Here is a 922,746-nt window from a genome sequence, read left to right as displayed (position 1 = left end):
AAGCCGGATTCCCGCCAGCGGCGGTGTTCGTCGCGACCTGTCTGGTGGCCGGTCTGGGATCTATCGTCATGGGGCTGTGGGCCAACCTGCCGCTGGCGATTGGTTGCGCCATCTCTCTGACCGCCTTCACTGCGTTCAGTCTGGTACTGGGCCAGCAGATTAGCGTTCCGGTCGCACTGGGTGCGGTATTCCTGATGGGTGTGCTGTTTACCATTATCTCCGCCACCGGGATCCGTAGCTGGATCCTGCGCAATTTACCGCAGGGCATCGCGCACGGTACCGGCATCGGTATCGGCCTGTTTTTACTGCTGATCGCGGCGAATGGTGTGGGTCTGGTTATCAAGAACCCGCTGGACGGTCTGCCGGTGGCGCTTGGTCACTTCGCTACCTTCCCGGTGATTATGTCGCTGGTTGGTCTGGCGGTAATTATCGGTCTGGAGAAACTGAAAGTGCCGGGTGGCATTCTGCTGACTATTATCGGCATTTCTGTCGTGGGTCTGATTTTCGATCCGGCGGTGAAATTCTCCGGCATTTTCGCCATGCCATCGCTGAGTGATGAAACTGGTAAATCGCTGATTGGTAGCCTGGATATCATGGGCGCGCTGAACCCGGTTGTTCTGCCAAGCGTTCTGGCGCTGGTAATGACCGCTGTGTTTGATGCCACCGGCACCATCCGTGCTGTGGCGGGTCAGGCGAATCTGCTGGATAAAGACGGGCAGATTATTGACGGCGGTAAAGCGCTGACCACAGACTCCCTGAGCAGCGTGTTCTCAGGTCTGGTGGGTGCAGCGCCAGCAGCGGTCTACATCGAATCGGCAGCCGGTACGGCAGCAGGCGGTAAAACCGGCCTGACCGCCATCACCGTCGGCGTGCTGTTCCTGCTGATCCTGTTCCTTTCCCCACTCTCTTACCTCGTTCCGGTGTATGCAACGGCGCCTGCGCTAATGTACGTCGGTCTGCTGATGCTGAGCAACGTGGCGAAAATTGATTTCGCTGACTTTGTCGATGCGATGGCGGGTCTGGTGACGGCGGTATTCATTGTACTGACCTGTAACATCGTGACCGGCATCATGATTGGTTTTGCCACGCTGGTGATTGGCCGCGTGGTCTCTGGTGAATGGCGTAAGCTGAACATCGGTACCGTGGTGATTGCCGTGGCGCTGGTGGCGTTCTATGCCGGCGGTTGGGCCATCTGATTCCTGGACCGCTCCGAAAAACGGGTGGCTTTTGCCACCCGTTTTTATTTTCAGCACACACTCGTTGTCTTTTGCGATACTCTGAGAAAGGTAAAATCGAGGCACGACGCCTCTCAAACACATAAGAAACATCGCAAACAGGGAACGCATGGAAATCTTCTTCACAATACTCATCATGACCCTTGTGGTCTCGCTGTCCGGGGTATTTACGCGCGTATTGCCCTTCCAGCTCCCCTTACCCCTCATGCAGATTGCTATCGGCGCGCTGTTAGCGTGGCCCACGTTTGGTCTGCACGTAGAATTTGACCCCGAACTGTTTTTGGTTCTGTTTATCCCGCCGCTGCTGTTTGCTGATGGCTGGAAGACGCCGACGCGAGAATTTCTTGAACATGGGCGAGAGATTTTCGGTCTGGCGCTGGCGCTGGTGCTGGTCACCGTGGTCGGGATTGGTTTTCTGATTTACTGGCTGGTGCCGGGCATTCCGTTGATCCCGGCCTTTGCGCTCGCTGCCGTGCTGTCGCCAACCGATGCGGTTGCGCTTTCCGGTATTGTCGGTGAAGGGCGGATCCCGAAGAAGATTATGGGCATCCTGCAAGGCGAGGCGCTGATGAATGACGCCTCCGGTCTGGTATCACTGAAATTTGCTGTTGCTGTGGCGATGGGCACGATGGTGTTTACCGTCGGCGGCGCGACGGTGGAATTCTTTAAGGTGGCGATCGGCGGTATCCTCGCGGGCTTTGTTGTCAGTTGGCTGTACGGTCGCTCGCTGCGCTTTCTCAGCCGCTGGGGCGGCGATGAGCCGGCGACGCAAATCGTCCTGCTGTTCCTGCTGCCGTTCGCATCGTACCTGATCGCAGAACATATCGGCGTCTCCGGGATCCTCGCGGCGGTCGCCGCCGGGATGACCATCACCCGCTCCGGGGTGATGCGCCGTGCGCCGCTGGCGATGCGTCTGCGTGCCAACAGCACCTGGGCGATGCTCGAGTTTGTGTTTAACGGCATGGTCTTTTTGCTGTTGGGCCTGCAACTGCCGGGGATTCTCGAGTCGTCGCTGGTGGCGGCGGAGGCCGATCCGAACGTGGAAATCTGGATGCTGTTTACCGATATCATTCTGATTTATGTGGCGCTGATGCTGGTGCGTTTCGGCTGGCTGTGGACGATGAAAAACTTCAGCATGCGTTTCCTGAAAAAGAAACCGATGGAGTTTGGCTCCTGGACGACACGGGAAATTTTAATCGCCTCCTTTGCGGGCGTTCGCGGGGCTATCACCCTGGCGGGTGTCCTGTCTATCCCGCTGCTGCTGCCAGATGGCAACGTCTTCCCGGCGCGCTATGAACTGGTCTTCCTGGCCGCTGGCGTGATTCTGTTCTCGCTGTTTGTCGGCGTCGTGATGCTACCAATTCTGCTGCAACATCTGGAAGTGGCCGATCATTCTCAGCAACTGAAAGAGGAGCGGATTGCCCGTGCGGCAACGGCGGAAGTGGCGATTGTCGCGATCCAGAAAATGGAAGAGCGTCTGGCGGCGGATGCCGAAGAGAACATCGATAACCAGCTTCTGACCGAAGTGAGCTCCCGCGTCATCGGTAACCTGCGGCGTCGTGCCGACGGGCGTAACGATGTTGAGAGTTCGCTCCAGGAAGAGAATCTGGAACGCCGCTTCCGCCTGGCGGCGCTGCGTTCAGAGCGGGCGGAACTGTATCACCTGCGCGCCACGCGTGAAATCAGCAATGAAACGCTGCAAAAACTGCTGCACGATCTCGACTTACTGGAAGCGTTACTGATCGAAAATCAGTAACACCGTCATGTTGCCCGGTGGCGCTTCGCTTACCGGGCAACTGAGGGCACTTGCTCCGCCCAAAAACCTTCGCAGCACGATAACCACGCTTTGGCGCTGTGTGAGAGATACACCCCTTCGCGCCAAATCATCCCCAACTGCCAGCGCAACTCGCTTTCCAGTGGGATCCAGCGCAGCGTATTTTTGTCCAGTCGTTCACAAATGGGCTCTGGCAGAATGGCAATCCCCACGCCTGCCTGCACCATCGCCGCAAGAAAATCCCACTGTCCGCTGCGGACCGCGATACGCGGCTTTACGTCATGCTCGTTGAACAGTCGCATTAACTGGCGGCTCAGGGCGAAATCTTCGTTGTAGATTAACAGCGGATGCTCGGCCAGTGCTTCTGGCGACACCGACTGACAGGTGGTCCACTGGCCGGAGCGCGGCACCAGCACGCAAAGGGGGTGGCTGAATACCGGTAACGTCGCCAGACCACTTTCTTCTTCCACGGGTAGCGCGGTCATTGCGACATCCAGTTCACCATTCATCACCGCCTGCTGCACCGTCAGCCCGCCAAACTCGGAAACCTTAAGTTCTACGCCGGGATAACGCTGGCGAAACAGGCCGATCGGTCCGGCCATCAGCATGCCGACCATCGGCGGGATGCCAAGGCGCAGCAGCCCTTTATTAAGATGGTTGATGTCGCCCAGTTCGGCTTCCAGTTGACGAAACTCGGCCAGAATCGCCAGTCCTCGCTCAAACACCACGCGACCGGTATCGGTGAGCAACAGCTTGCGGCCGTCGCGGATCAGCAGCGTACAGTTCAGTTCATCTTCCAGGTTTTTCAACATCTTGCTGATGGTCGGTTGAGTAACAAAGAGCTTCTCCGCTGCGCGGGTGAAGCTCTGTTGGCGCACCACTTCAACAAAATAACGCAGCGTTCTGATATCCATGAGTATTCCTTCCGACTATGCCTGTAATGATTTTAATTCATTTCAGTCATCGGCGGGGTCTCTCTATACTGGCGTTCCGTATTATTTTTCAGGATGTTCCCTCATGGCTGTGGCGATAAGCTGCGTTACGCCTGCCGTTTTGCAACGACTCCAGGTTCCGGTTCAGGTACTGCTGTATGCAGGTTTGTTTATCGTTGCGCAATATCTTGTCTCCTGGCTGCATCTGCCGTTACCGGCCAATCTGGTGGGGATGGTGCTGATGTTGGCGCTGATTGTCTGTCGCATCCTGCCGCTGAGCTGGGTTCGCGCCGGGGCGCGCTGGCTGCTGGCGGAGATGCTGCTGTTCTTTGTTCCGGCGGTGGTGGCGGTGGTGAACTATGCCCATCTGCTGCTGGTCGACGGCTGGCGGATTTTTTCGGTCATTGCGATCAGTACGCTGATGGTGCTCGGTGCCACGGCATGGGTGGTGGATAAGGTTTATCGCTATGAAATAAGCAGGTTAAACCGTGACTAATCTCCAGCTCAGCGTGCTCTGCCTGGCGATAACGCTGGTTATCTATTTCGCCAATAAACGTCTGTACCGTCGTTTTCGTAAGCTGCCGTTGATGCCGCTGGTACTTACGCCCGCGCTGCTGGTGTTGATGCTGGTGTTGGGGCATATCTCCTGGCAAAGCTATATCGGTGAATCCCATTGGTTGTTGTGGCTGCTTGGCCCGGCAACGATCGCCTTTGCGGTGCCGGTTTACGACAATTTCGCCATTATCAAACGTCACTGGATGTCGCTGACCGCAGGCGTGGTGACGGCGACGGTGGTTGCGGTGACCAGTTCCGTCTGGCTGGCGCGTTTATTTACCCTGCCGGACGAAATTCAGCGCAGCCTGGCGGTGCGTTCGGTGACCACGCCGTTTGCCCTGGCGGCGGCTGAACCGCTGGGTGGGCAGCCGGATTTAGTGGCGCTGTTCGTGGTGGTGACCGGCGTCTTTGGCATGGCGGTCGGCGATGCGCTGTTTTTACGTCTGTCGATTCGCGAAGGGATGGCGAAAGGCGCAGGATTTGGCGCGGCGTCGCACGGCGCGGGGACGGCGCGCTCGTATGAGCTTGGTCAGCAGGAGGGCGTGGTTGCCAGCCTGGTGATGATGCTTTCCGGTGTGGTGATGGTGCTGGTCGCCCCGCTGGTAGCAAGGCTGATGTTCTGAGAAGGGATCCCCGGTCAGAGTGACCGGGGAAAAACGTGTCGATTAATGGGCGCGGCCTTGTTCGACTCCGAAGCCCGTCTGGGAACGGATAAACTGAGCCCGGAACTGCTCCCGCTCGCGGTTCCCTTCTGCCGAGTTATCGGTGGCAGAGAAGAACCAGATCCCAAGGAATGCCACGCTGATGGAGAACAGCGCCGGGTATTCATACGGGAAGATAGCCTTTTCATGGCCGAGGATTTGTACCCAAATGGTGGGGCCAAGAACCATCAGCACCACGGCAGTCAGCAGGCCCAACCAGCCGCCTAACATCGCGCCACGCGTGGTCAGTTTCGACCAGTACATGGAAAGCAGGATGATCGGGAAGTTGCAGCTCGCGGCGATAGCAAACGCCAGACCCACCATGAAGGCGATGTTCTGATTCTCGAACAGCACGCCGAGAATAATGGCGATGACGCCCAGCACCAGCACGGTGATTTTCGATACCCGCAACTCTTCACGTTCGGTCGCTCCTTTACGGAACACGTTCGCATACAGATCGTGAGAAACCGCGGAGGCGCCCGCCAGCGTCAGACCGGCGACGACCGCCAGAATGGTGGCAAACGCCACAGCGGAAATAAAGCCGAGGAACAGGTTGCCGCCCACCGCATTCGCCAGGTGTACCGCCGCCATGTTGTTTCCGCCAATCAACGCGCCCGCCGCGTCTTTATACGCCGGATTCGCACCGACCAGCATAATGGCGCCGAAACCGATGATGAAGGTCAGGATGTAGAAGTAACCCATAAAGCCGGTGGCGTAGAACACGCTCTTACGCGCTTCGCGGGCATCGCTGACCGTGAAGAAGCGCATCAGGATGTGCGGCAGGCCCGCCGTACCAAACATCAGGCCAAGTCCCAGTGAGAGCGCGGAGATCGGGTCTTTCACCAGCCCACCAGGGCTCATAATCGCACTGCCTTTCGGGTGGACCGCCATCGCTTCGGTGAACAGGTTATTGAAGCTAAAGCCGACGTGCTTCATCACCATAAAGGCCATAAAGCTGGCGCCGAACAGCAGCAGCACGGCTTTGATGATCTGCACCCACGTGGTCGCCAGCATGCCGCCGAACAGCACGTACATCATCATCAGCACGCCGACCAGCACCACCGCAATGTGGTAGTTCAGGCCGAACAGCAGTTCAATCAGTTTGCCCGCGCCGACCATTTGCGCGATCAGATAAAGGGCAACCACCACCAGCGAACCACAGGCCGACAGAATACGGATCGGACCTTGCTTCAGGCGATAAGAGGCCACATCGGCAAAGGTATAGCGACCGAGGTTACGCAGACGTTCAGCGATCAGAAACAGGATGATCGGCCAGCCGACGAGGAAGCCCAGCGAGTAGATTAACCCGTCATAACCGGAGGTAAACACCAGCGCGGAGATCCCGAGGAATGACGCCGCCGACATGTAATCGCCCGCAATCGCCAGTCCGTTCTGGAAGCCGGTGATATTCCCGCCCGCCGTATAGTAGTCGCTGCGTGAACGTACGCGTTTAGAGGCCCAGTACGTAATACCCAGCGTAAACACAACGAAAATCAGGAACATGACAATCGCCTGCCAGTTGGTCGGCTGGCGTTGTACTGCACCGCTAATGGCATCCGCCGCGTTGGCCGCGAAGGGTAGTGTGGCGGCAAGCGCCGTCAGGACTCTCTTCATGATGCGTTAACCTCGCGCAGTACTGCATTGTTCAGACGGTCGAATTCGCCGTTCGCCCGCCAGATATAGATGCCGGTCAGAACGAAGGAGATCAGAATCACCCCCACGCCAATCGGAATACCCCGGGTGACACTGGTTCCCTCGTGAAGCGGGGTTCCCAGCCAGCCAGGCGCAAAAGCAATCAGTAGAATAAAGCTGATATAGACCACCAGCATGATGATCGACAGTATCGTGGCAAACCGTTGCCTTTTTTCAACTAATTCCCTGAAACGCGCACTGTCTTCTATCCGCTGATAAATGGTGTCATTCATCACAGAGTCTCCAGAGGCCCCCTGAGTCTTTCGCGCCACAGGTGCGTTGGCCGCACTTGCCCACCCCAGTCACATAGTGAACTATGTGACTGGGGATGTGCTCGCTTGCCGCCTTCCTGTGACACGAAATCCTTTGGGGAGGTTTTTATATTTTCCCTCCCAATGAAGAGAGGGTAGGGTCAGAACCTGTAGGCCCGATAAGCAGCGCGCTATCGGGCATTTCACGGTGGTGGTTATGATGGCATCGCGATGGCCTGCTTCTCTTCGAGCAGCTTCTCTACTACGCCAGGATCGGCGAGCGTCGAGGTATCGCCCAGATTGCTGGTATCGCCCGCCGCGATCTTGCGCAAAATACGACGCATGATTTTGCCGGAACGGGTTTTTGGCAGTGAGTCGGTCCAGTGCAGCACGTCTGGCGTCGCCAGCGGACCAATCTCTTTACGGACCCAGTTGCGCACTTCGGCGTACAGCTCAGGGGACGGTTCTTCGCCGTGATTCAGCGTCACATAGGCATAAATCGCCTGGCCCTTGATGTTATGCGGAATACCGACCACCGCCGCTTCGGCGATCTTCGGATGCGCCACCAGCGCGGATTCAATCTCCGCCGTGCCCAGACGGTGACCGGAGACGTTCAGCACGTCGTCGACGCGGCCGGTGATCCAGTAGTAACCGTCTTCGTCACGACGCGCGCCGTCGCCGCTGAAGTACATGTTTTTAAAGGTTGAGAAGTAGGTTTGCTCAAAGCGTTCGTGATCGCCGAACAGCGTACGCGCCTGTCCCGGCCAGGAGTCGGTGATCACCAGGTTGCCTTCGGTGGCCCCTTCCTGCGGATTGCCTTCGTTATCCACCAGCGCTGGCTGCACGCCGAAGAACGGACGGGTCGCGGAACCCGCTTTCAGTTCGGTCGCGCCGGGCAGCGGGGTGATCATGAAGCCACCGGTTTCGGTCTGCCACCAGGTATCCACCACCGGGCATTTTTCGTTACCGATCTTTTTCCAGTACCACTCCCACGCTTCCGGGTTGATGGGCTCGCCAACCGATCCCAGAATGCGCAGCGATGAGCGGTCAGTGCCCTCAATCGCCTTATCGCCTTCCGCCATTAGGGCGCGGATCGCCGTCGGCGCGGTGTAGAGAATGTTGACCTTATGCTTATCCACCACCTGACTCATGCGCGCCGGCGTTGGCCAGTTCGGCACCCCTTCAAACATCAGCGTGGTAGCGCCGCAGGCCAGCGGCCCGTACAGCAAGTAGCTATGTCCGGTAACCCAACCCACGTCGGCGGTACACCAGTAGATATCGCCCGGATGGTAGTCAAACACATACTTAAAGGTCGTTGCGGCATACACCAGATAGCCGCCGGTGGTGTGTAACACGCCCTTCGGTTTACCAGTGGAGCCCGAGGTATAGAGGATGAACAGCGGATCTTCGGCGTTCATCTCTGTGGGTTGATGCTCAGGGCTGGCTTTTTCAATCAGATCGCTCCACCACAGGTCACGACCTTCCTGCCACTCGATGTTGCCGCCGGTGCGCTTGAGTACAACCACATGCTCGATGGTTTTCACGTTCGGGTTTTTCAGCGCATCGTCGACGTTTTTCTTCAACGGAATGCTGCGACCGGCGCGCACGCCTTCGTCAGCGGTAATCACCAGCTTCGAACTGGAATCAATGATGCGCCCGGCGACCGCTTCCGGTGAGAAACCGCCGAAGATCACCGAATGTACGGCGCCAATGCGGGCGCAGGCCAGCATCGCGACGGCGGCCTCTGGCACCATCGGCATATAGATCGCCACCACATCGCCTTTTTTAATACCCAGATCCTGCAGCGTATTGGCGAAACGACAGACATCGCGATGCAGTTCGCGATAGCTAATATGTTTGCTCTGCGAGGCGTCATCGCCTTCCCAGATGATGGCGGTGCGTTCGCCATTTTCCTGCAGGTGGCGGTCGAGACAGTTGGCCGCCAGGTTCAGCGTGCCGTCCTCATACCATTTAATGGAGACATTGCCTGGCGCGAAAGAGGTGTTCTTCACTTTCTGGTACGGCGTGATCCAGTCGAGAATTTTTCCCTGCTCGCCCCAGAAGGTATCTGGCTCGTTAATAGATTGTTGGTACTTCGCTTCGTACTGCTCCGGATTAATCAGGCAACGATCCGCAATGTTTGCGGGAATAGCGTGTTTGTGAATTTGGCTCATGGCTTTTGTTCTCCTTGTAGGATGTTAATAATATGTCTCACAAACGTTAAATGTAGGGGCTTTGACAGTTTTGTTTAGGTTTTGCGCGACAGATCACGCAATACAGGAATTGTGCAAATTAACGGCAATACGTTTTTTGAAGGAAACCAACAAAAGTTGGTAAAATCTTTCCGTTACAGAGGGTTATGTTAATTGTTCACGAACGGTGATCGCGATCGAAAAAGGGGAAAGGAGTAGAGAAAAAACGGCCTGACTAACTCTAAAGTGGTATTTTACATACACTTACAATTGATTAAAGACAACATTTTGTGTGTGGTTTTTTGTTACATCTAGATTAGGGCAATGTCATGGCGGTGTGTGTGGTTATCGTCATGGATAGAATAAAAAAGAACCGTCATTGAACGCAATGGCGCAATCTGGATGAGACCTCTATGGCAAGGATTACACTACGCGCACGCCGTTTCTTCAGCCTGATCGTACCGCTGTTTTTCATTTCTGCGGTTTATGCTGAGCAAACGCCCGAACCCGCAAAGACTGTTACCGTTGAAGCGAAGAATGAAGTCTTCGCCCCTCAGCATCCCGATCAATACCTCTCATGGAAAGCGACCTCAGAACAATCAAAACGTGAAGACGCATTAGCGGAAGATCCCCGTCTGGTGATCTTGTGGGCGGGATATCCGTTCTCCCGTGATTACAACAAACCGCGTGGGCACGCCTATGCGGTGACTGATGTGCGTGAAACCTTACGTACCGGCGCCCCAAAAAATGCTGAAGACGGTCCACTGCCGATGGCGTGCTGGAGCTGTAAAAGCCCGGACGTGGCGCGCCTGATCCAGAAAGACGGTGAAGACGGCTACTTCCACGGCAAATGGGCGCGTGGCGGTCCGGAAATCGTGAATAACCTGGGCTGCGGCGATTGCCATAACACGGCGTCACCTGACTTTGCGAAAGGTAAACCTGAGCTGACGTTGTCTCGCCCGTACGCTGAACGAGCGATGGAGACCATCGGCAAGCCGTTCGATAAAGCCGGTCGTTTCGACCAGCAGTCGATGGTTTGCGGACAATGCCACGTTGAATATTATTTTGACGGCAAAGACAAAGCCGTTAAGTTCCCGTGGGATGACGGCATGAAAGTCGAAGACATGGAGAAATACTATGACGCCATTACCTTCGCTGACTGGACCAACTCGCTGTCAAAAGCGCCGATGCTGAAAGCACAGCATCCGGAATATGAAACCTGGAGCGTGGGTATTCACGGCAAAAATAATGTGACCTGTATCGACTGTCACATGCCGAAAGTGCAGAACGCCGAAGGCAAACTCTATACCGATCATAAGATTGGCAACCCATTCGACAACTTCCCGCAAACCTGTGCGAATTGCCATACCCAGGACAAAGCCGCTCTGCAAAATGTGGTTGCTGAGCGTAAGAAGGCGATCAATGGACTGAAAATCAAGGTTGAAGATCAACTGGTTCGTGCTCACTTCGAAGCGAAAGCGGCCTGGGATGCGGGCGCAACGGAAGCGGAAATGAAGCCGATTCTGAGCGATATCCGTCACGCGCAGTGGCGCTGGGATCTGGCCATTGCCTCTCACGGCATCCATATGCACGCTCCGGAAGAAGGTCTGCGGATGTTAGGCATCGCGATGGACAAAGCTGCCGATGCCCGGACTAAGCTGGCGCGTCTGCTGGCAACCAAAGGCATCACCCATGAAATCGCGATTCCGGATATCTCCACCAAAGAGAAAGCCCAGGCGGCCATTGGTCTGAACATGCAGCAGATTAACGCCGATAAACAGGACTTTATCAAAACGGTGATCCCGCAGTGGGAAGAACAGGCGCGTAAAAACGGTTTGTTAAGCCAATAACCTCACATGTGACAAATTTGCCGGATGACAGCGCACGCGCTTTATCCGGCCTACGGAAGTCTTGTAGGCCTGATAAGCGTAGCGTCATCAGGCATTATGCAACGGAGTGAATATGAGCGTATTACGTTCGTTATTAACTGCTGGGGTGCTGGCGTCAGGTCTGTTATGGAGCCTGAGTGGGATAACCGCCACGCCAACGCCGCAGGAGTCTGAACGCTGGACGGTCACCCAACAGCGTAGCCCGGATGCCGCGTGTCTGGACTGTCACAAGCCGGATACCGAAGGGATGCATGGTAAGCATGCGTCTGTGACCAATCCGAACAATAAACTGCCGGTCACCTGTACCAACTGTCATGGCAAGCCATCGCCTCAGCACCGTGAAGGGGCGAAGGATGTGATGCGCTTCAACGAGCCGATGTACAACGTGGAGCAGCAGAACAGCGTTTGTCTGTCCTGTCACTTGCCTGAGCAGTTGCAAAAAGCGTTCTGGCCGCACGATGTCCACGTTACTAAAGTGGCCTGCGCCAGTTGTCACTCGCTGCATCCGAAGCAAGACACGATGCAGACGTTAAGCGATAAAGGACGAGTTAAAATTTGCGTCGATTGCCACAGCGATCAGCGTAACAACCCGAACTTTAATCCGGCGTCTGTTCCTTTGCTTAAGGAGCATCCATGAGTTGCTCTCGTCGCCAGTTCATCACCGGCGTCGGCGCGCTGGTGGCCGTCAGCGGTACTGCAGGACGCGTGGTGGCGAAAACGTTGAATATCAACGGCGTGCGATACGGCATGGTGCATGATGAATCATTGTGCATCGGCTGTACCGCCTGTATGGATGCCTGTCGGGAAGTCAACAACGTGCCGGAGGGGGTGTCGCGACTGACCATCATTCGCAGCGAACCGCTGGGCACGTTTCCGGATGTGAAGTACCGCTTCTTCCGCCATTCGTGCCAGCACTGCGATCACGCGCCGTGCGTTGACGTCTGCCCGACCGGAGCGTCGTATCGCGATGCCGCGAATGGCATCGTGGATGTGAACCCGGATCTCTGCGTCGGCTGCCAGTACTGTATCGCCGCCTGTCCGTACCGTGTGCGCTTTATCCATCCGGTCACGAAAACGGCGGATAAATGCGATTTCTGCCGTAAAACCAATCTGAAAGCGGGCAAACTGCCTGCCTGCGTCGAGTCTTGCCCGACGAAGGCGCTGACGTTTGGCAATCTGGACGATCCTGACAGCGATATTTCCCGTCTGCTGCGGCAGAAAACCACCTATCGCTACAAGCTGGCGCTGGGTACCAAACCGAAGGTCTACCGCGTTCCCTTTAAATATGGGGAGGTGAGCCAATGACAAACGCATCTGCTTTCCATTTTGAATCGCTGGTGTGGGACTGGCCCATCGCCATCTATCTGTTTCTGATCGGTATCTCTGCCGGACTGGTAACGCTGTCAATCCTGCTGCGCCGTTACCATCCGGAGGCGGGCGGAGCGGACAGTACGCTGCTGCGCACTACGCTGGTGGTGGGGCCGGGGGCGATTATTCTCGGCCTGCTGATTCTGATCTTCCACCTGACGCGTCCCTGGACCTTCTGGAAGCTGATGTTCCACTACAGCTTTACGTCGGTGATGTCGATGGGGGTTCTGTTATTCCAGTTGTATATGGTTGTGCTGATTCTGTGGCTGGCTATCATCTTTCAAAAAGAGGTGATGGCCCTGCAACAGCGTTGGTTCCCCCGTTTGGGACTGGTGCAGAAGGTGTTGGCGCTGTTAACGCCGTTCAACCGTGGACTCGAAACGCTGATGCTGGTACTGGCGGTGCTGCTGGGCGCCTACACCGGCTTCCTGCTTTCGGTGCTGAAATCCTATCCGTTCCTGAATAACCCGATCCTGCCGGTGCTGTTCCTGTTTTCCGGGATCTCTTCCGGTGCGGCGGTGGCGCTGATTGCGATGGCATTACGTCAGCGTGGTAATCCGCACAGTACCGAGGCGCATTTTATTCACCGTGTGGAAACGCCGGTGGTGTGGCTGGAGATCTTCCTGCTGGCCGCCTTCTTTGTGGGGCTGGCTTTGGGCGATGACGGCAAAATGCGTGCGCTGTCGGCGGCGTTGGGTGGCGGCTTCTGGACCTGGTGGTTCTGGATCGGCGTCGCGGGGCTGGGACTGATCGTTCCGATGCTACTGAAACCCTGGGCCAACCGCGGTTCGACGTTTCACGGGGTGCTGGCGGTATGTGGTGCCAGCCTGACGGGCGTACTGTTGCTGCGCTTTTTCATTCTCTATGCTGGACAGCTCACGGTTGCATAAGCATGGCTGTGAGGGAAAGGTGATTTCTGGACGTACTCCTTCCTGAAGCCGGTTTTCTGGCACTGTTATTCAGCCTCGGGGTCAACGTGTTGACCCCGCTTGCCGTACTGGCCGGTGAACGCCTGCGCTGGCAGGGCGTCATGCGTCTGGCGAGCGTGGGCGCCTGGGCGCAATTTGCGTGCCTGCTGCTTGCCTTCTTGATTCTGGTGTTCTGCTTTCTGACCAGCGATTTCTCGGTTACCTATGTGGCCCAACATAGTCACAGCCTGCTGTCATGGGGACTCAAGCTGGCGGCGGTGTGGGGCGGTCACGAAGGGTCTCTGCTGCTGTGGGTGTTATTTCTGTCCGGCTGGAGCGCGCTGTTTGCCTGGCGCTATCGCTGCGAATCTGATCCTCTGTTTCCGTTCACGCTCAGCGTACTCTCGGTGATCACCGCATTGCTGCTGCTGTTTGTGGTGTTCTGGTCCGATCCGTTTGCCCGTATCTTTCCGCCAGCGATAGAAGGGCGCGATCTTAACCCGATGCTGCAACATCTGGGGCTGATCCTGCATCCGCCGCTGCTGTATCTGGGGTACGGTGGCCTGATGGTCGCCGCCGGCGTGGCGCTGGCGTCGTTGCTGCGCGGTGATTTCACGACGTTGACTGCCTGGGTATGCTGGCGCTGGGCGCTGCCCGGTTGGTGTGCGCTGACGCTTGGCATCATTCTCGGTTCATGGTGGGCCTATTGCGAACTGGGGTGGGGCGGCTGGTGGTTCTGGGACCCGGTGGAAAACGCGTCTTTATTACCCTGGCTTTCTGCCAGCGCGCTACTGCACAGCCTGTATGTGTCGCGTGAACGCGGCATTTTTCGCCACTGGTCGCTACTGCTGGCCATTGTCACGCTCATCCTCTCTTTGCTGGGAACGCTGATTGTCCGTTCCGGCATTCTCGTTTCCGTACACGCTTTTGCGCTGGATAACGTGCGCGCCGTGCCGTTGTTTGCCCTCTTTGCCATTCTGAGTCTGGCCGCGCTCGGCTTGTACGGCTGGCGCGCGCGGACTAACCAACAGGCCGTTCGTCTGGGCGGCTGGTCACGCGAAATGCTGATTCTGGCGGCGCTGCTGCTTTTTTGCGCGGTACTGCTGATCGTGCTGATTGGAACGCTCTACCCAATGCTTTATGGCCTGTTGGGGTGGGGACGACTCTCCGTGGGCGCGCCGTATTTCAATCGTGCCACCTTGCCGTTTGGCCTGTTGATGCTGGTGGTGATCGTGATCACGATGGTCAGGAGCCGGAAGGGGGCCGTACACCGTCAGCTTCCGGCGCTGCTGGCGCACGCTGGCGTGCTGGTTTTTGCCGCGGGGATCCTCTTCTCCAGCGGCAGTCGTCAGGAGGTAAGCCTTAACCTGAGTCCAGGTCAGCAGGTTGAACTGGCGGGTTATACCTTCCGCTTTGAACGGCTGGATCTGGCCGCGAAAGGGAACTACACCACCGAAAAGGCGCTTATTACGCTGTGGCAGGGCGACAAACGAATCGGCAGCCTGATGCCCGAGCGGCGCTTTTATTCCGCCCGCCGCCAGCAAATGATGGAGCCGGGCATCCGCTGGGATCTGCTTCATGACTGGTATGCGGTGATGGGTGAAAAAACGGGCGAGGAGCGGTATGCCATGCGCCTGTATGTGCAGAGCGGTGTGCGCTGGATTTGGGGCGGGGGGCTGTTAATGATTGCCGGGGCGCTGCTCAGCGGCTGGCGGGGGAGAAAGCGCGATGCGTAGTCATATCTGCAATGTGCCGGATGGCGGCGCAAGCGCCTTATCCGGCCTACGATTTACGCACTGCGTAGGCCTGATAAGCGCAGCGTCATCAGGCGCTCTCATGGCGTTTATCTTTCTGTTGGTTATCTCCTTTTCCGCTCATGCTCAGGTGGTTGATATCTGGGCTTTTGATAATCCACAGCAACAGGAAAAGGCGCTGTCGATCGCCAGCCAGCTGCGCTGTCCGCAGTGCCAGAATCAAAACTTGCTGGAATCCAATGCCCCGGTTGCGGTCAGCATGCGCCACCAGGTCTATACGATGGTGGCTGAAGGGAAAGATGAAGCTGAAATCACCGCCTGGATGACCGCGCGGTACGGTGATTTTGTCCGCTATAACCCGCCGCTCACCGGACAGACGCTGCTGCTGTGGGCGTTGCCGTGCCTGCTGTTGCTGCTGGTGGGCGGTGTGCTCTGGCGGGTCAGTACGCGCCAGCGTAAAGAGGAGGGCGAACCATGAGTCTGTCCGAACGCTCAGATGCATCTTCCCGTCCATTGCCGGTGAAGTGGCTGGCGCTGGTCGTTGGGCTGATGATTATCGTTTGCCTCAGTGGCTATCTGCTGTCGCCAAAATGGCAGGCCGTGCGAGACGAACAACGACGACGGGCCGATCCGCTTCATGAATTTGCAGAGACCGCGACGCCGGAGGCCCAACTGATAGCTCTGCAAAAACAGATTCGCGCCAACCCACAGGACAGCGAAAAGTGGGCGCTCCTCGGCGAGTATTATCTGTGGCGCAATGATTACGATAATGCGCTGCTGGCTTATGGTCAGGCGCTGCGTAGCCGAGGAGAGAATGCGGAGATCTATTCGGCGCTGGCGACCGTGCTCTACTACCAGGCCGGGCAGCACATGACGCCGACGACCCGCGAGATGATTGATAAGGCGCTGGCGTTGGATGCCTCGGAAGTTACCGCGCTGATGCTATTGGCGTCGGATGCATTTATGCAGGCGGATTACAAACAGGCGATTTTGCAGTGGCAAAAAGTCCTGGATTTAAATTCGCCGCGGGTGAATCGTGCGCAGCTGATAGAGTCGATTAATATGGCAAAGTTGTTACTGAATCGGCAGAAATAGTTTTGTGATCTGTGCGATTTATCTGTTTAAAAAACAGGCAAATGAACCTCGCAGCCAAAATAATTCACGATGGTTATAATTCAAAAATTCAGATTTAAAAATCTTTCCATAACAAATAGTTATGCAATATAAACCCGATAAATTCGCGTTATTATGCATTATTTCAGCGAAAAGCCCTGTTCTTAAAGGGTTGCGCAAGATGCCCTGCAAATGGTACTGATTATACACCCGTCATATTTCAAGCTGCAGGTGTGTTGGCATGACTCGCCCTAAAGGGCCGCTTACCCCAGTCACTTACTGATGTAAGCTCCCGGGGATTCGCTGCGTCGCCGCCTTCCTGCAACTCGAATTATTTAGGGTGTAAGCGTTAATAAAATCGACAAACCAACGCAACACAATTCATACCCTTTCAGTATGTAACCATTCCTGTTTTTTTACCGGAGTGGCGTTCCATTGAGGAAGTCCGTCGTTATGAAAAGTTTTAAACTCAGCCTGGCCTGGCAGATCCTGATTGCCATGGTGCTGGGCATTTTACTCGGCAGTTATCTGCATTATCACAGCGACAGCCGCGAGTGGCTGATTGCAAACCTGCTCTCTCCGGCAGGGGATATCTTCATCCATTTGATTAAAATGATCGTCGTGCCGATTGTGATCTCCACGCTGATTGTCGGGATTGCCGGTGTCGGCGATGCGAAACAGCTGGGACGTATTGGTGCAAAAACCATTCTCTATTTCGAAGTGATCACGACCATCGCCATTATCCTCGGGATTACGTTGGCGAATGTGTTCCAGCCGGGTTCCGGCATTGATATGTCGCAACTGGCGACCGTGGACATTTCGAAATACCAGAACACGACGGCAGAGGTGCAGAGCCACGCGCATGGCCTGATGGGCACCATTCTGTCGCTGGTCCCGACAAACATCGTTGCTTCGATGGCGAAAGGCGACATGCTGCCAATCATCTTCTTCTCGGTGCTGTTTGGTCTGGGGCTTTCCTCTCTACCGGCTACGCATCGTGAGCCGCTGGTGACGGTGTTCCGCTCCATTTCTGAAACCATGTTTAAAGTGACGCACATGGTCATGCGCTATGCGCCGATCGGGGTGTTCGCGCTGATCGCCGTGACCGTGGCGAACTTCGGTTTTGCCTCGCTGTGGCCGTTGGCGAAGCTGGTGCTGTTGGTTCACTTCGCGATCCTGTTCTTCGCGCTGGTGGTGCTGGGTATCGTCGCGCGTATTTGCGGGCTGAGTATCTGGATCCTGATCCGCATTCTGAAAGACGAATTGATTCTGGCGTACTCCACCGCCAGCTCTGAAAGCGTGTTGCCGCGAATTATCGAGAAGATGGAAGCCTATGGCGCGCCAGCCTCGATCACCAGTTTTGTGGTGCCGACCGGGTACTCGTTTAACCTCGATGGCTCGACCCTGTATCAGAGTATTGCGGCGATCTTCATCGCGCAGTTGTACGGTATTGACCTGTCGCTGTGGCAGGAAATCGTGCTGGTGCTGACGCTGATGGTGACATCGAAAGGGATTGCTGGCGTGCCGGGCGTCTCCTTCGTGGTACTGCTGGCAACGCTTGGTAGCGTGGGCATCCCGCTGGAAGGCCTGGCCTTTATCGCCGGGGTTGATCGTATTCTCGACATGGCGCGTACGGCGCTGAACGTGGTGGGGAATGCGCTGGCGGTATTGGTTATCGCCAAATGGGAACACAAGTTTGATCGCAAAAAAGCGCTGGCGTATGAGCGCGAAGTATTGGGTCAATTCGATAAGACCGCCCAGTAACGGTAAACGGCCTGCCGGATGGCGCTGCGCTTATCCGGCCTACGGGCTGGTATCGCTTGTGCCGGATGGCGGCTTCGCCTTATCCGGCCTACGGGCCGGTATCGCTTGTGTTGGGTGGCGGCTTCGCCTTATCAGGCCTACGAGTCGGTATCGCTTGTAGGCCTGATAAGCGCAGCGCCATCAGGCAATCTGAGTCAGCCGTTCGTTAATCGGTCAAACTCTTCGCAGCCGGTATCGAAGCCTTCGGTACAGCTCAGATTCAACCAGTGCAGCGCCTTCTGTTTATTCTTCTCAATAAAGCCCTGTTCGCCGTTCAGAAACATCATTCCCGCCCAGTATTCGGAATACCCGGTGCGAGAGATGGCAGAACTGCGCTTGAAATACCAGGTGGCTTTATCATCATCAGCCTGAATCCCGACGCCGTTGGCATAAATCAGGCCGAGCAACATCTGCGCATCCACAGCAACATCGCTCTCCAGATTTTCAGAGGCGTTTTGCAGCAGGGAAATGGCTTTGGGGTAATCGGGTTTACCGGCCTGAGTATTGACCAGAATACGTGCCAGCGTAATTTCACCCGCTTTACTGCCTGCCTGAGCGGCCTTTTCCGCCAGCATTTTCGCTTCAGGGTAATCCAGACTGACCGGGTTAGTGATTTTAATTTGCGCCAACAGCGCACAGGCGTCCGCATCGCCATTGTCGGCGGATTTCTGTGCCCAGTATTCGGCTTTACTCAAATCGCCGAAGCTAAACCAGCTGTCAGCAAGGTAATATTGCGCGCGTTTGTCACCGGCCTCTGCGGCCTGCAAATACTGGCTTCCAGGCTCAGGATTGGCAGCACGGGCAAAGAATGTCATCAATAACATCAATGCAAGAAGTGGTTTCATTATTAAGTTTTAATTAGGGTACGGAATGGACAGTATAAAGAGATCGTATGGATAAAAAAACAGCCTCCAGGGTGGAGGCTGTTGAGATGCATCAACGTTGTGGTCAGCCCATTGCGGTTTCGCGCAGGCGGGCCTTCAGCTTGTTGTATTCATCAATCACGTACTGCTCGGCGGCGGACTGATCGGCAATCGGCTCCACGCGCACGGCGCAATACTTGTACTCCGGCGTTTTGGTAATCGGGCTTAAGTTCTCGGTCACCAGCTCGTTACAGGCGCCAATCCACCACTGGTAGGTCATATAGATCGCCCCTTTGTTCGGGCGTTCGCTGACCTGCGCGCGGGTGATAATTTTGCCTTTACGCGAGTGAACCCACACCAGCGCTTCATCTTCAATGCCCAGACGCGCCGCGTCGGCCGTGTTGATTTGCGCATAGCCTGGCTCGTCCGCCAGCGCGGCCAGGGCCGCACAGTTACCGGTCATCGAACGACAGGAGTAGTGGCCGACTTCACGCACCGTCGACAGTACCATCGGGTACTCTTCGGTGAGTTTATCGATCGGTGCGACCCAGTCGCAGGTGAAGAACTGCGCCATGCCGTTCGGGGTATCAAACTTCTCTTTAAAGAGGTAAGAGGTCCCCTGATCGGCGTCCGACGTATCGCGGCAAGGCCACTGGATGTAACCCAGTTCGCCCATCTTCTCGTAAGTCGCCCCGTAGAAATCCGGGCACAGATGACGCAACTCATCCCAGATCTCCTGGGTGTTGTTGTAGTGCATCGGATACCCCATCCGGGTGGCGATCTCACTGATGATTTGCCAGTCGGTTTTCAGATCCCACTTCGGCTCAACGGCTTTAAAGAAGCGCTGGAAACCACGGTCAGCGGCGGTAAAGACCCCTTCATGCTCGCCCCACGACGTCGACGGTAAAATAACATCCGCCGCCGATGCGGTTTTGGTCATAAAGATGTCCTGCACGATGACCAGTTCCAGATCCTCAAAGCCTTTACGCACCGCAGAGAGTTCCGCATCCGTTTGCAACGGATCTTCGCCCATGATGTACGCCGCGCGTACTTCGCCATGTGCCGCACGGTGCGGCAATTCGCTGATGCGATAGCCGGTGTGTGCAGGCAGGCTGTCCACGCCCCAGGCTTTGGCGAATTTCTCGCGGTTAGCCGGATCTTTCACGTACTGATATCCCGGATAGGTATCCGGCAGCGCACCCATATCACACGCGCCTTGAACGTTGTTCTGGCCACGTACCGGGTTAACGCCCACGCTGGGCTTACCGAGGTTGCCGGTCAACATTGCGAGGCTGGTCAGTGAACGCACGGTTTCTACACCCTGATAGAACTGGGTGACGCCCATGCCCCACAGGATCGCTGCGCTTTTCGCGCTGGCATACATCCGCGCCGCCTGACGAATTTCACTCGCGCTGACGCCGGTTATCTCTTCGACGGACTCCGGCGTATAGCCTTCGACAATCTTGCGGTACTCTTCAAAGCCTTCCGTACGCGAGGCCACAAACGCCTGGTCGTACAGATTTTCTTCAATAATGACATGGCCCATCGCGTTCAACAGCGCGATATTCGAGCCGTTTCGCAGTGCGATGTGCATGTCGGCAATGCGCGCGGTTTCAATTTTGCGCGGATCGCAGACGATAATTTTCGCCCCATTACGTTTAGCGTTAATCACGTGATTCGCCACAATCGGGTGGGAATCCGCCGGGTTGTAGCCGAAGATAAACACTAAATCGGTGTTATCAATTTCGTTAATTGCATTACTCATTGCGCCGTTACCGACCGACTGGTGCAGACCTGCAACCGATGGGCCGTGTCAGACGCGAGCGCAGCAGTCAACGTTATTGGTACCAATAACGGCGCGCGCAAATTTTTGCATGATGTAGTTGGTTTCATTCCCGGTGCCACGCGACGAGCCGGTCGTCTGGATGGCATCAGGGCCGTATTTCGCTTTGATGGCGCTCAGGCGTTCGGCGACATAGTTCAGCGCTTCATCCCAGGAAACAGATTCCAGCTTGCCGCCACGCTGGCGACGAATCATAGGGGTTTTCAGGCGCGGGGTCAGGATCTGGGTATCGTTAATAAAATCCCAGCCGTAATAGCCCTTCAGACACAGGGTACCCTGATTGGTTTTCCCCTGCGCCGCCTCAGCCCGGACGATTTTGCCGTTATCGACCACCAGGTTGATCTTGCAACCTGATGCGCAATACGGGCAAACCGTGACGACTTTTTTCATCGGTCTCGCTCCAGTTAATCAAATCGCGCATACACGCTTGTCGCCCTGAGTATGCATCTTTTATGCCACATTTTAATTGGGGGCTTTCCCTGATATTACGGGTAATTTTTGGACAAAACCCTGACGAAAAACAGGCTGTCGTCATATTTGACGTGACGATTTCCCGTGAATGACAACACATCGCCTCTGTGCAACGGCGGGGCCGCGCTGGCCGAATTTGAGATTCGTCCTCTGGTTGCATCAGGTTGCGTTAACTACCGTAGAAACCGTCCCCTTTTGAGGCAGGTTTTATGAAACGTACCCCGACGCTCTTTTTATTCAGCCTGTTGTTGCTGGCGACCGTGCCGGCACAGGCCGATATCATTGATGATGCCATCGGCAACATTCAGCAGGCGATCAACGATGCCTATAAGCCTGACAGCGACAGCGGGCGGGATTATGAGGATTCGCGTGACGATAGGTGGCAGAACGAAATGAGCGACGATCGCCGCAGACAGTATGATGACCGTCGCCGTCAGTTTGAGGACCGACGACGTCAATTGGATGATCGCCAGCGTCAGCTCGATCGTGAGCGCCGCCAACTGGAAGATGAAGAGCGGCGAATGGAAGAGGACTACGAGCGTTAACGCAGTCTGTCGCTGGCGAGTTGATAAACCTCACTACGCTCACGTTTACCGACAGCAACGACGGCGATAACCAATACGTCATCAATCACTTGATAAACAAGGCGAAAGCCTGAGGTTCTCAATTTGATTTTGTAGCAATCTTTGATTCCTCTCAGCTTTGCTGAGGGGACATGGGGATTGTCACAGCATTTCTTCAGTTTTTTAGCAAATTGCTGCTGAATGGTTTTACCAAGTTTTTGCCATTCTTTCAGCGCGTCTTCCCTGAACTTTACCGTATAACTCATAGGTAGCTGTCCAGATCCACTTCCACAAGCGGCTGTTGGCTACGTTCATTTACTAATTTTGCCAGTTGCTGATCGTCCAGAGCATCCAGCATTTTTTCGTAAAGCGCTGCGGGAATACAATAAAAAGCGGGCTGGTTACGGTTCAGAATCGCGACGGGATAACCATCACCGGCGTTGACAGTCGCCATCGGATTCTTTTTTAACTCACTCACGCTGGCCGTGGTATCGCTCAAGATGATGTGTGGCATAGTCACTCCTTAAGACCTGTTAACTGGTCATAATTTAGGTGATTTGAGACCAGTTAACAAGTCTTATTGTACGCAATATGTCCTAATCCACCACAATCTGCATCCCGTCATAGCCCGCCTCGAATCTGTTCGGGAGCGGGTTATCCATCAGCCAGACGTCAAACTGGTGGCTGATATGAGTGAGGATCACCTGCGGGCAGCGAATCACCTCATTGAGCGCCATCACTGTGGTTAAATCACAGTGATTACGCGGCGGTTGGGGACGCGGCGGATGGCTACAGTCAATGACGATAACCTGCGGTTGATTGTTGAGCAGAAAGGTGAGCGTTTTATCGGGCAGTCCGGCGGTGTCAGACAGCCACGCCACGCGGCTGTGCGCGGTCTCCAGAAGATAACCCAACGTCAGCTTTGAGTGATTCAGCGGTAGCGGTGTGACCTGCAATCCCTGTAGCTCAAACACCACAAACGGCTCGACGGTGTGGCTAAAGTCGAGAATGCCGGGATGCTTAAACAGATCGTCGCACCCCTGTTCGTCCGGCGGGCCGTACACAGGGATGGACGCCCCAACGCCCCAGCGCAGCGGAAACAATCCCTGTACGTGATCCATATGGTAGTGGGTGAGTAAAAACTGTCGAAAGCTGCCCGCCGGCCAGTCGTCCATCAGGTGCGGTATGCCCGCATCCAGCAGCGTCACCGTATCGTTGAATTTGACCACGCCGCTACACGGGCGTCTACGATACTGTTCCTGCAGGCGTGCGCGACGACAGGCAGCACAGTCGCAGCCAAACGCGGGTACCCCTTGCGCACCGCCGGTGCCGCTTAGCGTGATGCTCAGACTCATCGTGACTCCCCTTGTCGTATCGCGCCGGATGGCGATGAGAGGCGTCTTATCCGGCCTGCGTACCTCACAATGCTTTTGTGAAGCGAAAATGGCTCTGTTCGTAGCCTTCGCGCTGATAAAAACGGTGGGCATCATGACGCCTCACGCTGGTGGACAGTTCTGTCATCTCTGCACCCGCCTCACGGGCTTCCTGTTCCGCCCATGCCAGTAACTGGCTGCCGATTTTCAGACCCCGCGCCTGCGGCATCACCACCAGTTCCTGAATCTCGCCAATCCAGTTGGCGTGATGTAAATGATACTGCAGATGCAGGCCAATTAGCCCAACCGCCTGACCCTCAAGCAGCGCCAGCTGATAGCGCAGTCGGGCATCCTGCAAATTGGTGGTGAACCCGGCGCGAAAAGTCGGGTAATCAAACTGGGCTTGCTTCAGTTCGCAGATGAGCGCGTACACGGCCTCGGTGTCTTGTCCGGTGGCGCGACGAAATTCACAGGCAGACATGGCGTGGCTCCTTACGTCCCATTAAGGTTAACAGCGAATCGACGGACTGGTGCAAACTGCCGTCGTTATTGAGCATATGGCAGTCAAACGGAGCATAGCGGGCGGCGCGTTCAAGACGCGCGGCGATCTCGGGTTCGCTTTCCCGCCCGCGCGTCTGTAAGCGCTGGCGCAAAATTGTCGGGGAGACCTGCAAGCAGACCGGCAGCAGCGCCGTGCCGTAGCGCGCCTGCGCCTGGGGCAGATGTGCGCGTGAGCCGTTGACCACCACGTCGAAGCCGCCGTTGAGCCAGAGATCGATCTCCACGCCGACGCCATAATAAAAGCCGTTAGCATGCCAGCTTAGCGCCAGCAGGTTATGCCCGGCGCGGGTGAAAAACTCTTGCTCGCTCAGGGCAACATGATTCTCGCTCCCGGCATTCGCCGCGCGGGTGATATAACGGTGCGCCACCAGGAGTTGCGCATGTTCCTGCTGACGGAGTGCGGTCAGCAAACTGTCCTTCCCGGAGCCGGACGGCCCCATCAACCAGATCAGTTTTCCCATACTCAGAACACCCTCTTTCCCTGGCGCCAGACGTGGTCAATGTGGATGTGATCGCCTTTACGGTGCGCCAGTACCAGATCGGCGCGTTTGCCTTCGCCGATCACGCCGCGATCGCTGAGACTGAGCGCCCGCGCCGGGTTGGCGGTTACCAGGCGGATCGCCTGCGGCAGCGTAAAGCGGTTGGCCGCGTCGTCTGCGACGCGAAATGCCGCATCCAGCAGGCTGGCGGGGTAGTAATCTGACGAGAGGATATCCAGTAACCCCAATTCAGCCAGCGTGTGCGCCGCGACGTTACCGGAATGAGAGCCACCGCGCACAATGTTCGGCGCACCCATCAGTACGTTCATGCCGTGCTGGCGTGAGGCTTCTGCAGCTTCGAACGTGGTGGGAAATTCGGCGATCACGCTGCCAAGCTGATGAGATTCCTGCACATGCCCGGAGGTGGCGTCATCGTGGCTTGCCAGCGCAATGTTGCGCTCACGGCACAGTTGCGCGATAGCGGTCCGGTTGGGCTGCGACCAGCGAGCCGCCAGTGCCAGTTGTTCCTCTTCGTAACGTGCCATCTGTTCATCGGTCAGCGAATATTTACCCTGATAATACTCACGATATTTCTCGCGGTTGGCGAATTGACGCTGTCCCGGCGAGTGATCCATCAGCGAAACCAGCGTGACCGGTTCGCGACTGACCAGCTTCTCGAACAGCGGCAGTGTGGTGTGGTGCGGCAGTTCGCAACGCAAATGCAGGCGATGCTCGGCGCGGTTTACCCCACGTTTTTGCGTCTCCTCCACGGCGTTGATCATTTTCTCCAGGTTTTCCAGACGATCGCCGCCGTCGCGGACATCGCCAATCGCCACCGCGTCCAGCACGGTGGTAATACCGCTGGCGACCATCAGCGCGTCGTGGCTGCTCATTGCCGAATGAGCAGGCCAGTCCACTTTCGGGCGTGGGGTAAAGAATTTGTCGAGATTATCGGTATGCAACTCAATCAGCCCCGGCAGCAGCCAGCCGCCTTCGCCGTCCAGCGCTTGCGGAAGACGGCTCTGACTTTGTGCAAAGGCGCGAATCACGCCATCCTGCATTTCCAGCGATCCCTGCACCACTTCATCTTCCAGCACCAGCTTTACATTGTTGATAATCATGGTGTTGTTCCCATCAGGTGCAGACGATCCGCCACGCGGTCGCGCACAGTTTGATCGTGAAAAATGCCGACAATGGCCGCACCGCGCGCTTTCGCCTCTTCAATCAGCGCCACCACGGCGGCACTGTTTTTGGCATCCAGCGACGCGGTTGGTTCGTCGAGTAACAGAATCGGGTAATCGACGATAAATCCGCGCGCGATATTGACGCGCTGTTGTTCACCGCCGGAAAAGGTTGACGGGGCGAGGTGCCACAGGCGTTCCGGCACGTTCAGACGGGTCAACAGGCTTGCGGCTTTGGCGGCGCACGCCTCGCGCGGTTCGCCGAGATCCAGCAGCGGTTGCATCACCACATCCAGCGCGGAGATCCGCGGGATCACCCGCAGAAACTGGCTCACCCAGCCGATCGTGGCGCGGCGGACTTCCCGCACTTTGCGCGCCGGGGCCTGCACCAGATCCACCCATTCGTCGTGATGGCGAATGTGAATGTGCCCCTCATCGGGCAGATAGTTGGCATACAGCGAACGCAGCAGCGTGGATTTCCCGCTGCCGGAGTGGCCATGTAGAACGACGCATTCGCCGTTTTTGACTTCCAGCGAGGCATTTTGCAGCACCGGCAGGCGCACGCCGTTTTGCTGGTGGAGCACAAAGGTTTTACTGACGTTTTCAACGCGGATCGCGTTCATTTTTAGCCTCTTTAAGCATTTGTGCATTCGATTGCCTGATGGCGCGTTGCTTATCAGGCCTACAAGCGATGCCGACCCGTAGGCCGGATAAGGCGCAGGCGCCATCCGGCAAAACAAAAAATCAGTTCTGCAATACGGACGACACCAGCAACTGGGTATACGGATGATGTGGATCGTCGAGCACACGGTCGGTTAATCCACTTTCCACCACCTGACCCTGTTTCATTACCAGCAGACGGTCTGCCAGCAGGCGCGCCACGCCTAAATCGTGGGTGACAATCACCACCGCCAGATCCAGTTCCACCACCAGCCCGCGCAGCAGATCCAACAGTTTCGCCTGGACGGAGACGTCGAGGCCGCCGGTCGGCTCATCCATAAACACCAGCTTCGGGTGGGTGACGAGGTTGCGGGCGATCTGCAGACGCTGCTGCATGCCGCCGGAAAAGGTGGTCGGGAGATCGTCGATACGAGAAGCCGGAATTTCGACCTCCTCCAGCCAGCGCTGGGCGGTGGCGCGGATCTCGCCGTAGTGGCGCGCGCCGGTCGCCATCAGGCGTTCGCCGATATTACCGCCCGCCGAAACTTGACGACGCAGGCCGTCCAGCGGGTGCTGATGTACCACGCCCCATTCAGTACGCAGCAGGCGGCGGCGGTCGGCTTCGCTCATGGCGTACAGCGAACGGTTCTGGTACTGAATCTCGCCTGACTGCGGCGTCAGGCGCGAGGAGATGGATTTCAGCAGAGTGGTTTTGCCGGAACCGGACTCCCCGACAATGCCCAGCACTTCGCCAGGCCACAGGTCAAAGGAGATATCGCTGAAGCCTTTGCCCGGCGCGTAGAGATGGGTCAGGTTATTAACCGAAAGCAGCGGTTGCGTCATTGGCTGAGTGCCTCGCTCTGTTGGCGGCAGTAGTCGGTGTCGGAGCAGACAAACATGCGTTTGCCGGTGTCATCGAGCACCACTTCATCAAGATAGCTGTGCGTTGAACCGCAGATGGCGCAGGGCTCATCCCAGGTCTGTACGGTGAACGGATGATCGTCGAAATCGAGACTTTCCACGCGGGTATACGGCGGCACGGCATAGATACGCTTTTCGCGTCCCGCGCCAAACAACTGGAGGGCGGGCATCATGTCCATCTTCGGGTTGTCGAATTTTGGGATTGGCGACGGGTCCATCACATAGCGTCCGTTGACTTTCACCGGGTAGGCGTAAGTGGTGGCGATATGGCCGAAGCGGGCGATATCTTCATACAGCTTCACCTGCATGATCCCGTACTCCTCCAGCGCGTGCATAGTGCGGGTTTCCGTTTCACGAGGTTCGATAAAACGCAGCGGTTCAGGGATCGGCACCTGAAAGATCAGGATCTGATCTTCCGCCAGCGGCGTTTCCGGGATCCGGTGACGGGTCTGGATCAACGTGGCGTCTTCCGTGCGCTCGGTGGTATTGACCCCGGTGACGCGTTTGAAGAAGTTGCGGATCGATACGGCGTTGGTGGTGTCATCCGCGCCCTGATCGATAACCTTCAGCACGTCCGGTTCACCAATCACGCTGGCGGTAATCTGGATCCCGCCGGTTCCCCAGCCGTAAGGCATCGGCATCTCGCGGCCACCGAACGGCACCTGATAGCCGGGGATGGCCACCGCTTTGAGGATTGCGCGGCGGATCATGCGTTTGGTCTGCTCATCCAGATAAGCAAAGTTGTAGCCGGAGAGGTTAGTGGTCACGAGCGGCCTCCTGTTGCAGGCGTTTGAGCAGTTCCAGCTCGGCCTGGAAATCGACGTAGTGGGGGAGCTTGAGGTGCGAAACAAAACCCGCTGCCTCGACGTTATCCGCGTGCGCCAGCACAAACTCTTCGTCCTGCGCCGGTCCCGTGACCGTTTCATCGTAATCGGGTGCCTGTAGGGCTCTGTCTACCAGCGCCATTGCCATCGCTTTGCGTTCGCTCATGCCGAACACCAGTCCGTAACCGCGGGTAAAGTGAGGCGCATCGTTGTCCGGGGCGATAAAGCCGTTGACCATTTCACATTCGGTCATCAGCAGTTCGCCGACGTTGATCGCAAATCCCAGTTCTTCCGGTACCGTTTCCAGCGCAACGTAGCCACTGCGGATTTCGGCCGCGAACGGGTGATTGCGCCCATAGCCGCGTTGGGTGGAGTAGGCCAGCGCCAGCAGATAGCCCTCATCGCCGCGCATCAGCTGTTGCAGACGTGAGGCGCGGGAACAGGGGTAAACCGGCGGCGTGCGGGTGATGTCATCCGGCGTGGCGCCGTTATCTTCTTCGGGCTTCGCCAGCCCTTGATTCGCCAGCAGCGAAAAGACATGCGGGGCGGCGTCCTGCGTACTTTCTGCAGTCCGCAGCGGCGGCGTTTCGCCATTCGCCAGCAGCGTAAAATCGAGCAGACGATGAGTGTAGTCGTAGGTGGGCCCTAACAGCTGTCCGCCCGGAATATCCTTATAGACTGCGGAGATACGGCGTTCCAGGCGCATTTCCGCGCTGTTCAGCGGCTCGCTTACCGCCAGCTTTGCCAGCGTGGTGCGGTAGGCGCGCAGCAGAAAGATGGCTTCGACGTTATCGCCGCTGGCCTGTTTGAGCGCCAGCGCCGCCAGTTCGCGATCGGCAATGCCGCCTTCGGTCATTACGCGATCAACAGCCAGATTCATCTGCTGTTCGATCTGCGCCACGCTCAGTTCGGCAACGGTATCGTCGCCCCGGCGTCGCTGCTCCTGTAACGCGTGGGCGTTGGCTATCGCCTTTTCGCCCCCTTTGACGGCTACGTACATCAGCACACCTCCACATGGGTGGTTCGCGGAATAGCCAGCAGCCGTTCACCGCAGGTGAGGATGAGGTCAACGCCCAGCGGGAACGGATGCGGGCGTTCGGTAAGTTCGTGGATCAGGCACTCTGGCAACTGCGGTGCGATCATTCGCTCTTCGGCGATACCTGCCCCGGTCAGGCGTAACATCCGCCCGCCGCTCAGGCTGGAGACCTGCACGATCAGCGTGGCGCTGGTCTCCGGCGCGACGGCGGAACCGGCGGAGAGGGCATTAAGCTGTTCGCTGCTGATGCGCTCGTCGGCCACGGCAAAGGCCGCCAGTTGGGGTTGTTCGACCATCGGGGCATTGGTGTGAAAACGCAGGTTCTGGCTGGCGATATCATTATTCATCGCAGGCGACAGCCAGACCGGCGTATCGCCGTCGACTAACGTCAGCAGGACGCTGGTGGTCGCCAGATTCAACGGCTGCCAGCCGTGTTTCAGTTGATGCAGGGCAACAATCACTCCCGGTTCGCTCATCGCTTTCAGCAGACGGCGAAAGCTTTGTTGGGCGTCCTGGACGGGCAGGGTAAAGGCGGTCTGTAGGGTCATTCGTTATCTCCGCGTACCAGCGTAAAGAAGTCGACCCGGCTGGCGTTGACTTCGGCGCGACGGGCGGTGATTTCCGCATCGCGTTCTGCTTCCAGCGGGCTAATTAAGGTTTCCATCAGGTTCTGGAAATGCGTTTGTTCCTGCAGTAACGCGTCGATGACGGCGCACTGCTCGGCGTGATGTTTGTTGCGTCCCAGCAGGTAGCTGTAACCCAGCGTGCCGCTTTTCAGGCGAACCACTGCGCGGGTCAGCGTGGTGTCCCCGGCAAAGAAGCGGTTGCCGGTGCCGCCCATGCGCGCCTGAATTTGCATCAGTCCGCTTTCCGGGGCGCGAATCAGTTCATATTCTGGTGCCAGTTTTAACACCTGGAGTCGCGCATTCAGGGCATCGGCCTTGCTGTAAGCCAGCGCGCGCATCCAGCGCTGGCGGGTGGCGGTATCGAAATGCATTCAGTGCTCCATAGTGAATTCGATCATGTCGGCGCGGGTCAGGCTGACGGAATACTCCATCGCACGTTCCTCGCCTTCACGGTGGTTCAGGGTGCGCACGCAGAGCAGCGGCGCCATGTTGGGGATTTCCAGCACCTTGCTCTCTTTGGCCTGCGCACGCCGGGCGCTGATGCGCGTCTGGGTGCGCTTGAGCGTCAGGCCGGACTGTTCGCGCAAGTAGTCGTGCAGCGAGCCGTGGTTAAAACCTTGCAGCAGCGGCCAGAGGGTCAGGTCGGAAAAGTAATGTTCGATCAGACACAGGGCGATGCCGTTTACCCGTCGCAGGGTGCGCAGGTGAATGACGTTATCGCCCTCCTGCACGCTGAGCGCATCGGCAACGTGACGGGAGGCCGGGCGCAGTACTGCCAGCAGTTTTTCGCTGGTGGGATGGCTTCCCTGATCCAACAGGTTCTGACTAAAACGAGCCTGGGCGTTAAGCGGATAATCGAACGGGCGCATCAGCACCAGTACGCCGACGCCCTGACGACGCTGGACCCAGCCGCGCTCAACCAACTGGTCGATGGCGCGGCGCAGGGTGTGGCGATTAACCTCATAACGCGCGGCAAGCTGATGCTCGGCGGGCAGATAATCGCCGCAGCGGTAATGTTGACGTAGCTCCTGCTCTAGTCTCGCGGCAATCTCCTGATAACGCGTTGGATAACTGGTCGGATGTGTAGACAAGTGCATAGCAATCAATGCCTCGCTAATCAGATAAAGTGCTTACGTAAACGCTGGGAAAGAAAATCCAGCAGGCTGACGGTCACAATGATCAACACCATCAGGGCGCAGGTTTGCTGGAACTGGAAACCGCGAATCGCCTCCCACAGCGTGACGCCAATGCCGCCTGCGCCCACCATCCCGACGACGGTTGCTGAACGGACGTTGGATTCAAAGCGGTACAGCGAGTAGGAGATCAGCAGCGGCATCACCTGGGGCAGTACACCGTAAAGAATCTCTTCGATTTTGTTGGCGCCAGTGGCGCGAATACCTTCAACCGGGCCAGGCTCAATGGCTTCCACCGCTTCGGACAACAGTTTGGAGAGCACGCCGGTAGTGTGGATAAACAGCGCCATGACGCCGGCAAACGGACCGAGGCCGACAGCGACCACGAATAGCATCGCAAACACCATTTCGTTGATGGCGCGGCAGGCATCCATCAGACGGCGCATTGGCTGGTAGATCCACCAGGGCACGAGGTTGTCGGCGCACATCAGGCCGAAGGGAATGGAGAGGATCACGGCCAGCGCGGTACCCCAGACGGCGATTTGCAGGGTCACCGCCATTTCACCAAGATAGTCCTGCCACTGGCTAAAATCGGGGGGGAAAAAGTCGGCGGCGAAGGTCGCCATGTTGCCGGAATCCTGAATCAGCGTGAGCGGGGCCATTTCGGCGCCTTTCCACGACACGACCAACACGGCAAGCAGAATGGCCCAACTCACGAGCGAGAACCAACTGCGCTTTGGCGGGGCAACGGTGATGGTTTGCATGTTTAACTCCGTGCGTAGGTTATTGCCGGATGGCGGCTACGCCTTATCCGGCCTACGTTTGTCGGCCCGGTAAGCAAAGCGCCACCGGGCATCAGGTTTACTGCACCGCTTTAGTGACGCTGGTCATGGCGCTCAGCGCCGCGGTCAGACGGTCAAGATCGTCCAGTTGCGCTTTAATCGCGGAAGATTTGCTGGTCTTCTCTTCGGCGTTCAGTCCCTTGTTGTCCTGCACGCCCTGCATCTCTTTAAACAGCGCGAGCTGGCGAATCGGCACCAGTTGCAGGTCGCTGGAGGCGCGGAACGGCGCCCAACCCAGGCGTTCCAGCACGGTTTTTTCTTCTGGCGTTTTGCCGTAGTTCATGAAGAAGTCGTACACCTTGTCCTTGGTGGCTTCAGAGAGGTTCTTACGCCAGACGATCGGATCGCCCGGGATCAGCGGCGACTTCCAGATCACCTTCAGCGCTTTCAGCTTGTCCGGCGCGGACGTTTTCAGCTTGTCGAGGTTCTCGGTGTTGTTGGTGGCAACATCCACTTGCTTGTTGGCGACCGCAAGAGCGTTGGTTTCATGACCGGCGTTGACGGTGCGTTTGAAGTCGCTGGCGGTAATATTGTTTTTCGCGAAGACGTAATAGCCAGGGACGAGATAGCCGGAGGTGGAGTTAGGATCACCATTACCGAAGGTGAGATCTTTGCGTTTGGCGATCAGATCGTCGAGGTTGTTGATCGGACTGTCCTTGTTGACGATCAGCACGCTCCAGTAACCCGGCGATCCATCGGCGGCGACGGTCTGGGCAAACACTTGTCCGTTAGCGCGATCCACCGCTTCCATTGCCGAGAGGTTACCGTACCAGGCGATATCAACTTTGTTAAAGCGCATGCCCTGGATGATCCCGGCGTAGTCCGGGGCGAAGAAGGCGTTCACTTTCACGCCCAGTTTCTTCTCCATATCCTTCAGGAACGGGTCCCATTGGGGCTTCAGGTTTTGCTGTGATTCGGTCGAAATAATGCCAAAGTTCAGTGCTTTTTCCTGCTCTTCGGCATGGACCGGGCTGAGCAGGGTGCTGAGACTAAACATGCTGGTAAAGGCCAGCGCGGCAACTGTCTTATAGCTCATTTCCATTCCTCATTGTGGGGATGTCAGGCAGCCTGTGCGTTCTGTTCGACGCGGTTCATGCTGCGGTAGAGATGGTCAAATCGTTCGTTATCAAAGAGCTGGCTGCTGCCGTCATAGAAGACGTGTCCCTGACGCAGCGCGACAATGCGTTCGCAGTAGCGCAGGGCGTAATCCACCTGATGCAGCGTGACGACGACGGTAATGCCGTCGGTCTGGTTAATGTCGCGCAGGGTGTCCATCACGATGCGCGCGGATTCCGGGTCCAGTGAGGCAATCGGCTCATCGGCGAGGATCACTTTGGCCTGCTGCATCAGCGCCCGGGCGATGGCCACGCGCTGCTGTTGACCGCCGGAGAGCGTTGAGACGCGCTGCCAGGCAAAGTGCGCCATCCCGACGCGGGTCAGTGCCTGGAGCGCGCGCTGTTTCTGCTCTGCGCTAAACCAGCTAAAACAGGTGCGCCAGAACGGCGTGCTGCCGAGCGCGCCAATCAGCACGTTCTCCAGCACCGTCAGGCGATTCACCAGATTGAACTGTTGGAAGATGTAACCGGTATGCGCGCGGCTTTTGCGGATATCGCGCGCCAGTCGGCCTTCGTGTTGAACGGTGCGACCGAGTAGCTCGACGCGGCTACCTGCTGATTTATCACCGATAATCAAACCGCTCAGATGACGTAAAAGGGTGGATTTGCCGGAACCCGACGGCCCAAGCAGAGCTACCATCTCACCGGAACCGATGTTCAGATCAACCGCATGCAGCGCCTGATGCTGATTGAACGTTTTGGAGAGTTTCTCGACGCGAATGATCGTTTCCATGATGCGGCCTCTCTAAAAAAAGTGGCCCCATCGTGGCGGATCAATATGACGTTTGGGTTAAGGGGACGTTACCTGCCGATGAAGAGTTAAGGTGAGTTTGATGACAGGACGGGAGGCACGCCTCCCGTGAGGTTACTCGGTTGGCTGGGGTTGTTTGACGACGTTGATCATCCACGGTACGCCGTAGCGATCGCTGACTTTGCCAAAGCCATGCGCCCAGAAGGTTTCCTGCCAGTCCATTTCGATTTGACCCTCTGCGGCGAGATTGTCAAACCATTGCTTCCCTTCGTTGACATTTTGCGTGTCAAGGACCAGCGTGAAACCTGAATAATGGGCGTTTCCCGTTGGGATGCCATCGCTCATCATGATGTCGCTATGGGCAATGCGTACATTGGCATGGGCGATAGCGGTATCGGGGAATGTCATTCCGGACGGGCAACCGTCTTCGCTGTCCTGCGCCGGTTTGGGCATTTCACCGAAGCTGATTTTATAAAGGAGTTCTGCACCCAGCGTCTTTTGATAATACGCGATGGCGTCGGCACAGTTTCCGGCAAAAGAGATGTAGGGACTTAACGGCATAATCTTTACCTCAGGTAAGAGAAGCCAGTTAAGTGTAGTTATCACAGGCCCGGTAAGCGAAGCGCCACCGGGCAATTTACATCAGTTCTTTTTCACGAATTCTGATTTCAGCTTCATCGGGCCAAAGCCATCAATTTTGCAATCGATGTTGTGGTCGCCTTCCACCAGACGAATGTTTTTCACTTTCGTGCCGATTTTCAGCATTGAAGAGCTGCCTTTGACTTTCAGATCTTTCACGACGGTGACGCTGTCGCCGTCAGCCAGCAGATTACCGTTGGCATCTTTCACGATCAGTTCGTCGCTGTCATGCGCTGGTTCTGCATCGTTCCATTCATGGGCGCATTCCGGGCAGATGTACATGCCGTTATCTTCGTAAGTGTATTCGGAGTTGCATTGTGGGCAGTGGGGTAATGACATGTCGATTTCCTCAAAAGTCAGCAAGGGCAAAAGCGCCCAAAAAATGGCAGATTGCCGAAAAAGGACGCAATTATACACAAAATCCTTAACGTTGTCGGGACTACTCTGTTTTTAAGGTAAATACCGTACTGTGACCGTAACCTGTCTGCCAGACAGAAAAAACGCGCTAATATTTTTAAGGGAAATTGCTACCGTTTGTTATTTGAGATAAGGTGACGAGAAATATTCGAAATAATTGGCTGAGCGAATTTTAGTTAGGGTTCGTTTACATCACCTTCCCCCTTATTTCTGGTAGGTGAAATTAACCAAAACTGGCCTGGGTTTTTATAAAACTGAACTACGCTTTTTTACTTTCTTATGCCACTGAGTGTTATTCAAAAATAGTAATTAAAATAATAACTTCATCAATATCAGTAGATTAATTAATAAATTCTTTTTCCATACGTAATTATTAAAGCCGAGCATTCACTAATAAACGAAACGGCTAAATAAAAGCAATAAAAATTTGCGTTAAGGAAACATTTTTTATGTACACACAGACAATATATGAATTGAGCCAGGAAGCGGAACGCTTGCTGATGCTCTCTTTAGAGCATCTTAAGACCGTAAAAAAAATGCCAACGGCCACTCTGGAGGACGCTTCCTCATTAAAGAGTGAGGATGACTTCAACGTTCAGCCCATGCATTTCAGTACCCGGGGTGCCGAGGCCCAGCAGGCCACGCTGAACAATGAGTTGCGAAAAATCTCGCGACTGGAAATGGTACTGGCGATCGTTGGCACCATGAAAGCGGGAAAGTCGACGACGATCAATGCCATTGTCGGCACGGAGGTGCTGCCCAATCGCAACCGTCCGATGACCGCGTTGCCGACGCTGATCCGCCATACGCCTGGTCAGAAAGAACCGGTGCTGCATTTTTCCCACGTTGCGCCCATCGATGCGCTGATGAAAACACTGCAAGAGAGCATGCACGCCTGCGATCGGCAGAATCTGACGCAGGTGTTGGAAATTGATAAAGACATGAACGGCCTCATGCAACGCATCGAAAGAGGGGAAGCGTTTGAGCGCCATTACCTCGGCGCGCAGCCGATCTTTCACTGCCTGAAAAGCCTTAACGATTTGGTGCGCCTGTCGAAAGCGCTGGACGTCGATTTTCCCTTTTCTGCCTATGCGGCGATTGAACATATTCCGGTGATTGAGGTGGAGTTTGTGCATCTGGCGGGGCTGGAGAATTATCCGGGTCAACTGACGTTACTGGACACCCCCGGGCCAAACGAAGCCGGGCAGCCGCATCTGCAAAAAATGCTCAATGAGCAACTGGCTCGCGCCTCCGCCGTTCTGGCGGTGATGGACTATACGCAGTTGAAATCGATTTCTGATGAAGAGGTGCGTCAGGCCATTGCCGCGGTAGGAAAATCGGTGCCGTTGTATGCGTTGGTGAACAAATTCGACCAGAAAGATCGCAACAGCGATGATGAAGAGCAGGTGAGGGCGCTGATTTCCGGTACCCTGATGAAGGGCTGTATTAATCCGGCGCAAATTTATCCGGTCTCCTCGATGTGGGGATATCTGGCCAATCGGGCACGCCATGAGCTGGCAAACCACGGTCATCTGCCGGATCACGAAGAGCAGCGCTGGGTACAGGACTTTGCTGAAGCCGCGCTTGGTCGGCGCTGGCGAAGCGCCGATCTGGATGATATCGAACACCTGCGCCATGCGGCAGATTTGCTGTGGGAAGATTCGCTGTTTGAACAGCCGATCCAGACCTTAATTCATGCCGCCTATGCTAATGCGTCGCTGTATGCGCTGCGTTCCGCCTCGCATAAATTGCTGAATTACGCCCACAGCGCCCGCGAATATCTGGATTTCCGTTATCACTGTCTGACGGTGGCCTTTGACACGTTGCAGCAAAATATCGTGCGTCTGGAAGCGGATATGCAGCAACTTAAGGTGAGCCAGGACAGCGTCAGTGACGAAATCCACCATGAAGTCGGGCTGGCGCTGGCGTCGGCCAACGACTTTCTCAACCAGCAGCAGGCCACGATCTTGCGTAACATCGAGACCTTTTTCAGCCGCGAACAGATCCTGAAACTGTCGCGTGGCGATAGCTGGTCGCCGCTGCCGCAGGCGGAGATTGACGGGGAGATGTTGGTGCTGCATGACGAAGCGCAGGCGCAGGTGATCCTCAGTAAGCTACGTTCCGCCTGTGAGGGCGTCCTGCTGGCGGCGCAGGAAAACATCAGCCGCGACCTGGCGATGCGTTTTGAACAACTGAAAGCCACGCTCAGCCGGTCACTGAACGAGGCAATGCGCCCTATCGAAATGCGGGTGAAAGAGGAGTTGAGCCATGCGGGGTTTCGCCCCCGAATCAGCTTTCCGGCCTTTCACGCGTCCATGTTTAACTTCACGACGCGCCAGTTATTCAGCGATGCGATTGCCCAGCAGGACCACGTCGAAAGTGACGAACCTCGTGTAAGCGGGGTGCGTGAAACCTTCTCCCGCTGGCTGAATCAGCCGAACTGGAGCTGGAATGACTATGTCGAAGCGAAGACACGCTATCTGATTGATATTAATGCGCTACACCAGAGCCTGGCGGAGTACGTCAGCCACTTCTGCCAACAAATTCGTAAAGCTTTAGCCGCGCAGGTCGATGTTTCAGTTACGGCAGGACTGGCAACGTTTTTTGCCGATTTCTCATTGTGCCTGGCGGGATTACAGGAGAGCCTGCGCGAGAGTTTGCTGGTTCGTCAGCAGAATGAATCGGCTGTTCAGAGTCTGAGTCAGCAGTTGCAGCACAGTATTGCCGCCACCGCCTGGATTTATGAAGACTCTCGCCTGCTCCGTGACGACATTCAAACCCTTTTTGTGGCCGAACACACATGACAAACGCGTTACTGGAAGGCCCCGGACGGACGCTGGAGTGTATCCACCCAAAGTTTATGGTCGATCTGGTTCAGGGAGAAGAACCGAAACGGGCAGGCGGCACGTTGCAACAGCAGCAGTTTCGCGAACGTCTGACGCAGGAGATTCTGTCCCAGACGCAGTTACGGGCGTGGGCGATGGCCGGAATGTTCAGCGAACATCTGATGATGCGCCTGAAGCTGGTGGAAAAGCTGGCGGGTATGCTCGATCCGGGGCATCTGGCGCTGACGCGGATCTCTGCGCGACTGCAGGTTCTGCAACAGACGGATCTCTCTCGCGGACCGTCCATCCCAGGGCTGGTTCAGCAACTTAACACCCTCAGCGAGTGGTTTCGCCAGCGCAGTGCCTGGAAGGAGAAGGCGCTGAGCCAGCGTGGCCTCACGGTCCAGGCCGGGGAACACAGTGAACAGGTGTTTACTCGATGGTTGGCGGGGGCCTATGAGGGATGGTCGCTGCCGGGGCGGTGTTTTATTGCGCTTGAAGAGTTGCGTTGGGGACCGTTTGGCGATGCCTGTCGTCTGGCGAATCCGGACGTGGCGGCGATGCTGAAAGATAATCTCCGGGCGATGGCGACAAACTATCTGGCCCACAGTATCAATGCCGCGCCGACGACGCGTCACTATTATCATCAGTGGTTGAGTACCACCGCCGGTTCAGGCGAATACAGCGACATGCTGAGCTGGTTGGGAGACTGGTGCGAGGCGGATAAACATCCGGTGTGCTGGTCTGTGACGCAACGCTGGCAGACGGTTGCGTTGGGTATGCCGCGACTCTGTTCGGCAAAACGGCTGGTGGATGCGATGGTCGAAGAGGTGTTTCCACCCTCTCCCCTTAGGTTTTGAGAGGAGAGGGCTGATGATTAGTGGTTTGCGGATTCCGCTGTCGCTTCTTCCGCCGCTACAGGCGCCGGTAGCCTGGCGAAGCGTTTGGCGTAGAGCGCGGTAATAATCGGCACCAGAATCGCCGTGACCACTACGCTGGCGGCGACCAGCGCCGTCGCGGAGGCGGCGACCGGTTCAAACGCCGGGTTGATTTGCGCGATGATCACCGGGTTGGCAACGGCGGCACCTGCCGCAGAGGACGCCGCGACACCTGCAGTACCATTACCACCACCGATCACACGGTCAGCAATGATCAGCGGAATACCGGTGATGACAATAACCGCCACACCCAGCAGGATGCCCAGCAGACCAGTATCAACAATCACGCCCAGGTTAATGGTGTTACCCAACGCAAAGCCGAAGAATGGAATCAGTACCGGTGTTGCTTTGCTGAAGAACGCACGCAGATCGTGGTCAAGGTTGCCCAGCGTAAAGCCGATCAGGAACGGCAGTACCGCGCCGATAAAGTGATGCGGTTCAAAGGAGCCCAGACCCGCCGCGCCCAGAATCACCATCGTCATCAGCGGACCGGATTCCAGAGACATCAGAACGAACGCGCCGGACTCTTCTTTCGTACCGTACTGGTTCATCAAGCTGGCATACAGACCGCCGTTGGTCATATCCATTGCGGATACAATCGCCAGTACGGAAAGACCGGCAAAGAAACCGGTCTGAATACCGGTATCCGGAATAAACGAGGCGGCAATCATTGCCACTGCCCACGCCACCGCAATTTTAGTAATCACCAGCGTACCGGATTTACGCAGGACCGTACCGGTTGCGCGTAAATCAATTGATGCACCAATACAGAAGAACCACACAGCAAGAATCGGTACCGTGCCGGTAATCATGCCTTTTGTAAAGGAACCAAAATAAGCACCGGTATTCGGCGCCAGGGTATTTACAACCGCACCCAGCAGCAATGGAATCAACATCATCCCACCAGGGATGCGTTCAATGGTGGCTTTAATTCTCATAAATGTCCTCACTTCTTGCCCGTGGAACATACGGGTAAGGTGGCAAAAAATATTAAAATTCAGAAGGTTGTATCTAACAAGAAGGCAGGAAAACCTACATTCTCTTTATGTTCTACGTAGCGATTGCACCGTGTATCGGCGTTTTTCGCTTCCCGGTGGTATTGCAACGACTATTATCTTGCATTCATTGGAATGTTGATTCAATCAAAACGAAACGCTGTTTTAGTTATCTTTGTCACATAATCAATGTAAACATTCCAGCGCGATCTGAATATTTAAAATTACCGTAAAGAAGTTGTGAAAAATGAGAGAGTATTACCTGGCAGAATAATAATAACAGCAGTGACTTTTTATTAAGCAAGCACTACAAAATAGAGATCGAAAACGTAAAAAAGAACAACTCTGCGCGTTAAAAAAAGAGACTCAGGATCACCTAATTTACCTCCGTTGACGAAACCTAAACATATATGTGAAGTTGATCACAATTTTAAACACTGGTAGGGTAGATAGCTCATTAACCGCCCAAATCAGGCGTCAACAGGTTCGGTTGTACAGACCTTAACCAGTCCGTGTAAGTAAACCTGCTACGCTTGTTACAGGAGTTGCGTCTGAGCAACCCCGCGCTCGACGGTGACGTTGCGCCCAGTGCGCCAATGCAGTCGATATGCCGCGAGACAGGGCTTAGTCTACGAGGACAGCTATGCTGAAAAGGAAAAAAGTAAAACCGATTACGCTTCGCGACGTCACGATTATCGATGACGGTAAATTGCGAAAGGCGATTACCGCCGCTTCGTTGGGTAACGCGATGGAGTGGTTTGATTTTGGGGTTTATGGCTTTGTTGCCTACGCATTAGGTAAAGTGTTCTTCCCGGGGGCTGACCCCAGCGTGCAGATGATTGCCGCCCTTGCTACTTTCTCTGTTCCCTTTCTGATTCGTCCGCTCGGTGGTTTGTTCTTCGGTATGCTCGGCGATAAATATGGTCGCCAGAAGATTCTTGCCATCACCATAGTGATTATGTCGATCAGTACCTTCTGTATCGGCCTGATACCGTCCTACGCCTCGATAGGCATTTGGGCACCCATCCTGCTGCTGCTGTGTAAGATGGCGCAGGGCTTCTCCGTCGGCGGTGAGTACACCGGCGCGTCTATTTTTGTGGCCGAATATTCCCCGGACCGTAAACGCGGCTTTATGGGAAGCTGGCTGGACTTCGGCTCTATTGCCGGGTTCGTGCTGGGTGCGGGCGTGGTAGTCCTGATCTCGACGGTGGTCGGAGAAGAGAACTTCCTGGAATGGGGCTGGCGTATTCCGTTCTTTATCGCCCTGCCGTTAGGGATTATCGGACTCTATCTGCGTCATGCGCTGGAAGAGACCCCGGCGTTCCAGCAGCACGTCGATAAACTGGAACAGGGCGACCGCGAAGGCTTGCAGGAAGGACCGAAAGTCTCCTTTAAAGAGATTGCCACTAAGCACTGGCGCAGCCTGCTGGCCTGTATTGGCCTGGTGATTGCTACCAACGTCACCTACTACATGCTGTTGACCTATATGCCGAGCTATCTGTCGCATAACCTGCATTACTCTGAAGATCACGGCGTGCTGATTATCATCGCCATTATGATCGGGATGCTGTTTGTCCAGCCGGTGATGGGATTGCTGAGTGACCGTTTTGGTCGTCGTCCGTTCGTGATCATGGGGAGCATTGCGCTGTTTGCGCTGGCAATCCCGGCCTTTATTCTGATTAACAGTAATATCATCGGCCTGATTTTTGCCGGTCTGCTGATGCTGGCGGTGATCCTCAACTGCTTCACCGGGGTTATGGCGTCTTCACTGCCAGCCATGTTCCCGACGCACATTCGTTACAGTGCGCTGGCGGCGGCATTTAATATTTCGGTACTGATTGCCGGTCTGACGCCAACGCTGGCTGCCTGGCTGGTGGAAAGCTCGCAGAATCTGATGATGCCTGCTTACTACCTGATGGTTATCGCGGTGATTGGTTTTATTACCGGTATCACCATGAAAGAGACTGCGAATCAGCCGCTGAAAGGGGCAACGCCCGCCGCCTCGGATATTCAGGAAGCGAAAGAAATTCTCGGTGAACACTACGATAATATCGAGCAGAAAATTGAGGATATCGATCAGGAGATTGCGGACCTGCAGGCGAAGCGTACGCGCCTGGTGCAGCAGCATCCGCGAATTGACGAGTAAAGCTTAAGGTTTGCTTAATCTCTGACTGGCACACTCTCTTCCATACCCTGGAGGAGAGTGTGATGAAACAGCGTATTTATGAAAGTATAACGACCGTATTCAGCGTACTGATTGTCAGTAGCTTCCTGTACGTTTGGGTCTCAACCTACTAAACCTTTTTCAACAGCACCGAGGCGCGGGTTCCGGTTGTTCCACTGCGATTTTGCAGGAAAAACTGCCCGTGGTGCAGCTGCGTAATGCGGCTGACGATGCTTAACCCCAGGCCGATTCCGCCGTAACGGCTGTCCATACGGACGAAGGCTTTGCTGAGTTCTCCGCATTTGCTCTCATCGATCCCCGGTCCTTCATCTTCTACCGCCATTGTCATTGTTGCGTCGTCATCGACATTCAGCGTAATGGCGATAGTGGTGCCTTCCGGACTGTAGCGATGGGCATTTTCCACCAGATTACGCAGCAGCATCCGCAGCAGCGTCGCGTCACCCTGAACAATGGCATCGTCCTGGCTGTCAGGCAGCAGTAGCGTCTGTTCGCGCTGTTCCAGCATCGTGCTCAGCTCGTCGTAAGACGGCAGGATCACATCTTCCAGCAATCTGACATGCTGATAATTTCCCGATGAAAAAGACTGGCCCACGCGGGCGAGTTGTAACAGCTGCGAGACGCTGTCCATCATTTGATCAAGACGACCCAGCAGCGGCGCGACATCCACGTTATGCGCTTTTGACAGCAGTTCCAGATGCAAACGGACGCCCGATAGCGGCGTTCGCAGTTCGTGCGCCACGTCGGCGGTAAACAGACGCTCGTTCTCGATGGTCGTGGTCAGTCGATTGACCAACTGGTTGAGCGCCGAAACGACCGCTTCGATTTCGACCGTTGAGCTGTGAATTTCGATAGGGGAGAGATTATCCGCCGTGCGGGTTTCTAACTCTTGTTGCAGATTGGCGAGCGGACGGGTAATGCGACGAACGGCCTGATAGCAGATGAACAGGGTTAACCCCACCATGAACACGCTGGGGACGATCAGGCTGGCGACCGCCTCGCGGATTTCATGCATGATGTGGCGATCGTTATTGCGGTTATCCCGCAGCGCCTGTTCAAACAACTGGATCTGCTCAGTGCTTTCATGCCAGAGCCAGAAGGTGCTGATAAGCTGGAAAACCAGCAAAATCATGCCGATGGTGATCATCAGCCGCCGACGCAGGGTCATGGGCTGGCGCAGAAAACGCTTCAGATTCAATTAGTTTTCCTCAGTCGCGGTCGCCACCAGCATGTAGCCAAAGCCGCGCACGGTACGAATACGGGATTTGCCCACTTTATCGCGCAGGTTATGGATATGCACTTCCAGAGTATTGGTGGACGGTTCGTTATCCCAGTTATAGATGTCGTTATAGAGAATTTCCCGGTGTACCGGGCTCCCCGATTTCAGCATCAGACGCGACAGCAGCGCGTACTCTTTAGGGGTGAGAATTAACTCCTCTCCCGCTTTCCACACCTGGCGGCGACCCATGTTCAGCATCAGGTCGCCGACCACCAGTTCACTCTCGCCCTGGTTATTGTGACGACGCAGCAGCGCGCGGATTCGGGCGTGCAACTCTTCCAGCGCAAAAGGTTTCACCAGATAATCATCGGCCCCGACGTCCAGCCCGGAAATCTTATCGCCGAGCGTGTCCCTCGCGGTGAGGATCAGCACCGGCAGGGTATATTTTTTCTGTCGGATGCGGGTAAGAAAATGCAGGCCATCTTCGTCAGGCAGGCCGAGGTCCAGCACCACCAGACTGTAATGACCGGTTTCCAGGCATTGCTCAGCCGCACGGGCGGTCGATACGCCATCGCAGGCGTACCCTTCGGTTTGCGCCGCCAGAATCAAGCCCTGCAAAAGCAGCGTATCGTCTTCAACAATCAGTATTTTCATTGCGTGGTTCTCCTGCAGGGCTGCAGAATATCATCTGCGGCCTGATATTGCGTGGTCTGTACGCCGGTCAGTCCCAGCATGGTCGAGAAAAGATTGTCCTGCGAGTAATCCTGAGTACGCGCCTGTTTTTGCAGGCAACTGGCATCAACCTGATAGCGCTGCTGATAATCCTCTGACAGCCACAGCAGCATCGGCACATGCTTCTGGGAGTCTGGCGCAATGGCATACGGCAGGCCGTGCAGATAAACGCCGTTTTCACCCAGCGACTCGCCGTGGTCAGAAAGATAAACCAGGCTGGTGGTGAATTTGTCCTGATGCGCTTTCAGAAGATTAATTGTTTTATCAACAATATAGTCAACATACAGCACGGTATTATCGTACGTGTTCACTAATTGTTCCTGTGAACAGGTCTGGATTTCATTGGTATCGCAGGTTGGGGTAAATTTCCTGAATTGCGGCGGATAACGGTTGTAATAGGTCGGGCCGTGGCTGCCAATGGTATGCAGCACGATCACCCCGTCACCTTGCAGGTTGTTGATGTACTCTTCCAGACCGTGGAACAGAACCTCGTCATAGCATTCGCCGTCGATGCATTCCCCTTTCAGGTTTAACGCTGTCATATTCTGATGCGGCACGCGGTCACAGGCGCCTTTACAGCCGCCGTCGTTGTCATTCCATAACACGTTAACGCCCGCGCGCTGGATAATATCGAGCATCCCTTCCTGATGCTGCGCCAGCTCTTCGTCGTAATGCTTACGCGGCATGTTAGAGAACATGCACGGTACAGAGACCGCCGTGGCGGTACCGCATGACGTGGCGCGCGGGAAGTAGACCACATTATCTTTGGCCAACAGCGGGTTGGTTTCGCGGGAGTAGCCGCCGAGCGAGAAGTTTTCGCCACGCGAGGTTTCACCGACGATCAGGATGGTCAGGTTTTTGCGCTTCTCTTGCTGCATCAACGGATTACGATGTGCGTCTTCACCGATGCGTACCAGCGGCAGGTGCGCGAGGCGCTGATGGGAATACCATGACCAGCTGGCGACAATGCCGTTAGACGGGCTGAGGGCTTTGACCAGTTCTTTATTGTTGCGAAACAGCGAGGCGTAATCTTTATAGAAAAAGGCCGCCACCAGCACGATCAATAACACGGATACCAGTACGTTGGCCGCGCGATACAGCACGCTGCGCAGAACTGGCGTGGTCGGTTTGATTTTGATCCAGCAGGCGACGATGGCCGCTACAATGCCGCTAAGACCGAGCGTGAGCACCATTCGTGGCGTCATCAGGGCGAACGTTTCGGCAGGTGTCGTATCCACCATATTGGCAATCATCGAGCGGTCGATGATGATGCCGTAGGTCATGATGAAGTACTGCGCCGACGCGGCCATCAGAATAAACAGGCAGGCCAGCAGGCGGTTCAGCCACAGGAAAGAGGCCAGCGTCAGGACAATATTAATGACGCTGAACGCCACCACGGGCATCGACAAGAAGACCAGGATGTTACGCAGGGAATCCAGCGGCAGGTCCTGCACAACCTGCTTGTAGAATGCGATGTTCAGACAAACTGACAAATAGAATGAAACCAGTAGTAACCAGGCCAACAGGCTGAGAAGAGGTCTTTTGACAATGCGCTTTAACATGGTGGAGCTTCCGTAGACTAAGTCGCGCAGATCCTCGCAAAGTAAAATTAAGCCAACCTTAAGAACTTAAGGTTGGCTTCATAGTGTAAAAGAGGGGATTAGTTGCGGTTAACCGGCGCATCCAGCGGGAAGGGGTTTTTGTGGATCCGGTTGTAGTTCAGGGCGTACAGCGCGGTGATGATCATCAGGGTCACGAATGACCACATCACCTCTTTCGCGCCGGAACCCACCACTGCCCAGATGCAGTAGATAAAGGCGACAAAGGTCACCAGCAGATAGAGCGGACGGGCTTTGCCGAAGTGTCCGTGGCCGAGCAACAGCAGCGCGGCACAGGTGTACAGATACGGCACCAGCGTAAAGATGACGGACACTGAAGAGACGAGACCAAACTCTTTCGCGGCGTTTGGCGACATACTGCTGAACTGGAAGATGGTCATCAGAATACCGACGATAATCAGCCCGGCAACTGGCGTACCAGCCTTATTTACACGGGCAAAAATAGGCGGGAACAGACCGTCATCGGCGGCGGCTTTCGCGGTCTGTCCGGCCAGCAGCGTCCAGCCGCCCAGCGACCCTAAGCAACCTGCGGCCGCGCAGAAGGAAACAATCGCGCCGGCGGTGTTACCCAGCGCCATACGTGCCGCGTCACCGAACGGTGAAGCGGAGACGCGCAGCGCGGCGTTGGGGATCATCCCCATGATGGCGGTTGTGGAGAGCACATAGCATACGGCCGCGATCAGCACCCCGCCAATGGTGGCAATCGGCACGTTGCGCTTCGGGTTTTTGACCACACCTGCCGCTACCGAGGCGCTTTCGACCCCGATGAATGACCACAAGGTGACGTTAAGGGTGCTCTGAATCGCCCCGAAGGTGTCCATGCCGCTCACGTTCCAGGCCGCCATATAGGTTTCGCCACGGAACCAGAACCAGCCAAACACCGCGATACCGACGATGGGGACCAACGCCAGTACAGTAGCGACGGCTTGAACGCGGGTGATCATTTTCGGACCAACAATATTGAGCAGAACAAAAATCCACAGCACCACGACGCAGGTAAGCGTCAGCACCAGCGGATCTTTCAGAATCGGGAAGAAGTAGCTCAGGTAACCTACGCCGATAACAACCATCGCGATATTACCGATCCAGCAGGCCAGCCAGTACAACACGTTGGTCTGGTAACCGAGGAATGGCCCAAAGCAACGACGAGCATACGCGTAAGAACCGCCGGGACTGGGATCTAAGGACGACATTTTTGCATAGACCATCGACAGCGCCAGCGCGCCGATAATCGTGACTAACCATCCGTAGATTGCAATCCCGCCGGTGGCGGCCAGGTTCGCAGGGAGCAGGAAAACCCCTGAGCCCATGATATTCCCCGACACCATTAAGGTGACGGGGATTAAGCCCACTTTGTGAGCATCAGCATCCGAGGACATAAATACACTCCTGAAAGGAACAATAAATGATGTCTCATAATACGCCTTCAGGTGTCGGTTGAATTATGTGCGACGTGGGTTATCGCTAATGCTGATATTATCGTAGCTCATTGCAAAATGTTCAAAAATCACGCGACTGCGCGATCTTTAAACTGGCTGACATAATGCAGCGGAGTCATGCCATAATACTCTTTGAAAACAGAGATAAAGTAAGATGTACTGTTATAACCACACAGTTCGGAAACCTGGGATATATTCTTGCCATCCATCAGGAGTTGATTAACGGCATAGCGCATGCGGCAAGTGGTGATGATTTGACTGTAGCTGGTATTTTCGCTTTTGAGTTTCTTCTTTAGCAAACTCGGGCTCAGGCAGAGACAACGGGCGACCTGGTTAAGATTCCAGGCTTTATGAATGTCACTCTCAATAATATGGTAAACGCTGTCGCTGACGCGACTTCGCAGCATATACATGAGCAGGGGCATGAACTTCTTACTGTCGAGAAAGCGTGATAGCACGGTGAACAGCAGGGAGCGCGTGCGTTCTTCTTCACCAGGACTGTCGGTGTGGGCAATGCTGTGCTGCGCTGCGACCCGAAAGACATCGGGGGTCAGGCAATCGGCGGTTAATACCGGGGAAGCGTTCCGTTGCCAGAGCGGAATAGCCGTGAGATCTTTATTTAAGAAACGTAGATATTCTTTAATGATATCGCGGCTAATATATGCAACCAGTGCGTTATTAATTGATGAGATATCGATGATGTTATTTTCACAGGCGATAAGCGCCATATGATTCGCTTTTAAATTGATAGCCTCTTTACCATTTACACGTAGCCAGACGTCTTTTTCAGTTAACACTATAATGCAAGGATTATTGCTGAAAATTCTCATACCCCAACTCCTGAAATATGAACATAAAATATCCGTTCTCGCCAAAGGGGAGAGATAAAGCAGATATTTTGATTTGTATGATGAATTAGGTCCGTAATAAAATAATGGTTTTTGTCGGAATTACAATAGGCGTCAGATAATAGCTATGTACAGAAACTTTTACAGGGTGGAAACCCTGTATTGTAGATAAAAAAAAGCGCGGGGGGACCCGCGCAAAAAGGTATGACAATGTTGATTTTTTTCAGCAATACTCAGGAAACGCTCGTCATAACCCTACGGCCTAAACCAGGCTGCGTCAGGGTGGCCATGTCATGACGCAGTCGTCGGAATAGATTTACGCTTTCACGCACATCACGTGATAGACGCCATCAATGATTTCAGTGCCTTCGGTTTCATGTTCGAAACCCGGGAAGTGGTGATCCCAGGACTGCAGGGCGCGGAGATAGCCCACCTGCGGACTGTTTTCGTCACCGAAGTTCTCGCCGGAAAGCAGCATCGGGATTCCCGGTGGATAAGGGATCACTGAGTTTGCTGCAATGCGTCCCGGCAGTTTCTCAATGGCCACCATTTCGATGTTGTCGTTAACGATAGCGTTATAGGCTTCACGCGGCGTCATTGCGGCAACCGGCAGGCCGGAATAGGCGGCGTTGAGCTTCGCGCCCGGATTGTTTTCCCGCAGCCAGGCGAACATCCGATCGCCCAGGTCGTGAATGCCCATATTGGCGTAGGTTTCAGGATGTTCTTCGACCAGTTCCGGCATAACCTGTGCCAGTGGGGTGTTGGCATCGTAGTGATGTTTAAATGAGCACAGGGTGTTGATCAGCGTTCCCCATTTCCCACGCGTGATGCCCATCGAGAACAGGAACATGATCTGAAAATCGGTGGTTCGGGTTGGCACGATTCCGTGACGCCCAAGCCAGGCGGTGACCAGCGCGGCAGGCACCCCCGTCTCTTCCAGTTCGCCGTCGTCACCCATCCCCGGCGCGAGAATGCTGACCTTGATCGGGTCAAGCATGCTCCAGTTATCGGGTAAGTCTTTAAAGCCGTGCCAGGATTCGCCAGGACGCATCACCCAGCAGTTCTGGTCTGTTGCCAGCAGTTTCGTCGGCGCATCAGCAAAATCGAATGTTTTCCCGGTCTGCGGATCGGTGACCACGTCTTTGTTCCACGGCTTGAAGAACCAGTCGCCGTCGGCGCTGAACTCTTTATACAGACGTGCCATGGCCTGACGGAAGTCGATGGCTTCGTCGATCACTTCCTGAGTCAGCGACAGGCCGCTGTTGCCGTCCATCATGGACACCGCCACATCGTTAGATGCGCAGATGGCATACAACGGCGAGGTGGTGGCATGCATCATGTACGCCTGATTGAAGCGGGAAAAATTCACCGCGCCGCGGCCTTCACGCACGTGGATGTAAGACGCCTGAGAGAGGGCGTTCAGCAGTTTGTGCGTAGAATGGGTGGCGAAAACGGTAGGACCGCTGTGATCGCCCGGTTCACCGCGCATCGCATAGTGGTCGGCGTAAATCGGATTAAAGCGGGCGTAGCCGTACCAGGCTTCGTCGAAATGGATGCGGTCGGTGGTCTGCGCCAGTAACGCCTGTGCGGATTTCGCGTTGTAGCAGACACCGTCGTAGGTACAGTTGGTCACCACGCTATAAGACGGCTTTTGCCCCACCTTGCCTTTGGTCAGCGGGCTTTCGCTGATCTTTTTCTGTAAGGTTTCCGGCTGCATTTCCTGCGGATAGATAGGGCCGATGATGCCGTAGCGGTTACGGCTGGGCACCATATACACCGGTTTCGCACCGGTCAGGATCAACCCCTGTTCAATCGATTTATGGCAGTTACGGTCCAGCACCACCACATCGTTATCGGTCATGCAGGCCTGCATAATGGTGCGGTTAGAGCCGGACGTCCCGACCACAACGGACCAGGAACGGTCTGCGCCAAAGACCCGCGCGGCATATTTTTCGCTTTCGCCGAAAGCACCGGTGTGATCGAGCAGAGAGCCCAGCGACGCCCGTTCAATCCCCATATCGCTGCGAAACAGGTTCTCGCCGTAATAGTCATGATAGAAGCGACCGGCAGGCGTTTTGGTAAAGCCAACGCCGCCCTGGTGGCCCGGTGCGGCCCAGGAGTATTCGTGGATATCGCTATATTTCATCAGCGCATTGAACAGTGGTGGCAGCAGTTGCTGACGATAACGGGTCATCGCGGCGACCGCGCGCCCGGCGATAAAGTCAGCGGTATCTTCGAGGATCCAGGCGAACTCATCGACAAGCTCCAGCATATCGCGGTCCAGCGAGGCGGTGGCTTTCTCTCTGTCACCTAACAGAAAGACGGGCACATTTTGCTGGCGTTCATGAAGCTTACCGATCAGTTCTCTGACATTCTGATGTTCATCAGGCTGTTCCATTTGATAACTGAACATCAGGCAATCAATGGCTTCGTTTGCTGACAGGATGGCGTAGCCGTCGTCGAAAGACGTGGACTTAATGACGGTAATATTTTGCCGACTTAAGGCGTCTGCCAGACGTTCCACGGCCTTGCCAACCCAGGTGTCCTGATGCAGAAATTCACTTTCAACAATTAATACTTTCATCATCTTTTACCCGGTTGTGGAGGAATCTGTGATGCGGGCAAGTATTATCCTGACTAAAAAAGGTGTAAAGAGGGCCCGAAACGATGGGGATTTATGAATAGTTGTTTATAAACAACGAATTAAAATGATTTATCAGGCGTTTTGGGCGGCGGTTTATCGACAGCTGAACTATTTTTTGAGCTGATAGTGATATTACGTATTCCCTGCCATTTGCCGACGCTGCTGGCTCAACTTACGGTATTGTTGCGGCGACATGCCGACATATTTACTGAAGGTGCTGTAAAAACGGCTACTGGAGCGGAAGCCTGCTGTCAGCGCCACGTCGAGGATGGTTTTATCGGTATCGCTGAGCAGGGCGCGAACGTGATTAATACGCATGGCGGTGATGTATTGCTTCAGGGTCAGTTGCATCACGCGTTGAAATATCCCCATCGCATAGTTGGCATTGAGTTTTACATGGTCTGCAACGTCATTGATGGTGAGGGCCTGATCGTAATGATCTGCAATGAATCCCAACATCTGGCTGACGTAAAACTGCGCGTGGCGCGAGACGCTATTCTTGTGCGTGCGTGAGGTTTTGTTGAGCAAAATCGGCTGCCAGCCGGAAAGGCTAAAGCGCTTAAGCATCAGGCCGATTTCATCGATCGCCAGTTGACGAATTTGTTCGTTCGGGCTGTTTGTCTCCTGCTGCCAGCGCAGAACTTCAAAGGTGCTGAGCTGTTGGGTGGCCAGGGATTTTATCACCATGCCGTGCGTGACATGGTTGATAAGCTCCCGATCCAGCGGCCAGGAGAGAAACAGGTGCATCGGCAAACTGAAAATCGCCATCTGCCGACAGTTGCCAGGACGGGTAAGTTGATGTGGCGTACAGGCCCAGAACATCGTGATATGCCCTTGTTTTATCTGTACAACCTCGTTGTTAATCAGGTACTCCACGTCGCCGTCAAAGGGAACATTCACCTCGACCTGACCATGCCAGTGACTGGCGGCCATCGCATGCGGCGGGCGTAGCTCAATATCCATCCGTTGATATTCGGAATAGAGCGACAGCGGACTGCGCGTCTGCTTTTCATCACCGTTGCACATATGTGGATCGGGTGGGAGAAAGGGAATTGGTTGCGTGCTCATCATCACTCCGTTTCCTGAATTGTCAGAATCATGCCAGCTTTACGGGATCAGAACCGGGAATTCGGGCACAAAATCGACGGTTATGATGGATAGTAGACCTAATAACCGCCCGGATACTCTGCTTTTCAGGCCATTTTGTCCCAAAAGCTCAGATCGCCGTGCTGCCAGCAGAGGATCTGAGCTTTCGGGAATGCTCACCGAGGAAGACGGAGGTTTTCACTCAGATCGCGTGCCACCATGAAGCTGTCCACTACTGTTCTGGAGAGTCATGATGACAGCCCCCAAAATTACTTTTATCGGCGCCGGTTCAACGATTTTCGTGAAAAATATTCTCGGCGATGTCTTTCACCGTGAGGCGCTGAAGTCGGCGCATGTTGCCCTGATGGATATTGATGAGACGCGCCTTGAAGAGTCGCACGTCGTTGTGCGTAAGCTCATGGATTCTGCCGGTGCGTCCGGCCACATTACCTGTCATACAGACCAAAAAGCGGCGCTGCAGGATGCCGATTTTGTGGTTGTCGCCTTTCAGATTGGCGGCTATGAGCCCTGCACGGTGACCGATTTTGAGGTCTGCAAACGTCATGGCCTGGAGCAAACGATCGCCGATACGCTTGGCCCCGGCGGCATTATGCGCGCGCTGCGTACCATCCCTCACCTGTGGCAGATCTGTGAAGACATGACGCAGGTCTGCCCGGATGCCACTCTGCTGAATTACGTCAACCCGATGGCAATGAACACCTGGGCGATGTATGCCCGCTATCCGCACATTAAACAGGTGGGGCTTTGCCACTCTGTGCAGGGAACGGCGGAAGAGCTGGCGCGCGATCTGAACATTGATCCTGCTTCTTTGCGTTATCGCTGTGCCGGGATTAACCATATGGCGTTTTATCTGGAACTGGAACGTAAAGCTGCCGACGGCACGTATGTGAATCTCTACCCGGAACTGCTGGCAGCCTACGACGCCGGACAGGCGCCGAAGCCCAACATTCACGGTAATGATCGCTGTCAGAATATTGTGCGTTACGAGATGTTCAAAAAGCTGGGCTATTTCGTTACTGAGTCATCGGAACACTTTGCCGAATACACGCCGTGGTTTATTAAACCAGGCCGCGATGACCTGATTGAGCGTTATAAGGTGCCGCTGGATGAGTACCCGAAACGCTGTGTTGAGCAACTGGCAAACTGGCATAAAGAGCTGGAGGAGTACAAAACGGCGGAGCGAATCGATATTCAACCGTCACGGGAATATGCCAGCACCATTATGAACGCTATCTGGACGGGTGAGCCGAGCGTGATTTATGGCAACGTGTGTAACGACGCGCTGATCGACAACCTGCCACAGGGCAGCTGCGTGGAAGTGGCCTGTCTGGTGGATGCAAACGGTATTCAGCCCACTAAAGTGGGGACGATTCCATCGCATCTGGCGGCGATGATGCAGACCAATATCAACGTACAGACGCTCTTGACCGAAGCCATCCTGACGGAAAATCGCGATCGCGTTTACCACGCGGCCATGATGGATCCGCATACGGCTGTCGTACTGGGTATTGAGGAAATTTATGCGCTGGTGGATGACCTGATCGCCGCTCACGGCGATTGGCTTCCGGCCTGGTTACACCGTTGATTGTCAACGTCGCCGGGCAGTAGACCCGGCGTTTACCCTCTCTAATAACAGAAGGCGGGCGCTGGTAACAGCGACCCGGTACCCTATGAGCATCTCTCTGACAACAAAATTAAGTTACGGATTCGGTGCGTTTGGTAAGGATTTCGCCATCGGCATCGTCTACATGTACCTGATGTATTACTACACCGATGTGGTGGGATTATCGGTGGGTGTCGTGGGTACGTTGTTTCTGGTGGCAAAGATCTGGAATGCGTTCAACGATCCGGTTATGGGCTGGATTGTGAACGCCACCCGGTCACGGTGGGGAAAATTTAAACCGTGGATCCTGCTTGGCACACTGGCGAATTCGCTGGTGCTATTTCTGCTGTTTAGCGCTCATCTGTTTGAAGGCATGGCACAGGTGGTTTTTGTCTGCGTGACCTACATTTTGTGGGGCATGACCTATACCATCATGGATATTCCGTTCTGGTCGCTGGTGCCGACCATTACGCTTGATAAACGTGAGCGCGAGCAACTGGTCCCTTTTCCGCGCTTCTTCGCCAGCCTGGCGGGATTCGTTACCGCCGGGGTGACGTTGCCGTTTGTGAGTTATGTCGGGGGTGAGGATCGCGGGTTTGGTTTCCAGATGTTCACGCTGGTGCTGATCGCGTTCTTTATTGCCTCCACCATCGTGACATTGCGCAATGTGCATGAAGTGTATTCGTCTGACAGTGAGGCTACCGCTGACAGTACCCGGCTGACGTTGAAGTCGATTCTCGCGTTGATCTACAAAAACGATCAACTCTCATGCCTGCTGGGAATGGCGCTGGCTTACAATGTGGCCGCCAATATTATTACCGGTTTCGCGATTTATTATTTCACCTATGTGATTGGCGATGCTGACCTTTTCCCGTATTACCTGTCCTATGCCGGTGCGGCGAATTTATTGACGCTGATCCTCTTTCCTCGTCTGGCGAAGGCGCTTTCCCGGCGGATTTTATGGGCCGGAGCATCGATAATGCCGGTGCTCAGCGGCGGGGTATTGTTAATCATGGCGCTGATTGGGTACCACAATGTGTTCCTTATCTGCCTGGCCGGTGTTTTTCTGAACATCGGGACCGCGCTATTCTGGGTACTACAGGTGATCATGGTGGCGGACACCGTTGATTATGGCGAGTATAAGTTTAACGTGCGCTGCGAGAGCATTGCCTATGCCGTGCAAACGATGGTGGTAAAGGGGGGATCCGCGTTTTCGGCTTTCTTTATCGCCGTGGTGCTGGGGATCATTGGCTATGTTCCCAATGCCGTTCAGTCTGCCGAAACGATCCTGGGCATGCAGTTCATCATGATTGCTTTACCGACGCTGTTTTTCATCGCGACGCTGATTCTCTATTTCCGCTACTACCGCCTGAACGGCGATACATTGCGTAAAATCCAGATTCACCTGCTGGATAAGTATCGCAAAGTGCCGCAGCCCGACTTGCAACCGGAAGCACCTGCAATACCGGTTAGCGCGACTGGCGATGTGAAGGCGTAATCATGGAATGGATTTCGCTAATAGGCTATCTGGCGGCAAGCCTGACCACGCTCTCTTTTTTGCCACAGGCGATAAAAGTCATCACTACCCGTAACACGCAGGGGATTTCTGGCCTGATGTACGTCATGTTTGTCTGTGGGTTAGTAATGTGGTTGATCTACGGATTACTCATTGAGGACACCGCGGTCAGCATGGCGAACTTCCTGACGTTGGTATTTGCTTTGCCGATTCTGGTGATCAAATACCGCAGGGGATAGCGCTTCCTGCCATGAGGGGATAAGAAGTGGCCCGGGGGGATCACCGGACTGCCTTCAAACGTTGAGAGCAGTCCGGTGCCGGGCCGAAGAGGTTATTTCGCGCAGTTAGCGCACTGCTTGTTCACTATCTGCTGGAAGAAATCGTTGCCTTTGTCATCGACCAGGATGAACGCCGGGAAATCTTCCACTTCAATTTTCCAGATCGCTTCCATACCCAGTTCCGGATACTCAACGCATTCCAGATGCTTGATGCTCTGCTGCGCCAGGACCGCTGCCGGGCCGCCAATGCTGCCCAGATAGAAGCCGCCGTGTTTCTGGCAGGCATCGGTCACCTGTTGGCTGCGATTGCCTTTTGCCAGCATGATCATGCTGCCGCCGTGCGATTGCAGCAGATCAACATAGGAGTCCATGCGGCCTGCGGTGGTTGGTCCTAATGAGCCAGACGGATAGCCCGCCGGTGTTTTCGCCGGACCGGCGTAGTAGATCGGGTGATCTTTAATGTACTGCGGCAACCCTTCGCCAGATTCGATACGCTCTTTCAGCTTCGCATGCGCAATATCACGGCCGACGATAATGGTGCCGGTCAGCGACAGACGGGTTGAAACCGGGTATTGCGAAAGCTGAGCCAGGATCTCTTTCATCGGGCGGTTGAGGTCAACTTTCACCACTTCGCCTTCACCAGCCTGACGCAGGGCTTCCGGGATGTACTGGGCAGGGTTGTGTTCCAGCTTTTCGATCCAGATCCCTTCGCGGTTGATTTTGGCCTTGATGTTGCGGTCCGCCGAGCAGGAAACACCCATGCCGACCGGGCAGGAGGCACCGTGACGCGGCAGACGGATCACGCGAATATCGTGGGCGAAATATTTGCCGCCAAACTGCGCGCCGAGACCCAGTTTTTGCGCCTCTTCCAGCAGTTCCTGTTCCAGTTGTGTATCACGGAACGCCTGACCGTGTTCGTTACCGGTGACAGGCAGCGCATCGTAGTAATGCGTGCTGGCGAGCTTCACGGTTTTCAGCGTGCTTTCTGCGGACGTACCGCCAATCACAAAGGCGATATGGTACGGCGGGCAGGCTGCGGTACCGAGTGTACGCATTTTCTCAACGAGGAAGTTTTTCAGCTTGCCCGGGGTGAGCAGCGCTTTGGTTTCCTGGTACAGATAAGTTTTGTTGGCGGAACCGCCGCCTTTCGCTACGCACAGGAATTTATACTCATCACCATCGACGGTGTAGAGGTCGATCTGTGCCGGCAGGTTGGTACCGGTGTTCACCTCTTTGTACATATCCAGCGCGGCGTTTTGCGAATAGCGCAGATTGTCTTCGATATAGGTGTTGTACACCCCTTTTGACAGCGCCGCTTCATCACCGCCGCCGGTCCAGACTCGCTGGCCTTTTTTCCCCATGATAATGGCCGTGCCGGTATCCTGACAGGTCGGCAGAATGCCTTTGGCGGCGATTTCGGAATTTCTCAGGAATTGCAGGGCGACGTATTTATCGTTTTCGCTGGCTTCGGGGTCATGCAGAATGGAGGCAACTTGTTGCTGATGTTCGGGGCGGAGCATGAAGGAGGCATCGTGGAAGGCTTGTTGCGCCAGCAGCGTCAGGGCTTGCGGCTCAACCTTCAGTATGGACTCACCTTCAAACTCACTCACGCTGACATAATCGGAAGTGAGCAGGTAGTACTCTGTTTCGTCTTTCCCCATCGGGAAAGGTGCCTGATAGAAGAACGCTTTATTTGACATGTGCTTCCAGCCTATTGATTTCTTTTAATATCATAAGTGACGTACCGCCCGGTGATGGGCGGCACGCGGGAGACCTTTACAGGAATCCGTACATGGCAGCAAAGATCCAGCCAAAGACGCAGGAGACGCTCACGCCAATCAAACCCGGGAGAATAAAGCTGTGGTTGATGACGAAGCGACCAATGCGGGTGGTACCTGAACGGTCGAACTGAATGGCGGCCAGATCGCTCGGATAGGTCGGCAGAATGTAGTAGCCGTAGCATGCCGGGGCAGACGCCACGATGTAGGCCGGGTCAACGCCAATCGCCAGCGCGACCGGAACGATAGCCGCCAGCGCCGCTGCCTGAGAGTTAACGAATTTAGACACCAGCAACAGAACAATCGCATAGGCCCACGGATATTCTTTCACCATGTTACCCAGCACACCTTCGATTTCTGTCATGTGCGCGCCGAACATGGTTTCCGCCATCCAGGCGATACCGTACACCGCCACAATCGCGATCATACCTGAACGGAAGACTTCGTTTTTAGAGATTGAAGCGGGATTGGTTTTGGTCAGGATAATAATCAGCGCGCCGGTCAGCAGCATGAACATCTGGATAACCAGCACCATCGACAGCGCTTTGCCGCCAAAGGAAGGGCGAAGTTCAGAGAAGGCACCCAGGATAGCGACGACAGCAATTGCGGCAAGGAAGATCCACATTGCCAGCCAGTTGCTTTTCGGCAACTTTTTGTCCAGCAGCGTAGCGGTGTCGCCATACACGTAGTGATGGTTTTCCGGTACGGAGATGAATTTCTGGAAGTCTTCGTCTTTATCCAGATCTTTACCACGGAACCAGCTGAAAATACCGATCGCCAGAATACCAATCAGCGTGGACGGGATAGTGATCGCCAGCAGGTCGAGGAATTCGAGGTGCTTGCCTTCAAACGTCACGTTACCCAGCATGGCAACCAGAGACACCACCGCCACCGATACCGGGCTTGCGATAATCCCCATTTGCGCGCCGATGGAGCTGGCGGCCATAGGACGTTCCGGGCGAATGTTATTTTTAATCGCAACGTCGTAAATGATTGGCAGGATCGTGTAGACCACGTGGCCGGTACCGCAGAGGATAGTCAGGGTACAGGTGACGAACGGGGCAACGATAGAGACATATTTCGGGTTGCGGCGCAGCAGTTTCTCGGCGATCTGCAACATCACATCCAGACCACCGGAGGCCTGTAGTGTTGCCGAGGCCGCGACCACGGCGATGATCACCAGCATGACGTCAACCGGTGGTTTACCCGGCTGGAGGTGGAAAACGAAGACCAGAATGACCAGGCCGATACCGCCTAACAAACCCAGCGCGATACCGCCCTTTCTGGCACCATAGAACAAACATATTAATATTATGAGAAGTTGTATACTAAATAGCATTTATTTACCCTCGCGATAAAACCAGTCAATTTTGATAAATGGATCACAGCCATGTTCTGTTTTTTGTGAAGTGGGCGCAGAGCCTGGCTAATATTCGTTTCGTCTGAAAGTGTGATTAGTTTCTAAACATCGAATAAAAGTTTTTCATAAGGACAGGAAAACTCTCATCGTTTTTTTCAGGCTGTTTTCAGAGAGCAGGACTCCCTGGCGATGGGTAGTGTTGAAAAAAGGAGAGCAGAGGCAGGTTCGGGATCTTTTTTTGTATCTTTATGAAAATTATGAACATATCATCTGCTCACAGAGTGTGCTTATCCGTAAGATGTAGCATGAGCTCCGTTGCTACCGTTTATCGTTTTTGTTAATCCGTCCGGTTATTTCCGGACTACTCCTTTGTGATTAAAAATACACACTCTGCGTAAGGGATAATACTTTATTAACTTTTGTTAGCGTTTTTGAAATTAAAAACAATGGCATGTCAGGTAATAATAACGCATTGAAAAATGAGAGATGATGCAATTATATTTGATCTGGCACAATTTCTGGATTTTCAAACAGTAACCTTAACCTTTTTATTTTTTCATTATTGTAATAATTGTTACCAATATATAACGAAATAACGCAAGGTTAAGATTGATCTTCTACTGGCAATATTGCTTAAGTAAAGAATAATGTTCTGCCTGAATACGGTAGCGGTAAACTGGCCTGCCCGTGACGCCATAATGAATACTGGTGACCAGAATATGACAGTTAACCAGCCAGATAAGGTATTTGCGGCAAGAGACGCGAGAGATATTCACCGCATTCGCCAGCTCATCGGTTGAAAACTCATAATCCTGATGTGCGTCGATCCACTGACACAGCGTGCGCAGCGTCTGCGGCGTCAACCCTTTCGGCAGGCGGCGGGTGTCCTGCTCATTGGACGCATTGCCGTGAATCAGTTGGTCCAGCTCTGACTGCTCATAATACTGGTGTTTATCCATGTCCCTTTTCTTTTGCAGCCAGCTGGTGAGGGCTTCCTCAAAGCGTGAGGCCTGAAACGGCTTGATTAAGTAATCAACAACGCCATAGTGCAGCGAATCCTTGATCGTCATGGCATCGGCGGCAGATGAGATGACAATGACATCGCTTTTGCAGCCCGCGGCATGCAAAAGCGGGAGCAGGTCCAGCCCGTTCTCTTTCTGCATGTAAATATCCAGCAGAATCAGGTCAATCTGAACATCGCTATGAAAAATAACCTCTTTGGCTTTTTCCAGCGTTGAGGCGGTTCCGCAGCACTGAAAACCGGGGATCTGTGCGACATAGCGGCGGTTTAACTCCGCGACCATGGCGTCGTCATCGATAATAAAGACATTGATCATGTGCTGGTCCTCTCCCCATCCCAGGGTATTTGTACAAAAAATTGTGTGAAAACGCCAGGTTCGGATTCCACAAAAATATTGCCACCAAGACTTTCAACTTGTTGTTTAACAAGCGCTAAACCAACGCCGCGTTCAGTTCCTTTAGACGAGACGCCTTTATCAAAAATCGCGTCAAGGCGGTGCGGTTCAATGCCGGGACCATCGTCACTCACTTCACAATGTAGCCAACCATTGCGATAGTATAAGGAGACGCTGATCTCACCTCCTGACTGCTGTGCTAACGCGTCGATCGCGTTTTCAATCAGATTTCCGAGCGCGGTAATCAATACCGCAATTTGATCTTCATTGCCGCTGTCCGGGACCTGGCTGTCATGACTAATCACCAGTTTGTGCCCTGAATCGGATGTGCGATTAATCTTACTGAGTAAAAAGCCTGCAATGACCGGCGATCTAATTTTGCCTAACAGTGAGCCGATCTCTTCCTGATAGTTGTTTGCCGTCTTAATAATATAGTCTTCAAGCTGCTTATAACTCTTCAGATGTAACAATCCCAGAATCACATGTAATTTATTCATGAATTCGTGGGATCGTTCACGGAGTGAGTCGGCATAGTTCACCATGCCATCAAGTCGTTGCATCAACTGGCGAACTTCTGTTTTGTCCCTGAAGGTGGAGATCGCGCCAATAATCTTGCCGTCGCAGCGAACCGGGACGGTATTAATGAGCAGTAACCGGTCCTTGATGTTGATCTCTTCATCGCGGTGCGACGTACCGTCGCGCAGCACTTCGCTGAGATCCACTACCTGCGACCAGGCGTGGCTGAGCGTGGAAAACTGGGGGTCGTCCTGTGACTTACGGTAGTTCAGCAACTCCTGGGCGGCCTCGTTGATTAACGTCACTTCGCCTTTGTCGTCAACGGCAATGACCCCCTCTTTGATTGACTGCAGCATCGCCTGGCGCTGTTCAAACAGGGTGGAAATTTCATACGGTTCCAGGCCAAACAGGATGCGTTTGAGCACTTTCACCAGCCCCCATGTCCCCAGCAGGCCAACCAGCACGCCAAAAAGTACGGACCAGATGATGCTGCCGCGGCTGTTGTTAATCTGTTCGGTAACCCGACTCAGTTCCAGACCGATCGACACCACCCCAATCTGGCGGTGATTGTCGTCATAAATGGGGGTGAAAACGCGCAGCGCCTGGGCGAGAAAGCCCCGGTTGATGGCGATATTCTCTTTGCCATCCAGCGCCAGCAAAATATCGTCGCCCTTAAATGGTTGTCCGATGCGCTGGGCTTCCGGATGAGAGTAACGCAGGCTTTTCATGTCGGTGACAACAATGAACAGCATATCGTTACGCTTACGCACCGCTTCGGCAATCGCCTGAATCCCACTCTCCTCGGGTTTTTTCATCAACCCCTCGCGGATTTCCGGCGAGTCTGCCAGCGTCCGGGCAACGGCCAGCGCCTTGTCTGCTAACGCATCGCGCGTCATGTGGCTGATTTGTGAGAAGTAGAACAGGTGTACGACCAGCAAGACAGAAAACAACACGGCGCTGACCATCAATATCACCGTCGTACCGAGTTTCATCGGCCGTTCACGTAGCTTGCGGCAAGGCAGGGAGTGTCTCATGGTGGTCCCGGGTTCACAGTTCGTGTGGGTATTATCCCTATTGGGACGCGTAATTCAAAGGTGGCAGGGAAATTCACTGGCGCAGGTGTGCCATTATCGGATAATTATCGCGCATACCCGCTCAGCAACCTGCGGCGATATAATCGCCGTTCGCGCTTATCGGGATCACCGTTAAAAACAGGATTGTGGCAAAAAGAATCAGCACCACACCGCCAACCATTTTCGCCGCAGGTGCAAGCCATTTCAGGGCTGGATGTCCTGTACCGAACCACGAGAGCGTCTGATTTCGGGCATAGCGTACCGCCAGAGACAGACCCATGATCGACAGCGCGGTGCCAAAGGACATGGTCATCACCGCCGCTATACCCCAGGTGACGATACCGAGAGCATTGGAAAACAGCAGGATCATGATCGCCCCGCTGCAGGGCCGGGCGCCGATGGCGAGAATCACCCCCAGTCGGGTTTTCCAGTGACCGTCCACCAGCGTCTGTCCAACGCCGTGATGCCCGCAGCCGCACTTCTCGTCATGACTGTGCAAGGGAGTGAATCGGGTGAAGGTTATCGGGCGTAAGGATTTAAGTGCCTGATAAATTAGAAACGCGCCGAATCCGGCGATCAGCCCTGCGCTGATTTTCTCTACGTACCATCGGCTGGCGCTCAAATCGCCGGATGCGAGGTTAAAGCCAATTGCGAGAATAAACACAAACAGGATTGCGCTGACCCCTTGCATCAGGCTGCCAACAAAGGGCACGATCCGTGCGGCCAGCAGGCTTTCTTTATTGGTGCTCAGATAGGTCGTCACGATGAACTTTCCGTGTCCCGGTCCGATGGCATGCAGTACGCCGTACAGAAAGGCCCCCGTCAGTAACCAGAAACCGCCGCTGTACTGATGATTATTTAGCTGCAGCAGGTACATCACCAGATAACGATGCAGGGTGATTTGCGTCGCCAGGCACCACTGAATAAACGCTCCCCAGTGCAGATGCAGGGTATAGCCGATCCCAAACAGCGTCAGAAGTCCTGCCAGTGACAGGCGCAGAGAGGGATGGCGTCCGGATACGATCATGATTCAGTCTGGCTATGGGGATGATGAAACAGTATAGCCAGTTTACGGTAAGAACCCAGTTCACGCAGAAGGCTTTCTCCTTTTTGTATAACAAAAAATTATATTTTTGCGAAATTATCATAAAAAAATTATAGGTTCCTGAATGCCAGGAATATGACTTTCGTCCAGGAATAATCCTTTTTACGCACTCCCAGAAATAAGAATGTTATGACGCTTGTCAGACAGGATATATATTCGTAATATAATAAAACATACAGCGAATCAATCCCTGTTGTTCCATTTTTATCTCTTGTTTGTATCCTAAAACGTCATCCTCAGTTAAATTCCTGCTTTTTATTAGATGAAAAATGATAAAGCGGTCATAGTTTTCCCTCTTTATTTTTCCATAAAAGTTCGTTTGATCATAATCAACCATCAGCCGTGTCTAGCCCTTTATGATTACTCATTAATAATAACTATGGATGCAATGTGAGAAATAAAGATGGAAATAAAAAAGTGGCTAAACACAACACTGTCCCGACGGGATGCGGTGACAGGCACCGCAAAAATAGGTGCCGCCGTTGCGCTCAGTAACGCGATTACATTGCCTTTCTCTGCCACCGCGCAGGCCGAAACGACCGACGCTCCAACGCAAGGTGGCAATGGCGAAACCGTTCGCCACAGCGCCTGCCTGGTCAACTGCGGCAGTCGTTGCCCGCTGAAAGTGATCGTGAAAGATGGCCGTATTGTGCGTATTGAACCGGAAGACGCAAAAGACGACGCGGTATTTGGCGAACACCAGATTCGTCCGTGTTTACGCGGCCGTTCCAGTCGCTGGCGGGTATATAGTCCGGACCGGATTAAATATCCGATGAAACGCGTAGGTCAGCGTGGCGAAGGGAAATTCAAACGTATTTCCTGGGACGAAGCGACTGCATTTATCGCTGCAGAATTAAAACGCGTGACGGAAAAATATGGCCGTGAGGCAATTTATTATAATTATCAGTCGGGCGCTTATTATCATACTCAGGGCACGCCTGCCTGGAAACGTCTGCTGAATCTTACCGGCGGCTATTTAAATTATCATAACACCTATTCCACGGCGCAAATTGCCACCGCAACGCCCTATACCCACGGTGTGTATGTCGGGAGCCACTTTACGCAAATTGCGCATTCCGATCTGGTGGTGTTGTTTGGTCTGAATTTGTCTGAAACGCGCATGTCCGGTGGCGGACAGGTGGAAGAGTTACGTCGTGCGCTGGAAGCCTCAAAGGCGCGGGTGATTATTATTGATCCGCGTTATACCGACTCGGTGGTTACCGAGCATGCCGAGTGGCTGCCGATTCGCCCGACGACCGACGCCGCGCTGGTGGCCGGTATCGCGCACACGTTGATTACCGAACAGTTGATCAATGAAGCCGAGGTGAATAAGTACTGCGTGGGCTATGACAGCAGCACGCTGCCCGAAGGCGCTGCGCCGAATGCCAGCTATAAAGACTACGTGACCGGGAAAGGCGATGACGGCATTGCTAAAACGCCGGAGTGGGCGGCTGAGATCACCGGTCTTCCGGCGACGCGCATTCGCCAACTGGCGCGTGAAATCGCCGCGGCCCGTGCCTGTTACATTTGCCAGGGCTGGGGACCGCAGCGTCACGCCAACGGCGAGCAAACCGTGCGCGCCATTCAGACGTTACCCGCACTGACGGGCCACTTTGGTCTGCCGGGAACCAACAATGGTAACTGGCCGTATGGCACCCCGTACGGCGTGCCGCTGTTACCGATTTTGACCAACCCGATCAAGACCTCTATTCCGTGCTATCTCTGGACGGATGCGATTCAACGTCCGGAAATCATGACGGCCACCACGATGGGTGTTAAGGGGGCGGACAAACTGAAAACCGGCATCAAGCTGTTCTTCAACCAGGCCGGTAACACGCTGTTGAACCAGCACGGTGAAATCAACCGTACGCGTAAAATTCTCGCGGATGAGAGTTTGTGCGAAACCATTGTCGTCATTGAAAACCACATGACGCCGAGTGCGAAGTACGCCGATCTCCTGCTGCCGGAAACCAGCTATCTCGAAGCGGAAGATCTGGTGGATAGCTCTTATGCCACGGGCTCTCACAACTACATGATCGCGCTACAGAAAACGGTCACGCCGATGTGGGAAGTGCGTAGCACCTACGACATTTGTGCTGATATCGCCGGTCATCTGGGCTTGCGCGAGCAGTACACCGAAGGGCGGACGCAGGCGCAGTGGGCAGAAATGCACTATCAGCAGATCCGCGAAAAACGCCCGTACCTGCCGGAATGGCCGGTGGCGAAAGAGATGGGGGTCATCGACCAGCGTATCGCGACAGACAAACAGAGCCTGGCGTTTGCTGATTTCCGCGCCGACGCCGTGGCCAATCCGCTGACCACGCCGTCCGGCAAGATTGAGATCTACTCGCAGGCGCTGGCCGATCTCGCGAAAGCGTGGACGCTGCCGGAAGGCGATCGCATCCCGGCGGTACCGGAGTTCTGCGCGGTGACAGAGTCGCATCTGAACAAAGCGCTGACCGCGAAGTATCCGCTGCAGTTAAGCGGTTTTCACACCAAAGGCCATACCCACTCAACCTATACCAACGTGCTGATGCTGCATGAAGCGGTACCGGATGAAGTGTGGATCAACCCGATAGATGCCAGCGCGCGTCAGTTGAACTCTGGCGATCTGGTACATGTGTTCAACGATCGCGGCGTGGTGGCGATTCCCTGCAAGGTGACTCAGCGCATTCTCCCGGGCGTAGTGGCGATGCCACAGGGGGCGTGGACCCGTCTGGACAGCAACGGTGTGGACGTTGGCGGGTGCATCAACACCCTGACCAGTCATCTGCCGTCGCCGTTGGCGAAAGGGAACCCGCAGCATACCAACCTGGTTGAAATCAAACGCGCTTAAGGAGTGATCCGCAATGAAACAGTATGGCTTTTATGTTGACTCCTCGCGCTGCTCAGGCTGTAAAACCTGCCAGGTCAGCTGTAAGGATAATAAAGATCTGGACGTCGGTCCGAAATTCCGTCGGGTCTATGAATACGGCGGCGGAAGCTGGGTGAAAGAAGGGGAAAGCTGGCACAACGACACCTTTACCTACTACCTCTCTATCGCCTGTAACCACTGTGATGAACCCGTCTGCGTATCAGGCTGCCCGACCGGCGCGATGCACAAGCGTGAAGAAGACGGTCTGGTGCTGGTCGATGACAGCGTCTGTGTCGGTTGCCGCTATTGTGAAATGCGCTGCCCGTATGGCGCGCCGCAGTTTGATGCTAAGGCCAAAGTCATGCGCAAATGCGACGGCTGTCTCGACCGACTGGAGCAGAATCTGCGTCCCATCTGTGTGGATTCCTGTCCGCAGCGAGCGCTGGATTTCGGCCCAATCGATGAACTGCGCGCGAAGTACGGCAGCGAGAACGAAATTGCGCCGCTGCCCGCCGCGTCGTTTACCCATCCTAACCTCATCATTAAGCCGCATCCGAAGGCCAAACCTACGGGCGACAAGGAAGGGGCCATTATGAATATGGGGGAGGTGCGCCATGCATGAGTTACCGCTGGTCTTTTTTACCGTCTTTACCCAAAGCGCAGTCGGCGCATTTATTCTGCTGCTGATTGGCGGCACTCTGGGGCAGATCGAGGCGCGACGGATGGCCATCGGCCTGTTCTCCGTCATGTGTCTGTTCGGGGTTGGGGTACTGCTGGGGATAATCCACGTCGGGCAACCGCTGCGTGCGCTGAATATGCTGCTGCGCGTAGGGCATTCGCCGATGAGCAACGAAATTGTGCTGTCGGCAGTGTTTGCCACGCTCGGCGGGTTGGGTTCTCTCGGTCTGCTGCTGAACCGTGGCGCGGCCGCGCTATGTAAAGCGCTGGTGTGGCTGGCAGCGGTGGTGGGCGTGGTCTTTATACTGGCGATCCCGCAAATCTACCAGTTGCCGACGGTAGTCACCTGGCGCACGTCGTATACGACGGTGATGATGGTGCTGACGCCGCTGATTGGCGGCGGCATTCTGGCCGGCCTGTTCGGACTGCGTCTGGGCCTGCTGGTCAGTGTGCTGGCGATCCTCGCCAGCTTCTGCCTGCGTCCGGGGTATATGTCGACGCTGATGAGTGCGGACGGCGCGTTAACGGCGGCGCAAACCAGTTGGTTTACCGCCCAGGCGGCGCTGCTGGCGGTGGGCATTATTGGGGTGGTGACCTGGGCGCGACTGAAGTCCAGCGTCACCGTTCTGGCGATGACCGCCGTGGTTGTCATCGTGGCTGAGCTGGTGGGCAGGATTGCGTTCTACAATCTGTGGACGTTACCGATGTAAGCCTCATGGGCCGGACCGCGTGTCCGGCCCCGCCGTCTGGGCGAACATTAACCGCCATCAGGCACTTTTTCAGGAGTATCCAACATGCCATCCAGTGCTGTATTACCGAGGATCCTTGGTGCACTGTTTTACTACTCCCCCGGGCGACCGGAGGTGAAAGCGCTGTTTGACTGCCTACCTACGCTGCCCGATCTGTACCCGTGGCGCGATCCGGCGCAGATGACCAGGCTATGTGCCGACTGGCCGTTGCCGGAGGCTGATGACCTGGCGTGGCAATTTTCCGTGCTGTTCGAGGGGCAGGGCGATATGCCCGCGCCGCCCTGGGGCTCCGTCTGGTTGGAACGCGATAATCTGCTGATGGGCGATACCACCGCGGAATACCGCGCGTTTTTACAGTCGCAGGGAATGGCATTTGACTCGCACCAGAGCGAACCCGAAGATCAGTTTGGCCTGATGCTGTTAGCCAGTAGCGCGCTGCTGGAGGCCGGTAAAGACACGGCGGTGAATCAGTTATTCGAAGTGTATCTGCTGCCGTGGGGATATCACTATCTGGAACGAGTGCAGGACAGCGCGGTGAGCCCGTTCTATGCGCGTTTAGCCGCTGTAACGGCGTGTTATCTGCAGGAGATGGAGCAACAGCGTGCATTGCAACCTGCGGTGAAACGGCTGTACTTCGGATGAACAAGTCAGAGAAATATTATCAGGCGCTGATGACGCATCGGCACGTCAGTCGGCGTGGGCTGTTTCGCGTGTTTGTCAGCGCGGCAAAGCACACTGCGCCGGAGAGCGCACCGGTGCCTCAACTCGCGCATCCACTGCCGCCAGGAGCGGCGCCTGATGCGCAGTTTATCGCGCAATGTACCCGCTGCAATCAGTGTATCGATGCCTGCCCGATGGGAATTCTGACCCGTCACGAAGACGGCTACCCGCAACTGGCGATAGAGTATGCCAGTTGCGATGGTTGTGGGGCGTGCATTGACGCATGCCCGAGTGGCGCGCTGTGCGTACAGGTTCGTTTTGATACGGGTCTGCGCCCGACGTTCAGCGCTGCCTGCGTTAATCCGGTGCGCTCGTGCAACCAGTGTGTTGAGGCGTGCCCTGAGCTGGCCTGTACCCTCGGCGCGACGGGGATCCCTGTGCTGAACAGCGAGCGCTGTACCGGCTGCGGAGAATGCCGGGTACAATGCGGCGTTGATGCCGTCAGCCTGAGATAATCTTTCCGCCCGGATTTGCGAGGCGGCTTTTTCCTCCTTTATAGGTTTTGAATCCTTTGTCATCGCATGGGTGAATGATGAAGGGTCATTACACACCTACGGCCGCAAGACCGATGCCTATAAGATTTTCGGGAAATGCTCGATGGGGGGAATCCACCCGACGACTGGCTAAGTGTGCTTCAGGCTTGTCAAAACGACGGGAAGGAACATCCCTGAGCTCTGCTGTTGTTATTTTGACCTTAACTATTCCAATAATTTCCTGAATAACTATTTTGTTTCCGGTATTATCGGGAATTATCTTAATCACCTCGCTGTTTCTCTAATTTATTTTACTAAAAATCCATCGTGTATTTCGGATTAATCGCGCGGTTTCGCGAGATATAAACCCACCTTTCCTTTCCCTGCGAGTTAACAATGCGTATCTATTCCACAGCAAATGTAGTGCTTTGTGTGGAAATTTTGATTTGGTAGCATTTTCATCAGTTCGAAGGAGTGGTGATAATTAATATTATTGCAGTTTTAATTATTACCAGGACATTTCCAGAACAAAACCAAGAGTTGATTACAGCAGAACGGAATAACGAATGCGACGTGATGACTCTTTATTTCTCAGGATATTGGTACAAACAGGAAATTGTTATGAAAATGAATAAAGTTGCTATGGCTGTTGCGTTCAGCGCCGCTCTGGGTTCTATGTCTGTGTTAGCTGACACAACGAACGGTGTGATTGAATTCCAGGGTGAACTGGTAAATACCGCCTGTGGTCTGGCGCCAGGTTCAAGCCCGGTGACCGTTGATTTTGGTCAGATTCCTGTTTCTGCACTGGCTAACGGTGCTCGCGCCGGAAACGTACACCAGAACATCGAACTGCAGCACTGTGACATCACTGTAGCACAAACTGCAGAAGTGACTTACACCCCGACCAGCACCAACCTAACTGACGCCACTCTGGCGGCCTTCACCTCTGGCACTGCGTCTGGTGCGGGTATCGGCCTGCGTGACAGCGCCAGCCAGGATGTGGTGTGGGGCACGGCAACTACACCGGTTCAGTTGGTTAACGGCACTAACACCATTCCGTTTGTGGCCTATGTGAAAGCAGAAAGCGCAAGCGCAACCGTGGCTGCTGGTTCCTTCCAGTCCACAGTGAACTTCGAGATTGCATACCAGTAATTGACCTGAAGTGTTGAGTGCGGGACGTGTTCCCGCACTTTCTTCACCGCAGGCATCGTACCAGGGAGGGACAAAGTGAAAATAAACAATACGCTCCTCATCGCCGTCTATTTTTGCGCTCTGGTCGGGTCGGCTTCGGTTTCAGCATCCACCGTCACGCCGGGGAAATTAGCGATGAGCGGTGAACTGATTGAGGCGGCATGCAGTCTTGACCCGAACAGTCGGGATATAGAGGTTGAGTTTGGCGATGTTTCTGCCAGCCTGATTAATCGCAATGATGAAGGCAATATTACGCGGCCAGTCCTGATACGCCTGACGGGATGTTCCGTGGTGAAACGAGGCAACGATGGTTCACTTTATCCTTATGCTTCGGTCACCTTTATGGGTAATGCGGCGGCATCCGACCCCACCACATTATTAGTCAGTGGTGACGCCGATGGCTTTGGTATTCGTCTACGTGACAATCAGGGTGAAATATTAACGCTGGGTCAACCCTCTCCGGAATATGAACTGAGCGAAACTGATAACGTTTTAAAATTTTCCGCATCGCTGGTACCGGTTCAAAAATATATAAAAGCGGGCGAGTTTACTGCCGTTGCGCAGTTTTTTATGGATTACCACTAACAGCATAACAATAACGTAGCGGGACGCAGGCCGTTTTTAACGGATTTATTCGGGACGAAAATCATGTCGGTAAAATTAAATACCCATCTAACGATCATTGCTCTTCTGGTAATGCATAGCGGCTATGCGCCGATGGCCAGTGCCGAGGAGAGCGTTGAGTTTAATACCGATGTCCTGGATGCCGCGGATCGTACGCAGATTGATCTGTCGCGTTTTGCGACCGACAACTATGTCACCCCTGGCGATTATTTGCTGGATATCCGTATTAACGGTCAGCCAGTCGGTCAGGAGAAAATTCGTTATATCGAGGCTCCCGAAGGCAAGCGCACGCTGCCGTGCATCAGCGGCGATCTACTGGACAAACTGGCGCTGAAAGATGAGGCCCGCGTCAGGGTCACCCAGCTCTATGAGAATTGCTACTCCCTGCAAAGTCTGCCAGGGGCGAAATTAAGCAACTATGCCGGCGTGCTTGAAATCACCGTGCCACAGGCGTGGATGAAGTATAACGATCCCAACTGGACGCCGCCTGAACGCTGGGATGAAGGGATCGCGGGCCTCCTGTTCGACTACAGCCTCAACGGGCAACTCACCCGCCAGTTCAACGGTCAGGAAAACTACAGCGCGGTTTCAGGCTACGGCCAGGCGGGTGCGAACATCGGTGGCTGGCGTCTGCGTGGTGAATACCAGACCAGCTACTACAGCCAGAACCATCAATTCGATTTCGACTGGAATCAGATCTACGCCTACCGCCCCTTGCCGATGATCGCGGCGAAACTGACGCTGGGTGAGATCTACCTGAATTCGCAGGTTTTCGATACCGTACGTTTTACCGGGGTCAACCTGGCCAGCGATGAGCGCATGCTGCCGCCGGCGTTACAGGGCTATGCGCCTGAAATTCATGGTATCGCTCGTACCAACGCCAAAGTGACCGTTAGCCAGAGTGGACGCATCATCTATGAAACCACGGTGCCTGCCGGGCCGTTCAACATTCAGGATTTGCGCAGTTCAGTGCGCGGTACCCTCGATGTACGCGTTGAGGAACAGGACGGCTCAGTCTCCACCTTCCAGGTGAACACCGCCAATATTCCGTATCTCACGCGTCCGGGCTACGTTCGTTACAACATCTCAGGCGGTACGCCGTCCCGTTACAACCATAAAATGCAGGGGCCAACGTTCCTTTCCGGTGATTTCTCCTGGGGGGTTAGCAACGCCTGGTCGCTGTATGGCGGCTTACAGTCTTCCGGTGAAGAGTACACTGCGGCGTCGTTGGGTATCGGACGCGATCTCTACGCGTTTGGCGCGATTTCCGTGGATGCCACTGAATCCTGGAGCCGCGAGCCTGACGGCAACCGGCTGAAAGGGACCTCTTACAAGCTGAGTTACGCGAAAACCTTCGACGAATACAACAGCTCCATTACCTTCGCGGGCTACCGTTTTTCGCAGGAAGATTTCCGCTCTATGTCGCAATACCTCGATGAACGCTATCAGGGATACGATCACATCGGGCGCGAAAAAGAGCTCTATACCATCACCGGGAATAAAACGTTCTGGGCTGGCGAAGCAGGGAAGGCGACGACCGTCTTTCTGACCTGGACGCACCAGAACTACTGGGATAAGCGCAGCCAGGATCGCTACGGCATGTCGGTGGGACGCGCCTTCCGGATTGGCGAGATCAACGGCATCACCGCCAACCTTTCCGCTTACCGTACTGATTATAAAGGGCGCAAAGACGACTCGATCTCCTTCTCGCTGTCGGTGCCGATTGGCGACAACAAATGGGCGGGTCTGGATATCCAGACCAACAACGGCAAAACCAGTCCGATGGCGTCCTACACCGACAACAGTGATTACAACAACTTGTGGCGCATTCGTGCCGGTGCCAGCCAGAGCGGTAACGCCAGCGTTGACGGCTATTACCAGCATCGTTCGCAACTGGCGGAAATCAATACCAACGCCAGCTATCAGCAGAGCCAGTACATGGCGCTGAGCACGACCTTGCGCGGCGGCTTCACGGCAACCCGCCACGGCGCGGCGATGCATAACAGCGGCGCAACGATCAACACGGCGCGCGTCATGGTGGATACCAATGGCATTGGCGGCGTGCCGCTTAACGGTAAGAAGTCGCGGACTAACGGCTACGGCATTGCCGTGGTGCCGGATGTGGTGAGCTACAACAGTTTTGACACCCGCGTGGACGTGGATGCGATGGACAGCGACATCGAACCGTCAAAAGCCATCAGCACGACGACCCTGACGGAAGGCGCGATTGGCTATCAGGCCTTCGGTATGGCGAAGGGGATGAAGATGATGGGGACGCTACGCCTCGCGGATGGCAGCGTTCCGCCATTCGGCGCGGAAATTTACAACCCCGATGGCGTAAGCGTCGCGATGGTGCTGGAAGACGGGCAAGCCTGGCTTGCGGGGGTCAATGCGAACGAAACGCTGAACGTGATGTGGGGCGGTAAGCAGCAATGTCAGGTCACGATTCCGCCAGGTGCAAACAACGGATCAGCGAACGCGCTTCTGCCGTGTCGTTAATCCCGACAGAACGAGTTATCTCACTGTAATAAAAGGCCAAAAATGAGCAAGAAAAGACATAGCGGATATCTGATGGCGGCGTGGGCGCTGAGCATGATTGGCGGCTACGCGCAGGCGGGGGTCTCTCTGGACAGAACCCGCGTCATTATTACGGAGAAAGAGGCCTCATCGAGCGCCAATCTGTCCAATACCAGCCCGGATATTCCCTTCCTTGCCCAGTCGTGGGTCGAGGATGAAAAGGGTAACAAGATTACCTCGCCGCTGATTGTGTTACCGCCGCTACAGCGAATCAACGGGGGACAGAAAGGGATTGCGCGCGTCACCAAAACCGCGGGGATCGACAAGCTGCCGCAGGACAGAGAAAGCCTGTTCTACCTCAACGTCCGGGAGATCCCGCCGAAGCCGGATAAACCGAATACGCTGCAACTGGCCATGCAGTCGCGCATCAAGCTGTTTTACCGCCCGGCGGCGGTGATCCCGAAGACCCGGAGTGAAATCTGGCAGGACCAGGTGGTGTTCCATAAAAACGGCAGCCAGATGACCGTACAGAACCCAACGCCCTACTACGTCACGATCCTCGGGCTGTCCAAAGGGGCCGGACAAAAGATCACCCAATTTCCAGGGATCATGATCGCACCCAAATCGAGCCAGCAGTTTGCGGTGACGGACGGGAGCGTCAGCCAGTTTTCCATGATGTACGTGAACGACTATGGCGGACACCCGGAGCTGAAGTTTCGTTGCGAGGGCAACACCTGCAAAGCGCTTCCACCGGCGCAGCAGGGCTAATCAGGAGGAACCAGACAATGCAAAATCCTTTATCCACTGTGGCCCTCCTTGCGATGGGCGTGGCATTTCAGTGCGGGGCGGATGTGCCAGCGCAGCCACAGCATAGCGCTCAGGAACATGTCAGCGAAGATAGCGGCATTGTCCGGTTTCACGGCTCCGTGTTTGCCTCTCCCTGTGTGCTGATGACACAAGGGCGCATTCAGGACGTCGAGATGGGCGAGATCAGCGCGCAGAATTTTCGCCAGGCGGGCGATCGCAGCGAGCCGGTACGCTTCAAATTGCATCTGAAGGACTGTCTGAAAGGGGCGTCGCAGTCGCGAGGGAGTCTGGCTTCCAGAACCACCGGGAATGACTGGCGAGCCTACAGCACCGGGGAGCAGGCGGTACAACTGACGTTCGTTGGTGAATCCGATCTTAATAACGGGCAGCTATTACGCACCAGCGGTACGACTCAGGGCGCGGGCGTGCGCCTGCTCGATAAGGACGGGAATGCGCTGGATGTCGGTCAGACCCATGCGCCCTGGCTGGTGAATTCCGGTGACAGTGAACTGAATTTTATGGCGGCGCTGGAATCCACCGGTTTGCATGTGAGCGCGGGCGACTTTAGCAGTCTGGTCCGCCTGAAGATGGAGTATTTGTAATGAAACTGTCAGGCCTGTTCCGCCGCAAATGGCCGGTCTTACTGGCGCTCAGCACGCTTGGCGTGTCGGGCACGGCGTGGTCCGCACTGGATGGTGAAATTGAACCGGTGAATGGGACCTATGACTATCTGATTAATATTAGCAATCATGATATTACCTCCAACCAGGCCGGGGCGACCATTACTGATGAGTTTAATCTGGCGGGGATGTTCCAGGGGCGAGCGTACTGTACGCAGTCAGTGGTGGATCAGCCGGTGTATTACATGTCGCAGGCGACGTTGACGCAGTCCGGAATGACGGCGGGTTACCTCAAGCTCAATGACTATATGGACGTTAAAATTGAGATCTACATCGGTGGGAATCTGCAAGATTATAAAACCGTACCGTTTGATAACATCTCAAACGACGCCAATCAGAACTACTGCAACCCGCCCAGCACGATCCTTGACAACCAGTTTACCTCCGGCGCAAAGGGGAAGGTGACCTTTATGATCACCAAACCGATTATCAACGGGGTGAACCTGCAAGGCTCTGAGATCGCAAAACTCTTTGGTCGCCTGGGGCCGGGCGCAATGGGGCAAACCCCTCTGTCGCGCATCACCATCGCTTCCGGGGTCATCACCGTGCCGGATAAATGTACCGTTAATCAGGGGACGCCGATCGTCGTCGACTTCGGCAACATTCCTGGGATCGGTAGCCGACTGAACGGCACCAACTACAGCCAGAATGTGCCGATTCATGTGAAGTGCGAGGGCGGCAGCTTCGCCCAGGGTGCACTGAATATCAAGCTGGGGATCCAGCAGGCCAATCCGGCGTTTGATGACGGCAAGTACCTGAGTACGCAGGGAACAACGGATCGTTCCGAGCTGGGCATTGCGCTGCGTGACCGTCAGGGTAACCCGGTGGCACCCAACACCTTCTATAACGTGCCGGGGTTTGCCAATAACGAAGGCGACTGGAACCTGACTGCCGCACCGGTGGCGAAATACACCACGTCAGTCATTCCGGAAGGCGAGTTCCATGCATCGGCAACGGTTGTGGCTGAATTCCAGTAAGGAGGGAATATGCATCGCGTAACAATGATCTTTGCCTGTTTATTGACGACGCTCGCTCCGGCCCCGGTGTGGGCGCTGGGGGAGTTACTGGGTGGCGATCTCAGTTTCACCGGCGTGGTGATGGCCTACCCGTGCAGCATTGCGCCTGATTCAGAGCGGGTGCCGGTCGATTTCGGGAAAGTATCGACAAAGTCATTGTATATCAACGGGAAAACAGTGCCGGTTCCGTTCACGATCAAATTAGAGGATTGCACGCCGAGCGTCTTTAATTCCGTCACGGTGACGTTCAGCGGTATTGCCAACGGCAATCTGGCGGACCGACTGGCGATCAGCGCCACGTCGCCGGGCAATGCGGGGGGCGTGGGGATCGGTCTGCTGGAGGAGGACGATACGCCTGTACGCCTGAATGTGGCGACCCGTCCGGCCGCGATCAACGACACCATTTTACGGCTTAATTTCCAGGCGTTTGTGGAGGCCGAGCCGGATGCCTTAGCAAACGGCACCCTGACCACCGGACCTTTTACCGCCACGGCAAATTACACATTGAACTATCAGTAGCGTCATCAAAAGGATATTGAGGCATGGTGTATCAGTGTTTTCTTTACAACAAAGATCTCTTTTTTTCGCAAGGAATCAAAACGGTGATTGCCAGTTTGCTCGCGGAGCAAACGGACGTTTTATATTCCTTAACGGATGATTACACGCAGTTGATCAAGCAGTTACAGACTCGCGTAAATGATGACTGCTGCCTGTGGATCCTCTGCGATTTGGACAGCCTGCCGCGTGAGCGGATTCGTGCGCTGCAGCTCATGAATAATTTCTATCAGCGTGAAAACAAGAATCTGATCATTTTATTAAGCGAGCACAACATGCCGCTGTTTTTCACGTTGTATGCGCTCTTGCCAGGCGCTCACTGGTTATTGAAAAGCGAGAATCTCGCCAATACCACCCCTTTTTTTCAGGAATTATTAGATCAACGACATCAGGGATGCTGCTTTAGCTATTCATTAGTGAATTACACCCGCAGAAGACTGCACCACCGGGAAATGAATTATACGATTTCCGGTAATGAATGGTGGCTGATGGAAGAGATATTCAAAGGGAAATCGCTGTCGCAGATTTCCTGCGAAGTGAATATCGATGTCCGACGCCTGAGCTATATCAAGCGGCACTTAATGAAACGACTGAATATTAGAAACAACATTGCGTTATTCACGGTGTTCAAGGGAATTATGCCGTGACCCGTGAAACGTCTTTTCGGCAGTGGTATTTGCCGAGCGATCGGTGCAAGTGATTGCACCCAATTAAACCCTAAGTAAGGAAAACAGAGATGAAAAAATTAACTGCGATCGAAGTGGCTAACGTTGTGGGCGGAACCTGTAAAACCTGCGAAACAACGTATCAGAACGTCACCATTGGGGGGGTGACCTCCTGTAAGGAACTGACGACCTGTACGGATAAGCACGGCAGCACTACCTCAATGAAAGATGCAAATGCCAGCAAGTGTGGTGGGGTTCCGAACCGCTAATCATTGGCTATGACCTGGAGGTACCCGCGCCTCCAGGTTTATCTTTTCCGCTGCGAGAATACTATGGCGAACCAATTTAAACGCATCACCATTATCAGCTATTCGCTGTGCTTGATCGTTATCTCTTCGTTGATGACGGTGCTTTGTTACCACATTTTTGTCTTTAATACCTTTGCCACGGATCACTCACAAACGCAGGCTTTTCGTGAAGTCAGCGCAGAACACATTGCACAGAGTCCGATTAAAGACGCGCGCAGTATTATCGAGGTGATGTCTTACGGTTGCCATTATTGTGCGGCAAACGAAGAAAATCTGGCGGAATTTTCCCGCACCCTGCCACCGGGCAGTTCATTTACCGCGATTCATATTGCCAGTGAGGACAACGGTCTTGCCGCTTACGCGCCGATTTTTGCCACGCTGGAAGAGATGAGGATTGAAAAGAACGTTCGCGATAGTGCCTATAACGCCGTTATTACCCGCAATGTCGATCTCACCGATGAGAAGGCACTGAATACCTGGCTGGTAAAAAACAATATTGATGTGGATAAATTTAACACTCTGCGTCAGAGCGATGCGGTTAAAAACCGTCTCAGCACGATGGCCGCCATTACCGCACACTATGACATTAACGCGACGCCGATGTTTATTATCAATAAACGCTATGTGGTGGCCCAGGACAGTGAATTTCCTCAATTTGCGCAGCGCATGCTGCAATTGCTGAAAGAGGATAAATAACCGCGGTGGTCAGATTTTTTATTGTCTGGAGCGTATTTAGTTTTAAAAACAGTGCGGGATGGCTGTATAACGCGAAGCGTAATTTTTCTCAGGGAACGCTGATTCTGCTGCGAAAAATAATGCGCTATCTACCGCTGCCCGTATTACTGACCGTGGCGAAAGGACTCTGCGCGCTACGGTTGCTGGGGCGCTCATTTCGCTTACGCAATGCGGTGGCAAACGAAAACACCCGCTGCCTGATCGGGCAAACCGGCCGGGTGGACGCGGCCTGGGTCGCCGTGCGTCGCCGCCTGCTGGAAGAGGCCGCAACATGGGGACAAAACCCGGCGCTGCTCCAGCAGATCCGTGCCTGTGCGGCTGAACTTGATGCCGTAGTCGCACCGCTGCATCAGCAGAACATTCCTTACATTCTGGCGCCGTTACATACGGTGTCGGACGTGCTGGCGGCGATGGTCGGCGCCTGCGTCACGCCGGGTAAAGCCTGCGTGGTGGTCTCTTCCAGCGCCGAACTCTATAACGCGCAGACCCGTGCCCTGGGCGGTATCGACCTCACCTATTGCTCCATCCATCAGCAGAACAAAACGCTGGCCGGCAGCCTGATGGCGCTCATCACCGATGTCGCTACCGGGCGGCAGAACATGATTATTTTTCCCGATATCTCGCCGGACTATACCCTACAGGCCGAAGGGGCGCTGGCGGCGAAACTGCCGTGTCGTTTATTCGGCCGCAGCGCGAAGTTACACAATGGTGTGGTTCGCCTTTCCGGGGTGATTGCGGCGCAGGTGGTGTTTTATCACCTCAGCTACCACAACGGCCTGCGCATCCATATTCATCCGCCAGTGAGCAGTCAGAACGTCGCCCGCGAGCTGCCTGACATTATTGAATCCACGCTGCGTGAATACCCACAGGAGTGGCTCCTTTGGCACAGCCATTCTCTCTTCTTTATTAATCACTGATGATAAAAATGACGACCACGATCCCGAATCTGATCTTTCAGGAAGAGACCAACGAGTGCGGACTGGCGTGCGTGGCGATGCTGGCACAAACGCAGGGTCAGCCCGTTTCGCTGGCCACATTGCGCGAGTGGTTTCCGGCCTCTGACCACGGAACCTCACTGGATACGCTGATGCGCATTCTGGCGCGGCTGGGCATTGCGACGACGCCGGTGCTGTTTGAGCACGATGAGCTGAGCTCCCTGCCGCTACCGGCCATTTTGCATTACGGCGCAAGTCATTATGTCCTGCTGGCCTGGCGCAAAGGCAACCACGTGTGCGTGATGAACCCGGCGATTGGCGAGCAGTGGTTACCATTTGCCGCGCTTAAGCAGGAGATCAGCGGCTATGCCCTGATTGTCGAACCTGAGCAGGCATTTGCCGCAGACCCTGATTTACCGTTGTCGACAACCGCGCAGAGCGCGCCGCAGGCGATGAGCATGCAGGAAACCGCGGCGGTGCCGGGGATCTATCGGCTGATGCTGTTGACCTTCCTCGTCTCGCTGACGCTATTTCTGATGCCGACGATGGTGAGCAACGCCATCAACCAGGCCTTCTCCAGCGTGGAGAGCCGCGACTTTCCCTACGGCTGGTTTATCCTGGCGTTTGTCGCCTCCTCACTGATGGCGCTGGGCGTGCGGGTGATTAGTGAACGTTTTATCAAACGCTTTGTGCTGATCCACAGTGGCGTGGGGTTTTCCCGTCTGCTCCACAACCCACTGCGTTTTTTCGAAAAACGGGCGCCGGGGGAGATCTTCAGCCGCTTCACGGCCTGGCAGATTGGCCTGTTGCAAAAGATTGAGCTGGATAACGGCCTGCGCTCCGACTGGGTGATCTGTACGATCGCGTTGGCGATCATGTTCTGGATTGCGCCCGTGCTGGCGGCGATCTCCGCCGTCGGCGTGACGGTAATGGGGATCATCAGCGTCTGGGCGGTGATCCGCGACCGCTGGTTCACCCAGCAACTGCAGCTGAAAAGCGCCACCCTGAACGATTTTTTCATGGAGACCATTCAGGGCATTTTGACCGTCAAAACCGCCGGACTGGAAGGGCAGCGCCAGGGGCAATTCGCCGGCTTCAGTCGCGATCTGTTTTCGTGTTTGCAACGCCAGAAGGTCTATCAGCAGGTGAAAGAGGGGCTGTATCAGCTCACCGGGAGCCTGGAAATGGTGGTGTTTATGCTGGTGGTTCTGCCGATGGTGCACAGCAAACTGATCTCATTGGGCGATTTTTTTGCCTATAGCTTTCTGCGGCAAATCTTCACCTCCTACGTCACGCGGATCTTCTACGCCATCATCCAGAAATCGCAGTTGAACGTAATCGACACCCGCGCCCATGCGCTGTTTGCGCCACGGGACGAGGCAGCGCCTGTTTCGCAGGCAGCGCAACTTCCCGCCGATACGGCGCCGGACCTGACGTTTGCGTCGTTGTGCTATGGCTACGATCCCGCCAGACCGGTGCTGTCGTCGGTTTCACTGTCGCTGCGCGCGGGCGATCAGATTGCGATTGTCGGTGAATCCGGTGCGGGTAAGAGCACCTTACTCCGCCTGATTGCCGGACTATTTTCTCCGCAGGCGGGGGGCTGTTATGCCGCAGACACGGCGCTGACTGCGCAGCAACTGGCGCAGTTTGTCTGTCTGCAAAGTCAGGAGGACATTCTGTTTAATGCCTCGGTTCGCGAAAACATTACGTTGTTCGACGCGCACTACCGCGAACGCGATCGTGGGCGGATTGAGGCATTGCTCGATTCCCTCGCGCTGGGCGAGGTGGTACGCGGATTACCGGGCGGTATTGACGCTCTGATCCGCGAAAGCCACGCGGCGCTGTCGCTCGGCCAGCGTCAGCGGTTATTGCTGGCGCGCGCGCTGTACAGTTCGCGTCCGGTGTTGTTGCTTGACGAGCCTACCGCCAATCTTGACGACGATACGGCGGCCATTGTGATGGCGGCGATTCACGCGCATTGCCAGAACGCCGGTAAGTCTCTGATTGTGGTCACCCACAGCGACGCGATTTTGTCGCGGTTTCAGCGGGTTTATCAACTGACCGACGGCAAGCTCAGCCCGCTGGAGGTCAAGGTATGACGCCGAAATCGCGTTGGCTGCTGATCGGCGGCGCACTGGCGCTGGCCGTTGCGGTTGGTGGCACGTGGGCGACGCTGGCGTCGACCGCGCCGCAGGAGAATTTACCGCTGGAGACCATTGGCACGGGCGACATCGAAAAGGTGGTGTTGGTAACGGGGGTTCTGAAACCGGCGGTGCAGGTTAACGTCGGCGCGCAGGTCAACGGACAGTTGCGCAAGCTGTACGTGCGCCAGGGCGAGAAGGTGCAAAAAGGCCAACTGCTGGCGGAAATTGACCCCACTTTGCAGGAGTCTGATCTGAACAACACGCGCGCGCAACTGGCCAGCGCTAAAGCGCAAAAGCTGTCGGCGCAGGCGACGCTGTTACGTTATCGCCAGGAACTGAACCGCCAGCGCATGATGCTGCGTGACGGTTCTGCCGTGCGCAGTGAATACGAGCAGGCGAAGGCGCAATACGATGCGCAGGTGCAGCAAATTGACGTGAGCGATGCGCAGATTGTGCAGGCGGAGATGGCGGTGAAAACGGCGCAGGCTAACCTCAGCTATACCCGCATTGTGGCGCCTATCGACGGCGAAGTGCTGGGTATCGTCACCCGGGAAGGGCAGACTATCGTCTCCTCGCAAATGGCGCCGACCATTCTGGTGCTGGCGGATCTCGACACCATGCAGGTGCAAACGCGTATCTCGGAAGCCGACGTGCAAAAAATCCGTCCGGGTCAGCCGCTGCGCTTCTACGTTATCGCCAATCCGGATAAACGCTACGCCAGTACGATGGGTTTCGTGCAGCCTGCGCCGCAGGAAGCGCTGGAAGCGCCCGGCGAGAGCGGCATGGGCGGTAATCAACAGGCAATGGCGGTGTACTACACCGGCACCTTTGAAGTGCCTAACGCTGAGCGAGAGCTCAAAACGTCGATGACGGCGCAGGTATTTATTCAGATTGCCGAAGCAAAGAACGTATTGCGCGTGCCGGTCGCAGCACTCGGGCAGGCGCTGGATACCGAGCGCTACACCATCACGACCGTTGAAAACGGGAAAACGCGCACCCGCACCATCCGCATCGGGATCAACGATCGACAGTACGCCGAGGTGCTGGAGGGATTGCAGGCTGGCGATCGCGTGGTGCTGGCGCAGGACACGGTGCGGGGATAGCGGATGGAACCGATTATCGTCTTACGCCAGGTTTGCCGGACATTCAGCGCGGGAAGCGAGACGCTTGCGGTGCTGAGCGACATTTCACTGACCATCCACGGCGGTGAGATGGTGGCGATTGTGGGCGCCTCGGGGTCGGGGAAGTCCACGCTGATGAACATCATCGGCTGCCTGGACAAGCCTTCTTCCGGCGAGGTGTTGATCAACGGAACGCCGGTACATGACGCCGATAGCCTGCACCTGGCCGATCTGCGCAGCCGTTATCTGGGGTTTATATTTCAGCGCTATCACCTGATGCCATATCTGACGGCGGAAGAGAATATCGCCATTCCCGCGCTGTACACCGCGATGTCAGCGCAAGAGCGCAATGCGCGCACCCAGCGTCTTGCACGTCAGCTTGGCCTGGAAAACCGGCTCCAGCACCGGCCCGCTCAGCTTTCGGGTGGGCAACAGCAGCGCGTGAGCATCTGTCGGGCGCTGATCAACGGTGCGCATATCATCCTCGCGGATGAACCCACCGGTGCGCTCGACAGCGTCAGCGGCAAGGCGTTAATGGATGTGCTGCACCAGCTACATGCGGCGGGGCACACGGTCATCATCGTCACCCACGATCGCGACGTTGCCCGGCAGGCGCAGCGAATGATTGAGATCAGCGACGGACGGATCATTCGCGACGTTCAGCACGCTGCCGTTCGTCGTCCGATTGCGCTGGCGGAGCAGGATAACGGACGCGCCTCGCTGGGTCGCCGTCTTCGTGAGGCGGTCCGCATGGCCTGGCGTTCGCTGCTTGGGCACCGGATGCGCGCGTTTCTCTCCATGCTGGGGATCATTATTGGCATTGCGTCAGTGGTGTCCTCGATGGCGGTAGGCGAAGGCGCACGGCAGGCGATCATGAGCGAGATTGGCAAACTGGGAAGCACCACGCTGGAGATCCATCCCGGCACGGGGTGGGGCAGCAAGCGCCCGGATATGGAGCGCGCATTGTCGATGGATGATGTGCGCAGTTTGCAGACGCTGCCGTGGGTCATCGGTGTCTCGCCGGTGGTCAGCAGCACCACGCTCGCGGTTCGCAAAGGGCTCGACTCCTCCATGATGCTCTCCGGCGTGTCACAAGACTTTTTCGCCCTGCAAGGGCTGCGCTTTGTGCAGGGAAATGGCTTTACCGCACGCGACGTCGCGGAAGGCGAACCGGTGTTGATCCTCGATGAGACCGGGCGCGATACGTTGTTCCCCGGAGGAGAAAATCCGCTTGATGAGATCGTCCAGATTGGCGGCGCGCCGTGGCGGGTGATCGGCGTGGCGACACGGCCAGGCCCGAAAGTGGTGGGCGGGTTTATGACCGCCTGGGTTCCGCATACCTCATTACAGCAGCGACTCACCGGCGAAAAGCCGCTGGAATCGTTGATTCTACGTTTTCAACCGCCGCTGGAGCCGCATGAGGCGGCGCAGCGGGCGGAACGTCATCTGCTGCGGGAACATGGCCGGAAGGACTTCTTTATCCAGACCGACGATCAGCTGGCGAACGCGCTGCAAAAGACCTCTGACTCTATGTCGTTGTTGATTACCGCCATTGCGGCGATCTCCCTGCTGGTGGGCGGCGTCGGGGTGATGAACATCATGCTGGTGTCGGTGACCGAACGAACCCATGAAATCGGCATCCGCTTATCCGTTGGCGCGCGTCCCTCGGACATCATGAACCAGTTTCTGATTGAGGCCGTGATGATCTGCGCCCTCGGAGGCCTGCTGGGCGTGTTCGGTTCGTGGGTGGCGGGGCATCTTTTTGCCCTCGCGACCGATGCGTTCTCAATGGTGTTCACGGCGTTTCCGGTGCTGATGGCCTGTGGGTTTTCTGCCCTGATCGGCCTGACGTTTGGCTATTTTCCGGCGCGCAGGGCTGCTCGCCTCAACCCAACGGAGGCGCTGGCTCGCGAATGAAAAGACGGCTTGTGTTGCTCGCACTTTTATTGCTCGCGGGTTGTAGCTCACAGACCCGTAGCGACTACCAGCGTCCGCTGCTGTCATTGCCCACTCAATGGCAATTTGCTACCGACACGGTGTCGGAATACGGCTGGCAACGTTTTGGCGATCCCCGGCTGTCGCGGGTGATTGAACAGGTGCTGGAAAGCAATAACGATCTCGCGGCGGCGGCCATCACCGTGCAACAGGCGCGTGTGGCTGCAGGGTTAACTGACACCAATATGACCCCCGATGTGGCGGTCAGCGGTTCTGCCAGTAACAGCAAAAACGTGCGCCGGGGAACATCCGCGCAGGAAAACTACAGCAGCGGCATCACCATCGCCTGGGAACTGGACCTGTGGGGAAAACTGGCGCGTACCCGTGAGCAAAGCGAATGGGAAGCGGTGGCGAGCGAGCAGGATTACCACGCGACGGTACTCACCACGATGGGGACCACCGCCCAGCTTTACTGGCGCATCGCGCTGTATAACCAGCAGATTCGCAATCAGCGTGACGGTCTGGCTATTTCGCAACAGACCGTGCAGCAGGTGACGTCATGGTTTAACGCCGGGAAGGTCGGCCAGCTCGATGTGTTACAGGCGCAGCAGGCCCTGCTGGAACGAGAGAATCAGTGGCGAACGCTGGTTCAGCAACGTCAGAACACGCGGAATGCGCTGGCGCTGTTGCTCAACAGACCGGCAGAGCAGCATGCCGATGAATTGCCCGCGCTGGATGCAAATCAGCAGGTGCCGATTGCGCAAAAAACACCGCTGCGGGTGATCGCGCAGCGGCCGGACATTCAGGCCGCGGAGTCGCGTCTGCGCGCGGCCCTTGCAGGTTACGACGCCTCACGGCTGCAGTTTTATCCCGCACTGTCTCTTGATGCCTCACTGAATGCCGGCAGTCAGATCTTCAGCCAATGGTTCAGCGATCCGATCCGCACGATTGGCGGCACGCTGGCGCTGTCGTTTATCCAGTGGAACACCCAACAGCTCACCGTGAAGCAAGCGGATCTCGCGGTAAAACAGGCGGCAATAGCCTTTCGCTCGACGGCCTACGCCGCGCTCGCCGAAGTGGATGAGGCGATGGAAAACCGCCTGAGCGCTGATGAGCAGCGCGCGCGGCTTCACCAGTCGCTGGTCCTCAGCCAGCGGCGTTTAACCCTGACGGAAAGCCGCTATCGCGCGGGCGCCGTGGATTTTCAGACGTTGTTGAACGCGCAGGACGATCGGTTGACGTTAGAGAACGCCCTCGCACAAACCCAATACGACTACCTCTACGCCACGTTGCAGCTCTGGCTGGCGCAAGGGGGTGGCGAAACGCAATACAGGATGATGCAACATGAAGCCGAATAATGAATTTAAGCGGGTCGTCGTTACCGGGTATGGCGCCGTGACCCCACTTGGCGCGACGGCTGATGAGAGCTGGCAGGCGATGATGGATAACCGTCTGGGCTATCGCTACGTCGATAAAACGGCGCTGAACATCAACACCCATTTTCTCGGGCTGGTGGATAACGAACCGAGCCTGGCGGGTGTTCCTGCGGTTATTCGTCGTCGGCTGCCGCGCTTTGCCCGGCTGACCGTCGGCGCGGCGCGTCAGGCAATGACGATGGCCTTTGGCGTCAGGCCGCCGCAGGAATACTACAGCACGCTCGACTGCGGCGTGATCATGGGGACCGGCTGGGGCGGACTGGACGAAAGCTACGACGCGCAAAGTGAGTTTGCGACCACGGGCGTCGCCTCGCCGTTTAACTGTTTTTACTCGATGCCCAGCGTTACCACCGCAGCCTGCAGCCAGTTCTGGGGACTCAATGGCTATCAGAACACGGTGGTTGCCGCCTGCGCGACGGGGACGATCGCCATTGGCGACGCTTACGAGGTGATCCGCAGCGGCAGGGCGAAAATGATGCTGGCCGGTGCCGGAGAATCTCTCACCAGCCACTGCGCGGTGTGGAACATTGACGTGCTGGGCGCACTGAGCAAGGAAGCGTCGGATCCGCAGCGCGCCAGTTGTCCATTCAGCGCCCATCGTAGCGGTTTTGTGTTATCGGAAGGGGCGGCAGTGCTGTGTCTGGAAGAGCGCGAAGGGGCGCTGGCACGCGGCGCTACCATTCTCGGCGAGATTACCGGCTACGCCAACTTCTCTGATGCCTGGGATTTCACCTCACCGGCGGAAGACTGTCTTGCCCGCGTACAAACCATTACCCACGCGCTGCAACAGGCGGAACTGGAACCGGAACAACTCGACTACATCAACGCGCACGGTACCTCGACGCCGCTGAACGATATCAATGAAACGCAGTCGCTAAAAATGGCGTTAGGGGACGCGGTGTGGTCCATTCCGGTTTCCAGTACGAAATCGTACTCCGGGCACTTGATTTCCGCGGCAGGCACCTTCGAGAGCATTGTCTGTCTGCAGGCGATCGCCAACGGCATCATTCCCGCAACGGCCAATTTCCAGCAGGCGGATGAATGCTGCGATCTGGATTATGTGGTTGAAGGCCATCGTGCGGGCAATGTCCGTCGCACGTTGAACCTGAGTTTCGGCTTTGGTGGCGCGAATGCGGCGTTGATTCTGGAGAAGCACGTATGACGCCCCTTCATTATGGCCAACAGGATGCCCGGCGCTGGGCCGCGTTTTCGGGTGATTACAACCCGGTACATTTCGACGAGGCGTGGGTCAAAGCGCAGGGCGGAAGCGGACTCAGCGTGCATGGCATGCGCGCCTTGCTGGACGTAAAACGGTTTATCAGCCCCCCGGTTGACGATGCCCCGTTTCTGAAATGTACCGTGCGTCTGCGCCGACCGCTGTGGCGGGATACTGCCTATCGTCTGACGCGCGATGCGACTAAGCGGGTTGCGGCATCGGTGCGCGAATTCTCTGCCGAAGAGGCCTGTCTTTCCTGCCAGCTCACGCCGGAAAAACACCTGCCGCTCGTCGATGGCGAAAGCCAACGGGTACTGGATTCGTCGGCGCTGGCCACGCTGCATCAGGCGTTCATGCCGCTGCTGCCCGACGCTCAGCAATGGCATTTTCTCGACGCCCTGTTGTTTCGTCATCTTCTTCAGGATACCGCGCTGTTACGTCAGCAGGCTATTGCCACCATGCTGCCGACGTGTCGGACGCTGGATGCGCTGTTTACTCTCTTTCCCGTGGTTCAGACCCACCAGGAAGTCATTTTCGACAGCCATCTGCTGGCCCCCTGGCGAGCAGAGTCGCTGCCGGAACATCTTGAGATCGATACGTTGCCTGCCCTGGTGGTTGGCGATCTTGCGAGTGGCGCGGTGGTGGTGCGAATCGCCGCGCGAACCTGTTATCAACATCACTACATTAGCAATGCCGTGACGCTAAAAGTCGGCGCGCTGACAAAAGGAAAATCGAATGAGCCAGCATGAAATGATCTACAACAAAATCAGTGAAATGATCTGTGATGCCAAAGACCTGGCGCCGGAGGCGCTGACGCCAGAGACGACGCTGCCTGAACTGGAGCTGGACAGTCTCGACTACGTTGAACTGATGGTACTGGCGAAGCGTGAATTTAACGTCACGCTCAACCCTGAAATGTTTATGAAAAATCCCACCATGACGCTTCGCGAACTCAGCCAGCGTATTGCGCAGGAAATGGCAGGTTGATATGGCAAGGAAATGGATGCTCATCACCGGCGGCAGTCGGGGAATCGGCCAGGCACTGGTGAGTCACCTGTTGCCTGAATGGAATATTGTCTTTACCGGTCGCAACGAGGCCGGGATCGCTCGCACGCTGGATCTCGCGCAAAGCCAGAGTACGTCGACCTGGGTGAAGGGCGTTCGCTGTGACGGCAGCGATGAAGCCAGCGTCGAGCCGTTAGCCATGTCGCTGCTCGAGGCGCATGGCGCGCCCGCCGCCATCATCCATAACGCCGGTATGACCAATGACGCGCTGCACATCCATCAGAACGCGCGCGACTGGCAGGAGGTGCTGGGAAACAATCTGGTCGCGGTGGTGAACTGGAATCGCATCCTGCTGCCCGCCATGATGACCCAGGGCAGTGGCTCGATTGTGTTTATGTCGTCCGTGACGGCCATTAAAGGCAACAGCGGACAGACGGCCTATGCCGCGAGCAAAGCGGCGATGATTGGCCTGACGCATTCGCTGGCGCGAGAAGTGGGGCGTTTTGGCATTCGGGTGAATTGTCTGGCGCCGGGTTTAATTGAAGGCGAGATGGTTCAGGCCATTCCGGAAGCCCGATTGAAAACCATGCGACAGAATATTCCTCTGCGCCGTCTCGGACGCACGCAGGACGTCGCCCGCGCGGTTGCATTTCTGACCGGGGAAGGGAGCAGCTATCTCACCGGTCAGACGCTGGTGCTGGACGGTGGTTTGTCCGCCTGATAAACGGGAACCGCGAGAATGGTATCTCGCGGTTCAGGTCAGGCCAAGTTGGTTAATTCTCTGGACCAGGGCGCGTCGCTCTTTGACCGACTCCTGAAAAATTTGCAATAAAACCTCGCTATTTTGCCGCACAATGTCCGCCAGCTCAGGGGCGATTTCTGCCGTTTCCCCGACGCGCGCTTTAAATTCCGATGACAGCGTGACGCCCTGCAACAGCGACGCCAGCCAGATGCTGGCCTTCAGAATCCTCACTTCCGGAGGATGTGCGGCGGTTGCAACTACTGTTTTTTGAATCTGACACCAGCGGGCAATATCCCGAATGGCTTCAATCGGATAGAGTTCACCCCAGATGGCATTATCTTCCCCGGTATGTGCCGGAGCGGCACACAGCGCCAGGGATGTCAGGTTATGCAACAAGCCACCTATTTCGATTTTCAGGCACTGGACCGGGGGAATCCCCATTTCCCGGGCCAGGTAACCGGATATACGGCCGACAACCAGGGAGTGCTGGACGCCGTTCTGGCTGAACCCATCAATAATAAACGCCAGCATGTTGGCGATATCGCGAAAGTTATGCAAAGAGATGGAGTCGTTATGGATGCGGGGAATGTCCTGGATGTAATCGTCGAACTCTGTGGATTTAATTTTTAACCAGAAGTGTTCGCAATTTGCTATTTTTCTGAATGCGCTGATAAATTCGGGGTTATACAGAATATGTTCGCCGCCAACAATAATATTAATAATTTCATCTTTTGCCGATATTATATCGCTGGAGCGGTAATGGGCGATTAAAACATCCAGACGATCCGCCAGATAAACGACATGGCTCTCTCTGGGCACTTTTTCACCGTTAACGTGGTCGCCTTTTCCATTGTCCCAGTGGGTGTGGTGATAGCGAACAATCGAACTTAACGGGTTCAGTAAAGGGACGCTGGCCAGTAATTCAGCACCGACGGCCGCGTGGTTATTGAGTTCATTGTCGTAATAGCTGAGAGGCTGAAGGCGCGATTCTTCGTTCAGTCCTCCGATATCATGAAGCAGGGCCGCCAGCAGCGTTTTTCTGCACTGTGCAGGTGTGAACCGGGATTCCCTGGCCAGGTGCCAGGCGATGAATGCCGTTCTGACATGATGCAGGTTAAGCCTGGGGTTAATCATGTCTATTATTTTTGAGATGCAAGCCAGTGATTCTATTAATTTTATATTCATATAATGAGACATTTAACTTTCGCTGTGCTTCGTTAAAGAAAACCACGCTAATTAATCTCGTTTGCAACCATATTGCGGGAATACGTGGTTACCAAATAGTATGACATTATTATTGACTTTTTTTAGGAAAATTATCTTGTCGTTCGGACCTTTGCCAAACAACAAACTATTAGCAATCTCATCATCAACATTATCAGTATTATCATGTATGGTTTTGACGCTCATTATCTTATACAGATGCGCATTGGCATTGTATGTTTCATATTTCATTTTGAGCGTGCGCGAGATTAAATACTTTTTTTCATTATGTGTGAGCAGCCCGTCAATATTGATAAGAAGTTGCTCATCCGTCATGTGGACAAAAATTAGCCCTTCGGCGCGAATGTTGTCGTTGTTGATACTCTGGATAACAGAAAACTGCGACTCGCAAGAGAAAACCGGGGGCCGGGTAAAACAGTAAACCGCGCCGATCAATAACAGGCCGACACCGATCAAAAGAAGAATGGCTTGTTTAGGCATTATTTTTTTCTCTGTAATAAAAACTCATGCAGCTGTCTTTATCACATTTAATGAGTAACAATTGCACAATATCACCCAGGGCACCTTGTACCTGTTGCTTGTAAACGTACAACTCCTTTTGCTGGGAGCAATCGAATGGTTGCGGGACAAAATCAAAGCTCTGTGTCACCTCTCGTAATGAGAGTGAGGAGGGCATAAAAATGACGCACTGATCCTGAATCATTTTTTTTATATCGGTGTCGGCTCTGAATGAATCTGGATTTATTATGAGCAGAAGGAAGGCGATAGCCAGGGCGATAATGCGGGTAAACCGCTTAAGACAGAGTTTCTGCGGCTCAACCGGCGGAGCCTCCGGCTCCTTTTCTTCGAGGAAGGGCGTTCGATACTCACGATCGTTATTGATAATAGCATCTTCCGCTATTTTGAAACCAATACGGGGAACCGTGACAATGATTTCTTTTGCGATACCCAGATCGCTCAGATTTCTACGCAATGTTGAGATATATTGATTTAGATTACTATTTGACGCTCTGGCACCATATTTATCAAAAACAGTCTGAAAGATTTCATTTCTCGAAAGGATATCGCCTTGATGATTGAGCAATTCCGCCAACAGGCGCGTAGAGGTTTGGGATAATTCAACGCAATCTCCAGTCAACAGGTTAACGAGAGACGCATCCTCCGTATCAAAAGTGATAAATCCCTCAATGTCGAACCTCATGTTCATCTCCACCCTAAACCCTGCTTTTCTCTAACATACAGTCTTCTCTTAATAAAACGACGTGAATGTTAGATAAAAATCCTGTATTTGCATTCATTTCAAGCTAATGTTGCTGGTTGAATCAGGAGAACGCATACTGCTAACACCTTCAAAATCCAGGAGTCTGCAATGAAACTCTCGCTGTGTTCATATAACCCGGGTGCAGCACATCCAGGCTACAACGTACCTCATGACAATCTGCAGATGTTAGCGGCGGAAATGGGAATAAGTGACCTGCCGATGATCAGGGGGCCGGAACAAGTTTTTATTCTCAATCTATTAAAAGATCACAGTACCCAGGGCCTGTCGACCAGAGAGCTTGCCGATCTGTGTGGCATTTCAATTTATAAAGTCAGACACCTACTTCTTCCGCTGGAGAAATATGGTCAGGTTATAAGAAATAAAATGCAAAAGCACCATCAGTGGTTTTTGTCAAAGGACTCTACAGATATTGATTGGCATTCTAACAAGGGGTATTTTCATTTGCAACAATGACCGGGAAGTCAATTAGATAACGCTGAGAATATGTAAAATGCTGCTTATTATCTCGCGAGATATTAGGAAAAATCCCAATAAAATGGTAATATTCGCGTATCATCACTATTGCCTTCCGTCCATTTTGTTCATGCCTTGCGCAAGGAGAGCAAATGAAACGTATTTCGCCGCTAAGAACTCGAGTAATACTTAACACTTTTTAACGCTGTATTACATCTGCGATGAGTCTGCTTATCAGATGCCCGTGAAACTTGGTTTCAACGGGCAACTATTTTGTTGTTAACTCTCTGTATCTGACAGCAGATGCGCCAACTGCGTATTAATCTTATCAACCAGCCATTCACTTCCTTTTTCCTGAGCTAGCGTATGAAGGGGTAATAAAATCCCCGTCCCCTTAATACCATTATTGTCAGAAAAATAGATACCCTTATCTGTTTCCGGATAGCCTTCATAACTTTCCCAAAGGGTATAAGGCGCGTCGTAAGCCGCATCATTTCGAGTCGGTGAAAAAAGATAAATGCAGAGATAACTTTTGGCTTCTTGAGCAGAGATTTCTAGCTCAGTAGCAAGCGGTTCATTGTCTTTGCCATAGTGCTTTAGGCGCTGCTCGTAGAGAAGTTCACTATCAGTGACCAGTTTAAAATCGAGAACGTAATCCTTTGTTGTCATAGGCGTTCCAGGTTCTTGTTGCCGACTGAAAACAAATGAAACGTCCATGATGGGAAGGTAGTCCCATTTCCATGACTCAAAAGGGTTTTTGTTTGATTGCGGCGGCTTATTAAAACTCCATGTGTTCCAGCTCAGGAATGTGGTATCCAGTTTTTGTGCGGTTTCATTCAGTAAAGGGAAGAGTTGTTGATAATAAGCAGCACAAATCCGATGTGCTTGCCGGACAACAATAAAAGGATCAGACATGATGGTTTCCTGTAAAAAAAGAGAAGGTGGTAGGGAGATATTGTGACGACAAATAGTCTAAAAGCGGTTGCCAGGACTGGAGAGGGGAGCTGACCTTGTACAGGGCAAGTGCATTCAGACAATCCTGGATAATTCTTCTTTCTTGTTGTGATGCCCATGCCGTCTCAGGATATTGAATTTTTTCCCTGACCGTACGCCATTCCAGCCCGTGAAACGTGGCTTCAGGGAAATTGTGTTTGAGTTCGGCAAACCATGCTGAATGCTTTTCCGGCAGATTTCCCAGTGCTAAAAAGTGCAGGGCAGGTTTTTTATCCTCACTGTTTTGCCAGCCGTAGATCTCTTTGTACCATTGTTGTTTATACTGTTGCCCGCCAGCCGGTGGTTTCACTTCAATGAGCAGTGCGGCATGAGTGAATTTTAAAATAACATCGGGTTCTGCATAGCGATCCTCTTTACTCACCCACTCCGCGACGTGGGTACTGATCGTTGGCGGAAAATCGTACTTCGGCCAGAAAGCGATGGATTCAAATGCTCCCCAATTTTTTACATCAACACCGAGTAGTGAAGTGAGCACCGTTTGCAGAGATGCGTCAGACAGATAACTCATGCGTCCCCAGAATGCCGCCGTAAGTAGATCCTCATAACGCTGAAATACAGAACGCCAGCTCTGCGTGTCGCCACCAGGTAAGCTTACCCGTCGGGCCTTCCCGTTTAAAATTGCCTGTAGCATAAATATGTCCTTGCTATGAAATACCAACTGTTTTTTATCATTTTTAAGCCTTTAACCTAATGTGAAAAATTCAGGGTTCAATAAATAGACAAATGAAATCGTGAGATAGCTGTAGCCAGCTAAAAAACGCCAGTTTCTTTTGAGGATAAAAACAACGTTTTTATTTCTTCGGAATTTTTTGATTTTAGTTAAGCGTAAATAAAGCGCGCTTCTTTGAATATCTGAAACAGGGGCTTGTCTGATTTTCTTTGAAATGCGTTTCTCTGAGTCAATAAATGAATGCTTATGATGCAGTTTTGACAATTTGCCGGCGAAGAAAATCAGTGTGAGCATAAAGGCGCAGAGTTGAAAAAAGCGATTCGGTATTCCCCAGCATGCAAAACTTGTGAGCAGCACCCATTCAGCAACAGAATCACTTTGCAGATTTTTCCACCAGTGATTCATATCATGGGCGTAGACTCGTATCTCTTTTTTAATCTCTTCGTAAGGATCGGTTGTCATCTCTTTCTCCTGGCTGCATCTGTGCGAATGTTTGAAATGTAACACAACGTGAATCGCCACGTATATCGTGTTTTCCATCCCTGTGAGAGTTAACGCACCTGCATCGTTCTTATTGCTGCTTTGTTCGTGGGCTTTCAGCCATAACGAAAATAGCCTGAACAGAAGGGGAAGGGTAAACAGGTCAGTTGCGGTAATCGTGTCCCAGATTCCATTATTGATGAGCCAGCCGAGTATAGTTAATACATATTCCAGATAACTGTGAGTCGTCATTGGGCAACCCTCTTCGCCAAAGAGGATACTTCATTTTTCAGGATAGATGGTAAAATTATTTTGTTTGAGAAAATTCTGTTTTGATACATAACCCCCTGTAAGTTAAGAGGCCGTTTTTACCATTTATACAGTAATTAGGAAGGATAAAATGAATTAAGGTATACAATGTTTTCTATATTAAAGGTTATCATGGTTTTGATACTTAATACTCCTAACTTGGTGATCGCTAGAGCGACCACTCTTAATATGAACGTAATTCATATGTAATTAAAGAATTTTACATAATTTAGTGTGTGTTTAATGTTCTTTGTTAATCATAAATATAAAATCACTATCAGTTCCTAATTTCACTACTATGATTTTTTCTATTCCTTTCATTGCTGGCAACCATGTGACAGCTACAACGTGCTCATCATTTAAATAATAAGATTGAGTCAGTTTGTCATTGAGTTCTGTTGAGTCATCACTTAGTTTAAAAGATATGCTGTCAGGTGTTTCTTTCGCAATGTCGAGACCATATGGAGGTTGAACAGTCCAAACTGGCTGAGTGGACGAATTAAAAAGAAACTCACATTTTCTAAGTATCCAACGATCAGGATCACCTTCTGCTGTATAGACAGCATGAGGATGTGAAAACGTAAGCGTCAACCCAGTATGTTGGATATGATAAGAATGTTCTTTCTTTATCAGTATTGGCAATAGGCTGTGTTTATCGATATGAAAGTATATTTCCAACTCGTTAACCCATTGGTTTATATTTCTATAACCAATACGAGTACAAATAGCATCAGCCAAAGAAGAAAATGGCTTCATCAAATCTGCCTTTAATTTATTATGATCGTTATTCATCATTTTCTTCACCTCGCCCAGTAAATCTGATTAATAATTCGCACTGACGGGTTGTAAAGCAATAGTGATATGAGGAAAAACGTCCAACCAGAAGTAAATAGTCATCATGAATATCAATATTCAGCGACTCAGTGAGTATTTCATTGTCAATAAGCGCTATGTCGGCTGTAATGTTTGGAGTAGATACCTCACCGTTTTTATACTGGAATAACCCGTCACTTGTTCCTAGATATAGTGTGTCATGATATTTGGCAAACTCATTAATTATCATTAAATCATCAGGCGTACTAACATCTTTGAAATTATAACCATCCTGACTTTCTAATAAGTGGCCGTCATACCCACCAACTAGTATACGATTATCATCAACAAATATAGAGCACAGTGTGTTTGTTTCAGGAATATCCAATTTACTCCACTTATTACCATCATAATGATAGAGAATACCAACTTTGCCTTTGGGAGTATCAATGCTGCCGCAAGCATAAATATCATTTTGGCTGCGCCCGTTGATGGCGTAAAGGTTGCGCCCGTCAGTGTATTTATATTGTTCTGTATCCATCCATTCAATCAGGGGATGCGGTTCTGTCTGACCAGCTTTCTTTTTTTCTTTTACAAATTTACGCATTAGCATTGAGGCATCGAAGGAACTCATCGTCGGCCTGACACCCGCATCAACGGGTAACCATTTACTTTTCCCTTCCCTTCGGAATACGGTTCCGTCATCACCACAGGTGTAGAGCATTCCATCGATAACAGTCAGTGCATGCATACAGGTCGCTATTGGTTTATCCAGTAGTTTTTTAATTGTCTCTTTACGTGCCTTACCATTTTGAATGAAAAATATTACAGAATCTGCTGCTGCCGACGATAATACGCATATGCCGTTAAAGTTATCCCGTTCAGATTTATAGTGAATACACTGTTCAACACAGGCTTTGATAGTCGTGGACTCGAATACAGGTTTTGCCTCATCACTGCTCCAGATGTTTATTTCGGCGTGCTTAACGCCATATTCCAATTCCCCATCTGTGGATGTCAGGGCAATGGTTTTACCATCAACAAACCGTCCACAGGTCAGTTCAATAAACTTATCAATAATCATTATTTCTCTCCGATTAACGCGCAATGGTACCCAGTACAGCAATGGCTTCTGGTTTGGGTAATGAATGGGTGGAGCGAAGTAGGGTATCGCTATCTACCATAGCAAACTGAGCTTCCACTACGGCCGTAATCTGTAATTTACATTCTGGTTTGACTTTTGATACAGCAAAAATACTTTCGTATAATGCATCTGAAAGGCTCACTGTTCCGGGAACGGGGGATAGCAGGCCGATAGCAGCAATCTTTGGATCGACATCATGCGCATCTTTATGCTCCTTGCGCCCGGTTCTCTGGTCTTCCAGCTTGCTCAGGCAAATGCTCATACCTTCAGCAAGCGTGGGCATTCCCTGAATACGCTTCTGGTTTTTTATCGCCTCGGGGCGGGTTCCTGTTCTGAGTGTGTAATCAGGGACGATATGATGTTTGTCATTGCCTGGTGGGCATTGCAGTGTTGCATAAGAGCCTATCAAACAGGGACCTTTCTTATCATCTTTATTCTTTCCTTTTGACTTTCCTCCGCCGCCTTTTTGTTGTTTTTCTGGGACAGTTTTCTTTTTGGAAAGTTGTCTTGCCTCTTTAATCGCGCTGGTGGTCCGCCTGATGCCGGAAGCAGCGCTACTCAGGCCAGGGTAGCCAACAGCGCTGATAACCTGAACGACTCCGTTGCCATAGGTGGATTCAAATCCCCGTAAGGTCTCCGGCCCTGCGGCTCTTGCCATACTTTCATAAGAATCTACATTACCGTTCTTCAGCGCTCCGGCAGCCAGCCACGCGCCACGGCCAAAGTTATCCGGCACTTTATCGTATTTTGTTGTCAGAAAATCTTTAATGGTGTCCCATAAAGACTGCTCATCCTGCGTTTCTGGTATTGGCGGTGGGTTTGCTTCTGTTGCGGGATGACTTGCCAGGGGGGGCTGACCGGTAATCTTCCCGACAGTATTCCCGCTGTTCATCCAGAATTCGTCGTCGTGGCGCAGTATTGGTTTCCCACCCGAACGCACTGACTTACTGTGTTCTTTTGGGACACACTGGCTTCCTGTCGTACCACTTTTTATACCGGTTGCTGTTCCTGCTTCATCACCAAGGGTGAATGGTACAAAACTCTGCTCAAAAACAACCAATGCCCCTCCGTTTACCCGGACAGAAGGCACAACTCTGGCGGCATCATTCAGTTCAGACATCACTGCGTAAGGTACGGGTGGTATTGAGGGGCCCATTGGTGTTTTGCAGACATCCGGTAAAATGCTTATTACCTGCCACTGACCGTTCTTCCGGGCGATATAATTTTCAGCCATGTGCAATCTCCCTATGCAGTAAAAATTTCTCCTCCAATTTGTCCGGCTCCATTTCATAGCGAGCCTCCAACATTCGTATAGGCATTGTGGTACTGACCAGACAGCGCCAGGTCGTGGCGATAGTCATGTTTTCTGTGTCAATTAACAGTGTGTCCAATAGCATCATTTTGGGCAGAAGCAGGCCACTTTCCATCCGTAATAACAACAGAGCCTGATGATGAGGTAATTCGGCCTTCAGGAATCCCTCCGGTGTCAGGTTTGTCAATTCTATTTCCAGGCCAGATGATGGAAAAGGGATTTGTTGGTCTTCTGGAGCACAGTTCCAGTAGCCAAAATCAAAATCATCAGGCAGATATGGATGGCGTGTTTCCAGCCATGTCTGGTCATAAGTCCCGGCACGCGTCAGACGGGGTTGCCAACTGCGGCAGATAATACTAAATCCGGCAGGTTGATATTCTGGGCGGCTCTGTTCTGCATGGCCTTCAAACAATTGCTGAAAATGCTCTGCCTGTAGTGGATATAAAGCATTCATGATTTGGGGAGCGATAACGGCTTGTTTCTCTGTTGCGGAAAGATACCAAGGGGTTGAATAGCCCATTCCCAGCGGATTTGTGGTACATACTTCGTGCGCTATAGGGCGATGTTCATGCTCAGGATGCTGGGCAAGTTGTGTTTCTGTGAGTCGATAGTTGGACGGGATGCGTTTTGCTGCTTTATCATTTTCAGGATATATGACACATTCACCTCCAAAAGCAAAACGATAGTCTAATGGTAGAGAGGTAAACGATACTGGTTCACTGAAATACCATGTTTCGCCGGGCCTTCGAATAAGCTGGCGTTCTCCGGTAACATATAGGCGCTTGTTCAATAACGTCCCCCTCTCTGCCGAGTTTAACTTCACTCCCACAGAGAAATTGATACATGGTTTCGCTCCTGGAGCATAGCCTGTGGCGTTGATTATGACATCACAGGCTGGCTTATATGGCGCTAAATCGCTTTCCTGCAGAACCGTAGAGTTATTCACCCGACCTTTGTACTTATCCTGAATACAAAGTGGTAACTGCTCTTTGTCAATAATTTCTGCCCGATATTGTCCTTCTGCTACTTTTACCAGTTGAAATCCCACTTTCATTATGACTACGTGAGATTCATGATCCAATTTATCCAGCATTTTGTAATGACTGACGGAAAATGGCGTCAGGTTTCTGAATTCCATTTTATGACCTTAGTTTAAATCAAGAACAATACTCGGAACATCGTTTTCTACAGTGTAGAATTTTGCAAATTCTTAGGGGGCAGGGAATACCCTTTTGCATGACTAGTGTTAACATTGGTGTTTGCATGACTCTTACGAAAAGAGTTTCTCCTGTTGAGATGTAGCGGGATATAGTTATCTTAATGATTTTAATTTTGGTTTTTGTGATGAATATTGGGTTTATATTTATTTTGAATGATATTTTTTAAGGTTATGTAGATTGTCTTATATGTGAGGTGAATGTTTTTTTAATTTTCATAAAGTGTGAAAATAATAAACTGATGGTGTTTATATCGACTTTCTTAAACGTTTATTTTTGACACCATTCTTCATAAATAGTGTCAGGTAAAAGTTATTGTGTGAATGAAAATATTCTGAATAATTGATTTAAATAATGTCAATAATTGTAATTAGTGCAATACAATCTCTCTTTACAGAGGAAGAAGTTCCGATGAGTTTGTTTTTCTTCTTTCGCTACCGAGCTGGTTGCGTACCACTGACGGCGTAAAGTTTATTGACGGGGTGGCGGCATGATGCAGCCGGACTGGCATTCTGCCGACATTATCGCGGTACTGAAAAAGCGCGGAACGTCGCTGTCCGCTGTTTCCCGCAAGGCTGGGCTGGCATCCTCCACGCTGACAAACATGTTGATAAGACACTGGCCGCAAGGTGAGAGGTTGATCGCTGAAGCGTTAGGTATTGCACGGCCCTCCCGCTACCGTAAGCCTGAAAATGGCTAAATCATCTCTCCCGATCTTCTGATGGCTTTGCTGTCAGAAGATCGGGAGAAGGCAAGCGAAGTGCGGCAGTGCAGGCCCGCAAAAAACCTTTTTGATGCAAAAACAGTTTTTCTTTCTGCGCCGGCGGCACTGACGTAGTCTCCCTCCTGCTCCATGCTGTCGTCGACAGCGCCCAAAGCTTCATGACCTGAAAGAAGCGCCTGATGAATCAGGACGGTCGCCTTACCGGCAGGGCCTCAGCAAAAATGCCGGGTCGCATAACACTGCGACAGAGGCTGAACTTTACAGGCAATTCCTCCCTTAACTGCGCCAGTTCACTGGTCAGGGTGTAAGTATCCCGCATAATCGTGCCATTCACATTTAGAGATCCTCCGGCATAATCAATCTGCCAACAGAGGAGATCGCTATGCGTAAAGCCCGTTTTACTGAGCATCAGATCATTGCCGTAATTAAATCGGTTGAAGCCGGACGAACTGTTAAAGATGTCTGCCGGGAGGCCGGTATATCTGAAGCCACCTACTACAACTGGAAGTCCAGATACGGCGGCATGGAGGCTTCTGATATTAAAAAGATCAAGGATCTTGAGGACGAAAATCGGTGTCTCAAACAGATGTTTGCCGACCTGAGCCTTGAGAACCGGGCGCTGAAAGACGTTATCGAAAAAAAGCTTTAAAACCAGCCTTTAAGCGTGAGCTGGTCACTCATCTGATAACGATATTTGGACTCAGTATCCGTCAGGCCTGCCGGAGTCTGAACCTGAGCAGAACGGTTTACCATTACCGTCCGGATACCACGCGTGACGAACCCGTTATTGTCGCGTTGCAGGCAGTGGCAGAGCGATACCCACGGTACGGTTTTCCAAAACTTTTCCAGGTTCTGCGGCGGCAGGGATACCCGTGGAATCACAAAAGGATCCATCGTATTTATTGTCTGCTGAAGCTGAATTTTCGCCGTAAAGGCAAACAACGGTTGCCGGTGCGTAATCCCTCGCCACTGGCCACACCGGAAGCGCTGAACCAGAGCTGGTCTGTCGATTTTATGCATGATGCTCTGGTCTGTGACCGTCGTTTTCGCACGTTCAATGTCGTTGATGACTTTAACCGTGAGGCATTGTCGATTGAAATCGATCTGAATCTGCCAGCTTTGCGCGTGGTCCGTGTACTCGACAGGATCGCGGCAAATCGCGGCTATCCGGTCATGCTACGCATGGATAATGGTCCGGAATTTATCTCACTTGCACTGGCTGAATGGGCAGAGCAACATGCAGTAAAACTGGAATTTATTCAGCCGGGTAAGCCGACGCAGAACGCTTTTATTGAGCGCTTTAACCAAACATACCGTACAGAAATACTCGATTTTTATCTGTTCAGAACGCTGAATGAAGTGCGGGAAATCACGGAAAGATGGGTGTCAGAATATAACTGTGAACGCCCGCATGAATCACTGAACAATATGACGCCGGAGGAATATCGGCAACACCGTCATTTGGCCGGGATCTCAAAAAATGCCTGGAACTAAAACGGGTCTATTTACAACTACAGTACGCTGTTGCATGAACTGGTGCATTCCACCGGCCATGCTTCGCGACTGGCGCGTGAAGGCATTGTTTCCACTTCGAAGAAGTTCGGCGATCCAATTTATGGGTTTGAAGAACTCATAGCGGAGATGGGAGCAGCCTTTCTGTGTGCTGAACTTGGCATTAACGGCGACTTGCAACATGAGAGCTATATTGTGTCGTGGCTGCAAACGCTGAAGGAAGATAACCGCGCTGTATTTCGTGCCGCTCGCTTTGCCCGGGAAGCGTTTGAATACCTGGTGCTGCGTGAGCAGGCGTTGGCAGCGTAACCAACTTTGTACATGATCGCTTAGCCCCCGACTTATACTTAGTGATGGGGGCTAATATTTTTTTATGCTTATTCGTTAGGAATAAAAACTAATGCTAATTTTAGCATCTAGTGATTTATTGCTTTGGTATAGGAACGATTGACCCAACCATAGAGCTTTTGATTGCCGAAGGATAGTTGCACATATAACCATTTTCTATCACTTTGATCGATGACGATCACGGGGGTATATTTTTCCAACGTAACTAATACGTCACCTTGCATTGATGGTTTGTCCCGTAGTCGGACATTTTCTCCAGTAATTATTCTTATGTATTTTAATGTGCTAGTATCAATTTTAATGGGTAACTGTCTTGTTAATTTTTTAACATGGGAGCTTGGTGATACTGTTTTGCTAACATATTGTTGTGCTTGTTCTATTAAACTCATTGCTATTTCTTTGTTCTTTTCAACAGCAACTGAAGATATAGTGGCTGTAAGATAAATTATGATAATTTGTAATAATAAAGGTAGTTTCCTGAAACTCGTAGTAATAGGGCTTTCTTCGATATAATTTTTTAATTTTGTTAATGCGTCAGGTTCTTTTTCTTTTACTGCATGAATATTAGTTGCAATAACGGCTGCACCTTGAGGTGAGCGCGAAAATAGAATAGCAGCTTCCTGTAATTGCTGAATCTCGGTTGCATTTAGTTTTTCTAATTGTTTAGCAACGCTTGTAGCGAAATAATTTTCGGTAAGCATTCCTCGTTGCTTTTTGAAGAAAGCGGCCACACCGGAGTCCTGTGCCAGTTTCTGAGCCGTGAATGCGTTGCTGAGAGCGGCACCAGCAGACAGCACGTCGTATTGTTTACGGGCACTGGAAAACAGTGAGTCATGATTTTTGAAGAAAGCGGCCACACCGGAGTCCTGTGCCAGTTTCTGAGCCGTGAATGCGTTGCTGAGAGCGGCACCAGCAGACAGCGCGTCGTATTGTTTGCGGGCACTGGAAAACAGTGAGTCGTGATTTTTGAAGAACGCGGCCACGCCGGATTCCTGCGCCAGTTTCTGAGCCGTGAATGTGTTGCTGAGAGCGGCACCAGCAGACAGCGCGTCGTATTGTTTGCGGGCACTGGAAAACAGTGAGTCGTGATTTTTGAAGAACGCGGCCACGCCGGATTCCTGCGCCAGTTTCTGAGCCGTGAATGTGTTGCTGAGAGCGGCACCAGCAGACAGCACGTCGTATTGTTTACGGGCACTGGAAAACAGTGAGTCATGATTTTTGAAGAACGCGGCCACGCCGGAGTCCTGCGCCAGTTTCTGAGCCATGAATGTGTTGCTGAGAGCGGCACCAGCAGACAGCACGTCGTATTGTTTACGGGCACTGGAAAACAGTGAGTCATGATTTTTGAAGAACGCGGCCACGCCGGAGTCCTGCGCCAGTTTCTGAGCCATGAATGTGTTGCTGAGAGCGGCACCAGCAGACAGCACGTCGTATTGTTTACGGGCACTGGAAAACAGTGAGTCATGATTTTTGAAGAACGCGGCCACGCCGGAGCCCTGCGCCAGTTTCTGAGCTGCGAATGCGTTGCTGGCAGCGGTACCGGCAAACAATGAGTTTTGAAGTTTGCTCTCATTCACAATTGAGGGCTTAGATAGTAAGTCAGTTCCGTTCTCATTCTTGTTAAGGGATGTGTCTTTCTCTTTCATCATTTCATATCCTGAGGGACGAATGCTTATTGATAAGATAAGGTTTTTACAATTTAGCGTACAGGATAAAAATCATTAGATTGGCCAGACATTAGTGCTAAGTTCTGCTGGCGATATTCATCTGAATCATGCTCCTGCGGAGGCATTTTTCATTTTTGGGGATAGAGTTTTCGATTGTTCACTTGGCTCATCGGGATATGTTTTCGTTTTTATCCAATAAAAAGGCCTTACTGATGAAAGAGAACATTCCTGCTGTAACGCGCACTCATATTGATGTTGGCTGCTGTGACAGCAGTGCAGTTTTTGTGCTTGATAATGGTCATGATCATTTCGCTGTTTCCCTTGAAACGATACTCTCATGTCTGAAGGTGGCTGAGGAACACGGCCATGTACCTGAAATTGGCGCGGACTGGTGGTGTCTTATCGCTAACCATACTGCGGTGGGATACCCGTCATGAGGCATAACAATGGATGTATTCAAAATTTCCGTTGATACACAGCAGGTTCACAAGATTACCCAGGAGAATTTTGATCAGGTTACGAAAAAACAGGCTCCCTGGTATCAGCCAATTAATGGTCACCAGGGATGGTTTGCGGTTTGCCCGGCTTGTGACAACCCGATCCAGATTATAGGAATGCTTGAGCGTGATGCGCCGTATGGTAAGCACTTCTTCCCGACTGCCGGTGCCGTGGCTGTACCGTTGAAAGGTCGTGTTGATAAGGAAGAATATGAGTGGTGCCCATATGCCAGCAAGAATAAGCATCTAACGAAAGATGATCGGCGAGCGGCGGGTAGTGAACTTGCTGTATTGATAAAACAAACCTTAATTGAGCAATTTGACCGGGTTATTTACCTGTTAGAAAAGGGAACTGGAATGAGGATTTCATTTGCCCTGGCGAAACAGATGCTTGAAGAATACCGCGCGGTTGAAGGCTGGCGCTACAGGGGAGCAACACGGCAGAATATACCTTGGGTATTTGCATACATGATGCAGGCTAAGCGGTTGAGAGGACGGATATTTTTCGATGCAAAATTTACCGAAGAACTCTTAACCAGACGACCAGATTTAACCTGGAATGCCAATGGGCAAATTGATATTAAGGACGATAAAAAATTCTGCGATTTGAGTTTTAGTTTCATCAGACATCGTCGCCATGTTGATCAACATACGTTGTCTGAAAGTATTGAGTTCAATATTGCGAACTCAAAACAGGAAACGGTATGCAAAAGGGAAATTATTTTTGAACACGACTATTTCCTGAAACTGATAAACAGTAAAAATGAAGCTAACAGGAAAATGAACCTTGTTGATCTTGCCAGAAGCGTGCTGGCCTGACAGGTTAAAAGTTCGAAATCGAATTGTGAGTTGTTGATTGCCCAATAAGAATCAGCGTTTAACGTAGCGGAATATCCACTTAACAGGCTTCCGCTATGTTGAATCTGAAATCTTTTCTCCGTCCGGGGCGTTCGCGCCCGGATGTTCCGCCGACCGTTAAGGCGATAAAACCCTCTTTGCCTCCAGGCTACTTTCTGCCCATGACCGCCAGTGAACTGCTGGCGACAACCCGCCGTCAGCAGTGGCTGCAATCGCTCTGGGATTACTCATCCCTGCCGAAAGACATGTATCGCCACTATTACCTTGCACCGCTGGAGCATTGTGTGGCGCTGATGCAGCAATTTCCTCTTACGGAAAGTGGGTCGTATGCCCGCCCCGGAGGGATGGCTGACTATATGCTGGAAACCGTGTCGTATGCGGCGCGGTTGTCGAAAAGTTATATGTTGCTGGTTGGCGCACCGCCAGAAGAACAGGCGGCGCAAAGTGCGGCCTGGAATGCGGTGGTGGTTTATGCGGCAATGCTGCCTTCGCTGGAATATTTTTGTCATCTCCACGTCGAGCTGGAGAACGGTAAACGCTGGTTTCCTCTGCTGGATGCACCTCCGGAACCTTATCGCTTTCGTTTTGAACCGGAGGCGTCTCCGGAACGGTTGCAAAGTTTTGGCGCAATGCTGGCGTGGAAGATGATCCCTCCGGAAGCGATTAACTGGTTGAGTAGCTGGCCGGAAGCCATCAGGACCCTGTCAACCTACCTGACTGGCTTCCGGGCGCAGTCGGGCGTGGTCAATGCCATTGTGTCTGAAGCTATTCACCTCACTGTTGGCACACCAGAAGGCGAGCTACCGGCTGATGGAACAACATCTTGACGCTGAGACAGGGAAGGGGAACAGCAGTATGTTCAACGGTCGCAGAAATGCGCTACTCCCGGCATGGTTCTGGCTGACGGTTGTGAATGTGTTTCGTTATACCGCCATCCGGCAGAACCAGCTTCTGCATATCCGGTTGGGCGATATCAATCTTGAGGAACGGTGGATTGATCTGAATATTGAGGGAGCCAAAAACCATCGTGAGCATCGGGTTCCTATTGTCTCGTCGTTGTATCCATCGTTGGAGGTACTGGTGAGAAAAGCCGGTGAGGCTGGGATGGAGTCGGACGATCAGGTGTTCAATGTGGGCTGGTTTGACTTGATGAGAAAGAGTAAGTACCCGGAGGTGATGAACGAGTATCCGCTGAGAGCGTTTTTCCGGCGCTTGTCCCGTGAGTGTAAGTTTACGATCACGCCACACAGGTTCCGCCATACGGTGGCAACACACATGATGAAATCACCAGAACGCAATTTGTACGCGGTGAAGAAACTGCTGGGTCATGTCAGCATCACATCGACGCTGGAATACATTGATGAAAGTGTTGATAGCCTGCGGGATATACTGGAAACAGAATTGATGTAGTGAGAAAGACTCCAGGAATGGCGTCAAATACTTACATTATTTGACATTGAAAAGATTTCTTGCAAATATCAGACGCGAAAAAACAGACTTGCGCTGACAAGTCTGTTCTTCAAGAGCCTTTCTTCAACCACAAGTAACAGCGTTACATCGTGTTTTTACTGACTCGCCTTCGTGTCCGTCAGGATTGCATCTTGCAAATCTGACCAACCGGCTTTGAATAAGTGGTGCCCGGACTCGGAATCGAACCAAGGACACGGGGATTTTCAATCCCCTGCTCTACCGACTGAGCTATCCGGGCAACGGGGCGCATTAAACCGTAATCATGCACAGCAGTCAACCTAATTTAGGGAAAAGCTGTTCAACTGCTTAAGTTTGCGGCAATCTGTGCGTTTCTGCGTTCAGTTTGCACAAATCTTCCAGACAGACGCGTTCTGAACAGGCAATGCTGGCAGCGAGAGGAGGGCAGTATGGCAAACGACTGGCTTGAGCTGCGACAACATGCCGATACCGGTATTGAGACAATCAAAGCCCATTTTGAAGGGCATGCATTTGACCCGCACTGGCACGATAGCTATCTGGTCGGCATTACCCTTTCCGGTACACAGCAATTTCACTGTCGGCGTGAGCGTCACCACAGCCAGCCGGGCGATGCTTTTTTGCTGGAGCCGGGTGAGATTCATGATGGCGATGCGCCGGTGGCCGGTGGGTTTACCTATCTCACCTTTTATCTGGATGAGCAGTGGCTGACAAAAACGTTGCAGGGCCTTTATGACACCACACCGGACAGCTATTCCCTGCATTTCAGCCGGACGCTGTCGCGTGAGCCGCAGCTGGTGCGCGCCATTGGCGAAACGTTTAGCGCTTTGCATACCGAAGAGATGCGTATTGTGCAGCAAAGTACGATGGATCATCTTCTTTCACAGCTCACCACCCATTGCCACTGGCGAAAGCGCCTTCCTTCGCAGATACAGAGCGCGGCGATCGCCCACCGCGCCAGGGATTATCTGCATGCGCATATGGGTGACAATATTGGCCTTTCCGATCTGGCGCGTGAGACCGGAACGGATCGTTTTACGCTGACGCGCAGCTTTAAACGCGAATTTCACCTCGCTCCGCACGCGTGGTTGATTCAGCTGCGGCTGGCAAAGGCGCGTCAGATGCTGGCGAAGGGCGCGCAGCCGGTCAATGTCGCAGCCGCGTTGGGATTTGCCGATCAAAGCCACCTGGGGCGCTGGTTCCAGCGTGCGTATCGTATTTCGCCTGCGCATTACCGTCGCTTGTGCACAAACCTTCCAGACGTTTACAGGAAATAGCGTCACAGTCAGAAGCTCAACTAAAAAGGAGTCTGCCTGTGAGTATCGCGCCGTTTTTGCTGTTTGCGTTTGTCGCCTCTATCACCCCCGGTCCTACCAATATCCTCATCCTGGCGAACAGCCAGCATCATGGCGTGAAAGCGACACTACCCGCATTGGTTAGCGGTTGTGTGGCGGCGAGCATGATTGTGTTGATTTCCGGTGCCGGGGCTGGGGAGATATTGCATCAATATCCGCTGGTGCGGCAGGTGATGAGCTGGGCAGGCGTAGCGTGGCTCAGTTGGATGAGCTGGCAGTTATTCAGCGCTCCGGCTGCAAATCTGTCCGGAAAACTATCTCATCGCTTTACCGCGCGGGCCGCGGCGCTGTTGCAGATAGTAAATCCGAAAACGTGGATGATGGCGTTGGCGGTGGTGAGTCTGTTTGCGCCGACGGGGAGTCATGTACTGCGCGATATTGCATTGATGGCACTGTGGTTTTTGCTCATCTCTATCGGATGTTTGCTGTGTTGGGCGTGGCTGGGGAAGGCGGTGAACCGAGTGTTTCGCACCACCGTGGCGATGGTGCGCTTTCAGCGTTTGATGGCGCTGTGTCTGTTGATCTCTGCGTGGGCGGGGTTGTTGGCTTAGGTCAGCGCACCGCCCTGGCGGCACTGGGCAAAGCGCAGAATATCTTCTGCCAGACGATGCGCCGTCTCCACATCCGCATGGCTGCGATTGACCAGCATGCGGCTCAGACAGCCTTCCAGCACCAGTTCCATCTGTTTGGCCACCATTGCCGGATCGTCAATCTCCAGCGTGGTCAGCAGTTCGTGAGTGAAGTCGTGCGCCGCGCTTTTCTGCTGATCCGCCAGTTGATGAATCGGGTGCGACGGATCGGGATAGAACGTACAGGCGGCGATAAACAGGCAACCTGGATAGCGATTATTACTCACGCACTCTGCCAGCGCAGTGTAGCGGGCCAGCAGCTTTTGCTCGGCACTCAGGGTGTCATCCAGCAACAGCTGGCGACGCCAGATATCCACCTGTTGGCTGAGATAGCGCAGCGCGTCATACAGAATAGCCTCTTTGTCCGGCCAGAAACGCTGCATTTCATCGAGCGGATAATCAACGCGCTCGGCCACCATCTCCAGCGTGGTGTTCGCAATCCCATGGATCTCGAGTAATTTTAGGGCTTCTCCCAGGACATCTTCACGTTGCACGGTCATTCCTCCGTCTTTATCTCTGAAAGTGTCGCTCACGGTTGACGATCGCGCAAATGCGCACTAAACGTCGCCGCATCCATAAAGCCCGTCACCCGTGCCTGCGGGTGTTCCTGTCCTTGCGCATCAAAGAACAGGATGGTTGGCAATCCTAACACCTGCAAATGCTTCAGCAGCGCCACATCCTGCGCGTTATTGGCGGTGACGTTAGCCTGTAACAGTACCGTATCACCCAGCGCCTGTTTTACCTGTGGATGGCTGAAGGTGTACTTTTCAAACTCTTTACAGGCGACACACCAGTCGGCGTACAGGTCCAGCATCACCGGTTTGCCTTTCGCCTCGGTCAGCGCCTGCTTGAGTTCCTCAACGCTTGCCACCGGTTTGAAGTCCAGATGCGCCTGTGCCTGCGTCACCGTCGTGCCAAACGCCCAGTCCTGGAGCGGACGTACGCTGACCAGCGCCGCCGCCAGCAGGATTATCTGCACGATGCGTATCCAGCTACGCGTTGCCTGCAGGCTGGTGATAAACGCCCAGCCAAAGAAGGCCACGCCCAGCAGCGACCACAGCCGTAAGCCCCACATATCGCCGATGATGCGCTCCAGCAAAAAGACCGGTAGGGCGAGGATAACAAAGCCAAACGCCGTTTTGACCTGCGCCATCCACGGCCCGCTTTTCGGCAGCAGACGGTTGCCAAAGACGGTAACCAGCATCAGCGGCAGCCCCATCCCCAGCGCGTAAAGATACAGCGTACCGCCGCCAAGCCACAGGTTCCCGCTCTGGGCGATATACAGCAAGATGGCGCTCAGCGGTGCGGTTGTACACGGCGAACAAATCAGTCCGGCAATTGCGCCCATAACAAAAACGCCGCCCGCAGAACCGCCTTGTTGACGGTTACTCATCAACGTGAGGCGCGTTTGCAGCGACGATGGCAGCTGCAGAGTGAACAGGCCGAACATTGACAGGGCGAGCAGGGTAAAGACCACCGCCAGACCGATTAAGACATACGGATGCTGAAGGGCTGCCTGGAACTGCAATCCAGCGGCGGCTACCACCAGACCCAGCGCGGTATAGGTTAGCGCCATCCCCTGTACGTAGATGAATGTCAGCAGCAGCGCGCGTCCGGTGGAAAGACGCTGTTTACCGCCAAGTACGATGCCGGAAATCAGCGGATACATCGGCAGTACGCAGGGGGTAAACGCGATGCCAATACCGATCAGCAGCGCCCACAGGGCAGAGAAGGGGAGCTGGGCTGGCGCTTGCTCTGGTTGCGGTTGCTGTGTTGCTGTTGGCGCTGCGGGTTTCGGCTCCGCGCTGGCGGTCACTTCGCTTAGCGGCACGGTTTTGCTTTCCGGCGGATAGCAGAAACCCGCGTCGGCACAACCCTGATACGTTACCGTTAGCGTCGCGCCTGACTGCGCCTGGTTGATGGTGACCGGAATGGTGAGCGTATTGCGATAGATTTCGCTTTTCCCGTAGAACTCATCTTCATGCCAGACGCCCGCAGGCAGCGTCACTTCCGCGATTTCCGCCCGCGCAGGGGTAATACTGATCTGCTTGCGATACAGATAATACCCGTCTTTCACCTGCCAGGTGAGATTCAGATCGTGTTGGTTTTGCTGAAAGTCAAAGGCAAAGGCCTGGTCAGCAGGGACAAAACTCGAGCGACCCGGCGCGTCGAAAAGTCCGGCAAAAGTTGATGTGCTGCAAAAAAGCAGGATCAGCGTAAGGATGCGTTGAGCCATGAGAGGTAATCACTGTCTCCGTGAGTAACGGGTAAAACCAGAAGCTCGGGCGTTTGATACGGGTGATGAGACTTCAGGCAATCGAGTAAGGCGTCCTGGTGTGCCACCGAGGTTTTTAAGATCATCTGGACTTCGTATTCCTGATCCAGTTTTCCTTCCCAGTAATACAGCGAGGTGGCACCGGGAATAATCGTGGCGCAGGCCGCCAGTTTTTCTGCCAGCACTTTGGCCGCCAGATCCTGAGCGGTGGCTTCATCCGGCGCGGTACAGAGCACCACAACGGCATCGGAGAGGGAGATATCCTGACGACTTACATCATGCATAAACACCTCGAATGAACAGAATGACCGGCAAAAGAGTGGTCACTATACAACGGACGAGGGAAGGATGTTAGACAAAGGGGAGGGAAATGCGGGGCGTGAACACGCCCCGCAGGTAACACTTACAGCATGAAACTGCCCAGCAGGAAGCCGAAGCAGACCGCCAGTACGACACCCAGCGTACCAGGGATGAAGAACGGGTGGTTAAAGACAAATTTACCGATACGCGTTGTCCCGGTGTCATCCATCTGTACCGCCGCAACCAGCGTTGGGTAAGTAGGCAGAATGAACAGACCAGAAACCGCAGCGAAAGACGCAACGGCAGTCAGCGGGGAAACGTTCAGCGCCAGCGCCATCGGCATCAGTGCTTTAGCGGTTGCTGCCTGAGAGTACAGCAGTGCAGAAGCAAAGAAGAAGATGACGGCCAGCAGCCACGGATGGCCCTGAATCACTTCACCTGCAGTATCTTTGATCCAGTCAATGTTGTGAGACACGAAAGTGTCACCCAGCCATGCAACGCCCAGGATACAAATACAGGCGCTCATACCGGCTTTGAAGGTGCTGGAGTTGAGGATAGCGTCAGTTTCCACTTTGCACAGGATCGTGGTCAGCGTCGCGACGCTCAGCATGATGATCAGGATAGCGTTAGTGGTGTTCATCAGCGGTTTCTCAACCAGACCGAGACTCGGGCTGTTGACGATCGCATAAACGACTACGCACACCACGCCCAGCAGGAACAGCCAGACGGAGTTTTTCGCCATCGGTTTGATTTCGATCTGCTTCTCACCGCGCAGCTCAATCAAACCCTCTTCCAGACGTTTGCGGTATACCGGATCGTCAGAGAGTTTGGAGTTGAACAGCATGGTTACGAGGAAGGACATCACCAGCACTGCCAGCAGCGTGGACGGAATGACCACGGACAGCAGGTGGATGTAGCTAATGCCATGGCCTTCCATGACCGAAGACATGTATACGACCGCAGCAGAGATAGGCGATGCGGTGATCGCTATCTGAGCGGAAACCACCGCGGTGGAGAGCGGACGGCAAGGCTTGATGCCCTGTTCCTTCGCCACTTCAGCGATAACCGGCAGCGTTGCCAGGGAGATGTTCCCGGTGCCTGCAAAAATAGTCAGGAAATAGGTCACGATCGGAGCAAGGATCGTGATGTATTTCGGATTCCGACGCAGCAGTTTTTCTGTCTGGTTAACCAGATAGTCCAGACCGCCCGCCACCTGCATCGCAGAGATAGCAGCAATAACCGCCATGATGATGGAAATCACATCGAACGGAATGTTACCCGGTTTCACGCCGATAGCGGCAAGAACCAGAACACCCAGTCCACCTGCAAATCCAATCCCGATGCCCCCAAGTCTGGCGCCCAAAAAGATTGCCAGCAAAACAATGATAAGTTCGACAACTATCATATTAGCCTTCCTTGTTGTTTAACAAGTTGATATTAAATTGTTGTTATTTAGTAACTTCTAATAAGAAAAAGGGCACGTCATCTGACGTGCCCTCCTTGGTACTACCCTGTACGATTACTGTTCGTTTTCATCAGTATAGCGTTTTGCTTTGTAAGCCGGGTGCATCAGGTTCTGTGCGGAGAAAATATCGTCCAGCTCAGCTTCAGTCAACAGACCGCGCTCCAGCACCACTTCACGTACGCTCTTACCGGTCTCGGCGCAAATCTTACCAACGATGTCGCCGTTGTGGTGGCCGATGAACGGGTTGAGGTAAGTGACGATACCAATAGAGTTGTAGACATACCCTTCGCACACTTCTTTGTTAGCGGTAATACCGTTAACACATTTCTCCAGCAGGTTGTAGCAGGCGTTGCTGAGGATGTGAATGGACTCAAACATCGCCTGACCAATCACGGGCTCCATCACGTTCAGCTGCAGCTGACCCGCTTCAGATGCCATGGTGACGGTGATGTCGTTACCGATGACTTTGAAGCACACCTGGTTGACGACTTCCGGTACGACCGGGTTCACTTTTGCTGGCATGATAGAAGAGCCCGCCTGCAGTTCCGGCAGGTTGATCTCATTCAGGCCGGCACGTGGGCCAGAGGAGAGCAAGCGCAGGTCGTTACAGATTTTGGACATCTTCACAGCCAGGCGTTTCAGCGCGCCGTGTACCATCACGTAAGCGCCGCAGTCAGAGGTCGCTTCGATTAAGTCTTCAGCCGGAACGCAGGCAAAGCCCGTCACTTCCGCCAGTTTCTGTACGGCCAGCGGAGAGTATTCTTTCGGTGTGTTCAGACCGGTACCGATAGCTGTTGCGCCGAGGTTAACTTCCAGCAGCAGTTCAGCGGTACGTTCGATGTTTTTCACTTCTTCTTTCAGCAGTACGCTGAAAGCACGGAATTCCTGACCCAGGGTCATCGGAACCGCATCCTGCAACTGGGTACGACCCATTTTCAGAATGTCCTGGAACTCAACAGCTTTACGCTCAAAACCTTCACGCAGTTGGTTGATTGCGTCGACCAGTTTAACGATAGAAGCGTAAACGGCGATGCGGAAACCGGTTGGGTAGGCGTCGTTAGTAGACTGACATTTGTTCACGTGGTCGTTCGGGTTCAGGTACTGATATTCACCTTTCTGGTGACCCATCAGTTCCAGCCCGATATTGGCCAGCACTTCGTTGGTATTCATGTTGACGGAGGTGCCTGCACCACCCTGGTAAACGTCTACCGGGAACTGGTCCATGCATTTGCCGTTATTCAGGACTTCATCACATGCGGCAATGATAGCATTCGCTACACTTTTAGGGATGGTCTGCAACTCTTTGTTTGCCAGAGCAGCGGCCTTCTTAACCATTACCATGCCGCGCACAAATTCAGGGATGTCACTGATTTTGTTGTTGCTGATGTAGAAGTTTTCAATCGCTCTCAGAGTGTGAACACCATAGTAGGCTTCGGCTGGAACTTCCCTGGTACCCAACAGATCTTCTTCGATACGAATGTTGTTTAACATGTGAACCTTCTTTATTTAAAGCTGCCAATGAATGCACTAAACACACAGAATATATGTGGTTTCGATTGTTTCTTGACCGACGATTATCCCCTACATCGGTCTGGTCAACGAGATCATATTCTGCTCCAGAAATTGTGCCGTAATCTGGATCACTTTAAGTGTGGTAAATTACTCCTTAATTATTATTTTGTGAAATAGGTCACCGCTTTAGGATTAACTCTAAAAATAAGTGTACAAACAGCTTGAAATTTTGCGAACCACCCCTATATCCGACTAATGCGAATCGCAACTATTTTCGGACCGACGTGCGCACCACGGCGGTCGTTTGAGGAGAATCCTTTTGCGCTGGATACCGTTACTTGCAGTCTTTCTCTATGTTTATATTGAGATTTCTATCTTCATTCAGGTCGCCCATGTGATGGGTGTACTGATGACGCTCATTCTGGTGATCTTCACCTCGGTCATCGGGATGTCGCTGGTTCGCAACCAGGGATTTAAGAACTTTTTGCTGATGCAGCAGAAAATGGCGGCAGGAGAGAGCCCGGCTGAAGAGATGATTAAGAGTGTTTCGCTGATCATCGCGGGTCTGTTGCTGTTGTTGCCAGGCTTTTTCACCGATTTCCTTGGTCTTCTTCTTTTATTACCCCCTGTGCAGAAGCATCTGACGATGAAGCTGCTGCCGCATTTGCGCTTTTCCCGGATGCCGGGTGGCGGCTTTAGCGCCGGAACCGGCGGTGGCGACACCTTTGACGGCGAGTTCCAGCGCAAAGATGAAGAACGTGACCGTATCGAACACAAAGACGATCGTCGCGACTGATTCCTGTAGGCCCGGTAAGCGTAAGCGCCACCGGGCCTTTTCGCTGAACCGGCCTATAAGTGATGTTCAACCTTTTTTCGTTGTGGCAAAAACAGCCACAGTATCACCAGCATAATCAGCGCATACAGACTCTTCCAGCCGACCATTGCCAGTAACAGAAGGCATAATAATCCGCCCACCATCGCCAGCGCGCGATACCGACCTTTCAACAGGCGACACCCTGCCAGCATGCACAGCAGATAGATCATGATAAAGATGCCATTGGCGTAGACGATGAGCGCATCGAGATTGATCTCTAACGCATAAATGCACAGCGTACTGACCACACAGCAGCCCAGCACGGCATTGAGCGCATTGCGTGGAATATGACGGGAGGAGAGGCGGGCCAGATAATGGTCTGGTTTGTATTGCGCCTGTGACCACACCAGACGGGCAAAACTCTGTATATAAATGTTGAGACTGGCAAAGCAGGCCAGATAACCGATCACACAGGCTACCCATAGCGCCTGGACGCCAAACAATTGCACGACGATTTCCGGTAACGAGGCCGCCGCTGCCATCGTTTCGCCATAGGCGTCAAAGTGCAGAACCACAACGGTGCAGGCCCAATAGACCGAACCGGCCAGCAGCAGACCAATCATCAGCGCGCGCGGGAAATCCCGCTCCGGATCCTTGAATTCAGAGGCCAGGTGGGCGAACGCTTCCAGACCGACGAAACACCAGAACATCACCGACAGTGCGGAAAACAACCCCGACATCTCAATATCGCCTGGCGCAGGGAAAGGAATCTCTGCCGGTTGAAGGTCGCCAGCCCACCAGATAGCGACAATCAGCGCCACGATCAGACCCGCAATCACCGTTTGCAGGTTCGCGCTGGAGCTCGCGCCGCGTGAACCGATAAACCACACCAGCGCCAGGGTGCCAAGTTCGGCCAGCAACAGTTGCCAGCCGTGCCAGCCAAACATCGCCTGACCAAACCCGGCGGCAATGTGCAGCGCGGCAGGAAGACCTACGGGAATGACGGACAGAAACAGCCAGCCGGTGACCCGTTCAAGATGTGGGCCAAACGCCATACCGACGAAATGTGCGACGCCGCCTGCGCTGGGGTAATGGCGGCCTAGCAGGGCAAACACAATCGCAACGGGAAACACCAGAACAATCAAAACTGGCCAGGCCCACAGGCTGTTATTGCCTGCCACCAGTGCCGCCAGGGCCGGGACGGCAAACACGCCTGTTCCCAATAATGATGTCGACAACAGGCCAATGCCCTGAGCCAGTCCCAGCTCTTGTTTCAGTCCACTCATGAGTTGTTATCCATTTGCGCCTGAATTCCAGGCAACTGCGCAGGTTTTCGATGTTATCACAATCGGATTTGCTTATGACGCCAGCGATTAAATAGGCGAGAAATGTGAGGTAAGTAGGTTTTTTGCAGGATTTTTTGCTGATCAGAATTTTTTTTCACGTTGCCCCTTGAAGGGGCAAAAACCCATCCCCATCTCTCTGGTCACTAGCCGGGAACCTTAGCGGGCCGGCGTCACCCATAACTGATAATGACTTTCTCAAAGGAGAGCTATCAATGAGTATTCGTCCGTTACATGATCGCGTGATCGTTAAACGTAAAGAAGTTGAGTCCAAATCTGCTGGCGGCATCGTTCTGACCGGTTCTGCAGCGGGTAAATCAACTCGTGGCGAAATCATCGCTGTCGGTAAGGGTCGCATCCTGGATAACGGTACCGTGCAACCGCTGGACGTGAAAGTCGGCGACATCGTGATTTTCAACGATGGTTACGGTGTGAAATCTGAGAAGATCGACAATGAAGAAGTGTTGATCATGTCTGAAAGCGACATCCTGGCAATTGTTGAAGCGTAATCCGCGAACGACACTGAACATACGAATTTAAGGGAAAGAGAAAATGGCAGCTAAAGACGTAAAATTCGGTAACGACGCTCGTGTGAAAATGCTGCGCGGCGTAAACGTACTGGCAGACGCAGTGAAAGTCACCCTCGGTCCGAAAGGCCGTAACGTCGTTCTGGACAAATCCTTCGGTGCACCGACCATCACTAAAGATGGTGTTTCCGTCGCACGTGAAATCGAACTGGAAGACAAGTTCGAAAACATGGGCGCGCAGATGGTGAAAGAAGTCGCCTCTAAAGCGAATGACGCTGCAGGCGACGGTACCACCACCGCGACCGTACTGGCTCAGTCCATCATCACTGAAGGTCTGAAAGCCGTTGCTGCGGGTATGAACCCGATGGATCTGAAGCGTGGTATCGACAAAGCGGTTGCGGCTGCGGTTGAAGAACTGAAAGCGCTGTCCGTACCGTGCTCCGACTCTAAAGCCATTGCTCAGGTTGGTACCATCTCCGCTAACTCCGACGAAACCGTAGGTAAACTGATCGCGGAAGCGATGGACAAAGTCGGTAAAGAAGGCGTGATCACCGTTGAAGACGGTACCGGTCTGCAGGACGAACTGGACGTCGTTGAAGGTATGCAGTTCGACCGTGGCTACCTGTCCCCGTACTTCATCAACAAGCCGGAAACTGGCGCAGTAGAACTGGAAAGCCCGTTCATCCTGCTGGCTGACAAGAAAATCTCCAACATCCGCGAAATGCTGCCGGTTCTGGAAGCCGTTGCGAAAGCAGGTAAACCGCTGCTGATCATCGCTGAAGATGTGGAAGGCGAAGCGCTGGCAACGCTGGTGGTTAACACCATGCGTGGCATCGTGAAAGTGGCTGCGGTTAAAGCACCTGGCTTCGGCGATCGTCGTAAAGCGATGCTGCAGGATATCGCGACTCTGACCGGTGGTACCGTAATCTCTGAAGAGATCGGTATGGAGCTGGAAAAAGCAACGCTGGAAGACCTGGGTCAGGCAAAACGCGTGGTGATCAACAAAGACACCACCACCATCATCGATGGCGTGGGTGACGAAGCGGCAATCCAGGGTCGTGTGACGCAGATTCGTCAGCAGATCGAAGAAGCCACCTCCGATTACGACCGCGAAAAACTGCAGGAGCGCGTAGCGAAACTGGCAGGCGGCGTAGCCGTTATCAAGGTTGGTGCTGCGACCGAAGTTGAAATGAAAGAGAAAAAAGCCCGCGTTGAAGATGCCCTGCACGCGACCCGTGCTGCGGTAGAAGAAGGCGTGGTTGCCGGTGGTGGCGTGGCGCTGATTCGCGTAGCCTCCAAAATCGCTGGCCTGAAAGGTCAGAACGAAGATCAGAACGTGGGTATCAAAGTTGCGCTGCGCGCAATGGAATCTCCGCTGCGTCAGATCGTTCTGAACTGCGGCGAAGAACCGTCTGTTGTCGCTAACACCGTGAAAGCGGGTGATGGCAACTACGGTTACAACGCAGCGACCGAAGAATACGGCAACATGATCGACATGGGTATCCTGGATCCAACCAAAGTAACCCGTTCTGCTCTGCAGTACGCGGCTTCTGTGGCTGGTCTGATGATCACCACCGAGTGCATGGTAACTGACCTGCCGAAAGGCGACGCGCCTGACTTAGGTGCTGCTGGCGGTATGGGCGGCATGGGTGGTATGGGCGGCATGATGTAATTTAATCTTCATACTTCAAGCCGCAGGTTCGTTGGCTGCGTTCGTTCACCCCAGTCACTTACTCATGTAAGCTCCTGGGGATTCATGAACTTGCCGCCTGCCTGCAACTTGAATTATTTGATTAAATACATATCTCGCGAAAAATGAGAAACCCTCGGGCAGAAATGTCCGGGGGTTTTTCTTTTGGTCATCTTTTTAGTATAAGATTCAGTGACGGACAAAACGTCCTGCTCATTGATTATGGGGAATAACATGCACGTGAAATATTTAGCAGGGATCGTCGGTGCCGCGCTACTGATGGCGGGTTGTAGCTCCAGCAACGAACTGAGTTCCGCCGGGCAAAGCGTTCGCTTTGTTGAAGAGAAGCCAGGCGCTGAATGTCAGTTGGTTGGCACGGCCACCGGGAAGCAAAGCAACTGGCTTTCAGGTCAGCACGGTGAAGAAGGCGGTTCTATGCGTGGTGCGGCAAATGACCTGCGCAACCAGGCAGCAGCGATGGGCGGCAACGTGATTTATGGCGTCAGCAGCCCGAGCCAGGGCATGTTATCCAGCTTTGTCCCGACTGCCAGTGAGATGATTGGTCAGGTTTATAAGTGCCCTAATTGATTACACTTCATCCTTCAACCAGCCTCTTTGTTGGCTGCGCTGTGAAACCCCAGTCACATAGTGATCTATGCTCCTGGGGATTTCTTCGCTTGCCGCCGCGATTCTGATTGAATGATTTTGTGTAATGACTCGACGTTATGTCGTAGGCCTGATAAGCGCAGCGCCATCAGGCGTGTTGGGTTGCGGTGTGAACGGACTGAACCCGTAAATGATGCAGCGCGCGCAGGCATTGCTCCTGGGTCAGCGTTTGTGCTTTATCCGCCGTCAGCGTTCTGACAAAAGCCTGACAAGGTTTACCTGCCAGCTTTTTCAGCCTCGGGCTAAAGTCGAGTAAACGACGGGAAATGGCTTCCGCCTCTTTACTGCCCGATGGAACGCGGGTTTTCACGACAGTGCCGCTGAACCGTTCCTTTCCTGTTTCATCCGTAAAACGATAAAGTACCGCAAGATAATGCGTGAAAAGCGCGTGTTTCCACTCTGGCTGCGTGTAGGCGTCGAATTCCTGTCGCTCATGGTCCAGGCAGTCCGCATCATACAGCGGCAAAAAGTCCAGCAATGAGGAGAGCCGTAGCGCCAGTTCTCGCATGCCGGCATTCTCTATCGCCCGAATTATGGCATACACCAGCACCTCAATCTGTAATTCGTTCACCCGCAGGATGCAGGTATTGCCGTCGTGAAGCGTGAAGGTCAGCGTGATGTTGTCGCCATTCCCGTCGGTTAAGGCGACGGCGGTGACGCGGCGATGAATATCCGCGTGTCGAAGTTCGTCTTCCACTATCGCGGGAATGTTTTCCTGCATTTTCTTGCTGATATTGTCGCGCGTTTTTTCGTAGTGCTGACGTTCGGCAGCGTTCAGTTGTTGTTTCTGGTACAGACGACTTTCCACGGCAATCAGCAGATCGCGTAATTCCAGCACAGGCAGAAAAAACAGCGATTCCTTGTTCCTTGGCTCTTTAATTTTCAGCGCCAGCGCGATGAATTCGTTAGCTTTACGGATAACACCCGTATTCACGCCTTTGATACTGATAGCCATAACGGTTCTCCCTCACCAATAATAAATTCAGCGATTAGTTGCGACTTATAGATATGATTTTTAAATATATAGTTCGCAAGGTGTCGCTAAAATAACATACAGGATGGGGGAATCCGGGGGTTTTGGTGACAGGTGTCCGGAAACGGACACCTGATTGCGAGGTTATTGTTGACGCAGTTGTAAATCCAGTGGCGTTTTACTCGGTTCGCCGCCAATTTCCCGCGCCAGTTTGGGCACCATATAACCCGACACCAGCGTGAGCAGTTCGCGCACGATCTGGCGCGCGTCATCATCCGTCACCATGAAATGCGCCGCACCCTGTACTTTATCCAGCACATGCAGGTAATAGGGCATGACGCCTGCATCAAACAGCGCATTACTGAGGTTTGCCAGCGTCTGCGCATTATCATTGACGCCACGCAACAGGACGCTCTGATTGAGCAGCGTCACGCCTGCGACGCGTAGTTTCGCCATCGCTTGTCGAAACGCGTCATCGACCTCGTTAGCGTGGTTAATGTGATTCACCAGCAGGATCTGCAGCGAAGAACGGGTGAAGCGGGCAACCAGCTCCTCTGTAATCCTCGCAGGGATGACGATGGGCAGACGGCTGTGAATACGCAGGCGTTTGATATGGGGAATAGCTTCCAGTTGCGTGAGCAGCCAGTCCAGCTCATGATCTTTGGCCATCAGTGGATCGCCGCCAGAGAAAATGATCTCATCCAGCTCGGTATGCGCGCTGATATAGTCCAGTGCCGCCTGCCAGTTTCGCTTATTTCCCTGATTTTCGGCGTACGGGAAGTGGCGACGGAAGCAATAGCGACAATTTACCGCACAGCCACCTTTCACCAACAGCAGCGCCCGGTTACGGTATTTATGCAGCAGTCCAGGTACGACACTATGCTGTTCTTCCAGCGGATCGGTAGAGAAACCCGGTGCGGCAATAAACTCATCCTCGGAGGTAAGTACCTGACGTAAAAGCGGATCGTCAGGATTGCCTTTTTCCATGCGCGCGATAAATGCACGTGGCACACGCAGGGCGAACAGCCGTTTGGCATCGCGTCCAGCCAACAGTTTTTCATCAGCGTCTATATTCAAAAGACGCAGGAGTTCATCGGGATTGGTCACAACATCGGCAAGTTGCGATAACCAATCTTCTCTGGATGGGGTATTTAGGGTTACAATATGCGCCATTTTGTGGCTTAGCTACCAGTTAACAATTTTCAGAGGGCCTTATGGCAACGTACTATAGCAACGATTTTCGTGCTGGTCTTAAAATCATGTTGGACGGCGAACCTTATGCGGTTGAAGCCAGCGAATTCGTTAAACCAGGTAAAGGTCAGGCTTTTGCGCGCGTGAAACTGCGTCGCCTGCTGACCGGTACTCGCGTTGAGAAAACCTTCAAGTCGACTGACTCTGCTGAAGGCGCTGACGTTGTAGATATGAACCTGACTTACCTGTACAACGACGGCGAGTTCTGGCACTTCATGAACAACGAAACCTTCGAGCAGCTGTCCGCAGATGCTAAAGCGATCGGCGATAGCGATAAATGGCTGCTGGATCAGGCTGAGTGCATCGTGACCCTGTGGAACGGTCAGCCTATCTCCGTGACGCCGCCGAACTTTGTTGAACTGGAAATCGTTGATACCGATCCGGGTCTGAAAGGCGATACCGCAGGTACGGGCGGTAAGCCGGCAACGCTGTCTACTGGCGCAGTGGTGAAAGTGCCTCTGTTTGTTCAGATTGGCGAAGTGATTAAAGTGGATACGCGTTCAGGCGAATACGTTTCCCGCGTTAAATAATCCGCGCGTTTAGTTCATTATGGTGCAGCGCTTTGCTGCGCCATTGTTTCTCCAGGGCAGGAATGATGAAACATCTTCTCGGTCTTGTAACACTGATTCTTCTCACCACCTCGTTGCTGGCGGGCTGCAATACCGCGCGCGGCTTTGGTGAGGATATTAAGCATCTCGGCAATTCCATTTCCCACGCTGCCAGCTAATTTCTTCTCGTCGTCCTAAAAAGCGTCTATCTCCCGCCATTGTTTGGGATCTTGTCTATGATTAAGTGGCACTACACAAATAACATAGGCTAGAAAAGGAAGACGTTATGGTTAAGAAGACAATTGCAGCGATCTTTTCTGTGTTGGTACTTTCCTCCGTATTAACTGCTTGTAATACCACACGCGGCATGGGTGAGGATATCTCCGACGGCGGCAACGCCATTTCGGGCGCAGCAACCAAAGCTCAGCAGTAGCCGTGTAAACGGTACGACAGTGTTGTCGTGCCGTTAATTTTTCAGTTCGGACGGCGCAAGAAACGGCGAAAAGCGATTATCCATGTGTAGCTTCATGCGGATATTACGTTTGTAGGTGTACACCGTTTTGCCATGAATGCTGAGCGCACAGGCAATCGCGTTGTTACTCGCCCCCTCCATCCACATCGTCAGCACTTTCTCTTCCTGTGGCGTAAGCAGCGTCGAGGCATTGCCGGGCGCTTCGGATACCGAGCCGCTCAGCAGGGCGTTGTGGATATTTTCAGCCAGCATCGCCAGCGAGACCTGCTTAGTTAATGACGCACAGACAGGATAGCGCTGCGTCTCTACCATCACGCCTCCTGATTCCAGTAATATCAACGGACTGCTGCCGCAGGCGAGTAAAAATGGGGCAATGGACTGGGCTGACAGAGTGTCGTTGAGAAAACCGTATAAGTCCGCAATGACCAGGTGAGGTTTCCACTGCTGGATGTGCTCTTTAACCAGTAAGAGATTATTGAGCCCAGAGACCACAAACGACGTATTAAAGAGTTCGGAATGATTAAGCCATGCCTCGATCCCTGTGCGGGTGAAGTGGCAACGGTCAATCACTAATATTTTCAACATAGCGTTTTCGCATTCAGAAGTAAGGCAAATGGCTTCCTGACTTCAGAAAGCGTCCCATCATAGAGAAGTCGGATGAGTGCTGAATGCGCAAAATACGCAGCGAAATGCGCCTAATTCAACCTTTTAGGCGCGGAAAGATAAAAATGTTGAAATTCACCGCCGCTCGGGCAAGAATGTTTTTTCCACCTTCAGCGTTGCAGGACGACCTGCGAACGCTTCTTTCACCGGGGACGGCCCCATTTCTCTGGAGCCTGATATGTCCTGGATAATCTTATTAATCGCCGGTCTGCTTGAAGTCGTTTGGGCGGTGGGGCTGAAATATACCCACGGTTTTAGTCGCCTGACACCGAGTATCATCACCATTGCCGCGATGATCGTCAGTATGGCGCTCCTTGCGTGGGCGATGAAAACGCTACCCGTGGGTACCGCGTATGCCGTGTGGACAGGGATTGGCGCTGTCGGTGCCGCCATCACCGGTATTCTGCTGCTGGGTGAATCGGCCAATCCCATGCGTCTGGCCAGTCTGGCGTTAATCGTTGTTGGTATTATTGGTCTGAAATTAAGCACCCACTAAGCGCCGGGCTGCTTCACCCAGATGAGTTTACTGACATCAAACCCTTCCCGGGTCGCGACGGCCAGCATCTGCTGCTTCATTTCATCAGAAAGCGTTGGCGTGCGTGAGAGTATCCACAGGTAGTCGCGATCCGGGCCGCAGACCAGCGCGTGTCGGTACTCTCTGTCGAGCGCGATAACGTTATAGCCACCGTAGAACGGGCCGAAGAAAGAGACTTTCAGCGCAGCGCGACTGGGGTCGCCGGTGAAATAGGCTTTCCCCTCGCTTTTCTGCCACATCGCTCTGTCCGGATTCCAGCCTTTGTTGATCACAGTGAGACCGCCGTCATCGCGCAGACTGTAGGTCGCCGTGACCTTTTCCAGTCCCCGTTCAAAGCGATGATCAAAGCGGGCGATTTCGTACCAGGTTCCGAGATAGCGTTTGGCATCGAAGTTATTCACCACGGTAACGCCCTGTGGCGGGGTTGGGGTACTACAGGAAACCACCAGAAACGCAGCCGTCACAGCGGCAACGATGGGGAGCAGGCGCATAGGTTTATCCTTAGGATGTTTTTCCTAAGTGTAGAACCTGATGGGGAAAAAAACGGTGGGGACGAAAAAAATGCCCTCTTATCAGCAGACAAGAGGGCGGATTGCTTTAGACGGACAGAATGCCAATTGCCGTGACGACGGTCAGGATGGCGGCCAGACCGTAGAACACCCATTTGCCAGCCGGCACATGGATTTTCAGATCATGCATCGCGTGGTGCATACGGTGTAAGCCACACCACAGCGGCAGGACAATCATCAGGAACAGGAAAGCACGGCCGATAAAACTCTGAGCAAACGCCAGTACGCGCTCATAGCTCAGGGCATCGCCCGGGAACAGACCCAGCGGCAGCAGAATCCCCACCAGCAGAACCATCACCGGCGCGATAATCGCACCCCACATACCGCCTGCGCCAAACAGACCCCAGAATACGGGTTCGTCAGAACGTTTTGGATTTGGATTAATCATCCCGGACTCCTTACCAGAACAGGGCAACAAACAGTATGACTACGGTCGCTACCACAGTAACCGCCCAGAGACCTTTGATGATCGGCTCTGGCCCCATTTTTTCGTCTTTTACGATGATGTTGGCGGCTTTCGGCGCCAGCTCAAACCAGGTTTTGGTGTGCAGCAGTGCTGCCGCCAGGGCGATCACGTTGAGGATCACCACTACCGGGTTTTGCAGAAAACCGACGAAGCCCGCCCAGGATTCGACACCGTGCTTCAGTGCGAACAGGCCGAAAATCAGCTCAATGCTGAACCAGACTGCCGGAACGGCTGTGCCTTCGCGCAGCATGTAAAAGCGATAAAACGGCAATTTTTTCCACCAGGTGGACGTCATCGGCCGCACATAGGGTTTGCGTTTAGTCGTCATGTTGCACTCCTTAGCGTGGTTTCAGGGTGGCGATAAGAAAGTCTTTCGAACTTTCCACTTTACCCTGCTGAATGGCAGCCGCCGGATCGACGTGCTTCGGACAAACTTCGGAGCAGTAGCCCACGAAAGTACAGGTCCATACGCCGTTCGGGCTGTTCAACTGTGCCATACGCTCCTTCTTACCGTGGTCGCGGCTATCTTCGTTGTAACGATGCGCCAGGGTAATCGCAGCCGGTCCGATGAACTCAGGGTTCAGACCGAACTGCGGACATGCGGCATAGCACAGACCACAGTTGATGCAACCAGAGAACTGGTGGTACTTCGCCATCTGTGCCGGGGTCTGGGTATTTGGCCCCTGATCCGGCGTGCGCGGGTTACCGATGATGTACGGCTTAATCGCTTCCAGACTTTCGATAAAGTGCGTCATATCGACGACCAGATCGCGTTCGATCGGGAAGTTACCCAGTGCTTCAACCTTAAGACCGTTGGTGTAATCACGCAGGAAGGTTTTGCACGCCAGTTTTGGCACATTGTTGACCATCATGCCGCAAGAGCCGCAGATCGCCATACGGCAGGACCAGCGATAGCTCAGGTCTGGCGCCAGGTTATCTTTGATGTAGCCCAACGCATCCAGCAGTGACGTTGTTTCATCATAAGGCACTTCATAGAAAGCACTGTGCGGCGCGGTGTCGGTCTCAGGGTTATAGCGCACCACCTCAACTTTCAGGTTTTTCATCTCAGCCATTACGCCTTCTCCTTCTTATCGGCTGCTTCCGCTTCTCCACCGTAAACACGTTTTGCAGGTGGCAGCGTGGTGATTTTCACGTCGCTATAGTCGAGGCGAGTCGTGCCATCAGCATCGCGGAAGGCGAGAGTATGTTTGAGGAAGTTGACGTCGTCACGCTCGGTGCAACCTTCGTCCAGACGTTGGTGGGCGCCACGTGATTCCTTACGAGCCAGCGCGGAATGCGCCATACACTCAGCGACGTTCAGGCCATGACCCAGTTCAATGGTGTACAGCAGGTCGGTGTTGAACACGCTGGAGGTGTCGGTGATGCGAACGCGCTTGAAGCGCTCCTGCAATTCGGCCAGTTTATCCACGGTTTTCTGCATGAGTTCCGGCGTACGGTAGATACCGCAACCTTCTTCCATAGAGAGACCCATTTCGTCGCGAATCTTCGACCAGTTCTCGTTACCTTCCTGGTTAACCAGGTCTTTCAGACGCTGTTCAACGCCTGCAACCTGTGCGTCGAGCGCAGCGTCGTTCGCAGTGCCCGCAGTAGATGCACGCTCCATCGCCTGCTCACCGGCCAGACGGCCAAAGACCACCAGTTCAGCCAGCGAGTTGGAACCCAGACGGTTCGCGCCGTGCAGACCGACAGAAGAACATTCGCCGACGGCAAACAGACCTTTGATGCGGGTTTCGCAGTTCTGATCGGTTTCGATACCGCCCATGGTGTAGTGCGCGGTCGGACGAACCGGAATCGGCTCTTTCACCGGATCGACACCCACGTAAGCTTTCGCCAGTTCACAGATGAACGGCAGACGTTCCAGCAGTTTCTTCTCGCCCAGGTGACGCAGGTCGAGGTAAACCACATCGCCACGCGGCGTGGAGATGGTGTTACCTTTACGCCATTCGTGCCAGAAGGCCTGAGAAACTTTGTCGCGCGGACCGAGTTCCATGTATTTGTTCTTCGGCTCGCCCAGCGGTGTTTCCGGACCCATGCCGTAATCCTGCAGGTAACGGTAGCCGTTTTTGTTGACCAGGATACCGCCTTCACCACGGCAACCTTCGGTCATCAGGATACCGGAACCTGGCAGACCGGTCGGGTGATACTGAACAAATTCCATATCACGCAGCGGAACGCCGTGGCTGAGCGCCATGCCCATGCCGTCACCGGTGACGATGCCGCCGTTGGTGTTATAGCGATACACGCGGCCTGCGCCGCCTGTTGCCATCACCACCGCGTTAGCACGGATCTGCACCAGCGTGCCTTCCATCATGTTCATCGCCACCAGGCCGCGAGCATGACCATCATCGACCAGAATATCCAGCACAAAGTGTTCGTCAAAGCGTTGGATCTGTGGGAACTGCAGAGAGGTCTGGAACAGGGTATGCAGCATATGGAAGCCGGTTTTATCCGCAGCAAACCAGGTACGCTCAATTTTCATCCCGCCGAAGCGACGAACGTTGACGCTACCGTCTTCGCGGCGACTCCACGGGCAACCCCATTGTTCCAGTTGGGTCATCTCGGTAGGACAGTGGTGGACAAAATAATCCACGACATCCTGTTCACACAGCCAGTCTCCGCCCGCTACCGTATCGTGAAAATGGTAGTCAAAGCTGTCATGATCCTGGGCGACAGCGGCTGAGCCCCCTTCGGCAGCAACGGTGTGACTGCGCATCGGGTACACTTTTGAAATCAGTGCGATTTTCGCATTAGGATTTGCCTGCGCTGCGGCAATTGCAGCACGTAATCCCGCGCCACCGGCGCCTATAATGGCAAGATCGGCTTGAAAGGTTTGCACGACATTCCTCCAGATTATTGTAATTTCGCCACCACATATCTCGTAAAAGAGCCTGAAAAAGGTGGGTAGCGAACGTGTTTCCACTGCTCCTTTATAGGTACAACAGTATAGTCGTTGCTATGTGTGGGAAATTTGACGTGTTCGATTTTTTTAGCGTGTCAAAGGGGTGAATTATCATTGATTTTGATTAATTTAATTACTAAACCATCCCTCGGCGGTTTTTTAACCCTTCAGCCGCGCTTGAGTATTCCTGAGCAAAATTTGTTTCATCGTCGCGTTACGAGTAGACTTCGTGCCCTTGTCTTAAACTGGAGAAAGAACCATGAGCGAAACGGCAACCTGGCAGCCGAGCGCGTCCATACCTAACCTGTTAAAACGCGCGGCAATTATGACGGAAATTCGTCGTTTTTTTGCCGATCGCGGAGTGCTGGAGGTTGAGACGCCCTGCATGAGCCAGGCGACGGTCACAGACATTCATCTGTTCCCGTTCGAAACGCGTTTCGTCGGTCCCGGTCATTCGCAGGGGATGAACCTCTATTTAATGACCAGCCCGGAATACCACATGAAACGTCTGCTGGTGGCAGGGTGTGGTCCGGTCTTTCAGTTGTGCCGTAGTTTCCGTAATGAAGAGATGGGACGTCATCACAACCCCGAATTCACCATGCTCGAGTGGTATCGTCCACATTACGACATGTACCGGTTGATGAACGAAGTGGACGATCTGTTGCAGCAGGTGCTGGAATGCCCGGCGGCAGAGAGCCTCTCTTATCAGCAGGCTTTCCAGCGTCATCTGGAGATTGACCCGTTGTCTGCGGATAAAACGCAACTGCGTGACGTCGCCGCGAAGCTCGACTTAAGCAACATTGCGGATACTGAAGAAGATCGCGATACATTACTGCAACTGCTATTTACGATGGGCGTTGAACCCCACATTGGCAAAGATAAACCGACGTTTGTTTATCACTTCCCGGCAAGTCAGGCATCACTGGCGCAGATCAGTACGGAAGATCACCGTGTAGCGGAACGTTTCGAGGTTTACTTCAAAGGTATTGAGCTGGCGAATGGTTTCCATGAACTGACGGATGCGCGTGAACAGCAGCAACGTTTTGAACAGGATAACCGTAAGCGTGCCGCGCGCGGATTACCGCAGCAACCCATCGACAACAACCTGATCGAAGCGTTGAAAGTTGGCATGCCGGACTGCTCGGGCGTAGCGCTGGGTGTGGATCGTCTGGTGATGCTGGCGCTGGGCGCAGAAAGCCTCGCGGAAGTGATTGCCTTTACTGTTGATCGCGCATAACGCGTTCTGACGTGATGAAAAGGGGCGCGTAGTGCCCCCTTTTCATTTCGGCGACTCGCCCCGTTAGCCCTGTCCGGCACGACGAAGACTTACAAACTCCCCGCCGGACGACTTCTTCTGCCGGCAGAACTGAGCGTTTTCCCTGTTTGTCGGCCATTCAGGCTCTCCAGACGCATCTGGAACGGTGGGAATGGCATATCGATACCGTGCTCGCGGAAGCCCGCCAGAATCAACTGGTGGATTTCATGGCGCAGCGGCATGCGATGACCCATCTCGGCGGCGTAGATACGCAGTTCGAAGATCTGGATCCCCTGTTGCAGATCCACCAGGAAGACTTCCGGTGCCGGGTTGTCGATCACCAGCGAACAGCGGTGCGCGGCGGTTAGCAGGATCTGCGTCACCTCTTCGCTGTTCACATCGGACGGTGCCGGAATGGTCAGCACCACACGCGTCACGGAATCAGACAGCGACCAGTTGATGAACTGCTCGGTGATGAACGCTTTGTTCGGCACGATGATCTCTTTGCGGTCCCAGTCGCTGATGGTGGTTGCGCGGGTATTGATCTTCGTTACGCTGCCGGTCAGATCGCGAATGGTTACCGTATCGCCAATACGAATCGGTTTTTCAAACAGGATGATCAGGCCGGAGATAAAGTTGGCGAAGATTTCCTGCAAACCAAAGCCCAGACCGACGCCGAGTGCCGCCACCAGCCATTGCAGCTTAGCCCACTCAATTCCAATCATCGAGAAACCCACCAGACCGCCAATAAGCATCAGCAGGTACTTAGTGATGGTGGTAATGGCGTAGCCGGTACCCGGTGTGAGATCGAGGTGCTGCAGCAACGCCAGTTCGAGAAGCGCAGGCAGATTACGCACCAGCTGGGTGGTGATGATAAACACCAGAATCGCGATCAGCACCGCGCCCAGCGTAATCGGTTCTAAACTTTCAACCCCTTGCACCGTCGAGGTGACGTCCCACAGCGAGATGTTTTCGAGGAAGCCGAATGCGGAGTGAATTTCCGACCACAACACAATGACCGACAGCAGGGCGATCAGCATCAGGATGGAGCGCACCAGACGGAGCGACTGGGCGCTGATAGCATCGAGATCGACTTCGCTCTCATCAACGTCGATGGTCCCTTCCAGACTGGTCGAATGGGCCGGTTCTTCTTCGCCACGCGCGCGCTGGGCCAGCATTTCCGCGCGGCGGTGCTTGGCACGGTCAAAGGCCAGTCTGCGGCGCTGAATCAGCATCCAGCGACGAATGACGTGGTAAATCACCAACAGCAGGAACCAGATGGCGACGGAGGTTTCCAGTCGCGCCAGCAGCGCCTGCGACGTTGCCAGATAACCCACGGCGGCCGCCAGTATCGCCACCAGCGGTGCGCCAATCATCAGGTTCCACAGCATGCTGTTCACGATATTGTCACCGCTGCCCTCTTTATCGAGATAGAGCGGAATGCCAGCTTTCTTCAGACTCAGGGTGACCAGCGCCAGCGCACCGCAAATCAGGATAAAGCACAGGCGACCGAGCGAACCGGAGAACTCCCGATCGTTCAGGTTATCGAACATGATGAGCGCCATGATCAGCGGTACGATAAGCCCGATACTCATCAGGTAATAACGCATCGCACGCGACACGCGTTCGCGCGGCCAGCCGAAGTGGGCGATAAACAGGCCATTGGGCCGGGCAAATGTCGCGCAAATCATCACTACCCACAGCAGCGGCACCGTCGCCGTGACGCCATCGCCTATTGCGACGGCCAGTGGCCAGGGCCAGGCCTCGCGCAGTCCATACCCCAACGTCATCCACAGTACCGGCAGCGGCGAGGCCACCAGTATCGACCAGAACACGGTGCGTAGCGTCAGCCAGAAGTGATCCTGCGTCACCTTGCCCACTCTGGCGGCGGAACGCTCCAGAAAACGGGTGAAGTGACGACGTGAGTAAATGCTGAACCCGACCAGAATCAGCGCGCCAAACAGCGGCAGCAGGGTATCTCTGCTGGTCAGCATCATCACGCTGGCCTGACCTAACTGGCTGAAGGTGTCGAGTGAGATCAGCCGACGCAGATCCTGCACAATATCAATCGGCCAGGAGAATGACATCGGGCGAACGTCAGAGGTCCAGAACAGATAGCGGTGGGTCGCTTCATTCACCTCTTTCAGCGCATCCTCAAGCTGGCTATTGGACACTTTCAGTTTGGTCAGTTCGAGGATCAGCGTGTCGCCGCCCTGTAACAGCGAATTCAGCAGCTCGCGTTGGGTGCGCAGTTGTGCTTCAAGAATACGGTTTTGCTCCGCGGTAAGCGGTTGTCCGTCCGCCTGATGGAGCTGGCGCAGCTGAGGCTGCTTATTGAGCTGATCTTCATAGCGCAGACGCTGGACGCGCAGTTGCGCCATTTCAGTATCTAGCTGCTGGGGTTTGGGCATTTCCGGCAGACGCGCCACCTGGGCACGTAACGCTTCGCCCAACAGGTTAGACGAGCCTAACCATTGCGACTGTTCACGCAGTGTCGTCAACGCCTGACGTACCTGCTGAGTCTGGCTGGTGGCCTGACGCTGTTGAGACGCGACGAGATCCATGCGTTGCGCCTGCTGATTCAGCGCGGCTGACAGCTCCCGGTTCACTTTGAACTGGGCGACAATGTCCGGCGGTAAATCAGCGCTGTTCTCTGCCAGTAACTCGGTGCTTTCCAGCGCCCGTTCGGCTTCACGCTGGCGCTGGCTGTTGAGCTGATTGCGCAGGGCCTGTAAATAGGCATCCAGTTGCTGGCTCTGTTTTTCCGCCAGTTCGGATCGCATACGCGCCAGTTCCTGACGGTTGTTGGCCGAAAGTTGCGCCAGTTCCAGCTCATCAACCTGCGCTTTCAGGCGGGCGGATTCTGCCTGCATGCTGAAATTTTGCGCCTGGTTGAGCGGGGTGTTGCCGGTGGCGCTGCCAATGCGGCGTTCGATTTCGTTGAGCTGTCGGCGGGCGTCGGTTTGCTGCTGAGGCAGTTGGCTCAGCGAGTCGGCAATCTCACGAGCGCGTTCCTGCTCTTGCTGGGCCTGACGGCTCTTTTCCAGCAACTGACTGCTGACCTGGAGAATCTCCTGATTCAGCGCATCGGTCGTCATGCCCGGCGAAACGCTGCGAGGTTCATCGCGCAGATTGGTTAACTGCGCGCGCAGGCTGGCGGACATTTTCGGGAAATTATCAATAACCTGCTGATATTGCTGAGTGCGCTCGAGTGAACCTTTCCGTTCTTCAAGCGCGTTCAGGGCAGACTGAAGGGCTTCGACGACATCGGGCTGAGCAGGCTTTGCAGATTTCGCCTGCTCCAGTTCCTGGGTGATTTGTTTGGCGTCGGGGGCGGTTGCAGCGTACGCCCCCAGGCTGAGGCACCAGGCCATCAGAAAAGTTATAATCAGGCGCACAGCAGCTTCCTTCTACACGTTATCATTTAAGCTGCCTCTTTGTTGGCTGCGTTCATTCACCCCAGTCACGTACGAAGTGTACGTGACTGAGACCTCATTCTCTCGCCGCCTCGACGCATCCTGAATGATGTTGTGTATTGATTAGGTTTCGTCTTTCTTATCATCAACCAGCGGGCTGGCATCGTGCTCGGCGTTGATCTCTGCTTCTGCCAGCGGAGCGGGCTCTGCGTCAACGGGCGCAACGAATGTCTCGGTAGAGATCGCCAGCGGCTGACCAATTTTGGTCACCGAAAGACTTTCAAGCTGCTCGACCAGATTCACTTTCCCCGGCGCAAACAGGTTGATTACCGTGGAGCCCAGTTTGAAGCGGCCCATTTCCTGGCCCTTCAACAGCGCCACGGAGCCTTCGCTTTCACCGGCAGGCCAGGTCCAGCGTTTGATCACGCCTTCGCGCGGTGGTGTGATGGTTCCCGCCCAGACGGTTTCGATACTGCCAACAATCGTAGCACCGACCAGAATTTGCGCCATTGGACCAAACTCCGTATCGAACAGGCAGATAACACGCTCATTACGGGCAAACAGGTTCGGGACGTTCTGGGCCGTCAGATGATTGACCGAGAACAGATCGCCCGGCACATAGATCATCTCACGCAGAATGCCGTTACATGGCATGTGTACGCGGTGGTAGTCACGCGGTGACAGATAGGTGGTCACAAACGACCCGTTACGGAAAAGATCCGCCATCAGGTAGTTACCTGCCAGCAGGGCTTCCAGGCTGTAGTTGTGGCCTTTAGCTTGCAGGATTTTATCTTCTTCGATAGCACCTAACTGGCTGATGACGCCGTCAGCCGGCATGACCAGCACGTTCGGATCGGTATTCAGCGGGCGAACGTCGTCACGCAGTGGGCGGACAAAGAAATCATTGAATGAGCGGTAGCTGGCGGTATCCGGCTTCTGCGCTTCTTTCATATCGACCTTGTAGTACTTCACGAACAGATCGATAACCAGCTTAGTCAGCCATCCCGCTCGTTTGCTCGCGCCCCAGCCCGCCAGGCGAGTGAGCCATAGTTTCGGCAGAATGTATTGTAGCGAAAGTTTAAATGAGTTTAACAAGGTAGCCTCCAGGCTATTGTTTTGTCGTTCCTGACCCGGCGTTCACGCCGGATCCTGAAAAAGGGGGACGATTCTAGCGATGCTTAGCTTAGTTGTCAGTCATCGGTATCAGAAAAGTTTTTACGCGTTTTTACCTGCGACATGCTTTCGAGAATACGGTGATAATTTTCGAAACGGGTTTCCGCAATTTTCCCGTCCTCTACGGCAGCACGGATGGCGCAGCCGGGGTCAGCGTCGTGCTTACAGTCACGATATTTGCACAGCCCCAGATAGTCATGGAATTCGACAAAGCCATGGGTGATTTGTTCCGGCTCCAGGTGCCACAGGCCAAATTCACGCACGCCAGGGGAATCGATGACGTCGCCGCCATGTGGGAAGTGGTAGAGGCGGGCTGCGGTGGTGGTATGCTGTCCCAGGCCGGAGTTGTCAGAGACATCGTTGGTGAGAATCGCTTCCTGCAGCCCCAGCAGCGCGTTGAGCAGGCTGGATTTGCCGACGCCGGACTGGCCGGCAAAGATGCTGATGCGCCCGGTCAGCGCTTCTTCCAACGGTTTCAGACCGTCCTGGGTGTGGCTGGAGACCATCAGCACGCGATAGCCGATATGACGGTAGATATCCATCTGCTCATTCACAAACGCCATGCTTTCGTCATCCAGCAGATCGATTTTGTTGAGCACGATGATCGGTTCAACCTGCAATATCTCGCAGGCCACCAGATAACGATCGATAATATTAAGCGACAGCTCCGGTAAGATCGCGGAGACAATGACAATCTGGTCGATGTTGGCGGCAATGGGTTTTACGCCATCGTAGAAGTCCGGGCGCGTCAACACCGAGGTACGTTCATGCACCGCCTCGACGATTCCTTTGACGTTGACCCCTTCCGCTGCCGCTTTGCCGGGACGCCAGACCACACGGTCGCCGGTCACCAGCGAGCGGATCGTCCGGCGAATGTTGCAGCGGTGAATTTCACCGTCGGCAGATTCGACGTCGGCATGCATGCCAAAACGGCTAATGACGATACCTTCAGCGGTCTCGCCAAACAGGTTGTCATCGTAGTCTGGCTTCTCCTTAGACGTTTTAAGACGACGCTGGTGATTAGCGTTCACGCGGCGCTGTTGGCCTTTGGAGAGTTTATTTTTACTCAATCGTACTGGCTCCTGGTCGCCCATGTTGGGCAAAACATCTATGATACACACAATTCTAGATGAGAGTAGTCACACAGAATGTGACGCATGAGGGGTGGAAAATAGCATGAGTGCCAATGAAAACAACCTGATTTGGATTGATCTTGAGATGACCGGTCTGGATCCCGAGCGCGATCGCATAATTGAAATCGCCACGCTGGTCACCGATGCCAACCTGAATATTCTGGCTGAAGGGCCAACTATCGCTGTGCATCAGTCCGATGAACAACTGGCGCTGATGGATGACTGGAACGTGCGTACCCATACCGGCAGCGGGCTGGTGGAGCGAGTCAAGGCGAGCACAATGGGCGAACGTGAAGCGGAGCTGGCGACGATTGAATTTTTGAAAACGTGGGTGCCAGCGGGTAAGTCGCCAATCTGCGGGAACAGCATCGGACAGGATCGCCGTTTTTTGTTTAAGTACATGCCGGAACTGGAAGCGTATTTCCATTACCGCTATCTGGATGTGAGCACGCTGAAAGAGCTGGCGCGTCGTTGGAAACCCGAAATTCTGGACGGTTTGAGCAAGGAAGGAACGCACAAGGCGATGGACGATATTCGCGAGTCGGTGGCGGAACTGGCTTACTATCGTGAGAACTTTATAAAGTTGTAAGTTTGTTACTTAGCAGGCTTGCACTGTCGGGGTTTTGTCGCTAAATTGTGCAGCCTGCCGATTAATTAATCACTTGAACCTGATTTCAAAAAAATCGCTTTTAGAGGGGTTGCAGGCGGGAAGATTTCTCGTATAATGCGCCTCCCGTAACGACAGAGAATTACGCGTTACGGCAGCAACAAATTTTAATCAAAGCATTTCATGTTGCAGCAAGGCGGCAACGTGAAAGACGAAGATTAAGCGGGAATAGCTCAGTTGGTAGAGCACGACCTTGCCAAGGTCGGGGTCGCGAGTTCGAGTCTCGTTTCCCGCTCCAAAATTTGAAAGTGCTTATTAAGCACAGACCACCCAATCGCAGGATTTCGAAGCGCGACAGCAGTTCGAAAGACGAAGATTAAGCGGGAATAGCTCAGTTGGTAGAGCACGACCTTGCCAAGGTCGGGGTCGCGAGTTCGAGTCTCGTTTCCCGCTCCAAAATTTGAAAGTGCTTGTTAGCACGGACCACCCAATCGCAGGATTTCGAAGTGTGACAGCAGTTCGAAAGACGAAGATTAAGCGGGAATAGCTCAGTTGGTAGAGCACGACCTTGCCAAGGTCGGGGTCGCGAGTTCGAGTCTCGTTTCCCGCTCCAAATTCTTATCTCCAGAAAATCAACCACAGTGCATTTATGCGTTGGGGTCGTTTCGTTTTGTATCTGTCACACTCTTGTGAACAGAGTTATCCACAGCTTCAGATTTTTCTTCGGAAGATTCAAACACTTCGCCAGGTGAATAGTTTCTTTATAACTATCTGAAATAAAGGTTTAAATTAAGATTGCAAATTGTTAATGCGATCACTTGACGATTTTCTCGTTCTTGAATAGCAATGTGTTTTTATTTTTATGCACAGCCTGTGGATGATTCAGGCGTCCCGCGGCAATCCCTTCTCGATCGCATTAACCAGTCGCCTTTGCTTTGGTGATTGCACCTCGATCACGTCGGCGTTTCGCTTCGCGATCTGCTGCGCGACAGCCCACTCAATGTGTTCATCAAGAAGTGGGTGCTCACCCCGGCGGCTTTCCAGTGCGGACAGGGCGGCGTCACTCCAGGGCGCATTACCGAGTGCTACCGCAATATTACGCAGCCAGCGCAGATGACCAATACGACGAATGGCTGAACCTTCTGTGACTTTTAAAAACCAGGCTTCATTTCTGGCGAACAGCTCAATTAACTCGGGCGCATGAAGCGGCTTACGAGGACTGAAATCGTCTTCATCAGTCAGCTGCGAGTAGCGATTCCATGGGCAAATCAACTGGCAGTCATCACAGCCGTAGATCCGGTTGCCCATCAGTGGCCGCAATGCTTCCGGGATTGCGCCTTCCAGTTCGATGGTGAGGTAGGAGATGCAGCGACGCGCATCCACCGTGTAGGGGGCGACAATCGCCCCGGTCGGACAGGTGGTGATGCAGGCGACACATTTTCCGCAGCGTTCTTCCACGGGAGCGTCAACCGGCAGGGGTAAATCAATCAGCAACTCACCGAGAAAGAAAAATGACCCGGCCTCGCGGTTCAGGATAAGTGAGTGCTTACCTGTCCACCCAAGACCGGCTTTTTCCGCCAACGGGCGCTCAAGTATGGGCGCAGAGTCGACAAAAGGTCTAAAATTCAGCGAGACACAGTGCTGCTGAATCCTCTCACCCAGCTTTTTGAGGCGGTTTCGTAAAAGCTTATGGTAGTCGCGGCCCAGGGCATAGCGACTGATGTAACCCTGCGTGGGATTTTTCAGCGTACTGGCAAACGCGGCGTGGGCGGGAAGATAGTTCATGCGCACGCTGATGACGCGAAGCGTGCCGGGCAGCAGCTCATGGGGACGCGCGCGCATCATGCCGTGGCGCGCCATCCAGTCCATTTCGCCGTGGTATTGTTTGTCCAGCCATGCCTGCAGTTTGGGTTCGGACTCGCTCAGGTCAGTATCGGTAATACCGACTTGCTGAAAGCCCAGTTCCAGCCCCCACTGCTTAATTTTCTGCGCTAACTGATTGAGATCGAGGGGCTCTGACATGACGGACCATACAATGAAGAAAAACCCCATCAGTATACCACACTCCATCTGGCCCGCCGATGACATCAAACGGCTGGAACGAGAAGCCGCTGACACGCTAGGGCTCACGCTGTTTGAACTGATGTTGCGAGCGGGCGAGGCGGTGTTTGACGTGGCGCGTGAGTCCCGGCCTTATGCCCGGCGCTGGTTGGTGCTCTGCGGTCACGGTAATAACGGTGGCGATGGCTATGTGGTGGCGAGACTGGCGAAAGCGGCAGGGATTCTGGTCACGTTGATAGCGCAGGAAAGCGACAAGCCGCTGCCCGAGGAGGCCGCACAGGCGCGGGAAGCCTGGCTGAATGCGGGAGGCGTGATTCATTCCCCGGCGATCGCCTGGCCGGAAAATATCGACCTGATTATTGATGCGCTGCTGGGGACCGGGTTAACCCAGGCACCGCGCGAACCGTTGTCTGAATTAATCGAACGGGCAAACGCTCACCCCGCGCCTGTTGTCTCGATAGACATTCCTTCCGGGTTGCTGGCACAAACGGGCGCGACGCCCGGTGCGGTCATCAGGGCTGAACGCACGGTCACGTTTATCGTCCTAAAACCCGGTCTGCTGACGGGGAAAGCCCGGGATGTGACCGGGCGCCTTCATTTTAATTCGCTGGGGCTGGACGACTGGTTGGCAGGACAGGACGCGCCGATTCAGCGCTTTGACGCCTCGCAACTTGCGCGCTGGCTCTCTCCGCGCCGTGCAACGTCGCATAAAGGCGATCATGGTCGACTGGTGGTGATCGGCGGCGATCACGGCACGGCGGGAGCGATTCGACTGGCTGGTGAAGCGGCGCTGCGCGCCGGCGCGGGACTGGTGCGCGTGCTGACGCGCAGCGAAAATATCGCCCCACTGCTGACCGCTCGCCCCGAACTGATGGTGCATGAACTGACGCCGCAGTCCCTTGACGAAAGCCTCGCATGGGCGGATGTCATCATCATTGGCCCTGGGCTTGGGCAGGCGGAGTGGGGGAAGAAAGCGCTGCAAAAAGTCGAGAATTTCCGTAAACCGATGGTCTGGGACGCCGATGCGTTGAACCTGCTGGCAATCAATCCCGATAAACGTCACAATCGCGTCATCACACCGCATCCGGGAGAAGCCGCGCGGTTACTGGGGTGTTCTGTCGCAGAAATTGAAAGCGATCGCTTACATTCTGCACAGCGTCTGGTAAAACGTTACGGAGGCGTTGCGGTGTTGAAAGGGGCGGGAACCGTGGTTGCCGCACAACCGGAGGCATTGGGAATTGTTGATGTCGGGAACGCGGGCATGGCCAGCGGCGGCATGGGTGATGTGCTCTCCGGTATTATTGGCGCATTGCTCGGACAGAAGTTTACCCCGTATGATGCAGCCTGTGCTGGCTGTGTGGCTCACGGTGCGGCGGCCGATGTTCTGGCGGCGCGTGTGGGCATGCGCGGCATGTTGGCAACCGACCTTTTTTCCACGCTACAGCGTATTGTTAACCCTGATGTGATTGACGTTTATCATGATGAATCGAGTAATTCCGCTACCTGACGAACAGGCAACATTAGACCTGGGACAACGGGTAGCCAAGGTCTGCAACGGCGCGACCGTGATCTATCTCTACGGTGATTTAGGCGCGGGTAAAACCACCTTTAGTCGGGGATTCCTGCAGGCGTTAGGCCATTCTGGTAATGTAAAAAGTCCAACCTATACGCTGGTCGAACCCTATTCTCTCGATAACCTGATGGTCTATCACTTCGATCTGTATCGTCTTGCCGATCCCGAGGAGCTCGAATTTATGGGGATCCGCGATTATTTTGCCAACGATGCCATTTGCCTGGTGGAATGGCCACAACAGGGTAAAGGTGTACTCCCGGACCCGGATGTCGAAATACACATAGATTACCAGGCGCAAGGTCGTGAGGCGCGCATCCGTGCTGTCTCCTCATCAGGTGATTCGTTGCTGGCGCGTTTAGCCGGTTAACCTTAAAGGTGGCGGGATGATTTATCGCATCAGAAATGGGTTGGTAGCCATGCTGGTTCTGCTGTGCGCGCAGGCCGGAGCAGCCAGCCTCTCCGATATACAGGTCTCCAACGGCGATCGGCAGGCGCGTATTACGCTCAGCTTTATTGGCGATCCCGATTATGCCTTTTCCCATGAAGGCAAACGTACCGTCGCGCTGGATATTAAGCAAACAGGGGTCATTCAGGGGCTTCCGCTGATGTTTAGCGGTAATAACCTGGTGAAGACCATTCGCTCCGGCACGGCGAAAGATCCACAGTCGCTACGACTAATAGTGGATTTAACCGAAAACGGGAAAACCGAGGCGGTAAAACGGCAGAATGGCGGAAACTACACGGTGGTCTTTACCATTAACGCCGATACGCCTCCGCCGCCGCCACCCGCTCCTGTCGTCGCTAAACGCGTGGAAACGCCGGTGGTGACGCCGCGTCCGACTGAACCTGCGCGAAATCCGTTTAAAACCAGCAACGATCGCACCACCGCCGTGATCAGCAGCAATACGGCGACGCGCCCTGCGGCCAGGGCGACATCCAGCAATGGTGACAAAGTGGTGATCGCCATTGATGCGGGGCACGGTGGGCAGGATCCCGGGGCGATCGGTCCCGGCGGTACGCGAGAGAAAAATGTCACTATTGCGGTGGCCCGTAAACTGCGCACGCTGCTTAATGACGATCCGATGTTTAAAGGCGTATTAACCCGTGACGGGGATTATTTTATCTCTGTGATGGGGCGCTCTGACGTGGCGCGTAAACAAAACGCCAACTTCCTGGTGTCGATTCACGCTGATGCCGCGCCCAACCGTAGCGCTACCGGCGCCTCCGTGTGGGTGCTGTCGAACCGGCGCGCCAACAGCGAAATGGCGAACTGGCTTGAAGAACATGAAAAACAGTCGGAGCTGTTGGGCGGCGCGGGGGATGTGCTGGCAAATAGCCAGGCCGATCCGTACCTAAGCCAGGCGGTGCTGGATTTGCAGTTCGGCCATTCCCAACGCGTAGGGTATGATGTGGCAACCAACATGTTAGGCCAGCTCGAACGGATTGGGTCACTGCATAAACGGCGACCTGAACATGCCAGCCTGGGCGTTCTGCGCTCGCCGGATATTCCATCGGTGCTGGTGGAAACCGGGTTTATCAGTAATCACAGTGAAGAACGTCTGTTGGCGAGCGATGCGTATCAACAGCAGCTGGCCGACGCGATTTATAAAGGACTGCGTAACTACTTCCAGGCGCATCCGATGCAGTCGGCCCCGCAGGGAAGTGCGGCGCAAACCGCGAGCGCCGCTACGCCGGGTGAGTCGTTGATCAACTAAGGAATATGCATGCCGATTCAGGTGTTACCGCCACAACTGGCGAACCAGATTGCCGCAGGTGAGGTGGTTGAACGACCTGCATCGGTGGTCAAAGAGCTGGTGGAAAACAGCCTTGATGCCGGGGCAACGCGTATCGATATTGATATCGAACGCGGCGGCGCGAAGCTGATCCGTATCCGTGACAATGGCTGCGGGATCAAGAAAGACGAACTGGCGCTGGCGCTGGCGCGGCACGCCACCAGTAAAATTGCCTCACTTGACGATCTGGAAGCGATCATTAGCCTCGGTTTTCGCGGCGAAGCGCTGGCGAGTATCAGCTCGGTATCTCGCCTGACCCTCACGTCACGCACTGTAGAGCAACAGGAAGCCTGGCAGGCCTACGCCGAAGGGCGCGACATGGATGTGACGGTCAAGCCGGCTGCGCATCCGGTGGGCACCACGCTGGAAGTGCTCGATCTGTTCTACAACACGCCCGCCCGGCGCAAGTTTATGCGCACCGAGAAAACCGAATTCAACCATATTGACGAGATCATCCGGCGCATTGCGCTGGCGCGTTTTGATGTGACGATCAATTTGTCGCACAACGGCAAAATGGTGCGTCAATACCGCGCGGTGGCGAAAGAGGGACCGCAAGAGCGTCGTCTGGGCGCCATTTGCGGCGCGCCGTTTCTTGAGCATGCGCTGGCAATTGAGTGGCAGCATGGTGATCTGACCTTACGCGGCTGGATCGCCGATCCCCATCACACCACGACGGCGCTGGCGGAAATTCAGTACTGCTACGTCAACGGACGCATGATGCGTGACAGGCTGATCAACCACGCGATTCGTCAGGCGTGTGAAGATAAGCTGGGCGCCGATCAGCAGCCCGCATTTGTGCTGTACCTTGAGATTGATCCGCATCAGGTGGATGTCAACGTGCATCCGGCCAAGCACGAAGTCCGTTTTCATCAGTCGCGCCTGGTACACGACTTTATCTACCAGGGCGTACTGAGCGTGCTGCAACAGCAGCTTGAATCGCCATTGCCGCTGGAAGCAGAAAGCGAGCCCGCGCCCCGGCACGTTCCGGAAAACCGCGTTGCCGCAGGGCGTAACCATTTTGCTGAGCCGGCGCAGGCCCGCGAGCCTACGTCACCGCGTTACGCTTCCACACCGACAGCGGGCAGCAGCGCGCCGCGCCCGACGGCGGCAAGCTGGCCGCATGCTCAGCCGGGCTACCAGAAACAGCAGGGCGAGGTGTATCGCCAGCTCCTGCAAACGCCGACGCCTGCGACAAAATCGCCTGTGGTGGAACCTGCTGCATCGGCGCTGGCGGGGCACTGTCAGAGCTTTGGCCGTGTGCTCACAATTGTGGGCAACGACTGTGCGCTGCTGGAACGCGAAGGGAATATTCACCTGCTGGCGCTGCCTGTTGCAGAACGCTGGCTGCGTCAGGCGCAGCTTTCGCCGGGAGCAGGGCTGGTTTGCGCTCAGCCGTTGTTGATCCCGCTGCGGCTAAAAGTCTCTGCGGATGAAAAGGCCGCGCTGGAAAACGCGCAGGACGCACTGGTGGAATTGGGGATTGAATTTCAGGCAGATGCCCAGCATGTGACCATTCGGGCAGTGCCTTTACCCTTACGCCAACAAAATTTACAAATCTTGATTCCTGAACTGATAGGCTACCTGACGCAACAGTCAGCGCGTGAACCTGGTAATCTGGCGCAGTGGATTGCGCGTAATTTGATGAGTGAGCATACACAGTGGACAATGGCTCAGGCCATTACCCTGTTGGCTGATGTGGAGCGGCTTTGCCCACAGCTCGTGAAGGCGCCGCCGGGTGGTCTGTTACAACCTGTTGATTTACATACGGCGATGAATGCCCTGAAACATGAGTGATATCAGTAAGGCGAGCCTGCCAAAGGCAATTTTTTTGATGGGGCCAACAGCCTCGGGTAAAACGGCGCTAGCGATTGAATTGCGTAAAGTTTTGCCAGTAGAGTTGATAAGCGTCGATTCCGCCCTTATTTACAAAGGGATGGATATCGGGACGGCGAAACCGGACGCTGAAGAGTTAAAGGCGGCTCCGCACCGATTGCTGGATATTCGCGATCCGTCGCAGGCGTATTCTGCCGCGGATTTCCGCCGTGATGCGCTGGCGGAGATGAGCGAGATCACTGCTGCGGGGCGTATTCCGCTGTTAGTGGGCGGTACGATGTTGTATTTCAAGGCATTGCTGGAAGGTCTTTCGCCGTTACCGTCGGCAGACCCACAGGTCAGGGCCAGAATTGAGCAACAGGCGACAGAGCAAGGGTGGGATGCGTTGCACCAGCAGCTACAGACAATCGATCCCGTTGCGGCTGCGCGTATTCATCCAAATGATCCGCAAAGACTTTCCCGGGCACTGGAAGTTTTTTTCATTTCGGGTAAAACTTTAACGGAACTGACGCAAACGTCAGGTGATGCTTTACCGTACCAGGTGCATCAGTTTGCCATCGCCCCAGCGAGTCGTGAGCTGTTGCATCAACGCATCGAGCAGCGTTTTCATCAGATGTTGGCTTCAGGATTTGAAGCAGAAGTTCGGGCGCTTTTTGCCCGTGGAGATTTGCATACGGACTTGCCTTCCATTCGTTGTGTGGGATACCGCCAGATGTGGTCATACCTTGAAGGCGAAATATCATACGATGAAATGGTTTATAGAGGTGTTTGCGCCACGAGGCAGTTGGCAAAGCGCCAGGTAACCTGGTTACGCGGTTGGGAAGGAGTGCACTGGCTTGACAGTGAGAAACCTGAGCAGGCGCGGAACGAAGTATTACAGGTTGTTGGTGCTATCGCGAACTGAATGTGTACAATTAAGGCGTATCGTGCGCAATTTTCAGAATCGAAAGATTCAAAGTACAAATAAGCATATAAGGAAAAGAGAGAATGGCTAAGGGGCAATCTTTACAAGATCCGTTCCTGAACGCACTGCGTCGGGAACGTGTTCCAGTTTCTATTTATTTGGTGAATGGTATTAAGCTGCAAGGTCAAATCGAGTCTTTTGATCAGTTTGTGATCCTGTTGAAAAACACGGTCAGCCAGATGGTTTATAAGCACGCGATTTCTACTGTTGTCCCGTCTCGCCCGGTTTCTCATCACAGTAACAATGCCGGTGGCGGTACCAGCAGTAACTATCATCACGGTAGCGGCGCGCAGGGTTCTGCGGCGCAACAGGACAGCGAAGAGACCGAATAAGGTTTTTGGCTGTTTTACACACGGGGAGCCAGAATTTCTGCGTTCCCCGCTGATCTATATCGAGGGGTTGACGCTTGTTTGACCGTTATGACGCCGGTGAGCAGGCGGTACTGGTACACATCTATTTTTCGCAAGACAAAGATATGGAAGACCTCCAGGAGTTTGAATCTCTGGTCTCTTCCGCCGGTGTCGAAGCAATGCAGGTGATTACCGGTAGCCGTAAAGCACCGCACCCGAAGTACTTTGTTGGTGAAGGTAAAGCCGTTGAAATTGCGGAAGCCGTAAAAGCGACAGGCGCTGCCGTCGTATTATTCGATCATGCATTGAGCCCGGCCCAGGAACGTAACCTGGAGCGCTTGTGTGAGTGTCGTGTTATCGACCGCACTGGCCTTATCTTAGATATTTTTGCGCAGCGTGCACGTACCCACGAGGGGAAATTGCAGGTTGAACTGGCGCAGTTGCGCCATCTGGCTACGCGTCTTGTCCGTGGCTGGACACACCTTGAAAGACAGAAAGGCGGGATTGGTTTGCGCGGTCCGGGTGAAACCCAGCTCGAAACCGACCGTCGTTTATTGCGAAACCGTATATTGCAGATCCAGTCGCGCCTGGAAAAAGTTGAAAAGCAACGTGAGCAGGGGCGACAGTCGCGCATTAAGGCGGATGTCCCGACCGTCTCGCTGGTGGGATATACCAACGCCGGAAAATCCACCCTTTTCAATCAGATAACCGAAGCCAGGGTCTATGCGGCAGATCAACTGTTTGCGACCCTGGATCCGACGCTGCGGCGTATTGACGTGGCGGATGTCGGGGAAACCGTGCTGGCGGATACCGTTGGGTTTATCCGTCATCTTCCGCACGATCTGGTAGCGGCGTTTAAAGCGACCCTCCAGGAAACGCGTCAGGCGACACTGTTGCTGCATGTGGTTGATGCAGCGGATGTGCGCGTGCAGGAAAACATCGACGCAGTGGATACGGTTCTCGAAGAGATCGATGCTCACGAGATCCCATCCCTGATGGTGATGAACAAGATCGATATGCTGGATGACTTTGAACCGCGTATCGACCGGGATGAAGAGAACAAACCGATCCGTGTCTGGCTTTCCGCGCAGACAGGGGTTGGGATACCACAGCTTTTTCAGGCTTTGACGGAGCGACTTTCCGGCGAGGTGGCGCAGCATACGTTGCGTTTGCCGCCGCAGGAAGGGCGTCTGAGAAGCCGTTTTTATCAGCTTCAGGCAATAGAAAAAGAGTGGATGGAGGATGACGGTAGCGTAAGTCTGCAAGTTCGCCTGCCGATCGTTGACTGGCGTCGCCTCTGTAAACAAGAACCGGCTTTGGAAGACTATGTTGTCTGATCTGACGGATATGGCCTGAAGATTTTTTCGCCTCTGTACCTTGTGGAGGTTGAGCGGCAGGAAGGCGGCAAGTCCTGAAATCCTCTGGAGCATAGTCAACACTGTGACGGGGGCTGAGGGATGTAGCCAACGCATCTGCCGCGCAAAAAACACAGGTATAGCATCGCATAACAAATATGGAGCACAAACATGGCGTGGAATCAGCCCGGTAATAACGGACAAGACCGCGACCCGTGGGGAAGCAGCAAACCAGGCGGCAACTCTGAGGGAAATGGAAACAAAGGTGGTCGCGAGCAGGGGCCACCTGATCTCGATGACATCTTTCGCAAGCTGAGTAAAAAACTCGGTGGTCTGGGGGGCGGTAAAGGTACCGGCTCTGGCGGCGGAAGCTCATCGCAAGGCCCGCGCCCGCATCTGGGCGGACGTGTCGTCTCCATCGCGGCGGCAGCTATCGTCATTATCTGGGCGGCAAGCGGTTTCTACACCATCAAAGAAGCAGAGCGCGGCGTGGTGACACGCTTTGGTAAGTTCAGCCATCTGGTTGAACCGGGCCTGAACTGGAAGCCGACGTTTATCGACGAGGTTACGCCGGTGAACGTGGAAGCCGTCCGCGAACTGGCCGCTTCCGGTGTGATGCTGACGTCGGATGAGAACGTGGTGCGCGTTGAGATGAACGTGCAGTACCGCATCACCGATCCGCAGAAATATCTGTTTAGCGTAACCAGCGCGGATGACAGTCTGCGTCAGGCGACCGACAGCGCCCTGCGCGGCGTGATCGGTAAATACACCATGGACCGTATCCTGACCGAAGGGCGTACCGTTATTCGTAGCGATACCCAGCGTGAACTGGAAGAGACCATTCGTCCGTACAACATGGGTATTACCCTGCTCGACGTCAACTTCCAGGCTGCACGTCCGCCGGAAGAGGTGAAAGCGGCGTTTGACGATGCGATTGCTGCCCGTGAGAACGAACAGCAGTACATCCGTGAAGCGGAAGCGTATACCAACGAAGTTCAGCCGCGTGCGAACGGTCAGGCACAGCGTATCCTCGAAGAGGCGCGTGCTTACAGAACGCAAACCATCCTGGAAGCGCAGGGTGAAGTGGCGCGCTTCGCGAAAATTCTTCCGGAATATAAAGCGGCGCCAGAGATTACCCGCGAGCGTCTGTATATCGAGACAATGGAAAAAGTGTTGAGCCATACCCGTAAAGTGTTGGTTAACGACAAAGGTGGCAATCTGATGGTTCTGCCATTGGATCAGATGCTGAAAGGCGCGAACGCGCCAGCGGCAAAGAGCGATAGCGGTTCGAACCTGCTGCGTCTGCCCTCCACGTCTTCTTCCAGCAGCAGCGGAGCAAGCAACACCTCGTCCACCAGTCAGGGCGATATTATGGACCAACGCCGCGCTAACGCGCAGCGTAACGACTACCAGCGTCAGGGGGAATAACGATGCGTAAGTCAGTTATTGCGATTATCATCATCATGCTGGTAGTGCTGTACACCTCAATTTTCGTGGTGAAAGAAGGCGAGCGCGGAATTAAGTTCCAGTTCAGCAGCGTCGTGCGTGATGGCGACAAAAAACCGTTGATTTATGAGCCAGGCTTGCACTTTAAGGTTCCGTTTATTCAGTCGGTGAAAATGCTCGACGCGCGTATCCAGACGATGGATAACCAGGCCGATCGCTTTGTCACCAAAGAGAAGAAAGACCTGATTGTCGACTCTTACATCAAATGGCGCATCAGCGATTTCAGCCGTTACTTCCTGGCGACGGGCGGCGGCGATATTTCTCAGGCCGAAGTCCTGTTGAAACGTAAGTTCTCTGACCGTTTACGTTCTGAGATTGGTCGTCTGGATGTGAAAGACATCGTGACCGACTCCCGTGGTCGTCTGACCCTGGAAGTTCGTGACGCACTGAACTCCGGTTCTGCTGGAACCGAAGACGAAGTGGCGACCCCGGCAGCGGATAACGCGATTGCCGAAGCCGCTGAGCGTGTTCAGGCTGAAACCAACGGCAATGTACCGGTGATCAATCCGAACAGTATGGCCGCATTGGGTATCGAAGTGGTTGACGTGCGGATCAAGCAGATCAACCTGCCGACCGAAGTGTCTGAAGCGATCTACAACCGTATGCGCGCTGAGCGTGAAGCGGTAGCGCGTCGTCACCGTTCACAAGGTCAGGAAGAAGCGGAAAAACTGCGCGCGACAGCCGACTATGAAGTGACCAAAACGCTGGCGGAAGCTGAGCGTCAGGGTCGTATCATGCGCGGTGAAGGGGATGCAGAAGCGGCGAAGCTGTTTGCCGATGCGTTCAGCCAGGATCCTGACTTCTACGCCTTTATCCGTAGCCTGCGCGCTTACGAGAAGAGCTTCGAAGGCAATCAGGATGTCATGGTCATGAGCCCGGACAGCGATTTCTTCCGCTACATGAAGACACCGAATACCGCAACGCGATAATATCGTCGCAACGGTTTTAGGTTAGACGCATAAAACCACCGGCATCCTCAGGGATGCGGTGGTTTTCTTTTTATAAAGGACGTCCGATGAACTCAACAATCTGGCTCGCGCTTGCTCTGGTGTTAGTGCTTGAAGGTTTAGGTCCGATGCTTTACCCGCGAGCATGGAAGAAGATGATTTCTGCCATGACGCAGTTGCCTGAAAATACTTTACGTCGTTTTGGCGGTGGACTTGTGGTGGCGGGCATTGTGGTCTACTACATGTTGAGGAAAACGATTGGCTGATCAAAAAACGTGCGAATTTAGCTGATTTTTGCATGCAAAAAGTGCTGTATATCTGAAAAAGCGATGGTAGAATCCATTTTTAAGCAAACGGTGATTTTGAAAAATGGGTAACAACGTCGTCGTACTGGGCACCCAATGGGGTGACGAAGGTAAAGGAAAGATCGTCGATCTTCTGACTGAACGGGCTAAATATGTTGTACGCTACCAGGGCGGTCACAACGCAGGCCATACTCTCGTAATCAACGGTGAAAAAACCGTCCTCCATCTTATTCCATCAGGTATTCTCCGCGAGAACGTCATCAGCATCATCGGTAACGGTGTTGTGCTGTCTCCGGCTGCGCTGATGAAAGAGATGAAAGGACTGGAAGATCGTGGTGTTCCTGTTCGCGAGCGTCTGCTGTTGTCTGAAGCATGCCCGCTGATTCTGGACTACCACGTTGCGCTGGATAACGCGCGTGAGAAAGCACGTGGCGCGAAAGCGATCGGAACTACCGGTCGTGGTATCGGGCCGGCTTACGAAGACAAAGTCGCACGTCGCGGTCTGCGCGTTGGCGATCTGTTCGACAAAGCCACCTTCGCTGAAAAACTGAAAGAAGTGATGGAATATCACAACTTCCAGCTGGTTAACTTCTACAAAGTTGACGCGGTTGACTACCAGAAAGTGCTGGATGATGTGATGGCGATTGCCGACATCCTGACCTCTATGGTTGTTGATGTGTCCGATCTGCTGGACCAGGCGCGCAAGCGTGGCGATTTCGTCATGTTCGAAGGCGCGCAGGGTACGCTGCTGGATATTGACCACGGTACCTATCCGTACGTAACGTCCTCTAACACCACTGCGGGTGGCGTGGCGACCGGCTCTGGCCTGGGTCCGCGTTATGTGGATTACGTTCTGGGTATCATCAAAGCTTACTCCACGCGTGTGGGTGCGGGTCCGTTCCCGACGGAGCTGTTTGATGACATCGGTGAGTTCCTGTGCAAACAGGGTAACGAATACGGCGCTACCACGGGTCGTCGTCGTCGTACTGGCTGGCTGGACTCCGTTGCTGTGCGTCGTGCAGTACAGATCAACTCCCTGTCGGGCTTCTGCCTGACCAAACTGGACGTACTGGACGGTTTGAAAGAGGTGAAAATCTGTGTCGCTTATCGTATGCCGGATGGCCGCGAAGTGACCACAACACCGCTGGCGGCTGACGATTGGGAAGGTATCGAGCCGATTTACGAAACCATGCCGGGCTGGTCTGAGTCCACCTTCGGCGTGAAAGAGCGTAGCGGTTTGCCGCAGGCAGCGTTGAACTACATTAAGCGTATCGAAGAACTGACCGGTGTGCCGATTGATATTATTTCGACTGGCCCGGATCGTACTGAGACCATGATTCTGCGTGACCCGTTCGACGCATAATTTTGGTTCGTGGCGCAGTGCCTGATGGCGCTGCGCTTATCAGGCCTACAGAGTGTCGTTGGCCGGACAAGACGCAAAGCGTCGCCATCCGGCTTAATCGTGCGTTAAACCCTCGCTTTTTTCCTTCCCGAACTGAAATAAATTAGCGGCCTGGCTAGTGGCTGGTTTATCATCAATATAAATAAGATGTATCCCGATTCCCCCTTTTCCCTGAGGTTGATGTGCAGTTAACGAGTTTCACCGATTACGGACTACGAGCGCTAATCTATATGGCATCACTCCCGGAAGGTCGCATGACCAGTATTTCGGAGGTGACAGACGTCTACGGCGTTTCCCGTAATCATATGGTCAAAATAATCAATCAACTTAGCCGGGCGGGCTTTGTAACGGCTATTCGGGGAAAAAATGGCGGGATCCGTTTAGGCAAAGCCGCGAATACCATTCGAATCGGCGATGTCGTGCGCGAACTCGAACCGCTGTCGCTGGTGAACTGTAGCAGTGAGTTTTGCCACATCACCCCTGCCTGTCGACTCAAACAGGCGCTTTCTAAGGCCGTGCAAAGTTTTCTAACGGAGCTGGATAACTACACGCTGGCCGATTTGGTTGAAGAGAATCAACCGCTTTATAAATTATTGCTGGTGGAATAATGAAGTCCAAAGTATTTCGCGTCGTATCACGGCGGCAACAGAGTGACAAATTCGTCAGGAACGAATTTGAACAGCCGCAGGCTGGCCTTCGGTGAGAGACAGCGATGTCTCTCATAACTCCCCAGGAGCTTACAAAAGTAAGTGACCGGGGAGAGCAAAGGCAGCCAACAAAGAGACGGCGTGAAAGACGACGGAATTCCACCGGAACTGACAATGGAGGAACCTCGATGTCACAAGATCCTTTCCAGGAACGCGAAGCTGAAAAGTACGAAAATCCTATCCCAAGCCGGGAATTTATCCTCGAACATTTAACAAAACGCGAAAAACCCGCCAGCCGCGATGAGCTGGCTGTGGAACTGAACATAAAAGGCGAAGAGCAGCAGGAAGCCCTGCGTCGCCGTCTGCGCGCGATGGAGCGTGACGGACAACTGGTCTTCACCCGTCGCCAGTGTTATGCGCTGCCGGAACGCCTCGATCTGCTGAAAGGTACCGTTATTGGCCACCGTGATGGCTACGGCTTTCTGCGCGTCGAAGGACGTAAAGACGATTTGTATCTCTCCAGCGAGCAGATGAAAACCTGCATCCATGGCGATCAGGTATTGGCGCAACCGCTGGGCGCGGATCGTAAAGGTCGCCGTGAAGCGCGTATCGTGCGCGTGCTGGTGCCGAAAACCAGCCAGATTGTCGGTCGTTATTTCACCGACGCCGGCGTGGGCTTTGTCGTCCCTGACGACAGTCGCCTGAGTTTCGATATTCTGATCCCGCCGGACGCGGTAATGGGCGCCCGCATGGGCTTTGTGGTAGTGGTCGAACTTACCCAGCGTCCAACGCGCCGCACCAAAGCGGTAGGGAAAATCGTCGAAGTACTGGGCGATAACATGGGGACCGGTATGGCCGTCGATATGGCGCTGCGAACCCATGAAATCCCGTACATCTGGCCAGCCGCCGTTGAAAAACAGGTTGCCGGTCTGAAAGAAGAGGTGCCTGAAGAGGCAAAAGTCGGTCGTGTGGATTTACGCGATTTGCCGTTGGTCACCATTGACGGCGAAGATGCCCGCGACTTTGACGATGCGGTCTATTGCGAGAAGAAACGCGGTGGCGGCTGGCGTTTATGGGTGGCGATTGCCGACGTGAGTTATTACGTGCGTCCGCCGACGCCGCTGGACCAGGAAGCGCGTAATCGCGGGACGTCCGTGTACTTCCCGTCGCAGGTGGTACCGATGCTGCCGGAAGTGCTCTCCAACGGCCTGTGTTCACTGAACCCGCAGGTTGATCGCCTGTGCATGGTCTGCGAAATGACCATCTCGACCAAAGGCCGTCTGACGGGGTATAAATTCTACGAAGCGGTGATGAGCTCACATGCGCGTCTGACCTACACCAAGGTCTGGCATATGTTGCAGGGCGATCAGGATCTGCGCGAGCAGTATGCGCCGCTGGTTAAGCATATCGAAGAGCTACACAACCTCTATAAAGTGTTGGATAAAGCCCGTGAAGAGCGCGGTGGCATCTCGTTTGAGAGTGAAGAAGCGAAGTTCATTTTCAACGCGGAACGCCGTATTGAACGAATTGAGCAAACCCAGCGTAACGATGCGCACAAGCTGATCGAAGAGTGCATGATTCTGGCGAACATCTCGGCGGCGCGTTTCGTTGAGAAAGCCCAGGAGCCTGCGCTGTTCCGTATTCACGACAAGCCGACCACCGAGGCGATCACTTCCTTCCGTTCTGTTCTGGCGGAACTGGGGCTGGAACTGCCGGGTGGCAATAAGCCAGAACCGCGTGACTATGCGGAACTGCTGGAATCGGTCGCCGATCGTCCTGATGCCGAAATGCTGCAAACCATGCTGCTGCGTTCGATGAAGCAGGCGATTTACGATCCGGAAAACCGGGGCCACTTTGGTCTGGCGCTACAGTCGTACGCGCACTTTACCTCGCCAATCCGTCGTTATCCGGATCTCTCCCTGCACCGCGCCATTAAGTATCTGCTGGCGAAAGAGCAGGGCCATAAGGGTAACACCACCGAGACGGGAGGTTACCACTACTCGATGGAAGAGATGCTGCAACTGGGCCAGCACTGTTCGATGACTGAACGTCGCGCGGATGAAGCAACCCGTGACGTCGCTGACTGGCTGAAGTGCGACTTCATGCTGGATCAGGTCGGCAACGTCTTTAAAGGCGTGATTGCCAGCGTCACCGGCTTTGGCTTCTTTGTGCGTCTGGACGAACTGTTCATCGATGGTCTGGTGCACGTCTCCTCGCTGGATAACGACTACTACCGTTTTGACCAGGTGGGACAGCGCCTGACCGGCGAATCCAGCGGACAGACTTATCGTCTCGGCGATCGCGTGGAAGTGAAAGTCGAAGCCGTGAATATGGATGAGCGCAAGATTGATTTCAGCCTGATCTCCAGCGAGCGTGCGCCGCGTAACGAAGGTAAAACGGCGCGTGAAAGAGCGAAGAAAGGCGATGCAGGCAAAAAAACCGGGCGTCGTCGTCAGGTTGGTAAGAAAGCCAATTTCGAGCCTGATAGCGCTTTCCGTGGCGAGAAGAAACAAAAGCCAAAGGCGGCGAAGAAAGAGGCCAGAAAAGCGAAAAAGCCTTCTGAGAAAACGCAAAAAATAGCGGCGGCGACAAAAGCAAAGCGTGCCGCTAAAAAGAAAACCGCGCAGTAATTTTTTTCCGATAACCCCTTCCAGGCGAAGGGGTTATTCTTTTTTGTCGTAAGACATTCCACAAGAGTATATACACTCCCGTCATCACTCCTTTTTTCTGCCTTATTCATTTTTCAGTAATCGTTATTTATTCTTTTTGATTAGCCCTCTTCGGCAGATGTGTATAGTGAATTTCACTTTTTGAAATCCTTAATAGCAAGGAGCACTTATGCATCTGGCTCGTTTTCCAAGAGTATCTCTTGGCCATTTTCCCACGCCGCTGGAGCCGCTAAATAATTTAAGTAAATTATTAGGTGGACCAAAAATATGGATTAAACGTGATGACGCGACCGGCCTTGCAAGTGGCGGGAATAAAACCCGCAAGCTGGAATTCCTTCTGGCAGATGCACTGGAGAAAAAAGCGGATGTGGTCATCACCCAAGGGGCGACGCAATCAAACCATGTCCGTCAGACAATCGCAGGTGCTGCAAGGCTTGGGTTAAAAGCGAAAGCGCTGTTGGAAAAACGGGTGACGGATTTTGGTGAAGATTATCAGCGCTCGGGCAATGTGTTACTCGATAACTTGCTGGGAGGGGAGATCGTTGCTCACCTGCCCGGTGGAACGGATATGCAGCAGGCAATGGAAGAGTATGCCGCAACGTTGCGTGAGCAAGGGTACAACCCGTATGTCATTCCGGGGGGCGGGTCGAACCCGACGGGGGCGCTGGGCTATGTCGCCTGTGTAGAAGAGTTGCTGTATCAGTCATCCGAGCGCCGGCTGCGCATTGATCACGTCGTTCATGCCACGGGCAGTACCGGTACTCAGGCGGGATTAGTGGCGGGCTTTACGGCAACCCACAGCCATATTCCCGTGTTGGGTATCAGCGTGCGGGCGCCTAAAGCAAAACAGGAAGAGAACGTGTGGACGCTGGCTTCCCGCACGCTGGAACGGCTTGGCGTACCGGGAGAGTTGTCGCGTCACGCGGTAGTGGCGAATAGTGATTATGTTGGCGATGGGTACGGTTTGCCGACAGAAGGGACACTGGAGGCGCTGACGTTGCTGGCTCGTCATGAAGGTATCTTGCTTGATCCCGTTTACTCCGCAAAAGGGATGGCTGGGTTGATTGACCTTATTCGTAAAGGTCACTTCCGTCGGGATGAGAACATTGTCTTTATCCATACCGGGGGATCGGCGGGGCTGTTTGGTTACCGGCAGGTGCTGGAGCATGGCTAAACCTTTCTTGCTTGGCGTGTTGGGGGGAATGGGTCCCCTGGCGACGCTGGACTTTCAACGTCGTCTGCTGGATGCCACGCCTGCGCAAAGCGATCAGCAGCAGATCCCCATGGTCGTCTGGAATGTGCCGCAAATCGCGGATCGCCAGCAAGCGCTGGCAGGAACGGGGCCATCACCCCTTCCACAACTGCTACACGGTATCAGGACGCTGAATCAGGCGGGAGCAAGCCATATTGCAATCCCTTGTAATACGGCACACCACTGGTATAACGCGCTCAGCGAAGTGAGTCATGCACCCATTTTGCATATCGTTGACGCCACGCTGGATGCCTTGACTCAGTCTGATGACAAACCTTCGCGAGTGGGCATTATCGCGACAAAAGGCACGCTGGATGCCGGCTGGTATCAACAGAGGCTGGCTGCGCAGGGCATTGAGGTGCTGGAGCCAACAGCAGAGGAACTGACACAGTGGTTCGTACCAGGTTGTTATGCCGTCAAACGCGGCGCGCTGGTTGAAGGGGGAGAGTTGTTAGCGCGACAGGCTAATGCACTGTTTGAACGCGGGGCGCAAAAGCTGGTGCTGGCGTGTACAGAGGTGCCTGTCGCACTGGAGGCGATCAATACGCCATTTCATCATCTGACATATGACCCGGCTCAGGCATTGGCAGAGCGATGTTCGCAGTTATGGCAAATGAACTAACGTCTTAAATATATGTGCAGTCCGCTACGGTGTCGGACTCAATATTCGGATTCCTCAAAGGATAAATAAAATGAAAAGAAGTCTCTTATTATTAATGGCTGTGGGTAGTTTGTGGGCGAATATGAGTGTTGCTGATACGCCAACTGAAGTCCGCGTAGCATATAGCGGTGGCTCTCAGGTATTAATGTTGGCAAAAGCGGATGGTTCTCTGGATAAAGCCTTAAACACGAAAGTGAAATGGGTGCAATTTGCTTCAGGCGCTGATGCGCTAAATTATTTCGCCAGCAATGCGATTGATATTGCCAATTTTGGCTCCAGTCCGGCGACGGCAGGTATTGTACGTAAATTACCGGTCGAGATTATTGGTGTTTCAGGGGTGATAGCCAGCTATGAGCGTCTGATTGGAAAAGACGGCATAGTCAACATCAAGGATATCGAGGGTAAACGCGTTGGCTATCCGCCAAATTCGACGGCGCAGTATGCCCTTGAAGCCGCGATCAGTGTGAACAAGCTGGATCGTAGCAAAATCACGCTGCTGCCACTGCGTCCTGCTGAGATGGTGGCGGCCTGGAAGCGTGGTGATATTGATGCTGGTTATGTCTGGGCGCCGTTTGCTCAGGAACTGGAGGCTTCGGGCGGGCATCAGGTTTTTGCGACCAAAGATCTGCAAAAAGATGGCTATCTGATCTACAACAACTATGTGGTGCGTAAAGCCTTTGCTGAGCAGTACCCTGAAGCGGTGACCGCTTTCCTGCGTGTGCATCAGCAGAAAGTGGATGAGTTCAAAAACGATCCAGAACGTGCTGCAGGGATTGTCGCCAAAGAGGTCGGTGCGCCAGTCACCACGGCTGCAAATACCCTGGGTGGACTGGAATATCCCACGCTTGCCCAGCAAGGAACCGCTGACTGGTTGGGAAACGGGACTCAAACTACTGACAGCGGTATTGGCAAAGCGTTGAGCAAAACCTCCCATTTCCTTGCCGGTATTGGTGAGATCCGTAAGCGTGATATTCCTGCTAACTGGGATACGGCGATTGATTCTCGTTACATTCGCGAAGCGGCGGCGCAATGAGATTAAGTCAGCATATTGCCATCAGTGTGTTGTCGGTGGTGGTTTTCTTTATCGTCTGGCAGCTAGCGGCGACACGGCAGTGGGTCGACCCGCTGCTGTTACCATCTCTCACCGATATTGGTCTGACTACGGAAGAACTGATGGCGGATGGTTACCGTCAGGTACCGCTGTGGGAACATATTGTGATTAGCCTGGCGCGTGCGCTAAGCGCGTTTGCAGTGGCGATTGCTATCGGTATTCCTCTGGGTCTGTTGATGGGGCTATCGGACGGACTGGCTGCGGTGCTCAATCCTTTTGTTCAGTTTCTGCGTCCTTTGCCAAAAATTGCGTTGATCCCGTTGGCAGTGGTCTGGCTGGGAATCGGCGAGGCATCGAAGTTTTTCCTGATCTTTATTGCCACGTTTTTGAGCGTGGTGGTCGGCGCTTCGGCTGCTGTTGATCGCATTGGGCGTTCACGGATTCGCGTGGCACAAACGCTCGGCGCTTCACGCAAGCAGATCTTTATGCGTGTGGTATTGCCCGATGCGTTACCGGATCTCTTCACGACGGTCAGACTCTCCATTGGTATTGGCTGGACGTCACTGATTGCCGCAGAGATGGTTGCGGCCAGTTCTGGTCTGGGCTGGATGGTGATCAACGCCAGCTCTTATTTGCGCACTGATATCGTCATGCTGGGAATTTTACTTCTGGGCGGTATTGGATACTTGCTGGATTTGTTGTTGCTGGGGTTACAGCGTCTGACTGTGCCCTGGGCGGGGAAAGAATAATGAGTGCGATTACCCTGGAAAATGTCTCGCTCTCCTTTGCGGCAAAACCGCAGCCGTTTACGGTGCTGGAAGACATTAACCTGTCGTTAAACCGCGGTGAGTTTGTGGTACTCCTTGGACCCTCTGGTTGTGGGAAATCCACCATCCTGAACCTGGTCGCTGGATTTAATCAACCGGATCGGGGACGGGTGGTTGCGGGAGGGAAAACGGTAAAACAACCAGGTCCGGATCGCGGAATGATCTTCCAGCAGCCCAATCTTTTCCCGTGGCTATCGGTGCTGGAAAACGTCACTTTTGGCCCCCGTTTGGGCAAACATCGCAAAGACGAAACCAACGCCCAGGCGCAGTTATGGCTGGAACGCGTAGGGCTGAAGGGCTTTGAACATCATGCGCCCTGGCAGCTTTCTGGTGGTATGAAACAACGCGTGGCGCTGGCCCGTGCATGGCTTCCCGGCCCGGAAGTGCTACTGCTTGATGAACCATTTGGTGCGCTGGATGCGCAAACCCGACTGATGATGCAAGAGTTATTGCGTGAGGCCTGGCTGTCCACGGGCACCACATTACTGTTCGTCACCCACGACGTGGAGGAGGCGCTCTTTCTGGCAGACCGCATTCTGATCATGTCGGCAAAACCGGGAAAAATCGTCGACGAGATTAGTCTGCCGTTTGGGCGGGAACGGGATATTGAAACCCTTGCTGAACACCCCTTGTATAGCGAGATCAAGCATCACGTCCTGCATCGGGTTCGTCAGGAGGCGAGACGGCACTTACGTTAATAAGCGGTTTAAATGACGCTGCCAGCCGGCGGTTAAGGCTGACAGGGTCGATTTGAACGCCGGGTCGGTTATAATGGGGGCATGTGAGTTTTCTCACGGCTAATTTAACCCGGCGCACACCGCCCAAAACGAGTAAGTTCAATGAGTGAAATGATTTATGGCATCCATGCGGTGCAGGCCCTGCTGGAGCGTGCTCCTGAACGTTTTCAGGATGTCTTTATTCTCAAAGGCCGTGAAGATAAACGCCTGCTGCCGCTGATCCATGCCCTTGAAGCGCAGGGTGTGGTCATCCAACTGGCGAACCGTCAGTTTCTGGATGAGAAAAGCGAAGGGGCCGTACATCAGGGCATTATCGCCCGCGTGAAGCCGGGGCGTCAGTATCAGGAAAACGATCTGCCGGATCTGATTGCTTCGCTGGATCAACCGTTCCTGCTGATCCTTGATGGCGTGACCGATCCGCATAACCTCGGCGCCTGTTTGCGTAGCGCCGATGCCGCTGGCGTCAATGCGGTGATCGTGCCGAAGGATCGTTCTGCGCAGCTGAATGCCACGGCGAAGAAAGTCGCCTGCGGTGCAGCGGAAAGCGTCCCGTTGATTCGGGTGACGAACCTGGCGCGTACCATGCGTATGTTACAGGAAGAGAATATCTGGATTGTCGGCACGGCGGGTGAAGCTGACCATACTCTTTATCAGAGCAAAATGACTGGCCGTATGGCACTGGTGATGGGCGCGGAGGGTGAGGGAATGCGTCGCCTGACGCGTGAACATTGCGACGAGCTGATCAGCATTCCAATGGCCGGAAGCGTTTCTTCGCTCAACGTTTCTGTCGCCACCGGCATCTGTCTGTTCGAGGCTGTGCGACAGCGCAGCTAATCGACGATTTCTGAAGCCATCCAACAGGATGGCTTTTTTGTATCCCCCTTTCCAGGCATTCTCCCCTCAGACTGACCATACTTATTGAGATGCCATTGAAGGAGGGAAACACAATGCACTGGCAAACTCACACCGTTTTTAATCAGCCGTTACCCCTGAATAACAGCAATCTGTTCCTGTCTGATGGCGCGCTCTGCGAGGCTGTAGCGCGTGAGGGGGCAAGCTGGGACAGTGAACTTCTCGCCAGTATCGGTCAACAGCTTGGCACCGCGGAATCGCTGGAGCTGGGACGGCTGGCAAATGCCTGGCCGCCGGAACTGTTACGTTACGATCCACAGGGGCAGCGTCTGGACGATGTTCGCTTCCATCCCGCATGGCATTTGTTGATGCAGGGACTGTGTGCCAACCGTATCCACAATCTGCCCTGGATTGAGGCGGCGCGAGAGGGATCGTTTGTCGCCCGGGCAGCGCGCTTTGTCCTGCATGCGCAGGTGGAGGCCGGCACGTTATGCCCCATCACCATGACTTTTGCCGCGACACCGTTATTGCAGCAAATGTTGCCCGCCGTATTTGCCGACTGGCAAACGCCGCTATCCAGCGATCGCTATGATTCGCATCTTGCGCCGGGGGGCCAAAAACGTGGCCTGCTCATCGGCATGGGGATGACGGAAAAACAGGGCGGTTCTGATGTGTTGAGCAACACCACCCGCGCCGAGCGTCTGGCGGATGGGTCGTACCGGTTGGTGGGGCATAAATGGTTTTTCTCTGTGCCGCAAAGTGATGCCCATCTGGTGCTGGCACAGGCAAAAGGCGGGCTCTCCTGTTTCTTCGTTCCGCGTTTTTTACCTGATGGGCAGCGCAATGCGATCCGCCTTGAACGGCTGAAAGACAAGCTGGGGAATCGTTCCAATGCCAGTGCGGAAGTTGAGTTTCAGGATGCTATCGGCTGGCTTCTTGGCGATGAGGGCGAGGGCGTTCGTCATATTCTGAAGATGGGCGGCCTGACGCGTTTTGACTGTGCGCTCGGCAGTCACGGACTGATGCGCCGCGCTTTCTCGGTGGCGATTTACCACGCGCACCAGCGTCAGGTGTCCGGCAAGCCGCTGATCGAACAACCGATGATGCGTCAGGTGCTCAGCCGTATGGCGCTCCAGTTGGAAGGGCAAACTGCGTTGTTGTTTCGTCTGGCCCATGCCTGGGATCGGCGTAGTGATACCAAAGAGCGACTCTGGGCGCGTCTGTTCACTCCCGCCGCAAAATTTGCCGTCTGTAAAGGCGGTATTCCGTTTGTGGCGGAGGCGATGGAAGTGCTTGGCGGCGTAGGGTATTGCGAAGAGAGCGAACTGCCGCGACTGTACCGGGAAATGCCGGTCAACAGTATCTGGGAGGGATCCGGTAACGTCATGTGTCTTGACGTCTTGCGGGTTATCAACAAGCAAACCGGCGTCGATGAGATGCTGAGTGAGGCATTCTCTGACGTCAGGGGTCAGGACCGGCATTTTGATCGCGCGGCACGTCAGCTTTTACCGCGACTGCGCAAACCTTCTGAAGCGTGGGGGCGCGATATCACCCAACAGATTTTCCTGCTGGGATGCGGAATGGAAATGTTACGGCACGCGTCACCGCCTGTTGCCCAGGCCTGGTGTCAGATGATGCTGGATACGCGCGGTGGGATGCTGTTATCCGAACGGGTACAGGACGCGTTGCTGCTGCGGGCGACGGGGGGATTACGCTGATACGTTGCCGGATGCGCTTTCGCCATCCGGCAGTCTGTTACGCGTAGAGTATGGCTTGTACGCGCCAGTTATCGGGCTGCTGCTCTTCATACATCTGAATAATGCGATACCACGACGCGCCTTGTTCATCGGCTTTTAACGCGACAATACGCTCCACATCCTGTGGGTTTCCGGAAATATTACTGACAGAGATCAGGCCAATTTCATTGAGGCCAGTCACGCAATCCGCACTCGCGAATTCGGCAGACTGCGCCGTCGTACTCACCAGTCCGGCAGTTAACAGCAGTGAGGATAAGGCAAGAGATTGTTTCATCGTCAGCTCCATTTTACGTTTCCCCGCAATGCGCAGGGCATTCCATCGCCGAAATAAACGTCCAGCCTCCTGCTGTCGGTTTATTGTGCACAGGTAAACGTATAGAGGCGTAAAGCTACGTGAAATTGGCTTAAATTCCATCAATGATTATTTACGATATAAGATGGCCTGCGAATACCACTGACCCGTCACGATGGTTTCATCAACCATGACAATAACGTAATAATCGGCTTTCGCTGCGGCGGCTTTCGCTCTGACTTCATCAACTGCATCATCCGGAGAGCCTCTGACCAGAGAGGTCACGGTTCCCATTCGCTGCAACCCTTGTGTCTGGTCACGACGAATTTCCTGCGGATGATCAGCGACGGGCGGTGCTGGCTGCGGCGTTCCCTGAAGAATGCTACATCCACTTAACAGCATCACCAACATCAAAGAGGTAAACCGACGCATCACTCTATCTCGTTTCCTGATAGCCATAGTGTAGTGCCTTATTAATTTCCCTTTGGGGGAATGTTCCCAAAATGTTACCTTCCGCGCGATTTTCGAATGAAAATGTCGTGAAAGCGTAATCCAGTTCTCAACATTATGAATCGTTGTTGAATGCGTCACCTTGTTTAATAATGTGACCCATGGCATACCCGCGCCAAAAGAGGTGCAAATGATTGAAATTGAAACATGTCAACTGGCGGAACATCATCTGCTTCACGCCTTTCCTTCGGGGCAACGCAGTACACCTTTGCCGTGTATTGTTTTCTACCACGGGTTTACCTCTTCCAGCCTGGTCTACAGCTATTTTGCCGTGGCGTTGGCGCAGGCCGGATTTCGGGTCATTATGCCAGACGCCGCCGGGCATGGGGCGCGTTTCAATGGTGACGAACAGGCGAGAATGGGCCGCTTCTGGCAGATTTTGCAGCAGAGCATGCAGGAGTTTACGGCGTTACGTGCGGCACTGCGTGCAGAAAACTGGCTGCTGGAGGAACGTCTTGCGGTTGGCGGCGCATCGATGGGGGCAATGACGGCGCTGGGGATCATGACTCAGCATCCTGAGGTCAAATGTGTCGCCAGCCTGATGGGCTCGGGCTATTTCACCCGTCTGGCGCGAACGCTGTTTCCTCCTTGCGCCCTGGACACGCCCGCCCGTCAGGAGGAATTCACGCATATCATTGCGCCGTTGGCGAAGTGGGATGTGTCGCAGCAGCTTGCCAGACTGGCCGACAGACCGCTGCTGTTATGGCATGGTCAGGATGATGATGTGGTGCCAGCGGCGGAAAGTGTCCGTTTACAGCAGGCGATGATTCAGGCCGGCCTGGACCACAATCTGACCTGTCAGTGGCAAGCAGGCGTACGCCATCGCATTACGCCCGAAGCGCTGGCCGCAACGGTGTCGTTTTTCCGTCAGCATCTCTGACGCCAGGCGCCAGCTAGCCATACGTCATTATGCAAAAAAAGCCCCCTGAACAGGGGGCAAGTCAAACTATGGCTTTCTTTTCGTTGGACTTTCCTGGTGCTAGCGATAAATATCCGCGCTGGCGTGGATGTTGCCGTTGCTACCCGGTTCCCGCATCAGGATCACATGGTAGTACGTTGCACCCTGCGCGTCGGTCTCTTCATTCAGGGCCCTTTCTGCATCACTTTCAGTGGCGAAGTTATGATTGATGTAAATGACGCCTAAGCTCTGCACATCATCCATGTTTCGGGCTTGCTGGTGGTCTATTTCAATGGCGGCGAAGGTATTTGCACTGAGCAACAGTCCCGCCAGAAGGGTGACAAAACGGATTCGCATACCTACCTCCTCGACAACTGACTCTGATTAGTGGTTTCTCCTGTTAGTCGATAACGTCTCATTTAATTTTAATCGCTACTTTGTCGGTCGATAGCGACCATTTCTGATGCAGTTGTTCAAAAAATTACCGCGATCCATTCTTTCTGAGCGTAAACAATCGGCTAGCCTGTTTTGCTGTGGCGAAAAATACCTGTTTTTCTGGCAAGAACACTTACCGAATCGTCAATATCACTGCCGGCCATCGCCGCTTATAGTGAGCCGAAACATAAAGTTAACTTTATGATAATAAGGCAAAAAGATATGGATACTTCATTCATGGATTTCAGCTACTTTGCCATTATGTTTATGGTGGCGCTGATAGCGGGTTTTATTAATGTGGTTTCAGGCGGCGGTGGGTTCTTATCGATTGGGGCGCTGTTGATCTCAGGATTGCCGCCAGCCAATGCGCTGGCGACCAATAAGATTCAGGCGCTGGGCAGTTCATTGACGTCGGGGATCTACTTTCTGCGTCGTGGACATATCAACGTCCAGCAGCATAAGTTTGTCTTTTTAGCGGCGTTTGTGGGATCGGCGCTGGGGACGACGCTGATCCAGTTCATTGAACCGGAACTGCTGAAAAAACTGTTGCCGGTACTCATCATCGCGGTAGCGCTCTACTTTATTTTCGCCCCCAATCTCACTGAACCGAAAAAGAAGCAACAGGTGTCACTGTTTCTCTTTTCTCTGATAGGGGGAGGGTGCGTTGGTTTCTATGATGGATTCCTCGGCGCCGGGGCCGGTTCTTTTTATACCCTGTGCTACATCCTGTTGTGGGGTTACAGCATCGATAAGGCGCAAATTCACTCTAATTTCATCAACCTTGCGTCCAACATCGCCTCTATTCTGTTCTTCATTTTTGGCGGCAAGATGATCTGGTCGCTGGGGCTGGTGATGTTCGCCGGGCAGGCGCTTGGCGCGCGCCTGGGGGCGACGGTGGTACTCACGCGTGGGAAGAAAGTGATCAGACCGATGATCGTGATTGTCTCTATCTGCATCAGCGGCAAAATGCTGTTGGATATGTATTAAGGGCGTCCTGACAAATATTCCTGGAATCGCCTTGAGTTTGCGGCCTGACACCAGTATTATGACGCGTCAATTTTTCAGCCGACCTTTAACACGTTCCTTGCCTCCATGGGCCGCGGCTGACCCAGACAGGAGGCTGAATAATCCGTAAGGAGCAATTCGATGCGTCATTACGAAATCGTTTTTATGGTCCATCCTGACCAGAGCGAACAGGTTCCGGGTATGATCGAGCGTTACTCTGCTGCCATCACTGGCGCAGAAGGCAAGATCCACCGTCTGGAAGACTGGGGCCGCCGTCAGCTGGCTTACCCGATCAACAAACTGCACAAAGCACACTACGTTCTGCTGAACGTTGAAGCTCCGCAGGAAGTGATCGATGAGCTGGAAACAACTTTCCGCTTCAACGACGCCGTTATCCGCAGCATGGTAATGCGTACTAAGCACGCTGTTACCGAAGCATCTCCGATGGTTAAAGCGAAAGACGAGCGCCGTGAGCGTCGCGATGATTTCGCAAACGAAACCGCAGATGATGCTGAAGCTGGGGATTCTGAAGAGTAATTTCTGATGACCAACCGTCTGGTGTTGTCCGGCACCGTGTGCAGGACCCCCCTTCGAAAGGTCAGTCCATCAGGAATTCCGCACTGCCAGTTCGTGCTTGAGCATCGTTCTGTGCAGGAGGAAGCCGGATTTCACCGGCAGGCGTGGTGCCAAATGCCCGTTATTGTTAGCGGACACGAAAACCAGGCCATTACTCACAGTATAACGGTCGGTAGCGCAGTGACCGTTCAGGGGTTCATCTCTTGCCACAAGGCAAAGAACGGCCTGAGCAAAATGGTTCTGCATGCCGAGCAGATTGAATTGATAGATTCTGGAGACTAGCCATATGGCACGTTATTTCCGTCGTCGCAAGTTCTGCCGTTTCACCGCGGAAGGCGTTCAAGAGATCGACTATAAAGATATCGCTACGCTGAAAAACTACATCACCGAAAGCGGTAAGATTGTCCCAAGCCGTATCACCGGTACCCGTGCAAAATACCAGCGTCAGCTGGCTCGCGCTATCAAACGCGCTCGCTACCTGTCTCTGCTGCCGTACACTGATCGTCATCAGTAATCGGTCACGGTCCATTAATACGACTTTGAGAGGATAAGGTAATGCAAGTTATTCTGCTTGATAAAGTAGCAAACCTGGGTAGCCTGGGTGATCAGGTTAACGTTAAAGCGGGCTATGCTCGTAACTTCCTGGTACCACAGGGTAAAGCTGTTCCTGCTACCAAGAAAAACGTTGAATACTTCGAAGCACGTCGCGCTGAACTGGAAGCTAAACTGGCTGACGTTCTGGCTGCTGCAAATGCACGCGCAGAGAAAATCAACGCACTGGAAACCGTTACCATCGCGTCTAAAGCAGGCGAAGAAGGTAAACTGTTCGGTTCCATCGGTACCCGCGACATCGCTGATGCAGTGACTGCAGCTGGCGTTGAAGTGGCTAAGAGCGAAGTTCGTCTGCCGAACGGCGTTCTGCGTACCACTGGTGAGCACGAAGTGGACTTCCAGGTTCACAGCGAAGTATTCGCTAAGCTGACCATTAACGTTGTTGCAGAATAAGTTTTTATTCTGACAACCTCGTAAGAAACGCCGACCTTGTGTCGGCGTTTTGCTTTTCGGCTCCCCTCATTTTTCGCGCTGGCTATTCTTTACCCTTTTCGGGATAATCACTAAAAATAAAACATAATTTCAATATGGTGATGAATGGATACTCCGCACCCACAACCTCTGTTTGCGCGTAAAAATGTTGTCTGGCTGAGCGCGGCGTTTTGTTGCCTGCTCTGGGGCAGCGCCTATCCGGCCATAAAGAGTGGTTATGAGATCTTCCAGATCGCCGCTGACGATATCCCGTCCAAAATTGTTTTCGCCGGTTACCGCTTCCTGTTCGCAGGCCTGCTGTTACTCTTGCTGGCGATAGCGCAGCGTAAGCCGATAGGCCGTCTGAGTTCCCGGCAGTTTGGGCAGTTGACGCTGCTGGGGGTAACGCAAACCTCGCTGCAATACATCTTCTTTTACATCGGCCTGGCGTTCACTACCGGCGTGAAGGGGTCGATCATGAATGCCACGGGCACCTTCTTCAGCGTGCTGTTGGCGCACTTCATCTATCAGAACGACAAGTTGAGCTACAACAAAACGCTGGGATGTATTCTCGGTTTTACCGGCGTGATGGTGGTGAACTTTAACAGCGGGCTGCTGGATTTTAGTTTTACCCTGGCGGGCGATGGCTCGATTGTGATGGCGGCATTTATTCTCTCCGCCGCGACGCTTTACGGTAAGCGACTTTCTCAGACGGTGGATCCAACGGTGATGACGGGCTACCAGTTAGGGATTGGCGGCCTGGTGTTGGTCATTGGCGGTTATGTCTTTGGTGGCACACTGGCGGTCCACGGACTCGCGTCGGTGGCGATTCTCGGTTATCTGACGTTGCTCTCTTCGGTGGCGTTCGCGCTGTGGAGTATTTTGCTCAAGTACAACCGTGTGGGGATGATTGCGCCGTTTAACTTCCTGATCCCGGTTTCCGGCGCGGTGCTGTCCGCGATTTTCCTCGGTGAGAATATCCTGGAGTGGAAATACGCGATCGCGCTGCTGCTGGTCTGTTCGGGGATATGGTGGGTCAATAAGGTGAAGCGGTAACGCCACTAATGTCGTTGTTGGCCGGATAAGGCAAAGCCGCCATCCGGCACTGCGCTAATGTGCCTGATGGCGCTGCGCTTATCAGGCCTGCCAGACGACGGCAATATGCTTTCTTTAACGTGCGCGAATAAAGCTGCCGTCAGGCTGGCGGGTAAACAGCACCTGTTGATTGTTTCCGGCATCGATGGTCAGCCCGGTCACCACGCCGTTTGCATTCTGGCGAATCTGCACCATCTGCCCATTTTGCAGATTACTGAGCGGTTTGCCCGCACCTTCAACCTGCGCCATTGCGTACACGTCAGTTGGCGGCAGTCCGTGGTCACGGAACAGTTGCGCCATCGTTTTACCGGACTCAACCCGATAAGAGCGCCACTGCTGGTCAATACCGCTGTCTTGCTGGAAAGGCTGAGTTTGCGGCTGTGCTTGCTGTGCCTGAGGTTGCTCTTCCGGCTGGCCTTCCTGAACAGGTTCCGGCGCAACGGGCGCGACTTGTCCGGGATCGTTTTGTGGGGCGACAAGCTGAGCCTGAAGTTGTGCTTCGGTCGGTGGTTGAGACTGCGACTGGAGATCCAGCGGCGCGTCACGGGTTACCGCTGGCGCATCGTTTGTGTCGCTTGAGGGAAGCAGGAAACCGACGATCAGCACAATCGCCGCAATGATAATGCCGCGGCGGTGCATAGACGGAAGCGGATCCATAATGCGAAAATTGTCCGGTGCATGCCAGATTTTCGCCAGGGTTGGTTTTAATTCAAAGCGCCCGGGCATGGCTTTCCTCCTGCTCCGCGTCTCGTTCCTCAATCATAGAGTATAGACAGCTAACGCTATGATGTTCGTGATATTCCCCGTTTTTGGCACATATACAGGGGGATATCCCTATTGTTTCTTTTTCGTCGTGATTTGTCATCCTCCCCGAGACAACATTTTACCGGGAGAAGCCTGGCTGTTATGCTGCCCGCTACTTTTTTATATCCGATGAAAGGAAATACGATGGCAACCCCGACTTTTGACACTATCGAAGCGCAAGCAAGCTACGGCATTGGTTTGCAGGTAGGACAGCAACTGAGCGAATCCGGACTGGAAGGGCTGTTGCCTGAAGCGCTGGTTGCCGGTATTGCTGACGCGCTGGAAGGCAAGCAGCCAGCCGTGCCGGTTGATGTGGTACATCGCGCCCTGCGTGAAATTCATGAACGTGCGGATGCCGTACGTCGCGAACGCTTCCAGGCAATGGCAGCGGATGGCGTGAAGTATCTGGAAGAAAACCGTGAGAAAGACGGTGTGAATAGCACGGAGTCTGGTCTGCAATTCCGCGTCCTGACTCAGGGCGAAGGCGCTATCCCGGCTCGTACTGACCGCGTTCGCGTACACTACACCGGTAAACTGATCGACGGTACCGTCTTTGACAGCTCCGTTGCGCGCGGCGAACCGGCAGAATTCCCGGTAAACGGCGTGATTCCTGGCTGGATTGAAGCGCTGACCCTGATGCCGGTTGGCTCTAAATGGGAACTGACCATTCCTCAGGAACTGGCTTACGGCGAACGTGGCGCTGGCGCTGCGATCCCGCCATTCAGCACCCTGGTGTTTGACGTCGAACTGCTGGAAATCCTGTAAGTAGTCACTTCTGTTCCCCTCCACGCCGGAGGGGGACGAAAAATGCGCAATAACGCTGCCTGATTGCCGGGTATCGGAATTTTATCTTGCAAATGCATCAGTTGCGTGTATTTTTGTGAGCTAATTCGCGTTACCAGAGTGATATGACACTCACTTTAAACATATAATTAACATAATATTTAAATCTTAGTATTCATCCCGCCGATTCTTACCTAATATCGATAAGTCCTGAAAACAGGATCGTCGTATCATAGATGCACAACAGACGCATTAAAGGCCGCAGAGCCCGCACAACACAGACAGGTACAGGAAGAATAAAACATGGTAGATCAGGTAAAAGTCGCCGCCGACGAACAGGCTCCGACTGAACAGTCGCTACGGCGCAATCTTACAAACCGACATATTCAGCTTATCGCCATCGGCGGCGCCATTGGTACGGGCCTGTTTATGGGCTCGGGTAAAACGATCAGTCTCGCCGGGCCGTCGATCATTTTTGTTTATATGATCATCGGCTTTATGCTCTTTTTCGTGATGCGCGCAATGGGAGAATTGCTGCTCTCGAATCTGGAATACAAATCTTTTAGCGACTTTGCTTCGGACCTGCTGGGACCGTGGGCAGGTTATTTCACCGGCTGGACCTACTGGTTCTGTTGGGTGGTGACCGGGATGGCGGATGTCGTCGCGATTACCGCCTACGCGCAGTTCTGGTTCCCCGGTCTTTCCGACTGGGTCGCCTCGCTGGCGGTGGTGATCCTGCTGCTGAGCCTTAACCTTGCCACCGTGAAAATGTTCGGTGAGATGGAGTTCTGGTTCGCGATGATCAAAATCGTCGCCATCGTGTCGCTGATTATTGTCGGCCTGGTGATGATTGCCATGCACTTCCAGTCGCCAACCGGTGTGGAAGCGTCGTTTGCTCACCTGTGGAATGACGGTGGCTGGTTCCCGAAAGGCATTAGCGGCTTCTTTGCTGGCTTCCAGATAGCGGTCTTCGCTTTCGTTGGTATTGAACTCGTAGGTACTACCGCAGCGGAAACCAAAGACCCGGAGAAATCCCTGCCGCGCGCGATTAACTCGATTCCGATTCGTATCATCATGTTTTACGTCTTTGCGCTGATCGTCATCATGTCTGTGACGCCGTGGAGTTCGGTGGTGCCGGATAAGAGCCCGTTCGTTGAGCTGTTCGTGCTGGTGGGTCTGCCTGCCGCTGCGAGCGTGATTAACTTCGTGGTCCTGACGTCCGCCGCGTCCTCAGCAAACAGTGGCGTCTTCTCCACCAGCCGTATGCTGTTTGGTCTGGCGCAGGAAGGCGTGGCGCCGAAAGCGTTCGCTAAGCTGTCTAAACGCGCCGTTCCGGCGAAAGGGCTGACTTTCTCCTGTATCTGCCTGCTGGGCGGCGTAGTGATGCTGTATGTCAACCCAAGCGTGATTGGCGCGTTCACCATGATCACGACGGTGTCGGCCATCCTGTTTATGTTCGTCTGGACCATCATCCTGTGCTCATACCTGGTGTACCGCAAACAGCGTCCGCATCTGCATGAGAAGTCGATCTACAAAATGCCGCTCGGTAAAGTGATGTGCTGGGTATGCATGGCGTTCTTCGTCTTCGTGCTGGTGCTGCTGACTCTTGAAGATGATACCCGTCAGGCGCTGATCGTCACGCCGTTGTGGTTCATTGCGCTGGGCCTGGGCTGGTGGTTGATTGGTAAGAAGCGGATGGCAGGCGTTCGTTAATTCGATTGCCGGATAGCGCTGTGCTTATCCGGCCTGTAAACTGACAAAAAAAGAGCCGCGACGCGGCTCTACAATTCCATGAATCAGGGCGCTCTCGGGCGCCTTTTTTATTCGCCTGCGAGGGCACGCGGGAACAACACATTGTTTTCTAAGCTGATGTGTTCCATCAGGTCATCAATCATCTCATTGATGCCGTTGTACATCGCTTTCCAGGTGGTGCACGCTTCTGGCGGGATCGTCACGTTCTGAGTGGTGTGTTTAATCACTTCCAGCAGTTCCCCCGCGTCATCATGCTCACTTTCCATGACGCTGATCGGCCCCATCGCCTGGCTGCCCATGCCCTGTTTGATCATCGGGAACAGGATCTGTTCCTCTTTCATCATGTGGCTTGAAAGCTCCTGATGTAGCATGGTCAGATACTTCGCCAGGCCTTTTGGTACGTTGGGCTTATCAGCATGAACGCGTTCAACTTTGGTGGCCTGTAGGATCAGTTCCGGCAGTTGTTCACGATGTCTGTCGTGATAGCGCACGATGATGTGGTCGATAATTTCGGCCAGCGGCGCGGTACGCCAGTCTTTATCGATCGGCTGTTCAGCCAGCTGCGCCAGTTGCGCTTCGATAGCATCAACATCCAGCTCTTTACGGGCGGCAGCACGCGCCAGCGTCTGCTTACCGCCGCAGCAGTAATCCATATCGTACTTACGAAACAGGGCCGAAGCGCGAGGGATAGAGAGCGCCAGTTCACCTAAAGGTTGATCGCGATAATCCATAGCCGTTACCTCATTCTCAATAATATAAGGTGTATTTTAAATGCAACTTTAATCAAGCGCTATAACCCTTTCGGGGGGGATGAATTAACGGCCTGGCTCTGAAAGTGGAATGACGCGTGGTTTTTCCGGTTTTGCTCTGACGGCCACCACCACGCCGATAACCAGCAAGGCGATACCGCTGAGCGTCAGAACAGGGGGAAGGGTCTGGCGCAAGATGAAGGTGTACAGTAAACCCGCCAGCGTTTCGAATACGATCAATGGGCCGAGGATCACCGTTGGTAATCGCTGGCTGGCAATATTCCAGCACAGCGCGCCCACCCATGAACACAGTACCGCAATCGCCACCATCAGCCCGACAAATACCGCCGGTCGCGGGCCGAATGGCAGGGCGAAGTCGGGTGTTTGCCCATGCAGCCAGAAGCAGGCGACGAGGTAGCCCAGCAGCGACACGGGCAGGGTCACCAGCGCCTGCGCTGTCGCCCACATCATCGGGTGTTTATCTGGATTTTCCCGCAGCCAGCGGGCATTACGCAGCGCATACCAGGCCCAGCACACCACCGATACCAGCGCCAGCGCGATGCCGGAACCGTAGCGCCAGCCGCTAAAATCAGGCAAGCCCTGATTAAGTTCCGCAATGTTCACGCACAGCAACCCGATGCCTATCAGCACCAGGGCTGGGGCCAGCCGTAGCCAGGAGAGCCTGCCGTCGCGATGACTGTACAGCAGGTTGGCAAATACCGGAATGACGACCGGCAGCGTGCCGATGATCATCGTTGAGACCGGCGCGCCGGTGCGCTGAATGGCGCTGGCAAGGCAGACGTAATAAATCAGGTTGCCCATCATGGTCAGCGCCAGCGCGGTCAGCCAGTCTTTCGCCGAAAGCTGCCGCAGGCGCACGCGTCCGAGCCACGCCAGCGGCAGGGCAATCAGGCCTAATGCCAGATAACGCCCCATCGACTGTAGCACCGCCGGATATTCCGGCACGATCAACGGTCCGACAAAAATCAGTCCCCACATCAACCCTGCCAGCAGGGCGTACAACACACCGCTAATCATGCTTTACATCCACATCGTTAAACATGACGAAAAGTGTAGGCAGGGAACCGGGGCGTGTATTGTATGAGCTTGCGCATTAGCGCGAATAAACCTGTTTTTGATAGCGCACGGGAGTGATGCCGTAGCGATGGGTAAAGGCGCGGGTGAGATGGGACTGATCGGTCAGGCCGGTCGCGGCGGCAACGTCCGCAGCGGGCATGCCGAGTGTCAGAAAGCCTTTTGCCCGCCACAGACGGATCGCCATCAGCATCTGGTGCGGCGTTACGTGGAAATGGGCTTTGAACTGACGCTGAAAATGCCAGGGGCTTAGCGAGGCAACGCGTGCCAGTTCATCAAGGGTGACCGGGCGCATGTAGTTGTCATGCAAATAGTCGCGCACGCGCTCAAAGCGATGCGCGCCTTCCTGCGGCACCGGGGCATGACGTGCCAGCGGCTGGAAGGTGTCGATCAGATCCAGCAACAATCCTTTTTGCGCCAAAGGATCGTCGGTGTGCCACAGGCCGTGGATCAGCGAACAAATCTGACGCGAGCGGCGCGGATCGTGACGCGTGACGTCGTGAAACCACCAGTGACGCACGCCAGTCACCTCTTCCAGCAGATCGGGCTCCAGATAGATCATCCGGTAGCGCCAGCCGTCGGCGGTTTCGGCCTCGCCGGTATGCAGCTCATCCGGATTCATCGTCACGACCGAGTGGGCAGGGGCAACGTACTGCGTGCCGCGATAGCGAAAGCGCTCGGCGCCGGCTTCTATCGCGCCAATACCGAACGCTTCGTGGGTGTGTGGCTCAAAGGCGTAGCGTGAGATATGCGCGTGATACAGCTCAACGCCCGGCACCTGCGCCAGATGGCGAAAGCGGGCGCTGTCTTTTTCATCGCTAAACTGCTCAGGTACACCTTGCACGTTGTCTCTCCCCACGCATCATTCTGTCATTATCAGAGAGGATGCGCGGGGATGCCACCATAATTAACCGATTATTAACACTTACAGGATACCGTTGACGCTTTCGGCCAGCGAAGTGGTCGGGCGACCGATCAGCTTGCTCAGCGTGCGGCTGTCATCAAACAGACCGCCTTTGGATGCCCCGGTGTCTGAATCGGCCAGCATATCCGCCAGGCCCGCTGGCAAACCGACCCCTTTCAGCGCGGCGGCGAAATCGGCTTCGCTCAGGTTCTGATAGACGACAGGTTTGCCGCTCTGTTTACTCAGTTCTGCGGCCAGCTGGCTCAGCGTCCAGGATTCATCACCCGCCAGTTCATACACCTTCCCGGCATGGCCTTCGGTGCTGATGACCTGTGCGGCGGCGGCGGCGTAATCCGCGCGTGTCGCGGAGGCAATTCTGCCCTCGCCCGCAGCGCCGATAAACACGCCATGCTCCAGCGCAGCAGGGGCGCTGGCGAGATAGTTTTCGGTATACCAGCCGTTACGCAGCAGCGCGTGGGCAATACCGGAGTCAGCCAGCATCTTCTCGGTGTCGACGTGTTCAACGTGCAAAGCAAGGGGAGAGCGGTCGGCATGCAGCAGGCTGGTGTAGGCGATAAATTTCACGTTCGCCGCCTTTGCCGCATTAATGACGTTACGGTGCTGAGCGGCACGCTGGCCAACTTCGCTGGAGGAGATCAGCAGCAGCTTGTCCACACCCTGTAACGCCTGGGTGAATGTCGCTTCGTCACTGTAATCCGCCTGACGTACGGTGATTCCCTGTTGGCTTAACGCGGTGGCCTTTGCCGGGTTGCGAACGATCGCCACAATCTGGCTGGCAGGAACGGTTTTCAGCAGGTTCTCAATAACGTGTTGGCCCAGTTGGCCCGTCGCGCCGGTAATTGCAATCATGAGGTGACTCCTTAATGTGTCGCTTGTGTTTTATAAAGCTAGCACTTAAACTTACTTTAAGTAAGTACGCACAAAAAGGTAAGTATAAAGATGAGTGCATCGACCCTTTCTCAACAACTGCGTGACGGTAATTTGTTTGCCGAGCAGTGTCCGTCGCGTGAGGTGTTAAAGCATGTGACCAGTCGCTGGGGCGTATTGATTCTGGTGGCGCTGCGTGACGGTACCCACCGTTTTAGCGATCTGCGCCGTAAAATGGGCGGCGTGAGCGAGAAGATGCTGGCCCAGTCATTGCAGGCGCTGGAGCAGGATGGGTTTATCAACCGGGTCTCTTATCCGGTCGTGCCGCCGCACGTGGAATACAGTTTGACTCCGCTGGGCGAGCAGGTCAGTGACAAAGTCGCCGCGCTGGCGGACTGGATTGAGCTGAATTTGCCGCAGGTGTTAGCACTACGGGAAGAACGGGCGGCGTAAAACGTTGCCGGATGGCGGGGTGTCATCCGGCATTAACGTTACTTGCTTAAATCCATCTGATAAATCGCGAAACCGATGTCATCGGTAGCGACGTGTTGCATGGGATACTGGCCTTTCTCTTTGATAAACGCGGCGGCTTTATCCCCCGGCGAGGTTTCGAAGCGGATATCCAGTTTTTTCTCACTGTGAATCGGCGCCAGACGCCAGTTGTTATCGGCCGCCGGATGAATTTCCCCGGCGCGTTTAGATTCCGCGCCAATCCATGCCGCCAGCACCGAGCGGTTCTCATCCGGTGATGCAAAGGCAATATGGTTGTCGCCGGTTCCGGCAAACTTACCGCCATAGGCGCGATAGTTATTGGTGGCGACCAGGAAAGTGGCATTCGGGTCAATCGGCTTGCCGTTGAAGGTCAGATTTTTAATCCTTTCTGCGGACGGATTTACCGTCTGGCATTCACCGTCATAGCGTGCGGGCTGGGAGACATCAATCTGGTATTCCACGCCATCAATCACATCGAAGTTATAGGTGCGAAATCCATCCCAGTTGATGAGTGACTGCGGCTTGCTGCTGGTGACATCGATCTGATTAAACTGTCCGGCTGAGCACTCCAGCCACTCTTTCACCTCTTTACCGCTGGCTTTAACGACCACCAGAGTGTTCGGGTACAGATAGAGGTCGGCGGCATTGCGGAAGGTCAACTGGCCTTTTTCGACTTCGACAAAACTGGCCGGATCGTTCTTGCGCCCGCCAACTTTAAACGGAGCGGCGGCGGAAAGCACCGGCAGTTTCGCCAGATCCGGATCGCCCTGAATGAAATGTTCGACATAGGCTTTCTGCGCGTTATTGACCACCTGAACGGTCGGATCGTCCTGCACCAGCGCCAGATAGCTGTACATGTTATCAGCGGATTTGCCGATCGGCTTGCTGACGAACTCGCGCGTCGCGTCGTGGTCAGCTTTCAGAATATCCACCAGTTTGCGGTCTTCGGCAGTGAGTGATTTCTTCGCGGCGGCGTCGTAAATGGGGCGCGCTTCGGCTTTGGCCTGCGTCACCTGCCATTTGCCGCTGTCGTTATTGAGCACCAGATCCACCACGCCCAGATGATCGCCCCACATGCCCGGCATCACCGCCGGCACGCCGTTCAGCGTCCCTTTTGCGATATCCGCGCCTTTGATGTTGGCAAAGTCTTTACCGGGGAAGACCGCGTGAGCATGACCAAACATGATTGCGTCCACGCCTGGCACTTCACTGAGATAATAAACCGAGTTCTCAGCCATGCTCTGGTATGGGTCAGCAGAGAGTCCCGAGTGCGCGATCACCACCACCACATCGGCTCCTTTTTCACGCATTTCCGGCACATATTGACGTGCGGTTTCGGTAATATCGTTAACCGTCACTTTGCCGCTCAGGTTCGCTTTATCCCAGGTCATGATCTGCGGAGGGACAAACCCGATATAGCCGATTTTCAGCGTCTGCTTATGGCCTTCCTGATCGACGACATCCGTCTCTTTAATAAGATAAGGGGTAAACAGCGGCTTTTGGGTCTTAACGTCGATGATATTGGCGTTAACGTAAGGGAATTTCGCGCCAGCCAGCGCTTTTTGCAGATACTCCAGCCCGTAGTTGAACTCATGGTTACCGAGGTTACCCACCGCGTAATCCAGCGTATTCAGCGCCTTGTAGACCGGATGGATATCCCCCTCTTTTATCCCTTTGGCCGCCATATAGTCGCCCAGTGGACTGCCCTGAATCAGATCGCCATTGTCGACCAGCACGCTGTTTTTGGCTTCATCGCGTGCGGCGTTAATCAGGCTTGCGGTGCGTACCAGTCCGAATTTTTCGGTTGCGGTATCTTTGTAATAATCGAAATCCATCATGTTGCTATGCAAATCAGTGGTTTCCATTATACGCAGCTCGACGGTCGCGGCATTCACGCTGGCCGCGATCAGCGTGGCCAGAAGCGTTGCACTAAACTTAATCATCAGAGGGCATCCTTTTAAGATCTGAAACACAGTAAAAAATGTATTTATATCTTCTTGCTTACAGAACTGTGAAGCATGCATCAGTTTAGCAAGCAAAACCGCAGACACTATCACAGTTGGCGGATTCGCTTTTGATCGGGTATAAGTAAAACAATGAGTTAAGACCACTGCCACAAATGAGGTGGAGAATGTTAGAACACGTATGCCAGCTTGCACGGAACGCGGGCGATGCCATTATGCAGGTCTATGATGGAGTCAAACCGATGGAGATTGCCAGCAAGCAGGACGACTCCCCGGTGACAGCGGCCGATATCGCGGCGCACGCGGTGATTGTTGAAGGGTTGACGCAATTGACGCCGGATATTCCGGTGCTCTCCGAAGAGGACCCGCCAGCCTGGGAAGTGCGCCAGCACTGGCAGCGCTACTGGTTAGTCGATCCGCTGGATGGCACCAAAGAGTTCATCAAACGCAACGGCGAGTTCACCGTAAACATTGCACTTATCGAGAAGGGAAAACCGGTGCTGGGCGTGGTCTATGCGCCGGTGATGAAAGTGATGTACAGCGCGGCGGAAGGCAAAGCCTGGAAAGAAGAGTGCAATGTGCGCAAGCAAATTCAGGTACGTGACGCGCGTCCGCCGCTGGTGGTGATTAGCCGCTCTCATGCAGACAACGAACTGAAAGAATATTTACAACAGTTGGGCGAGCACCAGACGACGTCGATTGGTTCGTCGCTGAAGTTCTGCCTGGTCGCGGAGGGGCAGGCGCAACTGTACCCGCGCTTTGGACCGACCAACGTCTGGGACACCGCTGCGGGTCATGCCGTCGCGGCAGCGGCCGGGGCGCACGTTCACGACTGGCAGGGTAAACCGCTGGATTACACCCCGCGTGAGTCGTTCCTCAACCCCGGCTTCCGGGTCTCTATTTATTAAGTAACTTATGCAGCAGGGCAATGACCTGCTGCACCTCTTCCTGGGTTAGCGCCCCGTCTTTCGCCCACTGTACGCGACCCTCTTTATCAAGCACCGCGATAGCAGAGCTCTCTTCATCCAGTTGCCAGGCTTTACGGGCCACGCCGTTACTGTCGACAATAAACTGCGACCACGGGTAGAGCTTCTTATTGCTCTCGAGGCTGCTGCGTACAAACATACCGGAGCCAGGAATCGCGTCGTCAGTGTTGACGATCGTCGTGGTCTGGTAAACGTCGTGGGGCAGTTTTGCCGCTTTGATCGCTTCAATCAGCGTCGCATTTTTTTCTTTAGCGGAGGTACGCCCGGCGATGTGCTGAAGGATTCGCACCTTCCCGGGCAACTGTGCGCTGTTCCAGCTTTTATAGCTGAACTTATCATTTTCAAGAATCAATTCGCCGCGATCGGCAATCCCTACCGGCGGGACGCGCTGGCCTGTTTCGAAGCTATGCGCGGAGGCCATCATTGGCGCCAACAGGCACGCCAGCGCCAGAATCTTACGTAAGGTCATGGTGTTTCCTTCTTATTGTTTGCAGGTGATCCGACCACTTGGGTCTGATTTTTAATCATATGTGCGAATGATGCTTTTTCCCGCAAGAGTGATGCCAGTTTGCGGACGGGCGCACAAATCCTGCGAAAAACGAAGGCTTATACTGAGGAGCGCACCCTGATTCAGAGATGATTCTGATTAACTGTAATGAAAAGGTAAATAAACTTATACGCGCTGGAAACATCGTACAGATAGTCTATAGTCAAATGGCATTAAATTTTGCGCCTTAGAACGGTTGGACCGATTGTGGAACCACAAGGGCGTGACTTAAGCAGGAGATAACAATGAAAATTTTCCAACGGTACAACCCACTGCAAGTGGCGAAGTACGTGAAGATCCTGTTCCGTGGACGGTTATATATCAAGGACGTTGGCGCTTTTGAGTTTGATAAGGGCAAGATTCTTATCCCAAAAGTGAAGGATAAACAGCATCTGTCTGTGATGTCCGAAGTTAACCGTCAGGTTCTGCGTCTGCAAACTGAGATGGCTTAACCAAAGTGCTATGCAGTAGTTTAAAAAACGGCTCCCACTGGGAGCCGTTGATGTTTGTAGGGCTACGAGTGGGTCGTGCTACCGCCAACCTTTGCTTCCAGCTCTTTACTGACCCTGTCCAGTACGTCGGGGACGAAGCGTTCGGAAAAACCGCAGGCGATAGACAGCAGGATGTATTCAGCAATATCTTTTTTGGTCTCAAACCGTAAACCATAAAGCAACGACATGGCGGTGCCGGGGCTGCTTTTCGTACCGCAACCACACGCTTCACCCAATTGTTGAATTTTCGGCAGGACGTCAATGCTAACGCTATCAACGGTGAAATTCGTATCCTGTAGCATGACGAGGAGGAGTAATAACACAAACGGGGCGAGCGTTCCTAAAACGATAGAGAGAAAGATCCCCCATTTACCGTTAACCAGTTTTAGCAGTAAATCTTCCCGATCAATCCCATCCATGTTTTCTTCAGCGATGCCCTGGATGCGCCGGACAATGCTGATAATTGCGCCAAAATAACCTGCACAAATACTCGCAATCACCAGCATTGCCGCATCACTCGTAAGCGCGAGCCGGGAATGGGCTTCCATCGAATTGGTCACAACGGTAAACGCAAAGGAGAGTGCTGACACCGCAAACATGATTAGCAGTAGTGTAATAAACAGCATTTTATATTTTGCGATTACTTTCTCTTTGTTATCAAGGAAATGGTAGAGTTTATGCAATAACCCGGAAATAAAAAGCGTCTCTTTTCTCAGGATTTCTTCATCGGCAATGGCCGTTTCTCCATCCTTGTTGTAGATATATTTCTCAGATTCCTTCGGTAATACCTCTTTATAGCGAAAAATGAGCTGCAGGTAATACTTATCCAGGCAGTCTTTGGGCGCGATACTGATTAACTTTTTCTCGATGTAGCAGAGGTCTTCAAGCGTATCGTTATGGCTCAGGAAGCGAGCTTTAATTTCTTTAATATCATCAATATTCAGGCCAGAGGAGGGCGTTTTTAGCGCCGTGAGTTCAACCAGTTGCAGCAATTGATTAATTTTAAATCTGAACTCATCAATAATAACGTTATCGTGATTACAGAACGCCATAATGATTTCCTCTTAACAGGAATGTTAAGTGATTTTTGGCGAGCTTGTTTCATTCATCACTGATTAATTATTCGTATTTTAATCATGATTTTTGCAATAATTTGCTGGCGATGATTGCGGTTTTGATTTTACATCAATGGGTTAGCGCAAGAAGGGATAAGGAATTTTGATGAGGGGCAACAGGGTTGTTGCCCCGACGATCATCAGGATGTGCTTTCTTCTTTTGCGTCCGGCAGCTTCGGTACCAGTACGCTGGGTTTGCTGTCCAGGCGGGTCACCAGCAGCTGATCGATACGGTAGTTATCGATATCCACCACTTCGAATTTGTAGCCCGAGAACTTCACGGAATCGGTCCGTTTCGGGATTTTACGCAGCATGAACATCATAAAGCCGCCAATCGTTTCGTAGTTGCCCGACTGCGGGAACTCATCGATATCCAGCACGCGCATCACGTCATCGATCGGCGTACCGCCGTCAATCAGCCAGGAGTTCTCGTCGCGCGCCACAATCTGCTCTTCCAGGCCCTGGCCGACCAGATCGCCCATCAGCGTGGTCATTACATCATTCAGCGTGATGATCCCCACGACCAGCGCGTATTCGTTCATGATCACCGCGAAGTCTTCACCGGCGGTTTTGAAGCTTTCCAGCGCTTCAGAAAGGGTCAGCGTATCCGGAACAATCAGAGTGTTACGAATTTGCACGCCGCTGTTCAGCGCCATGCTCTGATTCGCCAGAACACGATTCAGTAAATCTTTCGAGTCAACGTAACCAATGATGTGGTCAATATCTTCGTTACAGACAAGGAACTTGGAGTGCGGATGTTCCGCCACTTTGTTTTTCAGGCTCTGCTCGTCTTCATGCAGATCGAACCAGATCACGCTTTCACGCGGCGTCATGGAGGATGGCACGGTGCGCGATTCCAGCTCGAACACGTTCTCAATCAGCTCATGTTCCTGTTTACGCAACACACCTGCGAGCGCGCCGGCTTCCACTACGGCATAAATATCATCAGACGTGATGTCATCCTTGCGCACCATTGGCAATTTGAAGATGCGAAAGATCACGTTCGCCAACCCGTTGAAGAACCACACCAGCGGCGTGAAAACAAACAGACAGAAGCGCATCGGGTTGATGATACGCAAAGCCACAGCTTCTGGCGCAATCATACCGATGCGTTTCGGGGTTAAGTCCGCGAAAAGGATAAACATACCGGTGACCAGCGAGAAGGAGAGAATAAAGCTCAACTGCTCAGAGAGTTCCGGCGACATATAGCGAGAAAATAACGTGTTAAAAGCGGGGGAAAATGCGGCGTCACCCACGATACCGCCAAGAATGGCGACCGCGTTCAGACCGATTTGCACTACCGTGAAGAACATCCCCGGATTTTCCTGCATTTTCAACACGCGTTGCGCATTGAGATTGCCTTCATCGGCCAGCAGTTTGAGTTTAATTTTACGTGAGGCGGCAAGTGAGATCTCGGATATCGAGAAGAACGCACTCACAGCGATCAGGCAAAGAATAATGAAAATACTGTTTAACATATCTTATCCGGCGTCACGCCAGATCCTCGGAAGGGAAGTTGATAAATCCATGTGGTATAGCTTAATGAAAACCGGCTCGTAGAGGTGAGCCGGTAAGTTCAGGGGCTAGTATAGCGTAAGGGACTGTAAAGCCGCCAGAGGCTTAATTTTCAGCGGTAGCCGTTCGCCTCTTATCGCGTGTGTCCGGCGTGGCGTCCCAGATTTCATCGTAGGCGAAGCCTGTGAGTGACTTAATGACGGCGCGGGTCTCTTCGTCGCAATCTTCACATTTACCGCCAAGTTTGCGGCGCGCCACCTCTTTAATCAGAATTTTGTGCGTCTTTTGCGTCAGTTTAAAGCGGAACGTGGTGTAAAAGCTGACGGCCAACAGGGCGGCGGTGGCAAATATCATCAGACCAATGATCGCGTGCAGCGCGCTGACGGGTTGCGAACCGCCGCCTTTAACAAAACCGCTCTCTTCCAACACCACGCCAATCAACATAATCGCCAGCGCGACGGTGCTTTTGCGGGTCAGCACCATCACCCCGGCAAAAATACCTTCCCGGCGCTGACGGGTGACGATCTCATCCACATCCGGAATAAAGCTGTAGATGTTCCACGGGATGTAATACAACCCGGCTTTTGCCAGGCCGAACAGGACAAATATCGCGGAAAAGAGCAGTGCCGGGAGTTGGATATCGCCCAGATAAAGGGTCAACAGACAGGCCAGAACAAAGAAAATGCTGCCATAGGAGAGGCGCAGCGCCGCGGAAGGCGTCATGTTGAGCTTATTCATCAATTGCATAAAGCCGAACGTGCCGGGGACTGAGACAAATGCGGCAATACTTAAAAGGCCAGAAACCGTTGCCGCATCCTGTTTTAATCCATAGACCACGTAATAGGTAAATACCGCGCCAAAGACATCCAGGGCGGTGAATGAACAAATATAGATAATAATGTGCTGGCGGAAAATACGCAGTTTAAAGGCGGAAAAGAGATCCACAACCAAATACTTCAGGTGATTAAATAATCCTGTACTGCGCTGTGTGTCCGGCGTGAATTCATATTCTTCTCGCACATCTTTTGCTTCCCAGGTTGTCGCCCAGGTGGTGAATACCGCAATACAATAGATAATCGCAAATACGATCCCGGTCAGGGTATAGGTCAATGAATTATCTTTACCCGTATATTGCATAATAATACCCGGAACGGAAACCGCTAAAAAACCGCCCAACTGTGAACACATCATGCGCACGCCGGAGAGGCGAGTTCGTTCGCTGAAGCGGTTGGTCATCTCTGCCGATAGCGTCTCCCAGGGAACCAGCACCATCGCTGAGAGCAACTCGATGGAAAGATACGTTCCAAGGTAATACCAGTAACTCATGTCGGTAATCCACACCAGCGCGTAGAGAAACATGAGCGGAGCACTGATCAATAAAAAGAAACGACGGCGGCCAAACTTTTTGCCCAGCCAGGTATTGCCAAAATTATCGGTAATATAACCCATCACTGGGCTTAATATTGCATCGATGATACGTGCAATCGCAAATATAGAACCGGCTTCCAGTACAGACAGTCCACAATAGGTGGTGTAAAAAAATAACAGCCAGGTGCCAATAACTGCGAATGCACCGCCACCAAATAAATCGGTTACGCCATAGCCAATCGCTACGCCGTAACCTACTCTACGTTCAGTAGGTTTCGCCATATCATTATTCCTGTAGGGTCACTTGATTGCCGGATTGCCTTATCCGGCCTGCATTCACTTTCTGCGGGTTTATTTCTCCAGAGTTATCCAGGTCCGTAATTGCGACGAACGATAAATAGCATCGACAATCTGCAATGATTTAGCGGCTTCGTGAATGTTGCATACGTTCCCGGTGGTGGGATGGTGGAGGGCGTAATAGAACTGACGGATCGCTTCACGATGGCCGACGCCCCAGTAACGTTTACCGCTGCCATCGGGGGCGGCGTCGCTTGCCAGCTTTTGCCGAGTCTCCCCGTTGATATGCCACAGCTCGCTTCCCTCAAGGAGCAACGTGCCTTTATCGCCGTGGATTTCCAGCTGTAGCGGTGAGTTGGTGGTGTGGCAGTTGCTGGCATAAAACAGTCCACGCGCGCCGTTGCGAAAGGCAAAAGTCGCCATGGCGCTGTCCTCACCGTCGATGGTACTGGCAAGCCAGGTGCTATCGACCACCCCCTTGACCCGCGTTGCGCCTTCGCCAAACCACTGCATCAGATCAAGCGTATGGATCGCCTGGTTGATCAGCAGACATCCGCCTTCGGTGGCTGATTTTCCGCGCCAGGGACTGGCAGTGTAATAACTACCGCCACGCGACCAGGTCAGCACCGCTTTCATTGCGAGCATCTTGCCGATGACGCCCTCCTGTAACTGTTGCTTCATGGCGAGGCTGGTGGGATTGAGCCGGTTTTGATAACAGATCCCCAGCTTGCCCCGCGCATGGGCGAGGGCCGTCTCGATTTCAGCCACGTCCAGCGCGCGCATCACCGCCGGTTTTTCGCAGAACACATGTTTTCCTGCCGCCAGCGCGGCAAGGATCATCGGTTTATGCAGATAGTGCGGCGTACAAATATGCACAACGTCGATCGCGTCATCCCAGAGCATTTCGCGGTAGTCATGATAAAAATGGCAATCATAAAGCGCCGCCAACTGCCGTCCTTTGTTGATGTCCGTTTCGGCAATTGCGCGCAGCCTGACGTTGGGTAACTGCTGCAGCGCCTCTGCGTGGATGGCATGGATCGCGCCACCGCCGATAATGGCGGCATTCACTGTGTTCATGGTGTCTCCCGTCACGCGCTTGCGTTTGCCTGCATCTGCGCCTTAACGCACAGTTCCGCTGCCTTAAAGGCGTGTTCCTGCGTCATGGCGTTTTCGGTGCGCTGGATACAGTCGAGGATGAGCTGACCAAAGTAGGGAAAGCCGACTTTGCCCGCGACGGGATAGCGGAATTCGCCCTCTTTGTTGACCAGATAGACCACATCCTGCTCACCGCGAGTGAGATCGACATATTTGCGGATTTCGATATAGCCCTCAGTGCCGAGCAGCGTCAGGCGGCCATCGCCCCAGGTCGAAAGACCACCCGGCGTAAACCAGTCACAGCGAAAGTAGCCCGTTGCGCCGTTGTCTCCCGCCAGCATCGCGTCACCAAAGTCTTCGAACTGTGGATACTGCGGGTGATTCACGTTGCGTACCTGGCTTGCCACAATGTGCGCATCGCTGTTGCCGGTATAGAACAGAAACTGCTCGATCTGGTGGCTGCCAATATCACAGAGAATGCCGCCGAAATAGCGTCGCTCGTAAAACCAGTCCGGGCGATCGCTGCCTTCACGGTGCGGACCGGTGCCAAGGGTTTGTATGACCCGGCCAATCGCGCCCTGCCTGATCAGCTCACCTGCGAAAACGGCGCTTTCCACATGCAGACGTTCGCTGTAGTAGACCGCGTATTTACGCCCGGTTTTTGCCACCATCGCTTTGGCGTCTTCCAGTTGTTCCAGCGTGGTTAACGGCGCTTTGTCGGTGAAATAGTCTTTCCCGGCGGCCATCACCTTCAGCCCCAGCGGACAACGTTCGGAAGGGATCGCCGCGCTGGCGACCAGGTCTATCGTTGCATCATTGAGGATCGTCTCCAGCGAATCGGCGACCTGTGCCTGCGGAAATTGCTGTAAAAAACGCGCCACTTTCGCTGGATCCGGGTCGTACACCCATTTCAGCGTCGCACCGGCCTCAGTCAACCCGTTGCACATGCCGTAGATATGGCCGTGATCGAGAGCCGCTGCGGCAATGATAAATTCGCCAGGCTTGACGACCGGCTGAGGTTTACTGGTCGGGGCGTAGTGCATTCCGTCATGCTTGTTCATTCTTCTGCTCCTGAATCTAAGTCTTTACCCAGCGGGATCGCACCGGCTTCAGCGAAATGGCTCACTGAGGTGGATTTCTGATAAAAATGCGGCGCGTTGTGCAGCAGGCCGCCCGTGCGATAAAACACATCGTCACGCTGAACAGGTAGCGTTACCACCGTACGGGTAATAGCCGATTTGTAGATAGCCGTGATCAGTTCCAGCGATCGTTTGCCCTGTTCGCCATCTACCAGCGGCGCGACCTGCTGTTCAATGGCGGTTAACACGTTGTCGATTTGCCCGGTATGCAGCGTCCATTGCAGAGCCGGGGTGGCGTGGAACTGCGCCGTCAGTCTGTTTTCGCGCGCATCATCGTTTTCTGCCTGTGGGAAACCATTGTCTGCGGACTGGCTGGCAAATACTTTCCACGGCGCGGAAATGCGCGCCTTCTCGCCCTGAATCACAATTTTCTGATCTTCACCGTGGTGCACCACGGAGGCCGTCAGTTGGGTCAGCGCGCCGTTGGGGTAGCGGAAGATAGCCGCGCTGAGATCTTCCACTTCCGCATTATCGTGGGCGACGTTGGTCATCATCGCGACGACTTCACGGGGAAAACCAAGCATCCACTGGATGGCGTCAATATGGTGCACTGCGTGGTTGAGCGTGCAGCCACCGCCTTCTTTCTCCCACGTCCCACGCCACCACAAGTCGTAGTAGCAGTGTCCGCGCCACCAGAAGGAATCCACCTGAGCGTGGCAAATCTTGCCCGCCAGGCCGGAATCCACTGCCGCTTTCAAACGCCAGAAGGCGTCGGTAAAACGGTTTTGCGCGATGACCGACAGGATTTTGCCGCTGGCCTGCTGTGCGGCAATCATCGCGTCGCACTCTTCCAGCGACGCTGCCATCGGTTTCTCGCAGAGGACATGTTTGCTGCGGTTCAGGGCCGCGATGGCAATTTCCGCGTGGACGTAAGGCGGCGTACAGACATCCACCAAATCAACCGCCATCGCGCTCTCCAGCATTGCCTGATGGCTGGAGTAAATTTGGGCGTCGTGTAGTCCGTAACGCGTTTTTTTCTCTACGGCTTTTTCGGGAAAAATATCCACCAGGGCGACAATCCGACAGCGTTCAGGAAATGCCTGATAGGCCTGAATGTGCTGATGAGAGATATTCCCCGTTCCGACAATCGCGATGTTCAGCATGATCACTCCCCGCCGTTACCAGGTTCCGGAGGCGTCCAGCGTGCGGCTGGCGACCGTTTTTTCGACCGATGACGCCACATGTTCCTGCAACAACTGGTAGTAGCGCTGCTCGTCAATCGGCAGCGAGACCCAGTCGTCGGTCCAGGTGGAGAGATGCATCGCATTGGATAGCGTCAGGCCGTGAATACCCTCCTGGCCGGGGGCGATGAGGGGTTCGCCATGCAGGATGGCCGCGGTGAAATTGCGGGTAATGACAACGTGTTCGCTGCACTCCGGAGCGGTGGGAATGGTCACTTCCCAGCACTCCGGCTCGCCGAAGCCGTTTTGCCAGCGGGCATTAAATTCCGTTTCGGACTCGCGTAACCGCCAAAAGCGCAGGCGACCCTCTTCGACGACCACTTTGCCGCGATCGCCGACAATTTCCAGACGGTTCGTGCCCGGCGCCTCGGCGGTGGTGGTGATGAAGACCCCTGTCGCTCCGTTCGCGTACTCGGCATACGCCGTCACCTCGTTTTCAACTTCAATCTGCCGATGCTTGCCGAACTGGCAGAAGGCGCGCATTCGCACGGGCATACCGACCAGCCACTGCCAGAGATCGAGCTGGTGCGGATCCTGGTTCAGCAATACACCGCCCCCTTCGCCTTTCCAGGTTGCGCGCCAGCCGCCGGAGTTGTAGTAGCTCTGTGAGCGATACCAGTTAGTGATGATCCAGTTAGAGCGGCGCAGTTCGCCGAGTTCGCCGCTGTCGATCAGGTCTTTCACCTTCTGATACAGCGGGTTAGGCCGCTGGTTGTACATCATGCTGAAGACCACGTCGCACTGGCGGGCGCAGGCGTTCATCTCTTTAACCTGCGCGGTGTAGACGCCAGCGGGTTTCTCACAGAGGGTGTGGATCCCCAGACGCATTGCCATGATGGATAGCTCTGGATGGTCGTAATGCGGCGTGGCGACGATGACGGCGTCGATCAGTCCGCTCTCCAGCATGGCGCGCGCGTCGCTGAACAGCGTCACGGAATCACCCACCAACTGGCGGATAGCAGCATGCTTAGCGGCGTTGTTGTCGCAGACGGCGGTCAGGCAGGCGTCATTTACGGTTTCTGCCAGCAGATAACGGGCGTGAACCGTACCGATGTTACCCACGCCAATAATGCCAAAACGTACTTTTTTCATGTCATGCCTTATTCAGGAGCAATGAGGGATAAGCGGAACATAAGAAACGCCTGGATGCCCGACAACGGGATTTTGTGAGAGCGCTTGCAGGACGAAAAATAAGTTAGCGAGCTAATTAAAAAGGTGTTTTAGAATCAATGAAGTACGTCTGCAAAAATTTGCAAAGATACATTGCGAGCGGGGTCACAGAATGCCGGGCAAGCTGAAAATGGATGAAATTGCCGCCTTAACGGGCTTCTCTGTGAGTACCGTTTCGCGGGTGCTGAGCGGAAAGGCCTACACCAGCGGCAAGGCGCGTGAGGCGATTGTGAAATGCGCACGACAACTGGGCGTGCTCGACTCGCTCGCCAGCGGGCGACTGTTGATTAACGGCATCGCCGTCTTTGCTCCGCAGCGCACGTTCACGCCGCAGGGGGATGCTTTTTACCTTGAAGTGACGCGCGGAATTGCAGAAGCGGTCGCTTCACACGATGTCTGGGTGAGCTATTGCGGTCTGGATGAGCAGCGCGCAGATATCAAAACCTTTCTGGAAAAGGCCAACCATAAAAACATCAATGCCATCATCCTGATCGGGATTGATGATCCGACGATCCATAAGCTGGCGCTGTCGCTGGAGAAGCCCTGTGTGCTGATCAACTCGCAGGATCGGGAAGGGCTGCTGGATTCGGTGTCGCCGGACCATCGGGCGATTGGTAACCGGGCGGCGCAGTATCTGTTCGAGCAGGGGCACCGTCGTATTCTTAACGTCACCAGTCTGCGGCGGGAGACGATGTACTGGCGACTGGAGGGCATCAAAGAGGTTTATCGTCAGTACCAGATCCCGTTTGACGCCCATTGCGATCTGCTGGTCACGGAAGGGTTTTCTGCCGAGGAGTCGGAGAAAGCAATAGGCGAATGGCTGCACGATACGCCGTGCCATGACTGGCCGGAAGTGATTTTCTGCGCAGGAGCGCCGATGTCCACCGGTATTCTGCGCGTACTGAACGCTCACGGGGTGCGCGTGCCTGAGGATATGTCACTGATGACCACCGGCGTACAGGAGCTGGACGCCCGCATCGTGGCGACGATGAGCTGTATTACCATCCCCTGTCGGGCGCTGGGCGTAGAGGCGGTGCATCTGCTGCAACACCGCCTGAACCGACCTTGCGCGCCGGTATTTAATCTGCTGCTGAAGGGGATGCTTTCACACAAGGGCACAGTTGCCAGCGCCACGCGGCATGCTGCCCGCGTGGCGGTGGAGCGTTGATGTTATGCGTCAGGGGGTAAACAGACGCCAATCCCGCCGATACCGCAGTAGCCGTACGGATTTTTGTGCAGATACTGCTGGTGGTCGTCCTCAGCGTAATAGAACGGCGTCGCGTTGCTGATTTCGGTGGTGATGGGACGGTCATCGCCTGCCGCGCGCATGGCGGCCTGGAAGCGCTCAAAACTGGCGCGAGCGGCGCTATCCTGTTCTGGCGTCAGCGGATAGATAGCCGAACGATACTGAGTGCCGTGGTCGTTGCCCTGTTGCATGCCCTGTGCCGGATCGTGGTTTTCCCAGAACACCTGCAGCAGTTGCTCATAACTGATGGCCGCCGGGTCGTACACCACGCGTACCGCTTCGGCGTGGCCCGTTTCACCGGAGCAGACTTCCCGGTAGGTGGGGTTGGGCGTATAGCCGCCGGTGTATCCTGCCGCAGTGCTGTAAACGCCAGGCAGTTGCCAGAACAACCGTTCAACCCCCCAGAAACAGCCCATCGCGAAAATGGCGATGTCCATCCCGTCGGGGACATTTGTCATCGAGTGTTCGTTGACGGCATGCAGCGTCGCCACGGGCATCGGGGTATTGCGCCCAGGTAGTGCATCTGACGGTGAAATCAGGTGCTTTTTATCAAATAGACTCATGGTGCCGTTCTCCCGAAAATCAGTAATTGGGGTTAAGGTTGTAACAAGACGCGTATTTGCACACAATAACCGTTATGAATGCGTCTACAGTAAACATAAGAAATATTTGGGTTGTCGTCTGTTTTTCAATCCCAGTTGTTGGGTTTTTGTTAAGCCGTGGATCGGCGTTATGATTTTTTTCCAGGGGTGGAAATAAGGGATTTCAGGAGAAAAAGTGCCACATATCCGTCAGTTATGCTGGGTGAGCCTGTTGTGTTTAAGCAGTTCTGCCTTTGCCGCGAACGTCCGTCTACAGGTCGAAGGGCTATCAGGAGAACTGGAGAAAAACGTCCGGGCACAACTCTCAACCATCCAGAGTGATGAAGTCACGCCGGACCGGCGCTTTCGTGCGCGCGTGGATGACGCCATCCGCGAAGGGTTAAAGGCGCTCGGTTATTACGAACCGACCATTGATTTCGACCTGCGTCCGCCTCCGGCGAAAGGGCGTCAGGTGCTGGTAGCCAAAGTGACGCCCGGTGAACCGGTGCGCATCGGTGGGACAGAAGTCATTTTACGCGGCGGCGCGCGTACCGACAGAGATTACCTGGATCTGCTGAAAACGCGTCCGGCAATCGGTACGGTGCTCGATCATGGGGATTATGACAGCTTCAAAAAGTCATTAACCAGCGTGGCGCTACGTAAAGGGTATTTCGACAGCGAATTTAATAAGAGCCAGTTGGGCATTGCGCTTGATCGCCATCAGGCGTTCTGGGATATCGATTACGACAGCGGTGAACGTTATCGCTTTGGTCACGTCTCCTTTGAAGGTTCGCAGATCCGCGAGGAGTACCTGCAAAATCTGGTGCCGTTTAAAGAGGGGGATGCGTACGAGTCGAAAGATCTTGGCGAACTGAACCGTCGGCTCTCGGCGACCGGCTGGTTTAACTCCGTGGTTGTGGCGCCCGAATTCGACAAAGCGCGGAAAACCAAAGTACTGCCGCTGAAGGGCGTGGTTTCACCGCGAACGGAAAACACCATTGAGACCGGGGTGGGTTATTCCACTGACGTGGGGCCGCGTGTGAAGACCACGTGGAAAAAGCCGTGGATGAACTCCTATGGCCACAGCCTGACGACCAGCGCCAGTATCTCGTCGCCTGAACAGCAGCTGGATTTCAGCTATAAAATGCCGCTGCTGAAGAACCCGCTGGAGCAGTACTATCTGGTGCAGGGCGGCTTTAAGCGTACCGATCTCAACGATACCGAACAGGACTCCACCACGCTTGCGGTTTCCCGCTACTGGGATCTTTCCAGCGGCTGGCAGCGCGCCATTAACCTGCGCTGGAGTCTCGACCACTTTACGCAGGGGCAGGTGACGAACACCACCATGCTGCTCTATCCCGGCGTGATGATCAGCCGCACCCGCTCGCGCGGCGGACTGATGCCTACCTGGGGCGATTCCCAGCGCTACTCTATTGATTATTCCAACACCGCCTGGGGCTCTGACGTCGACTTCTCGGTCTTTCAGGCGCAAAACGTCTGGATCCGTTCCCTGTACGATCGCCATCGCTTCGTCATGCGCGGTAATCTCGGTTGGATCGAAACCGGCGATTTTGACAAAGTGCCGCCTGATCTGCGTTTCTTCGCCGGGGGCGACCGCAGTATTCGTGGCTACAAATACAAATCTATCTCGCCAGAGTACAGTAATGGTGACCTGAAAGGGGCCTCAAAACTGGTCACCGGATCGCTGGAATACCAGTACAACGTCACCGGGAAATGGTGGGGGGCGATGTTTGTCGATAGCGGTGAAGCGGTCAGTGATATCCGCAAGAGTGATTTCAAAACCGGCGCCGGGGTGGGAGTACGCTGGCAGTCTCCGGTCGGGCCGATCAAGCTCGATTTTGCCGTGCCGGTCGGCGACAAAGATGAGCACGGTTTACAGTTTTACATCGGTCTGGGGCCTGAATTATGAGTTTATGGAAGAAGATAAGCCTCGGCGTACTGATTTTTATCCTGCTGTTGCTGGGAACGGTGGCGTTTCTGGTCGGAACCACAACCGGCCTGCATCTGGTCTTCAATGCGGCGAATCGCTGGGTACCGGGGCTGGAAATTGGTCAGGTCACCGGCGGCTGGCGCGATCTGTCGCTGAAAAATATCCGCTTTGACCAGCCTGGTGTGGCGGTTAACGCCGGGGAAGTGCATCTGGCGGTCGGGCTGAATTGCCTGTGGAACAGCAGTCTGTGCGTGAACGATCTGTCGCTCAAAGACATTAATGTGGCGATCGACAGTAAAAAGATGCCGCCTTCTGCGCCGGTCGAAGAAGAAGAGAGCGGCCCGCTGAATCTCTCCACGCCGTATCCGATCACGCTTTCCCGCGTAGCGTTGAATAACGTCAATATTAAAATCGATGACACCATCGTGTCAGTGATGGATTTTACCTCCGGCCTGCACTGGCAAGAGAAGGATCTGACCCTGAAACCCACGTCGTTGCAGGGATTGCTGATCGCGCTGCCGAAAGTGGCGGAGGTCGCTCAGGAAGAGGTGGTCGAGCCGAAGATCCAGAACCCGCAGCCGGATGAAAAACCGCTCGGTGAAACGCTGAAAGATCTGTTTTCGAAGCCGGTTCTGCCGGAGATGACGGACGTGCATCTGCCGCTCAATCTCAATATTGAAGCGTTTAAAGGCGAACAACTGCGCATCACCGGTGATACTGACCTGACGGTGCATAACCTGCTGCTGAAAGTGAGCAGCATCGACGGCAACATGAAGCTCGATGCGCTCGATATCGACTCCAGTCAGGGCACAGTGAATGCCAGCGGTACGGCCCAGTTGACCAATAACTGGCCGGTAGACATCACCCTGAACAGCACGCTGAACATGGACCCGCTGAAAGGCGAGAAGGTGAAGTTGAAGGTAGGCGGGGCGCTGCGTGAACAACTGGAAGTGGGAGTGAACCTTTCCGGGCCGGTGGATATGGACTTGCGTGCCCAGGCGCGTCTGGCGGAAGCCGGATTGCCGCTGAATCTGGAGGTGGTCAGTAAGCAGGTTTACTGGCCGTTTACCGGCGACAAACAGTTCCAGGCCGACGATATCAAACTCAAGCTCACCGGCAAGATGACGGACTACATGCTGTCGATGCGCACGGCGGTGAAAGGGCAGGATATCCCACCAGCGACCATCACGCTCGATGCGAAAGGCAACGAACAGCAAATTACTCTCGATAAACTCAGCGTGGCGGCGCTGGAAGGGAAAACCGAGCTGAAGGCGCTGGTGGACTGGCAGCAGGCGATCAGCTGGCGAGGCGAATTGACGCTCGACGGCATCAACACCGCGAAAGAGGTGCCGGACTGGCCGTCGACGCTTAATGGTCTGATTAAAACCCGCGGCAGCCTGTATGGCGGTAGCTGGCAGATGGACGTGCCGGAGCTGAAGCTGACCGGTAACGTTAAGCAGAACAAAGTAAACGTTAACGGGTCGCTGAAAGGCAACAGCTACATGCAGTGGACCATTCCGGGGCTGCATCTGGCGCTGGGGCCAAACAGCGCCGACGTGAAAGGCGAGCTGGGCGTTAAAGATCTCAATCTGGATGCGACCATCGACGCGCCGGGACTGGACAACGCGCTGCCGGGACTCGGCGGGACGGCGAAAGGGCGGGTCAACGTGCGCGGTACGGTTGACGCCCCGCAACTGCTGGCGGATATCACCGCCCGTGGGTTGCGCTGGCAGGAACTGTCCGTTGCGCAGGTACGCGTGGAAGGCGACATTAAATCGACCGACCAGATTGCTGGTAACCTCAACGTGCGGGTTGAACGCATTTCGCAACCCGACGTGAACATTAACCTCGTGACGCTGAATGCCAAAGGCAGCGAAAAGCAGCATGAACTGCAGCTGCGCGTTCAGGGCGAACCGGTCTCCGGTCAGCTTGATCTGGCGGGGAGTTTTGATCGTAAAGAAGAGCGCTGGAAAGGCTCGCTGAGCAATACCCGCTTCCAGACGCCGGTCGGGCCATTGACCCTGACTCGCGCCATCGCGCTGGACTATCGTAACAAAGAGCAGAAAATCAGCATCGGGCCACACTGCTGGGCCAACCCGAATGCTGAGCTGTGCGTGCCGCAAACCATCGATGCTGGTGCCGAAGGGCGGGCGGTGGTGAATCTCAACCGCTTTGATCTGGCGATGCTGAAACCGTTTATGCCGGAGGCGACGCAGGCCAGTGGCGTATTTACTGGCAAAGCGGACGTGTCGTGGGACACCACCAAAGAAGGGCTGCCGCAGGGTAATGTCACGCTCTCCGGGCGTAACGTGAAGGTGACGCAGACGGTGAACGACGCGCCGCTGCCGCTGGCGTTCGAAACCCTGAACGTGACAGCCGATCTGCGCAACAATCGTGCGGAACTGGGCTGGATGATCCGCCTGACCAATAACGGTCAGCTTGACGGACAGGTGCAGGTGACCGATCCGCAGGGACGTCGTAACCTGGGCGGCAACGTCAACATTCGCAACGTCAACCTCGCGATGGTGAACCCCATCTTCACGCGTGGTGAAAAGGCCGCAGGTATGCTGAGCGCCAATCTGCGTCTGGGCGGCGATGTACAGAGCCCGCAGATGTTTGGGCAACTGCAACTAAGCGGGCTGGATATCGACGGCAACTTTATGCCGTTTGATATGCAGCCGAGCCAACTGGCGATGAATTTCAACGGTACCCGCTCGACGCTTGCCGGGGTGATACGAACCCAGCAGGGGCAGATCAACCTGAGCGGCGACGCAGACTGGAGCCAGATCGACAACTGGCGCGCGCGCGTGGCGGCGAAAGGAAGCCGGGTGCGTATCACCGTGCCGCCGATGGTGCGACTGGATGTTTCTCCGGATGTGGTATTTGAAGCGACGCCGAGTCTGTTCACCCTCGACGGTCGGGTGGACGTGCCGTGGGCGCGTATTGTGGTTCATGACTTGCCAGAGAGCGCGGTGGGCGTCTCCAGCGATGAAGTGATGCTCAATAACGACCTGCAGCCTGAGAAGCCGCAGAGTGCCGGGATCCCGATCAACAGCAATCTGATTGTGCATGTCGGTAACAACGTGCGGATAGATGCGTTTGGTCTGAAAGCCCGTCTGACAGGCGATCTGAACGTGGTGCAGGATAAGCAAGGGCTGGGGCTGAACGGACAGATCAACATTCCGGAAGGCCGTTTCCACGCCTACGGTCAGGATCTGATTGTGCGGAAAGGCGAACTGTTGTTCTCGGGACCGCCGGACCAACCGTTGCTGAATATTGAAGCCATTCGTAACCCGGAAGCCACCGAAGATGAAGTGATTGCTGGCGTTCGCGTCACCGGAACGGCAGATGAACCGAAGGCTGAGATCTTCTCTGACCCGGCAATGTCGCAGCAGGAAGCGCTCTCTTATCTGTTGCGCGGCCAGGGGCTGAGCAGCGATCAGAGCGACAGCGCGGCGATGACCTCAATGCTTATTGGCCTGGGGGTTGCACAAAGTGGTCAGGTTGTGGGTAAAATCGGGGAGACATTTGGCGTAAGCAATCTGGCACTGGATACTCAGGGGGTGGGCGACTCCTCCCAGGTCGTCGTCAGCGGATACGTACTGCCAGGTCTGCAGGTGAAATATGGCGTGGGTATATTTGACTCACTGGCGACACTCACGTTACGTTATCGCCTGATGCCTAAGCTATATCTGGAAGCCGTGTCTGGCGTAGATCAGGCACTGGATTTGCTCTATCAGTTTGAGTTTTAGCAATGCGAATATTTGTCTACGGCAGTTTACGAACCAAACAAGGCAACAGCCACTGGATGACCAACGCCCAGTTGCTGGGCGATTACAGTATCGATAACTACCAGTTGTATAGCCTGGGCCACTATCCAGGCGCAGTTCCGGGGAACGGAACGGTACACGGTGAGGTTTATCGTATTGATAACGCCACTCTGGCCGAGCTGGATGCGTTGCGCACCCGCGGTGGTGAATACGCACGCCAGTTGATCCAGACGCCGTACGGTAGTGCATGGATGTACGTGTACCAGCGCCCGGTAGAGGGATTAACACTGATCGAAAGCGGTAACTGGTTAGACAGAGACCAGTACTGAGAAAAACGCGCCACCTTCGGGTGGCGTTGTTTTATGCGCCGACATGCCTTTCGGGGAGTCAGCCTTCCTCTGTGTGCTTTATGACCTTTCGTCAAAATACAGGCATAAAAAAACCCTTACTGACCGGTAGCCGGCGTTCAGGGTTTTCAGCGTTCAGCGAACTTATTTCTTCGCCGCGCGCTCGAAGGAGGCCACGATTTCAGCTTTAGCGGCTTCTGCGTTGTCCCAACCGTCCACTTTCACCCACTTACCTTTTTCGAGATCTTTGTAGTGCTCGAAGAAGTGCGTGATCTGTGCTTTCAGCAGTTCCGGCAGATCGTTCACATCGTTGATGTGATCGTACTCTTTGCTCAGTTTGGTATGCGGTACGGCAACCAGTTTTGCATCTTCACCGGATTCGTCGGTCATTTTCAGTACGCCAACCGGACGGCAACGGATAACGGAGCCTGGCTCCAGTGGGTACGGAGTCGGGACCAGCACGTCAACCGGATCACCGTCCAGGGACAGGGTGTGGTTGATGTAACCGTAGTTGCACGGATAGAACATCGCGGTGGACATGAAGCGGTCAACGAACAGTGCGCCGCTCTCTTTGTCGACTTCGTATTTGATCGGATCGGCGTTAGCTGGGATCTCGATAACAACGTAGATATCTTCCGGCAGATCTTTACCGGCCGGGACGTTGAGTAAGCTCATGTCTGTTTCCTTTAACTGTGTCGTAAACAAGTGGCGAGTATTATAGCGATCTCGCGCCGAATGTCTCCGCCTGATTTCGATTTCACACGCCTCGTCCCCGCCTTTTCAGACCACTCGCATGACAGGAAAATCCATAACCATAGCCGCATCATTCATAGGTAAATGGAAGCGATTACAAACTTGTGATTAACGTTCTATTTACTTTTTTGAAGTGTGATGTAACGCAATCCGTTACATGCTCGATTGTCTATAGTTTTTTCGCGACTGTTTCTTAACCAACAATAACCTACCCTACGAGGACACAGTTATGTGGAAGCGCTTACTTATCGTCACAGCAGTTTCGGCAGCCATGTCGTCTATGGCCATGGCCGCCCCATTAACCGTAGGATTTTCGCAGGTCGGCTCTGAGTCCGGCTGGCGCGCCGCAGAGACCAACGTGGCGAAAAGCGAGGCCGAGAAGCGCGGCATCACGCTGAAAATCGCTGACGGTCAGCAAAAGCAGGAAAACCAGATTAAAGCCGTGCGTTCATTTGTCGCTCAGGGCGTCGATGCCATCTTTATTGCGCCGGTCGTGGCAACAGGGTGGGAGCCGGTGCTGAAGGAAGCGAAAGATGCCGAGATCCCGGTTTTCTTGCTCGATCGTTCCATCGATGTAAAAGACAAATCTCTCTATATGACCACCGTCACCGCTAACAACGTGCTGGAAGGTCAACTGATCGGCGACTGGCTGATCAAAGAGGTGAACGGCAAGCCGTGTAATGTGGTTGAGCTGCAGGGCACCGTCGGCGCCAGCGTGGCCATTGACCGTAAGAAAGGGTTTGCTGAAGCCATCGCCAAAGCGCCAAACATCAAAATCATCCGCTCTCAGTCCGGCGACTTTACCCGCAGTAAAGGTAAAGAGGTTATGGAGAGCTTCATCAAAGCGGAGAACAACGGCAAGAACATCTGCATGGTTTATGCCCATAACGATGACATGGTGATCGGCGCTATCCAGGCGATCAAAGAAGCGGGGCTGAAACCGGGCAAAGATATTCTGACCGGTTCTATTGACGGTGTACCGGACATCTACAAAGCGATGATCGACGGTGAAGCGAATGCCAGCGTTGAACTGACGCCGAACATGGCAGGCCCGGCCTTCGATGCGCTCGAGAAGTTCAAGAAAGATGGCACGATGCCTGAGAAAGTCACGATCACCAAGTCGACGCTGTACCTGCCGGATACCGCGAAAGAAGAGTTAGAGAAGAAGAAAAACATGGGCTACTAAGTTCGGGCTCTCTGTAGGCCTGATCAGCGAAGCGCCATCAGGCGTTGGGGTGCCGGATGGCGACGCATAGCGTCTTATCCGGCCTACAAACCAGCACCGTAGGCCTGATAAGCGAAGCGCCATCAGGCGTTGGGGTGCCGGATGGCGACGCATAGCGTCTTATCCGGCCTACAAACCAGCACCGTAGGCCTGATAAGCGAAGCGCCATCAGGCGTTGGGGTGCCGGATGGCGACGCAGAGCGTCTTATCCGGCCTACAAACCAGCACCGTAGGCCTGATCAGCGCAGCGCCATCAGGCGTTGGGGTGCCGGATGGCGACGCAGAGCGTCTTATCCGGCCTACAAACCAGCACCGTAGGCCTGATAAGCGCATCGCCATCAGGCAAATGTTCTGCCGGATGGCGGTGTAACCGCCTTATCCGGCCTACGGGCCTCCAGGGCCACACTCTTGTCGCGGAGGGCAATTATGATCGCGGAACAACACCAGGAGATCCTCCGTACAGAGGGATTAAGTAAATTCTTTCCTGGCGTCAAAGCGCTGGATAACGTCGATTTCAGCCTGCGTCGCGGCGAAATTATGGCGCTGCTCGGTGAGAACGGAGCCGGAAAATCCACGCTCATCAAAGCGCTGACCGGCGTCTATCATGCCGATCGCGGTACTATCTGGCTGGAAGGCAGTGCTATCTCCCCCAGAAATACCGCACATGCCCAACAGCTGGGCATTGGCACGGTCTATCAGGAAGTGAACCTGCTGCCGAATATGTCGGTGGCGGATAACTTGTTTATTGGTCGTGAACCGCGTCGATTTGGTCTGCTGCGGCGCAAAGAGATGGAAAAGCGCGCCACGGCGCTGATGGCGTCTTACGGTTTTTCCCTCGACGTGCGTGAACCGCTGAACCGCTACTCGGTGGCGATGCAACAGATCGTCGCGATCTGCCGGGCGATCGATCTTTCCGCCAAAGTTCTGATCCTCGATGAACCCACCGCCAGTCTTGATACGCAAGAGGTTGAGATGTTGTTCGGCCTGATGCGGCATCTGCGCGATCGCGGCGTGAGTCTGATCTTTGTCACCCATTTTCTCGATCAGGTCTATCAGGTCAGCGATCGGATCACCGTCCTGCGTAACGGCAGTTTTGTCGGCTGCCGGGAAACCCGCGAGCTGCCGCAGATTGAACTGGTCAAAATGATGCTGGGACGCGAGCTGGACACCCATGCGCTACAGCGTGCGGGGCGTACCTTGTTGAGCGATAAACCGGTTGCCGCGTTCAAAGATTTCGGTAAGAAAGGGACGATCTCCCCGTTCGATCTCGACGTGCGACCTGGTGAGATCGTCGGTCTGGCCGGACTGCTTGGATCCGGACGCACCGAAACGGCTGAAGTGATCTTCGGTATCAAACCGGCGGACAGCGGCAGCGCGCAGATCAAAGGCAAGCCGCAGACGCTGCGATCCCCCCATCAGGCGTCATGCCTTGGGATCGGTTTTTGCCCGGAGGATCGGAAAACGGACGGCATTATCGCCGCCGCTTCAGTGCGGGAAAACATCATCCTGGCCCTACAGGCCCAGCGCGGCTGGTTGCGGCCGATTGCGCGCAAAGAACAAAACGACATTGCCGAGCGGTTCATCCGTCAGCTTGGCATTCGTACCCCCAGCGCAGAACAGCCGATCGAATTTCTCTCCGGCGGCAACCAGCAAAAAGTGCTGCTGTCGCGCTGGCTGCTGACTAAGCCACAATTTCTGATCCTCGATGAACCGACGCGAGGGATTGACGTGGGCGCGCATGCCGAGATCATCCGCCTGATCGAAACGCTGTGTGCCGATGGTTTGGCGCTGCTGGTGATCTCCTCGGAGCTGGAGGAACTGGTGGGCTATGCGGATCGGGTGATCATTATGCGTGACCGCAAACAGGTGGCGGAGATCCCGCTGGCTGAACTGTCCGTTCCGGCGATCATGAACGCCATCGCGGCGTAAGGAGACTCTTGTGATGCCCCAATCTCTCCCGCAAACCACGCCGCCAAAGCGACGCTTTCGCTGGCCGACCGGCATGCCGCAGCTGATTGCGCTGCTGCTGGTGCTGTTGGTGGACAGCCTCGTCGCCCCTCACTTTTACCAGGTTATATTGCAGGACGGGCGCCTGTTCGGCAGCCCGATCGATATCCTGAATCGCGCCGCCCCTGTCGCGTTGCTGGCGATAGGGATGACGCTGGTCATTGCCACCGGCGGCATTGACCTTTCCGTTGGCGCGGTGATGGCCATTGCCGGAGCCACGACCGCGGCGATGACCGTCGCCGGTCACAGCCTGCCGGTGGTGCTGCTTGCCGCATTGGGGACCGGCGTGCTGGCTGGCCTGTGGAATGGCGTTCTGGTGGCTATCCTTAAAATTCAGCCGTTTGTCGCCACGCTAATCTTGATGGTGGCGGGTCGCGGCGTGGCGCAGCTGATCACCTCCGGACAGATTGTCACCTTCAACTCGCCTACGCTCTCCTGGTTCGGCAGCGGTTCGCTGCTGCTGTTCCCCACGCCGGTGATTATCGCACTGATCACGCTGCTGCTGTTCTGGCTGCTGACCCGGCGAACGGCGCTCGGAATGTTTATTGAAGCGGTGGGGATTAACATCCGGGCGGCGAAAAATGCCGGGGTGAACACGCGAGTCATCGTCATGCTTACCTACGTGCTGAGCGGATTGTGCGCGGCGATTGCCGGGATTATCGTCACGGCGGATATACGCGGCGCCGATGCCAACAACGCCGGATTGTGGCTGGAGCTGGACGCCATTCTGGCGGTGGTGATCGGCGGTGGTTCCCTGATGGGCGGGCGCTTTAATCTGCTGCTGTCGGTGGTGGGCGCGCTGATCATTCAGGGGATGAACACCGGGATCCTGCTGTCCGGGTTCCCGCCGGAGATGAACCAGGTGGTCAAAGCCATCGTGGTGCTGTGCGTACTGATTGTGCAGTCACAGCGCTTTATCAGTTTGCTAAAAGGAGTGCGTGGTCGTGATAAAACGTAATTTACCGTTAATGATCACCCTCGGGGTTTTCGTGCTGGGTTATCTCTACTGCCTGACTCAGTTTCCCGGCTTTGCCTCCACGCGCGTGATCTGCAACATTCTGACCGATAACGCCTTCCTGGGGATCATCGCCGTGGGGATGACCTTTGTGATCCTCTCCGGCGGGATCGATCTCTCCGTGGGGTCGGTGATCGCCTTCACCGGCGTATTCCTGGCGAAAGCCATCGGCTACTGGGGGATCTCGCCGCTGCTGGCGTTTCCGCTGGTCCTGGCGATGGGCTGCGCGTTTGGCGCGTTCATGGGGTTGCTGATTGATGCGCTGAAGATCCCGGCGTTTATCATCACGCTTGCCGGTATGTTCTTCCTGCGCGGGGTCAGTTATCTGGTATCGGAAGAGTCGATCCCGATTAACCATCCCATCTACGACACGCTATCCAGCCTGGCGTGGAAAATCCCCGGCGGTGGGCGTCTGAGCGCGATGGGCCTGCTGATGCTGGCGGTGGTGGTTATTGGGATTTTCCTCGCGCATCGCACCCGGTTTGGCAATCAGGTGTATGCCATTGGCGGGAATGCGACATCGGCAAATCTGATGGGGATTTCCACCCGTAGCACAACGATCCGGATCTATATGTTGTCAACCGGGCTGGCGACGCTGGCCGGGATTGTCTTTTCTGTCTACACCCAGGCTGGCTACGCGCTGGCAGGGGTCGGTGTGGAACTGGACGCCATTGCTTCGGTGGTGATTGGCGGTACGTTGCTGAGCGGTGGAGTCGGTACGGTTCTTGGAACGCTGTTTGGCGTGGCGATTCAGGGGCTGATCCAGACCTACATTAACTTCGACGGCACGCTCAGTTCATGGTGGACGAAAATTGCCATTGGCGTTTTGTTATTTGTTTTCATTGCGTTGCAGCGCGGTCTGACGGTGCTTTGGGAAAATCGACAGAGTTCGCCGGTCACGCGGGTCGGCCCGGCGGCTACGCCGAAGTGAGACACAGATTTTACTTAAACACCTAAACTTTTTCCGGTTGTTGTCGATAGTTTCTGTATATCTTACAACCGGAAAATAACGATGCCAAAATCCCTCTCCCTACGAAATACCCTGTTGGTTTTATTGTCGCTTATTACCCTGTTATTGCTGCTAACAGGCGGCATGGGGATTTACGCCTCCACGCGAATCATTACCTCATGGATCTATTACGGGGTGATGACCGCGACGACGCTGACGGCCATCGCCCTGCTGGCGGTGGTCTGGCTGTTAATGCGTAATAACCTACTGAAACCGCTCGATAATGTGGTTGAACAACTGGAACGCCTGGCAACGGGAGATTTGTCGGCGGCGGAAAGCCGTTATGCCAGCGCCGAGTTTAATCGTCTGCAGGCCGCGCTTGAAGGGATGCGCATGGCGCTGAGTGAGTCCGTCAAACGTGTTCGCGATGCCAGTTCGCAGATCGACACCGGCAGTCGTGAACTGACGGCGGGCAACATTCATCTGGCGACACGCACCGAATCGACGGCGACCTCGCTGGAACAAACTGCCGCCAGCATGGAAGAGCTCACCGCAACGGTGAAACAGAATGCGGAAAACGCCGATCAGGCGCATCAACTGGCGAAATCGGTTTCAGATACCGCCGATCGCGGCAGTGAAATGGTGTGTTATGTCATTGAAAAAATGCGCGACATTTCCGGCAGTTCTAATCGTATCGCCGATATTCTTGGCGTGATCGACGGGATTGCATTCCAGACCAATATTCTGGCGCTGAACGCCTCAGTTGAAGCGGCGCGCGCGGGAGAACAGGGACGCGGTTTTGCCGTGGTGGCGGGCGAAGTGCGCAATCTGGCCAGCCGCAGCGCGGAGGCCGCAAAAGAGATCCGTACGCTCATTGGTGATTCGCAATCTCAGGTCGGTGAGGGCAGCGATCTGGCGATGCAGGCGGGCGAAACGATGGATGAGATTGCCAGCGAAGTCATGCGGATGACCAAACTGATGCGGGAAATCGCCAGCGCGTCGCAGGAGCAGAGTCGCGGTATCGAACAGGTGAATATCGCGGTGAGTCAGATGGATGAAACGGCACAGCAGAATGCGGCGCTGGTACAACAGTCTTCTGCGGCAACCCGCTCGCTGGAAGAGCAGTCGCACGCGCTGATTGAAGCGATGGCGTCGTTTAAATTGCAGACCGCCTGATGTGAAATGCCGGATGACGACGTTGACACGTCTTATCCGGCCTACGCAGCTATTGTAGGCCGGATAAGCGCTAGCGCCATCCGGTAAGGGGTTTACGCGTCCGGGAATTCCCGGATAAAGCGCTCGACATCTTCAACCATATGGTTGTTGCCGACGAAGAACGAACGACGCTGATGCAGGCTTTCCGGGGTGATATCCAGAATACGTTCTTTCCCGTCGCTTGCCTTGCCGCCCGCTTGCTCTGCAAGGAACGCCATTGGGTTGCATTCGTACAGCAGACGCAGTTTGCCGTCCGGGTGGCTGGCGGTGCTTGGGTAGAGGTAGATCCCGCCTTTCAGCAGGTTACGATGGAAGTCAGCAACCAGTGAGCCGATGTAGCGTGAGGTATACGGGCGCTGCGTGGATTTATCCTCTTCCTGGCAGAACTTGATGTACTTCTTCACGCCGTTCGGGAATTTGATGTAGTTGCCTTCGTTAATGGAGTAGGTGTTGCCTTTCTCCGGGAAGCGCATCCGTTCCTGACACAGGCAGAACACACCCAGTGATGGGTCGTAAGTAAAGGCATGGACACCGCAGCCGGTGGTATAAACCAGCATGGTGGAAGAGCCGTAAACCACGTAACCCGCAGCAACCTGTTTGTTGCCCGGTTGCAGGAAATCTTCTTCAGTGACCGGCGTACCGACAGGCGTCACGCGGCGGTAGATAGAGAAAATGGTCCCGACAGAGACGTTAACATCGATGTTGGACGATCCATCCAGCGGATCCATCAGCACCACGTATTTCGCGTGTTCACAGCCTTCGAAAACGACGATTTCATCTTCTTCTTCAGAGGCAATACCCGCGACGATATCACGCGCCTTGAGTGCAGCTTTCAGTTTTTCGTTCGCGAACAGGTCGAGTTTCTGCTGAACCTCACCCTGTACGTTCTCAGCACCGCTGGCACCCAGGATATCGACCAGACCGGCCTTGTTGATATCGCGGTGGATGATCTTGGCGCCCAGCTTTATTGCCGACAACAACGCAGTGAGCTCACCTGTAGCATGAGAGAACTCGTGCTGCTTCTCGACAATAAATTCACCTAACGTTTTCATAACACTTTCCCTGCAATTAATATGGAGTAAAGCGACCGTAACAATCTTAACAAATATTTCAGTGGCTGCGCTCAGGTGAATCGCGCCAGCAAACTACGGATTATCCTGAAATGCGTTTCTCACTTGGCTGACATATGCGTAAAATGCCCCCTGGGTTAAATTAGGATAGTGACGTATGCGCATTCATATTTTGGGAATTTGTGGCACGTTCATGGGCGGTCTGGCGATGCTGGCGCGCTCGCTCGGTCATGAAGTAACGGGTTCGGACGCCAATGTGTATCCGCCGATGAGTACTTTGCTTGAGAATCAGGGCATCTCCCTGATTCAGGGTTATGACCCCAGTCAACTCGACCCGCAGCCGGATTTGGTGATCATTGGCAATGCCATGACCCGTGGGAATCCGTGCGTTGAGACGGTGCTGGAGAAAAACATTCCGTTCATGTCCGGTCCGCAGTGGCTGCATGACTTTGTGTTGCGCGATCGTTGGGTGCTGGCCGTCGCGGGAACGCACGGTAAAACCACGACCGCCGGCATGGCGACCTGGATTCTGGAAGTCTGCGGTTACAAACCCGGTTTTGTGATTGGCGGCGTGCCGGGGAATTTTGACGTTTCTGCGCGTCTGGGCGAAAGCGACTTCTTCGTGATTGAAGCGGATGAGTACGACTGCGCCTTCTTCGATAAACGCTCCAAATTCGTACATTACTGCCCGCGTACGCTGATCCTCAATAACCTTGAGTTTGATCATGCGGATATCTTTGACGATCTGAAAGCGATCCAAAAGCAGTTCCACCATCTGGTCCGTATTGTGCCGGGGCAGGGGCGGATCATCTATCCTGAGCACGACATCAACCTGAAGCAGACGATGGCGATGGGCTGCTGGAGCGAACAGGAGCTGGTGGGCGAACAGGGCCACTGGCAGGCGAAAAAGCTGAACGTCGATGCTTCTGAATGGGAAGTGTGGCTGGATGGTGAGAAGGTCGGCGAAGTGAAGTGGTCGCTGGTCGGTGAGCACAACATGCACAACGGTCTGATGGCGATCGCCGCGGCCCGTCATGTTGGCGTACAACCGGCGGACGCGGCTCAGGCGCTGGGATCATTTATTAATGCCCGTCGTCGCCTGGAACTGCGCGGTGAAGCAAACGGCGTCACGGTGTATGACGATTTTGCCCATCACCCGACGGCGATTCTGGCAACGCTTGCGGCGCTGCGCGGAAAAGTAGGCGGCACGGCGCGCATCATCGCCGTGCTGGAACCGCGTTCCAACACCATGAAGATGGGGCTGTGCAAAGACGATCTGGCACCGTCATTGGGCCGTGCGGATGAAGTCTATCTGCTGCAGCCACCACATATTCCGTGGCAGGTCGCGGAAGTGGCGGAAGCCTGCATCCAGCCTGCTCACTGGAGTGGCGATGTTGATACGCTGGCTGAGATGATCGTGAAAACGGCGCAGCCAGGCGATCACATTCTGGTGATGAGTAACGGCGGGTTTGGTGGCATTCACCAGAAACTGCTGGATGGTCTGGCGAAGAAAGCCGAAGCGGAAGCTGAAGAGTAAGAAAAATGCCCGGTGGCGCTGACGCTTACCGGGCCTGCGGGCTTGTAGGCCGGATAAGACGCTTTGCGTCGCCATCCGGCCTGTTTAGCGTACGGGATTACTCTTCGTTTTCCGCCAGTTCGCGCAGATACTGGAAGATCTGACGCGCGGATTTCGGCGGCTTATTCCCTTCTTTCTCTTTCTTCGCATTGCGGACCAGCGAGCGAAGCTGTTGGCGATCGGCGTGTGGCCACAGATTCAGCACCTCTTCTACCGCGTCATCGCCTTCATCGATCAGGCGATCGCGCAGTTGCTCAAGCTTGTGAAACAGCACCACCTGTTGGTTGTGGCGATTTTTCAGCTTATCCAGCGCCTGGCGGATGGGATCCACCTCGCGTTGGCGCAGCATTTTACCAATCAACTGCAACTGGCGGCGGCGACCTTCCATCTTGATACGCTGGGCCAGCTCAATGGCGGCACGCAGGTCCGCATCAAGCGGGATCTTGTCCAGCGCGTTTTTCCCCAGATCCACCAGTTCCGCGCCCAGGCGTTTTAGCTCCTCGGCGTCGCGTTTAATTTCACTTTTGCTGACCCAGATAATTTCATCGTCTTCGTCTTCGATGTCATCACCGGGAACGTCGTCGAGCCAGTCTTCGGGCTGCTTTGTCATGTCAGGCTCCTTAAAAAAAGAGGCTAATGTTACCAGTTAAGATGCGCACTGAAAAACGGTTCTCTGTTAGACTTCAGAGAAACTCTCTCTACATTATGGCATTTGCGATGAAAGTAATCTCACAAGTTGAAGCGCAGCGTAAGATTCTGGAAGAAGCAGTCTCGACAGCGCTGGAGTTAGCCTCAGGCAAATCGGACGGGGCGGAAGTCGCCGTAAGCAAAACGACCGGCATCAGTGTCAGCACCCGTTATGGTGAAGTGGAGAATGTCGAATTCAATAGCGATGGTGCACTGGGGATTACCGTCTATCATCAGAACCGCAAAGGCAGCGCCTCATCGACCGATTTAAGTCCGCAGGCGATTGCCCGTACCGTCCAGGCGGCGCTGGACATCGCGCGTTACACCTCGCCGGACCCGTGCGCCGGTGTGGCCGACAAAGAACTGCTGGCCTTTGACGCCCCGGATCTGGACCTGTTCCACCCGGCTGACGTTTCTCCGGACGATGCCATTGAACTGGCGGCGCGTGCCGAACAGGCCTCTCTGCAGGCCGACAAACGCATCACCAATACGGAAGGCGGCAGCTTTAACAGCCACTATGGCATTAAAGTGTTCGGCAACAGCCACGGCATGTTGCAGGGCTATTGCTCCACCCGTCATTCGCTTTCCAGCTGCGTAATTGCCGAAGAAAACGGCGATATGGAGCGCGATTACGCTTACACGATCGGGCGTGCGATGGGCGATCTGCAAACGCCGGAATGGGTGGGCGCAGACTGTGCTCGCCGCACGTTATCCCGCCTGTCGCCGCGTAAACTCTCGACCATGAAAGCGCCGGTGATTTTTGCCAACGAAGTGGCAACCGGGCTGTTTGGCCATCTGGTTGGCGCAATTGCGGGCGGTTCGGTGTACCGCAAATCCACGTTCCTGCTGGATTCGCTGGGCAAACAAATTCTGCCTGAATGGCTGACCATTGAGGAGCATCCACACCTGCTGAAAGGACTGGCCTCCTCACCGTTTGACAGCGAAGGCGTGCGCACGGAACGTCGTGACATTGTGAAAGATGGCGTTCTGACCCAATGGCTGCTGACCAACTACTCCGCACGCAAGCTGGGGCTGAAAAGCACCGGTCATGCGGGCGGCATTCATAACTGGCGTATTGCCGGACAAGGGCTGAACTTTGAGCAGATGCTTAAAGAGATGGGCACCGGGCTGGTGGTCACTGAACTGATGGGCCAGGGCGTGAGCGGCATCACCGGGGATTACTCCCGTGGCGCAGCCGGTTTCTGGGTTGAAAACGGAGAAATTCAATATCCTGTCAGCGAAATCACCATCGCCGGAAACTTAAAAGAGATGTGGCGCAATATCGTGACTGTGGGTAACGATATTGAAACGCGTAGCAATATACAGTGTGGTTCAGTGCTGTTGCCGGAGATGAAAATCGCCGGGCAGTGATACCTGTCATCCTTCGGGCTACAGATGCGCTTGTCGCCTTTCTGCTGCCCGAAGGCTACAGCGTATCCGTTCTATTAAAAATAAGAAGGAAGTGAGCAATGCGTAAACACCTGTTAGCAATCATCGCAGCTTCAACGTTAGTTTTGGGCTCTTCCGTGTTCGCCGCCGAACTCGAAGAGAATATGGAAACGCTTAACGATAACCTGAAGGTCATCGAAAAAGCGGATAACGCGACGCAAGTGACGGATGCGTTAACCAAAATGCGCGCCGCTGCGCTGGATGCTCAAAAAGGCACACCGCCAAAGCTGGAAAGCAAAGCCTCCGATAGCCCGGAAATGAAAGATTTTCGTCATGGTTTTGACATCCTCGTCGGCCAGATTGACGGCGCGCTGAAGCTGGCAAACGAAGGGAAGGTCAAAGAAGCGCAGGCCGCGGCGGAAGAATTCAAAACCACCCGCAACGCGTACCACAAGAAGTATCGTTAATTTATAGCGCGGTTAAGTGAAAGCAGGCCGGATAAGATGTTCGTGTCGACATCCGGCATTTTTAGCAATCCATAAGTAAACGTAATATTCATCACACTTTCTCATTTTCTTCGTCAATGTAATTGTTCTTTCGGCTACGTCTTTTTCCGCTTTCACTTGCGATATTCATCACACTTTCCCAGCGATAAATCATCAAAACCGCCTTTTCTGTGGAACAGATCACTATTGCCACTCGCCTTTCCACTTCGAAGTGGAAAACAACTCGCTACAAACTTTTTACCCCCACCGCTAGTTTTAACCCAGAGCCATTAACGGGGTAAGACGAGTGAATAACGGAGCAGTAATGAACGACATGGGGGAACAGGTGGCGCAGATTGGTGAACTGGCCGATCGCATGCTGGCGCAAGTGTATGCCTTGCTGCGTGAACATCACATCATTCCCAACGCCGTACAGGAACAAATGCTGACGTCTCACGTTCGCGCCATGGCGCACCGGTCGGTGACCGGCGAGCCTTTGCCGGAAGTGGAAGCCAGTTTGTTTGATGAAATTTCAGCCGATTCAATGGCGCTTGCCCGCGACGTGGTCGCAGCGTTTGGCAACCTTCCCGAGGAAGAAGCCTGGCTGCTGTCCGTCCACTTTGAAGTCGCGAAAGACAACCTTTAAGGAGCAACAACATGGAACAGATTACAGTCGTGATTGGCGATCGTCTGGGTAAAGGCCAGAAAGTGGCGGCAGGCGTCGAGAAAGCCGGTGGTCGTGCGGTGGTGGTACCGGGCGTTGCCGCGGATATGAAACTGGGGGACGTGATGAAAGCGGAAAACGCCACGTTCGGCATCTCTTTTTGCGGCAGCGGCGGCGCGGGCGCCATCACTGCACAGAACAAATACGGTTACAAAGCCAAATACGGGATGCGCTCTGTGGATGAAGGCGTAACAGCGATTAACGAAGGCTGCAACGTGCTGGGGTTCGGCTTTATGGATAAAGAAGAGCTTGGCGAGCGTCTGGTTCAGGCGTGGCAGAAAAAATACGGCGCGTAAGTATGAAAGAACAATTCACCACAACGGTGAGAGTCACCGGTAAAGGCGAAGCCAAAGCGCGCGCCTTTGCCGATGCCCTGAACCACGTTCAGGCCGCGGTCATGAAGGCATCGCCGCATATTTTACTGCGTATTGAGCCACAGGATGTGCAGGTTGTTCAAGCGCGTGAAGCGGTGCGCAAAGAAGCGTTTTTGTTCTTCTTTCTGCGCCGGGAACGACGCACTTACAGCGTGGAGCTGGATGTGACCGTCAACGTGACAGCCATCAATCTGGACAAGGTGGATTTTGTCTCGCAACGCTGATTCTTGTTAAGAAGGCATAATTATGTTCCTGATAATTTTAATAAAATCGCTCATCATCGGTGCCCTCGTCGGCGTGGGTGTGGGGGCCGGGGCTGCACGCATGTTTCATGCGCCTACCACACAGGGGATGGGTGCGTTTCGAACTCTGGGGGAGCTGAATTCCTGCGAAGGGGATCCGGCTTCTCACTTCTCGTTTGGTCTGGGCTTTTTCTTCAACGCCTGGGCCTCATCCGTTGCGGCGGGCTCGTTCACACAGGACGTGGATCACCGCATCATTCCTAACTGGGGCGCGGCAGCGCTGATGATCAAAAACCGCAACGTCGGTGAAACGCTGCATGACCCGAAAAAAATGGCGATTGCCTGCGGCATCATCGGCATGATTGTCGTGACCTTCCTGAACCTCACGGCTTCTTCCGTACCGGAAGCGTTGCAGGTGACCGCCGTTAAGGTGCTGGTCCCTGCGGCAAACCTGCTGGTCAACACCGTGATGCCGGTGATCTTCTGGCTGGCGGCGATCGACGCCGGTAAGAAATCAGGCTTCTGGGCAACCGTTTTCGGCGGCGCGGCACAGTTGATCATGGGTAACGCCGTACCGGGTCTGGTCCTCGGCATCCTGATTGGTAAAGGCGTTGAAGAGAGCGGCTGGAATCATGTGACCAAAGTGATGATGGCGGCCATCGTCCTGCTGTTCGTCCTGAGCGGCTTCTTCCGTGGCTTCGACATGAAGATGATCGAATCCTTCCACATGACCGTGCCGAACTGGCTCGAACTGATCCACAACTCGCTTAGCGGCAAATAACGGAGGCCACAATGGAACAGAATAAAGGTTTTTGGTTTGCCGACTGGTCGTTCCCGATCTTCGTTGGCCTGCTCTCCTCCGGCGTGTTTGCCGGGACGCACATGTACTACCTGTACGGGATTGGCGCGTTTAACGAAGTGGCTTTCGTGGCCATGCTGAAAGCGGGGATTGATACCGGATCGTACGGCGCAGTGGCGGCGTTTGGCGCCAGCTTCCTGTTCGCACGCATTATCGAAGGCTCCCTGGTGGGGATTCTGGATATCGGCGGTGCGATTCAGACCGGCGTTGGTCTGGGGGTTCCGGCGCTGCTGTTGGGCGCAGGCATTATGTTCCCGGTTGAGAACTTTATTGCTTCTCTGGCAACGGGGCTGGCGATTGGCCTGGCGATTGGTTACGTCATTATCCTGGCGCGTAAGTTCACCATCAATCAGAGCGATTCAACCTACGGGGCGGACGTGATGATGGGCGCCGGTAACGCCTCGGGGCGTTTCCTCGGCCCATTGATCATCCTCAGCGCGATGACGGCGTCGATCCCTATCGGCGTGGGTTCTCTGGTCGGCGCACTGCTGTTTTACATCTGGCAGAAGCCGATCACCGGGGGCGCGATCCTTGGCGCAATGATTTTAGGCTCAATCTTCCCGATTGCGATTAGCTAATTGCCTGATGGCGAAGCGCTTATCAGGCCTACGGATAAGCGCGTCTTTGTAGGCCGGATAGGGCGGTTACGCCGCTATCCGGTAAAAGGAGAGAGACATGTTTGATTTACTCCTGCGCCGTGCGCGTCTGGTTGACGATACGGTCTGTGATATCGCCCTGAAGGACGGCAAAATCGCCGCGTTAGGCGAGATAAACGACCCGGCGGTGAAAACCGTTGAGCTCAACGGCGAGTGCTACGTCAGCGCCGGATGGATTGATTCCCACGTTCACTGTTATCCAAACTCCCCGATTTATCACGACGAACCGGACAGCGTAGGCATTGCCACCGGCGTGACAACCGTTGTGGATGCGGGCAGTACCGGTGCCGACGATATTGATGATTTCTATACCCTCACGCGCGACGCCGCGACGGAAGTCTATGCACTTCTGAATATCTCCCGCGTCGGACTGATTGCACAAAACGAACTGGCGAATATGGCCAACATCGATGCCGATGCGGTGCAGCAGGCAGTGAAACGCTACCCTGATTTCATCGTCGGCCTGAAGGCGCGAATGAGCAGCAGCGTGGTGGGTGAAAATGGCATCACGCCGTTGGATCGCGCCAAAGCGATGCAGCAAGCGAACGGTGATTTGCCCCTGATGGTCCACATTGGCAATAACCCGCCGGATTTGGATGAGATCGCGGAGCGCCTGACGGCGGGCGATATCATCACCCATTGCTACAACGGAAAACCCAATCGCATTCTGACGCCGGAGGGCGAACTGCGCGCCTCGGTCACCCGGGCGATTCAGCGCGGCGTGCGTCTGGACGTCGGGCACGGTACGGCCAGCCTGAGCTTTGCGGTGGCGAAACGTGCCATCAGTTTAGGCATTCTGCCGCACACCATCAGTTCTGATATCTATTGCCGCAACCGTATCAACGGTCCAGTGCATTCGCTGGCGAATGTGATGTCGAAATTCCTCGCCATCGGGATGTCGCTGCCGCAGGTCATCAACTGCGTGACGGCCAATGCCGCCGACGGCTTGCGTCTGAAATCCAAAGGTCGCCTCCAGCCAGGTCTGGACGCTGACTTAACCCTCTTTACGCTGAAGCGTCAGCCAACCGTGCTGATAGATGCCGAGAATGACAGCTTACAGGCTGAAAAACTGCTGGTGCCGCTTGCCGCAATACGTGCGGGCAAGGGCTATATGACCGAACAAGGGAGCGCGGAACATGCCTTCAATTTTTGAGAAATACCATTTAAAACAGGTGATTAATACCTCCGGACGGATGACGGCGCTGGGCGTGTCCACGCCGCGCCCGGAAGTGGTGGAAGCTGCGATGGCTGGTATGAACCAGTACTTTGAGATGAAAGATCTGGTGAATAAAACCGGGGAATACATCGCGAAGCTGCTGGATGTGGAAGGGGCGACGGTGGTTTCCTGCGCGTCTGCGGGCATTGCCCAGTCGGTGGCCGCCGTGCTGGTCCAGGATAGCGACTGGCTGCTGGAGAACCTGCACGTCACGCCGATTGAGAATAACGAAATCGTGCTGCCGAGAGGCCATAACGTCAACTTTGGCGCGCCGGTTGGCACGATGGTGGCGCTGGGCGGCGGCAAGCTGGTCGAAGCCGGTTATGCCAATGAATGCTCTGCCGCGCAGTTGGCGGCGGCGATCACCCCGCGCACGGCGGCGATCTTATATATCAAATCCCACCACTGCGTGCAGAAAAGCATGCTCAGCGTTGAGCAGGCCGTCGTTGTGGCGCGTAAACACAATCTGCCGCTGATTGTTGATGCGGCGGCGGAAGAAGACCTGCAGTGCTACTACCGTTCGGGGGCCGATCTGGTGATCTACAGCGGCGCGAAGGCGATCGAAGGCCCTACCAGCGGACTGGTCATCGGTAAAACCCAGTATATCGAGTGGGTGAAACGCCAGACGGCGGGTATTGGCCGGGCGATGAAGGTCGGCAAAGAGGGGATTCTCGGCCTGACCTGCGCCATTGAACTCTATTTGAATGCGCAAAAAGAGAGCGGCGCGGAGATGGTGGAAAAAATGACGCCGTTTATTGATGCGCTGAATGCGCTCAACGGTGTGACGGCTCGCGTGGTGTGGGACAGCGCCGGACGGGATATCGCCCGCGCAGAAATTAAGTTTGATGAAGCGGTCACTGGCATCGCGACGGGCGAACTGGTGGAAGCGCTCAAGCAGGGCGAATACGCGATTTACTTCCGTGGTTACAAAGCCAACGAAGGGATTATTGAAGCGGATGTGCGCAGCGTAGACCGCGCACAGCTGGACATTGTGGCGCGCCAGATTGGCGATGTGATTAATCAGGAGAAACAAGCATGAAATTGACCCCGAACTTTTACCGCGATCGCGTCTGCCTGAATGTGCTGGCCGGCTCGAAAGAGAACGCGCGTGACATTTACGACGCGGCGGAAGGTCATGTGCTGGTCGGCGTACTCTCCAAAAATTACCCGGATGTCGAAAGCGCAGTGGCGGATATGCGTGACTACGCGGCGCTTATCCACAACGCGCTCTCCGTGGGGCTGGGGGCGGGCGATCCGAACCAGTCGGCGATGGTCAGTGAAATCTCCCGCCTGGTTCAGCCGCAGCACGTCAACCAGGTGTTCACCGGCGTGGCAACCAGCCGCGCCCTGCTCGGGCAGAGTGAGACGGTGGTTAACGGGTTGGTATCGCCGACCGGTACGCCAGGTCTGGTGAAAATTTCTACCGGACCATTAAGCAGTAAAGCGGCGGACGGCGTTGTCCCGGTCGAAACGGCTATTGCCTTGCTGAAAGATATGGGCGGCAGCTCGATCAAATACTTCCCGATGGGCGGTCTGAAATGCCGTGACGAGTTTAAAGCGGTGGCTGAGGCCTGTGCGCGTCATGATTTCTGGCTGGAGCCAACCGGCGGAATCGATCTGGAAAACTACGATGAGATTTTGCAAATTGCCCTCGACGCTGGCGTCAGTAAAATCATTCCTCACATTTATAGTTCTATTATTGATAAGGTAAGTGGAAACACCCGTCCGGACGATGTGCGCCAGTTGCTTGCGCTGACCCGGGCGTGTGTAGGTTAAAAACGAGGAGAGTGATGTGCGATTCCCCAACCAACGTTTGGCGCAACTGTTTACTATGTTGCAAAACGAGACGCTGCCACAGGATGAGCTGGCGCAGCGGTTGTCGGTTTCCACACGAACTGTTCGTGCCGATATTACTGCGCTCAACGCCCTGCTGACTCAGCACGGCGCGCAGTTTATCCTCAGCCGGGGCAACGGTTATCAGCTCAGGATCGATGACCCGGCAAGCTATCAGTCCCTGCAATCGCAGCAGCCCAGCGCGCTGCGAATTCCGCGCACCAGTCAGGAACGCGTGCACTATCTGATGGTGCGCTTTCTGACATCCGCCTTTTCTCTCAAACTCGAAGATTTAGCTGATGAATGGTTTGTCAGTCGGGCGACGCTACAAAACGACATGGCCGAAGTGCGTGAATGGCTGCAACGCTATCATCTGACGCTGGAAACACGCCCGCGCCATGGCATGAAACTGTTCGGCAGCGAGATGGCGATCCGCGCCTGCCTGACTGACCTTCTCTGGACGTTGGCGCAGCAGGATCCTGCTAATCCGCTGGTGACCGAAGAGGCGCTGTATGCCGGGGTGCCGTCGCAGCTTCAACCGCTGCTTGAGGAGATTTTTAATCGCTTCCATATTCGCCTTACTGACGAAGGCGAGCTGTTTTTACGCCTGTACTGCGCGGTGGCGGTACGCCGTATCAGCGAAGGGTATCCGCTGTCGGAATTCACCAACGAAGAGGTGGAAGAGAACGTGTGCCTGGCGGCGCGTGAGATTGCCGCTGTCGTGCAGCATCTGGCAAATCATCCGCTCTCGGTATCGGAAGAGAACTGGCTGAAGGTGCATATCGCGGCGCGGCAGGTACAGGAGATTGCGCCCAGTGCGATCAATGCCGACGACGAGGAAGCGCTGGTCAATTACATCCTGCGGTTTATCAACAGCCAGTACAACTATAACCTGTTGAATGATAAACAGCTTCATGCGGATTTACTTACTCACATCAAAACGATGATCACCCGGGTACGCTATCAGATTATGATCCCGAACCCGCTGCTGGAGAACATCAAACAGCACTATCCCATGGCATGGGATATGACCCTGGCGGCGGTCTCAGGCTGGGGGAAATATACCCCTTACGCCATCAGCGAAAACGAGATCGGCTTTCTGGTGTTGCATATCGGCGTTGGGCTTGAGCGTAGTTACAACATCGGTTACCAACGACAGCCAAAAGTTTTGCTGGTCTGCGACGCAGGAAATGCGATGGTGCGGATGATTGAAGCGGTACTGGCGCGCAAATATCCGCAGATCGAGATTGTAAACACGCTGACGCTGCGCGATTACGAACAGCGTGAGAGTATCGCGGAGGACTTTGTGATCGCCACCGCGCGGATCGGTGAGAAAGACAAGCCGGTCGTGCAGATCGCCCCGTTCCCTACCGACTACCAACTGGAGCAGATCGGTAAGTTGGTGCTGGTGGACAGAACCCGTCCGTGGATGCTGAACAAATACTTCGATGCCGCGCATTTTCGTATTATCGAAGGCGAAATGGACCAGCAGACGCTGTTTAAAACCTTGTGCGATCAGTTGCAGAGTGAAGGGTTTGTCGACGCGGAATTCCTCGATTCGGTGGTGGAACGCGAGGCGATTGTCAGCACGATGCTCGGTGACAGCATTGCGTTGCCGCACGCCCTCGGACTGCTGGCTAAAAAAACGGTGGTCTACACGGTGCTCGCCCCGCAGGGCATCGCCTGGGGTGACGAAACCGCACATGTGATCTTTTTACTCGCTATCAGTAAAAGCGAGTACGAAGAGGCAATGGCCATCTACGATATCTTCGTCACTTTCCTGCGTGAACGCGCCATGACGCGACTGTGCGGCAGCCAAAACTTCGCCGAGTTTAAAGCGGTGGCGATGGAGTGCGTGAGTCGTTTTTGATGGGAGGGGACAGGAAAGACGGAAAGCAGATGCTGTCCGCCATAGTGTTTATCGTAAATGATGGACAACCTGGTTGCTGCTGCCGCGCCAGATCAGCGCCGGGTCTTTCAGATCCTGCACAAATTTGCCGTCGACCAGCACGTTGATGAGGTCCACAACCTGCATTTGCGCGGCGTTGAGTTCATCCAGCTTATAGCCGGTCCACACCCAGATATCTTTGCCCGCACATTCAGCGCGAATGCGTTGCACCAGCTTCAGGATATCCGGCACGTTCTGCGGATGAAGCGGATCGCCGCCGGAAAGGGAGATCCCCTGGCGGTGGATCCGCGTATCGTTCAGATCGTTAATGATCTGGTCTTCCATTGCTTTTGTGAACGGCTGACCGGAATTCAGCCGCCAGGTACTTTTGTTATAGCAGCCAGGGCATTCGTGCACGCACCCTGAAACAAACAGGGTGCAGCGGGTACCGGGGCCATTAACGATGTCGACGGGATAATACTGGTGATAATTCATTTTTCCTCGTTGCATTTGGCGCTGTAGCGGTGTTGGCCGCTCTCACTCACCCGGGTCAATTACTGATCGGTAGTAGGCCGGATAAGGTGCTTGCACCGCCATCCGGCAACATTGTGATGCCTGATGGCGACGCGATTGCGTCTTATCAGGCCTGCGGCCTTTGCAAACGGAAATTAACCGATCTGCCCATTCCCTAAATGCTTAACGCGACGCTTCACTTCTTCCTGTTTACCGGCGTTAAACGGACGCGCGTCCGGGCTGCCTAAATAACCGCAGACGCGGCGGGTCACCGACACGCGCGCGGCGTCGTGGTTGCCGCATTTCGGACAGGTGAAACCTTTGCTGGTGCACTCGAACTCACCGGTAAAGCCGCACTCGTAGCATTCATCGATTGGCGTATTGGTGCCGTAATACGGCACATGCTGATAGCTGTAGTCCCAGACGTCCTCCAGCGCTTTCAGGTTGTGCTGGATGTTCGGGTATTCGCCATAGCAAATGAAGCCACCGCTCGCCAGCGGCGGGTAAGGCGCTTCAAAATCGATTTTGTCGTACGGGTTTACCTTCTTCTCCACATCAAGGTGGAAACTGTTGGTGTAGTAGCCTTTATCGGTGACGCCCGGCACGACGCCAAACTCGGCGGTATCCAGACGGCAGAAGCGGTCACACAGGTTTTCACTCGGCGTGCTGTACAGGCTGAAGCCATAGCCCGTCTCTTCTTTCCACAGATCGACAGCCTGACGCAGACGTTCAACGATGGCGATGCCTTTTGCTCGCAACGTTTCACTGTCGTACATGTGCTTGTCGCCACAGAGGGCATTAATGGTTTCGTGAATACCGATATAGCCCAGTGAAATCGATGCACGACCGTTTTTGAAGATTTCCGCGATATCGTCATCGGCTTTCAGACGTACGCCGCAGGCACCTTCCATATACAGAATTGGCGCAACGCGAGCTTTCACGCCTTCCAGACGGGCAATACGGGTCATCAGCGCTTTACGTGCCAGCACCAGACGATCGTCGAGCAGTTTCCAGAAGGTGGCTTCATCGCCATGGGCTTCCAGCGCGATACGCGGCAGGTTAAGGCTGATTACGCCGAGGTTGTTACGGCCATCGTGAACCTGTTCGCCGTTCTCGTTTTCCCACACGCCGAGGAAGCTGCGACAGCCCATTGGGGTTTTGAACGAACCGGTGACTTTCACGACCTGATCGTAGTTGAGAATGTCCGGATACATGCGCTTGCTGGCACACTCCAGCGCCAGCTGTTTGATGTCGTAGTTCGGATCGCCAAATTTGTGGTTCAGGCCGTCACGGATCGCAAACACCAGTTTCGGGAACACGGCGGTTTTACGGTTTTTGCCCAGACCGGCGATGCGGTTACGTAGAATGGACTGCTGAATCAGGCGCGATTCCCAACTGGTGCCCAGGCCGAAACCAAAGGTCACGAACGGCGTCTGGCCGTTGGCGGTATGCAGCGTATTGACCTCATACTCCAGAGACTGGAATGCGTCGTAGCACTCTTTCTCGGTACGGGAATGCGCGTAGCCGTCGGCATCCGGAATTTGCCACTCTTCCGCCGTTTTACGGTGCTTGTTAAAGCTGGCGGTCACGAAGGGCGCCAGTACTTCATCAATACGGTTAATGGTGGTGCCGCCGTAAATATGGCTGGCGACCTGCGCGATGATTTGCGCGGTCACGGCGGTGGCGGTAGAGATTGATTTTGGCGGCTCGATCTCCGCGTTACCCATCTTAAAGCCCTGCGTCAGCATCCCTTTCAGATCGATCAGCATGCAGTTGAACATCGGGAAGAACGGGGAATAGTCGAGATCATGATAGTGAATATCACCGCGCTCGTGCGCCTGTACCACATCACGCGGCAGCAGATGCTGACGGGCATAGTGTTTGGCGACGATACCGGCCAGCAGGTCGCGCTGGGTCGGGATGACTTTACTGTCTTTATTGGCGTTTTCATTGAGCAGCGCGGAGTTGGTCTGCTCCACCAGGCCGCGAATTTCCTGGTTCAGACGACCGCGTTTCTCACGCTGAATATCACGGTCATGGCGATATTCAATGTAGGCGCGCGCCAGTTGCTTGTAAGGACCGGACATCAGTTGGTTTTCAACCGCTGTCTGGATCTCATTAATATCGACCTGGCTACGCGTGTCCATCTGACTGCTAACGACTTCTGCGACGGTGGCGCAGTAATCTGCGTCATCGACTCCCGCTGCTTTAGCTGCACGCAGAATGGCTTCTTTGATGCGCTCTGATTTAAACGGCACTTTACAGCCATCTCGTTTCATCACATGCGGTGTCATGATCACTCCATAATGTATAAGAACAGGTTATCCACAGAGGCTCGGGAAGCATTGATATGGTTATTCATCTCTCTATCCAATCACTTCCCGCAATCCAGTCCCATGTTATCCACAAAGTCACCCTGACTGTGGACATCATCGTTGTTGTAAATGTAGTTGATTAATACAACATGTTGGGGCGGATTGCATTTTAAGTTCTATATATAGTGATTTGCATCAAAAGTGTTTGCGATTTTTTTGATATAGCGCAAGGTAAACAGCAGAGCGTACAGTTGGCGGGCGTTATAGCGATTGTAAATTGTGATAGAGAAAAATCTGATTATTTATTCAGCAAAAACAGTGAGCTAAGGCAGAGAGCGGAATTCTGCCCGGGAAGACGTGCTTCTCCGGGCAAGAGGGGCTCAAACGATTACTTCTGTAACCACCAGATAGCTTCGAAAGGACGCAGCGTCATCGCCGTCGGCAGTGGTGAAACTTCATCATAGTTGTGCATTAACACCTGCCAGTTGCCCCGGTACGATTCCGGGAACCAGGCCTGACATTCACCGCTCAGATTGGCAATGACCAGCAGCGTTTGTCCTTGCCATTCACGGCGGTAACACCAGAGATGTGGGCTGTCCGGCAACAGATCCTGATAGTCGCCCCAGGTCAGCACGGGTTCGGATTTGCGCAGCGCAATCAGCCGTTGATAGGTATAAAACACCGACGAATTATCGCCGAGCGCGTTCTCCACGTTGATGTCCGCGTAGTTATCGCACAGCGGGATCCACGGTTCGCCCTGGCTGAAACCGGCGTTCTTGCGGTTATTCCACTGCATTGGCGTACGGCTGTTGTCGCGGGATTTACTGGCCAGAATTGCCAGCAGTTCATTGGCATCGCGACCCTCCGCCCGCAACCTGGCAAACATGTTATGGCTTTCCACATCGCGGTAGTCGGTGATGCGGGTGAAATGAGGATTGGTCATGCCGATCTCTTCCCCCTGATAGATGTACGGCGTTCCCTGCATACCGTGCAGCACCATCGCCAGCATTTTCGCGGCCGGCATCCGATATTCCCCTTCGTCGCCAAATCGCGACACGATGCGCGGCTGATCGTGGTTACACCAGAACAACGCATTCCACGCGACGTTGTGCATCCCTTGCTGCCAGTGGCGGAACAGGGTCTTCAGCGCGACAAAATCGGGCTTCGCCAGCGTCCATTTCTCTCCATCGGGGTAATCGACCTTCAGGTGATGAAAATTGAACGTCATCGACAGTTCGCTACCGTCCAGCGCGGCGTAACGCTGGCAATGTTCCAGCGTGGTGGAAGACATTTCACCGACCGTCATCAGCTTGCGCGGGGTAAAGACGTCACGGTTCATCTCATGCAGAAATTCATGCGCTCGCGGCCCATCGGTATAAAAACGGCGCCCGTCGCCGTCCAGATCATTGGGGAAGCGCTGATCTTTGGAGATCAGGTTGACGACGTCCAGGCGCAGGCCATCCACGCCGCGATCGGCCCAGAATTCGCAGACTTTTTTCAGTTCGGCACGGACGGCAGGGTTTTCCCAGTTCAGGTCCGCCTGTTCCGGGGCGAAGAGGTGCAGATAATACTGTTCGCTCTGGGCATGCCATTGCCAGGCGTTGCCGCCAAACTTGGCACGCCAGTTGTTGGGTTGTGCATCGGGCGTGCCGTCGCGCCAGATGTAAAACTCGCGATATGGACTGTCTTTATCGAGCGCCTCACGAAACCAGGCGTGCTGCGTGGAGGTGTGGTTAAACACCATGTCGAGAATAATGCGGATGCCGCGTGCTTTCGCCTGGGCGACCAGCGCATCGAAGTCATCCAGCGTACCGTAAGCGGGATCGATAGCGGTGTAGTTAGCGACATCGTAGCCATTATCCACCTGCGGTGAAATATAGAACGGAGTCAGCCAGAGGGCATCCACGCCCAGTTTATGCAGATAATCGAGGCGCTGTGTCACGCCGCGTAAATCGCCGGTACCGCTGCCGGTCGTATCCTGAAAGCTTTTGGGATAGATCTGGTAGATGACACCGTTTTGCCACCAGTGGGGAAGGGTATTCATAGTCAATTCCTGGTTATGCGAGGGGCGCAAGTGCGCCCCGAATAAAATCAGACAATCTGTAACGTGCCCTGACGGTATTTACGCTGGTAGACCATGGAGGTCAGCACGATCGGGATGACAATGGCGATCGCCATCGCGACGGCGTACACCTGCCAGTAAGTCGGTTGGATGGAAAGGATGCCCGGCAAACCGCCGACACCGATACCGTTCGCCATCACCCCGTACAGGCCGCAGAGCAGACCGGCGAGACCGGAGCCGATCATCGCGCAGAGCATCGGGAAGCGGTATTTCAGGTTGATACCGTACATTGCCGGCTCAGTGACCCCGAGATAGGCGGAGATCGCGGCAGGAACGGAGATCTCACGTTCGTTCTGTTTACGGCTGGCGATAATAATGCCTACCACCGCAGACGCCTGTGCGATGTTGGAAAGGGCAATCAGCGGCCATACCGGCGTTCCGCCCATGCTCTGGATCATCTGCATGTCGATGGCGAGCGTGGTCTGGTGCACGCCGGTAATCACCAGCGGCGCGTACAGGAAGCCAAACAGCGCGGCACCAACCGGCGCGAAGCTACCGGTCATCAGATGGCGAACCGCAAAGGCCACACCGTCGCCAATCAAGCGGCCAAACGGACCGATCAGCGCATGAGCGAGGAAAACCGCGAGGATCAATGAACACACTGGCACCACAACGAGATACAGATAATCCGGCACGATGCGTTTCAGGCGAGTTTCAATCACGCCCAGTGCCAGGCCAGCCAGCAGTGCCGGAATGACCTGGGCCTGATAGCCCACTTTCGCGATGGTGAACAGGCCGAAGTTCCATACTTCCGGTATTTGTTGCCCCAGCAGATACGCGTTCATCAACTGTGGCGATACCAGCGTGACGCCAAGCACGATACCAAGGATCGGCGTGCCGCCCATTTTTTTCACCGCCGACCAGCAGATGCCCACTGGCAGATAGAAGAAGATGGCTTCGCCAATCAGCCACAGGAAGTCATAGACCGTTTTCAGCGCCGGATACATCTGCGCCAGCGTCTGGCCGTTGCTCATTGGCAGGTCGCCAATGACGTTGCGGAAACCTAAGATCAAGCCTCCGCTGATCAGCGCCGGCAGCAGCGGAAAGAAGATTTCAGCGAAGTGGGAGATCAGTTGCTCATGCCATTTCATGTTCTGACGAGCCACTTTTTTCGCCTGCTCTTTATCGGCGTGCGACTGCCCGGTGGTGGCCAGCAGCGCCTTGTAATAATCGCCAACCTCGGTGCCAATCACCACCTGGAACTGACCGGCGTTGGTAAAGCAGCCTTTGACCATCGGTAAGGCTTCAATTTCTTTCGGTCTGGCGTTTGCTGGCTGATTCAGCACAAAGCGCAGGCGCGTAATACAGTGACTCACTGTGGCGATATTCTCTCGCCCGCCTACCAGCTCTATCAGCCGGTCAATATCCGCTTGTTTAACTTTGCTCATCATGAAGCCTCGTGGCGATGACTGTGAAAAAGGGGGGTTATGCGATGGGCACAGAGTATATCCGGGATAAAAATTTAAAAATGGGAACGTTCCCGAAACGCAGCGAAGATCACAAATTATCGTTCAGAAAGCGTTCGGCAATGACTCAGGAAAGGGTGGAAGGAATGACGATCTGGCGCAGATCGCTGCGTCCGTTGATCTGCTCGATCAACTGGGCCGCCGCCTGGCGTCCGGCTTCGGCATAGCCGGGATCGACCGTGACGATCTCCGGATGCAGGAATTTCATCAGCGGCGTATTACCGACGCTCGCCAGTTGCAGGTTATCGACCCGCTGCTCCTGTAAATACTTACTGGCACCGAGCGCGAGAGTATCCGTGGCGCAGACCAGCGCGGTCGTGTCTGGTGTAATGACGCTCGCGGCATGCTCATAGCCTTGCTTCATCGCCAGACCCGGCAGGGCCGCGATGGGATGTAACTTATGCTGTTTGCAAAACGCGAGATAGGCGTCATGGCGGCGCTTCCCGGTGGTGACGTCACTGTGCGGCACACCGAGAAAGCTGATGTTGCGATGTCCCTGATCGTACAGGCGCTGCATCAGGATTTTAATCGCCCCGTCGTCGTCGTAGCAGACGGAGGCAAAGCCTTTCGCGTCACGGGCCAGCAGCACCAGCGATGCCTGCCACGGGGCGATCATCGCGTCCGTGATGCCGGTAAAACCGAACAGCACCACGCCGTCGATGTTGCGGCGTTTCAGCATACCCAAGTGTTCTTCGACTTTTTCCGGGGAAAACTGACTTTCCATCATGATCGGATCGTAGCCCTGCTCATAAAACACCGGCAGCATCGTCTGTACGGCAAGGTTTTCCGACAGGGAGTCGAGACGGGTCACAATGATGGCGACCACTTTATCGCTCTGACCACGCATGGCGCGGGCTGAACGGGAGGGAGAAAATCCGTGCTGATTCATCACGGCTTCGACACGCTCGCGAGTCCGTTCACTGACGCCGCTTTCGTTGTTCAGCACACGGGAAACGGTGGATTTCCCCACGCCGCTTAAGCGGGCGATGTCTTTGATAGTCAGCCGATTTTGCATCCTGTTTTCCCGTGGTACGCAACAAAAGATGATAAGAGGGTAACTTTACTTAGAGAAACCTCAATGGGCAAAGTCTGGTTTATACACGTCATCCTTCACGCTGTCTCTGCGTTGGCGTCGTTCATTTTCTGCCGGGATGCGAACTGAATGATTTTGTGTATATGTTTTGTTTAATTGCCGGGGGTTATTATAACGCCATAAATGCCACAAATATTATGATCTACAACTTATAATCTGTGGGCTAACTCATTCAATTACCGGAGGCTTTATGGATCCCGATCCCACCCCTCTCCCGAAATGGAGAATACGCGCTTTCCGGTAAGCCTGCCTTTCGCTGTCTTACCGGTGATGTAAGACAGTGACGCATTAACGTCCCTGTTTAAAAATTATGTTACCTGTCAGGTAAGGCTTTGCCACGCCTGAAGGATATTTCTGCGCCCGTCTTGTTGGCGCGGAGGGACTGCCTATGTTTAAAAATATCACTCGCCAGCTGTTTGCCCGGCTTGGCCGCCATCTGCCCGATCGCCTGGTGCACCGCGATCCATTGCCTAATGCACAGTCGATTGCCAGCACCCCGATGCCTTCTTCACTGAGCGAACACTGCCTGAAAGTCGCCGTGATGGATGAAAAGACGCTATGGAAAACGTTTAATGCGCATCCGGAAGGACTCAATGCGGCAGAAGTGAACGCCGCCCGCGAACAATACGGTGAAAACCTTCTGCCGACCCAGAAACCGTCACCGTGGTGGAAGCATCTGTGGGTCTGTTATCGCAACCCGTTCAATATCTTGCTGACTCTTCTGGGCGCGATCTCGTATGCCACGGAAGATCTGTTTGCCGCCGGGGTGATCGCCCTGATGGTGGTGATTTCCACGCTGCTTAACTTTGTCCAGGAAGCGCGTTCCACCAAAGCGGCAGACGCGCTGAAAGCGATGGTCAGCAATACCGCGACGGTGCTGCGGGTCATCAATGAGAAAGGGGAAAATGGCTGGGTGGAACTGCCTATCGATCAGCTGGTACCCGGCGACATCATCAAGCTGTCGGCGGGGGACATGATCCCGGCCGATCTGCGGGTCATTCAGGCGCGAGACCTGTTTGTCGCTCAGGCGTCGTTAACCGGCGAATCGCTGCCTGTGGAGAAAGTGGCGCACACCCGCGACGCCAGCCAAAGCAACCCGCTTGAACGCGACACCCTGTGCTTTATGGGGACTAACGTAGTGAGTGGCACGGCGCAGGCGATGGTCATCGCCACTGGCGCGCATACCTGGTTTGGTCAACTGGCGGGGCGCGTCAGCGAACAAGAAAGCGAGCAAAACGCGTTCCAGAAGGGCATCAGTCGCGTCAGTATGCTGTTGATCCGCTTTATGCTGGTGATGGCGCCAGTGGTGCTGCTCATTAATGGTTACACCAAAGGTGACTGGTGGGAAGCGGCGCTGTTTGCGCTCTCCGTCGCCGTAGGCCTGACGCCGGAAATGCTGCCGATGATTGTCACCTCGACGCTGGCACGCGGCGCGGTAAAACTGTCGAAGCAAAAAGTGATCGTCAAACATCTGGATGCCATTCAGAACTTCGGCGCGATGGACGTTCTGTGCACCGATAAAACCGGCACGCTGACCCAGGACAAAATCGTGCTGGAAAATCATACGGATATCTCCGGTAAGCCCAGTGAACGCGTTCTGCACGCGGCATGGCTGAACAGCCATTACCAGACCGGGCTGAAAAACCTGCTGGATACCGCCGTGTTGGAAGGTGTTGATGAAGGCTCCGCACGCACATTGTCTGCCCGCTGGCAGAAAATTGATGAGATTCCGTTTGATTTTGAGCGCCGCCGGATGTCGGTAGTGGTGGCAGAAGAGACGGATGTGCATCAGCTGGTATGTAAAGGCGCGTTACAGGAGATCATCAGCGTCTGTACGCAAGTACGTCATAACGGCGAAATTGTGCCGCTGGATGACAACATGCTGCGCCGGGTGAAACGCGTGACCGATACGCTGAACCGTCAGGGGCTGCGCGTGGTCGCCGTGGCGACCAAATACCTGCCGGCGCGGGAAGGGGATTACCAGCGTATTGATGAATCCGATCTGATCCTTGAAGGTTACATTGCCTTCCTCGATCCGCCGAAGGAAACGACCGCACCTGCTCTGAAAGCGCTGAAAGCCAGTGGCATCACCGTGAAGATCCTGACCGGCGACAGCGAACTGGTCGCAGCGAAAGTGTGTCATGAGGTAGGCCTGGACGCCGGAGAGGTCATTGTCGGGAATGAGATCGAAGGCATGAGCGACGACGCGCTGGCCGCGTTGGCTCAGCATACCACGCTGTTCGCACGCCTGACGCCGATGCATAAAGAGCGGATCGTCCGCCTCCTCAGACGTGAAGGACACGTAGTGGGCTTTATGGGCGATGGCATTAACGACGCGCCAGCGCTACGTGCGGCGGATATTGGCATTTCGGTGGATGGAGCGGTCGATATCGCCCGCGAAGCGGCCGATATTATCCTGCTGGAAAAGAGCCTGATGGTGCTGGAAGAAGGCGTGATTGAAGGGCGTCGTACGTTCTCCAATATGCTGAAGTACATCAAAATGACCGCCAGTTCTAACTTTGGTAACGTCTTTAGTGTGCTGGTGGCGAGCGCTTTTTTGCCGTTCCTGCCTATGTTGCCGCTGCACTTGCTGATTCAGAACCTGCTGTACGATGTATCCCAGGTGGCGATCCCGTTTGATAACGTTGATGATGAGCAGATCCAGAAACCACAGCGCTGGAATCCGGCGGATCTGGGCCGTTTTATGCTCTTCTTTGGCCCGATCAGCTCGATCTTCGACATTCTGACGTTCTGCCTGATGTGGTGGGTATTCCACGCCAATGTGCCGGAAGCGCAAACGCTGTTCCAGTCAGGCTGGTTTGTGGTCGGGCTGCTGTCGCAAACGCTGATTGTGCATATGATTCGTACGCGCCGCGTGCCGTTCATTCAGAGTCGCGCCGCCTGGCCGCTGATGCTGATGACGCTGGTAGTGATGGTCGTGGGAATTGCGCTGCCGTTCTCACCGCTGGCAGGTTATCTGCAATTGCAGGCGTTACCGCTGAGTTATTTCCCGTGGCTGGTAGCGATTCTGGTGGGATATATGACGTTAACGCAACTGGTAAAAGGGTTCTATAGCCGCCGATACGGCTGGCAGTAATCGAAAATAATGGCTGCTTCGGCAGCCATTTTCTTTTTCATCAAGCAAGAATATATTCTTCCCTCCGTCGTGTTTTATTTTTTTTGAAAAACCAAAGAGGTGTGGTCGATCACAATTTAAGCCCGCTTCAGGACATCTTTTTTCCAGGAAAAAGACCTTCATTGCAAAAATGAAACAGCGTGCTAAAAAAAATTCCATCCATCGTCATTTTGTGAACATAATCATCGTAATACTTTGTTACACCGACGAGTCTGTCTGGGCAATGTCATTCCTTACTGTCCCTTTTAATTAAGGCGGCCCTCTATCCTGCAAGTCGTTTGTATTAATGAAAATTATAAACCTCTGGAGATGGAAAAATGAAACTGACCAAAACCTTGTTAAACCTGTGCATGGGTACTGCTTTAGTACTGGCAGCGCAGGCGGCGTCTGCGCAAACGCTGCGTGCGGCAGATGTCCATCCGGCTGATTATCCGAACGTGGTTGCTGTGAAGCATATGGGCGAAAAACTCAGCGCCGCTACCGACGGACGTCTGGATATTAAAACCTTCCCGGGCGGTGTGCTGGGCGATGAAAAGCAGATGATTGAACAGGCGCAACTGGGGGCGATTGATATTATCCGCGTATCGATGTCTCCGGTTGCCGCAATATTGCCAGAGATTAACGTCTTTACGCTGCCCTATATCTTCCGCGATGAAGATCACCTGCACAAGGTTCTGGACGGGGCAATTGGTCAGGAAATTGGCGACAGGCTGACCGCGAACAGTCAGTCCCGACTTGTGTTTCTCGGCTGGATGGATGCCGGAACGCGTAACCTGATCACCAAAGATCCGGTCGTGAAACCGGAAGACCTGAAGGGGATGAAAATCCGCGTTCAGACCAGTCCCGTATCGCTCGATACCTTAAAAGCGATGGGCGCGAATGCGATCGCCATGGGGACCAGTGAGGTGTTCAGCGGGATGCAGACCGGGGTTATCGATGGCACGGAAAATAACCCACCGACCTTTGTCGCACATAACTATCTGCCGGTTGCCAAAAATTACACCTGGAGTAAGCATTTCATTATTCCTGAGCTGTTCCTGTTTTCAAAAGCCAAGTGGGACAAGCTGAAAAAAGAAGATCAGGAATTAATTATTAAACTGGCGAAAGAAGCGCAAATGGAACAGCGTCAGCTCTGGGAAGCATATAACGCGAAATCACTGGAAACGATGAAAGCGAATGGTGTGAATTTTCATGATATCGATACGAACTATTTCTATAAAGCCACACAGCCTGTCCGGGATCAATACGGTAAAGACCACCAGGATTTGATCAAGCGAATTCAGGATGTGAAGTAATTCATCAGGCGGGTGACGGAGGTCATCCGCCTGAATCGGTTATTCGTCGAGGTGATAATTATGGGTGAATGTTATTCATCGGTAATGGATGTGCTGTACCGAATTTCAATGTGGATTGCCGGGTTGGCTTTATTGGTGATGGTGGCGGTTATTCCTGTTGGGATATTTGCGCGCTATGTCATGAACAGTGCACTGTCATGGCCTGAGCCGGTCGCCATATTGTGTATGGTAACGTTCACCTTTATCGGTGCGGCGGTCAGTTACCGCGCGGGTTCGCATATTGCTGTCAGCATGGTGACCGATCGTCTTGGTGAAATGGGTCGCCGGATCTGTTTTATTGGTGCCGATCTGATGCTGCTGGCGATCAGTGTTTTTATTCTTTGGTACGGTTCGACGCTCTGTTACGAGTTGTGGCATCAACCCGTGGCGGAATTCCCCATTTTGACCGCCGGGGAAAACTATCTTCCGCTCCCTATCGGTTCGGCGATCACGCTGCTTTTCATCATCGAAAAGATCTGCCGTGGCGCTCAGTATCAACGTCCCGTGGTCATGCTGGGTTCAACCAGTTGATGACCGAACCGACTTCATAGGGGAAAGCAAATGGATGCATTTATTCTCGTTTTTACGCTCGGCATCATGCTGGCGATTGGGGTGCCGGTAGCGTATGCGGTGGGGATCAGCGCGATCGTCGGGGCGTGGTATATCGATATCCCGCTCGAAGCGGTGATGATCCAGTTAACCAACGGTGTGAACAAATTTTCGCTGCTGGCGATCCCGTTCTTTATTCTGGCCGGGGCCATTATGGCGGAAGGGGGGATTGCGCGACGGTTAGTGAACTTCGCCTATATCTTTGTTGGCTTCATTCGCGGCGGCCTGTCGCTGGTGAACATTGTGGCGTCGACCTTCTTTGGCGCGATCTCAGGATCGTCGGTGGCGGATACCGCATCGATCGGTTCGGTGATGATCCCCGAAATGGATAAGAAAGGCTATCCGCGTGACTTCGCCGCAGCGGTCACCGCCAGCGGTTCCGTGCAGGCCATCCTGACGCCGCCCAGCCATAACTCGGTGATCTACTCGCTGGCGACGGGCGGCACGGTGTCGATTGCCGCGCTGTTTATTGCCGGGATCCTGCCAGGACTGTTGCTGAGTTTTACCCTGATGGTGATGTGCGTGGGTTTTGCCCATAAGCGCGGCTATCCGAAAGGGGAACGCGTGCCGTTCCGACAGGCGCTGAAGATCTTTCTCGATACGCTGTGGGGACTGATGACGGTCGTCATCATAATGGGCGGGATCCTTTCTGGTATCTTCACCGCGACGGAGTCGGCGGCGATCGCTTGTCTGTGGGCGTTCTTTGTCACCATGTTTATCTACCGCGACTACAAGTGGTCTGAACTGCCGAAGCTGATGTATCGCACGGTGAAGACGGTGACTATCGTGATGATCCTGATCGGTTTCGCCGCGGCATTTGGCGCCATCATGACGTACATGCAGTTGCCGATGCGCATTACCGAAGCCTTTACCAGCATCTCAGAAAACAAATATGTCATCCTGATGTGCATCAACATCATGCTGCTGCTGATCGGTACGCTGATGGACATGGCGCCGTTGATTCTGATCCTGACCCCTGTGCTGCTGCCGGTCACCAACGCCCTCGGCATTGACCCGGTACATTTCGGGATGATTATGTTGGTGAACCTGGGGATTGGCCTGATCACGCCGCCGGTAGGGTCGGTGCTGTTTGTTGCCAGTGCGGTGAGTAAACAGAAGATCGAGCAGGTGGTGAAGGCGATGCTACCGTTCTACGCGGTGCTTTTCCTGGTACTGATGCTGGTGACTTATATTCCTGAAATCTCGCTGTTCCTGCCGAAATTCTTTGGCGTAATGTAAGAGGACGACAGTAACGAAAATCCGGGCAGAAATGCCCGGATTTTTTTATCGCTTAGCGACGAACGGCGATCGCTTCGATCTCGATCTTCACGTCTTTTGGCAGACGCGCAACTTCCACGCAGGAACGAGCCGGGAAGGTGGCGTTGTGTTCGGTGAAGAACGCTTCGTAGGTGGCGTTGACGGTCGCGAAATCGTTCAGATCTTTGACAAATACGGTCGTTTTCACGATGTCGCCCACTTTCAGGCCAGCGGCTTCAACGATAGCTTTCACGTTTTCCAGCGACTGACGCGCCTGCGCGGAGACGTCGTCCGACACGCTGCCGGTTTTCGGGTCAACCGGGATCTGACCGGAAGTGATGATCATGCTGCCCAGATCTACGCCCTGAACATATGGACCGATTGCTGCGGGTGCATTTTCCGTCGCGATAGTTTTGCTCATGATTTCTCCTGAAGTACAGCGGTAAATGAATTTTCTCAGGCATTATAGGGAGCCAGGAATTTTTAACCAACTGCAATTAGTTGGCCAGCACCACATAATGAGAAAACTCTTTTTCACAGTATTTGCATTTAAGTGCGATGTCATCCACACGTTTTTTCACTGCAAAGCTGGAAGAGACCGGCTCGGCATGGCTGATGCAGTTACTGTTCGGGCAGACCAGAACGCTGTCGATACGATCCGGCAGGCTTGGACGCGATTTACCCACCACTTCGTAGTTGTCGATGCGGTTGACGGTAGCCTGTGGCGCGTACAGTGACAGTTGGTTAACCTGTTCGGCGGTCAGGAAGGTATTCTCGATCTTAATCAGGTCCTTACGCCCCATTTCACCGGAAGGCAGATTAAGGCCGATAGTGATGCGCTGGTCGGTTTCGGTCAGCTTGAACAGGGTCAGCAACTTAAAGCCGATTTGCGCGGGAATATGGTCGATTACGGTGCCGCATTTGATCGCTTCAACCTGCAGTTTGTTATCGTGTGTCATCTCGTTATCTCCCCTTACAGTGCCAAATCGCTAGTCAGAACCAGTGCCAGTAACGCCTGGCGCGCGAAAATCCCGTTGCCTGCCTGCTGGAAATACCAGGCGTGAGGCGTTTTATCCACATCCGTGGCGATTTCATCAATACGCGGCAGCGGATGCAGTACCTTCATGTTTTCCCGCGCTCCCGCCAGGTCGCTGGCACGCAGGACAAACTGGGCCTTCACGTTGGCGTATTCTGAAGGGTCCAGACGCTCTTTCTGTACGCGGGTCATGTACAGAATATCCACCTCCGCCATCACCTCTTCGATAGAGGCGTGCAGGCTCCAGGCAATGCCTTTTTCGTCAAGCATGTCGAGAATGTACTGCGGCATCGCCAGCGCATCCGGGGCGATGAAGTAGAAACGGTTGCCGTCAAACTTCGCCAGCGCCTGCGTCAGGGAGTGCACAGTACGGCCATATTTCAGGTCGCCGACCATCGCCACATGCAGGTTGTTCAGACGCCCCTGCGTTTCCTGAATGGTGAACAGATCCAGCAGCGTCTGGGTCGGATGTTGATTTGAACCGTCGCCCGCGTTCAGTACCGGCACGTTACCGGAGAATTCAGTCGCCAGACGCGCCGCGCCTTCCTGCGGGTGACGCATCACGATCGCGTCAACGTAGGTGCTGATCACAGAGATGGTATCTGCCAGCGTCTCACCTTTCTTACCCAGCGACGTGTTGGCGCTGTCGGAAAAGCCGACCACGCTGGCGCCCAGGCGGTGCATTGAGGTTTCAAACGACAGGCGGGTACGGGTCGAGGCTTCAAAAAAGCAACTGGCGATGACCTTGTGTTTGAGCAGCTCCGGTTGGGGGTTCGCTTTTAATTTCGCCGCTGTCGCCAGCACCAGATTGAGGTCGTCGCGACTGAGGTCGTTTATGGAAATGATGTGTTTTTGATATAGCGGGTTAGCCATGTTTATCTCCTGACGCCAGGGCAAAAAAAAAGCCCCTCATTTGAGGGGCTGGGAATAGGTTAGCAACGGAAAGAAAAACGGCAGGCCAGCGTCTGTTTTCAGACGCGGTAAGACAGAATGTCGTACACACTGGACCATACTTCCTCCCGGCAAATTGTCCGCGATTATACTCAGCTCCGTTTGCGGATCAAGCAAATAATGCCATTTTTATTCAACGCAAACGGTTTTAATGAATATTAATTCATTTTTAGTAAGTGGTTAATCTGTTTGTGGACAAGGCCGGTGCGCTGCACAACCCGTGGTGCAACCCAGACAATACTGCTACCCGCGATGACCCCCAGGATCTCCGGCAGGGCATGATAATCAAGGATTCTGGCGACGGCGCGGCCATATCCGGCCGCCGTATGGATAAGGATAAATTCGCTGTTGTGCTCCACACTCACCACCATTTCAGCAATCGAACGGGCGGCATCGGGGGCAGGGCGCAATTGCGGATTGACGGCATAAATTTTTTGTCCTTTCGTATTTCTAATTTTTATGACGCCAAGAATTTTCAGCAGGCGGGAAACCGTCGACTGGCTGATGGTTTCAAAGCCGTAGTTTTGCAGATCGCGGCGGATCTCCTCCTGTGAGAGATAGCTTTTTTCGCCAATCAGGCGCTGACAAACAGAGAGTTGTAGTTCTTCTTTTTCTGAAGCGGGTTGGTAAAGTTTCATCATCAGTTAGTCCAGTGTAATCAGCCGAAGATAACAACCAGTAGATCTGCCCAATGTTTCTATTTTTAATTGATGACGCACTAAGCAAATGTTCTCCATTTCAACCGGGATGTCTTTGATCGGCTTATTGAAATTTTACTGGAGCGCGCTTCAGCATCCTGACGGATGGCATCTGCATGAGAAAATATTCCACTTAGTCGTCTAAGGGAAGGCGGAGTTTTGCCGCTTCGTCTTCCCTGTGTTGACGTGCATCAACTGAGCGTGAGCACGCCTGTCGCCAACAGATAGACCGCGTAGATCCCTGCGGCCACCACCATAATAGCCAGAACGATCTCTATTGGATTGAAAAGTCTTCCATTTTTCTCTTTCCGCGCCCAGACATAAAACACGATACCGAGGGCGTAAAGGATCATCGACAGCAGCAGATATTCCATCCCGGCGGCATAGACCAGCCAGGCGCCATAGAGTGTTGCCAGCGCGCCGATGATGATGTCGCGGGTGATGGAACGCTGTTCATCACTGTTATAACCGTCCTTCTGCCACGCCACTTTCAGGGCATACAACCCGCTGAGAAAATAGGGGATCAGGATCATTGAGGTGGCCAGCAGCAGCAGCGCAAGATACCCTGCCTGTTGGAAATGGGCGATGATCAGGAACAGTTGGGTCAGACCATTGGTCAGCAGCAGCGCGTTGACCGGCGCTTTGTTGGCGTTTTCCTTGCCGAGAAATTTGGGCATGGTGCCGTCTTTACCGGCCATGTACGCCGTTTCCGCAGATAATAATGTCCAGGCCAGCAGCGCGGCGCCGACGGAAACGATAAGACCGATATTCATCAGGGCTGCACCCCAAGGGCCGACCGCCGCAGCCAGGACGCCTGCGGTAGAAGGGTTCTTCAACTGGGCGAGCTCTGGCTGAGACAGGACGCCGAGCGACAGAACCGAAACGGCGACAAACAGCAGGATTGAGATGAAAAATCCAATCATGGTGGCTTTACCCACGTCTGATTTTTTCATCGCCCGACCCGAGTACATGGCGGCGCCTTCAATACCGATGAATACCCAGGTGGTGACCAGCATGATGTTTTTCACCTGGTCCATAACAGAGCCAAGCTGTTCATTGCCCCAGAATTCAATCTTAAAGGTGCGAACCTGAAAGGCGACGCTGACCAGCACGACAAACATGATCAGAGGAACCACTTTCGCGACCGTGCCGATCAGATTGAGCAGGGCGGCACCCTGTACGCCGCGACAGATCAGAAAATGCAGACCCCAGAGCAGGATAGAACCCACAATCAGCGCGGAAAGGGTGGTGCCATCACCGAAGAAACCGAGCGCGCTGAACGAGCCGAGGGCGGAACAGATCACCACATAGTACGAAACGTTGCCGATCCACGCTGAGATCCAGTAACCCCAGGCGGAGTTAAAACCGATGTACTCGCCAAAGCCCGCGCGGGCATAACCATACACGCCGCCTTCAACTTCGCTTTTACGGTGCGCCAGGGTCTGGAAGACAAACGCGAGGGTTAACATCCCGATGAAGGTAATCCCCCAGCCGATCAGGATCGCGCCAGCGCCCGCTTTGGCCGCCATGTTTTGTGGCAGAGAAAATACCCCGGCGGCGATCAGCGCACTGACCACAAGCGCCGTCAGCGCCGGAAGTTTGAGCTTACCTTCGGACTGGGAAGTCGAAGCGTCCGCAGCCGGTTTGCTGGTATCAAGAGTAGTCATGAAGAGAGTCCTCAATCTGACAGAGAGTGATTTTTTAGAAGTAGCTGTATTGTTTGCCGACGTATTCGGAGGTCATGCACTGCAAGACGCCGCTGTATCCCAGGGAGAAATAGACGATGTCGCCCACCTGATATCCCGATGCGGCGTGGGTGACATCGAGGATCAGGTGATCGGAACTGGCGCCGAGCACTTTGACGCCGGGATCAAATGGCCGGAGCTGGGAGAAAGAGACGTCCTGTTCGCCGAGCGCGGCCAGCGCCCGATGGTGTACGCCAAGATCTTCGAATACCGGCTTTCTCCCCATGGCATCCAGCGCCGTGGAGTGTTGCGGAACGGAGGGCTTGTCTTTCAGCTCGATGATCTCCACGCCGAGCTTGATAGCGTCCTGACGAGTGTCGGGGATCGGCTCGTCATTCAGGCCGAACCCCATGATCAGCGATGCGCCAAGCCGCAACTGGTTGACGCCCGTCGGCAGTCCGCCGTTGATCAGCAGGAACAGGGCGGCGGAGCTGGCGCCGGAAATTGTGCGCAGTGCAATACCCAGCTCGTCTTCGATCTCATGGGCGAGATCGACCAGCGCCTGCTGGTTTTCGGTGGTGGGTTCCACTCCGCCGTAGCAGGCAAGATTGGCGCCCAGTCCTTCCAGCGTCAGCCCTGGCAGTTCCTTGTGCACCAGACGTGCAAGGCGTCGTGTCTCCTGCGGATCCACGCAGCCTTCGCGCAGATCGCCCAGGTCATGCATCAGAATGACCCGGTGCGTTTTGTTCTGCGCGATGGCTGCCGCAGAGAGCGCCTGCAACGTATGTTCTTCGGAATTCAGTGAGATATCCGCATAGGCCACGATGTCGTGTGCAAGGCTTATCTGCGGCAGACGCAGCAGCAGTTTGTCGACGGGCAGGTCGGCGATTTTTTTGAGATTCTGGATGCGGGAATCTGCAATCGTGCTGATTCCCGCATCAATCATGGCTCTGGCGACATTTGCCGCTTCGCAGCTCAGCTTATTGACGCCGACAGGCTCTACACCGTGCTGGCGGCACAGCGCAATCAGCGTCCGGGTATTGTCACGAATGACCGAAAGATTAACGAAGAGGCATGGAAAATCCTGGTTTCGCATAATGGGTCTCCTTACGTGGGCGCGGGTCAGGAAGGCTCCCGCGCCCGGTGCATTCGGTCCAGTAGCTACCGTGTGAGTGAGTCGCCGAGCGTCGCCACCATCACCGCTTTGATGGTGTGCATGCGGTTTTCCGCTTCGTCGAACACGATGGAGTGTGCGGATTCAAAAACCTCTTCCGTCACTTCCAGCCCTTTCAGGCCGTAGGCGGCTTCAATTTCACGTCCCACTTTGGTGTGTTCGTTATGGAAGGCGGGCAGGCAGTGCATGAACTTCACGTTGGGGTTGCCGGTGGCGTCGATGACCTTCTGGTTGATCTGGTACGGCGTCATCAGGCTGACGCGTTCAGCCCAGGCGTCTTTCGGTTCCCCCATTGAGACCCAGACGTCGGTGTACAGAAAATCAACGTCGTAGACGCCTTCTTCCACATCGTCGGTCAGCGTGATGCGTGCCCCGGTGGTGCTGGCGATGTCGCGGCATTGCGCAACCAGCGTTTCATCTGGCCAGAAGGATTTTGGCGCGACGAGGCGAATATCCATGCCCATCTTCGCGGCGCCGACCATCAGGGAATTGCCCATGTTGTTGCGCGCATCGCCAAGGTAGGCGAAGCTCAGCTCGGGCAGCGTTTTCCCAGGCGCGTGCTCCAGCATGGTCATCAGATCCGCGAGGATCTGCGTGGGATGGAATTCGTCGGTCAGGCCATTCCACACCGGTACCCCGGCGTATTGCCCCAGTTCCTCAACGATCTGCTGACCGAACCCGCGGTATTCGATGCCGTCGTACATCCGGCCCAGTACACGAGCGGTATCTTTCATCGACTCTTTATGACCGATCTGCGAGCCGCTTGGGCCGAGGTAAGTGACCTGCGCGCCCTGGTCGAATGCCCCGACTTCAAAAGCACAGCGGGTGCGGGTGGAGGTTTTTTCGAATATCAGCGCGATGTTTTTCCCGATCAGCGTTTGCTTTTCGCGCCCGGCTTTTTTCGCCGCTTTCAGTTCAATCGCCAGATCGATAAGGAACTGGATCTCCGCCGGAGTAAAGTCGAGAAGCTTCAAAAAATTGCGATTTTTCAGTGAAATAGCCATCAATGTGTCCTTGGTTGATGTAGGCCTGATAAGCGCAGCGCCATCAGGCAATGGCCGCGTTTCTCTGCCGGATGGCGGCGTCGCCTTATCCGGCCTGGGGATTCGTGCCATCAGGTAAAAAAGGGTTATGCGACAGCGGTTTCGCGCCGAATCAGAGTGCCTTTATCCCCGGCGAGAATGGCCGGGCCATCGGCCAGCGAACCGATGCCCGCAATGCCGTGGCAGCGGCTGACAAAGTCGGCGCAGGCGCTGACTTTGGGTCCCATCGAACCGGCGTCAAATTGCATGTCGCTCAAGAGTTCGGGTGTCACCTGCGCCAGGGGACGCTGGGTCGGTTTGCCCCAGTCGAGGTACACCGCGTCGGCATCGGTCAGGATCAGCAGCGCGTCGGCGTGGATCTGGCTGGCGAGCAGCGCGGCGGAAAGGTCTTTGTCGATCACCGCTTCCAGGCCGTGGTAACCGTCCGCTTTCTCGACGACCGGCACGCCGCCGCCGCCGTTACAGATGACCAGATGATCGCGGGCGATCAGCGCCTGGATGGCGTCGCTCTCTACGATGCGTTTTGGCTGTGGTGAAGGCACCACTCGGCGGAACGCTTTGCCGTCCGCTTTGAAGACCCAACCTTTTTCGGCCTGTAACGCGTCGGCCTGGGCTGGGTCATAAACCGGACCGATATACTTGGTCGGGTTGTGAAAGGCCGGATCGTTAGGGTCCACTTCAACCTGCGTGAGCAGGACGCTGATTTCGCGCTGCGGCAGTTGGTTCTTCAGCGCCTGTTGCAGCATGTAGCCGATCATCCCCTGGCTTTCCGCCCCGAGAATGTCCAGCGGGTAGGGGGTGACGCGGTCGTAGGCGCTGTTTTGCAATGCCAGCAGTCCCACCTGCGGCCCGTTGCCGTGAACCAGCACCACCCGCCATTGCTGTGTGAGTTGGGCGATCGTTTTCGCCGCCAGGACGATGTTCTTGCGCTGGATGTCGGCTTCCAGCGGTTCGCCGCGCTTGAGCAACGCATTGCCGCCGAGGGCGACAACCAGAGTCGGTTTGTTTTGCATGGTGGGTTCCTTAAATGCCATCGCGTTCCAGTGGGCAACTCATGCAGCGCGCGCCGCCGCGTCCGCGTCCCAGTTCATCGCCGGGGATAGGCAGCACAGTGATGCCAGCTTTGTCGTATTTTTCGTTGGTCCAGATGTTGCGCTCGTAGCCCACGACCACGCCGGGGCGCAGCGTGAGGACGTTGTTGGCGTCGTTCCACTGCTCACGCTCGGCTTCAAAGGCGTCGCCGCCAGTGGTAATCAGGCGCACCTGATCGATGCCGAGCGCTTTCTCAATGGCGTTAACCAGCGTGCGTTCTTCGGTACGTTTCAGGCCGCCGCGACCGTCTGGCGTCAAGGTCCAGCACTGCACGTCCTGGCGCACCACTTCCGGGTAGACGGAGAAAGTGTCGATATCGATGTGGGTCATGACGGTGTCGAGGTGCATGCAGGAGCGGTGTTTGGGGAGCTCAACGGCAATCACCCGTTCGGCCTGGCGATGGTTAAACAGCGACTGGGCAAGGAACTCGATCCCCTGCGGCGTCGTGCGTTCAGACATGCCGATCAGCACCGCACCGCGCCCGATGACCAGCACATCGCCGCCTTCTAAGGTGGCATGGTCGTAATTGATATTCTCGTCGCCGAAATATTTAATAAAATCGCCGTCGGCAAATTGCGGATGCCAGCGATAAATGGCCCGTAGATTATTGGTTTCACGCTGGCGAGCCGGTTTGGCCATTGGGTTAATGGACACACCGTTATATATCCAGCAAGAGGTATCGCGGGTAAATAAATGGTTTGGTAATGGCTTCATAATAAAGTCATTAATATCGTGAGTATCAACCACCATATTTTTAATTGAGGCGGGAATTTCACCGTAGGTGAGTCCGCCGCTTAAATGACGGGCCAGTTCCCGGTGCGACATGTCGGCCAGCCAGGCGCGGATGTCGGTGGCGAAAGTAGGGCCAAGTCGGTAATCTGAGATTTGCGTTTCCAGTAGCCAGCTTTTGGCATCCGCGATATCCAGAGTTTGTGTCAGTAAATCAGTCAGTAACAGAACTTCGATACCCTGCTCGCGTAACGTGTTGGCGAAAATATCATGCTCTTCACCTGCGCGTTCAACTGACAGTACGTCATCAAACAGCAGCTCCTGGCAGTTAGACGGCGTGAGGCGTTTCAGGCTGAGGTTAGGGCGATGCAACATCACACTGCGTAGTTGGCCGATTTCAGAACCGACATAATGTTTTTCCATTACGATACCTTTCACTCTATTTCAGGAATAAAAAGGGGGTGGCTGCGAATAATGAAAATGCTCGCAGTCATAAGTGTTCCGATATTTTTCGAGAGGCATCATTGAATTATTTAGAGGTCGGAAATGTGATGAGTTTCACATCCGTTCGGTTATTTGTTTTTTCTTAATTAATATATGACAGAGGTCTGAGAAATAACAAAAATAAAAAGTCTTAACCTGAATTACTACGCAGTTATACGTCAGATTATTCTTTAGTGTTAATTATTTGTTGGCTAAAGCAAAGAATGAAAACAACGCAACATCATGATTTTTATGGAGTAATAATAATTTAAAGCATAGATATGCGTATTGTGAATTATATTATTTTCTCCATAAAGTAAATTGAGCAATAACTATGGCGATTATCATTGATTAAGCAGTGGAAATGAATTGTGATCGACTAAAGGTTTTTCTTATAAATCCTTATATAACAATTTGTTGCGATGGTTCTTCATTGAGCATGTTTACATTTTATGCATTAAAGATGCATAGATCGCTGTTTAGTGTTAACAGACAGTCAACAACTTCAGCGATAAACATGCGCTGACGCAAAACTTTGCAAGATAGCGATGGCACGACCGGACTTTTTTTCGTATAACAACTAAAAATTGAAACGCTGTTTTGAATGAGAGGTATGAGATGATCGTTGGTAATATTCACCATCTGCAATCCTGGCTTCCTGAAGAACTCCGCCAGGCGATTGAGTACATTAAGGCAAACGTCACCGAGACGACGGAGAAGGGGAAACATGAGATTGACGGTAGTCGTCTGTTCTACCTGATTTCTGAAGATATGACCGAGCCGTTCGAGAAGCGTCGTGCGGAGTATCACGCGCGCTATCTGGATATTCAGATCGTGCTGAAGGGGCAGGAAGGGATGACCTTCAGCGTACTGCCTGCCGGTAAGCCGGATACCGACTGGCTGGCTGATAAAGATATTGCGTTTTTAGCGGAAGGCGAGCAGGAGAAAACGCTGATCCTGAATGAAGGTGACTTTGTCGTCTTTTATCCGCAAGAAGTGCACAAACCGCTGTGCGCCGTCGGTGCGCCTGCCCCGGTGCGTAAAGCGGTGGTTAAGCTGCTGATGGCTTAAACAGAAAAGGCAGGAATTGCACAGCCGCTCCCTGAATCGGAGCGGCTGTCCTTTTTATGATTTATCCTACATTCGTCCATAAAGATCCTTGCTCCTGCGCGAGTAGAAAAATAGTAAACTGCATCGGTATTCATTAAGAAGTGACCCGAACGGTAAAAGACGGTTTATTTCAGCCATTAATAGTGCACCGCGATCACATTATTTCCTTATATATTTAAATATATAACGGTGGCTTGATTTTAGTTAGTCGTTGTATATTTAATTTTATATCGCTACCGGCGTAACTTCAGTCACAACATACAGTTAGCTGTAACCTTTCCTGTTAACTTTCAAAAACTCGATCAAAAGCACGTTTAACTCTTTCTGGTTAATAACACTTTTGTGTTACATCAATTCTTGTTGAAAAATCATCCAGCAAAATACATTGCACAAAATTAAATATTAACTTTTGAATTAATTTCAGGGCAAGGTATGAATAAAAAATGGAAGTGGATAGCGGGTCTTGTATTCGTGGGTATTCTGCTGGGGGGAACACTCGCGCTGTCATCGATGTGGATAATGCATAAAACGTCAGATACCTCGTTTTGTCTCTCCTGCCACACAATGCAAGCACCCTATGAAGAGTACCAGGGATCTGCGCACTTTATGAACCAAAAAGGTATCCGTGCTGAGTGCCGCGATTGCCACATTCCACAATCGGGTATGGATTACCTGATCACCAAAGTTCGGGCCAGTAAGGATATCTGGCATGAGTTTGTCACCGGCAAAATTGATACACCGGAAAAATATGAGGCGCATCGCCTCGAGATGGCGGAGACGGTCTGGGAGCAGATGAAAGCTAACGATTCGGCGACCTGCCGCTCGTGCCATCAGTTTGACGCCATGGATCTACAAAAGCAGAGTGCCGATGCGCAGAAAATGCATGCTCTGGGTATCAAAGAAAAACAAACCTGTATTGATTGCCATAAAGGTATCGCGCACTTCCCACCAGAAATCACGATTGACACCAAAGCGCATGATGCGCTGATGGAAAACGCACGCCAGACGCCGGCTGATGCGAAAGAAGTGTACCCCGTCGCGCCTGCCGCACTGGGCAACCTGGGCACGGTTTATCCGGCCACCAAACTGAACGTGGTGGGGCATTCCGGCGATGCGCGGGAAGTGGAGATTACCGGTAGCCAAATGCAGGGTGCTGAACAGGTGATTTACTTCGCGGCGGGTCAGCGTTTGATCCTTGCCACACTCACCGATGAAGGTCAAAAAGCGCTCAAAATCTCCAGCGACTGGGAAAAGGATCCCTACGGAAACGCATGGCGCAATGTGTCTCTGCGCGCACCTCTGGCTGAACCCGCACTGAGTAAACCCGACGTAATCTGGGACTACGCCAAAACACTCGACAAAACGTATTGCTCCGGATGTCATGCGCCGATTTCCTCCGAGCATTACACCTTAAATGCCTGGCCTTCCGTAGCAAAAGGGATGGGCGCGAGAACGGATATCAGCGCCGAGGATTTAGACATCCTTACTCGCTGGTTCCAGTATCACGCCAAAGATTTTACCTCTAAGGAATAACTGACAATTACGATTAAAGGAAAACCTATGAACCTTACACGACGTAACTTTATAAAGTATGCTGGCGGTTCCGCTGGCGCGATGATGATTACCTCGGCAATCCCGATGCCAGCGTGGGCCGCAGACGCGCCGGGTAATGCCATCCTGACGGCAGGGCGTTGGGGTGCGATGTACATCGACGTTAAAGACGGCAAAATTGTGTCGTCGCGCGGCGCGCTGGCGAAAACGATTCCCAACGATCTGCAAACTACCGCACCCGATCAGGCGCATACCCCGTGCCGTATTCAATCTCCGATGGTGCGTAAAGGCTTTCTGAATGCGCCGGGCAAACCGGACGGCAACCGTGGTAAAGACGAATTCGTCAAAGTGTCATGGGAAGACGCCCTGAAGCTCATCCACGAGCAACACGCCCGTATCCGTGCTGAGCATGGCCCATCTTCCGTATTTGCGGGTTCATATGGCTGGCGCTCCAGTGGTGTGCTGCACAAAGCGCAGACGTTGCTTCAGCGCTACATGAGCATGGCAGGCGGCTATACCGGGCATACCGGCGACTACTCTACTGGCGCGGCGCAGGTGATCATGCCGCACGTCGTCGGTTCGGTTGAAGTTTACGAACAGCAGACGGCATGGCCGCTGCTCCTCGAACATAGCCAGGTGGTGGTCCTGTGGGGCCTTAACCCGCTGAACACCCTGAAAATTGCCTGGACCAGTACTGATGAGCAAGGCCTCGAGTACTTCAATAAACTGAAAGCTTCCGGCAAAACCGTTATCGCCATCGATCCACAACGCTCAGAAACGATCGATTTCTTCGGTGATAAAGCACAGTGGATTGCACCGAATATGGGGACTGACGTGGCGCTGATGTTGGGTATTGCGTCCGCGCTGGTAGAAAAAGGACTGCATGACAAAGCCTTCCTCGATAAATACACCACCGGCTATGGCGAGTTCGAAGCGTATCTGACCGGTAAGAACGACAACACGCCGAAAAATCCGGCCTGGGCCGAGAAGATTTGCGGCGTTCCGGCGAAGCAAATGGAAATTCTGGCGGAAATCTTTGCCAAGAATAAAACCATGCTGATGGCGGGCTGGGGCATTCAGCGTCAGCAGTATGGCGAACAGCGCCACTGGATGCTGGTTACCCTGGCGGCGATGCTCGGCCAGATTGGTACCGAAGGCGGCGGTTTTGGTTTCTCTTACCATTACTCTAACGGCGGCAACCCAACTCGCAGTGGCGGTGTGCTGTCGGCGATTTCAGCGACAATCGCAGGCGGCTCGTCTGCTGGCAACGACTGGGCAACTTCCGATGCGGTTGAAGCGTTCCCGGTGGCGCGTATTGTTGAAGCCCTGGAAAACCCCGGCGGCAAATATCAACATAATGGTAAGGAACAAACCTTCCCCGATCTGCGCATGATCTGGTGGGCCGGCGGTGGCAACTTCACTCATCATCAGGACACCAACCGTCTGGTGAAAGCCTGGCAAAAACCGGAACTGGTGGTGATCTCCGAGTGTTACTGGACGGCTGCCGCCAAGCATGCTGATATTGTTCTGCCGATCACTACATCGTTTGAACGTAACGATCTGACCATGACCGGCGACTACAGCAACCAGCATCTGGTGCCGATGAAACAAGCCATCCCACCACAGTTCGAAGCCCGCAATGATTTTGACGTGTTCGCGGATATGGCTGAGCTGCTGAAACCAGGCGGTAAAGCTGCTTACACTGAAGGCAAGAGCGAAATGGACTGGCTGCGCGAGTTCTACGACGTGGCGCAGAAAGGCGCGCGCCAACAGCGCGTCAATATGCCGCAGTTCACCGCTTTCTGGGAGGCGAACAAGCTGATCGAAATGCGTAAGAATCCGAAAGAAGAAGTTTTCGTGCGCTATGCCGATTTCCGCAAGGACCCGGTGATGAACCCGCTGGGTACGCCGAGCGGTAAAATCGAGATTTACTCGAAAACCATCGAAGGCTTCAACTATAAGGATTGCCCGGCGCATCCGACCTGGCTGGAACCAGACGAGTGGGCTGGCAACGCGAAAGAGGATGAACTGCAGTTGCTGACTGCGCATCCGGCGCATCGTTTACACAGTCAGCTTAACTATGCGTCGCTGCGCAAACAGTATGCGGTGGCCAACCGTGAGCCGTTCTACATCCATCCGGAAGATGCGAAAAAACGTGGCATTGCCGATGGCGATTTGGTGCGCGTCTGGAACGCGCGTGGTCAGGTGCTGACTGGCGCGAAAGTCACCGACGGCATCAAGCAGGGCGTGGTGTGTATCCATGAAGGTGCATGGCCGGATCTGGATTACGCCGGTACCGGGATCTGTAAAAACGGTGGTGCCAACGTGCTTACCAAAGACATCCCGACCTCGCGTCTGGCGAATGGCTGCGCGGGCAACACTGCGCTGGTGATGGCGGAGAAATACACCGGACCGGAGCTGGAACTTACCGCGTTTACACCGCCAATGGGCGCATAATTCACGGTTGTAACACTGGGCGGAAACGATGATTTTCGCTTCAGACTGCTGATGAACCCCACATTGTTATGTGGGGTTTTTCTTTGCGGACAATATTATTGTGCCAGCGTCGCCACCATCACCGCTTTAATGGTGTGCATCCGGTTTTCAGCCTGGTCAAACACAATACTGGCCGGGGATTCAAACACTTCATCGGTGACTTCCATTCCGCCGTGCAGACCAAATTCCTCCGCCATTTTTTTACCGAGCGTGGTCTGGTCATCATGAAACGCGGGCAGGCAGTGCAGGAACTTCACCTGCGGGTTCCCGGAAAGCGCCATCATCTGGCTGTTGACCTGGTAGTCGCGCAGCATGGCGATACGTTCCGCCCACATCTCTTTTGGTTCGCCCATCGACACCCAGACGTCGGTGTAGATAAAGTCCGCCCCTTTCACGCCAGCCGCGATATCTTCGGTGAGCGTAATGTTGCCACCGTTTTTCTTCGCCATTGCGCTGCATTCTGCGACCAGCGACGCTTCCGGCCAGCAGCTTTTAGGAGCCACCAGGCGCAGATCCAGCCCGGTGAGCGCGGCGGCTTCCAGCATTGAGTTACCCATGTTATTGCGCGCATCGCCGGCGTAAACCAGCGTCATGTCGTTAAACGCTTTACCTGGCAGATGTTCCTGCATCGTCAGCAGGTCAGCCAGTAATTGGGTAGGATGGAACTCGTTGGTCAACCCATTCCATACCGGCACGCCAGCATATTCGGCCAGCGTTTCGACCACTTCCTGGCCGTAACCGCGATACTGAATGCCGTCATACATCCGGCCCAACACGCGCGCGGTGTCTTTAATTGACTCTTTATGCCCAATCTGGCTCCCGCTGGAACCGAGATAAGTGACGCGAGCCCCCTGGTCGTAAGCGGCAACTTCGAAAGAGCATCGTGTACGGGTCGAGTCTTTTTCGAAGATGAGCGCGATGTTTTTGCCTGTAAGCTTTTGTTCTTCTTTGCCGTTTTTCTTATCGGCTTTTAGTTTTGCGGCAAGTTGGACGAGTGCGGTGAGTTCTGCAGGGGTGAAATCGAGTAATTTTAAAAAATGCTTCTGATAAAAACCTGACATAGTTCCCTCCCATGGCGAATGCCATTTGTTGAATTAAAATTCAATTTATATGGATGATTATGCATTTGCAACCCTGTTTCACAAATCTTTTCTGGAAAGGTGGAGGCAATGACGGCGGTATGTGACAATAAGAGTATCGGCAGGACATTATGAGGAACGAGCCATGGCAAACCCGGAACTACTGGAAGAGCAGCGTGAAGAAACGCGCCTGATTATTGAAGAATTACTGGATGATGGTAGCGACCCGGACGCGTTGTACACCATCGAACACCATCTTTCCGCAGACGATTTCGAAACCCTGGAAAAAGCCGCGGTTGAAGCGTTTAAACTTGGCTACGAAGTGACTGAGCCGGAAGAGCTGGAAGTGGAAGAAGGCGACACCGTCATTTGCTGCGATATCCTCAGTGAATGTGCGCTGAAAGCTGACCTTATCGACGCGCAGGTTGAACAGTTGATGAATCTGGCTGAGAAATATGACGTCGAGTACGACGGCTGGGGCACCTACTTTGAAGATCCGAACGGTGAAGAAGGTGAAGAGGGCGACGACGAAGACTACGTCGACGAAGATGACGACGGTGTGCGTCACTAAGATCCCCGAACGTTAAAATGTTAAAGAGTACGGCAGTGTGCTGCCGTACTCTTTCGACAGGGTACACATGGATTATCCGCAAATTCTCTCCCCGGTACGCCAGTTTCTGCACTGTCCGACCCCGCAGGCCTGGGTTGACCAGGCGCGCGATCCGCAAAACCTTCCTCTGCTGCTCACCGATCATCTGATATGCGAACTCAAGGCGGCGCAAACGGCGATGCTGCTGGTGCGTAAGTACGTAGCGGATAAACCGGGCGCGGATGCGCTGCTCGCCTGGCTACAGCCGTATGAAGCCTTTGCTTTCCGGGAAGGGCCGGAACCGGACTTTGTTGCGCTCCATAAACAGATGGGTAAAAGCGTGATGCCGGAAACGGACGATCCGTGGGGCCGCCAGCTTATCGACAGCATGGTGCTGTTGATAAAGGAAGAATTGCACCACTTCTGGCAGGTGCGAGAAGCGATGCAGGCCAGAAACATTCCTTACGTGAAGATCACCGCCAGTCGCTACGCGAAAGGGATGCTGAAAGCGGTACGTACGCACGAACCGTTGACGCTGATTGATAAGCTGATTTGCGGTGCCTACATCGAAGCACGCTCCTGCGAACGCTTCGCCGCGCTGGCCCCGTTTCTCGATGATGACCTGCAAAAGTTCTATCTGTCGCTGCTGCGTTCCGAAGCGCGTCACTACCAGGACTATCTGACGCTGGCGCAACAGGTTTCACAGGACGATATTTCTCCCCGCGTCCGCTATTTTGGCGACGTGGAAGCGGCGCTGATCGTCTCGCCGGACAACGAGTTTCGTTTTCACAGCGGTGTCCCCGTCGCCTCTTAATTTCGGTAGTTCTGCCCGCCGTAAGGTGACATCCCGACGCGGGCAGTGAAAAATATGTCCTTTTCAGGGCAAGGAATACCAATACCGATGAACTGGACACATGTACTTCTCGCAGGCTACGTCGGCGCGGTCATCGCCGCGGTGATAGGGCTCATGCGTAAAAAAGGCTGGGTGGGGAAGGCTTCCGGCGCGGTACTGATGATGGTGGCGATTGTCGCGTGGAACCTCTTTGACGTGCACTACCTGATCCCGCGAGAAAAAGCGGCGTCCGGTCAGACGGAAGAGCAACAGTTTGATGCCGCGCTACTGCAAATGCCGACGTTTCAGGTACTGAAGGAACAGGAGCCGGCATTCTGGGTCCATCTTCGCACCCAGGCGCTGCAACTGAAAAATGAAGGCAAAACCGAACAACAAATTATCGATACCATTCAACCGCAGGTGCTGCAAATTCAGATGTCGCGTTTACAGCAGGCGCCGGACAGTAATGTCATTGACTATATGAAGATCAATCTCGAACAGACTGCGGCGGTGCAGAAAAAAGGTGACGATGAGTGTTTCCGCTTTCTCTTCCCGCAGGTCAAAGGCGGCATTAACCCGACGCGTCTGATCTCGCCGGATATTCTGAAACGGCGTATGGAAGGCGATGCGGCGATGATGCGCGCGGCATACGGCCCTAATAAACACACGGTAACCGACACCGAAAAACAGCAGGCTATGCAGGATCTGCAAAGCGTCGTACCGGTACTGGTGCAACGCTACGGGCAGGATGTACAGCTTATGGCTGAGCCGGAGAAGGGGATCGGGAAAGAGAAGATCGTTTGCGATCTGGTGCAGGATATGTGGACGGAAGTGCTGAAATTGCCAGCCGCGCAGGCCGCTGGCGTGATTCGACTTTCGGTGTCGCCTGAGATGCAATAGCCGGTCTTACAGGGGTTTGAGCATCCGCACTTCGCAATCGACGTGCCCGGTGCAGCCCAGCGGTTCGCTGATATGCTCAAACCCTAAATGTTCATACAGGCCAATCGCTTCGCGTAAAAAGGCGGTCGTTTCCAGATAGCAATGTTTAAATCCCTGCGCGCGGGCGTGATCCATCGCCATCAGCGCCAGCTTTTTCGCCATGCCTTGTCCGCGCGCCGCAGGCAAAAAGTACATTTTTTGCAGTTCGCAAATATCGGGTTCGCTACAGGTTAACGGCGCAATTCCGCCGCCACCCACAACTTCGCCATTACGCTCTACCACCCAATATGCATGTCCTGGTTGCGAGTAGAGTTGATACAGCTCATCCAGATTCGGATCGGCAACGGTATAGCCTTTGTCAGCGGTGAGACCATATTCGGCGGAAACCTGACGGATAACGTCAGCGATGGCAGGATTATCCTGTGCTGAAAGAGGGCGGAGAGTGAGCGTCTGATGCTGTTGATTACTCATATTTTTCGTTTGTTAAAGCTAAATATATATAATTGTAATTGATATCATTCTCTTTGAAAGCATGCAAGCGGTACGTAAAAAAAACAAGCGTTTATTCAGCGAACAGGTTATTCTATCTTTGCTAATAAGGATACCTTTATTATTTATTAGGTTTATTTTGAAAACAAAGGAATTGTTATGGATTTGTTTGCGAACAATGAACGGAAGCCTCGTTGGCAGTTTGACTTTCATGGTCGTGCCGGGGAGTATTTTATTATCTGCTTAACTAATGTCCTTCTATGCGTCATTACTCTTGGCATTTATACACCATGGGCAATCGTACGTAGTCGTCGCTATATTTATGAAAACATGGAATTGAATGGCGCGCGTTTTGGCTATCATGCGACAGGGTTGGCCATTTTTTTGAGTTGGTTATTCGTCGTCCTTTTTTTTGTCGTCATCTCCTTCTTCGCGGCGATTCCGGCTCTTGAACTGACGTTAATGTTGGCATTTTTCCTCGTATTACCTGTCTTTATGGTCAAAAGCATAAAATATAATGCCATGATGACCACACTGAATAATGTGCGTTTTAACTTTCACTGCTCATTGGGGCGCGCATGGTGGGTGATGATGGGATTGCCTGTGGTGCTCTATATTATACTGACAGTATTGATTCTTGTAATAGTGAGTATTCCTGGTGATATTTCTTATAACGTAGAGGCTATTATTACAAAGTTCTTGCTGGCGTTTGTCATTTTTCTCGTAGGTATGGGAATAATTGCCGGTATCATCTATGCAAAATGGATTTCACTGGTTGGTGGGGGAGGCCAGTTTGGTATTCACCGTTTCTCCGTTGCCGCCAGTGTGAAGCAGTGCATCAAAGTGTGTTTACTGTCGATGCTGATTCTTGTTCCCTTCCTGGTGGTTATCGCCTGGCTCTTTTCTGACATTTTCGGTGCAATCGTGCTGGCCAATATGGGTGGGGGAATGAGTGACGAGAGGCTGGGAATGTTGATTTTAAGTTACCAGGGGGAAATCATCGCCTGTTACTTGCTTTACTTCGCGGCGATACTTTTCTCTACGGGTTATATGTGGATGGGGTTGCGCAACCACTTTATGAACAACCTGACTCTCGCGGACGGCAGTATCCGTTTTCATTCCGGTATCGCATTTCATGCACTGATAGTGCAGTGGGTGCTGATTGCCGTGGTCTCGTCCATCACACTGGGGCTGGCTTATCCGTTCATGAAGATGCGCTATCTGCGTTTCCTGGCGGCGAATACATGGGTTGATGGCGATCTGGATACTCTGGAACTGACTGACCATGATGAGCAGCCTGAGACAGGGCCGATTGCGGTGCTGTCTCGCGGCATGATGACGCAGATTCCCTTTATCTGATACAAAAGTCTGATACAAAAAGGCCGGAGCATGCTCCGGCCTTTTTACATTACCACTGTCCGTGATTACAGCGCGGCGATCACCGCCTGCTGCTCAATCAACTTCGCTTTCGCTTCGGCGTAGCCTTCCAGCTTCTCACGCTCTTTGGCGATCACCGCTTCCGGCGCGCGTGCAACAAAGCCTTCGTTAGCGAGTTTGTTTTCGATACGGCTAATTTCGCCTTCGATTTTCGCCACTTCTTTCGCCAGACGCGCCAGCTCATCTTCTTTGTTGATAAGGCCCGCCATCGGGATCAGCAGCTCGGCGCCGTCGATGATTTTGGTCACAGAGACCGGACCTTTGTCATCGGCAGGCAGTACGGTGATGCTTTCCAGACGCGCCAGGTTCAGCAGGAAGCTACGGTTGTCGTTTACGCGACGCATCGCGTCATCACTGCAACCACGTAGCAGCAGCGCCAGCGGTTTACCCGGCGCAATGTTCATTTCCGCACGGATGTTACGTACGGCAACGATCGCCTGCTTCAGCCATTCGGTGTCAGCGAGTGCGGCTTCATCAACCTGTGCGGCGTTATATTCCGGGAACGGCTGCAGCATGATGGTGTCAGCGGTAATACCGGCAATCACTTTCACACGCTGCCAGATGGTTTCGGTGATGAACGGGATGATCGGGTGCGCCAGGCGCAGCAGACCTTCCAGCACGGTCACCAGCGTATGGCGGGTGCCACGCAGTTCGGCTTCAGAACCGCCGGTCATGACCGGCTTGGTCAGCTCCAGATACCAGTCACAGAACTGGTTCCAGGTGAACTCGTACAGAATGCCCGCGGCGATATCGAAACGGAAGTTATCCAGCGCTTCACGATACGCTTTGGTGGTCTGGTTGAATTCAGCGAGGATCCAGCGGTCCGCCAGCGACAGGGTCATCTCGCCGCCGTTGAAGCCGCAATCCTGCTCTTCGGTGTTCATCAGCACAAAACGGCTGGCGTTCCACAGCTTGTTACAGAAGTTACGATAACCTTCCAGGCGCTTCATATCCCAGTTGATGTCGCGACCGGTAGACGCCAGCGCGGCCAGGGTGAAACGCAGGGCGTCGGTGCCGTGCGGCTCGATACCTTCCGGGAACTGTTTTTCAGTACGTTTGGCAATCTTCTCAGCTAGTTGCGGCTGCATCATGTTGCCGGTACGTTTTTCCAGCAGCTCCGGCAGCGAAATACCGTCGACCATATCCAGCGGGTCAATCACGTTGCCCTTGGATTTGGACATCTTCTGGCCTTCGTCGTCGCGGATCAAACCGGTCATGTAGACCGTCTTAAACGGAACCTGCGGCTTGCCGTTTTCATCTTTGATGAAGTGCATGGTCATCATGATCATGCGGGCAATCCAGAAGAAGATGATGTCGAAGCCGGAAACCATCACGCTGGTCGGGTGGAACTGACGCAGCGCGTCGGTGTTTTCCGGCCAGCCGAGCGTCGAGAAGGTCCACAGCGCGGAGGAGAACCAGGTATCCAGCACGTCGTCGTCCTGACGCAGGGCAACGTCTGCGCTCAGGTTGTTTTCCTGACGCACTTCGTCTTCGTTGCGACCCACATAGACGTTACCGTCGTTGTCGTACCATGCCGGAATACGGTGACCCCACCACAGCTGACGGGAGATACACCAGTCCTGAATATCGCGCATCCAGGAGAAATACATGTTTTCGTACTGCTTCGGCACGAACTGAATGTCGCCGTTCTCAACGGCTTCTACCGCCGGTTTTGCCAGTACATCGGCACGGACATACCACTGGTCGGTCAGCATCGGTTCGATGACCACGCCGCCACGGTCGCCGTACGGGACGGTCAGGTCGTGCGGTTTAATCTCTTCCAGCAGGCCCAGCGCGTCGATCGCAGCCACCACCGCTTTACGTGCGGCAAAGCGCTCCAGTTTCTGGAATTCCGCCGGGATTTCGTTGGAGTAGACGTCAGACTCATTGCCTTTGGTGTCGTACACTTCCGCCGTTTCGCGGATATCGCCATCAAAGGTGAAGATGTTGATCATGGGCAGGGCATGACGACGACCGACTTCGTAGTCGTTAAAGTCGTGCGCCGGGGTGATCTTCACGCAGCCGGTGCCTTTTTCCATGTCGGCATGTTCATCACCGACGATCGGAATGCGGCGGTTCACCAGCGGCAACACCACGAATTTGCCAATCAGATCTTTATAGCGCGGATCTTCCGGGTTGACGGCCACGCCGGTATCGCCCAGCAGGGTTTCCGGACGGGTGGTCGCAACCACCAGGTAATCTTTGCCGTCTGCGGTTTTCGCGCCGTCGGCCAGCGGGTAGCGGATGTGCCACATCGAGCCTTTAGACTCGCGGTTTTCCACTTCCAGGTCAGAAATGGCGGTCCGCAGTTTCGGGTCCCAGTTCACCAGGCGTTTGCCACGGTAAATCAGATCTTCTTTGTACAGGCGGACAAAGACTTCTTTCACGGCATTGGAAAGGCCTTCGTCCATGGTGAAGCGCTCGCGCTCCCAGTCAACAGAGTTGCCGAGACGACGCATCTGGCGGGTGATGGTGCCGCCGGATTCCGCTTTCCACTGCCAGATTTTATCGATAAAGGCATCGCGACCGTAGTCGTGACGGGTTTTACCTTCTTCAGCGGCAATTTTACGCTCAACCACCATCTGGGTCGCGATACCGGCGTGGTCGGTCCCGACCTGCCACAGGGTATTTTTCCCCTGCATGCGCTGATAGCGGATCAGCGTATCCATGATGGTTTGCTGGAAAGCATGACCCATATGCAAACTGCCGGTGACGTTCGGCGGCGGGATCATGATGCAGAAGGACTCTTTGCTTTCATCGCCGTTAGGCTTGAAATAGCCCTGCTTTTCCCAGTGCTCGTAAAGCGGCTGTTCGATATCTTGGGGGTTGTATGTCTTTTCCATTATTTCCAGGTTGCCGTATTCAGGTTAAAACCAGCCACGCGGTAGGCTTTGTAGCGTTCGCGTGCCGATTGTTTCAGAGAATCTTCGTAAGGGACGAAGTCTATCACTTCTGTGAAAGCGGTGGCAAAATCTGCAAAGCCAACGCGCAGGCTGATGAGCAGGTCGCGCGGGCTGCTGTTGCGTTTTTCCGGCCAGGCGATTTCCACCGGCGCACCGCCGCGCGGCCCTTCACCGGCCAGATTGTGCGGGACGAAACGGTCGGCCGGTCTGGCCCACAGCGCTTCATCCAGGCGAATCGCCTGCTTTTCGTCTTCGCAGGCAATCAAAACGCGTTTGCCGCTGCGCCAACGTTCTGCGGCAATTTCACACACCAGTTGCTCGACGGCGCTAAGGCCATCGTGTTGTGTGTCGTTGTCCAGAAGGTAGAAGGTTGCATTTCTCATTTCTATACCCGTCGTCTTTCAAGTCGCCTCTTTGTTGGCTGCCTTCTCGCACCCCAGTCACATAGTAAACTATGCTCCTGGGGATTTGCTCAGTTGCCGCCGCGATGCAACTCGAAATCCATAGGGTATAGAATTCTTATTGCCTGTGCTTGCGGCTTTACTCTTCGCCGTTAAACCCGGCACGATTGAGCAGGAACTGCGACAACAGCGCCACCGGACGACCGGTTGCGCCTTTGGCTTTCCCGGAACGCCATGCGGTACCGGCGATGTCGAGGTGCGCCCAGTTGTACTTGCGGGTAAAGCGCGACAGGAAGCAGCCTGCGGTGATTGCGCCGCCAGGACGGCCGCCAATATTCGCCATATCCGCGAAGTTGGACTCCAGCTGTTCCTGATACTCATCACCCAGCGGCAGACGCCACGCGCGGTCACCTGCTTGTTCGGACGCGCCGATCAGTTCGTGCGCCAGCGGGTTATGGTTCGACATCAGACCGGTAATGTGGTGGCCCAGCGCAATCACGCAGGCGCCGGTCAGGGTTGCCACGTCAATAACCGCTTCTGGCTCGAAACGCTCAACGTAGGTTAAGACGTCGCAGAGTACCAGACGGCCTTCGGCATCGGTGTTCAGCACTTCAACCGTCTGGCCGGACATTGTCGTCAGCACGTCGCCCGGACGATAGGCGCGACCGCCAGGCATGTTTTCACAGCCTGCCAGTACGCCGATGACGTTGATTGGCAACTGCAGTTCCGCCACCATGCGCATTACGCCATACACTGCCGCCGCTCCGCACATGTCGTACTTCATCTCGTCCATGCCTTCAGCCGGCTTGATGGAGATACCGCCGGAGTCAAAGGTGAGCCCTTTACCGACCAACACAATCGGACGCACGTCTTCGGACGGACTGCCTTTGTACTCAATCACTGACATCAGCGATTCATTCTGCGAACCGTGACCGACGGCGAGGTAAGAGTGCATTCCCAGCTCTTTCATCTGCTGTTCGCCGATGACGCGGGTGACCACATTCTTGCTGTAGCTGTCAGCCAACTGACGCGCCTGCGAGGCTAAATAGGCGGCGTTACAGATGTTTGGCGGCATGTTGCCGAGATCTTTCGCGGCCTTAATACCGGCGGCAATGGCCAGACCGTGCTGAATCGCACGCTCGCCGCTGGTCAGTTCTCGACGGGTTGGCACGTTGAAGACCATTTTACGCAGCGGGCGGCGCGGCTCGCTTTTGGTGGTTTTCAGTTGATCGAAGCTATACAGCGTCTCTTTGGCTGTCTCGACAGCCTGACGCACTTTCCAGTAGTTATTGCGGCCTTTGACGTGCAGTTCGGTCAGGAAGCAGACGGCTTCCATCGAGCCGGTATCATTCAGAGTGTTTATGGTTTTCTGAATCACCTGCTTATACTGACGTTCATCCAGCTCGCGCTCTTTGCCACAACCGATGAGGAGGATACGCTCGGACAGTACGTTGGGAACATGGTGTAACAACAGGGTCTGACCCGGTTTGCCTTCCAGTTCGCCACGACGCAGCAGGGCACTGATGTACCCGTCGCTGATTTTATCGAGCTGTTCTGCAACCGGAGAAAGGCGGCGTGGTTCAAAGACGCCCACGACGATGCAGGCACTCCGCTGTTTCTCCGGGCTACCGCTTTTTACACTAAACTCCATGCACTACGCTCCTGAATCTTAAAGACAACGGCGGCGCCTGCGGTTAGAATTGCAAGCTTTCGTAACTCATATCCGCAGTTGCGGTGACTTCGTGTTAATCTTAACGTTATTACGGCATTGGCACATCAGAACGTGTTCTGAGTGGCGAATCCGCTGAGTATAATAATTTTAGCGACGATTTCGACGACTCAAGAGAATAAATGACGTTTAAGCCATGAAACAAGCTAAATTCCTGCAAAAGACGAGTTTTTACGGGCGTATTTAAAGTGATAATCATAAGATATCTGGTGCGGGAGACGCTCAAAAGCCAGCTTGCCATCCTCTTCATCCTGCTTTTGATCTTCTTTTGTCAAAAGTTAGTGAGGATCCTCGGCGCAGCGGTTGACGGTGACATTCCGGCAAATCTGGTGCTCTCGCTGCTGGGCCTCGGCGTGCCTGAAATGGCACAACTCATCCTGCCGCTCAGTCTGTTCCTCGGACTGTTGATGACGCTGGGCAAACTGTATACCGAAAGTGAAATTACGGTGATGCACGCCTGCGGCCTGAGCAAGGCCGTGCTGGTGAAAGCGGCGATGATCCTGGCGTTGTTCACCGGTATCATTGCCGCCGTTAACGTCATGTGGGCGGGGCCGTGGTCGTCAAAACATCAGGATGAAGTGCTGGCGGAAGCGAAAGCCAACCCTGGTATGGCCGCACTGGCGCAAGGGCAGTTCCAGCAGGCCACCAACGGCGGCTCGGTACTGTTCATTGAAAGCGTTGACGGTAGCGACTTTAAAGATGTGTTCCTCGCGCAGATTCGCCCGAAAGGCAACGCCCGGCCTTCCGTGGTCGTGGCCGATTCCGGACACCTGTCGCAACTGCGCGACGGTTCGCAGGTGGTCACGCTGAATAAAGGCACCCGCTTTGAAGGTACTGCGCTACTGCGTGATTTCCGCATCACCGATTTCCAGGACTATCAGGCGATTATCGGTCACCAGGCGGTGGCGCTGGATCCGAACGACACCGACCAGATGGACATGCGCACACTGTGGTCCACTGATACCGATCGCGCCCGTGCGGAACTGCACTGGCGTATCACGCTGGTATTCACCGTATTTATGATGGCGCTGATGGTCGTACCGCTGAGCGTGGTCAACCCGCGTCAGGGCCGCGTGCTGTCGATGCTGCCCGCGATGCTGCTGTATCTGATGTTCTTCCTGATCCAGACCTCCCTGAAATCCAACGGCGGGAAAGGGAAGCTGGACCCGGTTATCTGGATGTGGGTCGTCAACCTGCTGTATCTGGCGCTGGCGGTGGGTCTTAACCTGTGGGATACAGTGCCGGTGCGCCGTCTGCGCGCCCGTTTTTCGCGTAAAGGAGCGGTGTGATGCAGCCATTTGGTGTCCTTGACCGCTATATCGGTAAAACCATTTTCACCACCATCATGATGACGTTATTCATGCTGGTGTCGCTTTCCGGCATCATCAAGTTCGTCGACCAGCTGAAAAAAGCCGGGCAGGGGAGCTACGACGCGTTGGGCGCGGGGATGTACACCCTGCTCAGCGTGCCGAAAGATGTGCAGATTTTCTTCCCGATGGCGGCGCTGCTTGGCGCGCTGCTGGGACTCGGGATGCTGGCGCAGCGCAGTGAGCTGGTCGTGATGCAGGCGTCGGGTTTTACCCGTATGCAGGTGGCGCTCTCGGTGATGAAAACCGCGATCCCACTGGTGCTGCTGACCATGGCCATCGGCGAGTGGGTAGCGCCGCAGGGCGAGCAGATGGCGCGTAACTACCGTGCGCAGGCGATGTACGGCGGTTCGCTGCTTTCCACCCAGCAGGGGCTGTGGGCGAAAGACGGCAATAACTTTGTTTACATCGAACGGGTGAAAGGTGACGAAGAGTTAGGCGGCATCAGCATTTACGCCTTCAACGATCAGCGTCGTCTGCAATCCGTGCGCTATGCCGCGTCTGCGAAGTTTGACCCGGAACAGAAGGTCTGGCGTCTGTCGCAGGTGGATGAGTCGAATCTGACCGATCCGAAGCAGATCACCGGTTCGCAAATGGTGAGCAGTACCTGGAAAACCAACCTCACGCCGGACAAACTGGGCGTGGTGGCGCTGGATCCGGATGCGCTTTCTATCAGCGGTCTGCACAACTATGTGAAGTACCTGAAGTCGAGCGGCCAGGAGGCCGGGCGCTACCAGCTCAATATGTGGAGTAAAGTCTTCCAGCCGCTGTCCGTTGCGGTGATGATGCTGATGGCGCTGTCGTTCATCTTTGGTCCGCTGCGTAGCGTGCCGATGGGCGTGCGGGTGGTCACGGGGATAAGCTTTGGTTTTGTCTTCTATGTGCTGGACCAGATCTTTGGTCCGCTGACGCTGGTGTACGGCATTCCGCCGATTATCGGCGCGCTGCTGCCGAGCGCCTCGTTCTTCTTGATCAGCCTCTGGTTGATGATGCGTAAGTCATAATCGTCCGCCGCCACCGGCAACGTAAAGCGCAGTGCCTGATGGCGCTGCGCTTATCACCGGTACTATCGTTTTCTGCCGCCCATTAAGCTGCCTAACATCCCGCGAATGATCTGATTGGTGACCTGACGTGCTGCGCTTTTCGCCACGCTCTGCACTACGCCATCGCGCTTGCCGCCGCGCGGTCCGGTACTGCCGAAGAGAATGTCTTTCAGTCCGCCGAGGATCCCGTCGTCAACCGCCACCGCTTTGCCTTTCGTCGTCGGGTTACTTTGCGCTTCAGTCGTCGCCTGGACGCCTTTTTGCAGCATTTCAAACGCGGATTCACGATCCAGGTCGTCTTCATATTTGCCATAAACCGGAGAGTGGTTGATAAGCCCATTGCGCTCATCATCCGTCACCGGTCCCATCCGTGAGCACGGGGCGATCACCATCGCCCGCTCGACGACCGATGGACTGCCTTTGGCATCCAGGAATGAAACCAGCGCTTCACCGGTGCCCAGTTCCTGAATCGCCTTCTCTGTATCAAATGCCGGATTGGCGCGCATGGTCTGCGCGGCGGTTTTCACCGCTTTCTGATCTTTCGGCGTGAAGGCGCGCAGGGCGTGCTGAACGCGGTTGCCCAACTGACCGAGGACGTTATCCGGAATATCCGCCGGGTTTTGCGAAACAAACCAGACGCCAACCCCTTTCGAGCGGATCAGACGGATCACCTGTTCGATTTTATCCAACAGCACCTGCGGGGCGTCGTTGAACAGCAGATGCGCTTCGTCGAAGAAGAAAACCAGCTTCGGTTTTTCCAGATCGCCGGCTTCCGGCAGTTGCTCGTAAAGCTCGGAGAGCATCCACAGCAGGCTGGCAGCGTAGAGTTTTGGCATCTGATAGAGCTTCTCGGCGCTGAGAATATTGATGATCCCTTTGCCACTGGCATCGGTCCGCATCCAGTCTTTGATGTCGAGCATCGGCTCGCCAAAGAAGTGCGTTGCGCCTTGCTGTTCAAGCGTCAGCAGCCCGCGCTGGATCGCCCCGACCGAGGCGCTGCTGATGTTGCCATACTGATTCTGGAAGGATTTGGCGTTATCGCCGATGTATTGCGTGATAGCCCGCAGGTCTTTGAAATCTAACAGCAGCAGGCCCTGGTCATCGGCAATACGGAAGATAATGTTCAGCACGCCGGACTGCACCTCGTTGAGGTTCAGCAAACGCGCCAGCAGCAGCGGCCCGAGGTCTGAGACCGTGGCGCGAACCGGATGACCTTTTTCGCCGAAGATATCCCACAGTACCACCGGATTGCCGTGCGGTTGCCAGTCGGTAATGCCGATATTCTTCAGTCTGGTGAGCAGTTTTTCGGAGGCCAGGCCCTCGGCGGCGACGCCGGTTAAGTCACCTTTCACATCGGCCATAAATACCGGTACGCCGATTTCCGACAGCGACTCGGCCAGCTTTTGCAGCGTGACGGTTTTCCCGGTCCCGGTCGCCCCGGTAATTAGCCCGTGGCGGTTCGCCATCCCGGGGAGTAAAAACAGTTCAGTGTCTGGCGTGCGGGCAATCAGCAGGGGTGAGCTCATTAGATTTCCTCCATTTATCCTGCGTCGAGTATAGGCAATGTGAATTAAAGAGAATATGCGCCGGGGAGAGAAAATCACTTATAGCGTATTGCCGTGGTAAATCTGGTATCCCAAATCGATCGTATTGTGGTTGTGGTCGTTGTTTTTGATTTTACTTAGCAACATCTGTGCCGCCATGCGGCCAATGTCAAAGCGGGGCGTGATGACGCTGGCAAGGCTGGGGATCATCTGTCGGCCCATTTCCAGACCGTGGAAACCGGCAATGGAGACCTGTTCCGGTACGGACAGTTCGCGTTCCCGGCAGAACAGCAGCGCGCCCATCGCAATATCATCGTTGGTGCAAAACACGCCGTCTAAATCCGGGTGGGCAATCAGCGCATCACGCATCAACTGCATGCCCAGACGAATCGACGAGATCGCCCGCGGGTTAACGCGCAGGGGCGTCAGGCCTCGTTGCGTCATCGCGTCGCAGTAGCCGCGAAAACGCTGTTCATCACGGATATCGTCTTTCGAGCCGAGATAGAGAATTTTGCGCCGCTGGCGTTTATCCAGCATGGTGCTGACCATATCAAATGCCGCCTGGCGGTTATCAAACCCGACTTCCATATCCAGCCGATCGCCCTGAATATCCATTAGCTCGATAATGGGAATGGCCGCCGAGCGCAGGAATTTCACCGTGCGCAGGGTGTGATACTTCTCGGAAAGAATAATGCCGTCGATATTGTAGGAGAGCAGATTGATCACCGACTCTTCTTCCGACTCTCGATCGTAGTTGTAGTTGGCAATCAGCGTCTGGTAGTTGTGGTCAGAGGTAACGGATTCAATGCCGGCAAGAATGTCGGCGAAGAGCTGGTTCTGAAAGGAGGGAATGAGCACGCCAAGCGTGTAGCTTTGCGCGTTCAGCAGCATGGCCGGCGCACGGTTCGGGATGTAGTTGATCTCCTCCATGATCTGCGCGATACGCTCGCCAGTTTCCTTTGCGACCTTTTTCGGCGAGCGGATATAGCGACTCACCGTCATTTTGGTCACGCCCGCGAGCGTGGCGATGTCCTGCAAAGAAATTCTGTGGTTCCTCATCTTCTCTCCGGTACCGGGGAGCGGCGGCGACATCGCCCCCCGGTGGTTAATCACGCCTTAATGCAGAACCGCATTCAGCGTCAGCACGCCCAGCAGCCCCATGATTGAAATCAGCGTTTCCATCACGGTCCACGTCCGCAGCGTTTCACCGACGCTGAGGTTAAAGTAGCCCTTGAACAGCCAGAATCCTGGATCGTTTACGTGCGAAGCGATTACGCTACCGGCCCCGGTTGCCAACACCATCAACGCTGGATCGGCATGGGTGACGTTAATGATCGGCAGTACCACGCCTGCGGTCGTGATCGCGGCGACGGTCGCCGATCCCAGTGCAATGCGCAGTAACGCGGCCACTGTCCAGCACATCAGCAGCGGCGACAACGAGGTGCCGGTCATCAAGTGCGAGATATACTGACCCACGCCGCTGTCCACCAGAACCTGTTTAAACGCGCCGCCACCAGCGATGATAAACACAATCATGGCGATGGCGCCGATGGAGTCACCGACGATATCCATGATCTGTTCAATCGTCCTGCCATTGCGTCGACCGAGGGTGAAAATCGCCAGCACGATGGCGATAAACAGCGCGACGGCAGGGTTCCCGATAAACTCAAAGAATACCCGCACTGAGTTGGTTTTGGGCAGTGTAATTTCACAGACGGCGGCAACGGCCATCAGTATGACGGGGATCACCGCCGCAAAGATACTGTTCCAGAAGGACGGCATCTCCTCTTCGGTGAACAGGTGCGGGTTAAACAGCCCTTCCGGCGGCGCTTTTTCAAAGCGGGTCAGCAGTTTTGAAAACAGCGGGCCTGCGACAATCACCGTAGGAATGGTGATAATGAACCCGTACAGCAGCGTGGTGCCGAGGTTGGCTTCAAAAATCGTCGCAATGGCGGTCGGCCCCGGATGCGGCGGCAGGAAGCAGTGGGTGACCGAGAGGGCAGCCACCATCGGCACGCCGACGTACAGCAGCGGCAAACCGGATGAAGCCACCACCGTAAATACCAACGGCAGCAGCAGTACAAAGCCGACTTCGAAGAACATCGCCAGCCCGACGACCAGTCCGGTGATGACCAGCGCCCACTGCACGCGTTTTTTACCAAACGTCCCGATCAGGGTGGTCGCGATGCGCTGCGCGGCCCCCGTATCAGAAATCAATTTCCCCAACATTGCGCCAAAACCGAGGATCATCGCCAGCCCGCCGAGCGTGCCGCCGATCCCGTTTTGAATGGAATGTAAAACGGCTTGTGCGTCCATCCCTTCGGCGAATCCCACGACGGCTGCAACCAGGACCAGGGCGATGAATCCATTGACTTTAAAGCCAATCATCAGGACCAGAAGCAGCGCGACGCCTGCCGCAATTATGATTAATGGCATAATCTTATCTCTTATGTGTGCCAAAAAGGCAGCGCTTGCGCGCTGCGTAGGGTTGTTCAGTGGTTACACAGCGACCAGCATGCCGCCATCGACGAACAGCAGGTGTCCGTTGACGAAGTCTGAGGCTTTGGAGGAGAGGAATACCGCCGCGCCAATCAGCTCCTGCGGATCGCCCCAGCGAGCGGCAGGGGTACGTTTGCACAACCATGAGGTGAAGGCTTCATCTTCAACCAGCGCTTTGGTCATTTCCGTTTTGAAGTACCCCGGTGCGATGCCATTAACCTGGATGTTATGGCGCGCCAGCTCAACGCACATACCGCGAGTCAGCATCTTCACGGCGCCTTTCGAGGCGGCGTACGGGGTGATGGTGTCGCGACCCAGCTCACTCTGCATCGAGCAGATGTTGATCACTTTCCCGGCCTGGCGCTCCACCATCCGGCGGGTGACCGCCTGGGAGACGAGGAACACGGCGGTCTGGTTAACCGCGATCACGTCGTTCCATTCCTGCTCCGGGAATTCGGTAAACGGATGACGGCGCTGGATCCCGGCGTTGTTGACCAGCACATCAATCGGGCCAATATCCTTTTCGATATGGTCAATTGCTGCGTCGATATCCTGTTTGTGCGTCACGTTAAAAGGAGCGGCAACGGCGCGGATCCCTTGTTGCTGCAGTTTTGCAACTGCGGCTTCTGCCCGTTCTGACGTAATATCGTTGACGATAATCTGCGCGCCATACTGACCAAGACCCGTTGCCAGCAAATAACCGATCCCCTGGGCGGAGCCGGTGATCAGGATATTTTTACCTGCCAGTGAAAAAAGATCGTTCATGATGTTGTTCCTTATTTTTCATTCTCAAAGACGAGCTGAACTTTCGCCGCCTGGCTTTTGTCGCTGGCGAAAATCAGCGCCTGCTCCAGGTCGGTAAACGGATATTCCGCACTCAGCAGCGGCAGTGGATCGATAACGTTATGCGCCAGCCAGGAGACTGCGGTGTTAAATTCGGTGGTAAAGCGGAACGAGCCTTTCAGGGCGATCTCTTTGCCGATGAGCATCATCATTGGGAAGTCCGGAACGGCACCGCCCATACCGACCTGCACCATCACCCCTTTTGCGCGAGTGACTTCCAGACAGGTGGTCATGGAGGAAGGATGGCCGGAGACTTCAAAGCTGATATCGAAATAGCCTTTTTCCGTTTTCCACTGGTCGAGAGAATCATTCTGGGGATTCACCAGCGTATCCGCGCCCATTTGCTGAGCCAGCGATAGCGAACGGGGGCTGACATCGGCACAGACCACTTCCGCCGCGCCCAGCGTTTTCACCGCGCTGACGATCAGGCAACCGATGGGGCCGACGCCGGAGATAAACACTTTCTTACCCTGTAGATCGCCAGCCTCATGTGCGGCATGGATGGCTACGGCCAACGGTTCAGCAAAGGCCATGACCTTTTCGTCCGCCTGTTCCGGGTAAGGAATGCACTGGGCGGTATCGACCGTTTTAAACTGGGTAAAGCCGCCGTCGACGTGCGGAAAATACATCGCACTGCCAAAAAAACGCATTTCAGTGCACTGGTTTTCTTCATGCTGAAGGCAGTATTTACAATGACCGCATGGCTTAGACGGATTAATGGCAATCGACTGTCCTTCGCGTAAAGTTTCTGAATCGCTATGGACTACTTTACCAATAACTTCATGGCCTAAAATCATCGGCGCTTTGACGGTAAAATTACCGACTTTGCCTTCCTGATAATAATGTAAGTCGGAGCCGCAAATGCCTCCGCGGGTTATTTTTACGAGCGTACCTTTATTATTCCATTCGATATTCTGTTGTGTTACGGCAACAGAACGCTTACCCGCGACAACGCAGGATTGAGTTTTCACTTCCATAAATGCCTCACTGGGTCAGGTCTTCATCTCAGGTGCATTTAAGCGGTTTTAAATGTCCTTATTTGTGATGCAAGTCACACTGGAAAATTGTTACACTACAATGTTACGCATAACGTGATGCGCTTTATAATTCTCATCTATGGAAATAAAAAAGCGTGAAATTGCCGATTGTGCAGGCGTAGTATCGCGCCATGGAATATGACGCAGAGGGTTTTACATGGCCGGGGAAAGCTATATTTTGATGGGCGTTTCAGGAAGTGGTAAATCGTTAATTGGTAGTAAGGTGGCGGCATTATTATCGGCGAAGTTTATTGATGGCGACGATCTCCATCCCGCCAAAAACATTGATAAAATGTCTCAGGGAATACCGTTAACTGACGAAGACCGGTTACCGTGGTTAGAACGCTTAAATGATGCATCTTATAGTCTGTATAAAAAGAATGAGACGGGTTTTATTGTGTGCTCATCATTAAAAAAACAGTATCGTGATTTTTTACGTAAGGGCAGTCCTAACGTGCATTTTCTCTGGCTGGATGGCGACTACGATATTATCCTGGCGCGGATGCAGCGTCGGGCAGGGCATTTTATGCCGGTCGGCTTGCTGAAAAGTCAGTTTGAGGCGCTGGAGTGCCCGCTGGCGGAAGAAGTCGATATCGCGCGTATCGACATTAATCATGACATTGAGAACGTGACGGCGCAGTGCCAACAGGCGGTTCTGGCGTTTCGCCAGGCACGAGAGCGACTCAGCGTCTCACTTTGAACAGGGAGGCGCTGAGTCAGACCGTTAGAAATCGGCTTTCAGCACCACACGGTAGCGGGCTTTACCGTCGCGTACGTGCTGGATTGCCTCGTTAATTTGCGACATCGGGAACAGTTCGGTGGTTGGCGAGACCTTGCTGCGCCCGGCAAATTTCATCAGCTTACGCAGTTCATACGGCGTGCCGGTCGCCGAACCGGAGATGCTGCGATCGCCGGCAATCAGCGTGAAGGCGGGGACCGGCAGCGGCTTCAGCACCGCGCCGACGGTGTGGAAGTTGCCGCCGTAGGCCAGCGCTTCGAAGTAGGGTTGCCAGTCGAGATCAACATTGACGGTGTTGATGATGAGATCGAACTGGCCCGCCAGCGCCGTTAATGCCTGCGGATCGCGGCTGTTCACCACTTTATCGGCGCCCATCGCCAGTACCTCTTTCTCTTTCGCCGGGTTAGAGCTGAACGCGGTGACTTCACATCCCATCGCATGCAACAGCTTGATGGCGATATGACCCAGCCCGCCAATGCCAATCACCCCGACGCGGCTGGTGGCGGTGACGTGGTGCATCAGCAGCGGTTTAAATACCGTGATACCGCCGCACAGTAGCGGACCGGCGGATTCAATATCGATGCTTTCCGGAAGCGGGATCACCCACTGCCAGTCAGCGCGCAGCTTCTCAGCAAAGCCGCCGCGATTGAGAATGGTTGGTACTGCTCCTTCCAGGCAGTTGATCTGATTACCGCTGATACAGGCATCGCAGTGACCACAGCTGCGCGCCGTCCAGCCAATCCCCACGCGCTGACCGATCTTCAGTCCTTTCCCCTGCGCTGCGCTGCCGAGGGCGGCCACGCGACCAATCACCTCATGTCCGGCAACCAGTGGATACTGAGAGAATCCCCACTCATTGTCGATCATCGACAAATCGGAATGGCAGATACCGCAGTAATCGACCTGCACCTCGACATCTTCCGGCTTGAGTTCGCCAGCATCGTATTCAAAGAGTTCGAGTTCGCTGCCCGCCTCTTTTGCGGCATAGCTTTTTATCATCGACATCGTGTTTCCCTCAGTGTGGTGTTGAACAGGAAAGTGTAGAGCATGGAAAACGGCGTCGCTTTGCAGAAGGGGGGATTAAGAAGAGGGCGGGATGGAAGTATGCTGATTTTTTCGACACTTAACGGAGAAGACACACGCTGGCGCTTGCATGGTGGCGCATGACAGGTATAATCCACAACGTTTTCCGCATCCCTTCCGTGCCGGAGTGGCGAAATCGGTAGACGCAGTTGATTCAAAATCAACCGTAGAAATACGTGCCGGTTCGAGTCCGGCCTTCGGCACCATACAAAGCTTTTTTCAAGTCTACTAACGTCTACTTTAGTCCATAAAAACAGCGAGTTAAGCAGGTTCCTGGCTTTCCTTAGTCTGTCCACGTCTACTCAATTCCTTGAACATATACCAACTGATGATGGTATAACTGTTGGTATTCCCGGTTCGATAGATTTTGATACCAACACTGGAGGTATCAACTGATGGCTCTCACCGATATCAAAGTTAGAACTACCAAGCCCTCCGACAAACCTTTCAAACTCACTGATGGGCAGGGGATGCACTTGCTGATCAACCCCAATGGCTCAAAATACTGGCGACTTCAATATCGTTTCGACGGTAAACAGAAAGTTTTAGCATTGGGTGTCTACCCAATGGTCTCTCTTGGTGAAGCTCGCAGGAAACGAGATGAGGCCAAAAAGTTGGTATCTGATGGTATCGACCCTTCCGAGAAGAAAAAAGCAGACAAGATCGAGCAGAGCGAAGCTCTGACATTCGAGGCTGTCGCAAGGGACTGGCATACTGCCTGTAAAAGGAAATGGTCTGATTCCCACAGCGAGAGAGTTCTAAAAAGCATGGAAGATGGTCTCTTTACTGCTATTGGTAGAAGAAAAATATCCGAACTTAATACCAGAGATCTTCTTGCCCCTATCAAGGCTGTTGAAGCTTCCGGGCGATTGGAAGTTGCTTCCCGATTACAGCAAAGAACAACGGCAGTAATGAGATATGCTGTCCAGAATGGGCTGATAGATTACAACCCTGCTCAGGAGATGGCAGGAGCTATTGCGGTAGCTAAAAGAGTCCACAGGCCAGCTTTGCCATTCGAACGATTCTCAGAACTTTTAGAACGAATTGATAGTTTCAAGGGTAGAAAACTCACGAAGTTAGCCGTGAAACTCACATTGCTCATTTTCATTCGTTCAAGTGAACTCAGGTTTGCTCGTTGGTCAGAGATAGATATCGACAATGCCATGTGGACTATCCCTGGGGAACGTGAGCCATTGCCAGGGGTCAAACATTCTCATCGAGGCTCAAAAATGAAGACCCCACACCTCGTGCCGTTAAGTCGTCAGGCTTTAGAACTCCTCAAAGATATCAGAGAAATCAGCGGTGAATGTGAACTTGTGTTCATTGGTGATCATGATTTTAGAAAGCCTATGAGTGAAAACACGGTAAACAAGGCTTTAAGGTCTATGGGCTACGACACTACGGTTGAAGTATGTGGACATGGTTTTCGTGCGATGGCATGTAGTGCGTTGATCGAATCGGGAAAATGGTCAAGGGATGCTGTTGAACGGCAGATGAGCCACCAAGAGCGAAACTCCGTTCGTGCTGCCTACATTCATAAAGCAGAACACCTTGATGAAAGAAGGCTTATGTTGCAGTGGTGGGCTGATTACCTTAATGCCTTGAAAGATAGGTTTATCAGTCCCTTTGATTTTACAACAAAGTAGCTTGATCAACGATTAACTATCCACTGGCATAGCCGTGTGATATGATTACAATGGCTATATTTTTAATTTAAATTTAATAGGTAAAAAATGTCCACAATTAACCCCGCAATTTTTTCTTTTTTCTCTGGTTCAGGATTTCTTGATCTTGGATTTGAAAAAAATGGTTATGAAGTGGTTTTCGTGAATGAATACCATGCTCCGTTTATGGATGCATATAAACATTCGAGGAAAAAATTAAATATAGCACCACCTCGTTTTGGGTATGCAGAGTGCAGTATTGAAGATGTAGAACATGAAAAAATTAAGTCTTCTATGCTTCAACTTAAAAATGAGGGGCGATTGACTGGATTTATTGGTGGTCCACCATGCCCGGATTTCTCTGTAGCGGGTAAAAATAAAGGTCGAGATGGTGAAAACGGTCGGCTTTCACAAAGCTATATTGATATCATTCTTGAAATGAAACCAGATTTCTTTCTTTTTGAGAATGTTAAAGGTCTATATCGTACCAGTAAACATAGGGAGTTTTTTGACCATTTAAAAACTCAATTAGAATCGGTTGGTTATTGTTTGCATGAAAAACTAATAAATTCTATTGAGTATGGTGCTCCTCAAGATAGGCAACGAATCATATTGATTGGTTTCCTTGATGAAAAATATGCAAGTCAGTTCAATTGGGGGCAAAGAGTCTACCCTGAAAGAACTGCATTTGAATATAAATGGCCGACGACAAACCAATTTTCAGAAAACACTTCTGTTATAAAACCAAAGGGTATCCCAGAAGAGTTAACAGTAGAGCATTGGTTCAAGAAAAACCAGGTTGATAATCATCCAAATGCAAAGCATGTATTCGCGGCAAGAGCAGGGCTTGCGAGGTTTTTGACTGTCGAGGAAGGGGACGATAGTAAAAAATCCTATAAAAGGTTGCATAGATGGAGATTTTCACCAACTGCTGCTTATGGTAATAATGAGGTACATTTACATCCTTATAAACCAAGAAGAATTACTGTTGCCGAAGCATTAGCAATTCAGTCTTTACCAAAAGAATTTGAATTACCTGCTTATATGACTCTGTCTAATATGTTTAAAACAGTCGGTAACGGTGTACCCTACTTAGCAGCGGCCGGTATTGCCAAATCTATTATAGAGCATTTAGGAATCGAATATGAGAGTAACTGCGGCGAACTTAGCACAGGCGATTGCCAATCTACCAAGAAACACGCAGTTTAATTATGTAAATGTGCGAAATTCGGGAAGAATCATTGTAACGAATGTCCAACTTCCCGAAGGCCCAATAGAATTTAAAAGATTCGATCCAAAAAAGGGTGAGACACTACATAGTTCTAAATCGGAAAGCATCTCCACACAAATGTTGTGGAGACTGGCTAATGCTTTACAGGAAGATGTCCCTGTCAATTTGGATCGTATTTTTGGTGCAAGCTATAATACACGTGCTGTTCTCGAAAGCCTTTTGGCCCATACTCCTGAGTTTTATTGGTGTAAGCTTGATCGCCTTGAGGTAATGAACACTCAGAAAAATATTAAAAAAGGTCACAAGCACCTTATTTATAGACCAAATGACCCACATGAAAATGGTGTAGCAATAGAACATATTACTAATGTTATAATTTCTGAAATGAATTTAGATGTTGTCCATCAATCAGTTGATATAGAGACAATCTTACCTACTAAAGGAATGACGATTGAGGAAAAAAGACGTCATGCACAAATTCAAATCTCATTAGTAAAAATAGGTCATTACTTAGGTTATCGAACATGGGTTGCAGCAAATGATCGAGGCCTCCAGTATAATGGAAAATCTATAGCCCAAATGGATGGGGTCATAGATAATTTAAGAAATGAACAAGTGCTTCAATCATATGATAAAGCTATCAAAGAAGCTCGGCTTATAGATTGTATTTGGTTTCGAAATGGGAAATTAATGCCTGCAGTTATGGAGATTGAGCATAGCACTGGTATTAAAAGTGGTTTGGTAAGAATGAAACAATTTTATGATTATGCACCACAGTTAAAAAATATACGTTGGACCGTTGTGGCACCTGACGAATATAGAAATAAAGTTATAGAGTTTTCTAATATGCCACAATTTAAAGAATTAGATACTCGATTCTTCCCCTATTCTGCTGTTGAGGAACTCTATTCATTATGTGCAAGAAGGAATCCTCAAGGAATTACAGACGATTTCCTCGATGCATTCATGGAAAAGTGTGTGACACATTAGTTCTCCATAGTCAGTTACCGGAGCAAATTACTTTGCTCTGGTTGATTAACTGAAAATTAGTATTAAAATCTGAAGGTGTTTATTTTATAAATAAATATCAAATGTAATGTTATTTTCAATAATTATTTCTAAGAGCGGTTTATGAGAGCAATTAGCCCCTTTGAGGAATTGAAGAACTGGTTTAATCTTGATAACTACGAACCGATAAAATCTTTTACAATCAAGGAACTACATAGAGAAATTGTATTTAGAGAAGTGATTTTTGATAGCATAAATTTTGAATGGGAAGATGAAAATCAAAATTTGAAGTCAATCCTTGACGGTAATCCCATTTTAAGTAGACAAGAAAATTATTATGATCCCTATGTTAAGGGACAAAAACATGTTGTACAGATAAGTTTCGGTGATATAGAAAAGTTAGAGAAAAAACTAATAATGTTTGATATGGATTTCTTTGAACAGAATGGTGATTTCAAGAAAGAATTAAAAAATAAACCCATAACACAAACCATGAGAGACTTTTTTCTCAACAAAAATAGCAGCAAGATGTATGTATCATTTGATTTGGGGTTATCTAGTGATGAGGAAATTATATCAGCCCTGCAAACTATGCTTCCAACTCTAAGGAAAGAATACGAGATTGATCCAGTAAAAACAGAAAAGATAGGGCTCGCAAAAATTAGAAAACTTGTCGATTACAACATTATTCCTATGATGGACCTACTAATTTGGTCAAAATTCAAAAAAGCAAAAATCTCAAATATGGTCTTGTCTCGTGTGTTGTATCCTGATTTCACTCACGAGATTAGAGGCGAAGATCACATTAAAGATACAGATAGGCCCGTTGCTGAAAAGGCTTTAAATGGAGAGATAACTCGTAGTTTGGAGTACTTTCTTAGTAAAAACAGTCATCTCATCAACATACCGATTTCAGAACTCGGATCTCTCTAGCTATAAATCATCATGCAATTGTCAAGGGGATGGTGAAAATATTTTTCTTCCCCTAAATTTCTCTCCATTCTTCCCTCATCTAAATTTTCAGTTATCAGCACTCCCTTCATAGATACAAATCTGTGTGGCTAATATCTCCTTAACGGAAGCGGAGGAAACAGCCAAATGAATACAACCAATCAAAGCTTAATTCGTTTACCAGAAGTCTTGAAACGAACTGGTTTCGGCAAGGCTTGGATCTATCGTCTGATCAGTGAAGGTCGGTTTCCGGCACCCGTTAAGATCGGAGTTCGTGCCGTTGCTTTTGTCGAGAGTGAAGTTGACGAGTGGATTCAATCAGTTATCGAAACAAGCAGAATTAAAGTTGCTTAATTAAACTTGGGAGAGATTTTTATGAATATCGAAGAATTTATGAATGAAGAAAACCATATGTGCAATTTAGGCGAGGATCTTTTTTGCAAGATCTTCGAACCCGGAGCGATTTATGATTTGCCGAATAGCGATTTTAATAAAGAAATCATTTACTGGCTCAGTCAGTATCTTGTCGGAAATTTGAGACAGCCTTTAGACGCGATCTCTGAGCTTGATATTTTCGAGCAGTTTTATGTTTACGAGACATGGTTCTCGCTAATTAAATGTCCCGTTGAAATGAGAAATCTTTCAAAGCGAATAATTCAATACCAGATTGGGCTGAAAACTCTTTTGTAAGAATGTAAAGTTTGGCCCAATATTTAGGCTTAAAACTTTACAAAATAACTTACATTATTTTGGTTGCCGTTTATTAGCAAGGCAGTGAGATTGTTTTCGAAGTATTAGGTGTACATAATATATACTAGATCTACCAGATGATAATTTGACAGGAATAATCGTCTATCTCACTGTTTTAATTTAAATAAATGATTCTAACGATTCAAATAAATTTGTAAATCTACGAAATGCTTATTATTAATATATTGGAATTATACTTTTTGTAAGGTTTAGGAGGAAAATATGTGCAGTATTTGTGTAGATTCGTTTATGTTGGAAAATGGTGAGAGGTATTGCCATGTTGTAAATAAAAAAACTGGTGAGCCATTGTATTATCCAAATTTGTATATAACAACACAAGTCAGAAATCGTTCAGAGTCTATATCAACAATGAAAGTTATTGCCGGTAGCATTTCATTGTTATATCGATTCTTTATGAGGAAAGAGATCGATATTGATGAAAGAATTCAGAAAAGGATATTTCTTGCTCATCATGAAATTGATGATTTGATTGAGTTTACTTCATTCAATTTTAAAAGTGGTGGAGATCATGACTTTTGCGTTTCAAATGTCAAGAAACCAACTAAGTATTTTCGTATTACAATAATAGTTAACTATCTGGAATGGCTATGTAAAATGCTTCTTTCTCATACAGGTCAGAAAGATACAATCAAAGAGATACTTGTTTTCATTAACAACATAAAAAGAAAGAAACCAAGAAACAATGACAAATATGTTATGGATATCGAAAAGAGCTTAGACAAATCTCAACTGGATTATTTGTTTAGCATTCTTTCGCCAGGAAGTAATTTGAATCCGTTTACGGAAACAGTACAAAAAAGAAATAACCTAATATTCCTATTATTACATTGTTTTGGCATGAGAGCCGGTGAACTTTTGAATCTGCGAATTGGTGACATAGATTTTGCAGAATCAACAATAGCAATAAGGAGGAGAGCAAATGATAAAACAGATCCACGAGTTTATCAGCCATTAGTGAAAACTTGTGAGAGGAAATTAATTGCTGATGAAAACCTTATATATGAAATTTCAGATTATATTTTGAATGATCGTAGGAAAGTTAAAAATTCTAATAAGCATGATTTTCTGTTTATTACCTATAAGGAAGGGAAGACTCAAGGGCAACCACTATCATTTTCTTCATACCATAAGATAGTGAGTGTTGTTCGTCAATCATCCTCGCTTCTAAGTGGATTAACAGGCCATAAATTACGACACACATGGAATTATGAGTTCTCGAAAACAATAGATAAGGCTAAGGACATATCCGAAGAAAAAGAGCAACAAATCCGTTCTTATCTAATGGGATGGCTACCAGGTTCAGACACTTCAATAATCTATAATCGCAGGCATATTTTTGAGCTATCGAAAAAAATTGCACTTGAGCAGCAAGAGCAACTATTCAAAGGAGGGTTTGATGAATAATTTAATTAAACAAAACTCTGATAAAATGTCTATTCATGAACAAAAAATCGTCACTTCGATTGAGAGTCATGGAATCAATATTAGAGACTTGATATGTGTTATGAACAAAAGTTTGGTTTGTGGATTTGTGAATACATTACAGTATTATTTTTGTAGTAAAAGCCATTTGTATGTAAAAACTATAGTTAAAAATATGAAGAATTTTATTAACAATGTTTCTCCTAATTACATTGATGATAAAGTAATAATCCAATATCAAAATATGCAATCAGCAAATAAACCATCATATTTTCGAGGTTTACGGCCATTTTTTACTAAATGGTTTGAATCAGGATACCCCGGAATAGATGCAAGTGCTATTGAAATAGCAAAGCATTTTGACCTAAAAATAAAAAAAGCTGGTCAACCTATATTACAAGATGATCCAACTGTGGGTCCACTGACTAAAGAGGAACACACTTCCTTGATCAAGGCTATGAGTCACGCATATAGCATAGGTGAACTGTCACTGTCAGATTATGCGATATCACTATTAATAAGTCTTACCGGTAGAAGACCTCAGCAGTTAGTTATGTTGGAATATAAAGACCTTCTTCAAAAGAATTTAGATACTGGTAAAGTAGAATATTTAATTTCAGTACCGCGAGTTAAACAAAGAGGTAAACAACTACAATATCGAGAACTGCCAATAATCTCAGAGGTTGCATCAATTCTTCAACTTCAAGCTAATCATTCCGTGAGGCTTGTTGAGCAAACCTTTGGCAAAACCCTTGATGATCATGACAAAGGCAAGGTTCCAGTTTTCTTGAACGAGGACAAACTGCTTGATTTAGCCATAATAGATTTTAACTTCCTGGAGGCTAATAAAATATATGCAAAACCAACAATTGCTAATAGAGCATTAAAGAATATTGTTAATACTGTGAACTTAATTTCAAATCGTACAGGTTCTCTACTCAATGCTACTCCTCGCAGGCTTCGCTATACGATAGCAACTATGCTGGCTAGGGAGGGACATAATGCCAATACTATAGCTGAATTGTTGGATCATTCTTCTACTTCAAGTACGGGCATTTATATTAAAAATCTTGCTGAGAGTGTTGAAAGAATTGATTCCGCTGTTTCAGAACAATTGTCATTTGTCGCTGATATTTTTATGAATGGAATAAGGTCTAATAAGATAAGGGATTTTAAATTTTGCTCTTCGAGAAAATGTCAAAGTCAGAATTTAAATGTAAGCTTCCCTTGTAATAAATGTGCTTTCTTTATGCCAATTGATATTGATGAGGTAAATGTTCTATGAAAAATATTATATTATTTAAATCTAAAAATCAACTTACAGCAGAAAGCAACTATAATGAATTTATAAAGTTTTGTCGCTATCAACTGACCGGACTAACCCAAACTCAGGACTGGGATCAGTATGCTTGGAAAGGATATGTCACATTTAGAAAAATAGGGGTTGGAAATAAAGTCTTTGATTCCATTGATGCAATGCACGAAGATTATATCAATTTTGCGAAAGCATATATCAGATATCAACACTCATTGAAACCATTGAAAAATTATGGGGCTATTATGATGGCCTTGCGATGTCTCGAACAGGCTCTTTTGCAGGTTCAGAACACTGGTCTCATTTATAATGTTACAGCCGTTGTTTTCGATGAAGCAATGCAGATCGGAAGTAAATATTTTGAAGGTAACGTTTTGGCTAAATGTGGAATACAGCTTGAAAAAATATCAAAGTTTCTATGTGAACATAATCTTGTGAAGTCAGGATATATCTCATGGAAAAACCATGTAAAACAGAAAGTCAAAAACAATTACCTTCCTGAGATTGAGGATTATCACCGAAGCGATAAGTTACCAGATGAAGAGGCATTACTCGCTATTGCTGATATTTTCTCTAAAAATGATGAGTTACTGAGCCCAAGAGATAAGTTCACCAGTTCAGTATTTGCACTTCTACTTTGTTGTCCGAGCAGAATCTCTGAGATTTTAGCCTTACCTGCTGATTGTGAGATTACACAAATAGATGGCAAGGGTATAGAAAGATATGGGCTGAGATTTTATTCGGTTAAGGGGTATGGCCCTAATATCAAATGGATTCCACGAGTCATGATACCAGTTGCAAAGAAAGCGATTAGAAGATTACTTTCCTTATCACAAAATGCAAGAGCACTTGCTCACTGGTGCGAAAAGCACCCTGATAAATTTTACCGGAATGAGCTTTGCCCAATAGTTGATGAAAAAGCTAAATTGACCGTTGTACAAGTTTGCCATGCACTGGGGTTTCATTTATTTGATCATAAATCATGTGTTTTAAAAATTAAAAGAACGAGTTTGGATGGTGGGAAAAGTTTTTTAAACCCCAATGATTACAACTATTCATTGAGTGATTTGTGGGGAATTATTAGTTCTAATTTTAGCAGAGACTTTCCATGGTATGATAAAGAAAAATCCATAAAGTTTAGTAATGCTTTATGCTTGCTCAATGCTGATCAACTTTCTTTATCAAGAATGACTTCAATTTTCACATTTTACAAACCCACTAAAAGTTTCTTTTTTAGTGATATACAAAGTAAAAAAAGCTATGAGATGAGGTATAAAAATATATTTTCCCGATATGGGTATTATGATGATGAAGGTAAACCACTACTTATTCGCTCACACCAACCTCGGCACCTTTTAAACACAATAGCCCATTATGGTGAAATGTCTGAATTGGATATAGCTAAATGGTCTGGTCGTATTAATGAGAATCAGAACAGAGTTTATAATCACGTGTCGGAAGAAGATATGTTAGATAAAATCAAAGCGATTAAATTGAGCATGAAAAATTATTGTCAAAGGGAATCAATACCCACAAATGAAATGACAGTTGATTTTGATAACCTGAATCAAGGAGCAATTCACTTAACAGAGTTTGGTTACTGTGTGCATAATTATTTGGTTCAGCCTTGTACTAAAATCAATGAATTTATAGAATATGATAATAAAAGACTGGACATGAAACCAGTAGATAGAATTAGATTGGAATCAATCCGAGAAAAATTAGTGAAATTGATAAATATAACTCAGATCGCTTTTGAAAATGGTGACTATGGGGCTGATAAATGGTTGCAGCACCACGAAAAAAACTTGGAAAGAATTAATAAACTTTTGAATAATTGAAACAGGAGATGCATATGGCAAAACATTTAAACAGGAGTGAAATAAAAGCAATTACACACATGATATTGACTTGGGACGGCAAAATCACATGGAGTGATTTATGTGAATCAGTTTATAAAAATTTAAACAGAACTATCACAAGGCAATCTTTAAGTGCTCATGATGAAGTTGTTGAAGCATATAGAACAAAGAAAAATTTGTCCAATTTGAAAAAATCAGGCTTAAAGAAACCAGCCAATTTAACAATTGCGGCACAACAAATATTAAATCTTAAAGCCGAAAATGAAATGTTGAAAAAACAGAACAATAGATACAAAGAGCAATTTAGCTATTGGCAGTACAATGCTTACAGACACGGTCTTACTATGGAACAGTTGAATCGGCCATTTAATAAAAAATGACAATTGATAGGTTACGTCTATTGACAAGCTAAATAAATACGATAAATATAAATATATGGTCAGGAAGACTATTTCAATTATGCAAGGATGCATTTTATGGACAAAAGCAACATCAATCCAGAATTTACTCTGGAAGAGCAACTTATTATTATTGTCGATAAGTATATCTCAAAAAGATACCAGCCAGGCGATAAAAGTTTTTCATACCAGCTTTACTTAATTTTTGTGGGATACCATTTAAAATATTTCTACCCTAAAAGGATTTATTCCAAATCCAATCGTAATATTGATAACATAATGGCTATGTTTAGCTCGGTATACAAAAGTCTGACAAGCAATCTATTACAACGATTAAATAACAAAGAAGGGGTCCTAAGAGAGCTAAACTCGCTTGTGAATTTCATAGATAACAATCAGGAAAAAGCAGAAGAAGTTTATGCTGTTGTAAGAACACAGTATGAAGTGAAGGTTATCGAGAAAGAGTTAACCCATGAGGTTGTTAGAGCAAGAAATGTTAGATTATAAAAGCTCCCGAAAGGGAGCTTCATTTTACTAATTTACTTTATTAATAACTTCCTACTTGCCAGCCATCATCTGATTTTATTAATTTAACTGTTCCAGCTTGCTTTGTTCCGCTCATATCCATAATTATATTGCACTTATAGCTTTTATCAGATTCTTTTGTGCAATCTACTTTTTTTACTGAAGTCAGATAGCTTCCAGTCCATTTTCGCATAGCTTTAAAAATATCATCTTGGGAAGGCTCACTGCTACATGCAGTGAGAACAAATGCAGAAATAATAACAGTAAGGACCGAAGATATTTTCATTAGACTTGTTCCTGATTAAGTATTTTACTGGAGAATGCCAGATTTTGTATTGTTATTATCAGTAGAGAATGTCCATTTGCCTACAGTTTCTCCATTGAAGTAGATTTCGAGAGTTCTAGACTGAGTCTGGGAAGCGCCAGTTAGCAAACCGACAACAGGGATAAAAGTCGAGGCATTGAACTGATTGTTATACATGAAATATCTCCATTGCTCGTTGCCATCGTCAAGAGTCGTTCTAGTGTCAGGCTCACCAAGTTGAGCAAGTAGCTCTGCCTTAGTTGTTTTGTTTTTAATTATTTTTGATTGTAGACTTTGAGCAGTTTCATTTTTAATCTTTTGGTTCCCTGATGTTGAGCAACCGGTAATTAAGCATATTGCAATAAAAAAGGATGTAACAATAATTTTATTCATTTAATGATCCTTATTATATTTGACCAGAGTTAGCTTTTATGTGTGAAAACGGCTCTGTGTGCAAATTTCTTACGTAAATAAAATCTCAAAGAAATTGCTGAGGCAAAATAGATAACGACAGTTAATATAAAACTTTGACTGATAGCGAATATAAAGAAAGCAATCGCTAACAGCACAATTCCTATTAGTAAAGCTAACCAGGCTGAAACGGCTCCATATTTGATGGTTGAATGACAACCGGTGCAGACACGGACACCAAACGGACTCTCCTGAAAGCAGAACGGGCACTTAATTGTTTCGTTTTTCATAGCAACCCCAGGGTGGAAGATTTACTGCGTGTTTGTAGGGATTCTCGATGGCTGGCTGACTAAAGTAAAATCACTTGTACCGATCGATGATCGTTGCTTGATAGTTAATATCTATCATAATTGAGTTATCGATCTGTAATAACGATCAATATTTTCTTGACTAAACACAAATTTATTACTAAGAAATTGAGTTGGGTTACGAAAGGCGTTTGCAACTAGCTGTCTATAAACGGATTTTTCTTGCAGGTTTCAGATGATGTGTTGAATAGACTTTTGAGAATCTTGCAGGGTTGTTGTGAAGAATGCTCTTACCGTAGCTTCGGAGAAGCTCTATGAGCCGTTGTAAAAAGGGAAACCAGCTACTGAGCCTGAGATGCTTTTGCCGTTGTACTGCATTTTTTTGAAGAATCTTTCCTACGATTTCGTTTCGTTTGTCTTCTCTGAGCCGTAATTCCAGTTCTGCAATTTTTTCAACGATACTTTCCTTTCTCTCAGTGGTTTTCAACACTGTTGCAGGAGCAGGAGCAGGAGCAGGAGCAGGAGCAGGAGCAGGAGCAGGAGCAGGGTGGTCTTTTGTCGGTGTGTTGGTTCGTATAGCTTCTAAGTGGTCAGGATTGTAGTTAAGTTGCTTTTGAAGATTTGCCCAAGAGTAACCCTTGCCTAACTGTGAAGCTTTGAAAGCAATATCGCGGTAGGAAAATGAGAACCCGTTCATTTTACCTGTGCTTGCGACATTTGCCGTCCAGCCGACTTCTGCTTCTTCCAGTCGTTTTGTGAAAGTTGGAAGGTCCGGCTTATCAGATAAACTTTTATCAAGTATCTGCTGCAGAGCTTCTCTTGGTGAAAGCACCCCGGTTCGTTCCGATAGCATTTTCTCATTACGGGACACTCTCTTCCGCTTCGGTTGTGCTTGCGAGGGGGGAGATGCAGTTTTTGTCACTGTCAGGCCATGAGCGACTTCGAGTTTACTGATGATCTGTGTGCTGATGAGATTTTCATTCCTACCCAAGTACAGCTTCCCTCCATTAAGATCTATGCGACTTGCAATAATGTGTATGTGCTGACCAGCCGGATCGTCATGAAGCACATAGCAACGGAGATGAGTATCACTGAATCCCATTCTCTCCATATAGTCATCTGCGATGCTGGACCACTGTTCAGCCGTTAGTGATTCACCATCGGGTAAGCGAAGCGAGTTGTGCCAAACGGCCTTCTGAACATCTGGCCGAAGCTGTTTGGTACCATCAAATTCCGCAATCAGTTCAAAGGCTGAATCACTCAGCATATTGCCCCCGATTACGACTGGATCGCTTTTATGATGTGCTCCCGGCTGCAATGCATAACGAACAAAACCAGCGAAGTTCTTACCTCTCTTGATCTTCTGCATACCCTTCATAGGGTTTGCTCCATATGTCAGCATTTAGCAGGTGCTGGCGAAGCTCTTGCAGTTGTCGTTTGACAGCGAAAAGCTCTGTATGAGTAAGCTGGCTATCTTTACTCTTACTGTCGATATGGAGAGCAATACGATTCAACTTTTGTGATATGTCAGACAATTTTTTCCAGGCTTCAGTATTAATTGTCGGTACTACTGGTGGCAGGTTTTGCAGAAATGACATGCGGAGCCATTCACCTTTACTTTTATTACCGCGTTTTATATTTAAAATCTGTAATTCATTGTTGTTGAGTCTAACACTTATACAATGTATTCTAATTCTGTCATCTGATCTTAATTTAGCCATATAAGTTCCTTTTATATGATTTAATATGATTAATGATAGTTATTATTTCCCATTAGTCAATAGCAGAACGGTTTTGATATATGGGTTTAATGTGCTAAAAATAAATCTCTCTGAAATAAAGTATTCAAAGATTCCCTAAATTAAAATTAAGGATGATCTATTGAAACAAACTTTTGACTAAACTCCAGCCATCTTGCATTATCAACATCCTTCACAAAAGCAATCAGACCTGCGACATGATTGTAAAAGCCAATTGGAGAGTCAAATTTTTCATGTCTTGCAACTTCTGAGAGACCAAATTTTTTTATTGAGTAAAGGTGGCGTTCAATACGTTTATAAGTTTGTTTAGATAATCGAGGGACATTGCCATCAACAAGTAATCCTAAAACTATTTTTTTTGAACCAGGTCCAGCTACTCTTATTTTGCTTACGTTTTCTTTGAAATGGTGCTTACGAATGATGCTGATAATGTTATTTTGTATTTTTCCAACCGAAACACCGTCGGGTAGAGTACCACCGCAGGATAATGTTATATCATCAGCATATCGAGTATAAGTGAAGCCATATTTATTAGCATATTCAGATAGAGAAATATCTAACTTTACAGTGGCTAAATTACTAAGCATTGGGCTACTCGGTGCCCCTTGAGGTAGCACTCCTAACGGCCATGGTTCTGATATGTCCCAAAAAAGGCTCTTCTCTTTATTTTGTCCGTAAAGCTTATATTCCTTAGTTGAGTGCTTAGGAACAGAAATTAGAGATTGTAAATGTTGTGGTAAACGTATAGTTGTGCATAGCCTTGATAGTTCAAATGCTATTAATGGCCGATATCCAGCATTTTTAAAAACCATATAAACATCAGATTCATTTATTGAATAAAAGAAATCGGAAATGTCGAATTGGAAGAGCCATTTAGCACCACAATGCTGTTCTGCACATTTTCTGATGCCACCATTAGGATGGAAAGCAAAAGAAGTATTATGGGGAACTAACTTTTTTAATATTTCACTATTGATGAAATGCTGTACTTTAAATATCTCGCCAGTTACAGCATGAATATGGCGTCTTCCACCTGAACGTTTTTTTATAGCAAACATGCGATAATTTGCTGATTCACGGCGGCGTGATACAGTGGATCGTAGCAAGCGATAATCAACACCAGTAATTTTTGAAAGATGGCGTAATGTAAAAATTACAGGGAGATTATTTTTCTTCAGATTACTTGCATAATTTCTTAAGTTTAGAGCCTGTGTCTTCCCTAAGGATGACTCTGCATTTTGATAAAGTTGGTGTGCTGACCAGATTTCCATTCACCTATCCTTTGAGCCCAGGGGGCCATCAGTGTCATACATTTTCCGAGTCCTCGATGGCCGTTAATGTATGACATTGAAGGGCGGCGTAGCCGCCTTTGCGTCAGATCTTTCCAGAGATGTTTCTCCAACATCCCCATCCGTTGTAACAAAAGCCACAACAGATTCTGTCAAACAAGCGGTGAACTTCACTCATCATTGTTTAACGGCTGAACGGAGTGCTGATCAGCACACCAAGACTCTGGAATGTAAAGACCAAAATCCCATACACTATCGGTTTTAACATGCCTAGAATTTACAAGTATGTCAAGTCCGAATTTAGATAGTCGTTTTTGAGTTGTCAATAGTCCTAATGTCTCTGCATATATGAGTAGTTTTTCTACATACGAACAATCAACATTCAAACGTAAGGCAATGCTTTTGTTATCTCTGACACCTCTTTTTATAAGTTTTAGTAAATTTATAATTTCGGGAGATAAAGATGAATGGGGGGAAGTGTTATGTTTTGTTCCATTTTCTAACAAGGCAAGCAGCCATCCTGGAATTGCTCTATCAGGCATTAGTCCTTGCCATTTTTTATTAGAAAACCATAGTATTCCAGGAAGGTTATTAGGGACGCTATGATAAAAAATTATATTAGATAAAACATTACCATAGCCAAGACGAGCCCATGGAGGAATTTTGGTTTGATTTTTACAAAGATTGATTATTTCATTATACTGCTCACCCCACCGAGTTTCTAACCAATTTTCATTATATACGATGTTACTTATGAAATTGATTTTTTCAGATTTTCTATATTTTCTTACTCCATGGTCTGAGCCGCGAATAGTATTGATTATTCTATTTTCAGAACCTAGTGTTCTGGCGAAAGAAATTAAAGTTAATCTTACTAATCCTAAACTCCACCAACTTAAAAAGGTAGGGTTATCGAGCATGGCATTAATAAATCCGGATACTCTATCACCACTACCAATCGAATCATCAATAAGTAAAAAATCGTTGACTTTAGATTTTTTCAGATCATTGAGAGATGGATGATCTAAAAACATAGTTTTATTAGACCGCACAAGGTTTGAAATAATTGAATATACTAAGTCTTCGCTACCTTGCGAATGACCTGGTCTATTAACAACATCACCATTAAGGTCCCATAATACTTGTTTGTCTGGATCTAATTTGCGAACTGAATAAAGGGCATAATTTTTATTTTTTGGTAAATCAGAAATGCTCTTTTGAAGCCATATGGTAAACTCATCTCTACTTACAAAAGTTAACTTGCTCAAGATGTTTTTTGCAATCGCTTTTTGGCTGCTATTAAATTGCATAAGCCATTGAGCTATTTCCTGAGAGGATTCAATTTTTTCTACTGAAAGTATTTTAAATTTAGGTTTGTCTCTTGTTTTCATTTTTTTTAACCACTGTCAGGGCAATTGTTATTTCATAACATAAAAAGTAATGATGGTAAAGGTTTTGTTGTATCATTAACCTTCTTTATAACTGAGTAGACTAAGTTTGATACTTTTATACGAAGCTAAATGAGCTAAATATTAAATACTAAAATGTAATGGAGGATATTTTTCAACCGAAGGGCGAAAAACAAGGGAACGCAAAGAAGCGGAGCTTCGATGAGTTAGCCCTTGCTTATTCATATGATTTGTATTTCTTTTCATCTACTAAATTTATTATGGACGATGAGGTTTTATATATCAACTTTACATTGTGTAAAGATATATTGTGTTTGCTAATAAAATATAAGAGATCCAATAGCATCTGTTCTTGCCGTTCTTGTGGAAATTCTAATTTTACGATTGGAGTAAATTCAACAATAAAACCACTATTCAACAGTAGTTTTATGTAGCTAAATGAGTTTGGCGTAACTGTTTTGATTTTTATTATTTTATTAGTAATTAGATGCTTATGGTTTATAATAATGTGAGGGTTGAGCAGTGCCATATCATATGACATGAATGTTAAACCATGACTATCTATTATGTTCAAGTCGATACCAAGTTGTATAAACAAATCGATTATTGCTTTGCTATGTATCCAGTTATAAAATAAAGGTGTCCTTCCATAGTTATCTAAATGATTTAGGTCGGCTCCTGCAGCTAAAAGAGATGTTGTAAGTAAATAGTCATTAGAATAAAATAATGGTGTACGACCACAATTATCCTTTAAGTTTATTAAACCATTGTCTATGAATATATTAGATAAATTATTGTGCATTTTACCTCCTTTTATCATTATGTATATTGAAAAAAGGAGGTTGTCAATATTTAGAGGTTAGTTAACCACCAAATGTTTTTTTCTTAGGTTGTGGGGGCTCTGCATTAAGTATGATAGTTTTAATATTTGCATTTATTTGATTGATATTATCAGTCAATATATTAATAACTGATAATGCTTCTACAGGTGTGCTAAATGGTGATTCTAAAAACACGCCTGAGCCTTTCAAAAATATATGGTAAGTGAGTATACCATTTTCTTCATTTTCATATATATCATAAACTTCATTTACTGTTTCGTACAATTTCATTATTATACTCCTTGATAATGATGGTTTATTTCAATGGGCTCGCGATATCACTACCTTATAAATGATCTCCAATGTGAGCAATAGCGATTTGTGCCGGTCTATCAGGAATTCTATTAAAGAAGCCAAAGTATATTCTATTGTAGTAATAAGTTCCTTTTCGATTAGTATTGTCCATGTATTCAAGTTTATAATGGAATTCACAATTCACGTCTTTATAGATACAATCACCCACTTTAAAATCACGTTTTAATTCCCCTATGGCTCGTTTATTTTTGCCTCCACCTTCTGGTGTTACAAGATAAGGTAACGATGAATTCATAATTCTAATGTTATGTTGTGAGTCATTAGGTATAATTGTATAGTAATTAACAAAATAAAGAAATTCAGTGATGCTTTTCAAAAAATTTTCATATCCACCTTCAATTTTCCTAATAAAATTAAAGGTTTGTGGTGGGTTATCCAAAAAAATGACATTCTTGAAAATGTTTTTAATATTGTCAGCATATTCATCACAATCCGCTGGGAATTCATCAAGGATTTTCTTAGAAAGATCAATTATTTCACTTTCACTAGAAACTGTATTATCCTTTTTTAAAGGTATGTCTGGAGATTGATAGGCACAGAGTTTTCTTTCGGCAAGTATCGATGGGGATGTATTGATAATATTTAGAAGTTCATTGCAGCCTATTTCATCCAATAAACTAATTTGGCCTATTTTATAATACTCATTAACAAGGCCACCGTAATCAGGGTTTGTTGAAAATAATTTAGTGACAAATTTTCCATCAAATTCATTGGAGCGAAGAAACTTTATAAAATCTGAATCCACTCTCTCTACAAGTGCTTTAAGATCTTTAATCTGGTTAAAAATCTTAATTTGTTCTTCTTCAAGAGAAAAACTATCTATGAACAAGCAAACACCTGCTTTCATGAAATCCCCTTAATTTTCAATATCAGGAGTATTAAATGATCCTGTCATAATGGTATACATATCAATTGATTGCTGGTCAAAGAATCCTTTCGGCCAACTAGAAAGTTTTCCATCTTTGCCAATAGATATCTTTTCTGCAGTAGATTCATTATTCTCATGTGAAATATAAAATAACGAAATTAGCTCAGGTGAAAAGTCAGGAGATGTTCTTGCTACGACACGGATTCCGTTGAGAAGGTGATCGCTATGAGTTTCTATCAATACCTGTACTCCCGCTTGAGCAGTGTAAGCTATTAATCTACCCATATAGCTTTGTCCTCTAGGGTGCAAATGGGCTTCCGGGTTTTCTAAAACTACTAATTCGCCCGGTTTTGCTAAAAGTAATGCTGAAACAATACTCAAAGCATAGCTATAACCAAAACCAATGTTTTTGGGTTTAGTTTGTTTTCCTGACTCAGCCTGTATTGTGTTATAAGCAATGTTTGCACTAACTTCCAATTTTGGCTGTATTTTATAATTTGGGGATATTTCATCCATCCATGCCTGTATATTATTCGCAACCCTGACATTATTATAATTATGATGTATTCTTGGGTCGTCTTTATTTGGATTACCATCTTTCAGTATTAGTCTATCTTGTCTATTCATTATATTGTCTAATACTTCGATGACATATTCACCTTTTTTCCCCAACCAATCGCTATGAAAATTGTGTTGTGATAAAGAAATATTGTCTCTTGGACCAATACGTTCGGCTTCAATATATTGAAAATTACTTGCATTTATAAAGTCTTTAATTGTTTTAATGCTATCCATACCTGAAATACATGGAAGTTCATTACGGAGATTTGCTGAGTCCTCTTGTGTAACCCCCCAACTGACTTCACATTCTTTAACTGATAGAGTGATTTTCAGTTGATCATCATCTGAAATAAAGTCATTAATAATATCGTCAATACGACCAATGTTTATCAGTTCACCATTTAACTTTATATCATTTTTACTACCAAAATCAGACTGTAACACCATACCTATGGCTTGCATTACTGTACTCTTACCGACAGAGTTATTACCACAAAATACATTTAGACCTGACAAATCAAAAGATTGCTCTTTGTATGATTTAAAATTTTTGAGTTTTATCGATTTAATAGGGAGCATTATCAATTACCCTCATTAGCATTAACAATCTTAATGCCTGTGCTTTGTTCAAGAATTTTCGCAAAAGAATTGAATCTATATAATATAGTTATTTTCTTTCCTGTTGAGGTAGAGATAGAGTCCTTAAACCCTCGCTCTGCTTCAATGTAAGTCTGTGAATCCCATGTGGCATATTCTTTTGAATTGCTATCAATAGCAGAATAAAGGGTATCAACCAATTTATCAGAATTTTTCAGCAATAACTCTTCTTGTTCCTCAGTAACATAATAGAAATAGTAAATTATCACTTCATAAAGTTGCTTACTTATAGGTGATGTATTAGAGCCAATCTCTTTTATGAAAGCTAAATCACCGAAAACATCATAGGCGAGGTTTAAAGCCCTCAAATATTTTCTTTCTATTTGAAGATACTCGTTGCATTCATTCGAAATGTACGCACTTCCTAAATCTATTTCTTTTTCGTTTAATAAGTTTAGTTTATATAGATTTAAGTTTTCCATGGCTTTTGATAAAAACTTATCATAGGAATTAAAATTATAATTTTTAAAGCCAATATTTATAAATGCAAGAGCAGCAAGGCAAAGCTCCATATCCTTTTGTCTATCAGGCTTAACCTTACCATGCGTTGCTTGTTTGAATTCGTTTTTGGATGCCAGATACCGTAAAAACTTAACACTTGAACCTTGATTCAGGGCCGAACGAATTTCTTGATCACTTAACTTAACACCATATGTATTGATACGGTGGAATAATTCAACTATGAGATCAGTGCTATCTTTATTCATTTCTATAAAGTAAGCCGTGATTTCATATTCTCTTATGGCTCTTTGTTCAGTGCGAGTAAGCTCACCAAACTCTTTACCATTTAAATCCTCAAGGATATCAAGTTTAGAAAGTTTAAATTCTCCACTCATAAAATCATAAATTGTTGTGATCCGTTGTAAACCATCAACAACGACCCACTTATCTTCTGCGATTCGATTACCAAAATAAAATACAGGAAGTGGGAGTTTTAAGAGAATAGACTCGATTAATTTAGACTTCTTCTCACTATTCCAAATACGATCTTTTCTTTGGAAGTCAGGTTGTAGTTCAATATCACCAAAATGAACCCGATCAAAAATGAGAGATAAAACCGGAGTCTTGGAGGTAATTCTTGCAACACCAAGTTTAGCTTGTAGAGTTTTTAATTCCAAGTTCAACTGTGATGATGTTGTATCATTTTCACCCTCATCTACTCCATAAGTATTGGGTGACTCTATAAGTTCTTCTACAGTAGTATTATTACTAATTTTTAATGTTGGCACCTCTATATTATAATCAAGAGTCACAACTGAGTTAGCCATATCTGCGGAAAGCTCTTTAAATCTATTAAGAGTAACCTCAACCTTTTTTGAAGCAATTTCAGATGGGAATTTCTTCAAAACTATTTGATAAGCATCATCAAGGCTTTGAACTAATTCAACCTGCTGTTCATAAATTTTCCCAAGATTCAAATTGAGAAAATTATCAATTTTTTTTCTTAAAACCCTAAATTCAGAGCCTTGAACTTCTGATAATGTCGCTGCTTCATGGACATTATGACTACGCAATAACAGATGTTTTTTGTTTTCATACTTGAAATGTTGAATATAGGGTAAGTTAGCAAATATTGTTTCTGGTTGGTTCCTGCTCGAAGAACTACCGTAAAGAACCTGCTCTACATTACAAAAACCTCTAATATTTAAATTGCTGTAAATCGATTCAAGCTCTGATAATGAACGTGTTTTAGATTCAGAATTAGAAGAGACTTTATATTTACCGTTTTCACGATCAATGCTTATAATACATAGTGGAGGCGTAGAAGGATTAATTGGCTGTAGCTGTTTGCCAAAAAGAAGATTTTCGATGTCGTTTAGCACTTGTTCAAAGTTAAGCATTAGTGCTTCCTAAATCCATGTTAGAATTGAAAACCATCCTCTAGGATACCATCATTTGGGTATTGATTCAATTTTTATCTTTACTTTAATAAAAAATTGCGTTATGCGTTTAAATGACTATGTTGCGTGATGGTATTTATGATGGTATTGATTATATTGCATTCAGAAAATGACATATAAACCAATGAGGTAAGTGCGATGTTCGAGTCCGGCCTTCGCACCAAAAATAAAACAACGTCCTCAAAAGCAGTTTTTGTACCCTAAGTCCGCGCCACACAAGATTTCTCTTTCAACAATAACCATCCCTCATCCATGCCCACGAACTTCAACGAATTCATCAAGGTAATACCCAAAAACTCCCCACCCAGCAGAACCCCTCATCACCCCTTTGCAGAATGTATCGTCGTTAGCCAGCGGCTAGTGTTTTCCGCCAGCGCATCGTTCCGGAAGAGCGCGCTACCGGATACTACGCGATCGACGCCGCTGGCAATGATCTCCGGGAGTTCTTCCTGTGTTAGCGAACCATCAACGGCCAGAAGAAGGGAATCCCGCTTCCCGGACGCATTGAGTAATGCGACAACCTGGGCGATGCGCCGCAGTAAGGCAGGTTTGCTGAGTTTGCTACCGTAGCCTGGATTAACCGCCAGAATTTGTACGATTTCAACGTCTTCAATGACTGGCAGAATGTGCTCCAGCGGTGTTGACGGGCACAGGCTGATCCCACGCAACACCGGCATTGTGCCGCCGGAGACTTCCGCATTTTGCTCACCCAGCCAGTGGAGCATATGGTGCAGATGCGGCGAGTTTTCCACCTGCAACGTGACGCAGTGTGCTCCCGCCTTTACGCTTGCCTGCACGACGGGCCAGGGATTATCCACCATCAAGTGAACATCCTTAATCATCTGCGCGGGTAATTGCGCGATAGCCCAGGGACCCACGGTGAACTGAGGGCAAAAATGCCCGTCCATCAGATCCAGGTGAAGAACGGGTTGTTCAAGTGCGCGAAGCGTTTGCAGGTACTCACCGAGTTTGAGCCACTGGCCGGCAAGAATACCGATGCTTAACGGGTAACGCTTCATCAACGAGACGCACTCTGCGCGATTCAATCCGGAAAAGGGACGGTTCATTTTTGAGATCCTTATGGCATCAATCCATTGAAGACGCGTTTTTTTCGTGGGCAGCTCATCAGCGATTCCAGTTTTTCTACGCAGGCAAGGTAGTGGGGCGTTGTTTTATGGAACGCAACGGCGGCTTCATCCTTATAGGCTTCATAAATATAAAAGCGGCTCTTTACTTCCGGATCCTGCAATACATCGAAGCGGAGATTCCCCTCTTCACGCACCGATCCCAAATGATTAAGGCGAAAGACGTCGATAAATTCATCGACTTTATCGTCGTGGACGTTAATTTCCACCAGAGTGACATGCATACTGTTCTCCTTGAAACGCATGGGCCCGCCTGGCAGGCCCATGACTGCTTAGTTTTTCTCGCTCAGATAGAGTTCATACGCGCGGTCAGCGGTTTCATTACGATGTACCACCGCGTGAACGGCCTTCATCATGGCGACAGGGTGATCGGACTGGAAGATGTTACGCCCCATATCGACACCGGATGCGCCCTGGTCGATAGCCTGCCAGCACATCTCAAGCGCTTCGCGTTCCGGTAATTTTTTACCACCGGCGATAACAATCGGAACCGGGCAACCCGCGGCGATGCGCTCAAAACCTTTATCGACATAATAGGTCTTAATGATCTGCGCCCCCATCTCTGCGGCGATACGGGTGGCGAGAGAGAAGTAGCGTTGATCGCGCACCATGTCTTTCCCCACGCCGGTTACCGCCATCGTCGGCATGCCGACTTTGATGCCAGCGTCGATCAACTGAATGATATTTTTGATCGACTGGTGCTCATACTCACTGCCGATATACACCTGTGCCGCCACGGCGCAGCTATTGAGACGAACCGCATCATCGATGGAGAGCGCAACCGCCTCATTGCTTAACTCGGTGAGAATCGAGTTAGCGCCTGAGGCGCGCAGAACCACCGGCTTGTTGGTGGCAGGTGGTACCACACTGCGAAGGATGCCGCGTGTGCACATCAGCACATCAGCGAGCGGGAACAGGGGGGCGATATTGATATCAATACGCTCCAGTCCTGTCGTCGGACCCTGAAAATAGCCATGGTCAAACGCAAGCATGACCGTTCTTCCCGTCTCAGGATTAAAAATGCGCGACAGTCGGGACTGCATCCCCCAGTCAAGCGCGCCGCATCCCTTAAGCGTGAACGGGGTGTTGCGCTGCGGCGTATCGGTATGGAAATCCTTGCCATCTTTGATGTCATCTAAATCAGCCATTTTTTACTCCATGGTTAAGGAATGAAACTCAGAAATCGTATTTGTCGATGTTCTCTTTCGTGAACACCACGCGCTCAGGCAGCAGCACAATGCCATTGCCCTTCGCCTCGTAGCTGTAGCCCTGTACGCTGTTCGGCGAGACTTCAACCTGGCCCACGCCCGGAATGTCCAGCTTATCGCCGGTATTCATGTCGCCTTTTTTCAGCAGCGCGTCAGCGACGTACACGGAGATCTTGCCCTGCTGGACCACGTCCCAGAGGCCAAACTCTTTCACCGTGCCGCGTTCAACATAAGGACGCATCACGTTTGGCGTGCTGAAGCCGACAATCGCCACGCTGGTGTTTTTCAGGTTCTCAGCAGCCTGTGCGGCGGCGGGAAGGGCGTTGGCATCCGGCGCGATGATGGCGTCGAGATCGGCATAAGCCTTAATAATGCCTTCTGCGGTTTGCAGCGATTTGGTGGCGTCGTTATAGCCAAACTGAGTGGTAACAACCTCCCAGCCCGGATGATCTTTGGCGATCTTATCTTTGGCCTCTTTCACCCACTGGTTCTGATCGGTCACGGTCGGACTGGAGTAGAAGAAGGCCACTTTGGCTTTCTCTTTTTTGACCTGATTTGCGGCCATATCAACCAGCATGCCGCCTAACTGGGCAGGTGTACCCTGGTTGATGTAGTACGAACGGCATTCCGGCTTGGTGTCAGAATCCCAGGTCAGCACCTTCACGCCGCGCTGCATGGCACGCTTTAACGCCGGGCATAAGCCATCAGGCGAGACGGCGGAAACCACAATGGCGTTATACCCCTGGTTGACGAAGTTATTGATGAGCTGAACCTGGCCGGACACGCTGGGCTCCGTCGGACCATCGTAGGTGACATCGACGCCCAGCTCTTTGCCTGCCTCGAGGGCGCCGTTGCCGCCGCTGGTAAAGAATCCCACGCCAACCAGTTTCGGGATAAACGCGATTCGCTCTGCGGCATAAGCATTGAGAGTGAACGCCGCCAGGCTAAGGGTACTGATTACGGCAATTTTTTTAATGCTCTGAATAGTCATGTACTTTTCCTTTAGGGCAATGGGTTTTAGGCCTGCCGGATAGCGCGACGACGCGCCAGCCAGTCTTTAATTTGCTGACGATGCAGGCTGACAGAACGACCTACGACAACGACAATTAGCAATGCGCCGGAGAGGGCGCTGGATACCTGATTGGGCACGCCAGCCATCTGCAATCCCTGCTGCAGATAGCCCACCAACAGCGCGGCGATGGCGGTACCGAGAATTGACCCGGAGCCGCCGTAGATATTGGCGCCGCCCAGGACGACCGCCGTAATGGCTGGCATCAGGAAGGAGGCGCCCAGATCGGAACGCGCAGAGCCAAAATAAGAGACCAGCAGCACCGCCGCGACCGCCGACGCAAAGCCGGTCATCGCGTACAGCGCGTACAGCGTCCTGTTCACCGGGATAGCGCTATACAGCGCCACGCGGGGGCTTTGCCCAATCAGGAAGACATTTCGTCCGGCGTGGGTCCGGTGCATCAGCAACCAGAAAAAGATCACGCTGACGAGAAAGAAGATCAGGGGGATGGGCAGGCCCAGCACATCGAGGTTGGCAAAATCGGTGAAGCCCTGCGGGAAGCCGCCAATACCTTCATAACCGGTCGCTCCCGCCATCCCCGACAGCAGCAGCGCGCTGCCGCCGAACAGGTATAACGTCCCTAGGGTGATAACCAGCGGGTTCACACCGGTGTAGATAATCAACCCGGCGTTGATCAGTCCGCACAGCGCACCCAGCGCGAGCGTCAGAATAATGGCCAGCGGCAGCGGTACGCCGCCCTGGAACATCACGCCGAGCGCTATGGCGCACAGCCCCATCGTCGAGCCAAAGGAGATATCGATCCCGCCGCTGACGATCACCATGGTTAAGGGTAGGGCGACAATGCCAATGCAGATAAAGTCGCTGGTGCTGAACAGCAGAACGTTCAGATCCAGCAGGCGTGGGTTCAGGGCGCCGAATCCCAGAATTTCAATTACCAGTAGCGCGGCGAGCGCCAGTTCCCAGCCGTAACGATGTAAACGAGTCATCAGGCTACCTCACGTTTTTTGGCAGTGCGCACAGAGTCCGCGGTGTTTTTTGCCGACGGACGCGGTTGGGGCGGCGGCGTGAAGCGGGCATATTTTTGCCGACGGATATTGCGTTCCAGCGCGCAGCGCAACCGGCCATCAAATACCAGCACCGCCAGCAGGACCAGACCGGCAATGAAGTCATTCCACCATGCCGGAATGCGCAGCAGGACCAGCACGCTGTCGATTTGAGTCAGGAAATAGGCGCCGAGCACGGCACCAATGATCGTCCCGGAGCCGCCCAGCAGGCTGATGCCTCCCAGTACGCAGGCGGCAATGGCTTTCATTTCCAGCCCGGTTCCCGTCTGATTCGGGATAAAGCCAATCTGTGAGGCAAAGACGATCCCGGCCAGCGCCGCCATACAGCCATTAAGCGAGAAGGCCAGAATCCGAATGGCTTCGGTACGCACGCCCAGTTGTCGCGCGCCCTGTAAATTATCCCCGGTGGCATAAAAACAGCGACCAAAGGCGGTTTTTGCCAGTAGCCAGGCCATCAGCAGCATCAGCAGCAGGGTCAACCAGCCAATGGCGGAGATGCCGAGGAAAACCGGGGCAGAGAGTTGCTTAAGTTGCGCTGGCAATCCTTCAATCCATTTACCGCCCGTCCAGAGCAACATGACACCGCGATACAGACCGAGCGTCCCCAGGGTGGCGACAATCGCCGGGATTTTCAGCCAGGCGACCAGCACGCCATTGATAAATCCTGCCAGTAATCCCAGTAGCAGCGTCGCCACACAGGCCACCGGCAAGGGATATCCGGCGTTCAGCAACAGCCCCAGTAGCACGGCGCACATCCCGGTGATTGATCCGACCGACACGTCGATGTTGCGGGTCAGCATCACCAGCGTTGCGCCCATCGCCAGCAGCATGAGGATTTGGGCGCTGCTGAAGATCATCGTCAGCGTCTGAACGCTGAGGTACTGGCTGTCCAGCATCCCCGGCAGCACGAACAGCAGCAGCACGGCTAACAGTGCGGTAGCCTCGCGGTTATTCTGGATAAATTTCAGCATGGCGCCTCCCCGGAATGTGGTGTAGTCCCTGACGTGCGGTCGCCAAACGCTACGTGCATGATGGTGTCGACATTAATCTCGTCGCCTTGCAGAGCATCATTACCCGTTTCCCCCTGGTGCATGACGTAAACGCGATCGGCCATCTGCTCTATCTCCTCCAGGTCAGAAGAGATGAACAGCACCGCGACATTCTGGGCGGCAATACTGCGGAGCAACTGATAGATGTCGTTACGGGCCGAAACGTCCACACCGCGCGTCGGCTCATCCACAATCAGCACCTGCGGCGAGGCTTCAAGGCATTTGGCAATCAGGATTTTTTGCTGATTGCCGCCGGAGAGCGTGCGGGCAGGCTGTTCGGGATCGTTGAGCTTGATATTGAGCGCGCGGCGATAGCGTTCGAGCGTGGCGCTGTCTTTGGCCGGATTAGCCCAGAAACCGCTGTGGTTGTGGGTTAATGCACAAACATTCCATGCCAGCGAGGCATCCAGATTCAGCCCCGACGATTGTCGATCTTCCGGCAGATACACCAGACCGTGTTGCAGACGCTCGCGCGTGGAAAGCGTGGAGATATCCTTGCCGCCGAGCACGATGCTTCCGGCCCGCAGCGGCCGTAGCCCGTAAAGCGTTTCGGCAAGTTCAGTGCGTCCGGCACCGACCAGACCGGCCAGACCTAAAATTTCCCCGGCGCGGACCTCGAAGCTGACGTTCATAAACCCTTCGCCAGTCAGGTTCTCGAGACTTAACACCGGCGCGCCCGCGTCGTGCTGCGGACGGTTGCCGGGCAATTCCAGCCACAATTTCTGTGTCGCGCTCAGCGCATTCGTGCGTGAGGCAGGCGTGATGGCCTGGATAATCTCGTCAGTGGTCAGATCCGCCGTTTTCCCGGAAAGCGCAATGATTCCGTCCCGCATCACGCTAATGTAATCCGCTATCTGGCGTATCTCCGGCAGCTTGTGGGAGATAAAAACGATCCCCACGCCGGTGCTCAGCAATTCACGCAGACGGCTGAATAAACGATCGGTTTCCGCTGGCGTCAGTGAGGCGGTAGGTTCATCGAGGATCAAAATTCGTGAATCGCGCATCAGCCCGCGCATGATTTCGACCATTTGCCGGTCGGCCACATCCAGTGAACCCGCCGGGCTGTTGATATCAAACTGGCAGCCCAGCGCGGTCAGCATCGCCGCCATTTTTTGCGCCGAGCTCTGGTGTTTGGGCAGACCAAAGAGAATGTTCTCTTTTACCGTCAGGCTGGGGAAGAGCAGCGGTTCCTGCGGGACAAGGTAGATGCCTAACTGATGCGCCAGGATGGGCGTCAATTTTGTACAGCGGGACCCCTCAATCTCAATGATCCCGCTATCCGCAGGGGTAATACCGGCGATGATTTTCATCAGCGTGGATTTCCCGGCGCCATTTCCTCCCAGGAGCGCATGGACTTCGCCTTTGCGCAAGACAAAGTCAATACCTTTCAGGACGTTGACACCAGAATACTGCTTGCAGACAGACTGCGCGCTGAGTAGTGGTGCGATCTTTTCTTGACTCATTTGCATGCCACCTCCGTTCGGCCTGGGTAGAATCAGGTTGAACAAATGTATTGTGCGATTCGAATTGTTCATAACCTTATGACCTAACTGCTCATAAAACCGACGAATAGATCACGTTTCATGCTAAAATGATCGTCAATATTAAATTTGTTCAAACGAAACCCACTGAAATGTGGGTTTAATCACAGTTATTAACGACCAATGAATGAACAATTGTGTTCAGAAATTCGATATGTTCAAAGTGAAGACAGAATGATGACTATTAATGACCCGATGATTTCCGAGCAAGGGATGTGTGAAGAAGAGCTGGTGGCGCGTATTGCGTGGTTCTATTACCACGACGGTATGACGCAGAGCGACATCAGCAACAGGCTGGGGCTGACGCGGCTTAAGGTGTCGCGGCTGCTGGAGAAGGGGCATCAGTCCGGGATTATTCGCGTCCAGATTAATTCTCGCTTTGAAGGCTGTCTGGAATATGAAACCGAATTACGTCGTCGCTTTGACCTGAACAATGTGCGAGTCATCCCAGGACTTCCCGGCGCGGATGCCTGTATTCGCCTGGGGATCGGCGCCGCGCATATGCTGATGGAGTCACTCCAGCCGCAGCAGATTCTGGCGGCGGGCTTCGGCGAAGCGACCATGAATACCTTAAAACGGCTAAGCGGATTTATCTCGGCTCAGCAAATTCGCCTGGTGACGCTGTCAGGTGGCGTGGGGCCCTACATGACCGGGATTGGACAACTCAACGCGGCCTGTCCGGTCAGTATTATTCCGGCGCCGCTTCGCGCCTCTTCTGCGGAGATTGCCCGGACGTTAAAAAATGAAAACAGCGTCCAGGATGTCCTGCTGGCCGCCCAGGCTGCCGATGCGGCCATTGTCGGTATCGGCGCCATCAACCAGAAAGATGAGGCCACCATTATTCGCTCAGGCTATATCACTAAGGGTGAACAATTGATGATTGGCCGCAAAGGCGCTGTGGGCGACATTCTGGGCTACTTCTTCGATGGCGAAGGACAGGTGATCCCGGAGATGAAGATCCACGATGAACTGATTGGGTTAACCCTCAATACCCTGAAGACGATCCCGACCGTGATCGGCGTCGCCGGGGGAGTGAACAAAGCGGAAGCGATCGCTGCGGCGATGAAAGGGGGTTATATCAACGCATTGGTCACTGACCAGGAAACTGCCGCCGCCATTGTCAGCGGGCAGTAATGCGTATCTGCCGTGCAGGTGCACGGCAGGAAAGTAACAGAATTTCCGTTTGTACCGTGGAGAAAGCATTGACGACCTGACAGATATAATAAGCCGAGGACTAAAACGATGGCCCGACTCTGTACCCTCTCTGAATCAGCACATTACCTGATGGCACTGGACGCCGGAACCGGAAGCGTTCGTGCTGTGATTTTCGACCTGGAAGGCAAACAAATCGCGGTGGGACAAGCGGAATGGCGACACCTTGCCGTACCGGATGTGCCCGGCTCGATGGAGTTTGATCTGGGGAAAAACTGGCAACTGGCCTGTGAATGCATTCGTCAGGCATTGCATAACGCCGGGATTGCGCCGGAAGCGATTGCTGCCGTCTCCGCCTGTTCGATGCGCGAAGGCATTGTGGTTTATGACGCAGAGGGAACGCCCGTGTGGGCCTGTGCCAACGTGGATGCCAGAGCGGCGCGGGAAGTCAGCGAGCTTAAGGAGATCCACGACTACACCTTCGAAAGCGAGGTCTATCGCAGCACCGGTCAGACGCTGGCGTTGAGCGCCATTCCGCGTCTGCTCTGGCTGGCGCACCATCGTTCGGACATCTATCGTCGCGCCTCGACGGTCACGATGATCAGCGACTGGATGGCGTATATGCTCAGCGGCGAACTGGCGGTAGATCCTTCCAATGCCGGAACAACGGGTCTGCTGGATCTCAAAACGCGCGACTGGAAACCCTCATTATTGCAGATGGCCGGGTTGCGGTCAGATATTCTCTCTCCGGTAAAAGAGACCGGCACGCTGCTGGGAAGGGTGACGGCTCAGGCTGCTGCCCAGTGCGGGCTGAAAGCCGGCACGCCGGTGGTGGTGGGCGGTGGGGATGTGCAGTTGGGCTGTCTCGGCCTTGGGGTTGTTCGTCCGGCGCAAACCGCGGTGCTGGGGGGAACATTCTGGCAACAGGTAGTGAATTTACCCGCGCCGATTGTCGATCCCGAGATGAACGTACGCATTAACCCGCACGTCATTCCGGGGATGGTCCAGACCGAATCGATCAGCTTTTTTACCGGTCTGACGATGCGCTGGTTCCGTGATGCCTTCTGTGCCGAAGAAAAGCTGATCGCCGAACGCCTGGGCGTCGACGCCTACACTCTGCTGGAGGAGATGGCTTCCCGGGTACCGGCAGGAGCATGGGGCGTGATGCCGATTTTCTCCGACCGGATGCGCTTCAAGAGCTGGTACCACGCCGCCCCTTCGTTCATCAACCTGTCTATCGATCCAGAAAAATGTAATAAGGCCACGCTGTTCCGCGCGCTGGAAGAGAATGCGGCCATTGTGTCGACCTGCAATTTGCAGCAAATCGCCGATTTTACCGGGATCCATCCCACGTCGCTGGTGTTTGCCGGGGGAGGCTCGAAGGGCAAACTCTGGAGCCAGATTCTGGCGGATGTGTCAGGGCTGACGGTCAACGTTCCGGTCGTCAAAGAGGCAACGGCGCTGGGCTGTGCGATTGCTGCCGGTGTGGGGGCAGGGATCTGGTCATCCATGGCCGAAACGGGCGAGCGGCTGGTGCGCTGGGAGCGCGAGCATGTCCCGGACAGAGAGAAACATGAGCTTTACCGGGAATCGCGAGAAAAATGGCAGGCGGTATATCAGGAGCAGTTAGGTCTGGTCGATCACGGGTTGACGACCTCTTTGTGGAAAGCGCCGGGTTTATAACAGGAGATCGTAATGATTAAATCGAATGAAGCGCAGCATGAGTACCGTTTTGGCGACAGTGGCCCGAAGTATCTCATTCGCGGCCCGGTATGTGACATGGGCGTCGTCATGCTCCAGCCCGGTCAGTCTTTTCCTAACCATCGTCATATTGAAGCCTGTGAAATTTTTTATACCCTGGCAGGCGAGGTGACGCTGTACCTGAACGGTGAACCCTACACCTTAGGCTCGGGGGATGTTCTGCACTGCGATCCCGGTGAAGCGCATTTTCTGGTGAACAAAGGGGAGGTGCCGTGGAAAGGCGTCTTTGTGAAATCTCCCCATATTCCGGGTGACAGTCATCCGGTTGAGCCTGCCGGGTACTAGCTTTTGGGATTTATGCAGAGACATCAACGGTCGGATAGCCATTTGTTATCTGACCGTTCCATTGCGATACCCTCCTCGTTACATCTCGTTGCTTAGCATTTTGTGATCAAGGCTAAAAAACACACAGCCTGCCTCTCTCTCTGATTTACCTCTACGCACGGCCTGCATTACAGTGAATCTATAAATAAGAACGTTGTTCTATAATGTAGAACAATACTGGAGCGCCCTGAACCTCGCCGCTCGGGAGAGTGAGAAATGTCTATCAACACCATTTTTACGCCGCAGGATGAACCGTTCTATGCGGTGAAAACCCATGCTGCCGGCCCGCAGGGGGCGTTGCCGCTGACGCCACAGATGTTACTGGAGTCTCCCAGCGGCAATCTTTTTGGCATGACGCAAAACGCCGGAATGGGCTGGGATACTAACAAGCTCACTGGCAGAGAAGTGTTATTGATTGGCACGCAGGGCGGTATTCGCCACTCGGATGGTCGTCCTGTCGCACTCGGTTATCACACCGGACACTGGGAGATTGGCCTGCAAATGTCAGCGGCGGCGAAGGAGATCACCCGCCTGAGCGGCATTCCTTTCGCGGCGTTTGTCAGCGATCCGTGTGACGGTCGTTCGCAGGGGACGCACGGCATGTTTGATTCGCTGCCTTATCGTAACGACGCGGCGATTGTCTTTCGTCGGTTAATTCGTTCGTTGCCGACACGACGAGCGGTGATTGGCGTGGCGACCTGTGATAAGGGGTTACCCGCGACGATGATTGCGCTGGCGTCAATGCACGATCTGCCGGTGATCCTCGTGCCGGGTGGGGCGACATTGCCGCCGACCTTCGGCGAAGATGCCGGAAAGGTGCAGACCATCGGTGCGCGTTACGCGAATAATGAGCTGAGTTTGAAAGAGGCGTCCGAATTGGGGTGTCGTGCTTGCGCGTCGCCTGGCGGCGGATGCCAGTTCCTGGGGACTGCAGGGACCTCACAGGTCGTGGCGGAAGCGTTAGGACTGGCGCTGCCGCACTCGGCGCTGGCGCCGTCGGGCCAGGACGTGTGGCTGGAGATTGCGCGTCAGTCTGCGCGGGCAGTGATGGCGCTGGATGAAAAAGGGATTACCGCCCGCGACATCCTCACCGATAAAGCGATAGAGAATGCGATGGTGGTGCATGCGGCTTTTGGAGGCTCGACGAATTTGCTGCTGCATATACCGGCGATCGCCCATGCGGCCAGATGCCGCCTGCCGGATGTGGCGCAGTGGAGCGCCATCAACCGCAAGGTACCGCGTCTGGTCAGCGTGCTGCCCAACGGGCCGGATTATCACCCGACGGTGCGTGCATTCCTGGCAGGCGGTGTGCCGGAGGTGATGCTGCACCTGCGGCGACTGGGGCTACTGCATGAAGATGTGATGACGGTAACCGGGCAAACACTCGGTGAAAACCTCGACTGGTGGGAGCATGCCGAACGTCGGGCGAAATTCCGTCAGTGCCTGCGCGATCAGGACGGTGTGGATCCCGATGACGTGATCCTGTCGCCGGAAGGGGCAAAAGCGAAAGGGATGACCTCCACGGTGGCATTCCCGGTGGGTAATATCGCGCCGGAAGGGTCAGTGATCAAAGCGACGGCTATCGACCCGTCCGTGGTAGATGAGGACGGTGTTTACCGCCACACGGGCGAGGCGCGCGTATTTGTCTCGGAAGAGGCGGCAATCAAAGCCATCAAACAGGGGCAGATCCAGCAGGGCGATATCATGGTGATTATCGGTGGTGGGCCATCCGGCACCGGCATGGAGGAGACTTACCAGCTCACTTCGGCGCTGAAGCATATCTCATGGGGGAAAACCGTATCGCTCATTACTGATGCTCGTTTTTCCGGTGTATCCACCGGCGCTTGCCTGGGACACGTTGCTCCGGAAGCGCTGGCGGGAGGGCCGATCGGCAAACTGCGCACGGGTGATGTGATTGAAATTGTGGTCGATCGCTTGTCATTGAAAGGCAGTGTGAACTTTATCGGCAGCGCGCAAGCGCGATTGACGCCGGAAGAGGGCGCTACCGTACTGGCGGAACGCGAGTTACATCCCGACCTGAAGGCCCATGACTATCTGCCTGACGATACGCGACTGTGGGCTGCATTGCAGGCGGTAAGCGGTGGAACCTGGAAAGGGTGTATCTACGATACGGATAAAATCATTGAGGTGATTAACGCCGGAAAAAAAGCACTTGGGCTTTGAATAATTAAAATTAACTTGTTGAGTCGCCGAAGAACTATTTTCGGCGGCAGATAACATGATCTTAAAATATATTATCCTTTACGGGAGAGGTGCTATTTTTTATTTTATAGAAAAGTGAATCGCTATCACAGAAGTTAAAATACATAATCACTAAAGCAAATATGACAATTGTTGCTTCATCTCATCCCTCTCTACAATCTTCCTCGTAAGCATCATCTGGTAAGTATACGGATAAAGGGTGTATTCCTCACAAAGTTCACGTTCGGGTATTTAATTTTGTAGGTCCCGGTCATTCGGAACGTATTTCTCTCATATGATCTGGAGGTAGAAATGCAGTTAACAATGAAAGATAAAATTGGTTATGGACTGGGGGATACCGCCTGCGGTTTCGTCTGGCAGGCCACGATGTTTTTACTGGCCTACTTTTATACCGATGTTTTTGGTTTGTCGGCAGGCGTAATGGGCACATTATTCCTGATTTCACGTGTGCTGGATGCGATAACCGATCCATTAATGGGGTTAATGGTTGACCGAACGCGTACCCGCTACGGCCAGTTTCGCCCCTATTTGTTATGGGGGGCGATCCCGTTTGGTATTGTCTGCGTATTAACGTTTTATACGCCAGATTTCTCCGCTCAGGGTAAAATTATTTATGCTTCTGTCACCTATATTTTACTGACGCTGGTTTATACCTTCGTTAATGTTCCCTATTGTGCCATGCCCGGTGCCATTACCGCTGACCCAAAAGAGCGCCATGCTTTACAATCGTGGCGTTTTTTCCTGGCCGCTGCCGGTTCATTAGCCATTAGCGGCATTGCCCTGCCGTTGGTGAAAATTATTGGCAAGGGTGATGAACAAGTCGGCTATTTTGGTGCGATGTGTGTGCTGGGTATTTGTGGTGTCCTGCTGCTGTTCGTGTGTTTCTTTACAACCAAAGAGCGTTATACGTTCGAGATTCAGCCTGAATCATCGGTTAAGAAAGACCTTAAATTGCTGATGGGGAATAGCCAGTGGCGAATTATGTGCGCCTTTAAAATGATGGCAACCGGCTCGAACGTGGTTCGCGGCGGCGCAACGCTCTATTTTGTCAAATACGTGATGGACCACCCTGAACTGGCAACGCAGTTCCTGCTCTATGGCAGCCTCGCGACCATGTTTGGTTCTCTTTGTTCGTCTCGTCTGCTTGGCCGCTTTGACCGCGTCACGTCGTTTAAGTGGATCATCGGCATTTATTCGCTGATTAGCCTGAGTATTTTCTTTATTCCGTCGGACAATATCGCGCTGATATTTGCACTGAATATTGTGTTCCTGTTTGTCTTTAATACCACCACACCGCTGCAATGGTTGATGGCCTCCGATGTGGTCGATTACGAAGAGAGCCGAAGTGGGCGTCGCCTTGATGGCCTGGTATTCTCTACCTATCTCTTCAGCCTGAAAATCGGTCTGGCGATTGGCGGCGCGCTGGTGGGCTGGATCCTTGCCTTCTCCAGCTACTCGGCAAGCAACGCCGTGCAGCCCGATAACGTCCTGACAACCATCAAAATCCTCTTCTGCATCGTACCAGTCGTGCTTTACGTCGGTATGTTCACGCTGCTTTCGTTCTACAAACTGAGCAGCAAGCGTGTGGAAGAGATCAGCCAGCAACTGCAACGTCAGCGCACCGCGCAGCCCGAGAAAAAACCTGCTGATGCCGCTGTGGCAGTGAACTGAGGAGAGAACCATGTATCAGATTGAAAACCCGATCCTGACCGGCTTCAACCCGGACCCGTCTCTGTGCCGTGTGGGGGAGGATTACTATATCGCCACCTCAACCTTTGAATGGTTTCCCGGTGTGCGTATTTATCATTCTCGCGACCTGAAACACTGGTCTCTGGTCAGTACTCCGCTCGACAGCGTGGCGCTGCTGGATATGAAAGGCAATCCGGATTCTGGCGGCATCTGGGCACCTTGCCTGAGCTATGCCGATGGTAAATTCTGGCTGCTGTATACCGACGTAAAAATCGTTGATTCGCCGTGGAAAAATGGCCGTAACTTCCTGGTTACCGCGCCATCTGTTGAAGGGCCGTGGAGCGCTCCTGTTCCTATGGGCAACGGCGGGTTTGACCCTTCACTCTTCCATGATGCGGATGGACGAAAGTATTACATCTATCGCCCGTGGGGGCCGCGTCATCACAGTAATCCGCATAACACCATTGTGCTGCAGGAGTTTTTTGCTGACACGCAAACCCTGGCGCCACAGCGTTCAACGCTCTTTACGGGTACCCCATTGGGCTATACCGAAGGGGCGCATATTTATCGCCGCGAGGGCTACTACTATCTGGTGGTGGCGGAAGGGGGGACCAGTTACGAACATGCCGTGGTGGTATTGCGGGCAAAAAATATTGATGGGCCGTACGAACTGCATCCTGATGTGACGATGATGACCAGTTGGCATCTGCCGGAAAATCCCCTACAGAAGAGTGGGCACGGTTCGCTGCTGGAGACCCATACAGGCGAATGGTATCTGGCGTATCTGACCAGCCGTCCGTTGCACCTTCCGGGGATTCCGCGATTAGCGGCGGGCGGTCGGGGATACTGTCCGCTAGGGCGTGAGACAGGGATTGCACGTATCGAGTGGCGTGACGGTTGGCCTTATGTTGAAGGGGGCAAACACGCGGCGCTGACGGTGCCGGGGCCACGTATGGCAGAGCAGGCTACCGTCGAAACGGGAGCGTGGCGGACGGATTTTGACAGTGAAAGGCTCGATCCGGAACTGCAGACCCTACGTATTCCATTTGATGATCAGCTTGGCTCGCTGACCGCACGCCCAGGATTTTTACGTCTGTATGGTAATGATTCGCTGAACTCCACCTTTACCCAGTCAACGGTCGCTCGCCGCTGGCAGCATTTCTGTTTTCGTGCTGAAACGCAGATGGCCTTTTCCCCGCGCCACTTCCAACAAAGCGCGGGGCTAACCTGTTACTACAACAGCAAAAACTGGACGTACTGCTTTATGGACTGGGAAGAGGGGCGCGGGCGGACGCTGAAGATTATTCAGCTCGATCACAACGTGGCGCACTGGCATCTTTACGATAATCCGATTCTGGTGCCGGAGAATGCGGAAAACGTCTGGCTGCGGGTGGATGTGGACAATCTGGAATACCGCTATAGCTATTCATTCGATGGTGACCACTGGCAGACCATTCCGCTAACGTTTGAGGCGTGGAAACTTTCGGATGATTATATTGGCGGCAGAGGCTTCTTTACCGGGGCATTTGTCGGTTTGCACTGTGAGGATATCAGCGGTGACGGCTGCTACGCCGATTTCGCCACATTCTCTTATCAGCCCACAGTTTAACGGGGCACCAGGCTAGGGTTGACGATAGCCCAGCGTTATCGACAGCCCCAGCCCGGCATCCATCAGTTTCTGGCGCCAGTCTGCCAGCTCGGCGTCGTTAACGCGAGATGTGAGAGTGGAGAGGCTAAGGGCTGCGATAACCCGTGATTCATGATTCCAGACCGGTACCGCGACGCAACGTACGCCAGGCTCATTCTCTTCGTTATCCAGCGCATACCGGTTATGGCGGGTTTCTTTCAGCGCGGCAAGCAGCGAGGCGCGATCGGTAATGGTGGCGGGGGTAAAGCCATTGAACTGGTACCCCTCCAGCACCGCAGCAAGTTCTTCATCATCCAGCCAGGCGAGCAATACCTTACCGATAGCCGTGGCGTGAACAGGCAAGCGGCGACCAATTCGCGAATAAGCGATGGCAGCCTGCTTACCTTCTATTTTCTCAATATAGACGCCTTCGTTGCCGTCCAGAATGCCCAAATGGGTAGTTTGTCCCGTTTCCTGCGAGAGCCGGGTCAACCAGCTTTTTGCCTTCTGGCGAATATCCATTGTGCCAACGACAAAGTGGCCACGTTCAACCAGTTTCATCCCCAGACGGTATTTCCCGTTTTCCGGGTTCTGATCGATATAGCCATGCAACTGAAGTGTTTTGAGGAGAGAGTGGAGGGTACTTTTGCTCAATCCCATCAGTTTGCTTATCTCGGTGATTTTGAGTTCCGTAGCCTGTTCATTAAACAAGTCGAGGATCTGCAAAGCACGTTCAACAGACTGAATTATTGGCATAATTTTCCACCGTCCACGAAGAATTCTTCCTGTGTGACCGTACTATTTTCGAGGGTGAAAAGCAATGCCGGACACGCTTACATGATGCACGTTTTTTGGCAGGCGAAGCGTAGGTTTCATAGGATTTTCACTCTGAGTTGATGTTGTCGCACTCAATGATAGATCTGCGTTGGTTTGGTTCTCTAAGTCAGAAAACCCGATAGTTGCAGTTGAAATATCCTTCATCATTCAGGCGCGATCGCGCCAGGTCAATGAAAGGTATGAAACGGCACGCGAAGACTACGACTTTCCTGTTATGGAGCGCGACCGCAGAGTTCATAAAAATTAGGGTTACCTCCTCCTGTTCGTCATCGTTTTATCCGGGCGGCCTTTTGCGGCCTGCCTATCTGTGTTTGCGCAAAGGTGATGATGTATGGTTGATCGAATGTACGTTCCGCCACTGGCTTCACGGCGGGTGAAGCAAACCCAAATTCGCGCACGCGATAAATGGGTTGAAACGGATTTGTTTGTTGAGCAGGGCGTCAGGTATTTCTTTCGTGCCACCGGAAAGTGGTGCGACATGAATCATTGTTGTGACGCGAATGGTTATACCGTCGACTATCTGAATTTTGCCCGAATCTGGCTGCGTTGCCGCCACGAACCTGCGACCTGGTTTACCTTAATTGGCACTATCGATAAATCAACCGACACCATGTTTGTGATTGGCGACGGTGCCCGGCTAAATAACGGCTGGATTGCGCCTCGCAGCGGTGAGTTAGTGGTTTTTGCAAATGATATTTCAGGGATGTACTGGAATAACTTTGGTTCGGTAGTGCTGGAAATCTGGCGATGAAAAATGTAAGCGTATCGGAAGGCATCAATATGAATGGCTATTTAAGAAAATAAAATATTCTCCTGCTTATTATATTTTACCGAGAATGACGGGGTTTGTTAAGATGTGCCGGAATTGTGAAATTGTGACTGGCCTTTTATTTAAAACAGTGACTGTCAGTTTTTCTCTGTTTTGATTTGGTGATCTGATTGTTTATTAATTGATCTTTTATTGTTTTTTATTTGCGCTAATATCCATGTTATTTTTGTGCTATTAGTCACATTTATTGCCCATTTTTATCTCTTAAAAACGTGTTTGTGCCTTTTTTTTGTACGAATCGTGCGATTTCAGAGTGTTTAAGATATTTTGTTTGTTTCTTAACTTATTGTTTTAATTGTTAATTATTGGTAATTCTAACATCTGGAAATCATTTAAGATGAATTAAGCTTTTTTTGGTTTCCACTCCTCGTCGCAATACTCAGAATATTCCCCATCCAGTGATGTCCGCGTTCCTGATTACGCTTACTGCGAATACCCGGGTAAGTGTCATTTTTAGGCTCTGCGAAATGAAAGGAAAGCACGCTAACAATAGCGTTTTCTAAACAGGTCAACTCTGGAATATATATCATTATCAGTGTGAGCGTGATTGTCGCTCAGGATGGCGTGAACCGAAAAAAATTGGATATCAGGTCTGCAGTAGCACATTGATAATTGTATATCTCATTATAGGTATGTTTACCCCGTATTCTTCCTTGCGGATGTAATACGGTTGCCTGGTATAACCGAAAATCGTCATTTAATTTTTAGGATATTTGTTTTGAGCACTCGTACTGTTTTTTCATGGGTTACTCTGACTCTTTCTCTCTGGGTAGCCACAACGCCATGTTTCGCCGCATTAGCCAATGTCGAAGAAACGAATCTGAAAGAAAGTATTTTATTTGCTTTTGATCGTGACCCTTCGATAAGCAGCCAGGCCGCACAAATGGGTATTGGCCAGGCAATGACCGATGAAGCGAAAAGCGGCTGGATGCCGCAAATCGGTTTAACCGCCAGCACCGGTCAAAATAAGACGACGGATTCCAGCGGTTCACTCAATAACTCTGCTGCCTGGGGCATTAGCGTCACACAGTTAGTTTATGACTTCGGTAAAACCAACAGCGCGATTGCCCAGTCAGAAGCCCAGTACGAAAGCTATCGCTATCAACTGATGAGTACGCTGTCTGATGTCGCGTCAAAAGCGGCGCTGGGCTACGTCGAAGTTAAACGCTTTAGCGCATTGGTTGACGCTGCACGCGAAAATATCGTCGCGCTGGAGAAAATTCAGCATCTGGCGCAGCTTCGTGCCAGCGCAGGTTTGAGCTCGACCTCAGACGATTTGCAAACGCAGACCCGTATCGCCGGAATGCGCGCAACACTGGAGCAGTACTCCGCCGCGCTGCAGAAAGCGAAAGCGGTCCTCGCCGTACAAACGGGTGTCAGTGCTAATCGTTATGCCCGTCTGCCGGAAAACCTTGAAGTTAAACAAGTCACTGTTGAAAACATCGACTACGCGAAGATCCCCTCGGTACTTGCGGCACGGGCGATGGTGACCTCCGCACAACACGGCGTCGAGCGCGCAAAAGCACAGCATATGCCGACGGTGAGCCTGAAAGCGGGCCGTACTCGCTATGAGTCAGACAATCGCGGTTACTGGGACGACCAAATCCAGTTAAGTGTGGATGCGCCGCTGTATCAGGGGGGCGCGGTCTCCGCTCGCGTTGACCAGGCAGAAGGGGCGAAGGCGATGGCCGCCTCCGAAGTGGATCAAGTGCGTTACGAGATTCTGCAAAAAGCCTCTGCGGCAATGGCGGACTGGAAGGGCGCGCGAGGCCGTGAAGATGCCGGCAAGTTCCAGCTGGTTAACGCCGAACAAACCCGTCGCGTTTATAAGCACGAATACACCCTGAGCAAGAAAAGTATCAATGACCTGCTAAGCGTCGAACAAGACGTCTGGCAAGCGGAGTCTTCACGGATCAACGCTGAATTTGATGGCTGGAATGCAGCTATCAGTTACGCGACGGCAATCGACAACCTGCTGCCCCTGATCGGGATAGAAAAACAGGCGTCGAAAAAGCTGCCTGACCTTCAGTAGCGGCGCGAACCCCACTCAACCGACTCCCCGGGAAAACCCCGAACGACTATTACTGATTAACTGACCTTATGAGCCAGATGATGAATACCTTAAAAACCGCAAACATTATTAACCGTCACACCGCAAAGAAAACCGTACTGTCCGGCGAAGGCAACCTTTCCGTAGCTGTATCGGGTGCATCCATTATTGAAATTCTGGGTTCCGCTCAGGATGTGGCGCGCTATGTCCGCCAGGGTAATGACCTGCTGATTTATATGAAAGATGGCAGCGTGATCCGTTGTAGCGGCTATTTCACCGAAGAACCGGAGTCAAAATTGCACTCCGAGCTGGTATTCAGCGACGAAACGGGTTTGACGCATGTGACGTTTGACGAGACTGGCGATATCGCCAGCCTTGATGCCGTGGAACTGACGGCGCACGAGACGCCTGTCGACAGCCTTGAGCCTCTGATGGCGGAAGCGGCCAGCGAGGATAATGATTTCCCGTGGGCGTGGCTCGCGGGGGCAGGACTGGGCGGCGGCGCAATTGGCGCACTGCTGGCTAATGATGATGGCGGTAAAACCAAAACTGTCACTGAAACCCAAACCGAAGTGGTTGATAACACCAAAAATACACCGACGTATATGGTCACCGATAAGAAAGGGGACAAACAGGGCGGACTGTCAGCCAATGCCACGACCGATGACAACACCCCAACCTTCAGCGGGACGGGCCATCCGGGCGCCACCATTCAGATTAAAGACAGCCACGGCAACACCATTGCCAGTACGATGGTAGATGCCAATGGCGTCTGGACCGTGCTGCTGCCAGTGCAGACCGACGGGACTCACACCTGGTCTGTTGTGCAGATCAACGGCAACGACACCACTTCCGCCGGTAGCATTACGATCAATGTGGATACCACCATTGCCACATTGACGCTGGCAACCACCGCCGGCGATAACATCGTCAATGCCAGTGAACAGTCCGCTGGTTTTACACTTTCTGGTGCCAGCAGTCATCTGGCACAGGGCACAGCACTGACGGTAACGCTGAACGGTAAAACGTACGTCACCACCGTGGGTGCAAACGGCGAATGGCAGGTTAACGTGCCGGCCGCCGATGCGAACGCGCTGGCAGACGGCAGTTGGACCGTCGCGGTTAGCGGACAAAATGCGGCGGGTAATGCGGTATCGGGCAGCCAGATTATTACGGTAGATACTCAGCCACCGCTGCTGTCGATGGACAAAATCGCCATCGACCAGATTATTAACGCCGCTGAGCATAATGCGTCTCTGGTTTTGAGCGGGAAAACCACGGCTGAAGCCGGGCAGACAATAACGTTGATGTTCAATGGCAAAACGTACACTGCGACCGTGGCCGCCGATGGCACCTGGTCTATGACGTTGGGTGCGGCTGACGTGCAGGCTCTGGCGGACGGTAACCACTCCCTGACGGTATCGGTAAACGATAAAGCCGGAAACACGACAAACATTTCTGAATTAGTGACCGTTGATACCACGGCGCCGATTCTGACGGTCAACACGGTTGCAGGCGATAACATACTGAATGACGATGAACAGGATGTCGCACAACTGATCTCGGGGATGGCGAATGGTGCCGCGCCTGGCGACGTTGTCACCGTTCAGTTTGGTAACCAGACCTTTACCGGCGTTGTACAGGCGGACGGTAGCTGGAGCGTCGGTGTTCCGGCGTCGGTGTTCAATTCCATGAGTAACGGCCAGCATACGATCACGGTGACCGTGACGGATGCGGCAGGCAATACCAGCACCGCGACTCATGATGTGACGCTCAACAGCATTGCCGTTGGGATCACCGTGGACCCTATCAGTGTTGATAACGTGCTGAATGCGCAGGAGTCCATGCAACCGCTGACCCTGAGCGGCACCAGCACCCTGGCTGACGGCAGCACGGTGACCGTGATGCTCAACAATATCGCCTACACCGCGACGGTCAATAACGGTACCTGGTCTGTTCAGGTGCCGGTTTCTGACGTACTGAATCTGGCGAACACAATTTATAACGTGACCGTCAGCGGGACAGATTCCATTGGCAACAGTGGGACGACCACCGCATCATTCCTTGTCGACACGACGCTGCCGCAGGTGATCATCAATAATTTCGCCACGGACAACCTGGTTAACAACACCGAAGCCAATAGCGATCAAATCTTAAGCGGTCGCGTGACAAATGCCGCAGCAGGCGACACGGTTTCCATCATGGTGGGCGGCAAGCATTACACTGCCACCGTAGAAAATGATTTGAGCTGGAAAGTAACCATTCCGGCGAGCGACCTGAACAGCTTTGGCGATGGTGATCTGACCTTTACTGCTTCTGTAACGAACAGCCACGGCAACACAGGTACTGGCGATCGCGATATCAACATCAATGCATCGCTGCCAGGCCTGCGTATCAATACTCTTTCTGGCGACGATATCGTTAACGCCATCGAACAACATCAGGATTTGGTGGTCACCGGGAGCAGCAGTCATCTGGCGGCAGGTACAACGATCAACGTGACTATCAATAACGTGACTTACCAGACCGTTGTTGATAGCAGTGGTAACTGGCAGATTGGGGTACCGGCTGCGGATCTGCAAAGCTGGACCGCAGGCCAGGTGGTGGTGAATGCCAGCGCACAGGATGCCTGGGCAAACACGGTGACGGTTGACCACCAGGTCGAACTCGATCTGGATCCGGTCGCGATCTCCATTGATACCCTTTCCACCGATGATCTTATCAATAGCGCCGAAAAAGGAGCCGACCTGCTGATTTCTGGTCAGACCCAGGGCGTTGAAGCGGGTCAGACGGTAGTGGTGAAGTTTGCAGGCCAGACCTTTACTGCGCTGGTTCAGGGCGATGGTTCATGGAGTGTGACCGTGCCGCCTTCGGCCATTGCATCACTGACCGACAGTCGCGAACAGATCAGCGTTAGTGTCACCAATGCCAGTGGTAACACGGCCGATGCGGGTCGTACCGTCACTCTGGATACCTCTGCGCCATTGATCACGATCGATACCATTGCCGCTGACGATATCCTTAACGCCACCGAATCACTGGCGGACCTGGTGATCACCGGGACCACCACGGCGCCAGCCGGTCAGACGGTGACCGTGATGATTAACGGCAACAGCTATACGGCGCTGGTACAGGCGAACGGTACCTGGAGCGTGACCGTTCCAACGGGGAGCGTCTATTCCATCATGGCCGTTGCCGGCGTACTGACCACCGGCACGGTTACCGCCACGGTTTCTGACACCGCCGGTAACACCGGCTCAGCCAGCCATGCCCTGACCGTCGACACCACGTCACCGGTGGTGACCATCAATACCGTGGCAGCCGACGACATCATCAACCGTGCCGAACACGGCCAGACCCAGATCATCAGCGGCTCCGCCAGCGGCGCGGCGGCGGGTGATGCGGTCACCGTGACCGTGAACGGCAAAGATTACACCACCGTGGTGGACGCGGCGGGCAACTGGAGCGTCGGCGTGCCGGCGGCGGACATCAGCGGCCTGAACGACGGTGTGAATACCATTTCTGTCACCGTGACCAGCGCGGCAGGCAACAGCGGCTCCGCCACCCACGATGTGACCGTGGATACCTCGGCACCGTCCGTCACCGTCAGCAGCGTGACCGCCGACGACGTGATTAACGCCGCCGAGCAGGGCGCGGACCTGGTACTGTCCGGCACGACCACGAACGTGGAAGCTGGTCAGACAGTGACGGTGATGTTTAACGGCAGACCGTACACCGCCACGGTGGATAACAACGGCGAGTGGACCCTGACCGTGCCGTCTGCGGACCTGGCGGGTCTGAGCGACGGCAGCGCCCGCGTGGAGGCCAGCGTCAGCAATGCCGCCGGTAACAGCGCGTCGGTGACCCACGATTACAGCGTCGACACCACCGCGCCGGTGATCACCATCAGCACTATCGCCGCGGACGATATCCTTAACGCCACCGAAGCGCAGGCGGACCTGGTCATTATCGGGACCACCACCGCACCGGCCGGCCAGATCGTCACCGTGACCATTAACGGCAACGACTACACCGCACTGGTACAGGCGAACGGCAGCTGGAGCGTCACCGTCCCGGCCGCAGAAGCCGGTGCCCTGACCAGCGGTAATGTTACCGCCACGGTCTCTGACACCGCCGGTAACACCGGTTCAGCCAGCCATGCCCTGACGGTTGACACAACGTCACCGGTGGTGACCATCAGCACCGTGGCAGCCGACGACATCATCAACCGCGCCGAGCACGGCCAGACCCAGATCATCAGCGGCTCCGCCAGCGGCGCGGCGGCGGGTGATGCGGTCACCGTGACCGTGAACGGGAAAAATTACACCACGGTGGTGGACGCAGCGGGCAACTGGAGCGTCGGCGTGCCGGCGGCGGACATCAGCGGCCTGAACGACGGCACCACCACCATCGCCGTGACCGTGACGAACGCGGCCGGCAACAGCGGCTCCGCGACCCACGATGTGACCGTGGACACCGCGGCACCGTCGGTCACCGTCGGCAGCGTGACCGCCGATGACGTGATTAACGCCGCCGAACAGGGTGCGGACCTGGTACTGTCCGGCACGACCACGAACGTGGAAGCCGGCCAGACAGTGACGGTGATGTTTAACGGCAGACCGTACACCGCCACGGTGGATAACAACGGCGAGTGGACCCTGACCGTACCGTCTGCGGACCTGGCGGGGATCACCGACGGCAGCGCCCGTGTTGAAGTGAGTGTGAGCAATGCCGCCGGCAACAGCGCGTCGGCGACCCACGACTACAGCGTCGACACCACCGCGCCGGTGATCACCATCAGCACTATCGCCGCGGACGATATCCTTAACGCCACCGAAGCGCAGGCGGACCTGGTCATTACCGGGACCACCACCGCGCCGGCCGGTCAGACGGTGACCGTGACCATTAACGGTAACGACTACACCGCACTGGTACAGGCGAACGGCAGCTGGAGCGTCACCGTTCCGGCCGCAGAAGCCGGTGCCCTGACCACCGGTAATGTTACCGCCACGGTCTCGGACGCGGCCGGTAATACCGGCTCGGCGAGCCATGCCCTGACGGTTGACACCACATCACCGGTGGTGACCATCAATACCGTGGCAGCCGACGACATCATTAACCGCGCCGAACACGGCCAGACCCAGATCATCAGCGGCTCCGCCAGCGGTGCGGCGGCGGGTGATGCGGTCACCGTGACCGTGAACGGGAAAGATTACACCACCGTGGTGGACGCGGCAGGCAACTGGAGCGTCGGCGTACCGGCGGCGGACATCAGCGGCCTGAACGACGGTGTGAATACCATTTCTGTCACCGTGACCAGCGCGGCAGGCAACAGCGGCTCCGCCACCCACGATGTGACCGTGGATACCTCGGCACCGTCCGTCACCGTCAGCAGCGTGACCGCCGACGACGTGATTAACGCCACCGAACAGGGCGCGGACCTGGTGCTCTCCGGCACGACCACGAATGTGGAAGCCGGCCAGCTGGTCACCTTGACCCTGAATGGCCAGACCTATACCGCTCAGGTACAGGCGAACGGCGAGTGGACCCTGACCGTACCGCCTGCGGACCTGGCGGGGATCACCGACGGCAGCGCCCGCGTGGAGGTGAGTGTGAGCAATGCCGCCGGCAACAGCGCGTCGGCGACCCACGACTACAGCGTCGACACCACCGCGCCGGTGATCACCATCAGCACTATCGCCGCGGACGATATCCTTAACGCCACCGAAGCGCAGGCGGACCTGGTCATTACCGGGACCACCACCGCACCGGCAGGTCAGACCGTCACCGTGACCATTAACGGCAACAGCTACACCGCACTGGTACAGGCGAACGGCAGCTGGAGCGTGACCGTCCCGGCCGCAGAAGCCGGTGCCCTGACCAGCGGTAATGTTACCGCCACGGTCTCTGACACCGCCGGTAACACCGGCTCGGCGAGCCATGCCCTGACGGTCGACACCACGTCACCGGTGGTGACCATCAATACCGTGGCAGCCGACGACATCATCAACCGCGCCGAGCACGGCCAGACCCAGATCATCAGCGGCTCCGCCAGCGGCGCGGCGGCGGGTGATGCGGTCACCGTGACCGTGAACGGCAAAAACTACACCACGGTGGTGGACGCGGCAGGCAACTGGAGCGTCGGTGTGCCGGCAGCGGACATCAGCGGCCTGAACGACGGCACCACCACCATCGCCGTGACCGTGACGAACGCGGCAGGCAACAGCGGTTCCGCGACCCACGATGTGGAGGTTAATACCGCAACCGTCACGCTGGCAGTGGATACCATTGCCGTCGATGACGTGATCAATGCGCTGGAAGCGGGCAGTTATCTCACCATCAGCGGAACCAGCGGTCAGTTGCCTGCAGGTACGATCGTCACGGTGATGCTGAACGGTCAGAGTTACACCGCGACCGTACAGGCGAACGGCACCTGGACTGCGATCGTACCGGCAGCCGATGTGGTGCAGCTTGGCGACGGCCAGCGTTATACCGTCTCTGTGACGGCGCAGGACAGCGCCGGTAACAGCGCGTCGGCCTCCTCTCTGGTCTCGGTGGATACCTCGGCTCCGGTTGTCACTATCAACACGATCTCCGTAGACGATGTGCTCAACGCTGACGAACAGCAGCAGCCTCTGATTATTCAGGGCAACACCAGTGCAGAGGCGGGTCAGGTGGTGACCACCACCGCAGGCGGTCAGTCCTGGACTGCCGTTGTCGCCGCCGATGGCAGCTGGAGCGTTACCGTTCCGGCAACGGATCTGGCTGGACTCAGTGAGGGTGCGTTGATGGTGACGGCCACCGTCAGCGATAAGGCGGGCAATGAAAGCCAGACAACGCATATCGTGACGGTCGATACCACGGCACCGCTTATCACGATTGATATCGTGGCAAGCGACGATATCGTGAATACTGGGGAGCAGCGAGCCGGACAGACCATTAGCGGCACGACAACCGCAGAGCCGGGTCAAACGGTAACGGTGACCTTTAACGGTCATTCCTATCAGGCCACGGTGGATGCCAGCGGAAACTGGTCGGTCTTTGTGCCGGCAACGGATTTCAATGGTCTGGTGGATGGAAATTACACCATCACCGCCACCGTAAACGATGCGGCGGGCAACGCGGGTGGTACCAGCCACAATGTGACGCTGAACGGTGATGTTCCGACGATTACCATCAATACGCTCAGCACCGATGACATCATTAATGCTGCAGAACACGGGACATCGCTGATCCTCAGCGGGACGACCACTGCCCCGGCGGGTCAGACGGTCACGATCACGCTGAACGGCCAGACATATACAGCCGTCGTGGACAGCAACGGTCAATGGAGCTGCGTCGTGGGCAGCGCCGATGTTGCCGCGCTGGCAGATGGCACGGCTTACACGGTGCATGCGGAGGTCAGCAACGCCATTGGCAATAGCGCCAGTGACGATCATTCGATCAACGTGGATCTGGCCGCACCAGCGCAGATCATCACTATCGTGGCGGTGCAGAATGATACGGGGCTGAGTGCCTCCGACTTCATCACCAGCGATAACCAGATTGTGCTCGATGGTTCACTTTCAACAACGCTTGCTACCGGTGAAACCGCGCAAATCAGCCTTGATGGCGGCGCAACCTGGATTGACCTGGTGGTGAATGGTACTTCCTGGTCTTATGCCGATGGGCGTACCCTGGCGGATGGTTCATATCAGTACCTGGTGCGTGTGATTGATGCCGCAGGCAACGTTGGTACAGTCGTTAGCCAGACGGTGGTCGTGGATACCACCCCACCGGCAGTCACGTTGATTTCCGTCGATTCCATTACTCAGGATTCAGGGCACTCGACAAGTGATTTCATTACCAGCGACAACCAACTTACCGTACAGGGCTCGTTAAACGCGCCGCTGGCCAGCGGTGAACATGTGCAGATAAGCCTTGATGGTGGGAATACCTGGATTGACGTCAGCGTGAGCGGGCAGACCTGGACTTACGCGGATGGACGCACGCTTGCCGACGGTGATTACGTTTACCAACTGCGTGTGATTGACGATGCGGGTAACGTCAGTGCGACCACCAGCCAGACGGTGACCATTGATATGCAGGCACCGGACGCCAGCAAAACAATCGTTTTTGACAGCATTACTGACGACAGTGGCCTGAGCAATACCGACTTCTTGACCAACGACACCTCGCTCAGCCTGAAAGGTACACTGGGCGCGACGCTGGCGGCAGATGAAACCGTACAAATCAGCCTCGACGGTGGCGCGACGTGGCAGAACGTGACGGTGATTGGTAATAGCTGGACCTTTGATGATGGCCGTACACTGGCAGAAGGGACTTATGACTACTGGGTGCGCGTGATTGATACCGCGGGCAACGTCGGTGAGACTGCGCATCAGCAGGTGACGATCGATCTGACACCGCCGGATGCCGCGACCACCGTGACCGTTGACCGCATCTCCTCCGATACGGGGGCGGATAACAATGATTTCCTGACCCAATCGCGCGTCTTCACGGTTGAAGGGTCATTGGGCGCCCCTCTGGCGGCGGGCGAAGTTGTGCAGATTAGCCTGGATAATGGGGTGACATGGATTACCACGACGGTCACCGGGACGCAATGGCATTACGACGATAACCGTATCCTGGCGGATGGCGACTATCTCTATATGCTGCGCGTGGTTGATGCGGCGGGCAACGTTGGGGCAACAACGTCTCAAAGGGTGACTGTCGACAATGACGTAAGCTGGCCGACGATCCAGTTTGACAGCGTGTCAAATGATACCGGTGTTTCAGGCAGCGATTTTATTACCAGTGATACCACGTTGACTATTCAGGGCTCGCTTAGCAAGGCCCTGCGCGGCGACGAACATTTAATGATCAGTGTCGATGGCGGTGCTACGTGGGTTGAAGCAACCGTGAACGGCACAGGCTGGAGCTTTACGGATCCACGCGTACTGGCTGATGGGGATCACACCTGGCAGGTCAAGGTTGTTGATGATGCCGGTAATATGGGCGGAGCAGTGTCTTCTGTGACGGTGACGGTCGATACCACTCCACCGGTTATTACCCTTAATACGGTCGCGTTTGATGATGTGGTCAACACGGCAGAACAACAGGCCGGGCAAACCATCAGCGGGACCTCCGATGCAGGACAGGGGAGTATCGTGACGGTGACCTTTAACGGTCATTCCTACCAGGCCACGGTGGATGCCAACGGAAACTGGTCGGTACTGGTTCCAGCGAGTGATTTCAATGGCTTGCCGGATGGTAATTACACTATCAAGGCAACCGTGAGCGATAAAGCGGGTAACACCGTTGACATCAACCATGACGTTACGCTGAGTCGTGAAGTTCCGACAATTACGATTGATACGCTCAGCATGGATGATGTGATCAATGCTGCGGAACACGGCGTACCGCTGACGATTAGCGGGACGACGAACGCGCCGGCGGGTCAGATGGTCACTATTACGCTGGGGGGGAAAACCTATCACGCCGTGGTGGACAGTAATGGTCAGTGGAGCTGCGTAGTTAGCAGTACTGACGTTGCCGCTCTGGTGGATGGCACCGCGTACATTGTGAATGCAGAAGTCAGTAATGCCATCGGTAACAGCAGCAATTCGATGCATGTGGTTAACGTTGATTTGACCGCGCCCGGCCAGACAATCTCTATCGATTCGGTACAAGGTGACAGTGGACTCAGCGCCAGCGATTTTGTGACCAACACGAATCAGGTCGTGCTTGAGGGCTCACTTTCCGCCCCTCTGGGAAGCGGTGAAACCGCGCAAATCAGCCTTGATGGCGGCGCAACCTGGATTGACCTGGTGGTGAATGGTTCCTCCTGGTCGTATGCCGATGGGCGTACCCTGGCGGATGGTTCATATCAGTATCTGGTACGTGTGATTGATGCCGCAGGCAACGTTGGGTCGCTCGACAGTCAGGCGATCCGAGTGGATACCACACCGCCAGCAGTCACGTTGATTTCCGTCGATTCCATTACTCAGGATACCGGTCTGTCGACCAGCGACTTCATTACGCACGATAATCAGCTTGCACTGCATGGTTCACTGAATGCGGTTCTTGCCAGCGGCGAACATGTGCAGATAAGCCTTGATGGCGGGCTCACATGGATTGACGTCAGCGTAAGCGGTCAGAGCTGGTCTTATGCGGATGGACGCACGCTTGCCGATGGCGATTACGTTTACCAACTGCGGGTGATTGACGATGCGGGTAACGTCAGTGCGACGACCAACCAGACGGTCACCATCGACACGCAAGTGCCGGACGCCAGCAAAACGATCGTGTTCGACAGCATCTCTGACGACAGCGGTCTGAGCAGCAGCGACTTTATCACTAAAGATACGTCGCTCAGTCTGCAGGGCTCTCTGGGCGCGACGCTGGCCCCGGGCGAAATCGTGCAGATCAGTCTGGACGGTGGCGCAACCTGGCAGAACGTGACGGTGATTGGCAATAACTGGTTCTTCGATGATGGTCGTACGCTGGTTGAAGGGACTTATGACTACTGGGTGCGCGTGATTGATACCGCGGGCAACATTGGCTCCACCGCGCACCAGCAGGTGACGGTCGATCTGACTCCGCCGGATAGCGCCATTACCGTCAGCATCGACAGCATCTCTACAGATACGGGCTACAGCAGCACAGACTGGCTGACCAATGACACATCGCTGACGATCAAAGGCTCTATTGCTGCGCCGTTGGCGGCAGGCGATCGCGTGCAGATCAGCGTCGATAACGGGGTGACCTGGCAGGATGTCATCATGAATGGCACCGACTGGTCGTATGTGGATTCACGTACGTTAGTGGAAGGCGATCACACTTATCAGGTACGCGTGGTGGATGTCGCCGGAAACGTCGGGGCGACCAACGATCAGATCGTAACGGTTGACCTGACCCCGTCGGCGACGACGGCAACGATCGTCAGCTACACCGATGATGTGGCCTCTTCTCGGGGTGATTTTGCCTCCGGTACGACCACGGATGATCGTACGCCAGTGCTGAACGGCACCCTGTCGACCACGCTGCAAACCGGTGAACTCGTGCGTATTTACAGCGCCGACGGCACGCTGTTGGGCGAAGCGGATGTGAATGGCACAGACTGGACGTATCAACTGAACGTCCCGCTGGTTGATGGTGAAAAAGGAGAGTTCTACGCGGTGGTGGTTGATGCCGCCGGTAACGAAGGGACGCACTCTCCGGTGTTTGATTTCACCGTTGATCTGGTGATGTATGCCGATACCCAAAGCACGCTGGATACCACGCCAATCATTACGGGCAGCGTTGATTTTGAAATCCTTCCGGGTGAGTACGTGGAAGTGACGGTCAACAACGTGGTGTACAGCTCGCGCAATGGCGCGGTGGTGATTGATCCGAAAAACAGTACCTGGTACGTGCAGATCCCTGACAGCGATGCGCTGGCGCTGGGAACGTACGACGTGAAAGCCGTCCTTTATAAAGCGGACGGCACGGAAATTACCAAAGATGACAGCAGCAACGAGCTGACGGTCGCCGCAACGCCGTCAATCTCCTTTACGTCAACGGCGGCCTCTTCTGAAGATACCGGAACGGCGCTGACGATGAGTGAAGATGGCACATGGCGCATCCTCAGCAACTCGACGGTGTTTACCCAGAACGCGACCGATTCCACGACGTTAGGATCGTTTAATTCGGTGGCGATCAGCGGCCCGGACAAACAGCAGCAGTCGTCGTTTGTTGACTTTGACCGCGACGGCCTGATGGATATTCTGGGGGCGGACACCGGCTATGCGAACGGTCAGCAGTCGTTCAAATACAACGAAGACGGAACCTATACCTCCTTCCAGGTCGGTGCCTACGGTGTGACCGGGCAAACTAACGATCCTAACGGTAACGTCTACGGCTGGTACGGCGGCGCAATGGGTATCGATATCAACGGCGATGGCTATGTTGACATGGTGTACGGCGATGAAACGCCGAACGACTCCGAGACGCGAGGCGGTTACGACACCGGATTTGTGATCAACACCGACGGCACCATCATCGGTTTCGACAAATCGGGGGCTTATGTCTATTCCGGCGGCTCACAGGATGGCGTTGCATCCACCAATAATAACAATCCCACGCCAGACCGTGAGGTTTCGGGCGTTGACCTGAACAACGATGGTTATGTTGATATCACTTATCACGCAACGACCGGTACTAACACCACGTCTGGCGGCGGGACCAGCAGTTCAAACAGCCGTCTGGCGATAGTCACCAACGGGGTTGATGGAAACGGCAACATGACGCTGACCAACACCCAGACTGTGACCGATGTGTTCTACGGCAACAACGATTATGACAACCAGTACACCACGATGACCTGGTCTGATTTGAACGGCGACGGTTATATGGATCTGTTCGTCGCGGGTCTGACCGGCCAGGGCAATGCCACCAGCGCCATCTTCTACAACGATGGTACCGGTAAGTTGACTACGGCGGCTAACGGTACAGGTACCGGATCGAACGTGCAGACGTTGGGCGACAGCGTTAACAGTATGACGTCGCTGGCAGTGGACTGGAACGGCGACGGCAAGATGGATTTGATCGAAATTGCCGGTGCAGCAGGCTCAACGGTTGCTACCAATACCAACAACATCGGTCTGCTGTGGACCAATAACGGTGTGAATGGCAGCAACCAGGTCGACTGGACGTCACAGACCCTTTTAACCGGAGCAAACCAGGGCAGCACTAACATCACTACCGGTGCGCTGACGCTGGACCTGGATTACGACGGTGACAAGGATCTGGTGGTTTTCCGTGCCGCAGGCGGTAAAACGGAATACATCACCAACAACAGCACTATTGCTGACGGAACCAGCATCATTCTGCGTATTTCGGATGCGAACGGCATTAACGCCTTCTATGGCAATACGGTGCTGCTCATTGATGAAAGTACCGGCAAGGTGGTCAGCTCGCAGGTCATTAACCCGCAGGGCGGCGTGAACATGAACGACTCGTCCGGCATGGTCTACTTCTACGGACTGGATGCGAGCAAGTCGTACAGCGCAGTACTGCTGGCTAGCGGTAAGGACTACGGCGGCGTCTCCTCGGTGAATTTCGACTCCTCCGGCGTGTCGAATACCATCGAGAACGTCAACGCCGCCTGGGGCGGTCTGAAAGCGGTAGAGAAGAACCACGCGTACACGCTGACCGCAGAAGACGGCGCCTCGGCGATGAACAGCGCCACGGCAGCGACGGACGGGACGAACACCACGGGTATTGTCGGAACCGGCTACAACGATACGCTGTACGCCACGGCAGGAACTCACGTTTATAACGGCGGCGGTGGTAGCCGCGTAGTGTCTGATGCCGACGTCTGGACCGCACAGGGTGGGATGGACATTGTCGACTATGAACTGGCGGGAAGTTCCGCGCTGAACATCGATCTGAGCAACACCGGAATGCAGAATACCGGTTTCGGTAACGCGCAGTTCGTGAATGTGGAAGGGATTGCCGGCGGCAACGGCAATGATGTGTTTACCGGCAACGCGGCGGAAAACTTCTTCGAAGGTCGCGGCGGCGACGATACCTTCAATATTGGTAACGGCGGCCAGGACACCCTGTTGTACAAGTTGATCAATGCCTCAGACGCCACGGGCGGCAACGGCAGCGATGTTGTGAACGGCTTTACCATCGGTACCTGGGAAGGGACCGCAGATACTGACCGTATCGACCTGCGCGAACTTCTGTCCGGCAGCGGCTACACCGGTAGCGGCACCGCGAGCTATGTGAATAGCGTCGCGACGCTGGATGCTCAGGCCGGGAACATCGAGGACTACATCCGCGTGGTGCAGAACGGCAGCAACACTGAAATCCATGTGGATCTCGATGGGGCGGGCGGTAACTTCTCATCCACCAACGTGGTTACCCTGAACGGTGTGCAAACCGACCTTGCCACTCTGCTGGCAAACCATCAGTTAGTGATTATGTAATGCACTATTCCGGGGGAATGATATTCCCCCGGAATATATCGCGTCAAAATCGCACTAAAATAAAAGTCATGAGCATTAAAGTCCGCAGATGACGTGTGTCTTTTTCGGACGAATATAAAAGTATGAGCACACATTCCGTTATTCCTAATGCAATTCCGTTATGGCGCAATGCCGCACAACAGGAACAGAACGCTATGAACACGCAGTCGCAATACGAACCCTGGTTACAGGCAATGATCGGTGTGGCGCAGCATTATCGTCTCGACTTCTCGCAAGAGCATGTTCGGGTGTCGATTAATTATGAAAGCGATTCGCCGCGCGACCTGGTGTTAAAAGATATGGCTCGCCAGCTGGGGCTGGGGCTGCGCGTTGTGGCGGCAAAAGTCTCTTTTCTCGATCCGTGGCGTTTGCCGCTGATTGCGGAATTTAGCGAAGGGCAAATCGCGGTGATTAACCGAATGGACAGCGACGGCAATATTAGCCTTCAGTTCAGCGGTGATGAAGGACTGGAAACCGTGTTAACGCGTGATGAATTACGCGCACGGATAAAAACATTATTAGTTCTGCGTCCACTCGAATCCACGCCCGATGCGCGCGTTGACGATTATATTAAGCCGTATAAGAAAAACTGGTTCTGGCGACTGGCGTTAAAAGACTGGTATCGCTATATCGATATTATGGTTGTTGCGCTGGTTGCCAACGTGCTGGCGCTTTCCGGCATGATTTTCTCTATGCAGGTGTATGACCGTGTCGTGCCCTCACAGTCAGAAACCACGCTGTGGGTGCTGTTTGGCGGGGTGATGCTGGCAATCCTGTTCGAATTTATTATGCGCATGCTGCGGGTTTATATTTCCGATGTTGTCGGTAAACGCGCGGATCTCCGTATCTCTGAGCGTATCTTTGCCCATGCGCTGCGCATCAAAAACGGTGCGCGTTCGAAATCGACGGGTTCGTTTATCGCCCAGATTCGTGAGCTGGAGTCGGTGCGTGAACTGATCACCTCGACGACCATCTCGGCCCTTTCCGACCTGCCGTTTTTCCTGCTGTTTGTGTTTATTTTGTGGATGATTGGCGGGCCGCTGGTACTGGTCGTGCTGATGGCGGTTCCCCTGTTACTGATCCCTGGCCTGCTGGTGCAGCGCCCATTGGGACGGCTTTCCAACGAAGGGATGCGCGAATCGGCAATCCGCAACGCAACGCTCGTGGAAGCGGTGCAGGGCATTGAAGACATCAAACTGATGCGTGCTGAACAGCGTTTCCAGAATCAGTGGAACAACACCAATTTTGTTGCCGCTGAAGTGGGCATGCGCCAGCGCTGGCTGACCAGTCTGCTGCTGACGTGGACTCAGGAAGTACAGTCGATAGTCTACGCCGTGGTACTGCTGATTGGCTGCTACCTGGTGATCGATGGCGATCTGACGACCGGTGCGCTGGTCGGGACCTCGATCCTCGCCTCACGCACTATCGCGCCGTTGTCGCAGATCTCCGGTGTGCTTTCGCGTTGGCAATCGGCAAAAGTGGCGCTGAAAGGGCTGGATGAACTGATGCAGCGCCCGATTGATGAGCCGCTTCAGGGTAAGAAAGTGCACAAAGCGCACCTGCGCGGTCACTATCAACTGGAAAACGTCAGCTTTTACTACGACGAAGAAGAGAAAGTGAACGTGCTGACGGTGCCGGCGTTGAACATCAAAGCCGGTGAACGCGTGGCGCTGCTGGGGCGTAATGGCTCGGGTAAAAGCACGCTACTTCAGGTGCTGGCGGGGATGCAGGAGCCGCAGCAGGGTTCCGTCTTACTGGATGATATCGCCCTGAATCATCTGGACCCGGCGGATTTGCGCCGCGATATGCAACTGCTGAGCCAGCAGGCGCGCCTGTTCTTTGGCTCCATTCACGACAACATTACGTTGGGGAACCCTACGGCGACTGACGATGACATCCAGCAGGCACTGGCGATCAGTGGCGCGCTCGATTTTGTCCGCAAGCAGAAGATGGGGATGAACTACGTGATAAGCGAAGGGGGCGCCGGGTTGTCTGGCGGTCAGCGTCAGTCGCTGCTGTTGGCGCGTGCGCTGCTGACATCACCCACTATTTTACTGCTTGATGAACCGACCGCGTGGCTGGATGAGATTGGCGAGAAGCAGTTCATTCAGCACCTGAAAACCTGGTTAGGTAGCCAGCGCACGATGGTCGTCGCGACGCATCGCCTGCCGATCCTCGAGCTGGTGGATCGCATTATCGTGCTGGATAACGGACGCATTGTGATGGACGGTCCGCGTGACGCGATCCTGAATAAACATGGTATGGCGCAGCCGGAGGCGGCACAAAGCAATGTGTCGAGAATCAATACCCCGCCGTCAAACAACCCAGGGAGGTCGTGATATGAGCGATTTTAACCGTTTTAGCAGTCGCCTCAGCGAACCGAAGCTCCCACGCTCTTCATTGGTCGCCTGGTTCCTGTTTGCTCTGCTGGCCGCGTTTGTCGGCTGGATGAGCTACTTTCATCTCGATGAGGTCACCACTGGCAGCGGTAAGGTGGTGCCATCATCTCACGAGCAGGAGATTCAGTCGCTGGAAGGCGGCATTATCTACAAACTGCATGTTCGTGAAGGGGATATCGTTGAAAAAGGGCAGATTCTGGCGCAGCTTGACCGGACGAAAACAGAATCGGGCGTGAAAGAGAGCGAATCAAAACTGAATGCTGCGATGGCGACGTCGGCGCGTCTTACTGCGGAAGTGAACGGTACCAATCTGGTGTTTCCGGCAGAACTGAACAACGAGACGGCGCTGATTAACCAGGAGCGCGCGTTGTATCATTCCCGCCGCGAAAGCCTTGAGAAAGGCGTAGAAGGGCTGCGACAGGGGATTGCGCTTATTCAGGGAGAGCTGGCGCTGACCCAGCCGCTGATTAAAGAGGGGGCGGCCAGCCATGTCGAAGTACTGCGTCTGCGTCGTCAAATGAATGAGATGGAAAATAAGATTGCCGAGTTGCAGACGCAGTATTACGTCCGCGCCCGGGAAGAGCTGGCGCGGGCTAATGCGGAGATTGAAACAGAGCGTTCGGTGATGCGCGGACGTGAAGATTCGCTGACGCGTCTGACCTTTACCGCCCCTGTGCGCGGGATCGTGAAAGATATCGACGTGACCACCGTCGGTGGGGTGATCCCGCCAGGCGGAAAACTGATGAGTCTGGTGCCATTAGACGATCAGATCCTGATTGAGACGAAGATCCTGCCGCGCGATGTCGCCTTTATCCATCCCGGGCAACAAGCGATGGTGAAAATTACGGCGTACGATTATTCCATTTATGGCGGTATCAATGGCGTGGTGACGGTCATCTCACCGGATACCATCCAGGATGAGGTTAAACGCGATCTGTATTACTACCGCGTTTATATCCGTACCGACAGCAATCAGTTAATTAACAAGCAGAAAAAAGCCTTCCCGGTTTTTCCAGGCATGATTGCCACCGTGGACATCAAAACGGGGAATAAAACGATTCTTGAGTACCTGCTGAAACCGCTGAATAAGGCGAAAGAGGCGTTGCGGGAACGATAACAGACAGTGCGCCGTGTCTCCGGTTGATGGGCGGTAAGCAGCACAGACCGGCACGGCATACGAAGTCAATGCCTGTAGTTTATTGCGTGTATGGCAGGTGACGTAAAATTTAGTGTACAAAAGCAGTCGGTATTTGTGCGCTTCGTCGGATTCTTACCAAAAGCTGGCAAATTTCGGCCTTTAAAATTGATTTATATCAATTAGCGCGCACTTAATTTGCGTCGTTAAAAAATATCCTTATTTACGACTTGTTTACCTTTACTGCGTTTATGGTGGCGGTGGTAAGACGTCTGATGACAAAGAAGAGAAGTCACGTTAGCGAAAATTATTGAAAGAGATCGTCGTAACTCTCTCTAAAAAAGCCAGTTATTGGCTTCAAAGTAAACATTTATTGTAGAAGTAACTTATTGCTGCATAGGAATTTTCAATAATCACGGTGAATGTTTTACCGGAAGCGCGGGGGGCGAAATGCACTGAATTAATCAGAACATGTAAATAAACCCTGACATCATTAGCCTGCTACGGGCCATCTTTCACTTGAAACAGCGTTCCATTTTAAGGCGTTTTCTTAACATTTCCATCACCCGGCTGCTGAAATTTTGTACGTTGACTTGTTATTCGACCAACTGCATATTCCTCCCCAGTTAAGACGACATAGCCTTCAGGAGCCGACGATGCCTTCCCGCGATTACCCCGATACCCGTAAAGCCAGGGGAACCCGTTCTAAAGATATGGTGCTGTTGAGCGCCCGTGTTGAGACTACGCTTTGGGACTACGTTCGGGAGTTGGCGTTAGAAACGCGTAAAAGCAAACAGGACATTATTGCCGAAGCGCTCATGCTGCATCGCACCGCCAATGAAGGCGGCCGTGAATAAATGCGGGCGGATTGTACAGGATGATATTTTTACCCCTCTGGCGCGCCATGGCGTGTATTACCGTCACCGCATTAGGACTGACCCTGGTCGTGACAACCGTCTCGCTCATGACGTGGGAGCTCAGCGTGACGCTCTTTCCCTGGTCAACCGCGACGACCAGTAAAATCGTCACGGCTTCGCTGCTTTACGAATTACTGGAGTGGATCCACCAGGTTCCCCGCATTGTGGTTAGCGCATGTCGTTGATGCGACATGCCAACAAACGCTTTTGTTTATAGAATTGCAGGGCGCTGATCGTCGCGGCGATAAATAACGCCAGTGCGCCGCACAACGTGGCATCGGTAATCGCCCGCGTGCCGCTACCTAACAGCGTGGTTAACAGCGGACCCAGAATCTGGCCGATACCGTAGGTCAGCGTCACGAACCCCAGCAGATTGAGGTTTCCCGGCACAATAAGCTGTCGTGCGAGGGTCATGACCAGCGAGGTGGTGCCCATAAACGTTGCGCCGAATCCCACGCTGCTCAGCACAAGCAACAGCGGAGAACCACTGGCCAGCGTCAGGATCACACAGGCGGCCTGAATCACCAGGTTTGCTGTCAGACATTGCAGCACTCCCCAGCGTTTCGCTGCCCACAGCCAGGCGAAGCAGCCCGGCACAATCGAGATACCAACCAGCGTCCACAGATGAACCGTCAGCAGCGGAGAACCCGCGTCTTTCGCCATCAGCGGCAAATAGGTGGCAACGATGATGTAGCCGAATCCAGCCAGTCCATAGAGCAGCGCCAGCAGCCACCAGCGCATCGGCTGCGGGTCACTTTTTGCCAGTGTTGTTGCAGGCAGCGCATGGGCGTGGGACGGAAGCAGCAGCGCCAGCAACATCGCCAGGACGGCGGAGAAGGCCGCCGCCCAGATCCACAGCGCATGAGAGGAAAGCGCAAAGTGTAGGCCCGCAATCACGTATTCGTTACCCAGCGCAATCCCGACGCCGACGCCAGAAAACAGCGAGGCAATGACAAAAGGATTGCGGGTGTGTTGCAGCACCAGCGTGGAGCCAAAAATCAGCATCCCGGCGCTGGCGACGCCCGCCAGAAAGCGCACTAGCATCACCACCATGGGGTTGGAGAACAGCGCCATCGCGAGGATCAGTCCGCCGGTCGCCACCGCTGAGCTCAACAGCATAGGGCGTAAACGGCCAGGCAGATGAAAAAGCCCGAAGGAGAACAACAGGCTGCCGACCAGGTATCCCGCATAGTTGACGCTGGCTATCCACGACAGTTCGGAAAACGTGAAGCGCCCCTCAGCCAGCAGTACTGGCAGCATCGGGGTATAGAGAAAACGGCCAATCCCCATGCCCAGCGCGAGGACCATCATCCCGAAAAGGGCGGTGCGCAGTGAATGGCGGTCTGCGTTGTGCGGTTGCTGGCTCATGCCGTATCCATTGTTATTTGTCGTGTGCGAAATGCGAGGGTAACAAATTTATAACAAATGGGTAAGGCGACGGAGGAATTATTGTGCGCTGTCGGACGTGAAGCGGTAAAACAGGTTGGGCTCTGCCACGATAAACAGCGTCCCCTGATTATCCATCGCGATCCCTTCAGCCTGCTCTATGGTGTGCGCCAAGCCGTGGTGGCCTTCGGTTAGCGTCATGACGCCGAGAACGTTGCCGTCGGTTTTGACCTCTTTAAGCACTCGTGATTCGTGAGACAGGATCAGCAGGCTGTTCCGCTGCGGATTAAACTCCGCGCCTGAAATATCCTTCACATCAAGCTGTTGTTGCAGCGCACGGTCTTTGTTGATGGTCAGATTGTCAGTATTGAGCAGCCCCGTCACTTTATAGATCCCAATCGGTCTCTTTTCTTTAAAAAACCAGAATGTCTCTTTTTCACGTGACCAGGCGAGCCCCTCAAAACCGTCGTTGGTCGGGGTTTCATACAGATTAAGCGTTAACTTTTTGATGATGTTGACCTGTGACTGCGCATTGAGGGTAATCACGTAAATGGAATAGTCACTTTCATCGCTGATGACAAACGTGTCGTCACCAATGAACTCGATGGTCTCCAGATCGCGAATAAAATCGAGTGGGATGGTACGCAGCAGTTGACCCTGGCGGGTTAATTCAATAATCGCAGCGGGTTTATTGATTGTGCTGAACAACGTATTACTTTTATTGGACCAGGTGAGTGAGGAGACATTTTTCTTCACGCCCGCGATCGGTTTGCCGTCTATCGTCGCGCGATAATCGGCAAGGGTGTTATTGTCATTGTCGGGCGCGGCGCTACCCGATATGACGTAACTCACCCCTGCACTGAGTAAAGCAAGAAGAAGCATGATTCGCAGAGGTGAATTCAGATATCGGGCGGACAATCTCATTATTCTTCCTTAAATAAAATCAAAGATATTAAGGGAGAAAGTATAAAGATTAATCTTAATGAATCCTTAAACGCGTGATAATTGCATGGCGAAATTTATCGCGGTTTCGCGGGTCAACGCGCTGGCGCGTCGAAGGTTGCCACACATTGCCAGTCGCCCTGCTCAAGGCGGTAAATAGACTCGGTGTGACCGGGGATCACCCACCGATTTTGTTCTCCGGTCTGGCAATGCAGGTAGACGCACAGCCCGCAGCCCCCGCGCAACTGGCGGGGAATGTCGGCAACCCGAAAGGTCATGCCTGCGGCCTGCAACGCTTTGCGGGTCTGGATCACGCCCACCGTCGAATGAAATAAAAACAGGTATTCCGTCATCTGCGCGTTCTCTGCCGTTGGCCGATCAGCGCTGCGCCGATGGCTCCGGCAAACTGCGCGTCCGGGTGGGTGTTTACCGGGATACCGACATGGCCTTCCAGCATCCGGGCAAAGGCCGTACAGTGGCTGACGCCGCCGGTAAACAGCAGCGGCCCTTCTGAAGAGAGTCGACCGATGAAGTTGGCGCTGCGTCGCGCCATTGCGTTAATCACACCCGCGAGGATCGCTTCCGGGGCGATACCCGCAGAGCGCAGACTAATCACTTCAGATTCGGCAAAAACGGTGCACATACTGCTGATGGCATGCGGCGCAACGCCGGCGGTAATGGTATCGAGTTGCTCCACGCTGGCACCCAGGGTGCGTGAAATGACTTCCAGAAAACGTCCGGTGCCCGCCGCGCATTTGTCATTCATCAGGAAGTCGGTGAGGTTACCGTCGTCATCCAGTTGGATCACCTTGCTGTCCTGTCCACCGATGTCAATGACCGTGCGGGTAGCCGGTGCGAGCAGCCGCGCGCCCAGTCCGTGACAGGAAATTTCGGTCACCTGTTTGTCGGCAAAATCAACCAGCTGGCGGCCATAACCGGTTAAGGTCAGGTAGGGGCGCGTTTCCAGACCTTCCGCGAGAGCGTCCCAGGCCTCGCGGATGGCGTCGGCAGGGCGGAATGGCGTCGGGCACAGGAAACGGCGCTCAATCACACCATCTGCCAGTAAAATGCCTTTGGTCGCCGTCGAGCCGGAATCAATTCCTATCGAATACGTCACGCCTGCTCCTCACAGCATTTCAATAAAGGCCGCGACGCGGGTGCTGAGCTGGCCGACATCCGAGGTGGAGTAGTCGGTTTCAATGGCGATATAAGGAAGGTTGTGCTGCTGGCGAACATGACGTTTAATTGCCAGTGATTCAACGGCATAGGTATGACAGGCCTGCAAAATCACGTCTACCACGCCGTCTGCCTGGTACTCTTCCACCATTTGACTGAGCAGCGTCAGGCGCTGATCGTTTGGAGAGATGCACGAACAGCCGATGGCGAGATATTTGTCGGTGAGCGCCTCGTATACGTCGCCGGTTTCCGCGACGCACTGCTCGGTCGCCTTCGCGCCGGTACAGTTTTCGTATCCCACTACCCAACCGCCGTTTTCTTCAATGGCGCGTACCACTTTTTCTGCCGCGCCGCCGATCGGACAGCCGGTGATCAGAATACGCGGGCGGGCGTCCAGTCGTTTACCCTCCTGCCATGCCTGACGCACACGTTCAGCCATGCTGTCCAGTTCGTCGATAAGGGCTTCTTTATCAAAGCGGAAGGTCGCGCCGTACACCACTTTCAGGATATCGCTGCCGCTCAATGCCGGGGGATTAAGCTGGCCGAGACGATAGAAATTCGCCAACGCGCGGCGTTCACGGTTTTTGAGGATGATGGCTTCACGCAGCGCCGCTTCGGTTACCGGCGTCCCAAAGCGCGCTTCCACGGCCTGTTGCAGGCGCAGAATTTCTGCTTTCCACAGCGCACGTGAGGCGGCATCCTGGCTGCTGTTTGGCAACTGCATAACGTGAACGGCTTTGAACTCCGCCATGTATTCATACATTTTCTTTTTACCATCGCAGGTGGTTTCACCCACCACCAGGTCGGAAAAGTAGAAATAGGGGCATTTGTCGGTTTTGCCGAAGCCATAGCTGCTTTTGATCAGCGGGCAGAGGTTGCGTGGTAGATCTTTTTCGGCTTCTTCGATGGTTTCGTCCGACGTTGAACACAGCGAGACCACCACCGCACCCGCCGCCATCGGGATCTCCTGCGGCATGAAGGTGCAATAGGTTCCCACCAGCGGGATACCCTGCTCTTTGAGATCCATCACGGTGAGAAAGCCTTTCTGGCGGGCTTCAGAGAACTGGTCGAAAATGGCGGGCAGATCGGTGATAAGCGACATGGATTTTCCTTCCCCGTGACACGGGAGATGTTAAAAGTGTTCGCATTATAACCATGTCAATGTTATGGATTTATTGATCTCCCGCCAGGTAAGGTATTATAAAATCTTCTTCAGATCCATCTCTTCCTGGATGCGTTCGCTCCAGGCCAGATGTGTGCGAATCGCCTCCTCAATGCCCGCGTTGTAGTACGCAGGCCCCAGTTTTTCGCTAATAAAATCAATAAAAAACTCGGCGTCGAACTGTTCCAGCTCCAGTTCGAAATGATCGCGGCAGTAGTCTCTGAGCGCATCGCGCAGACCGTCGCGCTCCGCCGGGGACAGGGTAATGTCAGCCATTTTTTCTCCTTAAAAAGTGGACAGTGCGGGCAGCAGTGAGGGGATTTGCGACAACAGATATAACACGAGCCCGATTGTCCCGCCCACCAGCGTGCCGTTGACGCGGATAAACTGCAAATCTTTCCCGATGTTAAGTTCAATCTGCCGCGACATATCGCGGGCATCCCAGCTTTTCACCGTATCGCTGATGTGGCGGGTCAGGAAGGCGGCAAACTCCGGTGCCACCCGGTGGGCGGCCTGCTCCAGATGGCCATTGAGCGAGGCGCGCAGCGCATCGTCGGCGATCAGCGTTTCGCCAAACCACTGTCCGGCATGGGCGATTCGCTGCTTTACCCTGGAGTCGTCGGCGTTGATATCCTGCTTCAGCCATTGACGTAAGTCCGCCCACAGCTCGCCGAGATAGCGGTTAAAGGCCTCATCTTCTTTCAGGTAATCCTTGATGCTTTCCGCCCGGTTCGCCATCTCCGGATCGTTTTTCAGTTTGTCGATGAGCGTAAAGGTGGCGCGATCGAAGGCGTGGCGGATCTGATGCGCGCGATCGTGGCTGATGTCGTCGAGCAGCGAGTTCACCGCCTCCGAGACCAGCTCTGCGCTGTGCTCGCCCAGCCATTCGGTAGGCAGAATTTTAGCCTTCAGCGGATGCTCGGTCTCCAGCCAGTGGACGATTTGCCGGGCGATAAAGGTCCTCGAACTGTCGCGCTGGAGGAGCGCGATCAACTGGGCGATCAGCGTATCGAGCAGTACCTGATGGCGATCGTTTTTGGTCATACTTTCCAGCATCAGGGCGCTGGTGCCGGAGAGGTCGACCTTATCAATCGCCTTATGCACCGCGCGCTTTAGCAGGCGCTGGATACGGGCATCGTCGGTCAGTTCCAGAAAGCCACTCATGATCTGTAACAGATGCAGTCCGACCCGTTGGGCGTTTTCCGGCTGGCTGAACCAGTTACCAATCAGCAGTGCGGGTTCATGACGGCGGATCAGCGCGACCAGAGACTGGGTGTCGAGGAATTTCTCCTGCACAAACTGCCCCAGATTCTCGCCGATGCGATCCTTATTGCGGGGAATAATCGCCGTGTGCCGCGAAATGAACGGGAGAGGGACGCGGCGAAACAGCGCCACCACCGCGAACCAGTCTGCCAGAGCACCGACCATCGCCGCCTCGGCAATGGCTTTGATCCCGCTGACCCAAAAGCCGGGCGGCAGGAAGAGGGTGATGACGAACGTGGTGGCAGCGATCAGCAGTAACGAAAGCGCCAGCAGTTTGGCGCGTTTGAGTTCAGCGATTTTATTCATAGGGTTAAGGATAGAGCCAGACGGGGGGATCGTGCAAAAACAACCGGGGATCAGCCGGGGATCCAGTTGTCCCACGTTGGCAGTGTTCCTAACTCCGCGACCAAAAAATCAATAAACGAACGCACCTTCGGATTGCTGTATTTGCTGGGGAAATAGAGCGCGTAAAGAGCGTGCGTTTCGCAGGTGATCGTGCCGTCGAGCATCAACGGGGTGATCTCCTCTTTCTGGATATGATCGCCAATCAGGTAGGTCGGCAGATAGGCCACGCCCTGATCTTCCAGCACCGATTTCAGCAGTACCAGGCTGCTGTTGGCCTGGATCGGCATATTCAGTTTCAGTTGATGCAGGCGATCCTGTTCGTCGGCAACTTTCAGAATCGGCGTCAGACCGGGGTAAACCAGACAGTCATGATCCACCAGATCGGTACGACGCAACGGCATCCCTTTCTTCGCAAGATACCCGGGAGAGGCGCAGTACGCCCAGCGGATCGGCACCAGTTTACGCATGGCATAGTTTTGCGGCGGGGCGGTGGAGATGCGCAGGGCGATATCGAAATCCGTGTCGTTCAGATTGACGAAGTTATCGTTGAGATCGATATACAGGTTCACATCCGGGTACTGGGTGCGATATTTGTCCACCAGATTGACCAGTCGGGAATAGCCGAAAGCAATCGAACAGGTAATGCGTAATTCACCCTGCGGGTTGTGATAATAACCAGAGGTGGTATTTAGCGTTTCATCAAATTCTTTCAGTAATTTATTGGCCCGGTTAAACAAATATTGCCCGGCGTCGGTCAGCGTAATACTGCGGGTCGTACGCTTAATTAATGTTGTCCCCAGCGTATCTTCCATTGCCGCCAGACTTTTACTGACCGCGGACGGCGACACGTTAAGTTGCACCGCGGCTTCAGATAATCCTCCGCAGTCCACAATCCGGACAAAAAATTCTAAATGCTTGAGAGAAATGGGTGTGCTCATTGTTTCCTTTTACTCACAAGTGATTTGCAAAAACGGTACGAATAGGCCGTTACATTGGGTTTTGAAACATGTAACTATTGAATCACAGGAAACGACCTACGCACAAAATGAAAAAATAACAGCTTAAGTGAGTTGCGTCACAAATAGTAAGGAGGCAAATACAGAACGTCGCCAAATTGTGAATTTACTCTCATTTAATTCCATTCTTATAAAAGGTACCGATTATGTGGACACGACTCGAACCCTACAAATCGTCAATTATTTTATTACTTGCTCTGGTGGCAGGTGGTTTATTAGGGATTTTAGCCCCCGCGTTTGCCAGTAAACTCCAGCCGATAGGTCAGATTTTCCTGAACCTGTTATTTATGATTATCGTTCCGCTGGTGGGAATCAGCGTAATGTCCTCCATCGCCAGTATGACCGACCTGAAACGCTTAGGACGGATTATGGCGATTATCTTTATCGTTTCCATCGCGATGGCGTTTATTCCGGCAGCCGGGATTGTGGCGTTAGCCCTGTGGTACAACCCGGCGCAGGGGGTCACTATCGATCTCTCGCAGTCCGTACAGGCGGGCAGCGGCAAGATGGATTTTGTCAGCATGATCACCACCAATGACTTTATTGGTCTGTTTTCTAAGTCGAATATCCTTGCGTTGATCGTGATGGCGATCATTGCCGGGATCGCGATTGGGCAGTCAGAACAGGCGGGTAAACGCATTGCTTCGCTGCTGGAAGATGCCAACACCGTCATTATGAAGATCGTGTCGATCATCATGAAGGTCGCGCCGCTGGGGCTCGGCTGTTACTTTGCGGCGACGATGGCCAGCCAGGATTCCGGACTGCTGCTCACCTTTGCCCGGGCAATTGGTCTGTTCATGGTTGCCACGCTGGCTTACTACATTTTCGGTTCTATTCTTTACTCTTACATTGGCGGCGGCGTACCGGCCGTGAAGGCCTTCTGGCGCCATGCCATTGAGCCTTCTGTCACGGCGCTGGGCACCTGCTCTTCGCTGGGAACGCTGCCGGTGACGCTGCGCGCGGGCAAAGCGATGGGGATTAACCCGGAAATTGTGGATGTCTCGATCCCACTGCTGGTCAACCTGAACAAAGGCGGCGTGGCGATGATCGCGGCGCTGAAGATCGTCTTTATTTACTCAGTGTTGGGGATCCCATTCACCACGGAAACCTTCTTCCTGACCATGCTGATCGCCGTGCTTTCCGCGATTATCGTTGGCGGGGTACCAGGCGGAGCGTTCCTCGGGGAGATCTTTATCGTCACTACGCTGGGACTGCCGATGGAAACCATTCCGATGTTAGTGGTGCTGGGCACAATTACCGATGCCCCGGCGACGCTGATTAACGTGATTCATGATTTGAATGCGGCACAAATTGTAGAACGCTTCTCCGGGAAAAAGTCGGTGAATGCAGAGATGAATGCGACGGCTACGGTCGCCGAGGTTTAACGCACGGATTAAGGATAAGAAAGGTTATGAAAGATTCAGTGAAACTCGAAACCCAGTTGATCATCGCCGGACGCGATAAACGCTATACCCAGGGCGCGGTAAACCCGGTTATCCAGCGCGCCTCTTCGCTGGTGTTTGATACCGTGAAGGACAAAAAATTCGCCACCGCCAATCGCGCAAACGGCGAGCTGTTTTACGGTCGTCGCGGCACTTATACCCACTTCGCGTTCCAGAAGGCGATGAGTGAACTGGAAGGCGGTGTCGGCTGCGCGCTCTATCCGTGCGGTGCGGCGGCGGTGACGAACGCGATCCTCGCGTTTGTGCAGGGCGGCGATCATCTGCTGATGACCGGAGCGGCGTATGAACCAACACAGGATTTCTGCAATAAGATCCTGAGTAAATTCAACGTCGAAACGACGTACTACGATCCGATGATCGGTGCCGGAATTGTCGATCTGATCCGCCCGGAAACCAAAGTGGTGTTTCTTGAATCACCGAGTTCGATCACCATGGAAGTGCAGGATGTGCCGGGAATGGTGAAGGCGATCCGCGCGGTGAACCCGGAGATCGTCATTATGATCGACAATACCTGGGCGGCGGGCGTGTTGTTTAAGGCGCTGGACTACGGAGTGGATATCTCAATTCAGGCCGGCACCAAATACACGATTGGTCACTCTGACGGCATGCTGGGAACGGCGGTATCCAACGCCCGTTGCTGGGATCAGTTGCGTGAAAACTCGTATCTGATGGGGCAAACGCTGGACGCCGATACCGCGTATAACGGCAGTCGCGGTCTGCGTACGCTGTTGGTGCGTCTGAAGCAGCATCAGGAGAGCAGCATTCAGATTGCCCGTTGGCTGTCGGCACGCGCGGAGGTGGCGCGGGTGAACCATCCGGCGCTACCGGAGTGTCCGGGCCATGAATACTTCACGCGTGATTTCAGCGGCAGTTCTGGTTTGTTCTCGTTTGTGCTGAAAAAGCGACTGACGGATGAGCAGTTAGCGAACTTCCTCGATAACTTCTCGCTGTTCCACATGGCTTACTCTTGGGGCGGGTTTGAGTCGCTGATTCTGGCGAACCAACCGGAAGAGTTGAACAGCATTCGCCCGGCCGGGGATGTTGATTTCAGCGGGACGCTGGTGAGGGTGCATATCGGCCTGGAAGATATCGGTGATTTGATTGCCGACCTTGAAGCCGGATTTGCCCGCATTGCTTAAAAAAAACGGCCCCGCATGACGGGGCCTGATTTTATTTCTCTGTTGCCAGTTCCGTTGCATGATACTGACGTACCCGCGTTAACAACCCTTTCAACGTGAATACCACCGCCACTCCCGCAATAACCGCCAGCAGGTGAAACGGGATCCGGCCGCCGTTAAACCACAACCCGCGACCGATTTCGACGGAAACGGCCATCACCGCCAGGATGACCATGTTCAGCGAGGCCGACACGGTTCCTTTCGGCAGGTTGTTGGTAAACAGCGTGAAGCGGAACAGCGTCGGGAAGATAAGCCCGATACCAAACGCATACAGGCTGGTGCCCAGAACCGACCACAGCCACACGTGAGGCCAGAAAAGGTTCCCGGCGATCAGGACAAACAGGCCGCTGAGCTGAATGGGCACCGCACGCCAGATGAAGCGCGGGTCGGTCGGATCTTTCACAAAACGTGCAACGACCATGTTGGCGACGATGACCGCACCGAACACCGGAACCTGCACCCAGGCGAACTGTGAGGACGTCATGCCACCCGCGTCGATCAGGATCACCGGAGAAACGGCGACCCAGCTCATCATTGGGATGTAACTCAGCGAGATCGTGGCGACGCCAAAGAGGAACACGCGGTTGCGAAAGACATCGCGGAAATCGCGTACGACGCTGATCGCACTAAACGGCACCGCGCCGCGCTGGACCGTTTCCGGCATCGCCAGCAACAGGCCCATAAAGGCGATAAACCCCATCACCGCAATAATGGCAAACAGCACCTTCCAGTGGACGAAGTGCATCAGCGCCGCGCCGGAAAGCGGGCCGATGATCGGCGCCACCAGCACGATAGAGGTGATGATCGCCATCAGCTTGATGGCTTTCGTTTGTCCGAACGCCTCCTGCACCGTGACGTAGCCGACCGTCGCGATAAAGCAGATGCTGGTGCCCTGCACCACGCGCGCGACCAGAAACTGTGTCATTGAGGTAGTGAACAGCGTGGCGGTACAGGCGAGGGAAAAAATGAGCGCCCCCGTGACCAGTACCGGACGACGACCGATCCGGTCGGAAAGCGGCCCCAGCAGCCATTGCAGCGCCATTCCTCCCGCGAGATAGAGACTGACCGCCGCCGGCGCCAGACTGACATCGGCATCAAACTCCCGCACGACGTTGATGATGCCCGGCTGAATCAGGTCCGTCGACAGATAGGCGGCAAAATCGTACAGAATCAGCGCCATTGGAAAGAACAGCGTCATGGCGTGCCGCTTGAAAAACTCAATAATCCATTGCATACAAAACGAACTCCATGTGGAGAACCCCTTAACGGGAACAACGAAATTCAATACTGTCACAGGGACATCAGGCAGAAAATAGAGAACAGCAGACTGCGGATGTACTGAATTTCATGTAATCAAAAGCACTGCCTGTGGGAATCACAGACAGGGGAACACATTCTGAATCTTGTCAGAATGTGTAGCGATTACAGATGGTTATCAGCACATCACACCTCGGGAAAAGTAAGTTGAACGGAAAATATACACCTTAAGTGTCATTATAATTTGATGTTAGTCAATAGAATGAGCTGAATTCATTCAGGGCATCAATAGACTACGGGAAGAGAAAGCGCCAGACGATCCCACAACCAAAGGCGATCAACACGCCCCCGGCAATGCGTTCGATCCACACGATCCCATGGCTGAGCCGTCGCTGGATAAACGGCAGGCCAATCCCCATGACAATCAACAGATCCCAGCACAGCACGACGCTGGTCATCCAGATGCCGCTGACGGCCTGTTGCACCAGCGTCACTGACGGGCCAAGCAGGGCGGTCATCAGCGCCAGATAGAACAGGGCGTTTTTCGGGTTGAGTAGTGACGAACCCAGTCCCAGCAGCACCTGTCTGCCCAATCCCGGACACGTGGACTGGGCATCTGCACCCGTCAGTGTTTGCGGACGACTGCGTAGCAGCAGGCTGCCGATCCACAGTAAATAAAGTGCGCCCAACAGTGCGATCAACGTGAAGAGCAGAGGATGCTGACGGAGGATCCCCCAGCCAGCAATCGCCAGCAGGATATAGATCCCGTTACCGGCGGCGATCCCCAGGCACAGCCCGACGCTACCGCGCAGTCGATAGCGAACGGCGTAGCCCACCAGTAAAAAGAAATCCGGTCCGGGGCTGAGCAGCGCCACAAAGTGCGCCAGCGCCAGGGCGGGAAATGCAGGGGGAAAGAGTACAGACAACGGTTCCATAGTGACCTCAGTGTGCAAACCTGAGTTCACGCTACGCCCGGTGAAACGCTAATTATTGTCTGATATTGATCGTCCCCGCGCATACTGGCGCGGCGTGGCGGCGGTATAGCTGACAAAGGTGCGGTGGAAATGACTCTGGTCGGCAAAACCACTCTGATAGCCGACGTCGGCGATATCGTCGCCGGCGCGCAGTCGCGTCCTGGCAAAATCGATCCGCGCGATGTTCAGATAGCTGCCCGGCGTCAGACCGGTGTCCTGCTTAAAGGTACGGATCAGCGTCTCTTTGCGCATGCCGAACTCTTGCGCGACATCATCAAGCGACGGTGGAGAAAGCAAATTGCTTTGCAGTCGCGCTTTCAGAGACTGACTGGTCGCACGCGGACGCGGCGGATTTCCTGACTGCAAAGGGAGTGCGCGCAGCAGGAGGCGGACGGCATCGATAATCGGTGCGGTTTGCCGTTTCTCCATCAACGCCACAAGGTCGAGAAAGTGCTGAAAGCGTTGTGGATCGCGGATCACCGGTTCCGGGGCGAAAAACGGTGCAGGGATTGTCTGTTCGGGCAACTGAGCAAGACACCAGTCCGCGTCCAGGTAGAGCATATGGTAGCTGCGATACTGCCCATCGACCGGGTTACAGCTGTGCGGTACCCGTGGCGGGATCACTATCAGGTCGCCCACCTGCAGACGGTATTCTTTGCCACCGCTGACACAGCAGGTTTCACCTTCCAGAATGGCCCCAACAGAGAGTTGCGCATGGTGATGGCGCTTATAGGCCTGATGACTGCGCCAGGTGCTGCGCAGCTCCAGCCACGCAAGCCGTTCATCGCGCCAGAACGATTGTGGAATATCTCGGGTGTGGGTCACAGTTAGTGCCTCCGGCAAAGTGATGATTTGTTATATCACAGGCCTGGCGAGAAAAAGCATTGTAGAGATAGGATGTGGCGCTTCTGTGCACATCATTCCGAGAAAATGTATCGATTGCAGAGGAATATATTTACTGCTGAAAACGTCTCGCAAAGATAAATAGTCGCAGATGAGAAGTGAAATCCTTCGCGCTACTGTCACATTCTTGACTCCTGGGGACGGATGGCACTGCTGGAGCTTATTCAAAAGCATATCCGTAAGCGGGATCTACAGGGACTCGTGGAACGACTTGCCGTGTTGCTCATTACCGGTTGCGCTAATGACAGACAATTGAAAGCGCTGTTTAATTATTTACTGATACAGCATGGACATACGCCCCGTTTCATCGGATTTCTTGAGAAAGTGGCTGAGCGTGTGCCTCAACACAAGGAGAGATTTACCGGACTTTCCGCAGAAGAGATGCAGAGTGTGATCCACTGAATGTACTGTGTGGCGTTCAAGCCGTCCGGGAAGTCGAGTGTTTACTCCATTGCGACTTTGATCGCCTCGCCCAGTTTCTGCATTACGTCCCGGTGCTTCTCGTTGGGCGGGAGCGCACAGTTTATGCGCACGCAGTTGCGGTATTTCCCGGATGCGGAGAACAGTGAACCCGGTGCAACCTGAATTTTCAGGCGACAGAGTTGTCTGGAGACACAAACCATATCGACCTGCTCCGGGAGTTCGACCCACAACATAAAACCGCCTTTTGGTCGCGTCACGCAGATCCCACAGGGAAAATATTCCCGCGCCCAGCAGGTATATATCTCCATATTACGCTGATAAATCTGCCGCATTCGCCGGACGTGGCGGTGATAGTGTCCTTCCTGGACAAACGCTGCCGCGGCCAGCTGTGTTGCCGGAACGCCAGTGCCACTGGCGGAATATTTCATATGCAGTAATTTGTCATGGTAGCGACCGGGGACGACCCAGCCGACACGCAAACCGGGAGCAACGGTTTTGGTAAAGGAGCTGCACAGCACCACACGCCCGTCGATATCCCAGGAGTGAATTGTTCTTGGGCGCGGATACTCCGTTGCCAGTTCGCCATATACATCATCCTCGAAAATCACAATGTCGTGGCGTTGAGCGAGGGCCAGAACGGCTCGCTTGCGCGCATCCGGCATGATAAATCCCAGCGGATTATTACAGGCAGGTACAAGGATAATTCCTTTTATTGGCCACTGTTCAACGGCGAGTTCCAGGGCTTCAATGCTGATCCCGCTATCGGGATCGGTAGGAATTTCAATAACCTTTAGATTAAGACCGCGCAGCAGATGTAATGTGCCGTAGTAGGCCGGCGATTCGACAGCAATAATGTCTCCCGGCTTGCATATCGCCAGCAACGACAACGACATTGAGCTTTGACATCCATTAGTGATGATAATGTCGTCTGCGGTCAGGACGGAGCCACCGTCCAGCATCAGACGGGCGATTTGTTTGCGCAGGTTCAGGCATCCGGGCAAATCATCATAGCCGAGTACAGCGCTTTGATTATGCTGTGCCACCCGGCTGAGTTCTCGCCAGAGTGGTTTCAGGCTCGGTTGGCTGACATCGGGTATTCCGCTGCTGAATGAAATGATCGAATCATCGCTATGACCCGCAAGCATGTTCATGACCTGGTCCCACTGGGTAAATTCAACCGGACGCTGTACCGGACGCGACATTGGCGGTACCGGCGGCTGCGCTTTTTGTGGCGCAATGAAGTAGCCTGAACGGGGCTGCGGCGTGATGAGTTGCAGTGATTCCAGTACCTGATACGCCTGCTGTACGGTGCTGATACTGACACCGTGCTCCTGACTCAGACTGCGTACCGACGGCAATTTCTCTCCGTGACGATACAGCCCTTGTTCAATACGCTCGGCCAGCAGATTGGCCAGATGTTGGTAACGCGTCATGCTGTATCCCTCGAAGATGCCATACAGATGTAAAAACCAGTACAGACAGGTGCAAAATATGCGATGCAGAGACAGTATTAGCGAATCTGTATGTTAAATAAAAGCTGTTTTTGAATCTGTATCGATCCACCCGAAAACCGCCAGAATAAAGGCTCTGGTATGAGAGGGGGTGGAGTATGGAATTTCATGAAAACAAAGCAAAGCAGCCGTTTATTGGTTTTGTCCTGATCTGGCGAGCGTTTAAAAAATGGCGCCTGCAGGCGCAAACCCGGCGGATACTGCAACAGATGAGTGATGAACGGCTCAAGGATCTGGGGTTGCGCCGGGATCAGATTGACTAGCGTGATGGCGAAAGTCAGAGGCTGGAGGTTGAACCCGTCCGGCCTTTTTTACATTCATCAAATTTATCAATTTATGCTTCCTGACGGCATGTTTCTTGATACTTACCCTGATAAGTATTATTTTCTCTTTCGCTAAAAGAGGAAAGAGACATGACTGAAGATGAGCTGTTTGCCCGCCGCCCGTTGGGGATGCGGATGGCGATGGTAGTGCGTCAATGGCGTGCCATCATTGATGCGGCGATCACCGATACCGGCCTGACCCAGTCCAGCTGGACGGTGCTGATGCAACTGCATCAGTTAGGCGATAACGTCTCGGTCAGCGAACTGGCGGAGGTGCAGGGTATTGAACTACCACCGCTGATGCGCACTCTCACACAACTGGAAAATCAGGGCTATCTGGTGCGTTCCACATCGCCTTATGACAAACGCATCCGTCTGCTGATGCTGACCGCGGAAGGCCGTGCCCGACTGGTAGAGCTGAACCGGATGATTGAGGCCTATCAACGTCGCGTCACGCGTACCATTCCTGAAGCGGATCTCGCTTCCTTCAGCGCCACCCTAAATTTAATCGCCTGCAATTTGCGGACAATCCGCGAAGAAGATAATCAACACTAAAAACTATGATGACCCCAGAACAGAAGTTTGCCCGTTGGGTAAGGGTGAGTATTGCCGCTTTCCTTGCCATATTCGCCTGGTTTATCGTTGCCGATATCTGGATCCCGCTGACGCCGGACTCCACGGTGATGCGCACCGTGACGCCGGTTTCGTCGCGCGTTTCCGGGTACGTCTCGCACGTCTACGTGCAGAACAACAGTCAGGTAAAAAAGGGCGACCTGCTTTATGAGCTGGATCCCACGCCATTTATTAACAAAGTCGAGGCCGCGCAAATCGCCTTTGCGCAGGCCAGACTGAGCAATCAGCAACTGGATGCACAGATTGCTTCTGCCCGCGCTAACCTGCGTACGGCCGAATATACTGCGCGTAATGACAAGCTGACGTTCGATCGCTATCAGCGGCTAAGCACGATGCAAAACGTTTCGCAGGCGGATCTCGACAAGGTACGGACGACCTGGCAGACCAGCGAACAGTCGGTAACCGCTCTGCATGCCAACATCCAGAATCTGCTGATCCAACGCGGCGAGCGCGAAGACAGCCATAACGTGACGCTGCAAAAATATCGCAATACGCTGGAAGAGGCGCAGTTGAATCTGGCATGGACAAAAGTGCGTGCAGAGACGGACGGAACGGTGAGTAATCTCCAGCTTAACGCCGGACTTTACGCCACCGCCGCCACGCCACTGCTGGCGCTGGTCAGCAATCAGACGGACATCGTGGCCGATTTTCGCGAGAAAAGCCTGCGTCATACCCGCGTGAATACCGATGCCGCGGTGGTGTTTGATGCCATGCCGGGTAAAGTGTTCCGTGCGCGCGTTACCAGCAGCGATGCGGGGATCCTCGCCGGACAGGAGGAGGTAAACGGTCAACTGTCGCAACCGGAGCAATCCACGCGCTGGGTGCGCGATGCGCAGCGGATGCGCATTCACGTAACGCTCAGTGAGCCAATGGACAAACCGTTGCCGACCGGTGCCCGCGCCACGGTGCAGTTGTATAACAGCGAAGGCCCGTTTGCCCGAACATTTGCTGGTGCGCAAATCCGCCTGGTCAGTTGGCTGCATTATGTCTATTAACACCCTGGCGCGTGTATTCACGCCACATGACAACATCGTCTATACGGCTAACGACTTTCGCCAGACTCTGCGGATAGCCGCCGCCGGGACGATCGCGCTAAGCATTTCGACCTTTTACAACGTCCAGTACGGCGTGTTTTTTGTGGTGTATCCGCTGATGCTGATGTCGCTGGTGCCGGTATTTAACCGCCACGTGGCGCGGCAGTTTGTGTTCAGTGCGGCGGTGAACTGCATCGAAATGGTGCTGATTGTCGGTTATCTCTCGCAGTGGCCAGTGATTATGACGCTGGTGGTGTTTGGCCTGTATGTGATGCGCTTTCGCTTTATGAGCAAGGGACCGCTGTTTCTGCTGGGGTCTATGGGCGTGGTCTGCCAGAGTACGATGCTCAATTTTATGAGCTATCCCACCACAGACTGGCACACGCTGATGTTTTCCAACATGGAAGCCTGTGTGATGGCGGTAGCGCTGAGTGCGCTGCTGCACTATCTGATCCCCGACGTGGAGCCGCGCAAACCCCCGCCGCGTATTGAGAAAGATGACGCCCGCATTCGCCACGAATCGCTGCTGTCCGGGACCGTTGCGACGATGATTTTTGTCATTTTCCAGCTCTGCGATCTGAGCGATTCGCTGTCGGCGCTGATGGCGGGGATTTTGATTCTGTTTCCGATGCATTATCGCGGCGCGGTTTTGAGTTCTCTCTGGCGCGTCGTCGGCGTGGTGCTGGCCTGTCTCTATATTCTGGTGGTGCAGTTGCTTATTTATGATTTCAGTAATCACATGTTGCTGATGATGCCGCTGATCGGTCTCGGGTTGGCCTTTAGCGCCCGTCTGCACGTAATGGAAAAAGTGGGCGCAGGCGTTGGTTTCGCCAGCATCACCACCATCGGCATTATGTTCGGCCAGAATCTGCACCCGAACAGCGATTTAGTGTTCAGCGATCTGTATCGCATCACCTCAGTCACCGTCGCGCTGCTGGCAACGCTCACGATGGTGTTTCTGGTCCACCGCGTACTCAACTGCTTTGCGGCAACACGGTTTGTGATTACGGAGTGAATGCCGGGTGGCTACACCTTATCCGGCTTGTGGGGGTTATGTCTGGGGAGAATCGTAGGCCCGATAAGCGTAGCGCCATCGGGCATGGGAATCACGACTTCTTCAGCGCTGCAAAGGCGGCTCTGATTTCGTCTTCCGGCAACTGAATGCCGATAAACACCAGCGTGCTGTGCGGTTGTTCGTCGCCCCACGGGCGGTCCCAGTCGGCGCTGTACAGTCGTTGCACCCCCTGGAACAGCAGACGGTTCGGTTCGCCTTCAATCCACAGCATCCCTTTATAACGCAGCAGTTTTTCCGCTGACTCCAGCAGCAGATTTTCCATCACGCGGGAGACGTCGCCGATATCCACTGGATAATCCAGTTCCACCACAATGGAGGAGATATCGTTCTGCTTGTCGGCGATAAAGTGGAAACGCGGTTTGGCGCTGACGACGTTCTCTTCCAGCATAAAGCCATTGGTGTCGAACAGCAGGGAGAGGTCGATATCACCATGAGTCACGGTATAAACCGGCGCGCGGGCGTTGATGCGCGCTAAGCGTTCACGCAGCTTTTCGCTTTCGCCTGCGACGTCGGTTTTAGTAAGCAGGATGCGATCGGCATAGCCAACCTGCGACTGGGCGATGGTGAACTGGTTCATTTGATCGTCGGCATGGACCGCATCGACCAGTGCAATAACACCATCTAACAGATAACGCTGGCAAATGACTTCATGGGAGAAAAAGGTCTGAATAATCGGGCCGGGGTCGGCCATGCCGGTGCACTCGATCACAAGACGATCAAAATTGATGGTGCCCTTATCGAGGTTATCGAGCAGGTCTAACAGCGCGTCTTCCAGCTCGTTGGAGCGCGTACAGCAAATACAGCCGTTGGTCAGGGTTTTGATCTGCGTGGCGCGATCGCCAATCAGCTGATCGTCCACGGACACTTCGCCGAATTCGTTTTCGATAACGGCAATCTTGTAGCCGTGTTCTTCGTTGAGGATATGGCGTAGCAGGGTCGTTTTACCTGCGCCAAGAAAACCGGTGAGTAGGGTGACTGCAATCGGGGTCATTCACTTCTCCTTCTAACAGCAGCGCATGCCGCCTTTACCGTCGCCGCCGTAGCGCGCCTGCTGGCGCTCGCGGAAGAATTCTTCATAGCTCATGTACGGCTTGTCCGGATGGTTGGTTTGCATATGCTCGACATAGTTGTCGTAGTCTGGAATACCAATCAACATCTTTGCCGCCTGGCCGAGATATTTTTTTGCCTGACCTAAGTTACCAAACATTGTGCCGCCTCGTGAATGATTAAAGCCGGATAACGGCTTTCGCCTTATCCGGCCTACGCTTACAGCATTTTGTAGGCCGGGTAAGCGAAGCGTTACCCGGCATCAGCTTAGTGATGTGAAGAAGTCTTCACGCCGCCTTCAGGAATCGGAACGTACGGTGTTTCTTTATCGGTACGTTTGTCCACGTTGCGCACATTCATCCAGGTTTTGAAACCGTAGAAGATGATGCTGTACACCACCACCAGGAACAGAATACTCAGGCCTGCGTTAGTGTAGTTGTTCACAACGATGTGATTCATGTTGGCAATTTGCTGTGCGGTCAGTTCACCGCCGTTGGCAATCTTCTCTTTGTACTGGTTAGCCATGTAGAAGAAGCCTTCCATCTGCGGGTTGGAGCTGAACAGTTTCAGACCCAGCGCCCAGGTGGTGCAGATCAGCAGCCAGACAGCCGGGATGACGGTCACCCAGATGTATTTGGTGCGCTGCATTTTAATCAGTACCACGGTACCCAGAACCAGCGCCACGGCTGCCAGCATCTGGTTAGAGATACCGAACAGCGGCCACAGGCTCTTAACGCCGCCCAGCGGATCGACCACGCCCTGATACAACAGGTATCCCCACAGACCGACGCAGCCCGCCGTACCGATGATACCGGCAACCAGAGAGTCGGTTTTCTTCAGGAATGGGACGAAGTTACCCAACAGGTCCTGCAACATAAAGCGACCTGAACGGGTACCGGCATCCAGCGCGGTCAGGATGAACAGTGCTTCAAACAGAATACCGAAGTGGTACCAGAAGCCCATGTCAGCCATCGGCAGCACTTTGTGGAACACGTGCGCGATACCTACCGCCAGCGTCGGTGCGCCACCGGCACGGTTCAGAACGGACGGTTCGCCGATGTCTTTCGCCGTTTGCAGGATCTGCTCTGGCGAAATCACGAAGCCCCAGGAACTGACGGTTGCTGCCGCATGGGCAGTCACGTCTTTCAGTTGCGCCATAATCAGCGGCGCGTTCTCGCCACCCATCTCATGCAGGTTCGGCATGGTGATGCCCAGGCCTGCTGGTGGGGTGTTCATCGCAAAGTAGAGACCGGGTTCGATAATGGAGGCTGCAACCAGCGCCATGATCGCCACGAAGGATTCCATCAGCATCGCACCGTAACCGATGAAGCGGGCGTCTGTTTCACAGGCCAGCAGTTTCGGCGTGGTACCGGAAGAGATCAGGGCGTGGAAGCCAGAGACCGCGCCACAGGCGATGGTAATGAACAGGAACGGGAACAGAGCACCTTTCCACAGCGGACCCGTACCGTCGATGTACTGCGTCATGGCCGGCATTTTCAGCTCTGGGTTGAGGATCACGATACCCAGCGCCAGGCCGACGATAACGCCGATTTTCAGGAAGGTGGCCAGATAGTCGCGCGGAGCGAGGATCAGCCATACCGGCAGCAGTGCAGAAACGAACGCATAGCCGATCAGGGCAAAGGTAATAGTGGTGTCTTTAAAGGTCAGCGCCGGGCCCCAGTACGGGTCGTGAGCAATCACGCCGCCGAAGTAAATAGACGCAACCAGCAGAACAATACCAATCACCGACACTTCACCTACACGCCCTGGACGCAGGAAGCGCATGTAGATCCCCATGAACAGCGCGATAGGTACGGTGGAGCAAACGGTGAAGACCCCCCACGGGCTTTCGGCCAGCGCTTTTACGACGATCAGTGCCAGTACCGCGAGGATGATGATCATAATTAAGAAGCAGCCAAACAGGGCAATGGTCCCCGGCACGGAACCCATCTCTTCTTTAATCATTTCGCCAAGCGACGCGCCGTTACGGCGAGAAGAGATAAACAGCACCATGAAGTCCTGGACCGCACCCGCCAGCACGACACCCGCCAGCAGCCACAGGGTACCAGGCAGGTAGCCCATCTGCGCTGCCAGAACCGGACCGACCAGCGGACCTGCGCCAGCGATCGCGGCAAAGTGGTGTCCGAACAGCACGTAGCGGTTGGTCGGAACGTAGTTCAGGCCATCGTTATTGATGACCGCGGGGGTGGAGCGTGTAGGGTCGAGCTTCATCACCTTCTGGGCGATGTACAGGCTGTAGTAGCGGTAAGCCACCAGATATACCGACACGGAAGCGACCACGATCCACAGGGCGCTGACGTGTTCACCCCGGCGTAAGGCGACAACCGAGAGGCAGAATGCCCCGATGATCCCGAGGATCACCCAGGGTATGTGCTTGAATATCTTTTTCGTATCCATAGTAAAACCTGGTTTTATAAGATGAATAATTGGCCGAAGCCGTTTGGTTTGGGTTGCGTTTGAAGAGGTAATTTGACTGCTATGTTGGTGACGATCTTGCCAGAGAGTCGCGCGTGTAAAGTAAGGTAAATAAGTGAGCGGTCAAATGGTGAGTTAAGCGGTCAGAAGTGTCAGTAAGCGGTAAAGAAGAGCGCCGGGCGGCGAATATTATGTGACTGAGATCACAAAGAAAAATCCGCCAACGAAGGGTGAATACCGACTACGCTTATTGCCGACAACATCATAAGGAGAACAACATGGAAACAGTAAACCTCACTTTATCTGAGGCTTACACGCTGGCGCGTGAGGTACTGAGCTGCAACGGCTTTAGCGCGGAACATGCGGATGCTATCGCGCGCAATGTGACGGCGGGCGAGCGTGACGGCTGTGCGTCTCACGGGTTATGGCGCTTGCTGGGGATCGTCGAGACCCTGCGTAAAGGAAAAGTCTCCGCGGATGCCCGTCCACAGATTTTCGATCAGGCGCCCGCTATCGTTAAAGCGGATGCTGGCGGCGCGTTCTCGCTGGTGGCCTATGAACAGGCGCTGCCATTACTCATCAGTAAAGCCAGCGCATGCGGAATTGCGGCGCTGGCGATCAACCGCTGCGTTCACTTTTCGGCGTTATTTGCGGATATTGAACCCCTGACGGACGCCGGACTGGTGGGTTACGCCTGTACGCCAAGTCACGCCTGGGTCGCACCGTCAGGCGGTACGCGTCCGCTGTTTGGCACGAACCCGATCGCCTTCGGCTGGCCGCGCAAAGGCAAACCGCCTTACATTTTTGATATGGCGACCAGCGCGGCGGCGCGCGGCGAGATCCAGTTGCATCAGCGGGCCGGAAAAGCGATTCCGGAAGGGTGGGGTATCGACAGCGAAGGGCAACCATCAACCGATCCGCAAGCGGTATTAAACGGCGCGATGCTGACCTTCGGCGGTCACAAAGGCTCGGCGTTTGCGGCAATGGTTGAACTGTTGGCCGGGCCGCTCATCGGTGACATGACCAGTGCGGAATCGCTGGCCTGGGATGAGGGGGCGGGCGGTCTGCCGTACGGCGGTGAGCTGATTCTGGCGCTTGACCCGTCCCGCTTCCTCGGGGATGAAGCGCATCATCATCTGGAGCGTGCGGAAACCCTGTTTGCCGCAATGCAAGAGCAGGGCGCACGCTTGCCGGGAGAAAGACGCTTCAGTTCGCGTGAGAAATCGCTACAGGAAGGGCTGACGATTACCCGCTCCCTGTTTGAGGATATTTCCGCGCTGAGATAAGGCAGAACGGGCGAGGCATCCTCGCCTGATTCCCGTTCGGGTAGAGGGTAATCGCATTTTTTGCCAGTTAATTGAACAAATTTCCTGTGATAACCCTCGCGATCTCATAAAGTTTTCTCATTCCGGGCCGACAATCAGAGTATCTGTCTAGCGGAAAGAGAAAACATGTTAAAACGTATCAAGATTGTGACCAGCCTCTTGTTGGTTCTGGTTTTATTTGGCCTTTTACAACTCACATCAGGCGGATTGTTCTTTAATGCATTGAAAAATGACAAAGAGAACTTCACCGTTCTGCAAACCATTCGCCAGCAGCAGTCCACGCTGAATGGTAGTTGGGTGGCGCTGCTGCAAACGCGTAACACCCTGAACCGTGCGGGTATCCGTTACATGATGGATCAGAGCAATATCGGCAGCGGCGCGACCGTTGCGGATCTGATGCAGATTGCCAGCGCCTCTTTGAAACAGGCGGAAAAAAACTGGGCGGATTACGAAGCGCTGCCGCGCGACCCACGTCAAAGCGAAGCGGCATCGGCAGAAATTAAACGCAATTACGATATCTATCACAACGCGCTGGCCGAACTGATCCAGTTGCTGGGTGCCGGGAAGATCAACGAGTTTTTCGATCAGCCTACCCAGGGCTATCAGGATGGTTTTGAGAAGCAGTATGTGAACTATCTGCAACAGAACGACCGTCTGTATGACCTGGCGGTCGCAGACAACAACAGCTCTTACAGCCAGGCGATGTGGGTTCTGGGCTGCGTATTGTTGGCGGTGTTGGTGGTCATTATTGCCGTCTGGTTTGGCATCAAGCTGTCTCTGATCGCGCCAATGAATCGCCTGATCGCGAGCATTCGTCATATTGCCAGCGGCGATCTGGTGAAGCGGATTGATGTAGAAGGCACCAATGAAATGGGCCAACTGGCGGAAAGCCTGCGCCACATGCAGGGTGAACTGGTGCGTACCGTGGGCGACGTGCGTAACGGCGCAAACGCCATTTACAGCGGCGCCAGCGAAATCGCGATGGGTAACAACGATCTCTCTTCCCGTACCGAACAGCAGGCGGCCTCTCTGGAAGAGACGGCGGCGAGCATGGAAGAGCTGACGGCGACCGTTAAGCAGAACGCCGAAAACGCCCGTCAGGCCAGCCATCTGGCGCTGAGTGCGTCCGAAACGGCGCAGAAAGGTGGGAAAGTGGTGGATAACGTGGTGCAAACCATGCGCGATATCGCCTCCAGTTCGCAGAAAATTGCTGACATTATCAGCGTGATCGACGGCATTGCCTTCCAGACCAACATTCTGGCGCTGAACGCGGCAGTAGAAGCAGCGCGTGCAGGTGAACAGGGTCGCGGTTTTGCGGTGGTTGCCGGTGAAGTGCGTAACCTCGCGCAGCGCAGTGCGCAGGCAGCGCGTGAGATCAAGAGCCTGATTGAAGACTCCGTGAGCCGTGTTGACGTCGGTTCTACGCTGGTAGAAAGCGCCGGTGAAACCATGGATGAGATTGTGAATGCGGTAACCCGCGTGACCGACATCATGGGCGAAATCGCGTCGGCTTCCGATGAGCAAAGCCGTGGGATTGACCAGGTTGGTCTGGCCGTGGCGGAAATGGATCGCGTGACTCAGCAGAACGCCTCGCTGGTGGAAGAGTCTGCCGCCGCCGCCGCCGCGCTGGAAGAGCAGGCCAGCCGTCTAACGCAGGCCGTTGCCGTGTTCCACATCCAGCAGGAACAGCAGCGTGCGCGTGGCGCTGCCAACGTGAAGTCCGTTTCCACCACGGTTCAACCGCGTAAAGCCGCTGTAGCGGAAACCGGGGATAACTGGGAAACGTTTTAATTAAGCATCAGGCGCATGGCACAACGCGATTCAAACGGGATGCCATGCGCCGTTTCTTCCTCTCGCTTCTGGCGTAATGCAGCCGGCAGCGCGTCATCTTCCAGTATTTCAAATCCCAGATGTTGATACAGCGGTGCGTTCCAGGCGACATGGCGAAAAGTGGTGAGCGTCAGGGAGGTAAAACCCTGCTCACGCGCCCACTGCGCGACGGTGTTGATTAACTGACGGCCAATGCCTTTACCCTGCCACGCCAGATGCAGCGAAAATTCGGCAATATACAGCGACGACTCCATCGCTTCGCCCAACAGAAATCCAACGGGCCGATCGTCAGCGAGCGCCAGCCAACTCATTCCCTTAGCGGCATATTCCCGGTGCAGTTCCGCGCTGACAATGTGATCGTCCGCGATCCATGCCAGCGCTGGCACCGTTAAAAAACGCTGTCCTGCTGATCGTTCAATGGCGGGCAGAGCGGCAGCATCTGCCGGTAAGCTGGAGCGAAAGGTGATGTGCATAACGATACCGGGAATGAAGTGACAAGGAGGGCAGTATAACGCGGCGCCCGGTCACAGGGTAACGTCCCCGGGAGTGGGGACGTTACGGTATGAACGGCTTAGACGAGAAATAACGAAATGGCCGGTATGTAGGTCACCAGCAACAGCATGAGTAACAAGGTACCCAGCAACGGCAGAGACTGGCGGAAAAACTGTCCGACGGAAACCTGAGTAATATTGCAGACCAATAACATGACGGTGCCAACCGGCGGCGTGAAGGCGCCAATGGAAAGGTTGAAAATCATGATGATACCGAAGTGTACCGGGTCGATACCAAAATGCGCCACGACAGGTTTAAGCAAGGGAACCAGAATCAGCAGAATGGCATTCCCTTCAAGAAACATTCCCAGTGTTAGCAAAAGAATATTGATAATTAACAGGAACATGTATTTGTTTTCTGTCAGCGTCGTGACAAAGTTTGCCACCGCGACGCCAGCATGTTCCATGGAGAAGATCCAACCGAGCGCGGCACTTGCCATGATGACCAACATGACCGATGCCGTTGCCCGTGCCGTTTCTCCCAGCGCTTTCACGACATGGCCGAGAGTCATTTGACGATAAATGAAGAAACCGATAATCAACACGATGAGTACCGCAGCCGCACCGGCTTCTGTTGGGGTGAAGATGTTGGCGCGAATCCCCCCTACGACGGCAAAAATCAAAAACAGTGCGGGCCATGCCTGCCCAATAGAGAAGAGGGCTTCCTTACCGGTAGGCCAGGTGTCGCGTGAGGGCTTAGCATTCGTTTTACGGGCAACCAGATAAACCGTAAACATTAACAACACCGCACAGAGCAGACCCGGAATCAGGCCGGCCATGAACATTTTGCCAATGGAGACGTCTGCCACCAGACCATAAATAATCAGGGCAATTCCCGGTGGGATAATCGGGGTGACAAGCGATCCCCCGGCGGTGATCGCCGCCGCAAAGGCGCGGTTGTAGCCTTTACGCTCCATCTCGGGGACCATCATGCGCGACAGCATCGCTGCGTCGGCCAGGTTTGAGGCGCTGACCCCCCCCATCATGGTACTGACCAGAATATTGGCGACACCGAGTCCGCCCCGCATTTTACCGACCAGAATATTCGCCACCTGCAGGATACGTTCTGCAATACCGGTATAACTCATCAGCGTACCCAGCAAAATAAAGAAGGGTATCGCCAGCAGGGACGGGCTTTGGGTTGGTGCAATCAACCGCTGAACAGCAATTTCAATCGGAACCGTGGAAAAGAAGAGGAAATAGGCAATAATGCCGATAAACATTGCCAGATACACACGAATATTCAGAAATAAGCACACGATCATTAGTGGAATAATTAATAACCAGCTCATTGTTTTTCCTCACCGACATCGGCCTGTTTAAAGTCATTAATTAACCAGTAGAGTGTATAAACTGCCGTTGCCAGGGTTCCGACCGGAACTGCAACATCAATCCAGAACCAGGACACTTTTAATATTTGCGTGACCTTATACTGCGCCATTTCCGCCAGTCGATAACCCAGCCAGGCCATATAAACCAGCAACCCAATGGACAGCAGGGCAACCAGCGAGGCAATAATGCGTTTGACTTTATGTGGGAACATATCGACGACAAAAGGAATAGTCAGATGTGCCCGATCACGTTCAGCCACCACACCGCCCAACATCACCACCCATATCATCAGCAGTCCGGACATTTCCTCAGTCCATTGGATGGGCTGTCCGACAAAATAACGCATAAATACGGCGGCAATGGTCATGACCACCAGGATAAACAGTGCCAGTGCTGCGCTCAGTTCTACAAGCTTGCCAAAGAAACGCATTAATCCTCCTTCAGAGAGTCGCCCTGGCCTTGAGAGAAAAAGGTCCCGGGCGATCTGTGCCTGTATTTATTGCAGTTGCTGTTGAATGGTTTCATACAAACCCGGCGTCCACTCCGGGAATTGCGTGTACACTTCGCGTGCTTTCTGGCGGAATGCTTCGGTATCCGGGTAAATCACTTCGACGCCTTCCGCTTCCATGCTCTTCAGCATTTCGGCGTCGCGTTCAATCGTTAATTTCTGGCTGTAGAGACCCGCTTCATAACCCGTTGAGTGAATCAATTCCAGTTGCTCAGGAGAGAGCGTACTGAAAAAGGCTTCGCCGCCAATCCATACCGAGGTGTTGGTCAGGTAATTAACCATCGACAGATATTTCGCCTGCTCAAACAGTTTTTGCCCTTGCAGAACGGAAATCGGGTTTTCGACGCCATCAATAACGCCCTGAGTCAGTGCAGGGTAAACTTCCCCCAGCGGCATAGGGGTTGGCGTGGCGCCCATTGCCTGAATGGCTTTAATTTGCATCACGTTATTGGGTACGCGGATTTTCATCCCCGCAAGATCTTCTACTTTGCGAATCGGTTTTTTAGAAATAATCTGACGGGTGCCGTACAGATAATTGTTCATCACCACATGAATCCCTTTTTTCTTCAGGTCTTCATTTTTTTGACGGAACCAGTCGCTCTCATAAATTTTGAAGAGTTTCTGCGGATCGTCAGTCAGATAAGGTCCAAACAAAATACCTAAATCAGGTTCATAATCGGCAAGGAAAGCCACGTCGGTGAGCGTGATGACGTTCATTCCCATCATGGCTTGTTCAGTCACATCTTGTTTTGACCCTAGCTGTGAGCTGGGATAAAGAACCAGCGTTATTTCTCCGTTGCTTTTTTTATTCAGAATCTCAGCCCAGTAGCGCATCACCACATCTAATGGCTCGCCTGGATTATTCTCATATGCGACTTTAATAGAAAGCGGTTTAGCCTGAATGGTGAATGGCAGAAAAAAAGTACAAACAGTAATCAGCACGGCTATTATCTTGTTCATTTTCTACTTGCTCCCAGGGGTCTACGAATAAAACCAACTTTTTTTACTGGCGGAAAAATTCAGAGTGAATCCTGCCTAATCAGAAAGTAAGCAGAAAGTCATCATGGTGCTGTATGTGTTGTATGAAATCGTGCTCTTGCTAAAGGTTTGTTGTTTTTAATGTGTTTTTAATTTACTCGTTTTCTTGCCGAATAGAGCGAATCATCGATTGCTTCGCCGTATTCAGGTGGTTACGCAGTGCAAGAAGCGCATCGAGGTCGCTGCGGCAAATCAGCGCGCTGAGGATAGTCATATGCTCATCAATGGCGATGATATTACGTTGTTTAAGATCGCGCTCATCCCACTGGTAATGGAAATGGAAGATCACTGAGATAATCTCAAGTGATTGATTAAAAAATATATTATCGGCAGCGGAGAGCAGCAGCGCGTGAAAATCACGGTCCAGCAGGGAGAACATGCGGAAGTTGCTGCCGACGCTGTCGCGCAGCATACGGTGGCGTTCCAGCAGCATTTTGGCCTGCAGCCAGCGCGGATCGTCATCCGGCAGATTAAGAAAATGCTGTAGCGCATGGGTTTCCAGCATCTCACGCAGCTCAAAAAGCTGTTCTGCATAGGACTGATCGAACTTTTTCATGCTCCACTGGCCGCGTTTCTCGCTCTGGATGAGATCGTAACGTCCAAATTTTAAAAGGTATTCTCGTACCACCACCGGACTGACGCCCGCCGCTCTGGCCAGTTGAAGTTCAGAGAACGTCTCGCCAGCGCGAAGCTGGCGTTGGTTAATCATCGTATAAAACGCCTGCTCAAAAATACGGTTTTGCTCGGCCATGGAGGCGGTGGTGCAGGCAAAACCATCATCATGTTCGGGGCTTCGGGTAATGACGTGGTCGTTGCCGACCAGAGTCAGTACGCCGCACTCGCTGAGGTGGCTCAGCATGTGGCGCACGGTGGTACGGCTGATGTTGTACATCTCGGCTAATGCACTTTGCGACGGCAACGGGGAAGGAAGGTGGCCGCGCGCCATATCATCGATCACCTGGTTGATAACATTGTGACGTAAATTTTGCGAACGGCTCATCGGGATCTCCTTTTGACTGCATTAAAACCCGATTTAAAACATTTTAATGCGCAGGGTTTCACAAATTAGCTTTCTCGTTACGCGGCTATTTCTATTTTCATCAATATCTGAAGCAACAAAGAAACAGGAGCGCATAACGATGTCCACAATGAATATGTTGATTTGCCAGGAACCCAAAAAATTAATTCATGAGAAACGCGATATTCCGATTCCGGATAAACATGAAGCGCTAATTAAAATTAAGTCTGTCGGTATTTGCGGAACCGATATTCATGCCTGGGGAGGTAATCAACCTTTTTTCAGTTATCCACGCGTGTTAGGCCATGAAATATGTGGGGATATTGTGACGCTCGGCGAGAAGGTGACGCAGTTTAAAGTGGGTCAGCAGGTGGCGGTGATCCCTTATGTCGCCTGTCAGCAGTGCCCAGCGTGTCTGGGAGGGCGAACGAACTGCTGCGAGAAGATCTCCGTGATCGGCGTGCATCAGGACGGAGGGTTTAGCGAGTATCTCAGCGTGCCGGCGACCAACCTGCTGCTGGCAGAGGGGATTGATCCTCAGGCAGCGGCGTTGATCGAGCCTTATGCGATTAGCGCACATGCGGTACGTCGGGCGGCAATCGTCCCCGGTGAGCAGGTACTGGTCGTCGGAGCCGGACCGATTGGGATCGGCGCGGCGGCTATCGCCAAAGCGGAGGGGGCGCAGGTGGTGGTCGCCGATACCAGTGCCGCGCGTCGCGAACACGTTGCTTCGCGTCTTGACCTGCCGGTGGTGGATCCCTCTGCGGCAGATTTTGAGGCTCAACTGCGTGCGCAGTTTGGCGGTTCTCTGGCGCAGAAAGTGCTCGATGCGACGGGTAACCAGCATGCCATGAACAATAGCGTGAATCTGATTCGTCACGGCGGCACCATTGTCTTTGTCGGGTTGTTTAAAGGCGATTTACAGTTCTCTGACCCGGAATTTCACAAGAAAGAGACCACCATGATGGGCAGCCGTAACGCCACGCCGGAGGATTTTGCGAAGGTTGGACGACTGATGGCAGAAGGCAAACTGAGCGCTGAAATGATGCTTACGCATCGCTATCCGTTCAGCCAGCTTGCGGATATCTTCGAACACGATGTGATTAACAACCGGGCGTTGATCAAAGGGGTGATTACGTTCTGACGATTGCCATGCAGCGCCCGGAGTTGTGTTGGGCGCTGTTTTTTTTATTGTCGGTGGTCAGCCCTGAGCGCTGACCACTTTGATTTCTACCATCCCGATCCCCAGCTTACGCGGCGAGTGACCGAGAATGTTGCCTTCGTTGGTTGAGACTGGATCGGGCGGGACAATCACCAGCGTATCCGCCTGCGTCGGGTTGTCGAAATGCAGCGTGGTGGTGGTGACATCGTGACTTAACACCAGCGTCTGCTCTTCCTTGCCTACGCGCACCGGAATTGGACGATTCGCATTGTCGCCGAAGGCTTTGGCGGTGATCACCAGATCGAATTTTTTCGGCAGCGGCTGTTTGTATTCGATCTTCACTTCTTCCGCCAGTTGCGCGTTGGACCAGCGCCCCCAGGATTCCGGACGAGAAATCCCACTGAACTGCTTCACCTCTTCCGGCGCGCCTGCCACGTTGAAGACAAAGCTGTCGGCTTTATAGCGGATGTCGTTGTCGACGATTTTCAGGGTATCGACGTTGCCTTTATAGCGTTCCATGTCGATAACCGTGTCTTTAAAGGCCGTTTTGCCTTTCCACTGCGCTTTATCAACATGCTGGACGATTTGCTCACCGCCAAGCTGACCCTGCGAGACGCACCAGTCGGTTGAGAGAGCCAGTTCCGGTGACCACAACTGGCCCATCTTGTAGCAGCGATCGACCCAGACGAAGTTATCTCGCGGGGCAAAGTCGGCAAGCTGGTAGCGCAGCGGGGCGGAGTATTCACTTTCCGGCAGTGGCTCGACGCGCTTATCCGACACCCGCAGCAGCAGCGGCAGACGGAAATGGCTGCCGGAGAAGGCGATCATATTTTTATCCCGGTCGACGGTGAAATCTTTCATCTCTTTCGGGAAGTTCCACAGGCGAATGATATCCGGCTTCATGGCGAGGATCTTTTCTTTGCTGTTGAGGAACACTTCCGACATCGACTGACCTGACAGGCTACTACGCCCGAGGCCGATAAAGTTATCGCCACCGAGAATATCCAGCACCGTGGCACCGTTATCCATGGTGTTACGCTTGACCGCCAGCGTCTCCTGCTGAGGTTTATCGCCACGTATCACGAAGAACAGGTTGTTGCGATCCTGCTTGTTCAGGTATTTCCATGCGCTGTTGTTCATCGCCAGATGGTCTGAAGAGACCACGATCACCGTATCTTTAAACCACGGTGAGGCTTTGATTTTATTGATAAATGCCGCGATATTTTCCTGACTACAGCTGACGGCGCTAAAAGACTGGTTGGGTTTACCGTCGAAATCATAGCGTTTGCGCTGACAGGCACGCGAAATAAAACCGTCCGGATGATGGGTATCGACGGTCAGGGTAAACAACGAAAAACGCTGGCCGGAACGGGAGAGTGCTTCGAACTTCTTCCACGCTTCATCCAGTACCGTATCGTCATAGAAGCCCCAGTCGTTGCGGTAATTCGGATCGGCAACGACGCTTTTTAACTCTTCGGCGCCATACAGATAATCGAAGCCGTGGGACTTCAGGAACACGTCTTTCCCGGCGAAACGCAGGTTTGCCCCTTGCACAAAGTGGTTCTGGTAGCCGGAGTTTTTCAGAATATCCCCGAGGCAGATATTTTGCGGGAAGAAGCTGGAGACTGACGCCGACGCGTTGCCTTCAAACGGCGCGAACAGGGGAATGCCGCACTGGGACGCGACCATCCCGGCGATGGTGTAGTCTGTACCCGGTAACTGTTGGGTGTGGCTGAAATCCATGCCTTCGTTTTTCAACGCGCCGAGTTCCGGAGTGAGTTCCGGGAAGGCCTCATTGTCGAAATAGGTACGTTCCAGGCTTTCACCGTAGATGTACACCAGATTCAGTTTCGGGTCAGGAATGCTTTTCGCCGGTTCTTTATAGTAGGCTGCGAAATCAGGATCGCCATCGCGGGTCTGAGATTTGACCAGTTCGCTTATCTGACGAAATGCCGGGCTGGCATCGACGGAGCCCAGCGCCAACAGCAGGGCCAGCAGGCTGTAACCAAAATGGTGGGGATGATGACGGCGACGACGCAGCACCCAGCCCAGCGTGCCAAAAACCGCCACTAACGCCAGCGCAATGCCGATACCCGGCAGAATGTATTTGCCGACACCGGCCCCTGTCAGACTGTTCGTCAACGTGTAGAGTACTGCATCGTTAATGCCATCACCCGTGAAATAGTCGCTGGCGAAAAGCGTGATATTGAGAACCACAAAAAGTCCCAGCACCGTCAGGGTGGCGACAAACCACCAAGTGTTGCGACCCGCTTTCCAGGCATAAATCAGTACAGAGGCAAGAAACAGCGCGATGGAGAGTAACTCAGACAACGGACGATCCTCACAAATAGCCTTGTGATAAGGCTCTAAACCAGGCCTTCGACTGGCAGATTAGCGTTTACAGAAAGTACAATGTAATGGGGTTGTCACTTAGCTGCAATTCTAGTGACATTTAATTACGTTGTTATTCAGAATTGGTTTAGATATAGACTTTTTTGATCGCCGTCACTCCCCGCCATAACTGGGATGAGTAAAGGGGAAGGGGGAAAAGGGAGAGAGACGCGCCGCGTCTGGCAGAAAACGGCCAAAACGCGGCGTCGGGGATCAGGAAATAAAGTTCATACCCTGTTTGAGCACCAGGTCACAGGCTTTGGTTTTCACTTTTTCCGCGAGCGGCGTGCTGCCGATATTGTTCAGGTTAAGCTGCTGACCGTCTTTGGTATTGAGCAGACCCTGAATACCGTCCAGATAGTTGGTGTCCTGCTTTTGCTCGGTTGCGCCGAGGCCCAGTTTATCCAGTACCTGATTTTTCACATTTTCCGCATCGGTAACGGACGCCAGCTTCTGCTTCGCGCAGTATTGCAAAATCCCGGCGGCGTTATTCATATTGTTCGCACTCAGCGCCTGGTTGCCGCCGTTCAGCAGGCTGGTCAGGGAAGAGAGCGAGGTGCCGCTTTGCGATGAGGTGGTACTCTGCTTGCTCAGTTCGCTGGCGGCGCTGGAGAGCGAGTCTTGCCAGGAGGCGGCGAAAGTATTGGCTGCGAAGCAGGCGCTGGCCGCGATTGCGCAGCACAGCAAACGTTTTGTCGTTTTCATTGTGATTACTCGTGTATAGACCTTCGTCGGAGTATAGCGCTGCTAAGTCTAAGAATGGTCTTAATACTCTTTGCCAGTTACCCGACTGCGGAAACTATCCCAGTTGAAGATTACCCACAGGCTGTTACCCAGTCGCATGCGATCCATCACGCGTTCACCCAGCAGCTTGGTCATTTCTTCCATGTTGCTGTTGGTGAGCATGCCGGTCGGGCGTTTTGAAGAGGAACGACGATCGACGATCTGGTTGATGATCACCTTTTCATAGCGCGATTCGGTTTGCACGCCGATCTCATCAATGACCAGCAGATCAACATTGCTGAGATCGTTCAGCAACTGCTCTTCACTGGTTTGGCGATTGCTGAACGTCTCTTTCATCGCCGACATGATGTCCGCCACGGTGATAATCAGCACCGACTTTCCGCGCAGCAGCAGCTCGTTGCAGATTGCCGCGGCGAGGTGGTTTTTCCCCGTCCCCGGTTTGCCGGAGAAGATAAAACTGGCGATGTTGCCATCGAACTCTTCCACATACTGGCGCGCTTTGCTTAGCGCATTCATCTGGCCTTCGCATTCCACATGATAGTTATCGAACGAGCAGTTTTGATGTAACGGACGGATGCCGGAACGGTTAAAAGTGCGCTGCATTTTCATCGCCCGATTTTCGCGAGCCAGTGCGGCGGCGCGAATTTCGCCTTGCTCCTTTTGCCACGCCAGTAGCTCTTCACCCGTTTTGAACGCCGGTTCGATATGGGCGGGCATCATTTTTTGCAGACGTTTCATCAGATCGCCAACGTTTTTCATGGTTAACCTCTAAAACCCGGTGGAATTTGATTATCTGGTTCGCTGACCGTGTTCACATCGCGCTTCGGCAGGCCACCGTTGCTCGCGCGGCCGATCTGGACGCTGCGCGCCAGTTTTTGCTGCCATTGCACGTGATGGAACACTTTGCCTTCCGCTTGCCAGTAGGCCACGAACGAGGCCAGCTCTTCGGCGGTGACCGGCTCTCTTAATGCCACGCCCCACAGCGCGGCCTGACGCTGAAAGTCAGCATCCGGCTGCCAGGCGGGATACATGGCGAATTTCCCCAGCGGTACGGCGACCGGCACAGGTTGCGGTTCTTCATAAAACTGCGCATCCAGCGCCACATCACTCCCTGGGCGGGTGAGCTTTTCTTCGAGCGCCAGCAGTTGCGCCAGGCGTGCGGGGGTCAGCGCATAAAAGGCCGGGGCGTTATTGGCAAACACCGCCACCGCGCCAGCTTCAGACTTCGCCAGCACTGTCTGGTGATCGTGTAATAAGGCGTCAATACCAATGACGTCCGGGGTCAAAATTCTGGATGACATAATGTTTCTCAATACCGACTGCAACCGAGAAGGGACACTGCTTCTATAGTAACACACCGATGAGGAGGAGCGGCAGGGATGCGCCTGCCGCGGCGATTAAACGCGTGGACGTTTTCGGTAGAGCCACAGGCCGGGCACAGAGAGTCCGATCGAAAGCGCGCCGACAATCGACGAGGCTTTCAGGAAATTGGTCAGCAGCGTAATCATCAACGGTTCGCTGTAGCCGAAGTGGCTGATTTTCACCGCAGAGATCATTGCCGTGTAGGCTGAAATTCCCGGGAACATCGGGATCACTGCCGCAACGGTAAACACTTTGGGATGCGCGAGATACCAGCGTGACCATTGGATGCCGATACTGCCGACAAGCAGCGAGGCGACAAACGTTGACCATTCAATATTAAACCCGGCGGTCATCATCACCATGCGCGAACCGTGACCGAGCGCACCGAGCAGCGCACACCAGGGCAGGGCGCGGTGAGGGACGTTAAAGACCATCGCAAACCCCAGTGCGGGGATCGCGGAAAGCAGCATGTCCTGCAACAGCGCGAGAATGAAATCGATTATACCCATCCGCGAAGCCCCCAAAGTGTCAGCGCCATGACCACGCCCACGCAGGTTGCGAGCGTCAGCAGGCTGGCGATCGCCCAGCGCGCCAGGCCGGTATTGATGTGTCCTTTAAACATATCCGCCACCGCGTTGATCAGCGGAAAACCGGGAACCAGCAGCAGGACGCTGGCGGCCATCGCCACCGTGGGCGTCTGGCTAAAGGTGGGAAGGTGCAACATCAGACCGGAAATGGTGGTCGCGACAAAAGCCGTGACGCAAAAGTTGATTTGTGGATGCAAATGGCGATGCGCCAGGATTTGACGAATATACATTGCCACCATACTGGCAAAAAAGGTAATCACCGCGCCGTCCCAACCGCCGTTATTCAGCTTGCAGAAACAGGCGCAGGAGAGACCGACCATCAATGCGACCAGCCAGCGCGGATAACGCAGGGGTCTGACCTGACTGAAGCGCCTCTCGACGTCTTTGTAATCCAGCAGCTTGTGTTCTGCGAGAATGACGATGTGCTGAACCTCAGTGACCACGTGCATATTAATGCCGCGATCCTGGTTTTTTCGCGTGGAGGTCAGGCATTGCCCATCTTTAATGGTGGTCAGAACGATAGCATTGGAGGAGATAGCGCTTTCGACGCTGTCCATTCCCAATGCCAGCCCAAGTCGGGTAGAGAGTTCATCAACCAATGCGCTCTCCGCGCCGTGTTGCAGTAAAAAAAGCCCACACTGAATGCATAACCGTGTAACCGTTCGCTGTAATGACTGCTCTTCTTGCATGACTCGCCCTGGCTGAAAAGACGCGTTGCGTACTGTCGAATGACGAAAGACTCCTTTGTATCACGAAGCGCGCATTTTTTGGCTCCGGCTGAGATCAATCTTTCTGTTGAAAAAAGAACCTGCTCTACGGTGGTCAGAATTTGAACCGCGCCACAGTTTTGCTAAATCGGTGAAAAGTGCAATTTTTAACCGCATTTAGACCTTCTTTTTCTGTGCCTGCTTATCAAAAATGCAATTTGAAACTTTTATTCAACATTGATTAAACAAATAATCAACGATGCAGGTGAGGAATGTGATGAAAACTCAGGTCGCAATTATTGGGGCAGGGCCTTCCGGCCTGCTGCTGGGGCAGTTACTGCATAAGGTGGGGATCCGCACTCTTATCATTGAACGTCAGACGCCGGAGTATGTGCTGGGGCGCATCCGGGCGGGGATCCTCGAGAGTGGGACGGTTTCGCTTTTGCGGGAAGCGGGTGTGGCGCAGCGCATGGACAGCGAAGGTCTGGTACATCATGGCGTTGAGTTTATTTTTGATGGCAAACGCATTCCCGTCGCGCTGAGCGAATTGACCGGCGGCAAAAGCGTGATGGTCTACGGACAAACGGAAGTCACACGGGACCTGATGCAGGCGCGTAACGACTGTGGTGCGCCTACGATTTATGGCGTTCAGCAGGTAGAGATTCACGATGCTAAAAGTGACCGTCCTTCGGTCACATTTGAGAAGGAAGGGGAGAAGTGCCGCATAGAGTGCGACTTCATTGCCGGGTGTGATGGATTCCACGGCGTTTCCCGACAAAGTATTCCGCGTGATGTCATTCGCGAGTACGAAAGCATCTGGCCGTTTGGCTGGCTGGGTTTGCTGGCCGATACGCCGCCGGTCAATCCGGAGTTGATTTATGCGCATCATGAGCGCGGATTTGTACTTTGTAGTCAGCGCTCACTAACCAGAAGTCGCTACTATTTGCAGGTCCCGCTCAGTGAGCAGGTGGACTCCTGGAGCGATGAGCGTTTCTGGGGCGAGCTGAAACGGCGTCTGCCTGATGAACTGGCCACGAAGTTAGTGACTGGTCACTCACTTGAAAAGAGTATCGCGCCATTACGTAGCTACGTGGTGGAACCGATGCAGTATGGCAAGCTCTTTCTGGTCGGTGATGCGGCGCATATCGTTCCGCCGACTGGTGCAAAAGGACTGAATCTGGCCGCGTCAGACGTGAATTATTTGTGGCGTATTTTGACGCAGTACTATCAGCACGGGCGTAGCGACCTGCTGGTGACCTATTCCCGGCTGGCGCTGAACCGGGTATGGAAAGGGGAGCGTTTCAGCTGGTTTATGACCCATCTGCTGCATGATTTTCAGGAAAAGAGCGATTTTGATCGCAAGATGCAGGAGGCGGATCGTCAGTACTATCTGGGCTCGCGGGCTGGACTGACGACGATCGCGGAGAATTACGTCGGACTGCCTTACGAAAAGATTGGTGAGTAATGAGGAAAAATGATGCAACCGGCTGACATTATCCCTGTCTTTAAATTGTATGGTGAACAACAGGGATGGCCCACTCCCGACCTGCTGCACTGCGAATCAATTCATCAGCGCAGCAGTTTATATGAGTGGCATATTCGGGTGCATCAGCATGCGGAGATCGTCCAGTTGCTCTACTTGCATCGGGGTGAGGCAACGATTGAAATCGAGGGGCAGACGACGGTGATGCGTGATGCCTGTATTCAGGTCGTCCCTGCGCTTTGTGTCCACGGTTTTCGCTTTTCCCCCGGAACTCAGGGTTACGTGCTTTCTCTGGCGTTACCGCTGATTGGCCGCCTGGAGTCTCAGTTCCCACAGCCGTTGCCATTGCTGAATACCCCTCAGTGCGTGCCGGTGGCTCAGTCTCGCAGCCACATCCGCACGCTGTTTTCCGCTTTACAGAGGGAGTATCAGACGGATAACGAGGCGCGGGAAATGATGTTGTTTTCATTGCTGAGTGCGCTGCTGGTCTGGCTTCGTCGGCAGAGTCGACCGGTTCAGCCACCGAATGACACCCTGGCACGTCGGCGTAGCGCAATACGCCTTTTTGCCCGGCAGATTGAGAGCCACTATCGCGAACATCTTCCCCTGGCAGAATACGCGCATCGAATCGGGCTTTCTGCAAATTACCTGAATCAGTTATGCCGTGAATTTCATCATTGCAGTGCATTAAGCGTTTTGCATCAGCGGTTGATGCTCGAAGCCAAACGTAGCCTGCAATATACCAGCATGACCGTAAGCCAGATCTCCGACTATCTGGGATTCAGCGATGTTACCTATTTTTCCCGGTTCTTTAAAAAACATTCCGCGTTGTCTCCGAAGGCATACCGGGAATTTATTAAGAATAAATAGCTTGTCCAAATTTGGATAAATAAAAAATTCGTATATAAAATAACAATGTTTAATATCCTGTTCTGGAATGCGACGTACCTATCGACAATATCGACTTGTATTATACCCCGTGATAGTTGTATAACCGCATCTTACGGAATTAAAGCAAAAACACCAGGGATAAACAATTCATATTGTCTATTGTTCTGTTTTTTGTATTGCATGATTGTATGTGTTAATTCAAACGCGATTCATTAATAACAGAAAGATAAAAGCATATGAATGTGGAGGATATATGTTGCCAGGATGCTGCAAAAACGGAATTGTTATCAGTAAAGTCCCCGTGATACAAGCGGGACTTCACGGGGTTATGCAACTGCATTTCCCGGAGTATGAACTCACTACCTGTGGTGTTGTAGAAGAACTCACGCCACTACAACTGCGTCGGACGGAATTGGCGATCGTGGATTTAACCGGTGATTGCCATCACCCGCGCACTGTCTGCGAGCGATTCTACGCACTTCTTTCCCAATACCGCGATATCCATTGGGTTTTCCTGGTATCGCGCGCGTATTACGCGCAGGCGGTCGAATTATTAATGCGCCCCTCCAGTACGCTGCTGTCTGATGTCGAACCGATTGAGAGTCTGGTCAGTACTATCCGTTCTGGACACAGCAGTCCTGACCGAATCAGCAAAATGTTGTTGTCACCTCCACAGATTGAACATCTGGAATTTGGTTCCCACGCCATTCTTTTGACGCTATCAGAGCGAAAAGTATTGCGCCTGCTGGGGAAAGGTTGGGGAATTAATCAGATTGCGGCGTTACTTAAAAAAAGTAACAAAACCATCAGCGCCCAAAAAAATAGCGCGATGCGCCGATTATCAATACACAGCAATGCGGAAATGTACGCATGGATTAACAGTTCTCAGGGAGCCAGGGAGCTGAATTTACCTTCAGTATATGGAGAGACAGCGGAATGGAAAATAGAAACCGTACGCGAAATGTCGCACTCATAGAAAAATGTGTTATGAGTGGTATTGGTATTCAGAATTTATTTAACACAACGTCCGATAGCCAATATAAATTGCACCTCTATTTGACGTTGGATGATTTTCAACAGGCGATGAGTACGACGGTTTTTTCTGCCGTTATTTTCTCTCTCTCCTCGATCAGAAAAGACCGACGGGTGGGGTTAATGAGTCTGACCAAACTGGCTGAAAATTATCCCGGCATGCGTCGTCTGGTGATTGCGGATGATGATGTTGAAGCGCGTTTAATCAGCGCACTGTCGCCCTTACCGCTGGATGGTGTACTGAGCAAAGCCGCCTCGCTCCCTGCGCTGCAGGAGGCGTTATTTACCATGTTAGGCGGCACGCGGCGGATCAGCGAAAGTAACAGCAATCTCTGGTATCTCAATCAGAGTCGCATGCTGAGCCCAACGGAGCGAGAAATTTTGCGCTTTATGTCCTGCGGCTATTCAATGCCGCAAATCGCGATAGAACTGGCGCGGAATATTAAAACCATTCGGGCGCACAAGTTTAACGTGATGTCGAAACTGGGCGTCAATTCTGACGCGGGTCTACTGCATGCGGCGGATATTTTGCTTTAACCGCCGCGAAAGTAATAAGGCGATTACTGGCACACATCAACCCAGGTGGCTGAAGTCAGTTCAGCCATACGCTCTGGCGCAATACGCACCGCGCTATGTGTAGCGCCAGCCGCCGGAAGGACTTCGGTGAACGAGCGTAAAGAGACATCACAATAAACAGGCAACGGGGTTTCCAGCCCGAATGGGCAAACCCCGCCAACGGGATGTCCTGTCGCATTGACAACCTCATCACTACTCAGCATACGCGCCTTGGCGCCGAAAGTGCTTTTGAGCTTTTTATTGTCCAGTCTTGCATCGCCTTTGGCGACGACCAGGATGATGACGTCCTTAACCTTCAGCGAAAGGGTCTTCGCTATCTGTCCGGGCTGGACGTTATGCGCTTTTGCCGCCAGCTCAACCGTCGCGGTGCTTTGATTTAATTCAATGATTTCAATATCCGGGGCATGCTCGGCTAAAAATTGCCGTACCGATTGCAGACTCATTCGATTCTCCTGACACCATTTCTACAGTCTTCAACGCTTCAGAAAACTGCTGGCGTAATTTGGCATAAGTCTTCCTGTACTGTAAATATTTTAATGTAACAAACCAGCAACATGGGCGATTTTTCGATCCTCTTCACATTCACGGAAACCGGTTACCGTAACCGGTTGCAGTCCGTGAAAGAGCGATTAATACTGGAGCTGTCACTTCCTCTGTATCACATAAAAAGAGCCACTTATGAAATCTACCAACCATGCAGTCTTTAATGTGATTTTCCGGTTTGTTGAAAACTATGTCAGCCCGATTGCCGGGCGCATTTCTTCACAGCGTCATGTTATGGCTATCCGTGACGGCTTTATCTCCGCGATGCCATTTATGATTGTCGGATCGTTTCTGTTGGTATTTGCCTATCCTCCGTTTTCACCCGATACCACCTGGGGCTTTGCCCGGACCTGGCTGGATCTGGCGAAGCAGTTTGAAGGGCAGATCCTGACGCCCTTTGATATGACCATGGGGATCATGTCGATCTACATCTGTGCCGCCATTGCCTATAACCTTGGCAAACATTACGTCAAGTCTCATCAGTTGGATCCGTTCATGTGTGCCATGCTCTCTATCATGGCGTTCCTACTGGTCGCCGCGCCTAAAACAAAAGGCACTCTGCCTGTGGACAGCCTCGGCGGGACAGGGATTTTTACGGCGATTCTGGTGGCGATTTACTGCGTAGAAATGATGCGCTTTCTGAAGGCGCATAACATCGGTATTCGTTTACCCGATCAGGTCCCGCCGATGATCAAAAACTCATTCGATCTGCTGATCCCGGTGCTGGTGGTGGTGCTGACATTGTACCCACTCAGCCTGCTGATTCAGGCACAGTTCGACATGCTCATCCCGCAAGCCATTATGGCTATCTTCAAACCACTGGTATCCGCTGCCGACTCTCTGCCAGCGATTTTACTGGCGGTACTGATTGGTCATCTGTTGTGGTTTGCCGGTATTCATGGTGCGGCGATCGTCTCCGGGATGCTGCAAATGTTCTGGCTGACCAATCTTGGTATGAACCAGACTGCGCTGGCGCAGGGGGCTCCGTTACCGCATATTTTTATGGAGGCATTCTGGACGTTCTTCATCGTGATTGGCGGGTCGGGTGCGACGATGGGACTGGTGATTTGCTATCTGCGCAGTCGTTCCGTGCATCTGCGTTCAATAGGCCGGCTGAGCGTGGTACCCAGTATCTTTAACATTAACGAACCGGTGATTTTCGGTACGCCGATTGTTATGAACCCGGTGTTCTTTATTCCTTTCCTGTTGGCGCCGATGGTGAACGCCGTGCTGGCATGGGCGGCGATGAAACTGGATCTGATTGGTCGCGTGATTTCGGTTGTGCCGTGGACTGCGCCAGCGCCAGTCGGAGCTGCGTGGGCATTAGGCTGGGATTATCGTGCTGCCATTCTGGTGGTTCTTCTGGCAATAGTTTCAGCCGTCATCTACTTCCCGTTCTTTAAAGTGTACGAGAAGCAACTGCTGGAACAAGAGGCGGAAGAGGCACAACGTTCAGACGCGGAAAACGAGCAGATTGCGTAGTCGTCATCAGGGGGCGAACGCTCCCTGATTACTTCAGCGTACAGTCACCGCACTGCTGAACGTCCGGCAGACGATAACGCTGGCAGCATGTTCTGCGTACCAGAATGCCTTCACGAGGGACGACCGTGCGCCAGAGTGGGTTGTCAGCCCCGCAGGACAACTGCTTTTCAAAGAAGCAGGCCTGGCGCAGCGTATTCAACAATGTTTCGCCCAGCAGCGGTTTCATTTCAGTGAGATACCAGTTAATCAGATAACCGGTATTGCTCCAGATAAGTTTGCCGTTGATCTCTCCGGTCGCCTCAAGCGCCTGGATGACCGGAGTCAGCGCCTGCTTAACCAGCGTTTCCATGCGTGCCTGCGGGGATTGTGCTGTCGCCAGTTGATCCTGATGTACGTCGATCCAGAAGCAGGCAGCACGTCCGGTTTCGTGAAACTCAACGTGGATATGTTCGGGCGAGACATCAATAGCCGTTTCCTGCGTGAGCAGGGCAAGCATCAGCGGAGGTACCATCAGACCGATGTACCACTGCGCCCACAGCGAGATTAGCGGCTTATTTTCGCGCGACTGCGTGGGGTGGTTGCGATAAATATGATCGGAGTAGATTGCCAGCAGAGACTGAAGCTCGCCGGGACGACGCCATTGTGCCAGCGTCATCGCACTCTGCGGTGCGGGTTCATCCAGACGGATAAAATCCAGCAGATGCTCACGCGTCTGGGCTATGGTTGCGCGCACGGCTTCGGCCAGCGAGGGCATCTGCGGCTGGAGATGCGTTCGCCAGATGACATCGTCAATGATCGGTGCGGAACGATAGGCCATAGTCTGGATAGTAATCTAAATGATAATGATTGCTAATCCTAGCGATAGGCATAACCGATAGCAAGATCTTTGTCAGTCTGGCGTTTAACGGCGCACGAATGCGCCATCGTTCGTCAGGCGATACCCGGATCGCCACTGACTAAAATATGGTTACGGCCCAAATCTTTCGCTTTATAGAGCGCCTGATCGGCATGAAGAATCGCCCCTTCCACGTCTCTTCCCACCAGAGGCGCTATACCGATACTGATCGTGACGCGAGTCGCGACGCTCTCATTGAACATATGGGGAATTTTGAGATCGTAAACATGCTGTCGGATGCGTTCCGCCGCCTCGCGGGCGGTTTGTGGGTCGCTCGCCGTCAGTAACACCATAAACTCTTCACCGCCAAAACGGGCGACGACATCACGTGAACGCACGGCGTTGCGGATCGCAGCGGAAACGCGGATTAGCGCCTGATCGCCCATCATGTGCCCGTAGTGATCGTTGTAGGCTTTGAAATGGTCGATGTCGATCAGTAAAACGTAATGTTCATGCGTATCGAGTTCCAGCACAGCGTTCAGCTTATGCTGGAGTCCCCGTCGATTGTACAGGCCCGTTAATGAATCAAGCATACTCAGGTCAGTCAGCGTCTCTTTTTCGGCGAGCAGTTTGAACATCAGTTGCTGGGCAAAGTCGTCATAGCGCTTTTGAATCACATGCTGAATCGCGATACCGGCCATGGGCAGAGCCATAAAAAATAGCAACCGCAGGCCGTTTTCGTTGCCGTTTAGCCATAAACAGGCGAATAAGGATGGCAGCGAATGAAGAGTGAAGGCAATGATATTATTGGCAAAAGCAATTGAGCCAATAAATAACACCGTCAGCAGTGCCATCAGCAAAAAAGAATAGTCAGGATTTTGCTGAGCCAGGTATTTCAGCGTAATGTGCGCTGCCCATAACCCACCAAAGAGTATCGAGATGGCGTGGAGATTAATCCGCTTCTTCGCATACCTTACATGCCATGTCAGTAACGCAGTGCTCAGCACAAGGATGAGGAATCCTGGTGTGGAGAGGGTTTTACTGGGATAGATCGGAAAGGCTACGGCAAACAACGCGGAAATAGCGTTGAGAAACAAAAAAAGTCGCAGAGAGAGTTGGTATTTTTTCGTGCGCAGAGTTTGCCAGGATTGTGCAGTCATATCTTAACGTCATTATTTATCTAACAATTACACTGTTCAGGCACACAAATAATGGGCGAGAAGATGCTCGCTTGAGATCAGATTATTGTGTTTTTATGTTTACCGCTGTGCAATTTATCACCTTAAATAATTCGTGTCATCATTGCTTAAGTAAAGCTCATGTAACTGGTGTATGGATTGCTGACAAATGAGAAAATTTATCATATGATATTGGTTATCATTATCAGTGTGAGAGGTGAAACCATGTTGCAACGGGCGCTGGGCAGTGGTTGGGGAGTCTTGCTGCCAGGGATCGTGATTGCCGGGCTGGCGTTTGCCGATCTTTCCCTCGGGGCATGGAAGACCATTATTGTATTCGGGTTGCTGCTGACACCGGCGATGCTCTATCACAAACAATTACGGCACTTTGTATTGTTACCATCATGCGTTGTGTTGATCGGCGGAATGATGCTGGTGATGATGAACTGGAATCAGGGATGAATAATCGGGAATGCTCTGAGAGGAAGGTAAGATAATTGGTGCGAGGGGGGGGACTTGAACCCCCACGTCCGTAAGGACACTAACACCTGAAGCTAGCGCGTCTACCAATTCCGCCACCTTCGCACAGTCATCTTACTTTTTGATATCGCCTCGTTGGTGCGAGGGGGGGGACTTGAACCCCCACGTCCGTAAGAACACTAACACCTGAAGCTAGCGCGTCTACCAATTCCGCCACCTTCGCCCAGTGCGAGCAATATCAACGTGGTTTATGGTGCGAGGGGGGGGACTTGAACCCCCACGTCCGTAAGGACACTAACACCTGAAGCTAGCGCGTCTACCAATTCCGCCACCTTCGCATACCATCGATTCTTAAAAAGAATCGCTACCACGGAGGCGCATTCTAGTGGTTTTCAGCTTTTCGTCAATAGTTAATTACGTGGGATAGCGGTGATTGCTGCAAAAACGGCCATTCGCATGGCCGTGCAGACTGCTGACAAAGAAGGAAAAAACGTGGTTTTTCCTTCTTTGTGGTTATCAGCCGAAAATCAATGAATTGATTTTCCTTGTTTTTAATGAGGTGATCTCTGCTTGTCCGGTATCGGGATGATGAGGTTTGTCATCCCTCTCAACGGCCATTCGCATGGCCGTTATCGTGATGCTATGCTTTTTTCGCCTGGCAGGTCATGACCGTGCGATACACTTTGAAGCGTCCGGTCTGGGCGATAACCTCGTGGAAGCCAAAGGTCTCATCCAGAACCTGCGGATACGGCAGGAAGGCGTTAGCGACAATGCGCAGTTCGCCGCCACTGTTCAGGTGACGTACGGCACCGCGAATCAGAGATTGCGCGGCATCAAGGCTGGTTTGCATTCCGTCATGAAACGGCGGGTTAGAGATGATCATATCAAAGCGCCCCGTCACTTCAGAGAAGACGTTGCTGGCAAAGACTTCACCCTCAATGCCGTTCGCCGCCAGGGTGGCGCGACTGGCTTCAACTGCCGGTGCGGCGACGTCGCAGAGCGTTAAACGCACTTTCGGCGAGTGGCTGGCAAGTGCGACAGAAAGCACACCTGCGCCACAGCCGACGTCCAGTACTTTGCCTTTGGTATGCGGCGTCAGGGTGGAGAGCAGCAACTGGCTGCCGACATCCAGACCATCGCGGCTGAAGACGCCAGGCAAGGTTTTGATCGTCAGCCCGTCAACGTGGTACTCGCCCCAGAATCTATCGGCATCAAACGTCGGCTGCGTTTCCAGACGGCCGTGATACAGGCCACAACGACGCGCGCTGTCAATTTTGTTCAGCGGGGCGTATTCCGCCAGCATTTGCTCGGCGCTACGTACGCCACTGCGGTTTTCACCGACGACGAAAATATCGGTTCCCACGGGAAGCAGCGACAGAATGTTCATCAACTGGAACTGGGCTTCCGGCTTGTTTTTCGGCCAGTAGTAGATAAAGGTGTCGCAGTCGGCAACGTCTTCCGCTTGCGCGACAAGGCCAAAGCGTGCGTTGTCACCCATCAGGCGGCTCAGCGCCTGCCAGTGGTGAAACTGTTGTGTATGCACGCGGCGGTCAGCGCTTTCAAAGCGTGCGGGCAGGTCATCCTGCAAGTCTCCGGCAAACAGAATACGGCTTTGTTCGAAATCATCACTGTGGCGCAGCAAGACTTCACTTGCCGGGGTAAAAGCAGACATGGAAAACTCCTTAATTCATACAGCGGGCGATTATAGACGTTTGATGGCGTCTATTCGACTAATTTGCTATATTTGCGCCCCTGAATACAGGAGCGATTCGCTATGACAACCCGACGAGACTGGCAGTTACAGCAACTGGGCATTACCCAGTGGTCGCTGCGTCGCCCCGGCGCGTTGCAGGGAGAGATCGCGATTTCTATTCCTGCGCACGTCCGTCTGGTGATGGTCGGTGAAACACTGCCGCCGCTGACTGAACCACTGGTCAGTGACATTCTGCGCGCATTAACGCTGAGTCCCGATCAGGTTTTGCAGGTGACGCCCGAACGCGTCGCGATGCTGCCGCAGGGCAGCCGCTGCAACAGCTGGCGACTGGGTACAGATGCGCCGTTGTCGCTGGAAGGTGCGCAGGTTGCAACGCCGGCATTTGATGAATTGCGGGCAAACCCAACGGCACGCGCCGCACTATGGCAACAAATCTGCACACATGAACACGATTTCTTCCCTCAGTCAGAGTGATTTACCCGCCGCGTTTCAGATTGAAAAGCGCGCCCATGCATTTCCCTGGAGTGAGCACACGTTTGCCAGTAATCAGGGAGAGCGTTATCTCAACTATCAATTGACGGTAGAGGGGATAATGGCGGCGTTTGCCATTACGCAGGTGGTGCTGGATGAAGCGACGCTGTTCAACATTGCTGTTGATCCCGATTTTCAGCGCCGGGGATTAGGGAAAGCGCTGCTGGAACATCTCATTGATGAATTAGAAAAACGCGGCGTCCTGACGCTGTGGCTGGAGGTTCGCGCTTCCAACGTTGCCGCCATCGCACTGTACGAAAGCTTAGGTTTTAACGAGGCAACGATTCGCCGCAATTATTATCCGACCGCTGACGGTCGTGAGGACGCCATCATAATGGCACTGCCAATCAGTATGTAAAAGAAGGTGTAATGATGAAGTGGGACTGGATTTTCTTTGATGCCGACGAAACGCTGTTCACGTTTGACTCGTTTACTGGCTTACAGCGGATGTTTCTCGATTACAGCATCACCTTTACCGCTGAGGATTTTCAGGACTACCAGGCCGTGAATAAACCGCTGTGGGTGGATTATCAGAACGGCGCGATCACCTCATTACAGCTTCAGCATGCCCGCTTCCAGAGCTGGGCAGAACGGTTAAAGGTTGAGCCGGGATCGCTTAACGATGCCTTTATGAACGCGATGGCCGAAATTTGCGCGCCGCTGCCGGGGGCCGTTTCGCTGCTCAATGCGATACGCGGCAAAGCCAAAATTGGCATTATTACCAACGGCTTCACCTCCCTGCAGCAGATCCGCCTGGAGCGCACGGGACTACGCGACTACTTTGATTTGCTGGTCATTTCCGAAGAAGTGGGTGTGGCGAAACCGGATCCGAAGATTTTTGATTACGCCCTGGCGCAGGCGGGCAATCCCGATCGCGATCGGGTACTGATGGTAGGAGATACCGCCGCGTCCGATATTCTCGGTGGCATCAACGCCGGGCTTTCTACTTGCTGGCTGAATGCGCATCATCGCGAGCAGCCCGAAGGCATCGAGCCGACCTGGACCGTATCGTCATTACACGAACTGGAGCAGCTCCTGTGTAAACACTGATTGCCTCCCCCCCGCTGATGGGTAAAATAGCCGCAATTTTTCGTATTCAACATGCGCGGTGCGATGCCGCGTTTACTCAAGAAGAATGAACTATGACGTTGTCTCCTTATTTGCAGGAGGTGGCCAAGCGCCGCACTTTTGCCATTATTTCTCACCCGGATGCGGGTAAAACGACCATCACTGAGAAGGTGTTGCTGTTCGGACAGGCGATTCAGACTGCCGGTACGGTAAAAGGCCGTGGTTCCAGCCAGCATGCAAAATCGGACTGGATGGAAATGGAAAAGCAGCGTGGGATCTCTATTACCACCTCTGTCATGCAGTTTCCGTATCATAACTGTCTGGTTAACCTGCTGGACACCCCGGGGCACGAAGACTTCTCCGAAGATACCTATCGTACTCTGACGGCAGTGGACTGCTGTCTGATGGTGATCGACGCCGCGAAAGGCGTCGAGGATCGTACCCGTAAGCTGATGGAAGTCACCCGTCTGCGCGATACGCCGATCCTGACCTTTATGAACAAACTCGACCGCGACATCCGTGACCCGATGGAGTTGCTGGACGAAGTTGAGAACGAGCTGAAAATCGGCTGTGCGCCGATCACCTGGCCGATTGGCTGCGGCAAGCTGTTCAAAGGGGTTTATCACCTTTATAAAGATGAAACCTATCTGTATCAGACGGGGAAAGGCCATACCATCCAGGAAGTGCGCATAGTTAAAGGTCTGGATAACCCGGATCTCGACGCGGCCGTTGGCGACGATCTGGCGCAGCAGCTGCGTGACGAACTGGAACTGGTGAAGGGCGCCTCTAACGAGTTTGATAAAGAGCTGTTCCTGGCGGGCGAAATTACCCCGGTCTTCTTTGGTACCGCACTGGGTAACTTCGGCGTTGACCACATGCTGGATGGTCTGGTGGAGTGGGCGCCAGCGCCAATGCCGCGCAAGACTGATACGCGCGTGGTGGAAGCGGAAGAAGAGAAGTTCACCGGCTTCGTCTTTAAAATCCAGGCCAACATGGATCCGAAACACCGTGACCGCGTGGCATTTATGCGCGTTGTTTCCGGCAAGTACGAAAAAGGCATGAAGATGCGTCAGGTCCGTATCGGCAAAGACGTGGTGATCTCTGACGCGCTGACCTTTATGGCCGGTGACCGTTCGCATGTGGAAGAGGCTTACCCGGGCGATATTCTCGGTCTGCACAACCACGGCACTATCCAGATTGGCGATACCTTCACCCAGGGTGAAATGATGAAGTTCACCGGTATTCCGAACTTCGCGCCGGAACTGTTCCGTCGTATTCGCCTGAAAGATCCGCTGAAGCAGAAACAGTTGCTGAAGGGGCTGGTACAGCTTTCCGAAGAAGGTGCGGTACAGGTGTTCCGTCCGATCGCCAATAACGATCTGATTGTGGGCGCGGTCGGTGTGCTGCAGTTCGACGTGGTCGTTGCCCGTCTGAAGAGTGAGTACAACGTTGAGGCCATTTATGAGTCCGTCAACGTGGCGACGGCGCGCTGGGTGGAATGTGCTGACGCGAAGAAATTCGAAGAGTTTAAGCGTAAGAACGAAGTTCAGCTGGCGCTGGATGGCGGCGATAACCTGACCTACATCGCCCCGACGATGGTGAACCTCAACCTGACGCAAGAGCGTTATCCCGACGTTCAGTTCCGCAAGACGCGCGAACACTAATTACCCCTTCAGGGCGCGGCTGCCGCTGCGCCCTGCGACTTTTCCTGCCTTATTAGCCCCTTGCGGAATGTTCTTAAATCCCTCTGTTTTGCTTATGACTGCCTGTTTTTTGCGCAATCCGCCGCGCTTTTTCAAAATTGTGATCTATATTTAACAAAGTGATGACATAAACATTGGTTTTAAATACCGTTCAATGCGTGAATCTAAGTGCTTAAAGCTAATGTCTATTGTCGTCGCGATATTAATAACTGACTCAGAGAGGTATCTGTCAGCGCATCATCATCACCTTTTCCGTTTTGTGATTGTGACCGCCGCCATTGACTTCTGAGCTGGGTGAATTTTTCACCACATTCAGCAATGCAACCTTATGTTGCCTGAGCTCAAATTATGAGCAAACCATACAGGAATAAATCGATGACTATGACAAGACTGAAGATTTCTAAAACTCTGCTGGCCGTGATGTTGACCTCCGCTGTGGCAACGGGTTCTGCGTATGCAGAAAACGCCACAACGGATAAAGCGCAATCCGGTGTAGAAAGTGCAGGGCAGAAAGTCGATAGCTCTATGAATAAAGTCGGTAATTTCATGGATGACAGCGCCATTACCGCGAAAGTGAAAGCGGCACTGGTGGATCATGAAAGCATTAAGAGCACCGATATTTCCGTCAAAACCGAGCAGAAAGTCGTGACGCTGAGCGGCTTCGTCGAAAGCCAGGCGCAGGCGGAAGCGGCCGTGACCGTGGCGAAAGGCGTTGAAGGTGTGACCTCCGTTAGCGACAAACTCCACGTGCGCGACAGCAAATCCGACTCTGTGAAAGGCTATGCCGGCGATACGGCAACGACCAGCGAGATCAAAGCGAAACTGCTGGCGGATGACATCGTTCCTTCCCGCAAAGTGAAAGTTGAAACGACCGATGGTGTGGTCCAGCTTTCCGGCACCGTGGATTCTCAGGCGCAAATCGAGCGCGCTGAAAGCATCGCGAAAGCCGTTGATGGCGTCAAAAGCGTCAAAAACGATCTGAAAGCACAGTAAATCTTCGTTTTCTCCTCCGGCCTGGGTCGGAGGACGTCATGAGCATTACACAAACAATAGCGTGAATGAGCAGCCTGAGCGCTCATATCAAGCGGTCGACATTAACTATGGTAAAGGAGAAGCGTATGTTTCGTTGGGGCATTATATTTCTGGTTATCGCGTTAATTGCCGCCGCTCTGGGATTTGGTGGACTGGCCGGTACGGCAGCGGGCGCGGCGAAAATTGTCTTCGTCGTCGGGATTATTCTCTTCCTGGTCAGCCTGTTTACAGGGCGTAAGCGGCCCTAGCGCGTAGAGCGTACAACGATTTTGCTGTCAAGCCAGTCCAGTGGACTGGCTTTTTCGGTTTTAGCCGCCGCCTATTTGCGTTATTTTGGCACATTACATAATAAGAAACAGGAAGGCAGAGGTGGGGCAGCGTATACCCGTCACGCTCGGCAATATTGCGCCGTTGTCATTAAGAACGTTCAAACCGGGTCGCCTGGCGTTGGTCTGCGAGGGCGGCGGGCAGCGTGGCATCTTTACCGCAGGCGTACTGGACGAGTTCATGCGCGCGCAGTTTAATCCGTTCGATCTCTATTACGGCACCTCCGCGGGGGCGCAAAACCTGTCGGCCTATTTGTGCAACCAGCCCGGCTACGGACGCAGAGTCATCATGCGCTATACCACCAGACGGGAATTCTTTGACCCGGTACGCTTTGTGCGCGGCGGGAATCTGATCGATCTCGACTGGCTGGTGGAGTCCACGGCCAGCCAGATGCCGTTACAGATGGATACCGCCTCTCGCCTGTTCGAAACGGGGAAATCGTTTTACATGTGCGCCTGTCGGGGTGATGACTACACGCCGAACTATTTCTCTCCCAATACGCAAAACTGGCTCGATTTGATCCGGGCGTCCAGCGCGATCCCAGGGTTCTATCGTAGCGGCGTATCGCTGGAAGGAATCAATTACCTCGATGGTGGGATCAGCGATGCAATCCCGGTTCGTGAGGCCGTGAAGCAGGGGGCGAAAACGCTGGTGGTGATTCGGACTGTGCCTTCGCAAATGTATTACACCCCGCAGTGGTTCAAGCGGATGGAGCGCTGGCTGGGCGAAAGCAGCCTGCAACCGCTTCTTAATCTGGTTCAGCACCATGAAGCCAGCTATACGGAAATTCAGCAATTCATTGAAAAACCGCCGGGCAAGCTGAAGATCTTTGAAATCTATCCGCCGAAGCCACTTAAAAGCATGGCGTTGGGAAGTCGCATTCCGGCACTGCGGGAAGACTATAAAACGGGGCGACTGTGTGGGCGCTACTTCCTGGCGACCGTGGGAAAACTACTGGCAGCGGAGCCGCCGTTATCACGCCATCTGCCGCAAATCGTCACGCCGACGCCGGTGGTGGTTCCGCCGGCACCGGTGGCCAACGATGCCCATGCGGCGGTGGTGAGCGATGCGCCGCAGGCTAACGATACGACATTCAACAATGAGGATCTGGCGTGAGTTTTCGCTTTATCGATACCCACTGTCACTTTGACTTTCCGCCTTTTACCGGGGATGAAACCCACAGCCTGCAACTCGCAGGTGAGGCAGGCATTGAGAAGATCATCATTCCGGCCACCGCAGCGGAAAACTTTGCTCGCGTGCAGGCACTTGCGGAACGCTTTTCCCCGTTGTATGCCGCACTGGGGCTGCATCCCATCGTGATTGAGCAACATACCGATGAGGATCTTGCGCGTCTGCAACAGGCACTGGCGACGCGCCCGACAAAAGTGATCGCCATTGGTGAGGTAGGCCTGGATCGGTATCGCGACGAGCCGCAGTTCGCGAAGCAGGAGCGGTTTCTGGAGGCCCAGTTGCGGTTAGCAAAACGCTATGATTTACCGGTGATCCTGCATTCCCGGCGCACGCATGACACGCTGGCGATGCATCTAAAACGCCAGGATCTGCCGCGTACCGGCGTGGTGCATGGTTTCGCTGGCAGCCTGCAGCAGGCAGAGCGTTTTGTGCAACTGGGTTATAAAATCGGGGTGGGCGGGACGATTACCTATCCGCGCGCCAGTAAAACCCGTGACGTGATGGCCCGATTGCCGCTGGAGGCGCTGCTGCTGGAGACCGACGCGCCGGATATGCCGCTGAATGGTTTTCAGGGGCAGCCAAATCGTCCGGAACAGGCGGCGAGAGTGTTCGATGTGTTATGCGAACTGCGCCCGGAACCCGCAGAGGCGATCGCTGAGGCGCTATATCACAATACGACAACATTATTTACTCTAGAGATATAACGCAGGGAAGATAAGCTCAGTCACTCCGCGTTCCCGTAATGCCTGCGCCAGCGTCTCCACCTCTTGTGGCGTCGCGCTCGGCCAGGCTTTTGCCTCACCGTATACCCCGTGCGCGTGGAAGGCATTCAGCCGTAGCGGGACATTTCCCAGTTGTCCGATGAATGCGGCGAGCGAATCAATGTGCTGCAGGTAATCCACCTGCCCGGGAATGACCAGCAGGCGCAGTTCTGCCAGCTTTCCTCGCTGCGCCAGCAGCGTAATACTGCGCTTGATCTGCGCGTTATCCCGACCGGTGAGTGCGATGTGGCGCGCGCTATCCCAGGCTTTGAGATCGAGCATCACGCCATCGCAAACCGGTAGCAATTTCTGCCAGCCGGTTTCGCTCAACAGCCCATTGCTGTCGACCAGACAGGTGAGCGACTGGAGCTGTGGGTCGGCCTTAATAGCCGTAAACAAATCTACAACGAAAGGCAACTGCGTCGTGGCTTCGCCGCCGCTGACGGTGATCCCCTCAATGAACAATGACGCTTTGCGGATTTGGCGCAACACCTCGTCAACGCTCATCGTCTGCGCCATCGGCGTTGCCTGCTGCGGGCACATCTGCAAACAGGTGTCACACTGTTCGCAGACATCAGCCTGCCAGACAACCTTCCCGTCACTGAGACTCAGCGCCTGATGCGGGCACTGTAGGACGCATTCGCCGCAGTGGTTGCAGCGCCCCATCGTCCACGGGTTGTGGCAATTCTTACAGCGCAGGTTGCACCCTTGCAGAAAGAGGACCAGGCGACTGCCCGGCCCGTCCACGCAGGAGAACGGTATCACCTTACTTACTGAAGCGCATCTGCTGTTCATGACTGACGACACGAGGTTGGCGTTCCAGAATATGGGTATTGCGTGCGGCCTCTTCACCTAACCAGGTGGTATTGGTCCGCGAGCCTTCGGCGCGGTATTTTTCCAGATCCGACAGACGCACCATGTATCCGGTGACGCGGACCAGATCGTTGCCGCTGACGTTGGCGGTAAACTCGCGCATTCCCGCGTTGAACGCGCCCAGACAGAGTTGCACCAGCGCCTGCGGGTTACGCTTGATGGTCTCATCGAGCGTCAGAATGTCGCTGATACCGGACTGATAATGCGCGTGATGCGGTGCGACGGTTTGCAGGTGGGTGATCGGATCCGGTTCATCGCCATAGGGTAAACGTGCGCCCGGCGTGGTGCCAATATCTGAACTGATCCCCGACTGGGCGTGCAGCATGGCGCGCTGCTGCCAGCCGTATTTCACCGGCGTATTTTCAACAAAATCCGCAAGCTGGGCGCTGATGCGATAGCCCAGATCGTTCGCCGTCTCCTCTTTGCCGTAGCGCGCATTCATACCCGCTTTTTCGCACAACAGGTTAACCGCCTCCGCCAGGCCGTACATACCGAACATCGGCACAAAACGTTGTGGATCGATCAGACCTTCCTGCACCAGGAAGCTATTCTCAAAGAAATGTGATTTTTCATAGAGGAACTCACATCGCGCATCGATGATGGCAATTTGCTGCTGACAGTAGTACGGCAGCGTGCGGTTAAAGAAGTCATAGACAGAAGTGCTGCGCTCGGCAATGGCTTTCAGATTGAGACGAACCAGCGTGCTGCCGCCGCCGGCAAGCGGCAGAGAGTTGTAACAGCTGACGATACCATAGCGACCTTTTGTGAAAATTTTATCATTTATCGGTCCGTTGGAAATATGTGGCTTACTGCATTCACAGATGTTTTTCGCCACGTCCAGCAGCAGATCATCGGGTGTGATTTCCGGGTCGTAGATGAACGTCAGATTAGGCGAAACCTGCTTTAATTCGGCATCGGCGCGTAAAATAGCCCGGGTGATAGGGGTATCGGCCGGGCCAATGTTGGCGTGCATAAAAGCGTCAGGCAGCGTTCTGTCGAGATACCGCCAGAAACGTTTTATTCGAATATCGATCGCTTCTTGTGTTAGAATTTTCACATACGGTTGCAGCAGCGTATCCAGTTGCCCCAGGTAAACCGGCATCGATGTGACGGAAGGCACGTGGTGATACAGAATGGTCAGCAGGGACAGTGCATCGTCCAGATCTTTCGCCCCTTCCAGTTCCAGCCAGGCTGAACCGTTGGCCAGAAAACGCGCGTAATCAGGAAGCACATAGCGCGGTTTATACGGCGCGTGACCTTCAAACATATCGCAGATAACCCCGTCGTCCAGCGCCTGACGCGCCCCGGCGGGCAGTGAAGGGTAAGGCAGGTTGTTCTCTGCTTCCAGTGCGAGGAAATGGCGTTTCTGTTCCGGACTGAGGAGTGAGCTGGTGACGATTTGCTGGCAACGTTGTTGCAGCGCGGTTTCATGGGTCGTAGGCATCGTAATTCCTTTATAGGCCGAAGATCATAACGTCATTGTAGAAAGATGTGCTGCCGGCACTTTGATCCTGATGCGCCTGAGTGGAGAAGAAATCGACAGAAAAGGACTATTATTTGAAGTTGATCTCATTACAGTAATGCAAATTTGTACGTAGTTTTCATTAACTGTGATGTATATCGAAGTGTAATGGCGAGTGGATGTTAGAATACTAACAGACTCGCAAGGTGAGAATTTTATACGGCGATGCCGTTGGAGAATGTTATGAGCGATTTAACTGCAAGCAGCCTGCGCGCACTGAAACTGATGGATCTGACCACCCTGAATGACGACGACACCAATGAAAAAGTGATCGCGCTGTGTCATCAGGCGAAAACCCCGGTCGGCAACACCGCTGCAGTCTGCATCTATCCGCGTTTTATTCCGATTGCACGTAAAACGCTGAAAGAGCAGGGCACCCCGGATATCCGTATTGCGACGGTGACCAACTTCCCGCACGGCAACGACGACATTGAGATCGCGCTGGCGGAAACCCGTGCGGCGATTGCCTACGGGGCGGATGAAGTGGATGTGGTCTTCCCGTACCGCGCGCTGATCGCCGGTAACGAACAGGTCGGCTTCGATCTGGTTAAAGCCTGTAAAGACGCGTGCGCGGCGGCAAACGTGCTGCTGAAAGTGATCATCGAAACCGGTGAGCTGAAAGAAGAGGCTCTGATTCGTAAAGCGTCGGAAATTGCGATTAAAGCTGGTGCCGATTTCATCAAGACGTCGACCGGTAAAGTACCCGTAAACGCCACGCCGGAAAGCGCACGCATCATGATGGAAGTGATCCGCGATATGGGCGTATCCAAAACCGTGGGCTTCAAACCTGCGGGTGGCGTGCGCAGTGCGGAAGATGCTCAGCAGTTCCTCGCTATCGCTGACGAATTGTTTGGCGCTGACTGGGCGGATTCCCGTCACTACCGCTTTGGGGCATCCAGCCTGCTGGCAAGCCTGCTGAAAGCGCTGGGGCATGGGGACGGCAAGAGCACAAGCAGCTACTAATTACTCGTCATACTTCAAGCCGCAGGTGCGTTAGCTGCACTCCCTCACCCCAGTCACTTACTGTAGTAAGCTCCTGGGGATGAGCTCCCTTGCCGCCTTCCTGCGACTCGAATTATTTAGAGTAATCAATCATTGCAGTGGGTTTTCCGCTGCATTTAACCTGATTTATCGGGGGTTACCGTGTTTCTCGCACAAGAAATTATTCGTAAAAAACGTGATGGTCATGCGTTGAGCGATGAAGAAATTCGTTTCTTTATCAACGGTATTCGTGACAACACCGTCTCAGAAGGGCAGATCGCCGCCCTGGCGATGACCATTTTCTTCCACGATATGACTATGCCAGAACGCGTTTCGCTGACGATGGCAATGCGGGATTCAGGAACCGTCCTGGACTGGAAGAGCCTGAATCTGAACGGCCCGATCGTGGATAAACACTCCACCGGCGGCGTGGGCGACGTGACGTCACTGATGCTTGGTCCAATGGTAGCAGCCTGCGGCGGTTACATTCCGATGATCTCCGGTCGCGGACTGGGTCATACCGGCGGTACGCTTGACAAACTGGAAGCGATCCCGGGATTTGATATCTTCCCGGACGACAATCGTTTCCGCGAAATCATTAAGGACGTGGGTGTAGCGATCATCGGGCAAACCAGCTCGCTCGCACCGGCGGACAAACGTTTTTATGCCACCCGCGATATCACCGCGACGGTGGATTCCATTCCGCTTATCACTGGCTCCATTCTGGCGAAAAAACTGGCGGAAGGGCTGGATGCGCTGGTTATGGACGTGAAAGTTGGCAGCGGCGCGTTTATGCCAACCTATGAACTTTCTGAAGCGCTGGCGGAAGCGATCGTTGGCGTGGCAAATGGCGCCGGCGTGCGGACAACCGCGCTGCTGACCGACATGAACCAGGTGCTGGCGTCCAGCGCGGGTAACGCGGTGGAAGTGCGCGAAGCGGTGCAGTTCCTGACCGGCGAATACCGCAACCCACGCCTGTTCGACGTGACGATGGCGCTGTGTGTTGAAATGCTGATCTCCGGCAATCTGGCGAAAGACGACGCTGAAGCGCGTGCGAAATTGCAGGCGGTGCTGGATAACGGAAAAGCGGCGGACGTCTTTGGGCGTATGGTTGCGGCCCAGAAAGGCCCGACCGACTTCGTGGAGAACTACGCGAAATACCTGCCGACGGCAATGCTCAGCAAAGCGGTTTATGCTGATAGTGAAGGGTTCGTCAGCGCGATGGATACCCGCGCGCTGGGTATGGCGGTGGTGTCGATGGGCGGCGGTCGTCGCCAGGCGTCGGACACCATTGATTACAGCGTCGGCTTTACCGATATGGCCCGTCTGGGCGACAGCGTAGACGGGCAGCGTCCGCTGGCGGTGATCCACGCGAAAGATGAAGCCAGCTGGCAGGAAGCGGCGAAAGCCGTCAAAGCGGCAATTATCCTTGACGATAAAGCGCCTGAAAGCACACCAACGGTCTATCGTCGCATTACCGAATAGCTATATACTGATCTGATCGCTTTTTTGCAGCGCAGATGAATGGAGAACAAGATGAAACGTGCATTTATTATGGTGCTGGACTCCTTTGGTATTGGTGCGACGGAAGACGCGGATCGCTTTGGCGACGTCGGTTCCGACACCATGGGACACATCGCTGAAGCCTGTGCCAAAGGCGAGGCTGACAAAGGGCGTAAAGGCCCACTGAATCTGCCAAACCTGACTCGCCTGGGTCTGGTGAAAGCGCATGAAGGGTCTACCGGTAAAATCGCAGCCGGTATGGACGCCAACGCGGAAGTGATTGGCGCATACGCCTGGGCGCATGAGCTCTCTTCCGGTAAAGATACGCCGTCTGGCCACTGGGAAATCGCCGGTGTGCCGGTTCTGTTTGACTGGGGGTATTTCAGCGACCACGAGAACAGCTTCCCGCAGGAACTGCTGGATAAACTGGTCAAACGTGCGAACCTGCCGGGCTATCTCGGTAACTGCCACTCTTCCGGTACAGTGATTCTGGACCAGTTGGGCGAAGAGCATATGAAAACCGGCAAACCGATTTTCTATACCTCAGCGGATTCCGTGTTCCAGATTGCCTGCCATGAAGAGACCTTTGGTCTGGATAAACTTTACGAGCTGTGCGAGATCGCCCGTGAAGAGCTGACCGAAGGCGGTTACAACATCGGTCGCGTCATCGCGCGTCCGTTTATTGGCGACAAAGCGGGTAACTTCCAGCGTACCGGTAACCGTCACGATCTGGCCGTTGAACCGCCAGCGCCGACGGTGTTGCAGAAACTGGTTGATGAGAAAGATGGCCACGTAGTGTCCGTCGGTAAAATCGCCGATATCTACGCCAACTGCGGCATCACTAAAAAAGTGAAAGCCACGGGTCTGGACGCGCTGTTTGACGCCACGGTTAAAGAGATGAAAGAAGCCGGTGACAAGACGATTGTCTTCACCAACTTCGTGGACTTCGACTCCTCCTGGGGCCACCGTCGCGATATCGCCGGTTATGCCGCCGGTCTGGAGTTGTTCGACCGCCGTCTGCCGGAGCTGATGGAGCTGGTGGGTGAAGATGACATTCTGATCCTGACCGCTGACCATGGCTGCGATCCGAGCTGGACCGGTACCGATCACACCCGTGAACACATTCCGGTGCTGGTGTACGGCCCGAAAGTAAAACCGGGTTCGTTAGGTCACCGTGAAACCTTTGCGGATATCGGTCAGACACTGGCGAGCTACTTTGGTACGTCGCCGATGGACTACGGTAAAAATATGCTGTGATACCCGTTGTCTTTCGCGCTGTAGATGCGTTGACTTCATTCGCTCACCCCGGTCACATAGTTAATCTATGCTCCCGGGGATTCACGAATTCGTCGCCTTCCTGCAACGCGAAATCCTTAGGGTATTTGAATACGTTTTGTAGGCCTGATAAGGCGTAGCCGCCATCAGGCAATAACAACGAAATAAGGACAACAAATGGCAACTCCACATATTAATGCAGAAATGGGTGATTTCGCTGACGTCGTATTGATGCCGGGCGACCCGCTGCGCGCAAAACACATTGCGGAAACTTTCCTTGAAGATGTACGCGAAGTGAACAACGTTCGCGGCATGTTAGGTTTCACCGGGACTTACAAAGGCCGTAAGATCTCCGTGATGGGTCACGGTATGGGTATCCCGTCCTGCTCCATCTATACCAAAGAGCTGATCACCGATTTCGGCGTGAAGAAAATTATTCGCGTAGGGTCCTGTGGCGCCGTGCGTGCCGATGTGAAACTGCGTGACGTGGTAATTGGTATGGGTGCCTGCACCGATTCCAAAGTGAACCGCATTCGTTTCAAAGACCATGATTTTGCCGCGATTGCTGATTTTGGCATGGTGCGTGACGCGGTTGAAGCGGCAAAAGCGCTGGGTGTGGACGCACGCGTCGGCAACCTGTTCTCTGCGGATCTGTTCTACTCTCCGGACGGCGAAATGTTCGACGTGATGGAAAAGTACGGCATCCTGGGCGTGGAAATGGAAGCGGCGGGTATCTACGGCGTGGCGGCAGAATTTGGCGCGAAAGCGCTGACTATCTGCACCGTGTCTGACCACATCCGTACTCACGAGCAGACGACGGCGGCTGAACGTCAAACCACGTTCAACGACATGATTAAAATCGCGCTGGAATCCGTTCTGTTGGGCGATAAAGCGTAAGACCTGGTGTGCCGGGGGGCGGCTTCGCCTTACCCGGCCTACGGTTTTCCAGGCCCGCAGAGCGCAACCTCAGCGGGCTTTTTATTAGCGCACCGCCTGTGCAATCCACGCCGACAATTCCCGCAGTTCTTTTTCCTGCTCCGGAAAATCCCCTGTCAAAGATTCGCACTTCTGCTGTACGACACTGGCACGATACAGGCAGCCCTGAAGACGTGCGGCCAGCGCTTCTAACGGTGCCGGATTGAGACTGTCGGTAAAGACCTGGGCACGGGTGATATGTCCTTTCTCAACGTCAAAATGCAGCTCAACGCCGCCCCAGGTAAAACGTTCATCCAGCAGATGCGAGAAGGCCGGCGCCTGACCGAAGTTCCACTCCCAACTGCTCTGACGGGCGAAGGTTTCGGCAAAGTTCGGCAGATCGGGCGTGTTGTCCGGGGAGATCACCTCCGCTTCAACGCGTTCGCCGTAATGAGCGAAAAAGGCCTCGGTCACCGCCGCACAAACCTGTTCATGCGTGATTCCCTGCAGCAGTTCGGTGAGATTCGCCACGCGCGAGCGTACAGAAGTAATTCCTTTGGCCGCCAGTTTCTTTTTATCCGGATTCAAATAATTAGCCAGCCGGCTGAGATCCGCATTCAGCAGCAGTGTGCCGTGATGAAAACCGCGATCTTTAGTTTCGCGGTAGGCTGAGCCAGAAACCTTACGGTCGCCATCCGCCGTTTTCACCACCAGATCGTTACGTCCGGAGGCTTCAGCCGTCACGCCCAGCGCGTTAAGCGCATTCAGGACAATTGACGTCGAAATGGTCTTATCGTATTCCGGCTTCCCGGCCATAAAGGTGAAACAGGTATTGCCGAGATCGTGGAACACCGCGCCACCGCCGCTGCTGCGGCGCGCCAGGCGCACGTTGTCCTCTTCCATCCGCCGCGTATTGCACTCTTTCCACGGGTTTTGCGCGCGCCCAATGACGACCGTATCGGCATTGCGCCACAAAAACAGCACGCGCTGAGTGGCGGGCATCTGACGGAAAATACACTCTTCGACCGCCAGGTTAAACCAGGGGTCATAAGAGTCAGAAATAAGCAGGCGAAGTGTCGACATGTCAGTTTTCCTTTCCTGTAATGAATTACTCTTTTTTTTCGCTCTCTTCCTCTTCCGGCACCGACTTGTTGGCGGTCAGCAGGAAGGGAGATTGCTGCCAGCGGGTACGTTTACCCTGCAGCAGAGTGCGGGTCAGCACCACGCCGATGGCCAGTGAAAGCAGCAGCATCAGGCGTAAAATGTTGGTGGTGTTGTCCACCTGCCGGGCTTCAGTGGCTAAGGTATGCGTATCCAGCGTCAGGCGCAGATAGCCCAGTGGACCATTTTTCCCCTGAATGGGTTCAACAATCTGCTGGTTGAAGTAGCCGCCAGCTTTTTTCCCGTCCAGCGCCAGACGGTCGCGCACATTTACGCTTTCGCCTGCGCGGGCGATCATATCGCCTTGTTCATCATAAACCCCGGCATCAAGAATACGGCTTTCCTTCGTCAACTGCTGCAGAATGGTCTTGATACGTTTTTCATCAGGCGTTTCAGTTCGCATCAGCGGCGCGATGTTCAGGGTCACCTGGTGCGCCAGCGTACGGGCCAGCTCTTCAAGCTGCGGATTTCGCTGCCGCTGGTGATTTTGACTGAACCAGGACGCGCCCTGCATGAGCGCGACAAGCAGTGCGAGACAGAACAATACAATCACTGCACGATGAAGTCGGAATTTCAGTTTTGCGCGAGCCATATTCCACCTGCTGAAAATTTGAGGCTTAATGTTGCCAGAAGCGATGGTTACAAGGTAGCCTCATGCGTTATTTTCCCCAGGATCCTTTCCGGCCCGAACGATTTTACAGGAGCTTTAATGCCTAACATTACCTGGTGCGATTTGCCTGAAGATGTCTCTTTATGGCCAGGTTTGCCCCTTTCTTTGAGTGGTGACGAGGTGATGCCACTGGATTACCACGCTGGACGTAGCGGCTGGCTGCTGTACGGACGCGGGCTGGATAAACAACGTCTGACTCAGTACCAGAGTAAACTGGGCGCGGCGATGGTGATTGTCGCGGCCTGGTGCGTTGAGGACTATCAGGTCATTCGCCTGGCCGGATCGCTCACGCCTCGCGCCACGAAACTGGCGCATGATGCGCAATTAGACGTCGCGCCGCTGGGGAAAATCCCGCATTTGCGTACTCCAGGCCTGCTGGTGATGGACATGGACTCCACCGCGATTCAGATCGAGTGTATTGATGAGATCGCCAAACTGGCCGGTACCGGCGAAAGGGTGGCGGAAGTGACTGAACGGGCGATGCGCGGCGAACTCGACTTCACCGCCAGCCTGCGCAGTCGTGTGGCGACGCTGAAAGGCGCGGATGCCAATATTTTGCATCAGGTACGTGAAAGTCTGCCGTTGATGCCCGGTCTGACGCAACTGGTGCTGAAGCTGGAAACGCTGGGCTGGAAGGTGGCGATCGCCTCCGGAGGCTTTACCTTCTTTGCCGAATATCTGCGTGAGAAACTGCGCCTAACGGCGGCGGTGGCGAACGAACTGGAGATCATGGACGGCAAATTCACCGGCAATGTGATTGGCGATATCGTCGACGCGCAGTACAAGGCCAAAACGCTGACCCGACTGGCGCAGGAATATGAAATCCCGATCGCGCAGACCGTGGCGATTGGCGATGGCGCCAACGATCTGCCGATGATCAAAACGGCGGGGCTGGGGATTGCGTACCATGCCAAGCCGAAAGTGAATGAAAAGACGGAGATTACTATCCGTCACGCTGACCTGATGGGGGTGTTCTGCATTCTCTCCGGCAGCATGAACCAGAAATAATGAGGTAAACCGTGGCAAAAGCTCCAAAACGCGCCTTTGTATGTAATGAATGCGGGGCGGATTATCCGCGCTGGCAAGGGCAATGCAGCGCCTGTCATGCGTGGAACACCATCACAGAGGTGCGCCTGGCTGCATCGCCGACGGTGGCGCGTAATGAGCGACTGAGTGGTTATGCCGGGAGCGCTGGCGTTGCAAAGGTTCAGAAGCTTTCCGATATTAGCCTGGAAGAGCTGCCGCGTTTTTCCACCGGTTTTAAAGAGTTTGACCGCGTGCTGGGCGGCGGCGTCGTTCCCGGCAGCGCGATTCTGATTGGCGGTAACCCCGGCGCGGGTAAATCCACGCTGTTGTTGCAGACGCTGTGCAAGCTCGCGGAGCAGATGAAAACCCTGTACGTCACCGGGGAAGAGTCCCTGCAGCAGGTGGCAATGCGCGCGCACCGTCTTGGTTTGCCGACCAACAATCTCAACATGCTTTCGGAAACCAGCATTGAGCAGATCTGCCTGATTGCGGAAGAAGAACAGCCGAAGCTGATGGTGATCGACTCCATTCAGGTCATGCACATGGCGGATATCCAGTCATCGCCCGGCAGCGTGGCGCAGGTGCGTGAGACGGCGGCCTATCTGACGCGCTTTGCCAAGACGCGCGGTGTGGCGATTGTGATGGTGGGTCACGTGACCAAAGACGGCTCGTTGGCCGGGCCAAAAGTGCTTGAACACTGCATTGACTGTTCGGTATTGCTGGATGGCGATGCCGATTCCCGTTTTCGCACCCTGCGCAGCCACAAAAACCGTTTTGGCGCGGTGAATGAGTTAGGGGTCTTCGCGATGACCGAACAGGGACTACGCGAAGTGAGCAACCCTTCGGCGATCTTCCTGAGTCGTGGCGATGAGGTCACCTCCGGCAGTTCGGTGATGGTGGTCTGGGAAGGGACGCGACCGCTGCTGGTGGAGATCCAGGCGCTGGTTGATCACTCGATGATGGCGAACCCGCGACGGGTGGCGGTGGGGCTGGAGCAGAACCGTCTGGCGATTCTGTTGGCGGTGCTGCACCGTCACGGCGGTCTGCAAATGGCCGATCAGGATGTGTTCGTTAACGTGGTGGGCGGCGTCAAAGTCACAGAAACCAGCGCGGACCTGGCGCTATTGTTGGCGATGGTCTCCAGTCTGCGCGACAGGCCGCTGCCGCAGGACCTGGTGGTGTTTGGCGAAGTGGGGCTGGCAGGAGAGATTCGCCCGGTGCCCAGCGGCCAGGAACGTATTTCAGAAGCCGCAAAACACGGCTTCCGTCGCGCGATTGTTCCGGCGGCCAACGTGCCGAAAAAACCGCCAGAAGGGATGCAGGTTTTTGGCGTCAAGAAGCTGGCGGATGCGTTAAACGTATTTGACGACTTATAATGAGTGAAACGGAGGTTACCCATGTCGTCATTTGATTATCTGAAAACCGCGATCAAGCAAAAGGGCTGTACCCTGCAACAAGTGGCGGATGCCAGTGGAATGACCAAGGGCTATCTCAGTCAACTCCTCAATGCCAAGATCAAAAGCCCCAGCGCGCAAAAGCTGGAGGCGTTGCACCGTTTTCTGGGGCTGGAGTTTCCCCGGCAGCAGAAAAATATCGGTGTGGTGTTCGGCAAATTTTATCCGCTGCACACCGGTCATATTTATCTGATTCAGCGCGCCTGTAGCCAGGTGGATGAGTTGCATATCATCATGGGTTATGACGATACGCGCGACCGCGCGCTGTTTGAAGACAGCGCGATGTCGCAACAGCCCACCGTGTCGGATCGTCTGCGCTGGCTGCTACAAACGTTCAAATATCAGAAAAATATTCGCATTCATGCCTTCAACGAAGAGGGGATGGAGCCGTATCCGCACGGCTGGGACGTCTGGAGCAAGGGCATCAACGCGTTTATGGCGGAGAAGGGGATTGCGCCAAACTGGATCTATACCTCAGAAGAGGCTGATGCGCCGCAGTACCTGGAACATCTGGGTATCGAAACGGTGCTCATCGATCCCAAACGCACTTTTATGAGCATCAGCGGTGCGCAAATCCGTGAAAATCCCTTCCGCTACTGGGAATATATTCCTACCGAAGTGAAGCCGTTCTTCGTGCGTACCGTAGCGGTGCTGGGCGGAGAGTCGAGCGGAAAGTCGACGCTGGTCAATAAGCTGGCGAATATCTTCAATACCACCAGTGCGTGGGAGTATGGCCGCGACTATGTCTTCTCTCACCTCGGGGGGGATGAGATGGCGCTGCAATATTCTGACTACGATAAAATCGCGCTGGGCCACGCGCAGTACATTGATTTTGCAGTGAAGTACGCCAATAAAGTGGCGTTTATCGACACCGACTTCGTCACGACTCAGGCCTTCTGCAAAAAGTACGAAGGGCGAGAGCATCCGTTTGTGCAGGCGTTGATCGATGAATACCGCTTTGACCTGGTGATCCTGTTGGAAAATAACACGCCGTGGGTGGCGGACGGTCTGCGCAGCCTCGGTAGCTCAGTGGACCGCAAAGAATTTCAGACGCTGCTGGTGGCGATGTTGCGCGAAAACAATATCGACTTCGTGCATGTCGAGGAGGCGGATTACGATGGCCGTTTTCTGCGTTGCGTCGAGCTGGTCAAAGAGATGATGGGTGAGCAGGGGTGATCCTCGCCCAGGGGTGAACGCGATGTTTAAGCACTTGCAGGATATGGCGCTGTTTGCCCTGGTCGCCGAACACGGCAGCTTTACCGTCGCCGCGCAAAAGGCGGGGCTGCCGAAATCGAGCGTCAGTCAGCGCATCAGCCAGCTTGAGCAGCACGTTGGCATTCGCCTTATTAACCGTACTACCCGCAAACTTAACCTGACCTACGCCGGTGAACACTATCTGGTGCACTGCCGGGAAATACTCGCTGCCAGCGAACGCGCAGAATACGCGGTTCAGCGCCTGCGCGACAACCCCAGCGGGCGGTTGCGCATCACGTCGCCGGCTGGCATTGGCGCGACACTGCTCGCGCGCCTGAACACGCAGTTCCAGCAACGCTACCCTGATGTTTATCTGGATGTCAGTATTTCCGATGAGCTGCTGGATTTGGTGGACAGCGGTTTTGACGTCGCGTTGCGTACCGGTAAGCCGCAGGATTCCTCGCTGATCGGACGTATGATTGGCCATTGTCCGCGCTATCTGCTGGCCTCGCCTGATTATCTGTCACGCTATGCGCCGTTGAACCATCCCCGTCAACTGGTCGAACACCATTGCATTGCGCACAAGGCCTGGTCTGAGTGGTTATTCCATCGGGACGATGAAGATTACCAGCATCTGCCTGACCGGGTTCATCTGACGGATAATCTGGTGTATGCCCGCGAAAGCGCCATCGCAGGGGCGGGGATCACGCTGCTGCCGGCATTTATGCTGGAAGATAAAATCGAAAAGGGCGCTCTGGTACCGGTACTGGCGCCATGGACGGTGGCGGGAAACGATCTTTGGCTGGTTTATCCCAGTCGTAAGCTGAACTCTCCCGCGCTGATGAGCTACATCGAATTTGCCATGCAGTTCGATGAGCTCAGACATTTCTACACCGCGGAATGAGACCGGCTCAGTCCTGACGCAGCACCTTGTGACCGTAGGCCAGCAGCGCGTCGGTGACGTTGCGCATCATGCGGCTTTCTGGCGCAAACCGGTGCCAGTAGAGCATCCGGCGCTGAAACAGCCCTGGCGTGAGATCGATCAGTTCGCCGCTTTGCAGCTCTTTTTCAATCTGCAGGTGCGGGATCATACAGCAGGTGGTGCCCTGACGCGCCAGTTGCACAAAGGCTTCCGAAGAGTTGACGATGTGGCACGGAACGCTGCCTGGCGGCAGATCAAAGTTCTGTTGCAGGAAGGCCTGGTGCATATCGTCCAGATGGTCAAACGCCACCGCAGGCGCTTTCAGCAGCGCGGAGCGGGTGACGCCGTTCGGGAAGTAGCGTTCGGCAAACGCTTTGGATCCCACAAACAGATAGTCGAGCGCGCCGAGTTTATCCACCAGACAGCTGGGCAGCGCCTGATGCTGGATACTCACCGCGCCGACCACTTCACCACGACGCAGACGTTCCTGGGTGCGGGTTTCATCTTCCACCTGCAGGTTGAGACGAATAGGGGAGTCAGCCAGTACCGGTGCCAGGGCCGGTAGCAGCCAGGTCGCCAGACTGTCGGCGTTGACCGCCAGCGACAGCAGCAGCGGCGTGGAGCCGGTTTGCTCATCGCCCAGCCACTCATCTTCCAGCAACTCTACCTGTCGAAGCAGTGCCAACAGTTTTTGGCCTTGCTCCGTCGGACGTGGTGGAACGGTACGGACCAGCAGCGGTTGTCCGAACATATTCTCAAGCTGCTTGATGCGTTGCGAAACGGCAGATTGGGTGATGCACAGCTTTTGCGCCGCGCGCTCAAACCCGCGTTCACGTATAACGGCATCCAGTGCTTGTAGTGTTCTGTAGTCCGGACGTTTCATTGATCTGACACACTCCTGAAATTTTTTGCTTGTTCTGCACTATGACATAAATTTGCATTGGGTAAAGACGAAATCCGCAGCCTGCGAGCGGGTCGGGAAGATTTTTCCGCGCAATGGTCTATAATGCGCGTGAATTTTTCTCCACAAAGGCGAGACAATCATGACGCAGGATGAACTGAAAAAAGCAGTAGGATGGGCGGCACTTCAGTATGTACAGCCCGGCACCATTGTAGGGGTAGGTACCGGTTCAACAGCCGCGCACTTTATTGACGCGCTGGGCACCATGAAAGGTCAGATTGAAGGCGCGGTTTCCAGCTCGGATGCCTCAACCGAAAAACTCAAAAGCCTCGGCATCCCTGTGTTTGATCTCAACGAAGTCGACAGCCTTGGCGTCTACGTCGATGGCGCGGACGAAATTAACGGTCACATGCAGATGATTAAAGGCGGCGGCGCGGCGCTGACTCGTGAAAAGATCATTGCCTCCGTGGCGAAGAAATTTATCTGTATTGCCGATGCGTCCAAAGAAGTGGATATCCTGGGTAACTTCCCGCTGCCGGTTGAGGTTATCCCAATGGCGCGTAGCGCAGTGGCTCGCCAGTTGGTTAAACTGGGTGGTCGTCCGGAATACCGTCAGGGAGTAGTGACTGACAACGGTAACGTGATCCTCGATGTGCACGGAATGGAGATCCTCGATCCGGTGGCGATGGAAAATGCCATTAACGCCATTCCCGGTGTGGTGACCGTCGGTCTGTTTGCCAACCGTGGCGCGGATGTGGCGTTAATCGGGACCGCTGATGGTGTCAAAACCATCGTGAAATGATCTGACCGGGGAAGCGCTTCCCCGGTTAAAATTTTTTTGCAGGGCAAATTTGGTGACATGTATCACGTTTTGAATCTTGCCCTGCTGATTTCTCCAAAGAAAAACTTATCCCCAGCATTTTCCTCTGGCATTTGCCACTGAATGAACGCTCCTCAACAGGGCGACGCAAACGTTCATATTGCCGCAATAATTATTTTTGATATGTTGAAAGGCGGATGCAAATCCACACACACAACATCAGATTGCATAAAAAGACAGGGTCGGGAAATGGCAAAGGTATCGCTGGAGAAAGACAAGATTAAATTTCTGCTGGTTGAAGGCGTGCATCAAAAGGCGCTGGATAGCCTTCGGGCGGCAGGTTATACCAACATCGAATTTCACAAAGGGGCACTGGATGCTGAACAGCTGAAAGAGTCCATCCGTGATGCCCACTTCATTGGCCTGCGATCCCGTACCCATCTGACAGAAGAGGTGATCAACGCGGCGGAAAAACTGGTCGCTATCGGCTGCTTCTGTATCGGCACCAACCAGGTTGACCTGAAGGCGGCGGCAAAACGCGGTGTTCCCGTGTTTAACGCGCCGTTCTCTAACACCCGTTCTGTGGCGGAGCTGGTGATTGGCGAGCTGCTATTGTTGCTGCGCGGCGTGCCGGAAGCAAACGCCAAAGCGCACCGTGGCGTGTGGAATAAACTGGCTGCCGGTTCGTTTGAAGCGCGCGGTAAAAGACTCGGTATTATTGGTTACGGTCACATCGGGACTCAGTTGGGTATTCTGGCGGAATCGCTGGGGATGCACGTTTACTTCTACGATATTGAGAACAAACTGCCGCTGGGTAACGCCACTCAGGTTCAGCATCTGTCTGAACTGCTCAACATGAGCGACGTGGTCAGTCTGCACGTGCCGGAAAACGCCTCAACGAAGAACATGATGGGCGCGAAAGAGATCGCGCTGATGAAGCCGGGTTCGCTGCTGATCAACGCCGCACGCGGCACCGTGGTAGATATTCCCGCGCTGTGCGATGCGCTGGCGACCAAACACCTGGCAGGGGCGGCAATCGACGTGTTCCCGACCGAGCCGGCAACCAACAGCGATCCGTTCACTTCACCGCTCTGCGACTTCGATAACGTGATTCTGACGCCGCATATCGGAGGTTCTACTCAGGAAGCACAGGAGAACATCGGTCTGGAAGTGGCGGGTAAACTGGCGAAGTATTCCGATAACGGCTCTACGCTTTCAGCGGTTAACTTCCCGGAAGTATCGCTACCGCTCCACGGCGGGCGTCGTCTGATGCACATCCATGAAAACCGTCCTGGCGTGCTGACTTCCCTGAACCAGATTTTTGCTGAGCAGGGTGTGAACATTGCCGCGCAGTATCTGCAAACGTCGGCGCAAATGGGCTATGTCGTTATCGATATCGAAGCGGATGAAGATGTCGCTGAGAAAGCACTGCTGGCGATGAAGGCGATTCCGGGCACTATTCGCGCACGCCTGCTGTACTGATCCTTACCGACGCGGGCAGGCGCTGAGTCTGCCCGTCATTTCTCCTTTTCTCTCTTCGTTTTCCCGACATCGTCATTCCTTTCTGTAACGCATACATCCTGCTTTCGAGCCTTGCCGCAATTGATGATTAAAGGCTTCGCGACGCGTTGTACATCAACAAAAGGAATTTACGATAGAGGCGCAGCACCGCGCTGAAACGGGAAAGCCCCTGGGGAAGCAGGGGCTCTAAAAAGGAAAGGGACGATGATGAGTTATGTCATCATGCTGCTTATCCTGTTAATCATCGCCTGGCCAGCATATTAACAGCGAAAACGCAGGAGGGAGGTTCGCCTCCCTCACCCTTACCGAGGAAATTTAGGTCAAAAAAACGGCGGTGTCAATCAGCAAAGAAGCGCTTACCATTCCCACACTTTTGACGGCGTTACGACGGCCGGTAAGGGAACATCCCACTCTTCTGCCGGCAATTTCTCTACACGCTGACAGTCATGGGCGTAGCCCACAGGCATCAGGCCATGCTGTTGCCAGTTTTGCAAGGTGCGATCGTAGAATCCGCCGCCCATACCCAAACGCTGACCCTGCTCATCAAACGCGACCAGAGGCGTGATCAGCACGTCCAGTTGCGAAAGCGGCAGGACATCACGAACGTCGAGTTTAGGCTCCTGAATCTTCAGCCGATTAGTGACCAGTTCACTGTGCGGGTGATAGTGCAGAAACAGCAGATTACCGGGGCTGAACGGGTGCAAGACCGGGAGATAGACGCGTTTTCCCGCGCGCCAGAGTTGTTCGATTAGCGGCTGAGTATCGAGTTCGCCATCAAATGACAAAAACACGGCGACCGTGTGCGCCATCACTACGGGCGGGTACGCAAGCATGCGTGTCGCGGCCTGCTGACCGAAGGTGATTTGCTGCGAAAGTGTGAGTGCACGACGACGTTGCCTAATCATCTGGCGAATGGTTTGTCGTGATAAAGGGAGTTCAGAAAGTAATGTCATGGCTGTCGCCAGGTAGAAGGAGAATCTCCGAGATGCCGCCGCAGGCTGTAACCCTTGAACCCTTGGTTCAAGGTGAATGCGTCGTCACAGTTTTAAGGCTTCTCGGACGGACCGAGCGTGCTCACCAACCATGGATCGCCACATTCTTGTGGTATGAAATATCGGCTCAGGGGACTGGCCCGCTTGCAAACATCTCAGAGAAATTTTGTCTTCACGGTCACTCTACCATAGTAAACCGAAAAGTGTTATTCAAAGTTTTGGCTCGTTTTTTCGGTTATGCGACCCTGATCAAGCAGTGCCTGTTCAATGGTCTGTTGGAGCATCCGAATACGTTGTTCCATGCTCGCCGCGTACTCGCGGGTCTTCGCTTTTTCCTGAGTCAGTTCGTAGCTAATATTCAGTGCGGCAATGAATACCAGCTGCTCAGTATTTGTGACTCTAGTGCGAACTTTCAGATCTTGCAACCGCTGATTCAGATCGTCCGCAGCCTGATTCAACGCATCCCTTTGTTCAGGCGGGCAATTCACTCGCAGTGAACGGCCAAAAATTTGGATATCGACGGGTTGTGCAGACATGCCACCTTCCTGCTGATTGACTGCGCTGCCTTCGTCTCCAGACCCTGGGTCCGCGAAGGGGCGACACTATAGCTACCCTGGTGTGAAGATACAAGCCCTATTCTGGTTCACCAGGGTCCAAAGTGGTAGCATACCATGAATATCCTCCCTTTGATGACGAATGCTTATGTCTATACAGAACGAAATGCCTGGTTACAGTGAAATGAACCAGTATTTGAACCAACAAGGGGCCGGACTGACCCCGGCGGAAATGCACGGTTTGATCAGCGGGATGATTTGCGGTGGCAATAACGACAGCTCCTGGCAGCCGCTGCTTCACGACCTGACGAACGAAGGGCTGGCCTTCGGTCATGAACTGGCTCAGGCGCTGCGTAAAATGCACTCCGCGACCAGCGACGCGCTGGAAGATGATGGTTTCCTTTTTCAGCTTTATCTGCCTGAAGGCGATGACGTGAGCGTTTTTGATCGTGCAGACGCACTGGCGGGATGGGTTAATCACTTTCTGCTTGGCCTCGGCGTCACGCAGCCGAAGCTCGATAAAGTGACCGGCGAAACGGGCGAAGCCATCGACGATTTGCGCAACATCGCGCAGCTCGGCTATGACGAAGATGAAGATCAGGAAGAGCTGGAGATGTCGCTCGAAGAGATCATCGAGTATGTGCGTGTCGCTGCGCTGCTGTGCCATGACACCTTTACCCGCCAGCCGCCGACCGCGCCGGAAGTGCGTAAACCGACCCTACACTAAAAAGTAAAACGATAATGGAGGCCACGTCATGACACCGCAGGAATACCAACGTCGTCGCCAGGCACTGCTTGCGCAAATGCAGCCAGGCAGCGCCGCGCTGATTTTTGCCGCGCCGGAAGTGACGCGCAGCGCGGACAGTGAATACCCGTATCGCCAGAGCAGCGATTTCTGGTATTTCACCGGTTTTAACGAACCGGAAGCCGTTCTGGTACTGATTAAAAGCGACGATACCCATAACCACAGCGTGTTGTTCAACCGCGTTCGCGATCTGACTGCGGAAATCTGGTTTGGTCGTCGTCTGGGACAAGATGCCGCGCCGGAAAAACTGGCGGTGGATCGCGCGCTGGCCTTCAGCGAAATCAATCAACAGCTTTTTCAATTGCTTAACGGACTGGACGTGGTATACCACGCGCAGGGCGACTATGCGTATGCGGATGAGATTGTCTTCACCGCGCTGGAAAAACTGCGCAAAGGTTCGCGCCAGAACCTGAAATCGCCGTCAACCCTGATCGACTGGCGGCCGATGGTGCATGAAATGCGCCTGTTTAAGTCGCCAGAAGAGATTGCGGTGATGCGTCGCGCTGGAGAAATTACGGCGCTGGCGCATACCCGGGCGATGGAAAAATGTCGTCCAGGAATGTTTGAGTATCAACTGGAAGGCGAGATTCATCACGAGTTTACTCGCCACGGCGCACGTTATCCGTCCTACAACACCATTGTGGGCAGCGGTGAAAACGGCTGCATTCTGCACTACACCGAAAACGAAAGTGAACTGCGCGACGGCTCCCTGGTGCTGATTGATGCAGGCTGTGAATACAAAGGTTATGCGGGTGATATCACGCGGACCTTCCCGGTGAATGGCAAATTTACCCCGGCGCAGCGTGAAATTTACGACATCGTCCTAGAATCGCTGGAAACCAGCCTGCGTCTGTATCGTCCGGGCACCTCGATTCAGGAAGTCACTGGTGAAGTCGTGCGTATTATGATTACCGGGCTGGTGAAGCTGGGTATTTTGCAGGGCGAAGTCGATCAACTGATCGCCGATAACGCGCATCGTCCGTTCTTCATGCACGGTCTGAGTCACTGGCTGGGGCTGGATGTCCATGATGTTGGTGAATATGAGCAGGATCGTTCCCGCATCCTGAAGCCGGGAATGGTGATTACCGTTGAACCAGGGCTGTATATTGCGCCTGATGCCGATGTCCCGGAAGCGTATCGGGGGATCGGGATCCGTATTGAGGATGACATCCTGATTACGGAAAACGGTAACGAAAATCTGACCGCTGGCGTCGTCAAAAAGGCGGATGAAATTGAAGCATTAATGGCGGCAGCGAGAACGTAATGAGCGTGATCATTGTTGGCGGTGGTATGGTGGGCGCGACGCTGGCGCTGGCCATTTCCCGGTTAAGTCAGGGGACACTGCCGGTTCATCTGATTGAAGCGACCGCCCCTGAAGCGGATAGTCATCCCGGGTTTGATGCCCGGGCGATTGCGCTCGCGGCGGGGACCTGTCAACAACTGGCGCGAATTGATGTGTGGCAGGCGATTGCCGATTGCGCCACCGCCATCCATACGGTTCATGTCAGCGATCGGGGACATGCCGGGTTTGTGACGCTCGACGCTGATGATTATCGTATTCCGGCGCTGGGTCAGGTGGTTGAGCTGCATGACGTGGGTCTACGCCTGTTTGCGCTGCTGCGAAAAGCGCCTGGCGTTACGCTGCACTGCCCGGACCGGGTTGCCAGCGTGACGCGTACCCAGGAACAGGTGAACGTCACGCTGGAAACGGGCGAAACGATCGTCGGACGCGTTCTGGTGGCGGCGGATGGTACCCGTTCTGCGCTGGCAACCGCCTGCGGCGTTGACTGGCAACAGGAGCCTTATGAGCAACTGGCGGTGATTGCTAACGTCTCAACCTCCGTGGCACATAATGGCCGCGCGTTTGAACGGTTTACGGCGCATGGACCGTTGGCGATGCTGCCGATGTCTGAAGGGCGCTGTTCGCTGGTGTGGTGTCATCCGCTGGAACATCGTGAGGAGATTCTGAGTTGGTCAGATGAACGTTTCTGCCGCGAACTCCAGACGGCATTTGGCTGGCGATTGGGGAAAATCACACACGCAGGCAAACGGAGCGCGTATCCGCTTTCGCTCACCACGGCGGCGAAGGCGTTCACGCACCGTACCGTGCTGGTGGGCAACGCCGCGCAGACGCTGCACCCGATTGCAGGGCAGGGGTTCAACCTCGGACTGCGCGATGTCATGAGCCTCGCCGAAACGCTGACTGAAGCGCAGGCAACGGGCAGGGATGTCGGTGATTACGCCGTGCTCTCGCACTATCAACAGCGTCGTCAGGGGGATCGCCAGGCCACGGTCGGCGTGACGGACAGTCTGGTCCATCTGTTTGCCAACCGCTGGGCGCCTCTGGTTGTCGGGCGCAACATGGGACTGATGACCATGGAATTATGCCCTCCCGCCCGTAATGCGTTTGCGCAGCGGACGTTAGGCTGGGTGGCGCGGTAAACATCATCTCCAGACCGGATAAGCGAAGCGCCATCCGGTATTTATACGAACATGACGCCCGATGGCGGTTTCCGATTTCCAGGAGTAAACAGTGCAAAGTGTTGATGTAGCAATCGTGGGTGGAGGCATGGTTGGCCTGGCTGTCGCGTGTGGATTGCAGGGCAGCGGTTTACGTGTCGCTGTGCTCGAACAGCGTGAACCGCAGCCGTTGGCGGCGGATGCCGCTCCTGCGCTGCGCGTGTCGGCGATCAATGCCGCCAGTGAAAAACTGCTTACCCGTCTGGGCGTCTGGTCAGACATTGTGGCTCGCCGCGCCAGTTGCTATCACGGGATGGAAGTGTGGGATAAGGACAGCTTTGGCCGTATTGAATTTGATGACCAAAGCATGGGCTACAGCCATCTGGGCCATATCGTGGAGAACGCGGTGATCCATTACGCGCTGTGGCAAAAAGCGCAACAATCCTCCGATATCACGCTGATGGCGCCTGCCGAATTGCAGCAGGTGGCGTGGGGCGAAAACGAAGCCTTCCTGACGCTGAAAGATGGCGCAATGCTCACCGCACGCCTGGTGATTGGTGCCGACGGGGCAAACTCGTGGTTGCGTAATAAAGCAGACATTCCGCTGACCTTCTGGGATTATCGCCATCATGCGCTGGTCGCGACTATTCGCACCGAAGACGCGCACGGTGCGGTTGCCCGTCAGGCGTTTCACGGTGATGGTATTCTGGCATTTTTGCCGCTCAGCGATCCGCATTTGTGCTCCATCGTCTGGTCGCTTGCGCCACAAGAGGCTGAGCGGATGCAGCAGGCCAGCGATGAGCAATTTAATCAGGCGCTGAACATCGCGTTTGATAATCGTCTGGGGCTGTGTCGGGTGGAAAGCGAACGCCAGGTGTTTCCGCTGACAGGACGCTATGCGCGTCAGTTCGCCGCGCATCGTCTGGCGCTGGTGGGCGACGCTGCGCATACCATCCATCCGCTGGCCGGACAGGGCGTAAACCTTGGCTTCATGGATGCCGCAGAACTGGTGGATGAGCTCAAACGTCTGCATCGTCAGGGCAAAGACATCGGTCAGTACCTCTATTTGCGTCGCTATGAGCGCAGCCGTAAGCACAGCGCCGCGATGATGCTCGCGGGCATGCAGGGGTTCCGCGAGCTGTTTGCGGGAACGCATCCGGCGAAAAAACTGCTGCGTGATATGGGACTGAAACTGGCTGACACCCTCCCTGGCGTTAAACCGCAACTTCTCCGTCAGGCAATGGGATTAAACGATCTGCCTGAGTGGCTTCGCTAAGAATTCACCTCTTTTATAGAATTTGAAACCCGTCACATTTCCTTCTCCCGGCGTCTTCGCCGGGAGGCTTCCCTCATTTGAAATAAACTAATTTCACTCTTCTTTTCGCATTATATTTTCTAATGTCGTGATTTTTGCGTAACGCCAGTTTTGACATTTTTTTAGCGTTTAATGTTGATATGTGCGCCTGTTATGAATGAATGCTTATCGTTAATCCGTGTTGATAGGCTTATTAATGGTTTTTTATGCTGATGATGTTTTGGCGATTTTTAGTCATAAGCTAATGTGATGGTTAATTTTGTTTTATGGTTTAGCGTGGGTTTCGGTGGTAAGTTCAGGGGCAAAGAGAACGTTTGCGTCGGAGCCCAGGAGTGACTTCGATGCCGGGTTTCGTGGCGGCAATTTTCGCTGCGAAAGGGTGGTCAGCCCCGCTTATTCAATGAGGACAAGATGGCTCAACAGACGCCTTTGTACGAACAACACACGCTATGCGGCGCGCGCATGGTCGATTTCCACGGCTGGATGATGCCGCTGCATTATGGTTCTCAGCTCGATGAACACCATGCGGTTCGCACCGATGCCGGAATGTTTGATGTGTCGCACATGACCATCGTCGATCTGCGCGGCAGTCGCACTCGGGAGTTCTTGCGTTATCTGCTGGCGAACGATGTGGCAAAGCTCACGAAAACCGGCAAGGCTCTTTATTCCGGTATGCTTAACGCCTCGGGCGGCGTGATAGATGACCTGATTGTCTATTACTTTACCGAAGACTTCTTCCGCCTCGTTGTTAACTCCGCCACTCGCGAAAAAGACCTCTCCTGGATTACCCAACACGCTGAACCTTTTGCCATCGACATTACCGTGCGTGATGACCTGTCGCTGATCGCGGTGCAGGGGCCTAACGCGCAGGCGAAGGCGGCATCCCTGTTTACTGACGAGCAGTGCAAAGCCGTTGAAGGCATGAAACCGTTCTTCGGCGTGCAGGCCGGCGACCTGTTTATCGCCACGACCGGTTATACCGGTGAAGCGGGCTATGAGATTGCGATGCCGAATGAAAAGGCGGCGGATTTCTGGCGTGCGCTGGTGGAAGCGGGCGTGAAACCGTGTGGTCTGGGCGCGCGCGATACGCTGCGTCTGGAAGCGGGTATGAACCTGTATGGTCAGGAGATGGACGAAGGGATCACCCCGCTGGCGGCTAATATGGGCTGGACCATCGCGTGGGAGCCGACAGACCGCGATTTTATCGGCCGTGAAGCGCTGGAACTCCAGCGTGAAAAAGGCCACGAGCAGCTGGTTGGCCTGGTGATGACCGAGAAAGGCGTTCTGCGTAATGAACTGCCGGTACGTTTCACTGACGCCCAGGGTAATCAACTGGAAGGCGTTATCACTAGCGGTACCTTCTCACCGACGCTGGGCTACAGCATTGCGCTGGCGCGCGTACCCGCTGGCATTGGCGAAACGGCCATTGTGCAGATTCGCAACCGCGAAATGCCGGTAAAAGTGACTAAACCTGTTTTTGTGCGTAACGGCAAAGCCGTCGCGTGATTCATCCTTTTCTGGAGATTGATTGATGAGCAACGTACCAGCAGAACTGAAATACAGTAAAGAACACGAATGGCTGCGCAAAGAAGCTGACGGCTCTTACACCGTTGGCATTACCGAACACGCTCAGGAACTGTTGGGCGACATGGTTTTTGTTGACCTGCCGGAAGTCGGCGCGACCGTGAGCGCGGGTGATGACTGCGCAGTTGCCGAATCGGTCAAAGCCGCTTCTGACATCTATGCGCCGATCGGCGGTGAGATCGTGGCCGTTAACGATGCGCTGAGCGACTCCCCGGAACTGGTGAATAGCGAGCCGTACACCGATGGCTGGATCTTCAAAATCAAAGCCAGTGATGAGAGCGAACTGGACTCGCTGCTGGATGCCACTGCGTACGAAGCATTGTTAGAAGACGAGTAAATACGCCTTTGCCGGATGGCGTTGCGCTTATCCGGCCTACAAGGCATGCGTAGGCCCGGTAAGCGTTAGCGCCACCGGGCTCGCAGACAGAGACAATCACGATTCACTGCACGTTTCAGGAACCATCGCCCATGACACAGACGTTAAGCCAGCTTGAAAACAGCGGCGCTTTCATTGAACGCCACATCGGACCGGACGCCGCGCAGCAGCAAGAGATGCTGAATGCGGTTGGCGCCGGATCGTTAAATGCGTTGATCGGCCAGATTGTGCCGAAGGACATTCAGCTCGCGACTCCGCCGCAGGTTGGCGAGGCGGCGACCGAATACGCCGCGCTGGCAGAATTAAAGGCCATCGCCGGGCGTAACAAGCGCTTCACGTCATACATCGGCATGGGTTATACCGCCGTGCAACTGCCACCGGTTATCCTGCGTAACATGCTGGAAAACCCGGGCTGGTACACCGCCTATACGCCTTATCAGCCGGAAGTGTCTCAGGGTCGTCTGGAAGCCCTGCTGAACTTCCAGCAGGTGACGCTGGATCTGACCGGTCTGGATATGGCTTCCGCTTCGCTGCTTGATGAAGCCACCGCGGCTGCAGAAGCGATGGCGATGGCGAAGCGTGTCAGCAAACTGAAAAACGCGAACCGTTTCTTTGTTGCCGCAGATGTGCATCCACAAACGCTGGATGTTGTGCGTACGCGTGCGGAAACCTTTGGTTTTGACGTGATTGTGGATGATGCGGCGAAAGTACTGGATCACCAGGATGTGTTCGGCGTGCTGTTACAGCAGGTGGGAACCACCGGTGAAGTCCATGACTACAGCGCACTGATTAGCGAACTGAAATCACGCAAAGTGATCGTCAGCGTTGCTGCCGATTTTATGGCGCTGGTGCTGCTGACCGCGCCGGGCAAGCAGGGCGCGGACATTGTTTTCGGCTCTGCGCAACGCTTTGGCGTACCGATGGGCTACGGCGGCCCACACGCGGCATTCTTTGCCGCGAAAGATGAATTCAAACGCTCCATGCCGGGCCGTATTATTGGCGTATCGAAAGATGCGGCGGGCAATACCGCGCTGCGTATGGCGATGCAGACGCGTGAGCAGCATATTCGTCGCGAGAAAGCGAACTCCAACATTTGTACCTCGCAGGTACTGCTGGCAAACATCGCCAGCCTGTATGCCGTTTATCATGGCCCGGTTGGCCTGAAACGCATTGCGAATCGTATCCACCGTCTGACCGATATCCTCGCTGCGGGTCTGCAACAAAAAGGGTTGAAACTGCGCCATGCCCACTATTTTGACACGCTGTGCGTGGAAGTGGCGGACAAAGCCGCAGTGCTGGCGCGTGCGCAAGCGGCAGAAATCAACTTGCGCAGTGATATCCATAACGCAGTAGGCATTACGCTTGACGAAACCACCACCCGTGAAGATGTCTTGCAGTTGTTTACGGTTCTGCTGGGCGACAGCCACGGTCTGAATATCGACACCCTGGACAAAGAAGTGGCGCACGACAGCCGTTCGATTCAGGAAAGTATGCTGCGCGATGACGCCATCCTCAGCCACCCGGTATTCAATCGCTATCACAGTGAAACCGAGATGATGCGCTACATGCACTCGCTGGAGCGCAAAGATCTGGCGCTGAATCAGGCGATGATCCCGCTGGGTTCTTGCACCATGAAGCTGAACGCGGCAGCGGAAATGATCCCGATTACCTGGCCGGAATTTGCCGAACTGCATCCATTCTGCCCGCCAGAGCAGGCGGAAGGCTACCATCAGATGATTGGTCAGCTTTCTGACTGGCTGGTCAAACTGACCGGTTACGACGCCGTCTGCATGCAGCCGAACTCTGGCGCGCAGGGGGAATACGCCGGTCTGCTGGCGATCCGTCATTACCACGAAAGTCGCAATGAAGGGCATCGCGATATCTGCCTGATCCCAGCCTCTGCGCACGGGACTAACCCGGCTTCCGCACAGATGGCGGGGATGCAGGTGGTGGTCGTGGCCTGTGATAAGAACGGTAACATCGATCTTGGCGATCTGCGTGAAAAAGCCGGTCAGGCGGGCGAAAACCTCTCTTGCATCATGGTGACCTATCCGTCTACCCACGGTGTTTACGAAGAGACGATCCGTGACGTGTGCGAGATCGTGCATCAGTTTGGTGGGCAGGTTTATCTCGACGGCGCGAATATGAACGCTCAGGTGGGCATCACCTCTCCGGGCTTTATCGGCGCTGACGTTTCACACCTGAACCTGCACAAAACCTTCTGCATTCCGCACGGCGGCGGTGGCCCAGGCATGGGACCGATTGGCGTGAAATCGCACCTGGCGCCGTTTGTACCGGGCCACAGCGTAGTGCAGATCGAAGGGATGTTGACCCGTCAGGGCGCGGTTTCTGCCGCACCGTTCGGCAGCGCATCGATTCTGCCAATCAGTTGGATGTACATCCGCATGATGGGCGCCGAAGGACTGAAGCAGGCAAGTCAGGTGGCGATTCTGAATGCCAACTACATTGCCAGCCGTCTGAAAAACGCATTCCCGGTTCTGTATACCGGCCGCGATGGTCGCGTGGCGCACGAGTGTATTCTCGACATCCGTCCGCTGAAAGAAGAGACCGGCATCAGTGAACTGGATATTGCCAAACGCCTGATCGATTACGGTTTCCATGCGCCGACCATGTCGTTCCCGGTCGCGGGTACGCTGATGGTTGAGCCAACGGAATCGGAAAGCAAAGTGGAACTGGATCGCTTTATTAATGCGATGCTGGCGATTCGCGCAGAAATTGACAGCGTGAAAACAGGCGTCTGGTCACTGGAAGATAACCCACTGGTTAACGCGCCGCATACCCAGAACGAGCTGGTGGCAGAGTGGAATCATGGTTACAGCCGTGAAGTCGCCGTCTTCCCGGCGGGTGTAGCGAACAAGTACTGGCCAACCGTGAAACGTCTTGATGATGTTTACGGCGACCGTAACCTGTTCTGCTCCTGCGTGCCGATGAGCGAATACCAGTAATTATTTCACAGTAGCAAATCATTTGTAGGCCGGGTAAGGCGAAGCCGCCACCCGGCTTTTTCATATCGGGAGAACTCCATGGGAATCGCACTGGTTACCGGCGGTAGTCGCGGTATTGGGCGGGCGACCGCGTTACAACTGGCAGATGAGGGCTACACGGTTGCCGTTAATTTTCATCATAATATTCGGGCTGCCACCGAGGTGGTGAATAAGATAGTCGCCGCCGGGGGAAACGCATTTACCCTGCGCGCAGATATCAGTGACGAAGCGCAGGTTGTGGCAATGTTCGAATCGATCGACCGTGAAAATGAGCCGCTGGCGGCGCTGGTCAATAATGCCGGAATTTTGTTTGAACAAAGTACGATCGAAAACCTTTCTGCTGAGCGGATTAACCGCGTGCTGGCGACCAACGTGACGGGGTATTTCCTCTGCTGTCGCGAAGCGGTCAAGCGCATGTCGCACAAACACGGCGGTCACGGCGGGGCGATTGTGAACGTGTCGTCAGCGGCGTCGCGTCTGGGCGCACCGGGGGAATATATTGACTATGCGGCGTCGAAAGGGGCCGTCGACTCGCTGACCACCGGCCTGGCGCTGGAGGTGGCGGCGCAAGGGATCCGGGTCAACGGCGTGCGTCCGGGGCTTATCTACACCGAAATCCACGCCTCCGGCGGCGAGCCTGGACGGGTGGATCGCGTGAAGTCGATGTTACCTATGCAACGTGGCGGACAGCCGGAAGAGGTGGCGCAGGCCATTGCCTGGCTGCTGAGCGAGAAAGCGTCGTATGTCACGGGCAGTTTTCTGGAGCTGGCGGGCGGGAAGTAAACGCCGGGTGGCGGCTTCGCCTTACCCGGCCTACACGAATCATAGGTTTTGTCGGCCGGCGCAAGCGTAGCGCCGCCCGGCATTATGGAGTTAAAGTTTCTCGCCGTTGCTGGCGATCACCGCTTTATACCAGTCGAAGCTCTTCTTGCGTGAACGAGACATGTCACCCGTGCCATCATCGTGCTTGTTCACATAGATAAAGCCATAACGTTTGCTGTACTGGCCGGTGGTGAAAGAGACGCAGTCGATACAGCCCCATGGCGTGTAACCCATCAGATCCACTCCGTCATACGTGACCGCCTTCATCATCTCTTCGACATGAGCACGCAGATAGTCAATGCGGTAGTCGTCGTTAATGCTGCCATCGTCTTCTACTTTATCGTAAGCGCCAAAGCCGTTTTCGACGATGAACAACGGTTTCTGGTAACGCTCATACAGTTCGCACAGCGAGTAGCGCAGACCCACCGGGTCAATCTGCCAGCCCCAGTCGGAGGCCTTAACGTGCGGATTCGGTACGCTGCCTTCGAACCCCGAAATGGCATCGCCGCTACCGCCGTCGGCCTTCACCGCGTTGGTCATGTAGTAACTGAAGCCGAGGTAATCGCAGGTACCTTCACGCAGAATCGCGGCATCACCGTCTTCCATTTTAATGTTAAAGCCGCGACGCTCCCACTCGTTGAGGACATAGGACGGGTAGTAACCGCGCAACTGAACGTCGGTGAAAACATAGCGCTCGCGCATGGATTCCTGGGCGAACATGACGTCTTCTGGCTTGCAGGAGAACGGATACAGCGCAACCATCGCCAGCATGCAGCCCACCTTCATCTCCGGATTGGTGCGACGCGCCGCCTTCACGGCTAACGCGCTGGCGACAAACTGGTGGTGCAGCACCTGGTACATGGTCTCTTCCGGGTTTTCGTGCTCGGTATAGACCACGCCAGAGCAGCAATAACCAAACAGCGGCGCACGCCAGTTGCGCTGGTTATTGATCTCGTTGAAGGTCATCCAGTATTTGACCTTATGCTTATAACGTTCAAACACCACTTCGGCAAAACGAACAAAGAAATCAACGACCTTGCGGTGAGTCCAGCCGCCGTACTGCTGAACCAGGTGCAACGGCATTTCAAAGTGAGAAAGGGTAATGACCGGTTCGATATTGTACTTGAGCAATTCATCAAACATGTCGTCGTAGAATTTCAGCCCTTCTTCATTTGGCTGCGTTTCGTCACCTTGTGGGAAGATTCGGGTCCAGGCGATGGACGTGCGGAAGCATTTAAAGCCCATTTCAGCAAACAGCTTGATGTCTTCTTTGTAGTGACCATAAAAATCGACCGCTTCGTGGTTCGGGTAATATTTACCTGGCACCACCTGCCGGGTGATTTCACGGGGTACGCCATGCGCGCCGCCGGTCAGAACGTCACAAATGCTGGGGCCTTTACCGCCTTTATTCCAGCCGCCTTCAACCTGATGTGCAGCAACCGCGCCGCCCCAGAGAAAATCTTTTGGTAAGGTGAGTTTTTTCATCGTTGCGTCATCTCAAATTAATACAAACTGATTTGAGTCTAACAAAGGGAAGGTAAATGTCACGATATAACAAAATAGCGAAACGGTAATTTGTTACCGCCAAAAAACAGACTGTTTTTTTACGCTAATTTTTTCGCCAGCTTTCGCCCCAGAGATTCGAGAATATAAATAACGGGAATTTGTGTGGTGATATCGTACACGCCAGCAATACGGGTTTGCGGCACATGCCAGGAGAGATTAAAGTCCGCCAGTTTGGCGAGGCGCGAGTGTTCATGGCTGGTAATCGAAAGCACTTTGCAGTTATGCAGGCTGAACTGGCTGGCAAAGCGCAGGATCTCTTCGGTTTCGCCAGAGACCGATAGGACAATCGCCAGCGCATTACGCGCCATATCGTTCGTCACCGGGAAATAAGGATCATCAATGTGGTTGCTGAATTTCCCGACGTTTGAGAAAAAACGCGCGCCATATTTTGCCAGGGCCCCTGAGGTACCGGCACCGACAAATATAATGCGCTCGGACGATAAAATAATCTCTACAGCCTGATCGAGTAATTGATCAAATTCATCGTTATTTACCCCTTTAAAGAAACTGATAATCTCGCTGGCGCCAAAATTAGCCTGTTGCGGTTCATTCTGCTCTAAATATAATTTAAAGCGTACGCGAAATTCAGAGTAGCCTTCACAGTTAAGCTTGCGACAGAAACGCAACACGGTGGTGGTCGATACACCCGCCGCTTCAGCCAGTTCCCGAATGGTCATGTACATGACTTTGTCACGGTTCTTGATGACATAGTTGTAGACCAACATCTCAATGTTGTTGAGACTGGCGATGGCAGCGTGGGAGAACATACTCACAATGGCAATACTCACTCATCAGATTTTACCTAAAGGGAATAATAACATGCAGCCAAATGACATCACTTTTTTTCAGCGTTTCCAGGACGACATTCTGGCAGGGCGTAAAACGATCACCATTCGTGATGAGTCAGAATCTCACTTCAGGGCCGGTGACATTCTGCGGGTAGGGCGTTTCGAGGACGATGGCTACTTTTGCACGATTGAGGTGCTGGGAACGTCAACCGTCACGCTCGACACGTTGACGGAAAAACATGCACAGCAGGAAAACATGACGCTGGAGGAGCTGAAGCGGGTGATTGGCGAGATTTACCCGAATCAGTCACATTTTTATGTGATTGATTTTAAATGTCTTTGAATTAAATGAACAACTGTTAGTTGAAAAATGTGTTTCAACATTATGATTTATAACGATTAGTTTAAAAATGATATTTATTTTAGCTAACAGGTGTTCACTGGAACCATTCTCAGTTACGCTAGAGACGCAATCACGAACGTGTTCGTTTCTCCGGAGTAAGTTATGGTTCAGAAGCCACTCATCGCGCAAGGATATTCACTGGCAGAGGAAATCGCCAACAGCATCAGTCATGGTATTGGGCTGGTGTTTGGTATCGTCGGTCTGGTGTTGTTGCTGGTGCAGGCGGTGGATATGAATGCCAGTGCGACAGCGATTACCAGTTACAGCCTGTACGGCGGCAGCATGATTCTGCTGTTTCTGGCGTCGACCCTGTATCACGCGATCCCTCATCAGCGGGCGAAGATCTGGCTGAAAAAATTCGACCACTGTGCGATTTACCTGCTCATTGCCGGGACCTATACGCCGTTTCTGCTGGTTGGGCTGGATTCACCGTTGGCGCGTGGGTTGATGATCGTGATCTGGAGTCTGGCGCTGCTCGGTATTTTATTCAAACTGACGATAGCCCACCGGTTTAAAGTGCTGTCGCTGGTGACCTATCTGACGATGGGTTGGCTGTCACTGATTGTGGTGTATCAACTGGCGATCAAACTGGCGGCGGGAGGCGTAACGCTGCTGGCTGTTGGCGGCGTGGTCTATTCGCTGGGAGTGATTTTCTACGTTAGTAAGCGCATTCCCTACAACCATGCTATCTGGCACGGATTTGTGCTGGGCGGCAGCGTATGCCACTTTCTGGCGATCTATTTGTATGTCGGACAGGCGTGATGTGATGCTTTAACGTCTTATCCGGCCTACGAATGCTTTTCCGTAGACCGTATAAGCGAAGCGCCATCCGGCGCTGATGAGTTACTCTTCCAGTGAATAGGGCAGCGGTTCGATGTGCAATGTGTTGGCATCGTCGCGTACGCGGAATACGCTGTCGGCCTCCATATCGTTATTCATCACCACCTGTACCCGTAGCTGACCGTCATCCAGTTGCACTGCCGCGAGGACGGTGCCAGTACGACGCCAGTTCTCACCCATTTTCATTTCAAGATCGTCACCTGCTTCCGGTACACGGCTGGCCTTACCCGCCAGAGACCATAATGCGCGTTTGTTTGCCCCGCGGAATTTCGCTCGGGCCACCATCTCCTGACCGGTATAGCAGCCTTTCTTAAAGCTGATACCGCCCAGCGCCTGGAGGTTAGTTGCCTGCGGAATAAACTGCGCGCTGTTCGCGGAATCAATCACCGGCAGACCGGCCTCAATATCCAGCGCCAGCCACTGCTGACTGTTATTCAGTTCAGCTTCACCACGCAGTTTTTCGGTTACGGTTTCCGCGGTTGTCACATCGGTAACCAACAGAAAGCGTTCTACCGGATGTTCAAACCACAGCAGGGTTGTCGCTCCTTCACGCGTGACAGGCTTTTCGCTGTCGGGCAGTTCGTTAAACAGATTCGCCAGGGCGGCACGCGCCTGGAAACCCGCCACGCCCAGCAGCACGCGTTCGTCGTCCGGGGCAATCGTCACTTTCGAGAATACGGCATATTTTTTCAGTTCGCTCGCCTGCGCGTCACGCAGACTACGACGTTCAATCCAGGCAAAACCGTCGCCATCGCGGAACAGTCGCAGGTTGCTCCACATTTTGCCTTTGGCGTCGCAGTGGGCGGCCAGTACGTGCTGGTGTTCAGTTAGTTGACTCACGTCAGCCGTCACCTGACCCTGGATATACTTCTCGCTATCAGCCCCGCTAATCGTGGCCAGCGCCCAGTCATCTAACGTCATCAACGTCACGGGCAAACGCGCTGAAGCTGATGGCTGACGAGGTGGAAATGGAGTAAATGCCATAAAAATGTCCTGATTTGCTTAACGCAGTGATAATGACTAATGGTAAAAGAGCTATTGCCCAATGCAAGCGCTTTGATAGTCCCATTTGTGCCTTATCTTACAGATTGCGAGGCGGCATCCAGAAAACATGAACCCATTGACTTATTGGGGGTTTAATTAGCGATCGCGCTTGTGGTTACGGATATTCCCGCAAAACAGGATGAAAAACACGTTACAATAGCCGGGTAGTTCATTTGAGTGAGACAGGAAGAAGAACATGGATATTAACAATAAAGCACGTATTCACTGGGCATGCCGACGCGGTATGCGTGAACTCGATATTTCCATCATGCCGTTTTTCGAACATGAATACGACACGTTGAGTGATGATGAAAAGCGTATTTTTATCCGCCTGCTGGAGTGTGATGACCCGGACTTATTCAACTGGTTGATGAATCACGGTAAACCGGCAGATGCTGAACTGGAGCAGATGGTTCGACTCATCCAGACACGGAATCGGGATCGTGGTCCTGTGGCAATCTGATCTCCGCGTCTCATGGCGCGCACAGTGGCTATCACTACTCCTGCATGGGCTGGTGGCCGCGGCTATTCTCTTAATGCCATGGCCGCTGAGTTACACGCCGTTGTGGTTGATACTGCTTTCGCTGGTGGTGTTTGACTGTGTCCGCAGCCAGCGACGAATTAACGCCCGTCAGGGGGAGGTCAAACTTCTGATGGATGGACGGCTCCGCTGGCAGGGGCAGGACTGGCTTATCGTCAATGCACCGTGGATGATCAAAACCGGCATGATGCTGCGTCTGCGATCAGATACCGGTAAACGCCAGCATTTGTGGCTCGCGGCTGACAGTATGGATGACGCGGAATGGCGGGATTTACGCCGCCTGATGATTCAACAGTCGAAGCAAGGGTAGCGCCGACGAATACCTGATGGCGCGCAGCTTTAAGGCCTGTGATTCGGTGCGTCATATAGGCCGGATGAGGTGTTCACGCCGCCATCCGGCAAAACGGTTATCAGGAATAGTGCTCGGCCATTTCACCGAGAATTTGCTCGCACCACGCCTGAATACGCTCATCGCTGAGATCGTATTGATTGGTTTCATCCAGGGCGAGACCGACGAACAACTGCCCCTCGGCAATGACCGGTTTAGGGCTGGTGAACTCGTAGCCTTCGGTAGGCCAGTAACCGACGAATTTGACGCCTTTGGTCGACAGTTTGTCATGCAACATGCCCAGCGCGTCAAGGAACCACTCGCCGTAGCCTAACTGGTCGCCCATACCGTAAAGCGCGACAATTTTGCCTTCGAGATTGAGTTCGTCCAGTTGTTCCCAAACGGCTTCCCAGTCCTCCTGAATTTCACCGAAATCCCAGGTGGGAATGCCTAAGATCAGCACATCGTACTGCTCCATCAGGGCCGGGGCATCATCTTTCAGATTATGCAGCGTTACCAGTTCCGGGCCGATGATGTCGCGAATTTTCTCCGCAGCCATCTCGGTGTAGCAGGTGCTGGAACCGTAAAAAAGACCAATATTCATCGCGTAAACGTCTCAATACTTGCTATGACTTTGCGCGTAGTGTACCAGAAACCCGTATCATTGAGTCATAATGGCAGATTGCAGAATCAAAGGGGTAGATGTGGAACAGGATCTTGCGCGCATCGAACAATTCCTTGATGCGCTCTGGCTGGAGAAAAATCTGGCGGAAAATACGCTGAGCGCCTACCGCCGCGATTTGACCATGCTGGTGGAGTGGCTCGCACACCGTCAGGTGTCGCTGGAAACCGCGCAAAGTGACGATCTGCAGGCCTTGCTGGCCGAGCGGATGGACGGTGGGTATAAAGCCACCAGTACCGCACGACTGCTGAGCGCGGTGCGGCGGCTTTTCCAGCATCTTTACCGCGAGAAGATCCGCACCGACGATCCCAGCGCGACGCTGGCATCGCCCAAGCTCCCGCAGCGCCTGCCGAAAGATCTCAGTGAAGCGCAAGTTGAGAGATTATTACAGGCGCCCGTGGTTGACCAACCGCTGGAGTTACGCGATAAAGCCATGCTTGAGATTTTATATGCCACCGGACTGCGCGTGTCTGAACTGGTCGGACTGACGATGAGCGATGTCAGCTTGCGTCAGGGCGTCGTACGGGTGATCGGTAAAGGCAATAAAGAGCGTCTCGTGCCATTGGGCGAAGAGGCGGTGTACTGGCTGGAGACGTATCTGGAACATGGGCGTCCGTGGCTGCTGAATGGCGTGTCGATTGACGTGCTGTTTCCCAGCCAGCGCGCGCAGCAGATGACGCGCCAGACCTTCTGGCACCGCATTAAACACTATGCCGTCTTAGCGGGAATCGACAGTGAAAAGCTGTCGCCGCACGTTTTACGCCACGCATTTGCCACGCATTTGCTCAATCATGGCGCCGATTTACGCGTGGTGCAGATGTTGCTGGGGCACAGCGATCTCTCTACCACGCAGATTTATACTCATGTTGCGACAGCGCGCCTGCGTCAACTTCATCAACAGCATCACCCAAGAGCGTGAATGCTGAGCGAACAGGAAAGGTTATGAAAAAAGGTTTAATGCTGTTTACCCTGCTGACCACTGCGTTTTCCGGCCTGGCACACGCCGACGACGCCGCGATCCGCCAGTCTTTGACGAAACTGGGCGTGCAGAGCACGGATATCCAACCCGCCCCGGTTGCCGGGATGAAAACGGTGCTGACCAACAGCGGCGTGCTGTATGTGACGGAAGACGGTAAACACATCATTCAGGGGCCAATGTACGATGTCAGCGGCGCGACGCCAGTCAACGTGACCAACCAGCTGCTGATGAAGCACCTGAACGCGCTGGAAAACGAAATGATCGTCTATAAAGCGCCACAGGAAAAACACGTCATTACCGTCTTTACCGATATCACCTGCGGCTACTGCCACAAGCTACATGAAGAGATGAAGGACTACAACGCGCTGGGCATTACTGTGCGCTACCTCGCCTTCCCGCGCCAGGGACTGGAAAGTCAGGCCGAGCAGGATATGAAGTCCATCTGGTGCGCGCAAGACAAAGCCAAAGCGTTTGACGACGCGATGGCAGGCAAAGGCGTGAAAGCGGCGACCTGCGGGGTGAACATCGCGGATCACTATGCGCTGGGCGTGCAGTTTGGCGTAAGCGGTACACCCGCCATCGTGTTGAGCAACGGCTATGTCGTGCCTGGCTATCAGGGACCGAAAGAGATGAAAGCGTTTCTTGACGAGCACCAAAAACAGACCAGTGGTAAGTAATTCGCGTGAAACAACAGATACAACTTCGTCGGCGGGAAGTCGATGAGTCGGCAGAACTGCCTGCTGACCTTTCGCCGCTGTTACGCCGCCTGTATGCCAGTCGTGGCGTACGCAGTGCTCAGGATCTTGAGCGCAGCGTCAAAGGCATGCTGCCATGGCAGCAACTGAGCGGCGTCGAAAAAGCGGTCGAAATTCTCTATAACGCCTTTCGCGAGGGGACGCGCATCATCGTCGTTGGTGACTTCGATGCGGATGGGGCGACCAGTACCGCCCTGAGCGTGCTGGGTATGCGATCTCTGGGCTGCGATAACATCAGCTACCTCGTGCCAAACCGTTTTGAGGATGGTTACGGCTTAAGTCCGGAAGTGGTCGATCAGGCCCATGCCCGCGGTGCGCAGCTGATCGTCACCGTCGATAACGGGATCTCTTCCCATGCCGGTGTGGATCACGCCAGGGCGCTGGGGATCCCGGTAGTGGTCACCGATCACCACCTGCCGGGCGAGACGCTGCCAGCCGCCGAAGCCATCATCAACCCGAATCTGCCTGACTGTGATTTCCCGTCGAAATCGCTGGCCGGCGTGGGCGTGGCGTTCTACCTGATGCTCGCCCTGCGCACCTTCCTGCGCGACAAAGGCTGGTTTGACGAACGTGGCATTGCGCCGCCAAACCTGGCGGATCTGCTCGATCTGGTCGCGCTGGGCACCGTGGCGGACGTGGTGCCGCTGGATGCCAACAATCGAATCCTCACCTGGCAGGGTTTAAGCCGTATTCGCGCCGGGAAATGCCGTCCGGGGATCAAAGCGTTGCTGGAAGTCTCCAGGCGTGATGCGCAAAAGCTCGCCGCCAGCGATTTAGGGTTTGCGCTTGGTCCGCGTCTGAACGCGGCGGGTCGGCTGGATGATATGTCCGTCGGCGTGGCGCTGCTGCTGTGCGATAACATTGGCGAAGCGCGAGTACTGGCCAACGAACTGGATGCGTTGAACCAGACGCGTAAAGAGATTGAACAGGGAATGCAGGCGGAAGCGTTGACCCTGTGCGAGAAGCTGGAGCGCAGTCGCGAAACGCTCCCCGGTGGTCTGGCGATGTATCATCCTGAGTGGCATCAGGGGGTGGTCGGGATCCTCGCCTCGCGCATTAAAGAACGTTTTCACCGCCCGGTGATCGCTTTCGCGCCGGCAGGCGACGGCACGCTGAAAGGCTCCGGACGTTCCATTCAAGGGCTGCACATGCGTGATGCGCTGGAGCGGCTGGATACGTTGCATCCGGGTCTGATGATTAAATTCGGCGGCCATGCGATGGCGGCGGGACTGTCGCTGGAAGAGGCAAAATTCGACCTGTTCCAGCAGCGTTTTGGCGAGCTGGTCACTGAATGGCTGGATCCATCGCTGTTGCAGGGGGAAGTGGTCTCTGACGGCCCGCTCAGCGCCGCGGAGATGACGATGGAGGTCGCGCAGCTGCTGCGTGACGCCGGTCCGTGGGGGCAAATGTTCCCGGAACCGCTGTTTGACGGGCGTTTTCGTCTGCTTCAGCAGCGTCTGGTTGGCGAGCGACATTTGAAAGTGATGGTCGAACCCGTTGGCGGAGGGCCGCTGTTGGACGGCATCGCCTTTAACGTCGATACCGCCTGCTGGCCGGATAACGGCGTACGCGAAGTCGAGCTGGCCTACAAACTGGATATTAACGAATTTCGCGGCAACCGCAGTTTGCAGATCATCATCGATAATATCTGGCCCGTATAATCTGACCAATTTCCCGTCACTATTCTCTATAAATAAGCGCGTGGATTGGGTACAATCCCGCTCTTATCACCGCATTTTGACAAGTCCAATAAAAGAAATCAGACCATGTTTGAAATTAATCCGGTAAAAAACCGCATTCAGGACCTCACGGAGCGCTCCGACGTTCTTAGGGGGTATCTTTGACTATGATGCCAAGAAAGAGCGTCTGGAAGAAGTAAACGCCGAGCTGGAACAGCCGGACGTCTGGAACGAACCCGAACGCGCACAGGCGCTGGGTAAAGAACGTTCCTCGCTTGAAGCGATTGTCGACACCCTCGACCAAATGTCTCAGGGTCTGGAAGATGTTTCCGGCCTGCTGGATCTGGCTGTAGAAGCCGACGACGAAGAAACCTTTAACGAAGCCGTTGCTGAACTCGATACGCTTGACGAAAAACTGGCGCAACTGGAGTTCCGTCGTATGTTCTCTGGCGAATATGACAGCGCCGATTGCTACCTCGATATCCAGGCCGGTTCCGGCGGTACTGAAGCGCAGGACTGGGCAAGCATGCTGGAGCGTATGTATCTGCGCTGGGCAGAAGCACGCGGCTTCAAGACCGAAATTATTGAAGAGTCAGAAGGGGAAGTGGCCGGGATCAAGTCCGTGACCATTAAGATTTCTGGCGAATATGCCTACGGCTGGCTGCGTACGGAAACCGGTGTTCACCGTCTGGTGCGTAAGAGCCCGTTCGACTCCGGCGGTCGTCGCCATACCTCGTTTAGCTCCGCGTTCGTTTACCCGGAAGTGGATGACGACATTGATATCGAAATCAACCCGGCGGACCTGCGTATCGACGTGTATCGCGCATCCGGCGCGGGCGGTCAGCACGTTAACCGTACAGAATCTGCGGTGCGTATTACTCACATCCCGACCGGGATTGTGACGCAGTGCCAGAACGACCGTTCCCAGCACAAGAACAAAGACCAGGCCATGAAGCAGATGAAAGCGAAGCTTTATGAACTGGAAATGCAGAAGAAAAACGCTGAGAAGCAGGCGATGGAAGACACGAAATCCGACATCGGCTGGGGAAGCCAGATTCGTTCTTACGTCCTGGATGACTCCCGCATTAAAGACTTGCGTACCGGGGTTGAAACCCGCAACACGCAGGCGGTGCTGGACGGCAGCCTGGATCAATTTATCGAAGCAAGTTTGAAAGCAGGGTTATGAGGAACCAACATGTCTGAACAACACGCACAGGGCGCTGACGCGGTAGCCGATCTTAATAACGAACTGAAAACGCGTCGTGAGAAGCTGGCTGGCCTGCGCGAGCAGGGTATCGCCTTCCCGAACGATTTCCGTCGCGATCACACCTCAGACCAACTGCATGCTGACTTCGATGCGAAAGAGAACGAAGAGCTGGAAGCGCTGAACATCGAGGTGTCCGTTGCAGGCCGCATGATGACCCGTCGTATCATGGGGAAAGCGTCCTTTGTGACGTTGCAGGACGTGGGTGGCCGCATTCAGCTGTACGTTGCCCGTGACGATCTGCCGGAAGGCGTTTACAACGAGCAGTTCAAAAAATGGGATCTCGGCGACATCCTCGGCGCGAAAGGGAAGCTGTTCAAGACCAAAACGGGCGAACTGTCTATCCATTGCACCGAATTGCGTCTGTTGACCAAAGCGTTGCGTCCGCTGCCGGATAAATTCCACGGTCTGCAGGATCAGGAAGCGCGTTATCGTCAGCGTTACCTGGATCTCATCTCTAACGATGAATCCCGCAACACCTTTAAAGTGCGTTCTCAGATCCTGGCCGGCATCCGTCAGTTTATGGTCGGTCGCGGCTTTATGGAAGTTGAGACCCCGATGATGCAGGTGATCCCAGGCGGTGCGTCTGCGCGTCCGTTTATCACCCATCATAATGCGCTGGATCTGGACATGTACCTGCGTATTGCGCCGGAACTGTACCTGAAGCGTCTGGTGGTTGGCGGCTTCGAGCGCGTGTTCGAAATCAACCGTAACTTCCGTAACGAAGGGATCTCCGTGCGTCATAACCCCGAGTTCACCATGATGGAACTCTACATGGCGTATGCGGACTATAAAGATCTGATCGAACTGACCGAGTCTCTGTTCCGTACGCTGGCGCAGGATGTGCTGGGTAAAACGGAAGTCCCTTACGGCGATGAAGTGTTTGATTTCGGTAAGCCGTTCGAAAAACTGACCATGCGCGAGGCTATCAAGAAATACCGTCCGGAAACGGAAATGGCTGAACTGGATAACTTCGACTCTGCCAAAGCGATCGCTGAATCTCTCGGTATCAAGGTCGAGAAGAGCTGGGGTCTGGGTCGTATCGTGACTGAAATTTTCGAAGAAGTGGCCGAAGCGCATCTGATTCAGCCGACGTTCATTACCGAATACCCGGCAGAAGTGTCTCCGCTGGCGCGTCGTAATGACGAGAACCCGGAAATCACCGATCGCTTTGAGTTCTTCATCGGCGGTCGTGAGATCGGCAACGGCTTTAGCGAGCTGAACGATGCGGAAGATCAGGCGCAGCGCTTCCAGGATCAGGTTGACGCGAAAGCGGCGGGCGACGACGAAGCGATGTTCTTCGACGAAGACTACGTTACCGCGCTGGAGCACGGTCTGCCGCCGACCGCGGGTCTGGGTATTGGTATCGACCGTATGGTTATGCTGTTCACCAACAGCCATACCATCCGTGATGTGATCCTGTTCCCGGCGATGCGTCCGGTAAAATAAGCTTCACGGCGACGGCTAATAAAAAAACCTCGGCTGACATGCCGGGGTTTTTTATTTCTGACGGCTAAAGTTAAGGAGTGACGCTCGCGCCGTATCGTTTGACGCCTGCATCACCATCCACGGACTGAAAGCCCACGGCGTTGCGCTAATTCCGCGTAAAACCGCCTCCAGATCGCTCCACTGATAGTCCATCACTTCATCGCTATTGATCTGCAGTTCACTGGTCACTCGTGCGGCATAGACCGGGCAAACCTCATTCTCTACGATCCCGCCGGGATCGGTTGCCCGATAGCGGAATGTCGGGTAAACGGAAGTCAGGTTGGCAATCTCTACGCCCAGTTCATGACGGCAGCGGCGGACGACAGCTTCTTCTTGGCTTTCACCCCGTTGAGGGTGGCCGCACACCGAGTTCGTCCAGACTCCGGGCCACGCCTTTTTTACCAGCGAACGGCGGGTCACCAAAAGTTGCCCCTCTGCATTGAACAGCCAGGAAGAGAAGGCGAGATGCAGTGGTGTGTTGGCGGTGTGGGCGGTGTATTTTTCCAGCGTGCCGGAAGGGGTGTCCTGTGCATCCAGCAAAATGACGTGTTCCTGTTGCATAATGTCTCACTGTCAATCTTAAGCACATACCAGTATATGAGATCTCGAGACGCAATGATTAGCTCAGGGAGCGTTTAACGCTGAAATTCGACATCCGCAGCTTGCAATACGGATGTCGGGGCAGGAATGTGATGTCAGAAAAACAGCAGCATAAACCGGAAGCGACTTTCGATACCCAGCGCAATGCCGTCAGAAACAGCGGGTATCGACATCAGCATGAGCAACAGCAGGGTAATCAGGCAGCGCCAAAAGAGATTCATGCTATTCATCCTGCTGATTTTTTTTCAGCTTGCGCATCAGCAACCACATTCTCACCGTTCTGACCTTCAGGTTTTTATCGGAGATGGATTCCTGTACCAGCCCGGTATGATGGTGGTAGCCATTGAAAAACAGATTCAGTACAACAGCGCTGAAGGTGGCCAGCATGATGCCGCTGTGTAGCAACGGCTGGAGAACGGCTGGCAGGCGAGAGAAAAAGTCATGCGATAACGTCGGCGTCATGCCAACCCCCAGGCTGATGGCCACAATGTAGAGGTTGTAGCGGTTCGTGGTGTAATTGCAGCGCGAGAGAATGCGGATCCCGGTTGCCAGTACCATGCCAAACATCACCAGACCTGCGCCGCCGAGGACGAATTGCGGAATGGAGGCGACCAGAACCGCCATTTTCGGCACCATGCCAAACAAAATTAAGATGACGCCAGAGGCGATGCAGACCCATCGACTGTGCACGCGCGTGACGCTGACCAGGCCAACGTTTTGGGAAAACGAGGTATGGGGAAAGCTGTTGAACAGTCCGCCAATCATTGTCCCGACGCCATCCACGCGCAGGCCGCGAATGATATCTTGCGATGAGAGTTTGCGACCGACGATTTCGCCGAGCGCCAGGAACATGCCCATCGATTCAATAAACACAATGATTAACACGGCCGTCATGGTCAGAATCGACACCGGATCAAAGACGGGGATACCGAAGGCCATTGGGGTGACAATCGCGAACCACGAGGCATCGTGCAGGCCTGACAAATTCACTTCATTCATCATCCACGACAACGCAAAGCCAAAGATGATCCCCAGCAGGACCGCGACGTTGGACATGAAGCCTTTGGCAAATCGGGTGATTAATAAAATAAAAATTAAGACCGCAAATGAAATCCCTAAATAGACCGGATTCCCATACTCAGGATTACCTTTCCCGCCAGCAGCCCAGTCAACGCCCACCTGAATAATGCTCAGACCAATCGAAGTGATCACCACGCCCGTTACCAGCGGGGGAAATAAGGGCATCAGGCGACCGACAAGCGGTGCTAAGAGTGTGGTGATCACGCCAGCGGCAATGGTTGAGCCAAAAATGCCCAACAGACCGATATCCGGATTGATGCCAATCGCAATCATTGGCGTCACTGCGGCAAACGTCACCGACATAATCACGGGCAGGCGAATCCCCATAAAGCGGCCGATGCCAATACATTGCAGCAGGGTAACGATCCCGCAGCAGAAGAGATCCGAGCTGATTAACAGCGCAATGGCTTCTTTGCTGAGGCCGAGTCTGTCGCCAATCATCAGCGGTACAGCGACCGCGCCCGCGTACATAACCAGCACATGTTGCAGACCGAGTACGACCAGCTTGCCAGGCGATAATATACGATCAACCTCATCGGTGGCGCGGCCTTGCCCCGACGGTGAGGGAAGTTGGGAATCTATGGCGCTCATGCGTTTTCTCCTGAATGGCGAGGCCGATAGAACAGCTCCGCGCGCGTTTGCGCGGAGCATCGCTTAAATAGCCCATCCGCCGGCGTAGAACGCCACCAGCGCGACGGTAATGATGACGGTACCGATATTCAGCTTCTGCCATTCCCGGGCAAAAACGCGACCGACAACCAGCGTCACGAAACCGAGCATAATGCCGGTGACGATATTGCAGGTCAGGACGATAAAGACCGCGCAAACCAGACCGGCCATCGCATCGATGAAGTCATCGAAATCCAGTTTTGAGACGTTACTGAGCATCAGTAGACCGACATACATCAGCGCAGGCGCCGTCGCATAGCCTGGGATCAGGTAGGAGAGAGGAGACAGGAACAGGATAAGCAGGAACAAACAGCCGACGATGGTGGCGGTCAGTCCTGTTTTTCCTCCGGCGGCGGTACCCGCAGCGGATTCAATATAGACGGCGGCCGGCGCTGCGCCCACCAGTCCGGAGAATACGGAGCTGATGGAGTCGCTGGTCAACGCTTTACCACCGTTGATGATCTGGTTGTCTTTATCCAGCAGATTCGCTTGTCCGGCGACGGCGCGGATAGTGCCGGTGGCATCAAATACCGCCGTCATCACCAGCGCCAGTACGCTGGGTAGCACCACAGGCTGTAAGGCTCCCATGATATCAAGGCTAAAAATCAGAGACTTACCATCTTCACCGCTCAGACTGGGCATGGCGACCAGGCCGTGATATTTGACGGCAGGGTCAAATATCAAACCGATAATCGAGATGGCGATAATCACCAGCAGGATCCCGCCGGGGACCCGGCATTTCTCCAGCCCGAAGATGACCGCCAGCCCCAGCAGACTCATCAGAACCGGAAAAGAGGTAAATGCGCCGAGTGCCACCGGAAGCCCTTCCAGCGGGTTTTTAATCACCATACCGACGCCGTTTGCCGCGATCAGTAACAGGAACAAGCCAATACCAATCCCTGTGCCATGCGCGATGCCCATTGGTAAGTTTCGCAGGATCCAGGTCCGGAACCCGGTAACCGAGATGGCGGTAAAGATCACCCCCATCAGAAATACCGCGCCGAGGGCGACAGGAATCGAAATGTGTTGCCCCAGCACCAGGCTGAATGCGGTGAAGGCGGTCAGCGAAATGGCGCAGCCGATCGCCATCGGCAGGTTGGCCCACAGCCCCATCAACAGCGAGCCGAAGCCTGCGACGAGACAGGTGGCGACAAAGACGGCGGCGGGCGGGAATCCCGCTTTTCCCAACATTCCGGGCACAACAATGACTGAATAGACCATCGCCAGAAAGGTGGTCAGCCCGGCCAGTATTTCCTGGCGCACGGTACTGCCACGCGCCGTAATCTTGAAGTAATTATCCAGCGCGCCGCGTGGTTTCGACGTGTCGGGGGTTTGCAGAATATCTCCAGACATAATGATGTCCTCAGCAGGATGTTAGCGTTCTGTCAGGTCCGTTCGTACACCAGACGCCCGTCGACGTAAGTGCGGTAAATAGAGCGATCGTCGCCCAGCGTCATCATCACGAACAATTTGTCGACCAGGGATGTTGAGTTGTCATAGCGCAGTTGTTGCAGCGGCGTCGCTGTCGGTTCCAGCACCACAAAATCTGCCTCTTTGCCCGGCATAAAGTTACCAATCAGATTGTCGAGGCCCAGCGCCTTCGCACCGCCGAGCGTCGCCAGGTAAAAGGCTTCGTATGCCGAGAGTCGGTAACCCTGTAGTTGCACCACTTTGTAGGCTTCGTTCAGCGTTTGCAGCATGTTGAAGGTGGTGCCGGCGCCGATATCGGTCCCCATACCGACGTTGATCTTCTTCCTCCAGGCTTTTTGCAGATTGAACAAACCGCTGCCGAGGTAGAGGTTTGAGGTCGGACAAAAGGCGATGCTGGAGTGGGTTTCGCTCAGGCGATCCCACTCTTTCTCTTCCAGATGTACACAGTGGGCGAAGACGCAGTTTTTTCCGGTCAGTCCGTACTGGTGATACACATCCAGATAACCGTCATGTTCCGGATAGAGTGCCTTAACCCAGGCAATTTCATCTTTGTTTTCACAGAGATGGGTATGGACCCAGGTATCGGGATATTCTTCTCGCAGACGCTGCGCCATCGCCATCTGCTGCGGAGAGGAGGTCGGGGCAAAGCGCGGCGTGATGGCATACAGCAGGCGGCCATTTTTGTGCCAGTGCTCAATCAACGCCTTACTTTGCAGGTAGCTGCTCTCGGCGTCGTCCAGAAGGTAATCCGGCGCGTTACGGTCCATCATCACTTTGCCGGCGATCATGCGCATATTGATATGGCTGGCGGCTTCAAATAGCGCATCCACGGACTGCGGATGCACCGTGCCAAAAACCAGCGCGCTGGTGGTGCCGTTACGCAACAGTTGCTTGATGAAAAAAGCCGACATCTCGCGCGCGTATTCCAGATCCTCATAGCGTCTTTCGGTCGGGAAGGTGTGCTTATTCAGCCATTCCAGCAACTGCTCGCCATAGGCACCGACCATTTCGCTTTGGGGGTAGTGGATATGCGTATCAACGAATCCCGGCACGACCAGTTTTCCGCGATAGTCACGGACACGGATGGCGTCAGGGATCCGGTGTTTTCCCGCTTCCCACTCGCCAAACCATTCGACTTTTCCCTGGCGAATCAGCAGCAATCCGTCTTCCAAAAATCGCAGCGCTGAGGCGATCTCTTCCGGGTTTTCGACGGTGCGGGTGACATCAATAAAGCTGCCGCGCACCGCTTTCAACGTGTGTTCTCCAGACATCGTAAACTCCTTTACCGTTAATCCGTTTCCTCCGGGGAGATGATGCCCGGCAGCACTTCTTCAGGCCGGTAGCCTCCAGGGAGAATGATATTCAGTAGAATGGCAGTCAGACCGCCCGCGCAGATGGGGTTTTCCACCAATACATAAATTGAGGCAGGCAGGATTTTGAATATTTCCGGGTCATAGGAGACGCCCAGACCCAGTCCCAACGAGGTGGCGACAATCAACGTTTCACGACGCTTAAGCCCGTTGGTGATGATGATGCGGATCCCGGCGATTGCGATCATCGAGAACATTAGCGTCATCGCGCCCCCCAGCACCGCTGACGGAATGGTGGTAAAGAAGCCGCCAATCATTGGAAACAGTCCAAGCAGCACTAGCATGACGGCGATGGTGCGGCCGATATAGCGAGAGGCGACGCCGGTCATCTGGATAACGCCGTTGTTTTGCGCAAAGGTCGTCAATGGCAGTGAACCCACCGCAGAGGCAATGACGGAGACCAGCCCATCGGCCAGTACGCCGCCTTTCAGGCGTGACTGGTATTCATCCCCCTGAATGGGGCGTCTGGACACCATCGCGGTCGCGGTAATGTCGCCGACGGCTTCCAGCACGCTGAGCAGATAAATGGTCCCAACCACCAGAAAGTGATGAAAGTTGAACTGGAAACCGTACTTAAAAGGGGTTGGGATGGTGACCCACGGCAGATTGCGCATACTGCTGAAATCCACCATGCCAAGGCACAGAGAGACGATATAGCCCACACACAGCCCGATCGCGATGCCGCCCATTCTCAGTAACGGACTGCGGCAGCAGTTAAAACCGATCACCACGATCAGCACCAGCAACCCGACGCCGATGTTCTCGTAGTTTCCGTAGGTGCCGCTGCTTTTCGCCGCAAAGCCGCCGCCAAAATCGATGATCCCGACTTTAATCAGGCTCAGGCCAATCATTAGCACCACAATGCCGCTGACGGTCGGAGTGATGACTCTGCGCAAGTAAGGCAAAATGAAAGACGATCCCACCACCAGAAATGCCCCGACAAATGAAACGCCGAGCAGCGATGACATGATCAACTCTTCATGGAATCCGTCGTTTTTCATCCCGCTGCCCAGGGCAATCATCACCGTGACAAACGAAAAATTGACCGACTGAATCGAGAGTAAGCCGGAACCGACCATGCCATAGCGATTGACCTGCAGCCAGGTGCCGATGCCAGATGCAATCATCGCCATTGAGACCAGATAGGCGGTGGTTTCCGCTGACAGCTGTAGCGCGGTGCCGACAATTAATGCGGGCGTGACCATGGGGACAAAGATGGCCAGCAGGTGGGTGATCGCGCCGATAATAGACTGATGAAAGGGAGGGCGATCCTCCAGTTCGTAAATCAGATCTGAGCCTGCACGTGATATATCAGACATCCCTTCACTCCTTAATAAGTAAATTTGATCATCTGAATCAGCAGAATTAAATTCTGCGAATTTGAGGCGCAGGTTGCCCTGAGAACGGCTTATCTCATTTCCGCAGACGGCATTTAATCATTATTGAGTCATGAGAGCGGGCCGCCTGAGCGGCCCACGTCGTTACATTTTTTCCAGCGCGGTCAGTATTTTCTCCGGTGTGAAATGCCACTCGCGTAACCATACGCCACAGGCATCATGAATCGCGGTGGCAATGGCAGGCGCCGCGCCGTTAACGCCAATTTCAGAGATCGATTTAGCGCCAAAGGGGCCAACCTTATCGTCGCTCGGCACCAGCACGGCACGAAAATCCCGAGGGATGTCGCCAATTTTGGGCGCACCGTAACTGCGCAGATCGCGGGTCAGCGGATGGCCTTCGGCATCATAGAGGATCTCTTCGCTCAGGCTATGGCCGATGGCCCGCATCGACGCACCGTAAATTTGCCCCAGTGCGAGTTCCGGGTTGACCGGTGTGCCGCAGTCCAGCAGCGCGTAGAACTTGTCGAGACGGATTTCACCGGTTCGGGTGTTCACCGCGACCTCGGCGAAGTTCGCCCCATACGGGAATGCGAAGTCTGCGGTGATGTAACTGGCCGTGGCGACCAGCGTGCCAAAACCGGTTCCCGTCTCCGCTTTGTGCGCGATCTCAGCGTAACTCACTTCGCCCTGCTTGCCGCGTACAACGCCAGGTGACGCCAGTTGAACGTCAGCAACGGGTTCGCCCAGCATCTGCGCACCGTGAAAGAGGATTTTTTCACGTAGGTTTTCTGCTGCCTTACGCGCCGCGTTCCCCGAGAAGCAGGTGCCGGATGAGGCGTAAGCGCCTTTGTCGAAGAGCGCATGGTCAGTATCGCCAGAGATGACATGCACCTCTTCTGGTGCACAGTGCAGTACTTCCGCCGTCAGTTTAGTGACAACCGTATCCAGCCCAGTGCCGATATCTGCGCCGCCGGAGTGGACGATGAAGGTGCCATCGGACTCCAGTTTGATCATGCAGTTCGCCTGATCGATGTCCGGGATCCCTGACTTCTGCATAATAATGGCGACCCCGCGACCGGTACGCCAGTCACCGTCCTGTGGTTTGGGCGAGGACCAGTCGATCATCTTCCGCCCCTGACGCAGGATCTCTTCCAGTGCGCAACTGGCCGCGGAGGGAACGGAGGTTGGCGCTTTCCCTTCACCGATCGCGCCGAGTATTTTCAGTTCCTGTCCTTCGTGAACCCGATTGCGTTCGATGATCTCCAGTTGGTCAATTTGCAGCTGTTCGGCAAGCTCGGCTAACGCCATTGTCATCGCAAAGGTGCCTTTCGGTGCGCCATAGCCCTGATAGGCTCCTGTCGGGCAGATATTGCTGTAGTACGTGGTGACCTGGAAATCGACATTGTCGCAAGGGTATAGCGGTAACGAGAGCGCCGGGCCGTTGCTCGGCACGGTTAACGAATGGTTGCCATAAGGGCCAGTATTGGCGCGGAAGTCCATTTTGACCGCCGTCAGGCGACCATCTTTCTTCGCGCCTAGTTTGACCGTGACTTTTGCCACGTGACGGGAGGTATTGGCAATAAACTCCTCTTCACGGGTATAGCGGAAATAGACCGGGCGTCCGGTCACGCAGGTCGCCCATGCGCAGACTTCTTCCAGCAGGATGTCCTGTTTAGAACCAAAGCCGCCGCCGACGCGCTCCTTAATGACGTGGACCTTATGCTGCTTCATGCCAACGAGACGGGCAACCTGGCGGCGAAGGTGCCACGGTACCTGCGTTGAGGCGTGAATGATCAGGCGATCGCCGTCCATGCGGGTAAAGCAGATATGAGGCTCTGCCGGGCACTGCTGCGCCTGTGTGGAGTGATAAGTACGCTCGATGATCACATCCGCTTCGGCAAACCCTTTCTCCATATCGCCGATATGACCATGAATGCTGGCGGCGATATTTTTTCGCGGGCGTGAACCAATCGGGAAGTTGATGATCATGTGTTCGCCACGTTGAGCGGCATGGCGGTTGTCTTCTTCCAGCGTCTCCGGCGCGCCAGCGACGTACACCACCGGTTCATCGTGTACGACTGGCGCATCGTCCGCCATGGCTTCGTCAATCGACAATACCGGCTTAAGCACATCATATTTCACATCGATGAGTTCGAGCGCGGCCAGCGCAATCTCTTCGCTCTCTGCAACCACGGCGGCAACACGATCGCCGACGTGACGCAGTTTCTTACCGAACATGCGACGGTCGAGCGGGGAGGGTTCCGGCGCACTTTGTCCGCCGGGCGTATAGTAGATGTCGGGACAGTTGCGGTGGGTGATCACGTGAACCACGCCGGGCAACGCTTCGGCTTTGCTGACGTCAAGATGAGTTATCAACGCATGGGCGTGCGGACTGCGCAGCATTTTAATGACGCAGGCGTCAGGGGTGATACGGTCTTCCACATAGCAGGGTTTGGCCTGGACCATTTTGGCGGCATCGGTTTTTGGCCAGGGTTTACCAATCACCGCGAGATCGTCGCGGAACGTGGGAGCGACAGTCATACGGGCTTGCGGATCGTTTTTGCGCGCCACCGCTAGTTCGATCACCTGATAATATTGCTGCCAGCCGGCATCACGACTGAACAGACCGGACAACGCATCGTCAATCTCTTCACGGTCAGGAATCGCGATACGTTCCAGCAGATCGGTGATGATCAATGCGGCAGCCGGATCGTTATAACCGGACTGCACAACACCGACATCCACCATCGCCTGTTGTACCAGGCTCAACGCATTCCATTTACCGAGTGATTCGCTGGTGCGGATTTCCGCGTGATCCAACTGCGCGGCAATCAGTAATGAGGCATTGACGATGCGACCGTTGTAGAGAATCGCGTCCGAACCGGCGAAACCGAATCCGTCGTCACTGTTGCGCACGGAGTGCATGCCCAGGTTAAACAGCAGCTTCTGTACGTTTTCGCCCGGGTTAATCTTCATTTCACGGACCATGCCGTTCAATGTGAAGTGAATCATCATACAACGTCCTCCCCGGCCATCAGACAGTCGGCATACAGATCGGCTACGACCACGCCGGTGATATAGCGCTTATAGGCCGCGCTGCCCCGAATATCATCCTGTGGGAATATGGCGTTTGCGACCGCCTGTTCCAGTTCCGTCCCTTCGCGCGTTTGTGTTTCCACATCATGCAGGCGCAGTGCTTTGTCCGCCACGCCGTCCAGCGCGATGCAAATGCCACCGTGTTCTGTTAACGCGACCGCTGCCGTCACGACGGTTAATCCGGCCTGTGAACGGCTCACTTTGCGGGTGGCGCAAGGGCGGAAGGGATCTTTAATGATAATTTCGGTGAGCAGGCGATCGCGTGGATCGGCGAGATAGCTTTCCAGTGACAGGGTTTCGCCATCACCAAACACCAACTGAGCGTCCAGCGCCAGCAGGACGGGGAGTAACACGGACTCTTGCTGTTGTGCGGCAATCTCGCCGCCGAGGGTAGACTGGTTGCGTAGATGGCGGGAGTAGATAAAGCCGATCGCCTCCCGCAGTGCCGCCGGAAGATAGCGGGCGTCGTGCAACGGTTGCAGGCGAGTCATCGCCCCAATACGCAATGCGCCATTGTCCCAGTCGATCCACTCCAGCTCCAGATCCTGCAGTGAAATGGCAATCTGTTTGTGGGTACGCGTTGGCGTCGCGTTGAGTTTGCTGCCCCCGGCAAACCAGACGGCGTCCTCCTGATAGCGGCGCTTGAGTTCCAGCGCCTGGTCAACGGAGTCGGGCCTGAAAAATTGTTCAATCATCATCATTCCTCATCACTCCCTCTCCCGTTCAGGAGAGGGTACGGGCTATGCCAGCGCATCCATTCGCCGCCACATGTTGGCGGCGGCTTTTCGGGCCTGCGCATAAATGGAATCGGTATCGAAAGTGAACTGACGGTCTTCATACACCATCACGCCATTCACCATCACGCTGTGCACGCTGCCTGAACCGAGACCGAAAGCGATATGCCCGGCAACGTTTTCAGCGATCAGCGGCGTCGGCGACGAATAGTCGAGGAGGGTTAAATCGGCTTTATAACCGGCTTGCAGTTGGCCAAAATTTTCTCCGAAGTTGCGGTGCAACAGTTCGTTGCCGTTCGCCAGTGCTTTCGCAAAGCTGTCAGGCCACAGAGGACCGCCCGCGTCGCGATGTTTGAAGAAGGCAAATTTCATCTCTTCAAGCATGTCGGAGCCGATGCCGTCCGTCCCCAGCGCCAGATTGCGAATATGGGTAAGGTGGTGGTTATAGCCCACATGGTTATTCATGTTGGAGCGGGCATTGTGTACCAGGAAGGCATCTTGCTGATTCAGCAGCGCGATATCTTCCGCAGACAAGTACAGGCCGTGTGCGACCAGCGTTTTACGGTCGATGAGCCCATATTCCGCCAACCTGACCAGCAGGTCTTTACCGTACAGATGATGACTGTGGGAGACATCGTAGCTGTCTTCCGCCGCATGGATATGCAGCCCACGCCCGGTAGCGTTGATGGCCTCGCGTAGCATCTCCAGACCGGCGTCGGGCACGGTAAAGGGGGCATGCGCGCCAATGTGCGCTTCCACCAGATATGGCTCGCTACCGCTCTCCCGTGCATGGTCTATCTGACGGGCGAAGCGGATATTCTCTTCGACGCCTGCCTGTAGCTCTTTGATTCCCTCGTTACGGTCGGTGGTTTCAAAGCAGGTCATTGCCCGCAGGCCGACTTTTAAAAAGGCTGAACGCAGTGTAGAGAGCGAACCCTGTATGTAGCCAGGTGAAGCATGGTGATCGATAACCGTAGAACATCCGCTCTTAATCGCCTCCAGTGAGCAAATCAGTCCGCTGTAGTAGAGCGACTCTTCGTCCAGAGCTCGGTCCAGGCGCCACCACAGGTTTTTCAACGTTGAGATAAAGTCCGGACTGGGGGCGATATTGGCCTGGATCCCGCGCGATAAACCGGAGTAAAAGTGGTTATGCGCGCAGACCAGCCCCGGCATCACGATTCGTCCATGCATCTCTTTCCATTGCGCTTGTGGGTAGCGCTGCGTCAGGGCGTCACCCACCTCAACAATAACGTCTTTGTCGATCGCAATATCCACCCCTTCACGCACGCTGGCCGGATGAAGTTGTACAGCGGTGACATTTTTCAGAATCAACATGATTACACCTCCACGCGGCCTAACAGGTAATGGTGATGCTGGTGGACATAGCTGATGACGCGGCACATATCATCCAGTTCCGGCGGGATGCTGGCGAACTGCCCATCATGGCTGATGTTTAACACCCAGCTTTGGTCATTCAGCCGGACTCTGACCCGATCGTCTTCCACCAGGAAACCCGGGTTGCTGCTGTTGTCGAAATCCTGCGGCAGGCTAAAGAGCGTGACTTTGTCTTTATACGGCTTGCCCTGCCACGGACAGAATTGAGCGCAGTTACCGCATTCGTTGCAGTAAGCGTCCAGGTGCAGCGTCTGGAAGCGGTTCTGGAATCCCGGCACGGGAATTGACACATTGGCGCGGTTCGGACAGACATCCACGCATTTGCTGCAGACATAGTTGCATTCAAGGCAGCGGGCCGCTTCCTGGGCGACAAAGGCGTCACGGTCGTCTTTATCGACCCTCGCGACCGCGATCTCGCCTTTACGCTGATAGATTTCAGCGGGGCTGACGTTATTCCAGCGCTTATCGCCATGGTGGGAGCGGATATTTTCCCGCCAGAGGATGGTATCTGTGGCCCGACGCGCAGAGCCGATGGCGGCAACAATGGATGACGGACCACGCTGGACGTCGCCAATCATGAACACGTCAGTGAGGCGGGTTTCGCCATTGTTGTTCACCTCTGGCCAGCCTTTGCTGTCCAGCGGAACACCCATTGCATTCAGCGCTTCGGTATCCTGCTGTTCACCAATGGCGGTAATCAGACTATCGATGTGCAGAGTCAGCGTTTCGTCGGTTTCCACCGGACGGCGACGCCCTTTCTCATCCGGCTCCCCGAGCGTCATGATGCGCAGGGTGAGTGTGCCATCCGCATCAAAGCGTTCTGGATTGCTGAGGAAACGGAACTCAACCCCATCGTGCAGGGCCTCTTCATACTCTTCACGCCAGGCGGGCATCTCCTGCAGCGAACGACGGTAGACCACGGTGACTTTTTCCACACCCGGTACGCGCAATGCCGCACGGGCACAGTCCATCGCCGTGTTACCCGCGCCGACGATCGCCACATGCTTACCGAGCGTCAATGCAGTTCCCTGGTTGTATTCACGCAGGAAGGGAAGCGATTTCCAGATGTTGGGGTTGTCGCCATCGAGCTTCACGCCGCTGTTTTTATCCGTACCGGTTGCGATCAGAACATAGTGGAACCCCTGATCTTTCAGGCCTTGTACGGTCAGATCTGGCGCACAGCTATATTCGAACTTCACGCCATGATCGGCGACAAAATCGATATCGTGCTGGATGAGCTCTGCCGGAATACGGAACTGGGGAATGATATTTTTCACTACGCCGCCCGCGTTGGCTTCGCGTTCAAATAGCGTCACCGGGTGTCCTGCCCGGGCAAGGAAGTAACCGGCAGCAAGCCCGGCAGGACCCGCGCCGATGATCGCAACCGGATGACGTGAGCCCGAGCCTGCGGGTTTGTGCCAGCGCTGTTTGTATTCATCCCACCCTTTTTCCAGCGCCACTTTTTTCAGTTCACGGATGTTCAGGGCGCTGTCATAGTCCAGACGGGTACAGTTGTACTGGCACTGATGATCGCAGATATGACCGGTGATTGCGGGGAGGGCGTTTCGCTGATAAATCAGCTCCAGCGCGTCGGCATAACGCTGCTCGCCCAGCAGGCGAATATACTCCGGAATGTCCTGTTTGATGGCGCAGGCCGTAATACAAGGAGCGACGTAGCAGTCGGTCAGCGGCAAGCCGTCGGCCACTTCAATGCGCTCTTCAGGTTTCCAGTGTTTCTGGGTGTAGGCCATCGTGACGGCCTCTTCCGCCAGTCGATTCAGACGTTCGACATCGACATGCTCCATTCCCCACGCATCCGAGGACTCCAGTTCACGCATACAGGCGCTGAGTCGCAGGTAACCGCCTGGTTTTAACAGGTCAGTCGCCATGGTGATCGGACGAATGCCGGTGTCAAAGATATCGCGGATGGTTAACTGGCTGGCGCCGCCGGAATAGGAGATGGGCAATTGGCCGTCGAACGCCCGGGAAAGCACGGCCGCCACGTTGATTGAGAGCGGGAACAGCGCCCGGCCGGACATATACATCTCTTCGCCGGGAAGCGCACCTTTGTTATTAACGGTGCCAAGGGTATTGGTGAGTTTGACGCCAAAACCCAGCGACTTTTCTTTTGCCAGCGCCATCAGGCGCTGCAACATTTCCAGCGCCTGGGTGAGCTTAAGATCGTGCTCAAATGACTCTTCTTTTAAGCCGACATAACCGAAGCCGCAGTTGTCCAGAATTTCACGCACCCGAGGATAGCCCAGCAGTGTCGGATTCAGCTTCACAAAGGTATTCAGTCCTTTTTCTTCCAGCATGTAGCGGCAGATGGCTTCGATTTCGTGCGGCGGGCAGCCGTGCATGGTGGACAGCGTGACGCCCTGCACCAGTTTTGCGGGAATGCGCGCCGGCAACGCCTGTAGACGTTCCCGATGTTCGTTCAACCCGTGGCGCGCCAGGAATGTCTCATCGTGTAGCCACTGCTGTAGCGTGTCACGATACTGTGCGAACTTAGGATGCGCCGACGCGTCCATCATGTTGTCGATGAACTGCTGCATAGGCGGTTGCTTGATGCCGTCAAGGTTATAGCCGACGCTCATATTAAAAATGAACGACTTACCGGTATCGGCTCCCGAAGGCTGCAGCAGTTGCTCCAGTAAATGCAGGGCGAACCAGGCTTTAAGATACTCATCCCACGCTTTCAGCAGCGTAAATTCAGTCGACCATTCGGTATTGAAGCACTCATCTTCCGCATCAATACAGGGTTTTTCCAGCTCCAGCCGATCGAGAATCTGGACCGTTTTGAGTTCAATAAACCGACCGCCAGTTAGCCAGGAGGTGATGATATTTTGTGCAAGCTGAGTGTGCGGGCCGGCGGCGGGGCCGACGGGGGTGGCACAGGTTTCACCGAATACGCTTATCGATTTGCCTTTATCCGGTGAATAGAACTGCTGCTCAGGAATACCAAAGATCGAGCGCTGCTGCTGATATTCATCAAATAGGCGCGTCAAAAGTTCCTCAAACGGAATCGGACGCATTATATCCCCCATACCCCTCTCCTTAGCTTTACTCGGCTTACTTTCGGTTGTGGCAAGACAGCCGGAAGGCGCGCGTGTTCATAGTTGTCATTGGTTGACCGGGACTGACAAAGCCGGCGGTTTGGAGAAATAGAGCAACATTCGCACCACTCTGACAAAGCGGAGCCATAAAAATATAATTTTGTGAGGCGCTTCTAATCTTAAGTCCGCTTTGTGAAATATCTCACAAACGCTAAATGAGAATGAAAATCAGCCGGGAGAGGTATTGCGATAAGGTATTTCATCATCGCATTCTATTTTCTCAAAAATGGCGGTCGCTTATCATTATGATAAGTGAAAAATGAGGAGGGAAATATTTGAACGCAATCGTTTAACTCCGTATTTACTATTTATCTGTGTCGACGTTGCGCATTGATAAAATCCTCTGGAGTATCAATATCCAGAGTGATTCGGGCATCGTTTATTTCAATGATATTATGTTTTCCGCGCAGCAATGTCTGACGCATACTGCTGACATCCGGTTGTGAGATGGCCTGCAACAGGCATTTTTTGGAAAGTAATATAGGATGACCAGGCTGGCCCTGATAGCAAGGGATAAGTGCGTTATCGTTGCGTAAAACCCAGATTTTACGAAAAATATCGCTGTTCAGTTCAGGCATGTCACCGTGCGTGATGAAGCAGTGCTCGCTGTACACGGCGACAGCGCCGACCTTAATTGACGTAAATAAGCCCTGAGCATAATCCGGATTGTACGTAATAATGATATTGGGCTGATTCGCATAGCGATTATGTATCTCAGTTGCGCGGTAACCAGAAACTAATATTACCCTGTTACAAAATTGCAGCGCGTTTTTGATACTTGCATCAAGAATTGTTCCTTCGTGCCAGGGTAACATCATTTTCCATTTTCCCATTCTGGATGATAACCCAGCTGCAGTAATTATACAGTCGACGATAGGCATGGCGATTCCATAATGTCTATTAGACGTTGTGTCACTTCAGAGAGGCTTATGAGTATATCGGGGCATGCTTCTTTATTCTTTGATTTAGGTGCACAGAAACGGCCAACGGTTATTTCAATTGTCGGTGCTGGTGGGAAAACCAGTACTCTTTTCTGGCTTGCTCATCTCTTTCAATTATCAGGTCGACGGGTATTTATCACCACGACGACGCATATGTTTCTGCCTGACCAGGCCTGGCCGACCCTTTTCTGTCGGGAGCCCGCCGGGCTGCCGTATCAGGTGTTAATGCAACCCATCATAACCTGCTTTCGGTCGTGGAAAGCGCCATTGGGAAAAGCGCGTGGTTTCTCACCCGACGCCATCGATGCTCTGGCCAGGCGTTCGGAATGTGACGTGGTTCTCGTCGAGGCAGATGGCGCCCGTGGAATGCCGCTTAAAGCGCCAGATGAGCACGAACCTTGCATACCTGAAAGCAGTTGCTGCGTGATTGCCGTTATGGGTGGACACCTTCTGGGGAAAAGTGTGGGGGCAGAGCAGGTACATCGCTGGCCGCAGTTCGCCGGGATAACAGGCCTGACGGAGGGATCCCCCTTATCGCTGAAGGCGCTTATCCGCCTGGTTCAGCACCCACAGGGGGCTTTCAAAAATGCCCCGCCAGCCAGTCGACGCGTCTGGTTTCTCAATCGTTTTTCTCAATCTGAGAATGCCATTGATGAACGCGAGCTCATCCAGCCGTTATCAGACGGTGATGTGCAGGCTATCTGGCTGGGGAATGCACTGGAAACGCCTGCAATCGCGCGCAGATTTGTGAGATAGCGACGCCGGGAACACCGGGTGACTGAAAGGATATCCATTGAGGTTCGTATGAATATTTTCACAGAGGCTGCAAAACTTGAAGAGCAAAACCGCCCATTTGCGCTGGCACAGATTGTCGATAGCCGGGGTTCCACGCCCCGCCATTCGGCACAGATGCTGGTACATCAGGATGGGTCTATCGTCGGGACTATCGGCGGTGGCATGGTGGAGCGCAAGGTGATCGCCGAGGCGCTGCTGGCGTTACAGGAGAGAAAGCCGCGTATGTTTCATGGCCGGATGGCCCGCAACGGCGCTGATGCCGTCGGCTCGGACTGCGGCGGCGCAATGTCGGTCTTTATTAGCGTACACGGCCTGCGCCCGCGACTGGTGTTAATCGGCGGCGGGCATGTGAACCGGGCGATTGCCCAGGGGGCGGCGCTGTTAGGGTTTGATATTGCCGTGGCGGATGTTTATCGCGAGAGTGTTAATCCGGAGGCTTTCCCTCCATCGGTACAGTTGTTACATGCCGATTCTTTTACCGCGGCAGTGGATGCGCTGGAGATCCGTCCGGACAACTTTGTGCTTATCGCAACGAATAATCAGGATCGGGAAGCGCTGGACAAATTGATCGAGCAACCCGTCGCGTGGTTGGGTTTGCTGGCAAGCCGCCGCAAAGTGCAGTTATTCATGCGTCAGTTGCGGGAAAAGGGTGTCGGTGAAGAGCTCATTGCCCGCCTGCATGCGCCTGTGGGTTACAACATTGGCGCCGAAACGCCGCAGGAAATTGCGGTCAGCGTGCTGGCGGAGATCTTACAGGTCAAAAATAATGCGCCTGGCGGACTGATGATGCGCGCCGCGCATCCGTCCGGCCATCAGCGCGTGGTGATTCGCGGTGCAGGGGATATTGCCAGCGGCGTAGCGCTGCGATTGTTCCATGCCGGTTTCAAAGTGATCATGCTGGAAGTGGAAAAACCGACCGTCATTCGCCGTAGTGTCGCCTTTGCGCAGGCCGTCTTTGATGGTGAAATGATCGTGGAAGGCGTGACGGCACGGCTGGCCACCTCGTCGGCAGAAGCGGCGGCGTTAGCCGAACGCGGTTTTATCCCGATTCTGGTCGATCCCGCAGGTTCGTTGATCGATGCGCTAAAACCCGTCTGCGTAGTGGATGCGATTCTGGCGAAACAAAATCTGGGTACGCGAAAAGAGATGGCTCCCGTGACCATTGCGTTGGGGCCTGGGTTTACTGCGGGTGAAGACTGTCATGCGGTGATTGAAACGAATCGTGGACACTGGCTGGGACAGGTGATTTACGCCGGTTGTGCACAAGAAAATACCGGGATACCCGGCAACATCATGGGGCATACCGCACGGCGTGTGATCCGTGCGCCCGCCGCAGGCATCATGCGCGCCAGGGTGAAACTAGGCGATCTGGTGGAAGAGGGGGACGTCATTGCCTGGATTGGGGAGCACGAAATCAAAGCGCCGCTATCGGGTATGGTGCGCGGCCTGTTAAGTGACGGTCTGGCGGTGGTGGGAGGATTTAAGATCGGTGATATCGACCCACGCGGCGAGACGGCCGATTTTACCAGCGTCTCCGATAAGGCGAGAGCGATAGGCGGCGGTGTGCTGGAAGCGCTCATGATGCTGATGCATCAGGGGGTGAAGTCAACGAATGAGGTGCTTGAAGTGGCGTAATGTGAATGGCCAGATGGCGCCATGTTTACCCGGCCAGGGAGGAGCCAGGCCGGGTAAGCGAAGCCCCCCCGGCGAACGCATAAGATTACTGGCAGATCACGGTTCCTGTTTTTCCTTCAATCCCTTCTTTCGCTTTACTGAGCACCGTAATCAGGGCTTCCCGACCGGGACGGGAGCGAGCGAACGACGCTGCGGCCTCAACTTTCGGCAACATAGAACCTTTGGCGAAATGCCCCTCGCTGATAAAGCGTTCCGCATCACTCAACGACAGGCGATCCAGCCATTGCTCATTTTCTTTACCGAAGTTAATGGCCACTTTTTCGACCGCCGTCAGGATAATAAGCATATCCGCATCGATCATCTCTGCCAGGCGAGCGCTGGCCCAGTCCTTGTCGATCACCGCACTGGCGCCACGCAGATGGTTGCCTTCGCGAATCACGGGAATTCCCCCTCCGCCCACGGTAATGACCACCTGTCCGGCCTCAACCAGCGCGTTGACGGTCTCTTTCTCAATGATGTCCACCGGCTTAGGCGAAGCCACGACACGACGATAACCGCGACCGGCATCTTCTTTGAGTGTATAACCTTGTTTCTCCAGCTGTTCCGCTTCCTGCTGCGTGAAGAATGAACCGATGGGTTTAGTGGGATTCAGGAACGCAGGATCGTGGGCATCGACTTCTACCTGCGTCACCAGCGTGGCGACCGGTTTGTGCATCCCGCGTGAGAGCAATTCTTCGCGTAGTGCGTTTTGCAGATCGTAACCGATATAGCCCTGGCTCAATGCCACGCAAACGGACATCGGCAGCATTGGCGAGTGCGCCTCTGTTTTTGCCGCGGCTTCGAATGCCTGGTTAATCATACCCACCTGCGGCCCATTACCGTGAGTCACGATAACCTCATGACCCTGCGCAATGAGATCCACAATGGCCTGCGCGGTGATTTTGACGGCTTGCATCTGTCCGGCCAGATCCTCACCCAGCGCGTTACCACCCAGTGCGAGAACAATTTTCTTCCTCATTTTTCCTCACTTATCATACACAGTTGTCTGTTTCACAAGCGCCGGGTGGGGTAAACGGCTTACGTCGTAAGAAGCGGCCCCGGCCTGCTTTCCCTGTAAAGACGCCATCGCAGAAGATCGTTTCGCCACGCGACAGCGTTCTGACAATCGCACCCTGACAGCGGAACCCCTCCCAGGGCGAATAATCGGCGTTATCGTGCAGGTGGGCATGATGGATCGTCTGGCTCTGGCGAGGATCGATAATCACCACATCGCCATCAGAGCCTGGTGCCAGTAGCCCCTTCTGAGGCCACAAACCGAACAGCCTGGCAGGCATCGCACTGGTTAACGCAACAAAGCGCTCAGGGGTAATTCGCCCGCTCATCACGCCTTCGGAAAAGAGCAGTTGCAGGCGGTTTTCGACGCCGGGCAAACCATTCGGGCAGCGGCTGAAATCGCCGCCTGAGATCTGCTGGCGCTGCGCCATTGAGAAGGTGCAGTGGTCAGTCGCCACGACGTCAATGGCGCCGTCACTGATACCGCACCAGAGCTTGTCCTGCTCACGTACATTGCGTAACGGCGGGCTGAGAATGAAGTTCAGGCCGTCTTCCCCGTCATAACGACGTTCATCCAGCAGCAGATATTGTGGACAGGTCTCTATCCACACGGGCTGGTGATTCGCTTTCGCCAGGCGTAAATAGTCCAGCCCCAGACCGTTGGATAAGTGGACGATGTACAACGGCGCGTTCCCCGCGATCTGCGCAAGGTTAATCATCCGGGCGATGGCTTCGGCTTCACATTCCAGCGGTCTGCTCAGGGCGTGATAGCGTGGCGACGTTAAGCCAGCGGCAATGAATTCGGCCCGTTTACTGGCGATAGCGGCGTCGTTTTCCGGGTGGACGGTGGTCAGCGCGCCGGACTTGTGCAAACGACGCAGCACCTGCAAGGTTTCATCATCGTTGAGTTTGTACTGGTAGGTCAGATAGAGCTTAAAGCTGCTGATGCCTTCTTCCACCATCATCGGGATCTCATCGAGGATGGCATGATTGACGTGCTGAATAACGCCGTGGAAGCTGTAGTCGATCGCTGCTTTATGCGCGGCGTACCCTTGGTAGACCTCCAGTTGATGGCGCAAGCGACAGCCCGTCGGACCAAATCCCATATGGTCGATAATGGTTGTTGTACCGCCACACGCAGCGGCGCGGGTACCGGTAAAAAAATCATCACAGCTACGGGCGAGTCCGGTGTCGATATTGAAATGCGTATGTACATCAACGCCGCCGGGAAAAACGTAGCATCCCGCAGCGTCAATCACTTCGCACGAGGGGGGCGGCGTAATCTCCGCGTTCAGTTGACGAACAATGCCGCTCTCAATCAGCAGGTCCTGTTTTGCCTGTCCGTCGGCGTTAACGACAATGCCATTTTTAATCAATACACGCATAGCACACTCCAGAAATCCCCCGGTAAACCGGGGGAGACAGGTGGATCGTTATTTCGTTGCCAGCCAGGACAGTGGAATGGCAGCGTACATCGCGGCGCAGGTCACCAGATGTGATTTCCAGGTTTTTTCGTTTGGCGCGTGGGCTTCGGGTTCTTTACCCGGACCAAAACCGATCACCGGAATACCGTGACGTCCCATAATCGATACACCGTTGGTGGAGAACGTCCACTTGTCGACCACCGGTGCTTTGCCGAACAGGCCTTCATAGGCATTGACCAGCGCTTTGACGGTGAAGTGATCTTCTTCCACTTTCCAGGTTGGGAAGTAGCATTCGGTCGGGTAAACCAGCCCGGTCCAGGAGGGGCGGTCATAGTTGTACATCGAGACCACCGCATTGGCTTTTTTCACTGCTGGTAGGGCGCGGATCTCTTCCAGCGCGCCTTCCCAGGTTTCACCCCAGGTCAGACGACGGTCGATAGAGACAGCGCAACTGTCCGCCACGGCGCAGCGGCTGGGTGAGGTGAAGAAGATTTCGGAAACGGTTAAGGTCCCTTTACCGAGGAAATCATCCCAGGCCAGATGTTGTGACAATTCCTGCAACTCGTTGAGGATTGGGCCCATTTTGAAGATGGCGTTATCACCGCGTTCCGGGGCGGAACCGTGGCAGCTAACTCCCTGCACATCAATGCGTATTTCCATGCGTCCGCGCTGTCCACGATAAACCTGGCAATCGGTCGGCTCGGTGCTGACGACAAATTCCGGACGGATACCGGATTGCTCGATGATGTACTGCCAGCACAGACCATCGCAGTCCTCTTCCTGTACCGTACCGGTGACCAGCAGCGTGTACTCATCTTCCAGGCCGAGATCTTTTATGATCTTCCCGGCGTAAACCATGGACGCCATGCCGCCTTCCTGGTCAGACGTGCCGCGTCCGCCGATCAGTTCGTCGGTCTCCATCCCTTCATAGGGATCGAAATTCCAGTTGTTGATGTTGCCGATACCGACCGTGTCGATATGCGCGTCCATTGCGACCAGGCGCGGACCATGGCCGATGTACCCCAGAATATTGCCCATCGGGTCGATCTCGACTTTATCGAAACCCACTTTCTCCATTTCTTGTTTGATGCGATGGATAACACGTTTTTCATCGCAGCTTTCGCTGGGAATGGCGACCATGTCGCGCAGGAAACGCGTCATGTCTTCTTTGTAGTCGTTTGCTTTTTCAAGAATCAGTTTAAAAGGAATGTGCTTAGCCATGACTTTTCTCCAGTGTTCGCTCCCGAATCTCCTGGGGAGCGTTTTCCAATAGGGGGGATTACAGTGCGACCGGATGTTTGCCTTCCCAGACCACTTCACGGTAGTGCTTCACATCGGTATCGCCTTCAGTACTGATGACCAGCACAACGGCATCTTTATCTAACGCCAGTTTGTCCATTAGGGCCTGGCGCTGCGGGTGATAATGGACGGCAGCCAGAACGCCCAACCCTACGGCGCCGGACTCTCCGGAGATCACGCGTGGGTCGCTGCCAAAAGGATTACCCAGCACGCGCATGCCCAGCGCGGCGACGCTGTCCTGGCAGGAGATAAATTGGGTGGCGCAGTTGCGCAGAATTTCCCAGCCGAGCGGGTTAGGTTCACCACAGGCCAGACCGGCCATGATGGTCGCCATATCGCCCCCGACGTTGACGATGTCGCCTTTCACGCCGGAACGATAAATGCAGTCCGCTTTGTCGGGTTCGACGATAATGCTGTGCAGGTTTTGCGGGCCATAGACGTCGACCAGGTAGCCCAGCACGCCGCCCGCCATGGCACCCACGCCAGCCTGTAACAGCACGTGGGTCGGCGTGACGCCCAGGGCACGCATTTGCTCAACGGCCTCATCGGCCAGCGTGGCGTAGCCCTGCATAATCCAGGTGGGGATTTTGGTGTAACCTTCCCAGGCGGTGTCCTGCACCACTTCCCAGCCGTTTTGTTGGGCGTGCTGCATGGTCAGACGGACGGTATCGTCATAGTTCATGTCGGTGACGATGCACTCCGCGCCGAGGTTGAGAATGGCGTCCACGCGCTCTTGCGCCGAGCCTTTCGGCATGTAAATCACCGCATGTTGTCCGAGCTGTTGTGCCGCCCAGGCAATACCGCGACCGTGGTTACCGTCGGTGGTGGTGGCAAACGTCATTTTTTCGCCGATGGCGTTTTTGAGTTGCTCGAAAGAGAGCGTCTCAATATCAAGATGATATTTCTCGCACAGCAGGCAGGCGATGGCCCAGGCTCCGCCGAGCATCTTGAACGCGTTCAGTCCAAAGCGTTTTGATTCATCTTTGACGAGAATTTTCTTCACGCCGAACAGGCAGGCAAGGTCATCCAGCGCACAGAGCGGCGTTGGGTGGTAGCCAGCGATCTTTTGATGAAACTGACGAGCGGCTTTGGCCTGTTTTTGCGAAAAAAGGGGCGACGTTTCACCGTTATAAAAGCGATTGTCGGCAATATCGATCTTCAATGAGAAAACGGACATATCCTATCCTTTTGGCCTCCGGAAAGGAGAGCCGACCGGCAGGTCGGCTCTGGGGGGTTATTTCACGCGCGGTTGCGCTTCTTTCAACAACTGCTCCAGCAGCACGCCAGGCTTCGGATATTTGCGGGAGAGGATCATCGCGGCGATGATGTAGGGCTTCCAGCTGGCTTCTTTGTACGTCGCGATGCGGTATTTTTCGAATACGGCGTCGGTGACTTCCCCTTCTTTGCAGGAGACACCGCTGATATCCGCAGGTAGGCAGTGCATATACAGCGCTTCGCCGTCGCGGGTGAGTTGCATCATTTCTTCAGTGCAGTGCCAGTTTTTATGCTTTGCGTTCTGCTCAAGGCACTGTCTTTCCAGCTCTTTCAGGGCTGCGTGGTCATTGGCGCGCAGAAGTTCGGTACGCTCTTCCATCACTTTGTAAGGTGCCCATGATTTCGGATAGACGATGTCGGCATCTTTGAAGGCTTCTTCCATACTGGTGACCTGGCGGAAGCTGCCGCCGGACGCGTTCGCGTTGTTTTTCGCCACTTCAATCACGTCCGGAATAAGGTCATATCCTTCCGGATGTGCCAGGGTGACGTCCATACCGAAGCGGGTCATCAGACCGATAATACCTTGCGGCACGGAGAGGGGTTTGCCGTAACTGGGTGAGTAGGCCCAGGTCATGGCGATTTTTTTACCCTTAAGGTTTTCCAGCGAACCGAAGTGTTCACGCAGCCAGGCCAGATCCGCCATCGCCTGCGTCGGGTGGTCGATATCGCATTGCAGGTTAACTAACGCCGGACGCTGTGGCAGCACGCCCTGTTTGTAGCCGTCATCCAGCGCGGCACCGACTTCACGCATATAGGCGTTGCCCGCACCAAGATACATGTCGTCGCGAATACCAATGGCGTCGGCGCAGAAGGAGATCATATTGGCCGTTTCGCGGACGGTTTCACCGTGCGCGATTTGTGATTTTCCTTCGTCCAGATCCTGCTGAGCCAGGCCGAGCAGATTAAGGGCGGACGCATAAGAGAAGCGGGTACGGGTGGAGTTATCGCGGAAAACGGAAATCCCTAATCCACTATTGAAGACTTTGGTCGCGATGTTTTCGGCACGCAGCATCTTCAGCGCAGCAGCGACGTCCAGGACTTGTTTCAGTTCATCCGGCGTCTGTTCCCACGTTAGCAAAAAATCCTTCTCGTGAAGGTGTGAGGTCAGCGAATTGATATCCTTTATCAGCTCATTAACAGTTTTCATTGTAAGGTCCTGGTAGTGGAATGACGGCAAGGTGGCTTATTCGCGGTAATGACAAGCGGCATCACCGATATACCAGGGACTAACAATAAGCGTGCCAAAATGAATCCGGCGGCGGATAAATGGGAATTCATCAGGCAATATGTGGTACGGATCACAGAATAAGGCTATCTGTAATTCGCCATGAATATACGAAAACGTTTGGCTTAATAAATAGCGCAATTTGTCAATGAACCGACTGACAGAATAATACCCGGAAGAAGAGTAAATACCGTCAGTTTGATAAACTCACCCCGCTGATTCTCATATTGATATAGAAATGTGATTTCTCTTGCATATTTTCATTATAAAATGATAAAGAGCCTGTGTTTTTATCAAAGCAAATTTTGTCTGAGTTAGTATCCTTATATTCTACGAACCATCAATGTCTTCAATGATCAATCATTTAAGTGATTCCGGAAGGTAAGACTATGGTGCTTGCAACAACGCAGTCCGTTTTGATGCAGATTCAACCTACAATTCAGCGTTTCGCCAGAATGCTTGCCAGCGTTTTGCAACTCGAAGTTGAGATCGTCGATGATAACCTCTGCCGCGTTGCGGGAACCGGCGCTTACGGGAAATACCTCGGACGCCCGTTGAGCGGTAACTCCAGACTGTTGCGCTATGTACTGGAAAGTAAAAAAGAAAAAGTCGTGACGCATTCCCGCTTTGACCCGTTGTGCGAAGGCTGTGATAGCAAAGATAATTGTCGCGAGAAGGCTTTTCTGGGAACACCGGTCATTCTGCAGGACCGCTGTGTAGGCGTGATCAGTTTGATCGCCGTAACGCATGAACAGCAGGAACATATCAATGACAACCTGCGTGAGTTTTCAGATTATGTTCGCCATATATCTACCATTTTTGTTTCAAAACTTCTTGAAGACCAGAGTGGCAGCGACAACATCAGTAAAATATTTTCGACAATGATCGAGAATATGGATCAAGGTGTATTGGTCATTGATGAAGATAACCGTGTACAGTTCGCGAATCAAACCGCGTTAAAAATTCTTGGCGCGGCGCAGAATAATATGGTGGGAAAGTCGGTCAGGTTTCGGCCATTAACGTTTGAAAGTAATTTCACTCACGGACATATGCAGCATATCGTCTCCTGGGATGATAAAAGTGAACTGATCATTGGTCAGTTGCATCATGTGCAGGGACGGCAATTATTCCTGATGGCCTTCCACCAGTCGCATACCAGTTCCTCTGTATCGATTGCCACCGATGAACCGCATATTGAACAACTGGTGGGTGAATGCCGGGTTATGCGCCAGCTTAAGCGGCTGATCGGTCGTATTGCCCCCAGCCCGTCCAGCGTCATGATTGTGGGGGAAAGCGGTACCGGAAAAGAGGTGGTCGCGCGCGCCATTCATAAACTGAGTGAACGACGCAATAAACCGTTTATCGCCATCAACTGCGCGGCGATACCGGAACCGTTGCTGGAAAGTGAACTGTTTGGCTATGTCAAAGGCGCATTTACCGGCGCTTCCGCCAATGGGAAAACGGGCCTGATTCAGGCGGCAAACAGTGGAACGCTATTTCTCGATGAAATTGGCGATATGCCCCTGATGCTACAGGCTAAACTACTCAGGGCAATTGAGGCGAGAGAGGTGTTGCCGCTTGGTGCGAGCAGTCCGGTTCAGGTCGATATCCGCATTATTTCCGCCACCAATCAGAACCTTGGGCAGTTTATCGCCGAAGGCAAATTCCGCGAAGATCTGTTCTATCGACTGAACGTCATCCCACTGACCCTGCCACCGCTACGTGAACGACAGGACGATATTGAACTACTGGTGCACTATTTCCTGCATCTGCATACTCGCCGTTTAGGGCTGGTCTATCCGGGAATTGCACCGGATGTGGTGACCCTGCTCAGACACCATCAATGGCCGGGAAATCTGCGTGAATTAAGTAACCTGATGGAATACCTGGTCAATGTGGTTCCTTCTGGCGAGGTGATCGACAGCACGCTTTTACCGCCAAATCTGATCAACAACGGTAAAGCGCCAGAATCCATTGGCGCGGTCGCTCATGCGGCGCAGTTGCTGTCTGAGGACACCGGCGGAACCGCGCTGGAAGAGATGGAAAAGCAGATGATTCGCGAAGCGCTATCCCGCCACTCCAACAAAAAACAGGTGGCGGATGAGTTAGGCATCGGCATTGCGACGCTTTATCGCAAGATCAAAAAGTATGAGCTGTTGAACGCGTAACTATTCATGCAGGCGCGTTCAGGTTGCATCGGGGCGACACACGCGTGAACGTCGTCAACCCGAAGGCAACCTGAAGGATGAGGCGTTAATTATTCAGGCTCTGTGCAGCGCTGGACGGTATCGACAATCATCTGATAACCGGTGCAACGGCACAGATTTCCCGCCAGGCCGCGACGGATCTCCAGAATGGTTAATGGTTTTTCCCGCGGCTTTGCCAGCAATGCGGTGGTCGCCATAATCAGACCCGGCGTGCAGAAGCCACACTGCACGGCGCCGGATGTCGCATACGCCATCTGAACACGCGAGAGCTGACTGCCAGCCGATTCACCTTCCAGGGTGCGGATCTGTTTTCCTGCTGCCCACGCGGCAAGGTACAGGCAACTGTCGATGGCCGTGCCATCAACCAGCACCGTACAGGCCCCGCATTCACCGACACAGCATCCCTGTTTGACGCTCAACAACCCTTGTTCGCGCAGGAGTTCAGAGAGCGGCATCCCTGGCATGATGCTGAGCTGAAAAGGGTGATCATTAATGACGCATTCCAGCGTGATTCGGTTAGTGTCATTCATTGCAGCTTTCCTCCCGCCGCGACAACGGCCTCAGTAACCACTTTCCGGGTCATCGTCTGGATGAGATGCAGACGAAATTCCTTACTTGCTCGCCAGGAAGAGCGCGGGGCGACATCCTGCAGAACGGATTCGGCGATCGCGTCCAGCGTCTGGTGGGTCAATGGCGCATTTTGCGCCGCATTCTCCGCATGCTGACAGCGGACGGGTGTGGGAGCCGCAACGCCGAACGCCAGGCGAAGTTCTTTGACTCTGCCGTTATCCAGCTGGCATCGTGCTGCACAACCAATGGTCGAGATATCCATCGCATCGCGCATGGCATATTTAAAATGCGCGCTGCCGGTATGCGCCCTGGGCTGCGGTGGGAAATGAAAGGCAACAAGGATTTCATCTTGCTCAAGAGCGACTTTTCCGGGGCCGGTGTGAAAACCGTTAATGCTGGTAAAACGCACCCCCTTTGGCGAGGTGATCTCAAGCGTGGCGTCATAAATCAGCGTTGGCGTCGCCGAGTCTGCGCTGGTTGCGCCATTGCAGATATTCCCGCCGTAGGTGGCGACATTACGGATTTGCGGTCCGGCGATGGAGGTGGCTGCCGCACACAGGGCTGGCAGATGTCGTTGCGCGACGGGATGCTCGATAATCTCGCTAAAGGTGGTGGCGGAACCGATACGCAGCCCCTCTTCCTTCGTCAGGGTAATGCCTCGCAATTCGGGCAGATCATGAATATCAACGATATGACGGTAACGCGCATTATGATGATGGAGCTGGATCAATACGTCGGTTCCGCCTGCGAGCAGTTTCGCCTGCGGATAGCGCGCCAGCAGGCTGATCGCCTCGGCAATGTCTGAAGCGCGATGATAAGAAGCAAAGTCAAACATGGTCATATCCTCAAATCAAGCCAGCCTGGTGGAACTCCGCATACAACCGTTTTGGCGTCAGTGGCAGCGTATTAATCGCAACGCCTGTGGCCATTTTCACCGCGTTACGAATGGCTGCAGCAACAGGAATAATGGGCGGCTCGCCGAGGGATTTATGCCCATACGCCGATTGCGGCTCCTGCGTTTCAACGAATGCGCTCTCCAGTTGCGGCAGGTCAGGCATGGTCGGCATTTTGTAATCAAGGAGATTCGGGTTACGCACCAGACCACTTTCCGCATCGATGATCATCTCTTCAAACAGTGACCAGCCAATGCCCATTCCCATCCCGCCGTGCACCTGACCTTCCGCCAGTTGTGGGTTCAGAATATGGCCTGAATCGTGGACATTGAGGATACGATTGATCGTGACCTTGCACAGTGCGATATCGACGCTCAGATCGACAAACGTGCAGCCAAACGCCGGTGGGTTAGTGGTGGTTTTCACCGAGCATTCCGCTGACAGTTGGCCGCCGCGTTCCGGATGGTAAAACGCATCCATCGCCAGCTCTTTTAATGACAGCAACGGAGAGTCTGGTCGATCGGTAAGGACGATGTGTCCTGCCGTCAACGTCAGACTCATGACGGACTGATGCAGCATGTCGGCAGCGTGATGGAGGATCTTATCGCGCAGTTGTATTGCTGCCTTACGTAGCGCTGGCGCGGCGACATAGCTCTGGCGAGAGGCAAATGCGCCAGGGTCGAACGGGGTAATATCGGTATCCTGGGTTGAAATGACGTGCACATCGCTGACCGGTACGCCGAGGGTTTCCGCTACCATCTGCGAGAAGACCGTATCTGCCCCCTGACCGATTTCCGTCGCTCCGCTCTGAACGTTGATGGTTCCATCCTGATTCATCAGCAGGCGGGCGCCAGCGATTTCCACGCCGACCGGCCAGGTGTTGGAGGTATAGCTAAAACAGGCGACGCCGACGCCCCGGCGGATGTTGCCCTGCTGGTGCAGACATTCAGCGCGACGGGCGTCCCACTCAAACAGCGCGCGGCCTTTTTGCAGACATTCCGGGAGCCCCGCGCTGTAGATGCGTTTGCCGGTAATCGGGTTCGTGTCGCCTTCGCAGGCCGCATTACGCAGTCGAACCTCGACCGGGTCGAGACCCAGCGCCGTCGCGGCGTCATCCAGCATCGATTCCACAGCAAAGATCACCTGCGGCGCGCCGTAGCCGCGCATCGCGCCAGCCGAAGGAAGATTGGTATAGCAAGTGGTGGAACGGTAAGCGTATGCGCTACGGGGATAGAGATAAGCCACTTTGTTGCCGCCCGCCGAGGCGATCGAGTGCCCGTGTGAGGCGTAAGCGCCAGTATTTGACAGAACATCCAGACGATAGCCTTTCAACGTGCCGTCGCGATTGAGCCCCATCTGTCCATCCATCGTGAACGCATGACGGGTACGGGACGCGAGAAAACACTCTTCACGGCTGAGAGAGACTTTCACCGGTATACCGCCCAGTTTGCGCGTCAGGAAAGCGGCCATTGGTTCTTCCAGCACATCCTGCTTGTTTCCAAATCCGCCGCCGACGTACGGTTTGATAACCCGCACGCATGACCACGGAATGTCCAGCGCCTGGCCCACGATCCGTCGTACAATGTGTGGGATCTGCGTGCTGGAGACGATGGAGATTCGCGAGTCATCTTCCATCCAGGCAAATGAGGTGACGCTTTCCATATGGCAATGTTGAATCACCGGCGTCTGGTAATGTCCCTGGAGTTGATAATCCGCGGCATCAATGGCCTGCTGGACATTCCCCGTGGACATTTCACTGCGATTGAGCAGATTACCGCCTGGGTGAATGGAGACGGCGTCCTGCATCAGGGCCGCTTCTGGAGTGGTAATTACCGGGAGTTTTTCCCATTCCACATTCACCAACATGGCCGCTTTTTCTGCGGTTAACTCATCTCTTGCCACGACAATCGCGACCGCATCGCCATGATGGCGTACGTGGCGAGTCAACAGAAAACGGTCGGCGGTGTCGCGTTTGTTCTCATCCAGCGTCCAGGCGTGTCCTGCTGTGGCGAAGGGAATATCCGGTACATCTTCCCAGGTAAACACGGCCAGTACCCCGGGCAGGCTTTTCGCCTCGTCACAGTTGATGCTGGTGGCGTAACCGTGGGCAATCGGACTGCGAACGTATCGGGCATAACACATGCCCGCCATCATATAATCATCAGTATATCGAGCCCGCCCGGTCACTTTAGCGATGGCATCCACGCGCATACATGACTCTCCGGTAGCGGTTGCTTCCCGCGCATCCATAAACGTCCCCTTGATTTAACTATTCGGTTCCTGAACAACCGTTAAATCAGGCAAGAATTACGCCAGAAGCGCAAAGTTGAGCCGCGAGAAAAGGGAAGTGTGACGGAGATAATAATATGGCCTGTCGGGAGAGGGTTCCGACCTTTAGCGATGAGCACTCTGCGTATCATTATGAGTTTAATCAACTCATTGTGATACACGCTAAGCGGTGGTGATAGCGTTTATCAGGCGATCCGTGATGGTACTTACCGATTCAATAAATTTGGCATCCGGATTATGGCTGCTATCATATGGCGTCTGTGAATATTGCGAGGAACGGTTTTGAGCGCAGGACGCCTGAAGAAAAATAGCCTGGGTATTGCCATGCTGCTTTGTGCGGGATTGCTTGTCGTGGGCTGCTCGGGGAGCAAATCGTCTGATTCTGGCGCCGTTTATACCGTCAAACGGGGGGATACCCTTTATCGTATTTCACGCACGACCGGTACCAGCGTCAAAGACCTTGCGCGTCTGAACGGCATTTCGCCGCCGTACACCATTGAAGTTGGGCAAAAGCTGAAGCTCGCTGGTTCGAAAACGGTCTCATCGAAATCCACTAAAAAGTCGACGACCAAAACAGCCGCCGCCAGACCGTCATCTTCTGTGCCGCAATCGTCCTGGCCGCCAGTAGGTCAGCGTTGTTGGCGATGGCCTGCCAGCGGTAAGGTGATATTGCCTTATTCCACCGCGGATGGGGGCAACAAAGGGATCGACATTTCCGCTGCCCGTGGTACGCCAGTTTATGCCGCCGGAGCTGGGAAGGTGGTCTACGTGGGCAACCAACTGCGGGGTTACGGTAATCTCATTATGATCAAACACAGTGAAGATTACATTACCGCCTACGCCCACAACGATACGTTACTGGTGAATAACGGACAAAGCGTGAAGGCAGGACAGAAAATCGCCACGATGGGCAGTACTGATGCGGCCTCGGTGCGGTTGCACTTCCAGATTCGCTACCGCGCGACGGCCATCGACCCGCTGCGTTACCTGCCGCCGCAGGGTAGCAAACCGAAATGCTGACGGCGAATTAATCGCCAGTCAGCAGGTCTGTCCCTTGCCAACAAGAGCGTAAGGTTTATAATGCCTTACGCACTCCAAAGCGGGCGTAGTTCAATGGTAGAACGAGAGCTTCCCAAGCTCTATACGAGGGTTCGATTCCCTTCGCCCGCTCCAGTCTCCTGATAAATCAATAAATTACGATTTATCAGTTAGTTACGTTGCCCCGCTAAAGCAGGTACAACTTAAACTACCCATTGTTCTACGCCCGCACCTGTCGCGTGATTGGTCTGTGGTACAAGGGAGCATACCATCACGCTGGCGGTGGTTCCACGTTCTTACCGCGACAGCACAACAACGAACAAAAAGCCGCATACCTGGCACAACTCCCAAACAGATTGATCACACGCATTTAAGCCCGATGTGTGGCCCTATAAGCCACGTAAACAGGTGAATAGTGGTAATGCCCCGGTAGCTACAGATCCGGCTCTGCCAGCGCTTCGCTCACGCTCCTAACGGTACACGAGCACCCTGATAAGGTGTGATCCCTCTGACAATCTGATGCAGTCGCCTAACGGCTTCACTTGTCTCCTTACCACTAACGGGGCTTTATGGATGCTATTGTCTGTGACCTAGTTAGTTGTAAAATCATAAAAAATTTCATGTGATGTTAAGCACCTGTATGGATCAAAGGACGGCACTATGGTTAAAAATTACGAGGAAGAATCATTTAAAGTTATCAGTCGATTCATTGCATTACACTTAACCCCAGAAAGATTAATGAAGATCGGGGCTTTTGTTGTTTGTTATGGTCAGTTTGAAACAACTTTGGAGCGTGCCTTATGGACTCTGAGAGAGATTGATGTAAAAGGAGTTAGGCCCTTTACCGAAAAATTGCCATCTGATAAATGGTTCGAGTATTTGGGAAATGGTAATGATAAACTTAGCAATGAATGTAATACAGTCTTAAATCTTGCTTCTCTCGCTGCTATTGATTTGGCTGATTATAGGAATAGTTTGGTTCATGGATATTTATTACCGCTGGGTGATAAGCCTTCATTCATGAGAAATCCAAGATGGCATGGTGAACTTAGGAATAAAAGAACAGGCGATGCCTATATCGAAGAGCCACTCCTAGATCTTGCTATTATTTCTGGATGGACATTATTTAGGGTTGTTAGTCTAACAGAAAAAATTTTTGAGGATGAATCGGCAGAACCCTCAATAGTTATGTTAGAAAACGAAGTAAGAGAGGCACGAAGCTGTACAAATGAGTTACGCCATCTCAGAAGTTTAATGAATGAAGAGAAATATTAGTCAAAATCTTGAATTTCAATTATGAGGTATAGGAGGTTTTATGGATGGTGTTTGTAAGTTATGTCTTGAAGCAAAAGAACTTCAGGAATCACACAGTATCCCTAGAAGTTTCTTTAACAAAGCAAAAGGAAACGGCGGTCAAGTTATCTCTATGCAAAAAGGAAGGGAACCAAGAAGAGAAAATTTAGATCCTAAAGAACCAATGCTATGTTTTGAATGCGAACAATTTCTTAGTGGTCAATACGAGTCTTATGGGATCAGATTGCTAAGAAACCCTCACAACATTAGAAAGAACTCTGATCACATTATTATTAGCAACTTCGATTACAAGCGCTTTTATCTATTTCTATTATCCATACTATGGAGAGCCTCTAATGCTATAGACCTGCATTATTCTTCGGTGGTAGGGAATCCTGATTTTGGAGAGATGATGAGGCACTGCATTAAAAATAACATTGTTAGGTTTAATAATAAGAGTCAGGTTAAAATTGATAATTTTATCAAGATTAGAGTGCTACGGATTGTTGATAGCACTGGCAATATTCCTGATCATGTCATCAAATCGGTCCTCACGAACTTTGCTTTTGGTGAGATTGAAAGTATCAATGGGATTGGATGGTATTTTATAGCTGAAGGTTTTATCTTTCACTATGTATTTTATCCTGGTGAAAATTACTATGATGCCCGCACTACAAGATTGAACTCACAGCTTACATCTGGAAGTCATCAGAAAATACAAAAAGTAGAGGTATCTAAAGATAGAATGTTGGCAGAAATGTTTAATTATATGATCGAATGTTCGAAAGGCTATCATCAACAAAGACAATAATGATTTTTGTTCTTTTGCCCCTCCATGAAGGGAATTGTTTTCCCCTTTATATAACCTTTACGCTACAGGCCCCAACCAATAAAAAAGGCTAGCCCATAAAGGCTAGCCCGTTGAATTTTTATTACTTCCCAATAATCTGCCGGAGTTTCTTTTTCTCCAACATAATTTTTAACGCTCGCTCAAAGCCGTACTGTTTTTCATAGCGGCATAGAGACACCTGATCGATCCCCAACTTACGCGCCAGGGCTGAACGGTTGATCACGTCGGCATTGGTTGAGGTGTACACCTCTCCCAAGGCTGGAATGTTAAGGCTAATCTTCACTACTCACCTCAAATGGTAAAAAGCCCCAGCAATGCCAGGGCTTAAAGTCTGTTACTGAAAGTCTGTTACTTGCTGCCTTACTTCAACTTAACGTTGAGCAGGTAGGACGGACGCAGTACCAGAGGAATATGACTTGATTCCTGATGGATGGTTACCATGTTGTAACGGTCAACCATCACTTTCTGGTAGTACGGGCTGATCACGCCTTTAGCGGCAATATCCTGATTACGGGAAGCCGGGCCGCGCACCAGTTTGAACGGGTTACGATCAGCACTGGAGAACTTAGGAACGAACAGGCCGGAACCCTCTTCAATCTCGTAGCGGTCATCGTCCGCCAGAATGAAAGTCATGTTGCCAATGCTGAAGCTGTCATAGCCTGCTGTGTTAACCGGGATCAGCGCACCACGTGCGGCCTCTGCGACCTTATTGGTGATCAGGCTTGTCACCTCGGGATGACCCGCCAGAGCGTCATACAGATCCGGGGAACAGAACACGAAGAACTTATCCAGATAAGCACGGGATGCGCCGTACTCTTTAACCAACATGCGGCGAATCTTCGCAAGCTGTGCATAGACGTTGGCTGATGCTGATCCGTCCAGTTCAAAGTCAAGCGGGGCGGTGTCGAATACGACATTGAAATCGACGTCACCATCGTTTGTCTTAGCCGCTTTCGCTTTCTGTTGGAACAGGGCGCGGGCAAGGGTCGCCTCTACGGTCTCCAGGTGGTGATCACGCATACGCACGGATTTAGCGGCAATGACAGACGCAACCGCCTGAGCCTGATCCGGGTTTGCCGGGCTTACCAGAGATTGCCAATCTTCGGTTTTCACATCCGCTTCAGTCGCGTAATGCGGCAGCTCCTGATCACGCAAAATGGTTTTATCCATCTTGATGGCGTTTACTTCGGTGCCGTAGCGTGAAACCTGCTCAAGCTCTGCAACCTGGCTTTCCACAATGTCCACAACCTGAGCACGTGGAGTAGTGGAGTTAACACCAGTGAAGATACCCAGATCAGAGATCAGGTGATTACCAGCCGGAACGGACTTGATAGCCGCTACGGTGTCGAGACGTTCAAAACTTTTGAAATCCACAGCCATGTGATTACGCTCCTTGAGATTTACGGAAATCAGAATTTACAGTCAGGCGAATATCACCGGATGCGGTCAGCGCTTCTAATGCGGCTTTCTTGGAGGCGTCATCTTTGGCTTTCAGATAGAAATCCGTGATCACTACGTGGCGATCCACAATAACCAGCGTTTTGGGCTTGCCGTCGGCGTCCATGTTGGACAGGTTAATGATCGGCTTGCCAGCGTCAGCGGCGGCGGAGTCATACAGGGCAAAAGTTTTGCCGTCCAGAATGTCACCACAATGGACATCTGCCGGGAGACCATCCGGGGCGGTTACTTCGGTACGGTCAAAAAGTGAACTTGCGTAATTCACGATTACATCACCCTGAGTCACAGGGTAACGAGGAGAAGCATTCATTGAATTTTCCTTGAGGAGGGTTTTAGACGTGGAGAGAGTCCACAGGTGATCCGGCGTCGCACCGGATATCAGGACAGCCAGAACGGCGGGCCGGAATTGGTTGAAGATGGGAGGCCGTGGATCATGCCGTGGGCACGTTGGATAAAAGAAAAGGCGGCTATCCTGCCGCCTCTCTTCGTTCCTGGCTCTCTCTCACCCTCTAGGGTAGGGAAGGAATCATCCTTTTTGTGTGGATACTTGCCGCCCCTGGCGGCGTCACGCCAATAGCGCCAACCTTTTGGCAAATACCCACACAAAAAAGAACCCGGGAAGGTGACCGGGTGGACTTAATAAGAGGAGATTTTATTGTTTTAGGTTTTCCTGTGGTGACTCACCAGACGAGACACCAGAGGAAAACGGCGTGAACTGAAACACGCCGGAAACCGTAAACGGTTTATCACCGCAACCAGGGAACCACCCCCGGAACGGTTAAGGCTTTTGAGATAAGGAGATCTCGCGTGACAATCTGGAGAGGACCGCACACTGTGTATCCTGCAATTGGCGGACAAGGTACACAGGGTGAGGAACCAGGGCGGGGGAGAAGTCCGCCCGGGTCACTCGTACAGATCCTGACGGGTTGGCTAAGACCCTTGCTCTGTACACAGCGCGACGCGATGAGTTGCAAAACGGCGATTCTGGAGACTCACCACTAATCACGCTATGTCTATATTTTACAATGGATTACCCAGAATTGCAATAATTATTGCATTTATCTGTTGACTTCCACAGCGGGATGTGTATTGAGTGGGGTTGTAGAGTGATTGGGTTGGGTTTACAGGTGGTCTGACTCAGGGCCGGGGGCGTGTCCATGTTGTCACTTTGTACAACAAAGTAGGTAGCCCCCAAAGACACATGAAGTAAGAATAAAACCTTACCCACGTGCCCCCAGAGGCACATAATACTATAGTAAGATCTAAGACCTCGCTCCGCTCGCCCTCCGGGTCCGTCTTATTGATCTTATATAACAACTTCATTCAATAACTAATTGTTTACACAATTAATTATTTCATTCGTTATTATATGATCTTAAAACCTTCTCGCCCTTCGGGCTTACCAGGTTTTAGGGCCGGGGGCCTTTTTCCACAATGTGAGTCTCGCCTGTTGAGGCTCACTCCTGGGGCGGAAATATTTTCCGGGGTATGTCAGATTGGCGTACCTATCGGAGGATTGAACCGGGGTCAATATGGACCCGGTAGGGCAGCTTAGGCAAAATCTGCCTAACTTACCGATCCGGTAATCCCTGCCTAACTTCTAAAGTCAGGCAAAATCTGCCTAAGCTAATAACCGAAGTCAGGCAAAATCTGCCTACTATAAGATTAATAAGATGAACCCTTATTAACACACCTTCTGATAAGAGGGCTTGCGCCCTTAGGGGCCAGGTCAAGACCTTAAAGAGAGTGTGAGTAATTATTGATTGAACAATCAAGAGATCACACTCTTTAGACAGGGAACCCGGTTCCCGTATTGGGGGAAAACATCCCTGATGTGACTCCCCCAGTTTTGGGAAAGCAGAACAGAACTCGCTCCAGCGAGTGCTTTTCTGCCTCTTTGGGAACACCGGAACGATGTGAAGGTGACCTCTGGGCGGCGGGTCCCCGGCCCGGTACAAAGTGATACACACAGTACAGAACCATAACCCACAGGAACCCACCTAAACGCGCCGCTGTGGCGCTTTCTCCTGCGTAGACAGGGAAACACCCCACTAACGCCCTCCGGCCCTCTGAGAGCTTTACAGAGCCTTCTGTGACGAATTATACAAAAATCAACAAATTTGTTGCGGTTTCTTGATTTATGGTGTAAAATAGATTAAATGATGACGAGTCATCATAATTGGCATAGTTTCCCAATATTAGTATTACACATTCAAAGGAGCGTTGCAAGCATGGGTTCATACAATTCTTACACTGATGTTAACGACATGGTGAACCGCATTGATCAGCGGGACATTACACGCCGGACACTGGAGCAGTACAGGAGCCGCTTTAAAGCACAGGGCCGCACTGAAGAGGTTGAAGCCATCACGCAGGCACTGAAGCTAACCAGCAACAGCGCCAGTGCTGTCCTGCGTCAGTCCAAACGATTAGCCGCCAACTTTGACGGCATGGACGCAGAGAAAGCTTTAGCGCTCAAAGCTACCGTAGCGGCGTATGCGTCACAGTCTACGGACCTGCAAGCCTCTGTGGTGATCGCGTTCCAATCGTTATTTGAGGCTAAGGGTGTGCCCGTTGAATTTGACGAGGTGATGACATACCTGATGCTTTTCTCTATGGATCACTTTGAAAAAATCACGGGTGAGTTACCGATCATTGTTCACTAATTAACAGTTGGAGGGGATCAGTATGATGTACCAGTTTACGGATCTTTCAGGGAGTCCACACCTGGCCGGGTTTGCCTCTGAGGTGGTCAAGGCGATCCGGGATGATGAATCTATGCCGGGCCTTTACGATGACATCTACAGCATGTTGTTACAGGTGGAGCCGTCCAGAAGGGTGACGCTGGGTAATCCGGCGATAACGGCCCCGGCGTCATGGTGGTCATGTTTCTTTGGTCTCTCCTTGAGTGGGGAAGACATCGCAGAATTACAGGGGATTGACTTATGAAAATTGAATTTCCACAGGATGTAGCGGATCGCCTGTTTGAACTTGCCCGCACCCGTGAGCATGGATCAGCCCATGCAATTATCCGTAAAGCACTCGTTAATTTTTTAGACACAGTTGAATGTGAATCCGTTAAGGGAGATTTTGAAGATGACCGCAGCAGCGCCCGAATTTCTAAATAAGCTGTATTCTAAAGACTTTGTGAAAACGTCCCGAACCTTGCGCCGCTTGAAAACGTACAACGGCGTAAAAGTCTCCTTAGAGATGGTTCTGACATACGACCTGATCGCTTCATTCAACCGTGATCAGCGTATGGCTAACGGTCACGTTAAGCAGGGGATGCCGTCCGCTTTTGGTCAGGCGGAATTAGCTGATTTTCTCATGTGCTCACTGAGAACGGCCCGCAACGTGATCGGCGCTTTGAAAAAGGCAGGTCTGATTGAGTGTGTCGGACGTGGCCCGCATGATGTGGATCTGTTGGTATGCCTGCCTATTGTCGAGGCTAACACGGAAGAAGCAGCGCCTACGCCTAAACCGTCCGCTACACGTCCACAGCGGCCCGCTAAGGCCCCGGAGGCTGTGGAGGAGTGCAACCCTACGGCGGAGCCTACAGGAGCGCCTGAAGCGCCGGAGATTGTGCCAGCAACGCCAGGACCTGAAGCGCCGATCACGTTGGTGGATGTTTACAGTAAGAAGGTGGAGACGGTGGATCAGCAGGTCGAGGAGGTGGCGGACATTGTCCCGGCCTTTGCTTACCCACGAGGGGAAATCAAGGAGCCATCCAGGGATTGGGATTTAGACCCGGCCTTTTGATTCGTTAAAATTTCAATGTATCTTCCCCATTATCCGTATTCTGTCAAATTCCCAGTGTGAAGTCAACCCCCTGATAGGAGATTCTCTTGAGCATTATCACAACTGAAGTGAAAGCATTAACCCCGGAAGAGGAAGCAGCGATCGCCGCCCTCTCTCTGAAGCTGGCAACCAACAAGCCACGGCCCCCGATGGATGAAAAGAGACTGACGCCGGATCAAATCGTCCAGATTAAAAGAGCCGCCGTGATGGGTCATTCGGCTAAGGCAATCTGTGCGGCGTTCAATGTGTCGCTTGCGTATGCGCTGAAAATGAAGCGCGAATACAACCCGATCAAGTATCAGAAGGTCCCGCTAACTCTACCTGAGAAAGCCGTGATGATTCAGCAGATGAAAGCGGACAATCTCCCGGATCAGATGATTGGTGAGATGTTGGGGATCAACGTCAAGACTGTGGAGACGCTTTCACGAGTCAACCCGGCCCGCTACCTTGTGGATCAGATGCTTCCATACGATCAGGTGCTGGCTAATCTCAGAGCGCCTCGCTATGTGGCTAACCCGGTTTACCGTCTGGGCACTAATATGACCCGAGTACGCAAGATTATCCGCGCCGGGCGTCAGCAGTTGCGGACCGTGATCACCTCCTCCAGGCGGGCGGCATAGCCCGCCTAAGCACTGAATAATTTTATTCACGCTCTTTTTGTTCCCTAAATCAAATTGCTCTACAGCCCGCGCCATTGCTGGGTTTTCTCTCTGAATAAATTCATGCAAGACTACTTTTTAATCAGTTGGAAGGTGGCTGTCTGGTCGCTTTTCGTACTCTTACACATCTTTCTGACTCTTTCACACCTCTTTCATTATCTGCCCTTGATGGGCTAAGGATGCCCTATGGCAAGTAATAACGTGATCGTCACTAAAGTTGTGAACCGCACCACATTTGATGTGGACAAGGGGAGCTATCAACGCACGGTTGACAAGATCAAACAGGTCGGCAAGGAATGGGACAAAGTAAACGAGAAAGTTAAGTCCCGCAGCCGCCAACAACTGGATAATAGTAAAGCCATCATCCAAGCCAACAATCTGGAGGCTAAACGGCTACAGTCACAGAACAAGCTGAACGCAGCGAAAGAGAAAGAAAGGGCGATCTCCGCTAAGACAGCCACGCAGCGGAAAAAAGAAACGGCGGACCAGCTACGTGCTGAAAGCAAGCTACAACGTGAACTAGGTAAACGCTTCGCCGGGCAACGTGGGCCACGTGTCCGCCAGCCGTTACCAACAGCCGCCGAGATGGTGCCCACCGTACAGGGTCTGATCAATGCCCACTCTCCAGAGTCTAAGGCTAACGCAGCGAAAGCAGCAGCGCAGGCTATGCGCCAGGCTAAAAAGGAGGAGGCAAGGCTCGCCCGTGAAGCGGGGAAAGCTGAGAAGCGCCGCCTCGATTACGCTCGTAGACGTTATCTGACTATCCGATCTGAAGCATTCAAGATCCAGAATATTGAGGGCCTGACCAATGCGGAGCGGACGGAAGCTATCCTGAAGATGCGCCGTGTTGCGGATCAGCAAGCTAAAGAAACCCTGAACGCTCAAGAAACCCGTTTCGAGCTACGCAAGATTACCCAGGAACTCCAGAAGCAAGCGCGGCTACGTCGCCGTATGGCTAATGTACGGACCCACGGCGGGAACTTTGGAGCAGGGCGCAAGGGGGGCGGATTCTTTGGAGGCGCAGCGTTAACCGGGGAGGGTGTAGCCTTTGGAATTGGCAGGGCATTAAGCGGACCAACAGCTATTGCCGCCGGGGGCCTTTTGGCATTTGCAGCAGCCGCCCACAAAACGGCGGAGGTTCTCCGTGATTCATTCGAGCGTCAGCGCGATTATACAGCCCTGAAAGATAACGGGGTGTCATCCACCAATGCGGACGCCATTGTGCTGGCAGCTAACAGCCGGGGCGCGGATCTGTCACTCGATAAGCTCAACCAACAGCTTATCGACTACCGGGACAAGCAGGGCGATCTGTCTCTTGGGCAATTCAAGACAGATAAGCAGGGCAACCGCACATACTCCGGCGGCGGTGAACTGTCAGACGTCATCAACCTTGTGGAGTCCAAGCAAAAGGGCGCAGGTGATAAGGTCCTGAAGCGTCTACAATCCGTTGACTTTGTAGGGTATCTGTCATACCTCCGCGAACTTCAGAAGCAATACAAATTGACCACAGGGGAATTAACTCTCTTTGGGGAATTTATTGATGATGGTTCGAAGACGCTAAAAGCCTTTGATGAAAACGGGCAGATCGCCGCCGATGCTCTAAACAGTGTTAAAAACTCCTCTTTGTATCTGAATGATGCCCAGCGCGAACAGATCAAACAGTTGCAAGGGGGTTTCATGGTTATCAGTAAAGCCGCCGATGGTTTAGCTGATAATTTTACACTCGGATTTGCGGATTCTTTCAGCTCAAGCAAGGAGCTACAACAAGCCTTTGAAAACCTAACTCCTGTTGTACATCTATTGGGGAATGTTGCCGGGGACGTTGCCAACCTGATGGCCCATGCCTTCAAATGGTTAACCTCGCTACTGCCTGATCTAAATCAGGAGAATACACCCGCCGATAAAGCGGAGCATTACACCGGGTCAAGCAACCCAACCCAGAGGACCCACACGGAGGGCGGTTTATTCCATAACGCCTGGGAAACCCTGAAAGATAATTTCCGTGATGGTGGTAAAGGTCTGAACATTACGCCGGACAGCTACAGCGGGAAGAATACCCAGAAGCAGGGGATCACCGTTCCTGATTGGTTGCCAGCCGTCGCGCCGTTCCATGATTTGGCTGTGAAGCCTGTTCCAACGTTTGATCACTCCAAACTGGGGAACGTCTCAAGCGTACAGATGCCGCAAACCGTTGTTGTGAAGCAGGACCCGCTACAAATCAATGTGAAGGTCCAAGATGGACAGGTGAAAGACCTTATCCGGTCCGAGATTGAACATAACGATCAGGCAGCACTTAACATGCTGACCGCAGGGCAGCAGTAACAGAGGAGAAGGGAGACCAGAGACGGTCTCCCTTTTTGTTATCTGTCACAAATCAGAAAATAAAAAGTTGACATATTTATTATCTTATGGTTTGAAATTTGCAAAAAAGCATGAGAAACTAGATATTCAATGAGTAGTAAATAAGATTATGAAGTTCCCAACCGCTTAGAGTTGGGACCGGGGAAAGAATCCCCGCCCGTGACTACTCCTAATCGAATTAGGAGAGCCACACAATGTTTTCAGCACGTTCCCGCTTTACCAGTAACGCCACACAGCCACAAAACCGCCCAATCAATGCTCGTACAGGTTACAAGCCTGTGTTGTCCTCCAAGTTTTTCCAGGAGGCAAAATAATGATCTTGTCTCGGGCAAAACTCATCGCTGAAGGTTTCACCCTGTCCAAGTCTGCCCGGTTCGGCATCCTGCGTAAGGGTAACGCCGTGGGATCTATCCAACGCAAACGCCCAATTTGTAGCACCTATGCCGGGCAGTGTACGCCGATCGCTGACGTCATCTATACGTTAGCCGTGGGAGACATCCCGGAAGGTCATAAGGTCGTACTCCTTAACCCTGAAGGGCCTTTTACAGTCGATAACGTCGCTCTGTTGACCCCTGAAGAGGCCAAAGCGCGAATTAGCAGGATTCGATCCGAGGGTGCCAAAGGGAAGAGGTCCCCAAAGCCCGCCGGGTTGCCAAAAGGCATCATGGAACGTAAGCCGGGGTATTACGTGGCGTCATTCATGCGTGATGGGAAGCGACACAACAAGGCTGGAAAAGACATCTCAGAATTGACTGTGTGGCTGTTACGCGAGCGTGACGGATTATCTATCGGGGGGATAATGTAATGATCAGTTTAGTCTCCGCTTATATTCAGGAACAGAAGCGACAAGCGCGAAAGGGCAGACGAAAGCGAAAGTAAAAGAGGAGGGGAGACCGTCCCGGTCTCCCTTTTCTTTGTGTTGCAAACACCCCCATTTAAATGGCGTTAAATAGGGATTAAATACCCGGTAAATGAAGCACAAATGGACCTGTGGCCCTAATAAAGGCCCGTAAAGATGGGGATAAACGGTTGTAAAGTGTACAGGTGTCGCTCCCTTAGTGGATGTATGTCATTGATTTTGTGGCAACAATTTTCTATTCATTATGCCTGTGTGTAACAAAATTCACTCTAACCCCAAAATAATTTTTTTCTCAGAAATTCAAAAGCGCGAAAACCTGCAATTGAGAGCGATTCTCATCTGTGGGTGATACTGATAACTATTCCCAACAACCCCGGGCGGTAGCCACCGCCCAAACCCAAAATGTTTTTTTGCCACAAGAAAGGGCCTGAAGAGGCGGACGCTTCGAAAGGGTAGAAAATAGGGTTAGTGCGTGGGAGTTATCCACAGGTGAACGGCGTTACTCACAGGAGGATCGGAAATACAGGAATGTGAGATTGAAACGAGGATCAGGGATTAGGTTTTGTGTCTGTAGAGGACGCTACAGGAGGTTAGGAGGTTGGAACCTTCAAAAGTTGACAGGTTAGACCTGTTACAGGGTTGTTAAGCTGGATCGTATAATCAGCAATATGTTAAATACGGTATGGTTATATATACAGCAGTGGATGTGTGTACAGTACCTAAAATTACAATAATCATTTGCAAGCTAATATGCGGCCCTCTGAGACGTCGAAAGGGTTGGGCTGTGGGATTGTATAGAAGAAAGGGAGATAACGCCACAGAGAGGCGCACAGGAGTCCACCCGGGAGGGGTGCCCTGATATTTCCCGAAAATCACATAGGCCCCAGGGGGCGGGGTGATTGGCTGCCTGGCAGATCTGACCAAACTTCAAGATATTTTCTACCTCAACAGGGCAGGGTCCCACTGGCTTTAGCAATCTTAAAAATAGAGCGGCTATATTTATGACCTGCACACAGGCGCACCACCCCACTTAATGCCCATATACATGATAGGTTGGGAGTTGGCTATCGCTCACTACGAGCAGCAGCTAAGACCAAACTGAATGATCATTATTCAAAAATAAAAGTATCTTTAAACGATATTTTTTGAAATTCTGAGCTTGCTTGTATATAGGATAGCTGGAACGTTGTAATATTCTCGTAATGTAATTTCATCGATTCAAGATCCTCAGTGGTAGGTATTTTGTTATCATTTACTTTCGTGGCATAATTAAAGAAAAAATTAATCTCGTTTGTAAGTTTGTTAGCCGCATCCAGTGCTTTTTGGATTACTCCCATTGCATCTTTTTTGATTGTGACGTTATGGTTACAAACACGTGTGAAAGATTTTGATAGTATCATTGAGACTTCAAAAGCCTCAATTCCAGAGCGTTGAAGATTTAAATGAGTTTCCAAATCAATCGGTAGTTGGTCTCTGTTTAAATTGTTGATTGTACTTAATGTGAAATTAAGCAATAATCTTATTTTTGCATATTTGTCACGCAGATCTGATATTTCATTATATAAAGACAATGCAGAGGAAAATGATGCTTCATGTAACTTAGCACTGATTAACTCATTAACTTTACGTCTGCCATACCATAAACCAATAATCACTCCGGCTGCCGTTACGCCATTCGATGCTATAGAAACGGCATTATCCCAATCTTGTAAATCCATGTTCCGACACTCTCTTATTGTGAAAGGGGCAGGGCTTGCCCCATGTTGTTACTCTATATTATCGTAACTTACCAACTCCACATATCCCGATAGCTCTTCCATTCCCGCGCCTTTGCTGTACGTCCTGAATGCTTCGGTTTTCGCTTTCTGCTCTGTGTGTCCGGTGATGGCCCCGATCCGCTGTTCTGGTACTCCTGCACGGTCTAAACAGGTGATGAACATTCCCCGCAAGCTGTGGAAACACTGCCGATCTGTAGCTGTGGGCAATGTGCTGTCACGTAGCCGGGTGAACTTCTGGCTGTACCACGGTCCCCGTTTACCATCCTTCCGAATGATATTGTTTGACTGTGCCAGCAGATATTCTCCGCTGTTATTTGCCAGATGTTTATCAATAATGCCGATTAGAAGAGAGTGGATCGGAACGTACCGCACCCCTGCTACAGTCTTGGACTTGCTGACAAAGAAACATCTGACACCCTCCAACATTACAATTTCATCCCGTTTGATGCTGGCGATCTCATCAAGTCGCATTCCTGAATACAGCCCAATCAATATGACATCGCGTAGAACGTCATCCGCTTCTCTGATAAGGGTTACCAGTTGATCGGCTTCAAACGGTTGATAACTTTCAATTGTGCGCCGTGCTTCGAGGTTGTGACCGTGAAACGGGTTACTGTCTGGGATTGCGTCATATCGACGTTTGGCGAACTCGTACAGGCTTCCTAAAGAGGTTAGCCAGTTCTGGATAGTCTGAGGCGCTAGCTTCGATTGTTGGCCCTCGATGAAGTCTGTGACGGCCCTACGTCCGATCTTGTTCAAACCAATATCAACTTTCCCAATACTCTGGAGAAACACTTCTACGGCCCTCGCTGATTTGCTTAGGGTAGAGAATGCCCGGCGTTCACTATAAACCGTCATGTATTCATCACGGACAGTTGCCAGCGTTGGGACGGGGCCAATTGCCGTTGGTACACTCTTTGCCTGTTTTACAGTGGAGTGGAGGACGGAGAGCGCATTCTGGATGCGGATATCTTCCCGATCAGGGTTCAACATCGCTTTCAGGTTGTTGAACTCAATCAGCATGTGATTTCTGAAGTGTCGCGCCTTGTCGATATCCTTCGTCCCGGTGGACTTTCTCCAGGCTCGTTTGTTGTCGAATATGTGGCGCATGTACTTTGGTACGAAGATTTGGAAAACCCAGATCCCGCAATGACTTTGAAAAAGATACTGATTGTTCTTGATAGCCATGATTACGATCCTATAGGATCACGCTATCAGGTACGAAAATATGTACAATGTTGAGATGGACTAACGAGAGCTTCCCAAGCTCTATACGAGGGTTCGATTCCCTTCGCCCGCTCCAGACTCAAATCTCCTGAAGTCTACCCAACTCATTTTTCCCTTATCTTGTGTAACATGAGCGGAAAACAACCACGATTGTCGTTATAGAATGATTAGCATGTGACTCCAGGCATAAACAAGAATATTTATAAATGTGAAAACGCCAGTGCAATATTCTTATTTAATAACGACGAAATTCCTATATCAATCAATGATGAATAATTAATCGTCATGTGCTGGTTTGTAAATTCTATATGCTATATATTAAATGGACTGTAAATATAAAAGTTGAGGTGTCCTTTGAGAAATAAAAAAAGATGTCTGGGATATGTGGCGATTGTTGTTGATGATTACGATCTGGCTATTGAATATTACACTAAAAAGCTTGGTTTCACGCTGATTGAAGATACTCCTCAACCCGGAAAACGTTGGGTGGTCGTTAGCCCAAACGCAGAGAGCGATACCCATCTTCTGTTGGCAAAAGCGTCAACACCTCGCCAGGAGGATTTTATTGGAAATCAATGCGGCGGCCGGGTCTTTCTTTTTTTACAAACCGATAATTTCTGGCAGGATTTTCACGCAATGAAAGCGGCTGGCGTTCACTTTTGTGAAGAACCCCGAGAAGAGGAATACGGAATGGTTGTTGTCTTTGAAGATATTTATGGGAATCGTTGGGATTTATATCAAAACGCCTGACGAGTCAGGCGTGTTAAAATTTATTATTTCAAAAAGCTATCAAGAACAGAATGCACGTGTTCAACGCTTACTGAAGCGTCGAACACGGGAGGATAATCTATTCCTTCAGTACCGCTGATTCTGGTTCAGGAATGATAATTTTACTAACCTCCACGAATAAACAATTGCGTGAGATCGCCTTCCATCTTTGATTCAGAAATTATCGGCCCCTGAAAGTCATCAACTCCCATCGAGATCAGCTCATCATAGTCAGATTGACTGTCAATTCCACTAACCATACAACGACTCCCCGAGAGCCGACAAAAATAGATCAGGGCTTTAATGACTTTCTCTTCATCGTCATTTGCTGAAAAATTATTAAAAATTTCCATATCCAGCTTGAAACGGTCAAATAGACGCTGTCTGGGCAGGAATATTATAAGGTCTATGTGTTGTTGGTATTTTTTTATTTTGTGTGTTTCGTTGTTTTTATTATGAGACTATTCATTAGGAATTTTCCATAGCAACTTCCATATTCTTAGCGATCTCTTTTTTTGTGCGTGTTGTTCTCCCTGGAAAAGTGTTTTATATTAATTGTCCGGTTTCGGACATGCAGCCATAAATAATTGATGCCTCTCTTTAAGTCGCTATAGAATACTTGCGCAAATAAGGTTAATTATTTGGATTTTAAATCTGATGGAACAACTGATACACGTCCCTGAGGAGGGATGACTAATGCATACATGGAAAACGAAACTTGCTGTATCAAAAATAGCATTGGCCTGCACGCTGGCAATCACTTCTCAGGCAAATGCGTCAACGGATATCTCTGGAACCCGATACAATACATTCGTCCATTATAATGACGAAACGCATGCGGATGGGGTGTATTTTCAGGGCTATGTTGGCTGGAATAATTACGCTGCTGATAGCTTGTATAATGGAAATATTTATCCGGAAATCAACAATGCAACGGTAAATGGTGTCATCTCTACCTACTATCTGAACAGTGGCGTTGCAGGTGATACGAACCCCAATAGTCTGACAATCAAGAACAGTACTATCCATGGGATGATTACCTCTCAATGCATGACTACGGATTGCGCTGAGCGCGAGACGGGGTATGTGTACGATCGTCTTTCTCTGACGGTTGATAACTCCACTATTGACGATAATTTCGAACATTACACCTATAACGGCACACATGCCGACGGTTCGCCGGATACGCATGTTGTTGATGTTTACGGCCTTGGCACCGCTATTACGCTGGACCAGGAAGTCGATTTAACCATTAAAAATAATTCTCGTGTCGCGGGTATTACGCTGACGCAGGGGTACGAGTGGGCAGATACTGACGACAACACGGTCAGCACCGGGGTTGATAGCGATGAAGTCTTCAACAATAACATCAATGTCACTGATTCAACGGTAACATCAGGTTCATGGTCTGATGAGGGCACATCAGGCTGGTTTGGCAACACCAATAATGCTGGCGATTACAGCGGCACGGGTACGATGAATCCTGACGATTTTGCGATTTCCGCTATCGCAAATCCGAACGCAGATAACGCTATGCAGACCACTGTTAACCTCAACAATTCAACGCTGTTAGGTGACGTTTTCTTCTCCAGTAACTTTGACGAGAACTTCTTCCCGAACGGTGCAGATAGCTATCGTGATACCGATTCAGCGGTAGACACCAACGGTTGGGATGGCACCGATCGTATGGATGTGACGTTGAACAACGGCAGTAAGTGGGTGGGGGCGGCGATCTCTGCGCATCAGGTTGATACTGATGGCGATGGCGTTTATGACGGATTTGAATTGGGCACCGAAGCGACCGCAACCCTGCTCGATATTGCCGCGAACAGCCTGTGGCCATGGTCTACCTACGGGGTTGAAAATGGCGACACGGCGTACAGCGAAGGTGACCACGTCGCGGGCAACGGCGTTTATCAGAGTGGCCTGTTCAACGTCACGCTCAACGGGGGTTCACAGTGGGATACCACGAAACTCTCTCTGATTGATTCGCTGAGCATCAACAGTGGGTCAGTGGTGAACGTTGCCGATTCTACGCTGATTTCTGACACTATCGCGTTGACCGGTGGTGCGGCACTGAACATCAATGAAGACGGTCATGTCGCGACCGATTCTCTGTCAATTAACAACAGTACCGTCACTCTGGCTGATGATGTCGCTGCAGGTTGGGGTACCAATAATGCCGCTCTGTATGCCAACACCATCAACGTGACCAATGACGGTGTTCTGGATGTCGGTAACAGCACCGCATACGCACTGCAGACGGATACGCTGAACCTGACCAGCTCGACCGATGCGAATGGCAATGTCCACGCGGGTGTCTTCAACATTCATAGCAACAACTTTGTGTTGGATGCAGACCTGACCAACGATCGTACCCGGGACACCTCTCAGGTGAACTATGGTTACGGTGTTATCGCGATGAATTCCGATGGACACATGACCGTTAGTGGCAATGGCGATGCTGAGACGACAGCGACCGGTAACTATAAAGTGCGTATTGATAACGCCACCGGCGAAGGTTCCATTGCGGATTACAAAGGTAAAGAGCTGATCTATGTCAACGACCGGAACAGCACGGCAACCTTCTCTGCCGCGAACAAGGCTGACCTTGGCGCGTATACCTATCAGGCTCAGCAGCAAGGCAACTCTGTTGTTATGCAGCAGACGAGACTGACTGACTACGCCAACATGGCGCTGAGCATTCCGTCGGCGAACACCAACATCTGGAATCTGCAACAGGATACCGTCGGAACACGCCTGACCAACTCCCGTCATGGTCTGACGGATAACGGCGGCGCATGGGTCAGCTACTTCGGCGGTGGTTTTAGCGCCGACAACGACACCATTCGCTACGACCAGGATGTTAACGGCATCATGGTGGGTGTGGATAGCAACGTTGACGGTAACTACGCGAAGTGGACTGTCGGTGCGGCGGCAGGCTTTGCGAAGGGCGACATCAAAGATCGTACCGGTAAGGTGGATCAGGACAGCCAGTCGGCTTACCTCTACACCTCGGCGTACTTTGCAAACAACATCTTTGTTGATGGTAACCTGAGCTATTCACACTTCAGCAACGATCTGACTGCCAACATGAGCAATGGTCAGCACGTTAGTGGTGACAGTTCCTCTGACGCCTGGGGCTTTGGTCTGAAACTGGGCTATGACTGGAAACCTTCTGATGCGGCCTACGTGACGCCGTATGCCGGCATCTCTGGTCTGTTCCAGTCTGGTGATGATTATCGTCTGAGCAACAAGATGAAAGTGGATAGCCAGTCTTACGACAGCATGCGTTATGAGCTGGGCGTAGATACAGGTTACACCTTCACTTACAGTGAAGATCAGGCGCTGACGCCTTACTTCAAGCTGGCTTACGTTTACGATGATTCTGACAACGATGCCAAGGTGAATGGCGATTCTATCGATAACGGCGTTAAAGGTTCTGCGGTACGTGTTGGACTGGGTACTCAGTTCAGCTTTACCAAAAACTTCAGTGCTTACAGCGATGTGAATTACCTCGGTGGCGGTGATGTTGATCAGGACTGGGCTGCAAACGTGGGGGTTAAATATACCTGGTAATCATTTCTCACTGAGAAAATGAACAAAGGATATTAACGCTGAGAATTGCCCGTCAAGAATTTGACGGGCAATTTTTGCAAGGAGCAATATGCTGTCAATAGCGAAGCCAATGGCTGAATTTATCAAACTGGATGCACGTTTATCATCACACGGCACTCATTTTGATGTTTCATGCAAAAAACAGGTGCTTTACTTTAGCGAGTTGAACAACAACAAAGTTGTTGTTATTCGTTCGGGAACCGTTTCCATCCGTCGAGGGAAAACCGTACTGGTTGGTTTCGCGGAGGCTCCGATTATAACTGGGTTAGCAAATAGCCTCACTGAAGCCGATGCTAACTATCAATTAATGACGGAAGCGAAGTGTTCAGGGTATTTTCTTCCCGCCTCCGTCGGGATGAAAGTCATTGAAGAGAATAACCTGTGGCGTGAAGCTTTTTGCTGGCTGGCCTGGCATAACCGGGTTATGGAACTCCGTGACCTACAACTGATCGGTAATAATTCCTATGATCAGATTCGGGTTACGCTGATGTCGATGATGGAATGGGATGAGACGCTACGCAATCGTGTTGGCGTCATGAATTATATCCATCAGAGAACCTGTATTTCTCGTTCTGTGGTCGCTGAAGTTCTCTCGGCGTTGCGGAAGGGGGGGTATATTGAAATGAAACAAGGTAAATTGATCGCAGTGAATCATCTGCCCGCTGAGTACTGAATATTCAATGATGACGACACAGTATTCACCCTCTACCGCCCAACCTCATCTTCTCTCTGCCTGACACATTGCATTGACAGCGCTGTCTGTAACGTTACACTAAACCGTTGTAGTTCATAATTCCTGAGAAGATGGTGATGCCGGGTATGAGTGTCTTCCGCCATTCATCAATTGCCGCAAAGGAGATGTATGGCGAATATTCGTGATGTTGCAAAGCATGCTGGCGTTTCCGTCAGTACGGTATCCAATGTGCTCAACGGTCGGACCGATCAAATGCGGGCTGAAACTCTGGCGCGTATCCAGCAGAGCATGCAGACGCTCAATTACTTTCCAAACCGGGTGGCGCAACAGCTCAAGACCGGTCAGGCCAAAATGATTGGTCTGCTGGTGCCGTCCATTGTGAATCCCAGCTTTGCCGCCCTGGCCCGTGAAGTCGATCTGGCCGCTAAAAAGCGCCAACTGCGGGTGCTGATTGGAAATACCTACCGACAGATTGAAGAAGAAGAAGCCTTTCTGGACGATATGTTTTCCCACGGCGTCCGCGGGATTATCGTTGCCGCCTGCGATATCGAAAAAGCGCATTTTGCGCGAGCGGCAGAGCAGGGCATGGTGATGGTGAACTATGATGGCCGTATGCCTGTGCGTGCTCCGTCGGATCATTTTGCGCTGGACAGCGTATCCATGGATAACATTGATGCCGGGCGAATGGCAGCAGAACACCTGATCGCACAGGGGTGCCGTCGCCTCGCGTTTGCCACGGTGGAAGGGATGACCCCCAGCCGGGCGCACAAAATCGAGGGCTTTCTCCGCGCGGTGCAGGAGCACGGGCTTTATCGCGATGGGATGATCGTTGAAGGCCAGGCCATGGCGGCCTATGGCGACACGGAAATGACAGAACTCGGACGGGCACTGGCGTTAAAAATCAGCCAGCAGCCGGCGTTCCCGGATGGCATCGTGGCGATCAACGATGCGCTGGGCATTGGGCTGATGGCCGGTTTGCATCAGGCCGGGATCCAGGTGCCGGAACAAATCTCTATTGTGGGCATCGACAATATTCCGCTCTCCGGACTGGTTTTCCCCGGTCTGACTTCTATCATGCCGCCGCTTCGGGAGATGGCAGAGGTGATGGTCGAGCGGTTGATTGAGCGGACCGAAAATTCGGCCATTCCGCCAGAGGAGTTTCTGTTCCCTCCGTCGCTGGTTTCCCGACAATCGGTACGATAACGGCGTGGCACGAGAAGAACGACACGTTCTTCTCGCTCTGTCATACCAGCGTTGGGGCTACGGTCAGCAGGATATTGGCGAAGCGGCGAGTTTCGCCGGAGGCGATGACCAGGATCGTGTCAGACGATTTGGCCAGCGAATAAAACGCGTTACGTTCAACATGTTCAACCTCGATTGCCTCAGAAAGCAGACCGCGGTATTCACGCTCGACCGTATTATCAAAATCCGCCGGGCTTGCCATTAACGTGGCTTTTTCCACATTAATATAGCCGAGGATTTTCTCCATAATGACGACACTCCCGATCATCCCTGGAGTGAAATTAAGCCAGATAATCCGTGCCTGCGCAGAAGTATTGGTTAAAAAAGAGTAATTGGCATCGGTGATTAAAATATTCGCCTTGTGTCCGCACTGTGCCAGCGCCTGTAATAAATCAGGATGAATAATATCTGACTTGATCATATGTCATACCTTTTAAAACTGGCGGGCCTCATCGCCCGCCATATTTTTATGCCCGGTAGATACCGCCGTTAATGTCGATGGTGGCGCCGGAAACGAAGCCATCATATTCAGAGGCGAGGAAACAGATGACCCTTGCCACATCTTCCGGCGTGCCCGCTCTTCCCAGAGGAATGGCCTGGATTGTCTGGTCGGCAGAGGCCTGCGTGGTGTGCTGATCATGAAAACGCGTGCCGAGAATCAAGCCAGGCGCAACGGCATTGACGCGGATACCGTGTTCACCGAGCTCAGCGGCAAGCGAGCGAGTCCAGGTCAGCACTGCGCCTTTAGTCGTGGAGTAGACCAGAGAGCCCGCATGGCCGCCAGAGCGTCCGGCCAGAGAGGCCAGATTGACAATACTGGCGCCATCTGGCGCGGCCTTCAGCCACGGTAATGCCTGCTGAGTGACATTCAGCATCGTCGTCATATTGACGTCGATCACCGTGCGCCAGAAATGGGGCTCAATCTCACCCAGCCATTTGCGGGCAATAATGCCGCCGACGTTATTGACCAGAATATCGATACCGCCGAGGAATTCCGCCGCCTGCGCCACACAGCGGGCAGCGTCTTCTTCATCGGTTAAATCGGCGAAACCGCAGGCCGCCCGACAGCCCTGTTGTTCGGCGAGCGCGATTAATTCCCGTGGGCCTTCTTCGCCACTGAAATAATGAATATAAATATCGCATCCCGCCTCAATCAGTTTTTTCGCGCTCTCTTTACCAATGCCTTGTTCTGCGCCTGTAATAAACGCTTTTTTACCCGTTAATAATCCCATTTCATACTCCCGTTATTCATATTTAAACGGCGTCAGGCAATGACGTGACATCATTTCGCCGTTTTTTGTGCGTGGATATCCCTGCCACCCGAGCGTGGCAAATACAGGATTTGATTATCAGTAGCCGGCCAGTCCGGGCAGCCAGGTGGTTAACGGTGGTGCCATGGCGACAATAATGATGCCGACAAAAACCACCGCCAGATATTTCGCCATCGGTTTGATGACGTGCTTCATCTCCACGCCACAAATGGCGCAGGTGGTATACAGACCCAGGCCGATTGGCGGTGAGAACAGACCAAAGCCCATTGCCATGATCATCACAATGCCAAAGTGCAGCGGGTTAAAGCCAAGCTGAATGGCTATTGGCACCAGAATTGGGGCGAAAATGATCAGTGCTGGCGCACCTTCGAGAACCGCACCAAAGATGATCAGAATGACAATGGTTAACATCAGGAATAGCCAGGCCCCTTGCTCCATGCCAATGCCAACCAGCAGTTCAGCGATCTGTTGTGGGATCATCTGAATGGTCAGGGCATAAGAGAGGCTGGTCGCACAGGCTACGATGAACAGCAGGACGCCGGACATCGCCGCGATATCAACGAACATCTTCACCGTGGCTTTCAGCGTCAGCTCACCAAACGCCAGGCGGCCCACCACAATGGCGTAGATTACCGCGAAGGCGGAAATTTCCGTCGAAGTGGCGATCCCCATCATGACCCCACGGCCAATCATGAAGATCATGACCAGGCCGACAGCGGCGCCGAGGTAAAGCTGAGTCCGTGGACGTAATACCGGGTAGGCTTCACTGACGTTTATTTTTCCGCCGAAGCGGTTGGCGGCGACCATTAACAGCACCAGCAGGCAGGCCGCAGGTATCAGGCCGGCGATAAACAGTGCGCCGATGGAGATATTGGCGACAAAGCCCATCACGATCAGGTTCACGCAGGGAGGAATGGTTTCCGCCATCACCGCGGATGCAGCAAATACCCCGGCGGCTTCTTCGCTGTCCTGCTTCGCGCGTCGTACCGCAGGCATTAACACCCCGCCGACGGCCGCCACATCGGCCAGTTTGGAACCGGAGATGCCAGAGAAAAAGGCCATCGACAGTACGGTGGTCATGTTCAGACCGCCGCGAAAGCGTCCCATGCCGCGCACAATCAACTCGACCAGACGCGTGGACATGCCGTTGATTTCCATCGCCGCACCGGCGAGCAAGAAGAACGGAATCGCCAACAGAACAAAGTGGTCAACGCCCGCCGCTACCTGCTGTGAGAAAAAGACAAACGGCAGGGAAGGGTCGCAGATAAAAAAGACCATGGCGGACATGCCGAGCGTGAAGGCGATTGGCACACCGGCCAGAATGCCAAGCACGAAGCAAATCAACATCAGGCCCGCCGCCGCGCTGGCCGGATCGGCCATCAGCGACAGTTTCAGATAACCCAGCGCCGCCAGCACGATGATCCCCGCGCCGCTGAGCAGCACCACTTTGGCGCGCTCATGTAGGGCATGTTCCAGCGCGGCCACCATCATCACCACGGAACCGATTAATACCGGAATCACGTAGATGGTCTGCGGCAGGCCCGTCTCGGTGGTTTGCAGTCGCGCGGCCTGCACCAGATCATAACTGGAAACGACCAGCCCGACGGAGACCAGAAACAGGATCCAGCGGCTGGCGTGGATTACGTAGGGGCGAACGCTTTCAGGCAGGAAGCGTAAGAACAGATCGACGCCAATGTGTCCGCCTCTGCCGGTCGAAGTCGCGACGCCAAAAAAGACCAGCGCAATCATCAACGCTCGCGCCACTTCTTCCGCCCAGTGGATCGGTGAGTGCAGGGCATAGCGCCAGATCACCGAAGCAAATACCACCAGCACGTTGATAAACAGCACCAGCGCTCCGGCCCAGGACGTTAACGTGGTCAGAAATCGACTCAGCCGCCCCAATAGCGTCAACAAAGACTTTTCATCCTTTGTTTTCATCGGGATATCAGCCATGATGAACTCCTTTCATGGTTTGTGTGGGCAATATCGCCGACCCGCTGAACAGCGCAGGCCGACGATGCACGGCTTATGGTCTGTCGCTCGGCGCTGCGGCGCTGATCTCGTCCACCATAGGTTTCAGATCCGGGTATTTATCCAGGAAGGCTTTCCAGACAGGCTGTACGGCCTGTGCGAAGAATGCGCGATCGGTTTCCCGGAAAGTGACGCCTTTCGCCTCCAGGTTTTTAATCGCTTCCTGTTCTTTTTGACTGGCCTGCTGGCGTTCGTATTCCGTGGCCTCTTTCGCGGCGGCTAGCACGTCGGCACGTAATGATTCCGGGATCTGCTCGAAGCTCTTCTTATTCATGGCAATCATCAGCGGGTTATAGCTATGGCGGGTCAGCGTGCCATTCTTGATGATTTCATAATATTTGCTGGCGTAGATGGTCGGGGCATCATGCTCGACGCCATCGATCACGCCCATTTGCAGGCTGGAATAGACTTCCCCGCCCGGCATGGGAATGGCCACCGCGCCCATGTGATTCAGCGTGGCGATAAAATTTGGCACCGGCAGTACGCGGATTTTCAGATTCTTTAAATCCTCCGGCTTTTCAATGGCCTTTTTGGTGTACACGTTGCGCGCGCCGAGGTTATAGCCATAGCCCAGCACCATCACGTTTGCTTTATCCATCATTAGCTTAGAAAGCTGCTCACCGGCTTTGCCGTCCAGCGCTTTCCCGACCTGGTCATAGTCTTTAAACAGATAACCCAGATCCAGCACGCCCACTTCAGGAACCAGCGTGGCCCAGATTGAAGTACCTGAAATCATCATGTTAATGGCGCCGATACGGACCTGTTGTGTGGCATCGGCTTCTTTTCCCAGCATGGCGTTGGCGAAATAATTAAGCTTAATCTGTCCTTTTAACTTCTCGTTTTTATTCAGGTTTTCCTGGAAGCGGTTGAACCAAATATAGTGGGCAGAGGAGTCATCTCCTGGCAGAGACGAGTAAACACGAAAATTGATTGCTGCCTGTGCTGAAGCGCTCAGCACACTGCCTGCAATCAGGGCGCTACTGAGGCAAGCGAGTGCCAGAAAACGTCTGGCTGAACGAAACGGTGTTGTTTTCATCATGATTATCCTTTCTCACAGTGTAGAGGTCGTGATAACGCCATCTGGCAGGGCGGACGCAGCCAGCTGGTTTAACGAAAAAGTCGCTGATTCTGTTTTCTGTAACGTTTTAGTGTAACGTTACAGACGCTATCCGACTCACTGTGCAAATGCAATATGCTTCCTTTCATCAGGGTGAGTGATATGTGAATTTTGTGGCGGGTATCGCTAATTTACGGGGGAGTGTTACAAAACCGAAACGGGGTGTTCGCTGTTTAGTCACTGTTTAGCGAGGCAAGGCACACAAACCGGTACGTCGTCGGTGTCCGGGAGTGCAAACGGCAGTCGGTGTAAACCGATTCGCGTCTGTCAGGCGATAACTTTTACGCATAGCCGCTTAGAAAATGGCATTTTTTACATAGGCATCAAGGTGATAGTGTCAATTGAAATGACAGAGAAAACGCGGTGCAGATGATGAAACATACCATTGGGATTCTGGGCGGCATGGGGCCCGCAGCAACGGCGGACATGCTGGAAAAATTTGTTGAACTGCGCAGCGCCAACTGCGATCAGCAACATATCCCGCTGATCGTTAGCTCCATTCCGGACATTCCCGATCGCACAGCCTGCCTGCTATCAGGTGGGCCTTCTCCCTGGCACTATCTGGAGCGTTATCTGCACATGCTGGAAGATGCAGGGGCTGAATGTATCGTCATCCCTTGTAACACCGCACACTACTGGTTTGATGATTTACGGGCCGTGGCAAAGGTGGACATGATCAGCATTCTGGATGCCACGCTGAGTGAGATTCCTCCCGGTGTGACTCGCGTCGGCCTGCTGGCAACGAACGCCACGCTGGCGACAGGGTTATATCAGAAAAAAATGATGGTGCAGGGACTCTCTCTGGTTCAGCCGGAAGAGGCGGGCCAGGAGCAGGTAATGCAGGCCATTTACGCATTGAAACGCGGTGATAAGTCTGCCGCACAAAGGTTACTGTTTCCGCAAATTGAGCGGCTGATTTCCCACGGTGCGCAGATCATTATTATGGGCTGCACCGAGATCCCGTTAATTGTGGCCGGGCATGAGAGCAACTTTGAGTGCCGGTTTATTGATTCAACCGCGTCCCTGGTACACGCCGCTATTCGCTGGTATGAGTCGTGGCCGGATACGCAGATGGATGAGACTGCGCAACAGGTTGCCTGCGTTTGAAGTGAAATCAGGGGACTGTATGCAGATGGTGCAGTTCTTTCCAGAACCGCTCCGCCAGGGGCGTCATCCGCGTATCCATCCGGTAAGCATATGCCTGGATAGGAATAATCAGCTCGTCCTGGTCCAGCACAATGAGCTGTTTATTACGAATCTCCTGACGAATCGCATACTCCGGGAGCCAGGCGATTCCACAACCGTCCAGCGCAACCTGTTTAAGCAACTCACTCATCGAAGAGACAAAAAATGTACTGAAACTTAGCTCGGTATAGCGGGTTAACGTTCGGTTGATAAGCCGCCCCATGTAGGAGTTCTGGCTATAGTTGAGCAGCGGAAACGCGGGCTGGTCGAGCGTGTATCGTGGTTTTCCGTTTTCATCGCTTGCGCAGACGGGAAACAGTTGCGACTCGAACAGGTGAATATTGGCAAACGGAGGCTGGAGCAGGTTTTCGTCATAATAAGAGAAGATAAAGTCGCTTTGCCCTTCCCGCAACATATCGACAGCCTGATCGACATCGATCGCTTCAACCGACCAGGTAAACTGGGTGGGCATCTGGCTGACGATACCGGGTAATAACCCCAGCGAGAGGGAGTGCGCAGCGGCAATCTTGATTTTACGCAGCGTGAAATCGCTGCCACCGCGGAGCTCAGCCAGGTTGCTTTCCAGCTGTTGAAGCAGATGGCGTATCTGAGAGTGAAAGATTTTTCCCTGCTCGGAGAGTTGCAGCGGCGAGACCTGACGATTGAACAATTCAACCCCGACCGCGTTTTCCAGGGCGCGAATACGACGGCTGAAGGCGGGTTGCGAGACATTACGAATAATCGCGGCCTGGGAGAAGTTTCGGCACTTTTCCAGGGTCAGAAAGTCATAAAGCCATTTCGTTTCAATGTTATACAAACCTGCACCACTCACATCCATTTATCATCACCTGTCAGCCGTCTGTCTGCGCCATTTTACGGGCATTCACACGGCTGACAACCGATTGCGCTTACTCGAAGGACCCCTTCACGCAGGCTTTCCCGTCAACCACCATTTGTTTGCCGTGAGCATAAACCTGCTCAATACACAATTCCGGCGTCATCACCAGCAGGTCGGCATCTTTTCCGGGGGCAATTTCGCCTTTAGTGGACAGGTTAAGAAAGGCAGCCACACTGGTCGTCAGCGGACGCAGTGCGTCGGTCAGGGTAAATCCGTAATCGTTGATGAGCGATTGCACGGTTTCAAGCAAGCTCTCGAAGCCCGCCACGCCAATTCCGGTGAGTTTGCCGGCATCATCAAACAACGGCTGGCTACCATTACCATCAGAACTGACCGTTATCCGGGCAAGCGGTACACCAGCTTTGACTGCGCGCGCCACACCCTCAGCCGGTGCAACCGGATCGGGAATACCGCTGGTGATGTCGATGGTGCCGCCTTTGAGAGCAAAGGCCAGTGCTTCTTCGAACAGCGCCTCATTGCGGTTTACGTGGGTGGGAAGCAGCTTACTCATCGGCACATCGCTATTTTCCAGAATGTCGTACAGCGGTTTGAGCCCCTTTTTGCTATCGCCCATATGGAACACGCTGACCCCCGGTTTGCCGCCCAGCAGGCCACCCACACGGGATTCAGCGGCCATATTTGCCAGTTGATAATCGCCAGGCGCGGCAGAGCGGTGGTCAGAGACGGCGCATTTAACGCCGATGACGCGATCGATCAGCGCCACATCTTTTTCGACGGAACCGGTGATCGTCGGTGAAGGGACATGGTAAGCGCCGGTTAACATCCAGGCGGTGATCCCTTCTTCATTCAGCGCCCGGGTTTTCGCCAGCAGTGATTCCGGATGACGGGTCACGGAGTCGGTGCCGAGCAAACCAATGACGGTCGTGACCCCGGCTTCGGTCAGTCTACTCAGTCTGACTTCTGGCGTGCGGGTCGTGGGGCCCGCTTCGCCACCGCCGCCAATCAGGTGAACATGCTGATCGATAAAGCCAGGACACAGGATCCGTCCTTTGAGATTGATAACCTTACAATCCGGCACAATGTGAGGCGAGATATCGCGTGCAACGGCAATAATCTTGCCGTTGGCGAGAAACACGTCGCAAATCCCCTGGTCTTCAGGGGTGTAAAGGTGTGCACCTTGCAGTAACGTAAACTCTGCGCAGGATAAATCAGGCATGATAATTCCCTTTTAAACAATAAGCTGCATAACCCAGATCGACAGTAATGCGTTGATGGCGCATACCGCAATGATGTGGGGATAATATTTGGCGTTCACTTCGGCGGTACCGAGGCAGCGACCCACGTTCTGTACAGGGTTACCCATCAGGTATATCGCCGGGAGCAGAACCGTGACGTCGTGACCACTTAATGCTCCCGCTGTGAGCAGACTGGCGGAAACGCCTACCGCGCCGCCCATGCTCATCAGCGACGCTAACAGCACGGTGGCGGCTTCACCAGGAAGTCCCCAAAGTGCCATGACGGGCTGGCAAATGTGTCCAACCCAGTCAAGTAAACCGGTGATTTTCAGCGCCTGAATAATGACGAACGCCATCACCACGTTTGGCAGCAGGTTCGTGGTGGCAATCGTAAAGCCGCGGCGGGCACCGTCAATAAACATGTCCATGACATTTTTGCGTACCTGAGTGGTCATGCTTGTGCTCCTTGCGTCGGGTTACGGCGTTCTTCAAAGTTGATCCAGATACGTAGCAGATTGGCACCGACAAATTTAAACACCAGAATCACTGCCAGCGGGACGATAACAGACGTTCCCAGAAACGCGAAAACGGCGACGCCAGAGGAAAAGTAGTTGGTGATAATCGCGCTGCCGCTGGTCTGGTACGCAGCAAAAATGACTTTGTCGCGCTCGGTGATTTCACCATCCTGCGCCAGTTCTTTCGTCATACCTGCAGCGGCATCGGTATTTTGTAAGTTAGCAATAAGCGCCAGCGAGCAGATGCCCGGAATGCCCAGCAGCGGTTTCAGGATCGGTGTCATCAGCTGTTGCGCCGCACGTAATCCGCCAAGGCCGTCGGTGATTGAAATAATGCCCAGTGACAAAATGACTGACGGCGCGAGTTCCAGCGCGAAAAGAAAACCATCTTTTGCGCCCGTACCGCCCGCGCCCCGGAAGGTTACGGTCGTTTGTCCCGCGCCATTCGCGATCTGGCCAAACGAACCGTTCAGCACGGTAAAATCAAAAACACGCCACCAACCTTCCGTTCCGGAAAATACGCCGGAAAAGAAAATGATGGTCAGAAAAAATGCCAGATATCCCTTAAGTCCGACTTTTTCTGTTGCAAGCGGCAGCGCCGCCTGTTCCCCTTGTTGCGCCATAGCGAACCCCGTTATTTTTTTGATGATGTGTGTTTGTTGCGACAGGCCAGAAGTGACCCGAACTCAATGACCTTACCAGCCATAGGGATATGGGGAAAATGCAAGAATGTTTCGCGCTATGCGTTTCTTGCATAGTGTGACAGAAATATCGGGAATGTAACGACCCGCCAATTTCTGTCCCGTTTTAACATTGCCAGATAAATTCTTTTCCATTCTTGTAAGGAGAGTGGATACAACGGCATTGTTTTAAACATACAGAACATTGCTTAATGATGTGCAATAGCCTCAGTCATCACGATCGCGTATGAGTGAGCATCCGGTGAAATATATACAGCCAGGGCGAGGAACGGATGAGAACAGTGAACGGCTCCGCACGACAACGATTAATGTAGAGGGTAATCTACCGTATCGTTTACGCTATTCTTAATGACATAGCGTGTTTCAAGCATCACGGTCTTTGGGGGAATTATGAGTGAAATGCGTTCCCGCACGGCAATTATCGTGGACGATCATCCGCTGGCGCGTATGGCTATTCGTGGTGTACTGGAGAAAGATCGCGTTACGGTTCTCGGAGAGTATGAGGACGGTGCGATTGCGCTGAAGAGTTTGCTAAAAACGACTGCGGATATTGTGGTTATTGACGTTGAGATCCCCGGCGTCAATGGGGTTGAGCTGGTGGAGAAACTCAGAGCGAATCACTATCGCGGTGTGCTAGTTGTCGTCTCAGCGAAAAACGATCGTTACTTCAGCAAGCGCTGCGCACAGGCGGGAGCGAACGCGTTTATCAGTAAAAAGCAGAACATGGATAATATCCTGGCGGCCATTAATGCCGCACAGAATGGGTATACCTATTTTCCATTTTTCTCCGAAGAAGCCTCCGAAACCCTCACCGACGCGCAGCGTCTGGAGTCCCTTTCGGCACAAGAGATGAAAGTCATGGGACATGTGCTTAACGGTCTGGACAATTCGCAAATCGGTGAAGCGATGCATATTAGCGGTAAAACCGTCAGTACTTATAAAACGCGGCTAATGGAAAAACTCGGCTGTAAATCATTAATCGAACTGCTCTCTTTTGCTCATCAGAATAAGCTGACATGATGATGAATAACTGGCTGATAGTGGTGTTCATTGTTTTATCAATAGGTGGGCGTGCCGTTTCCGCACAGCAAAAGTCTCCCGTTGAGCTTGAACTATCAGGGTTTAATTACATATCGCCTGTGCCGGTTTATCTGAGTGAGGATGACAAACGCTGGCTGCAACAGAGAAAAAACCTCAGAGTCGCCGTTTACGAGCCCGTTCAGCCGCCGCTTGTTCTGACCACGCTGACTGGACGTTATCGGGGAATGAATGCTGATTATCTGGCATTGATTCAACACTCCCTTAATACACGAATAAGTGTGATGGCGTATCCGGATCAGGCTGATGCTGTTGAGGCGCTAAAAAAGGGCGAGGTCGATATGGTATTGACCGGGCTGGAGAGTCAATCCTGGCGTGAAGCAAGTGTTCAGGTTTCTCTGCCACTGATTCATTCCTGGCCCAATTTAGTCACCTCTCTTGGCAACGTTATGGCGCCATTGCAGAGCGCACAACGTACGGGGGTGGCGATTGTTAATCACTATCCGGATGTCGATTTTATCCGCCAGTCCTTTCCCGATGCCGAGATCGATAACTATGGCAGTTACCAGGAGGCGCTGAATTCTGTTAATAATGGGCGCAATGCCTGGTTTTTCGGCGATTCACTCACGACCAGCACCTGGCTTTCTCAGGAGTTCAGTCTTGCGCTGACAACGGTGAAGTATTGGCCAGCACCTCAGAGAAAGAGCTACTTTTTATTTTTGCCCGCACAGCAACGGTTGCGGGAAATTGTGAACAATACCCTTAGCGCAATTGATGAAAACATCCATGGGCAAATTGCCCAGTCGATGATTGATAAAGGCAATCTCTCCTTCCTGATTGAACCTCTGGACCTGACGCCACGCGAAAAGCAGTGGTTAAATAATCACAAAACACTCCGTGTGATTATCAATCCCTGGTTTGCCCCTTACACGATGGTTGATGGAAGCCAGCAAACGCGGGGTATTGTTGGCGATGTCCTTAATTTGATTGGCTTACAAACGGGTATTCAGTTTGAGACGGTGGTCGTCAAATCGAATAAAGAGATGGTCGCAGAGATGAAGAAAGGTAACTGGCATATTGTGCAGGCAGCTACCTATGATCTCAGCCGAGAAGATTATCTCTCTTTTACGCACCCATTTATCACCACACAATTCGTGGCCGTGATCAGAAAAGAGGAAAGTAAAGAGCATGCGCTGCGGCCCGGTAACCATGTTGCAATCAGCGCCGATCACACGTTACTGGCCACACTGAAGGCGAAATATTCAGGCATTGTGTGGGAAGAGGTGGAAAATTCCAGCGTGGCATTGAATCTGGTCGCAACAGGAAAAGTGGATGCCGCCATTTCGAATCAGCTGACCGCGCGTTATCTGAGCGAGCATTACTATCCCGATCAGCTTTCCTGGATACCGCTTACCGGAGAAGAGCCCGCGGCAATTAGTTTCGCGGTGCCCCGCTCTGAGCCGGAGTTACGGCAAATTCTGGATAAAGCGTTAGATGATATTCCACAAAAAGAGGTCCTGCAGATCGTCAGTAAATGGATTCGTCTGCCGGATGTCAAAATAGATACCTGGGAATTATATAACAGGCCTTTTTATCTGGTGGCTACCTTAGCGTCGTTACTGGTACTCAGCACCTTGTTATGGGCAGTCTATCTGGTGCGGGAAGTTCGAATCAGAAAACGCTCTCAACGCCTACTGAAAGAGGAGCGGAACCGGGCTCTCAGGGCCAATGAAGAGAAGCGGGAATTTCTTTCTCACATGAGCCATGAGATACGAACCCCGGTAAGTGCCATTATGGGATTTCTTGAACTACTGCAATTTTCTCCTGCGAAGTTTAGCCCGGAAGATAAAGCATCAGTGGACCAGGCGGCTCAGGCCTCACGTTCGTTATTAAAACTTATTGGCGAGATCCTCGATCTGGAGAAGATCGAATCGGGCTTATTAGAGACCGTCCCCCAGTGGAAATATCCGGAGAGCCTGATACAAGACAACATTGCATTATTCAGCGCGCTGGCGGCGCAAAAAGGGATCGCGCTACGTTACGATTCTCGTTTAGATGCACGCGAGGCGATGCGACTGGATCCCCAATTACTGGGGCAGGTTCTCACCAATATTATCGGCAACGCGGTGAAATTTACCGAACATGGTGATGTGCGAATTTCTGCGGTGAAGCATGAGCAAACGCTGGTGATCTCGGTGCGTGATTCTGGGCCGGGAATGAGCGAAGAAGAACAACGCCGTTTATTCACCGCCTTTAGCCAGGGAAAAGCGGGAGAACATCACCGCGGTTCGGGGCTCGGATTAGCCATCAGTCGGGGATTAATGAGGCAAATGGGAGGGACAATCGAACTGCAAAGTGAGGTGAATCGGGGGACGACCGTTACGTTGAGCCTGCCAGTCCAGACGTCGTTTGATATCACGCCTGCCGTTGCGGACGTTGACGCGCCTCTGCCAGTATTGCAAGGAACAACACTCCGGGTATTAATCGCGGATGACCTTCCTTTCAGCCGATTACTCCTGAAACGTCAGCTTATGACGTTGGGTATCATGGCTGATGAAGCCGACAATGGCGAGATGGCATTGCATTATCTTCAGCAAGGAAATTATGACTTGTTGATTACCGATCTCAATATGCCGGTTATGGATGGTATTGAGCTTGCCCGCCAGGTCAGAAAAAGTAATACGACGCTTGTCATCTGGGGGCTCACGGCAACGGCGCAGGAGCACGAGCGCGAACGTTGTCTGTCGGCGGGCATGAATGCTTGTCTTTTCAAACCCATCACGTTGTCGCAACTCTCTCATTTACTCTCCGGGGTGAGTGATACCCACGACACGGTATTTGATCTCGAAAGACTGGCGATGCTGGCGCAAGGGAATCGGGCATTGATGCTTCGCGCATTAAAAGATGCGCAGGTAGAAAATCGCTGCGATTTAACGGCGGCTTATAAAGCCAGTGAGTCTGGTGATTATCGTCAGGTTAAACATCATATTCATCGCATTAACGGGACGGCCCAGCTATTGGGCGTTGAGACCTTAATGAAGGCTGCACAGTCTTTGGAGGATAAACTCCCGGACGCAATGACTGTCACCGAACTGCCTACTGAGCTTGAATATATCCAGACACTGCTGGACGAACTGGAGCGGGCAATCGAGAAATTCACGCCTTAATTTCCCTTCCTACACGTGTAGGCGGCGCCTGACAGAATAATAAGGCGCCGCTGATGTTGCTCCTGTGTTAACCAGGTAAAATAAGCCCTGTTCCAACAGAATAAAATTAGTTAATTAAACCTGGTATATTTCCTAAGAAAAATCCATGTTTTGGTTTATTACAAGTTTCAACTATCAAACACGCCCGGATCATTAAACTAAACCTATCCATATAGCTAGTGTTTAATTCTGTTTTTCGTTGTGTGTTCTGGGTTTTTGTTTTGATAAAAATAGCGAACTGTGGATCGTTGTTCTTTTGAAAGTAAAAAGATAGTAGAAACGATCGTTTTTATGTTTTCTTACGAAATCCACGACTTTTGTGATGTCATGCTGAATTATTTTCTGTAAATTTTACAGCGAAACATGAGGTGACTTACTGACGTTAAAACAGCAAGCAGGAAGTGTCGAAAAGGGAAGTTCTATGAAATTGTCAGACTCCGTTTTTTCTGATGATTATTTTTTTATTGTCGGCATAAGTGCGTTGTTAACGCCGGAGTTGATTGATGAAAATTACACTATAGTCGATGTCGATGAGTCCATCCTGCAACGGAGTACAGAGTATTTGTCTCCTGGCAGGAAGATCATTGCATTTATCACCAATGATCTCGACTACTACGCATTATGCCATTTGAGAGATATAACTTTCATTGATAAGAGACGCCGGATAAATGAAATTCTCTCATGCCTGTTTGTCAATGACTCCCGGTATGCTTATCGGGTGAAATACTCGCTTTCATTCCGGGAAAGTGAAGTTCTTGATTGTATGCAAAAAGGAATGGAGGCGAATGAGATTGGTGAGTTATTGGGCATGTCGATGAAGACATTCTATGCACACCGTCGCAGCCTGATATTTAAACTTCAACTCGGTAATCGTGTATCTCTGTATCGAAATATCGCGCGAGTAAGAATGTGCAAACCATATATTCATGAGTCTGATCTTACATAAATTGTTGCGTTAATGTCGGGAAACGAGAATATGCAGAGGAGGTGAGTGCAGGAATAATTGTTTTTAACATCAACGCTTTTAATTAAATATTAACTTAACTATCTGGATTTAATTATATGAAAAAAATTGCACTGATTTCTGCAATGTTATCGCTTTCTGCTCTGCAAGCCGCTAATGCAGCCGATGGCGTCATTAACTTTACCGGAACGATTACAGGAACGGCGTGTGTCGTTGATCCTTCTGCGATTGCGCAGCCTGTTGATCTGGGAACCGTTTCAACGGCGGCATTTTCTGGCGGGAATGGCGCAACAGCGGCAGCTAAGCGCTTTAATATTGTGCTGAAATCCTGTCCGGCGAGTGTGACCAGCGCCAGCGTTCGGTTTGACGGTACCACCAATACGTCTAATCCTTCAATTCTGGCGTTGACCACAGGTCAAACGGCGACGAATGTCGGCGTCGCTATTTATGAGCAGGATAGTGCCACATTGATCCCGGTTGGCTCTTCTTCGGCTAGCGTGGCGTTGTTGGAAGACGTCGATAATACGTTGACCTATTTCGCAAAATATATGGCCACAGGTACTGTCGGAGCGGGGACGGCAAACTCGTCAACCTCCTTCACCGTGACCTATCAGTAAAAGCAGGGCCACTCGTGGCCCTGAGTAATCAATCAGGAACTCTCATGTTTCAGCAATTATATAAAACGGTTGCTGTGGGGATAGTATTTATCTCAACAGCGGCAATCAGTGGGGTTGAAATAGGCGGTACTCGTCTTATTTATAATGGTAATGCCAGTCAGGCCACCATCAGCGTCAAAAACCCGGACAATAAACCGTATCTGATCCAGTCATGGGTGAGTAAAAGTGAAAATAGTGATGACAGTGGCAGTGAATTTACCACGACGCCACCTTTGTTCAAATTAAATCCAAATTCACAGAACTCCGTTCGCGTCATGCTGGCAGAAAACAACTTACCCTCGGACAGAGAAAGTGTTTACTGGTTAAATATTAAATCTATTCCGTCATCGTCACCGGATGCGAAAAATGAATTGTTGATCGCGGTAAAAAGCAAAATGAAGCTGTTTTATCGTCCCGCCGGGTTAAAAGGCGATCCGTCATTGGCATACCAGCAGTTAATTTTTTCACGTGAGGGTGGGAAATTAACTGTAAATAATCCAACGCCTTATAGCGTGTCGCTCAATGAAATAAAGGTGAACGGCAAGACGATCACTAAGCCTCCAATGGTATTACCATTTCAAACCGTCACGCTACCGCTATCGGGGATAACCGGCGGAGACGTATCGTGGCGTGCGATTAATGATTTTGGAGGCGTCACGACTGAACAAAAAGTTAAAATGTAGGTTAAATACTTATGCTCCAGCTCAATACGGTTTCAGGTTTTGCAACGTTAACGAAATTATCAGTCCTGGTTTCTCTGTTTACACATGCGTCAACCGTGTTGGCTGAGGATTATTTTTCACCCGATTTTATTGAAACCCGAGGGAATATTCCGCGTGATATTGATATCTCTCGTTTCAGCAAAACTGACGGACAGGTTCCCGGTGTTTATCACGTTGATGTCTATCTGAACGGAAATTATATCGAATCTCGTGATATCAGCTTTCTGGGTAAAGAGAGTGAATTGGCCCCATCGTTAACCTACGCCGATTTCGTGAAATGGGGTGTGAAGCGTAACGCACAGCCTGACTGGATGAGTATGGAGGATTCCGCAACCATCGATAATATGGGTGCGTTACTCCCCGGGAGCCAGCTTAATTTTCAATTTGATGGCATGCGTCTGGATATTTCGGTGCCGCAAGAATATATGCAGCGCGATCCACGCGGCTCCGTTGCACCGGAACAGTGGGACGACGGACTGAACATGCTGTTCCTGAATTATAACTTCTCTGCTGCCAACAGCCATGGCAAGGGCGATTCGCGTAATGACAGCTATCTGAACCTGCGTAGTGGGATTAACGTCGGTCCCTGGCGGTTGCGTAATTACTCAACATATAACAATAACGAAGGGGACGGGCACTGGAATACCCTCAGCACTTCACTGGAGCGTGATATTAAAGTGCTGAAAAGCCAATTCAGTATGGGTGATGGTTATACGCAGGCTGGTGTATTCGACAGCGTTCACTTCCGTGGCGCGCAAATTTATTCGGATGACACCATGTTGCCGGAAAGCGTTCGGGGGTTTGCGCCAGTGGTCCGTGGTATTGCGCAAAGTAACGCACAAGTCACCATCCGTCAGGGCGGGAATATTATCTGGCAGTCTTATGTACCGCCAGGCCCGTTTGTGATTGATGATCTTTATCCTACGGCCGCCAGCGGTGATCTTACCGTGGTGGTGCGTGAAGCCGATGGTTCGGTGCATCAGTTTATTCAGCCATTTTCGGCTGTACCGATCATGCAGCGTGAGGGCCAGTTTAAATATGCGCTGGCTGTGGGGAAATATCGTGCATCAAACAGTACGGATAAGGAACCGGATTTTCTTCAGGCCACAATGAGTTACGGGTTGCCGTGGGACACCACGATTTATGGCGGCACGCTGGCATCGGGGGATTACCAGGCCGGGGCTATTGGTATCGGCAAAGGATTGGGTGATTTCGGTTCGTTCTCTTTTGACACTACCTTTGCTCATACGCAGATGCCAGGTAAAACGGAAGGCGGTATCTCGCTTCGCGCGCAGTATGCCAAAGATTTTTCATCCACAGGCACTTCGCTGAGTCTGATGGGGTATCGGTATTCCTCTTCCGGCTTTCATGATTTTCAGGAAGCGAATGGTGATGTCAATAAATATCGGATGGCGAGCGATAACGTTCTGGAAGGCAATGACTGGCGTTATCAGCGTAACAAACGCAGTAAGGCACAGGTGACATTGAACCAGCAGCTTGGCGATTTCGGGAATATCAACCTTTCGGCCTGGCACCAGGACTATTGGGGCGGTGATACCGAGCGTAACGTCAGCCTGGGTTACAACACCAGTATTAACAATATTAATTATGGCCTGAACTATAGCTATTCCCGTGGTCCCTGGCACAACGACAACGATCATATCGTCTCTTTTACGATGCAGATTCCATTCTCACGTTTCTTGCCAAATAGCTGGATGACGCTATCGGCAAACGCGAATAAAAAAGGCGACGCCACTTCACAGGTTGGGCTGTCCGGTTCCGCGCTGGAAGACAGAAATCTGAGCTGGAACGTACAGCAGGGATACAACAGTAAGGGGTCAGATGTGACGGGCAGTGCGTCGGCGAATTATAAGGGCCGTCATGGTGAATATCAGCTTGGTTATAACTACTCTCGCGATAATCGTCAGGTGTCGGTTGGCGCAATGGGGGGACTGGTGGTTCATCCGTATGGCGTCTCCGCGACTCAACCTCTTGGCGAGACAATGGCGTTGGTGAAGGCTGAGAATGCCGCAGATGTGAAAGTGGCGAATAACAGCGGCATTTACACAGACAGTAAAGGTTTTGCCGTTGTGCCGTACGTTGCGCCATATCGACAGAACAGTCTGACGCTAAATACCGACAGGTTGAACAACAATACGGATGTGTTGAATGACACGCAGACCGTCGTACCAACAAAAGGCGCGCTGACGCTGGCCGATTTCCCGACCGTTACCGGCTACCGAATCCTGCTGCAATTGACGGGCAAAACGATTCCGTTTGGGGCGACGGCAACAATTAACCATCGCGACAATACGCCAGAAGGGATTGTTGACGATCGTCAGCGAGTCTGGTTTAGCGGCGCACCGGAAAAAGGCTCCGTGGTGGTGAACTGGGCTGGGGAAAGTTGTCTGGCAAATTATCAGATTGCGCAGGCTTCTGACAAAACGCATAACGTCACCGCGGAGTGCAGGTAAGTGGAGAGTAAGATGAATCGAATTATAGTGAGTTTATTGTGGGTGGCTCTGGGACTGTTTTCACGTACTGCGCTGGCGTGGGATTGTTCGACGGTCACGCCATCAACAACCTTATCGCCGCAGAATATCACTATCTCCAGGGATCTGCCGGTGGGGGCCGTTATTGGTACGCAGATAATGACGCCGACAGTGAATGCGTTCAGTTGTTTTGATTCAGTGGAAGGGGTCATTTCCAATCAAACGTTTGGCGTAAAGGCGATAGGTACCTTCGATTCGATGGTCAATGGGGTTCGGGTCTATAAAACCAACGTTGACGGTATTGGCTATGCCGTTTCCGGCTCGACGGCAAAGTGCGCCGGAGGGAATGCCGCCGTGACGGGGGCGAATACGATTCGGGGCGATAGTAACACCGCCAGGCTTTGTCAAAATACCACGGGAATGATAAGCCCCGGATTGAATGGTTCCGTCACGGTGACGTTCTATAAAACGGCGACGGAGACCGGTTCTGGTACGATATCGGCAAGAACGGTGGGGTCATTGATATTGCTGAATAACTCGCTGCTCTGGCAATCCCCAGAAGCCGCAGTCAATATCAATGCGTTCACGGTGACCACGCCAGCCTGCAAACTGACCACGGCATCCATCCCTGTCGATATGAAAGAGGTTGATAAAAATGCCTTTAATGGCAAAGGAACGACGCCGGGAGAGGCATATACCCAGTCATTCAATTTGCCGATGACCTGCAATGCCGGAACCGCCGTCAGCGTCAGGATGGAAGGCGATATTAATGACGCAACGAAAGGCGTCATCAATACGACCAGCGGGAGTAACGCCGCTACAGGGGTCGGGATCCAACTGCTTTATAACAACCAGCCGATGCGGTTGGGCTCCGATGTGGCGGTTGGGACATCGAGCACAGGGGGCGGGTTCACGGTACCGCTTAAGGCGCGTTACTACCAGACGGGCGATCACATCACCACAGGGGCGGCGAACGGCGTACTGTCTTTTACAATGACATACCAGTAATTGCCGAATAACTCACATGCGGGCGAACAGCAGAACAGGTTAACGTCAACCTGTTCTGCTGTTTATCACGACATATTTACTGCGGCTACGTTTGTGATGCCGTGGGGTGAAAGAGAAAGCCGTCAACGGCAGGCCTGTTCTGTCTTCGCCATTACAAAATCATCTGTGCCAGTAAAAAGCCAAATGGTACCGAGAAGATAATCGACAAACATCCTGGCAGGAAGAAGGGATGATTAACGATCTTTGAGCCATTCCAGCGCGAACTGAGAAATGAACCCGTGTCATCAGTGGCTATCGCAAACGCGGTTGTCGGATAAATATTGGTGATATAGAGTGCGCTGACCGCGACAAAACTGGCTAATATTGCCTCCGGGCTAATTCCGATGGAGGCGGCGATAGGCATCAGTAATGCGCTGGTTGCCCCCTGGCTAAACAGCATGGCGCTGGTACAGAAAAATACCGCCGCCAGTAAGAACGGCCAGGCGCGTAATATATCACTGGCTTCCATTTTGATCTCATCGATATGGGCACCGATCAGCGTGCTGCTCAGCCAGACAATCCCTAATACCACCACCAGTGATTCCGCGCCGGATTTAAATATCGGTGAGTTCTTCAGCTCTTTCATGTCCAGCTTGCAGGTAAAAATAATGATCGTGGACACGACAAACATCGTAATAATGATTAAGTCGCGGGAATTGATGGTATGCCCAATCAGGGATTTAAACAGCAACATACAGACTACGAAGACCACTCCCACCAGAAATATGGCAACCGAGGATTTTGCTCCGGCGGGAATAGGGCGGCTGGCATGTTTATTCAGCACAATTTTATTTTCCTGCATGATTTTTTGACACACAGGATCGTCGGCCAGTTTGGCGCCTTGTCTGCTGGCAATGAATGCCGCGATCAGCATGGCAAATAACGCAGTGGGCAGGATAATCAGCATTGCATCGCCGAAGCTCACGCCCATCACCTCAACGGTGCCGTACATAATCGCCGTGGCGGCAGAGATCGGGGAGGCGGTAATCCCGAGTTGCGAAGCCACAACCGCAGAGCTTAACGGCTGGCTGGGCCGGATACCGTTGTCTTTCGCCACTTCCTGAATCACGTTCATCACCGACATGGCGGTATAACCGGTACCGGACAGTACCGTCAGAATAAACGTTACGGTGGGGGCAAGAATATTAAGATAGCCTGGATTATGGCGCAGTAACTTTTCGGTCAGGGTGACGAGATAATCCATTCCGCCAGCCTGTTGCATGGCTGAGAGCGCCACAATGGTGGACAGAATAATGAGCATCACGTCGACAGGCGGAGAACCTGCCGGAACGCCAAAAATAAATACCGAAATCGCTAATCCGATCCCGCCGGCAAACCCGACGCCAATTCCACCCCAGCGGGCGGCAAGCATGATGGTTCCCAGCAATAAAACGACATGTAATATCACCATATAATTAACCTGCTCTTTGTTATATTTTATTTATCGGCAACGAGAGGGCGAGGTAATGAACAGGGAATATTCATTACCTGCAATTAACGCTTATTTCTCGATAACAGATGATTACGACATATTCATTTCTGTTTGATAGCGTTTAATCGCTGCCGTACTCTTTTGCGGGTCGGTCATGTTCATCGGATCAAGCAGATAATCCGCCTGTTCCGGCGTCAGCAATTTTTCTGCCAGCACGACCTGCCTTACGCTGCACTGTTGTTGGTACGCGGCTTTTGCAATTCGCGATCCCACCTGATAGCCAAACAGGGTTGCCACGACGGTGGCCAGCGCCGTACTTTCCTCTGCGTAGCGAGCACTCACTTCTTCATTTATCGCGATATCTTTCAGACATTTATCGATGAACAGCGGTATCCCCCGGCTCAGTAATGAACAGGATTCGAAGAGCGCCTTCAGCAGCACCGGTTCCCACACGTTCAGGTCAAGTTCGCCGCCCTCAACCGCCATGGTCACTGTGACGTCATTACCGATAACCTGATACGCAATTTGATTCATCAGTTCGGGCATGACCGGGTTAATTTTGCCCGGCATGATGGACGAACCCGGTTGCACGGCAGGAACAATAATTTCATTAAAACCGGCACGCGGTCCTGAACCCTGAATACGAAAATCGGTCGCCATTTTAGAGAGAAAGGCGGCGATTTTCTTGAGCTGCGCGGAGAATTCAATATAGAAATCACCGTGTTGCAGACCATCGAAGAAGTCCGCTTCCGGGCGATATTGCTCGCCAGTGAGGGTCTCCAGCCATTGATACACCGCCGGAAGATAACCCTCATGGGTGGACAACCCCGTGCCAATCGCCGTCGCCCCCAGCGGTAAGCACAGCGCCTCCTCGTTGACCTCGGCCAGTTTTTCCCTGAGCCGGTTGACCTGTGTGCGATAGGCGCCAAACTGTTGGCCAAACGTCATTGGCACTGCATCCTGTAAGCAGGTGCGGCCTAATTTCACTTCGTCGGCAAACAGACGGCTTTTATCCGCTAAGACGGCTTCCAGTTTTTCCAGTTGCGCCAGCAAATGCTTGATATTTACGCGGCTGGTCATTTTCATCGCCGCAGGAATGACGTCGTTGGTCGACTGCCCCATATTGACGTGCGTATTTGGATGAATCGCATCATATCCCCGTACGCCAGTGAGCAGTTCATTCGCGCGGTTAGCCACCACTTCATTCATGTTCATGTTGGTCGAGGTGCCGCCGCCGCCCTGAAAAATATCAATCGGGAAATGGGCGTCAAAATCACCGTTCATCACCTCCTGCGACGCCGTCACGATGACGGCGGCTTTCTGCTGATCCAACGCGCCGATTTGGGCGTTGGCCTGAGCGGCCGCCTGTTTTATCGCGGCGATCGACCACAGAAAATGCGGAATATCCCCGGCCGTTTTTCCCGAAACTGAAAAGTTCAGTACTGCTCGTTGCGTTTGAATACCGTAGTAGGCTTCCTTCGGCACCATTAACGTTCCTAATAGATCCTTTTCTTCACGCATCGTTATGTCTCTTCCTGTATTAAGGTGTATCGCTACCTTAATTGGCTGGCAGTACGGATAATTTGAAGTGGCTCAAAGAAAAAAAAGCATTGAAAAGATAAATACTCATTATTAAAAAATGTAATAGTAGAGGCGGTGATGAAGGATATTAACTTCGATTTTAAGCAGTTACAGGCGTTTTTAGCGGTGATTGAGACAGGGTCATTTACCGCTGCGGCAAAGAAACTCAACCTGACTCAATCCTCGATTTCTCAGCAGATCGCGAATCTGGAAAATGGCTTAAAAACTGAAGTGATTAACCGCTCACAGCGACCCATTCAGATGACGATAGCCGGACAGGCGCTGTACCCGCTGGGAAAAAAGATTATCGATAGCGGTGTCTATCTGCAGGAACATATCAACGCGATCAGTCACGGGCATATTTCACATTTGAAAATCGGCTTTGTTGATTCGATCGGTAAATCTATCGGCCTGGATATTCTGACCTTCCTGCAACCGCAGGTGAAACATATTTTCCAGGTGACCGGTACAGCATCGGGGCTGCTTTCCGCGCTGAATACGGGCAGCATTAACCTGGCCATCACGATGCTGCATACCGAGATGCCGCCTAATGTCAGAATGTACCCGCTGATTGAGGAGGAGTTTCTGTGCGTTTGCCCCAAAGTCTGGCCGGAAACACGACTGGAAGAGTTGTGTAAAAACAGGGACTACATCGCCTATACCCGCAATACACCGACCGGCATCCAGACGCTCAACTGGCTGAAATGGAATAACTTGTCTCCGTCCATCCAGTTTGAAATGGATAATGCTGATGACATTCTGAAATTAATTTCCTGCGGCTACGGATGGACGCTGACCACGCCGCTGTTTATTACCACTCTTCCCGCCTTTACGGACTCGCTGAAGATCATCCGGATCAACAATCGCAAAGAACGTCGCAAAATTGTCCTGCTCTGTAAGGACGATGAACTGTCGGAGTTCTATAAAAACCTGGCGATTGAGGTCCAGTCGATACTGGAAACGAAACTGGAACAGGGGTTCTACAGTAAGCTCGATGCGGATGTGCCGTCATGATCCCCAACCATGCATTATTCGGTATTCAGCGAAGTATTGCCCGGTACTTACCGCTAAAGTGGCGGAAGTGCTAACCCAGGAGGTTGTTATGATAGCGGTGATTTTTGAAGCGGATGCGGTACCGACTCAGCAGGCGCGATATTTACAGCTTGCGGCTGAACTCAGGAACGAACTCGTTAATATTGAGGGCTTCATTTCGATTGAGCGTTTCAAAAGCCTGAGTACGGAAGGGAAGATTTTATCGCTTTCCTGGTGGGAGAGTGAAGACGCCGTCGCCGTGTGGAAGAGCAACATGAAACACCGGGCAGCGCAAAGGGAAGGACGTGAGTCGATATTCTCTTTTTACCGCATCCGCGTTGCGCGCGTTCTGCGAGATTATTCATCTGAAGGATAACATTCGTACGTCTTAAGGAAGCGTGACTGCCGGCGATCTCACGCCATCTCTGCAAACAGGACTATTCTCTTACAAGAGAGAAATAAGGACGGATGTAGAGAGGTAGAAAGAGAAAACGGCGCGTGATGTTAAAGGATGAGAGCGAGCGACAGCATTGAGCTTAATAGTTAACTCAACCTTAAATATTACCCCTTGAAAATACAAGGGGCAATATAATAAGGTGAAATATTTGATATTTGTCGTATTTTAATAGTTTTTTAGTGATTAAGTGCTTATTGCATTCTGTACCCGGGAGTTTAAATGTTAGATAATCTCGGGTGGATTTATCCCTGGTGTTACGTTGGTCTTTGACCGCCTGACTAGTATGTGCCGCGAGCGCTATTAGTCAGGTATTTTTTAAGTATAAGGAAGACCCGACCTGAAAAAAAGCTGTCCTAAAAGACAGGGGATAATAATTTCAGAATGTTATTATCAGGAATGAATAAATGAACTCTTTTGTTGAGTTTTTTTTGCTTGATCGCGATGAGTTGCCGTCAGGTTTTGCCACTGAACTCTACCGCCTGAGAAATCGAACATTTCGTGAGCGGCTCGACTGGAAAGTGGAATGTACTGATGGCCTGGAAAAGGATCAATTTGATAACGAAAACACGACTTATCTGTTAGGGATGCATGAGGGAGAAATCCTGTGTGGCGCCCGATTTATCGATGCCACGCAACCGACGATGATCAGCGAAATATTCCATGAGTACTTCGATAATATCACTCTCCCTACGGATATTCCCTGTTGCGAAGTGAGCCGCCTGTTTTTAGATAAAGCGAGACGTGATTCCGGAAACCTTCGCGGGATGCCTGCCAGTAAGGCACTGTTTCTGGCAATGATCGTCTATTGCATGAAGAAACAGTATCGGGGAATGTTCGCCGTTGCCAGTCGCGGTATGTATGCCATTTTCCGTCATGCGCACTGGAAAATTGACGTGATTCAGAAAGGTCTTTCTGAGAAAGGTGAAACTATCTACTATATTTTTATGCCGGCAACTGAAAGCGCAATTGAAAGCATCATCAGCAAAGATAAGTCCAGCCACTGGCTCCGTGAGATACTTCAACAGCTTCGCCGTCTGTAATCCCGCACGGAGTTCAGTTATCCAGTAATCTGAGCTCCATTCCGAGTTTTACCGCATGTCTGGCGTTGTTCACGCCCAGCTTTTTCATTGCATTGCTCATATGAAACTTCACGGTGCGCTCTGCAATTGACAATATAACCGAGACTTCGGCATATGTTTTACCCGCACTGACCCACTTCAAAATTTGTCGTTCACGCGGTGACAAAAACACGTTCTTTTTCTGATGCACTTTACTGTAGAGATTAAGCGTCTTCTGATGTAACTGAATGAGGAAATGCATGAAATGTGCGCGGCAGGCTTCCATCTCAATCCCCGAATCCTTCTGGCTGATGATGGACAATACGACAAGATTATTCAGATAGTCATGCAGGGGAAACGTCTGACCCTGATAAATATTGTGTTCAGAACTTTCACTGAAAATGCGCGTCAGGTTATAACCGCTTGCCAGCAGCACCTTGTTCTCCCAGAAAAAATCTTCAACACTACTTAAAGCCCTAATAATGACAGGGTCAATAAACTGGTATTTTCTTTCAAGATAGATGTTAAACCACTCAGGATTATTATTGATAATCTGCATTTGCGAGGGATCTTTCTTGTTCATAATCGCATATGCGTAGATCGTATTTTTGTAGTCCTTAATGAACGCATTCAGTTCATTCTGGATTAACGCATTGATCCCTTCATCGTTGTAATACATATCCTTCACGCCAGCTGCTGCCTCTGAGATGAGTGTTTGAAAGAGTATAGCCTGCCTCGTTACCTGACAAAATGGACTTATCCCACAACAGTCGATATTTCCTGTCCTTATGATGAGATCTGTTTGCCGCCGGAAAAGATCAGGATCGATGTCTATTCATTATTGAGCGTCATCCTCTCCTCAAAAAGCATGTTTGATCAGAATGATATGTAGCGGTCCATAAACCGTTCAAGCATATTCCCGCCTACCGGCGGGGAGATGAGATATCCCTGAAAGCGATCGATTCCTAATGCTTTCAATATCGTAAATTTTTCTTCACTGTCGACCCCTTCGGCAACGCAGCGACTGCCTGTCAGCATACAGTAATAGTTCAGGCTTTTTATCAGCGCCAGCGCGTGTGGATCGCGTTGCATCTCATTGATAATACACATATCCAGTTTATATTCGCTAAACTGGATCTGCCTGACCGGAAACATCACGCTGCCTTGTGAGAAGCAGTCATCGAGCATAATACGAAAGCCGAGCCGTTTTAATTTGTCGATGTTCGCGGCGGTTTTGCCTCTTTGGCTGAACTCGATGGTCTCAGCAAATTCCAGCACCAGTCTGTCCGTTTGCTGTGGCGATTCCAGTTGCTGTTTCGCCGCTTCCAGCATTCGTGGAAGGCATTCATGGCTGGCGAGGGCGGCAGGGATATTCAGTGAGAAATAGAACTCTCCGGGATGCTGGTTGATTTTCTGTATCGCTTCCTGCAAAACAAACGCGGTCAGTACCTGCCAGGCGTATTCAGCGCGTATTTGCGGCAAAAATGCGCCGGGTTGCAGGACCGTGCCCTCGCGCCGCCAGCGTGAGAGAATTTCCATTCCTTGTAAACGGTGGTTGCTGTCCACAATCGGTTGAAATACCGTAAAGAGTTGTCGGCAATGGATGGCATGGACGAATTCACGCTCGAAGGCGGATAACGCATCACTACCGCTTCTGTTCAACCGGGTCTCTGGGTTGCCAGGAAAGTGTGTCGCCAGTTGCGGGAAATGTTCCGCCATCTTTTTAAGTCCTGAAGTTCTCTGATTATAAAGGGTTTTTTGGCTGATGCCTCGCTGTTTCGCTCGTTCCTGGATGGGGTATCCGTGCAGCAAATCCAGAATGGCGTTGAGCTCCGGTTTGCTGAGGCCGATTGTCGGCTTGCCATAGATCAACGCCTCGTTGTCTGCGCGTTGTCCCAGAGGCGGAATATCCTGCAACCCGTGCCCGCGCAATAGCGCGGCAATGCAGCGCGTCGGTAAATCCGAGGCGACGGCCCGGATTTCTGTCAGCAGACTGCCACGCGTCACAAGATGCCCCAGCGTGTGCCACAACCAACGGTCAGGACAGCGACTGAGGATCAGCATCGGCAGGGGAGCCGTGGCCTGTTCCAGCAGAAGCGCCGCCTGCTGCAACGTGGTGAGTAGCCAAAGGGGATCGTCAGGAAGAAACACCACAATCCGGCGTGCTGACGCCAGCACGGGAAGCGTTGAGATATCCAGCGACGGCGAGCTCAGCAGCACCAGAGGCTGGCGGTCTGGCGGCATCATCCTCGCAAGACCTTCGGCGGCACAAGGGCAGGGGGACAAAATGTAGTCCATCCCCGGCTTACCCGCATCACTGATAAACAAACGTCACCCCAATGATTGACTGAACATTGCCTGCCGTCACCTGTCCGCTGGTTCGTGCGTAGTTAGCCGTTAAGCCGAGGCTTACGGCAGAGGTACCGACCGTGCCTAATGACACGGTGCTGTTGGCAGGGACAATGGTACCGTTGCGCGTGAGCTGAACACCGATGCCCTTCGCGGGCGAAGACGACGCGGTATTGGTGAAGATCGAATTGGCGGAATCTGCGGTGGTGCCGGAGAGGTAATACGTCAGATTTTGGCTCTGTGCGCAGTAGACCGTCAGCGGAACGGGTTCAGAGCCGGGGTAGTCCGGCAGCGTTACCGTCACGTTGCGGGAGGAGACGTCGCAACCGCCAGTCGGAATGACCACGCTATTATTCGCATAAATGCTCCACACGAACTGAAAGTCATCGCTGTTTTTGTTGTTGGTCTGGCGGAGAATGAGTTTCGCGATAAGCGTTCCGGCACTTATTGCGACGCCGCCAGCAGAGCTGATTGGCGTCAGATACAGTACGGTCGGCCACGGTTTATCGACTTTTGAGTCATAGATCATCCGTGCGGTTTCGCTGGTGGTCGGAAACGGATAGCTGGAGCCGTTGTATCTTACGGAGCCGGAAAAACTCGATAACACGCCGCCGTAAGCGGACCCCTGCTGAAGGGTGACATAATCGGTTATGGTTTCGGGATAATCGTTATGACAAAAGATCTGCGTTGAGAGGTCAACCACCAGGTTTTGCCCGACGTTAACCGCAGGCGAGAGATCAACGTAGACGTTCGCGCTACCGCCGCCAATGGGAATGGTCGCGCCGCTGGCGGTTTTGCACGCAAAGGACCAGGCATTGATTGACCAGCCCATCAGCAACAGTGTCGTCAACAGGGTTACGACTCTTTTCATCAACATACTCTCCTGGTCATGCATAGGTATAGGTCACGTTAATCACCGCCTGGATCGTTCCCTGGGTTGCGCCGCCGTTTACCGACAACGCTCTGACCTGCAAAGGAAAACGGGCGGATTGTGAGGCGTCATCCACCACCACTGATTTTGTCGCGCCAGTGTTCAGTCTGTTACCGCTGTCATCCTGGAGTTCAAGCTGGATATTTCCGGCGGTCCCCTGATTTTTGTAGTAGCCCGTGCTGTCGGCTGTCCCGCTGAAGCTGGCGGTGACACGCGAGGTGCCTACCGGGCAATTGCTTAGCTCAAGCGCCACGGTGTGCCACGCGGAGGAGGAACCGGCGGCGACCAGACTGAAGGTGTAGAGATCACCCAGTTCGACGGTGGCATTGGTGGTCGATACCGTGCACGGTTTGGCGACCACTTTCCCGTTCACGGTAATGGTCACGTCGGCCGCCTGCACAACAGCAGAAGCGGCAAGGAATACCGCCAGTAGCCACCGGGGTTGAAACCATTTCATCAAAGCCTCCGCTTACTGAAATTCAAGAGTGAATGTCGCTGTTGCATTGACGTGTCCCGGCGTGACGGGGAGCTGCGTTGCCATCAGGCGGGCATAAAAGTTAAGCGTATTGGTCTGACCGGGCGTCAGGGTTGTCCACGGAAGGGTAGCGGACCCGGCATTCAGCGGCAGCGTCGTCTGCTGTCCGTTGAGGATCTCAATTCCCATCCCCGCCGCCGCCGATGTCCCGCTGTCGAGTTTCAATAAGCGGGTATTATCGTTGTCGGCAATACCGATAAAACCGACTTTTACCGCCGTGACCGACGTGCCGCAGGGAGAAAGCACAATACGAAACGGGACGACAGGCGTGGTGGCGCCGATACGGCTGAACTGTTTAGCGGCGTTATCCAGTAAATCGACGGTAAAATCTTTCGATTCGCCCGCCACGGCGCAGGCGTTATCCCTGACGTATCCGCTGATCGTGATCGTGCTGTCGGCGGCGAACGTACTGGCGCTGACCAGCGAGAAGACGGCGCCCAGCAGATAAAGACGTTTGTTCATCATCATGTCCTTAGCGGCATTCCGCGGTGAGCTGGCTGAGCAACGGTTGTTGGTTTTCTGCGGCTAAGCGGTAATCCGCCACACAGCTGGCGTTTGCGCCATCACCCCATTTCACCCGAACTTTGCCTGCCAGCGGCATACCGCTCAGATAGACCTGACCGTTATCGGCGACGATGCTGCTGCTTTGGCTGCTGTCGGCGGTGACCATCGCACCGAACGGTACCGGCTTGCCGTTGTGGATGAGCGTCATCAGCAGTTTCATCCCGACGTGGGCGTTGAATTCCGCCCGGACGATCGCGCCGTGCGTGGGGACGACGTTGACCACTGCTTCATCCAGATCAACGTTATCGGCGAGCGTATTGGTATCCAGCGCCACCCGGTTTTCCCGGTACTCGGTGGCGTAAGGCAGCACCGCATAACCACGCCAGTCAGTGCGTACTCCGGTCTGGTTTTCCACTTTCGCGCCCTCTGCGCCGGGCGCTTTAATCAGCACGACCGTGTCATTGAGTGGTTGACTCAGCGTGACGCCGTTGGCATGCGCCAGCACGCCGCCGCTCATCCCGTAATAGAACTGTTTGAGTCCGTCGCTACGGCTGTAACCGACGTTGGCATTGCCAGAACCGCCGCGGTAGTTCAGCGTGGCATAGCCAGTGCTGCTGCTGTTGCCTTCCCCGCCGCCCGCATAGCCGGTTTGCACGCTGTAGCTGAGGTTATTGTCTTCCAGCACGGTGCCATACAGCCCCGCCAGATTGGTCATCCGGCCGTTGAGGTCATTCGACATGCTGTAGCTGGCGCTGGCGTGTCGCCAGACGGACTGACTGTCCGATCGCAGCCAGTGGCTGAACGGAATATTGACGTTAATAGCCAGCATCTGGTCGCGACCCTCCTGCCAGGCGTTTTTGGTCAGGCTGTAGCTCAGCGTCCAGTTGATATCGCCGATGGCGGTATTCAGACCAGCCTGCAATTGTTCATCGGCGCTGTTGGTGCCCCAGTAAGTCTGATGGCTTCCGCTCAGATAGAGCGTGGCGGTACGGCCTAACTGCTGGGTCAGGCTCACCTGCACCTTGCCGCGCTTGTTATAGGCGAGGTTGTAGTAGTCCGTGAATTTCGGCTGAACCTGAATAACGCCATCCTGCGTTTCGACGTCATAGCCGCTCATTCGACGGTAAGTGGTATCGGCAAAACTAAAATATCCGCGTGTGGAGTAGCGATAGCCAACCAGTTGGATATTCGTGCCAACGTCGCTCAGTGATTTGTTATAGAGGAAACGCACCGACTGCCCCTGATGTTTGCTGTCATCGGGCAGAGTGGCATTGGCCTGAGTGACGTCCACCGACAGCGCTCCCAGTACCCCCATGTTTTTCCCCACTCCCAGATTGAAGGCGCGGTAGCGGTCTGCCAGTTGCGTACCGCCGTACAGAGTCCAGCCAGCCGGGAGGCCGTGGAGTAAGGTGCTCTGAAAAAAGGTCGGCTCTTCCTGCTGATCGTTACCGCTACGGTACTCTCCGGCGGTGACGGCATAGCGGGTATGGCCTTCACGTTGCAGCACCGGGACCGAGGAGTAAGGAACGGTGAAGTTCTGGCTGCTCCCGTCGGCTTCCTTGATGGTAACCTGCAGATCGCCGCCGTTACCCGCGGCATAGAGGTCGCTGATGCTGAAGGGGCCTGGTGGTACCGTGCTGTGATAGATCTCATAGCCATTCTGTTTGATGGAGACCTGCGCCGTCCCGCGCGCAATCCCGTGGATCACCGGGGCAAAGCCTTTCTGGCTGTCCGGCAGCATATTGTCATCAGAAGCGAGTTGCGCGCCGCGGAAGTTAATGCCGTCAAAGACATCGCCGTTGGTATAGCTGTCGCCGAGCGTCAGGCGTGAGCGCAACGGCGTGATGTCCCTTTCCAGCCAGGTATTAACGTGCTGCCATTTGTTTTCGTTGCTCGAAGAACTCCCGCCGCTACTGTAGCTCCAGGTGGTATTGTCGCGCAGGCGCCACGCGCCCAGGTTAAGGCCACTTTGCAGGTTTAAATAGGCGTAGTTGCTGCTGCCGCCGACGTCGTTCTGGACATTGTTGCCGGTGAAGTTGTAATTCAGTAGGCCAGCGGTAATCCCGTGATCCCAGCGTTCCGGCGGGATATAGCCGCGAGCCTGATTTCCCATAAAGGCCTGAGGAATTGTCAGATGCAACCGCTGCTGACCCACGTCTAAACGGGTGGTGGCGTCAGGGATCATTTCCGTTAACGGGACACAGGCATCCGCTGCCAGCACGTTCATTCCACTGACGGCGGCGGTGTTCAGTCCCATTGCGGCGAGCTGTTCACGCGTCAGGCATGGGGACAGCTCGCGGCTGTTGTCGCTGGCATGAAAAGTGACATCGCGGGTGGTCATGAACCCCTCGTTCAGGTAAATATCGACGCGATACGTGCCGGGGGGGAGCTCATGTCCCTTTTCAAAACCGGAAAGATCCGCGACGGCAGCCGGATCGTCCGCCAGAAAGCGCGGGTTAAAATAGAGTTCTGCCTGCGCGGAAAATGTGTGTGAGGCAAGCAAAAAGGCAAAGGGGATCTGCGCCATTGCGCCTGACAAAAGTGGTGCATAATGCCGCCTACGGACGAGTCCAGGTTTCAGATATGACATAGTCCCTCCGGTTCAAAATCGCCCGGCTGTCAGTTCTTTTTTTATTCAGGGATCACGCGGATTCCCTGTTCGTTATCGCAGTGCGCCTTTCATGCGCGGCGTCAGTGCGCCATAGTCATTAATGGTTTTATAGGTAATCTCGCTACCCGCATCGGCTGGCAACTTCACGCGGGCTTCGCCCAGGGGAGGCACGAGGGCATTTTCCAGTACCCGGGTGCCGGCATTGAGTTCGGTCACCGTCAGGTAGTACGGCGTTGGGTTGATCAATGTGAGCGTGCCTGCGCTGCGGCGGAAAGTGAGTTTTTCCGCGGCCTGATCTGGCGGCAGCGCGAGTCCGGCTGGACGGTAGTACAGCTTGATACGGCTGATAATGGCCAGTTGCAGGGTGTTATCGCTGAGCTTCGATTTGTCCATCGACGGAATGGCTTTGACGTTCATCCAGAACAGACTTTCGCGGTCCTGTGGTAACTGGTTATTGGTTGCATCAAGAATGCGTAAGGTGTTCTCCTTTTTTCCCTGCATGGCAAACAGCGGCGGTGTTACCACAAAACGCCCGTCTTTGACGCCTTCAGCATTTTCCACCCATGACTGGATCAGATACGTGCTGCTGTCATCATTGTTGGTGACCGCCAGTTGTACCTGTTTTTGACCCGCCGGATAAATCACCCGGGTCGCCCCCAGCGCAACGCCTGCTTCAGCCTGTGTGAACAATCCCATGGCGGCAATCATCAGCATTCCGCCCAGCAGGCGGCGCATCATGGTGCGTGTTTTTTTCATGTTTATCCTTGCTGTACTCACCGTCGTTTCCTGTATTTGCTATTTCTGCGGGGGTATTACTGGTAGGTCAAAGAGAACCAGGCTTGTGCATTCGCGACCCCACCGGTGACCTGACGTCCGGTAGAACGGTATTTCGCAACGAAATGCAGTGTGGTTGGCCCGGAGTAAAGCCGTGTCCAGCTAGCCGGTGGGCCGTTAAGTGGGAGCTGGCTGCCTTCTTTATCAAATAACGCTATCCCGATACCGCTGGCGATCCCCGGTCCTTCTCCCACGGAGAGAACGTCAGGGTTTTTGCCATCCGCGACGCCATGAAATGCCACGCCGACGCGTTGACTTACGGCGGTACTGCACTCCTGGAGATGAATATCGACAGAGACAGGGTTGATATCCTCCCCTGGCGCATGAAATCGATTGCTGCTGATCTGCCCCATTTGCACGGTCATCTGGCGATCGCCAGCTTCAACGCGGCAAGATTCGGCAATAATGACTCCCTGGAAACGCATGTTTCCGCCGGGTAACGTCACGTTCCACTTGTTGCCGGCCAGCGCGCAGGCGGGAAGTAAAAGCATCAGCAGACCTGATTTCATCCTTTGCATCGTTATCACCTCAGTCCCATTGCGGATAACGGGCCCTCCTGGCCCCTGGTGCGTCCTTGCGTGATGAATTACTCGTATTGAACTTTGAAGGTGGCGTCTGCGTTAGCGGTACCGGCAGTTGCGGCGCCCGTGGCGTAGTAACGCGCCTGGAACGGGATGATGTTAGTGCCATCGTTCAGGGTTGTTGCGGCGCTAAAGGTTGCGCCATCCAGCGCCAGTGGGGTGCCTTTGTTGTCGAGGATCTGGACGCCAACGTTAGTGGCGCTACCGGCAGCAGAGCCCTGCAGTGCCAGTACGGTGTTGTTGGTGGTATCAACGGCCGTGCCAGAGAACGCGACAGAGGCTTTGGTTGATACGCTGGTATCACAATCATCAAGCTGAATGTTGAAACCGACCGCGGAACTGGTGCTGCCCGCAGTCGCCAGTTTTGCCGAACGAACCTGGCCAAGCTGAACGGTTTGTTCGACTGAACCGGCGTCGACGGCGCAGGCTGCGTTAACGACTTCTCCTTTAAAATGCACTGTACCGCCGTTTACCGTGGTGGTATCGGCCAGAGCCGCCGCGGAGGTCAGGGACAGGGCTGACATAGCAACGATAGCCAGTGTTTTAATTTTCATGCTGTTTTCCTTTAAACAATGTCGATATCACGAACCGAAATGGCCAGTCGTTGTGCCTTCCAGGCATTCCATATTTCAGCCGAATGGGGCGACGGCCGGTTCTGCACAGTTTTTACCCAATTAATGAGTCAATTGGGGCCATTTTGACTCGTTGGGATAAACGTCTTGAAATGGCGATTTTTTTCTTTTCACTTGGTTTTTTATTTCTGTAAATTTTTATTTTTTGATATAAAAAACTACAAAATAGTTTTATACAAATGACTGATATCGTGCAGGAGTCAGGTGGAGAAATGTTGAAAGCGCGTAAGTGGCGGAGGTGAGAGTGAATAAATGCTGTGGATAATGCTATTCTAATCAATGAGATAAATAGTATTTATCGATAATTCCTAACTTGTTAGTTGCAAAGCTTTACTAATTCTTTTTATGATATAAACAGTTTGGCCCCAATTGACCTGTTCAGGTAAATACTTTCCCTTTTATATCAATGCGTTACCCTATTTCTTTTTCTCCTGCGAAATGACCTCTAACAGGCTGCTTCTCTCCCATAATCCGGCGAAACGTGCGGCGTTGCTGGCAGTATAACGGACGGTATGGCGAATATTTCGGTGGCCAAGATAATCCTGAATCAGTCGCGTATCGGCCCCTCTTTCGGCAAGTTCATAACCGCAGGCGTGACGGAGCATATGGGGGTGAGTATGGGTAACGGTTCCAGCATCAACCCCCGCCGCCCGAATAATGCGATATGCCTGCTGGCGAGAAAGCGGTGTCCCCCGACGGGAGATAAACACGGCGTCAGTACGGCCTGCGCCCCTCCAGCCTGCGCGCTCCTGACTCCAGCGTTCAACGGCCTCACGCTCATCAAAACGCAGTGGATGAATGGTGGAAAAACCGTTTTTCAGTCGACGGACATTGATTCGTCCCTCGTTGAGATCGAGGTCGCGATAATGCAAATCGAGGAGTTCACTGATACGCATGCCGTGACGGAATGCCAGCAAAATAAGACAATAATCTCGCTCTCCGGTCGCGCCATGTCGGGCGGCCAGCATCATGGCTTGTACTTCTTTGCCAGTAAGATAACGACGTCGGTTCACAATGCATTACTCCTGAAATATGTTTCTGTTAATGAACACCTGTAGAAAACATCATGCGATTAAAAAATAATCCGCGATGTTAAAGGCATATTATATTTGGGGGATTAATCACCGTCTGTGATTACATCACTTTTACATACGCAGCTATTATTGCTACGTGATAAGTCTTATTTTTATTGATTTTATCAGGTGCGACAATAGCGTCTGTTGTAGACAAAGTCAGGTGTATAAATTTAAACGAAAAATAGTTACAGATGGTGAGGGTTCAGTGAAGGTTGGTTTGACGAAAAGGTCATGTTGAAAAAAGGTATCCTGATTAATTACAAGGATATAATAAAACTGTTTAATTATGATGCGAATAAGGATGGAGGTGAACAATAAGCATAATAAATATATGGTTAAATATTATTAATGCTTTGCTCATCGCGTTTTTTTAACACCATCCATGGTGTTGTATATGTCACAGTGAAATAGCATTATGCTGTTTGAGTTTAGCGTCATCCCAGATACCGTAAAATCGACCTGCATTACTGGCGGTGTACCAGACAGTATGGCGAATGTTACGGTGTCCCAGGTAATCCTGGATGAGACGGGTGTCGATCCCCATATTGGCTAACGCAAAACCGCATGAGTGACGAAGCATATGCGGATGAATTTCAAGCGGGAGTCCAGCGTGATCGCCCGAGGCTGAAATGATTTGATAAAACTGTTGGCGAGAAAGAGGGTTTCCTTTTCTCGATAAAAATAACCATTCACTGTTGGCATGAGGATAAGCGGCACGAATAGCCAGCCAGTTCTTTAACGCCTGAATTTCTTCACTTAATAATGGATGTGTTGTCGAAAAACCTTTTTTCAGGCGGTGAATATAAATACAGCGCGATTTGATATCAATATCTGAAATTTGCAGGCGACAGATTTCACTGGCACGAAATCCATGAATAAAACACAATAAGGTCAGACAATAATTGCGGGCAGCGTGTGGTCCAGTGTTTGCTGCTTTGAGAAGCGACTCTATTTCATTTTGAGTCAGGAAATTCCTCTTCTTATTATCGGCGTTGTTTTTCATTAGGTTCCCTTTTGATTGCAGGTGCGCAAGCGTTCTGCTGATTTCCATTAATCCAATGGTCTTATCTGGTTTTAACTCATTATTTATTTGCACTGCACGGTAGGCGCTAATCGTATGCAACGCTGCTTCGCCACAGAAGGACTTGAGCGGATAATGAAAATGGCTGTATGTAGTTTCGTCATAACGTCGTGACATTATCGACTGGGCGCCTCCTCTGGTCTTGTGTTCTTGCTTATCTTGCTGAATCAATAAACGTTATTGCTGTTCTAAGATCGTGCCCATTCCGGAACATCCCGAATGATGAACAAAAGGCTTGGCTAAGGGCGAAAAACGACATGGCAACCTCGCTAGCATTCACTGTAGAACTACAACAATGAGTAAACAATACTGCAAAAAACACGGTGAGAATAGCAATAATAAGTCATGTAACCGCTTTAGAGGATTTGTCAGGTATTTAGCCGGAAGCCGCATGATTCCCGTTAACTCGCAGAAATTGCAATAGTACGGGTATATTTGCGGATGCGCACGTGTGTCTGAAATTAGCATGTCTTTATCTGATGAAATGTTTTGCGACAAATAAAATGCGAGCGAGGGAATAATAACGCCTGAAACTACCTTTATTGTATAAGGGCATTTATGCCTGTCGTGCTGCAAAGGCCGTGGGGTTTTCTGATATCGACATGCGGCGGGTATGACATCTCATTTTTGGTAATTACTGGAACTCACATGGTCAGTACTTTCAGCTGTCCAGTCTTACATAGTGTATTGAGCCTCTTTGCATTATGCTGTTTCGACATTGAGTGAATGAAGACTTACGGATTGAGTAATTCCTGAAGGAAATTATATGAAGTCTATCGGTATTTTTTGCGGTTCATCTGAAGGCCATTCTTCTGTTTATATGCAGGCCGCGCGCGAAGCCGGAACCTATCTGGCTCAGGCCGGGCTGGGCATTGTTTATGGCGGTGGCCGGGTCGGATTGATGGGGGCCGTGGCGGATTCAGCCCTGCAACACGGCGGGCACGTGACGGGAGTGATGCCCGTGTCTTTGGTTGAACGTGAAATTGCGCATACCGGGCTGACGGATTTGCAGGTCGTTGAGAATATGCACCAGCGTAAAGACCGCATGGCGGCGCTGTCTTCTGCTTTCATCGCCTTACCCGGCGGGGCAGGCACGCTGGAAGAGATTTTTGAGCAGTGGACGTGGGGACAATTAGGCATCCACCACAAACCCTGCGCGTTTTATAACATGAACAACTTTTATCAACCGCTGCAGGTCATGGTGCAGAAAATGGCCGATGAAGGTTTTATGAAGCAGAGCTACGTGGATATGCTGTTTTTCTCCGACTCGTTGCCGGAAATTGTTGAGTATTTTTCGGCATATACGCCGCCGACTTCCAAGTGGACCTCGACCCAGAAATAAGGCGACTCACGGGGTTCCTTAAGAGCAGAGGGTGACTGCCTGTCACTGACATGCCCCGCCGGGGGCATTTTTACGCCAGATTCACATCGATGGCAGAAAAGGCGGCCCTCCCTCCAGGAATATTCTTAATTTCGCTTAGGCCAGACGCCTGCCAGGCAAAAAAAAGCCCAGAAAATGATCTCTTTTCTCTCTATATGTTGCCATGATGTTTATTTCAGCCGTCGCAGTGGGGTGTGTTGATACAGTTAATAAAAAACTGGCCGCGAATATTAATGTAGACTTTTATCTTGTTGTATTGCAGAAAATTCAGTGGTATTGCAATTTGTAACGTAGAAAAATATCATTTTAATCACGGTTAACATGGCAGCGGTGAACGTCTTTATTAAAAGGCCATGTTTTATCTTTGCCACATTACCACAGCAAGTAAAGCCTCGTATTATCACGACAGGATTGTGAATATTATCAGCAGGAGCATACGAAGGGAGAAACGCCAGAACAATTTTTGTATTGGCGAAAGTAAACATTAATAATGCGTTTAAATGAGCGAAATAATGAAGAGTCAAATTCGTATAGCCGCGTTCCTGGTCAGCGCAATGGCATCTGGCGCCGCGCTGTCTGCGGTTTCTGGGGTGCAGGGAACTGGTGGCACAGTGGAATTTTCCGGCGAGATTGTTGATAGCTCCTGTAATGTCACTACGGGATCAAAAAATCCCGCCGTGGATTTAGGTCGATGGGCAAAAACCTTTTTTACCGGTACCGGGGTGGAAACCACGAAAACGCCTTTTACCATCAGCGTGGATAATTGTCCGGCGTCGGTGAAAACGGTGGCCGTGTTATTTACGGGGGTGACAGATGCGAATAATCCCGCACTACTGGCATTGAATTCAAACTCTGTTGCAACGGGTGTCGGCATCAAATTATATAATGCAGGTAGCACGCCGACGCCAATTACCCTGGGTTCAGTGTCTGCCGCTGAGAATGTGGTATCAAATAAAGCCGATCTGAAATTTATGGCCGATTATGTTTCCACTACCACGAATGTGACGGCGGGCAGCGCTAACGGCTCTGCTGACTTCCTGATGGTATACAACTGATCGACATTCTGAGCAGGCTTCCGGTCTGCTCAACTCTTTTTTCTTCTTTTCCTGATGGTCACATCTCATGAAACAGTTTATCGCCGCAATGACGGCATCGTTCGTTCTGCTGAGCGCTACCGCGCAGGCAGGCATTGTCATGGGTGGAACCCGTGTTGTTTATCAGGAAGGGAAGCGCGAAGCCACCATGACGGTGACGAATGCCGACATGCAGACGCCGTATCTGGTGCAATCGTGGGTGGATAACGCGAGCGCAGAGGATAAGCGTCCGGCGCCGTTCGTGGTCACTCCGCCGCTGTTTCGTCTTGAGCCGGAACAGCAAAACGTCCTGCGTATTACGTTTACGGGAGGCGCATTGCCTGCCGATCGGGAGTCCATGTTCTGGCTGAACATTAAAAGTATCGCTCCGACGCAAAAAGAGGACGCCAATAAACTGCAGATTAACGTGAAATCCCGCTTCAAACTTTTTTATCGTCCGCAGGGGCTGAAAGGCGAGGCAAAAGACGCCTGGATGCACTTGACCTTTAGCGTGCAGGGAAACCAACTGGTGGCGAACAACCCGACGCCGTATCACATCTCCTTATTCTCCCTGACCGTTGGCGGCAAAGCGCTTGCCGAGCCGGGGATGATTGCCCCGCTGAGCACGCGTCGCTGGACGATCAACGGCAGCGGCCCGGTGAAATGGCGGGCGATCAATGATTTTGGCGGCGTGACCGATTCCGCGCAACAGTGATGTCAGGCAACCTTCCCGTGAAAAAGAGAACCGTCCTGTTATCGGCGAACAGCGCGACGCTGCTGCTGGCAACCATCCCTGGCGTTTTACTGCTGTTTTGCGATCAGCGTCAGGCGTGGGCAGATGACTATTTTGATCCTGCTGCGCTGGAATTACGCGATCCGCAACAGAAACTGGCGGACCTGCACTATTTTGCCAACGCGGGCGGACAGCAACCCGGAACGTACCCGGTCAGTATCTGGCTCAACGAACAAGAGGTCGCACAGCAGAATGTGACGTTTGTAGAGGATAATGGGCAACTGAAACCGGTGCTCACGCCTTCGCAACTGGCGGAATACGGGGTCAACGTCAGCGCGTTTCCCGCCTTCAGCCAATTGCCGGAAGGGGGATCCTTTACCGATATCGGGCGCTACATACCCGATGCCCGCAGCCAGTTTGATTTCTCGACCCAGCGTCTGAATCTGAGCATTCCGCAGGCGGCGATGAACGTGCAGAGTCACGGCTACGTCGATCCTTCGCGTTGGGATAACGGCATTCCGGCCGCCTTCGTCGATTACACTTTTTCCGGCTCGCAGACCCGGCAGTCAACGGATGACGGACGTTCCAGTTACCTGAACCTGCGTAGTGGCGTTAATCTCGGCGCGTGGCGACTGCGTAATATCTCGTCGATGCAGTACGATAAAACCCGACGCTGGGACTCGCAAAGTACTTACCTGCAGCGCGACATCGTCTCGCTTAAAAGTCAGCTGCGAATGGGGGATACCTACACCCGTGGCGACGTTTTTGACAGCGTGCAATTTCGCGGCGTACAGCTGATGTCTGATGACGAAATGCAACCCGACAGCATGAACGGCTTTGCTCCGATTGTGCGCGGCGCGGCGCACAGTAATGCGAAAGTGACCATCACGCAGCATGGCTATGTGATTTATGAAACCTACGTGTCGCCGGGGGCATTTGCCATTCAGGATCTCTATCCCACCGCCCAGAGCGGCGACCTGGAGGTCACCGTTAAAGAGAGCGATGGTTCTGAGCGGCGCTGGACACAGCCGTTTGCTGCGGTGCCATTTATGCTGCGTGAAGGACGCGCCAAATTCAGCCTGAGCGCCGGGCGCTATCACTCAACCTCACAACGCAGTCGTTCGCCGACGTTTATGCAGGGAACGCTTTTTTATGGTTTGCCCGCTGAGTTCACCTTCTATGGCGGTTCGCAGCTGGCCGATGATTATCATGCCGTAGCGGCAGGGCTGGGGCGTGGTTTTGGCCTGCTGGGCGCGCTGGGGCTGGATACAACCTGGGCGGCGACCACGACGCCTTCGGGTAAGCGTTATACCGGACATTCGCTGCGCGCGCAGTACCAGAAAAGTGTTGCGCAAACGGGGACCTCATTCAGCCTGGCCAGCTATCGTTACTCTTCCAGCGGATATTACGATTTTAGCGAAGCCGCGATGCTGGAAAGCCGCCACGGCCAGACGTGGAGCAAGCGCAGTCGCGAAGAGATTTCCGTTAATCAGGCGCTGGGAGAGGTGGGCACGCTTTCGCTGTCAGCGTATTCGCAGGACTACTGGCATAACGCGGATCGCGATCAAACCCTGCATGCCGGATTTTACAGTACCTGGAAGCGTGTCTCCTGGAGCGTAGGCTATTTCTACACCAAAACGACAGGACACAGCGCGCCGGATCGCTCGTGGTCATTTAACGTCACGCTGCCGCTGGGCGGCGCGTGGTCAGACAGCACCGTAAGCTACAACACCTCTTCCGATAATCACGGCTACACCTCGCAACAGGTGGGAATATACGGTGCGCTGCCGCAGAATCAAAACCTCTACTATTCGGTACAGCAGGGGGTTGCGAATCAGGGGCAGGGCAGCAATAGCAGCGCATCGCTGGACTATCACGGGGGTTACGGGACGACGCAGTTGGGGTATCGCCGCGATCGCGACAGCAGCCAGATGACCTGGGGGGCGTCAGGCGCGCTGGTGGTGCATCCGCACGGCATCACGCTCGGACAGAATGTCGGTGACAGCTTTGCCATTGTTCGCGCGCCGGGCGCAGCGAACGTCGCGATTCAGAACGGTAATAATGTTCATACTGACTGGCGTGGTTATGCCGTGGTGCCCACGCTTACGCCCTATCACAAAAACGTGATCGCGCTGGATGCACAGACGTTACCGGATGATGCGGATGTCGAGTTGCAGGGGGCGACGGTGATCCCTGGCGGCGGTGCGGTGGTGGAAGCACATTACCAGACGCATATCGGCAACCGCGTACTGTTCACGCTTCGCCACGGCCAGGATGTGGTGCCTTTTGGTGCCAGCGTCCGGCTGGTGGGTGATGACGGTACAGCAAGCGCGATGGTGGCCGAACGCGGGCAGGTCTACCTGAGCGGGGTGCCTACGGCAGGTACTCTTGAGGCGAAATGGGACGACGCGGGCGTGAGCCGGCAATGCGTACTGCATTTCCGGATGGCGGATGCACAAGACCGGAACCCGGTGAAAGAGGTGGCGGGACAATGTTTATGAATCATGAGGAACTGGCGATGTCAGGGATTTTTCGTCTCATTTGCGGGTTAATGCTGCTGTTAGCGAGCCTGTTTAGTCAGTACGTTCAGGCCGAAACCTGTCAGGGCAATACCGGACAAATGACCCTGAACTTTCAAAACATTAAGTATCTGCCGACGCTGCGGGTCAATACTCAGATGAGCAGTATTATGCCGGTGAACGGTGGGGGGATTCGCTTTACCTGCGATCGGCAAGGGACGACATCGTCGTGGAAAAAAATCGTCTATCAGCAGATGAATACTCAGGGCGGGCAGATGATTGACGGACATGCGGTGTTCAATTCGGCCTTGCCAGGGATCGGCTACTCACTCAGTTTCCAGTGCGACGGGGGGCCGATCCATTTCCTGGAGTCGGTGGGCAGTCGGTCGGTTACGGTTTGCGACAGCACAGAGAGCCCGTCGATGCTGACGCAACGGGAAGTGGAGGTGAAAGCGTGGGTGACCTTCTATAAAACCGCTGACATTCGACTGGTGAGTAATAACCATGCTTTCGCCAACGCGCTGGCAAATGTCGGGAACCTGTCGATGGTGTACCCGAACGCGGTGGGAAATGGCGATCAGGTCAGCAGGCCGGTGAACCTCGATCTTGCGGCGATGAATGTGGACATCGGCAGCAGCGGTAGCTGTAGCGTCACTCGCGCCAGTATTTTTGTCGATCTGGGCAAAGCGAACCGGAGCGATTTCAAAGGTCCGGGTACCTCTGGTGGTTCGGCAGTGCCGTTTAGCATCCCGGTGTATTGCGCGACACCCACGGATATCCGCATTGGCTTCTTCGCGACGCCGGCAACAACCGGGGTGACGGATACGCTGGATATTACGCACTTTCCCGGTGGCGCGGACGGCGTTGGGATCCGGATCCGCTATGGCGATAATGGCGGTAACGGACCGATGAAGGGAACATCGGTCACGCTGAATGAGCCCGCAAATCTGCCGGTGGTGCAGAAAGTACCTGCTTCCAGCGCCGCAACGGCGGTGCCGATCAATTTTCTGGCGCAGATGGTACAGACAGGATCGACGGTCACCGCGGGACGGGCAAATGGCACCGCCACCTTTGTGCTGGAATATAACTGAAAACCGATAAAAGCGATCGTTCTGAAAAGTGTGCGCTGAGGGGTGAAATGTATTTACGGGGTGAACATAAAAACGTAGTTTCTTTATAGCTACCCAGGCGCCCGACGTGGGCAAGAACGGCAAGGAAGCAGGAGATCGGATGAAATTTATCGCCACCTTTACCGGGCAACACATTGATTACAGCGATGTTCGACCGGAGCATATCGTGATTGAAGATATCGCGGTCGCCCTTTCGCACCTCTGTCGCTTTGCCGGGCATGTGCCTGAATTTTACAGTGTCGCCCAACATGGGGTTCTGTGCAGTCAGTTAACGCCACCTGAGTTCGCGCTTGAAGCGCTGCTGCACGATGCCGCTGAGGCCTATTGTCTGGATCTTCCCTCACCGCTAAAGCGCTTGCTTCCCGCGTACAAAGAGATTGAAGGACGGCTGGATAACGCCATTCGTCAGCGTTTCGATCTTCCTCTCACACCGAGCAAAGTGATTAAGCAAGTGGACCTGATGATGCTGGCGACCGAGCGGCGCGATCTCAATCTGGATCCCGGTAGTGACTGGCCGATGCTGGCTGGAATCTCGCCCACGACGCGGTTGACCGTCACCCCGCTGATGCCACGAGAGGCGCGCGCGCTTTTTTTATCCCGCTTTCAGGAACTGACAACCGGTTAAAGATGGTATGCCGTCACGGTTCGTCGCGTGCCGGTGAGTGAATCGAACACCTCGACATCTGAGGCCAGAACCGGCATGCCTGACGCGCGGAGTCGCTGAATATCGGCGGCAATACGCTGAATTCCCAACCAGAACAGCCCATCCAGGGCGTTAACCTGCAAACCGCTCTCCAGCGCCAGGCGAAGCCGCTCTTCGGGGTGTTTAGTTAGACTGGCAACCTGCTGATAGGGGGCCGTGGTGATGGTTTCCTCATCCATACGGCGGATACGTGACGACAGGCGATAACGAAAGGCATCGGGGACACGGCTGAGATCGGCGCTGATACTGTAAACCTGCCCACGGCGTTTATCATTAATCAGGACATTTTTCTGGGTGAGGGCAAATTCTTTCCGCAGTTTATCGATCAATTGCGGGGTGCGAGTGAGCAGTAAGCGAAAAGGCAGTTCAAAACTGGTCACGTAATCGACATTAAGCAGCGCGATACGCAGTCGTTCTTCAACGCCGGCATTCTCTTGTTGGCACTCCGCCAGAACCTCTTTCCATTGGCTGGTAATGCGCGGCGACTCGTTGATTTCAGTGAAATGATATTTCTCAATCAGGTAATCGATACGCCTGGTCATTGCTTTTCCATCCTATCCGCCCGTTCGCTAATGGCACAACATAACATAGAGAAAGAGACAGAATACAGAGAGAAGCGAATAATTGTCTACTTAAGGGCGTTTAAGAACTTTAATTAAAATTCAAGTTATCAATAAGTTATAGATCTCACACCAGTTAAGACTATTTAATTGCATTATTCGTAAACTTATCAATATAATTTTTGCATGTCTCGCTAAAGCTGGATATAGAAGAACGGAAATCACCCGTGAGTTGAATTATTAATACGGAAATAAAGCGATGGCGATATATATTATAAGCAATGATAACTATTTGCAGGAGGGGATTGTCTTATTGGCAAAAGAGGCCAACCTGGAAATCGTGAAAGAAACCATGCCCCATTTGCCTGTTGAAAGACTCACATTCGACGATACCGTGATTTTGCATCTTAATCTGTTCAACAAATGTTGTGCTAAAGAAATCTCCAGACTCAACAAAAAATGTAAGCTGTTGGTGATACTGAACTCTGAGCGAAGCGCATTGGTCTTTGATGCCGATATGATTGTCAGTGCACAACAGTCGCTACTCTCGCTGATGATGATTATTACGCGTCTGGTGGGAATGGAAAAACGCCAGGCTATCAGGAATCATGTTCTCAATCGTGTTGAAAAAAGGATTATTTATGAATCGCTGTTGGGTAAAGATATTAACCTGATTGCCGAATCATTGGCATTACCGCCGAAACGGGTATACACCTATCGTAATCTTGCGTGTAAGAAATTAGGTGGGCACCGGGTTCACGATCTGCTGCTAATCAAAGAGAATTTACTGGAAGAGAGTCTGTTTCTTTAAAACGCGTCAGCCCTGTTGGCACAGAGCTGACGGTGTTCTCCCGTTTAGCGGGCGCAGTAGAGGAGGGGACGTTTTCCGATGGTGAACAGGAACCCGTGAACGCCCTGATTGAGAATGGAGTAACTCACATCTTTATCGGGGTAGACGTAAAAATCAGGCAGAATATTGGCTAACAGATCGTCCGGCAACGTTTCGATAATGTCGAACTTGTTGATTCTGCTTGAGTGTAAGTGATACGAATCCTGATTTTCTGTCCAGTTATAGGCGACATCCCGTCGGATGCGCCCTTTCAGTTTGTTATCTTCAATATAGGTTCCGCTGACGGCCACGATGCCGTTCTGGTTTTTCAGCGAATACATGTAGTTCAGCGTGATATTTGCGCGGGCGTTTTTATGAAACACCACCAGCGACATCGAACATTCCTGTTTATCGTAATGTTTAGACATTAAAAAATTGTATAACGCGCCGATGAGCACACCCGCGAGTAAAAATACTGCACTCATCATTATGACTGTTCTTTTACTCACTTCCTGCTCCGCGAAAAGAGAGTGTAATACAACCTGGAACGGCTGATTTCAGGTAGTTCTGGCGGCAGACAAGAACCGCTAAGCCAGGCGACGTTTGTGATAGCGGGAAGTACACCCAGGGGTACTTTTCGCAATCGAGTCCAGACCCCAGAATCAGCGCCTTAAAGCGTGCAAAACTGTTTTTGCTATCGTGGCTGTCATCCGTGGTATAGAAACGACAGCCTTTATCCTGCTCGACGAAGGTGTAGTCAGCGAAGAATGGCTGCGTATCGCTAAAGTGCCAGAAAGCGTTTATGCTGATAGCGCCAATGAAAAATGCCGCTACCATGGCGAGGATGCCCACGAAGAGCGGCAATCTGCTGCTCTGACGTACCGTCGCCGTACGGGCAGGTGGTGCTATTTCTTCTGGCGTAAGCGCCGGATCCGCCTCTGTGTGGTACTCCACATCCAGTTCATCTTCACCCTGCAGAGAATCAGGGGTCACATCAGCTTCCTGAACCGCCGCAACGCGGGAAATTTTAACGCTTTTGTCGATTTGGAACCCTTTGCGCGGTACCGTGGCGACAAGGATTCGGTCAGTCTCGCCAACGGCGCGTAAGCCTCGACGGACAATAGAAATATTCTGGTAAAGGGTATTGGCCGGCACCAGCATGCCTTCATCTTCCCATACCTTTTTGAAAAACTCCTGCTGAGTGACGACGTCCGGTGAAGCGTCAAGCAGCAAAAGCAGACAACGGCTGGCAGGCGTTGTCAAAACCACGTTAATTTCTGGATTAGTGACAGAAATTAACTTTTTACTGTCTGGTCTGAATTCAATATTATCGTTAATAATCCAGTACATATGGGTTCACGGTGTTCGAAAGTTATAGACAGTAGAGACTTGTTGTAGAAAATTCTGAACCTACTATTACGTATAGTATATATGAATTCAGTAAGTCGTTTGATTTATGAAACTAATGTTTTTGTTCTGTGGTTTAACATAAGTACATATAAAATAAAGCAATTAATTAACAAAGTTGGTGATTTCTGCCGCTATGAATAATCAGTTACCGTAATCATTTAAAAATCCCAATGCCTCATTCCGGAGAAATTATGGTCTGATTATCAACAAAGTGGCGTTGAAATCTGTTTCAACTCCGTGATTTAAGATTCGGTATCAGACTGGCTTACCTTCCTGTAAATCACTCTTTTTAATTAGTATTCTTGAATAAAAACTGGTTTTTTAAATGACTTTTTTGAAAGATTTATTATGCTGACCTGATGAGAAATAGTCAATTAGAGCGAATAACCTTAAATGTCATTAAATGCATAATATAAAATCTTAAACATTCCTGTAATTGGTTTTTTATGCTTAACCATAAGGAACAGATGAGTATTTACTCATCTAACATTAAAGTGGTGGTGGGTGACATTCACGCGCTATGCTTAAGAGATAAACAAAAAATGAGGCAATGTCATGGATAAGCAACTTGAGGATGCGGGTTATCGCGTCTATACCGGTGAGAAAATCGATGTCTACTTCAATACGGCAATTTGTCAGCATTCTGGGAATTGTGTACGCGGTAGCGCCAGACTTTTCAATCTGAAGCGTAAGCCGTGGATTATGCCTGATGAAGTGGATGTATCAACGGTGATCAACGTTATCGATACCTGCCCAAGCGGGGCGCTGCAATATCGTCGTAAATAAGCGAGGGGAAAATGGAAATACTGGAAGGTCACAATAAATTCTATGTCAATAATGATCAGGGGAATCAGGTCGCTGAAATTGTTTTTGTTCCAACCGGTGAGCATTTAAGTATTATTGAGCATACCGATGTCGATGCCAGCCTGAAAGGCCAGGGGGTTGGAAAACAGCTGGTGGCGAAAGTGGTGGAGAAAATGCGCCGCGAGAATCGCAAAGTTATCCCTCTTTGCCCGTTTGCCAAACATGAGTTTGATAAAACTCGCGAGTATGACGATATTCGGGCCTGAAACGATGCCGGGCAAGGCGCGTAAGCCGTCCGCTAAGGTAGACGTGATACGGCTTTTTCATATTGCCAGAGGGTGCCGTGATCGTTGATCGCTTCATAGCGGACCGACGAACACGACGCGCCACGCCCCTGCAGCGGGACCGACACAGTGGCAAGCGGCGCAATCATGATGCCGCTTGCGCTGCCTGCCTCACAGCTTATCGCGGCCAGCGTGATATGCCACGGGGTGGGGTTGGTTATCTGCAACTGATTTTGCGCCCCGGCGTATGTCACGCGCAGCGTCTCAGCATCGCTTTCCTTAAGCGCACCGACACCTTTCGGGCGAATGAATACCTTCATACGGATGCGTAACGGCAGGACCACTTTTTGCGCCACCTGGGCGTCGGTCTGCGTCATGGGCGGGATCTGATACACGTTCAGCCAGTACAGCGCTTCGCGATCACGCGGCAGGGCTGAGGTGTCGGTCAGTTGCAGCGTAATGCTGCGCAGTTCGCCGGGCTGCATTTTAAATACCGGCGGCAGTGCGATGACGGGCGTCGTCTCCTCGTTGGGCTGGCTCGAGGGATTACCCGTATCGGTCCAGACCTGAACCAGGGCCGGCTGCTGTGGGGAATTGATCAGCGCCAGCGAAGCGCTTTTGTCCCCGGCATTAAAAATCACCCGGGTCACTTCGCTATTCACCACCGCATGAGCGGAGGACGGCAGAGCGTTCAACAGCAACGCGTTACTGAAAGCTAACCACCACCTGAAGTTGTGCATAAACCGATCCTGCTGTTATGGCTTCGCCGGGAATGGCTTCCAGCGAGGCGGTGAATTCACCGTTATAAAATTCGGTCGAACCGCTTGTTGAGGTTTTACTGGTTAAATCGGCATAGCCGTACCATCCCCCGGCGTTACCCGTTGCGGTGGACGTCAGATTTGGCAGCAGGTTGATGGCGCTACCGCCCAGTTTTTCGCTGTAAATACGAATGCCCACGCCGGACGCCACGCCGCTGACGCCATAATGGTTATCAAGCAGCCAGGTCCAGGCCCCCGATCCGGTCTTAAGCCCTAACTGGTTTGCTGCATTCGCCGCCGTCTGGTTATTCACCAGAAACCCCATCGCCACGTTCGCTTTGCTGGTTGTCGAGACCGCGGTGCTGGAGATCGCACCGGTTTCGCATTCGACGGTAATGTTAAACGGGGTCTGCGCTGTGCCGCCGCCGCTCAGTTCACCGACGCTGATCGGCGGCAGACGGACAATGGCGGGATAATCATCGATTCGACAGGCGGCGCCGCGCACAAAGTAACTCTGGCTGGTGAGCGTCCAGCCGCCAGGCCACTGCATGGCGCCCCAGCCGTCGTAGTTGGTTCGGCTGTCAGCGCCGTCAAACAACCCGGAGCTCATGCCGCCGCCGTGAAAGGCGATATAGCCAGCCGGTCCCGCGTAGGTATAACCATAACGATTTGAACCGTTTGCCCCTTTCGACGCGTCATCAACCCGAAACAGCTCAACGAAAACATCGCTGAAGGCGCTGCCCGGGATATAAATGTAGGTCCCGTCATTGAACATCTCGCTTTCAGGGATGAGGCGTGTTTGCCAGTAGCGCGAATAGTATTGCCCGGTTTTCAGGTTTGTCAGTCTGAGCGCCACGTTTTTGACGTAGGTATAGTAAGCGCCTTCAATCCCGGCAACTGCTTCTCTGCCGCCCCATGCGTCGTCGCCGTTGGTGGCGTAATACTCATACACCTTGCCGATTTCGGCGACGTCGCAGCGGAAATAGATCTGATTGGCGTTGACGCCCTGGGTGCGGCCGTTAGGCACAAAGCTGGCCGTCGAACTGGCGAGCAGCGTGCCTTCCGTTTGAAAGCCGGTGCCGCTGCTTAAGGTGATAACGCCGGGCAGCCCCAGTTTGCCTTTGACTTCGCTATCGCCAACGCCCCCCCAACTGGCGCCGATGTAACCGGCATCTTTCGCCGTCTGAGACAGATCGTTGGCAGAGGTTACCCTTTTACAGGCAGACCATGCCGGCTGTGCCAGTACGACGCCGACCAACAGCAGCGGGAGAAAAGAGGATAATTTCATAAGCCATCACTCCTGGCGGCAAGGTAGCGTAAGTTGATACAGCGGCGCGTCGCGCGTTGTCGGCAATTGATACCAGATCTGGCACTGCTGGGCGGCGTTCTTACCCCACTTAACGAACAGCACGCCGGACTGTGCGGCGATTCGGGCGTAGATTTGCCCGCCCTGGCCCATGATGCCCACAGCTTCGCCATCGCTGTCCGTGACGTCCGCGCCCATCGGTGGCTGGCTGCCGTCAGGCAGCGTGGTGTTAATCAACGTTGCTTTCCCGTGTGTGGTCTTGAACGTGACGCGGGAAATCGCGCCCGCATAGGGGACCAGCCGCTTGCTGCCGCCCTGAAGTTCGACGTCATCGGCCATATTCTGGCTGTCGAGACTAATGGTGTTATAGCGGTAGGGCGTTAATGACGGGAGGATCGCGTAGCCGAAACGGTCCACCGTCGCGCCCTGCCCATTACGAATCTCGGCTCCGCGTGCCCCGGGGGCTTCCACCAGTGCGAAGGTGTCGCTGGTATACGGACCGGCGGTAATCCCACCGCGATGGGCGACCAGCGTACCGGACATCCCCAGTCCATACTGCTGATAACTGTCGCCCCGGGAGGCATAAGCGCGGAAGGCGCCTACGGAGGTGCGATGTTCAATATTTCCGCCCCAGGTCGAGCTGTCGCCACTGTCGTTGTTGTGCTCGATGCCGCTGTAGAGCGCCCACGAGGTAGAACTCTTTTCGCCCGTCGTCCCGCTCATCCCGACCGTGGCCGTCCGGCTGTCGCGACTGCGGTTCATGTCGAGGTTGATTTGCGAGCGGCTGGAGCCAAAGTCGAATGGAATCGAAATCCCCAGCGACACGGTGTTTTCCGTGTATTTGCGCTGGCTTTCATTATCAAAATCGCGATCGTTGACGCTGCTGAAGTAGCGGCTGGAGTAGGTACTCCGCTGGCGTGCGGCGCTGATATTGAAGCTGATGTCACGCCAGCTATTGCTGTAACCGAGCTGCAACTGGGTGATGCGTGAAGCGTTGTTATAGTAATCCGAGGTGCTGCCGGTAAAGCTCAACATGCCCCAGTCGCCCATCGGCTGGCTGAGCGTCGCCGAGAAGTTGTTCCGCTGATTGAGCGTGTCGGAGTAGTAGAGGGTGCCGTTTTTCTCCTGGCGACGTACGCCGAGTACGTCCTGCAGATCGCGATAGCCGCTGGTGGAATAGCGATAGGCCGCGAGGACCAGGTTGGTTCCGGTGGTGAAGGTTTTACTGTAGCTTGCCTCGACGCGCCAGCCTTGTTGTTTCTCGTTATTTTCCACATGAGCGCTGGAAAAAACCGTGTTCAAACCGAATGCGCCGACGGAGGTTGCCAGCACGCCGCCGGCGAGGAAGGCCTGATAATTATCCGCCAGTCGTGAACCCATGTTGGCCGTCAGCACGTTGCTCATCCCGCGCTGCAGTACACCTTCAACAAACTTATTTTCTACGCTGTAGTACTGACGAACATAGCCCATCGCCAGTTCGTAATTCCAGTTTCCGGGACGAATCGAGTCCGGTACGGCGGAATAGGGGACGGTGAAGCGCGAAACTTGTCCGTTTGCTTCAACGACGTCCACAGTCAGATCGCCCTGGCCGCGGGTGTTGTACAGATCGTTAATCACGAAGGCGCCGGGCGCGACGGTCGTTTCGTAAATGACTTTTCCCTGCTGGCGAACAACCACATGGGCCGTCGTGGTGGCGACGCCGCGCACTTCCGGGGCATAGCCTCGTTTGCCCTGCGGCCACATGCGTTGGTCAGTGCTGAGCTTGACGCCATTAAATGACAGATTGCCAAACAGACTGCTGTTGGTGTAGTTGTCGCCGAAAGCAATGATGCTGTCCAGTTGCGGCAAAGGTCGTTGTACCGAGGTGGCGACTGCATTGTATTTGTAGTGTCCCCCCGTCTGATTGTCATCGGCGTAGCGCAGGTTGCCCTGATGGCGAACCTGCCACAGGCCAAGGTTGAGCCCACCATTGATGTTGCTCCACAGATAGTCATAGCGCAGATGGCTGTCCGTGTTTTCGGTGTGGTAAAAGTTGGTGTTGTGGCGCAGAAACAGTGCGGTCTCCCCGGCGTCCCATTCGGAAACCGGGATGAATCCTCGCGGTGAATGTAACAGCCCCGCCTGGGGAACCACCATGTTCAGGCGCAGCGAGCTTAAATCCACCTCCCAGTTGATTTTCGGGCCCAGGCTATCGATCGGCAGACAGAGGTTAGGGGTTACATTTTGCGTTGTACGTATGGCGCTGACGGCAATCAGTTCCGGTGACAGGCAGGGTTGTACTTCTGTCTTGTCGCCTTCCGGTTTAACCAGGGCGATCGGTGCCTGGCGGCGAATCAACTGGTTGTTAAGATATACGTCGAGCACATAGTCGCCCGCCGGAAGGGCGGTGTCCCGCTGATTAAAGCGATCCAGATCCAGTGACTTACCAAAATCGGAACCCTGCAAAAGCGCCGGGTCAAAGTAGTATTCCGCGCACGCCGTCGCCGGAACTAACGCCAGGCCGAGCAAGGGCGCGACGACGGTGTTACAGCGGATAGTCGGCACTGATGCGTGCTCCCTGATCGTTGATCAAGGTAATGCGTACGCGCTGGGCGTCAGCGGTTCGCGGAAAGTGAAACGTTTCGCTGGCAAAAGGCGAAATCATGTCATTTTTGGGGTGCTGGATTTGCGATGAACCGCCGGGTTGCAGGGCCGCGACCGTGACGAAATAAGGCTGATTGTTCTTAATACTTATTGCCAGTTCTTTATTTCCGCTAATCCGTTTGACCTGCAGATTCTCCAGCATTTTTTGCGGATCGCCGACCAGTCCTGCCGGGCGATAAAAAAGTTTGACCCGATTGCGCAGCATAATCAGCAGGCTGTTTTGTTTTTCGGTTTGGCTCACTGATTGTCCGGCATTGGCGGGCGGAATCTGCATGAAATTAAAATAGACCAGTGACTCCTGGTCCTGCGGTAATGCTTTTCCCTGAGTGTAAACAATACGAATGATTTGTCCTTCGCCAGGCTGAATGCGAAATGCCGGGGGCGTGGCAATAAACGGAACCTGCGCAGACTTTTCCGGGCCATCGGCCATATTACCGTTATCGAACCAGCTCTGAACAACATAAGGAATGGCATCTTTATTTTTCAGATGCACATCAGTCGATTTCGTCGCGCCATTATAAATAATACGCGTTCCTGTCATCGTAATACTGGCGCTGACGTGGCTACAGCATGCGGCTAAAAAAAGAAACAGGCAGCCTGAAATAAGCGTGCGATGATGATGAGAGGTTCGCATAGTATTTTCCCTGAATGTGGATGGCGGGAGTACATTCCCGCCAGAACGACGTTTACTGATAGGAAACGGCGTATTGCAGTGAAGCCAGTACCGTACCGGTGGTGGCCGCGCCGCCACTGTAATACTGGGCTTTATAGGTCGCGCTCGCTGAGGTCTGGTCAGCGGCGAGAGAGAGGTCGCCGGTGCCGGTAAAGGCGCTGCGGAAATCAATTTCGTCATCGCTGGTGTCGAGAATTTGGATCTCTACATCTGTCGCAGAACCGGTGCTGCCAAGGTTTCCGGTAGCAGAACTGATGTTGTTGCCAACGAAGACCGTCGAGATCTGCACGCCAGTAGACGAGCCGGTACAGTTGCTCACACCGACATCAAATGTCGTCGCGCCAGCCACCTGATTGGCATTCAGTTCGGTAGCCGTTACGGTCGGCAGCAATACCACCGGAGAGGCATCAGAACCGTTTACCGATATTGAACAGGTCTCGTCACTCACTTCGCCCATAAACGTAATGGTATTGTCAGAGGCCAGTGCATTCGTGGAAAAGAGCGCAGAAGCCATCAGCGCCGAAAGGAAGGCACGATTTAAGGTCATAATATAAAACTCCATTTTTTATCAGTCGTGTTGATTTACCCTGTGAGTCAGGGTTCTTCCATGCGCAGGGACATTTATCGCGATGGCTCTGTGCGGGAATGAAGACAAAATAAAATTATTGGTAATTTTCTTAAGGGTGAGTTTTTTTTGCGTTGAGAATATCTTCATAACCATGACTTTATTCTCGCAGCGAGATTCATTTCACCCGAATGAATAAATTAATTTGTCTTTGTGGATATTATCCGGAATGTTCCTGGAGAGGAAAATCGTTTAAAACGAACAGATAGAATACTGGTGATAGGTTGAGTCTATTGAAATCTGGAAATAGATCGGTGGTAACTTTTTTAGGAATTTTCTATTATTAGATGATTAATATTGAAGTATTGAACCGAACGTAAAACGTATTTCTCCTTAATTGATTGTCTGGTTAAGATAATTCACATTTAATGTATAAGAAAAAATGAATAGTTAACTATGCTAACCATTTTTATGATGCTATGCCGGGATAAGAATTTTATCTGATTACTTATCTTCTTTTGGAAACTAAGTGATGTGGGTTCCAGTAATTGCAGGGTGTTTGACATCAAAAAACGGAAAAAAAATATTTACTCTGTAATTGATATTGAGATGCTTTCATCATTTTCATCGCAATAAACAGGAAGAACCTGCCCTGAAAATGGCAACTGACGATGGTTTTTCAGCCCAACGCGGTGTGCTTTATGGCGATATCAGATGGTATTTAGCGAGCAAATAGTTGCGCTTGCAGCGAAATGGGTGGGTTTTTCTGGAAAGATAAGTGAGCACAGCGGCAGGCGCTGTGCCTCAGAAATGTGCGTTCAGGAGGTGTGAATAATCCCCATGTAGCCATGAATGCCCATATACAGACCGACCAGACCGATCAGTAGGCTGGAAAAATAGGGCGCTTTTCTTGCCAGTGCATTGAATCCACTCCAGCGCTTAGCGACCTGATGGACACTGACTGCTGCGCCCACGCCGACGGTCACCAGCGTAATCGCCAGCCCCAGGCTAAAGCAGAGCACCATTGTTGCGCCGAGCGTGAAGGCCTTTAACTGGATACAAATCAGCAGCACGGTAATTGCCGCCGGACAGGGAATCAGTCCGCCGGTCAGACCGAACAGCAGGATTTGCCCATTGGTCACCTCTTTGCCGTGAAAACGGCGTTGAATATCGCTGGCATGCGCGCGCTCATGGGCATCCTGATAAGCTTTCGACCCTTCCGCCAGTCCTGCCAGGTCACTGTGGTCGTGATGATGCTCATGATCGTGGCGTTCGTGGTGGTCATGATGCTCGTGATCGTGATGTTCGTGGTGGTCATGATGATCGTGACCATGATGATCGTGATGGGCATGATGATGATCATCATGTTGCATATCGGTGAGCCAGTTTCGCTCACCCTGCCATGTCCGCCAGAACATCCAGGTTGCGGTGCCCAGAATAATAAACGCGGAAATCAGTTGCAGCCAGGGCTCCACGGACTCTGCGGTAAACGCCCGACTGATATACATGCCGCCGAGGGCGATCAGCCAGACCACAGCGGTATGGGAGAGCGTTGCCGCCAGTCCTAGCATCACCGCCTGCTTAATGGTCCCTTTAATGGCGATGATAAATGCCGCCATCATCGTTTTCGAGTGACCGGGCTCCAGTCCATGCAGCACGCCGAGAAGAATCGCGCTGGGAATGAAAAACCACGCGTTACCTTGCTGAAGAAGTGTTGAAAATTCACCCATGATAATGATTCTTAGTTGCTTGTTTTCGCCAGATTCTACTCCCCCCCAGTACCAAATACTACCCCCCAGTAGATTCGTAATGCTATAATTCACTTCGTTTTATGTTAATGGGGTGTTGCGATGTCACACACAATCCGGGATAAACAGAAGCTTAAAGCCCGAACCAGCAAAATTCAGGGGCAGGTGGTTGCGCTGAAGAAAATGCTCGATGAACCCCATGAGTGCGCCGCCGTGTTGCAGCAGATCGCCGCGATACGCGGAGCCGTGAATGGTTTAATGCGGGAAGTGATTAAAGGGCATCTGACCGAGCATATCGTCCATCAGAGTGATGAAGAGAAGCGGGAAGAAGATCTGGACGTGGTACTGAAAGTTCTGGACTCCTACATAAAATAGTCGGGAACGCTGTCCCGACTCGGTGTCTTAGCAATACACGACCGCCTGATTCCGTTGGGCAATATAGCGCTCAACGTGCTTATAGCCGCTGATGGATTCCAGCGCATGCAGCAGGCAGCAAACTGCCCGGGCATTCGTCCGATCGGCTTCGTCTTCACTATGACTTTGCAACGCCTCTTCACACAACCTGCGCACGGCAGGCGGGAAGGCGAGTTTTTGCAGAGAGCACTCCAGCTCACCGAAAGCGATCTCAGCACGGGCCGTAAACAGCGATAACAGTACCGCACTCAGCGCGCGCGTTTCTTCCTCGTAGTATTCCACTTTATAATCCTTGTCCATTTCGTTCCCTGTTGTCGGACTCATCTGCGTCTTTGCAAATGCATTGCTGAACCATCCGTCTCTTTGATCAACAGCGGGTAAGATAACTTATCGCCTGAGATCGGATGAGAGTGAATAAACAACGAATTGATTCGTCCACCCATTCTTTTTTCAATTCTTTGCTTGTAGGCGTAGATGCTGCGGATATCCATCTCCAACAACTGAGCGATCTGGTGCGGGTTACTGCCTGCAACCATGTGGCCCAGAATGGTGAACTCCATCTGCGTCAACGTATTGCCTTTGGTAAACGACAAATGTCGCCCGATAAACACCTGCCTGATCTTCTCATTGGCGACATCCAGTCCGTCATCATGGTAAATGATGGCAGAAATCGCAGGATGCTTTTTGCGCCAGTAGTTGGCGAGCGACTGCATGTTGCGATCGCTGATCAGAATAATACCCATGCGTGTACTTGCGAGATATTCTATCCACTCTTTATCCAGAAACAGGCGTAAGAAGCTGATAGAAAAATCCACAAAAATATAACCACTAAGTCTGGCGTTGTGATTGTTATTTAAAATGCCTTCAATGACCCCTTTATTAAAATAAATGCTTTCTTCTGGCCACATGCAAAAACAGGCATTGGCGCAATACTGTAAGCGGGGTGATTTTTCGGGCATTATTTTACAATGCAAAGTACAACTGCTGCATGTCAAATTCTTTAATTTAACGTCCAGCCCCATATTGAGCGCCTCCCTATCCGTAGATGATTTCATAATTTCATCCGTTTTAAAACATGTCAATACTCTACAAAATGCAACTTTGATAGAGAGGAAATCCGAAAATATGTTTATTGCTATTATTCTTAATCCCGGCTTTTTTAGGGGTATTATCTCTGTATCAATTCAGGTTTCTGACGGGGTCATTACTAAACTGGCGAAGTATAAAAAATCGCCTCCAGGAATTTTGTAACAACCACCAGGAAAATCTATATTGCAAAAATGTTTAAGTTTTATCGCTAAATGGCATTAATGGCAAAAAGTTGATCTTATGTTAAATTGCCTGAAACATTTGTAACAATGCTTTTGTCCTTTATTCAGTAATGCTATTTATCTGTTTGTCCGTTTTTTAAACGTGAAACAATAATAATGAGTGCTGAATGATAAAGCATCTAAAATGGTCTTAATTAAGATTACATGATCCTTTTCAGGTATAAGTGTATTGATTTATAAGATTTTTTATTTTTTGCTTATGATCGAAATGGCATATCTATTATATATTTGGTGATCTCTGTATAAGATTTTTGTAGCATGACATTCATCATGTAAATGCGAGAATGCACACAGTGCCAGAGAAGTACACACATACAACATTATACACAATTAATAACCTGGTTGACTTTCACCCAGGTGACAGAACGTTGACGAATAAGAATACGCAAAAAACGGTCATTCTTCAAAACCCTGCGAGTTTCATTCTCTTATATCTCCTTACACATTGCGGGGTTGTTATTTCACAAAGCCAGCTCGTAAAGATTGGTTGGGGAGAAAAAAACAACATCACTTCCGTCAATACGTTATACCAGACGGCCCTCATGCTCAGGAATGCATTAACGGAAGTCGGGTTGCCGCGCGATCTGATCAGAACCGTCGCCCGGCGCGGTATGATGATGACGGCGGATATTCAACGGACGGAGATAGAATCGGTTGATAATGCGAGAGAAGAGGAGAGTGAGGAGGAGCCAACAGTACCTGCGATGACGGCGGCACCGCGTAAACAGCGGCCTTCAAGGACCACGCTGATGATGGGAGCTATTTTGCTGTCACTATTGTTGGTCGGCGTAAGCGTCTCTTTGGGGGTGTTTTATCCGCCGGCCGAATCGCTGTTCTCTTCCTATGCCATTATTGATACCACCTCCTTTTCATCCTGTACCCTATTATTGAAAGGCAAAAGTACATTAAACACTCGCTATGCGGTATTCCTGACGAGACACCCGGATATCTGTCAGAATCATAACTATGTGTATCTCTCGGGAATGAATAGTGCGAAGAATATTGCGGCCGTCGCCTGCCAGTTGGATATAAGAGAACACCCGCAGACAAAATGTACGACCTGGTACTCGATTAATGATGAAAATTAAAATGATAGTATCCGTTTTTCTGATTGTCGTCGTGATATTAGCAGGCGTGGGCTACTGGTATTTACATAAAGAAAAAAATAACATTGACTGCCAGGGGCGGGTGGTATGGGAAATTAATAATGAGGAGTTCCGGGGGGATGTCGCCTACCAGATGCAAAATAATCAGGGGATCGTCACAATCACTGGTGAATTGACTACGCCGGAAGCGAAAAATTATAAAGTCAGCCGGATTGTTTATTTCACCTATTACAAGTTGCGGGACAACTATATTATTAACACCAATAATCTTGTGCGGTTTCCGAGTGATGATTTAGAGGCGAAAAAAGGGCTCCGATCGCTGCCCACGATCTACCTCTCTGAGCGAGCCTCTTTCTCGTTATTGATTAAACGTTATCGGGAGGGGTGGGCCTTCACGACGGTAGGCTCCCCCTCGCTGTTATGTCGCAATAGTGAGTAAACGGCCCGGACGAACCGTTTACGCCAGGTTAGCCGAGGAACATCACGGACACGCACAGCAGGCCGACAATCAGGGTGATCAGATTGCCGAGCGAGCGGTGCGGTTTTAACGCCGGGATCAGGTATGTCGACAGGGTCGGCATAATGAACAAAATCATGGCAATGAGCGGCCCACTGATGGCGTAAATCATCGAGATCGCATTCGGATTGATGCAGCAGACAATAAAGGTGATGGCCGATACCAGCATAATAGACAGGGCGCGGTTAAAGGCCCGGCTTTTCTTCACCCCAACCTGTTGCAGACCGGTTTTGACCACCTCGGTTGCCCCTTCAATGACGCCAAAGTAGGTGCCGAGAAAGGATTTCGACATCGCCACCACGGCGACGATGATACCTGAAATCGAGAGCCACGCCGGGGCGGCAGGCATCATGGATAAGGCCGAAAGTATGGTGACGCCTTCATTTTTAGCGGCTTCGATGTACGATGGCGGAATCGACAGCAGGCAGCTAAAGACGAAGAACAGCACGCTTAAGCAGATGATCAGATAGGCGACCTTCATGATTTTTTTGCATTTACCCATGGCCAGCTCACCATATTTCTCACGTCTGTCGATAGCAAACGTGGAGATAATAGGCGTATGGCTAAAAGCAAAAACCATCACCGGAATCGAGATCCATACCTGATGCAGCGTGTGCTGATCGAACGCCATTTGTCCGGTGAGCAACGAGGGTTGCCAACTGCCGGTCAGGTACAGCGAGAGAAATAAAAAGTAAGCGATCAGCGGGAATACCAAAAAGCCCATCACCCGAATGGTCGCATGACGGCCCATCAGGAAAATCAGGTTCAGGATTAATACCACGCCAAGACTGACTCCCATGCGGATGCCGAGGCTAATCTCAAGATAGCGGGCGAGCTGCTCTGTCAGGGAGTTGGTGATGGCGACGGCATAAATCAGGACCACCACGAAAAAGGCAATAAAGTACAGCGTGGTAATGAGGCTGCCGATCTTCTTACCATAATAGTGCGTCACTGCACCGGTGATCCCTTCTCCCGCAGAGGTTTTCGACGAGAGAATGAACTGACATAACGCTTTATGCGGCCAGTATGTGAGAGGCCAGGCAACCAGAGCGGTGACAAACAGTACAATCGCGCCCGCGGAGCCAAGCTGGATGGGGAGAAACAGGGTTCCTGCGCCCACGGCAGTCCCATATAACGCAAAGCTCCAGAGCGTCTCTTCTTTTGACCAAATTTTCGACATTTCTTGAACGTATCAACTATAAAATAAACAAAAAGAAGCGCAATTTACCATAAATGAGCGGGTGGGCGTGAGGACTGAACGGGAGAAGGGGGGGCAACGGGTCTTGCCGGAACCGCGTGGATTCCGGCAAACGTGTGAGTTATCAGGCAGTCACGCGCTGTTCGCGACGCTTCACGACGCGTACGCGCAACGTGTCATAAGCCCAGTTATAGAACATGGTGTAGGGCAGGAAGAACAGGAAGAAGCCGATCTCCAGCGTAAAGGCCTGTATCAGGCTGACGTTCAGCACATACGCCACGATACTCACGCCGATGACGATAAAGCCGCTTTCAAACCCCAGCGCGTGAAACGCACGCACTTTCGCCGTTCGTTTCACCAGATGTGAAGGCCAGAAACGGTCAAACAGCGCGTTGTAGATGATGTTCCAGATCATCGCCGTGGTCGCCAGCAGGATCGTCAGTCCGCCCATTTCCAGCACCGATCGTTGCATCAACCAGGCCGTGGTGGGTGCCAGGATCGCCGTGGCAATCCCTTCAAAACATACAGCGTGAAAAACACGCTCCAGTAATGAACGATGTTGAACCGCATTGTGTTGCATAACTTACCTTTCTTGAAAACGCCCGGATAACGGAATAGGGGGAATTTTATCGTTTTATGTGATATCTAAAAGATAGTATCCATCGATAAAGTAGATAGTTCATGCGTTACTCACCTGAAGCCTTAACCGCATTTGTCGAGACCGTTTCCTGTGGCTCCTTCTCGGCGGCGGCACGCAGACTGCGGAAAAGTCAGTCCACGATCAGCACGGCGATCGCTCACCTTGAGGCCGATCTTGGTGTCCAGCTGTTTGATCGCTCCTCCCGCCAGCCGGTGCTGACGGAAGAAGGAAAGAAAGTGCTTGGTTACGTGCAGGCGATTCTGTCGGCCAGCGATCGACTCGATGAGGTGGCGCTTTCGCTGACCGGTGAGACCGAAGCGCGTCTGACGTTTGTGCTCTCCGATACCTTACACCCCGACGTGCTGGAGGAACTGATGGTGCAGTTTGATCGCCAGTTTCCGTATACCGAGTTTGAATGTCTGATTGGTGAGGATGTGGACGTTATCGATCTGCTGCAAAAAGAGCGGGCGCAGGTTGGTTTGATTGAAGCCAGAGACCACTATCCCACCGATATCGGTGCGACGCGCTTGCCGATGCAAACGTGGATGGGACTTTACGTTGCCGCTTCCCATCCGCTGGCGAAAGAGAAGAAACTGCAGTGGGATCAACTGCATACCTGGCGTGAGTTGCGCCTTAACACCTATATCGATCATGGCGCCCAGCTTGCCCGCGGCCCGGTCTGGTCCGCGCCGAACTATTTGCTGTTGCTGAGTATGGCGGTACAGGGGTTTGGCTGGTGCGCGCTTCCGTGTGCGTTGGTGGAGGAGTTTGCGGCGGAAAAACCGCTGGTGCAACTGGATGTCCCGGGATGGCCGAAAGCTATCGCGATCGATCTGCTCTGGAACAAAAAATCTCCGCCCGGTGTGGCGGGGAGTTGGCTGAGATACCATTTACAGCAAGGCAGTGTCCCGGGCTGAGAGGCGTGATAACGATTTCCTTTGTGATAAAACTCACTTTTCTTAAACAATCAAGATAACTATTTTTAACAATCCTCTACTATTGCGGTGTTATTTTGCGCTGAGGTCGTAATGAAAGAGGTGGTGATCGTCGGGGCGTTGCGTACGCCAATTGGTTGTTTTCAGGGGACGCTGGCGCGTCATTCTGCCGTTGAACTGGGCAGTATGGTGGTCAAAGCGTTGATTGAAGGCAGCGGCGTGAATGCGCATGCCGTTGATGAAGTGATCCTCGGACAGGTGCTGACGGCGGGGGCGGGGCAAAACCCGGCGCGTCAGTCAGCGATCAAAGGGGGATTACCGAACACCGTTTCTGCTATCACCATCAACGACGTCTGCGGCTCGGGGCTGAAAGCGCTGCATCTTGCCACGCAGGCGATTCAGTGCGGTGAAGCGGATATCGTGATTGCCGGCGGGCAAGAAAACATGAGCCGTGCGCCGCATGTGCTCACCGACAGTCGAACCGGCGCACAGCTGGGCAACAGCCAGCTCGTCGACAGCCTGGTACACGACGGCCTGTGGGATGCCTTCAATGATTACCACATGGGCGTGACTGCAGAGAATCTGGCGCGTGAGTATGGCATCAGTCGGGAACTGCAGGATGCGTATGCGCTCAGTTCACAGCAAAAGGCACGCGCGGCCATTGATGCTGGTCGCTTTAAAGCGGAAATCGTCCCGGTTGCCACCCAGCGTAATGGGCAAACCGTGGTGATTGATACCGATGAGCAGCCACGTACAGATGCCAGCGCAGAAGGCCTGGCGCGTCTGGATCCGGCTTTTGAACTGCTGGGGTCGGTGACCGCTGGCAATGCCTCTTCAATAAATGATGGGGCGGCAGCGGTAATGATGATGAGCGAGTCCAAAGCGCTGGAGCTGAACCTGCCTGTGCTGGCGCGGATCCGCGCATTTGCCAGCGTCGGCGTGGATCCTGCGTTAATGGGGATCGCCCCCGTGTATGCCACTCGCCGCTGCCTGGAGCGGGTCGGCTGGCAGCTGGCCGATGTGGATCTCATTGAAGCAAATGAGGCGTTTGCCGCTCAGGCGCTTTCGGTTGGCAAAATGCTGGAATGGGACGAGCGCCGGGTGAACGTCAACGGCGGCGCGATTGCCCTTGGGCACCCGATTGGCGCTTCCGGCTGTCGTATTCTGGTTTCTCTGGTTCACGAAATGGTCAAACGTAATGCCCGTAAAGGTCTGGCAACGCTGTGCATTGGCGGCGGGCAAGGCGTGGCGTTAGCCATTGAGCGCGATTAACGCCTCTTTTTCTCCTCTTCACTCCCTCCGTTATGCCGCTCGATAATCGTGGCGGTATGACTGCGTTTTGTTTCGCCTTCCCTCTGATTTTCGCGTTAAGCGAATGAACTGACAGCCGTTTGCTGGCAAGTCCGGGCGTCGCAAACTCAGAGGTAAATCCTATTTCCTTGTTTTTCTATACCATTTTCCTCCTGCTCTTAATCACGAAATGAATCGATCGTGATCGGAATTACACTTTTGATAATAAGATGCAGAAAAAGTGAAACGATGTTTTATTTGTAATTGAAAACCGATCCCCGGAAGACTATCATGGGCGCATAACGTAAAACGGAACAGCGTTTCGCTCTCCGTTGAGGGATTCCCGCTCAGTACATCACTGGAGGTAAATGTGGACGTAAGACAAAGTATTCACAGCGCGCACGCCAAAACACTGGATACCCAGGGGCTACGCAAGGAGTTTTTGGTTGAGAAAGTGTTCGTGGCTGACGAATACACGATGGTTTACAGCCACATTGACCGCATTATCGTCGGCGGCATTATGCCGGTGGCAAAAACGGTCTCCGTCGGCGGTGAAGTCGGTAAACAGCTTGGCGTAACCTATTTCCTGGAACGTCGCGAACTGGGTGTGATCAACATCGGCGGCGCGGGCACTATCACCGTTGACGGTCAGTGCTATGAGATCGGCCACCGCGATGCGCTGTATGTCGGCAAAGGGGCAAAAGAGGTGGTTTTCGCCAGCGTCGATAGCGCAACGCCAGCCAAGTTCTACTATAACTGCGCACCGGCGCATACCACGTATCCAACCAAAAAAGTGACGCCTGCTGATGTTGCGCCTGTGACATTAGGTGACAACCTCACCAGCAACCGTCGCACCATCAATAAATATTTCGTGCCGGATGTGCTGGAAACCTGCCAACTGAGCATGGGCCTTACCGAACTGGCGCCGGGCAACCTGTGGAACACCATGCCGTGCCATACCCATGAACGCCGTATGGAAGTGTACTTCTATTTCAATATGGAAGAAGACACCTGCGTCTTCCATATGATGGGGCAGCCTCAGGAAACACGTCATATCGTGATGCATAACGAGCAGGCAGTCATTTCGCCAAGCTGGTCGATCCATTCCGGGGTGGGCACCAAAGCCTATACCTTCATCTGGGGCATGGTCGGTGAAAACCAGGTCTTTGATGATATGGACCACGTTGCGGTGAAAGATCTGCGCTAGTCGCGGGCGTTCATAACGCCTGTCCGTGACAGGTATGAAAAACTAAGGATTTACAATGATTTTGAATGCATTCTCTCTCGAAGGTAAAGTCGCTGTCGTGACCGGTTGTGATACCGGTCTGGGCCAGGGCATGGCGCTCGGTCTGGCGGAAGCGGGCTGCGATATCGTCGGGATTAACATCGTTGAACCGACCGAGACCATCGAGCGTGTGACTGCTCTGGGCCGTCGCTTTTTAAGTCTGACCGCCGATCTGCGTCAGATCGACGGGATCCCGGCACTGCTGGAGCGTGCGGTTGCTGAGTTCGGCCATATCGATATTCTGGTCAACAACGCGGGTCTGATCCGTCGTGAAGACGCGATCGATTTCAGCGAAAAAGACTGGGATGACGTGATGAACCTGAACATCAAGAGCGTGTTCTTCATGTCTCAGGCGGCGGCTAAACACTTCATCGCACAGGGTAACGGCGGCAAAATCATCAATATCGCCTCCATGCTCTCCTTCCAGGGCGGTATCCGCGTCCCGTCTTACACCGCTTCCAAAAGCGGCGTAATGGGGGTGACCCGTCTGATGGCGAACGAGTGGGCGAAGCACAACATTAACGTCAACGCGATTGCACCGGGTTACATGGCGACCAACAATACCCAACAACTGCGTGCCGATGAGCAGCGCAGCGCTGAAATCCTCGACCGTATCCCGGCAGGACGTTGGGGTCTGCCGAGCGATCTGATGGGTCCAGTGGTCTTCTTGGCCTCCAGCGCATCTGATTACATCAACGGCTACACCGTGGCGGTTGATGGTGGCTGGCTGGCACGTTAATTCGCGCCGCTTGCTGACAAAACCCTGCCTTCGCGCAGGGTTTTTTATTGCTGAAATCAGACGTTGAGAAAATCTTCGCGAACCGGCGTAAAGGTATCCAGCAGCGTTCCCGGCTTCAGGCAGACACAGCCGTGCACAATATTCGGCTGCTTATACAACGTGTCGCCCGCACGTACCACCTGCTTCTCGTCACCGATAGTAAATTCAAATTCACCAGATAACACGTAGGTCAGTTGTTCATGCGGATGGTGATGCAGCGGGCCAATTGCCCCTTGTTCAAAGTTAACCTCGACAGCCATCATTTTGCCGTTATGCGCGAGGATGCGGCGGGTGACGCCATTGCCCAGATCTTCAAGCGTCGTCTCGTTATGGAAAACAAACATGCTGGATCCTATTGTTTGAAACATTGTTTCATTAAAGCTAACTCAGGCGCATGACAAAGAAAATGGGAGATCAAATGAACTGGAAACTTGATCACAAGTTTGCTTCACTGCAGTAAATCACTGATGAAGGAGCAAGTAATGAAGACGATCGGCTTGTTAGGCGGGATGAGTTGGGAATCGACAATTCCGTACTACCGGTTAATTAACGAAGGGATCAAACAACAACTGGGTGGGCTTCATTCTGCGAGCCTGCTGCTGCACAGCGTTGACTTCCATGAGATCGAAGCGTGCCAGAGTCGCGGCGAATGGGATAAAGCCGGGGACATTCTTGCGCAGGCCGCGATCGGGCTGCAACAGGCGGGGGCAGAAGGGATCGTCTTATGTACCAACACGATGCACAAAGTGGCGGAGGCCATTGAATCGCGCTGCTCGCTGCCTTTTTTACATATTGCCGATGCGACCGGGCGCGTCATCTCCGCGCAGGGAATGCGCCGGGTTGCGCTGCTGGGAACGCGTTACACCATGGAGCAGGATTTTTATCGCGGCCGCCTGGAACAGCAGTTTGCTATTGAGTGCCTGATACCCGATGCGGATGCGCGGGCGAAGATCAACCAGGTCATCTTTGATGAGCTTTGCCTCGGACACTTTACCGAGACCTCGCGTCAGTACTATGTTGAGGTGATTGAAAGTCTGGCGGCGCAAGGCGCAGAGGGTGTCATTTTTGGCTGCACGGAGATTGGTCTGCTGGTGCCGGTGGAGCGTAGCCCGATTCCGGTGTTTGACACCGCCGCGATCCATGCCGCAGACGCCGTGACGTTCATGCTGTCGTAACCGGCCCGAGGATCTGCTCCAGCGCCGTCACCAGGAGGTGATGGCGGGTTTGCAGATGATGGCTGAAGGCCGCGACCAGCGCGGAAGCGGGTCGGTGGATGGGGCGCACCAGGCTGACGGTAAACGGCACGGAAATACTGAAACGGCGCACCACTACGCCGCTCGCCGCATAATCCAGCGCGGTGAACGGGTTTACCACCGAAAGACCGGCTCCAGCGCGTACCATCGCGCACACTGACGCCGCGCTGTGAGTCTCCACAACCATCCGTCGTTTCACGTCGTGCTCATTAAACAGGGTATCCAGCAGTTGCCGGTAACTGTCCATGCGCGACAGGCTGATGTAGTTCTCCCCCTGAAAATCCTGCGGCGTCAATACTGACTTTTCCGCCAGCGGATGTCCCGGCGGCAGCACGCAGACCTCATCAAGCGAGAAGAGCTCCGTGCGTTCCGTACCGGCAGGCGTGTGCAGTGTTTCCGTCAACCCCAGATCGTGACGCTGGGCAGAAAGCCACTCTTCAAGCAGCGGTGACTCCTGCGGCACAATGTTCAGGCTGACGTCCGGATAGCGGGCGAGAAACGGCTGAATCAATGCGGGCAGCAGCGACTGTGAAAAGACCGGCAGGCAGACTATTGACAGTTCCCCCTGGCGAAACTCCCGCAGGCTTTCCGCTGCGCTGACGATCCTGTCCAGCCCGTACCAGGATCGCTGAACCTCTTCGAACAGACGTAACCCCTGAACCGTCGGATGCAGGCGACCGCGCGTACGTTCGAACAGCGTTAATCCCAGCACTTTTTCAAAGCGCGCCAGTTCACGACTGACGGTGGGCTGCGACGTATGCAGCAATCGCGCGGCTTCGGTCAGGTTTCCGGCGGTCATGACCGCATGAAAGATTTCAATATGACGTAAGTTAACGGCAGCCATAATCACCTCGCTGGATAAAAACCATATCATTTTTGCATAGAGTCGGTATAAAACGATATTTTTTATTCTCTTCGCAATGTGGCGTAATCATAAAAAACATCATGTCCGGAGTCTGTTATGCCTCATTCACTGTATTGCACCGATACCGATCTCACCGCAGAAAACCTGCTCAGACTGCCAGCCGAATTTGGTTGCCCGGTCTGGGTTTACGACGCGCAGATCGTTCGTCGCCAGATTGCGGCGCTGCAACAGTTTGATGTGGTGCGCTTCGCGCAGAAGGCCTGCTCCAATATTCATATTCTGCGCTTAATGCGTGAACAGGGCGTCAAGGTGGACTCCGTGTCGTTAGGCGAAATCGAACGTGCGCTGGCGGCGGGCTACGATCCGCAAACGCATCCGGATGACATCGTGTTTACCGCCGATGTGATTGATAACGCCACCCTGGTCCGCGTCAGCGAATTACACATTCCGGTCAACGCCGGTTCTGTCGATATGCTTGATCAGCTTGGGCAGGTCTCGCCGGGTCATCGCGTCTGGCTGCGCGTCAATCCGGGCTTTGGTCACGGCCACAGCCAGAAAACCAATACCGGCGGCGAAAACAGCAAACACGGTATCTGGCATACCGATTTGCCGCAGGCGCTGGCGGTGATGCAACGTCATCAACTGAAGCTGGCTGGTATCCACATGCACATTGGTTCAGGCGTTGACTATGGGCATCTGGAGCAGGTGTGCGGCGCGATGGTGCGTCAGGTGGTGGATTTTGGTCAGGATCTGGAGGCGATCTCCGCCGGCGGCGGCCTGTCGATCCCTTATCACGACGATGAAGAGGCGGTGGATACCCGGCATTACTTTGGCTTGTGGAATGCCGCGCGCGAGCAGATCGCCCGTCATCTGGGGCATCACGTTAAGCTGGAAATTGAGCCAGGACGTTTTCTCGTCGCTCAGTCAGGCGTGCTGGTCACTCAGGTCCGCAGCGTGAAGCAGATGGGCAGTCGTCATTTTGTGCTGGTGGATGCGGGTTTTAACGATCTGATGCGCCCGGCAATGTATGGCAGCTATCACCATATTACCGCGCTGGCGGCGGATGGTCGTTCACTGGAGAACGCGCCGCGGGTCGACACGGTCGTCGCAGGACCGCTGTGTGAATCCGGCGACGTCTTTACCCAGCAGGAAGGCGGCAAGGTGGAAACCCGCGCGCTGCCAGCGGTGGCGCCGGGAGATTATCTGGTGCTGCATGATACCGGCGCATACGGCGCCTCAATGTCGTCAAACTACAACAGCCGTCCGCTGCTGCCGGAAGTGTTATTTGACAACGGTCAGGCGCGGCTGATTCGTCGTCGCCAGACCATCGAAGAGCTGTTAGCGCTGGAAGTGTTTTGATTTCTTGTCGGGCGACGGCTTATCCGGCCTGCGGCGTTACCGTCCTTTGTAGGCCTGATAAGCGAAGCGCCATCAGGCCTTGCGTCGCGCAGATAGCATTACGCCTTATACGTTAAAATACGGCCCGGTGGTCACCGAATCACGCAATACCAGCGTGCCGGTAAAGGGCGGGATCGGTTCGACCTCTTCGCCATTGACCATGCGGATCGCCTGGTCGATGGCTGTGGTGATCATCGTGTCGATGGGGAGATAAACCGTCGACAATCCCGGTTCAAGCCATTTTGCACTCGGCGCATCGTCAAACCCAAACAGCGACACATCCTGCGGAATGTTAAGTCCGGCCTGGTGCAGGGCTTTCGACGCCCCCAGCGCCATATCGTCGTTACAGGCAAACAGGGCGCTGAACGTCACCCCTTCCTGCAGCAGTTCATTACAGGCGTCATAGCCGCGCGTCATGCTGGAATCACCATATTTCACCTTTGCCGGATCCCAGGCGATGCCGTTTTTTTCCAGCGCCTTGCGATAGCCCATCAGACGCGACTTCCCGGTTGGGGTATGTCCCGGTACGGTAATACAGGCTATCTCGCGATGTCCCTGCGAAATCAGGTAATCCACCGCCTGAAATGCCGCGTCTTCCTGTTCAAAAAAGATGGCGCGTTCGCGGGCCAGGCTGACATCGCGGTTAATGATAATCAACGGCATCGTGATCGAATCCGCCAGCGCGAGGATCGCTTTTTCGCTCATGTAACGGGTGTAGAGAATGATGGCGTCGCACTGCCGATCGGCCAGCATTTGCACCGCTTCCTGTTCGCGCTCCGGTGTATCGTGACCATCGGTCACAATCAACTGCTTGCCGTGAGATTCAGTTTGCCGCGAGGCCTGCTGTAGCAGGCGGCCAAAGTAGAAACCATCGAAGGTCGACACGACCAGCCCAATGCTGTTGCTGGTTCGGTTCGCCAGCGAGCGGGCCAGAAAGTTTGGACGATAATCCAGCGCCTGCATCGCCTTAAACACTTTCTGACGCGTACTTTCTTTGACCTGACCGGTGCCGTTCAGCACGCGAGAAACGGTGGCTTTCGAGACACCGGCACGACGGGAAACATCCAGCATTGTTATCATGACGCGATCCTGATTACTCGTTTGATGACGCATTGCCCGGGTCCGCTGGCGTCGTCACGGAATGGCGACGGACCAGAGTAGGGCTGAAAACATGGGTGACATCCGGCAGCGGGCGCTTTTCCGCCAGCGCAAGCGCCAGTTCTGCGGCCTGTGTCGCCATCGTCACGATAGGATAACGCACGGTGGTCAGGCGCGGACGAACGTAGCGCGAAACCAGCACGTCATCAAAGCCTATCAGCGAGATTTCCGCCGGGACGTCAACGCCGTTATCATTCAGCACGCCCATCGCGCCAGCGGCCATGGAGTCGTTATAACAGGCCACCGCGGTGAAGTTTCTGCCGCGGCCTAACAGTTCGGTCATCGCCTGCTCACCGCCGCTTTCGTCCGGTTCGCCAAACGTCACAAGGCGATCGTTGATCGGGAGATGGCTCTCTTCCAGGGCATCGTAATAGCCTTTGAGACGATCTTCCGCATCCGAAATAGAGTGATTCGAGCAGAGATAGCCAATGCGCGTGTGGCCCTGTTGGATCAGATGACGGGTCGCCAGCCAGGCGCCGTAGCGGTCATCCAGCGCCACACAGCGCTGTTCGAAACCGGGCAGGATCCGGTTGATCAGCACCATGCCGGGAATTTGCTTCATTAATGATGCCAGGTCGGCATCCGGGATCATCTTGGCGTGAACGACGAGCGCCGCGCAGCGGTGACGAATAAGCTGCTCGATTGCCTGACGCTCTTTTTGTTCATTATGGTAGCCGTTGCCAATCAGTAAAAAATTGCCGGTGTTATAGGAGACCTGCTCAACGGCTTTCACCATCGCGCCGAAAAAAGGGTCAGAAACATCGCCAACCACCAGACCTATCGTTTCGGTGGACTGCTGCGCGAGCGCGCGCGCGTTAGCATTGGGATGGTAGCTGAGCGACTCCATCGCACTGGTCACCGCCAGGCGTGACGCCTCGCTGGCTTTGGGGGAATCATTAATGACGCGGGAAACGGTGGCGACTGATACACCAGCCAGTCGGGCTACATCCTTTATGGTCGCCATGACAGTACCTATTGTGGGTAAACGCTTACATTCTGTCAGTGTTACGGAAAACGGCTGCTGGTTCAAGCAGATTGCCTGTTGCGACGCGGCAAATGTGAGCAAACTCCGTGGAATTAAGCCAAAAATCGAACGATGCAAACCATTAGTTACACTTTGCGAAGGGCTGTTGCGATTGTTCGCTGGCGACGCTTCTCGGCGGCTTGATAAAGTTGAGATCCCAGAGGTATTGATAGGTGAAGTCAACTTTCGGGTTGAGCACACGAATTACACCAGCCTGCGCCAGTTGCGCAGGTTTTTTTTTGCTATTACGCCAATCTGTAACAGTAAGCGATAATTTACACAACTGGTTGCATTTCCCTTCATTCCTTTGCGTTTTCTCGCTGGCGAAGCGGTCATGTACCGACCACAATCAAGATCCCAGAGGTATTGATTGGTGAGATTATTCGGTACGCTCTTCGTACCCTGTCTCTTGCACCAACCTGCGCGGATGCGCAGGTTTTTTTTCGCCCCGAGTTTACTGTCGCTCCTGTTGCCTTGTTCGTGTAATCTGCCACCATTATTTTACCGAATCGTGCGCAAAGGGAGTTGAAATGTTATTTGGCTTTTTCCGTAACCTGTGCCGCGTGCTCTATCGGGTACGCGTGACGGGGGATATGCAGGCGTTGCAGGGAGAGCGCGTCTTAATCACCCCCAACCATGTCTCGTTTATCGACGGCATTCTGCTGGCGTTATTTTTACCGGTACGTCCGGTATTTGCGGTTTACACCTCGATTAGTCAGCAGTGGTACATGCGCTGGTTAACCTCGCTGATCGATTTTGTGCCGCTCGACCCAACGAAGCCGATGGCGATTAAACATCTGGTTCGGCTGATCGAGCAGGGTCGCCCGGTGGTGATTTTCCCTGAGGGACGCATTTCGGTGAGCGGCTCGCTGATGAAAATCTATGACGGCGCCGGATTCGTCGCCGCGAAATCCGGCGCGACGCTGGTGCCGGTACGGATTGAAGGTGCAGAACTCACCCATTTCAGCCGTCTGAAAGGGCTGGTGAAACGCCGCTTCTTTCCGCAGATCCATTTGCATGTTTTACCACCGACCCATCTGCCTATGCCCGATGCGCCGCGCGCGCGCGATCGCCGTAAAATCGCCGGTGAAATGCTGCATCAGAAAATGATGGAAGCACGGATGGCGGTGCGTCCGCGCGAAACGTTGTATGAATCGCTGCTGGCGGCGAAGTACCGTTATGGTGCGGGCAAGCACTGTATTGAAGACATCAACTTCAAGCCGGACAGCTACCGACAGTTGCTCACTAAGACGCTGTTTGTCGGGCGTATTCTGGAAAAATACAGCGCGGAAGGTGAAAAAATTGGCCTGATGCTGCCCAATGCCGCGATCAGCGCGGCGGTGATTTTCGGCGCAGTGTCTCGCCGTCGTATCCCGGCAATGATGAACTACACGGCGGGCGTCAAAGGGCTGACCAGCGCCATCACCGCTGCGGAAATCAAAACCATTTTTACCTCCCGCCAGTTCCTGGATAAAGGCAAACTCTGGCACCTGCCTGAGCAATTGACGCAGGTTCGCTGGGTCTATCTGGAAGATCTCAAAGCCGACGTGACCACGGCGGACAAGCTGTGGATCTTTGCGCACCTGCTGATGCCGCATCGGGCGCAGGTCAAGCAGCAGCCGGAAGAGGCGGCGGTGATCCTCTTTACCTCGGGTTCCGAAGGTCATCCCAAAGGGGTGGTGCATAGCCACAAGAGCCTGCTGGCTAACGTCGAGCAGATTAAAACCATTGCTGACTTCACCGCCAATGACCGTTTTATGTCGGCACTGCCGCTGTTTCACTCGTTCGGTCTGACGGTAGGGCTGTTTACGCCGCTGCTCACCGGTGCTGACGTGTTCCTCTATCCCAGTCCGTTGCATTATCGCATTGTGCCGGAACTGGTTTATGACCGGAACTGCACGGTGCTGTTCGGTACCTCCACGTTCCTCGGTAACTATGCGCGTTTTGCCAATCCGTATGATTTCTATCGTCTGCGCTATGTGGTGGCGGGCGCGGAGAAACTCCAGGAGAGTACAAAACAGCTCTGGCAGGACAAGTTTGGTCTGCGCATTCTCGAAGGTTATGGCGTGACGGAATGTGCGCCAGTGGTTTCGATTAACGTCCCGATGGCGGCGAAGCCTGGTACCGTTGGGCGGATCCTGCCCGGTATGGACGCGCGTCTGCTGGCGATCCCCGGTATTGAAGAGGGCGGTCGTTTGCAGTTGAAAGGGCCAAACATCATGAACGGTTATCTGCGCGTGGAAAAACCGGGCGTGCTGGAGGTGCCGATGGCGGAAAACGCCGCCGGAGAACTGGAGCGCGGCTGGTATGACACCGGCGATATCGTGCGCGTTGATGAGCAAGGATTCGTGCAAATTCAGGGCCGCGCCAAACGCTTTGCGAAAATTGCCGGTGAAATGGTCTCACTGGAGATGGTTGAGCAACTGGCGCTCGGCGTGTCACCGGAAAAAATGCACGCGACGGCGATCAAGAGCGATGCCAGCAAAGGCGAAGCGCTGGTGCTCTTTACCACCGATAGCGAGCTGACGCGTGATGTGTTACAGCAGTATGCCCGTGCGCACGGCGTGCCAGAACTGGCGGTGCCGCGCGATATCCGTTACCTGAAGCAACTCCCGTTACTCGGCAGCGGTAAGCCGGATTTCGTGACGCTGAAAAGCTGGGTTGATGATCCGGAAAAACAAAATGCCTGAGTCAGTACATACCAATACCTCTGTCTGGTCGAAAGGGATGATGTCGGTTATCGCGGCGCAGTTTCTCTCTGCGTTTGGCGATAACGCCCTGTTGTTTGCCACGCTGGCGCTGCTGAAGGAACAGTTCTATCCGGACTGGAGCCAGCCGATTCTGCAAATGGTGTTTGTGGGCGCGTACATCCTGTTTGCGCCGTTTGTGGGGCAGATCGCTGACAGCTTTGCCAAAGGCCGGGTGATGATGTTCGCCAACGGACTGAAACTGCTGGGGGCGGCAACGATCTGTTTTGGCTTCAATCCATTTATCGGCTATACGCTGGTGGGGATTGGCGCGGCGGCTTACTCTCCGGCCAAATACGGCATTCTGGGGGAACTGACTACTGGCGATAAGCTGGTGAAAGCGAACGGCCTGATGGAGGCATCCACTATTGCGGCGATCCTGCTCGGCTCGGTGGCGGGCGGCGTGCTGGCCGACTGGCATGTTATTGCCGCGCTGGTTGCCTGTGCGCTGGCCTACGCCGGTGCAGTGGTGGCGAACCTGTCTATTCCCAAACTGGCTGCCGCTCGTCCCGGGCAGTCCTGGCATCTGGTGAAGATGACCCGCAGTTTCTTCTGCGCCTGCGTTTCACTGTGGCGCAACGGCGAAACGCGTTTCTCGCTGGTGGGCACCAGTCTGTTCTGGGGCGCGGGAGTCACGCTGCGTTTTCTGCTGGTACTGTGGGTGCCGGTGGCGTTAGGCATTACCGATAACGCTACGCCAACCTACCTGAACGCGATGGTCGCGATCGGTATTGTGGCCGGGGCCGGAGCTGCAGCCAGACTGGTAACGCTGGATACCGTGGTGCGCTGCATGCCAGCGGGGATCCTGATTGGCGTCGTGGTGCTGATTTTTTCTCTGCAACATGCGCTGTTGCCTGCCTATGCGCTGCTGATGCTGATCGGTGTGCTGGGCGGTTTCTTTGTGGTGCCGCTGAATGCGCTGTTGCAGGAGCGCGGTAAAAAGAGCGTCGGCGCGGGTAATGCGATCGCGGTACAGAATCTCGGTGAGAACAGCGCGATGCTGTTGATGCTGGGGCTCTACTCGCTGGCGGTGTGGGTAGGGATTCCGGTTGTCGCCGTGGGTATCGGTTTTGGCGGTCTGTTTGCGCTGGCGATAGCGGCGCTATGGATCTGGCAGCGCCGCCAGGCATAATCAACGCGCCGGAATTCCTCCGGCGCGCTTCTGTTACGGTGCGGGATAGGTGTAAACCTGATGCACCGCTTCAATCTCTGCCAACACCTCTTCGCTTAACGTCAGATGCAAGCTCTCGACGTTGGTTTTCAGCTGTTCCATGGTGGTGGCGCCAAGCAGTGTGCTGGCAACAAACGGTTGATAACGAACGAACGCCAGCGCCATCTGCGCCGGATCGAGGTTATGCCGTCTGGCGATATCGACATACGCCGCCACGGCTTTTTGCGTCTGCTCACCGCTGTAGCGGGTAAAGCGGCTAAACAGCGTATTGCGCGCACCGGCAGGTTTCGCGCCGTTCAGGTATTTTCCGGTCAGCGTGCCAAATCCCAGACAGGAATAGGCCAGCAGTTCAACGCCTTCGTACTGGCTTACTTCCGCCAGCCCCACTTCAAAGCTGCGGTTGACCAGGCTGTAAGGGTTCTGGATGGTGACAATGCGCGGCAGGTCATGCTTATCCGCCAGATGCAGATAGCGCATCACGCCAAAGGCCGTTTCATTCGAGACACCGATGTAGCGGATTTTGCCCGCCCGCTGGAACTCAGCCAGCGCATCCAGCGTATCCAGTAGCGACACCACCGGTGCGGCGTCGCTCCAGCTGTAGCCGAGCTTGCCAAAACAGTTGGTCGGGCGCTGCGGCCAGTGAACCTGGTAGAGGTCCAGATAATCGGTTTGCAGACGTTTCAGACTGTCGTGCAGCGCTTCACGAATGTTTTTACGATCCAGTGCCTGATTCGGGCGAATGCTGTTGTCATTATTGCGCGACGGGCCGCTAACTTTAGAGGCGACAATCAGCTTTTCTCGATTGCCATATTTGGCCAGCCAGTTTCCGACGTAAGTTTCGGTGAAACCCTGGGTTTCCGGGCGTGGCGGGACCGGGTACATTTCGGCCACGTCGATCAGGTTAATGCCGTTGGCAACGGCATAGTTGAGCTGTGCATGTGCGTCGGCTTCGCTATTTTGTTCACCAAACGTCATTGTGCCCAGCCCCAGTGTACTGACTTCAAGCGAGCTGTGGGGTATACGGTGATATTGCATAGCCGTTTCCTTTTTATAATCACGACATAAGGATTATAAAAATGGCTGAGGGAAGGGAAAAAGGGAAGAAAAATTGTTAAGGCCAGCAGCGCGGCTGACCTCAACCTTCAACGTTCAATGATTTGAGAAACGTCGTCGCGGTTAATTTGCATGGCGTTGCCCTGCTGGTCGTGGTAGCTCACCAGACCGGTATCGTCATCAATCTCGGGTTTGCCGTCGGTCAGGATCATCCGACCATCTTTGGTCGCCATGACATAATCGCTGCTACAGCCGGAAACAGCAAAAGCCAGTCCTACTGCGGAAATTATCACTGCCCATTTTTTCATCCATTTATCCTCACGTGGCCTGCGTCTGATAACAGTCTAGTAATAACCTGAAGTTGTGGGCAGGAAAAGCAGGAAAATCTTAATCTGAGAGGAGAAAAGGTGAGATATTCGCTCCCCGCAGGGAGCGAAAAGGGCAATTACAGTGGGTTCTTTTTGTTTCGTAACAAGTTCAGGCTCTCGACCGCAATCGAGAAGAACATGGCGAAATAGATGTAACCCTTCGGCACGTGAACGTCGAAGCTTTCCAGTATCAGGGTGAAGCCCACCAGAATCAGAAACGACAGCGCCAGCATCTTCACGGAGGGGTGTCTGTCGACAAACTCGCCGATAGGACGCGCCGCAAACATCATTACGCCAACGGCAATCACCACCGCCGCCATCATGATGAACAGATGATCGGACAAGCCCACCGCCGTGATCACCGAGTCCAGACTGAAGATGATGTCGAGCAGCATGATCTGCACGATGGCCCCCAGAAAGGAGGTGACGCGCATGTTCATCCCTTCTTCTTCACCTTCAATGGATTCGTGGATCTCCTTACTCGCTTTCCAGATCAGGAACAATCCGCCGAGCAGAAGGATCAGGTCACGGGCGGAAATGGCTTCACCAAACACCTCGAACAGCGGATTGGTCAGCCGGGTCACCCAGGCGATGGAGGCCAGCAGCGCCAGCCGCATAATCATCGCCGCCGCCAGACCGAGACGACGGGCATGCGCACGTTGCGCAGTCGGGAGTTTTGCCACCACCAGAGAGAGGAAAATAATATTATCGATCCCAAGCACGATCTCCAGCAGCGTCAGCGTACCGAGCGCAAGCCAGGCGTTAGGATCGGTTATCCATGCAAATAACATTGAACAAAGTCCTGCCAAAAAAAGAAACGCTAATTATATGCTTCCCGGACACCAGGCGAAAGTCTAACGCTGTTGTAACAAAAAGTGGCGTTCCAGCAGGGCACGTGTGAAGTTCTTTTTCAGGTAGAACCCACGCGGCAACGTCAGTATTGGCTCGCCCTGGGCGCCGATCGCCTCGGTGAGCGCTTTGGCGTTTGCCGCCTTCGGTCGCAGTTGTAAAAATTCGCCATGGCGGGCGGTGATACGTTCAACCTGACCGAGCACAATCATGTCCATTAATTCTTCCCAGTCGAGCCGTAACTGACGATCTTCTTCTTCATCAGGGCTCCACAGTACCGGCGATCCCACCCGCCGCTGTGCGAGAGGAATGCTGCGCTCGCCTTCCACCGGGATCCACAGCACCCGCTTCAGTTTGTGCCGTACGTGACTGGTTTCCCACGTCACGCCGCTGTTTCCGGTCAGCGGTGCAACGCAGACAAAGGTGGTTTCAAGCGGCCGCCCGAGGCTATCCACAGGAATGGTTTTCAACTCGACGCCTAATGCGGCGAAATCCTGTTCAGGCTTACTTCCGGCGCTGGCCCCCAGCCAGAGTTCCAGCAACACGCCGATCCAGCCTTTGTCCCGCTTGAGATCGTTCGGTGCAACAATACCTGCCATCGCCGCCAGTTCGCCCAGCGAATAGCCCGAAAGCTGCTGCGCTTGCTGGAGCAGAAGGGCTTCAGATTCCGGTGGAAAGCGTAAAGGATGGAGTCCGGACATGGCGTCACACCTTAGGTGAAAAAATGAACAAGGATTTTATACCGTGAGAAAGAAGTTTATCGTTTTCCACATGTGATATTCAATGCCATGATTTATATTGGTTTTTAGTTTCTGATGTCACGTGTTGCGCAACGTAAGAATGGGTTTTCCATTTCTGGTCACTGAATTTAAACAGGATCTTACACCATGTTATCCACAGAAAGATGGGATAACTGTGAAAAACCTCGACTACTGTTTCGATTTACAGCCTTGACGTGCGACGAAAATCGAATTTTCACACAATTTGTGTTTAACTTATTGGCACAATCTGTGGATAAAGTCGGCGCTGTTCGATCTTTCATCAGCCTGAAGATCCTCAGTGTGATGGCTATCACTTTTTTGCCTGGTTATCACTGAAAGTAGCCAGTAAGCTCATGAATAAAAGAAAATATTTTTTTCACTCTATCGCCTGGTTATTCGGACTGTTCCGGGTTTTCCCGGAGTAATTCCGTACTTCTTCACAACTCTATCCACAGAAAAGGTGAATAAAATCGCCCAAATGGGTGAGTGTCTGTTTATAACTTTGTCTTTAACTGTGAGTTATTCAATTGTTATTAGATGCACACCGCCGTAACTCAGTGGTTTACCGTCTGTCAGGAGTGTGAAACAATCATTCTCATATAAGGTTTATGTTGAGGTAGTCCGGTGATTGATGACGATGGCTACCGCCCAAATGTAGGTATCGTAATTTGTAATCGTCAGGGGCAAGTGATGTGGGCCCGGCGGTTTGGTCAGCACTCCTGGCAGTTCCCACAGGGTGGGATAAATCCAGGAGAATCAGCAGAACAGGCGATGTACCGGGAACTGTTTGAAGAAGTAGGGTTAAGCCGTAAAGATGTGCGAATCCTTGCCTCTACTCGCAACTGGTTGCGTTACAAGTTACCGAAACGTTTGGTGCGTTGGGATACAAAGCCGGTGTGTATCGGCCAGAAACAAAAGTGGTTTCTTTTGCAGTTGATGAGCGGGGACGCGGAAATCAATATGCAAACCAGCAGCACTCCTGAGTTTGACGGCTGGCGTTGGGTAAGTTACTGGTACCCGGTCCGGCAAGTGGTTTCATTTAAACGCGATGTCTACCGCAGGGTGATGAAAGAGTTCGCAAGTGTTGTGATGGCGCTTCAGGAAGCGACGCCGAAGCCGCAAAATACACCTGCTTATCGACGTAAAAGAGGTTAAGCCACGCAAATTATGCTCACCCGCCTGCGCGAAATAGTCGAAAAGGTGGCCAGTGCTCCGCGTCTTAATGAAGCGCTGAATATTCTGGTTACTGACATCTGTCTTGCGATGGATACAGAGGTCTGCTCGGTTTATCTGGCCGATCATGACCGGCGTTGTTATTACCTCATGGCGACGCGGGGGCTTAAAAAACCGCGCGGTCGTACTGTCGCACTCGCGTTTGATGAAGGTATCGTCGGCCTGGTTGGCAGGCTGGCGGAACCTATCAACCTCGCTGATGCGCAAAAACATCCCAGTTTTAAATACATCCCCTCGGTAAAAGAAGAACGCTTTCGCGCCTTCCTTGGGGTGCCAATCATTCAGCGTCGTCAACTGCTGGGTGTCCTCGTTGTACAGCAGCGCGAACTGCGCCAGTACGATGAAAGCGAAGAATCTTTCCTGGTGACGCTCGCCACGCAGATGGCGGCGATCCTGTCACAATCTCAGCTTACCGCCCTGTTCGGCCAGTATCGCCAGACGCGTATTCGCGCGCTACCGGCGGCGCCGGGTGTGGCGATCGCCGAAGGCTGGCAGGATGCGACGCTACCGCTGATGGAGCAGGTATATCAGGCCTCGACGCTGGATCCCGCTCTGGAGCGTGAGCGCCTCACCGGCGCGCTGGAAGAGGCGGCAAATGAGTTTCGCCGTTACAGCAAGCGGTTTGCCGCTGGCGCACAGAAAGAGACCGCCGCGATATTCGATCTCTATTCGCACTTGCTTTCCGATGCCCGTCTGCGACGTGAGCTGTTTACCGAGGTCGATAACGGCTCGGTGGCGGAGTGGGCGGTCAAAACGATCATCGAAAAGTTTGCCGAACAGTTTGCCGCGCTGAGCGACAACTATCTCAAAGAGCGTGCGGGCGACCTGCGTGCGCTGGGCCAACGCCTGCTGTTCCATCTCGATGATTCCATACAAGGGCCAAATGCGTGGCCAGAACGCTTCGTGCTGGTGGCTGACGAACTCTCCGCCACGACGCTAGCGGAACTGCCGCAGGACCGGCTGGCGGGCGTTGTTGTGCGCGACGGGGCGGCCAACTCCCATGCCGCGATCATGGTCCGTGCCCTGGGCATTCCCACCGTGATGGGCGCCGATATTCAGCCGTCGGTGCTGCACCGGCGTACGCTGGTGGTGGATGGCTACCGCGGTGAGCTGCTGGTCGATCCTGAACCGGTATTGATCCAGGAATATCAGCGGCTTATCAGCGAAGAGAATGAGCTTAGCCGGCTGGCGGAAGATGACGTCAATTTACCCGCACAGCTGAAAAGCGGTGAGCGGGTCAAAGTTATGCTGAACGCGGGGCTCAGCCCGGAGCATGAAGAAAAGCTGGGCAGTCGTATTGACGGCATTGGCCTGTATCGCACCGAAATCCCCTTTATGCTGCAAAGCGGTTTCCCTTCTGAAGAGGAGCAGGTGGCGCAGTATCAGGGCATGTTGCAGATGTTTAACGACAAGCCGGTGACGTTGCGAACGCTGGACGTTGGCGCGGACAAACAGTTGCCGTACATGCCAATCAGCGAGGAGAATCCCTGCCTGGGCTGGCGGGGGATCCGCATTACGCTCGATCAGCCGGAGATCTTCCTTGTCCAGGTGCGGGCGATGCTGCGCGCCAATGCGGCGACGGGCAACCTGAGTATTCTGCTGCCGATGGTAACCAGTATTGATGAGGTGGATGAAGCGCGCCGCCTGATTGAACGTGCGGGCCGCGAAGTGGAAGAGATGATTGGGTATGCGATCCCGAAACCGCGTATCGGCATCATGCTGGAAGTGCCGTCGATGGTCTTTATGCTGCCGAATCTGGCGAGTCGTATCGACTTTATCTCCGTCGGGACTAACGATCTGACCCAGTACGTGCTGGCGGTGGATCGCAACAATACGCGCGTTGCCAGCATCTACGACAGTCTGCATCCGGGGATGTTACGTGCGCTGTCGATGATTGCGCAGGAAGCCGAGCGCAGTGATATTGACCTGCGCGTGTGCGGCGAAATGGCGGGCGATCCGATGTGTGTCACCATCCTGATTGGACTGGGTTTCCGCCATCTTTCAATGAACGGTCGTTCCGTGGCGCGCGTAAAATACCTGCTGCGCCGCATTGATTACGAAGAGGCAAAAATCCTTGCCCAACGCAGCCTTGAGGCGCAACTGGCAACGGAAGTGCGCCATCAGGTGGCGGCGTTTATGGAGCGTCGCGGCATGGGCGGCCTGATTCGCGGGGGGTTGTAAAAGCGCTATACAGATCTTTTACATCTTCCCGACAGCCTCACAGAACCTCGTATGCTATCATTCGCTCCTTTGGAGCGCCTGTAAGCAGTGGGTGCGCATATCGCTCGCTGAGTTTTTTCAGCGAAATAACAAGAACTTGTGGTGACAGATGACCAGTAGCTATCTGCATTTTCCGGAATTCGATCCGGTCATTTTCTCAATTGGACCCGTCGCACTTCACTGGTACGGCTTAATGTATCTGGTTGGCTTCATTTTCGCGATGTGGCTGGCGACGCGCCGAGCCAACCGTCCGGGCAGCGGCTGGACCAAAAATGAAGTCGAAAACTTACTCTATGCAGGTTTCCTCGGGGTCTTCCTCGGGGGGCGTATTGGCTACGTGCTGTTCTATAACTTCCCGCTGTTCCTGGATAATCCGCTGTACCTGTTCCGCGTCTGGGATGGGGGCATGTCCTTCCACGGTGGTTTGATTGGTGTGATTCTGGTGATGATCATTTTCGCCAAACGCACGAAGCGCAGTTTCTTCCAGGTCTCTGATTTTATTGCGCCGCTGATCCCGTTTGGCCTGGGGGCCGGGCGTCTGGGCAACTTTATCAACGGTGAACTGTGGGGGCGTGTCGACCCGAATTTCTCTTACTCCATGCTGTTTCCAGGGTCGCGCACTGAAGATATTCTGTTGCTGCAAACCAACCCGCAATGGCAATCTATTTTTGATACCTACGGCTCTCTACCGCGCCACGCGTCTCAGCTCTATGAGATGGCGCTCGAAGGCGTAGTGCTGTTTATCATTCTTAACCTGTTTATTCGTAAACCGCGTCCGATGGGGTCAGTCTCAGGGCTGTTTTTGATTGGCTACGGTGCGTTTCGTATCATTGTTGAATTCTTCCGTCAGCCGGATCAGCAGTTCACCGGTGAATGGGTACAGTACATCAGCATGGGACAGATCCTCTCGATTCCGATGATTGTCGCTGGTGTGATCATGATGGTTTGGGCCTATCGCCGTCGCCCACAGCAACACGTTTCCTGAGGAACCATGAAACAGTATTTAGAACTGATGCAAAAAGTGCTGGATGAAGGCACACAGAAAAACGACCGTACCGGAACCGGAACGCTTTCCATTTTTGGTCATCAGATGCGTTTTAACCTGCAGGAAGGATTCCCGCTGGTGACGACAAAACGTTGCCACTTGCGCTCCATCATCCACGAGCTGCTGTGGTTCCTGCAAGGTGACACCAACGTGGCCTATCTGCACGAAAATAACGTCACCATCTGGGACGAATGGGCAGATGAAAACGGCAACCTGGGCCCGGTGTATGGCAAACAGTGGCGCGCCTGGCCAACGCCGGACGGTCGCCACATTGACCAGATCACGACGGTGCTGAACCAGTTGAAAAATGATCCCGACTCGCGCCGTATTATCGTTTCGGCGTGGAACGTCGGCGAACTGGACAAAATGGCGCTGGCGCCGTGCCATGCGTTCTTCCAGTTCTATGTTGCGGACGGCAAACTCTCCTGCCAGCTGTATCAGCGCTCCTGCGACGTGTTCCTCGGCCTGCCGTTTAACATCGCCAGCTATGCGTTGCTGGTGCATATGATGGCGCAGCAGTGCGATCTGGAGGTCGGCGATTTCGTCTGGACCGGTGGTGATACGCATCTGTACAGCAACCACATGGAGCAGACGCATCTGCAACTGACTCGCGAACCGCGCGCGCTGCCGAAACTGGTGATTAAACGTAAACCTGATTCCCTCTTCGACTACCGCTTCGAAGATTTTGAAATCGAGGGTTACGACCCGCACCCGGGGATAAAAGCGCCGGTTGCTATCTAAACGGGGTTTATCCTGTCATAGCCGACGCCTCTGCGCGTCGGTTTTTTTTACCCTAATTTTGGTTTTTCGGTACGGGTTCCTGAAATGATGCAACCTGCTGTAACAGGATAAATTTCTTTCGTAACGCGCCGAAAAAGCTGAATTCTCGCCTCGTGTTAACCTCCCGACGCGTCATACTGCCGCCATGAATACACAGCAGGGCTATACGCTCATCGAAACGCTGGTCGCGATGCTTATTATTATCAGCCTGAGTGCAACAGGACTCTACGGCTGGCAGCAGTGGCAGCAACAGCAACACCTCTGGCAGACCGCCTGTCAGCTGCGCGATTTCTTGCTGCAGCTACGAGAGGATGCCAACTGGCATAACCGCGATCACATCATTACCGCCATCAGGGAGGACGCGTCATGGTGTCTTGTCAGTTCGACAGCCTCACGAAATACCTGTACGCCGCGCTCTGCGCTCGTTTTTGTGCCGCTCTGGCGCGATGTCGACCTCGTCGGGATTACGGCTTCACTGGCGTTTTATGGTCAGCGCAACACCGCGTGGCCGGGGAATATCCGCCTGAAAAATGCGACAGGCGAATGGCGGGTGGTGGTTTCGCCGTGGGGACGCATCCGCTTGTGCGAGCGCGACGATACCCAGGGTTGTCGGTGAGTGAACGCGGTTTTTCTCTGCTTGAGGTGCTGATTGCGATGGCGATAAGCAGCGTGCTGTTGCTGGGCGCCGCTCGTTTTTTACCGGCGTTACAGCGCGATATTTTACAGCAGACCCGCAAACTCGCGCTGGAGGATGACGTGTGGCAGCAGGTGTACACCGTCGCGAAGCACCTCCAGCGCGCAGGATATTGCCACGGTAGCTGTAGTGGTGATGGGGTAAACATTACCAACGCGGGACAGTGTGTCATCGTTCAGTGGGACGCCAACGCGAATGGCGTCTGGGAACGCGAACCGGTAAAGGAGGCTGAACAAACCGGGTTTCGTCTGAATGACAACGTGCTGGAGACGCAGCGCGGCGCCAAAACGTGCAGTGGAAAAGGATGGGATAAAATGACCGATCCTGACGTCGTACAAATTACGGCATTTGAAGTTGTGCCTCAGGATATCGCGGGCTTTGCGCCCGAGTTGACCATACATCTGCGCGGCGCAAGCCGGGGGGATCCGCAAACCGTGGTCGATGCGCGCTACAGCGTTACCGGTTTTAATTTATGAACCGCGAACGGGGCGTCTCCTCTCTGGCGCTGGTTCTGTTGCTGTTAGTCCTCGGCAGCCTATTGTTGCAGGGTGTTAACCAGCAGCAGAGCAGTTTTGCTTCGCGGGTGACGATAGAAAGTCAGGCTCTGCAACGCCAGGCTGTCGTACAGTCAGCCATGGAGTGGGGCAGGATGCAGCCATGGTCGATAAGTTCGGATAAACCGTGTCGGTACTACGGGGAAGTCAATGTCCCCGTCTGCCTGCGCAGACTCGCCAACAGTCGCGCTTTGCTTATTGCCAGCTATCAGGGAACCTCCATATGGCGAGAAGGTGAGCAACAGGAGGAAAGCGTCGTCTTTTCTCTTCATGGCTGGAGCGATTTCTGTCCGCTACGGGAGGTTGCGCTATGCCAGCTCCCCTGAGCCGCCAGCGCGGGTTTAGCTTGCCAGAGGTGATACTGGCAATGGTTCTCATGGTGATGGTGGTGACGGCGCTTTCCGGATACCAGCGCGCGCTGATGAACAGTTTTTTTCATCAGGGGCCAGTACCTGCAGCTCTGGCGGCAGGGCTGGCAGCAGACGCAACTGCGTTCGTTTTCGCCACCTGTTAACTGGCAGGTTAACCGGATGCAGACAACGCAGGCGGGATGTGTCAGCATCAGCGTTACGCTATCTTCACCTCAGGGCAGGCAGGGAAAAATGACACGCCTGCACTGTCCAAACCGTTAGTTGCCAGGAGTCTCTATGTTAAGGGTCTACCACTCAAACCGTCTGGATGTGCTGGAAGCATTGATGGAGTTCATCGTCGAGCGCGAGCGGCTGGACGATCCTTTTGAGCCGGAAATGATTCTGGTGCAGAGTACCGGGATGGCGCAGTGGTTACAGATGACCCTTTCGCAGAAATTTGGTATTGCCGCCAACATAGAATTCCCACTTCCGGCCAGTTTTATCTGGGATATGTTCGTCCGCGTACTGCCGGAGATCCCCAAAGAGAGTGCCTTCAACAAACAAAGCATGAGCTGGAAGTTGATGACGCTGCTCCCGCAACTGCTGGATCATGACGACTTCGCGCTGCTACGCCACTATCTGACGGACGATACTGATAAACGTAAGTTGTTTCAGTTGTCGTCGCGCGCGGCGGATCTTTTCGATCAGTATCTGGTGTACCGACCGGAATGGCTAACCCAGTGGGAAGCGGGGCGAACGGTTGAAGGGTTGGGAGAGGCGCAATGCTGGCAGGCGCCGCTGTGGAAGGCGTTGGTGGAATATACTGATGCGCTGGGGCAGCCGCGCTGGCATCGTGCCAATCTCTATCAACGGTTTATCCAGACCCTCGAAAACGCTGACCGCTGCCCGCCAGAACTCCCTTCTCGTGTGTTTATCTGCGGGATCTCCGCGTTGCCACCTGTATACCTACAGGCGCTGCAGGCGCTCGGTAAACATATCGATATTCATCTGCTCTTCACCAATCCCTGCCGCTACTACTGGGGCGACATCAAAGATCCGGCGTATCTGGCAAAACTGCTGGCACGTCAGCGGCGACATAGTTTTGAAGACCGTCATTTTCCGTTGTTTCGTGACAATGCGAATGCCGAAAGTTTGTTTAACGGCGATGGCGAACAGGATGTCGGTAACCCGATGCTGGCTTCGTGGGGAAAATTAGGACGCGACTACATTTATCTGCTCTCCGAACTGGAAAACAGCCAGGAGCTGGATGCGTTTGTCGACATTACGCCGGATAACCTGCTGCATAACATCCAGGCCGATATCCTTGAACTGGAAAACCGCGCAGTGGCGGGCGTGAGTCTGGAAGAGTATTCCCGCAGTGACAATAAGCGACGCCTTGATCCAAACGACACCAGCGTCACCTTCCACGTCTGTCATAGCCCACAGCGTGAAGTCGAAGTCCTCCACGATCGTCTGCTGGCTATGCTGGAGGCGGACCCAACGCTCACGCCGCGTGACATCATCGTGATGGTGGCGGATATCGACAGCTATAGCCCGTTTATTCAGGCCGTCTTTGGCAGCGCCCCTGCGGAGCGTTATCTGCCTTATGCGATTTCCGATCGCCGGGCGCGTCAGTCACACCCGGTGTTGCAGGCGTTCATCAGCCTGCTGTCTCTGCCTGACAGCCGTTTTGTTTCTGAGGATGTGCTGGCGCTGCTGGATGTCCCGGTGCTGGCGGCGCGCTTCAATATCAGCGAAGAAGGATTGCGTTATTTGCGGTTATGGGTCAATGAATCAGGCATTCGCTGGGGCATTGATGACGACAATGTGCGGGAACTGGAACTTCCGGCAACGGGACAGCATACATGGCAGTTTGGCCTGACGCGCATGCTGCTGGGTTATGCCATGGAAAGTGCGCAGGGCGAGTGGCAGTCCGTTCTGCCTTACGATGAGTCCAGCGGACTCATCGCCGAACTGGTAGGGCATCTGGCGTCGTTACTGATGCAGCTTAATCTCTGGCGTCGTGGCCTGGCACAGGAACGCCCACTGGAAGAGTGGCTGCCAGTGTGTCGTGAGATGCTCAACGATTTCTTCCTGCCTGATGCTGAAACCGAGGCGGCCATGACGCTGATTGAGCAACAGTGGCAAGCGATCATCGCCGAAGGAATGGAGGCTAAGTATGGTGACGCGGTCCCGCTGTCGCTACTGCGCGATGAGCTGGCGCAGCGGTTGGATCAGGAGCGAATTAGTCAGCGCTTTTTGGCCGGGCCGGTAAACATCTGTACGCTGATGCCGATGCGTTCCATTCCCTTCAAAGTGGTTTGTCTGCTGGGAATGAACGACGGTGTTTATCCGCGCCAGCTTGCGCCGCTTGGTTTTGATCTTATGAGTCAGAAACCCATGCGCGGGGATCGCAGTCGTCGTGATGATGATCGTTATCTGTTCCTCGAAGCCTTAATTTCTGCCCAGCAGTCGCTTTACATCAGCTACATCGGGCGTTCGATCCAGGATAACAGCGAACGTTTTCCTTCCGTGCTGGTGCAGGAACTGCTCGATTACATCGGACAAAGCCACTACCTGCCGGGTGACGAGGCGTTAACCAGCGATGAGAGCGAGAAACGGGTGAAAGCGCATATCGCCCGCCTGCATACCCGTATGCCGTTCGATGCGCAAAACTTCCTGCCTGGTGAACAGCAAAGCTACGCCAGCGAATGGCTACCAGCGGCAAGCCGTCGTGGAGAAGCCCATAGCGATTTTGTGCAGCCGTTAGCCTTTGATATGCCAGAGACGCTGAGTCTGGAAACGCTGCAGCGCTTCTGGGCGCATCCGGTGCGGGCGTTTTTCCAGCAGCGTCTGCAGGTTAATTTCCGCTCCGAAGAGCAAGAGATCCCGGACACCGAACCGTTTACCCTGGAAGGGCTGACCCGTTATCAGCTCAACCAGCAGTTACTGAATGTGCTGGTTGAACAGGATGATGCCGAACGTCTGTTCCGTCGCTTCCGCGCGGCGGGGGATCTGCCGTATGGGGCCTATGGCGATATCCTCTGGGAAGCTCAGCATCAGGAAATGCAGACGCTGGCGGACAGGATCGTGGCTTGTCGTCAGCCGAGCCAAAGCCTGGAGGTTGATCTGCACTGCAACGGCGTACAGTTGACCGGCTGGCTGCCGCAGGTGCAGGAAGATGGTCTGTTGCGCTGGCGGCCTTCGTTAATCAGCATTTCACAAGGCGTGCAACTTTGGCTCGAACACCTTGTCTATTGTGCCTGCGGGGGAAAAGGTGAAAGCCGGCTGTTTTTGCGAAAAGACGGAGAGTGGCGATTCCCACCGCTGGAGCAAGAGCAGGCATTGGGGTATCTGGCGCAACTGATTGACGGATATCGCGAAGGGATGTCCGCACCGCTGCTGGTGTTACCGGAAAGCGGCGGCGCGTGGATAAAAACCTGTTATGACGCGGCAAATGATGCCATGTTAGATGACGATGATACGCGACAAAAAGCTCGCATGAAGTTTATGCAGGCTTACGAAGGCAACATGGTCGTGCGTGGCGAAGGCGAGGATATCTGGTATCAGCGCCTGTGGAGACAACTGGACTCAGAAACCTATGAGGCCATTATTTTGCAGTCACAACGTTACCTGCTTCCGCTTTTCAGATTTAATCAGTCGTGATGATTGTATAAAAATTGCGCAATTTTGATGCTTCCTTTATGATGCGTTGCCCTGCTCAGAGAAGCATCCAATGTGTCTTTGCGCAGAAAGAAAGTTAATGATGAGGTTCTTGAATGCCCCGCAGCACCTGGTTCAAAGCGTTACTGTTGTTGGTCGCCTTTTGGGCGCCCTTAAGTCAGGCAGATACCGGTTGGCAACCCATTGCGGAAACCATCCGTAAAAGTGACAAAGATACCCGCCAGTATCAGGCCGTCCGTCTGGATAATGGCATGGTGGTATTGCTGGTATCCGACCCGCAGGCGGTGAAATCGCTTTCTGCGCTGGTGGTGCCCGTGGGGTCGCTGGAAGATCCCGATGCACATCAGGGACTGGCTCATTATCTTGAACACATGTGTCTGATGGGATCGAAAAAGTACCCACAGGCCGATAGCCTTGCGGAATACCTCAAACTGCACGGCGGTAGCCACAATGCCAGCACCGCGCCGTACCGCACGGCGTTCTATCTGGAAGTGGAAAACGACGCGCTTACCGGTGCCGTTGACCGCCTGGCCGATGCCATTGCTGAACCGTTGCTGGATAAAAAATATGCCGAGCGTGAGCGCAATGCGGTAAACGCTGAACTGACGATGGCGCGTACCCGTGACGGGATGCGAATGGCGCAGGTGAGTGCGGAAACCATCAACCCGGCTCACCCCGGTTCACGTTTTTCCGGCGGCAACCTGGAAACCTTAAGCGACAAACCGGGGAATCCGGTGCAACAGGCATTGCGCGATTTTCACAGCAAGTACTACTCCGCCAATCTGATGAAAGCGGTTATCTACAGCAATAAGCCATTGCCGGAACTGGCAAAGATTGCTGCAGAGACCTTTGGGCGAGTACCCAACAAGAATCTCGAAAAGCCGGAAATTACCGTTCCGGTCGTCACCGATGCGCAGAAGGGCGTTATCATCCATTACGTTCCTGCGCTGCCGCGTAAAGTGCTGCGCGTTGAGTTCCGAATCGACAACAACAGCGCGCAGTTTCGCAGTAAAACCGACGAGCTGATCACCTATCTGATTGGTAACCGTAGCCCGGGTACGCTTTCTGACTGGCTGCAAAAACAAGGACTGGTGGAAGGCATTCGCGCGGACTCCGATCCGGTAGTCAACGGCAACAGCGGTGTGTTAGCCATTTCCGCTACCCTGACCGACAAAGGGCTGGCGAACCGCGAAGCGGTGGTTGCGGCTATTTTCAGCTATCTCAATCTGTTACGCGAAAAGGGCGTCGATAAACGCTACTTTGACGAGCTGTCGCATGTGCTTGATCTCGACTTCCGTTACCCGTCGATCACCCGTGATATGGACTACGTCGAATGGCTGGCGGATACCATGATCCGCGTGCCGGTGGAGCATACTCTGGACGCAGTGAACATTGCCGATCAATACGATGCGAAAGCCATTCAGGCGCGTCTGGAGATGATGACGCCGCAAAATGCGCGAATCTGGTACATCAGCCCAAAAGAACCGCACAACAAGACCGCTTACTTTGTTGATGCGCCTTATCAGGTCAATAAAATCAGCGAACAGACGTTCAGCGACTGGCAGAAAAAAGCGCGGGAGATAACCCTGTCGCTGCCGGAACTGAACCCCTACATTCCTGACGATTTCACGCTGATCACGCCGGAAAAGAAATACGACCGTCCGGCGCTGATTGTCGATGAGCCCGATCTGCGCGTGGTATACGCTCCGAGCCAGCATTTCGCCAGCGAACCCAAAGCGGACGTGAGCGTCATTCTGCGTAATCCGCAGGCGATGGACAGCGCCAGAAACCAGGTCATGTTTGCGCTGAACGACTATCTGGCGGGAATTGCGCTCGATCAGTTAAGTAACCAGGCGGCTGTGGGCGGTATCGGTTTCTCAACCAACGCCAACAATGGCTTAATGCTCAATGCTGATGGCTATACGCAGCGTCTGCCGCAACTTTTCCAGGCGTTGCTGGAAGGTTATTTCAGCTACACCGCCACCGAAGAGCAGCTTGAGCAGGCGAAATCCTGGTATAGCCAGATGATGGATTCCGCCGAAAAGGGGAAAGCCTACGAGCAGGCAATTATGCCGGTGCAGATGATCTCTCAGGTGCCCTATTTCTCCCGCGATGAGCGGCGTGCGCTGCTGCCTTCAATCACCCTGAAAGAGGTGATGGCCTACCGTGACGCGTTGAAAACGGGCGCTCGTCCGGAGTTTCTGGCGGTTGGCAACATGAGCGAAGCGCAGGTCACCACGATGGCGCGGGATATCCGGAAGCAGCTGGGGGCGAACGGTTCCGAATGGTGTCGCAACAAAGATGTGCTGGTGGATAAGAAGCAGTCGGTCATTTTTGAAAAAGCGGGCAGCAGTACTGACTCCGCGCTGGCGGCAGTCTTTGTCCCTGTCGGTTATGACGAGTATGCCAGCGCGGCCTACAGCGCCATGTTGGGCCAGATTGTCCAGCCATGGTTCTACAATCAACTGCGAACGGAAGAGCAGTTAGGGTATGCGGTGTTTGCCTTCCCGATGAGCGTCGGACGCCAGTGGGGAATGGGCTTCCTGCTGCAAAGCAGCGATAAACAGCCGCCGTATCTCTGGGATCGCTACAAGGCGTTTTTCCCCACGGCGGAAGCAAAACTGCGGGCAATGAAACCGGAAGAGTTCGCCCAGATTAAGCAGGCTATCGTCGCGCAGATGTTGCAGGCACCGCAAACGCTGGGCGAAGAAGCATCGAAATTAAGCAAAGATTTCGATCGCGGCAATATGCGCTTCGATTCACGTGATAAAATTGTGGCTCAGATAAAACAGCTGACGCCGCAGAAACTTGCTGATTTCTTCCATCAGGCGGTGGTCGAGCCGCAAGGCATGGCGGTACTGTCGCAGATTTCCGGCGGTCAAAACGGGAAGCCACACTATGTGCACCCGGAAGGCTGGAAAGTGTGGGACAACGTCAGCGCGTTGCAGCAAACTTTGCCCCTGGTGAGAGAACAGAATGAATGATGTCGCCGAGTCCCTTGATCCCCTGCGCTTGCCCCTCACGGGCGAGCGCCTGATTGAAGCCTCTGCGGGCACCGGCAAAACCTTTACCATCGCGGCGCTCTATCTGCGCCTGCTCCTCGGGCTCGGCGGTTCATCCGCCTTTCCCCGCCCCCTGACCGTTGAAGAACTACTGGTGGTGACCTTTACTGAGGCCGCCACCGAAGAGTTGCGCGGGCGTATCCGCAGTAATATTCATGAGCTGCGTATCGCCTGCCTGCGCGAATCGACTGACAATCCCCTTTATGCTCGCCTGCTGGACGAGATCGACGATAAAAAGCAGGCGGCTCAGTGGCTGCTGCTCGCCGAAAGGCAGATGGATGAAGCGGCGGTGTTCACCATCCACGGTTTTTGCCAGCGCATGCTGAGTCTGAATGCCTTCGAATCCGGCATGTTGTTTGAGCAACAGTTGATCGAGGATGAATCATTGCTGCGCTACCAGGCCTGTGCGGATTTCTGGCGTCGACACTGTTACCCCTTGCCGCGTGAAATTGCTCAGGTAGTGTTTGAAACGTGGAAAGGGCCGCAGGCGCTGCTGGCGGATATTAACCGTTACCTGCAAGGGGAAGCGCCGGTTATCAAAGCGCCACCGCCGGATGACGAAACGCTGGCGTCCCGTCATCAACAGATCGTGCAGCGAATCAATGCGCTTAAGCAACAGTGGTGTGACGCGGTGGGTGAGCTTGAGGCGGTGATGGAAGCCTCGGGCATCGACCGGCGTAAATTTAACCGTGGCAACCAGGGGAAATGGATCGAGAAGATCAGCGCCTGGGCGCAGTCCGGAACGCAAAGCTACCAGTTGCCAGAAGCACTGGAGAAATTCTCTCAGCGTTTCCTTGAGGACAGAACCAAAGAAGGCGGCGTTGTGCCGCAGCATCCGCTGTTTGTCGCGATTGATGAATTACTGGCAGAACCGCTGACGCTCAGAGATCTGGTGATCACCCGCGCACTGGCGGAGATCCGTGAGACGGTGGCGAAAGAAAAACGCCGCCGGGGTGAGCTGGGGTTTGACGATATGCTCAGCCGACTGGATAGCGCGCTGCGCAGTGAAAGCGGCGATGCGCTGTCGGCGGCGATCCGTACCCGCTTCCCGGTAGCGATGATTGATGAGTTTCAGGATACCGATCCGCAGCAATACCGTATTTTCCGTCGTATCTGGCAGCATCAGCCAGACACCGCGCTGTTACTGATTGGCGACCCGAAGCAGGCGATTTATGCGTTTCGCGGCGCGGATATTTTTACCTATATGAAGGCCCGCAGTGAGGTCAGCGCGCACTATACCCTCGACACCAACTGGCGTTCCGCCCCAGGTATGGTGAACAGCGTCAACAGGCTGTTTAGCCAGATGGACGACGCCTTCATGTTCCGCGAAATCCCGTTCCAGCCGGTGAAATACGCTGAAAAAAATCAGTCGCTGCGTTTTGAATTTCACGGTGAAACTCAGCCCGCAATGACGATGTGGCTGATGGAAGGGGAAAGCTGCGGAATAGGGGATTATCAAAGTCATATGGCGCAGGTGTGTGCCGCGCAGATCCGCGACTGGCTGAAGGCCGGGTTGTGCGGAGAGGCGATGCTTATCAGCGGTCGTGATGTGCGTCCGGTGAGCGCGGCGGATATCAGCGTGCTGGTGCGTAGCCGCCAGGAAGCGGCGCTGGTGCGCGATGCTCTGACACAACTGGCGATTCCGTCCGTCTATCTTTCCAATCGCGACAGCGTGTTTGAAACGCTGGAAGCGCAGGAGATGCTCTGGGTGCTACAGGCGGTGATGGCGCCGGAAAAAGAAAATACACTGCGCAGCGCGCTGGCGACTTCAATGATGGGGTTGAACGCACGCGACATTGACATGCTCAACGGCAATGAAAATGCCTGGGATCAGGTGGTCGATGAGTTTGTCGGCTACCGCCAGATCTGGCAAAAACGCGGCGTGATGCCGATGCTGCGCGCGTTGATGTCAGCGCGACAGATTGCGGAGAACCTGCTGGCAACAGCGGGCGGTGAGCGTCGCCTGACCGATATTTTGCACATCAGTGAGCTGTTGCAGGAGGCCGCTTCGCAACTGGAAAGCGAGCATGCGCTGGTGCGCTGGCTCTCGCAGCATATTCTTGAACCTGACAGCAATGCCTCCAGCCAGCAAATGCGTCTGGAAAGCGACAGCCATCTGGTGCAGATCGTCACCATCCACAAGTCAAAAGGGCTGGAGTACCCGCTGGTCTGGCTGCCGTTTATTACTCATTTCCGCGTTCAGGATCAGGCGTTTTATCATGACCGCAACTCGTTTGAAGCGGTCCTGGATCTGAGCGAGGCGGACGAAAGCGTGGCGCTGGCTGAAGCCGAAAGGCTGGCGGAAGATTTGCGTTTACTGTACGTGGCGCTGACGCGTTCAGTCTGGCACTGCAGTCTGGGCGTTGCGCCTCTGGTTCGCCGTCGTGGCGATAAAAAGGGCGATACCGATGTGCATCAGAGCGCGCTGGGGCGTCTGCTACAAAAAGGCGAACCGATGGATGCCGCCGGGCTACGCGCAGCAATAGATGCAGTTTGTGATGAGAACATCGTCTGTCGTATTCCGGAAGCGGTCAGTATGGAGCCGTTGCCTGGCGCCGTTGCGAGCGAGGCGTCTCTGAATGCCCGACGGGTACAACGAACGCCGGGCGACAACTGGCGGGTGACCAGCTATTCCGGCCTGCAACAGCGTGGTCACGGCATCGCACAGGATCTCATGCCGCGACTGGACATCGATGCGGCAGGCGTCGGTGAGGTGGTTGAGGAGCCGGAACTGACGCCGCATCAGTTCCCACGCGGCGCGTCGCCGGGGACATTTTTACACAGCCTGTTTGAAGATCTCGATTTTACCCAGCCGGTTGAGGCCGTCTGGGTGCAGGAAAAACTGGAGCTTGGTGGCTACGATGCCAACTGGGAACCGATCATCACCGCGTGGGTGACGGCGATTCTCCATGCGCCGCTTAATGAGTCTGGCGTCAGCCTGAGCCAACTGTCTGCGCGTGAAAAACAGGTCGAGATGGAGTTTTATCTGCCCATTAGCCAACCGCTTATTGCGGAAAACCTGGATGCGCTGATCCGCCAGTTTGACCCGCTCTCGGCGGGCTGTCCGCCACTGGAATTCGCCCAGGTTCGCGGAATGCTGAAGGGCTTTATCGATCTGGTATTTCGTCACAACGGGCGCTATTACCTGCTGGATTACAAATCGAACTGGCTGGGTGAAAACAGCGCCGCTTACACCCCAGAGGCGATGGCGGCGGCCATGCAGGCGCATCGCTACGATTTGCAGTATCAGCTCTATACCCTCGCGCTGCACCGGTATTTACGCCATCGCATCGCAGATTACGACTACGAGCGCCATTTTGGCGGCGTGATTTATCTGTTCCTGCGCGGTGTGGACAGCACACAGCCGCAGCAGGGGATTTACACCACTCGCCCGGCGGGTGAGTTGATTGCCCGGATGGACGAGATGTTTGCCGGTATGGCGCTGGAGGAGGCATCATGACGCTACAGAAGCGCTTGCTTGAGGCCGTCGAGCAGAAGCAACTGCGCCCCCTGGATGCGCAATTCGCGCTGGCGGTGACCGGCGAACATGAACCCGCCGTGACGCTGGCAGCGGCGTTACTCAGTCGGGATGCCGGAGAAGGGCACGTCTGTTTACCGCTCGCCCGACTGGCGAGGGATGCTGACCTGCCGCCGCTCCTGGCCGCCTGTCTGAGTGAGACAGGCGAACCGGCGGACTGGGCGGAATGCCTGCTCGCTTCCGACGCCGTCAGTCGTGGAGAGCGGCCATCGCCGATGGTCCTTCACGGCGATCGCCTGTATCTGAACCGGATGTGGCGCAACGAACGTACCGTTGCTCATTTCTTTAGCGAGGTGAATCGGCCCATTGAGGTGGATGAAGCCTTGCTGACGCAAACGCTGGAAGCGCTGTTCCCGACGACAAACGAAATCAACTGGCAAAAAGTCGCCGCAGCGGTGGCGCTGACCCGCCGTATTTCGGTGATTTCTGGCGGGCCGGGGACGGGAAAAACGACGACCGTGGCGAGACTGCTGGCGGCGCTGATCCAGATGGCGGAAGGCGAGCGTTGCCGTATTCGCCTGGCGGCGCCGACAGGTAAAGCTGCGGCGCGTTTGACAGAGTCCTTAGGCAAGGCGCTGCGCCAGTTGCCGCTGACGGATGAACAAAAGAAACGCATCCCGGATGATGCCAGCACTCTGCACCGGTTGCTGGGCGCGCAACCCGGCAGTCAGCGCTTACGCCATCACGCGGGCAACCCGTTACATCTGGATGTGCTGGTGGTGGATGAGGCGTCAATGATCGACCTGCCGATGATGTCGCGCTTGATCGATGCGTTGCCGCCGCACGGGCGCGTTATTTTCCTCGGCGATCGCGATCAGCTTGCCTCGGTCGAGGCGGGGGCGGTGCTGGGAGATATCTGTGCCTGGGTGAATGCGGGCTATACCCCTGAACGGGCGCAGCAACTGGCTCGTCTGACGGGGATGCCCGTTCCGGCAGGTGCTGGTCAAGAAGTCGCCATGCTGCGGGACAGTCTTTGTCTGCTGCAAAAGAGCTACCGTTTTGGCAGCGATTCCGGCATCGGACAACTGGCTGCGGCAATTAACCGCGGTGACAAGGCGGCGATAAACGGCATTTTCCAACAGGGCTTCAGCGATATCGATAAACGGACGCTGGAGAGCAGTGAAGATTACACCGCCATGCTTGAAAACGCGTTGGCAGGTTATGAACACTATCTGCAACGGCTTCAGGCGCGCGCGGAGCCGGCATTAATCATTCAGGCATTCAATGAGTTCCAGCTGCTGTGCGCGCTGCGCGAAGGGCCGTTTGGCGTAAGCGGACTGAATGAACGCATCGAACTGGCTATGCAGCAAAAGCGCAAAATTTATCGCCTGCCACATTCCCGTTGGTATGAAGGACGGCCAGTGATGATTGCCCGTAACGACAGCGCGCTGGGCTTGTTTAACGGCGATATCGGCGTGGCGCTCGATCGTGGGCAAGGATTAAGAGTCTGGTTTGCGATGCCGGATGGCAGTATTAAGTCTGTGCAGCCCAGTCGCCTGCCGGAGCATGAAACGACCTGGGCGATGACGGTGCACAAATCTCAGGGCTCGGAGTTCGATCATGCCGCGCTGGTGTTACCCACGCAGCGCACGCCAGTGGTGACACGGGAACTGGTGTATACCGCCGTCACCCGCGCACGTCGCCGCCTGTCGTTATATGCCGATGAACGCATTCTTGGCAGTGCGATTGCCACCCGAACCGAACGACGCAGTGGGCTGTCAACGTTGTTTAAATGAGAGGTTGCCGGATGGCGCTTGCGCTTATCCGGCCTCGTTAAGTGCGTGATTGTAGGCCGGATAAGCCGTTTACGCTGCTATCCGGCTATCCGGCTATCCGGCAATCCGATAACCGCTACCCCAGATCCGCCATCAGCACTTTGGACTTCCGCTGATAGTTGTACATCTCTTTCTTGCTTTCCGGCAGCAGGTCGATATCCACCGGCGTGAAGCCGCGTTCCTGGAACCAGTGAATGCTGCGGGTCGTCAGGACGAACAGCTTGCTCAGGCCAATCTGCTTCGCCTGGGCAGCGATCCGCTCCAGTAACACTTCTCCTCTCGAAGAACTGCGGTAGTCCGGATGGACAGCCACGCAGGCCATTTCGCCGATTTTCTCTTCCGGGAAGGGGTACAGCGCGGCACAGGCGATGGTCATGTTATCGCGCTGGATAATGGTGAACTTGTCGATCTCCATTTCCAGTTGTTCGCGTGAACGACGCACCAGAATGCCCTGCTGTTCCAGCGGGCGGATCAGCTCCAGGATCCCGCCGATATCATTAATGGTGGCACGGCGGATCTGCTCGGCGCTTTCCATCACAATTTGTGTCCCGATACCGTCGCGCGAGAACAGCTCCTGCAACAGCGCGCCATCTTCCTGATAGCTGATCAGGTGACAACGACGGACGCCGCTGCGACAGGCTTTCACCGCGCCACGCAGAAAGCGTACGGTACCCGAGTTGTAATCGCCTTTTTCTTCCTGTGCTTCTACGCGCGCCTGCGCTTCGTTCGGGAACAGTTCGGAGACGATATCGCCGTCGTCATTAGTTACCCCCTGTGAAGAGCAGAAACCGATCATCTTTTCCGCTTTCAGTTTGATCGCCAGCTGCGTGGCGATCTCTTCCGAGGTCAGGTTAAAGCTCTCGCCGGTGACAGACACCGCAACAGGGCCCATCAGCACAATGGCGCCACTGTCCAATTGACGATGGATCGCCTCTTCATCGATGCGACGGATACGTCCGCTGTGGCAGTAATCCACGCCGTCATCGACACCCAGCGGCTGCGCAATGATAAAGTTGCCGCTGACCACGTTGATATGCGCGCCCTGTAGCGGCGTATTGTTCAGGCTCATCGACAGGCGAGCGGTGATATCCAGTTGCAACGTTCCCGCCGCCTGCTTTACCAGCTCCAGCGTTTTGGCGTCGGTGACGCGGGTATTTTTGTGATACATCGGCTCATGGTGATGGGTGACGAGGTTGGCGTCGATTTGCGGACGCGCGCCATAAACCACCACCAGGCGAATGCCGAGGCTGTGAAGAAGCCCAATGTCGTTGACGATGCTGGAAAAGTTTTCATGCTCAATGGCTTCGCCGCCGAGCATAATGACAAACGTTTTTCCCCGATGGGTATTGATATAGGGAACAGAATGGCGGAATCCCTGTACCAGTTCGGTTCTACGCTCCTTCACCACGGCATATCCTCATTGCATGATTATTCGTAATTAGTGTATTTTTATTCTGTTTTTCCGCCGCGCGCAAGTGCAAATTTTGACCCTGACAAAGTTTTTTCTCAGTAATACCGTGAATACAATAACAATGTTTACCCTTTTATAGATGACAGATTATGCGTCATTCGTTAAAGTTTCCGGTCAATTTAGACGTTTACTATCTCATCACCAATACGTTTTATTTTGCTCGGGAGAAGCATGTCAGGATCCAATCCACCTATTAGCCGCCGTCGTTTACTACAAGGGGCGGGCGCCATGTGGCTATTGAGCGTCAGTCAGGTCGGTCTGGCTGCGGCCAGTCAGGTCGTTGCGGTTCGTATTTGGCCAGCATCCAGTTACACCCGTGTGACGGTGGAATCGAATCAACAGCTGAAGTACAAACAGTTTGCGCTGAGCAATCCTGAACGCGTGGTGGTGGATATTGAAGGTGTGAACCTGAATTCCGTGCTGAAAGGCATGGCGGCGCAAATTCGTCCCGACGACCCTTACATCAAGTCGGCGCGCGTGGGGCAGTTCGATCCACAGACCGTGCGCATGGTATTTGAACTGAAGCAAAACGTGAAGCCACAGCTGTTCGCGCTGGCGCCGGTGGCAGGTTTTAAAGAGCGTCTGGTGATGGATCTCTATCCGGCTAATGCGCAGGATATGCAGGATCCGCTGCTGGCGTTGCTGGAAGATTACAACAAAGGCGATCTTGATAAGCAGGTGCCGCCCGCGCAGAGTGGGCCTCAGCCAGGCAAAGCGGGGCGCGATCGTCCGATTGTGATCATGCTCGATCCGGGACATGGCGGCGAAGATTCTGGCGCCGTCGGTAAATACAACACGCGTGAGAAAGATGTGGTGTTGCAAATCGCCCGGCGACTGCGCGCGTTAATCGAGAAAGAAGGCAACATGAAGGTCTACATGACGCGGAATGAAGACATCTTCATTCCGCTGAAGGTGCGCGTGGCGAAAGCCCAGAAGCAGCGTGCGGATCTCTTCGTCTCGATTCATGCGGATGCGTTCACTAGCCGGCAGCCCAGCGGTTCATCCGTGTTTGCGCTGTCGACCAAAGGGGCGACCAGTACGGCAGCGAAATATCTGGCGCAAACGCAGAACGCCTCGGATTTGATCGGCGGCGTGAGCAAAAGCGGCGACCGCTACGTCGACCACACCATGTTCGACATGGTGCAGTCGCTGACCATCGCCGACAGCCTGAAGTTTGGTAAAGCGGTGCTCAACAAACTCGGCAGGATTAACAATCTGCATAAAAATCAGGTGGAACAAGCCGGGTTTGCGGTGCTGAAAGCGCCGGATATCCCGTCGATTCTCGTTGAAACGGCGTTTATCAGTAACATCGAAGAAGAGCGGAAGCTGAAAACCGCAACCTTCCAGCAGGAAGTGGCAGAGTCGATTCTGGCGGGGATTAAAGCGTACTTCGCCGATGGGGCGACGCTGGCGAGAAGGGGATAATAAAAAAGCGCTGAAAAGCGCTTTTTTTACGAACCGCAGAAACAAAAAAACACCCGTTAAGGTGTTTGATATTGGTTGCGGGGGCCGGATTTGAACCGACGACCTTCGGGTTATGAGCCCGACGAGCTACCAGGCTGCTCCACCCCGCGTCCGTCATTCTGCTGTGCATTTTAAGCTGCTTTGCAGAAGCATGTACTGCATCAAAATTTGATTGGTTGCGGGGGCCGGATTTGAACCGACGACCTTCGGGTTATGAGCCCGACGAGCTACCAGGCTGCTCCACCCCGCGTCCGTCATTCTGCTGCGCATTTTAAGCTGCTTTGCAGAAGCATGTACTGCATCAAATTTTAATTGGTTGCGGGGGCCGGATTTGAACCGACGACCTTCGGGTTATGAGCCCGACGAGCTACCAGGCTGCTCCACCCCGCGTCCGTGGATGCGCACTATACTCTGCTAACATTTTCATGCAACCCTTTTTTCACGTGGATCACGGTTTCGGGATGAAAATGAACAAAAACAAGGCATTTCAGTTTAAATAATGTGCAAAATTTGCGTCTGGGCAGCGGTGCTCGTTTCAATAGCGGGCCGGGTTTGTTATCTTCATGGCGCATGATTTACAGCTAAAAGAAGAGAACAATGAAAGGACGTTGGGTAAGTTACCTTCTCATGGGCGCAGTGGTTGCAATGCTGGCTGCCTGTTCCTCTAAACCAACCGATCGCGGACAGCAGTATAAAGACGGGAAGTTTACCCAGCCTTTCTCACTGGTAAACCAGCCGGATGCCATCGGTGCACCGATCAACGCCGGTGATTTTGCCGAGCAGGTCAATCAGATCCGCAGTGCTTCTCCGCGTCTGTACGGCAATCAAAGCAACGTCTATAACGCTGTGCAGGACTGGCTGCGCGCCGGTGGCGATACGCGTACTATGCGCCAGTTTGGCCTCGACGCCTGGCAGATGGAAGGCGCCGATAACTACGGCAACGTGCAGTTTACCGGTTACTACACGCCGGTGATCCAGGCGCGCCATACGCGTCAGGGCGAATTTCAGTACCCCATCTATCGCATGCCGCCCAAGCGCGGTCGCCTGCCGTCTCGCGCCGAGATTTACTCCGGCGCGCTAAGCGATAGCTATATTCTGGCGTACAGCAACTCTCTGATGGATAACTTCATCATGGACGTGCAGGGCAGCGGCTATATCGACTTTGGCGACGGCTCCCCGCTCAACTTCTTTAGCTATGCCGGGAAAAACGGGCATGCTTATCGCAGTATCGGCAAAGTGCTGATCGATCGCGGCGAAGTGAAGAAAGAAGATATGTCGATGCAGGCGATTCGCCACTGGGGCGAAACGCACAGTGAAGCGGAAGTGCGTGAGCTGCTGGAGCAGAATCCGTCATTCGTCTTCTTTAAACCGCAATCTTTTGCCCCGGTGAAAGGAGCCAGTGCCGTACCGCTGATTGGTCGCGCATCGGTGGCCTCTGACCGCAGTATTATTCCGGCAGGCACCACGCTGCTTGCCGAAGTTCCGCTGCTGGACAACAACGGGAAATTTAACGGGCAGTATGAACTGCGCCTGATGGTGGCGCTGGATGTCGGTGGGGCGATTAAAGGCCAGCACTTTGACATTTACCAGGGCATCGGGCCAGACGCCGGACACCGCGCAGGCTGGTATAATCACTATGGTCGCGTATGGGTGCTGAAAAGCGCACCGGGCGCAGGTAACGTGTTTAGCGGCTAATTGCCGGATGGCGCTTCGCTTAGCCGGCCTACATCATCAAGTAGGCCTGATAAGGCGCAGCCGCCAGCAGGCAGTCATACCGTTCTATAGTAATGAATTTGAGGTGTTATGTCTGTGGTTATCAGTGATGCCTGGCGTCAGCGTTTTGGCGGCACCGCGCGTCTGTATGGTGAAAATGCGCTACAGCTGTTTGCCGATGCGCATATCTGCGTGGTTGGGATTGGCGGCGTCGGTTCCTGGGCGGCAGAAGCGCTGGCGCGAACCGGGATTGGTGCGATTACGCTCATCGATATGGATGACGTTTGTGTGACGAACACTAACCGCCAGATCCATGCGCTGCGCGATAATGTCGGGCTGGCAAAAGCCGAGGTGATGGCAGAACGTATCCGCCAGATTAACCCCGAGTGCCGGGTGACGGTTGTCGATGACTTTGTTACGCCGGATAACGTTGCGGAATATATGAGCGCGGGTTTCTCGTATGTGATTGATGCGATTGACAGCGTGCGGCCAAAAGCGGCGCTGATTGCGTACTGTCGGCGTAATAAGATCCCGCTGGTGACGACCGGCGGCGCGGGTGGACAGATCGATCCGACGCAGATTCAGGTCGTCGATCTGGCGAAAACGATTCAGGATCCGCTGGCGGCGAAACTGCGTGAACGGCTGAAAAGCGATTTTGGTGTCGTGAAAAACAGCAAAGGAAAACTCGGCGTCGACTGCGTGTTTTCAACGGAAGCGCTGGTGTATCCGCAGTCTGATGGAAGTGTGTGCGCCATGAAGGCGACGGCGGAAGGCCCCAAACGGATGGATTGTGCGTCGGGGTTCGGTGCCGCAACGATGGTCACCGCCACGTTCGGTTTTGTGGCAGTATCCCATGCGTTGAAAAAGATGATGGCAAAAGCGGCGCGTCAGGGCTGAGATTGTCTTGCGCGATGCATTGCATCGCAGGCCGGATAAAACGAGTCAGCGTCGTCATCCGGCAGCGTGAGCCGCGTCGACGATCGCCTCATTGAGCGCCGCCAATCCCTGACTGCGCGAAGCGCTGAGCTGAGTGCGTAATCCCAGTTCATCAAACAAGGCCAGCGGCGAATGGGCCAGAAGTTCCGCCGCCGTTTTCCCTTCTGCGGCGGTCAGTAATACCGCCAGCAGTCCGCGCACGATGCGACCTTCACTGTCGCCGAAAAAGTGCAGCGTGCCCTTTTCAGAGCGCGTATATCCCAGCCAGACGCGATTTTCGCAGCCAGCGATCTCTTTAGCCTGCGCTTTGAGATCGTCGGGAAGTGCCGGAAGCTGTTTACCGAGCAGAATCAGTTGCCGATATTTGTCTTCCCACTGGGTCAGCGGGAGAAAGGTATGACGCAACGTCTCTTCGGTTACGGTCGTGCCAAACGGGTGTCCGGCAAACATTGGGCTAGTCATTAATCCACCAGTATTTCCAGGGCGCGATCAACGGCGTTGATCAACGCATCCACATCACTTTGGGTATTATACGGCGCAAATGAGGCACGTAGCGTACCCGAGACGCCAAGTTCAGCCAGCAGCGGCTGCGCGCAGTGCTGACCGGCACGGAGCGCGATACCATATTCCGCCAGCAGGGTGACCATATCGCTATGGTGAACACCGGCAAAATCAAAGGCCAGCAGACTGGAGTCCTGACAGCGAAACGAACGGAACCCCGGACGCTGAGCCAGCGCCTCTTCCGCCAGCGTAGCCAGTCCGCGACTCCAGCTTTCCGCCTGGACGATATCAACATCGGCCAGCCATTCCAGCGCGGCGCTCATGCCAATCACGCCAGCGACGTTAGGGGTACCTGCTTCCAGCTTCCATGGTGCGGCCTGGGTGGTGAAGCCCTCGAAGCTGACTTCGTTGATCATCTTACCGCCACCGAGCCAGGGCGACATGGTCTCCAGTAGCGCCGGTTTGCCGTAAAGCACGCCGATACCGGTTGGACCGTACAGCTTATGGCCAGAGAAGGCGTAGAAATCGATATCGAGCGCCTGGACATCTGCCGGGAAATGGACGGCACCCTGCGCGCCATCCACCATCACTACCATGTCTGCGGCATGGGCGAGGGTAATGGCACGGGCTAAGTCCGGGCAGCCGCCGGTGACGTTCGACATCTGCCCCAGCGCGAGAATTCGGCTGCGCGGGGTGATGATTTCTGGCAGACGTTCGACATCAGGCAGGTGTTGGGCATTGAGCGGCAGCTTGACCACTTTCGCCCCGGTTTGCTCCGCGACCATCAACCACGGCACGAGGTTCGCGTGATGCTCCGCGACGCTGACGATGATCTCATCGCCCGGTTGCAGGCGAGGGCGGGCATAGCTCTGCGCCACCATATTGATGGCCTCCGTGGTGCCCCGGGTCCAGACGATGGTTTTGTCATCTGGCGCATTCAGCAAACGCGCCACTTTCTCCCGTGCGGCCTCATAGCGCGCGGTCAGGCGCTGGGCCTCGGCGAACTGGCTGCGATGGACATTGCCAGCGCTCAGACTATAGAACTGCCGGGTCGCCTCGATAACGGCCTGCGGTTTAAGGGCCGTCGCGGCGCTATCCAGATAGACGCCCGCGTCAGCGAGTGCCGGAAATTGCGCGCGAAACTGCGCGGGATTGAAAGCGTTCATGGTATTCCTCGGTTCAGTAACCCGATCGTGGCGCAAATTGGTCGTTGATTCAAGAAGTGTACGGTCTCCAGGAATTTTCTGGATGTTGTGGCGAAATCAGACCAGTAGCTTATGCTGAATTATGTTAGGTAAATATTTATGCCTGTTACAGAGTACGTTTTAAATAGAATAAACAGCTTTAAGGAGAAAAAGATGAAAAAGACTGCCGCAATTATCTCTGCATGTATGCTGACTTTTGCCCTGAGCGCCTGTTCTGGTCCGAACTACGTGATGCACACCAATGACGGGCGTAGCATCGTCGCGGACGGTAAGCCGAAAACCGATGATGAAACCGGGATGATTTCGTACAAGGACGCTAATGGCAACAAACAGCAGATCAATCGTACCGATGTGAAAGAGATGGTCGAGTTGGATCAGTAGTCGGTAGAGAGTAGGTAAAAAAAAGCACCGCAAATTGGCGGTGCTACATTAATCACTATGGACAGACAGGGTAAATGTACAGGAAGTGAAAAAGGGTAGCGTTGCTACCGTGGTCTGAATCGCAGACCAATTGCAAACACAACAACACAACATCACAACCGTAAGCCAAAAGCCCACCAGAACACGCATTCCGATAAAACTTTTCGTTCCGGCTCAGGAAGTGCCGCCACTATAGGTATTTGCTGGTAGTTCCTCAACGGACAAATTATAATGGCTCAGATTAAAAAAACTAATAGGTTACATGGTGTAGCCTAATTGTTAAATTCTTTTAACATCAAAGTTTAAAAGCCATGTCAAAACGACTTCCACCTCTGAACGCATTACGTGTTTTTGATGCCGCCGCACGGCATCTGAGCTTCACCCGCGCAGCAGAAGAGCTTTTTGTGACGCAGGCCGCAGTAAGCCACCAAATCAAGTCACTTGAGGATTTTTTGGGACTTAAGCTGTTTCGCCGACGCAACCGTTCTCTTCTTCTTACCGAAGAAGGACAGAGCTACTTTCTCGACATAAAAGAGATTTTTTCGCAATTAACCGAAGCGACGCGTAAACTTCAGGCGCGGAGTGCAAAGGGGGCGCTGACGGTCAGTTTATTGCCCAGTTTTGCGATTCAGTGGCTGGTGCCCCGACTCTCTAGCTTTAACTCAGCTTATCCGGGAATTGACGTCAGAATCCAGGCGGTGGACCGTCAGGAAGACAAACTGGCGGACGACGTCGACGTGGCGATTTTTTATGGCCGCGGTAACTGGCCTGGATTGCGCGTAGAGAAATTGTACGCCGAATATCTGCTGCCGGTATGTTCTCCGCTGCTGCTGACAGGTGAAAAGCCCCTGAAATCGCCAGAGGATTTGGCTTCGCATACTTTGCTGCATGATGCCTCGCGTCGTGACTGGCAAACCTATACGCGACAGCTGGGGTTAAATCACATCAACGTCCAGCAGGGACCTATCTTTAGCCACAGTGCGATGGTGCTGCAGGCCGCGATTCACGGACAGGGCGTGGCGCTGGCGAATAACGTGATGGCGCAGTCAGAAATTGAAGCGGGACGACTGGTCTGCCCGTTTAATGATGTACTGGTCAGTAAAAACGCATTTTATCTGGTTTGTCATGACAGTCAGGCAGAACTGGGTAAAATAGCCGCCTTCCGTCAGTGGATACTGGCGAAAGCGGCCACGGAACAAGAAAAATTCCGCTTTCGTTACGAACAATAACTTACGTAGGGTATTACCATGACCAGCCGTTTTATGCTGATTTTTGCCGCTATCAGTGGCTTTATTTATGTCGCTCTGGGTGCTTTCGGTGCGCATGTCCTGAGCAAAACCCTCGGTGTGGTTGAAATGAGCTGGATCCAGACCGGCCTGCAATATCAGGCGTTTCATACGCTGGCGATCTTCGGGCTGTCGGTTGCGATGCAACGCCGGATCAGCATCTGGTTTTACTGGAGTAGCGTTTTCCTCGCGCTAGGAACGGTGCTGTTTAGCGGCAGCCTGTATTGCCTGGCGCTGTCTCATCTGCGCCTGTGGGCGTTTGTTACCCCTGTCGGCGGCGTCAGCTTCCTGGCAGGTTGGGTGCTGATGTTAATCGGCGCCATCCGTTTGAAGCGTAAGGGCGTAGTTCATGAATAAGGTTGTGTTGTTGTGTCGCCCGGGCTTTGAAAAAGAGTGTGCCGCAGAAATTACCGATAAAGCAGGGCGTCGGGAGCGTTTCGGTTTTGCTCGCGTCAAAGAAAATGCGGGCTATGTCATCTATGAGTGCTATCAGGCCGAAGACGCCGAAAAAATTATCAGCGAGCTGCCGTTCAGTTCGCTGATTTTTGCCCGTCAGTGGTTTGTGGTGGGCGAGTTACTCCAGCACTTGCCGCCGGAAGATCGCATTACGCCGATTGTCGGTATGTTGCAGGGTGTGGTGGAGAAGGGTGGCGATCTGCGCGTGGAAGTGGCGGATACGAACGAAAGCAAAGAGCTGATGAAGTTTTGCCGCAAATTTACGGTGCCACTGCGAGCCGCGCTGCGCGACGCCGGTGTGCTGACGAATTATGAGACGCCGAAGCGCCCGGTGGTGCACGTCTTCTTTATCGCGCCAGGCTGCTGCTATACCGGCTACTCGTATGCCAGTAATAACTCGCCATACTATATGGGCATTCCGCGCCTGAAGTTCCCTGCCGATGCGCCCAGCCGCTCGACGCTGAAGCTGGAAGAAGCGCTGCACGTATTTATTCCGCAAGATGAGTGGGATGAACGTCTGGCAAACGGGATGTACGCGGTGGATTTAGGCGCCTGTCCCGGCGGCTGGACTTATCAACTGGTCAAACGCAACATGTGGGTGTATTCGGTCGATAACGGCCCGATGGCGCAAAGCCTGATGGATACCGGACAGGTCACCTGGCTGCGCGAAGACGGCTTTAAGTATCGCCCCAACCGCAACAACATCTCGTGGATGGTGTGCGATATGGTTGAGAAGCCGGCGAAAGTGGCAGCGCTGATGGCGCAGTGGCTGGTCAATGGCTGGTGTCGGGAAACCATCTTTAACCTCAAGTTGCCGATGAAAAAGCGCTACGAAGAGGTCTCGCAGAACCTGGCCTATATCCAGACGCAGCTTGATGAACATGGCGTGAATGCGCAGATTCAGGCGCGGCAGTTGTATCACGACCGTGAAGAAGTGACGGTACACGTGCGTCGCCTGTGGGCCGCAGTAGGTGGACGTCGCGACGAGCGCTAACGGCAGGATTTTGTTTCATTGGTAAAGTTTCACAGCGCCGTCAGGCGCTGATCTTCCCACCTGTTTTTTTTGTTTTCCTTGGTATGCATAATCAATACCCTAAAGATAAAAATGCTGATTATCTTGATTTTTACTGGATTAAAACCCGAACATTCAGATTAATAGGATATTTATAGGCTAACAAGGGAGTGTCATTAATCTGACGGCAATATAAAAGTTCATAAAACCTATAAAGTTGATAATGTCTTTATTGTCTTAATGTTGTTTTATGTATTGCTCTTGCCAGAGCTTGTTGATAATAATATTTCAACGTTTTCCCGGTCAGACCTTATTCTGACTGAAAATAGATGAAAGCGTAACGTTGGTATCATTTTCTACACCAAGGAGACAACATGTCAAAGGTAATTAAATTTTCTCTGCTTGCTATTGCTATCTCTGTCATTTCTGGCTGCACAGGTAGCGTCTATAATAAACAAAAGAACTGTGATTACGATTATTTACTGCACCCGGCAATTTCTATTTCTAAGATTATTGGTGGCTGTGGTCCTGTCGATCAGTAATCTCCATATGAGCCAGTCACTCTGGTTGGCTCAATATTTTTTACCCTGCTGGGTTAGCACTCTCTGAGAAATAAGTCTCTGATCTGATTAACATGCTTCCATCATGTCAAGGAGGGCATTGGTGAGATTATTATTGATTAGTGAGGATGAAATTAAAGCGCAACGCCTGTACTCCAGTCTCAGCAAATCAGGAAATGTTATTGATCGTGTGAGAAATATTTCGCAAGGTGAGGCCTTTTTAAACACGGCACATTATTGTGCCATCATTCTTTTGAATCCAACCGATCAATGCTTAAGCACCACAACACAGTGGCACTGTAAAAATTCAACATTTGCCTTAATCTCATTGATTGAGAATGGTGATGTGGCTGAAAGGGTAAAATGTTTTAATTTAGGGCTCAACGACTGCATTGATTTTCCTGTTGATATGCAAGAGCTAAATGCCCGGCTTCATGCAGCTGTCCGCAGGAGCTGCACATTAGCTCCGTCGATTTTAATACACAGTAATATTGTCTATAACACCAGTTCGCGTGAAGTCAAAGTGAACGGTGAGGAGGTGGATTTAACACCCAGGGAACTATCCCTCCTGGAGGTGTTTATGATGAACAAAGAGAGGGTACTCTCCCGACGTTATCTGGAAGATAAGCTCTGTTCATGGGGGGAGGTCATTGGCAGCAATGTCATCGAAGTACACGTCTCGTCACTGAGAAAAAAGCTGGGGAAAGGGATTATCAAGACGTTGTCAGGTCAGGGATATCGACTCCTGTAGCGTTACGTTGCACACCTTGCGTAGAAATCTCCCCAAAATAAACTGAGTTGCATTAGTGCACCATTTCTAGAATGGAGTGAAATTTATCATGGCTGATATTACGGAAATTGGTGATGTAGAAAAGGTGGGGGCTGAAATTGGCTCTCATCGTATTGAGCTCATTGTTGTTGTGAAAAATACAAGTCCGCATAAATTTGTCGCTATTGTGTTAGACGGGAAATTGGTGGGTTGCTCACCTGATGTACCTGCGGAAAGTTTTTACGTACTCAATGAGCTGGTTTTCATTGATGGTAAAATAAAAAATGTTTCCGGAATTTCGCCACCGGTTAAGCAGGGAATGATGCAAGGTATTCAGCTCCTTGTGGAGAATAAACATCTTGCAGGTAATGCGCAGCTTGCGACATTACTGAAACAGAATCGCAGCATTGTATCACCGAGCAAGCAAGGACCGGATTTAATCTATGAAATGTGGTTTTTCCTCGGTATTCTGGTTCCTGTCTGTGTCGTTTTGATTAAGGTTTTTTATCGTGATATTTATTTAGTGGTAAAAAACGTTGAAATCATTAACATGTTCATTATGATCGGGATTCCCTTTATTCCGACAACTATTTTTTATCTCATCGCGCTTATCTTTAGACGATTCTGGTAATCCACACAAGTGCGATCTTATCAGTGAAGCGGGATATTGACCGAAACTGTGTCATCGGATCGCTGAAGGCGTATTTCATCATCCGACAACCATTCGACACGCCAGAAAAGTATCTCTGTTGAGCCCACAAAGTCTGGAGTTGCAATCGGTAGCATAAAAATAGAATGGCGACTATAGAGGGACGGTCGACTGGCATGGTCATACTCAATGACCAGATGTTTTTCACCTGATGGCGATATATATTCGCGCTGGAATTCACGGGGAGCAAAAAACAGGAGCAACCAATACAGTAACACGGCAATAAAACAGGCCGGGAGAAGCGCCATGATCCGCCAGAAAATCCCGGTTCCTGCTGGTAAAATAACAAGGCTGCACAGCACCAGCAGTACCGACGGAATGCGATGAAACCACGTAAACACGATCAGGCTGTTAGCGGCGACGACGAGCGAGATCAGCATCAGCGCGCAGAGTAACCAAAAAATGCGCGTTGCACGGTGCTTTTTCCGAGGGGATATACAGCCTGCGTTATCGTTCATGGTTTTTATTATTGCGTAAAAAACAAAGCAGACAAAGCAGAATAATGGCGCCACCGACCAGGGTGACTTTTCCCGGATAGGTACCGCTGACGATATACTCCAGCAGCAGTGCCAGACAGGGCGTTAAAAACATCCAGTGGGTAACTTGCCCGGTATTTTCGGCTAAGGACAGTGCTTTCCCCCAGGTGATATAGGCGACAGCGCCGGGGAAGAGACCAAGATAAATCACCAGAGTTACTGCGCCTGATGGGGCATCCTGCAACTCGCTGAGTGCGTCAGGGGCATACCCCAGCAGCATGACGGTGCCGAACAGAAAGCTGTATGCCGTCATCTGCAACGTGGATATCTGTTGGTTCATCCTGCGCTGTATCACATTATAGAGTGCCAGTAAGGCGGCAGCGCCCAGCATCCAGATAATTCCCTGTGATATCAGCAAAGACCCTTCCTGAAGCGAGATAAACAGTACTGCAGAAAACGCAGTCAGCGTGGCCAGCCACTGGCTCATCCGCAACTTTTCCTTAAATATCATGCGTGCCAGCAGTGCGCTGATGATCGGGCACAGTGCAATGATAATGCTGGCGGTGGTGGGGTTCAGGGTGAGGGAACCCGTATTAAAGGCAATAAAATACAGTGAAAAGCCACTCGCGCCGGAGAGCATAAAAACGGGAATATGGCGCCACTTGATGGTGAGTTGTCGATTAAGAGTGAGTAGTACCATCAGACAAAGCGTAGCGACCCCGCAACGCATGAGACCGAGGGCTGTGGCCGAGAATGTCATCAATGCGACTTTGGTGTAGACATAGGCGCTGGACCAGATCGCCACGGTCAGAAATGCATAAAACTGGCTAAGTAAGACCTCCCTGTTCATCCGGGCTCCTTTATATAATAAAGGGGCGCGCCAGCACCCCTGTAGGCGATCAATATTTCAGGGAGGAAAGCGCTTCCACGCCCGCCGCGCTGTATTTCTCTTTCAGATCATCAGTGCTGTTGAAGGTGGTAATCAGCAACTTGTCTTCCAGTGAAGAGAACTGCATGACGTTATAAATACCCGTTGCAGGATTATTGATATCGGGGGTGGTCATCTGTAAACGCTGCATTTTTTTGCCGTTCACGGTCACTTCAGAAACGTGTGGGGAAAATGCGCTGAGTTGATTTTTCATCATCTCCGCAAATTTTGGAAGTTGAGACTCTTTCATCGGGTTGGTGGTCATGCTAAAAGCCATTGTCACTTTCCCTCCCTCGCTTTCAACATACCAGGCTTCTTTTGGGCGTTGTGCCGCCTGAGTATATTTTTTCTCCAGCATATCCTGAGGCATTATTTTGTACCCTTCCGGCAGTACGATGGTTGCTTTACCTCCGAGGATCTTCGTGCTGTTGGCCTCCGCTGTGCTGTCGCTGCTGCTGTCACAGCCAGAGAGCGCAAAGGCAGAACATACAAACATGGCACTAAACAAAATACGATTTTTCATCCGGTCACTCCTTGTTGGTTATTATTGGGTTATTGAAATAACCCTCCCTTCTAACTTTGCTGCCTGTAAAATGAGGCTCACTCATTTGCATCGGGTACTGAAATCGAGGTTGAAATAGCTACCGGTATACCCGTATCAGTTAACACATTGGATGCAAGAACCTCAATTACTCTGAAGGTGATATTCAGTTTTGAGCCGTTTTACGTGTGCGAAAATATTAAGCACTCATCACGCTCAGCGAGATAAAATTTTTACCTGGATGAGGTTAAATTTGTGAGAAATTAGCGTGGCTAATCTCTTTAACTTGCTGGCTCTTATCAAATGTATAGAGTGGGGTTATTTTATCATTCATCAGATAATATCCCTTCCCTCTGACACGAATAAACATCTCATTCTCTACACCGACTTCATCGAGTTTCTGTTTCAGATTTTGCATCACTTGCCATAAGCGGCTATAGGTGCCAGAAAGTTGATTTTTTTCCCAAACGTTAAATATAATTTCGTCATCGCTAACAATGCCTCTCTCTGCGTGCCGCATAAGAAAAAACATCAGTTCACTCATCGTGCTACGTAACTGGCAGGAATTCCCCCGGTTACTGATGAGCTGCTGCTGAAATGGCAAGTAGAGAACAGAGGAATCGATAAGATATCCATACAATTTATTCATATGCATGTCTGAAATTACTCCGTAATTAGATGTCCCTTTATCACTCATTATATCGGTCATTACTCTGTATTAAATCCATATAGTTGATAATGAAGTCTGAAGTGGAAAAAACCAGCTTGACTGACATAAGCAGACTAAACGGCTGAAAACCTTCAGTGGCTAAATTAAGCCTCTAACAGAACACGCTTTTCTCAGACATTTTCTTAGGGTTTCAATCGCCATAACATAAATGGTTAAATTGTATTTATCAGAGAAAAACAAAATATTAGTCTGTTTGTTAATATCATGTTGCCCTTAGGGCGGTATGTTCTGTTTACTATTGTTTTTGTCATGCTTAACTTGAGTGTAGTTTTGCTCTTTCTGGTGATAATTGGTATCTAAAGTCGCAAAATGTCATTTATTTAGTGAATTTAACTTTTGATTGTCTGTTTTATGGTTTGATTACCTTATGTATGAGTTTTATTAATGATGGGAGTTATCCTCGTCAACACAGAAGGAGCGAGGCTATTGTGTCACGATGGCATGTCCAGGTATCGACAATAGGGGGAAGTGAAAGGAAAAGTGAGCGCATCAGTGGGGTGAAGAGGCTAAAGGTGAACCACGACGTTGTCTGATACAGCTAACAGGTTGGCGGATCGTCAGGGGGCACGGTAATAACGAGAGGAGAAGCCGTACAAAGAAGGCATAACGCATGATTGCAGCACTGGGGAAAATAGCGGATTCACCGCACTGTTGATGCAGGGGAGAGGAAAATCCGGAGAGAAAGATGTCAACGTGCGTTAATCATCGCGATTCTCATCCAGATAGTGGCGTAGAGACTGGCTCAGGTATCCATTTGGCAGGCGTAGACCCAGATGTATTCTGTGCCGAAAACTAACAGGTCATCACGGATTTTATTGCTTCTTAAATTGATTTTTTCACCGACATTAATACCAAAAATGTTGCTGCTTAAGCGATCGGGGGATTTGTCGACAGAAAACCGCTGTTCCTGGAGTAATGTGGTTTCATAGAGCCCGTTGTAGAACTGGCGGTACTGGTAAGTGCCTTGCCGATAAATTTTGCTCATTGAACCATCCGCCTGATGATGAGCGCCCTTCACCGTCATACTGACCGTTTGTTTATGGATGTTAATCTTAATCCGCAGATTCATGTACTCGCCGCCGCTAAGATAAACCTTTTGCTGGCCTGTACAAGCGTAACTTTGAGTACGCGTGTAGAAATGAGAGGCAATTAAAAACAGAAGGGCCAGAACGAGAGGTATCCAGATGAAAATTTTAGTATTTTTTAGATTTATCATAATGGCCTTCTCAATATGTAATTATCACAAGCAGGTGTAGCATTTCCCGCCGAACGGCAATGCACCAGTGATTCCGTGGCAATATTGACGGAGTCATTCTCGAGGTAGTAGAGAACGTCCTGAGCGTCGCATTGCAATGATTCCTTTTGGAGCAGACGGGCAATACTTTCTTTTGCCTCTTCCGCTTTACTCAGGATATGCACTTTACACCCATTGATGGTCTCTGCTTTCGGCAAAGGCAAGGCACTAAAATGGTCTTGATGCTGAAAATGAGACCAAACGGACAGGAGCAACGCCACTGAAACGGACAACAGAATGCTGAAGTGGTTGACCCAGGACTTAATATTGAATTTTTTCTTCAACGTTCCGACGGGAGGCTGGGAAATCTCCGTCACCTTTACTTCCTCGGAAAGGAGTAATCCGATTCTGGGCTTGGTTAGCAAGACATCTTTGCTGATGCCTAAGTCACGGAAGCTTTTTCTCAGCATCGAGACATTCTGACTCAGGTTGCAGTCACTATCCACTAACTCATTCTTTTTGAAAATATCATCAAGTAGTTGATTACGCGTGAATACCGTCCCCTGGTTTTTAACCAGATATTCGAGAAGAAAGCATCCAGGCATCGCTAAAAATATGTTGTCACTGGTTTCAACGTGGGTAAGCGAGCGATCTTTCGTATTAAACCGGATTGTATCCTCTATTATATAATCCATATGTATACCTCCCAATAATCGGGAGCAATATAACAACGTGGAATTATATTAATCTCGGGATTTTTTTATCTATGAAACGTTATCTTTTGTTATGTCAGTAAATGATGATTATCTTAATCGTTCTTAACAAGTAGATAGCATGGATTTATTCACTCAGCTATAATTAACATTATAATAACTATAGTATAGGTAGACAGAAAGGACGTTAACTAACGCAATGATTAATATGTCTTTTATATGTTTCATTTGTGTAGCTTCCATGCTGTTTTACCGATAGGGAGACTAAGATAGTGTGATCTATGTCTGATGTTGCTCCAACAGTGTCTGCGTTTTCCTAGATATAACCCCTAAGCTAACTGATGTTAACTTAGGGGTTATTGAAAGAATGAAACTATCCAGGTTATTGCGATGCTGTTACCCCCAGTCTAATGGACTTTTTACGATATCCCTGCTCCATATTATAATAAAGCATATCATTGGGAGACTGTCTCGAGATAAACGGTAATATTTTTTTGCAATAAATTGCGGTAAAGGGATGATATCGTAGGAAACCACACTTATAAACCAGGTGGTTTCTTAACTGATAAATGTTCTTCTCCGTGGTGTTAAGCATGGAGGCGATGACCGGAATGTTTTTTCCTGCCGCCGTGAACTGCAATGCTTTAAACTCTTTGTATTTAACGTGCTCATGCACAAGGCTTAAATATTGCTGCACTTTCTTTTGAATGACATGGATAGGATCTTTTTTTGATATAAAATTTCGTTTCTCTCTGAGTAATGAAGGTGAAATGTCAATAGCCACAATGATATTGTGCAAAGGATTATTGAAATTAAACTTCAGGTTTGATTTTGTAAAGTTAACGGCATCAAGGATGATGAGATCATACTCATTAGATAATCTGTACACATCGGCGCATGATAAATTATCTGACGACATCGCTTCACAGTGATATTCTGCGGTTTGAAAAATGTTCAACACCCCATGGGCGAAGTAAACATCTTGAGAAATAAGCAATATATTCATGAAAAAGTCCTTTTTGCTTAAATCTGGCCGGAATGATTTAAATTCCTGCCAGATTTATATTGGGTTTAACCGCGGTTTACCGCTTTCATCACTTTATGCGTTATGTTGGATGTTTAAAGAAAAACCTGGTGTCGGCGTCCTTTGCGCTAAATTGCTATTAGCGGCATAAGTGTGCTTTAGTATTTGAGTGAATCTAAAGCGCTTAATCCAATCGGTAGATATTTATCCTTTAACTCGGCAGGTACCGAATAAGTGGACATCATCAGCTCATTGTTAAAAGAGGCAATCTGGATGAGCATGTGATTTGGTGCGCCCTTTCTCGTGGCATCTGGCATCACCATCTCCAGCCGGCTTACCGTATGTCCATTGACTTTTTGGGTGGTCAGAACGGGGTTGAGTTGTGACATTTGGGTTTTCATCATTTCTGCAACCATCGGTACTTGTTCATCCCGTAGCGCCTTTCCTGGATAAGGAAATGAAAATGTCAGGGCGATAACATTTTTACCGGTATCAATATACCAGGCTTCTTTGGGTTGAGGCGTTGCTGTGGCATATTGCGTTGCCATCTGCTTTGCAGACATGCGTTTAAATTCTTCAGGCAATGTTACGGTTGCTTTATTATCAAGGATATTGATAACGCTGACATTATCAGTCGACTGAACGGAAGCAGGAGTCGGTGAGGGCGTTTTAGCCAGCGCAACGCCGCTTGCACAGGTGAAGATGCCCAGGACCAGTAATAAAGAAACCTTAGATTTCAAACTCATAAATCATCCTTAATATATGTGTGGTGGTATTGAGTCATAAAAAATAGCGCCGTGCACAATTTTAAAAAAGAGTGCATGATTACAATTATAAATAATGACTTAATTAGATTGATAACATTAAAATTTTATCAGGGCAACGTGTAAGAATAGTAATCTTCAAAAAAGAGATTATTATCTTTATGTATTTTGTACGGGAATTTTCTTTTCTGTTTTATATTTTAGGTGAGTTTTTAGCCTAATAGACTTTGAAGGTATTATGTTTGGAGTTTAAAACTGGTTTCCTGGTGTTTTTAGGTCTATTGTTCTTATGATTTCCTGGTTGATGATAGATGATTTTATCAGGAGTGTCGTTGCTATACAGCGAATTCTATAACTGACTTGTCGAGTCACATCGATGCGCTGTCCGACACAATATGCGTTACGTCATCCAGATGGCCAATCCTCGCTTCCCCGGAACGATTAAATTTACTCTTATCGATCAGCAATAACGACTGCGACGCGCGTTTCAGCAGGACCGATTTGAAGTCCGCATTGAAGGTGCTGGAATCCCACAGTGCGCCGTGGCGGTCGATCCCTTCGCAGGAAAAAATGAACAGATCGACATCAAGAAATTTGAGCTGTGAAATGAGCGCAGGGTTGACGTAGCAGCCGTGCTTGCGTTCCAGCCTGCCGCCAGAACTGATGAGCTGAAGTTGTTGGCGTTTGCCGAGCTCCTGACAAATCGGCTGGCTGTTGGTAAAAACCTGTATATTGATATCCGGCAGTTGTCGCGCCAGATACCAGCAGGTGGAACTGGCATCCAGCGCAATCACCATACCTTCTTCAATCCAGCTCAGCGCCTTTCGGGCAATATCGGCTTTGTGCGCGTAATGGCTCTTCAGGCGAATATGAAAGGGATCGCCACTGTCCGGGTTTTCCCGCTCGATCCCTTTTACGCGCCCGTGGTTGCGCAGAACCTTTCCTTGTTCCTGTAGTTCACTGAGATCGCGGCGAATGGTCTCTTTGCTGACGTTGAGCTGAACGGCCAGTGCTTCGGTAGTCAGGCTTTTATGCTGACTGAGCAGATCCACAATTGTCTGCTGACGTGCCGCTTTCATCTCTTCTCACCTCTCAATCAAATGCCCTGACCGCGATTGAGATTACGGTGTTACCCCTTTTTTTAAAAGAATATTCCCGTACTTTGCGCGCTCGCCGGTGATGACAATGGCAAAGGCCTTTTGCGCGCGGGCGTAGAAGGCGAAACGATCGATTCGCGCGATCTCCGGGCATGGCGCCTGTAGGGAAAGCGCCTCGCGATAGCGCGTTTCAACGTGCGGGTCGAGGGTATCGCCCTCGACGGCAGCCATCATCACCAGCGGTGGCGCATAGCTGTCGAGTTCAAACAGCGGGATCACGGCTTGCAGTAAGTCGCTGACGCTGAGACCATCCGCACGGATCACCTGTGGCCCCATGCTGTTCGCTGGGAAGTGCGCGTCTGAGAAAATGATCTCATCGCCGTGTCCCATTTGCGCCAGTACTTTAAGCAGCTCCGGCGAGATGAGTGGAGAAATCGTTTTAAGCATGCGAGATTCCTTTACTGTGTTTCAGGATAGAAATAACGGTACTGGTAGCGCACCTGTTCTCTGGCCTGTTGTGGACTGGAAAACGCACCGATGCCGTACCAGCCGTACATCGCCGCGCCTGCAACGGTGGTTTCAGCGTCATCCAGCACTTTGATAGGGATCTCCAGGGTGTTGGCCTTAATCTGATTCCACAAGGTATTACGGCTTCCGCCGCCGACCAGCAGCAGTTCTGTGGCGTTGAACTGGCCAATTTTTTCCAGCGTATGCAGATTATGTCGCAACTGGTCCGTTAATCCTTCCAGCGCCGCGCGATAGAAATGACCACGGGTGGTATTCAGGGTGACGCCGCGCCAGCCTGCGTCCACAGAGGAGAGCAGCTCGCACTGCATCCGCACGCCATCGGCCCCGGCGGGAATCGCTTGCGCTTCCGCAATCAACGTTTGCCACGGGGTTTCGGGTGTCCACAGCAGCTTACGCACCCATTCAAGGATGCCGGAAGCAAGCCATTGCATCCCCGGATTGTAAAGTCCCGGTTGGCTGTCCAGTTCACAGGTTGAACCGGCATGTCTGCTTAGTAACGATGTATCGACCCTGGCGCTACGCACCATCAGGATTTCCCACGTGCCGGAAGAGAGAACCGGCTCATCTTGCTCCGCACCGGCGCCAAACAGCGCGAACTGGGTATCGTGTCCGGCAGAGATCACGGGAATTCCCGGCGGGAGACCAAGCATCGTCGCCATTGAGGGCTGCAACGAACCTACCTGTTCACCGGCTTCCACGAGTCGCGGGAAGAGCCGTCTCGGCAACCCTGCGGCCTGCAAGATATCGGCGCTGAAATCCCGCTGCTGAATATCCAGCATTTGGCTGGTGCCCGCCATAGTGATGTCAGTGGTGAATTCGCCGGTCAGGCGATGATTAATGAGTGAGGAGATAAACAGCCAGGCGTGGGCTTGATCCAGCCGTTGCGGGTGATTTTCTTTAAGCCAAATCAGCTTATATAAGGTGTTGAAGCTGAATGCGCCGACGCCGGAAAGGGTCTGCAACTGACGCGGCGGCATAAAGCGGCTGATATTTTCCATTATCGCGGCAGTGCGCGGGCATTTCCAACTGATGACTGGGTAGAGCAATTCGCCGTTTTCATCGACCAGCGCGCCGTCAACGCCAAAGGTGGTGACGGTGATACCGCGTATCCGAAAGGCCGAGAGTTCAGCCGACAGCGTCCGACAGCACTGTGCGAAACGTTGCAGGATGGCGTCCAGCGACCACTGATGCCAGGCGTTGTTTTCCATAGCTTCCTCGCTGGCATTAGCAACCGCCGCGCGAGCAACGATGTGTCCCTGACGATCAACGGCAATGGCCCGCACGTTTGTCGCGCCACAGTCGAGAACCAGGATGATTTCATTTTTCATAATGACTCCCGTTGCCGGATGGCGCTGTGCCTGTCCGGCCTACGAGCCATTACCCGTAGACCAGATAAGATGCGCCAGCGTCGCCATCAGGCAGTTACGCTATCCTTAACGTTTATACAGTGGCCCGTAGTTCTGACAGGCGCGATAATCCTGGCCTTCTGTGTCCATCCCGTGTGCGGCCCAGGCGGAAGGGCGGTAAATTTTCGCCTCTTCCACGTTGTGCATGCAGACCGGAATGCGCAGCATCGCGGCGAGGGTGATGAAGTCTGCGCCGACGTGGCCGACGGTCAGCACGCCGTGGTTCGCCCCCCAGTTCGCCATCACGGAATAGACGTCGGAGAACGGTCCTTTACCGGTAAGACGTGGCGCAAACCAGGTGGTGGGCCAGCTCGAGTCCGTGCGTTTGTCGAGGGTGTCATGGACCTCTTTTGGCAACTCAACGCTCCAGCCTTCCGCAATTTGCAGCACTGGTCCCAAACCGTTGATGATGTTCACGCGGGTCATGGTGAACGGCACGCCGCCTTCGGTCAGGAAACGTGATGAATAACCGCCGCCGCGAAAATATTCATGGATCGCCGGACACCACTCGGTTGCCGCGAGGCAAGCGTCAGCCTCCTGCTGCGTGACCTCCCAGTGTGGTTTCATCGTCGGTTTTCCGTCGCTGTCACGCTGTTTACAGGTGCCATCCAGCGCGGCGGAACCGGAGTTGATCAGATGGATAATGCCGTGTTCTGCCCGTCCGGTCAGCGGCTGACCGGTTACGCGTTCAACTGCTTCTGGCGACCAGTAGGTTCGCACATCGGCAAAGACCTGCGCGGTGCCGGTCAACTGATGTCCCAGCAGCATGGCTACGCCGTTCAGGCTGTCGTTTTCGGTGGCGACAACAAACGGTTCGCGCACACCGTTCCAGTCAAAAGAACTGTTAAGCAGCGCTTCGGCGGTATCACCGTTGGGATATTGATCGGTCCAGTGACGTTGTCCCTGGAAGCCAGCGGCAATCGCGTTATAGCCGAGCGACTCTTCCACGCGCCCCATTTCCGCCAGCTTAGGGTTTCCTTGCATCATGTCGCGAATGCACATCGCCATCAGCAGGCTTTCCCGCAGGATTGCCCGGCTCTGTTCGGCGTTCCGTTGATATTGCTTCGCGTTTTTATCTTCACCGTAGCGGAAGTGTTTATCCGCCCACGCCAGCGCCATTTCCAGCTCGGCTTCGTCATAGATTTTTTGATCGATGCGGCGACGCAGTTCAGTCATATCGACGGACTGGACCTTCATTCCCAGCCAGGACTCAAAGAAATGATGATCGACGATGGAACCGGCGATCCCCATCGACACCCCACCCAGCGAGAGGTAACTTTTCCCCTTCATGCTGGCGACAGCGAGCCCTGCCCGGGCGAAGCGCAGCAGTTTTTCCTCAACGTCGGCTGGGATCAATGTATCTCCGGCATCCTGTACATCCTGGCCGTAGATGGAGAACGCCGGGATCCCTTTTTGGCTATGCGCCGCCAGCGCGGCAGCCAGGTAGACCGCCCCCGGACGTTCGGTACCGTTAAAACCCCAGATGGCTTTTGGGCGTAGGGGATCCATATCGATGGTTTCACTGCCGTAGCACCAGCACGGTGTGACAGTGATTGTCAGGCCGACGTTTTGACTGCTGAACTTTTCCTCACAGGCGGCGGATTCTGCCATTCCGGCGATACAGGTGTCAGCAATAACGCAATCAACCGGGGTGCCACAGGCGTAGCGCAGTTTTTCTGTCAGCAGGGCGGCAGTGGCCTTTGCCATATTCATCGTCTGTGCTTCCAGTGATTCACGAACGCCCATTCGGCGTCCATCAATAACCGGACGAATACCAATTTTCGGCAGGCTGATCTTCTTCATTCGGGGTTCCTCATCTCACGTGTAGGCGTGCTGCTCAGGCGGATGACAGGGCACCACCGCAGCAGTCGTCTGAAACAGATAAATTTGCTAACTCGAGTTAGCTTAGGTATTGGCGTGTTTTTTACACAACTTTTTTCTGATGGGATTGTGAGGGGCTTCACGAGAAGTGGTTAAAATTCGATCTGCATCAAATAATTAAATGACAGCCAGATTTATTAAAGTATTTAAAATCAGATAATTATAAATAAATGTCTGCCCGGTATCACAGTTTTAACCCAAATGATTTGGCTATTTTTGGTGGCTAAAATAGCTTTAAAGGGCAACTCGCTAACTCGAGTTAGCAATATCTGGCAACATATCGACGTGACGTAAACGTGTTTTCAGGAAGTATTCACATTCATGGTGACGCTCGCTCCCTGAGAATGCACTTCGCCTGATTCACTGCCTGCAGTTTCTGATTATTGAGGAAAGCAGCAATGTCCGAAACATTTTTACAGATGAATCATATTACCAAACGCTTTCCCGGCGTATTAGCGTTGAGTAATGTGAATTTTACTCTTCGCAAAGGCGAAGTGCATGCGCTATTAGGCGAAAATGGGGCAGGCAAATCCACGCTGATGAAAATTTTGTCCGGTGTTTATCAACCGGATGAAGGGGATATTATATTTGAAGGGAAGCCTGTGTCATTCAGCGATCCGCTCAGCGCGCAGAATGCCGGGATTACTATTATTCACCAGGAATTTAATCTCTTTCCGGAATTAACCGTGGAAGAGAATATCTTTATCGGCAGAGAGTTTTGTAAAAATAACCGTTGGCGGCTGGATGAAAAACAGCAGCGACAGGCGGCAACCGAAATTTTGCAGAAATTAAACCTGAATATTTCGCCAGAAACGCTGGTGTCAGATCTGACCGTGGCGCAACAGCAGATGGTGGAAATCGCGAAAGCGATATCCGTCAATGCCAAAATCCTGATTATGGATGAACCCACGGCGGCGCTGACGGAAACAGAAATAGAAAGCTTGTTCCAGGTGACCCGCCTGCTTAAAGCACAGGGGACCGGGATTGTCTACATCTCGCATCGCCTGGAAGAGTTAGCGCTGATTGCCGATCGGGCGACGGTCATGCGCGACGGTCAATACATTGATACCGTTGATTATGAAACCGTGAAGATCAGTGAGCTGATTGCGATGATGGTCGGGCGCGAACTGGGGAATATCTATCCTCGCCGGGAAGCGCGGACGCATCAGGAGCCGGTGCTGGAGGTTAACGGCCTCACGCGCAAAGGCGTGCTCAATAACATCGACTTTACGTTGAACCGGGGCGAGATACTGGGTTTTGCCGGGTTGATGGGCGCCGGGCGTACGGAGCTGGCACGAGCCATTTTTGGCGCCGATCCCATCGACAGCGGGACCATTAAATTGAACGGCAAGGCCATTGTGATAAAGGGGATTTCTGACGCCATCGCACAAGGCATTAGCTATTTAACGGAAGACCGTAAAAAAGAGGGACTGGCGCTTAATCTGTCCGTTGAGCGCAATATCATGTTGGGAAATTACCCTGAATACGCCGACCATTTTGGTCACGTTGATTCTAAACGCTGCCAGCAAACAAGTGAAGAGCAGGTCAGGGCGCTCAGAATCAAAACGCCGCACCTTGAGCAGGCGGCCCTGAATTTGAGTGGGGGAAATCAGCAAAAAATTATTATTGCCCGTTGGGTGTGCAAAGATACCGATATTCTTATTTTTGATGAACCTACCCGTGGAATTGATGTCGGCGCTAAGCTGGAAATCTATGAATTAATGAATCGCCTCGTGGCAAAGGGGAAATCGATCATTATGATTTCTTCGGAATTACCGGAGGTGCTGGGTATGTGCGATCGTATCTTAGTCATGCGCAGTGGTCGTATTACCGGAGAATTAACTGCTGATAACGCCACACAAGAAAAAATCATGCAATATGCGACGTTAGAGGATTAAATCATGACCATCTCTGTAACCTCTTCAGACAGCAATAATAAGAAAATAAAAATTAATAAAGAACTTTTAATGCGCCTTGCGCCGCTTTTTAGTTTGATTATCCTGGTTGTTTTTTTCAGTTTCAGTTCGCCGTTTTTCTTTAACACCGAAAATATTATGACAATTGCTCTGCAAACGTCGGTTATCGGCATTATGGCCATTGGCGTAACGTTCGTCATTATTACCGCGGGGATCGACCTCTCTTTAGGATCGGTGGTGGCGTTTTCCGGCGTTGCGGTTGGCATTTGCGCGACGCTCGGACTTCCGTTGCCGGTCTGTATTTTAGCAGGCGTGCTGGCCGGAGGATTGTGTGGCTACGTGAATGGTCTGCTGGTGACCAAAATGACGATTCCACCGTTCATCGCTACGCTGGGTCTGATGATGTCCGTCAGGGGAATTAACATGGTGATGACGGATGGGCGCGCCATCTATTTCGCCGATTATCCCACCTTCAAATTGCTGGCGCAGGGACGTTTATTCGATGTGCTGCCGTATCCCGTGTTCTATCTGGTGATTGTGGCGCTGGTTGCCGGCTATATCCTCAAGAAAACGGTAATTGGTCGCTATGTCTATGCCGTGGGCAGTAATGAAGTGGCGGCGCACCTTTCCGGGATCAAAGTTCAGCGCGTCAAAATCTTCGTCTATGCCTTCTGCGGTCTGCTGACTGGCATTGCCGGGGTGATTCTGGCCTCGCGTCTAAACTCCGGTCAGCCAACAGTCGGTGTCGGTTATGAACTGGAAGCCATTGCCGCAGTCGTGATCGGCGGCACCAGTCTGATGGGCGGAATTGGCACCATCGGCGGCACGATCATCGGTGCATTTATTATGAGCGTATTGAAAAACGGCCTGAACTTGATGGGGGTTTCTCAGTTCTGGCAAATGGTTGCGATGGGCATTGTGGTCGTCGCCGCTGTCTACCTCGATACGTTACGCAAAAAGATTCGTTGATTTACGCTCCCGGCAGTCACGGGGAACACTGACCCTGACGTTAAGGGTGACACACTCACAACGGAGTACAACAATGAAAACCAGGCATTTTGTCTATGCGTTATCCCTGCTGGCGTGCATCACTTCCAGTGCGTTAGCGAAAGATTTGAACCTTCCGGTCATCAGTAAAGGTTTCCAGCATGAATTCTGGCAAACCGTAAAAATGGGGACGGAAGCGGCGGCGAAAGAGCTGGGCGATAAAACCAGCTATGTCGGACCTGCGGACGAAACCCAGATTGCGGAACAAATTCAGTTGGTTGAAAACGCCATGGCGCAAAAGCCGAACGGCCTGCTGCTGGCGGCGCTGGATGCCAATGCGCTTGCTCCGCTGGTGGAAACGGCGAATTCGCGTGGCATTAAGGTTGTCACCTTTGACTCCGGCGTGAACTCGGATATTCCGGTTAGCTTCGTGGCGACCAATAACCGTAAAGCTGGCGCTGAAGCGGCGGATGCGCTGGCCGCGCAGGTGAACAATAAAGGTAAAGTCGGCATTATCGCTCACGTCGCCGGGACGTCATCCGCGATTGAACGCTCGGAAGGGTTCATTGCCCGCATGAAGGAAAAGTATCCGGATATCAAGGTGCTGCCCGTGCAGTACAGTGATGGCGATCCGCAAAAAGCGATGGATAAGACTATTGATATGATTCAGGCCAACCCCGATCTGGCGGGGATCTATGGCACCAATGAGGGCTCAACGCTGGGCGTCGCCAACGCCATCGACAGCCAGAATCTGAAAGGGAAGGTGAAGGTCATTGGTTTCGACAGTACCGAAGCGATTATTCACTTCCTGAACACCGGCGTGATCCAGGGCTTTGTCGTCCAGGACGCTTATCAGATTGGTTACCAGGGGATTAAAACCCTGAATGCGGCGTTGTCCGGGCAAACGGTCGCGAAAGAGATCGATATCCCGGTGAAATTTGTGAGCGCCCAGAACATCAATACGCCGGAAATAGACAAGCTGTTACATCCTTTCGGCAAGAAATAAACCGGCAGGGGGCGGTGTCTTCGCCCCTGCTTACCTGGTGAGATCAACGGCGTGCGCTTAACCGACTGATGCGGTAAGACAAAAGTGTAAAATGCTTTTATGATTGTCAATTGACGCTTGGACGGTGACTGGGGCACATACATGGCTAAAACAGTAGAACAGATAGCCAGCGACCTGAATTTATCGGTGACAACCGTGAGACTGGTGCTAAACGGAAAAGCTGAACAGTATCGAATCAGCCTCAAAACGCAAACGCGTATTAATGAATATGTTGAGCGATATGGTTATGTGATTAACCATTCCGCCCGCAGTCTGAAGCTGAATAAAACGGATACGCTTGGCCTGATTGTTCCCAATATTTCTAACGTCTTCTTTGCCACACTGGCAGAGAAACTTGAGCAGCGCTGTCGTCGATCCGGTTATCAGCTGATGATTAGCTGTACCTATGATGATGTCGATTACGAAAACAAAATCACCAAGGCGTTAATTGCCCGCAATGTGGACGGTCTTTTTATTGTCCCGTCAACGTTAGAAAACCAGCAGCATCATTTACGTCAGGTGAGAAAACCGATGGTATTGCTGGACCGTGATTTTAAATACACGGATAACGCGCTGGTGGAAAGTCACAATATTTCAGGCGGTGAACACTTAACCCAAAGTTTGCTGGATGCTGAAAAGTTACCGGTCTGGTTTCTGGTGGGCGATACCGGTTTGCCCAGTATCAGCGACCGTCTGACGGGTTACCTGAATGCGCTCAGTAAAAAAGGGATTCATCATCGTGACTGGGTGCGCGAAGGGCCGGTGAACACCCCGGAAGGGGGATACCAGATCATGCAGGCTTTGATCGATGAAGCAGGATGTCCGCAGGCGTTTATCGCCTCGTCATTACCGGTGCTGGAAGGGGCGGTAAGAGCCATTCGCGACCGTTTTGGCGTCATTCCGCCCGAGATCAATATCGGTACGTTTGACGAACACCCGATGCTGGGATTCCTGTCCAATAACGTGTGGTCAATGCAGCAGGATGAGAACGCCTGGGCGGAAAAAGCGTTCACTATGATGCTCAACGCCATCGAAGATCGCCCTGTTCATGAGACGGTAAAAGTTGAAATGAAATTAATTAAGCGCTTAAGACAAAAATAATACGCGCGACAACAAGAGTGTTATCAGTCATTGAACCGAGTACCCCGGAGAACTGAGATGGAAAGAACTCGTTTATCTCGAGAAATTATTGAAACCTGTCTTGAAATGACGCGCCTGGGTTTAAACCAGGGGACGGCGGGAAATGTGAGCGCGCGTTATCAGGACGGTATGTTGATTACCCCGAGCGGCATTCCTTATGAACGAATGACCGAACAGATGATTGTCTACGTGGATAACGACGGCAAATACGAAGAGGGGAAGTTACCGTCCAGCGAATGGCGTTTTCATCTGGCGGCTTATCAGACTCGCCCGGAGGCAAATGCCGTTGTGCATAACCACGCCATTCATTGTACCGCGGTATCTATTCTCAACCGGCCGATCCCGGCCATCCACTATATGATTGCGGCGGCGGGAGGGAATTCCATTCCCTGTGCGCCCTACGCCACTTTCGGCACCCGCGAACTCTCAGAACACGTGGTCGTGGCGCTGAAAAATCGCAAAGCCACGCTGCTGCAACACCACGGTTTAATTGCCTGCGAGGAGAACCTGCAAAAGGCGCTGTGGCTGGCGCACGAGGTGGAAGTGCTGGCGCAACTCTATATGAAGACGCTGGCGGTGATGGATCCGGTGCCGGTGTTATCCGATGAAGAGATAGCCGTAGTGCTCGAGAAGTTTAAAACCTACGGATTACGTATCGAAGAATAAGCGGCGGAGAACCGTCGCAGTTTGTGTGCCGGGTCGGACGGTCTGCGCCATCCGGCCCGCAATTCTACCGTGCCAGACGCAACTGTTGCAGGTTCCCGTCAAGCTGTAAATCGGTTTGCAACCGTGCGATATCACGGCATAAGAATGCCATCTCCTGGTGAGCCTCCAGCTTCTTGCGCCATTTTTCCGGCACGTCATCCAGATGTGCGTAGAGACCTTCCAGCGTCTGAAACTGCACTAACAGTTGGGTGGCGCTTTTCGGACCAATACCGGCGACGCCGGGTACTTTTGAACTGCTGATCCCCGCCAGTCCCCAGTAATCCGGCAACTGCTGCGGTTGAACGCCAAACTCTTTTTCAATGAATGGAGCATCCAGCCAGCGTTTCTGAAAGTAATCGCGAATGCGTAAAGTCGGGGAGAGCAACTGGCAATAGCCTTTGTCCGTTGACACGATAGTCGCCTGGTGGCCCGCTTGCGCGACTTTTACCGCCAGGGTTGCCGCCAAATCATCGGCTTCATTACCGCTCGACACCCAACACGCGACGCCTCGCTGTTCAAAGGCCGCGCGCAGGGCGGGCATCTCATTGTGCAGTTCATCCGGCATCGGTGGACGACCGGCTTTGTAGTCCGGAAGACGCTGGTGACGCCATCCGCTGTTACGCGCTTCATCATCAAACACCGCTACGGCGTGGGTGGGCTGGCTGTGGACAATCAGCTGGTCAAGCGCGTGCAGACAGGTCTCCACACAGGGAGAACCCTGAACGGCGTGGATCCGGCGAATTAAATTGAGCGCGTCGACGATGAGCAGATGGACAGCCACGGTGTTCTCCCTTACCAGTCAGCGTGTAGGGTAACATTCGGGACGAAATGAGGCGAGTGTTGCCGAGACGGCGACGTCTGTAGGACTGATAAGCGTCGCGCTATCAGGCAAAAAAGCCGGATAACGACGTAAACGCCTTATCCGGCTACAGAACGGTCTTAATCGCAGGTGACGATCTTCATGGCCAGGCCGCCGCGAGAGGTTTCGCGGTACTTGGCGTTCATGTCTTTACCGGTTTCGTACATGGTTTCGATGACTTTATCGAGGCAGACGCGCGGTTCGCTGGTACGACGCAGGGCCATACGTGCCGCGTTGACCGCCTTGACGGACGCAATGGCGTTACGCTCAATGCACGGTACCTGAACCTGTCCAGCAACCGGATCGCAGGTCAGACCGAGGTTGTGTTCCATACCGATTTCCGCAGCAATACACACCTGCATCGGGCTGCCGCCCAGCAGTTCTGCCAGACCAGCAGCTGCCATCGAACAGGCTACGCCGACTTCACCCTGACAGCCCACTTCCGCGCCGGAAATGGAGGCATTCATCTTGTACAGTGAGCCAATCGCACTGGCGACCAGCATGTAGCGTGCCAGCGAGTTAGCGTTCACTTCACGGATGAATTTGTCGTAGTAGGCGAGCACGGCCGGCACGATACCACAGGCACCGTTCGTCGGCGCAGTAACCACGCGTCCGCCAGCGGCGTTCTCTTCGTTTACCGCCAGAGCGAACATGTTGATCCAGTCAACGACCGCCATCGGATCGGTGGTGGTTTTGTCGCTGCTCACCAGCATACGACGCAGCGCCGCCGCACGGCGGGGGACGCGCAGTTTTCCTGGCAGGACGCCTTCGGTGGTGATGCCGCGCTCAATGCCGCCGCGCATGACTTCCCAGACGTTGGCAAAGTGCTGTTCCAGCTCTTCTTTGCTGTGCAATGCCAGCTCGTTTTGCATCATCAGGCCGGAAAGGGAAAGCCCGGTTTCCTGGCAGTGTTTTTGCAAATCGGCAGCCGATTTGTACGGATAGGGTACGTTGACCGGCGCACTGTTCGGTAAACCGAAATGTTCTTCATCAACGATGAAACCACCGCCAATGGAGTAGTAAGTCTGGCTGTAGAGGACGTTATCGCCCGCCAGCGCGGTGATACGCATCCCGTTCTCGTGCAGAGACAGGTTATCGGCATGGAAATTCATGCACTTATCAACCGGGAACTCGACCTCATGCTGACCGTTGGCCAGCAGCAGTCGTCCGTGGGTGTTGACGTCCTGGATGAAGCTCGGGATGGCATCGATGTCGACGGTATCCGGCAGATTTCCCGCCAGACCCATGATAATCGCGATATCGGTGTGGTGGCCTTTACCCGTCAGCGACAGGGAGCCATACACATCCACCACCACGCGGGTGACATCCGTCAGAATATGGCGGGCAATCAGATCATCCGTGAATTGTTTGCCAGCTTTCATTGGTCCAACGGTATGTGAACTGGAAGGGCCAATGCCGATTTTGAAAATATCGAATACGCTAATCATAGGGCATCCATTGCGGTTATATCAGGGAGGAAGCGCCGCCCGAAAGCGGCGCTAAACAACTTAGCTGAACAGGGAGTAGAAAATCGCGGAGATAGCAATCAGACCCATCACGACAACAAACACGTTGCTGATGTGACCGCTGTATTTACGCATTGCCGGTACTTTCTGGATGGCGTACATCGGCATCAGGAACAGGATCATCGCGATGATTGGACCGCCCAGGGTTTCAATCATACCGAGGATGCTCGGGTTCAGGGTGGCGACAATCCAGGTCGTTACCAGCATGAACAGCGCAGTGATGCGGTTCAGTTTGTTGATTTCGATAGACTTGCCTTTACCGCGCAGAGATTTGATGACCATCCCGTTGAAACCTTCACGCGCGCCCAGGTAGTGGCCGAGGAAGGATTTGGTGATAGCAATCATCGCGATGATCGGTGCCATCCAGGCGATGACCGGCGCGTTAAAGTGGTTCGCCAGGTAAGACAGAATCGAGATGTTCTGATCTTTCGCTGCTGCCAGGTCCGCTGGCGTCAGGCTCAGTACGCAACTGAAGACGAAGAACATGACCGTCAGCACCATCATGATGTGAGCGAATGCCAGAATCTTCGAGCATTTTTTCTCTGCCGCGTCGCCGTACTCTTCACGCTTCGCCACTGCGAAGGAGGAGATAATCGGAGAGTGGTTGAAAGAGAACACCATTACCGGAATTGCCAGCCACAGGGTCATCCACAGACCGTTGCCGGTCGTAGCCGCAGAGTCAAAGGACAGGGTTTCCAGCGCGGCTCCGCTCCACTGTGGGATCAGGTACAGTGCCAGCAGCATCAGTGCGGCAACGAACGGGAACACCAGGATGCTCATCGCCTTCACGATCATCTGCTCACCGAAGCGAACGATAGTCATCATCCCTACAATCAGGATCAGCGACAGGATCGCACGCGGTGGCGGGGTGATGGCTAACTGGTGAGTCAGGAAGCTCTCAACCGTGTTAGTAATCGCGACGCTGTAAACCAACAGAATCGGGTAAATCGCGAAGAAGTACAGCAGGGTAATCAGTTTACCCGCGCCGATACCAAAGTGCTCTTCAACCACTTCTGTAATGTCTTCACCCGGATTTTTGCCGGACAGCACAAAGCGAGTCAGGCCACGGTGGGCGAAGAAGGTCATCGGGAAAGCGATAATTGCCATAATGATCAGCGGGATCATCCCACCGACGCCTGCGTTGATTGGCAGGAACAATACGCCCGCACCGATAGCCGTGCCATAAAGGCCCAGCATCCACATGGTATCGGTCTTGCGCCATGCGCTTCGTGATTCAGTCGAAGCAATTGTGCTGGTTTGAATGGTTTCCATCTATTTCTCCTGGAGGAAGCTAAAAATCAGGAAAATGTTCCTGACCGTAAAACGAAATTCTTGCAGTGACGATTTTTATAAAATTTTTAACCGTAGTAATTTGCGGGCAGAAAGATACATTTAACTAATGAATCTATCAGTGATCGCGATCCCAAATGCAATAATCCACTTCTAATGTGGATATGTTTGGATCATTAGTCTGTTAAAAAATCATCACAGCGAATTTACGCGTGCGAAGGCTAGCATTAACAACATATTGACAGAAAGGATTGCCAGAAAGATGCGGAGGTTACGTTGTAAAAAGCGATCTTTATAGTGGTTTGTGGTGACTAATTTAAATTCTGGATGATAAAACGCGGTTGCATTAGCAAGGTAATCGTTTGCGTGGCGATATTTTTTGTATGATGTATTAGCAGGCTTAATAAAGTGAACGTGTTATCTCTTTGGTAATTATAAAAAAACCGGAAGGGCCATCAGCCGCTCCCGGTCCATGAAACGCTTTTCGCGTCAGGCGCAAATTTCGTAGCAGGGGATATAGGCGGTGCCAGGCAGCTTCATACGGTGCTGCGCGACAAAACCTTGCAGGAGATCGTCCATGCGACGCATCATTTCACTGTCGCCGTGGATTTTGTATGGCCCAAACTCTTCAATGGCGCGGATACCCACTTCCTTAACGTTACCCGCCACAATGCCGGAGAAGGCGCGACGCAGGTCCGCCGCCAGGACTTCAACCGGTTGGTCAGGGTACAGCTTCAGATTGGCCATGTTCTCGTGGGACGGTTCGAACGGCATTTGCAGATCCGGCGTGATACGAATCGACCAGTTGAAGCTGTAGGCGTCACCGGTATCACGACGATTCTCTTTCACCAGCGGCATCGCTTTTTTCATCAGGCGCGCCACTTCTGCCGCGTCATCAATGATAATGCGGTAATGCGCGCGCGCGGCGTCTCCCAGCGTATGCACGATGAACTCATCCAGCACGCGGAAGTAGTCGGCGCTCTCTTTCGGGCCGGTGAGGATGAGCGGCAGAACCTGATCTTTGTTCGCCGGGTTCATCAGGATCCCCAACAGATACAGTAACTCTTCCGCCGTACCAACACCGCCCGGGAAGATGATAATGCCGTGGGCGATACGCACGAAGGCTTCCAGACGTTTTTCAATGTCCGGCATAATGATCAGTTCGTTAACCAGCGGGTTCGGTGGTTCTGCGGCGATAATCGACGGCTCAGTCATCCCAATAAAACGACTGTCTTTATAACGCTGCTGAGCATGGCCCACCGCTGCGCCTTTCATCGGCGCTTCCATCGCGCCAGGTCCGCAGCCGGTACAGATGTTCAGCTCGCGCAGACCTAACTGTGTCCCGACACGTCGGGCGTACAGGTATTCGTTTTCATTAATGGAGTGGCCGCCCCAGCAGACAACCATGTTTGGCGCTTCGCCCACGTGCAGCGCTCTGGCATTACGTAAAATAGAGAACACCAGGTTAGTAATGTGCACGGAGCTTTCGAGATCCAGATGCTGGAAACGACCCGCGTTATGAATCTGCCCATTAACAAACAGAATATCGCGCAGCACGGCAAACAGGTTCGCCTGCAGTGCGCGGATGATACGGCCATCGACGAAGGCATCTTCTGGCGGGTTGATCAGTTCCAGCTTCACGCCGCGCTCGCGGCGCAGCACGTTAATGTCGAAACTTTCAAAGCGGGACAGCAGTTCTTTGCTGTTGTCAGTCAGACTGCCGGAGTTTAAAACGGCAAGCGAACAGTTACGAAATAGTTGATACAGGTCGCTGCTGGCCGTGCGTTTAAGCATATCGACTTCCAGCTGCGACAACATGTCCATTGAGCCAAGTGGGCTAATATGTGTAATCAAGTAAACTCCTTATGGGACGCAAAACGTCATTCCCTGTAGATTACAATAGCCCTGGCTTATGACCTTTCACAACCTTGCGCGTGGAATCCGACCCGCAAAATTGTGAAATAATTCACTGTCGAACTAATCTGCCGGTCGCTGGAACGAAGTCGGTGTTGCTCCGCCATGGGTTAATATCCAGACCACCACGGCGCGTATAGCGTGCATAAACGCTCAGTTTTTCCGGCTGGCAGAAGCGTAGCAGGTCGTTGAAAATGCGTTCCACACACTGCTCGTGGAACTCGTTATGGTGGCGGAAAGAGACCAGATAACGGAGCAGCTTTTCGCGATCGATCTTGCGTCCGCGATACTGAATTTGTATGGAGCCCCAGTCCGGCTGATGGGTGATCAGACAGTTTGATTTCAACAGATGACTCACCAGCGTCTCTTCTACCACTCTTTCACCGCTGGTGGCGGATTGCAGATAATCGGTAGTGAACTGGTAGCTGTCGATGTCAATGTCCTGATCATCAATGCAGGTGCCGTGAAAATGCGCGACCGGCTGTCCTTCCAGTTCATCGAGACGGTATAGCGCAACGGTCACCTTCCCTTCGGCGCAGGCGCACAGATCGTTTTCCAGCGTCTGTTTCACCGCTTCCCAGGAGTCAAATCGCGTCTGGTTAAAGCTGTTCAGGTACAGCTTAAAGCTTTTGGATTCAATCAGATTGAGGCTGGTGTAATCCAGTTCCACGTGACCCACTGCCACCTGTGGTAATCCCCTGGCATTCAGCCATGACAGCTCATACAGCGTCCAGATATCGGCGCCGTGAAACGGCAGACTGTCAGCTTTTAGTCCCAGCGGGTCGCGATTCAGACTGCGTGGCACGCCCTGTAGCAGGCTGGGGTCGTAAATATCCCGGTAATCCGTTGATTTACCGAGCGTCAGGCCATCAAGAGCCTGATGGTTTTCATAAGAAGACATGTTTCACCGTCATAAACCAGATACACTATGCGCCAAGTGTATCCTGGCTTTTATGAAGAGAGAAACCGGTGGACGAACAGACAGCTTTGGCCCTGAAGGATTTTACGACGCGTTACTGTGACGCATGGCATGCAAAGAACGACAGTTGGCCGATGAGCGAAGAGCTGTATGGCGTGCCTTCTCCCTGCATTATCTCGACTACCCGTGATGCCGTGTACTGGCAACCGCAGCCGTTTGAAGGTGAACAGAATGTAAACGCGGTTGAACGCGCCTTCGATATTGTGGTACAACCTGCGCTTCATGCATTTTATACCACGCAGTTTGCCGGGGATATGCGCGCGCAGTCAGGCAGCGAAACGCTGACGCTGTTGCAGACCTGGAGCGCTGATGATTTCAGGCGGGTTCAGGAGAACCTGATTGGTCATCTGGTGACGCAGAAACGTTTGAAACTGTCGCCGACCCTTTTTATTGCCACACTGGACAATGAACTGGAGGTCATTTCGCTCTGCAATCTGTCGGGGGAAGTGATCAAAGAAACGCTGGGAACCCGTAAACGTTCCGTTCTGGCGCCTTCTCTTGCGGATTTCCTTACGCACCTTAATCCCCTTCTGTAATCCATTTCACCTATGAATATGTGAGAGATCTCTTACAAGCCCTGTAGGAGATCGCCAGGTAGTAAATGAAGACATCGCGAAGCAAAAATAGCTAATAACCAAATAAATCATCAAGTTAATGATTTTTTGTCAACTTTCATATGAAATTTTCCTTAAGGCATTGCCTGTAAGCGTCTTGTAAGACGGCGTGAAAAAGGCGATTCTATGTATGTCGACAGGGAGTCGCACAATGAAGTGAACATCAGGATGATGACACTTCAGCAGGACACACCAGGACGGTGATACAAGGAAAGGCTTCAGGATGAAGTGAAGAGGACAACGCGGGAATGCGTTAAAGGACACCTCCAGGAAGGAGAACGAGAGCCGGTCAGGATAGTCGGTGGGTCAGGATGGCCAGGACGCTTCAGGATGAAGTATTCACATCGGGGTGGTGTGAGCAGGATGCAAAATGTTCAGGATGAACAACAGGTCGCAAGACCAGAGGAAAAGTTGTCACGGATGAGCAGGGAGCACGAAAAGTAGCCGGAATGCTGCGAAACGAACCGGGAGCACTGTTTTTACAGTGCTCCCTTTTTTTGTTTCTTATTTTACTGGTGGTATCCTTCGCGCCAGATTTTTCATCATTGAGGGGACTTTCATGACGACTCATGACCGTGTGCGTCAGCAGCTTCATGCACTTGAAGCGCTGCTGCGTGAGCATCAACACTGGCGGATGGATGAACCCGAAGCCCACCTGTTTACCAGCACTCAACCGTTTTGTATGGATACGATGGAGCCAATTGAGTGGCTGCAATGGGTCCTGCTCCCCCGCATGCATGCTCTACTGGACAGTGCGCAACCGCTGCCCGAGGCGTTTGCCGTCGCACCTTATTATGAAATGGCGCTGACCGCCGATCATCCGCAGCGCGAAATTCTGCTGGAGGCGTTACAGGCGCTGGATGCGCTTTTCGCGCAAGATAAATCCTGATGCTGGAGATTCTGTATCAGGATGAATGGCTGGTTGCGGTCAACAAGCCCTCCGGCTGGCTGGTGCACCGCAGCTGGCTGGATCGCGACGAAAAAGTGGTGGTGATGCAGACCGTGCGTGACCAGATTGGTCAGCATGTGTTTACCGCGCATCGCCTTGACAGACCCACATCCGGCGTCCTGCTGATGGGGTTATCCAGTGAAGCCGGACGCCGTCTCGCGCAGCAGTTTGAGCAACACCAGATCCATAAGCGCTATCACGCTATTGTCCGTGGCTGGCTAATGGAGGAGGCGGTACTCGATTATCCGCTGGTGGAAGAACTGGATAAAATCGCCGATAAGTTTGCCCGTGAAAACAAGGACCCACAGCCAGCGGTAACCCATTACCGTGGCCTCGCCACCGTTGAAATGCCAGTAGCGACCGGGCGTTATCCGACGACGCGTTACGGTCTGGTGGAACTGGATCCGCAAACGGGGCGCAAGCATCAGCTCAGACGTCATCTGGCGCACCTGCGCCATCCGATTATTGGCGACAGCAAACATGGCGATTTGCGGCAGAACCGCAGCGCGGCGGAACATTTTGGCTGCAACCGACTGATGCTGCATGCCAGCCAGCTTTCGCTGACCCATCCGTTTACCGGTGAACCGTTGACGATTCATGCCGGGCTGGATACGGTCTGGATGCAGGCGCTATCACAGTTTGGCTGGCAGGGACTTCTCCCTGATAATGAAAGGGTTGAGTTAAGTGAGCCGGCAGGTCAGGATGAAAGCATACGTTCTTCATTCAGGGAGTAATTAAGCATGGCGGAAATCGGGATTTTTGTCGGGACAATGTATGGTAACGCGCTGCTGGTGGCCGAAGAGGCCGAAGCGATCCTGACGGCCCAGGGGCACAAAGCAACCGTTTTTGAAGATCCTGAACTGACGGACTGGCAGGAATATCAGGACAAAATCGCGCTGGTGGTCACCTCCACGACCGGGCAAGGCGATTTACCTGACAGCATTGTGCCGCTGTTTCAGGGGATCAAAGACCAACTGGGTTTCCAGCCTAATCTGCGTTACGGCGTGATTGCGTTGGGCGACAGCAGCTACGTTAATTTCTGCAACGGCGGTAAACAGTTTGATGCCCTGTTACAGGAGCAAAGCGCACAGCGCGTGGGGGAAATGTTGCTGATTGATGCCAGTGAGCACCCGGAACCCGAAAGCGAATCCAATCCCTGGGTTGAACATTGGGGCACGCTCTTACCCTGAGAGTTAACCCTCCCCCTACCGGGAGGGGCTCCCTTGTGGCGCCAGGCACGGGAACAACCTGACGCTATTTTACCCAATACTGAATCGAGTTAGCTTCGGGCAAACGCCCCTAAAAACCCTCAATAATTAAGGGTTTTTAGGGGCGTTTTCATAGGGTCAAGCGACCTGTTTCACACTCCTGCCTTTTCCACGTAAGCCCCGCGCGATTTCCGTTATATGTTTTCATTTCCGTGAAGTCGCTTCCATCACCCTGGGCTTTTGCCATAAACATAAGTGATACGTTGCCTAAATGTTGGGTTCTTGCACGGTGAGCAAGAACCGGCTGCTTTTTATACTTCTCCTGCCAGTTATAAAAAAATGCAGTTAGCAAGGCGAACGACCTAATAAAAGCTGCAATAAAAAACACGAAACGTCACCTCTGATCCCCTACCAGTTGTGCTGTTCAGAGTGAGCGTGACTAACGCGAAAATTCAGGAGTGCAACAATGAGTTCATTAAGTCAGGCTGCGAGCGGTGCGGAAAAACGCACCAATGCCCGCTACTGGATAGTGGTGATGTTGTTTATCGTCACCTCCTTCAACTATGGCGACCGCGCCACCTTATCCATTGCCGGTTCGGAGATGGCCAAAGATATTGGTCTGGATCCGGTCGGTATGGGTTACGTTTTCTCTGCGTTCTCATGGGCCTACGTCATCGGGCAGATCCCGGGCGGCTGGCTGCTGGACCGTTTTGGTTCCAAACGCGTTTACTTCTGGTCCATCTTCATCTGGTCCATGTTTACCCTGTTACAGGGCTTCGTCGATATCTTCAGCGGATTTGGCATTATCGTCGCGCTGTTTACCTTGCGCTTCCTCGTCGGTCTGGCGGAAGCGCCATCCTTCCCCGGCAACAGTCGCATCGTCGCGGCCTGGTTCCCGGCACAGGAGAGGGGAACGGCGGTCGCAATCTTTAACTCTGCGCAGTACTTTGCCACCGTTATTTTTGCCCCAATCATGGGCTGGCTGACACACGAAGTGGGTTGGTCGCATGTGTTCTTCTTTATGGGCGGTCTCGGGATTGTCATCAGCTTCATCTGGCTGAAAGTGATCCACGAACCAAACCAACATCCGGGCGTGAACAAGAAAGAGCTGGAATACATTGCAGAAGGCGGTGCGCTGATCAACATGGATCAGAAAGACACCAAAGCCAAAGTGCCGTTTAGCGTGAAGTGGGGGCAGATCAAGCAGTTGCTGGGCTCCCGTATGATGATCGGCGTGTATATCGGCCAGTACTGTATTAACGCGCTGACCTACTTCTTTATCACCTGGTTCCCGGTTTATCTGGTGCAGGCTCGGGGTATGTCGATCCTGAAAGCAGGCTTTGTGGCCTCGGTGCCGGCCGTGTGCGGATTTATCGGCGGGGTGCTGGGCGGCATTATCTCCGACTGGCTGATGCGTCGGACCGGCTCACTGAACATTGCGCGTAAAACGCCTATCGTGATGGGGATGCTGCTGTCGATGGTGATGGTGTTCTGTAACTACGTCAACGTCGAGTGGATGATCATTGGTTTCATGGCGCTGGCGTTCTTTGGTAAGGGCATCGGTGCACTGGGCTGGGCGGTGATGGCTGATACCGCGCCGAAAGAGATCAGCGGCCTGAGCGGCGGTCTGTTCAACATGTTCGGCAACATCTCCGGCATCGTGACCCCCATTGCGATTGGCTACATCGTTGGCACGACCGGCTCCTTCAACGGCGCACTGATTTATGTGGGCGTGCATGCGTTGATCGCGGTACTGAGCTACCTGGTGCTGGTGGGGGATATTAAACGTATCGAACTGAAACCGGTCGCAGGACAACTATCATGACGACACAATCCAGCCCCGTAATCACGGACATGAAGGTCATTCCGGTCGCCGGACATGACAGTATGCTCCTCAATATTGGCGGCGCGCATAACGCGTACTTTACCCGCAACATCGTGGTCCTCACTGACAACGCCGGCAACACCGGCGTCGGTGAAGCGCCGGGCGGAGAGGTTATCTACCAGACGTTGGTTGATGCCATCCCGATGGTGCTTGGTCAGGAAGTGGCCCGGATGAACAATGTGGTTCAGCAGGTACACAAAGGCAATCAGGCCGCTGACTTTGATACCTTTGGCAAAGGCGCGTGGACTTTCGAACTGCGCGTCAATGCGGTGGCCGCGCTGGAAGCCGCACTGCTTGATCTGCTGGGCAAGGCGCTCAACGTGCCGGTCTGCGAACTGTTGGGGCCAGGCAAGCAGCGCGATGCGGTGACTGTGCTCGGTTATCTCTTCTACGTTGGCGATCGCACGAAAACCGATCTTCCTTATCTGGAGACCACGCCGGGCAATCACGACTGGTATCACCTGCGCCATCAGGAAGCGTTGAACAGTGACGCCGTGGTGCGTCTGGCGGAAGCCTCGCAGGATCGCTACGGTTTTAAAGATTTCAAACTCAAAGGCGGCGTGCTGCCAGGCGAGCAAGAGATCGATACCGCTCGCGCGCTGAAAAAGCGTTTCCCGGATGCGCGTATTACCGTTGATCCCAACGGCGCCTGGCTGCTTGATGAGGCGATCGCGCTGTGCAAAGGGTTGAACGATGTGCTCACCTATGCAGAAGATCCGTGTGGCGCCGAGCAGGGTTTCTCTGGTCGCGAAGTGATGGCAGAGTTCCGTCGCGCCACGGGGTTGCCGGTGGCGACGAACATGATCGCCACTAACTGGCGCGAAATGGGTCATGCCGTGATGCTGAATGCCGTCGATATCCCGCTTGCCGATCCGCATTTCTGGACGCTTTCCGGTGCGGTACGTGTGGCACAGCTGTGCGACGACTGGGGGCTGACCTGGGGCTGCCACTCTAACAACCACTTTGATATTTCACTGGCGATGTTTACCCACGTTGGCGCGGCAGCGCCGGGTAAACCGACCGCCATCGACACGCACTGGATCTGGCAGGAGGGCGATTGCCGCCTGACGAAAAATCCTCTTGAGATTAAAAACGGAAAAATTGCTGTTCCCCACGCGCCTGGACTGGGTGTTGAACTGGATTGGGATCAGGTGCAGAAGGCGCATGACGCTTACAAAAAACTGCCAGGCGGCGCGCGAAATGACGCCGGTCCTATGCAGTACCTGATCCCCGGCTGGACTTTTGACCGTAAACGTCCCGTTTTCGGCCGTCACTGATTTGTATAAGGACTCAACAATGAACGCACAATTTACTACTCCTGTTGTTACGGCAATGCAGGTTATTCCGGTTGCGGGCCACGACAGTATGCTGATGAACCTGAGCGGTGCGCATGCCCCGTTCTTCACGCGTAATATTGTGATTATCAAAGATAATTCAGGTCATACTGGCGTAGGTGAAATCCCTGGTGGCGAAAAAATCCGTAAGACGCTGGAAGACGCGATCCCACTGGTGGTGGGTAAACGGCTTGGCGAGTACAAAAACGTGCTGAATGCGGTGCGCAATACCTTTGCCGATCGTGACTCAGGCGGCCGTGGCCTGCAAACGTTCGACCTGCGTACCACCATCCACGTGGTCACCGGGATTGAAGCTGCGCTGCTGGATCTGCTGGGACAGCATCTGGGCGTTAACGTGGCGTCCCTGCTGGGCGATGGTCAACAGCGTAGCGAAGTAGAAATGCTCGGCTATCTGTTCTTCGTCGGTAACCGCAAAGCCACACCGCTGCCGTATCAGAGCCAACCGGATGAGCAATGCGACTGGTATCGTCTGCGTCATGAAGAAGCGATGACGCCCGACGCAGTCGTCCGTCTGGCAGAAGCAGCGTATGAAAAATATGGTTTCAACGATTTCAAACTGAAAGGCGGTGTGCTGGCAGGGGAAGAGGAGGCGGAGTCAATTGTGGCGCTGGCAAAACGCTTCCCACAGGCGCGCGTCACGTTGGATCCTAATGGTGCCTGGTCACTGAATGAAGCGATCCAAATCGGTAAATACCTGAAAGGTTCGCTGGCCTACGCGGAAGATCCGTGTGGCGCCGAGCAGGGCTTCTCGGGCCGTGAGGTGATGGCGGAGTTCCGTCGCGCCACCGGTCTGCCGACCGCGACCAATATGATCGCCACCGACTGGCGTCAGATGGGCCATACGCTGTCACTACAATCGGTGGATATCCCGCTGGCTGACCCGCACTTCTGGACGATGCAGGGCTCTGTGCGCGTCGCGCAGATGTGCCATGAGTTCGGTCTGACCTGGGGTTCACACTCCAACAACCACTTTGACGTTTCGTTGGCGATGTTCACCCATGTGGCCGCGGCGGCGCCGGGCAAGATCACGGCGATCGACACTCACTGGATCTGGCAGGAAGGCAACCAGCGCCTGACCAAAGAGCCGTTTGAAATTAAAGGCGGTATGGTGCAGGTACCGGCGAAACCGGGTCTGGGCGTTGAACTGGATATGGACCAGGTGATGAAAGCCCACGAGCTGTATCAAAAGCATGGGCTGGGCGCACGTGATGATGCGATGGGGATGCAGTATTTGATCCCGAACTGGACGTTCGATAACAAACGTCCGTGCATGGTTCGTTAAGATGTCGACCGGTCCCCAAAGGACCGGTTATTTTTTATCGGTAAACCGGGTGTATGCTTAGCTGAGTCAACATGCGTAAGGATGGCTTATGAAAATAGTGATCGCACCGGACTCGTATAAGGAAAGTTTGAGTGCTCTCGAGGTGGCGAACGCCATTGAGCAAGGTTTTCGTGAAATCTGGCCCGATGCGGATTACGTAAAACTTCCGGTTGCTGATGGCGGTGAAGGAACGGTTGAAGCCATGGTGGCGGCGACGGCGGGACGCATTGTTGATGTCGACGTCACGGGGCCTCTGGGGGAACCCGTCACCGCGTTTTTCGGCTTATCCGGCGACGAGCGCACGGCCTTCATTGAGATGGCGGCAGCCAGCGGCCTGGAGCAGGTGCCTGTCGCGTTACGCGATCCATTAAAGACAACCTCCTGGGGAACCGGGGAGTTGATTCGTCATGCGCTGGATGCTGGCGTAGATCATATTATTATCGGGCTCGGCGGCAGTGCGACCAACGACGGCGGTGCGGGCATGGTGCAGGCGTTGGGGGCAAAATTGCTCGATGCCCGGCAGAATGAAATTGGTAAAGGCGGAGCGGCGCTCGATGCGCTTGCACGGATCGATATCAGCCAGTTGGATCCGCGTCTTGCCGCATGCCGTATCGAAGTCGCGTGTGATGTGACTAACCCGTTGACCGGTAAAGAGGGGGCGTCAGCGGTGTTTGGCCCACAGAAAGGGGCGACGGCAGAGACGATCGACCGTCTGGATACGGCGCTGGTGCATTATGCGCAGATTATCGCCCGCGATCTGGAGGTGGATGTCCTTGAACTGGCTGGCGGCGGTGCGGCAGGCGGTATGGGCGCAGCGCTTTACGCGTTTTGCGGTGCGCAACTGCGACGCGGAATTGAGATAGTCACCGATGCGCTACAGCTGGATGCGTGCGTTGCCGATGCCGATCTGGTGGTGACCGGCGAAGGGCGCATGGATAGCCAGACGATCCACGGTAAAGTCCCGGTAGGGGTGGCGAAGGTGGCAAAGCGCTACCACAAACCGGTGATCGGCATTGCCGGTAGCCTGACGGCCGATGTTGGCATTGTCCATGAACATGGACTGGATGCCGTCTTTAGCGTGATTTATACCATCTGTACGCTGGACGATGCGTTGAAGAACGCCGCAGAGAACGTGCGCATGACCGCGCGCAACGTCGCGGCGACGCTCAAAATGGGGCAGACGCTACGCTGAGCGAGCGGCAGGCCGGATGGCGCGATGCCAGTCCGGCCTATAACAGCCATTTTCGCGCTTCACGCGCCACGTTATCCATCTCGTCCAGCAGTTCCAGAAACTCGGGCTCCAGATCTTCTTCTGGCGTCCCTTCGCGTAGCTGGCTTTCCAGTAACTGACACAAACTCTTCATGCGCGGTACGCCGCTATAACCGCAACTGCCATGCAGCTTATGAATCAAATCGATTAAGCCTTGCGGATTTTCCCCCACCAGTTGCTCTTCGATTTTATTACGCACTTCCGGCAAGAAATCGATCAGCATTTGCAGCATATCGCGTGCCAGATCGGGTTTTCCGGCGGCCTGACGCAGCGCCAGTTGCCAGTCCAGCGTGGCATTCGGGTTGAAAACCGGTTCGATCGGTTCAGCGCTAAGCTGGCGCGTCGGGGTACTTGCGCCGGGTTTGTAGCGTTGCAGCAGGTTAAACAGCTTTTCTTCTTCGATCGGTTTTGCCAGATAATCATTCATTCCGGCACTCAGCAATTTCTCTTTCTGGCCAGCCATCGCGTGCGCGGTGACGGCGATCACCGGGGTTTGCTGTTGATGAGGAAGCTGGTGGATCAGTTCGCAGGCCCGAATGCCATCCATGTCCGGCATCTGAATATCCATCAGGATCAGATCAAACTGCATCTGCTTCGCGCGATCGACCGCCTGTTGGCCGCTATCGCACAGTTCAACGTGTTGAACCAGATCGTCCAGCAGTGCGCCGATCAGCTTCAGGTTGGCTGGATTATCATCAACCGCCATAACCGTCATAGCAATTTTGCTCTCGTCTGAGACCAGCGCGTTTTCGTGGGGGTTCTGACGACACAAATCCACCAGTGCTGGCAGCAGACGCGTGGAGGTCAGGGGTTTTAGCAGACAGCTGGCCACGCCGTCCTGTTTGAGTTTCTCGGCATTTACCTGAGCGTGGCACGGCAGCGCCAGCATCAGGAATTCGGCCATTTGGGTCGCCTGAATCAGCCGTTCGTGCTGCATTGTCAGCGGCTCTTTGAAGGTGACGGCAACGCCAAGCAGCATAAAGTCGTAGTGCTCAACGGCCAGTGCGGAAAACGTTGGGCTATAAACCACCTCCAGCGGCGTTTCGCTGAGAATGTCCAGCGTACACTGTGCGGCAGCGGCATTTGGCTCAATGTAGGCAATACGTTTACCTGCCAGACACGTGGTGGCCGGGCCATCCTTAATCACATTCGGATTCAGATCGAGATTGATATGGAACCAGAAGGTTGAGCCGCGATTCGGCTGGCTGTGGAAGGAGATATCGCCGCCCATCTCGTTAACCAGTTTCTGTGTGATCACCAGCCCCAGCCCGGTGCCGCCGTGACGACGGGAAATACTGGCATCGGCCTGACGGAAAGCCTGGAACAGGCGCGACTGGTCGCGTTCGGGGATGCCGATGCCGGTATCGCGGATCTGCACTTCGATCTGCACTTTGGTGTTACTCAGCGAGCGCTTTTCCACCAGAATGTCGATGTTGCCGCTCTCGGTGAATTTAATCGCGTTGCCGACCAGATTGGTGATGACCTGCTGTAAACGCAGCGGGTCGCCAATCACGTTATCCGGTACGTCATTCTTAATATTGAGCGTCAGCTCCAGCCCCTTGTCGTGCGACGAATGCGCCAGCAGCGTCACCACTTCATCAAGCGTATTGCGAAGTGCAAAGGGAATGCTTTCGAGAATAAGTTTACCCGCTTCCAGCTTAGAGAAATCGAGAACGTCGTTGATGATTGCCAGCAGGTTATTTGCCGAACGCTCGATGGTATTCAGGTGGTCGCGCTGGGTGGTATTCAGCTCGGTTTTCAGCGTCAGGCGCGTAAAGCCGATCACGCCGTTCAGCGGGGTGCGCAGCTCATGGGACATGTTGGCCAAAAACTCAGACTTGATGCGCGCGGCTTCCTGCGCACGTTTTTTCGCCAGGTCCAGCTCGACGTTCTGGATCTCCATCTGCTCGAGCGTTTCACGCAAATCGGAGGTCGCCTGATCGATATTGTGCTGCATCTCTTCGTGATAGGCAGCGAGCGACATGGCCATCGAGTTAATGCCGTTTTTCAACACATCCAGCTCGCCGAGCATAAAGCCCTCAACGCGGCTGTCGAGTTGCCCCCGGCGGATGCGGTCAACCGTATTGACCATGTTACGAATCGGCCCTGTCACATCGCGCATCAGACGCCAGCCAAAGATCAGCGCAATGCCTATACAAAACAGCATCATGACGGAAGAAATGAAGATTTCTTTATACTGTTGTAAGCGGACCGACTTGAGATCTAGCTCAAGCGCCACATATCCCAACATATTACCCGCGTTTTTCGCGTCAGTAGCCGGGGATTCATCAAGCGAATAGCTTTCGGAAATGATCGGCGTGCGCAGGATTAAAATATCGCCATGACGCTCAACGCTCAGTCGGCGTGGAAACGGTGAGCCCGGAGGCAGCTGCATTTCCGACGGATTGAGATTGAAATTCGAGGTGACGAAGAGGTGATTATTCTCGTCGTAGACCGAAATCGCCCGCACAATCTCTGAGTGGCGGCGATGCAAAACGCTGATGAGCTGGCCGATGGATTCGCGGTTTTGCAGGTTCATACCGTATTCGGTAGAGACCGCGAGAGGCTCGATGATACTGGCACCGGCATCTTCCAGTTGACGCTGCAAGTCGTGGTAGCGATGCACAACGAAAAAGATACTGAGCAGTAAACCGATAAGTACGGTCGGGGCCAGGATCAGAATCATCATGCGAGCGCGCAGGCTGTAGTTGGTCATGGAGTTCCGTTATGGGACAATTAGGGTCACACTGTTAAATTGAGAATATTCTCGTCGATGGCGCAATTCTACTCTGCAAAACGGCGCGTGACGACGCGCCAGATCATAACCGTTACCGTCAATGACCTCGATTCTTTTGGTCAGGGCGTTGCGCGACACAACGGAAAGACGTTGTTTATCCCCGGATTGTTGCCGCAGGAAAGTGCGGACGTGGCGATCACCGAAGATAAAAAACAGTACGCGAAAGCCCAGGTTAAGCGCCGTTTGAATGATAGCCCGGATCGCGTCACGCCGCGCTGTCCGCACTTTGGCATTTGCGGCGGCTGTCAGCAACAGCACGCCAGCATCGAACTGCAGCAGCGCAGTAAAAGCGCCGCGCTGTCACGCCTGATGAACAACAATGTCACTGAGGTGATCGCCGATGCGCCGTGGGGCTATCGCCGCCGCGCTCGGTTAAGTCTCAACTACCAGCCGAAGACCCAGCAGTTCCAGATGGGGTTTCGCAAGTCAGCGTCCAGCGACATCGTTGATGTCAGACAGTGCCCCATTCTGGCGCCCCAACTTGAAGCATTGCTGCCCGATCTCAGGGCATGCCTCGGCAGCCTGCAGGGAATTCGCCATCTGGGACACGTTGAACTGGTGCAGGCAGGCAGCGGCACGCTGATGATTCTGCGCCATACCGCGCCGTTAAGCGGCGCGGATAACGAAAAACTGGAACGCTTTTCGCATTCAAAGGGACTGTCTCTGTATCTGGCGCCGCAAAGCGAGATACTGGAAACGGTTTCTGGTCAGACGCCCTGGTATGAATCAAACGGGCTACGCTTAAACTTTAGTCCGCGTGATTTTATTCAGGTCAATGCAGGGGTGAACCAGAAAATGGTGACCAGCGCGCTGGAATGGCTGGACGTACAGCCTGGCGATCGCGTGCTGGATCTCTTCTGCGGGATGGGCAATTTTACACTCCCGCTGGCAACCCGGGCGGCAAGCGTCGTCGGGGTGGAAGGCGTACCTGCGCTGGTGGAAAAAGGGCGCGAAAATGCACAACAAAATGGGTTACACAATGTGACATTCTTTCATGAAAATCTTGAAGAGGATGTTACCCGACAGCCGTGGGCCAAAAACGGTTTTGATAAAATCTTGCTCGACCCTGCGCGCGCAGGGGCTGCGGGCGTGATGCAACATATTATAAAATTGCAGCCTGGCCGTATTGTTTATGTATCCTGTAATCCTGCCACGCTGGCGCGTGATAGTGAGGCGTTATTACGCGCAGGATACCAGATACAGCGGCTGGCGATGCTCGACATGTTCCCCCACACGGGACACCTGGAATCGATGGTATTGTTTGAGCATTCATAATGAATCACGACTTGTCGACTTCGACAGGTCACGTCCCTTAAGGAGAGGACAATGGTTGCGGTAAGAAGTGCACATTTAAACAAAGCTGGGGAATTTGACCCGAAAAAGTGGATCGAAAGTCTTGGGATCACCAGCCAGCAGTCATGTGAACGCTTAGCCGAAACCTGGGCGTATTGCCTGCAACAGACACAGGGGCATCCAGATGCGGAACTGCTGCTGTGGCGTGGCGTGGAGATGGTGGAAATCCTCTCGACGCTGAGTATGGATATCGACACGCTGCGGGCTGCGCTACTGTTCCCTCTGGCAGATGCCAATGTCGTTAGCGAAGATACCCTGCAGGAAAGCGTAGGTAAGTCTATCGTCAATCTGATTCATGGCGTGCGTGACATGGCGGCCATTCGCCAACTGAAAGCGACCCATACCGATTCCGTCTCCTCCGAGCAGGTCGACAACGTGCGGCGCATGCTGCTGGCGATGGTCGACGATTTCCGCTGCGTGGTCATTAAACTTGCCGAACGAATCGCTCATCTGCGCGAGGTGAAAGACGCGCCGGAAGATGAGCGCGTGCTGGCGGCGAAAGAGTGCACCAATATCTACGCGCCGCTGGCGAACCGATTAGGCATCGGGCAGTTGAAGTGGGAGCTGGAAGATTATTGCTTCCGCTATCTGCATCCTGCCGAGTACAAACGCATTGCCAAACTGCTGCACGAACGCCGTATCGATCGTGAGCATTACATAGAAGAGTTCGTGGGGCATCTGCGCTCAGAGATGAAAACGGAAGGCGTAAAGGCGGAAGTGTACGGGCGCCCGAAACACATCTACAGCATCTGGCGAAAAATGCAGAAAAAGCATCTGGCATTTGATGAGCTGTTTGACGTCCGCGCCGTGCGTATCGTCGCCGAGCGATTGCAGGATTGTTACGCCGCGCTGGGGATTGTGCACACGCACTATCGCCATCTGCCGGATGAGTTTGACGACTATGTCGCCAACCCGAAACCGAATGGCTATCAGTCGATTCACACCGTGGTGTTGGGGCCGGGCGGCAAAACGGTTGAGATCCAGATTCGCACCAAGCAGATGCACGAGGATGCCGAGCTGGGCGTCGCCGCGCACTGGAAGTACAAAGAAGGCGCAGCCGCAGGCGGAGCGCGTTCCGGCCATGAGGATCGCATTGCCTGGCTGCGTAAGCTGATCGCCTGGCAGGAAGAGATGGCGGACTCTGGCGAAATGCTCGACGAAGTGCGCAGTCAGGTGTTTGACGATCGGGTCTACGTCTTTACGCCGAAAGGCGATGTCGTGGATCTGCCCGCTGGCTCCACGCCGCTCGACTTTGCGTATCACATTCACAGTGATGTGGGGCACCGTTGTATTGGGGCGAAAATCGGTGGGCGCATCGTGCCGTTTACCTATCAGTTGCAGATGGGCGATCAGATCGAAATCATCACCCAGAAACAGCCGAACCCGAGCCGTGACTGGCTGAATCCGAACCTGGGCTATGTGACGACCAGCCGTGGGCGCTCGAAAATCCACGCCTGGTTCCGCAAACAGGATCGGGACAAGAACATCCTTGCCGGACGGCAGATTCTGGACGACGAGTTGTCGCATTTAGGGATCAGCCTGAAAGAAGCGGAAAAGCATCTGCTGCCGCGCTACAACTTCAACGAGCTGGAGGAACTGCTGGCGGCGATTGGCGGGGGCGATATCCGTCTGAATCAGATGGTGAACTTCCTGCAATCGCAGTTCAACAAACCGAGCGCCGCCGAAGAAGATGCCGCCGCGCTGAAACAGCTTCAGCAGAAAACGCATGCTCCGCAGAACCGGCGTAAAGACGATGGTCGTGTCGTTGTGGAAGGCGTAGGTAATCTGATGCATCACATTGCCCGCTGCTGCCAGCCGATTCCGGGCGATGAGATTGTTGGATTCATTACCCAGGGCCGCGGGATTTCCGTCCATCGGGCGGACTGTGAGCAACTGGTCGAACTGCGTGCGCATGCGCCGGAACGCCTTGTGGAGGCCGTCTGGGGCGAAAGCTATTCGGCGGGATATTCGCTGGTGGTGCGCGTACAGGCCAACGATCGCAGCGGCTTACTGCGTGATATCACGACGATTCTGGCAAACGAGAAGGTCAATGTGCTCGGCGTTGCCAGTCGTAGCGATACCAAACAGCAGCTTGCTACTATCGATATGACGATTGAAATCTACAACCTGCAGGTGCTGGGACGCGTGCTCAGCAAGTTGAATCAGGTACCCGATGTGATTGACGCGCGTCGTTTGCACGGCAATTAATTTTACTTTCCAGGCCCGCTGGCGTTTCGCTCATCGGGCCTGTGTTTTCAGGATGTTCCAATGACTCAAATTGACCGCCTGCTTGGCATCATGCAACGCCTGCGCGACCCGGAAACCGGCTGTCCGTGGGATAACGAACAGACTTTCGCCACGCTCGCCCCTTACACCCTTGAAGAAACCTACGAAGTGCTCGACGCGATTTCCCGTGAGGATTTTGACGACCTGCGCGGCGAACTGGGCGATCTGCTGTTTCAGGTGGTGTTTTACGCGCAGATAGCCCAGGAAGAAGGGCGCTTTGATTTCAATGATATTTGTGCCGCTATCAGTGACAAACTTGAGCGCCGCCATCCGCATGTTTTTGCCGAGGCTTCCGCCCGCAACAGCAGTGAAGTGCTGGCCCGCTGGGAACAAATCAAAACAGGCGAACGGGCGGAAAAAGCGCAGCATTCTGCCCTCGATGATATTCCGCGCAGTTTACCCGCGCTGATGCGGGCGCAGAAAATCCAGAAACGCTGTTCGAATGTCGGTTTTGACTGGACGACGCTGGGGCCGGTGGTTGATAAGGTGTACGAAGAGATCGACGAGGTCATGCATGAGGCCCGGCAGGTCGTTGTCGACCAGGCTAAACTGGAAGAGGAAATGGGCGATTTGCTGTTTGCCACCGTCAATATGGCCCGTCATTTAGGCACCAAAGCGGAGACCGCGCTGCAAAAAGCCAACGAAAAGTTCGAGCGGCGTTTTCGTGAGGTCGAACGGATTGTGGCGGCGCGGGGCCTGGAAATGACTGGTGTTGACCTGGAAACGATGGAAGAAGTCTGGCAGCAGGTAAAACGGCAGGAAATTGATCTCTAAGGAAATTGAGCGGTCAAGGGCGTTTTGTGTGATTTTTTAAATAACAAGCGCTTGATTTGCGTCAAAAACATTTACCCCAAAGGGGCTATTTTCTCACTCCCGATGTTAAATGTGAGCTGACGAAGAGGAGGGATAATGAAAGTTTGTGGCGTACGTCATGTTCGGGTATACTACTTTCCCGTCCTGGTTATTCCATCGTTTCACCCTAACTTCTCAGGTTCAGCATGACAACGAACTATATTTTTGTGACCGGCGGGGTCGTATCCTCTCTGGGTAAAGGCATTGCCGCAGCCTCCCTCGCAGCCATTCTTGAAGCCCGTGGCCTCAACGTGACCATCATGAAACTGGATCCGTATATCAACGTCGATCCTGGCACCATGAGCCCAATCCAACACGGGGAAGTGTTCGTTACTGAAGACGGCGCTGAAACCGACCTGGACCTGGGTCACTACGAGCGTTTCATTCGCACTAAAATGAGCCGCCGCAACAACTTCACCACGGGTCGTATCTACTCTGACGTTCTGCGTAAAGAGCGCCGTGGCGACTATCTGGGCGCGACCGTACAGGTTATCCCGCACATCACCAATGCCATCAAAGAACGCGTGCTGGAAGGTGGCGAAGGCCATGACGTTGTTCTGGTTGAAATCGGCGGCACCGTCGGTGATATCGAATCTCTGCCGTTCCTTGAAGCGATTCGCCAGATGGCCGTTGAAATTGGCCGTGAACACACCCTGTTTATGCATCTGACGCTGGTTCCGTACATGGCGGCGGCAGGCGAAGTGAAAACAAAACCGACACAGCACTCTGTAAAAGAGCTGCTCTCTATCGGTATTCAGCCTGATATCCTGATTTGCCGCTCTGACCGCGCTGTCCCGGCTAACGAACGTGCGAAAATTGCATTGTTCTGTAACGTTCCGGAAAAAGCGGTGATTTCTCTGAAAGATGTCGATTCCATCTATAAAATTCCAGGCATGTTGAAATCGCAGGGCCTGGACGATTATATTTGTAAACGATTCAGCTTAGAGTGTCCGGAAGCTAACCTGGCCGAATGGGAACAGGTTATTTACGAAGAAGCGAACCCGGCAGGCGAAGTCACGATTGGGATGGTCGGCAAGTACATTGAACTGCCGGATGCCTATAAATCCGTGATTGAAGCGCTGAAACATGGCGGTCTGAAAAATCGCGTGACCGTCAACATCAAGCTGATTGATTCGCAGGATGTTGAAACGCGCGGTGTCGAAATCCTGAAAGATTTGGACGCTATCCTGATCCCTGGCGGCTTCGGCTACCGTGGTGTAGAAGGGAAGATCGCGACTGCACGCTATGCGCGTGAGAACAATATTCCTTATCTGGGCATTTGCCTGGGTATGCAGGTTGCGTTGATTGAGTTTGCGCGTAATGTCGCCGGTATGGACAACGCCAACTCGACGGAATTTGTGCCAGACTGTAAGTACCCGGTTGTGGCGCTGATTACCGAATGGCGTGACGAAGACGGTAACGTTGAAGTCCGTACCGAGAAGAGCGATCTGGGCGGCACCATGCGTCTTGGCGCGCAGCAGTGTCAGCTTGGCGACGATAGTCTGGTCCGTCAGTTGTACGGCACGCCGACTATTGTTGAGCGTCATCGCCATCGTTACGAAGTCAACAATATGCTGTTGAAACAGATTGAAGCTGCGGGTCTGCGCGTTGCAGGCCGTTCCGGTGATGATCAGTTGGTCGAGATCATTGAGGTACCGAATCATCCGTGGTTCGTGGCCTGTCAGTTCCATCCGGAATTTACTTCCACGCCACGTGATGGACATCCGCTGTTTGCTGGCTTTGTGAAAGCCGCCAGCGAGCATCAGAAGCGTCAGGCGAAGTAAGAAGTAAAAAAAGTTAGAACGGCAACGCGTACCAAAGGTACGCGTTGTTTGTCTGGAGTTTTAGTTTAACTTGTACTGAGGAAAACCTAATGTCCAAAATCGTTAAAGTCATCGGTCGTGAAATCATCGACTCCCGTGGTAACCCGACTGTTGAAGCCGAAGTACACCTGGAAGGTGGTTTCGTCGGTATGGCAGCAGCTCCGTCAGGTGCTTCTACGGGCTCCCGCGAAGCGCTGGAACTGCGCGATGGCGACAAATCCCGCTTCATGGGTAAAGGCGTACTGAAAGCTGTTGGCGCGGTTAACGGCCCGATCGCTCAGGCTATCCTTGGCAAAGATGCCAAAGATCAGGCTGGCATCGACAAGATCATGATCGATCTGGACGGTACTGAAAACAAATCCAACTTCGGTGCGAACGCCATCCTGGCGGTGTCTCTGGCTAACGCCAAAGCGGCGGCTGCTGCTAAAGGCATGCCGCTGTACGAGCACATCGCTGAGCTGAACGGTACTCCGGGCAAATACTCCATGCCGGTTCCGATGATGAACATCATCAACGGTGGTGAGCACGCTGACAACAACGTCGACATCCAGGAATTCATGATTCAGCCGGTTGGCGCGAAAACCCTGAAAGAAGCCGTACGTATGGGTTCTGAAGTGTTCCACAACCTGGCTAAAGTGCTGAAAGCGAAAGGCATGAACACCGCTGTGGGTGACGAAGGTGGCTATGCGCCGAACCTGGGCTCCAACGCTGAAGCGCTGGCTGTCATTGCTGAAGCGGTTAAAGCTGCTGGCTACGAGCTGGGCAAAGACATCACTCTGGCGATGGACTGTGCAGCATCTGAATTCTACAAAGACGGTAAATACGTTCTGGCTGGCGAAGGCAACAAAGCGTTCACCTCTGAAGAATTCACTCACTTCCTGGAAGACCTGACCAAACAGTACCCGATCGTTTCTATCGAAGACGGTCTGGACGAGTCTGACTGGGACGGTTTTGCATACCAGACCAAAGTACTGGGCGACAAAATCCAGCTGGTTGGTGACGATCTGTTCGTAACCAACACCAAGATCCTGAAAGAAGGTATCGAAAAAGGCATCGTTAACTCCATCCTGATCAAATTCAACCAGATCGGTTCTCTGACCGAAACGCTGGCTGCAATCAAGATGGCGAAAGACGCTGGCTACACGGCTGTGATCTCTCACCGTTCCGGTGAAACTGAAGACGCTACCATCGCTGACCTGGCTGTGGGTACCGCTGCAGGCCAGATCAAAACCGGTTCTATGAGCCGTTCTGACCGCGTTGCTAAATACAACCAGCTGATTCGTATCGAAGAAGCGCTGGGTGAAAAAGCACCGTACAACGGTCGTAAAGAGATCAAAGGTCAGTAATTTATTACTGTCGCTTTATGCTCTAAGAAACCCGCTTCGGCGGGTTTTTTTATGTCTTTAAAGCAGTAGCGGTAGGGTCGCGCTGGCCGTTTGCTGGCTCACATCGCTGTACTTTTCATCCAACGCAATCAGCGATGTCGTGAGCAGTTCTATCAACAGCATCACTCCCACCTTGGCGTTTAGCGCGCCGGCACTCAAGGGACCTTCTGGTTTGGCCGCGACCAGTTGAATATCACTCAGCGACGCTAACGGGCTGCGCGGCGTATTACTCAGCGCCAGTACGCGCACACCTTGCTTACGCGCCAGTTTTACGACATGCAGTAGATCGCGCGTGGAGCCTGAACTGGAAATCGCCACCACGAGCGTGTTTTTACTCAGCGTTGTGGCGTTCATGGCAGCACGATGCATGTCGCTGAACAACTGTGCGGGTTTTCCCAGACGCAGGAGTTTGTAATGTAAATATTCCCCCAGAATGGCACTGGCCGCTACGCCATAAATCTGCACTGACTGAGCCTGATGCAGTGCAAACGCGGCTGCTTCCAGTAGGGGCCTGTCGAGTAATTTTGCGGTGTCCTGCAGCGCTTGCACGGATTCATTGACCACATTGTCAATCTCATCACCGCTGTGCTCTACAGACTGTCCTTGTCGGAGATCGAGTGCCAGCGCCATTTTGAATTCGTTATAGCCCTTACACCCCAGCGTTCGACACAGACGTGTGACGCTAGCCTCGCTGGTGCCGCTTTCACGCGCCAGTTCGGTAATCGTCAGGTAGACAACTTTTGCCGGATCGCTAAGTACAAACTCTCCTAGCTTCTGTTGTGTTCGGCTATATCCATCAACGCTCTGGCGCAATCTCAGCAGCAGGTTTTCATTTTCTGACATGCAAAATCCTTAATGCGTTTATCTGTTGATAGTGTGGCGGAAAGCAGGGGAGAGATGCCAGACATTTTAAAAAAGTATGATCGGCTTCCTGGATTTTGATGATAATTTTCATTTATAAAAATAAATATGGTAAAAATTTTCATCAATAATCGAGGAGATGAAAAAATGATGCAAATGTTTAGCGGCGCCTCATCGGGGGGATGGTTTGAAAAAGCGCAGCGGTTCGGCAAATCCTTCATGCTGCCGATTGCGGTATTGCCCGCAGCAGGACTGTTGTTAGGGATTGGCGGCGCGTTGTCAAATCCAAACACATTGACGGCTTATCCGTTTTTAGATGTCGACTGGTTGCAGGCAATCTTCACGATCATGACCAGCGCAGGTTCTATTGTGTTTGCCAACCTGTCAGTACTCTTTGCGGTCGGTGTCGCCGTGGGGCTGGCGAAAACGGATAAAGGCACTGCCGGGCTTGCGGCATTGCTGGCATTTCTGGTGATGAACGCCACCATCAACGCCTTATTAACGCTCAATGGAACGCTGGCGCACGAGAACCCCGGTGCAGTTGGCCAGGGGATGACGCTGGGTATTCAGACGCTGGAAACGGGCGTGTTTGGTGGGGTGGTGATGGGTCTTGTCACCTGCGCGTTGCATAGCCGTTTCAATAAAGTCTCACTACCTCAGTTTCTCGGTTTTTTTAGCGGTTCGCGTTTTGTACCGATTATCAGCTCCCTTGCCGCGATAGTCGTGGGTGCGGTTATGACGGTGGTGTGGCCGCATTTCCAGAAACTCATTTTTGGACTGGGCGGTCTGGTGGATGCGACGGGCTATCTGGGGACGCTGTTGTACGGCTTCATCCTGCGTATGCTTGGTCCACTGGGTTTACACCATATCTTTTATTTGCCGTTCTGGACGACGGCGCTGGGCGGTAGCGAAATCGTCAACGGCCAGTTGGTTGAAGGTACGCAGCGGATTTTCTTTGCCCAACTTGCCGATCCGAATACGCAGCAGTTCTATGCGGGTACCGCGCGCTTTATGTCCGGGCGCTTTATCACCATGATGTTTGGCCTGCTTGGCGCATGTCTGGCGATGTACCACACCGCAAAGCCGGAGAATAGAAAGGTTGTCGCCGGACTGCTTTTGTCGGCAGCCCTGACCTCTTTCCTGACGGGAATCACTGAGCCCATTGAGTTTTCCTTCCTGTTTGTCGCGCCCGTGTTATACGTCATTCACGCCTTCTTCGATGGTCTGGCGTTTATGATCGCCCATATTTTACATATCACGATTGGGCAAACCTTTTCGGGCGGGCTTATCGATTTCCTCCTCTTCGGCGTGTTACAGGGAGAAGCTAAAACCAACTGGATGTACGTCCCTATGGTGGGAATACCGTGGTTCTTCCTTTACTACTTCACCTTCCGCTATTTGATCACCCGCTTTGGCTGGCTGACGCCGGGTCGTGAGAACACAGCCCCGGTTGAATCTGGCCTGCCGCAAAGTGAACGTGCAGCGGCAGTCATCGCTGGGCTGGGAGGCAAAGAGAATCTGGAAGAGGTGGACTGTTGCGCCACGCGCCTGCGCGTGACGGTGAAAGAGAGCAGCAAGGTAGATGAAGCGGCGCTGAAAGCGACCGGAGCGCGTGGCGTGATTATTCGCGGCAACGGCGTTCAGGTGATTTATGGCCCGCATGTCACCATCATTAAAAACGAAGTTGAAGAGATTTTATCGTAATGAAAATTGTACTGGATTCCCTGAAAGGTAAATTAATCGTCTCCTGTCAGGCGCTGGAAAATGAGCCTCTACACAGTCCGTTTATTATGTCACGTATGGCGCTGGCGGCAGCACAAGGCGGTGCGGCAGGTATCCGTGCGAACAGTGTGGTGGACGTTCGTGCGATCAAAGAGATGGTCTCCCTGCCGGTGATCGGGATCATCAAACGCGATTACCCTGGCAGTGAGGTGTTTATCACGGCCACTCTCCGGGAAGTGGATGAGCTGATGACCGTTGAGCCGGAAATTATTGCCCTGGATGCCACTGCGCGCCCGCGCCCCGGTGGGCAGACGCTGGAAGAACTGGTCACGCAGATCCGCGCTCGCTACCCGTCCGTACTACTGATGGCGGATATAGCAACCGTAGACGAGGCGGTGACAGCCGAGCGTCTGGGTTTTGACTGTGTGGGCACCACGCTCTACGGCTATACCGCAGAAACCGCCGGGCATGTGCTGGTGGAAAATGACTGTGGATTCTTACGTGAGGTGTTGGCAGCGGTCAGCGTTCCGGTCGTGGCGGAAGGGAACGTCGATACCCCGGAACGCGCCGCACATTGCCTGGCATTAGGCGCTCATACCGTGGTGGTTGGCGGGGCAATCACGCGTCCGCAGCAGATCACGGCACGCTTTATCGCGGCGATCGCCTCGTAAAGCACCGATGGGGCATGATACTTTGGTGGGGATCTGCGATAATTATCGTTTATCCCCATATTGAGAGCGCTATGCAGTACCCGATTAACGAGATGTTCCAGACCCTGCAAGGTGAGGGTTACTTTACCGGCGTCCCCGCCATTTTTATTCGTTTACAGGGATGCCCGGTTGGCTGTGCCTGGTGCGATACCAAACACACCTGGGATAAGCTTGAGGATCGGGAAGTCTCCCTGTACAGCATCCTGGCGAAAACCAAAGAGAGCGATAAATGGGGCGCGGCAAGCAGTGAAGATCTGCTGGCTGTGATTGGCCGACAGGGGTACACCGCGCGTCATGTGGTGATTACCGGCGGCGAACCGTGCATCCATGACCTGATGCCGCTTACCGATCTGCTGGAAAAGAACGGCTTTAGCTGCCAGATAGAGACCAGCGGTACGCACGAAGTGCGCTGCACACCTAATACCTGGGTGACCGTTTCTCCGAAGGTGAACATGCGCGGGGGTTATGATGTTCTGTCACAGGCGCTGGAACGTGCAAATGAGATCAAACACCCGGTCGGGCGCGTACGTGATATCGAAGCGCTGGACGAACTGCTCGCCACGCTGAGCGACGACAAACCGCGGGTGATTGCGCTGCAGCCCATCAGTCAGAAAGAAGATGCTACCCGCCTGTGCATTGATACCTGTATCGCGCGCAACTGGCGCCTGTCGATGCAGACGCATAAGTATCTGAATATTGCCTGATAAAAAGCCGGATTATGTATCCGGCTTTTTTTGGCATTAAGCGTTTGACCAGCTTTGTATTGCGTCCACCTTACTTAAATCACCGTGGAACACTTCATACGATTTTTTCAGAATCGGGTCGGTATGTTTCGTTAATTCCCGGAAGATCCCTTTGTTCATGGCTTCATAGCGTGCCGCATGTTCAGGAACCGGGATAAACACATCTTTCACCCGCACCATACTTTCAACCGCTTTCTGATAGGACGGATAAAGACCAAGCCCTACCGCCGTGTTGATAGCGGCCCCCAGACTCGCACAACCGTTAATGACGTTTCGACGGGCCGGAAGGTTGAATACGTCGGCAAAGATTTGCATGAACAGATCGCTGTTTGAGCCGCCGCCGGTGATGATCACCTGCTTAGCGAAATGATTCATCTCATGGCACATACTGTCGTAATTGTTTTTAAGCGTCAGCGCAACGCTCTCCAGAATAGAACGGTAAATCCAGGCGTAGTCCATGCTGGAATCAAAGCCAATCATGATCCCACGCTTGTACGGTTCCCAGGGATTGGTCAGCCAGTCCAGCACGGTCATCAGGCCATTGCAGCCGGGCGGGACGCTGGCGGCTTTCTTATTCAGCAAGTCCTCTGGCGACAGATCCTGCGCTTTCGCATCCTGCAGTAATGATTCACCTAACATATCCCGCAGCCAACTGACCGTCCACATCCCTTTGCGAATGCCATAACCTTCATAGAGCAGTGTTTCCGGAATCGAAGACATAATCGGCCAGTAAGCGACCGGATCTTTAGGTAGCGCTTTGCCATTCATCATCAGAGCGATGTAGGTCCCTAATGAGATCACCGCCGTTTCGTCATCCAGTAATCCTGCCCCCAGAGCCTCTACCGGTTTATCACTGGTGGTGCAAATGACCGGCAATCCGGTCGGGAAGCTTGTTGCCTTTGCGGCAGCATCGGTCAGATACCCGAGTACAGTGCCTGGCATCTGGACCTCAAACAGCATTTTGCGCGGGATATTAAATTTTCTCACGACTTCGGGGTCATCGCCCCATGACCAGGTTTTGTAATCCACCGGCCACTGACCAAAATAGTTGGCGATATTGTCTTTAAATTCACCGGTTAAGCGATGCGTCAGATAGCCTGAAAATGAGGTGACGTAGGCCACATCAGGATTTGTGTGCTCGTAGGGACGAGTGACGCGAGCATCCTGCCAGCTAATTAATGGCGCAGCGGGTGTGCCATCCGCTTTTAGCAGCGCACGGCAGCAGCGAATGGACCCGAGGCCAATTCCGACGATATCTTTTGGATCTCCCGCGTACTGGCTCATCAAGTCCTTGCCTGCAAAACACAATGATGCCCACACATCGTCGTCCGGATGTTCTGCCGTATCGGCATCAGGGGTGAACATGGGTTGCAGGAGCCCCTTTCCTTCACAAACCACATTACCTTCAAGATCGTACATCACGACTTTGGTACTCTGACTTCCCCCATCAATTCCAATGATGTATTTCTTTGACATTGTCGTTCTCCTTTCGTTTTCCGTTTTCACTCACCGGACGTTTCTGCGGTCAGTGATGTCATCTTTTCTGGTGCGTCATGGATGGTTCGAATTTTACGAAACAGTAAAAAAGTAAAGAGAATGACCATGCACAGCGCTGCCAGACCCATCAACCACATATTGCGATAGGCTTCTGCGGCCGGAAGGGTATCTTGCCAGTGACCCACGATCGGATAGACAAAGACGTCGGGTAGAAAACCGATCACCGAGCAGATACCGACAGTGGTTCCCATGATGTAAGGCGGTGTTCTGGCTTCGCCTGGACAGGCCCAGTAAAGCCCGCGTGAGGCATAACAGGTGAAGCCCAGCAGTAGAATAAGGCCGATCCCCATCACGACAGATTGCGGATTTGAATTGGTCACCAGCAGCGCGATTAACGCGATGGCTCCAACAATTGAGAGCAACTGAATCACGCGCGTTGGGGACTTAATTTTGCTGTAAGTGGTGATAATGCCGCCCAAAGGGCCGCAGATAGCGCGGAAAATTTTGTTGATGACGATTCCCATATAGCTCGCGGCTACCAGTGACATGCCATACATTTCAGTCAGATAGTTAGTGGAATAACTGAGGATGGCATAGATCGTAAAGACGCCAAAAATGACCATACTGCAGTACCAGGTGGTGCTGATCCGCAAAACGGTCAAAATATCCCTGAACTGGAATGCCTGTTTTTCTTCTTTCGCGCTGTCAATGTGTTGGGGACTGTCGCTGACAAAGAACCAGCACAGAATACCCAACAGGATATAAACCACGCTGTAAATCAGAATTACAGCTTTCAGGCTGTTGCTGTCATCCGGTGCGAAACGAGAGAAGACCCACATGGTAAAGACTGCCAGAGACATGACGCCAACCCCTCGCAGCCCTTCCATCCAGCCCATAATTTTCCCTTGTTCACTGTGATCTCCCAGTAATGACGCGGCTTTAATGGATACTGACCACAACATTAGAATCGTGGTGACAGCAAATGCGACCTGGATAAAGAGCATGACCCACAGTGGTGGGTAAGTCATCATCAACAGACCGAGTAATCCGGTAATAATCATTGCAGAGGTAATCATTTTGCGATGAGAGAGTTTATCAGCAATGACGCCACTGGGGGCATATAGAATAATAGCTGCAATACCAAATGTACTCATTATTAATCCAATCTCGGTATTGCTAAATCCCATGAATTTTGCCATGGGAATTTGATATATATAGCGTAAATAGGCCAGGTCAAAACTGACGCCGCCACTAAAACTAATAATAGCGAGCGTTATCCAACGGCGATATGAGTTGTGTTGCATATCGAATTCTCATTTTATGTAGACAAAAAAAAGAGAAAAATAAACCGCCCTTTCAGGTGGATTACTTTTCTCAGGTCTCTAGTAATTGCATTTAGAAATAACATGGAAGAGCGATGTGTAGTGTGAGAATAATCACGGTTCTTGTTTTTAACGATAATGATAAATTGAAAGAGGCTTCTGTGAGAACGATCACGTTAGATGTTTTGTCACTGTGCTAAAAATTCATCCCAGTTACCAGAGATAATGAGAAAGGTAACTTCCCTCTCACGGGGGAAGTTACCTTTCTTTTTTTTTGCCTTAAGAAATTTGGAGCTAACTATGTCGATCGAATCTCTCAACGCATTCTCAATGGATTTTTTCTCCCTGAAAGGGAAAACGGCAATCGTGACGGGGGGGAACAGCGGTTTGGGTCAGGCTTTTGCGATGGCACTGGCAAAAGCCGGGGCGAACCTGTTTATACCAAGCTTTGTAAAGGATAATGGTGAAACGAAGGAAATAATTGAAAAACAAGGTGTTGAAGTGGCGTTTATGCAGGTCGATATTACCGAAAAAGGTGCGCCACAGAAGATTATCGCCGCCTGCTGTGAACGTTTTGGTACCGTTGATATTCTGGTGAATAACGCGGGAATATGTAAGTTGAATAAGGTTCTGGACTTCGGTCGGGCCGACTGGGATCCAATGATTGATGTTAACCTGACGGCGGCGTTTGAGCTGAGTTACGAAGCCGCGAAAATTATGATTCCACAAAATAGCGGTAAAATTATTAACATTTGTTCTTTGTTCTCCTGGCTTGGTGGTCAGTGGTCCCCGGCTTATGCGGCAACCAAGCATGCTCTTGCAGGGTTCACTAAAGCGTATTGCGATGAACTGGGGCAATATAATATTCAGGTTAACGGTATTGCGCCGGGATATTATGCAACAGATATTACGCTAGCCACACGTAGTAATCCTGAAACAAATCAGCGTGTACTGGATCATATCCCCGCCAATCGTTGGGGTGATACTCAGGACCTAATGGGGGCAGCGATTTTTCTTGCCAGTCAGGCTTCAAATTACGTAAACGGTCATTTACTGGTTGTCGATGGCGGTTATTTAGTTCGCTAATTTTGTCAGGTGGTTTCTGTTTTTATTAATTATTCCAAGTTAATTATCAGGAAGGTATGACTATGTCTTTATCTCGAGAAGCGATTGTTGACCAGTTAAAAGAAATTGTCGGGTCCGAACGCGTAATCACCGATGAAACCGTGTTAAAGAAAAACAGTATTGACCGTTTTCGTAAATATGCAGATATTCACGGCGTTTACACGCTACCCATTCCTGCTGCCGTGGTGAAACTGGCGTCAACGGTACACGTTTCCCGCGTTCTGGCGTTTATGAATCAACATAAAATCAACGGAGTACCGCGCACTGGTGCCTCGGCAACGGAAGGAGGGCTGGAAACCGTTGTTAAAAATTCCGTGGTGCTGGACGGCGCTGGCATGAACCAAATCTTGAGTATCGACATTGAGAACATGCAGGCGACGGCACAGTGCGGCGTTCCGCTTGAGATTCTGGAAAACGCATTGCGTGAAAAGGGCTACACCACCGGACATTCCCCACAGTCTAAACCGCTGGCGCAGATGGGGGGACTGGTTGCGACCCGGAGTATCGGGCAGTTTTCTACGTTGTATGGTGCCATTGAGGATATGGTGGTCGGTCTGGAAGCAGTACTTGCGGATGGCACGGTAACCCGTATTAAGAACGTGCCGCGACGGGCGGCTGGGCCGGATATCCGCCACATTATCATCGGTAATGAAGGGGCGTTGTGCTATATCACTGAAGTTACGGTGAAAATATTTAAGTTCACGCCAGAGAACAACCTTTACTACGGTTACATTCTGGATGACATGAAAACCGGTTTTAACATCCTGCGTGAAGTGATGGTCGAAGGTTATCGTCCCTCTATTGCGCGTCTGTACGATGCAGAGGATGGCACTCAACATTTTACCCATTTTGCCGACGGCAAATGCGTGCTGATCTTTATGGCTGAGGGGAATCCTCGGATGGCAAAGGCAACGGGTGAAGGTATAGCGGAGATTGTGGCGCGTTATCCGCAGTGTACTCGCGTGGACAGTAAGCTGATTGAGCACTGGTTTAATCATCTCAACTGGGGCCCGGAAAAAGTGGCGGCTGAACGTGTACAGATCTTAAAAACGGGCAATATGGGCTTTACGACTGAGGTTTCCGGCAGTTGGAGCTGCATCCATCAAATCTACGAAAATGTGATTAATCGTATCCGCGATGAGTTCCCGCATGCGGATGACATCACCATGCTGGGTGGTCACTCTTCCCACAGTTATATCAACGGTACCAATATGTACTTTGTTTATGACTACAACGTAGTGGACTGCAAGCCAGAAGAGGAGATTGATAAGTACCATAATCCCCTTAACAAGATCATCTGCGAGGAGACGATCCGTCTCGGTGGGTCAATGGTGCATCACCACGGTATTGGCAAGCACCGTGTTCACTGGAGCAAGCTGGAGCATGGAAGCGCATGGACGCTGCTGGAAGGTCTCAAACGCCAGTTTGATCCAAATGGCATTATGAACGCGGGAACGATCTACCCGATTGAGAAATAAAAAATCAAACGGCTTCTCATTCGGGAGGCCGTTACTTTACCGGACAATGAAGGGGTAGATATGAACACTTCACCGGTGCGTATGGATGATTTACCGCTTAATGGTTTTCACTGTCGTATTGCTGCACTCACGTTTGGCGCCCATCTGACTGACGGATATGTTCTTGGCGTAGTAGGTTACGCCATTATCCAGTTGACTCCTGCCATGCAGTTAACGCCACTTATGGCCGGGATGATCGGTGGCTCGGCATTACTTGGGCTTTTTCTTGGCAGCCTGGTGTTGGGTTGGGTGTCTGATTACATCGGGCGGCAAAAGATATTTACCTTTAGTTTTGTCCTCATCACCATTGCCTCTTTTTTACAGTTTTTTGCGACGACGCCGGAGCAGCTCATCGTCTTACGCATCCTGATCGGCATTGGACTCGGAGGCGATTATTCCGTGGGGCATACCCTGCTGGCAGAGTTTTCTCCGCGTCGCCATCGGGGTGTTTTGCTGGGCGCATTCAGCGTGGTATGGACTGTTGGCTACGTGCTGGCAAGTGTGATGGGACATCATTTTATTTCTGAAAGTCCGGAAGCCTGGCGTTGGCTGCTCGCCTCGGCGGCACTGCCTGCGCTCTTGATTACGCTGTTACGTTGGGGAACGCCGGAATCACCGCGTTGGCTGCTACGCCAGGGGCGATTTACTGAAGCTCATGCAGTGGTACATCGCTATTTTGGCCCACATGTGCTGCTCGGTGATGAGGTGGCTGTCGCATCCAGCAAGCATATTAAGACACTTTTTTCTGCCCGCTACTGGCGGCGAACCGTTTTTAACAGCGTGTTTTTTGTCTGTCTGGTGATCCCGTGGTTTGTTATCTATACCTGGCTGCCGACCATTGCTGAGACCCTCGGCCTTGAAGATGCACTGACAGCCAGTTTATTGCTGAATATGCTGTTAATTTTCGGCGCATTGCTGGGGCTTATATTGACGCATTTACTGGCGCACCGACGGTTCCTTCTCGGGAGTTTTCTCCTGCTTGCCATAACGCTTATTGTGATGGCTTTTTTACCGTCTGCTAGCCCGCTGACGCTGTTGCTGTTTGTCCTGTTTAGTACAGCCATATCGGCCGTCAGTAATCTGGTGGGGATCCTGCCGGCAGAGAGTTTCCCGACGGATATTCGCTCTCTGGGTGTGGGATTCGCGACGGCTATGAGCCGCCTTGGTGCGGCAATCAGTACCGGGCTATTACCCTGGACGCTGGCACAATGGGGGATGCAAGTCACGTTGCTGCTGCTGGCTGGCGTATTACTGACAGGGTTTGTCGTGACCTGGCTATGGGCGCCTGAAACGAAAGCATTACCGTTGGTGGCAGCGGGGAGTGGGGACAAAAAACAGGGAGGTGTGAATGAACATTCTGTTAGCGTTTAAGTCAGAACCGGATCCCAGCATGCTGGCGGAAAAGGACTGGCAGGCAGCGACAAAAGAGACCTGCGGGCCGGATACGTCTTTGCTGCGTTGTTCTCCGGGGGCAGATGAGCAGGCGGCTGCCGCGTTGTTGTTAGCCCAACGCTATAAAGGGTGTGAGATGAAGTTGACAGCACTCAGTATTGGCGATGAACGTTCGCTACACTGGCTGCGCTATTTTGTCGCGCTGGGGTTTGATCGGTCCGTGTTGTTAGAGACAAAGGGCGACTTGCGTTTTGCGCCGGAATTTATCGCCAGGCAGATTGCAGACTGGCAGCGTAACCACAATGCTGATGTGATCGTGACAGGCTGCCAGAGCAGTGAAGGGCAGAACGGGCAGACACCGTTTCTGGTGGCTGAAATGCTGGCGTGGCCTTGCTTTACCATGGTTGAGCGTTTTACGTTTGAACCGCCTTTTATCGTCCTTGAGCAGAGAACCGCGACTCGCGTTCGTCGATGTCGGGTACGGCTTCCGGCAGTGATTGCGGTCAGACAATGTGGTGAGGTTGCGCTCCCCGTACCGGGTATGCGTCAGCGTCTGGCGGCAGCAAAAGCTGAAATAGTTCGTCAGACAGCCTTCTGTAATGAAGTACCTGTCAGGGAGTGTCAGTCGTTGACGCGCCCGGAACAGCGTCGCCGCGCCATCCTTATTGACGGTACAACGGTACAGGAAAAAGCAGGGATTTTGTGGCAAGACTACTTGCGCCAAAGGATGAAGCCATGAAGATAGCGATGGTGTCGGCGTCTGACGAATGCGGCGCACTGACTGACTGGATCATTGAAAATGGGCCAGGTTCGGCACAACTAGAGCGCTGGATTATGGATCCTGTGCCGGATGTTGCGGAGCAGATTCTGGATACACTGGAGGCCCAGTGGTTACTGACACCTGCCGATATCCTGATCTTTGCGGCCAGTCCACTTGGCGATGAGCTGGCAACACGACTGGCCTGGCGACTGGGTGGCGGCAGTATTTGTCAGGCAAGAACACTGGACGCGCAACAAGGTCTGGTCAGTAAATCCCACTGGGGCAATGCGTTGAACGCCACGCTTAAAATTACGGCGAGACCTTTGTGTCTGTCACTGGCGCGACAGGCTGAGGAGCGTGTTTCGCATCATCCCCTGCCCACCATGTTTGAGCGCCGGCTTGAGCTTATGGCGCGCCCGGACTGGCTGGAAACGGTGGAAACCATAGAAAAGGTCAGCACTCATCCTCTGTTACTGGCTAAATACGTGCTGGTTGTTGGCCAGGGGAACCGTGATGTTGGCGTGGAGACCATTTCCACGCTGGCACAGTCGATGAAAGCCGAAGTAGGGTACAGCCGTGCGCGGGTGATGAATGGCGGGTTTGACGCTGAACGTGTGATTGGGATCTCCGGTCATTTACTCTCCCCGGATGTCTGTATTATCGCGGGGGCCTCTGGTGCGGCGGCGTTGATGGCTGGCGTTCGCCACAGCCAGTTTGTCGTGGCGATAAATAGTGATCCCAACTCCCCTGTTTTCTTCCAGGCTGATGTCGGCGTTGTCGATGACTGGCTACCGGTGCTGGAGGCGCTGGCAGCCTTCGCCAAAACCTAATTCAGCTTTTTGGCTAACGTCCAGACATCGATGTTAGTGGTTGAAAGCGCCGCAACTCCTGCTTTCATCGCATTGCGGGCATCTTCTTCATCACATACCAGGCCGCCGGCAATCAGCGGCTGGCGTATTTTTTCCGTCACCCATCCCAGCACTTTGGGCATGCACCCCGGCAGAATTTCAATACAGTCCGGGTTTGATTGTGCCACCTGTTTATCAATGCTGTGAAAGGAGATGGAGTCAACGATAAACAGACGATGGATGCAGAAAAAACCCTCTGCCCGTGCGGCTTTCAGCATCGCCGCTTTAGTACTGATGATGCCGTCCGCTTCGGTAACCAGTTTCAGAAACTGAATGACCACCTCTTTATTTGATGCCCCTTCCAGCAGGTCTACGTGGATAAATGCGTATTTCCCGGCGTTCTTAATTTTCTTCACGATGTTACTGATAGTACAGATGTTACCGTACAGAACAGAGATGAACTGACATTCAGAATCGATGGCGAGTTGCAGACTGGCGTTGTCTTTTACGGCGGCAATCACCGGATTCTGGCGGAGCAGGTGTAACAGAGGCATAGATTATCCTTATTATTTAACCAAAGCGGTAAATGATGCCAAAACCCGACGGTGGGTAGCGCCACTGTTGTAGCGTTTTTTCATCACAGAGGTGTCGACAGGTTCCACATTCCAGACAGCCACGAAAATCGACCCGCAGTTCTCCTTCTGGCGTAAGGGAAAAAAGTCCAGCCGGGCAAGATGTGATCAGCCGTTCTGCGACGTTGCGATCGACACTGCTGGCCGGAACGATAGGGGAAATGTCGGGAGGCTGCCAGACATTGTGGGCTACAGACATCGTAAACTCCTGATAATATCGCCAGCCAGATGACGCAGGCCGTGACGGCGAAACTGACGCCAGATAATCTGGCGCAGAGGGGCGACCGGGCGCTCGCCCTGGTGCCATATCTCGCGAGAAATATCGTCCATTAATTCGGGCCACTGGTGATACCATCCCTGGCGCTGCAACAGCGTGGGCATATCACGATAGCGGTGCATAACGTCCCACAACAGACTGTGCTGGATATCGCGATGATAGGCTGGAAACAGATTTTGCGGCGTGCATTTCAGGCAGGCGTTGATGAGCGTGTGCGCGGCTGCCTGAGCGCCGATGAGCGCCATATCCATCCCTCGTACGGAAAAACCGGTATTGACGCAACTGCGTAGCGCATCCCCTACTAACAGCCAGCCTTCTCCCGCGTACTGCACCGGCAGGCTGTGTAATCCGCCTTCCGGCACCAGATGTGCGCCATATTCCAGTGTTTCACTTCCTTTGAGTAAAGGGTGTAGCGCCGGATGCATTTTGAGCCGCTCCAGCAGGTCGACTGCCGGGATGTCGCTTTGAGCGACCGTGGAGAGCGGACAAACGACGCCAAACGAGAGCGTTTCTTTATTGGTGTACAAAAACGCGCCGCCGGGCAACGCGCCGCAAACGTCTCCACTGAACAGCATCGCGGCGCCTTCCTCTGAAGATAACCGGAAGCGATCTTCAAGTATCTGTCGATCCAGCGCCAGCGTCTCTTTAATTCCCAGCGCCATTGCGGCTGTCGAAGGACGTGACTGAAAGCCATAGCGTTCGGCCAGAACGCTATTTGCCCCTTCCGCGAGAACCACGTATCGACCGCGAAGCGTTTCATCATCGGCAACCACACCGCAGACTCTGCCATCTTCTATATGTAGCGCGTCAACCGTTATACCACTGATAAATTGCACGCCTTCCGCTTCCGCCTGGGCGACGAACCACGGATCGAAACGGGCACGTAGCACACTCCACGAGTCCCCCTCCGGACGCAGACTGGAGTAGGTTGTTGCGCCATGACGGGTTAAAAGTGTGAGATTTTCCTGGGTAATACGGCGTTCAAGTGGCGCGGATTGGTGGGCATCGGGGAGGAGTTCGGTGAGCGCATGACAGTACAGGCGTCCACCGGAAAGGTTTTTACTGCCAGGTAATTCGCCGCGCTCAAGAAGCAGAACCGACAGTCCGGCGCGTGCGCAGCGTAAAGCACACGCGGTGCCTGCTATCCCTGCACCGATGATAATAATATCAAAATCGTCAGACATATCGTGCTCCAGATATCCAGAGCACATAACCCTAACAGAATGTTAGTTAAAGAATATTGACCCTCAGCACATCCGCTGGAATCACTCGCCGCGGTAGACACAGCCCGCAGTACAGGTCTCTTTCACCATCACCGCGCTCAGCAGAGGGACTGCCGGTTTGACCTGATCCCAAATCCATTTTGCCAGTACTTCGCTGGTCGGGTTTTCGAGACCGGGAATATCGTTCAGGTAGTAATGATCAAGCCTGTCATAAGTCGGCTTAAATGCGGCTTTTAACTCAGCAAAATCCATGATCCAACCGGTATGCGGGCAGACTTCACCGGTAATTTCAAGACGCACCATAAATGAGTGACCATGCAGGCGGCCACATTTATGCCCTTCCGGTACGTGTGGCAGGCGGTGAGCGGCTTCAAAGGTGAAATCTTTAAACAAGGTGGTGGACATTATTTACTCTCAAGAATGCAAAAAAACGCCGTAGGGTACCGTAAAGTACAATTTTTATCATTAGTTAAAAGGGCGCTGAGCAGCAGAATGCCACATATAGATGGGAAATATTAAATAACTATTTATATATCATGTGGTTATTTAATCGTTTTTGTCGTTAATAACTATAGCTAAAACAGGTTAGTTCATTTGGTTATTTGTTATTTCCATCCCTTCTTTAATTGTTACTATCACCGCCGTTACCCTTATCTTCAGTTTGGGTTTTATTGCTTAAATCCGCTTTGCTTACTGGAACATAACGACGCATGACGACACAAGCCCCACCTTCCGCTTTGCTTCCGCTGAACCCGGAGCAGCTGGCACGCCTTCAGGCGGCCACCACCGATCTTACGCCCACGCAGCTTGCATGGGTTTCTGGCTATTTCTGGGGCACGCTGAATCAGCAACCCGACGCAGCCGTTGCAGCACCCGCTCCCGTGGCGGAAATGCCGGGCATCACGCTGATCTCCGCATCCCAAACGGGCAATGCGCGTCGTGTGGCGGAAGCGCTGCGTGATGACCTGCTGGCAGCAAAACTCAGCGTCACGCTGGTTAACGCAGGCGACTACAAATTCAAACAAATCGCCAATGAAAAGCTGCTGGTTGTCGTCACCTCTACTCAGGGAGAAGGTGAACCGCCGGAAGAAGCCGTCGCGTTGCATAAGTTCCTGTTCTCTAAAAAAGCACCGAAGCTCGACAACACCGCATTTGCCATTTTTGGTCTGGGTGACACGTCATACGAATTTTTCTGCCAGTCGGGCAAAGATTTTGACAGCAAGCTGGCGGAACTCGGCGGTGAGCGTTTGTTGGATCGCGTTGACGCCGATGTGGAATACCAGGCCGCCGCCGCCGAATGGCGTGCCCGTGTGGTTGAGGTGTTGAAATCACGTGCGCCGGTTGCGACACCAGCTCAGGCGGTTGCCAGCGGCGCAGTGAATGAGATCCACTCCAGCCCGTATACCAAAGAAGCACCGTTAAGCGCGGCGTTATCCGTGAATCAAAAAATCACCGGACGTGATTCAGAGAAAGATGTTCGCCATATCGAAATCGATCTCGGTGATTCGGGTCTGCGCTACCAGCCAGGCGACGCGCTTGGCGTCTGGTATCAAAACGATCCGGCGCTGGTGAAAGAGATGGTGGAGCTGGTCTGGCTGAAAGGCGATGAGCCCGTTACGGTCAATGGCCAGTCTCTCCCGCTGACCGAAGCGCTACAGTGGCATGTCGAACTGACCGTTAATACCGCCAATATCGTCGAAAACTATGCCACCTTAACGCGCAGTGAATCGTTGTTGCCGCTGGTCGGCGATAAGGCACAGTTGCAGCATTACGCAACCACGACGCCTGTCGTCGATATGCTGCGCTTCTCACCAGCGCAACTGGATGCTCAGGCGTTGGTCGACCTGCTGCGTCCGTTAACGCCGCGCCTTTATTCCATTGCGTCGTCTCAGGCGGAAGTGGAGAGCGAAGTGCACATCACCGTGGGGGCGGTGCGTTATGAAGTGGAAGGCCGTGCGCGTGCCGGTGGCGCATCCAGCTTCCTCGCCGATCGCGTCGAAGAAGATGGCGAAGTGCGAGTGTTCATCGAACATAACGATAACTTCCGTCTGCCGACGAATCCTGAAACCCCGGTGATCATGATTGGTCCGGGGACGGGCATCGCGCCGTTCCGCGCATTTATGCAGCAGCGCGCCGCCGACGAAGCGTCCGGTAAAAACTGGCTGTTTTTTGGCAATCCCCACTTTACCGAAGATTTCCTCTACCAGGTGGAATGGCAGCGTTACGTCAAAGAAGGCGTGCTGAGCCGCATTGATCTTGCCTGGTCTCGGGATCAAAAAGAAAAAGTCTACGTACAAGATAAACTGCGCGAACAGGGCGCAGAACTGTGGCGCTGGATTAATGACGGTGCGCACATTTATGTCTGCGGCGACGCCAATCGCATGGCGAAAGACGTTGAGCAGGCATTGCTGGAAGTGATTGCTGAATTCGGCGCGATGGACGCGGAGTCAGCGGATGAATTTTTAAGTGAGCTGCGCGTTGAGCGCCGTTATCAGCGAGATGTCTACTAATGAGCGAAAAACATCCAGGGCCCCTGGTGGTCGAAGGTAAACTGGCAGACGCCGAGCGCATGAAGCTGGAAAGCAACTATCTGCGCGGCACCATTGCTGAAGATTTAAATGACGGTCTCACCGGCGGTTTCAAAGGTGACAACTTCCTGCTGATCCGTTTTCACGGAATGTACCAGCAGGATGACCGTGACATCCGCGCCGAGCGTGCAGAGCAGAAGCTGGAGCCACGTCACGCGATGTTGCTTCGCTGCCGTCTGCCTGGTGGCGTTATCACCACCAAACAGTGGCAGGCGATTGATAAGTTTGCCCATGACAACACCATTTACGGCAGTATTCGCCTGACCAACCGTCAGACGTTTCAGTTTCACGGGATTCTGAAGAAGAACGTGAAGCCGGTGCACCAGATGCTGCACTCCGTGGGGCTGGACGCTCTGGCGACTGCCAATGATATGAACCGTAACGTGCTGTGCACCTCGAACCCGTACGAGTCTGAGCTGCATGCCGAAGCCTACGAGTGGGCGAAAAAGATCTCCGAGCATCTGCTGCCGCGCACGCGCGCGTATGCTGAAATTTGGCTCGATCAGGAAAAAGTCGCGACGACGGATGAAGAGCCGATCCTCGGTCAGACCTATCTGCCGCGTAAGTTTAAAACCACGGTCGTGATCCCGCCGCAGAACGACATCGATCTGCACGCCAATGACATGAACTTTGTCGCCGTGGCGGAAAACGGCAAGCTGGTTGGCTTTAACCTGCTGGTGGGCGGCGGTCTTTCTATCGAGCACGGTAACAAGAAAACCTATGCCCGTACGGCGAGCGAATTTGGCTATCTGCCGCTGGAGCATACGCTGGCCGTGGCGGAGGCGGTGGTCACCACCCAGCGCGACTGGGGCAACCGTACCGATCGTAAGAATGCGAAAACCAAATACACGCTGGAACGCGTAGGGGTTGAGACGTTCAAAGCGGAAGTGGAACGTCGTGCGGGCATTAAATTTGAGCCGATTCGTCCGTATGAATTCACCGGTCGCGGCGATCGGATTGGCTGGGTGAAAGGCATCGACAATAAATGGCATCTGACGCTGTTTATCGAAAATGGCCGAATCCTCGATTATCCGGGACGTCCGCTAAAAACGGGCCTGCTGGAGATTTCGAAAATCCATAAAGGCGAGTTCCGTATAACTGCGAATCAGAATCTGATCATCGCTGGCGTACCGGAAAGCCAGAAAGCGAAGATTGAGAAGATCGCGCAAGAGAGCGGTCTGATGAACACCGTGACGCCGCAGCGTGAGAACTCCATGGCCTGCGTGTCGTTCCCGACCTGTCCGCTGGCGATGGCGGAGGCCGAACGTTTCCTGCCGACGTTTATCGACAAGATTGATGGCCTGATGGCGAAACATCACGTCAGTGATGAGCATATTGTGATGCGCGTGACAGGCTGCCCGAACGGCTGCGGTCGCGCGATGCTGGCAGAAGTGGGGCTGGTGGGGAAAGCGCCAGGTCGTTATAACCTGCATCTCGGCGGTAACCGAATGGGGACGCGTATCCCGCGGATGTTCAAAGAGAATATCACCGAGCCGGAAATTCTCGACTCGCTGGATGAACTGATTGGGCGCTGGGTGAAAGAGCGCGAAGCGGGTGAAGGCTTCGGTGACTTTACGGTGCGTGCGGGCATTATTCGCCCGGTGCTCGATCCCGCCCGGGATTTCTGGGAATAACCCATCCTTTGCCCGGTGGCGCTTCGCTTACCGGCCTACGGGTTTTGTAGGCCGGGCAAACGCTGGGCCGCCCGGCAAAACAGGCAAACGAGGTTCTTATGTCCGTACTCGATCTAAACGCGCTGAATGCATTGCCGAAGGTAGAGCGTGTGATGGCGCTGGCTGAAATCAATAGCCAACTGGAAAAACGTGACGCAGAGGGACGTGTGGCGTGGGCGCTGGAGAATTTGCCTGGCGAATACGTCCTCTCATCAAGCTTTGGGATTCAGGCGGCGGTCAGCCTGCATCTGGTCAATCAGATCCGCCCGGATATCCCGGTGATCCTGACCGATACCGGCTATCTGTTCCCGGAAACTTACCAGTTTATTGATGAGTTAACGGACAAACTCGGGCTGAACCTGAAGGTCTACCGTGCGAGTGAGAGCGCCGCCTGGCAGGAAGCGCGCTACGGTAAGCTGTGGGAGCAGGGCGTTGAAGGTATTGAGAAATACAATGAGATCAACAAAGTCGAACCGATGAACCGGGCGTTGCAGGAACTGAATGCACAAACCTGGTTTGCGGGACTGCGGCGCGAACAGTCCGGCAGCCGTGCGCATTTGTCCGTGCTGGCTATCCAGCGTGGGGTCTTTAAAGTGCTGCCGATTATCGACTGGGATAACCGTACGGTTTATCAATACCTGCAAAAGCACGGGCTGAAATACCATCCACTGTGGGATCAGGGCTATCTTTCCGTAGGGGATACGCACACCACGCGTAAATGGGAACCCGGCATGGCAGAAGAAGAGACCCGCTTCTTTGGCCTGAAGCGCGAGTGCGGGCTGCATGAAGGTTGAAACAAATCCCCCTCCGGCAGTCTGACAGTAGGGCCGGATAATGGCATTGCCTTATCCGGCCTTATGCTTAGCTCGCTTTCGCTAATTCTTTTACGAGCGGCAGCATAATACGCATTACGTCGCGATTACGATGTTCAATGCGTCCGGGCAGGGCTTTATCGATATGCTGTTGGTTATCCAGACGCACGTCGTGCCAGCTATTTCCCGCCGGGAAAGAGGCGGTTTTGGCGCGCTGTTGGTAACCATCTTTCTTGCCAAGATTCCAGTTCGTTGCCTCAACGGACAGCACCGAAATTCCCGCTTTATCGAAGACCTCAGCGTCATTGCAACAACCGGTGCCTTTGGGATAGTCCTTATTCAGGCCAGGATTACTGGTGGCGGCAATGCCATGATTGCGCGCAATCGCTAATGCACGGTCGCGGGTTAATTTGCGTACGGCTTCCGGGGTGCTTTGCCCGCTATTAAAATACAGTTTGTCACCGACGATCAGGTTATCGAGATTAATCACCAGCAGCGTATTTTTCTTCTCTGCCGCGCTCATGCGTTTCAGCAGGTTTTCAGCCCCCAGCTTTCCCTCTTCCTCGCCGCTGGTGGCAATAAAACGAATACCGTATTCCGTCGGCACATCTTTCAGGCGTTCTGCCAGTTCGAGCATAACGCCCAGACCGGCGGCGTTATCATCCACCCCTTGCAGCGTAAGCCCGCCAAGATTCGCGTCGGTGTCGGCGTCACTTTGCGGCGCGTAGGTATCCAGATGCGCCATGATAATAATCTGCTGCGGGGCTTTGCCTTCGTGAGCGGCAATGACGGTACTGCCAGTGACGTTATGCCAGTTTTTGCGATTATTTTTGGCGGTATAAATATAGCGACTGTTGAACGTGCGGATATCACTGCGATAGCCCATCTGCTCAAACTGCTGGCGTAAATAGTCGGCAGATAACATTTCTGCCGGAGAGCCGGTCATCCTTCCCGGGAAAACGGTCGCAATATGACGGGTCTGCGTTGTCGCAAATTCGCCCGGTTTTGGCGATGACGCCTGAGCGGGGACAATAAAGCATACGCCGAGCGCCAGGAGGGCGGAAAGACGGCGCGTTGCGGAAAACATAGTGAATCCTTAATAGCCAGCGGGGGAAGCCCTGAATACAAAGCAAAAATTTTAACCCATCTAGTATGAAACTGTGACTTCGCTAAAACAATTTCATTTGCTCTTAAATGCCCGAATTCCGGCGGGTTAAGCACTTTTTGATATTTGCTTTGCCAGATCGTTATTCCTTTGAGGAACTACTCATTCCAATTCGTAATTTCATTCGTTCTCCTGCGCTCCCTATAGTCGGGTTATCTGACGTGCTCGACATTCGCGGTATTGTAAAGGAACGGTTATGGACCAAAAACGACTCACCCACCTGCGACAGCTGGAGGCCGAAAGCATCCACATCATTCGCGAGGTGGCAGCAGAATTTTCGAACCCGGTAATGCTGTACTCCATCGGTAAAGATTCCAGCGTCATGCTGCATCTTGCCCGTAAGGCATTTTTCCCGGGATCGCTGCCGTTTCCGCTGCTGCATGTCGATACCGGCTGGAAGTTCCGCGAGATGTATGAATTCCGCGATCGTACCGCCAAAGCGTACGGCTGCGAGCTGCTGGTACATAAAAACCCGGAAGGAGTGGCGATGGGTATCAATCCATTTGTCCACGGCAGCGCCAAACACACCGACATTATGAAAACCGAAGGGCTGAAGCAGGCGCTGAACAAATACGGTTTTGACGCCGCATTTGGCGGCGCGCGCCGCGATGAAGAAAAGTCGCGGGCGAAAGAGCGTATTTACTCTTTCCGCGACCGCTTTCATCGCTGGGACCCGAAAAACCAGCGTCCTGAACTGTGGCACAACTACAACGGGCAGATTAACAAAGGCGAAAGTATCCGCGTCTTCCCGCTGTCCAACTGGACGGAACAGGATATCTGGCAGTACATCTGGCTGGAAAACATCGAGATCGTCCCGCTGTATCTGGCGGCAGAGCGCCCGGTACTGGAGCGCGACGGCATGTTAATGATGATTGATGACGATCGCATCGACCTGCAGCCTGGCGAAATGATCAAAAAGCGGATGGTGCGTTTTCGTACCCTCGGCTGCTGGCCGCTGACCGGCGCCGTCGAGTCAAACGCACAAACGCTGCCGGAAATCATTGAAGAGATGCTGGTCTCGACCACCAGTGAACGTCAGGGACGCGTGATTGACCGCGACCAGGCGGGCTCTATGGAGCTGAAGAAACGTCAGGGGTATTTCTAAGGAGCCGCCATGAACACCACACTTGCACAACAAATTGCTAATGAAGGCGGCGTCGAAGCCTGGATGGTTGCCCAACAACATAAAAGTCTGCTGCGCTTTTTAACCTGCGGTAGCGTGGATGACGGCAAAAGCACCCTGATCGGTCGCCTGTTGCACGACACGCGGCAGATTTATGAAGATCAGCTGTCATCGTTGCATAACGACAGCAAACGTCACGGTACGCAGGGCGAGAAGCTGGATTTAGCGCTGCTGGTGGATGGGCTGCAAGCCGAGCGTGAGCAGGGGATTACCATTGACGTGGCGTATCGCTATTTCTCCACTGAGAAGCGCAAATTTATCATTGCCGATACCCCTGGGCATGAGCAATACACCCGGAATATGTCGACCGGCGCGTCAACCTGCGATCTGGCGATCCTGCTGATCGACGCCCGTAAAGGCGTGCTGGATCAGACCCGTCGTCACAGCTTTATTTCTACACTGCTGGGGATCAAACACCTGGTCGTGGCGATCAACAAAATGGATCTGGTCGATTACAGCGAAGAAACCTTTGCGCGCATTCGTGAAGATTATCTGACCTTTGCCGAACAGTTGCCGGGGAATCTGGATATTCGCTTTGTCCCGCTCTCCGCGCTGGAGGGCGACAACGTCGCCTCCCAGAGCGTCAGCATGCCGTGGTACAGCGGCCCGACCTTGCTTGAAGTGCTGGAGACGGTTGAGATCCAACGCGTGGTCGATAGCCAGCCAATGCGCTTCCCGGTGCAGTACGTAAACCGTCCAAACCTCGATTTCCGCGGCTATTCCGGTACGCTGGCTTCTGGCCGCGTTAAGGTGGGACAGCGTGTGAAGGTGCTGCCGTCCGGTGTGGAATCCAGCGTGGCGCGGATCGTCACCTTTGATGGCGATCTGGACGAAGCCTTTGCCGGGGAAGCGATCACCCTCGTCCTGAAAGACGAGATTGATATCAGCCGCGGCGATCTGCTGCTGGCAGCGGATGAAAGTTTACCTGCTGTACAGAGTGCCGCCGTTGACGTGGTCTGGATGGCGGAACAGCCGCTGGCGCCGGGGCAGAGTTACGAAATTAAAATTGCCGGTAAAAAGACCCGTGCTCGCGTTGATCATGTTCAGTATCAGGTGGATATCAACAATCTGACGCAGCGTGAGGTGGACAATCTGCCGCTGAACGGCATTGGTCTGGTGAATCTGACCTTTGATGAGCCGCTGGTGCTGGATACCTATCAGCAAAACCCGGTGACCGGCGGGCTAATCTTTATCGATCGTCTGAGCAACGTCACCGTGGGGGCCGGTATGGTCCGCGAACCGATTGTGCAGGAGACCGCCGCGCCATCAGAATTCAGCGCCTTTGAGCTGGAACTGAATGCGCTGGTACGTCGTCACTTCCCGCACTGGGGCGCTCGCGATCTGCTGGGAGGAAAATAATGGCGCTGCATGACGAAAACGTCGTCTGGCATGCTCATCCCGTCACGCCGCAACAGCGCGAGCAACACCACGGTCATCGTGGTGTTGTGCTGTGGTTTACCGGACTGTCCGGGTCCGGTAAATCGACCGTCGCCGGGGCGCTGGAAGAGGCGCTGCATCAACTGGGCGTCAGTACCTATTTGCTGGATGGCGATAACGTTCGCCACGGCCTGTGCAGCGATCTGGGGTTCAGCGATGCCGATCGGAAAGAGAACATCCGTCGCGTGGGCGAAGTCGCAAACCTGATGGTGGATGCTGGACTGGTGGTACTGACGGCGTTTATTTCTCCGCACCGTGCGGAGCGGCAAATGGTGCGCGAACGCGTCGGTGAGGGGCGCTTTATTGAAGTGTTCGTGGATACGCCGCTGGAAATCTGTGAAGCCCGCGATCCAAAAGGGTTATACAAAAAAGCGCGCGCTGGCGAATTACGCAACTTCACCGGAATTGATTCCGTTTACGAAGCGCCTGAATCGTCAGAAGTTCATCTCAATGGCGAACAATTAGTAACAAATTTGGTCGCCCAATTATTAGACCTGCTCAGACAGAGCGATATTATCAGATCCTGAGACACCTGACCTCTGTGTACGGTCAGTCAAGGTTACAGGATTCACTATGCGCAATAGCCAGAACATCACACTCACAACGACAGACGCGTTTGCTACTGATGACGAAACCACCTGGTCGCTGCCGGGCGCGGTGGTGGGTTTCGCATCATGGCTGCTGGCGTTGGGGATCCCCTTTCTGGTGTATGGTCCTAATACGTTGTTTTTCTTCATCTACACCTGGCCTTTCTTCCTGGCGTTGATGCCCGTTGCGGTGGTCGTGGGTATCGCGCTGCATTCCCTGCTCAAGGGCAAATTGCGCTACAGCATTGTCGCAACGCTGCTGACCGTTTGCGCAATGTTCGGCGCACTGTTTATGTGGTTGCTGGGCTAAAGCGCGACGGCTGTCCATAATTCAAACCGTAACTAACAATGAGATGATGTTCTCAGGGTTCTGGGTATACGTTATAAAGGGCAATTGTGGTACATTTGCCCGCGTTGTTGCGGCTTTCCCGCCTGCAAACGTCGTGTCGTTTGCGGAAGTATGGGAGGATGATGCCGTTTTTCAGGGGGCAGGATGGGTAAACTAACGCTGCTGTTGCTGGCTTTACTGGTCTGGCTACAGTATTCACTGTGGTTCGGTAAGAACGGCATACATGATTACAGTCGCGTCAATGATGACGTGGCGGCGCAGCAGGCGACGAACGCCAAACTTAAAGCACGTAACGATCAGCTCTTTGCCGAAATTGACGATCTCAATGGCGGTCAGGAGGCTATCGAGGAGCGTGCACGTAACGAACTCAGCATGACTAAGCCGGGCGAAACGTTTTATCGTCTGGTGCCCGACGCGTCTAAACGCGCGCAAACTGCGGGGCAAAATACTCGTTAAACCAGCCCAGGAAATCACATGGCAGCCACTTTATTGGATGTTTGCGCCGTGGTGCCGGCGGCCGGATTTGGCCGCCGTATGCAAACGGAATGTCCGAAGCAATATCTCTCGATCGGCAATAAAACCATTCTCGAACACTCGGTCTTTGCGCTGCTGGCGCATCCTCGGGTGACCCGCGTGATCATCGCGATAAGCCCCGGCGACAGCCGCTTTGCCCAACTCTCTCTGGCGCAGCATCCGCAAATTACCGTCGTGGACGGGGGAAATGAACGCGCAGACTCCGTGCTGGCCGGATTGCAGGCCGCCGGAGACGCCGAATGGGTGCTGGTACATGATGCGGCGCGCCCCTGTTTACATCAGGATGATTTAGCGCGTCTGCTGGCGCTTAGCGAAACCAGTCGCACTGGCGGGATCCTTGCCGCACCGGTGCGCGATACTATGAAACGCGCAGAGCCGGGCAAAACCGCCATTGCCCATACGGTCGAACGTAACGATTTATGGCACGCGCTGACGCCGCAATTTTTCCCTCGCGAGCTGCTGCATGACTGTCTGACGCGCGCGCTGAATGAAGGGGCGACCATCACCGATGAAGCCTCGGCGCTGGAATATTGCGGCTTCCATCCACAGCTTGTTGAAGGACGGGCTGATAACATCAAAGTAACCCGTCCGGAAGATTTAGCTCTGGCTGAATTTTACCTGACCCGAACAATTCAGACATAAAATCATTCCAGATGCATCGAGGCGGCAACGGAGCGAATCCCAGGGGCTGACTAAAGTAAGTGACTGGGGTGAGCGAAGCCAGCCAACAAAGAGGCAGCCTGAAGGATGAGGTGTATAACAGGAGAAAGCATAATGCGAATCGGACACGGTTTTGACGTACACGCCTTTGGCGGGGAAGGCCCAATTATCATTGGTGGCGTGCGTATCCCCTATGAGAAGGGGCTGCTGGCGCATTCTGATGGCGATGTCGCGCTGCATGCGCTCACCGACGCGCTGCTTGGTGCGGCGGCACTGGGTGACATTGGCAAGCTGTTTCCGGATACCGATCCGGCGTTTAAAGGCGCAGACAGCCGTGAGCTGTTGCGCGAAGCCTGGCGTCGGATCCAGGCAAAAGGTTATACCCTGGGCAACGTCGATGTGACCATTATTGCTCAGGCGCCGAAGATGCTGCCGCACATCCCGCAAATGCGCGTGTTTATTGCTGAAGACCTCGGTTGTCACATGGATGATGTGAACGTGAAGGCCACCACCACGGAAAAACTCGGTTTTACCGGGCGTGGGGAAGGGATTGCCTGCGAAGCGGTGGCGTTACTCATTAAGGCCGCGAAATGACAGAGTTTGAAAATCTCACGTATCTCCACGGTAAGCCGCAAGGCTCCGGGCTGCTGAAAGCCAGTCCGGAAGATTTTGTGGTGGTCGAAGATTTGGGTTTCGAACCGGATGGCGAAGGTGAACACATTCTGGTGCGTATTCTTAAAAACGGTTGCAACACACGTTTTGTGGCTGACGCGCTGGCGAAGTTTCTGAAAATTCATGCCCGCGAAGTGAGCTTTGCCGGGCAAAAGGATAAGCATGCGGTCACCGAACAGTGGCTGTGCGCGCGCGTACCGGGCAAAGACATGCCTGACCTGAGCGCTTTCCAGCTTGAAGGCTGCAAGGTGCTGGAATATGCGCGTCACAAACGCAAGCTACGTTTAGGCGCGCTGAAGGGCAATGCGTTCACGCTGGTGCTGCGGGAAGTCAGCCATCGTGATGAAGTGGAATCCCGTCTGCAAGCGATAAACGCTGGCGGCGTACCGAACTATTTCGGCGCTCAGCGTTTTGGCATCGGCGGCAGCAATCTGCAAGGCGCGCTGCGTTGGGCACAAAGCGATGCACCGGTCCGGGATCGCAATAAACGCAGTTTTTGGTTGTCGGCGGCCCGCAGTGCGTTGTTTAATCAAATTGTCAGCGAGCGTCTGAAAAAAACAGACTTTAATCAAGTTGTTGACGGCGATGCGCTACAATTAGCGGGACGCGGAAGCTGGTTTGTCGCCACGCAAGAAGAGCGGGCGGAATTACAGCGTCGTGTCGATGAAAAAGAACTGATGGTGACGGCTTCGCTTCCCGGCAGCGGCGAGTGGGGAACCCAGCGGGATGCGCTGGCGTTCGAACAGTCCGCGATTGCCGAGGAGACCGCGTTGCAGTCGCTGCTGCTGCGTGAAAAAGTCGAGGCTTCGCGAAGAGCGATGCTGCTCTATCCGCAGCAATTAAGCTGGAACTGGTGGGATGACGTCACCGTCGAGTTACGCTTTTGGCTGCCGGCGGGGAGCTTTGCCACCAGCGTTGTGAGGGAACTGATCAACACAATGGGTGATTATGCGCATATTGCTGAGTAACGATGATGGGGTCCACGCGCCCGGTATACAAACGCTGGCGAAAGCCCTGCGGGAGTTTGCTGATGTACAGGTCGTCGCCCCGGATCGGAACCGCAGCGGTGCGTCAAACTCGCTGACGCTTGAATCCTCTCTCCGGACGTTTACCTTCGAGAACGGCGATATCGCCGTACAGATGGGCACGCCCACCGACTGCGTGTACCTGGGCGTTAATGCGCTCATGCGCCCGCGCCCGGACATCGTGGTCTCGGGAATTAATGCCGGCCCTAACCTGGGGGATGACGTTATCTATTCCGGCACCGTCGCGGCGGCAATGGAAGGGCGTCATCTTGGTTTTCCGGCGCTTGCCGTGTCGTTAGACGGGCATCAGCATTACGAGACCGCGGCGGCCATCACCTGTCGGATCTTACGCGCCTTGCGGCGTGAACCGCTGCGTACCGGACGGATCCTCAATATCAACGTGCCCGACTTACCGTTGGATCAGATCAAAGGCATTCGCGTGACGCGTTGCGGCAGTCGTCATCCGGCAGACAAAGTGATCCCACAGGAAGATCCGCGCGGCAACACGCTGTACTGGATTGGCCCACCGGGCGACAAATGCGACGCCGGGCCTGATACCGATTTTGCGGCAGTGGACGAGGGTTACGTGTCCATTACGCCGTTGCATGTAGATTTAACCGCGCACAGCGCGCATGATGTGGTTTCCGACTGGTTAGATAGCGTGGGAGTTGGCACGCAATGGTAAGCAGACGCGTACAGACGCTTCTTGATCAACTGCGCGCACAGGGGATTCGCGATGAGCAGGTGCTTAATGCCCTGGCTGCGGTGCCGCGTGAGAAATTTATTGATGAAGCGTTTGAACATAAAGCCTGGGACAATATCGCGTTGCCGATAGGTCAGGGACAGACGATTTCGCAGCCGTACATGGTGGCGCGAATGACCGAACTCCTCGAACTGACGCCGCAGTCGCGGGTGCTGGAAATTGGCACGGGTTCCGGGTATCAGACGGCGATACTGGCGCACCTGGTACAACAGGTTTGTTCAGTCGAACGTATTAAAGGTTTGCAATGGCAGGCGCGTCGCCGCCTGAAACAGCTCGATTTACACAATGTTTCAACTCGTCACGGTGATGGATGGCAAGGCTGGCAGGCACGCGCGCCATTTGACGCTATTATTGTGACGGCAGCTCCGCCGGAAATTCCGACCGCGTTGATGACGCAACTGGATGAAGGCGGCATTCTCGTCTTGCCCGTGGGTGACGAGCATCAGTTTCTGAAACGGGTGCGTCGTCGGGGCGGCGAATTTATTATCGACACCGTGGAGGCGGTACGTTTTGTTCCCTTAGTTAAAGGGGAACTCGCGTAAAAAGCGGTTCCGAATACCTGGAATTTTCCTGGAGTTTTTGGAACTGGTCAGCGTATCGTGGTCACATTTTCCAGTGCCCATTTGCTGTCTGCACGATTATACGTCACTGGTTGTTAACCAATTTTTCCTGGGGGATAAATGAGCGCGGGAAGCCCAAAATTCACCGTTAGCCGCATTGCGGCACTGTCACTGGTTTCGCTATGGTTGGCGGGATGTTCAAATTCATCGAATCCGCCTGCGCCGGTAAGCTCCGTCAATGGTAATGCTCCGACGAATACCAGTTCTGGCATGCTGATCACGCCGCCACCGAAAATGGGGACGACGACGTCCGCTCCGCAGACACCGCAAATTCAACCGGTGCAGCGCCCGACGACGCAACCGACGACAGTTCAGCCAGTCGCCGAGCAGCCCGTGCAGATGGAAAACGGACGTATTGTCTACAATCGCCAGTATGGGAACATTCCGAAAGGTAGCTACAACGGCGGCAGTACTTACACCGTTAAAAAAGGCGACACGCTTTTTTATATCGCCTGGATCACCGGGAACGATTTCCGTGACCTGGCACAACGCAACAACGTCCAGGCCCCGTATGCCCTGAATGTCGGACAAACGCTGCAGGTGGGTAATGCATCGGGCGCGCCTATTACCGGCGGTAATGCGATTACTCAGGCCGATGCAGCAGAGCAAGGAGTTGTGACCAAACCTGCACAAAATTCCGCCGTCGCTGTTGCGTCGAAACCGACAATTACGTATTCTGAGGACTCAGGTGAACAAAGTGCTAACAAAATGTTGCCGAACAACAAGCCTGCTGGGACAGTCGTCACAGCACCTGTAACGGCTCCAGCAGTTAGCGCAACCGAATCGACAGCAAGCAGTTCGTCTACCAGTTCGCCAATCTCCGCATGGCGCTGGCCGACTGACGGCAAAGTGATCGAAAACTTTGGGGCTTCCGAGGGAGGCAATAAAGGGATCGACATTGCAGGCAGTAAGGGACAGGCTATTATCGCGACCGCCGATGGGCGCGTGGTCTATGCCGGTAACGCACTGCGCGGTTACGGTAATCTTATTATCATCAAACACAACGATGATTACCTGAGTGCCTACGCTCATAACGATACAATGCTGGTCCGGGAACAACAAGAAGTGAAGGCAGGACAGAAAATAGCGACGATGGGTAGCACCGGAACCAGTTCTACACGTTTGCATTTTGAAATTCGTTACAAGGGGAAATCCGTAAACCCGCTGCGTTATTTACCGCAGCGATAAAGCGGCGGAACCAGGCTGACACTTGCTAGTTCCGTCAAGGGATCACGGGTAGGAGCCACCTTATGAGTCAGAATACGCTGAAAGTTCATGATTTAAATGAAGATGCGGAGTTTGATGAGAACGGAGTTGAGGTTTTTGACGAAAAAGCCTTAGTTGAAGAGGAACCCAGTGATAACGATTTGGCTGAAGAAGAGCTGTTATCGCAGGGGGCCACACAGCGTGTGTTGGACGCGACTCAGCTTTACCTTGGTGAGATTGGTTATTCGCCACTGTTAACGGCCGAAGAAGAAGTGTATTTTGCGCGTCGCGCACTGCGTGGAGATGTCGCCTCTCGCCGTCGGATGATTGAAAGTAACCTGCGTCTGGTGGTGAAAATTGCCCGCCGTTATGGCAATCGTGGTCTGGCGCTGCTGGATCTGATTGAAGAGGGTAATCTGGGGCTTATCCGTGCCGTCGAGAAGTTTGACCCGGAACGCGGGTTCCGCTTCTCAACATACGCAACCTGGTGGATTCGCCAGACGATTGAACGGGCTATTATGAACCAAACCCGTACCATTCGACTGCCGATTCACATTGTTAAAGAGCTGAACGTCTATCTGCGTACCGCGCGTGAGTTGTCCCATAAACTGGACCACGAACCCAGCGCGGAAGAAATTGCAGAGCAGCTGGATAAGCCGGTTGATGACGTTAGCCGTATGCTTCGTCTTAACGAGCGCATTACCTCGGTAGACACCCCGTTAGGGGGCGATTCCGAAAAAGCGTTGCTGGATATCCTGGCCGATGAGAAAGAGAACGGTCCGGAAGACACCACGCAAGATGACGATATGAAACAGAGCATCGTCAAATGGCTGTTCGAACTGAACGCCAAACAGCGTGAAGTGCTGGCACGTCGTTTCGGTCTGCTGGGCTATGAAGCGGCGACACTGGAAGATGTAGGCCGGGAAATCGGTCTGACTCGTGAACGTGTTCGTCAGATTCAGGTTGAAGGCCTGCGCCGTCTGCGTGAAATTCTGCAGACTCAGGGGCTGAATATCGAAGCGCTGTTCCGCGAGTAAGCACTGTTCTAACAAGAAAGGCCAGCCTCTTTGAGGCTGGCCTTTTTCTTTCTGGCTTACCTGGCTGTGATTTCACGGGTGAAGTCCGACGGGCGCATTTTCATGCGTATTCAGGTTTGTTAATCAGGCATCATTTTCTTGATTAGCAGGGCGAATTGCGCACGTTCCTCGTCATTCAACCGTCCCAGAAACTCCTCATCCACCTGGTTTCCCAACGGCATGCTTACCTTCAGCAATGCTTCTCCATCAGGAGTCAGATAAACGAAGCGGCGACGTTTATCCAGCGGATCGTTCTCACGCCTCACCAGCCCACGCGTTTCCATCCGGCTCAGCATTTCCGCCAGCGTCGCTTTAGTACTGACGGCGGCTTCCATCAGGTTAACCTGTTCAATGCCGGGACGTTCCGCAATGGCACGCATCACCGCGTACTGTGGTTTAGTGAGATCCGGTAACGCGTGCTGCCAACGAGCCGTATGTCGCTGGAACAGTTGGCGTAACAGGTGAAACGCTTTATTCCGTAACTCCATGAAAACTCCAGGCTAAAAATCATTCCTTCTATCATAACGGGTAACGCCGCGTTTTTTAACGAGGAAATCTTAAGCTATACGTGCGAAAAAAAACGGGTGATCTTGTCGCCGTTGTTTCATCGGGGTAATTTAATTGAAAATGTTCGTATACGAACAAATTATGGAGTGATGAATGAGACTGATTGTGGGGATGACCGGAGCAACAGGGGCGCCGCTGGGCGTGGCGTTGTTGCAAGCGCTGCGGAAGATGCCGGATGTGGAAACGCATCTGGTAATGTCGAAGTGGGCCAAAACCACTATTGAACTGGAAACGCCTTACCGTGCGCGTGATGTCGCCGGACTGGCGGATTTTTGCCATAGCCCGGCGGATCAGGCGGCGACAATCTCGTCTGGTTCGTTTCGTACCGACGGCATGATCGTTATTCCCTGCAGCATGAAAACGTTGGCCGGTATACGCGCTGGTTACGCTGACGGTCTGGTAGGACGCGCAGCCGACGTAGTACTGAAAGAAGGACGCAAACTGGTGCTGGTGCCGCGTGAAATGCCGCTCAGCACGATACATCTCGAAAACATGCTCGCGCTTTCCCGCATGGGCGTGGCGATGGTGCCGCCCATGCCCGCTTTCTATAACCATCCACAGTCCGTTGATGATATTACGCAACACATCGTGGCTCGCGTACTGGATCAGTTTGCGCTGGAGCATCCGAATGCGCGCCGCTGGCAGGGGTTACCGCAGACACAGAATTTTTCACAGGAGAATGAATAATGGCATTTGATGATTTGCGCAGCTTTTTGCAGGCGCTCGACGACCAGGGGCAATTGCTGAAAATCAGTGAAGAGGTGAACGCGGAGCCGGATCTGGCCGCGGCTGCTAACGCCACTGGCCGTATTGGCGACGGCGCTCCGGCGCTATGGTTCGATAATATTCGTGGTTTTACCGATGCGCGTGTGGCGATGAATACCATCGGCTCATGGCAAAATCATGCCATTTCATTGGGCTTACCGCCGAATACGCCAGTGAAAAAGCAGATTGATGAGTTTATCCGTCGCTGGGATAAGTTTCCGGTCGCCCCGGAACGCCGCGCGAATCCGGCGTGGGCGGAAAACAGCGTGGATGGTGAAGAGATTAATCTGTTCGATATTTTGCCGCTGTTTCGTCTGAACGACGGCGATGGCGGATTTTATCTGGATAAAGCCTGCGTGGTCTCCCGCGATCCGCTGGACCCGGACAACTTTGGCAAGCAGAACGTCGGTATTTATCGGATGGAAGTGAAGGGCAAGCGTAAGCTGGGCCTGCAACCGGTGCCGATGCACGATATCGCGCTGCACCTGCACAAGGCGGAATCGCGCGGTGAGGATCTGCCGATCGCCATCACGTTGGGTAACGATCCCATCATTACCCTGATGGGCGCGACACCGCTGAAGTACGATCAGTCTGAATATGAAATGGCGGGGGCGCTGCGTGAAAGTCCGTATCCCATCGCCACTGCGCCGTTGACCGGGTTTGATGTGCCGTGGGGATCGGAAGTGATCCTGGAAGGGGTAATTGAGAGTCGCAAACGCGAAATCGAAGGCCCGTTCGGTGAGTTTACCGGCCACTATTCCGGGGGGCGCAATATGACGGTTGTGCGTATTGATAAGGTGTCGTATCGCAACAAACCGATTTTTGAATCCCTCTATCTCGGTATGCCGTGGACGGAAATCGACTATCTGATGGGGCCCGCCACCTGCGTTCCGCTGTACCAGCAACTGAAAGCGGAGTTCCCGGAAGTGCAGGCGGTCAACGCCATGTATACCCACGGCCTGCTGGCGATTATCTCGACTAAAAAACGCTACGGTGGTTTTGCTCGGGCGGTGGGACTGCGTGCGATGACCACGCCACACGGGCTGGGTTACGTGAAGATGGTGATCATGGTGGATGAAGATGTCGATCCGTTCAACCTGCCGCAGGTGATGTGGGCGCTGTCGTCGAAGGTCAACCCGGCGGGGGATCTGGTTCAGCTACCGAATATGTCAGTACTGGAGCTGGATCCGGGCTCCAGTCCGGCGGGGATCACCGATAAGCTGATCATCGACGCCACCACGCCCGTTGCGCCGGATAACCGTGGTCACTATAGCCAGCCGGTGTGCGATCTTCCGGAAACCAAAGCCTGGGCTGAAAAGCTGACTGCCATGCTGGCCAACCGTAAATAAGGAGCCTCAGATGATTTGCCCACGTTGTGCCGATGAACATATTGAAGTCATGGCGACCTCGCCCGTGAAAGGGGTCTGGACGGTGTATCAGTGCCAGCATTGCCTGTACACCTGGCGTGATACGGAGCCGCTACGTCGTACCAGCCGCGAACATTATCCGCAGGCGTTTCGGATGACGCAGAAAGATATCGATGAGGCGCCGATGGTTCCGAGTATTCCGCCGCTGCTGACAGAAGATAAGCGTTAACGGAGCGCCGGATGGCGGCTGACGCCTGATCCGGCCTGGGAAAGTACAGTACCGTTAGTGTGTAGGCCCGATACGCAAAGCGTCATCGGGCATTTCTTTTACACCAGACTCTTCAGCCGATAGATCCACTCCAGCGCCTGACGGGGCGACAGAGAATCCGGGTCGAGATTTTCCAGCGCTTCAACGGCAGGTGAGGTCTCTTCGGGAACGGACAACAGCGACATCTGGGTGCCATCCACCTGTGTTGCCGCCGCGTTCGGCGAAATGCTCTCCAGTTCACGCAGTTTCTGCCGCGCACGTTTGATCACCTCTTTCGGAACGCCCGCCAGCGCCGCGACCGCCAGGCCGTAGCTCTTACTGGCCGCACCGTCCTGAACGCTATGCATAAAGGCGATGGTATCACCGTGCTCCAGTGCGTCCAGATGCACGTTGGCGACGCCTTCCATTTTCTCCGGCAACTGTGTCAGCTCGAAGTAGTGCGTGGCAAACAGCGTCAGCGCTTTGATCTTATTCGCCAGATTTTCTGCGCACGCCCACGCCAGTGACAAACCGTCGTAAGTGGATGTCCCGCGGCCAATCTCATCCATTAGCACCAGGCTGTTCTCAGTGGCATTGTGCAGAATGTTGGCCGTTTCGGTCATCTCTACCATGAAGGTGGAACGCCCGGAGGCCAGATCGTCTGCCGCGCCTACGCGGGTAAAGATACGATCGATGGGACCAATCTCCACCTTCTGCGCCGGTACGTAGCTGCCGATATAGGCCAGCAGGGCAATCAGCGCGGTCTGGCGCATGTAGGTACTTTTACCGCCCATGTTTGGTCCGGTAATGATCAGCATTCTGCGCTGTGGTGAGAGGTCCAGAGGGTTGGCGATAAACGGCTCATTCAGTACCTGTTCCACCACCGGATGGCGGCCCTCGGTGATACGAATACCCGGTTTATCGCTGAAGGTTGGACAGGTGTAGTTCAGCGTATACGCGCGTTCGGCCAGATTCACCAGTACATCGAGTTCCGCCAGCGCACTGGCGCTCTGCTGTAGATCCGCCAGGTGCGGCAGCAGCAGGTCGAACAGTTCGTCATAGAGCTGTTTTTCCAGCGCCAGCGCTTTGCCCTTGGAAGTCAGAACTTTATCTTCGTACTCTTTCAGTTCCGGAATGATGTAGCGCTCGGCGTTTTTCAGCGTCTGGCGACGGACATAGTTGATTGGCGCGAGGTGGCTCTGCCCACGACTAATCTGGATGTAATAACCGTGTACCGCATTGAAGCCGACTTTCAGCGTATCCAGCCCGGTACGTTCACGTTCACGGATTTCCAGCCTGTCGAGATAGTCGGTCGCGCCGTCTGCCAGTGCGCGCCACTCATCGAGTTCTTCGTTGTAGCCTGGCGCGATAACGCCGCCATCGCGGACCAGTACCGGCGGTGCGTCAACGATCGCGCGCTCCAGCAGTTCCCGCAGTTCAGTGAATTCGCCCATTTTCTCGCGCAGCATCTGTACGGGGGCGCTGTCCACCGATTCCAGCTGTGCACGCAGTTCCGGCAGTTGCTGGAAAGCGTGACGCATACGGGCGAGATCGCGCGGACGGGCAGTGCGCAGTGCCAGACGGGCAAGAATACGTTCCAGATCGCCTACCTGGCGCAGCACCGGCTGTAACTCGCTGGTCGCATCCTGTAATGCGCCAATGGTTTGTTGGCGTTCAGTCAGGATTGTCGTGTCACGTACCGGCATGTGCAGCCAGCGTTTGAGCATACGGCTACCCATCGGCGTCACGGTGCAGTCAAGCACAGAAGCCAGCGTGTTCTCCACGCCGCCAGCCAGATTCTGGGTGATCTCCAGATTGCGGCGCGTCGCGGCATCCATAATGATGCTGTCCTGCTGGCGTTCCATGGTGATAGAGCGAATATGCGGCAGAGATGTACGTTGGGTATCCTTGACGTACTGCAACAGGCAGCCAGCGGCGCAAAGTCCGCGCGGTGCGTTTTCAACGCCAAAGCCAATCAGATCGCGGGTACCAAACTGCAAATTCAACTGCTGACGCGCAGTATCAATTTCAAATTCCCACAGCGGACGACGACGTAATCCTCGACGACCTTCAATCAGCGCCATCTCTGCGAAATCTTCTGCATACAGCAGTTCCGCCGGATTGGTCCGCTGCAGTTCGGCGGCCATCGTCTCGCGATCGGTGGGTTCGCTCAGACGAAAACGACCGGAGCTGATGTCCAGCGTGGCATAACCATAACCTTTGCTGTCCTGCCAGATGGCGGCGAGCAGATTGTCCTGGCGCTCCTGTAGCAGGGCTTCATCACTGATGGTGCCCGGCGTGACAATACGCACGACTTTACGCTCAACCGGCCCTTTACTGGTGGCCGGATCGCCAATTTGCTCACAAATGGCAACGGATTCACCCTGATTAACCAGTTTGGCGAGGTAGTTTTCGACCGCATGATGGGGAATGCCCGCCATCGGGATGGGCTCGCCTGCGGAGGCGCCGCGCTTAGTCAGCGAAATATCGAGCAGTTGCGACGCCCGTTTTGCATCGTCGTAAAAGAGTTCGTAAAAGTCGCCCATGCGATAGAAAAGCAGGATCTCCGGGTGCTGAGCCTTCAGCTTGAGATACTGCTGCATCATGGGGGTGTGGGCGTCGAGATTATCGATTGTACTCATGGAGTTGTGTCCAGTCCCTGAATGTAAATGGGTTGCGATACTTTTAGTTTTCGTTGTTATCGCATAAGGGGCACATGATAGCGGAGATACGCATTTCAGGGAAAGCCAGGATCGACGACTTCTCGATCCTTCTTCCGTTTCAGAATCTTACACCGATTGCTGCTGTCGCAATTCCGAGCGTCGGTCGCGTAACGCGGCAAACACAAACGCAACGATAAAGATAATGGTGAACAGCACGACGATCGTGGGGGCGGGGGCACTGTCGAGGAAAAACGACAGATACACACCTAAAAATGAGGTGACCACCGACAACCCCGTCGCCAGTAGCAGTGCGTGAGCAAAGCGTCGGGTGAGGAGAACGGCAATCGCGCCAGGGGCGATCAACAGGGAGATCGACAGAATGATCCCCACCGATTTCAGCGTCGCGACGATGGTCAGCGCAATCATGCACAGCAGCCCGTAATGCAGCAAGGTCGTGTTAAGGCCGCTGGCTTTCGCCTGATGTGGATCGAAGGCGTGCAGCAACAAATCTTTCCACTTGAGTGCAATGATCAGAGCGATACCCAGAGCAATGAACGCCGTTTGCCCAATATCGCTCAGCGAAATCCCCAGCATGTCGCCAAACAGAATATGATCAAGGTGAACCTCTGACTGGATAGAGACATAGAGCACCAGTCCGGCGCCAAACATCCCGGAGAAGACGATCCCCATGATGGTGTCGCGTTTGATCCGACTATTGTCGTCGAGATACCCGGTTGCCACCGCGCAGAACAGGCCGGCAATAAACGCGCCGATCGCCAATGGAATGCCGACAATATATGCCAGTACGATCCCCGGAAAGACGGCATGACTCATGGCATCGCCCATGAGCGCCCAGCCTTTGAGCACCAGAAATACCGACAGTAGCGCACAGGGAATCGCCACAAGGGCGGAGACGATCAGCGCATTGACCATAAAGTCGAACTGAAAGGGTTCCAGCAGGGGGGTCAGAAACATGACGACTCCTTACGTCGTGCGCGACGGCGGTTCGCCAGCAGGCCGTGTTTGGGGGCAAAAACGAACGCCAGCAGGAATAACACGGTTTGCAGCACCACAATGATCCCGCCGGTCGCCCCGTCCAGCCAGTAGCTGAGCCAGGCGCCGAAAAAACTGGTCACACTGCCGATCGCAACGGCGATCATAAGAAGGCGTGGAAAGCGGTCGGTCAGCAGCCAGGCGGTGGCGCCTGGCGTCACGACCAGGCAGATCACCAGAAATGCCCCCACGGTTTGCAGCGCGGCGACGGTGGACACCGATAACAGAGTGAAAAACAGCAGCTTCAGACGAGCCGGATGCAGACCAATGGATCGGGCGTGGTTTTCATCGAAAAAAGTGACCATCAGATCCTTCCACTTCAGCAGCAGGATGAGCAGGGAAACCGTGCCGATAATCGCCAGTTGCACAATGTCTTCCGGCGCGATGGCCAGCACGTTGCCGAGAATGATGGTCTGAATATTCACCGACATCGGGTTGAGCGACACCATAAACAGCCCGATGCCAAAGAATGACGAGAAGATCAGGCCAATAATGGCATCTTCTTTAAGTCGCGAGCGCTGGTTCAGAAACAGCATACTGCCTGCTGCCAGGCCGCCGGAGAGAAAGGCGCCGAGCGAGAAGGGCAAGCCGAGCATGTAGGCGCCGGCAACGCCTGGCACGATGGAGTGTGACAGCGCATCGCCAATCAACGACCAGCCTTTAAGCATTAAATAGCAGGAGAGAAAGGCGCACAGGCCGCCCACCATCGCTGATACCCACATCGCATTGAGCATGTACTGATAACCAAAGGGCTCTGTCAGCCAGTTCATGATGACTCTCCGCCGCCTGCCGTACGCCGGGAGATAAACGGGCGTTCGTCGTCGGTAATGATGTGCTCTTCGCCGCCGCTGAGCGCGACGTGGCGCAGGACGCCGCTGAACGCCAGTTCAAGGTTTTCGGCGGTAAAGGTGGTTTCGGTCGGGCCGCTCGCCAGCACGGTGCCTTTGATCATCACCGTATAATCACAGAATTCGGTGACTGACCCGAGATTGTGGGTGGAGACCAGCATGGTGCGCCCCTCATCGCGCAACTCGCGTAGCAGCGCAATAATGCGCGCTTCAGTTTTGACATCGACGCCGGTAAAAGGCTCATCCAGCAGAATGACCTGGCCATCCTGGGCGATGGCTCTGGCGAGGAAGACGCGTTTTTTCTGCCCGCCGGAAAGCTCGCCAATCTGTCGGTAGCGGTATTCCAGCATATCCACCCGCGCCAGCGCAGCGTCAACGCTGGCATGATCCTGAGCCTTCGGGCGACGCAACCAGCCCATATGCCCGTAGCGGCCCATCATCACCACGTCTTCCACCAGCACCGGAAACGACCAGTCGACCTCTTCGGACTGCGGGACGTAAGCAATCAGATTCTGCTTCAGCGCGTTATTCACCGGTTGTCGCAGGATAGAAATCTCGCCGTCGGCCAGACGAACAAAACCCATCAGCGCCTTGAACAACGTTGATTTTCCCGACCCGTTGACCCCCACCAGCGCGGCAATCGAACCGCCCGGCACCTGAAAAGTGGCATCGCGTAGTGCGGTATGACCATTGCGATACGTCACCGTCACCTGATTCACGGTAATCGCCGATTGACTCATTTCTGACTCCTCAGACCGTCATTGATGCCACTGACAATGGTTTCGGTCGTGACGCGCAGCAGATCGAGATAAGTGGGGACGGGGCCATCGGCGGCGCTCAGGGAATCGACATACAGCACGCCGCCGTAATGTGCGCCGGATTCCCGCGCGACCTGGCGGGCCGGTTTATCTGACACGGTGCTTTCACTGAATACGGTCGGGATCTGATGCGCTCTGATCGCATCGATCACTTTACGTACCTGTTTAGGCGTTCCCTGCTGATCGGCGTTGATCGGCCAGAGGTACAGCTCTTGCAGATCGTTATCGCGGGCAAGATAAGAGAACGCCCCTTCGCTGGTGACCAGCCAGCGTTTATCGGCAGGGATATTTGCCAGCGCGGCATGGAGAGGGGCCAGCGTCTGGTGAATTTGCGCTTTATAACGTTCGGCATTTTTCTGGTAAACCGCGGCGTTATCCGGATCGTATTTCGCCAGCGCGTCACGAATATTGTCGACGTAGATCATCGCGTTTTCCGCCGACATCCAGGCGTGAGGGTTGGGTTTTCCGTTATACGGGCCTTCGCTGATGCCCATCGGTTTCACCCCGTCAGACACCGTCACTTCCGGCACACCCGACAAATTCTGGTAGAAGCGGGCAAACCACAGCTCCAGATTCAGACCGTTAGAGAGGATCAGTTGCGCCCCCTGCGCTCGCTTAATGTCGCCCGGTGTGGGTTGATATTCATGAATTTCCGCGCCGGGTTTGGTGATCGAACTGACATTGGCCGCCTCACCCGCCACGTTTTGTGCCATGTCAGCAATGATCGTGAAGGTGGTAACGACATTGAGCTTCTCTTTGGCGTAAGCCGGTGACAGCACGAAGATGGCCAGCACAGCAGCCAGCAGAGACGAGGTCAGACGGGGGAGGTGCGACATAGTATCCCTCATAAAAAAAGTGGTTAATTATTCATCGAATATAGCCTTTGCTATGTTATATAGCACAAGGCATACATAAAGATAGTGTTAAATGAAAATAATTCTTATTTGAGTGGTTGGGAGATAGTGTGAAAAGGCGGCACGTCGGTGGAGAGGATGACGTGCCAGGCAATAAAAGCGTGACGGTGAGCTGTTAATCTTTCAGCGTGTTGGCGATTTTTGAAACTCAGTGACCGTTTCCCATGCAACCTGCTGTAAGACCTTTGCGGTTGCAGGCGTCATATCTGTATCGATGGGGAGTGCACCTCCTAAGGGAGACTGGTTGTACAACGTTGAAAAGAACACGCAGGCGGCTAAATAGGTACCAGCCATCGAAGGGTGCACGCCGTCATGGTAGTAAAGATTAATCTCCGGATGCATTTTACGTGCGTTGTCAAAGGCCAGTCCTACGGGGGCGACATAACCGCCTGTCTTTTGGGCAATCGACAGATAGGCATTGGCAAGTTTTTGCGTATCCTCTGGTTTATCCCGTTTTGCCCAGGTCATAAAGTAAACCACTTTTGAACCTGCTTTGTGCGCCATATCGGCCATTGTGGTGGCGGAGTCGACGAAATTCTGCCGGGTGCTCTCTTTTTTAGATATGCTCTCTGTTGAGTTTCCTTGAAGGATAACGACATCCCATTTCTGTAAGCTGTTCTGAAAAGCCAGATTGTTGATTTGCCAGCCTAAGTTACCGCTAGAGATAGTGATTCCCCGATACTTATAATCTTGAGCATGGTTTGGGAGTAAGGATTGAGTCAGATCCCGAAGCCGGGTATTAATATTGTTGTTATAAAAAGTGAAAGAGTTACCGTATAGGGCGATAACTCTATTTTCCCCATCCATTTTGGCATTTGGTGATGGCGCTAATAGCATGTTTGCATAGCTGTTTATGCTACTAATGGTCAACATGACTGCTGCAGTGAGCAACGCGATCCTTTTCATGTGTAGCCTCTTAGAAATCGTAACGGAGTCCAACAATGAGGGCATCATCATTGGTTTTTTGGTTTTTATTGGCGAACTCTTTATCGTAAGTGAATGATAACCAGGTATCACTAGCCAGAGTAATTTGCGCCTCAGCGCGCCAGTCTTCTTTTTCAGCGATATCTTTACCCTCTTCATTTAAAAAGCTATAACCACTTAGGACTTTCACTTTTCCAAAGTTATAAGAAATAAGGGAATCCAATCCTTTATAGTTATTGTCGCTTTTATCGTCACGAGAAATAGAGGTGCGCAATCCTGTGACAGCCAGTCCCCAGGCATTATAGTCAAGCTGTAGTCCGCCCATAATTTGATCGTTCTGATTACGGCCATCCGTCGTCACAACACCGTCCTGACGTTTGTAACGACTGGCGGCTATCGCTGGTGTTATTTTGAAATCACCAAATTTAAACGACTTGCGATAGCTCGCCATTGCGCCATAGTCCAGAGCCTCATTGTCACTATTACCATTGCCGGATATCCATGCCAGTTGGATTTCGTTACCCGCAAATTTAGCATTCCATTGCACCGTACCATCCTGGCGGTTGTACTGGTAAGAGTTATCGATGGTTGTAATGCCATAACTGTAGATATTGGGCGTGAAGTTTTTATACCTGTCAGTCATCTTAATGACCTGATTTAACGGGTTTTTTGTTCTGCCGGCGATCAGTTCTCCCCACGTTTTATTTGAAAAGCCAATGTATGCATAGCGGGATTCCAGATCGCTATCATCCGTATTATTGTCGTTTTTTTCAGTGCGAACCTGCCACTCCAGGCGGCCGACGATTTTCGTTTCGGGCAGTAAATCTAAATCTCGGGTGAGATAAATGCCTAAACGCCCTCCCAGATCGCTACGACTCTCGCTACCGGCAAAGGAGTTATTGCCGCTGGCAATTTTCCCTTCAACACGTCCATATATATCCAGCGTATTACCGTCTTTATTATAGACGTTTAAGGCAAATGCAGAAGAGCTCATACTTATCAGTAATAGTAGTGAATAGTGTTTTATTTCCATATCATCCCTCAAGAAAGTAACCCGGTCCTGACCATAAAAATAAACTGCGGGATGATTATTTATGGGAAAGAATTATGTTCGATATGGGAATTGTTTTTTCTCGCGATAAACTGTGACAGTTCACGCATAAATATACGAGAGTCCATTTTCTTATTAATGGTTATTATATTTGTGGTTGTTGTTTTTGATAGTTTGATTTTCCTTTTGTAGATTTTTTAAAAAATACTGTGAAACATATCGCACTTTTCATTTACCAAAGACATGATGATGGGAATATCACATTCTCATACTCTATTTTTCGATGGGAATTTCTTTTTCCCCTATAAATCAGGACGCAGATCCCGCAAACTTCATTAATCGCACTATTATTACGATGCTTTCATTACCGGAGAGGGGCCGTATGTACGGTAAGCAAACTACAGTATTTGATTCCGATCTCTATTCTTCACTGTTTACAGACGATCGGATGCGGGAAATATGGTCGGACAAGAATCTGATTCACTGCTGGCTGCGTTTCGAAACGACGGTGGCGCGTGTACAAAGTGAACTGGGGATCATTCCTGAGCAAGCGGCCATTGAAATTGAGCAGGCCTGCCATAACGTAACGCTGGACTGGCCTGCTTTAGCGCAGGGGACACAGTTGGTCGGTATGGCAATTAAACCGCTGATCGATCAAATCTCTGCTTCCGGTACGCCACTGGTGAGTCAATATCTTCATTGGGGATGTACTACCCAGGATCTCCTGGATTCCGGTCTGGCGATGCGGTTACAGCAGACATTGCAGTTGATATACCAGCAGTTGATTGATGTGGGGGAGGAGATGAAATCGATGACCCTGAAGTACTCTCGTACCGTCATGGTCGCGCGAACGAATTCGGTAGATGCGTCTGCCACGACCTGGGGGTTACATGTTTCAGGGTATCTGGCAGAGGTGAACCGACATCTACTTCGTCTGCAACAGCTCTATCCCCGTGCGATTACTGGTCTGTTTGGTGGGGCTGTGGGGAACCTTGCCTCTGTTGGCGCTCAGGGGATGGAAACACGTGCACGACTCATGCAGGCGTTGGGATTGAATGTTCCTTGTGGCATAAATAATGCCAGTCAGGATGCCATTGTCGAGGTAGTCCAGTGCTTCGCACTGATACACGGCACGATGTGTCGTCTGGCAAATGATGTGGAAACCATGGGGCGTACGCCCATTGCCGAAGTACAGGAAGGCGAAGGTGGTGGGGGGTCCAGCACCATGCCACATAAGGCAAACCCCAGGGCCAGTAATATGATTCAAACGTTGGCAAAAATGGGGTGGATGTATGCTTCAGGGGCACCAGCGATGTTGGATCAGCAAGATGTTCGTGCAGCCTCAATGAGAGTTCTGAACTGGACGATAGTACCTGAAGCATCAAATGCGTTATCGACCAGTCTGAAACGTGCAGAGAAGCTTCTTTCACATCTTATTGTTTATGAAGAGAAAATGCGCGAAAACTTTGATTGCTCGAAGTATTTTATTATGTCTGAATCACTGACGATGAGGCTCGCCACAAAAATTGGTCGGGAACAAGCCTATAACCTGGTGAAATCACTTTTAAAACAATCAGATGAAGAGAGCGGTTTTATGGCGATAGCGCAATCCAGTCCGGATATTCTGGCATCATTATCACAGGATGAGATTTTAGAAGCTTGTGAACCTCTTTCTTATATTGGCTGTAATGATGAACTGATTGCCGAAACTATCAGCAGATTTGAAAGTATTAAGACGACAGGCATCGCCTGAATTGTCCTGTGAGGGTTTCACCTGAGATCCTCCTGATTTCTACCTGGATATCAGGAGGCGGAAAATGTTTCAAAGAAAAGAAATAGTTCTTCAAGTTGTGCAAAATTACCTTCACTGTCACCTTTTTCATAAGCAAGGTGCAGAATAAGTTCGATAAAAAAGAAGCCAATAATTCTGCTTTGAAAGACGGACTGAGCATCGCTTGGAAGAACGAACTGTAGCTCACAGAATTTTCCGTAAGGATTAGCTTCAGAATTAGTGACTAATACAACGGTCGCATTTTTCTTTTTGAACCATTTTGCGATGTTGAGTGCGACGCGGTTAAAACGATAGTAGGAAAATACAATTAGTACATCATCTTCTTTAATATCTATCAGACACTTAGGGAGTTCGCTGATGTCAGTCGGCAAGAGGGAAATATTGCTGCGAAAATACTTCAGCAATGTACAAAAGTGTATTGCCATTGCATGAGATGATGATGGTCCAACGACATAAATGTGTCGCTGATCGTTCAACACCAGCTGTATGAAATCGTTCAGGTTGTTAATGTTTATGTTTTTTTTGAATCCAGCAAAGAGTGATGACACTTTTTGTGTGAATGCATCAACAATGTGTTCTGTAGTAATTGTGCCCTTATTACGTTGGCGGCTATTTTTTTCATAAGGTGCGGAGATTTTATTCTCAGAGAGCGTTGTGTCCAGTGCTCTTTTGAAATCCGCATAGCCAGTAAATCCAACTTTATTCAGGAATCGTCCAATAGTTGCCTTGCTAACCGAAGCATTTTGTGAAAGATCAACAATGCCATGATAAGGAAGCTCATTAAAATGCTTGTTAATATACTCGTTAAGTCGATATTCAGATTCCGTTAGTTCACCGATATCTTTCGTTAATGAATGATATTCATCAAGACTAAGTGTTTTCTTTCTGTACATACGGGCTACCAGGTCCATTTTTAAACACGATTGTTATAGGATAATACGCTTTTTGCGTCAATTGTGCTATGTACATTAATATAACCTGCTTTCCATAATTTCGTCATTGAATCACTCAAATGCAGATAAGGTGCGATCTTTCTCACAAAAAACATTGGGAAAACACCTTTCCCATATTTTATGCCTAGGGTGGTGATTACACTTAGAACTCAATATTAAAGCGCTTAACCCAGAAATTTTTGTGCATAGGAATTGTTATTATGTCTGCATTTATTATAGCAATAGTGATAACAGTGTTTGCCGCGTGGTTAATTGTTAAAAATTATCAGCCGCAGACAGCCTTATTACTTGCGGGATTGGCATTACTGACCATTACAGTTATGTTTTATCCAGAAAATAGCATTCTTTACGAAAAAGCGAAATCAACAGGCTCTACCTGGCTGGATATCTTCAGCTTTGCAAAAGAATCATTGACCACACAGATAGCCGGTATCGGTTTAATTATCATGGCTGCGGGTGGATTTGCCAGTTATATGGATCACATTAAAGCCTCAAATGCGATGGTAAATATGTGTATTCGTCCATTACAAGTGCTCAAGGCACCTTATCTTATTCTTGCGTTAGGCTATATTTGCGCACAGTTGTTGCATGTGGCGATCTCCAGTGCCGCTGGGTTAGCGATGCTGTTACTGGTCACTTTTTTCCCTGTACTGGTGCGTCTGGGGGTGAGCAAAGCGTCTGCTGCGGCCATGATCGGTTTGTGCGCGTTTATGGATCTTGGGCCCGCTGTCGGTACGGCTAATCTGGCGGCAAAACATGCCGGGATGGAGAGCGCGATTTATTTTGCGCATTACCAGATGCCGGTGGCAGTGGTGGTTATGTTGACGGTGGCTGTCGTGATTTTCTTCACCGCCAAATATTTCGATAAAAAAGACGGTTTTGTTGCTGGACTTCAAGAGGTCGTTGAAGCAGAAGAGGAAGGGCGTAAAGTCCCGGCGCTTTACGCGTTACTCCCTGTTATACCCGTGGTACTTGTTCTGGTATTCAGCCCACTGGTGATCACATCGATCAAGATTGATGTCGTTACTGCAATGATACTGGGCGCTGTTATTGCATTTATCTTTGAACTGATTACCACTCGTGATTTCAAGGCCTGCTGTAAAGGTTTGCAGGTGTTCTTTAAAGGTATGGGCAGCATGTTTACCAGCATTGTCTCTCTGCTGGTCTGCGCGGATATTTATGCCCAGGGATTGCAGAAAATTGGTGCCGTGGATTATCTCTTACAATCGGTGCAAAACGCTGGATTAGGGTTCACCAGTATGACGCTGGTGATGACGATATTAGTGGGCATTACTGCCGTATTGACGGGATCCGGGGTTGCCGCATTTTTCTCCTTTTCTGGTCTGGCTCCGTCTATCGCGGCAAAGTTTGGTGAGAGTGCGGTCAATATGATCCTGCCAATGCAACTCATGGCAGGAATGGGGCGATCTATTTCGCCGGTTGCGGGCATTATTATTGCTGTTAGTAAAGCAGGCGAATGTTCACCTTTTATGATCGTCAGAAGAACATTGCTGCCAGCTTTGGCGGGTATCGCCGCAATGTTTGTTGCCTGCTTTATCTTGATCTGAATTCTCGTTCATAACAATGGATAGTAACGTGAGAGACGCTGTGTTGTATGTCCCGTTTACGGGCAAGTTGTTACTGGAATCTCCTCTACTGAATAAAGGAAGTAGTTTTACCAGGCAAGAACGAAATGATTTCAATCTCAATGGATTACTACCCAGTGCCATTGAAGATATTCATGAACAAGCTGAACGCGCATACCAGCAATATCAGGATGCAGAGTCAGATAGTGCGCGACATATCTATCTGAGAAACATCCAGGATACCAATGAGACGCTGTTTTACTATCTTCTGAAAACGCATCTTTCGGAAATGCTGCCAATTGTCTATACCCCAGAGGTTGGCGCCGCCTGCGAGAAATTTTCAGGTATTTATCGCCGGGCCAGAGGTGTGTTTATTTCATGGCCAGATCGCGAGCGTATTGACGACATTCTTCATGATATTTCGCGAAATGACGTCAATGTTATTGTGGTGACAGATGGAGAACGTATTTTAGGGCTGGGCGATCAGGGCGCCGGGGGAATGGGAATCCCCATTGGTAAACTGTCACTCTATACCGTTTGCGGTGGTGTGAATCCGGCGCAAACGCTGCCGATTATGCTGGATGTTGGAACCAACAATTCGAAATTGTTGGGCGATCCCCGCTATATTGGCTGGCGACATCCGCGCATTACTGGTGAGGAATATTTTGCCTTTGTCGACATGTTTATCGCGGCGGTAAAGCGCCGTTGGCCCAATGTGTTGCTGCAGTTTGAGGACTTTGCCCAGCATACGGCGGTTCCTTTGTTGTATCGATATCGTGATGCTCTGTGCTGTTTTAATGATGATATTCAGGGGACGGCATCGGTTGCATTAGCGACCATTCTGGCTGCGTGCCGTGGAAGTCATCGAGACTTTACACAACAGGTGGTCGTCATTGTCGGCGCCGGTGCGGCAGGTTGTGGTATTGCCCGCCATATTATTGCCTGCCGGGTTGCGGCTGGGATGAGCGTCGATGAGGCCAGTAAAAGCATTTTTATGGTAGATCGCGATGGTCTGATATTGACGACCAGTACTTCTCTGGCTGATTTTCAACGACCACTGGCGCAGTCTACGCAAAAGCTGACAGACTGGAAATACATAGGGGCAACACCTTCTTTATTAGAGGTGATTCGTAATGCAAAACCGACCATTCTGCTGGGGGTTTCTGGACAGGCAAGGTTGTTTACCGAAGAGGTCGTGCGCACGATGTATCATTATTGCGATCGCCCGGTCATCATGCCTCTGTCTAACCCCACTTCCAGAATGGAAGCCAGTCCAGAAGATATCGTTTACTGGACTGAAGGACAGGCGATCATTGCTACTGGCAGTCCTTGTGAGCCTGTTGAGTATGAAGGACACTCTGTTCCTGTCTCGCAGTGTAACAACGTCTATATTTTCCCTGCGATTGGACTGGGGTCAATTGCCTGTGGCGCCACAAGGATCACGGAAGCTATGTTGATGGCAGCGAGCCGTGCGCTTGCAGAGACGTCACCTCTGGTTTGCGAGGGGACCGGAGGTTTACTGCCTGAAATCAGCACGATATGTGATGTGACCCGTCAAATGGCTTTTGCGGTAGCGAAAGCCGCACAGCAGTCTGGCGTTGCGAATGTGATGAATGATGAAACGCTTTATCAGCGCATTGCAGAGCATTTCTGGTTACCACAGTATCGGCCTTATAAACGTCGGGCGATATAGTACACCTATAGTTGGGTATGGTTGCCATTACGAATAATGTGTATTATTTATGCAACTTATTCCTGGAGGCACCATGTCCGGCAAGCGCATTGCTCGCGAAAAACTGACGATTAAAAAGATGATCGCGCTGTACGAGAGCCTGTGTCCGCAGGCATCAGATGAGCCGGAACACTACGAAGCGCTGTTTGCCTATGCGCAAAAACGTCTGGATAAGTGCGTCTTTGGCGAGGAGAAACCGGCCTGTAAACAGTGTCCCGTGCACTGCTATCAGCCAGCGAAGCGTGAAGAGATGAAGCAGATCATGCGCTGGGCGGGGCCGAGAATGCTCTGGCGTCATCCAATCCTGACCGTTCGTCATCTTATCGACGATAAACGTCCCGTACCGGAACTGCCGGAAAAATATCAGCGCAAGAAGTAAGGCGTTAGTAAGCCCGATGAATATTACGTCATCGAGCGCCTGAGTTACGCTTTGGTGGCAATCAGAATTGCTGAGGCTTTAATCAGCGCGATAACGCGGCTGCCCTGGCTCAGTTTCATCTCTTGCTGACTCTCATTGGTGACGACTGCCACAATCTCAAATCCGGCATCGGTTTTGATGTGGACAGTGGCATTGACTGCACCTTCGGTGACCTGAGAAACGCGACCGGCGAACTGGTTGCGGGCTGAAAATTTCAGACCACAATCTTCTGTTGCCAGGGTGACCCACGGCGCTTTGATCAGCGCGATGGCGTCTTTGCCTTTCACCAGACCCAGCGCCTGCTGGCTGCTGTGGGTGACGATAGCGACCAGTTTTGCACCGCCTGCCAGCGTCAGCTCTACTTCGTCGTTGACTGCGCCTGTCGCGACTGCGCTAACCGTACCGGTCAATTGATTGCGTGCTGATACCGCCATGTTGCCTCCTTTTGTTTATGTTCCACAGAGTATAGCCGGAACGGCTTACACTAATGCATCCTTATCAATCCCTAAACGCTTCATGCGTGACAACAGCGTTGTACGCTTGAGTCCGAGGCGCTGTGCCGCCCCTTTCGGCCCTGCGACCACGCCGTTGGTTTCCTTCAGCACCCGCATGATGAGCTGATACTCGTCTTCCCCTTCCTGGGCGACTTCGGTCGCAACGGGCGGTTCGCCTGGCGAGAGCATGCCGATATCCGGCAGCGAGAGTTGCAGTACGCTTCCTCGCGTCAGCAGAACGGCACGTTCAACCACGTTCTCCAGTTCGCGCACGTTACCCGGCCACTCCATATTGCTGAGGATGCGCAGGGTTTCCGCCGGGATACTGTCGATGTTACGCCCCAGGCGGCGAGCGATTTTAAAGGTGAACGCTTTCACCAGCAGGGGGATATCTTCCGGGCGTTCGCGCAGCGGCGGAAGCTGGATCGGAAAAACGTTGAGACGGTAGTAGAGATCGCTACGAAACTCGCGATCCTCGACCATTTTTTTCAGGTCACGGTTGGTGGCGGCGATCAGACGCACGTCGGTCTGGATCAGTTTATTGCTGCCCAGACGCTCAAATTCCTGTTCCTGCAAGACGCGCAGGAGCTTAGGCTGTAATTCCAGCGGCATATCGCCCACTTCATCCAGGAACAAAGAACTTTTATCCGCCAGCTCAAAGCGGCCAATGCGCTGCGCACTGGCACCGGTGAAGGCACCGCGTTCGTGGCCGAACAGGTCACTTTCCAGCAGGCCCGCGGGCATCGCGGCGCAGTTCATCTTCACCATCCGGCGTGCATTACGCCCACTCAGATTGTGAATTGCGCGGGCAATCAGCTCTTTCCCGGTGCCGGTTTCACCGAGGATCAGCACGGTGCTGTCGCTCTGAGCCACCATCTCGACCTGCTTGAGCACGCTGTACATCGCATCGCTGCGCCCGATGATTTCACCAAACTCGCTGTCGACATTATTGAGCTGTTCGGTGAGCGCCAGGTTTTCATCCACCAGCCGCTCTTTCAGCCGATGGATTTCCTGATAGGCGAGGGCGTTATCGACGGCGATGGCGACGCGCCCGGCAATCTGGCGCAGCAGGTTCAGGTTGGCGGTGGTAAACACTTTTTCTTCACACTGCGCCAGCTTGAGCACGCCGAGCATGGTGTTGCCCGACATCAGCGGCAGCAGGCACAGCGTCTGAATCTGGTTGCCCCATGTATCGAACAGCATGCGTTCATAGGGGGCCAGCGCGTCCCGTTCGTTCAGGTTAATCAGCAGCATCTCTTTGCTTTTAAACACCCGTTCCGTCAGGGTGCCAGCTTCATCGACTTCGCTTTGTTCGTGTGCGGGATGATTTTCATCGAGGTAGTGAGTGGAGTAAATGCTGAGCTTATTTTTACGGTGGCTGCGCAGGACAATGCTGATGTCGTCGATATTGAAATAGTGATGGATCTCTTTGGCGACTTCGCTCACCAGCTCATCCATGTCGAGCCGGGAGAGAACGGCGTTAGTGATGGCGACCAGAATACGAAAGTTGTCGCGTTCGCGGCACAAGAGATCGTAATCGACGTTGTTCGTGACCCGGCACTGAATTTGCTCCGCCACCACGCCGACAATCTGGGTGAAGGTTTGCAGACGCTCGTACTCTTTTTCGCTCCAGGGACGATCGTCGTTGCGGATAAATTCGCAGCCGCCAAAAATGCGCCCGTCCGCCGCCAGCGGCAGCAGGCAGTAGTGGCCGAATGGCGCGTAAAGTCCGCCAGCGGCCAGTTGCGGCCAGGTTTCTGAAAATTCGTGATAATTGCAGTGCAGGGCATCGGGGCGAGAGAGGATACGGCGGACCGGGCCGTGGGCCAGCACGGTTTCATCTTCGTAGATGACGGGTTTGCCGTCATCGCGCGTGGCGTACCAGGACGCCCGCTGTGTCTGCGCTTGCCACAACACAATCGCCGCGCTGTCGGCAAGCGCCGAGCGCTTTACCAGTTGCGAAAGCGCCTCGCTTAGCGATTGCAGGTCGGGCTGCTGTAACAATGTGCGAGTGATGTCGAACAATCCTTGCTGCCCGAGATCGCTCATCGGTGTATACGACATATTGCTTTTCCAGGAAAGTACCGCTGCGCGGTGCAAAAGGTACATGAATTATAGGTATTCTTTTTAAACGTCTGCCGGATGGTGGCTACGCCTTATCCGGCCTACGGACAACGCGTTACCCGTAGGCCCGGTAAGCGTAGCGCCACCGGGCAATATAATCAGCAAATACGCGGCAGCGGTTCTGCATGCGGTAAATCCAGCGTGCGCTTCACGCCGTAAAGACCGGCCAGACGCACACCTTTACGTTCGACCACTTCGCCAATCAATGCCGCATCGCGCCCCAGCGGATGGGCATGCAACGCCGCCAACACCTGCCCGGCCGCCTGACGTTCAACGGCAATGACCAGCTTGCCTTCGTTTGCGAAGTTGAGCGCATCCAGACCCAGCAGTTCACATACTCCACGAACGGCAGGCTTCACGGGAAGTGTGGATTCGGACAGCTCAATGCCAAAACCGCAGGCGGCGGCAAACTCATGGGCGACTGCGTTCACGCCGCCACGCGTCGCGTCGCGCAGGGCTTTCACGCCGGGAATATCGCGCAACGACTGAATCAGCGGAGTTAATACCGCGCAGTCGCTGACCAGTTCGCCATCCAGTCCTAACTGTTCACGCAGATTAAGAATAGTGGCTCCGTGATCGCCCAGCGTGCCGCTGACCAGCAGCACGTCGCCCGCAGCCAGGGTCTGCGCCCCCCAGTGAATATTGGCCGGAATCGCCCCCATGCCCGCGGTGTTGATGAACAATTTATCCGCTGCGCCACGCTGAACAACTTTGGTATCGCCGGTCACGATCGCGATATTGGCCTCACGCGCGGTGGCGGCCATGCTGTTTACCACGCTTTTCAGCGTCTCCATTGGCAGCCCTTCTTCGAGGATAAAGCCGCAGGAGAGATAGCGAGGGATTGCGCCGCTGACGGCGACGTCATTGGCGGTGCCGCAGATCGCCAGTTTGCCGATGTTGCCGCCGGGGAAAAACAGCGGGTCAATGACGTAGCTGTCGGTAGAGAACGCCAGTCGATCGCCTTCAGCGACCAGTTGCGCCAGTTCCAGGCGCGCCTGATCTTCCTGCTCCGCCAGCCACGGGTTAGCGAAGGCTTCCATAAACAGACTGTTAATCAGTTGCTGCATGGCCTGACCGCCGCTGCCGTGGGCGAGTTGTACGCTGTTCATGCTTCACACTCCTGCTGACGATACTGATACCAGGCGGCGCATGCGCCTTCTGAAGAGACCATCAGTGCGCCGAAGGCGGTCTCTGGATTACAGGTCTTGCCAAACAACGGGCACTGATGCGGTTTACATTTCCCGGTCAGCACTTCGCCGCAGCGCGCGCGCGGGTCGTCGTAAACCTGCTGAGGTGCCGGGCGGAAATGCGCTTCGGCATCAAAACGCTGATAGTCAGGCGTCAAATGCACGCCGGACGATTCAATCACCCCCAGACCGCGCCACTCGCTGTCGCCGGTGACGCAAAATACGTCGGCAATAGCCTGTTGCGCTAACAGGTTGCCGGCGTCAGGCACCACGCGGCGGTACTGGTTCTCGACCTGGCTGTGGGCCGCTATTTTCTGCTCAACCAGCATCACGACGCCTTGCAGTAGATCAAGGGGTTCGAATCCAGCGACCACCAGCGGACGATGAAACTCGCTGGCGATAAAATGATAGGCGTCGGTACCGATCACCATGCTGACGTGGCCCGGCGCGAGGAACGCGTCAATACCGTTATCGGGCTGCTCCAGCAGACTGCGCAGGGTTGGAATGAGTGTGATGTGCTGACAGAAGAAGTAAAAATTCTGCACGTCGCGAAGTTTTGCCTGTTGCAGGGTAATGGCGGTCGTCGGCATGGTTGTTTCAAAGCCGAGACCGAAAAACACGACTTTACGCGTTGGGTTTTCCTGCGCCAGTTTGAGCGCATCCATCGGCGAGTAGACGATGCGAATATCCGCACCGCGCGCTTTCGCCTGCAACAGCGAGCCTTGTTTCCCCGGCACGCGCATGGCGTCGCCAAAGGTACAGAAAATCACCTCCGGATGGCTGGCAATTTCTACGCAGCTGTCGATACGTCCCATCGGCAGTACGCAGACCGGACAACCCGGGCCGTGGATAAACTCCACGTTATCAGGGAGCAACTGGTCGAGACCAAATTTGAAGATCGCGTGCGTATGGCCGCCGCAGACTTCCATAATGCGCAACGGACGTTCGGCGGTGTACGGCAGATGCGCGGCACGTTCACGCAGGTGTTCAATCAGTTGCATCACCTGTTCCGGCGCGCGGTATTCGTCAACAAAACGCATTATTTTTCCTCGCCATACAGCAAAGCGCCGACGTCCGGCTCAACATCAAACATGTTCTGGAGCGCATCGAGCGTGTCGCGCGCTTCGGCTTCGTTAATCACGCTCATGGCAAAACCGACGTGGACCAGTACCCACTGGCCCAGACGAGGTTCGCCGTGCTCATCACAACGGCCGACCAGCGTCAGATCGACGTCGCGCTGAATGCCGCAAACGTCGACTTTCGCCAGATTACCTTCAATGGTGCGGATTTGGCCGGGAACGCCTATGCACATCGCTGTGCCTCCAGCCAGTTCAGCCACTGATCCATCCCTTCGCCGCTGGTGGCGGAAATCAGGATGATCTCGATATCCGGATTAACTTCCCGGGCGCTGGCAATGCACTTCTCAACGTCGAAATTCAGGTACGGTAGCAGGTCGACTTTGTTGAGCAGCATCAGTGAGGCGGCGGCGAACATATGCGGGTATTTCAGCGGTTTGTCTTCGCCTTCGGTGACAGAAAGCACCGCCACTTTATGGCGTTCGCCGAGATCAAAACTCGCCGGGCAGACGAGATTGCCGACGTTTTCGATAAACAGAATGCCGCGGTCTTCCAGCGGCAGACGCGGCGCGGCATCGGCAATCATCTGCGCATCAAGGTGGCAGCCCTTACCGGTGTTGACCTGAATAGCCGGTGTGCCGGTAGCCCGAATGCGGGCGGCATCGTTAACCGTCTGCTGGTCGCCTTCAATGACGGCGCACGGCACGCTGTCTTTCAGCTTCATCAGCGTTTCGGTGAGCAGCGTTGTTTTACCGGAACCCGGGCTGGAGACGAGGTTGAGCACCAGTTGCTGGCGCGCGGCGAAGCGGGCGCGGTTACGTTCGGCCAGCCGGTTGTTCTTATCCAGTACGTCGATTTCCACTTCCAGCATACGCCGCTGGCTCATGCCTGGCGCATGGGTCCCGGCTTCACCGTGACCGTAGTGCAGATCGCCTTCTTCGGTCTGGCTCGGGGTGAATTCGGACGTTTTGATGCCGGTAATATTCAGCGCCGGGCGAGCTGCCGGGGCAAAAGGCGCGCTGCGAAACGCGGAATGAGGGTTATGCTCATCACCCTCTATATAAAGGTTGCCTTCAGCGCAACCGCATGTTGTACACATCGCTCACTCCTGATCTATTTCTATTCGTCGAATCTGTAATCCGTCATCGGCCACGATCTGCAACGTGTCGCTATTGCATTGCGGACAGCGGCGTACGCGTTGGGTCAGTAAGGTGACGTATTGCTGACAGGATTCACACCAGCATTCGGCTTCTTGTTCCTCGAGGTGCAGTTTACAACCTTCCGCAACGGTGCCACGGCATACCAGATCAAAACAAAAGGAGAGAGCGCTGGTTTCTACGCAAGAAAATGCGCCAATTTTGAGCCAGACCCCAGTTATCCGTTTTGCGCCGTGCGCGACGGCCTGTTGTTCGATCAATTCCAGTGCCCGCTGGCAAAGGGTAATTTCGTGCATATCGCCTCCCGATGTTATGGGCAGTGATAAGCAATAACTATGCCAGCCTGAAAGTTGGGGGCGTTTGTCGATGACGATGATGACGAAATGACATGTCATTTGGACGTCGACAGCCGTCATTTATTTCTAAATTCATGCAAAAACAAATGGTTAAAAACTGGCATGGAAAATGCTTATGGCAGGCTATCTCTGTTAAACGGATAACCTGACATGACTATTTGGGAAATAAGCGAAAAAGCCGAATACATCGCGCAGCGGCATCGTCGCCTACAGGACCAGTGGCATATTTACTGCAACTCGCTGGTTCAGGGGATCACCCTGTCGAAAGCGCGTCTGCACCATGCGATGAGCTGCGCGCCGGATAAAGATCTCTGTTTCGTACTGTTCGAACACTTTCGTATCACCGTCACGATGGCGGATGGCTTCAACAGCCACACCATCGAGTATTACGTCGAAACAAAAGATGGCGAAGATAAGCAACTGATTGCACAGGCACAGTTGAGCATTGACGGCAAAGTGGACGAGCGGGTCAGCAACCGTGAGCGTGAGCAGGTGCTGGAACACTATCTCGATAAAATCGCCAGCGTTTATGACCGACTGTATGCCGCTGTCGAAAGCGGGTCGCCGATCAATCTGAGCCAACTGGTGGCGAGACAAACCCCGGCGGCCTGACCACCGCGTTTTGCGTCGTGACGTCGTCTCATGGGTTGTCACGACGATTTAAGGGACAGACGTGTCGAACAGTGTCGAAAATGACATTTTATCGGCATGTTTTCGTCAAAAATGACTATCACCTGAGGAATGCCTGGTGAATCGTTTTGTAATTGCTGACTCCACGCTCTGTATCGGCTGCCACACCTGTGAGGCCGCCTGTTCAGAGACGCATCGCCAGCACGGCCTACAGTCTATGCCGCGCCTGAAAGTGATGCTGAATGAAAAAGAATCTGCGCCGCAGCTTTGCCACCACTGTGAAGATGCCCCCTGCGCCACCGTGTGTCCGGTTAACGCCATTAACCGGGTGGATGGCGCCGTACAGCTTAATGAAAGCCTGTGCGTAAGCTGCAAACTGTGCGGCATTGCCTGTCCGTTTGGCGCGATCGAATTTTCCGGCAGCCGTCCGCTGCATATCCCGGCCAACGCCAATACGTCGAAAGCGCCGCCTGCGCCACCGGCACCGGCTCGCGTCAGCACGCTGCTGGACTGGGTTCCGGGCGTGCGTGCCATCGCGGTGAAGTGCGATCTGTGCAGCTTCGATGAACAAGGCCCGGCCTGCGTGCGGATGTGTCCGACGAAAGCCCTGCATCTGGTGAACAACATGGATATCGCCCGCGCCAGTAAACGGAAACGTGAGCTGACTTTCAATACCGACTTCGGCGATCTCTCCTTGTTTCAGCAGGCTCAGAGTGGGGAGGCAAAATGAGCGCAATTTCACTGATCACCAGCGGCGTGGCCTGGTTTGCCGTCGCCGCCGTCCTGGCATTTCTGTTCTCTTTTCATAAAGCGCTGAGCGGCTGGGTCGCTGGCGTGGGCGGTGCGGTGGGTAGCTTGTGTACCGCCGCGGCGGGTTTCTCCGTGCTCATCAACGCTGTCGCGGTGCGCGGCATGATGCCGTTTATCGGTCACAGCGTGCAAATCACCCCGCTGAATGCCATCTGGTTGATTACGCTGGGGCTGTGTGGACTGTTCGTCAGTCTGTACAACATCGACTGGCATCGCCATCCGCAGGTGAAAGCTAACGGCCTGCTGCTGAATCTGCTGATGGCCGCGGCGGTGTGCGCGGTTGCCGCCAGCAATCTCGGCACGCTGGTGGTGATGGCGGAAATCATGGCGCTGTGTGCGGTGTTCCTGACCGGATGCAGCAAAGAAGGCAAGCTGTGGTTCGCGCTGGGGCGTCTCGGTACGCTGCTGCTGGCGATTGCCTGCTATCTGGTGTGGCAACGCTACGGCACGCTGGAGTTACGCCTGCTCGATCTGCGCACACAGGAACTGCCGCTGGGTTCTGACATCTGGCTGCTCGGCGTGGCGGGCTTTGGTCTGCTGGCCGGAATTATTCCGCTGCACGGATGGGTGCCGCAGGCACACGCGAACGCCAGCGCCCCGGCGGCGGCGCTGTTCTCCACCGTGGTGATGAAGGTCGGTCTGCTGGGCATTCTCTCGTTATCACTGATTGGCGGTAATGCGCCGCTGTGGTGGGGCGTGCTGCTTCTGGTACTCGGCATGATCACCGCGTTTGTCGGCGGTCTGTATGCGCTGATGGAGCACAATATTCAGCGCCTGCTGGCGTATCACACGCTGGAAAACATCGGCATTATCCTGCTCGGTCTCGGCGCAGGTGTGACCGGGATTGCTCTCAATCAACCGGCGCTGATTGCCCTTGGCCTGACCGGTGGTCTCTATCACCTGGTGAACCACAGCCTGTTCAAAAGCGTACTGTTTCTCGGTGCGGGCAGCATCTGGTTTCGTACCGGACATCGCGATATCGAAAAGCTGGGCGGCATCGGCAAACGCATGCCGGTTATTTCCATTGCGATGCTGGTGGGGCTGATGGCGATGGCTGCACTGCCGCCGCTGAACGGTTTTGCTGGCGAGTGGGTGATCTACCAGTCCTTCTTCAAACTGGGCAACAGCGGCGCGTTTATTGGTCGTCTGTTGGGGCCACTACTGGCGGTCGGACTGGCGATTACCGGTGCGCTGGCGGTGATGTGTATGGCGAAAGTGTATGGCGTTACCTTCCTCGGCGCGCCGCGCACGAAAGAGGCGGAAAACGCCTGCTGTGCGCCTCTCCTGATGGGCGTCAGCGTCGTGGCGCTGGCGATTTGCTGTGTACTCGGCGGGGTTGCCGCGCCGTGGCTGTTGCCGTTGCTGGCAACAGCCGTACCGCTGCCACTGGAAACCGCCAATACCACCGTATCGCAACCTATGATCACGCTGCTGCTGATCGCCTGTCCGCTGCTGCCGTTCATCATCATGGCGGTGTTTAAAGGCAACCGTCTGCCATCGCGTTCACGCGGGACGGCATGGGTCTGCGGTTACGACCACGAGCAGTCGATGGTCATTACCGCGCACGGTTTCGCGATGCCAGTGAAAGAAGCCTTTGCACCGGTTCTCAAACTGCGTAAGTGGCTCAACCCGGTAGCGTGGGTTCCGGGCTGGCAGAGCGCGGCGGTACCGGTGCTGTTCCGCCGCCTGGCGCTGATCGAACTGGCTGTGCTGGTGGTGATTGTGGTTTCACGAGGAGCCTGAGAATGAGTGTTTTATATCCGTTAATTCAGGCGCTGGTGTTATTTGCCGCTGCGCCGCTGCTATCCGGCGTGACCCGCGTGGCGCGTGCCCGTCTGCATAATCGTCGCGGTCCTGGCGTATTGCAGGAGTATCGCGACCTGATCAAACTGCTGGGCCGCCAGAGCGTCGCGCCAGCGGATGCCGGCTGGGTCTTTCGTCTGACGCCGTTTGTGATGGTGGGCGTTATGCTGACCATCGCCACCGCGCTGCCGGTGGTGACTGTGGGTTCACCGTTGCCGCAACTGGGCGATTTGATCACGTTGATTTATCTGTTCGCCATTACCCGTTTCTTCTTTTCCATTGCTGGTCTGGATACCGGTAGCCCGTTCACGGCGATCGGCGCCAGCCGCGAAGCGATGCTCGGCGTGCTGGTGGAGCCGATCCTGCTGCTGGGACTGTGGGTCGCCGCGCAGGTCGCGGGTTCCACCCATATCAGCAATATCACCGATACGATCTATCACTGGCCAGCAGCCCGCAGCATTCCGCTGATTTTGGCACTCTGCGCCTGTGCGTTCGCCACCTTTATCGAAATGGGCAAACTGCCGTTCGATCTGGCGGAAGCGGAGCAGGAGCTACAGGAAGGACCGCTGACCGAATACAGCGGCAGCGGTTTTGCGGTGCTGAAGTGGGGCATTAGCCTGAAACAGCTGGTGGTTCTGCAAATGTTTGTCGGCGTGTTCCTGCCGTGGGGACAGATGGAAACGTTCAGCGCAGGTGGACTGCTGCTGGCGCTGGTGATTGCCATCGTTAAGCTGCTTGTCGGCGTACTGGTGATTGCCCTGTTTGAAAACAGCATGGCGCGTCTGCGTTTTTGCGCCACTTCACGCGTGACCTGGGCCGGTTTTGGGTTTGCGTTTTTAGCGTTCGTCTCCTTGCTGGTGGCGTGATTTAAGAGAGTTTGAGCATGTCTGAAGAAAAATTAGGTCAACAATACCTTGCCGCACTGCACCAGGCGTTTCCTGGCGTGGTGCTGGACGAAGCCCGGCAGACCCGGGATCAGCTGACCATCACCGTGAAGGTCAACTATCTGCCGGAAGTGGTCGAATTCCTTTACTACAAGCAGGGCGGGTGGCTCTCCGTACTGTTCGGCAATGATGAACGCCAGTTGTGTGGTCACTACGCGGTGTACTACGTGCTGTCGATGGAGCAGGGCACCAAATGCTGGATTACCGTCCGTGTTGAAGTTGATGCCAATAAGCTGGAATTCCCGTCTGTCACCCCGCGCGTGCCAGCTGCCGTCTGGGGCGAGCGCGAAGTGCGCGACATGTACGGTCTGATCCCGGTCGGTCTGCCGGACGAACGCCGTCTGGTGCTGCCGGATGACTGGCCGGACGAACTCTATCCGTTGCGTAAAGACAGCATGGATTATCGTCAGCGCCCGGCACCGACCACCGATGCGGAAACCTACGAGTTCATCAACGAACTGGGTGACAAAAAAAATAACGTGGTGCCGATTGGCCCGCTGCACGTCACTTCGGATGAACCGGGACACTTCCGCCTGTTTGTTGATGGCGAAAATATTATCGACGCCGATTACCGCCTGTTCTATGTCCATCGCGGCATGGAAAAACTGGCGGAAACCCGGATGGGCTACAACGAAGTCACCTTCCTGTCGGATCGCGTTTGCGGGATCTGCGGCTTTGCCCACAGCACCGCGTATACCACCTCCGTGGAAAACGCGATGGGTATCGTGGTGCCGGAACGCGCGCAGATGATTCGCGCCATTCTGCTGGAGGTGGAGCGTTTGCACTCCCACCTGCTGAACCTCGGTCTGGCCTGTCACTTCACCGGTTTTGACTCCGGTTTTATGCAGTTCTTCCGCGTCCGCGAAACCTCCATGAAGATGGCGGAGATCCTGACCGGGGCGCGTAAGACCTACGGTCTGAACCTGATCGGCGGGATTCGTCGCGATCTGCTGAAAGAGGACATGATCCAGACCCGCCAACTGGCGCAACAGATGCGTCGCGACGTGCAGGAACTGGTGGATATGCTGCTCAGTACGCCGAATATGGAACAGCGTACCGTGGGAATCGGTCGTCTGGATCCAGAGATTGCGCGTGATTTCAGTAACGTTGGGCCGATGGTTCGCGCCAGCGGTCACGCCCGTGACACCCGCGCCGATCACCCGTTTGTCGGTTACGGTCTGCTGCCGATGACGGTTCACAGCGAACAGGGCTGCGACGTGATCTCGCGTCTGAAAGTGCGTATCAACGAAGTGTACACCGCGCTGAATATGATCGACTTCGGTCTGGACAACCTGCCAGGCGGTCCGCTGATGGTGGAAGGCTTCACCTACATTCCGCATCGCTTTGCGCTGGGCTTCTCCGAAGCGCCGCGCGGTGACGATATTCACTGGAGCATGACCGGCGACAACCAGAAGCTGTACCGCTGGCGCTGCCGTGCGGCGACGTATGCCAACTGGCCAACCCTGCGTTACATGCTGCGCGGCAACACCGTTTCTGATGCACCGCTGATTATCGGTAGCCTTGACCCTTGCTACTCCTGTACTGACCGCATGACCGTGGTGGATGTGCGTAAGAAGAAGAGCAAAGTCGTGCCATACAAAGAACTTGAGCGCTACAGCATTGAGCGTAAAAACTCGCCGCTGAAATAAGGAATCGCCATGTTTACCTTTATCAAAAAAGTCATCAAAACCGGCGCGCCGACTTCGTCTTATCCGCTGGAGCCGATTGCGGTTGATAAAAACTTCCGCGGTAAGCCGGAGCACAACCCGCAGCAGTGCATTGGATGTGCGGCCTGCGTGAATGCCTGCCCGTCGAATGCGTTGACGGTGGAAACCGATCTGGCCAGCGGCGAACTGGCCTGGCAGTTCAACCTCGGACGCTGCATTTTCTGCGCCCGCTGTGAAGAAGTGTGTCCGACGGCGGCGATCAAGCTTTCGCAGGAGTATGAACTGGCGGTGTGGAAGAAAGAGGATTTCCTCCAGCAGTCTCGTTTTGCGCTGTGCAACTGCCGCGTCTGCCATCGTCCTTTCGCTGTCCAGAAAGAGATTGATTACGCCATTGCGCTGCTTAAGCACAACGGCGACAGCCGCGCGGAGCATCACCGCGAAAGCTTTGAGACCTGCCCGGACTGCAAACGTCAGAAATGCCTGGTGCCGTCCGACCGAATTGAACTGACTCGCCATATGAAAGAGGCCAGCTGATGAGCCATTTATTAGGTCCGCGTGACGCGAACGGTATTCCGGTACCGATGACGGTGGATGAGTCCATCGCCAGCATGAAGGCGTCATTACTGAAAAACATCAAGCGTTCAGCCTATGTTTACCGCGTGGACTGCGGCGGCTGTAACGGCTGTGAAATTGAAATTTTCGCGACCTTATCACCGTTGTTCGACGCTGAACGCTTCGGTATCAAAGTCGTACCGTCACCGCGTCATGCGGACATTCTGCTATTCACCGGCGCGGTTACCCGTGCAATGCGCTCCCCGGCGCTGCGTGCCTGGCAGTCTGCGCCCGATCCGAAAATCTGTATCTCTTACGGTGCCTGCGGCAACAGCGGCGGTATCTTCCATGACCTGTACTGCGTCTGGGGCGGCACCGACAAAATTGTGCCGGTGGATGTGTATATTCCGGGATGCCCGCCGACGCCTGCGGCAACGCTGTACGGTTTTGCGATGGCGTTGGGCCTGCTGGAGCAGAAAATTCACGCTCGTGCGCCAGGCGAACTGGACGATCAACCAGCGGAAATTCTGCATCCGGACATGGTTCAGCCGCTACGCGTGAAGGTCGATCGCGAGGCGCGTCGACTGGCCGGTTATCGCTATGGACGTCAGATTGCGGATGATTATCTGCGCCAGCTCGGTCAGGGTGAACATCAGGTGGCGCGCTGGCTGGAAGCGGAAAGCGATCCGCGCCTGACCGAGATCGTCACGCACCTGAATCAGGTTGTTGAAGAGGCGCGTATCCGATGAGTGAAACGGTGGTGTTCAGTCAACTGAGCCGTAAGTTTATTGATGAGAACGATGCGACGCCCGCAGAGGCGCAGCAGGTTGTCTATTACAGCCTGGCGATTGGTCACCATCTTGGGATCATCGACTGCCTGGAAGCCGCGCTGAGCTGTCCGTGGGAGGCATATCTGGCGTGGATTGCCACGCTGGAAGAGGGCAGCGAGGCCCGTCGGAAGATGGAAGGGGTGCCGAAATACGGCGAGATCGTCATCGATTTTAACCATGTGCAAATGCTGGCGCACGCGTTCGATCGTGCGCTTGCGGTGCAGACCCCGGAGCAGCAGGCATGGAGTAAACAGATGCTCAGCATGCTGCATGATATTCATCAGGAGAGCGCTATTTACCTGATGGTAAGGAGACACCGTGACTGACGTTTTATTGTGTGTTGGCAACAGCATGATGGGGGATGACGGCGCGGGTCCGCTGCTGGCAGAAAAATGCGCGGCGCAGGCGAAAGGCAACTGGGTGGTCATCGACGGAGGCAGTGCGCCGGAAAATGACATCGTGGCCATTCGCGAACTGCGCCCGGATCGTCTGCTGATCGTGGATGCCACCGACATGGGGTTGAATCCCGGCGAGATCCGCATTATCGATCCTGACGATATCGCCGAGATGTTCATGATGACGACCCACAATATGCCGCTGAATTATCTGGTTGATCAGCTTAAAGAAGACGTCGGCGAGGTGATCTTCCTCGGGATTCAGCCAGATATCGTCGGATTCTATTATCCCATGACTCAGCCAGTTAAGGATGCCGTCGACACCGTTTACCAGCGTCTCGACGGCTGGGAGGGCCACGGCGGCTTCGCGGAATTAGACGCGTCGTGATATTCATGCCGGATGACCGTCTGACCTCATCCGGCCTGTTCTTCTCTCACCTGTTCGATCACTAATTTCCCCTGCATTACCGCCACATTGACAATGGTGCCGGTCGGGAAACCCGCCTGTTCCAGCCAGTCGCCATTAATGGTTAACGACGCATGCCGGCTATAGCGGCGCGTATTGCCGGTTTTCGGATCTTCATGGCGCTTTCTGACATAGCTCACCTTTAAACGACGAAACGGCCTGATGATAGCGACTTCCGGACTGCCAGCCTCAATAGTCATAAACGATTCCTTGTTACCCACGAGTAGATGAAAATACCTGTATAAAATACCAGTAAAAAAGGGAAGGGGCAAAACGGAAACTGGAAGGGAGATAGCGGAAACGGAATGCAAATGATGTAACGAGGGAAGGGAGGGCCGGACAGCGCGAGCGCCATCCGACATCCTGTTTACGCCAGATCCTGGCCGTTGCTGGCGATCACTTTTTTGTACCACCAGAACGATTTTTTACGGGTTCGCGCAAGCGTACCGTTGCCGGTATCATCGCGATCGACGTAGACGAACCCATACCGTTTGCTCATCTCACCCGTCGACGCGGCCACCAGATCAATACAGCCCCAGGTGGTGTAACCCATCAGCGGCACGCCGTCCTCAATGGCGTCAGCCATCGCCAGGATGTGTTCGCGCAAATAGCGAATACGGTAATCGTCATTAATGTGGCCATCGGCATCGATTTCATCTTTTGCCCCGAGACCGTTTTCCACCAGGAACAGCGGTTTCTGGTAGCGGTCGTACATCATATTCATCGTGATGCGCAGTCCAAGCGGGTCGATTCCCCAGCCCCAGTCGCTGACCTGGATGTGCGGGTTGCGCATTGACTTCACCACGTTCGCGGCGCTGCTGTTCTTTGTGTTCATCTCCGCCGACGCGCAGCGCGACGTGTAATAGCTGAAGGAGACAAAATCGACAGTGTTTTTCAGGATTGCATCATCTTCCGGGGCTTTCTCAATCACCACGCCTTTCTCGCGAAACACACGGGCAGAGTAGGCCGGATACGCGCCGCGCGCCTGTACGTCAATGAAGAACAGGTTTTCCCGATCTTTTTCCAGCGCTGTCCAGACATCTTCCGGTTTGCAGGAGTACGGATAAAAATTACCACCCGCCAGCATGCAGCCCACCTGGTTCTGCGGGTTGATCTCATGGGCGATTTTCGTCGCCAGCGCGCTGGCAATCAGCTCATGGTGCGCGGCCTGATATTTCACCTGATCCTGATTTTCCCCCTCTTCAAACACCAGCCCCGCGCCGGAGAACGGGCTGTGCAGCATGATGTTGATTTCATTGAAGGTCAGCCAGTATTTCACCAGGCCGTCAAAGGCTTCAAAACAGGTACGCGCATAGCGGGTGAAAAACTCCACCATCTTGCGATTACGCCAGGAGCCGTATTCGGTAACCAGATGCATGGGCACGTCGAAGTGGCACAGTGTCACCAGCGGTTCAATACCGTACTTTTTGCACTCGGCAAACACCGCGCGATAGAAGGCTATGCCTTCCTCGTTAGGCGTCAGTTCGTCGCCGTTGGGATAAATACGGCTCCAGGCAATCGAGGTGCGAAAGACGGTGAAGCCCATTTCCGCCATCAGGGCGATATCGTCCTTATAGCGATGGTAAAAATCGATCGCCTGATGGCTGGGATAAAATTCGTCATTCCGCAGTTGGAAACGTTTCTCCTGTCCCAGTTTGACCGGCATACGATGCTCGCCGTGCGGGATCATATCGACAGTGGTCAGCCCTTTGCCGCCCTCCCGGTATGCGCCTTCAGCCTGGTTGGCGGCCAGTGCGCCGCCCCATAAAAATCCTTGCGGAAATACAGCCATAATAAACCTCAGTGAATAACAGTCAGACGCTGGCGCCTTTTACCGTAGATGGTTGTGCAGCCTGGTTTTTTCGTGCCTGTGCGGCAGCATCCTCGACGGGAATATCCTCAAAGCCCAGCAGCAGCGTCAGAACAAACGACAACACCACCGCCAGCGCCATGACGCCGAACACCCAGACAATGGTCATGGGATTGGCCGGGTCGAAGAACTGAACGCTGGTAAACAGGCCCGGCGCCGCCATTGAGTGGCTGGCGAGTCCGGCCATTCCGGCGACGGCACCACAGATGAAGCCGCTGATCAGGCTGGCGATCAGCGGACGTTTCAGGCGTACCGCCACACCGTAGAGCGCGGGTTCCGAAATCCCCGCCATGATGGCCGAGGCCGCCGCTGCCAGCGCAGTCTGGCGCAGTTCCGGGTTTTTCGTTTTCCAGGCTACCGCCAGCGAGGAGCCGCCGAGCGACAGGTTGGCACCAATTTCGGACGGCATGACCATCCCTTCTTTGCCCGTTTCGGCAATGGTCTGAATGATGGTTGGCGTAAAGACGCGGTGCATCCCGGTCATCACCAGCAGCGGCCACAGCGCGCCCATAATGGCAACAGACAGCCAGCCGAGATAACCGTGAATGGTATAGACCAGCGCGGAAATCGCGCTACCGATCCAGATGCCAATCGGCCCAATCAGGACGATGGCCAGCGGTGCGGCGATCAGCACGATCAGCATCGGTTTCAGGAAGTTTTTGGTGACCGCAGGCGTAATGCGATCCACCCAGCGTTCGATGTACGACAGACACCAGGTCATGACCAGCGCCGGAATAACCGTATAGGTGTATTTCACCGCGGTGACCGGAATCAGCGCGAATTCAACGTGTTCGCCCTGTGCCGCTTTCGCCATCAGGTCGATAAAGCTTGGATGCACCAGCACCCCGGCAATGGCGATCGCCAGCGACATGTTGGTTTTAAACTTAATCGCCGCCGAGGCCGCCACCATTAACGGCAGGAAGAAGAAGGCGCCATCGCCGATCACAGTCAGGATCGTTAACGTGGAGGAGCCTTTTTCCAGCACCCCGGTCATTTCAAGGATCATTGCCAACAGTTTGAGCATCGATCCGCCGATAATCGCCGGGATCAGCGGCGACATGGTGCCGATCAGCGCATCGAGGATCCCCGCGCCAATGCGTCTGAGCGTCAGCCTGGGTTTGCCAACGGGCTCGGCGGGTTGCATATCGCCCGGCAGCAGGTTGACGACTTCACGATACGCCTGGGAGACGGTATTGCCGATGATCACCTGGCACTGGTTGTCGTTGCGAACGACGCCGAGTACGCCGCTGAGGGTTTTGAGTGTGGCACTGTCGACCCGCGTGTCATCTTTCACAACGAAACGCAGACGCGTCATGCAGTGTGTCACTGCGGTGATGTTGTCGACGCCGCCCAGAGCCGTCACCACGGAGCGCGCCAGCGCTGCATAATTCTTGGACATAGGATTTTTATCCTGTTTTATCAGTAGGGTACGTTTTATTTTTGCCGCACATTCGCCTGAGCGATCGTCGGTGATGAAACGCCAATGAGAAACCGGTTCCACAAAATCATGAATAGTTTATGTTGGCCAGGCAATGTTTAATTTTATCTGTTTTCGTGAAATGTGATTTAAATCACTTATGGTTTTCTGGTGTGATTTAGCATCAGGGACAACCACGCGGCGGTGAAGTACACTGCATCTCATTGCGAGAAAAGGAAGAAAACTTATGACGACGATGCTGGAGGTAGCGCAGCGGGCCGGGGTATCGAAGGCGACGGTCTCCAGGGTGCTTTCAGGGAATGGCTACGTCAGCCAGGAAACGAAGGATCGCGTATTTCAGGCGATTGAAGAGAGCGGTTATCGGCCTAACCTGCTGGCGCGTAGCCTTGCGGCGAAAACCAGTCAGACGCTGGGGCTGGTTGTGACTAACACCCTCTACCACGGCGTCTATTTTAGCGAATTGCTGTTTCATACCGCGCGGATGGCGGAAGATCAGGGCCGTCAGCTTCTGCTTGCCGATGGTAAGCACAGCGCGCAAGAGGAGCGCCAGGCGATTCAGTATCTGCTGGATTTGCGTTGCGACGCGATCATGATCTATCCGCGTTTTCTCAGCGTGGATGAGATCGATAAAATAATCGACAGCCACTCGCAGCCGATTATGGTGCTTAACCGCCGGTTACGGAAAAACAGCAGCCACTGCGTCTGGTGCGATCAAAAGCAGACCAGTTTTAACGCCGTGGCGGAACTGATTGCCGCAGGCCATCAGCAGATTGCCTTTATCACCGGTTCGATGGACTCCCCCACCGGGGTTGAACGCCTGTCGGGGTACAAAGAGGCGCTGACCCGACACGGCATTGCCGTCAATGACGACCTGATCGTCAAAGGCAAATGGACGCCAGCCTGCGGTGCCGCAGGGGTGGATGCGCTGCTTTCTCGCGACGTGACGTTCAGCGCGCTGGTGGCCAGCAATGACGACATGGCGATTGGAGCCATCAAGCAATTGCATGACAAAGGGTTAGTCGTGCCATCGCAGGTGTCGGTGATTGGTTTTGACGATATCGCAATGGCGCCCTACACCATACCGGCGCTCTCCAGCGTCAAAATTCCGGTGACGGAGATGATTCAGGAGACCATTGGTCGACTCATTTTCATGCTGGATGGCGGGGCGTTTACGCCACCGAAAAGCTTCACCGGCACGTTGATTCGCCGTGATTCCGTTACATCGATCGCGGCGCAGTAAAAATTGTCACCCGTCATCGTCATTCGTGACGATGACACCATAACGGTCACCCTCTGTTTTTAAATATCGTTAAATTACAGCAAGATAAAAACTGGCATGATTTGTGAATGCTTCGGCACATTATCTGTCATTGCTGGAGAATTTGATGAACCGTTTCATCATTGCAGACGCCAATAAGTGCATTGGTTGCCGTACCTGTGAAGTGGCCTGCGTGGTCTCCCATCAGGAAAACCAGGACTGCGCGTCACTGACCCCTGAAACCTTTTTACCTCGTATCCATGTGATTAAAGGTGTGAATGTCTCGACGGCGACGCTGTGCCGCCAGTGTGAGGACGCGCCGTGTGCGAACGTCTGCCCGAACGGTGCCATCAGCCGTGATAAAGGTTTTGTTCATGTCATGCAGGAACGTTGCATTGGCTGCAAAACCTGCGTGGTGGCCTGCCCGTATGGCGCAATGGAAGTCGTGGTGCGTCCGGTTGTGCGTAACAGCGGTGCAGGCCTGAACGTACGGGCGGAAAAGGCGGAAGCTAACAAGTGCGATCTCTGTTATCACCGCGATGCCGGTCCGGCCTGTATGGAAGCCTGTCCGACGCATGCCCTGATTTGCGTTGACCGCAATAAGCTCGAACAACTCAGCGCAGAAAAGCGTCGTCGCGCGGCGCTGGATTCTTCCGCTTCTTTGCTTTTCTGATTCCTGCCGCAAAAATCACTCAGGAAACGCGCTGGCATCAAGGGAATTCCCGGAAATTTTCGTAAAATACGTTTCCGGGAATGATGATGGCGAGAATGACTCAATGGCAACAAATACCCCCTCCGGCGTACAGCTCCGAATTCGCGGCAAAGTTCAGGGCGTCGGCTTTCGTCCCTTCGTCTGGCAACTGGCGCAGCAGCTTCAGTTGCATGGCGACGTCTGTAATGACGGCGACGGCGTGGTGGTTCGATTGCTGGAAGATCCCGCGCTGTTTATCCGTGAACTGCATGCCCACTGTCCGCCATTGGCGCGTATCGACAGCGTGGAGAGTGAGCCTTTTCGCTGGGCGCAACTGCCCACTGAATTCAGCATTCGCCAGAGTGCGGGCGGCACGATGAACACCCAGATAGTGCCCGATGCCGCGACGTGCCCGGAATGTCTTGCCGAAATGAATACGCCCGGAGAGCGGCGTTATCGCTATCCCTTTATCAACTGCACCCATTGCGGCCCGCGTTTTACCATTATCCGGGCGATGCCCTACGATCGCCCGTTTACCGTGATGGCGTCATTTCCGCTCTGCCCGCAATGCGACAACGAGTATCGCGATCCTTATGACCGACGTTTTCACGCCCAGCCAGTGGCTTGTCCGGCGTGTGGTCCGCATCTGAGCTGGTTGAGCGGCGGACACCTGGCGGAAAAAGACGCGGCATTGCAGGCTGCGGTGGAAATGCTGAAGGCCGGAGGTATTGTTGCCGTTAAGGGTATCGGCGGGTTTCATCTGGCCTGCGATGCGCGAAACAGCGATGCCGTGGCGCGGCTTCGTGCGCGTAAGCGCCGTCCGGCAAAACCACTGGCGGTAATGCTACCTGATGCGTCGGGTCTGCCGGAGGCGGCAACCCGACTGCTGAAAACGCCCGCGGCCCCGATTGTGCTGGTGGATAAGCAACATGTCTCCTCGCTGTGTGACGGTATTGCCCCAGGGTTGACGGAAGTCGGTGTGATGTTGCCCGCCAATCCGCTCCAGCACCTGTTGCTCCAGGCACTAAAGTGCCCGCTGGTGATGACCTCCGGTAATCTCAGCGGTAAACCGCCGGCCATCAGCAACGAACAGGCGCTTGAGGATTTACAGGATATTGCTGAGGGTTTCCTGTTACACAATCGCGACATCGTGCAGCGCATGGACGATTCCGTCGTGCGTGAAAGCGGTGAAATGCTGCGTCGCTCGCGGGGATATGTCCCGGACGCGCTGGCGTTACCGCCGGGGTTTCACCATATACCGCCGATACTCTGTCTGGGGGCGGATCTGAAAAACACCTTCTGCCTGGTGCGCGGTGAGCAGGCAGTGATCAGCCAGCATCTTGGCGATCTCAGCGACGACGGGATCCAACATCAGTGGCGTGACGCGCTGCGGTTAATCCAGACTATCTATGACTTCACGCCACAGCGCCTTGTTCGCGATGCCCATCCGGGGTATGTCTCCAGTCAGTGGGCCAGCGAGATGAACCTGCCGACGGAGATCGTGTTGCATCATCATGCTCATGCCGCCGCCTGTCTGGCAGAGCACGGCTGGCCGCTGGATGGTGGCGATGTTATCGCCCTGACGCTGGACGGCATCGGAATGGGCGAAGCGGGCGCGTTATGGGGTGGAGAGTGTCTGCGGGTGAACTACCGTGAGTGTGAACATCTTGGTGGACTGCCCGCAGTGGCGCTTGTCGGTGGCGATCTCGCCGCGAAGCAACCCTGGCGCAACCTGTTAGCGCAGTGTCTGCGCTTTGTGCCGGACTGGCAGCACTATCCGGAAACGCAATACCTACAGCGACAGAACTGGAACGTGCTGGCACGAGCGATTGAGCGCGGGATTAACGCACCGCTGGCCTCGTCCTGTGGGCGTCTGTTCGATGCGGTTGCCGCCGCGCTGAACTGTGCGCCAGAATCGCTCAGCTATGAAGGCGAAGCGGCCTGCGCGTTGGAGGCATTGGCGTCGCAATGCGCGGGTGTTAAACATCCAGTGACGCTACCGCTGGCGGGGCATCAACTGGATCTGGCGACCTTCTGGTCGCAGTGGCTGAACTGGCAGGCAACGCCCGCTGAACGCGCATGGGCTTTCCACGATGCGCTGGCGCATGGGTTTGCCACGATGCTGCGCAAACAGGCCACGGCGCGTGGCATCGACACGATGGTGTTCAGCGGTGGAGTGATGCACAACCGGTTACTGTCGGCGCGACTGGCTGATTATCTGGCGGATTTCACGCTGTTGTTCCCGCAGCAGTTACCGGCCGGCGACGGCGGACTGTCGCTGGGACAGGGGGTGATTGCCGCGGCGCGTGGGATGGCGGAAGCATAAAAAAGCCCCGGGACTGGCGGGGCGAAACGACAAGCAATATCGCACATCCGTGTGCATGAGGTTAATCAATCAGTGGCGATATCGCCGGATGGCGACGCAGAGCGTCTTATCCGGCCTACAGAGGCAGCGTTTTCAGCAGGGCGAAAGCCTCCTTCATTCTGTCTTCACTCACCACGAAGGCGCAGATCTGTCCTTCACCGTTCATCCCTTTGGCTACCATCCCGTCAGATTCTGCCGCAATGTGCCAGTTCAGATCGCGACGCTGGGTTTCGCCAGCCAGGTGCAGCGGCAGTTCCGGCGTTTTGATTTTGACTAACATGGCGGGCAACTTCAGCGGCGCGTTGCCGCCGAGCAGATTTTTCGCCAGGTACATCGCGCTGAGCTGAATCGGCTGCAGGAACGGCAGAACCTGGCCGTTGATCTCCGCGCAGTCGCCAAGAGCGTAAATATCCGGGTTGCTGGTTTGCAGGTAACTGTCGACGCAAACGCCGCGATTAATGGTTACACCGGCGCGACGCGCCAGCGCGGTTTCCGGGCGCAGGCCGGTGGCGGCAATCACCGCATCGACGTCGATGCTGCGCTCGCGATCGAACGTTGCACGAATACCGGATGCGGTTTTCTCCAGCCCCTGCAACTGTGATTTCAGCAACAGGTGCACGCCTATATCGGTAAGACGATGCTGTAAGCGACTGCTCACTTCCGGCGGCATCAGCGAAGCGAGAAGGCTGGCGGCGTTATCAATCAGCGTGACCGCTTTACCGGCACGGCAGAAATCCATCGCCAGTTCGGTTCCAATCAACCCGCCGCCGACGATCAGCACCCGTTGGGCGTCTCGCAGTTGTGTCTCACAGGCGCGGTATTCCTGCTGGCTGTTCAATGTGAGCATTAACTCACGTCCTGCTATCGGAGGAACAAAGGCCGCCGCACCCGTGGCCAGCACCAGTTTGTCGTACTGCCACTGCTTGTCCTGGCTTTTTACCACGTGGGCATCGGCATCAATGTCGGTGACCCAGGTGTGTGGAAAGAGACGCAGAGCATATTGTTCAGCAAACTCTCCCGCCGACTGACGGGTGAGGTCATCGGCGTGCTGCGCCTGGCTTATCACATGACTGAGATCGGGCTTGTTGTACTCATCCATGCTGTCAGCTGCAATCAGGGTTAACGGGACATCCGCGTCCTGTTTGCGAATGTTTTTGACTAACTGGCGGGCGGCGAAGCCCGAACCAATGATGACAATTCCCCGGCTCATTTTGCCTCCGTTGCCAGCACGTCGAAGACATCTTTGCCTAATGAACATTCCGGACACAGGAAGTTGTCCGGCACATCGCTCCACGGCGTACCTGGCGCGACGTCCTGCAACGGTTCACCTTTTGCCGGATCGTAAATCCACTGGCACACGCTGCACTGCATGCTCGGACCGAGGTCGGCTGCCGCTGCGGCGGCGCAGGCGCATGCTTCTTCTTTGGTTGTCGCTTTCACTGTCGCTTCCGGCAACGGTGCGAGCGCCCACTGACGCGCGATTTCGCGACCGTGCTGGCGGCACAGTTCCAGCGCATCCAGGTCCGGGCGCCATTTGGCCTTCAGGCTCAGCGACATTTCAAAACCGGCATCCTGTAAACGGGTGGATAAGCGGTCGACCGCTCCGCCGCTCCAGCCGTGGGAGCCAAAAGCGCTGGCGCGTTTGTTACGAAAACGCAGCCCGGTCATCTCTTCCACCAGACCGGCGATTTTCGGCATCATCACGTTGTTCATTGTGGAGGTGCCGACCAGCACGCCTTTAGAGCGGAAAACATTGGTCAGGATTTCGTTTTTATCACTGCGGGCGACGTTAAAAATTTTCACCGCCACGTTCGGGTCGACTTCGTTAATCCCCTGGGCAATGGCATCCGCCATCATGCGGGTGTTATTGGACATGGTGTCGTAGAAAATAGTGATGCGATCTTCCTGATAATCCGTCGCCCATTTCAGATACAGCTCAACAATCTGGGTCGGATTATCGCGCCAGACCACGCCGTGTGAGGTAGCAATCATATCGACCGGCAGGTTGAAGCCGAGGATTTCGGTAATTTTTGGCGTCACCAGACGGCTGAACGGCGTCAGGATGTTGGCGTAGTAGCGCTGGCACTGTTCGAACAGTTCGGTTTGATCCACCTCATCGTTAAACAGGCGTTCGTCGCAGTAGTGCTGACCAAAAGCGTCGTTACTGAACAGGACGGCATCGCCGGTCATGTAGGTCATCATGCTGTCCGGCCAGTGCAGCATCGGGGTTTCTACGAAGATCAACTGTTTGCCGTTGCCGATATCCAGCGTATCGCCGGTTTTCACGACGTTAAAATTCCACTCCGGATGGTGGTGGTGGCCAGTAATCGAGTCAATCGCGTTGGCGGTGCAGTAGATTGGGGTGTCCGGGATCTGCGCCATCAGCTCGGTCAGCGCCCCGGCGTGATCTTCTTCCGCATGGTTGATAATGATGTAATCGATGTCTGCGAGGTCAATTTCATTACGCAGGTTTTGCACGAATTCACGGCTGAATTTATGATCGACGGTATCGATCAGGACATTCTTTTCTTCACGGATGAGATAGCTGTTGTAGCTGCTGCCGCGCAGCGTTTTGTATTCGGTTCCGTGGAAATCACGCACTTCCCAGTCACGTTGGCCAACCCAATGGATATTATTTTTAACCAGAATAGACATAGCAACCTCAATTCATTCAGCGTTGTTCAAATAAGTTGTTTCGCTTATTGCAGGTCGCGTGCCAACTTTTTATCTATTTGATTTATATTGATTTAAAATTTTATACCCATTAAATGGTAGTCAAAAAGACTACTCATAACACAGTCAATATGACAGTATGGATTGTCAAAATGACAGTGAGGACCGCATGAGTTTTTCTGTTGATGTGCTGGCGGGTATCGCCATTGAATTACAGCGCGGGGTGGGTCATCAGGATCGTTTTCAACGTCTGATTACCACGCTGCGCCAGGTGCTGGAATGCGACGCTTCTGCGCTGCTGCGCTATGAGGCGCGCCAGTTTATCCCGCTGGCGATTGACGGTCTCGCACGCGATGTGCTCGGCAGGCGTTTTACCCTGGAAGGGCATCCCCGACTGGAGGCCATCGCCCGCGCCGGGGACGTGGTGCGCTTTCCGGCAGACAGCGATCTGCCCGATCCGTATGACGGGTTGATCCCAGGGCAGGAGAGTCTGAAAGTGCACGCCTGTATTGGGTTGCCGCTTTTTGCCGGGCAGAACCTGATCGGTGCGCTGACCCTCGACGGCATGGCGCCGGATCAGTTTGATGTCTTCAGCGATGAGGAGTTACGGCTCATCGCCGCGCTGGCTGCTGGTGCATTGAGCAATGCGCTGCTGATTGAACAGCTGGAAAGTCAGAATATGCTGCCGGGGTCGAGTACCGATTTCGAACAGGTAAAAGAGACGCAGATGATTGGTCTCTCACCGAACATGATGCAGTTGAAAAAAGAGATCGAGATTGTGGCAGGCTCCGATCTCAACGTATTAATCAGCGGCGAAACCGGTACCGGGAAAGAACTGGTGGCGAAGGCGATTCACGAAGGTTCACCTCGCGCGGTCAACCCACTGGTCTATCTGAACTGCGCCGCGCTGCCGGAAAGCGTGGCGGAGAGCGAGCTGTTTGGTCATGTGAAAGGGGCGTTTACCGGGGCCATCAGCAACCGTAGCGGCAAGTTTGAAATGGCCGATAACGGCACGCTGTTTCTCGACGAAATTGGTGAACTGTCGCTGGCGCTGCAGGCCAAACTGCTGCGTGTATTGCAGTACGGCGATATTCAGCGCGTCGGCGATGACCGCAGCCTGCGCGTGGATGTGCGCGTGCTGGCCGCAACCAATCGCGATCTCCGCGAAGAGGTGCTGGCGGGGCGTTTTCGTGCCGATTTGTTCCATCGCCTGAGCGTGTTCCCGCTTTCCGTCCCTCCGTTACGTGAGCGCGGTGAGGATGTGGTGCTACTGGCAGGCTATTTTTGCGAGCAGTGTCGACTGCGACTGGGGCTTTCCCGCGTGGTGCTCAGTCCAGGGGCGCGTAGCCATCTGCTGAATTACGGCTGGCCGGGTAACGTGCGTGAACTGGAACATGCGATTCATCGGGCGGTGGTGCTGGCGCGCGCGACCCGATCCGGAGACGAAGTGGTACTGGAAACGAAGCATTTCGCGTTGCAGGAGGAGGCCATGACGCCGCAGCCGGAGGTGACAGCGGATTTACCGCGCAATCACAATCTGCGTGATGCGACGGAGGCGTTCCAGCGAGAGATGATTCGCCAGGCGCTGGCGCAACATAATCACAACTGGGCGGCCAGCGCGCGGGCGCTTGAAACGGACGTCGCCAACCTGCACCGGCTGGCGAAGCGTCTGGGGCTGAAGGATTAGAGGATCCCGGCCTGATAGAAATCCTGCAGGTTGATGGCGCCGGTGAGCTTACCGGTTTCATCCACCACCGGCGCGGCGGTGATTTTGCGCTTCATCAGGATCTCTTTGGCGTCAATTGCCCGGCTTTCTGCCTGCAGGGTGATGCCGTTGTGGGTCATCGCTTCACTGACCGGCGTGGTGAGCGCGCCGCCGCCAACCAGCCAGCGACGCAGGTCGCCGTCGGTAAAGACGCCTTTCACCTGCATCTGGGCGTCGCAAACGGCGACCAGACCCAGACCGGTACGGCTTAATTCCAGCATCGCGTCCATTACGCTGGTGGCAAGTTGAACCTGCGGGACAGCGTCGTCACGGCGCATCAGGTGATGCACTTTATTGAGCAAACGCGCGCCCAACGCACCGGCCGGATGCGAGCGGGCAAAATCCTCTTCATTGAAGCCGCGAGCCTGCATGACCGCCATGGCCAGCGCGTCGCCCATCATCAGGGTATTGACGGTGCTGGAGGTTGGCGCCAGGTGCATCGGGCAGGCTTCGCGCTCAACGGAGATATCCAGAACGGCTTTCGCCGCCAGGCCCAGCGGTGAATTGGGTTTGCCGGTCATTGCCAGCAGGGCGATGGACTTATCTTCCAGACGCGGGATGATGAGATCCAGCTCTTTTGCGCCGCCGGAATAGGAGATAAACAACATCACGTCACGGCTTTCGATCATCCCCAGATCGCCATGCAGCGCTTCGGCAGGGTGAACAAAAAAGGCCGGGGTGCCGGTACTGGCGAGCGTCGCGGCGATTTTCTTACCAATATGGCCCGATTTGCCGATACCCGAGACAATCACTTTGCCTTCACAGTGGATAATGGTATTGGCGGCGCGGATAAAATCATCGCCCAGACGTTCCGGCAGACGGCTTGCTTCCTGTAATTCCAGCATTAACGTCTGACGGCCCGCGTTCAGTAGTGCATCACTCATTGGTTTCTCCGGTTATGATAACGGTAATCCCTTTCTCTTCCAGCGCCTGACGAAATGCGGGATCAATACCCGCGTCGGTAATCAGTTTGTCGACGCTTTCCAGACTGCACACAACATTCGGACTCTTGCGGCCAAACTTTGATGAGTCCGCCATCAGAATGACTTCGCGAGCGGCGTTGCACATCGCTTTGCTGACGGTGTAAACCTCATTAAAGGTGGTCACGCCGGCACTGAGATCAATACCGTCGGTACCCATGAAGAGTTTATCAAAACTGAACTGCTCAAAGGCATTTTCCGCGAGTTGTCCGTGAAATGAGGCCGATTTTTTACGGAAGGTTCCGCCTGGCATCAGGATGGTTTGTTCGTTGTCTAACTCGGACAGCGCGTTGACAATGTGCAGGCTGTTGGTCATGACGGTGATATTGCTAAAGCGGGTAAGCATCGGCACCATTTGTAGCACGGTACTCCCGGCGTCCAGAATGATGGAATCGCCATCATGGATAAAGCGGACGGCCGCTTCAGCAATACGTTCCTTCTTGAGCGTATTGATCAGCGTTTTGTGATCGATAGGCGGATCGGACTCCTCTTTGTTTAACATCACGCCGCCATAGGTACGAATGACGGTTTCGGCATTTTCCAGAACGACAAGGTCTTTGCGAATGGTTGTGCCCGTGGTGTCAAAGTACTGGGCCAGTTCTTCTACTGAGCATTTCCCCTGCTTTTGCAGATGCTCAAGAATAGCGGCCTGACGCTGACGAGGTTTCATTGGCGTAATTACCCTGAATTAAATTTGCGAAATGATAATTTCGAAAGCTATTAGTATTCACAACGAAATTACCCATGTTTCAGACTAAGCGCCAATGATAGTGCATTCTGCGATAACGGATCATGGGGAAAGATCACATCAGGCTGTAATTCATTAAGATGTTTGCCCTGAATGGCGGCGATTTTGCCTGGTCTGGCGAATACGGTGAGACCTTTCATAAACAAAGTATCAGTGACTCGCTGATTGTCATCGACAGCGACGGCGACAACGACGCGCGGTTTAAAACGTCCTCCTGAACGCCCCACGCCGACGCGTCCCTGCTGGCAAAGCAGGTCAAACGCGTTATTAAAGCGCGATATTTGCCAGTATCCCAGCGCCAGTTGTGCACACCAGGCAATGACGGCGACAGTAACGAGTGCGGATACCATATTGTTGCTCCTTTTATTTCGCCGGACGGCGGTTTCACTTTTTCCGGACTGCGGGTAGGCCCGGTACGCGTAGCGCTACCGGGCGACACCCATTAAAACATGACCTGTCCACCGGTAACGTTGATTGACTGTCCGGTGCAGTACGACGCTTTCTGGCTGGCATAGAATAACAGCATGTTCAGCACATCCTGATAGTCGCAGCCGCGCTTCAGCGGAACCTTATCAATGTAATACTGCTCCACTTCGTCTGGCTCGATACCCAGCTTGGTGGCGTACTGCGGCAGCAACGACTGGAACATCGGTGACTTTAACAGGTTGCCGAGCATCAGCGAATGCACGGTAATGCCATATTCCGCCAGATCCAGCGCCAGCGACTGCGTTAACCCCACGCCGCCAAACTTCGCCGCGCTGTAGCCGGAGTTGTGTTTGCTGCCCACTTTACCGGACTTGGAGTTGATCTGAATAATACGTCCCTGAATACCATCGCGGATCATCAGACGGGAGAATTCACGTGCGCAGAGGAAATAGCCCACCAGATTCACCTGCAGCGAGCGGTCAAAATCGCCGAGCTGGAAGTCACTGATAAATGCTGCTTTAGCGATACCTGCGCTGTAAACCAGCAGATCCACGCGGCCAAAGATTTCATCTACACCGCGAGAGAGCGCGAGTACGCTCTGTTCGCTGGTGGCGTCGGCGCCAAAACCGTAAGCCATGCCTTCGCCAAATTCCGCGTTAATCTCCTGTGCGGTGTTCGCGGCTTTATCACTCTGAATGTCCACCACCGCAACGCGATACCCTTCTGCTGCAAGCCCACGGCAAAGGAATGCCCCCAGGGTCTGTCCTCCACCAATGACAACGGCAACCTGATTCATTTTTCTCTCCTTAAGCGACAAACTTCAAAATACAGCCCGGTGCGATGTCGTCCGGTACAGGCCCCGCGACGTGCACGGTGCCGGGAAATTCCGCTTCGCTCTGTCCGTCGAAGCGCAGGGTGATATGCCCCAGTTCACGTAAATTCTGCTCGGCCACGCTGCCGACGGCGGTGACCGGATAACGATGCTGACCCAGTTCGAACTGCGCGCCGGGTTGCAGCGTACCGTTCAGTTCGCCATGACAATGGATAAAGCAAAATTCCTCGATATCCGCAGGCGCGCCTTCACGAAAGGTAATCAGCATCTGGTCGCAGAGCGCATCCGGTGCGCTCTGGCCGATACGGGTGATGGTGGTCTGATAAATAACGGTCATGTCGAAACCTCTTATTGATAAATAAAGCCGGAAACAAACCAGGCGATGAGAACGGTAGGCGCCCCCGTGAGGAAGCGGCTCACCAATACCGACGGCACGCCGACGCGAACAGTGTCCTGACGGGCTTCTGCCAGCGACAGACCGACCGGGATAAAGTCACAGGCTGCCTGAGCGTTAATGGCAAACAGGGCGGGCAGCGCCAGATGCGGCGGGATGTTGCCCAGGCCAATTTGCACGCCGATCAGGACGCCGATAACCTGCGCAATGACCGCGCCAGGGCCAAGGAATGGCGACAGCAGCGGGAACGAACAGATCAGCGCCAGCGTCACCAGACCCAGCGGATGGCTGGCAAGCGGCGCCAGACCGTGGGCGATCCAGTCGCCAAGACCCGAGGCCATGATGATGCCGATCAGTGCCGAGACGAATGCCATGAACGGTAGAATGGTTTTCAGAACCGTATCGATGGTGTCGCGACCGGACTGGAACAGCACGGCCACCGCAGAGCCCATCCCCATGCCGACTTTTGCCAGCAGGCCATCGCTCTGTTCGGTGATCTTTTTGCTGGTGTCGTAATCACGCCCGGCGGTGGAGTTTGCCGGTTGTGATTGCGGCTGCGGCTGTGGTGCAGCAGACGCGTCGCCGATGACGGTGATGTTGTCTTCCCTGACGCCAGAGACATAAATGTCTTCAACGATATACTGGGCCAGCGGCCCGGATTTTCCGGTTGAGTGAATGTTCACGGTCGGGATACGGCGTTTGGGATAGATGCCGCAGCGCAGCGTCCCGCCACAGTCAATGATGGCGACGCCAATTTCGTCTTCTGGCGGTTCACCCTCTTTAAAGCCATCGACGGCCTGCCAGCCGGTTAACTGCGCCAGTTTGTCGACAATCGCCGGGCGTGTGCCTGCGGTGATGTAGACAATTTTCTTACCGGCGGTCACGTCCAGCTCTAACGGGCCACCCCAGCCGCCAGTTCCTCGTTCAATACGAATGCGCGTCATGATGCTGCTCCTGCAAGGTGGACTTTCTGCTCAAGTTGGATACCCATCTTTTTCTCAAAGATGGAGGTTGTGAGGTCCGTGACCCAGCCACGAAAGAAGTTGGTGACCAGACCGACCAGCAGATAGCTCACGGCCAGTGGCCCGAGCGGGAGACCTAACGTGGTCAGGCCGCTGGCAATGCCGAGGTAAACGAACAGTTCGCCAGGGTTGATATGCGGGAACAGGCCGTTCATTGAGTGACAACTGTAAGAGGCGGCTGCGTAGTAGCTGGGCTTGTATTTCTCTGGCATGAAGCGGCCCAGACTCAGGGTCATGGGGTTACAAAACACAAACGTGCCAATAAAAGGCAAAATCAGGTAACGGGACAACGGATTCCCGGCGCAGCGCTGGGCGAAGCGTTCGATTCGCTGCTGGCCGATAAAGTTGATCAGCGCATTCATGATGACCAGCAGGCTGATCAGCAGTGGAAGAATGCCGGTGACCATCCCGGTAAACACCTCTCCACCTTTCTGGAACAGCCCGATGAACCACTCTGCTCCATGTGTAATGGTTTCGATCATTGTTCTCTCCTGTAGGGATTTTTAGTTATCTTGCGAATGGGTGACTTATTTTAATCAGATTGAAAGAAATAAAAGTGTTATTTTGATCTCAAAATGAAAGTAAAATATTTTAAGTTGAAAGTTTTTGCGGAAAGGAAAGAATGTACTGACGATCAAACGAGGGGAAGTGATACGTAAATTGTGTGACGGAGCGCGTCTGGCGCTTCCTTGTATGGCGGGGGATGCTTTACCATACTTCTCTCTGGCTGAATCTGTTTAATGGATGTCTCATGTTCAAGCGTCGTTATGTAGCATTGCTTCCCCTGTTTGTGTTACTTGCTGCCTGTAGTAGCAAACCGAAACCTCAAGAGCCTCAAACGACAACGGGGACGCCTTCCGGCGGCTTCCTGCTTGAGCCCCAGCACAACGTTATGCAGATGGGCGGCGACTTTGCCAACAACCCGAATGCACAGCAGTTCATCGATAAGATGGTGAACAAGCACGGTTTTAATCGTCAGCAATTGCAGGAGATCCTGTCACAGGCGAAGCGCCTGGATTACGTTTTGCGTCTGATGGACAGGCAGGCGCCGACCACGCAGCCGCCAGCCGGGCCTAACGGCGCATGGCTGCGCTATCGCAAACAGTTCATTACGCCGGATAACGTGCAAAACGGCGTGGCGTTCTGGAATCAGTATGAAGACGCGCTCAACCGCGCCTGGCAGGTTTACGGCGTTCCGCCGGAGATCATCGTGGGCATTATTGGCGTGGAAACCCGCTGGGGCCGCGTGATGGGGAAAACGCGTATTCTGGACGCGCTGGCGACGTTGTCGTTTAACTATCCACGTCGTGCGGAGTACTTCTCCGGCGAACTGGAGACGTTCCTGCTGATGGCGCGTAACGAGCAGGATGACCCGTTAGATTTGAAAGGTTCCTTTGCCGGCGCGATGGGGTACGGACAGTTCATGCCGTCGTCCTATAAAGAATACGCGGTGGATTTCAACGGCGACGGCCACATCAACCTGTGGGATCCGGTCGATGCTATCGGCAGCGTGGCGAATTACTTCAAAGCGCACGGTTGGGTGAAAGGCGACGCGGTGGCGGTGATGGCGAACGGTCAGGCCCCGGGACTGGCGAATGGTTTTAAAACGCAGTACAGCCTTTCTCAACTGGCGGCCGCCGGGCTCACGCCGCAACAATCGCTGGGCAACCATCAGCAGGTGAGCCTGCTACGTCTGGATATGGGTACCGGATACCAGTACTGGTACGGTTTGCCTAACTTCTATGCCATTACCCGCTACAACCACAGCACCCATTACGCGATGGCGGTGTGGCAGTTAGGTCAGGCAGTGGCGCTGGCGCGCGTGCAGTAACGGTTTTTACCCAGGGGCGCTTCGGCTTCCCTGGGCCTCACTCGTTTTTTCGGAATCCCCCTCGTAAAATTGTCACCTCATCCCCATCTCTGTTGGGAAAGTGTTATCTTGTCCGGCATATTTTTTAACTGACAGAGGCTGATATGACTGACAGTGAACTGATGCAGTTAAGTGAACAGGTCGGGCTGGCGCTGAAAGCGCGTGGTGCGACGGTGACCACCGCAGAGTCCTGCACCGGCGGTTGGGTGGCGAAAGCCATTACCGATGTTGCCGGCAGCTCCGCCTGGTTTGAGCGCGGTTTTGTCACCTACAGTAACGAAGCCAAATCGCAGATGATCGGCGTGCGCGAAGAGACGCTGGCGCAGCATGGCGCGGTCAGTGAACCGGTGGTGGTTGAGATGGCGATTGGCGCACTGAAAGCGGCACGTGCCGATTTTGCGGTTTCCATCAGCGGGATCGCCGGGCCGGATGGCGGCAGCGAAGAGAAACCGGTCGGTACCGTCTGGTTTGCCTTCGCCAGCGTGCGCGGAGAAGGGATTACCCGTCGGGAATGCTTTCACGGCGACCGTGATGCGGTGCGTCGGCAAGCCACGGTTTATGCGCTGCAAACCCTGTGGCAACAATTTCTACAAAATACTTGATACTGTATGACTATACAGTATAATTGCGACAACAGTACAGAATCACTATCCGGTTTCAGCCGGCATGACAGGAGTAATTAATGGCTATCGACGAAAACAAACAGAAAGCGTTGGCGGCAGCGCTGGGCCAGATCGAAAAGCAATTCGGTAAAGGCTCCATCATGCGCCTGGGTGAAGACCGTTCTATGGATGTGGAAACGATCTCCACGGGTTCGCTTTCACTGGATATCGCGCTGGGCGCAGGCGGCCTGCCGATGGGCCGTATCGTCGAAATCTACGGGCCGGAATCATCCGGTAAAACCACGCTGACGCTGCAGGTGATTGCCGCGGCGCAGCGCGAAGGTAAAACCTGTGCGTTTATCGATGCTGAACACGCGCTGGACCCGATCTATGCACGTAAGCTGGGCGTTGATATCGACAATCTGCTCTGTTCTCAGCCGGACACCGGTGAACAGGCGCTGGAAATCTGTGACGCACTGGCGCGTTCTGGCGCCGTCGACGTTATCGTTGTCGACTCCGTCGCGGCGCTGACGCCGAAAGCGGAAATCGAAGGTGAAATCGGTGACTCTCACATGGGCCTCGCGGCGCGTATGATGAGCCAGGCGATGCGTAAACTGGCCGGTAACCTGAAGCAGTCCAACACGCTGCTGATCTTCATCAACCAGATCCGTATGAAAATTGGTGTGATGTTCGGTAACCCGGAAACCACGACCGGTGGTAACGCACTGAAATTCTATGCCTCTGTTCGTCTGGACATCCGCCGTATTGGCGCGGTGAAAGAGGGCGATAACGTGGTGGGCAGCGAAACCCGCGTGAAAGTGGTGAAAAACAAAATTGCGGCGCCGTTTAAACAGGCTGAATTCCAGATCCTTTACGGTGAAGGCATCAACTTCTATGGTGAACTGGTCGACCTGGGCGTGAAAGAGAAGCTGATCGAGAAAGCGGGCGCCTGGTACAGCTACAACGGCGAGAAAATTGGTCAGGGTAAAGCGAATGCAACCGCCTGGCTGAAAGACAACCCGGCTACCGCGAAGGAAATTGAGAAAAAAGTTCGCGAAATGCTGCTCAATAGCCAGGATGCTAAACCTGACTTCGCTGTTGATGACGGTGAAGGTGTTGCGGAAACCAACGAAGATTTTTAATCGTCAGGTGTCGTCCGTCCGGATAACGCAAAACTGCCATCCGGCAAAAAGTTGAATTACACTCAAGGGCTGCATTGATGCAGCCCTTTTTGCATTTCTGATTTCGAAGGTTGTTATGAGTGAACCCACACCGCGCCGACCCGCGTATTCCCGGCTGTTAGATCGCGCAGTTCGTATCCTCGCGGTTCGTGACCACAGTGAACAAGAGTTGCGACGCAAACTTGCCGCCCCGGTGATGGGGAAAAATGGACCGGAAGAGATTGATGCGACGGCGGAAGATTATGATCGGGTGATCGCCTGGTGTTACGAGCATCAGTATCTCGATGACGATCGGTTTATCGCCCGCTTTATCGCCAGCCGCAGTCGTAAAGGCTATGGTCCGGCGCGCATCCGCCAGGAGTTGAATCAAAAGGGCATTGCCCGAGAATCGACGGAAAAAGCGATGCGGGAATGTGAAATTGACTGGAGCGCCCTCGCACGCGACCAGGCCTGCCGTAAATATGGTGAACCGCTGCCTGGCGCATTTTCAGAAAAGGTTAAGGTACAGCGGTTTTTGCTCTATCGCGGGTATCTGATGGAGGATATCCAGCAAATATGGCGAAATTTTGACGATTGAGCGCATACGGGATTTTACTTCCCCGTAAAGAAAACTTATCTTATTCCCACTTTTCAGTTGCCGGCGGCCCAGTCAATCAAGAGTTGTTGCTGGTAATGATTTTTCGTTAGCAAGATTTCAGGATAATTATGAGCAAGAGCACCGCTGAGATCCGTCAGGCGTTTCTCGACTTTTTCCATAGTAAGGGACATCAGGTAGTTGCCAGCAGCTCCCTGGTTCCAAACAATGACCCCACTTTGTTGTTTACCAACGCCGGGATGAACCAGTTCAAGGACGTTTTCCTTGGGCTCGACAAGCGTAATTATTCCCGCGCAACCACATCCCAGCGCTGCGTGCGTGCGGGTGGTAAGCACAACGATCTGGAAAACGTTGGTTACACTGCACGTCACCATACCTTCTTCGAAATGCTGGGTAACTTCAGCTTCGGCGACTATTTCAAGCATGATGCAATCCAGTACGCGTGGGAATTGCTGACCGGTGAAAACTGGTTTGCCCTGCCGAAAGAGCGTCTGTGGGTGACCGTCTACGAAACAGACGATGAAGCCTATGAAATCTGGGAAAAAGAAGTCGGTATTCCTCGCGAGCGTATTATCCGCATCGGTGATAACAAAGGTGCGGCCTATGCGTCCGACAACTTCTGGCAGATGGGCGATACCGGTCCGTGCGGCCCGTGCACCGAGATTTTCTACGATCATGGCGATCACATCTGGGGCGGCCCTCCGGGAAGTCCGGAAGAAGACGGCGATCGCTACATTGAGATCTGGAACATCGTCTTTATGCAGTTCAACCGTCAGGCTGACGGTACGATGGAGCCGCTGCCTAAGCCTTCCGTTGATACCGGTATGGGTCTGGAGCGTATTGCGGCTGTGCTGCAACACGTCAACTCCAACTACGAAATTGACCTGTTCCGTACGCTGATTGAAGCGGTAGCGAAAGTGACCGGTGCGACCGATCTGAGCAACAAGTCACTGCGCGTGATTGCGGACCACATTCGTTCCTGTGCGTTCCTGATCGCCGACGGCGTGGTTCCGTCCAACGAAAACCGTGGCTATGTTCTGCGTCGTATCATTCGTCGTGCGGTACGTCATGGCAACATGCTGGGCGCGAAAGAGACCTTCTTTTACAAACTGGTGGGTCCACTGGTTGACGTCATGGGATCGGCTGGCGAAGAACTGAAGCGTCAGCAGGCTCAGGTTGAGCAAGTGCTGAAAACCGAAGAAGAGCAGTTTGCCCGTACGCTGGAGCGTGGCCTGGCGCTGCTGGACGAAGAACTGGCGAAACTGTCCGGCGATACGCTGGATGGCGAAACAGCATTCCGTCTGTACGATACCTACGGTTTCCCGGTTGACCTGACGGCAGACGTTTGCCGTGAGCGCAACATCAAAGTGGATGAAGCGGGTTTTGAAGCCGCCATGGAAGAGCAGCGCCGTCGCGCGCGCGAAGCCAGCGGTTTTGGTGCGGACTATAACGCGATGATTCGCGTGGATAGCGCCTCTGAATTTAAAGGCTACGACCATCTGGAACTGAACGGTAAAGTGACCGCGCTGTTTGTTGATGGTAAAGCGGTTGATGCGATCAGTGCCGGTCAGGAAGCCGTTGTCGTACTGGATCAAACCCCATTCTATGCGGAATCCGGTGGTCAGGTTGGCGATAAAGGTGAACTGAAAGGCGCAGGCTTTGCGTTTGCCGTAAGCGACACGCAAAAATATGGTCAGGCAATTGGCCACCTCGGCAAGCTGTCTGCGGGTTCTCTGAAAGTGGGCGACGCGGTCCAGGCTGATGTGGATGAGGCGCGTCGTGCGCGTATTCGTCTGAACCACTCCGCGACGCACCTGATGCACGCGGCGTTGCGCCAGATTCTGGGCACGCACGTGGCGCAGAAAGGGTCGCTGGTTAACGACAAAATGCTGCGTTTCGACTTCTCGCATAATGAAGCGATGAAGCCGGCGGAAATCCGCGCGGTTGAAGATCTGGTGAACGCGCAGATCCGTCGTAACCTGCCGGTTGAAACCAACGTGATGGATCTGGAAGCGGCGAAAGCAAAAGGCGCAATGGCGCTGTTCGGCGAGAAATATGACGAACGTGTTCGCGTGCTGAGCATGGGCGATTTCTCTACCGAGCTGTGCGGCGGGACGCACGCCAGCCGTACCGGTGACATCGGTCTGTTCCGTATTGTCTCCGAGTCCGGAACCGCCGCCGGGGTTCGTCGTATTGAAGCGGTAACCGGTGAGGGTGCCATTGCGACTGTGCATGCAGAAAGCGATCGCTTAACCGATATTGCTCATCTGTTGAAGGGCGATAGCCAGAATCTGGGCGACAAGGTGCGTTCAGTACTGGAGCGTACTCGTCAGCTTGAGAAAGAACTTCAGCAGTTGAAAGAACAAGCTGCGGCGCAGGAAAGTGCGAATCTTTCCAGCAAAGCGGTTGATATCAATGGCGTTAAGCTGTTGGTGAGTGAGCTTACGGGTGTTGAGCCGAAAATGTTGCGCACCATGGTTGATGATCTGAAAAATCAACTGGGGTCGACAATTATCGTGCTGGCAACGGCAGCTGAAGGTAAGGTTTCTCTGATTGCTGGTGTGTCTAAGGACGTGACCGACCGTGTCAAAGCAGGGGAACTGGTAGGTATGGTCGCTCAGCAGGTGGGCGGTAAGGGTGGTGGTCGTCCGGACATGGCGCAAGCTGGTGGTACGGACGCCTCTGCTCTGCCTGCGGCGTTAGCCAGTGTGCAAGCCTGGGTCAGCGCAAAATTGCAATAACTATAAGCGTTAGCCGATGCCGTGGATAAGCATTCCGCGGCGTTTGCATCAACGTTGTCGACAACGATAAAGTCAGGTTGAAGTTGTGTATATCGGCTAAACTTAGGTTTAACAGAATGTGATGCCGTGACTGCTTACATGTAATGTGTTTGTCATCGCTTACTTTTTGGCGTTATATGATGGATAATGCCGGGATACAGAGAGACCCGACTCTTTTAATCTTTCAAGGAGCAAAGAATGCTGATTCTGACTCGTCGAGTTGGTGAGACCCTCATGATTGGAGATGAGGTCACCGTGACAGTTTTAGGGGTGAAGGGCAACCAGGTACGCATCGGCGTAAACGCCCCGAAAGAAGTATCTGTCCATCGTGAAGAGATCTACCAGCGTATCCAGGCTGAAAAATCCCAGCAGTCCAGTTACTAAGGTTTCCGCGTCTCACCTGACCGGGTGAGGCGCAACCTGACTCCCTCGCAACTTCCCACTCTTTTTCGTTTTTCTGTGACTCTTTTTCCTGTTCCGCCTGGTGTTAGTGCATCCGTATGACTTTTTTATCGTGGCAGTCCGTTGCCCGAGAGACCGATTTATCTGTTGATAAAACACTCTTTTTGCCGTTTTTGCAGACTAATTGAACGTGAAGTGTGCAAACGATAAAAGCTCAGGAAAAATTGTTTGACTTATAAGTCCCAGAAAGTAATATGTGCGCCACGCAGCGACGATGAGCAGAAACAAGTTCTTCGAAGCACTCGTAAGAGGCGTGTGGTGAGGTGGCCGAGAGGCTGAAGGCGCTCCCCTGCTAAGGGAGTATGCGGTCAAAAGCTGCATCCGGGGTTCGAATCCCCGCCTCACCGCCATTTGCATCCGTAGCTCAGCTGGATAGAGTACTCGGCTACGAACCGAGCGGTCGGAGGTTCGAATCCTCCCGGATGCACCATCTCTTACTTGATACGGCTTTAGTGGCGGTATCAAAATCTGCAGTAAAGTAAGTTTCCCGATGCATCCGTAGCTCAGCTGGATAGAGTACTCGGCTACGAACCGAGCGGTCGGAGGTTCGAATCCTCCCGGATGCACCATCTCTTACTTGGTACCGCTTTTGTGCAGTATCAATTTCGGCAGTGAAATACGTTTTCCGATGCATCCGTAGCTCAGCTGGATAGAGTACTCGGCTACGAACCGAGCGGTCGGAGGTTCGAATCCTCCCGGATGCACCATCTTCTCCCGGATAACAGCGAGTTTGTTGTTTCATGGCCTGCGAGAGTGTCGCAAACGCCAGGGAGGATAACGTTGCACCCTCTCTTACTTGATACCGCTTTTGTGCAGTATCAATATCGGCAGTAAAATATGTTTTCCGATGCATCCGTAGCTCAGCTGGATAGAGTACTCGGCTACGAACCGAGCGGTCGGAGGTTCGAATCCTCCCGGATGCACCATCTTCTCCCGAATAACAGCGAATTTGTTGTTTCATGGCCTGCGAGAGTGTCGCAAACGGCAGGGAGGATAACGTTGCTTCAGCAACGGCCCGAAGGGCGAGGCTTCGCCGAGTCGTCCTCCCGGATATACCATTTTCTCCTTTCTTTTCTCCTTTGCATTCATCTCCTGAACAATCCTCAGCATCGTCGTCAGCGACAAAATCCAGCAATTACGATAAAGTAACGTCTGTTTACTTGCCGGTGAGAGCGCTATGTACGAACGTTATGCGGGTCTGATTTTCGATATGGATGGTACCCTTCTGGATACTGAACCGACGCACCGTAAGGCGTGGGTTGAAGTATTAGGTCGTTACGGTATGCACTTTGATCTTCAGGCGATGATTGCCCTTAACGGCTCAGCCACATGGCGTATTGCTCAGTCCATTATTGAGTTGAATCATGCGGATCTCGATCCCCACGCGCTAGCCCGTGAAAAAACCGACGCGGTAAAAATCATGCTCCTCGACAGCGTTGAGCCGCTGCCGCTGGTTGAGGTGGTGAAAGCGTGGCATGGTCGTCGCCCGATGTCCGTCGGGACCGGTAGTGAAAGCGCGATAGCGGAAGCGCTGCTGGCCCATCTGGGGCTGCGTCGCTATTTTGATGCCGTCGTTGCCGCCGATCATGTCCAGCACCATAAACCCGCGCCAGATACCTTCCTGCTTTGTGCTGAGCGTATGGGCGTGCCTCCGGCGCAGTGCGTGGTATTTGAAGATGCAGACTTTGGTATCCAGGCCGCACGCGCCGCCGGAATGGATGCTGTGGACGTTCGGCACCTGTGAGTGACGGACTGTCGCTCCTTTCATTGTTCGCCAGCAGTTTTCTCAGCGCTACGCTGTTGCCCGGCAATTCGGAAGTCGTTCTGATTGCCATGTTACTGGCCGGGCTCAGTCATCCCTGGGTCTTAGTTTTAACAGCAACAATGGGTAATAGCCTTGGAGGGTTAACTAACGTTATCCTTGGGCGTTTCTTCCCGCTGCGCAAGACATCGCGCTGGCAGGAGAAAGCCACAGGCTGGCTTAAACGCTATGGCGCGGTCACACTATTATTAAGCTGGATGCCGGTTGTGGGTGATTTACTGTGCCTGTTAGCGGGATGGATGCGCCTCTCGTGGGGGCCGGTGCTCTTTTTTTTATGCCTTGGCAAAGCGCTGCGCTATATTGTCGTCGCGGCTGCTACCGTTCAGGGCATTACCTGGTGGCACTAATTGTGCCTGGGGATTAGCCTTTAGGGTAACCACTACAATTATGCTAATTAATACGATTTTGACAGGCGGGAGGTCAATTTGATCCCGGACGTATCACAGGCTCTGGCCTGGCTGGAAAAGCATCCTCAGGCATTACAGGGGATTCAGCGCGGGCTGGAGCGCGAAACATTGCGCGTGAATGCGGATGGCACGTTGGCGACAACGGGGCATCCTGAAGCGTTAGGCTCAGCGCTGACGCATAAATGGATTACCACGGATTTCGCGGAAGCGCTGCTGGAGTTTATCACGCCAGTAGACGGTGACATCCAGCATATGCTGACCTTCATGCGTGACCTGCATCGTTATACCGCCAGAAATATGGGTGATGAGCGCATGTGGCCACTGAGCATGCCTTGCTACATTGCCGAAGGTCAGGACATTGAACTGGCGCAATATGGCACTTCAAATATTGGTCGTATGAAAACGCTGTACCGTGAAGGGTTGAAAAACCGTTACGGTGCGTTGATGCAAACTATCTCCGGTGTGCATTACAACTTCTCGCTGCCGATGGCATTCTGGCAGGCGAAATGCGGCGTAGTGGAAGGCGAAGAGGCAAAAGAGAAAATCTCTGCCGGCTATTTCCGCCTGATCCGTAACTATTACCGCTTTGGCTGGGTCATCCCCTATCTGTTTGGCGCATCCCCGGCGATTTGCGCTTCCTTCCTGCAGGGCAAACCGACCACGCTGCCGTTTGAGAAAACCGACTGCGGAATGTACTACCTGCCGTACGCGACCTCGCTGCGACTGAGCGATCTGGGTTATACCAATAAGTCGCAAAGCAATCTCGGAATTACGTTTAACGATCTCTACGAGTATGTGGCAGGATTGAAGCGGGCGATTAAAACGCCTTCTGAAGAGTATGCGGCGGTAGGGCTGGAAAAAGACGGTAAGCGTCTGCAAATCAACAGCAACGTGCTGCAGATTGAAAATGAGCTGTATGCGCCGATTCGTCCGAAACGCGTTACGCGTAGCGGTGAGTCGCCTTCAGATGCGCTTCTGCGTGGCGGTATTGAATACATCGAAGTCCGCTCGCTGGATATCAACCCGTTCTCGCCCATTGGCGTGGACGAGCAACAGGTGCGTTTCCTTGACCTGTTCATGGTCTGGTGTGTGCTGGCCGATGCGCCGGAGATGAGCAGCAGTGAGCTGCTGTGTACGCGTACCAACTGGAATCGGGTGATTCTGGAAGGGCGTAAGCCGGGCCTGACGTTAGGTATCGGCTGTGAAACTGCACAGTTCCCGCTGCCCGAAGTGGGTAAAGATCTGTTCCGCGATCTGAAGCGTGTGGCACAAACGCTGGACAGCATCCACGGCGGAGAGGATTATCAGAAAGTCTGTGACGAACTGGTTGCTTGCTTTGATAACCCGGAATTGACGTTCTCTGCACGTATTCTGCGGTCTATGATTGATACGGGTATTGGCGGAACGGGCAAGGCGCTGGGCGAAGCTTACCGCAATCTGCTGCGTGAAGAGCCGCTGGAAATTTTGCAGGAAGAAGACTTTGTGGCTGAACGTGACGCCTCAAAACGTCGTCAGCGCGAGGTTGAGGCGGCAGATACGGAACCGTTTGACCGCTGGCTGGCAAAGCAACAGGCCTGACAGAAAAGAAAAAGGCCACTCGGGAGTGGCCAAAATTTCATCTCTGAAAACAGGGATGATGATAACAAATGCGCGTCTTTCATATACTCAGACTCGCGTCGAAACAAAGAGTTCAGTTTATTTTAAAAAAATTATCGGAGGTGGCTAAATGCCGTTGTTAGATAGCTTCACTGTCGATCATACCCGGATGGAAGCACCTGCAGTCCGTGTGGCGAAAACGATGAACACGCCACACGGTGACGCCATTACCGTGTTTGATCTGCGTTTCTGCATTCCAAACAAAGAGGTGATGCCGGAGAAAGGGATTCACACGCTGGAGCATCTGTTCGCAGGCTTTATGCGTAATCACCTCAACGGTAACGGCGTCGAGATTATTGATATCTCCCCGATGGGCTGCCGTACCGGTTTCTATATGAGCCTGATTGGTACGCCGGATGAGCAGCGTGTGGCAGATGCCTGGAAAGCAGCGATGGCCGACGTGCTGAAAGTTCAGGATCAGAATCAGATCCCGGAACTGAACGTTTACCAGTGCGGCACGTATCAGATGCATTCCCTGAGCGAAGCGCAGGATATCGCACGTCATATTCTGGAGCACGACGTTCGCGTCAACAGCAATGAAGAGCTGGCGCTGCCGAAAGAGAAGTTGCAGGAACTGCACATCTAGTTGTCTGTGTGATTACCGGCAAAAAAAAGCCCGTTCGACTGAACGGGCTTTTTTATCGCTGTCACCTAGTGCGCGCCACCGCCGCCGCCACCCGCACCAAACGGGGGTTTGGCGAACCAGACCAGGCCGAGTAACACCAGGAAGATCCCCGCTGACATCCAGAAGATCTCGTTGGCGGAAATAATCAGCCCCTGATTAGTGATCTGCTGAGCTATCCAGCCAGACGCCTGTTGTTGCGTCATACCCAGTCCCTGTAGCTGATCGTACATCGCCTGCGCGTTCGGGTTATACGGATTCACCGACTCGGTTAACTGCGCATGGTGCATCGATTCCCGGTTGGTCCACATGGTGGTGGTGATCGATGTCCCGATCGACCCCGCCAGCGTTCGCGTAAAGTTAGACAAACTCGATGCCGCCGCCAGCCGCTCTGGCGGTAAGCCAGACAGCGTGATGGTTGTCAGCGGCATAAAGAAGCACGCCACCGCGAAGCCCTGAATAAACTGCGGCCAGGCTGAGGCGCCGAAGTCCATTCCCGGTTCAAACGTCCACGCACGCCAGTAGAAGCAGACGGCGTACATAATAAAGCTGAACGTCACCAGCCTGCGCATATCCAGCTTATGGGCAAAGCGGCCGATAATCGGCGACAGAATCACCGGAATGATGCCGACCGGCGCGGATGCCAGCCCCGCCCACGTCGCGGTATAGCCGTAGACCTCCTGCAAGAGCTGCGGCAACAGAACAATCGCCCCGAAGTACAGCATATAGGCCAGACTGATACACAAACAGCCGATGGTAAAGTTTCGCGATTTAAACAGCGAGAGATCGACAATGGGGTTATCGTCGGTAAGCTCCCAGACAATCAGGAAGCTAATGGCGACCACCGCCACTACGGTCAGAATGACGATTTCCTGCGAGGCGAACCAGTCCAGCTCTTTCCCCCGGTCGAGCATAATCTGCAAACTACCGATACCAACCACCAGTAGCGCCAGCCCGATGGCGTCAATCCGCCGTTGCTCCGTGCGTGTTTCGCGTCCGCGCAGGGTTTGCAGCGTCATCAGAACGACTGCAATACCGATCGGCACGTTGATAAAGAAGATCCAGCCCCAGTGGTAGTTATCGCTGATATAGCCGCCCAGAATCGGGCCGCAAATCGGCGCGACAATCACCGTCATCGACCACAGCGCCAGCGCGATAGAACGCTTCGCGGCAGGATAGTTATTCAGCAGCAGACTTTGCGAAAGTGGGATCAGCGGTCCGGCAACCACGCCCTGAACGACGCGGAAGAAGATCAGCATATTCAGGCTGCTGGAGACACCGCACGCCCATGAGGCAATGGCAAACGCCACCGTTGACCACATGAACAGCTTTACTTCCCCGACGCGCTTCGCCAGCCAGCCGGTGATGGGGATCGAGATGGCGTTCGCCACCCCGAAAGAGGTGATCACCCACGTCCCCTGACTCAGCGATGAGCCCAGGTTCCCTGCGATTGTGGGGATCGCCACGTTAGCAATGGTGGAGTCCAGCACCTGCATGAATGTCGCCAGCGACAGCGCAATCGTCATAATGACGAGCTGCGCGCCCTCCAGCGGTTTTTGCTGTTGCATCACACGCACCTCAAATTAGCCTGCGTTGGCCTGCACAATCTCTTCGATCAGTTTATTGACCGGGGCAAGGCTGATTTCACGGGCGTTACTCTCAGACACCGGCGTGGTGCGAACCTGACTGGCCAGAACCTGACCGTCGCGGTTCGCGGTATCGACGGTGACCAGCGTCGATAAACCAATGCGCAACGGATGTTGCGCCAGCTGCTGTGCGTCCAGTTCGATACGTACGGGCAGACGCTGAACCACTTTGATCCAGTTACCGGTCGCATTCTGTGCCGGCAGCAGCGAGAAGGCGCTGCCGGTACCCATATCAAGACCGACCACTTTACCGGTGTACTTAACGTCATCGCCGTAGATATCACTGATCACCGTTGCCGGTTGACCGATGCGCATATGGGCAAGCTGCGTTTCTTTGAAGTTGGCGTCGACCCACAGGTTGGTCGCCGGAACTACGGCCATCAGCGGCGTTGTGGGGCTGATCTGCGCGCCAGGCTGTACGGCGCGGCGCGACACGTAGCCGGTCATCGGGCTGACGATTTTGGTACGTTCCAGCGCCAGCCAGGCGTTACGCACTTCGGTGGCAGCCTGTTGGACGGCGGGCTGATCTTCCAGCTTGCTGTCCAGGATCATCGCCTGATTTGCATTGTATTGCTGAATGGCAACATCAAGCTGCGCCTGAGCGCTGGCCACGGCATCCCGCGCGTGTTGCAACTCTTCGCGACCAATCAGATTGGCGTTACCGAGCGGTACGCGACGGTTAAAATCGCTTTGCGCCTGGGCGAGGGCGGTTTTCTGCACCGCAATGTTCGCCTGCAACTGTTTGCTGTTGATCATTAACTGATGCGTCTGACGGACGCTGGAGGCCAGCGCGGTCTTCGCTTTTTCAAATGCCTGTCTGGCATCCGTCTGATCGAGCGTGACGAGAACGTCACCCTGTTTAACAAAATCAGTGTTATCCGCCCAGACTTTCGTCACGCTGCCGGATACCTGTGCCATGATTTGAACCTGGTTCCCTGCCACGTACGCATCATCAGTCTCTTCGACATGACGCAGTACCAAAAACCAATAAATCCCATATGCCACGGCAATAATGATAAAGAGCAAGGTCAGGAGGAGCAGCGTACTTTTACGTTTGCTTTTCTTCTTAACCGGTTGCTGCGGGGTTTGAGTCTCCGCATTTGCGCTCATGTTGTTCTCCACGATCTTATTTTTTCGTCGGCTGGGCCGAGCTGTTTATCAGAAAGGCCAGCACGTTCAGGTGCTGGCCAGTCAGTTTTCTTTCTTAATCTGGATGATAGAGCGAGTCGACGCGTTAGCTCAGCGCCTCAAGAATGGCACCATCCTGGTCCATCTGATCGAGACGCGTCAGAAGCTTACGGGTGATGTGCTCAAGCTGTTCTTTTTCTGCAGTGCTAAGAGAGGACCACAGTTGATGCAGGCAGTTATGCTGCGGCGGTAATACTTCGCGCAAGAAAGCATGGCCTTTATCGGTTAACTGCAGATGCAGGCAACGACGATCGTTGTCGCTTTCACGGCGCTCGATCCAACCGCGCTTTTCCAGCTCATCAGCGATACGTGTCGCGTTAGTACGGGATGATCCCAGGGCGCAGCTCAGTTCAGAAGGCTGAATGCTGTGGTTTTCCTGAGACTCCAGCGTAATCAACGCCATAAACAACGTCTCGTTAATCCCTTGAGCTTTCAGCATTTTATTGCGGTTATCCAGCAGCTTTCCTTGCATATGCATGCAAAGACGAGTCAGCAGAATTTCCTGATACGGAAAATCCTCGTGGCGGCTGGCGCGAAATTTTAGCATTTGTTCAATGGGCGTAAACGAACTATCCATTTGGGCATGACCTCATTAATTTCAGCCGATATAGTAACGACAGTGACAAATAAAGTAAATGTATTATTAAATTAAAATGATTCTTCCATCCTATAAAACCGCCAACATTTTCCACGCTAATCCATAGGCCAGAGCACTTAATAGCGTAGGAATAATGATACTGCGCGTTTTATAAAAACTTGCACCCAGTACAGCAAAACCCACGAGCGTCGGCACGAAGCGACTGGCATCATGCATTATCTCAGGGGCCGTTGACACAACCAGCAGGGCGCAAATTGATGCAATACCGATGGTGTCGAGTAAAACGCCGGTTGCGCCACGCTTGCCCGGACGGGTATTGCCCATCTTCAGACGCAACGGTAAATAGCGAAACCCATAATTTACACAGCCGACCAGCAATCCCAGCAGCAGCACCTCATAGCGCATCGGGAACTCCTTGCCAGAAAGCCTGAATCAGCGCGGTCAGACAACCACACACAATCCCCGCAAGAATCGCGGCGGGGATGGAAAACAGCGTCACGCCCGCCAGCGCGCCCGCTAATGCGGCAGTCACGCACAGGGACTGTTTACGCTGGAATGACGCCAGCAGAAAACTCATAAACAGCGCGGGGAGCATAAAACCGAGCGCCGCTTCGACCGCCGGGAATCCTTTCAATAAACCGCTGCCGGAAAAGGCGCCGAGCACGGTTCCCAGCACCCAGGAGGCCCAGGAGCAAAACGCGATGCCGATCATCCAGTTCTCGCTCCAGCGACGGTTATCCCGCACCAGCTTCGCGGTGGCAGCGGCAAAGACTTCGTCGGTGAGACCAAATGCCCACAGGGCGGTTTTCGGTTTACTGAGCTTCTGGGCGATACGACTGCGCAGGGAAGGACCGTATAAAACATGGCGTACATCCATCGCCATGACGGTCAGGGCGGCAACCCATAATGTGCTGCCTGCGGCGAGCATGGTTGTGATAACGAACTGGCTGGCGCCTGCATAAATAATGCAGGAGAAAAACACGCTCTCAACCGGGCTAAACCCGAGACGGGTGGCATTGAGACCAAATGCAAAGGCAACAGGAATATAGCTGATGACGATGGGTAAGCTGTCTTTGAATCCTTCCGCGCAGGTTGCCGGAGGGGTATTGGGCAGAGAAGCGGGCCTTTCCATAGAATTTTGCGCGTTATCACCAATGTTAAAATTATCAGGGTTAATAATCCCTATCACCTTAACAGACTGGGGGGCTCCTTAACACCCTCAGGAGCCCAAACGAGCGCAAACGCTTGCCGGGCGCTTAAATAGCAGCTTCTTGTCGGTGAAATCCTCGCCACCAGACCAGCAGGTTCAGTACGGCAACGGTCGTACCGGCCAGACAAACACCCAGCCATCCGGCATGCTGCCAGGCCGAGGCGGAGATCAATGACCCTGCTGCCCCGCCGATAAAGTAACTGGTCATATACCCGGCGGTCAGGCGGTTTCGTGCCTCTGGATACAGACGATAAATCACCGTCTGGTTAGTGATGTGAACCCCCTGAACGGTGAGATCCAGAACCAGGATCCCCACAATCAGCGCCAGTACTGAGGCGTGTCCCAGCCAAATGGCGAGCCAGGAAAGCAGCAATAACAGCAGGCCATAGGTCGTGGTGAGGTGAGAATGTCCTTTATCCGCAAAACCGCCGGCCGGACGTGCGCCGAGCGCGCCAGCGGCACCTGCCAGCCCAAACAGGCCAATCATCCCTTCGGAATAGTTGAACGGCGGGGCGGCCAGTAAAAACGCCATTGAGGTCCAGAGAATGCTGAAGTTGGCGAAGGTCAGGCAGCCCAACAGTGCACGCGTACGCAGCAGCTTATCGCGAGTAAACAAGCTGAACACCGAACCCAGCAGTTGCGGGTAGTTCAGGTGGGTGTCTGACTTCACCTTCGGCAAGCCGCGCCACAGCGCGACAGCCATCAGCGCCATCAATACAGAGGCGACCCAGAAGACGGTGCGCCAGCCGCCAAGATTCGCCAGCAGTCCCGCCACGGTTCGCGCCAGCAAAATGCCCAGCAGCAGGCCGCTCATGATGGTCCCGACCACTTTGCCGCGTTTATCCGGCGTGGCAAGCGTTGCCGCCAGCGGCACCAGAATCTGTGCGACCACGGAAAAGAGTCCGGTCAGCGCCGTGCCGAGGATCATCATCGCCAGCGACTGACTGCTGGCGGTAATGAGCATCCCGCCTGCCGCCAACAGCGTCATGGAGACGATCAGCGTCCGGCGTTCAAACATATCGCCAAGCGGAACCAGAAACAGCAAACCGGCGGCGTAGCCAAGCTGGGCGGCGGTGACGATAAATCCGGCTGAACTGGCGGAAAGCGAGAAGTTGCGTGCGATGGTATCAAGCAGTGGCTGTGCATAGTAGTTGCTGGCGACGGCCAGACCGGTTGCCACCGACATGAGAACGATCAGTGCCGGGCTCAGCCCGTGAGATGTTTTTGTCATTATGTTCGCAATCGTGAGTCAGGTGATGATTTCTTTGGGAATCAATCATAGCGGACATTTATGAATGTAGGGGATTTGTTGCGTGCCGGATTGTGCGGTCAGGGGAAACGGAGGGAGCAGGCCGGGAACCGCGTTCCCGGCTATCCCTGGCCGGATAAGCGCATCGCGCGCCCTCCGGCACTCAGGAGGCGATTACTTCTGCGCAGCCAGCGCGTCGTTCACCCAGCCGTCGAACTGCTGCTGGTGGGCTTTGATCCAGCCGTCAACATGACCCTGAACGTCAGCTTCCGACGCTTTGCCGTCATGCATCATCGCATTCTGCGCGTTGATGTCTGCCAGCGGCAGTTTCATGATGGCAAACAGTTTCGCCGCCGCCGGGTTTTTCTCTGCCCAGGCCTTGTTGGCAACGATGTGCATGGTGTTTACCGGGAAGCCATAGTTCGCGCCATTCGGCAGTTTAGTATCGATATCTTTCTGCTCACCCGGCAGCGAGGAGAACGGCACCTGTAACCAGACCACATCTTTACCTGGCTTCATTACGTCGCTCACCCAGTAAGGCGTCCAGGTGTAATACAGAATTGGTTTACCTTCTTTAAAGCGGGTGATGGTATCGGCCATCATCGCCGCGTAGTTACCGTGGCTGACGTCGACGGTTTTTTCCAGATCAAATGCTTTGTTCTGGTGGTTAATCACCGCTTCACAGCCCCAGCCTGGCGAGCAGCCCATCATGTCCGCCTTACCGTCGCCGTTGGTATCGAAGATTTTAGCGATGTTGGGGTCTTTCAACTGGGCGATGTTAGTAATTTTGTACTGCTCAGCGGTTTTCTTATCGATCAGATAACCCTGCGCGGCGCCGGTAACGAACGTGCCTTCGCGATAAAACTTCTTGTCCCCGCCTGCCGCAGAATACATATCGTCGTGCAGCGGCTGCCAGTTGACGGCGGTAAAGGTGGCGTCGCCGGAGGCAATAGAGGTGTAGCCCACGTTATAGTCGACTTCGCTCGGTTTGCTTACGGTATAACCCAGTTTCTCCAGCGCGCGGCTCACCAGCAGCGTCTGGAAGGTTTCTTCGGTGATGGTGCTCTGTACCGGTTGGACGGTAATGCCTTTGCCTGGCAGGTCGGCAGCGAAAGCGCTGGTAGAGACAAGGGTGGCAAACGCTGTGGCAAAAAGTACGGTATGTCGCATCGTTGTTCCTTAATTATTGGAGGGACGTGTAGGCCCGGTAAGCGCAGCGCCACCGGGCAACAGGTGAATTACTTAATGAAAGGGCGCGTGATGAGCCCAACGGGACCGGTGGTGTACCAGCGACGGTTACCCCGACTGCGGGAGTCGCGACCCACGGCCTGAGTCAGACGGTCCAGAATGATGGCAAGGATCACAATGCCGACCCCGCCGACGGTAGCCAGTCCCATATCGAGACGACCGATACCGCGCAGTACCATCTGGCCCAGACCACCGACGGCAATCATGGAGGCGATCACGACCATCGAGAGAGCAAGCATGAGCGTCTGGTTGACCCCCGCCATAATGGTGGGCATCGCCAGCGGTAACTGAACTTTGAACAGCATCTGACGCGGGCTGGCTCCAAATGAACGTGACGCTTCGATCAAATCAGCCGGAACCTGGTTAATCCCGAGGATCGTCAGACGCACAATCGGAGGCAACGCAAAGATAATCGTCACGACCACCCCCGGCACGTTCCCGATACCGAACAGCATCACAATCGGCACCAGATAGACGAACGCCGGCGTTGTCTGCATGGCGTCGAGCAGCGGACGAACGATCTTCGCCGCCCGTGGACTGCGCGCCAGCCAGATCCCCATCGGTAGGCCGATCACCACGCAGAACAACAGGGCGGTCAGCACCAGCGCCAGCGTAATCATCGCCTGCGACCAGGCGCCGATTGCGCCGATCGCAATCAGGGAGATCAGCGTCGCCACGCCCATCCCGACGCCGGAAATCTGCCAGGCGATCAGGGCGAAAACGACGATCGCCACCGGAGCCGGCATCCCCAGCAGCAACTGCTGAAAACCGTTAAGGATGTAATCCACCGGCACACGAATGCCCTGGAAGACGGGACGGAAATGGGTGACCAACCAGTCGATCCCTTCAGTGACCCAACTGTCGAGCGGGATCAGCGTCTTATGGAACGGATCCATAATGTTGAAATGTTCCGGTGCTGGCGCAGGCGCGCTGGTCAGCCAGTCGGCGCCGCCGCTATCGGCAGGTGTCCCTGACGGCGTGCCCCAGGCGTCAGCGGATTGTGCGGCGCTATCGGCCGCAGGTGCGGTATCCCACGGATTGGATTGATCAGCCATTGTTTGCCCCCTCGCGATCTAAAGCCTGTAGCAGCATGCGTTTGGAAATAATGCCAACATACTGTTGTTCCTCATCAACAACCGGCACCGCGCACGGCGCCTGTCCGACATGAGAAAGCAACTCGCTAAGCGGGGTTTGCGCATCCACGGCCAGCGGCTCGTCGATTAACGCCCCTTCAATGCTTTGGGCCTGACCTAATGCCGCTTTTAATGAGTCGATGGAGACCACGCCAACAAACTTATTGCCGCGTTCGATGACGTAACCGTATTCCCGGTCTTCGTCCTGTAATAATTTCAGGGCTGAACGGGGACCAAAGCCTGGCGTTTTACGAATCAGTCCGACCGGGCTACGGCGGGCAATATCTTTCGCGCTAAAGACCTGGCTAATATCGACGCCACGGAAGAAGGTACGCACATAATCGTTCGCCGGATTATTCAGAATTTCATCCGGAGTACCGACCTGAACCACTTCGCCATTTTGCATAATGGCAATTCGATCGCCAATACGCATCGCTTCATCGAGATCGTGGGAAATAAAGACGACGGTGCGCTGATGTTTCGCCTGCAGTTTCACCAGTTCATCCTGCATCTCGGTACGAATTAAGGGATCGAGCGCGGAGAAGGCTTCATCCATTAATAAGATGTCAGGGTTAATGGCTAATGCCCGGGCGAGACCGACACGCTGACGCATGCCGCCGGAAAGTTCATCCGGATAGCCGTGCGCGTAATTTTCAAGTCCCACCTGGCGCAGGGCATCCAGCGCTTTTTCGCGACGTTCCTCAGCACTCACACCGGCTAATTCCATGCCGAATGCGGTATTGTCCAGAACGGTCATGTGCGGCATGAGCGCAAATGACTGGAAGACCATCGCAATCTTTTTTCTGCGCACCTCGCGGAGTTCGGCATCCGATATTTTGGCGATATCGACGCCGTCAATCAGTACCTGTCCGCGGGTGGGTTCAATCAGGCGATTGAGAAGGCGTACCATTGTGGATTTACCCGAACCGGATAATCCCATGATGACAAATATCTCGCCTTCTTCAATGGCCAGACTGGCGTCTTTAACGCCAAGCGATAGCCCTGTTTTTTCCAGAATTTGTTCTTTTGAAAGTCCTTTTTCAATATATTTGAAGGCGCGCTGTGGATGCTCTCCAAATACTTTATATAGATTTTTAACTTCTAATTTAATTGCCATGCAATAGAAAGATTCCTGTTATTTGTATATATCGATATATTACCTGATAGAAATAGTCACCTTTTTCTACCCTAACATACTGAGAATCTGAGACAACCCTGAATGTGAAATGAGGCGAAATAGGGTAGAAGGCAAATTGCCGGGACTTCCCATGATATAAGGGCTGGGAGCAAACCACGGCCGGTGAATATTTTTTGTAAGGACCACTGGAAAGGCGCCTGAATTTCGAAAATTCAGGCGAATATGACAACAGCTATTGAGTGTAGATCACCCTGAAATAGTTGGGTGATAAAAACGTGATCTGCTTAAAATATTAACGTAAATATTGTAATGATATTCCCCATATTAATTTGCGTTAAAAATTCCAGTCTTCGTCTTCTGTTTCGACGGCTTTACCCATCACGTACGACGATCCCGAGCCAGAGAAAAAGTCGTGATTTTCGTCGGCGTTGGGCGAAAGCGCAGCCAGGATCGCCGGGTTCACCTCCGCCATTTCCGCCGGGAACAGCGCCTCATAGCCCAGGTTCATCAACGCCTTGTTGGCGTTGTAGCAAAGGAACGCGTTGACCTCCTCTGCCCAGGCGGTGTCGGCATACAGCTCCTCGGTATAACGAACTTCGTTATCGTACAGTTCCATCAGCAGATCGAGGGCAAAACCCTTCAGCTCGTCACGCTCGGATTGAGACCGTTTTTCCAGTCCTTTCTGGTATTTATAGCCGATGTAATAGCCATGAACCGCTTCGTCGCGAATGATCAGGCGGATCAGATCGGCGGTGTTGGTGAGTTTGCCGCGGCTGGAGAAATACATCGGCAACCAGAAGCCGGAATAGAACAGGAAGGATTCCAGAAACACGCTGGCAATCTTCTTCTTTAAAGGGTCATCGCTGGCGTAATGCGCGAGGATAATCTGCGCCTTTTGCTGCAACGGCGCATTTTCTTCGCTCCAGGCATAAGCGGCATCGACATCTTTCGTCTGGCACAGCGTAGAGAAGATGGAACTGTAGGAGCGGGCGTGCACCGCTTCCATAAAACTGATGTTAGACAGCACCGCCTCCTCGTGCGGCGTCAGGGAATCCGCCATTAGCGACGGGGCCCCGGCGATATTCTGGATGGTGTCGAGCAGCGTCAGGCCGGTAAAGACGCGGATGGTCAGCTGTTGCTCGGCGGCGCTCAGGTTTTGCCACGCCGGAATATCGTTAGACAACGGCACTTTTTCCGGCAGCCAGAAGTTGCTGGTCAGGCGGTTCCACACTTCCAGATCTTTGTCGTCCTGAATCTTATTCCAGTTGATGGCGCTCACGCGTGATAATGTCATACCGCTCTCCTTACAGTGCGCACGAAACGCAGCCTTCTATTTCAGTACCTTCCAGCGCCAGCTGGCGCAACCGGATGTAATACAACGATTTAATGCCTTTTCGCCAGGCGTAGATCTGCGCTTTGTTGATATCGCGGGTGGTGGCGGTATCGGGGAAAAACAGCGTCAGTGACAGGCCCTGATCGACGTGTTTAGTGGCTTCGGCGTAGGTATCAATGATTTTCTCCGCGCCGATTTCATAGGCGTCCTGATACATATCCAGATTCTCATTGGTCATGAACGGGGCAGGATAGTAGACGCGCCCGGTTTTGCCCTCTTTGCGGATCTCCACTTTCGAAACGATCGGGTGAATGCTCGACGTTGCATGATTGATGTAAGAGATCGAACCGGTCGGCGGCACCGCCTGGAGATTCTGGTTATAGATGCCATAGCGCATCACCTCGTCGCGCAGATACAGCCACATTTCACGCGTCGGCAGCGTGATGCCGCTACGGGCAAACAGCGCACGGACTTTTTCGGTTTTCGGCGCCCAGTTCTGCTCCAGATACTGCGTGAAGAACTCGCCGCTGGCATAGCGCGACTGCGCAAATCCGGCAAAGGTCTGCCCACGCTCGCGCGCCAGCAGCATCGACGTATGCAGCGCATGCCAGGTGATGGTGTAAAAGTAGAGATTGGTGAAATCCAGCCCTTCTGGCGAACCGTAAGCGATGCCTTCGCGCGCCAGATAGCCGTGCAGGTTCATCTGTCCCAACCCGATGGCGTGGGAGGCGGCATTACCGGCGGCAATCGACGGAACGCTGCGAATATGGCTCATATCCGACACCGCCGTCAGCCCGCGAATCGCCGTTTCCACCGTCCGGCCAATGTCCGGAGAATCCATGGTGTGGGCAATATTCAGCGAGCCGAGATTGCAGGAGATGTCATGCCCGATCTGCGCGTAGTCAAGATTCTCATCGTAGGTGGAGGCGCTATTGACCTGCAAAATTTCCGAGCACAGGTTGCTCATATTAATACGGCCCGCAATCGGGTTGGCGCGATTCACCGTATCCTCATACATAATGTAGGGATAGCCGGATTCAAACTGAATTTCTGCCAGTGTCTGGAAAAAGTCGCGGGCGTTAATGTACTTTTTGCGCACGCGCTCGTCGGCGACCAGTTCGTCGTACCGTTCGCTTATGGCGATATCGCCGAAGGGCATACCGTAAAGACGCTCGACGTCATACGGTGAAAACAGCGCCATCTGCGCATTCTCTTTGGCCAGGCGGAAAGTGACGTCCGGAATCACCACCCCCAGTGAGAGTGTTTTAATGCGGATCTTTTCGTCGGCGTTTTCGCGTTTGGTATCGAGAAAACGCAGAATATCCGGATGATGCGCGTGCAGATAGACCGCCCCCGCCCCCTGACGCGCGCCTAGCTGGTTGGCATAGGAAAAGGCGTCTTCCAGCATCTTCATCACCGGGATCACCCCGGAGGACTGGTTTTCGATGCGCTTGATTGGCGCGCCGGCTTCGCGCAGGTTAGAGAGTAAAAACGCCACGCCGCCGCCGCGTTTGGAGAGCTGAAGCGCGGAGTTCACCGCCCGTCCGATCGACTCCATGTTATCTTCAATCCGCAACAGGAAGCAGGAGACAAGTTCGCCGCGCTGCTGTTTACCGCAGTTTAAGAAGGTGGGCGTGGCGGGCTGGAAACGCCCTGAGAGCATCTCATCGGTGAGTTGTGACGCCAGCGCCTCATCGCCCTGCGCGAGCGTCAGCGCTACCATCACCACCCGGTCTTCAAAGTGTTCCAGGTAGCGCTTGCCATCAAAGGTTTTCAGCGTGTAGCTGGTGTAAAACTTCCAGGCGCCGAGGAAGGTCTGGAAACGAAAACCGCTGGCGTGGGCGCGGGCAAATAGCGTCACCACGAAAGCGCGATCGTAGCGCGCCAGAACGCTTTCGTCGTAATACCCTTCGCGCACCAGCGTTTGCAGACGTTCCTCCTGACTGCTAAACGTGACAGAGTGGGGGCGAACATGGGCGGCAAAAAAGGCGTCTACCGCCTGCCGGTCCTTATCGAACTGAATACGGCCTGCTTTATCGTACAGATTCAACATGGCGTTCAGTGCATGGTAATCCAGCGATTCCTGCGTTACGCGTTCTGCGGTTGTCGTTGCCAAAATTCGCTTACTCCTTTTCGAACGTTGTCGATGTCGGCGGGGGTTCCCATCAGTTCAAAACGATAGAGCCAGGGCACGGCGCATTTTTGGGCAATCACTTCCCCTGCGCGACCATACGCCTCGCCGAAGTTACGATTGCCAGAGGCAATGACACCGCGAATTAACGCCCGGTTGTGAGCATCATTTAAAAAGCGGATCACCTGTCTTGGCACTGCGCCAGCCGTGCCGCCGCCACCGTAGGAAGGCACCACCAGAATGTAGGGGTCGTCTACCCGGATCCGTTCGCGTTCATTCAGCGGAATGCGAATGGCGGGCAGCCCCAGACGCTGCATAAAGCGGTGCGTATTTTCGGAGCTGCTGGAGAAGTAGACGAGCGGGTTCATGCGCTGGCTACCCGGGACTCAGGATGCAGACGGTTGATCATATCCGGACGAAATCCTGACCAACTGGTCTCGCCAGCAATGACAACCGGCAACTGGCGAAAACCTTGCGCACGCAGGGTATCGGCTGCGTCGGGTACCAGGTCGACGTTCACCATCTCAAATTCAAATCCACGGCTTTCCATCGCCCGTTTAGTGGCGTGGCACTGAACACAGTCATTTCGAGTGTAAATAGTAATGCGCATGATTCGTATTTCCATTTAAAATGAGAAAACGGCGCGATAAGACGCGTCGGGTTGGGTGTGTACTGATAGAGAGAATACTAGATGTAGTTGAATTAAGTTTCAACCATACAAGATATGGGAATTTTCGATTGATAACTCCCCACCGATGAGCACGGCGGGGAGCGGGAGGTTATGGTGAAAAATCGCCGGTTTACATCCGCATGCTAACGGCCAGGCGGTTAAAACAGTTCATCAGACCGATCGCAAAGGTCAGGTCGCTGATTTCGCGAGCGCTGAAATGCGTTAGCAGCGGCAGATAAACGTCATCTTCAGCATGGGTTCTGGCGATATCGGTCACCGATTCCGCCCATGCCAGCGCCGCTTGCTCCTGCTCGCTGAAATGATGGCTCACTCGCCAGCCGGCCAGCGCGTCCAGTTTACTTTGCGCGACACCCGATTTACGCAGCGCCTTGCTGTGCATTTCCAGACAAAACGCGCAGCCGTTGATCTGCGAAATCCGCAGGTAAATCAATTCCATCAGCGTGGTATCCAGCGCGCTGTTTTCCAGTGCCGTTTTCGCCTGTACTAGGGCGTTATAGGCTTCAGGGCTGAGTTCATAGTAGGGCTGGCGTAACGTCGTCATGGTGCTTCTCCTCGTATTGATGGTCGGCAATGTAGCACTATAATGGACTGTAAAAGAGAACCATATATTTACGAAAAAAGCAGACCATATGCCGCGCTATCAGCAAATTGCCCGCCAGTTAAAAACGGCCATTGAACGTGGGGAACTCCAGCCCGGCGCCAGACTGCCGTCCAGCCGTACCTGGTCGCAGGAGCTGGGTATTTCGCGCTCGACGGTGGAAAACGCCTATGCGGAGCTGGTGGCGCAGGGCTGGCTGGAGCGGCGGGGGCAAGCGGGAACGTTTGTCAGCGCACAGTTGCAGCCGGAACAGGCGTTCAGCGAACCGGTGGTCTTTGCCGGAGAAAGTACAGTCCCTCAGCCCTTTCAGATGGGGCTTCCCGCGTTAGATCTCTTTCCGCGAGACATCTGGGCGCGGGTGATGGGGCGACGATTGCGCACGCAGACGCGTTTTGATCTGGCTCTCGGCGACGTCTGCGGTGAAGCTGTGCTACGCCAGGCAATCGTGGATTATCTGCGCGTGTCGCGCAGTATTGACTGTCTGCCCGAGCAGATTTTTATCACCTCAGGCTATGCCGCGTCGATGACCCTCATCCTGCGCGCGCTGGCCGCGCCGGGCGATGGCATGTGGATTGAAGATCCTGGCTTTCCGTTGATCCGTCCGGTGATTGAACAGGAAAACGTCGCGCTGCTGCCGGTTCCGGTCGATGACGACGGACTGAATGTGGCGACCGGGATCCGCAACTATCCGGATGCGCGTTTTGCATTACTCACTCCGGCCCATCAAAGCCCACTCGGCGTCGCGCTGTCGTTATCGCGACGTCATCAACTGCTGGAGTGGGCATCGCATAGCCAGGCGTGGATTATTGAAGATGATTACGACAGCGAGTTTCGTTATCACGGCAAACCGCTGCCGCCGCTAAAAAGTCTGGATGCGCCACAGCGGGTGATTTACGCCGGTACGTTCAGCAAATCGCTGTTCCCCGCTTTACGCTGTGCATGGCTGGTGGTGCCAGTAAACCAGGTGGGCCGTTTCCGTCAGCAGGCGGTACGGATGGCCTGTAGCGTGCCGCTGCTCTGGCAGCAAACGCTGGCGGATTTTATCCGCGATGGGCATTTCTGGCGGCATCTGAAGAAAATGCGTCAGCACTATGCGCAACGAAGGCAATGGACGGAAAGGGCGCTCGGCGAACAGGGATTTCACGTTGTGCCGCAAGAGGGCGGAATACAGCTGGTGATTACTGTTGACGGTGACGATATCGCGCCGGTACGCAAAGCCAATGAGGCGGGCCTGGCCGTTCAGGCCCTAAGTCGCTGGCGGTTGAATACATCGGGGATGGGAGGGATATTGCTGTCGTTCACTAACATCGCTTCGCCTGAAATCGCGTGTCAGGTGGCAACGCGGTTGCGGCAGGCCATCCAGTCAGCGCTTTAGTCGAGTTTATGCCAGGCCGGACAAGCGTAAACGCGATCCGGCGCCGGCCTCATCCTTAGCGACGAAGACTCAGCAACGCCCCGACGAAGATCCCCACCGCCGCCGCTGTACCGATGCTACACCAGGGTTTATCACGCACAAACGTATCGGCGCAGCCTACGGCGTCACGGGCGGCTTGCTGCACGCGCGTCCGGCCATGCATTTTCGCCCGCGTCTCTTTCAGCAGCGCCTGCGCTTTACGCCGTGCTGTATCCGCTTCATCCTTCGCATCGCTGCCCAATGACTTCAGTACGGCTTCCAGACTATCGGCTAATTGATTGACGTCATTATGAATATCCTGCACGCCATCATCTACGTCGTTTCGGTTCGGTCGGTTAAACATATGATCCTCCAGTGATTTTGATGTGACTTTCAGTTTAGTCGATATTTTTAACTTCTGAGACGGCTCACGGCGTTATTGCGCGTTTATGGACTTTTCTGAAAGCGTTGCTAATGCTGAATCAGGTAAGGTAAGCCCGCAGTAAAAGATAACGAGGAAAAAATATGTATTTACGACCTGACGAGGTGGCGCGCGTACTTGAAAAAGTGGGGTTTACCGTCGATGTGGTGACACAGAAAACGTACGGTTATCGACGTGGCGAGAATTATGTCTATGTTAATCGCGAAGCGCGTATGGGACGCACCGCGCTGGTGATCCATCCGACATTAAAAGAGCGCAGTTCTTCGCTGGCTGAACCGGCGTCTGATATTAAAACCTGCGACCATTATCAGCATTTTCCGCTTTATTTAGCCGGGGACACCCACGAACACTACGGAATTCCTCACGGCTTTAGTTCGCGTATTGCGCTTGAGCGCTATTTGAATGGACTGTTTGGCGAGGCGAATTAATTAAGCGACTGGCACAGCCAGTCGCCGAGTCGTTTCAGGCTTTAACCTGTTGGTAGCGACTCACCTTAAACAGGCGGCGGCAATAATCCAGGAAATAGCCATATACCGCCCCCATCAACATCGATATCACGATATTAGAACTGACTGCGGCGGTAATTTGATGCCAGTCAGCGCCCACCGTTAGCAAAATAGCGACATAAACCGGGGACTGGAAGGTGACATAAGCCAGCACATCCGCCAGGTTTTTCAGCCAACCCGCAGAACCCACTTTACGCGACGCCTTCATAAAGAGATCACGATACATTCCGTAGGGCCAGGCGATCAGAATGTTGACCGGAATAGCGACCAGTCTGGAAGAAAGTGATTGCTCAAAGGTCATTCCGGAGAGGAATATCTCGATCAACATGTTCACGACAGAACAATAGACAACCATCGCGAACGTATCTGCTACAGCATGACGCAAGCGTGACTGTGGTGAGAACATGCTAATGCTCCTTGTAAAAAGGGGTAAAATCGCCGTTAAATGAGTTTTCGTTAGTGGTTTGTCGCGGTGTTTTCGCTTGATGATAGAGTATATTGCTGCCTTGTAACTATCAACTAGCGGAATGTTTTTATTTTTACACTTTTTGTCGATAAAATACTCTGTAACCGCCTGATTTTTGTACCGGATAGAGTTTTTGTTGTCGATATGTATTAAATGATTAAAAATCAATTGGTTATGTGATGGATCGGGTCGAGGGGTTTCCATGTAAGGCAAAAACCGCATTCTGTGTCCGATGAGCCGGTATGGAGATTATTCGTCAGAGAATGAGAAAATGGGCCGGGATATTATTCAGGGTATAATAACGGGAGGTGGTATTTCCTCTGTTATATTCCAGGGGCTGGAAAATGCTCTGATAATATAATAAACTGCACAGTGTAATAATTTGTTTTAGCGTTAAAGGATTTTAATTATTATGAATTTGATGTTACAGAACTTAAATAATATTCGTACATTACGCGCCATGGCTCGCGAGTTCTCCATTGACGTTCTTGAAGAAATGCTGGAGAAATTCAGGGTCGTCACTAAAGAAAGACGTGAAGAAGAAGAACAGTTACAGCGTCAGCGCGCTGAACAGCAGCAGAAAATTAATACCTTGCTGGAAATGATGAAGGCCGACGGAATTAGCCCGGAAGAGTTATTCGGGAATGACGTCGCGACCATGCGAGTGGGTAAAAAACGCCAGCCGCGTCCGGCGAAATATCGCTATACCGATCTTAACGGGGAAAGTAAAACCTGGACCGGTCAGGGGCGTACGCCAAAACCGATTGCCCAGGCACTGGCGGCAGGTAAATCGCTGGACGATTTTCTGATCTAATTCTGTAAGCGGTGAGGTGATCCTCACCGCTTATTTCCCCACTATTGTTTCCCGCTATTATTGAGGACGACGGTTCCACGGCATTTTGTCGAGCAGTCGTGCCATGCCACAAAAGCCAGTCAGTCCGGCAAACAATAATCCCGCGCCCACGAATCCGCTGAGCAAGAAAAAGCCACTGTTGACGCTGTACCCCAACACAACGCCCAGTAAGGCCAGCCCGCCTGCGGCAATTTGTACCTGACGCATCAGCGGAAGCGGCTGTGATTTATCTTCCGCCGTGGGGAAACCCGCCGCTTTCCAGCCGTCAATGCCCCCTTCCAGCAACAAGGCTTCTGCCGGTGCGGCAAGAGCCTGCAATGTCGCCGCATTGTTTTGTGTCCGTTTCCCGGACTGACAATGGAATATAACTTGCTCACCTCGCAGCCTGGCTGGAAAGCCCCCGTGTTCGAGAGCGCTCAGCGGTGCGAGATGGGCCTGCGGAATATGTTCACGCAGATATTCGTCGGCATCGCGAATATCAATCAGTCTGGCTCCTTGCTCAATACGAGCCTTTGCGTCGCGCGGGGAAATCGTCCCGATGGTCATGTTCACTCCTTATGGACAATAGACGTTTTTCAATGTGGCAATGAGTGAGTTCACCGCTGCATTTTTAATGAAATAGAGGATGCGCTGGGCATCGCGCTGGCTGCCAATCAGTCCTTCTTCGCGCATTTTTGCCAGATGCTGTGAGGTGGCCGACGGGCTTAACCCGGTGGCGCGTGCCAGATCGCCCGCGCTGGTGCCCGGTGAGCCGCAAAGCATACACAGGATCAGCAGTCGCTTAGGGTTGCTCATCGCTTTCAGCAGGGCCGCCGCCTGTTCTGCGCTGGCCTGGAGTTGTTCAAGTTCGCTCATATGTATTTTAGGTTTTGCTAAATTAAGTAAATTCTAAAATAAAAGTGAAACGCCTGCCAGCGTAAAAAACGTAAAAGAGGGTAAAAGCGAGAGTGATGACTGGCGATCTCCGCTAAGCTCGCTACGCTTAGGGATAAAATCCCTTTTTAAACAATAAGTAATTTTTCTTTTTGGAGTGTGTATGGGTTTCTGGAGAATTGTATTTACGATCGTTCTGCCGCCGCTGGGTGTCCTGCTGGGGAAAGGGTTCGGCTGGGCCTTCATCCTTAATATTATTCTGACGCTATTGGGTTATATCCCGGGTCTGATTCACGCGTTCTGGGTGCAAACCCGTTCTTCAACGCTTTCTTAAGCGTCATGACACCGCCCGATAGCGTGACGTTATCGGGCTGCACCGGTCGTCGCGCCGCCAGAATTTTAAGCGAAACTTTCTGCTACACTTCGTGAGTGTTAATTGTCAATGATCGAGGTGGATATGGGACTTTTCAACTTTGTAAAAGACGCCGGGGAAAAACTGTGGGATGCAGTCACCGGCAATCACGATAAAGACGATTTAGCAAAAAAGGTGCAGGACCACCTGAATAAAACCGGTATTCCGGATGCCGACAAGGTCAATGTACAAATTGCCGATGGCAAGGCGACGGTCACTGGCGACGGATTAAGCCAGGAAGCGAAAGAAAAAATCCTGATTGCGGTCGGGAATATTTCCGGGATTGCCAGCGTGGAGGATCAGGTTAAAACCGACGCGCCTGCCGCCGAGAGTCAGTTCTATACGGTGAAATCCGGCGATACCCTGAGCGCTATTTCGAAACAGGTTTACGGCAATGCCAACCTGTATAACAAAATCTTTGAGGCGAATAAGCCGATGCTTAAAAGCCCGGATAAAATATATCCCGGCCAGGTGCTGCGTATTCCGGAAGAATAAGTGCCGTCAGGATTTTTGCGCCAGCAGTTTACCGTTCATGGCCTGCTGGATAATAGGAATCGGCGTCAGTAAATGTTGGCGCATAAGTTCACTGGCGCGCGTCGCATCGCGCGCCAGAATTGCTTCGGTCAGCGTCTGATGCTGAACGTGTTTATCTTCCAGCATTTCAACCGACAAGACCGTTTTTCGCAGCCAGATAAACCGATAGCGCGCGGCGAGATCAAACAGCCGTTCACGCATTTGCAGCAGATACTGCGAACCGCATCCGGTAACAATAGCGGTATGGTATGCCTGATGGCGTAAATCCCACTCATCCAGCAGGTGTTCACTGGCGTCGCTGGCCTCAAGCTTGCTGAGCATGTGGGCGCGGGCGAGGATCTCGGCTTCCCATTCGTCACCGCCGCGTTCAATCGCCAGACTTACCAGCATGGCTTCCATATTGGCGCGGGCGTCGAAAATATCGAGCAGTTCCTGCTCTGACATGGACGCCACCCGATACCCTTTCTGATTCACCACCGTGACCAGCCGTTCCGCCACCAGATGAGAAAGCGCCTCCCTGAGCGGCCCAACGCCAAGAGAATAGCGTGAGGTTAATAAACTCATGCGCAGTTTTTCATCAGGCTGATAAACACCGCGAATAATATCGTTCTTCAGCCAGCGGTATCCATCTATGGCCGTCGGATGGGAAATGGCGGTCATGGTCTTACTCCTGAATCGTGTTCCCGGCCTGCGCCGGGAAATCATTTAACGGGTATTTTGCAGCGGTGTCTTTTGCCACAATACCAGTTTTTTCCAGCGCGACATAATCGGCACGGTGCAAATAATCCCCAGCCCCAGCAACCCTGTGGAAATCACTTCCAGCTGTTGCGCCGGGCGGAAGAGCATCACAACCAGCACAAAGATGATAAAACCAATCACCAGCCAGGTCAGCCATGGATAGAGCCACATTTTCAGTTTGATCTCGCCGCCTTCCGCCAGCAGGATTTTGCGCATCCGCAGTTGAGAAACGGCGATAACCAGATACACCAGCAGGGCGATGGCGCCGGAGCTGTCAATCAGGAACTTAAACACTTTTGCCGGGGCATAATAGTTCACGACTACGGTTAAAAACGCTGCGCCGGTTGAGAGCAGCACCGCCACCCAGGGGGTTTTGCTGCGATTGATTTTGCCCATCATGGCCGGCGCGTCGCCACGGCGGCTCAGGGAGTAGAGCATTCGCGACGCGGTATACAGCGCAGAGTTCAGGCAACTGGTTACCGACAGCAGGATCACACAGTCCATAATCAGTTTGGCGTGCGGAATATGCAGCAGTTCCAGCACCGACTGATAGGAGCCAACCTCTTTCAGACCCGGCATGTTCCACGGGATCAGGGCGACGACGACAAAGATCGAACACAGATAGAAGATCGAAATACGCCAGATGACCGAGTTAGTCGCGCGGACGATGTGCTTATCCGGCGTGTCGGATTCGGCGGCGGCGATGGTGACAATCTCAGCGCCCATAAATGAGAACATCGTGATCAGCATGGCGCTCAGCACCGCGCCAAAGCCGTTCGGCATAAAGCCGCCATGATCCCACAAGCGCGAAATACCGCTGACTTCAGCGTAAGGGTAAAAGCCGCTGATCGCCGCCGCGCCGAGGGCGATAAAGGCGAGGATGGCAATCACTTTGCACAGCGCCAGCCAGAACTCAAACTCACCGTAGTTTTTGACGCTCAGCAAATTACTGCCGGTTAACGCCAGCGTGATAACCAGCGAGAACAGCCAGATTGGGACGCCGGGGACCCAGGAATTGAGAATGATCGCGGCGATATTCGCTTCAAGCGGGATCACCAGCACCCAGAACCACCAGTATAACCAGCCGATGGTGTAGCCTGCCCAGCGCCCGATGGCTTTATCAGCGTAGGTGGAAAAGGAACCGGTGTCCGGCGTGGCGACGGCCATTTCGGCCAGCATCCGCATGATCATCACCACCAGTAACCCGGCGAACAGATAGGCCAACAGGACCGCAGGCCCGGCCTGGGCTATCGCCACGCTGGAACCCACAAACAGACTTGCGCCGATAACCCCGGCAATAGACAGCATGGTGACGTGGCGTGATTTCAGCCCGCCCCCTAAATCATGTGATTGCGACAGTTGCCCCATCTTATGACCTCTTTATTGTTATTGAGCCGTTTGCCGGATGGCGACTCCACCTTATCCGGCCTACAAACCACGCCGACTCTGTAGGCCGGATAAGCGAAGCGCCATCCGGCAATGGGCTGCAAGGGTTAACCTTGTTTCGCCTCATCAAAACACTGGGCGATAATGTCCAGCCCCTGGCGGATTTGCGCATCTTCAATGGTGAGCGGAACGAGGATGCGCAGCACGTTGTAGTACGGCCCACAGGAGAGCAGGATCAGCCCTTTGTCGCGGGCGCGTGCGACGATCTCCGCCGTCAGTTTTGCATCCGGCTTGTTATGGTCGCCGTCTTCGAACAGTTCAATGGCGATCATGGCGCCCAGCCCACGAACGTCGCCGATTTCACGATGCGTTTCAGCTATCGCCAGCAGACCGTTGCGCAGGGTTTTGCCGAGTTCGTTCGCCTTTTGCAGCAGATTTTCCTGCTCGAAAATGTTCAGTACCGCCAGCGCGGCGGCGCAGGCGATCGGGTTACCGGCATAGGTGCCGCCCAGCCCACCCGGCGGGATGGCGTCCATGACGTCGGCGCGTCCGGTCACGCCCGCCAGCGGAAAGCCGCCGGCAATGGATTTGGCGAAGGTGGTGATGTCCGGCGCCACGCCCATCTGCTCCATCGCGAACAGCGTACCGGTACGCCCCGCGCCACTCTGCACTTCATCGGCAATCAGCATGATCCCGTGCTCGTCGCAAATCGCGCGCAGGCGCTGCATAAAGGCCGGAGAGGCGGCGTAAAAACCGCCTTCGCCCTGTACCGGTTCAATCACGATGGCGGCGATATCTTCCGGCGCGGCATCGTTTTTAAAGATGCGGTGAATGCTGGCGATGGCGTCATCTTCGCTAATGCCGTGCAGGGCGCACGGATAGAGCGCGCGATAGACGTGACCCGGCATCAGCCCCATTCCGGCGGAGTACGGGTTCACTTTCCCGGTCAGTGACAGGGTGTAGTGAGTGCGACCGTGGTACGCGCCGCTAAAGGCGATCGTCCCCGTACGTTTCGTTGCCGCGCGGGCGATCTTCACCGCGTTTTCCACCGCTTCGGAACCGGTGGTGACCAGCAGGGTCTTCTTGGCGAAGTCGCCCGGCACTTTCTGGTTCATGATTTCGCACAGTTGCAGATACGGCTCATAGGCCAGCACCTGGAAGCAGGTATGGGACAGTTTTTTCAGCTGTGCTTCGACTGCCGAGACGATCTGCGGGTGCAGGTGTCCGGTGTTCAGTACCGCAATGCCGCCGGCAAAATCCAGGAACTCACGGCCTTCCACGTCCCAGACCCGACAGTTTTCCGCGCGCTCGGCAAAGATCGGGTGAATCTGTCCTACGCCACGCGGGACGGCATGAGTGCGACGCTGCATTAATTCGTTATTGGTGCTCATCAGGTGTTCTCCAGTCGATTTATTATTAAAGGCCAATGCACAGATATTTGATTTCTAAGTAATCTTCGATGCCGTATTTGGAACCTTCACGGCCAAGGCCGGAGGCTTTGATCCCGCCAAACGGCGCGACTTCGTTCGAGATAATGCCGGTATTAATGCCGACGATGCCGTACTCCAGCGCCTCGCCAACGCGAAAGACACGGCTCAAATCGCGGGCGTAGAAATAGGCCGCCAGACCAAACTCGGTGTCGTTGGCCTGTCTGATCACGTCGGCTTCATCGGTAAAGCGGAACAGCGGGGCCAGCGGGCCGAAGGTCTCTTCTTTGGCGACCTTCGCGTTGTCTGGCACGTCCACCAGAATGGTGGGCTGGAAGAAATTGCCGCCCAGCGCGTGCGGTTTCCCACCGCTAATCACCCGGGCGCCTTTTTCCAGCGCATCGGCAATATGTTCCTGCACTTTGGCGACCGCTTTCTCATCAATCAGCGGGCCGGTGGTGACGTCGGGAGCCAGACCGTCACCGAGATGCAGTTTTTCCACCGCCTGCTGCAGTTTCTCCGCAAAGCGCTCATAAACGCCGTCCTGCACATACAGACGGTTAGCACAGACGCAGGTCTGCCCGGCGTTGCGGAACTTGGAAGCCAGCGCACCTTCTACCGCTTTATCAAGGCAGGCATCGTCAAAGACGATAAACGGCGCGTTACCGCCCAACTCCAGGGAGACTTTTTTGATGTCTTTGGCGCACTGTTCCATCAACTGGCGGCCAATTTCCGTCGAACCGGTGAAAGACAGTTTGCGTACCAGCGGATGGCTGGTCAGTTCGTTACCGACGGCGCCCGCCGAACCGGTGACAACGCTGAATACCCCCGCCGGGATCCCGGCGCGGTTTGCCAGTTCCGCCAACGCCAGCGCGGAGAACGGCGTCTGGCTGGCGGGTTTAAGCACCATCGTGCAGCCTGCCGCCAGTGCCGGACCGGCTTTGCGGGTGATCATCGCTGACGGGAAGTTCCACGGCGTAATGGCGGCAGTGACGCCAATGGGTTGCTTAATGACGATCAGGCGTTTGTCGGCCTGGTGTCCGGGAATGGTGTCGCCATAAATACGTTTGCCCTCTTCGGCAAACCACTCAATAAAGGAGGCGGCGTAGCTGATTTCCCCTTTGGCCTCGGCCAGCGGCTTGCCCTGTTCCAGGGTCATCAGACGGGCGAGATCGTCCTGATGTTCCAGCATCAGATTGAACCAGCGACGCAGAATATTCGCCCGCTCTTTGGCGGTGAGGTTGCGCCAGGCGGGCAGCGCGCGGTTAGCGGTCTCAATGGCGTCGCGGGTTTCCGCGCGGCCCATTTTCGGCACGCTGCCCAGCGTCTTGCCGTTAGCCGGGTTGGTCACCGCAATGACTTCGCCGCTATCGGCATCGCGCCACTGGCCGTTGATCAAGGCCTGCTGACGGAACAACGTCGGATCGTTTAGTTGCATGATGGCTTCCTGTCTGAAAAAAGGTTAACGGGTGAAAGCGGCGTGTAATGTGTCCACGCTACGTGCCGCACGCAGCGTGCGTCCGGGATTGCTCTGGTTTGCCAGTAACGTCTGTACCTGACTGACGATGTGTGCGCCGATAGGCAGCGCTGACGTCGCCGCCGGAGAGGGGGCATTACAGGTGTGGATTGAGCGCGGCGTGGTGACAAACAGAAAATCGTCAATCAGCTTGCCGTCCGGCGAAACGGCCTGGGCGCGGACGCCTGCGGGCCACGGTTGCAGATCGTTTAGCGTCAGGCTCGGGCAGTACTTTTGCACCAGTCGCAGATAGCCACTCTTACACAGCGAGTTTTTCATTTCGCTTAAACCGGCGCGCAGGTTGTTTTGCAGGACCCGACGAATGCCGGAAGAACCGAGGATCTCCAGCGTATCGCTGAGTGAAAAGTCGCGTTTGCGATAGCCCTCGCGCTTAAACGCCAGCACCGCATTCGGCCCAACCGTGACGCTGCCGTCGATCATGCGGGTGAGATGGACGCCGAGAAACGGCATCGCCGGATCGGGGATCGGGTAGATCAGATGGTTGACTACCTGATTGTGTTCCGCCGACAGACGGAAGTACTCGCCACGGAACGGACAGATGATAAAACCTGGCTCGACGCCGAGCATTTTCACCAGCCGATCGGCCATCAGTCCGGAGCAGGTAATCAGCGTCGACCCTTCAAATTCCTGCCCCTGGCGGGTACGCACCACCACGCCCGAGGCATGCTCTTTCAGGGCGCTGACGTCGGCGTTGTAGATAATCTCGCCGCCTCTGGCCTGGAAGATTTTCGCCATCGCCGCCGTGACCTCCCGGTAGTTGACGATCCCGCTGGACGGTACAAAAATGCCGCCGAGTCCGGTGATGTTTGGTTCGCGCTCGCGCAGTTCCTGCGCATTCAGCCACTCGCGCTCTAAGCCGTTGGCCGCGGTGCGATCCCACAGGGCGCGCATCCGTTCCATTTCCAGTTCAGAGGTCGCGACCAGCATCTTGCCGCAGGTGTCGTAGCGGATGCCGTTTTGATCGCAAAAGGCTTTGGTCGCACGGTTACCGGCGAGACAAAACTGCGCCTTCAGACTGCCAGGGGTGTAATAGACCCCGGCATGGATCACGCCGCTGTTGTGGCCCGTCTGATGACAGGCCGGGCCGGACTCTTTTTCCAGCAGTGCGATGCGAGCGTCCGGATAGACCTCAATTAACTGCATGGCGGTCGACATGCCAATAATGCCGCCGCCAATAATCACAAAATCATACATCCGCTTGTTCCTTCACGCTTACTGGTGAGTCTGGTAGTGGTGGGTGGAATAAGCGAAGTAGCCGCGCTGGCGCATGAGTTCGCGGCGCAGGTCCGGGTGCGAGGTAAAACGATCGCGGCCGTGCAGCCAGAACAGGTTGTTGATCAACAGGAATTTACCCACCGACACCGGAACGGACAGGATGTTTTTGCTGGTTTCCAGCGCATCAGACAGGTCGCTCAGCCAGACACCTTCTTCAAAATCTTTCGGCTGCACAAACTGGTCGATGTAGCGCATGACCGGGCGACCCTGTTGGTCGACGTCAAATACCGGGTGGAACACATCATGGCTGACGTTCTTGCTGGGCGGCGCAGCGAAGCGCATCGGACGGCGCGCCAGTGGGTGGCTGAAGTACTCGTCAAGATGCTCCCAGTCGTCAAGATGCAGCAGCAGCGAGTTGCCGCCAGTCATGTTTTGCTCGTCGATTTTCATCATCAGCACGTAATCGGTGATCTCTTCGACGTAGGTGCCGTCGTTATGCAACTCCATCACGCGGTGCGGCTGGCGCAGATAGCTGTCTGAGTTATCGACGTTTTTTACCACAAAGCGCGCATAGTACTGGCCGCTCATGGCATCAAAGTTGGAGCGTCCAACCAGATGCGCCACCGCGGTTGCCAGCTTGACCATGTCGTCAGCCTGCGCCACGTCATCGACGCCTTCGGCGTTAATCAGCAGCGCACCCTCAGCGCGATCGAGCAGCGTTTTCAGCAGCAGCGGCTGCAGCTGGTTGTCGCACAGATCGTCGAGGATCTTGCCCACTTTGAAGCGCAGGAACGATTTGTATTCCAGCGCCTGCACTGGCCATTGCGCGACCTGCCGAAGAAAGTGTTCCGTCGTCCGGGCGGAAAAGGTCAGTTCCCGCAGACGCGGGGACTGGGCTGACGGTTTCAGCGTAAATCCGTTGTCAGGTTGGCCTTGATCTTCAGCGTTTGGTTTAACGGCAGTCAGTGCATTCATCAGAATCGATCCTCTCAGTAGATGGTCAGGGAGACATGGCGAAGCTCATTTCGTAGCCATAAATTAAAAATATCTACATTTTTAAGAAACGCGCACAAAATGAACTTTTTGTTTCTTTTTTGTGATCAAAAACAACAAATATTTAACATTATTAAATGCAGGGATAAGTGGATACGTACCGAGAGAAAAGGGCGGAAAAGGTTGAGGAAACCGCCGGTTAGCCTACACTAACGCCGGTTGCGGTGTGTCTGATGAGCGAGGCTCGGAATAAACATGTTGATTAAAAACCTCTTTCGTCGGGTGAAGTGGGTCAGTTCCGGCCTGTTGGCGTTGATCAAACACGTGGTGCTGACGCTGCTGGTGGTACTGATTATTTTCCTCGGCGTGCGGGTGTATCAGACAGAGAGCGGCCCTGACCTTCATCCCTGGCATACCTGGCGCGGGAATGAAATGAACGCGGAGGCGCTGGATAACGCCACCTTTGCGCAGTATCAGGCACGGGAAGCGGCGCTGTTTGCCGATCTGCAAAAACAGGTAGGCGATACGCTGAGCCCGGATGAGCAGACGCCGATCAACCGTTTCTGGTCGGGCAGTCGGGTTGCTCCGGCGCAATTTACCCCCAACTGGAACCGCTCATTCGTGTTGATGCCGCAAGGCAAACCGCGCGGCGTTGCCGTGATGCTGCATGGCCTGACCGACTCGCCCTACAGTCTGAAATATGTCGCCCGGATCTACCAGCAGCAGGGATTTATCGCCGTGGTGCCACGCCTGCCCGGACACGGTACCGCGCCAGGCGCGTTAACGGCGGTCGACTGGGAAGCGTGGCTGGCCACGACGCGTCTGGCGGTGCGTGAGGCGACGCGACTGGCGGGTAACGAGGTGCCGCTGCATCTGGTGGGTTACTCTAACGGCGGCGCGCTGGCGCTGAAATACACGCTGGACAGTCTGGACGACGCCACGCTGCGACGTCCGCGTCAGGTGGTACTGCTGTCGCCGATGATTGGCGTCACGTCATTCGCCCGTTTTGCCGGGCTGGCGGGGTTGCCGGCGCTGTTTCCCGCCTTTGCCAAAGCCGCGTGGCTCAACGTCACGCCTGAATATAACCCCTTCAAATACAATTCGTTTCCGGTCAATGCGGCGCGGCAGTCTTATCTGCTGACCAAAGCGCTACAGCAGCAAATCGTGCAGGATGCGCAGAATACGCGACTTCGCGATCTGCCGCCGGTGCTGACCTTTCAGTCGGTAATGGACTCCACCGTCAGCACCCAGGCGGTAGTGGAGTCGTTGTATCGCTATCTGGGGCCTAACGGCAGCGAACTGGTGCTGTTTGATATCAATCAGGCGGCTAACCTGCGTCCTCTGCTGCGGTCGTCCTCTTATACCGCCGCTGCGACGCTGTTGCCGTCCGTACCGCGAGCTTACCGCACCACGGTGGTGACCAATGCCACGGCGGAAACGCTGGCTGTGGTGGCGCGTGACACCCTCGCCGGAGCGCGTGACGTGCAGGTTCAGCCGTTACAGGAAGCTTGGCCGCAGGAGATGTATTCGTTGTCGCATGTGGCGGTGCCCTTTCCACTGACCGATTCGTTGTATGGGTTGAAGCCGGATGCGTTGAATCGCTATGGGTTGAGCATTGGCACGATTGCGCTGCGCGGAGAGACCTCCACGCTGCTGGTGGGGCTGGATACGTTAATGCGTGTCACCTCGAATCCGTTCTTTCCCTATATGAAGGAACGGATTGAGGCGGTTGTCGGGGGCAGCGTTAAGGATTGACGTCGTTGCCGGATAACAACTCCACGCGTTTTATGCGACCTGGGTTGCGGGTAGGCCGGATAAGCGAAGCGCCATCCGGCGAGGCGTTACCCTATATCCACCTGCGGTTTGGTGTTGCGCTTACGAAGGATCCGTAACAGCGGCGGGATCACAATCACCGCAATGGCCATCACCAGCAGCGTTTTGGTCACGCCGCTTTCCCACAGAATCGCCATATTGCCGTTGCTGATCGACAACGCACGGCGCAGGTTTTGTTCGAGCATTTCGCCCAGCACAAAGCCTAAGATCAGCGGCGACATTGGGAAGTGCATTTTGCGCAGAACGTAGCCCAGCACGCCGAGCGCAACCATCAGTACCAGATCGAAGGTTGTACTGTGTACGGCGTACACCCCGACCGCCGACACGGCCGCGATAGCCGGTACCTGGAACCACAGTGGGATGGTCAGCATCCGGGTGAACAGGCCAATCAGCGGGATGTTCATCACCAACAGCATCACGTTGGCAATCAGCAGGGCCGCAATCAACCCCCAGACGATATCCGGTTGTTCGGTAAACATCGCCGGTCCCGGCGTGATGTTGTACAGGGTTAACGCGCCCATCATCACCGCCGTGGTACCGGAACCCGGCACGCCCAGCGTCAGCATCGGAATAAACGAGCCGCAGGCCGACGCGTTATTCGCCGCTTCCGGCGCGGCAACCCCACGAATATCGCCTTTGCCGAAGCTGTCACTGTTGCCGCTGATTTTTTTCTCGGTCATGTAGGTAATGGCGCTGGCGATGGTGGCACCCGCTCCCGGCAGCACGCCGACGAAGAAGCCAATCACCGACGAGCGCAGCGTCGCGCCAACGCACTGCGCGCCTTCTTTGGCGTTGAACAGCATTCGTCCCGTTTTACGCACCAGTTTCTGCCCGCTGCTGGTATGTTCCAGCATGAGCAGGATTTCAGAAACGGAAAACAGACCGATCACCACGACGATAAACTGCACGCCGTCAGAAAGGTGCACGCTGTCAAAGGTAAAGCGATAAACCCCGGTGTTGGCGTCAACGCCGACGGTTGCCAGTCCCAGACCAATCAGCGCCGCCAGAAACGATTTCAGCGGGTTTTGCGCCATCATGCTGCCAAGACAGGCAATCGCAAAAACCATGAGCGCGAAGTACTCTGCCGGACCAAACGCCAGCGACCATTGCGCCAGTAAGGGGGCGAACAGAATGATCCCGCCGATTGCGATAAGTGAGCCAAAGAAGGAGCTGACCGCTGAAATGGAGAGCGCGACGCCGCCGCGCCCCTGTTGCGCCATCGGGTAGCCGTCAAGCGCGGTCATAATTGCCGCCGCATCGCCGGGCACGTTGAGCAGAATCGACGAAATGCGTCCGCCGTATTCGCAACCAATGTAAACCGTTGCCAGCAGGATCAGCGCCGATTCCGCTGGCAAATGCAAAGCAAAGGCCAGCGGTAACAGGATCGCCACGCCGTTGATCGGCCCCAGACCCGGCAGCAGGCCGACAATGGTGCCGACGAAGCAGCCGATCAACGCGATCACCAGGTTTTCAGGGGTCATTGCCACCGCAAAACCCTGAGAAAGATATATCCAGGTATCCATCGTTTCTCCGTTAACTCAGCCAGGCGCCGAGCGGTAAGGTGACATCAAGCAGGCGGTCGAAGGCGTACCACAGGGCGACGCCGAGAATTGCGCCGGAAAGCCCTGCGGCAGGCAGGGTGGCGCCAAACAGAATGCCAATCACCAGCGTCAGAATGGCGGTGGCGACGGGAAAGCCCAGCCACTCAAAGCCCCAGGCGTACATCAGCAGGACGATCACCATCGTTAACAGTTTTTGCAGGACGTGTCGGCGCGGCCAGTCCACGACGTCCGGATGGCGCAGCAGCATGGCCAGCGCGCACAGCGCCATCAGGCCGATAATCCCCAAAGGGAAGGGACGGGGACCGACCGGCTCATAGCTGTATTCACTCTGAATTTGCCAGGCGATGAACAGCCCTGCGATGCAGAGCAACAGCCAGATACCGGCGAAAATACGATCGCTCATGGTTCTCTCCATGCTTATTTCGCCAGGCCAAAGGCTTTCGCCTGATCGCGATAACCGGTCACCTGTTTTTTGACGTACTCGTCGAGCGGTTTGCCCGTCATGTTGAACTCAAACAGGCCGCGCAGATCGCGCTGCTTTTTGAACGCGTCGGTCTGCTGGAGTTTTTCAAATGCCTGCACCCACCATTGATACTCGGCATCACTGACTTTCGGGCCGACATAAAAGCCGCGAATGATGGGCCAGACCAGGTCATAACCCTGCTCTTTGGCCGTCGGGACGTTGGCGAGCTGGCCCGGCAAGCGCTCTTCAGAGAAGACGGCGAGGACGCGGATTTTATCGCCGTTCAGATAGGGCACCATCTCACTGAGATCGCCGGAAACCACCTGTACGTGATTGCCCATCAGCGCGGTGACCGGTTCGCCGCCGCCTTCAAAGGCGACATAGCGCATCTTGTGCGGATCGACGTGAGCCTGTTGTGCCAGCAGCGCCGATTTCATCCAGTCCTGGCTGCCAATAGAGGCTCCGGCGCCAATCACCACGCTGTTGGGATCTTTTTCCATCGCGGTTAACAGATCTTTCAGCGACTTCCACGGTGAGTCGGCGCGCACGGCGATCATGCCGTAGTCCGTACCGACGCTCGCCAGCCAGCGCACATCATCCACGCCGTAACGACCAAATTTTCCCTGCGACAGGTTCAGCAGCGAGCCGCCGGAGAACGCCACGACCGTCCCCGCTTCGGCGGGACGCTGGGCAACGATGGCGTTGTAGGCGACCGCGCCCACGCCGCCCGGCATGTAAGTGACGCGCATCGGTTTCTCGATAGCGCCTGTTTCCATCATGCTTACCTGAATCAGTTTGCAGGTAAGGTCAAAGCCGCCGCCCGGTTTCGCCGGGGCGATACATTCGGTACGCGACGGCGCTTCTTGTGCCAGTGCAGAGGTGCTCATCAGTAAAACGCTTGCAGCAAGGGTACGAACGAACTGTTTTTTCATTATTTATCCTCACGCCGGAGAACCGGATGGTAGGGTTCGGAAGACTATTTTTTGATTATGTGAACCAACATGTAGCGGTTCAGTTGCGTGATTGTTAAAACATTAACCTTTCATTTCCCTTTCAATGCGGCAGAAACTTTACAGGATGTGATATGCGTCTCTTATTGGCGGAAGATAACCGTGAGCTGGCTCACTGGCTGGAAAAGGCGCTGGTGCAAAACGGCTTCGCTGTGGACTGCGTGTTTGACGGACTGGCTGCCGACCATCTTCTGCATAGCGAAACCTATGCGCTGGCGGTTCTGGATATCAACATGCCCGGGATCGACGGACTGGAAGTGGTGCAGCGTCTGCGTAAGCGTGCGCAGACGCTGCCGGTGCTGCTTCTGACAGCGCGTAGCGCCGTGGCGGATCGGGTAAAAGGGCTGAATGCCGGAGCGGATGATTATCTGCCCAAGCCCTTCGAACTTGAGGAACTGGACGCCCGGCTGCGGGCTTTGCTCCGGCGTAGTGCGGGACAGGTACAGGAGCTTCAGCAACTGGGCGATCTGGCGTTCCATGACGAAGGGTATTTCTTGCTTCAGCAGCAACCGCTGGCGCTCACTCCGCGTGAACTGGCGCTGTTGACGGTGCTGATGTATCGCAGAACGCGGCCGGTATCGCGCCAGCAGTTGTTCGAACAGGTCTTCAGCCTGAACGATGAGGTCAGTCCCGAAAGTATCGAACTGTACATCCATCGTCTGCGGAAAAAATTACAGGGCAGCAATGTGCGGATCACCACTCTGCGCGGACTGGGATACGTGCTGGAGTGCGGCAATGAGGTGGGCTAAACCCCAGTCGTTATACCTGCAACTGCTGCTGTTTCTTGGGCTACCGCTGATCCTGCTGTGGGGACTGTCGGCGTTTAACAGCTACGTCAGCGCGCTGCAGGCGGCAACGCAGGCCTATGATCGCACGCTGCTGTCGTCAGCGCGCACGGTGGCGGAGCGGCTGGTGGTGCGCCACGCGAAGCTGGAAGTGAATGTTCCGTGGGTGGTGCTGGACAGCTTTGAACTGAACATGAATGACCGGCTGTACTATAAAGTGGTGGATCCGGCGGGGAAGGTGATTTCAGGTTACGACGACCTGCCGGCGATGCCGCCTTCCACTTCCCGGACGCAACACTATCCTGCGCTGGCCTGGTTTTATCATACGCAATATCAGGGACAGGCCATTCGCGTGGCGCGTCTGTTACAACCGGTGAACGAGGGCGGCATTGTCGGGATGGCGGAGATCTACGTCGCAGAGACGCTCCAGTCGCGACGTTACCTGGCAGGACAACTGCTGTTTTCGTCATGGGTAACGCAGGGGCTGTTGGTGTTGCTGACGCTGGTGCTGGTCGGCTGGCTACTGCGCCGCGTGCTGCGGCCGATGCGCCAGCTCTCCTCACTGATGGTGCGCCGTGAACCGGAGCTCCTGACGCCGTTACCTGAACTGCTGCCCTGGTCGGAGACGCGGCTGCTAATTGTTGCGTTTAACCGTTATCTGGATCGCCTGCGCGCGCTGATTTCACGTCAGGAACGGTTTAGCGCCGATGCCTCTCATCAACTGAAAACGCCGCTGGCCGTATTGAAAACGCAGGCCGCCGTGGCGCTTGCCAGCGAACAGCCTCAGCAGTGGCACGAAAGTTTACGGGCGATGAGTACGACGCTGGACAACACCATTCTGCTGACGGAAAGGTTGTTACAGCTTTCGGCGGTGAAGCGAAAAGAGCAGGGGGAGCGGCAGTTTTTACCGGTCAATCTGTTCGAGGTGGTGCAGACGAGTTGCTTTACGCGACTGGCACAGGCGCGCAGTAAAGGCATCGATCTGGGTTACGAAGGTGCGCAGGAGGCGATATGGGTAGACGGCGATGATGTCCTGCTGGGGGAACTGTGCGGTAATTTGCTGGATAACGCCCTGAAATATACACCGGCGCAAGGGACGGTGACCGCCAGGTTACGACGGGAAGGTGAGGCCGTGGCGCTGGAGGTTGAAGACAGTGGCCCTGGCATCGAGGATGAACAGATTCATCAGGCAATGCTGCCATTCCATCGTCTTGAAAATGCAGGAACGGAAGCCGGAGCAGGCATCGGCCTGGCGCTGGTTAATGATATTGCCCGTTTGCATCGCACTCATCCTCATCTTTCGCGTAGCGCTATTTTAGGGGGGCTGCATGTACGGGTACGCTTTTTAGTGGTCGCGCATTCCCTGACGAAAACGTAAATATTCTTTATAGACAATCAGATAGAAGCAGTTAACACAATACGCTATAAATGCTTTTAGCAAAAAGTGCTTTTCAAAGGCAATTTTTATGCTTTTAAAAAAACGCTAATAATCTTATTATTGCATATGAAATTCCTGGATTCATCTCGGTTTCCCCTTCCATTATACAGATAAATCAAATTGCGTGATCTGGTCCAACCAGGAATTTATTCTCACTCATAATTATTTTCTGATATTTATAACCCGGCTAATAGTTCGGGGGCGTATTGACAGCTTTTTAGGCGAGTGTAAAACTGAGCGCACGAATTACATAAAGATTATTAACCAAACAGCAAGCCGCAATGGCTGCTGCCGAGCCGCTCCCGGCTCGTCACCAGAAGGTCTGAGTCTATCGTGTGGTGTCAGTAACCAACGGGTATGAGTGGATGTTTTGTACAGGGCCACACTTTATATATTTGCATAATATTGATTTTAATTTCTGACGATTGTCTGTGATTCCATTAACGCTCTCTCCGGAGAGCAAATCGTGGATCCTGGATAGTGGTTATTTAATCATGCATGGATACTATTGTCGGAGACAATATGTGAAATCATTATAACACTATCAATAGAGTATTTAATTTAAGACTGTTCAGAATTCATTTCTGAATAGCCCTCTATTTCCCATTTCCAGGTGAGGGAAGCTTATCGATTCTATGTTGCGTATTAAAAACAATTACACCGCGTATAAACATTTTATCAGATTATGAGCAATTTATTATGAACACAAATTATCGCGTTATATGGAATGAAGTTCTCAAGGTATTTCAGGTTTGTTCTGAGCTGGTGAGAGGGAAAAGTCAATCATCAGCAAAATCATCCATAAAAAAAACGACCTCTTCCGCGCAACAACACCATGCTTGGCAACCTCTTTTTAAACGTAGTGCCCTGTCGCTGTTGCTGCTGGCCTCTCTTCCCGCCTATTCGGCTATTATCGATAATGGCGAGGTCGTCAACGTGTCGACGGGATATTCACTGGATTACTACACTTTCGTCGGCATGAACGGCGTCGGGACGCTGAATATTCTCGCGGGCGGTGTGGTGGCAGGATCGGATGTCTACAAGCTCACTATTGGCGATAACACTCAGGCGAACGGTACGGTGAACGTCGATGGTTCCGGCTCTTCGTTACGCTCAGGGGCGATGACCCTTGCTGAGTCAGGTACCGGAGCCATGACCCTCTCCAACTCTGCGGTGGTGAATACTTCAGGATTGGGCGTCCTGGGCGGTTCAACCGGCAGTCACGGGTCCGCCACGATCCGTTCGGGTGGACAGTGGAATTTAGTCAATCCCTCAGGCGCGTACCAGGACCTGAATATTGGTTATGGCGGCACAGGAGTGATTAACATTGAAGAGGGCGGTGCGCTGAACGCCGGTATGACAACGATTGGCAGTTTTGCCTCCGGAGTCGGAACCGTCAGCGTTAGCGGTCAGAATTCAACAATGAGCACCGGCGCGCTGCGGGTCGGGGATTATGGTTCGGGAACGTTGAATATCTCTGACTCTGCTATTGTACGCAGTAGCGCCGACAGTATGCTGGCGCGTTCGCCTGCTGGTTACGGGCGAGTGAATATCAGTAATGGCGGGGAATGGCGGATCGCCGACGCCAGTGACGTCACCAAAAGACTCAACGTGGGTCATGCTGCGACGGGGATACTGGATATTCAGTCGGGTGGGAAAGTGGTTGCCAGCGCGGTGAGCCTGGCGGCAAATGGCGGCCAGGGGACGGTGAATATCAACGGTGCCGGATCGCGTCTGGATGCGATGTCAGCCACCGTCGGCGCCGTGGGCGACGGTACTCTCAACCTGAGTAACGGCGGTGCGCTTAACCTGAATGGCAAACTGTTCATTGCGCAGAATGCCTCAAGCACCGGCGTGGTGAATATCGGCGCGGCTGAGGGGCTGGCCGCCACCGGGGCAGGCGTGATTTCCGGCGTGACCGGCGTGACGTTCGGCTCGGGCACCGGTTCTCTTGTGCTCAACCACACCACCAACGACCCGTCCACGGCGGGAGGATATCAACTCACCATGCCGATTACGGGCCAGGGAACGATTGTTCATCAGGCCGGGCATACCGTGCTGACGGGGGACAATACCTACAGCGGGAAGACCATTGTCAATGGCGGCACGCTCACCTCGGCTCTGCAATCTAGCGCTAACAGAACCGGCCTTGGCAGCAGTGAGGTGACGATCGGCAGCGACGGCACGCTCGAAATTGTCGGTGCCACCAACACCAGCACCAATGACTTTGCCTTCAGTAATGTGTTGAACGGCACGGGGGTGATGTCTGTCAATCTGCACGCAGGGGATGATGTCTTTTCCTTTACGCCTGCCGTCGGCAACAGTTTTCGCGGAGCGGTTGAGTTGCGCAATAGCACGTTTGCGCTTTCCGGGAATAACGCTTCGTCGTTGGCACAATCGCTGTTAATCAGCAGTGCGGGGAACACCACAACCGTCAGCGGTACGCAGTATCTTACGGGGCTACTTTTTAATGGGGGCACGCTGGCTTTTGACGTTACTCTTCCGGGGACAACGATCTCCAACAGTCTGGTGTCGGTCAATACCCTGGTCGCCGGCGCAGAGGGGGTAATATACAACGGACGCGCACATCAGGCAGACGGTACCGGCACGGTGAAAGTTAATCTTGCTGATCCCTGGAACGATACTGGCGCAGCGGCGAATCCAGATACTACCGCAAACCTGCTCCAGCAGGATGACGCAGAGATTGGCGTACAACTGGTGAAAGCGTCGATTGTCCTTGGGTCGGGTGGTTCGCTGACGCTTGCCGATCAAAACGGTACGCCGGTTGCGGCAGATAAAACCCTTCAGATAGCGCAAAGCGGGACGACCGTGGCGAACGGGCAGTATGGTTTTCGTCTTACCACCGCGCCGGGTGATGGTCTGTATGTGAACTACGGCCTGAAGGCGCTGGAGATTCTCTCCGGGCAAACGCTGGTGCTGTCGCCGTATGCGGGCGTAACGGGTGCCGGTGCGGATATGTCGGCAACGATCTCCGGTAGCGGCAATCTGGCGGTGAATACGGCCGATGTCGTGTCGCTCTCCAACGGTCTGAACGACTACAGTGGCGCCACGCAGGTACAGGCAGGGACGTTGCGCACCGATGCCGATGGCGCGTTGGGCGAGACCAGCGAATTGCATATCAGTAGCGGAGCGACCGCCGATCTCAACGCTACAACCCAGACGGCGGGCACGTTGACAGGGCAGTCCGACTCCACCTTAGCACTGAATGGCGGCTCGCTGACCCTGTCGAACGGTGGGCTTAGCGAGGGACGTCTGGCCGGTAGCGGCGCGCTGAATGTCAACGGTGGCCTGTTAACGATTGACGGTGCCAACGCTGCGCTGACGGCTAAAACTACCATCAGCAGTGGGGCGGAAGTGAGCGTAAATGATGTGCTGGGCGCAGGCAGCGGCGATATCGTCGACGACGGGACATTGACCCTGAATGGCGTTGTCGGCACGCTGACGAACCCCCTCAGCGGAGCGGGCGGCATTGATGTGGCAAACATGTCAGATGTGGTCGTCAGTGGAGATAACAGCGGCTTTAGCGGTCTGTTCAATATCGACACGGACAACAAACTGACCGTCAGTGAACAGCAGAACCTTGGCACAGCCTCTGTCACGGATAACGGCCTGTTGACGGTAGCGACGGACACGGACTGGACGCTGGACAATGTCATTAGCGGCACAGGCGATCTGACCAAGACCGGTAGCGGCGTGTTGACACTGAAACAGGATTTTGTGTCCTGGACAGGCACCACCGATATTCTCGACGGTGAGATTGTGCTGGGTAGCGATACCGATTCTGCCGTCGATATGGCTAACCAGCAGGTGAATATTCACGATGGCGCTACCCTGTCGGGGTATGGTCGCACCGCCGGGGATGTGGATGTGATGAGCGGCGGGACGATGCAGGTGTCCGACTTTACGGTCGGCGGCAATCTGACTCACAGCGGCACTGTGATCCTGGGGCGTGCGGGCATGCAGCCGGGTAATCACCTGGATGTAGACGGTAACTACCACGGTAATGACGGTCTGATGGTATTTAACACGGCCCTCGGCGGTGATGATTCAGCCACGGACAAACTGACCGTTCATGGCGATACCTCCGGCAACACGCGGGTGGACGTCAATAACGTTGGCGGTACTGGCGCGCAGACCCGCAATGGCATTGAACTGGTGCAAGTGGACGGCAATTCCGCCGGTCAATTCGCCCTGAACCGTGGCTCCGTGGAGGCCGGTGCATATGTCTACACGCTGGCGAAGGGAACCGGCGAGGCGGCGAAAAACTGGTATCTGACCAGTAGGTGGGATGGCGTGATTGACTCAGACAACCCGCCGGTTGTCGATCCGCAGGCGGTGGAGGCTTTGCGACCGGAAGCGGGAAGCTATACCAGCAATATTTCCGCTGCGAACACGCTGTTTGCTCACCGTTTGCACGATCGTCTGGGTGAGCCGCAGTACACCAATGCGCTCAAGGATGAGGGGCTGGCCGGCAGCATGTGGATGCGTCACGTCGGCGGGCATGAACGTTCCTCGGCGGGTAACGGTCAACTGAAAACACAGAGTAATCGCTACGTGCTGCAACTGGGCGGCGACATTGCACAGTGGAGTATGGACGGGCTGGACCGTTGGCATCTCGGCGTAATGGGCGGTTATGCCAATGAACACAGCAACACCCACAGCAACCGTGCCGGATACGGTTCAGACGGACGTACCAGCGGCTACAGCGCGGGTCTGTACGGAACCTGGTATCAGAATGTCGTGGACAGCACGGGGGTGTATGTTGATAGCTGGTTGCTGTACAACTGGTTCGACAACACGGTGGACGCGGATGAGCGTGAGAGCGACAGCTATGACTCAAAGGGGCTGACTGCTTCACTGGAAACGGGTTACACCTTCAAGGCCGGAACGTTCAGCGGCAGCCAGGGTTCTCTGAACACCTGGTACATCCAGCCGCAGGCACAGGTCACCTGGATGGGCGTGAAGTCTGATACGCATACCCGGCATGACGGTACGCGCATTGAAACAGAAGGTGATGGCAACATTCAGACGCGTCTGGGGGTGAAAACGTACCTCAACAGTCATCACAAAATGGATGACGGACAACCGCGCGAGTTCCAGCCCTATGTCGAAGTGAACTGGATCCACAATACCGACACCTGGGGCGTGAAGATGGATGGCGTGAAAATCAGCCGTGATGGCGCGCGCAATCTGGGTGAAGTGCGTACCGGGGTGGAAGGTAAACTGAATAACCGTTTAAGCGTCTGGGGGAATGTCGGTGTGCAACTGGGTGATAAGGGCTACAGCGATACCCAGGGCATGCTGGGTGTGAAATACAGCTGGTAAATTCATACGGGTATGCGGGTAACAAATAAAAAGCCGCGCAAGCGGCTTTTTTATTCTTTAATGATCAGGGCGAAAGGTTTATTCGCTGATTTTCTTCTCTACGCTGGCTGCGCCTTCTTTGGTCTTATTCCAGCCCTGTTCAGCACCTTCTTTCGTGGCATTCCAGCCTTTCTCAGTGCCTTCTTTGGTTTTATTCCAGGTTTTCTGCGAGCCTTCACTGACTTTGCTGCTGATATTATCCTGTTTACCTTCGGCGCGGTGTTCCATTTTCAGTTTTTGCTCTTCACCCTGATTCTGCGCCTGGTGTAATTTCTCTTTTGCTGTATTTGCATTTTCATGTGCGGCGGCGACATCATTATCGGTTGCGTGTGTCGTAGCGGCAAAAACAGGAGAAGCCAGCAGAAGTGCAGATAATGCGATTAGGGTCTTTTTCATCATGTCCTCGCTTTACGTTATAAGTTATTAGCGTGTTTAAGCATGGCATCTTAACGAAGCGCTGGCTTTAGGAAAAAACTGTAAGTGAAAACAATGATGGCAACCGCCTTCATTCAGGCATTTGAACAAACCTCTTTCGCTATTAAGAATATTGTCAAAAAAATATCCTTTTGTTTTTAAAGGTTTTTATGAAACGCGAATTGTCTGATTTTGGGGTGTCTGTTATAAGACCCCGGATGTTAAATCTGAAAATTCTTATGAGTGTAAATATATTTAAATGCCAGTAAAGATGTGACGAAAAATTGATAATGACATGGAGTCGTTTATGACAATAAAGAAGTATGCCTTACTGATGGGGTTATTTTCCTTCGAGGGCGTTGCCGCCGAAGCCGTGTGTAGTTCTGCTGATGGGGTGAGTGCTGTCTGCAATGGTGACACAGGGCTGGTGAATGATATCGACAGTAAAATTAATGGTTATGACAGCATCACCATTAATACGACGGCGAATGAACGAGGCTATGGGTTTGATTTCCGCCAGACAACGCATCATTTGACGCCGAAGGATATTACGATTACGACACTTGGAAAGTATTCGGATGGGATTCTCGGCCGAATTGCAACGACGACCATTGACGGTAATTTGACGATTAAAACGTATGGTGAATACTCTTCCGGTATTTTATTGCAGGAAGTGGAGGATGCCAATATCACCCTTGCGGGTGCCACGAATATCTATGCACGTTATGGCATGGGAATTGCGCTGGAACTGACCCTGGGAAGTAACAGGAATAATATTTTAACCGCCGGGGATAATGTCTCCATTGTTACTGATGGCACCGGAAGCAATGTTAACAGGGGGACGGGTTATGGCGTATATGCCGGTTCCGCCTACTATCTGAACGCAATGGGGTTTATTCCCGATCACAGTACCGCCCGCATTACGCTGGGAAATAATGTTTCCGTACAAACCAATGGCGATGAAGCCCATGCGGTTTACGCCAATAAAACGGGCATGATTCAGGTTGGCGATATTGCGGTCGTTACCCGTGGCGACAGGGCGACGGGACTGAAAGCGGAGGATGGCAATAAGTATGTACCGCCGGGAACGCGCATGCTCAGAGCCCAGACGCAAAACTACGAAGGCGGGAAAATCTTCCTGACCCGGAACGTGAATATTGATCTGGAAGGTGCCGGAAGTTACGCGATGCATTCGACCGGTTTTGGTTCGTATATCGGCTCCTCATACCTGGGAGGACAGCAGTCACGCGGAACCTATATCGTCAACGGTGATTTGTTGGCGGACAGGCAGGGGGTTATCGATCTCCGTATGACCCAGGGCTCTGCGTTTACCGGTAGCGCCAACTCAACCCAACTCAATGCTGATAACTCCCTGAATACCGTAGATAACGGTTATATTTACCTTGATATGTCCAGAACCAATAGCGTCTGGAATATGACGGAAGATTCGGTCGTTACGCGTCTCGATCTGCATGATGCGAATTTGACGTACACCGCACCCACCACTTTCGCATCCTACACACCTAAATATCTTCACGTCGTTGAGGATTATTCCGGTACGAATGGCATCCTGACGCTGAATACGGTGCTGGGCGGCGACGATTCATTGACCGATAAACTGTATGTGTTGGGTGATGTGGCAGCGGGGAATACTCAGGTCAGCATCAACAATATTGGCGGCCAGGGCGCGCTGACTCAGCAGGGGATCGAAATTGTTAACGTTGGCGGCGAGTCGATCGGTACGTTTACCAAACATGGGCGTATTGTCGCGGGCGCCTATGACTATGATGTCGTGCGCAAAGGGGAAAACTGGTATCTCGTGAGTGGTATTGCGACGAGCCCGACGCCGGAACCTTCTCCCGAGCCTGGCCCGAAACCTACACCCGTGATTCGCCCTGAAGGGGGAGAGTACGTGGCAAACATCGCGGCTGCGAACACGCTGTTCCAGCATCGTTTACATGACCGTTTAGGCGAGCCTCACTATGTAGACGCCCTGAAAGGAGAAACGGAGAGCGTTTCCAGCCTCTGGATGCGCCACGTTGGCGGGCATACGCGTTTTAAAGACAACAGCGGGCAAATTAATACCCAGGCGAACCGTTATGTCGTCCAGTTGGGCGGAGATATCGCACAGTGGAGCGGCGATGAAAAGGACCGCTATCACCTTGGCGTCATGGGTGGATATGCTAATCAAAAAAGTAACTCTCATAATAAGTTGAACCACTATTACAGCAGGGGCAGCGTGGAGGGTTATAGTCTCGGGGTTTACGGCACGTGGTTGCAAAATAATGAAGAGAAAACGGGCGCTTACGTGGACAGCTGGTTAATGTACAACTGGTTTGATAACACCGTCAGCGGCTACGGTCTGGCGCAGGAAGAGTATAAATCGAAAGGATTTACCGCGTCTGTGGAATCCGGATATACCTGGAAAATCGGCGAGAAGAATGAGCGCGAACGCTACTATTTCCAGACAGTGGGCCAGTTAACCTGGATGGGCGTGAAAGCCAATGCGCACCGTGAAGCTAACGGTACGCGGGTGACCAGCGAAGGAGACGGTAATCTTCAGACTCGTCTTGGCGCACGTGTATTCATTAAAGGGCACAGCAAAATTGATGAAGGGAAAGAACGTATTTTTGAACCTTTCGTCGAAGCAAACTGGATTCACAATACCAAACGTTTTGGCGCGTCGATGAGCGGTGTCGATGTTGAACAGGCTGGGACGCGCAACATTGCCGAACTGAAAGCCGGTGTGGAAAGTCAGCTTAACCGTAACGTTAATCTCTGGGGTAATGTTGCCCAGCAAATTGGCGATGCTGGCTACAGCGATACCAGCGCGATGCTGGGGGTGAAAGTGAATTTCTAAGGGGATTCTGAACTCTGAGCATCAGCAGGTAAGGGGTATCACTTCAACAAAAACTGCACTCCAAAAGTGGGTAATCCCACTGAGTAAGGTGCAGTTTTCAACGCAATCATTGTCTTTCATATCCGGAAAGAGAAATAAATCGCTCAAGCGCTATGGTTATTTTAAACGCGTTCTACCATGCTTTTTAGATTCGTGGCGTTAAGCGTGCCAACGACAAAATAATAACTTATCTCTCGCCTGGGGCTGACAATGCGTAACACTCTTCTCCCTATTATCGTTGCTGTGTTGCTCTTTATTTTCGGCGTTTCTGTTTTGAATATGCAACTCTGGTATTCGGCGAGAGCAGGCAGTCTTTCAGGGGCTCGCTATGTTGCGAGTGATATCGATGTCATTCTTGATGAGGCAACTCACGCGACATCAACGGCCAGTGATATCACGCGAAAGGGTTGCGATCAGGAAGGGCAGTACCGGCTGGGGACGGAGGCCGCGCTACAGCCTCATCTTCGAACCATTTTAATCTACCGGGAAGGCAAAATATGGTGCTCTTCGCTGCCGGGTAATCGCGTGCTACTTTCTTATCTTTCTGAGATACCGGAGACAACGCTGCAACTCGCGCCAGCAAATAATACGATTAACAGACGACCGGTGTTGTTATATCAGAATCAAATTGCCGGGAGCCGAATTGTCATCACCATCAGCGACCAGCATATTCGTGATTCACTGCGTACGCCGCTGAAAGAGGTAAATTATTCATTAATGGTAGGGAAGGCGATCCTCGGGCTGTCCGGCGATGTGGTAACCGTCAACGATACAGACCAGAAGTTCGGACAGGTAGGCTCAAAACGTTACCCCTTCACAATACGTTATCATTTACCGCCCGTGTTTAGCCTGCAAAGGCTCATCAGTCAGGGGATGGGCATGATGATTTTCATTTTTCTCATGTCTTGTTTCGCCGCGTATGCCCTGATTAAGTATTTAAATAAAAACACCACGCCGGAAGACGCGCTGCGCAGAGCTATTCTCAAGGGAGAAATCGTGCCTTTTTACCAGCCCGTGGTGAATGGTCGGGAAGGGACGCTACGGGGCGTTGAGGTGCTGGCGAGATGGAAACACCCGAAAGCCGGATATATTTCCCCGGCGTCATTTATTCCGGTGGCGGAAAAGTCGGGGCTGATTATTCCTCTGACGCAAAGTTTGATGGAACAGGTGGTTACCCATATGAATGCTATCGCCACGAAGTTGCCAGAAGGTTTTCATGTCGGAATTAACTTCAGCGCCTCTCATATTACCGCTCCAACCTTTGTCGAAGAGTGTCTGAACTTTAAGGCGCGGTTCAGCCGAAAAGATTTGAATCTGGTGATCGAAGTGACCGAGCGTGAACCTTTGCATGTCGATGAGCACCTGGTGCAGACGCTTAACACGCTGCATGAGAATGGCTTTGTTATTGCGCTGGATGATTTTGGCACCGGCTATTCGGGGCTTTCTTACCTTCACGACCTGCATATTGATTACATTAAGATCGATCAAAGTTTTGTGGCGCGCGTCAGCATGGAGGAGGATTCCACCCGGATTCTGGACTGCGTGCTGGATCTGGCGCGAAAACTGTCGCTAAGTATTGTCGCGGAGGGCGTGGAAACGAAGGCGCAGGTTGACTACCTGAACCGCAACAATATTACCTTTCAACAGGGCTATTATTTCTTTAAACCCGTTAATTTCACCGAACTGATAAAAATTATTCTGTCAAAGCCTAAAGTAAAAGTGGTCGTGGAGTAGCGGGATGCATTTTATTTTTCGTGGCGAGACATGGGGCATTTATATCTCGCATGCCTTCTGATTTATCAGGAAAATAGGCGCGCACGCATTGAGTGAGTCTGCCCGTACGCCAGGGAAAGGCTTTATCAGTGAGCGGTATTGAACTGATAACACTAATTTTTCCAATTGGTTACTTTAACTTTCAACGGTTAATATCTACATTGAGAACCGTGCCTGGCTATCTTTACAATTGATGATGAAGATCACCTAAATTGATAGGTTATTTATATACAGTACCAAATTCGATTATCTCCCTATAAGATAGATTGCATTTCCGCGGGTGTGGTTTACAAGGAAAGACTGTCAACATGCATCGCTCTGTTTCTGAGTTTTATCGCATTCCCCCTTTACTTATTCGGGCGCTAAAAAGCGGAGTCTCCTCCGTGGTGGAGTTTCATCTCAGCAGGGGATTGCCGAAAGATTCACGAGATTCTCTGGGAAATAGCCCATTGATGATTGCGGCCCAGAATGGGCATTTCGCTATTTGCGAAATGTTGTTGCGTGCGGGTGTCGATGTTGAACATCAAAACAACCTCGGGTTTTGCGCCAGTGACCTCGCGCAGGAGCAAACGCTGCGTGATCTGTTGGCCCGTTATCGGCAATCTCCTTCGCCTGCCGGACAGCAACCAGCAGGAGGGCCAGTTGATGAAGCAGACGTTGAGGTTGAAATTGAAGCCGAAGCCGATGTTGAAACAGAACCTCCCGAAACCGAAGACGCTATGGATTTTATGCGGTGGGATGCTGAGGTCGAATCGGAACCCGCCGAAGATAATCTGACATTACGACACGCTTCCGCTGAGGCTCAGCAATTATTATCCCGCTATCGCCCGAAAGATAACGCTGCTGAGTGGATCGATATCGAACTCTCGCTTCCTGACCCGCCGACGCCAGTTTCTCACTCTCCGCAAAATTACCCCCATTTCTCAACGTTGCTCACTGGCGCACTGGATGCAGGTCGTGTCTCTGTGCGTGACATCCGGTTTGCCGGGGAAGAGGATTTCGGCATGCCGTGGCCTGAATTCCGGGTCAGCGTAGAGGCCTTGATCAAGGACTTACCTTTGATTGTGGATGGCGATGATGCTTTCCCGGAAAGTGATGCCTGTGAGGCATTCGCGGCGAGTGGCGATCTTGAGCCCTGGTTTGACGCATTCGGTGCATTGCGGCTGTCCGGCATCTTTGAACGTTATCTTGTGGACATTCGCCAGTGGGATGTCGTCGATAAAACAAAGGAAGAGCGACTCGGGCAGCGCATGGATACGGCGCTTATCAATTTGATGACGATCCTGGCGGGATTACCCGAAGCAGAATATCTTCAGTTGCTGCATCCGAATCGCCTTCCGGCGCCAGCGCCTGAGAGTTCTGAAGAGGAAGACGACGCGGAAGACGCGGATGAGGACATCTCTTCTGCAGCCGATGACGATGACGCCATCAGCTTTAACGATCTGCTCATTCTGCTGAGAAGTGGGAAAGCAGAAGAGTACCAGGATAATCATATCCCTCGCCCGGAGTACGCTGACCTGCAACAGATCGTCGAGCGCGCCCAAACGCTCATCCCTGATGAATGCCACAAAATGAGTCTGTATGTCAGTAGTTACAGAGACGCCTGGGAGGGGTTAATCCACGCCAATTTGCGTCTGGTGGTCGCGATTGCGAAAAAACACTGCGGGCGAGGATTAGATATCGAGGACCTGATCCAGGAAGGCAATCTGGGCTTGATCAAGGCCGTTGAAAAATTCGACTATCGGCGTGGATTTAAATTCTCCACCTATGCCTCCTGGTGGATCCGCCAGAAGATCACCCGTGCGATTGCCGATCAGGCGCAGCTCATCCGTTTACCCGTTCACTTCTATGAGCAATTCAGGCGCTGGCGGAGCAGTCGGGATCAGTTGCTGCATCGCCAGGGGATAACGCCCACCCTCAGACGGTTGCAGGAAATGACCGACCTGCCAGAGCGTCAACTTCTTCGGATGGCTAAATATGAAGAACAGACGGCGCTGATTGGTGATTTTCACGATGACGCCCAGGACCTGTCAGGAGACGCGCTGCTGACCAGAAGGGATTTCACCAGTGCTCCCGTTCAGTCTCTGGAGCTAAGAGAACATATTTCATCGGTTCTGGATACGCTGTTGCCACGCGAAGCACAGATCATAAAAATGCGTTTTGGCATCGGTATGACGCAAGATTTCACGCTGGAAGAGGTGGGTAAACAGTTTGATGTCACGCGAGAAAGGATACGTCAGATAGAAGCCAAAGCGCTCCGTAAGCTCCGTCATCACAGCCGGGCGTCGAAATTAGGCGGCTTCGTCGAACAGTGGGAAACCGCGTTGAGCGAGATGCAGGAAGAAGAAGAATGACGACCATGCGCCATGCGCCACCGAATGCAGCCATTATGATCGAAGCTCTGCGAGGGCTCGGCTACAACACCGCCACCGCACTGGCTGATATCATCGACAACAGCATCAGTGCTGGTGCCCGTAAGGTCGATCTGACTTTTCACTGGCGTGAGTCGGATAGCTATATTGTGGTTCGGGATAATGGTTGCGGCATGTCAGCCGCTGAACTGGATGTTGCGATGCGGCTGGGGGTTAAAAACCCGCTGACAAAGCGTCCAGGACACGATCTGGGCCGCTTCGGCCTTGGACTCAAAACCGCCTCCTTTTCGCAATGTCGCCGCCTGACGGTCTCCTCTAAAAAAGAGGGGATAACGACCATCCTGCGGTGGGATCTGGACATTCTCGCCGCCAGTACGGACGACGGTTGGTATTTGCTTGAAGGTGCTGATCCAGGGAGTCAGGAGGCGTTAGCAAATGCGGAACCTGACTCCCACGGTACGGTGGTGCTGTGGGACGTTTTAGACCGAATTGTCACCCCCGGCTACGGTGAGAAAGATTTCCTCAATCTGATGGATGGCGTTGAACAACATCTGGCGATGGTATTTCACCGATTCCTTGAGGGGAACTCTCCCCTACTCACTCTCACCCTCAATGGTCGCAAAATTAAAGCCTGGGATCCCTTTCTTAGCGGGCATCCTTCCAAGCCCTGGCATTCGCCTTCGGCAATGGCGCCAGGCGCTCCTGCCGTGAAGGTGGAGTGTCATGTTCTGCCGCATCAGGATCACCTGACGACGCAGGAGTATCAACAGGCTCAAGGACCGGCAGGCTGGACGGCTCAGCAAGGATTTTATGTATACCGGAATGAGCGATTGCTGGTGGCGGGCAACTGGCTTGGACTCGGAAGTCCCCGGGCCTGGACGAAAGATGAAACCCACCGCCTTGCGCGGATCCGTCTGGATATCCCTAATGATGCCGACATAGACTGGAAGATTGATATTCGTAAATCGATGGCGCGTCCGCCGGTTTCGCTGCGTCCCTGGTTAACTCAACTGGCGCAATCAACACGCGATCGTGCGGTAAGGACATTTGCCAAACGCGGGAAAATGAATAAGCGCAAGCCCGGCGAGGAACTCGTTCATCTTTGGCAGGCGCAGAAGACGTCATCAGGTGTTCGTTACCAGATTTCGTTACAACATCCTGTCATCAGCAATGTCCTTTCGCAGGCTGGTGAGTTATCCCCACAAATTCAGGCCATGCTAAGACTGATTGAGGAAACCGTTCCGGTTCAGCAAATCTGGCTTGATACGGCTGAGACAAAAGAGACGCCGCGGACAGGCTTTGAAACCGCGCCGCCCGCAGAGGTGTTATCCGTATTGCAGGTCATGTACCAGACCCTGGTTGGTCAGCAGTCGATGTCACCGGCGCTGGCGAAACAGCATCTGCAAAATATGGAACCTTTCGATAATTATCCCGAATTAATTGCACAACTCCCCGACGATCAACAAGAGAAATCGCTATGAGTCTGAATCCCCTGGATGACACGCAACTGAGTGTATTGCAGATTGTGCAAACGCTCCTGCAAGGCCAGGATAAAAGCACGATCACGCCTGGCATTCTGCGCCAACATATTGACATGGTTTGTCAGATGAAACCGGAGTGGAGCCGCCTTGATAACCGGGAGATTCTGGTCGAAGAGTTGATCCGCCGTTATAGCATCTGGATGGGGGAAGATACTTCTCTGAGTAATGACGAAGGGCATCAACCCTGGCTGACCGCTGATGCGAAACGCGAGTGGCGCTACTGGCATCGATATCGCCAATGGCTTGGTAAAACGATGCCCTGGGGTGTCCTGGATACCCTTGACCGTTCAACGGATCGTGTTCTGGGATTACTTGAGCAGCCAGGGCGGGAAGGGCGCTGGGACCGGCGTGGTCTGGTGGTCGGCCATGTTCAGTCGGGGAAAACCAGCCACTATACCGGTCTAATCTGTAAAGCCGCGGATGCGGGATATAAGATAATCATTGTGCTTGCGGGTTTGCATAATAACCTCCGCTCGCAGACCCAAATGCGTCTGGATGAAGGATTTCTTGGCTACGAGACGAGTCCACTCAGAGAAAAAGTGACCATCATTGGGGTGGGCGATATTGATAGCGATCCCGTCATTCGTCCCAATTACGTCACCAACCGATCTGAAAAGGGCGACTTCAGTGCCGGAGTGGCTAAGAATCTGGGGATCAGCCCCGAGCAACGGCCCTGGCTGTTCGTGGTAAAGAAAAATAAATCAATTCTGAAACGCCTGCATACCTGGATTGAAAACCATGTCGCCACCAGCGTTGACCCCGTCACCGGAAAGCGTTTTGTTTCGGAATTACCGCTGCTGATGATTGATGATGAAGCGGATAACGCCTCAGTTGATACGGGGGAAATTGTCTACGATGACGATGGAAAACCGGATGCTGAACATCAGCCAACGGCAATCAATAGCCTGATTCGTAAGCTGTTGATGCAGTTCAGCCGTAAGGCGTATGTCGGCTATACCGCCACGCCCTTTGCCAATATTTTTATTCACGAGAGCAATGAAACGCGTGATGAAGGCCCGGATTTGTTCCCTTCCGCCTTTATCATTAACCTCGGCGCACCTTCTAACTACATCGGCCCGGCGAGGGTATTTGGGCGGGCCGCCGCGGAAGGGCGGACCGGTGAACTGCCTTTGATCAGGCGGGTGAGCGATCATTGCAGCGATGACGGAAAAAGAGGGTGGATGCCGGTTTCTCATAAGAGCTCGCACTATCCCACGCTCGATACGCTAACCCATTTCCCGGACTCGTTAAAACACGCCATCGATAGCTTTTTGCTGGCGTGCTGCGTCCGGGAATTGCGCGGTCAAGGAGATAAACACAGTTCGATGCTGGTCCATGTGACCCGCTTCAATAAAGTGCAATCGGTCGTTTATGAGCATATTGACGCCTACATTCAGGACGTGAGACAGCGACTGACGCGAAGGATTGGACACGAGCCTTTTTTACATCAGCTTGAATCACTCTGGCAGGCCGACTTTTTGCCGACTGGTCAGAAGATCCGCGACGTCATGCCGCAGCAGATTCCGGACGACGCCTTTGCGTGGCGGGAGATCGTCGACAAGCTGTATACCGTGATCGAAAACGTGTCGGTACGAATGATAAACGGAACGGCGAAGGATGCGCTTGATTATTCGGACAGTGCGACAGGCTTAAAAGTCATTGCGATTGGCGGAGACAAACTGGCTCGAGGGCTAACGCTTGAGGGATTATGCACCAGTTATTTCCTACGCGCCTCCCGCATGTATGACACGTTAATGCAGATGGGACGCTGGTTTGGCTATCGCCAGGGATATCTGGACGTATGTCGGCTGTATACTACCGATGAGCTGATTGAATGGTTTGAGCACATTGCGGATGCCTCGGAAGAGCTGAGAGAAGAGTTTGACAATATGGTCGCCAGCGGCGGAACCCCGCGTGATTTCGGGCTAAAAGTGAAATCACACCCTGTGTTAATGGTGACATCCCCCTTAAAAATGCGTAGCGCGCGCTCACTATGGCTCTCTTTCAGTGGCACGGTGGTCGAAACGATTTCGTTGTTTAAAGAACCGGAGTACCACAAGCGTAACTACGCGGCCTTCCAGCATCTGACCGGGCGTGTCGGTTCTGGCGCGCCGATCCCTGAGAGACGGCGCGCAGAGAAGATTGAAAAATGGAAAGGGGTCATTTGGCAAAACGTCTCTCCCGAGCCGATCATTGATTTCTTAACGGAATATGAGACCCACGCTCAGGCCAGGAAAGCCAACAGCAAACTGCTGGCGGATTTCATTACGCGGATGAATCGTGTTGATGAACTCACCCAATGGACGGTGGCGGTGATAGGGGGTGGCGTCGATCGTCATCACGATGTCTGTGGCTTCCCGGTCCCGCTTATGCTGCGTAAAGCGTCTGAGGGGGTCACTGACCGCTATTCTATTGGCCGTTTACTTTCCCCACGCGATGAAGGGATTGACTGCGATGAATCGACCTGGCTTGCCGCGCTGGCCGAAACGCAGCGTATTTTTCATGCCGATCCCGGACGCAATGAAGGGCGAGAGGAGCCCGCCATTCCTGGTGGCGTAGTACTGCGCCGGATCAAAGGATTTGGCATAAACGACATCCCGGCACAGCGTCAAAAAGGGCTACTGCTCATTTACTTACTGGACCCGCAACAGGCGTTGTCGGCAGCGGAATATCAGGACGATGCCTTGCCGGTGGTGGCTTTTGGCATCAGTTTTCCGGGAAGCCGCAGTGGGGTAACGGTGGAGTACAAAGTGAACAACGTACTGTGGGAGCAAGAATATGGTGCGGCTGAGTAAAGATGATCTGCTGGCGGCCTGGAAAGCCTTAGATCGATCTCAGATAGACGAACAGCCCGGCGCTCAGGGCTGGCGCGGGATTCGGCTTTTCACGCACCAGGGCTGTAGCTTTCATGCCGGACGTCGTCAGCCTGATAATGAAGAAATGCTGATTGCCGTGTTTCCTCATCCTCTTTCGCCGGGGTCGACGGCGCTGCCGTCCTGTAAAGGATTTCGCGTTGAGATGACCGGAACAGAGGAGGGGCGGCAGAACGGTTTGATGATCCGTCGCCAGCAAACCGGGAATGCGGATGTCTTTACGACGATGATTCTGGATATTCTCCATTCGCTCCTGAACGTTTCTGAACCGCGTCTGTTTGAAACCCTGCTCCGTCGGATTCGTTTATGGCAGGCGTTTATGGAGCGCGATACTCGTCCACTCAGTCACGAAGAAGAAGTGGGGTTAATCGGGGAATTGACGTGTCTGGAGCGGTTAATCGAGAGCGGTCTTGCGCCGTCAACGGCAGTCGAAGCATGGGTAGGACCGCAGCATGGCCTACAGGATTTTGAACTCGATGAACGCGCCATTGAGGTAAAAAGCACCACAGCAGAGCAGGGCTTTTGCGTAACCATCCACGCGCTTGAACAACTGGACTGGCAGCGGCCTGGCTCGCTCATGTTGTGCGGTTTGCGCTTCAGCGAGCATCCCACCGGCGCGACCCTGAATGACCTCATTCACCGTCTTCGTCAGCGGTTTGAGGGAAACGCTCCGGCGACCTGTCTTTTTGAGGGATCGCTTTGTCACGTCGGATATTTCACTGAACATGCTGAATTCTATACACGTCATTTCTTGCTGACAGAGGCGTTCGCACTTCCGATTGAAGCGGATTTTCCCTCTTTGACGCATGCCAATGTCCCGTTGCCGGTGGTGAGTGCGTGCTATCAACTCGAACTTCAGACACTTATTCCTCAGGCTCAAAATTTTAACCATTGCTTGTCAGACTTTGCAGGATTACCGCATGGAACTTATTGATTTTTTACGTCAAACGCAGAATGAGATTCGCAAGGAATATCAGGATCAAATGGCTCAGCCTGGGGTTGAGTCGCCTTTTCCGGAACTGATTTTTACCGATATTGTTATGCGTCATATGGCCGATATCGGCATGACATTCGATGATGCCGAGACGTGTCACTTTATGGCGAAAGTCAGTGGACACAATGTGCGTCTCAGCGGTTATGCCTTCTCAGAAGATGGCGATCAACTTGACCTTTTTGTCAGCATTTATCACGGTAGCGACGAGCTTTGTCACGTCCCGGATGCTGAGACAAAAGCGATTGCCGGTCACTGCATTCAATTTTTGCAGAAGTGCGTTGACGGTAAATTATCATCCACGCTCGATCAGTCCAATGATGCCTGGCAACTGGTGACGACCATCGAACAGTCCTATACGGAACTGGAGCAAATCAGAATTTATGTTCTGACCGATGGTCAGGTGAAAACCCGCTGGTATCAGTCCCGCGACGTGGCCGGTAAAACCATTAAATTAGAGGTTATGGACATTGTCCGCCTGTTTAACCACTGGCAGGAAGGTAAGCCACGCGACGAACTGCAGGTTAATTTTGATGAGGTGGCGGGGGGCGCACTCCCCTGTGTCTGGATTCCGGATGAAATGGGGGAATATGATTATGCGCTGACGGTGGTTCCGGGCGAGACGCTGCGATTTATCTATGAAAAATATGGCAACCGGATTCTGGAAGCGAACGTGCGCTCATTTCTGAGCCAGACGGGGAAAGTCAACAAAGGGATTCGCGACACTTTACGCGAGCAGCCTGAGCGTTTTATGGCTTATAACAACGGCATTGTGATTGTTGCCGATCAGGTCAGGCTTGGCGAAGCGCCGGGAGGTGGTCCTGGTATTGCGTGGATGCAAGGGATGCAGATTGTCAACGGTGGGCAGACGACGGCTTCCATGTTTTTCACCAAAAAGAAATTCCCGGCAACCAATCTGCGTAACGTGCGTGTACCCGCAAAAGTCATTGTGCTGAAACAGACGAATAATGCACAAGAAGAGATGCTAATTGCGGATATTTCGCGCTTCTCGAATAGCCAGAATAAAGTCAATATTTCCGATCTGTCAGCCAATCGACCGGTACATGTACAGCTGGAAAAAATGGCAAACACGGTGTATTGCCCGGACGGATACAGCCGTTGGTTTTACGAGCGAGCGAACGGCAGTTATAAGGTTATGCTGGAACGGGAAGGTAAAACACCCTCTGGAATCAAACGGTTAAAAGACGCGATTCCTGCCTCTCGCCGGATAACGAAAACGGATTTCGCAAAATATCACTGTGCCTGGCTCCAGCGTCCGGATTTAGTCAGCCTCGGCGGACAGAAGAACTTTGCCGCATTAATGACGATGATCGACAAGGATACTGAGCGTTATGGGGATGAACTGAACATTGAGAGTTTTAAAAATTACATCGCGCAGGCCATTATTTATAAGAAAGCCTATAAATTGATTAATTCACTTTTCCCCGCATTTAAGGCGAATATTGCCGCCTATACCGTGGCCGCCTATTCACATCTTTATGGCAACCAAACGGATCTGGCAGAGATCTGGAATCAACAGGGCATTGAGGAAACGATGGGCAACCGCCTTGTCAGCTTAGCCCATCGGGTGAATAGTCTTCTGACCGAATCCGCGAATGGCAGGATGATTTCAGAGTGGGCGAAGAAGCCTGAATGCTGGGAGTATGTGCGCAGTAAAATCTATTTCTCCGCGCAGGCAAAAACGGATGACCTTTCGCATGATTAAATTCAGTATCAAAGCGCGGCGTGCGTGTTGTGGAGCTCGCCGCGGTTATATTCTCTCGGGATGTGCCACTGAAAAAATAAACATATAAATAACAGGGATATTTTAAATCCAGCGTTAATCATTAACAAAACCTCGCGCCGGCGGGGTTTCTTTTTTTGTGATGCCTTGCTTTTGAATCATTCGTTTCGCAAGCATTTTAAGAATATATCCAGGAATAAAATGTTGCCTTCACGCAACTTTTAGGAATAGTCTAGATCTTTATGGAATTTTCACGTTTTATCAATCAAGGATGAATTATGTACGTTCTGGCATTAATCTTCTCGCTCGCGGGTAACGCTGAAAAAAGTGAAGTTATTGGTGTTTTCAGTAGCCACCCTGAATGTGAGGCGGCATCTCAGTTGCAGTCATCACGAACCCGATGCTTTTTCCTCGATCCCGAAAAGGGCCTGGTGGATGTGGCATTACACGACGTTAATGCCAAAAATCCGAGATAACTTCATGTTAGCGCGCCTCTGCTTTGAACCGACAGGATTGTCTTAACCAGGGCATGCGCTAATCTCATCATTGCGGAAATACCCCTCTCTTAAGCGCGTATCGGATCTTCTTTGCGTCGCCCTCGGCCACACGGTTTCTCACATGCTCAATAACATTCGGCAACGAACAATAACGTGTTGGTTTTAACCTGATGGGCATTTCTTGCTATAGGTGCCGCCATCATCGAAAGCAAAGGCTTTTCGTTGGGCCTAAAAAGGTGCCTAAAAGGCTCGGATTCAATGAGTTCTCTTCGGACTTCGCGGGACAAATTGAGGGCACAAAAAAGCCCGCAGGGCTTGCGCCGTGCGGGCTCTTAGGACTTCATCGGATGACTCTGGTAATCACCGATGGAGAATTTTGGTGGAGCTGGCGGGAGTTGAACCCGCGTCCGAAATTCCTACATCCTCGGTACTACATGCTTAGTCAGTCTTTACATTCGCCTGGCACCTGCGGATTGACACGCCACTACCAGACTAGCCTGATTAGTTTTAACGCTTCAACCCCAGGCAGGGCATCCACGCGATCTCTTTTGGGTTTGACCTCTCTTTGATCCCCGTCTTAAGAGCGGAAGCTAGGGAGAGAGGGCTCAGAGCAGGTTATTAAGCTGCTAAAGCGTAGTTTTCGTCGTTTGCGACTATTTTTTGCGGCTTTTTACGAGGCCAACCGCCCCTCGGCATGCACCTTGGGTTTCGCAAATCCCGTCGAATCCAGAATCAGCCCCAATGTGTTGAGACAAGTATAACAGACTTGTGACAGCCCTTTCCAGCCCAATCCTCAAGGATTTACCGCTCGCGCAGCGCTTCACGCGCCCGGTTGAACGGTTTGATTAAATAGTCGACGATGGTTTTTTCGCCTGTTTTTATATCCACTGTTGCAATCATGCCCGGTACGATGGAAAAACGGCGTCCCAGCTTGTTTTGCAGATAGTCCTGATGGGTACGGATGAAGACGCGGTAGTAGAAGATTTCTGGCTTCACTTTGTCCTGAATGGTATCCGGCGAGATGGTTTCGACAACGCCTTCCAGCCCGCCGTAGATGGCGTAATCGTAGGCGGTGATTTTGACCAGCGCGCGCTGACCGGGATGGATAAAGGCGATATCGCGCGGAGACAGGCGCGTCTCAATCAGCAGATGGTCGTCAACCGGTACGATCTCCATCATCTCGCCGTTTGGCGGGATCACGCCGCCGATAGTCGTGACCTGAATGTTCTTCACAATACCGCGAACCGGTGAGCGAACGGTCAGGCGGGTCACCGAATCTTCGCGTCCTTTAATGATGGCGGAGAGCATTGCCACTTCGGCGTTGGCTTTGGACAGCGCCTCGCGCGCCTGGACGTAATATTGCGAGCGCAAGTCCGTGAGCTTCAGGCCGATATCGCTTTTTTGCCGCTGTAAGCGCAGCACTTCGACGTGGCTGGCGGCGCCGCTTTTTGCCAGCCGCTCGGTGATCGCCAGCTCTTTATTCACCAGCGCCAGCGCCTCTTTGAGCTCAGACTGCGCGTCGGCGAGTTGCGCGCGGCGACTGGTATAAAGCCGCGTTTCCGAGGCAAGCAGATCCGGCCAGGCGTTCAGTTCGTCAGAGAAGACCAGCGGCTTGTCGCTGACCTCCGCCGTCAGGCGCTGACTGGAGGCCAACGAGGCGCGATAGCGGGCGGCGCTTTCGCCGACGTTAGACTCCGAGCGCGTAGGGTCCATTCGCGCCAGTACCTGTCCTGCCTGGACCTGATCACCCTCATGCACCATCAGTTCGGCGAGGATCCCCCCGTCGAGTGACTGCAATACCTGCTCGCGCGAGCTGGGGATCACCTTGCCAGTGCCCGTCGAGACCTCATCAAGAATGCCGAACCACGCCCACACCGCGAGGATCAGGCACAAGATCCCGGTGAGCCAGATGATGCGGCTGGCACCTGAGAATTCTCGCTCGCGGCTGTCGTCGAGCGCGTCGTGGGTTGCATCAGGCTGACTGGTTTTCATTTTTCCACTCCCGCGTGTTGGCCTGTGAGGCCATTCGACTTTGCCCCAGCGCCTGCGCTTTCGGTGCGTCCATCACCAGTTGCCCCTCTTTAAGCACCACCACCCGTTCGACCAGCTCCAGGACCGGTACGCGATGGGTGGCGACGACCAGAGTACGGTTGCCGAGCCACTGACCCAGTCGTTGAATAAACTCGCGTTCGGAATGCTCATCCAGCGAGGCGGTGGGCTCATCGAGCAGAACGATATTGGGGGCGCGCAGCAGCATGCGGGCGAGCATGATGGACTGTCGCTGACCGCCGGATAGCCCGCTGCCGCCTTCCATAATCGGATGATCGAGACCTTTCGGTAGCCGTTTCACGAAGTTGGCCGCGCCGCAAATCTCCAGCACGCTAAATATCTCGTCGTCGCTGGCGTGCGGGGCGCCCAGCGTCAGGTTCTCGCGCAGGGTGCCGAAAAACAGGCGGGCGTTCTGGCTGAGAAGGCCGACATTGCGGCGTAAATCGGCCATATCGATTTGCGGCAGACTGAGGTTATCGAGACGGGCGTCGCCCTCGACCAGATCCACGCCGCCTGCCAGCGCCTGCAACAGCGTGGATTTACCCGCACCGTTGCGCCCGAGCACCGCGATACGCTCGCCGGCGGCGATCTCCAGTCGGTTAATGCGCAGCGGCACTCGCTGGTCTTCACTGTGATAGCGAAACTGTGCGTTCTCGAACAGATAGTGGCCGTGAAAGATCTCCTGATGTACCCGCGTTTCGTCGCGCTGGGTCTCGGTAGGGAGTTCCATAATGCTGTCCAGCCCCTTTTTGGCGGCTTTTACCTGCTGCCAGCGCGCCAGTACGCCGCACAGATTGCCCATCGGGGCGATCATCCTCGAGCCAAGCATGGAGGCAGCAACCACCGAACCGGTCGTCAGCGTACCTTCAATCACCAGCGGGGCGCCAAACATCACCATCGCCGCATAAACCAGCCCCTGGACGGTTACTCCCCAGTTGATCAGCCCCTGCGACAGTTCGCGGGTGCGCAGTCCGGACTCGGCAGTGATACGGATATAGCTGTTCCACTGTTGCAGAAACCGGTTCTCCGCCTGCATCAGCTTGATGTCCTCCAGCCCCTGAACGCTTTCGACCAGCACAGCGTTGCGCAGAGTGGCCTCGTGCGCCGACTGATTCGCCAGCTCCGCGAGCTTTTTTTGCAGCAGCAGACCGGGAAGGATCATCAGCAGCGCGGCGACCGGGGCGATCCAGGCCAACGGCGGGGCGATGATTGCCAGTACCACAATGAACAGGAAAAAGAAGGGCAGATCCACAATCGTGGAGATGGTGGAAGAGGTCACCATCTCGCGGATCTGTTCCAGCTCGCGTAGCTGCGAAATAAAGCTGCCGGTGGAGCGCGGGATCGCGCTGTTACGCAGGCGCAGCGCGTGGCTGAACACGCGATCCGACACCCGCATATCGGCGCGTTTACCCAACAGATCCATCACATGACCACGGGCGAGTCGCAGCAGAAAACCAAACAGCATGGCGATCAATACGCCGATGGCGAGAACATACAGCGACGGCCACGACTGCGCGGGGATCACCCGGTCATACACCTGCATTGAAAAGACGATCCCGGCAAGCGACAGAATGTTGATCAGCAGCGCCGCCAGCATCACCGGGCCGTAAGGACGCAGATCTTTCAGCACCAGGCTTTTCAGCCAGTCGGGTTTGAAACGCGAAATGTAGGCGTCCACCCGGCTGTCTTTCACGGCGGAAAGCGGGCGTAAAGCGATAATGAAACGGATCGTCGGCAGCAGTTCGCGCAGGGAGATCCGGTTACGCTGCAGTTCGCCGTTGATAAAACAGACGTCAAGCTGGTCTTCGCCATCGAACTGTTCTACCAGCACCAGTTCACCCTCCTGGAGCTGGATCACCACCGGCAGACGCCAGCGGGTGAGCGACTGTTCGGTGGGCGCCAGCGGCTGAAAAGAGAGTCCGGCCTGGCGTGCCAGTTGGCTGAGCGCCTGCGGCATCGGTTTATCTTTGAACCACGGGGCGCTGGCCTGTAACGCGCCGGGTGAACAGGCAATACGATAATGGGCGGCGATATGGCTCATTGCCCGCGCCCAGTTGGCCAGCGCCGGTGCGGTGATGCGCTCGTCGCCAGGAATGTCGGCGTGGGTCATGGCTGGATCTCCACTGACTGGATCGTGCGGTTTTCCAGACCAAAGGCCTGGCGCATCTGACCGGTGTTGTACAGGCAGTTAAGCTGCAGTTGATGCAACTGACTCTCTGTCTGTAACTGTGCGAAGCGCGCCTGATAGACCTCTTGCTCGGCGTTAAGCACGTCGAGAAGCGGTCGGGAGCCGAGGTCGAGATACTGTTGCTGATACAGTTCGCGAGTCCGCTCGCTCAACGTCTCCTGACGCTTCTGGATCTGCAAGGAGGTCACCAGGTTCATCGCTTCACTGCGATCCGCAAGCAGCTTCTTGCGCACGTCCAGCCGGGTGCGTTGGATCGCCGACTGGGCGGATTCCACCGCGTGGCTGGCGGCGTTGCGGCGGGCGGTTAAGCCGCCGCCCTGATAAATGGGCATCTCCACTTTGACCCATGCTGAATACTGGGTACGGTCAACGGACTCATGACCCGCGTAGTTATCGTTGAGGTAGCGCCGCACCTCCGGCTCCAGCGAAACCGTCGGCGTCATCTGCGCGTTGGCATAGTCGAGATTGGCCTGCGCGACGTTGGCCTGCGCCCAGGCGGCAAGAACCGAAGGCACCAGCTTGTCGTCCGGTTTTGCCAGTTCGCAACTACGGCCCAGCTTTTGCGGGAAGTCGTTGCTGATGGCATTGAGGTTTTTCCAGCCCAGCCAGGTCATGAGCGTCGCCTGCGAGCTCTCAAGATTGGCCTGATACTGCACGAGCTGGGAGCGTGCGCCCTCAATGCGCGCATCGGTCTGCACCACGTCCGACAGCGAGCTGGCGCCTTCATCGTTGCGCTGATTCGCCAGCCTGCCGATGGCGCTCAGGGCATCCAGTTGCTCCTTTGCCACCGTCACCATCTGTTGCCAGGTCTGCACCTGGACGATAGCGGTCGCCGTTTCATGACTGACTGTATCAATGCTGACCAGCACGTTGGCCTGTTCCTGCGCCACGCCGGCGTTTTCTGCCCGCACCTGGCTGGCGACTTTGCCGAAGTCATAGAGCATTTGCGACAGTGACAGTACCAGTGACGGACTGAATCCGCTGTCGGAATAGCTGTTGGTATAGCCGTTATTCATCCCGGCGTTAACCTGCGGATAGTATTTGGCTTTTGCGACATCGACCTGCTGGATTTGGGCATACAGTTTACCGACCACTTCCGCGATCGATGGATGCCAGGTGACGGCGCGATTGACCGCCTGAGAGAGGGTCAGTTCGCCGGGAGCGGCGCTGTCACCGCTGAGCGGCATCGGGCCATCAAGCGCGGGTAACTCCTGCTGTTCAATCCACTGCTGTGGGGCGATGCGGGGCGTCTCCCCGGCAGCGATGGCCGGGGTTGCGCACAGGTTTCCCGCCAGCCACCAGAAAGCAAGCTGTCGTTTTCCCATTTTTCTTCCCTAATTGAGCGTTGTTTTTTGCCCCGGGCGAACGTGCGCCCGGGGTCGTTGTGTTGTCGTGCTGCTGGCCTGTATCAGGTCACAATATGGTTTTGTTCGATAAGCTCCGTCAGCGTGGTTTGTACATTCTCCAGGGTCACCAGTTGCGTGGAGTGAAAGGTGCTGCCTGTCCCGTCACGGTCGATAGAGATGATGGTATTGCTGCCGCTGGTGCTGACGTTGAGATAGTTGCCCAGCGAGGCGGTTTGCCCGTTCCAGCCCACCAGCAAATCGCCGATGTCAATTTTGTCGCCCTGCGCCAGCGAGAAGTTTCTCCATGTGTCCGTACCGTTGCCGCCCGTGGTATCGCTGGCGTTAAGCAGGTTGTAGATCAGCGTGTCGCCATACACCGATCCCACCAGCACGTCGCTTTGCGCGGTACTGGTGACCTGCGGGGCGATATCCACCGTCAGCGTGGCGGTATCGGTATGACCGTGAGTGTCATTCAACGTGTAGTTAAAGGTCTCCTTCGCCGTGATCGAAGAGAGCGCCACACCGTTGTTGAGCGTGTAGGTGTACGAACCGTCGGCGCGAATTTGCAGCGAACCGTAGTGGCCCTGAATAGTGGTGGTGGCGCTGGAGTAAGGATCCAGCGTGGCGGTACTGCCGTTAAAGCCGGTAATGGTCAGGCGCGTATCAACGGTATTTAACTGATCCATCGCACCGCCGGAGTCGCTGCCGTCAAAGATATTGCCGGTGACGGTGTGCGTGCCGGAGGTTTCGAAGTTATCCAGATCGACCGTCGTGCCGGTGATTTTCGGCGTAATGGTCGCTGCGCCCGCCAGGGTGTTATTGCCGGTGAAGTTCAGCGTGTAGGTGCCGCCATCCAGCTCCAGTCCGCTCAGATTGACGGTCACGGTGGCGCCGCCCAGCGTGATATTGGCGACCGGCACGGTACCGGAGCGAACGATCACGCCGTTTTCCAGTATCGACCAGTTGATGGTCAGATTACCCAGCGTCACCAGCGTCGAGACATCAAAGACGATGGCGGCGCCTTTCAGAATGGTGCCTGCCGCGACGTCAAAGGTTCCGCTGCCGCTACCGGTTCTGCCGAGTACTCCCCAACTGGCGCTCCCGACGGTGGAATCTAGATAACTCGCGGTGTCCTGTACGGCCGGGGCCAGCAGGGTATCGCTGACATCGTTTACGGCATCCAGCGGACGGGCGGTCGGCTGGATATTGAGCGAGGCGGTATCGGTATCTCCATTTGGCGCTTTCACCGTGTAGATGAAGCTGTCTGGTGTTTTGGTGCCGTCCGCGCCCACGCCGCTTTTCAGGGTGTAGGTGTAGTTACCTTTGGCATCGATGGTTAACGTGCCGTAAGTACCGACAATGGTTGTCGTGCCCGTGGCAGCAATCGCCACGCCGTTCACCTGTGTGACCAGGGTGCCGACGGGCGCAATGTCGTCGCTCAGTACGTTGCCCTGGGTGGTGGTGGTCAGGCTGTCAACGCTGTAAACATGGTCCTCAAGCACGTTAAGGGTGTAGCCGGTGAGCGCCGTGATGCCAAACGCCGGGTTCAGCAGGAACAGGTATTCGCCGCCCGGCAGGTTCAGCGTCAGTTTGCCGGACTGACCGCCCAGCAGCGGTGCGTTCAGCCAGTTTTTCTCCACTCGCCACTGTTCAAACTGTTGGGTGACATCGTTGAAGCGATAGATGTACAGATCGAAACTGGACGCCACCGCCACGCCGCCAATGGAGGATTGCAGCGTCATGGTGCGCGTTGAACCCTGCTCAACGTCGAAAATAATCGGGTTACTCAGTTTGTCCAGTACGCCCAGATCCAGTACGTTGCCCAGACTGACGTTCACGACCGTAAAGCCGCCCTGCGAGGACGCCCCGTTGTTGATTGCCTCCACATGGGTGTCATAGGGCAGAGTGGCGACGTTATCCACGGCGGTCACGCTGCTGGCCGGAGCGTCATTGCCCAGAGTAATCACCAGCTTCGCCGAGGCGCTGTTGCCGCCGCCGTTGATGGTGTAGGTGAAGCTCTCCGTGCGTCCAATAACCGAGGCCGGACTGTTCGGGTTCAGCGCATAGCTGTAACTGCCGTCCTGATTGATCGTCAGCGTACCGTAGACGCCCTGAATGACGTTACTGCCGGCGCCCAGCGTAAAGCTTTGTCCATTGGCGTTGGTGATGGTGGTGACGACGGTGTCCAGCGGGGCGCTGTCGTTATTCAGCACGTTGCCGGTCTGCGGCGTGGTGGTGGTTATGGTACCGGCGCTGGTCTCTTCGACGCTGACGTTCAGTGAGGTATAGGAACCGGTCGCCAGCAGCGCCGTGTTGTAGGTCAGAACCCGGTAGGTTCCTCCTTCAAGCCCGGACACGTTCACCGTGACGCCGCTGCTGCCGAGCGTCAGCAGATTGGCAAACTGTGCCTGCGCAGTGTCGATGACCGTGGTCCACGAGTTGGTCGCGGCATCATATTTCTGGATCGCCACTTCCTGCGTATTCAGCAGCGAGAGCACGACCCCGGTGGTGCTGGCATCGATCACCAGCCTGGCGCTGCCGCCGTCCTGGATAGTGAACCCAACGGCCGCCGTATCGTTACCCAATACGTTCGCCACGTTGCCCAGCGCGCCAACCAGCAGCAAACCATAGTCGCTCAGTTGCTCGGTTGTGACGGTGGCACTGGAGGTTAGCTCCAGATTCTCAACGTTATCGCTGGCCGAGATGGGCAACGTTGGCGCGGTGACCTGCGTCGGGACCGAGGCGTTGCCGACCGCGTCTGTGGCGCTGACGCTGATGTTCTCGCCACTGGTCTGTTTGCGATCAAAGGTATAGGTGTAATTGCCGCTGCTGTTGGCGGTCGTGGTCACCGTTAAGCCCGTACTGAGGGTGATGGTCACGGTGCTGCCCGCTTCGGCAGTGCCGCTGATGCTGGCACCGTCGCTGCTGATGGCGCCGGTTGGCGCGGCCGTGACCGTATCCACCGTGACGGTATAGCCTGATGACAGCGTACTGGTGCCGTTGGTATTGGTGGCGGTGGCGGTGAGGACGTGGGTCCCGTCGGCGATATTGGCCTGCGGGGTCAGTGACCAGTAGCCCTGTGCATCCACGCTGGCGCTACCAATAGAGACGCCGTCGCTGTACACCGTAATGGTGGAGAACGGCTGTCCCGTCCCGTTTAACAGCGGTCTGGCGTCATTGGTGGCCTGACCGTTGGCCACCAGTCCGGTGATGGAGCCCACATCGTCCGTCAGCGTGGCGATCACGGGCGCACCGGGCAGGCCGCTGAACGGCGCAATGACGCTGCCGGAGGTCCCGGTATTACCCGCTTTGTCCTGGGCGACCACCTGCAACGTCTCTCCACCGACCTGCGCCGGGTTAATCAGAATGTTAAAACTGCCGGTGGTGCCGTCTGCGACGCCGGTTCCCAGTACCGTACCGTTGCTGCTGGTGATCGTGACCGTGCTGCCGGCCTCTGCCATACCGGTGACGTGACTGCCGTTGGTCACCACTGCCAGATTGGTCGGCGCACCTGGCGGTGTGGTATCCACCACGATGGTCGATGTCGCCGACGAGGCGCTGACGTTGCCCGCGGCGTCGGTGGCTTTGGCGGTAAAGGTATGCGATCCCTCCGTGAGTGCGGTGGTAGGCGTAAAGCTCCACGCGCCGTTGGCATCCGCCTGAATCGGGGTTGGCGTGAGTAACGTTGCGCCGTCATAGAGAGTGATGAATGCGCCCGGTTCGCTGGTCCCACGCAGCTCTGGCAGGGTGTCATTCGTGCTTTGTCCGCTGCCGACGGGACCGATGATATTGCTGACATCATCAAGAATGGTGGTGATCACCGGCGCATTTGGCGCCAGTGTGTCCATCGTGACGCCGAAACTGGCGGCCGGACCGACGTTGCCCGCGGCATCGGTCGCGGTCACGGCAAGGGTATGCGCGCCATTGGTTAACGCCGTTGTCGGCGTGAAGGTCCAGTTGCCGTCCGTGCCGACAACGAGGCTGCCAATGACCGTGCCGTTATCGGTAAAGGTCAGCGTGGTGCCTGGCTCTGCCGTGCCGTTAAGCGTTGGGCGGGTGTCATTGGTGCTCTGATTGGGTGACAGATTGCCGGTCTGCGGCGCGCTGTCATCGACCACTGAGGTGATCACCGGCGCCAGCGGCGCAGCGGTATCTACCGTGACGGCGAAGCTGGCAGAAGGACCAACGTTACCGGCGGCATCCGTTGCGGTGAAGGTCAACGTATGATTCCCCTGGCCCAGGTCGTTGGCGGGGGTAAAGGTCCAGGTCCCGTTCGCCTCGACCGTCACGCTGGCGAGGGGAACGCCATTGTCCGCGATATTGATCGTGGCCCCCGGTTCGCCGGTACCAGTGAAACCTGGGCGCGCATCGTTGGTGGTTTGACCGCTGCTCAGACTACCGGTGACCGGGCCAACGTCATCCTGCACATTGCCGATCGTTGGCGCGCCAGGCGAAACGGTATCAACCGTCAGCGTAAAATTCGCCGATGCCGGGCCGGTATTGCCCGCGCTGTCGGTGGCGGTGACCCTCAGAGAGTGGGCCCCCTGGGACAGTCCGTCCGGTCGGTAGCTCCAGCTTCCCCCTTCGGTCACGGTGGCGGTGCCAAGCAGAACGTTGCCATCGTAGACGTTAATGGTGCTACCGGGTTCGCCGGTTCCGGTAATGATCGGGCGAGTATCGTTCGTGCTTTGCCCGTTGGTGAGATCGCCGGTTCCTGGCGTCACGTTATCGGTGACGCTGACGATGGCGGGAGCCGTAGGGGCAACCGTATCGACGACCACAGTAAAGGCGGCGCCAGCGCTGACGTTACCAGCCGCGTCTGTGGCGGTTACGTTGAAGGTGTGTGAGCCATTGCCCAGCGCGGTGGCGGGCGTAAAGGTCCATGCGCCTGTACCGTCGGCCTGCACGGTACCCAACAGCGTGGTGCCGTCAAAAATGCTGACGGTGCTGTTGGCTTCGGCGGTTCCGGTCAGCGTTGGCCGTGTGTCGTTGGTGCTTTGTCCGTTGCTTAGCGAACCACTATTGGGGGCGACATCATCGGTGACAGTACTGATGACAGGAGCCGATGGTGCCTGTGTATCCACGATCAGGGAGAACGCGGCGGACGGGCCTTCGTTGCCTGCCGCATCCGTCGCCGTGACGGTCAGATTGTGCGATCCGTTGCCTAACGGGTTATCCGGAGAGAGCGACCAGCTTCCGTCGGTGCCCACCACAACGCTGCCAACGGCGAGTCCGCCGTCATACAGCGTAACGGTGGAGCCCGGCTCCGCCGTTCCCTGGATGGTTGGCTGAGTATCATTAGTGCTTTGTCCGTTCGCCAGTACACCGGTTGTCGGGTTGGTGTCATCGGTGACGCTTTGAATCACCGGAACCCGTGGCGCGGTGGTGTCGACATTCAGCGTGTATGCGGCGGAAGGCGCGCTGACGTTACCCATCGCATCGGTGGCGGTTACGGTAATGGCGTGTGAGCCAGTGGCCAGCGTCGGCGCGGTGAAGCTCCAGCTACCGTTGACGACCTGCGCGGTGCCGATTTTTACCCCATTGTCATAGACGGTAATCGTACTGCCTTCTTCACCGCTGCCGCTAAAGTCGGGCGTGGTATCGTTGGTACTGCCGCCGTTACCGATGACGCCCGTCTGCGGTTCGCTGTCATCCGTGGCGCTGGCAATGGTTGGCGCTACCGGTGGCGTGGTGTCCACCACGACCACAAAGGGATCCGACGCGACGCTGGTATTTCCCGCCGCATCGGTGGCGGTGATGGTGAGATCGTGGCTGCCTTCGCCGAGGGCGGTAGGGGGGGTAAAACTCCACGCGCCGTTAACCACCTGTACCTGACCGATTGGCGTATCGCCATCGTAAATCGTGATGGTTTCACCGTTGGTGCCGCTACCGCTCAGGGTTGGGCGGGTATCGTTGGTCGTCTGTCCGCTGGTCAGCGTTCCCGTTCCGGGGGCGACATCATCCGTCACGCTGCCAATCGCCGGTTGCGTCGGTGGGGTGAGATCGACGGTAATGTTAACCACGGCGGACGTTTTGCTGCCATCCGCGCTATCGACCACCTGGAAGGTGTGCTGGCCTTCGTCCAGCGCGTCGGTGGATGTCCAGTTCCAGCTCCAGTTGCCGTTTTCGTCGACCTGAACGTTCGACGCGACAACGACGCCATCGACCAGAATATCGACGGCAGAGTTCGGTGTGGAAAAACCGTGCAGCCCCGGCTGCGTATCGTCGGTGGTTTGCCCACTCTTCAGATCGCCCTGAACGCTACCGGTATCATCGACGATGGCGCTAATGACCGGAAGCCCGGTGCCGGAACCGCTGAAGTTGGTGGGATCGCTGTTGTTACCGGCGGTATCCTCCGCCGTGGCAGTCAGCGTATTGAGGCCCGTCTGCGCTGGCGTGACCTGAACCTGGAACGTACCGTCCGTCGCCACGCCAGTACCAATGATATTGCCGTCGGTGTCGCGGATGGTCACCGTGCTGCCGGTTTCCGCCGTGCCGCTGACCGTTGCGCCATCGGCAGAGATGGTCACCTCTTCCGGGGCCGCCGGTTTAGTCAGATCGACGTTCAGCGAGATGGAGGCGGAAGGCGTGCTGACGTTCCCCGCCGGATCGGTGGCCGTTGCCGTCAACGTGTAATTGCCTTCGGTGAGCGGCGAATCCGGGGTGATTGTCCAGTTTCCCTCAGGATCGACTTCGGCAGTGCCGATAACCGTGCTGCCATTCGACAGGGTGATGGTGCTGCCCGGTTCGCCGGTACCGCTAATGGGTAGCTCGGGCTGATTGGTGACCGCCGGACTGCCCAGAGAGGTGATAAACGGCGCGTCGGGCGCCTGGGTATCAATGGTGATGCCAATCGCGTCCGACGGCGGACTGGTGTTACCTGCGGCATCTTTTGCCGTCACGGTAAAGTGGTAGCTGCCTTCGACCAGTTCGCTATCCGGGGTGAAACTCCAGACGCCATCAATGACTTCGGCGGTGCCAATTGGTACGCCGTTATTCAGAATGGTGACAATACTACCCGTATCGCCCGTCCCACTCAGGGTTGGGGTGGTGTCGTTAGTCTGCCCACCGTCGCTCAACGGTCCGCCGTCATCGTTGACGGCCAGCGTCGGCGTATCGGGGGCCTGGGTATCAACACGCACAATGCGATCCGGCGACGTACTGCTGTTACCGGCCGGATCGGTCGCGGTCACCTGGATAATATGATCGCCCGTTAATAGCGGGGCCGTCGGTTGGAAACTCCAGTTTCCGGAATTGTCGATAACCAACGGCGACTGTTCGACGCCGTCGAGGGTAATGGTGATGGTGTCGCCTGGCGTACCGCTTCCGCTCAATAGCGGTCGCGTATCATCGGTGTACTGACCGTTATCGAGTATGCCGGTCTGGCTGCCGACATTATCGGTGACGGTCAGGTTGGGCACGGCGGGTGGGGTGGTATCCACCAGAATGCCGATCGGCGCGGAAGGTTCACTGACATTGCCCGCCGGATCGGTGCTGGTGAGGGTAAAGACATGGTCGCCTTCATCAAGGGCATCCGACGTGTAGCTCCAGGCGCCGTTAGTCACCGTGACGGTGGTAACCAGATCACCATTGTCGTAAATGCTGATGATATCGCCATCTGTTCCCGTACCGCTCAGAACCGGTTGGGTTTCCTGGGTCGCCTGGCCGTCGGTGAGTGGATCATTTGCGCCATTCGTCAGCGTCAGCGCAGGGATATCGGGGGCAGTGGTATCCACCGTAATGGTAATGGGGGTGGACTTATCGCTGGTATTGCCCAGGGGATCGCTGGCGGTGACGCTCAGCGTGTGGTCGCCTTCGCCCAGCGCGGGTGTCGGGGTAAAGCTCCAGCTACCGTTTTCCGCAACTTTTGTCGTACCAATGATCGCCGTTCCGTCATACACCGTAATGGTGTCTCCGGCGGTGCCGCTTCCGCTTAACACAGGCTGCGTTGCGTCGGTCACGTCGTTGTCCGTCAGTTCACCTACGTTACTGCCGGTGTTGTCAGTCAGGGTCACGACCGGAATGACGGGTGGCGTGGTATCGACGGTAATAGTGATGGATGCAGAAGGCGTGCTGGTCTGGTTTTCCGCATCGGTCGCGGTGACGGTAAAGGTATGGTCGCCGTCGCCCAGTACCGGTGTAGTGAGCGTCCAGTTGCCGTTGCTGTCCACGGTGGCGGTTCCCGCCAGCGGGGTACCTCCGTCCAGAATAGTGATGATTGCGCCGGGTTCACCGGTTCCGCTGAAGGTCAACTGATTGTCATCAGTGAGTTGTCCGTCCCCCAGATTGCCTTTCTGCGCGCCAACATCATCAACAATCGAACTGACGACAGGGGCCTCCGGTGCGGTGATATCCGGAGCCACGACCTCGTATGGCAAACTGGTATTGTTCGCGGCATCCGTGGCGGTGACGTTCAGCGTTTCACCGTTGGCCTGCGGCGGGTCAAGGGTGATCACCAGCGTGCCGTTCTCCGGGATCGGACCGGTTTCCGCCAGCGTATTGCCGTCACTGTCTTTAATCGTAATCGTACTGCCTGGTTCGGCGGTGGCGGTCAGGGTGGTGCCGTCTGCTGAAATAACCGCCGTAGGTGGCTGCGGCGCTGTGGTATCCGGTGCGGTGACGTTGGCGGGCGTGCTGTTCTGATTCGCCGGATCGGTCACTGTGGCAGTAAGCGTTTCACCATTGGTTTGCGGCGTGTCCAGTGTGACGGTGAAATTCCCCTCGCCGTCGGTTTGACCATGGCCAATCGGGTTACCGTCAGGATCGCGAATCGTCACCGTGCTGCCGGGTTCTGCTGTCCCCGTCACAGTGGTGCCATCATCCGAGACATCCAGGTTTCCGGCGGGCTGCGGCGGGGTGGTGTCCGGGGCGAGGGTGGTCGCCGGAGGGCTGGTCAGATTCGCCGGATCCATGACGATGGCGGTTAAAATTTCTCCGTTGGTTTGCGGCGGGTTCAGTGTGACGGTAAATGAGCCGTCGGGTTGAACTTGTTCCGATCCCAGCGGAGCGTTGTCGCTGCCGTAAATGGTCACCGTCGTGCCTGGCTCGGCGGTACCGGTCACGGTTGTCCCATCGTCAGAAACATCCAGATTATCTGCCGCCTGCGGAGGCGTGGTATCAGGAGCGGTTGCGTTGGCAGGTGAGCTGTCATTCCCCGCTTTATCCGTGGCGGTGGCGGTCAGCACCTCACCGTTTACCCGTGGCGGATTGAGAGGGAAGCTGAATTTCCCTTCGCTGTCTGCGGTCACGGTGCCGAGCGTGGCGCCGCTGGCGTCAGCAATGGTGACTTTACTTCCCGCCTCGGTGCTGCCGGTCAGTACGGTTCCGTTTTGCGAGATAAGCAGTTCGTCGGGGGCTGCCGGCGGGGTGGTATCCACGGTGACCGAGAATTCCACGGCGTTTCCGCTGACGCCATCTTCGGTGGATTGTGTGGCGGTGTAGTGATGCAATCCTTCAGACACACCGCTCAGCTCGAATACCCACGTGCCGTCGTTGGCGCTCGCCGTGCCGATCGCGATACCATTTTCATAAATGATTACCTCTGCCCCAGGCAGCGCGGTACCCGTGAGAGTGGGGGTGGTATCCTTCGTAAACTGACCGTTGCCTAACGTCACTGCGGTGGGCTGCGTATCATCAATGATGCCGGTAATGGTGGGGGCATCAGGAAAACCTGAGTTGGAACCGAGGAAGGTGGCTTCGTCGCCTTCGTTACCCGCGGCGTCAGAAATATCGGCATACAGCTGTTCGGAATCGGTTTGCGCCGAATTGAGGCGAACGGTAAACCGACCGGTGTCATCGACCTGAACAGAGGCCAGGACATTGTGCTGGCTGTCGAAAATCGTGACGACGCAACCCGCTTCTGCGATCCCTGATACCCAGAGCCCATCTTCAGAAACCGTTAACCCGGAGACCTCATCAGGGGCAATCGTATCGACGGTAAAGGTGAAATCGCCGGAAATGGCGCTGGTATTGCCATTCTCGTCCGTCGCGGTCGCGGTCAGCACATGTTCGCCTTCGGAAAGCGGTAGGTCGGGTTTATAGCTCCAGTTCCCCTGTTCATCGACCATGACGGTGCCAATTTCCTGTCCATTGTCATAGAGAGTGATGAGGGATCCTGCTTCACCGGTACCGGTAATCATCGGCTGGCTGTCGTTGGTGGTCTGATTCTCCTGAATGGCACCTGTGATGGCGGAGACGGCGTCCGTCGCGCCGGTAATGACAGGGGCCGTCGGTGGCGTGGGGTTTTCCCCGCCAGGAGGATTTGTGCCGTTATCGCCGCCGCCGTTGTCTCCGCCTCCGTTATTTCCGCCGCCATCCCCGGAACCCTCACCAGGATTGCCATTGTCGTTATCATGATGGTGGCTGCCGCCACCGCCCGAGGACGCTATTGCTGCGATCCCACCGGCGGCAACCGCGCCACCCAGCACCCACGGCCAGATAGCTCCGCCTTCGTGAGATTCACCGGCGGTAACCAGCAAATCGTCAATAGTGGAAATGTGTTCAAAATGCAGGCCGCTTTCCGGGTTTTCCACCCACCACAGCGCACCGTGACTGTCTTCCAGTACCAGTTGGCTGGCCCCCTGATCGTTCGCCACATAGAAATTTTTAACGGTCAGTTTTTCACCGGACGTAAAGGTGATCACCAGATCCTGATTCACGCGAGCCAGTTGACTGATATCGCTACGCTCTGCGGATAATTTCACAATGGAAGGGGCATTTAGTGTGATTTCAGAGGCTTCGACATGGGTGGAAACGCCCGTCAACTTGGATATAACAGCGAGAAGACGCATATGTTTACTCCTGATGGCTTGCTCTGTGCATTAATTCGTTAAAATCACCGGACGGGGAAAATGTGCAGATGCGCGATCCCGTTCATCATGTCGATGAATTCTCGCCGGTGATTTCTATGCTGTGGCCGTGCAGATGTTGGTTTCTGTTGCGCTGAATAACCCTTTGTTTTTTTGATTCACTGGTACTTTCGTATTAGATGATATAGTCAGAAAGCACTCGTTCTGCAAATTAAGGTATATTTGTGATTTGTTTAGTGAGGGTGAAATATATACGGTTTTGCACCGGTTGACGAAGTGAAACGGCACGATGTAGAAAGTGTATGTGATTTATCTTAATGTATTAAAAAGGTTTTTTTATTAATATTGGCCCGAAAGAGAATTGATTTCTTGCACAAATTGTATTGGTATTTCTGAATCTTAAAATGTCAAAAAAAATTATTTGAAGTATTAGATTATTGGACTATGTACCTGATTTGAATATGGCTGAAGATATATTCTTGTCAGTTTTTACGTTTCAGCGGAAATAGAAATAATGAATGGGAGAATATATTTTTGGAGATTCAAGGGGTAAATAATAATGACCTGCCCCGAATGCGAGGCAGGTCACATAATAACATCGTTAGCGTCCGGCATTTTTCATAATGCGCGCTTTATCCAGTTGCCATTCACGTTCTTTCAGGTCGGAACGTTTGTCGTGCTGTTTTTTACCCTTCGCTACGCCAATTTTGACTTTGCACCAGGCATTCTTCCAGTACAGAGAAAGGGCGACAACGGTGTAGCCTTCACGATTCACGCGGCCATACAGGGAGTCAAGTTCACGCTGATTCAGCAACAGTTTACGGGTGCGAGTGGGATCGCACACCACGTGTGTAGAAGCCACCGCCATCGGCGTAAAGTTAGCGCCGAACAGGTAAGCTTCGCCGTCTTTCAGGATCACATAGCTGTCGCCGATGTTGGCTTTTCCGGCGCGCAGGGATTTCACTTCCCACCCTTGCAGGGCGAGTCCCGCTTCGAACTCTTCTTCGATAAAGTATTCATGTCGCGCGCGTTTGTTGAGCGCGATGGTGGCTGAGCCAGGTTTGTGTGCTTTTTTCTTCGTCATAGTGCCGCTCAGTATAGGTAATCTGGAATCGAAAAACACCCCATTTCATCCTTCGGGGCGTAAGGGGATATCTTAGCATGAACAAGGTTGTACCCTGTTGTGGGATAGCGTTTTTTTTACCTTGCGATAAATGGTATTATTTGTTCGATTTTTGTTGATGGAAATAGCTATGCCGCAGATTAGTCGAACCGCGTTAGTCCCTTACAGTGCGGAACAGATGTATCAGTTAGTGAATGATGTTCAGTCCTATCCCCAGTTTTTACCGGGTTGCACCGGCAGCCGTGTTCTTGAGTCTACGCCAGGACAAATGACGGCCGCGGTGGATGTCTCTAAGGCGGGGATCAGCAAGACGTTCACCACGCGAAATCAGTTAACCAGTAACCAGAGTATCCTGATGCAACTGGTCGACGGTCCGTTCAAAAAACTGATTGGCGGCTGGAAATTTACGCCGTTGAGTACGGATGCTTGCCGCATTGAGTTTCATCTCGATTTCGAGTTTACCAATAAGCTGATCGAGCTGGCGTTTGGCCGTATCTTCAAAGAGCTGGCATCCAATATGGTGCAGGCTTTTACGGTTCGAGCCAAAGAGGTCTACCGTGTCGCCTAAGATTGTCGTTGAGGTGGCCTATGCGCTGCCTGAGAAACAGTACCTGCAAAGGGTGACGTTGCAGCCGGGGGCAACGGTCGAAGAGGCGATCCGCGCGTCGGGGTTGCTGGAACTGCGTACCGATATCGATCTGACGAAAAACAAAGTCGGTATTTACAGCCGTCCGGTCAAGCTGGCGGATGAGTTACAGGATGGCGATCGGGTCGAAATTTACCGTCCACTGATTGCCGATCCGAAAGAGTTGCGCAGACAGCGGGCAGAGAAATCGGCAAAAAAATAGCAGATAACAAAAAAGGTGCTCACGGAGCACCTTTTTTGTTATCTGAAGACAAGCTTACTGGTTGTCGGTCAACGAAGGCTTGTTGTCGATATTGGTCAATACGCCGCTGCTGTTGAAGGTCAACGTCAGCGTTTGCTGCGTAACACCTTCATGGCCCGGCTGTTGACGGAACACATAGAACCAGGTGTTGGTGCCAAACGGATCGGACATCATCGGCGTACCCAGAGCATAGGCAACCTGCTGTTGCGTCATGCCCACACGAATTTTGGCTACATCGTTCGCGGTCAGATAGTTCCCCTGGTTGATATCAGGGCGGTAAACCACTCGCTCCAGAGTGGAACAGCCTGCGGTCAACATCAATAATACTGCTGCGGCAGCAGTCAGCGTTTTACAGCGCATAGTGATTTGATTCCTTTTCGGGCCCGAGCAGTACGTGGCTCATATGTAATATGCCGATGATAATAGACCTTTCACCACTTTAAAACCTTTTGCTTACGGGTCCGACGGCGTTTTTGTTGTCTACTCTGACCGTTAAGGTGCAAAAAAGTTTACGCTGCCAGCAGTTCTTTCGCATTTGCGAGGGTGTTGCGCGTCACTTCGCTGCCGCCCAGCAGGCGCGCCAGCTCCTGCAACCGCGCGCGTTTATCCAACGGCTGCATGTGCGTTTCGGTCATTTCACCGTCTGTCTCTTTGCTGACAAAAAAGTGCTGATGGCCGCATCCAGCCACCTGCGGAAGGTGGGTGACGCACATTACTTGTGTTGACTCACCGAGTTGACGCAGTAATTTCCCGACCACGGCGGCAGTGGGACCACTGATGCCGACATCGACTTCATCGAAAATCAGCGCCGGGGTTTCCATCTTACGTGCGGTAATCACCTGAATGGCGAGAGCAATACGTGACAGTTCCCCACCGGAGGCCACTTTGGCAATCGGCTGCATAGGCTGACCAGGGTTCGTCGTCACTTTAAACTCGACGCGATCTGCGCCGTCCTGGCTCAGATGGTGCTCATCAAACGTCACGTCGATGGTGAAACGACCGTGCGGCATGGAGAGTGAGTGCATACTCTCGGTAATCAGGGTGCTCAGTTCCTGGGCATAGTGCTGACGCTGCTCATGCAGCGCTTTCGCTGCCTCCAGCGCCTGCTGGCGGTGTTTGTTCACGGTCAGAGTCAACGTTTCCAGCGAGTCGGCCTGATCGTCAAGCTGCTGCTGTTCCTCCAGCAACGACTGATAATACTGTGGCAGCGCTTCCGGACTGACGTGGTGTTTACGGGCCAGTGAAATTTGCTTCGAGATACGTTGTTCCAGTTCGAACAGGCGATTAGGGTCTAAATCCAGACGATCGCAATAGTGGCGCAATTCGTCACTGGCTTCCGTCAGTTGAATCGTCGCCTCTTCCAGCATATCAAGAATGCCTGAGAGCTTACCGTCCATACCGACCAGTTCACTCACCAGTTGCTTTGCGGTATAGAGCTGACTTTGTAGGTTAACGTCTTCACCGTCCGCCATCAGCGACAGCGCATTCTGGCTGGTGGAGAGTAGCTGACCGCTGTTGGCCAGGCGTTTGTACTCTTCATCAATCTGTTCAAATTCACCCGCCAGCGGGTTAAATTCATTCAGCTCTTTAAGCTGATACTGCAGCAGTTCTGCACGGGCAGCACGTTCCTGACTCAACTGTTGGTGGTGTGCTAAATCACGGCAGCTCTGGTGCCAGAGTTGGTAACGCGCAGCCATATCCTGCACCCGCACGGATTCATTCGCGTAGCCATCGAGCAGGGATTTTTGGTGTTCGGCTTTGGTCAGCAACTGATGCGCGTGCTGGCCGTGAATTTGAATGAGCAGTTGTCCCAGTTCGCGAAGCTGAGAGAGAGGAACCGCAGTCCCGTTGATAAAACCACGGGAGCGCCCGTCGCTGCTGATCACGCGGCGAAGTAAACACTCACGTCCTTCTTCAAGCTGGTTTTCTTCCAGCCAGCGCAGGGCGGCAGGGGTATCCTTCAGCGAAAAACGGGCACACAGGTCGGCACGGCTGGCGCCGGCCCGGACCATGTCGGCTTCAGCACGGCCGCCGAGGCACAAGCCGAGCGCATCAATTGCAATAGATTTACCCGCCCCGGTTTCACCGGTGATGACGGTCATTCCGCTCTGAAAATCGATCTCAAGTTCACGAACGATAGCAAAATTGCTGATGGTCAGTTGTGCCAACATAGTCGTTTTCCTGTATGAAAAACCATAACTGTAATTACATACAGTATAAACGGGTTTTTTATACAGTAAAGAGGTTGGCGTTAAATTAGAATAATTTTTTTGACCAGCCCAGTTTGGTACTTAATGTATTGAAATAGCTATAATCTTTAGGGTGGATGAGATTCAGATGGTAGTCACAACGGCGGATCAGTACATCTTCCCCTTCCTGGATCGGCAGCGCGATCTGGCTGTCACAACTGATTTCGAGATCGTTACGGCGGTGCGAGAAGCGCAGCCGAATGGTGCTGCTGCTGTTGATGACCAGCGGGCGCGCCGAAAGGGTGTGCGGGAACATCGGCACCAGCGTGATGGCATCAAGCGATGGGGTCAGAATCGGGCCGCCGGCCGACAGGGAATAGGCGGTGGAACCGGTAGGCGTTGAGATGATCAGGCCATCAGAACGCTGAGAGAAGGCAAAGCTTTCGTCAATATAGACTTCAAACTCAATCATGTGCGCGACTTTGCCGGGATGCAGCACCACCTCGTTAATGGCGGTACTGATACGCTTCTGGCAGTCCTTCTGGCACACCTGTGCTTCGAGCAGAAAGCGTTTTTCCGCGACGTAATGACCTTCCAGCACGTCGGCGAGCTGTTGCTGCGCATTATCGGGATCAAGGTCGGTCAGAAAGCCGAGATTGCCACGGTTGATACCGATCACTTTGATATCGTAACGCGCCAGGGTGCGTGCTGCGCCGAGCATGTTGCCGTCGCCGCCGACGACAACCGCGAGGTCTGCCTGCTGACCAATCTCCGCCAGGGTGCCAATTTTCACATTCTTCAACTGCAGCTCGTGAGCGATTTGCTGCTCGACAATGACCTCATACCCTTTCGTGCATAACCAACGGTAGAGCATTTCATGTGTCGTGAGTGCCGTGGGGTGACGCGGGTGTCCCACAATGCCGATACACTTGAAATGATTATTCATTTTTCGAGGTCCTTGTGACGAAGATTGATGACAATGTGAGTGCTTCCCTTGAAACCCTGAATCTGATCCCCATAATAAGCGAAGTTAGCGAGATGAATGCGAAAAAAAACGCGGAGAAATTCATGAGTAGTAAAGAACAGAAAACGCCTGAGGGGCAAGCCCCGGAAGAAATTATCATGGATCAGCACGAAGAAGTTGAGGCGGTTGAATCAGACGCTTCTGCTGAGCAGGTGGATCCGCGCGATGAAAAAATTGCGAATCTGGAAGCGCAGCTTACTGAAGCTCAGACCCGTGAACGTGATGCGGTGCTGCGCATAAAAGCAGAAATGGAAAACCTGCGTCGCCGTACTGAGCTGGACGTTGAGAAAGCGCACAAATTCGCGCTGGAGAAATTCGTCAACGAACTGCTGCCGGTGATTGATAGCCTGGATCGTGCGCTGGAAGTGGCGGACAAAGCCAATCCGGATATGAAGCCGATGGTTGAAGGGATCGAACTGACCCTGAAATCGATGCTGGATGTGGTGCGCAAGTTTGGTGTTGAAGTGATCGCTGAGACGAACGTTGCGCTGGATCCGAACGTGCATCAGGCGATTGCGATGGTTGAGTCTGAAGACATCGCGCCGGGCAACGTGCTGGGTATTATGCAGAAAGGTTATACGCTGAACGGTCGTACGATCCGTGCGGCGATGGTGACCGTTGCGAAAGCGAAAGCTTAATCTTTCGGCGAGTTATATTGCCGGATGACGCTGACGTTCATCCGGCCCACGGCCCGTTGGAATATCCGCGGGCCGTCTTCATTATTCCGCCACACTTTCCCGTAGTGGTTTAACGGGTAACACTTTGACCTGCTTGATCATATTCTCCTGGACGTCGAGAATATCGATATCGTATTGACCGATGCGCACGCGAGTGCCCGCAATCGGGATCTCTTCCAGCGCTTCCAGAATCACGCCATTTACCGTACGCGCGTCGTCTTCCGGCAGATGCCAGTTAAACGCTTTGTTAATTTCCCGCACGTTGGCGCTGCCATCGATGATCACCGAACCGTCATTTTGCGGCGTCACTTCCTCAGCCAGCGTAGGTGACATTGAGGTGGTAAAGTCGCCGACAATCTCTTCGAGAATATCTTCCACCGTGACCAGCCCCTGAATATCGCCATATTCATTGACGACCAGGCCGACTTTCTTTTTATTGCGCTGAAATTTGATGAGCTGCGTGCTGAGCGGCGTGCCCTCCGGGACGAAGTAAATCTCATCGGCGGCGCGCAGCATGGTCTCTTTGGTGAACTCTTTCTTTTCCGACATTAACCGCCAGGCTTCGCGAACGCGCAGCATGCTGATCGCGTCATCAAGCGAATCGCGGTACAGCACAATGCGCCCGTGCGGCGAGTGCGACAGCTGACGCACGATGGACTTCCAGTCGTCATTAATATCAATACCGATAATTTCGCTGCGCGGCACCATGATGTCGTCAACGCTAACCTTTTCCAGATCGAGCACCGACAGCAGCATATCCTGATTACGTCGGGAGATTTGCGCGCGGGATTCATTCACGATGGTGCGCAGCTCGTCTTTACTCAGAGAACCGCTAATGACGATATCGGTTTTAATACCCATCATGCGCATCAGCAATCGGGTGATGGTGTTGAGCAGCCAGACCAACGGCATCATCAGAATTTGTAACGGCGCCAGCAGGAAACTGCTGGGATAGGCCACCTTTTCCGGGTACAGCGCCGCAATGGTTTTTGGCAGAACTTCGGCAAACACCAGCACGACGAAGGTCAGCACGCCGGTGGCGATGGCAACGCCCGCATCGCCATACAGACGCATACCGACAATGGTGCCGAGCGCCGAGGCAAGAATATTGACCAGGTTATTGCCAATCAGCACCAGGCTTATCAGGCGATCGGGTTTACGCAGCAGCTTTTCAACGCGCTTTGCCGGACGATTCCCCTGCTTGGCCAGGTGGCGTAAGCGGTAGCGATTCAGAGTCATCATTCCGGTTTCGGAACCGGAAAAATAGGCGGAGATGACCACCATGACGATCAATGTGACGATCAGCGTGGTGGTGGAGATGTGTTCCAGGGGGCGCCTCCTTTAAGGCTTAGCTGACAAACTGCTGCAATATTCGACTACCGAAGTAGGCCAGCGTCAGGATCCCGGCGCCCGCGACGTTGAACCACACGACACGACGGCCGCGCCAACCTTCATGATAATGCCCCCACAACAGAACAATATAGACAAACCATGCGATGATCGAGAGCACCGCTTTGTCGATATTTTCCATGCTGAACAGATTGTGCATGTAAAACAGACCGGTACACAGGGTGAGCGTAAGCAGGACCACGCCAATCTGCGTGATGTGGAACATCTTGCGCTCGATGCTCATCAGCGGCGGCATTTCATTATTGAACGCCAGCTTTTTGTTCTTAAGCTGATAGTCGATCCACGCCAACTGCAGCGCGTACAACGCGGCGATAATGAGCGTCGCATAGGAGAACAGCGACAGCCCGATGTGGATCATCATCCCCGGCGTGGTTTCGAGGTGGGTGATGAACTCGTTCGGCATGAAGGTCGCGAAGGCCAGATTGATCAGCGCGAAGGCATATACCACTGGCAGCAACAGCCAGCCACGATTGCGTGAGGCGACAATCGTCATCACCGTACAGATCATCAGACTGACCAGCGAACCCACGTTCAGCAGGCTCAGGTTTTGTCCGCTATCGCCACCCGGCAGAATGCGGGCTTCAAGCGCGATCGCGTGACACACCAGCGCGACAACCGCAGAAAGAATGGCCATACGCCGCCAGCCGCTGTTTTTTTGCAGCAGAGCGGGGACGATCAGCGCGAGGCTGACGGAATAGGCGACAAGGGCGAGCAGAGCAAAAACGGGCATAGTGGTGTCGACAGTTGGCCAGTGAGAAAGAGAAGCAGTATAGCGTTACGTGACCGCGGCTCCAACCGTTGCATAACAACAAAGACGGCTTCATGTTATACTGCGACAAAATTCTGTTCATGTGTCGCTTGAGCGACCAACCGTTTCCACCCCAGGCGAGAGACAATGTTTGATAATTTAACCGATCGTTTGTCGCGCACGCTGCGCAATATCAGTGGCCGCGGACGCCTTACTGAAGACAACGTTAAAGAGACGCTGCGCGAAGTGCGCATGGCGCTGCTGGAGGCTGACGTTGCGCTGCCGGTAGTGCGAGAGTTTATCAATCGCGTAAAAGAGAAAGCGGTTGGACATGAAGTTAACAAGAGCCTGACGCCAGGGCAGGAGTTCGTCAAGATTGTCCGTAACGAACTCGTGGCGGCGATGGGCGAAGAGAACCAAAGCCTGAATCTGGCCGCGCAGCCGCCAGCCGTGGTGCTGATGGCGGGCTTGCAGGGCGCCGGTAAAACGACCAGCGTCGGTAAGCTGGGTAAATTCCTGCGCGAAAAGCACAAGAAGAAAGTGCTGGTCGTCTCTGCCGACGTGTATCGCCCGGCGGCGATCAAACAGTTGGAGACGCTGGCAGAGCAGGTTGGCGTTGATTTCTTCCCGTCGGATGTCGGCCAGAAGCCGGTCGATATCGTTAACGCGGCGCTGAAAGAAGCCAAACTCAAATTCTACGACGTGCTGCTGGTGGATACCGCCGGTCGTCTGCACGTTGATGAAGCGATGATGGACGAAATCAAGCAGGTTCATGCTTCTATCAATCCGGTAGAAACCCTGTTTGTGGTCGATGCGATGACCGGTCAGGATGCGGCGAATACCGCGAAGGCGTTCAATGAAGCGCTGCCGCTGACCGGCGTGGTGCTGACCAAAGTCGATGGTGACGCCCGTGGCGGTGCCGCGCTCTCTATTCGTCACATCACCGGCAAACCGATCAAATTCCTCGGCGTTGGCGAGAAAACCGAGGCGCTGGAGCCGTTCCACCCGGACCGTATCGCGTCACGTATTCTCGGCATGGGCGACGTGCTGTCGCTGATCGAAGATATCGAAAGTAAAGTTGACCGCGCGCAGGCTGAGAAGCTGGCGACTAAACTGAAAAAAGGCGACGGTTTTGATCTGACCGACTTCCTGGAACAGTTACGCCAGATGAAAAACATGGGCGGCATGGCGAGCCTGATGGGCAAGCTGCCGGGCATGGGGCAGATCCCGGACAACGTGAAGTCACAGATGGATGACAAAGTGCTGGTGCGCATGGAGGCGATCATCAACTCGATGACGCTGAAAGAGCGCGCGAAGCCGGAAATCATCAAAGGGTCCCGTAAACGCCGCATCGCGCAAGGCTGCGGTATGCAGGTGCAGGACGTTAACCGCCTTCTGAAACAGTTCGACGACATGCAGCGCATGATGAAGAAGATGAAGAAGGGCGGGATGGCCAAAATGATGAGAAGTATGAAGGGGATGATGCCGCCCGGTTTTCCAGGCCGCTAATCTTTAAGGCCTGGCTCATTTGCCATTTCGGCACCGGGGTGTGCTCGCCATCCTCACGTACTACGTGTACGCTCCGGTGGCTGTGCGCACGCCGGCACCGAACTGACTGCACCGCCGACGGCCTTTTGCCGCAGAGTTATTAACTGCTGATTGCAATTTCCCCAAAAATCAGTAAAATTTTCGGGCTTTTAATATGACACCGGGCTCCGTTCCTCGATGGGGCCCGGTTGTTTTATTCACACAAGAGGATGTTATGGTAACTATTCGTTTAGCTCGTCACGGCGCTAAAAAGCGTCCGTTCTACCAGGTTGTTGTTACTGACAGCCGTAACGCACGTAACGGTCGCTTCATTGAGCGCGTTGGCTTCTTTAACCCAATCGCTAGCGAAAAAGAAGAAGGCACTCGCCTGGATCTGGATCGCATCGCTCACTGGGTTGGCCAGGGCGCGACCATTTCTGATCGCGTAGCTACGCTGATCAAAGAAGTAAGCAAAGCAGCTTAATCTGTCACGGTGGTCATGATGAGCAAGCAACTCACTGCGCAAGCACCCGTGGACCCGATTGTCTTAGGGAAAATGGGATCGTCTTACGGTATTCGTGGTTGGCTCAGAGTGTTTTCTTCCACTGAAGACGCCGAAAGCATTTTTGACTATCAGCCCTGGTTTATCCAGAAGGCGGGTCAGTGGCAGCAAGTACAGCTGGAAAGCTGGAAGCACCACAATCAGGATCTGATCATCAAGCTGAAAGGCGTTGAAGATCGGGATGCTGCGAATCTGTTGACCAATTGCGAAATTGTCGTGGATTCTACGCAACTGCCAAAACTGGAAGAGGGTGACTACTACTGGAAAGACCTGATGGGCTGCCAGGTAGTGACCACTGAAGGCTACGATCTCGGTAACGTCGTCGACATGATGGAAACCGGATCGAATGACGTCATCGTCATTAAGGCAAACCTGAAAGATGCGTTTGGTATCAAGGAGCGCCTCGTGCCGTTCCTCGATGGGCAGGTTATCAAGAAAGTCGATCTCACTACGCGGACTATCGAAGTAGATTGGGATCCTGGTTTTTAAACCACCGGATAAGCGGTAAATGACGGCGTGATGGGGATTGGCTTGTGTTTATAGGTATCGTTAGCCTGTTTCCAGAAATGTTTCGTGCAATTACCGATTACGGGGTAACTGGCCGGGCTGTTAAAAATGGCCTGCTGAACATCCAGAGCTGGAGTCCTCGTGACTTCACGCATGACCGGCACCGTACCGTGGACGATCGTCCTTACGGCGGCGGACCGGGGATGTTAATGATGGTACAACCCTTACGGGATGCCATTCATGCAGCAAAAAGTGCGGCGGGTGAAGGCGCTAAGGTGATTTATCTGTCACCTCAGGGACGCAAGCTTGATCAAGCAGGCGTCAGCGAACTGGCCACGAATCAAAAGCTGATTCTGGTCTGTGGTCGCTACGAAGGCATAGATGAGCGCGTGATCCAAACCGAAATTGACGAAGAATGGTCAATCGGCGATTACGTTCTCAGCGGTGGAGAGTTACCGGCAATGGTACTGATTGACTCCGTTTCCCGGTTTATTCCGGGGGTTCTGGGTCATGAGGCATCGGCAACGGAAGATTCCTTTGCGGATGGATTGCTGGACTGCCCGCACTATACCCGACCTGAAGTGTTAGAAGAGATGGACGTCCCGGCAGTGTTACTGTCAGGAAACCATGCTGAGATACGTCGCTGGCGCTTGAAACAGTCGCTGGGCCGCACCTGGCTTAGAAGACCTGAACTTCTGGAAAACCTGGCTCTGACTGAAGAGCAAGCAAGGTTGCTGGCGGAGTTCAAAACGGAACACGCACAACAGCAACATAAACATGATGGGATGGCGTAAGCCCCCGATTATCAGTTTACCCAGGATAAGAGATTAAATTATGAGCAACATTATTAAGCAACTTGAACAAGAGCAGATGAAGCAGGACGTACCTTCCTTCCGTCCGGGTGATACCGTGGAAGTGAAAGTATGGGTTGTTGAAGGTTCCAAAAAACGTCTGCAGGCATTCGAGGGCGTGGTTATCGCTATTCGTAACCGCGGTCTGCACTCTGCATTCACTGTTCGTAAAATTTCCAACGGCGAAGGCGTTGAGCGTGTCTTCCAGACTCACTCTCCGGTTGTTGACAGCATTGCTGTTAAACGTCGTGGTGCCGTTCGTAAAGCTAAACTGTACTACCTGCGTGAGCGTACTGGTAAGGCTGCTCGTATCAAAGAGCGTCTTAACTAAGATATCGCTCAGGCGACATCCTGTTAGAAGGGCTGGCCAGTTGGCTGGCCCTTTTTTTATCTCCGTAACATTCACAATGTTAACCTTCAGTTCATAAATCATTTACAATGTCCCGCGTTCTCTGCGGGAGGGACAGTGAATAACGGTAAATTTCGTCAGTCAGGTTTTCAGCGGCACGCGGCATGTCTCGCGTTGTTTGCGATCCTGCTGATTGTCATTGCCCCGCTAATCTCCGTTGCACTGCAAAAAGACCCGATGAGCACGATGCCGGGTATGCATCATGAGATGAGTTCGATGGCGACGCATACCGGGCATCACAGTGATTCTCCTTCCGTCCCGATGCCTGTCGATCACGGCGAAGCCTGTGGCTATTGTGTGTTACTGGCTCATGTTCCAGGGCTTATCCTGGCGATGATGATTCTGCTCTGCGGCGTTCTGCTCAGAGTGCAATGTCAACCCACTCGTCCGACGGTAAAACACTGGTATTTCTTCCCCTGGCTGTATCCTGATACGCGCGCGCCGCCGCGCAGGTCCTCACTTTCCTGTTTCTGAAAATAAGATTGACGCATAAGCGTCACGACACTCTTTTGCTTTTTCTGAGGAAAAGTATGACGACCTGCACACCGCGCGCGGCATGGATAACCCTGCTGCGACGCCTTCATTTCTATATCGGTCTGTTTGTCGGGCCATTTATCTTTGTTGCCGCACTGACCGGCACGCTATATGTGGCGACGCCGCAGCTGGAAGAGGCCATTTACGCTCAGGCACTTAACGCGACGACGCAGGGAGAGCCGCAATCGCTGGCGGCGCAGGTTGCGATCGCGCAGCAGGTGACCGGTGGGCACCTGCGCCTGCACGCCGTCCGACCCGGACTGGAACCGGGTGATACAACGCGCGTCATGTTTACTGACCCTGCGCTGGCGGCCTCTGAACATCGGGCCATTTTTATCGATCCAGTGACCCTGGCCGTTAAAGGCGACATGCCGGTGTACGGCACCAGCGGTATCCTGCCGCTGCGGCAGTGGATTGATTATGCCCACCGTTCCCTACTGTTGGGGGAGGTCGGGCGTCTCTACAGTGAACTGGCGGCATCCTGGATGTGGGTGGCGGCGCTGGGCGGTATTACGCTCTGGTCAGTAACGCGACCCCGGCGCCGGTTGAACAATTCGGTACAGAACCACCGGCGCTTGCACGTTACGCTGGGGTGGCTGCTGTTTGTCGGAATGCTGCTGTTTTCCGCTACCGGTCTGACCTGGTCGCAGTGGGCAGGCGGCAACGTGGATAAAATGCGCGCGGCGTTTGGCTGGCTGACGCCACAGCTTAACGCTCAACTTCATGGACCTCAACAACCTCATGATGAGCATGCAGATCATCATGGCGGGATGGTGATGTCTGCGACGCATGTGAATATTCGTCAGCTCGATACCGTATTACAGACCGCGCAGGCGGCGGGGCTCAATGCGCTCCGGCTGGAAATTCGCCCGCCGAAGGATGCGCAGCACGGCTGGACGGTAACGGAAATCGATCGCCGCTGGCCTACGCAGGTTGATGCCGTTGCCGTTGACCCGACGACGCTGCAGGTGACCGACCACACCCGGTTTGCCGACTTCCCGCTGATGGCGAAGCTGACGCGTTGGGGCGTCGATTTTCATATGGGTATTCTGCTGGGATTGCCGAATCAATTACTGCTGATCGGTTTTGGCGTCGGCCTTTGCCTGATGATCGTGATTGGCTATCGGCTGTGGTGGATTCGCCGCCCTGCTAGCCCATCAGCCAGTCCGGCGCAGACGCTGGTTCAAAGCTGGCTCATGCTGAGCGTTTGGGGGCGTGTGGGTGTCGGGTTGCTGGCGATTGTGCTCGGACTGGCAATGCCGGTGCTGGGGGGAAGTCTGCTGCTGTTTATGCTGGTCGACTGGCTGCGCTGGGTTTACGCGTCACGAGCGGTAATCGCGCAGTCAGCCGACTGAGGTTTAAGGCGTGCTGATGACCACGGCGACACGGCGGTTTTCAGCGCGACCTTTCGCCGACTGGTTGCTGGCGATCGGGTACTTCTTCCCTAATCCCTGAGTGGTCAGATTGGTGCGCGGAATCTTCGCGCCTTCTGACCACGCGTCCGCCACAACATTGGCGCGTTTGAGTGATAACGCCTCATTGTAGCTGTCCTCGCCGTAGTTATCGGTATGCCCATCCATACGCGCATGATTCAGACCCACTGAGGCCAGACGAGCGGCCATCGACTGGATCTGCTGTTGGCTTTCCGCACGCAGCGTGTAGTCATTCTTATCAAACAGGATGGTGTCGGAAAGCCCCAGGGACCAGTCTCCCGCGGATTCAGTAAATCCGTACGACTGCATGGCCGCTACCTGCTCAGGCGTGAATTTGCCCTGTGGAGCCTGACAGCCTGCCAGCAGTAGCGTGACAAGAATGAGTGGAGATAAAAGACGCTTAAGCATGTGTGCATTCCTTTTTTATTTAATCGAGCGCTCTGTGCGCTGATGTTTAGCCTGATACATATTGCGATCGGCCAGTTCTTGTAATTTCTCGGCGGAAGCGTGCTCCCAGGTCAGAGCGTAACCAATACTCAGCGTCATACTGACTAAATGCCCGTTATGCAGGTCAAAAGGACGATTAAACTCTTGTGACAGCGCGGCGCTGATTCGCTGGACTTCATAGTCTGAATGGACGCCGTAAAGTACGACGGCAAACTCATCCCCGCCGAGGCGATAAGGGATATGGCGGTTGCCGCCAAATTCAGCCAGCCGTCTGGCGACTTCAATCAGCACGCGATCGCCTGCGGCATGTCCCCAGGTGTCATTCACGAATTTGAAGTTATCGCCATCAAGAAACAGGAGCGCTGAGCTGCTACGAGCGGAATTGTCGTTCATCAGCGCGCTGATGCTGCTACGGAAAGCCGCCCGGTTTGCCAGCCCGGTCAGCGGATCGTGCAACGCCGTTCGCAGTAATTGTGCATTTTTGGCCTGCAAACGCAGCTGCCACTCTTCCATTTCATCCAGCAGGCTGTTGAAGTCCTGGGCAAAATTGTGGAACTCTTCAATCCGTTCTTCAGAGACGCGGCGGGAGAAATTACGGTTGGTACGCACATCGTGCACCACCTCGGTGATATTTTGCAGCGCCTCAACCACGCCACGATGCAGATGACGCGTCAGCAAAATGGCAATACCGGAGGCCAGCAGAATCGACCCGGTAAGTACCGCCAGAGAAAGCCAGATGAAGTGGCTGATTAAGCTATCGCGTGCGGTAAGTCGAACTTCACCGATAATCTCACCGCTGTGCCAGACGGGCTGAGCGACGGGTAAGGGAAAGAGCCAGTGACTAATAAAATCCCCCAGCTTATCGTCGTTCTCATGCGCGTTGTAGCGCCAGGAGGCAATGACATTCTGATTGTTGTCACGCACTTCAGCGGCGGAAAATTGTCCCTGTTGGCCGAGCGCGGCCAGCGTTTCTGCGGCGGCGGCATCGTCGGTGAATACCAGCGCAGCTTCCAGGCTGTGAGTCATTGTCGCCGCCGTGAGCTCGAGGTTCCTTTGCGCATACTGTTTTAACGTCAGTACCGAGGCCGCACATAGCAGCAGCCAGATCAGCGTCATGGTCACGATCACGCTGGTGATGTTGATGCGTCGCAACGCTCGCTTAAATGTGGGACGGGGGGTAGGGGAAAGATCCTTATCCATTTTTTTTATTCCGTGCGAGCATCAATACATCCGGATTGACTCTTACGCCACTGTGTGACAAGGAATCCAGATTAACGGCGAATCTGACATCATTATTGTTAATAATCAGGCAAAAGGCGCTACCAATAATGCATTCGGCATTCTGTTCTGCAATTAATAACAACGCCTTAGACGGATATTTATTTGTTAATTCAACCTGAGCAGTGGGAGATTCACTGCCGAAATAAACACCATCACAACGTGCAGTTAATGCTTCTTGTTCGGTGTTAATAATGACGGGTTGATAAGGCAGCGACGTATCACTGCTGTCTCCCAGTACGTTGGCGAACCGGGAAGACGAGAAAATACACAGTCTGGGCGGCCCTGAGAGGGCAGGCCAGCGCGTATAGCTGACAATGCCAGAGACCATGGTGCGAACGTTCTTCGCTGTATCAGGGATGTCATTCGCAAAAACTGGCGATCCTGCCAGTAAGAGCATTAACAGCATCAGGCGTCGGTGAGAAGCGAACATAACGATTTCCTCACCAGCATCTTTTATCAGTCATCAAAATACATCCATGTTTTGTTTAAAGCAAAATAACATTATTTTTGCGGAGCGTCATTATACCTTGTAGATTAACGTATGTGTCTTAAGCTAAATCTGACTAAATATTAATTCAGACGTATTGAGCCAGCATTTTCATCGGCACCTTGTTGCCATGCTTCACGCAACTGGCTGGCATTTTCTACGGTATCGCAACTGGCAGGGAAGGTTTTCCCCGTTACGCCTCTGGCATAGGCAAAATTTTGCTGACAGGTTTTACGTTGACCTTCTGCGTAACCTTTGAGGTATTGCGGACGATCCACCTCCGGGTCGTTAAAGCTATCGGCCAGCGTTTCATTATCTTTAACCGCAACGCCGGAAATGGCATCTTCGATACCGGCGTCATACCAGTTGGTGCTGGTCCATGTTGGCGCGTGGGTATAGGGATCGATCTGGCAGCCACTGAGCAGAAAAATGACTGCGATACTGACTCTTCTCGACATTGCTCGTTCTCCTGTTTTTTCAAAGCATAGCGGATCGTGCAATATCCATCTGTAAATTATTATGTACAATTAATTAGGCTTTTAATCGAACAAATATCGCTGTTGTAACGTAATGTTTACGTATTTTGGATTGATATCTTTACTCGTTGTGTTATCGTTACGTCATCCTCACTGAGGAAAACTATCGCAAACGAGCTAAAACAGGATCGCCATCATGCAAAAAGACGCGCTGAACAACGTACATATTACCGACGAACAGGTTCTGATGACCCCGGAACAACTTAAAGCGGAATTCCCGCTGAGCCTGGCGCAAGAGGCGCAAATCGCCCAGTCGCGCAAAACCATTTCTGACATCATTGCCGGTCGCGATCCGCGTCTGTTAGTGGTGTGTGGTCCGTGCTCCATTCACGATCCTGAAACGGCCCTGGAATATGCTCGTCGATTTAAAGCCCTTGCCGCAGAGGTCAGCGATAGCCTCTATCTGGTGATGCGCGTCTATTTTGAAAAACCCCGTACCACCGTTGGCTGGAAAGGGTTAATTAACGATCCTCATATGGATGGCTCCTTTGACGTTGAAGCCGGTCTGAAAATTGCGCGTCAGCTGCTGCTTGAACTGGTCAACATGGGACTGCCACTGGCGACGGAAGCGCTGGATCCGAACAGCCCGCAGTACCTGGGCGATCTGTTTAGCTGGTCTGCGATTGGCGCGCGTACCACGGAATCGCAAACGCACCGTGAAATGGCATCGGGTCTGTCGATGCCGGTGGGCTTCAAAAACGGCACTGACGGCAGCCTGGCGACGGCGATCAACGCCATGCGCGCGGCGGCGCAATCGCACCGTTTTGTCGGTATTAACCAGGCGGGTCAGGTTGCGCTGTTGCAAACCCAGGGGAACCCGGACGGGCATGTGATCCTGCGCGGCGGCAAAGCGCCTAACTACAGCCCGGCGGATGTCGCCCAGTGCGAAAAAGAGATGGAGCAGGCGGGACTGCGGCCGTCACTGATGGTAGATTGCAGTCATGGTAACTCCAATAAAGATTACCGTCGTCAGCCTGCCGTGGCGGAGTCGGTGGTTGCGCAAATTAAAGATGGCAACCGCTCAATTATCGGCCTGATGATTGAAAGTAATATTCACGAAGGCAACCAGTCCTCCGAGCAACCGCGCAGCGAAATGAAGTACGGCGTGTCCGTTACCGATGCCTGCATCAGTTGGGAAATGACGGACGCGTTACTGCGTGAAATTAACAAAGACTTGAACGGTCAGTTGGCGGCGCGCCAGGCTTAAGAGGTTCGTTATGGTTGCTGAGTTGACCGCATTACGCGATCAAATTGATGAAGTAGACAAGGCGTTGCTGGATTTGCTGGCGCGCCGTCTGGAACTGGTGGCTGAGGTCGGTGAAGTCAAAAGCCGCTTTGGCCTGCCGATTTACGTACCGGAGCGCGAAGCCTCGATGCTGGCTTCGCGCCGTGCCGAAGCGGAAGCGCTCGGCGTGCCGCCGGATCTGATTGAAGATGTGTTGCGCCGGGTGATGCGTGAATCCTATTCCAGTGAGAACGATAAAGGGTTTAAGACGCTGTGTCCTTCGCTGCGCCCGGTGGTGATTGTCGGCGGTGGCGGTCAGATGGGACGGTTGTTCGAGAAAATGCTCACCCTGTCGGGCTATCAGGTGCGGATCCTCGAACAGCATGACTGGGATCGCGCGCAGGAGATCGTTGCTGATGCCGGCATGGTGATCGTCAGCGTCCCGATCCATCTGACGGAATCGGTGATCGGCAAGTTACCGCCTTTGCCAGCCGACTGTATTCTGGTCGATCTGGCGTCGGTGAAAAACGGTCCCTTACAGGCAATGCTGGCGGCGCACGCTGGCCCGGTGCTCGGCCTGCACCCGATGTTTGGTCCGGACAGCGGCAGCCTGGCAAAGCAGGTGGTGGTCTGGTGCGATGGGCGTAATCCGGAAGCTTATCAGTGGTTCCTGGAGCAGATTCAGGTCTGGGGTGCGCGGCTGCACCGCATTAGCGCCGTCGAGCACGATCAAAACATGGCGTTCATTCAGGCGCTGCGTCACTTTGCGACCTTTGCCTATGGTCTGCATCTGGCAGAAGAAAACGTGCAGCTTGAACAACTGCTGGCGCTCTCTTCGCCGATCTATCGTCTTGAACTGGCGATGGTGGGGCGACTGTTTGCTCAGGACCCACAGCTTTACGCCGATATCATTATGTCGTCGGAGAGCAATCTGGCGCTGATTAAGCGCTACTACAAACGTTTTGGCGATGCGATAAGTCTGCTGGAGCAGGGGGATAAACAGGCGTTTATCGACAGCTTCCGCAAAGTGGAGCACTGGTTCGGTGACTACGCGAAGCGCTTCCAGAGCGAAAGTCGTACGCTGTTACGCCAGGCGAATGACAGTCGACAGTAATGGCAGGATTATGCCGGATGGCGACGCTAAAGCGTCTTATCCGGTCTACGCGACATAAACAGCAGGCCGGACAGGCATAGCGCCCTCCGGCCTTGTTGCACGTTAGCTCGGATCGACCGGCACCACGTTCTCACTGGGATAGCAGCCCAACACCTTCATGGAGCGAGTAATCTCGCCCAACTCCTTGAGCGCCTTCTGCATCTGCGGGGATTCCAGATTGGCCTGGACGTCGAGATAAAACATCTCTTCCCACGGATTGCCGTGTATGGGGCGGGATTCCAGCTTGGTCATGATCAGATTGTGGTTACGCATCACCAGCAGCGCTTCCACCAGCGCGCCTGCCTGTTGTCCTGTCGCCATCAGCAGCGTTGTTTTGGCTGGCACCTGGTCAGAAACATTGATCGCTTTACGCGCCAGCACGATGAAACGAGTGATATTTTGCGTCTGATTCGCCTCGATACGTTCAAGAACCTGTAAACCATGCAGCCCGCCGCCGGCTTCGCTTCCGAGCGCAGCGACATGCGGAGAGTTCGCCTGAGCGACTTTTTCCATTGCGGCGGATGTGCTTTCGGTGTACTCAATTTTCCAGTGCGGATAACGACTGAGGAACTTGCTGCATTGCTGGAACGGTTGTGGATGGCTGTACACCGTCTCAATGGTGTCGAGGTCCGTGGTACCGGAAACCAGCACGCAGTGGTCGATAGTCACCGTCATCTCGCCCACAATTGAGAGACTGGTGTGCTGGAGTAGATCGTAGACATCGTTAATCCCCCCCGAGCTGGTGTTTTCAATCGGGACGACGGCGTAATCGGCCTGGCCGGTTTCTACCTGATTAAAGATATCGGCAAACTTCGCACAACCGCTCTCAATAAACTGCTCAAAGTGGCGCGCCGCGTACTGACGTGCCGCGAGATGGGAGTAAGAGCCTTTTGGCCCCAGGAATGCCACGCGCGCAGAATGTGGGTTGATCTTATTCAGATGTTGCTGGAGCAGCGCCTGCTGGGTGAGAACGGAGTCTTCGATGATGAGTTGAAAAAGGCGAGTGATGTAGTGCGCATCCAGATGATGGGCTTTGCCAAGCGTAATCAATCTGTCCAGTAGATCGCGCTCGCGGTCGATATCCCGCACCGGGCGATGGGATTCAAGCTTGGCTTTGCCGACTTCAACCGCCAGCCCACGTCGCTCGGCCAGTAACGCCAGCAATTTTGCATCCAGTGCGCTGATTTTATCGCGCAGCGCCAGTAATGGGTTTTCCGATGTCATAGTGTTGCCTTTATTGTTATCAATAAAAAAGGCCCCCCGGTGTGGGAGGCCTTATTGTTCGTCTTCGCATTCTTTTTCACACGACGAAAGCCTCCCATTCAGGGGAAGGTAAAAAAGAATGCGAAGAAGAACGGGGTGTGTTTCATATCAGTTTCCTTAAGTGATGTCAGTAAAGTACCTGTACTGTTTTCACCCTGTCAACAAAAAACGCGCCCGAAGGCGCGTTGGCGATACACTCAATGTAAGGGACTACTCTTCTTCTGCTTCGACGAAGTTGGCGTCTTTTACTGAAGTTGTTGCACGACGGGCTTCGCCTTTGTGCTGCACTTTATTGAGCTGCCGTTCCAGCTTGTTGATCAAATCGTTAATAGCGGTATACATATCTTCGTGTTTTGCGCTGGCGACCAGATGTCCGTTCGGTGTATTGATGGTGGCATCAGCGATGAAACCCTGTGGCTCCTTGGACAGAATGATATGTGGATTAATGAGATGGGTTTGCCATTTTTCAAGTTTGGCGAGACGGTCTGCGACATGTTGGCGAATTGCCGGAGTAATTTCCATTTGTTTACTGGTAATGTTCATTGTCATAAATTTTACCTCTTGTCTTTCCCGTCTTGGTGATTCCAGCATACCGTTCCTAATGTCAAAATGTGTGATTTGAATCACATTATTTTGTCACTTTTTGTCAAGGGTACCTTTTTGTGAGTTATCGCAGGAAGAGGTGATTTTTAACTTGAGGAAAGCCAGAAAGCAGGCCATATTTGATGGGTTGCGTCACGCAAAAGTCATCAGCGCCACGACGCGAAACGGATAAAAAAACGGCAGCCTCGGAGCTGCCGTTTTTGCATCTGAAAATCGATCAGGTGTTGCTGCTGTTGGAGGCGATAATCTTCGCCACTTTGTCAGCCTGCGCCGTCATCTGCATTTCGCGATAGGCATTTTCCATCAGCGGCAGGGCATCACGCGTTGCCTGCGTATCCGGGAAATCGCGCAGCATACCTTCTACACGGTTAACCACGGCAACCCATGCACCGCGCTGGGTGTAGTAATCCGCAACGGAGTACTCATATTTCGCCAGACGATCTTTCAGGAACACCAGACGTTTGGTGGCATCGGTGGTGTACTGGCTGTTCGGATAACCGCGAACCAGTTTCGAAAAGTCATTGAACGCAGCTCGTGCATGTTGAGGGTCACGGTCGCTACGATCAACACCAAAGAACCCTTGTAATGCGCTGTCATCTAACGCCATATTGGTCAGGCCACGCATATACATGACATAATCAATGTTAGGATGAGTCGGGTTCAGGCGGATAAAGCGATCGATGGCAGCCTGAGCAAGCGGCAGATCGGCGTTTTTGTAGTAGGCGTAGATGAGATCTAACTGCACCTGCTGAGAATAAGGACCAAATGGATAGCGGTTATCCAACGCTTCCAATTGCGTTATTGCCTGTTTCCAGTTACCGTCCTGCAGCTTTTGCTGAGCAGTCGCGTAGATTTCATTAGGCGGATTATCGGGCACCTCTTCCTTTGAACCAGAGCAACCCGCCAAAAACAGGCTCAACGTGGCTGCTGCCACCAGATATTTCATGCGCGTCATGACGTTTTGACTTTCCTCAAAATGTTTTACGGGAGATTCTCTGTTCCTGCTCCCGGTTAAGACCAGCTACAATAGCACACTATATTAAACGGCAAAGCCGTAAAACCCAACGTTAAACGAAGAAGCTGTATATGGCACAACGAGTACAACTCACCGCAACGGTATCCGAAAATCAACTCGGTCAACGCTTAGATCAAGCTTTGGCCGAAATGTTCCCTGATTATTCGCGATCGCGCATAAAAGATTGGATTCTTGATCGGCGCGTGCTGGTCAACGGTAAACTTTGCGACAAACCTAAAGAAAAAGTGTTAGGCGGCGAACGAGTCGCCATCGATGCTGAAATCGATGAAGAAATCCGCTTCGAGCCTCAGGATATCCCACTGGATATCGTTTATGAAGATGATGACATCATTGTTATCAACAAGCCACGCGATCTGGTTGTTCACCCTGGCGCGGGCAACCCGGACGGCACGGTTCTGAATGCGTTACTGCATTATTATCCGCCGATTGCTGATGTTCCACGCGCAGGTATTGTCCATCGCCTGGATAAAGACACCACCGGGCTGATGGTGGTTGCGAAAACTGTCCCGGCGCAAACGCGGCTGGTGGAAGCGCTACAACTGCGTGAGATCACCCGTGAATACGAAGCGGTAGCGATCGGTCATATGACGGCTGGCGGCACGGTGGAAGAACCTATCAGCCGTCACCCAACGAAGCGTACTCATATGGCGGTGCATCCGATGGGTAAACCGGCGGTCACGCACTATCGCATCATGGAACACTTCCGTGTGCACACGCGTCTGCGCTTGCGTCTGGAGACCGGACGTACGCACCAGATCCGCGTGCATATGGCGCATATTACCCATCCGCTGGTGGGCGATCAGGTATACGGTGGCCGTCCGCGTCCGCCGAAAGGCGCGTCGGAGGCATTTATCTCGACATTGCGTAAATTCGATCGTCAGGCGCTACATGCCACCATGCTGCGTCTGTATCACCCGATTTCCGGTATCGAAATGGAATGGCATGCCCCGATCCCGCAGGATATGGTTGAACTGATTGACGCGATGCGTGCGGATTTCGAAGAGCATAAGGATGACGTGGCCTGGCTATGAGTGAGCTTATTGTCCCGCAGTGGCCCCTGCCGAACGGTGTGGCGGCCTGCAGTTCGACCCGTACCGGCGGTGTGAGTTTGCCGCCGTATAATGCTTTAAATCTGGGCGCCCACTGTGGCGATAACCCGGAGCATGTCGAAGAGAACCGTAGACGTCTGTTTGCTGCGGGCAATCTGCCTTCAAAACCGGTCTGGCTGGAACAGGTGCATGGAAAAGATGTCCTGAAGCTGACCGGCGAGCCTTACGCCTCTAAACGGGCGGATGCGTCATACAGTAATACGCCGGGTACCGTTTGTGCGGTAATGACGGCGGACTGTCTGCCCGTACTCTTTTGTAATCGGGCAGGAACGGAGGTGGCGGCAGCCCATGCGGGCTGGCGTGGATTATGTGAAGGCGTACTGGAAGAGACGGTGGCCTGCTTTGCGGATAAGCCTGAAAATATTCTTGCCTGGTTAGGCCCGGCGATTGGTCCTGCGGCGTTTGAAGTCGGACCAGAGGTGCGCGAGGCGTTTGTCGCCAAAGAGGCTAATGCGCATGAAGCCTTTGCGCCTCACGGCGAAAAATATCTGGCGAATATTTATCAGCTTGCCCGTCAGCGCCTGGCAAATGTCGGCGTTGAGCAAATTTATGGCGGCGACCGCTGTACTTTTAGTGAAAATGAGACTTTCTTCTCTTATCGTCGCGACAAGACCACGGGGCGTATGGCAAGTTTTATTTGGCTGATATAACCTAAAGAATCAAGACGATCCGGTACGTGTAATTTTCTTTTCACATAATTCAGGTCAATAACCTTGAATAATTGAGGGATGACCTCATTTAATCTCCAGTAGCAAATTTGACCTGTTATGGGAGGAGTTATGCGTCTGGATCGTCTTACTAACAAATTCCAGCTTGCTCTTGCCGATGCCCAGTCGCTCGCACTGGGGCACGACAACCAATTCATCGAACCTCTTCATTTAATGAGCGCCTTGCTGAATCAGGAAGGGGGATCGGTACGTCCTTTATTAACCTCTGCCGGTATTAATGCCGGACAGTTACGCACCGCCATCGATCAGGCGTTGAGTCGTTTACCGCAAGTGGAAGGCACCGGTGGCGACGTCCAGCCCTCTCAGGATCTGGTACGTGTACTGAATCTTTGCGACAAGCTGGCGCAAAAGCGAGGGGACAATTTTATTTCGTCAGAACTGTTCGTTCTGGCGGCGCTTGAGTCGCGTGGCACACTGCCCGATTTACTGAAATCGGCTGGCGCAACGACCGCTAATATTACTCAGGCAATTGAACAAATGCGTGGAGGTGAAAGCGTGAACGACCAGGGGGCTGAAGACCAACGTCAGGCCTTGAAAAAATACACAGTCGATCTGACCGAGCGTGCCGAACAGGGCAAACTTGACCCGGTTATCGGCCGTGATGAAGAGATCCGCCGGACCATTCAGGTTCTGCAACGTCGTACAAAAAACAACCCGGTATTAATCGGTGAGCCTGGCGTCGGTAAAACGGCGATTGTTGAAGGACTGGCACAGCGAATCATTAATGGTGAAGTCCCTGAAGGGTTAAAAGGCCGTCGCGTACTGGCGCTGGATATGGGCGCGCTGGTGGCAGGGGCAAAATACCGCGGTGAATTTGAAGAACGCTTAAAAGGTGTACTCAACGATCTCGCCAAACAGGAAGGGAATGTCATCCTGTTTATCGACGAATTGCACACCATGGTGGGCGCAGGTAAAGCGGATGGCGCAATGGATGCCGGGAACATGCTGAAACCGGCGCTGGCGCGTGGGGAACTGCACTGCGTAGGGGCGACAACGCTCGACGAGTATCGGCAGTACATCGAAAAAGATGCGGCGCTGGAACGTCGTTTCCAGAAAGTGTTCGTGGCTGAGCCGTCAGTGGAAGATACCATTGCGATACTGCGTGGTCTGAAAGAACGTTATGAACTGCATCACCATGTGCAGATTACTGACCCGGCGATCGTCGCGGCAGCCACGCTGTCTCATCGTTACATTGCCGATCGCCAGTTGCCGGATAAAGCCATCGACCTGATCGATGAAGCGGCATCCAGCATCCGTATGCAGATTGACTCTAAGCCGGAAGAGCTGGACAGACTCGACCGCCGTATTATCCAGCTCAAACTGGAGCAGCAGGCGTTGATGAAAGAGTCTGATGAGGCGAGTAAAAAACGTCTCGACATGCTCAACGAAGAGCTGGACGACAAAGAGCGTCAGTACTCTGAATTAGAAGAAGAGTGGAAAGCGGAAAAAGCGTCGCTCTCCGGAACACAAACGATCAAAGCCGAACTGGAACAGGCGAAGATTGCCATTGAACAGGCGCGTCGTGTTGGCGATCTGGCGCGGATGTCAGAACTGCAGTACGGCAAAATTCCTGAGCTGGAAAAACAGCTGGAAGCTGCGACGCAGTCGGAAGGTAAAACCATGCGTCTGTTGCGTAATAAAGTGACGGATGCGGAAATTGCCGAAGTGTTGGCGCGCTGGACCGGTATTCCGGTCGCGAGAATGCTGGAAGGCGAGCGCGAAAAACTGTTGCGTATGGAGCAAGAGTTACATAGCCGCGTGATCGGGCAGAATGAAGCGGTGGAAGCGGTATCGAATGCGATTCGTCGTAGCCGTGCGGGTCTTGCCGATCCAAACCGTCCGATTGGTTCGTTCCTGTTCCTCGGCCCAACCGGGGTCGGTAAAACCGAACTGTGTAAGGCGCTGGCAAACTTTATGTTTGACAGTGATGACGCGATGGTGCGAATCGACATGTCCGAGTTTATGGAGAAACACTCCGTATCACGTCTGGTGGGGGCGCCTCCGGGATATGTCGGTTATGAAGAGGGGGGCTACCTGACAGAAGCGGTTCGTCGTCGTCCTTATTCCGTTATTCTGCTTGATGAAGTTGAGAAAGCGCATCCTGATGTGTTCAACATTCTTCTGCAGGTACTGGATGATGGTCGTCTGACCGATGGGCAGGGGAGAACGGTCGACTTCCGTAATACGGTGGTCATTATGACCTCTAACCTGGGTTCCGACCTGATTCAGGAACGCTTCGGCGATCTCGACTACAGCCATATGAAAGACCTGGTGTTAGGTGTGGTGAGTCACAACTTCCGCCCGGAATTCATCAACCGTATAGATGAGGTTGTGGTATTCCATCCGTTGGGTGAACAACACATCGCGTCTATTGCACAGATCCAACTGCAGCGTCTGTACAAACGTCTGGAAGAGCGTGGCTATGAAATCCACATCTCCGATGAAGCGCTGAAACTGCTGAGCGCAAATGGTTATGATCCGGTGTATGGGGCGCGTCCGTTGAAACGTGCAATCCAGCAGCAGATCGAAAACCCGCTGGCGCAGCAAATCCTGTCTGGTGAGTTAATTCCAGGCAAAACGATTCGTCTTGAAGTAAACGACGATCGGATTGTCGCAGTACAGTAATGCTTGATGAAATAATAAATGGGCTCTTCGGAGCCCATTTTTGTTTAAAAACCAGGCTAAAATGACGGTTTATAGGGTGATTTGCCTGGAAAGTGAGCGGTTGATAAGTTTTTTGTATTTTTGACTTGTCAGCCCGAAATAACTCCCTATAATGCGCCTCCACTGACACGGAACAACGGCACGCAAGCCGCCGGGTCAGCGGGCTTCAGAGATGAACGCCCACAGAGAAAAGCGAAATAAATGCTTGACTCTGAAGCGGGAAAGCGTATTATGCACACCCCGCGCCGCTGAGAAAAAGCGAAGCGGCACTGCTCTTTAACAATTTATCAGACAATCTGTGTGGGCACTCAGAGTGACATGGATTCTTAACGTCGCAAGACGAAAAATGAATACCAAGTCTCAAAGAGTGAACACGTAATTCATTACGACGTTTAATTCTAAGAGCATCAAACTTAAATTGAAGAGTTTGATCATGGCTCAGATTGAACGCTGGCGGCAGGCCTAACACATGCAAGTCGAACGGTAACAGGAAGCAGCTTGCTGCTTCGCTGACGAGTGGCGGACGGGTGAGTAATGTCTGGGAAACTGCCCGATGGAGGGGGATAACTACTGGAAACGGTAGCTAATACCGCATAACGTCGCAAGACCAAAGAGGGGGACCTTCGGGCCTCTTGCCATCAGATGTGCCCAGATGGGATTAGCTTGTTGGTGAGGTAACGGCTCACCAAGGCGACGATCCCTAGCTGGTCTGAGAGGATGACCAGCCACACTGGAACTGAGACACGGTCCAGACTCCTACGGGAGGCAGCAGTGGGGAATATTGCACAATGGGCGCAAGCCTGATGCAGCCATGCCGCGTGTATGAAGAAGGCCTTCGGGTTGTAAAGTACTTTCAGCGGGGAGGAAGGGGTTAAGGTTAATAACCTTAGCCATTGACGTTACCCGCAGAAGAAGCACCGGCTAACTCCGTGCCAGCAGCCGCGGTAATACGGAGGGTGCAAGCGTTAATCGGAATTACTGGGCGTAAAGCGCACGCAGGCGGTCTGTCAAGTCGGATGTGAAATCCCCGGGCTCAACCTGGGAACTGCATTCGAAACTGGCAGGCTTGAGTCTCGTAGAGGGGGGTAGAATTCCAGGTGTAGCGGTGAAATGCGTAGAGATCTGGAGGAATACCGGTGGCGAAGGCGGCCCCCTGGACGAAGACTGACGCTCAGGTGCGAAAGCGTGGGGAGCAAACAGGATTAGATACCCTGGTAGTCCACGCCGTAAACGATGTCTATTTGGAGGTTGTGCCCTTGAGGCGTGGCTTCCGGAGCTAACGCGTTAAATAGACCGCCTGGGGAGTACGGCCGCAAGGTTAAAACTCAAATGAATTGACGGGGGCCCGCACAAGCGGTGGAGCATGTGGTTTAATTCGATGCAACGCGAAGAACCTTACCTGGTCTTGACATCCACAGAAGTTTTCAGAGATGAGAACGTGCCTTCGGGAACTGTGAGACAGGTGCTGCATGGCTGTCGTCAGCTCGTGTTGTGAAATGTTGGGTTAAGTCCCGCAACGAGCGCAACCCTTATCCTTTGTTGCCAGCGGTCCGGCCGGGAACTCAAAGGAGACTGCCAGTGATAAACTGGAGGAAGGTGGGGATGACGTCAAGTCATCATGGCCCTTACGACCAGGGCTACACACGTGCTACAATGGCATATACAAAGAGAAGCGACCTCGCGAGAGCAAGCGGACCTCATAAAGTATGTCGTAGTCCGGATTGGAGTCTGCAACTCGACTCCATGAAGTCGGAATCGCTAGTAATCGTGGATCAGAATGCCACGGTGAATACGTTCCCGGGCCTTGTACACACCGCCCGTCACACCATGGGAGTGGGTTGCAAAAGAAGTAGGTAGCTTAACCTTCGGGAGGGCGCTTACCACTTTGTGATTCATGACTGGGGTGAAGTCGTAACAAGGTAACCGTAGGGGAACCTGCGGTTGGATCACCTCCTTACCTTAAAGAACCTGCCTTTGCAGTGCCCACACAGATTGTCTGATGAAAAGTGAATAGCAAGGCGTCTTGCCGAAGCAGACTTCAGTGTCCCCTTCGTCTAGAGGCCCAGGACACCGCCCTTTCACGGCGGTAACAGGGGTTCGAATCCCCTAGGGGACGCCACTTGCTGGTTTGTGTGAGTGAAAGTCGCCGGCCCCTGTATCTCAAAACTGACTCAGCGAGTCATGTTTGAGATATTTGCTCTTTAAAAATCTGGATCAAGCTGAAAATTGAAACGACACATCTTTATTGGTGTGTTCGAGTCTCTCAAATTTTCGCAATCACGATGATGAATCGAAAGAAACATCTTCGGGTTGTGAGGTTAAGCGACTAAGCGTACACGGTGGATGCCCTGGCAGTCAGAGGCGATGAAGGACGTGCTAATCTGCGAAAAGCGCCGGTAAGGTGATATGAACCGTTATAACCGGCGATGTCCGAATGGGGAAACCCAGTGCAATTCGTTGCACTATCGTTAACTGAATACATAGGTTAACGAGGCGAACCGGGGGAACTGAAACATCTAAGTACCCCGAGGAAAAGAAATCAACCGAGATTCCCCCAGTAGCGGCGAGCGAACGGGGAGCAGCCCAGAGCCTGAATCAGCATGTGTGGTAGTGGAACGGTCTGGAAAGACCGGCGATACAGGGTGACAGCCCCGTACACAAAACCGCATGTGTTGTGAGCTCGATGAGTAGGGCGGGACACGTGGTATCCTGTCTGAATATGGGGGGACCATCCTCCAAGGCTAAATACTCCTGACTGACCGATAGTGAACCAGTACCGTGAGGGAAAGGCGAAAAGAACCCCGGCGAGGGGAGTGAAAAAGAACCTGAAACCGTGTACGTACAAGCAGTGGGAGCCTCTTTTATGGGGTGACTGCGTACCTTTTGTATAATGGGTCAGCGACTTATATTCTGTAGCAAGGTTAACCGAATAGGGGAGCCGAAGGGAAACCGAGTCTTAACTGGGCGTTAAGTTGCAGGGTATAGACCCGAAACCCGGTGATCTAGCCATGGGCAGGTTGAAGGTTGGGTAACACTAACTGGAGGACCGAACCGACTAATGTTGAAAAATTAGCGGATGACTTGTGGCTGGGGGTGAAAGGCCAATCAAACCGGGAGATAGCTGGTTCTCCCCGAAAGCTATTTAGGTAGCGCCTCGTGAATTCATCTCCGGGGGTAGAGCACTGTTTCGGCTAGGGGGTCATCCCGACTTACCAACCCGATGCAAACTGCGAATACCGGAGAATGTTATCACGGGAGACACACGGCGGGTGCTAACGTCCGTCGTGAAGAGGGAAACAACCCAGACCGCCAGCTAAGGTCCCAAAGTCATGGTTAAGTGGGAAACGATGTGGGAAGGCTCAGACAGCCAGGATGTTGGCTTAGAAGCAGCCATCATTTAAAGAAAGCGTAATAGCTCACTGGTCGAGTCGGCCTGCGCGGAAGATGTAACGGGGCTAAACCATGCACCGAAGCTGCGGCAGCGACACTATGTGTTGTTGGGTAGGGGAGCGTTCTGTAAGCCTGTGAAGGTGTGCTGTGAGGCATGCTGGAGGTATCAGAAGTGCGAATGCTGACATAAGTAACGATAAAGCGGGTGAAAAGCCCGCTCGCCGGAAGACCAAGGGTTCCTGTCCAACGTTAATCGGGGCAGGGTGAGTCGACCCCTAAGGCGAGGCCGAAAGGCGTAGTCGATGGGAAACAGGTTAATATTCCTGTACCAGGTGTTACTGCGAAGGGGGGACGGAGAAGGCTATGTTGGCCGGGCGACGGTTGTCCCGGTTTAAGCGTGTAGGTGTGTGTTCCAGGTAAATCCGGTTCACTTTAACACTGAGGCGTGATGACGAGGCACTACGGTGCTGAAGCAACAAATGCCCTGCTTCCAGGAAAAGCCTCTAAGCATCAGGTAACATCAGATCGTACCCCAAACCGACACAGGTGGTCAGGTAGAGAATACCAAGGCGCTTGAGAGAACTCGGGTGAAGGAACTAGGCAAAATGGTGCCGTAACTTCGGGAGAAGGCACGCTGATAGGTAGGTGAAGCGACTTGCTCGTGGAGCTGAAATCAGTCGAAGATACCAGCTGGCTGCAACTGTTTATTAAAAACACAGCACTGTGCAAACACGAAAGTGGACGTATACGGTGTGACGCCTGCCCGGTGCCGGAAGGTTAATTGATGGGGTTATCCTCGCGGAGAAGCTCTTGATCGAAGCCCCGGTAAACGGCGGCCGTAACTATAACGGTCCTAAGGTAGCGAAATTCCTTGTCGGGTAAGTTCCGACCTGCACGAATGGCGTAATGATGGCCAGGCTGTCTCCACCCGAGACTCAGTGAAATTGAACTCGCTGTGAAGATGCAGTGTACCCGCGGCAAGACGGAAAGACCCCGTGAACCTTTACTATAGCTTGACACTGAACACTGGTCCTTGATGTGTAGGATAGGTGGGAGGCTTTGAAGCGCGGACGCCAGTTCGTGTGGAGCCAACCTTGAAATACCACCCTTTAATGGCTGGTGTTCTAACGTGGACCCGTGATCCGGGTTGCGGACAGTGTCTGGTGGGTAGTTTGACTGGGGCGGTCTCCTCCTAAAGAGTAACGGAGGAGCACGAAGGTTAGCTAATCCTGGTCGGACATCAGGAGGTTAGTGCAAAGGCATAAGCTAGCTTGACTGCGAGCGTGACGGCGCGAGCAGGTGCGAAAGCAGGTCTTAGTGATCCGGTGGTTCTGAATGGAAGGGCCATCGCTCAACGGATAAAAGGTACTCCGGGGATAACAGGCTGATACCGCCCAAGAGTTCATATCGACGGCGGTGTTTGGCACCTCGATGTCGGCTCATCACATCCTGGGGCTGAAGTAGGTCCCAAGGGTATGGCTGTTCGCCATTTAAAGTGGTACGCGAGCTGGGTTTAGAACGTCGTGAGACAGTTCGGTCCCTATCTGCCGTGGGCGCTGGAGAATTGAGGGGGGCTGCTCCTAGTACGAGAGGACCGGAGTGGACGCATCACTGGTGTTCGGGTTGTCATGCCAATGGCACTGCCCGGTAGCTAAATGCGGAAGAGATAAGTGCTGAAAGCATCTAAGCACGAAACTTGCCCCGAGATGAGTTCTCCCTGACTCTTTAAGAGTCCTGAAGGAACGTTGAAGACGACGACGTTGATAGGCCGGGTGTGTAAGCGCAGCGATGCGTTGAGCTAACCGGTACTAATGAACCGTGAGGCTTAACCTTACAACGCCGAAGATGTTTTGGCGGAATAGAGAGATTTTTCAGCTTGATACCGGATTGTAGTACGCAATAATTTTCGCAGCTGATGCGATAAAATATTGCGTACTGAGCACAAAAGAATTTGCCTGGCGGCTGTAGCGCGGTGGTCCCACCTGACCCCATGCCGAACTCAGAAGTGAAACGCCGTAGCGCCGATGGTAGTGTGGGGTCTCCCCATGCGAGAGTAGGGAACTGCCAGGCATCAAATAAGTGAAGAAGCCCATCCTGACGGATGGGCTTTTTTGCGTCTGTAGTAAGCCTGTGGCAGGTGCTGATAAGCGCAGCGCCTCAGGCAGACTATCGCACCACTGCCGGATGGCGGCTTCGCCTTATCCGGCCTACAGTCAGTACAAGGCCCTGTGGTTAACGGATACGGCAGTCCAGGATCGTCGACCTCTGCGCGCCCCGTTACCCTGAATCCCATCATCTAGTGCCTGCGCTTACTCCTAAATTCTTTCCCTGCTAATTAAAACCGCGATCGCTGTCACATAATAATATATAACAATTATATAACATTTCGTTTACTAAAAAAGACAGCAAACACAACCGACAAGCACAATCGGATCTTTGGCAGGAGTACAACTTTAATGACTGAAAGCAGTGTAACTGCGAACGGATCACTGACTGACAGTGATACCCGTCGTCGCATATGGGCAATTGTAGGCGCGTCATCCGGAAATCTGGTTGAATGGTTTGATTTCTATGTCTACTCGTTTTGCTCGCTCTATTTTGCCCACATCTTCTTTCCTTCCGGAAACACGACAACGCAACTACTACAAACCGCAGGCGTTTTTGCAGCTGGGTTTTTAATGCGTCCTATTGGCGGCTGGCTATTCGGCCGTATCGCCGATAAACATGGTCGTAAAAAATCCATGCTTTTGTCCGTTTGCATGATGTGTCTGGGATCGCTGGTGATCGCCTGCCTGCCGGGTTATGAAACCATTGGAACCTGGGCTCCGGCGCTGTTACTGCTGGCGCGTTTGTTCCAGGGGTTATCTGTTGGTGGGGAGTATGGCACCAGCGCGACCTACATGAGTGAAGTTGCCGTCGAAGGTCGTAAAGGATTTTACGCCTCTTTCCAGTACGTCACACTTATCGGTGGTCAGCTTTTGGCGCTGCTGGTTGTGGTTGTCTTACAGCAGACTATGGAAGATTCTGCACTCAGAGAGTGGGGCTGGCGTATTCCCTTCGCGTTAGGCGCGGTACTGGCGGTTGTGGCGCTCTGGTTGCGTCGTCAGTTGGATGAAACGTCAAAGCAGGAAACGCGTGCGCTGAAGGAGGCCGGATCGCTGAAAGGGTTATGGCGCAACCGTAGAGCGTTCATCATGGTGCTCGGGTTCACGGCGGCGGGATCGCTGTGCTTCTATACCTTCACCACCTATATGCAAAAGTATCTGGTGAACACCGCAGGTATGCATGCCAATGTGGCAAGCGGTATTATGACAGCGGCGTTATTTGTTTATATGCTCGTGCAACCGCTGTTTGGTGCGTTGTCAGATAAAATTGGCCGACGTACCTCCATGTTGTGCTTTGGTGCACTGGCAACCCTGTTTACTGTACCCATTTTGACCGCGCTTCAGAATGTGACTTCGCCGTACGCAGCATTTGGTCTGGTGATGTGCGCGCTGCTGATCGTCAGTTTCTACACCTCGATCAGCGGTATATTGAAAGCTGAAATGTTTCCGGCACAGGTTCGTGCATTGGGCGTTGGGCTTTCTTATGCTGTGGCGAATGCTCTGTTTGGCGGTTCGGCGGAATATGTGGCGCTGTCGCTGAAGTCTGTCGGTATGGAGACGTCGTTCTTCTGGTATGTCACCGTGATGTCGATCGTCGCATTTCTGGTTTCGCTGACGCTGCATCGCAAAGGGAAAGGTCTGCGCCTCTAGTAATGCGCCATTTGCCAGAGGGTATAGCCGGTCGTTGCACCGGCGACATCCCAGGCAAAGTCTTTCCAGCTCCAGCCGCTCCCTGCGGGGCGGCTATCCCAAAGCTCCTTTGACGCCCCCAGACTGACCGAGAACATAAATCCGATCATCGCACTGCGATCGCGGCCCATTCCCTGATGTTGCGCGTACTCATTACCTGCGGCTGAGAGCATCGCGGAAGCAATAAAGTGCTGTGCTTTGTCCTGCCCACTCCAGCTGTCCTGCGCCATATGGCTACAGCCTGACAGAATAAAAGCGCTCAGAAGAAAAATAACGCGCACCATGCCCCCATAGAAAAAACCCCGTTCAGGACGGGGTTTCACTTACAGAATACGGCTTATCAGCCTGTCGATTCGAATACGACGTAATCGACGGATCAGTTTGCGAACTTTTACCGGGTAATCGGCAATGCTCTGCAAGTCACGATAGTGCTTAACGACCGTGGTATGCGTACGAATTAGCGCCAGCTCTTTCTCGCGCTGCGCAGCCAGCTCTTGCTTAGGATCGTGGATCAGAATCGCATTTTCCAGATCCAGACGCCAGGCGCGCGGGTTGAGGTTGTTCCCGGTCAGCAGCATCCACTTGTCATCGATCCACATCCCTTTGAGATGGTAGGTATTGTCGTCATCTTTCCACAAGCGGACGACCAGTTGATCGGTATTGACGTAATACTGCAAACGGCTCAGGAAGCGACGCAGGTTAATCTCATAGAGATAGGGCAGTGCGCCGATTATCTTAAATGGCTCATTTTCCGGGATATAAAAATCGTTGGCGGTTTTATCCCCCACAATGATCTCAACCTTCTTCCCTTCGCGCAGCAGTTGAATGATGTTGCGGACAAGAATTGCTGGCAGGTTGAAATAGGGGGTGCAAATCGTGAGCTTATGCTCCGCACAGGGCATAAGGTGGAAAATGGTTTTGTTCAGCAGGCTGGATTTCCCCAGACCAACCAATGGCGTCACGGACAACTGTTCATTATCGGCATCGCCCTGGAAGTGATAAGCCGCGTCACGAAGCTCCTGGCGGTATAAACGAATGTCGTTTTTAATCTCCGGGCTTTTCGGACGCTGGGTATTATCCAGACGATTTACGCCACGACCATTCATCAGGTTATGGGTCACCCACTCGAACATGATGTCAGCCATTCTGGCGTTGCGGATTAACTGATAACGGTCATAGCGATATTTATCGTGCTGATGCAGATAGACATCGTTCAGACTGGCGCCGCTGTACAGGACGCTATCATCGATGATAAAGCCTTTAAAGTGCAGAACGCCGAGGGCTTCGCGAGTATTGATAGGCACACCGTATACCGGAACATCGACACCCGGATTTTCATGCGCCATTCGGCAATACCAGTCAGCGTTGGTATTGGATGCTGCCGCGCCAATACGTCCACGCTGCGCACGATGCCAGTCGACGAGTACCCGAACATCCAGTTCAGGACGCTGCCGTTTCGCCTCGTAAAGCGCGCTAAGAATGCCTTTGCCACCGTCATCCTGTTCCAGATACAGGGCAATAATGCAAATGCGCTGCTTCGCGCTGGCTATCTTTTCCAGCAGGGTCTCCCTGAACCTGGCGGGAGCATAAAAGAAATCGACATCATCAACTGATTGAGAAATCTTAGGTAGTTGGGCAAGGTGTTGTTGATGTTTATTACGCTTAAATTTTGACAACATCACAGTGCATTTCTTCTCTGTTCATTGAAGGGTCCTCTGTGCTATGCAGACGACATAAGCGGGCAATGATAACACCGTCCCCGTTAAAGTGGTCAACATTTCCAGTACCTTACTCACGATTCCTCGGGCGGAGCCAGATCCAGCGACAGCCCGACGATTCCCTCTTCGAGCTGGATATCCACGCTAAACCCAAGCTTACGCGCCAGCGCGACCATGCCACGATTATTTGGCATCGTAATACCATTCAGCCTTCTCAGTCCGTGATCTCGTGTATAGGTAATCAATTTTTCCAGCAATCGACGACCTAGCCCTAACCCTTTGAGATCGGAACGAACCAGTACGGCAAATTCAGCATCAATATTATCCGGGTCGGAGATCGCTCGCGTCACACCAAGGATCTCTTCCGTTCGTTCAACGCGCCTCACCGCAACAAACGCCATTTCCCGATCGTAGTCGATCTGCGTCATGTTGGCTAAATCTTCATGAGTAAATTCATTGATCTCGCTGAAATAGCGGTAATAAAGATCTTCTTTGGTGACCTGGGAAATAAACTGCTGAAGCTGGGGTTCATCTTCAGGCAGGATAGGACGGAACAGACATTGCTCGCCATTTTTCATCTCCACCCACTCTTCCAGTTGATGTGGATAGGGGCGAACGGCGAGACGACTTTCGTTATCGCCCTCGAATGGGGCGATATCCAGCGTGACATCCAGGGCGGTGAACTCACCGGCGGAGGCCAGCAGTGGGTGAATATCCAGACGCTGGATCTCCGGGCAGTCGACAATCAGGTTTGAGACCTGAACCAACAACTGACTTAACCCCGCGACATCCAACGGGCGCAGTGCACTGCGGCCACGGATCTTTTTATTCTTGATCGCCTGAATCACTAAATAGCGCGCCAGGTTCATGTTCAGCGGCGGTAACGCCACCACGGCCTGCTCTTCAGGCCGCCACTCAACGCCGCCTTCACCCAACATGATCAATGGGCCAAATACGGGATCGTGCTCAACCACCACGCGCAGTTCCTGCGCTCCCGCACGGTTCGCCATACTCTGCACCAGCAGACCGTGGATCCGCGCCTGCGGCCATGTCATTTTCACACGATCAATAATTGCATTGGCCGCCTGCTGAACTTCATTTGCCGTGCGCAGGTAGAGCATTACGCCCTGAACTTCAGATTTGTGCGGGATGTCCGGTGAACGCAGCTTCAGCGCGACCGGGTAGCCAATCTGTTCTGCGATGTGGACGGCTTCGATGCTGTCGCCGGCAATCCAGGTCGGGAGCGTATGTAAGCCATAAGCCTGCAGGATCGGCTGAACCTCATGGGTATCGAGTGAGGTCGCCCCATCGGCAATCGCCTGCTGAAGCAGTTCATGCGCCTGGGCCGTGTTGGAGGTCAGATTGCTGGGCAGGGCTGGCGTTTCACGCAGCTGTTTCTGGTTGCGTCGGTACTCGACCATATGCATAAACGCGGTGATCGTCCCTTCCGGAGTGCGGTAGGTAGGGAGCCCGGCTTCACTGAACAGTCTGCGGGCTTCCTGAGAGGAAAACTCTCCACACCAGTTGGTCAATAGCGAGACAAATTTGCCACGTGGATGATGCTTAACGGCATCAATCAGCGCCTGAGCACACTCGGTGGCGGGGGCGGCGGCACTGGGGGAGTGAATCACCATCAGTGCGTCAAAGTCCTGGCTGGCGAGCAGAATATCCAGCGTCCGGGTGTAATGCTCAATGCTGGCATCGTCACGCAGATCCAGCGGGTTGGCGATCTCGACATGGGCAGGCAGAGCATCGCGCAGTTTCTGGCTGGTCTCCTCACTCAGCATGGCCAGCTTGCCATTGCGGGACCAGAGTTGATCAAGCGCCAGCGCCGCAGGCGCGGCACCGTTGCTGATGATCATCAGCCTGTCACCGCGCAGAGGGCGCATGTGACTGAGCGTTTCCACTGCGGAAAAGAGCTCATGGGTATCTTTCACACGCAGCAAACCGGCTCGCTGGATGGCGGCATCCCAGGCGGGATCCATTCCGGCGCTGGTATGCAATAACCGCTGCGCTGCCGGGCTGCGACCGCTCTTAATGACCAGAATGGGTTTGTTGCGCGCGGCGCTACGGGCGGCGGATACAAAGTGTCGGGCATCGCTGAGATGTTCGAGATAAAGCAAAATGGCGCTGGTTTTGCTGTCACGCGCCAGATAATCCAGCAACTCATCGACATCAATATCCAGGCTGTCGCCGAGCGCAATAAAATAGGAAAACCCCATTTCCCGCTGCTGTGCCCAGTCGAGAATGGTGTTGGAAACCGCAGCGGACTGAGAAATAAACGCCAGTTTGCCGCGTTTAATCGGGACCGGCGAAAAGCTGGCATTCAACCCCTGCCAGGGCGCCAGCAGGCCAAGACTGTTAGGGCCGAGCAGACGCATGTTGTAGCGTTGCGCGCAGGCCAGCAGTTCTGCATGTTGCGCGCCAGGGGCCGAGAGAATAATGCAGGTTTTACAGCCTTTTTCCCCAAGCGCTTCCAGCAAGGCCAGATTGCGGCTGGCATTGGTACACAACACGGCAAGGTCGGGGGTGAAGGGCAGACTGGCAATATCGGGCCAGGCCAGGACGCCCAGAACGGCTTTCCAGGCGGGGGTTACCGGCAAAACGGGACCGTTAAATCCTCCCGCCAGCAGATTGCGCATCATCAGATATCCCGCCCGATTGGGCTTCATCGATGCCCCGACCACCGCGATCGATTTTGGTCGCAGAAGCGCTTCCAGTCCTCGCTGACTCATACCGGTTTCCCTTACACAGAAGTGACCGAATGATTCTAAACGCTTTCTGCTGATTCTGCTGTGATGCTTCCCTGATGTTGGGTTTTTCCTGCGAGGTAGCGCGTTTTAAAGCGGGTAAAGTGCTCGCCGAGGCTGCCTGCCGCATCGGTATCACCGGCCAGATCCAGCAGCGCAATGGCGACTTCGGCTGTGCAATATTGTCCTTCGGCATGGACCTCGCGCAGGTGATAGGCCGACAGACGCGACAGATCCACCGAAATCACGGGGAGAGAGTCGAGATACGGGCTTTTGCGGAACATCTTACGCGCTTCCGGCCAGGTGCCGTCGAGCATAATAAACAGCGGGGGTTTACCCGTCGGTGGGGTGAAAATCACCTCACGTTCGGCGTCGGCATAGGAGGCGGGGAACACCACCATCGGCTGATAATCCGGGTTTTTCACCAGATCCAGCAAGGCCTGCGGCGGCTGTGTTCGTGACCACTGAAACGCAACGGTATCCGGTAAAATATCGGCGATCAGACGTCCGGTATTACTCGGTTTCATCGGTTCGGTATCAAACATTACCAGACAAAAACGGCTCGTTGCCTGAGAGGGCGACAGCGTCGCACACAGGCAAAGTTTCAGCGGCAGTAAGCAGCGCTGACAGCGACGAATGCGATTGCCCCGGGCGAGAAAAGGGCGAGTGGCGCGCGCCAGACGTTCAGCGCGAAGCTTGAGAACAGCGTTTTCAGTCATAGAGAATGCGTTGAAAAACGCTATTGTCGCAGAGGTGAAAACGGGGCACAAGATGCGCCCCGCAGAGTTTACAGTGACTCGTTCAGCCAACTATCAAATGGCGCTTTGGGGACCGCGCCATTCAGCATGTCGACAACCTGACCGTTTTTGAAGATCATAATGGTGGGAATACTGCGGATACCAAAGCGTGCGCTGAGCTCACGTTCCGCTTCCGTGTTGATCTTCACGAAGCGAACTTTGCCGCTGCGTTCTTCGGCGACATCTTCAAAGATGGGCGCGAAGTTACGGCATGGGCCGCACCACGGTGCCCAGAAATCGATCACAACGGGCAGATCGTCTTTGAGCAGTTTATCCAGTGTTTCACCGGTCGCATTGATCACCTCCCCGTCGAACAGGTCGTGACCACAGCGTCCGCATTTTGCCGCATCCTCAACCCGATCGTCGGGAATGCGGTTGATGGCCTGGCAGCTGGTACAAACGGTATTCATAACTAACCTCTGGATGCGTCGGGGTATTGAACGGCAGAGACGCCGATATGTTTCTAATATGTTACATATTATCGATGAGACTGTTTTAAACGACAATCTGTTTTATTCAATGAGTACAATAGTCATAAGCTTTTAAATGAAATAATGGCTAACCTGGTGCACATCGGGTAATCTGCGCGCTTCGCGCAGCGCTGGTGGAGAAAAGCATGAACGATGAATTGAAAAACAAAAGCGGCAAGGTCAAAGTGATGTATGTCCGCAGTGATGATGATTCTGATAAACGTACCCATAACCCGCGTACCGGGAAAGGTGGCGGGCGTCCAGGAAAATCTCGTGCCGACGGTGGCCGTCGCCCCGCCCGCGATGAAAGAACCCCTCAGAGCCGCGATCGCAAGCGTGAAGACTCACCGTGGCGGACCGTGTCCCGCGCGCCGGGTGATGAAACGCCTGAAAAAGCCGATCACGGTGGTATCAGCGGTAAAAGCTTTATCGATCCTGAAGTCTTACGTCGTCAACGTGCGGAAGAGACCCGCGTTTACGGTGAAAATGCCTGTCAGGCCCTGTTCCAGAGTCGCCCGGACGCGATTGTCCGCGCCTGGTTCATTCAGAGCGTCACGCCACGCTTCAAAGAAGCATTACGCTGGATGGCGGCAAACCGCAAAGCGTACCATGTGGTTGATGAAGCGGAACTGGCGAAAGCTTCAGGGACTGAGCATCACGGCGGTGTCTGCTTCCTGATTAAAAAACGTAACGGCACTACGGTGAAACAGTGGGTAAGCCAGGCGGGCGCGCAGGACTGCGTGTTAGCGCTGGAAGCTATTTCTAACCCGCACAACCTCGGCGGCATGATGCGTAGCTGCGCGCACTTCGGAGTGAAAGGCGTAGTGGTGCAGGATGCGGCGTTGCTGGAGTCCGGCGCGGCGATTCGTACCGCAGAAGGCGGCGCCGAACACGTTCAGCCGATTACCGGCGACAGCATCGTTGATGTGCTGGATGATTTCCGTCAGGCGGGTTACACCGTGGTGACAACGTCCGGCGAACGTGGCAAACCGCTGTTTAAAACTGAACTGCCAGAGAAAATCGTCCTGGTGTTAGGTCAGGACGTTGACGGTTTGCCAGATGCGGCGCGCGATGCCAGCGATCTGTGCGTGAAAATCGACGGTACGGGTAATGTTGAAAGCCTGAACGTCTCGGTGGCAACCGGTGTGCTGCTTGCCGAATGGTGGCGTCAGAATAAAGCCTGACGGAAAATGCCAGCGAATCGCTGGCATTTTTTTATTCGCTCTCCGCCGGTAAAACGGGCATCCAGTCAATCGGCTTCTCGCCGCGCTGTTCCAGCCACTGATTCGCCAACACAAAATGGTTACAGCCAAAGAACCCACGATGTGCCGAGAGCGGTGAGGGATGAGGCGCTTTCAGGACATGATGACGTTTCTGATCAATAATCGCGCCTTTCTTCTGCGCATGAGAACCCCACAGCAGGAAAACCACCCCTTCACGATGTTGATTAATCAGGGCGATCACTTTATCGGTGAACGTTTCCCATCCCAGACTGGCATGAGAGTGCGCCTGACCCGCCCGCACGGTTAACACCGTATTAAGCAGCAGAACCCCCTGATGCGCCCAGCTTTCAAGATAACCGTGGGCAGGACGAGTGAAACCGGGGATCGACCCCTCCAGCTCCTTATACATGTTCAGCAGCGAAGGGGGCGTAGCAATACCGGGACGGACAGAAAACGCCAGACCATGCGCCTGACCGGGACCGTGGTACGGATCCTGTCCAAGGATCACGACCTTAACATCACCCAGCTCGGTGAAGCGAAACGCATTGAACACATCTTTTTGCGGCGGATAAACCGTGATCCCGGACTGACGCTCTCCGGCGACGGTATGCAGCGTATTGATAAAGTAGGGCTGCTGTTTCTCTTCAGCCAGCACATCATGCCAGGTTAATTCAGTGGCCATCTCGCTCTCCTGCGAATTTTCAATCGTCATAGCTTAACTGCTTCTTTCGATGGCGCAAAATTCTCTCCGCGATGATGTGCGCTATGCACTTAATAAAGTTGAAAATTTGTGTAAAAAGTTTATATCCACATATGGCGTAAGTTGATGTAAAACAATAAAATCATCTCATTCCCTTGTCTGGCGTGTGGATTTGATTGATTTAAATCAATGAATCGAGGGTGTCAGGGGGGTATATATACACTCAAGCAACAATGGTTTTACCAATTGGCCGCGAGCCGGCCAACCCTAATCAAATACTTTGCCGGGGAGGCATCACAATGATTACAGGTATCCAGATTACTAAAGCCGCTAATGACGATCTGCTGAATTCCTTCTGGCTGCTGGACAGCGAAAAAGGCGAAGCGCGTTGCATCGCGGCTAAAGCTGGTTTTGCCGAAGATGAAGTGGTAGCGGTCAGCAAACTGGGTGAAATTGAGTACCGCGAAATTCCGATGGAAGTGAAACCGGAAGTTCGTGTGGAAGGAGGCCAGCACCTGAACGTTAACGTTCTGCGTCGTGAAACGCTGGAAGATGCGGTTAAGCATCCGGAAAAATACCCGCAGCTGACTATCCGTGTTTCTGGTTATGCCGTGCGTTTTAACTCACTGACGCCGGAACAGCAGCGCGACGTTATCGCTCGTACCTTTACTGAAAGCCTGTAAGGCTTAACGTTTAAATAAAAACGCCGGGAAATCCCGGCGTTTTTTTATTCTTCGTTTGATTCCTGCGACGTCGTTGCCGCACTCGGCTTACGACGTTTACCAATGTTCTTGGTATCGCGATGGCGTTTCTTCACGCGCGGTTTATCTTTGTCTTTCTCTTTTTTCTTCTCTTCACGTTTCGCGAGCGCTTTTTTCGACGGTTTGCCCGTCATCTTTTCGCTCGGAGCGCGTGAGGTTGGGCGCAACTCATCAATCACCCTGGATTTTAGCGGTTCTTCAATGTAGCGACCAATTTTCAGCAGCAGCAGGTGATCGTGCGCTTCGACCAGCGAGATTGCGGTGCCCTTGCGACCGGCACGGCCCGTACGGCCAATGCGGTGCAGATAGGTGTCTCCGCTACGCGGCATGTCGAAGTTAATCACGTGGCTGACGTCAGGAATATCGATCCCGCGCGCGGCAACGTCGGTGGCGACCAGCACGTTAACGCGACCGTCAGTAAGACGCTTAATGCCTTCGTTACGCTTGATCTGCGCCATCTCACCTTCGAGATAGCAGTTGTTGATCCCTGCCAGTCGCAGCATTTCAGCCAGTTCGTGCACGCGCTCGCGCTTGCGGACAAACACGATGGTACGGGTGGCGTCGTCTTGTTTCAGCAGGTGCTTCAGCAGTTCGAATTTGTGTTCGAAGTTATCCGCGCGGTAATACCACTGGTGGATCTTCTTACGCTCGCGGGTGGATGGCGTTGCGGAGACTTCGACCGGCTCTTCCAGCAGACGTTCGGCAAAATCTTTAATTGCATCGCCTTCCAGCGTGGCGGAGAACAGCATCGTCTGTTTGCGCCAGCGCGTTTCCCCGGCGATGTGCTCGATGTCCTGGGCAAAGCCCATATCCAGCATTCGGTCGGCTTCGTCGAGGATCAGCGTTTCCACGGCGCGGCAGTCAAAATTCTCTTCTTTAATATACTGCAGCAGACGCCCGGTGGTGGCGACCACAATATCCTGGTTTTCGCTGAACACTTCGGCGTGGTTCATGTAGGCTACGCCGCCGGTAATCGTCGCGATATCCAGGTGGGTGTTTTTGGCCAGCTCACGGGCATGATCGGCGACCTGCATCGCCAGCTCGCGAGTCGGGGTCAGGATCAAAATACGCGGCGGACCGGATTTTTTACGCGGAAAGTCGAGCAGGTGCTGCAACGCTGGCAGCAAATACGCCGCCGTTTTACCGGTGCCTGTCGGCGCAGAACCGAGTACGTCACGGCCTTCGAGTGCAGGCGGAATGGCGGCAGCCTGAATGGCGGTCGGGCGAGTGAAACCTTTTTCCTGGAGGGCATCCAGCAGGCTTTCATCGAGTTCAAGTTCGGAAAAAGTCGTTACAGTCATGTTCTACCTCTGTGTGGGGCGCTGATTATAGACGTTACGGCTGCAATCTTCATCTGTTTGTATGGATATCGCTTCTCAGGTATTGTTTTCACCTGGTGCTGTCGCCGTTTTTCCTGCAAGGTTTTTAATTCATGCCTCAGTCTACATCCGTCCTTCGTCGTAATGGATTTACTTTTAAACAGTTTTTTGTCGCGCACGATCGTTGTGCGATGAAAGTCGGAACAGATGGGATTCTGTTAGGGGCATGGGCACCGGTGGCGGGCGTAAAGCGGATCCTCGATATCGGTACCGGCAGCGGACTGTTGGCGCTGATGCTGGCGCAGCGTACTGATGAAAGCGTCACCGTTGATGCCGTTGAACTGGATAGCGATGCCGCCGCGCAGGCGCAAGAAAACGTTACCCAGTCGCCGTGGGCGGATCGGGTGACGGTGCAGGCGGAAGATGTCCAGCACTGGGCGGCACGCCAGACCGTTAAATATGACCTCATCATCAGCAATCCGCCTTATTACGAGCAGGGCGTCGAGTGCGCCACACCACAGCGGGAGCAGGCGCGTTATACCACGATGCTGGATCATTCTGCGCTGTTAGCGACGGCGACGGGGCTTATTACGGAAGAGGGATTCTTGTGCGTCGTGCTGCCGGAAAATATCGGCAATACCTTCACGCAGCAGGCGTTAAATATGGGCTGGCATTTACGCTTACGGACCGACGTTGCTGAAACGGAGGCGCGGTTACCGCATCGGGTGCTGCTGGCATTCTCCCCAAAGAAGGGGGAATGCTTTAGCGACAGGCTGGTGATTCGCGGGCCGGATCAGCGTTACTCCGACGGTTATACGGCGCTGACCCAGGCATTTTATCTGTTCATGTGAGCCGTTAACGGCGAGAGCACTGACGGGCCTGATTCCTCCAGCAGTGCCGGATAATCGAGCGTGTAGTGCAGACCGCGGCTCTCTTTGCGCATCATCGCACAGCGAACAATCAGCTCGGCGACCTGAACCAGGTTGCGTAACTCCAGCAAATTATTCGAGACGCGGAAATGGGCGTAATACTCGTCGATCTCCTGCTGTAACATGGTGATACGACGCAGGGCGCGCTCCAGACGTTTGGTGGTGCGCACAATCCCCACGTAGTCCCACATAAATAGCCGCAGCTCATGCCAGTTATGCTGGATCACCACCAGTTCGTCAGGGTTGTCCACGCGACTTTCATCCCAGGCGGGCAGGGCGCTGACGCCACGGGCGTAAGGCATTCGTCTGTCGATATCTTCCGCAGCGGACCAGCCGTACACCAGACATTCCAGCAGCGAATTTGAGGCCATCCGGTTCGCGCCGTGCAGGCCGGTGTAGCTTACTTCCCCGATCGCATACAGGCCGTCCACATCGGTACGACCAAAGTCGTCAACCATCACGCCGCCGCAGGTGTAGTGTGCTGCCGGTACGATGGGCACCGGTTCTTTGGTCAGGTCGATGCCCAGTCCCAGCAGTTTTTCGTAAATCATCGGGAAATGCTGGCGTACAAAGGCTTCTGGCTTATGGCTGATGTCAAGAAACATACAGTCCGCACCGAGACGCTTCATTTCATGGTCGATAGCGCGGGCGACGATATCGCGCGGCGCCAGTTCTCCTCGCGCGTCAAAGTCCGGCATAAACCGTGTACCGTCCGGGCGTTTGAGGTGGGCGCCTTCTCCGCGCAGCGCTTCGGTAAGCAGGAAATTACGTGCCTGGGGATGATACAGCGCGGTGGGGTGGAACTGATTAAATTCGAGATTCGCGACCCTGCATCCCGCACGCCAGGCCATCGCAATACCGTCGCCGGAGGAAATGTCCGGATTCGTTGTATATTGATACACCTTTGATGCGCCGCCGGTCGCCAGCACGACAGACTTCGCGTGACAGGTTTCCACCGCTTCTTTATTCCGATTCCAGACCCATGCCCCCACGACGCGGCGGGTACCGGGCAGGCCAATTTTGTCGGAGATGATGAGATCGACGGCGTTACTGCGTTCCAGTACCCGGATATTCGGATGGCTTTGTGCCTTGCTGACCAGCGTGGTTTCCACCTCTTTACCAGTGGCGTCAGCGGCATGCAAAATGCGACGATGGCTATGGCCACCTTCACGCGTCAGATGGTAACTCTCTTCACCGTTAGGCTGAACCTGGGTATCAAACAGCACCCCCTGGTCAATCAACCACTGTACGCAGGGGCGAGCGTTGCTGGCGACAAACTCCACCGCATGACGATCGCAAATACCGGCGCCGGCAATGAGCGTATCTTCCACATGTGAATCAATGCTGTCGGTTTCATCGAAAACGGCGGCAATCCCGCCCTGCGCATAGAAAGTGGAGCCTTCGCTGACGGGACCTTTACTCAGAACGATAACCTGGTGCTTTTCAGCCAGGCGCAGCGCCAGCGAGAGTCCGGCAGCGCCGCTACCAATAATTAACACGTCACAAGAAAGTTCAGGCGTAGTTTTCATGATTTTTGTTTAATTTACTAAACAGTGTTTGGCCAGCATAGCACCAGAATCTGCGATTCCGCACGTTTTATTTTCAGTGTTGTTGTAATGGCTAAACAAAACGGTGCGATGTAAACGGATGTCAGCCGGGTAAACCATTTTGCGTGGCGGGCCGTAAGCATCAGATTAGAGGATGAAATAAAGTGGCCGTTGGGTTACTCTGCAACCGGTTTATGGGCATTTTTAAAGATAGTGCGTTGTTCAGACTCGGTAGACTTATAATGAGAGATAATGACCGTCTACAACATGACAAACAAAAAACAGATGCGTAACGGAACTTTACAAAAACGAGACACTCTAACCTGTTGCTTGCTCATAGTGCAGCTAATGGAGTGGCGTTTCGCGAACGCGTGGAAATTTGGTTTGGGGAGACTTTACCTCGGATGAGCGAGCAGTTAACGGACCAGGTCCTGGTTGAACGGGTCCAGAAGGGAGATCAGAAAGCCTTCAATTTACTGGTAGTACGCTACCAGCATAAAGTGGCGAGTCTGGTTTCCCGCTATGTCCCGTCGGGCGATGTTCCCGATGTGGTGCAAGAATCATTTATTAAAGCCTATCGTGCGCTGGACTCGTTCCGGGGAGATAGTGCTTTTTATACCTGGCTGTATCGCATTGCGGTGAATACAGCGAAGAATTACCTGGTGGCTCAGGGGCGTCGTCCGCCATCAAGCGATGTGGATGCGATTGAAGCAGAAAACTTCGAAAGTGGCGGTGCGCTGAAAGAAATTTCGAACCCTGAGAACTTAATGTTGTCAGAAGAACTGAGACAGATAGTTTTCCGAACTATTGAGTCCCTCCCGGAAGATTTACGCATGGCAATAACCTTGCGGGAGCTGGATGGCCTGAGCTATGAAGAGATAGCCGCTATCATGGATTGTCCGGTAGGTACGGTGCGTTCACGTATCTTCCGAGCGCGGGAAGCTATTGATAATAAAGTTCAACCGCTTATCAGGCGTTGACGATAGCGGGATACTGGAAAAGGTATTAGGCATGCAGAAAGAAAAACTTTCCGCTTTAATGGATGGCGAGACGCTGGATAGTGAGTTGCTCAACGAACTGGCTCACGATTCGGATATGCAAAAAACCTGGGAAAGCTATCACCTTATTCGTGATTCAATGCGGGGTGATACACCTGAGGTGCTTCATTTCGATATTTCCGCTCGCGTAATGGCCGCTATTGAAGATGAGCCGGTACGTAATACGGTGCCATTCATTCCAGAGGCCCAGCCTGCGCCGCAGCAATGGCAGAAAATGCCATTCTGGAAAAAAATGCGCCCGTGGGCCGCACAACTTACCCAAATGGGCGTTGCCGCGTGCGTATCGCTTGCAGTTATCGTTGGTGTCCAGCACTATAATGGACAATCTGAAACGTCCCAGCAGCCTGAAACGCCGGTCTTCAATACTTTGCCGATGATGGGTAAAGCCAGCCCGGTAAGCCTGGGAGTACCTTCTGATGCGACCGCGAACGGTGGGCAACAGCAGCAGGTACAGGAGCAGCGTCGTCGGATCAACGCAATGTTGCAGGATTACGAACTGCAACGCCGACTGCACTCCGAACAGCTTCAGTTTGAGCAGGCACAGACACAGCAAGCCGCTGTTCAGGTGCCAGGAATTCAAACTCTAGGAACGCAATCGCAGTAATGAAGCAACTTTGGTTTGCCATGTCACTTGTGACGGGTAGCCTGTTCTTCTCTGTCAACGCCTCGGCCAACACTGCGTCCGGGGCGTTGTTGCAGCAGATGAACGTGGCGAGCCAGTCACTCAATTACGAGCTGTCATTCGTCAGCATCACGAAACAAGGCGTTGAGTCTCTGCGTTATCGCCATGCTCGCCTGGAAAATCGTCCGCTTGCGCAACTGCTGCAAATGGATGGTCCGCGTCGTGAAGTGGTCCAGCGCGGCAATGAAATTAGCTATTTCGAGCCCGGACTCGAACCGTTCACCCTGAACGGTGACTACATCGTTGACTCCCTGCCGTCGCTGATCTATACCGATTTCAAACGTCTTGCTCCCTACTATGATTTTATTGCAGTGGGTCGTACCCGGATTGCCGATCGCCTGTGCGAGGTGATTCGCGTGGTCGCGCGCGATGGTACGCGTTACAGCTATATTGTCTGGATGGATACGGAAACGAAGCTGCCGATGCGGGTCGATCTCCTCGATCGCGATGGCGAAACGTTAGAGCAATTCCGGGTGATTGCCTTCACCGTGAATCAGGATGTCGGTAGCGGCATGCAGACGCTGGCGAAAGCCAGTTTGCCGCCGCTGCTCTCTGTTCCGGCGGGTGAAAAAGCTAAATTCAGCTGGAATCCGACCTGGCTTCCGAAAGGGTTTAGCGAAGTGTCCAGCGGGCGCAGACCGTTGCCGACGATGGACAACATGCCGATTGAGTCGCGTCTCTACTCGGACGGTCTGTTTAGCTTCTCAATTAACGTCAATCGGGCGACTCAGGCCAGCACTGACCAGATGCTGCGCACCGGGCGCAGAACGGTCAGCACCAGCGTACGCGACAACGCGGAAATTACCATCGTGGGTGAATTGCCGCCGCAGACAGCGAAGCGTATTGCCGACACCATTAAGTTCGGAGCCGCGCAATGATCAAAGAGTGGGCTACCGTGGTGTCATGGCAAAACGGCGAGGCATTAGTGAGCTGCGATGTGAAAGCGTCCTGCAGCAGTTGCGCTTCACGTTCCGGATGTGGCACCCGCGTGCTGAACAAACTCGGACCGCAGACCACGCATACCATTGTGGTGGAGAGCGATGTGCCGTTAGCACCTGGGCAGAAAGTGGAGCTGGGGATTGCCGAAGGCAGTCTGTTAGGTTCCGCCATGCTGGTTTATCTGTCGCCGTTGGTGGGGTTATTCCTCATCGCGTCCCTGTTTCAGGTGCTGTTTGGCTCCGATCTCGCGGCGTTAAGCGGCGCGATACTGGGCGGCGTCGGCGGATTCCTGATTGCCCGCGGCTATTCCCGCAAGCTGGCTGAACGCGAAGCCTGGCAGCCCGTTATTCTTAATGTTGCCCTCCCGCCCGATATGATTCGCGTTGAAACACCCTCTACCGAAACGATCCCATGATATTCTTGCCGGATGGCGGCTTCGTCTTATCCGGCCTACAAACGATCAGCAAGCCCTGCAGGTCCGATACGCTTGCGCCTTCGGGCATCATGCTTCTCTTACGATGTTTTACATCAGAAAAGCGATGCCGTTTCCAGTTCCCGTAATCCTGACTCTATGAACATTTCCTCGCCTCAGCGTTGTAGTGTAGAATGCGGCGTTTCAGTTAAACAGACGTTAAGCTCAGAACAGCGACTTCTCAAAGCCTGTCCAACCAGGCGTAAGGCACAATAATTACACTCTATGAAGAACATACGTAACTTTTCGATCATTGCTCACATCGACCACGGTAAATCGACGCTGTCTGACCGTATTATTCAGATCTGCGGTGGCCTGTCTGACCGTGAAATGGAAGCGCAGGTTCTCGACTCGATGGATCTTGAGCGTGAGCGCGGTATTACTATCAAAGCGCAGAGCGTAACGCTCGATTTCAAATCCGCTGATGGTGAAACTTACCAGCTTAACTTCATTGACACCCCAGGCCACGTTGACTTCTCGTATGAGGTTTCTCGTTCGCTTGCCGCTTGTGAAGGCGCTCTGCTGGTGGTAGATGCCGGACAGGGCGTCGAAGCGCAAACCCTGGCAAACTGCTACACCGCGATGGAAATGGATCTCGAAGTGGTGCCGGTCCTCAACAAAATTGACCTGCCAGCCGCCGATCCCGAGCGTGTCGCCGAAGAGATTGAAGACATCGTCGGTATTGATGCGACCGATGCCGTGCGCTGCTCGGCGAAAACCGGCGTGGGCGTGACCGACGTTCTGGAACGTCTGGTGCGTGATATTCCGCCGCCGCAGGGCGATCCGGATGGCCCGTTACAGGCGCTGATCATCGACTCCTGGTTTGATAACTATCTCGGCGTTGTCTCGCTGGTGCGTATTAAAAACGGCACCCTGCGTAAAGGTGACAAAATCAAGGTGATGAGTACCGGTCAGACCTATAACGCTGACCGTCTGGGGATCTTCACGCCTAAACAGGTTGATCGTACCGAGCTGAAATGCGGCGAGGTAGGTTGGCTGGTGTGCGCCATTAAAGACATCCTCGGCGCACCGGTTGGCGATACCCTGACTCAGGCACGTAACCCGGCAGAAAAAGCGCTGCCAGGCTTCAAAAAGGTAAAACCGCAGGTTTATGCGGGCCTGTTCCCGGTCAGCTCTGATGATTACGAGAACTTCCGCGACGCGCTTGGTAAGCTGAGCCTCAACGACGCTTCTTTGTTCTATGAGCCGGAAAGTTCTACTGCGCTGGGCTTCGGCTTCCGCTGTGGCTTCCTTGGTCTGTTGCACATGGAGATCATTCAGGAGCGTCTGGAACGTGAATACGATCTGGACCTGATCACCACCGCGCCGACCGTCGTGTATGAAGTCGAAACCACCGCGAAAGAGACGATCTACGTCGACAGCCCGTCCAAGCTGCCACCGCTGAACAACATCTATGAATTGCGCGAGCCGATCGCGGAATGCCACATGCTGCTGCCTCAGGCATACCTCGGTAACGTGATTACCCTGTGTATTGAGAAGCGTGGCGTGCAGACCAACATGGTTTACCACGGTAACCAGGTGGCGCTGACTTATGAAATCCCGATGGCTGAAGTGGTACTCGACTTCTTCGACCGTCTGAAATCCACCTCGCGCGGTTATGCGTCGCTGGATTATAACTTTAAACGCTTCCAGGCCTCCGACATGGTGCGTGTTGATGTCTTGATCAACAACGAACGTGTCGATGCGCTGGCGCTGATCACTCACCGTGATAACTCGCAGAGCCGTGGTCGTGAACTGGTGGAGAAGATGAAAGATCTGATCCCACGTCAGCAGTTCGATATCGCTATTCAGGCGGCGATCGGGACGCACATCATTGCGCGTTCTACCGTGAAACAGTTGCGTAAAAACGTTCTGGCAAAATGCTATGGCGGTGATATCAGCCGTAAGAAAAAGCTGCTGCAGAAGCAGAAAGAAGGTAAGAAGCGTATGAAGCAGATCGGTAACGTTGAGCTGCCTCAGGAAGCGTTCCTCGCCATTCTGCATGTCGGCAAAGACAGCAAATAATCCTTAAGGAGTTGGCATGGCGAATATGTTTGCCCTGATTCTGGTGATTGCCACATTGGTCACGGGCATTTTATGGTGCGTGGATAAATTTATCTTCGCGCCAAAACGTCGGGAGCGTCAGGCGGCGGCACAGGCTGCTGCCGGAGATTCACTGGATAAGGCAACGCTGAAAAAAGTCTCGCCGAAGCCAGGCTGGCTGGAAACCGGTGCCTCGGTTTTCCCGGTGCTGGCTATCGTGCTGGTTGTGCGTTCGTTCATCTATGAACCTTTCCAGATCCCGTCGGGTTCGATGATGCCGACGCTGTTGATCGGTGACTTTATCCTCGTGGAGAAATTCGCCTACGGTATTAAAGATCCGATTTACCAGAAAACCCTGATCGAAACGGGTCATCCCAAACGCGGCGATATCGTGGTCTTTAAATACCCGGAAGATCCGCGTCTGGATTACATCAAGCGAGCGGTCGGTTTGCCTGGTGATAAAGTGACCTATGATCCGGTTGCGAAAGAAGTGACTATTCAGCCGGGCTGTCGTTCGGGTCAGGCGTGTGAAAACGCGCTGCCGGTCACCTATAGCGATGTTCAGCCGAGCGATTTTGTGCAGACATTTGCACGTCGTAACGGGGGGGAAGCCACCAGTGGTTTCTTCGAGATCCCGCTGAGCGAAACGAAAGAGAACGGTATTCGTCTGTCTGAGCGTAAAGAGACGTTGGGCGACGTGACGCACCGTATTCTGACCGTGCCGATTGCTCAGGATCAGGTGGGAATGTATTACCAGCAGTCCGGGCAGCCACTGGCGACCTGGATTGTGCCGCCGGGCCAGTATTTCATGATGGGCGACAACCGTGATAACAGCGCGGACAGCCGTTACTGGGGCTTTGTCCCGGAAGCGAATCTGGTCGGTAAAGCCACTGCTATCTGGATGAGTTTCGACAAACAGGAAGGCGAATGGCCGACTGGCGTTCGTTTAAGCCGCATTGGTGGTATCCACTAATTGCCGCGAATCGTTCACGTTGTCGTCATTATGACGGCAACGTGAATTATTTCTTCGATAAATCCGCCCAGGCTAACGACATCCCTTGTCGTTGTGTATAGAATATTCCCCCGAAGTTTCAGGTTGGCGCCTCCAGGTCGCCACGGCACACGAAACAGCGTTGGTCCCCCTATATGAGCGTACATAAGCTGCTTAACGCGGCCGGAAGGATGCTACATATATCAGGTCTGTTTCGTGTGCTGAATTGTTGACGCATTTATTTATTGGTATCGCATGAACCCCATCGTAATTAATCGGCTTCAACGGAAGCTGGGCTACACTTTTACTCATCAGGAGTTGTTGCAGCAGGCATTAACCCATCGCAGTGCCAGCAGCAAACATAACGAGCGTTTAGAATTTCTTGGTGACTCAATTTTAAGTTTTGTGATTGCGAATGCGCTGTATCACCGTTTCCCGCGGGTGGACGAGGGTGATATGAGTCGTATGCGCGCGACGCTGGTGCGCGGGAATACGCTGGCTGAATTAGCCCGCGAGTTCGATCTGGGCGAATGTCTGCGCTTAGGGCCGGGCGAACTGAAAAGCGGCGGCTTCCGTCGCGAATCGATTCTGGCCGATACCGTTGAAGCGCTGATTGGCGGGGTTTTCCTTGACAGTGACATTCAGACCGTCGAAAAGTTGATCCTCAACTGGTATCAGACTCGTCTGGACGAAATCAGCCCAGGCGATAAGCAAAAAGATCCGAAAACGCGTTTGCAGGAGTATTTGCAAGGTCGCCATCTGCCGCTGCCGTCTTATCTGGTGGTACAGGTGCGTGGTGAAGCGCACGATCAGGAATTTACTATCCACTGCCAGGTCAGCGGCCTGAGTGAACCGGTGGTTGGCACAGGTTCGAGCCGTCGCAAGGCGGAACAGGCTGCCGCCGAACAGGCGTTGAAAAAACTGGAGCTGGAATGAGCGACGAAAAAACCTATTGCGGATTTATTGCCATCGTCGGTCGCCCGAACGTTGGTAAATCCACTCTGTTGAACAACCTGCTCGGGCAGAAGATTTCGATCACCTCCCGTAAAGCGCAGACCACGCGTCACCGTATTGTCGGGATCCATACCGAAGGGCCCTGGCAGGCGATTTACGTCGATACCCCGGGTCTGCACATGGAAGAAAAACGCGCGATTAACCGTCTGATGAACAAAGCGGCCAGCAGCTCCATTGGTGATGTTGAACTGGTGATCTTTGTGGTGGAAGGCACCCGCTGGACGCCGGATGACGAGATGGTGCTCAACAAACTGCGTGACGGTAAAGCGCCGGTGATTCTGGCCGTCAACAAAGTGGATAACGTGCAGGAAAAAGCCGATCTGCTGCCGCATTTGCAGTTCCTCGCGAGCCAGATGGACTTCCTCGACATCGTACCGATCTCAGCGGAAACCGGGATGAATGTCGACACCGTCGCGGGCATCGTGCGCAAGCATCTGCCAGAAGCGGAGCATCACTTCCCGGAAGATTACATCACCGATCGCTCACAGCGTTTTATGGCTTCTGAAATCATCCGTGAAAAGCTGATGCGTTTCCTGGGCGCTGAACTGCCGTACTCCGTGACTGTGGAAATCGAACGCTTCGTGTCAAACGAGCGCGGCGGTTATGACATCAACGGGCTGATCCTCGTTGAGCGCGAAGGGCAGAAGAAGATGGTCATTGGCAACAAAGGGGCCAAAATCAAGACCATCGGTATTGAAGCGCGTAAAGACATGCAGGAAATGTTTGAAGCTCCGGTTCATCTTGAACTGTGGGTGAAAGTGAAATCCGGCTGGGCCGATGACGAACGCGCGCTGCGCAGTCTCGGTTACGTCGACGATCTCTAAACCTGCGCTCCGAACAGGCGACGAGTATGATGGAGGGCTGGCAGCGCGCATTTGTCCTGCATAGTCGCCCCTGGAGCGAAACCAGCCTGATGCTGGACGTCTTCACGGAAGAGTCGGGTCGCGTGCGCCTTGTTGCCAAAGGCGCACGTTCTAAACGCTCTAATCTGAAAGGTGCCCTCCAGCCTTTTACCCCCCTGTTAGTCCGCTTTGGCGGACGTGGCGAAGTCAAAACGCTGCGTAGCGCGGAAGCCGTTTCTCTGGCGCTCCCTCTGAGCGGCATCACGCTGTACAGCGGCCTGTATGTCAACGAACTGCTCGCCCGCGTGCTGGAGCACGAAACCCGCTTTTCTGAACTCTTTTTCGATTACCTGCACTGCATTCAGGCACTGGCAGGGGCAACGGGAACGCCGGAGCCCGTGCTGCGTCGTTTTGAACTGGCGCTACTCGGCCACCTCGGTTACGGGGTCGATTTTCTGCACTGTGCGGGCAGCGGCGAACCGGTGGATGACACCATGACCTACCGCTATCGCGAAGAAAAAGGCTTCATCGCCAGCATTGTAATTGACAACAGCACCTTTACCGGACGTCATCTGCGGGCGCTGGCAGAACGCGAATTTCCGGATGCTGATACGCTACGTGCGGCGAAACGCTTTACCCGCATAGCGCTGAAGCCGTATCTTGGTGGTAAACCCTTAAAGAGCCGCGAATTATTCCGGCAGTTCATGCCGAAGAGAACATAAAATCACGAGGATTGTCATGGCTGAATTACTGTTAGGCGTCAACATTGACCACATTGCCACGTTACGTAATGCACGCGGTACCGCATATCCGGATCCGGTTCAGGCGGCATTCATTGCCGAGCAGGCGGGGGCCGATGGCATCACCGTCCATTTACGTGAAGATCGCCGCCATATTACCGACCGCGATGTCCGCATTCTGCGCCAGACGCTGGACACGCGTATGAACCTGGAAATGGCGGTGACGGAAGAGATGCTGGCGATTGCCGTTGAAACCAAACCCCATTTTTGCTGCCTGGTGCCGGAAAAGCGTCAGGAAGTAACCACCGAAGGCGGTCTGGATGTGGCCGGGCAGCGCGATAAAATGCGTGATGCCTGTAAACGTCTGGCTGACGCCGGGATCCTCGTGTCGCTGTTCATTGACGCCGATGACGCGCAAATCAAGGCGGCGGCTGACGTCGGCGCGCCGTACATTGAAATTCATACCGGCTGCTATGCGGATGCGAAAACCGATGCGGAACAGGCACAGGAACTGGCGCGCATCGCGAAAGCCGCCACCTTCGCCGCAAGCCTGGGGCTGAAGGTTAATGCGGGCCACGGGCTGACCTATCATAACGTCAAAGCTATCGCCGCACTGCCGGAAATGCACGAGCTGAATATCGGTCATGCGATTATCGGTCGTGCGGTGATGAGCGGGTTGAAAGAGGCCGTCGCGGAAATGAAACGTCTGATGCTGGAAGCGCGCGGCTAATGGCCATCCTTGGATTAGGCACCGATATCGTGGAGATTGCGCGCATTGAAGCGGTGATCTCCCGTTCCGGTGACCGGCTAGCCAGACGAGTGCTCAGCGCTAACGAGTGGGCTATCTGGGAAACGCATCAGCAGCCGGTGCGTTTTCTGGCAAAACGCTTTGCCGTCAAAGAGGCGGCCGCGAAAGCCTTTGGTACCGGTATTCGCAACGGGCTGGCGTTTAATCAGTTTGAAGTGTTTAACGACACGCTCGGTAAACCGCGCCTGCGGTTGTGGGGAGAGGCGTTAGCGCTGGCGGAAAAACTGGGCGTTGCGCATATGCACGTGACGCTGGCCGATGAACGTCACTATGCCTGCGCCACGGTCATTATCGAAAGTTAGATTTTATCGGCGTGGTGCATCTGGACAAACTTGTCCCACAGCTGTTCTTCCGTTTCGACATGTGCCGGGTCTTTGAGGATCGTATTAGGGATCGGGCACACCTTCTGGCAGGTGGGCGTGTCGTAATGACCGACACACTCAGTGCATTTGTCGCTGTTAATCTCATAGATGCTGTCACCCATTGAAATGGCCTCATTCGGGCATTCGGGTTCGCACATATCGCAATTAATGCATTTTTTAGTGATTAACAGGGCCATCAGGAAACTCTCAAAACAACACAAACCGGGCGGGCATTATACGCGCATTCTCTGCTCAGACCAGTTTTTTTACCAGCGCCTCACTGTGGCGAATACGTTCAGGCGCGTGCTCCAGATCCTGCTGTACCAGCGCCATAAAAAGCAGATCGGTGAGCATCATCTGCGCGTGGGTTGAAGAGATCGCCGCACTGCGGGTGGCCTGTTCTTCCGCGATGGTATACAGGCAGTGGCTGGCGCGCTGCTGAAGCCCATTGGGGGTGAAACCGGTGATCGCCAGGATCTGCCCGCCGACGCGTAAAGTCTCTTCTGCCGCCAGGTTCAGTTCCCGACGTTCACCGCTATAGGAAATCGCCAGCAGCAGATCGTCCGGCGTCAGCGCCTGAACCGTGGCCAGCAGCGCATGCATATCGCGCTCAACAATGGCGTTCAGGCCGATTTTCATCAGCTTCCAGGCAAAATTCTGCGCCACCAGGCCGGATGCGCCAATCCCGGTCAACACGATCCGACGGGCGTTACGCAGCATCGTCACGCTTTCGCTCAGCTTCTCTTCCGTGTTGACATCCAGCGTGGCATGCATCGCCGCCATATTCTCTTTAATCAGTTTCTCGCCGACCAGACGCAGGGGATCGTCGCCACGAATCTGGTTATGCACCGGCACCGAATGTGGGTTCGGGTTGCTGACCAGCGCTTCGCTGATCGCCAGTTTCAACGCCGGGAATCCCTTATAGCCGAGCTTTTGTGCGAACTTCACCACGCTCGACTGGCTAACGCCCGCTTCAGCCGCCAGTTGCTGAGAGCTGAGGTGGCGGGCGGCGTCGGGTTGTATCAGAAGGTAGTCCGCGAGTTTTTTATCGCTCTGCGCAAATCCCGGGTAGCGCTGGCGGATGCGAATCAAACAGTTCATGGTCTCTCCCGACGAAAACGTGATGGCGGCGACAAAATGAAATTTCACTCGCCTGCACGAATATTATATTCCATTATTGGCGTTTAATATGAATTAAAAATTCCTGAGGAGCAAATATGAATCTCGGCGCTTTAGTATCAGAAACCCGTAATCCGCAAACAATGGACCTCGATGCGTTATCGACGCTGGATCTGGTTCACCGTTTTAATCAACAGGATACGCTGGTAGCGGAAGCAGTAAAAGCAACATTGCCCGATGTTGCGAGCACCGTCGATGCCGCGGCTGAAGCGTTAAAATCCGGTGGCCGGATTATCTATATGGGCGCCGGGACCAGCGGGCGACTCGGCGTGCTGGATGCGTCTGAATGCCCACCGACGTTTGGCGTTCCTCACGGGCTGGTGGTGGGGCTGATCGCCGGTGGACCGGGAGCATTGCTGAAGGCCGTTGAAGGGGCAGAAGACAATGCGCAGCTCGGTGAAGACGATCTTATTGCCCTGAACCTCGCGCCGCAGGATCTGGTGGTCGGGCTGGCGGCATCAGGGCGTACGCCGTATGTCATCGGTGGGCTGAAATATGCCCGCAAAACGGGTTGTACCACGGTCGCTGTCTCCTGTAATCCTGACTCGCCGATTGCGCAGGAAGCGGATATCGCGATTTCACCCGTGGTAGGGCCGGAGGCGCTGACGGGCTCAACGCGGTTGAAATCCGGCACCGCGCAAAAGCTGGTGCTCAATATGATCTCCACCGGGGCGATGGTGAAGTTTGGCAAGGTGTACCAGAACCTGATGGTGGATATGAAAGCCACCAATATCAAACTGATGGACCGCGCGTGCCGAATGGTGGTTGAAGCCACTGGTATTGAGCGCGCAGAAGCGGAAACGCTGCTCAGACAGACCGATTTTGACGTGAAACCGGCCATTCTTATGGCGCTGAGCGGCCTTAACGCTAATGCGGCGCGCGAGAAGCTGGCCGCCCATCAGGGATTCTTACGCGCTGCGTTAGCAGATTCATCGAGGTAACTATGGATAAGACGGCGACCCTTGCCAGCGACATTCTGCTGGGAATAGGCGGAGAACAAAATATTCTGCGTCTGGAAAATTGCATGACGCGCGTCCGGGTGGAAGTGAAAGACGATACGGTGCTGGATATCCCGCATCTGAAACAGCTACCGGGCGTCAGTGGCTACGTGAAGCAGGGGGCGCAGCATCAGCTCATCGTCGGGCCTGGCAAAGCAGCAAAGGTTGTTGATGCTATGCGCTCGCAGCTGGCGCAGGGAGGAGAGCGCCAGTCAGACGATGACATTGAGCGCACGAAATCGCAGGCGAAAGCGAAGTACAAAGCGCCAATGAGCGATGCGCTACGCAAGCTGGCGAACGTATTTATTCCCCTGATCCCGGCGTTTATCGCCTCCGGTTTAATCACCGGCATCATTAACATTTTCAAACGCCCGGATATTGTCGGCGATTTCGCCACCCATTACCCCAACATGCTGGGGTTGATGGGGATCTTCGGCAGTGCGGTCTTCGCCATCATGAACATTCTGGTGGGGGTGAATACTGCCAAAGTCTTCGGCGGTTCGCTGGCGATGGGCGGCGTGATGGCGGGTATTCTGTCGAGTCCGCAACTGGCGCAAATTACCCTCTTTGGCGAAGCGCTACAGCCAGGCCGCGGCGGGGTTATCGCCGTGCTGCTGGTGGTGGCGCTGATGTGCTGGATTGAGCGTAAGTTCCGTGACATTTTGCCGGGTTCGCTGGAGCTGATCCTCAATCCTCTGCTGACGACGATCATCACCGGCACGATTGCGATTGTGGCGTTGCAACCGCTTGGCGGCTGGATTTCGGAATCGATCGCGCACGGCGCGTCGTGGGCTATTGATCGCGGCGGCTTTCTGGTGGGCGCGGTTTTGGCGGGAACCTTCCTGCCATTGGTGCTGACAGGGCTGCATCAGGGGCTGGTGCCGATTCACGTTGAGCTGGTGCAGGCGCATGGCTATAACGCGCTCTTTCCCATTCTGGCGATGGCGGGCGTCGGGCAGGTGGGGGCGGCAATTGCCGTGCTGATGAAAACCCGTAACGCGCGGTTGAAAAAAGTGATTAAGGGGGCGTTACCGGTAGGATTACTCGGTATTGGTGAACCGTTGATTTTTGGCGTCACGCTACCGTTGGGCAAACCGTTTATTGGCGCCTGTCTTGGCGGCGCAGTAGGCGGAGCGCTGATCAGCTACTGGAAGGTCGCCACCGTGATCACCTTCGGTATTTCCGGATTGCCGCTGGCGTTAACGATTGTTGCCGGAAAAGTGATGTTCTATCTGTTAGGCTATTTAGTAGCAGTGATAGCCGGGTTCCTGTTTACCTGGCTGTTAGGATTCAACGATCCCGAGGAGTAAGGTTTGACCAATCACGCGCGTCGTGTCGTTTTTTTTGATTTGGATGGTACGTTACATCAGCAGGATATGTTCGGCAGTTTCCTGCGCTATCTGTTGCGTCGCCAGCCGCTGAATGCGCTGCTTGTGCTGCCGTTGTTGCCCGTGATTGTCGGCGCGTTACTGATCAAAGGACGCGCCGCGCGCTGGCCGATGAGCCTGTTGCTGTGGGGATGTACCTTCGGTCACACCGAAGCCAGTCTACAGGCCAGGCAGGCCGATTTTGTTCAGTGGTTCCGGCAGAGCGTCACGGCGTTTCCTCAGGTCCAGGAGCGTCTGACCACCTATCTGCTCAGCTCCGATGCCGATATCTGGCTCATCACCGGTTCGCCGCAGTCGCTGGTAGAACAGGTCTATGTTGATACGCCGTGGCTGCCGCGCGTGAATCTGATCGCCAGCCAGATGACGCGGGGGTACGGCGGTTGGGTGCTGACCCTGCGCTGTCTGGGGCATGAAAAAGTCGCGCAACTGGAGCGTAAAATCGGCACGCCGCTGCGCCTTTACAGCGGCTACAGCGACAGCAATCAGGACAACCCGCTACTCTATTTTTGCCAGCACCGCTGGCGCGTCACGCCTCGTGGAGAACTCCAGCAACTGGAATAGTTGAAAGACGAAGGGGATATACACTTTATCCTTCAAGCTGCCTCAGCGTTGGCTGTCTTCGTTCACCCCTGTCACTGACTTATGTAAGCTCCAGGGGATTCTCTCCGTTGCCGCCTTGATGCAACTCGAATGATTTTGTGTATAGCAACCCTGTATAATGCGCCCGCAATGATTACCGGAGTAACCCTTTTGTCAGATGTTGAATTTAGCCACGAATACTGGATGCGTCATGCGTTAACGCTGGCGAAGCGCGCCTGGGATGAACGTGAAGTCCCGGTCGGTGCCGTATTGGTGCACAACAATCGCGTGATTGGTGAAGGGTGGAACCGCCCGATTGGCCATCACGATCCCACCGCGCACGCAGAGATCATGGCGCTACGCCAGGGTGGTCTCGTCCTGCAAAATTATCGTCTGATTGACGCGACGCTATATGTGACCCTTGAGCCGTGCGTCATGTGCGCCGGCGCGATGGTGCACAGCCGTATCCGCCATGTGGTGTTCGGCGCGCGCGATGCCAAAACCGGCGCGGCCGGTTCGCTGATGGATGTTCTGCATCATCCGGGAATGAATCATCGTGTTGAGGTAACCGAGGGGATCCTGCGTGAGGAGTGTGCGACGCTGCTCAGCGATTTCTTCCGCATGCGCCGTCAGGAGATCAAAGCGTTGAAGAAAGCCGCAAGCCAGTAGTCATTGCGGCTCTGTTTACTCTTTCTCTTCTTTCTTCTGCGGTAAACGCAGCAGCGACGGCGAGTGCGTCAGATAACTGGATGACGATTGCGACAGGAAGGCGGCGAGTGGTCGCCGCTGTTTGCCAAATTCCGTTGGCGAGACGACCGGATACTCTTCAGCCAGTTTCATCTCTTCAGCCAGTTGCTTTTCTTTCTCCTGTAAATAGCCCTGCAGGCTTATCTGATATTTACGGATGTTTTCAACGTAGGCATAAGCCTCATGTCCGCGCGCATAGCCGTAGGTCAGCTTGCTGTAATACTGTTTTTGACTGAGCAACGGCAGACGCTGTTTGACGTCCGCCCAACTGTCCGGGTTTCCCTTCGTTTTGGCCGTCAGCGCTCGCGCATCAAGCATATGCGCATAACCCATGTTATAGGCCGCCAGCGCAAACCAGATGCGTTCGTTCTCGGGCACAGTGTCCGGTACTTTACTCATCATGTCCTGTAAATAGCGTGCTCCACCGCTGATGCTCTGTTCAGGATCGGTTCTGTCGGTCAGACCGAGACTTTGCGCGGTGTTTTTGGTGAGCATCATCATGCCACGCACGCCGGTTGGCGATGTGGCCTGCGGATCCCAGTGCGATTCCTGCCAGGAGATCGCCGCAAGCAGCTGCCAGTCAATCTCCTGGGCGTGTTTTTCAAACAGTGGTTTCAGGTCGGGGAGCATGGCATCAACCGCGCGCAGAAAGGTGCGGGTATCGACATAGTCAAAATCATCGCCGTGCCCCAGATACTTTTCTTCGAGACGCGCCAGGGAGCCGTCCTCATTCATACCGTTGAAGAAATCGAGCAGGGCGGCAGACAGCGTGTTGTCATCATCCAGCGGACTAAACCAGGTCACCGGCTGTTCGTCGGTGATATCCAGCGCCACGGCCAGTTCGGGGTGAACGCGCTGATAAAGGCTGATGGCGACAGAGTCGGCAATGGTGTAATCCAGCTGTCCGGCAATCACCGCATCAAGCAGTTCCGTTGAGCCTTTTTTTTCATCGATCCGCCAGCTCAGCTCAGGGTATTTTGTCTGTTTCAGGGTTTGTAGATCGTTCGCCACCACATGCCCCGGGGTGATAGTGAGCTGACTTTCCGTCACGCTGCCCAATGTACGGGGACGATACTGGCCCACTTTGTAGACCAGTTGCTGGGACACCGAATAGTAGGTCGGTCCCGGCTGATAATTTTTCACTCGTTCACTGTTGTAGACCAGCCCGGCCGCCAGCAGGTCGGCGTCACCATTATCCAGATCGTCAAACAGCTGGCTGATGTTCTGGCGGACGGTAATCTTCAGCTTTACGCCCAGATAACTGGCGAACTGCTGAGCCAGCTCGTAATCGAGCCCGTACGGCTTACCGTCGAGTTTCGCCCAGGTGAGCGGTGACTCAATCGTGCTCACGCGCAACTCTCCCCGCGACTGGATCGCGGCGATACGATTATCGGCTTTACCGAACCAGGGGATAGAGGGCCAGAGGGCCGCAGCCAGCAGCAGCGTCAATATGCCGATGAACAGATAATTAATCTTTAATTTTTTCAATTAGTTAATTCTCTGAACCGTGCGTTGCCTCAGGATGGGAAAAGGAATAGAAAGACCAGGAGTATTCATCAATGAGCGGCATTTTGCTTAAACTTGCGCCAGTTGGCAACTAATTAGAGCAATCGGTAGCATCGTATGACAACAACGTGGGGTGATTTTATTTCGACGCAAACGGTTTCGTCGGCGGCTCAGATTCTTTATAATGACGCCCGTTTCCCCACTTGGGCACACCGAAAGCTTAGAAGACGAGAGACTTATGATGGAAATTCTGCGTGGTTCGCCTGCACTGTCCGCATTCCGTATTAACAAACTGCTGGCACGTTTTCAGGCTGCCAACCTCCAGGTAAGCAACATTTACGCCGAGTACGTCCATTTCGCTGACCTGAACGCGCCGTTGAACGAGGATGAGCACGCGCAGCTTGCCCGTCTGCTGAAATACGGTCCCAGCCTGAGCAGCCACACCCCGGAAGGGAAACTGCTACTGGTGATGCCTCGCCCTGGCACCATCTCCCCCTGGTCTTCCAAAGCGACAGATATCGCCCATAACTGCGGTCTGCAACAGATTGACCGTCTGGAACGCGGCGTCGCTTATTACGTTGAAGCCTCCACGCTGAGCGCTGAGCAGTGGCAGTGGGTTGCCGCCGAGCTGCACGATCGGATGATGGAAACGGTGTTTTCTTCATTAACTGACGCGGAAAAACTGTTTGCTCACCATCAGCCAGCGCCGGTTGCAAGCGTTGACCTGCTGGGTGAAGGCCGTCAGGCGCTGATTGACGCTAACCTGCGTCTCGGTCTGGCGCTGGCGGATGACGAAATTGATTACCTGCAGGATGCGTTTACCCGACTGGGGCGCAACCCGAACGATATCGAACTCTACATGTTTGCGCAGGCGAACTCTGAGCACTGCCGCCACAAGATTTTCAACGCCGACTGGATCATCGATGGCAAGCAACAGCCGAAGTCACTGTTCAAGATGATCAAAAACACCTTTGAAACCACGCCGGATCATGTGCTTTCCGCTTATAAAGACAACGCGGCCGTGATGGAAGGGTCTGAAGTGGGGCGTTACTTTGCCGACCACGCGACCGGTCGCTATGACTTCCACCAGGAGCCGGCGCACATCCTGATGAAAGTGGAAACCCATAACCACCCGACGGCGATCTCTCCGTGGCCGGGTGCGGCGACCGGTTCCGGCGGTGAAATCCGTGATGAAGGGGCTACCGGACGCGGCGCGAAGCCAAAAGCGGGTCTGGTAGGCTTCTCCGTTTCTAACCTGCGCATTCCGGGCTTTGAGCAGCCGTGGGAGGAAGACTTCGGCAAGCCGGAGCGTATTGTGACCGCGCTGGATATCATGACCGAAGGCCCGCTGGGCGGCGCGGCGTTTAACAATGAATTTGGTCGTCCGGCGCTGAACGGCTATTTCCGTACTTACGAAGAAAAAGTGACCAGCCATAACGGCGAAGAACTGCGCGGCTATCACAAGCCGATCATGCTGGCGGGCGGGATTGGTAACATCCGTGCCGATCACGTGCAGAAAGGCGAGATCGTCGTCGGGGCGAAACTGATCGTTCTCGGCGGTCCGGCGATGAATATCGGCCTGGGCGGCGGCGCGGCTTCCTCGATGGCTTCCGGCCAGTCTGACGCGGATCTTGATTTCGCCTCGGTACAGCGTGATAACCCGGAGATGGAACGCCGCTGCCAGGAAGTGATCGACCGCTGCTGGCAGTTGGGTGACGCCAACCCGATCCTGTTTATCCACGACGTTGGCGCCGGTGGTCTGTCGAACGCGATGCCAGAACTGGTTAGCGACGGCGGACGCGGCGGTAAATTCGAACTGCGTGACATCCTCAGCGATGAGCCGGGTATGAGCCCGCTGGAAATCTGGTGTAACGAGTCCCAGGAACGTTACGTGCTGGCCGTGGCGGCGGATCAACTGCCGCTGTTCGACGAGCTGTGTAAGCGCGAGCGCGCGCCGTATGCGGTGATTGGTGAGGCAACCGAAAAACAGCATCTGTCGCTAAACGATCGCCACTTCGACAACCAGCCTATCGATCTGCCGCTTGACGTGCTGCTCGGTAAAACGCCGAAGATGACCCGCGACGTTCAGACGCTGAAGGCGAAAGGTGAGGCACTGAATCGTGCTGACATCACCATTGCGGATGCTGTTAAACGCGTTCTGCATCTGCCGACGGTGGCGGAAAAAACCTTCCTGGTCACCATTGGCGACCGTACCGTGACCGGGATGGTGTCTCGCGATCAGATGGTCGGTCCGTGGCAGGTGCCGGTGGCGAACTGCGCGGTGACCACCGCCAGCCTCGACAGCTACTACGGTGAAGCGATGTCGATCGGCGAACGTGCGCCAGTGGCGTTGCTCGACTTCTCCGCCTCTGCCCGTCTGGCGGTTGGGGAAGCATTGACCAATATCGCGGCAACGCAGATTGGCGATATCAAACGCATTAAGCTTTCCGCCAACTGGATGGCCGCAGCCGGTCATCCGGGTGAAGATGCGGGTCTGTATGAAGCGGTGAAAGCGGTCGGTGAAGAACTCTGCCCGGCGCTGGGTCTGACCATTCCGGTGGGTAAAGACTCGATGTCGATGAAAACCCGTTGGCAGGAAGGTAATGAACAGCGCGAAATGACCTCGCCGCTGTCGCTGGTGATTTCCGCTTTTGCCCGCGTGGAAGATGTGCGTCATACCATCACCCCGCAGCTTTCCACTGAAGACAACGCGCTGCTGCTGATCGATCTGGGTCGTGGCCATAACGCGCTGGGTGCGACGGCGCTGGCGCAAGTGTACCGTCAGCTTGGCGATACACCGGCAGATGTGCGTGACGTCGCGCAACTGAAAGGCTTCTACGACGCGATGCAGGCGCTGGTGGCGCAACGTAAACTGCTGGCTTATCACGACCGTTCCGACGGCGGCCTGCTGGTGACGCTGGCTGAAATGGCCTTCACCGGTCACTGCGGTATTCAGGCGGATATCGCGGCGCTGGGCGACGATCGTCTGGCGGCGCTGTTTAACGAAGAGCTGGGCGCGGTAATTCAGGTTCGCGCCGAGGATCGCGAGGCGGTGGAAGCGCTGCTGGCGCAACACGGTCTGGGTGATTGCGTACATTACCTGGGGCAGGCCGTCACGGGCGATCGTTTTGTTATCGAAGCCAACGGTCAGACCGTCTTCAGTGAAAGCCGCACTCAGCTTCGCATCTGGTGGGCAGAAACCACCTGGCAGATGCAGCGTCTGCGTGATAACCCGGAGTGCGCCGATCAGGAGCACGATGCTAAAACCAACGATGCCGATCCAGGCCTGAGCGCGAAGCTGACGTTTGAACTCAATGAAGATATCGCCGCACCGTATATTGCGACCGGGGCGCGTCCGAAAGTGGCGGTACTGCGTGAGCAAGGGGTGAACTCCCACGTAGAAATGGCTGCGGCGTTCCAGCGTGCAGGCTTTGACGCGATTGACGTGCACATGAGCGATCTGCTCGGTGGCCGTACCGGTCTGGGCAACTTCCAGGCGCTGGTAGCCTGCGGTGGCTTCTCTTACGGCGATGTTCTGGGCGCGGGTGAGGGCTGGGCGAAATCAATCCTGTTCAACAACCGCGTGCGCGATGAGTTCGAAACCTTCTTCCATCGCCCACAGACGCTGGCGCTGGGCGTGTGCAACGGCTGTCAGATGATGTCGAATTTGCGCGAACTGATCCCGGGCAGTGACCTGTGGCCGCGCTTTGTGCGTAACCATTCGGATCGCTTTGAAGCCCGCTTCAGCCTGGTGGAAGTGACCCAGAGCCCGTCTCTGTTGCTGCAGGGCATGGTCGGGTCAATGATGCCTATCGCCGTCTCGCACGGGGAAGGGCGTGTTGAAGTTCGCGATGCAGCCCATCTGGCGGCACTGGAAAGCAAAGGTCTGGTGGCGCTACGCTTTGTCGATAACTTCGGCAACGTGACGGAAACCTACCCGGCTAACCCGAATGGCTCGCCGAATGGTATTACCGCGGTCACCACGGAAAGTGGTCGTGTGACGGTGATGATGCCGCATCCGGAACGTGTGTACCGTACCGTCAGCAACTCATGGCACCCGGAAAACTGGGGCGAGGACGGTCCATGGATGCGTATCTTCCGTAACGCGCGCAAGCAGTTAGGATAAGGTACCCGCCATGATGAAAGCCCGGTGAATGCCACCGGGCTTTTTTTTTACATCAGGGACCGGTTATTTTTTGACTTCCTGTACGCGCATTTCATTCACCTGTTGCGGGTTGATGGTGTTGCCTTTTTTCAGGTAATCAATCACCGCATCAGAGAGGTTATATCCGCCGCTGACCTGGCTATTCTTACCTTCGGTAAAGGCCATAAAGCCGTCTCCGCCCGGGGAGAGGAAACTGTTGGTGGCGACACGATAGGTTTGCGTATCGACGATCGCTTTACCGTTAAGCGTGAACAGCGTAACGCGCTGGCCGACCGGTTTACTCGGGTCGTAGTGCATTTCCGCGCCTTTCGACATCTGCAATACGCCGTTGCTCAGAGACGCGCCGTGTTCCATCAGGCTGCGTAATGATTTACCGGTTAAATCCATCACGGTTAATTCATTCGGGAATGGGAATGTGCTGATGATATCGCCAAGCGTGATGGTGCCAGGGTTCAAATCGGCGCGTAAACCGCCAGAATTGGTCAGTGCGAGCTGTGCATCTGGCGCGGCGACCAGCATGGCATCGGTAAACAGATTACCCAACGGGGATGACTCGCCATATGCTCGGGTCAGCGCAATCGGCGTTTCACCCACTTTTTGGCTCACGGTTTCAGTCAGCTTTTTGTTCCAGCCATCAATCACCTGCTGAGTGGTCGGATCCGGTTTCCATTCATCCGCATAAACGGTTTTGAGCTCAAAGCTTTTAACCGTGTGGCGATGGGTTTTTGTATTCACATCCAGCACCAGTTTCCCGATATCAATACCGCCGCTGTCGGTTGAGAGGATGAGCGTATTGCCCACTTTAATCGGTTCTGGCGTTCCCACATGCGCGTGCCCGGTAATCAGCAGGTCGAGGCCTTTTACCTGTTTTGCGGTCTGAATATCTTTATCCAGCGCGCGTCTGACGTCCGCATTGCCGATACTGGACTGGCGCGCCGGCGTCCCTTCATGCATTAAAGCGACGGTGATATCCACTTTTCCGCGGAGTTCATCCAGATAGCGCTGCAGATACTTGACTTCATCACGTGCCTCAATCCCCTGACGCATGGCCGCGGAAACCGTATCATCAAAGGCAAATACACCGTGTAATCCAATGACGCCTATTTTCACGCCGTCCTTTTCCACAATCGTGTAAGGCTTATTCCAGAAGGATATACTACTATTCTGGAAAAATACGTTACCCAATAAAATGGGAAATTTCGCCTGGCTGAGCTGCAGTAACGTATTATCCCAGCCATGATCAAATTCGTGATTGCCAACGGAGGCGGCATCGACCGACATCGTATTCATAATATCGATGATGGCCTTCCCTTTGGTCAGACTACTGATATAGGGCCCGGTAAAATAATCACCGGCATCAAAATAAAAGGTCGCTTTATTTTTGGCTTTTTCTTGTTTCACCAGCGTGGAGATATTGGCAAAGCCGCCAACCTCCCGTTTACCTTCAGCGATATACGGCAGCTTATACGGTTCAACGTGGGCGTGGAGGTCATTGGTATAGATGACGGTAACATCCTGCGCGCAGGCATACCCCACATATCCTGCGATGAGTAACGAGGCAATCAATCGTTTTTTCATTCTTTATCCTTAAAGTAAAAATGAGAGTGCTATTGTCGTTTCCGCTTGCCTGGATTTTGTGAGGCTCCTCACGACAGTTAATCTGAATAACCGCCAGAGTCATTCGACTGACAAAATCAGTTGGTTGAATGAAATGAAAAGCCAGCACAAAATACATCTCAATGTCTGCAAAAGTTGGTCATGCCCCAATCTCGGCGTTGCGGAGGCGGCTGACTATATTTATCCCGTTTATCGTCTGGGCTATGCGGCGCTGGAATGCCAAAAATGTGGAAGTCTTCCACCTTTATTTAATGAGAGTGAATTTAATCACTGGTTTGCGCTGTTAATGGAAAATAAGCCTGGCGTAACTGGAACGGAATGTCCGCATTGTTCTGCCACCGACGTGACTCGCTATGGGCGTACGCAGGCAGGTCATGGACGATTCCAGTGCCGTCTCTGCCGGGCGGTTTTCACTCCCCGACAGACGAAAGCCCGTTTTGAACGTACCGTCGAGCCGTTTCTTTTGCGACTTCAGTTGGGTGATTACGCGGCAGAGACCACGCAATATCGGCTGTTGGCGAAAGCGGTTGACTGGTGTGAACAGCAACTGCATCACGCCACCATTGACGTGAAACGCGTTGCGACAAAGGTTCTGACATTGCCTTTCCAGGGGCAGGCGGCAGAACAGCGGCTGTATGTGGTGATCAGCGCTGATGCCTGTTCTGGTCGTATTCTCCAGGTCACGACCAACTACAGTGATGAAGCGGTTGGCGACGCCTTGCTTTATATCGGTTCGGCGAACCCTGCGCCGCAAATGGCGCATGAGTGCTCGGAGGAGTTCCTTCGCTGGCAGGAAATGCAGTTCATGCAAAGACGTCAGTTTGATGAGATTCACTATGGCAGTGCGCGACTGAAACGCAACGATCGCGGGTGTATCCTTCGCCCCGTGATCGCGATTCACGGTCATTTCCAGCGGTTGAAACGGCGGTTTCCGGCTATCACCGATCACTACCTTGCGCACGAGTGCGTGCTGCGTGGCGCAGCGATTACGGCGTGGTCAGCAGAAGTGCAGCGTGGTACGACGAATCTGTGGTTTGTGCTGGAAGACGCCAACCCGCCATTCGGGACAGAGGCGGAGTACAGACTGACAGGCAACTGGAACATTGGGTGGTGGAACAACGTCTGGCAACGGTGGAGTTGCGGCGGAGCGGATAAGATCGTCTGCTCATTAACCGGGCAAAAGCAGGCCGGGAATATTGCCCCGGTTTCTCTGCGCGCCAGCGATGCCTTTGTTCGCTGGCTGCATGTGCATCCGTGGTCCTCGGGTCAGTCAGGGTTAGGCGCGAAGGTGCTGAGTCGTCATGTAGTGTGCCTCGCGTATCTTTATAATCACTATCGCTAATTCGGCCTGTCGGGAATTCACGACAAATGCGCATAAGAGATGTCTCTAAAAGGAGACATTTAACTTATTGATTTTTATGACGACAAATACATTGTGTTTAAGGTGTTGCTAATCGGCGACAGTTTGTTTGAAAATTGCTCACGGTATTAATCAGATAATTATCAATAAAAACCAATCAAATTCAGTATGTTAATGATTTGTTTTGAATATTGGCATAGTTACTGCATAATAGTAACCAGTGGCTCATTCACCTTCTTATGTCAGCCCCTTCGGGACGTGCTACATAAACTTCGAATGACGCACAACAAGGTGCCTGCCGTCCAACTTCTGATAATAGCGCTGCTTTATCAACCATCGGGCGAAACGTCGAGTTAGGCACCGCCTTATTCCATAACAAAGCCGGGTTCAGCCCGGCTTTGTTGTATCTGGCGTTCCCCTCAGTTAGCATCGTTCTATTCATCTCCTGTGAGAGTAACGCATTGAAGCGCTGGTCTGTTTTTCCCCGGTCATTACGCCAACTGGTGACGCTGGCATTCCTGCTGATCCTGCTACCGCTGCTGGTCCTCGCCTGGCAGGCGTGGCAAAGCCTGAACGCGCTTAGCGCCCAGGCGGCGCTGACGAACCGTACTACCCTTATCGACGCGCGCCGCAGTGAGGCGATGACCAATGCCGCCCTGGAGATGGAGCGCAGCTATCGTCAGTATTGCGTGCTTGACGATCCGACGCTGGCGAAGGTGTATCAGAGCCAGCGCAAACGCTACAGTGAAATGCTGGACGCCCATGCGGGCGTTCTGCCTGACGATAAGCTGTATCAGGCGTTGCGCCAGGATCTGAACGACCTGGCGCAACTGCAATGCCGTAACAGCGGGCCCGATACCGCCGCCGCCGCGCGACTGGAAGCATTTGCCAACGCCAATACCGAAATGGTGCAAGCGACGCGTACCGTGGTTTTCTCTCGCGGGCAGCAGTTACAACAAGAGATTGCCGAGCGCGGGCAGTTCTTCGGCTGGCAGGCGCTGGTATTGTTTCTGGTGAGTCTGGCGATGGTGCTGCTGTTCACGCGGATGATTATCGGGCCGGTAAAGGGCATCGAGCGGATGATCAATCGTCTGGGGGAAGGGCGATCGCTGGGCAATACCGTCACTTTTGCCGGACCGCGCGAACTGCGTTCCGTTGGACAACGGATCATCTGGTTGAGCGAGCGCCTCTCCTGGCTGGAGTCTCAACGCCATCAATTTTTGCGCCATCTCTCCCATGAGCTCAAAACCCCATTGGCCAGCATGCGTGAAGGCACCGAACTGCTGGCGGACCAGGTGGTGGGGCCGCTGACGCCGGAACAAAAAGAGGTGGTTGGCATTCTCGATGACAGCAGCCGTAACCTGCAGAAATTGATTGAGCAACTGCTTGATTACAACCGCAAGCTGGCGGATAGCGCCATTGAAATGGAAAGCGTGGAGATTGAACCGCTGGTGGATATGGTGGTTTCCGCTCATAGTCTACCGGCTCGCGCTAAAATGATGCATACCGACATTGAACTGGCGGCCGATCGCTGTCTGGCCGAGCCGATGTTACTGATGAGCGTACTGGATAATCTTTATTCCAATGCGGTGCACTATGGGGCTGAATCCGGTAACATCCGTATTCGCAGCCGCTTACAGGGATCAACGGTGTATATCGATGTTATCAATACCGGAACCCCTATTCCTGAAGCGGAAAGAACTATGATTTTCGAACCTTTTTTCCAGGGAAGTCATCAACGGAAAGGGGCAGTGAAAGGGAGCGGACTGGGGCTAAGTATCGCCAGAGATTGTATCCGCCGTATGCAGGGGGAGCTGTATCTTGTCGATGAACAGGCGCAAGAGGTTTGCTTCCGCATAGAACTGCCGTTATCTGCAACGAAAAACGACTAAATAATGCTAAGCCTGGTGAATATGCCACACGTTTTTTCTCACATTTTCCAACGTCTATTCTCCCGTCAGTTCATCCTGGCGGGAATGCCTTGCCTTGCGCTGATGGGGTGTACGCCGCATGCGGTGAAGCACATCACCGGGGATGCGCCGCAGGATGCCCTCCCGACATATCAGCTGGCGGATTACCTGTCGGTTGAATGCACTGATATCTGGGCATTGCAGGGGCAATCGACAGATACCAACCCTCTTTACTGGCTGCGCGCCATTGACTGCGCAGATCGCCTGCTGCCCGTGCAGTCACGTAGCGAGGCCCGTACGCTGAGTGACGACAGCTGGCAAAACGCGTTTAAGCGCGGCATCTTGCTGGCGAATGCCAAAATTACGCCGCTGGAGCGTCGCGAAAACGTCTCGCGGCTGGATGCGTTCAGCCCGCAGATCCCGGCGCAGGTGCGTCCGCTTTATCAGATCTGGCGTGACGGTCAGTCGTTACAGCTCCAGCTTGCCGAAGAACGCCAGCGTTACAGCAAACTGCAGCAAACGACCGATGGCGATCTGGATACGCTGCGTCAGCAGCATCAGCACCTTCAGGCACAGCTCGATCTCACCACGCGCAAGCTGGAGAACCTGACCGATATCGAGCGTCAGCTTTCCACCCGTAAACCGGCGGGAAATTACAATCCGGATGCGACGCATGGCGGCGACAAGTCTGAGGGACAAGCGCCGGAACCATCACAAGATGAGGTGACCCCATAATGAGTCGTAAACCGGCGCATTTACTGCTCGTGGATGATGATCCTGGCTTGTTAAAACTGCTGGGCATGCGTCTGACCAGTGAAGGCTATAGCGTGGTGACCGCAGAGAGCGGGGCTGAAGGGCTGCGCGTTCTGAACCGTGAAAAAGTGGATCTGGTGATAAGCGATCTGCGGATGGATGAGATGGACGGCATGCAGTTGTTCAGTGAGATCCAGAAGGTGCAGCCGGGAATGCCGGTCATCATTCTGACCGCCCACGGTTCGATTCCGGATGCGGTCGCGGCAACGCAAAAAGGCGTGTTCAGCTTCCTGACTAAACCCGTGGATAAAGATGCGCTGTATCAGGCGATCGACGAGGCGCTTGAGCAGTCGGCGCCCGCCACGGATGATAGCTGGCGTGAATCGATTGTGACCCGTAGCCCGCTGATGCTGCGTCTGTTGGAGCAGGCGCGGATGGTGGCGCAGTCCGACGTCAGCGTGTTGATCAATGGTCAGAGCGGCACCGGGAAAGAGATCTTCGCCCAGGCTATTCACAATGCCAGCCCGCGCAGCAGCAAACCGTTTATTGCCATCAACTGTGGGGCGCTGCCGGAACAATTGCTGGAGTCGGAGTTATTCGGCCACTCGCGCGGTGCGTTTACCGGCGCGGTGAGCAACCGTGAGGGACTGTTTCAGGCGGCGGAAGGCGGGACGCTGTTCCTGGACGAGATTGGCGATATGCCCGCGCCGCTACAGGTCAAACTGCTGCGCGTCTTGCAGGAGCGCAAAGTCAGACCGCTTGGCAGCAATCGCGACATCGATATTGATGTGCGTATCATCTCGGCAACCCACCGTGACTTGCCGAAAGCGATGGCGCGCGGCGAGTTTCGTGAAGATTTATACTACCGCCTCAACGTGGTGAGTCTGAAAATCCCGGCGTTGGCGGAGCGGACAGAAGATATTCCGCTGCTGGCGAATCATCTGCTGCGCCAGTCGGCGGAGCGGCATAAGCCGTTTGTGAGGGCGTTTTCGACGGATGCAATGAAGCGGCTGATGACCGCCAGTTGGCCGGGCAACGTGCGTCAACTGGTGAACGTGATCGAACAGTGTGTGGCGCTGACCTCTTCGCCGGTGATCAGCGATGCGCTGGTGGAACAGGCGCTGGAAGGGGAAAACACCGCGCTGCCGACTTTTGTTGAAGCGCGTAACCAGTTTGAACTGAACTATCTGCGCAAGTTGCTGCAAATCACCAAAGGCAATGTGACGCATGCGGCAAGAATGGCGGGCCGTAACCGGACGGAGTTCTACAAACTCCTGTCACGCCATGAGCTGGATGCAAACGATTTCAAAGAATAACTCAGCGTAATATGTTACGTTTACCCGATTAAAAGACAGGCGACCTTTTCAAGGACTAGCATGAAAAAGATTGATGCGATTATTAAACCCTTCAAGCTCGATGATGTGCGTGAAGCGCTGGCTGAAGTCGGTATTACCGGGATGACCGTCACTGAAGTGAAAGGCTTTGGGCGTCAGAAAGGGCATACCGAGCTGTACCGTGGCGCGGAATATATGGTGGATTTTCTGCCGAAGGTGAAAATTGAAATCGTCGTACCGGACGATATCGTTGAAACCTGCGTGGATACCATTATTCGCACGGCGCAGACGGGCAAAATCGGCGACGGTAAAATTTTCGTCTTTGATGTGGCGCGCGTGGTGCGTATCCGTACCGGAGAAGAAGACGACGCGGCAATTTAAGCCGCGCCGTGCTTGCCGGATAACGACGTAAACGCCTTATCCGGCCTACAACAGCATCCCGTAGGCCTGATAAGTGCAGCGCCATCAGGCATGACGTAATTACAAGACCTTGTGCGGGCCGAAGCATTCGTAATGAATGTTTTCGTTTTTCACGCCCAGTTCAACCAACTGCTTCGCGGCAAACTGCATAAAGCCAACCGGGCCGCACAGGTAAAACTGCATCGCCGGATCGCTGATTGCGCCTTCCAGTTTGTTCAAATCCATCAGCCCAACGTTATCAAACGCGCCTTTCGCGCGATCGGCTTCGGTTGGCTCACGATACCAGGTATGGGCGCTAAAGCGTGGCAGCGTTTTACCCAGTTCACTCACTTCATCGGCAAACGCATGGACGGCGCCGTTTTCCGCGGCGTGGAACCAGTTGACCTGCGCGGTGTGGTTCGCTTTTGCCAGCGTATCCAGCATTGCCAGCATGGGCGTTTGACCGACGCCGGCAGAAATCAGAGACACCGGCGTATCGCGGGCAACCGCCATAAAGAAATCGCCAGCCGGCGCGGCCAGATGAACGACATCGCCGATGTTTGCATGGTTATGCAGCCAGTTTGATACCTGACCGCCTTCTTCACGTTTAACGGCAATACGGTAGCCTTTGCCATCCGCTTTATGGGTCAGAGAATACTGGCGAATCTCCTGATGCGGGAAGCCTTCCGGCTTCAGCCAGACACCAAGATACTGGCCAGGCTGGTATTCGGCCACGGCGCCACCATCTACCGGTTCAAATTCAAAGCTGGTAATCAGTGCGCTGCGCGGGGTTTTCGCCACGATACGGAACGGACGCGTGCCTTCCCAGCCACCGGTTTTACTGGCGTTTTCACTGTAGATTTGCGCTTCACGGTTGATAAAGACATTCGCCAACACGCCGTAGGCTTTGCCCCACGCATCCAGCACTTCCTGACCCGGACTGAACATTTCGTCGAGGGTTGCCAGCAGGTGTGTACCGACAATGTTGTACTGCTCAGGTTTGATCTGGAAGCTAGTGTGCTTCTGGGCGATTTTCTCAACCGCAGGCAGCAGGGCGGGCAGATTCTCAATATTGCTGGCATAAGCGGCAATGGCATTAAACAGAGCTTCACGTTGATCGCCATTACGCTGGTTACTCATGTTGAAAATTTCTTTGAGTTCAGGGTTATGAGCAAACATGCGATCGTAAAAATGGGCGGTCAGTTTGGGACCTGTTTCTACCAGCAGGGGAATGGTGGCTTTTACAGTGGCGATGGTTTGGGCGTCAAGCATACGGTCTTCCTTTATGTGAATCTTTAATGATGTATGTCAAATGCATCTTATAAAAAATACCCCTGCATTGTAAATGGTTCTTTGACGCTTTACGTATTAAACGTTACAACGTGAAAAATCTGCATCACAAACCTGAAAAGAAATCCGTTGAAATTCGTAAGGTCTTCATTCCGCAAAGCCTTGTGTCGTGTGAAGGTAATCGTTTGCGTAAATTCCTTTGTCAAGACCTGTTATCGCAGAATGATTCAGTTATACTGTTGCCCGTTGTCCAACAGGACCGCCTTTTAAGGCCAAAAATTCTATCGTTAGCTGAGTCAGGAGATGCGGATGTTAAAGCGTGAAATGAACATTGCCGATTATGATGCCGAACTGTGGCAGGCTATGGAGCAGGAAAAAGTACGTCAGGAAGAGCACATCGAACTGATCGCCTCCGAAAACTACACCAGTCCGCGCGTCATGCAGGCGCAGGGCTCTCAGCTGACCAACAAATACGCTGAAGGATATCCGGGCAAGCGCTACTACGGCGGTTGCGAATACGTGGATATCGTTGAGCAACTGGCGATTGATCGTGCGAAAGAACTGTTTGGCGCAGACTACGCTAACGTACAGCCGCACTCCGGCTCTCAGGCTAACTTTGCGGTCTACACCGCGCTGCTGCAACCGGGTGATACCGTTCTGGGTATGAACCTGGCGCAAGGCGGCCACCTGACTCACGGCTCCCCGGTTAACTTCTCTGGCAAACTGTACAACATCGTACCTTACGGTATTGATGAGTCCGGTAAAATTGACTACGAAGAGATGGCGAAGCTGGCCAAAGAGCACAAGCCGAAGATGATCATCGGCGGCTTCTCTGCCTACTCCGGCGTGGTTGACTGGGCAAAAATGCGTGAAATCGCTGACAGCATCGGTGCGTACCTGTTCGTTGATATGGCCCACGTTGCGGGTCTGATTGCCGCAGGCGTTTACCCGAACCCGGTTCCGCATGCGCACGTTGTGACCACCACCACCCACAAAACGCTGGCCGGTCCGCGCGGCGGCCTGATCCTGGCGAAAGGCGGTGACGAAGAGCTGTACAAAAAACTGAACTCCGCGGTGTTCCCAAGCGCCCAGGGCGGCCCGCTGATGCACGTGATTGCCGGTAAAGCGGTTGCACTGAAAGAAGCGATGGAGCCAGAGTTCAAAGTCTACCAGCAGCAGGTTGCGAAAAACGCCAAGGCGATGGTGGAAGTGTTCCTGAACCGTGGCTACAAAGTGGTGTCCGGCGGTACTGAAAACCACCTGTTCCTGCTGGATCTGGTGGACAAAAACCTGACCGGTAAAGAAGCTGACGCCGCGCTGGGTCGTGCCAATATCACCGTGAACAAAAACAGTGTGCCGAACGATCCGAAGAGCCCGTTCGTCACTTCCGGTATCCGTATCGGTTCTCCGGCCATTACGCGTCGCGGCTTTAAAGAAGCTGAAGCCAAAGAACTGGCGGGCTGGATGTGTGACGTGCTGGACAACATCAATGATGAAGCGGTGATTGAGCGCATCAAAGGGAAAGTTCTGGATATCTGCGCACGCTTCCCGGTTTACGCATAATTCCGTTTTGCTGCAAACAAAAGGCCGCCTGATGCGGCCTTTTTTCCTTTTTAGCGCCGGTCAATAGAGATCGCGCCCGGCCCCGTCAGCGCCAGCAGCAGGAATCCGCCTGCAATACTGACATTCTTATAAAAGTTAATCATATTCGGCCCCACCGCATCACCGGTCATATTCCAGAAGTGATGGCCGATCACGGCGGTACCCAACGTATAGAAAACGAAGAGGATTGCCAGCGGGCGAGTGAAAAAGCCCAGCACAATCAGTATCGCTGCCGGAACCTCCATGACAACGGCAATGATCGCGGCAAGCATCGGCGCAGGCGTACCGAGAGACGTCATATATTGTACGGTACCGTCGAACCCAGTCAGTTTAGGGAAGCCAAAAATAATAAACAGAATTGCCAGCGCAATACGGGCAATCAATAAAAACAGATGGCGTGATTCTCCAAAATCAAAATAACGTAACGTGTTCATAGCAGGCTCATTAGCATGAGTAACGTACTTTAAAATTAATACACAACCCCGAGCCTCGCCATTCGCGCCATAAGCTTATATTTCGTTCAGTTGCGACTCCACGTACAGATAGCCAATTCCCATCAGCTGCTGGGCACGGGTCAACGTGCCAAAGCTAATCTGCGTCGCTTTCGCTCGCGGATTATCGCCGTGATCGAAAGGGTTAAATCCCGTCTGTTGCCGTAGCGTATTGAGCCAGGATTCACCGAAGGCGCAACTGCGCCCGTACAGCCAGATCTGGTTAATATTCAGGATATTAAGAAAGTTATACAGGCTTAAGCCAATCGCGCTGGCGGCATGTTCCACCCACGCCTGAATGCGTACATCACCCTTGCGCCAGGCGTCGATCAGCAAATCCGTGGTCAGCGTTTCTGGATCCCTTCCTGGCACCGGCTGCGCCTTCATCCAGACTCTGGCCTGCTTTTTCAGCGCGCTCAGGGAGGCGACGGTTTCCAGACAGCCGTAACGACCGCAGTCGCAGGCGATCCCGTCGGGGTTAACAATGGTATGCCCAATCTGACCGCTGCCGTACAGGCTACCGCGCCAGATACTGTCGTGAATGACGAACGATGAGCCAATGCCGTAATCGACGTTAATCACGCAGAAGTCCTCGTTGGCGGCCGGATTTTGCCACTTTTCCGCCAGCGCCAGCATCACGCAGTCGTTGTCGAGGCGGACCTGGATGCCGAGCCGCTCCTCCAGCAGATACTTGATTTCCACTGGCGTTTTCCACGGCGCCTGCGGCATCGTTTTCGACGCCCCGGTGATCGGATCCACCTGACCGTGGACGCCCAGCGCGAGGTTGATCGTGGTGTCGGGATAGCGCTGACGCCAGCGCCGCCAGTGGTTGGCTATCGCGGCAAGCAGCGCGTCAGGCGTTGCGGCGTTAATGACCTCATGCTGCCAGTCGCCAACCGCCACCAGACGCGCATCGGCCAGTTGGCTGGTCAGACTGGTGGGGGTGACGTTGATACACAGCGTCCACGCGCCCTGTACCGGCAGATGAAAACTTCCGCTGCTAAGCCCGCGCTGGCTCAGCGTTTCACGGGAGTGGCAAAGCCGCCCTTCGTCCAGCAGTTCTTCAAGAATGTTACTCACCGCCGGAATCGACAGGCCGGTGAGCTGCGCCAACTGCGATTTACTGAGCTGCTTTTCGCGCCATAAATGCGACAGGAAGATCTGTTTATTCGCCTGCCTGACCCGGGCGTTATTGAATCCCGAACGCTGCATACACTTAACTCCCTTAACTATATTGCGTGAGCATTGCGCATTTTACCGCCAGTTAACTACCACACAATAGCCACAAGATGACATTTTACTTTTGTTTATTGAGTGGAGGCAGCATGTACGGTTCAGTTAAGGTCTGGCAGGAAACCCTCTCACTACCGACCTGGACGGTGGGTGAGGAAGATCCGAACCCGATGTTTCTGGAAAAACGGGTTTATCAGGGGTCTTCAGGTGCGGTTTACCCTTACGGCGTGATCGACACCCTGACCGGCAAGCGCGAGATGCGCGATTACCAGGCCGTGTGGATGGAAAACGATTTTATCCGCGTCATGCTGCTGCCGGAACTGGGAGGGCGAATCCACCGTGCGTATGACAAAGTGCAGCAGCGCGATTTTGTCTATTACAACGAAGTGGTGAAACCTGCGCTGGTTGGCCTGTTGGGGCCATGGATCTCCGGCGGGATCGAATTTAACTGGCCGCAGCACCACCGCCCCACCACTTTTATGCCGGTAGATTTTACGCAGCGGGCAGGGGAGCACGGCGAACAAACCGTCTGGATGGGCGAAGTGGAGCCAATGCGCGGTCTGCAGGTGATGACCGGATTCACCCTCTACCCGGATCGCGCGCTGATAGAGATCACCGGTAAAGTCTTCAACGGCAACGCCACGCCGCGCCATTTTTTATGGTGGGCGAACCCGGCGGTGAAGGGCGGCGACGATCATCAAAGCGTGTTCCCGCCTGATGTTACGGCGGTGTTCGATCACGGCAAGCGCGATGTCTCCGCTTTTCCGATCGCCACGGGCACCTATTACAAAGTCGACTACTCGGCGGGGGTGGATATCTCCCGCTACAAGAATGTGCCGGTGCCGACCTCGTACATGGCGGAAAAATCGGACTACGACTTTGTCGGCGCCTGGCATCACGGTGAGCGTGGCGGGTTGTTGCACGTTGCCGATCATCACATCTCGCCGGGGAAAAAGCAGTGGAGCTGGGGATACGGGGATTTTGGCGTGGCCTGGGATCGTAACCTGACCGATGAGAATGGCCCGTATATCGAATTAATGACCGGGGTGTTTACCGACAATCAGCCGGATTTCACCTGGCTTGCCCCGTATGAAGAGAAGGTATTTGTTCAGAACTTCCTGCCATACAGCGAATTAGGGATGGTGCAAAACGCCAGTACCGACCTGGCGCTGCGGCTGGTGCGTGATGAAAACCAGCTGTCCGTTGGCGTTTATGCGGTTGCACCATTGCATGATGTACGGGTGACGCTCAGCGCAGACGGCGCGCCTTTCTTTGAAACCACGCTGACGCTGGCGCCGGGGAAAAGCTGGCTGACGACGCTTGCCGATTCGGGCTATGCGCGGATCACCATGACGGTCACCCGTCACGACGGTCAGACGTTGCTGCAATACGAAGAACACATTGCTGACGATTTGCCGCTGCCCTCGGCGGCAACGGCCCCGGCACAGCCGGAGGCGTTATCCAACACCGATGAACTCTACTTTATCGGTCAGCATCTGGAGCAGTATAACCACGCCAGTCGTTACGCCGGGGATTACTATCGCCGGGCGCTGGAAATTGATCCGCTGGATTACCGCAACAACGTCGCACTGGGGACGCTGGCGCTGAACCAGGCTGACTGGGCGCAAGTTGAACGCTGCGCGAAAGCGGCATTAGAGCGGGCGCATCGCCTGAACAAAAACCCGCGCGATGGCGAAGCCAGTATGCTGTTGGCCGCTGCGCGGGAGCGCCAGGGCGATTGCCTGCAGGCCTGGGATCACTACTACAAGGCGAGCTGGAGTGGGAACTGTCGTGATGCGGCCTTCTGGGCACTGGCCCGGCTTGCGATGGCGCGTGGCGATCATGCGGATGCACTGGAAAAAGTGACACAGAGTTTGCGCTTTAACGGCAGCAACAACCTGGCGATGGGACTGAAAGCGCTGGTACTGGCAGAACGGGGACGCACGTCAGAGGCGCTGAAATACATTGAGCAGCAGCTTAATGATTACCCGCTCAGCTACGCGCTGCACTATGCCCGCTGGGCTATACGCCGGGATGAACCGTCGAAAATGGCGCTTATCGCCATTACCGGTCGCCGCGGTACTAACGCCTGCGAACTGGCGGGATGGTTGCTCTCTTTCGGTCAGAAAGCCGCGGCACGCGAACTACTGGAACTGCTGGACAGTCAGGAAACGCTGCCGTTGCTGTGGCGGGCGTCGCTGAGTGACAATCCGCAGCCGTTCATCGCCCAGGCGCGTGCTTGTCTGCATAACCGGGTGCGTTTCCCGAACACCCTCGACGAAGTACAGATGCTGCAAACGCTGGAGCACAGTGCTTACGCCCGCTATCTGTTGGGCTGCTTCTGGTACAGCAAACGCCGCTACGAAGAGGCGCTTTCCTGCTGGCAATTTACCCTGCAACAGGAGCCTGAATTTGCGCCCGTGCATCGTCTGCTGGGGATTTACGCGTGGAACAAACAGCACGATGCCGCCAGGGCACAGCAGTATTTGTCGCAGGCCGTAGCGCTGGAGCCTGATAACGCCCGCTTCCTGTTTGAACTGGATTACCTCAATAAGCTGTTGGCGACGCCGGTTGAGCAACGTCTGCAACAGCTTGAATCGCGCAAGGCGGTGGTGTTCCAGCGTGACGATTTAACCGTGGAGTTGCTCAGCCTGTGGAACGGACTGGGCCACTACGATGATGCTGCGAAGGTGCTTGGCGAGCGCGTATTCCATCCCTGGGAAGGGGGAGAAGGGAAAGCGACCGGGCAGTATCTGCTGAACCAGATGCATCGGGCGCTGGCGGCGGTCGGCAGAGAGGAATTCCCTGAGGCGGTCAGTCTGCTACAACAGGCGCTGATCTATCCGCATAACCTGGGGGAAGGGCGCTTACCCGGACAAACCGATAACGATATCTGGTATCTGTTGGGCTATTGCGCTCAACGTCAGGGATATCATGACGAAGCGCAGCGTTACTTTGCCCGCGCCACCCGTGGCGGAAACACGCTGGATGCCGGACGCTACTACAACGATCAGCCTGTGGACTATCTCTTCTGGCAGGGCATGGCGCTGAAACAGTTGGGTGAACGTGACGACGCCGAGCAACTTTTCCACAGCTTCCTGCAGTGGGTGGCGTCACAACGAGACCACGTGCCGGAGGTGGATTTCTTCGCCGTTTCATTACCGGATCTGGTGGTGCTTGATACGCCGGCGGAGGCAAAGCACCAGCAGCACTGCCTGTTTATTACCGCGTTGGGGCATCTGGGGCTGGGAGATTTACCTGCCTGCCAGCAGGCGATTGACGCACTTCTGCAACAGAACCCGGCGCATGACAAAGCTCTGTTCTTGCGCCATGTCATCAGACTGGAGTTATTGCACTAAACCCTGAACCGGTGGCGGTGACGTCACCGGAAACCTACTGTTCCCTGCGTTTCCCTGAAAGAGGAATCATAATGAATAACGCGCAGACACATTTGAAAATCGGCTACGTCTGGACCATCTGTCTGGTCGCGGCCTGTGGTGGTTTGCTGTTTGGCTACGACTGGGTGGTGATTGGCGGGGCAAAGCCTTTTTATGAAGCGTACTTCTCGATAACCGATCCGGCGCAGTCGGGCTGGGCGATGAGCTCAGCGCTGGTGGGCTGTATTTTTGGCGCGCTGATTTCTGGCTGGTGTGCGGATAAATTTGGTCGAAAAATGCCGCTGATCCTCTCTGCTATCCTGTTCAGTGCTTCCGCATGGGGAACCGCCGTTGCCAGCCACTTCGACATGTTCGTGATTTACCGCATCGTTGGCGGCGTCGGGATTGGTCTTGCGTCAGCGCTCAGTCCGCTGTACATCGCTGAAGTCAGTCCGGCGGAAAAACGCGGACGTTTTGTGGCGGTGAACCAGTTGACCATCGTGATTGGCGTCCTGGCGGCACAGTTGATCAACCTGATGATCGCTGAACCCGTTGCCACAGGGGCCACGCAACAGGCGATTGTTGAAAGCTGGAACGGGCAGATGGGCTGGCGCTGGATGTTCGGCGCAGAGCTGGTTCCCGCGCTGGTGTTTCTGGTGCTGATGTTTTTCGTTCCGGAATCCCCGCGCTGGCTGGTGAAGGCGGGCAAACCGGAGCGTGCGCGCGCCATGCTGCAACGCATTGGTTCTGCGGAGTACGCCGGGCAGACGCTGAAAGAGATCGAACACACGCTGCTCAAAGATAATCACAAAGTCGCATGGTCAACGCTGCTGCAACCGCAGATCAAACCGATTGTGATCATTGGTATGGTGCTGGCGGTCTTCCAGCAGTGGTGCGGGATCAACGTGATCTTTAATTACGCGCAGGAGATTTTTGCCTCTGCCGGTTTCGACATTAACGGTACGCTGAAATCCATCGTCGCCACCGGCATTATCAATCTGGTCTTTACCCTTGCCGCGCTGCCGCTGGTGGATAAAATTGGTCGGCGCAAACTGATGCTGTTTGGCGCATCCGGGCTGACCGTGATTTATGTGCTGATTGCTGGCGCTTATGGGATGGGGATTATGGGCTGGCCAGTGCTGGTTCTGGTGCTGGCGGCGATTGCCATTTATGCCCTGACGCTGGCGCCTGTCACCTGGGTGCTGCTGTCCGAAATCTTCCCTAACCGCGTACGCGGACTGGCGATGTCGCTGGGCACGTTGGCGCTGTGGATTGCCTGCTTCCTGCTGACCTATACCTTCCCGCTGCTTAATGCCGGGCTGGGCGCCGCCGGGAGTTTCCTGCTCTATGGTGTGATTTGTGCGCTGGGCTACGTGTATGTGTTGCGTAATGTGCCGGAAACCAAAGGCGTCACCCTGGAGGCCCTTGAGGAACAACTGGCGGCGAGACACCTGAAGGCCAGCCCGTCAGCACAGCAGAGAAGCGCACGCTGATGACGACGCCGCTGACGCTGCATAACGCGCATCTGCGGATGCGCGTGGATCCGCAGGGCGGTACGCTGCTGTCGTTGTTTTCGTTACCACATCAACAGCCGATTTTACGCGCAGGCGAGGGGAAAACTGCCGGTGATGGCGGGCTGTTTCCGATGCTACCGGTTGCCAATCGCGTGGCCGGTAACCGCTTCAGCCAGTGCGGAACCGAGGTGCAGTTGCCGCTGTATGAGGCTGACGACCGGTTTTTCCTGCACGGTGACGGCTGGCTTAAGCGCTGGGAAGTCATGGCGGCGACCGATGATAGCTGTTCGCTGCGTCTGCGCAGTCAACTGGCATGTGGCTATGATTATCAGGCCGAACTGCAGTATGTGCTGGAGGCGTCGGTATTCAGGGCGTCGCTGACGATCGCTCATCTGGGCAAGCGTCCCATGCTGTACGGCTGCGGTTTCCACCCGTTTTTTGCTTTCGATGCGCAAAGTACGCTGCAGTTTTCGGCCAGCGGTTACTGGCCGGAAGGCGAGCACCATTTGCCGCTGCCCTGGCAGAGTGAACTGCCGACGGAGGCCGATTTCACCAGGGCGCAGTATGGCGCGGATCGCTGGTTGAACGTGGGGTATTCTGGCTGGAGCGGGCAGGCGGTTATTTATCATGATGTGATGAAGATCACGATTTCTGCGCAAACTCCCTGGCTGATGCTTTTCAGAATGCCAGGTCAGTCATTCCTTTGTCTGGAACCGCAGACGCATCCGGTAAATGCCCACCACATGCCGGGGCAGCCGGGATTACGGATGTTAGGCCCTGGCGAACGGTGCCATTTCGCGATGGAGATTCGCGTTGATTAGTGGCAAATCGTTGTTATGTTGCTGTTAATGTTCACTTGCGCCAGCCTGCGTTTATCGCCAGACTATCGCCTCCACACGGGAGGGGATCATGTCTTTGCACTCCACGCGCTGGCTGGCGCTCGGTTACTTCACCTACTTTTTTAGCTACGGGATTTTTCTTCCCTTCTGGAGCGTCTGGCTTAAAGGGCTTGGCCTCACGCCGGAGACCATTGGCCTGCTGTTGGGCGCTGGACTGGTGGCGCGTTTTCTCGGGAGTCTGATTATTGCCCCACGGGTCAGCGACCCGTCGCGGCTGATCTCCGCGTTACGCATTCTGGCGCTGCTGGCGCTGGTCTTTGCGCTGGCCTTCTGGGCCGGAACCCACGTCGCCTGGCTGATGGTGGTGATGGTCGGCTTTAACCTCTTCTTCTCACCGCTGGTGCCGCTCACAGACGCGCTGGCGAATACCTGGCAAAAACAGATCACGATGGACTACGGTCGCGTACGGCTGTGGGGATCGGTGGCTTTTGTGATCGGTTCGGCGTTGACCGGAAAGCTGGTCAGCGTATTTGATTATCGGGCCGTGCTGGCGCTGCTGACGCTGGGCGTCGCCTCAATGCTGCTGGGAATGCTGATTCGCCCCAGCGTGCTGCCCGAAGGGGAAAACCGTCACCAGGAGAGCGCAGGCTGGCTCGCCTGGCGCGCACTGGTCACGCAAAGCTGGCGCTTTCTGGCCTGCGTCTGTCTGTTGCAGGGGGCGCATGCCGCCTACTACGGCTTTAGCGCCATTTACTGGCAGGGCGCGGGGTATTCCGCTTCGGCAGTTGGCTATCTCTGGTCGCTTGGCGTGGTGGCAGAAGTGATTATCTTTGCGCTGAGCAATAAGCTGTTTCGCCGCTTTAGCGCCCGCGATCTGTTACTGCTCTCCGCCATCTGCGGGGTGATTCGCTGGGGACTGATGGGCTGGACGACGGCGCTGCCGTGGCTGATTGTGGTGCAGATCCTCCACTGCGGCACCTTTACCGTCTGCCACCTGGCGGCGATGCGCTATATTGCGGCGCGTCAGGGAAGCGAGGTCATTCGTCTGCAGGCGGTCTATTCTGCCGTGGCGATGGGCGGCAGCATTGCCATCATGACCGTGTTTGCCGGCTTCCTGTACCAGAATCTGGGTAACGGCGTCTTCTGGGTGATGGCGCTGGTGGCGTTGCCGGCCATGGTGCTGCGGCCAAAAGTGGCCGCTTCAGCCTGATTCCAGCATCTTGCGGATCTGCTGCTGCTGATGTGGCGTCAGCGCCTGATCCGCATGAATCAACGGGGGTGAAAAGAGCGGCAGCAGCGTGGCGTAAGGGGTGACAATCAGCGCCACGCCGCGCGGTGAGCCTTCCTGCTGGAATGTTCGCATCGGCAATGGTTTGATGTTCAGCGGCAGCAGCGTCAGTTCACGCAACTGTTGTTCTATCTGCTGCTCCAGTTGCGGATTATCCCCGGTCAGTAAGACAACCTGTTTTTCATGCAGGTCATTATCCTGCATCAGCCACGCGCCAAAAATCACCGCCACCAGTCCCGTCTCTTCTTCGGAAAACTCAACGTCATACTCTTCTTCAAACCCGCGTAACGCGTCGCGAGTGGTACGCATCAGACGCGGATAGAGGCGGGCGAACTCTTCCGGCAGCGTGTTATCGATACCGATAGAAAACAGACTGCGGTTCAGCGCCTGGGCGAGGTGGATGTAGAGTTGCGCGTTCAGCCCGTGTTCGTCATTGAAGCGTACGGCGCCCATTTCGCGAAAGCGCAGGATCAGGCGGGCGATCGCCAGACGCAACCGTCGGTTCTGCTGATGGTTATCGCGAATCGGATCCGGGATGCGGATCATCGAAAACAGCAGCGCCATAAACAGCGATTCCGTAAGCGGCGCATTTTGCATGACGCGTCGCTGCCAGTGGCGGCCAATCTCTTGTGCCAGCGGGTACTCGGCGCAGGACTGCGCCCAGCGCTGCTGGACAGGATTGAATTCCGGCGAGATCCCCGCGTGGTGCTGCAACAGACAATATTGCAGATAGAGGCGCAGGAACTGGATGTCCCGGCATTCGAATGGCTTTTGCAGACGACGCGCGCACAGGTTAATCAGCGCATGCAGATTGGTATCGTCATACAGCGTGCGCAGGATCCCCCGCTGTTTCAGCTCAATTTTGAGGGCGGGGGCAAAATGCTGGTTAATGAACGCCGGACACAGACGCAGGCCGCGTCTGAGCCAGTGTAAGAGGCAGAGGCGTTGGTTAAGCGCGGTACCTTCGATCCGGTAGCACCCGTTCGGACCAGTGCTAATGCTGAGTCGATGATAACGTTGGATCTCCAGTCCCGTTTCGACTATATCCTCACGGGCAACAGTATCATCGACACCATTTAGCGCACTGAACATTTCCGCAGTGGCAATCTGCCCTGGCTGGAAAAGCGTCAGCAAAACCTGGCAACGGCGCTGGGGAGCAGAAAGTACAGATGGCGGAGCAAGCGTTGGCATCATCTGTCGGATCTCCCGTAGGTATGTTAGATAAGAATAGCTAAAGTTTTTCCATAGCCATTACGAATGAAATGTTTTGCGTCAGGATTGCAGGGAGAGGTCACAGAATTTTTCACGTGTGTAACCGTGTAAGAGAGTTTAACGCAGCGCTTTATTAGGATTTTCCACGTTTTTATCTTCACATTGCGCAGTAAAAAGCCTCGCCGGGGGAGGCGAGGCTGAAAGGTTATTAATGGATTAACGTTCCTGTCGCAGGGTTAAACCGACATCGCCACCCGGATGCACGGCCAGCAGCGTTTCTCTGGAGTAGCCGCTTTCGCTCATTAGACAAGCGCAGGCAGCATCAAAGATCGCAATTACCAGCATGATGGAGGTGGTCGCCAGCATGTTCAGCGGATCTGCCTCGCGCTGGACGCCGGTGGAAATCACCAGCCGGGCGGCGCGGGCAATGGCGGAGTCCGGGTTTTCCGTGACGCTGATAATCGGCACGCTGCGTGTGGCCAGACCCGGCAATAAGCGCGTAAGCTCGTCAGAGTTACCGCCACGGGAGAGCAGAATGACCCGGTCGTCCGCGCGTAAAAAACCGAGATCGCCGTGCGCGGCATCGGTGGCGTTGAGGTAGATCGCCGGGCGCTCAACGCAGGACAGCATGTGGGCGATTTTTCGCGCCGCAATGCCGGAGGTGCCGACGCCGGTGACCACGATTTTCCCGCGGCATTCGCGCAGTTCCGTCATTAATGCGTTCCAGACCGGTTCGTTCAGATGCTGGCCCAGACCGGCCAGCGCCTCACTGTAGAGGGTCCAGGTATCGGTGGCCTGTTGCCATGGGCTACTCATGCGTCCCCCTGCATTAACTGGCGGTACTTCATGTGATCCTGATACATCTCGTGGAACACCTGATATTTACGGTCGTAATACTGCTTAATGCGATTGGTCTGCGGGGTGACCGTTTTACCTATCCGGCTCATCGCCGACATCGCTTCCGGGAAGGTCTCAAAAACGCCGGCGGCGATGGTGCCCATCATTGCGCCGCCCAGCAGCATCGCTTCGCTCTCTTCCGGCAACAACATGGCGCAACCGGTGGCATTGGCATGTTCCTGCACAAAGATAGGGTTCTTGGTGCCGCCGCCGCTGGCCATGATGGTGTCGATGCTATACCCACTCTGGTTCATGGTTTCAATGATGTGGCGCGTCCCCAGCGCGATGGCCTGAATGGTCGCCAGATAGTGCAGCGCCATGTCTTCCGGCGTGCGGGAAAGCTTCAGACCGCTGATCGCCCCGGTCAGCGTCGGGTTGGCGCGCGGCGAACGGTTGCCGTGGAAGTAGGGCAGGATATGAATATCGCGGGTCAGGAAGGCGATATTCTCCGGCTCGCCTGCCATTTTACGCAGCAACGCGTTCAGCACTTCATAAATGGTTTGCCCCTGCGCTTTGGCCTGTGCCAGCAGCGTGTCATAACAAGGGTGCGACTGAATCATGTGGTCGATCAGCGCGCCGGTCGCAGACTGTCCGCCTTCATTGAGCCAGTATTCCGGCAACACGGCGGAATAGTAGGGACCCCAGACGCCACCGATAAAGCGCGGCTGTTTAGAGATAGCCATGTGACCGGTTGAGGTGCCGCCAATCAGCGCCACGCGACGGTCAAAGTCAGCGACTTCGCCAGAGACGCCGCAGGCGCCAAGCGTACCGAGGGTACCCGCGTGGGCGTCGATGATCGACACGCTGACGGCGGTGCCCGGAATCAGCCCCATTTCACTGGCGGCGCGCTGGGTCAACCCATGGCCGAGCGGTTCGCCCATCGTTTTCACGTAGCGGCCGATTTTTGCCGCATCGTGTTCCAGCAGATCTTCCAGTCCGATCTCGCGGAAGTAGCTGGCATCCCACTTGTCTTCATGGCCCATGTAGGTCCATTTGCACACCGTGGAGCAAAGTGAACGCGTGTCGTCGCCGGTGGCGCGCCAGGTCAGGAAGTCAGGTAAATCAAAATAGTAGCCCGCGTTTGCCCAGGTGTTCGGCATATGCTGTTTCAGCCACAGCAGTTTCGGCGTCTGCATTTCCGGGGAGATGATCCCGCCCACGTAGTCCAGTACCCGATGATGCATCGCGTTGATGCGCTCGGCCTGGGTGATGGCGCGGTGATCCATCCACACGATAATGTTTTGTTCGCTGCGCCCGGAAGGGCTGATGGTCAGCGGTTTGCCCTCTTTATCCAACACCACCAGCGAACAGGTAGCGTCAAATCCCAACCCTTTCACCTGAATGGGGTTGATATCGGACTGATTAATGGCATCACGAACCGCGTTGCAGACGGCCTGCCAGATGTTATCGGACGACTGCTCGACGAAATCGGCCTGCGGGCGGTAAATCTCAATCGCGCGAGTGGCCTGACCGACCATTCTGCCGTTGAGATCAAATACCCCTGCGCGAGCGCTGCCGGTTCCTACATCCACACCAATAAAGTAACTCGCCATAATTTTTCTCCTGAAATCAGGCTCTACGATTCTGTAATGCGATAAAGAGGATGAGTACCGCGCCCCAAAGCGCCATCGTCAGATAGCTACTGATCCCCAGCAAGTTAAAGCCGCTTTCCAGCATTTGCAGCACAATCAGCGCCAGCACGAGGCCGATGATACGGCCAAATCCGCCGTCCGGATTGATGCCGCCCAGCACCGAGGCGAGAATAGTGACCAACAGATAAGACTCACCGTATCCGGCCTTCGCCGAGTTGAATTTCGCCATCATTAAGATTGCGGCCACCCAGCCGAGCAGGGCGGAAATGACGTAGACGGAAATCTGCACCCGAACGGTGTTCACGCCGCTGTAGCGGGTCGCCTGCTCGTTGGAACCCATCAGATAGAGACTGCGCCCAAGCGTGGTGTGCTCCAGCAGCACCCATAGCAGTACAGCGACGAATAAGAAGAGCAGCAGGGCGACGGGGATCCCCGCAAGGGTGGCGTTGCCGAGGTACTGAATTGCCGCCGGAAAGCCGGAAATCACCGTGCCGTTAGAGAGCAAAATATTCAGTCCGGAGATCAGCGTCATGGTGCCGAGCGTGGCGAGGATCGGCGACACGCCAACCCAGGCGATCAGCGCGCCGTTCAGCGTCCCTATCGCCACGGCGACCGCCGCACCGGCCAGCAGCGCCAGCGCAAGGAACAACGGATTGTCCGGATGGCTAACGATGACGGCGGCCATCACCAGCGAACAGGCGTTGGCGCCGGCAATAATCGACAGGTTAATGCCGCCCGTCAGCATGGTCATGCCCATTCCCAGCGCCAGCATACCGAGGATCGGTAACTGTGAGCCGATGGACTGGAAGTTTGCGACGCTGAAAAAGCGAGTGCCTAACAGCGCCGAGAAGACGACGGCGACGACGATAATAATCACGCACTGCAGGCGGATGATGGCATCACCGGGTAATACTTTTGCGAACGCTTTCATCTCAAAGCTCCCTTGCCAGTTTGCGTTTTTCGTTCCACGCGGTGGCGCTGATGCTGACCAGGATAATGACGCCGCTGAAAACGGTGTGCCAGTACGAGGAGACGCTGAGCAGCGTCAGACCGTTTTGCAAAAAGGCCAGCAGAATGACCCCCAACAGCGTCCCGGTTAATGTGCCGCGTCCGCCGCTCATGCTGGTCCCGCCCAGCACAACCGCCGCCAGCACCGTCAGCTCAAAACCGAGCAGTGAGTTCGGCGCCACGGACTGCGTGATCTGCGCCTGCACGACGGCGGCTACGCCCGCGAGGATGCCCATGTAGCCGTAGACATAGAAATGCAGCTTCAACAGATTCAGTCCGAGGCGGGAGGCGGCGTCGCGGTTGCCGCCCATCGCGTAAATCTGGCGACCGAGACGGGTGTAGTTCATCAGGATAGCGGTGAAGACGATCACCGCTGCCAGGCACAGTAACGGCAGGGTAATGCCGTAGTCATAGCCATCTGCAGCGGTGAACGAGAGCCAGTTGATGCCGTTCATGAACCAGTCCGGGAAGCCGTACAGCCAGGTGCCTTTGGTGGCGTAAACCAGCAGACCGTAATAGACGTTAAGCGTAGCGATAGTAATGATGATGGCGGGCACGCGCAGCCAGTAGACCAGAAAGCCGTTAATCAGCCCGAGCAATAAGCCGACGGCGATGGCGATGGTCAGCGCCAGCAGAAAGTTGCCGCCGTGAGCGATTACCCAGCTTGCCATCGCGTATTGCGCTATCGCCGTCATCGCCGGGAACGAAATATCGATTCCGCCGGAGATCAGCACGACAAACAGCCCGCAGGCGAGAATGCCGAGAATGGCATAGCTGGTGGCGACGTCCGTCAGGTTACCGAGTGACAGGAACTCGTCAGTGCTGACGCTCAGCCCAACGGCAAGCGCAATCACCAGCAGGCCCAGCCAGAATTCATGGTGCCCGAGTAAACGGGAGAGACGAAAGTTATTCATGGATGACCTCGACCACCTCTGCAATGTCCTCTTCACGACAGCGATGCGGATTAAACTCGGCGACCAGCTTCCCGCGACGCATGACCAGTACGCGGTGGCTGTTGTAATACGCTTCCGGGATCTCATCGCAAATCATCAGCACCGCCATTCCCTGTTCCGCAAGATTGCGGGCGATCTGGTAAATCCCCTCTTTGTTGGCGATATCAACCCCCACCGTTGGGGAATCCAGGATCAGGATACGCGGTTGGGTCGCCACCCATTTAGCGATGGCGATTCGCTGGGCGTTGCCGCCGGAGAGTGTTTTGACCGGCAACTGCGGATCGGCCACCTTGATGTTCAGTTCACGGATCAGATCGGCGACCAGCGTTTTGGCTTTACCGTGATCGAGCAGACCGCTGCGGGTATGCAGTTTGTCGAAGACCGTGACAATCGTATTGTCGTAGATCGACTGTTCCATGATCAGCCCCTGGGTCAGGCGATCTTCCGAGACATAGCCGATCCCGTGCCTGATGGCGTCATGGTTGTTGCGCAGTTGAACCGGTTTTCCGTTAATGCGGATTTCCCCGCTTTCCGGGTGGGTCATGCCAAACAGACTCAGACAGAGTTCGGTGCGGCCCGCGCCAAGCAGGCCGACAATGGATACGATCTCACCGCTGCGCAGCGACAGGTTGATATCCTGATATTTTCCTTTGCGGCTCAGGTTGCGCAGTTCCAGCATCGGCTCCTGCTCAACCGGCGGTTTTTCCGGCAGCGGACTGTAGTGGAAGCGTTGACCGGTCATCAGGAATGCCAGTTCATGGCTGTCGAGTTCGCTGGCGGGATACGTCCCCACCAGTTTGCCGTCGCGCATCACGCTGATGCGGTCCGCCACTTCCATCACCTCATCGAGACGGTGGCTGACGAACACCACGCAAATCCCGTCGGCTTTCAGTTCGTTGACCACGCGCAGCAGGCCATTGACCTCCTGCCGCGTCAGGGAAGCAGTGGGTTCATCCATAATCACCAGACGGGCGTCGGCGGCAATGGCACGACAAATCGCGACGAGCTGACGGTCGGCAATGGAGAGTTTTTCCACTTTTTTATCGGGATCGATGCTAACGCCAATCCGCTTCATCGCCGCCAGCGCCTGTTGCTTCATCGTACCGCGCCGCACCCAGATGTCGCCGCCGGGCAGGTAGCGGTTGACGGCTATATTCTCCGCCACGCTGAAGTTAGGAAAGAGGGATAAATCCTGATAGATAACCTGGATGCCGTAATGCGAAGAGAGCTGCGGCGACAACTGGTGGAACAGTTTGCCATCCAGCAGGATCTGCGCTCCTTTTTCCGGCTGATAGACCCCGGAAATCACTTTAATAATGGTGCTTTTACCGCAACCGTTCTGTCCTGCCAGACAGTGAACTTCGCCTTTTTTCAGCGTCAGATTCACATTATCCAGCGCCAGCACGCCCGGGAATTGCTTGCTGATATTCTCAAGAGTGATAAATGCGGTGGTGTCTGTCATGGACAATACCCCTGCGAGCGCCCTGACGGGCGCAGAGTGTTAAGCCTGTTGATAGCGCCGACCAGACGGTCGGCGTTAGGTTTCCCTGGTGGTGGCTGGAGCCTTAGAAACCAAGTGATTGCGCGTTGTCTTTGGTGACTTCGAGGATCTTGTTAAAGCGGATCACTTTCTTCTCCATGTCGACATCGGCTTTCCCTAATCCTTCAATGGTCAGATCTGGCGTGACCTCTTTACCTTGCAGCAATTGATCTGCCACGGTCACCAGCGCGTAGCCGGCATCTTTTGGATCCCACAGCATCGCTTTTTTGATGTCACCACGCATCAGATAAGGCGCTGCCTGTGCGGGCATCGCAATCCCCACCACGGCAATTTTATCTTTCGCGCGTTTTTTCTGTACCGCCTGACCTGCACCAATCGGACCCAGCGAACCGAAGCCAATGATGCCCTTCATCTGCGGATAGGTTTTCATCAGGTCCAGCGTCGTGGAGTAGGATTTGTCGATGCTCTCAGCCACCGGCAGACGGGTGGTGACTTCAAACATCTCCGGGTATTTTTCTTTCTGGTACTTGATGGCGTAATCGGCCCAGGCGTTGTGCAATGGCACGGTCAGCGAGCCGACGTAAATGGCATAGCCGCCTTTACCGCCCATATCCTTCGCCAGCTCGTCGACGTTGGCCTGCGCGTATTTCTCGCTGTCGATCGTTTCGATATCCCACTGGCCGATTTGCTGATCCGGCGATTCGTGAGTCAGAACGACAATGCCCTTATCGCGCGCTTTTTTCAGCACGGGCTCAAGCACCTTGGCGTCATTAGGTACCACAATGATCGCGTTAACGTTCTTGGCAATAAGATCTTCAATGACCTTCACCTGCTGAGCCGGATCCGGTGTGGAAGGGCCGGTCTGGTAAGCATTCACATCCAGTTTCTTCGCGGCTTCATTCACGCCGGTTTCCATGCGGTTAAACCACGGAATACCGGTGACTTTAGCAACCACAGCGATTTCATATTTTTCTGCCGCAAAGGACGGGCCGGACAACATGCATGCAGAAACCAGGGTTGCACTGAGTAATGCGAGTTTGAATTTCATAGTTGTACCTTTTGTAGGGACCGGGGCATGTCACGAACAGGAGGTTATCAACGAAGGGAAGAGGTAATGAATTGTAAGTTTAATAAATGTGATAAATGCCCATTTTTGTTAATTTATGGATATTTTTAGGTTAAATTATAGTTAATTTCGATATGTGCAATGCATTGAATGTCAATTTTTATGTTAAAAATAATTAGAAATTGCTTATTTATTTTTACAATTTGTTATCAAAATGGTTGTGACACACAGAAAGTTACCGCCGCAGGCGCACAGCCTCCAACAATGAAATCGCAAATCTGAGAACTGAATCGCGTCCAGAAATCAACGCTCAACATTCCTCATTTCAATGTTATCCTCACGGAAAATCCTGCCACGACGATCGTGACTCGCGTGGCCCGTCCTGTTTTTGTGGGGAGTTGATACCATTCATGATACGCGGCGCTTTGCTGGTATTACTCGCATTTTTGACGTTTACGGTGAGCGCACATCCTCACAGTTTTATCCGTCTGAAAACGGAAGTGGTCAGCGATAACGGGACTATCGTGGCGCTGAAGATGCGCTGGACAATGGATGAACTGACCTCTGCCGATCTGCTCTATGATGCGGGAGAGGCTAAACCGGGTTCTGAAATCTGGAAGAAGCTGGCGGCGGAAGTGATGGCGAATGTGTTGGGACAGCATTACTTTACCGAAATGTGGCACAACGGGCAGCGCGTTAAATTTAAAAACCGCCCCACGGAATACAGCATGGAGCGTGATGAGCATCAGGCCGTGCTCACCTTTGTGTTGCCGCTTGCCGAACCGCAACCATTGAGCGGGCAGCGTTACACCTTCTCGACCTTTGATCCCTCTTATTATGTCGATATGAGCTACGAAGACGATAACGATGCAACGCTATCGTCGGTGTTGCGCGAGCGCTGTAACATTGCGCTGCACACGCCCGCACCGAGCGAAGCGTCGCTTATTTTTGCCCAGTCGCTGGATAAAGAAGATGCGCCGCCGGAGGATATGGAACTGGGGAAACAATTCGCGCAGACGGTGACGATCTCATGTCAGTAATATCAACAAACCGCATTCACGCACGGCGTTGGTTATCGCTGTGGCCGTTGGCGCTGTTTTTGCTGATTGCAGCGATCGGTGGTGTCTGGCTGTGGCACGCCTGGCCGCAGGTGATGATCAAAAGTATTGTCTGGCAGCGGGAGGTCAATCAGCAGATGAGCGTATTGCTGAAGGCCGTTGCCGCCAGTCCAGCCCAGGCGGGTGGGTCGTTGCTGCTGTTTAGCTTTATCTATGGTGTGCTGCACGCGCTGGGGCCGGGACACGGAAAAGTGGTGATCACCACCTGGCTGGCAACCCATCCTTCAAAGCTGAAGTCGAGTATTGGGCTGACGCTGGCCTCTTCGTTATTGCAGGGGCTGGTGGCGATCGGGCTGGTCGTGGTGGTGCTCAGCATCCTGCAACTGCCGGCGAGACAGTTACATCTGAGTGGTTTCTGGCTGGAGAAGGGGAGCTATGCGCTGGTGGGGATTCTGGGCGTTTTGCTCTGCTGGCAGGCGCTGAAGAAACTGCATGCGCTGCTGCGCAAACCCAGGTTTATCGCCTTCACGCCACACCATGTGCACCATGAAAACTGTGGTTGCGGGCATCAGCACGTGCCGAATCCGGGCCAGCTTCACCGCGATGATGACTGGCGCGCGCGGCTAATGATTATTCTGTCGATGGGGATGCGTCCCTGTTCCGGAGCGATCATGGTCCTGCTGTTCAGCAAAGTCATTGGCGTCTTTTACTGGGGGATGGCCTCGGCACTGGCGATGGCGGCGGGAACGTCGCTGACGATTACCTCTCTGGCGCTGCTGGTGCACAGTTTTCGTACACTGGCAGTCAGGCTGAGCGGCAATCATGCGCCAGTACTGTGGCGGCAGGTAGGTTGGTCAACGCTGGCGTTAGCCGGTGGCATGATATTAGTGGTGGCAGCAGGAGTGATGTGGGTGAGTGCGGTGCCAGTGGGAAGGGGATTACGGCCGTTTTGATTTTGCCGGATGGCGCTTCACTTATCAGACCTACAGATCATTTCCCTCTGTAGGCCGGATAAGGCGTTAGCCGCCATCCGGCAGCAAACGATTAACGCTTCAGCGCGTCGCTCAGTTCGTCACGCATATTCGCCAGCATCGCTTTTACCACGCGCGGGTTGCCCGCCACGATGTTGCCGGTCGTCATGTAGTTGTGACCACCGGTAAAGTCGCAGACCAGGGCGCCAGCTTCACGGGCGATCAGTTCACCCGCGGCGAAATCCCACGGACGCAGACCAATTTCGAAATAACCGTCAACGCGCGCAGCGGCAACATAGGCCAGATCCAGCGCAGCAGAACCGGTGCGACGGAAGTCAGCGCACTCGGTAAACATTTTGCCGAGGATATTCATGTAAGAGGTGGCGTGCTGTTTGGCCTTGAACGGGAAGCCGGTTGCGATAATGGTGCCGTCCAGGTCACGCGCATTGCTGCCGCGCAGACGGTAGCCATTCAGCTGTGCGCCCTGACCGCGAGTCGCGGTGAACAGTTCATTACGCATCGGATCGTAAACCACGGCGACTTCAGTGCGGCCTTTAATACGTACGGCGATGGAAACCGCGAAGTGCGGCAGACGTTTTACGAAGTTGGTAGTGCCATCCAGTGGATCGATAACCCATTGAACATCCTGATCGGTACCTTCATGTTCACCGCTTTCTTCGGTGATGATGGTGTGCTGTGGGTAAGATTTGCGGATCGTTTCGATAATAATCGCTTCGGCGGCTTTATCGACGTTGGTCACGAAATCATTGCTGCCTTTCTGGCTGGTTTCTACTGAGTCAGGCGTTTCGTAGTGTTTGGCAATTACATTACCCGCCTTGCGCGCTGCGCGCACGGCGATGGTCAGCATCGGATGCATCGGTCTCTCTCACTGGATGTTAAAGAACGGGAAAACGGCGCAGAGTATAGCAGCGAGATCGGAATATGTCTTCGATTTATGATAATATGACCGAATAATCTTTAGCTGAAGAAAGACAATGCTGCAAAATATTCGAATCGTGCTGGTGGAAACGTCTCATACCGGCAATATGGGCTCTGTCGCCCGCGCCATGAAAACAATGGGGTTAACCAACCTGTGGCTGGTGAACCCGCTCGTGAAACCTGACTCCCAGGCCATCGCCCTGGCGGCAGGAGCCAGCGATGTGATCGGCAACGCGCAGATCGTCGATACCCTCGATGAAGCGCTGGCTGGATGCAGCCTGGTGGTCGGAACCAGCGCACGTTCGCGTACGCTGCCGTGGCCGATGCTTGACCCGCGCGAATGCGGTTTAAAAAGCGTTGCGGAAGCAGCAAATACCCCTGTGGCGCTGGTGTTTGGTCGTGAACGCGTTGGGCTGACCAACGACGAACTGCAAAAATGCCATTACCATGTCGCGATTGCGGCAAACCCGGAGTACAGTTCGCTGAACCTGGCAATGGCGGTACAGGTCATCGCGTATGAAGTACGCATGGCCTGGCTGGCGACGCAGGAAGGTGATAAGACCGCCGAATACGAAGAAGCTGAGTATCCGCTGGTGGATGATTTAGAGCGTTTTTATGGTCATCTGGAACAAACGCTGCTGTCGACCGGGTTTATTCGCGAAGGCCATCCGGGACAAGTGATGAACAAGCTGCGCCGTCTGTTTACGCGTGCGCGCCCTGAGAGTCAGGAGCTGAATATCTTGCGCGGGATTCTGGCATCTGTCGAACAGCAGAATAAAAGCAAGTAACGGTGCTAATGCCGGATGGCGCTTCGCTTATCCGGCCTGCCAATCGTGCGGCCTGTAGGCCGGATAAGCGAAGCGCCATCCGGCAAACGAATACCGCACGGAACGTCAAATACCTGACTAAATTAGTCAAGTAAATAGTTGACTGATTTAGTCGGGAATGTCAGACTTGGCCCTGCTATGCAATACCCCCATTTTACAATAAAAAACCCCGGGCAGGGGCGAGTTTGAGGCTAAGTAAGACATGAGACTGACATCTAAAGGGCGTTATGCCGTGACCGCAATGTTGGACGTTGCGCTCAACTCCGAAGCGGGCCCGGTACCGTTGGCTGATATTTCTGAACGTCAGGGAATTTCCCTTTCTTATCTGGAACAGCTGTTCTCCCGTTTGCGTAAAAATGGTCTGGTGTCCAGCGTACGTGGACCAGGCGGTGGTTATCTGCTGGGTAAAGATGCCGGCAGTATTGCAGTCGGTGAAGTGATTAGCGCTGTTGACGAGTCGGTTGATGCGACCCGTTGTCAGGGTAAAGGCGGTTGTCAGGGCGGCGATAAATGCCTGACCCACGCGCTGTGGCGCGATCTGAGCGACCGTCTGACCGGTTTCCTCAACAACATTACGTTAGGCGAACTGGTGAATAATCAGGAAGTCCTGGATGTGTCTGGTCGCCAGCACAGCCACGACGCTCCACGCACAAATCGTGCACAAGACGCGATTGACGTTAAGTTACGCGCTTAAATAGAAAATTACGCAAATCATTCTGGCTGCATTAAGGCGGCAACTGAATGAATCCTCAGGCGTTTACACCAGTAAGTGACTGAGGTGAGTGAAGGCAGCCAGCGCAGAGGCAGCCAGAAGGATTAAGCGTAAAAGTATTCAGAGTCAGGCCGGAGCGTTTGCGCTCCGTTAACACGGTCGTACATCCAGCCGGTTGCCTGACTCCTTGCATTGAAGCGATGTACGGAGTTTATAGAGCAATGAAATTACCGATTTATCTCGACTACTCCGCAACCACGCCGGTGGACCCGCGTGTTGCCGAGAAAATGATGCAGTTCCTGACGCTGGACGGAACCTTTGGTAACCCGGCCTCCCGTTCACACCGTTTCGGCTGGCAGGCTGAAGAGGCGGTAGACATCGCCCGTAATCAGATTGCCGATCTGGTGGGTGCCGATCCGCGTGAAATCGTCTTTACTTCCGGTGCGACTGAATCCGACAACCTGGCGATCAAAGGTGCAGCCAACTTTTATCAGAAAAAAGGCAAGCACATTATCACCAGCAAAACCGAGCACAAAGCGGTATTGGACACCTGCCGTCAACTGGAGCGCGAAGGCTTTGAAGTCACTTACCTGGCGCCGCAGAGCAACGGGATTATCGATCTCAAAGAGCTGGAAGCCGCGATGCGTGACGACACCATTCTGGTTTCCATCATGCACGTGAATAACGAAATCGGCGTGGTACAGGATATCGCGACTATCGGCGAAATGTGCCGTGCGCGCGGCATTATCTACCATGTTGACGCCACTCAGAGCGTGGGCAAACTGCCTATCGATCTGAGCCAGTTGAAAGTTGACCTGATGTCCTTCTCCGGTCACAAAATTTATGGCCCGAAAGGGATCGGCGCGCTGTACGTTCGTCGTAAACCACGTATTCGCATCGAAGCACAGATGCACGGCGGCGGTCACGAGCGTGGCATGCGTTCCGGTACGCTGCCTGTCCACCAGATCGTCGGCATGGGCGAAGCCTATCGCATCGCCAAAGAAGAGATGGAAACCGAGATGGCGCGTCTGCGCGGTCTGCGTAACCGTCTGTGGAACGGCGTGAAAGATATGGAAGAAGTCTACCTGAACGGTGACCTTGAGCAGGGCGCGCCAAACATCCTCAACGTGAGCTTTAACTACGTTGAAGGCGAGTCGCTGATCATGGCGCTGAAAGACCTCGCGGTCTCTTCCGGTTCTGCCTGTACCTCTGCGAGCCTCGAACCTTCCTACGTGTTGCGCGCACTGGGAATGACCGACGAGCTGGCACATAGCTCTATTCGTTTCTCTTTAGGTCGTTTTACTACCGAAGAAGAGATTGATTACACCATCGAACTGGTTCGTAAATCTATCGGCCGTCTGCGTGACCTTTCTCCGCTGTGGGAAATGCACAAGCAGGGCGTGGATCTGAATAGCATCGAATGGTCACATCATTAATCGGTACCGATAAGGAGAATTCATCATGGCTTACAGCGAAAAAGTAATCGATCATTACGAGAATCCACGTAACGTGGGCTCTTTTGACAACAGCGACGAGAACGTGGGCAGCGGCATGGTGGGTGCACCAGCCTGTGGCGACGTGATGAAGTTGCAGATCAAAGTTAACAATGAAGGTATCATTGAAGACGCGCGTTTCAAGACTTACGGCTGCGGTTCCGCTATCGCGTCCAGCTCCCTGGTTACCGAATGGGTGAAAGGCAAATCACTGGACGAAGCACAGGCGATCAAAAATACCGATATCGCCGATGAGCTTGAGTTGCCGCCAGTGAAAATTCACTGTTCTATTCTGGCAGAAGACGCGATCAAAGCCGCCATTGCGGACTACAAAAGCAAACGTGAAGCAAAATAAGAAGAGTTGAGGTTTTATTATGTCGATTACACTTAGCGACAGTGCAGCAGCGCGAGTAAATACCTTCCTGGCGAACCGCGGTAAAGGGTTTGGCCTGCGTCTGGGCGTGAGAACCTCCGGCTGCTCAGGTATGGCGTATGTACTGGAATTTGTTGATGAACCGGCGGCAGAAGACACCGTGTTTGAAGACAAAGGCGTTAAGGTCGTGGTCGACGGAAAAAGCCTGCAATTTCTGGACGGAACGCAGTTAGACTTCGTGAAAGAAGGTCTGAACGAAGGGTTTAAGTTCACGAACCCGAATGTGAAAGACGAGTGTGGTTGCGGCGAAAGCTTCCACGTGTAACGCGCGTCATCCGAAAACCCCGCCGTGGCCTTGCTACGTGTGGGGTTTGTTCTAACAGGCTACCCCTGAGAATGTTATGGACTACTTCACCCTCTTTGGCTTACCGGCCCGTTATCCGCTCGATATTCAGGCGCTGAGCCTTCGTTTTCAGGATCTGCAACGTCAGTATCACCCTGATAAATTTGCCAGCGGTACCCAGGCTGAACAGCTTGCTGCCGTCCAGCAATCCGCCACCATCAACCAGGCCTGGCAAACGCTGCGCCATCCTCTGATGCGCGCAGAATATCTGCTTTCGCTAAACGGTTTTGATCTCAGCAACGAGCAGCACACGGTGCGCGATACCGCATTCCTGATGGAACAACTGGAACTGCGTGAAGAACTTGATGAGATCGAACAGGCGAAAGACGAGGCGCGGCTGGAACCGTTTATTCAGCGCGTGAAAAAGATGTTTGATAGCCGCCATCAGCTAATGGTGGAACAACTGGATAGCGAGACGTGGGACGCTGCGGCCGATACCGTGCGTAAACTGCGTTTTCTCGATAAACTGCGAAGCAGTGCAGAACAACTCGAAGAAAAACTGCTCGATTTTTAATATTCGGAAGCAATTATGGCCTTATTACAAATTAGTGAGCCTGGTCTGAGCGCAGCGCCACACCAGCGTCGTCTGGCTGTGGGCATCGATCTCGGGACCACCAACTCTCTGGTCGCAACCGTGCGTAGCGGTCAGGCGGAAACGCTGGCCGATCACGACGGTCGTCATCTGCTGCCGTCCGTCGTTCACTATCAGCCGCAGGGCCACACGGTCGGCTATGATGCGCGTGCTAATGCCGCGCTGGATACCGCCAATACCATCAGTTCGGTGAAACGCATGATGGGGCGTTCACTGGCGGATATTCAGACTCGCTACCCGCATCTGCCGTACCGCTTCCAGGCAAGTGAAAATGGCTTGCCGATGATTGAAACGGCGGCGGGCTTGCTGAATCCGGTTCGTGTTTCAGCCGATATCCTGAAAGCACTGGCGGCGCGAGCCTCTGAGTCGCTCTCCGGCGATTTGGATGGTGTGGTGATTACCGTACCGGCGTACTTTGACGATGCACAGCGTCAGGGGACCAAAGATGCCGCACGCCTGGCGGGCCTCCATGTGCTGCGCCTGCTCAATGAACCGACCGCTGCGGCGATTGCCTACGGTCTGGATTCCGGCAAAGAGGGCGTCATTGCGGTGTATGACCTCGGCGGCGGAACGTTTGATATTTCTATTCTGCGCCTGAGTCGCGGAGTGTTCGAAGTGTTGGCGACCGGCGGGGATTCCGCGCTTGGCGGAGATGACTTCGACCACCTGCTGGCGGATTACATCCGTGAACAGGCGGGAATTGCCGATCGCAGCGATAATCGCGTACAGCGCGAGCTGCTGGATGCCGCCATCGCGGCGAAAATCGCGCTCAGCGATGCCGAGTCAGTCACGATTAACGTGGCGGGCTGGCAGGGTGAGATTACCCGCGAACAGTTTAATGAACTCATTTCCGCGCTGGTTAAGCGTACGCTACTGGCCTGTCGTCGCGCACTGAAAGATGCCGGCGTTGAGGCGCAGGAGGTGCTGGAAGTGGTGATGGTTGGCGGTTCCACGCGCGTACCGCTGGTGCGTGAACGTGTGGGCGAATTCTTCGGTCGCCCACCGCTGACGTCAATCGACCCGGATAAAGTGGTCGCGATTGGCGCGGCAATCCAGGCGGATATCCTTGTCGGCAATAAACCGGACAGTGAAATGCTGCTGCTCGACGTGATTCCGCTGTCGCTGGGACTGGAAACGATGGGCGGCCTGGTGGAGAAGGTGATTCCGCGTAACACCACGATTCCGGTGGCGCGCGCGCAGGACTTTACCACCTTCAAAGACGGCCAGACCGCGATGTCTATCCACGTCATGCAGGGCGAACGTGAACTGGTGCAGGACTGCCGTTCGCTGGCGCGCTTTGCCCTGCGCGGTATTCCGGCGCTCCCGGCAGGCGGCGCGCATATTCGCGTTACCTTCCAGGTGGATGCTGACGGTCTGCTGAGCGTCACTGCGATGGAGAAATCCACCGGTGTTGAGGCTTCTATTCAGGTGAAACCGTCCTACGGTCTGACCGACAGCGAAATTGCCTCAATGATTCAGGATTCGATGAGCTTTGCCGAGCAGGACGTGAAAGCGCGCATGCTGGCAGAGCAGAAAGTCGAAGCGGCGCGCGTGCTGGAGAGTTTAACCGGCGCGCTGACCGCTGATGCCGCGCTGCTAAGCGCCGCAGAACGTCAATTGATCGACGATGCCGCCGCGCACCTGAGCGAGGTGGCGCTGGGCGATGATGTTGACGCTATCGAACAAGCCATTAAAAACGTAGACAAACAAACCCAGGAATTCGCCGCTCGCCGCATGGACCAGTCGGTCCGTAGCGCGCTGAAAGGCCATTCCGTGGACGAGGTTTAATATGCCAAAGATTGTTATTCTGCCTCATCAGGATCTCTGTCCGGATGGTGCAGTTCTGGAAGCTGAGACCGGTGAAACCATTCTTGACGTTGCGCTGCGCAACGGTATCGAGATTGAACACGCCTGCGAAAAATCCTGCGCCTGTACGACTTGCCACTGCATCGTGCGTGAAGGCTTTGACTCCCTGCCGGAAAGCACGGAAGAAGAAGACGACATGCTGGATAAAGCCTGGGGACTGGAGCCGGAGAGCCGTTTAAGCTGTCAGGCTCGCGTCACCGGGGATGATTTAGTGGTCGAAATCCCACGTTACACAATCAATCATGCTCGTGAGCATTAACAGAGGGTAGTATGGGACTGAAGTGGACCGATAGCCGCGAAATCGGTGAAGCGCTGTACGATGCGTTCCCCGATCTCGATCCAAAGACCGTTCGTTTCACCGATCTTCATCAGTGGATCTGCGATCTTGAGGAATTTGATGACGACCCTGGCGCATCCAATGAAAAAATTCTGGAGGCGATTCTGCTAGTCTGGTTAGATGAAGCAGAGTAAGTCACATAACGGGCTGCCATGAGGCGGCCCGTTTGCTAATAAGGATAAATAACATGACAGAAGCCATGAAAATTACGCTTTCCACACAACCCGCTGACGCACGCTGGGGTGAAAAAGCGACATACAGTATCAATAACGATGGTATTGCCCTGCACCTCAATGGGAAAGATGACCTGGGCCTTATTCAGCGCGCCGCACGTAAAATTGACGGCCTTGGCATCAAGCATGTTCAACTGGCAGGCGAGGGCTGGAATGCAGACCGCTGCTGGTCATTCTGGCAGGGTTACAAAGGGCCGAAAGGCAGCCGAAAAGTGGAATGGCCAGAGCTGGACGACGTACAGCGCCAGGAGCTGGATAACCGTCTGACCATCATTGACTGGGTGCGTGACACCATTAACGCACCGGCGGAAGAGTTGGGTCCAGAGCAACTGGCGCAGCGCGCCGTTGACCTGCTGTGCAGCGTGGCGTGCGATCACGTCTCTTACCGCATTACCAAAGGCGAAGATCTGCGTGAGCAGAACTACATGGGGCTGCATACCGTGGGTCGCGGCTCTGAACGTCCGCCGGTCCTGCTGGCGCTCGACTATAACCCGACAGGAGATAAAGAAGCCCCGGTTTTTGCTTGCCTGGTCGGGAAAGGGATCACCTTTGATTCCGGCGGCTACAGCATCAAGCAGAGCGCCTTTATGGACTCCATGAAATCCGACATGGGGGGGGCTGCAACGGTGACCGGCGCGCTGGCATTTGCGATCACGCGCGGTCTGAACAAACGCGTGAAGCTGTACCTGTGCTGTGCGGATAACCTGATCAGCGGTAACGCGTTCAAGCTGGGCGATATCATCCACTATCGCAACGGTAAAAACGTCGAAGTGATGAATACCGATGCCGAAGGGCGTCTGGTACTGGCGGACGGTTTGATTGACGCCAGCGCGCAGAAACCGGAACTGATCATTGATGCCGCGACGCTGACCGGTGCCGCGAAAACCGCGCTGGGTAACGACTACCATGCGCTGTTCAGCTTCGATGACCAACTGGCGAACCGTCTGCTGGCAAGCGCAGCCGAAGAGAACGAGGCGTTCTGGCGTCTGCCGCTGGCGGAATTCCACCGCAACCAGTTGCCGTCTAATTTTGCCGAGTTGAACAATACCGGCAGCGCGGCGTATCCGGCAGGGGCGAGCACAGCCGCAGGATTCCTGTCGCACTTTGTGGAAAACTACCAGCAGGGCTGGCTGCATATCGATTGCTCGGCAACTTATCGCAAAGCGCCGGTTGAGCAGTGGTCTGCCGGGGCGACCGGTCTGGGCGTGCGTACAATCGCGAATCTACTGACTGCCTGAACGGTGTTTTTGTAGGCCGGGTAAGCGAAGCGCCACCCGGCATTTTGCCTGATGGCGATGCAGTGCGTCTTATCGGGCCTACAGTCCATATATAATTTGTGATCCCTATGTCCGAAACAAAAAACGAATTAGAAACCCTGCTGGAGCAGGCGGCGACTGAACCCGCACACCGTCCGGCATTTTTCCGCACCCTGCTGGAATCCACCGTCTGGGTACCTGGCACCGCGGCAGAAGGCGAAGCGATTGTCGAAGACAGCGCGCTCGATCTTCAGCACTGGGAAAAAGAAGATGGCACTACCGTTATCCCTTTTTTCACTTCACTGGAAGCGTTGCAGCAGGCCGTCGAAGATGAGCAGGCGTTTGTGGTGATGCCGGTCCGGACGCTGTTTGAAATGACGCTCGGCGAAACGCTGTTTCTCAACGCCAAATTGCCGACCGGTAAAGAGTTCATGCCGCGCGAAATCAGCCTGCTGATGGGGGAAGAGGGCAATCCGCTGAGTACGCAGGAAGTGCTGGAAGGTGGGGAATCGCTGATCCTCTCCGAAGTGGCCGAACCACCAGCACAGATGATCGATTCGCTCACGACGCTGTTTAAGACCATCAAGCCGGTGAAGCGTGCGTTTCTCTGCTCAATTAAAGAGCGCGCGGACGCCGAGGCCAATCTGCTGATTGGTATTGAGGCCGATGGGGATATTGAGGAGATTATTCATGCAGCTGGCAGCGTGGCAACCGATACGCTACCGGGCGATGAACCGATCGATATCTGTCAGGTGAAAAAAGGTGAGAAAGGGATTAGCCACTTTATCACCGAACACATCGCGCCGTTCTACGAACGCCGCTGGGGTGGGTTCCTGCGTGATTTCAAACAGAACCGGATTATTTAAGTGAAGGAAAGCCGCCCCGAAAGGCGGCATCCTCGCTTACCTGCCCTGATCGTTGGTTTTTACGAGACCAGAATTACCGGGGTAACTCTGGTCTGCGTGAAGGCACAACACACCAGAAACAAGAAGCACGATACAGACGTACCGTATCTTCATTGTGCGGTCCATGCGAAGACCGCTTCACGACAGCACCACTGGCGATAATGCCGTGACAGCAAGCACTACGACGTGCCTGCGCTAACGGCCATGGGACATCCATTTCTAAAGTCAGTGCCCGCTTGCGAGGCGGCGAAAAGGGCCGGGAAGAATAATACATCAACTTCATAATAGTTTTCTGGCTAACTAACTTGACATTATCTTTCTTAAAAGAGAGTATTACCCCACTACGACGTGCCTGCGTTGCTATGGCAACACAGCCAGCTGGAAAGGCCGCGAACCGGACCAGCATAAAAAAACCGCTCAAGCGTTTGAGCGGTTTTTTTGTGGGCGAAACAGACTAAGAAATCAGAATTTATTTAGCGTCAGCCGGTTCTACCGGTAAATCGGCACGCGATCCCCATTCACTCCACGCGCCGTCGTACAACGTGACATCTGGCACATCCAGCGTCGCAAGCGCCAGCACGACGACGGCTGCCGTCACGCCAGAACCACAGCTGGCGATGATCGGACGATCAAAACTGACCCCGTGGCGAAAGAAGATGGCATCCAGTTCGTCGGTTGTTTTTAATTCGCCTTCCTGAACCAGTTCTGTCCACGGCACGTTTAAGGCGCCGGGTACATGACCACGTCTGAGACCTGGACGCGGCTCGTCGACTTCAGCATTAAAACGTGCAGCCGGGCGGGCATCGACAATCTGTGCGCTTTTCTCATGGCTGGCGAGCAGGACGTCGGTGACGCGCACGACGGCTTCAGGGGTAAATGCCGCATCAAACTCGCCTTCCGGCAGTTCGACGTTACCTTCCTGTAGCGGCAATTCATCACGTTGCCAGCCCGCCAGTCCACCTCCCAGAATAGACACGTTCTCCACGCCAAAGGTGCGCAGCATCCACCACGCGCGCGGGGCGGAAAACAGATTTCCCTCGTCATACACGATCAGATGTTTATCCTGATGCACCCCCAGTTCACGCATCGCCACGGCGAAGCTTTCCGGGCGCGGCATCATATGTGGCAGAGGTGAAGTGTGGTCGGAGAGCGCTTCAATATCGAAAAACACCGCACCCGGGATATGCCCCGAGCGATACTCTTGCGCAACGTCGCGGTCTTCCTGTCCTGGCGGTGCCATACGGGCGTCGATAATTTGAATCTGCGGATCGTCAATATGCTCGGCAAGCCAGTCGGCGGCGACAAAAAAGGCGGTAGTCATGGGGATCTCCATGTTTATCAGGTGTCCGGTAAATTGTCAGGCCTTTGCCGACAGGGGACAAGTAAAAGAGACTGATTTGTCCGGTGATCCCACATTTCTTAATTAAATTCGGACAAGATGGGGGGGATAGAGACTTACACAAAGTGAAATCTCACGCATAATAACGGTTCTACGTTGCTAACGGGCCGTGCTGGCCAGGGATGAAAAATGAAACACATACGCGTAGTTGCCTGCATGCTCATGCTGGCGCTGGCTGGGTGCGACAACAACGATAAAGCCCTTACGGTGGGGAAAAAAGACGCCCCTGCGACACAATCTGCCTCCGTTGCACAGCCCGAGGCGGAAAAGAAAGCGGAAAAAGATACCGCAAAGCTGCAGAAACTGGCCCAACAAAGCGAAGGTAAAGCGCTGACGCTGCTGGATACCTCAGAGGTGCAGCTGGACGGCGCATCCACGCTGGTGTTGACCTTTTCCATCCCGTTAGATCCTGAACAGGATTTTGCCCGTATCGTCCACGTGGTGGATAAAAAAAGCGGCAAAGTCGATGGCGCATGGGAACTGTCGCCGAATCTGAAAGAGCTGCGTCTACGCCACCTGGAACCTAATCGTGACCTGCTGGTGACCATTGAGCGCGATCTCAGGGCGCTGAACAAAGCGATCTTCGAAATTAACTATGAGAAAAGCCTCACCACGCGTGATATCCAGCCTAGCGTAGGCTTTGCCAGCCGCGGTTCACTGCTGCCGGGGAAAGTGGTGGAAGGGCTGCCAGTGATGGCGCTCAACGTGAACAACGTAGACGTTAACTTCTTCCGCGTGAAACCCGAATCGCTGGCGGCCTTTGTCAGTCAGTGGGAGTATCGGAATTCAATGTCCAACTGGGAGTCCGACAATCTGCTGAAAATGGCGGATTTGGTCTACACCGGTCGCTTCGATCTCAATCCTGCGCGTAACACCCGCGAAAAACTCCTTCTGCCGCTGAGCGAGATTAAGCCGCTGCAGCAGGCGGGGGTCTACGTTGCGGTGATGACCAAAGCCGGGCAGTACGAGTACAGCAACGCCGCAACGTTGTTCACGCTCAGCGACATCGGCGTCTCGGTCCACCGCTATCAGAACCGACTCGATGTGTTTACGCAAAGTCTGGAGAATGGCGCCGCGCAGCAGGGGGTAGATGTCGCTTTGCTGGATGAAAAAGGACAGACCCTGGCGAAAGCGACCAGCGATGCGAAAGGCCATGTACAGCTTGAAAACCACCAGAATGCCGCGCTGTTGCTGGCGCGTAAAGAGGGGCAAACCACGCTGCTGGATCTGAAACTCCCGGCGCTGGATCTAGCGGAGTTTGATATCGCGGGGGATCCCGGCTACAGCAAACAGTTCTTTATGTTTGGCCCGCGCGATCTCTATCGTCCCGGCGAGACGGTGATCCTCAACGGTCTACTGCGTGACAGCGACGGTAAGACGCTGCCCGATCAGCCAGTGAAGCTGGAAGTGGTTAAGCCGGACGGCCAGGTGATTCGTACTGTCGTCAGTCAACCGGATAACGGGCTGTATCGCTTTACTTATTCGCTGGACAGCGGCGCGCCGACCGGAATGTGGCACATTCGCGCCAACACGGGCGATAACCAAAGTCGGATGTGGGATTTCCACGTTGAAGATTTCATGCCGGAGCGAATGGCGCTGAATCTCACCAGCCAAAAAACGCCTTTGGCGCCGTCTGACGAGGTGAAATTCTCGGTGGTTGGCTACTACCTCTACGGTGCCCCGGCGAATGGCAATGCCTTGCAGGGACAGCTGTATCTGCGCCCGCTGCGTGATGCTGTACCGTCATTGCCAGGCTTCCAGTTTGGCAATATTGCCGAGGAAAACCTGTCGCGCAGTCTCGATGAAGTCCAACTGACGCTGGATGAAACCGGACGTGGCGACATCAGCACCAACAGCGCATGGCGTGAAACCCACTCACCGTTGAAGGTCATTTTGCAGGCCAGTCTGCTGGAGTCCGGTGGTCGTCCAGTAACGCGTCGCGCTGAGCAGGCGATCTGGCCGGCCGACACATTACCGGGTATCCGTCCGCAATTTGCGGTGAAAGCGGTGTATGACTACCGCACCGATACCACGGTGAATCAGCCGATTGTCGATGAAGACAGCAACGCCGCTTTTGACATTGTCTATGTCGATGCCCAGGGAGAGAAGAAAGCGGTCTCCGGGTTACAGGTGCGTTTGATTCGTGAGCGTCGCGACTACTACTGGGACTGGCTGGAAAGCGAAGGCTGGCAGTCGCGCTTTGATCAAAAAGATCTGGTGGAAGGTGAGCAGACGCTGGATCTGAAAGCCGATGAAACCGGCAAAGTGACATTCCCGGTCGAATGGGGTGCCTACCGACTGGAAGTGAAAGCGCCAAACGATGCGATCAGCAGCATCCGTTTCTGGGCGGGCTACAGCTGGCAGGATAACAGTGATGGCAGCGGGGCGGCGCGGCCGGATCGCGTTACGTTGAAGCTGGATAAACCAGCCTATCGTCCGGGCGACACCATGAAGCTGCATATTGCGGCGCCGGCGGCGGGGAAAGGCTATGCGATGGTGGAATCCAGTGAAGGTCCGCTGTGGTGGCAGGAAATTGATGTCCCGGCGCAAGGGCTGGATCTCTCCATTCCGGTCGATAAGTCGTGGAATCGCCACGATCTATACCTGAGCACGCTGGTGGTGCGTCCGGGGGATAAATCCCGTTCTGCAACGCCGAAACGTGCCGTAGGGTTGCTGCATCTACCGCTGGGGGATGAAAACCGACGTCTGGATTTGGCGCTGGAAAGCCCGGCCAAAATGCGTCCGAACCAGCCGTTGACCGTGAAGATCAAGGCCAGCAGTAAAAATGGCGGGACGCCAAAACAGGTCAACGTCCTGGTGTCGGCGGTGGACAGCGGTGTGTTGAACATTACCGATTACGTTACGCCGGATCCGTGGCAGGCCTTCTTCGGGCAAAAACGCTACGGCGCGGATATTTATGACATTTATGGCCAGGTGATTGAGGGCCAGGGGCGTCTGGCAGCACTGCGCTTTGGTGGTGATGGCGACGAACTGAAGCGTGGCGGTAAACCGCCGGTCAACCATGTAAACATCGTGGCGCAGCAGGCGCAACCGGTCACGCTGAATGAGCAGGGTGAGGGCAGTGTGACGCTGCCGATTGGCGATTTTAATGGTGAACTGCGCGTGATGGCGCAGGCGTGGACGGCGGATGACTTTGGCAGCAATGAAAGCAAAACTATCGTCGCCGCCCCGGTCATTGCTGAGCTGAATATGCCGCGCTTTATGGCCGGTGGCGATACCTCGCGACTGGTGCTGGACGTGACCAACCTTACCGATCGACCACAGTCACTGAACGTGACGCTGACCGCCAGCGGACTGATCGAACTGGTCAGCGACCAGCCTGCGCAGGTCAATCTGGAGCCGGGCGTGCGTACGACCTTGTTTGTTCCTGTTCGTGCGAAAGAAGGATTTGGTGATGGTGAACTGTATGCGACGTTAAGCGGATTGAACGTGCCGGGAGAAGACATCGGACCGCAGCAAAAGCAGTGGAAGATTGGCGTCCGTCCGGCATTCCCGGCGCAAACGGTCAACAACGGCGTGATGCTGCAACCGGGTGAAAGCTGGACCCTTCCCGAGGAAGGGTTGACGAATTTCTCTCCGGTGACGGTACAGGGCCAACTACTGTTCAGTGGTAAACCGCCGTTAAACCTGGCGCGCTACATTCGCGAGCTGAAGGCGTATCCTTACGGCTGTCTGGAGCAGACCACCAGCGGCCTGTTCCCGTCGCTTTATACCAGTGCCGCGCAGCTACAAGCGCTGGGCATCGCGGGCGATACCGACGAGAAGCGTCGTGCGGCAATTGAAACCGGGATTGCCCGCCTGTTGCAAATGCAGCGTGATAACGGTGGTTTTGCGCTGTGGGACAAAAATGGTCCAGAAGAGTACTGGCTGACCGCCTATGCGATGGATTTCCTGGTCCGGGCGGGTGAGCAGGGCTATAGCGTTCCAGCGGCGGGGATCAATCAGGGCAACGCGCGCCTGCTGCGATATCTGCAGGATCCGGGAATGATGTCGATTCGCTACACCAGCAACACACAGGCAAGCAAATTTGCCGTGCAGGCTTATGCCGCGCTGGTCCTGGCGCGGCAGCAAAAAGCCCCGCTTGGCGCGTTACGTGAGATCTGGGAACGGCGCAGTCAGGCGGCGTCCGGCTTACCGCTGCTGCAATTAGGCATGGCGTTGAAAGCGATGGGCGACGCGAAACGAAGTGACGATGCGGTTGCACTGGCGCTCTCCACCCCGCGTCACGATGAACGTCAGTGGCTGGCCGATTACGGTAGTCCGCTTCGCGATAACGCCCTGATGCTGGCGCTGCTGGAAGAGAATAACCTGAAGCCGGACGTCCAGAACTCGCTGCTGAACACGCTCTCTGAACAAGCGTTTGGTCAGCGCTGGCTGTCAACGCAGGAGAATAATGCGCTGTTCCTGGCAGCCCGTTCGCTGCAGGATCTACCCGGTACCTGGCAGGCGCAGACTTCTCTCGCGGAGCAACCGCTGACGGGAGAGAAAGCGCAAACCCGTAACCTGGATGCCGATCAGCTTGCGGCGTTGCAGGTGACGAATAACGGTGCTCAACCGATGTGGTTGCGTCTGGACGTGAGCGGCTATCCGCAATCGGCTCCGGCACCCGCCAGCAATGTGCTGCAGATTGAGCGTCATATTCTGGGCAGTGACGGGCAGAGCAAATCGCTGGATTCCCTGCGTAGTGGTGAACTTGTTCTGGTCTGGCTGGAAGTGAAAGCCAGTCAGGACGTGCCGGATGCGTTGGTGGTGGATCTGCTGCCAGCCGGGCTGGAACTGGAAAACCAGAATCTGGCCAACGGTAGCGCCAGCTTGCAGGACAGCGGCAGCGAGGTGCAAAACCTGCTCAATCAGATGCAACAGGCAGATATTCAGCACGTTGAGTTTCGGGATGACCGCTTTGTTGCCGCCGTGGCGGTGAATCGTGGACAGCCGGTGACGCTGGTCTATCTGGCGCGTGCGGTGACGCCTGGAACCTATCAGGTGCCGATGCCTATGGTGGAATCGATGTATGTTCCACAATGGCGGGCAACCGGTGCGGCCGAAGGCATTCTGATTGTTAAGCCGTAAATGGGGCGATTAGTCGGTAAACGCGGCGGTTGGCTTTGGCTGGTCGCCGCGTCTGTTTTACTCGTCTGCGCCGTCTGGGTGGCAGACAAAATCTGGCCGTTGCCTTTACGCGAGGTCAATCCGGCGCGGGTGGTTGTGGCGCATGACGGAACGCCGCTGTGGCGGTTTGCCGACGCGGATGGGATCTGGCGTTATCCGGTGACGCTCGAAGAAGTTTCCCCGCGCTATCTTGAGGCGCTCATCAACTATGAAGATCGCTGGTTCTGGCAACACCCTGGAGTCAATCCTCTCTCTATACTTCGCGCCGCCTGGCAGGATCTCTCCTCCGGGCGGGTGATTTCCGGCGGCAGCACGCTGACCATGCAGGTGGCGCGATTACTGGATCCGCACCCCCGTACGTTCGGCGGTAAGTTTCGCCAGCTCTGGCGCGCTCTGCAGCTCGAATGGCATCTCTCAAAACGCGACATTCTGACGCTGTACCTCAATCGTGCGCCGTTTGGCGGCACGTTGCAGGGGATTGGCGCGGCCAGTTGGGCCTATCTCGGAAAACCTCCGTCACAGCTCAGCTACTCTGAAGCCGCGTTACTGGCGGTATTACCGCAGGCGCCGAGTCGACTGCGCCCTGATCGCTGGCCGGATCGGGCAGAAGCTGCGCGCAACAAAGTGCTTGAGCGGATGGCAATGCAGGGGATTTGGTCACCGCGCCAGGTGGAGGAATCACGTGAAGAGCCGGTCTGGCTGACGCCCCGCCAGATGCCGCAACTCGCACCGCTGTTCTCGCGGATGATGCTGGGTAAAAATCAAGGCGACAAAATTGTTACCACTCTGGATGCCGGGCTGCAACGACAGCTGGAAGAGCTGGCGCAAAACTGGAAGGGCAGGCTGCCAGCGCGCAGTTCGCTGGCGATGATCGTCGTCGATCACACCGACATGAGCGTGCGTGGCTGGGTCGGATCGGTCGATCTGAATGATGACACGCGTTTCGGCCATGTGGATATGGTCAAGGCGATTCGATCACCCGGCTCAGTGCTCAAGCCTTTTGTCTATGGACTGGCGCTGGATGATGGATTAATCCACCCGGCGTCTTTATTGCAGGATGTACCACGCCGTAGCGGGGACTATCGTCCGGGGAATTTTGACAGCGGCTTTCATGGCCCTGTCAGTATGAGCGAAGCGCTGGTGCGCTCGCTGAATTTACCTGCGGTACAGGTGCTGGAGGCCTACGGTACGAAGCGCTTTGCCGCACAATTACGTAATAGTGGACTACCGCTGTACTTGCCTGCGGGCGCGACTCCTAATCTGTCGCTTATTTTGGGGGGCGCAGGCGCGCGGCTTGAGGATATGGTCGCGGGGTACAGCGCTTTTGCTCGCCACGGCAAAGCGGGAAAACTGCGTTTGCAACCGGGCGATCCACTTGCTGAACGCAGGCTGATGTCGCCCGGCGCGGCGTGGATTATCCGACGTATTTTGGCCGATGAAGCGCAGCCATTGCCGGATAGCGCGCTTCCCCGGGTGGCCCCGCTGGCGTGGAAAACGGGCACCAGCTATGGTTATCGCGATGCGTGGGCGATTGGCCTTAATGCCCGCTATGTCATCGGTATCTGGACCGGCAGACCGGACGGCACGCCCGTTGCCGGACAGTTCGGTTATGCCAGTGCGATCCCGCTGCTCAATCAGGTAAACAACCTGCTCTTAGCCCGTGGCGCTTCGCTGCCGGAAGATCCGCGCCCGCAGTCGGTCACCCGTGGCGTGGTGTGCTGGCCAGGCGGGCAATCTCTTCCCCCTGGTGACAGCAATTGTCGGCGTCGTCTGGCCACCTGGCTGCTGGAAGACGTGCAGCCGCCCACGCTGTTGCTGCCGGAACAGGAAGGGGTGAGCGGTATTCGTTTCCCGATCTGGCTGGATAAGGCGGGCCGACGCGTTGCCGCTGATTGTCCGCAGGCGCAAGAACAAATGCTGATTGTCTGGCCGTTGCCGCTTGAACCGTGGTTGCCCGCTTCAGAGCGTCGCAGCGCACGCTTGCCGTTATCCTCAGCGGCGTGTCCGCCGCACGGACAGGATCCCGCATTGCCACTGTTGCTGTCAGGCGTGCGTGATGGCGCAATCGTCAAACGTTTACCGGGGGCCACAGAGGCGAGCGTGACGCTTCAGAGCAGCGGCGGCGCAGGCGTGCGCTGGTGGTTCCTCAACGGTGAACCGCTGCAAGAACGTGAGCGCAGTATCACGCTACGTCTGCGCGAAAAAGGTGACTATCAGCTACTGGCGATGGATGAGAGCGGGCAGGTTGCGACGGTGAGGTTTACGTTGCAGTAGACCAGATTGACACTTTTTGTTGCTAATGCTCATCTTATTTTAAAAAAATGTTACCTTCATCCATATGCAATAGCCGGGATGCTCTTTATAATCCGCGCCAGGTAAAACACAACAGAACATCTTTCAGAGGTAATCATGGCTATTGAACGTACTTTTTCCATCATCAAGCCAAACGCGGTGGCAAAAAACGTTATTGGTAATATCTTTGCGCGCTTTGAAGCAGCAGGGTTCAAAATTGTCGGCACCAAAATGCTGCATCTGAGCGTTGAGCAGGCGCGCGGCTTTTACGCTGAGCACGACGGCAAGCCGTTCTTCGACGGGCTGGTTGAGTTCATGACCTCTGGTCCTATCGTGGTGTCCGTGCTGGAAAGCGAAAATGCGGTTCAGCGTCACCGCGATCTGCTGGGTGCAACCAACCCGGCTAACGCCCTGGCGGGTACGCTGCGCGCTGACTACGCCGACAGCTTCACTGAAAACGGGACTCACGGTTCTGATTCCGTGGAATCCGCTCAGCGCGAAATCGCCTATTTCTTCGGTGAAGGCGAAGTGTGCGCTCGCACACGTTGATCCCGTTGGGAATAATTTTTCGGTAAATGCCGCGTGCAAACGTGGCATCCTTGCGCCAGACTTTGTACAATGCAACGCCCCGGATGAGCACTGCTTACCGGGGCGTTTCTTTTCAACCTCCCATGGGCCATAACGTGTAACAACGAGGCCGGAAAAAATTATGTCTGAATTAGTTAACACTTCCGAAATCATCACCCCTGCGGTTCCTGCGAAAAATGGCAAAATCAACCTGCTGGATCTGAACCGTCAGCAGATGCGCGAATTCTTTAAAGAGATGGGTGAGAAGCCGTTTCGCGCTGACCAGGTGATGAAATGGATGTACCACTATTGCAGCGACAACTTTGATGAGATGACTGACATCAACAAAGTGCTGCGCAACAAGCTCAAAGAGGTGGCGGAAATCCGCGCACCGGAAGTGGTTGAAGAACAGCGCTCCTCCGATGGCACCATCAAATGGGCGATTGCCGTGGGCGATCAGCGCGTCGAAACGGTGTATATCCCGGAAGAGGATCGCGCCACGCTGTGCGTCTCTTCGCAGGTGGGCTGTGCGCTGGAATGCAAATTCTGTTCAACCGCACAGCAGGGTTTTAACCGTAACCTGCGTGTTTCTGAAATTATTGGTCAGGTCTGGCGTGCGGCGAAAATTGTTGGCGCGGCGAAAATCACCGGTCAGCGTCCAATCACCAACGTGGTGATGATGGGGATGGGGGAACCGCTGCTCAACCTGACTAACGTCGTGCCGGCCATGGAAATCATGCTTGATGATTTCGGCTTCGGTTTGTCCAAGCGTCGCGTCACGCTGTCGACTTCCGGCGTCGTGCCTGCGCTCGACAAATTGGGTGACATGATTGACGTCGCGCTGGCGATCTCGCTACACGCGCCGAATGACGAAATTCGTGACGAAATTGTGCCAATCAACAAAAAGTACAATATCGAAACCTTCCTGGGCGCGGTTCGCCGCTATCTGGAGAAATCCAATGCCAACCAGGGACGCGTCACCATCGAATACGTCATGCTGGATCACGTTAACGATGGCACAGAGCATGCGCATCAACTGGCGGAGTTGCTGAAAGACACGCCTTGTAAAATCAACCTGATCCCATGGAACCCGTTCCCGGGGGCGCCTTATGGACGTAGTTCTAATAGCCGTATTGACCGTTTCTCTAAGGTGCTGATGAGCTACGGCTTTACCACCATTGTGCGTAAAACGCGCGGTGATGATATTGACGCTGCCTGCGGACAACTGGCGGGGGATGTGATCGACCGGACTAAACGTACGCTACGTAAGCGTATGCAGGGTGAGGCTATCGACGTTAAAACCGTCTGATGCGCAATGCGCCACAGCCGTATTTTTGTGCTGTGGCGCAGTGTAATTTGCATGAGGGCCAGGGTTGTACTTGTCCGGTCAATAATAACGGTGCGTTTTTGTCGACTTTAAGGCAGTATGTACGGCGCGACAATAGTTTAGCCCTCAGGCTTAAGCTGTTTTTGTTAAGAGTCAGCAGAGAGGTTTATACTGTTTGACTCAGGTTGACTGAACCGATTTTCGCGGTGTGGGTGGGCATTGTGACTCGCCGGCGCCTGAACCCTAATTTTCACCAGCAGCTGTAGCGAATGAATACTGAAGCCACTCACGACCAACATGAAGCACAATCCACCGGCGTTCGCCTACGCAATGCCCGTGAACAACTCGGACTCAGCCAGCAGGCTGTCGCTGAGCGACTTTGCCTGAAGGTATCCACTGTACGCGACATTGAAGACGATAAGGCGCCTGCCGACCTGGCTTCAACGTTCCTGCGCGGATACATTCGCTCTTATGCACGTCTGGTCCATATTCCTGAAGAAGAACTGTTACCGGCTCTGGAGAAACAGGCGCCGGTTCGTGCGGCGAAAGTGGCACCGATGCAGAGCTTCTCATTAGGCAAACGTCGTAGAAAGCGCGATGGCTGGTTGATGACGTTTACCTGGCTGGTGCTGTTTGTGGTGGTTGGCCTGACGGGCGCATGGTGGTGGCAAAACCACAAAGCGCAGCAGGAAGAGATCTCCACGATGGCCGATCAATCCTCTGCTGAGCTGAACGCCAACAGCGAAAACACGCAAAGCGTGCCGCTGGATACCAGCGCGACGGCAACGCAGGACAACACGCCTGCGGCCACCGGTCCGGCGGAGACGGCGCAAACGCCTGCGCCGACGACGGCTCCTGCGGTTGACCCGCAGCAGAACGCCGTGGTCGCGCCTTCTCAGGCCAACGTTGATACCGCAACAACCTCTCCTGTGACACCGGCAACGCCGGATGGTGCGGCACCGTTGCCGACCAATCAGGCGGGTGTGGAAGCCGCTGCCGATCCAAACGCACTGGTGATGAATTTTACCGCCGATTGCTGGCTGGAAGTGAGCGATGCGACGGGCAAAAAGCTGTTCAGCGGAATGCAGCGTAAAGATGGCAATTTAAACCTGACCGGTCAGGCGCCTTACAAGCTTAAAATTGGCGCGCCGGCTGCGGTGCAGATCCAGTATCAAGGAAAACCTGTCGATCTGAGCCGTTTTATCAGAACTAATCAGGTTGCGCGTCTGACCCTAAATGCCGAACAATCACCGGCGCAGTAATAGACGGGTAACGCGGGAGATTTTTCATGCATAACCAGGCTCCAATTCAACGTAGAAAATCAACGCGTATTTACGTTGGGAATGTGCCGATTGGCGATGGGGCACCCATCGCCGTCCAGTCGATGACCAACACGCGGACCACGGATGTGGAAGCGACGGTTAATCAGATCAAAGCGCTGGAACGCGTTGGCGCTGACATTGTTCGTGTCTCCGTACCAACGATGGATGCCGCAGAAGCCTTCAAACTGATCAAGCAACAGGTTTCTGTTCCGCTGGTCGCCGACATTCACTTCGACTACCGTATTGCACTCAAAGTGGCGGAGTACGGTGTTGACTGCCTGCGTATTAATCCAGGCAACATCGGCAATGAAGAGCGTATCCGCATGGTGGTGGATTGCGCGCGTGATAAAAATATCCCGATTCGTATCGGTGTTAACGCCGGATCGCTGGAAAAAGATCTGCAGGAAAAGTACGGCGAACCTACGCCGCAGGCCTTGCTGGAATCGGCCATGCGCCATGTGGATCATCTCGATCGTCTGAACTTTGATCAGTTCAAGGTCAGCGTAAAAGCGTCTGACGTTTTCCTCGCCGTTGAATCCTATCGTCTGCTGGCGAAGCAAATCGATCAACCACTGCATTTAGGGATCACCGAAGCCGGTGGTGCGCGCAGTGGTGCGGTGAAATCGGCAATCGGTCTTGGCCTGCTGCTCTCCGAAGGGATTGGCGATACGCTGCGCGTTTCGCTGGCTGCCGATCCGGTGGAAGAGATTAAGGTTGGCTTCGATATCCTGAAGTCTCTGCGCATTCGTGCTCGCGGGATCAACTTCATCGCCTGTCCGACCTGTTCGCGTCAGGAATTTGACGTGATTGGTACGGTTAACGCATTGGAACAGCGTCTGGAAGACATCATTACGCCTATGGATGTATCCATTATTGGCTGCGTGGTTAACGGACCGGGCGAAGCGCTGGTCTCCACGTTGGGCGTAACTGGCGGCAATAAGAAAAGTGGTCTCTATGAAGATGGCGTGCGTAAAGATCGTCTGGACAATAGCGATATGATTGACCAGCTTGAAGCCCGTATCCGCGCCAAAGCGACAATGCTCGACGAAGCGCAGCGGATTAACGTGCAGCAGGTTGAAAAATAATAACGTGATGGGAAGCGGCGTGCTTCCCGTGTATGATTGAACCCGCATGGCTCCCGTATCGCTCGGGGAAGCGCTGAGGGTTCATTTTTATATTCAGAAAGAGAATAAACGTGGCAAAAAACATTCAAGCCATTCGCGGCATGAACGATTATCTGCCTGGCGAGACCGCCATCTGGCAGCGCATTGAAGGCACACTCAAAAACGTGCTCGGCAGCTACGGTTACAGTGAAATCCGCTTGCCGATTGTAGAGCAGACCCCGTTATTCAAACGCGCGATCGGTGAAGTGACCGACGTGGTTGAAAAAGAGATGTATACCTTTGAGGACCGCAATGGCGATAGCCTGACGCTGCGTCCGGAAGGCACGGCGGGCTGTGTACGCGCCGGCATCGAGCATGGTCTCCTGTACAATCAGGAACAGCGCCTGTGGTATATCGGGCCGATGTTCCGCCACGAGCGTCCGCAGAAAGGGCGCTATCGTCAGTTTCATCAGTTGGGTGTCGAAGCCTTTGGTCTGCAAGGGCCGGATATTGATGCCGAACTGATCATGTTAACCGCACGCTGGTGGCGCGCGCTGGGTATTGCTGAGCATGTCAATCTGGAGCTGAACTCCATTGGCTCGCTGGACGCGCGTGCAAACTACCGCGATGCGCTGGTGGCGTTCCTCGAACAGCACGTTGAGAAACTGGACGAAGACTGCAAACGTCGCATGTACTCCAACCCGCTGCGCGTGCTGGATTCAAAGAATCCGGAAGTGCAGGCGTTGCTCAACGATGCACCTCAGCTTGGCGATTATCTGGATGACGATTCCCGCGAACACTTTGCGGGTCTGTGCAAACTGCTGGAAGCCGCTGGCATTGCCTACACCGTCAACCAGCGTCTGGTTCGTGGTCTCGACTACTATAACCGTACGGTGTTTGAGTGGGTCACCAGCAGTCTGGGTTCACAAGGCACCGTCTGTGCGGGCGGTCGTTATGACGGACTGGTTGAGCAACTCGGCGGTCGCGCGACCCCGGGAGTGGGTTTTGCAATGGGCCTGGAACGACTTGTTTTACTGGTTCAGGCAGTTAATCCGGAATTTAAAGCCGATTCTGTTGTCGATATATACCTGGTCGCTTCAGGCGCGGATACGCAGTCTGCGGCAATGACACTGGCCGAGCGCGTGCGTGATGAAATCCCGGGCGTGAAGCTGATGACAAACCACGGCGGCGGCAACTTTAAGAAACAGTTTGCCCGAGCTGATAAATGGGGCGCCCGCGTTGCACTGGTGCTTGGCGAGTCCGAAGTGGCTGCTGGTACCGTTGTAGTGAAGGATTTGCGCTCCGGTGAGCAAACCGAGGTGGCACAGGATAGCGTTGCCGCCCATTTGCGCACGTTAATGGCTTAAGGAGAAGGACTGCGTGGAAATTTACGAGAACGAAAACGACCAGGTTGATGCGATTAAACGCTTCTTTGCCGAAAACGGCAAAGCTCTGGCTGTTGGGGTTATTTTAGGTGTTGGTGCGCTGGTAGGCTGGCGCTACTGGAACAGTCATCAGACTGAGTCCGCACGCTCTGCTTCTCTGTCATATCAAACCGTGGTGAGTTCGCTCAGCGCGGGTAAAGCGGAAGACCTGTCAGCCGCAGAGAAATTTGCTGCCGACAATAAGAACACCTACGGCGCGTTAGCGTCGATGGAACTGGCGCAGCAGTTTGTCGATCAGAATCAACTTGAGAAAGCCGCAGCCCAGCTTCAGCAGGGACTGGCCGCCACGAGTGATGAGAATCTTAACGCGGTGATCACGCTGCGTCTTGCTCGCGTTCAGGTTCAACTCAAGCAGGCGGATACGGCGCTGAAAACCCTGGATAGCGTGAAGGGTGAAGGATGGGCGGCAATTGTTGCCGATCTGCGCGGCGAAGCATTGCTGAGCAAAGGTGATAAACAAGGTGCGCGTAGTGCGTGGGAAGCGGGCGTGAAAAGTAACGCCTCCCCGGCACTGAGCGAAATGATGCAGATGAAAATCAATAATTTGTCCATCTGAGAGGGACCCGATGCAATTGCGTAAATTACTTCTGCCAGGGCTGCTTTCCGTTACCCTGTTGAGCGGCTGTTCACTGTTTAGTGGCGAAGAAGACGTTGTTAAAATGTCCCCATTACCGGTGGTTGAAAATCAGTTTACCCCGTCTACAGCCTGGAGCACGTCTGTAGGCAATGGTATCGGTGATTTCTATTCCAACCTCCACCCGGCGTATGCCGATAACGTGGTCTACGCAGCCGATCGCGCTGGCGTGGTGAAAGCGTTAAATGCTGATGACGGAAAAGAAGTCTGGTCGGTTAACCTGGGTGAGAAAGATGGCTGGTTCTCACGCTCGTCAGCGCAGTTGTCTGGCGGCGTAACGGTTGCAGGCGGTCACGTCTATATCGGCAGCGAAAAAGCGCAGGTTTATGCGCTGAACGCGGCGGACGGTACGGTTGCATGGCAAACCAAAGTGGCGGGCGAAGCGCTCTCCCGTCCGGTAGTTAGCGACGGCATGGTGCTGATTCATACCAGCAACGGTCAGTTGCAGGCACTGAATGAAGCCGATGGCGCCATTAAGTGGACCGTGAACCTGGATATGCCTTCGCTGTCCCTGCGTGGCGAATCCGCGCCGGCAACCGCCTTTGGCGCGGCCATTGTCGGTGGCGATAACGGCCGCGTGAGCGCCGTACTGATGCAGCAAGGCCAGATGATCTGGCAGCAGCGTATTTCTCAGGCGACCGGTTCTACTGAGATTGACCGTCTGAGCGATGTGGACACCACCCCGGTAATCGTTAATGGCGTCGTTTACGCCCTGGCTTATAATGGTAACCTGACTGCGCTGGATCTGCGCAGCGGTCAGATCATGTGGAAACGTGAACTGGGCTCGGTGAATGACTTTATCGTCGACGGTAACCGTATCTACCTGGTGGATCAGAATGACCGCGTACTGGCGCTGACTACCGATGGCGGCGTCACGCTGTGGACGCAAAGCGATCTGCTGCACCGTCTGCTGACTTCCCCGGCGTTGTATAATGGCAACCTGGTGGTGGGTGACAGCGAAGGTTATCTGCACTGGCTTAACGTCGAAGACGGCCGTTTTGTGGCTCAGCAGAAAGTAGACAGCTCCGGCTTCCTGACCGAACCGGTCTCTGCCGATGGCAAACTGCTGATCCAGGCCAAAGACGGTACCGTGTATTCCATTACACGTTAATCGTCCTGGTCGTACGCTTTAAAAAACGGCTCCTGGTGCAGGGGCCGTTTTCCTGTTTTTAACAACGGCGCAAAAATCGCGTCTGTTGTCTGATGATTTTTAAAATGAGGCTTTAAACATGGTACCTGTGGTCGCGCTTGTCGGGCGCCCTAACGTCGGAAAATCCACGTTATTTAACCGTCTAACTCGCACCCGAGATGCGCTGGTTGCGGATTTCCCGGGTCTGACTCGTGACCGTAAGTACGGTCGTGCGGAGATTGAAGGTCGTGAGTTTATCTGCATCGATACCGGTGGGATTGACGGCACCGAAGATGGCGTAGAAACCCGCATGGCGGAACAGTCGCTGCTGGCGATTGAAGAGGCGGATGTGGTGCTGTTCATGGTGGATGCGCGTGCTGGCCTGATGCCTGCCGATGAAGCTATCGCCCAGCATTTACGCTCTCGTGAAAAACCGACGTTCCTGGTTGCCAACAAAACGGACGGACTCGATCCGGATCAGGCCATCGTTGATTTCTACTCGCTGGGTCTGGGGGAGATTCATCCGATCGCCGCGTCTCATGGCCGTGGCGTGCTCAGTCTGCTGGAACACGTCCTGCTGCCATGGATGGACGATGCCGCGCCGCAGGAAGAGGTGGATGAAGACGCCGAATACTGGGCGCAGTTTGAAGCCGACGAGAACGGTGAAGAAGAGCCCGAAGATGACTTCAATCCGCAGGATCTGCCGATTAAGCTGGCGATTGTCGGTCGTCCTAACGTCGGTAAGTCCACACTGACTAACCGTATCCTGGGTGAAGATCGCGTGGTGGTTTATGACATGCCAGGCACCACCCGTGACAGTATTTATATCCCGATGGAACGCGATGAGCGCGAATACGTGCTGATCGATACTGCCGGAGTGCGTAAGCGCGGCAAAATCACCGATGCGGTGGAAAAGTTCTCGGTTATCAAAACATTGCAGGCGATTGAAGACGCTAACGTGGTGATGCTGGTGATTGATGCCCGCGAAGGTATCTCTGATCAGGATCTGTCGCTGCTGGGCTTCATCCTCAATAGTGGGCGCTCACTTGTCATCGTAGTGAACAAGTGGGATGGCCTGACTCAGGAAGTGAAAGAGCAGGTGAAAGAAACGCTGGACTTCCGTCTGGGCTTTATCGATTTCGCGCGCGTGCATTTTATCTCTGCGCTGCATGGCAGCGGTGTCGGCAATCTGTTTGAATCCGTCCGCGAAGCCTATGACAGCTCCACCCGTCGCGTTAGCACGGCGATGCTGACCCGTATCATGACGATGGCGGTCGAAGATCATCAGCCGCCGCTGGTCCGTGGTCGTCGCGTGAAACTGAAATATGCTCACGCGGGGGGCTATAACCCGCCGATTGTGGTGATTCACGGTAACCAGGTTAAAGACCTGCCGGATTCCTATAAGCGCTACCTGATGAACTACTTCCGTAAATCGCTGGAAGTGATGGGGACGCCGATCCGCATTCAGTTTAAAGAGGGCGAGAACCCGTATGCCAACAAGCGCAATACGCTGACGCCGACCCAGATGCGCAAGCGTAAGCGTCTGATTAAACACATCAAGAAAAGTAAGTAATAACTTATCTGCCATTCAGATAATGCCTAAAAGCCCGCGACCGTCGGGCTTTTTGGTGTCTGTATCTTCAGGACAGAACGTCCTGGTCATTGGCATCCTCTTCAGCTGAAGAGGAGAGTGAAGGAGGTGATATGGAACTGATTTGCCCTGTTTGTCAAAACTTGCTGGAACGCAATGGAGAAACGGCCCATTGCGCGACCTGCCATACAGATTTTACCGTTGAAGCGCGATGCCCGGATTGCCACCAGCCGCTACAGGTGTTGAAAGCTTGTGGCGCGGTGGATTATTTTTGCCAGAATGGCCACGGGCTGATTTCCAAAAAACGCGTTGAGTTTACGCTGCCTGACGCGTGACCGGACGTTGCTCAGTTTCTGCCAGAGGCTGAGCCACTTACTTGCGGGCGCGCTTCTTCACCGGTTTAATATCAGTGACCTGGCTCTCCACCCAGCCGTCTTCCAGTCGGGTGGTCATCACATCACCCGTTTTCACCTGTTTCACTTTTTTCAGCACTTTGCCATCGTTGGCGGTAGAGACGCTGTAGCCACGTGCCAGAGTTGAGAGTGGGCTGACCGCTTCCAGATGTGTTACCGCATTGCCAAAGCGTTCCCGCGTGGCGCTCAGACGGGAACGCACATTCTCCGCCAACCGATATTCCAGTTGCTGAATGCGGGTTTGCGCGCGATGAATGCGCGGTTGCGGATTTTGCTGGCTCAGGCGTTGCAGCAGACGGGATTGCCGCTGGCTGGTGCGCTTCAACTGACCGTCGATGGCCACGTTCATGCGCTGATGCAACCTCTCCAGTGCCGTTTGCTGACGAGCGAGACGCAGCTGTGGATGTTGCTGTTGCAGGCGATGATAGATCTGGGTGAATCGACGACTGCGGTTCGCCAGAAAGTAATCCATCGCCATGCCGAGACGCTGCTGTGCAGACAGGATCTGACGCAGCAACTCTTGCTGATTTCGGCTGACCATTTCAGCGGCGGCCGAAGGCGTCGGCGCACGCAGGTCGGCAATAAAATCGGCAATAGTGACGTCCGTTTCGTGGCCGACGGCGCTGACTACCGGGATCGCGCTGGCAAAAATAGCCCGTGCGACGCGCTCGTCGTTAAAGCTCCATAAATCTTCCAGCGAACCGCCGCCGCGCCCGACGATCAGGACATCACACTCCTGGCGCGTATTCGCCAGTTCGATTGCGCGGACAATTTGCCCCGGTGCGTCGTCACCCTGGACGGCGGTCGGATAGATGATAACCGGTAAAGAGGGATCGCGACGTTTCAGGACATGGAGAATATCGTGCAGCGCGGCCCCGGTTTTTGAGGTAATCACCCCCACGCAGTGGGCAGGAGAGGGAAGCGGCTGCTTATGCTGCTGATCAAAAAGCCCTTCAGCCTGCAGTTTAGCTTTTAATTGTTCATACTTTTGCTGGAGCAGACCTTCACCGGCAGGCTGCATGCTTTCGACGATAATCTGATAGTCGCCGCGCGGCTCGTACAGGGTGATATTGGCGCGAACCAGAACCTGCTGGCCGTGCTGAGGGCGAAAGGTCACCCGACGATTGCTGTTGCGGAACATTGCACAGCGGACTTGTGCCGTGTCATCTTTCAGCGTGAAGTACCAGTGCCCCGATGACGGCTGCGAGAAATTGGAAATCTCGCCGCTGATCCAGACCTGTCCCATCTCCTGTTCTAACAGCAGACGAACCGTCTGATTAAGGCGGCTAACAGTAAAAATTGCGGAGGTCTGAGAGGATAACATGTGAGCGGGATCAAATTCTAAATCAGCAGGTTATTCAATCGATAGTAACCCGCCTGAGCAGGAGCGCAAGCATTATTTGCAAAAAAGTGTGGATGCAACCGATTACGCTCTGTATAATGCCACGGCAATATTTATCCACCCCCAGGTTAGAGATATTGCCCATGCTACGTATTGCTAAAGAAGCTTTGACGTTTGACGACGTCCTCCTTGTTCCCGCTCATTCCACCGTTCTGCCGAATACTGCTGACCTCAGCACGCAGTTGACGAAAACCATTCGTCTGAACATTCCTATGCTCTCCGCAGCGATGGATACCGTGACTGAAGCGCGCCTCGCGATTGCACTGGCACAGGAAGGCGGCATCGGTTTTATCCACAAAAACATGTCAATTGAGCGTCAGGCAGAAGAAGTTCGCCGCGTGAAAAAACATGAATCTGGCGTAGTAACTGACCCGCAAACCGTTCTGCCGACGACCACTCTGCGTGAAGTGAAAGAACTGACCGAACGCAATGGCTTTGCAGGCTACCCGGTCGTGACGCAAGACAACGAACTGGTCGGGATCATCACCGGTCGTGACGTGCGTTTTGTAACCGACCTGAGCCAACCGGTCAGCGTTTACATGACGCCGAAAGAGCGTCTGGTCACCGTTCGCGAAGGCGAAGCGCGTGACGTCGTGCTGGCAAAAATGCACGAGAAACGCGTTGAGAAAGCGCTGGTTGTTGATGACAGCTTCCATCTGCTTGGCATGATCACCGTAAAAGACTTCCAGAAAGCCGAACGTAAACCGAACTCCTGTAAAGATGAGCATGGCCGTCTGCGCGTTGGCGCTGCGGTTGGCGCAGGCGCTGGCAACGAAGAGCGTGTTGATGCGCTGGTCGCGGCAGGTGTTGATGTACTGCTGATCGACTCTTCTCACGGCCATTCAGAAGGCGTTTTGCAGCGTATTCGTGAAACCCGTGCGAAATACCCGGATCTGCAAATCATTGGCGGTAACGTGGCGACCGGTGCGGGCGCTCGTGCTCTGGCGGACGCTGGCGTGAGCGCGGTGAAAGTGGGTATCGGCCCAGGCTCCATCTGTACCACGCGTATCGTGACTGGTGTGGGTGTTCCGCAGATCACCGCAGTGTCTGATGCTGTTGAAGCGCTGGAAGGCATGGGGATTCCGGTTATCGCTGACGGCGGTATCCGTTTCTCTGGCGATATCGCCAAAGCCATCGCGGCTGGCGCAAGCGCAGTGATGGTGGGCTCCATGCTGGCGGGCACGGAAGAATCCCCGGGTGAAATCGAACTTTACCAGGGGCGTTCTTACAAATCCTACCGCGGTATGGGCTCTCTGGGTGCGATGTCCAAAGGTTCTTCTGACCGTTACTTCCAGAGCGATAACGCCGCTGACAAACTGGTGCCGGAAGGTATCGAAGGTCGCGTTGCCTATAAAGGCCGCCTGAAAGAGATCATTCACCAGCAGATGGGCGGCCTGCGCTCCTGTATGGGGCTGACTGGCTGTGGTACTATCGACGAATTGCGTACTAAAGCGGAATTCGTACGTATCAGTGGTGCGGGTATTCAGGAAAGCCACGTTCACGACGTGACCATCACCAAAGAGTCCCCGAACTACCGTATGGGCTCCTGATAAGTTTCCGCGCCCGGTTTTAACCGGGCGTTTTGTTATTGTTTCACTTGCCTCGGAATTAGCGTCAATGACAGACAATATTCACAAGCATCGCATTCTCATCCTTGATTTCGGATCGCAGTACACACAGCTGGTTGCACGTCGCGTGCGTGAACTGGGCGTTTACTGTGAACTGTGGGCGTGGGATGTGACTGAAGCACAGATTCGCGAGTTTAATCCTAGCGGTATCATTCTTTCCGGCGGCCCGGAAAGTACCACGGAAGAAAACAGCCCGCGTGCACCGCAATACGTTTTCGAAGCCGGTGTTCCGGTCTTCGGCGTATGCTACGGCATGCAGACAATGGCGATGCAGTTGGGCGGTCATGTTGAAGGTTCGACTGAGCGTGAATTCGGCTACGCGCAGGTTGAAGTTGTAACCGACAGTGCGCTGGTTCGCGGTATCGAGGACTCCCTGACCGCAGATGGCAAACCGCTGTTGGACGTGTGGATGAGCCACGGCGATAAAGTGACGGCGATCCCGTCCGATTTCGTCACCGTTGCCAGCACCGAAAGCTGCCCGTTTGCCATTATGGCGAACGAAGAAAAACGCTTTTACGGCGTTCAGTTCCACCCGGAAGTGACCCACACCCGTCAGGGGATGCGCATGCTGGAGCGTTTTGTCCGCGACATCTGCCAGTGTGAAGCGCTGTGGACGCCGGCAAAAATCATCGACGACGCTGTTGAGCGCATCCGCCAGCAGGTGGGCGATGACAAAGTGATCCTCGGCCTTTCCGGTGGCGTGGACTCTTCCGTCACGGCGATGCTGCTGCACCGTGCGATCGGTAAAAATCTGACCTGTGTCTTCGTCGATAACGGTCTGCTGCGTCTGAATGAAGCCGAGCAGGTGATGGATATGTTTGGTGATCACTTTGGTCTGAACATTGTTCACGTTCCGGCTGAAGAGCGCTTCCTGACCGCGCTGAAAGGCGAGAACGATCCGGAAGCGAAACGTAAGATCATTGGCCGCGTCTTTGTTGAAGTCTTTGACGAAGAAGCGCTGAAGCTGGAAGATGTGAAATGGCTGGCGCAGGGCACCATCTACCCGGACGTGATTGAATCTGCCGCTTCTGCGACCGGTAAAGCGCACGTCATCAAATCTCACCATAACGTAGGCGGTCTGCCAAAAGAGATGAAGATGGGTCTGGTTGAGCCGCTGAAAGAGCTGTTCAAAGACGAAGTGCGTAAAATTGGTCTGGAGCTGGGCCTGCCGTACGACATGCTTTACCGTCACCCGTTCCCGGGGCCAGGTCTGGGCGTACGCGTGCTGGGCGAAGTGAAGAAAGAGTACTGCGACCTGCTGCGTCGTGCGGACGCTATCTTCATTGAAGAACTGCACAAAGCCGATCTGTACAACAAAGTGAGTCAGGCGTTCACCGTGTTCCTGCCGGTTCGTTCTGTTGGTGTGATGGGTGATGGCCGTAAATACGACTGGGTGGTTTCTCTGCGTGCGGTCGAAACCATCGACTTTATGACCGCGCATTGGGCGCACCTGCCGTATGACTTCCTGGGCCGTGTGTCTAACCGCATCATCAACGAAGTGAACGGTATTTCACGCGTCGTGTATGACATCAGCGGTAAGCCGCCAGCCACGATCGAGTGGGAGTAACATTCCCTCGCGCAATTAACGCGTAGTTGATAAAGCCCTCTGCTATCACAGAGGGTTTTTTTTATAAACGTTTTATACTCGCACGCTTATTTCCGATTAAATATCAGCATTTTATTACAGCGACTTTTTAGAATTCGAAGAGGGGAAGTACAGATTAATCAACCAACTGTAAATGAGATTGTTGCTTTGCAGCGACGTTCTCGACGCGAATATCCATCTGCGGATAGGGCAGGTCGATATGGTTAGCGTCCAGCGCTTCTTTGATGTTTTCCAGCAGATCGTAATAAGTGTTCCAGTACTCGGCGTTAGGCACCCATACGCGCACGTAGAAATTTAATGACGATGCAGCTAACTCCCCCAGGCGAACAGTCACCCCGCGCTGGCGGTCAATACGTTTATCCTCCTCAATAAGCTGGTTGATGACGCGCTTTACATCTGCAATACGACTCTGGTAGCCAACACCGATCACCAGATCAATACGGCGGAACGGGTGGCGTGAGTAGTTGATAATGTTATCGGCAATAATCTTCCCATTCGGGATCACCACTTCTTTACTGTCGCCGGTCAGCAGGGTGGTAGAGAAAATATGCACCTTCTCCACCTTTCCGGTCATCGCGCCAATCTGCACGACTTCTCCGGCGCGGAAAGGGCGTAAAGAGACCAACAACACCCCAGCCGCGAAATTCGATAACGATCCTTGCAGCGCCAGACCGACGGCCAGGCCCGCGGCGCCAATGACCGCAATAATGGATGAGGTTTCAATACCCACGCGACCTAGCGCGGCAACGACTGAGAAAGCCAGTGTGATATAGCGCACCAGTGCGGTAAAGAACTGGACGATAGTGATATCGACCTTGCGTTTGATCAGCAGTTTTTCCAGACCGTGGGCGAGCAGGCGAGAAATAAATTTACCGACGAATAACAGAATAATCGCGGCAACAACGTTCCAGCCAAATTGAATCATCGCATCGCTGTTTCCGGCCATCCATTCTAACGCATGTCTTATTTTTGGAAATAAGGTAAAACTATTCATAACAACTCCCTGTTGTTTTTAAATATGGATCAGTATTTACATAACTACATGTTTAATATTTATATATATATGGCTGGTATCGCCTTGATGTATGTATTGGCGATGGTTTGTTCATTTTTTTCGGCCTTTTCTTTTATCAATCAAGGGCGGAAAACGCAGTGCGAATGGTGCGGGGAAAAGGAAATAAAAGATTGTGTGATCGTGCGGTGAGATACTTAAATATGAGACGGTTCAAATCCCTTACCGGATGGTTAAATGTGCTACGATTAGCCATTCGGTAAGGAATCTTTAGTGTACGACGTCAGAAGTTAGCGATCGTCAGTTTGTACAGGGAGTGTTTGCTGCTGCAGACTACGCTGCTGGGACTCTTTTTTGTCCTGGTGGTGATGCCACGCACCGATGGAGGAGTAGACGAAACGCCCAAAGAAGAAGATAAAGCTGATAAGCAATACGATACGGGTCATACGACTGTTAAATCGGTGTCGTTTTCGTAGGCTGGTTGCCTGACTCACAGAAGGTTCCTTCAGAGATGCCCATACGGGCGATACTTACATTAAGGCACACTGTGTTGGGATGGTCAATTCCTGATTATGTAAAATTGCGTCAGTTGAACCATATCTCGTTGTTATGAAGAATAATGATATTATTTACATTAATAATGTGAAAATGATAACGCCGTGAAATAAAGGTAATAATTGATTAATGAGGACTGTATTAGTTGATATACGTCAAAAATAACTTCCTGTTGATAACTAAAATCTGTGCGACATGTATGGTGAGTTTTTCATCTTAATTTTGACGTCAGGTGGGATGCCTGTCTGATACACCCCCTTCAGGATCCAGGGGTTCCGCTGAGCGTCTATGCGACTGAATAAAAGTTATATTGCAATCAGAGATAAGTGGTGGGGACTGCCTCTGGTTTTGCCTTCCCTGTTTTTACCGCTCGTGAGCCATACGAATACCTATGCGCATGTGGCCACCGGGGATGTCATCCTTTTCTACTTACCGTTATCGCTCATGATGAGCCTGATGATTTTTTTCGGTTGGGCGGCATTACCCGGTATTGTTCTGGCGGTTTTTATTCGCAAATATCCGCAGGTAGGGCTGGTGGAAACTCTGCCCATTGTTGCTCATTTTCTTATTGCTATCGTGCTCAGTTGGGGGGGGTATCGTGTCTTTACACCCCGGCGTAACAACATCTCGCATGGGGACGCGCAGCTGGTCTTCCCTCGCATTTTTTGGCAGGTTTTTTGTCCTGCGACGCTATTTCTGGTGCTTTTCCAGTTTGCAGCCTTTGTGGGGATGTATGAAAGTAAGCTGAGCTTAATGGGTGTAACACCGTTTAACATCAACGCATTAATAAACTACCAGGGCATTCTGGTGGGCAATTTGATTGGTGTACCGCTGTTCTACTTTATTATTCGCGTTATTCGTAACCCACTGCATTTGCGCGGCTATTATTCACAATTGAAGTTACAGTTTGATGCCAAGGCCTCGCAAAAAGAGGTCATTATTTGGTTGTTGGTATTGTCCGCATTAATGTCTTTGCTTTGTATGCCATTGAATGAAAATAGTTCAATATTCAGCACAAACTATACTATGTCATTATTACTCCCGGTTATGTTGTGGGGAGCGATGCGTTATGGTTATCGATTCATATCACTGCTGTGGGCGCCAGTTTTAATTATTGCGATTCATAATTACAGAAGTTATACGCCCTATTATTCAGGTTACGATGTACAACTGGCGATTACCTCTTCCAGTTTCCTGGTTTTTTCTTTTATTGTGAATTACATGGCGGTGCTGGCGACGCGTCAGCGGATTGTGAGCGGTCGTGCCCGCCGGCTTGCGTTTCTTGATCCGGTTGTCCATCTTCCCAATCTTCGCGCGCTCAACCGCGCGCTGAGAAATACGCCCTGGTCAGCGTTGTGTTTTCTGCGCGTTCCTGAACTCGAGTTTCTCGTTAAAAATTACGGAATAATGCTGCGTATCCAGTACAAGCAACAGCTCTCCCACTGGATTGCCGAAAAGCTGGGGCCTGATGAACATGTTTATCAAATGTCCGGGCCTGACCTGCTGCTACGCTTAAATACAGAGTCGCATCAGCAACGCATTGACGATCTGGATGAGCATATCAAGACGTTCCGCTTTGTCTGGGATGGCATGACGTTCCTGCCGCAGGTGGGGATGAGCTATTGCTATGTGCGTTCCCCGGTAAATCACATTTACCTGTTGCTGGGCGAGTTGAGCACTACGGCTGAGCTGTCCATCATGACCAACACGCCGGAAAATTTAGAGCGTAGTGGTGCCATGAACATGCAGCGTAATCTGCGAGACAAAGTCGCGATGATGAACCGGTTACAGCATGCGCTGGAACATGATCGTTTTTGTCTGATGGCGCAGCCAATCGAAGGGCTTCGCGGCGATGTTTATCATGAGATTTTACTGCGACTGCTGGATGATGACGGTGGCATGATCAATCCTGATGCCTTCCTGCCCGTCGCGCATGAGTTTGGTCTCTCCTCGAGAATTGATCTCTGGGTTATCGAACACACGTTGCGCTTTATGGCGGAGAATCGCGCGCAGATGCCTGCCCGTCGCTTTGCGCTTAATCTGTCGGCGTCCTCGGTCTGTCGGGCAAAGTTTGCGCAGGATATCAGCAAACTGCTGAGCAAATACCAGATCGAAGCCTGGCAATTGATATTTGAAGTGACAGAAAGTCAGGCGCTGATGAATGCCGGACAGGCGGAGGCAACGCTGCAAAATCTGCAACAACTGGGCTGCCAAATCGCTATTGATGATTTCGGTACGGGTTACGCCAGTTATGCAAGGCTGAAAAACGTTAACGCCAATATTCTGAAGATTGACGGTAGTTTCATCCGTAATATCGTTTCGAATAGCCTCGACTATCAGATCGTGGCCTCAATCTGTCATCTGGCGCGTATGAAGAAAATGCAGGTGGTTGCTGAATTTGTCGAAAGCGAGGAGATTCGCCATGCGGCGATCTCACTGGGGATTGACTACATGCAGGGATATTTAATCGGTGTGCCGCAGCCGTTAAGCGATACGCTGAAAGAGCAGGTGCCAGTCACTGGCACCTGAGTGTGCTTCACGCAGCGATTTCCGGTGAGTGTTCTTCTTCAATTTTCAGACGCCAGCCGGTCACCGCTTCCCAGTACTGCTGTTCTTTTTCCAGATCGAGTAAAACCAGCGCGTTCTGGCTGAACCAGTCGTGAGGGAAACGCAGGGTCCAGTGGTTGTCATCGGTGATGAGCGTCAGCGTAGGCGGTGTGGTCGTGGCCTGGCGCTGGTTATTCAGCAGCACGCCAAGACGCAACAGTTGAATGAGCGGCAGGAACTGCTTCTTCTTAAACAGCGTAAAACGGGGGAGATCGTCCAGCTTCACCGCCTTACGATGGTAGCGAACCAGCGTGGCCATCATGGTTTGCTGCTCCTGATTAAAACCAGGCAAATCGCTGTTTTGCAGAATATACGCCGAGTGACGGTGCAGGCCGCTGTGATTGATGTTCAGTCCAACCTCATGCAACATCGCCGCCCATTTCAGCAACGCTTCGAGCTGCGGATGCGCCAGCTTCGGCTGCTGCGTTTGCCATTGGTCATACATCTGCATCGTGGTTTCCAGCACGCGTCGCGCCTGTTCGCTGTCGATGTTGTACTGATTCGCCAGACTGCTGGCGGTGCGACTGCGGACATCCTGATGGCGGAAGCGGCCTTCCATCTCGTACAACACGCCTTCGCGTAGCGCACCATCGGAAAGGCGTAACTCGCGGATCGCCAGCGCATCAAAGACACCGCATAGAATCGCCAGACCTGGAACAAAGACCGCTTTTCGTTCTTCAGATAGCCCCGGCAGGCTTAGCGACTCGAAACTGCGGTGTTGCAGCAGTTCGGTTACCAGCCGGTCCAGACGCTCTGGGGTGATGAACCCGTCTTTCTCGCCCATTTCTAAGAGCACTTCGTGTGCGGCTTTGATAGTGCCAGAGGCCCCCAGCGCAACGTTCCAGCCCTGAATGCGGAATTGCCAGGTCAGGGTTTCAAGCTTCTGCGCCGCCGCCATTCTGGCGCGCTGGAAGTTTTCCTTGCTGATGACACCGCCGGGGAAATAGATCTGGGCAAAACTGACGCAACCCATACGACGGCTTTCAACCAGCTTCGGTTCGAAGTTTTCGCCAATGACCAGCTCCGTCGAGCCGCCGCCAATGTCGATGACCAGCTTGCGGCCTTTTTCCGGTTGCGTATGTTCTACGCCCATAAAGATCAGACGCGCTTCTTCATTGCCGGAAATGATTTCGATCGGATAGGGGATGACCTTTTCCGCCCGCTTGAGAAAATCGGTGGCGTTTTGCGCCTGACGAAGCGTATGGGTACCGACAATACACACGCTGGAGGGGGCGAACCCCTGAAGACGTTCGGCGAACAGTGACAGGCAGCTTAGCCCGCGCTCCATTGCCTCTTCGCTCAGCATGTTGTCTTCGCCGAGACCATCAGCCAGATGCACGCGCTGCTTCAGGCGGCCAATAATCTGCATGGCGCCATCCACCACACGGGCAATCACCATGTGAAAACTGTTTGAACCGAGGTCGACCGCCGCAAACTCCTGCGGTCGTGGGGTCTTATCATGTATTGGCATAGCGTTAGTCAGATTGCTCGAGTGATTTGATATAGTCGTAAATGGCCAGTTGCGACTGCACTTTGCGGCGGTTTCCACGCGGCACGTAGCGATTACTCAGTTCTTTATCGATGTAGCGGGCTTTTACCGTATCACTGAACAGGATGTCAATAATATCCAGTACCCGCTGCTTCAGGCGCGGGTCGAGCAGCGGCGTCGCCACCTCAATGCGGTAGTCGATATTTCGCGTCATCCAGTCTGCGGAAGAGAGGTAGACCTGCTTATCGCCGCCGTTTTCAAAGATGTACACCCGGTCATGCTCAAGATAACGGTCCACAATGCTGATGACGCGGATATTATCGCTGATACCTTCCAGATTCGGAATAAGCGAGCACATGCCACGAATCAACAGATTGACCGGTACACCAGAGCTGGAGGCGGCATACAGTCGATCGACCAGCCCTTTATCCACCAGGTTATTCAGTTTCAGTGTGATGCCGGAGGGGAGTCCCTGTTGGGCGTTGGCGATTTCACGATCGATCATCTCATACAGCAGGCGGCGAGAGTTTTGCGGCGAGACCAGCAGATAATCAAACGTCACCGGGCGATACGGGTTCTCGATAAAATTGAACACCCGACGGACTTCATTGGTGATTCGCGCATCGGCGGTCAACAGCGAATAGTCGGTATACAGACGCGCGGTTTTTTCGTTGAAGTTACCGGTGCCGATATGGGCGTAACGCACCACTTCTTCGCCTTCTTTACGCGAAATCAGGAACAGCTTGGCGTGAATTTTTAAGCCGGGCGCGGAGAAGATGACATGCACGCCCGCTTCCGTCAGGCGTTTTGCCCAGTGAATGTTGGCCTCTTCATCAAATCGTGCCTGCAGCTCCACCACGACGGTCACTTTTTTACCGTTATGGGCGGCGTGGATCATTGAGTCGATGATCCGCGAGTCTTTTGCCACGCGGTAGATGTTGATTTTGATTGCCAGCACGCTCGGGTCAAACGAGGCCTGGCGCAGCAGTTCCAGAACGTGCTCAAAGGTGTGATACGGATAGTAAAGCAACACATCGCGTTCACGAATGGCGTCAAATCCATTACGGAACTTCTCTTTATCGAACCAGATATGGCGCAAGCGCGGAAGCGGCTTATTCACCAGATTGGCTTTGCCGACATTAGGGAAGTTAATGAAATCTTTGAAGTTGTGATAACGCCCACCGGGAACGATAGAGTCATAGCGTGAAATCGTCAGCTTCTCGCGCAGCACTTCGACCAGCGCATTAGGCATGTCGCGCTGATAGACAAAACGCACCGGCTCGGCGGTCAGACGCTGTTTCAGGCTGGAAGACATCAGCTCCATCAGGCTGGATTCCATCTCGTGCACCAGATCGTACTCGGCGTCACGGGTCATCTTCATGGAATAGGCGTTCAGCGCGTCGTAATCAAAGAAGCCCTTAAAGATGTCGTCCAGGCAGTAGCGCAGAATGTTGTCCAGCAGGATCATTGGCTTGCGGCGACGCGGGGCTTCCGGCGGCAGATTCACAAAGCGTGGAACCTTGTCAGACGGAATTTCCAGCAGCGCATAACGAATGGTGTCGCCGCGAATAATTTCGACCGCCAGATAGGTGTAGTCATCCTTCAGGAACTGTACCAGATCCGTTTCGCGGTTAATTAAAATTGGGGTGATGTGCTGGCGCAGATACTGTTTGAAATAATGGCGCAGCCAGCTTTGCTGATTGACTGACAGTTGACGCTCGTTGATCAGGAAGATCTGATTACGCGCCATCTCCAGCAGCAGTTCGTTATACAGGCCATCGAATTCCTGGTCGGCTTTCAGTACGCGGGACTGGATTTTACCTAACAGGTGGCGAGAATGTGAATTTGAACCCTGTTCTTCGCTGATGATGATGCGGCGTTTGAGCTCGGCGAAGCGAACTTTGTAGAATTCATCCAGGTTATTGGAATAGATGCCTAAGAAACGCATCCGTTCAATCAGCGGGTTTGATTTATCCGCAGCTTCCTGGAGCACACGTTCGTTGAACGCTAACCAGCTTAGCTCTTTCTCGATGTAAAGCTTTTCCTGACCCATTAATACTTATACTCCGTTTTATTCACGGGACACTGCCTGATTATTATGGCGAGCATTGCGCTCAGATGTCCAACTGTGCCAGAAAAATATGACAATAAACCGTCTGATCGCAAAGGGGAAGGGGGACTGGAGGTCTGAAGAGAAGCGCTGGCCGGATAACGGATGACATCCGTTATCCGGCACCGTTTTTACTCGTCGGCAGCGTAGCCCTGTGGCGGCAGGCGAACACCGTCCAGCCAGGCGGCGTTATCCTGCATTTTCAGCCGCCCGTCCACAAACCAACTGACGACCAGCGGGTAAATGGCGTGTTCCTGTACCTGAACGCGAGCGGTGATTTCATCTTCGTCATCGCCCTCAAACACCGGGACTTTGGACTGCAAAATGACCGGTCCGCCGTCGAGTTCGTCAGTCACAAAGTGGACCGAGGTGCCGTGTTCCTCATCGCCATTTTCCAGCGCCTGGCGGTGGGTGTGCAAACCGGGATATTTGGGTAACAGGGAAGGGTGAATATTCAGCAGTCGACCGTTGTAGTGCGCGACGAACGCCGGGCTCAGAATGCGCATAAAACCGGCCAGCACCACCACGTCAGGCGCATAAGCGTCGATCTCAAGGATCAGCTCGCGGTCAAATGCTTCACGGCTGGCAAACTGGTCCGCCGTCAGCGTATGGGCCGGGATTGCCGCTTTTCTGGCTCGCTCAAGGCCGAACGCGTCGGCCTTGTTGCTGAATACTGCCCGCAGGGTGCCATTGATTTTCTTCTCTCTGCAGGCATCAATAATCGCCTGCAAATTGCTTCCGTTACCGGAAATAAGCACCACAATATTCATTATTCAATAACCACGCGCTGCGCGGAATCGGAAGCCTTGATGACACCGAGCTTCCAGGCTTCTTCGCCTTTTGCCTTCAGCAGGGCAAGGGCGTTGTCCACTTCCGCCGCCGGCAGGGCAATGACCATGCCGACGCCGCAGTTAAAGGTACGGTACATTTCATGCTGGCTGACGTTACCGACGCTCTGCAGCCAGTTGAAGACGGCTGGCCACTGCCAGGAGGATTCATCGATCACCGCCTGCGTGTTGTCCGGCAGCACGCGCGGAATGTTTTCCCAGAAGCCGCCGCCGGTCAGGTGCGCGATAGCGTGCACATCAACCTTCTCGATCAGTTCCAGAATCGATTTCACGTAGATACGGGTTGGCGCCAGCAGGTGGTCGGCCAACGATTTGCCTTCCAGATCCGTCGTTTCTGGATCGCAGCCGCTGACGTCGACAATTTTACGTACCAGTGAGTAACCGTTGGAGTGCGGACCGCTGGAACCCAGTGCAATCAGCACATCGCCATCGGCCACTTTGGAACCGTCAATGATTTCTGATTTTTCTACCACACCGACGCAGAAACCAGCGACGTCATAATCTTCACCGTGGTACATCCCCGGCATTTCAGCGGTTTCCCCGCCGACCAGCGCGCAGCCAGACTGCAGACAGCCTTCGGCGATCCCCTGAATCACGCTGGCTGCGGTATCCACATCCAGTTTGCCAGTGGCGTAGTAGTCGAGGAAAAACAACGGCTCAGCACCCTGAACCACCAGGTCGTTGACACACATCGCCACGAGATCGATGCCGATGGTATCGTGACGTTTCAGATCCATCGCCAGACGCAGTTTTGTCCCGACGCCATCAGTACCGGAAACCAGCACGGGTTCACGATATTTTTGCGGCAATGCGCACAGCGCACCGAAGCCACCCAAACCACCCATCACTTCCGGGCGGCGAGTTTTCTTCACTACGCCTTTGATTCGATCCACCAGAGCATTACCCGCGTCAATATCAACACCGGCATCTTTGTAGCTAAGAGAGGTTTTATCGGTCACTGCCTGGTTCCCCACGTTTTCTTACGGTAAAAGTAAAATTCGGCGCAATTCTAACAGGGAAAGCAAACGTTTGCGAGCCTGCGTTGCATCCGTTTTTATCTGTCGAGTTTTCCTGCATTTTCTCCGCGGCGCGGTGTTTTTATGACCTGAACCACGAAAATGAAACCGGGTTCAGTTTCACCCTTGAAAGCGTGGTCGGGATTGCTCAGTATCATACTGAAACCGGTTTCTGTTTTGTCATAGCAAATCAACGAGGGAAACTATGTCTGGATTTAACGCGAATTTCATGTGGGGCGGGGCGGTCGCCGCTCATCAGCTTGAGGGTGGTTGGCAGGAAGGCGGAAAAGGGATCAGCGTTGCCGACGTCATGACGGCGGGCGCTCACGGCGTTGCGCGAGAAATTACTGATGGCGTGCTGCCCGGGAAAAACTACCCTAACCACGAGGCGATCGATTTCTATCATCGCTACAAAGAAGACATCAGGTTGTTTGCAGAAATGGGCTTTAAATGTTTTCGTACCTCCATCGCCTGGACGCGTATTTTCCCGCGCGGGGATGAAACGCAGCCAAACGAGGCGGGACTGCAATTTTACGACAATCTGTTTGATGAATGTCTGAAATACGGCATTGAACCGGTGATTACTCTGTCGCATTTCGAGATGCCCTACCATCTGGTGACGGAGTATGGCGGCTGGCGCAACCGCAAGCTGATCGACTTTTTTGTCCGCTTTGCAAAAGTAGTCTTTACCCGCTATCAGCACAAAGTGAAGTACTGGATGACCTTCAATGAGATCAACAACCAGGCAAATTATCATGAGGATTTTGCGCCGTTCACTAACTCCGGCCTGAAGTATCAGCCAGGTGAAGATCGTGAGCCGGTAATGTACCAGGCGGCGCATTACGAACTGGTGGCCAGTGCGCTGGCGGTGAAGGCGGCACGAGAAATTAACCCGACGTTGCAGATCGGCTGCATGATCGCCATGTGTCCTATCTACCCGCTGACCTGTGCACCAGACGACATGATGATGGCGATGAACGCCATGCATCGTCGCTACTGGTTTACCGACGTGCATGTACGGGGGAAATATCCGCAGCATATTCTCAACTATTTTGCGCGCCGCGAGTTTGACCTCGATATTACGGAGGAAGACCGCATTGCTCTGTCCGAAGGCTGCGTGGATTACATCGGTTTTAGCTATTACATGTCGTTTGTCACCAAAGCGACAGACGATAATCCGCAGCTCGATTATGACGAGAGCAAAAGCCTGGTCTCCAATCCCTACGTACAGAAATCGGACTGGGGCTGGCAGATTGATCCGGTGGGACTGCGCTATTCGCTAAACTGGTTCTGGGATCACTACCAGTTGCCGTTGTTTATCGTTGAAAACGGGTTTGGTGCGATTGATGTTCAACTGCCTGACGGCACCGTGGATGACAGCTATCGTATCGAGTATATGGCGGCGCATCTTCGTGAAATGAAAAAAGCGGTGGAAGAAGATGGCGTGGATCTCATGGGGTACACGCCGTGGGGATGTATCGATCTGGTCTCTGCGGGAACGGGAGAGATGAAAAAGCGCTACGGGTTTATCTACGTTGATAAAAATAATGACGGTAGTGGGACGCTGGCGCGCAGCCGTAAGAAATCTTTCGCCTGGTATCAGCAGGTGATAAAAAGTAACGGTGAATCCCTCTGATTTCAGCCACTTGATACTCGGCCCCGCACGGAATGCGGGGCATGTTTTATACTCATCACCCAAACGTATACCACTTTGCTTGATCCAGGTCATGCATACGTTATGTTGCGCCAGAGAGGAAAAGCGGTATAATCCGGCGATTTTTTTTGTGGTTGCCACTCGTCTGAGGAAAGGAGAAGAGTATGAAGATCGTGGAAGTCAAACACCCACTCGTCAAACACAAGCTGGGTCTGATGCGTGAGAACGATATCAGCACCAAACGCTTTCGTGAACTCGCCTCGGAAGTAGGCAGTCTGCTGACCTACGAAGCGACTGCGGGCCTGGAAACTGAAAAAGTGACCATTGAAGGCTGGAATGGTCCGGTCGAAGTGGATCAAATCAAAGGCAAAAAAATTACCGTCGTGCCTATCCTGCGTGCAGGTTTGGGGATGATGGACGGCGTGCTGGAAAACGTACCGAGCGCGCGTATCAGTGTAGTCGGCATGTACCGTAACGAAGAGACGCTGGAGCCGGTTCCGTATTTCCAGAAACTGGTTTCTCATATCGACGAGCGCATGGCGCTGATCGTCGACCCTATGCTGGCGACCGGGGGTTCCGTTATCGCCACCATCGATCTGCTGAAAAAAGCGGGCTGCAGCAGCATCAAAGTGCTGGTGCTGGTGGCGGCGCCGGAAGGCATCGCCGCGCTGGAAAAAGCGCATCCGGATGTGGAACTGTACACCGCATCGATCGACCAGGGCCTGAACGAGCACGGATACATTATTCCGGGGCTTGGTGATGCCGGCGATAAGATTTTTGGTACTAAGTAAGTGAATAACTAATAAATAGCCGACTTTAAGAGTCGGCTTTTTTTTGAATAAAACAACTCAACGACTCATAACAAACACACTCAGAGGAAAACACTATGACGCGCCGTGCTATCGGGGTGAGTGAAAGACCGCCGCTTTTACAGACAATCCCGCTTAGTTTGCAACACCTGTTCGCCATGTTTGGCGCAACCGTGCTGGTGCCAGTTCTGTTTCATATCAACCCGGCTACCGTTCTGTTGTTCAACGGGATCGGGACGTTGCTGTATCTCTTTATCTGTAAAGGAAAAATCCCTGCCTATTTAGGTTCAAGCTTCGCCTTTATCTCACCGGTTCTGCTGCTGCTGCCGTTGGGATACGAAGTGGCGCTGGGCGGCTTCATCATGTGTGGCGTGCTGTTCTGCCTGGTTTCGTTCATTGTTAAGAAAGCCGGTACCGGCTGGCTGGACGTGATGTTTCCTCCTGCGGCAATGGGCGCAATCGTTGCCGTCATCGGTCTTGAACTGGCAGGCGTTGCCGCCGGTATGGCCGGATTGCTGCCTGCGGAAGGACAATCTGCGGATTCGAAAACCATCATTATCTCGATGGTGACGCTGGCGGTGACCGTATTTGGCTCGGTGCTGTTCCGTGGTTTCCTTGCGATTATCCCGATCCTGATTGGGGTACTGGCAGGTTATGCACTGTCATTTGCGATGGGCGTGGTTGATACCACACCGATTGCCGAGGCGCACTGGTTTGCGCTGCCGACCTTCTACACCCCTCGTTTTGAGTGGTTCGCCATTCTGACCATTCTGCCTGCGGCGCTGGTGGTGATTGCCGAACACGTCGGTCACCTGGTGGTGACGGCGAACATCGTCAAAAAAGATCTGGTTCGCGATCCGGGTCTGCATCGCTCAATGTTTGCTAACGGTCTGTCGACGGTGATTTCCGGCTTCTTTGGCTCCACGCCGAACACCACCTACGGTGAGAACATTGGCGTAATGGCAATCACGCGTGTTTACAGTACCTGGGTGATCGGCGGCGCGGCGATTTTCGCTATTCTGCTCTCCTGCGTCGGTAAACTGGCGGCGGCGATTCAGATCATTCCGCTGCCGGTGATGGGTGGGGTGTCATTGCTGCTGTACGGGGTGATCGGGGCATCCGGTATTCGCGTGCTGATTGAATCGAAAGTGGATTACAACAAAGCGCAGAACCTGATCCTGACCTCTGTCATCCTGATCATCGGCGTCAGCGGCGCGAAAGTGCACATTGGCGCGGCGGAGCTGAAAGGAATGGCGCTGGCGACAATCGTCGGGATCGCGCTGAGCCTGATCTTCAAGCTGATCTCTGTTCTGCGCCCAGAAGAAGTGGTGCTGGACGCGGAAGATGCGGATACGCCGCAACAGTAATACAGGCGCCGGGCAGTGATGCTGCCCGGTTCTAACACGACAGAATTCTGTGGTAAACTCATCGCGATTGAATGAAATCTGGATTGAGGTCTCTCTGAACACACCGGCACAGCTCTCTTTGCCACTTTATCTTCCTGACGACGAAACTTTCGCAAGTTTCTGGCCGGGGGATAACGCCTCTTTACTGGCCGCACTGCAAAATGTGCTGCGTCAGGAGCATAGCGGATACATCTATCTCTGGTCGCGTGAAGGCGCAGGCCGCAGCCATTTGCTGCACGCCGCCTGTGCTGAACTGTCCCAGCGTGGCGATGCGGTAGGTTATGTGCCGCTGGACAAACGAACCTGGTTCGTACCGGAAGTGCTCGATGGCATGGAACATCTGTCGTTAGTCTGCATCGATAATATCGAATGCGTTGCCGGGGATGAACTGTGGGAGATGGCCATTTTTGATCTCTACAACCGTATTCTGGAATCCGGAAAAACGCGGTTGCTAATCACCGGCGATCGCCCGCCGCGTCAGTTAAAACTGGGGTTACCCGATCTGGCCTCGCGCCTGGACTGGGGACAAATCTACAAGCTGCAACCACTGTCGGATGAAGACAAACTGCAGGCGCTACAGTTACGCGCCCGACTGCGCGGATTTGAACTCCCGGAAGATGTGGGGCGCTTCTTACTTAAGCGGCTCGACAGGGAAATGCGCACGCTGTTTATGACGCTCGATCAGCTTGATCACGCCTCCATCACCGCACAGCGCAAATTGACCATTCCGTTCGTAAAAGAGATTCTGAAGCTCTAGCCAGAATACAAGGTTACGTATTGCAGTAGCTCTGATAAGCGTAGCGCCATCAGACAGAACGATGCGGATGCCGGATGGCGACGTCGCCTTATCCGGCCTGATTACCCAAACAAAGACCGTCACCCAGAGGTTTACTCCTCAACAGCCAGATCGTTAAGCAAATGCTGCATCAGCAGTGGAATCGGCCTGCCCGACGCCACGCTTCTTCCTCCCTCGCGCCACAACGCCGTACCGCTGACGTCGAGATGCGCCCACGGAATAGTTGCCGGACAAAAATGATGCAGCAGCCAGGCCGCCGATGCGCTGATTGCCGCGTTGTTAGTCGGCGTATTGCACAGGTCTGCAATCGCGCTCTCCGTTTGTTTTTTCAGGCGAGCGTCCAGTGGCAGCGACCAGACTTCATCACCGCTCTGTTCACCGGCAGCGGTTAACGCCGCACGCAGCGCGTTATCCTGGGTCATCAACCCGCTCAACTCATAGCCCAGCGCTTTCACCACAGCGCCGGTCAGCGTTGCTAAATCAATGATATAGCGAGTCTCTTCGTGGCGCTGGCTGGCCCAGGCAATGGCGTCTGCAAGTACCAGTCGTCCTTCGGCGTCGGTATTGTTGATCTCCACCGTCATCCCGTTACAGGCGCGAGCTACGCTACCCGGCTGCATGGCGTCGGGGCCTATGGCGTTTTCCGCCAGCGCCAGCACGCCCATTACCCGGACCGGCAGCGCCAGCCCGGCAATGCTTAGCATCAGCCCAAGCACGTTGGCCGCGCCGCACATGTCGTACTTCATGGTGTACATCCCCGCGCCTTCTTTCAGCCACAAACCGCCGGTGTCGAAAGTGATGCCTTTCCCGACATAGCTGCGCACCGGGCCGCTGCTGGCACCGTCGTAGTGAATCGCCAGCAGGCGGGGTGGGCGGCTGG

The 922,746-nt window shown here is 53.6% G+C and carries 817 protein-coding genes, 18 tRNA genes, 3 rRNA genes, 2 other RNA genes, 8 pseudogenes and 1 other annotated feature (2 of these 849 running past the window's edge); of the genes and pseudogenes, 457 read left to right on the top strand and 391 right to left on the bottom strand.

Features of this window, described 5'->3' with window-relative positions; translation table 11 throughout:
* Positions 1-1,196, top strand: the 3' portion of a protein-coding gene (gene ghxP, locus AL479_RS06900) for a guanine/hypoxanthine transporter GhxP (RefSeq protein WP_042321123.1). It extends 154 nt beyond the left edge of the window; 1,196 of the gene's 1,350 nt are visible here — the last part of the coding sequence; its start codon lies off the left edge, out of view; its stop codon occupies positions 1,194-1,196.
* Positions 1,197-1,344: 148 nt separating this feature from the next.
* Positions 1,345-2,991 carry a Na+/H+ antiporter gene (locus AL479_RS06895; RefSeq protein ID WP_061075566.1) on the top strand — a complete coding sequence of 549 codons (1,647 nt, stop codon included), beginning with the start codon at positions 1,345-1,347 and terminating at the stop codon, positions 2,989-2,991.
* A gap of 29 nt (positions 2,992-3,020) precedes the next feature.
* Here the strand turns inward: AL479_RS06895 and AL479_RS06890 are convergent, their stop codons facing one another.
* Positions 3,021-3,923 carry a LysR family transcriptional regulator gene (locus AL479_RS06890; RefSeq protein ID WP_061075565.1) on the bottom strand — a complete coding sequence of 301 codons (903 nt, stop codon included), beginning with the start codon at positions 3,921-3,923 and terminating at the stop codon, positions 3,021-3,023.
* Between the two features lie 103 nt (positions 3,924-4,026).
* On the opposite strand from AL479_RS06890, the gene AL479_RS06885 reads away from it, so the two are divergent.
* Together AL479_RS06885 and AL479_RS06880 are read left to right on the top strand one after the other, a co-directional pair.
* The gene (locus tag AL479_RS06885) at positions 4,027-4,437 is read left to right on the top strand and encodes a CidA/LrgA family protein (RefSeq protein ID WP_061075564.1); all 411 of its coding nucleotides are present in this window, start codon (positions 4,027-4,029) and stop codon (positions 4,435-4,437) included.
* The gene (locus tag AL479_RS06880; RefSeq protein WP_044257358.1) at positions 4,430-5,119 is read left to right on the top strand and encodes an LrgB family protein; all 690 of its coding nucleotides are present in this window, start codon (positions 4,430-4,432) and stop codon (positions 5,117-5,119) included. Before AL479_RS06885 ends, AL479_RS06880 begins: the two co-directional genes overlap by 8 nt.
* 42 nt (positions 5,120-5,161) lie before the next feature.
* Here the strand turns inward: AL479_RS06880 and actP are convergent, their stop codons facing one another.
* The 3 genes from actP to acs all read right to left on the bottom strand — a co-directional run bounded on the left by actP (position 5,162) and on the right by acs (position 9,314).
* Entirely contained in the window at positions 5,162-6,811 is a 1,650-nt protein-coding gene (actP, locus tag AL479_RS06875) for a cation/acetate symporter ActP (RefSeq protein WP_061075563.1), read from the bottom strand.
* Positions 6,808-7,122 (bottom strand): DUF485 domain-containing protein, encoded by a 315-nt coding sequence (locus AL479_RS06870; RefSeq protein WP_061075562.1) that lies wholly within the window; start codon positions 7,120-7,122, stop codon positions 6,808-6,810. Before AL479_RS06870 ends, actP begins: the two co-directional genes overlap by 4 nt.
* 233 nt (positions 7,123-7,355) lie before the next feature.
* Entirely contained in the window at positions 7,356-9,314 is a 1,959-nt protein-coding gene (gene acs / locus AL479_RS06865; RefSeq protein WP_061075561.1) for an acetate--CoA ligase, read from the bottom strand.
* A 431-nt stretch (positions 9,315-9,745) separates the two neighbouring features.
* Between acs and nrfA the strand changes: the two genes are divergently transcribed.
* From nrfA to gltP, 7 genes and pseudogenes are all read left to right on the top strand, one after another.
* A complete protein-coding gene (gene nrfA, locus AL479_RS06855) occupies positions 9,746-11,182 on the top strand; it encodes an ammonia-forming nitrite reductase cytochrome c552 subunit (RefSeq protein WP_061075560.1) in 1,437 nt (478 codons plus the stop codon).
* 112 nt (positions 11,183-11,294) lie between these two features.
* Positions 11,295-11,858, top strand: coding sequence for a cytochrome c nitrite reductase pentaheme subunit (gene nrfB, locus AL479_RS06850; protein ID WP_061075559.1), 564 nt, complete (start codon positions 11,295-11,297; stop codon positions 11,856-11,858).
* Positions 11,855-12,526: a cytochrome c nitrite reductase Fe-S protein gene (nrfC, locus tag AL479_RS06845; protein WP_042999063.1), complete on the top strand. Its 672-nt coding sequence runs from the start codon at positions 11,855-11,857 to the stop codon at positions 12,524-12,526. The genes nrfB and nrfC overlap by 4 nt, the downstream gene beginning before the upstream one ends.
* Positions 12,523-13,479 (top strand): cytochrome c nitrite reductase subunit NrfD, encoded by a 957-nt coding sequence (gene nrfD, locus AL479_RS06840; protein ID WP_061075558.1) that lies wholly within the window; start codon positions 12,523-12,525, stop codon positions 13,477-13,479. Before nrfC ends, nrfD begins: the two co-directional genes overlap by 4 nt.
* A 26-nt stretch (positions 13,480-13,505) precedes the next feature.
* A pseudogene (nrfF, locus tag AL479_RS06835) lies at positions 13,506-15,729 on the top strand (heme lyase NrfEFG subunit NrfF).
* Entirely contained in the window at positions 15,726-16,346 is a 621-nt protein-coding gene (nrfG, locus tag AL479_RS06825) for a heme lyase NrfEFG subunit NrfG (protein ID WP_061075555.1), read from the top strand. Before nrfF ends, nrfG begins: the two are co-directional and overlap by 4 nt.
* Before the next feature lie 471 nt (positions 16,347-16,817).
* Positions 16,818-18,128, top strand: a complete 1,311-nt coding sequence (gene gltP, locus AL479_RS06815) for a glutamate/aspartate:proton symporter GltP (protein WP_061075554.1) — start codon at positions 16,818-16,820, stop codon at positions 18,126-18,128.
* 194 nt (positions 18,129-18,322) lie between these two features.
* Here the strand turns inward: gltP and yjcO are convergent, their stop codons facing one another.
* The gene (yjcO, locus tag AL479_RS06810) at positions 18,323-19,012 is read right to left on the bottom strand and encodes a Sel1 family TPR-like repeat protein YjcO (protein WP_061075553.1); all 690 of its coding nucleotides are present in this window, start codon (positions 19,010-19,012) and stop codon (positions 18,323-18,325) included.
* Positions 19,013-19,115: 103 nt separating this feature from the next.
* Positions 19,116-21,263, bottom strand: coding sequence for a formate dehydrogenase subunit alpha (fdhF, locus tag AL479_RS06805; protein WP_081093644.1), 2,148 nt, complete (start codon positions 21,261-21,263; stop codon positions 19,116-19,118).
* Positions 21,264-21,553: 290 nt separating this feature from the next.
* Between fdhF and yjdP the strand changes: the two genes are divergently transcribed.
* Positions 21,554-21,889: a DDRRRQL repeat protein YjdP gene (yjdP, locus tag AL479_RS06800; protein WP_061075551.1), complete on the top strand. Its 336-nt coding sequence runs from the start codon at positions 21,554-21,556 to the stop codon at positions 21,887-21,889.
* Here yjdP and AL479_RS06795 read toward each other — a convergent pair.
* The 18 genes from AL479_RS06795 to AL479_RS06710 all read right to left on the bottom strand — a co-directional run bounded on the left by AL479_RS06795 (position 21,886) and on the right by AL479_RS06710 (position 34,387).
* Positions 21,886-22,173, bottom strand: a complete 288-nt coding sequence (locus tag AL479_RS06795) for a type II toxin-antitoxin system RelE family toxin (RefSeq protein WP_061075550.1) — start codon at positions 22,171-22,173, stop codon at positions 21,886-21,888. The two genes, yjdP and AL479_RS06795, sit on opposite strands and share 4 nt — an antisense overlap.
* Positions 22,170-22,421 carry a type II toxin-antitoxin system Phd/YefM family antitoxin gene (locus AL479_RS06790; protein ID WP_061075549.1) on the bottom strand — a complete coding sequence of 84 codons (252 nt, stop codon included), beginning with the start codon at positions 22,419-22,421 and terminating at the stop codon, positions 22,170-22,172. The genes AL479_RS06795 and AL479_RS06790 overlap by 4 nt, the downstream gene beginning before the upstream one ends.
* A gap of 82 nt (positions 22,422-22,503) precedes the next feature.
* On the bottom strand, positions 22,504-23,262 hold the full coding sequence (phnP, locus tag AL479_RS06785) for a phosphonate metabolism protein PhnP (protein ID WP_061075548.1): 759 nt from the start codon (positions 23,260-23,262) through the stop codon (positions 22,504-22,506).
* A gap of 64 nt (positions 23,263-23,326) precedes the next feature.
* Positions 23,327-23,761 carry an aminoalkylphosphonate N-acetyltransferase gene (gene phnO / locus AL479_RS06780; protein ID WP_061075547.1) on the bottom strand — a complete coding sequence of 145 codons (435 nt, stop codon included), beginning with the start codon at positions 23,759-23,761 and terminating at the stop codon, positions 23,327-23,329.
* Positions 23,748-24,302, bottom strand: a complete 555-nt coding sequence (gene phnN, locus AL479_RS06775; RefSeq protein ID WP_061075546.1) for a ribose 1,5-bisphosphokinase — start codon at positions 24,300-24,302, stop codon at positions 23,748-23,750. Before phnN ends, phnO begins: the two co-directional genes overlap by 14 nt.
* Positions 24,303-24,304: 2 nt before the next feature.
* On the bottom strand, positions 24,305-25,441 hold the full coding sequence (gene phnM / locus AL479_RS06770) for an alpha-D-ribose 1-methylphosphonate 5-triphosphate diphosphatase (RefSeq protein ID WP_061075545.1): 1,137 nt from the start codon (positions 25,439-25,441) through the stop codon (positions 24,305-24,307).
* On the bottom strand, positions 25,438-26,124 hold the full coding sequence (gene phnL, locus AL479_RS06765) for a phosphonate C-P lyase system protein PhnL (RefSeq protein WP_061075544.1): 687 nt from the start codon (positions 26,122-26,124) through the stop codon (positions 25,438-25,440). Before phnL ends, phnM begins: the two co-directional genes overlap by 4 nt.
* 121 nt (positions 26,125-26,245) lie before the next feature.
* Entirely contained in the window at positions 26,246-27,004 is a 759-nt protein-coding gene (gene phnK / locus AL479_RS06760; protein WP_061075543.1) for a phosphonate C-P lyase system protein PhnK, read from the bottom strand.
* Complete coding sequence (gene phnJ / locus AL479_RS06755; RefSeq protein ID WP_233623242.1) at positions 27,001-27,792, bottom strand: alpha-D-ribose 1-methylphosphonate 5-phosphate C-P-lyase PhnJ; 792 nt, start codon at positions 27,790-27,792, stop codon at positions 27,001-27,003. Before phnJ ends, phnK begins: the two co-directional genes overlap by 4 nt.
* 46 nt (positions 27,793-27,838) lie before the next feature.
* Complete coding sequence (locus AL479_RS06750) at positions 27,839-28,906, bottom strand: carbon-phosphorus lyase complex subunit PhnI (protein WP_061075541.1); 1,068 nt, start codon at positions 28,904-28,906, stop codon at positions 27,839-27,841.
* Positions 28,906-29,490, bottom strand: coding sequence for a phosphonate C-P lyase system protein PhnH (gene phnH / locus AL479_RS06745; protein ID WP_061075540.1), 585 nt, complete (start codon positions 29,488-29,490; stop codon positions 28,906-28,908). Before phnH ends, AL479_RS06750 begins: the two co-directional genes overlap by 1 nt.
* Positions 29,487-29,939 carry a phosphonate C-P lyase system protein PhnG gene (gene phnG / locus AL479_RS06740; protein ID WP_061075539.1) on the bottom strand — a complete coding sequence of 151 codons (453 nt, stop codon included), beginning with the start codon at positions 29,937-29,939 and terminating at the stop codon, positions 29,487-29,489. The genes phnH and phnG overlap by 4 nt, the downstream gene beginning before the upstream one ends.
* The gene (gene phnF, locus AL479_RS06735; protein ID WP_061075538.1) at positions 29,940-30,665 is read right to left on the bottom strand and encodes a phosphonate metabolism transcriptional regulator PhnF; all 726 of its coding nucleotides are present in this window, start codon (positions 30,663-30,665) and stop codon (positions 29,940-29,942) included.
* 20 nt (positions 30,666-30,685) lie between these two features.
* Positions 30,686-31,465, bottom strand: coding sequence for a phosphonate ABC transporter, permease protein PhnE (gene phnE, locus AL479_RS06730; protein WP_044328535.1), 780 nt, complete (start codon positions 31,463-31,465; stop codon positions 30,686-30,688).
* Positions 31,466-31,562: 97 nt separating this feature from the next.
* A complete protein-coding gene (phnD, locus tag AL479_RS06725) occupies positions 31,563-32,579 on the bottom strand; it encodes a phosphonate ABC transporter substrate-binding protein (protein ID WP_061075537.1) in 1,017 nt (338 codons plus the stop codon).
* 23 nt (positions 32,580-32,602) lie between these two features.
* Complete coding sequence (gene phnC / locus AL479_RS06720) at positions 32,603-33,391, bottom strand: phosphonate ABC transporter ATP-binding protein (RefSeq protein ID WP_061075536.1); 789 nt, start codon at positions 33,389-33,391, stop codon at positions 32,603-32,605.
* Between the two features lie 132 nt (positions 33,392-33,523).
* Positions 33,524-33,970 (bottom strand): VOC family metalloprotein YjdN, encoded by a 447-nt coding sequence (yjdN, locus tag AL479_RS06715; RefSeq protein ID WP_061075535.1) that lies wholly within the window; start codon positions 33,968-33,970, stop codon positions 33,524-33,526.
* An 81-nt stretch (positions 33,971-34,051) separates the two neighbouring features.
* On the bottom strand, positions 34,052-34,387 hold the full coding sequence (locus AL479_RS06710) for a zinc ribbon domain-containing protein YjdM (RefSeq protein WP_042999087.1): 336 nt from the start codon (positions 34,385-34,387) through the stop codon (positions 34,052-34,054).
* A 527-nt stretch (positions 34,388-34,914) separates the two neighbouring features.
* On the opposite strand from AL479_RS06710, the gene crfC reads away from it, so the two are divergent.
* Together crfC and AL479_RS06700 are read left to right on the top strand one after the other, a co-directional pair.
* Entirely contained in the window at positions 34,915-37,269 is a 2,355-nt protein-coding gene (crfC, locus tag AL479_RS06705) for a clamp-binding protein CrfC (protein ID WP_061075534.1), read from the top strand.
* A complete protein-coding gene (locus AL479_RS06700; RefSeq protein WP_105291730.1) occupies positions 37,266-38,150 on the top strand; it encodes a diguanylate cyclase regulator RdcB family protein in 885 nt (294 codons plus the stop codon). Before crfC ends, AL479_RS06700 begins: the two co-directional genes overlap by 4 nt.
* A gap of 17 nt (positions 38,151-38,167) precedes the next feature.
* On the opposite strand, the gene kdgT is transcribed toward AL479_RS06700, so the two are convergent.
* Positions 38,168-39,166 (bottom strand): 2-keto-3-deoxygluconate transporter, encoded by a 999-nt coding sequence (gene kdgT / locus AL479_RS06695; protein ID WP_061075533.1) that lies wholly within the window; start codon positions 39,164-39,166, stop codon positions 38,168-38,170.
* 700 nt (positions 39,167-39,866) lie between these two features.
* Here kdgT and proP point away from each other — a divergent pair.
* A complete protein-coding gene (gene proP, locus AL479_RS06690; RefSeq protein WP_061075532.1) occupies positions 39,867-41,369 on the top strand; it encodes a glycine betaine/L-proline transporter ProP in 1,503 nt (500 codons plus the stop codon).
* 62 nt (positions 41,370-41,431) lie between these two features.
* The gene (gene pmrR / locus AL479_RS06685; protein ID WP_061075531.1) at positions 41,432-41,521 is read left to right on the top strand and encodes an LpxT activity modulator PmrR; all 90 of its coding nucleotides are present in this window, start codon (positions 41,432-41,434) and stop codon (positions 41,519-41,521) included.
* Here pmrR and pmrB read toward each other — a convergent pair.
* The 7 genes from pmrB to melR all read right to left on the bottom strand — a co-directional run bounded on the left by pmrB (position 41,518) and on the right by melR (position 50,974).
* The gene (gene pmrB / locus AL479_RS06680) at positions 41,518-42,603 is read right to left on the bottom strand and encodes a two-component system sensor histidine kinase PmrB (protein WP_061075530.1); all 1,086 of its coding nucleotides are present in this window, start codon (positions 42,601-42,603) and stop codon (positions 41,518-41,520) included. The two genes, pmrR and pmrB, sit on opposite strands and share 4 nt — an antisense overlap.
* The gene (gene pmrA, locus AL479_RS06675) at positions 42,604-43,278 is read right to left on the bottom strand and encodes a two-component system response regulator PmrA (protein ID WP_061075529.1); all 675 of its coding nucleotides are present in this window, start codon (positions 43,276-43,278) and stop codon (positions 42,604-42,606) included. It abuts the gene before it with no gap.
* Positions 43,275-44,918: a phosphoethanolamine transferase EptA gene (eptA, locus tag AL479_RS06670; protein WP_061075528.1), complete on the bottom strand. Its 1,644-nt coding sequence runs from the start codon at positions 44,916-44,918 to the stop codon at positions 43,275-43,277. Before eptA ends, pmrA begins: the two co-directional genes overlap by 4 nt.
* A 98-nt stretch (positions 44,919-45,016) precedes the next feature.
* Positions 45,017-46,354 carry an arginine/agmatine antiporter gene (gene adiC / locus AL479_RS06665; RefSeq protein WP_061075527.1) on the bottom strand — a complete coding sequence of 446 codons (1,338 nt, stop codon included), beginning with the start codon at positions 46,352-46,354 and terminating at the stop codon, positions 45,017-45,019.
* A gap of 128 nt (positions 46,355-46,482) precedes the next feature.
* Positions 46,483-47,244, bottom strand: coding sequence for an AraC family transcriptional regulator (locus AL479_RS06660; protein ID WP_061075526.1), 762 nt, complete (start codon positions 47,242-47,244; stop codon positions 46,483-46,485).
* A gap of 334 nt (positions 47,245-47,578) precedes the next feature.
* Positions 47,579-49,846 (bottom strand): arginine decarboxylase, encoded by a 2,268-nt coding sequence (gene adiA, locus AL479_RS06655; RefSeq protein ID WP_105291812.1) that lies wholly within the window; start codon positions 49,844-49,846, stop codon positions 47,579-47,581.
* Between the two features lie 192 nt (positions 49,847-50,038).
* The gene (gene melR / locus AL479_RS06650; protein WP_061077939.1) at positions 50,039-50,974 is read right to left on the bottom strand and encodes a transcriptional regulator MelR; all 936 of its coding nucleotides are present in this window, start codon (positions 50,972-50,974) and stop codon (positions 50,039-50,041) included.
* 268 nt (positions 50,975-51,242) lie between these two features.
* Between melR and AL479_RS06645 the strand changes: the two genes are divergently transcribed.
* The 3 genes from AL479_RS06645 (at position 51,243) to AL479_RS06635 (ending at position 54,371) form a co-directional block, all read left to right on the top strand.
* Positions 51,243-52,598 carry an alpha-glucosidase/alpha-galactosidase gene (locus tag AL479_RS06645; protein WP_081093643.1) on the top strand — a complete coding sequence of 452 codons (1,356 nt, stop codon included), beginning with the start codon at positions 51,243-51,245 and terminating at the stop codon, positions 52,596-52,598.
* A gap of 85 nt (positions 52,599-52,683) precedes the next feature.
* Positions 52,684-54,114, top strand: coding sequence for a melibiose:sodium transporter MelB (gene melB, locus AL479_RS06640; RefSeq protein WP_061075523.1), 1,431 nt, complete (start codon positions 52,684-52,686; stop codon positions 54,112-54,114).
* 2 nt (positions 54,115-54,116) lie between these two features.
* Positions 54,117-54,371, top strand: coding sequence for a SemiSWEET transporter (locus AL479_RS06635; RefSeq protein ID WP_061075522.1), 255 nt, complete (start codon positions 54,117-54,119; stop codon positions 54,369-54,371).
* 92 nt (positions 54,372-54,463) lie between these two features.
* Here the strand turns inward: AL479_RS06635 and fumA are convergent, their stop codons facing one another.
* The 5 genes from fumA to AL479_RS06610 all read right to left on the bottom strand — a co-directional run bounded on the left by fumA (position 54,464) and on the right by AL479_RS06610 (position 61,579).
* Positions 54,464-56,110: a class I fumarate hydratase FumA gene (gene fumA, locus AL479_RS06630; RefSeq protein ID WP_061075521.1), complete on the bottom strand. Its 1,647-nt coding sequence runs from the start codon at positions 56,108-56,110 to the stop codon at positions 54,464-54,466.
* Between the two features lie 76 nt (positions 56,111-56,186).
* Complete coding sequence (gene dcuB, locus AL479_RS06625; RefSeq protein WP_042999100.1) at positions 56,187-57,527, bottom strand: anaerobic C4-dicarboxylate transporter DcuB; 1,341 nt, start codon at positions 57,525-57,527, stop codon at positions 56,187-56,189.
* 638 nt (positions 57,528-58,165) lie between these two features.
* Positions 58,166-58,885 carry a two-component system response regulator DcuR gene (gene dcuR, locus AL479_RS06620; RefSeq protein WP_061075520.1) on the bottom strand — a complete coding sequence of 240 codons (720 nt, stop codon included), beginning with the start codon at positions 58,883-58,885 and terminating at the stop codon, positions 58,166-58,168.
* The gene (locus AL479_RS06615; RefSeq protein WP_061075519.1) at positions 58,882-60,513 is read right to left on the bottom strand and encodes a sensor histidine kinase; all 1,632 of its coding nucleotides are present in this window, start codon (positions 60,511-60,513) and stop codon (positions 58,882-58,884) included. The genes dcuR and AL479_RS06615 overlap by 4 nt, the downstream gene beginning before the upstream one ends.
* A gap of 121 nt (positions 60,514-60,634) precedes the next feature.
* Entirely contained in the window at positions 60,635-61,579 is a 945-nt protein-coding gene (locus AL479_RS06610) for a nickel/cobalt transporter (protein WP_061075518.1), read from the bottom strand.
* A gap of 481 nt (positions 61,580-62,060) precedes the next feature.
* On the opposite strand from AL479_RS06610, the gene AL479_RS06600 reads away from it, so the two are divergent.
* The 5 genes from AL479_RS06600 to napF all read left to right on the top strand — a co-directional run bounded on the left by AL479_RS06600 (position 62,061) and on the right by napF (position 67,113).
* Entirely contained in the window at positions 62,061-64,493 is a 2,433-nt protein-coding gene (locus tag AL479_RS06600) for a DMSO/selenate family reductase complex A subunit (protein ID WP_061075516.1), read from the top strand.
* A gap of 13 nt (positions 64,494-64,506) precedes the next feature.
* Positions 64,507-65,133: a DMSO/selenate family reductase complex B subunit gene (locus tag AL479_RS06595; RefSeq protein WP_061075515.1), complete on the top strand. Its 627-nt coding sequence runs from the start codon at positions 64,507-64,509 to the stop codon at positions 65,131-65,133.
* The gene (locus AL479_RS06590; RefSeq protein ID WP_061075514.1) at positions 65,126-65,899 is read left to right on the top strand and encodes a dimethyl sulfoxide reductase anchor subunit family protein; all 774 of its coding nucleotides are present in this window, start codon (positions 65,126-65,128) and stop codon (positions 65,897-65,899) included. The genes AL479_RS06595 and AL479_RS06590 overlap by 8 nt, the downstream gene beginning before the upstream one ends.
* Before the next feature lie 84 nt (positions 65,900-65,983).
* Positions 65,984-66,580: a TorD/DmsD family molecular chaperone gene (locus AL479_RS06585; protein ID WP_061075513.1), complete on the top strand. Its 597-nt coding sequence runs from the start codon at positions 65,984-65,986 to the stop codon at positions 66,578-66,580.
* A complete protein-coding gene (napF, locus tag AL479_RS06580; RefSeq protein WP_061075512.1) occupies positions 66,577-67,113 on the top strand; it encodes a ferredoxin-type protein NapF in 537 nt (178 codons plus the stop codon). Before AL479_RS06585 ends, napF begins: the two co-directional genes overlap by 4 nt.
* 88 nt (positions 67,114-67,201) lie before the next feature.
* On the opposite strand, the gene AL479_RS23925 is transcribed toward napF, so the two are convergent.
* The gene (locus AL479_RS23925; protein WP_192575249.1) at positions 67,202-67,420 is read right to left on the bottom strand and encodes a hypothetical protein; all 219 of its coding nucleotides are present in this window, start codon (positions 67,418-67,420) and stop codon (positions 67,202-67,204) included.
* Positions 67,421-67,752: 332 nt separating this feature from the next.
* On the opposite strand from AL479_RS23925, the gene AL479_RS06570 reads away from it, so the two are divergent.
* The 19 genes from AL479_RS06570 to AL479_RS06480 all read left to right on the top strand — a co-directional run bounded on the left by AL479_RS06570 (position 67,753) and on the right by AL479_RS06480 (position 86,742).
* Positions 67,753-68,283, top strand: a complete 531-nt coding sequence (locus AL479_RS06570) for a fimbrial protein (RefSeq protein ID WP_061075511.1) — start codon at positions 67,753-67,755, stop codon at positions 68,281-68,283.
* 75 nt (positions 68,284-68,358) lie between these two features.
* Positions 68,359-68,907, top strand: a complete 549-nt coding sequence (locus AL479_RS06565; protein ID WP_061075510.1) for a fimbrial protein — start codon at positions 68,359-68,361, stop codon at positions 68,905-68,907.
* A 63-nt stretch (positions 68,908-68,970) separates the two neighbouring features.
* Positions 68,971-71,445: a fimbria/pilus outer membrane usher protein gene (locus tag AL479_RS06560; RefSeq protein WP_061075509.1), complete on the top strand. Its 2,475-nt coding sequence runs from the start codon at positions 68,971-68,973 to the stop codon at positions 71,443-71,445.
* A 42-nt stretch (positions 71,446-71,487) separates the two neighbouring features.
* Positions 71,488-72,231, top strand: coding sequence for a molecular chaperone (locus AL479_RS06555; RefSeq protein ID WP_192575248.1), 744 nt, complete (start codon positions 71,488-71,490; stop codon positions 72,229-72,231).
* A gap of 17 nt (positions 72,232-72,248) precedes the next feature.
* Positions 72,249-72,872 carry a fimbrial protein gene (locus tag AL479_RS06550; protein WP_061075507.1) on the top strand — a complete coding sequence of 208 codons (624 nt, stop codon included), beginning with the start codon at positions 72,249-72,251 and terminating at the stop codon, positions 72,870-72,872.
* Complete coding sequence (locus tag AL479_RS06545; protein WP_061075506.1) at positions 72,872-73,927, top strand: fimbrial protein; 1,056 nt, start codon at positions 72,872-72,874, stop codon at positions 73,925-73,927. The genes AL479_RS06550 and AL479_RS06545 overlap by 1 nt, the downstream gene beginning before the upstream one ends.
* Positions 73,928-73,936: 9 nt before the next feature.
* The gene (locus tag AL479_RS06540) at positions 73,937-74,485 is read left to right on the top strand and encodes a fimbrial protein (RefSeq protein ID WP_061075505.1); all 549 of its coding nucleotides are present in this window, start codon (positions 73,937-73,939) and stop codon (positions 74,483-74,485) included.
* Between the two features lie 23 nt (positions 74,486-74,508).
* A complete protein-coding gene (locus AL479_RS06535) occupies positions 74,509-75,168 on the top strand; it encodes a transcriptional regulator (protein ID WP_061075504.1) in 660 nt (219 codons plus the stop codon).
* 89 nt (positions 75,169-75,257) lie between these two features.
* Positions 75,258-75,455: a DUF4762 family protein gene (locus AL479_RS06530; RefSeq protein ID WP_061075503.1), complete on the top strand. Its 198-nt coding sequence runs from the start codon at positions 75,258-75,260 to the stop codon at positions 75,453-75,455.
* Between the two features lie 63 nt (positions 75,456-75,518).
* Positions 75,519-76,190: a DsbA family protein gene (locus AL479_RS06525; protein WP_061075502.1), complete on the top strand. Its 672-nt coding sequence runs from the start codon at positions 75,519-75,521 to the stop codon at positions 76,188-76,190.
* A 5-nt stretch (positions 76,191-76,195) separates the two neighbouring features.
* The gene (locus tag AL479_RS06520) at positions 76,196-77,146 is read left to right on the top strand and encodes a hypothetical protein (RefSeq protein ID WP_061075501.1); all 951 of its coding nucleotides are present in this window, start codon (positions 76,196-76,198) and stop codon (positions 77,144-77,146) included.
* A gap of 8 nt (positions 77,147-77,154) precedes the next feature.
* Positions 77,155-79,263: a peptidase domain-containing ABC transporter gene (locus AL479_RS06515; protein WP_061075500.1), complete on the top strand. Its 2,109-nt coding sequence runs from the start codon at positions 77,155-77,157 to the stop codon at positions 79,261-79,263.
* On the top strand, positions 79,260-80,411 hold the full coding sequence (locus AL479_RS06510) for an efflux RND transporter periplasmic adaptor subunit (protein WP_061075499.1): 1,152 nt from the start codon (positions 79,260-79,262) through the stop codon (positions 80,409-80,411). The genes AL479_RS06515 and AL479_RS06510 overlap by 4 nt, the downstream gene beginning before the upstream one ends.
* A gap of 3 nt (positions 80,412-80,414) precedes the next feature.
* A complete protein-coding gene (locus tag AL479_RS06505) occupies positions 80,415-82,346 on the top strand; it encodes an ABC transporter permease (protein WP_061075498.1) in 1,932 nt (643 codons plus the stop codon).
* Positions 82,343-83,722, top strand: a complete 1,380-nt coding sequence (locus AL479_RS06500; RefSeq protein WP_061075497.1) for a TolC family protein — start codon at positions 82,343-82,345, stop codon at positions 83,720-83,722. Before AL479_RS06505 ends, AL479_RS06500 begins: the two co-directional genes overlap by 4 nt.
* Complete coding sequence (locus tag AL479_RS06495) at positions 83,709-84,962, top strand: beta-ketoacyl-[acyl-carrier-protein] synthase family protein (protein ID WP_061075496.1); 1,254 nt, start codon at positions 83,709-83,711, stop codon at positions 84,960-84,962. Before AL479_RS06500 ends, AL479_RS06495 begins: the two co-directional genes overlap by 14 nt.
* Entirely contained in the window at positions 84,959-85,765 is an 807-nt protein-coding gene (locus tag AL479_RS06490; RefSeq protein ID WP_061075495.1) for a MaoC/PaaZ C-terminal domain-containing protein, read from the top strand. Before AL479_RS06495 ends, AL479_RS06490 begins: the two co-directional genes overlap by 4 nt.
* Complete coding sequence (locus AL479_RS06485) at positions 85,752-86,003, top strand: acyl carrier protein (protein WP_061075494.1); 252 nt, start codon at positions 85,752-85,754, stop codon at positions 86,001-86,003. The genes AL479_RS06490 and AL479_RS06485 overlap by 14 nt, the downstream gene beginning before the upstream one ends.
* A 1-nt stretch (position 86,004) precedes the next feature.
* The gene (locus AL479_RS06480) at positions 86,005-86,742 is read left to right on the top strand and encodes an SDR family NAD(P)-dependent oxidoreductase (RefSeq protein WP_061075493.1); all 738 of its coding nucleotides are present in this window, start codon (positions 86,005-86,007) and stop codon (positions 86,740-86,742) included.
* 33 nt (positions 86,743-86,775) lie between these two features.
* On the opposite strand, the gene AL479_RS06475 is transcribed toward AL479_RS06480, so the two are convergent.
* The 3 genes from AL479_RS06475 to AL479_RS06465 form a co-directional block, all read right to left on the bottom strand.
* Positions 86,776-87,897 carry an HD domain-containing protein gene (locus tag AL479_RS06475; RefSeq protein ID WP_225851893.1) on the bottom strand — a complete coding sequence of 374 codons (1,122 nt, stop codon included), beginning with the start codon at positions 87,895-87,897 and terminating at the stop codon, positions 86,776-86,778.
* 102 nt (positions 87,898-87,999) lie between these two features.
* Complete coding sequence (locus tag AL479_RS06470; protein ID WP_061075492.1) at positions 88,000-88,467, bottom strand: FidL-like protein; 468 nt, start codon at positions 88,465-88,467, stop codon at positions 88,000-88,002.
* Positions 88,460-89,188, bottom strand: a complete 729-nt coding sequence (locus AL479_RS06465; RefSeq protein WP_061075491.1) for a winged helix-turn-helix domain-containing protein — start codon at positions 89,186-89,188, stop codon at positions 88,460-88,462. Before AL479_RS06465 ends, AL479_RS06470 begins: the two co-directional genes overlap by 8 nt.
* A gap of 168 nt (positions 89,189-89,356) precedes the next feature.
* Here AL479_RS06465 and AL479_RS06460 point away from each other — a divergent pair, with 168 nt between their 5' ends.
* Positions 89,357-89,722 carry a FaeA/PapI family transcriptional regulator gene (locus AL479_RS06460; RefSeq protein ID WP_061075490.1) on the top strand — a complete coding sequence of 122 codons (366 nt, stop codon included), beginning with the start codon at positions 89,357-89,359 and terminating at the stop codon, positions 89,720-89,722.
* A gap of 279 nt (positions 89,723-90,001) precedes the next feature.
* Here the strand turns inward: AL479_RS06460 and AL479_RS06455 are convergent, their stop codons facing one another.
* The 7 genes from AL479_RS06455 to AL479_RS06425 all read right to left on the bottom strand — a co-directional run bounded on the left by AL479_RS06455 (position 90,002) and on the right by AL479_RS06425 (position 96,602).
* Complete coding sequence (locus AL479_RS06455) at positions 90,002-90,637, bottom strand: hypothetical protein (RefSeq protein ID WP_061075489.1); 636 nt, start codon at positions 90,635-90,637, stop codon at positions 90,002-90,004.
* The gene (locus AL479_RS06450) at positions 90,630-91,367 is read right to left on the bottom strand and encodes a hypothetical protein (RefSeq protein WP_061075488.1); all 738 of its coding nucleotides are present in this window, start codon (positions 91,365-91,367) and stop codon (positions 90,630-90,632) included. The genes AL479_RS06455 and AL479_RS06450 overlap by 8 nt, the downstream gene beginning before the upstream one ends.
* Positions 91,368-91,418: 51 nt before the next feature.
* The gene (locus AL479_RS24010) at positions 91,419-92,138 is read right to left on the bottom strand and encodes a hypothetical protein (RefSeq protein ID WP_225851888.1); all 720 of its coding nucleotides are present in this window, start codon (positions 92,136-92,138) and stop codon (positions 91,419-91,421) included.
* 297 nt (positions 92,139-92,435) lie between these two features.
* Positions 92,436-92,990 carry a hypothetical protein gene (locus AL479_RS06440; protein ID WP_061075487.1) on the bottom strand — a complete coding sequence of 185 codons (555 nt, stop codon included), beginning with the start codon at positions 92,988-92,990 and terminating at the stop codon, positions 92,436-92,438.
* The gene (locus tag AL479_RS06435) at positions 92,980-94,092 is read right to left on the bottom strand and encodes a hypothetical protein (protein WP_061075486.1); all 1,113 of its coding nucleotides are present in this window, start codon (positions 94,090-94,092) and stop codon (positions 92,980-92,982) included. The genes AL479_RS06440 and AL479_RS06435 overlap by 11 nt, the downstream gene beginning before the upstream one ends.
* A gap of 13 nt (positions 94,093-94,105) precedes the next feature.
* Entirely contained in the window at positions 94,106-95,386 is a 1,281-nt protein-coding gene (locus AL479_RS06430; RefSeq protein ID WP_071887595.1) for a DUF4150 domain-containing protein, read from the bottom strand.
* Entirely contained in the window at positions 95,379-96,602 is a 1,224-nt protein-coding gene (locus AL479_RS06425; RefSeq protein WP_061075485.1) for a DUF2169 family type VI secretion system accessory protein, read from the bottom strand. The genes AL479_RS06430 and AL479_RS06425 overlap by 8 nt, the downstream gene beginning before the upstream one ends.
* A 569-nt stretch (positions 96,603-97,171) precedes the next feature.
* On the opposite strand from AL479_RS06425, the gene AL479_RS06420 reads away from it, so the two are divergent.
* The 3 genes and pseudogenes from AL479_RS06420 to AL479_RS06405 form a co-directional block, all read left to right on the top strand.
* Positions 97,172-97,381: a helix-turn-helix domain-containing protein gene (locus AL479_RS06420; RefSeq protein WP_061075484.1), complete on the top strand. Its 210-nt coding sequence runs from the start codon at positions 97,172-97,174 to the stop codon at positions 97,379-97,381.
* A 406-nt stretch (positions 97,382-97,787) separates the two neighbouring features.
* A protein-coding gene (locus tag AL479_RS06410; RefSeq protein ID WP_105291729.1) for an IS3 family transposase occupies positions 97,788-98,899 on the top strand; the annotation gives its coding sequence in 2 pieces (ribosomal slippage) (positions 97,788-98,049 and positions 98,049-98,899; 1,113 coding nt in all).
* Between the two features lie 18 nt (positions 98,900-98,917).
* A pseudogene (locus AL479_RS06405) lies at positions 98,918-99,226 on the top strand (zincin-like metallopeptidase domain-containing protein); the annotation flags it as partial.
* 107 nt (positions 99,227-99,333) lie between these two features.
* On the opposite strand, the gene AL479_RS06400 reads toward AL479_RS06405, so the two are convergent.
* Positions 99,334-100,914: an SH3 domain-containing protein gene (locus AL479_RS06400; protein ID WP_061075480.1), complete on the bottom strand. Its 1,581-nt coding sequence runs from the start codon at positions 100,912-100,914 to the stop codon at positions 99,334-99,336.
* Positions 100,915-101,144: 230 nt separating this feature from the next.
* Here AL479_RS06400 and AL479_RS06395 point away from each other — a divergent pair, with 230 nt between their 5' ends.
* The 4 genes from AL479_RS06395 to AL479_RS06380 all read left to right on the top strand — a co-directional run bounded on the left by AL479_RS06395 (position 101,145) and on the right by AL479_RS06380 (position 103,697).
* On the top strand, positions 101,145-101,369 hold the full coding sequence (locus AL479_RS06395) for a hypothetical protein (protein WP_071887702.1): 225 nt from the start codon (positions 101,145-101,147) through the stop codon (positions 101,367-101,369).
* A gap of 9 nt (positions 101,370-101,378) precedes the next feature.
* Positions 101,379-102,248, top strand: coding sequence for a hypothetical protein (locus AL479_RS06390; protein ID WP_061075479.1), 870 nt, complete (start codon positions 101,379-101,381; stop codon positions 102,246-102,248).
* Positions 102,249-102,343: 95 nt separating this feature from the next.
* The gene (locus tag AL479_RS06385) at positions 102,344-103,114 is read left to right on the top strand and encodes a TraI domain-containing protein (RefSeq protein WP_225851886.1); all 771 of its coding nucleotides are present in this window, start codon (positions 102,344-102,346) and stop codon (positions 103,112-103,114) included.
* Positions 103,098-103,697 (top strand): site-specific integrase, encoded by a 600-nt coding sequence (locus AL479_RS06380; RefSeq protein WP_225851883.1) that lies wholly within the window; start codon positions 103,098-103,100, stop codon positions 103,695-103,697. The genes AL479_RS06385 and AL479_RS06380 overlap by 17 nt, the downstream gene beginning before the upstream one ends.
* Positions 103,698-103,919: 222 nt before the next feature.
* Here AL479_RS06380 and AL479_RS06375 read toward each other — a convergent pair.
* Positions 103,920-103,995 (bottom strand) — tRNA-Phe (locus tag AL479_RS06375).
* 169 nt (positions 103,996-104,164) lie between these two features.
* Between AL479_RS06375 and AL479_RS06370 the strand changes: the two genes are divergently transcribed.
* Together AL479_RS06370 and AL479_RS06365 are read left to right on the top strand one after the other, a co-directional pair.
* Positions 104,165-105,010: an AraC family transcriptional regulator gene (locus tag AL479_RS06370; protein ID WP_061075478.1), complete on the top strand. Its 846-nt coding sequence runs from the start codon at positions 104,165-104,167 to the stop codon at positions 105,008-105,010.
* A 38-nt stretch (positions 105,011-105,048) separates the two neighbouring features.
* A complete protein-coding gene (locus AL479_RS06365) occupies positions 105,049-105,639 on the top strand; it encodes a LysE family translocator (protein WP_061075477.1) in 591 nt (196 codons plus the stop codon).
* Here the strand turns inward: AL479_RS06365 and AL479_RS06360 are convergent.
* From AL479_RS06360 to aspA, 5 genes are all read right to left on the bottom strand, one after another.
* Positions 105,636-106,211 (bottom strand): transcriptional regulator, encoded by a 576-nt coding sequence (locus AL479_RS06360; RefSeq protein ID WP_043001810.1) that lies wholly within the window; start codon positions 106,209-106,211, stop codon positions 105,636-105,638. The two genes, AL479_RS06365 and AL479_RS06360, sit on opposite strands and share 4 nt — an antisense overlap.
* Positions 106,212-106,246: 35 nt before the next feature.
* Positions 106,247-107,953: a protein-disulfide reductase DsbD gene (locus AL479_RS06355; RefSeq protein ID WP_061075476.1), complete on the bottom strand. Its 1,707-nt coding sequence runs from the start codon at positions 107,951-107,953 to the stop codon at positions 106,247-106,249.
* Positions 107,929-108,276, bottom strand: a complete 348-nt coding sequence (gene cutA / locus AL479_RS06350) for a divalent cation tolerance protein CutA (protein ID WP_061075475.1) — start codon at positions 108,274-108,276, stop codon at positions 107,929-107,931. The genes AL479_RS06355 and cutA overlap by 25 nt, the downstream gene beginning before the upstream one ends.
* A 119-nt stretch (positions 108,277-108,395) precedes the next feature.
* Positions 108,396-109,697, bottom strand: coding sequence for an anaerobic C4-dicarboxylate transporter DcuA (gene dcuA / locus AL479_RS06345; protein ID WP_061075474.1), 1,302 nt, complete (start codon positions 109,695-109,697; stop codon positions 108,396-108,398).
* A gap of 114 nt (positions 109,698-109,811) precedes the next feature.
* Positions 109,812-111,248 carry an aspartate ammonia-lyase gene (gene aspA, locus AL479_RS06340; RefSeq protein WP_042999158.1) on the bottom strand — a complete coding sequence of 479 codons (1,437 nt, stop codon included), beginning with the start codon at positions 111,246-111,248 and terminating at the stop codon, positions 109,812-109,814.
* Between the two features lie 340 nt (positions 111,249-111,588).
* Here aspA and AL479_RS06330 point away from each other — a divergent pair, with 340 nt between their 5' ends.
* Entirely contained in the window at positions 111,589-112,065 is a 477-nt protein-coding gene (locus AL479_RS06330; RefSeq protein ID WP_042999159.1) for an FxsA family protein, read from the top strand.
* 53 nt (positions 112,066-112,118) lie between these two features.
* Here the strand turns inward: AL479_RS06330 and yjeH are convergent, their stop codons facing one another.
* Positions 112,119-113,369: an L-methionine/branched-chain amino acid transporter gene (gene yjeH, locus AL479_RS06325; RefSeq protein ID WP_061075473.1), complete on the bottom strand. Its 1,251-nt coding sequence runs from the start codon at positions 113,367-113,369 to the stop codon at positions 112,119-112,121.
* Positions 113,370-113,641: 272 nt separating this feature from the next.
* On the opposite strand from yjeH, the gene AL479_RS06320 reads away from it, so the two are divergent.
* From AL479_RS06320 to AL479_RS06305, 3 genes are all read left to right on the top strand, one after another.
* The gene (locus tag AL479_RS06320; protein ID WP_000027827.1) at positions 113,642-113,935 is read left to right on the top strand and encodes a co-chaperone GroES; all 294 of its coding nucleotides are present in this window, start codon (positions 113,642-113,644) and stop codon (positions 113,933-113,935) included.
* Between the two features lie 43 nt (positions 113,936-113,978).
* Positions 113,979-115,625, top strand: coding sequence for a chaperonin GroEL (groL, locus tag AL479_RS06315; protein ID WP_003025464.1), 1,647 nt, complete (start codon positions 113,979-113,981; stop codon positions 115,623-115,625).
* Between the two features lie 252 nt (positions 115,626-115,877).
* Positions 115,878-116,231, top strand: a complete 354-nt coding sequence (locus AL479_RS06305; RefSeq protein WP_045438856.1) for a DUF4156 domain-containing protein — start codon at positions 115,878-115,880, stop codon at positions 116,229-116,231.
* A gap of 166 nt (positions 116,232-116,397) precedes the next feature.
* On the opposite strand, the gene yjeJ is transcribed toward AL479_RS06305, so the two are convergent.
* Both yjeJ and epmB read right to left on the bottom strand, forming a co-directional pair.
* A complete protein-coding gene (gene yjeJ / locus AL479_RS06300; RefSeq protein ID WP_061075472.1) occupies positions 116,398-117,264 on the bottom strand; it encodes a YjeJ family protein in 867 nt (288 codons plus the stop codon).
* 162 nt (positions 117,265-117,426) lie between these two features.
* Positions 117,427-118,455, bottom strand: a complete 1,029-nt coding sequence (gene epmB / locus AL479_RS06295) for an EF-P beta-lysylation protein EpmB (RefSeq protein WP_061075471.1) — start codon at positions 118,453-118,455, stop codon at positions 117,427-117,429.
* A 41-nt stretch (positions 118,456-118,496) separates the two neighbouring features.
* Between epmB and efp the strand changes: the two genes are divergently transcribed.
* The 3 genes from efp to ecnB all read left to right on the top strand — a co-directional run bounded on the left by efp (position 118,497) and on the right by ecnB (position 119,514).
* On the top strand, positions 118,497-119,063 hold the full coding sequence (gene efp, locus AL479_RS06290) for an elongation factor P (RefSeq protein ID WP_061075470.1): 567 nt from the start codon (positions 118,497-118,499) through the stop codon (positions 119,061-119,063).
* Positions 119,064-119,125: 62 nt separating this feature from the next.
* A complete protein-coding gene (locus AL479_RS06285; RefSeq protein ID WP_061075469.1) occupies positions 119,126-119,260 on the top strand; it encodes an entericidin A/B family lipoprotein in 135 nt (44 codons plus the stop codon).
* 107 nt (positions 119,261-119,367) lie between these two features.
* Entirely contained in the window at positions 119,368-119,514 is a 147-nt protein-coding gene (ecnB, locus tag AL479_RS06280) for a lipoprotein toxin entericidin B (RefSeq protein WP_017459191.1), read from the top strand.
* Positions 119,515-119,547: 33 nt separating this feature from the next.
* Here the strand turns inward: ecnB and AL479_RS06275 are convergent, their stop codons facing one another.
* On the bottom strand, positions 119,548-120,138 hold the full coding sequence (locus tag AL479_RS06275; protein ID WP_061075468.1) for a LuxR C-terminal-related transcriptional regulator: 591 nt from the start codon (positions 120,136-120,138) through the stop codon (positions 119,548-119,550).
* A 256-nt stretch (positions 120,139-120,394) separates the two neighbouring features.
* Here AL479_RS06275 and sugE point away from each other — a divergent pair, with 256 nt between their 5' ends.
* Entirely contained in the window at positions 120,395-120,712 is a 318-nt protein-coding gene (sugE, locus tag AL479_RS06265) for a quaternary ammonium compound efflux SMR transporter SugE (RefSeq protein ID WP_042321373.1), read from the top strand.
* On the opposite strand, the gene AL479_RS06260 is transcribed toward sugE, so the two are convergent.
* The 5 genes from AL479_RS06260 to frdA form a co-directional block, all read right to left on the bottom strand.
* Complete coding sequence (locus AL479_RS06260; protein WP_061075467.1) at positions 120,709-121,242, bottom strand: lipocalin family protein; 534 nt, start codon at positions 121,240-121,242, stop codon at positions 120,709-120,711. The two genes, sugE and AL479_RS06260, sit on opposite strands and share 4 nt — an antisense overlap.
* A 106-nt stretch (positions 121,243-121,348) precedes the next feature.
* Positions 121,349-121,708: a fumarate reductase subunit FrdD gene (frdD, locus tag AL479_RS06255; protein WP_042999169.1), complete on the bottom strand. Its 360-nt coding sequence runs from the start codon at positions 121,706-121,708 to the stop codon at positions 121,349-121,351.
* A gap of 10 nt (positions 121,709-121,718) precedes the next feature.
* Positions 121,719-122,114, bottom strand: a complete 396-nt coding sequence (frdC, locus tag AL479_RS06250; protein ID WP_042321376.1) for a fumarate reductase subunit FrdC — start codon at positions 122,112-122,114, stop codon at positions 121,719-121,721.
* 10 nt (positions 122,115-122,124) lie between these two features.
* Complete coding sequence (gene frdB / locus AL479_RS06245) at positions 122,125-122,859, bottom strand: fumarate reductase iron-sulfur protein (protein WP_061075466.1); 735 nt, start codon at positions 122,857-122,859, stop codon at positions 122,125-122,127.
* Positions 122,859-124,643, bottom strand: coding sequence for a fumarate reductase (quinol) flavoprotein subunit (frdA, locus tag AL479_RS06240; RefSeq protein WP_061075465.1), 1,785 nt, complete (start codon positions 124,641-124,643; stop codon positions 122,859-122,861). The genes frdB and frdA overlap by 1 nt, the downstream gene beginning before the upstream one ends.
* Positions 124,644-124,965: 322 nt before the next feature.
* Between frdA and epmA the strand changes: the two genes are divergently transcribed.
* Positions 124,966-125,943 (top strand): elongation factor P--(R)-beta-lysine ligase, encoded by a 978-nt coding sequence (gene epmA, locus AL479_RS06235; RefSeq protein ID WP_061075464.1) that lies wholly within the window; start codon positions 124,966-124,968, stop codon positions 125,941-125,943.
* A gap of 89 nt (positions 125,944-126,032) precedes the next feature.
* Here epmA and mscM read toward each other — a convergent pair whose 3' ends face one another.
* The 3 genes from mscM to rsgA all read right to left on the bottom strand — a co-directional run bounded on the left by mscM (position 126,033) and on the right by rsgA (position 131,620).
* Positions 126,033-129,359: a miniconductance mechanosensitive channel MscM gene (gene mscM / locus AL479_RS06230; protein WP_061075463.1), complete on the bottom strand. Its 3,327-nt coding sequence runs from the start codon at positions 129,357-129,359 to the stop codon at positions 126,033-126,035.
* A gap of 141 nt (positions 129,360-129,500) precedes the next feature.
* Entirely contained in the window at positions 129,501-130,472 is a 972-nt protein-coding gene (asd, locus tag AL479_RS06225; RefSeq protein ID WP_061075462.1) for an archaetidylserine decarboxylase, read from the bottom strand.
* 95 nt (positions 130,473-130,567) lie between these two features.
* Entirely contained in the window at positions 130,568-131,620 is a 1,053-nt protein-coding gene (rsgA, locus tag AL479_RS06220) for a small ribosomal subunit biogenesis GTPase RsgA (protein WP_192575247.1), read from the bottom strand.
* Between the two features lie 106 nt (positions 131,621-131,726).
* Here rsgA and orn point away from each other — a divergent pair, with 106 nt between their 5' ends.
* From orn to AL479_RS06200, 4 genes are all read left to right on the top strand, one after another.
* On the top strand, positions 131,727-132,272 hold the full coding sequence (orn, locus tag AL479_RS06215) for an oligoribonuclease (RefSeq protein ID WP_061075460.1): 546 nt from the start codon (positions 131,727-131,729) through the stop codon (positions 132,270-132,272).
* A gap of 240 nt (positions 132,273-132,512) precedes the next feature.
* Positions 132,513-132,588: transfer RNA gene (locus AL479_RS06210), tRNA-Gly, on the top strand.
* An 82-nt stretch (positions 132,589-132,670) separates the two neighbouring features.
* Positions 132,671-132,746: transfer RNA gene (locus AL479_RS06205), tRNA-Gly, on the top strand.
* A gap of 81 nt (positions 132,747-132,827) precedes the next feature.
* Positions 132,828-132,903 (top strand) — tRNA-Gly (locus AL479_RS06200).
* A 269-nt stretch (positions 132,904-133,172) separates the two neighbouring features.
* On the opposite strand, the gene queG is transcribed toward AL479_RS06200, so the two are convergent.
* Positions 133,173-134,312: a tRNA epoxyqueuosine(34) reductase QueG gene (gene queG, locus AL479_RS06195; protein WP_061075459.1), complete on the bottom strand. Its 1,140-nt coding sequence runs from the start codon at positions 134,310-134,312 to the stop codon at positions 133,173-133,175.
* Here queG and nnr point away from each other — a divergent pair.
* The 20 genes from nnr to AL479_RS06095 all read left to right on the top strand — a co-directional run bounded on the left by nnr (position 134,311) and on the right by AL479_RS06095 (position 156,793).
* The gene (nnr, locus tag AL479_RS06190; RefSeq protein WP_061075458.1) at positions 134,311-135,858 is read left to right on the top strand and encodes a bifunctional ADP-dependent NAD(P)H-hydrate dehydratase/NAD(P)H-hydrate epimerase; all 1,548 of its coding nucleotides are present in this window, start codon (positions 134,311-134,313) and stop codon (positions 135,856-135,858) included. The genes queG and nnr overlap by 2 nt on opposite strands.
* Positions 135,830-136,291 carry a tRNA (adenosine(37)-N6)-threonylcarbamoyltransferase complex ATPase subunit type 1 TsaE gene (gene tsaE / locus AL479_RS06185; protein WP_061075457.1) on the top strand — a complete coding sequence of 154 codons (462 nt, stop codon included), beginning with the start codon at positions 135,830-135,832 and terminating at the stop codon, positions 136,289-136,291. Before nnr ends, tsaE begins: the two co-directional genes overlap by 29 nt.
* Positions 136,292-136,307: 16 nt before the next feature.
* A complete protein-coding gene (gene amiB / locus AL479_RS06180) occupies positions 136,308-137,639 on the top strand; it encodes an N-acetylmuramoyl-L-alanine amidase AmiB (RefSeq protein ID WP_061075456.1) in 1,332 nt (443 codons plus the stop codon).
* 9 nt (positions 137,640-137,648) lie between these two features.
* Positions 137,649-139,511: a DNA mismatch repair endonuclease MutL gene (mutL, locus tag AL479_RS06175; RefSeq protein WP_061075455.1), complete on the top strand. Its 1,863-nt coding sequence runs from the start codon at positions 137,649-137,651 to the stop codon at positions 139,509-139,511.
* The gene (miaA, locus tag AL479_RS06170; protein ID WP_061075454.1) at positions 139,504-140,454 is read left to right on the top strand and encodes a tRNA (adenosine(37)-N6)-dimethylallyltransferase MiaA; all 951 of its coding nucleotides are present in this window, start codon (positions 139,504-139,506) and stop codon (positions 140,452-140,454) included. The genes mutL and miaA overlap by 8 nt, the downstream gene beginning before the upstream one ends.
* Before the next feature lie 83 nt (positions 140,455-140,537).
* Positions 140,538-140,846 carry an RNA chaperone Hfq gene (gene hfq, locus AL479_RS06165; protein ID WP_061069555.1) on the top strand — a complete coding sequence of 103 codons (309 nt, stop codon included), beginning with the start codon at positions 140,538-140,540 and terminating at the stop codon, positions 140,844-140,846.
* Positions 140,847-140,920: 74 nt separating this feature from the next.
* Positions 140,921-142,201 (top strand): ribosome rescue GTPase HflX, encoded by a 1,281-nt coding sequence (hflX, locus tag AL479_RS06160; RefSeq protein WP_042321426.1) that lies wholly within the window; start codon positions 140,921-140,923, stop codon positions 142,199-142,201.
* Positions 142,202-142,390: 189 nt separating this feature from the next.
* On the top strand, positions 142,391-143,647 hold the full coding sequence (gene hflK, locus AL479_RS06155; RefSeq protein WP_061075453.1) for an FtsH protease activity modulator HflK: 1,257 nt from the start codon (positions 142,391-142,393) through the stop codon (positions 143,645-143,647).
* A gap of 2 nt (positions 143,648-143,649) precedes the next feature.
* Positions 143,650-144,654: a protease modulator HflC gene (gene hflC, locus AL479_RS06150; protein WP_061075452.1), complete on the top strand. Its 1,005-nt coding sequence runs from the start codon at positions 143,650-143,652 to the stop codon at positions 144,652-144,654.
* An 86-nt stretch (positions 144,655-144,740) separates the two neighbouring features.
* On the top strand, positions 144,741-144,938 hold the full coding sequence (locus tag AL479_RS06145) for a DUF2065 domain-containing protein (RefSeq protein ID WP_042321436.1): 198 nt from the start codon (positions 144,741-144,743) through the stop codon (positions 144,936-144,938).
* 103 nt (positions 144,939-145,041) lie between these two features.
* Positions 145,042-146,340 (top strand): adenylosuccinate synthase, encoded by a 1,299-nt coding sequence (gene purA / locus AL479_RS06140; protein WP_042321439.1) that lies wholly within the window; start codon positions 145,042-145,044, stop codon positions 146,338-146,340.
* A gap of 221 nt (positions 146,341-146,561) precedes the next feature.
* Entirely contained in the window at positions 146,562-146,987 is a 426-nt protein-coding gene (gene nsrR / locus AL479_RS06135) for a nitric oxide-sensing transcriptional repressor NsrR (protein ID WP_042321442.1), read from the top strand.
* 227 nt (positions 146,988-147,214) lie between these two features.
* On the top strand, positions 147,215-149,656 hold the full coding sequence (gene rnr / locus AL479_RS06130; RefSeq protein ID WP_061075451.1) for a ribonuclease R: 2,442 nt from the start codon (positions 147,215-147,217) through the stop codon (positions 149,654-149,656).
* Positions 149,657-149,864: 208 nt separating this feature from the next.
* On the top strand, positions 149,865-150,869 hold the full coding sequence (locus tag AL479_RS06125; protein ID WP_061075450.1) for a D-cysteine desulfhydrase: 1,005 nt from the start codon (positions 149,865-149,867) through the stop codon (positions 150,867-150,869).
* The gene (locus AL479_RS06120) at positions 150,862-151,569 is read left to right on the top strand and encodes an aspartate/glutamate racemase family protein (RefSeq protein ID WP_061075449.1); all 708 of its coding nucleotides are present in this window, start codon (positions 150,862-150,864) and stop codon (positions 151,567-151,569) included. Before AL479_RS06125 ends, AL479_RS06120 begins: the two co-directional genes overlap by 8 nt.
* A gap of 70 nt (positions 151,570-151,639) precedes the next feature.
* Entirely contained in the window at positions 151,640-152,641 is a 1,002-nt protein-coding gene (locus AL479_RS06115) for a glycine betaine ABC transporter substrate-binding protein (RefSeq protein WP_061075448.1), read from the top strand.
* Entirely contained in the window at positions 152,638-153,408 is a 771-nt protein-coding gene (locus AL479_RS06110; RefSeq protein ID WP_061075447.1) for an ABC transporter permease, read from the top strand. Before AL479_RS06115 ends, AL479_RS06110 begins: the two co-directional genes overlap by 4 nt.
* Entirely contained in the window at positions 153,408-154,184 is a 777-nt protein-coding gene (locus AL479_RS06105) for an ABC transporter ATP-binding protein (protein ID WP_061075446.1), read from the top strand. The genes AL479_RS06110 and AL479_RS06105 overlap by 1 nt, the downstream gene beginning before the upstream one ends.
* A gap of 141 nt (positions 154,185-154,325) precedes the next feature.
* Entirely contained in the window at positions 154,326-155,057 is a 732-nt protein-coding gene (gene rlmB / locus AL479_RS06100) for a 23S rRNA (guanosine(2251)-2'-O)-methyltransferase RlmB (RefSeq protein WP_042321448.1), read from the top strand.
* A 113-nt stretch (positions 155,058-155,170) separates the two neighbouring features.
* Positions 155,171-156,793 (top strand): isovaleryl-CoA dehydrogenase, encoded by a 1,623-nt coding sequence (locus tag AL479_RS06095; protein ID WP_061075445.1) that lies wholly within the window; start codon positions 155,171-155,173, stop codon positions 156,791-156,793.
* 37 nt (positions 156,794-156,830) lie between these two features.
* Here the strand turns inward: AL479_RS06095 and yjfN are convergent, their stop codons facing one another.
* The gene (gene yjfN, locus AL479_RS06090) at positions 156,831-157,106 is read right to left on the bottom strand and encodes a DUF1471 family protease activator YjfN (protein ID WP_072140690.1); all 276 of its coding nucleotides are present in this window, start codon (positions 157,104-157,106) and stop codon (positions 156,831-156,833) included.
* Between the two features lie 147 nt (positions 157,107-157,253).
* Positions 157,254-157,583, bottom strand: a complete 330-nt coding sequence (gene bsmA / locus AL479_RS06085) for a biofilm peroxide resistance protein BsmA (protein ID WP_061075444.1) — start codon at positions 157,581-157,583, stop codon at positions 157,254-157,256.
* Between the two features lie 181 nt (positions 157,584-157,764).
* Between bsmA and yjfP the strand changes: the two genes are divergently transcribed.
* Positions 157,765-158,514 (top strand): esterase, encoded by a 750-nt coding sequence (gene yjfP, locus AL479_RS06080; RefSeq protein ID WP_061075443.1) that lies wholly within the window; start codon positions 157,765-157,767, stop codon positions 158,512-158,514.
* 99 nt (positions 158,515-158,613) lie between these two features.
* Here the strand turns inward: yjfP and yjfY are convergent, their stop codons facing one another.
* Positions 158,614-158,889 (bottom strand): DUF1471 family protein YjfY, encoded by a 276-nt coding sequence (gene yjfY, locus AL479_RS06075; protein WP_044257220.1) that lies wholly within the window; start codon positions 158,887-158,889, stop codon positions 158,614-158,616.
* A 300-nt stretch (positions 158,890-159,189) separates the two neighbouring features.
* On the opposite strand from yjfY, the gene AL479_RS06070 reads away from it, so the two are divergent.
* The 6 genes from AL479_RS06070 to AL479_RS06045 all read left to right on the top strand — a co-directional run bounded on the left by AL479_RS06070 (position 159,190) and on the right by AL479_RS06045 (position 162,627).
* Positions 159,190-159,954 (top strand): TSUP family transporter, encoded by a 765-nt coding sequence (locus tag AL479_RS06070; RefSeq protein WP_061075442.1) that lies wholly within the window; start codon positions 159,190-159,192, stop codon positions 159,952-159,954.
* Positions 159,955-160,113: 159 nt separating this feature from the next.
* Complete coding sequence (rpsF, locus tag AL479_RS06065; RefSeq protein WP_042321529.1) at positions 160,114-160,509, top strand: 30S ribosomal protein S6; 396 nt, start codon at positions 160,114-160,116, stop codon at positions 160,507-160,509.
* A 6-nt stretch (positions 160,510-160,515) separates the two neighbouring features.
* Positions 160,516-160,830 carry a primosomal replication protein N gene (gene priB, locus AL479_RS06060; RefSeq protein WP_042321531.1) on the top strand — a complete coding sequence of 105 codons (315 nt, stop codon included), beginning with the start codon at positions 160,516-160,518 and terminating at the stop codon, positions 160,828-160,830.
* A 4-nt stretch (positions 160,831-160,834) separates the two neighbouring features.
* On the top strand, positions 160,835-161,062 hold the full coding sequence (rpsR, locus tag AL479_RS06055) for a 30S ribosomal protein S18 (RefSeq protein WP_000135199.1): 228 nt from the start codon (positions 160,835-160,837) through the stop codon (positions 161,060-161,062).
* A gap of 41 nt (positions 161,063-161,103) precedes the next feature.
* Complete coding sequence (gene rplI / locus AL479_RS06050; RefSeq protein ID WP_061075441.1) at positions 161,104-161,553, top strand: 50S ribosomal protein L9; 450 nt, start codon at positions 161,104-161,106, stop codon at positions 161,551-161,553.
* A gap of 144 nt (positions 161,554-161,697) precedes the next feature.
* Entirely contained in the window at positions 161,698-162,627 is a 930-nt protein-coding gene (locus AL479_RS06045) for a DMT family transporter (protein ID WP_061075440.1), read from the top strand.
* Positions 162,628-162,741: 114 nt separating this feature from the next.
* On the opposite strand, the gene AL479_RS06040 is transcribed toward AL479_RS06045, so the two are convergent.
* On the bottom strand, positions 162,742-163,392 hold the full coding sequence (locus AL479_RS06040; protein WP_061075439.1) for a LysM-like peptidoglycan-binding domain-containing protein: 651 nt from the start codon (positions 163,390-163,392) through the stop codon (positions 162,742-162,744).
* 222 nt (positions 163,393-163,614) lie between these two features.
* On the opposite strand from AL479_RS06040, the gene fklB reads away from it, so the two are divergent.
* Positions 163,615-164,235 (top strand): FKBP-type peptidyl-prolyl cis-trans isomerase, encoded by a 621-nt coding sequence (gene fklB / locus AL479_RS06030; protein ID WP_061075438.1) that lies wholly within the window; start codon positions 163,615-163,617, stop codon positions 164,233-164,235.
* Between the two features lie 321 nt (positions 164,236-164,556).
* Positions 164,557-165,966, top strand: coding sequence for a D-serine/D-alanine/glycine transporter (gene cycA, locus AL479_RS06025; RefSeq protein ID WP_061075437.1), 1,410 nt, complete (start codon positions 164,557-164,559; stop codon positions 165,964-165,966).
* A gap of 107 nt (positions 165,967-166,073) precedes the next feature.
* On the opposite strand, the gene ytfE is transcribed toward cycA, so the two are convergent.
* The 4 genes from ytfE to AL479_RS06005 all read right to left on the bottom strand — a co-directional run bounded on the left by ytfE (position 166,074) and on the right by AL479_RS06005 (position 169,623).
* The gene (ytfE, locus tag AL479_RS06020) at positions 166,074-166,736 is read right to left on the bottom strand and encodes an iron-sulfur cluster repair protein YtfE (RefSeq protein WP_061075436.1); all 663 of its coding nucleotides are present in this window, start codon (positions 166,734-166,736) and stop codon (positions 166,074-166,076) included.
* An 84-nt stretch (positions 166,737-166,820) separates the two neighbouring features.
* Positions 166,821-167,792, bottom strand: coding sequence for a DMT family transporter (locus tag AL479_RS06015; RefSeq protein ID WP_061075435.1), 972 nt, complete (start codon positions 167,790-167,792; stop codon positions 166,821-166,823).
* A 76-nt stretch (positions 167,793-167,868) separates the two neighbouring features.
* Positions 167,869-168,693 carry an AraC family transcriptional regulator gene (locus AL479_RS06010; protein WP_061075434.1) on the bottom strand — a complete coding sequence of 275 codons (825 nt, stop codon included), beginning with the start codon at positions 168,691-168,693 and terminating at the stop codon, positions 167,869-167,871.
* Positions 168,694-168,774: 81 nt separating this feature from the next.
* Complete coding sequence (locus AL479_RS06005; protein ID WP_061075433.1) at positions 168,775-169,623, bottom strand: SDR family oxidoreductase; 849 nt, start codon at positions 169,621-169,623, stop codon at positions 168,775-168,777.
* Positions 169,624-169,713: 90 nt separating this feature from the next.
* Between AL479_RS06005 and AL479_RS06000 the strand changes: the two genes are divergently transcribed.
* Positions 169,714-170,094 carry a winged helix-turn-helix transcriptional regulator gene (locus AL479_RS06000; protein ID WP_061075432.1) on the top strand — a complete coding sequence of 127 codons (381 nt, stop codon included), beginning with the start codon at positions 169,714-169,716 and terminating at the stop codon, positions 170,092-170,094.
* A gap of 38 nt (positions 170,095-170,132) precedes the next feature.
* Here AL479_RS06000 and AL479_RS05995 read toward each other — a convergent pair whose 3' ends face one another.
* Entirely contained in the window at positions 170,133-172,076 is a 1,944-nt protein-coding gene (locus tag AL479_RS05995; protein ID WP_061075431.1) for a bifunctional 2',3'-cyclic-nucleotide 2'-phosphodiesterase/3'-nucleotidase, read from the bottom strand.
* A gap of 188 nt (positions 172,077-172,264) precedes the next feature.
* On the opposite strand from AL479_RS05995, the gene cysQ reads away from it, so the two are divergent.
* Positions 172,265-173,005: a 3'(2'),5'-bisphosphate nucleotidase CysQ gene (gene cysQ / locus AL479_RS05990; RefSeq protein ID WP_061075430.1), complete on the top strand. Its 741-nt coding sequence runs from the start codon at positions 172,265-172,267 to the stop codon at positions 173,003-173,005.
* On the opposite strand, the gene AL479_RS05985 is transcribed toward cysQ, so the two are convergent.
* Positions 172,995-173,552, bottom strand: coding sequence for a YtfJ family protein (locus tag AL479_RS05985; protein ID WP_061075429.1), 558 nt, complete (start codon positions 173,550-173,552; stop codon positions 172,995-172,997). The two genes, cysQ and AL479_RS05985, sit on opposite strands and share 11 nt — an antisense overlap.
* Positions 173,553-173,875: 323 nt before the next feature.
* On the opposite strand from AL479_RS05985, the gene AL479_RS05975 reads away from it, so the two are divergent.
* Positions 173,876-174,082 carry a DUF1107 domain-containing protein gene (locus tag AL479_RS05975; protein WP_004857160.1) on the top strand — a complete coding sequence of 69 codons (207 nt, stop codon included), beginning with the start codon at positions 173,876-173,878 and terminating at the stop codon, positions 174,080-174,082.
* 62 nt (positions 174,083-174,144) lie between these two features.
* On the opposite strand, the gene AL479_RS05970 is transcribed toward AL479_RS05975, so the two are convergent.
* From AL479_RS05970 to AL479_RS05940, 7 genes are all read right to left on the bottom strand, one after another.
* Complete coding sequence (locus tag AL479_RS05970) at positions 174,145-175,173, bottom strand: hypothetical protein (RefSeq protein ID WP_061075428.1); 1,029 nt, start codon at positions 175,171-175,173, stop codon at positions 174,145-174,147.
* A 203-nt stretch (positions 175,174-175,376) separates the two neighbouring features.
* Entirely contained in the window at positions 175,377-176,714 is a 1,338-nt protein-coding gene (locus AL479_RS05965; RefSeq protein WP_061075427.1) for a hemolysin family protein, read from the bottom strand.
* Between the two features lie 142 nt (positions 176,715-176,856).
* The gene (locus AL479_RS05960; RefSeq protein ID WP_061075426.1) at positions 176,857-178,401 is read right to left on the bottom strand and encodes an MFS transporter; all 1,545 of its coding nucleotides are present in this window, start codon (positions 178,399-178,401) and stop codon (positions 176,857-176,859) included.
* A 69-nt stretch (positions 178,402-178,470) separates the two neighbouring features.
* A complete protein-coding gene (locus tag AL479_RS05955) occupies positions 178,471-179,493 on the bottom strand; it encodes a Gfo/Idh/MocA family protein (protein ID WP_105291727.1) in 1,023 nt (340 codons plus the stop codon).
* An 11-nt stretch (positions 179,494-179,504) separates the two neighbouring features.
* Positions 179,505-180,572 (bottom strand): Gfo/Idh/MocA family protein, encoded by a 1,068-nt coding sequence (locus AL479_RS05950; protein ID WP_061075425.1) that lies wholly within the window; start codon positions 180,570-180,572, stop codon positions 179,505-179,507.
* On the bottom strand, positions 180,569-181,753 hold the full coding sequence (locus AL479_RS05945) for a Gfo/Idh/MocA family protein (protein WP_061075424.1): 1,185 nt from the start codon (positions 181,751-181,753) through the stop codon (positions 180,569-180,571). The genes AL479_RS05950 and AL479_RS05945 overlap by 4 nt, the downstream gene beginning before the upstream one ends.
* A gap of 15 nt (positions 181,754-181,768) precedes the next feature.
* Positions 181,769-182,923, bottom strand: coding sequence for a Gfo/Idh/MocA family protein (locus AL479_RS05940; protein ID WP_061075423.1), 1,155 nt, complete (start codon positions 182,921-182,923; stop codon positions 181,769-181,771).
* Positions 182,924-183,113: 190 nt separating this feature from the next.
* On the opposite strand from AL479_RS05940, the gene AL479_RS05935 reads away from it, so the two are divergent.
* Positions 183,114-184,169 (top strand): LacI family DNA-binding transcriptional regulator, encoded by a 1,056-nt coding sequence (locus tag AL479_RS05935; RefSeq protein WP_061075422.1) that lies wholly within the window; start codon positions 183,114-183,116, stop codon positions 184,167-184,169.
* A gap of 2 nt (positions 184,170-184,171) precedes the next feature.
* Here AL479_RS05935 and msrA read toward each other — a convergent pair whose 3' ends face one another.
* On the bottom strand, positions 184,172-184,810 hold the full coding sequence (msrA, locus tag AL479_RS05930; protein WP_061075421.1) for a peptide-methionine (S)-S-oxide reductase MsrA: 639 nt from the start codon (positions 184,808-184,810) through the stop codon (positions 184,172-184,174).
* 214 nt (positions 184,811-185,024) lie between these two features.
* On the opposite strand from msrA, the gene tamA reads away from it, so the two are divergent.
* The 3 genes from tamA to AL479_RS05915 are packed head-to-tail and all read left to right on the top strand — an operon-like array spanning position 185,025 to position 190,878.
* Positions 185,025-186,758, top strand: a complete 1,734-nt coding sequence (tamA, locus tag AL479_RS05925; protein ID WP_061075420.1) for an autotransporter assembly complex protein TamA — start codon at positions 185,025-185,027, stop codon at positions 186,756-186,758.
* On the top strand, positions 186,755-190,531 hold the full coding sequence (gene tamB / locus AL479_RS05920; protein ID WP_061075419.1) for an autotransporter assembly complex protein TamB: 3,777 nt from the start codon (positions 186,755-186,757) through the stop codon (positions 190,529-190,531). Before tamA ends, tamB begins: the two co-directional genes overlap by 4 nt.
* 2 nt (positions 190,532-190,533) lie before the next feature.
* Positions 190,534-190,878: a gamma-glutamylcyclotransferase family protein gene (locus tag AL479_RS05915; protein ID WP_042999209.1), complete on the top strand. Its 345-nt coding sequence runs from the start codon at positions 190,534-190,536 to the stop codon at positions 190,876-190,878.
* A gap of 162 nt (positions 190,879-191,040) precedes the next feature.
* Here the strand turns inward: AL479_RS05915 and ppa are convergent, their stop codons facing one another.
* Entirely contained in the window at positions 191,041-191,571 is a 531-nt protein-coding gene (gene ppa / locus AL479_RS05910; RefSeq protein WP_061075418.1) for an inorganic diphosphatase, read from the bottom strand.
* Positions 191,572-191,878: 307 nt separating this feature from the next.
* On the opposite strand from ppa, the gene ytfQ reads away from it, so the two are divergent.
* The 5 genes from ytfQ to AL479_RS05880 all read left to right on the top strand — a co-directional run bounded on the left by ytfQ (position 191,879) and on the right by AL479_RS05880 (position 198,021).
* Positions 191,879-192,835, top strand: a complete 957-nt coding sequence (gene ytfQ / locus AL479_RS05905; RefSeq protein ID WP_042999211.1) for a galactofuranose ABC transporter substrate-binding protein YtfQ — start codon at positions 191,879-191,881, stop codon at positions 192,833-192,835.
* A 465-nt stretch (positions 192,836-193,300) separates the two neighbouring features.
* Entirely contained in the window at positions 193,301-194,803 is a 1,503-nt protein-coding gene (gene ytfR, locus AL479_RS05895; protein WP_061075416.1) for a galactofuranose ABC transporter, ATP-binding protein YtfR, read from the top strand.
* Between the two features lie 13 nt (positions 194,804-194,816).
* Positions 194,817-195,839 carry a galactofuranose ABC transporter, ATP-binding protein YtfT gene (gene ytfT, locus AL479_RS05890; protein ID WP_061075415.1) on the top strand — a complete coding sequence of 341 codons (1,023 nt, stop codon included), beginning with the start codon at positions 194,817-194,819 and terminating at the stop codon, positions 195,837-195,839.
* The gene (gene yjfF, locus AL479_RS05885) at positions 195,826-196,827 is read left to right on the top strand and encodes a galactofuranose ABC transporter, permease protein YjfF (protein WP_061077936.1); all 1,002 of its coding nucleotides are present in this window, start codon (positions 195,826-195,828) and stop codon (positions 196,825-196,827) included. The genes ytfT and yjfF overlap by 14 nt, the downstream gene beginning before the upstream one ends.
* Before the next feature lie 81 nt (positions 196,828-196,908).
* A complete protein-coding gene (locus AL479_RS05880; RefSeq protein ID WP_081093641.1) occupies positions 196,909-198,021 on the top strand; it encodes a methyl-accepting chemotaxis protein in 1,113 nt (370 codons plus the stop codon).
* 92 nt (positions 198,022-198,113) lie between these two features.
* Here the strand turns inward: AL479_RS05880 and fbp are convergent, their stop codons facing one another.
* Entirely contained in the window at positions 198,114-199,112 is a 999-nt protein-coding gene (fbp, locus tag AL479_RS05875; protein WP_042999215.1) for a class 1 fructose-bisphosphatase, read from the bottom strand.
* Between the two features lie 175 nt (positions 199,113-199,287).
* Between fbp and mpl the strand changes: the two genes are divergently transcribed.
* A complete protein-coding gene (gene mpl, locus AL479_RS05870; protein ID WP_061075414.1) occupies positions 199,288-200,667 on the top strand; it encodes a UDP-N-acetylmuramate:L-alanyl-gamma-D-glutamyl-meso-diaminopimelate ligase in 1,380 nt (459 codons plus the stop codon).
* Between the two features lie 97 nt (positions 200,668-200,764).
* Here mpl and yjgA read toward each other — a convergent pair whose 3' ends face one another.
* Complete coding sequence (gene yjgA / locus AL479_RS05865) at positions 200,765-201,316, bottom strand: ribosome biogenesis factor YjgA (RefSeq protein WP_061075413.1); 552 nt, start codon at positions 201,314-201,316, stop codon at positions 200,765-200,767.
* A gap of 95 nt (positions 201,317-201,411) precedes the next feature.
* On the opposite strand from yjgA, the gene pmbA reads away from it, so the two are divergent.
* From pmbA to AL479_RS05805, 11 genes are all read left to right on the top strand, one after another.
* Complete coding sequence (gene pmbA / locus AL479_RS05860) at positions 201,412-202,764, top strand: metalloprotease PmbA (RefSeq protein WP_061075412.1); 1,353 nt, start codon at positions 201,412-201,414, stop codon at positions 202,762-202,764.
* Between the two features lie 98 nt (positions 202,765-202,862).
* The gene (gene cybC, locus AL479_RS05855; RefSeq protein ID WP_061075411.1) at positions 202,863-203,249 is read left to right on the top strand and encodes a cytochrome b562; all 387 of its coding nucleotides are present in this window, start codon (positions 202,863-202,865) and stop codon (positions 203,247-203,249) included.
* A gap of 325 nt (positions 203,250-203,574) precedes the next feature.
* Complete coding sequence (locus tag AL479_RS05845; RefSeq protein ID WP_061075410.1) at positions 203,575-203,913, top strand: glycine dehydrogenase; 339 nt, start codon at positions 203,575-203,577, stop codon at positions 203,911-203,913.
* A gap of 11 nt (positions 203,914-203,924) precedes the next feature.
* On the top strand, positions 203,925-204,287 hold the full coding sequence (locus AL479_RS05840; protein ID WP_012134368.1) for an SFCGS family glycine-rich protein: 363 nt from the start codon (positions 203,925-203,927) through the stop codon (positions 204,285-204,287).
* Between the two features lie 2 nt (positions 204,288-204,289).
* Positions 204,290-204,589: a DUF4312 family protein gene (locus tag AL479_RS05835; RefSeq protein WP_042321633.1), complete on the top strand. Its 300-nt coding sequence runs from the start codon at positions 204,290-204,292 to the stop codon at positions 204,587-204,589.
* A gap of 22 nt (positions 204,590-204,611) precedes the next feature.
* Positions 204,612-205,388, top strand: a complete 777-nt coding sequence (locus AL479_RS05830; RefSeq protein ID WP_042321636.1) for a DUF4311 domain-containing protein — start codon at positions 204,612-204,614, stop codon at positions 205,386-205,388.
* A gap of 11 nt (positions 205,389-205,399) precedes the next feature.
* Complete coding sequence (locus tag AL479_RS05825) at positions 205,400-206,044, top strand: DUF4310 family protein (RefSeq protein ID WP_042321639.1); 645 nt, start codon at positions 205,400-205,402, stop codon at positions 206,042-206,044.
* 97 nt (positions 206,045-206,141) lie between these two features.
* Positions 206,142-207,275, top strand: a complete 1,134-nt coding sequence (locus AL479_RS05820) for an amidohydrolase/deacetylase family metallohydrolase (protein WP_061075409.1) — start codon at positions 206,142-206,144, stop codon at positions 207,273-207,275.
* Positions 207,259-208,377: a DgaE family pyridoxal phosphate-dependent ammonia lyase gene (locus AL479_RS05815; RefSeq protein WP_061075408.1), complete on the top strand. Its 1,119-nt coding sequence runs from the start codon at positions 207,259-207,261 to the stop codon at positions 208,375-208,377. Before AL479_RS05820 ends, AL479_RS05815 begins: the two co-directional genes overlap by 17 nt.
* Positions 208,374-209,114: a 2-dehydro-3-deoxy-phosphogluconate aldolase gene (dagF, locus tag AL479_RS05810; protein ID WP_061075407.1), complete on the top strand. Its 741-nt coding sequence runs from the start codon at positions 208,374-208,376 to the stop codon at positions 209,112-209,114. Before AL479_RS05815 ends, dagF begins: the two co-directional genes overlap by 4 nt.
* Positions 209,115-209,130: 16 nt before the next feature.
* On the top strand, positions 209,131-211,041 hold the full coding sequence (locus AL479_RS05805) for a BglG family transcription antiterminator (RefSeq protein WP_061075406.1): 1,911 nt from the start codon (positions 209,131-209,133) through the stop codon (positions 211,039-211,041).
* Positions 211,042-211,089: 48 nt separating this feature from the next.
* On the opposite strand, the gene nrdG is transcribed toward AL479_RS05805, so the two are convergent.
* The 5 genes from nrdG to treR all read right to left on the bottom strand — a co-directional run bounded on the left by nrdG (position 211,090) and on the right by treR (position 218,490).
* On the bottom strand, positions 211,090-211,554 hold the full coding sequence (gene nrdG, locus AL479_RS05800; protein WP_061075405.1) for an anaerobic ribonucleoside-triphosphate reductase-activating protein: 465 nt from the start codon (positions 211,552-211,554) through the stop codon (positions 211,090-211,092).
* A 173-nt stretch (positions 211,555-211,727) separates the two neighbouring features.
* Complete coding sequence (nrdD, locus tag AL479_RS05795) at positions 211,728-213,866, bottom strand: anaerobic ribonucleoside-triphosphate reductase (protein WP_061075404.1); 2,139 nt, start codon at positions 213,864-213,866, stop codon at positions 211,728-211,730.
* Positions 213,867-214,275: 409 nt separating this feature from the next.
* Positions 214,276-215,931, bottom strand: a complete 1,656-nt coding sequence (gene treC / locus AL479_RS05790; protein WP_061075402.1) for an alpha,alpha-phosphotrehalase — start codon at positions 215,929-215,931, stop codon at positions 214,276-214,278.
* Between the two features lie 47 nt (positions 215,932-215,978).
* A complete protein-coding gene (gene treB / locus AL479_RS05785) occupies positions 215,979-217,397 on the bottom strand; it encodes a PTS trehalose transporter subunit IIBC (protein WP_061075401.1) in 1,419 nt (472 codons plus the stop codon).
* A gap of 145 nt (positions 217,398-217,542) precedes the next feature.
* Positions 217,543-218,490: a trehalose operon repressor TreR gene (treR, locus tag AL479_RS05780; RefSeq protein WP_061075400.1), complete on the bottom strand. Its 948-nt coding sequence runs from the start codon at positions 218,488-218,490 to the stop codon at positions 217,543-217,545.
* Positions 218,491-218,758: 268 nt separating this feature from the next.
* Here treR and mgtL point away from each other — a divergent pair, with 268 nt between their 5' ends.
* The 5 genes from mgtL (at position 218,759) to AL479_RS05760 (ending at position 224,886) form a co-directional block, all read left to right on the top strand.
* Positions 218,759-218,812 (top strand): mgtA regulatory leader peptide MgtL, encoded by a 54-nt coding sequence (gene mgtL, locus AL479_RS24185; RefSeq protein WP_146109689.1) that lies wholly within the window; start codon positions 218,759-218,761, stop codon positions 218,810-218,812.
* 144 nt (positions 218,813-218,956) lie between these two features.
* The gene (mgtA, locus tag AL479_RS05775) at positions 218,957-221,665 is read left to right on the top strand and encodes a magnesium-translocating P-type ATPase (protein WP_061075399.1); all 2,709 of its coding nucleotides are present in this window, start codon (positions 218,957-218,959) and stop codon (positions 221,663-221,665) included.
* 356 nt (positions 221,666-222,021) lie between these two features.
* Complete coding sequence (locus AL479_RS05770; protein ID WP_061075398.1) at positions 222,022-222,999, top strand: TRAP transporter substrate-binding protein; 978 nt, start codon at positions 222,022-222,024, stop codon at positions 222,997-222,999.
* A gap of 60 nt (positions 223,000-223,059) precedes the next feature.
* Positions 223,060-223,569: a TRAP transporter small permease gene (locus AL479_RS05765; RefSeq protein WP_061075397.1), complete on the top strand. Its 510-nt coding sequence runs from the start codon at positions 223,060-223,062 to the stop codon at positions 223,567-223,569.
* A 30-nt stretch (positions 223,570-223,599) separates the two neighbouring features.
* The gene (locus AL479_RS05760; protein WP_061075396.1) at positions 223,600-224,886 is read left to right on the top strand and encodes a TRAP transporter large permease; all 1,287 of its coding nucleotides are present in this window, start codon (positions 223,600-223,602) and stop codon (positions 224,884-224,886) included.
* Between the two features lie 52 nt (positions 224,887-224,938).
* On the opposite strand, the gene ridA is transcribed toward AL479_RS05760, so the two are convergent.
* From ridA to arcA, 10 genes and pseudogenes are all read right to left on the bottom strand, one after another.
* Positions 224,939-225,325 carry a 2-iminobutanoate/2-iminopropanoate deaminase gene (gene ridA, locus AL479_RS05755; RefSeq protein WP_042999238.1) on the bottom strand — a complete coding sequence of 129 codons (387 nt, stop codon included), beginning with the start codon at positions 225,323-225,325 and terminating at the stop codon, positions 224,939-224,941.
* A 76-nt stretch (positions 225,326-225,401) separates the two neighbouring features.
* Positions 225,402-225,863: an aspartate carbamoyltransferase regulatory subunit gene (gene pyrI / locus AL479_RS05750; protein WP_042321682.1), complete on the bottom strand. Its 462-nt coding sequence runs from the start codon at positions 225,861-225,863 to the stop codon at positions 225,402-225,404.
* Between the two features lie 14 nt (positions 225,864-225,877).
* Positions 225,878-226,813, bottom strand: a complete 936-nt coding sequence (gene pyrB / locus AL479_RS05745; RefSeq protein WP_061075395.1) for an aspartate carbamoyltransferase — start codon at positions 226,811-226,813, stop codon at positions 225,878-225,880.
* 2 nt (positions 226,814-226,815) lie between these two features.
* A pseudogene (gene pyrL, locus AL479_RS05740) lies at positions 226,816-226,951 on the bottom strand (pyr operon leader peptide).
* 98 nt (positions 226,952-227,049) lie between these two features.
* Entirely contained in the window at positions 227,050-227,529 is a 480-nt protein-coding gene (locus AL479_RS05735; protein WP_061077935.1) for an arginine repressor, read from the bottom strand.
* A 251-nt stretch (positions 227,530-227,780) separates the two neighbouring features.
* Entirely contained in the window at positions 227,781-229,256 is a 1,476-nt protein-coding gene (gene arcD / locus AL479_RS05730; RefSeq protein WP_061075394.1) for an arginine-ornithine antiporter, read from the bottom strand.
* Between the two features lie 34 nt (positions 229,257-229,290).
* Positions 229,291-230,370, bottom strand: a complete 1,080-nt coding sequence (locus AL479_RS05725) for an alanine/ornithine racemase family PLP-dependent enzyme (protein WP_061075393.1) — start codon at positions 230,368-230,370, stop codon at positions 229,291-229,293.
* Between the two features lie 65 nt (positions 230,371-230,435).
* Complete coding sequence (gene argF / locus AL479_RS05720) at positions 230,436-231,452, bottom strand: ornithine carbamoyltransferase (RefSeq protein WP_061075392.1); 1,017 nt, start codon at positions 231,450-231,452, stop codon at positions 230,436-230,438.
* A 125-nt stretch (positions 231,453-231,577) separates the two neighbouring features.
* Positions 231,578-232,504, bottom strand: coding sequence for a carbamate kinase (arcC, locus tag AL479_RS05715; RefSeq protein WP_061075391.1), 927 nt, complete (start codon positions 232,502-232,504; stop codon positions 231,578-231,580).
* 10 nt (positions 232,505-232,514) lie between these two features.
* The gene (arcA, locus tag AL479_RS05710) at positions 232,515-233,735 is read right to left on the bottom strand and encodes an arginine deiminase (protein WP_061075390.1); all 1,221 of its coding nucleotides are present in this window, start codon (positions 233,733-233,735) and stop codon (positions 232,515-232,517) included.
* Between the two features lie 678 nt (positions 233,736-234,413).
* Between arcA and AL479_RS05705 the strand changes: the two genes are divergently transcribed.
* The 3 genes from AL479_RS05705 to AL479_RS05695 all read left to right on the top strand — a co-directional run bounded on the left by AL479_RS05705 (position 234,414) and on the right by AL479_RS05695 (position 238,913).
* A complete protein-coding gene (locus AL479_RS05705) occupies positions 234,414-234,866 on the top strand; it encodes a YhcH/YjgK/YiaL family protein (protein ID WP_061075389.1) in 453 nt (150 codons plus the stop codon).
* Between the two features lie 471 nt (positions 234,867-235,337).
* The gene (locus AL479_RS05700; protein WP_061075388.1) at positions 235,338-236,438 is read left to right on the top strand and encodes a NapC/NirT family cytochrome c; all 1,101 of its coding nucleotides are present in this window, start codon (positions 235,338-235,340) and stop codon (positions 236,436-236,438) included.
* Positions 236,439-236,465: 27 nt separating this feature from the next.
* Entirely contained in the window at positions 236,466-238,913 is a 2,448-nt protein-coding gene (locus AL479_RS05695) for a molybdopterin guanine dinucleotide-containing S/N-oxide reductase (RefSeq protein ID WP_061075387.1), read from the top strand.
* A 95-nt stretch (positions 238,914-239,008) separates the two neighbouring features.
* Here AL479_RS05695 and argF (AL479_RS05690) read toward each other — a convergent pair whose 3' ends face one another.
* Together argF (AL479_RS05690) and argL are read right to left on the bottom strand one after the other, a co-directional pair.
* Complete coding sequence (argF, locus tag AL479_RS05690) at positions 239,009-240,013, bottom strand: ornithine carbamoyltransferase (RefSeq protein WP_061075386.1); 1,005 nt, start codon at positions 240,011-240,013, stop codon at positions 239,009-239,011.
* Positions 239,983-240,078, bottom strand: a complete 96-nt coding sequence (gene argL, locus AL479_RS24180) for a putative translational regulatory protein ArgL (protein WP_413814514.1) — start codon at positions 240,076-240,078, stop codon at positions 239,983-239,985. Before argL ends, argF (AL479_RS05690) begins: the two co-directional genes overlap by 31 nt.
* Before the next feature lie 98 nt (positions 240,079-240,176).
* Here argL and rraB point away from each other — a divergent pair, with 98 nt between their 5' ends.
* The 3 genes from rraB to AL479_RS05675 all read left to right on the top strand — a co-directional run bounded on the left by rraB (position 240,177) and on the right by AL479_RS05675 (position 242,352).
* Complete coding sequence (gene rraB / locus AL479_RS05685; protein ID WP_061075385.1) at positions 240,177-240,602, top strand: ribonuclease E inhibitor RraB; 426 nt, start codon at positions 240,177-240,179, stop codon at positions 240,600-240,602.
* A 67-nt stretch (positions 240,603-240,669) separates the two neighbouring features.
* On the top strand, positions 240,670-241,434 hold the full coding sequence (miaE, locus tag AL479_RS05680) for a tRNA isopentenyl-2-thiomethyl-A-37 hydroxylase MiaE (protein ID WP_061075384.1): 765 nt from the start codon (positions 240,670-240,672) through the stop codon (positions 241,432-241,434).
* An 87-nt stretch (positions 241,435-241,521) separates the two neighbouring features.
* On the top strand, positions 241,522-242,352 hold the full coding sequence (locus AL479_RS05675) for a hypothetical protein (RefSeq protein WP_061075383.1): 831 nt from the start codon (positions 241,522-241,524) through the stop codon (positions 242,350-242,352).
* 6 nt (positions 242,353-242,358) lie between these two features.
* On the opposite strand, the gene AL479_RS05670 is transcribed toward AL479_RS05675, so the two are convergent.
* Positions 242,359-242,862 (bottom strand): GNAT family N-acetyltransferase, encoded by a 504-nt coding sequence (locus AL479_RS05670; RefSeq protein WP_061075382.1) that lies wholly within the window; start codon positions 242,860-242,862, stop codon positions 242,359-242,361.
* 177 nt (positions 242,863-243,039) lie between these two features.
* On the opposite strand from AL479_RS05670, the gene AL479_RS05665 reads away from it, so the two are divergent.
* Positions 243,040-244,239 (top strand): YjgN family protein, encoded by a 1,200-nt coding sequence (locus AL479_RS05665; protein ID WP_061075381.1) that lies wholly within the window; start codon positions 243,040-243,042, stop codon positions 244,237-244,239.
* A 65-nt stretch (positions 244,240-244,304) separates the two neighbouring features.
* On the opposite strand, the gene AL479_RS05660 is transcribed toward AL479_RS05665, so the two are convergent.
* From AL479_RS05660 to pepA, 3 genes are all read right to left on the bottom strand, one after another.
* The gene (locus tag AL479_RS05660) at positions 244,305-247,160 is read right to left on the bottom strand and encodes a valine--tRNA ligase (RefSeq protein WP_061075380.1); all 2,856 of its coding nucleotides are present in this window, start codon (positions 247,158-247,160) and stop codon (positions 244,305-244,307) included.
* Positions 247,160-247,603, bottom strand: a complete 444-nt coding sequence (holC, locus tag AL479_RS05655) for a DNA polymerase III subunit chi (protein ID WP_042999255.1) — start codon at positions 247,601-247,603, stop codon at positions 247,160-247,162. The genes AL479_RS05660 and holC overlap by 1 nt, the downstream gene beginning before the upstream one ends.
* Positions 247,604-247,760: 157 nt before the next feature.
* Complete coding sequence (gene pepA, locus AL479_RS05650) at positions 247,761-249,272, bottom strand: leucyl aminopeptidase (RefSeq protein ID WP_061075379.1); 1,512 nt, start codon at positions 249,270-249,272, stop codon at positions 247,761-247,763.
* A 153-nt stretch (positions 249,273-249,425) separates the two neighbouring features.
* Between pepA and ytgA the strand changes: the two genes are divergently transcribed.
* From ytgA to lptG, 3 genes are all read left to right on the top strand, one after another.
* Complete coding sequence (ytgA, locus tag AL479_RS24005; protein ID WP_211180521.1) at positions 249,426-249,476, top strand: protein YtgA; 51 nt, start codon at positions 249,426-249,428, stop codon at positions 249,474-249,476.
* Positions 249,477-249,538: 62 nt separating this feature from the next.
* A complete protein-coding gene (gene lptF, locus AL479_RS05640; RefSeq protein WP_061075378.1) occupies positions 249,539-250,639 on the top strand; it encodes an LPS export ABC transporter permease LptF in 1,101 nt (366 codons plus the stop codon).
* Positions 250,639-251,721, top strand: coding sequence for an LPS export ABC transporter permease LptG (lptG, locus tag AL479_RS05635; protein ID WP_061075377.1), 1,083 nt, complete (start codon positions 250,639-250,641; stop codon positions 251,719-251,721). Before lptF ends, lptG begins: the two co-directional genes overlap by 1 nt.
* A 62-nt stretch (positions 251,722-251,783) precedes the next feature.
* On the opposite strand, the gene AL479_RS05630 is transcribed toward lptG, so the two are convergent.
* From AL479_RS05630 to idnD, 5 genes are all read right to left on the bottom strand, one after another.
* Positions 251,784-253,286, bottom strand: coding sequence for a helicase HerA-like C-terminal domain-containing protein (locus AL479_RS05630; protein ID WP_061075376.1), 1,503 nt, complete (start codon positions 253,284-253,286; stop codon positions 251,784-251,786).
* A gap of 78 nt (positions 253,287-253,364) precedes the next feature.
* Positions 253,365-254,363 (bottom strand): DNA-binding transcriptional regulator IdnR, encoded by a 999-nt coding sequence (idnR, locus tag AL479_RS05625; RefSeq protein ID WP_061075375.1) that lies wholly within the window; start codon positions 254,361-254,363, stop codon positions 253,365-253,367.
* A gap of 57 nt (positions 254,364-254,420) precedes the next feature.
* Positions 254,421-255,740 carry a gnt-II system L-idonate transporter gene (idnT, locus tag AL479_RS05620; protein ID WP_061075374.1) on the bottom strand — a complete coding sequence of 440 codons (1,320 nt, stop codon included), beginning with the start codon at positions 255,738-255,740 and terminating at the stop codon, positions 254,421-254,423.
* Positions 255,741-255,803: 63 nt separating this feature from the next.
* Positions 255,804-256,568: a gluconate 5-dehydrogenase gene (gene idnO, locus AL479_RS05615; protein WP_061075373.1), complete on the bottom strand. Its 765-nt coding sequence runs from the start codon at positions 256,566-256,568 to the stop codon at positions 255,804-255,806.
* An 11-nt stretch (positions 256,569-256,579) separates the two neighbouring features.
* Complete coding sequence (idnD, locus tag AL479_RS05610; protein ID WP_061075372.1) at positions 256,580-257,623, bottom strand: L-idonate 5-dehydrogenase; 1,044 nt, start codon at positions 257,621-257,623, stop codon at positions 256,580-256,582.
* A 217-nt stretch (positions 257,624-257,840) separates the two neighbouring features.
* On the opposite strand from idnD, the gene idnK reads away from it, so the two are divergent.
* The gene (idnK, locus tag AL479_RS05605; protein ID WP_061075371.1) at positions 257,841-258,383 is read left to right on the top strand and encodes a gluconokinase; all 543 of its coding nucleotides are present in this window, start codon (positions 257,841-257,843) and stop codon (positions 258,381-258,383) included.
* Between the two features lie 24 nt (positions 258,384-258,407).
* On the opposite strand, the gene ahr is transcribed toward idnK, so the two are convergent.
* Positions 258,408-259,427: an NADPH-dependent aldehyde reductase Ahr gene (ahr, locus tag AL479_RS05600; protein ID WP_061075370.1), complete on the bottom strand. Its 1,020-nt coding sequence runs from the start codon at positions 259,425-259,427 to the stop codon at positions 258,408-258,410.
* 199 nt (positions 259,428-259,626) lie between these two features.
* On the opposite strand from ahr, the gene AL479_RS05595 reads away from it, so the two are divergent.
* The 12 genes from AL479_RS05595 to AL479_RS05540 all read left to right on the top strand — a co-directional run bounded on the left by AL479_RS05595 (position 259,627) and on the right by AL479_RS05540 (position 270,634).
* Positions 259,627-259,711 (top strand) — tRNA-Leu (locus tag AL479_RS05595).
* A gap of 189 nt (positions 259,712-259,900) precedes the next feature.
* Positions 259,901-261,151, top strand: a complete 1,251-nt coding sequence (locus tag AL479_RS05590) for a tyrosine-type recombinase/integrase (RefSeq protein ID WP_061075369.1) — start codon at positions 259,901-259,903, stop codon at positions 261,149-261,151.
* Between the two features lie 87 nt (positions 261,152-261,238).
* Positions 261,239-262,378: a DNA cytosine methyltransferase gene (locus tag AL479_RS05585; protein WP_001399625.1), complete on the top strand. Its 1,140-nt coding sequence runs from the start codon at positions 261,239-261,241 to the stop codon at positions 262,376-262,378.
* Positions 262,314-263,390, top strand: a complete 1,077-nt coding sequence (locus AL479_RS05580) for a hypothetical protein (protein ID WP_032301165.1) — start codon at positions 262,314-262,316, stop codon at positions 263,388-263,390. The genes AL479_RS05585 and AL479_RS05580 overlap by 65 nt, the downstream gene beginning before the upstream one ends.
* A 141-nt stretch (positions 263,391-263,531) precedes the next feature.
* Positions 263,532-264,341, top strand: a complete 810-nt coding sequence (locus tag AL479_RS05575) for a DUF6387 family protein (RefSeq protein WP_023299207.1) — start codon at positions 263,532-263,534, stop codon at positions 264,339-264,341.
* Between the two features lie 165 nt (positions 264,342-264,506).
* A complete protein-coding gene (locus tag AL479_RS05570) occupies positions 264,507-264,713 on the top strand; it encodes a helix-turn-helix transcriptional regulator (RefSeq protein WP_001098486.1) in 207 nt (68 codons plus the stop codon).
* Positions 264,714-264,734: 21 nt separating this feature from the next.
* Positions 264,735-265,049: a hypothetical protein gene (locus AL479_RS05565; protein WP_003845923.1), complete on the top strand. Its 315-nt coding sequence runs from the start codon at positions 264,735-264,737 to the stop codon at positions 265,047-265,049.
* A gap of 282 nt (positions 265,050-265,331) precedes the next feature.
* Positions 265,332-266,534, top strand: coding sequence for a tyrosine-type recombinase/integrase (locus AL479_RS05560; RefSeq protein ID WP_061075368.1), 1,203 nt, complete (start codon positions 265,332-265,334; stop codon positions 266,532-266,534).
* The gene (locus AL479_RS05555) at positions 266,527-267,837 is read left to right on the top strand and encodes a site-specific integrase (RefSeq protein ID WP_061075367.1); all 1,311 of its coding nucleotides are present in this window, start codon (positions 266,527-266,529) and stop codon (positions 267,835-267,837) included. The genes AL479_RS05560 and AL479_RS05555 overlap by 8 nt, the downstream gene beginning before the upstream one ends.
* Positions 267,834-269,708, top strand: a complete 1,875-nt coding sequence (locus tag AL479_RS05550; RefSeq protein WP_061075366.1) for a hypothetical protein — start codon at positions 267,834-267,836, stop codon at positions 269,706-269,708. The genes AL479_RS05555 and AL479_RS05550 overlap by 4 nt, the downstream gene beginning before the upstream one ends.
* A gap of 14 nt (positions 269,709-269,722) precedes the next feature.
* Positions 269,723-270,109: a hypothetical protein gene (locus AL479_RS05545; RefSeq protein ID WP_001062153.1), complete on the top strand. Its 387-nt coding sequence runs from the start codon at positions 269,723-269,725 to the stop codon at positions 270,107-270,109.
* Positions 270,110-270,196: 87 nt separating this feature from the next.
* Positions 270,197-270,634, top strand: coding sequence for a hypothetical protein (locus AL479_RS05540; protein WP_176452531.1), 438 nt, complete (start codon positions 270,197-270,199; stop codon positions 270,632-270,634).
* Positions 270,635-270,674: 40 nt separating this feature from the next.
* On the opposite strand, the gene AL479_RS05535 is transcribed toward AL479_RS05540, so the two are convergent.
* The 19 genes from AL479_RS05535 to lsrA form a co-directional block, all read right to left on the bottom strand.
* Positions 270,675-270,938: a cell wall-binding protein gene (locus AL479_RS05535; RefSeq protein WP_071887593.1), complete on the bottom strand. Its 264-nt coding sequence runs from the start codon at positions 270,936-270,938 to the stop codon at positions 270,675-270,677.
* Positions 270,939-270,962: 24 nt separating this feature from the next.
* Positions 270,963-271,349, bottom strand: coding sequence for a hypothetical protein (locus tag AL479_RS05530; protein ID WP_061075364.1), 387 nt, complete (start codon positions 271,347-271,349; stop codon positions 270,963-270,965).
* A gap of 29 nt (positions 271,350-271,378) precedes the next feature.
* Positions 271,379-271,657, bottom strand: a complete 279-nt coding sequence (locus AL479_RS05525) for a hypothetical protein (protein ID WP_071592644.1) — start codon at positions 271,655-271,657, stop codon at positions 271,379-271,381.
* A gap of 223 nt (positions 271,658-271,880) precedes the next feature.
* Positions 271,881-273,053 (bottom strand): relaxase/mobilization nuclease domain-containing protein, encoded by a 1,173-nt coding sequence (locus tag AL479_RS05520; RefSeq protein WP_061075363.1) that lies wholly within the window; start codon positions 273,051-273,053, stop codon positions 271,881-271,883.
* A complete protein-coding gene (locus AL479_RS05515) occupies positions 273,022-273,396 on the bottom strand; it encodes a hypothetical protein (protein ID WP_105291726.1) in 375 nt (124 codons plus the stop codon). Before AL479_RS05515 ends, AL479_RS05520 begins: the two co-directional genes overlap by 32 nt.
* A 146-nt stretch (positions 273,397-273,542) precedes the next feature.
* Positions 273,543-274,706, bottom strand: a complete 1,164-nt coding sequence (locus AL479_RS05510) for a reverse transcriptase family protein (protein ID WP_071887592.1) — start codon at positions 274,704-274,706, stop codon at positions 273,543-273,545.
* Positions 274,707-274,894: 188 nt separating this feature from the next.
* Positions 274,895-276,115 carry a hypothetical protein gene (locus tag AL479_RS23790; RefSeq protein ID WP_146109664.1) on the bottom strand — a complete coding sequence of 407 codons (1,221 nt, stop codon included), beginning with the start codon at positions 276,113-276,115 and terminating at the stop codon, positions 274,895-274,897.
* Positions 276,116-276,350: 235 nt separating this feature from the next.
* Positions 276,351-276,935, bottom strand: a complete 585-nt coding sequence (locus AL479_RS23920) for an ankyrin repeat domain-containing protein (RefSeq protein ID WP_061075361.1) — start codon at positions 276,933-276,935, stop codon at positions 276,351-276,353.
* Between the two features lie 61 nt (positions 276,936-276,996).
* Positions 276,997-277,245 carry a hypothetical protein gene (locus AL479_RS05500; RefSeq protein WP_004168107.1) on the bottom strand — a complete coding sequence of 83 codons (249 nt, stop codon included), beginning with the start codon at positions 277,243-277,245 and terminating at the stop codon, positions 276,997-276,999.
* A gap of 55 nt (positions 277,246-277,300) precedes the next feature.
* Positions 277,301-278,176 (bottom strand): hypothetical protein, encoded by an 876-nt coding sequence (locus AL479_RS05495; RefSeq protein WP_061075360.1) that lies wholly within the window; start codon positions 278,174-278,176, stop codon positions 277,301-277,303.
* Positions 278,177-278,185: 9 nt separating this feature from the next.
* Positions 278,186-279,337, bottom strand: coding sequence for a DUF3696 domain-containing protein (locus AL479_RS05490; RefSeq protein WP_061075359.1), 1,152 nt, complete (start codon positions 279,335-279,337; stop codon positions 278,186-278,188).
* Positions 279,338-279,339: 2 nt separating this feature from the next.
* Positions 279,340-281,256 (bottom strand): DUF262 domain-containing protein, encoded by a 1,917-nt coding sequence (locus AL479_RS05485; protein WP_061075358.1) that lies wholly within the window; start codon positions 281,254-281,256, stop codon positions 279,340-279,342.
* A 380-nt stretch (positions 281,257-281,636) separates the two neighbouring features.
* Positions 281,637-282,383 carry an epimerase gene (locus tag AL479_RS05480; protein ID WP_061075357.1) on the bottom strand — a complete coding sequence of 249 codons (747 nt, stop codon included), beginning with the start codon at positions 282,381-282,383 and terminating at the stop codon, positions 281,637-281,639.
* 11 nt (positions 282,384-282,394) lie between these two features.
* Positions 282,395-282,685, bottom strand: a complete 291-nt coding sequence (gene lsrG / locus AL479_RS05475; protein ID WP_044264508.1) for a (4S)-4-hydroxy-5-phosphonooxypentane-2,3-dione isomerase — start codon at positions 282,683-282,685, stop codon at positions 282,395-282,397.
* Positions 282,686-282,733: 48 nt separating this feature from the next.
* Complete coding sequence (gene lsrF, locus AL479_RS05470) at positions 282,734-283,609, bottom strand: 3-hydroxy-5-phosphonooxypentane-2,4-dione thiolase (RefSeq protein WP_046487278.1); 876 nt, start codon at positions 283,607-283,609, stop codon at positions 282,734-282,736.
* A 28-nt stretch (positions 283,610-283,637) separates the two neighbouring features.
* Positions 283,638-284,660, bottom strand: coding sequence for an autoinducer 2 ABC transporter substrate-binding protein LsrB (gene lsrB / locus AL479_RS05465; RefSeq protein ID WP_000155278.1), 1,023 nt, complete (start codon positions 284,658-284,660; stop codon positions 283,638-283,640).
* A 26-nt stretch (positions 284,661-284,686) separates the two neighbouring features.
* Positions 284,687-285,685 (bottom strand): autoinducer 2 ABC transporter permease LsrD, encoded by a 999-nt coding sequence (gene lsrD / locus AL479_RS05460; RefSeq protein WP_061075356.1) that lies wholly within the window; start codon positions 285,683-285,685, stop codon positions 284,687-284,689.
* On the bottom strand, positions 285,685-286,734 hold the full coding sequence (gene lsrC / locus AL479_RS05455) for an autoinducer 2 ABC transporter permease LsrC (RefSeq protein WP_061075355.1): 1,050 nt from the start codon (positions 286,732-286,734) through the stop codon (positions 285,685-285,687). Before lsrC ends, lsrD begins: the two co-directional genes overlap by 1 nt.
* Positions 286,728-288,281 carry an autoinducer 2 ABC transporter ATP-binding protein LsrA gene (gene lsrA / locus AL479_RS05450; RefSeq protein ID WP_061075354.1) on the bottom strand — a complete coding sequence of 518 codons (1,554 nt, stop codon included), beginning with the start codon at positions 288,279-288,281 and terminating at the stop codon, positions 286,728-286,730. Before lsrA ends, lsrC begins: the two co-directional genes overlap by 7 nt.
* 249 nt (positions 288,282-288,530) lie before the next feature.
* Between lsrA and lsrR the strand changes: the two genes are divergently transcribed.
* From lsrR to AL479_RS05420, 6 genes are all read left to right on the top strand, one after another.
* On the top strand, positions 288,531-289,487 hold the full coding sequence (gene lsrR, locus AL479_RS05445; protein WP_061077934.1) for a transcriptional regulator LsrR: 957 nt from the start codon (positions 288,531-288,533) through the stop codon (positions 289,485-289,487).
* Between the two features lie 108 nt (positions 289,488-289,595).
* Positions 289,596-291,188 (top strand): autoinducer-2 kinase, encoded by a 1,593-nt coding sequence (lsrK, locus tag AL479_RS05440; RefSeq protein WP_061075353.1) that lies wholly within the window; start codon positions 289,596-289,598, stop codon positions 291,186-291,188.
* A 12-nt stretch (positions 291,189-291,200) separates the two neighbouring features.
* Positions 291,201-291,551, top strand: a complete 351-nt coding sequence (locus AL479_RS05435) for a cupin domain-containing protein (RefSeq protein WP_061075352.1) — start codon at positions 291,201-291,203, stop codon at positions 291,549-291,551.
* Between the two features lie 255 nt (positions 291,552-291,806).
* A complete protein-coding gene (locus AL479_RS05430) occupies positions 291,807-293,774 on the top strand; it encodes a YjhG/YagF family D-xylonate dehydratase (RefSeq protein ID WP_061075351.1) in 1,968 nt (655 codons plus the stop codon).
* Positions 293,775-294,104: 330 nt separating this feature from the next.
* Positions 294,105-295,484, top strand: coding sequence for a glycoside-pentoside-hexuronide (GPH):cation symporter (locus AL479_RS05425; RefSeq protein WP_061075350.1), 1,380 nt, complete (start codon positions 294,105-294,107; stop codon positions 295,482-295,484).
* A gap of 10 nt (positions 295,485-295,494) precedes the next feature.
* Positions 295,495-297,111: a glycoside hydrolase family 43 protein gene (locus AL479_RS05420; protein ID WP_061075349.1), complete on the top strand. Its 1,617-nt coding sequence runs from the start codon at positions 295,495-295,497 to the stop codon at positions 297,109-297,111.
* A gap of 12 nt (positions 297,112-297,123) precedes the next feature.
* On the opposite strand, the gene AL479_RS05415 is transcribed toward AL479_RS05420, so the two are convergent.
* The gene (locus tag AL479_RS05415) at positions 297,124-297,885 is read right to left on the bottom strand and encodes an IclR family transcriptional regulator (RefSeq protein ID WP_061075348.1); all 762 of its coding nucleotides are present in this window, start codon (positions 297,883-297,885) and stop codon (positions 297,124-297,126) included.
* A 412-nt stretch (positions 297,886-298,297) separates the two neighbouring features.
* Between AL479_RS05415 and AL479_RS05410 the strand changes: the two genes are divergently transcribed.
* The 7 genes from AL479_RS05410 to AL479_RS05380 all read left to right on the top strand — a co-directional run bounded on the left by AL479_RS05410 (position 298,298) and on the right by AL479_RS05380 (position 319,475).
* Positions 298,298-298,717, top strand: coding sequence for a hypothetical protein (locus AL479_RS05410; protein WP_061075347.1), 420 nt, complete (start codon positions 298,298-298,300; stop codon positions 298,715-298,717).
* Between the two features lie 898 nt (positions 298,718-299,615).
* Positions 299,616-300,827, top strand: coding sequence for a TolC family outer membrane protein (locus tag AL479_RS05405; protein WP_225851905.1), 1,212 nt, complete (start codon positions 299,616-299,618; stop codon positions 300,825-300,827).
* Between the two features lie 80 nt (positions 300,828-300,907).
* The gene (locus tag AL479_RS05400; RefSeq protein ID WP_081093715.1) at positions 300,908-314,800 is read left to right on the top strand and encodes an Ig-like domain-containing protein; all 13,893 of its coding nucleotides are present in this window, start codon (positions 300,908-300,910) and stop codon (positions 314,798-314,800) included.
* 194 nt (positions 314,801-314,994) lie between these two features.
* Positions 314,995-317,178 carry a type I secretion system permease/ATPase gene (locus tag AL479_RS05395; protein ID WP_061075345.1) on the top strand — a complete coding sequence of 728 codons (2,184 nt, stop codon included), beginning with the start codon at positions 314,995-314,997 and terminating at the stop codon, positions 317,176-317,178.
* Between the two features lies 1 nt (position 317,179).
* Positions 317,180-318,355 (top strand): HlyD family type I secretion periplasmic adaptor subunit, encoded by a 1,176-nt coding sequence (locus AL479_RS05390; RefSeq protein ID WP_061075344.1) that lies wholly within the window; start codon positions 317,180-317,182, stop codon positions 318,353-318,355.
* Positions 318,356-319,029: 674 nt separating this feature from the next.
* Positions 319,030-319,230 (top strand): hypothetical protein, encoded by a 201-nt coding sequence (locus AL479_RS05385; protein WP_061075343.1) that lies wholly within the window; start codon positions 319,030-319,032, stop codon positions 319,228-319,230.
* Positions 319,231-319,250: 20 nt separating this feature from the next.
* Positions 319,251-319,475: a hypothetical protein gene (locus AL479_RS05380; protein ID WP_146109663.1), complete on the top strand. Its 225-nt coding sequence runs from the start codon at positions 319,251-319,253 to the stop codon at positions 319,473-319,475.
* Here AL479_RS05380 and AL479_RS05375 read toward each other — a convergent pair.
* The 8 genes from AL479_RS05375 to AL479_RS05340 all read right to left on the bottom strand — a co-directional run bounded on the left by AL479_RS05375 (position 319,459) and on the right by AL479_RS05340 (position 326,502).
* Complete coding sequence (locus tag AL479_RS05375; protein ID WP_061075341.1) at positions 319,459-320,658, bottom strand: MFS transporter; 1,200 nt, start codon at positions 320,656-320,658, stop codon at positions 319,459-319,461. The two genes, AL479_RS05380 and AL479_RS05375, sit on opposite strands and share 17 nt — an antisense overlap.
* A gap of 78 nt (positions 320,659-320,736) precedes the next feature.
* Positions 320,737-321,600 carry an SdiA-regulated domain-containing protein gene (locus tag AL479_RS05370; RefSeq protein ID WP_061075340.1) on the bottom strand — a complete coding sequence of 288 codons (864 nt, stop codon included), beginning with the start codon at positions 321,598-321,600 and terminating at the stop codon, positions 320,737-320,739.
* Positions 321,601-321,713: 113 nt separating this feature from the next.
* Positions 321,714-321,971, bottom strand: a complete 258-nt coding sequence (locus tag AL479_RS05365) for a DUF3343 domain-containing protein (protein ID WP_061075339.1) — start codon at positions 321,969-321,971, stop codon at positions 321,714-321,716.
* Entirely contained in the window at positions 321,968-322,735 is a 768-nt protein-coding gene (gene yjiL, locus AL479_RS05360) for a putative 2-hydroxyacyl-CoA dehydratase activator YjiL (protein WP_061075338.1), read from the bottom strand. The genes AL479_RS05365 and yjiL overlap by 4 nt, the downstream gene beginning before the upstream one ends.
* A gap of 9 nt (positions 322,736-322,744) precedes the next feature.
* On the bottom strand, positions 322,745-323,896 hold the full coding sequence (locus tag AL479_RS05355) for a double-cubane-cluster-containing anaerobic reductase (protein WP_061075337.1): 1,152 nt from the start codon (positions 323,894-323,896) through the stop codon (positions 322,745-322,747).
* Positions 323,897-323,992: 96 nt separating this feature from the next.
* On the bottom strand, positions 323,993-324,232 hold the full coding sequence (locus AL479_RS05350) for a DUF2164 domain-containing protein (protein WP_061075336.1): 240 nt from the start codon (positions 324,230-324,232) through the stop codon (positions 323,993-323,995).
* Between the two features lie 9 nt (positions 324,233-324,241).
* A complete protein-coding gene (locus AL479_RS05345) occupies positions 324,242-325,525 on the bottom strand; it encodes a DUF445 domain-containing protein (protein ID WP_061075335.1) in 1,284 nt (427 codons plus the stop codon).
* Between the two features lie 50 nt (positions 325,526-325,575).
* Positions 325,576-326,502, bottom strand: a complete 927-nt coding sequence (locus AL479_RS05340; protein ID WP_061075334.1) for a LysR family transcriptional regulator — start codon at positions 326,500-326,502, stop codon at positions 325,576-325,578.
* Positions 326,503-326,726: 224 nt separating this feature from the next.
* Here AL479_RS05340 and AL479_RS05335 point away from each other — a divergent pair, with 224 nt between their 5' ends.
* Positions 326,727-327,965, top strand: a complete 1,239-nt coding sequence (locus AL479_RS05335) for a dicarboxylate/amino acid:cation symporter (protein ID WP_061075333.1) — start codon at positions 326,727-326,729, stop codon at positions 327,963-327,965.
* Between the two features lie 26 nt (positions 327,966-327,991).
* Positions 327,992-329,182: a cystathionine beta-lyase gene (metC, locus tag AL479_RS05330; RefSeq protein ID WP_061075332.1), complete on the top strand. Its 1,191-nt coding sequence runs from the start codon at positions 327,992-327,994 to the stop codon at positions 329,180-329,182.
* A 31-nt stretch (positions 329,183-329,213) separates the two neighbouring features.
* Here the strand turns inward: metC and mdtM are convergent, their stop codons facing one another.
* The 3 genes from mdtM to AL479_RS05315 form a co-directional block, all read right to left on the bottom strand.
* The gene (gene mdtM, locus AL479_RS05325; RefSeq protein WP_192575256.1) at positions 329,214-330,446 is read right to left on the bottom strand and encodes a multidrug efflux MFS transporter MdtM; all 1,233 of its coding nucleotides are present in this window, start codon (positions 330,444-330,446) and stop codon (positions 329,214-329,216) included.
* Positions 330,447-330,771: 325 nt separating this feature from the next.
* Positions 330,772-331,413, bottom strand: a complete 642-nt coding sequence (locus AL479_RS05320; RefSeq protein WP_061075330.1) for a LysE family translocator — start codon at positions 331,411-331,413, stop codon at positions 330,772-330,774.
* A gap of 48 nt (positions 331,414-331,461) precedes the next feature.
* Positions 331,462-332,277 carry a helix-turn-helix domain-containing protein gene (locus AL479_RS05315; protein WP_061075329.1) on the bottom strand — a complete coding sequence of 272 codons (816 nt, stop codon included), beginning with the start codon at positions 332,275-332,277 and terminating at the stop codon, positions 331,462-331,464.
* Between the two features lie 219 nt (positions 332,278-332,496).
* Between AL479_RS05315 and AL479_RS05310 the strand changes: the two are divergent.
* Positions 332,497-332,712: pseudogene (locus AL479_RS05310) on the top strand (hypothetical protein); the annotation flags it as partial.
* An 86-nt stretch (positions 332,713-332,798) separates the two neighbouring features.
* Here AL479_RS05310 and AL479_RS05305 read toward each other — a convergent pair.
* Entirely contained in the window at positions 332,799-334,211 is a 1,413-nt protein-coding gene (locus AL479_RS05305; RefSeq protein ID WP_061075327.1) for a PLP-dependent aminotransferase family protein, read from the bottom strand.
* Positions 334,212-334,387: 176 nt separating this feature from the next.
* Between AL479_RS05305 and AL479_RS05300 the strand changes: the two genes are divergently transcribed.
* From AL479_RS05300 to AL479_RS05285, 4 genes are all read left to right on the top strand, one after another.
* Positions 334,388-334,552, top strand: a complete 165-nt coding sequence (locus AL479_RS05300; RefSeq protein WP_071887591.1) for a DUF1127 domain-containing protein — start codon at positions 334,388-334,390, stop codon at positions 334,550-334,552.
* 150 nt (positions 334,553-334,702) lie between these two features.
* Positions 334,703-335,167, top strand: a complete 465-nt coding sequence (locus AL479_RS05295; RefSeq protein WP_061075326.1) for a MarR family winged helix-turn-helix transcriptional regulator — start codon at positions 334,703-334,705, stop codon at positions 335,165-335,167.
* A 5-nt stretch (positions 335,168-335,172) separates the two neighbouring features.
* The gene (locus tag AL479_RS05290; RefSeq protein WP_061075325.1) at positions 335,173-336,240 is read left to right on the top strand and encodes an HlyD family secretion protein; all 1,068 of its coding nucleotides are present in this window, start codon (positions 335,173-335,175) and stop codon (positions 336,238-336,240) included.
* Positions 336,230-337,294, top strand: coding sequence for a DUF2955 domain-containing protein (locus tag AL479_RS05285; protein WP_061075324.1), 1,065 nt, complete (start codon positions 336,230-336,232; stop codon positions 337,292-337,294). Before AL479_RS05290 ends, AL479_RS05285 begins: the two co-directional genes overlap by 11 nt.
* Positions 337,295-337,385: 91 nt before the next feature.
* Here AL479_RS05285 and yjiA read toward each other — a convergent pair whose 3' ends face one another.
* The 3 genes from yjiA to btsT all read right to left on the bottom strand — a co-directional run bounded on the left by yjiA (position 337,386) and on the right by btsT (position 340,819).
* Complete coding sequence (gene yjiA / locus AL479_RS05280) at positions 337,386-338,345, bottom strand: GTPase (protein WP_061075323.1); 960 nt, start codon at positions 338,343-338,345, stop codon at positions 337,386-337,388.
* A gap of 12 nt (positions 338,346-338,357) precedes the next feature.
* Positions 338,358-338,561 (bottom strand): YbdD/YjiX family protein, encoded by a 204-nt coding sequence (locus AL479_RS05275; RefSeq protein WP_024130742.1) that lies wholly within the window; start codon positions 338,559-338,561, stop codon positions 338,358-338,360.
* 107 nt (positions 338,562-338,668) lie between these two features.
* The gene (gene btsT, locus AL479_RS05270; protein ID WP_042321961.1) at positions 338,669-340,819 is read right to left on the bottom strand and encodes a pyruvate/proton symporter BtsT; all 2,151 of its coding nucleotides are present in this window, start codon (positions 340,817-340,819) and stop codon (positions 338,669-338,671) included.
* A gap of 296 nt (positions 340,820-341,115) precedes the next feature.
* Between btsT and AL479_RS05265 the strand changes: the two genes are divergently transcribed.
* Positions 341,116-342,123 carry an Ldh family oxidoreductase gene (locus AL479_RS05265; RefSeq protein WP_061075322.1) on the top strand — a complete coding sequence of 336 codons (1,008 nt, stop codon included), beginning with the start codon at positions 341,116-341,118 and terminating at the stop codon, positions 342,121-342,123.
* Positions 342,124-342,288: 165 nt separating this feature from the next.
* A complete protein-coding gene (tsr, locus tag AL479_RS05260) occupies positions 342,289-343,953 on the top strand; it encodes a methyl-accepting chemotaxis protein (protein ID WP_061075321.1) in 1,665 nt (554 codons plus the stop codon).
* Here the strand turns inward: tsr and AL479_RS05255 are convergent.
* From AL479_RS05255 to AL479_RS05235, 5 genes are all read right to left on the bottom strand, one after another.
* On the bottom strand, positions 343,950-344,465 hold the full coding sequence (locus AL479_RS05255) for a GNAT family N-acetyltransferase (RefSeq protein WP_061075320.1): 516 nt from the start codon (positions 344,463-344,465) through the stop codon (positions 343,950-343,952). The genes tsr and AL479_RS05255 overlap by 4 nt on opposite strands.
* Before the next feature lie 98 nt (positions 344,466-344,563).
* The gene (locus AL479_RS05250; RefSeq protein ID WP_061075319.1) at positions 344,564-345,835 is read right to left on the bottom strand and encodes a TRAP transporter large permease; all 1,272 of its coding nucleotides are present in this window, start codon (positions 345,833-345,835) and stop codon (positions 344,564-344,566) included.
* Positions 345,832-346,305 carry a TRAP transporter small permease gene (locus AL479_RS05245; RefSeq protein WP_061075318.1) on the bottom strand — a complete coding sequence of 158 codons (474 nt, stop codon included), beginning with the start codon at positions 346,303-346,305 and terminating at the stop codon, positions 345,832-345,834. Before AL479_RS05245 ends, AL479_RS05250 begins: the two co-directional genes overlap by 4 nt.
* Before the next feature lie 66 nt (positions 346,306-346,371).
* The gene (locus AL479_RS05240; protein WP_061075317.1) at positions 346,372-347,343 is read right to left on the bottom strand and encodes a C4-dicarboxylate TRAP transporter substrate-binding protein; all 972 of its coding nucleotides are present in this window, start codon (positions 347,341-347,343) and stop codon (positions 346,372-346,374) included.
* A gap of 172 nt (positions 347,344-347,515) precedes the next feature.
* A complete protein-coding gene (locus AL479_RS05235) occupies positions 347,516-348,421 on the bottom strand; it encodes a GntR family transcriptional regulator (protein ID WP_061075316.1) in 906 nt (301 codons plus the stop codon).
* A gap of 139 nt (positions 348,422-348,560) precedes the next feature.
* Between AL479_RS05235 and AL479_RS05230 the strand changes: the two genes are divergently transcribed.
* Positions 348,561-349,583, top strand: a complete 1,023-nt coding sequence (locus AL479_RS05230) for a zinc-binding alcohol dehydrogenase family protein (RefSeq protein ID WP_061075315.1) — start codon at positions 348,561-348,563, stop codon at positions 349,581-349,583.
* 57 nt (positions 349,584-349,640) lie between these two features.
* On the opposite strand, the gene opgB is transcribed toward AL479_RS05230, so the two are convergent.
* The 6 genes from opgB to AL479_RS05200 all read right to left on the bottom strand — a co-directional run bounded on the left by opgB (position 349,641) and on the right by AL479_RS05200 (position 355,374).
* Entirely contained in the window at positions 349,641-351,932 is a 2,292-nt protein-coding gene (gene opgB, locus AL479_RS05225; protein ID WP_061075314.1) for a phosphatidylglycerol--membrane-oligosaccharide glycerophosphotransferase, read from the bottom strand.
* A 273-nt stretch (positions 351,933-352,205) separates the two neighbouring features.
* Positions 352,206-352,697: a DUF2501 domain-containing protein gene (locus tag AL479_RS05220; protein ID WP_042321986.1), complete on the bottom strand. Its 492-nt coding sequence runs from the start codon at positions 352,695-352,697 to the stop codon at positions 352,206-352,208.
* A 60-nt stretch (positions 352,698-352,757) separates the two neighbouring features.
* Positions 352,758-353,495 (bottom strand): DNA replication protein DnaC, encoded by a 738-nt coding sequence (gene dnaC, locus AL479_RS05215; RefSeq protein ID WP_042321989.1) that lies wholly within the window; start codon positions 353,493-353,495, stop codon positions 352,758-352,760.
* 2 nt (positions 353,496-353,497) lie between these two features.
* Complete coding sequence (dnaT, locus tag AL479_RS05210; protein WP_061075313.1) at positions 353,498-354,037, bottom strand: primosomal protein DnaT; 540 nt, start codon at positions 354,035-354,037, stop codon at positions 353,498-353,500.
* A 96-nt stretch (positions 354,038-354,133) separates the two neighbouring features.
* Positions 354,134-354,607, bottom strand: coding sequence for a threonine/serine exporter (locus tag AL479_RS05205; protein WP_061075312.1), 474 nt, complete (start codon positions 354,605-354,607; stop codon positions 354,134-354,136).
* Positions 354,598-355,374: a threonine/serine ThrE exporter family protein gene (locus AL479_RS05200; RefSeq protein ID WP_061075311.1), complete on the bottom strand. Its 777-nt coding sequence runs from the start codon at positions 355,372-355,374 to the stop codon at positions 354,598-354,600. Before AL479_RS05200 ends, AL479_RS05205 begins: the two co-directional genes overlap by 10 nt.
* Before the next feature lie 295 nt (positions 355,375-355,669).
* Between AL479_RS05200 and pobA the strand changes: the two genes are divergently transcribed.
* The 4 genes from pobA (at position 355,670) to bglJ (ending at position 359,335) form a co-directional block, all read left to right on the top strand.
* Positions 355,670-356,857 carry a 4-hydroxybenzoate 3-monooxygenase gene (gene pobA, locus AL479_RS05195; protein WP_061075310.1) on the top strand — a complete coding sequence of 396 codons (1,188 nt, stop codon included), beginning with the start codon at positions 355,670-355,672 and terminating at the stop codon, positions 356,855-356,857.
* 12 nt (positions 356,858-356,869) lie between these two features.
* Complete coding sequence (locus AL479_RS05190) at positions 356,870-357,745, top strand: helix-turn-helix domain-containing protein (protein ID WP_061075309.1); 876 nt, start codon at positions 356,870-356,872, stop codon at positions 357,743-357,745.
* Positions 357,746-358,019: 274 nt separating this feature from the next.
* Positions 358,020-358,742: a helix-turn-helix transcriptional regulator gene (locus AL479_RS05185; RefSeq protein ID WP_061075308.1), complete on the top strand. Its 723-nt coding sequence runs from the start codon at positions 358,020-358,022 to the stop codon at positions 358,740-358,742.
* Positions 358,703-359,335 (top strand): DNA-binding transcriptional activator BglJ, encoded by a 633-nt coding sequence (gene bglJ, locus AL479_RS05180; RefSeq protein WP_061075307.1) that lies wholly within the window; start codon positions 358,703-358,705, stop codon positions 359,333-359,335. Before AL479_RS05185 ends, bglJ begins: the two co-directional genes overlap by 40 nt.
* A 23-nt stretch (positions 359,336-359,358) precedes the next feature.
* Here bglJ and AL479_RS05175 read toward each other — a convergent pair whose 3' ends face one another.
* Positions 359,359-359,817, bottom strand: a complete 459-nt coding sequence (locus AL479_RS05175; RefSeq protein ID WP_061075306.1) for a YbaK/EbsC family protein — start codon at positions 359,815-359,817, stop codon at positions 359,359-359,361.
* A 235-nt stretch (positions 359,818-360,052) separates the two neighbouring features.
* Between AL479_RS05175 and AL479_RS05170 the strand changes: the two genes are divergently transcribed.
* A complete protein-coding gene (locus AL479_RS05170) occupies positions 360,053-361,399 on the top strand; it encodes a PTS sugar transporter subunit IIC (RefSeq protein WP_061075305.1) in 1,347 nt (448 codons plus the stop codon).
* Between the two features lie 28 nt (positions 361,400-361,427).
* Here AL479_RS05170 and fhuF read toward each other — a convergent pair whose 3' ends face one another.
* Both fhuF and AL479_RS05160 read right to left on the bottom strand, forming a co-directional pair.
* Positions 361,428-362,216 carry a siderophore-iron reductase FhuF gene (gene fhuF / locus AL479_RS05165; RefSeq protein ID WP_061075304.1) on the bottom strand — a complete coding sequence of 263 codons (789 nt, stop codon included), beginning with the start codon at positions 362,214-362,216 and terminating at the stop codon, positions 361,428-361,430.
* A 113-nt stretch (positions 362,217-362,329) separates the two neighbouring features.
* Positions 362,330-363,394, bottom strand: a complete 1,065-nt coding sequence (locus AL479_RS05160; protein ID WP_061075303.1) for a GGDEF domain-containing protein — start codon at positions 363,392-363,394, stop codon at positions 362,330-362,332.
* Between the two features lie 243 nt (positions 363,395-363,637).
* On the opposite strand from AL479_RS05160, the gene AL479_RS05155 reads away from it, so the two are divergent.
* Positions 363,638-363,874, top strand: a complete 237-nt coding sequence (locus AL479_RS05155; RefSeq protein WP_080950076.1) for a DUF1435 domain-containing protein — start codon at positions 363,638-363,640, stop codon at positions 363,872-363,874.
* A 36-nt stretch (positions 363,875-363,910) separates the two neighbouring features.
* Here AL479_RS05155 and AL479_RS05150 read toward each other — a convergent pair.
* The 4 genes from AL479_RS05150 to rsmC all read right to left on the bottom strand — a co-directional run bounded on the left by AL479_RS05150 (position 363,911) and on the right by rsmC (position 365,564).
* A tRNA-Leu gene (locus AL479_RS05150) sits at positions 363,911-363,997 on the bottom strand.
* A 31-nt stretch (positions 363,998-364,028) separates the two neighbouring features.
* Positions 364,029-364,115 (bottom strand) — tRNA-Leu (locus AL479_RS05145).
* A gap of 28 nt (positions 364,116-364,143) precedes the next feature.
* Positions 364,144-364,230, bottom strand: a tRNA-Leu gene (locus AL479_RS05140).
* Between the two features lie 302 nt (positions 364,231-364,532).
* On the bottom strand, positions 364,533-365,564 hold the full coding sequence (gene rsmC / locus AL479_RS05135; RefSeq protein ID WP_061075302.1) for a 16S rRNA (guanine(1207)-N(2))-methyltransferase RsmC: 1,032 nt from the start codon (positions 365,562-365,564) through the stop codon (positions 364,533-364,535).
* A 102-nt stretch (positions 365,565-365,666) separates the two neighbouring features.
* Here rsmC and holD point away from each other — a divergent pair, with 102 nt between their 5' ends.
* The 8 genes from holD to AL479_RS05095 all read left to right on the top strand — a co-directional run bounded on the left by holD (position 365,667) and on the right by AL479_RS05095 (position 372,162).
* A complete protein-coding gene (gene holD, locus AL479_RS05130) occupies positions 365,667-366,080 on the top strand; it encodes a DNA polymerase III subunit psi (RefSeq protein WP_044327053.1) in 414 nt (137 codons plus the stop codon).
* Positions 366,049-366,495, top strand: coding sequence for a ribosomal protein S18-alanine N-acetyltransferase (rimI, locus tag AL479_RS05125; protein ID WP_061075301.1), 447 nt, complete (start codon positions 366,049-366,051; stop codon positions 366,493-366,495). The genes holD and rimI overlap by 32 nt, the downstream gene beginning before the upstream one ends.
* A gap of 14 nt (positions 366,496-366,509) precedes the next feature.
* Positions 366,510-367,187 carry a pyrimidine 5'-nucleotidase gene (gene yjjG / locus AL479_RS05120; RefSeq protein WP_061077931.1) on the top strand — a complete coding sequence of 226 codons (678 nt, stop codon included), beginning with the start codon at positions 366,510-366,512 and terminating at the stop codon, positions 367,185-367,187.
* 92 nt (positions 367,188-367,279) lie between these two features.
* Positions 367,280-368,869, top strand: coding sequence for a peptide chain release factor 3 (gene prfC / locus AL479_RS05115; protein ID WP_061075300.1), 1,590 nt, complete (start codon positions 367,280-367,282; stop codon positions 368,867-368,869).
* A gap of 414 nt (positions 368,870-369,283) precedes the next feature.
* Positions 369,284-369,901 (top strand): molecular chaperone OsmY, encoded by a 618-nt coding sequence (osmY, locus tag AL479_RS05110; RefSeq protein ID WP_061075299.1) that lies wholly within the window; start codon positions 369,284-369,286, stop codon positions 369,899-369,901.
* A 125-nt stretch (positions 369,902-370,026) separates the two neighbouring features.
* The gene (locus AL479_RS05105) at positions 370,027-370,188 is read left to right on the top strand and encodes a DUF1328 domain-containing protein (RefSeq protein WP_003019081.1); all 162 of its coding nucleotides are present in this window, start codon (positions 370,027-370,029) and stop codon (positions 370,186-370,188) included.
* A gap of 121 nt (positions 370,189-370,309) precedes the next feature.
* On the top strand, positions 370,310-371,383 hold the full coding sequence (locus tag AL479_RS05100) for a patatin-like phospholipase family protein (protein ID WP_105291724.1): 1,074 nt from the start codon (positions 370,310-370,312) through the stop codon (positions 371,381-371,383).
* Positions 371,380-372,162 carry a metal-dependent hydrolase gene (locus AL479_RS05095; RefSeq protein WP_061075298.1) on the top strand — a complete coding sequence of 261 codons (783 nt, stop codon included), beginning with the start codon at positions 371,380-371,382 and terminating at the stop codon, positions 372,160-372,162. Before AL479_RS05100 ends, AL479_RS05095 begins: the two co-directional genes overlap by 4 nt.
* On the opposite strand, the gene AL479_RS05090 is transcribed toward AL479_RS05095, so the two are convergent.
* Together AL479_RS05090 and AL479_RS05085 are read right to left on the bottom strand one after the other, a co-directional pair.
* On the bottom strand, positions 372,151-373,014 hold the full coding sequence (locus tag AL479_RS05090; RefSeq protein ID WP_061075297.1) for a YjjW family glycine radical enzyme activase: 864 nt from the start codon (positions 373,012-373,014) through the stop codon (positions 372,151-372,153). The genes AL479_RS05095 and AL479_RS05090 overlap by 12 nt on opposite strands.
* A complete protein-coding gene (locus tag AL479_RS05085) occupies positions 372,986-374,536 on the bottom strand; it encodes a YjjI family glycine radical enzyme (RefSeq protein WP_061075296.1) in 1,551 nt (516 codons plus the stop codon). The genes AL479_RS05090 and AL479_RS05085 overlap by 29 nt, the downstream gene beginning before the upstream one ends.
* Positions 374,537-374,797: 261 nt before the next feature.
* Between AL479_RS05085 and deoC the strand changes: the two genes are divergently transcribed.
* From deoC to deoD, 4 genes are all read left to right on the top strand, one after another.
* Entirely contained in the window at positions 374,798-375,577 is a 780-nt protein-coding gene (gene deoC / locus AL479_RS05080; RefSeq protein ID WP_061075295.1) for a deoxyribose-phosphate aldolase, read from the top strand.
* A gap of 180 nt (positions 375,578-375,757) precedes the next feature.
* Entirely contained in the window at positions 375,758-377,080 is a 1,323-nt protein-coding gene (gene deoA, locus AL479_RS05075) for a thymidine phosphorylase (protein ID WP_061075294.1), read from the top strand.
* A 51-nt stretch (positions 377,081-377,131) separates the two neighbouring features.
* On the top strand, positions 377,132-378,355 hold the full coding sequence (gene deoB / locus AL479_RS05070; protein ID WP_061075293.1) for a phosphopentomutase: 1,224 nt from the start codon (positions 377,132-377,134) through the stop codon (positions 378,353-378,355).
* Between the two features lie 195 nt (positions 378,356-378,550).
* On the top strand, positions 378,551-379,270 hold the full coding sequence (gene deoD / locus AL479_RS05065; protein WP_061075292.1) for a purine-nucleoside phosphorylase: 720 nt from the start codon (positions 378,551-378,553) through the stop codon (positions 379,268-379,270).
* 84 nt (positions 379,271-379,354) lie between these two features.
* On the opposite strand, the gene lplA is transcribed toward deoD, so the two are convergent.
* Both lplA and AL479_RS05055 read right to left on the bottom strand, forming a co-directional pair.
* The gene (lplA, locus tag AL479_RS05060; protein ID WP_061075291.1) at positions 379,355-380,371 is read right to left on the bottom strand and encodes a lipoate--protein ligase LplA; all 1,017 of its coding nucleotides are present in this window, start codon (positions 380,369-380,371) and stop codon (positions 379,355-379,357) included.
* Between the two features lie 25 nt (positions 380,372-380,396).
* Positions 380,397-381,041 (bottom strand): YtjB family periplasmic protein, encoded by a 645-nt coding sequence (locus tag AL479_RS05055; RefSeq protein WP_044327062.1) that lies wholly within the window; start codon positions 381,039-381,041, stop codon positions 380,397-380,399.
* A gap of 117 nt (positions 381,042-381,158) precedes the next feature.
* Here AL479_RS05055 and serB point away from each other — a divergent pair, with 117 nt between their 5' ends.
* Genes serB through AL479_RS05035 form a run of 4 tightly spaced genes read left to right on the top strand, consistent with a single transcriptional unit; the run spans position 381,159 to position 385,697 of the window.
* Positions 381,159-382,127: a phosphoserine phosphatase gene (gene serB / locus AL479_RS05050; RefSeq protein WP_042999345.1), complete on the top strand. Its 969-nt coding sequence runs from the start codon at positions 381,159-381,161 to the stop codon at positions 382,125-382,127.
* Between the two features lie 11 nt (positions 382,128-382,138).
* Entirely contained in the window at positions 382,139-383,521 is a 1,383-nt protein-coding gene (gene radA / locus AL479_RS05045; protein ID WP_044253979.1) for a DNA repair protein RadA, read from the top strand.
* A gap of 21 nt (positions 383,522-383,542) precedes the next feature.
* Positions 383,543-384,775: a multifunctional transcriptional regulator/nicotinamide-nucleotide adenylyltransferase/ribosylnicotinamide kinase NadR gene (gene nadR, locus AL479_RS05040; protein ID WP_061075290.1), complete on the top strand. Its 1,233-nt coding sequence runs from the start codon at positions 383,543-383,545 to the stop codon at positions 384,773-384,775.
* 22 nt (positions 384,776-384,797) lie between these two features.
* The gene (locus AL479_RS05035) at positions 384,798-385,697 is read left to right on the top strand and encodes a LysR family transcriptional regulator (protein ID WP_061075289.1); all 900 of its coding nucleotides are present in this window, start codon (positions 384,798-384,800) and stop codon (positions 385,695-385,697) included.
* Between the two features lie 7 nt (positions 385,698-385,704).
* Here the strand turns inward: AL479_RS05035 and argP are convergent, their stop codons facing one another.
* Entirely contained in the window at positions 385,705-386,598 is an 894-nt protein-coding gene (gene argP / locus AL479_RS05030; RefSeq protein WP_061075288.1) for a DNA-binding transcriptional regulator ArgP, read from the bottom strand.
* A 160-nt stretch (positions 386,599-386,758) separates the two neighbouring features.
* Here argP and rpiA point away from each other — a divergent pair, with 160 nt between their 5' ends.
* Positions 386,759-387,418 carry a ribose-5-phosphate isomerase RpiA gene (rpiA, locus tag AL479_RS05025; protein WP_042322083.1) on the top strand — a complete coding sequence of 220 codons (660 nt, stop codon included), beginning with the start codon at positions 386,759-386,761 and terminating at the stop codon, positions 387,416-387,418.
* 267 nt (positions 387,419-387,685) lie between these two features.
* Entirely contained in the window at positions 387,686-388,918 is a 1,233-nt protein-coding gene (serA, locus tag AL479_RS05020; RefSeq protein WP_061075287.1) for a phosphoglycerate dehydrogenase, read from the top strand.
* A 395-nt stretch (positions 388,919-389,313) separates the two neighbouring features.
* Here serA and AL479_RS05015 read toward each other — a convergent pair whose 3' ends face one another.
* The 3 genes from AL479_RS05015 to zapA form a co-directional block, all read right to left on the bottom strand.
* Entirely contained in the window at positions 389,314-389,910 is a 597-nt protein-coding gene (locus AL479_RS05015; protein ID WP_105291723.1) for a 5-formyltetrahydrofolate cyclo-ligase, read from the bottom strand.
* Between the two features lie 20 nt (positions 389,911-389,930).
* Positions 389,931-390,114: non-coding RNA, 6S RNA (gene ssrS / locus AL479_RS05010), on the bottom strand.
* 41 nt (positions 390,115-390,155) lie between these two features.
* Positions 390,156-390,485 (bottom strand): cell division protein ZapA, encoded by a 330-nt coding sequence (zapA, locus tag AL479_RS05005; RefSeq protein WP_042322090.1) that lies wholly within the window; start codon positions 390,483-390,485, stop codon positions 390,156-390,158.
* A gap of 166 nt (positions 390,486-390,651) precedes the next feature.
* On the opposite strand from zapA, the gene ygfB reads away from it, so the two are divergent.
* The 4 genes from ygfB (at position 390,652) to ubiI (ending at position 395,044) form a co-directional block, all read left to right on the top strand.
* Complete coding sequence (gene ygfB, locus AL479_RS04995; RefSeq protein ID WP_086512802.1) at positions 390,652-391,230, top strand: UPF0149 family protein YgfB; 579 nt, start codon at positions 390,652-390,654, stop codon at positions 391,228-391,230.
* A gap of 28 nt (positions 391,231-391,258) precedes the next feature.
* A complete protein-coding gene (gene pepP, locus AL479_RS04990; protein WP_061075286.1) occupies positions 391,259-392,572 on the top strand; it encodes a Xaa-Pro aminopeptidase in 1,314 nt (437 codons plus the stop codon).
* Entirely contained in the window at positions 392,572-393,750 is a 1,179-nt protein-coding gene (gene ubiH, locus AL479_RS04985; protein WP_061075285.1) for a 2-octaprenyl-6-methoxyphenyl hydroxylase, read from the top strand. Before pepP ends, ubiH begins: the two co-directional genes overlap by 1 nt.
* A gap of 91 nt (positions 393,751-393,841) precedes the next feature.
* Complete coding sequence (gene ubiI, locus AL479_RS04980) at positions 393,842-395,044, top strand: FAD-dependent 2-octaprenylphenol hydroxylase (protein ID WP_061075284.1); 1,203 nt, start codon at positions 393,842-393,844, stop codon at positions 395,042-395,044.
* 73 nt (positions 395,045-395,117) lie between these two features.
* Here ubiI and AL479_RS24175 read toward each other — a convergent pair whose 3' ends face one another.
* The gene (locus tag AL479_RS24175) at positions 395,118-395,201 is read right to left on the bottom strand and encodes a hypothetical protein (RefSeq protein ID WP_420535888.1); all 84 of its coding nucleotides are present in this window, start codon (positions 395,199-395,201) and stop codon (positions 395,118-395,120) included.
* 293 nt (positions 395,202-395,494) lie between these two features.
* On the opposite strand from AL479_RS24175, the gene gcvT reads away from it, so the two are divergent.
* The 4 genes from gcvT to AL479_RS04960 all read left to right on the top strand — a co-directional run bounded on the left by gcvT (position 395,495) and on the right by AL479_RS04960 (position 400,831).
* Complete coding sequence (gene gcvT, locus AL479_RS04975) at positions 395,495-396,589, top strand: glycine cleavage system aminomethyltransferase GcvT (RefSeq protein ID WP_061075283.1); 1,095 nt, start codon at positions 395,495-395,497, stop codon at positions 396,587-396,589.
* A gap of 25 nt (positions 396,590-396,614) precedes the next feature.
* Positions 396,615-397,004, top strand: coding sequence for a glycine cleavage system protein GcvH (gcvH, locus tag AL479_RS04970; RefSeq protein WP_061075282.1), 390 nt, complete (start codon positions 396,615-396,617; stop codon positions 397,002-397,004).
* Between the two features lie 131 nt (positions 397,005-397,135).
* Positions 397,136-400,009: an aminomethyl-transferring glycine dehydrogenase gene (gene gcvP, locus AL479_RS04965; RefSeq protein WP_061075281.1), complete on the top strand. Its 2,874-nt coding sequence runs from the start codon at positions 397,136-397,138 to the stop codon at positions 400,007-400,009.
* Between the two features lie 78 nt (positions 400,010-400,087).
* Positions 400,088-400,831 (top strand): SDR family oxidoreductase, encoded by a 744-nt coding sequence (locus tag AL479_RS04960; RefSeq protein WP_061075280.1) that lies wholly within the window; start codon positions 400,088-400,090, stop codon positions 400,829-400,831.
* A gap of 90 nt (positions 400,832-400,921) precedes the next feature.
* Here AL479_RS04960 and bglA read toward each other — a convergent pair whose 3' ends face one another.
* Entirely contained in the window at positions 400,922-402,355 is a 1,434-nt protein-coding gene (gene bglA / locus AL479_RS04955; protein WP_061075279.1) for a 6-phospho-beta-glucosidase BglA, read from the bottom strand.
* Between the two features lie 119 nt (positions 402,356-402,474).
* Positions 402,475-403,203 carry a MurR/RpiR family transcriptional regulator gene (locus AL479_RS04950; RefSeq protein ID WP_061075278.1) on the bottom strand — a complete coding sequence of 243 codons (729 nt, stop codon included), beginning with the start codon at positions 403,201-403,203 and terminating at the stop codon, positions 402,475-402,477.
* 52 nt (positions 403,204-403,255) lie between these two features.
* On the opposite strand from AL479_RS04950, the gene yqfB reads away from it, so the two are divergent.
* Both yqfB and trhA read left to right on the top strand, forming a co-directional pair.
* Positions 403,256-403,567: a N(4)-acetylcytidine aminohydrolase gene (gene yqfB / locus AL479_RS04945; protein ID WP_061075277.1), complete on the top strand. Its 312-nt coding sequence runs from the start codon at positions 403,256-403,258 to the stop codon at positions 403,565-403,567.
* A gap of 162 nt (positions 403,568-403,729) precedes the next feature.
* Positions 403,730-404,389: a PAQR family membrane homeostasis protein TrhA gene (gene trhA, locus AL479_RS04940; protein ID WP_061075276.1), complete on the top strand. Its 660-nt coding sequence runs from the start codon at positions 403,730-403,732 to the stop codon at positions 404,387-404,389.
* An 81-nt stretch (positions 404,390-404,470) separates the two neighbouring features.
* On the opposite strand, the gene ygfZ is transcribed toward trhA, so the two are convergent.
* Positions 404,471-405,451 carry a tRNA-modifying protein YgfZ gene (gene ygfZ / locus AL479_RS04935; protein ID WP_061075275.1) on the bottom strand — a complete coding sequence of 327 codons (981 nt, stop codon included), beginning with the start codon at positions 405,449-405,451 and terminating at the stop codon, positions 404,471-404,473.
* Between the two features lie 256 nt (positions 405,452-405,707).
* Between ygfZ and sdhE the strand changes: the two genes are divergently transcribed.
* Together sdhE and AL479_RS04925 are read left to right on the top strand one after the other, a co-directional pair.
* A complete protein-coding gene (gene sdhE, locus AL479_RS04930) occupies positions 405,708-405,974 on the top strand; it encodes an FAD assembly factor SdhE (protein WP_042322123.1) in 267 nt (88 codons plus the stop codon).
* Positions 405,955-406,362 carry a protein YgfX gene (locus AL479_RS04925; protein ID WP_061075274.1) on the top strand — a complete coding sequence of 136 codons (408 nt, stop codon included), beginning with the start codon at positions 405,955-405,957 and terminating at the stop codon, positions 406,360-406,362. The genes sdhE and AL479_RS04925 overlap by 20 nt, the downstream gene beginning before the upstream one ends.
* Before the next feature lie 100 nt (positions 406,363-406,462).
* On the opposite strand, the gene fldB is transcribed toward AL479_RS04925, so the two are convergent.
* Positions 406,463-406,984 carry a flavodoxin FldB gene (gene fldB, locus AL479_RS04920; protein ID WP_061075273.1) on the bottom strand — a complete coding sequence of 174 codons (522 nt, stop codon included), beginning with the start codon at positions 406,982-406,984 and terminating at the stop codon, positions 406,463-406,465.
* A 100-nt stretch (positions 406,985-407,084) separates the two neighbouring features.
* Between fldB and xerD the strand changes: the two genes are divergently transcribed.
* From xerD to lysS, 5 genes are all read left to right on the top strand, one after another.
* Positions 407,085-407,981: a site-specific tyrosine recombinase XerD gene (xerD, locus tag AL479_RS04915; protein WP_042999367.1), complete on the top strand. Its 897-nt coding sequence runs from the start codon at positions 407,085-407,087 to the stop codon at positions 407,979-407,981.
* Positions 407,982-408,004: 23 nt separating this feature from the next.
* Positions 408,005-408,718: a bifunctional protein-disulfide isomerase/oxidoreductase DsbC gene (gene dsbC, locus AL479_RS04910; RefSeq protein ID WP_061075272.1), complete on the top strand. Its 714-nt coding sequence runs from the start codon at positions 408,005-408,007 to the stop codon at positions 408,716-408,718.
* Positions 408,719-408,723: 5 nt separating this feature from the next.
* A complete protein-coding gene (recJ, locus tag AL479_RS04905; protein ID WP_061075271.1) occupies positions 408,724-410,457 on the top strand; it encodes a single-stranded-DNA-specific exonuclease RecJ in 1,734 nt (577 codons plus the stop codon).
* Between the two features lie 105 nt (positions 410,458-410,562).
* Positions 410,563-411,661 (top strand): peptide chain release factor 2 gene (gene prfB / locus AL479_RS04900; protein ID WP_099433741.1). Its coding sequence is split into 2 segments (ribosomal slippage): positions 410,563-410,637 and positions 410,639-411,661, totalling 1,098 coding nucleotides; the frame shifts between segments, so codons are not numbered across the junction.
* 9 nt (positions 411,662-411,670) lie between these two features.
* Positions 411,671-413,188 carry a lysine--tRNA ligase gene (gene lysS, locus AL479_RS04895; protein ID WP_061075270.1) on the top strand — a complete coding sequence of 506 codons (1,518 nt, stop codon included), beginning with the start codon at positions 411,671-411,673 and terminating at the stop codon, positions 413,186-413,188.
* Between the two features lie 51 nt (positions 413,189-413,239).
* Here the strand turns inward: lysS and idi are convergent, their stop codons facing one another.
* The 11 genes from idi to mocA all read right to left on the bottom strand — a co-directional run bounded on the left by idi (position 413,240) and on the right by mocA (position 428,936).
* On the bottom strand, positions 413,240-413,788 hold the full coding sequence (idi, locus tag AL479_RS04890; RefSeq protein ID WP_061075269.1) for an isopentenyl-diphosphate Delta-isomerase: 549 nt from the start codon (positions 413,786-413,788) through the stop codon (positions 413,240-413,242).
* 134 nt (positions 413,789-413,922) lie between these two features.
* Positions 413,923-414,048: a hypothetical protein gene (locus AL479_RS24000; RefSeq protein ID WP_225622841.1), complete on the bottom strand. Its 126-nt coding sequence runs from the start codon at positions 414,046-414,048 to the stop codon at positions 413,923-413,925.
* A 1-nt stretch (position 414,049) separates the two neighbouring features.
* Positions 414,050-415,498: a nucleobase:cation symporter-2 family protein gene (locus AL479_RS04885; RefSeq protein ID WP_061075268.1), complete on the bottom strand. Its 1,449-nt coding sequence runs from the start codon at positions 415,496-415,498 to the stop codon at positions 414,050-414,052.
* 63 nt (positions 415,499-415,561) lie between these two features.
* Positions 415,562-416,929: a guanine/hypoxanthine transporter GhxQ gene (gene ghxQ, locus AL479_RS04880; protein ID WP_061075267.1), complete on the bottom strand. Its 1,368-nt coding sequence runs from the start codon at positions 416,927-416,929 to the stop codon at positions 415,562-415,564.
* 32 nt (positions 416,930-416,961) lie between these two features.
* Positions 416,962-418,278 carry a guanine deaminase gene (guaD, locus tag AL479_RS04875; protein ID WP_061075266.1) on the bottom strand — a complete coding sequence of 439 codons (1,317 nt, stop codon included), beginning with the start codon at positions 418,276-418,278 and terminating at the stop codon, positions 416,962-416,964.
* A gap of 17 nt (positions 418,279-418,295) precedes the next feature.
* Positions 418,296-419,696 carry a nucleobase:cation symporter-2 family protein gene (locus tag AL479_RS04870; RefSeq protein WP_046483296.1) on the bottom strand — a complete coding sequence of 467 codons (1,401 nt, stop codon included), beginning with the start codon at positions 419,694-419,696 and terminating at the stop codon, positions 418,296-418,298.
* Between the two features lie 162 nt (positions 419,697-419,858).
* Positions 419,859-422,729, bottom strand: a complete 2,871-nt coding sequence (locus AL479_RS04865; protein WP_061075265.1) for a molybdopterin-dependent oxidoreductase Mo/Fe-S-binding subunit — start codon at positions 422,727-422,729, stop codon at positions 419,859-419,861.
* Positions 422,726-423,505: a molybdopterin-dependent oxidoreductase FAD-binding subunit gene (gene ygfM / locus AL479_RS04860; RefSeq protein WP_061075264.1), complete on the bottom strand. Its 780-nt coding sequence runs from the start codon at positions 423,503-423,505 to the stop codon at positions 422,726-422,728. The genes AL479_RS04865 and ygfM overlap by 4 nt, the downstream gene beginning before the upstream one ends.
* 45 nt (positions 423,506-423,550) lie before the next feature.
* A complete protein-coding gene (ssnA, locus tag AL479_RS04855) occupies positions 423,551-424,879 on the bottom strand; it encodes a putative aminohydrolase SsnA (RefSeq protein WP_061075263.1) in 1,329 nt (442 codons plus the stop codon).
* Positions 424,880-424,881: 2 nt separating this feature from the next.
* Positions 424,882-427,986 (bottom strand): putative selenate reductase subunit YgfK, encoded by a 3,105-nt coding sequence (ygfK, locus tag AL479_RS04850; RefSeq protein WP_061075262.1) that lies wholly within the window; start codon positions 427,984-427,986, stop codon positions 424,882-424,884.
* A 377-nt stretch (positions 427,987-428,363) separates the two neighbouring features.
* A complete protein-coding gene (gene mocA, locus AL479_RS04845; protein ID WP_061075261.1) occupies positions 428,364-428,936 on the bottom strand; it encodes a molybdenum cofactor cytidylyltransferase in 573 nt (190 codons plus the stop codon).
* A 48-nt stretch (positions 428,937-428,984) separates the two neighbouring features.
* Here mocA and yqeC point away from each other — a divergent pair, with 48 nt between their 5' ends.
* Together yqeC and yqeB are read left to right on the top strand one after the other, a co-directional pair.
* Positions 428,985-429,752 (top strand): selenium cofactor biosynthesis protein YqeC, encoded by a 768-nt coding sequence (gene yqeC / locus AL479_RS04840; RefSeq protein ID WP_046483280.1) that lies wholly within the window; start codon positions 428,985-428,987, stop codon positions 429,750-429,752.
* Between the two features lie 48 nt (positions 429,753-429,800).
* Entirely contained in the window at positions 429,801-431,426 is a 1,626-nt protein-coding gene (yqeB, locus tag AL479_RS04835) for a selenium-dependent molybdenum cofactor biosynthesis protein YqeB (RefSeq protein ID WP_061075260.1), read from the top strand.
* 85 nt (positions 431,427-431,511) lie between these two features.
* Here the strand turns inward: yqeB and arcC (AL479_RS04830) are convergent, their stop codons facing one another.
* The 5 genes from arcC (AL479_RS04830) to ygeW are packed head-to-tail and all read right to left on the bottom strand — an operon-like array spanning position 431,512 to position 437,624.
* Complete coding sequence (gene arcC, locus AL479_RS04830) at positions 431,512-432,444, bottom strand: carbamate kinase (protein ID WP_046483274.1); 933 nt, start codon at positions 432,442-432,444, stop codon at positions 431,512-431,514.
* A 13-nt stretch (positions 432,445-432,457) separates the two neighbouring features.
* Positions 432,458-433,864 carry a dihydropyrimidinase gene (gene hydA, locus AL479_RS04825; protein WP_061075259.1) on the bottom strand — a complete coding sequence of 469 codons (1,407 nt, stop codon included), beginning with the start codon at positions 433,862-433,864 and terminating at the stop codon, positions 432,458-432,460.
* Positions 433,865-433,912: 48 nt separating this feature from the next.
* Entirely contained in the window at positions 433,913-435,124 is a 1,212-nt protein-coding gene (locus AL479_RS04820; protein ID WP_046483268.1) for a YgeY family selenium metabolism-linked hydrolase, read from the bottom strand.
* A 58-nt stretch (positions 435,125-435,182) separates the two neighbouring features.
* Entirely contained in the window at positions 435,183-436,379 is a 1,197-nt protein-coding gene (gene dpaL, locus AL479_RS04815) for a diaminopropionate ammonia-lyase (RefSeq protein ID WP_061075258.1), read from the bottom strand.
* Between the two features lie 57 nt (positions 436,380-436,436).
* Complete coding sequence (gene ygeW, locus AL479_RS04810; RefSeq protein ID WP_042999387.1) at positions 436,437-437,624, bottom strand: knotted carbamoyltransferase YgeW; 1,188 nt, start codon at positions 437,622-437,624, stop codon at positions 436,437-436,439.
* Between the two features lie 467 nt (positions 437,625-438,091).
* Here ygeW and AL479_RS04805 point away from each other — a divergent pair, with 467 nt between their 5' ends.
* On the top strand, positions 438,092-439,870 hold the full coding sequence (locus tag AL479_RS04805; RefSeq protein WP_061075257.1) for a sigma-54 interaction domain-containing protein: 1,779 nt from the start codon (positions 438,092-438,094) through the stop codon (positions 439,868-439,870).
* 89 nt (positions 439,871-439,959) lie between these two features.
* Here AL479_RS04805 and xdhC read toward each other — a convergent pair whose 3' ends face one another.
* Genes xdhC through xdhA form a run of 3 tightly spaced genes read right to left on the bottom strand, consistent with a single transcriptional unit; the run spans position 439,960 to position 443,622 of the window.
* On the bottom strand, positions 439,960-440,439 hold the full coding sequence (gene xdhC, locus AL479_RS04800) for a xanthine dehydrogenase iron sulfur-binding subunit XdhC (protein WP_042999389.1): 480 nt from the start codon (positions 440,437-440,439) through the stop codon (positions 439,960-439,962).
* Positions 440,436-441,314, bottom strand: coding sequence for a xanthine dehydrogenase FAD-binding subunit XdhB (xdhB, locus tag AL479_RS04795; protein ID WP_061075256.1), 879 nt, complete (start codon positions 441,312-441,314; stop codon positions 440,436-440,438). The genes xdhC and xdhB overlap by 4 nt, the downstream gene beginning before the upstream one ends.
* 10 nt (positions 441,315-441,324) lie before the next feature.
* The gene (gene xdhA, locus AL479_RS04790; RefSeq protein ID WP_061075255.1) at positions 441,325-443,622 is read right to left on the bottom strand and encodes a xanthine dehydrogenase molybdenum-binding subunit XdhA; all 2,298 of its coding nucleotides are present in this window, start codon (positions 443,620-443,622) and stop codon (positions 441,325-441,327) included.
* A gap of 321 nt (positions 443,623-443,943) precedes the next feature.
* Here xdhA and actS point away from each other — a divergent pair, with 321 nt between their 5' ends.
* The 4 genes from actS to AL479_RS04770 all read left to right on the top strand — a co-directional run bounded on the left by actS (position 443,944) and on the right by AL479_RS04770 (position 446,803).
* The gene (gene actS / locus AL479_RS04785) at positions 443,944-444,681 is read left to right on the top strand and encodes an amidase activator ActS (protein WP_061075254.1); all 738 of its coding nucleotides are present in this window, start codon (positions 443,944-443,946) and stop codon (positions 444,679-444,681) included.
* A 79-nt stretch (positions 444,682-444,760) separates the two neighbouring features.
* Positions 444,761-444,834 (top strand) — tRNA-Gly (locus tag AL479_RS04780).
* 525 nt (positions 444,835-445,359) lie between these two features.
* The gene (locus AL479_RS04775; RefSeq protein WP_000240517.1) at positions 445,360-445,974 is read left to right on the top strand and encodes a hypothetical protein; all 615 of its coding nucleotides are present in this window, start codon (positions 445,360-445,362) and stop codon (positions 445,972-445,974) included.
* Positions 445,975-446,014: 40 nt separating this feature from the next.
* The gene (locus tag AL479_RS04770) at positions 446,015-446,803 is read left to right on the top strand and encodes a hypothetical protein (protein ID WP_061075253.1); all 789 of its coding nucleotides are present in this window, start codon (positions 446,015-446,017) and stop codon (positions 446,801-446,803) included.
* Positions 446,804-446,924: 121 nt separating this feature from the next.
* Here AL479_RS04770 and AL479_RS04765 read toward each other — a convergent pair whose 3' ends face one another.
* From AL479_RS04765 to AL479_RS04755, 3 genes are all read right to left on the bottom strand, one after another.
* A complete protein-coding gene (locus AL479_RS04765) occupies positions 446,925-447,125 on the bottom strand; it encodes a hypothetical protein (protein WP_000703563.1) in 201 nt (66 codons plus the stop codon).
* Positions 447,126-447,202: 77 nt separating this feature from the next.
* A complete protein-coding gene (locus AL479_RS04760; protein ID WP_061075252.1) occupies positions 447,203-448,222 on the bottom strand; it encodes a major capsid protein in 1,020 nt (339 codons plus the stop codon).
* A 4-nt stretch (positions 448,223-448,226) separates the two neighbouring features.
* Positions 448,227-448,610 (bottom strand): hypothetical protein, encoded by a 384-nt coding sequence (locus AL479_RS04755; protein ID WP_061075251.1) that lies wholly within the window; start codon positions 448,608-448,610, stop codon positions 448,227-448,229.
* 1,921 nt (positions 448,611-450,531) lie between these two features.
* Here AL479_RS04755 and AL479_RS04750 point away from each other — a divergent pair.
* The 7 genes from AL479_RS04750 to AL479_RS04720 all read left to right on the top strand — a co-directional run bounded on the left by AL479_RS04750 (position 450,532) and on the right by AL479_RS04720 (position 455,923).
* Positions 450,532-450,966 (top strand): hypothetical protein, encoded by a 435-nt coding sequence (locus tag AL479_RS04750; RefSeq protein WP_061075250.1) that lies wholly within the window; start codon positions 450,532-450,534, stop codon positions 450,964-450,966.
* A 22-nt stretch (positions 450,967-450,988) separates the two neighbouring features.
* On the top strand, positions 450,989-451,249 hold the full coding sequence (locus AL479_RS04745; protein ID WP_061075249.1) for a hypothetical protein: 261 nt from the start codon (positions 450,989-450,991) through the stop codon (positions 451,247-451,249).
* Positions 451,246-451,428 carry a hypothetical protein gene (locus AL479_RS04740; protein WP_014885120.1) on the top strand — a complete coding sequence of 61 codons (183 nt, stop codon included), beginning with the start codon at positions 451,246-451,248 and terminating at the stop codon, positions 451,426-451,428. The genes AL479_RS04745 and AL479_RS04740 overlap by 4 nt, the downstream gene beginning before the upstream one ends.
* Positions 451,397-452,059, top strand: a complete 663-nt coding sequence (locus AL479_RS04735; protein ID WP_061075248.1) for a hypothetical protein — start codon at positions 451,397-451,399, stop codon at positions 452,057-452,059. The genes AL479_RS04740 and AL479_RS04735 overlap by 32 nt, the downstream gene beginning before the upstream one ends.
* Positions 452,060-452,145: 86 nt before the next feature.
* A complete protein-coding gene (locus AL479_RS04730; protein ID WP_061075247.1) occupies positions 452,146-452,718 on the top strand; it encodes a hypothetical protein in 573 nt (190 codons plus the stop codon).
* Between the two features lie 225 nt (positions 452,719-452,943).
* Entirely contained in the window at positions 452,944-455,079 is a 2,136-nt protein-coding gene (locus AL479_RS04725; protein WP_225851880.1) for a hypothetical protein, read from the top strand.
* A 352-nt stretch (positions 455,080-455,431) separates the two neighbouring features.
* Positions 455,432-455,923, top strand: coding sequence for a hypothetical protein (locus AL479_RS04720; RefSeq protein ID WP_061075246.1), 492 nt, complete (start codon positions 455,432-455,434; stop codon positions 455,921-455,923).
* A gap of 1,163 nt (positions 455,924-457,086) precedes the next feature.
* Here the strand turns inward: AL479_RS04720 and AL479_RS04715 are convergent.
* The gene (locus AL479_RS04715) at positions 457,087-457,695 is read right to left on the bottom strand and encodes a hypothetical protein (RefSeq protein ID WP_061075245.1); all 609 of its coding nucleotides are present in this window, start codon (positions 457,693-457,695) and stop codon (positions 457,087-457,089) included.
* Positions 457,696-457,743: 48 nt separating this feature from the next.
* Positions 457,744-458,943, bottom strand: a complete 1,200-nt coding sequence (locus tag AL479_RS04710) for a tyrosine-type recombinase/integrase (RefSeq protein WP_061075244.1) — start codon at positions 458,941-458,943, stop codon at positions 457,744-457,746.
* A gap of 393 nt (positions 458,944-459,336) precedes the next feature.
* Between AL479_RS04710 and AL479_RS04705 the strand changes: the two genes are divergently transcribed.
* Positions 459,337-459,732: a VOC family protein gene (locus AL479_RS04705; RefSeq protein WP_061075243.1), complete on the top strand. Its 396-nt coding sequence runs from the start codon at positions 459,337-459,339 to the stop codon at positions 459,730-459,732.
* 143 nt (positions 459,733-459,875) lie between these two features.
* Here AL479_RS04705 and AL479_RS04700 read toward each other — a convergent pair whose 3' ends face one another.
* Entirely contained in the window at positions 459,876-460,103 is a 228-nt protein-coding gene (locus AL479_RS04700) for an EAL domain-containing protein (RefSeq protein ID WP_105291722.1), read from the bottom strand.
* 343 nt (positions 460,104-460,446) lie between these two features.
* On the opposite strand from AL479_RS04700, the gene ehaB reads away from it, so the two are divergent.
* The 3 genes from ehaB to AL479_RS04685 all read left to right on the top strand — a co-directional run bounded on the left by ehaB (position 460,447) and on the right by AL479_RS04685 (position 465,265).
* Positions 460,447-463,329: an autotransporter adhesin EhaB gene (gene ehaB / locus AL479_RS04695; protein WP_061075242.1), complete on the top strand. Its 2,883-nt coding sequence runs from the start codon at positions 460,447-460,449 to the stop codon at positions 463,327-463,329.
* 88 nt (positions 463,330-463,417) lie between these two features.
* Entirely contained in the window at positions 463,418-464,041 is a 624-nt protein-coding gene (locus tag AL479_RS04690) for a helix-turn-helix domain-containing protein (RefSeq protein ID WP_105291721.1), read from the top strand.
* A 189-nt stretch (positions 464,042-464,230) separates the two neighbouring features.
* Positions 464,231-465,265 carry a LacI family DNA-binding transcriptional regulator gene (locus tag AL479_RS04685; protein ID WP_061075241.1) on the top strand — a complete coding sequence of 345 codons (1,035 nt, stop codon included), beginning with the start codon at positions 464,231-464,233 and terminating at the stop codon, positions 465,263-465,265.
* A 40-nt stretch (positions 465,266-465,305) separates the two neighbouring features.
* Here the strand turns inward: AL479_RS04685 and AL479_RS04680 are convergent, their stop codons facing one another.
* The 4 genes from AL479_RS04680 to AL479_RS04665 form a co-directional block, all read right to left on the bottom strand.
* On the bottom strand, positions 465,306-465,725 hold the full coding sequence (locus AL479_RS04680; protein ID WP_061075240.1) for an RbsD/FucU family protein: 420 nt from the start codon (positions 465,723-465,725) through the stop codon (positions 465,306-465,308).
* A gap of 46 nt (positions 465,726-465,771) precedes the next feature.
* Positions 465,772-466,536: an SDR family NAD(P)-dependent oxidoreductase gene (locus AL479_RS04675; protein ID WP_061075239.1), complete on the bottom strand. Its 765-nt coding sequence runs from the start codon at positions 466,534-466,536 to the stop codon at positions 465,772-465,774.
* 117 nt (positions 466,537-466,653) lie between these two features.
* A complete protein-coding gene (locus AL479_RS04670; RefSeq protein WP_061075238.1) occupies positions 466,654-468,528 on the bottom strand; it encodes a TRAP transporter large permease subunit in 1,875 nt (624 codons plus the stop codon).
* A 73-nt stretch (positions 468,529-468,601) separates the two neighbouring features.
* Positions 468,602-469,645 carry a TRAP transporter substrate-binding protein gene (locus AL479_RS04665; protein ID WP_061075237.1) on the bottom strand — a complete coding sequence of 348 codons (1,044 nt, stop codon included), beginning with the start codon at positions 469,643-469,645 and terminating at the stop codon, positions 468,602-468,604.
* 450 nt (positions 469,646-470,095) lie between these two features.
* On the opposite strand from AL479_RS04665, the gene AL479_RS04660 reads away from it, so the two are divergent.
* Positions 470,096-470,830: an aspartate/glutamate racemase family protein gene (locus AL479_RS04660; RefSeq protein ID WP_061077930.1), complete on the top strand. Its 735-nt coding sequence runs from the start codon at positions 470,096-470,098 to the stop codon at positions 470,828-470,830.
* 7 nt (positions 470,831-470,837) lie between these two features.
* Here AL479_RS04660 and hypT read toward each other — a convergent pair whose 3' ends face one another.
* From hypT to AL479_RS04640, 4 genes are all read right to left on the bottom strand, one after another.
* On the bottom strand, positions 470,838-471,746 hold the full coding sequence (hypT, locus tag AL479_RS04655) for a hypochlorite stress DNA-binding transcriptional regulator HypT (protein WP_061075236.1): 909 nt from the start codon (positions 471,744-471,746) through the stop codon (positions 470,838-470,840).
* 70 nt (positions 471,747-471,816) lie between these two features.
* Positions 471,817-472,983 carry a beta-aspartyl-peptidase gene (gene iadA, locus AL479_RS04650; protein WP_105291720.1) on the bottom strand — a complete coding sequence of 389 codons (1,167 nt, stop codon included), beginning with the start codon at positions 472,981-472,983 and terminating at the stop codon, positions 471,817-471,819.
* Positions 472,984-472,995: 12 nt separating this feature from the next.
* The gene (locus AL479_RS04645; protein ID WP_061075235.1) at positions 472,996-473,457 is read right to left on the bottom strand and encodes a YjiG family protein; all 462 of its coding nucleotides are present in this window, start codon (positions 473,455-473,457) and stop codon (positions 472,996-472,998) included.
* Positions 473,454-474,140 carry a nucleoside recognition domain-containing protein gene (locus tag AL479_RS04640; RefSeq protein ID WP_102603614.1) on the bottom strand — a complete coding sequence of 229 codons (687 nt, stop codon included), beginning with the start codon at positions 474,138-474,140 and terminating at the stop codon, positions 473,454-473,456. Before AL479_RS04640 ends, AL479_RS04645 begins: the two co-directional genes overlap by 4 nt.
* A gap of 468 nt (positions 474,141-474,608) precedes the next feature.
* On the opposite strand from AL479_RS04640, the gene evgA reads away from it, so the two are divergent.
* The 7 genes from evgA to AL479_RS04605 all read left to right on the top strand — a co-directional run bounded on the left by evgA (position 474,609) and on the right by AL479_RS04605 (position 484,304).
* On the top strand, positions 474,609-475,238 hold the full coding sequence (evgA, locus tag AL479_RS04635; protein WP_061075234.1) for an acid-sensing system DNA-binding response regulator EvgA: 630 nt from the start codon (positions 474,609-474,611) through the stop codon (positions 475,236-475,238).
* Positions 475,235-478,423: an ATP-binding protein gene (locus AL479_RS04630; RefSeq protein WP_225851878.1), complete on the top strand. Its 3,189-nt coding sequence runs from the start codon at positions 475,235-475,237 to the stop codon at positions 478,421-478,423. Before evgA ends, AL479_RS04630 begins: the two co-directional genes overlap by 4 nt.
* Before the next feature lie 460 nt (positions 478,424-478,883).
* Complete coding sequence (locus AL479_RS04625) at positions 478,884-479,408, top strand: helix-turn-helix transcriptional regulator (RefSeq protein ID WP_061075233.1); 525 nt, start codon at positions 478,884-478,886, stop codon at positions 479,406-479,408.
* A gap of 116 nt (positions 479,409-479,524) precedes the next feature.
* Positions 479,525-480,043, top strand: coding sequence for a fimbrial protein (locus AL479_RS04620; protein WP_061075232.1), 519 nt, complete (start codon positions 479,525-479,527; stop codon positions 480,041-480,043).
* A 44-nt stretch (positions 480,044-480,087) separates the two neighbouring features.
* A complete protein-coding gene (locus AL479_RS04615) occupies positions 480,088-480,765 on the top strand; it encodes a molecular chaperone (RefSeq protein WP_061075231.1) in 678 nt (225 codons plus the stop codon).
* A gap of 11 nt (positions 480,766-480,776) precedes the next feature.
* Complete coding sequence (locus tag AL479_RS04610) at positions 480,777-483,278, top strand: fimbria/pilus outer membrane usher protein (RefSeq protein ID WP_061075230.1); 2,502 nt, start codon at positions 480,777-480,779, stop codon at positions 483,276-483,278.
* 12 nt (positions 483,279-483,290) lie between these two features.
* Complete coding sequence (locus tag AL479_RS04605; protein WP_105291719.1) at positions 483,291-484,304, top strand: fimbrial protein; 1,014 nt, start codon at positions 483,291-483,293, stop codon at positions 484,302-484,304.
* Between the two features lie 151 nt (positions 484,305-484,455).
* Here AL479_RS04605 and AL479_RS04600 read toward each other — a convergent pair whose 3' ends face one another.
* The gene (locus tag AL479_RS04600) at positions 484,456-485,754 is read right to left on the bottom strand and encodes an anaerobic C4-dicarboxylate transporter (RefSeq protein ID WP_061075229.1); all 1,299 of its coding nucleotides are present in this window, start codon (positions 485,752-485,754) and stop codon (positions 484,456-484,458) included.
* A 111-nt stretch (positions 485,755-485,865) separates the two neighbouring features.
* Positions 485,866-487,296, bottom strand: coding sequence for an aspartate ammonia-lyase (locus AL479_RS04595; protein ID WP_061075228.1), 1,431 nt, complete (start codon positions 487,294-487,296; stop codon positions 485,866-485,868).
* Positions 487,297-487,434: 138 nt separating this feature from the next.
* On the opposite strand from AL479_RS04595, the gene AL479_RS04590 reads away from it, so the two are divergent.
* The 3 genes from AL479_RS04590 to AL479_RS04580 all read left to right on the top strand — a co-directional run bounded on the left by AL479_RS04590 (position 487,435) and on the right by AL479_RS04580 (position 489,885).
* Positions 487,435-488,370: a LysR family transcriptional regulator gene (locus tag AL479_RS04590; protein WP_061075227.1), complete on the top strand. Its 936-nt coding sequence runs from the start codon at positions 487,435-487,437 to the stop codon at positions 488,368-488,370.
* Between the two features lie 88 nt (positions 488,371-488,458).
* Positions 488,459-488,764, top strand: a complete 306-nt coding sequence (locus AL479_RS04585; protein ID WP_061075226.1) for an antibiotic biosynthesis monooxygenase family protein — start codon at positions 488,459-488,461, stop codon at positions 488,762-488,764.
* A gap of 485 nt (positions 488,765-489,249) precedes the next feature.
* Positions 489,250-489,885 carry an acyl-homoserine-lactone synthase gene (locus tag AL479_RS04580; protein ID WP_061075225.1) on the top strand — a complete coding sequence of 212 codons (636 nt, stop codon included), beginning with the start codon at positions 489,250-489,252 and terminating at the stop codon, positions 489,883-489,885.
* A 13-nt stretch (positions 489,886-489,898) separates the two neighbouring features.
* Here the strand turns inward: AL479_RS04580 and AL479_RS04575 are convergent, their stop codons facing one another.
* From AL479_RS04575 to AL479_RS04525, 11 genes are all read right to left on the bottom strand, one after another.
* A complete protein-coding gene (locus tag AL479_RS04575; protein ID WP_071887587.1) occupies positions 489,899-490,582 on the bottom strand; it encodes a helix-turn-helix transcriptional regulator in 684 nt (227 codons plus the stop codon).
* Between the two features lie 197 nt (positions 490,583-490,779).
* Entirely contained in the window at positions 490,780-492,201 is a 1,422-nt protein-coding gene (locus AL479_RS04570; RefSeq protein WP_061077928.1) for an EAL domain-containing protein, read from the bottom strand.
* Between the two features lie 16 nt (positions 492,202-492,217).
* On the bottom strand, positions 492,218-493,123 hold the full coding sequence (locus AL479_RS04565; RefSeq protein ID WP_061077927.1) for a fimbrial protein: 906 nt from the start codon (positions 493,121-493,123) through the stop codon (positions 492,218-492,220).
* Positions 493,124-493,139: 16 nt separating this feature from the next.
* On the bottom strand, positions 493,140-493,640 hold the full coding sequence (locus AL479_RS04560; RefSeq protein ID WP_061075223.1) for a fimbrial protein: 501 nt from the start codon (positions 493,638-493,640) through the stop codon (positions 493,140-493,142).
* A gap of 12 nt (positions 493,641-493,652) precedes the next feature.
* The gene (locus AL479_RS04555; RefSeq protein WP_061075222.1) at positions 493,653-494,180 is read right to left on the bottom strand and encodes a fimbrial protein; all 528 of its coding nucleotides are present in this window, start codon (positions 494,178-494,180) and stop codon (positions 493,653-493,655) included.
* A gap of 10 nt (positions 494,181-494,190) precedes the next feature.
* On the bottom strand, positions 494,191-496,812 hold the full coding sequence (locus AL479_RS04550; RefSeq protein WP_061075221.1) for a fimbrial biogenesis usher protein: 2,622 nt from the start codon (positions 496,810-496,812) through the stop codon (positions 494,191-494,193).
* Between the two features lie 72 nt (positions 496,813-496,884).
* On the bottom strand, positions 496,885-497,589 hold the full coding sequence (locus AL479_RS04545) for a fimbria/pilus periplasmic chaperone (RefSeq protein WP_413228132.1): 705 nt from the start codon (positions 497,587-497,589) through the stop codon (positions 496,885-496,887).
* Between the two features lie 56 nt (positions 497,590-497,645).
* The gene (locus AL479_RS04540; RefSeq protein WP_061075219.1) at positions 497,646-498,185 is read right to left on the bottom strand and encodes a fimbrial protein; all 540 of its coding nucleotides are present in this window, start codon (positions 498,183-498,185) and stop codon (positions 497,646-497,648) included.
* A 68-nt stretch (positions 498,186-498,253) separates the two neighbouring features.
* Positions 498,254-498,802 (bottom strand): type 1 fimbrial major subunit FimA, encoded by a 549-nt coding sequence (gene fimA / locus AL479_RS04535; protein ID WP_042999433.1) that lies wholly within the window; start codon positions 498,800-498,802, stop codon positions 498,254-498,256.
* 494 nt (positions 498,803-499,296) lie between these two features.
* Positions 499,297-499,893, bottom strand: a complete 597-nt coding sequence (locus AL479_RS04530; RefSeq protein WP_061075218.1) for a tyrosine-type DNA invertase — start codon at positions 499,891-499,893, stop codon at positions 499,297-499,299.
* 460 nt (positions 499,894-500,353) lie between these two features.
* Complete coding sequence (locus tag AL479_RS04525; protein WP_061075217.1) at positions 500,354-500,959, bottom strand: tyrosine-type DNA invertase; 606 nt, start codon at positions 500,957-500,959, stop codon at positions 500,354-500,356.
* Between the two features lie 844 nt (positions 500,960-501,803).
* Here AL479_RS04525 and AL479_RS04520 point away from each other — a divergent pair.
* The 6 genes from AL479_RS04520 (at position 501,804) to AL479_RS04495 (ending at position 508,498) form a co-directional block, all read left to right on the top strand.
* A complete protein-coding gene (locus AL479_RS04520; RefSeq protein WP_061075216.1) occupies positions 501,804-502,379 on the top strand; it encodes a TIGR00730 family Rossman fold protein in 576 nt (191 codons plus the stop codon).
* A 551-nt stretch (positions 502,380-502,930) separates the two neighbouring features.
* Positions 502,931-503,473 carry a fimbrial protein gene (locus AL479_RS04515; protein WP_061075215.1) on the top strand — a complete coding sequence of 181 codons (543 nt, stop codon included), beginning with the start codon at positions 502,931-502,933 and terminating at the stop codon, positions 503,471-503,473.
* Between the two features lie 67 nt (positions 503,474-503,540).
* On the top strand, positions 503,541-504,206 hold the full coding sequence (locus AL479_RS04510; RefSeq protein ID WP_061075214.1) for a molecular chaperone: 666 nt from the start codon (positions 503,541-503,543) through the stop codon (positions 504,204-504,206).
* 17 nt (positions 504,207-504,223) lie between these two features.
* Entirely contained in the window at positions 504,224-506,725 is a 2,502-nt protein-coding gene (locus AL479_RS04505; RefSeq protein WP_420535883.1) for a fimbria/pilus outer membrane usher protein, read from the top strand.
* A 17-nt stretch (positions 506,726-506,742) separates the two neighbouring features.
* Positions 506,743-507,834, top strand: a complete 1,092-nt coding sequence (locus tag AL479_RS04500; RefSeq protein ID WP_061077926.1) for a fimbrial protein — start codon at positions 506,743-506,745, stop codon at positions 507,832-507,834.
* Positions 507,835-507,973: 139 nt separating this feature from the next.
* Positions 507,974-508,498 carry a hypothetical protein gene (locus AL479_RS04495; RefSeq protein ID WP_061075212.1) on the top strand — a complete coding sequence of 175 codons (525 nt, stop codon included), beginning with the start codon at positions 507,974-507,976 and terminating at the stop codon, positions 508,496-508,498.
* On the opposite strand, the gene AL479_RS04490 is transcribed toward AL479_RS04495, so the two are convergent.
* The gene (locus tag AL479_RS04490) at positions 508,495-509,118 is read right to left on the bottom strand and encodes a hypothetical protein (protein ID WP_061075211.1); all 624 of its coding nucleotides are present in this window, start codon (positions 509,116-509,118) and stop codon (positions 508,495-508,497) included. The two genes, AL479_RS04495 and AL479_RS04490, sit on opposite strands and share 4 nt — an antisense overlap.
* Positions 509,119-509,395: 277 nt before the next feature.
* Here AL479_RS04490 and AL479_RS04485 point away from each other — a divergent pair, with 277 nt between their 5' ends.
* Positions 509,396-509,947 (top strand): hypothetical protein, encoded by a 552-nt coding sequence (locus AL479_RS04485; RefSeq protein ID WP_061075210.1) that lies wholly within the window; start codon positions 509,396-509,398, stop codon positions 509,945-509,947.
* Between the two features lie 44 nt (positions 509,948-509,991).
* On the opposite strand, the gene AL479_RS04480 is transcribed toward AL479_RS04485, so the two are convergent.
* Together AL479_RS04480 and AL479_RS04475 are read right to left on the bottom strand one after the other, a co-directional pair.
* Entirely contained in the window at positions 509,992-510,453 is a 462-nt protein-coding gene (locus tag AL479_RS04480; protein WP_061075209.1) for a hypothetical protein, read from the bottom strand.
* Positions 510,454-510,466: 13 nt separating this feature from the next.
* Entirely contained in the window at positions 510,467-511,315 is an 849-nt protein-coding gene (locus tag AL479_RS04475) for a winged helix-turn-helix domain-containing protein (protein ID WP_061075208.1), read from the bottom strand.
* A gap of 615 nt (positions 511,316-511,930) precedes the next feature.
* Between AL479_RS04475 and yjdI the strand changes: the two genes are divergently transcribed.
* Together yjdI and AL479_RS04465 are read left to right on the top strand one after the other, a co-directional pair.
* On the top strand, positions 511,931-512,161 hold the full coding sequence (gene yjdI / locus AL479_RS04470) for a 4Fe-4S mono-cluster protein YjdI (RefSeq protein WP_042999445.1): 231 nt from the start codon (positions 511,931-511,933) through the stop codon (positions 512,159-512,161).
* Positions 512,162-512,172: 11 nt separating this feature from the next.
* Positions 512,173-512,445, top strand: coding sequence for a GNAT family N-acetyltransferase (locus AL479_RS04465; RefSeq protein ID WP_061075207.1), 273 nt, complete (start codon positions 512,173-512,175; stop codon positions 512,443-512,445).
* A gap of 32 nt (positions 512,446-512,477) precedes the next feature.
* Here the strand turns inward: AL479_RS04465 and AL479_RS04460 are convergent, their stop codons facing one another.
* The 6 genes from AL479_RS04460 to AL479_RS04435 all read right to left on the bottom strand — a co-directional run bounded on the left by AL479_RS04460 (position 512,478) and on the right by AL479_RS04435 (position 520,138).
* Complete coding sequence (locus AL479_RS04460) at positions 512,478-513,203, bottom strand: fimbria/pilus periplasmic chaperone (protein ID WP_061075206.1); 726 nt, start codon at positions 513,201-513,203, stop codon at positions 512,478-512,480.
* On the bottom strand, positions 513,169-514,509 hold the full coding sequence (gene stbD / locus AL479_RS04455; protein ID WP_061075205.1) for a fimbrial usher protein StbD: 1,341 nt from the start codon (positions 514,507-514,509) through the stop codon (positions 513,169-513,171). Before stbD ends, AL479_RS04460 begins: the two co-directional genes overlap by 35 nt.
* 6 nt (positions 514,510-514,515) lie before the next feature.
* Positions 514,516-517,071, bottom strand: coding sequence for a fimbrial outer membrane usher protein (locus AL479_RS04450; protein WP_105291717.1), 2,556 nt, complete (start codon positions 517,069-517,071; stop codon positions 514,516-514,518).
* Positions 517,052-517,804, bottom strand: a complete 753-nt coding sequence (locus AL479_RS04445; RefSeq protein ID WP_061075204.1) for a fimbria/pilus periplasmic chaperone — start codon at positions 517,802-517,804, stop codon at positions 517,052-517,054. Before AL479_RS04445 ends, AL479_RS04450 begins: the two co-directional genes overlap by 20 nt.
* A 52-nt stretch (positions 517,805-517,856) precedes the next feature.
* Positions 517,857-518,390 carry a fimbrial protein gene (locus AL479_RS04440; protein ID WP_061077924.1) on the bottom strand — a complete coding sequence of 178 codons (534 nt, stop codon included), beginning with the start codon at positions 518,388-518,390 and terminating at the stop codon, positions 517,857-517,859.
* An 836-nt stretch (positions 518,391-519,226) separates the two neighbouring features.
* Positions 519,227-520,138: a nickel/cobalt efflux protein RcnA gene (locus tag AL479_RS04435; RefSeq protein WP_061075203.1), complete on the bottom strand. Its 912-nt coding sequence runs from the start codon at positions 520,136-520,138 to the stop codon at positions 519,227-519,229.
* Positions 520,139-520,258: 120 nt separating this feature from the next.
* Here AL479_RS04435 and rcnR point away from each other — a divergent pair, with 120 nt between their 5' ends.
* The gene (rcnR, locus tag AL479_RS04430; RefSeq protein WP_042999451.1) at positions 520,259-520,531 is read left to right on the top strand and encodes a Ni(II)/Co(II)-binding transcriptional repressor RcnR; all 273 of its coding nucleotides are present in this window, start codon (positions 520,259-520,261) and stop codon (positions 520,529-520,531) included.
* Positions 520,532-520,558: 27 nt separating this feature from the next.
* On the opposite strand, the gene AL479_RS04425 is transcribed toward rcnR, so the two are convergent.
* Positions 520,559-520,870: a hypothetical protein gene (locus AL479_RS04425; protein WP_061075202.1), complete on the bottom strand. Its 312-nt coding sequence runs from the start codon at positions 520,868-520,870 to the stop codon at positions 520,559-520,561.
* Positions 520,871-520,890: 20 nt separating this feature from the next.
* Positions 520,891-521,592, bottom strand: a complete 702-nt coding sequence (locus AL479_RS04420) for a helix-turn-helix transcriptional regulator (RefSeq protein ID WP_061075201.1) — start codon at positions 521,590-521,592, stop codon at positions 520,891-520,893.
* A gap of 677 nt (positions 521,593-522,269) precedes the next feature.
* Between AL479_RS04420 and AL479_RS04415 the strand changes: the two genes are divergently transcribed.
* Both AL479_RS04415 and AL479_RS04410 read left to right on the top strand, forming a co-directional pair.
* Positions 522,270-522,989 carry a winged helix-turn-helix domain-containing protein gene (locus AL479_RS04415; protein ID WP_061075200.1) on the top strand — a complete coding sequence of 240 codons (720 nt, stop codon included), beginning with the start codon at positions 522,270-522,272 and terminating at the stop codon, positions 522,987-522,989.
* Complete coding sequence (locus AL479_RS04410) at positions 522,976-523,446, top strand: hypothetical protein (RefSeq protein WP_146109661.1); 471 nt, start codon at positions 522,976-522,978, stop codon at positions 523,444-523,446. Before AL479_RS04415 ends, AL479_RS04410 begins: the two co-directional genes overlap by 14 nt.
* A gap of 28 nt (positions 523,447-523,474) precedes the next feature.
* Here the strand turns inward: AL479_RS04410 and AL479_RS04405 are convergent, their stop codons facing one another.
* Together AL479_RS04405 and AL479_RS04400 are read right to left on the bottom strand one after the other, a co-directional pair.
* A complete protein-coding gene (locus tag AL479_RS04405; RefSeq protein WP_061075198.1) occupies positions 523,475-524,704 on the bottom strand; it encodes an amino acid permease in 1,230 nt (409 codons plus the stop codon).
* A 142-nt stretch (positions 524,705-524,846) separates the two neighbouring features.
* A complete protein-coding gene (locus AL479_RS04400) occupies positions 524,847-525,302 on the bottom strand; it encodes a multidrug/biocide efflux PACE transporter (protein WP_061075197.1) in 456 nt (151 codons plus the stop codon).
* A 101-nt stretch (positions 525,303-525,403) separates the two neighbouring features.
* Here AL479_RS04400 and AL479_RS04395 point away from each other — a divergent pair, with 101 nt between their 5' ends.
* From AL479_RS04395 to kduD, 4 genes are all read left to right on the top strand, one after another.
* On the top strand, positions 525,404-526,279 hold the full coding sequence (locus AL479_RS04395; protein ID WP_061075196.1) for a LysR family transcriptional regulator: 876 nt from the start codon (positions 525,404-525,406) through the stop codon (positions 526,277-526,279).
* Between the two features lie 111 nt (positions 526,280-526,390).
* Positions 526,391-527,569 (top strand): acetyl-CoA C-acetyltransferase, encoded by a 1,179-nt coding sequence (locus AL479_RS04390; RefSeq protein WP_061075195.1) that lies wholly within the window; start codon positions 526,391-526,393, stop codon positions 527,567-527,569.
* Between the two features lie 388 nt (positions 527,570-527,957).
* Positions 527,958-528,794 carry a 5-dehydro-4-deoxy-D-glucuronate isomerase gene (kduI, locus tag AL479_RS04385; RefSeq protein WP_042288966.1) on the top strand — a complete coding sequence of 279 codons (837 nt, stop codon included), beginning with the start codon at positions 527,958-527,960 and terminating at the stop codon, positions 528,792-528,794.
* A gap of 55 nt (positions 528,795-528,849) precedes the next feature.
* Positions 528,850-529,611, top strand: coding sequence for a 2-dehydro-3-deoxy-D-gluconate 5-dehydrogenase KduD (gene kduD, locus AL479_RS04380; protein ID WP_005123393.1), 762 nt, complete (start codon positions 528,850-528,852; stop codon positions 529,609-529,611).
* Between the two features lie 56 nt (positions 529,612-529,667).
* Here kduD and AL479_RS04375 read toward each other — a convergent pair whose 3' ends face one another.
* Positions 529,668-529,994: a cupin domain-containing protein gene (locus AL479_RS04375; RefSeq protein ID WP_061075194.1), complete on the bottom strand. Its 327-nt coding sequence runs from the start codon at positions 529,992-529,994 to the stop codon at positions 529,668-529,670.
* Positions 529,995-530,132: 138 nt separating this feature from the next.
* Here AL479_RS04375 and AL479_RS04370 point away from each other — a divergent pair, with 138 nt between their 5' ends.
* Positions 530,133-530,825, top strand: coding sequence for an aspartate/glutamate racemase (locus AL479_RS04370; RefSeq protein WP_061075193.1), 693 nt, complete (start codon positions 530,133-530,135; stop codon positions 530,823-530,825).
* On the opposite strand, the gene AL479_RS04365 is transcribed toward AL479_RS04370, so the two are convergent.
* Entirely contained in the window at positions 530,812-531,747 is a 936-nt protein-coding gene (locus AL479_RS04365) for a LysR family transcriptional regulator (RefSeq protein ID WP_061077923.1), read from the bottom strand. The genes AL479_RS04370 and AL479_RS04365 overlap by 14 nt on opposite strands.
* Positions 531,748-531,864: 117 nt before the next feature.
* Here AL479_RS04365 and lysA point away from each other — a divergent pair, with 117 nt between their 5' ends.
* Positions 531,865-533,127 carry a diaminopimelate decarboxylase gene (gene lysA / locus AL479_RS04360; RefSeq protein WP_061075192.1) on the top strand — a complete coding sequence of 421 codons (1,263 nt, stop codon included), beginning with the start codon at positions 531,865-531,867 and terminating at the stop codon, positions 533,125-533,127.
* A gap of 105 nt (positions 533,128-533,232) precedes the next feature.
* Here the strand turns inward: lysA and AL479_RS04355 are convergent, their stop codons facing one another.
* The 3 genes from AL479_RS04355 to AL479_RS23995 form a co-directional block, all read right to left on the bottom strand.
* The gene (locus AL479_RS04355) at positions 533,233-534,246 is read right to left on the bottom strand and encodes a LacI family DNA-binding transcriptional regulator (protein ID WP_061075191.1); all 1,014 of its coding nucleotides are present in this window, start codon (positions 534,244-534,246) and stop codon (positions 533,233-533,235) included.
* 13 nt (positions 534,247-534,259) lie between these two features.
* On the bottom strand, positions 534,260-535,288 hold the full coding sequence (gene galR, locus AL479_RS04350) for an HTH-type transcriptional regulator GalR (RefSeq protein ID WP_061075190.1): 1,029 nt from the start codon (positions 535,286-535,288) through the stop codon (positions 534,260-534,262).
* Positions 535,289-535,430: 142 nt separating this feature from the next.
* On the bottom strand, positions 535,431-535,697 hold the full coding sequence (locus AL479_RS23995; protein WP_225851874.1) for a hypothetical protein: 267 nt from the start codon (positions 535,695-535,697) through the stop codon (positions 535,431-535,433).
* 181 nt (positions 535,698-535,878) lie between these two features.
* On the opposite strand from AL479_RS23995, the gene aas reads away from it, so the two are divergent.
* Both aas and lplT read left to right on the top strand, forming a co-directional pair.
* Complete coding sequence (gene aas, locus AL479_RS04330) at positions 535,879-538,038, top strand: bifunctional acyl-ACP--phospholipid O-acyltransferase/long-chain-fatty-acid--ACP ligase (protein ID WP_061075189.1); 2,160 nt, start codon at positions 535,879-535,881, stop codon at positions 538,036-538,038.
* Positions 538,031-539,227: a lysophospholipid transporter LplT gene (gene lplT, locus AL479_RS04325; RefSeq protein ID WP_061075188.1), complete on the top strand. Its 1,197-nt coding sequence runs from the start codon at positions 538,031-538,033 to the stop codon at positions 539,225-539,227. Before aas ends, lplT begins: the two co-directional genes overlap by 8 nt.
* Positions 539,228-539,260: 33 nt before the next feature.
* Here the strand turns inward: lplT and AL479_RS04320 are convergent, their stop codons facing one another.
* The 4 genes from AL479_RS04320 to mutH form a co-directional block, all read right to left on the bottom strand.
* The gene (locus tag AL479_RS04320; protein ID WP_061075187.1) at positions 539,261-540,301 is read right to left on the bottom strand and encodes an NADP(H)-dependent aldo-keto reductase; all 1,041 of its coding nucleotides are present in this window, start codon (positions 540,299-540,301) and stop codon (positions 539,261-539,263) included.
* Positions 540,302-540,408: 107 nt separating this feature from the next.
* Positions 540,409-540,627 carry a lipoprotein YgdR gene (ygdR, locus tag AL479_RS04315; RefSeq protein WP_000758655.1) on the bottom strand — a complete coding sequence of 73 codons (219 nt, stop codon included), beginning with the start codon at positions 540,625-540,627 and terminating at the stop codon, positions 540,409-540,411.
* A 137-nt stretch (positions 540,628-540,764) separates the two neighbouring features.
* Positions 540,765-541,478 carry a TerC family protein gene (locus AL479_RS04310; RefSeq protein ID WP_061075186.1) on the bottom strand — a complete coding sequence of 238 codons (714 nt, stop codon included), beginning with the start codon at positions 541,476-541,478 and terminating at the stop codon, positions 540,765-540,767.
* A 63-nt stretch (positions 541,479-541,541) separates the two neighbouring features.
* Positions 541,542-542,237, bottom strand: a complete 696-nt coding sequence (gene mutH, locus AL479_RS04305; RefSeq protein WP_061075185.1) for a DNA mismatch repair endonuclease MutH — start codon at positions 542,235-542,237, stop codon at positions 541,542-541,544.
* Between the two features lie 684 nt (positions 542,238-542,921).
* Here mutH and rppH point away from each other — a divergent pair.
* From rppH to recD, 12 genes and pseudogenes are all read left to right on the top strand, one after another.
* On the top strand, positions 542,922-543,452 hold the full coding sequence (gene rppH / locus AL479_RS04295) for an RNA pyrophosphohydrolase (protein ID WP_042999471.1): 531 nt from the start codon (positions 542,922-542,924) through the stop codon (positions 543,450-543,452).
* Between the two features lie 12 nt (positions 543,453-543,464).
* A complete protein-coding gene (gene ptsP / locus AL479_RS04290; RefSeq protein ID WP_061075183.1) occupies positions 543,465-545,711 on the top strand; it encodes a phosphoenolpyruvate--protein phosphotransferase in 2,247 nt (748 codons plus the stop codon).
* Positions 545,712-545,859: 148 nt separating this feature from the next.
* Positions 545,860-546,735, top strand: coding sequence for a prolipoprotein diacylglyceryl transferase (gene lgt / locus AL479_RS04285; RefSeq protein WP_102603653.1), 876 nt, complete (start codon positions 545,860-545,862; stop codon positions 546,733-546,735).
* Positions 546,736-546,741: 6 nt separating this feature from the next.
* The gene (gene thyA, locus AL479_RS04280) at positions 546,742-547,536 is read left to right on the top strand and encodes a thymidylate synthase (protein ID WP_061075182.1); all 795 of its coding nucleotides are present in this window, start codon (positions 546,742-546,744) and stop codon (positions 547,534-547,536) included.
* Positions 547,537-547,720: 184 nt separating this feature from the next.
* Positions 547,721-548,191 (top strand): prepilin peptidase-dependent protein, encoded by a 471-nt coding sequence (locus AL479_RS04275; RefSeq protein WP_061075181.1) that lies wholly within the window; start codon positions 547,721-547,723, stop codon positions 548,189-548,191.
* Positions 548,182-548,745, top strand: a complete 564-nt coding sequence (locus AL479_RS04270) for a prepilin peptidase-dependent protein (RefSeq protein WP_061075180.1) — start codon at positions 548,182-548,184, stop codon at positions 548,743-548,745. Before AL479_RS04275 ends, AL479_RS04270 begins: the two co-directional genes overlap by 10 nt.
* A complete protein-coding gene (locus tag AL479_RS04265) occupies positions 548,742-549,149 on the top strand; it encodes a DUF2509 family protein (RefSeq protein WP_061075179.1) in 408 nt (135 codons plus the stop codon). The genes AL479_RS04270 and AL479_RS04265 overlap by 4 nt, the downstream gene beginning before the upstream one ends.
* Positions 549,134-549,455, top strand: a pseudogene (locus tag AL479_RS04260) (prepilin-type N-terminal cleavage/methylation domain-containing protein). Before AL479_RS04265 ends, AL479_RS04260 begins: the two are co-directional and overlap by 16 nt.
* 15 nt (positions 549,456-549,470) lie before the next feature.
* The gene (gene recC, locus AL479_RS04255; RefSeq protein ID WP_061075178.1) at positions 549,471-552,839 is read left to right on the top strand and encodes an exodeoxyribonuclease V subunit gamma; all 3,369 of its coding nucleotides are present in this window, start codon (positions 549,471-549,473) and stop codon (positions 552,837-552,839) included.
* A gap of 113 nt (positions 552,840-552,952) precedes the next feature.
* A complete protein-coding gene (gene ptrA / locus AL479_RS04250) occupies positions 552,953-555,841 on the top strand; it encodes a pitrilysin (RefSeq protein ID WP_061075177.1) in 2,889 nt (962 codons plus the stop codon).
* Complete coding sequence (gene recB / locus AL479_RS04245; protein ID WP_061075176.1) at positions 555,834-559,379, top strand: exodeoxyribonuclease V subunit beta; 3,546 nt, start codon at positions 555,834-555,836, stop codon at positions 559,377-559,379. The genes ptrA and recB overlap by 8 nt, the downstream gene beginning before the upstream one ends.
* Positions 559,376-561,193: an exodeoxyribonuclease V subunit alpha gene (recD, locus tag AL479_RS04240; RefSeq protein ID WP_061075175.1), complete on the top strand. Its 1,818-nt coding sequence runs from the start codon at positions 559,376-559,378 to the stop codon at positions 561,191-561,193. Before recB ends, recD begins: the two co-directional genes overlap by 4 nt.
* Before the next feature lie 115 nt (positions 561,194-561,308).
* On the opposite strand, the gene argA is transcribed toward recD, so the two are convergent.
* Positions 561,309-562,640 carry an amino-acid N-acetyltransferase gene (gene argA / locus AL479_RS04235; protein WP_042322440.1) on the bottom strand — a complete coding sequence of 444 codons (1,332 nt, stop codon included), beginning with the start codon at positions 562,638-562,640 and terminating at the stop codon, positions 561,309-561,311.
* 234 nt (positions 562,641-562,874) lie between these two features.
* On the opposite strand from argA, the gene amiC reads away from it, so the two are divergent.
* Entirely contained in the window at positions 562,875-564,128 is a 1,254-nt protein-coding gene (amiC, locus tag AL479_RS04225) for an N-acetylmuramoyl-L-alanine amidase AmiC (protein ID WP_061075174.1), read from the top strand.
* Between the two features lie 72 nt (positions 564,129-564,200).
* On the opposite strand, the gene AL479_RS04220 is transcribed toward amiC, so the two are convergent.
* The 3 genes from AL479_RS04220 to AL479_RS04210 form a co-directional block, all read right to left on the bottom strand.
* Positions 564,201-564,277: transfer RNA gene (locus AL479_RS04220), tRNA-Met, on the bottom strand.
* Between the two features lie 63 nt (positions 564,278-564,340).
* Positions 564,341-564,417 (bottom strand) — tRNA-Met (locus tag AL479_RS04215).
* A gap of 63 nt (positions 564,418-564,480) precedes the next feature.
* Positions 564,481-564,557: transfer RNA gene (locus tag AL479_RS04210), tRNA-Met, on the bottom strand.
* Positions 564,558-564,764: 207 nt separating this feature from the next.
* On the opposite strand from AL479_RS04210, the gene mltA reads away from it, so the two are divergent.
* Entirely contained in the window at positions 564,765-565,862 is a 1,098-nt protein-coding gene (gene mltA, locus AL479_RS04205; RefSeq protein WP_061075173.1) for a murein transglycosylase A, read from the top strand.
* A gap of 108 nt (positions 565,863-565,970) precedes the next feature.
* Positions 565,971-566,777 carry a tRNA cyclic N6-threonylcarbamoyladenosine(37) synthase TcdA gene (tcdA, locus tag AL479_RS04200; protein ID WP_061075172.1) on the top strand — a complete coding sequence of 269 codons (807 nt, stop codon included), beginning with the start codon at positions 565,971-565,973 and terminating at the stop codon, positions 566,775-566,777.
* A gap of 54 nt (positions 566,778-566,831) precedes the next feature.
* Here the strand turns inward: tcdA and csdE are convergent, their stop codons facing one another.
* Positions 566,832-567,278 (bottom strand): cysteine desulfurase sulfur acceptor subunit CsdE, encoded by a 447-nt coding sequence (gene csdE / locus AL479_RS04195; protein WP_061075171.1) that lies wholly within the window; start codon positions 567,276-567,278, stop codon positions 566,832-566,834.
* Positions 567,278-568,483, bottom strand: a complete 1,206-nt coding sequence (csdA, locus tag AL479_RS04190) for a cysteine desulfurase CsdA (RefSeq protein WP_061075170.1) — start codon at positions 568,481-568,483, stop codon at positions 567,278-567,280. The genes csdE and csdA overlap by 1 nt, the downstream gene beginning before the upstream one ends.
* Positions 568,484-568,675: 192 nt before the next feature.
* On the opposite strand from csdA, the gene AL479_RS04185 reads away from it, so the two are divergent.
* The 7 genes from AL479_RS04185 to AL479_RS04155 all read left to right on the top strand — a co-directional run bounded on the left by AL479_RS04185 (position 568,676) and on the right by AL479_RS04155 (position 573,656).
* Positions 568,676-568,903, top strand: a complete 228-nt coding sequence (locus AL479_RS04185; RefSeq protein ID WP_042322452.1) for a YgdI/YgdR family lipoprotein — start codon at positions 568,676-568,678, stop codon at positions 568,901-568,903.
* Positions 568,904-569,253: 350 nt separating this feature from the next.
* The gene (gcvA, locus tag AL479_RS04180; RefSeq protein WP_061075169.1) at positions 569,254-570,171 is read left to right on the top strand and encodes a glycine cleavage system transcriptional regulator GcvA; all 918 of its coding nucleotides are present in this window, start codon (positions 569,254-569,256) and stop codon (positions 570,169-570,171) included.
* 18 nt (positions 570,172-570,189) lie between these two features.
* A complete protein-coding gene (locus AL479_RS04175) occupies positions 570,190-570,585 on the top strand; it encodes a DUF423 domain-containing protein (protein ID WP_042999489.1) in 396 nt (131 codons plus the stop codon).
* Complete coding sequence (gene rlmM, locus AL479_RS04170) at positions 570,578-571,678, top strand: 23S rRNA (cytidine(2498)-2'-O)-methyltransferase RlmM (RefSeq protein WP_061075168.1); 1,101 nt, start codon at positions 570,578-570,580, stop codon at positions 571,676-571,678. The genes AL479_RS04175 and rlmM overlap by 8 nt, the downstream gene beginning before the upstream one ends.
* A 392-nt stretch (positions 571,679-572,070) precedes the next feature.
* Complete coding sequence (locus AL479_RS04165) at positions 572,071-572,238, top strand: YhfL family protein (RefSeq protein WP_061075167.1); 168 nt, start codon at positions 572,071-572,073, stop codon at positions 572,236-572,238.
* 121 nt (positions 572,239-572,359) lie between these two features.
* A complete protein-coding gene (locus AL479_RS04160) occupies positions 572,360-573,007 on the top strand; it encodes a response regulator transcription factor (protein WP_061075166.1) in 648 nt (215 codons plus the stop codon).
* A gap of 88 nt (positions 573,008-573,095) precedes the next feature.
* Positions 573,096-573,656 (top strand): hypothetical protein, encoded by a 561-nt coding sequence (locus AL479_RS04155; RefSeq protein ID WP_061075165.1) that lies wholly within the window; start codon positions 573,096-573,098, stop codon positions 573,654-573,656.
* A gap of 20 nt (positions 573,657-573,676) precedes the next feature.
* Here AL479_RS04155 and AL479_RS04150 read toward each other — a convergent pair whose 3' ends face one another.
* The 12 genes from AL479_RS04150 to fucI form a co-directional block, all read right to left on the bottom strand.
* Complete coding sequence (locus AL479_RS04150) at positions 573,677-574,192, bottom strand: hypothetical protein (protein WP_061075164.1); 516 nt, start codon at positions 574,190-574,192, stop codon at positions 573,677-573,679.
* Positions 574,182-575,060 (bottom strand): DMT family transporter, encoded by an 879-nt coding sequence (locus tag AL479_RS04145; protein ID WP_061075163.1) that lies wholly within the window; start codon positions 575,058-575,060, stop codon positions 574,182-574,184. The genes AL479_RS04150 and AL479_RS04145 overlap by 11 nt, the downstream gene beginning before the upstream one ends.
* Positions 575,061-575,109: 49 nt before the next feature.
* Positions 575,110-575,661: a hypothetical protein gene (locus AL479_RS04140; RefSeq protein WP_061075162.1), complete on the bottom strand. Its 552-nt coding sequence runs from the start codon at positions 575,659-575,661 to the stop codon at positions 575,110-575,112.
* 265 nt (positions 575,662-575,926) lie between these two features.
* Positions 575,927-576,376, bottom strand: a complete 450-nt coding sequence (locus AL479_RS04135) for a winged helix-turn-helix domain-containing protein (RefSeq protein ID WP_192575246.1) — start codon at positions 576,374-576,376, stop codon at positions 575,927-575,929.
* A gap of 775 nt (positions 576,377-577,151) precedes the next feature.
* Complete coding sequence (locus AL479_RS04130) at positions 577,152-577,625, bottom strand: hypothetical protein (protein WP_061075160.1); 474 nt, start codon at positions 577,623-577,625, stop codon at positions 577,152-577,154.
* The gene (locus AL479_RS04125; protein WP_061075159.1) at positions 577,622-578,338 is read right to left on the bottom strand and encodes a winged helix-turn-helix domain-containing protein; all 717 of its coding nucleotides are present in this window, start codon (positions 578,336-578,338) and stop codon (positions 577,622-577,624) included. The genes AL479_RS04130 and AL479_RS04125 overlap by 4 nt, the downstream gene beginning before the upstream one ends.
* Before the next feature lie 400 nt (positions 578,339-578,738).
* Entirely contained in the window at positions 578,739-579,362 is a 624-nt protein-coding gene (locus AL479_RS04120) for a hypothetical protein (protein ID WP_061075158.1), read from the bottom strand.
* 176 nt (positions 579,363-579,538) lie between these two features.
* Positions 579,539-580,126 carry a hypothetical protein gene (locus tag AL479_RS04115; RefSeq protein WP_061075157.1) on the bottom strand — a complete coding sequence of 196 codons (588 nt, stop codon included), beginning with the start codon at positions 580,124-580,126 and terminating at the stop codon, positions 579,539-579,541.
* A 386-nt stretch (positions 580,127-580,512) separates the two neighbouring features.
* Positions 580,513-581,223 (bottom strand): L-fucose operon activator, encoded by a 711-nt coding sequence (gene fucR, locus AL479_RS04110; protein ID WP_061075156.1) that lies wholly within the window; start codon positions 581,221-581,223, stop codon positions 580,513-580,515.
* A gap of 42 nt (positions 581,224-581,265) precedes the next feature.
* Positions 581,266-581,688, bottom strand: coding sequence for an L-fucose mutarotase (gene fucU, locus AL479_RS04105; protein WP_061075155.1), 423 nt, complete (start codon positions 581,686-581,688; stop codon positions 581,266-581,268).
* An 11-nt stretch (positions 581,689-581,699) separates the two neighbouring features.
* Positions 581,700-583,097 carry an L-fuculokinase gene (gene fucK, locus AL479_RS04100; RefSeq protein WP_061075154.1) on the bottom strand — a complete coding sequence of 466 codons (1,398 nt, stop codon included), beginning with the start codon at positions 583,095-583,097 and terminating at the stop codon, positions 581,700-581,702.
* A 105-nt stretch (positions 583,098-583,202) separates the two neighbouring features.
* Complete coding sequence (gene fucI / locus AL479_RS04095; RefSeq protein WP_061075153.1) at positions 583,203-584,978, bottom strand: L-fucose isomerase; 1,776 nt, start codon at positions 584,976-584,978, stop codon at positions 583,203-583,205.
* Positions 584,979-585,454: 476 nt separating this feature from the next.
* On the opposite strand from fucI, the gene AL479_RS04090 reads away from it, so the two are divergent.
* The 5 genes from AL479_RS04090 to fucA all read left to right on the top strand — a co-directional run bounded on the left by AL479_RS04090 (position 585,455) and on the right by fucA (position 590,810).
* Positions 585,455-586,954, top strand: a complete 1,500-nt coding sequence (locus tag AL479_RS04090) for a sugar ABC transporter ATP-binding protein (RefSeq protein WP_061075152.1) — start codon at positions 585,455-585,457, stop codon at positions 586,952-586,954.
* A gap of 3 nt (positions 586,955-586,957) precedes the next feature.
* Positions 586,958-587,941, top strand: a complete 984-nt coding sequence (locus tag AL479_RS04085; RefSeq protein ID WP_061075151.1) for an ABC transporter permease — start codon at positions 586,958-586,960, stop codon at positions 587,939-587,941.
* Between the two features lie 73 nt (positions 587,942-588,014).
* A complete protein-coding gene (locus tag AL479_RS04080) occupies positions 588,015-588,965 on the top strand; it encodes an ABC transporter substrate-binding protein (RefSeq protein ID WP_042999497.1) in 951 nt (316 codons plus the stop codon).
* Positions 588,966-589,106: 141 nt separating this feature from the next.
* Positions 589,107-590,105, top strand: a complete 999-nt coding sequence (locus AL479_RS04075; protein ID WP_042999498.1) for a LacI family DNA-binding transcriptional regulator — start codon at positions 589,107-589,109, stop codon at positions 590,103-590,105.
* Between the two features lie 57 nt (positions 590,106-590,162).
* Positions 590,163-590,810 (top strand): L-fuculose-phosphate aldolase, encoded by a 648-nt coding sequence (gene fucA, locus AL479_RS04070; RefSeq protein ID WP_044264281.1) that lies wholly within the window; start codon positions 590,163-590,165, stop codon positions 590,808-590,810.
* 64 nt (positions 590,811-590,874) lie between these two features.
* Here fucA and xni read toward each other — a convergent pair whose 3' ends face one another.
* The 5 genes from xni to queF form a co-directional block, all read right to left on the bottom strand.
* Positions 590,875-591,630, bottom strand: a complete 756-nt coding sequence (xni, locus tag AL479_RS04065) for a flap endonuclease Xni (RefSeq protein WP_061075150.1) — start codon at positions 591,628-591,630, stop codon at positions 590,875-590,877.
* A gap of 158 nt (positions 591,631-591,788) precedes the next feature.
* Positions 591,789-593,156, bottom strand: a complete 1,368-nt coding sequence (gene sdaB, locus AL479_RS04060; protein WP_061075149.1) for an L-serine ammonia-lyase II — start codon at positions 593,154-593,156, stop codon at positions 591,789-591,791.
* A 60-nt stretch (positions 593,157-593,216) separates the two neighbouring features.
* Positions 593,217-594,506 carry an HAAAP family serine/threonine permease SdaC gene (sdaC, locus tag AL479_RS04055; RefSeq protein ID WP_061075148.1) on the bottom strand — a complete coding sequence of 430 codons (1,290 nt, stop codon included), beginning with the start codon at positions 594,504-594,506 and terminating at the stop codon, positions 593,217-593,219.
* Between the two features lie 507 nt (positions 594,507-595,013).
* Entirely contained in the window at positions 595,014-596,378 is a 1,365-nt protein-coding gene (ppnN, locus tag AL479_RS04050; RefSeq protein ID WP_061075147.1) for a nucleotide 5'-monophosphate nucleosidase PpnN, read from the bottom strand.
* Positions 596,379-596,490: 112 nt separating this feature from the next.
* Complete coding sequence (queF, locus tag AL479_RS04045; RefSeq protein ID WP_061075146.1) at positions 596,491-597,339, bottom strand: NADPH-dependent 7-cyano-7-deazaguanine reductase QueF; 849 nt, start codon at positions 597,337-597,339, stop codon at positions 596,491-596,493.
* Between the two features lie 68 nt (positions 597,340-597,407).
* Here queF and syd point away from each other — a divergent pair, with 68 nt between their 5' ends.
* From syd to AL479_RS04025, 4 genes are all read left to right on the top strand, one after another.
* Positions 597,408-597,953, top strand: coding sequence for a SecY-interacting protein (syd, locus tag AL479_RS04040; protein ID WP_061075145.1), 546 nt, complete (start codon positions 597,408-597,410; stop codon positions 597,951-597,953).
* A gap of 637 nt (positions 597,954-598,590) precedes the next feature.
* Positions 598,591-598,920: a YqcC family protein gene (locus AL479_RS04035; protein WP_061075144.1), complete on the top strand. Its 330-nt coding sequence runs from the start codon at positions 598,591-598,593 to the stop codon at positions 598,918-598,920.
* Positions 598,920-599,714: a tRNA pseudouridine(65) synthase TruC gene (gene truC, locus AL479_RS04030; protein ID WP_061075143.1), complete on the top strand. Its 795-nt coding sequence runs from the start codon at positions 598,920-598,922 to the stop codon at positions 599,712-599,714. Before AL479_RS04035 ends, truC begins: the two co-directional genes overlap by 1 nt.
* 6 nt (positions 599,715-599,720) lie before the next feature.
* On the top strand, positions 599,721-600,170 hold the full coding sequence (locus AL479_RS04025) for a flavodoxin (protein ID WP_061075142.1): 450 nt from the start codon (positions 599,721-599,723) through the stop codon (positions 600,168-600,170).
* A 148-nt stretch (positions 600,171-600,318) separates the two neighbouring features.
* On the opposite strand, the gene AL479_RS04020 is transcribed toward AL479_RS04025, so the two are convergent.
* Positions 600,319-600,576 carry a hypothetical protein gene (locus AL479_RS04020; RefSeq protein ID WP_146109659.1) on the bottom strand — a complete coding sequence of 86 codons (258 nt, stop codon included), beginning with the start codon at positions 600,574-600,576 and terminating at the stop codon, positions 600,319-600,321.
* 78 nt (positions 600,577-600,654) lie between these two features.
* On the opposite strand from AL479_RS04020, the gene gudP reads away from it, so the two are divergent.
* From gudP to AL479_RS04000, 4 genes are all read left to right on the top strand, one after another.
* The gene (gudP, locus tag AL479_RS04015) at positions 600,655-602,013 is read left to right on the top strand and encodes a galactarate/glucarate/glycerate transporter GudP (protein WP_061075141.1); all 1,359 of its coding nucleotides are present in this window, start codon (positions 600,655-600,657) and stop codon (positions 602,011-602,013) included.
* On the top strand, positions 602,010-603,350 hold the full coding sequence (locus AL479_RS04010) for an enolase C-terminal domain-like protein (protein ID WP_061075140.1): 1,341 nt from the start codon (positions 602,010-602,012) through the stop codon (positions 603,348-603,350). The genes gudP and AL479_RS04010 overlap by 4 nt, the downstream gene beginning before the upstream one ends.
* Positions 603,351-603,369: 19 nt before the next feature.
* The gene (gene gudD, locus AL479_RS04005; RefSeq protein WP_061075139.1) at positions 603,370-604,710 is read left to right on the top strand and encodes a glucarate dehydratase; all 1,341 of its coding nucleotides are present in this window, start codon (positions 603,370-603,372) and stop codon (positions 604,708-604,710) included.
* Between the two features lie 88 nt (positions 604,711-604,798).
* Positions 604,799-605,941, top strand: coding sequence for a glycerate kinase (locus AL479_RS04000; RefSeq protein ID WP_061075138.1), 1,143 nt, complete (start codon positions 604,799-604,801; stop codon positions 605,939-605,941).
* Between the two features lie 37 nt (positions 605,942-605,978).
* On the opposite strand, the gene barA is transcribed toward AL479_RS04000, so the two are convergent.
* The gene (barA, locus tag AL479_RS03995) at positions 605,979-608,735 is read right to left on the bottom strand and encodes a two-component sensor histidine kinase BarA (RefSeq protein ID WP_105291716.1); all 2,757 of its coding nucleotides are present in this window, start codon (positions 608,733-608,735) and stop codon (positions 605,979-605,981) included.
* Between the two features lie 57 nt (positions 608,736-608,792).
* Between barA and rlmD the strand changes: the two genes are divergently transcribed.
* From rlmD to eno, 5 genes are all read left to right on the top strand, one after another.
* Complete coding sequence (gene rlmD / locus AL479_RS03990) at positions 608,793-610,091, top strand: 23S rRNA (uracil(1939)-C(5))-methyltransferase RlmD (RefSeq protein ID WP_061075137.1); 1,299 nt, start codon at positions 608,793-608,795, stop codon at positions 610,089-610,091.
* Between the two features lie 51 nt (positions 610,092-610,142).
* On the top strand, positions 610,143-612,377 hold the full coding sequence (gene relA / locus AL479_RS03985; protein ID WP_061075136.1) for a GTP diphosphokinase: 2,235 nt from the start codon (positions 610,143-610,145) through the stop codon (positions 612,375-612,377).
* Between the two features lie 60 nt (positions 612,378-612,437).
* Positions 612,438-613,229, top strand: coding sequence for a nucleoside triphosphate pyrophosphohydrolase (gene mazG / locus AL479_RS03980; RefSeq protein WP_061075135.1), 792 nt, complete (start codon positions 612,438-612,440; stop codon positions 613,227-613,229).
* 224 nt (positions 613,230-613,453) lie between these two features.
* Positions 613,454-615,091: a glutamine hydrolyzing CTP synthase gene (pyrG, locus tag AL479_RS03975; protein WP_042999517.1), complete on the top strand. Its 1,638-nt coding sequence runs from the start codon at positions 613,454-613,456 to the stop codon at positions 615,089-615,091.
* Between the two features lie 89 nt (positions 615,092-615,180).
* Positions 615,181-616,476 carry a phosphopyruvate hydratase gene (gene eno / locus AL479_RS03970; RefSeq protein ID WP_042322547.1) on the top strand — a complete coding sequence of 432 codons (1,296 nt, stop codon included), beginning with the start codon at positions 615,181-615,183 and terminating at the stop codon, positions 616,474-616,476.
* Between the two features lie 57 nt (positions 616,477-616,533).
* Here eno and AL479_RS03965 read toward each other — a convergent pair whose 3' ends face one another.
* The gene (locus AL479_RS03965) at positions 616,534-617,358 is read right to left on the bottom strand and encodes a MurR/RpiR family transcriptional regulator (RefSeq protein WP_061075134.1); all 825 of its coding nucleotides are present in this window, start codon (positions 617,356-617,358) and stop codon (positions 616,534-616,536) included.
* 165 nt (positions 617,359-617,523) lie between these two features.
* Between AL479_RS03965 and AL479_RS03960 the strand changes: the two genes are divergently transcribed.
* The 3 genes from AL479_RS03960 (at position 617,524) to queE (ending at position 620,512) form a co-directional block, all read left to right on the top strand.
* Complete coding sequence (locus AL479_RS03960; protein WP_061077922.1) at positions 617,524-619,080, top strand: maltose/glucose-specific PTS transporter subunit IIC; 1,557 nt, start codon at positions 617,524-617,526, stop codon at positions 619,078-619,080.
* Complete coding sequence (locus tag AL479_RS03955) at positions 619,080-619,769, top strand: N-acetylmannosamine-6-phosphate 2-epimerase (RefSeq protein WP_061075133.1); 690 nt, start codon at positions 619,080-619,082, stop codon at positions 619,767-619,769. Before AL479_RS03960 ends, AL479_RS03955 begins: the two co-directional genes overlap by 1 nt.
* Before the next feature lie 71 nt (positions 619,770-619,840).
* Positions 619,841-620,512: a 7-carboxy-7-deazaguanine synthase QueE gene (queE, locus tag AL479_RS03950; protein ID WP_042999521.1), complete on the top strand. Its 672-nt coding sequence runs from the start codon at positions 619,841-619,843 to the stop codon at positions 620,510-620,512.
* A gap of 36 nt (positions 620,513-620,548) precedes the next feature.
* Here the strand turns inward: queE and AL479_RS03945 are convergent, their stop codons facing one another.
* Both AL479_RS03945 and AL479_RS03940 read right to left on the bottom strand, forming a co-directional pair.
* Positions 620,549-622,027: an FGGY-family carbohydrate kinase gene (locus AL479_RS03945; RefSeq protein WP_061075132.1), complete on the bottom strand. Its 1,479-nt coding sequence runs from the start codon at positions 622,025-622,027 to the stop codon at positions 620,549-620,551.
* A gap of 26 nt (positions 622,028-622,053) precedes the next feature.
* Positions 622,054-623,352: an MFS transporter gene (locus AL479_RS03940; protein WP_061075131.1), complete on the bottom strand. Its 1,299-nt coding sequence runs from the start codon at positions 623,350-623,352 to the stop codon at positions 622,054-622,056.
* Positions 623,353-623,670: 318 nt separating this feature from the next.
* On the opposite strand from AL479_RS03940, the gene AL479_RS03935 reads away from it, so the two are divergent.
* From AL479_RS03935 to AL479_RS03915, 5 genes are all read left to right on the top strand, one after another.
* Complete coding sequence (locus AL479_RS03935) at positions 623,671-624,456, top strand: SDR family oxidoreductase (protein WP_061075130.1); 786 nt, start codon at positions 623,671-623,673, stop codon at positions 624,454-624,456.
* Positions 624,457-624,518: 62 nt separating this feature from the next.
* Entirely contained in the window at positions 624,519-625,973 is a 1,455-nt protein-coding gene (locus AL479_RS03930) for an FAD-binding oxidoreductase (RefSeq protein WP_061075129.1), read from the top strand.
* A gap of 3 nt (positions 625,974-625,976) precedes the next feature.
* Positions 625,977-627,383 carry an MFS transporter gene (locus AL479_RS03925; protein ID WP_071887585.1) on the top strand — a complete coding sequence of 469 codons (1,407 nt, stop codon included), beginning with the start codon at positions 625,977-625,979 and terminating at the stop codon, positions 627,381-627,383.
* Positions 627,361-628,143, top strand: coding sequence for an electron transfer flavoprotein subunit beta/FixA family protein (locus tag AL479_RS03920; protein ID WP_061075127.1), 783 nt, complete (start codon positions 627,361-627,363; stop codon positions 628,141-628,143). Before AL479_RS03925 ends, AL479_RS03920 begins: the two co-directional genes overlap by 23 nt.
* The gene (locus tag AL479_RS03915; protein WP_061075126.1) at positions 628,140-628,994 is read left to right on the top strand and encodes an electron transfer flavoprotein subunit alpha/FixB family protein; all 855 of its coding nucleotides are present in this window, start codon (positions 628,140-628,142) and stop codon (positions 628,992-628,994) included. The genes AL479_RS03920 and AL479_RS03915 overlap by 4 nt, the downstream gene beginning before the upstream one ends.
* Here AL479_RS03915 and AL479_RS03910 read toward each other — a convergent pair.
* The 4 genes from AL479_RS03910 to queD form a co-directional block, all read right to left on the bottom strand.
* Positions 628,991-629,566 carry a glycerol-3-phosphate responsive antiterminator gene (locus AL479_RS03910; protein ID WP_061075125.1) on the bottom strand — a complete coding sequence of 192 codons (576 nt, stop codon included), beginning with the start codon at positions 629,564-629,566 and terminating at the stop codon, positions 628,991-628,993. The two genes, AL479_RS03915 and AL479_RS03910, sit on opposite strands and share 4 nt — an antisense overlap.
* Positions 629,567-629,582: 16 nt before the next feature.
* Positions 629,583-629,843, bottom strand: a complete 261-nt coding sequence (locus tag AL479_RS03905; RefSeq protein WP_071887584.1) for a ferredoxin family protein — start codon at positions 629,841-629,843, stop codon at positions 629,583-629,585.
* Positions 629,834-631,105 carry an FAD-dependent oxidoreductase gene (locus AL479_RS03900; protein WP_061075124.1) on the bottom strand — a complete coding sequence of 424 codons (1,272 nt, stop codon included), beginning with the start codon at positions 631,103-631,105 and terminating at the stop codon, positions 629,834-629,836. The genes AL479_RS03905 and AL479_RS03900 overlap by 10 nt, the downstream gene beginning before the upstream one ends.
* Before the next feature lie 81 nt (positions 631,106-631,186).
* Positions 631,187-631,549: a 6-carboxytetrahydropterin synthase QueD gene (gene queD, locus AL479_RS03895; RefSeq protein ID WP_044254982.1), complete on the bottom strand. Its 363-nt coding sequence runs from the start codon at positions 631,547-631,549 to the stop codon at positions 631,187-631,189.
* 305 nt (positions 631,550-631,854) lie between these two features.
* On the opposite strand from queD, the gene cysJ reads away from it, so the two are divergent.
* The 3 genes from cysJ to cysH all read left to right on the top strand — a co-directional run bounded on the left by cysJ (position 631,855) and on the right by cysH (position 636,199).
* Positions 631,855-633,654: an NADPH-dependent assimilatory sulfite reductase flavoprotein subunit gene (gene cysJ / locus AL479_RS03890; protein ID WP_061075123.1), complete on the top strand. Its 1,800-nt coding sequence runs from the start codon at positions 631,855-631,857 to the stop codon at positions 633,652-633,654.
* Positions 633,654-635,366, top strand: a complete 1,713-nt coding sequence (cysI, locus tag AL479_RS03885) for an assimilatory sulfite reductase (NADPH) hemoprotein subunit (RefSeq protein WP_061075122.1) — start codon at positions 633,654-633,656, stop codon at positions 635,364-635,366. The genes cysJ and cysI overlap by 1 nt, the downstream gene beginning before the upstream one ends.
* 98 nt (positions 635,367-635,464) lie before the next feature.
* Positions 635,465-636,199, top strand: a complete 735-nt coding sequence (gene cysH / locus AL479_RS03875; protein ID WP_061075121.1) for a phosphoadenosine phosphosulfate reductase — start codon at positions 635,465-635,467, stop codon at positions 636,197-636,199.
* Positions 636,200-636,266: 67 nt separating this feature from the next.
* Here the strand turns inward: cysH and AL479_RS03870 are convergent, their stop codons facing one another.
* Positions 636,267-637,304, bottom strand: a complete 1,038-nt coding sequence (locus AL479_RS03870) for an aminopeptidase (protein WP_061075120.1) — start codon at positions 637,302-637,304, stop codon at positions 636,267-636,269.
* Positions 637,305-637,578: 274 nt separating this feature from the next.
* Between AL479_RS03870 and cysD the strand changes: the two genes are divergently transcribed.
* The 12 genes from cysD to rpoS all read left to right on the top strand — a co-directional run bounded on the left by cysD (position 637,579) and on the right by rpoS (position 647,455).
* A complete protein-coding gene (cysD, locus tag AL479_RS03865) occupies positions 637,579-638,487 on the top strand; it encodes a sulfate adenylyltransferase subunit CysD (RefSeq protein WP_061075119.1) in 909 nt (302 codons plus the stop codon).
* 9 nt (positions 638,488-638,496) lie between these two features.
* Positions 638,497-639,924, top strand: coding sequence for a sulfate adenylyltransferase subunit CysN (cysN, locus tag AL479_RS03860; protein WP_061075118.1), 1,428 nt, complete (start codon positions 638,497-638,499; stop codon positions 639,922-639,924).
* Complete coding sequence (cysC, locus tag AL479_RS03855) at positions 639,924-640,529, top strand: adenylyl-sulfate kinase (RefSeq protein ID WP_061075117.1); 606 nt, start codon at positions 639,924-639,926, stop codon at positions 640,527-640,529. The genes cysN and cysC overlap by 1 nt, the downstream gene beginning before the upstream one ends.
* 46 nt (positions 640,530-640,575) lie before the next feature.
* A complete protein-coding gene (locus AL479_RS03850) occupies positions 640,576-640,899 on the top strand; it encodes a DUF3561 family protein (RefSeq protein ID WP_061075116.1) in 324 nt (107 codons plus the stop codon).
* Positions 640,900-641,082: 183 nt separating this feature from the next.
* Positions 641,083-641,394, top strand: coding sequence for a cell division protein FtsB (gene ftsB, locus AL479_RS03845; protein WP_042288707.1), 312 nt, complete (start codon positions 641,083-641,085; stop codon positions 641,392-641,394).
* Between the two features lie 18 nt (positions 641,395-641,412).
* Positions 641,413-642,114: a 2-C-methyl-D-erythritol 4-phosphate cytidylyltransferase gene (ispD, locus tag AL479_RS03840; RefSeq protein ID WP_061075115.1), complete on the top strand. Its 702-nt coding sequence runs from the start codon at positions 641,413-641,415 to the stop codon at positions 642,112-642,114.
* A 132-nt stretch (positions 642,115-642,246) separates the two neighbouring features.
* Positions 642,247-642,726: a 2-C-methyl-D-erythritol 2,4-cyclodiphosphate synthase gene (gene ispF, locus AL479_RS03830; protein WP_021572927.1), complete on the top strand. Its 480-nt coding sequence runs from the start codon at positions 642,247-642,249 to the stop codon at positions 642,724-642,726.
* Entirely contained in the window at positions 642,723-643,772 is a 1,050-nt protein-coding gene (truD, locus tag AL479_RS03825) for a tRNA pseudouridine(13) synthase TruD (RefSeq protein WP_061075114.1), read from the top strand. Before ispF ends, truD begins: the two co-directional genes overlap by 4 nt.
* Positions 643,753-644,514, top strand: coding sequence for a 5'/3'-nucleotidase SurE (gene surE / locus AL479_RS03820; protein ID WP_042322590.1), 762 nt, complete (start codon positions 643,753-643,755; stop codon positions 644,512-644,514). The genes truD and surE overlap by 20 nt, the downstream gene beginning before the upstream one ends.
* Positions 644,508-645,134 carry a protein-L-isoaspartate O-methyltransferase gene (gene pcm, locus AL479_RS03815; RefSeq protein ID WP_061075113.1) on the top strand — a complete coding sequence of 209 codons (627 nt, stop codon included), beginning with the start codon at positions 644,508-644,510 and terminating at the stop codon, positions 645,132-645,134. The genes surE and pcm overlap by 7 nt, the downstream gene beginning before the upstream one ends.
* A 189-nt stretch (positions 645,135-645,323) precedes the next feature.
* Positions 645,324-646,400, top strand: a complete 1,077-nt coding sequence (nlpD, locus tag AL479_RS03810; protein WP_309402558.1) for a murein hydrolase activator NlpD — start codon at positions 645,324-645,326, stop codon at positions 646,398-646,400.
* Between the two features lie 62 nt (positions 646,401-646,462).
* The gene (rpoS, locus tag AL479_RS03805) at positions 646,463-647,455 is read left to right on the top strand and encodes an RNA polymerase sigma factor RpoS (RefSeq protein WP_000081550.1); all 993 of its coding nucleotides are present in this window, start codon (positions 646,463-646,465) and stop codon (positions 647,453-647,455) included.
* Positions 647,456-647,574: 119 nt separating this feature from the next.
* Here the strand turns inward: rpoS and AL479_RS03800 are convergent, their stop codons facing one another.
* The gene (locus AL479_RS03800; RefSeq protein ID WP_061075111.1) at positions 647,575-647,982 is read right to left on the bottom strand and encodes a MarR family winged helix-turn-helix transcriptional regulator; all 408 of its coding nucleotides are present in this window, start codon (positions 647,980-647,982) and stop codon (positions 647,575-647,577) included.
* A gap of 172 nt (positions 647,983-648,154) precedes the next feature.
* Here AL479_RS03800 and AL479_RS03795 point away from each other — a divergent pair, with 172 nt between their 5' ends.
* The 3 genes from AL479_RS03795 to AL479_RS03785 are packed head-to-tail and all read left to right on the top strand — an operon-like array spanning position 648,155 to position 650,422.
* Positions 648,155-648,748, top strand: coding sequence for a non-oxidative hydroxyarylic acid decarboxylases subunit B (locus AL479_RS03795; RefSeq protein WP_061075110.1), 594 nt, complete (start codon positions 648,155-648,157; stop codon positions 648,746-648,748).
* Complete coding sequence (locus tag AL479_RS03790; RefSeq protein WP_061075109.1) at positions 648,748-650,175, top strand: non-oxidative hydroxyarylic acid decarboxylases subunit C; 1,428 nt, start codon at positions 648,748-648,750, stop codon at positions 650,173-650,175. Before AL479_RS03795 ends, AL479_RS03790 begins: the two co-directional genes overlap by 1 nt.
* Before the next feature lie 10 nt (positions 650,176-650,185).
* Positions 650,186-650,422 carry a non-oxidative hydroxyarylic acid decarboxylases subunit D gene (locus tag AL479_RS03785; RefSeq protein ID WP_061075108.1) on the top strand — a complete coding sequence of 79 codons (237 nt, stop codon included), beginning with the start codon at positions 650,186-650,188 and terminating at the stop codon, positions 650,420-650,422.
* Positions 650,423-650,520: 98 nt separating this feature from the next.
* On the opposite strand, the gene mutS is transcribed toward AL479_RS03785, so the two are convergent.
* From mutS to AL479_RS03750, 7 genes are all read right to left on the bottom strand, one after another.
* Positions 650,521-653,082, bottom strand: coding sequence for a DNA mismatch repair protein MutS (gene mutS / locus AL479_RS03780; protein ID WP_061075107.1), 2,562 nt, complete (start codon positions 653,080-653,082; stop codon positions 650,521-650,523).
* Between the two features lie 147 nt (positions 653,083-653,229).
* A complete protein-coding gene (gene sitD / locus AL479_RS03775) occupies positions 653,230-654,078 on the bottom strand; it encodes an iron/manganese ABC transporter permease subunit SitD (protein WP_061075106.1) in 849 nt (282 codons plus the stop codon).
* Positions 654,069-654,926 carry an iron/manganese ABC transporter permease subunit SitC gene (sitC, locus tag AL479_RS03770; protein WP_042999577.1) on the bottom strand — a complete coding sequence of 286 codons (858 nt, stop codon included), beginning with the start codon at positions 654,924-654,926 and terminating at the stop codon, positions 654,069-654,071. Before sitC ends, sitD begins: the two co-directional genes overlap by 10 nt.
* Entirely contained in the window at positions 654,923-655,744 is an 822-nt protein-coding gene (gene sitB, locus AL479_RS03765) for an iron/manganese ABC transporter ATP-binding protein SitB (protein WP_061075105.1), read from the bottom strand. Before sitB ends, sitC begins: the two co-directional genes overlap by 4 nt.
* Entirely contained in the window at positions 655,741-656,658 is a 918-nt protein-coding gene (locus tag AL479_RS03760; RefSeq protein WP_061075104.1) for a metal ABC transporter substrate-binding protein, read from the bottom strand. Before AL479_RS03760 ends, sitB begins: the two co-directional genes overlap by 4 nt.
* Before the next feature lie 201 nt (positions 656,659-656,859).
* Complete coding sequence (locus tag AL479_RS03755) at positions 656,860-657,642, bottom strand: SGNH/GDSL hydrolase family protein (RefSeq protein ID WP_061075103.1); 783 nt, start codon at positions 657,640-657,642, stop codon at positions 656,860-656,862.
* 10 nt (positions 657,643-657,652) lie between these two features.
* On the bottom strand, positions 657,653-658,693 hold the full coding sequence (locus tag AL479_RS03750) for a porin (RefSeq protein WP_061075102.1): 1,041 nt from the start codon (positions 658,691-658,693) through the stop codon (positions 657,653-657,655).
* A 400-nt stretch (positions 658,694-659,093) separates the two neighbouring features.
* On the opposite strand from AL479_RS03750, the gene AL479_RS03745 reads away from it, so the two are divergent.
* Positions 659,094-660,464, top strand: coding sequence for a class-II fumarase/aspartase family protein (locus tag AL479_RS03745; protein WP_061075101.1), 1,371 nt, complete (start codon positions 659,094-659,096; stop codon positions 660,462-660,464).
* 50 nt (positions 660,465-660,514) lie between these two features.
* On the opposite strand, the gene AL479_RS03740 is transcribed toward AL479_RS03745, so the two are convergent.
* Positions 660,515-661,396: a MurR/RpiR family transcriptional regulator gene (locus AL479_RS03740; RefSeq protein WP_061075100.1), complete on the bottom strand. Its 882-nt coding sequence runs from the start codon at positions 661,394-661,396 to the stop codon at positions 660,515-660,517.
* A gap of 260 nt (positions 661,397-661,656) precedes the next feature.
* Between AL479_RS03740 and dcuC the strand changes: the two genes are divergently transcribed.
* The 3 genes from dcuC (at position 661,657) to AL479_RS03725 (ending at position 665,153) form a co-directional block, all read left to right on the top strand.
* On the top strand, positions 661,657-663,024 hold the full coding sequence (dcuC, locus tag AL479_RS03735) for a C4-dicarboxylate transporter DcuC (protein WP_061075099.1): 1,368 nt from the start codon (positions 661,657-661,659) through the stop codon (positions 663,022-663,024).
* A 16-nt stretch (positions 663,025-663,040) separates the two neighbouring features.
* On the top strand, positions 663,041-664,735 hold the full coding sequence (locus AL479_RS03730; protein ID WP_061075098.1) for an NAD-dependent malic enzyme: 1,695 nt from the start codon (positions 663,041-663,043) through the stop codon (positions 664,733-664,735).
* Positions 664,736-664,808: 73 nt separating this feature from the next.
* On the top strand, positions 664,809-665,153 hold the full coding sequence (locus AL479_RS03725; protein ID WP_061075097.1) for a nitrous oxide-stimulated promoter family protein: 345 nt from the start codon (positions 664,809-664,811) through the stop codon (positions 665,151-665,153).
* A gap of 44 nt (positions 665,154-665,197) precedes the next feature.
* Here the strand turns inward: AL479_RS03725 and AL479_RS03720 are convergent, their stop codons facing one another.
* The 7 genes from AL479_RS03720 to hypA form a co-directional block, all read right to left on the bottom strand.
* The gene (locus AL479_RS03720; RefSeq protein WP_061075096.1) at positions 665,198-665,626 is read right to left on the bottom strand and encodes a TOBE domain-containing protein; all 429 of its coding nucleotides are present in this window, start codon (positions 665,624-665,626) and stop codon (positions 665,198-665,200) included.
* A 45-nt stretch (positions 665,627-665,671) separates the two neighbouring features.
* On the bottom strand, positions 665,672-667,750 hold the full coding sequence (gene flhA / locus AL479_RS03715; protein WP_061075095.1) for a formate hydrogenlyase transcriptional activator FlhA: 2,079 nt from the start codon (positions 667,748-667,750) through the stop codon (positions 665,672-665,674).
* 158 nt (positions 667,751-667,908) lie between these two features.
* Positions 667,909-668,919: a hydrogenase maturation carbamoyl dehydratase HypE gene (gene hypE, locus AL479_RS03710; RefSeq protein WP_061075094.1), complete on the bottom strand. Its 1,011-nt coding sequence runs from the start codon at positions 668,917-668,919 to the stop codon at positions 667,909-667,911.
* A complete protein-coding gene (hypD, locus tag AL479_RS03705; RefSeq protein WP_061075093.1) occupies positions 668,916-670,037 on the bottom strand; it encodes a hydrogenase formation protein HypD in 1,122 nt (373 codons plus the stop codon). The genes hypE and hypD overlap by 4 nt, the downstream gene beginning before the upstream one ends.
* A complete protein-coding gene (locus AL479_RS03700) occupies positions 670,037-670,309 on the bottom strand; it encodes a HypC/HybG/HupF family hydrogenase formation chaperone (protein WP_061075092.1) in 273 nt (90 codons plus the stop codon). Before AL479_RS03700 ends, hypD begins: the two co-directional genes overlap by 1 nt.
* Positions 670,300-671,172, bottom strand: coding sequence for a hydrogenase nickel incorporation protein HypB (gene hypB / locus AL479_RS03695; protein ID WP_061075091.1), 873 nt, complete (start codon positions 671,170-671,172; stop codon positions 670,300-670,302). Before hypB ends, AL479_RS03700 begins: the two co-directional genes overlap by 10 nt.
* 3 nt (positions 671,173-671,175) lie before the next feature.
* Positions 671,176-671,526 carry a hydrogenase maturation nickel metallochaperone HypA gene (hypA, locus tag AL479_RS03690; RefSeq protein ID WP_042322631.1) on the bottom strand — a complete coding sequence of 117 codons (351 nt, stop codon included), beginning with the start codon at positions 671,524-671,526 and terminating at the stop codon, positions 671,176-671,178.
* Between the two features lie 210 nt (positions 671,527-671,736).
* Between hypA and hycA the strand changes: the two genes are divergently transcribed.
* The 9 genes from hycA to hycI all read left to right on the top strand — a co-directional run bounded on the left by hycA (position 671,737) and on the right by hycI (position 679,605).
* The gene (gene hycA / locus AL479_RS03685; RefSeq protein WP_061075090.1) at positions 671,737-672,198 is read left to right on the top strand and encodes a formate hydrogenlyase regulator HycA; all 462 of its coding nucleotides are present in this window, start codon (positions 671,737-671,739) and stop codon (positions 672,196-672,198) included.
* 136 nt (positions 672,199-672,334) lie between these two features.
* Positions 672,335-672,946 carry a formate hydrogenlyase subunit HycB gene (gene hycB / locus AL479_RS03680; RefSeq protein ID WP_061075089.1) on the top strand — a complete coding sequence of 204 codons (612 nt, stop codon included), beginning with the start codon at positions 672,335-672,337 and terminating at the stop codon, positions 672,944-672,946.
* Entirely contained in the window at positions 672,943-674,769 is a 1,827-nt protein-coding gene (gene hycC, locus AL479_RS03675; protein WP_061075088.1) for a formate hydrogenlyase subunit 3, read from the top strand. Before hycB ends, hycC begins: the two co-directional genes overlap by 4 nt.
* Before the next feature lie 2 nt (positions 674,770-674,771).
* On the top strand, positions 674,772-675,695 hold the full coding sequence (locus tag AL479_RS03670) for a respiratory chain complex I subunit 1 family protein (protein WP_061075087.1): 924 nt from the start codon (positions 674,772-674,774) through the stop codon (positions 675,693-675,695).
* Positions 675,696-675,712: 17 nt separating this feature from the next.
* Positions 675,713-677,422: a formate hydrogenlyase subunit HycE gene (hycE, locus tag AL479_RS03665; RefSeq protein ID WP_061075086.1), complete on the top strand. Its 1,710-nt coding sequence runs from the start codon at positions 675,713-675,715 to the stop codon at positions 677,420-677,422.
* A 9-nt stretch (positions 677,423-677,431) separates the two neighbouring features.
* The gene (hycF, locus tag AL479_RS03660; protein WP_044255059.1) at positions 677,432-677,974 is read left to right on the top strand and encodes a formate hydrogenlyase subunit HycF; all 543 of its coding nucleotides are present in this window, start codon (positions 677,432-677,434) and stop codon (positions 677,972-677,974) included.
* Positions 677,974-678,741, top strand: coding sequence for a formate hydrogenlyase subunit HycG (gene hycG / locus AL479_RS03655; protein WP_042999592.1), 768 nt, complete (start codon positions 677,974-677,976; stop codon positions 678,739-678,741). The genes hycF and hycG overlap by 1 nt, the downstream gene beginning before the upstream one ends.
* The gene (locus AL479_RS03650; protein WP_061075085.1) at positions 678,738-679,148 is read left to right on the top strand and encodes a formate hydrogenlyase maturation HycH family protein; all 411 of its coding nucleotides are present in this window, start codon (positions 678,738-678,740) and stop codon (positions 679,146-679,148) included. The genes hycG and AL479_RS03650 overlap by 4 nt, the downstream gene beginning before the upstream one ends.
* Positions 679,141-679,605, top strand: coding sequence for a hydrogenase maturation peptidase HycI (hycI, locus tag AL479_RS03645; protein ID WP_061075084.1), 465 nt, complete (start codon positions 679,141-679,143; stop codon positions 679,603-679,605). Before AL479_RS03650 ends, hycI begins: the two co-directional genes overlap by 8 nt.
* 26 nt (positions 679,606-679,631) lie before the next feature.
* Here the strand turns inward: hycI and AL479_RS03640 are convergent, their stop codons facing one another.
* From AL479_RS03640 to ascF, 3 genes are all read right to left on the bottom strand, one after another.
* Positions 679,632-679,883, bottom strand: coding sequence for a SymE family type I addiction module toxin (locus tag AL479_RS03640; RefSeq protein ID WP_061075083.1), 252 nt, complete (start codon positions 679,881-679,883; stop codon positions 679,632-679,634).
* 167 nt (positions 679,884-680,050) lie between these two features.
* A complete protein-coding gene (locus tag AL479_RS03635) occupies positions 680,051-681,475 on the bottom strand; it encodes a 6-phospho-beta-glucosidase (protein ID WP_061075082.1) in 1,425 nt (474 codons plus the stop codon).
* Between the two features lie 22 nt (positions 681,476-681,497).
* On the bottom strand, positions 681,498-682,952 hold the full coding sequence (gene ascF / locus AL479_RS03630; RefSeq protein WP_061075081.1) for a PTS cellobiose/arbutin/salicin transporter subunit IIBC: 1,455 nt from the start codon (positions 682,950-682,952) through the stop codon (positions 681,498-681,500).
* A 265-nt stretch (positions 682,953-683,217) separates the two neighbouring features.
* On the opposite strand from ascF, the gene AL479_RS03625 reads away from it, so the two are divergent.
* The 3 genes from AL479_RS03625 (at position 683,218) to hypF (ending at position 687,266) form a co-directional block, all read left to right on the top strand.
* Positions 683,218-684,231 (top strand): LacI family DNA-binding transcriptional regulator, encoded by a 1,014-nt coding sequence (locus AL479_RS03625; protein ID WP_061075080.1) that lies wholly within the window; start codon positions 683,218-683,220, stop codon positions 684,229-684,231.
* Positions 684,232-684,376: 145 nt separating this feature from the next.
* Positions 684,377-684,922, top strand: a complete 546-nt coding sequence (gene hydN / locus AL479_RS03620) for an electron transport protein HydN (protein ID WP_042999599.1) — start codon at positions 684,377-684,379, stop codon at positions 684,920-684,922.
* Between the two features lie 103 nt (positions 684,923-685,025).
* The gene (hypF, locus tag AL479_RS03615) at positions 685,026-687,266 is read left to right on the top strand and encodes a carbamoyltransferase HypF (RefSeq protein WP_061075079.1); all 2,241 of its coding nucleotides are present in this window, start codon (positions 685,026-685,028) and stop codon (positions 687,264-687,266) included.
* Between the two features lie 115 nt (positions 687,267-687,381).
* On the opposite strand, the gene norW is transcribed toward hypF, so the two are convergent.
* Both norW and norV read right to left on the bottom strand, forming a co-directional pair.
* Positions 687,382-688,515, bottom strand: coding sequence for an NADH:flavorubredoxin reductase NorW (norW, locus tag AL479_RS03610; RefSeq protein WP_061075078.1), 1,134 nt, complete (start codon positions 688,513-688,515; stop codon positions 687,382-687,384).
* Positions 688,512-689,960, bottom strand: coding sequence for an anaerobic nitric oxide reductase flavorubredoxin (gene norV, locus AL479_RS03605; protein WP_061075077.1), 1,449 nt, complete (start codon positions 689,958-689,960; stop codon positions 688,512-688,514). The genes norW and norV overlap by 4 nt, the downstream gene beginning before the upstream one ends.
* Before the next feature lie 187 nt (positions 689,961-690,147).
* Here norV and norR point away from each other — a divergent pair, with 187 nt between their 5' ends.
* Positions 690,148-691,665, top strand: a complete 1,518-nt coding sequence (gene norR / locus AL479_RS03600; protein WP_061075076.1) for a nitric oxide reductase transcriptional regulator NorR — start codon at positions 690,148-690,150, stop codon at positions 691,663-691,665.
* On the opposite strand, the gene gutQ is transcribed toward norR, so the two are convergent.
* The 7 genes from gutQ to srlA form a co-directional block, all read right to left on the bottom strand.
* Positions 691,662-692,627 (bottom strand): arabinose-5-phosphate isomerase GutQ, encoded by a 966-nt coding sequence (gene gutQ, locus AL479_RS03595; protein WP_061075075.1) that lies wholly within the window; start codon positions 692,625-692,627, stop codon positions 691,662-691,664. The two genes, norR and gutQ, sit on opposite strands and share 4 nt — an antisense overlap.
* Positions 692,620-693,393, bottom strand: a complete 774-nt coding sequence (srlR, locus tag AL479_RS03590; protein ID WP_061075074.1) for a glucitol operon DNA-binding transcriptional repressor SrlR — start codon at positions 693,391-693,393, stop codon at positions 692,620-692,622. The genes gutQ and srlR overlap by 8 nt, the downstream gene beginning before the upstream one ends.
* A gap of 68 nt (positions 693,394-693,461) precedes the next feature.
* Positions 693,462-693,821, bottom strand: a complete 360-nt coding sequence (gene gutM / locus AL479_RS03585) for a transcriptional regulator GutM (RefSeq protein ID WP_061075073.1) — start codon at positions 693,819-693,821, stop codon at positions 693,462-693,464.
* 92 nt (positions 693,822-693,913) lie between these two features.
* Positions 693,914-694,693, bottom strand: coding sequence for a sorbitol-6-phosphate dehydrogenase (srlD, locus tag AL479_RS03580; protein ID WP_061075072.1), 780 nt, complete (start codon positions 694,691-694,693; stop codon positions 693,914-693,916).
* Positions 694,694-694,703: 10 nt separating this feature from the next.
* A complete protein-coding gene (gene srlB, locus AL479_RS03575) occupies positions 694,704-695,066 on the bottom strand; it encodes a PTS glucitol/sorbitol transporter subunit IIA (protein WP_061075071.1) in 363 nt (120 codons plus the stop codon).
* 11 nt (positions 695,067-695,077) lie between these two features.
* Positions 695,078-696,067: a PTS glucitol/sorbitol transporter subunit IIB gene (srlE, locus tag AL479_RS03570; RefSeq protein WP_061075070.1), complete on the bottom strand. Its 990-nt coding sequence runs from the start codon at positions 696,065-696,067 to the stop codon at positions 695,078-695,080.
* The gene (srlA, locus tag AL479_RS03565) at positions 696,064-696,627 is read right to left on the bottom strand and encodes a PTS glucitol/sorbitol transporter subunit IIC (RefSeq protein WP_042322680.1); all 564 of its coding nucleotides are present in this window, start codon (positions 696,625-696,627) and stop codon (positions 696,064-696,066) included. The genes srlE and srlA overlap by 4 nt, the downstream gene beginning before the upstream one ends.
* Before the next feature lie 269 nt (positions 696,628-696,896).
* On the opposite strand from srlA, the gene mltB reads away from it, so the two are divergent.
* From mltB to luxS, 15 genes are all read left to right on the top strand, one after another.
* Entirely contained in the window at positions 696,897-697,976 is a 1,080-nt protein-coding gene (gene mltB, locus AL479_RS03560; RefSeq protein ID WP_061075069.1) for a lytic murein transglycosylase B, read from the top strand.
* Between the two features lie 143 nt (positions 697,977-698,119).
* Positions 698,120-698,617 carry a nicotinamide-nucleotide amidase gene (gene pncC / locus AL479_RS03555; protein ID WP_061075068.1) on the top strand — a complete coding sequence of 166 codons (498 nt, stop codon included), beginning with the start codon at positions 698,120-698,122 and terminating at the stop codon, positions 698,615-698,617.
* A gap of 80 nt (positions 698,618-698,697) precedes the next feature.
* Entirely contained in the window at positions 698,698-699,759 is a 1,062-nt protein-coding gene (gene recA, locus AL479_RS03550) for a recombinase RecA (RefSeq protein WP_061075067.1), read from the top strand.
* Between the two features lie 115 nt (positions 699,760-699,874).
* Entirely contained in the window at positions 699,875-700,375 is a 501-nt protein-coding gene (recX, locus tag AL479_RS03545) for a recombination regulator RecX (protein ID WP_061075066.1), read from the top strand.
* A 128-nt stretch (positions 700,376-700,503) separates the two neighbouring features.
* Positions 700,504-703,134, top strand: coding sequence for an alanine--tRNA ligase (gene alaS / locus AL479_RS03540; RefSeq protein WP_061075065.1), 2,631 nt, complete (start codon positions 700,504-700,506; stop codon positions 703,132-703,134).
* 237 nt (positions 703,135-703,371) lie between these two features.
* On the top strand, positions 703,372-703,557 hold the full coding sequence (csrA, locus tag AL479_RS03535; RefSeq protein ID WP_000906486.1) for a carbon storage regulator CsrA: 186 nt from the start codon (positions 703,372-703,374) through the stop codon (positions 703,555-703,557).
* A 335-nt stretch (positions 703,558-703,892) separates the two neighbouring features.
* Positions 703,893-703,985, top strand: a tRNA-Ser gene (locus AL479_RS03525).
* A gap of 3 nt (positions 703,986-703,988) precedes the next feature.
* Positions 703,989-704,065, top strand: a tRNA-Arg gene (locus AL479_RS03520).
* A gap of 62 nt (positions 704,066-704,127) precedes the next feature.
* Positions 704,128-704,204 (top strand) — tRNA-Arg (locus AL479_RS03515).
* A 61-nt stretch (positions 704,205-704,265) separates the two neighbouring features.
* Positions 704,266-704,342: transfer RNA gene (locus AL479_RS03510), tRNA-Arg, on the top strand.
* Positions 704,343-704,484: 142 nt separating this feature from the next.
* Positions 704,485-704,561: transfer RNA gene (locus AL479_RS03505), tRNA-Arg, on the top strand.
* A 251-nt stretch (positions 704,562-704,812) separates the two neighbouring features.
* Positions 704,813-705,379 carry a fructose-1-phosphate/6-phosphogluconate phosphatase gene (yqaB, locus tag AL479_RS03500; RefSeq protein WP_061075064.1) on the top strand — a complete coding sequence of 189 codons (567 nt, stop codon included), beginning with the start codon at positions 704,813-704,815 and terminating at the stop codon, positions 705,377-705,379.
* Positions 705,376-705,804, top strand: a complete 429-nt coding sequence (locus AL479_RS03495; RefSeq protein ID WP_042999619.1) for a YqaA family protein — start codon at positions 705,376-705,378, stop codon at positions 705,802-705,804. The genes yqaB and AL479_RS03495 overlap by 4 nt, the downstream gene beginning before the upstream one ends.
* Before the next feature lie 78 nt (positions 705,805-705,882).
* Positions 705,883-707,442, top strand: a complete 1,560-nt coding sequence (gene gshA / locus AL479_RS03490) for a glutamate--cysteine ligase (RefSeq protein WP_061075063.1) — start codon at positions 705,883-705,885, stop codon at positions 707,440-707,442.
* A gap of 148 nt (positions 707,443-707,590) precedes the next feature.
* The gene (luxS, locus tag AL479_RS03485) at positions 707,591-708,106 is read left to right on the top strand and encodes an S-ribosylhomocysteine lyase (RefSeq protein WP_016154160.1); all 516 of its coding nucleotides are present in this window, start codon (positions 707,591-707,593) and stop codon (positions 708,104-708,106) included.
* Positions 708,107-708,171: 65 nt separating this feature from the next.
* On the opposite strand, the gene emrB is transcribed toward luxS, so the two are convergent.
* From emrB to AL479_RS03410, 14 genes are all read right to left on the bottom strand, one after another.
* Positions 708,172-709,710, bottom strand: coding sequence for a multidrug efflux MFS transporter permease subunit EmrB (gene emrB / locus AL479_RS03480; RefSeq protein WP_061075062.1), 1,539 nt, complete (start codon positions 709,708-709,710; stop codon positions 708,172-708,174).
* 15 nt (positions 709,711-709,725) lie between these two features.
* Positions 709,726-710,898 (bottom strand): multidrug efflux MFS transporter periplasmic adaptor subunit EmrA, encoded by a 1,173-nt coding sequence (emrA, locus tag AL479_RS03475; RefSeq protein ID WP_042999624.1) that lies wholly within the window; start codon positions 710,896-710,898, stop codon positions 709,726-709,728.
* 124 nt (positions 710,899-711,022) lie between these two features.
* Complete coding sequence (gene mprA, locus AL479_RS03470; protein WP_061075061.1) at positions 711,023-711,553, bottom strand: transcriptional repressor MprA; 531 nt, start codon at positions 711,551-711,553, stop codon at positions 711,023-711,025.
* Positions 711,554-711,643: 90 nt separating this feature from the next.
* A complete protein-coding gene (ygaH, locus tag AL479_RS03465; protein ID WP_061075060.1) occupies positions 711,644-711,979 on the bottom strand; it encodes an L-valine transporter subunit YgaH in 336 nt (111 codons plus the stop codon).
* Positions 711,969-712,706 (bottom strand): AzlC family ABC transporter permease, encoded by a 738-nt coding sequence (locus tag AL479_RS03460; protein WP_043001836.1) that lies wholly within the window; start codon positions 712,704-712,706, stop codon positions 711,969-711,971. Before AL479_RS03460 ends, ygaH begins: the two co-directional genes overlap by 11 nt.
* 124 nt (positions 712,707-712,830) lie before the next feature.
* Positions 712,831-714,015, bottom strand: coding sequence for an MFS transporter (locus AL479_RS03455; RefSeq protein ID WP_061075059.1), 1,185 nt, complete (start codon positions 714,013-714,015; stop codon positions 712,831-712,833).
* A 192-nt stretch (positions 714,016-714,207) separates the two neighbouring features.
* Positions 714,208-715,203: a glycine betaine/L-proline ABC transporter substrate-binding protein ProX gene (gene proX / locus AL479_RS03450; RefSeq protein WP_061075058.1), complete on the bottom strand. Its 996-nt coding sequence runs from the start codon at positions 715,201-715,203 to the stop codon at positions 714,208-714,210.
* Positions 715,204-715,271: 68 nt separating this feature from the next.
* A complete protein-coding gene (proW, locus tag AL479_RS03445; RefSeq protein WP_061075057.1) occupies positions 715,272-716,336 on the bottom strand; it encodes a glycine betaine/L-proline ABC transporter permease ProW in 1,065 nt (354 codons plus the stop codon).
* The gene (gene proV, locus AL479_RS03440; RefSeq protein ID WP_061075056.1) at positions 716,329-717,531 is read right to left on the bottom strand and encodes a glycine betaine/L-proline ABC transporter ATP-binding protein ProV; all 1,203 of its coding nucleotides are present in this window, start codon (positions 717,529-717,531) and stop codon (positions 716,329-716,331) included. The genes proW and proV overlap by 8 nt, the downstream gene beginning before the upstream one ends.
* A gap of 355 nt (positions 717,532-717,886) precedes the next feature.
* On the bottom strand, positions 717,887-718,846 hold the full coding sequence (gene nrdF / locus AL479_RS03430; RefSeq protein ID WP_061075055.1) for a class 1b ribonucleoside-diphosphate reductase subunit beta: 960 nt from the start codon (positions 718,844-718,846) through the stop codon (positions 717,887-717,889).
* Between the two features lie 10 nt (positions 718,847-718,856).
* The gene (gene nrdE / locus AL479_RS03425) at positions 718,857-721,001 is read right to left on the bottom strand and encodes a class 1b ribonucleoside-diphosphate reductase subunit alpha (RefSeq protein WP_061075054.1); all 2,145 of its coding nucleotides are present in this window, start codon (positions 720,999-721,001) and stop codon (positions 718,857-718,859) included.
* Positions 720,974-721,384: a class Ib ribonucleoside-diphosphate reductase assembly flavoprotein NrdI gene (nrdI, locus tag AL479_RS03420; RefSeq protein WP_042999632.1), complete on the bottom strand. Its 411-nt coding sequence runs from the start codon at positions 721,382-721,384 to the stop codon at positions 720,974-720,976. Before nrdI ends, nrdE begins: the two co-directional genes overlap by 28 nt.
* Entirely contained in the window at positions 721,381-721,626 is a 246-nt protein-coding gene (gene nrdH, locus AL479_RS03415) for a glutaredoxin-like protein NrdH (RefSeq protein ID WP_061075053.1), read from the bottom strand. The genes nrdI and nrdH overlap by 4 nt, the downstream gene beginning before the upstream one ends.
* Positions 721,627-721,816: 190 nt before the next feature.
* Positions 721,817-722,248 (bottom strand): carboxymuconolactone decarboxylase family protein, encoded by a 432-nt coding sequence (locus tag AL479_RS03410; protein ID WP_061075052.1) that lies wholly within the window; start codon positions 722,246-722,248, stop codon positions 721,817-721,819.
* An 88-nt stretch (positions 722,249-722,336) separates the two neighbouring features.
* Here AL479_RS03410 and AL479_RS03405 point away from each other — a divergent pair, with 88 nt between their 5' ends.
* The gene (locus AL479_RS03405) at positions 722,337-723,680 is read left to right on the top strand and encodes a PLP-dependent aminotransferase family protein (RefSeq protein WP_061075051.1); all 1,344 of its coding nucleotides are present in this window, start codon (positions 722,337-722,339) and stop codon (positions 723,678-723,680) included.
* Positions 723,681-723,735: 55 nt separating this feature from the next.
* On the opposite strand, the gene AL479_RS03400 is transcribed toward AL479_RS03405, so the two are convergent.
* Complete coding sequence (locus tag AL479_RS03400) at positions 723,736-724,062, bottom strand: DUF883 domain-containing protein (RefSeq protein ID WP_042999636.1); 327 nt, start codon at positions 724,060-724,062, stop codon at positions 723,736-723,738.
* A gap of 161 nt (positions 724,063-724,223) precedes the next feature.
* Between AL479_RS03400 and AL479_RS03395 the strand changes: the two genes are divergently transcribed.
* Positions 724,224-724,568, top strand: coding sequence for a DUF2002 family protein (locus AL479_RS03395; protein WP_042326015.1), 345 nt, complete (start codon positions 724,224-724,226; stop codon positions 724,566-724,568).
* A 34-nt stretch (positions 724,569-724,602) separates the two neighbouring features.
* On the opposite strand, the gene alaE is transcribed toward AL479_RS03395, so the two are convergent.
* The gene (alaE, locus tag AL479_RS03390; RefSeq protein WP_061075050.1) at positions 724,603-725,052 is read right to left on the bottom strand and encodes an L-alanine exporter AlaE; all 450 of its coding nucleotides are present in this window, start codon (positions 725,050-725,052) and stop codon (positions 724,603-724,605) included.
* A 472-nt stretch (positions 725,053-725,524) separates the two neighbouring features.
* On the opposite strand from alaE, the gene stpA reads away from it, so the two are divergent.
* Positions 725,525-725,926: a DNA-binding protein StpA gene (stpA, locus tag AL479_RS03385; protein WP_061075049.1), complete on the top strand. Its 402-nt coding sequence runs from the start codon at positions 725,525-725,527 to the stop codon at positions 725,924-725,926.
* Between the two features lie 57 nt (positions 725,927-725,983).
* Here the strand turns inward: stpA and AL479_RS03380 are convergent, their stop codons facing one another.
* Entirely contained in the window at positions 725,984-726,511 is a 528-nt protein-coding gene (locus AL479_RS03380) for a rhodanese family protein (RefSeq protein WP_061075048.1), read from the bottom strand.
* Positions 726,512-726,520: 9 nt separating this feature from the next.
* Complete coding sequence (locus tag AL479_RS03375) at positions 726,521-726,820, bottom strand: ArsR/SmtB family transcription factor (protein WP_042999641.1); 300 nt, start codon at positions 726,818-726,820, stop codon at positions 726,521-726,523.
* Between the two features lie 181 nt (positions 726,821-727,001).
* Here AL479_RS03375 and AL479_RS03370 point away from each other — a divergent pair, with 181 nt between their 5' ends.
* Entirely contained in the window at positions 727,002-727,172 is a 171-nt protein-coding gene (locus tag AL479_RS03370) for a YqaE/Pmp3 family membrane protein (RefSeq protein ID WP_061075047.1), read from the top strand.
* A gap of 123 nt (positions 727,173-727,295) precedes the next feature.
* Positions 727,296-727,745, top strand: coding sequence for a peptidoglycan-binding protein LysM (gene lysM / locus AL479_RS03365; RefSeq protein ID WP_061077921.1), 450 nt, complete (start codon positions 727,296-727,298; stop codon positions 727,743-727,745).
* A gap of 6 nt (positions 727,746-727,751) precedes the next feature.
* Here the strand turns inward: lysM and csiR are convergent, their stop codons facing one another.
* The 6 genes from csiR to glaH all read right to left on the bottom strand — a co-directional run bounded on the left by csiR (position 727,752) and on the right by glaH (position 735,062).
* Positions 727,752-728,444, bottom strand: coding sequence for a DNA-binding transcriptional regulator CsiR (gene csiR, locus AL479_RS03360; RefSeq protein WP_061075046.1), 693 nt, complete (start codon positions 728,442-728,444; stop codon positions 727,752-727,754).
* A gap of 45 nt (positions 728,445-728,489) precedes the next feature.
* Positions 728,490-729,890: a GABA permease gene (gene gabP, locus AL479_RS03355; RefSeq protein ID WP_061075045.1), complete on the bottom strand. Its 1,401-nt coding sequence runs from the start codon at positions 729,888-729,890 to the stop codon at positions 728,490-728,492.
* Between the two features lie 125 nt (positions 729,891-730,015).
* Positions 730,016-731,299: a 4-aminobutyrate--2-oxoglutarate transaminase gene (gene gabT / locus AL479_RS03350; protein ID WP_061075044.1), complete on the bottom strand. Its 1,284-nt coding sequence runs from the start codon at positions 731,297-731,299 to the stop codon at positions 730,016-730,018.
* A gap of 25 nt (positions 731,300-731,324) precedes the next feature.
* Positions 731,325-732,773: an NADP-dependent succinate-semialdehyde dehydrogenase gene (gene gabD / locus AL479_RS03345; RefSeq protein ID WP_061075043.1), complete on the bottom strand. Its 1,449-nt coding sequence runs from the start codon at positions 732,771-732,773 to the stop codon at positions 731,325-731,327.
* Positions 732,774-732,797: 24 nt separating this feature from the next.
* Positions 732,798-734,066 (bottom strand): L-2-hydroxyglutarate oxidase, encoded by a 1,269-nt coding sequence (gene lhgO, locus AL479_RS03340; RefSeq protein ID WP_061075042.1) that lies wholly within the window; start codon positions 734,064-734,066, stop codon positions 732,798-732,800.
* An 18-nt stretch (positions 734,067-734,084) separates the two neighbouring features.
* Entirely contained in the window at positions 734,085-735,062 is a 978-nt protein-coding gene (gene glaH / locus AL479_RS03335; RefSeq protein ID WP_061075041.1) for a glutarate dioxygenase GlaH, read from the bottom strand.
* Between the two features lie 273 nt (positions 735,063-735,335).
* On the opposite strand from glaH, the gene AL479_RS03325 reads away from it, so the two are divergent.
* On the top strand, positions 735,336-736,835 hold the full coding sequence (locus AL479_RS03325) for an alpha/beta hydrolase (protein WP_061075040.1): 1,500 nt from the start codon (positions 735,336-735,338) through the stop codon (positions 736,833-736,835).
* 86 nt (positions 736,836-736,921) lie between these two features.
* Here AL479_RS03325 and AL479_RS03320 read toward each other — a convergent pair whose 3' ends face one another.
* Genes AL479_RS03320 through AL479_RS03310 form a run of 3 tightly spaced genes read right to left on the bottom strand, consistent with a single transcriptional unit; the run spans position 736,922 to position 739,870 of the window.
* The gene (locus tag AL479_RS03320) at positions 736,922-738,436 is read right to left on the bottom strand and encodes a tripartite tricarboxylate transporter permease (RefSeq protein WP_061075039.1); all 1,515 of its coding nucleotides are present in this window, start codon (positions 738,434-738,436) and stop codon (positions 736,922-736,924) included.
* Between the two features lie 10 nt (positions 738,437-738,446).
* On the bottom strand, positions 738,447-738,878 hold the full coding sequence (locus AL479_RS03315; protein WP_061075038.1) for a tripartite tricarboxylate transporter TctB family protein: 432 nt from the start codon (positions 738,876-738,878) through the stop codon (positions 738,447-738,449).
* 14 nt (positions 738,879-738,892) lie between these two features.
* A complete protein-coding gene (locus AL479_RS03310; RefSeq protein ID WP_061075037.1) occupies positions 738,893-739,870 on the bottom strand; it encodes a Bug family tripartite tricarboxylate transporter substrate binding protein in 978 nt (325 codons plus the stop codon).
* Between the two features lie 152 nt (positions 739,871-740,022).
* Here AL479_RS03310 and tctD point away from each other — a divergent pair, with 152 nt between their 5' ends.
* From tctD to AL479_RS03295, 4 genes and pseudogenes are all read left to right on the top strand, one after another.
* Complete coding sequence (gene tctD, locus AL479_RS03305; RefSeq protein ID WP_044255134.1) at positions 740,023-740,697, top strand: transcriptional regulator TctD; 675 nt, start codon at positions 740,023-740,025, stop codon at positions 740,695-740,697.
* Positions 740,684-742,111: a sensor histidine kinase gene (locus tag AL479_RS03300; RefSeq protein WP_061075036.1), complete on the top strand. Its 1,428-nt coding sequence runs from the start codon at positions 740,684-740,686 to the stop codon at positions 742,109-742,111. The genes tctD and AL479_RS03300 overlap by 14 nt, the downstream gene beginning before the upstream one ends.
* A gap of 759 nt (positions 742,112-742,870) precedes the next feature.
* A pseudogene (locus AL479_RS24170) lies at positions 742,871-742,933 on the top strand (ESPR-type extended signal peptide-containing protein); the annotation flags it as partial.
* Between the two features lie 210 nt (positions 742,934-743,143).
* Positions 743,144-747,517: pseudogene (locus AL479_RS03295) on the top strand (autotransporter outer membrane beta-barrel domain-containing protein); the annotation flags it as partial.
* A gap of 78 nt (positions 747,518-747,595) precedes the next feature.
* Here AL479_RS03295 and AL479_RS03290 read toward each other — a convergent pair.
* Positions 747,596-747,952, bottom strand: coding sequence for a hypothetical protein (locus AL479_RS03290; protein WP_061075034.1), 357 nt, complete (start codon positions 747,950-747,952; stop codon positions 747,596-747,598).
* A 325-nt stretch (positions 747,953-748,277) separates the two neighbouring features.
* On the opposite strand from AL479_RS03290, the gene AL479_RS03285 reads away from it, so the two are divergent.
* The 8 genes from AL479_RS03285 (at position 748,278) to AL479_RS03250 (ending at position 762,639) form a co-directional block, all read left to right on the top strand.
* A complete protein-coding gene (locus AL479_RS03285) occupies positions 748,278-750,830 on the top strand; it encodes an autotransporter outer membrane beta-barrel domain-containing protein (protein WP_061075033.1) in 2,553 nt (850 codons plus the stop codon).
* 249 nt (positions 750,831-751,079) lie between these two features.
* Positions 751,080-752,603, top strand: coding sequence for a cyclic diguanylate phosphodiesterase (locus tag AL479_RS03280; RefSeq protein ID WP_061075032.1), 1,524 nt, complete (start codon positions 751,080-751,082; stop codon positions 752,601-752,603).
* 347 nt (positions 752,604-752,950) lie between these two features.
* Complete coding sequence (gene mzaA / locus AL479_RS03275) at positions 752,951-754,996, top strand: MZA anti-phage system associated sigma-70 family RNA polymerase sigma factor MzaA (RefSeq protein ID WP_061075031.1); 2,046 nt, start codon at positions 752,951-752,953, stop codon at positions 754,994-754,996.
* Positions 754,993-756,495 carry an MZA anti-phage system associated ATPase MzaB gene (gene mzaB / locus AL479_RS03270; protein WP_061075030.1) on the top strand — a complete coding sequence of 501 codons (1,503 nt, stop codon included), beginning with the start codon at positions 754,993-754,995 and terminating at the stop codon, positions 756,493-756,495. The genes mzaA and mzaB overlap by 4 nt, the downstream gene beginning before the upstream one ends.
* A complete protein-coding gene (mzaC, locus tag AL479_RS03265; RefSeq protein ID WP_061075029.1) occupies positions 756,492-759,350 on the top strand; it encodes an MZA anti-phage system associated Z1 domain-containing protein MzaC in 2,859 nt (952 codons plus the stop codon). The genes mzaB and mzaC overlap by 4 nt, the downstream gene beginning before the upstream one ends.
* Positions 759,334-760,362: an MZA anti-phage system associated PD-(D/E)XK motif protein MzaD gene (gene mzaD / locus AL479_RS03260; protein ID WP_061075028.1), complete on the top strand. Its 1,029-nt coding sequence runs from the start codon at positions 759,334-759,336 to the stop codon at positions 760,360-760,362. Before mzaC ends, mzaD begins: the two co-directional genes overlap by 17 nt.
* Positions 760,349-762,145 carry an MZA anti-phage system associated AIPR family protein MzaE gene (mzaE, locus tag AL479_RS03255; RefSeq protein WP_061075027.1) on the top strand — a complete coding sequence of 599 codons (1,797 nt, stop codon included), beginning with the start codon at positions 760,349-760,351 and terminating at the stop codon, positions 762,143-762,145. Before mzaD ends, mzaE begins: the two co-directional genes overlap by 14 nt.
* A 296-nt stretch (positions 762,146-762,441) precedes the next feature.
* The gene (locus AL479_RS03250) at positions 762,442-762,639 is read left to right on the top strand and encodes a hypothetical protein (RefSeq protein WP_061075026.1); all 198 of its coding nucleotides are present in this window, start codon (positions 762,442-762,444) and stop codon (positions 762,637-762,639) included.
* A 398-nt stretch (positions 762,640-763,037) separates the two neighbouring features.
* Here AL479_RS03250 and ssrA read toward each other — a convergent pair.
* From ssrA to smpB, 6 genes are all read right to left on the bottom strand, one after another.
* Positions 763,038-763,400: a transfer-messenger RNA gene (ssrA, locus tag AL479_RS03245) on the bottom strand.
* A 61-nt stretch (positions 763,401-763,461) separates the two neighbouring features.
* Entirely contained in the window at positions 763,462-764,652 is a 1,191-nt protein-coding gene (locus tag AL479_RS03240) for an HlyD family efflux transporter periplasmic adaptor subunit (RefSeq protein WP_061075025.1), read from the bottom strand.
* Positions 764,633-766,819 (bottom strand): type I secretion system permease/ATPase, encoded by a 2,187-nt coding sequence (locus tag AL479_RS03235; RefSeq protein WP_061075024.1) that lies wholly within the window; start codon positions 766,817-766,819, stop codon positions 764,633-764,635. The genes AL479_RS03240 and AL479_RS03235 overlap by 20 nt, the downstream gene beginning before the upstream one ends.
* The gene (locus AL479_RS03230; protein ID WP_061075023.1) at positions 766,816-768,222 is read right to left on the bottom strand and encodes a TolC family outer membrane protein; all 1,407 of its coding nucleotides are present in this window, start codon (positions 768,220-768,222) and stop codon (positions 766,816-766,818) included. The genes AL479_RS03235 and AL479_RS03230 overlap by 4 nt, the downstream gene beginning before the upstream one ends.
* Before the next feature lie 83 nt (positions 768,223-768,305).
* Positions 768,306-779,033: a BapA/Bap/LapF family large adhesin gene (locus AL479_RS03225; RefSeq protein WP_061075022.1), complete on the bottom strand. Its 10,728-nt coding sequence runs from the start codon at positions 779,031-779,033 to the stop codon at positions 768,306-768,308.
* A gap of 619 nt (positions 779,034-779,652) precedes the next feature.
* Positions 779,653-780,135 (bottom strand): SsrA-binding protein SmpB, encoded by a 483-nt coding sequence (smpB, locus tag AL479_RS03220; RefSeq protein ID WP_042325938.1) that lies wholly within the window; start codon positions 780,133-780,135, stop codon positions 779,653-779,655.
* A 169-nt stretch (positions 780,136-780,304) separates the two neighbouring features.
* Between smpB and AL479_RS03215 the strand changes: the two genes are divergently transcribed.
* Together AL479_RS03215 and AL479_RS03210 are read left to right on the top strand one after the other, a co-directional pair.
* Positions 780,305-780,742 (top strand): type II toxin-antitoxin system RatA family toxin, encoded by a 438-nt coding sequence (locus AL479_RS03215; RefSeq protein ID WP_042325936.1) that lies wholly within the window; start codon positions 780,305-780,307, stop codon positions 780,740-780,742.
* Positions 780,732-781,022 carry an RnfH family protein gene (locus AL479_RS03210; protein WP_061075021.1) on the top strand — a complete coding sequence of 97 codons (291 nt, stop codon included), beginning with the start codon at positions 780,732-780,734 and terminating at the stop codon, positions 781,020-781,022. Before AL479_RS03215 ends, AL479_RS03210 begins: the two co-directional genes overlap by 11 nt.
* 54 nt (positions 781,023-781,076) lie before the next feature.
* Here the strand turns inward: AL479_RS03210 and bamE are convergent, their stop codons facing one another.
* The 3 genes from bamE to nadK form a co-directional block, all read right to left on the bottom strand.
* Positions 781,077-781,421: an outer membrane protein assembly factor BamE gene (gene bamE, locus AL479_RS03205; RefSeq protein ID WP_061075020.1), complete on the bottom strand. Its 345-nt coding sequence runs from the start codon at positions 781,419-781,421 to the stop codon at positions 781,077-781,079.
* 149 nt (positions 781,422-781,570) lie between these two features.
* Positions 781,571-783,232: a DNA repair protein RecN gene (recN, locus tag AL479_RS03200; RefSeq protein WP_061075019.1), complete on the bottom strand. Its 1,662-nt coding sequence runs from the start codon at positions 783,230-783,232 to the stop codon at positions 781,571-781,573.
* An 85-nt stretch (positions 783,233-783,317) separates the two neighbouring features.
* Entirely contained in the window at positions 783,318-784,196 is an 879-nt protein-coding gene (gene nadK / locus AL479_RS03195; protein ID WP_042325929.1) for an NAD(+) kinase, read from the bottom strand.
* 122 nt (positions 784,197-784,318) lie between these two features.
* On the opposite strand from nadK, the gene grpE reads away from it, so the two are divergent.
* Positions 784,319-784,912, top strand: a complete 594-nt coding sequence (gene grpE / locus AL479_RS03185; protein WP_061077920.1) for a nucleotide exchange factor GrpE — start codon at positions 784,319-784,321, stop codon at positions 784,910-784,912.
* 81 nt (positions 784,913-784,993) lie between these two features.
* Here grpE and AL479_RS03180 read toward each other — a convergent pair whose 3' ends face one another.
* Both AL479_RS03180 and AL479_RS03175 read right to left on the bottom strand, forming a co-directional pair.
* Entirely contained in the window at positions 784,994-786,280 is a 1,287-nt protein-coding gene (locus AL479_RS03180) for an HlyC/CorC family transporter (RefSeq protein ID WP_102601129.1), read from the bottom strand.
* A gap of 19 nt (positions 786,281-786,299) precedes the next feature.
* Positions 786,300-787,091, bottom strand: a complete 792-nt coding sequence (locus AL479_RS03175) for a cytochrome C assembly family protein (protein WP_061075018.1) — start codon at positions 787,089-787,091, stop codon at positions 786,300-786,302.
* 165 nt (positions 787,092-787,256) lie between these two features.
* Between AL479_RS03175 and ffh the strand changes: the two genes are divergently transcribed.
* From ffh to AL479_RS03140, 7 genes are all read left to right on the top strand, one after another.
* Positions 787,257-788,618: a signal recognition particle protein gene (gene ffh / locus AL479_RS03170; protein ID WP_042325920.1), complete on the top strand. Its 1,362-nt coding sequence runs from the start codon at positions 787,257-787,259 to the stop codon at positions 788,616-788,618.
* A gap of 253 nt (positions 788,619-788,871) precedes the next feature.
* The gene (gene rpsP, locus AL479_RS03165) at positions 788,872-789,120 is read left to right on the top strand and encodes a 30S ribosomal protein S16 (RefSeq protein WP_042325918.1); all 249 of its coding nucleotides are present in this window, start codon (positions 788,872-788,874) and stop codon (positions 789,118-789,120) included.
* A gap of 18 nt (positions 789,121-789,138) precedes the next feature.
* Complete coding sequence (gene rimM / locus AL479_RS03160) at positions 789,139-789,687, top strand: ribosome maturation factor RimM (RefSeq protein WP_061077919.1); 549 nt, start codon at positions 789,139-789,141, stop codon at positions 789,685-789,687.
* A 44-nt stretch (positions 789,688-789,731) separates the two neighbouring features.
* Positions 789,732-790,499, top strand: coding sequence for a tRNA (guanosine(37)-N1)-methyltransferase TrmD (gene trmD, locus AL479_RS03155; RefSeq protein WP_042999689.1), 768 nt, complete (start codon positions 789,732-789,734; stop codon positions 790,497-790,499).
* Between the two features lie 40 nt (positions 790,500-790,539).
* Positions 790,540-790,887: a 50S ribosomal protein L19 gene (gene rplS / locus AL479_RS03150; RefSeq protein WP_012134695.1), complete on the top strand. Its 348-nt coding sequence runs from the start codon at positions 790,540-790,542 to the stop codon at positions 790,885-790,887.
* Between the two features lie 135 nt (positions 790,888-791,022).
* Entirely contained in the window at positions 791,023-791,439 is a 417-nt protein-coding gene (locus tag AL479_RS03145; protein WP_061075017.1) for a DUF2946 domain-containing protein, read from the top strand.
* Between the two features lie 56 nt (positions 791,440-791,495).
* Positions 791,496-792,854 (top strand): PepSY-associated TM helix domain-containing protein, encoded by a 1,359-nt coding sequence (locus AL479_RS03140; RefSeq protein ID WP_061075016.1) that lies wholly within the window; start codon positions 791,496-791,498, stop codon positions 792,852-792,854.
* A gap of 3 nt (positions 792,855-792,857) precedes the next feature.
* Here AL479_RS03140 and AL479_RS03135 read toward each other — a convergent pair whose 3' ends face one another.
* From AL479_RS03135 to AL479_RS03120, 4 genes are all read right to left on the bottom strand, one after another.
* A complete protein-coding gene (locus tag AL479_RS03135) occupies positions 792,858-793,340 on the bottom strand; it encodes an OmpA family protein (protein ID WP_061075015.1) in 483 nt (160 codons plus the stop codon).
* Between the two features lie 15 nt (positions 793,341-793,355).
* Positions 793,356-794,579, bottom strand: coding sequence for a diguanylate cyclase DgcN (dgcN, locus tag AL479_RS03130; RefSeq protein WP_061075014.1), 1,224 nt, complete (start codon positions 794,577-794,579; stop codon positions 793,356-793,358).
* Complete coding sequence (locus AL479_RS03125; RefSeq protein WP_061075013.1) at positions 794,572-795,090, bottom strand: YfiR family protein; 519 nt, start codon at positions 795,088-795,090, stop codon at positions 794,572-794,574. Before AL479_RS03125 ends, dgcN begins: the two co-directional genes overlap by 8 nt.
* A gap of 140 nt (positions 795,091-795,230) precedes the next feature.
* Positions 795,231-795,605, bottom strand: a complete 375-nt coding sequence (locus tag AL479_RS03120; RefSeq protein ID WP_061075012.1) for a DUF2799 domain-containing protein — start codon at positions 795,603-795,605, stop codon at positions 795,231-795,233.
* 214 nt (positions 795,606-795,819) lie between these two features.
* Between AL479_RS03120 and aroF the strand changes: the two genes are divergently transcribed.
* Together aroF and tyrA are read left to right on the top strand one after the other, a co-directional pair.
* Positions 795,820-796,890, top strand: coding sequence for a 3-deoxy-7-phosphoheptulonate synthase AroF (gene aroF, locus AL479_RS03115; protein WP_042325901.1), 1,071 nt, complete (start codon positions 795,820-795,822; stop codon positions 796,888-796,890).
* Positions 796,891-796,900: 10 nt separating this feature from the next.
* On the top strand, positions 796,901-798,022 hold the full coding sequence (gene tyrA / locus AL479_RS03110) for a bifunctional chorismate mutase/prephenate dehydrogenase (protein ID WP_061075011.1): 1,122 nt from the start codon (positions 796,901-796,903) through the stop codon (positions 798,020-798,022).
* A gap of 102 nt (positions 798,023-798,124) precedes the next feature.
* On the opposite strand, the gene pheA is transcribed toward tyrA, so the two are convergent.
* The 4 genes from pheA to bamD all read right to left on the bottom strand — a co-directional run bounded on the left by pheA (position 798,125) and on the right by bamD (position 800,882).
* Entirely contained in the window at positions 798,125-799,285 is a 1,161-nt protein-coding gene (pheA, locus tag AL479_RS03105) for a bifunctional chorismate mutase/prephenate dehydratase (RefSeq protein ID WP_061075010.1), read from the bottom strand.
* A 22-nt stretch (positions 799,286-799,307) separates the two neighbouring features.
* Positions 799,308-799,432, bottom strand: a sequence feature (Phe leader region).
* A complete protein-coding gene (gene pheL, locus AL479_RS03100; protein ID WP_001386991.1) occupies positions 799,384-799,431 on the bottom strand; it encodes a pheA operon leader peptide PheL in 48 nt (15 codons plus the stop codon). It overlaps the preceding feature by 48 nt.
* Positions 799,433-799,534: 102 nt before the next feature.
* Entirely contained in the window at positions 799,535-799,873 is a 339-nt protein-coding gene (gene raiA / locus AL479_RS03095) for a ribosome-associated translation inhibitor RaiA (RefSeq protein ID WP_003031244.1), read from the bottom strand.
* Positions 799,874-800,144: 271 nt separating this feature from the next.
* Positions 800,145-800,882 carry an outer membrane protein assembly factor BamD gene (gene bamD / locus AL479_RS03090; protein ID WP_046485364.1) on the bottom strand — a complete coding sequence of 246 codons (738 nt, stop codon included), beginning with the start codon at positions 800,880-800,882 and terminating at the stop codon, positions 800,145-800,147.
* Positions 800,883-801,013: 131 nt separating this feature from the next.
* Between bamD and rluD the strand changes: the two genes are divergently transcribed.
* From rluD to AL479_RS03040, 8 genes are all read left to right on the top strand, one after another.
* On the top strand, positions 801,014-801,994 hold the full coding sequence (gene rluD, locus AL479_RS03080) for a 23S rRNA pseudouridine(1911/1915/1917) synthase RluD (protein WP_042999700.1): 981 nt from the start codon (positions 801,014-801,016) through the stop codon (positions 801,992-801,994).
* Positions 801,991-802,722, top strand: coding sequence for a purine nucleoside phosphorylase YfiH (yfiH, locus tag AL479_RS03075; protein WP_061075009.1), 732 nt, complete (start codon positions 801,991-801,993; stop codon positions 802,720-802,722). The genes rluD and yfiH overlap by 4 nt, the downstream gene beginning before the upstream one ends.
* A gap of 129 nt (positions 802,723-802,851) precedes the next feature.
* Positions 802,852-805,425 (top strand): ATP-dependent chaperone ClpB, encoded by a 2,574-nt coding sequence (gene clpB, locus AL479_RS03070; protein WP_061075008.1) that lies wholly within the window; start codon positions 802,852-802,854, stop codon positions 805,423-805,425.
* 454 nt (positions 805,426-805,879) lie between these two features.
* Positions 805,880-807,421, top strand: a 16S ribosomal RNA gene (locus AL479_RS03065).
* 86 nt (positions 807,422-807,507) lie between these two features.
* A tRNA-Glu gene (locus AL479_RS03060) sits at positions 807,508-807,583 on the top strand.
* Between the two features lie 197 nt (positions 807,584-807,780).
* A 23S ribosomal RNA gene (locus AL479_RS03055) occupies positions 807,781-810,687 on the top strand.
* Positions 810,688-810,808: 121 nt separating this feature from the next.
* A 5S ribosomal RNA gene (gene rrf, locus AL479_RS03050) occupies positions 810,809-810,924 on the top strand.
* The 16S, 23S and 5S rRNA genes sit together here with 1 tRNA gene alongside, the layout of an rRNA operon.
* Positions 810,925-811,310: 386 nt before the next feature.
* Positions 811,311-812,609, top strand: coding sequence for an MFS transporter (locus AL479_RS03040; protein WP_046485356.1), 1,299 nt, complete (start codon positions 811,311-811,313; stop codon positions 812,607-812,609).
* Here the strand turns inward: AL479_RS03040 and AL479_RS03035 are convergent.
* The 5 genes from AL479_RS03035 to trxC all read right to left on the bottom strand — a co-directional run bounded on the left by AL479_RS03035 (position 812,606) and on the right by trxC (position 818,323).
* Complete coding sequence (locus tag AL479_RS03035; RefSeq protein ID WP_071887578.1) at positions 812,606-812,932, bottom strand: YfiM family lipoprotein; 327 nt, start codon at positions 812,930-812,932, stop codon at positions 812,606-812,608. The two genes, AL479_RS03040 and AL479_RS03035, sit on opposite strands and share 4 nt — an antisense overlap.
* Before the next feature lie 39 nt (positions 812,933-812,971).
* Entirely contained in the window at positions 812,972-814,327 is a 1,356-nt protein-coding gene (gene pssA, locus AL479_RS03030; RefSeq protein WP_061075007.1) for a CDP-diacylglycerol--serine O-phosphatidyltransferase, read from the bottom strand.
* A gap of 113 nt (positions 814,328-814,440) precedes the next feature.
* A complete protein-coding gene (locus AL479_RS03025) occupies positions 814,441-817,101 on the bottom strand; it encodes a bifunctional acetate--CoA ligase family protein/GNAT family N-acetyltransferase (protein ID WP_061075006.1) in 2,661 nt (886 codons plus the stop codon).
* Positions 817,102-817,136: 35 nt separating this feature from the next.
* Complete coding sequence (gene tapT / locus AL479_RS03020; protein WP_061075005.1) at positions 817,137-817,835, bottom strand: tRNA-uridine aminocarboxypropyltransferase; 699 nt, start codon at positions 817,833-817,835, stop codon at positions 817,137-817,139.
* A gap of 68 nt (positions 817,836-817,903) precedes the next feature.
* Positions 817,904-818,323: a thioredoxin TrxC gene (gene trxC, locus AL479_RS03015; protein ID WP_042999707.1), complete on the bottom strand. Its 420-nt coding sequence runs from the start codon at positions 818,321-818,323 to the stop codon at positions 817,904-817,906.
* A gap of 206 nt (positions 818,324-818,529) precedes the next feature.
* Here trxC and AL479_RS03005 point away from each other — a divergent pair, with 206 nt between their 5' ends.
* Positions 818,530-819,567 (top strand): tRNA/rRNA methyltransferase, encoded by a 1,038-nt coding sequence (locus tag AL479_RS03005; RefSeq protein ID WP_061075004.1) that lies wholly within the window; start codon positions 818,530-818,532, stop codon positions 819,565-819,567.
* Positions 819,568-819,598: 31 nt separating this feature from the next.
* On the opposite strand, the gene ung is transcribed toward AL479_RS03005, so the two are convergent.
* A complete protein-coding gene (gene ung / locus AL479_RS03000) occupies positions 819,599-820,288 on the bottom strand; it encodes a uracil-DNA glycosylase (protein ID WP_061077917.1) in 690 nt (229 codons plus the stop codon).
* Positions 820,289-820,605: 317 nt separating this feature from the next.
* Here ung and grcA point away from each other — a divergent pair, with 317 nt between their 5' ends.
* The gene (grcA, locus tag AL479_RS02995) at positions 820,606-820,989 is read left to right on the top strand and encodes an autonomous glycyl radical cofactor GrcA (RefSeq protein ID WP_044253162.1); all 384 of its coding nucleotides are present in this window, start codon (positions 820,606-820,608) and stop codon (positions 820,987-820,989) included.
* 44 nt (positions 820,990-821,033) lie between these two features.
* Here grcA and srmB read toward each other — a convergent pair whose 3' ends face one another.
* A complete protein-coding gene (gene srmB, locus AL479_RS02990) occupies positions 821,034-822,368 on the bottom strand; it encodes an ATP-dependent RNA helicase SrmB (RefSeq protein ID WP_061075003.1) in 1,335 nt (444 codons plus the stop codon).
* 131 nt (positions 822,369-822,499) lie between these two features.
* On the opposite strand from srmB, the gene trmN reads away from it, so the two are divergent.
* Positions 822,500-823,237, top strand: coding sequence for a tRNA(1)(Val) (adenine(37)-N(6))-methyltransferase TrmN (trmN, locus tag AL479_RS02985; RefSeq protein ID WP_061075002.1), 738 nt, complete (start codon positions 822,500-822,502; stop codon positions 823,235-823,237).
* On the opposite strand, the gene nadB is transcribed toward trmN, so the two are convergent.
* A complete protein-coding gene (nadB, locus tag AL479_RS02980) occupies positions 823,222-824,844 on the bottom strand; it encodes an L-aspartate oxidase (protein WP_044253156.1) in 1,623 nt (540 codons plus the stop codon). The genes trmN and nadB overlap by 16 nt on opposite strands.
* A gap of 260 nt (positions 824,845-825,104) precedes the next feature.
* On the opposite strand from nadB, the pseudogene rseD reads away from it, so the two are divergent.
* From rseD to acpS, 12 genes and pseudogenes are all read left to right on the top strand, one after another.
* Positions 825,105-825,270: pseudogene (gene rseD / locus AL479_RS23765) on the top strand (rpoE leader peptide RseD).
* On the top strand, positions 825,267-825,842 hold the full coding sequence (rpoE, locus tag AL479_RS02970) for an RNA polymerase sigma factor RpoE (RefSeq protein WP_000003307.1): 576 nt from the start codon (positions 825,267-825,269) through the stop codon (positions 825,840-825,842). The pseudogene rseD and the gene rpoE overlap by 4 nt, the downstream one beginning before the upstream one ends.
* A 31-nt stretch (positions 825,843-825,873) precedes the next feature.
* Complete coding sequence (gene rseA / locus AL479_RS02965) at positions 825,874-826,524, top strand: anti-sigma-E factor RseA (RefSeq protein WP_042999714.1); 651 nt, start codon at positions 825,874-825,876, stop codon at positions 826,522-826,524.
* Positions 826,524-827,480 carry a sigma-E factor regulatory protein RseB gene (rseB, locus tag AL479_RS02960; protein WP_044326603.1) on the top strand — a complete coding sequence of 319 codons (957 nt, stop codon included), beginning with the start codon at positions 826,524-826,526 and terminating at the stop codon, positions 827,478-827,480. Before rseA ends, rseB begins: the two co-directional genes overlap by 1 nt.
* On the top strand, positions 827,477-827,956 hold the full coding sequence (rseC, locus tag AL479_RS02955) for a SoxR-reducing system protein RseC (RefSeq protein WP_061075001.1): 480 nt from the start codon (positions 827,477-827,479) through the stop codon (positions 827,954-827,956). The genes rseB and rseC overlap by 4 nt, the downstream gene beginning before the upstream one ends.
* 282 nt (positions 827,957-828,238) lie before the next feature.
* The gene (lepA, locus tag AL479_RS02950) at positions 828,239-830,038 is read left to right on the top strand and encodes a translation elongation factor 4 (RefSeq protein WP_042999780.1); all 1,800 of its coding nucleotides are present in this window, start codon (positions 828,239-828,241) and stop codon (positions 830,036-830,038) included.
* Positions 830,039-830,054: 16 nt separating this feature from the next.
* Positions 830,055-831,029, top strand: a complete 975-nt coding sequence (lepB, locus tag AL479_RS02945; protein ID WP_044253147.1) for a signal peptidase I — start codon at positions 830,055-830,057, stop codon at positions 831,027-831,029.
* Between the two features lie 273 nt (positions 831,030-831,302).
* Positions 831,303-831,983, top strand: coding sequence for a ribonuclease III (gene rnc / locus AL479_RS02940; RefSeq protein ID WP_042291512.1), 681 nt, complete (start codon positions 831,303-831,305; stop codon positions 831,981-831,983).
* Positions 831,980-832,885, top strand: coding sequence for a GTPase Era (gene era / locus AL479_RS02935; RefSeq protein ID WP_042999782.1), 906 nt, complete (start codon positions 831,980-831,982; stop codon positions 832,883-832,885). The genes rnc and era overlap by 4 nt, the downstream gene beginning before the upstream one ends.
* Positions 832,886-832,914: 29 nt before the next feature.
* Positions 832,915-833,625 carry a DNA repair protein RecO gene (gene recO, locus AL479_RS02930; protein WP_061077916.1) on the top strand — a complete coding sequence of 237 codons (711 nt, stop codon included), beginning with the start codon at positions 832,915-832,917 and terminating at the stop codon, positions 833,623-833,625.
* Positions 833,626-833,641: 16 nt separating this feature from the next.
* The gene (gene pdxJ / locus AL479_RS02925) at positions 833,642-834,373 is read left to right on the top strand and encodes a pyridoxine 5'-phosphate synthase (protein WP_061075000.1); all 732 of its coding nucleotides are present in this window, start codon (positions 833,642-833,644) and stop codon (positions 834,371-834,373) included.
* Positions 834,373-834,753: a holo-ACP synthase gene (acpS, locus tag AL479_RS02920; RefSeq protein WP_061074999.1), complete on the top strand. Its 381-nt coding sequence runs from the start codon at positions 834,373-834,375 to the stop codon at positions 834,751-834,753. Before pdxJ ends, acpS begins: the two co-directional genes overlap by 1 nt.
* Here acpS and AL479_RS02915 read toward each other — a convergent pair.
* Positions 834,750-835,010 (bottom strand): YfhL family 4Fe-4S dicluster ferredoxin, encoded by a 261-nt coding sequence (locus AL479_RS02915; RefSeq protein WP_042999785.1) that lies wholly within the window; start codon positions 835,008-835,010, stop codon positions 834,750-834,752. The genes acpS and AL479_RS02915 overlap by 4 nt on opposite strands.
* Positions 835,011-835,065: 55 nt before the next feature.
* Entirely contained in the window at positions 835,066-835,914 is an 849-nt protein-coding gene (locus AL479_RS02910) for a MurR/RpiR family transcriptional regulator (protein ID WP_061074998.1), read from the bottom strand.
* A gap of 116 nt (positions 835,915-836,030) precedes the next feature.
* On the opposite strand from AL479_RS02910, the gene murQ reads away from it, so the two are divergent.
* The 4 genes from murQ (at position 836,031) to tadA (ending at position 839,626) form a co-directional block, all read left to right on the top strand.
* Positions 836,031-836,933 (top strand): N-acetylmuramic acid 6-phosphate etherase, encoded by a 903-nt coding sequence (gene murQ / locus AL479_RS02905; protein WP_061074997.1) that lies wholly within the window; start codon positions 836,031-836,033, stop codon positions 836,931-836,933.
* A 2-nt stretch (positions 836,934-836,935) separates the two neighbouring features.
* Positions 836,936-838,300 (top strand): PTS transporter subunit EIIC, encoded by a 1,365-nt coding sequence (locus AL479_RS02900; RefSeq protein ID WP_061074996.1) that lies wholly within the window; start codon positions 836,936-836,938, stop codon positions 838,298-838,300.
* Positions 838,301-838,303: 3 nt separating this feature from the next.
* Positions 838,304-838,939: a phosphatidylglycerophosphatase C gene (gene yfhb / locus AL479_RS02895; protein ID WP_061074995.1), complete on the top strand. Its 636-nt coding sequence runs from the start codon at positions 838,304-838,306 to the stop codon at positions 838,937-838,939.
* Between the two features lie 129 nt (positions 838,940-839,068).
* A complete protein-coding gene (gene tadA / locus AL479_RS02890; RefSeq protein WP_081093633.1) occupies positions 839,069-839,626 on the top strand; it encodes a tRNA adenosine(34) deaminase TadA in 558 nt (185 codons plus the stop codon).
* Positions 839,627-839,641: 15 nt separating this feature from the next.
* Here tadA and mltF read toward each other — a convergent pair whose 3' ends face one another.
* Positions 839,642-841,192, bottom strand: coding sequence for a membrane-bound lytic murein transglycosylase MltF (gene mltF / locus AL479_RS02885; RefSeq protein WP_061074994.1), 1,551 nt, complete (start codon positions 841,190-841,192; stop codon positions 839,642-839,644).
* A gap of 256 nt (positions 841,193-841,448) precedes the next feature.
* Here mltF and purL point away from each other — a divergent pair, with 256 nt between their 5' ends.
* Positions 841,449-845,336 (top strand): phosphoribosylformylglycinamidine synthase, encoded by a 3,888-nt coding sequence (gene purL / locus AL479_RS02880; protein WP_061074993.1) that lies wholly within the window; start codon positions 841,449-841,451, stop codon positions 845,334-845,336.
* A 63-nt stretch (positions 845,337-845,399) separates the two neighbouring features.
* On the opposite strand, the gene AL479_RS02875 is transcribed toward purL, so the two are convergent.
* Complete coding sequence (locus tag AL479_RS02875) at positions 845,400-846,953, bottom strand: bifunctional metallophosphatase/5'-nucleotidase (protein ID WP_061074992.1); 1,554 nt, start codon at positions 846,951-846,953, stop codon at positions 845,400-845,402.
* Between the two features lie 133 nt (positions 846,954-847,086).
* Between AL479_RS02875 and AL479_RS02870 the strand changes: the two genes are divergently transcribed.
* The 5 genes from AL479_RS02870 to glnB all read left to right on the top strand — a co-directional run bounded on the left by AL479_RS02870 (position 847,087) and on the right by glnB (position 852,730).
* The gene (locus tag AL479_RS02870) at positions 847,087-848,334 is read left to right on the top strand and encodes an IS1 family transposase (RefSeq protein ID WP_061074991.1); all 1,248 of its coding nucleotides are present in this window, start codon (positions 847,087-847,089) and stop codon (positions 848,332-848,334) included.
* Between the two features lie 479 nt (positions 848,335-848,813).
* Positions 848,814-850,244: a two component system sensor histidine kinase QseE/GlrK gene (gene qseE, locus AL479_RS02865; RefSeq protein WP_061074990.1), complete on the top strand. Its 1,431-nt coding sequence runs from the start codon at positions 848,814-848,816 to the stop codon at positions 850,242-850,244.
* Between the two features lie 21 nt (positions 850,245-850,265).
* Positions 850,266-850,997 carry a two-component system QseEF-associated lipoprotein QseG gene (gene qseG / locus AL479_RS02860; RefSeq protein ID WP_061074989.1) on the top strand — a complete coding sequence of 244 codons (732 nt, stop codon included), beginning with the start codon at positions 850,266-850,268 and terminating at the stop codon, positions 850,995-850,997.
* Positions 850,997-852,331: a two-component system response regulator GlrR gene (glrR, locus tag AL479_RS02855; RefSeq protein ID WP_086512879.1), complete on the top strand. Its 1,335-nt coding sequence runs from the start codon at positions 850,997-850,999 to the stop codon at positions 852,329-852,331. The genes qseG and glrR overlap by 1 nt, the downstream gene beginning before the upstream one ends.
* 60 nt (positions 852,332-852,391) lie before the next feature.
* A complete protein-coding gene (glnB, locus tag AL479_RS02850; RefSeq protein ID WP_012906673.1) occupies positions 852,392-852,730 on the top strand; it encodes a nitrogen regulatory protein P-II in 339 nt (112 codons plus the stop codon).
* A 99-nt stretch (positions 852,731-852,829) separates the two neighbouring features.
* Here glnB and hmpA read toward each other — a convergent pair whose 3' ends face one another.
* Positions 852,830-854,020, bottom strand: a complete 1,191-nt coding sequence (gene hmpA, locus AL479_RS02840) for an NO-inducible flavohemoprotein (protein ID WP_061074988.1) — start codon at positions 854,018-854,020, stop codon at positions 852,830-852,832.
* Positions 854,021-854,347: 327 nt separating this feature from the next.
* Between hmpA and glyA the strand changes: the two genes are divergently transcribed.
* Complete coding sequence (gene glyA / locus AL479_RS02830) at positions 854,348-855,601, top strand: serine hydroxymethyltransferase (RefSeq protein WP_061074987.1); 1,254 nt, start codon at positions 854,348-854,350, stop codon at positions 855,599-855,601.
* 50 nt (positions 855,602-855,651) lie between these two features.
* On the opposite strand, the gene AL479_RS02825 is transcribed toward glyA, so the two are convergent.
* Together AL479_RS02825 and AL479_RS02820 are read right to left on the bottom strand one after the other, a co-directional pair.
* Entirely contained in the window at positions 855,652-856,074 is a 423-nt protein-coding gene (locus tag AL479_RS02825; RefSeq protein ID WP_061074986.1) for a DoxX family protein, read from the bottom strand.
* Positions 856,075-856,149: 75 nt separating this feature from the next.
* On the bottom strand, positions 856,150-857,343 hold the full coding sequence (locus AL479_RS02820; RefSeq protein WP_061074985.1) for an ROK family transcriptional regulator: 1,194 nt from the start codon (positions 857,341-857,343) through the stop codon (positions 856,150-856,152).
* Between the two features lie 113 nt (positions 857,344-857,456).
* Between AL479_RS02820 and AL479_RS02815 the strand changes: the two genes are divergently transcribed.
* From AL479_RS02815 to AL479_RS02800, 4 genes are all read left to right on the top strand, one after another.
* A complete protein-coding gene (locus AL479_RS02815) occupies positions 857,457-860,723 on the top strand; it encodes a DUF5107 domain-containing protein (RefSeq protein ID WP_061074984.1) in 3,267 nt (1,088 codons plus the stop codon).
* Positions 860,724-860,794: 71 nt separating this feature from the next.
* Positions 860,795-862,234 (top strand): sugar porter family MFS transporter, encoded by a 1,440-nt coding sequence (locus AL479_RS02810; protein WP_061074983.1) that lies wholly within the window; start codon positions 860,795-860,797, stop codon positions 862,232-862,234.
* Positions 862,234-863,076 carry an aldose 1-epimerase gene (locus tag AL479_RS02805; RefSeq protein WP_061074982.1) on the top strand — a complete coding sequence of 281 codons (843 nt, stop codon included), beginning with the start codon at positions 862,234-862,236 and terminating at the stop codon, positions 863,074-863,076. Before AL479_RS02810 ends, AL479_RS02805 begins: the two co-directional genes overlap by 1 nt.
* Before the next feature lie 88 nt (positions 863,077-863,164).
* A complete protein-coding gene (locus AL479_RS02800; protein ID WP_061074981.1) occupies positions 863,165-864,304 on the top strand; it encodes a 3-phenylpropionate MFS transporter in 1,140 nt (379 codons plus the stop codon).
* Here AL479_RS02800 and csiE read toward each other — a convergent pair.
* The 7 genes from csiE to AL479_RS02765 all read right to left on the bottom strand — a co-directional run bounded on the left by csiE (position 864,296) and on the right by AL479_RS02765 (position 872,593).
* A complete protein-coding gene (gene csiE, locus AL479_RS02795; RefSeq protein ID WP_061074980.1) occupies positions 864,296-865,576 on the bottom strand; it encodes a stationary phase inducible protein CsiE in 1,281 nt (426 codons plus the stop codon). The two genes, AL479_RS02800 and csiE, sit on opposite strands and share 9 nt — an antisense overlap.
* Before the next feature lie 234 nt (positions 865,577-865,810).
* A complete protein-coding gene (locus AL479_RS02790; RefSeq protein WP_061074979.1) occupies positions 865,811-866,410 on the bottom strand; it encodes a KpsF/GutQ family sugar-phosphate isomerase in 600 nt (199 codons plus the stop codon).
* Positions 866,407-868,044 (bottom strand): FGGY-family carbohydrate kinase, encoded by a 1,638-nt coding sequence (locus AL479_RS02785; RefSeq protein WP_061074978.1) that lies wholly within the window; start codon positions 868,042-868,044, stop codon positions 866,407-866,409. Before AL479_RS02785 ends, AL479_RS02790 begins: the two co-directional genes overlap by 4 nt.
* 16 nt (positions 868,045-868,060) lie before the next feature.
* On the bottom strand, positions 868,061-869,014 hold the full coding sequence (locus tag AL479_RS02780) for an ABC transporter permease (RefSeq protein ID WP_061074977.1): 954 nt from the start codon (positions 869,012-869,014) through the stop codon (positions 868,061-868,063).
* Position 869,015: 1 nt separating this feature from the next.
* Positions 869,016-870,005, bottom strand: coding sequence for an ABC transporter permease (locus AL479_RS02775; RefSeq protein WP_061074976.1), 990 nt, complete (start codon positions 870,003-870,005; stop codon positions 869,016-869,018).
* Positions 869,998-871,506: a sugar ABC transporter ATP-binding protein gene (locus AL479_RS02770; RefSeq protein WP_061074975.1), complete on the bottom strand. Its 1,509-nt coding sequence runs from the start codon at positions 871,504-871,506 to the stop codon at positions 869,998-870,000. Before AL479_RS02770 ends, AL479_RS02775 begins: the two co-directional genes overlap by 8 nt.
* A 103-nt stretch (positions 871,507-871,609) precedes the next feature.
* Entirely contained in the window at positions 871,610-872,593 is a 984-nt protein-coding gene (locus AL479_RS02765) for an autoinducer 2 ABC transporter substrate-binding protein (protein ID WP_042999813.1), read from the bottom strand.
* A gap of 428 nt (positions 872,594-873,021) precedes the next feature.
* Here AL479_RS02765 and AL479_RS02760 point away from each other — a divergent pair, with 428 nt between their 5' ends.
* Together AL479_RS02760 and AL479_RS02755 are read left to right on the top strand one after the other, a co-directional pair.
* Positions 873,022-873,651 (top strand): DUF1007 family protein, encoded by a 630-nt coding sequence (locus AL479_RS02760; protein WP_061074974.1) that lies wholly within the window; start codon positions 873,022-873,024, stop codon positions 873,649-873,651.
* A complete protein-coding gene (locus tag AL479_RS02755; RefSeq protein WP_061074973.1) occupies positions 873,642-874,622 on the top strand; it encodes a nickel/cobalt transporter in 981 nt (326 codons plus the stop codon). Before AL479_RS02760 ends, AL479_RS02755 begins: the two co-directional genes overlap by 10 nt.
* Before the next feature lie 91 nt (positions 874,623-874,713).
* On the opposite strand, the gene suhB is transcribed toward AL479_RS02755, so the two are convergent.
* On the bottom strand, positions 874,714-875,517 hold the full coding sequence (gene suhB, locus AL479_RS02750) for an inositol-1-monophosphatase (RefSeq protein ID WP_042999816.1): 804 nt from the start codon (positions 875,515-875,517) through the stop codon (positions 874,714-874,716).
* Positions 875,518-875,635: 118 nt separating this feature from the next.
* On the opposite strand from suhB, the gene trmJ reads away from it, so the two are divergent.
* From trmJ to sseB, 11 genes are all read left to right on the top strand, one after another.
* Positions 875,636-876,367: a tRNA (cytosine(32)/uridine(32)-2'-O)-methyltransferase TrmJ gene (trmJ, locus tag AL479_RS02745; RefSeq protein ID WP_061074972.1), complete on the top strand. Its 732-nt coding sequence runs from the start codon at positions 875,636-875,638 to the stop codon at positions 876,365-876,367.
* A 241-nt stretch (positions 876,368-876,608) separates the two neighbouring features.
* Positions 876,609-877,100 (top strand): Fe-S cluster assembly transcriptional regulator IscR, encoded by a 492-nt coding sequence (gene iscR, locus AL479_RS02740; RefSeq protein ID WP_042317591.1) that lies wholly within the window; start codon positions 876,609-876,611, stop codon positions 877,098-877,100.
* Between the two features lie 239 nt (positions 877,101-877,339).
* Positions 877,340-878,554, top strand: a complete 1,215-nt coding sequence (gene iscS / locus AL479_RS02735; protein WP_042999818.1) for a cysteine desulfurase — start codon at positions 877,340-877,342, stop codon at positions 878,552-878,554.
* 25 nt (positions 878,555-878,579) lie between these two features.
* Positions 878,580-878,966, top strand: a complete 387-nt coding sequence (iscU, locus tag AL479_RS02730; protein WP_002913991.1) for a Fe-S cluster assembly scaffold IscU — start codon at positions 878,580-878,582, stop codon at positions 878,964-878,966.
* Between the two features lie 19 nt (positions 878,967-878,985).
* Positions 878,986-879,309: an iron-sulfur cluster assembly protein IscA gene (gene iscA / locus AL479_RS02725; protein ID WP_003037681.1), complete on the top strand. Its 324-nt coding sequence runs from the start codon at positions 878,986-878,988 to the stop codon at positions 879,307-879,309.
* Positions 879,310-879,385: 76 nt separating this feature from the next.
* The gene (gene hscB, locus AL479_RS02720) at positions 879,386-879,901 is read left to right on the top strand and encodes a co-chaperone HscB (RefSeq protein WP_061074971.1); all 516 of its coding nucleotides are present in this window, start codon (positions 879,386-879,388) and stop codon (positions 879,899-879,901) included.
* A gap of 15 nt (positions 879,902-879,916) precedes the next feature.
* Positions 879,917-881,767 carry a Fe-S protein assembly chaperone HscA gene (gene hscA, locus AL479_RS02715; RefSeq protein ID WP_061074970.1) on the top strand — a complete coding sequence of 617 codons (1,851 nt, stop codon included), beginning with the start codon at positions 879,917-879,919 and terminating at the stop codon, positions 881,765-881,767.
* Position 881,768: 1 nt separating this feature from the next.
* Positions 881,769-882,104, top strand: coding sequence for an ISC system 2Fe-2S type ferredoxin (gene fdx / locus AL479_RS02710; RefSeq protein WP_042317595.1), 336 nt, complete (start codon positions 881,769-881,771; stop codon positions 882,102-882,104).
* 11 nt (positions 882,105-882,115) lie between these two features.
* Positions 882,116-882,316: a Fe-S cluster assembly protein IscX gene (gene iscX / locus AL479_RS02705; RefSeq protein WP_045446157.1), complete on the top strand. Its 201-nt coding sequence runs from the start codon at positions 882,116-882,118 to the stop codon at positions 882,314-882,316.
* 53 nt (positions 882,317-882,369) lie between these two features.
* Positions 882,370-883,653, top strand: coding sequence for an aminopeptidase PepB (gene pepB, locus AL479_RS02700; RefSeq protein ID WP_044253083.1), 1,284 nt, complete (start codon positions 882,370-882,372; stop codon positions 883,651-883,653).
* A 107-nt stretch (positions 883,654-883,760) separates the two neighbouring features.
* Complete coding sequence (sseB, locus tag AL479_RS02695) at positions 883,761-884,537, top strand: enhanced serine sensitivity protein SseB (RefSeq protein WP_061074969.1); 777 nt, start codon at positions 883,761-883,763, stop codon at positions 884,535-884,537.
* Between the two features lie 36 nt (positions 884,538-884,573).
* On the opposite strand, the gene timP is transcribed toward sseB, so the two are convergent.
* Both timP and sseA read right to left on the bottom strand, forming a co-directional pair.
* A complete protein-coding gene (gene timP / locus AL479_RS24165) occupies positions 884,574-884,690 on the bottom strand; it encodes a small toxic inner membrane protein TimP (protein ID WP_367399696.1) in 117 nt (38 codons plus the stop codon).
* Positions 884,691-885,045: 355 nt separating this feature from the next.
* Positions 885,046-885,897, bottom strand: a complete 852-nt coding sequence (gene sseA / locus AL479_RS02685; protein WP_061074968.1) for a 3-mercaptopyruvate sulfurtransferase — start codon at positions 885,895-885,897, stop codon at positions 885,046-885,048.
* 207 nt (positions 885,898-886,104) lie between these two features.
* On the opposite strand from sseA, the gene AL479_RS02680 reads away from it, so the two are divergent.
* The 11 genes from AL479_RS02680 (at position 886,105) to AL479_RS02625 (ending at position 902,850) form a co-directional block, all read left to right on the top strand.
* Positions 886,105-891,066: an alpha-2-macroglobulin family protein gene (locus tag AL479_RS02680; RefSeq protein WP_061074967.1), complete on the top strand. Its 4,962-nt coding sequence runs from the start codon at positions 886,105-886,107 to the stop codon at positions 891,064-891,066.
* A complete protein-coding gene (pbpC, locus tag AL479_RS02675; protein ID WP_061074966.1) occupies positions 891,067-893,379 on the top strand; it encodes a peptidoglycan glycosyltransferase PbpC in 2,313 nt (770 codons plus the stop codon).
* Between the two features lie 135 nt (positions 893,380-893,514).
* Positions 893,515-893,946, top strand: a complete 432-nt coding sequence (gene ndk / locus AL479_RS02670; RefSeq protein ID WP_046485030.1) for a nucleoside-diphosphate kinase — start codon at positions 893,515-893,517, stop codon at positions 893,944-893,946.
* A 160-nt stretch (positions 893,947-894,106) separates the two neighbouring features.
* The gene (locus tag AL479_RS02665) at positions 894,107-895,273 is read left to right on the top strand and encodes a bifunctional tRNA (adenosine(37)-C2)-methyltransferase TrmG/ribosomal RNA large subunit methyltransferase RlmN (RefSeq protein ID WP_061074965.1); all 1,167 of its coding nucleotides are present in this window, start codon (positions 894,107-894,109) and stop codon (positions 895,271-895,273) included.
* A 287-nt stretch (positions 895,274-895,560) separates the two neighbouring features.
* Complete coding sequence (gene rodZ / locus AL479_RS02655; RefSeq protein ID WP_061074964.1) at positions 895,561-896,553, top strand: cytoskeleton protein RodZ; 993 nt, start codon at positions 895,561-895,563, stop codon at positions 896,551-896,553.
* A 26-nt stretch (positions 896,554-896,579) separates the two neighbouring features.
* Positions 896,580-897,698, top strand: coding sequence for a flavodoxin-dependent (E)-4-hydroxy-3-methylbut-2-enyl-diphosphate synthase (gene ispG / locus AL479_RS02650; RefSeq protein WP_042999832.1), 1,119 nt, complete (start codon positions 896,580-896,582; stop codon positions 897,696-897,698).
* Between the two features lie 110 nt (positions 897,699-897,808).
* On the top strand, positions 897,809-899,083 hold the full coding sequence (gene hisS, locus AL479_RS02645; protein ID WP_061074963.1) for a histidine--tRNA ligase: 1,275 nt from the start codon (positions 897,809-897,811) through the stop codon (positions 899,081-899,083).
* Between the two features lie 13 nt (positions 899,084-899,096).
* Positions 899,097-899,717, top strand: coding sequence for a YfgM family protein (locus AL479_RS02640; RefSeq protein WP_061074962.1), 621 nt, complete (start codon positions 899,097-899,099; stop codon positions 899,715-899,717).
* A 10-nt stretch (positions 899,718-899,727) separates the two neighbouring features.
* Positions 899,728-900,906, top strand: a complete 1,179-nt coding sequence (gene bamB / locus AL479_RS02635) for an outer membrane protein assembly factor BamB (protein WP_042999835.1) — start codon at positions 899,728-899,730, stop codon at positions 900,904-900,906.
* 118 nt (positions 900,907-901,024) lie between these two features.
* The gene (gene der / locus AL479_RS02630; protein ID WP_061074961.1) at positions 901,025-902,497 is read left to right on the top strand and encodes a ribosome biogenesis GTPase Der; all 1,473 of its coding nucleotides are present in this window, start codon (positions 901,025-901,027) and stop codon (positions 902,495-902,497) included.
* Positions 902,498-902,628: 131 nt separating this feature from the next.
* The gene (locus tag AL479_RS02625; protein WP_061074960.1) at positions 902,629-902,850 is read left to right on the top strand and encodes a zinc ribbon domain-containing protein; all 222 of its coding nucleotides are present in this window, start codon (positions 902,629-902,631) and stop codon (positions 902,848-902,850) included.
* 37 nt (positions 902,851-902,887) lie between these two features.
* Here AL479_RS02625 and xseA read toward each other — a convergent pair whose 3' ends face one another.
* Positions 902,888-904,252, bottom strand: a complete 1,365-nt coding sequence (xseA, locus tag AL479_RS02620; RefSeq protein ID WP_061074959.1) for an exodeoxyribonuclease VII large subunit — start codon at positions 904,250-904,252, stop codon at positions 902,888-902,890.
* A gap of 161 nt (positions 904,253-904,413) precedes the next feature.
* Here xseA and guaB point away from each other — a divergent pair, with 161 nt between their 5' ends.
* Both guaB and guaA read left to right on the top strand, forming a co-directional pair.
* On the top strand, positions 904,414-905,880 hold the full coding sequence (guaB, locus tag AL479_RS02615; RefSeq protein WP_061074958.1) for an IMP dehydrogenase: 1,467 nt from the start codon (positions 904,414-904,416) through the stop codon (positions 905,878-905,880).
* Between the two features lie 67 nt (positions 905,881-905,947).
* Positions 905,948-907,525, top strand: coding sequence for a glutamine-hydrolyzing GMP synthase (guaA, locus tag AL479_RS02610; RefSeq protein WP_061074957.1), 1,578 nt, complete (start codon positions 905,948-905,950; stop codon positions 907,523-907,525).
* Between the two features lie 154 nt (positions 907,526-907,679).
* Here the strand turns inward: guaA and mscS are convergent, their stop codons facing one another.
* Positions 907,680-908,558, bottom strand: a complete 879-nt coding sequence (gene mscS, locus AL479_RS02605; RefSeq protein WP_061074956.1) for a small-conductance mechanosensitive channel MscS — start codon at positions 908,556-908,558, stop codon at positions 907,680-907,682.
* A gap of 308 nt (positions 908,559-908,866) precedes the next feature.
* A complete protein-coding gene (locus tag AL479_RS02600; protein WP_061074955.1) occupies positions 908,867-909,070 on the bottom strand; it encodes a YfgG family protein in 204 nt (67 codons plus the stop codon).
* Between the two features lie 349 nt (positions 909,071-909,419).
* On the opposite strand from AL479_RS02600, the gene AL479_RS02595 reads away from it, so the two are divergent.
* The gene (locus tag AL479_RS02595; RefSeq protein ID WP_061074954.1) at positions 909,420-911,660 is read left to right on the top strand and encodes a sensor domain-containing phosphodiesterase; all 2,241 of its coding nucleotides are present in this window, start codon (positions 909,420-909,422) and stop codon (positions 911,658-911,660) included.
* 7 nt (positions 911,661-911,667) lie between these two features.
* On the opposite strand, the gene ppx is transcribed toward AL479_RS02595, so the two are convergent.
* From ppx to purM, 4 genes are all read right to left on the bottom strand, one after another.
* A complete protein-coding gene (ppx, locus tag AL479_RS02590) occupies positions 911,668-913,209 on the bottom strand; it encodes an exopolyphosphatase (RefSeq protein WP_061074953.1) in 1,542 nt (513 codons plus the stop codon).
* Between the two features lie 4 nt (positions 913,210-913,213).
* Positions 913,214-915,280, bottom strand: coding sequence for a polyphosphate kinase 1 (gene ppk1 / locus AL479_RS02585; RefSeq protein ID WP_042999847.1), 2,067 nt, complete (start codon positions 915,278-915,280; stop codon positions 913,214-913,216).
* 188 nt (positions 915,281-915,468) lie between these two features.
* The gene (gene purN, locus AL479_RS02580) at positions 915,469-916,110 is read right to left on the bottom strand and encodes a phosphoribosylglycinamide formyltransferase (protein WP_071887576.1); all 642 of its coding nucleotides are present in this window, start codon (positions 916,108-916,110) and stop codon (positions 915,469-915,471) included.
* The gene (purM, locus tag AL479_RS02575) at positions 916,107-917,144 is read right to left on the bottom strand and encodes a phosphoribosylformylglycinamidine cyclo-ligase (RefSeq protein ID WP_061077915.1); all 1,038 of its coding nucleotides are present in this window, start codon (positions 917,142-917,144) and stop codon (positions 916,107-916,109) included. The genes purN and purM overlap by 4 nt, the downstream gene beginning before the upstream one ends.
* Positions 917,145-917,406: 262 nt before the next feature.
* Here purM and AL479_RS02570 point away from each other — a divergent pair, with 262 nt between their 5' ends.
* From AL479_RS02570 to AL479_RS02555, 4 genes are all read left to right on the top strand, one after another.
* Positions 917,407-918,837: a 6-phospho-beta-glucosidase gene (locus AL479_RS02570; protein ID WP_061074951.1), complete on the top strand. Its 1,431-nt coding sequence runs from the start codon at positions 917,407-917,409 to the stop codon at positions 918,835-918,837.
* A gap of 182 nt (positions 918,838-919,019) precedes the next feature.
* A complete protein-coding gene (upp, locus tag AL479_RS02565; RefSeq protein ID WP_046484979.1) occupies positions 919,020-919,646 on the top strand; it encodes a uracil phosphoribosyltransferase in 627 nt (208 codons plus the stop codon).
* Between the two features lie 95 nt (positions 919,647-919,741).
* Positions 919,742-921,031, top strand: a complete 1,290-nt coding sequence (gene uraA / locus AL479_RS02560) for a uracil permease (protein WP_061074950.1) — start codon at positions 919,742-919,744, stop codon at positions 921,029-921,031.
* Positions 921,032-921,125: 94 nt separating this feature from the next.
* Entirely contained in the window at positions 921,126-921,827 is a 702-nt protein-coding gene (locus AL479_RS02555; protein ID WP_216525655.1) for a DnaA inactivator Hda, read from the top strand.
* A gap of 131 nt (positions 921,828-921,958) precedes the next feature.
* On the opposite strand, the gene AL479_RS02550 is transcribed toward AL479_RS02555, so the two are convergent.
* Positions 921,959-922,746, bottom strand: partial view of a leucyl aminopeptidase family protein gene (locus AL479_RS02550; protein WP_061074949.1) — the 3' portion only. 646 nt of this gene lie beyond the right edge of the window; only the last 788 of its 1,434 coding nucleotides appear in the window; the start codon falls outside the window, past its right edge — the gene reads right to left on this strand; the stop codon is at positions 921,959-921,961.

Origin of the sequence: Citrobacter amalonaticus, assembly GCF_001559075.2 — a bacterium.
In the GTDB taxonomy this organism is placed as follows: domain Bacteria; phylum Pseudomonadota; class Gammaproteobacteria; order Enterobacterales; family Enterobacteriaceae; genus Citrobacter_A; species Citrobacter_A amalonaticus_F.
The sequence above is the reverse complement of the archived record's forward strand: the minus strand, read 5'-3'. Positions and strand labels throughout refer to the sequence as shown.

Excerpts from the sequence above, each read along its gene's own strand:
- gutM (WP_061075073.1), bottom strand. The coding sequence starts at position 693,821 with ATGGTATCCGCACTCGTTACTGTCGCCGTCATTGCCTGGTGTGCACAA.
- arcC (WP_046483274.1), bottom strand. The coding sequence starts at position 432,444 with ATGAGGAAGAAAATTGTTCTCGCACTGGGTGGTAACGCGCTGGGTGAG.
- gcvH (WP_061075282.1), top strand. The coding sequence starts at position 396,615 with ATGAGCAACGTACCAGCAGAACTGAAATACAGTAAAGAACACGAATGG.
- stbD (WP_061075205.1), bottom strand. The coding sequence starts at position 514,509 with ATGAAATTATCCTCTTTTCTCCCGCTGCTGTTGGTCGGCGTCGTACTG.
- hflC (WP_061075452.1), top strand. The coding sequence starts at position 143,650 with ATGCGTAAGTCAGTTATTGCGATTATCATCATCATGCTGGTAGTGCTG.
- rpoE (WP_000003307.1), top strand. The coding sequence starts at position 825,267 with ATGAGCGAGCAGTTAACGGACCAGGTCCTGGTTGAACGGGTCCAGAAG.
- cysN (WP_061075118.1), top strand. The coding sequence starts at position 638,497 with ATGAACACCACACTTGCACAACAAATTGCTAATGAAGGCGGCGTCGAA.
- AL479_RS06435 (WP_061075486.1), bottom strand. The coding sequence starts at position 94,092 with ATGATTATTGATAAGTTTATTGAACTGACCTGTGGACGGTTTGTTGAT.
- AL479_RS02680 (WP_061074967.1), top strand. The coding sequence starts at position 886,105 with ATGAAACACATACGCGTAGTTGCCTGCATGCTCATGCTGGCGCTGGCT.
- xseA (WP_061074959.1), bottom strand. The coding sequence starts at position 904,252 with ATGTTATCCTCTCAGACCTCCGCAATTTTTACTGTTAGCCGCCTTAAT.
- AL479_RS06275 (WP_061075468.1), bottom strand. The coding sequence starts at position 120,138 with ATGTTGAAAATATTAGTGATTGACCGTTGCCACTTCACCCGCACAGGG.
- AL479_RS05355 (WP_061075337.1), bottom strand. The coding sequence starts at position 323,896 with ATGTCGCTTATCACCGATCTGCCCGCCATTTTCGACCAGTTCTCTGAA.
- AL479_RS05580 (WP_032301165.1), top strand. The coding sequence starts at position 262,314 with ATGAGAGTAACTGCGGCGAACTTAGCACAGGCGATTGCCAATCTACCA.
- lhgO (WP_061075042.1), bottom strand. The coding sequence starts at position 734,066 with ATGTATGATTTTGTGATTATTGGCGGCGGCATTATTGGCATGTCGACC.
- AL479_RS04075 (WP_042999498.1), top strand. The coding sequence starts at position 589,107 with ATGGCTAAAACAGTAGAACAGATAGCCAGCGACCTGAATTTATCGGTG.
- AL479_RS04745 (WP_061075249.1), top strand. The coding sequence starts at position 450,989 with ATGATGTACCAGTTTACGGATCTTTCAGGGAGTCCACACCTGGCCGGG.
- ygfM (WP_061075264.1), bottom strand. The coding sequence starts at position 423,505 with ATGATTGAACAATTTTTCAGGCCCGACTCCGTTGACCAGGCGCTGGAA.
- nrfG (WP_061075555.1), top strand. The coding sequence starts at position 15,726 with ATGAGTCTGTCCGAACGCTCAGATGCATCTTCCCGTCCATTGCCGGTG.
- deoB (WP_061075293.1), top strand. The coding sequence starts at position 377,132 with ATGAAACGTGCATTTATTATGGTGCTGGACTCCTTTGGTATTGGTGCG.
- AL479_RS06710 (WP_042999087.1), bottom strand. The coding sequence starts at position 34,387 with ATGTCATTACCCCACTGCCCACAATGCAACTCCGAATACACTTACGAA.
- AL479_RS04715 (WP_061075245.1), bottom strand. The coding sequence starts at position 457,695 with ATGGATTTACAAGATTGGGATAATGCCGTTTCTATAGCATCGAATGGC.
- argL (WP_413814514.1), bottom strand. The coding sequence starts at position 240,078 with ATGCATAATCATCCATATAAATTGAATTTTAATTCAACAAATGGCATT.
- phnO (WP_061075547.1), bottom strand. The coding sequence starts at position 23,761 with ATGTCTGCCTGTGAATTTCGTCGCGCCACCGGACAAGACACCGAGGCC.
- AL479_RS02915 (WP_042999785.1), bottom strand. The coding sequence starts at position 835,010 with ATGGCCCTGTTAATCACTAAAAAATGCATTAATTGCGATATGTGCGAA.
- AL479_RS05435 (WP_061075352.1), top strand. The coding sequence starts at position 291,201 with ATGATTAAATCGAATGAAGCGCAGCATGAGTACCGTTTTGGCGACAGT.
- yqaB (WP_061075064.1), top strand. The coding sequence starts at position 704,813 with ATGTACGAACGTTATGCGGGTCTGATTTTCGATATGGATGGTACCCTT.
- AL479_RS05630 (WP_061075376.1), bottom strand. The coding sequence starts at position 253,286 with ATGAGCTCACCCCTGCTGATTGCCCGCACGCCAGACACTGAACTGTTT.
- AL479_RS06555 (WP_192575248.1), top strand. The coding sequence starts at position 71,488 with ATGAGCAAGAAAAGACATAGCGGATATCTGATGGCGGCGTGGGCGCTG.
- AL479_RS03915 (WP_061075126.1), top strand. The coding sequence starts at position 628,140 with ATGAAGATAGCGATGGTGTCGGCGTCTGACGAATGCGGCGCACTGACT.
- AL479_RS06550 (WP_061075507.1), top strand. The coding sequence starts at position 72,249 with ATGCAAAATCCTTTATCCACTGTGGCCCTCCTTGCGATGGGCGTGGCA.
- AL479_RS06750 (WP_061075541.1), bottom strand. The coding sequence starts at position 28,906 with ATGTACGTAGCCGTCAAAGGGGGCGAAAAGGCGATAGCCAACGCCCAC.
- bsmA (WP_061075444.1), bottom strand. The coding sequence starts at position 157,583 with ATGGCTATCAGGAAACGAGATAGAGTGATGCGTCGGTTTACCTCTTTG.
- ppx (WP_061074953.1), bottom strand. The coding sequence starts at position 913,209 with ATGCCAATACATGATAAGACCCCACGACCGCAGGAGTTTGCGGCGGTC.
- AL479_RS04435 (WP_061075203.1), bottom strand. The coding sequence starts at position 520,138 with ATGGGTGAATTTTCAACACTTCTTCAGCAAGGTAACGCGTGGTTTTTC.
- AL479_RS05490 (WP_061075359.1), bottom strand. The coding sequence starts at position 279,337 with ATGCTCCCTATTAAATCGATAAAACTCAAAAATTTTAAATCATACAAA.
- AL479_RS04560 (WP_061075223.1), bottom strand. The coding sequence starts at position 493,640 with ATGAAATGGTTTCAACCCCGGTGGCTACTGGCGGTATTCCTTGCCGCT.
- AL479_RS05695 (WP_061075387.1), top strand. The coding sequence starts at position 236,466 with ATGAACCTTACACGACGTAACTTTATAAAGTATGCTGGCGGTTCCGCT.
- hydA (WP_061075259.1), bottom strand. The coding sequence starts at position 433,864 with ATGCGTGTATTGATTAAAAATGGCATTGTCGTTAACGCCGACGGACAG.
- miaE (WP_061075384.1), top strand. The coding sequence starts at position 240,670 with ATGGATTATCCGCAAATTCTCTCCCCGGTACGCCAGTTTCTGCACTGT.
- AL479_RS04440 (WP_061077924.1), bottom strand. The coding sequence starts at position 518,390 with ATGACCTTAAATCGTGCCTTCCTTTCGGCGCTGATGGCTTCTGCGCTC.
- emrB (WP_061075062.1), bottom strand. The coding sequence starts at position 709,710 with ATGCAACAGCAAAAACCGCTGGAGGGCGCGCAGCTCGTCATTATGACG.
- AL479_RS24175 (WP_420535888.1), bottom strand. The coding sequence starts at position 395,201 with ATGTCAAAACTGGCGTTACGCAAAAATCACGACATTAGAAAATATAAT.
- AL479_RS06510 (WP_061075499.1), top strand. The coding sequence starts at position 79,260 with ATGACGCCGAAATCGCGTTGGCTGCTGATCGGCGGCGCACTGGCGCTG.
- xdhB (WP_061075256.1), bottom strand. The coding sequence starts at position 441,314 with ATGTTTGACTTTGCTTCTTATCATCGCGCTTCAGACATTGCCGAGGCG.
- hscB (WP_061074971.1), top strand. The coding sequence starts at position 879,386 with ATGGACTACTTCACCCTCTTTGGCTTACCGGCCCGTTATCCGCTCGAT.
- srlA (WP_042322680.1), bottom strand. The coding sequence starts at position 696,627 with ATGATCGAAACCATTACACATGGAGCAGAGTGGTTCATCGGGCTGTTC.
- raiA (WP_003031244.1), bottom strand. The coding sequence starts at position 799,873 with ATGACAATGAACATTACCAGTAAACAAATGGAAATTACTCCGGCAATT.
- AL479_RS06790 (WP_061075549.1), bottom strand. The coding sequence starts at position 22,421 with ATGCCACACATCATCTTGAGCGATACCACGGCCAGCGTGAGTGAGTTA.
- pssA (WP_061075007.1), bottom strand. The coding sequence starts at position 814,327 with ATGTTGTCAAAATTTAAGCGTAATAAACATCAACAACACCTTGCCCAA.
- cysD (WP_061075119.1), top strand. The coding sequence starts at position 637,579 with ATGGACCAAAAACGACTCACCCACCTGCGACAGCTGGAGGCCGAAAGC.
- AL479_RS04155 (WP_061075165.1), top strand. The coding sequence starts at position 573,096 with ATGGCTGATATTACGGAAATTGGTGATGTAGAAAAGGTGGGGGCTGAA.
- AL479_RS04550 (WP_061075221.1), bottom strand. The coding sequence starts at position 496,812 with ATGTCATATCTGAAACCTGGACTCGTCCGTAGGCGGCATTATGCACCA.
- phnD (WP_061075537.1), bottom strand. The coding sequence starts at position 32,579 with ATGAGCTATAAGACAGTTGCCGCGCTGGCCTTTACCAGCATGTTTAGT.
- gcvP (WP_061075281.1), top strand. The coding sequence starts at position 397,136 with ATGACACAGACGTTAAGCCAGCTTGAAAACAGCGGCGCTTTCATTGAA.
- AL479_RS02910 (WP_061074998.1), bottom strand. The coding sequence starts at position 835,914 with ATGAACTGTTTGATTCGCATCCGCCAGCGCTACCCGGGATTTGCGCAG.
- rsmC (WP_061075302.1), bottom strand. The coding sequence starts at position 365,564 with ATGTCTGCTTTTACCCCGGCAAGTGAAGTCTTGCTGCGCCACAGTGAT.
- AL479_RS03940 (WP_061075131.1), bottom strand. The coding sequence starts at position 623,352 with ATGCAACACAACTCATATCGCCGTTGGATAACGCTCGCTATTATTAGT.
- clpB (WP_061075008.1), top strand. The coding sequence starts at position 802,852 with ATGCGTCTGGATCGTCTTACTAACAAATTCCAGCTTGCTCTTGCCGAT.
- hydN (WP_042999599.1), top strand. The coding sequence starts at position 684,377 with ATGAACCGTTTCATCATTGCAGACGCCAATAAGTGCATTGGTTGCCGT.
- AL479_RS04490 (WP_061075211.1), bottom strand. The coding sequence starts at position 509,118 with ATGACCAGGCGTATCGATTACCTGATTGAGAAATATCATTTCACTGAA.
- tctD (WP_044255134.1), top strand. The coding sequence starts at position 740,023 with ATGCGTCTCTTATTGGCGGAAGATAACCGTGAGCTGGCTCACTGGCTG.
- acpS (WP_061074999.1), top strand. The coding sequence starts at position 834,373 with ATGGCCATCCTTGGATTAGGCACCGATATCGTGGAGATTGCGCGCATT.
- era (WP_042999782.1), top strand. The coding sequence starts at position 831,980 with ATGAGCGACGAAAAAACCTATTGCGGATTTATTGCCATCGTCGGTCGC.
- AL479_RS02825 (WP_061074986.1), bottom strand. The coding sequence starts at position 856,074 with ATGAACACGTTACGTTATTTTGATTTTGGAGAATCACGCCATCTGTTT.
- AL479_RS23920 (WP_061075361.1), bottom strand. The coding sequence starts at position 276,935 with ATGCACAATAATTTATCTAATATATTCATAGACAATGGTTTAATAAAC.
- melR (WP_061077939.1), bottom strand. The coding sequence starts at position 50,974 with ATGAGCACGCAACCAATTCCCTTTCTCCCACCCGATCCACATATGTGC.
- AL479_RS04410 (WP_146109661.1), top strand. The coding sequence starts at position 522,976 with ATGATGAAAATTAAAATGATAGTATCCGTTTTTCTGATTGTCGTCGTG.
- ytfQ (WP_042999211.1), top strand. The coding sequence starts at position 191,879 with ATGTGGAAGCGCTTACTTATCGTCACAGCAGTTTCGGCAGCCATGTCG.
- AL479_RS06460 (WP_061075490.1), top strand. The coding sequence starts at position 89,357 with ATGAAACTCTCGCTGTGTTCATATAACCCGGGTGCAGCACATCCAGGC.
- mzaD (WP_061075028.1), top strand. The coding sequence starts at position 759,334 with ATGGTGCGGCTGAGTAAAGATGATCTGCTGGCGGCCTGGAAAGCCTTA.
- AL479_RS06500 (WP_061075497.1), top strand. The coding sequence starts at position 82,343 with ATGAAAAGACGGCTTGTGTTGCTCGCACTTTTATTGCTCGCGGGTTGT.
- gabD (WP_061075043.1), bottom strand. The coding sequence starts at position 732,773 with ATGCAACTAAACGATCCGACGTTGTTCCGTCAGCAGGCCTTGATCAAC.
- yfiH (WP_061075009.1), top strand. The coding sequence starts at position 801,991 with ATGAGTGAGCTTATTGTCCCGCAGTGGCCCCTGCCGAACGGTGTGGCG.
- AL479_RS04670 (WP_061075238.1), bottom strand. The coding sequence starts at position 468,528 with ATGGCTGATATCCCGATGAAAACAAAGGATGAAAAGTCTTTGTTGACG.
- AL479_RS06890 (WP_061075565.1), bottom strand. The coding sequence starts at position 3,923 with ATGGATATCAGAACGCTGCGTTATTTTGTTGAAGTGGTGCGCCAACAG.
- ytfR (WP_061075416.1), top strand. The coding sequence starts at position 193,301 with ATGATCGCGGAACAACACCAGGAGATCCTCCGTACAGAGGGATTAAGT.
- AL479_RS04865 (WP_061075265.1), bottom strand. The coding sequence starts at position 422,729 with ATGATGATTCACTTCACATTGAACGGCATGGTCCGTGAAATGAAGATT.
- AL479_RS24010 (WP_225851888.1), bottom strand. The coding sequence starts at position 92,138 with ATGACGACTCACAGTTATCTGGAATATGTATTAACTATACTCGGCTGG.
- AL479_RS04585 (WP_061075226.1), top strand. The coding sequence starts at position 488,459 with ATGATAGCGGTGATTTTTGAAGCGGATGCGGTACCGACTCAGCAGGCG.
- mzaB (WP_061075030.1), top strand. The coding sequence starts at position 754,993 with ATGACGACCATGCGCCATGCGCCACCGAATGCAGCCATTATGATCGAA.
- AL479_RS03215 (WP_042325936.1), top strand. The coding sequence starts at position 780,305 with ATGCCGCAGATTAGTCGAACCGCGTTAGTCCCTTACAGTGCGGAACAG.
- sseA (WP_061074968.1), bottom strand. The coding sequence starts at position 885,897 with ATGACTACCGCCTTTTTTGTCGCCGCCGACTGGCTTGCCGAGCATATT.
- AL479_RS04130 (WP_061075160.1), bottom strand. The coding sequence starts at position 577,625 with ATGATAAATCTAAAAAATACTAAAATTTTCATCTGGATACCTCTCGTT.
- proW (WP_061075057.1), bottom strand. The coding sequence starts at position 716,336 with ATGGCTGATCAATCCAATCCGTGGGATACCGCACCTGCGGCCGATAGC.
- fucK (WP_061075154.1), bottom strand. The coding sequence starts at position 583,097 with ATGAAAAATGAAATCATCCTGGTTCTCGACTGTGGCGCGACAAACGTG.
- lysA (WP_061075192.1), top strand. The coding sequence starts at position 531,865 with ATGCCTCATTCACTGTATTGCACCGATACCGATCTCACCGCAGAAAAC.
- pncC (WP_061075068.1), top strand. The coding sequence starts at position 698,120 with ATGACTGACAGTGAACTGATGCAGTTAAGTGAACAGGTCGGGCTGGCG.
- fklB (WP_061075438.1), top strand. The coding sequence starts at position 163,615 with ATGGCAACCCCGACTTTTGACACTATCGAAGCGCAAGCAAGCTACGGC.
- suhB (WP_042999816.1), bottom strand. The coding sequence starts at position 875,517 with ATGCATCCGATGCTGACCATCGCCGTGCGCGCAGCGCGCAAGGCGGGT.
- dcuA (WP_061075474.1), bottom strand. The coding sequence starts at position 109,697 with ATGATAGTTGTCGAACTTATCATTGTTTTGCTGGCAATCTTTTTGGGC.
- AL479_RS06480 (WP_061075493.1), top strand. The coding sequence starts at position 86,005 with ATGGCAAGGAAATGGATGCTCATCACCGGCGGCAGTCGGGGAATCGGC.
- efp (WP_061075470.1), top strand. The coding sequence starts at position 118,497 with ATGGCAACGTACTATAGCAACGATTTTCGTGCTGGTCTTAAAATCATG.
- mutL (WP_061075455.1), top strand. The coding sequence starts at position 137,649 with ATGCCGATTCAGGTGTTACCGCCACAACTGGCGAACCAGATTGCCGCA.
- AL479_RS06095 (WP_061075445.1), top strand. The coding sequence starts at position 155,171 with ATGCACTGGCAAACTCACACCGTTTTTAATCAGCCGTTACCCCTGAAT.
- phnL (WP_061075544.1), bottom strand. The coding sequence starts at position 26,124 with ATGAACGCGATCCGCGTTGAAAACGTCAGTAAAACCTTTGTGCTCCAC.
- AL479_RS05960 (WP_061075426.1), bottom strand. The coding sequence starts at position 178,401 with ATGGCGAAACCTACTGAACGTAGAGTAGGTTACGGCGTAGCGATTGGC.
- dagF (WP_061075407.1), top strand. The coding sequence starts at position 208,374 with ATGAAATTGACCCCGAACTTTTACCGCGATCGCGTCTGCCTGAATGTG.
- mltB (WP_061075069.1), top strand. The coding sequence starts at position 696,897 with ATGTTCAAGCGTCGTTATGTAGCATTGCTTCCCCTGTTTGTGTTACTT.
- AL479_RS06505 (WP_061075498.1), top strand. The coding sequence starts at position 80,415 with ATGGAACCGATTATCGTCTTACGCCAGGTTTGCCGGACATTCAGCGCG.
- AL479_RS04445 (WP_061075204.1), bottom strand. The coding sequence starts at position 517,804 with ATGCGAACCTCTCATCATCATCGCACGCTTATTTCAGGCTGCCTGTTT.
- alaE (WP_061075050.1), bottom strand. The coding sequence starts at position 725,052 with ATGTTCTCACCACAGTCACGCTTGCGTCATGCTGTAGCAGATACGTTC.
- ppa (WP_061075418.1), bottom strand. The coding sequence starts at position 191,571 with ATGAGCTTACTCAACGTCCCGGCCGGTAAAGATCTGCCGGAAGATATC.
- AL479_RS05770 (WP_061075398.1), top strand. The coding sequence starts at position 222,022 with ATGAAACTGACCAAAACCTTGTTAAACCTGTGCATGGGTACTGCTTTA.
- AL479_RS03920 (WP_061075127.1), top strand. The coding sequence starts at position 627,361 with ATGAACATTCTGTTAGCGTTTAAGTCAGAACCGGATCCCAGCATGCTG.
- AL479_RS03395 (WP_042326015.1), top strand. The coding sequence starts at position 724,224 with ATGTATTTACGACCTGACGAGGTGGCGCGCGTACTTGAAAAAGTGGGG.
- bglJ (WP_061075307.1), top strand. The coding sequence starts at position 358,703 with ATGGAAAATAGAAACCGTACGCGAAATGTCGCACTCATAGAAAAATGT.
- grcA (WP_044253162.1), top strand. The coding sequence starts at position 820,606 with ATGATTACAGGTATCCAGATTACTAAAGCCGCTAATGACGATCTGCTG.
- mazG (WP_061075135.1), top strand. The coding sequence starts at position 612,438 with ATGACTCAAATTGACCGCCTGCTTGGCATCATGCAACGCCTGCGCGAC.
- ubiH (WP_061075285.1), top strand. The coding sequence starts at position 392,572 with ATGAGCGTGATCATTGTTGGCGGTGGTATGGTGGGCGCGACGCTGGCG.
- barA (WP_105291716.1), bottom strand. The coding sequence starts at position 608,735 with ATGACCAACTACAGCCTGCGCGCTCGCATGATGATTCTGATCCTGGCC.
- AL479_RS06595 (WP_061075515.1), top strand. The coding sequence starts at position 64,507 with ATGAAACAGTATGGCTTTTATGTTGACTCCTCGCGCTGCTCAGGCTGT.
- pyrI (WP_042321682.1), bottom strand. The coding sequence starts at position 225,863 with ATGACACACGATAACAAACTGCAGGTTGAAGCGATCAAATGCGGCACC.
- lsrC (WP_061075355.1), bottom strand. The coding sequence starts at position 286,734 with ATGCTGAAATTTATCCAGAATAACCGCGAGGCTACCGCACTGTTAGCC.
- AL479_RS05410 (WP_061075347.1), top strand. The coding sequence starts at position 298,298 with ATGGTTGATCGAATGTACGTTCCGCCACTGGCTTCACGGCGGGTGAAG.
- AL479_RS05565 (WP_003845923.1), top strand. The coding sequence starts at position 264,735 with ATGAATATCGAAGAATTTATGAATGAAGAAAACCATATGTGCAATTTA.
- AL479_RS03410 (WP_061075052.1), bottom strand. The coding sequence starts at position 722,248 with ATGACGACGTTACGCCAGCCCTACTATGAACTCAGCCCTGAAGCCTAT.
- AL479_RS05725 (WP_061075393.1), bottom strand. The coding sequence starts at position 230,370 with ATGCGAAACCAGGATTTTCCATGCCTCTTCGTTAATCTTTCGGTCATT.
- AL479_RS05230 (WP_061075315.1), top strand. The coding sequence starts at position 348,561 with ATGTCCACAATGAATATGTTGATTTGCCAGGAACCCAAAAAATTAATT.
- AL479_RS05320 (WP_061075330.1), bottom strand. The coding sequence starts at position 331,413 with ATGGAACCGTTGTCTGTACTCTTTCCCCCTGCATTTCCCGCCCTGGCG.
- lsrF (WP_046487278.1), bottom strand. The coding sequence starts at position 283,609 with ATGGCTGATTTAGATGACATCAAAGATGGCAAGGATTTCCATACCGAT.
- trmJ (WP_061074972.1), top strand. The coding sequence starts at position 875,636 with ATGCTGCAAAATATTCGAATCGTGCTGGTGGAAACGTCTCATACCGGC.
- fucU (WP_061075155.1), bottom strand. The coding sequence starts at position 581,688 with ATGCTTAAAACGATTTCTCCACTCATCTCGCCGGAGCTGCTTAAAGTA.
- pepP (WP_061075286.1), top strand. The coding sequence starts at position 391,259 with ATGACACCGCAGGAATACCAACGTCGTCGCCAGGCACTGCTTGCGCAA.
- proP (WP_061075532.1), top strand. The coding sequence starts at position 39,867 with ATGCTGAAAAGGAAAAAAGTAAAACCGATTACGCTTCGCGACGTCACG.
- ytfE (WP_061075436.1), bottom strand. The coding sequence starts at position 166,736 with ATGGATTATCGCGATCAACCTTTAGGTGAACTGGCGCTCTCTATCCCT.
- AL479_RS03640 (WP_061075083.1), bottom strand. The coding sequence starts at position 679,883 with ATGACTATTGAGGCTGGCAGTCCGGAAGTCGCTATCATCAGGCCGTTT.
- AL479_RS05760 (WP_061075396.1), top strand. The coding sequence starts at position 223,600 with ATGGATGCATTTATTCTCGTTTTTACGCTCGGCATCATGCTGGCGATT.
- AL479_RS06610 (WP_061075518.1), bottom strand. The coding sequence starts at position 61,579 with ATGATCGTATCCGGACGCCATCCCTCTCTGCGCCTGTCACTGGCAGGA.
- AL479_RS06355 (WP_061075476.1), bottom strand. The coding sequence starts at position 107,953 with ATGGCTCAACGCATCCTTACGCTGATCCTGCTTTTTTGCAGCACATCA.
- AL479_RS05200 (WP_061075311.1), bottom strand. The coding sequence starts at position 355,374 with ATGCAAGAAGAGCAGTCATTACAGCGAACGGTTACACGGTTATGCATT.
- AL479_RS03945 (WP_061075132.1), bottom strand. The coding sequence starts at position 622,027 with ATGTCAAAGAAATACATCATTGGAATTGATGGGGGAAGTCAGAGTACC.
- AL479_RS04375 (WP_061075194.1), bottom strand. The coding sequence starts at position 529,994 with ATGTTTGTTTTCCATAACGAGACGACGCTTGAAGATCTGGGCAATGGC.
- AL479_RS06425 (WP_061075485.1), bottom strand. The coding sequence starts at position 96,602 with ATGGAATTCAGAAACCTGACGCCATTTTCCGTCAGTCATTACAAAATG.
- AL479_RS06120 (WP_061075449.1), top strand. The coding sequence starts at position 150,862 with ATGGCTAAACCTTTCTTGCTTGGCGTGTTGGGGGGAATGGGTCCCCTG.
- srmB (WP_061075003.1), bottom strand. The coding sequence starts at position 822,368 with ATGACTGTAACGACTTTTTCCGAACTTGAACTCGATGAAAGCCTGCTG.
- AL479_RS06040 (WP_061075439.1), bottom strand. The coding sequence starts at position 163,392 with ATGCCCGGGCGCTTTGAATTAAAACCAACCCTGGCGAAAATCTGGCAT.
- AL479_RS02755 (WP_061074973.1), top strand. The coding sequence starts at position 873,642 with ATGTCAGTAATATCAACAAACCGCATTCACGCACGGCGTTGGTTATCG.
- dpaL (WP_061075258.1), bottom strand. The coding sequence starts at position 436,379 with ATGTCCGTTTTCTCATTGAAGATCGATATTGCCGACAATCGCTTTTAT.
- srlB (WP_061075071.1), bottom strand. The coding sequence starts at position 695,066 with ATGACCGTTATTTATCAGACCACCATCACCCGTATCGGCCAGAGCGCA.
- AL479_RS05265 (WP_061075322.1), top strand. The coding sequence starts at position 341,116 with ATGGAAACAGTAAACCTCACTTTATCTGAGGCTTACACGCTGGCGCGT.
- AL479_RS04675 (WP_061075239.1), bottom strand. The coding sequence starts at position 466,536 with ATGGGATTATTAACGGGTAAAAAAGCGTTTATTACAGGCGCAGAACAA.
- glyA (WP_061074987.1), top strand. The coding sequence starts at position 854,348 with ATGTTAAAGCGTGAAATGAACATTGCCGATTATGATGCCGAACTGTGG.
- gutQ (WP_061075075.1), bottom strand. The coding sequence starts at position 692,627 with ATGAGTGATGCACTACTGAACGCGGGCCGTCAGACGTTAATGCTGGAA.
- AL479_RS04120 (WP_061075158.1), bottom strand. The coding sequence starts at position 579,362 with ATGAATATATTGCTTATTTCTCAAGATGTTTACTTCGCCCATGGGGTG.
- recN (WP_061075019.1), bottom strand. The coding sequence starts at position 783,232 with ATGTTGGCACAACTGACCATCAGCAATTTTGCTATCGTTCGTGAACTT.
- recX (WP_061075066.1), top strand. The coding sequence starts at position 699,875 with ATGAGTGAACCCACACCGCGCCGACCCGCGTATTCCCGGCTGTTAGAT.
- AL479_RS03650 (WP_061075085.1), top strand. The coding sequence starts at position 678,738 with ATGAGTGAAACGGTGGTGTTCAGTCAACTGAGCCGTAAGTTTATTGAT.
- fhuF (WP_061075304.1), bottom strand. The coding sequence starts at position 362,216 with ATGGCCTATCGTTCCGCACCGATCATTGACGATGTCATCTGGCGAACG.
- AL479_RS05160 (WP_061075303.1), bottom strand. The coding sequence starts at position 363,394 with ATGACTGCACAATCCTGGCAAACTCTGCGCACGAAAAAATACCAACTC.
- fimA (WP_042999433.1), bottom strand. The coding sequence starts at position 498,802 with ATGAAAATTAAAACACTGGCTATCGTTGCTATGTCAGCCCTGTCCCTG.
- cycA (WP_061075437.1), top strand. The coding sequence starts at position 164,557 with ATGGTAGATCAGGTAAAAGTCGCCGCCGACGAACAGGCTCCGACTGAA.
- ispF (WP_021572927.1), top strand. The coding sequence starts at position 642,247 with ATGCGAATCGGACACGGTTTTGACGTACACGCCTTTGGCGGGGAAGGC.
- AL479_RS03905 (WP_071887584.1), bottom strand. The coding sequence starts at position 629,843 with ATGTCTGTAGCCCACAATGTCTGGCAGCCTCCCGACATTTCCCCTATC.
- AL479_RS04870 (WP_046483296.1), bottom strand. The coding sequence starts at position 419,696 with ATGTCTGATATATCACGTGCAGGCTCAGATCTGATTTACGAACTGGAG.
- AL479_RS04605 (WP_105291719.1), top strand. The coding sequence starts at position 483,291 with ATGAATCGAATTATAGTGAGTTTATTGTGGGTGGCTCTGGGACTGTTT.
- hycA (WP_061075090.1), top strand. The coding sequence starts at position 671,737 with ATGACTATTTGGGAAATAAGCGAAAAAGCCGAATACATCGCGCAGCGG.
- AL479_RS06005 (WP_061075433.1), bottom strand. The coding sequence starts at position 169,623 with ATGATTGCAATTACCGGCGCGACGGGCCAACTGGGCCAACACGTTATT.
- AL479_RS04000 (WP_061075138.1), top strand. The coding sequence starts at position 604,799 with ATGAAAATAGTGATCGCACCGGACTCGTATAAGGAAAGTTTGAGTGCT.
- yjgA (WP_061075413.1), bottom strand. The coding sequence starts at position 201,316 with ATGACAAAGCAGCCCGAAGACTGGCTCGACGACGTTCCCGGTGATGAC.
- rplS (WP_012134695.1), top strand. The coding sequence starts at position 790,540 with ATGAGCAACATTATTAAGCAACTTGAACAAGAGCAGATGAAGCAGGAC.
- treB (WP_061075401.1), bottom strand. The coding sequence starts at position 217,397 with ATGAGCAAAGTTAAACAAGCGGATATTGACCGGCTGATAGAGCTGGTA.
- AL479_RS04090 (WP_061075152.1), top strand. The coding sequence starts at position 585,455 with ATGTCCGAAACATTTTTACAGATGAATCATATTACCAAACGCTTTCCC.
- AL479_RS03120 (WP_061075012.1), bottom strand. The coding sequence starts at position 795,605 with ATGTCGAGAAGAGTCAGTATCGCAGTCATTTTTCTGCTCAGTGGCTGC.
- pcm (WP_061075113.1), top strand. The coding sequence starts at position 644,508 with ATGGTAAGCAGACGCGTACAGACGCTTCTTGATCAACTGCGCGCACAG.
- fucI (WP_061075153.1), bottom strand. The coding sequence starts at position 584,978 with ATGAAGAAGATCAGCCTGCCGAAAATTGGTATTCGTCCGGTTATTGAT.
- sdaB (WP_061075149.1), bottom strand. The coding sequence starts at position 593,156 with ATGATTAGCGTATTCGATATTTTCAAAATCGGCATTGGCCCTTCCAGT.
- amiC (WP_061075174.1), top strand. The coding sequence starts at position 562,875 with ATGTCAGGATCCAATCCACCTATTAGCCGCCGTCGTTTACTACAAGGG.
- iscU (WP_002913991.1), top strand. The coding sequence starts at position 878,580 with ATGGCTTACAGCGAAAAAGTAATCGATCATTACGAGAATCCACGTAAC.
- dcuR (WP_061075520.1), bottom strand. The coding sequence starts at position 58,885 with ATGATCAATGTCTTTATTATCGATGACGACGCCATGGTCGCGGAGTTA.
- AL479_RS06380 (WP_225851883.1), top strand. The coding sequence starts at position 103,098 with ATGGAACAACATCTTGACGCTGAGACAGGGAAGGGGAACAGCAGTATG.
- AL479_RS06385 (WP_225851886.1), top strand. The coding sequence starts at position 102,344 with ATGTTGAATCTGAAATCTTTTCTCCGTCCGGGGCGTTCGCGCCCGGAT.
- hypD (WP_061075093.1), bottom strand. The coding sequence starts at position 670,037 with ATGCGTTTTGTTGACGAATACCGCGCGCCGGAACAGGTGATGCAACTG.
- cysI (WP_061075122.1), top strand. The coding sequence starts at position 633,654 with ATGAGCGAAAAACATCCAGGGCCCCTGGTGGTCGAAGGTAAACTGGCA.
- nrfD (WP_061075558.1), top strand. The coding sequence starts at position 12,523 with ATGACAAACGCATCTGCTTTCCATTTTGAATCGCTGGTGTGGGACTGG.
- AL479_RS06260 (WP_061075467.1), bottom strand. The coding sequence starts at position 121,242 with ATGCGCCTGCTCCCCATCGTTGCCGCTGTGACGGCTGCGTTTCTGGTG.
- AL479_RS06615 (WP_061075519.1), bottom strand. The coding sequence starts at position 60,513 with ATGAGACACTCCCTGCCTTGCCGCAAGCTACGTGAACGGCCGATGAAA.
- AL479_RS03750 (WP_061075102.1), bottom strand. The coding sequence starts at position 658,693 with ATGGAAATAAAACACTATTCACTACTATTACTGATAAGTATGAGCTCT.
- AL479_RS05955 (WP_105291727.1), bottom strand. The coding sequence starts at position 179,493 with ATGAACACAGTGAATGCCGCCATTATCGGCGGTGGCGCGATCCATGCC.
- metC (WP_061075332.1), top strand. The coding sequence starts at position 327,992 with ATGAAAGATTCAGTGAAACTCGAAACCCAGTTGATCATCGCCGGACGC.
- recA (WP_061075067.1), top strand. The coding sequence starts at position 698,698 with ATGGCTATCGACGAAAACAAACAGAAAGCGTTGGCGGCAGCGCTGGGC.
- mltA (WP_061075173.1), top strand. The coding sequence starts at position 564,765 with ATGAAAGGACGTTGGGTAAGTTACCTTCTCATGGGCGCAGTGGTTGCA.
- AL479_RS06395 (WP_071887702.1), top strand. The coding sequence starts at position 101,145 with ATGAAAGAGAACATTCCTGCTGTAACGCGCACTCATATTGATGTTGGC.
- AL479_RS06895 (WP_061075566.1), top strand. The coding sequence starts at position 1,345 with ATGGAAATCTTCTTCACAATACTCATCATGACCCTTGTGGTCTCGCTG.
- AL479_RS06795 (WP_061075550.1), bottom strand. The coding sequence starts at position 22,173 with ATGAGTTATACGGTAAAGTTCAGGGAAGACGCGCTGAAAGAATGGCAA.
- AL479_RS05830 (WP_042321636.1), top strand. The coding sequence starts at position 204,612 with ATGTTCCTGATAATTTTAATAAAATCGCTCATCATCGGTGCCCTCGTC.
- rodZ (WP_061074964.1), top strand. The coding sequence starts at position 895,561 with ATGAATACTGAAGCCACTCACGACCAACATGAAGCACAATCCACCGGC.
- AL479_RS05670 (WP_061075382.1), bottom strand. The coding sequence starts at position 242,862 with ATGAGTAATCAACAGCATCAGACGCTCACTCTCCGCCCTCTTTCAGCA.
- pheA (WP_061075010.1), bottom strand. The coding sequence starts at position 799,285 with ATGACATCGGAAAACCCATTACTGGCGCTGCGCGATAAAATCAGCGCA.
- AL479_RS05940 (WP_061075423.1), bottom strand. The coding sequence starts at position 182,923 with ATGAAAAAAGTACGTTTTGGCATTATTGGCGTGGGTAACATCGGTACG.
- AL479_RS05250 (WP_061075319.1), bottom strand. The coding sequence starts at position 345,835 with ATGAGCTGGTTATTAATTATTCCACTAATGATCGTGTGCTTATTTCTG.
- csiE (WP_061074980.1), bottom strand. The coding sequence starts at position 865,576 with ATGATGCCAACGCTTGCTCCGCCATCTGTACTTTCTGCTCCCCAGCGC.
- nadK (WP_042325929.1), bottom strand. The coding sequence starts at position 784,196 with ATGAATAATCATTTCAAGTGTATCGGCATTGTGGGACACCCGCGTCAC.
- AL479_RS03405 (WP_061075051.1), top strand. The coding sequence starts at position 722,337 with ATGCCGCGCTATCAGCAAATTGCCCGCCAGTTAAAAACGGCCATTGAA.
- hypE (WP_061075094.1), bottom strand. The coding sequence starts at position 668,919 with ATGAACAGCGTACAACTCGCCCACGGCAGCGGCGGTCAGGCCATGCAG.
- AL479_RS06535 (WP_061075504.1), top strand. The coding sequence starts at position 74,509 with ATGGTGTATCAGTGTTTTCTTTACAACAAAGATCTCTTTTTTTCGCAA.
- bglA (WP_061075279.1), bottom strand. The coding sequence starts at position 402,355 with ATGAAAAAACTCACCTTACCAAAAGATTTTCTCTGGGGCGGCGCGGTT.
- AL479_RS05340 (WP_061075334.1), bottom strand. The coding sequence starts at position 326,502 with ATGAGCACACCCATTTCTCTCAAGCATTTAGAATTTTTTGTCCGGATT.
- AL479_RS06145 (WP_042321436.1), top strand. The coding sequence starts at position 144,741 with ATGAACTCAACAATCTGGCTCGCGCTTGCTCTGGTGTTAGTGCTTGAA.
- AL479_RS04950 (WP_061075278.1), bottom strand. The coding sequence starts at position 403,203 with ATGTTCTCCCACGCTGCCATCGCCAGTCTCAACAACATTGAGATGTTG.
- AL479_RS04625 (WP_061075233.1), top strand. The coding sequence starts at position 478,884 with ATGAAATTGTCAGACTCCGTTTTTTCTGATGATTATTTTTTTATTGTC.
- nrfA (WP_061075560.1), top strand. The coding sequence starts at position 9,746 with ATGGCAAGGATTACACTACGCGCACGCCGTTTCTTCAGCCTGATCGTA.
- AL479_RS03325 (WP_061075040.1), top strand. The coding sequence starts at position 735,336 with ATGTTGATTAAAAACCTCTTTCGTCGGGTGAAGTGGGTCAGTTCCGGC.
- AL479_RS05825 (WP_042321639.1), top strand. The coding sequence starts at position 205,400 with ATGGAACAGAATAAAGGTTTTTGGTTTGCCGACTGGTCGTTCCCGATC.
- trmN (WP_061075002.1), top strand. The coding sequence starts at position 822,500 with ATGCCTCAGTCTACATCCGTCCTTCGTCGTAATGGATTTACTTTTAAA.
- truC (WP_061075143.1), top strand. The coding sequence starts at position 598,920 with ATGCTGGAGATTCTGTATCAGGATGAATGGCTGGTTGCGGTCAACAAG.
- ung (WP_061077917.1), bottom strand. The coding sequence starts at position 820,288 with ATGGCCACTGAATTAACCTGGCATGATGTGCTGGCTGAAGAGAAACAG.
- AL479_RS04320 (WP_061075187.1), bottom strand. The coding sequence starts at position 540,301 with ATGCAATATCACCGTATACCCCACAGCTCGCTTGAAGTCAGTACACTG.
- argP (WP_061075288.1), bottom strand. The coding sequence starts at position 386,598 with ATGAAACGTCCGGACTACAGAACACTACAAGCACTGGATGCCGTTATA.
- adiC (WP_061075527.1), bottom strand. The coding sequence starts at position 46,354 with ATGTCCTCGGATGCTGATGCTCACAAAGTGGGCTTAATCCCCGTCACC.
- AL479_RS03300 (WP_061075036.1), top strand. The coding sequence starts at position 740,684 with ATGAGGTGGGCTAAACCCCAGTCGTTATACCTGCAACTGCTGCTGTTT.
- idnK (WP_061075371.1), top strand. The coding sequence starts at position 257,841 with ATGGCCGGGGAAAGCTATATTTTGATGGGCGTTTCAGGAAGTGGTAAA.
- AL479_RS03935 (WP_061075130.1), top strand. The coding sequence starts at position 623,671 with ATGTCGATCGAATCTCTCAACGCATTCTCAATGGATTTTTTCTCCCTG.
- AL479_RS05560 (WP_061075368.1), top strand. The coding sequence starts at position 265,332 with ATGTGCAGTATTTGTGTAGATTCGTTTATGTTGGAAAATGGTGAGAGG.
- phnE (WP_044328535.1), bottom strand. The coding sequence starts at position 31,465 with ATGCAAACCATCACCGTTGCCCCGCCAAAGCGCAGTTGGTTCTCGCTC.
- AL479_RS05590 (WP_061075369.1), top strand. The coding sequence starts at position 259,901 with ATGGCTCTCACCGATATCAAAGTTAGAACTACCAAGCCCTCCGACAAA.
- AL479_RS02815 (WP_061074984.1), top strand. The coding sequence starts at position 857,457 with ATGTACGGTTCAGTTAAGGTCTGGCAGGAAACCCTCTCACTACCGACC.
- dnaT (WP_061075313.1), bottom strand. The coding sequence starts at position 354,037 with ATGTCATCCAGAATTTTGACCCCGGACGTCATTGGTATTGACGCCTTA.
- srlR (WP_061075074.1), bottom strand. The coding sequence starts at position 693,393 with ATGAAACCTCGTCAGCGTCAGGCCGCTATTCTTGAGCATCTGCAAAAG.
- AL479_RS02775 (WP_061074976.1), bottom strand. The coding sequence starts at position 870,005 with ATGAATAACTTTCGTCTCTCCCGTTTACTCGGGCACCATGAATTCTGG.
- AL479_RS05285 (WP_061075324.1), top strand. The coding sequence starts at position 336,230 with ATGTCTATTAACACCCTGGCGCGTGTATTCACGCCACATGACAACATC.
- gudP (WP_061075141.1), top strand. The coding sequence starts at position 600,655 with ATGAGTTCATTAAGTCAGGCTGCGAGCGGTGCGGAAAAACGCACCAAT.
- AL479_RS05370 (WP_061075340.1), bottom strand. The coding sequence starts at position 321,600 with ATGAGATTGTCCGCCCGATATCTGAATTCACCTCTGCGAATCATGCTT.
- AL479_RS04660 (WP_061077930.1), top strand. The coding sequence starts at position 470,096 with ATGAAACATACCATTGGGATTCTGGGCGGCATGGGGCCCGCAGCAACG.
- AL479_RS06000 (WP_061075432.1), top strand. The coding sequence starts at position 169,714 with ATGAGTGCATCGACCCTTTCTCAACAACTGCGTGACGGTAATTTGTTT.
- AL479_RS05880 (WP_081093641.1), top strand. The coding sequence starts at position 196,909 with ATGCCAAAATCCCTCTCCCTACGAAATACCCTGTTGGTTTTATTGTCG.
- AL479_RS04570 (WP_061077928.1), bottom strand. The coding sequence starts at position 492,201 with ATGGACTACATTTTGTCCCCCTGCCCTTGTGCCGCCGAAGGTCTTGCG.
- AL479_RS04720 (WP_061075246.1), top strand. The coding sequence starts at position 455,432 with ATGATCTTGTCTCGGGCAAAACTCATCGCTGAAGGTTTCACCCTGTCC.
- hfq (WP_061069555.1), top strand. The coding sequence starts at position 140,538 with ATGGCTAAGGGGCAATCTTTACAAGATCCGTTCCTGAACGCACTGCGT.
- AL479_RS04310 (WP_061075186.1), bottom strand. The coding sequence starts at position 541,478 with ATGTTATTTGCATGGATAACCGATCCTAACGCCTGGCTTGCGCTCGGT.
- AL479_RS05365 (WP_061075339.1), bottom strand. The coding sequence starts at position 321,971 with ATGACGGAATACCTGTTTTTATTTCATTCGACGGTGGGCGTGATCCAG.
- AL479_RS04135 (WP_192575246.1), bottom strand. The coding sequence starts at position 576,376 with ATGAGTGATAAAGGGACATCTAATTACGGAGTAATTTCAGACATGCAT.
- AL479_RS06635 (WP_061075522.1), top strand. The coding sequence starts at position 54,117 with ATGGAATGGATTTCGCTAATAGGCTATCTGGCGGCAAGCCTGACCACG.
- ytfT (WP_061075415.1), top strand. The coding sequence starts at position 194,817 with ATGCCCCAATCTCTCCCGCAAACCACGCCGCCAAAGCGACGCTTTCGC.
- AL479_RS04115 (WP_061075157.1), bottom strand. The coding sequence starts at position 580,126 with ATGAGTTTGAAATCTAAGGTTTCTTTATTACTGGTCCTGGGCATCTTC.
- AL479_RS06015 (WP_061075435.1), bottom strand. The coding sequence starts at position 167,792 with ATGATTAGCGGTGTGTTGTACGCCCTGCTGGCAGGGTTGATGTGGGGA.
- cutA (WP_061075475.1), bottom strand. The coding sequence starts at position 108,276 with ATGCATGATGTAAGTCGTCAGGATATCTCCCTCTCCGATGCCGTTGTG.
- AL479_RS04010 (WP_061075140.1), top strand. The coding sequence starts at position 602,010 with ATGACGACACAATCCAGCCCCGTAATCACGGACATGAAGGTCATTCCG.
- AL479_RS06600 (WP_061075516.1), top strand. The coding sequence starts at position 62,061 with ATGGAAATAAAAAAGTGGCTAAACACAACACTGTCCCGACGGGATGCG.
- frdB (WP_061075466.1), bottom strand. The coding sequence starts at position 122,859 with ATGGCTGAGATGAAAAACCTGAAAGTTGAGGTGGTGCGCTATAACCCT.
- surE (WP_042322590.1), top strand. The coding sequence starts at position 643,753 with ATGCGCATATTGCTGAGTAACGATGATGGGGTCCACGCGCCCGGTATA.
- lysS (WP_061075270.1), top strand. The coding sequence starts at position 411,671 with ATGTCTGAACAACACGCACAGGGCGCTGACGCGGTAGCCGATCTTAAT.
- yjfP (WP_061075443.1), top strand. The coding sequence starts at position 157,765 with ATGATTGAAATTGAAACATGTCAACTGGCGGAACATCATCTGCTTCAC.
- AL479_RS04575 (WP_071887587.1), bottom strand. The coding sequence starts at position 490,582 with ATGTATTACAACGATGAAGGGATCAATGCGTTAATCCAGAATGAACTG.
- AL479_RS06530 (WP_061075503.1), top strand. The coding sequence starts at position 75,258 with ATGAAAAAATTAACTGCGATCGAAGTGGCTAACGTTGTGGGCGGAACC.
- AL479_RS04735 (WP_061075248.1), top strand. The coding sequence starts at position 451,397 with ATGACCGCAGCAGCGCCCGAATTTCTAAATAAGCTGTATTCTAAAGAC.
- iscR (WP_042317591.1), top strand. The coding sequence starts at position 876,609 with ATGAGACTGACATCTAAAGGGCGTTATGCCGTGACCGCAATGTTGGAC.
- AL479_RS05055 (WP_044327062.1), bottom strand. The coding sequence starts at position 381,041 with ATGGCTCGCGCAAAACTGAAATTCCGACTTCATCGTGCAGTGATTGTA.
- fumA (WP_061075521.1), bottom strand. The coding sequence starts at position 56,110 with ATGTCAAATAAAGCGTTCTTCTATCAGGCACCTTTCCCGATGGGGAAA.
- aroF (WP_042325901.1), top strand. The coding sequence starts at position 795,820 with ATGCAAAAAGACGCGCTGAACAACGTACATATTACCGACGAACAGGTT.
- guaA (WP_061074957.1), top strand. The coding sequence starts at position 905,948 with ATGACAGACAATATTCACAAGCATCGCATTCTCATCCTTGATTTCGGA.
- phnH (WP_061075540.1), bottom strand. The coding sequence starts at position 29,490 with ATGACCCTACAGACCGCCTTTACCCTGCCCGTCCAGGACGCCCAACAA.
- AL479_RS03460 (WP_043001836.1), bottom strand. The coding sequence starts at position 712,706 with ATGGAAAGGCCCGCTTCTCTGCCCAATACCCCTCCGGCAACCTGCGCG.
- queF (WP_061075146.1), bottom strand. The coding sequence starts at position 597,339 with ATGTCTTCTTATGAAAACCATCAGGCTCTTGATGGCCTGACGCTCGGT.
- yqfB (WP_061075277.1), top strand. The coding sequence starts at position 403,256 with ATGCAGCCAAATGACATCACTTTTTTTCAGCGTTTCCAGGACGACATT.
- purA (WP_042321439.1), top strand. The coding sequence starts at position 145,042 with ATGGGTAACAACGTCGTCGTACTGGGCACCCAATGGGGTGACGAAGGT.
- AL479_RS02810 (WP_061074983.1), top strand. The coding sequence starts at position 860,795 with ATGAATAACGCGCAGACACATTTGAAAATCGGCTACGTCTGGACCATC.
- AL479_RS06485 (WP_061075494.1), top strand. The coding sequence starts at position 85,752 with ATGAGCCAGCATGAAATGATCTACAACAAAATCAGTGAAATGATCTGT.
- miaA (WP_061075454.1), top strand. The coding sequence starts at position 139,504 with ATGAGTGATATCAGTAAGGCGAGCCTGCCAAAGGCAATTTTTTTGATG.
- AL479_RS05575 (WP_023299207.1), top strand. The coding sequence starts at position 263,532 with ATGAGAGCAATTAGCCCCTTTGAGGAATTGAAGAACTGGTTTAATCTT.
- ftsB (WP_042288707.1), top strand. The coding sequence starts at position 641,083 with ATGGGTAAACTAACGCTGCTGTTGCTGGCTTTACTGGTCTGGCTACAG.
- AL479_RS04145 (WP_061075163.1), bottom strand. The coding sequence starts at position 575,060 with ATGAACAGGGAGGTCTTACTTAGCCAGTTTTATGCATTTCTGACCGTG.
- rlmD (WP_061075137.1), top strand. The coding sequence starts at position 608,793 with ATGGCGCAATTCTACTCTGCAAAACGGCGCGTGACGACGCGCCAGATC.
- AL479_RS02785 (WP_061074978.1), bottom strand. The coding sequence starts at position 868,044 with ATGGCGAGTTACTTTATTGGTGTGGATGTAGGAACCGGCAGCGCTCGC.
- AL479_RS05035 (WP_061075289.1), top strand. The coding sequence starts at position 384,798 with ATGTTTAAGCACTTGCAGGATATGGCGCTGTTTGCCCTGGTCGCCGAA.
- relA (WP_061075136.1), top strand. The coding sequence starts at position 610,143 with ATGGTTGCGGTAAGAAGTGCACATTTAAACAAAGCTGGGGAATTTGAC.
- AL479_RS05950 (WP_061075425.1), bottom strand. The coding sequence starts at position 180,572 with ATGAACAAGCATGACGGAATGCACTACGCCCCGACCAGTAAACCTCAG.
- AL479_RS05705 (WP_061075389.1), top strand. The coding sequence starts at position 234,414 with ATGATCGTTGGTAATATTCACCATCTGCAATCCTGGCTTCCTGAAGAA.
- AL479_RS06070 (WP_061075442.1), top strand. The coding sequence starts at position 159,190 with ATGGATACTTCATTCATGGATTTCAGCTACTTTGCCATTATGTTTATG.
- AL479_RS04420 (WP_061075201.1), bottom strand. The coding sequence starts at position 521,592 with ATGGGGCTGGACGTTAAATTAAAGAATTTGACATGCAGCAGTTGTACT.
- AL479_RS03280 (WP_061075032.1), top strand. The coding sequence starts at position 751,080 with ATGCGTAACACTCTTCTCCCTATTATCGTTGCTGTGTTGCTCTTTATT.
- AL479_RS03250 (WP_061075026.1), top strand. The coding sequence starts at position 762,442 with ATGTACGTTCTGGCATTAATCTTCTCGCTCGCGGGTAACGCTGAAAAA.
- glnB (WP_012906673.1), top strand. The coding sequence starts at position 852,392 with ATGAAAAAGATTGATGCGATTATTAAACCCTTCAAGCTCGATGATGTG.
- AL479_RS03930 (WP_061075129.1), top strand. The coding sequence starts at position 624,519 with ATGTCTTTATCTCGAGAAGCGATTGTTGACCAGTTAAAAGAAATTGTC.
- AL479_RS02625 (WP_061074960.1), top strand. The coding sequence starts at position 902,629 with ATGGAACTGATTTGCCCTGTTTGTCAAAACTTGCTGGAACGCAATGGA.
- AL479_RS04510 (WP_061075214.1), top strand. The coding sequence starts at position 503,541 with ATGAAACAGTTTATCGCCGCAATGACGGCATCGTTCGTTCTGCTGAGC.
- AL479_RS04725 (WP_225851880.1), top strand. The coding sequence starts at position 452,944 with ATGGCAAGTAATAACGTGATCGTCACTAAAGTTGTGAACCGCACCACA.
- AL479_RS03870 (WP_061075120.1), bottom strand. The coding sequence starts at position 637,304 with ATGTTTTCCGCAACGCGCCGTCTTTCCGCCCTCCTGGCGCTCGGCGTA.
- evgA (WP_061075234.1), top strand. The coding sequence starts at position 474,609 with ATGAGTGAAATGCGTTCCCGCACGGCAATTATCGTGGACGATCATCCG.
- yjiA (WP_061075323.1), bottom strand. The coding sequence starts at position 338,345 with ATGACCCCGATTGCAGTCACCCTACTCACCGGTTTTCTTGGCGCAGGT.
- AL479_RS03955 (WP_061075133.1), top strand. The coding sequence starts at position 619,080 with ATGAAAATTGTACTGGATTCCCTGAAAGGTAAATTAATCGTCTCCTGT.
- AL479_RS04265 (WP_061075179.1), top strand. The coding sequence starts at position 548,742 with ATGAACCGCGAACGGGGCGTCTCCTCTCTGGCGCTGGTTCTGTTGCTG.
- AL479_RS05175 (WP_061075306.1), bottom strand. The coding sequence starts at position 359,817 with ATGAGTCTGCAATCGGTACGGCAATTTTTAGCCGAGCATGCCCCGGAT.
- AL479_RS03800 (WP_061075111.1), bottom strand. The coding sequence starts at position 647,982 with ATGGAGTTACGGAATAAAGCGTTTCACCTGTTACGCCAACTGTTCCAG.
- tcdA (WP_061075172.1), top strand. The coding sequence starts at position 565,971 with ATGTCTGTGGTTATCAGTGATGCCTGGCGTCAGCGTTTTGGCGGCACC.
- yqeC (WP_046483280.1), top strand. The coding sequence starts at position 428,985 with ATGAGTATATCGGGGCATGCTTCTTTATTCTTTGATTTAGGTGCACAG.
- hycG (WP_042999592.1), top strand. The coding sequence starts at position 677,974 with ATGAGCCATTTATTAGGTCCGCGTGACGCGAACGGTATTCCGGTACCG.
- AL479_RS05335 (WP_061075333.1), top strand. The coding sequence starts at position 326,727 with ATGTGGACACGACTCGAACCCTACAAATCGTCAATTATTTTATTACTT.
- AL479_RS04820 (WP_046483268.1), bottom strand. The coding sequence starts at position 435,124 with ATGGCTAAGCACATTCCTTTTAAACTGATTCTTGAAAAAGCAAACGAC.
- eno (WP_042322547.1), top strand. The coding sequence starts at position 615,181 with ATGTCCAAAATCGTTAAAGTCATCGGTCGTGAAATCATCGACTCCCGT.
- csdE (WP_061075171.1), bottom strand. The coding sequence starts at position 567,278 with ATGACTAGCCCAATGTTTGCCGGACACCCGTTTGGCACGACCGTAACC.
- mpl (WP_061075414.1), top strand. The coding sequence starts at position 199,288 with ATGCGCATTCATATTTTGGGAATTTGTGGCACGTTCATGGGCGGTCTG.
- ascF (WP_061075081.1), bottom strand. The coding sequence starts at position 682,952 with ATGTCCAAGAATTATGCAGCGCTGGCGCGCTCCGTGGTGACGGCTCTG.
- AL479_RS06590 (WP_061075514.1), top strand. The coding sequence starts at position 65,126 with ATGCATGAGTTACCGCTGGTCTTTTTTACCGTCTTTACCCAAAGCGCA.
- AL479_RS04775 (WP_000240517.1), top strand. The coding sequence starts at position 445,360 with ATGGTTAAAAATTACGAGGAAGAATCATTTAAAGTTATCAGTCGATTC.
- AL479_RS02820 (WP_061074985.1), bottom strand. The coding sequence starts at position 857,343 with ATGCAGCGTTCGGGATTCAATAACGCCCGGGTCAGGCAGGCGAATAAA.
- sitB (WP_061075105.1), bottom strand. The coding sequence starts at position 655,744 with ATGAGTCAATCGGCGATTACCGTGAATCAGGTGACGGTGACGTATCGC.
- qseG (WP_061074989.1), top strand. The coding sequence starts at position 850,266 with ATGCCACACGTTTTTTCTCACATTTTCCAACGTCTATTCTCCCGTCAG.
- arcD (WP_061075394.1), bottom strand. The coding sequence starts at position 229,256 with ATGACTACTCTTGATACCAGCAAACCGGCTGCGGACGCTTCGACTTCC.
- nrfB (WP_061075559.1), top strand. The coding sequence starts at position 11,295 with ATGAGCGTATTACGTTCGTTATTAACTGCTGGGGTGCTGGCGTCAGGT.
- adiA (WP_105291812.1), bottom strand. The coding sequence starts at position 49,846 with ATGAAAGTATTAATTGTTGAAAGTGAATTTCTGCATCAGGACACCTGG.
- AL479_RS05665 (WP_061075381.1), top strand. The coding sequence starts at position 243,040 with ATGGATTTGTTTGCGAACAATGAACGGAAGCCTCGTTGGCAGTTTGAC.
- phnJ (WP_233623242.1), bottom strand. The coding sequence starts at position 27,792 with ATGATCCGCCGCGCAATCCTCAAAGCGGTGGCCATCCCCGGCTATCAG.
- AL479_RS05290 (WP_061075325.1), top strand. The coding sequence starts at position 335,173 with ATGATGACCCCAGAACAGAAGTTTGCCCGTTGGGTAAGGGTGAGTATT.
- fdx (WP_042317595.1), top strand. The coding sequence starts at position 881,769 with ATGCCAAAGATTGTTATTCTGCCTCATCAGGATCTCTGTCCGGATGGT.
- AL479_RS03755 (WP_061075103.1), bottom strand. The coding sequence starts at position 657,642 with ATGAAAAGGATCGCGTTGCTCACTGCAGCAGTCATGTTGACCATTAGT.
- orn (WP_061075460.1), top strand. The coding sequence starts at position 131,727 with ATGAGTGCCAATGAAAACAACCTGATTTGGATTGATCTTGAGATGACC.
- AL479_RS03230 (WP_061075023.1), bottom strand. The coding sequence starts at position 768,222 with ATGGGAAAACGACAGCTTGCTTTCTGGTGGCTGGCGGGAAACCTGTGC.
- pepA (WP_061075379.1), bottom strand. The coding sequence starts at position 249,272 with ATGGAGTTTAGTGTAAAAAGCGGTAGCCCGGAGAAACAGCGGAGTGCC.
- AL479_RS04525 (WP_061075217.1), bottom strand. The coding sequence starts at position 500,959 with ATGAAAAACAACGCCGATAATAAGAAGAGGAATTTCCTGACTCAAAAT.
- AL479_RS03850 (WP_061075116.1), top strand. The coding sequence starts at position 640,576 with ATGCGCAATAGCCAGAACATCACACTCACAACGACAGACGCGTTTGCT.
- gcvA (WP_061075169.1), top strand. The coding sequence starts at position 569,254 with ATGTCAAAACGACTTCCACCTCTGAACGCATTACGTGTTTTTGATGCC.
- AL479_RS03320 (WP_061075039.1), bottom strand. The coding sequence starts at position 738,436 with ATGGATACCTGGATATATCTTTCTCAGGGTTTTGCGGTGGCAATGACC.
- AL479_RS03635 (WP_061075082.1), bottom strand. The coding sequence starts at position 681,475 with ATGGCTGTATTTCCGCAAGGATTTTTATGGGGCGGCGCACTGGCCGCC.
- AL479_RS05300 (WP_071887591.1), top strand. The coding sequence starts at position 334,388 with ATGGAATTTCATGAAAACAAAGCAAAGCAGCCGTTTATTGGTTTTGTC.
- AL479_RS02780 (WP_061074977.1), bottom strand. The coding sequence starts at position 869,014 with ATGAAAGCGTTCGCAAAAGTATTACCCGGTGATGCCATCATCCGCCTG.
- gabP (WP_061075045.1), bottom strand. The coding sequence starts at position 729,890 with ATGGGGCAACTGTCGCAATCACATGATTTAGGGGGCGGGCTGAAATCA.
- AL479_RS05485 (WP_061075358.1), bottom strand. The coding sequence starts at position 281,256 with ATGCTTAACTTTGAACAAGTGCTAAACGACATCGAAAATCTTCTTTTT.
- AL479_RS03135 (WP_061075015.1), bottom strand. The coding sequence starts at position 793,340 with ATGCTTAAGCGTCTTTTATCTCCACTCATTCTTGTCACGCTACTGCTG.
- iadA (WP_105291720.1), bottom strand. The coding sequence starts at position 472,983 with ATGCCTGATTTATCCTGCGCAGAGTTTACGTTACTGCAAGGTGCACAC.
- ppk1 (WP_042999847.1), bottom strand. The coding sequence starts at position 915,280 with ATGGGTCAGGAAAAGCTTTACATCGAGAAAGAGCTAAGCTGGTTAGCG.
- prfC (WP_061075300.1), top strand. The coding sequence starts at position 367,280 with ATGACGTTGTCTCCTTATTTGCAGGAGGTGGCCAAGCGCCGCACTTTT.
- epmB (WP_061075471.1), bottom strand. The coding sequence starts at position 118,455 with ATGGCGCATATTGTAACCCTAAATACCCCATCCAGAGAAGATTGGTTA.
- AL479_RS05515 (WP_105291726.1), bottom strand. The coding sequence starts at position 273,396 with ATGGCTAAATTAAGATCAGATGACAGAATTAGAATACATTGTATAAGT.
- alaS (WP_061075065.1), top strand. The coding sequence starts at position 700,504 with ATGAGCAAGAGCACCGCTGAGATCCGTCAGGCGTTTCTCGACTTTTTC.
- mzaE (WP_061075027.1), top strand. The coding sequence starts at position 760,349 with ATGGAACTTATTGATTTTTTACGTCAAACGCAGAATGAGATTCGCAAG.
- stpA (WP_061075049.1), top strand. The coding sequence starts at position 725,525 with ATGAATTTGATGTTACAGAACTTAAATAATATTCGTACATTACGCGCC.
- ygaH (WP_061075060.1), bottom strand. The coding sequence starts at position 711,979 with ATGCGCTATGAGGTGCTGCTGCTGGGATTGCTGGTCGGCTGTGTAAAT.
- fucR (WP_061075156.1), bottom strand. The coding sequence starts at position 581,223 with ATGAAAGCGGCACGTCAGCAGACAATTGTGGATCTGCTCAGTCAGCAT.
- yjfY (WP_044257220.1), bottom strand. The coding sequence starts at position 158,889 with ATGCGAATCCGTTTTGTCACCCTTCTGGCGGGACTGTTGCTCAGTGCA.
- yqeB (WP_061075260.1), top strand. The coding sequence starts at position 429,801 with ATGAATATTTTCACAGAGGCTGCAAAACTTGAAGAGCAAAACCGCCCA.
- AL479_RS04960 (WP_061075280.1), top strand. The coding sequence starts at position 400,088 with ATGGGAATCGCACTGGTTACCGGCGGTAGTCGCGGTATTGGGCGGGCG.
- AL479_RS04600 (WP_061075229.1), bottom strand. The coding sequence starts at position 485,754 with ATGGTGATATTACATGTCGTTTTATTGCTGGGAACCATCATGCTTGCC.
- AL479_RS05965 (WP_061075427.1), bottom strand. The coding sequence starts at position 176,714 with ATGTTAAACAGTATTTTCATTATTCTTTGCCTGATCGCTGTGAGTGCG.
- pmbA (WP_061075412.1), top strand. The coding sequence starts at position 201,412 with ATGGCATTTGCGATGAAAGTAATCTCACAAGTTGAAGCGCAGCGTAAG.
- hmpA (WP_061074988.1), bottom strand. The coding sequence starts at position 854,020 with ATGCTTGACGCCCAAACCATCGCCACTGTAAAAGCCACCATTCCCCTG.
- AL479_RS06390 (WP_061075479.1), top strand. The coding sequence starts at position 101,379 with ATGGATGTATTCAAAATTTCCGTTGATACACAGCAGGTTCACAAGATT.
- csiR (WP_061075046.1), bottom strand. The coding sequence starts at position 728,444 with ATGACCGCCATTTCCCATCCGACGGCCATAGATGGATACCGCTGGCTG.
- AL479_RS02595 (WP_061074954.1), top strand. The coding sequence starts at position 909,420 with ATGCGACTGAATAAAAGTTATATTGCAATCAGAGATAAGTGGTGGGGA.
- AL479_RS04595 (WP_061075228.1), bottom strand. The coding sequence starts at position 487,296 with ATGCGTGAAGAAAAGGATCTATTAGGAACGTTAATGGTGCCGAAGGAA.
- AL479_RS23790 (WP_146109664.1), bottom strand. The coding sequence starts at position 276,115 with ATGAAAACAAGAGACAAACCTAAATTTAAAATACTTTCAGTAGAAAAA.
- trhA (WP_061075276.1), top strand. The coding sequence starts at position 403,730 with ATGGTTCAGAAGCCACTCATCGCGCAAGGATATTCACTGGCAGAGGAA.
- murQ (WP_061074997.1), top strand. The coding sequence starts at position 836,031 with ATGAATCTCGGCGCTTTAGTATCAGAAACCCGTAATCCGCAAACAATG.
- AL479_RS05385 (WP_061075343.1), top strand. The coding sequence starts at position 319,030 with ATGCCTTCCCGCGATTACCCCGATACCCGTAAAGCCAGGGGAACCCGT.
- zapA (WP_042322090.1), bottom strand. The coding sequence starts at position 390,485 with ATGTCTGCACAACCCGTCGATATCCAAATTTTTGGCCGTTCACTGCGA.
- nadB (WP_044253156.1), bottom strand. The coding sequence starts at position 824,844 with ATGAAAACTACGCCTGAACTTTCTTGTGACGTGTTAATTATTGGTAGC.
- queG (WP_061075459.1), bottom strand. The coding sequence starts at position 134,312 with ATGTCAGAGCCCCTCGATCTCAATCAGTTAGCGCAGAAAATTAAGCAG.
- cysH (WP_061075121.1), top strand. The coding sequence starts at position 635,465 with ATGTCCGTACTCGATCTAAACGCGCTGAATGCATTGCCGAAGGTAGAG.
- AL479_RS04885 (WP_061075268.1), bottom strand. The coding sequence starts at position 415,498 with ATGAGCGCCATAGATTCCCAACTTCCCTCACCGTCGGGGCAAGGCCGC.
- AL479_RS04370 (WP_061075193.1), top strand. The coding sequence starts at position 530,133 with ATGAAGACGATCGGCTTGTTAGGCGGGATGAGTTGGGAATCGACAATT.
- AL479_RS05570 (WP_001098486.1), top strand. The coding sequence starts at position 264,507 with ATGAATACAACCAATCAAAGCTTAATTCGTTTACCAGAAGTCTTGAAA.
- recD (WP_061075175.1), top strand. The coding sequence starts at position 559,376 with ATGACGCTACAGAAGCGCTTGCTTGAGGCCGTCGAGCAGAAGCAACTG.
- AL479_RS04025 (WP_061075142.1), top strand. The coding sequence starts at position 599,721 with ATGGCGGAAATCGGGATTTTTGTCGGGACAATGTATGGTAACGCGCTG.
- AL479_RS05105 (WP_003019081.1), top strand. The coding sequence starts at position 370,027 with ATGTTTCGTTGGGGCATTATATTTCTGGTTATCGCGTTAATTGCCGCC.
- AL479_RS05190 (WP_061075309.1), top strand. The coding sequence starts at position 356,870 with ATGCAACCGGCTGACATTATCCCTGTCTTTAAATTGTATGGTGAACAA.
- yjdP (WP_061075551.1), top strand. The coding sequence starts at position 21,554 with ATGAAACGTACCCCGACGCTCTTTTTATTCAGCCTGTTGTTGCTGGCG.
- ahr (WP_061075370.1), bottom strand. The coding sequence starts at position 259,427 with ATGTCGATGATAAAAAGCTATGCCGCAAAAGAGGCGGGCAGCGAACTC.
- AL479_RS02870 (WP_061074991.1), top strand. The coding sequence starts at position 847,087 with ATGAAAAGCCAGCACAAAATACATCTCAATGTCTGCAAAAGTTGGTCA.
- fucA (WP_044264281.1), top strand. The coding sequence starts at position 590,163 with ATGGAAAGAACTCGTTTATCTCGAGAAATTATTGAAACCTGTCTTGAA.
- idnR (WP_061075375.1), bottom strand. The coding sequence starts at position 254,363 with ATGAGGAACCACAGAATTTCTTTGCAGGACATCGCCACGCTCGCGGGC.
- AL479_RS03140 (WP_061075016.1), top strand. The coding sequence starts at position 791,496 with ATGACGACCTGCACACCGCGCGCGGCATGGATAACCCTGCTGCGACGC.
- AL479_RS05380 (WP_146109663.1), top strand. The coding sequence starts at position 319,251 with ATGATATTTTTACCCCTCTGGCGCGCCATGGCGTGTATTACCGTCACC.
- queE (WP_042999521.1), top strand. The coding sequence starts at position 619,841 with ATGCAGTACCCGATTAACGAGATGTTCCAGACCCTGCAAGGTGAGGGT.
- AL479_RS05420 (WP_061075349.1), top strand. The coding sequence starts at position 295,495 with ATGTATCAGATTGAAAACCCGATCCTGACCGGCTTCAACCCGGACCCG.
- AL479_RS03315 (WP_061075038.1), bottom strand. The coding sequence starts at position 738,878 with ATGAGCGATCGTATTTTCGCCGGTATCTGGCTGTTGCTCTGCATCGCA.
- csdA (WP_061075170.1), bottom strand. The coding sequence starts at position 568,483 with ATGAACGCTTTCAATCCCGCGCAGTTTCGCGCGCAATTTCCGGCACTC.
- AL479_RS04610 (WP_061075230.1), top strand. The coding sequence starts at position 480,777 with ATGCTCCAGCTCAATACGGTTTCAGGTTTTGCAACGTTAACGAAATTA.
- truD (WP_061075114.1), top strand. The coding sequence starts at position 642,723 with ATGACAGAGTTTGAAAATCTCACGTATCTCCACGGTAAGCCGCAAGGC.
- AL479_RS06490 (WP_061075495.1), top strand. The coding sequence starts at position 84,959 with ATGACGCCCCTTCATTATGGCCAACAGGATGCCCGGCGCTGGGCCGCG.
- yjfN (WP_072140690.1), bottom strand. The coding sequence starts at position 157,106 with ATGAAACAATCTCTTGCCTTATCCTCACTGCTGTTAACTGCCGGACTG.
- AL479_RS03400 (WP_042999636.1), bottom strand. The coding sequence starts at position 724,062 with ATGTTTAACCGACCGAACCGAAACGACGTAGATGATGGCGTGCAGGAT.
- tadA (WP_081093633.1), top strand. The coding sequence starts at position 839,069 with ATGATTTTGTGTATAGCAACCCTGTATAATGCGCCCGCAATGATTACC.
- AL479_RS05915 (WP_042999209.1), top strand. The coding sequence starts at position 190,534 with ATGCGAATATTTGTCTACGGCAGTTTACGAACCAAACAAGGCAACAGC.
- AL479_RS03965 (WP_061075134.1), bottom strand. The coding sequence starts at position 617,358 with ATGTCAGAAAATGAAAACCTGCTGCTGAGATTGCGCCAGAGCGTTGAT.
- mgtA (WP_061075399.1), top strand. The coding sequence starts at position 218,957 with ATGTTTAAAAATATCACTCGCCAGCTGTTTGCCCGGCTTGGCCGCCAT.
- AL479_RS05345 (WP_061075335.1), bottom strand. The coding sequence starts at position 325,525 with ATGAATAAAATCGCTGAACTCAAACGCGCCAAACTGCTGGCGCTTTCG.
- nrdH (WP_061075053.1), bottom strand. The coding sequence starts at position 721,626 with ATGCGCATTACTATTTACACTCGAAATGACTGTGTTCAGTGCCACGCC.
- serA (WP_061075287.1), top strand. The coding sequence starts at position 387,686 with ATGGCAAAGGTATCGCTGGAGAAAGACAAGATTAAATTTCTGCTGGTT.
- gcvT (WP_061075283.1), top strand. The coding sequence starts at position 395,495 with ATGGCTCAACAGACGCCTTTGTACGAACAACACACGCTATGCGGCGCG.
- ptrA (WP_061075177.1), top strand. The coding sequence starts at position 552,953 with ATGCCCCGCAGCACCTGGTTCAAAGCGTTACTGTTGTTGGTCGCCTTT.
- lsrR (WP_061077934.1), top strand. The coding sequence starts at position 288,531 with ATGACTATTAATGACCCGATGATTTCCGAGCAAGGGATGTGTGAAGAA.
- AL479_RS05255 (WP_061075320.1), bottom strand. The coding sequence starts at position 344,465 with ATGCACATCACCTTTCGCTCCAGCTTACCGGCAGATGCTGCCGCTCTG.
- AL479_RS04545 (WP_413228132.1), bottom strand. The coding sequence starts at position 497,589 with ATGAAAAAAACACGCACCATGATGCGCCGCCTGCTGGGCGGAATGCTG.
- pepB (WP_044253083.1), top strand. The coding sequence starts at position 882,370 with ATGACAGAAGCCATGAAAATTACGCTTTCCACACAACCCGCTGACGCA.
- lsrB (WP_000155278.1), bottom strand. The coding sequence starts at position 284,660 with ATGACTATTCAGAGCATTAAAAAAATTGCCGTAATCAGTACCCTTAGC.
- AL479_RS03225 (WP_061075022.1), bottom strand. The coding sequence starts at position 779,033 with ATGCGTCTTCTCGCTGTTATATCCAAGTTGACGGGCGTTTCCACCCAT.
- AL479_RS04645 (WP_061075235.1), bottom strand. The coding sequence starts at position 473,457 with ATGACCACTCAGGTACGCAAAAATGTCATGGACATGTTTATTGACGGT.
- lplA (WP_061075291.1), bottom strand. The coding sequence starts at position 380,371 with ATGTCGACACTTCGCCTGCTTATTTCTGACTCTTATGACCCCTGGTTT.
- AL479_RS06105 (WP_061075446.1), top strand. The coding sequence starts at position 153,408 with ATGAGTGCGATTACCCTGGAAAATGTCTCGCTCTCCTTTGCGGCAAAA.
- iscS (WP_042999818.1), top strand. The coding sequence starts at position 877,340 with ATGAAATTACCGATTTATCTCGACTACTCCGCAACCACGCCGGTGGAC.
- AL479_RS04685 (WP_061075241.1), top strand. The coding sequence starts at position 464,231 with ATGGCGAATATTCGTGATGTTGCAAAGCATGCTGGCGTTTCCGTCAGT.
- AL479_RS03960 (WP_061077922.1), top strand. The coding sequence starts at position 617,524 with ATGATGCAAATGTTTAGCGGCGCCTCATCGGGGGGATGGTTTGAAAAA.
- sdaC (WP_061075148.1), bottom strand. The coding sequence starts at position 594,506 with ATGGAAACCATTCAAACCAGCACAATTGCTTCGACTGAATCACGAAGC.
- AL479_RS03380 (WP_061075048.1), bottom strand. The coding sequence starts at position 726,511 with ATGACCATCGGGACGATTTCCCCGCGCGACGCAAAGGCTCGTATTGAG.
- ispD (WP_061075115.1), top strand. The coding sequence starts at position 641,413 with ATGGCAGCCACTTTATTGGATGTTTGCGCCGTGGTGCCGGCGGCCGGA.
- recO (WP_061077916.1), top strand. The coding sequence starts at position 832,915 with ATGGAGGGCTGGCAGCGCGCATTTGTCCTGCATAGTCGCCCCTGGAGC.
- AL479_RS04750 (WP_061075250.1), top strand. The coding sequence starts at position 450,532 with ATGGGTTCATACAATTCTTACACTGATGTTAACGACATGGTGAACCGC.
- phnK (WP_061075543.1), bottom strand. The coding sequence starts at position 27,004 with ATGACGCAACCGCTGCTTTCGGTTAATAACCTGACCCATCTCTACGCG.
- AL479_RS05935 (WP_061075422.1), top strand. The coding sequence starts at position 183,114 with ATGCCGGGCAAGCTGAAAATGGATGAAATTGCCGCCTTAACGGGCTTC.
- ssnA (WP_061075263.1), bottom strand. The coding sequence starts at position 424,879 with ATGTTGATTCTGAAAAATGTCACCGCTGTACAACTTCATCCGGCCAGC.
- proV (WP_061075056.1), bottom strand. The coding sequence starts at position 717,531 with ATGGCAATTAAATTAGAAGTTAAAAATCTATATAAAGTATTTGGAGAG.
- AL479_RS05815 (WP_061075408.1), top strand. The coding sequence starts at position 207,259 with ATGCCTTCAATTTTTGAGAAATACCATTTAAAACAGGTGATTAATACC.
- lepA (WP_042999780.1), top strand. The coding sequence starts at position 828,239 with ATGAAGAACATACGTAACTTTTCGATCATTGCTCACATCGACCACGGT.
- phnM (WP_061075545.1), bottom strand. The coding sequence starts at position 25,441 with ATGATTATCAACAATGTAAAGCTGGTGCTGGAAGATGAAGTGGTGCAG.
- emrA (WP_042999624.1), bottom strand. The coding sequence starts at position 710,898 with ATGAGCGCAAATGCGGAGACTCAAACCCCGCAGCAACCGGTTAAGAAG.
- AL479_RS04700 (WP_105291722.1), bottom strand. The coding sequence starts at position 460,103 with ATGGAAATTTTTAATAATTTTTCAGCAAATGACGATGAAGAGAAAGTC.
- rpsP (WP_042325918.1), top strand. The coding sequence starts at position 788,872 with ATGGTAACTATTCGTTTAGCTCGTCACGGCGCTAAAAAGCGTCCGTTC.
- nrdG (WP_061075405.1), bottom strand. The coding sequence starts at position 211,554 with ATGAATTATCACCAGTATTATCCCGTCGACATCGTTAATGGCCCCGGT.
- AL479_RS03455 (WP_061075059.1), bottom strand. The coding sequence starts at position 714,015 with ATGACAAAAACATCTCACGGGCTGAGCCCGGCACTGATCGTTCTCATG.
- dcuB (WP_042999100.1), bottom strand. The coding sequence starts at position 57,527 with ATGCTATTTAGTATACAACTTCTCATAATATTAATATGTTTGTTCTAT.
- AL479_RS05765 (WP_061075397.1), top strand. The coding sequence starts at position 223,060 with ATGGGTGAATGTTATTCATCGGTAATGGATGTGCTGTACCGAATTTCA.
- kdgT (WP_061075533.1), bottom strand. The coding sequence starts at position 39,166 with ATGAGAATTAAAGCCACCATTGAACGCATCCCTGGTGGGATGATGTTG.
- AL479_RS06320 (WP_000027827.1), top strand. The coding sequence starts at position 113,642 with ATGAGTATTCGTCCGTTACATGATCGCGTGATCGTTAAACGTAAAGAA.
- AL479_RS06110 (WP_061075447.1), top strand. The coding sequence starts at position 152,638 with ATGAGATTAAGTCAGCATATTGCCATCAGTGTGTTGTCGGTGGTGGTT.
- AL479_RS04740 (WP_014885120.1), top strand. The coding sequence starts at position 451,246 with ATGAAAATTGAATTTCCACAGGATGTAGCGGATCGCCTGTTTGAACTT.
- pyrG (WP_042999517.1), top strand. The coding sequence starts at position 613,454 with ATGACAACGAACTATATTTTTGTGACCGGCGGGGTCGTATCCTCTCTG.
- nrfC (WP_042999063.1), top strand. The coding sequence starts at position 11,855 with ATGAGTTGCTCTCGTCGCCAGTTCATCACCGGCGTCGGCGCGCTGGTG.
- rpoS (WP_000081550.1), top strand. The coding sequence starts at position 646,463 with ATGAGTCAGAATACGCTGAAAGTTCATGATTTAAATGAAGATGCGGAG.
- AL479_RS06700 (WP_105291730.1), top strand. The coding sequence starts at position 37,266 with ATGACAAACGCGTTACTGGAAGGCCCCGGACGGACGCTGGAGTGTATC.
- cysC (WP_061075117.1), top strand. The coding sequence starts at position 639,924 with ATGGCGCTGCATGACGAAAACGTCGTCTGGCATGCTCATCCCGTCACG.
- phnP (WP_061075548.1), bottom strand. The coding sequence starts at position 23,262 with ATGAGTCTGAGCATCACGCTAAGCGGCACCGGCGGTGCGCAAGGGGTA.
- AL479_RS04615 (WP_061075231.1), top strand. The coding sequence starts at position 480,088 with ATGTTTCAGCAATTATATAAAACGGTTGCTGTGGGGATAGTATTTATC.
- treC (WP_061075402.1), bottom strand. The coding sequence starts at position 215,931 with ATGAATACCCTTCCCCACTGGTGGCAAAACGGTGTCATCTACCAGATC.
- AL479_RS03910 (WP_061075125.1), bottom strand. The coding sequence starts at position 629,566 with ATGCCTCTGTTACACCTGCTCCGCCAGAATCCGGTGATTGCCGCCGTA.
- AL479_RS06570 (WP_061075511.1), top strand. The coding sequence starts at position 67,753 with ATGAAAATGAATAAAGTTGCTATGGCTGTTGCGTTCAGCGCCGCTCTG.
- lepB (WP_044253147.1), top strand. The coding sequence starts at position 830,055 with ATGGCGAATATGTTTGCCCTGATTCTGGTGATTGCCACATTGGTCACG.
- AL479_RS04805 (WP_061075257.1), top strand. The coding sequence starts at position 438,092 with ATGGTGCTTGCAACAACGCAGTCCGTTTTGATGCAGATTCAACCTACA.
- lgt (WP_102603653.1), top strand. The coding sequence starts at position 545,860 with ATGACCAGTAGCTATCTGCATTTTCCGGAATTCGATCCGGTCATTTTC.
- AL479_RS03720 (WP_061075096.1), bottom strand. The coding sequence starts at position 665,626 with ATGGCGGTATCAGCACGCAATCAATTGACCGGTACGGTTAGCGCAGTC.
- yjcO (WP_061075553.1), bottom strand. The coding sequence starts at position 19,012 with ATGAAACCACTTCTTGCATTGATGTTATTGATGACATTCTTTGCCCGT.
- AL479_RS05535 (WP_071887593.1), bottom strand. The coding sequence starts at position 270,938 with ATGAAAATATCTTCGGTCCTTACTGTTATTATTTCTGCATTTGTTCTC.
- AL479_RS04495 (WP_061075212.1), top strand. The coding sequence starts at position 507,974 with ATGAAATTTATCGCCACCTTTACCGGGCAACACATTGATTACAGCGAT.
- AL479_RS02800 (WP_061074981.1), top strand. The coding sequence starts at position 863,165 with ATGTCTTTGCACTCCACGCGCTGGCTGGCGCTCGGTTACTTCACCTAC.
- treR (WP_061075400.1), bottom strand. The coding sequence starts at position 218,490 with ATGCAAAATCGGCTGACTATCAAAGACATCGCCCGCTTAAGCGGCGTG.
- lysM (WP_061077921.1), top strand. The coding sequence starts at position 727,296 with ATGGGACTTTTCAACTTTGTAAAAGACGCCGGGGAAAAACTGTGGGAT.
- thyA (WP_061075182.1), top strand. The coding sequence starts at position 546,742 with ATGAAACAGTATTTAGAACTGATGCAAAAAGTGCTGGATGAAGGCACA.
- arcC (WP_061075391.1), bottom strand. The coding sequence starts at position 232,504 with ATGCAAAACAAACCGACTCTGGTTGTCGCCCTCGGCGGCAATGCGTTG.
- AL479_RS03285 (WP_061075033.1), top strand. The coding sequence starts at position 748,278 with ATGACAATAAAGAAGTATGCCTTACTGATGGGGTTATTTTCCTTCGAG.
- ehaB (WP_061075242.1), top strand. The coding sequence starts at position 460,447 with ATGCATACATGGAAAACGAAACTTGCTGTATCAAAAATAGCATTGGCC.
- rluD (WP_042999700.1), top strand. The coding sequence starts at position 801,014 with ATGGCACAACGAGTACAACTCACCGCAACGGTATCCGAAAATCAACTC.
- AL479_RS24000 (WP_225622841.1), bottom strand. The coding sequence starts at position 414,048 with ATGAATCTCTTTTGGCGCTGCCTGATTACCCTGCTGTTGCTCATGCTG.
- rraB (WP_061075385.1), top strand. The coding sequence starts at position 240,177 with ATGGCAAACCCGGAACTACTGGAAGAGCAGCGTGAAGAAACGCGCCTG.
- hscA (WP_061074970.1), top strand. The coding sequence starts at position 879,917 with ATGGCCTTATTACAAATTAGTGAGCCTGGTCTGAGCGCAGCGCCACAC.
- AL479_RS05090 (WP_061075297.1), bottom strand. The coding sequence starts at position 373,014 with ATGAACAGCAGATGCGCTTCAGTAAGTAAGGTGATACCGTTCTCCTGC.
- tamB (WP_061075419.1), top strand. The coding sequence starts at position 186,755 with ATGAGTTTATGGAAGAAGATAAGCCTCGGCGTACTGATTTTTATCCTG.
- AL479_RS05235 (WP_061075316.1), bottom strand. The coding sequence starts at position 348,421 with ATGAGCCGTTCGCAAAATTTACGTCACAATGTTATCAACCAGGTGATC.
- phnC (WP_061075536.1), bottom strand. The coding sequence starts at position 33,391 with ATGGAAACGATCATTCGCGTCGAGAAACTCTCCAAAACGTTCAATCAG.
- AL479_RS05205 (WP_061075312.1), bottom strand. The coding sequence starts at position 354,607 with ATGGGTATAATCGATTTCATTCTCGCGCTGTTGCAGGACATGCTGCTT.
- AL479_RS05240 (WP_061075317.1), bottom strand. The coding sequence starts at position 347,343 with ATGAACAAGATAATAGCCGTGCTGATTACTGTTTGTACTTTTTTTCTG.
- lsrA (WP_061075354.1), bottom strand. The coding sequence starts at position 288,281 with ATGCAAATGAGTCAAGAAAAGATCGCACCACTACTCAGCGCGCAGTCT.
- AL479_RS05155 (WP_080950076.1), top strand. The coding sequence starts at position 363,638 with ATGTTGCAACGGGCGCTGGGCAGTGGTTGGGGAGTCTTGCTGCCAGGG.
- AL479_RS04150 (WP_061075164.1), bottom strand. The coding sequence starts at position 574,192 with ATGAACGATAACGCAGGCTGTATATCCCCTCGGAAAAAGCACCGTGCA.
- AL479_RS03730 (WP_061075098.1), top strand. The coding sequence starts at position 663,041 with ATGGATAGTAACGTGAGAGACGCTGTGTTGTATGTCCCGTTTACGGGC.
- guaD (WP_061075266.1), bottom strand. The coding sequence starts at position 418,278 with ATGTCTGGAGAACACACGTTGAAAGCGGTGCGCGGCAGCTTTATTGAT.
- phnF (WP_061075538.1), bottom strand. The coding sequence starts at position 30,665 with ATGCACTTGTCTACACATCCGACCAGTTATCCAACGCGTTATCAGGAG.
- mzaC (WP_061075029.1), top strand. The coding sequence starts at position 756,492 with ATGAGTCTGAATCCCCTGGATGACACGCAACTGAGTGTATTGCAGATT.
- AL479_RS05170 (WP_061075305.1), top strand. The coding sequence starts at position 360,053 with ATGAAATCTACCAACCATGCAGTCTTTAATGTGATTTTCCGGTTTGTT.
- yjjG (WP_061077931.1), top strand. The coding sequence starts at position 366,510 with ATGAAGTGGGACTGGATTTTCTTTGATGCCGACGAAACGCTGTTCACG.
- uraA (WP_061074950.1), top strand. The coding sequence starts at position 919,742 with ATGACGCGCCGTGCTATCGGGGTGAGTGAAAGACCGCCGCTTTTACAG.
- AL479_RS04395 (WP_061075196.1), top strand. The coding sequence starts at position 525,404 with ATGCGTTACTCACCTGAAGCCTTAACCGCATTTGTCGAGACCGTTTCC.
- AL479_RS04630 (WP_225851878.1), top strand. The coding sequence starts at position 475,235 with ATGATGATGAATAACTGGCTGATAGTGGTGTTCATTGTTTTATCAATA.
- rimM (WP_061077919.1), top strand. The coding sequence starts at position 789,139 with ATGAGCAAGCAACTCACTGCGCAAGCACCCGTGGACCCGATTGTCTTA.
- glrR (WP_086512879.1), top strand. The coding sequence starts at position 850,997 with ATGAGTCGTAAACCGGCGCATTTACTGCTCGTGGATGATGATCCTGGC.
- phnG (WP_061075539.1), bottom strand. The coding sequence starts at position 29,939 with ATGCATTTCGATACCGCCACCCGCCAGCGCTGGATGCGCGCGCTGGCT.
- AL479_RS05735 (WP_061077935.1), bottom strand. The coding sequence starts at position 227,529 with ATGAAACTTTACCAACCCGCTTCAGAAAAAGAAGAACTACAACTCTCT.
- flhA (WP_061075095.1), bottom strand. The coding sequence starts at position 667,750 with ATGTCGTATACACCGATGAGCGATCTCGGGCAGCAAGGATTGTTCGAC.
- kduD (WP_005123393.1), top strand. The coding sequence starts at position 528,850 with ATGATTTTGAATGCATTCTCTCTCGAAGGTAAAGTCGCTGTCGTGACC.
- der (WP_061074961.1), top strand. The coding sequence starts at position 901,025 with ATGGTACCTGTGGTCGCGCTTGTCGGGCGCCCTAACGTCGGAAAATCC.
- AL479_RS02570 (WP_061074951.1), top strand. The coding sequence starts at position 917,407 with ATGTCTGGATTTAACGCGAATTTCATGTGGGGCGGGGCGGTCGCCGCT.
- AL479_RS05245 (WP_061075318.1), bottom strand. The coding sequence starts at position 346,305 with ATGCGTTTCTTTGGCAAGCTTGTAGAACTGAGCGCAGCACTGGCACTG.
- AL479_RS06660 (WP_061075526.1), bottom strand. The coding sequence starts at position 47,244 with ATGAGAATTTTCAGCAATAATCCTTGCATTATAGTGTTAACTGAAAAA.
- AL479_RS04165 (WP_061075167.1), top strand. The coding sequence starts at position 572,071 with ATGTCAAAGGTAATTAAATTTTCTCTGCTTGCTATTGCTATCTCTGTC.
- serB (WP_042999345.1), top strand. The coding sequence starts at position 381,159 with ATGCCTAACATTACCTGGTGCGATTTGCCTGAAGATGTCTCTTTATGG.
- AL479_RS05220 (WP_042321986.1), bottom strand. The coding sequence starts at position 352,697 with ATGAAAACGACAAAACGTTTGCTGTGCTGCGCAATCGCGGCCAGCGCC.
- pmrR (WP_061075531.1), top strand. The coding sequence starts at position 41,432 with ATGAAACAGCGTATTTATGAAAGTATAACGACCGTATTCAGCGTACTG.
- AL479_RS06045 (WP_061075440.1), top strand. The coding sequence starts at position 161,698 with ATGGATACTCCGCACCCACAACCTCTGTTTGCGCGTAAAAATGTTGTC.
- AL479_RS04755 (WP_061075251.1), bottom strand. The coding sequence starts at position 448,610 with ATGAATGCTTCTCCTCGTTACCCTGTGACTCAGGGTGATGTAATCGTG.
- rlmM (WP_061075168.1), top strand. The coding sequence starts at position 570,578 with ATGAATAAGGTTGTGTTGTTGTGTCGCCCGGGCTTTGAAAAAGAGTGT.
- idnT (WP_061075374.1), bottom strand. The coding sequence starts at position 255,740 with ATGCCATTAATCATAATTGCGGCAGGCGTCGCGCTGCTTCTGGTCCTG.
- AL479_RS05275 (WP_024130742.1), bottom strand. The coding sequence starts at position 338,561 with ATGTTTGGTAACTTAGGTCAGGCAAAAAAATATCTCGGCCAGGCGGCA.
- AL479_RS05495 (WP_061075360.1), bottom strand. The coding sequence starts at position 278,176 with ATGAAAGCAGGTGTTTGCTTGTTCATAGATAGTTTTTCTCTTGAAGAA.
- rplI (WP_061075441.1), top strand. The coding sequence starts at position 161,104 with ATGCAAGTTATTCTGCTTGATAAAGTAGCAAACCTGGGTAGCCTGGGT.
- gabT (WP_061075044.1), bottom strand. The coding sequence starts at position 731,299 with ATGAGCACCAATAACGAATTAATGCAGCGTCGCACTCATGCCGTCCCG.
- AL479_RS05085 (WP_061075296.1), bottom strand. The coding sequence starts at position 374,536 with ATGCCTACGACCCATGAAACCGCGCTGCAACAACGTTGCCAGCAAATC.
- ghxQ (WP_061075267.1), bottom strand. The coding sequence starts at position 416,929 with ATGTCTGGAGATATTCTGCAAACCCCCGACACGTCGAAACCACGCGGC.
- AL479_RS04355 (WP_061075191.1), bottom strand. The coding sequence starts at position 534,246 with ATGATAACAATGCTGGATGTTTCCCGTCGTGCCGGTGTCTCGAAAGCC.
- frdD (WP_042999169.1), bottom strand. The coding sequence starts at position 121,708 with ATGATTAATCCAAATCCAAAACGTTCTGACGAACCCGTATTCTGGGGT.
- AL479_RS04485 (WP_061075210.1), top strand. The coding sequence starts at position 509,396 with ATGGCGATATATATTATAAGCAATGATAACTATTTGCAGGAGGGGATT.
- rnc (WP_042291512.1), top strand. The coding sequence starts at position 831,303 with ATGAACCCCATCGTAATTAATCGGCTTCAACGGAAGCTGGGCTACACT.
- AL479_RS05700 (WP_061075388.1), top strand. The coding sequence starts at position 235,338 with ATGAATAAAAAATGGAAGTGGATAGCGGGTCTTGTATTCGTGGGTATT.
- ygdR (WP_000758655.1), bottom strand. The coding sequence starts at position 540,627 with ATGAAAAAATGGGCAGTGATAATTTCCGCAGTAGGACTGGCTTTTGCT.
- dcuC (WP_061075099.1), top strand. The coding sequence starts at position 661,657 with ATGTCTGCATTTATTATAGCAATAGTGATAACAGTGTTTGCCGCGTGG.
- AL479_RS05510 (WP_071887592.1), bottom strand. The coding sequence starts at position 274,706 with ATGGAAATCTGGTCAGCACACCAACTTTATCAAAATGCAGAGTCATCC.
- pyrB (WP_061075395.1), bottom strand. The coding sequence starts at position 226,813 with ATGGCTAACCCGCTATATCAAAAACACATCATTTCCATAAACGACCTC.
- cysQ (WP_061075430.1), top strand. The coding sequence starts at position 172,265 with ATGTTAGAACACGTATGCCAGCTTGCACGGAACGCGGGCGATGCCATT.
- dgcN (WP_061075014.1), bottom strand. The coding sequence starts at position 794,579 with ATGGATAAGGATCTTTCCCCTACCCCCCGTCCCACATTTAAGCGAGCG.
- AL479_RS03235 (WP_061075024.1), bottom strand. The coding sequence starts at position 766,819 with ATGACCCACGCCGACATTCCTGGCGACGAGCGCATCACCGCACCGGCG.
- rpsR (WP_000135199.1), top strand. The coding sequence starts at position 160,835 with ATGGCACGTTATTTCCGTCGTCGCAAGTTCTGCCGTTTCACCGCGGAA.
- AL479_RS05660 (WP_061075380.1), bottom strand. The coding sequence starts at position 247,160 with ATGGAAAAGACATACAACCCCCAAGATATCGAACAGCCGCTTTACGAG.
- AL479_RS03310 (WP_061075037.1), bottom strand. The coding sequence starts at position 739,870 with ATGAAAAAACAGTTCGTTCGTACCCTTGCTGCAAGCGTTTTACTGATG.
- AL479_RS06430 (WP_071887595.1), bottom strand. The coding sequence starts at position 95,386 with ATGGCTGAAAATTATATCGCCCGGAAGAACGGTCAGTGGCAGGTAATA.
- nadR (WP_061075290.1), top strand. The coding sequence starts at position 383,543 with ATGTCGTCATTTGATTATCTGAAAACCGCGATCAAGCAAAAGGGCTGT.
- AL479_RS05390 (WP_061075344.1), top strand. The coding sequence starts at position 317,180 with ATGAGCGATTTTAACCGTTTTAGCAGTCGCCTCAGCGAACCGAAGCTC.
- luxS (WP_016154160.1), top strand. The coding sequence starts at position 707,591 with ATGCCGTTGTTAGATAGCTTCACTGTCGATCATACCCGGATGGAAGCA.
- AL479_RS06400 (WP_061075480.1), bottom strand. The coding sequence starts at position 100,914 with ATGATGAAAGAGAAAGACACATCCCTTAACAAGAATGAGAACGGAACT.
- priB (WP_042321531.1), top strand. The coding sequence starts at position 160,516 with ATGACCAACCGTCTGGTGTTGTCCGGCACCGTGTGCAGGACCCCCCTT.
- trxC (WP_042999707.1), bottom strand. The coding sequence starts at position 818,323 with ATGAATACCGTTTGTACCAGCTGCCAGGCCATCAACCGCATTCCCGAC.
- norV (WP_061075077.1), bottom strand. The coding sequence starts at position 689,960 with ATGTCTATTCTGGTTAAAAATAATATCCATTGGGTTGGCCAACGTGAC.
- osmY (WP_061075299.1), top strand. The coding sequence starts at position 369,284 with ATGACTATGACAAGACTGAAGATTTCTAAAACTCTGCTGGCCGTGATG.
- mscS (WP_061074956.1), bottom strand. The coding sequence starts at position 908,558 with ATGAATAGTTTTACCTTATTTCCAAAAATAAGACATGCGTTAGAATGG.
- gudD (WP_061075139.1), top strand. The coding sequence starts at position 603,370 with ATGAACGCACAATTTACTACTCCTGTTGTTACGGCAATGCAGGTTATT.
- yjdN (WP_061075535.1), bottom strand. The coding sequence starts at position 33,970 with ATGCCGTTAAGTCCCTACATCTCTTTTGCCGGAAACTGTGCCGACGCC.
- aas (WP_061075189.1), top strand. The coding sequence starts at position 535,879 with ATGTTATTTGGCTTTTTCCGTAACCTGTGCCGCGTGCTCTATCGGGTA.
- AL479_RS05945 (WP_061075424.1), bottom strand. The coding sequence starts at position 181,753 with ATGCTGAACATCGCGATTGTCGGAACGGGGAATATCTCTCATCAGCAC.
- pdxJ (WP_061075000.1), top strand. The coding sequence starts at position 833,642 with ATGGCTGAATTACTGTTAGGCGTCAACATTGACCACATTGCCACGTTA.
- AL479_RS03175 (WP_061075018.1), bottom strand. The coding sequence starts at position 787,091 with ATGCCCGTTTTTGCTCTGCTCGCCCTTGTCGCCTATTCCGTCAGCCTC.
- ptsP (WP_061075183.1), top strand. The coding sequence starts at position 543,465 with ATGCTCACCCGCCTGCGCGAAATAGTCGAAAAGGTGGCCAGTGCTCCG.
- dsbC (WP_061075272.1), top strand. The coding sequence starts at position 408,005 with ATGAAAAAAGGTTTAATGCTGTTTACCCTGCTGACCACTGCGTTTTCC.
- AL479_RS05530 (WP_061075364.1), bottom strand. The coding sequence starts at position 271,349 with ATGAATAAAATTATTGTTACATCCTTTTTTATTGCAATATGCTTAATT.
- lsrG (WP_044264508.1), bottom strand. The coding sequence starts at position 282,685 with ATGCATGTCACTCTGGTGGAAATTAACGTCCACGACGATAAAGTCGAT.
- AL479_RS06470 (WP_061075492.1), bottom strand. The coding sequence starts at position 88,467 with ATGCCTAAACAAGCCATTCTTCTTTTGATCGGTGTCGGCCTGTTATTG.
- argF (WP_061075392.1), bottom strand. The coding sequence starts at position 231,452 with ATGGCTATTTCACTGAAAAATCGCAATTTTTTGAAGCTTCTCGACTTT.
- deoC (WP_061075295.1), top strand. The coding sequence starts at position 374,798 with ATGAGCGATTTAACTGCAAGCAGCCTGCGCGCACTGAAACTGATGGAT.
- rseB (WP_044326603.1), top strand. The coding sequence starts at position 826,524 with ATGAAGCAACTTTGGTTTGCCATGTCACTTGTGACGGGTAGCCTGTTC.
- AL479_RS04460 (WP_061075206.1), bottom strand. The coding sequence starts at position 513,203 with ATGCACAACTTCAGGTGGTGGTTAGCTTTCAGTAACGCGTTGCTGTTG.
- AL479_RS05835 (WP_042321633.1), top strand. The coding sequence starts at position 204,290 with ATGAAAGAACAATTCACCACAACGGTGAGAGTCACCGGTAAAGGCGAA.
- AL479_RS04500 (WP_061077926.1), top strand. The coding sequence starts at position 506,743 with ATGTCAGGGATTTTTCGTCTCATTTGCGGGTTAATGCTGCTGTTAGCG.
- fbp (WP_042999215.1), bottom strand. The coding sequence starts at position 199,112 with ATGAAAACGTTAGGTGAATTTATTGTCGAGAAGCAGCACGAGTTCTCT.
- cysJ (WP_061075123.1), top strand. The coding sequence starts at position 631,855 with ATGACGACACAAGCCCCACCTTCCGCTTTGCTTCCGCTGAACCCGGAG.
- norW (WP_061075078.1), bottom strand. The coding sequence starts at position 688,515 with ATGAGCCGGGGAATTGTCATCATTGGTTCGGGCTTCGCCGCCCGCCAG.
- lptG (WP_061075377.1), top strand. The coding sequence starts at position 250,639 with ATGCAGCCATTTGGTGTCCTTGACCGCTATATCGGTAAAACCATTTTC.
- AL479_RS05525 (WP_071592644.1), bottom strand. The coding sequence starts at position 271,657 with ATGAAAAACGAAACAATTAAGTGCCCGTTCTGCTTTCAGGAGAGTCCG.
- mprA (WP_061075061.1), bottom strand. The coding sequence starts at position 711,553 with ATGGATAGTTCGTTTACGCCCATTGAACAAATGCTAAAATTTCGCGCC.
- rseA (WP_042999714.1), top strand. The coding sequence starts at position 825,874 with ATGCAGAAAGAAAAACTTTCCGCTTTAATGGATGGCGAGACGCTGGAT.
- AL479_RS03125 (WP_061075013.1), bottom strand. The coding sequence starts at position 795,090 with ATGTTCGCTTCTCACCGACGCCTGATGCTGTTAATGCTCTTACTGGCA.
- rnr (WP_061075451.1), top strand. The coding sequence starts at position 147,215 with ATGTCACAAGATCCTTTCCAGGAACGCGAAGCTGAAAAGTACGAAAAT.
- queD (WP_044254982.1), bottom strand. The coding sequence starts at position 631,549 with ATGTCCACCACCTTGTTTAAAGATTTCACCTTTGAAGCCGCTCACCGC.
- AL479_RS05985 (WP_061075429.1), bottom strand. The coding sequence starts at position 173,552 with ATGACCTTACGTAAGATTCTGGCGCTGGCGTGCCTGTTGGCGCCAATG.
- AL479_RS05675 (WP_061075383.1), top strand. The coding sequence starts at position 241,522 with ATGAACTGGACACATGTACTTCTCGCAGGCTACGTCGGCGCGGTCATC.
- AL479_RS06285 (WP_061075469.1), top strand. The coding sequence starts at position 119,126 with ATGATGAAACATCTTCTCGGTCTTGTAACACTGATTCTTCTCACCACC.
- AL479_RS03700 (WP_061075092.1), bottom strand. The coding sequence starts at position 670,309 with ATGTGCATAGGCGTTCCCGGCCAAATCCGCACCATTGAAGGTAATCTG.
- timP (WP_367399696.1), bottom strand. The coding sequence starts at position 884,690 with ATGAAGATACGGTACGTCTGTATCGTGCTTCTTGTTTCTGGTGTGTTG.
- ygfB (WP_086512802.1), top strand. The coding sequence starts at position 390,652 with ATGTCTATACAGAACGAAATGCCTGGTTACAGTGAAATGAACCAGTAT.
- hycC (WP_061075088.1), top strand. The coding sequence starts at position 672,943 with ATGAGCGCAATTTCACTGATCACCAGCGGCGTGGCCTGGTTTGCCGTC.
- purL (WP_061074993.1), top strand. The coding sequence starts at position 841,449 with ATGATGGAAATTCTGCGTGGTTCGCCTGCACTGTCCGCATTCCGTATT.
- AL479_RS06450 (WP_061075488.1), bottom strand. The coding sequence starts at position 91,367 with ATGCTACAGGCAATTTTAAACGGGAAGGCCCGACGGGTAAGCTTACCT.
- AL479_RS06560 (WP_061075509.1), top strand. The coding sequence starts at position 68,971 with ATGTCGGTAAAATTAAATACCCATCTAACGATCATTGCTCTTCTGGTA.
- AL479_RS05500 (WP_004168107.1), bottom strand. The coding sequence starts at position 277,245 with ATGAAATTGTACGAAACAGTAAATGAAGTTTATGATATATATGAAAAT.
- nrdD (WP_061075404.1), bottom strand. The coding sequence starts at position 213,866 with ATGACACCGCATGTGATGAAACGAGATGGCTGTAAAGTGCCGTTTAAA.
- pobA (WP_061075310.1), top strand. The coding sequence starts at position 355,670 with ATGAAAACTCAGGTCGCAATTATTGGGGCAGGGCCTTCCGGCCTGCTG.
- AL479_RS03725 (WP_061075097.1), top strand. The coding sequence starts at position 664,809 with ATGTCCGGCAAGCGCATTGCTCGCGAAAAACTGACGATTAAAAAGATG.
- AL479_RS06645 (WP_081093643.1), top strand. The coding sequence starts at position 51,243 with ATGATGACAGCCCCCAAAATTACTTTTATCGGCGCCGGTTCAACGATT.
- AL479_RS04680 (WP_061075240.1), bottom strand. The coding sequence starts at position 465,725 with ATGATCAAGTCAGATATTATTCATCCTGATTTATTACAGGCGCTGGCA.
- AL479_RS03625 (WP_061075080.1), top strand. The coding sequence starts at position 683,218 with ATGACGACGATGCTGGAGGTAGCGCAGCGGGCCGGGGTATCGAAGGCG.
- AL479_RS06125 (WP_061075450.1), top strand. The coding sequence starts at position 149,865 with ATGCATCTGGCTCGTTTTCCAAGAGTATCTCTTGGCCATTTTCCCACG.
- AL479_RS05415 (WP_061075348.1), bottom strand. The coding sequence starts at position 297,885 with ATGCCAATAATTCAGTCTGTTGAACGTGCTTTGCAGATCCTCGACTTG.
- AL479_RS06870 (WP_061075562.1), bottom strand. The coding sequence starts at position 7,122 with ATGAATGACACCATTTATCAGCGGATAGAAGACAGTGCGCGTTTCAGG.
- AL479_RS04590 (WP_061075227.1), top strand. The coding sequence starts at position 487,435 with ATGAAGGATATTAACTTCGATTTTAAGCAGTTACAGGCGTTTTTAGCG.
- srlD (WP_061075072.1), bottom strand. The coding sequence starts at position 694,693 with ATGAATCAGGTTGCCGTTGTCATTGGTGGAGGACAGACCCTGGGGGCA.
- AL479_RS05350 (WP_061075336.1), bottom strand. The coding sequence starts at position 324,232 with ATGGCTGACATTACCCTGTCCCCGGCGGAGCGCGACGGTCTGCGCGAT.
- upp (WP_046484979.1), top strand. The coding sequence starts at position 919,020 with ATGAAGATCGTGGAAGTCAAACACCCACTCGTCAAACACAAGCTGGGT.
- ispG (WP_042999832.1), top strand. The coding sequence starts at position 896,580 with ATGCATAACCAGGCTCCAATTCAACGTAGAAAATCAACGCGTATTTAC.
- AL479_RS05585 (WP_001399625.1), top strand. The coding sequence starts at position 261,239 with ATGTCCACAATTAACCCCGCAATTTTTTCTTTTTTCTCTGGTTCAGGA.
- AL479_RS05295 (WP_061075326.1), top strand. The coding sequence starts at position 334,703 with ATGACTGAAGATGAGCTGTTTGCCCGCCGCCCGTTGGGGATGCGGATG.
- AL479_RS06420 (WP_061075484.1), top strand. The coding sequence starts at position 97,172 with ATGATGCAGCCGGACTGGCATTCTGCCGACATTATCGCGGTACTGAAA.
- gltP (WP_061075554.1), top strand. The coding sequence starts at position 16,818 with ATGAAAAGTTTTAAACTCAGCCTGGCCTGGCAGATCCTGATTGCCATG.
- AL479_RS05545 (WP_001062153.1), top strand. The coding sequence starts at position 269,723 with ATGGCAAAACATTTAAACAGGAGTGAAATAAAAGCAATTACACACATG.
- AL479_RS05305 (WP_061075327.1), bottom strand. The coding sequence starts at position 334,211 with ATGACGCGTTACCAACATCTGGCCAATCTGCTGGCCGAGCGTATTGAA.
- nrdI (WP_042999632.1), bottom strand. The coding sequence starts at position 721,384 with ATGAACCCGCTCGTCTACTTCTCCAGCAGCTCCGAAAATACGCACCGC.
- AL479_RS05185 (WP_061075308.1), top strand. The coding sequence starts at position 358,020 with ATGTTGCCAGGATGCTGCAAAAACGGAATTGTTATCAGTAAAGTCCCC.
- sitD (WP_061075106.1), bottom strand. The coding sequence starts at position 654,078 with ATGTTTCTGACCCCCCTGCTGGAACCCTTTCAGTTCGACTTTATGGTC.
- AL479_RS06305 (WP_045438856.1), top strand. The coding sequence starts at position 115,878 with ATGCACGTGAAATATTTAGCAGGGATCGTCGGTGCCGCGCTACTGATG.
- AL479_RS04555 (WP_061075222.1), bottom strand. The coding sequence starts at position 494,180 with ATGAACAAACGTCTTTATCTGCTGGGCGCCGTCTTCTCGCTGGTCAGC.
- AL479_RS05015 (WP_105291723.1), bottom strand. The coding sequence starts at position 389,910 with ATGACATTACTTTCTGAACTCCCTTTATCACGACAAACCATTCGCCAG.
- AL479_RS04085 (WP_061075151.1), top strand. The coding sequence starts at position 586,958 with ATGACCATCTCTGTAACCTCTTCAGACAGCAATAATAAGAAAATAAAA.
- csrA (WP_000906486.1), top strand. The coding sequence starts at position 703,372 with ATGCTGATTCTGACTCGTCGAGTTGGTGAGACCCTCATGATTGGAGAT.
- hflK (WP_061075453.1), top strand. The coding sequence starts at position 142,391 with ATGGCGTGGAATCAGCCCGGTAATAACGGACAAGACCGCGACCCGTGG.
- AL479_RS05975 (WP_004857160.1), top strand. The coding sequence starts at position 173,876 with ATGAAAATTTTCCAACGGTACAACCCACTGCAAGTGGCGAAGTACGTG.
- AL479_RS04515 (WP_061075215.1), top strand. The coding sequence starts at position 502,931 with ATGAAGAGTCAAATTCGTATAGCCGCGTTCCTGGTCAGCGCAATGGCA.
- AL479_RS02875 (WP_061074992.1), bottom strand. The coding sequence starts at position 846,953 with ATGAAAAAACGATTGATTGCCTCGTTACTCATCGCAGGATATGTGGGG.
- nnr (WP_061075458.1), top strand. The coding sequence starts at position 134,311 with ATGACGGACCATACAATGAAGAAAAACCCCATCAGTATACCACACTCC.
- rpsF (WP_042321529.1), top strand. The coding sequence starts at position 160,114 with ATGCGTCATTACGAAATCGTTTTTATGGTCCATCCTGACCAGAGCGAA.
- AL479_RS05425 (WP_061075350.1), top strand. The coding sequence starts at position 294,105 with ATGCAGTTAACAATGAAAGATAAAATTGGTTATGGACTGGGGGATACC.
- AL479_RS03040 (WP_046485356.1), top strand. The coding sequence starts at position 811,311 with ATGACTGAAAGCAGTGTAACTGCGAACGGATCACTGACTGACAGTGAT.
- ygfZ (WP_061075275.1), bottom strand. The coding sequence starts at position 405,451 with ATGGCATTTACTCCATTTCCACCTCGTCAGCCATCAGCTTCAGCGCGT.
- AL479_RS04365 (WP_061077923.1), bottom strand. The coding sequence starts at position 531,747 with ATGGCTGCCGTTAACTTACGTCATATTGAAATCTTTCATGCGGTCATG.
- AL479_RS04640 (WP_102603614.1), bottom strand. The coding sequence starts at position 474,140 with ATGGCGCAACAAGGGGAACAGGCGGCGCTGCCGCTTGCAACAGAAAAA.
- AL479_RS02665 (WP_061074965.1), top strand. The coding sequence starts at position 894,107 with ATGTCTGAATTAGTTAACACTTCCGAAATCATCACCCCTGCGGTTCCT.
- AL479_RS05540 (WP_176452531.1), top strand. The coding sequence starts at position 270,197 with ATGCATTTTATGGACAAAAGCAACATCAATCCAGAATTTACTCTGGAA.
- eptA (WP_061075528.1), bottom strand. The coding sequence starts at position 44,918 with ATGTTAAAGCGCATTGTCAAAAGACCTCTTCTCAGCCTGTTGGCCTGG.
- smpB (WP_042325938.1), bottom strand. The coding sequence starts at position 780,135 with ATGACGAAGAAAAAAGCACACAAACCTGGCTCAGCCACCATCGCGCTC.
- nrdF (WP_061075055.1), bottom strand. The coding sequence starts at position 718,846 with ATGACATTATCACGCGTGAGCGCCATCAACTGGAATAAGATTCAGGAC.
- aspA (WP_042999158.1), bottom strand. The coding sequence starts at position 111,248 with ATGTTAAACAACATTCGTATCGAAGAAGATCTGTTGGGTACCAGGGAA.
- glaH (WP_061075041.1), bottom strand. The coding sequence starts at position 735,062 with ATGAATGCACTGACTGCCGTTAAACCAAACGCTGAAGATCAAGGCCAA.
- mzaA (WP_061075031.1), top strand. The coding sequence starts at position 752,951 with ATGCATCGCTCTGTTTCTGAGTTTTATCGCATTCCCCCTTTACTTATT.
- AL479_RS02760 (WP_061074974.1), top strand. The coding sequence starts at position 873,022 with ATGATACGCGGCGCTTTGCTGGTATTACTCGCATTTTTGACGTTTACG.
- idnO (WP_061075373.1), bottom strand. The coding sequence starts at position 256,568 with ATGAACGATCTTTTTTCACTGGCAGGTAAAAATATCCTGATCACCGGC.
- norR (WP_061075076.1), top strand. The coding sequence starts at position 690,148 with ATGAGTTTTTCTGTTGATGTGCTGGCGGGTATCGCCATTGAATTACAG.
- rcnR (WP_042999451.1), top strand. The coding sequence starts at position 520,259 with ATGTCACACACAATCCGGGATAAACAGAAGCTTAAAGCCCGAACCAGC.
- AL479_RS04475 (WP_061075208.1), bottom strand. The coding sequence starts at position 511,315 with ATGTACTGGATTATTAACGATAATATTGAATTCAGACCAGACAGTAAA.
- AL479_RS04770 (WP_061075253.1), top strand. The coding sequence starts at position 446,015 with ATGGATGGTGTTTGTAAGTTATGTCTTGAAGCAAAAGAACTTCAGGAA.
- AL479_RS02900 (WP_061074996.1), top strand. The coding sequence starts at position 836,936 with ATGGATAAGACGGCGACCCTTGCCAGCGACATTCTGCTGGGAATAGGC.
- idi (WP_061075269.1), bottom strand. The coding sequence starts at position 413,788 with ATGCAACAGGAACACGTCATTTTGCTGGATGCACAGGACACCCCTTCC.
- hypT (WP_061075236.1), bottom strand. The coding sequence starts at position 471,746 with ATGGATGTGAGTGGTGCAGGTTTGTATAACATTGAAACGAAATGGCTT.
- AL479_RS04035 (WP_061075144.1), top strand. The coding sequence starts at position 598,591 with ATGACGACTCATGACCGTGTGCGTCAGCAGCTTCATGCACTTGAAGCG.
- AL479_RS04480 (WP_061075209.1), bottom strand. The coding sequence starts at position 510,453 with ATGATGAGTGCAGTATTTTTACTCGCGGGTGTGCTCATCGGCGCGTTA.
- AL479_RS04425 (WP_061075202.1), bottom strand. The coding sequence starts at position 520,870 with ATGGACAAGGATTATAAAGTGGAATACTACGAGGAAGAAACGCGCGCG.
- sugE (WP_042321373.1), top strand. The coding sequence starts at position 120,395 with ATGTCCTGGATAATCTTATTAATCGCCGGTCTGCTTGAAGTCGTTTGG.
- mutS (WP_061075107.1), bottom strand. The coding sequence starts at position 653,082 with ATGAGTACAATCGATAATCTCGACGCCCACACCCCCATGATGCAGCAG.
- pbpC (WP_061074966.1), top strand. The coding sequence starts at position 891,067 with ATGGGGCGATTAGTCGGTAAACGCGGCGGTTGGCTTTGGCTGGTCGCC.
- AL479_RS04125 (WP_061075159.1), bottom strand. The coding sequence starts at position 578,338 with ATGGATTATATAATAGAGGATACAATCCGGTTTAATACGAAAGATCGC.
- AL479_RS06515 (WP_061075500.1), top strand. The coding sequence starts at position 77,155 with ATGACGACCACGATCCCGAATCTGATCTTTCAGGAAGAGACCAACGAG.
- sdhE (WP_042322123.1), top strand. The coding sequence starts at position 405,708 with ATGGATATTAACAATAAAGCACGTATTCACTGGGCATGCCGACGCGGT.
- tapT (WP_061075005.1), bottom strand. The coding sequence starts at position 817,835 with ATGACTGAAAACGCTGTTCTCAAGCTTCGCGCTGAACGTCTGGCGCGC.
- AL479_RS04390 (WP_061075195.1), top strand. The coding sequence starts at position 526,391 with ATGAAAGAGGTGGTGATCGTCGGGGCGTTGCGTACGCCAATTGGTTGT.
- holC (WP_042999255.1), bottom strand. The coding sequence starts at position 247,603 with ATGAGAAATGCAACCTTCTACCTTCTGGACAACGACACACAACACGAT.
- msrA (WP_061075421.1), bottom strand. The coding sequence starts at position 184,810 with ATGAGTCTATTTGATAAAAAGCACCTGATTTCACCGTCAGATGCACTA.
- AL479_RS04140 (WP_061075162.1), bottom strand. The coding sequence starts at position 575,661 with ATGAAAAATCGTATTTTGTTTAGTGCCATGTTTGTATGTTCTGCCTTT.
- mocA (WP_061075261.1), bottom strand. The coding sequence starts at position 428,936 with ATGCCTATCGTCGACTGTATAATTACTGCAGCTGGGTTATCATCCAGA.
- AL479_RS06440 (WP_061075487.1), bottom strand. The coding sequence starts at position 92,990 with ATGATGAATAACGATCATAATAAATTAAAGGCAGATTTGATGAAGCCA.
- hypF (WP_061075079.1), top strand. The coding sequence starts at position 685,026 with ATGGCAACAAATACCCCCTCCGGCGTACAGCTCCGAATTCGCGGCAAA.
- ygfK (WP_061075262.1), bottom strand. The coding sequence starts at position 427,986 with ATGGGGGATATAATGCGTCCGATTCCGTTTGAGGAACTTTTGACGCGC.
- hycE (WP_061075086.1), top strand. The coding sequence starts at position 675,713 with ATGTCTGAAGAAAAATTAGGTCAACAATACCTTGCCGCACTGCACCAG.
- tyrA (WP_061075011.1), top strand. The coding sequence starts at position 796,901 with ATGGTTGCTGAGTTGACCGCATTACGCGATCAAATTGATGAAGTAGAC.
- AL479_RS03745 (WP_061075101.1), top strand. The coding sequence starts at position 659,094 with ATGTACGGTAAGCAAACTACAGTATTTGATTCCGATCTCTATTCTTCA.
- epmA (WP_061075464.1), top strand. The coding sequence starts at position 124,966 with ATGAGCGAAACGGCAACCTGGCAGCCGAGCGCGTCCATACCTAACCTG.
- AL479_RS05840 (WP_012134368.1), top strand. The coding sequence starts at position 203,925 with ATGGAACAGATTACAGTCGTGATTGGCGATCGTCTGGGTAAAGGCCAG.
- AL479_RS06545 (WP_061075506.1), top strand. The coding sequence starts at position 72,872 with ATGAAACTGTCAGGCCTGTTCCGCCGCAAATGGCCGGTCTTACTGGCG.
- AL479_RS03370 (WP_061075047.1), top strand. The coding sequence starts at position 727,002 with ATGGGTTTCTGGAGAATTGTATTTACGATCGTTCTGCCGCCGCTGGGT.
- yjeH (WP_061075473.1), bottom strand. The coding sequence starts at position 113,369 with ATGAGTGGACTGAAACAAGAGCTGGGACTGGCTCAGGGCATTGGCCTG.
- hypB (WP_061075091.1), bottom strand. The coding sequence starts at position 671,172 with ATGTGTACAACATGCGGTTGCGCTGAAGGCAACCTTTATATAGAGGGT.
- AL479_RS05395 (WP_061075345.1), top strand. The coding sequence starts at position 314,995 with ATGAACACGCAGTCGCAATACGAACCCTGGTTACAGGCAATGATCGGT.
- AL479_RS02805 (WP_061074982.1), top strand. The coding sequence starts at position 862,234 with ATGACGACGCCGCTGACGCTGCATAACGCGCATCTGCGGATGCGCGTG.
- rpiA (WP_042322083.1), top strand. The coding sequence starts at position 386,759 with ATGACGCAGGATGAACTGAAAAAAGCAGTAGGATGGGCGGCACTTCAG.
- napF (WP_061075512.1), top strand. The coding sequence starts at position 66,577 with ATGAACAAGTCAGAGAAATATTATCAGGCGCTGATGACGCATCGGCAC.
- AL479_RS06465 (WP_061075491.1), bottom strand. The coding sequence starts at position 89,188 with ATGAGGTTCGACATTGAGGGATTTATCACTTTTGATACGGAGGATGCG.
- AL479_RS04710 (WP_061075244.1), bottom strand. The coding sequence starts at position 458,943 with ATGGCTATCAAGAACAATCAGTATCTTTTTCAAAGTCATTGCGGGATC.
- AL479_RS04185 (WP_042322452.1), top strand. The coding sequence starts at position 568,676 with ATGAAAAAGACTGCCGCAATTATCTCTGCATGTATGCTGACTTTTGCC.
- ridA (WP_042999238.1), bottom strand. The coding sequence starts at position 225,325 with ATGAGCAAAACTATCGCGACGGAAAATGCACCCGCAGCAATCGGTCCA.
- sitC (WP_042999577.1), bottom strand. The coding sequence starts at position 654,926 with ATGAACTGGCTGACAGAGCCCTTTGGTTATCAGTACATGCTCAATGCG.
- grpE (WP_061077920.1), top strand. The coding sequence starts at position 784,319 with ATGAGTAGTAAAGAACAGAAAACGCCTGAGGGGCAAGCCCCGGAAGAA.
- lplT (WP_061075188.1), top strand. The coding sequence starts at position 538,031 with ATGCCTGAGTCAGTACATACCAATACCTCTGTCTGGTCGAAAGGGATG.
- AL479_RS03785 (WP_061075108.1), top strand. The coding sequence starts at position 650,186 with ATGATTTGCCCACGTTGTGCCGATGAACATATTGAAGTCATGGCGACC.
- AL479_RS04540 (WP_061075219.1), bottom strand. The coding sequence starts at position 498,185 with ATGCAAAGGATGAAATCAGGTCTGCTGATGCTTTTACTTCCCGCCTGC.
- AL479_RS02765 (WP_042999813.1), bottom strand. The coding sequence starts at position 872,593 with ATGAAATTCAAACTCGCATTACTCAGTGCAACCCTGGTTTCTGCATGC.
- recB (WP_061075176.1), top strand. The coding sequence starts at position 555,834 with ATGAATGATGTCGCCGAGTCCCTTGATCCCCTGCGCTTGCCCCTCACG.
- deoD (WP_061075292.1), top strand. The coding sequence starts at position 378,551 with ATGGCAACTCCACATATTAATGCAGAAATGGGTGATTTCGCTGACGTC.
- rseC (WP_061075001.1), top strand. The coding sequence starts at position 827,477 with ATGATCAAAGAGTGGGCTACCGTGGTGTCATGGCAAAACGGCGAGGCA.
- galR (WP_061075190.1), bottom strand. The coding sequence starts at position 535,288 with ATGGCGACCATAAAGGATGTAGCCCGACTGGCTGGTGTATCAGTCGCC.
- AL479_RS04405 (WP_061075198.1), bottom strand. The coding sequence starts at position 524,704 with ATGTCGAAAATTTGGTCAAAAGAAGAGACGCTCTGGAGCTTTGCGTTA.
- xdhA (WP_061075255.1), bottom strand. The coding sequence starts at position 443,622 with ATGGATGCGCGGGAAGCAACCGCTACCGGAGAGTCATGTATGCGCGTG.
- AL479_RS03240 (WP_061075025.1), bottom strand. The coding sequence starts at position 764,652 with ATGAAAACCAGTCAGCCTGATGCAACCCACGACGCGCTCGACGACAGC.
- ygeW (WP_042999387.1), bottom strand. The coding sequence starts at position 437,624 with ATGAAAACTGTTAATGAGCTGATAAAGGATATCAATTCGCTGACCTCA.
- AL479_RS02790 (WP_061074979.1), bottom strand. The coding sequence starts at position 866,410 with ATGAGTAGCCCATGGCAACAGGCCACCGATACCTGGACCCTCTACAGT.
- AL479_RS03035 (WP_071887578.1), bottom strand. The coding sequence starts at position 812,932 with ATGGTGCGCGTTATTTTTCTTCTGAGCGCTTTTATTCTGTCAGGCTGT.
- AL479_RS06885 (WP_061075564.1), top strand. The coding sequence starts at position 4,027 with ATGGCTGTGGCGATAAGCTGCGTTACGCCTGCCGTTTTGCAACGACTC.
- yjeJ (WP_061075472.1), bottom strand. The coding sequence starts at position 117,264 with ATGGCTATCAGTATCAAAGGCGTGAATACGGGTGTTATCCGTAAAGCT.
- phnN (WP_061075546.1), bottom strand. The coding sequence starts at position 24,302 with ATGGGAAAACTGATCTGGTTGATGGGGCCGTCCGGCTCCGGGAAGGAC.
- actP (WP_061075563.1), bottom strand. The coding sequence starts at position 6,811 with ATGAAGAGAGTCCTGACGGCGCTTGCCGCCACACTACCCTTCGCGGCC.
- lsrD (WP_061075356.1), bottom strand. The coding sequence starts at position 285,685 with ATGACTCGTTTACATCGTTACGGCTGGGAACTGGCGCTCGCCGCGCTA.
- ffh (WP_042325920.1), top strand. The coding sequence starts at position 787,257 with ATGTTTGATAATTTAACCGATCGTTTGTCGCGCACGCTGCGCAATATC.
- AL479_RS03900 (WP_061075124.1), bottom strand. The coding sequence starts at position 631,105 with ATGTCTGACGATTTTGATATTATTATCATCGGTGCAGGGATAGCAGGC.
- AL479_RS05375 (WP_061075341.1), bottom strand. The coding sequence starts at position 320,658 with ATGAGCCAGCAACCGCACAACGCAGACCGCCATTCACTGCGCACCGCC.
- guaB (WP_061074958.1), top strand. The coding sequence starts at position 904,414 with ATGCTACGTATTGCTAAAGAAGCTTTGACGTTTGACGACGTCCTCCTT.
- AL479_RS05550 (WP_061075366.1), top strand. The coding sequence starts at position 267,834 with ATGAAAAATATTATATTATTTAAATCTAAAAATCAACTTACAGCAGAA.
- AL479_RS04275 (WP_061075181.1), top strand. The coding sequence starts at position 547,721 with ATGAATACACAGCAGGGCTATACGCTCATCGAAACGCTGGTCGCGATG.
- hypA (WP_042322631.1), bottom strand. The coding sequence starts at position 671,526 with ATGCACGAAATTACCCTTTGCCAGCGGGCACTGGAATTGATCGAACAA.
- cybC (WP_061075411.1), top strand. The coding sequence starts at position 202,863 with ATGCGTAAACACCTGTTAGCAATCATCGCAGCTTCAACGTTAGTTTTG.
- bamE (WP_061075020.1), bottom strand. The coding sequence starts at position 781,421 with ATGCGCTGTAAAACGCTGACTGCTGCCGCAGCAGTATTATTGATGTTG.
- AL479_RS06370 (WP_061075478.1), top strand. The coding sequence starts at position 104,165 with ATGGCAAACGACTGGCTTGAGCTGCGACAACATGCCGATACCGGTATT.
- AL479_RS03025 (WP_061075006.1), bottom strand. The coding sequence starts at position 817,101 with ATGAGTCAGCGAGGACTGGAAGCGCTTCTGCGACCAAAATCGATCGCG.
- AL479_RS04400 (WP_061075197.1), bottom strand. The coding sequence starts at position 525,302 with ATGCAACACAATGCGGTTCAACATCGTTCATTACTGGAGCGTGTTTTT.
- tsaE (WP_061075457.1), top strand. The coding sequence starts at position 135,830 with ATGATGAATCGAGTAATTCCGCTACCTGACGAACAGGCAACATTAGAC.
- AL479_RS06455 (WP_061075489.1), bottom strand. The coding sequence starts at position 90,637 with ATGTCTGATCCTTTTATTGTTGTCCGGCAAGCACATCGGATTTGTGCT.
- argF (WP_061075386.1), bottom strand. The coding sequence starts at position 240,013 with ATGTCAGGTTTTTATCAGAAGCATTTTTTAAAATTACTCGATTTCACC.
- lsrK (WP_061075353.1), top strand. The coding sequence starts at position 289,596 with ATGGCCCGACTCTGTACCCTCTCTGAATCAGCACATTACCTGATGGCA.
- melB (WP_061075523.1), top strand. The coding sequence starts at position 52,684 with ATGAGCATCTCTCTGACAACAAAATTAAGTTACGGATTCGGTGCGTTT.
- AL479_RS04620 (WP_061075232.1), top strand. The coding sequence starts at position 479,525 with ATGAAAAAAATTGCACTGATTTCTGCAATGTTATCGCTTTCTGCTCTG.
- AL479_RS04520 (WP_061075216.1), top strand. The coding sequence starts at position 501,804 with ATGAAGTCTATCGGTATTTTTTGCGGTTCATCTGAAGGCCATTCTTCT.
- AL479_RS04665 (WP_061075237.1), bottom strand. The coding sequence starts at position 469,645 with ATGATGAAAACAACACCGTTTCGTTCAGCCAGACGTTTTCTGGCACTC.
- arcA (WP_061075390.1), bottom strand. The coding sequence starts at position 233,735 with ATGGAAAAACATTATGTCGGTTCTGAAATCGGCCAACTACGCAGTGTG.
- AL479_RS05430 (WP_061075351.1), top strand. The coding sequence starts at position 291,807 with ATGTCTATCAACACCATTTTTACGCCGCAGGATGAACCGTTCTATGCG.
- srlE (WP_061075070.1), bottom strand. The coding sequence starts at position 696,067 with ATGACGCGCATTCGTATTGAACGAGGAACTGGCGGCTGGGGTGGCCCG.
- AL479_RS03290 (WP_061075034.1), bottom strand. The coding sequence starts at position 747,952 with ATGAAAAAGACCCTAATCGCATTATCTGCACTTCTGCTGGCTTCTCCT.
- sseB (WP_061074969.1), top strand. The coding sequence starts at position 883,761 with ATGTCCGAAACAAAAAACGAATTAGAAACCCTGCTGGAGCAGGCGGCG.
- AL479_RS05400 (WP_081093715.1), top strand. The coding sequence starts at position 300,908 with ATGAATACCTTAAAAACCGCAAACATTATTAACCGTCACACCGCAAAG.
- AL479_RS06540 (WP_061075505.1), top strand. The coding sequence starts at position 73,937 with ATGCATCGCGTAACAATGATCTTTGCCTGTTTATTGACGACGCTCGCT.
- amiB (WP_061075456.1), top strand. The coding sequence starts at position 136,308 with ATGATTTATCGCATCAGAAATGGGTTGGTAGCCATGCTGGTTCTGCTG.
- AL479_RS04690 (WP_105291721.1), top strand. The coding sequence starts at position 463,418 with ATGCTGTCAATAGCGAAGCCAATGGCTGAATTTATCAAACTGGATGCA.
- AL479_RS05555 (WP_061075367.1), top strand. The coding sequence starts at position 266,527 with ATGAATAATTTAATTAAACAAAACTCTGATAAAATGTCTATTCATGAA.
- ndk (WP_046485030.1), top strand. The coding sequence starts at position 893,515 with ATGGCTATTGAACGTACTTTTTCCATCATCAAGCCAAACGCGGTGGCA.
- acs (WP_061075561.1), bottom strand. The coding sequence starts at position 9,314 with ATGAGCCAAATTCACAAACACGCTATTCCCGCAAACATTGCGGATCGT.
- groL (WP_003025464.1), top strand. The coding sequence starts at position 113,979 with ATGGCAGCTAAAGACGTAAAATTCGGTAACGACGCTCGTGTGAAAATG.
- AL479_RS03795 (WP_061075110.1), top strand. The coding sequence starts at position 648,155 with ATGAGACTGATTGTGGGGATGACCGGAGCAACAGGGGCGCCGCTGGGC.
- AL479_RS05970 (WP_061075428.1), bottom strand. The coding sequence starts at position 175,173 with ATGGCGTTCTGTAATCACGATAACGTTATTATTGATGAGTTCAGATTT.
- yjdI (WP_042999445.1), top strand. The coding sequence starts at position 511,931 with ATGGATAAGCAACTTGAGGATGCGGGTTATCGCGTCTATACCGGTGAG.
- AL479_RS06115 (WP_061075448.1), top strand. The coding sequence starts at position 151,640 with ATGAAAAGAAGTCTCTTATTATTAATGGCTGTGGGTAGTTTGTGGGCG.
- AL479_RS04760 (WP_061075252.1), bottom strand. The coding sequence starts at position 448,222 with ATGGCTGTGGATTTCAAAAGTTTTGAACGTCTCGACACCGTAGCGGCT.
- AL479_RS04080 (WP_042999497.1), top strand. The coding sequence starts at position 588,015 with ATGAAAACCAGGCATTTTGTCTATGCGTTATCCCTGCTGGCGTGCATC.
- AL479_RS05480 (WP_061075357.1), bottom strand. The coding sequence starts at position 282,383 with ATGAACCGTCCCTTTTCCGGATTGAATCGCGCAGAGTGCGTCTCGTTG.
- iscX (WP_045446157.1), top strand. The coding sequence starts at position 882,116 with ATGGGACTGAAGTGGACCGATAGCCGCGAAATCGGTGAAGCGCTGTAC.
- pmrA (WP_061075529.1), bottom strand. The coding sequence starts at position 43,278 with ATGAAAATACTGATTGTTGAAGACGATACGCTGCTTTTGCAGGGCTTG.
- AL479_RS03375 (WP_042999641.1), bottom strand. The coding sequence starts at position 726,820 with ATGAGCGAACTTGAACAACTCCAGGCCAGCGCAGAACAGGCGGCGGCC.
- AL479_RS04175 (WP_042999489.1), top strand. The coding sequence starts at position 570,190 with ATGACCAGCCGTTTTATGCTGATTTTTGCCGCTATCAGTGGCTTTATT.
- AL479_RS04565 (WP_061077927.1), bottom strand. The coding sequence starts at position 493,123 with ATGAAAAGAGTCGTAACCCTGTTGACGACACTGTTGCTGATGGGCTGG.
- AL479_RS06585 (WP_061075513.1), top strand. The coding sequence starts at position 65,984 with ATGCCATCCAGTGCTGTATTACCGAGGATCCTTGGTGCACTGTTTTAC.
- AL479_RS02770 (WP_061074975.1), bottom strand. The coding sequence starts at position 871,506 with ATGACAGACACCACCGCATTTATCACTCTTGAGAATATCAGCAAGCAA.
- dnaC (WP_042321989.1), bottom strand. The coding sequence starts at position 353,495 with ATGAAAAACGTTGGCGATCTGATGAAACGTCTGCAAAAAATGATGCCC.
- AL479_RS03760 (WP_061075104.1), bottom strand. The coding sequence starts at position 656,658 with ATGTCGCACCTCCCCCGTCTGACCTCGTCTCTGCTGGCTGCTGTGCTG.
- AL479_RS03790 (WP_061075109.1), top strand. The coding sequence starts at position 648,748 with ATGGCATTTGATGATTTGCGCAGCTTTTTGCAGGCGCTCGACGACCAG.
- AL479_RS03005 (WP_061075004.1), top strand. The coding sequence starts at position 818,530 with ATGAACGATGAATTGAAAAACAAAAGCGGCAAGGTCAAAGTGATGTAT.
- recC (WP_061075178.1), top strand. The coding sequence starts at position 549,471 with ATGTTAAGGGTCTACCACTCAAACCGTCTGGATGTGCTGGAAGCATTG.
- crfC (WP_061075534.1), top strand. The coding sequence starts at position 34,915 with ATGTACACACAGACAATATATGAATTGAGCCAGGAAGCGGAACGCTTG.
- AL479_RS06475 (WP_225851893.1), bottom strand. The coding sequence starts at position 87,897 with ATGATTAACCCCAGGCTTAACCTGCATCATGTCAGAACGGCATTCATC.
- mutH (WP_061075185.1), bottom strand. The coding sequence starts at position 542,237 with ATGTCCGGACTCCATCCTTTACGCTTTCCACCGGAATCTGAAGCCCTT.
- bamB (WP_042999835.1), top strand. The coding sequence starts at position 899,728 with ATGCAATTGCGTAAATTACTTCTGCCAGGGCTGCTTTCCGTTACCCTG.
- holD (WP_044327053.1), top strand. The coding sequence starts at position 365,667 with ATGACAACCCGACGAGACTGGCAGTTACAGCAACTGGGCATTACCCAG.
- iscA (WP_003037681.1), top strand. The coding sequence starts at position 878,986 with ATGTCGATTACACTTAGCGACAGTGCAGCAGCGCGAGTAAATACCTTC.
- frdC (WP_042321376.1), bottom strand. The coding sequence starts at position 122,114 with ATGACGACTAAACGCAAACCCTATGTGCGGCCGATGACGTCCACCTGG.
- AL479_RS06495 (WP_061075496.1), top strand. The coding sequence starts at position 83,709 with ATGAAGCCGAATAATGAATTTAAGCGGGTCGTCGTTACCGGGTATGGC.
- bamD (WP_046485364.1), bottom strand. The coding sequence starts at position 800,882 with ATGACGCGCATGAAATATCTGGTGGCAGCAGCCACGTTGAGCCTGTTT.
- tsr (WP_061075321.1), top strand. The coding sequence starts at position 342,289 with ATGTTAAAACGTATCAAGATTGTGACCAGCCTCTTGTTGGTTCTGGTT.
- rlmB (WP_042321448.1), top strand. The coding sequence starts at position 154,326 with ATGAGTGAAATGATTTATGGCATCCATGCGGTGCAGGCCCTGCTGGAG.
- xdhC (WP_042999389.1), bottom strand. The coding sequence starts at position 440,439 with ATGAATGACACTAACCGAATCACGCTGGAATGCGTCATTAATGATCAC.
- AL479_RS05995 (WP_061075431.1), bottom strand. The coding sequence starts at position 172,076 with ATGATTAAGTTTAGTGCAACGCTTCTGGCCACGCTGATCGCGGCCAGC.
- AL479_RS04465 (WP_061075207.1), top strand. The coding sequence starts at position 512,173 with ATGGAAATACTGGAAGGTCACAATAAATTCTATGTCAATAATGATCAG.
- AL479_RS05520 (WP_061075363.1), bottom strand. The coding sequence starts at position 273,053 with ATGAAGGGTATGCAGAAGATCAAGAGAGGTAAGAACTTCGCTGGTTTT.
- ecnB (WP_017459191.1), top strand. The coding sequence starts at position 119,368 with ATGGTTAAGAAGACAATTGCAGCGATCTTTTCTGTGTTGGTACTTTCC.
- hycF (WP_044255059.1), top strand. The coding sequence starts at position 677,432 with ATGTTTACCTTTATCAAAAAAGTCATCAAAACCGGCGCGCCGACTTCG.
- AL479_RS03670 (WP_061075087.1), top strand. The coding sequence starts at position 674,772 with ATGAGTGTTTTATATCCGTTAATTCAGGCGCTGGTGTTATTTGCCGCT.
- fldB (WP_061075273.1), bottom strand. The coding sequence starts at position 406,984 with ATGAATATTGGTCTTTTTTACGGTTCCAGCACCTGCTACACCGAGATG.
- AL479_RS04580 (WP_061075225.1), top strand. The coding sequence starts at position 489,250 with ATGAACTCTTTTGTTGAGTTTTTTTTGCTTGATCGCGATGAGTTGCCG.
- AL479_RS03740 (WP_061075100.1), bottom strand. The coding sequence starts at position 661,396 with ATGTACAGAAAGAAAACACTTAGTCTTGATGAATATCATTCATTAACG.
- proX (WP_061075058.1), bottom strand. The coding sequence starts at position 715,203 with ATGCGACATACCGTACTTTTTGCCACAGCGTTTGCCACCCTTGTCTCT.
- idnD (WP_061075372.1), bottom strand. The coding sequence starts at position 257,623 with ATGGAAGTGAAAACTCAATCCTGCGTTGTCGCGGGTAAGCGTTCTGTT.
- AL479_RS06525 (WP_061075502.1), top strand. The coding sequence starts at position 75,519 with ATGGCGAACCAATTTAAACGCATCACCATTATCAGCTATTCGCTGTGC.
- rimI (WP_061075301.1), top strand. The coding sequence starts at position 366,049 with ATGAACACGATTTCTTCCCTCAGTCAGAGTGATTTACCCGCCGCGTTT.
- AL479_RS05820 (WP_061075409.1), top strand. The coding sequence starts at position 206,142 with ATGTTTGATTTACTCCTGCGCCGTGCGCGTCTGGTTGACGATACGGTC.
- btsT (WP_042321961.1), bottom strand. The coding sequence starts at position 340,819 with ATGGATACGAAAAAGATATTCAAGCACATACCCTGGGTGATCCTCGGG.